Raw genomic sequence first — 818,775 nt, 5'->3', positions numbered from 1 at the left:
CATTCTATGGATGCCTCGCAGGGTCGTCAACCCCTTTGTAGAAATTTATTTAAATCAATGACTTCCCGTCGTCATGGGCGGTGATGCAGGATGCGTCCGGGGATTGGCGTTGCTTTTCTGACGCCGGCTCGGCAAGCTCGTAGCGATGTGCCAGCATCTGTAGGTTTTGGATTACGGGCCGATAGATAGAGGTAAGGCTTGAGGGCCTCATCGCGGGGCAAGCCCGCTCCCACGAATCCGCCACAGATTCAATGGAGCGCAGGCTGTTCCGCCGGGCTGCACTGTTCGCTTTCGGGCGGACTCACTACACTCTCGATAGATGCAAAACTTCTTCATGAGGCGTTAACGGTGACACCACTTCTGATCACCCTGCTTATCGTTGCAGGTATCGCGCTGCTGATCGTGATCGGCTACCTGAACAATGTGGTCGAAAACGGCAAGCTCGAGCGTGCACGGCTCAAGGTCGAACTGGCCGACCGCCTGCGCCGCTGCGGCGAGATCACCGAGACCTTCCCTGGGCAATTCATGACGCCTGCGCTGAAGCTGCTGCTGACCCGCCTCGAACTGAACCTCAACCAGCGTCAGCTGGCCCTGGACAAGCACAGCGGCGACCTCAAGGCCCGCATCGCCGAGCTGGAGGGGTTGATTGGCCTGGGCGAGCGCATCCCGGTGAGCAACCCTCCCGCGCCGATCCACACCGAGGTCAAGGCCAAGGACGTGCGCTTTTTGCTCGAGCTGCTGCACAACCAGATCGTGCGTGCCACCCAGGAAGGTTTCCTGGCGACCAACGAAGGCAAGTACTGGGTCAAGGAGATCCGCCATATCCTGGTGCTGCTGCATATCGAGTTCTTCAACAACCTTGGCCAACAGGCCCTGCAGCAGAACCAGCCGGGCCAGGCCCGCCTGGCCTTCGAGCGTGGCGTGCAGTACCTGCGCAAGCAGCCGGAGCCCAAGCAGTACGAAGAGCAGCTGACTTATATGGAGAAACTGCTGAACCGGGCCAACGCCCAGGTGCTGGACCAGATGGAGCCGGCGGAGAACGACCAGAATGCGCTGACTCAGGGGCTCAAGACCGATGAGGACGAGACCTGGAAGAAGAAAGTCATCTACGATTGATGCGCCTCAGGGGCTGCTGTGCAGCCCATCGCCGCGGTTCGTCGCCACGACAAGCCGGCTCCCACAGGGACTGCGCAATGGCTAAGGTCTGCGCCCTACCTGTGGGAGCCGGCTTGTCGTGGCGACGAACCGCGGCGATGGGCCGCAAGGCGGCCCCTTTTCATTTCAGCAGTCGGTCAACTCGAGGAACACCTCGACCAGGCGCTCCAGCCCCGCCTGGTCGGCCGCGCTGAAGCGCGCCAGCTTCGGGCTGTCCAAATCGAGCACGCCGATCAGCCTGCCGGCCTTGACCAGCGGAATCACCAGCTCGCTGTTCGACGCACTGTCACAGGCGATATGCCCGGGGAAGGCATGTACGTCCTCCACCCGCTGGGTGCTACGGGTGGCCGCCGCGGCGCCGCACACACCACGGCTGAATGGAATGCGCACACAGGCCACCTGGCCCTGGAACGGGCCGAGCACCAGCTCTTCGTTGCGGTTGATATAGAAGCCCGCCCAGTTCAGGTCCTCCACCTGGTTGTAGAGAAACGCCGAGAACTGCGCGGCATTGGCGATGAAGTCACGCTCGTCAGCGAACAGCGCCTGCACTTGCGCGGCCAGCAGGTCGTAGCCATCGAGGCCTTGGCCACTGGCGTTGAGGTCGATCATTTATTTCTGCTCCAACAATTGCAGCCCGACCCAATAGCGGGCGAACTGATAGGCACAACGGCCATTACGGTTGCCGCGGCCGGTGGCCCAGCGCACGGCGAGGATGTCCAGGGCTTCGTCACGCTGCCAGCGCAGCCCGGCCGGGCGCGCCAGCTGGCCGATCCAGTGTTCGACCACGTTGAGGAAATGCTCTTGGCTGAACGGGTAGAACGACAGCCACAGGCCGAAGCGGTCGGACAGGGCGATCTTGTCCTCCACCGCTTCGTTGGGGTGCAGCTCGCCGTCGACCATCTTCCAGTTTTCGTTGTCGCTCTGCTTCTCCGGCACCAGGTGGCGGCGGTTGGAGGTGGCGTACAGCAGCACGTTGTCCGGGGCCTGCTCCAGCGAGCCGTCGAGCACGCTCTTGAGCACCCGGTAGTCGCCCTCCCCGGCCTCGAACGAGAGGTCGTCGCAGAACAGGATGAAGCGTTGTTCGAGCTTGTGCAGTTGCTCGACCACCCGCGGCAGGTCGGCCAGGTGGTCGCGCTCGATCTCGATCAGGCGCAGGCCCTGGCCTGCGTGCTCGGCCAACAGCGCGCGCACCAGCGACGACTTGCCGGTGCCGCGCGAGCCCCACAGCAGGGCGTGGTTGGCCGGCAGGCCGTTGATGAACTGGTGGGTGTTGCGGCCCAGCTGCTCGCGCTGCTGGTCGACGCCGATCAGGTCGGACAGGCGGATATCGAGGCTGACCTCCAGCGGCATCAGGTAGCCGCTGCGGCCATCGCGCTGCCAGCGGGCAGCCAGGGTGCGGCTCCAGTCGATGTCCGGGCGCGGGGCCGGCAGCAGGGGTTCGAGGCGGGCGAGGACCGATTCGGCGCGGTCGAGAAAAGCGGTAAGGCGGGCGTCCATGGCGACTCCTATTGATTTCAGTTTTTTGGGGCCGCTGCGCGCCCCATCGCCGGCAAGCCGGCTCCCACAGTGAAGAGTGATCACCTGTGGGAGCCGGCTTGCCGGCGATGGGGCGCGCAGCGGCCCTTAATCGACGATCAACTGAAATGAACAGACAGACCCGCCAGCAGCCAGGGCTGATCGGCTATGCTTGCGCAGCGCACGGAGCAAGTAACCGGCTTGGGACCCATGGATATCAAGTTCACCAATCGCCTGTCATACAAGCAAGCCCGGTTGACAGTCCTGGTCGGCTTCATCCTGGGAACATTGCTCAGTCTCATCCAGATCGGCATCGATTATGCCAGCGAAGACGCGTCCATCAACCGTGAAATTCAGGCGCTGCTGAAGATCAGCCACGACACGGCCTCGCGCATCGCCTACAACATCGACACCGAGCTGGCCCAGGAGCTGACCGGCGGGCTGCTGAAATCACCGGCGCTGATCCGTGCGCGGCTGATCGACAACAACGACACGGTGCTGGCCGACGTGCAGCGGCCGCGCATGGAAAGCCGCTACAGACCATTGTCCGATTTCCTGTTCGGCGAGCAGCGCCTGTTCCAGGACCGGCTGTTCCTCGCCCACATGCCCGAGGAGTACCTCGGCACCCTGTATCTGGACGTCGACACCTATGCCTTCGGCGGGCGCTTTCTCGACCGTGCCGGGGTCACCCTGGTCAACGGCTTCGCCCGCAGCCTGGTGCTGACCGGCATTCTCCTGGCGCTGTTCTACCTGATGCTGACCAAGCCGCTGGTGACGGTGATCGGCGCGCTCAGCGGCAATGATGCGCGCACGCCCCGGCAGAACCGCGTGGACTGCCCCAAGGGCCACGAGAACGACGAGATCGGCGTGCTGGTACGGGTCGCCAACCAGCAGTTCGTCAGCATGGCCACCGAGATCCAGCAGCGGCGCACCGCCGAGAACCGCCTGACCCAGTACCTCAACGAGCTGGAAGATATCGTCTCGGCCCGTACCAACGAGCTCAAGGCCAGCAACAGCCGCCTGAGCCAGTCCAACCAGGAACTGGACGAAGCGCGCCAGCGCGCCCTGGACATGGCCCAGGCCCGCGCCGCCTTCCTGGCCAACATGAGCCACGAGATCCGCACGCCACTCAACGGCATGCTCGGCATGATCGCCCTGGCGCTGGACAGCGGCCTGGCCGCCGAGCAGCGCCAGCAGCTGTCGATCGCCCACGACTCGGGCAAGGTGCTGGTGGAGCTGCTCAACGATATCCTCGACCTGTCGAAGTTCGACGCCGGCCAGCTGGAACTCGAACGCATCCCGTTCGACCTCGGCGCGATGGTCGAGGACACCGCCAACCTGCTGTCGCAGAATGCCGCGCCCAGTGTCGAGCTGACCTGCCTGATCGCCCCGGATTTTCCCAGCACGGTGCTGGGTGACCCGACGCGGGTACGGCAAATTGTCAGCAACCTGCTGTCCAACGCACTCAAGTTCACCCGCTTCGGGCGTGTTGATGTACGCCTGAGCAGCATCGTCGGCGGCGTGCGCCTGGAGGTCAGCGACACCGGCATCGGCATCCCCGAGGAGGCCCAGGCGCGGATTTTCCAGCCGTTCACCCAGGCCGGCGCCGGTATCACCCGCCAGTACGGCGGCACCGGCCTGGGCCTGGCCCTGACCCGCAACCTGTGCAAGGCCATGCAGGGGCACCTGCACATCCATTCCGAGACCGGTTTCGGCAGCCGTTTCAGCGCCGACCTGCCGCTACCGGCGCATACCGAGGCGATCCCGCCAGCGGCAATAAGCGGACACGTGGTAGCCCTGGGCAACCCCGGCAGCGGCCTGGCCGAGCTGCTGCAAGGGCTGCTGCCGCGCTGGGGGCTGGATTACGTGCGCCATGAAGAAGCCAGCGCACTGGCTGGCCTGCCGGTCGACCTGCTGATCACCGACGACCTGGAACACGTGCTCGACCTGCGCCCGGCCATCGCGGCGCCGATCCTGCTGGTGACCGCCTACGGCAACTTCCTGCCTGCCGAACAGGCCGAGCAACTGCAACCCTTGCAGCAGCTGGCCCGGCCCCTGGCGCGCAATGCCCTGTACCAGACGCTGCGCCGCACCCTGCAAGGCGAGCCCAACGCGCCGCTGCCCCACGAGGTGCCAGCCTCGCGCGAGCTGCGGGCGCGCATCCTGCTGGTGGAGGACAACCCGGTGAACCAGTTGGTGGCCAAGGGCATGCTGGGCAAGCTCGGCTGCCAGGTGCAGGTGGCCGCCCACGGCCAGGAGGCCCTGGACTACCTGGAACGGGACAGCTTCGACCTGGTGCTGATGGACTGCAACATGCCGGTGATGGACGGCTACGAGGCCAGCCGGCGCATCCGCCAGAGCAGCCGCTGGCCGGAGCTGCCGATCGTCGCGCTGACCGCCAACGCCATGCCCGAGGAGCGCGAACGCTGCCGCGCCGCGGGCATGAACGACTACCTGGCCAAGCCGTTCCGGCGCGAGGAACTGCTGGCGCTGATCGAGCACTGGGTGCCGGTCAGCGGTTGAGCAGCGGCTCTATCGCCGCTTTCAGCGCCTCGGGCTTGGTGGTCGGGGCGAAACGGGTGACCTTGCCGCTGCGCGGGTCGACCAGGAACTTGGTGAAGTTCCACTTGATCTTCTGCGTCCCCAGCAGGCCCGGTGCGCGGCGCTTGAGCTCGGCGAACAGCGGGTGAGCGCCGGGGCCGTTGACTTCGATCTTGCGAAACAGCGGGAAGCTCACGCCGAAGTTGAGCTCGCAGAACTGCGCGATCTCCCGGGCGTCGCCCGGCTCCTGCTTGCCGAACTGGTTGCAGGGGAAGCCCAGCACCACCAGGCCCTGGCGCTGATAGTCCTGCCACAGGCGCTCGAGCCCTTTGTACTGCGGGGTGAAACCGCACTGGCTGGCGGTGTTGACCACCAGCAGCGCCTTGCCGGCGAAGTCGCCCAGCACTTTCTGCTCACCGCCAAGGGTGACGCAGGGGATGTCCAGCAGCGCATCGGCCATGTTCGCTCTCCGTCAATCGCGTGGCTTGAAGTCCAGGCATACCGAGTTGATGCAGTAGCGTAGCCCGGTCGGCGGCGGGCCGTCGGGAAATACATGGCCCAGGTGGGCGTCGCACTGGGCGCAGGTGACTTCGGTGCGGATCATGCCGTGGGAGGTGTCGCGGATCTCGATCATCGCGGCCTCTTCGATCGGCTCGTAGAAGCTCGGCCAGCCGCAGCCCGAGTCGAACTTGGCCTTGGCGTCGAACAGCTGCAGGTCGCAGCAGATGCAGTGGTAGACGCCGTCGCGGCGCTCGCTGTTGTACTTGCCGCTGAACGGCCGCTCGGTGCCTTTCAGGCGGCACACCTGGTACTGGGCCGGATCGAGCATGGCGCGCCATTCGTCCAGGGTTTTGTCGATCTTTTGCATGGTGAGACCTCGGCAGGCTGAATTTCACCTCGCACCGGCTTTTCCCTGGCGCGGGTGGCACGTATATTAGTTGGCTTCGTGTGCAAGGCAGCCAGTCTGGCACCCGGTTCCCGCCCTTTCAAACCTTTCGAAAGAAGGCGGCGCGTATTCTCACTCGGGATCTCATCATGCAGTTCAGCAAATCGAACAAGCTCGCCAATGTCTGCTACGACATTCGCGGCCCAGTGCTCAAGCACGCCAAACGCCTGGAAGAGGAAGGCCATCGCATCCTCAAGCTGAACATCGGCAACCCGGCGCCGTTTGGTTTCGAGGCGCCGGACGAGATCCTCCAGGACGTCATCCGCAACCTGCCCACCGCCCAGGGCTACAGCGACTCCAAGGGCCTGTTCAGCGCGCGCAAGGCGGTGATGCAGTACTGCCAGCAGAAGGCAATCGAAGGCGTCACCATCGAGGACATCTACCTCGGCAACGGCGTGTCCGAGCTGATCGTCATGTCCATGCAGGCGCTGCTCAACAACGGCGACGAAGTGCTGATCCCGGCGCCCGACTACCCGCTGTGGACCGCCGCGGTGAGCCTGGCCGGCGGCAAGCCGGTGCACTACCTGTGCGACGAGCAGGCCGACTGGTTCCCGGACCTTGACGACATCAAGGCCAAGATCACCCCGAACACCAAGGCATTGGTGATCATCAACCCGAACAACCCGACCGGCGCGGTGTACTCCAAGGAGCTGCTGCTGGGCATGCTGGAGCTGGCGCGCCAGCACAACCTGGTGGTGTTCTCCGACGAGATCTACGACAAGATCCTCTACGACGAGGCAGTGCACATCAGCACCGCGTCGCTGGCCCCGGACCTGCTGTGCCTGACCTTCAACGGCCTGTCCAAGTCGTACCGGGTGGCGGGCTTCCGCTCCGGCTGGCTGATCATCTCCGGGCCCAAGCACCACGCCACGAGCTACATCGAAGGCATCGACATGCTGGCCAACATGCGCCTGTGCGCCAACGTGCCGGCCCAGCACGCCATCCAGACCGCCCTGGGCGGCTACCAGAGCATCAACGACCTGGTGCTACCGCCGGGCCGCCTGCTGGAGCAGCGCAACCGTACCTACGAGCTGCTCAACGACATCCCCGGGGTCAGTTGCGTCAAGCCGATGGGCGCGCTGTACGCCTTCCCACGCATCGATCCGAAGGTCTGCCCGATCCTCAACGACGAGAAATTCGCCCTCGACCTGCTGCTGTCGGAGAAGCTGCTGATCGTCCAGGGCACGGCGTTCAACTGGCCGTGGCCGGACCACTTCCGCGTGGTGACGCTGCCGCGGGTGGATGACCTGGAACAGGCGATCGGGCGGATCGGCAACTTCCTGCGTACCTATTCGCAGTAATAGGCTTGGTTTTTGTGGTGGCGCCGAAATCGAGCGCCGCCCGCGCGGCGCATCGCGGATGAATCCGCTCCTACATTTGTTGCAACGTGCCGAACCTGTCAGGCCATGGTTGCCAGCCTTGGCGCAGGGCTTGAGACGGGTGGGGCGGCGGCAATGCCCACCGAAAAACCGTGTCGAGCACACGAGGCGTATAACCATGGCCTATCAGGCATGGTCACGTTGCAACAAACGTAGGAGCGGATTCATCCGCGATGCGCCGCGCGGGCGGCGCTCGGTCTCGACCACGACAAAATCAGCACGCCGTACCCAATGAATCTGCTCACATCCTGCAACGCTCTACCCCACAGCCCTTACGGCATCCTCTGCCATACTCCTCGCGTACACAGTTTGAAATAGTCGCCCGGTTGAATAGCCGCGCCCTCCCCCTTATATACCCCGCAGTACGCAACAAACTCATCCGTCAGGAGAACGTAACAACCATGATGCGCATTCTGTTGTTTGTAGCCACCAACCTCGCGGTGGTGCTGGTTGCAAGCATTACCCTGAGCCTGTTCGGCTTCAACGGGTTCATGGCCGCCAACGGGGTTGACCTCAACCTCGGCCAGCTGCTGGTCTTCTGCGCCGTGTTCGGTTTCGCTGGCTCGCTCGTTTCGCTGTTCATCTCCAAGTGGATGGCGAAGATGACCACCGGCACCCAGATCATCACCCAGCCCCGCACCCGTCACGAGCAGTGGCTGCTGCAGACCGTCGAGGAGCTGTCCCGCGAGGCCGGCATCAAGATGCCCGAGGTGGGCATCTTCCCAGCCTACGAGGCCAACGCCTTCGCCACCGGCTGGAACCGCAACGACGCGCTGGTGGCGGTGTCCCAGGGCCTGCTGGAACGCTTCTCGCCTGATGAGGTGCGCGCGGTGCTGGCCCACGAGATCGGCCACGTGGCCAACGGCGACATGGTCACCATGGCGCTGGTGCAGGGCGTGGTGAACACCTTCGTGATGTTCTTCGCCCGCATCATCGGCAACTTCGTCGACCGGGTGATCTTCAAGAACGAAGAAGGCCACGGCATCGCCTACTTCATTGCGACCATCGTCGCCGAACTGGTGCTGGGTATCCTCGCCAGCATCATCGTCATGTGGTACTCGCGCCGCCGCGAGTTCCGCGCCGACGAGGCCGGCGCCCACCTGGCCGGCACCGGCGCAATGATCGGCGCGCTGCAGCGCCTGCGCTCCGAGCAGGGCCTGCCGGTGCACATGCCGGACACGATGAAGGCCTTCGGCATCAACGGCGGCCTCAAGCATGGCCTGGCCGGCCTGCTGATGAGCCACCCGCCGCTGGAAGACCGCATCGACGCGCTGCGCCGCCGCGGCTGATCCAGGGAAGTGTTGGAAAGGGCGACTTCGGTCGCCCTTTTTCATGGGCCTGTCCCGCGATGGCTTTAACGCCGAACGCTGTACACTCGCTCAACCAAACTTTCGACACCAGCTTTGAGAAACTTCGGACTCTCGTCGAGAATCTCCCGCGCCTCGACCTCATCGACCCGCCACCCGGCAAAACCTGTCCGCACTTCGGCGTCCGGCACCGAGAACGGTGGCCCATCGATCAATCCCTGGTCGTAATCCAGGGTCACCAGCAGTCCACGGCAGGCCGCTGGCAACAGCTTACCCAACAACGCCATGTAGCGCTCACGCATCGGCCCCGGCAAGGCAATCAACGCCGCTCGGTCGTATACCCCCGCGCAACCAGCCAGATCCTCGGCACGCAGGGCGAACACATCGCCGCACCACAACTCCACCTCGTCGCTGCGCCACACCTCGAAGGCGCCATGCCGGGCAACCTGCGCCACCAAGCCATGTTCGGTAAAGAAGTCCGCCACCGCCCTGCGCGACAGTTCCACCCCCAGCACCCGATACCCTTGCGCAGCCAGCCAGAGCATGTCCAGGCTCTTGCCACACAGCGGCACCAGCACCCGCGCGCCCGGGGCCAGCCCAAACGTCGGCCAGTGCGCCTGCAGGTACGGATTCACCTGGGCCTGGTGAAAGCCTATCTGGTTGTCCGCCCACCGCTTGTGCCAGAACGCTGGCTCCATGATCCCTCCCGGTTTTTCGATAAAAGACTGTGAAAACTTATATTGGATCTCGATCGAAGGCTGATCGAAGATGGCAGCATCTTACCTGCCAGGACCCCACCATGCTGCCCAGCCTGTTCATTTCCCATGGCTCACCCATGCTCGCCCTGCAACCCGGCGCCAGCGGCCCTGCCCTGGCCGAACTGGCCCGCGCACTGCCCCGCCCGAAAGCGATCGTGGTGGTGTCGGCGCACTGGGAAAGCCGCGAACTGCTGGTGATGAGCAACCCACATCCGCAGACCTGGCATGACTTCCATGGTTTTCCGCCCGCCCTGTACGCGGTGCACTACCCGGCCCCCAGCGAACCGGCACTGGCCCAGCGGCTGGCCGGCTTGCTCGGCGCCCGCCTGGATGAACAACGGCCTTTCGACCATGGTGCCTGGGTGCCGCTGTCGCTGATGTATCCGCAAGCGGAGATTCCGGTAGTCCAGGTGTCGCTCCCCAGCCAGGCCGGCCCCGCCCTGCAACTGAAGGTCGGGCAGGCGCTGGCGCAGCTGCGCGAGGAAGGCATCCTGCTGATCGGCTCGGGCAGCATCACCCATAACCTGGGCGAGCTGGACTGGCATGCGGGGCCGGATGCGGTCGAGCCCTGGGCGCTGGCGTTTCGCGACTGGGTGGTGGAGCGGCTGAAGGCGGGAGACGAGGCGGCGCTTGTGGACTATCGGCGCCAGGCGCCGTTTGCAGTGCGCAATCATCCCAGTGACGAGCACCTGCTGCCGCTGTTCTTCGCCATGGGCGCTGGCGAGCGGTTTGGCATCGTTCACCAGGGATTCACGCTGGGAGCGCTGGGGATGGATATCTATCGGTTCGACTGACGCTCTCACGCACAGAGTTACAGTGCTCGACACAGGCAAAAAAAATCCCCGACCTAGGCCGGGGATTTTTCATTGCAGCGCCAGGATCAGTCCTCGCGGTAGCGGCGCAGCTTCAGCTGCTTGCCGGCCACGCGGGTGTCCTTGAGCTTGGTCAGCAGACGCTCGAGGCCGTCTTCGGGCAGCTCGATCAGGCTGAAGCTGTCACGTACCTGGATGCGGCCGATGGCGTCACGCGCCAGGCCACCCTCGTTGAGGATAGCGCCCAGCAGGTTCTTGGCGGCGATGCCGTCACGGGCACCCAGGGCGGTACGGCAACGCACACGGCCTTCGGCCAGCGGCATCGGCGCACGGCGCTCACGGTCACCACGGTCGCTGCGCTCACCACGTTCGGCACGCTCGCCAGTGCTGCGCTCACGCGGGGTGTGGGTCGGCACCAACGGCTGCTCACGCTCGACCGAAGCCAGGTCCAGCGCCTGGCCATTGGTGGCCTTGCGCAGCAGGGCCGAAGCCAGGGCACGGGCACTGCAACCCAGGTCGGCGGTCAGGCGGTCGAACAGCTCGCCATGGCTGGCCTCGGACTCGGCCACCAGTGGCGCCAGGCTCTTGGTCAGCTTCTTGATGCGTGCGTCCAGCACGGCCTGCGGGTTAGGCAGGCGGGCTTCGGCAACCTTCTGCCCGGTGACACGCTCGATCACCTGCAGCATGCGGCGCTCACGCGGGGTGACCAGCAGCAGCGCACGGCCATCGCGACCGGCACGGCCGGTACGGCCGATACGGTGCACGTAGGACTCCGGATCGTACGGCATGTCGACGTTGAACACGTGGGTGATACGCGGTACGTCCAGACCACGGGCAGCGACGTCGGTGGCGACGACGATGTCCAGGCGGCCATCCTTGAGCGAGTCGATCACGCGCTCACGCTGGTTCTGGGCGATGTCGCCGTTCAGCGCTGCAGCCTTGTAGCCTTTGGCTTCCAGGGCGGCGGCCAGGTCCAGGGTGGCTTGCTTGGTACGCACGAAGGCGATCAGCGCGTCGAACTCTTCCACTTCCAGCAGGCGCAGCACGGCCGGGATCTTCTGGTCGGCGTGGACCATCAGGTGGGCCTGCTCGATCGCGGTCACGGTCTGGGTCTTGCTCTGGATCTTGACGTGCTTCGGCTCGCGCAGGTGGCGCTCGGCGATGGCACGGATCGAGGCCGGCAGGGTGGCGGAGAACAGCACGGTCTGGCGGGTTGCAGGGATGGCGTCGAAGATCACTTCGAGGTCGTCCATGAAGCCCAGCTTGAGCATTTCGTCCGCTTCGTCGAGTACCAGGTACTGAACGGTGGACAGGACTTTCTCGTCGCGGCGCAGGTGGTCGCACAGGCGGCCAGGGGTGGCCACGACGATTTGCGCGCCGTTACGAATGGCACGCAGTTGTGGGCCCATCGGGGCACCACCGTAGACAGCCACCACGTTAACGCCCGGCATCTGCTTGGCGTAGGTTTCGAAAGCGGTGGCTACTTGCAGCGCCAACTCACGGGTTGGCGCCAGGATCAGGGCTTGCGGTTCGCGCTTGCTCACGTCGATCTTGTTGAGGATCGGCAGGGCGAAGGCAGCGGTCTTGCCGGTGCCAGTCTGCGCCTGGCCGATCATGTCGTGACCGGCGAGGATGATCGGGATCGACTGATGCTGAATAGCCGAAGGCTCTTCGTAGCCGGTGGCCAGAACAGCAGCAACGATATTCGGATTGAGATCGAGAGCGGCGAATCCGCCGGTTTCCTGGGTCATGGGTCTGCCTCTAGGTGCATCCGCAAAGACCCATGCTCCAAAACTGCACATGCCTTGAAAGACCAAGCGGTCACCCAGGCAGTTTTGGCGGCGGGGATTTGCGAAAACGATTGAAAAAGGAACGTCTTGGGAAGGTCCGACTAGCGGACGCTCAGCCGAAGCTGGGTTCGGAGGATTTGCACCACCTGATTTGAGGTCCGCTAAAAGACCGGCGCGTACTATACCCGAAATTGCCATGAGCTGTGAGAAATATTTCAATCCTGATGTCCGCCACGGGGGCAGCATTGGATCCAGGCTGAATCGTTTCCTCCAAAGGCTTGCGCCGCCTCCGCAGAACTCATGTCGCCGGGCGGATTGCCTTGATCAGGTAATCCAGTGAATAACCCAGGCGTGGCGCCAGGGATTCGGCACGGGCACGCAGCGCTTGCAGATCCAAAACCTGCTCCAGGTCCGCCGGCACCAGCAGGATCACGTTACCCTCCTTCACCGGCAGCTCCCAGTAATGGCGATGGTACAGCCCGCGCAACAAGGCCGCGCCCAGTGGCTTGCCATCGTCCCCGGCCCACTGGTTGATCACCAGCCAGCCATCGGGGTTGAGCTGCTTCTGGCAGTTTTCCAGGAACCCCCAGGCCAGATGCCCGACGCCGGGGCCATAGTCGGTATACAGGTCGACGAACAGCAAGTCGGCCTTTTCGGCGCTGGGCAGCAGCTCAAGGGCATCGCCCACCCGCACGTACAGCCGCGGATCGTCGTCCAGGCCCATGAACTCCATGGCCAGGCGCGGCACGTCCGGGCGCAGTTCGATGGCCTCGACATCCTCCAGCGGCAGGAACTTCAGGCAGGCCTGGGTCAGGGTGCCGGCGCCAAGGCCGAGGAACAACGCGCTTTCCGGCTGCCCGTGGCACAGCGCGCCGACCAGCATGGCGCGGGTGTAATCGTACTCCAGCCAGCTGGGGTCGGCGGTGAAGGTGCAGCTCTGCTCGATGGCGTCGCCGAACTCGAGGAAGCGATAGTCATCCACCTCGTACACGCTGATAACGCCAAAGGCGTCCTCGACCCGTGCCAGCAGCCGCTCTTCCCGCTCCGTCGCCATCCCTACCACCTGCCCGCGCAAAACCGCCATTGTCCGCCAATGCCGGTGGTGCAACAAGCACGCGCGGGCGTACCATGGCTGGCAGGCCTCAACGACACTTATGGATAGAGCTTGCAATGACCCGACAATGGACCCCCGATAGCTGGCGCACCCTGCCGATCCAGCAGCAACCGATCTACCCCGACGCCGCGCACCTGCTGAAGGTGGAGCAGACCCTGGCCAGCTACCCGCCGCTGGTGTTCGCCGGCGAAGCCCGCGAGCTGCGCCGGCAGTTCGCCGAGGTGACCCAGGGCCGGGCGTTCCTGCTGCAGGGTGGCGACTGCGCCGAGAGCTTCGCCGAGTTCTCCGCGGCGAAGATCCGCGACACTTTCAAGGTGCTGCTGCAGATGGCCATTGTCATGACCTTCGCCGCCGGCTGCCCGGTGGTCAAGGTCGGGCGCATGGCCGGGCAGTTCGCCAAGCCACGCTCGGCCAACGACGAAACCCTCGGCGACGTCACCCTGCCCGCCTACCGTGGCGACATCGTCAACGGCATCGGCTTCGACGCGAAAAGCCGCATCCCCGACCCCGAGCGGCTGCTGCAGGCCTACCACCAGTCCACCGCCAGCCTCAACCTGCTGCGCGCCTTCGCCCAGGGCGGCTTTGCCGACCTGCACCAGGTGCACAAGTGGAACCTCGATTTCATCGCCAACTCGGCGCTGGCCGACAAGTACCACCAGTTGGCCAACCGCATCGACGAAACCCTGGCCTTCATGCGCGCCTGCGGCCTGGACACAGCGCCGCAACTGCGTGAAACCAGCTTCTTCACCGCCCACGAAGCGCTGCTGCTCAACTATGAAGAAGCCTTCGTGCGCAGCGACAGCCTGACCGGCGACTACTACGACTGCTCGGCGCACATGCTATGGATCGGCGACCGCACCCGCCAGCTCGACGGCGCCCACGTCGAGTTCCTGCGCGGCGTGCACAACCCGATCGGGGTCAAGGTCGGCCCGAGCATGAACCCCGAAGAGCTGATCCGCCTGATCGACGTGCTCAACCCGGACAACGACCCGGGCCGCCTGAACCTGATCGTACGCATGGGCGCCGGCAAGGTCGGCGACCATCTGCCGGGGCTGATCCGCACCGTGCAGCGCGAAGGCCGCCAGGTGCTGTGGAGCTCGGACCCGATGCATGGCAACACCATCAAGGCCAGCAGCGGCTACAAGACACGCGACTTTGCGCAGATCCTCGATGAGGTCAAGCAGTTCTTCCAGGTGCACCAGGCCGAAGGCAGCCACGCCGGTGGCATCCATATCGAAATGACCGGGCAGAACGTCACCGAGTGCATCGGCGGCGCCCGGCCGATCACCGAAGACGCGCTCTCCGACCGCTACCACACCCACTGCGACCCGCGCATGAACGCCGACCAGTCGCTGGAACTGGCCTTCCTGATCGCCGAAACCCTTAAGCAGGTACGCCGCTGAGCAACGCCTGACGCAGCCGGCTGCCCTCGGCGCGGGGGCAGTTGAGCTGCACCTGCGCCAGGCCCAGCCAGTTGGCCAGCCTCTGCAGGCTGAGCGCCAACGCCTGGTAGCCCGCCTCGTCCAGCCCCGTCGCCTCTTCGTGCACCGCATGCACCGCCAGACGTCCGTGGGCGCGTTCGGCACGCAGGTCCAGGCGCGCGGCAATGCGCCCGTCGTGCAGGAACGGCAGCACGTAGTAGCCGTACACCCGCTTGTGCGCGGGGGTGTAGATCTCCAGGCGATAGCGGAAATCGAACAGGCGCTCGGTACGCTCGCGCGCCCAGACCAATGAATCGAACGGCGACAGCAAGGCGCTGACTTCGATGCGTCGGGGAATCCGTGGCACGTCCGCGACATAGGCCGGCTGTTTCCAGCCCTGCACGGCGCAGGCCTGCAGGCGCCCGTCCTCGACCAGAACAGCCAGGGCGGCCTTGCTCTGCTGCGGCGAGAGGCGAAAGTAATCACGCAGATCCTGTTCGGTGGCCACGCCCAGGGCGCCGGCGGCGTGCAGCAGCAAGCCCTGGTGCGCTTCAGCCTCGCTGGGCGGGGCCTGATCGAGGATGGCCGCCGGCAGCACCCGCTCGGGCAGGTCGTACAGGCGCTCGAAACCGCGACGCCCGGCCACCGTGACCTCGCCAGCGGCGAACAGCCATTCCAGCGCGTGCTTTTCTTCGCTCCAGTCCCACCAGGGGCCAGCGCGTTCCTCGCGGGTCGACAGGCTGCCGGCACCCAGCGCGCCGCGCTCGCGCACGGCCGCCAGTACCCGGTCGATCACCTCTCGTCGCTCACGGCCAAAGGTCGCCAGTTGCCGGTAGATGCCCTTGCCGTCGGCGGCGTGGGCCATGCGCCAGCGCATCAGCGGGTAGAGCTCCAGCGGCAGCAACGACGCCTCATGCCCCCAGTATTCGAATAGCCGCCGCTGACGGCGCTTGCCCCAGGCGAGCTGGTCCAGCAGGTCGGCTGGATAGTCGCCAAGGCGCGAGAACAACGGCAGGTAATGGGAGCGCACCAGCGCGTTGACCGAGTCGATCTGCACCACGCCCAGGCGCTGAAACATGCGCGTGAGGCTGGCCAGGGTCGGCGGGCTGCCGGGCGACTTGCCGAAGCCCTGGGCGGACAGGGCCAGGCGGCGGGCCTGAGCGAGGGACAGGCTGAAGGACATGAGATGGCTCCGTCTGGTGTCCAGACAGTAAAGACGCAATCGCGGGGCAAGCCCGCTCCCACGCATCTTTGTGGGAGCGGGCTTGCCCCGCGATTGGAACCACCTTCATTTCCGCAACGGGTCCTCCCAGAAATGCCGGTCGGCTTCCTGCTGGATGTCCGCCCGCGACAACCCAAGATCGTGCAGCGTGGCATCGCTCAGGCGCGCCAGCTCGTCGCGCTGGCGGTGCAGTTCGAACCAGCGCAGCACCAGCCCGCTGGCGTCGTGCCACAGATGGCCCAGGGATGCGGCCGGTTGGTGAGCTACGTTGAAATGACCTTTCATCATGACGCCCTCCTTGTGGATGGCTCCAGTCTCGTCCCAGGCCTAAGATCAATCCAACGAATGTTTCTGATGCCATGCATCTCGGAGATTGATGCCATGTCCCAGTATCAGAGTCTCGACGCCGAGGTGCTGCGCACCTTCGTCGCCATTGCCGAGCAAGGTGGTTTCACCCGCGCCGGCGAAGTGGTCAACCGCACCCAGTCGGCGGTGAGCATGCAGATGAAGCGCCTGGAGGAGGACATCCTGCAGCGCCAGCTGTTCGAGCGCGACGGCCGCCAAGTGCGCCTGACCGCCGAGGGCCAGGTGCTGCTGGGCTATGCGCGGCGCATCCTCAAGCTGCATGGCGAGGTATTCAACACCCTGCGCATGCCGCACATGGTCGGGGTGGTGCGCATCGGCACGCCGGACGACTACGCCATGCGCTACCTGCCGGGTATTCTCACCCGCTTTGCCCAGGCCTACCCGCTGATCCATGTCGAGGTGCATTGCGATTCGTCCAAGCAGTTGATGCTGCGCCAGGACCTGGACCTGACCATCGTCACCCGCGAGCCGGGCAACGAGGTCGGCCAGCTGCTGCGCCAGGAACGCCTGGTGTGGGCCGCGGCCAAAGGCTTCTGCCCGCAGGAGCAGCGGCCCATGCCGCTGGCGCTGTTCAACACCGACTGCTTTTGCCGCGCCTGGACCTGCAATGCCCTGGAGCGCCACGGCATCGAGTACCGCATCGCCTACACCAGCCCAAGCCTGGCGGCGATCTTCGCCATCGTGCAGGCGGGGCTGGCGGTGACCGCGCAGTTGCACAGCCTGATCGGCGGCGACCTGCGCATCCTCGGCGAGGACGACGGCCTGCCGCAGTTGCACATGGCCAATGTGATGCTGCTGCGCAATGACCAGCAGCATTCGCCGATTACCGACTGCATGGCCGAGTACATCGTCGAAGGGTTCAAGTAAGGCGAGGACGCTTCGCGCCCTTTTCGCCGGCAAGCCGGCTCCCACAGATGGCAATGGGCTCTGCAGCCCTTGCGCTCAGAGCTCGAACCCGAGCATCACCGCGCACACCACCAGAAACACACAGAACATCGAGCGCAGTACCTTTTCCGGCAACGCATGGGCCAGCTTCACCCCCCAGCTGATGCTCAGCAACCCACCCACCGCCAACGGCACCCCGATGCTCCAGTCCACGCTCTGGTGCAGGCCGTAGGTCAGCAGGGTCACCGCGGTGCTCGGCGCCGCCAATGCCAGCGACAACCCCTGGGCCACCACCTGGGTGGTGCCGAACACGGAGGTCAATATCGGCGTGGCCACCACCGCGCCACCCACGCCGAACAGCCCGCCCATGGTTCCGGCAAAGCTGCCCAGCACGCCCAGCCATGGCCAGGGATAGCGCAGCTGGTTGCTCGGCGGCTTCACCGGCAGGAACATGCGCGCCACGTTCCACAACGCCAGGGCCACCAGGAAACCGACGAAATACAGGCGCATCGACTGGGCATCGATGCCCACTGCCCAGATCGACCCCAGCCAGGCGAACAAAAAGCTGCACAACGACAGCGGCACGGCATGGCGCAACTCGATGCGGTTGCGCTGGTGATAGCGCCACAACGCAAGCAGCACGTTGGGCACCACCATCACCAGGGCGGTGCCCTGGGCCAGTTGCTGGTCAAGGCCGAACAGCACCCCCAGCGCCGGGATCGCGATCAACCCGCCACCAATACCGAAGAGGCCACCCACAGTGCCCAGGGCGGCACCCAACACGATATACATCAACCACTCGATCATCCGGGCCTCATCCGCCTGTTTTCAGAGAATGCCGGCATGCTACCCAGTCACGGCTGGCGGGGAAACGCACAGCAGCGCACAATGGCTTTGCGTAATCCGCAAAAGCAGAGCCATCATGAGCCCCGATATCCTCACCGAACAACTGAGCCTGTTCCTCGATGTGCTGGAGACCGGCAGCTTCTCCGCCGCCGCCCGTCGCCATCCGCTCACGCCTTCGGCCGTGGCCAGGCGCATCGACAGCCTGGAAAACGCGGTGGGCAGCCGGCTGTTCTCGCGCAGCACCCATGCGGTGCGCGCCACGCCGGCCGGCAATGCGTTCGCCGAACGGGCCCGGCGCATCATCGAGGAACTGCGCCTGGCCCGGGCCGAGGCGGTATCCCTGAGCAACGCCCCCGAAGGGCTGATCCGCATCGACGCCCCGGCCGCTTTCGGCCGGCGTCACCTCGCTCCGGCCATCGCTGACTTCCTGGTCGCCTACCCCGGGCTCGACGTGCAACTGCGCCTGATCGACAGTTTCGTTGACCTGCACGGCAGCCACCTGGGCGAAGTCGACCTGGTGCTGCGCGCGGGGCCCCTGGCCGACACGCGCCTGGTGGCCACGCCACTGGCCTATATGGTGCGGATCGCCTGCGCCAGCCCGGCGTACCTGGCCAATCGCGGCGTTCCGGCCTGCCCCAGCGAGCTGCCTGGGCATGACGGCCTCGACTGGGACGGCCTGGCACCGCCGTTCGCCTGGCGCTTCGAGGTCGGTGGCCAGACCCGCCTGTACCGCCCGACGCGCATGCGCATGGCCGCCAACAATGCCGAGACGCTGCTGTTCGGTGCCTTGGCCGGGCTGGGCATCGCCCACCTGCCGACCTGGCTGGTCAGCGACTACCTGCTGCGCGGCGAACTGCTCCCCCTGTTCTGCGACAACGGCCTGCCGGCCCCCGAAACCAGCGGGATTTATGCACTGCGCCTTGAACATGAAACGAACTCTCGCAGCCGCTTGCTGCTCGAATTCCTCAAGAGCCGTTTCAGCCCGGTGCCGCCCTGGGACCTGGCGCTGAGAAGCGAGCTGCGCTGGCAATGAGCGCACCAAGCTTTGGCGTGCTAGATTTTATTACTCACCGATTCCAAGGACCTGCATGAACGCCGACACCCAAGCCCCCTGCGACGCGCTGCTGCTGGACAACCAGGTCTGCTTTGCCCTGCACTCGACCTCGTTGCTGATGACCAAGGTCTACAAGCCTTTGCTGCAGGCCCTGGGCCTGACCTACCCGCAGTACCTGGCCATGCTCGTGCTGTGGGAGCAGGACGGCCTGACCGTGGGCGAGATCAGCCAGCGCCTGCTCACCGACCCCGGCTCCCTGACCCCGCTGCTCAAGCGCCTGGAAAGCGAAGGCCTGCTCAAGCGCAGCCGCAGCCGCGAGGACGAACGGGTGGTGCTGGTGCAACTGACCGACAAGGGCCGCGCCCTGCAGGCCGAAGCCCAGCGCGTGCCGCAATGCATCCTGCAGGCCAGCGGCCACAGCGCCGAGCAGTTGCGCAAGCTGCAAGCCGACCTGCTCACCCTGCGCGCGCAGCTGCAAGAAAACCTCTGACGTCTATGCTGTGAGAGGGCTGTTCAGATGAATGGTCGAATATTTAACTTGCGCACTAAATAATTGCGCACTAAATTAAGCCCATACCCACTCAGCGCCGACGGCGCACAGCACCCAAGCGAGGCTCAAGATGCAAAAGGTCACTCCGCTGTACATCGCAGAAGCCACTTCCACCGGTGGTCGTGATGGCAAATCCCGCTCCAGCGACGGCAAGCTGGAAGTCAAGCTGAGCACCCCGAAAGAGCTGGGCGGCGCCGGAGGTGAAGGCACCAACCCCGAACAGATGTTCGCTGCGGGTTACTCGGCCTGCTTCATCGGCGCGCTGAAGTTCGTCGCCGGCCAGGAGAAAAAAGCCCTGCCAGCGGACGCCTCGATCACCGCCAAGGTCGGCATCGGCCAGATCCCTGACGGTTTCGGCCTGGACATCGACCTGCACATCAACCTGCCTGGCCTGGCCCAGGCCGACGCCGAAGGGCTGGTGGAGAAGGCGCACAAGGTCTGCCCGTACTCCAACGCCACCCGCGGCAATGTGGATGTGCGCCTGCATGTGACGGTGTGAATGCCATCGCGGGGCGAGCCGACTTGCCCCGCGATGAAGGCGACACGGTTTCACGAGCACAAAAAAACCCGGCCAAGGCCGGGTTTTTCGTGCTCATCGCAAGAAGGATTACTTCTTGGAACGGCCCTTGAAGCTGTTGTCGCGAGTGTCGATGTCGATCCACTCGTCGATCTGGATGAAGTCGGCAACCTGGATCTCGGTACCGTTCTTCAGCTTGGCAGGCTTCATGACCTTGCCCGAGGTGTCGCCACGTGCGGCGTTCTCGGTGTAGACAACCTGGCGGCTGATGGTGGTCGGCAGTTCTACCGATACCAGGCGGCCTTCGAAGAAGACGGCTTCGCAGATGTCTTCCATGCCTTCTTCGATGTACGGCAGAACGGCGTCGATGTCTTCGGCGTTCAGTTCGTACATGGTGTAGTCGGTGGTGTCCATGAAGGTGTACGAGTCACCGCTGATGAACGACAGGGTCGCTTCTTTGCGATCCAGGATCACGTCGTCCAGCTTGTCGTCCGCACCGTATACGGTTTCGGTCTTGTAGCCGGTCAGCAGGTTCTTCAGCTTGGTCTTCATGATCGCGCTGTTACGGCCCGACTTGGTGAACTCAGCTTTCTGAACCAGCCACGGGTCGTTGTCGATCCGCAGTACGGTACCGGGTTTCAGTTCTTTACCAGTTTTCATTACGAAGTATCCGAATCTGGATGGATTTATAAAAATCGAGGCCGCGTATCATAGCGAATTTCGGTAAAACTGTACCAGCCTCGTGGCAAGGTCCGGCCGAGCGGCCTGCGTGGCCTGCCACTGGCGGGCATGTTCGCGCACTTCCTCCCAGTGTGGCTGCAGCGCCTGCCAGGCCTGCCCCATCGGGCGGTCCATGTTCCAGGCCCGCCACAGCTCGCTAAGCGCCTGCCCGGCGGCGGCCGACAACCCATGGCAATAAAGGGCGAGGAATGCTTCGAGCTTTTCCCAATGGGCGTTCTCTTCCTGGATGTAGATGTGCCACAGCATCGGCACCCCAGCCCATTGCGCCCGCACGAACGAGTCCTCGCCGCGCACGGCGTTGAAATCGCAGCTCCACAGCAGCCGGTCGTAGTCGTCCTGGCTGACAAAAGGCAGCACCTGGACCGTCAAGGCGCCGCGCCGATGCAGCGCCCCCACGGCCAAGTCCGCCTCGCCCAGCCAGTGGCCGAGGTCGCCCAGAATGCGCCCCTGCGGTACCAGCAGGTGGCTGGGGTGCGCGCCTTCGGCCAGTACGTCGAGCCAGTTGCCCAACTGTGGATTCTCGTAGGCGAACAGCGAGATCAGACGCGCCCCGGCCTCGGGGTGGACGCCCAGCCCTGCCAGGAACCTCGCCCGCTCGTCAGGCGCCTGGCGGAACGCCTGGCAACGGGGCAGCAAGGCCGCTTCGCGCAGCAGGCCACCGGTCTTCTCGGTGAAACCCGGGAAGAAAAAGAACTTGCGCAACCCATTGGCCTGGGGCGACGGCAAGCCATGGCAGCCATCCACCCAGTCTTCGGCACTGAGGTAGTCCAGGTTCAGCCACAAGGGCGGCGTGGCCTGCTCGCCCATGGCCTCGACATAAGCCTGCGGTAGCTGGCAGGCGAAGGCGCCCACCACAACCTGCGCCGGCTCCGCGCCTTGCCACGTGGCCGGCCAGTGGCGTACCTCGACGCCCTGCCGCCACTGCTGCTCGGCTTGGCTGTCGGCCTCTGGGCACAGGCGCACGAAGGCTTGCAGGTCATCCACCCACAGGCGCACGGCCAGGTCATGCTCGCTCGCCAGCTGGCGCGCCAGGCGCCAGGTGACGCCGATGTCGCCATAGTTGTCGACGACCGTGCAGAAGATGTCCCAGGTGGTTTTCATCGCCACGTTCCGTTACCTGCGGAAAAAAGACCGCGGATTTTGCTGAAAAATGCCGGCCAACAAAAGCGCGGCACTGAAAATACCTGCCGCGGCATGCGAGAATGGCGCCCTCGCCCCGCCTGCCAGGAGGCCATCATGCCCCGCCCCCGTGAATTGAAGATCACCCTGAAACCGGTGCAACTGGTGCTGTGCGTCGCCCTCGGCCTGTGGCTCGGCGCAGTAGCGATCGCCGTGAGCCTGTGGCTGGCCCTGCACCTGTGGCCACAGCAGGTGCAACCGCTGGTCGAGGCCACCGCCCCCGCGCAGGTCCTGCATGCGCCAACCGCTCCTCCAGCGCCACCGGCCGATGCCCAGGCGCAGATGTTCGAACATTACAAAGACATCCTGCACAAGCAGGAATTGCAGCAGGCCGCCGAGGCCGCCCAGGGCAACCCGCGCAACCTGAGCAGCCCCAAATGCCAGTTCTGGCTGCAGCAGAACCGCACCGCGCCGACCGACAAGAGCCAGGCCAACGTGCTGGAGTTCTGCTACTGACCATGGACAAGGCCACCCTGCTGCAGCGCATCGTCACCACCCTCGAGCACGACATGGAGGTGCTGCGCCGCGCCGCCCAGACCGCCTACGAGGCAGCCACCGCCGAAGAGAATATCGCCGAGAACAAATACGACACCCTTGGGCTCGAGGCCTCGTACCTGGCCACCGGGCAGGCTCGACGCACCGCCGAGATCCGCCAGGCGCTGCAGACCTATCAGCAACTGGTGCCACGCGACTATGACCCGGCGCGGGGGATCCAGGTCGGCTGCCTGGTGACCCTGGAGGACGAACAGGGGCAGCGTCGCAGGCTGTTCCTCGGGCCCGAAGGCGCCGGCTTGAAGATTGGTGAGGGAGAGGCGCTGGTGACGGTGATCACACCTCGCGCACCGCTAGGCCAGCAGCTGGTCGGCAAGCGCGTGGATGACGAAGTACGCCTGGTGCTGGCTGGGGTGGCCCAGGTGCAGTTCATCATCGATATCGCCTGACCGGGCGTTATTGCTGCAAGGCATCGAAGCGCTGTGCCAGCCCCTGCTCGGCAAACTGCTCCACCACGAAATCGATGAAGGCGCGGGTCTTGCCCGGCAACAGTTTGCGCTCGGCGTAGTACAAGCTGATGTGCCCATCGTCGACGTACCAGTCCGGCAGCACCCGGCACAGCCGGCCTGAGGCCAGGTAAGGCAAGGCGAACGGCAGGCTGACCAGGGCGATGCCCAGGCCCTGCTCGGCCACCGCGCAGGCAGCGTCCGAATCGCTCATGGTCAGGCGCTGGGGCAGCTGCAGCGGCTGTTGCTCCTGCCAGCGGCTGGTCAGCGGCCAGCTGCGCACCCTGCCGGTCTGCGGCGAGCGGATGAGGATGCCGGCGCAAGCCTGCAACTGCTCCGGCCGGTCGATCGGCCCGTGCTGACGCACATAGCCCGGCGAGGCCACCAGCACCCGGTGCGCAGGCGTCAGCTTGCGTGCCACCACCCCAGGCGGCAGCTCGAAACCACCACCGAGGGCGGCGTCGAAACCCTGGCCGATCAGGTCGACCTGGCGGTTGTCGAAATGCCAGTCCGCCGTCACCGCCGGATAGCGGGCCAGGAACTCGCCCAGCAACGGCAACACGTACAGGCGCCCGAACACCGTACCCATGCTGACCCGCAGCACGCCCGAGGGGTGGCCTTCGCAGTTGGCCAGATTGGCCACGGCATACTGGATGGTGCGAAAACTCTCGCTCACCTCGGCCAGAAAACGCTGCCCGGCCTCGGTCAGGGTCAGTTTGCGCGTGCTGCGCAGGAACAGGCGCACACCAAGCCGCGCCTCCAGCTGGGCGACGTTCTTGCCGACCGCCGCGGGGGTGAGCGAAAGGCGCCTGGCCGCTTCGGCAAAGCTGCCGACTTCGGCGCTGCGGATGAAGCATTCCAGGCTGCTGAAGGATTCCATCGCGGCCATTGCCAACTCCTGGTTTATTCTGACTAGCGTGATTGCCATCTTATCAATAGGTAATCGAGCGTCGATACTGTGTCCATCCAAGGCATCCGGCCTTGCTTGAACGCAGGAGATCAGCATGTCCCAAGCACTTCCCCTCACCGGCAAGGTGGCCCTCGTCCAGGGCGGCTCCCGCGGTATCGGCGCGGCCATAGTCCGCCGCCTGGCCCGCGACGGCGCCAAGGTCGCCTTCACCTATGTCAGCTCGAGCGCCAGCGCCGAGGCCTTGGCGGGTGAGATCAACAGCGGCGGCGGCCAAGCCCTGGCCCTGCGCGCCGACAGCGCCGACATCCAGGCCGTGCAGCAGGCCGTGTCCGACACCGCGAAAGCCTTCGGGGGCCTGGATATCCTGGTCAACAACGCTGGCGTGCTGGCGGTGGCGCCGGTCGCCGAGTTCGACCTGGCCGACTTCGACCGGCTGCTGGCGGTCAATGTGCGCAGCGTGTTCGTGGCCACCCAGGCGGCGGTGAAGTACATGGGCCAGGGTGGGCGGGTCATCAACATCGGCAGTACCAACGCCGAGCGCATGCCGTTCGCCGGTGGCGCGCCCTATGCCATGAGCAAGTCGGCGCTGGTCGGCCTGACCAAGGGCCTGGCCCGGGACCTGGGGCCGCAGGGGATCACCGTCAACAATGTGCAGCCTGGGCCGGTGGACACCGACATGAACCCGGCCAGTGGCGAGTTCGCCGAGAGCCTGATCCCGCTGATGGCTATCGGGCGCTATGGCCAGGCGGACGAGATCGCCAGCTTCGTGGCCTATCTGGCGGGGCCTGAGGCCGGCTACATCACAGGGGCGAGCTTGCTGGCCGATGGTGGGTTTGCGGCCTGATTCGTAATTGCCTGTTTCGGCCTCATCGCCGACAAGCCGGCTCCCACAGGTACGGCGCCGCTTTCAAGAACCGCGCCGCACCTGTAGGAGCCGGCTTGCCGACGATGGGTTATCCACCGTTCGCCAGCAGCTGTTCTTCGAGTACGTCCAGAAATGCCCGCGCCGCCGGCGTGGGGCTGGGCGACCACACCGCGTACAGGTGCCGCACCGGCGCATCCACCAGCGGCACCCTGGCGACATCCTTGAAGCCCCGAGCGATACGCTCGGGGACCAGGCCCACGGCCATGCTCCGCTGCACGAACTTCTCCACCAGGCGGATATGGCCTATCTCGAACTGCACCCGATGTCGCAACCCTGCCGCCTGGAACGCCTCGTCGGTCTGCCGACGCGCCCCGGTGCCCTCGGGAAAGTCCACCAGCACCTCGTCGGCCAGCTCGGCCAGGGCCAGCTGAGCCCTGCCCGCCAGCCGATGGCCAGGCGGCAGCACTGCCACCAACTCCTCCCGCGCCAGCAGGCGATGCTGCACGCCATGCAGCGCCTCGCCCTGCCACAGGCCGATGAAGCCCACGTCCAGGCGCCGCTCGCAGACGTCCGACACAAGCAACTCGCTCTTGGCGGTCAACCAGCGCACGTCCACATCAGGGTAGCGCTCATGGAACACCGCCAGCAGATCGACCAGGTCCAGCGCGGTGAGCGAGCTGATCTCGCCGATCGACAAACGTCCACGCACCTGCCCGCAGGCGGCGGCAACGTCCTCGGCCACCCGCCGCGCCGCCGCCACCGCCGGCCGGGCACTGAGCACGAAGGCCTCGCCGGCCGGGGTCAGGCGCACCCGCCGCGAACTGCGCTCGAACAGGCTTACCCCCAACTGTGCCTCCAGCCGTGCCACCTGATGGCTGAGGGCCGATTGCACCACGTGGCAGCGCTCGGCGGCGCGGGTAAAACTGCCGGTGTCGGCCACGGCCAAGGCGTATTCGAGCTGCTTCAGGTTCATAGATCTATCTGTTTTCAAGATTGATAAGTTGATAACTATACATTGGCGTCATGAAGGACACTTCCTGATACTTGTCGCCACACAACCTTGCCTGCAACGAGACTGCCCATGAATTCCCCGACCCTCGGTCGCGCCCTCATCCTGCTAATGGCCACCGCCACCGGCCTGGCTGTGGCCAGCAACTACTACGCCCAGCCCCTGCTGCACAGCATCGCCGAGCAGTTCGGCCTGAGTACCGCCAGCGCCGGCACCATCGTCATCGCCGCCCAGCTCAGCTACGGCGCCGGGCTGCTGCTGCTCGCGCCACTGGGCGATCTGTTCGAGCAACGACGGCTGATCGTCACCATGGTGCTGATCGCCACCGCCGGGCTGGTGATCAGCGCCTGCGCGCCAAGCCTGCCGTGGCTGTTGTTCGGCACGGCGCTGACCGGACTGTTCTCGGTAGTAGCCCAGGTGCTGGTACCCATGGCCGCCGCGCTCAGTGCGCCGGATCAACGCGGCCGCGCCGTGGGCACGCTGATGAGCGGCCTGTTGCTGGGCATCCTGCTGGCGCGCACCGCCGCCGGCTTCATGGCCGAGCTGGGCGGCTGGCGCAGCATCTACGTGCTGGCCGCGGTGTTGATGGCCATCAGTGCCCTCGCCCTGTACCGCAGCCTGCCGCAACACCACAGCCACGCCGGTTTGAAATACCCGGCGCTGATCGGCTCGGTGTTCCGCCTGTTCGTCGAAGAACCGGTGCTGCGCCTGCGCTCGCTGCTGGGCTTGCTGGCGTTCAGCCTGTTCGCGCTGTTCTGGACACCGCTGGCATTCCTGTTGAGCGAGGCGCCCTACCATTACTCCGACGCGGTGATCGGCCTGTTCGGCCTGGCCGGGGCGATCGGCGCACTGGCGGCGAACTGGGCCGGACGCCTGGCCGACCGCGGCAAAGGCTCGCTGGGCACCACCGTGGGGCTGGTGGCGCTATTGCTGTCGTGGGTGCCGCTGGGGTTTGCACAGAGCTCGCTGATGGCATTGCTGGTGGGCGTGCTGTTGCTCGACCTGGCGGTGCAACTGGTGCACGTGAGCAACCAGAACGCGGTGATCGTGCTGCGCCCCGAGGCGCGCACGCGGCTCAATGCCGGTTATATCACCTGCTACTTCATCGGCGGAGCGCTGGGGTCGCTGCTGGGCACGCAGCTGTTCGAGGTGCATGGCTGGGATGGGATCGTGGTTGCCGGCCTGGTGATCGGTGCGCTGGCGCTGCTGGTGTGGGGGCTGGCTGAGCGCAGGCGTGGGAAGGCAGTGGTGCCAGCCTGAAAGTATTTTGCTGACAACACCGGCCTCATCGCCGGCAAGCCGGCTCCCACAGGGTATCGCGCAACATTTGTGGGAGCCGGCTTGCCGGCGATGAGGCCCGCGCAGAAGTCAGGGCTTGCCTTCGATGAACGCTTCGTCCACCCGCGCCAGTTGCGTCTCGCTCAACACCCCCGCCTGGTAATGCAGCTTGATCCACGCCAGCAGGTAGTCGTAGCGCGCCTGGGCCAGGTCGCGGCGGGTGGTGGCCAGTTGCTGTTCGGCGTTGAGCACATCCAGGTTCACCCGTTCGCCACCTTGCACGCTCTTGCGTGTGGACACCACCAGCGCCTCGGCCGCCACCAGCGCCCGCTCGTAGGCACGCAACTGGCTGGCGCCGGACTGGCAGGCGTTGTACTGCTTGCGCAGCTCGATCAAGGCGCTGCGGGTATTGCCGTCGAGCTCGTACTCGGCCTGCTCCAGGTGCCGGCTGGCCTGGCGGGTCGAAGCCAGCACTCCGCCGCCGGCGAAGATCGGCACGCTGACTTCGATGCCCACGGTGTTGGTGTCGTAGCGCTGGTTGTAGGTGTTGCCGCTGTCCGACTCCTGGCGCCGCGAGGTGGCGAACGCGGTGACCTTGGGCAGGTGCCCGGCACGATTGCGCTCGACTTCGTAGCGCGCCACTTCCAGGGCCTGGCGCGATGACGCCAGTTGCGGGTTGTTGGCCAGGGCCCGCTCCTGCCAGGCCTCGTAGCCGCTGGGGTCGACCACTGGCAGGGCGAAGCCCAGCCGCAGCGGCGCCAGGTCCTCGACCCGCACCGCCGGCTCGCCAATCAGCGCGCCCAGTTCGCGCAGCGCGGCATCCTGTTCGTTACGCGCCTTGATTTCCTCGGCATCGGCCAACTCGTAGCGGGCCTGGGCTTCGAGAATATCGGTGCGCGTGCCTTCGCCTGCGTCGAACAGCCGCTGGTTCTGCTGGAACTGCTGGCGGTAGGCCTGCTTGCTGGCGACGCTGATGGCAATCTGGTCCTGGGCGAACAGCGCCTGGGTGTAGCTGGTCATCACCCGCACCAGCAGTTGCTGGCTCTGGTCGCGGAAGCTCTCGTCGGCGAACAGGGCCTGGGCCACGCCCTTGCGATAGCTCGAATAGGCTTCATAGTCGAACAGCGGCTGCTGGGAGGATGAAGGTCGAGCCCATGCTGTTGTAGGTGCGGTCTTCCTTTTGCCGGCGTGAATCGCCGAGGTAGCGCACCTCGGAATCGTTGCGGCCCTTGTTGTAGCTGTACGACAGGCTGGGCAGCAGGCCGGCGCGGCCGATGGCGCGGTATTCCTGGCCGGCCTCGCGGGCCTTGAACGCCGCGAGGTAGGTCGGGTCGCGGCGCAGGGCCTGCTCGTATACCTGGAACGGCCCCATGGCGGCCTGGGCGGCGGTCGGCAGCCAGGCGCAGGCCAGCAGCAGCCCGATCAGTGGGAACTTCTTCACTGGCGGTCCTTATTGTTCGGTCAAGGCGGTGCCTGCACGGTCGAGCAGGGGTTTGAACAGGTAGTTGAGCAGCGAGCGCTCGCCGGTACGCACGAACAGCTCGGCGGGCATGCCCGGGCGGATCGCCAGCCCCTCGAGACGCGCCAGCGCTTCTTCGCTGACGGTGCTGCGCAGCACGTAGTACGGCTGGCCGCTGCGCTCGTCGATCAGCTGGTCGGCCGACACCAGCGCCACCTCCCCGGTCACCCGCGGCGTGCGGTTCTGGTTGAAGGCGGTGAACAGGATGTCCACCGGCAACTGCGGTGCCACCTTGTCCACCAGGTTCACCGGCAGGCGCCCTTCCACTTCCAGCGCGGTGCCCTGGGGCACGATTTCCAGCAGGGTATCGCCGGCCCGCACCACGGCGCCTTCGGTGTGCACGCCAAGGTTTACCGCGATGCCGTCGGCCGGCGCGGTGATCTCGCTGTGCTGCAGTTCAAAGTGCGCGGAGTTGAGCTGCTGCTCCAGGGTCGCGGCCTTGACCTGGGCTTCCGCCAGCTGGCTGCGCACCTCTTTCTGGTACTCCTCGCGGCGCTGCTGCAAGTTGAGCCGGGCTTCGACGATCACCTGCTCCAGGCGCGCGCTTTCGCCGGCATTCTGCGCCAGGTCGCGCTGCACCTGCGACAGCTGGCGCTGGTATTCCAACACGCGGTTGCGCGGGATATAGCCGTCGCCGGCCAGCGGGCGCAGGCTGTCGAGCTGCTCGCGCAACGAGTCGGCCTGGGCCTGCAGGTCGCCGCGCGCCCGGCGCATGCCGGTCAGCTGGGCCTGGGAGCCGTCGATGCTGGCGGCCAGGGCGCCCTGCTCGCGGGCCTGGGCCTGACGACGGCTGTCGAACAGCTGGCGCTGGCCTTCGAGGATCAGCGCCAGGCGAGCGTCGGCGTCTTCGAGCAGCTCCGTGGGAAACTGCACCTGGCCGAGGTTGTCGCGCTCGCTCTGCCAGCGCGCCAGGGCGGCGCGGGTCATGCGGTACTGGGCCTGCAGCGCATCGACGTCGGCCTGCACCTGGGTGCGGTCGAGGCGGAACAGCGGCTCGCCCTGGCGCACCAGCTGGCCTTCGCTGACCAGGATGCGGCTGACCACGCCCGCGCCCATGGACTGCACCGCCTTGCGCTTGCCCGACACCACCACGGTACCTTGCACCGGCACGCCCTGATCGAGCGGGGCGAGGCTGGCCCAGGCCATGAAACCGCCGAAACCGACCAGGGTCAGCCACCACCCCAGGCGGACATGGAAACGGGCATCACGGGTGTGCTGGCTCATGCGCCACCTCCGGCTTGCAGGGGTCGTTGCGCCGGGGCCTGGCCCATGGCGTGGAGGATATCGCGAGCCGGGCCGAAGCCCTGCATGCGCCCTTCGTTCATCACCAGCAGCTTGTCGGCCTGGGCCAACGCCGCGCTGCGGTGGGTCACCAGCACCACGGTGCGGCCCTGGGCCTTGAGCTGGACGATGGCGTTGGCCAGGGCGGCCTCGCCGTGGCTGTCGAGGTTGGAGTTGGGTTCGTCGAGCACGATCAGCCGGGCATCGCCGTACAGGGCGCGGGCCAGGGCAATGCGCTGCTTCTGGCCGCCGGAGAGGTCCACCCCCTCCTCGCCCAGGCGCGTGTCGTAGCCCTGGGGCAGGCGCAGGATCAGGTCATGCACGCCCGCCAGGCGAGCCGCCTCGACCACCTTGATGCCGTCCAGCTCGCCAAAGCGGGCGATGTTCTCGGCGATGCTGCCGCGCAGCAACTCGATGTTCTGCGGCAGATAGCCGATGTGCGGGCCCAACGCGTCGCGGTCCCATTGGCTGAGCTCGGCGCCATCGAGGCGGACATGGCCGCCGAGGGTCGGCCAGACGCCGACCAGCACCTTGGCCAGGGTCGACTTGCCCGACCCAGAAGCCCCCAGCACGCCGAGCAGTTCACCCGGCGCCAGGGCGAAGTTCACCTGTTGCAGGGTGGCCAGGTTACGCCCGGGCGGGCCGGCGCTGACCTGCTCCACCGCCAGTTGCCCGGTGGGCACCGGCAAGGGCATCGGCGTCGGCGGCTCTGGGTGTTCGCGCAGCAGCCCGTCCAGGCGTTGGTAGGCCAGCTGCGCGCCGCTCCATTGCTTCCACACCGCGATCAACTGGTCGATCGGCGCCAGCACCCGGCCCATGAGGATGGAGCCGGCGATCATCATGCCCGGGGTCATCTGCCCCTCGATCACCAGCAGCGCGCCCAGCCCCAGTACCAGCGATTGCAGGCACAGGCGCAGGCCCTTGCTGGTGGCGGTGATCACCGCCGAGGTGTCGCTGGCCTTGTTCTGCAGATCGAGAAAACGCCCGTGCAAGCTGTACCAACGCTGACGCAGGGCACCGAGCATGCCCATGGCCTGGATGCTTTCGGCGCTTTGCAGCTGGCTGCCAGCCAGCAGTGTCGATTGCTGCTGGATGCCACTGGCCTCGGCCAGGGTGGCGTGGGTGAGGCGCTCGTTGAGGATGGCAAGGGCAATCAACAGCAGCGCGCCGACCGTCGCCATCACGCCCAGCCAGACGTTGAAGGCGAAGATCACCGCCAGGTAGATGGGGAACCAGGGCGCATCGAAGAAGGCGAACAGCGCGGGGCCGGTGATGAACTGACGCAGTTGGGTGAGGTCGCCCAGGGCCTGGCCAGCGGCACCGTCACGCTGGCGCAGATTGCGTTCGAAGGCGGCGCGGTAGACCTTCATATTGAACGTCTTTTCCAACTGGTTGCCGACCCTAATGACAATGAAACTGCGTACGGCTTCAAGCCCGCCGATATAAACGAAGAAGCCGACCACCATCAGCGTCAGCACCCACAAAGTTGTCGTGCTCTGCGAACTCAGTACACGGTCGTACACTTGAAGCATATATATCGACGGCACCAGCATGAGCAAGTTGATCAATGCCGTGAAACAGCCGACGCTGATCAAGGTCGACTTATGTTCGCCGAGTGCCGCCCACAAAGGCGCCCCGGGCTTTTTGCTCGGTAGTTTCATGTTTCGCCCTTGCTTGCCTGAAACTTTGAAGTTTCAGGCCGGGGTTATTTGTCCAGGCGCTTGAGCACCAGTTGCGTACCGTCCGGCCGGGTCCAGGCGTAACGCCTGGCGCCCTCGCGGCTGAAGTGCACCACGCTGCTGCCGTCGCCGCCCACCAGGGCCAGGGTGTCGGGGGTTACCAGCCAGCTGCCGGGGCGCAGGCCCAGCAGGTCCCTGGCGCAATCCAGCTCGCCTTCGATTTCGCCTTCGTTGGCGCCCAGGTGCAGGTTGCAGGTTTGCGCCTGCGGCTGTTCGGAGTAAAGCGTCCAATCACCGGCCATTTGCGCGGCGTTGGGGAGTAACAGGCTGCTCGCCATACCTACCTCGGTCATCGACATCAGGGCAATCGCGGCCAGCGCGATCGTTCGCAAGGTTGCTTTCATTCGTCTGCCTCGCCGACAAAAGGGCGACGCGCGAGCGCCGCCCCCTGGTACATCAGACCACGATGTCGGTGACAGCGGCCTGGCCAACGGTGGTCACCAGGAAATCAGCCGAGGCGTTTCCGGTGAAGTCGATGGACAGGCTGCCCAGGTTGGTGGCCTGGTCGTAGGTCAGCAGCGCCTCGCCGGCATGGCCGGTGAAGGCATTGACGAACTGCAGCGGCAGCTTGTTCACGGCGAACGCGGAGATGGCCGACAGGTCGATCTTGTCCACGCCCGAGGTGAAGTCCATGATGCGGTCCGGCGCCGCCTTGGTCGAGTCGCTGACGGCGGCGAACACGAAGGTGTCCGCGCCACTGCCGCCCCACAGCTGGTCGGCGCCGCCGCCGCCGTAGATGATGTCGTTGCCGGCACCACCCTTGAGCACGTTGGCCAGCGCATTGCCGATCAGCAGGTCGTTGCCCGAGCCGCCGAAGGCGTTTTCGATGGTCACGCCCTTGGCGATGGATACGTTGCCGACCATGCCGCCGACATCGGAGAACGACGCTTCGTTGAGGTTGATCTTCTGGTTCTGGGTGAAGCCAGAGAAGTCGAAGGTGTCGTTGCCGCCACCGTCCCACACCGAGAACACCAGCTTCGACGAGGCCGAGGTGGCCGAGTAGAAGTCGCGATCAGCGGTGGAGTTGAAGCCGTAGGTGGTGTCGCTGGCGCGGGTGGCATAGTTGGCGCCGTAGAGCTTCTGGATCGCCAGGATGTCATCCATCAACGGAGCCGAGGCGTAGTACTGCCCGCCGCCCTTGATGAAGTTCTGCCCGTTGTTGCTTTCGCTCCAGTAGCTCATGACGCTGTAGCCACGGGTATCCTGGGCGTAGTCGGCGTCACGGTAGGTCGGGTTGCCCTCGCCGGCGTTGTAGTCGCCAGGGTGGGACAGGCCGAGCACGTGGCCGATCTCGTGGGTCAGGGTCTGGCGCCCGTAGTTGCCGGTGCCCGGGGTGATGTTGACCTGGTAGCCACTGTTGATCAGGTACCAGGACTCGCCCTTGTGCGAACCCGGGCCGTCGAACGGCAGGTAGGCAAATGCCGCGCCGCCGTTGCTGGCGCTGAAGTTACCGAAGGTCATGTGACCGTCGCCGCCCGATCCTGCCTCGGTGAAGGTGACCTTGGCCACGTCCGACCAGGACTGCATGGAGAGCTTGGCCTGTTGTTTCTGCAGGTCGCTGAACTGGCTGAACGAGCCCAGTCCGCGGCTGTAGAAGTCAGACGGTGCCTTGGTCAGGAAGGTGTAGGTGAGGCTGATCGTGCCGTCCTTGTTCAGGTCCTTCCAGGCTGCGCCATCACGCAGGAGGTGGTCGGCGGCCTGGTCGACCGTGAAGGACTTCTTGCCATTGATGTTCGCGCCGCCGCGATCGTACTGGTGGGCAAAGCTATCGATCAGGCCGAAGGACGAACTTGGTCCCTTCGGCTGCAATGCGGAAACGGCCGAAACAATAGCGCTTTCTTTGACTTTCGACATGCAGGTTACTTCCTTGTTTACAAAAAAGCAGTTGATGTCAGACAGGATTTCCCACCTGGCGAGAACTTCCTGTCACTCGCCTTTATGAGGCGCAAAAAAACTGACACACATTGAAACTTAATGTCCAGCGTTTTTTGGCGTCATTTTTTCGTTTTCGAAAACTCAACTGCATCGCACTTATTTGCGCAAACTGCGATGGATCAATGGCGGCAGCTGCAAGCATTAGTTCCAATCATGCCCCCAAGGCTTTATAGACGACGATTCGAAGTTTACTTTCGAAAATGCGACTTGTGCCTGTGGTTTGCCATCAACGCTTCGTTTAGGCGCTTTACTACGCGACAACCTGCCGCACGACCCTCCGTCGCCTCGGCGTTGACTTGCCAGCGTGCGGAGCGCTCAGTAGGCGTTGGTCAAAGCCCCTTCCTGACAGGACGACACAATGACAAGACTCACGGTGCAATCCGGCGATTTCTTGCAAGGTGAAGGCGAGTATCGCAATGGAGCGCTCACACTCAAGACCCCGCGCAGCCCTTCGCCCGGCGAGCGCATTTCACTGGCGCGGATCAAGGATCTGAAACTGGCCAACCTCGAATCGACCCGCAGCCTGGGCACCGCCCTGGGGTGGGGGGTGGCCGGCGCCCTGGTGGCCGGCCCGGTCGGCCTGCTCGCCGGCCTGTTGCTAGGCGGCAAGGAGGAAGAAGTCACCTTCCTCGCCACCTTCAAGGATGGCCGCAAGCTGTTGGCCATCACCGACGGCAAGACCTGGTCGAAGATCGACGACAGCTGGCGCCGGCACCAGCGCCCGGCGGCGGCCTGAATCGCGCCCCGCTTCGTTCGTATTGACTGTACTGGCGTCATCGCCGGCAAGCCGGCTCCCACAGGAAACGCGCATGCCTCTGCATTGCGCGGTATCGGTGGGAACGGCGGTGCGCCAATCCCACGTCTGCCCCCTGCATCCCTGAAAGGCTCGGCAGCCTGCTACCATGGCGCCCTTTTGCCTGCCCGACAGCTGCCGAGCGATAACGGCGCGTCCGCTTTTCAAGGAGCCTTGCATGACCCCGCTTCGCCCCCGCCTACCCTTGGGCCTGCTCGGCCTGGGCCTTGCCCTGCACAGTGGCCATGGCCTTGCCGACGACAGTGTGGCCCTGGCCCCCGTGCGCATCTCGGATGTTCAGGACAGCGGCTACCAGGCACGCGAAGCCCAGGTCGGCGGCCTGCACAGCACACCGCTGCTCGACACCCCGGCAGCGGTCAGCGTGTTCAGCCGCCAGCTGCTGGACGACCGCCAGGTGCGCAAGCTGAGCGAGGTGCTGCAGAGCGATGCCTCGGTGGGCGAAAGCTATGCGCCGATCGGCTACTACGAAAACTTCAACGTGCGCGGCTTCGAGCTCAACGCCGCCAGCAGCTACCGGGTCAACGGCCAGACCATCGCCGGCGAGCAGAACGTGGCGCTGGAGAACAAGCAGCAGGTGGAGCTGCTCAAGGGGCTGTCCGGGTTGCAGAGCGGCGTGTCGGAGCCCGGCGGATTGGTCAACTATGTGACCAAGCGCCCGGAGGATGTACGCAGCCTCAGCGTGTCGAGCAACGAACAGGGCGAACGCTACCTGGCCACCGACCTGGGCGGCTGGTTTGGTGCCGAGCGCCAGCTGGGCCTGCGGGTGAACCTTGCTCACGAGGATATCCGCTCGTATGTCGATCATGCCGACGGCAAGCGCGACTTCGCCTCCCTGGCCCTCGACTGGCAGCTCAACCCGAATGCCGTGCTGGAACTGGACGCCGAATACCAGCATCGCGAGCAATATTCGGTGCCGGGGTATCAACTGCTCGGCGGCACCCAACTGCCCCATGGCGTCGACCCCAAGGATCACTTGGCCTGGCAGTCGTGGGCCAAACCCGTGCAGAACGACTCGCTGAACCTGGGCGGGCGCTTCAAGTACCAGCTCAACGACAACTGGAACGGTACCTTGAGCGCCTCGCGCAGCAAGGTGGTAATCGATGACTACAGCGCATTCGCCTGGGGTTCGAGCGAAGGGTCCTACTTCGGCAGCAATGGCGACTACGACATCTACGATTTCCGCAGCCCTGACGATACCCGTCGCATCGACGAAGCCCAGGCCACGCTCGACGGGCGCTTCGATGCCTTGGGCGTGAGCCATGAGCTGACCGTCGGCACCAGCGCGCAACGCCGCACGCTCGACCAGCGACCGGGCTACAACGAGTGGCGAGGTACGGGCAACATCCATACCGGTGCGCCAGCCGTGGAGCCGTCGGACAAGCCCATTGGCAGCAGTGAGCGCCGCCTGGACAGCCGCCAGTACGGCCTGTTCTTTAGCGACCGCATCACCTTCAACGACAATTGGCAGACCGTGATCGGCGCACGGGAAGTGCGCCTGGACGAAAAGACCTGGGACCAGAATGGCGTTGCCGGGCGCCACACCCGACAGTACCAACTGCTGCCCAACGCAGCTTTGATCTACAAGCCGCAGCCGGACACCACCTTGTACGCCAGCTATGCGAAAGGCTTGTCCTCAGGTGGCACCGCCCCCTGGTATGCCAGCAACGCGTTCGAAATCCTCGCCCCCACCCTGTCGCGCCAGCTCGAAGTCGGTATCAAGCGTGACTGGCAGGGCATGAGTTTCAGCGCGGCCCTGTTCCAGATCCGCCAGGCCTACCAGTACGCCCGCCCCGATGAAAACCCGGCGCCGACCTACGTGCAGTCGGGCCAGCAGAAAAACACCGGCCTCGAACTCGGCGCCAGCGGCTGGGTCACCTCCAACCTGCAGATCCAGGCCAGCGCCGCGGCGATCCGCGCCCGGGTGCAGAACAGCGACACCGTCGCCTACGAAGGCCACCAGGCGATCAACGTGCCGCGCCTGCGCGCCGCGCTGCAGGCAGACTACGCCCTCCCCGTCCCCGGCCTGGCCCTGCTCGGCGGCGCCCGCTACAGCGCCAGCAAGTACGCAAGCTCTGCAGGCAATGTCGAAGTCGGCGGCTACACCGTGTTCGACATCGGCAGCCGCTACCGCACGAACATCGGCGGCTACGACACCGTGCTGCGCCTGACCGTGGACAACGTCTTCGACAAGCGCTACTGGCGCGACGTGGGCGACTACCTGGGCGACAACTACCTGTTCCAGGGCGCGCCGCGCACGGCACGGCTGTCGGCCTCAGTAAGTTTCTAAAGAGGCTGCTTCGCAGCCCATCGCCGGCAAGCCGGCTCCCACAGGAGATCGCATTACCTTGTGGGAGCCGGCTTGCCGGCGATGCGATCGCACAGGTAAAAAAAAGCGACAAACAAAAAGCCCCCGAACCTTTCGATTCGGGGGCTTCTCGTAGAATGTGGCGGTGAAGAAGGGATTTGAACCCTTGATACGATTTCTCGTATACACACTTTCCAGGCGTGCTCCTTCGACCACTCGGACACTTCACCGTTTTCTCTTCAAGCTATTCAGCCTGTCGAGGCGCGCTAATTTAGTAGAAGAGCTTTTACTTGGCAAGCATTTTTTTCAGAATTTTCATGCGCTTAAGGCAATCGGCCGAAAACTCTGGCCAATCAGGGCAATGCTGCCATTGTGCCCAGCGCTTTTTCCCACCCGCTCAGCGCTGCCCAGATGGCGCAAGGCACGGCGGCGCGGCGCTGACCGACCAGTCAGCCTTGGTGCTTTACCTGGCCGGCGCCGCTGGGTAACGTCGTCGCCACGCCATCCAAAGGACTCTGCCATGAGCGAGCTGATTACCTACCACGCCGAAGACGGCATCGCCACCCTGACCCTGAACAACGGCAAGGTCAATGCCATCTCCCCGGATGTGATCAAAGCCTTCAATGCCGCGCTCGATCGCGCCGTCGAGGAACGCGCGGTGGTGATCATCACCGGCCAGCCGGGCATCCTCTCCGGCGGCTACGACCTCAAGGTGATGACCGCCGGCCCCAAGGAGGCCGTGGGCCTGGTCACCGCCGGCTCCACCCTGGCCCGGCGCCTGCTGTCGCACCCCTTCCCGGTGATCGTCGCCTGCCCCGGTAATGCCGTGGCCAAGGGCGCCTTCCTGCTGCTGTCGGGCGACTACCGCATCGGTGTTGAAGGCCCCTACAAGATCTGCCTGAACGAAGTGCAGATCGGCATGACCATGCACCACGCCGGTATCGAGCTGGCCCGTGACCGCCTCGGCCGTGCGGCATTCCAGCGCTCGGTGAACAATGCCGAAGTGTTCGACCCGCAGGGTGCCCGGGAAGCCGGCTTCCTCGACAAGGTGGTGCCAGCTGAAAAGCTGCACGAAACCGCCCTGGCCGCCGCCCGCGAAATGAAGAAGCTGAACATGCTGGCGCACAAGAACACCAAGCTGAAGGTGCGCAAGGGCCTGCTGGAGGCGCTGGACGAGGCGATTCTCGCGGACCAGAACCACCTGGGCTGAGTCCGTCCAGGGATTTTCCTCACAGGACTTTGTGGGAGCGGGCTTGCCCCGCGATGCGATCACCCAGTGTGACGCCATCGCCGGGCAAGCCCGCTCCCACTTGACCTCCCACGCTACAGCAACGTTTGCCCCCACCAGTGCACACCCGTACACTGCGCCGCGACTGTCCGGTGTGAGTCGTACCATGCTTTATATGCTTCGCATGCTCCTGTTGGCGCTGCACTTCCTGCTCGTGGGTGTCGTCGGCCTGGTGATCGGCCTGCTGCGCCCGTTCAATCCCGACAACAGCCGCCTGTTCGCCCGCCTGTACAGCGTACCGGCCGCCTGGTTGCTGCGCATCAAGGTCAAGGCCGAGGTCGGCCCGCTGTGGGACCAGCCCCCCGGCTGCGTGATCATCGCCAACCACCAGTCCAACTATGACCTGTTCATCCTCGGCCAGGTGGTGCCCCGGCGTACCGTGGCCATCGGCAAGAAGAGCCTGGGCTGGATCCCGCTGTTCGGCCAGTTGTTCTGGCTGGGCGGCAATGTGCTGATCGACCGCAAGAACGCCTATCAGGCACGCAAGGCCATGCAGACCACCACCCGGACCCTGCGCGACGATACTTCGATCTGGATCTTCCCCGAGGGCACGCGCAACCCCGGCGAACAGTTGCTGGCGTTCAAGAAAGGCGCTTTCCACATGGCGATCGAGGCCGGCGTGCCGATCGTACCGGTATGCGTCAGCCGCTACACCAGGCGCCTGAGCCTGAACAGCTGGCGCCAGCGCACAGTGGTCATCCGCTCGCTGGCCCCCATCGCCACTGCGGGCCTGACCCAACAGGACCTGCCCGCGCTGATCGAACAGTGCCGCAGCCAGATGCAGCATTGCATCGACCATATGGAAAGCGAGCTCACCGCGCCCTGCCCCTCTGTCCCATAGCAGACTTGCCCCGCGCCGCTACACAGCCCAAGCTGTGTAGCGTGTTCAATCGAATAAGCGGACAACCATGGGTCGAGTCGTCGCGGCGGCGGTCTACAGCGCCGGCAGGAAGGTCACCAACATCAGCCTCGACGAAGGCGCCGACTGGGCGCGCAAGCCCGGGCACTTCGTATGGATCGGCCTGGAAGAGCCCAACGCCGAGGAACTGGCCAACCTGCAGCGCCAGTTCGGCCTGCACGAGCTGGCCATCGAGGACGCCCTGGAGAAACACAGCCGGCCAAAGCTGGAAACCTTCGGCGATGCGCTGTTCATCGTCACCTATTCGCCGGTGCGGCACGAAGGCCGGCTGGAATTCATCGAAACCCACATCTTCGCCGGCAACGGCTACATCATCACCTGCCGCAACGGCCACTCAAAGTCCTACGCCCTGGTGCGCCAGCGCTGCGAGGCGCGCCCCTTGCTGCTTGAGCACGGCGAGGACTTCGTGCTCTACGCCCTGCTGGATTTCGTCACCGAAAACTACCAGCCGGTCAGTGAGGCCATCCACGGCGAGATCGAGGAGCTGGAGCAGAGCGTGCTCAGCAACTCGCTCAAGGAAGAAGACATCCAGCGCCTGCACAGCCTGCGCCGGGACATCCTGCGCCTGCGCCGCTACGTGGCGCCGATGGTGGAGGTCAGCGAAGAGCTGCAGCGCCTGAGCTTCCCGTTCATCGACAAGAACATGCGCCCGTACTTTCGCGACGTGCAGATCCACGTGACCCGGCAGATGGAAGATTTGGCCGGCATCCGCGACATCGCCAGCCAGACCATCGAGATCGGCATGCTGCTGGAGTCGTCACGGCAAAGCATCACCCAGCGCAAGTTCGCCGCCTGGGCGGCGATCCTGGCGTTTCCCACGGCGATTGCCGGGATCTACGGGATGAATTTCCAGAACATGCCAGAGCTGGGCTGGCACTACGGCTACTTTGCCGTGCTGGGGGTGATCGGCCTTGGGTGTTCGGGGCTGTATTTCAGTTTCAAGCGCTCGGGGTGGCTTTAGGATCGCCGGGAGCGCTTTCAACCCTGTGGGAGCCGGCTTGCCGGCGAAAAGGCCGCAAAGCGGCCTCGCTTGATCAGGCAATGCTATCCCCGGCCTTCACCGACTGCTGGACGAAGCGCAGCATCCACTCGCCCACCAGATCCCCCTGGTGCTCGGTGGCAAGGCTGGCCACCGCCTTGGCATAGACCTCGTCGCCCAACGAGGCCTGGCGCGCGTCGAGCAGCGCCCGGGAATAGTCGTGGACGAACTCCGGGTGCCCCTGGAAGCACAGCACCTGGTCACGGATATGGTAAGCGGCGTTGGGGCAGAAATCGCTCGAGGCGATCACCGTGGCCCCTTCGGGCAGCTCGGTGACCTGGTCCTGGTGGCTGATCAGCAGGGTCAGCTCGGACACCTGCGGGTCCATCCACGGCGCATGGGCCGCCAGGCTGTAGCGGTGGATGCCCACGCCCCAGCCCTTGTCGGCGCGCTCGGCCTTGCCGCCGAGGGTCAACGCCAACAATTGGTGACCGAAACACACCCCCAGCAACTTCTCGCCCCGCTCATACAGCTTGAGCAGGTAGGCCTTGAGCGTCTGGATCCACGGATCATCGCCGAACGAGTCGGCCTTGCTGCCGGTCACCAGGTAGGCATCGAAAGTCCGCTCAGCCGGCGGATAGTCGCCGTTCATCACGTTGTACACATCAAACTCGGCGGCGATCGGCTGGCGTGAAAACAGCTGCTCGAACATCCTTCCGTAGCCCTGGTACTGCGCGATCAACTCCGGCCGCAGGACATCGGTTTCAAGGATGCAGATGCGTAACGACATAGCGGTAGTCCTGAACGACATGTGGGTGGGATTTGCTGTAGAGACTGACGCGAAAGGGCTACACAAGCAAGTAGGATGTCCAGACGAACGGTAGGCCCTGTAACCCTTGGTAACCCTTGCCGCGCACTCGTCTAGCGTCAGCGTGCCAGCGGGGTGGCCAGTGGCCTTAAAGCCATGAGGAATCGACATGATTTTTTTTAGAGCAAAGGGTTCTGAAACAGGGATGACGCGGGCCCTAGTGTTGGTTGTATATCCACAAACACGCGGCAAGCAGTGAGGGCGTTCGATCACGCCACTGCGATCGACCCGAAGCCAGACAAGGAAGCCAAGGGTTATTCAGGAATAACAACAAGAAGGCGGTCCGCCATGTTCAGACAATCCAAAGTACGCCAAGCCGGGCTCATACTCTTCGCCACGACCCTGCTGCTGATCCTGCCCAACCTCACCCGGTTGTTCGGTTGATCGCGGCAGTGGCCTTTTCCGACCGTGCATGGGTAACCTGCCGACCTTGATGGTTGGAGATCACCCATGCGCCTGTGCCTTACCCTGCTCTGCTTGCTGATTCCCCTGCCAGCAGCGGCCGCGCAACTGACCCTCGAACTGGGTAACGGCAGCCGGCACTGGCAGAGCGAGCAACTGCTCAACCATCCCCAAGCGCGGGACGTCACTATTGAACAGGACGTTGCCTACAAGCGCACCATGCATTACCGCGCCGTACCGCTGGCGGCGTTGCTCGAGGGCGTGAAACCGACCGCCCACCTGCAGGCGGTGGCCCTCGACGGTTTCGCAGCAGAAATGCCTGCCGGCCCGCTGTTGCAGCCAGGCCCGGCACAAGCCTGGCTGGCCATCGAGGACAACGCCCAGCCTTGGCCGCCACTCGGCCAAGGCAAGCCGGGAGCCGGGCCGTTCTATCTGGTGTGGACCCAACCCGAGGCGGGCGGCATCCGCCCAGAGCAATGGCCGTTCCAGATCGCCAGGATTCGCAGCCTGGCACCGGTCGAGGCGCGCTTCCCCGCCCTGTTGCCCGCCCCAGCGCTGCCCGATGCGGATCCGGTGCGCCAGGGTTTTGCCCTGTTCCAGCAGAATTGCCTGGCCTGCCACCGCCTCAATGGCGCTGGCGATGCGCACCTGGGCCCGGACCTGAACCTGCCGCGCAACCCCACCGAATACTTTCAGCCGGCATTCCTGCGCCAATATCTTCGTGATCCGCAGAGCCTGCGGCACTGGCCGCAGGCCAAGATGCCCGGGTTCTCCACCCAGGTGCTGAGCGATCAGGAACTCGATGCATTGCTGGCATACCTGAAACATATGGCCGGGCGCAAACAACGGTAGGGTGCACGGGGCCGCATTGCCTAGGCAATCGGCCGTTCCTGCTTGACGCCCCACCCCTCGACCTCGCCGCCATGGGGTGACACGAGCCGTTCGAAGGCCTGCTCGAAAGCGCCGATGCCGCCATGGGTGGCGTACATCACCTTGCTCAGCTCAAGGTGCCAGGCACCATCATCGCGCTCGCTCACCTGGGCGCTGAGCGACTCGCCACGGAACTGCACCGCCGCCCGGCGCGCGGCGGCCTCGTCGGGAAACACGGCATAGAACTCGATGGGATGGATGCGGGTGAAATCGAAACCGCCAGCTTTCATCTGGCGCAGGACATTGCTGCTGACGTCGTCGTATTGGCTGCTCATGAAACGTCCTCCTGCAAAGCAATGGATAGACTTTCAGTGCACAAGGCACCTGCCTGGCAAGCGTGCCATGCCTGGCAATTCGAGCTGATGCAAGACGCGAGTGGAATCGACGCGGACCCGCAGATTTGGCCGGCGCCTGTCTCCAGCGTAGTGCCTGTGCAGGCACTGCGCCAGAGCGAGGCGGCTCAGGGTAGCTGGCGAATGGTGGTGATGGTCACGCCGCTCTGCTCCTTGAGCCAGCGTGCCGTGGGGGAAAAGCTGCGGTCCTGGAAGTCATTGAGGTCAAGCTCATCCATAAGCGGGAACAAACTCGAACGGATGGCGCGTGCGGCGTCTTCCTCGCTGGGGCATTGCTCGGCGTTGAGCAGCAGCGTCTTAAGCTCGCCCTTCTGGTCGGCAAAGCTGACTTCCCATGCTTTCATCGATCAGCCCTCGCTGGCACAACGGTGAATTGAACTGCGTACTAGCTTGACCATCGCACAGCGGCAAATGTTCAGCCGCATGCATGAAACCGCATGAAAAAAGCCCGCCGGTCAACGGCGGGCTTCCTGAGACCACTGGGCGCTGCTACTTCGGCGTGCCGTGGACGACACCGGCGGTATTGTCCAGCAGGCTCTTGGTTGCCGTCTGGATGTAGGCCTCGAGTTTCTTGAGCATTTCCGGCTGGTCGGGGCTGTCGATCAGCTCGGCCTTGAACTCGCGGCCCAGCTGGTAGCGGTACATCCGCGGGGTCATGTCCTTGGACTCGATGAGGATGCGGTCGCCCTGCACCAGGCCGACGATCTGCTCGCTGCCCGACGGTTTGATCATGCCCACGCCCTGGTCGCCCTCAGGCAGGTTGAGCAGGTCGCGCCCCCAGCACTGATGGCGGGCCTGGCCACCGAGACGGCCCATGATGGTCGGCACGATGTCGACCTGGGTGCCCACGGTATGGTTGACCGCGCCGAACTTCTCCTGGATGCCTGGGGCGATCAGCAGCAGCGGCACGTTGAAGCGGCCCAGGTCCAGCTCGGTGACCTGCTGGTGGTTGCCGAAGCCGTGGTCGCCGACGATGACGAACAGGGTGTCCTTGAAGTACGGCTCCTTGCGCGCCTTCTCGAAGAACTGGCCCAGCGCCCAGTCGGAGTAGCGCATGGCGGTCAGGTGCTCGTCCAGGCGGCCCTGCCCGGTGACCTTCTCCACCGGCAGGTCCTTGGGCAAGGCGTACGGGGTGTGGTTGGAGAGGGTCTGCAGCAGCGCGTAGATCGGCTTCTTGCCGTCATGCTTGGCCAGCTCTTCGTTGCCGCGGTCGAACATGTCCTGGTCGGACACGCCCCAGGTCGGGTCGGAGAACACCGGGTCGACGAAGTCGTTGCGGCCGATGAAGGTGGTCATGCCCTGGTTGCCGAAGAATCCGGACTGGTTGTCCCAGGCGAAGTCGCCGTTGTAGACGTAGACGTCGTCATAGTCGCGGGCACTGAGCAGCGCCGGCAGGCCGGACAGCTTGTGGCCGCCTTCCGGGGTCTGCATCAGGTATTCGAAGCCCGGCAGGTTGGGGAAGCAGGCCATGGTGGCGAACATGCCCTGGTGGGTATGGGTGCCGTTGGAGAAGAAGCGGTCGAACAGCAGGCCCTCCTTGGCCAGCTTGTCGAAGTACGGGGTGATATTGTTCGGGCTGCCCAGGGCACCGACCGAGTGGCCGGCGAAGCTTTCCATGAGGATCACCACGACGTTCTTGACCCCCAGCGTGTTCGCCGCGGGCGGCACGAAGTCACGGCGGATCGCGGCCTCGTCGGCATCGACCAGGGTGTCGTTGGCGGTCAGCAGCTGCTCGCGCACGGTCTGGGTGGCCAGCGGTTGGTCAAGTACGGGCTTCCAGATATTGGAGCGGTCCTCGCCAAAGCGGCTCTTGGCGGCATCGATCAGGGTCAGGGTGCCGTTCAGGCCCAGTTGGTTGACGAAGTTGGAGTCGGTGGTGAAGGCATCACCCCAGCGCATCGGCGGGCCCTGGCGCAGGGTGCCGCGAGCGGCGACCACGGCCACCAGCAGGACCACCATGAACACCGCCAGGCGACCGTACCAGGGCGCCAGCTTGCGGCTGCCCGATAGCTGGGCGCTGCCGTTGCCGCGGGTCAACCGGTCGATGCCCTTGAACAGCAGGCTCAGCAGCCAGGTGCCGACCAGCCAGGCCAGCAGGTAGCGGACCACCGGGAAACCGTACCAGAGCATGCTCATGACGGTCTTGGGGTCTTCCTTGATGTACTGGAACACCAGGCCGTTCAGGCGCTGGTGGAACTCGCGGTAGAAGTCCATCTCCATCAGGCCGAGGAACATCACCACGCTCGAGGCGATGGTCAGCCAGAAGCGGAACAGGCCACGGCGGGCCATCAGCCAGGGGCTGAGCAGCGCCAGCAGCAACGGAATGCTGATGTACACCACCACGCGCAGGTCGAAGCGCAAGCCGTTGAAGAAGCCTTCGGCGACGGTGGAGTACGGCGTGTCGCCGATCATGTCGCTGTTGTAGGCCAACAGCGCCAGGCGCACCAGGCTGAGCATCAGCATGATCACCAGGCCACTGAGCAACGTGTAGGCCAGGTGGGATTTCAGGGTCGGCGAGAACGAGCCTCGCACGCCATGTTGCTTCAAGGCGTCCGTGTTAGCCATGAATGGAGAGGTCCTAGGATTGCGGTTTGCGGGAAGGCGAAAGCGCCAATAGCCTGGTGGTCTGGACCTCGTGGGCAAGGTGAGACCAAGGCCGCATTGTGCGGCGCGGATTTTCAGAAATCGAGTGTGAAAATTTTGTCGAGAGTAGCCTGCCCTTACAAAGTTACACAGTTGGGACGTGAGGTTTCAGATCCGCACATTGCCCCGCGGCCCGGCGATCGCCCAGATGATCAGCCCCAGCACTGGCAATAGCAGGATCAGCAGGATCCAGAGCACCTTGATCCCTACCTCGGCGCCGCTCTTGAGCACATTGAGAATGGCCCAGATGTCCAGGGCCAGGATGATCAGGCCGACCAGGCTGTTGAAGGTAGACCCCATGGCGCCGCTCCCGCACGGTGTGTGTGCTGCAGAGCATAGCTGGCTATGGCCCCTATAGAAGGGAATCCTTGGTCGGGAATGCCGGTCAGTGGATAGACTGCTGTTATCCACTGCCCTCGAGGTTCGCATGCCCCCCGCCCACACTCAAAGCGCCGCCCCTGACTCCCTGCTCAGCGCCTGGCGGCAACAGGCCCTGCAGACACCCTGGCTCAGCGCCGGCCTGGTGCTGAGCCTGCTGGCCATCAGCGCATTGCTGCTGGCCAGCATCTGGAACGCGGTCAACGGCGACCATGCCGATCACCTGCACCTGGCACTGCTCGGCGGCCTGTCCGGTTTCGGCGCCACCGCCCTGGGCGCGGTGCTGGCGGTGATCCTGCGTGACGTCAGCGCGCGCACCCAGGACGTCATGCTCGGCTTCGCCGCCGGCATGATGCTCGCCGCCAGTTCGTTTTCGCTGATCCTCCCCGGCCTGGACGCCGCCCGCGAGATCACCGGCAACGGCCCTGCGGCGGCCTTCACCGTGGTGCTGGGCATGGGCCTGGGGGTGCTGCTGATGCTGGGCCTGGACCGGTTCACTCCGCACGAGCATGAAAGCACCGGCCCCTGCGGCCCGCAGGCCGAGCGGGTGAGCCGGGTGTGGCTGTTCGTGCTGGCGATCACCCTGCACAACCTGCCCGAGGGCATGGCCATCGGCGTGAGTTTCGCCAATGGCGACATGGCCATCGGCCTGCCGCTGACCAGCGCCATCGCCATCCAGGATATCCCCGAAGGCCTGGCCGTGGCCCTGGCCCTGCGCGCCACGGGGCTGTCGAACTTCAAGGCGATGATGGTGGCGATCGGCTCGGGATTGATGGAGCCGCTGGGCGCGGTGATCGGCCTGGGCATTTCCACCGGCTTCGCCCTGGCCTACCCGATCAGCATGGGCCTGGCGGCGGGGGCGATGATCTTCGTGGTGTCCCACGAGGTGATCCCGGAAACCCACCGCAACGGGCACCAGACCGCGGCGACGCTGGGGTTGATGGGCGGTTTCGCGGTGATGATGTTCCTCGATACCGCGCTGGGTTGACGGGCCGGTCGCGGAGCCCTTTCCTACGGGCTCCGCGACGGCAGCGGCTCAGATGTGCACTGCCACCTTCAGCGCTTCCAGCGCCGGCTCCACCTTGATACCAACGGCCTCGCCCAGCTCCAGCACACGGGCCAGGTCGTGCTGCCCGACCATGATCATCTGCAGCTCATCGTCGAGCAATTGGCTGAAGTTCAGCAGCACGTAGCCACCGGCTTCCTTGTTCAGCGCGCCCATCTGCACCTGGATGCGGTTGAGCGCAGTCAGCGCCTCGGTGCGCGCCAGCTGCTTCGGTTTGAGGGTGAACGGCACGCTCTTGTCGAACGAGTCGCTGATCTGCTGGAACAGGTCCTGGTAGCTGTCGGCCTGGAACAGCACGGTATCGGGCAGACTGCCGACCACCACCCATTCACCCAGCGGGAACGGGAAGCTGTCGTCGTAGTTGATGTCCGGATTGGCGGCGAGGAAGGCGGCGGGGTCGGCGTAGGCCTCGGCGGCCTCGGCGGCGATGCGCTCGATGTCCTCATCGCGCATGCAACCGGCGCCGATGAGGCTGATGAATTCGAGCAACTGGTCTTTCATGGGGGGGCCTGCGGGTTGGCGTGAAAAGCGCCAAGGATAGCCGCAAAAGCCCCCGGGCAGTTAGCCGGCCAATGCTTCGAGACGTGCCGCGCTATCCACCGCACCCATGGTGCGGGCTGCCATCAGCGCAGTGGCACCGGCGGCATCGCGGTGCGCGGGGTCGGCACCCTGGGCCAACAGATAGTCGATGATCTCCAGGCGGTTGAACATCGCCGCCAGCATCAATGCGCTACGGCCGTCCGCGGCAGCGGCATCCACCGGTACGCCGTGTTCCAGCAACAGGCGGATCATCGTCAGGTCGCCCTTGAAGGCGGCGCCGGCGATGGGCAACTGGCCGTTGTCATTGGCGATCAGCGGGTCGGCACCATGGGCCAGCAGCACCTGCACGGCGTCATGGTGACCGTGGTAGCTGGCCAGCATCAGCAAGGTGTCGCCCTTGTGGTTGCGCAGGTTGGCGGGCAGGCCGTTATCGAGCAGGCGGCCGAGCATTGTCGCGTCGCCGCGGCGGGCGCGCTCGAAGACCTCTTCGGCGAAGGCCGCGGTTTCTTCAGTGGTCATGGTGGCGGGCTGGTGATCGGACATCGGGAACCTCCTGGCATCTGGCAATGGGCCAAGTTTCCATCAGGCAGCAGCGACAGGTCCAAGGTTCAGATTCTATCGGCGGCAGAGAGCCAGGCTATGACCGTGCAAAATGCACTGTGCAAAATGCACGGGCGTGCAGAATGCAATACAGGTACCTGCAAAAACAAATATAACTTATTGATTTATAAGGATTTTATTTTAATCCCAGGCTGGCACGGTCACTGCAACCATCAACCCAAGTCTGCCAGTACAACAGTCAGGAGTTGATATGGACCTCATCCAGCAAAAATTCGCCTCGCTCTTCGCCGCCTACCAGGTTGCCACCCAGCCGCGCCCCGACGGCGGCGTGCTGCTCACCCTGCGCGCCAGCGACGGCGTGGTGACCCGCCGGGTGCTGTCCTATGCGCAACTGCACAGTGCCGAACAGCTGTCGTGGGCCATCAGCGCCATCCGCCGCGACCTTGCCGAACAAGCCAGCGAGCTGCCGGTGATTTCCATGCTGCAGAGCCAGCAACGCTTCGCCCTGCCGACCTACCGCTAAGCGCGTAACCTGTTCGCGGGGCAGCTTCTGCTCACCTTTGGAGGGTGTGAGCAGAAGCTGCCCCGCGAGTTCATTCAGAGTTCATCGAAACCAGCAAATTGCCGCGCCATGGCATCCCCGGTGAAGCGTGGCTGCACACCCTGCTCACTCCCGAACAGACGCAGGGCCAGGCAGAATGGGCTAGGCCCCAGGTCCAGCCAGCGGCGCGTGCCGGCCGGCACCAGCAGCACATCGTCCTTCTCGCACAGCACGGCATACACCGCGCCGCCCAGACGCAGGCTGACCTGTGCACGCCCGCTGATCATCGCGAACACTTCATTGCTGTCATGCACATGTTCATCACGCAGGTCGGCCTGGCTCAGGTCGGCGCCATCGCGGCTGAGCACGCCAAATACCACGCTGCCATGCTTGGTCATCAGTTGATCGAGCGGCCCACGGCACGCCGCGACCACTTCATCCTGGCTGCTGCCCGGGCGCAGGCGCGCGCCGGACTGCCAGCGGCCGAAGCGCACGCCCTGCTCGGCCAGGGTCGCGGCGATGTCGTCGTGGTGGGTCAGCACCTTGTGCGGCAGGTCCGGACTGGACAGGTCGAATACGCTGAGGATGCTCATCAGGGGTGGTTCCTGCTTTCTTTGAGTCGGAAGGCAATGATAACGGCTGCCGCGAGCGCCGCGACGCTGGCCATACCAAAGGTGAAGTGTGGGCCCAGCAGTTTCCAGCTGTAGCCCGAGTACAGGGCACCCAAGGCACCGCCGGTACCTGACAGCGCCGCATACAATGCCTGGCCCTGACCCTGCTGGCGAGCGCCGAAGCTGGCCTGAACAAAAGCGATGGCCGCTGCATGGAAACAGCCGAAGGTGGCCGCATGCAATACCTGGGCGAACACCAGAACCGCCGGGATTTCGGCCAGGTTGCCCAGCAACAGCCAGCGCAGCGCGGCCAGCAGGAAGCTGGCCAGTAGTACCTTGCGCACCGAACAGCGGGCAAAGATCCGGCTCATGACCAAGAACACCAACACTTCAGCCACCACGCCAAGCGCCCACAACAAGCCGATGGCGCCGCGGCTGTAGCCCAGGTGCTCCAGGTGCAGGGTGAGAAAGGTATAGTACGGGCCGTGGCTGAGCTGCATGAGGGCCACGCACACATAGAAGGCCAGGACCCCAGGCGCCCGCACTTGCCTGAGAAAGCCCCCTGCCCCGCGCTGCTCGGCCTGCTCGACGGGTTGCGCATTGGGCACCCAGAGGCTGGCAACGACGATACCGGCCATGATCGCCACCAGCGCCAGCGGGTAGATGTCCAGGCTCAGCCATTCGAACAGGCGTCCAAGCCCCACCACGGCGAGGATGAAGCCGATCGAGCCCCATAGCCGTACCTGGCTGTAACGTGCAGTCTGGCCGTGCAGGTGGGCCAGGGTGATCACTTCGAACTGGGGCAGTACCGCATGCCAGAAGAAGGCGTGCAACGCCATGACCAGCGCCAGCCAGGCGTAGCTCTTGCCGAAGAAGATCAGCGAGAAGGTCGCCAGGGTCGACAGCGCGCCCAGGCGCACGATCAGCAGGCGCTGGCCGCTGCGGTCACCGAGCCAGCCCCACAGGTTGGGGGCCACGCAGCGCATGAGCATGGGGATGGCCACCAGCTCGCCGATGCGCGCCGGGGAGAAGCCCAGGTGGTCGAAGTACAGGGCCAGGAACGGCGCGGTGGAGCCGAGCAGGGCGAAGTAGAAGAGGTAGAAGCTGGAGAGGCGCCAGTAGGGGATGGAGGACATCGTTCGGCCCTTGGTGATGACCTGTTCCTGCCCTATCGCCGGCAAGCCGGCTCCCACAGGATTACCGCAGGCTTGAGCCCTGCAGCGGACCTGTGGGAGCCGGCTTGCCGGCGATAGGGCCAGCGCAGGCGGATCAGAGCTGGCCCAGTACCGGGGTGCCCACCTTCACTTCGGCATTCTGCGCCCGGTGGCGCAGCAGGTGATCCATCAAGGCGATGGCCATCATCGCCTCGGCGATCGGCGTGGCGCGGATGCCGACGCAAGGATCGTGACGGCCCTTGGTGATCACCTCCACCGGATTACCGTCGACGTCGATCGAACGGCCCGGGGTGGTGATGCTCGAGGTTGGCTTGAGCGCCAGGTGGGCGACGATCGGCTGGCCCGAGGAAATACCGCCGAGAATGCCGCCGGCGTTGTTGCTGAGGAAGCCCTCGGGCGTCAGCTCGTCACGGTGCTCGCTGCCGCGCTGGGCGACACTGGCGAAACCGGCGCCGATCTCCACGCCCTTGACCGCGTTGATGCTCATCAGGGCATGGGCAAGCTCGGCGTCCAGACGGTCGAAGATCGGCTCGCCCAGGCCCGGCATCACGCCTTCGGCGACCACGGTGATCTTCGCCCCCACCGAATCCTGGTCGCGGCGCAGCTGGTCCATGTAGGCCTCGAGCTCCGGCACCTTGTCCGGATCGGGGCTGAAGAAGGCGTTTTGCTCCACCGAGTCCCAGGTCTTGAACGGGATTTCGATCGGCCCGAGCTGGCTCATGTAGCCGCGCACGCGGATGCCCTGGGTGGCCAGGTACTTCTTGGCGATGGCGCCGGCCGCCACGCGCATGGCGGTTTCGCGCGCCGAGCTGCGGCCACCGCCACGGTAGTCGCGGATGCCGTACTTGTGGTGGTAGGTGTAGTCGGCGTGGGCCGGGCGGAACAGGTCCTTGATCGCCGAGTAGTCCTTGGACTTCTGATCAGTGTTGCGGATCAGCAGGCCGATCGAGCAGCCGGTGGTACGACCTTCGAACACGCCGGAGAGGATCTCCACTTCGTCCGGCTCCTGGCGCTGGGTGGTGTGCCGGCTGGTGCCGGGCTTGCGCCGGTCGAGGTCGTGCTGCAGGTCGGCAAGGGAGATTTCCAGGCCTGGCGGGCAGCCGTCGACAATGGCGACCAACGCCGGGCCATGGCTTTCGCCTGCGGTGGTGACAGTGAACAGCTTGCCGTAGGTATTGCCGGACATGGACGCTCCGCGAATCAGCCTGAAGTGAACGAAAGCGGCAGTATACGGAAAACCGCGTGGCTGTGGTTGCCTGTGGGCCCCATCGCGGGGCAAGCACGCTTCCACAAATCAACACGACTGCGTGGGAGCGGGCTTGCCCCGCGATGGGGTCCGCGAACCTTCAGGATGACCCACGGTCGAAACAGCAACGTCCCACGTAGTACCCCGCCCATGAAGTCGCGCCTCGCCGCCCTGCTCCTGCTGTTTTGCACAAGCCTCGCCCAGGCCGCCCCCACCGTGCTGCAACGCCCCATCGACCTGGACACCGGCCAGGGCGTGCTGCACGGCAGCCTGCTGCTGCCCCAGCAGGCCACGCCACCCCCGGTGGTGCTGATCATCGCCGGCTCCGGCCCTACCGACCGCGATGGCAACAACCCAGCCTCCGGACGCCTCGACAACCTCAAGCGCCTGGCCTTGCTGCTGGCCGGCGAACACATTGCCAGCGTGCGCTTCGACAAGCGCGGCGTGGCCGCCAGCCAGCCGGCCACCCCCGATGAACGTGACCTCAGCGTCGAGCGCTATGTCGCCGACGTGGTGGCCTGGGGCCGCGCGCTCAAGCAGGACCCACGCTTCGGCCCGCTGATCCTGGTCGGCCACAGCGAAGGCGCACTGATCGCCAGCCTCGCCGCGGAGCAGGCCGGCGCCAGCGCGGTGATCACCCTGGCCGGCAGCGGTAGGCCGGTGGCCGACGTGCTGCGCGAGCAGCTGGCCCAGCGCCTGCCGCCGGCGCAATTGCCCGCTGGCGTGGCGCTGATCGACCGGTTGCAGGCCGGACAGACCAGCCTCGACGTTCCCGCGCCGCTGCGCCAGGTGTTCCGCCCCAGCGTGCAGCCGTACCTGATCACCTTGCTGCACCAGGACCCGGCGGCGGCCTTCGCCCGGCTCAAGGTGCCGGCGCTGATCGTCCAGGGGCGCAACGACATCCAGGTAGAGGTGGCCGATGCCGAGCGCCTCAAGGCAGCCAAACCCGACGCGCAACTGGCGTTGATCGACGGCATGAACCACGTGCTGCGCATCAGCCCCCGGGACATGAGCCAGCAGCGTGACAGCTACCGCAACCCCGAGCTGCCGCTGGCGCGTGAGCTGGGCGAGCGCATCGTCCTATTCATCCAAGGGTTGCCGCAGGCCTGAGACCTGCCCTCAGGTATTGCCCAGGCCTGCCGATAACGCGGCTGAGAAGGCAGTGATCCGCGGCCCACGCGCCCGGCCGCCGTGCACCTGAGGAACCCCTGATGACCGATGCCCCCGCCGCCGAGGCGACCGAAGAACAAGCGCCGGAAAGCGCCCCGCAGCCCTGGGCGGACCTTGCCGCCGAGCACTTCCAGCTGCTGCGCCTGGCGCCGATGCCGACCGACCGCAACAGCGGCGCCCGCCCGCTGCGCTTCGTCCAGTTCGGCTACGCCGAGCGCCACGACAAGGCCCACAGCCTGTTGCGCATGGAAATCCGTCTGCCTGGGCAGAAGGTGCGCAGGGAACAGAACCAGCTGGACATCCGTGTCGACCATGAGCTGCGCACGGTGCGCATCGGCGACCCGGCCGGCCTGCAGCTCGAGCCCCTCAACCGTGGTGTTGGCCGCTACCTGCTGGCGCAGGCGGTGCAATGGCTGCAGCACCGCTGCTCGCACTACCAGATCGAAGGCATGAGCCTGCCGAACAAGGACGCCCTGAACGAAGACACCCGTCTGCGCCGCGACCATGTGCTGCGCAGTGTTGGCCTGGAGGTGGAATACACCGATGGGCAGCTGCTCAAGGGGCGCCTGGTGGAAACGCCGGTGGGCCAGCTCAAGGGCGGCTGGAACACCGAGAAGGTGCAGCGCGTGGACAACCTCGAGGCCGCCGGCATGCTGCAACAGGCCGAGCAGAACCTGATGGAGAAGGAAGCGCAGTTGCGCGAGCGTGACGAACGCGTGGCCAAGTACCGCCGCGAAGACAGCGGGCTGCGCTTTACCATCACCTGCCTGGTGGCCTTCGCTGTGTTCCAGGCCGGTTTGCTGATCTGGATCGCCACCCGCTGACAGCCTGGGGCCGCCAGGCGGCCCATCGCCGGCAAGCCGGCTCCCACCCCGACCGGGCCGCCTTCAGGCCAAGCGCCATCCTGTGGGAGCCGGCTTGCCGGCGATGGGCTGCGCAGCAGCCCTGGCTACTCAAGAAGGGTCAGACCCGCGCCTTGAACAGCTCCTGATGCTGCCGGCACTGCTCGGCCGTCAGCATGAACACCCCGTGCCCACCGCGCTCGAACTCCAGCCAGGCAAAGTCCACCTCGGGATAGAGCGACTCGACGTGCACCTGGCTGTTGCCCACCTCGACAATCATCAGGCCCTTGTCGGTCAGGTGGTCGGCCGCCTCGGCCAGCATCCGCCGCACCAGGTCCAGGCCATCGTTGCCGCAGGCCAGGCCCAGTTCGGGCTCGTGGTGATACTCGGCCGGCATGTCGCCGAAGTCCTCGGCATCGACATACGGCGGGTTGGACAGGATCAGGTCGAAGCGCTGCCCCGGCAGCCCGGCGAAGCCATCGCCCTGCACGGTGTACACACGCTCCTCCAGGCCATGGCGCTCGATGTTCTGGTTGGCCACCGCCAACGCATCAAAGGACAGGTCGGCCAGCACCACTTCGGCGTCCTGGAACACGTCGGCGGCCACGATGCCGATGCAGCCGGAGCCGGTGCACAGGTCGAGGATGCGCGCAGGCTCGGCGGCCAGCCAAGGCTCGAAGCGTTTCTCGATCAGCTCGCCGATGGGCGAGCGCGGTACCAGCACGCGTTCGTCGACGATGAACGACATGCCGCAGAACCAAGCCTCACCGAGCAGGTAGGCGGTCGGCACGCGTTCTTCGATGCGGCGCTTGAGCAAGTGCTGCAGGCGTACACGCTCATCATCCTCGAGTGCGCAGTCCAGATAGCTGTCGGCCACCTCCCAGGGCAGGTGCACCGCGCCGAGCACCAGCAGGCGGGCCTCGTCCCAGGCATTGTCGGCGCCGTGGCCGAAGAACAGTTCATGCTCATGGAAGCGGCTGACCGCCCAGCGGATATGGTCGCGCAGGGTGCGCAGGCGGGATGTGATCACGGGGTACTCCTTTTCAGACAGGACAAAAGTCTAACAGCCCACACCGCACAAATGTTCCCTCCGATGGCCGAATGGATAGCCACAAGCCAGTAACCATGCCGCCTGCACTGTCAACCATTCACATTGGCGCCAAGGCAAGGGAGAATAGGTACACAAAAGCCCTACCCAAGGAGCCCTTGATGTCCGTTCCAACCACGATGTTCCGCCTCACTGGCCGCGACTACCCGCCGGCCAAGCTGAGCCAAGCCAGCCTGATCGTCATCGATGCGCAGAAGGAGTACCTGAGCGGTCCGCTGGCGCTGTCGGGCATGGACGAGGCCGTGGCGAACATTGCCAGGTTGCTCGACGCCGCCCGCAAGGCCGGCCGCCCGATCATCCATGTCCGCCACCTCGGCACCGTTGGCGGTCGCTTCGACCCGCAGGGCCCGGCTGGCGAGTTCATTCCCGGGCTGGAGCCGCGCGAAGGCGAGGTGGTGATCGAGAAGCGCATGCCCAACGCCTTCAAGAACACCAAGCTGCACGAGACCCTGCAGGCCTTCGGCCCGCTGGACCTGATCGTCTGCGGTTTCATGAGCCATTCCAGCGTCAGCACCACCGTGCGCCGCGCCAAGGACTATGGTTATCGCTGCACCCTGGTCGAAGATGCTTCGGCGACTCGTGACCTGGCCCTGAAGGACACCGTGATCCCCGCCGCGCAGATCCACCAGTGCGAGATGGCCGTGATGGCCGACAACTTCGCCTGCGTCGCCCCCACCGCCAGTTTGGTCTGAACCACGACCGCCCGGCGGACGGGCGGAACCCCAAGGTGACCCGCAGGTCGAAATCCGGATCAGCACCACCCGATCCTGAGGAATTCGAATGAAGCTCAAAGGCAGTTTCGATGCCAAGCGCCTGCGCCAGCGCGAGCCGAGCAACTGGGGCGCGCGTATCGCCGCGGCACTCTCGGTGCTGCTGGCCACCCTGGGCATCCTGCTGGCCATGGCCGGCTTCGCCGGCTTGCTGGGCAACTACGCCGCCCTGGCCGAACTCAATGCCAACCGGCCATTGTCGGCGGTCCTGACCATTGTCGGCCTGACCCTGCTGTACTTCGGCGTGCGCCTGTGGCGGCGCAGCCGTATCCGCCTGCGCCGCGGGCGCGAACTGAACCTGTCGCCGCACCTGATGAAGAAGCACGACTGACGCGTCTCGTACCGTCGCCAGGGGGAGCGGGCTTGCCCCGCGATGACAGTCGCGTAAACTACGCCGCCCACGTGGAGGCACCATGCAAGACGACGACTTTTCCCTCTTCCGCAGCCAAGTGCAGGGCGTCAAGCCAATCAAGCACGATCGCGCCGAAGTCGGCAAACCCAAGGCCGACCGCAAGCAGCTGGCAGGCCTGCGCCAGGCGGCGACCATCCGCAGCGACCAGACGCTGGTGATCGACGGCCTGTCCGACCAGTTCGTCATCGATGTCGGCGCCGAGGATGAGCTGATGTGGCGGCGTGACGGCGTGCAGGAAACCCAGCTGCGCAAGCTCAAGCTCGGCCAGATCGCCTTCGAGGGCAGCCTTGACCTGCACGGCATGAGCGTCGAGAAGGCCCGCGAGACGCTGTGGGCCTTCATCGCCGAAGCGACCAAGCTGGAAGTGCGCTGCGTGCGGGTCACCCACGGCAAGGCCGCGCGCCTGGACGGCAAGCGGCCGATGATCAAGAGCCACGTCAACACCTGGCTGCGCCAGCACCCTCAGGTGCTCGGTTTCACCTCGTGTCAGGCCCGCCACGGCGGCACCGGCGCGGTCTACGTGATGCTCAAGCGAACCATGCTCGAAGGGCGCGACGAGTGACATCGCGCTTGCAGCGCCGCCGTCGCCGCCGTACCCTTCGCCTTTGCGAAATTTTCCACAGGTAGATCCATGTCCCTGGAACAGAACTACACCGCGATCCTCAGCCAGATCGGCGAGGATGTCTCCCGCGAAGGCCTGCTCGACACGCCCAAGCGGGCAGCGAAGGCCATGAAGTACCTTTGCCGCGGTTATGAGCAAACCCTGGAAGAAGTGACCAACGGCGCGTTGTTCACCTCCGACAACAGCGAAATGGTGCTGGTCCGGGATATCGAGCTGTATTCGATGTGCGAACACCACATGCTGCCGTTCATCGGCAAGGCCCACGTGGCCTACCTGCCCAAGGGCAAAGTGCTGGGCCTGTCGAAGGTGGCGCGGATCGTCGACATGTACGCCCGCCGCCTGCAGATCCAGGAAAACCTCAGCCGCCAGATCGCCGAGGCCGTGCAGCAGGTGACCGGCGCCGCAGGCGTGGCGGTGGTGATCGAGGCCAAGCACATGTGCATGATGATGCGCGGTGTCGAAAAGCAGAACTCGACCATGCTCACCTCGGTGATGCTCGGCGAGTTCCGCGAGAACGCCGCCACACGCAGCGAGTTCCTCAGCCTGATCAAATGATCGGCCTGTTTTCCGAGCCGACCCTCTGGGGTCGGCTTTTTCATTTCAGGAGTTGCCCATGATCGTCAAAGCCCTGCGGGTCGGCCTCGGCCAGCTTATCGTGTTCGGCGACTGGATCAGCCGTCCGGCCAAGACGCAGCGCGATGCTGCGGCCCAGGCCCAGGTCGAACAGCAGGCCAAGGGCCTGGCGCTGTACCAGTTCCATGCCTGCCCCTTCTGCGTGAAAACCCGCCGCGCCCTGCACCGCCTCAATGTGCCGGTGGCGCTGCGCGATGCGAAGAACGATGTGCAGCACCGCCAGGCGCTGCTTGAAGGCGGTGGCCGGGTGAAAGTGCCGTGCCTGCGGATCGAGGAACAAGGCGAGGTGACCTGGATGTACGAGTCCAAGGACATCATTGCCTATCTGGACAAACGCTTCGCGGCGGTCTGAGAGATCGCCATCGCGGGGCAAGCCCGCTCCCACGCAAGCCAGAACCCATGGGGCGGGTCTGCGTGGGAGCGGGCTTGCCCCGCGATAAGGCCGGTCAATCCACCATCGGCACATGCCGAGGATGACTGGCCACCCGCGCCAACCAAGCCTGCACCGCCGGGTAAGGCGCCAGGTCGAAGCCCCCCTGATGCGCCACATGGGTATAGGCGTACAACGCCACGTCGGCGATCGAGTACTGCTCGCCGACCAGGTAAGGCGTCATTTCCAGCTGCTTATTCATCACCTTGAGCGCCTTGTAGCCGCCCTTGTGCAGCCCCCTGTACTCCTCCAGCCGCTCTTGCGGCAGCCCCAGGTAGAACTGGATGAACCGCGCCACGGCGATGTAGGGCTCATGGCTGTACTGTTCGAAGAACTGCCATTGCAGCACCTGGGTGCGCAGCCGCGGCTCGCTGGGCAGGAACTCGCTGCCATCGGCCAGGTAGTTGAGAATCGCGTTGGATTCCCACAGGCAGGTGCCGTCCTCAAGCTTGAGCACTGGCACCTTGCCGTTGGGGTTCATGGCCAGGAACTCGGGGGTTTGCGTCTCACCCTTGAGAATGTCCACCGGGTGCCACTCATACGGGCGGTCGAGCAGGCTCAGCATCAGCTTGACCTTGTAGCAATTGCCCGACTGGTAATCCCCATACACCTTGTACATCGCCCCTCCCCTTTCACGCAGTTGCGTAGTAATGCCCCATAGTTGGCGACTGTACGGCTAAATGCAATGCCTGCTGTATGGCAAGGATCACGCCATGGCACGGTAGCCTGAAAAAACTGCTTACACCTGCACAAGGAATTCCCTATGACCGATGCCACCTCAGCGCGCCTGCGGCCGCTGGCGGACAGCTCGCCGTCGGCGATCGTCGCCGGCTTTATCGCCATGCTCACCGGCTACACCAGCTCGCTGGTGCTGATGTTCCAGGCTGGCCAGGCGGCCGGTCTTACCAGCGCGCAGATTTCCTCATGGATCTGGGCCCTGTCGATCGGCATGGCAGTGTGCAGCATCGGCCTGTCGCTGCGCTACCGTACGCCGATCACCGTAGCCTGGTCGACACCCGGCGCGGCACTGCTGATCACCAGCCTTGGCGGGGTGAGCTACGGCGAAGCGATCGGCGCCTACATCACCTGCGCCGTGCTGGTGCTGATCTGCGGCCTGACCGGCAGCTTCGAACGCCTGGTACGGCGTATTCCCGCTTCCCTGGCCTCGGCCCTGCTGGCCGGCATCCTGTTCAAGATCGGCAGCGAGATCTTCGTCGCCGCCCAGCACCGCACGGTACTGGTGCTGGGCATGTTCTTCAGCTACCTGCTGGTCAAGCGCCTGTCGCCGCGCTATTGCGTGCTGGCCGCTCTGCTGGTCGGCACCGCGCTGTCCGGCGCCCTGGGGCTGCTGGACTTCAGCGGCTTCCAGCTGGAAGTTGCAACCCCGGTGTGGACCACGCCAAGCTTCTCGCTGGCGGCGACCATCAGCATCGGTATCCCGCTGTTCGTGGTGGCCATGACCTCGCAGAACATGCCCGGCGTCGCTGTGCTGCGCGCCGACGGTTACCCGGTGCCGGCTTCGCCGCTGATCTCGGCCACCGGCTTCGCTTCACTGCTGCTGGCGCCGTTCGGCTCCCACGGGATCAACCTGGCGGCGATCAGCGCGGCGATCTGCACCGGGCCGCATGCCCATGAAGACCCGGCCAAGCGCTACACGGCGGCGGTCTGGTGCGGGATCTTCTACGGTATCGCCGGCACCTTCGGCGCCACACTGGCGGCGCTGTTCGGCGCCCTGCCCAAGGAGCTGGTGCTGTCGATCGCGGCGTTGGCGCTGTTCGGTTCGATCATGAACGGCTTGAGCGTGGCCATGGGCGAGGTGCGCGAGCGCGAAGCGGCCCTGATCACCTTCATGGTCACAGCCTCGGGCTTCACCCTGTTCTCGATCGGCTCGGCGTTCTGGGGGATCGTGGCGGGGGTGCTGACCTTGCTCATACTCAGCCCGCGCAAAGGCTGAGACAAGCACAGGCATTCACAAGCGGAAATGCCCCACCATTCCCTTCAGGTCATTGCCCAGTTGCGCCAGCTCTACGCTTGAACGGGCATTGTCCTCCATCGCCAGTGCCGCCTGGTCGGCGCTGCCGCGAATCTGCGTGACGCTGCGGCTGATCTCCTCGGCCACCGAGCTCTGCTGCTCGGCCGCCGCGGCGATCTGCTGGTTCATCTGCTGGATCAGCGACACCGCCGCCGCGATGCTGCCCAGGGCGCTCTCGGTCTGCAGCGTGTCGGCCACCGCCAGGCGCACCAGCTCGGTGCTGCCGCGGATCTGCATCACCGACTGCTGAGCATTGCCGCGCAAGCTGGCAACCAGGCGCTCGATCTCCTCGGTGGATTGCCGGGTACGCCGAGCCAGGGCACGTACCTCGTCAGCCACCACCGCGAACCCGCGCCCCTGCTCCCCGGCACGCGCCGCCTCGATCGCGGCATTGAGCGCCAGCAGATTGGTCTGCTCGGCCACGCTCTTGATCACCTCAAGCACGTCACCGATGGTATGGATCTCGGCGCTGAGGCTGTCGATGCCACTGCTGGCGGTTTCAGCGGCCAGCGCCAGTTGCTCGATGCGCTGCATGCTCTGACGCACCACCTGCTGCCCTGACCCGACCTTGTCGTCGGCAGCCTGGGCCGCCTGGGCTGCCTGCTCGGCGTTGCGCGCCACATCGTGCACGGTCGCGGTCATCTGCTGCATGGCGGTGGCCACCTGCTCGGTCTCGTCCTTCTGGCTACCGACTTCGCGGTTGGTCTGCTCGGTGACCGCCGACAAGGCCTGGGCACTGCCGGCCAACTGGTCGATACCCTGCTGCAAGCCACTGACGATGCCGGACAAGCCTTCGGCCATCTGCTGCATGGCCTGCAACAGCTGGCCGACCTCGTCGGCACGCGGCGGCTCGGCCTCGATACCCAGTTCGCCTGCGGCAATGCGCCGGGCCCGGCTGATCACCCGCTTGAGCGGCGCGACCACGGCGCGGGTGATCAGCCAGGCCGCCAGCACGCCTACCAGCAGCGCCAGCGCCGTGGCCGCAGTAATGGCGACGGCGTTGCGTGCCAGTTCGGCCTGCATGGCCTGCTCCTGATCGGCATACACCTGGTCGACACGCGCGGTGACCTGCTCGGCACGCGCCTGCAACTGATCCTTGATACCCCGCTCCTGGCCCAGCAGGTCGGTGTACTCGTTGAGCTTTTCGGAGAAACTGCCGATATGCCCGGCCACTTCGCCCAGCACGCTCTGGTAGCCGGCGTCGGCGACCGAAACCTTGAGCTGGTCGACCAGGGTCGCCGCTTCGACGGTCTGGGCGATGCGGCCCTCGGCGCTGGCTTCACCGCCCTTGCGGCTCTGGTCCAGGCGCACCCGGGCCTCGTCCATGGCCTGCAGCATCAGCCGCGACACCTGCGCCACCTGCCCGGCCTGTTCCAGGAACTCACCACCCTGCTGCCCCTGGGACTGCTTGAGGGTATAGGTGCCATCGTCGGCCAGGCCGGCCTGCAGCACATCGAGGTTGTTGGCCACGCTCGATACCGACCAGCTGGCCATGTCCAGGGCCAGCTCCTTGGCCTGCACCGCCTGGACGAACTGGTCGAAAGCTTGCGCATAGGCATTCAGATCGGCCTCGGTCGAAGCCAGTGCCGGCACGGCCCGGGCCCGCTCCACCAGCCCCTGCAGCCCCGTGCGCAGGGCATCGGCCTCCTTGATGTCCGAGCGCAGGGCGAAGGCCTGTTCGTGCTGGCGCAGCTTCAACAGGTCGGTATTGAACTGGGCCATCTGCCGCAGCCCATCGAAGCGTTGGCCGACATTGGCCAGGGCGTACACACCGATCGCAGCCACCACCAGGGTGAGCAGCAACACCAGGGCGAAGCCCAGGCCGAGCTTGCGCGCCATGCCCAGATTGGCCAGTACACCGTGCTTGGTCGCCGCCATCACCAATCCCCTCGCCTTGTCGGACTTTACCGACAGCAAGAGTGACAATGGCGCCGACTCCGTCACAAGAGCCAGACGCGCCAATGGTGTCATTTAGCTATGAGCCTGTCGCTTTCAGACCGCCGGAGGTCGCCCCGCATGCCGAAAGAACGCCTCGGCCCGGGAATCCTGCCCATAGGCGACATTGATGCGCAGCCAGTCACTGGCCCGGCCGTGCGGATCGAAGGCGCTGCCCGGGGTGAGCAACACGGCATGCTCCAGCGCCAGCCGCTCCAGCTCGGCAAAGTCGCGCCCGGGCACCCGGGCCCAGACGAACATGCCGCCGACCGGCTCGCAGAACACCTCCCAGCCGCAGGCCTCCAGCTGCCGCAACGTCCTGGCCCGGTGCTGGCCCAGGCGCAACCGCAGACGCTGCACGCTCTTGCGATAGCCGCCATTGGCGAGCATCTGCCCGACCACCTGCTCAGCGAAGCGCGAGGTGCCGATGCCCGCGACCATCTTCAGCTCGGCCAGACGCGCCACCAAGGGCGGATCGGCCACCACATAGCCGACCCGCAGCGAACTGCTGAGGGTCTTGGAGAAGCTGCCCAGGTAGATCACCCGTTGCTCACTGTCGAGGGTAGCCAGCCGCGTCGCCGGTCCGTCCTGGAAGTCGGCATAGAGATCATCCTCGACAATCCGCAAGTCATGCCCGCGGGCCAGCTCCAGCAGGCGATAGGCGACCTTGGGCGTCAGGCTGGTGCCGGTCGGGTTCTGGTACAGGCTGTTGATGAACAGACAGCGCGGTCGGTGTTCGGCGAGCAACTGCTCGAGCACGGCCAGGTCTGGACCACTGGCAGTGCGCGGCACCTCAAGCATGTGCACACCGTGCAGGCGCAACAAGTTGTACAGGTTGTAATAGCCGGGGTGCTCCACCAGCACTGTATCGCCCGGCTTCAACAAGGTTCGCACCAGCAGGTCGAGGGCATGGCTGGCACCCTGGGTGGTGACGATTCGCTCCGGCTCGGCGGCGATATCCAGCCGCGCCAGCCCCTTGTGCAGTTGCAGACGCAGGCTGGCCAGGCCCTGGGGCGGGCAGTAGTCGAACAGCGCCTCGGGCGCGCCACGGCTGACCTGGCGGATGGCCTGGGCCAGTTCAGCCTCGGCTCGCCAGGCCACGGGCAACCAGCCGCAGCCGAGCTTGAGCAGTTGCTCATGCCCTTCGCGGAACTGCCGCCAACTGCCGTCGATCGCCTCGCCCCATGGCTCGCCGGGGTCGGGCCGCAGGCCCGGCTTGCGCTCGGCGACGAAAAAGCCTGCGCCATGCCGCGCCTCCAGCCAGCCATTTGCCGCCAGACGGTCGTAGGCCTCGATCACGCACGACGCGCTGACCGCCTGGGCCTTGGCCAGCGCGCGGATCGACGGCATGCGAGCTCCGGGACGCAGGCGCTGCTGTTCGATCCAGGCCTGCAGGTGCTCGGTCAGTTGCTGGACCAACGGGGTGGGGAGTTCGCGGTCAAGATTGAAGTGCATGGCAAGTGTTCTGAGATTTCAGACAAACAGTTAAGCACAAAAAACGGCAGAGTGTGCCTTGGCGAACAGCCGCCCTAGATTGGATGCTGGGCGCAATCGATCTTGCGGATATCCCTATGCCCACTCGCCACGCCCCGGCCCTGCTGGCCTTCGCCCTGTGCCTGATCACCCTTGCCGTCAATCTCCAGGCCCCGCTGTACATCACCTACGCCGACCTCTCCGGGCAAGGCGCCGCAGCGACCGCCGTGGCTTTCTCCGGGTACGTGCTCGGCGTATTGCCAGTGCTGCTGGCCCTCGGCGGCCTGGCCGATCGGGTCGGCCGACGCCCGTTGATCCTGGTCGCACTCGCCCTGTCGATGATCGCCACCTTGATCATGCTGCTGTCCCCCAGCCTGGCCTCCCTGGGCGTGGCGCGCTTGTTCCTGGGCCTGGGCACCGGCTTGGCGTCGGCCACGGCCACCGCGTACATGAGCGAGCTGATGCGGCCCGGCGAAAGTGACCGCGCCGCGATCTGGGTCACCGCCAGCACTTCCTTGGGTTTTGGCCTCGGCGCGGCGTTGACCAGCCTGTTCCTGCTGCGCGGGCAGACACTCACCCCTGGCAGCTTCCATCTGCAACTGGCGCTCGCCACCTTTGCCCTCGCGCTGGTCTGGCGCCTGCCAGACCCACGCCCGACGCAACGCAGCGCCATGCTGCGCCTGCCGTGCTATCCCAGCGGCAGCCTGGCCTATGGCCTGGCGATCCTGCTGGCCTGGGCCTGTGTCGGGCTGGTCATCGCGTTGCTGCCGGGGATCCTGCGCCAGCACGGCCTGAGCGCCTGGTCGGGATTCTCGACCTTCTGCGTGATCAGTTGCGGCCTGCTGTTCCAGCCCCTGGCCCGGCGCATGGCCAGTGCCCAGGCGACCTTGCTCGGGCTGCTGATCCTGCCGTGCAGCTACGCGCTGCTGGCCTGGGGCGCCGCCAGTGGCAACCTGCCGGGCGTTTTGATGGGCGCCGTGGCCGCCAGCAGCGCCTGCTATGGCTTCATCTACCTGGGCGGGCTGGCGGCGGTGAATCAGTTGGCCGGCCAGGAAAAAACCCGGGCCTGTGCCGGGTTCTTCCTGCTGGCCTACCTGGGGTTCAGCCTGCCGGTGATCTTCACCGGGCTACTCAGTGACCGGCTGGGGTCGCAGCTGGCCTTGATCGTGTTTGGTGGTGTGTTGCTGCTGGGCTGCGCGGCGGTGGCACTGGCCCTGTGGCTGGCCTCGGTCAGATCGCCAGCGCGCCACCGTCGACCGTCAGGCTGTGCCCCGTCGTGAACGCCGCGCCATCGCTGCACAGGTACAGCACCGCGCTGGCGATCTCCTCGACCTTGCCGATACGCCCGACCGGGTGCATCGCCGCAGCGAACTCGGCCTTGCGCGGATCAGCCTCGTAGGCGCGACGGAACATGTCGGTGTCGATCACCGCCGGGCACACCGCATTGACCCGGATACCCTTCTTCGCGTACTCGATGGCCGCCGATTTGGTCAGTCCTATAACCGCGTGCTTGGAGGCGGCATAGATGCTCATTTTCGGCGCCGCCGACAGGCCGGCCACCGAGGCCGTGTTGACGATAGCGCCGCCGCCCTGTGCCAGCAGCAGGGGCAACTGGTACTTCATGCACAGCCACACACCCTTGACGTTGACACCCATGATCGCGTCGAACTCCGCCTCGCTGCCCTCGGCCAATCGCCCCTTCTCGATTTCGATGCCGGCATTGTTGAAGGCGTAGTCCAGACGCCCGTATGCCTCGACTACCCGCTCGTGCAATTGCCGCACATCTTCGTCACGGGTAACGTCGCAGGCAACGAACAACGCTTCGCCACCACTCTGGCGAATCAGCGCCACGGTGCCTTCGCCACCATTCGCATCACGGTCGGCCACCACCACCTTGAGCCCCTCGCCGGCGAATGCCTGGGCCGTCGCCCGGCCGATGCCCGCCGCGCCACCGGTGACCAGGGCAACCTGGCCGGAGAAAGTCATGCTCATCACTGGCTCCTGCAAAAGGATGGGAAGTCGTGGCTGAGTCTAGCCAGGGCACCGCTGGGCTGGGCAGCATCATCAAGGGTACGGTTGGACTACTATCGTTCGCAGTGATCTTGCGTGACGCGGCCCATTCAACCCGCCGATCATCCCCCCTCACACTCGTTCAGGAGAACTCGCCATGCCCCACACCAACCGCCGTTTCCTGCTGACCAAGCGCCCGGTCGGCGCCGTGCGCCGTGACGACTTCACCTATGAGCAGGCACCTGCCGCCGAGCCAGGCGAAGGTCAGGTGCTGGTGAAGAACCTTTACCTGTCCCTGGACCCTGCCATGCGCGGCTGGATGAACGAAGGCAAGTCTTACATCCCCCCGGTGGGCCTTGGCCAGGTGATGCGCGCACTCGGCGTGGGCGAAGTGGTCAGTTCCAAGCACCCGGACTACAAGCCCGGCGACCATGTCAGCGGCGCCCTCGGCGTGCAGGACTACTTCACCGGTGAACCTCAGGGCCTGCACAAGATCGACCCGCGTCTGGCCCCCCTGCCGCGCTACCTGTCCGCCCTGGGCATGACCGGCATGACCGCCTACTTCGCCCTGCTCGATGTCGGCCAGCCCAAAGCCGGCGAAACCGTGGTGATCTCCGGCGCCGCAGGCGCGGTCGGCAGCATTGCCGGGCAGATCGCCAAGCTCAAGGGTTGCCGCGTGGTCGGCATCGCCGGCGGCGCGCAAAAATGCCAGTACCTGCTGGATGAACTGGGCTTCGATGGGGTCATCGACTACAAGGCCGAAGACGTGCTCGCCGGGCTCAAGCGCGAATGTCCCAAGGGCGTGGATGTGTACTTCGACAACGTCGGTGGCGATATCCTCGATGCCGTACTGTCGCGCCTGAACTTCAAGGCCCGGGTGGTGATCTGCGGCGCCATCAGCCAGTACAACAACAAGGAAGCGGTCAAGGGCCCGGCCAACTACCTGGCGCTGCTGGTCAACCGCGCGCGCATGGAAGGCTTCGTGGTGATGGACTACGTCAAGGAGTACGGCAAGGCCGCGCAGGAAATGGCCGGCTGGCTGGCCAGCGGCAAGGTCAAGAGCAAGGAGGATGTGGTGGAAGGCTTGGAAACCTTCCCCGAGACGCTGCTCAAGCTGTTCAGCGGGGAGAATTTCGGCAAGTTGGTGCTGAAAGTCTGATCATTGCGGGCTGCACTCACGCGCAGACAGGTTTGTGGGAGCGGGCTTGCCCCGCGATGGCGATTACCTGAGCTGACGCCATCGCGGGGCAAGCCCGCTCCCACGATCCCTGATTTAACCGCGGATTTCAGCCACCACAGCAGCCAACGCCTGGGCCGGATCTGTAGCCTGGCTGATCGGACGCCCGATCACCAGGTAATCGGAACCGGCGTCCAGTGCCTGGCGCGGGGTCAGGATCCGGCGCTGGTCATCCTGGGCGCTGCCCGCCGGGCGAATACCCGGGGTCACCAGCTGCAGCGACGGGTGCGCCGCCTTCAGTGCCGGCGCTTCCAGCGCCGAGCACACCAGGCCGTCCATACCGGCCTTCTGCGCCAGCGCCGCCAGGCGCAGCACCTGCTCCTGCGGGTCGACATCCAGGCCGATACCAGCCAAGTCCTCGCGCTCCATGCTGGTCAGCACGGTCACGCCGATCAGCAGCGGCTGCGGGCCGCTGCGCTTGGCCAGCTCTTCGCGGCACGCCGACATCATGCGCAGGCCACCGGAGCAGTGCACATTGACCATCCACACGCCCATCTCTGCCGCGGCCTTGACCGCCATCGCAGTGGTGTTGGGGATATCGTGGAACTTAAGGTCGAGGAACACTTCGAAGCCCTTGCTGCATAGGGTCTCGACGATTCCCGCAGCGCTGCTGGTGAACAGTTCCTTGCCCACCTTGACCCGGCACAGGGCGGGGTCGAGCTGGTCGGCCAGCTTCAGGGCGGCGTCACGGGTGGGGAAATCCAGGGCGACGATCAGGGGCGTCTGGCAGGCGGACATGGGCAGGGTCTCTTGGCAAGTCGTAAACGGCGCGCATTGTAAACGAAGTGGGGCGGGGTTTGGGGGCCGCGGGTCATGAGAATTGGCCTGGGTGGGGGTGGCTCCTATAATGGAACCAACGGCTGCGGCAATGGCTCGAATGCCATGTAAGCGGTGCCCTGTACGCTTTCTGGAGAATCTCGATGCCTTGGTATGCCTGGTTGATACTGCTTGTTGCTCTCGGGTCGATTGTCGGCGGATTGATGCTGCTGCGGGATACGGCGAAGAAGTTGCCGTTGACCGAGGAGCAGTTGAAGAAGGTGCATGAGCGCAATGCCGAGGCGGATGCGAAGGATGCGCAGGATCGCTGATGCGCGGCAGAAAGCCGACCGATACTCATCGGTCGGCTGACCGAGGTTAGTTCACCCTCAGCTTTTCACGGTTGCGCTCGAGCAGCGCATTGCCGATTCCCTTGATTTCCAGCAACTCATCGACCGATTGGAATGGGCCGTGCGCCTCTCGATAGGCCACGATTGCCTCTGCCTTGGCCTTGCCGATGCCATTGAGTTCGTTCTGCAGGGTCAACGCATCGGCCTGGTTGAGATCAACCGTCCCCATTTGCGCCGATGACGTGGCAGCTTGCAGTTCGACCTGTTCGACAACGGGTACCGGTGCCGCTGCAGGCGCAGCGGAAACAGAGAATGACAGGCAGGTGAAGACCGGCAGCAACAGATAGGTCAGTACATAGTTTCGCATGTTGAGACTCCTTGGTCGTGGATTCCAGAGGCAGCGTTCCTTGGCTGCCCCTAAACCCTAGACGTTCTGGATGTCCGATCAACAGATGAAGGCCAGGTAGATTATTTCCAGATCATTCCGGGCATGCAGCGCATGCTGTTTCAGGGTTCCATGCGCCGCTGCAGATGGATCCAGTCAACGATCTCACTGTCCGGAGAGTAGCCACTGACCATTTCTCGCAGCAGTTGGCGAACAGCAACATAGTCATCCGCCTGAACGGCGCCCTGCAGCCGAATCAGTTGCTCCTTGAGCACGGACCAATCCAGGAAGTCCTCGTCGGCACTCATGATCATCGGATGCTGGGTAGAAACGACATTGTCTCCGATCAACAATTCCTCGTAGAGCTTTTCGCCTGGCCGCAATCCGGTGAACTCGACGGCAATGTCACCATTGGGGTTTCGCTCCGACCGAACGCTGAGTCCGGAAAGATGAATCATCTTTTCCGCCAGCTCGACGATCTTCACCGGCTTGCCCATGTCCAGCACGAACACATCCCCCCCCAGTCCCATGGACCCCGCCTGGATAACCAGCTGCGCAGCCTCGGGAATGGTCATGAAGTAACGGGTGATCTTCGGGTGGGTGACGGTCAGTGGACCACCCGACTTGATCTGCTTGTGGAACAGAGGAATCACCGAACCCGAGGAACCCAGTACGTTGCCGAATCGAACCATGGTGAACCTGGTCCGATTGACATGGGACAGATTGCTGCTGCGACCAAACAAGACTGGGGCAGACTCACGACTCAAGGCCTGCAGGATCATTTCCGCCAGACGCTTGGTACTGCCCATGACGTTGGTTGGACGCACCGCCTTGTCAGTGGAGATCAATACGAAATTCGAAACGCCTGCCTGCAACGCAGCCTGTGCGGTGTTGAGCGTTCCAAATACGTTGTTCAACACACCTTCGGCGATATTGTGCTCGACCATGGGCACATGCTTGTAGGCAGCGGCATGGTAGACCGTATCGATATGCCAGGTACGCATGACATCAAGCAGCTGGTCAGGATTGCGAATGGAACCCAGGATCGGCAGTACCCTGACAGGGAGCGACTCACGGGCAACCCGTTGCTCCAACTCGCTGAGGATGCTGTAGAGATTGAACTCGCTGTGTTCGAACAGCAGCAGATTCTTCGGACGAAGACTCAATATCTGACGGCAGAGTTCGGATCCGATCGACCCACCGGCTCCGGTCACCAGAACGGACTGGCCGACAACGCAGCGTTCCAGCAACTCGCCCTGGGCTGGCACCGGGTCACGTCCAAGCAGATCGGCAATGTCGACTTCCTGGATGTCATCGACCTTGACCTGACCACGGGCCAGGTCCATGAAGCCAGGCACACTACGCACATGCAAAGGGAAGCCTTCGAGGAAACCGAGTATCTCACGGCGACGCGCACGGGTCGCCGAAGGAATGGCCAAAAGGATTTCCTCGGCGCCGGTCAGGTCCAGCATTCTCTGGATGTGCTTGGGTTTGTATACTTGCAGCCCAGCGATCACCCGGTCACTGATGCTCTCGTCATCGTCAATGAACGCCACCGGCCGCATCAACCGGCCCATGCGCAATGCCGCCACCAGTTGGTTGCCGGCAGCGCCAGCCCCATAGACCGCAACTTTCGGCAAACCATCATCACGATTGGTGAAGGGCACATGCTTGGCCGCTGCAAACCAGTCACCGAGGAAGTATTGGCGCATCACCAGGCGCAGACCGCCCAGAAACACCAGGCTCAACCACCAGTAGTTGAAGATGATCGAACGTGGCACCACCGCTTGATGGTTGCTGTACCAGTAGACCACCAGAGCAAGGATCAGCGACGAAAGGCTGACGGCCTTAACAATGGCGATCAGCGCATCGTTACCGAAATATCGCATGACTGCACGGTACATGCCGAAGCGTATGAACAGTGGGATCGCCACAATCGGGGCGGCGATAAAGAGCCACAGGTGCTCCTTGATCGGATTGGATAGCTCTTCGACCCCCAGGCGAACAAGAAATGCCAGCCACAAGCTGCCCCAGACCAATACAACGTCAGTTGCAACCTGCAACAGCCTTTTGTATCGCCGAGGCAACCCTAGCAATGCGGACCGAAAACTATCCATAACCCCTTTCAAAATCATTCTCCTCTTACTGAACCTGAGCCGCACTCGCAACAATAGTGGCTGGCATGAACGATGCCGCCGGGGCCTTTTGGTCACTCATGCTGGCGACTTGTCGACCATTTCCCTTTGCCCCGCCTTGAATTTGACGGCAAGCGCGAGGAGCGGTGCATAAGCCACGATCACGCCAACCAATGCATCCACATGTCCCAGTGCCACAATGGCCGCCCAAGGCAGCAGCCAGAGCAGATTGATGGCCGTTACGGCCAGCGTGACGGGACGGTGCTTACCGAAATATCGCGAAGCATACTGGTAGGCATGGCTTCGGTGTGCTTCATAGACCTTGTCGCCACGCAACAGCCGACGAGCCAGGGTAAAGGTGGCATCGACGATGAAAACACCCATCAGGATGATCCACGACCAGAGCAGCACGGGGGCGCCGTTCGCGGCATGCAATGACAGCAGCGCCAACTGGATTCCCAGGAAACCACTGCCTGCGTCACCCATGAAAATACGTGCCGGTGGGAAGTTCCAGAACAGAAAACCAGCCACGGCCAATGCAAGCAATGCTGGTGCCCAAACCATTGATGAAGCGCCACAAGCGACATAGATGACGCATGCACCCAAACAGACCGTTATCGCCTGAAGGCTAGCCAAGCCGTCGATACCGTCCATGAAATTATAGAGATTAAGCATCCACACAATGTAGAAAGCCGCCAGCACGTAGGTAACCAGGCTGATGTCCAGTGTCGCGCCCAGGATCACCAGCTTTGGCGCATTACCTAGCCAGAACAACACCCAGCAGGCTGCGGAAAAATGTCCCAGCAATCGCCACCGTGCCGCGATATGGCCATGGTCATCGAGAAATCCGATTACTGCCACCAGGCCGCATCCACCCAAAGAACCGATCAGCAGGCCGGTCGAGATGAGATCGAGGCCGTAGGCAACCGGCAATGCCGCGAGGAACGCCAGCACGATTGCCACACCACCACCGCGTGGAGTGGGAACGGAGTGAGAACTGCGGGCATTGGGAACATCGATGATGCTTCGGGCAATTGCATAACGACGCAACGCCCCTGTCAGCAAGTAAGAAACCAGCAGAGCAGCAATGGGAAGGATCCAGTAACTCATCGAATGGGGTTTTCCAGGAAATGTTTTGCAGTGATACCGAGCGCTTCCTCCAGTGACACAGGCGGCTCCCAACCGAGCATCTGGCGTGTCTTGGAGATATCGACCTGAAGCGAGCCGCAGAGACGTTGTGACAGCGCCCGCTTACCCAGCAGATTGGCCCCGAAGGTCAGTAGCGAGCTCGGTACCGGTATCAACCTGGCCGGCTTGCCCAGGGCGACCGACATCTTCTGTAGCAGCTCCGTGGTGGAAACGTCATGGCCGTCACTCACCAGAAACACTTGGTTGGCGGCCGCCGGGTGCGAGCAGCACAACACGATCAGGTCGACGAGGTTGTCCAGGGCCACAAGGCTGCGCTTGTTATGTATGGCACCGAAAGGCAACGGAATCTGTTTGTCGAGCCAACGCATCATATTGTGGAAGTTGGCCTTGACCCCAGGTCCGTAAACCAGCACAGGCCTGATGACGACGATCTCCATGCCCAGGTCACGTCCCAGCTTCATCAACTGCTCTTCCGCTTCCTGCTTGGACACCCCGTAAGGGTCCGAGGGCGAGGCATCATCATCTGCATGGTAGGGCTGCCCCAAAGGCGTTCCCTCGCCATTGACCTTGATCGAGCTGATAAAGACAAAGCGCTTTACCCCAGCTTGGGCGGCGCGCCGGGCAAAGGCAAGCGTTGCCTCGACATTGATCTTGCGAAATTCCGCCAACGGGTCGGCGGCGACCTCGTTCATCACATGCACCCGGGAGGCACAATGAATCACCACGTCAAACGCCCGCTCAGCCTGAGGCCAGGCAGATTCGCTTGCCAAGTCATCAAACAGGTGTTGCTTGACCCCGGCGGGCAACGAGGTCGATTGCCGGCGCACTGCCGCAATCACCTCTACCGGCATCGTCGCCAATCGCTTCAACACACCTTGACCAACAAATCCGGAACCGCCTGTTAACACTATGCGCATCGTACCATCGCCCCTTGTCCTTTCTACTTGCGGCATCATTGGCGGTCCATGATCGCCTTGATGAACATCTGCATTTCCCCAACTACCAGATCCTGCGAAAAGTCCCGGCGGGCCCTCTGCAGTCCAGAGACCGCGAGCCTATCACGAAGTACGGAGTCGCTATGAAGCCGGGTGAGAACCTGCCGAATCTGCGCAATGTCCCCTGCTTCATGGAACAACCCGGTGACATCTTCTTCGACGGCATCGGTCAATCCGTAGATTCGCGAGACCATGCTGGGCACTCCCACCGCTGCCGCCTCGATGACCGCCAGGCCAAAACCTTCCCGGTAGCTGGGCATGCAAAACACGTTGGCCATTGCCATGTAGTGCTCTGGTGTCCGAGTGAAGCCCACACGATGAAACCGGCCCTGACAGGGTTGCATGATGGCGGCGAGCGACTCATCGATACCCTCGTCATCGGGGCCGACAACCAACAGATGTGCATCGGCGTACGCTTCGTCAAGCGATGCAAAGGCCCGGGCAAGATCCAATATCCCCTTGGCCGTATTGACCCGCCCAAGAAACAGGAAAACCTTGGCATTGTCGGCAATGTTCATCTCGCTACGCATTTGCGCGGCCCGCTGCGGATCCGGCTTGAAGCGCTCGATATCCACACCACTGATGGAGCCTTTGCCAAGCACCCTGATCTTGTCTCGGGCGACGATCTTCGACTCGATCAGAAAGTCTCTTTGCGAATGACTGTCAGTCAGCAGATGAGTTGCGGCGCCGGCCAGGAGACGGTCAAGGAACATCAGGAAACGACGCCCCAGCCCACGCCGCGTGAACCAGACCTGCCCGGTGAAAATGTGCACGCGGCACCGTGTCGCCGACAGCCACCCCGCCAACATGGCGACAAGTCCAGACTTGGGCATCAGGGATAGCACGCAGTCATAGCGACGCTGCATCAGGATTCGCCAAAGCCGGTACAGCGAGATCACGTCACGTTTGAGAGAGATCTTGCGTTCGATGGCATAGGGAATGAAGTCGACATGCTCTCCCAGCAGTTCCTCGACGTCATGGCGCGTACCAGGCACCACCAGTGTCACATCGTAGTTCGTACAAAGACGCTTGATATGCTCGCGCATGAAGACATGCAAAACGACAGGGACAGTGGCAACCAAACAGATTTTCTTACGCGGCCGCATTTGTGTTTCCAAACGACTCACTACCCTTCAGATTGAATGATAATTACAGAAAAGGTCTCGCCGGTCAGTTCACAATTTCTGAAAATGACCACAGCAGTCCTTGACGTCATGCAACCGCTCCCTGCATGCGGTTCAGCCCAGCTCCGCGACTGGCGTCACGCTCCTGCTGCCCGGCGAACAGATAGAGGGAAACGGCAAAGATTGGCATGACTTGTAGCCCCTTGAAATTTATGATCACGAAGATCAAGAACAGGGCCAACGCAAAAACCTTGATATCACGACTTTTCTCATAGCGCCCGCCGAACAGGACGGGCACGAGATAAAAGCAATTCAACAACATAAAAACGACGATGGAACCCAAACCGGAAAAATACAAAAGCCGCAGATAACCAACATCTGTCCCCTTGTAGAACCCCAGCTCAGAAGTGTTTTCGGAAAAATAGCGGCCATCGCCATACAGGTAGGTGGATAGCTGATCGGGGAATATGTACATCTCCGACAACGACTGGACGCTGTCACTGTGCAACTCACCCTTGGTCACTATATTCCTGAAGATTTCAGTGGCTTGGTACAAGGGCCCAGACGTAACATAGAAGCTCAGCACCACCATCGTGACGACTGACAGCAATAGTAGAACCTTCAGCCCCAAGCCGCGACGGCTCAACCCCAAGATGGCGAAAGGAATAATTGCACTACGAGCAATCGCCATCGCGATGGGGAAGATCATGATGACGAGCAAACTCTTCAGGAAGCTTTTCTGTGATATGAGCAGGTAGTAAAACACCGTGATTACCAACGTGAGCGCACCATCCACATGAAACAAGCCAAAGCCCAGCGCACGCAATCCGTAAATATGCTGGAAGACCTCCGCCGAGCGTGGCGATATGAAGCCTAGCAGCGTGGTGTACACTTCCCTGTCGAGGGTCGATATGATCGCCAGCGCGCACTGCAGGATGATCCAGGCCAGCAAAGCAGACGGCCGCTGCGTTAAGACGCGATGAATGACATAACCAAAAAATATATTCAGGAAGATCTTGCTGGACACCACGAAGTGAAAGAATAGATCACCAGGCGCTCCTGCGGTTGCCACCACCGCCCCTCCGAGCAGCCAGCCACCAAAAAGCAACAGGAAGGCAATTGCGAATCCACCGTTACTCATCAGCAATCTGAGAAAGCCCAACATATAGAAAGGCATGAGCAATACCGCCATCGGCACCTCGGTGCCGTAAACACGCGGAAACCCGACGGTCACCGTCAGTACCATCAGAGCAAGTAGAAAAGAACCTTTCCTGTCCTGTTGCTCAGCGCTGCTCATGTCTGCAGCTGTTGTCATGGGATTGCTCATCCAGCTACCACACTCACTTTTATCCTCCCCACTATCCTTTGAACGGTTTGCCGCAGCCTTCTACCCTGCATATCACTGCCGCCCGAATGACCATACCCTTGCAATCCGGAAAATCACGGGTCACGTTCATGACATGCGCCATGATCCCCGCCAATTGAAGATGCTTGGAAACGCGCCACCGGCGCCATTCCTGACTTGGTAAAAACGACCAGGCAGATAGCATGAACAAACTCCGCTGCGGCCAACCTAGATATCAATATGCCTGTACCTCTACGGGCACTTCACCAGAGGAGCAGGTGGTCCTCCATACTACCGCATATCTGTCTTTGCCAGAGCCGCCAGACGACCACCACCCGTAACTTGCCTATACAACAGCAAGCACCGGCCTTGCCCCTTAGCGCCGGTCGACCTCGATGAGATCATCGCGGTGGCGGGCGACCGCCTGCGGGACCAACGGCTCAGCGCCAATCTCCCCTGCCCGCATACGCCCCATCAGCAGGTGCCGAGCCAGCGCAATACCTGCCCCTGCTATCAGACCGGCAAGCACCCCACCGATCCCGAGCAACCACTTGCTGGGTGAAACAGGTGCAATGGGACTGACGGCACGCTGATCGACATTGACCAACTTCAGGTCCTTGGCCTGCAGGCTCACTTGCTCCAAGGCGAACCGCTCGGCCTTGATGCTCGCGATATCCTGCAGGTACAGGTCTGCCTGTTTTCGCTGCTCCAACGCCTCAACCTCTCGATTGCGGTCAAGCAACTGCAGTTTCTTGGCAATCTGCGGAATTCGCGTGTCGGCAAAGTCGTCGGAACGGCGCTGGAGCAATGCCGCACGCTCAGCCTCAAGTGCGTCGGAACCCAGGAAGTACAGGGGATCGCGACTGGCTACATCGGCTACCACGACATTCGTTGCGTTGACTCCGGCGCTACCGGCAATCGAAGCCGGAGTCGACGGCCGCTTGATGCCAAGCCGCCGAGCGATGAGCAGCGCCTCATCCAGCTGCGCGATACGATTGACGCGCAGGGTTCTCAACTCGGTCCGACGTGCGCGCATCTCATCAAGCAGTTGGGCACGCTTTACTGCATCCCGCTCGCTCAGCGAGGCTATTTGAACCTCCTTGAGCATCTCGTAGGAAACTCTCGACTTCTCAAGCTTGGTATCCAGCTCCTTGAGCCGATTGGCCACGACGGTACTCACATCCCTATCGATTCGCTCGCGCTCGACCAGTGTGGCCTGTTCTATCAAACCGTCGATAATGGCAACCCCGTCGTCGCCGGCACGATAGGTGAGGTCAAGGGTGACCGCCTCGGAGCTCCCCTCGCCATTCGACGCACTGCTGCGGCGAACCTGAAAGGCATTGCGACCGAAGAGCTCGAAGCGTTGCTCCACGCTCAAGCCTGGAACCTGGAAAGACTTGAACTGTTCTGGATGGGCCTGGAAGTAGGCGAAACGGGTGTCGTAGGACTCAAGTGCAGCACCGACCCGCTGCAGCGCCTGTTCAGGCTGAAGCTTGTAGACACCGGACCGATTCAGGGCGTCCAGCTCGAACTGGGCGACTGGACGCAGGACACTGGTGACCCGATAGTTCGGGGTCGCCATGTACCCATAGGCCAATGCAGCCGACGTAGTCACCGCTATCGTGCCTAAGATCAGGCGCCTGCCCCGCCACAGCGCGACCCCTGCACTGAAGAGATCAAAACCTGAGGCGCCAACCACTGGAAAACGATTGATAACTGTCACGATCGACCTGCCTTAGAGCTGAAAGAATACGGCGGCAGGACCCATCCCATGGCTTGGCGTAAGGCATATCCGTGCCACTTTGTGGAAATGCAGGCCGTGCCCGCATGCAAGGAAAGGTTCGCATTATGGCAGCGAACGCCATTTATACAAGCGGCAGGCAGCGCCCTTGGCTACCACACAGAGTTGACAGTACAGTGTCGCCCTCCCGTATAGCAGGCTCGAAACTGGCGCCTCGAAGAAAAGAAATTTCCTTCGCAAACCAAAGAAAAATCAAGTCATCCCACCGCGCTTCGCAACCTCACCTGAAGACACTCGAGGCTGATCGGACGCCCAGACCGACAACGCTGAACCTCCCGCCCCTCAGCCTGCACATGGCCTGCGGCCTTACTGAAGCATCACCGCCCGAACGGGCGGCGTTTGTGCGATGCTTCGGCTCAGCGAACCTTCTCCCCGGGCCCTACCAAGCGGCGAACCTGAACCGCCTGAATAAACTTACCAGGTCGAAAATAGAAGATATTCTTCAGAGCGAACGCCAGGTTCTCTGGCAGCACCTTGCGCGTGGAACGTGCCATCGCCAAGAAAGTCACAAGGAAGTTCGCGTACAAGTCCGTGCGCAATTCCGGATGATTGTCAAAGTAATCAGCAACGTCTCTAAAGTAAATCCTGTAAGCCTTGGTACGCCCCGCCAAGGTGGACAGATAAGAACCATTACCCGGATTGCAGCGATACATGACCAATGGCTTGTTGATGAACACACCGCGCCCGGAAGGAATCATGGTGTCCATCGCAAAGTACCACTCCATCGACTCCTGGGCAGCGGTCACCTTGCGCGCGGAACGGCGGTAGGCATAAGCACTGTGGACGCAAGTAGAACCCCAGCGGGCCAACTCCTGCAGCGAAAAGAACGTGTGATAAGGCGCCTCATCCCCGGGATAAGGCGGTATTGACTGATAACTGCGATCATCAGAAAAGTACACTGCCTTGTGGAAAACGATGTTGACATCAGGGTACTGGACAAAAAGATCGTACTGCTCCTGGAGCTTCCCACTCATCATGATGTCGTCACCATCAAAGTGAAAAACTACATCCCCTGTCGCCAAGGCATGAACGCCATAATAGTTATTTGACACACCCACATTTTTTTCACGCAAAACCAGCTTCAAGCGCCCCGGGTGCTTTTCAGCACACTCCCGAATAATACGCTGGGTACTATCGGTCGAGCAGTCATCAGAAACAATCACCTCAAGATCAAAATTGACTTCCTGAGCCAGGATACTTTCGAGACACTCTGCAATATAGCGCTCCTGATTGTAACAGGAGACAACCACGGTTGCGCTCAACATCAAACCACCCTTTTCGTATAAATATAAAAACCAATGACTGAGCAGGCAAAATAAATAACATTCATTGCCAGGTGTGCAATGAATACACCCTGTAGCCCCCACCCCTGCTTCAATGCCAGGGTACTGAACAGACAGAACAGGACCCCTTGACTTATCTCACCCAGCACATAGATCCGGGTCGCAGCCTTGGCGACCACCACAAAACCTATGACGTAGGAGGTTACCCTGAACAGGTCTCCCAGCAACTGATACTGGATAAAATCACCCAGCTCGGCAAAATCGGTTGACAACAATAGCGGAATAAAGAAGCTACGCAGCCCGTAGAAGCTAATCGCACCTACGCCAAACAGGCATAACGCCAGCACCATGAACTTACGAACCACCGCCGCTACCTTGCGTCGATCCTGCAAACCCGAAACGATCGGAATGAAGTACGCCGCGAGAAAGACCACGAAGAACCCCATGTAGGCACTGGACAGCTTAAGCGATGCCTGCCAGAGCCCGGCAGCTTGCAGCCCCGCATTCTCCAGCAACAGATTGCGCACAACAATTTCTACAAGCGGCACGCTCAGCGCACCGACAGCAGCCATCAGCGTGAAACCCGAGAGCTTTGCAAATTGCGGCCGGTAGGCGACACGCCAGCGCACATGCTTACGCAGCCTTGAGCTGGCAAAGAAATATAACGCCGGCAGGCTGTATGACAAATAAAATACAATAATCGACAGCGCCGCCCCGACTAGGCCGAACTGACGGATCAGCAACCACGCCAAGGGTAGCGTGAGCAGATTACCCACAATCTGTATGGTCGCGTAAACCCGGGTTTCATGCAGGCCATTGGCAGTGCCATTGACGATGTTGGTAAATGCAAAACCGAACTGCGCAACTCCCAACACTATCATCAGCCAGGCGTATTCTCCCCCCAGCAGATAATGAGACAGCGGGCCACTGAAGACCATCGCCCCTACTAGAATCAGCGTACACAGCCCCAGCGAATAGAGTCGCGCCCCTGCAAGAAACCGAAGCATCTGCTTCGGTTTGTGTCGATACTCGGCGACGTACTTGATGACACCGTTCTGGATCCCGCCGCCGGCCAGCAACGACAGGAACAGAACAGCGCTCATCAGGTTACCGAGCGCACCCAGCCCTTCCACCCCCAGGTAGACCGCGACCAGCTTCAGGAACAGAAAACCCACCAGAATTTTCGATAGATGGGCCGCTGTCGTGAATAGCGCGCCGGCGAGCACCCCTATACGCTTGCGAATTGATTCAACTTCATCGCGAGAGGCGCTATTCGACATCGATAGATTTCACAACAGCATCGATGACTTGCTGAACTTCTTCATCAGACATGGCAATCCACAGCGGCAGGCGGAGCAGGCGCTCGCTTTCCCGTGTGGTGTGGTTGTCCATGCCATGGAAGCGCCCCAGGGACTTACCGGCTGGCGCCGAATGCAGCGGAATATAATGGAACACCGCACCGATACCCAGCTCGCGCAACCGGCTCAGGACGCTGGTTCGATGCTGAAGATCTCGCACCTTCAGGAAGAACATATGGGCATTGAAACAGCACCCCTCAGGCACAACACCTAGCTCGACAAGCCCTTTGCTCACCAGCGGCTGGAACGCATCCCAATAACGCTGCCAAATGGACAGGCGCGTCTGGTTGATTTCATCGGCCTTCTCGAGTTGACCGTAGAGATAGGCAGCCTGCAATTCACTTGGCAGATAACTGCTACCGACATCTACCCAGGTGTACTTGTCGATCATCCCTCGGAAGAACTGGCTGCGATTAGTCCCCTTCTCGCGGATGACCTCCGCACGCCCGATGAACTGAGGATCATTGATAAGCAACAACCCACCTTCACCGCCACTGGTATAGTTTTTTGTCTCATGGAAGCTGAACGCTGCCATGTGCCCGATGGTCCCCAGGGCTTTACCATGGTAGGTCGACATCATTGCCTGGGCTGCATCCTCGACCACATAGAGATTGTGGCGCTTGGCGATATCCATGATGACGTCCATTTCACTAGCCACACCGGCATAGTGCACAGGAACGATCGCCCGCGTACGCGGTGTGATAGCCGCCTCGATCAAGGTCTCGTCAATGTTCATCGTATCGGGACGCACATCAACGAATACAATCGTCGCACCGCGCAGAACGAAGGCATTCGCCGTACTGACAAACGTATAGCTGGGCATGATGACTTCATCACCCGGCTTGATATCCAGCAGCAGTGCCGCCATTTCCAGCGCTTGCGTGCAGGAAGGCGTCAGCAAGGTCTTGTGACAGGAAAACCGCTCTTCAAACCACTGTTGACATTTATGGCCATAAGCACCATCCCCCGACATCTTGTCGCTGCGCATGGCGGCCAGTACATGAGCGTCCTCGTTTCCAACATGAGGTGGCTTGTTAAATGGAATCATCTTCTAGTCCTTCAAGAGCGGCTTTTTCAGCGACAATACGTAAGTGCCGCACAACTAAACCAACCTGACAAAAACCTGCTTAAACACCGCGAAGATAGTTGATCGCGACATCGCCAATGTACTTGCAACAAAGCCCCCTTCAAGGGCGCCTCACGACTCATGAACAATGAGCCTTCCGCCCCGCGCAGCATTGTATGCTTTATGCCTCATCGCGTTGCAGAACATTTCATTCAGCCTACGAACCGACTCCGACCTCCCGCCCGGTAAATCCCCCAGCTTCATCTCCTTTTCGCCTGGCTCGCCTTCACTTGACCTCACATTCGAAACCTGTCAATCCCGGCAGATTCATGACAAAAGCTGGCTGAGGCGATTGAATGGAACACTACTTCAACGCCGCATAGGCGGCCAAGCCGGATTGTTCAGATTTTTCCATGCGAAAGAGCTTTTAACCTCGTTGATTCTGCCAATTTCCTGCAATAATTCAAGAGCCAATCACCGAGGCACCGCCTCAGAAAGACCTCAGGAAATACTCTCCAGACACCCCACCATTCCCTGTGAATACAGCCCCAGACAGCGCCCCCCTGCGCCGGCGGCCAGTATTCGCCCTTCAGCCGCCCCAACAATGGAGGTTGCAGGGCTTGCGGGCGTCGAGAAATCAAAGCTACCCTTCACAGGCAGGTATCGCGCCCGGCACCGAGTCCTTCACAAGAGCACAGCGACACAGCCGCAGAGGCGAGCAATCTCAGGGCACCCAACACCCCATCCGCACCGAGAATCACAATGCTTACAATTTTTGCAATGACCGAGAAGGGCCTTGCCTTCACCGAACAGGCCACCTCGAAATTCAAGGATATAATATCACTAGTTGTCATCGGCCAAGACAGCGCCGTGACAAATGACTACTCGGAACAGATTGCAGAAACATGCAAAGCCGCCGGCGTCGATTACATCTTCAAGAAAGATCACACCCATGTAAAAAGCGAATATGTCATCGCCATTTCATGGCGTTGGCTGATCAAGCACCCCACCGATAAGCTGATTGTCTTCCATGATTCGCTGCTACCACGCTATCGTGGATTTGCCCCCTTGGTAAATGCGCTGATCAATGGAGAGAAAGAAGTCGGCGTGACAGCACTCTTTGGTGCCAGTGAGTATGACCGCGGCGACATCATCCAACAGGCATCGACTATACTCCAGTACCCCATCACCATTGCAGAAGCGATTACTGCCATTAATGCCTGTTATCTGGAGTGCGGAATGGCCGTGCTCTCAACACTTGCCAGCGGCAACAAGCCGACGGCAATTGCACAAGATCACAGCCTGGCCACCTACAGCCTCTGGCGCGACGATGACGACTATCAGATTGATTGGTCGCTGCCGGCCTCAACCATCCGCCGCACAATTGATGCACTCAGCCCCCCCTACCGCGGCGCATTCTGCAGAGTCAACGGTACTCCCGCGCGCATTCTGGCAGCCGAAGAAGCAGAGGACGTCACGATCGAAAACCGCGACATCGGAAAAGTCATTTTCATCGAGGATGGGCTACCGGTGATCGTCTGCGGAACAGGCCTGCTCAAAGTACTGAAGTGCTGCGACGACAACACCTCCGAGGACCTGCTCCCCCTTGCCCGATTCCGCTCACGCTTCAGCTGAAACGCCGCATAGGGCACCTCCGGAAAAGAGCAGCCCACATCCACGGCGCTCTTTTCGCCCCCACACTGACCTTTAGAAAGGTGCTACGAAAAAACCAATTCCACCTGGCGCTCTTCGTAGCACAACATGCGTACCGCCCGAGCATTCGGACCACGAAAGACGCTCTTTAATTGCGTAAGGCTCGCCTGCGGAGGAACAGGACACGCAGTACTGCCATACCAACCCCGAGCACGCCACCCGCAACCAAGCCGAGAATACCAATGATTTTTCTGTTGGGCCTTACCGGGTCCTCAGGCAAGTCAACAGCTCCGTCCTGCCTGTAGACCTTCACAACCTCCCCATCGACCTGCAAGGCCTGGTAGAACGCCAACGACTCCTGACGCTCGCGAAGATTGCGCACGAACGGATCATCAGAGGTGCGATTGCGCAAATTGTCGATCTCAGCCTCCAACGCCTTGCTACCACGCATGTAGATGAGCGATCCTTCCATACCTGCGGAGACTTCGCCAGAGAGGTTGTTCGCGATAATTGGCGGCTTCTCCAAGCCGATCGTTCGAGCCACTCTGAGCGCCTCGGAAAGCTGGATAAGTTGATCCTCGCGCCGTTTTTTCGCGCCTTCCCGCGCGATGTTTATCTCTTGCTCGAGATTCCTCGCCTTGACCTTGGCGTCGGTCATTACATTCTCGACAACTTCATCTTCCCCCAGCCGCCCGGCCATTTCGATGTAGCGAGCCGCCCAATCGGCAGCCTGCTTCGAGTCCGAGGCCTCGACCCTGATGAAATGGCTGTCCACCCCTTCCTTGGATACCTGCCCCAAGGAGACCGCCGACAGATAGCGATCATATTGCTTATCTTGGGAGCCGCGGCGACGAGCCTCAGGCAAGGCGGGCAAGTAGGACTCGCGGAAAAACTCGCGTCGCAATGACTCCGACTGCAAGTTGCGCAGGTAAACATCAAAAACTTCCTTGACCGTCAACATGACCAATCCAGAGCCCCCACCCCGCCCATAGTTCAACTGAGCGATATCATTCGAGGTTGGCGGCTGCACAAAAACCTTGACTTCGTACACAGGCTCCGCCAAGTAGGCATATAGCAAGGCCCCTGCAGCTACAAGTCCGGTCACAAGACCAATCAACAGCTTTTGCCCCCACAACGCCTCGGTCAGCTCAAACAGATCAATCTCATCACCATTCAGGCGCTCACGTTCATTACGCATTTATTCTATTTTTCCTTGAGTCCGTCTGCATTGCATGAGTCACTGCACAGTAGAAATCCAGATTCACCTGACTGGCGTTTGGCAATCTGGACTATCGATACACCCAGCCTTCCATAGAGAAGGCAAGCCGCAATTAGTTCCGACCACCCGACCAACGCCCTGCAGACCATCAGCATCATAGGACGCGGGCGTGACACTTTGAACGCATTGAACAGCCCGACCTGGGCACCCACCTGGAAACAGGCGTAGCTGGAAATACTCTTCACACACTTGCCAGGCAACTCCACCTAGGGACGATGAACAACCCTAAGCCCTGCCTCTGGCAATAGTGATCAGACTGGTAACTCATTGTAAAGAGTAGACCATCAGGAACAGATGACAGGCCGCATCGCAATATGGCCGAGCAGGCCATGAGAGCCCCAAAGGGACTGCAGGCAGGCCTTGAGCGGGGCAATGAGGAGGGATCACCAAGATATCCATTCTTCCGAATCCTTCAACAGGCAAATTGACAAGCGAGGAATTACCTCACTTATCAAGCCCCATTCAAATACGGAAAACTCTTAGTGATTTGTAGGAAATATCTTCAGACTTAAATGCGTACGTCCTTCCGGCCACGCTCGCGAAGCTGGCGCCGCCCTCGCGCCACACCATAGGCACCCAGTATCGGGCCCACGGCCAAACCAATAACCAATGCCACCAGCACCAACACTGCCACCGGCGCGGACGGCACCGACCAGCCAAAAAGTACCAAGGATACAGTTTGCTGGTTCTCCAACACAAAGAACAACACTACAGCCGCCAATAGCAGCACGAACAACGCCATCAGGGCGCGCTTGAGATTACGCATCAGGCTGCTCCTCCATTCAAGGGTGCTCATGCTCTTCTTCATTAACCCGATCACGCAACTCCTTGCCGGGCTTGAAATGCGGCACGTACTTGCCGTCCAGGCTGACCGACTGACCGGTCTTGGGGTTGCGCCCTACACGGGGCGCGCGATAGTGCAGGGAAAAGCTGCCGAAGCCACGGATCTCGATACGATCCCCGGTCGCCAGGCACTGCGACATCTGCTCAAGCATGGTCTTGATGGCCAACTCGACGTCCTTGGACGAGAGTAGCCCCTGATGGGTGACAATACGTTCGATCAGCTCCGACTTCGTCATATTTTTCCCTTCGTTATCAAGCAGCTAGATCATTGCTTAATCAGTTTGTAGCACGCTCCGAGCGATTTGAACAGGCCGGTTCTTGACTAAACAAAAAAATTCAAGGTAAGGATTTGTTCACAGTCGTGACAAGCCGCCAGGAATCGGGCCAGGGTACCGGAGGCTCCACACCTGCCGAGAAATCACAGGCACAAAAAAGGGCGACCCGAGGGTCGCCCTTTTTACCGATCAAACAGAACTCAGTTCTGCTTGGCCATAGCTTCGCGCAGCAGCGCGGCCATGGTGGTGTCGGCAGCCGCTTCCGGAGCGTTTTTCAGGCTCTGGATGGCTTCGCGCTCTTCAGCATCGTCCTTCGACTTGATGGACAGGCTGATGACGCGGGACTTGCGGTCGACGCTGATGATCTTGGCTTCGATCTCTTCGCCTTCCTTCAGCACGTTACGAGCGTCTTCAACGCGGTCACGGCTGATTTCGGAAGCTTTCAGAGTAGCTTCGATGTCGTCGGCCAGGGTCACGATAGCGCCCTTGGCGTCAACTTCCTTGACGATACCCTTGACGATAGCGCCCTTGTCGTTGACAGCAACGAAGTTGGAGAACGGATCGTCTTCCAGCTGCTTGATGCCCAGGGAGATGCGCTCGCGCTCTGGGTCAACCGACAGGATGACGGTTTCCAGCTCGTCGCCCTTCTTGAAGCGACGCACGGCTTCTTCGCCGGCTTCGTTCCAGGAGATGTCGGACAGGTGAACCAGACCATCGATGCCGCCGTCCAGGCCGATGAAGATACCGAAGTCGGTGATCGACTTGATGGTACCGGTGATCTTGTCACCCTTGTTGAACTGGCCGGAGAAGTCTTCCCATGGGTTGGACTTGCACTGCTTGATGCCCAGGGAGATACGACGACGCTCTTCGTCGATGTCCAGAACCATGACTTCCACTTCGTCGCCAACCTGAACGACTTTCGACGGGTGGATGTTCTTGTTGGTCCAGTCCATTTCGGAAACGTGTACCAGGCCTTCAACGCCTTCTTCCAGCTCAGCGAAGCAGCCGTAGTCGGTCAGGTTGGTAACGCGAGCAGTCACACGGGTGCTCTCTGGGTAACGGGCTTTGATAGCAACCCATGGGTCTTCGCCCAGTTGCTTCAGGCCCAGCGAAACGCGGTTGCGCTCACGATCGTACTTCAGGACCTTGACGTCGATCTCGTCACCAACGTTGACGATCTCGGACGGGTGCTTGATACGCTTCCAGGCCATGTCGGTGATGTGCAGCAGACCATCGACGCCGCCCAGGTCAACGAACGCACCGTAGTCGGTGAGGTTCTTGACGATACCTTTGACCTGCTGGCCTTCCTGCAGCGATTCCAGCAGAGCTTCGCGCTCGGCGCTGTTTTCGGCTTCCAGGACGCTGCGACGGGAAACGACAACGTTGTTGCGCTTCTGGTCCAGCTTGATGACCTTGAATTCCAGCTCTTTGCCTTCGAGGTGGGTGGTGTCGCGCACTGGGCGGACATCAACCAGGGAGCCCGGCAGGAACGCACGGATGCCGTTAACGTCGACAGTGAAGCCGCCTTTAACCTTACCGTTGATAACGCCCTTGACCACTTCTTCAGCAGCGAAAGCAGCTTCCAGAACAATCCAGCACTCGGCGCGCTTGGCTTTTTCACGGGACAGCTTGGTTTCGCCGAAGCCGTCTTCGACCGCGTCCAGCGCAACGTGAACTTCGTCACCGACCTTGATGGTCAGTTCGCCAGTTTCGTTGTAGAACTGCTCGAGCGGGATGACACCCTCGGACTTCAGACCAGCGTGTACGGTAACCCAGTCGCCGTCGATGTCGACAACGATACCGGTGATGATTGCACCCGGCTGAAGATTGAGGGTTTTCAGGCTTTCTTCAAAGAGTTCTGCAAAGCTTTCGCTCATTTTAATTCCTGTAGATTCGGGCGAAAAAGACGCCCATAGCCACATTCCAGACAATGTGGGTTTCGTTAAGTTAAGAAGTGCTGGCAGGACGTTGACTGGTGCCCCTGCCGGCCCTCCTCTCCATCAGGCCAGGTCGCGCAGTGCGAGCTCGCTTCTGATGCGTTGCAGCACCTGCTCGATGGACAACTCCGTGGAATCCAGCTGAATTGCATCGGCCGCCGGCTTGAGCGGGGCCACTGCGCGCTGGGTGTCGCGCTCATCGCGCGCACGGATCTCATCTAGCAGACTCGACAGACTAACATCTTCGCCCTTGCCCTTCAACTGCAGGTAACGGCGACGGGCACGCTCCTCGGCACTGGCGGTAAGGAACACCTTCAACGGCGCGTCCGGGAACACCACGGTCCCCATGTCGCGACCGTCGGCGATCAGCCCAGGGGCTTCACGGAAAGCACGCTGGCGCTGCAGCAGCGCCTCGCGCACCGCCGGCAGCGAGGCAACCATCGAGGCCCCGGCACCGACTGTCTCGGTGCGAATAGCATTGCTGACATCCTCACCTTCGAGAATGATCTGCTGCAGCTTGCCCGGCTCCGCCGCGACGAACTGCACGTCCAGATGCGCGGCCAGCGCCTTGAGTAGCTCTTCGTTGGTCAGGTCGACACCGTGATTGCTGGCATTGAATGCCAACAAGCGGTAGAGGGCGCCAGAGTCGAGCAGGCGCCAGCCCAGCTCACGAGCCAGCAGCCCTGCGACCGTGCCCTTGCCCGAGCCGCTAGGCCCGTCGATGGTGATGACCGGTGCTTGCGAATTCACGACTTGCCCTCTTCGGCGACGCGGATGCCGACTTCCTTGCACAGCGCCAGGAAGTTGGGGAACGACGTGGCGACGTTGGCGCAGTCATGAATGACGATCGGGGCACTGGCGCGCAGCGAAGCGATGCTGAACGCCATGGCGATGCGATGGTCGCCGTGGCCGTGCACTTCGCCGCCGCCGATCTGGCCGCCGTCGATGATGATGCCATCCGGGGTCGGCTCGCACTTCACGCCCAGGGCAACCAGGCCGTCGGCCATCACCTGGATGCGGTCCGACTCCTTGACCCGCAGCTCTTCGGCGCCACGCAGCACGGTACGCCCTTCGGCGCAGGCGGCGGCGACGAACAGCACCGGGAACTCGTCGATGGCCAGCGGCACCAGCTTTTCCGGGATGTCGATACCCTTGAGCTTGGCGCCACGCACGCGCAGGTCGGCCACCGGCTCGCCGCCGACTTCACGCTGGTTTTCCAGGGTGATGTCGCCGCCCATCAGGCGCAGGATGTCGATAACGCCGGTGCGGGTCGGGTTGATGCCGACGTGCTCCAGGACCAGATCAGAACCCTCGGCGATGGACGCCGCCACCAGGAAGAACGCCGAGGAGGAAATGTCCGCCGGCACTTCGATACGGGTGGCGGTGAGCTTGCCACCGGACTGCAGGGAGGCTACCGGACCGTTCGACTCGACCGCGTAGCCGAAGCCGCGCAGCATGCGCTCGGTGTGGTCACGGGTCGGCGCAGGCTCGGTGACGGTGGTGGTGCCTTCGGCGTACAGGCCGGCCAGCAGCAGGCACGACTTGACCTGGGCACTGGCCATCGGCAGCGTGTAGTTCAGCGCCTTGAGCTTGTGCCCACCACGGATGGTCAGCGGCGGACGACCCTCAGGGCCAGTCTCGACCACGGCACCCATTTCACGCAGCGGGTTGGCCACGCGGTTCATCGGACGCTTGGACAGCGAGGCGTCGCCGGTCATGGTGGTGTCGAACGACTGCGCTGCCAGCAGGCCGGACAGCAGGCGCATCGAGGTGCCAGAGTTGCCCACGTACAGCGGCCCGGGTGGCGGCTTGAGGCCATGCAGGCCGACACCATGGATGGTCACGCGACCATGGTGCGGCCCTTCGATGACCACACCCATGTCGCGGAAGGCCTGCAAGGTCGCCAGGGCGTCTTCACCCTCGAGGAAACCTTCGACTTCCGTCGTGCCCTCGGCCAGCGAGCCGAGCATGATCGAGCGATGGGAAATCGATTTGTCGCCAGGTACGCGGATCCGTCCGGACACGCGGCCACCCGGTTGGGCCAGGAAAATCAGATCGTTGGCGTTCATAGCGTCCACATAGGCCCGACGGGCAAGGATTTTACTGAAATGCTCGCGGGCAACCCGGGCGCGGGTGAACACGCCCAGCAGTTGGTGCCCGTCCCCAGCATCGACCGCGTCGCGCAAGGCGTCGAGGTCGCTGCGAAATGTATCGAGAGTGCGCAGGACCGCCTCGCGGTTGGCGAGGAAGATGTCGTGCCACATGATCGGGTCGCTGCCGGCGATTCTCGTGAAATCCCGGAAGCCTCCCGCAGCGTACCGGAAGATCTCCAGGTTTTCATTGCGCTTGGCCAGCGAGTCGACCAGGCCGAAGGCCAGCAGGTGCGGCAGGTGGCTGGTGGCGGCCAGCACTTCGTCATGGCGCTCCACCGACATGTGCTCGACATCGGCATCCAGCGCCCGCCAGAGGTGATCGACCAGGGCTAGCGCGCCCGGCTCGGTTTCCGCCAGCGGAGTGAGGATCACCTTGTGCCGGCGGAACAGCGCCGCATTGGAGGCCTCCACCCCGCTCTGCTCGGACCCGGCGATCGGGTGCCCCGGCACGAAACGCGGCAGGCGCTCGGCGAACGCCTCGCGCGCGGCACGCACCACATTGCCCTTGGCACTGCCCACGTCGGTGATCACCGCATTACCCAAGTCGAGCTGGGCCAGGCGAGCCAGGACTTTCTCCATGGCCAGGATCGGCACAGCCAACTGAATGACGTCGGCGCCGACACATGCGGCCGCAAGGTCAGCCTCGCAGCGATCGACCACGCCCAGCACCACGGCTTGTTTGCGCGACTCGGCGTCGAGGTCGACGCCGACCACTTCGCGGCACAGGCCGCTTTCGCGCAGGCCTTTGGCAAAGGAGCCGCCGATCAGGCCGAGACCTACGACCACCAGACGGTCGATGAGCGGAGCGGGATTGTTTGTTACAGCATTAACCACGAGTGCGAACCCTGTTCAAAAACATGCCAGTCGTTGAGACCGCAGGGGGCTGCTGCGCAGCCCATCGCTGGCAAGCCAGCTCCCACATAGGCCAGCGATACACCGCTCCCTGTGGGAGCCGGCTTGCCGGCGATGGGCCGCAAAGCGACCCCAACAAAATCGATCAGAGCACCGCTTTCGGATAAGAGCCCAACACCTTCAGCGCCACAGCCTCCTGGCTGATCTGCTCGAGTACCGCCTTGATCAGCGGATCACGGTGATGGCCGACAAAGTCGATGAAGAACACGTAGGTCCACTTGCCGCTGCGCGACGGACGGGTCTCGATGCGCGTGAGGTCGATGCCGTTCTCGTGGAACGGCACCAGCAGCTCGTGCAGAGCACCCGGCTTGTTGCTCATGGAGACGATGATCGAAGTCTTGTCGTCGCCAGTCGGCGGCACTTCCTGGCTGCCAATCATGAGGAAGCGCGTGGAGTTGTCCGGCCGGTCCTCGATCTTTTCGGCCAGGCGGGTCAGGCCATACAGGTTGGCCGCCATGTCACCGGCAATGGCCGCCGAATTCCACTCACCCTTGACCCGCTTGGCCGCCTCGGCGTTGCTGGACACAGCCACACGCTCGACGTTCGGGTAATGGGCGTCCAGCCACTTGCGGCACTGGGCCAGCGACTGGGCATGGGAGTAGATACGGGTGATGCTGTCGGTCTTGGTGTTCTCGCCCACCAGCAGGTGATGGTGGATACGCAGCTCGACCTCGCCGCAGATCACCATGTCATGCTCGAGGAAGCTGTCCAGCGTGTGGCTGACGGCGCCCTCGGTGGAGTTCTCCACCGGCACCACGCCGAAATTGACCGCACCCGCCGCCACCTCGCGGAACACCTCGTCGATGGCCGCCATCGGGCGGCTGACCACGGCATGGCCGAAGTGCTTCATGGCTGCGGCCTGGGTGAAGGTCCCTTCAGGGCCGAGGTAGGCCACCTTAAGCGGCTCTTCGAGCGCCAGGCAGGAGGACATGATCTCGCGGAACAACCGCGCCATCTCTTCGTTGTCCAGCGGCCCCTGGTTACGCTGCATGACGCGCTTGAGCACCGCGGCCTCGCGCTCGGGACGGTAGAACACCGGCGCCTCGCCTTCAGGCAACGATGCGGTCTTGACCTTGGCCACTTCCTGGGCGCAACGGGCGCGCTCGCTGATCAGCTCGAGGATCTTCTCATCGAGGCTGTCGATGCGCACGCGCAGGGCCTTGAGCTCCTGATCGGACATCAGCCGTGCTCCTTCTCGAATTCACCCATGTACTGCACCAGCGCCTCGACAGCCTCCAGGCCCAGGGCGTTGTAGATCGAGGCACGCATGCCACCGACCGAACGATGGCCCTTGAGGTTGAGCAGGCCACGGGCATCGGCACCGGCCAGGAAGGCCTTGTCCAGACGTTCGTCGGCCAGGCGGAACGGCACGTTCATCCACGAGCGGGCGTTGACACTGATCGGGTTGGTGTAGAACTCGCTGGCATCGATGAAGCCGTACAGGCGCTCTTTCTTGGCGCGGTTGCGCTGCTCCATGGCCTCGACGCCACCCTGCTCCTTGAGCCACTCGAACACCAGGCCCGAGAGGTACCAGGAATAGGTGGCCGGAGTGTTGTACATCGAACCGTTGTCGGCCGACACCTTGTAGTCGAGCATGGTCGGACAGCTGCTGCGGGCACGGCCCAGCAGGTCTTCGCGCACGATCACCACCACCAGGCCGCTCGGGCCGATGTTCTTCTGCGCGCCGGCGTAGATCAGGCCGTACTGCGATACGTCGATCGGGCGCGACAGGATGTCCGAGGACATGTCGACCACCAGCGGGACGTCACCAGTCTCGGGCACCCAGTCAAACTGCAGGCCCCCAATGGTCTCGTTGGACGCATAGTGCACGTAGGCAGCGTTGCGGGTCAGCTGCCACTCGTTCTGGCCCGGGATGGCCAGGTAGTCGTAGGGTTTGGCGCTGGCAGCAACGTTGACAGTGCCAAAGCGGCGCGCTTCCTCGATGGCCTTCTTCGACCAGATACCGGTCTCGACGTAGTCGGCGGTGCCGTTTTCCGGCAGCAGGTTCAGCGGAATCTCGGCGAACTGCTGGCTGGCGCCGCCCTGCAGGAACAGCACCTTGTAGTTGGAGGGGACGGACAGCAGGTCGCGCAGGTCCTGCTCGGCCTTTTCGGCGATGGCCACATAGTCGTCACTGCGATGGCTCATCTCCATCACCGACAGACCCTTGCCGCGCCAGTCCAGCATCTCGGCCTGGGCGCGCTGCAGCACGGCATCAGGAAGCGCGGCAGGGCCTGCGCAGAAGTTAAAGGCTCGTTTGCTCACATCCACTCTCGCTCTGCCAAATAGAACAAAATCGTAATTCGCTGCGGACCAGTCAAGACTGTATCGCCAGCATCAGGGCTGCCTCGCAGCGCCAATGCCCCACCTTCATCAGTCAAACGGGGCGACCTTGGTCGCCCCGCTCGGGTTGTTGCATCGATTATTCCTGAGGCGCCTCTTCGGTGCCGGCATCGTCGTCGCCCACCGCATCGAGCGGGGCGCCCTCCTCGTCCGTCTCGATCAGTTCATCGAGCTCTTCCTCGGAGGGTTCCTGGACGCGCTCAAGCCCCACCAGCGTCTCGTCGGTGGCCAGCTTGATCAGCGTGACACCCTGGGTGTTACGGCCCAGGCTGGACACCTCGCCAACCCGGGTACGCACCAGCGTGCCCTGGTCGGAGATCAGCATGATTTCCTCGCCTTCCTGCACCTGGATAGCGCCGATCAGCAGACCGTTGCGCCCCTTGGTGCCCATGGCGATCACGCCCTGACCGCCACGGCCGCGACGCGGGAACTTGGACAGCGGGGTACGCTTGCCGAAACCACGCTCGGAAGCGGTGAGGATCTGCGCGCCAGACTCCGGAATCAGCATGGAAATGATCTGCTGACCCTTGCCCAGCTTCATGCCGCGCACGCCACGGGCGGTACGGCCCATCTCGCGCACCACGCTCTCGGCGAAGCGGATCACCTTGCCGGCGTCGGAGAACATCATGACTTCCTTGGCGCCATCGGTGATGGCGGCGGCGATCAAGGTGTCACCTTCCTTGAGCTTCAGGGCAATCAGGCCGTTGGAACGCGGACGGGCGAACTGCACCAGCGGAGTCTTCTTGACGGTACCGGAAGCAGTGGCCATGAAGATGTAGGCGCCGGTCGCTTCAGCGACCCACTCAGGGGTGTCGCCGTCTTCCTCGTCGATCTCCTCGGCTTCCACCAGCTCGCCTTCGATCACGCTGTCATCGCTGTCTTCCAGTTCTTCCTCTGGGTCTGCGTGCTGCTGCAGCGCCTCCAGGTCGATCTGCAGCATGGCGGTGATGCGCTCACCTTCTTCCAGCGGCAGCAGGTTGACCAGCGGGCGACCGCGGGCGGCGCGGGAGGCCTCGGGAATTTCGTAGGTCTTCTTCCAGTACACCTTGCCCTTGCTGGAGAACAGCAGCAGGGTGGCGTGGCTGTTGGCGACCAGCAGGTGCTCGATGTAGTCCTCGTCCTTGACGCCTGTGGCCGACTTGCCCTTGCCACCACGGCGCTGGGCCTGGTAAGCGGACAATGGCTGGGTCTTGGCGTAGCCACCGTGGGAAATGGTCACCACACGCTCTTCTTCGGGGATCATGTCGCCGTAGTTGAGGTCGTGGCTGGCATTGAGGATTTCGGTGCGACGGGCATCGCCGTACTCGGCGCGGATCGCTTCAAGCTCTTCGCGGATCACTTCCATCAGGCGCTCGGCGCTGCTGAGGATGCGAATCAGCTCGCCGATCTGCTCGAGGATCTCCTGGTACTCAGCCAGCAGCTTCTCGTGCTCCAGGCCGGTCAGGCGGTGCAGGCGCAGCTCCAGGATCGCCTGGGCCTGTTCCGGCGACAGGTAGTACTTGCCTTCACGCAGGCCGTACTGCTCCGGCAGGTCTTCCGGACGGCACGACTCGGCACCGGCACGCTCGACCATGACCTGCACCGCGCTGGACTCCCAGGCCGTGCTGATCAGCGCTTCCTTGGCTTCGGACGGCGTCGGCGAGGCCTTGATCAGGGCGATGACCGGGTCGATGTTGGACAGCGCGACCGCCTGGCCTTCAAGGATATGGCCACGCTCGCGGGCCTTGCGCAGCTCGAACACGGTACGGCGGGTGACCACCTCGCGGCGGTGACGGACGAACGCCTCGAGCAGGTCTTTCAAATTAAGCAGGCGCGGACGACCGTCGATCAGGGCGACGATATTGATGCCGAATACGCTCTGCAGCTGGGTCTGCTGATAGAGGTTGTTGAGCACCACCTCCGGCACCTCGCCGCGACGCAGCTCGATGACGATGCGCATGCCGTCCTTGTCGGACTCGTCGCGCAGCTCGGTGATGCCTTCGATCTTCTTCTCTTTGACCAGCTCGGCGATCTTCTCGATCAGGCGCGCCTTGTTCAGCTGGTACGGCAGCTCGGTGACCACGATCTGCTGGCGGCCGCCGACCTTGTCGATGTCTTCGATCTCGGAGCGGGCCCGCATATAGATGCGGCCACGGCCGGTGCGATAGGCCTCGATGATGCCCTGGCGGCCGTTGATCAGGCCAGCTGTCGGGAAGTCCGGCCCCGGGATGAACTGCATCAGCTCATCGACCGTGATGTCGGAGTTGTCGATCAGCGCCAGGCAGCCGTCGATCACTTCGCCGAGGTTGTGCGGCGGAATGTTCGTCGCCATGCCCACGGCGATACCGCTGGAGCCATTGACCAGCAGGTTGGGGATCTTGGTCGGCATGACCGCCGGGATCTGCTCGGTACCGTCGTAGTTCGGCACCCAGTCGACGGTCTCTTTGTGCAGGTCGGCCAGCAGTTCATGGGCCAGCTTGGACATGCGCACTTCGGTGTATCGCATGGCCGCGGCGTTGTCGCCGTCCACCGAACCGAAGTTGCCCTGGCCATCGACAAGCAGGTAGCGCAGCGAGAATGGCTGGGCCATGCGCACGATGGTGTCGTACACGGCGGTGTCGCCGTGCGGGTGGTACTTACCGATCACGTCACCGACCACACGGGCGGATTTCTTGTACGGTTTGTTCCAGTCGTTGCCCAGTTCGCTCATCGCATACAGAACGCGACGATGCACGGGCTTCAAGCCGTCACGCGCATCGGGCAGCGCTCGCCCGACAATAACGCTCATCGCGTAGTCGAGGTAAGACTGTCTCAGTTCGTCTTCGATATTGACCGGGAGGATTTCTTTGGCCAGTTCGCCCATGAGAAGCCTGATTCCTTTTTCTGGTGAAACTTCGCCTGATCCCTCGAAGGACGAACGAAGCTCGCCGCCGCAGCGCAATTGGGGTGCGACGACTTACGACAAATCAATGAGTTGTGCCATGGATCTGCGCAATGAAGGCCGCGCTAAAGAGTGGCCTTGGAAACTGCCGGATGGTATCACAAACGCTGCGCGCATGGGAGATATGGCAGGTTGCCGTACAGCACCATCCGCACGGATGGAAAAACGCCTCAATGGAGGCGTTTGCGGCACATCAACTGGGCGATCTTTGCGGTATCCGGGCGCTCGACAACGCCCTTCTCGGTGACGATCACGTCGATCAGGTCGGCCGGCGTGACATCGACCACCGGGTTGTAGGCTTCGACATCAGCGGTTACCTGGATGCCCGCTACCTCCAGCAGCTCTTCCTCGCCGCGGGTCTCCAGCGGGATATCCTCGCCGGTAGGCAGATTCAGATCAATGCTGGTGCTCGGCGCCACCACCATGAAGCGCAGCCCGTGGTGCATGGCCGCCACCGCCATCTGGTAGGTGCCGATCTTCGCCGCCACATCGCCATTGGCGGCAATGCAGTCGGCGCCGACCACCACCCAGGTGATGCCCTTGGTCTTCATCAGGTGCCCGGCCGCCGCGTCGGCGACCACGGTCACCGGCACTCCGTCAGCGGCCAGCTCCCAGGCGGTCAGGCGCGAACCCTGCAGCCACGGCCGCGACTCGCAGGCATAGACCTGTTCGACCATGCCCTCCAGGGTGGCGGCGCGGATCACCCCCAGGGCGGTGCCGAAGCCGCCGGTGGCCAGGGCCCCGGCGTTGCCGTGGGTGAGCAGGGCCTGCTCGCTGCCCTGGTGCCTGCGGATCTGCTCGACACCGAACTGGGCCATGGTCAGGTTGGCCTCGCGATCACTCTGGTGAATCGCCACCGCCTCGGCCTCCATCACCTTCAGCACGTCTTCATCCGGGCGCAGGCGCTGCAGGCGCTCACGCATGCGGTTGAGCGCCCAGAACAGGTTGGCCGGGGTGGGCCGCGCCTCGCCGAGCATCATGAAGTCTTCTTCCAGGCTCTCTTCCCAGCTCTCGCCTTCGGCCAAACGACGGCGCAGCGCCAGCACCAGGCCGTAGGCGGCGCAGATGCCGATCGCCGGAGCGCCACGCACGGCCATGTCGCTGATCGCCTCAGCCACCTCGGCCGCCTCGGTGCAGCCCAGCCAGCACTGCTCAAGCGGCAGCAGGCGCTGGTCGAGCAGGTGCAGCACGCCGTCGCGCCACTCGATGCCCGTCACCGTCTCCGCCGCCATCAGTTGCTCGCGCATCGCCTCTCCCCGTCGCCCTGGCATCAAAAGCCGGCGATTATAGCGAGCCTGCGTCGCGGACGCTCGGGTATACTGCGCGTTTAGCCGAACCGATCCAGGTATATATCGCGCATGCCCATCGCCACTCCCCTCCTCGACCTGCTGCTTGTGCCGGACTGGCTGGTCCCCGTCGAGCCGGCCGGTGTCGTGCTGGAGGGCCATGCGCTGGGCATCCGCGACGGCCAGATCGCCTGGCTCGGCCCACGCGAGCGGGCGCCACAAGCGCGGGAAGTGCGAACGCTGCCCGACTGCCTGCTGACGCCCGGGCTGGTCAACGCCCATGGTCACGCCGCCATGACCCTGTTCCGCGGTTTAGCCGACGACCTGCCGCTGATGACCTGGCTGCAGGAGCACATCTGGCCCGCCGAGGGTCGCTGGGTGAACGAGGCCTTCGTGGGTGACGGCACCGACCTGGCCATTGCCGAGCAGCTCAAGGGCGGCATCACCTGCTTCGCCGACATGTATTTCTACCCCCGCGAGGCCTGCGACCGCGTGCACCGCAGCGGCATCCGCGCGCAGATCGCCGTGCCGCTGCTGGATTTCCCCATCCCCGGCGCACGCACCCCGGACGAGGCCCTGCACCTGGCCATCGAGCTATTCGGCGAGCTGCGCCACCACCCGCGCATCACCATTGCCCTGGGCCCGCACGCCCCCTACACGGTGAGCGACGAGAACCTGGAGAAGATCCGGGTGATCGCCGACCAGCTGGACGCACCGCTGCACATGCACATCCATGAGACCGCCAGCGAAGTCGAGCAGGCGCTCAAGGACAACGGCGAGCGGCCACTGGCGCGCCTCGCGCGCCTGGGCCTGCTGGGCCCGAACCTGCAAGCGGTGCACATGACCCAGATCAGCGACGAAGACCTGGCGCTGCTGGTAGAAAGCAACACCAGCGTGGTTCACTGCCCCGAATCCAACCTCAAGCTGGCCAGCGGTTTCTGCCCAGTGGAGCGCCTGTGGCAGGCCGGGGTGAACGTGGCCGTCGGCACCGATGGCGCCGCCAGCAACAATGACCTCGACCTGCTCGGTGAAACCCGCACCGCCGCGCTGCTGGCCAAGGCCGTCGCCGGCTCGGCCACCGCCCTGGATGCTCACCGGGCGCTGCGCATGGCCACGCTCAATGGCGCCCGGGCCCTCGGGCTGGAGGCGATCACTGGCTCGCTCGAAGTGGGCAAGGCCGCCGACCTGGCCGTCTTCGACCTGTCGGGGCTGGCGCAGCAACCGGTGCACGACCCGGTCTCGCAACTGATCTACGCCACCGGTCGCGACTGCGTGAAGGATGTCTGGGTCGCCGGGCAGCAACTGGTCGAGGACCGCCGCCTGAATCAAATGGACGAAGCCGCGCTGGCCGCCAACGCCCGCGCCTGGGGAGCCCGCATCGGCGGGCGCAACGAATGAACGGCCGGCAGCTGAGGCTGCCGGCCCGCGACACTATTTATCGAAGATTCAGAGGACTGTTCCCATGAGCAACGTCGACCACGCCGAAATCGCCAAGTTCGAAGCCCTGGCCCACCGCTGGTGGGACCGCGAGAGCGAGTTCAAGCCGCTGCACGACATCAACCCGCTGCGGGTCAACTGGATCGACGAGCGCGTCGGCCTGGCCGGCAAGAAGGTGCTGGACGTCGGCTGCGGCGGCGGCATCCTCAGCGAGGCGATGGCCCAGCGCGGTGCCACCGTGACCGGCATTGACATGGGCGAGGCGCCGCTGGCGGTGGCCCAACTGCACCAGCTGGAGTCTGGCGTGGCGGTGGAATACCGGCAGATCACCGCCGAGGCCCTGGCCGAAGAGATGCCCGAACAGTTCGACGTGGTCACCTGCCTGGAGATGCTCGAGCACGTCCCCGACCCTTCGTCGGTGATCCGCGCCTGCTATCGCATGGTCAAGCCGGGCGGCCAGGTGTTCTTCTCGACCATCAACCGCAACCCCAAGGCCTACCTGCTGGCGATCATCGGTGCCGAATACGTGCTGAAGATGCTGCCGCGTGGCACCCACGACTTCAAGAAGTTCATCCGCCCCTCAGAGCTGGGCGCCTGGAGCCGTGCCGCAGGCCTGGAGATCAAGGACATCATCGGCCTGACCTACAACCCGCTGACCAAGCACTACAAGCTGTGCAACGACGTCGACGTCAACTACATGATCCAGACCCTGCGCGAGGAATGAGCATGCGCCTGCGAGCAGTACTCTTCGACATGGACGGCACCCTGCTGGACACGGCGCCGGACTTCATCGCAATCTGCCAGGCGATGCTCGCCGACCGCGGCCTGCCGGCCATCGACGACGCGCGCATCCGCGAGGTGATTTCCGGCGGCGCCCGCGCCATGGTCGCCGCGACGTTCGCCATGGACCCCGAGGCCGACGGCTTCGAAGCCCTGCGCCTGGAGTTCCTCGAGCGCTACCAGCGCGATTGCGCGGTGCACAGCAAGCTGTTCGACGGCATGCCGGAGCTGCTGGCCGACATCGAGAAAGGCAACCTGCTGTGGGGCGTGGTCACCAACAAGCCGGTGCGCTTCGCCGAGCCGATCATGCAACGTCTGGGCCTGGCCGAGCGCTCGGCGCTGCTGATCTGCCCGGACCACGTGAAGAACAGCAAGCCCGACCCCGAGCCGCTGATCCTGGCATGCAAGACGCTTGACCTGGACCCGGCCAGCGTCCTGTTCGTCGGCGACGACCTGCGCGACATCGAGTCCGGCCGCGACGCCGGCACCCGCACCGCAGCGGTGCGCTATGGCTATATTCATCCAGAGGACAACCCCAACAACTGGGGCGCCGACGTGGTGGTGGACCACCCGCTGGAACTGCGCAAGGTGATCGACAGCGCGCTGTGCGGCTGCTGATTTCAAGTCGCAAGCGTCAAGCTTCAAGCCTCAAGAAAGAGCAGCTCCAACACTGATCCGCTTTCTCTTGTAGCTTGCCGCTTATAGCTTGCAGCTCATATTCAAGGACAGACCTATGTTCGACTACACCGCCCGCCCCGACCTGCTCAAGGGCCGGATCATCCTGGTCACCGGTGCCGGCCGCGGTATCGGCGCCGCCGCCGCCAAGGCCTATGCCGCCCTGGGCGCCACCGTGCTGCTGCTGGGCAAGACCGAAGCCAACCTGAACGAGGTCTACGACCAGATCGAAGCCGCGGGCCACCCGCAACCGGTGGTGATCCCGTTCAACCTGGAAACCGCCCTGCCCCACCAGTACGACGAACTGGCGGTGATGATCGAGGACCAGTTCGGCCGCCTCGACGGCCTGCTCAACAACGCCTCGATCATTGGTCCGCGCACGCCGCTGGAGCAGCTGTCGGGCGACAACTTCATGCGCGTGATGCACATCAACGTCAACGCCACCTTCATGCTGACCAGCACCTTGCTGCCGCTGCTGAAGCTGTCGGAGGATGCCTCGGTGGTGTTCACTTCCAGCAGCGTCGGGCGCAAGGGCCGCGCTTACTGGGGCGCCTACGGGGTGTCGAAATTCGCCACCGAGGGCCTGATGCAGACCCTGGCGGATGAACTGGAAGGCGTAGCGCCAGTGCGCTCCAACAGCATCAACCCGGGCGCCACGCGCACGGCGATGCGCGCCCAGGCTTACCCAAGCGAAAACCCACAGAACAACCCGCTGCCCGAGGACATCATGCCGGTGTACCTGTACCTGATGGGACCGGACAGCAAGGATGTGAACGGGCAGGCGCTGAACGCACAGTAAATCCGATAAGACTGATCGCGGGGCAAGCCCGCCCCACGCCTTGCTGCGTGGGGCGGCGGTGCGCCGATGCGACTTGCCCCGCGATGCTTTCAGCCCGCCGCCAAGGCCGGGCGCAGACGCCCCTGCTGGCGCCCTTCGAGCTGCATGCAACGCTCCAGGAACAGGAACATGCAGTCGTAGCTCTTGCAGATCGCCCGACGCAACTCGGTGCGCAGCCCCAGGGTCGGGCTCTCGCCCGCCAAGGTACAGATGATTTCCAGCGCTTCCCACGGGTGCGCGTCATCATACTGCGCATGCATCTTCAGCCATTTCATGGCGCGCTTGCGGGTGTCTTCGGGGAAGCCCTGGGCGTAGGTATCTTCGGCGCAGACCACCGCCGACCATTCGCCGGTGGCACCTTCGATGGCGTAGTTGGTGGCCGCCATGGCGATGGCCAGCGACTCGGTGGCGCATACTCGCCAACACCAGTCGTTCAAGCCATTGAGCTCGGGCGGCACTTCCTGGGACTGCAGTTCATGCAGGTGGATGCCATGGGCCTGGCACCAGTGCACCCAGTAGTCGGCATGATTGAGCTCGACGCGGATGTTGCGCATCAGCCAGCGGCGCGCCATGTCCTCGCCGGGGTGCCGGGCGTAACGGGTCTTGGTGAGGTTGTGGGCCATGTAGAGGGAGAACTGCTCGACCACCGGCCAGCCACCGATCAGGTACTGGCGGATGGTCGACTGCTTGAGCTGGCCATCGCGCAGGCGTTGGTAGAACTCATGCTCCACCACCCTGCGCTTGCTTTCGCGGCAATCCTCTATCAGTTGTTGGGCCCACTGCGGATAACTGGCCGGATCCATCAATGGTCCGATCCTTACGAACGCGTCGATCACTGTCAGCTCCTTGATTCCCTGTGATTTCCGGGCGTTATTCAGCGAAAGGTCCCCGGCGCCCGGTGCAGAAGGGGCCTCGCGGCAATCCGTTGGCGCTGCAGGCTGTCGCAGGTGAACACCTGCGGGCGTTCGATGAGATATCCCTGGGCGTAATCCACGCCGATCTCCTGCAAAGCCTGCTCGATCAGTGGCGTCTCGACGAACTCGGCGATGGTCCGCTTACCCATGACGTGGCCGATGTGATTGATCACTTCGACCATCGCCCGGTTGATCGGGTCATCGAGCATGTCCTTGACGAAACTTCCGTCGATCTTCAGGAAGTCTACAGGCAAATGCTTCAAATAGGCGAATGACGACATTCCGGCGCAGAAGTCGTCCAGCGAGAATTTGCAGCCCAATCCTTTCAATTCATTGATGAACCGGATTGCGCTGCCCAGGTTGGCGATGGCGCTGGTTTCGGTAATTTCAAAACAGATCAACCGTGGCGGAATGTCGAACTCGCCAAACAGGCGCTGCAGGTACTCGAGGAACTTGTCGTCACCTATGCTCGAACCGGAAAGGTTGATGGCGCACATGGCCAACGGCCCCTCCCGCCCCTCGTCCAGGCACTGGCGAATCACCTGGAACACGCTGCGCACCACCCAACGATCAAGCGCGGTCATCAGGCCGTAGCGCTCGGCTGCGGGAATGAAGCTGTCGGGCAGGATGGTACGCCCGCTTTCGTCGTGCAGGCGCAGGAGGATTTCGATATGCCCCGGCCCCTCGTGGGGATGCAAAGGGGCGATTTCCTGGGCGTAGAGACAGAAGCGATTCTCCTCCAGCGCGACGTGCAGGCGCTGGATCCAGGCCATTTCACCGAAGCGCATGGACAGCTCGCTGTCGTCGGCGTGATAGACCTGGACGCGGTTGCGTCCTTTCTCCTTGGCCATGTAGCAGGCCATGTCCGCCGCGCGCAACGACGCCTCCAGGGTGCTGGGCACCTGGGCGATATGCACCAGGCCGATGCTGACCGTGGTGACGAAGGGCCTGCCCTTCCACACGAAATGCAGGCTCTGCACGGCCTGGCGCAATTGCTCGGCGATGCGCTCGCCCTGCTCGGGGGGGCAGTTCTCGAGCAGCACGCCGAACTCGTCACCCCCCAGGCGCGCCAGGGTGTCGCCCTCGCGCAGGCCCGACTGCAGCACCGCGCAGATATGCCGCAACAGCTCGTCGCCAGCGGCATGGCCACAGGTGTCGTTGACCAGCTTGAACTGGTCCAGGTCGAGGAACATCAGCGAATGCCGCCCGGCCTGGCGCGCCAGGCCATTGAGCGCCTGCTCCAGGCGGTACTCGAACTCGCGGCGGTTGGCCAGCCCGGTCAGGGCGTCGTGGGTGGCCTGCCACGATAGATTGGCAATGTACTGGCGCTCCTGGGTCATGTCGTGCAGCACCACCACGATGCCACTGACCTGCCCTTCGGTGAGAATGGGCGAGCCCACCAGGTTGACCGACACCGTGCTGCCATCCAGGCGCTGGATCAACCGGGCGTGCTCGGCGCCACCCTTGAGGCTGCCGCTGAGCACCTGCTCGACCAGCGTCATGCTATCGCCTTCTGCATTCTCGTCGAGCAGGCTGAACAGCGCCGCCAGCGGCAGGCCCTGGGCCTGCACCGCCTGCCAGTGAGTCAGTTGCTCGGCGGCCGGGTTCATGTAGCTGATGCAACCGTCGACATCGGCGGTAATCACCGCGTCGCCGATCGACTCCAGGGTGATCTGCGCCCGCTCCTTTTCCTCTTGCAACGCACTGGCGAACGCCTGGCGCTGGGCCAGCAGCTTGCTTGAGCGCCGCCAGGCCATGGCGATGAGGAACAGCGCAGTGGCCAGGTTGGTGAGCATCAGCACCTTGAGCAGCATCCGCGAGCCTTCGCCCAGGGCATCGCTGAACGCCTTGGCGGCGGGCGTCACGCCATCATTGATGGCAACGATGCGCGCCTTCCAGTTGGCTACCTGGTGGGCGTCGACCTTGTCGCCGGCAAACCCTTCGCGCATCTGCTGGGCCAGTACGTCGAGCTGGCGCAGGTAGTCGTCACCGATGTCCCAATAATCGATGGCGGTTTCCATGTAGCTGATATGGCGAAAGTTGCGGTAGAACCAGATGATCCGGGCAACGTCTTCGGGATGGTTGCCGCCCTGCAGCACGCCTTGGCGCGCCGCCTCCAGGTCCGGCTCGGGCCGATCCAGGGCCAGGCGCAAGTTGTGATCCCCCTGGGGCACCAGGATGGCCCGACGATAGCGGGCATAGGTCAGCGGATCACGATCATCGGCATAGAGGTTGAGGTAGTAGATAGCGTCCTTCTGCGCCTTGGACCACAGGCTCTCGCCCGCCACATAGGCACGCACGGCGGACAACGCATAAAGACTCAGACTGCCCAGCAGTACCTGGAAAACCACAACGGCGACGAAGGGCCAGATGATACCCAGCAGCCTTGGCGCTTCGAGAGTCCGATTTCCCTTCATGTAATCCCTGTCATGACGGCAGATAAGGCACGAATCGACCTAGACAAGCACAGCGTAGGCCATTTGCCATGAAGGAGCGACAAGCTGCAAGCCCCAAGCGGCAAGAAAAAGTGCGCTGACTTCAACTTGCCGCTTGCAGCTCGAAGCTTGAGGCGGTTTTCAGGTTTGCTGCAGGTGGCCGTAGAGCTTGGCGTACAGGCCGCCTTCGGCGATCAGTTGCTGGTGGTCGCCATCTTCGGCGACATGGCCGCCATCGAACACCAGCACCCGGTCCGCCTGCTTCACCGCCGACAGGCGGTGGGCGATGATCAGCGTGGTGCGCCCGCTGAGGAAGCGTGCCAAGGCCAGGTGCAGGTTGTACTCGGTAGCCGCGTCCAACGCAGAGGTGGCCTCATCGAGGATGACCACCTTGGGTTCGGCCAGCACCATGCGGGCGATCGCCAGGCGCTGGCGCTGGCCACCAGACAGGCGCACGCCGGAACGCCCGACGATGCTGTCCAGGCCCTGGGGCAGCGCGGCGATGGTGGCGTCCAGCTGGGCGATGCGCAGCGCCTGCCAGCAGTCCTCGTCACTGCAGTCACGACCCATGGCCAGGTTGGCACGCACGCTGTCGTTGAACAGCGAGGGGTGCTGCAGCACCACCGCGACATTTTCGCGCAGGGTCTCCAGGCCGATCTCCTGCAGGCTGGCGCCCCCGAAGCGGATGGTCCCGGCCTGGGCGCTGTACAGCCCAAGCAGCAACTGCACCAAGGTACTCTTGCCACCGCCGCTGGCACCGACGATGGCGACCTTCTCGCCCGGGGCGATGGTCAGGTTGAGCTGGTCGAGCACCGGCTCGTCGGCATAGGCGAAGCGCAGGTCGCGCACCTCGATACCAACCGTCTCGCGCCCGGCGAACGGGTCGCCGGCCGCCGGGTACTGCGGCTCGTCGGCCCGCGCCAGCAGCTCGTTCAAGCGACTCAGCGCACCGCCGGCGGCGTAGTAGGCATATTGCAGGTTCAGCAACTGCTCCACCGGCCCGATCATGAACCACAGGTAGCTGAACACCGCCAGCATCTGGCCGATCGACAGGTCGGAGAACAGCACCGTGAGCATGGCAGCGGCACGGAAGATGTCGATGCCGAACTGGAACAACAGGCCACTGGCGCGACCGCTGGCGTCGCTCTTCCACTGCGAGGCAACCGCGTAGTCGCGCACCTCGCGGGCGCGCAGTCCCAAGCGGCCGAGGAAGTAGCCCTGGCGGTTGCTGGCGCGGATTTCCTGGATCGCGTCGAGGGTCTCGGTCAATGCCTGGGTGAAACGTGCGGTGCTGTCGTTCTCGAGCTTCTTCAGGTGCTTGACGCGCTTGCCCAACTGCACGGTGAAATAGATCACCAGCGGGTTGAACAGCAGGATCAGCAGCGCCAGCTGCCAGTGCATCCAGATCAGGATGGCCGCGGTGCCGGTCAGCGTGAGCACGGGCCACCAGGAAGCGGCTCAGGGTTTCGCCGACGAACTTGTCGAGGGTGTCCAGGTCGGTGACCAGGTGGGTGGTCACCGTGCCGCTGCCCAGGCTTTCGTACTCCTTGAGCGAAATGCGCTTGAGCCGCTCGATCAGGCGGATGCGCAGGCGGTAGACGATGTCCTTGGCCAGGCCGGCGAACAGCTTGGCCTGGACCACGTTGAACACCAGCGCCGCCAGGCGCAGGCCGAGGGTGGCGCACAGCATCAGCCCGATGTAACCGGCGGCCACCTGCCAGCCCGCGGGCAGGAAATTGTTCATCCACTTCAGCGCCGCATCGCCATGCCCCAGCAACACTTCATCCACCAGCAAAGGCAGCAGCAAGGGAATCGGCACGCTGCACAGGGCGGCAAGCACGGCCACCAGGTTGGCAGTCCACAGGGCTTGCTTGTGGTGCAGGGCCAGACGGCGGATTTCCGCCCAGCTCAGGCGATCGGGCACAGCGGGGGACTTCCCTGGCACAGGGTCTGGCGACCCTGGCAGGTCAAGCACAGGCGGCCTGCTGCAGCCAGCGGCCGAGCAAGGGTTGCAGGCTTTCCAGCGGCTGGTAGCCATTGGTCAGCAGGGCCAGTTGGCCATTGCGCTCGGCCAGCAGCGTGGGGAAGCCAGCGATGCCCAGGTCCTGCACCCAGGCGAAATCGGCACTGGTGGCGACTCGGGTGTCAGGGAGGGTGAAGCGCTGGGAGAACTGTTCGCGGTCGAAGCCGGCCTGCTCGGCCAGCTCCACCAGTTGCGGGGCGCGGGTGACATCCACGCCCTGCTGGTAGAACGATGCCTGGATCAGTTGCAGCAGGCGCCAGGCCCGCTTGTCGTCCAGCTCGCGTGCCGTCACCAGGGCGCGGCATGCCGGCTCCGTGTCGTAGACGAAACCGTCGGGCATCGCGTTGTCGAAACGGAACGGCTGCCCGGTGGCGTCATGCACCGCCTGCCAATGCTCGAGGATGTACTTGCGGGTCGAGGCGTCCAGGGCGCTGCCGCCGGTGCGCAGGCCGCCCGGCACCAGGCGGGTCTCGACACCCGCCTCAAGGGCCTGGGCGATCAGCGCCTCGGCCACCGGGGCAAAGCCCCAGCACCAGGAGCACATCGGGTCCATCACATAGAGCAGGCGTGCGGACATGCATCAGGCCTCGGCTTTGTAGTTGAAACCGATCGGGTGCGGCTGGTTGCGCGCCTTGGCCAGCTCGATCTGCTTTTGGCGGTCGATGGCGCTGCGCCGGGTCTTCTCGCTCAGGCTGTCCCAGCAGTGCGGGCAGCTCACGCCTGGCGAATAGTGCTCCGACTCCCGGTCCTTCACGTCGATCGGGTGGCGGCAGGCATGGCACTGGTCGTACTCGCCCTCGGTCAGGTCGTGACGCACCGTGACCCGATTGTCGAAGACGAAGCAGTCGCCGTCCCAGAGGCTTTCTTCCTGGGGTACTTCCTCGAAGTATTTCAGGATGCCGCCCTTAAGATGATAGACCGCTTCGTAGCCCTCACCGAGCATGTAGCTGGAGGCCTTCTCGCAGCGGATGCCGCCGGTGCAGAACATGGCGACCTTCTTGTGCTTGCTCGGGTCGAAGTGGGCCTTGATGTAGTCGGGGAACTCGCGGAAGGTCTCGGTCTTCGGGTCGATGGCACCCTTGAAGGTGCCGATGGCCACTTCATAGTCATTGCGGGTGTCGATCAGCAGCACTTCCGGGTCGCTGATCAGGGCGTTCCAGTCTTTCGGATCGACGTAGGTGCCGACCGCCTTGTTCGGGTCCACGCCCGGCACGCCGAGGGTGACGATCTCTTTCTTGAGCTTGACCTTGGTGCGGTAGAACGGCTGCTCGTCGCAGTACGACTCTTTATGGTCGACGTCCACCAGGCGTGGGTCGTTGCGCAGCCAGGCCAGCAGCGCGTCGATGCCTTCGCGGGTGGCCGAAACGGTGCCGTTGATACCTTCGTTGGCCAGCAGCAGGGTGCCTTTTACGCCGTTGTCGAGCATCGCCTTGAGCAGCGGCTCGCGCAGTTCGACGTAGTCTTCCAGGGTGACGAACTTGTACAGCGCCGCCACGACGATCGGTTGGGTCATTGCGTTGAATCTCCAGGTGGTTGCCCTCGTAAGGGGCGGACCGGGTTTGGCAAAAGCATGGGGCCGCTGCGCAGCCCATCGCCGGCAAGCCGGCTCCCACACGCTCAGCGCAAGACTCGAAATTTGCGCAGGACTTGTGGGAGCCGGCTTGCCGGCGATGGGCCGCAAAGCGGCCCCGAAGGAATAACGCGAATTGTACCAGAACGACGGAAAGGATTCAGTGCTTGCCGCCGCCGGCACACACCGGCGAGGCCGGTGCCACACCGACCGCCGCCCATTCCTCAGGCGTGTAGGTGTGAATCGCCAGGGCGTGGATCTGGCCCATCAGATCACCCATGGTGGCGTAGACCTTCTGGTGGCGCTTGACGCTGTTCAGCCCGGCGAACTGCTCGCTGACCAGCACCGCCTTGTAGTGCGTTTCCTGGCCACGGCTGTGCATGTGGCTTTCGTTGTGCACTTCGAGGTGTTGCGTGCCCAGCGGCGCCAGTTGCTGCTCGATGCGTTGCTGCATGCTCATCGCGTCACGCTCACTTCTTCGCCGGGGCCTTGCCGGCGCTTGGGTCCAGTTCCTTGGTCATGTCTTCGAGCAGCTTGTTGACCACTGGCACGGCCGGTTCCAGGCTCTGCTGGGTCAGCTGGGCGGACTGCTGGGTGACCTTGGGCATTTCCCGCAGGACCTTCTTGCCCAGCGGCGATTCGTAGAACTTGACCAGATCGTTCAGCTCGGCCTCGGTGAAGGTCGCGGTGTACAGGTCGACCATCTTCGGCTTGAGTTTTTTCCAGCCGATGGCGTTGTCCAGGGCGGCGTTGGCCTTGGCCTGGTAGCTGTCGAGCACGGTTTTCTTGGAGGCCGGCGCCTTGGTCTGCTCGAAGCGCTGGGCGAACATCTGCTGGACCTGCATGTACACCGGGGTGCCCAGCTTGTCGGCATTGGCCAGGGTCAGGAATTTCTCGGCGGCAGCGTTGTGGGCTGGAGTGGCGGCGAGTACCTGGCCGCTGGCGCAAACCAGGGCAACGGCGGCACAGAGGACACGGAGACGGGTCATTGCATTTCCTTCAAGAAAGGGAGGCGAGTACCTCAGAGTAGAGCATTCTGCGCTGTGATGGCGAAGTGCTCAAGTGGCACGACGAGCGATGGAACCGCTCTGTCGAATCAGGGCCTAAACTGCGATTTCGAACCACAAAGGAGTGAGCGCAGCATGAGCCGTATCGAGACAGACAGCCTGGGCCCGGTCGAAGTTCCAGAGGGCGCCTACTGGGGTGCGCAAACCCAGCGTTCGCTGATCAACTTCGCCATTGGCAAGGAGCGCATGCCGCTCGCGGTGCTGCACGCCCTGGCGCTGGTCAAGAAAGCCGCTGCCCGGGTCAACGACCGCAACGGCGACCTGCCCGCCGACATCGCCCGCCTGATCGAGCAGGCCGCCGACGAAGTGCTCGACGGCGAACACGACGACCAGTTCCCGCTGGTGGTGTGGCAGACCGGCAGCGGCACCCAGAGCAACATGAACGTCAACGAGGTGATCGCTGGCCGCGCCAACGAGCTGGCCGGCAAGGGGCGCGGCGGCAAGGTGCCGGTGCACCCCAATGATCACGTCAACCGCTCGCAGAGCTCCAATGACTGCTTCCCCACCGCCATGCACATCGCCGCGGCCCAGGCGGTGCATGAGAAACTGCTGCCGGCGATCGCCGAACTGTCGGCCGGCCTGGCCGAGCTGTCGGCGCGCCACTCGCACCTGGTGAAAACCGGGCGCACGCACATGATGGACGCCACGCCGATCACCTTCGGCCAGGAGGTCTCGGCCTTCGTCGCCCAGCTCGACTACGCCCAGCGCGCCATCCGCGCGACTTTGCCGGCGGTTTGCGAGCTGGCCCAGGGGGGCACCGCCGTGGGCACCGGGCTCAATGCCCCGCACGGTTTCGCCGAAGCCATCGCCGCGGAGCTGGCGGCCTTGTCCGGCCTGCCGTTCGTCACCGCGCCGAACAAGTTCGCCGCCCTGGCCGGCCATGAGCCGCTGACCAGCCTGGCCGGGGCGCTGAAGACCCTCGCCGTGGCCCTGATGAAGATCGCCAACGACCTGCGGCTGCTGGGTTCCGGCCCGCGCGCGGGGATTGCCGAGGTACGCCTGCCAGCCAACGAGCCAGGGAGTTCGATCATGCCCGGCAAGGTCAACCCGACGCAGTGCGAGGCCTTGTCGATGCTGGCTTGTCAGGTGCTGGGCAACGACACGGCGATCGGCTTTGCCGCCAGCCAGGGGCATCTGCAACTGAACGTGTTCAAACCGGTAATCATCCACAACCTGCTGCAGTCGATTGAACTGCTGGCCGATGGTTGCAGCAACTTCCAGCAGCACTGCGTGGCCGGCATCGAGCCGGATGCCGAGCAGATGGCGGCGCACCTGGAGCGTGGATTGATGCTGGTGACAGCGCTGAACCCGCACATTGGCTACGACAAGGCGGCGGAAATTGCCAAGAAAGCCTATGCCGAGGGCAAGACCCTGCGCGAGGCGGCGCTGGAGCTCAAGTACCTGACCAACGAGCAGTTCGACCAGTGGGTGCGACCAGAGAACATGCTGGCGCCCGGCGGCAAGGGTTGATCCAGCGGCCTCATTGCGGTGCGCCGTGATGAGGCCGTCAATCAACCAGCGCGCGACGCGCTTTCCAGCCAGCCACCAGCGATGGCCCCAGCGCCACCAGCGCCGAACCCAGTACAACGGTCACCGCCCCGACATACCCCAGGCCATTGATCTGCTCGGCATGCACGTAGTCCGGCCATAGCCAGGCCGCCAACGCTACCGCAACGAACGTCACCAGCGGCGTCAGCGCCAGCGTCGCGCTCACCCGCGAGGCCTCCCAATGCGCCAATGCCTCGGCGAACGCGCCATAGGCCACCAGCGTGTTCAGGCAGCAGGCCAGCAACAACCAGCCCTGCAACGGGCTGAGCTGCAACGCCTCCAGCGGATGCACCCAAGGCGTCAGCAGCAGCGCGCAACAGACGTAGATCACCATCATCACCTGCTGCGAGTTCCACACCGTCAGCAGTTGCTTCTGGCTCAGGGCATAGAACACCCAGATGCTGGTGGCCAGGATGATGGTGAGTACACCGGTGGTATAGCTGCCGAGTGACGTGAGCAGTTCTTCCAGGCGCTGGTTGAAGAACAACGCGAATCCCAACAGCAGCACCAACAGGCCCAGGCCCTGTCCCAGGCTGAAGCGCTCCTTGAAGACGAATACGCTGGCCACCAGCAACAACACCGGCCCCAGTTGCACCACCAGTTGCGCGGTACCGGGACTGAGCAGGTTGAGCCCGACCAGGTACAACACGTAGTTGCCGACCAGACCCGCCACCGCGACGGCCACCAGCCCCTTGCCCTTGACGCCGAGTCGGCTGAACGACGGCAGTCGCCGATTGGCCGCCAGCCACGCGAACAGCAGGCCCCCGGATACGCTCAGGCGATACCAGGTGACGGTCACCGGGTCCATCACCTGCAGCACCTGCTTGAGCTTGATCGGCAGAATGCCCCAGAGAAACGCGGTCAGCAGCGCCAGCAGCAGGCCCTGGACCCAGCGTCCGGAAGATATGTGCATGGTGTCCTCGAATCAGGCTTTGGCGGGGGAAGCTGCAGTCTAAAGGCTTGCCGGGAAGGATGTGGTGGGAAAAGATTTCATCAGGTCATTCCCAGGATGCATGCTCAATGCGTGGGCAGGCTTTCGTGGGAGCGGCGGTGCGCCGATGCGACTTGCCCCGCGATAGGGCCAAGCCAACCCCCATACACGATCCGCCTACTTCTTGTCCTTGGCGAACGCCGCCTCCAGCGCCTGGTTGATCGTGCGCAGCACCTTTACCCGCGCCCAGCGCTTGTCGTTGGCCTCCACCAGGGTCCACGGCGCGATCTCGGTGCTGGTGCGGTCGACCATGTCGCCCACCGCTTCGGAATAGACATCCCACTTGTCGCGGTTGCGCCAGTCTTCCTCGGTGATCTTGTAGCGCTTGAACGGGATCTGCTCGCGCTCCTCGAACCGCTCGAGCTGGGTTTGCTGGTCGATGGCCAGCCAGAACTTGACCACCACCACGCCAGCATTGCTCAGTTGCTCCTCGAAATCGTTGATCTCGCCGTAGGCGCGCATCCAGTCCGCCGGGCTGCAGAAGCCCTCGACCCGCTCCACCAGCACCCGGCCATACCAGGAGCGGTCGAAGACGGTGAATTTGCCGCGCGCCGGAATGTGCCGCCAGAACCGCCAGAGGTACGGCTGGGCACGCTCTTCCTCGGTGGGCGCGGCAATCGGTACGATGCGGTACTGGCGCGGGTCCAGCGCCGCCGCCACGCGGCGAATGGCCCCGCCCTTGCCGGCAGCGTCGTTACCTTCGAAAACCGCCACCAGCGCATGCCGGCGCATGTGCTTGTTACGCAAAAGCCCCGCCAGGCGTGCCTGCTCGGTGACCAGCTGCTCTTCGTAATCGCGTTTGTCCAGGCGCTTGCTCAGGTCAAGTGCGCCCAGCAGGCTCTTCTGGTCAATGCTGCGCCCCAGCGGTGTCACATTGCCCTGGTGCTTGAGTGGCTTGTTGTCCAGCGCCGCCTGCAGGCTCTCCAACAGAATGCGCCCCACCGCGAGGCTGCGGTAATACGGATCGACGCCCTCGATCACGTGCCAAGGCGCGTAGTCGCGACTGGTACGACGCAGCACCCGCTCGCCGAAGCGCACGAAGCGGTCGTAGGTTTGCGACTGCTGCCAGTCCAGCGGGCTGATGCGCCAGTTGTGCAGCGGGTCTTCCTTGAGCGCCTTGAGCCGCGCCTTCATCTGTTTCTTGGACAAGTGGAACCAGAACTTGATGATCAGCGCGCCCTCGTCGCACAGCATCTGCTCCAGGCGCTCGGCGCCGGCGATGGCCTGGTCGAGCACCGCGTCCTTGAACTGGCCGTGCACCCGCCCTTCGAGCATCTGGCTGTACCAGTTGCCGAAGAACACGCCCATCCGCCCTTTCGGTGGCAGCGCCCGCCAGTAGCGCCAGGCCGGCGGGCGAGCCAGCTCTTCGTCGGTCTGCTGGTCGAAGGTGCGAACCTCGATCAGCCGCGGGTCCATCCACTCATTGAGCAGCTTGACCGTCTCGCCCTTGCCGGCGCCCTCGATGCCGTTGATCAGCACGATCACCGGAAAGCGCGCCTGTTGCTTGAGTTCGTACTGGGCTTCGAGCAAGGCCTCGCGCAGGGCGGGCACTTCGGCTTCGTAGGTGTCCTTGTCGATGCTGTGACCGATTTCGGCGGATTCGAACATGGAGGGCTCCTTCAATGGATAAGCAAGATTAGCGGATCGAGGAGGATTTTTGCGCCCTCTGCGCTCACCATCGCGACACCAGGCCGCTGCCACGAACGACGCAAGCGTCTGCAGATCGCTTAAGATCCCCCCTTTGTTGCAACCGAGCCGACCATGTCCGACACCCTCCCCCCCACACAGGCCCAGATCGACTGGGATGACCAGGGCCGTCCCCACTCCCGGCAATACCATGATGTCTACTTCGCCATCAACGAAGGCATCGACGAGACCCTGCATGTGTTCATCGAGCAGAACCACCTGCGCCAGCGCTTCGCCGAGCTGCAGCCGCATGCATGCCTGGTGATCGGTGAAACGGGTTTTGGCACCGGCATGAACTTCTTCTGTGCCTGGCAACTGTTCGCGGAGCTTGCGCCCGCCGAGGCGCGACTGCATTTCGTCAGCGTCGAGAAGTACCCGCTGGCCCGCGACGACCTGGCCCGCGCCATGCAACTGTGGCCGGAGCTGGCCGCCTTCACCCAGCCGTTGCTGGAACAGTACGTGGCGATCCACCCAGGCTTCCAGCAATTCAGCCTCGCCGGTGGCCGCGTCACCCTGACCCTGATGATCGGCGACGCGCTGGAACAGTTGCCTCAGCTCGATGCCCGCATCGACGCCTGGTTCCTCGATGGCTTCGCCCCGGCAAAGAACCCCGACATGTGGACGCCGGAACTGTTCGCCCAGCTGGCGCGGCTGTCGCACCCCGGCACTACCCTGGGTACCTTCACCACCACCGGCTGGGTGCGTCGCTCGCTGATCGAGGCCGGCTTTACCATGAAGAAAGTGCCGGGCATCGGCAAGAAGTGGGAAGTGATGCACGGGGTCTACAGCGGTGCGCCGGCCACTGGCGCACCACCCTGGTACGCACACCCGACAGCCGCATCGGGGCCACGCGAAGCGCTGGTGATCGGCGCCGGCCTGGCCGGCAGCGCCACCGCCCAGAGCCTGGCAGCACGGGGCTGGCAAGTCTGTGTGCTGGAGCGCCACGACGGCCCGGCCCGGGAGGCCTCGGGCAATCCACAAGGTGTGCTGTACCTGAAGCTTTCCGCCCACGGCACAGCCCTTTCGCAGATGATCCTCGCCGGCTTCGGCTACACCCGCCGCTGGCTCGAGCACCTGCAGCATGGCCAGGACTGGGAGGCCTGCGGCGTATTGCAACTGGCTTTCGATGACCAGGAGAACGCGCGCCAGGCCAAGCTGGCCGCGGCCTTTGACAACAGCCTGCTACAGCGCCTGGAGCACGCCCAGGCCGAAGCCATCGCCGGGGTCGCGTTGCCCAGCGGCGGCCTGTACTACCCCGAAGGTGGCTGGGTGCACCCACCTGCGCTGTGCCAGGCCCAACTGGATCACCCGCGTATCCGCCTGCTTACCCACGCCGATGTGCTCGAACTGCGCCGTACCGATGGCCTGTGGCAGGCCTGGGAAGGTGAGCGCCTGCTGGCCAGCGCACCGCTGGTGGTGCTGGCCGGCGCCGCCGATATCCGCCGCTTCCCGGCGTGCGCCGGGCTGCCGCTCAAGCGTATTCGTGGGCAGATCACCCGCCTGCCCGTGACCGAAGGCAGCCGTGCGCTGCGCACCGTGGTCTGTGCCGACGGCTACGTGGCACCCCCGCGAGGGGACGAGCACACCCTTGGCGCCAGCTTCGACTTCAACAGCGAAGACCTGGCACCGACTGTGGCCGAGCATCAGGGTAACCTGGCACTGCTCGATGATATCTCGCCAAACCTCGCCACCCGCCTGTGCACCGCCGAGCTGGACCCGGCGCAGTTGCAGGGTCGGGCGGCGTTTCGCTGCACCAGCCCGGATTACCTGCCCATCGTCGGGCCGATGGCCGATGTCGAGGCGTTCAACGAGGCTTACGCCATGCTGGGCAAGGATGCGCGGCAGGTACCGGACGTGGCCTGCCCGTGGCTGGAGGGGTTGTACGTGAACAGTGGGCACGGCTCGCGCGGCCTGATCACAGCGCCGTTGTCTGGTGAGTTGATTGCGGCGTGGGTCACTGGTGAGCCGCTCCCGGTGCCCAGGGCGGTGGCCGAGGCGTGCCATCCCAACCGCTTCGCGCTGCGTCGGCTCATACGGGGCAAGTAGCGCGCCCATTGAACGCAAAAGGCCGCCGCATCGATCGGATGCGGCGGCCTTTTGCCGGGTGCTCAGCGCCGACGCGGCTGGCGCTTGCGCTGTTCTTCGTCGGTCGGGATCGGCACCGGCTGCAACGGTGGCGGGAGCAGGCCCAGGGCGACAGCGAGGTCATGGAGCCAGTTGTACATGCGTTCGTTCATATTGCCCCCTTGACGGGTCAGCCTCTCGGTCAATCAATCTTGCGATGCGTCATACAGATCATAGTCCGATGTCTTGTATTGCGCATGCCTCTGCTTTTACAGATATGGGCGATTCTGACCCGGATCAAGCGCAGATGGCAGCTTCCGACGGTCGGTCAATCGTTTCGCTTTGTTGCAAATCAATCCAGGCCTGCAGATTGGCCCCGCGTTTGCCCTGGCGCCACATCAACCAGGTCATCGCATGATCGAACGGTGCCTGCAAACGGTGGGCACGCACCTGGTCGCGCCCCGGCAGGCTGTCGAGCATCGATTGCGCCATCAAAGCCACCCCGGCCCCGGCGATCACGCAAGCCAGCATGCTCTGGTAGGACTCGATCTCCATCACCCGGCCCATGGGCGTGTGGGCATGGGCATACCAGGCTTCCAGACGCATGCGGTAGGAACAGCCCTGGCGGAAGGTGAACACCGCCTTGCCGGCGACATCCCTGGCGCTGTGCACCACCGGGTGCTCGGGGCTGGTGATCAGTACCAGCGTTTCCTCGCACAGTGGCACGCCATCCAGCCCGGCCAGGTTGAGCGGGCCGTCGACCAACGCCGCGTCCAACCGATGGCTGAGCACGCCTTCGAGCAGTTCGGCACTAGGCGCCGCCTGGACCTGCAGGTTCACTGCTGGATAGGCCTGGTGATAACGCGCCAGCAGCGCCGGCAAGTGGATTGCCGCCGTGCTGTACATGGTGCCCAGCACGAAATCTCCCGCTGGCTGGCCACCCTGCACCGCCGCGAGCGCCTCGTCACGCAGGTTGGACAGGCGCTGAGCATAATCCAGCAGTACCTTGCCAGCCGACGATAACTGCAGACGCTGGCGCTCGCGCAGGAACAGCTCCACCCCCAGCTGCTCCTCGAGCTGACGCAGGCGCGTCGACAGGTTCGACGGCACCCGATGCAAGCGTTCGGCGGCGCGGGTCAATGACCCCTCCTCGGCCACGGCCTGGAAGATGCGCAGTTGGCTGAACTCCATGAGATTCTCCAAAACAGAATAACTTCATCATCATTATTCAATTTTATTGAAAGTCAATGCGCCCTACCCTGCCATCCATCGCATCCCCTTCGTGCAGGAGACTTTCCATGTCGCCCTTCGTGCAATTGCTGGCCAGCGCCGTGGCGCTGATGATGGCCATGGGCATCGGCCGCTTCGCCCTGACCCCGCAACTGCCCCGGCTGATCGCCGAGGGCCAGTTCGACCTGACCGCTGGCGGCCTGGTCGCCGCCGCCAACTACCTGGGCTACTTCCTCGGCGCGGTGGACGCCATGTTCGCCCGCCAGCCACACCAGGTCCGCCTGCGCCTGCATGGCGGGCTGTGGCTGTGCGTACTGCTGACCCTGGCGTCGTGGGCGGCCGACGGGTTCTGGAGCCATTTGCTGCTGCGCTTCGGCACCGGCGTGGCCAGCGCCTGGGTGCTGGTGATGATCGCCAGCCTCAGCCAGCAACTGGCCAGTGCCCATGGCCGCCAGCGCCTCGGCGCACTGGTGTTCGCCGGGCCCGGTGTCGGGATTGCGGTGACAGGCTTGCTGGCCTTGGCTGCGCACCTGCTGGGGCTGGATTCGGCGGCCCTGTGGCTGGTTTACGGGGTCGCCGCACTGGTCATGCTGCTCGCAGTGCTGCCGTGGCTGCCGCGAGCGCTCGAACCCGTCACCTTGCCCCTTGCCAACGACCGCGGCCCCAACAATGGCATCGGCCGCCTGGGCCTGGTCTACGCGCTATACGGGATCGGCTACATCCTGCCGGCCACCTTCCTGTCGCAGATGGCCAGCCAGCAGTTCCATGGGCAATGGCTGGCCGACCTGTTCTGGCCGGCATTCGGCCTGGCCTCGGCGCTGGGTGTGATGATCGTCAGCCTGCGCCGCCCGGGCCGCACCTCGACCTGGCTGAGCATCACCCTGTGGCTGCAAGGGCTGGGTGTTCTGGCCTGCCTGCTGGGGGGCGGCGTCGGCCTGGCATTGGGCGTGCTGCTGTGCGGCGGGCCGTTCCTGGCCTGCATGCAACTGGTGATGCAGCGCTCGCGGGAGCTGGCGCCCCATGCCACGCAGCGCAATGCCGGGATGCTGACCGCTTGTTTCGCCCTTGGGCAATTGAGTGGGCCGTTGCTGGCGGCGTTGAGCAGCCATTTCAGTGGGGGATTACAGCCCGCACTGGTACTGGCTGCGGTAGGGATGGGATTGGCCGGGATATTGACCGGGGGCTTCTCGGGTCCACCAACCTGTGCCAGCTTGAGACAGGCAGGCTGACCCTGTGATGAGGCAAGCCCTTGTGGGAACGGGCTTGCCTCGCGATAGGGCCGGAACTGCCGACCGCTTACCCCACCAGTTTGCGCAACTGCTGCCGCACCCACGCCTCGGCGCTGACCATGATCACCCCGAGCAGCACCATCACCGCGCCGATCACGAAGTTCAGGCTCAGCGGCTCGTCCAGCAGCAGCACGCCAAAGGTCACCCCGAACAGCGGCGTGATGAAGGAAAACACCGCCAGGTTCGAGGCCAGGTACTTGCGCAGCAACCAGAACCAGGTCAGGTAGCTCACAAACGACACCACGATCCCCTGGAACAGCACGCTGCCCACCGCCAGCGGGGTCAGCGAGAAGTCGGCGATTTGCCCGCTCACCAAGGCGATCAGCACCAGCCCGACAAACCCCACTGCCAGCTGGTAGAACAAAGTCAGGGTCGCCGGCGCCTCGGACAACCGCGAGCCGCGCACCACCACCGTGGTCGCGCCCCAGGCCAGGCCTGCCAGGATCGCCAAGGCGTCGCCCAGCAACATGCGCCCATCGAGATGTTCGAGGGAAACACCGCCCGCAAAGGCCAGGGCAATCCCTGCAAACGCCAGCAGGATCCCCAGCCACTGCAACAGCCGCAACCGCTCGCTGGGCATCATGAAATGCAGCCCCAGGGCGGTGAAGATCGGCGCGGTGTAGAGGAACACCGACATATGCGCCGCCGAAGTCAGTTTCAGCCCCTCGGCGATGAACAGGAACTCCAGGCCGAACAACGCGCCGGCCAACAGCCCGGCGCGCCAGGTGCTGCCGACCTGGTTCCAGCCACCCCGGAAGCACACCAGCAGGCCTACCAGTAGCGCGGCGATACCATTGCGAAACGCCGCCTGCATGACCGGTGCGATATCCACCGCGGCGGATTTGATCAGCACCTGCTGGCAACCCCAGATCAGGCACAGCCCCAGCATGACCTGGAAAGCAAAAGCGTCGGGGTTCTTGCGGACCGCGGTCATGGGCGGCCCCTCTGCGGGTTGAACGACATGGCAAGGCTCGGCGGTGAGAATGGATCCCGATTATCGGGGGACCGGCCTTGCCGATGCCAGTCTAAATTGACCCGCCAGCGATCTGCGCCTTGGCCGAGACGTGCTCGAAGGTGGCTTCATCCAGGGCATCGGCCTGTTCATCGAGCACCTGGCGTGGGTGTTCGAAGCCCGGAATGCTGCTGTCGATCAGGCTGAGCAGGCGCGAACCGCGCGGGCTGAGGACGAAATTCTCGCCATTGCCGCCTTCCGCTTCAGGCCGGCTCTCGATAAAACCGCGTTCGAAGAGGATCTTTTCGTACTTGCAGGCCTGGGCCTTGATCTGGTTCAGATCGCCCGGTGCCTCGCCATCAGCGGCCAACGCGGCGGCATGCTGCTCGGCATAGGGGCGCGGCGTAAAACTGTGACCGGCGCCGTTCTGCACTTCGTGCAGCAAGCGTTCGATCAGGTCCCAGTCGTATGTGCTCATGGGGTAAGCCTCCTGCTGTGGACAAGTAGGTACACAGCGTGGGACTGACAGAGGTTGCCAGGTGTTCCATCAAAACCACGAACCCGCTCATTGCTCTGCGCAGCGCGCCCTGCAGGTTACAAGTCGTTCAGCATTTCACGGATGTATTCGGAAAAACTGTCCGCAACCTGATGAGCCTCACGGCTCACCGGGTCGATATCGACGACCACCCAACCGTTGTTCGTGTCAAACCCTGAACAGTATCCCTGCAGGTCATCCCCGAACAGCAGTATGCCTTCCAGGGCGTTCTCCCCATCCTCATCGTAGACCTGGTCAGGCGTAAGCAGGCCTTCGTACAACATATAGGCCGCCTCACCCACTTCCCCCCATCCAAGCTCCCTGATGAATGCCAGGTAATCAGCCGGCACCTGCGAATGGGCGCCAGCCAGCGCCGAGAGCACCTGCGCTTCGGCGGTCGCCAGTTTGGAAAGGGGGCCGGACACCTTGTCCGGCTGTAGATCGTCATACATTCCCATTCACCCTACCCTCTTATCGTGATGTGAAGAATTTCCCTGCCCACACTGTCTTTCCCATGGATGCCACCTTGATGCTGGTCGGGGAAGCGTGCCGGGTGCATGTTCCACCATTCGTTAGGTCCGCCGAACCCACTTTCGATGATGTGGTGCGCATCGTAGGGCTGTCCGGCCTTGCGCACCACCTTTGTCCCATCCTTGCTCATCACATTTTCGGTGTAGCGGGGCCACGTCTGGCCTGTCTTGGTTTCCCACTGGCCGATCAGCTCGTCCTTGATCTTGTTGAAGTCGCGTCGGTGTTTCTGGGTTTCCTTGGGCGTGAGCTTGGTGTAGTTCTTTTCCCGCAAGGCATTTGCCAGGTTGTCGCGTTGCTCGGCGGTGACTTTCAGGCCCGTGTGCGCCTCCAGCTCATTGAGATAACGCCGTGCCTGGCTGGAAAGCTGGGTGAACGCCGATGCCGGCCCCTTGGGCGGCCCCTCGCCGGCAGGAGGCTCGTGCGGCTTGCGGGTGTCCGGCACATCCAGGTGAGAGCCCGGCCCATTGCTTCCTTCATGGTGGGTGCCGCCCTTGCGTCCTGGTATGGCGCCCATGATCACGCTGGTGATCAACTTGCCACCGCCAATCAGGAAGTCGCCGCCTTCCTTCTTGTCGAGGTCGCCCTCTCCCTCCATGCGCTCGGCAATGTACTGGCCAACCTTCGCCACGGCCTCCTCGACCTTAGCATTGAAGTCCTTGCCCAGCTCCGTCTGGTCGATCACCTGGCTGACAGCCATCTGAATGACAGCCTTGGGGCCTTGCAGCATGGCAATTGCCACGGTGACCGCCTCGGCCGCATCCGGATGCGCACCCAGGTACTCGTTGATGGTAGAGACGTAGGTCAGTGTCCATTGGACGCTGTCGCGCTCCGCCGTGACATGCGTTGTATCAAGCTCAAGAGCCCCCAGTTTTCGCTCGAGCTCCCGGGTGAAATCCTGCGACTGCTCGAACACATGCTCAAGATTGTTGAGCTGCTGCAATACCTGGGTCTGGAAGTCTTCATTGCCCATCAAGACCATGGCATCGCGTGGCGACATCCCTGCCAGGATCAACGACTCGAGGGTGTTTTCCGCCAGCGCCCGGCCCGCGACCGCGACAGCGCCGCTGTCCATTGGCCGCCCGGTCATCCGCTGGTAACGATTGACCAGAGCGTTGAGGGCATTGCCGGCCTGTTCGAAGTTCTTCAGCGCCGTCTTGTCGTAGTCGAGCAGCCCATCGCTCCACTTCTGTAGCGTCTCCTTGGGATTGAGCACATCGTTCAGCGAGCTGTCGGTCACATAGAGATCGGTGCGCGACTCCTTGTCCCGCGTGATTTCGTAGGCTTTGTCGAGGTCACGGTTCAGCCCGACGGTGGAGTCCTGGCCGCTCTCGGCGTCCTTGCGCACAGTGATATCACCTGCACCCACGGTGGCACGGACGGTCTGCTCACGGTCCTTTTCATACTCCCAGCCGCTGACGCTCCAGCTGGTCTGGTTCTTCGGGCCCTTCTCGTCGTTACCTGCGTCTGCGGTGACCTTGCCGTTGGAAGGATCCTGCTCGGCACTGGCCGAACCCTTCTTCCAGCTGCCACCCACATTCAGGTAGTAACCGTGCTCCTTGTCCTTGCCGGCAATGTCGCTGAAGCCCAGGGTGCCGGTGTCGAGTTTGAGATTGCCGTTGTCGGCGGCGATCAGCGCACCGTCGAGCTGGGTGTGATTCTCGGTGCGGATATCGACCTTGTCACGCCCGGTGATGCGAGTCTGGTCCTCGACCCACTCGGTCTTGCCGGTGGTCTTGCCATAGCCGACCGACCCACTGACACCGGCGCCCGGGCCCACGGTGACAGTGGCATTGATGTCGAACTCCTTGCCCTTGACCTTGCCAGTGTCGATGGCCGAGGCCACGTTGAGGTCGCCACCGACACGGCCGATCACTTCGTCGCCGCGTACCTGGGCGCCCTTGATGTTGGTGTCCTTGCCGCTGGTGAACTTCAGCTGGTCACCGGCATACACATAGGCTTGCTGATGACGCTGGGTTTCACGCTCCAGGTCGCCCTTGCCCATGTTGACGCTGGCGTAAACGCCCACACCTTCCGAGCCGAAGGTCAGGCCGACCTCGCCACCGCCGCTATGACGGTTCTGCTCCTGCTGGCTGTCGTTCTTGGCAGCCACGATGTTCAGCTCATTCCCCGCGTTCAACTCCACATCGCGACCGGCCTTGACCTGACTGCCCACGATGTTCAGGTCATTGCTGGCATCGAGCTTGATGTTGCCCCCGGCCTCCAGCTGCGCAGGCGTGGAGGTACCCTGCTGGCTATCGGCACTGGCAGTGCCATGGCTGCCGCCGATGCCGACCTTGAAGCCACCGCTGGTGCCACCATGCACGCCGCCCCAGCTCTGCGACTGGTTGTTTTCCTGGCTGCTGCTGCCCTTGGCGACATCTATGTTGATATCCCGGCCTTTGATGTCGATGTCACGCCCGGCCTGGACCTTGCTGCCCTTGATATTGACGTCGTTGCCAGCCTGCATCTTCACATCGTTGCCGGCGTCCAGCGTCGAAGGCCGATTGCTCTGCTCCACGCTTTGCTGGCTGCTGGTCTGCTTGCTGTTGCCGATCTTGCCGTCACCGGTGGGGCCGGTGAAGAACTGGCCGATGGCATCCACGGTCTGCAAGGTGCTGGAACCCTTGCTGACACCATCCTCGCCCTTGCCGGTATTGCTTATCGCATCCTTGGTACTGCCGGCGTTATGTTTGATCGAGCCGCTGACCCCCTGGCTCTCATACTCGCGCTCCTGCTCCTGAATACGCGTGTCACGGCCGGCATCGATGTTGATGTCTCGTCCGGCGCCAAGGCTGATATCGTGCCCCGCCAGCAAGTCCGAACCGGTCTGGTTGATATCACGTCCAGCATTGATATCCAGGTCCTTGCCAGCCTGGATGCGACTGCCGGCAGCCAACTGCTCGCGCAGGCGGTCCTTGGCTTTCTCTTTTTCAACGCCCGCGAAGAAATTGGTACCGTTGTCGTCGGTGTCCGAATGCAGCCCGACGCTGCTCGACTTGGACCACTGTGTATCGTCACGTTGGTTCTGCGCCGCAGTGATGTTCACGTCACGCCCGGCATTCAGGCTGACATTGCGTCCGGCATTGATGCCGCTACCGAGCACGTTGATATCGCGTTCCGCCTCCAGAGTGGCGTCGCGTACGGCGACCACTTGGCTGCCGACACTGGTGCTGCTGCGCGCTTCATGCCCGGAGGTCTTTGCCGACGCAATCGAAACCGAGGGGATCGAGACGTTTTGCACGCCCGGCAGCATCAGCGCTGTCGGCGACAGCATGTCCTTGACCGAAAGCGAGAGCTTGAGCTTCTGCTTGTACTCCTCGCTGCGGCTATAGGCGGTGTCGTTGGCCGACACCAGGTTGACATCGCCCTCGTCGTCCACCAACCCGGCGCGTAGCTCCACATCGTTGCCGGCATTGGCCTTGCTCGCGCGCAAGCGCACATCGCTGCCAGCCGCCAGGACAATGTCGTTGCCGGCATCGAGCTCGCTGCCCACCTGCGTGGCGCGGGTCTGCAGCTGGCTCTTGCCGCTCTTCGACAGGCCCAGGAAGCCGGACTTGGTCTTCTTGCTGAACTCGCCGTGTTCCTCGACGCCGGACAACACCGCCACATCGCGCGTCGCGCCAATCATGAGGTCGCCGCCGGCCTTGAGCTGGCTGCCGATCACCGTGACATCGCGACCGCCGTCCAGGGAGATGCCGCCATAGTCCTGCTTACTGACGTTGACGGTGAGATCGCCACCCGCCTCGATCACCGAGGCGACGTTGGTGCTGTGGTAGCTCTCCTTCTGGTTCGAACTCTTGCGACCGAACGACCCCTTGCTCTTCTTGAGGTAATAGGACGCGCTTTCGTTCTGGTCGGAAGCGATGGTCAGGTCGCGCTCGACGTCGATGTCGACGTCGCCCTTGCCCTTGACCTGGCTGGCGACGATGGCCATGTCCTGGCCGGCAGACAGCGACACGTCACCCCCGGCCTTGACCGTGGTCGAGACCTGGGTGACCTGGTCCTTGGACTGGGTGACCTTCTTGCTGCGGCTGAAGCTGTGGGCTTCGTTGGCGGCGGAGGTCAGGTTCAGGTCCTCGCCTGCGGCCAGGGAGAGGTTGCGGCCCGCATCGATCTGGCTGGCCACCGCGGTGAGATCACGGCCCGCGCCAATGCTCAGGTCGCGACCGGCGGTAACCGTCGCGCCATGCTGCTGCACGGTGTTGTTGCGCTGGCGGTCGCTGTAGAAGCCTTCGCGCTCCTCGACCGACAGCACGCTGACATCGCGCCCGGCGTTGAGGGACAGGTCGCCGCCACTCTGGATCACGCTGGCGACGTTGTTGATATCCTGGCCGGCCTTGAGGCTGAGGCTGTTCCCGGCTTCGATACGGGCGGCGTTATCCAGGTAGTCCTTGTGCTGGCTGGTGCCGCCGAAATGGGTGACGGCGCGCACCTGGTCACGCTGGTTGAGGATATCGCCATTGACCGCAGTCAGGCTCACGTCGCGCCCGGTGATGATGCCGCCGGCGCTGTTGCTCAGGTTGTTGCCGGCCAGCAGTTCCAGACGCTCTCCGGCCTGGATCAGGCCAGTGTTGACCAGGTTGTTGCCAGCGGTGGCGGACAGGTTGCGGCTGGCCTGCAAGGTCCCGACGTTGGTCAGGTTCTCGCCGGCGATCAGTTGTACGTCCTGGCCGGCGATCAACGCACCGTTGGGGGCCAGGCGGTTGTTGGCCTGGGCCAGGTAAAGCACCGGGACCAGGACCTCTTCGCCGTTGACCTGGTGTTTTTCCATCCACACGATGTCATGGGTCAGCGCCGCCACCTGGGAGGCCGTCAGGCCCACACCCAGGCTCAGCTGGAGCTGGTCCTTGCTGCGGATGGCGTTGTCCATCAGGTACTTGAACAGCTGATCGCCAGAGGTCTGGCCATCGATGAACTGCTGGCCGGTACGGGCCACCACCGCCTGCTGGATCAGGCGTTGCTCGTAGAGTCCATCACCCAGGCGCTTCCAGCTCTGGTCCGGGTCGTAGCCCAGGTTGCCGAGCAGATAGTCCGAGCTCATGAACTGCTTGAGGTCGGTGAGGACCGGGTTGGTCTCGATCAGATATTTGTGTGGCTTGCTGGTGTACTGGCTGTCCGGCATACGGGTCACACCCGCAATGTCGGGACGCGCGCTGATCCCCAGGTTGCCGTTGACCGAGGGTTCCCGGGCATCGGCACCGGGATGTCGCGTCGCGCGATTGACGTCGACCGGTGCGCCGTTCGGTGCGTAGACACCGATGGTACTTGCGTTGCCGCCCACGGCACCGCCCTGATGGGCGATGCGGTCGATCTGCTGATGGCTCTGGTTCCCCGCACTGGCATCCACAGCCTGCAGCGCACCAGGCTGGGCGCCTGGGGTCGACACCTGGCGGCCTTGGGTCAAGACTTCAGCACTGCCAAGCGTCCAGCTCGGGGCTGTACCACCTGCGCCACTGCCGCCCTGACCACTCAGGCGGAACAGTCCATTCTGCCCGGTGGGCAAGGTGAAACCACCCAAGGCGAGGGGGTTGACCTGTTGTTGTGCCAGGTCAGGGGGAAGCTGGGCATGAATATTGATGACCGTGCTGCCGGCAGCGCTCGGCAACTTGGGGTCGAACGCCTTGGCTGCCGGGCCACCGACCGTCAGCCCTTCCTGGATGACGCTGTTGATCACGTCCCTGGTGGCGTTGATGCTTACCCGGCCACCCGCCTGTACAACGGCATTCGCCGCACCGACCTGGGTGTCATGCACGATGGTACGAGGGTCGAAGAACGTGACGCCTTGAATCTGCGCGGGCAGCGGCGCTCTCACATCAGGGTTGTATGCCGGCGCGATGTTCAGCGAGCCGATCGAGAATCCGTCAAACCAGCTCTTCCAGCCGATGACCGCGATGGTGTTGTAGTTTGCGGTACCGCCAAGCCGGGTATAGGGCGTGATGCGTGATTCGTTCCAGTTGGCATCCCACATTCGCATCGTGCCTACGACATTCCTGCCGCCGTTACTGGTGTCCCTTTTATATTCCGGGTCATTGGCAGCGTTATAGCGCATCACCGCGGCAAAGTACGGCATGGCGTATTTGACCTTGTCAACGCCTGTCAGGTAGAACGACTTCAGCTCCGAATAGGTGCCCAGTGCCTCGCCCTTGTTGAGGAAGTTCTGCACGTTGACCGTGATATCACGCTGGGCGGTGATCACCGAAGCCGAGTTCTCCAGCCGCCCCCCGAGCACAAACAGGTCGCGGCCAGCACGGATTGCCCCAGCAGGCGAGTCGATCTCGACCTTTCTCTCGTAGTACTCTTCGAGCACCATATGACCGGCGCCCGGCCCAGTCTGACGCATACCGATCGAGCTCCACTTCGGTGTGCCCGTGGTCTTGAAAACCTCCTTCCTGTTCTCGATGGCCTGCGCATTCAGGCGCATGTCCCCGGCACTCTCGAGGCTGCCGGAAATGTTCTCCATCTTGTTCGCCAGCCCGCCCGCGGCATTGCCAGCCACCGTCAAGCCACCCAGGCTGTAGACGTCGCCATAGAAGTTGGTCAAGGCGCCGGTATACAGCTGCATGTCCCCGCCACTGAACAACAGGCTGTGATCGTTGCGCAGGCTGCCGGTGGTCACCCGCACCAACTGGTTGCCACCCAAAGTCCCCAGGTTGTTCACGCTACCGGCATTGACCAGCAGATCGCCCGCCGAGCTCAGCCGCCCCTGGTTGGTCAGCAGGCCCGCCACATTGATCGTGGTGTTGCCCACGCCCGTGATGCTGGCGTTGCTGCCCAGGTTCATCTGCGCCGCGCTCACCCCCAGGGTACCCAGGCTGTTCACCCGCCCATTGGCGCTGCTGTAGGTACCCCCCAGGTTGAGGCTGAGCGCGCCGTCACTGGCGATCAGACCTTCGTTGCTCCAGTTGCCGCCGTTGCCCACCAGGCTGTCGAATGCCAGCAACTGGCCGCCGGCAGTCTGGGTGAGGTTGTTGACATTGACCGTCAGGCGCCCGGCCTGGATGGCGCTGCCGTTGGTCCAGCTGTCGGCGGTCAGGGTCAGGCCGCCGCGGGTGCTGAGGCTGCCGCCGGCACGGGTAAGGTTGGCGGTGTCGATGTCGAACACGCCCTTGCCGACGTGCAGCACCTTGCCACCGACGTTCTGCAGCAGGCCGGCGCCGAGGGTCAGGTCACTGTTGCCGATCTCCACCTGGCCATTGCGGTTGTCGAACAGCCCGCCAATGGCGAACTGGCTCTTGCCGCTGGTGCCCACGGCACGCAGTTGCCCCCCCTGGTTGTCCAGAGTGGCGGCCGTGATGGCGAGGGTACTGGCGCTTTCGATGATGCCGCTGCGGTTATCCAGCGCGCCGCTCAGCCCCAGTTCGATACGCTGGCCGACCATCTCGCCGCGCACGTCGCCACCGTTGAGCAGGCTGGCGCCGGTGACCTTGAGCAGGCCACTGGCGGAGATGCCGCCATCGCGGTTGTCCAGCTGCCCGGTGCGGATCACGGTATCACCGCCGAGCGCGGTGATGCGCCCGCCGTGGTTGTCGAGGCTGGCGCTCTGCACGTCCAGGCTCAGCGCCTGGAGGATGCCGCGCTGGCCAGTGGCGTCGCTGCCGTTGCGCAGCACGCCGGTGGTGCGCACGCCCAGCGCCTGCTTGAGGCTGGCGAGGATGCCACCGCGGTTGTCGAGGGTGTCGGCGGTCACGGTCAGCGCGCCGTCCTGGGCGATCAGCTTGCCGCCCTGGTTGTCGAGCAGGCCGGTGGCCTGCACGGTGATCGCGCCCTTGGCCTGCACGGTGCCCTTGGCGTTGTTCAGGCTGGCCGCCTGCAGGCCTACGTCGCCCTGCTGGCTGTAGATCAGGCCATCGCCCGAGTTGTTGAGCGCCCCGCGGCTGTCGAGCGTGAGCGGGCCATTGGCGGCCAGGGTGCCGCGCTGGCTGTTGTCGACGCTGGCGGCCAGCACCTTGAGCAGGCCCTGGCTGGCGATCTGGCCAGCCTGGTTGTCGACCAGGCCGGCGCGCTGGACCAGCAGGTCCTTGCCGGCGAACAGCTTGCCCTGGCGGTTGAGCAGCTCGCCGAGCAGGTCGAGGGTCAGCGCCCCTTGGGCGGCGAGGCTGCCGTCGGTGTTGTTCAGGCTCGCGGCGGTCAGGCCCAGGTCCTGGCGGGTGGCCACGCGGCCGCCGTGGTTGTCGAGAGCACCGGCGCTGATGACCAGTTTTTCCCCGGCATCGATCAGGCCGCCGTCATGGTTGTCCAGTGCCGCCGTGATGGTCAGCTGCTGGCCGCTGCCGCTGGAGAGGATGCCCTTGGCGCTGTTGTCCAGGCTGGCGGCCTTGACGTCCAGGCGTTGCTGGGCGACCAGCGCGCCGCCGTCGCTGTTGCGCAGCGCGCCGGTCACGGTCGCCTGCACGGCACCGGAGCGGCTCGACAGGGTGCCCTGCTGGCGGTTGTCCAGGCTTTGGCCGGTCACGGTCAGGCCCTGCCAGCCCGAGACCAGGCCGTTGCGGTTGTCGATGGCGCCGCTGGTGATGGCCAGCGTCTGTTCGCTGATCAGCTTGCCGTCACGGTTGTCCAGCTCGCTGACGTCCAGCTGCAGGGCGTGGGCGGTGGAAATCTCGCCGCCCTGGTTGTCCAGTTTGGCCAGGTTGACCAGGGTCAGCGGCCCGGCGGTGGTGATCAGGCCCGCGCCGTTGTCCAGGTCGGCGCCGCCCAGGTCCAGCGCGAGGCTGCTGCCGAGCAGCTTGCCGGCGTGGTTGTCCAGGCCCTTGCTGGTGAGGGCGAGCGCGTCCTTGGCTTCGATGTGGCCGCCGTCGCGGTTGCTCAGCGTACCGGCATGAATCTCCAGCGACTGGGCGCCGATCAGGCCCTTGAGGTTGTCCAGGCGCTGGCTGACCCGCAGCAGCAGGCGCTGGTCGCTGAGCAGGCGGCCGTTGCCGTTGTCCAGTTGCTCGGCAGCGACGGTGAAGGCCTGGGCGCTGGAAAGCTCGCCGCCCTGGTTGGCCACGGTCTTCAGCTTGTCGAGCTGCAGCGACGGGGCATTGATCAGGCCGCCACGGTTGTCCAGGTGGCCGTGGCTCAGGTCGAGCGTCACCGAGGTGTCGCTGAACAGCTTGCCGCCCTGCTGGTCGAGGCCGGTGACCGTGGCGGTGAGTGCTTCGCGGCTGCCCACGCGGCCGCCGTCGCGGTTGTCGAGCTGGCCGGCGTGCACGTCGAGGGTGCGGTTGCTGCTGATGCTGCCCTGGCGGCTGTTGTCCAGGTGGCCGGTGCTGAGGGTCAGCTGGCCCTTGCTGGCCAGCGCGCCTTTGTCGGTGTTGTCCAGGCTGGCGCTGGCCAGGGTGATGTCGCTGTCGCTGAGCAGCTCGCCGCCCTGGTTGAGCAGCGCGTCGCCCGTGGTCAGTTTCAGGCTGCCGGCGCTGTCCAGTTTGCCGGTGCTGTTGTCCAGGCTGTGCGCGGCCAGCACCAGCTGGCCCTCGGCGCTGAGCAGGCCGAGGCGGTTGAGGGCCGCGCCGGTCAAGGTCAGGGTCATGTCCCGCTGGCTGGTCAGGCGGCCACCGTCGTTGTCCAGGGTCAGGCCGGTCAGGGTCAGGCCGGTCTGGGCCTCGAGGCGCGCCTTGTTGCGGTTGAGCAGTGCCTGCAACGCCAGGGTCATGCCGGTGCCGGCGACCAGCAGGCCGCCGTCGCTGTTGTCCAGCGAGGTGCCGGTGACCGCGACAGCGGCCTTGCCGGTGATCTCGCCGCCACGGTTGTCGATGCGATCGACTTCCAGGGTCAGCGCGCCATTGCTGCCTAGCAGGCCCGCCTCGCGGTTGTCCAGCTCACCGCCCTTGATCCGCAGTTGCTCGAGGCTGACCAGCGAACCGGCGTGGTTGAGCAAGGTGTCGGCCTGGATCTCGCCCTGACCTTTGCCGGAGACCTTGCCCTTGCTGTTGTCCAGCGTCGCGGCAACAAGGTTGAGGGCGGTGTCGCCCACCAGGGTGCCCTGGCGGTTGTCCAGGCGACCGTCGACGGTCAGCACCAGGCCGGCGCGGCTGCTGACGGTGCCCTCGCGGTTGTCGAGGCTGGCGGCATGCAGGTCCAGGCCCTTGGCCGAGACCAGGCCCTTGGTGTTGTCCAGCGCCTGGGCGATGCGCACCGTCAACGCCTGGTCGCTGAGCAGCTTGCCCTGGCGGTTGTCCAGGCTATTGGCCGCCAGGGTGAAGCCTTGCGGGCTGGTGATTTCGCCGTTCTGGTTGTCGACGCGGCCGAGGTTGTTCAGCACCAGCACCGGGGCCTTGATCAGGCCATGATTGACCAGCGCGCCCTGGCCCAGGTCGAGGGTGATCGAGGCCTTGCTCAGCATCCGGCCGGCCTGTTGGTCGAAACCGCTGGCGGTCAGGTGCATGGCGCCATCGCTGTCGATGCGGCTGTCGCTGCCTGCGTTGTTGACCTGGCCGGCCTTGAGGGTCAGGCGGTCATTGCCGACCACATGGCCGCTGTCACGGTTGTCGAGGGTGCCGGTGGCGATGTCCATGGCCCCCTGGGCGCCAACTTCGCCGGCCCGGTTGTCGAGGCTGGCACTGCGCAGGTCGAGGGCGCCGTCGGCGGTGATCGAACCGCGCTGGTTGTCGACCTTGCCGGTGGTGGCCAGGGTCAGTTTGCCGGCGCTGCTCAGTTCGGCGTCGCTGTTGTCGAGGCTGGCGGCGGCAATGTCGAGGTCGCCCTCGCTGGTCAGCAGGCCCTTGCCGTTGTCCAGCGCCTGACTCAGGCGCAGGCGTGCGCCCTGCTCGGCGGAAACACGCCCGTCGCGGTTGTCCAGGGTCTGGCCGTCGAGGGTCAGTTGGCCCTTGCCGCGCAGCAGGCCCTGGGCCTGGTTGATGACCTCGGCCACCGTCAGCGCCAGGTCGGTGTCGGCCAGGACCTGGCCGCCGGTGTTGTCCAGACGCTGCCCGGTGAGGCTGAGCGCCTTGGCCGCGGACAGCTCGCCGCCGCGGTTGTCGACACTATCCACGGTCAGGTGCATGCCCTGCCCGGCGCCGACCACGGCGCCCTGGCGGTTGACCAGTGTGCTGCCCTTGAGGGTCAGCGTGCCGTCGGCGGACAGCTTGCCGCCCAGCTGCTCCAGGCGCGTGACCTGGCCATCGAGATCGCCGCCGCTGGTCAGGCTGCCGCCACTGTTGTCCAGGTGCGCGGCGACCAGGTCCAGGTTGCCCTTGGCGCCAAAGATGCCGAGCTGGTTGAGCAGCTCGCTGCCGCTGTAGCGGGCCCCGGCCTGGCCGCTGACCAGGCCCTGGTCGCGGTTGTCGAGGTGGTCGATGGTCAGTGTCAGTGCGCCGTCGGCCTCGATCTTGCCGCCGCGGTTGTCCCAGCGCTGGCCTTGCAGGGTCAGCAGGTCCTTGCCCACCAGGCGGCCACCGCGGTTGTCCAGTTGCCCCGCGTCGATATGGGTGGCGCCCACGCCGTTCACCAGGCCCTTGGCCTGGTTGTCCAGCAGCCCGCTGACCTTGGCGGTGAGCGTGCCGTCGCTGAGCAGCTTGCCTTGCTCGCGGTTGTCGAGGCTGGCGGCGCTCACCTTCAACGCCTTGTCGGCAGCCAGCACCCCTTGGCGATTGTCCACCGCCTGGGCGATGGCCAACTCCAGCGCCCCGCCAGTGACCGTACCCTCACGGTTGTCGAAGCTGCCTGCCGTTACCTGGCCGAGGTCAGCGCTGGAAATCTCGCCGTGGCGGTTGTCGATGGCTGCGCCCGTGACCACTGCCAGGCCCGACTTGCTGGTGACCACGCCGCCCTGGTTGTTCAGGGTCAGGGCGCGGATATCCAGGCCGTCGGCCGACACCAGGCCATCGAGGTTGTCGAGCAACTGGTCGAGGCGCACGGTCAGGGCCTGTTCGCTGTAGAACTTGCCGCCCGTGTTGTCGAGGCTGCGGCCTGCCAGGGTGAAGGCGCCCTTGCCGAAGATCTCGCCACGCTGGTTGTCGATATCGGCGATCTGGCGCAGGTGCAGCTGATTGGCGGCGATCTTGCCGTCGCGGTTGTCCAGCCGGCCATGGTTCAGGTCCAGGGTCAGCGCGGTGACGCTGCTCAGGTGACCGCCCTGCTGGTCGAGCCGGCCGACATTGACGCCGACTGCCTGGTTGCCGCTGATATGGCCGCCCTGGCCGTTGTTCAGGGCCTGGGCGCTCAGGTCGAGGGTGGCCTGGCTGGCGATCCGGCCGCTGCGGTTGTCGACCAGCCCCTGGCTGGTGACGGTGATGCCGCGGTTGGCCAGGACCTTGCCAGTGCGGTTGTCCAGGCTGCCGAGATTCAGGGCCAGGGTATCGAGGCTGGACAGTTCGCCGGCCTGGTTGTCCAGATGGGCCCAGGTGGCGTTCAGTGCGCCCTGGCTGGTGATCTGACCACGGTCGCCGTTGAGCAACTGGCCACCGGTGAGGGTCATGCGCCCGTCGGCGAGCACTTTGCCCTGCTGGCGGTTGTCCAGGGTCGAGGCATTGACGCTGAGGTCGCGCCCGGCACTGAGGCTGCCGCCCTGGTTGTCCAGGCGGCTGCCGGTGGAGACGCTCAGGTCGCCGCTGGCGATCAGGCGCTGGTTGCGGTTGTCCACGGCACCGGCGCTGAGCTTCAGGTCGGCGCCGGCCACGCGCTCGCCATCGATGTTGATACCCGCCTGGATACCGCCAAGGTTGCTCAGTTGGCCAGCCGCGTCTAGTTGTACCGAACCTGCAGCAGTCAGCCCCTGGCGGTTGACCAACTCGCCGCGGCTGTCCAGTTGCAGTTGCTGGCCGGCATGCACCGGGCCCTGCGCATCGATAGCCGCCGCCTGCAGGCGTACATCACCGGTGGCGCTGGCCTGGGCCATGCGCAACTGACCGTTGGCCTCGAGCTGGATATCGCCGCCGCTGGCGATCATCCGCCCGTCCAGGCGCACGCCGACCCCGGCCTCGGTGCCCACCAGCCTGACCGCGCCGGCATACATGCCGCCCAAGGCGCTGGAGTCGATGGCCAGGCTCGGCTTGGCACTGCCGTCGTCCTGGCGCGCCGTGGCCGCCAGGGTCCGCGCATCGACATCGTTGCGCCCGGCGACGATGGCCAGGTTGCGTGCCTGGATCTCGGCGTTGATTTTCGTGCTGCGGGCAATCAGCTCGAAGCTGTCGACGTTGCTGGCGTTGAGCCCCGCGCCTTCGATGGCGATATGGCCCTGGTCGACCTGGTAACGGCTCAGCTGGCCGTTCTCGAGCACCGGCTTGCCGGTGCTGAGCGTGGCCTGTGGCGTGTTGATGAAGCCGCAGCCATCGCAGGTGATGCCGTGGGGGTTGGCGACGATGACATGTGCCCCGCGCCCGGCCACTTCGGTGTAGCCGCGCAGCTGGCTGGCGTTGGCGCCGTTGACCTCGTTGAGGATGACGCTGGCTGCGGTGCCCTGCAGGTTGGGGTTGCCGAGGATGATGCCACCCAGCTGGGTGGCCTGGGTGCGGTCGGTGGCGTTGTTGAGGATCAGCCCCTGCTGGCCGACGTTGTAGTCGCTGAACTGGTTGTGCGACAGGCCGCTGCCGTTGGGCGCGGCGATATTGATGATCGGCACGCCGTTGCCCGCCTGGTCCAGCCGGGTGCCCGGCCCGCTGACCACCACGCCTTCGGCGGCCTGTGCCCACAGCGGCTGCCAGAACATGACGTTGGCCAGCAGCAGCGCCAGGCCGCGCTTGGGCAGGCCGCAGAAGCGCTCACGGGGCTGAACGGCGGCCGAGCGTTGGCGGGCCAGGAAGGCAAACAGACGGACGTCCATGTCAGGTCTCGCAAATCAGGCGGTCAGGTGCTCATGCTTGCCAGCACACCGGTAAGCATTAGCGAAAAAGAGCGCGAGATACTATTTCGCCATCACGGAAGCGTCAAATTAATATCGTCAAAAAATAGTAGCCGTATGACGACACCTGTTCCGCCAGTCGCTCGCGCTGAACTTCCGGCCAGCCAGCGACCTCCACCGCACGAATCGACTGACAAGGGAACCGAAGGATGAAACCGCTACCCTGCATCCTCTGCGCGACAGCCCTGTTCTGCGCGCAGCCCATCTTGGCCTGCACACCGGAAGAGGCCACGCAGAAAAGAGAGCAACTGGCGGGCCTGGTGAGCCAGCTGACCGAGCAGAACGCTCAAAAGGCCAAGGAAATCAATGAGGAGCTTCAGCACATGGACCTCGGCACCGCCAGCAAGGACCTGCCGGACAAATGCCAGTTGATCGACAAGCGCATCCAGGAACTTAAAGAAGCGGAAAGGAAAACCTGACTGCGCCTGGATCAGCGCCGCTGCTGGGCCTGCATGTACTGGCGAAGCAACTGGTTGATGCGGGTCTGGTAGCCGGCGCCCTGTTCCTTGAACCAGGCCAGTACGTCGGCATCCAGGCGGATGGTCACTGTCTGCTTGGCCGGCACCCGCAGCTCGGCGCGGCGGAAGAAGTCATCGTCGAGTTCGGGGATGTCCGAGGTATCGACCGGGGCTTGGTCTTGCTCACAGCTTCTGGACGGTTTCGACATAGCGCGTTACCTCACGTCGAGTGGCTCTTCTGGCGGAAATGATGCGGATCACATCACCCTGTCGTTCGGTGTAGGCGACCACGCTGACCCAGGCATTGATCCAGCCCATGCCGATCCAGCGTGCCTCCGGGTACTCGAATCGCTCATCCCGCAGCGCCAGCATCGGTTGGCGGAACATCTCGGGCACATCGTTGAAGTCGATACCGTGCTTGCGGATGTTGAGCTGGTTCTTTTCCTCGTCCCATTCAAATCGCACGGGACAATCGTATTTACAGCTGTACATACGCTACTCCTCCTTGGCTGCACATGCCAGAGGAGTGTGGCGCTCGGGCGACAAAATGCCCGGGCTGGAACAGGGTTTGGGAAATGGGCTACGCGCCCTGGGGAAAGAGGTGAAGCAACCCGCCACCGTTGCAGTGGCGGGCTCATTGCCGGAGGGGCTTACTCAGCCGCAGGCTTGCGCTTTTTCAGCGGTGCCAGGCCATCGGCGCTGGCCAGCGGCGCGTTGGCCTTCGGCTTGGCGGACGGCTTGCGCTTGGCGGCGCCCTTCTTGTCGGCGCCCGCCTTCTTCTCGGTCTTTTTCTTCTTGGTGCCGGCAGCCTTGCCCGACGCCTTGACCTTCTTCGGACCGTTATAGGTACCCTTGACCTCCTTGATGACGCGGCGTTCGAACTGCTGCTTGAGGTAGCGTTCGATGCTCGACATCAGGTTCCAGTCGTTGTGGGTGATCAGCGAGATCGCCAGTCCTTCGCCACCGGCACGGCCGGTGCGGCCAATACGGTGCACGTACTCGTCACCGCTGCGTGGCATGTCGAAGTTGATCACCAGGTCCAGGCCGTCGATGTCCAGGCCGCGGGCCGCGACGTCAGTGGCCACCAGCACCTTGGAGCCGCCGTCCTTGAAGCGGTCGATGGCCAGCTTGCGGTCCTTCTGGTCCTTCTCGCCATGCAGGACGAACGCCTTGACCTCCTTGGCCACCAGGTGGCCGTAGATACGGTCGGCCAGGGCGCGGGTGTTGGTGAAGATGATTGCCTTCTTGTAGGTCTCGTTGGCCAGCAGCCACTGCACGATCTGCTCTTTATGCTGGTCGTGGTCGGCAGTGATGATCTGCTGGCGCGTGCCTTCGGCGAGCTGCGAGACGCTGTTGAGCATCAGGTGCTCAGGGTCTTTGAGCACCTTGCCGATGATGTCGCGCAGGGCAGCGCCACCGGTGGTGGCCGAGAACAGCAGGGTCTGCTTGCGGTTTTCGCACTCTTTGCACAGGCGCTCCATGTCTTCGGCGAAGCCCATGTCGAGCATGCGGTCGGCTTCGTCGAGGATCAGTACGTCAACGTGGGACAGGTCGAGGTTGCCAGCATTGAGCTGCTCGAGCAGGCGACCCGGGGTACCGATCAGCACGTCCGGCACCTTGCGCAGCATCGCCGCCTGTTCCTTGAAGTCTTCACCGCCGGTGACCAGGCCGGACTTGATGTAGGTGAACTGCGAGAACAGCTGCACCTGCTTGAGGGTCTGCTGGGCCAGCTCACGCGTCGGCAGCAGGATCAGCGCACGGATTTCCACGCTCGGCCCGCTGCGGTCGACCAGGCGGTTGAGCAGTGGCAGCACGAAGGCGGCGGTCTTGCCGCTGCCGGTCTGCGCCGTCACCCGCAGGTCACGCCCTTGCAGGGCCAGGGGAATGGCCGCCGCCTGCACCGGGGTCGGCTCGACAAATTTCAGCTCGGCCACGGCTTTGAGCAGGCGTTCGTGCAGGGCGAATTGGGAAAACACGGGGTAACCTCGGGCAAGTGCGAAAAATTCAGTTGCATAGGGTAACGTTTTCCGTGGCCAGAACCGAATTTCTTTTGGCAACTTTGCGCCGATCCACGCTCTAATAACGCTTCGTACCGCAACACAGACCGTTTCCAATCCCATGGACATCCAACGCTTCTGGCGTGACGCCCTCGACCTCTGGGGCACGCTCGACCAACACCCCCTGCTGCACGCCGCCCTCGGCCTGGCCGTGCTGCTGCTCGTCTCGCTGCTGATCGGCCGTCTGGCGCGCTTCCTGATCCTGCACTCCACCCGCCTGCTAGGCCGCCAACAGGCACTCAGATGGCTGGACGATCTGCGCCACAACAAGGTGTTCCATCGTCTGGCCCAGACCACCCCGTCGCTGGTGGTGCAGTTCGGCCTGAAGCTGGTGCCGGAGCTGTCGGCCGCCGCCCAGCATTTTCTCGGCAATGTCGCACTGGCCGTGACGCTGCTGTTCATGACCCGCGCCCTGTCCTGCCTGCTCGACGCGCTGCTGGACATCTACGCCCGCACCGAACATGCCCGCACCCGCTCGATCAAGGGCTACATGCAGCTGGCCAAGATGATGCTGTGGATCTTTGCCGCCATCGTCATCGTCGCCACCCTGATCGACCGCTCGCCACTGCTGCTTCTGTCCGGTCTGGGCGCCATGTCGGCGGTGCTGCTGTTGGTGTACAAGGACACCCTGCTGTCGTTCGTCGCCAGCGTGCAGCTGACCAGCAACGACATGCTGCATGTCGGCGACTGGATCGAAATGCCCCAGGCCGGCGCCGACGGCGACGTGGTCGACATCACCCTGCACACGGTCAAGGTGCAAAACTTCGACAAGACCATCGTCTCGATCCCCACCTGGCGCCTGATGAGCGAGTCGTTCCGCAATTACCGCGGCATGCAGCAATCCGGCGGGCGGCGGATCAAACGCAGCTTGTTCATCGATGCCGCAGGCGTACGTTTCCTGACCCAGGAAGAAGAACAGCGCCTGGGCCAGGTGCGTCTGCTCGGCGACTACCTGGCCGGCAAGCGCCAGGAGCTGCGCGAATGGAACGAAGCCCAGGGCCACAACGCCGGGCTGTCGGCCAACCGCCGACAGTTGACCAATATCGGTACCTTCCGCGCCTTCGCCCTGGCGTACCTGAAGAGCCACCCCAACGTGCACCCGAACATGACCTGCATGGTCCGCCAGATGCAGACCACCGCCGAAGGCGTGCCGCTGGAGATCTACTGCTTCACTACCACCACGGTGTGGGCCGAGTACGAGCGCATCCAGGGCGATATCTTCGACTACCTGTTGGCCGTGCTGCCGGAGTTCGGGCTGAGCCTGTACCAGCAGCCCAGTGGCAATGACATGCGTGCGGGGCTGGCGGCCAGGCCGCAGCCTCAGACCCAGCCACGCAGCCTGGACGTATTGAGCGAGGCTTGACCGTCCAATCGGGGCGCCCGACCGGGCGCCCTTTGCATTGCGCCCCCAAGGCGCACTACCCTGGAGCCATCCAGGACGACGTCATCACGGAAGATCGACGGCCCAATCGCCACGCCCATCCCTGACGCTCGACAGACGCCTGCCACAACCTTCGTGAGCGAGCCATGCCTCAGGACATTCCCAGCACTTCACTGCACGACACCCCGCCATCGTCTCGGCGCAAGACCCTCGCCGCCGCCAGCCTCGCCCATGGCGTGCATGATGGCCTGACCGATGTCATCTACGTGTTGCTGCCCCTCTGGCAGGTCGCTTTCGGCCTCAGCTACGCCCAGGTCGGGCTGCTGCGCGGCGCCTACGCCGGCATGATGGCGGGTTTTCAGTTGTTGGCCAGCAAAGGTGCCCGGCGCTGGGGCCGCGAGGCCCTGTTGATCCGGGGCACGACGCTGGCCGGGCTGGCCTACCTGATGGCCGCCCAGGCGAGCGACCTGAGCCTTCTGCTGATCGCCCTGATGCTCGCCGGCCTCGGCGCCAGCACCCAGCACCCGCTGGCCAGCGCGCTGGTCGCTGATGCATACGAAGGTGGCGGCAAGGTGAAGCAGGCCCTGGCCCAGTACAATTTCGCCGGAGATATCGGCAAGGCGCTGATCCCGGGCCTGGTCGGCCTGGTGCTGGTGTATGTGTCATGGCAGACCAACGCCACCGCGCTTGGACTGCTAGGCCTGGGGGCGGCAACGGCGCTGTGGTGGCTATTGCGTCAGGCGCCACTCGCAGGGCGATCAACGCGCAAGGCCATAGCCCAAGACCGGGTTGGCTCAAGGTCGGGGCTGGCGGCGCTGATCGCCACCGGCACCCTCGACAGTGGCGTGCGCATGGGTTTTCTGACCTTCCTGCCGTTCCTGCTGCAGAGCAAGGGCGCGACGACCGCGCAAATAGGCCTGGCCCTGACATTGCTGTTCATTGGCGGCGCCTTCGGCAAGCTGTTCTGCGGCTACCTGGGCGCCCGGCTGGGGCCGGTGCGCACCGTGATCTGTACCGAGCTGCTGACCGCCGGGCTGATCCTGGTGGCACTGCTGTTGCCCTACCTGCCGTTGATGCTGGTGATGCCTCTGATCGGCGTGGCACTCAACGGCACCTCGTCGGTGCTGACCGGGCTGGTGCCGGACTTCGCCGGCAGCGAGCAGCGCGAGCGGGTGTTCGCCTGCTTCTATACCGGCACGGTCGGCGGCGGCGCGCTGGCGCCGGTGCTGATCGGCGCGATATCCGACCACACTGGGGTGGAACAGGGATTGATGGCGCTGGCAGGCATGCTGCTGCTGACCCTACCGTTATGCCTGGTCGTGCACACTGGCCTGCCGCACCGGCAATGATCCTCAGGCCGCTCCCGGCAGCCTCGCGCGCTGGCCGCCCAAGCGGCTCAACCAGACCGACGCCAGGATCACCGTACCACCAATGGCCAAGCGCCCGAGCGGTTCGTCCTGGTTCCAGATCAGCAGGTTGAGCAGCAAGCCCACCGGGACATGCAGGTTGTTCATCACCGCCAGGGTGGCGCCGGAGACCAGGCAGGCGCCCTTGTTCCACCAGTACAACCCCAGCGCCGTCGGGCACAGGCCGAGGAACAACAGCACCAGCCACTGGGTGTCGGTGCTCGGCAGGTGCTGGGTATTGCCGAACAGCAGGAAGGCCGGCAATACCACCAGCAACGCGCCCAGGTAGAAATAGCCGAACCGGCGGTAGTGCGGCAGGTCGCTGGGGTGGCGGGCCACCAGATGGCGGTACAGCACCTGCCCGGCGGCGTAGGTGAAGTTGGCCAGCTGCAGTAGCAGGAAACCGATGAAGAACTCGCCGGTAACCGTGTCGAAACGGATCACCGCCGCGCCGGCCACTGCCACCAGGGCGGCGAGCAGCGCCCAGGGGTTGAAGCGGCGGTTCAGGGCATCCTCGATCAAGGTCACATGCAACGGGGTGAGGATGGTGAACAGCAGTACCTCCGGCACCGTCAGCACGCGGAAGCTGAGGTACAGGCAGACATAGGTGATGCCGTACTGCAGCGCGCCGATCAGCAGCATCGAGCGCATGAAGCGTGGTTCGACCTGGCGCCAGCGGGTCAGTGGCAGGAACACCAGGCCGGCCAGGACAACGCGGGCCAGCACGGCGAAATAGCTGTCGACATGGCCGGCCAGGTATTCGCCGATCAGGTTGAAGGAGTACGCCTGGATCAGCGCGACGATTATCAGGTAGCCCATGGTTGGCCCTCGTGGATCAAGGCGGGGACCTTAGCGGGTTGGGCCTGGGCAGTTCAACCATGGGGATTGTGGGGCTGCTGCGCAGCCCATCGCCGGCAAGCCGGCTCCCACACCGACCGCACAATTCTCAAGGACTGCGCTGTATCCATGAGCTGGCTTGTCGGCGATCAGGCCGGCACAGGATGCGCACTGTCTGCGAGCAAAAAAAGCCCGGCCATCTCTATGGCCGGGCAGGCACACCCAAAGGAGCAACAAGGTGTCAGGGTTGGGAATTCGTCGCGACTCAGGCCACCGCGGCCAGTCTGGCCTTGGCCTGGTTCAGGCCCTTCTCGTGGAACTCGCCGCTCATGTTCAGGCCCTCGGCATGGATGAAGTCCACATCATGGATACCGATGAAGGCCATCACCTGGCGCAGGTAAGGTTCCTGGTGATCGCTGCTGGCACCGGCATGGATACCGCCGCGGGCGGTCAGCACGATGGCGCGCTTGCCGTTGAGCAGTCCCTGGGGGCCGGTCGGGGTGTACTTGAAGGTGATGCCGGCGCGCAGCACGTGGTCAAGCCAGGCTTTCAGGGTGCTGGGGATGGTGAAGTTGTACATCGGCGCAGCCATCACCAGTACGTCGGCGGCCAGCAATTCGTCGGTCAGCGCGTTGGAGCGCTCAAGTGCCTCACGCTCGGTGGTGCTGCGCTGTTCCTCGGGCTTCATCCAGCCGCCGAGCAAGTTGGCGTCCAGATGCGGCACGGGGTTCACGGCCAGGTCGCGCACCTTGATCTCGTCGGCCGGATGCGCTGCTTGCCATTGCTGGATGAAGTCCTGGGTCAGTTGACGAGAAACGGAATCCTGCTGGCGGGCGCTGCTTTCGATGATCAGAACGTGGGACATGGGTGCCTCCATCGGCGGTAAGGGGTGGCGATTCGATGGAGGTGAGATTAGAGGTTGACCTATCGATAAAAAAGCGTAAAAAGTGGGATCAACCTATCGATTAATCTGTTTTATTCCGCTTTGCAGTCAAGCACGATGCGCAGCCTGATGATCTGCCGGTTGAACTTGGCGGTGACATCCACGCTCCTGCCGGCGGGCACGTTGACCCGGCGCACCCGTGGCGCCTCGGGGCCGTTGCGGAAAATGACCTTGCACGCCGCCGGCACCTGCCCATAGTTGTTGAGGCTGATCGAGCCGATGTCGTAGGCCGTGTCGTAGGCGGTGTAGTCGACCTTGACCCCGGTCAGGTCCTTCTCCACGTCGATCGGGTAAGCCATGGCCCCGAGGGGCAGGCACAACAGCAAAGCCGCACAACATTTCTTCATACGGGCGCTCTCCTTGGGAAGAGCGCAGCTTAGGACAACAGGAGCCCTGGATGAAAGCACCGCGCGTTACCCTGGATCAGTGGCGGACCCTGCAGGCGGTGGTCGACCACGGCGGGTTCGCTCAGGCCGCCGAGGCCCTGCACCGTTCGCAATCGTCGGTGAGCTACACCGTGGCGCGCATGCAGGAACAACTGGGCGTGCCGTTGCTGCGCATCGATGGGCGCAAGGCGGTGCTGACCGAGGCCGGCAGCGTGCTGCTGCGCCGTTCGCGGCAACTGGTCAAGCAGGCCAGCCAGCTGGAAGACCTGGCCCATCACATGGAGCAGGGTTGGGAAGCCGAGGTGCGCCTGGTGGTCGACGCCGCCTACCCCAGCGCCCGACTGGTGCGCGCCCTGGCAGCGTTCATGCCGCAGAGCCGCGGCTGCCGGGTGCGCCTGCGCGAAGAGGTGCTGTCCGGGGTCGAGGAAGTGCTGCACGAAGGCATCGCCGATCTTGCCATCAGCAGCTTCAACATCGGCGGTTACCTGGGCACCGAACTGAGTCCGGTGGAGTTCATCGCCGTCGCCCACCCCGAGCATGCCCTGCACCGCATGGGCCGCGAAATCACCTTCCAGGACCTGGAAAGCCAGCTGCAGGTGGTGATCCGCGACTCCGGTCGGGCCCAGCCACGTGATGTCGGCTGGCTAGGCGCCGAGCAGCGCTGGACGGTAGGCAGCCTGGGCACCGCGGCCACCTTCGTCGGCAGCGGCCTGGGCTTTGCCTGGCTGCCCCGGCACATGATCGAGCGCGAGCTGCGCGAAGGCGTGCTCAAGCCCCTGCCGCTGGATCAGGGTGGCAGCCGCCATCCACTGTTCTACCTTTACTCCAGCAAGGAAAAGACCTTGGGCCCGGCCACGCAGATCCTTATCGAACTGCTGCGCAATTTCGACACCGCGCCGCTGGACGTGCCCTTCGCAGCCCCCCCGCAAGCCTGAGAGGACCGCGCCCATGGCCGTTTTCGAACAGCAAGGATGCCAGTTGCATTACGAGGAACACGGTCAGGGGGAGCCCCTGGTGCTGCTGCACGGGCTGGGTTCGAGCAGCCAGGACTGGGAACTGCAGGTGCCCGAGCTCGCCCGCCAGTACCGGGTGATCCTCATGGACATCCGCGGCCACGGGCAATCGTCCAAGCCACGCGCGGGCTACCTGATAAAGACCTTCAGCGAGGATCTGCTGGCGCTGCTCCGTCACCTGGACACCGGCCCGGTGCACTTCGTCGGCCTGTCCATGGGCGGCATGGTCGGCTTCCAGTTCGCCGTCGACCACCCCGACTGGCTGCGCAGCCTGTGCATCGTCAACAGCGCCCCCGAGGTCAAGCGCCGCACCCGCAGCGACTGGATCTGGTGGCTCAAGCGCTGGAGCCTGGCGCGCCTGCTCAGCGTCGAGACCGTCGGCAAGGGCCTGGCCGAACGGCTGTTTCCCAAGCCGGGGCAGGCCGAACTGCGGCGCAAGATGGCCGAGCGCTGGGCGCGCAACGACAAGCGTGCGTACCTGAAAAGCTTCGACGCCATCGTCGACTGGGGCGTACAGGAACGCATCGGCCAGATCTGCTGTCCCACCCTGGTGATCGCCGCCGACCACGATTACACACCGATACAACTCAAGGAGCGTTACGTCGCCCTGATGCCCAACGCCAGACTGGCGGTCATCGACGATTCGCGGCACGCTACGCCCCTGGACCAACCTGAGGTCTTCAACCAGACCCTGCTGCAGTTCCTCGCAGCCGCTTCCACCTCTCAAGGATCATTGAGCCCATGCTGAAAAAACTTCTGCTCACCGCCTGCTCGGTCGCCTTCGCCACCAGCGTCATGGCCTCCGACAAGACCCCGCACGTTGAGCTGGTCACCAGCTTCGGCAAGATCGAGATCGAGCTGAACGCAGAAAAAGCGCCGATCAGTACCAAGAACTTCCTCCACTACGTCGACAGCGGCTTCTACAACAACACCATCTTCCACCGTGTGATCCCGGGCTTCATGGTCCAGGGCGGTGGCTTCACCGACCAGATGGTACAGAAGAGCACCCAGGACCCGATCCGCAACGAGGCGAGCAACGGCCTGCAGAACACCCGTGGCACCCTGTCCATGGCGCGTACCTCCGACCCGAACTCGGCCACCAGCCAGTTCTTCATCAACGTCGCCGACAACGACTTCCTCAACCCGGGCCGCGACCGTGGCTACGCCGTGTTCGGCAAGGTCACCAAGGGCATGGAGGTGGTCGACCAGATCGTCAACTCGCCGACCACCGTCAAGAAAGGCATGCGTGATGTGCCGGCCGACCCGGTGTACATCAAGTCGGCCAAACGCATCGACTGATCCCGCACCACACAGGGACGTGAGTCGGGTCGAACAGGAGTGTCGTCACCCATGCTGTACCGTCGTTTCGAGCAGTTGATCGACATCTTCCGCGAGGCGCCGAGCGAGGCGCCTCCCGGCAAGGTCTGGCCCTTCTATCTCTATTACCTGCGCCAGGTCTGGCCGAGCTTCCTCGCCCTGCTGATCGTCGGGCTGATCGCCTCATTGATCGAGGTGGCGCTGTTCAGCTACCTGAGCCGGATCATCGACCTGGCCCAAGGCACACCCAACGCCAACTTCTTCAGCGAGCACAGTGGCGAGCTGATCTGGATGCTGGTGGTGGTGCTGGTGCTGCGGCCGGTGTTCTTTGGCCTGCACGACCTGCTGGTGCACCAGACCATCAGCCCGGGCATGACCAGCCTGATCCGCTGGCAAAACCACACCTACGTGCTCAAGCAGAGCCTGAACTTCTTCCAGAGCGACTTCGCCGGGCGCATCGCCCAGCGCATCATGCAGACCGGCAACTCCCTGCGTGATTCGGCGGTGCAGGCGGTGGACGCGCTGTGGCACGTGCTGATCTACGCCATCAGCGCACTGGTGCTGTTCGCCGAGGCCGACTGGCGGCTGATGCTGCCGTTGCTGGTGTGGATCGCCTGCTATATCGGCGCGCTGTACTACTTCGTGCCAAGGGTCAAGGAACGCTCGGTGATCTCCTCCGACGCACGCTCCAAACTGATGGGGCGCATCGTCGACGGCTACACCAACATCGCCACCCTCAAGCTGTTCGCCCACACCGACTACGAGCAGCAGTACGCCCGCGAGGCGATCAGCGAGCAGACCGAGAAGACCCAGCTGGCCTCGCGGGTGATCACCAGCATGGACGTGGTCATCACCTCGCTGAACGGCCTGCTGGTGGTCGCAACCACGGGCCTTGCCCTGTGGCTGTGGAGCCAGTCGCTGATCAGCGTCGGCGCCATCGCCCTGGCCACCGGCCTGGTGATCCGCATCGTCAACATGTCCGGCTGGATCATGTGGGTGGTCAACGGCATCTTCGAGAACATCGGCATGGTCCAGGACGGCCTGCAGACCATCGCCCAGCCGGTCACCGTCAGCGACAGGCCCCACGCGCCGGCACTCAAGGTCAGCCGCGGCGCGGTGCGCTTCGACCATGTCGACTTCCACTACGGCAAGGGCGGCAAGGTGATCGACGCCTTGAACCTGGATATCCGCCCCGGCGAGAAGATCGGCCTGATCGGCCCCTCCGGCGCCGGCAAGTCGACCCTGGTCAACCTGCTGCTGCGCCTGTACGACATCGACAGCGGGCGCATCCTCATCGACGGCCAGGATATCGCCGAGGTCAACCAGGCCAGCCTGCGCGCGCAGATCGGCATGATCACCCAGGACACCTCGCTGCTGCACCGCTCGATCCGCGACAACCTGCTGTACGGCCGGCCGGATGCCAGTGACGAGGAAGTCTGGGAGGCTGTGCGCCGGGCACGGGCCGACGAGTTCATCCCGCAGTTGTCCGACGCCCAGGGCCGTACAGGCTTCGATGCCCATGTCGGCGAGCGCGGCGTGAAGCTCTCCGGCGGCCAGCGCCAGCGCATCGCCATCGCCCGGGTGCTGCTGAAGAACGCGCCGATCCTGATCATGGACGAGGCTACCTCGGCGCTGGACTCGGAGGTCGAGGCGGCGATCCAGGAGAGCCTGGAGACGCTGATGCAGGGCAAGACGGTGATCGCCATCGCCCACCGCCTGTCGACCATCGCCCGCATGGACCGGCTGATCGTGCTGGACAAGGGGCATATCGTCGAGAGTGGCAGCCACACCGAGCTATTGGCGCAGCGTGGACTGTATGCGCGATTGTGGCATCACCAGACAGGTGGGTTCGTCGGGGTGGACTGATACAGAAAACGGCATGGGAAAATCGGCGTGGGCTTGCCCCGCGATGGCGTCAGATCAGGCGACACGACAGCTTGATCTGACGCCATCGCGGGGCAAGCCCGCTCCCACGTGCCCCTTGATCTTCATGCCTGGCGATACGGCAGCATCCCGCGCGCCTCTTCGGCATACGCCCTCACCCCCGCCCGCTCCTGCAGCAGAAAATCCTCCACCGCCCGGCGCAATCCCGGATGCAGCAGGTAATGCCACGACCGCGTGATCACCGGCTCGAAGCCGCGAATCAGCTTGTGCTCACCCTGGGCCCCGGCATCGAAACGCTGCAGTCCTTCGCCTATGGCGAAATCCATGCCCTGGTAGAAACAGGTCTCGAAGTGCAGACGGTCGAACTCGTCCAGGCACCCCCAGTACCGTCCATACAGGCTGTCACCGCCGATCAGGCTGAGCGCCATGGCCACCTCGCGCCCCTGCTGGCGGGCGATGACCACTCGGATGGCCTCGGGCATGCGCTCGGCGATCAGGCTGAAGAATTCACGGGTAAGGTAGGGCGCGCGCCGGCGCACGGCGTAGGTGTTGGCGTAACACAGGTAGACAAAATCCCACTGCGCCTCGCTCAGCTCGTCGCCCTGATACCAGGCGAAGTCGATCCCCTGCCCCGCCACCTGTTCGCGCTCCTTGCGCATCTGCTTGCGCTTGCGTGAGCTGAGGGTGTCGAGAAAGTCCTGGAAATCCCGATAACCCCGATTGCGCCAATGGAACTGGCAACCCAGGCGTTCCATCCAGCCTGGCAACACGCCGATGGCCTCATCCAGCGCAGTGTCGGTGAAGTTGATATGCGCACCCGACAGCCCGCCCTTGCCCAGGTACTCGGGGATGGCCTGCAACAGCAACAGGCCATCGCTCGGGTCGGTGGCCAACAGGCGTGGGCCGCTCACCGGGCTGAACGGCACGGCACCCAGCAGCTTGGGGTAGTAGGCGATACCTGCGCGCTCGCAGGCATCGGCCCAGCCGTGGTCGAACACGTACTCGCCGAACGAATGCCACTTGCGGTACGCAGGCAGCAGCGCCCGCACCTCACCATCGCGTTCCAGCACCAGGTGTTCGGCGGCCCAGCCAGTGTCGGGCACCACGCTGCCACTGTCCTCCATGGCCGTGAGGAAGGCATGGCGCAGGAACGGTTGGCCGTCGGGCGCCAGCGCGTCCCAGGTGGTCGCCGGCAGGTCGCGCAGGTGGGCAAGGCTGTGGAGGCTGATCACGTTTTCCGACTCGCTGAAAAGAGAGTGCCAGTATTGCCAAGTCGACCGTGACACTCAAATGACGGCCGCTTTACTTAACAACAGTGCCACTGTTTAGACATTATTCTGTCATTCGCCCCCGCAATACTTGCGCCTGTTTTCCGGAACCCCAGAACCTGTCTAGTCAGGCCCTTTCCGAAGACATGCCAACTTGGGGGCGGGCGCTTGAGCCTCCCCACTTTTTCCAACAGGGAGAACCTTATGCGTCTTGTTTCTACACTTACCGGAGTGAGCCTTACCGGCATGATGCTGGCTCTGAGTACTCCGGCCAGTGCTGCTGTCGACGCCAAGCTGCTCGAAATGCTCCGCGCCAATGGCTCGATCAACCAGGCGCAGTACAACGAACTGCAGGGCGACCTGGCAAAGGAAACCAAGGAAAAGGCCGACCAGAAAGCCCAGTCCGAACGCTTGAGCTCGTTCGAACAGAAAGTGGCGTGGGCCGCCAAGACCCAGATCAAGGGAGATGTGCGCCTGCGTTACGAAGACGTCAACGTCGACAACCCGATCTCGCGCAGTGGCAACCAGGACCGTGAGCGCGTCCGCGCCCGTGTCGGCTTCTACAGCGAGATCAACCCGCAAGTGGACGCCGGCGTGCGTGTGGCCACCGGCAGCAGCGCCGATGCCCGCTCGACCAACCAAAGCCTGGACAACTACTTCGAGAAGAAATCGCTGTGGGTCGACCTGGCCTACCTCGACTGGAACCCGACCGCCATCCCCAACCTGCACCTGATCGGCGGCAAGATGGCTCAGCCATGGGTGAGCATGGGCGACATCATCTGGGACAGCGATATCAACCCCGAAGGCGTGGCGGTCACTTACAAGACCAACCTTGGCGCCACCGAACTGTTCGGTAGTGCCGGCCACTACACCCTCAAGGACAACGTCGACGGCGACGGCGTGCAGTTCAAGCACGACGCACAGCTGTACCACGGCCAGCTGGGTGCCAAGTTCAACGCGGCCGACACCCTCAAGTTCACCGTGGGCGGCAGCATCTACGGCTACGACAACGACAAGGAGTCGACCGTCCTGCGTGCCCTGGGTAACACCACCAACGAGTTCAACCTGGTGGAAGGCTTCGGCCAGGTGGACTTCACCGGCTTTGCCATCCCACTCTCGGCCTATGGCCAGTTCGTCAAGAACACCGAAAGTACCGACGGCAAGGACAAGGCCTGGCTGGCCGGCCTGAAAACCAAGGTCGGCGCCTGGAGCCTGGACTACAACTACCGCGACGTGCAGCGTAACGCGGTGGTCAGCGCCTTCACCGACTCCGACTTCGGCAACGGCTTCACCGGGTCGCGTGGCCACAAGTTCAAGGTCGGCTACGAGATCGACAAGAACTTCTCACTGGGCGCGGCCTACCTGATGGCCAAGACCGACTTCTCCAACCTGCCGAACAGCGATGCTGACGTAGATACGCTGCAGGTGGACCTGGAAGCGAAGTTCTAAGCGCCAGGCTCCTTTGCACCACCCTGAAGCGGGAAATGCTGACCCCATCCAGCATTTCCCGCTTTTTTTGCTCTGTCAGAAATGCTCCGGCCCTATCGCCGGCAAGCTGACTCCCAAGAGAAATATGCACCACTGTGGGAGCCGGCTTGCCGGCGATAGGGCCGGAGCAGGCGAAACGGGTATCAGCGCTTGCGCAGGATCACGCTGCCAATCGAATAACCCGCACCGAACGAGCTCAGCACACCCAGCGCCCCCTTGACCAGGTCATCCTGGTACAGGTGGAAGGCGATCACCGACCCTGCCGAGCTGGTGTTGGCATAACGGTCGAGAATCACCGGCGCCTCTTGCTCGTCCACTTCGCGGCCCAGCAGCTTCTTGACGATCAGGTGGTTCATGCTCAGGTTGGCCTGGTGCAGCCAGAAGCGCTGGACATCGCTCGGCTGCTGGCCGTTTTCATCCAGGTGCTGGCCGATCAGTTCGGCGACCTTCGGGCAGACTTCCTTGAATACCTTGCGGCCTTCCTGCACGAACAGCTTGTCGCGCGAGCCGATACCCTCTTCCGCGGCGCGGTTGAGGAAGCCGAAGTTGTTGCGGATGTTGTTGGAAAACGCGGTCCACAGCTTGGTGCTGACAATATCGAACTGGTGCGCGGAGGTGGCCAGGTCGGCACGCTCGATCAGTACCGCGGTGGCGGCGTCACCGAAAATGAAGTGGCTGTCGCGGTCACGGAAGTTCAAGTGACCGGTGCAGATTTCCGGGCTGACCACCAGCACCGCGCGGGCCTGGCCCAACTGCACGCTGTTGGCTGCCGTCTGGATACCGAAGGTGGCCGACGAGCAGGCGACGTTCATGTCGAAGGCGAAGCCCTCGATACCGAGCGCCTGCTGCACTTCGATGGCAATGGCCGGGTACGGGCGCTGCAGGTTGGAGCAGGCGACAATCACCCCGTCGACATCGGCGGCGGTGCGCCCGGCACGTTCCAGCGCCTGACGCGCAGCGGCAACGCCCATTTCGCAGAGAATCGACTGTTCGTCGTTGGAACGCTCAGGCAGGCGCGGTTTCATGCGCTGCGGGTCGAGGATGCCGGCCTTGTCCATGACGAAGCGGCTCTTGATGCCCGAGGCCTTTTCAATGAAGGCGGCATCGGACAGCGGCGCCGCCTCGACTTCGCCACGCTCGATGGCGGCGGCATTGTCACGGTTGAAGCGCTGTGCCCAGGTGTTGAAGGACTCCACCAGTTCTTCGTTGGAAATGCTCTGGGCCGGGGTATACAGGCCGGTGCCGCTGATGACGACGTTGTGCACGGTCGTTCCTCTGGTCAAAGGCCATCGCCATGCGGCGCAGGCCGGGAAAAGGGCAACATAATGGCACCTTGGTACCAATTCATGGACGAGGGCTGCGCCCTCGATCGCTGGCAAACCAGCTCCCACAGTTCAATACGTCCCCTGTGGGAGCTGGCTTGCCAGCGATGGGCCGCAAAACGACCCAAAATTCCGTCAAGTTTGCCACAAGTTGCAACGGTTAGGCTTCCACCTGACTCCACTGCTTGCTCAGTCGCTTGTCGGAAACCGGCACCTTGGTACCCAATTGCTGGGCAAACAACGACACCCGGTACTCCTCCAGCAGCCAGCGGTACAAGGTCAGTTGCTCATCGCGCTTGCCTTCCTGGGCATGCTTGTCGGCACGGGCCTGGTATTGCGCCCAGCAATTGGCCAGCTCGCCACTCCACACCCGGTCCTTCTGTACCTGCGACCCCAGCTTCTCCAGGCGCAGTTCCACTGCCTTGAGATACCGCGGCAATTCCTTGAACCAGGCCCCCGGCGTCTCGCGCACGAAGCCCGGATACACCAGGTTGGCCAGTTGCTGCTTGATATCGTTGAGCGCCACCGCCTGGCTCAGGTCGATCTTGCCCTTGAAGCGCTTCTGCAAGCCATGCCATAGCTTGAGCACCTCCAAGGTCAGGCGCGCCAGGCGCTCGGCATGCTCGCTCCAATTGCCACGCTTGCGTTCGGCCAGCGAGGCCAGAGCGGCGCCATCACGGGGCAGCGGGTCTTCGCCTTCGAGCACGCAACTGTCGAGACTGGCCAACAGGATATCCTCCACCAGCGCCTCGACCCGGCCCAATTCGCGATACAGCAGGCCCAATTCGGTCAGCCCTGGCAGCTTGCCGCGCAGGAACTTGGCCGGCTCGGCCAGCTGTTGCAGCAACAGGCGCTGCAGGGCACGTCGGTGCTGGAACTCGGCCTCGGCCTGGGTCGAGAACCGCCCCTCGCGTACCGTGCCGTTGTCTTCCACCAGTGCCGGGTACACGGTCATCGACAGCCCGGCGATCTTCTGCTGGGCGGTCTGCGCCACTTGCTCGAAGACCTTGGCCTGTACCGGCTGTTCGGCTTTGTCGTTGCGCGGCAAGGCCAGGGCGGCCTGGCTGGCGGCGGCAAAACGGGCAGTCAGCTCAGCCAGGTCGCGGCCCTCGCCGAGGAACTTGCCCTGGGCGTCGACCACTTCGATGTTCATGCGCAGATGGCCTTCGACCAGCCCGGTCGCTTCCGCCCAGGCCTCGTCAGACACCCGCGCCCCGGTCATGCGCAGCAGCTCATGGCCCAGTGCCTGGGGCAACGCGCCCTGGCCGAAGACCATGCGCGACAGTGCCGCCTTGACGAAGTCCGGCACCGGCACGAAGTTCTTGCGCAAGGCCTTGGGCAGGTTGCGCACCAGGGCGATGCACTTGGCCTCGAGCAGGCCCGGCACCAGCCATTCCAGGCGTTCGCCCGGCAGGTTGGGCAGCAACGGCGCCGGCACCCGTACGGTGACGCCGTCACGGGGGTGGTTCGGTTCGAAGTGGTAGCTCAGCGATAGGCGCAATTCGCCCACCTGCAGATGGTCGGGGTACTGCGCTGCAGTGACCTCGCTGGCCTCGCGGGCCAGTACGTCCTCCTCGCGCATGATCAGCAAGTTGGCGTCCTTCTGGCTGGTCATCCGGTACCAGGCATCGAAGGTCGCGGTCTGGTGGATCTCCGCGGGCAGGCGCGCTTCGTAGAAGGCGTAAAGGGTTTCTTCGTCAGCCAGAATGTCGCGCCGGCGGGCCTTGGCCTCCAGTTCGTCGAGCTGCTCCAGCAGGCGCTTGTTGGCCGCCAGGCACTTGGCCCGGGACTGGATCTCGCCGCCGACCAGGCCATCGCGGATGAACAGCTCGCGGGAAGTGACGGGGTCGATCGGACCGAAATGCACCGGGCGGCGTCCGACCAGGATCAACCCGTACAAGGTGATCTGCTCGTAGGCCACCACCTGGCCGCGCTTCTTCTCCCAGTGCGGTTCGAAGTGGTTCTTCTTGATCAGGTGGGTGGCCAGCGGCTCGATCCAGTCCGGCTCGATCTTGGCCACCATGCGCGCATACAGCTTGGTGGTTTCCACCAGTTCGGCGGCCATCACCCACTGCGGCCGCTTGCGGCCAATGCCCGACGACGGGTGAATCCAGAACCGCCGCTGGCGTGCGCCCTGGTAGTCGCCCTCCTCGGTCTTCTGGCCGATCTGGCTGAGCAGGCCGCTGAGAATCGCCTTGTGCATGCGCTGGTAGTCGCAGGCATCCTTGTTCATCGTCAATTGCAGGTCGCGGCAGATCAGCGCCAGCTGGCGGTGGGCGTCGCGCCACTCGCGCAAGCGCAAGTAGTTGAGGAAGTTCTTGCGGCACCAGTTGCGCAGCGGGTTGGCGGTCAGCGCCTGGCGCTGCTCCTCGAAACCGCGCCACAGGTTGACCAGCGCGGCGAAGTCGGAATCGACATCCTTCCACTGGGCATGGGCCTGGTCGGCGGCCTGCTGACGCTCCGGTGGGCGTTCGCGCGGGTCCTGCACAGACAGTGCGCTGGCGACAATCAGCACTTCCTGCAGGCTGCCCTGGCGGGCACCTTCGAGCAGCATGCGACCCATACGAGGGTCGATCGGCAGACGCGCCAGCTGGCGGCCCAGCGGCGTCAGCTGGTTCTCGCGGTTGACCGCCGACAGTTCCTGCAACAGGTTGAAGCCGTCGCTGATGGCCTTGCCATCCGGCGGCTCGATGAACGGGAAGGCATCGATGGCGCCGAGACGTAGGTGCAGCATCTGCAGGATCACCGCCGCCAGGTTGGTGCGCAGGATCTCCGGATCGGTGAACGCCGGCCGGCCGTTGAAATCGTCCTCGCTGTACAGGCGGATGCAGATGCCCGGCTCGACCCGGCCGCAGCGGCCTTTACGCTGGTTGGCGCTGGCCTGGGACACCGCCTCAATGGGCAGGCGCTGGACCTTTGCGCGGTAGCTGTAGCGGCTGATACGCGCGGTGCCGCTGTCTATCACGTAGCGGATGCCCGGCACGGTCAGCGAGGTTTCGGCGACGTTGGTCGCCAGCACCACGCGCCGGCCGCTGTGGGACTGGAAGATCCGCTGCTGCTCGGCCGGCGACAGCCGCGCATACAGCGGCAAAATCTCGGTGTGGCGCAACTGCGCCTTGCGCAGGATCTCGGCGGCGTCGCGGATCTCGCGCTCGCCGGGCAGGAACACCAGTACATCGCCCGGGCCCTTGCCCTGGCTGCGCTCGTACTGGGCGATCTCGTCGAGGCTGGCGAGGATCGCCTGGTCAACGGAAAGGTCGTCCTCGACCTGGTTGCCCTCCTCATCCTGTTCGCTGGTCAGCGGGCGGTACCAGGTTTCCACCGGGTAGGTACGGCCGGACACCTCGATGATCGGCGCGCCGTCGAAGTGCTTGGAGAAGCGCTCCAGGTCGATAGTCGCCGAGGTGATGATCAGCTTCAGGTCAGGGCGGCGGTGCAGCAAGGTCTTGAGGTAGCCGAGCAGGAAATCGATGTTCAGGCTGCGCTCGTGAGCCTCGTCGACGATGATCGTGTCGTAGCGTTCGAGGAAGCGGTCGTGCTGGGTCTCCGCCAGCAGGATACCGTCGGTCATCAGCTTGACCAGGGTGTTCGAATCGCTCTGGTCCTCGAAGCGCACCTGGTAGCCCACCAGCGCCCCCAACGGCGTGCCCAGCTCCTCGGCGACCCGCGCCGCGACGCTGCGCGCGGCGATTCGCCGAGGCTGGGTGTGGGCGATCAGGCCGTGGCTGCCACGGCCCAACTCCAGGCAGATCTTCGGCAACTGGGTGGTCTTGCCCGAACCTGTCTCGCCGGCGATGACCAACACCTGGTGCTCGGCCAGGGCCTTCTTGATCTCGTCGCGCTTGGCGGCGATGGGCAGGTTGTCGTCGTAGCGAATGCTCGGCACGCTCTGCTGGCGCGCGGTGACCTGGGCGCAGGAGGCCTGGACCTTTTCCACCCACTGCGCGAGCTTGCCCTCGTCGGGGCGCTTGCGCAGCTCGTGCAATTGCCGGCGCAACCGATGGCGGTCGGCGATCATGGCGTGGTCGAGGTTCTTCAGCAGTTGGTCGATGGCGTGGTCTGTCATGGGGCTTTTTAATGATGCAGGCGAGTGCTGCTTTTTCATGATCGGCAGGCGTAAGAGGCGCGATTGTCGCAGATTTGCCCGCGGGATGCTGCCTGTTGCGGCTCTGGCGCAGGTCAAGCCCGACACGGGCCCTGCACGAATGTTTAGCTCCCACCGGAATGAACGTCGCCATTCACTGATTTAATCAACCTTACCGGCCATGTGAGTATCGAGAGATGCTTCCCACCCCGATGATCGCCCGCCCGCTGCCCCACCCTTCGCTGCCGAAGGCCAGGGCCTGTGTCGGAGAAAATCCGCTGGTGCACATCATCCTCGCCTTCTGGGCGCTGTGGCATTGTCGTCACGCGCGCCCACCGGACACTTCGCTTACGCACCCCTGACCCGACCCGGCCACCCTTGGCCGATTGACTCAGCCTGACCGCTCGCCTGCGCGGCGGTCCTGCGTGCCCCAGAGCGAATCCACCATGCACTTTGCCCCCGCAGAGCAAGCCAGGCGTTTCCTGGCCGACAACCCCGATATCGACCTGATCGAACTGTTCATCCTCGACGCCAACGGCGTACCCCGCGGCAAGCTGCTGCACCGCGAGGAACTGCTGGCCGTGTTCGACAGCGGCCGCCCGCTGCCCAGCACCATCCTCGGCCTGACCCTCAACGGCGATGATGTGGAAGACTCCGGTCTGGTCTGGGACGTCGGCGACATCGACTGCCGCGCCTACCCGCTGGATGGCAGCCTGGTGCGCCTGCCCTGGCGCCGGGTGCCGACCGCCGCCGTGCAGGTCAGCATGCACCCCAGCGAAGGCCTGCCGGCCAGCGTCGCCGATCCGCGCCATGTGCTGCTGCGGGTGATCGACGCCCTCAAGGCCGATGGCTTCCACCCGGTGATGGCTTGCGAGCTGGAGTTCTACCTGCTCGACCAGCAGCGCGATAGCCAGGGCCGGCCACAGCCGGCGCTGGACAGCGACGGCGGCCGCCCGCGCGGTACCCAGGTCTATGGCTTGCGCGAGCTGGAGCAGATCGAACCGTTCCTTGCCGATCTGTATGCTGCCTGCAAGGCTCAGGACATCCCTGTGCGCACGGCGATCTCCGAGTACGCCCCGGGGCAGGTGGAAATTACCCTGGAGCACGGCGATGCGCTCCAGGCCATGGACCAGGCCGTGCGCTACAAGCGCCTGGTCAAGGGCATTGCCAATGCCCATGGCATGCAGGCCTGCTTCATGGCCAAGCCGTTCGCGCAACTGGCCGGTACCGGCATGCACATGCACCTGAGCCTGGCGGACGCCGCTGGCAACAACCTGTTCGCCAGCGAAGACAAGGCCGGCACCCCACTGTTGCGCCAGGCGGTGGCCGGCATGCTGCGCCACCTGCGTGAGTCGCTGCTGTTGTTCTGCCCCAACGCCAACTCGTTCCGCCGCTTCCAGGCCAACAGCTATGCCCCGCTGGCGCCGACCTGGGGCGTGGACAACCGCACCGTCAGCCTGCGCGTGCCCGGCGGCCCGGCCAACAGCCGGCATGTGGAGCACCGCATCTGCGGCGCCGACGCCAACCCCTACCTGGCCGCCGCCGCGATACTGGCTGCCACGCACCAGGGCATCCGCGAACAGCTCGATCCCGGCGCGCCAGTCGAAGGCAACGGCTATGCCCAGGCCAGCGAGTACCTGCCCACCGACTGGCTGACTGCCCTGGAAGCCCTGGAGCAGTCGGCCTGGGCCAGGGAGGCGCTGGGCGAGGCCTTCCTCGGCGTGTACCTGAAGGTCAAGCGCGCCGAGTACCGCCAGTTCATGGCCGAAGTCGGCGAGCAGGACTGGCGCTGGTACCTGCATCAGGCCTGACAGACGAACTACAACAAGGAACACCCATGAACGCAGCACTGAACAACAGGCCGGCCCAGCGCGCGCCGTCCTACTACAGCGCCACCCTCAATGACGCGACCGAATACCCCACGCTCAGGGGCACGGTACAGGTGGACGTGGCGATCATCGGCGGCGGCTTCACCGGCGTGGCCACTGCGGTGGAGCTGGCCGAACGTGGCCTGAAAGTAGCCATCGTCGAGACCAATCGCGTCGGCTGGGGCGCCAGTGGGCGCAATGGTGGCCAGGTCACCGGCAGCCTGTCGGGCGACGAGGCCATGCGCACGCAGATGCGCGACCGTCTGGGCGCCGAGGTGGACGACTTCATCTGGCACCTGCGCTGGCGCGGCCACCAGATCATCGAGCAGCGCGTCGAACGCTACGGCATCCAGTGCGACCTCAAGCACGGCCACCTGCACGCGGCGATGAAACCGTCGCACATGACCGAACTGCGCGCCTTCGAGGCCGAAGCCCAGCGCCGTGGCATGGGCGACCTGGTGCAACTGCTCGATCGCGACGCCATGCAACAGCACCTGCAGAGCCCGCTGTACCTTGGCGCCTTGAAGAACCGCCGCAACCTGCACCTGCATCCGCTCAACCTGTGCCTGGGCGAGGCCCGCGCCGCCCATGGCCTCGGCGCGCTGGTGTTCGAGAATTCCGAAGTGCTGGAGATCATCCACGGCCCTCGTCCGGCCGTGGTCACGGCCCAGGGACGGATCGAGGCACGCCAGGTGATGCTGGCCGGCGACGTCTACCACAAGCTGGAAAAACGCCAGCTCAAGGGCAAGATCTTCCCGGCCATGGGCGGCATCGTCACCACCGCGCCACTGGGCGACCTGGCCGGCCAGATCAACCCGCAGGACCTGGCGGTGTACGACTGCCGCTTCGTTCTCGACTACTACCGCCTGACCGCCGACAAACGCCTGCTGTTCGGCGGCGGCGCCAACTACTCCGGGCGCGACTCACGAGATATCGAAGGCGAACTGCGTCCGTGCATCGAGCGTACCTTCCCGGCGCTCAAGGGCGTGCCGATCGAATTCCAATGGAGCTGCGCGATGGGCATCGTGGTCAACCGCATCCCGCAGCTGGGCAAGCTGTCGGACAACGTCTGGTACTGCCAGGGGTACTCCGGGCACGGCATCGCTACCAGCCACATCATGGGCGAGATCATGGCCGAGGCACTGACGGGGACGCTGGGGAATTTCGATACCTTTGCGGCGTGCAAGCACATCAAGGTGCCGATGGGAGACTTGCTGGGGAATCCGCTGCTGGCGGCGGGGATGTGGTACTACCAGATGCTGGAAAAGTTGCGCTGAGTTTCATATCGCCAACGTGGGAGCGGGCTTGCCCCGCTCCCACGCTTCAATCCCAGAGCAGACTGCGGATCAGGCGATCTTCTTCAGGCCCTGCTTTTTCAGCTCTTCGTCACGCAACTCGCGGCGCAGGATCTTGCCAACGTTGGTAGTCGGCAGCGCATCGCGGAACTCGATGGCCTTGGGCACCTTGTAGCCGGTGACGTTGGCACGCATGTGCTCCATGACCTGTTCCTTGGTAAGCGTCATGCCAGGCTTGACCACGATGAACACCTTGATCACCTCGCCAGACTTCTCGTCCGGGACACCGATGGCCGCGCACTGCAACACACCTGGCAGCGTGGCAAGCACATCTTCGAGCTCGTTGGGGTACACGTTGAAGCCGGACACCAGGATCATGTCCTTCTTGCGATCGACGATGCGCATGTAGCCATCAGGCTGGATCAAGGCAATGTCACCGGTTTTCAACCAGCCATTGCTGTCGATGATCTCGGCGGTGGCATCGTCCCGCTGCCAGTAGCCCTTCATCACCTGCGGCCCCTTGATACACAGCTCGCCCACCTCGCCCAAGGGTAGTTCCTGGCCGTTGTCGTCGATGATCTTGCACAGGGTGGACGGCACCGGGATACCGATGGTGCCCACCTGGTTGGCCGAGGTCGGGTTGACTGCCGCCACCGGGCTGGTCTCGGTCATGCCGTAACCTTCGCAGATGGCACAACCAGTCACCGCCTTCCAGCGCTCGGCCACGCTCATCTGCAGCGCCATGCCACCGGACAGGGTGATCTTCAGCGCCGAGAAATCGAGGTTGCGGAAAGTCTCGTTGTTGCACAGGGCGACAAACAGCGTGTTGAGGCCGATGAAGCCGCTGAACTTCCACTTGCCCAGTTCCTTGACCATCGCCGGCAGGTCACGCGGGTTGCTGATCAGCACGTTGTGGTTGCCGATCAGCATCATGGCCATGCAATGGAAGGTAAAGGCGTAGATGTGGTACAGCGGCAGCGGAGTGATGAGGATCTCGCAACCTTCGTGCAGGTTCGAGCCCATCAGCGCACGGCACTGCAGCATGTTGGCCACCAGGTTGCGATGGGTGAGCATCGCGCCCTTGGCCACGCCGGTGGTACCGCCGGTGTACTGCAGCACGGCGACGTCGCCGGGCTGCGGGTTGGCCTCGGTGACCGCGCCGCCCTTGCCCAGCGCCAGCGCGTCGTTGAAGCGCACCGCGCCCGGCAGGTGGTAGGCCGGCACCATTTTCTTCACGTACTTGATGACGCTGTTGATCAGCAGGCGCTTGAGTGGTGGCAACAGGTCGGCCACTTCGGTGACAATGACGTGTTTGACCTGGGTCTTGGGCACCACCTTTTCCGCCAGGTGCGCCATGTTGGCCAGGCACACCAACGCCTTGGCGCCGGAGTCGTTGAACTGGTGCTCCAGCTCCCGCGCAGTGTACAGCGGGTTGGTGTTGACCACGATCAGCCCGGCACGCATGGCGCCGAAGACGGCGACAGGGTACTGCAGGACATTGGGCAACTGGACCGCGATGCGATCACCCGGCTTCAGGTCGGTATGCTGCTGCAGCCAGGCGGCGAAGGCTCCGGACAACGTGTACAGCTCGCCGTAGGTGATGGTCTTGCCCAGGTTGCTAAAGGCAGGTTTGTCGGCAAAGCGTTGGCAGGATTGCTTGAGTACCGCCTGGATATTGGGGAATTCGTCAGGATTGATGTCCGCCGTGACCCCGGCTGGGTACTTATCCTTCCAAAAATGTTCGATCATGGAAGCCCGCTCCTTCAGCAACAGCGAATTCGGTACGCGTCGATGCGCTTATTATTGATATGAGAGGACGGCTCATTGCAAACCGGATCCTCTGAAAGCGCGCCGAGAGTAACAGCTTTGCAAGGGGTCGCCTAGAGGCCGGAATGGGCCGACAGGTCACAAAAATGACTCAATGAACAATACAGGTCATTTTTAGAGTAATTATACAAAATGTCGCGAAAGCGCCTGAAAATCTCGATCTAGATAGGTTTTACAGGCGCTGGCTTGCCCCTTGATGGCATCTTGTCTGGCAATGGCCTTCACCCAGGCTCACGCGATCATGGGACAAACCCGCTCCTGCTATCAGGCAATATCTCGCAGTTCCCGACGCAGGATCTTGCCCACCGGGGTCATCGGCAGCGAATCGCGCAGCACGATGTGCTTGGGCACCTTGTAACCGGTGAAATTGCTCTTGCAGAACGCCTTGAGCTCATCGACGCTCACCCCGCCCGCACGCGGCACCACGAACAGCTTCACCGCTTCGCCGGTGCGCTCGTCCGGCACGCCGATCACCGCGCAGCTGGCCACCTGCGGATGGCCCATCACCACATCCTCGATCTCGTTGGGATATACGTTGAAGCCCGAGACGATGATCATGTCTTTCTTGCGGTCGACGATCCGCGTGTAGCCGTCCGGGTCGATGATCGCGATGTCGCCGGTCTTCAGCCAGCCTTCGCTGTCCAGCACCTGGGCGGTAGCCTCCGGCTGCTGCCAATAGCCCTTCATCACCTGCGGCCCCTTGATGCACAACTCGCCACGCTCGCCCAACGGTTGTTCGTGACCGTCATCGTCGATCACCTTGAACCCCGTGCCAGGCACCGGGATCCCCACCGTTCCCAGGCGCGCCAGCTGGCCATAGGGGTTGGTGCTGGCCGCTGGCGAGGTCTCGGTCAGGCCGTAGCCTTCGACGATGCGGCAACCCGTGAGCGCCTCCCAGCGCTCGGCGGTGGCCTTGACCAGCGCGGTGCCGCCGGAATTGGTGATCTTCAGCGCGGAGAAATCCAGCGACTTGAACCCCGGGTTGTCCATCAGCGCGACGAACAGGGTATTCAGGCCTACCAGCGCCGAGAACCGCCACTTGCCCAGTTCCTTGATGAACCCCGGAATGTCGCGGGGGTTGGTGATCAGCACGTTGTGATTGCCGGTTACCATCATGCACATGCAGTTCGCGGTAAAGGCATAGATGTGGTACAGCGGCAGCGGCGCGATCATCACCTCCTGCCCTTGCTTGATCAGCGGCTGACCATCGGGCCCGTGCTGGCCGAAACAGGCCAGGACCTGAAGCATGTTGGCCACCAGGTTGCCATGGGTGAGCATGGCCCCCTTGGCCAGGCCCGTGGTCCCGCCGGTGTACTGCAGCACCGCGACATCGTCGAGCGTCTGCGCCACTGGTTGGTGGTTGAGCCGTTGCCCCTGGCGCAGGACGTGCTTGAACGAGACCGCCTGGGGCAGCCGATAGGCGGGGACCATCTTCTTCAGCTTGTCGACCACGGTGTTGATCAGCCAACCCTTGGCCGCCGGCAGCAAGTCGCCCATCTTCGCTTCGATCAGGTACTCGATGCCGGTGTCGGGCAGCACCTCCTGCACACGCTTGCCGAACATGTTCAGGTACACCAACGCGCGGGCGCCGGAGTCCTTGAACTGATGGCGCATCTCGCGCTCGGTGTACAACGGGTTGGTGTTGACCACCACCAGCCCGGCGCGCAAGGCGCCGAACACGGCGATCGGGTATTGCAGGACGTTGGGCATCTGCACCGCGATGCGGTCGCCCGGCGCCAGGTCGGTGTGCTGCTGCAACCAGGCGGCGAAAGCCGCCGAGTAGCGTTCGAGGTCCGCGTAGCTCAGGGTGACGCCAAGGTTGCTGTATGCCGGCCGGTCGGCGAAGCGCTTGCAGGAGCGTTCGAACACGTCGACGACTGACGTATAGGCATTCATGTCAATGGTGGAAGGCACGCCCGCCGGGCGCTTGTCGTTCCAGAAATCGGCTTGCATTTATTGTTGTTCCTCTACCGGGACGTCCCTGACCTGATCGCCTGATGGCAAAAAGGTGTTCAGCCGACGTTAGCAGCTCTGTCGAGGGTGGCAAATACGCCAAGTGCCGCCATTAACATTGTGAATCTCTTTTCTACCCTTCCTGCAATCGAGCGCTTTGCGCATACACTGTTGGCGAACCTTCGCGCGCAAGGACCCGCCATGCCCCATGACGCCTTCTGGCTCCCCGCCAGCGAGCACTGCAGTCTTCATGTTCATCAATGGCTGCCCGCCACGCCGGTCAAGGCCGTGGTGTTGCTGGCCCACGGCATGGCCGAGCATGCCGGGCGCTACCAGCGCCTGGGCCATGCCCTCAATGTAGCTGGCTACGGGCTGCTCGCCCCCGACCTGCGCGGCCATGGCCGTACCGCCGAACTGGGCAGCCTGGGCTTGTTCGCCCGCCATAATGGCTGGAATGCCGTGGTCAACGACCTGGGCCTGTTGGCACAGCACGTCGGCCAGCAGTTCCCGGGCACCCCGCTGTTCCTGTTCGGCCACAGCATGGGCAGCTACATCGCCCAGGCTTACCTGCTGCACCACAGCGCCAGCCTGCAAGGCGCGATCCTCAGCGGTTCGAACTTCCAGCCGGTGGCACTGTACCGGTCCGCGCGCCTGATCGCCCGGTTCGAAGCCTGGCGCCAAGGCCCCCTGGGCAAGAGCGCGCTGATCGACTGGCTGTCGTTCGGCTCGTTCAACAAGGCCTTCAAACCCAACCGCACGGCATTTGACTGGCTCAGCCGAGATGCCGGGGAAGTGGACAAGTACATCGCCGACCCGTTGTGCGGCTTCCGTTGCAGCAACCAGCTGTGGCTCGACCTGCTGCAGGGGCTGGCACAGATCAGCCAGCCCAGGCACCTAGGGCAGATCGACCCAAACCTGCCTATTTTGGTGATCGGCGGCGAATGTGATCCGGTGAGTGCCGGCAAGCGTCTCACCCATCTGGCCGACGCCCTGCGCGCGACCGGCAACCGTCATGTACAGTTGCGCATCTACCCCGGCGCACGCCACGAAGTGCTCAACGAAACCCATCGCGACGAGGTCACCGCCGAGATCATCGGCTGGCTGGACCAGGCGCTGGCCCTTGGCCGCCCTGCCCGCAGTGAATGATCGGCCACCTCGCCCGCACCACAAGGAAGCCTCGATGACCCAGGTCAGCAACACCCCTTACGAAGCCCTCGAAGTCGGCCAGAAAGCTGAGTACAAGAAGTCTGTCGAAGAGCGCGACATCCAGCTGTTCGCCGCCATGTCCGGCGACCACAACCCGGTGCACCTGGACGCCGAGTTCGCCGCCAAGAGCATGTTCCGCGAGCGCATCGCCCATGGCATGTTCAGTGGCGCGCTGATCAGCGCCGCGGTGGCCTGCACCTTGCCTGGCCCGGGCACCATCTACCTGGGCCAGCAGATGAGCTTCCAGAAGCCGGTGAAGATCGGGGACGAATTGACCGTGCGCCTGGAAATTCTCGAGAAGCTGCCCAAGTTCAAGGTGCGCATCGCCACCAATGTGTACAACCAGAACGATGAGCTGGTCGTCAGTGGCGAGGCCGAGATCCTCGCGCCGCGCAAGCAGCAGACGGTCGAGCTGGTCAGCCCGCCGAACTTTGTCGCCAGCTGATTCACCACGCCGGCCATCGCGGGCACGCTGGCGATAGCTCAGCCCAGTTCGCGTAAGCGCCGTTCGATATGCCGCCGTTCCGGCCCCTGGCGGGTAAGCGTCAGCGCTTGCCGCCAGGCATCCCGGGCCTGATCGAGATTGCCCAGTTGCCGGTGCAGTTCGGCGCGCGCGGCATGGGCCAGGTGATAATCACCCAGCTCGCCCCGCTGCAGGATTGCCTCCACCGCCTGCAACCCCACCTGGGCGCCGTCCCGCCTGGCCAGCGCCGCCGCCCGGTTCAGCTCCACCACCGCTGATGGCCAGTGACGCTGCAGCACATCGTACAGGCCGATGATCTCGTCCCAATCCGTGGCCTCGGCGCTGGGTGCTTCGGCATGCACCGCGGCTATGGCCGCCTGCACGGTATACGGCCCGAAGTCGCGACTGCGCAGTGCCTGCTGGACCAGCTGGCTGCCCTCGTCGATCTGCCCGCGATCCCACAGGCTGCGATCCTGCTCATCCAGCAGCACCAGCTCACCATGGGCATCGCTGCGAGCCCGCTGCCGCGATGCCTGCAGCAGCATCAACGCCAAGAGCCCGTGCACTTCGGCATCGGGCAGCAACTGGGCCACCAGACGCCCCAGGCGGATCGCCTCATCGGTCAGCTCGCGGGTGGTGACATCTTCGCCCGCCGAGGCCGAATAGCCTTCGTTGAATACCAGGTAGATGACCCGCAGCACGCTTTCCAGGCGCTCGGGCAGCTCGCTCAGCTCCGGCACCTGATAGGGAATCTTCGCATCGCGGATCTTGGCCTTGGCACGCACGATGCGTTGGGCGATGGTGGCCGGGCTTTGCAGGAAGGCACGGGCGATCTGCTCGGTGGTCAGGTCACACACCTCGCGCAGGGTCAACGGCACCTGGGCGTCGGAAGCCAGCGCCGGGTGACAGCAGGTGAAGATCAGCCGCAGTCGGTCATCGGCCAGCAACGTCTGCTCGCCCGGATCGTCCGCTTCGCGTTCGAGCAACATGATCAGGTCGGCCTGGGAGCGGTCGAAGCGGGCACGCCGGCGCAGGGCATCGATGGCCTTGAAGCGGCCGACAGACACCAGCCAAGCCCGCGGGTTGTCCGGGATACCATCACGCTGCCAGCGCTGCACGGCAATGAAGAAGGCATCGTGCATGGCCTCCTCGGCCAGGTCGAAGTCCCCCAGCAGGCGGATGAGGGTCGCCAGGATCCGCCGCGAATCGCGGCGGTAGACAGCCTCCACCTCCTGGCGGACTTGCGCTTCCCCCACCATCAATTGGGCTTTCCCTGCTGACTCATGCGGCTTTTCTCCCGTTGCGTCAGGGTTGCAGTTCACGCACCGGCCGAACCTCGACGCTGCCCACCCGGGCTGCCGGGATGCCCTTGGCGATGTTCAGCGCCTCGTTGAGGTCACGGGCGTCGACCAGGTAGAAACCGGCCAGTTGCTCCTTGGTTTCGGCGAACGGGCCATCGGTCAGGCTCATCCGCCCGGCGCGTACACGTACCGTGGTGGCCGTCTGCACAGGCTTGAGCGCCTCGGCGGCGAGCATGCGCCCGCTGCCCTGGATGGATTCGGCGTAGGCCATGCATTCGGCGTCTTCGGGGCTGTCGGGCAGGCTGTGCAACAGCGCTTCATCACAATAGACCAGGCACAGGTATTTCATGATCGTCTCCAGCAGGTCGGCTCGGTGCGGTGGGCGATGAGCGGTATCAGGGCTTGAGGTCGAACAAGGCTTTTTGCGTTTCCATGTCGAACGGCGCCGACCAATGCTCGTGGATCACTTGCCATTGGCCGCCGCTGCGCCGATAGCCGACCGTGGCGCGCATGAAGCCGCACTGGCTTTCGTCGTCGCCCGGGCCACAGCGGTTGAGCCAATGAGCCAGGGCCAGGTCGCCGTCGGCGTATACCTTCAGCTCCGCCAGTTCGAAGACCATCGGCCCCGTGCACATGCCCATGCACATTTCCCAGTGTGCGCGGTAGGCGGCCTTGCCCTTGAACTGCAAGGCCTGGATGGCATCGAAGGCGAGAATGTCGTCGGCATAGGGTGCGACGATACGGTCCACGTCGCGCTCGCGCACGGCCTGCATCCACTGCTCGATCAGTTGACGAAGTTCAGTCTCGGCTGCGCTGTTCATTGGTGCTTCCTCCCAGCGTTCAACAATGATTGGCGCCGGTGCATTCCGGCGCCTTCACCCATGGTCGAACGGGAAAATGGAGAATCGACAACCCGATGAGAAAAAACAGTCAGCGGCACAGAACAGCCCGAATGATCAGGCCGGTAGTGCCAGGATGAATTCGCGGTAACCGGAGAGCACCACGTAACCTGCGAAATAGCAGAAGATCGCCGCCGACAACAGGTACGACCAGGTCAGCAGGCGATCACCAAGCAGCCGCCCGCCATGACTGGCGATACCGCACAACGAGACACACCAGAGTAGCCCTGCGGCAAAGAAGCCACCGAGGAACAGGCCCGCATCCAGCGCGCTGCCGGCGCCGGAGCGGGAGATCAGCACGCCGCCGACTGCGGCGAACCAGAGAATCGCGCTGGGCGATGACATGGCCAGGAAGATACCGCGCAGGAATTCGCGCCAGCCCGATTCGATCACTACCTGGCCACGCGACTCCAGGTGCCCGCCGCGCCACGCCGCCAGCAGCATCTTCACCGCGAACCATGCCAATAACGCGGAGCCCCCCAGCCACAACGTCCAGCGCACGCTTTCGAACTGCAGCAAAACGGTCATGCCGGCCAGGGCCGCAATGGCGTAGATGAGATCGCCGACGCAGGTCCCCAGCCCAAGCCAGAAGCCCTGAAGAAACCCCCGCTGCATGGCCAGGGTAATCATGGCGATGTTGGCCACGCCGATGTCCAGGCACAGGGACAGGCTGAGGAGGAAACCATTGGAAAAGGGCATGGCAGGCTCGACTGCGGATGAAAGTCAGCGATTGAACCTGAATGCCCTCTGGCGGTACAGGAGGAATTTGCAGGTCAGGCCATCGCTGCCTGCTCGAAGACCTCGTCGGCCCATTGGTTCAGGCTCTTGCCGGCAACCCTGGCGGCAAGGCTGGCAGCAGCGTGCACTTCTGGGCGGATGCGCAACATGACCTTGCCCGAGGCCGGTTTTTCGGGGGTGACGCCCTGTTCGGCGCAATCGGCCAGGTAGTCGTCGAGTGCCTCACGGAACGCCTCGTGCAACGCAGGCACGGCGCTGGCGTGGAAGCTGATGATGTCCCGCAGGCCGAGCACGCGGCCGACGAAAATATCGTCACGCGCGTCGTACTCGATGCGGGCGGCATACCCTTTGTATCGCATGCAGCTCATGGTCGGACTCCCGCCCGCAGCAGGAACTCGCGGGCCTCTTCTATCTGATATCGCCTGGCTTCCTTGCCAGGATGGGGGCGATGGCAGCGCCAACACTGCTCGCCCAACAGCATCTTGACCCTGGAACCCTGCCGCTCCAGCACCTGGCCGCCAAGATGCAGCACCAGAGCCTCGATTTCGGCGAACGGCAATGTGGGTGTGGTTGGAGCTCTGAAGATGCTGTCCAGAATCTTGCGATATCGAGTGTTCATCGGAAAATGCTATCAAATAAAGATAGCATCTCCTTTCAACACTTTCATACAGGATCTTGCGTACCCATCAACACCTGCGCATAGCGCCCGCGATCCACGTTCGCGCCACTGAGCACCACCGCCACCCGCTTGCCGGCCTGACGCCCACGCTCCTGCATCAGTGCAGCCAGGGCGGCGGCACCGGCACCTTCGGCGGTGTTGTGGGTGGTTTCGTGGTAGAGGCGCATGGCTTCGGCGATCTCCTCGTCGCTCACCCGCACGATGCGCGCGGCATTCTCGCGTACCATCGCAAAGGCGTCGGGATGTGGCACGCGGCAGGCCATGCCGTCGGCGAAGGTATCGGCGCTGGCGGTGGTGACGATGCGGCCCTGCTCGAAGCTCTGGGCATAAGCGTCTGCCGCAGTGGATACCACGCCGACGATCTCGGTGGACAACCCAAGCAGGTTGCGCGCCTGGATCAGCCCACAGATGCCCGACCCCATGCCGATCGGCACGTACACGCAATCCAGGTCGGCCACCGCCTCGAACAGCTCCAGAGCATAGGTGGCCACGCCACGCACTAGCTCCGGATCGAACGAGGGAACCATGGCAAAGCCCCGCGCATCGGCCAGGCGCGCCGCCTCTTCCCGGGCCACGTCGAAGTCCACGCCATGCTCCACCAGCTCCGCACCCAAGGCGCGCATGGCGGCATTCTTCTCCCGCGAATTGCCTTCCGGCACCACGATCACCAGTGGCAAACCGGCCTGGCGCGCCGCCAGGGCCATGCTCTGGCCGTGATTGCCACGGGTGGCGGTAACCAGGCCACGGGGGACTGCACCACTGGCCAACAGCGAGCGGACATAGACCAACCCGCCGCGCACCTTGAAGGCCCCCGTAGGCGCATGGTTCTCGTGCTTGACCCACAGCTGGCATCCCAGCCGCTCGGCCAGCAGCGGCCAGGCGTGCTGTGGGGTCGGCGGCACGTGCTGGTGAACGAAAGCGGCGGCTTCGCGCAGGGCGGGCAAGTCGAACATGGCGAACGTCCTTCATCGGTATGGGCTTGAACCGATCCTAAGCGCCGGGCATTGTATGGGTCCAAATAAATATTGCATGGGTAGCAATTTCGTGTGGATTCCGAGCCTCCCGGCCAACGACCAGCCGCGCTACCAGGCACTGGTCGAGGCCATCGCCAACGCCATCGAACAGGGTGAACTGAAGGTCGGTGAACGCCTGCCCCCGCAACGCCGCCTCGCCTGGGCGCTGGGCCTGAACCCGAGCACCACGCAGCAGGCCTACCGAGAAGCAGCGGCGCGGCACCTGGTGTCCGGGGAGGTGGGACGCGGCACCTATGTGCTGGCCAGCAGCAAGGAAGCGACGCTGTTTCGCCTCAAGCAACCCAGCCGCCAGCACCCAGTGATCGACCTGTCGACCAATGTGCCGGTGGCCGATCCCTGCAATCTCGACCTTGAGCACAGCCTGCGCAGATTGCTAGAACAGGGCGATACCACCCTGCTCGACCATTACCTGGGGCCCGAGCAGTTACTGCTGGGGCGGATCGAGGGCGCGCGTTGGCTGAGCAACCGCGGCCTGGACCTCACGCCGGAAGACGTGCTGCTTTGCGGGGGCGCCCAGCAGGCGCTGATCCTCGTGCTGCAGTCGTTGTGCCAGGCGGGCGAGCCGGTGATAGTCGAGGCGTTGACCGCCCCAGGCATCAAGGCGGCCTGTCGCCAGTTGCGCCTGCCTGTGCACGGCGTGGCCCTGGACGAGCAAGGCCTGCTCCCGAACGAACTGGACCGAGTGGTCCGCGCGAGCGGCGCGCGGGTATTGGTCACCACGCCTACCCTGCACAACCCGACCGGAGCGTGCATGGGCGAGGCCCGGCGCCTGGCGCTGGCGCAAGTCGCCAGGCGCCACCAACTGCTGGTCATCGAGGATGACGTGTATGGCGCCTTGACCGACCGGCCACCCCTCTACCCCTTGCTCGAAGGCCGTGGCGTGCTGATCAGCAGCCTGTCCAAGACCGTGGCCGCCGGCTTGCGCCTGGGCTGGATCGTGGCCCGGCCAGCGTTGCTGGAACAGATCGATCCCTATGCCCAGGCCACCCACTGGTCGGTGTCGCCGCTGAACCTGCGCATCGCCTGCCAATGGATCGCGGATGGCACTGCCGCCCGGCGGCTGGCCTGGCAACGGGAGGAACTGGGCGAACGCTGGCGCCTGGCGCGGGCGGTGCTGAGCGAGGCGCTGCCCGCCGATGGCGTGCCGTCGCCGCACATCTGGCTGGCCACGCCTGGAGACGCCCAGGCGCTGGTCGCGCGGTGTCGGGAACACGGGGTGGAGATCGTGCCGGCCAGCGTGTTCGCGGTAGGCACCGACAGCGTCAGGGCCGTGCGGATCAGCCTGTCGGCGGCACACAGCCGGGCACAGTTGAAGCAAGGACTGGAACTGGTGGGAGCGGGCCTGACCCGCGATTGCACGTGATACTCGGCTGAACGCCATCGCGGGGCAAGCCCGCTCCCTCGCGGCTTAATTCAGCCGGCAACCCTCACCCAATGCACGGTACTGAAGAGTATGGACCTGCCCTTGATGATCCTCGTAGGTCATGGTGGCGGGCACCACTTCGCAGACGTTGGGGATCGTCGACAGGCTGATCACGCGCTTGATGTCGAGGTTGGTGGAATAATCGTACTGCTCGACCACAGGCTGGGTGTCTGCGGTCTTGGCCTGGTCCGCGAAGGCGAACGGGGACATACCGACCAATGCAAGAATCAGTAAGGCTTTCATGGGTGTCGACCTTGATGGCTATCAAGCTGATCGCGTGACTTCTGACGCCGTCAATGGCCCGGAGAAGTTGTCATCGACTGCGAAGATGACACGAAGTACCGATCCCGCTTTATCGTACTGCCGGGGGGATGAATGAAAGTCTACTCCGCGCCTGAAATAGTTGAACCCCGGAGTCGGACATTCACCCTTGCCGCATTTGCAACAATCTGCGACAAAGCACCGATGAATTCCTGCCTGAGATAGCCACACTGCGTGAACCAAGCATGCTCCCCCTGACCTGCACTCGCCTTCCCCCAACCCAGCGCCGCCTGCTGGACCATTTCTACCGCCAGCACGGCTCGCGCATGCGCGCCGCCGGTGAAGGCGAGCAATGGGTGGCGCGTACCGCAGAAATAATCGGTGGGATGAACCTGACGCCCATCGGTGGCGATCACTGGCTGACCGGCCTGTTCGTCGCCCCACAGTGGCGCGGCCAGCAGATTGCATCCCGACTGATCGACGCGGCGCTGACCGAAAGCAACACGGCGACCTGGCTGTTCTGCCACCCGGATTTGGCGCCTTTCTACCAGCGCCTGGCCTTCACACCCACAACCACCCTGCCCGAGGCCCTGGCCTCACGCCTGGCCCGCTACCAACGCAACAAGGCCCTGATCGCGATGGTTCGGGGTCAGTCGTCGGCCACGTCGAGCCCGGGGAACAGCACATCGGTATAGCCGAACTTGCTGAAGTCCTGGATGCGCGAAGGATACAAACGGCCGATCAGGTGGTCGCACTCATGCTGCACCACCCGGGCGTGGAAGCCATCGGCAAAGCGGTTGATCGGGTTGCCCTGCGGATCGACGCCCGAATAACTGATGTGCTTATAACGCGGCACCACGCCACGCAGGCCGGGCACCGACAGGCAACCCTCCCAGCCGTCCTCGACCTCCGTGGCCAGCGGCGTGATCACCGGGTTGAGCAGGATGGTGCGTGGCACCGGCTCGGCGTCCGGGTAACGCTCGCTGCGCTCGAAGCCGAAGATCACCAGTTGCAGGTCGATGCCGATCTGCGGCGCGGCCAGGCCGACACCGCCGACATGGGCCATGGTCTCGAACATGTCGTCGATCAGTTGCGCAAGCTCCGGGCTGCCGATCATGTGCTCGGGAACCGGCGGGGCGATGCGCAGCAGGCGTTCATCGCCCATCTTGAGAATGTCGCGGATCATCAGGTATTCGGCTCGCGGGTCTGTGGTTCGGGTGTCACCGGGTGCTCATGGCCGAGCACGGTGATGGTCTGTTGCGGGTTGTCCTGCTCGAATTCCTTTTCGCCTGGGTTCTTGCCCTCGGCCGACATGTGCTCGATCACCGCGTTCATCTCGGCACCCAGCAGCAGCACCGCGGCAGAGATGTAGAAGTACAGCAACAGTACGATGATCGCCCCGATACTGCCATACATGGCGTTGTAGTCGGCAAAGGTCTTCACGTAGTAGGCAAAGCCCAGCGAGGCGACGATCCACACCACCACCGCCAGCACCGAACCTGGGGTGATGAAACGGAATTTCTGCTTCACATCGGGCATCACGTAGTAGATCAGCGCCACCGCCACCATCATCAGAATGATGATCGCCGGCCAGCGCAGGATGGTCCAGACGATGACGACCGCCTCCTCGAGCCCAACCTGCGAAGCGATCCACTCCATGACTTGCGGCCCCAGCACCATCAGCGCCGCCGCTGCCAGGAGCATGCCGGCGATGCCCACGGTATAGATGACCGACAACGGAATGCGCTTCCACACCGGCCGCCCCTCGGGCACGTCGTAAGCCGCGTTCATCGCGCTCATCATCAGGCGCACGCCCGCCGAAGCAGTCCACAGAGCAATCACGATACCCACCGACAGCAGCCCGCCCTTGGACTGCTGCAACTGGTCGATCACCGGGTTGACCTGCTCCAGGGCCTGGGGCGGCAGCACCAGTTCCGACTGCAGGCGCAGCCAGGAGAAGAAGTCCGGCAGATGCAGGAAACCGATCAGGGCGATCAGGAACAGCAGGAAGGGGAACAGCGAGAACAGCATCTGGTAGGCCAGCGCGGAGGCATAGGTGGACATCTCGTCATCGAGGAACTCCTTGACGGTGCGCACCAACACGCGGTGCAGGGGCAGGCCGCGCAGGTCGGGGAAAATCATAGCGTCTCCTTTCGCCGCTTGATCGGAATGGCAATGCTGCAAGTCTAATAGACCAGGCGGCGGGCGTGCTGTTCGCTTGTACCTTGCGCACAGTCCAAAGCAAGCGCGGGGCAAGCCCGCCCCCATCTTGCGGGAGCGGGCTTGCCCCGCGGCCAGGCTGCGGCGGTCAAGGTTTCTTCACGGCATCCTTGACCTTGCCCACGGCCTGTTGCGCCTCGCCTTTCAGTTCCTGGGCCTTGCCCTCGGCGCGCAGCTTGTCATTGTCGGTTACCTTGCCGACGCCCTGCTTGATATTGCCCACGGCCTCGTTGGCCAGGCCCTTCGCTTTGTCCTTGGTGCCACTCATGGGATGTCTCCTCGGGGGAAAGACACGGGAAATCGTGTCGACATCTGATCGACCCAAGGCCATTGGCCAGAGTTTCAATTCATTTGCCCCCTGTCAGCCAAACGGCAATTGGCTCGGCTCGATACGCTTGCACGGTTCAGGTTCGGTGATTTCGGGGAAGCGGGCTTGCCCCGCGATAAGCCCCACCCCACAATGGCAGGCCTTACTCGCGTCAACCCGCAGGAACCTGCATGAAACTCGACAAACCCACCGCCATCGCTCGCCGTAACGAGGCGCTGGCCAAGCCGGTACTCACCAGTGCCAACACCCTGTTCGCCATTCTCGACACCAAGCGCAACCTGTGGTGGTTCGAAGTGCCGGTCGCACTGCTGCGCAAGGGCCAGCCCGACTGGGTCAACCTGCTGCTGCACACCCCCGAGAACGACGGGCTGCAGCATCTGAAGGTGCCCACCAACTTCCTCAAGGCTCATCAGGAACAGATGGAAGTACGCAACCCCGGCAAGCGCCGTTCGACCATCAGCCTGGCCCTGAGCGCCGACCGCGACTCACTGCTGCGCGACACCCGCCCAGGTGGCGAGCAGCTGGACTTCAGCGCCTTCGTGCAGGCCTGATCAGGCCCGCTCGATCCGATCGTCATGGATGACGATGCGGCCCTGCTTGAACAACGCGCCGATGGCTTTCTTGAAGTTGCCCTTGCTCACGTTGAACATCTGGCTGATCAGCGCCGGGTCGCTCTTGTCACACACCGGCAGCACACCGCCATTGGCCTCAAGGCGCTGCATGATCTGCTCGTGCAGACTGTCGGCCAAGGCCTGGCCCACCGGCTGCAGGCTCAGGGCGATCTTGCCATCACCCCGTACTTCCTTGATGAAGCCCTTCTCGTGCATCCCCGAACGCAGGAACTTGAATACCTCGTTCTTGTGGATCAGGCCCCAGTGGCGGTTGTTGATGATCGCCTTGAAGCCCATCGGCGTCTCGCCGGCCACCAGCAGTTCGACCGGCTGGCCGACGCTGTAGTCCACCGGGGTGCGGTCCAGGTAACGGTCCAGCTTGGCGGTGGCGGTAATACGCCGGGTGCGCTTGTCCAGGTAGGCATGGACCACGCAGTAATCGCCGATCTTCAGTTGCCGCGACTCTTCCGAGTAGGGCATCAGCAGGTCCTTGGACAGGCCCCAGTCAAGGAAGATGCCCGCGCCGTTGATGTCCTTGACCTTGAGGCTGGCGAATTCGCCCACCTGCATTTTCGGCTTTTCGGTGGTGGCGATCAGCTGGTCTTCGCTGTCCAGGTAGATGAACACGTTGAGCCAATCGTCCAGCTCCAGCTCGGCATCCTTGGGGAAGTAGCGCCGCGGCAGGAGGATTTCGCCATCGGCGCCGCCGTCCAGGTACAGGCCGAACTCCACGTGTTTCACGATTTGCAAACTGTTGTAACGCCCAAGCAGAGCCATTTCCGAAGATCCTCAAGACAAGGGGGGTATTTTCCAGACAGACACCGCTCAGTGTCAAAGCGCATTCATACCGAGGCCCGTAAAACCGGCCAAAAATAGGGCCCGGCAAGGATAACCTGCCCCGAGCAGGTTGGGGTTTGGAAACGACTCTCAACATCAACCGATGATCGCCTCGCGGCCTGGCCACAATACCTTCGTCGTCAAAACACGCGTCTCACGTGAATACTGACCTGCACCACCAAGGCACCTCATCGCCCATTTAAGAATCGTCTTATGTACACAGTATATTTGTCTGATTGATAATTCAATCCGCCTTGGACATGAACCCTGCTTGGATACTTTCACTTGACCTCTTATGGATCAAGCGCTGGGCATTGTCTGCAAAGAGACAAATTACTAATAATGTGAGTTATTAAGATGAAACTGAAACATATCGTTATTGCCATGGGCTTGAGTGCCAGCCTGATCGGAGTAGCACAGGCGGCCACGCCACCAGAAAATACAGTGACAAAGAAAATTACTCTGACAGCCAATATCAATGATGCCATCTTCGTTTCCAAACCCGATGGTTCCACCTGGTATGGCACCGAAGAACTGGTTGCCGATGACTACAAGCAGAAAAAATTTTCCGCCACGCTGCCTATCCGTATCTGGACCAAGGGTACCGAGTTCAACGTATCGCTTGCTCAACCGCTGAAAATGTCGAATGGCCATGTTGAGATGAAGAACCCGGTTGTCTCCTTGACCCACAGCGGTGGCGAAGGTGAAGTCAAGTTTGGTTCCGAGCTGAAAATTGCCCAGATGGAAGAAGGCGAGGACGGCAAGGATGAAATTCACAACTTGAAAATCAAGGCTGAAGCCCCAGCTTCGGGCGATTTCAGCGATGGCAGTTTCAGTGGCGACCTGGTCATGTTGTTCGAGCCAGTAGCGGCAGCCGAAATCCCTTGAAACTGAGCGCTCGATAATCTGGGTAACGCAGTGCCCTGATGCCTGAGAAAGTTACAAAGTCTGCAGGGACGCCAAGCCACATGGCTTTCCACTTTCCCGTCCGCGAAAGTTGCGCCTGCCTTCTTGCGCTATTGTCAGCATCCGCCGTCGCGGGTGCGAAAGTGTCTTATGGCATCCCGGAAGGGTTCGATGCCATACAAATGGACAACAGCGCAACTTATGTCGCCACGTTCAACGGCATAACACTCCCCGGCCTGGTCAGTTATGACATTGAGCGTGCGGAGTTGATATTCGACTCAGACAAGTACCGGCAAAATGGTGTACCTGCAGAAACCCTGGCGGCTATCCGCAAGGTGCTTCCCGGCATTCATTACAAGGCCTGTGATCGCGGTTGCGACCTAGTGGTGGCAGATCATTATGTGACACTGGACAAGCAACGACGCACGTTGCGAATTTCCAGTGTACGCGAGGACTTCATCAGCCCTGATACAACCTGGGGTGTTGTGAACAATCAGACGTTGGACGTGCGTGGGGCAACGGGTGGTTACCGAGCCATGGACCTAAGGAGTAATACCTGGGTTGGCTTGCCATCGCGCAGCTTTGCCTATGTCAACTGGTATGCAAACCGTTCTGCAATGCAGGAGACGAGCCGGAGTGATCAAGGCATATCGTCGTACTACCTGCAGAAGAATTTCGACAGTGCCTACCTCCGGGCGGGCAAACAAGACAGCCTCGACTACGCCTCCGGTTCGGTCAGTACGCTGCTGGCGCCGAGTTTCGACCAGTTCTTGACAGTGGGTAGCCAAGGGAACCTGCGCGCCCAGCAGAATGCAGGGACCTTGGTCATGTACTCCACGGCCGAGGGCAGTTACGAGTTTTATCGCAACGGTCGCATGATCCTCAAGCGCCCGGCCATGTTGGGGCGCAACGAATTCAGCTACGTCGACCTGCCGGGCGGCTACTATCCGGTCGAGGTTCGCCTGGTAGATCGCAACGGGATGACCGTCAATAGCGAGACACGGGATATCAACAACCTCAACCTCGAGGTAGGGCAAGGCACTTCCTGGCACGTCACCGGTGGCCGAGAACTGGGGCGCGGTGGACAGTTGCTTCAAGCAAGCGTCAGCCACAACTTCAGCCAGTTCTATTTGAATGCCTCGGCCATTACCGGCGAGCGGTCGAGAAAGGCCGCCGAGGTCAACTTCACCCGCCCTTCCAACTTTGGAGACACGGCAGTAACGCCCACCGTGGGCTTGTTGAGTGGAGAGCGGGGCACTGGGGGCTACTTCGATCTTTCGGTTACCGATGAAGACCTTGGCAGCTTCATGTTGAGCCGCTACCAGAGTACAGATGTTTCAGATTTCTATCGGGGCGCGCCAAGCACAGCGTTTTCCTACAGCAGAAGCGTTGGCGAAACACAGTTGTCTTACAACTATCAGAAACAGCGCCGAGGAGAGTCGCACCGGGCAGAAGCGCGTTGGAACTACCGACCAAACGGCTTGTGGTCATCTCTGACCTTGGGCATCCAGAAGGGCGGGTTCAGTCAGGACAATGCGTCCTATCAGGTTTATTTCAATGTGACCTGGATGCTCGACCAGTCCCAGGCCAGTTTCAGGGCTGCCCAATACGCGGGGCGCACTCAACTCAGTGGCGACTACCGCAAGGAGTTCACGGACAGCTATGGCACCTCAACGGCCGGCCTGACAGTCAGTCACATTGACGAGGACACAAACGTCAATGTTTATGGAAGCCGCTCGGGCACACGTGGTGATGCCTCGTTGAGCCTGGGCCAGAGCAATGCAGGCAACAACCTGGACTTCAACTACCGCGGCATGGTGGCAGCCAATGCCGATGGCGTCGCATTCGGGCGCTACAGCTCCAGTGGCAGCGCCATGTTGTTGCACACCCCGGACCTTCAGGCCACGCCTTACGGCTTCAACGTCGAAGGTCACCCGGTTGCAGGCGGGGGCAACTATGCCGTCCCGTTGAAACGCTATGGCGATGTGTCATTTGCACGAGTATCGAGCGACAGCGAAAACATGGACATGCAAATCGAGGTGCCCGCCAACATTATACGGGCGCACCCGGGCCAGGTGTATTCCGCCGATGCCAAGGTGGGAATCAACATGGTCTACAGCGGCATTCTTGTCGACGGGGCCGGCCAGCCAGTCAGCGGGCGCATTGTCGAAACCGGCGAGTCTGCATATGGCAACGGCCTGTTCTCCATTGCCAGCACCCAAGTGCTGACTCATATCACTGTGGAACAGATCAACCGACATTACGACTGCGACCTCACTCAAACCATTAAAGACAGCGTTTACCGCTGCCAGCGATTTGAAACAGCGCTAGGAATGAATCGATGAGAATCTATGTAATGGCATTGCTACTAGCAGGCATGATGGCGTTGGTAGCGCCTTCGGTACAGGCTGAGGGCGAACTGATGGTGATGCCGGCCAGCCTCAAGCTCGACAACACCCGTGATCGCACGGTGAGTGTGAAGAACCTCGGGGATGCGCCGCTCTATCTTTCCGTCTCCGTGCAGCAGGTCGCCAACCCAGGCATGGAGCCAGAGGTCAAGGTGCCCCTGAGCCAGGTTGAACACCCCGGCCTGCTGGCTAGCCCGGACAAGATCACCTTGGGGCCAGGGCAAAGCCGCACGATCAGCCTCAAGTCGTTGCACAAGCCCGAAGCGGAACACCTGTACCGGCTGTACATTGTGCCAGTGCGCGCCATGCAGGTGCACCAGGCCCCCGAAGGAACTATAGAAGCCCCCATGTCGGTTGCGGTCGGGTATGGAGTGCTGGTGCGGCATCTACCGCCGCTGGAAATCCAGACCACGGGCTGGACGCACCGTTGTCAGGCGCGAGGTTTGATGCTGGAGAATACAGGTTCCCTACGCGTGATTCTGTCCAAGGTCACGGGTGACAACGGTTTACTGAAGGAACGCTTGGCGTTGTTTCCAGGTACACCACATATTTTTAATAGCAAACATGTGAGCCTGATGGCGGGTGATCAAAAGCATGAACTGGAGTGTCCATGATCAGCAAAAATCTTGGAGTCAGCCTTAGTTCAAGAGGTCGGTTGACGACTGGAGTAGCGGTTCTGCTGTTGATCTTACTAAGTGGCAAAACGAAGGACGCTCTGGCCTACGACCTCATATTGAGCGATCTGAGTTACGGCTACAGCGGGTGCTACTATACCGACAACGGAAACGGCACGAGCGACGTAGAGGTAACCATTTCATGGAAAGATATAGAAGGACATACGGGAAACAGAGAGTTTTATGGCCGAGGCGTCCTTCTCCACACTTATGATGCCAATGGCAAGCTTACCCCCAGCGCCGCTATCGCCTCAAAAGTTACACTCAATGGCAAAAAACACATCAGCACATTTAATGGAAACGGTTACACATTATATTTCGGAGTGGGAACCGAAAGCTGGAAAAACCCTAATCCCATTACCGCCACCATTGTGGCCACACTGGACAATGATAAAATCAAACAGTGGCCTGCCGTGGGAATTCGCGCGGGCAACTATACTTCTGGCAATGATGTAGGAGAAAGCCTAGGCCTTGCCTATATTGCGCCAAGCAACAAAAATGGAACCTGTCACATCCTTACCGATCCGGAACTCCCCCCCCCGCCGATTGATGTGGTTATTGACATGAAGGCGCCTGACTGGGACCTGGGTGAGCTGAAGCGTGGCGAAGAAACTGAAAAAACCATGACCGACATGAACAGCCAGCTGTGCTTCACTTACAATGGCGGGAGTTACGTCATATTCCAAAAATATATCATATCAGCTAGCAACACCAATGGAGAGTCCGCCGCCGGAGAGTACTTACTCAGGAGGGCTAGCGGTGGAAACAGCACAATACCTTACAAGTTAATTTTGGAGGATGGAACATCGACGGTCACCCTACCCAATCACAACAACACCGTATTCAGCCTGAACAAATCTGGAAAAACATGTTTCACCCCAACTTTCAGGACATTCGCCGAGAAAAAAACCAAGGGCGGCGTCTATCACGACATATTGACTTTTAACATCATTGCCAAACCATAGAAAATACCCCATGAACGCTTACCACTATGAGTCAAGCTGGTTGCACCGGCTAAAAAAAACGATCCATTTTCTTGGCACATTGTCCAGTTTCTCCCTGCTGCCAACTGTAACACCCGCGATGGCTGAAGGAATACTGCAACTTTCCCATACTGAGGTGCGACTTGACCCAGGCACGTCTGAAACGCAGCTGTACGCCGAAAACAAAGGCAACAGCCCTTTATTTATCGAAGTCAAACAAGAACTCCTGCTAAATCCAGGTGCACATTCGGAAAGTTTGGTCCCTGTCCAAGTCGTCCCCCAACCCACGCTGCTGGTTTCGCCATCACGTTTAATACTAGCGCCCGGGCAAAAATACCGGATGAATCTGAAGGTACTGTCTACCCCACCCACCGCGCGTGTTTGGCGCTTGACATTCCGACCACGGCAGAAGGTGATCGTCGAAGCGAACGATAGCATCGGGCGTGCGGCCCCCATGATTATGAGCATTGGCTACGGTGCGATTATCTATCAACTCCCTGCGGGCACTTGATGCCTGCCCTGGAGTCACAAATGCCCCATAAAATTGCAGGCTGGATGTTATTGCTCAGCTCGCTTCTTCAATCCGCCTTCGCATCGGACGTCATTCTCAAAGGCAAGATCGAAAGTCAGGTCACGGCGTTCATCAACAACCCGGACAACCTTTTCGTTACCGATACCGCTGGAGGATGGTTCGATCAAGGCTTAACAATGGAGCAATCAGGGGGTTGGAACAGCCCTTACGAGGTGCAAGCCAGGCTGCGTATCGTGTCTTCCAGCGGGGTATTCCAGGTACGGCTGGATGAACCGGTACAACTGCGCCACCTTAAGAACCCCGCCAAGGTTTTTCAAAAATCGGCCGTTACACTCGCGGCGCTGAGTGCCGAGGCGAAAAACCTTGTCGTGGGGCAAAACGTGGAATTCAAAAACCCGCCTCCCGCCATTGAAGGTGAAGACTCGGTAGGTTACTACGACCTGGATATATCAGCCTACCCGCCAGAAGGCAGTTTCAAGGATAACGTAGGTACATACTCTGGTGAGGTGTCCCTGACATTCGAGCCCATTGCGATCGAGCCCTGACAGACCCAAGGCCGACACTGGCTGTGGAGGTGAAATGAAAACTCTATTGAGTCGATGCTTACTGACGGCTACGTGCTGGCTGCTGGCCTCTCCTGCCTTTGCAATCATCGATGTGCAGCCCAAGGTAGTCGATGTTCAGCAGACCGCAACCAGCATTGAGATCATCAACCAAGGCGACCGCCCGGAATATGTCTCCATCAATCTTTCACGGTTGCTCAATCCAGGGGCCGAACCGTCGGATGAACAGCTGGAACCGGTGAGCCAAATACAAGAATTGGAATTGTACGTCTACCCTTTTCGCCTCACCTTGGCCCCAGGGCAAAGCAAGCGAATTCGTGTCAAACCGCTTAAGACAGTCGCGCAGGAACAAGTATATCGGGTTGATATCAGACCTGTAATCAATCTGCTCGACTCTAAACAGCCCGACCACTCGGGGAATATCGTGGTCAACTTGGCGTTCAGCGGCTTGATCCGTCATCGCCCGGCGGCGATTAATTCCGAGCTCAAGGTTCAATGTGAAGCGCAGGGCGCCAGGTTGATTGCCACTGGCAATTCTAGGTATTGGCTAAAGGGTGCCTCCGTGGCGGGCCAAGCTGTCGATGCCTTCAATATTTACCCTCAGTTGCCCCTTCTGCTCAAAGGCAAGGCAGTCCAGGTACCTGGGCAGGCAACCTGCCCAGGCCAATAAAGAGACTCACCAAGTGCTGTTGTGCTCAAGGCAATACACCAGCAGCGCCTGGTCACTGAGCACGTTCAGTTTGCGCATGCCCGCATTTTTTTGCGCACTTATGGTTTTCACACTGCGATTTTGTTGAACAGCGATTTCGCTGACTGTTTTGCCAGAAACGAATAGGCGAAGTATTTCAGCCTCTTTCGGCGACAACATGGCGAAGCGGTCATTGACCTGGGGAGCCGCGGGACTGCCTGCCCCCACCTTTGTTCTTTGAACAGGTTGCGCAACGGCCATGAGCGCACGCTCGATATCGCTGTGCATCTGGTTTTTCTGGATCACCCCGAGAACACCGAGTTCAGTAAGGCGGGTAAGCAGCAACGGGTTGGACATCATCGTCAACACCAGAATATTCACAGCCGGAAAGTGCCGCCTCAGGTATTCGATCAACTTCAGCCCATCGCCATAGGGGGAATCGCTGGGCATTTGATAATCGGTGACGACCACCTCTGCAGCTGTGCGCTGCAACAGCTCGACGAGCTGATGGGAGCACGTCGCTTCACCGACCACGCAAAAGCGCTCGTCGCGTTCGATCAATTGACGTACCCCTAGCAGTACCACGGGATGGTCGTCCGCTATGATGACCCTGAGTTTGTTCATAAGGAGATCCATGGTTCTTGTTGTAAATGAGTGGATGATCTGACATGCACGCATCGGTAGCAGGCGTCACTCAAGTGACCCCAATAAACTTGAAAGTTGAACCAACACCTCCTGCACACTGACGCCAAGCGCGGCATCCAGTGGAGTATCGGCCAGCCGGATTTCCAGGCCATTGCAGCATTGAGCAAGGTGACTCGCTTGCACCGCTGCAAGCCCACCGCCAATGCGGTGGAGGGTTTGCGCAAGCTGGGCGCCATCGCCATGCTCCAGCGCATTGCTGGCCAAGGCCATGTCCTGCTGCATCGTGCGGGTGAACAACTCGCGCATCGCGGGGGTGAGTTGCACATGATGGAACCCCGTATCGTCCATTGGCGCGGTAAGTGCCTCCGCTTCGATACGGTGTGCAGAGGTTTGCAGCGATGGCCTGCAGAGTTTGGTCAAGTGGCTGCGCAATGTCTGGATACTTAGGGGTTTGACAACCCAGGCATTCATGCCAACGGCAATACAGCGCATACCCTCTTCACGCATGGCATTGGCAGTCACGCCAATGATGGGCAAGCCGGGGTCGAGTTTGCGCAGCACGCGGGCCAGCTCATAGCCATTCATAACCGGCATGTTGATGTCCGTGAGCACTAGGTCGAACATACCGGGGCGCCAGTGATCAATAGCCTGTTCGCCGTTGCTGACAACGAGGGTGGTGCAGCCCAAGGCTTCAAGCTGCTCTTTCAAGATGGCCTGATTGATCGGGTTGTCCTCAGCTGTCAGGATATGCAGACCAAGGTCTTCGGTGCACTGTGTCGACGCATGTCTAGGCGACAACTGCTTGCCCTGCTGGGCGAACGACACGGCGTGAGCAATGGCGCGAAGATCGAAGAGATCGACATCCCAGGTCTGATTAAGAGGATCAGAACCCGTGCCCCCTGCTGGGGCGCAGACTATTCTAGGGCCGGGCCAGGGTGAAGCCGACGATGCGGGCAAAAGGTCGACCAATACCCGCTGCTCAGGCAAATTCTCGAGCAGCGGCATCACCTGCGTGGCAGGTATGCCAAATCTATTCAACCAATCGATTACCGCCTGGGCCAGTTCCTGGAATGGCGCGCGCACGTAGACCTGATTGCCCCCCGGGACAATGGATTCACAATCAGGCAGTTGCCCTGGCACGACCGTCAACTGAATCCTCAGGGCAAAACTGCTGCCCAAGCCCGGCTCACTGGTTACCCTGAGTTGACCCTCCATCATCTCGCTGAGCCACCAGCAAATAGGTAACCCCAACCCTGCCCCCCCTTCACTGCAGGCATCCTGAACCTGATAGAACAACTCGAATAGTTTTTCCTGCTGGGATGCAGAAATGCCAATACCGCTGTCCGTCACCTGAAACTCAAGACTGGCTTTTCCCTCCAGCATTTCCAGTACGCGGGTGCGCAGAACCACATGCCCGTTGTCGGTAAATTTGATGGCATTGCTGAGCAGGTTGTTGAGGATCTGCCGGATACGCATGGGATCACCCAGCATACGGTTGGGCAGCGTAGCGTCGGTACAGGCATACAACTGCAAGCCTTTGCGCTGGGCGAAAGCCGAGTAGGTGTGCACCGTGTCTTCGATCAGATCGAGCGGGCAGAACTCGACCCGTTCAATGACCATCTGCCCAGACTCGATTTTGGAGACATCGAGAACATCGCTGATCAGTTGGAACAATGTTGCCGAAGAACGTTGGATCGTCTGCAGGTATTCTTGCTGGCGCGGTTCAAGGTGGGTCATTCCAAGCAATTCGAGCGTGCCCAGAACGCCATACAATGGGGTACGGATTTCGTGACTCATAGTGGCCAGGAACAAAGTCTTGGCTTCGTTGGCGGCATCGGCCGCCCGCCTCGCCTCCTTTAGCGCCGAAGCGTCCTCGATATGCTGGGAAACATCATTGAACGCATAGAGCCGCGCATCCTCGCCTTTGAAGCGCGTTGAAACGAAACCCACCTGCAAGTGGCGCCCCTCCACTTCAAGGTACGCCTCACCCATAACGTCTGTTTCAAGATGGTGCCCAAGTGCCATGGCCAGTTGGGTGCTGCCCTGCCACTGCTGAGCACGCTGATTTTCCATCAATACCTTGTTGTCCGAACGGCGCACGACGCACAGGCCAGTGGGCGCGGTGTCGATGACGATGCGGCTGAAGGCCTCACTTTCGGCGATGCGTGCATGGGCGTGCTGGGCCGGGAGGATGATCCGTTGCCGGTACCAGCGGCTGGTGGCCCAGCCCAGGCCGATCATCCCCAGCAGCGAAGCGGCCACGACAATCAATGACCACATGGCATAGCGGAAGAAATGGGCATAGGAAATGGTGTAGATCGCCATCCAGCCCGGGCCCTCAGGCTGACTGACTTTGATCTGCAGCCCCTCTGACGTGAAGTTGACCCCTTCACCTAACGAAGGATCAGGCAACACACTGCCACTGAGCAGCTCTAAAGAGGGCGCCACCAACGTAAAGTGATCGTACTGCGCGCCATCCATAGTGCGCTCGTAGTCATCGACCTGCGTCAAGCTGAGTAACGTTGCGATGATCACCCTCGGCTGTGCGCCTTTGATGTGCATCTCACTGGCCGGAAGATCAAGGTGGGTATAAGCCATAAATCGCGGGGGCCGCTGGCTATCCGTAGCTGTTTCGAATCGAGTCCAGATCAAGCGTCCCGCACTGGGTGTTCTGGAGTGATGTATGACACGGGTGACGACATCGACAACCGCTTCGTCGTGCTGCAACGTCTTGACGCGAGAATGCTCTGAGGACGGCACAGCGATATCGAAGTTGTCCCGGTCGTTGATCAGAAAGACCTGCGGTGACTGATAGTTGGAGGTCGACCAGAAGGTGCTATAGAACGTGGCAAGGTTGGCACCGAGCGCGAAGGCCTTGGCGTACTCATTGTCGCGAATTTTCTGCGGGTTGATCTTGATGCTGAAGGGCATTGAGAAAGCGTGTTCTTGCCCTTGGTAGATATGCGGGCCCTCTTCGGGAATTTGCTGGAGGTCATGAATGGGAGTGACCTCATTGCTGAGCATCATGCCCTGCTTGCTCAGCTGGGCAAGGGTAATGAGGAACACTTCTTGCTCCGAGATGTTCTCAATTAAACGCGCAAAATGAAAACGCACGGTTTGCTGCTGCTCTTCCAATACCCGGTGTATCGCCCAATAGCTGATGCCCACCAGTAACGATACCAGGACGAGTAAAATCATCAGCCCGCGGTGCTGACGCAGTGAACTGCGCGAGAGTTTTTCGATCAAGGCATTCGTGTGTTTCATTCTTTGCACTCGCGGTGTATGCCAGGTCAGAAGAGCGTGGCTGATCCCTCTTGATCCAACAGGCCTTGAAATTCCACAGCGCAGACAGCGGGTGAAACGACAAAACCCTGGACCTGCGTGCAGTTAATATCACGCAAGTAAGCGAGTTCTTTAAGGGATTCCACACCCTCCGCGACCACCGCCACCCCCAGTTTGAGACAGAGGCTTATGATACTTGCCAATGCATGACGTGTACCCTGATTTTCATGGCAGCCCTGAACCAACGAGCGGTCAACCTTCAGCTCGGTAAACGGTGTAGACACTAGGTTGGCCAGCGAACTGTGCCCCTGGCCAAAGTCATCTTGCGAAAGACCAAAGCCCTTCAGGCGCAGGCGGCAGGCACCGGCGTAGTAATTGCTCAGCGCTTGCGGTGTCGAGCACTCCATGAGTTCGAAACAGATCATGTCCGGTGTACCGCCCTGGTCTATCACGAACGTTGCCAATCGGTCTGCCAGGTCCTGGCAATCAAGCAGGTGGGTTGGCAAGTTGATGGAAACAGGCAGGTGGTAACCCTGCAGCCGCCAACAGGCCTGTGCCTGGATGGCTTGTTTCAAGGTAAGCCACAGCACATGCGCCTCTAGCCCAAACTGCTTGATGGCAGGCAAGAACTGGCCAGGCAGCATGACGCCCTCTGGGGTGAGCCAGCGTATCAAGGCTTCGGCACCGGCGATACGACAATCGCTAAGTGCCATCTTGGGTTGGAACCAGGCCTGAATGTGGTTGTTGTTCAGCCCTTCGCGAAGGCACTCGTAGTCGATAACCGGGGGTGAGCCTACAGGAGAGCACAGTGCAGGGTGTACATCAACGCGCTCCAGTAACTGCAGAAGCGTTGCTGGAGTCGCCGTAGTGCCGATCAGCCCGATGACGTCTATACCAAGCTCCCAGGCCATCAGGCTCACAGCCTTGAACATCTGCTCGGAGATGGCGCTAACAATGGCCAGCGCCGGTTTACAGGACAACTGTGCGAGGTGCTGGATAAGCTGTATACCGTCCATGCCTGGCATCATAATGCTGGTCAGGACCAGATCGATACTGCGTATTTTCAAATACTCCCAAGCCTCTGCACCATCTTTTGCCACATAGATATGGAACGCACCCAAGGCATTGAGTTGTTGTAGCAGGTACTGCTGTTGAACGGGATACTGTTCAATGATTAGAATTTTCAAAGATTTCATGTGTTGCCTTTTTTGAGCGTTGCCAGGCAACGGAACAGTGAACTCAATATCAGGGGCTGTGCCAGGCAATCATCCATGCCATGGGCAAGGCATAATCCAGCGTCGTGGCGCGTACCGTTGGCTTTTATGCCGATAATAAGCTTGTCGCAGCCTCGACGGCGCAGTTCGGTGGCAAGTTCATATCCGTTGATGTGAAGACTGCTGACTTGCGTGAGAACGGCATCGAAGACAGCGCTGCTCCATTTTTCCAACGCAGCGGCGCCATCAGTACATAGTGTCAGGGTGCACCCCAGCACGCGAAGCTGATCGCACAGTAGCGATTGATTGAAACGGTTGCTCTCGACCACCAGGATATGCAGATTGAGTTCCCGTTCAGGGCGAGCAAAGTGCACGCCATTACCAATTGAAGAACAACTCATTTGAGCCTGGCGAACCGCATGGCGGATCGCCTGCAGGTCGTTTATATTGGGCTGCCCGCCCCGGGTATCGGTACTGGCGATGACCAGTGGTCCTGCCCAGTCCCTGACCCATGGTTGCTCGCTGCAATCCGGGTGCAACTCCAAGAGCAATTGGCCACCGAATTCAGCCGTGACGGGAGGACGACCTACCTGGGCCCGAGCCCCCCAACGGCGAAGCCAGCCACAGACCGATTGCGCCAGCTCACGAGCGGATGAAACCACGTAGACGGTGTGAGGCAGCAACTTGCCATGAATGTCTGAGCCTACAGGCGCTGCGGGGGTTTCCAGTGGGACGGAGAGTGTGAAACTACTGCCTAGCCCTACTTCACTCACCAGACGAAGATCACCCCCTAAGTTGTTCGCGAGTTGTTGGCAAAGCGGCAACCCGCGAAGGGTACGAGGCGTTGTGTCATTTTTTAATGAAGCGAAAAGTTTTTGATGCCGCTGCGGATCTATGCCTGTCCCGGTATCTGAAACTTGCCAGTGCAAATTGGAGGAATGGCCGTCGCGCTTGACGGAGTTTACCCTTAGCACTACCCGCCCATTGCTCGTAAACCTGATCGCATTACTCAATAAATTTTCTAGGATAATGCGAATATGCCCTGCACCGCCAACCAACCGTTCAGGAAGGTCAGGACTCAAGCACATATATAGTTGCAAATTTTTCGCACTAGCCAGCGCACTGAAGCTTTGGACAACTTCGCAAACCAGAGCCTGCAACGAATATTCAACGAGCGCCACGGACAACTGCCCATCCCTCAGTTTTTTCGACGCATTTTGTTGGGGCCGGCGCTCAACGCCCTTCGCTTTTTCTATATTGCAGAGTTGAGACGACGCACAGATCACGAACAATAATCGATGTAGCCATCGGGCCGCTGCAGGGCACAATGACACCCGGGTGAGTTTGGGGAAATGGCATTTTAGTTTCATCCCGCTACTTTAAGGCAAGCACCAGCGCGTGCAAATAAGACGATTCTTAAATGAATAGTTATCGATGGCTGCGAACGCTTTATTCCACGCTGCCCTCGCCAAGATTATCCAACAGACGTCATCACATTTTCAGCGGTACATCTAGACTCTCCATTGACGCCTGACCCAGCCGACCGGCACGCATATTCGTCGGAACCGTCGTGCCCAGCTTGCGTCTACCGCCTGGCCAGCCCCTGCAAGGATTCGCTCATGCCCCTTCGCCTGCCCAAAGCCCTGCTCCTGCTCATCGGCTTCGCCCTGGCACTGACGGCCTGCAGCCGCATCGACCTGGCCTACCGCAACCTCGATCGCCTGGTGCCGTGGTCGCTGGGCGACTACCTGGACATGAACCGCGAGCAGAAGCAGTTGCTCGACGAACGGCTCAAAACGCACCTGGCCTGGCACTGCAAGACCCAACTGCCCGGCTACCTCGACTGGCTCGACCGGGTGCAACTGATGGTCGCCAACGACGCGGTCACCGATGAAAACCTGCGCCAACGCACGGTCGAGGCGCGCCAGGCCATTGGCCGGGTCACCGAAGCGATAACCCCCTCTGCCGCGGAGCTGCTCAAGGGCATGAATGACAACCAGGTAGCGGAAATGCGCGAGGCTTTTCGCAAGGACATCGACAAACGCCAGAAGGAGTACGTCGACACACCATTGGCCAAGCAGGTCGAGAACCGTGCCGCGCGCATGCGCAAGCGCCTCGAGCCCTGGCTGGGCGAGCTCGATGCCGAGCAACGGCTGCGGGTGATGAGCTGGTCGCAGGCCCTGGGTGACCAGAATCGCCAGTGGATAGCCAACCGCGCCCACTGGCAGCAGCAACTGGTGCTGGCGATGGACCAGCGCGCCAGCCCAAGCTTCGAGCCCAGGTTGGCGCAGTTGCTGCAGCGCAAGGAAAGCCTGTGGACACCGGAGTACCGCCAGGCATTCCAGAACACCGAGCGCCAGGCACGCAGCCTGCTGGTGGATCTGCTGAAACAGAGCAGCCCGGCCCAGCGGCAATTCCTGCAGCAGCGGCTGAGCAAGGTGCGCGCGGACTTCAGCGAGCTCAAGTGCCTCAAGGGGTGAAAAGCTAGGCTCTGTACGAAAAGTCTTGAGACGCAGGTCAGGCAAGGCGAAAACAGCCGAGGAAGCGCAGTGTACTGGAGTACATGAGCATTCCGAGGCTGTTTTCAACGCAGCATGAACAAGTATCAAGGCTTTTCGTACAGAGCCTAAGGCCTAACGCGCCTTGCGCCGATAAGGGAACACATCGATCACCTTTCCCGCCCGGATCGCCTCCTGCAGACCTTTCCAGTAATCGGCGTCGTACAGTTCGCCATGCAAGCGGCTGAACAAGCGGCGCTGGCCGATATCGGCGAACAGGAATGGCGGAAACTCCTCGGGGAACACGTCGTGCGGCCCGATCGAGTACCACGGCTCGCCGGACATCTCGTCCTCCGGATAGCGCGGCGGCGGGATGTGACGGAAGTTGACCTCGGTGAGGTAGCTGATCTCGTCGTAGTCGTAGAACACCACCCGGCCATGACGGGTGACGCCGAAGTTCTTCAGCAGCATGTCGCCGGGGAAGATGTTCGCCGCCGCCAATTGCTTGATCGCCAGCCCATAGTCTTCCAGCGCCTCCAGCACCTGGGCTTCGCTGGCCTGCTCGAGGTACAGGTTGAGCGGGGTCATGCGCCGTTCGGTCCAGCAGTGGCGGATCAGCACTGTGTCGCCCTCAAGCGCCACGGTGGAGGGGGCCACCTCTAGCAGTTCCGCCAGGCAGTCGGGATCGAACTTGCCCTGGGGAAAGCGAAAGTCGGCGAACTCCTGGGTATCGGCCATGCGCCCGACGCGGTCGACGCTTTTCACCAGGCGGTATTTCTCGATCACCGTGGCCCGGTCGACAGTCTTGGACGGCGAGAAGCGGTCCTTGATGATCTTGAACACGGTGTTGAAGCCCGGCAGGGTGAACACGCTCATGACCATGCCGCGCACGCCCGGAGCCATGACAAAGCGGTCGTCGCTGTTGGCCAGGTGGTTGATCAGCGCCCGGTAGAACTCCGACTTGCCATGTTTGTAGAACCCGATCGAGGTGTACAGCTCGGCGATGTGCTTGCCCGGCAGGATGCGCTTGAGAAAGTTGACGAACTCCGCCGGCACCGGCACATCGACCATGAAGTACGAACGGGTGAAGGAGAAGATGATCGACACCTCCGCCTCGTCGGTAATCAGCGCGTCGGCCTCGATGCCATGCCCCTCGCGGTGCAGCAGCGGGATCACCAGTGGCCACTGCTCGTCGGGGGTGTACAAGCGACCGACCAGGTAGGCGCCCTTGTTGCGGTAGAGCACCGGGGTGAACAGCTCCACGGTCAGGGCCGGATCCTTGCACACCCAGTCGGGGAGGCATTCGCGCAATTGATCCTCCAGACGCGCGATATCGCCCTCCAGGTCGCCATACGGCACGTCGAACGCATAATCGGCAAAGATCGCTCGCAACAAGCCTTTGAGACCGTCCTGCAGCGTATAGGTGCGCGTCTGCGCCGCCCGCTCATGGCCGCGCATCGACGGCCGGGTGGTGTGGATGAACATGCAGCCGTCGCTGATCAGGTCATGGCTGAACAGGCTGCAGAACAACGAGTTGTACCAGGTCTCGGACAGCTCGTCGTCCAGCCGGGGGTCGATCAGACGGATATAGGCGTTCTTGACCAGCGGCCACTGCTCGACGTCCAGCAGCACCGCGGTGTCGAAGCGCTGGCGCAGCCAACCGTTGACCTCGGCGACCTTCTCTTCATACAGATTGATGCGCGCCGCCGCGGCGTGCTGGATATCCTGCCAGCGCGCCTGTTCGAAGCGCTCGCGGGCGCCGAGGGTGATACGGCGAAAGTGCTCGCGGTAGTCGTCGAAGCCATCGAGGATCATCCGGGCGATGTCGACGGCGGGCCAGGCTGGGGTCATGCGCGTGCCTCTATGCAATGGTCACCGAGAGAGCTTAGTCGGATACGAGCCCTGTGGGGGCCGGCTTGCCGGCGATGAAGCCCGTGAGGCGGCCCCGGATTCACACAGCAAGAAAGCACAAGAATCCCTCGCTCGCCCTGACGTACACTCGCGCCCTGCCCTACCGCCGGAGACCACCGTGAGCCCCATCGCCCTCGCCCGCCTGCTGACCCTTGCCGCTGTCTGGGGCGCCAGCTTCCTGTTCATGCGCATCATTGCCCCCGAGCTGGGCACGGTGCCGACCGCCTTCTTCCGCGTGTCGATCGCCTGCCTGGGACTGATCGCCATCCTCGCCGCCGCCCGCGTGCGCTGGGACTTCGAGGGCAAGCTGGGCGCCTGCCTGGTGCTGGGCATGATCAACTCCGGCATTCCGGCCACGTTCTATTCCGTGGCGGCGCAGGTGCTGCCGGCCGGCTATTCGGCGATCTTCAACGCCACCACGCCGCTGATGGGCGTGCTGATCGGCGCCTTGTTCTTCCGCGAAGCCATGACCCTGCCCAAGCTCTGCGGGATCTTCCTCGGGCTGTTCGGTGTCGGTATCCTCAGCGGTGCCGGCCCGGTGGCGCTGGACATGGCCCTGGTGCAAGGCGCACTGGCCTGCCTGGCCGCCACCACCTGCTACGGCTTCGCGGGCTTCCTGGCAAGGCGCTGGGTCGGCACGCTGGACAGCCGTCTGTCGGCGCTGGGCAGCATGCTCGGCGCCACCTTGCTGCTCAGCCCGCTGTTCGCCTGGAGCGCGCTGACCCAGCCGCCGGCCAGCTGGGGCGGCTGGCAGGTATGGCTGTCGCTCCTGGGCCTGGGGCTGCTGTGCACGGCGTTCGCCTACATCCTGTACTTCCGCCTGCTGAACGAAATCGGGCCGGTCAAGGCCAGTACCGTGACCTTCCTGATCCCGGTGTTCGGCGTGCTGTGGGGGGCGTGGCTGCTGGATGAGCCGCTGTCGATGGCGCACCTGTATGGCGGTCTGCTGATTGGTGCGGCGCTATGGTTGGTGCTGCGCCCGGCACGGCGCTGAAAAAAGGAGCGGGCTTGCCCCGCTCCCAACGCTAGTTGACTCAGGCCTCGGCCGTGCGCAAGGCAGGTTTACGGAACACGAACAGCAAGCCGATCACGATCAGTCCCATCCCCAGCAGACTGAGGGGCGCCAGGCGGTTGCCGAAGATGATGAAATCCATCACCGCCGTGACCGCCGGCACCAGGTAGAACAGGCTGGTGACATTGACCAGGTTGCCCCTTGCGATCAGCCGGTACAGCAGCAGCGTGGCCAGCAGCGAAACCACCAGCCCCATCCACAGCAGCGCCGCGAGGAAACTGGCGTTCCACTGGACGTGCAGCGGCTGCAACGGCGCGAACACCGCGCACATTGCAAAGCCCGCCATGTATTGCAAGGGCAAGGTGCCCATGGGGTTGTCGGTAATGCGTTTCTGCAGGATCGAGCCCAAGGTCATGCTGGCCAGCGCCAGCAGGGCGAACAGCATCCCGGCGAGAGATACCCCACCCAGGTTGATACCCTGGTAGACCACCATCACCAGGCCGCCCAGGCCAAGCCCCAGGCCGAACAATCGGCTCCAGGACCGCTGACGCTCCATCAGCACCACGGTCAGGATCGGTTGCACGCCCATGACCGTGGCCATGACGCCGGGAGTAACGTGGGTGTTCAGCGCCAGCAGGTAGAAAATCTGGTAGGCACCGAGCAATACGCAGCCGGTCCCCAGGGCGCGAACAATGCCGCCCCGGGTACGTGGCCAACGTAATCCGAGCAACGGACCGATCAACAGCAGACCAAACAGCGCCAGGGCCGAACGCAGCAGCAGGAAGGCGAAGGGGCTGGCCTGGGCCAGGCCAAGCTTGGAGACGATCGCCCCGCTGCTCCACAGCAGGACGAACAGGCTGGTCGTGGCCGCCGAGGCCACGGATGCTTTGTTGAGGACAGACATGTATTGCCACCTGTATACGGGCAAATGAGCCGTACGGAGGGCCTATCGCGACTTGCGGGGATAGCCGACCGTGTTCAGTAGGTTGCGAGTGCGGTGGGGAGCGGCCAGCGGCCGGTCAGCCCAGCACCACGACTGCGCAAGGAGGCGGAGCTACGCCGCCTACCACGCCACTGACAGGTGGTGGATAGTGACTGATCATGGCCGGCTGCTGGCTGCCACGCACGACCACGCCCGCGACAGGCGCGAGAACGTAAGCGGTGGTGGAAGGGATGGCTGGCATGAACAGGTCTTCGGGGAAGATAGTGTTTCGGAATATAGCGGGGGAATCATCGCGGGGCAAGCCTGCTTGCACAAGGTGCGAAAGCAGGCCTGCTCAACCGGATCAGAACAACCATTGGTACAGGGCGTAGGCGACGACAACCGCCAGCACCGGACGCAGCACGCGGTAGGCCTTGGGGTTGGCACGCTTGAACTGCTTGACCCGGGTGCTGATGACATTGCTGAAGCGCTTGCTCCAGGCATAGGCCTGGTTGATCCCGCCGACACGCTCGCCATCGGTGTTCTGCGGCGCGGTGGCGCGGCCGAGGAAGGCACTGACCTTGCGGTTGATGCGGGTCATCAGCGGGCTGTTGAGCGGGCGCTCGACGTCGCAGAACAGGATCACGCGGGTGACCTCGGTCTCGTTCTTGACCCAGTGCACGAAGGTCTCGTCGAACATCACGTCCTCGCCGTCGCGCCAGGCGTAGGGCTGGCCATCAACGTAGATGCGGCAGTTGTCGGAGTTCGGCGTGGACAGCCCGAGGTGATAGCGCAGGGAGCCGGCAAACGGGTCGCGGTGCGGGTTCAGGTGGCTGCCGCCGGGCAACAGGGCGAACATCGCGCCCTTGACGTTGGGGATGCTGCTGACCAGCTCTACGGTCTTCGGGCACAGCGCTTCGGCCGAAGGCAGCGGTTTGTCGTACCACTTCAGGTAGAAGCGCTTCCAGCCCTTCTTGAAGAACGAACCGAAGCCGGCGTCGTTGTCTTTTTCCGCCGCGCGGATGTAACCCTCGTCGAACAGGCGCATGGCCTCTTCGCGGATCACCTCCCAGTTGTCCTTTAGCACATCCAGCTCGGGGAAGCGCTGGCGGTCCAGGTACGGCTTGGAGGGTACGCCGGAAAACAGGTACATCAGGCTGTTGTAAGGGGCAAACAGCGCCGAATGGTTGACGAACTGGCGCAGCACCGGCAGGCGTGCCTTGCCGCGCAGGTGCACGAACAGCACACTGCCGAAGAACACCAGCAGGACACCGGCCTTGGCGACGAAGGAAAAGGTCATGCAACACTCCTTGGAGGGGAAATCAGGCCATCCCCAGATAGCCGGACATCATAAACCCATCAGGAGCAGCTGCAAGCCAGAAGCTGCACGCGGCAAGCCCAAGCTGATCCGCGTCAATACGGACATGCCCTCGACTTGCGGCGTGCAGCGTGTCGCTTACTGCTGGTTTTCCTGCTCGGTGAACAGATCGCTGAACAGCATGCTCGACAGGTAACGCTCGCCCGAATCCGGCAGGATCACCACGATGGTCTTGCCCTGCATCTCCGGCTTCTCGGCCAGGCGCACCGCCGCCGCCATGGCCGCGCCGCAAGAGATGCCGCAGAGGATGCCCTCCTCCTGCATCAGGCGGATGGCCATGGCCTTGGACTCGTCCTCGGTCACCGTCTCGACCTGGTCGACGATCGACAGGTCGAGGTTCTTCGGCACGAAGCCGGCACCGATGCCCTGGATCTTGTGCGGGGTGGGCTTGAGCTCCTCGCCGGCCAGGGTCTGGCTGATCAGCGGCGAGTTCACCGGCTCCACCGCCACCGACAGGATCGGCTTGCCCTGGATGTGCTTGATGTAGCGCGACACCCCGGTGATGGTGCCACCAGTGCCGACCCCGGCCACCAGCACATCGACCGCGCCATCGGTGTCGTTCCAGATTTCCGGGCCGGTGGTCTTCTCGTGAATGGCCGGGTTGGCCGGGTTGTCGAACTGGCCCGGCAGGAAGTGCTGCGCCGGGTCGGAAGCGACGATTTCGTTGGCCTTCTCGATGGCGCCCTTCATGCCCTTGGCCTTGTCCGTCAGCACCAGCTCGGCGCCCAGCGCCTTCAACACCTTGCGCCGCTCCAGGCTCATCGAGTCGGGCATGGTCAGCACCAGGCGGTAGCCACGGGCGGCGGCGACGAAGGCCAGGCCGATACCGGTGTTACCCGAGGTGGGTTCGACGATGGTCATGCCTGGCTTGAGCTTGCCGCTGTCCTCGGCGTCCCAGATCATGCTCGCGCCGATCCGGCACTTCACCGAGTAGCCCGGGTTGCGTCCTTCGATCTTGGCCAGGATGGTCACCCCGCGCGGGGCGATGCGGTTGATCTGCACCAGCGGCGTGTTGCCGATGGAATGGGCGTTGTCGGCGTAGATACGGCTCATGGCGGCGGTCCTTGAACAGGAAAAAAGTGCAGGGAAAACCCTGAGGGTAAGCCTGCAATCGGTGAGCGTAAAGCCCGTTCGAACTCGACGAAACGACCTGCGGTCAACCGCACATGCTCCCGTGGAGAAACCCGATGAAAGCGCGCTACCGCTGGCCACTGCTCGGCTTCGCCAGCCTGGTCGCACTGCTGGTGGCCCTGCACCTGGCCTTGCCTTACCTGGTGCGTGACTACCTCAACGACAAGCTGGCAGACATGGGCGACTACCGCGGCCAGGTCCGTGACGTCGACCTGGCATGGTGGCGTGGCGCCTACCAGATCAACGGCCTGAAGATCGTCAAGGTCAGCGGCAAGGTGCCGGTGCCGCTGCTCGAAGCGCCGCTGATCGACCTGTCGGTGAGCTGGCACTCGCTTTGGTACGACCGCGCCGTGGTCGCCGAAGTGGCCTTCGTACGCCCCGAACTCAATTTCGTCGACGGCGGCAACAAACAGAACTCTCAGACCGGCCAAGGCACCGACTGGCGCCAGCAACTGGAAAAGCTGCTGCCGATCACCCTGAACGACGTGCGCATCGAACAAGGCACCCTCACCTTCCGCAACTTCAATTCCAGACCGCCGGTGGACCTCAAGGCCACCCGGCTGGATGCAAGCATCCGCAACCTGACCAACGTGCGCGACGAAAAGGGCCGGCGCGATGCCCGCTTCGACGGGACGGCGCTGCTGCTGGGCGATGCCAAGGTGGAAAGCCGCGCTACCTTCGACCCCTTCAGCGACTTCGACGACTTCCAGTTCCGCCTGCGCGCCACTGGCATCGAGCTGCGCCGGCTGAACGACTTCGCCAGTGCCTACGGCAAGTTCGACTTCAATGCCGGGCATGGCGATGTGGTGATCGAGGCCGAGGCCGAGAACGGCCGGCTCAAGGGCTACATCAAGCCGCTGTTGCGCGATGTCGATGTGTTCAATTGGCAGCAGGACGTGGAAGAAAAGGACAAGGGCTTCCTGCGCTCGATATGGGAAGCCGTCGTGGGCGCCACCGAGACCGTGCTCAAGAACCAGCCGAAAAACCAGTTCGCCACCCGCGTGGAACTCAGCGGCAGCGTGCACCAGCAGGACATCAGTGCCTTCGAGGCGTTCCTGCAGATCCTGCGCAACGGCTTCATCCAGGCGTTCAACGCACGCTACGAGCAGCCGCCACCAAAAGCGGACTAAGGACTTGAGGGCACCTCGGCAACACTCAGAGCCCACTTCAATGCGTATTGCTCGATTGGATTCGTGACGCGCCAGGTACGCCTCCCCCCTTTGAGTCCAAATGAAATATCTTGCAACACTCCGCACAAGGCATTCCTACTGCCTTCAACCTCCTTGCTCGTCCTTTATCCGTCCCCATTCAAAGCGCGGCCCTCTGGCGTCTCAAGCCAGAGCACTACAGCGTTGCAACATGGATAAAAGCGTCGACAGACAGGAGCACACCATGGCAGAGCACTTCATTACAACCCGGGCCGAGGAGTCCGTGACGGTCCCGAACTACAACCCCGGATTCATGTCATCGGGAAGACCTTCATTTACCATCCATGCGGCAAGGTCTGGATCTGCGATGGAAGGCGGGAATGAGTCCAGCACTGGGCACGTATTCCTTGAGCTAAACACGCCAAGATACAAAGGCTCGATCGGCTTCAGCCCTGGGAGCGATCTGGGCACCTCAGCCGACAACATTTCATTCAATGATCACCTCATCTATAAAGACACGTCCTCGCACCGGGTAGAATCCCACGACCCCAGATTCGTAAACATGTTGGACAACTTGGTCCTGCAAGTTGAGGGGTACAAGAACGGAACAACACAGCCCGAAAACTACGACCTCCTCTTCAACAACTGCATTACTTTTGTTACAAAAATGTTTGCCAAAGCCGGCAAAGAAATAAAACTTGCCAAGACGCCAAACGAGGTCGCAAAGGATATTAAAGTAGTTGCCGAACAGTTCAAAACCCCCTTGCTCATTGACCTTGAGGGGCACGGCATCACCACCCTGCCACTCGAGCAGGGTATTGAATTTGACTACGATGGAGACGCCAATCCAATCCTTACCGGATGGGCTGGAAAAAGCAGCGGATTTCTGGTGCTCGATAGAAACAACGATGGCGTGATAAATGATGCTTCAGAGCTCTTTGGTGATCGCACCCCGCTACCCGCCGGAGGCGTAGCTGAGGACGGTGCCGTTGCGCTCGCCGCTCTGGACAGCAACCTGGATGGGCTTATCGACATGAACGACCCAGTCTGGGGCGACCTGAAAATCTGGCAAGACATCAACAGTAATGGAGCGTCTGAAGCGGCCGAACTGCATTCAGTGATCGATATTGGCTTGAAAAGTATCGATTTGTCATTCGTGAAAAACCCGATCACCGATGTAAACGGCAATATCCATGCCCTCCATTCATTTGTCATGTGGCAGGATGGCCAAGTCAGCGACATAGTGGACGTTCTGTTCAAAACAGCCGATCACAAGATCAGCAATGATTTCTTCAACCCAACAGCTGGCTATTTCCCGGCCGAGCCCATCGGTTCAAAAGACATGATTGAAGAGGTTATTGCATGAAAACATCTGGACGAAAGCGGCTGGGCTGCTGCCTGGCCGTTTCGCTAATGCTTCTGTCAATGCCAGCCCTGTCGAGTGATCATATGAACACGCACACAGCATTACCCCCAGCGATTGCCATGAAACTGGCGGCGCCGCCGGAGCCTCAAACCACTACCTACCCCCGCGACAGTGAGGAGTTTGAACATCTGATCGAGCTCGCCAAAAACGGCAACGCGCACGCCAACTACGTGCTCGGCCTGATTTACAGCGACCAAAGGCTGCCGGACACCGAGAGAAACTACAAGGCGAGCGTGGCCTATTACGAAAAAGCCATAAACCTATACAGCCGCCACGCGCCGGCGCTTGCGCGCCTGGCGTTCCTGTACCGTGCTGGCCTAGGCACACCTGTAGACATCAAAAAAGCAGTGGCGCTGTATGAAAGAGCAGGCGAGTCCGGGTCAGCGGTGGCCTACAACAACCTGAGCACGTTGTATGCCGTCGGTGACGTGGTACCGCAGGATTTCAAGAAAGCCAGGATGTACGCCGAGTATGCCGCCCATCTCGGCCATGCTGAAAGCTTCGAGATACTGCAGCATTGGGATTACTACGTGGAAATATCCTCTACCACGGACAGCAAGAAAATCAGTGAGATCGTTGAAAAATATAAAAACCTTGAACTGCAAAAAAAGGACGCTGGAAAGTAGCTCATGACCCAGCCGACCGAAGGTGTACTTCTGGGGCAAGCCGCTCGAATCGATGCGCGCAAGTAGCCGGGCCAACGCAGCCCGTTCAACGATGCCTATCGCGTTGTGATCGTGCCTGCGCCAAATCCAGCCGGGCGTGGTGACGCGCCATTCAGGGACTGAATACCCGGTCTGCGTTTTCACGCGTCGGCCGTGGCGTTATAGTCGCTGACACATCAATAGACATGCGTGACCTCATTGCCGGGCAAGCCCGCTTGCACAACAGTCCGTGGGAGCGGGCTTGCCCCGCGATGAGGCCCTCCCAGAGGATCGGTTAATGAAGTTCGAAGGCACCCGCGACTACGTCGCCACAGATGACCTCAAGCTGGCGGTCAACGCGGCCATCACCCTGGAGCGCCCGTTGCTGGTCAAGGGCGAGCCGGGTACCGGCAAGACCATGCTCGCCGAGCAACTGGCCGCCTCCTTCGGCGCACGCCTGATCACCTGGCACATCAAGTCGACCACCAAGGCCCACCAGGGCCTGTATGAATACGACGCGGTCAGCCGCCTGCGCGATTCGCAGCTGGGCGTGGACAAGGTCCACGATGTGCGCAACTACCTGAAAAAAGGCAAGCTGTGGGAGGCCTTCGAGGCCGACGAGCGGGTAATCCTGCTGATCGACGAAATCGACAAGGCCGACATCGAGTTCCCCAACGACCTGTTGCAGGAACTCGACAAGATGGAGTTCTACGTCTACGAAATCGACGAGACCATCAAGGCCAAGCAGCGCCCGATCATCATCATCACCTCCAACAACGAAAAGGAGCTGCCTGACGCCTTCCTGCGCCGCTGCTTCTTCCACTACATCGCCTTCCCCGACCGCGCCACCCTGCAGCAGATCGTCGATGTGCACTACCCCAACATCAGCCAGTCGCTGGTCAGCGAGGCACTGGACGTGTTCTTCGACGTGCGCAAGGTGCCGGGCCTGAAGAAAAAGCCCTCCACCTCCGAGCTGGTCGACTGGCTCAAGCTGCTGATGGCCGACAACATCGGCGAGGCGGTACTGCGCGAGCGCGACCCGACCAAGGCCATCCCGCCGCTGGCCGGGGCCCTGGTGAAGAACGAACAGGACGTGACGCTGCTCGAGCGCCTGGCCTTCATGAGCCGGCGCGGCAACCGCTGACGGGAGCCGGGCCATGTTGCTCAACCTGTTCAATGAAATGCGCGCGGCCAAGGTGCCAGTGTCGGTGCGCGAGTTGCTCGACCTGCACCATGCCTTGCAAAAAGGCGTGGTGTTCGCCGACATGGACGCCTTCTACTACCTGGCCCGCGCCATCCTGGTGAAGGACGAGCGGCACTTCGACAAGTTCGACCGCGCCTTTGCCGCCTACTTCAAGGGCCTGGAAAACCTCGACCGGCATATCGAGGCGTTGATCCCCGACGAGTGGCTGCGCAAGGAGTTCGAACGCTCGCTCACCGACGAAGAGCGCGCGCAGATCCAGTCCCTGGGCGGGCTGGACAAGCTGATCGAGGAATTCAAGAAGCGCCTCGAGGAGCAAAAGGAACGCCACGCCGGCGGCAACAAGTGGATCGGCACGGGCGGTACCAGCCCGTTCGGTTCCGGCGGTTTCAACCCCGAGGGCATCCGCGTCGGCGAGGCCGGCAAGCGCCAGGGCAAGGCGGTGAAGGTCTGGGACCAGCGCGAGTACAAGAACCTTGACGACCAGGTCGAGCTGGGCACTCGCAACATCAAGCTGGCCCTGCGCCGGCTGCGCAAGTTCGCCCGCGAAGGCGCCGCCGAGGAGCTGGACATCGACGGTACCATCGATCACACCGCCCGTGACGCCGGCCTGCTGAACATCCAGATGCGCCCCGAACGGCGCAACACAGTGAAGCTGCTGTTGCTGTTCGACATCGGCGGCTCGATGGATGCTCACGTCAAGGTCTGCGAGGAGCTGTTCTCGGCCTGCAAGACCGAGTTCAAGCACCTGGAGTACTACTACTTCCACAACTTCGTCTACGAGTCGGTGTGGAAGAACAACCTGCGCCGCACCTCGGAGCGCTTCTCCACCTTCGACCTGCTGCACAAGTACGGCGACGACTACAAAGTGATCTTCGTCGGCGACGCGGCCATGGCACCCTACGAGATCACCCAGCCCGGCGGCAGCGTCGAGCACTGGAACGAAGAGGCCGGGTACGTGTGGATGCAGCGCTTCATGGAGAAATTCAGGAAGATTATCTGGATCAACCCGTATCCGAAGCAGGCCTGGGACTACACCGCCTCGACCCATCTGGTGCGGGACCTGATCGAGGACAAGATGTACCCGCTGACGCTGCAGGGGTTGGAAGACGGGATGCGTTACCTGTCCAAGTAATCTATTGACCGAACTGGCCTCATCGCGGGGCAAGCCCGCTCCCACCACTTGCGCATTTGCAGGTCTGGCGTGGGAGCGGGCTTGCCCCGCGATGGTGCCGGCAGACTCAACCCCAGCAGCGCAAGCATGCCTGCTGCTCGCGCCACGCCTCGTCCTGCACCACCGCCCTGAACCGTATCGTCGCGCCCGGCATGCACTGCGCCAATTGCGCCAGCGCCAGCGGTGTCAGCGCCCCCAGCCGTGGATACCCACCAATGGTCTGCCGGTCGTTGAGCAGGACGATCGGCTGCCCGTCCGGCGGCACCTGCACGGCGCCGAGGGGGATTCCCTCGGAGATCATCGGCGCGCCCTGGTAGACCAGTTGCGGCCCGAGCAGGCGAATGCCCATGCGGTCGGCACGGTTGTCCAGCGTCCAGTCACGGTTGAACGCCTCGAACAGGCTGGTGCCGCCGAAGTTACCGATCTGCGCGCCCATCACCAGATCCAATACCGGTTTCTCGGCATACGCCGGCCGCAGCGCTTCGGGCACGAGGGAGCGGCGGTTCGGTGCCCCGACTTGCCCCGCGATGGCTTCAGCCGCATGCAGTACCTCCCCTTTCAGCAGCGCCCGGCCCTGGCCGTCTACTCCACCCAGTTCTTCCCGTACTACGGTGGAACAACTCCCCATCACCGACTCGCCCACGAACCCGCCCGGCACCGCCAGGTAAGCACGTACCCCCTGGCGAGGCTGGCGCAGCGTCAGGCGCTGGCCCTTGCCCAGGTTGAAACTGGTCCAGGGCGCCACGGCCTGTCCGTCGACCTGCGCGTCGAGGTCGGCCCCGGCCAGCGCCAGCACGCAGTCCTGCTCGGCAACCACACTGAAGCCGCCAAGCGCAATCTCCACCACGGCGCTGTCCAGGGCATTGCCCAGCAGCCAGTTGGCCCATCGCATTGCCACCCAGTCCAGCGCGCCGCCCTGGGTCACGCCCAGGTGCCGCACACCGAAACGCCCGGCATCCTGCAATAGGCACAGCGCGGTGCTGGCCTCGACTTTCAACTGGCTCATGCCTGGGCCTCCAGCGGGCTATCGTCACCGCCCAGGTTAATGAATTCGGCCCGTTCGACGGCCACGAAACGCACCCGATCGCCAGGCTGCAGCAGGCTGTAGCCCTCGCGCTCGCGGTCGAACAGGCGCACCGGCGTGCGACCGATCAGGTTCCAGCCGCCCGGCGACACAGCCGGATAGGCGGCGGTCTGGCGCTCGGCGATGCCGACGCTGCCCGCGGCCACGCGCTTGCGCGGGGTGCTCAGGCGCGGCGTGGCCAGGCGCTCGTCGACCAGCCCCATGAAGCCGAAACCCGGAGCGAACCCCAGCGCGAACACCGGGTAATCACGGCCACAGTGCACCTCGATCACTTCGGCTTCGCTCAGTCCACTGCGCGCAGCCAGCACCGGCAACTCGGGACCGACGCTGGCGTGGTACCACACCGGGATCTCATGCCGCCGCCCGCTATTGCCGGCATCGGGCCGCAGGCCCTCCAGTGCGTGCAGGATGCGCTGGCGCCCTTCGCCCGGCGCCAGGTCGAACTGCACCATCAGCGTGGTGTAGGACGGTACCAGGTCGATCAACTGTTGGCCGAAAGCGTCCCGCAAGCGCTGGCTGGCGGCAAGGATCCACGGCATGTTGCCTTCATCGATGGCATCGAACAGCCGCACCATCAGGCTGTCGACGGCCACCACTTCGATACGTGGGGTCATGCCTGCTCCAGCGCGTCGAGAGCCTGGCGGATCTGGCGTACCGCGGCCACGGAGCCATCGTTGTCGCCATGCACGCAAAGGGTGCTGGCGTTCAACCGCACTTCGCTGCCGTCGTCGGCCACCAGGGCCTCGCCTTTGGCGAGGCGCAGCGCCTGCTCGACCACCAGCGCCGGGTCATGGTGCACCGCGTCCGGCAGGCGCCGCGACATCAGGTGCCCGCTGGCGGTGTAGCCACGGTCGGCAAAGGCTTCGAACCACAATGGCACGCCGATCTCGTCGCCCAGGGCCTGGGCGGCACTGTCGTCGGCGGTGGCCATGAGCATCAGCGGCAGGCCGCTGTCGAACGCCGCCACGGCCTCGAGCACCGTACGCAGGATGGCCGGGTTGGCCATCATGTCGTTGTACAGCGCGCCATGGGGCTTGACGTAGGCCACCCGCGCGCCGAGTACCTTGCAGATGCCGTCCAGGGCACCGATCTGGTAGTGCAGCAGGTCGCGGATCTCATCGCTGCTGCAGGCCATGGAGCGGCGGCCGAAGCCTGCCAGGTCCGGGTAGGCCGGGTGCGCGCCGATGGCCACCCGGTGCTCCAGCGCCAGGGCCACGGTGCGGCGCATGGTGCCGGGGTCGCCGGCGTGATAGCCGCAGGCGATATTGGCGCAGTCGATGAACGGCATGACCTTGGCATCCTGGCCCATGCGCCAGTTGCCGAAGCTCTCGCCCATGTCGCAATTGAGTAGCAGGCGTTTCACCTGGCGGACCTCCGTATCAATGTTCATGATGCCTACCTTAGCGTGCCTGGAGCGCTTTGCCGCGGGTTTCCGGCAGGCTCAGCGCGGCCACGATCACCACACCGTAGGACACTGCGGCGAAGGCACCAATCCCCAGACCCAACGGTACTTTCTCGCCAAGCAGGCCGATCAGCAAAGGGAACATGGCCGCGATGACCTTGCCGATGTTGTAGCAGAAGCCTTGCCCCGATCCACGGATACGGGTGGGGAACAACTCGGTGAGGAACGAACCCATGCCGCTGAAGATGCCCGAGGCGAAAAAGCCCAGCGGGAAGCCCAGCCACAGCATCACGTTGTCGCTGACCGGTAGCTGCGTGTAGAGCAGGACGATGACGAACGAGCCCACGGCGAACAGGATGAAGTTCTTCCGGCGCCCCAGCAGGTCGCAGAGGTAGGCGCTGACCACATAGCCGATGTAGGAGCCGACGATGACCATCGCCAGGTAGCCGCCGGTACCCAGCACGCTCAGGCCGCGCTCGTTCTTGAGGAAGGTCGGCAGCCACGAGGTGATGGCGTAGTAGCCGCCCAGGGCACCAGTAGTCAGCAGCGAAGCGCGGATCGTGGTCCACAGCATGCCGGGTGCGAAGATCTCGTAGAAGTGTGAGGGCGCCGCGACCGTCTCGGCGGCCTTGGCCTCGCGGTAGACCTCCGGATCCTTGACCAGGCGCCGCACGAAGATCACGAAGATCGCCGGCAGCAACCCGAGCAGGAACAGCGCGCGCCAGGCCTGTTCGGCCGGCAGCCAGGAGAACAGCAGCGCGTAGAGGATGGCGGTCAGGCCCCAGCCGATGGCCCAGCCCGACTGCACCATGCCCACCGCCTTGCCGCGGTCCTGGGCACGGATCACCTCGCCGATCAGCACCGCGCCGGCGGTCCATTCCCCGCCGAAACCAAAGCCCATCAGCGTACGGGCGATCAGCAGCTGCTCATAGCTTTGCGCGAAGCCACAGAGGAAGGTGAAAAAAGCAAACCACAGCACCGTCAACTGCAGAGTGCGTACCCGGCCGATACGGTCGGAGAGGATGCCGGCAATCCAGCCGCCCAGGGCCGAAGCGATCAGTGTGCTGGTATGGATCAATCCGGCTTCGGCGGTGCTGATGCCCCACAGCATGATCAGTGTGGGGATGACGAAGCTCAGCATCTGGGTGTCCATGCCGTCCAGGCCGTAGCCGATCTTGCAGCTCCAGAAGGTGCGTCGTTGCTGGGAGTCGATGTCGCGGTACCAGGCGAAAGGGCCGCTCGAGGTTCGGGCGGGGGCCTGCTGCTGCACGCCGGTCGGGTTCATGGTTGCCTCGGCTTGTTGGTATTGTTCTATGGGCGACGTCGGGCGTCGCGGCCTGGGCACCATGTTCAGAGGCCGCGCCCGGCACGTCCAACGAGAAAATCCGCCGGTCTGGAACAAGAAAAACTGATCATGAACCTTCGTTTCCTCGAAACCTTCGTCTGGGTCGCCCGGCTCAAGAGCTTCCGCCTTACCGCCGAGAAGCTGTTCACCACCCAGGCCTCGGTGTCCAGCCGCATCGCCGCGCTGGAGGCCGACCTGGGCGTGAAACTGCTGCTGCGCGATTCGCGCGGGGTCAGCCTGACCCCCGAGGGCGCCAAGGTGCTGGAATATGCCGAACGCATGCTCGACACCGCCAAGGCCATGAAGCAGTCGCTGGACAGCGACCGGGCCAAGACAGGGCGCATTCGCCTGGGGGTCATGGACACCGTCATCCACACTTGGATGAGCGCGCTGGTGGCAGAGCTGGGCGAGCGCTACCCGCAGGTGGAGATCGAGCTGGTGGCCGATACCGCGCTGAACCTGCGCGAACAGCTGCAAAAAGGCTTTCTCGACGTGATCCTGCAGACCGACCTGCTGCGCGAGCAGTCGATCCGCAGCCAGGACCTGGCGCGCTACCCGATGGGCTGGATCGTCGCCGCAGGCTCCCCGCACCACCGCACCTACGCCTCGCTGGCGGAGCTGGCCCGCGAACGCATCGTCACCTTCTCGAAAAATTCACGACCGCACCAGGAAGTGCTCAGCCTGTTGCAGTCAGCCGGGGCCGAGGCGCCACGCCTGAACTGCGTGAACTCGGTGGCGGCGATCACCCGCCTGCTGCGCGACGGTTTCGGCATCGGCGCGCTGCCACCGGCACTGGTCGATGGCGAACTGAGCCGGGGCGAGCTGGTGTTGCTGGACGGCTTGCAGCCACCGCCGAGCCTGGAGCTGGTGGTAGCCTGGCAGACCGGCGTGGCGTTGGTGGACGAGATCGTCGATGTGTGCCGGCAAGTGCTGGAGCGCTATGCGCGGGATGTGGGCGGGCAACGGATCGTGCTGGTCTGAACGGTCGCCTTTACCGACGATCAGGGCAGCAACAGCATCACCGCCAGCTTTCCTTCACCACTTTGCGCCGCCCACCGAGGATCACCCAGCCAATCACCAGCAACAGGCTCTCGACCACGAACGCCAGTACGAACCCGCTGCCGATCCCCCAACCGATCGCCTCGGGCACCAGCAGGATCTGGTAGCTGTAGCCCTTGAGCGTCTCCTCGCGCAATGTCGGCTCCGGCTGCACCAGCACATGCCAGGTGCGGCTCACCCACGAGCCCTGCAGGGCCTGCCATTCATGCTCCAGCGCCTGGTTGCGGATCAGCAGGCTTTCGATGCTGTTGGCATCGCTGTTGAACACCGGATCGTCGCTGCCGCGGTAATGCCGCACCAGCGCCTGCAGGTCGCCGTTGAAGAAGCGCTGCGCGGTCTGGCGGAAGCCGTCCAGGGCCTGGCGCGATTCGAGCAGGTGCGCCTCGACACGCTGGCTGTAGTCCTTGACCAGCCCGGGCACCTGGAGACCGGCCAGCAGGCCGAAGGTGAACAACAGCAAACGCAGGTAACTTCTGAACATGGAGCGTCCTTAGCTCTGGCCGTGGGCGACGCACTCGCCGTGGCGCCACAGCCCCCATTGACCCGGCTCGTAGCGGTTCCAGGTCTCGTTCTCGGTCAAGGCCTCGGTGGCGATCACCGTGACCACGTCGTTGGGGGTGGTTTGCGTGTGGAAGTCGACGATCAGGTCGACATCCTTCAGCCGCGCCGCGCCGAACGGTGCGCGGCGGGTGATGTGCACCAGTTTGGTCGAGCAGAAGCAGAACAGCCAGTCGCCGTCGCTGAGCAGGCAGTTGAACACGCCCTTGCCGCGGTACTCGGCGCAGGCTTCGACCAGCACCGGCAGCAACTGCTCGGCTTCCACCGGCTCGGGGAAGGCCTCGCGGATATGATTGAGCAGGTCGCAGAAGGCGGCCTCGCTGTCGGTATCGCCGATCGGTCGGTAGAACGTGCGCTGGCCGGCGAAGTCACCCAGCTGGCCGTTGTGCGCGAAGCACCAGTTGCGGCCCCACAGCTCGCGCACGAACGGGTGGGTGTTGGACAGGCAGACCTTGCCGACATTGGCCTGGCGGATATGGCCGATGACCACTTCGCTCTTGATCGGGTAGCGCTGCACCAGGTTGGCCACCTCGGACTCGCTGCTCGCCGCCGGGTCCTGGAACAGGCGCAGGCCGCGCCCCTCGTAGAAACCGATGCCCCAGCCATCGCGGTGCGGGCCGGTGCGCCCGCCGCGCTGCATCAGGCCGGTGAAGCTGAAGACGATATCGGTGGGGACATTGGCGCTCATGCCCAGCAGTTCGCACATGTTCGCGGCTCCTGGCCTACAGACGGGGTTCGACGCGGCCCTGCCCGGGGCCGGAGCGGCGCACGGGGGCCGGTGGCGGATCGTCGCGGTAGCGGTCATGACGATTGGCGGCCAGGGAAGCGTCAGCCACGACCTCTTCCTCTTCCTTGGCCTGGCGCTGGGCGGCGTCCTCACGCTGGGCGCGGCGCTCGCGGGCACGCTTTTCCAGCGGCCAGCGGATCAGCACGAAGACGAAGTACAGGGCAAAGGCGATCATCCCGTACATGGCAAGGTCGGAGGCTGCGCGCCAGGCGTTGTTGCCGACCTTGAAGGCGAGGTCCAGCGCGGTGATGGCGATGGCCGGGGCGAAGCTTTCCTTGACAGGGTCGACGATGGTCGGGGCGAACAGCAGCACGGCGATGATCACCCGCAGCGGCTCGCGCAGCCAGCGCCACATCCAGCCGGTCAGCTTGAAACCCACCAGCAGGCAGCCCAGGGCGGCAACGGCGTACAGGCCCCAGGCCAGCGTATAGTCGTGTTCGGTCATGGTGTTGGTGCAAGCCAGGCAAAGAGACGCCTATGATAAACACTTTTACCGGCGCAGGCTGCCCCCGCACCGTAAGGGACCTGCAGCGGCCCATCGCGGGGCAAGCCCGCTCCCACGTCCAGACCTCGATCAGGCGTGGGAGCGGGCTTGCCCCGCGATGGGGTCCACAATCGATGAGATCACCCATGCCCCTGACCCTTCCCGCCCCTATCGCCCGTCAAGCCGACGGCAACGACCCCTACGCCTGGCTGCAGGACCGCGACACGCCCGAGGTGCTGGCCTACCTGGCCGAGGAAAACGCCTACCAGGAAGCCTGCCTGGCCGGCCAGGCGCCGCTGCGTGAGCAACTGTTCGAAGAGATCAAGAGCCGCATCCTCGAGACCGACCTGTCGCTGCCCTCGCCCTGGGGCCCGTACCTCTACTACACCCGCACCACCGCCGGCGACGAGTACCCGCGCCACTACCGCTGCCCGCGCCCGGCTGACGACAGCAATACGGTGGATGAAAGCCGCGAGGAACTGCTGCTCGACCCCAATGCGCTGGCGAACGGTGGTTTCCTCTCCCTCGGCGCCTTCAGCATCAGCCCCGACCACCGGCTGCTGGCCTACAGCCTGGATACCAGCGGCGACGAGGTCTACACCCTGTACGTCAAGGACCTGGCCAGCGGCGCGCTGAGCGCCCTGCCCTTCGACGACTGCGACGGCAGCATGACCTGGGCCAACGACAACCAGACGCTGTTCTTCGCCGAGCTGGACGACACCCACCGCCCCTGGCGCCTGCGTCGCCACACCCTGGGCGAGGTCGCGGCCACCACCGTATTCGAAGAGCCCGACGGACGTTTCTTCCTGCACTGCTACCGCGCCAGCTCCGAACGCCAACTGGTGCTGCTGCTCAACAGCAAGACCACCAGCGAAGCCTGGGTGCTCGATGCGGCCACGCCGCATGCCGACTTCACCTGCCTGGCGCCACGGGTCGAAGGCCATGAATACTTCCCCGACCATGGCCAGCTCGACGGTCAATGGCGCTGGTTCATCCGCAGCAACCAGGACGGTATCAACTTCGCCCTGTTCCATGCGCCGGCAGACAGCGTGCCGGCCCGTGCGCAATGGCAGGTGCTGGTGCCACACCGCGACGACATCATGCTCGAAGGCGTCAGCCTCAATGCCTCGGCGCTGTCCCTGAGCCTGCGCGAAGGCGGCCTGCCGATCATCGAAGTGCGCCCGCAAGGCCTGCCGGCCTACCGCGTCGAACTGCCGGATGCCGCCTACAGCCTCTACGTGCAGGACAGCCTGGAATTCGCCAGCTCGCGCATCCGCTTGCGCTACGAAGCCCTCAACCGCCCGGCCCAGGTGCGTCAGCTGGAGCTGGCCACAGGCATCCAGCAGGTGCTCAAGCAGACCCCGGTGCTCGGCGCGTTCGACGCCGACGACTACGTCAGCCAGCGCCTGTGGGCGGTAGCCAAGGATGGCACGCAGGTACCGATCAGCCTGGTGCGTCGCCGCGCCGACGAAGGCAAGACAGTGCCCCTCTATCTTTACGGCTATGGTGCCTACGGCGAGAGCCTCGACCCGTGGTTCTCCCATGCCCGCCTGAGCCTGCTGGAGCGTGGCGTGGCCTTCGCCATCGCCCATGTGCGCGGTGGCGGCGAGCTGGGTGAAGCCTGGTACCGGGCCGGCAAGCAGGAACACAAGCACAACAGCTTCGACGATTTCATCGCCTGCGCCGAACACCTGATCGCTGAAGGCGTGACCCGCCGTGAATGCCTGGCCATCAGTGGCGGCAGTGCCGGCGGCCTGCTCATGGGCGCGGTGCTCAACCTGCGCCCCGAACTGTTCCGCTGCGCCATCGCCGAAGTGCCGTTCGTCGATGTGCTCAACACCATGCTCGACCCCGAGCTGCCGCTGACCGTTACCGAGTACGACGAATGGGGCAACCCCGAGGAGCCGGAGGTATATGCGCGGATCAAGGCCTACGCGCCGTACGAGAACGTCAAGGCCCAGGCGTACCCGGCCATGCTGGTGATCGCCGGCTACAACGACAGCCGTGTGCAGTACTGGGAGGCGGCCAAGTGGGTGGCGCGCCTGCGCACGCGCAAGACCGACGCCAACCTGCTGCTGCTCAAGACCGAGATGGGCGCTGGCCACGGCGGCATGAGCGGCCGCTACCAGGGGCTGCGAGACGTGGCATTGGAGTATGCGTTCGTCTTCAATGAGCTGGGCGTGGCGTAAAACGCGATTTTCGTTGTCTCACAAGCGCCACGGCCACTGATTGTGCGACCGCGGCGCTTTCCAGACATTCGAAGAAGAACAACACATGCCCGACACCCAGCACCTGAATGCCGAAATCCGCGACATGCTCATGGACTGCGGCCTGTTCGACACCCTGCAGCCCAGCGATTTCGTCACCGCCGCCGGCTATTTCAGCCTCACCGCCGTCAGCGAAGGCCAAACCCTGTTCAGCGAAGGCGACGCCGGCACCTTCATGTGCATCCTCCACCGTGGCGTGGTCTCGGTGCGCAAGACCGACGGCAACGGGGCCGAGGTGGAAATCGCCACCCTGCGCAAGGGCCGTGCCTTCGGCGAGATGGCCGTGCTCGACGGCGAGCGCCGCTCGGCCACCTGCGTGGCCGCCAGCGACTGCCAGTTGCTGACCCTGGGCAAGGACTCGCTGGAGAAGATGCTCGCCGACGCGCCGCGCATTGCCGCCCGGATCATTCGCGCCCTGGCCGTGGCGCTTTCACGGCGCTTGCGGATGCAGGATGGCCAGCGCCTGGCACAGCAGGTCTAGGCTCTGTACGAAAAGTCTTGAGACGCAGGTCAGGCAAGGCGAAAACAGCCGAGGAAGCGCAGTGTACTGGAGTACATGAGCATTCCGAGGCTGTTTTCAACGCAGCATGAACAAGTATCAAGGCTTTTCGTACAGAGCCTAATCGCGCTTGGGCGGCGGTTTTGGCGAATCCTGGTTCAACCCCGGCAACGGTTGGTCCTTCGGCGGCCCCGGCACCGGCATGGGCGGCAGCAGCGGCGCGCCGGGCCGGTTGGCGCCGGCCTTGGGCGGCGTGCTCGGGGTGATCTGCGGGTAGGGTGTCGGCGTCGGCGTCCCCGGTGCCCCCGGGGCGGTCGTGAGCGGCCGCTGCTGACCTGCAGCGTCGGCCAACGGCACTGCGCCAAGCAACAATGCGGCGAGGATCGCATGCAACATCTGCAGCCTCCTGTCAGAAACCTTCCTACAGGCTATGCCCAACAGCGCATTTTTGCCTGTCCGCCCGCCCGACTGGCGCGCTAGACTCAAGAACATAACCGTCATTGCCCTGATTAGAAGAAAGGTAACACCATGAGTTCCACCTCCGACGCCACCGCCCGCCTCGACCGTATCCTCGCCGACGCCAAACGCGACAAGGAAATGGGCTATCGCGACAAGGCACTGAAGATGTACCCCCACGTCTGTGGTCGCTGCACCCGCGAATTCTCCGGTAAACGCCTGTCGGAACTGACCGTGCATCACCGCGACCATAACCACGACAACAACCCCCAGGACGGCTCCAACTGGGAGCTGCTGTGCCTGTACTGCCACGACAACGAGCACGCCCGCTACACCGATCAACAGTACTTCAGCGAAGGTTCGCTGAGCACGCCGAAAGTCGCCGTGGCCACCCACAACCCGTTTGCCGGCCTGGCTGCGCTGATGAAGAAGGACTGACCGTCGATTCCCGCCCCGCTGTGTCGGCGAGCCCGTATAATCGCGTTCTTTTTTTGCGAAGGGCCCCGACACGTGGCGAACAAACGGTACAGCTGCATCGGCCTGTTCAACCCCAAATCCGCCGAAAACGTCGGTTCGGTCATGCGCGCGGCCGGCTGCTATGGGGTCAATTCGGTGTTCTACACCGGCAAGCGCTATGAGCGCGCCCGGGATTTCGTCACCGATACCAAGCGCGTGCACTACGACATCCCGCTGATCGGCATCGACGACCTGCAGCGCATCATCCCCCTGGGCTGTACGCCGGTGGCGGTGGAACTGGTGGACGGTGCGCGCCCCCTGCCCGAATACACCCACCCGGACCGGGCGATCTACATCTTCGGACCAGAGGATGGCTCGCTGAGCGAAGACGTGCGCGGTTGGTGCGAAGAGACCATCTATATTCCGACCCAGGGCTGCATGAACCTGGCGGCGACGGTGAATGTGGTGCTGTATGACCGCATGGCCAAGGGGTTGAATACGCGGTCGGGACCCAAGTTCAAATAAGTCGATCCGGATTTGTGGCAAACGCCTGGGTAATTTCACTGAACGCAGCCATTGCACATGGAGTCTGCTGGTTATCAACGACCAGAGGAGACTGCCCGATGCTCGATATCCATTCGCCCCACCACGAACACAACGTCCATGGCCTGGAGCGCGCCAGCTCCCTGGCTGGGGGCGCGTTGATGATCAGCAAGGGGCTGCGCCACGGTGGCCTGCTGGGGATGTTGCAGGTTGCCGTCGGCGGCCTGGCGCTGGCACGTGGCGTGAGCGGCCATTGTTCGACCAAGGCGTGGTGGCTGCGGCATCGCGCCGAGTACCTGCGCCTGCATCGCGATATAGAACGAGGAGCTGCCGAGCTCAAGGCGCTGAAGGCCAGCGCCGAGGCGGCAACCCGCACCGCGACGGTGACCGGCGGTTGAAAGCGTCGCGGGGCAAACTCGCTCCCACGAGCCGCCGTTCATAATGATGTCCGGGGTCGTGGCAACGGGCTTGCCCCGCGATAAATCCTGCGTCTAGTGTCCTGTCTCGGAAATACGTTCTCTTTTGGCGAGTGGCTTGGGTGTTCGGCCAAGGCGCCGCGACGAGTCATAGCAGGGCTATGGCGAGGAGTGGCAACGCGGGCCGGGCGCCCAAGACGCCGCCAAAAGTGAACAGTTTATTTCCGAGACAGGACACTAGCGCAGTACCTTGCTTTGCAATACTTCAGACTGCCGCCCCAGGACGTTCTCGCTGATCTGCACGAACTCTTCGGTGCTGACGCTCGACAGGCGCATCAGGGCCCGGGCGACATCGTCCAGCGAACGCTTGTCATGGTTGTGCAGGCGAATCTCGCGGTCCAGCGCCTGCAACAGCAACACGCCACGGGCCACCTGGGCCGGGCTGGCCTTGGCACCCTTGAGGTGATTCACTTTGTCGCCTAGCTTGTGCAAGCGCGCCTGCAATGCCTCGTAACGGTCGTCGCTCATGCCACCAGCACGCCGCAGCAGCTCGCTGGCGTAGTGGTCGGCCAGGCTCTCGCCGAGCCAGTCGCTGCCATCGCGATCATTGATCTGGGCGAACAATTGCACCAGTTCGCGCAACAGCGGGCTGTTGCCGTTCTCACTGATCAGCGGCCGGCCACTGTGCAAGTACAAGGAATTGTTGGCTGGCAGCACGCCACGCCACATCTCGTCGCGGGCACCGACCAGCAGCAACTTGGGCGGGTTGCGTGGAAACACCGCCTGCAACTGCGGCCAGACGAAGGTCAGCAGGGTCAAGGTGTCCATGCGGCGCATGCCCTGCCCTTGCGGCGCGGCGACGGTCACTTCGGTGTCGCCAAGGCGCGCACGGCGGCTGCCCAGGCTGCCGGCGAGCACCCAACCGGTGGGGCGGTCGAACAGGCGCGACACGTCATCGATACGGAATTTCTGCCGACCGATGCGCGGCCAGGCGGTCTCGACACTCTTCCAGCCGGCCGGCAGGTCGAAGGTCAGACGCGACACCAGCTCGGTGCCGTCCTGCTGGTCGAGGCGCGCCGGCGGCACCAGCTGATCGCCACGGAACAGCGCCCAGTGCGCGGTCATGCGGGTTTCATGCACACCCCCCTTCGGTTGCTGGTCGAGCAGCACGCGGTAACTGAGGCTGGTCTTGCCTGACGCCGGGTGCCAGACACCGCGCCCGTTCTGCAACTGCCACTGGCCATCAGCGAGGAAGTCGCTGTAGACACCAGCCTTGCCCAGGTCGAAGTCCAGGCTGCGCACCACGCTGCCGTCCGCAAGGGTCAGGCGCACCTCGGCCTGGCCGCTCTGCGGCAACAGGCGGACCTGATAATCCAGATCGACTTTCCTGGCCAGCGCCTGAGTGCTGAGCAGCAGGCCAAGCACCATCAACAGCGGGCGACGCATAACGAAACTCCTTGTAGCCGCGCGGCTCAACCCGCGCGAAAAATCAGGTGGTCTTCCCAGTCGTCTTCATCCACATCGTTCTCGCTGAGCATCCGCCCAGACCGGGAAATGCGTTGCTCATGCACTTGTCCGCGATCACCGCACACCAGGTGGTGCCACGACGGCAAGTCCTGGCCTTCGCTGACCAGGCGATAACCGCAGGTAGGCGGCAGCCACTTGAACTGGTCGGCCTTGCCCGGAGTCAGCTGGATGCAATCGGGCACGTAGCGGAAGCGATTGGGGTAGTCGCTGCACTGGCAGGTCTGCAGGTCGAGCAACTTGCAGGCGATGCTCGTGTAGTAGACGCTGTTGTCCTCTTCGTCCTCGAGCTTCTGCAGGCAGCACAGGCCGCAGCCATCGCAGAGCGACTCCCACTCCTGCGCATCGAGCTGGTCGAGGGTCTTGCGCCGCCAGAAGGGCGCGGTATCGGCGATCATCACACGTGTTCCTGCAGTCAACATCAATCCGCGGCGCGCGGCGGCGCCAGTCTAGAGGCAGTCCGGCGGCAACGCCAGACCGCTTGTCAGTGCTCACCGGACGCAGTAGCGTGCGGTCTTTGTCCCAGCCCTTGCAGGAGCAGCCATGAGCGCCACCCCACGTATCGCCGACTACGCCATCAACGAGCAGTTCATCAATCGCTGGTCGCCGCGCGCCTTCACCAACGAGCCGATCAGTCAGGAAACCCTGCTGAGCTTCCTGGAAGCCGCGCGCTGGGCGCCGTCGGCCTACAATTCGCAGCCATGGCGTTTCCTCTATGCCCGCCGCGACACGCCGAGCTGGTCGCGCTACCTGGACATCCTCAACGAGTTCAACCGCAGCTGGGCGCAGCATGCCTCGGCGCTGGTGCTGATCATCTCCAAGACCACCTTCGCCGCACCCGGCTCCGATGAAGAGAAGCCGGCCCTGTGGCACACCTTCGACACCGGCTCGGCCTGGGGCCATCTGGCGTTGCAGGCCAGCATCAGCGGCTGGCACACCCACGGCATGGCCGGCTTCGATCAGGACCTGGCCCAGCGCGAGCTGAAGATTCCCGAGGGCTACGCGCTGCACGCCATGGTGGCGATCGGCAAGCTGGGCGACAAGGCGACCCTGGCCGAAGGCCTGCAGGCCCGTGAAGTGCCGAGCCCACGCCGGCCGTTGAGCGAGCTGGCGGCCGAAGGCGACTTCAGCCTGTAAGCCTTCCATCGATAGCACCGACCCATCGCCGGCAAGCCGGCTCCCACAAGGTTGCGCGGCCTCCTGTGGGAGCCGGCTTGCCGGCGATGGGCCGGAACGGCCGAACTACGATCAATACCCCCGCGCGAAATCCACCTCGCCCCGCAACCCCTGCCCCGCCGCATACGCCTGCGCATTCCCGACGAACAACCGCACCATCGCCGCCGGCGAGGTCGGCGCCGAGCTGTGCCCGGTCAGCAGCAGCCCCCAGGCAGTCCAGAACGGGTGGCGCTGGGGCAACGGCTCCTGGCGGCAGACATCGATCACCGCGCCGGCCAGGTGCCCTTGCTTGAGCGCCTCGACCAGGTCGGCATCGACCACCGCCACGCCGCGCCCGGCATTGATGAACAAGGCACTGGAGCGGAAGCACTTGAACAGCGCCGCATCGTACAGGTCGTGGGTGACGGGTGTGTCGGGCAACAGGTTGAGCACGTAATCGGCCTCGCCGACCAGGCGAGGCAACTGGTCGAGCCCCGCCACCTCGACGAATGGCGCCTGCTCACGGGCACTGCTTGCCACTCCGTACAAGGTGACACCAAACGGCACGAGGAACTCGGCGACTTGCTGGCCGATATCTCCGGTGCCGACGATCAGCACCCGACGCCCTTCCAGGGTCCGCCCTGGCCGATCGTCCCAGCGTCGCTCGACCTGGCTGACCAGGCGCGACAGCACATCACGCTCATGGCCAAGCATGTAGGTGAGCATGTACTCGGCCATCACCTGGCCAAAGATCCCCACCGCCCGGGTCAGGCGGTAGTCGCGCGGCAGGCCGTCGGCCAGCAACGGCGTGATGCCGGCCCAGGTCGATTGCATCCACAGGGGTTTGTGACCCTGGCGCAACAGGCTGGCCAGCAGGTCGGGCTGGCCCAGCCATACCGGGCATTCGGGCGCCAGGCGGGCCAGTTCGGCGGAATCGCCACTGGTCAGGACCTCCAGGTCCGGCGCCGCCTCACCCAGAAGACGGGCATAGTTGGCATGATCCTGTTCAGCGATCAGAACGCGCATGTGACACACAACCTTGGCAAACAACGGAAGCGGCCCGCCAGGCGGGCCGCAGACAGAGAGGAGGCCGCGCCCGGATCAGGCCGGGTCGTTGCGGCGCAGCAGTTCTTCGGGCAGGTGCTCGATGTAGTCGTCGTCCGGCGGCGGCATCTGCAGGTGGTAGCCCTGGCTGTCGAGGTTCTCCAGTACCTTGGCGATGTCCTCGCGGGCCAGCTTGCGCTCGGGGCTGAGCACCAGGTCGAAGGCGTGCACGGGCGTGCCGAAGAAAGGCAGCAGCCCCTCGGGCACACGCTCCAGGCCCTCGGCCTTGAGCACATACAGGTACATCTCGTTCTTGCGGGGGCTCTTGTAGATCGAGCAGATACGTTTCATCGGGAATCTCCGGCACCGGCCAGGTCGTCCAGCAGGGCCTGGCCCATGCGCTCGCGACGCCAGCCGCGCAGTGCATCGGGCAGTTGGTAGGGACCGTCGGGGTAGCCGCTCTTGAGCAGGGCTTCGAGGGCTTTCTTGCGCAGCATCAGCTCCGGGGCGATGCCCAGCCGCTCACCTTCGGCCTGGCCGATGGCGCGCAGGCGCTTGAGAATGCCGGCGGCTTCGATCGGCAGCGGCTCGGGCAGCGGCGCGGGCCATTGCTCCTGCGGCAGGCTGGCGGCGCGCTTGATCAGCTGGATCAGCGCCTCGCCGTCCTGGCGGATGGTGCGCGGGTGCATCTCGTCGATTTTCGCCAGCGCCGACGGGCTGTCGGGCTGGCTCTTGGCCATGGGCCACAACGAGTGTTCCTTGAGGATGCGATTGCGCGGCACATCGCGGCTGCGGGCCTCACGCTCGCGCCAGGCGCACAGCTCGCGCAGCACGGCCAATTGCTGGCGGCCCAGTTTCCAGGCCAGCTTGACATCACGGTAGAGGGTCTCGGGCTCGACTTCACGGCGCAGCGCGGCGACCAGCTCGGCACCGTCCTCGAGCACCCAGGCGTACTTGTCGTCCGACAGCCGCGGGCGCAGGGCGGTGAACAGCTCGGCCAGATGCACGGCGTCTTCGGCGGCGTAGCTGACCTGGGTCTCCGAGAGCGGGCGCTGCAGCCAGTCGGAGCGGGTCTCGCCCTTGGGCAGCTCGAGCCCCAGCACATCTTGCACCAGACGCGAATAGCCCATCGAGAAGCCGATGTTCAGGTAGCCGGCGGCGAGCTGGGTGTCGAACAGTGGCTGCGGCAGCTTGCCGGTCAGGCGCAGCAGGACCTCCAGGTCTTCGCTGCAGGCGTGCAGCACCTTGACCACGCCATTGTCTTCGAGCAACTCGGCCAGCGGCTGCCAGTCGCGAATCAGCAAAGGGTCGATGAGGAAGGCACGCTTGCCGTCACCGATCTGGATCAACCCGGCTTTCGGGTAGAAGGTGTCGACCCGCATGAATTCGGTGTCGAGGGCCACAAACGGCAGCTCACGCCAGCTTCGGCAGTGCTGGGCCAGGGTCTGGTCGTCACGAATCCAGTGAATTTCGATGGCCACGAGGCTCTCCCACTAACATTGGCGCGCAGTATATACGGCGCGGGCGCAATGGGTGAAACCTCGCAAGCCACGCCATCCTTGGTGCTGATCGTCGGTACGCTCAGTGACCGGCCGCCAGCCAGGGCCGGCAGCCGGCAAACAGGTCCAGCGAGCGCTGGTAGACCTCGGTGCGCACCTGCAACAGGCCGAGCATCGAGTGGAACAGGTTGTCCTGCGACAACGGCGCATCGCGCAGCTTGCCCAGGCATTCGGTGTCCACGCCGAAGTCCTCGCGGTAGCTGTCGGAGAACCAGGCCAGCAGCGGTACGTGCTTCTGCTGCTCCGGCGCGATCATGTAGGGCGTGCCGTGCAGGAACAGGTTGTACTCGCCCAGCGACTCGCCATGGTCTGAAAGATAGATCATCGCGGTGTCGACCGTGTCCTGCTTGCTGCGCAAGGTATCGATCAAGGTCGCCAGCACCTTGTCGGTGTAGGCCAGGGTGTTGTCGTAGCCGTTGACGATCTCTTGCTGGCTGCACTGGTTCAGGGCGTTGCTGCGGCACACCGGGGTGAAGGGTTCGCTGCCGGCCGGGTAGCGCTTGAAGTATTCCGGGCCATGGCTGCCCATCTGGTGCAGCACCAGCACGGTGTCCTGGTCGAGGTTGTCCAGCAACTCGCCCAGGCCCTGCAGCAGGATCTCGTCATGGCACTCGCCACTGGCGCACAGGCTCGGGTCCTGCAGGTTGCTCACGTCGATGAACTGCACCCGGTCACAGGTGCCCTTGCAGCCGGACTGGTTGTCGCGCCACTGCACTGCCAACCCCGCGCGCTGGAGGATGTCGAGCAGCCCTTCGCGGTTCTTCGCCACGCGGGCGTCGTAGTCCTTGCGCGGCATGCCGGAAAACATGCAGGGCACCGACACGGCGGTCTCGGTGCCGCAGGAGTGGACGTCGGTAAAGCTCAGCAGGCCCTGCTCCTTGCTCAATTGCGGGGTGGTGTCGCGGGCATAGCCGAGCAGGCCGAAGTTTTCCGCCCGGGCACTCTCGCCGACCACCAGCACGGTCAGCGACTTGCGCTGGTGCTGCTGCCAGGCCGCATCGCGACGGGCATCCTCGCCATAGCGCTGGAAGGGCTGGGTGGCCGTGCCCACCTGCTCGCTGACATAGCCGATGGAGGCCCCCACGATATTGCTCGGCGTAAGCATCAGGCGCAGTTCATGGTGATTGCGAAACAACGACGCCAAGCCCTGGTAGTTGACCAGCGCCACCGAGCCCAGGGCCGCGACGCAGGCCCCACTGACCACCAGATTGCCCAGCAGTTCGCGGTGCCAGGGGCGATAGGCGATCCTGGCCTTCCACACCAGCAGCGAGGGCAGCACACCCAACAGCAGGATATATACGGCGAACTTCAGCGAAAGCAGGTCGCGCACTTCCGCAACATTGGTTTCAGCCACATTGCGGAACATGCCGGCGTCAATAAGTACGCCATATTGATTCATGAAGTAAGCGACACTTGCACCGCTGATGAACAATACAATCAATACGGGTTTCAATACATAACGAAACGCCAGCAAGGTGAGGATGAGATTGAAGGCGAACAGCATCAGCACGGCGAACGCCAGGCTCAACCACAGCCCCACCATGCCCGGCGGCACGATGGACTCCAGGTGTTCCCAAAGCAAGGTGTTGAAGCCGATCAACAGGTACAGGCTGGCCAGCAACGTGACCCATTCGGTGCGCAGGGATTTGAGTTTCAGCATGGCGTTCGCAACAAGAGTTCATCAGCGGCCAACACGCCCGGACGGGCAGGTTGGAAAGTTGGCCGAACTCTAGAAAGCCTAGCATCAATTTTTTGTGAAAAAGACGCCAACAATTGGTGGGCCGGCGTCTTTCATGAATTAAACAACTTTCATTCAGCTGCCATTCAGCCAGGCAGGCGAAGTTTGGCGTACGGCTCGCGGTCGATATCCAGGACTTCCACGCACAGCTGAATGTCCAGCCCAGGCTGGGCCGGAATCGCCTCGCGCAACACCTCGAGCAGGCTGTTCGACAACTGCTGTTTCACCTGCTGCGTGCGCCCGCTGAGAATCGCCAGACGCACATGGGCGAAGGCCCGCTCGCCAGGGGCGGTGCCCACCCGGTACTGGGCAAAGGCCTGGGCGCGGCTCTTGATGTCCAGCTCTTCGGCAAACTGGCCACTACCGACCAGGGCGTGGTTCAGGCGCAGCAGCAGCACATCGACATTGAGATCGCGCAGGTTGTCGCTGTATTCCAGGTTCAGGTGAGGCATGGCGCAGGTTCCGTTCACGCAGGGGGATGCGACAGCCTAACCCAGTCCCGCAATACGGCAAAGGCGACTATCCTCTTGGTTCAGGCTCGTTTACCAACCCTGAAGAGAGGTGAAGAAATGCCAGTTCCGCACAATCTTTTTGAAGACCTAGGCGTTAAGGAGGACGACTTCAATGCGCTTGCGAAGGAGAAACACGAACTCCTTGAGCTGAGGAAGCGCTACGCCGAAAAGGACAATGAAGTGGTGAGCGTTGAAAAAACCGGCATCACCACGGATGACAACCTCAACCGGCTTCGCAAGCAACGCGCACTGATCAAAGAAGAAATCGAACGGATAATCCATCCGCCCAAATCCTGACTCCCTCACTGAGGTTATCGCGGGGCAAGTCGCATCGGTGCGCGGACGCGACTTTCCCCGCGATAACGTCGGCGTCCGCTACGCAGAAGCCTTCAGCGCCGCATCCAGGTCCTCGATCAGGTCCCGGTAGTCTTCAATCCCGATCGACAGCCGCAGCAGGTTCTCACTGATCCCCATCACGCCCTTCTGCTCCGGGCTCAAGGAATTGTGCGACATGCTCCAGGAGTGGTTGATCATGCTCTCCACACCGCCCAGCGAGTCGGCCAGGACGAAGATCGACAGCGCCTCGACCAGGCGGTTGACCGCGGCCCGGTCGCCCTTGATGCGCAACGCCACCACCGCGCCGCCCGTGCGCATCTGGCGTTTGCACAGGTCATGCTGCGGGTGGCTTTCCAGGCCCGGGTAGTAGACCTGCTCGACCTGCGGATGCTGTTCGAGGAACTGCGCCACACGCAGGGCGTTGGCGCTCTGGCGCTCCATGCGCACATCGAGGGTCTTGAGCCCGCGCAATGCCAGGTAGCAGTCGAACGGCCCCTGGATCGCGCCGACCGCCATGCTGATCTTGCGCAGGCGCCCCAGCAACTCGTGGTTGGCCGCCACCACCACACCGCCGGTCAGGTCGGAATGGCCGCCGATGTACTTGCTCGCCGAGTGCATCACCAGGTCCACGCCCAGGGTGATCGGCTGCTGGTTCCACGGCGAGCAGAAGGTGTTGTCGATGCAGGTCATCACCCCCCGCTCACGGGCCAGCTCGCAGACCGCCTTGATGTCCACCAGGTGCAGCAGCGGGTTGGTCGGCGATTCGATCCAGATCAGCTGGGTCTCGGGGCGGATCGCCGCGGCCACGGCCTCGACGTCGTTGAGGTCGACGTAGGTGGTGGTCAGGCCCGAGGTGCGCCCACGGTAGTCTTCCAGCAGGCGGAAGGTGCCGCCGTAGACACCGTTCATCACCACCACATGGGCATCCTTGGAGAGCAGCTCGAGCACCGTGGCGGTGGCGCTGACGCCCGAGGCGCAGGCGACCGCGCCGACGCCCTCCTCCAGTGCGGCCACGCAGGTCTCGTAGGCGTGCCGGGTCGGGTTGCTGACACGGCTGTAGGCGTATTCGGGGTTGTCGTCCAGGCCGCGCTTGATGAACGAGCTGGAAGTGACGATTGCCGGGAAGATGGCATTGTCGGCGACGCTGGATTGCTCACCGGCGTGGATGGTGCGGGTGGCGAAATTGCGCGGTTTGTCGGACATGGTCGGGTCCATTGCCTGAGGGTGGAAAACCGCCACTATCTCATATCCACCACCCCCAGGCGCCAGCAGAACATTTCTGTCGATGCAGCGGCCGAAACAGTTCCAACGTTCCCTGCGAGCGGCTACTCTCGAAAAACTTTTCCCGCAATCGGCGACACGACGTCATGGACAGTTTCGACCAGCACATCCTCACCCTGCTCCAGCGCGACGCCTCGCTGTCCCTCAAGGACCTGGCCGAAGCGGTCAACCTCTCCACCACGCCGTGCTGGAAACGGGTCAAGCGCCTGGAAGAGGAAGGCTACATTCGCGGCCGCGTCGCCCTGCTCGACCCCGAGCGCCTGGGCCTGGGCCTGACGGTGTTCGTCCAGCTCAAGACCCAGCGCCACGACAGCGCCTGGCTGGCGCAGTTCGCCGCCACGGTGACGGCGTTCGAGGAAGTGATGGAGGTGTATCGCATGTCCGGCGACTGGGACTACATGCTGCGGGTGGTGGTGGGCGACATCGCCGCCTACGACCGCTTCTACAAGAAGCTGATCACCAGCACCGACGGGTTGTCGAACATCACCTCGAGTTTTGCCATGGAGCAGATGAAGTACACCACGGCGTATCCGGTGGGACGCTGAAATGATCTCTGGCAGGACCGGCCTCATCGACGGCAAGCCGGCTCCCCCCCGACGGCGTCGACCTCAAGCCAAACGACATCCCTGTGGGGGCTGGCTTGCCAGCGATGAGGCCGGCCCTGTCAGTCAGCCAGGGTAGCCTCGATCCGATTCCCCGCCCTCGCCTTATCCAACTTGATCGCCACGAACTTCGAGGTTGGTGTGTAGGTCCCCTCGCCGTAGCTTTCCAGCGGCACCAACGGATTGGTCTCCGGGTAATACGCCGCCGCCTGCCCTTCAGGCACGTCATAGGCCACCAGGCGGAAGCCCGACACTCGCCGCTCGAGGCCATCCTCCCACAACGACACGATGTCCACGTGCTCGCCCGGCTCGAAGCCCAGGCGGCGGATATCGGCCTCGTTGACGAACACCACTTCGCGCAGCCCGAACACGCCACGGTAACGGTCATCGAGCCCATACAGCGTAGTGTTGTACTGGTCGTGGGAGCGCAAGGTCTGCAGGATCAGGTCCGGCTTGTCACCGCGGGCCAGCACAGCCGCGTTGACCAGTTGCTCCGGCAACTGGCTCGGGATGAAGCGCGCCTTGCCGGTGGCCGTGCGGAAGTTGCGGTCCGCAGCGTGGTTGCCAAGGTGGAAGCCGCCCGGATGCTGCAGGCGTGCATTGAAGTCGGCGAAGCCGGGAATCACGTCGGCGATCATGCTGCGGATACGGCCATAGTCGGCAATCGCATAGTCCCAGTCGATGGGCCGATTGCCCAGGGTAGCCTTGGCCATGCCGGCGACGATGGCCGGCTCCGAACGCAGCTGCGCTGAACGCGGCTTCAGCTGGCCGTGGGAGATATGCACCATGCTGAAGGTGTCCTCCACGGTGACGCCCTGCGGCCCTTCGGCCTGGATGTCGATCTCGGTGCGGCCCAGGCACGGCAGGATCAGCGCATCACGCCCGGTGACCAGGTGCGAGCGGTTGAGCTTGGTGGAAATCTGCACGGTCAGCTCACAGTTGCGCAGCGCCGCGTGGGTACGCGGGGTGTCCGGAGTCGCCTGGGCGAAGTTGCCGCCCAGGGCGACGAACACCTTGGCCCGCCCTTCTTCCATTGCCTGGATCGCCAGCACGGCGTTATGGCCGTGCTCGCGGGGCACCTTGAACTGGAAGCGTTTCTCGATGGCGTCGAGCAGCGCCGCCTTGGGCTTCTCGTCGATGCCCATGGTGCGGTCGCCCTGCACGTTGCTGTGGCCACGCACCGGCGACAGGCCGGCGCCGGGTTTGCCGACGTTGCCGCGCAGCAGCTGCAGGTTGACGATTTCCTGCACGGTGGGCACCGAATGGCGGTGCTGGGTGATGCCCATGGCCCAGCACATGATCACCCGCTCGGCCTTGCGGTACATGCGCGCGGCCAGCTCGATCTCGGCCTTGTTCAGGCCCGACTGCTCGACGATATGTTCCCAGGGTGTGGCGTCCACTACGGCCAGGTAGGCCTCGACGCCACTGGTGTGCTCGGCGATGAACGCGTGGTCGAACACAGGTGGCTCGTCGTTCAGTTGCGCCTCGCGCTCCCACTGCAGAAGGAACTTGGCGATGCCGCGCATGGCCGCCATGTCGCCACCCAGCGCCGGGCGGAAGTATGCGGTGTTGGTCGGCTCGGAGCCGTTGCTGAGCATCTCGAACGGGTGCTGCGGGTGCTGGAAGCGCTCGAGCCCGCGTTCCTTGAGCGGGTTGAAACAGACCACCTGGGCACCACGCTTGACCGCCTCGCGCAGCGGTTCGAGCATGCGTGGGTGGTTGGTGCCGGGGTTCTGGCCAATGACGAAGATCGCATCGGCCAGCTCCAGGTCATGAAACACCACGGTGCCCTTGCCCACGCCGAGGGTTTCGGCCATGCCCACGCCGCTGGCCTCGTGGCACATGTTCGAGCAGTCGGGGAAATTGTTGGTGCCGTAGGCGCGCACGAACAACTGGTAGAGGAACGCCGCCTCGTTGCTGGCCCGGCCCGAGGTATAGAACTCGGCCTCATCCGGCGACGCGAGACCGTTCAGGTGCCGGGCGACCAGGGCGAACGCTTCGTCCCAGCTGATCTCGACGTAATGATCGGTGGCCGCGTCGTAGCGCATAGGGTGGGTGATGCGGCCCTGGTACTCAAGCCAGTAGTCGGTCTGCTCGAGCAGCGCACTGACGCTGTAGCGGGCGAAGAACGCCGGATCCACCGAGCGGCCGGTGGCCTCCCAGTTGACCGCCTTGGCGCCGTTCTCGCAGAACTTGACCATGTCGCTTTCCGGCGATTCGCCCCAGGCGCAACCCGGGCAGTCGAAGCCACCGTTCTGGTTGGTCTTGAGCATGGCCCGCAGGTTCTTGAAGGCGTTCTCGCTGCCCAGCCAGCTCTTGGTCACGCTCTTGAGCGCGCCCCAGCCGGCGGCCGGCCCCTTGTAGTCCCTGATGTGTTCGTCCTGGCTCATGCTGCGCTTCTCCGCACGGTGTTTTTTCCAGCCTAAGAAGCGCCCCCTACTGCGTCCAATCGAAATAAATGACGGCGTGATAAACCGTTTCGATCACCGACCACAGCCCTTGGCCGGCAAGGCCTTCAGCCGTGATAGAGGAGACTGATCGAATGGTCGGGGAAAGCAATTTGACGCCAATGGGCGCAGGTTATAGCTTGAACCTTATCTGCGGCCTTTCGCCGCCCCCTGCCACTTCAATGTCGAGCGCGAACGTGGAAAAGAACCCCCAGGCCCTGATCGACGGTTTCAACCGCAAAGTCGATTACCTGCGGATGTCGGTCACCGACCGCTGCGACTTTCGCTGCGTCTATTGCATGGCCGAAGACATGCAGTTCCTGCCGCGCCAGCAGATTCTCAGCCTCGAAGAGCTGTACCAGGTCGCCGAGCGCTTCGTCGCCCTTGGCACCCGCAAGATCCGCCTGACCGGCGGCGAGCCGCTGGTACGCCAGGGCATCGTCGAGCTCTGCGGACGCATCGCCGCCCTGTCCGGCCTGCGCGAACTGTGCCTGACCAGCAATGGCTCGCAGCTCGGCCGCCTGGCCCAGCCGCTGTTCGACGCCGGCGTGTCGCGCCTGAACATCAGCCTCGACAGCCTCGACCCCGAGCGCTTCCGCGCCCTCACCCGCACCGGCGACCTCCAGCAGGTAATCGCCGGCATCGACGCCGCGCGCGCCGCGGGCTTTCGCCGCACCAAGCTCAATGCGGTGGTGCTCAAGGGCCGCAACGACCACGAGATCGTCGACCTGGTACGTTTCGCCATCGACCGTGAACTGGATATCTCGTTCATCGAAGAGATGCCCCTGGGCGTGATCAGCGAGCACGAGCGCGGCGAGTCATTCTGTTCCAGCGACGACGTGCGCGCGCGCCTGGCCGAACATTTCACCCTGGTCGAGTCGGCCGAGTCGTCCCAGGGGCCGGCGCGCTACTGGCGCCTGGCCGAGGCGCCCAACACCCGGGTTGGCTTCATCTCGCCCCACAGCCACAACTTCTGCGCCACTTGCAACCGCGTGCGCCTGACCGTCGAAGGCCGCCTGTTGCTGTGCCTGGGCAACGAACATTCGGTGGACCTCAAGCAGGTCATGCGCCAGCACCCCGGCGACACTGCACGCCTGGAAAAAGCCATCCGCGACGCCATGCAGCTCAAGCCCTACCGTCACCACTTCGAAGTGGGCGGCGAGGTGCAGATCCTGCGCTTCATGAACATGACCGGCGGCTGATCGGCCGCCTCTGGAACCGCCTTGATCGTCCACTCACGCCCCGACATGCTGCGCGTGCTGTTCACCCTCAAAGGCTCGATCGTCCAGCGCATCGCCCTGCGCTGCCTGGCGGTGACCTTGCTCGCGGCGCTGATCGTGCTGGTCGAGCGACACTACCCGGCGCTGTTCTACCCGGTCAGCGCCACGCCCTTCACCCTGTTGGGGCTGTCGCTGTCGATCTTCATGAGCTTTCGCAACAACGCCTGCTACGACCGCTGGTGGGAAGGCCGCAAGGCCTGGGGGCGGATGATTATCGAGGTACGTTCATTCGTGCGCGAAAGTGTGCTGATCAAGGACGCGGCGCTGCGCGAGGACCTGCTGCGCAGCCTCTGTGCTTTCGCCCATGCCCTCAATGCCCGGCTGCGCAACGAGGACGAGCTGGGCGCCGCCCGCCCCTGGCTGGGCGAGCAGGCGCAGATCGTGCCGCACAATGTCTGCGACGGCATCCTGCGCGAGGTGGGCGGACACTGTTCGCGGCTGGCGGAGCGCGGGGAGATCAGCGAGTTTCGCTACACCCTCCTGGCGCAGCGCCTGGCCGGCCTGTCGGACGTGCAGGCCACCTGCGAACGGATCAAGGGCACGCCACTGCCGTTCCCGTACACCCTGCTGCTGCACCGCACCATCTACATCTTCTGCCTGCTGTTGCCGTTCGCCCTGGCCGAACCGCTGGGCTGGCTGGCGCCGCTGTTCACCACCATCGTCAGCTACACCTTCTTCGGGCTGGATGCGATCGGCAACGAGCTGGAAGACCCGTTCGGGCGCGACGAGAACGACCTGCCGACCGATGCCCTGGTGCGCACCCTGGAGCGCGATGTGCTGTCGGCGCTGGGGCATGAGCCACTGCCACCGACGTTGGTGCCGGTGGATCATGTATTGAGTTGAAGTCTCATCGCGGGGCAAGCCCGCTCCCACGCCAGCCTGTGTGTGCTGATATGAGATCGGCGTGGGAGCGGGCTTGCCCCGCGATGGAGCCCTGAGGTCAACCGCGGCTTTCGCAGGCCCCGATCGGCTTCAGGTGCGCGACGAAATTGCACGGCCGGTGCCGCGCATCCAGCTGCTCGGCCAGGATCCCCTCCCATGCCGTGCGGCAGGCGCCGGTCGAGCCCGGCAGGCAGCACACCAGGGTGCCGTTGGCCATGCCGGCCAAGGCCCGGCTCTGTACAGTCGAGGTACCGATATCGAGGATCGACAATGCGCGGAACAATTCGCCGAATCCGTCGATGCGCTTGTCCAGCAGGCAGTCCACCGCCTCCGGCGTGCTGTCACGGCCAGTGAAACCGGTGCCGCCGGTGATCAGCACCACCTGCACCTGTTCATCGGCGATCCAGGTGGCGACCTGGGCGCGGATCTTGTACAGGTCGTCCTTGAGCAGCTCGCGCGCCACCAGGCGGTGGCCCACGCCGACGGCACGGCTGGCCAGCAGCTCGCCAGACGTGTCGGTCTCGAAGGTACGGGTGTCGCTGACGGTTAGCACCGCGATGTTCAGCGGTACGAACACCGCGTCCGGTTTCACGCTCATGGCCTTTGCTCCAGGATTGGCTTGGCGGCCACGTTAGAGAGAAGCCCTGGCAGCGTCCAATCGATAGCGCGTACCGGGTGATCGACGGTTTCTATCGTGGCGTCGGTGAATTTGTCAGCAATGATTAGCCAGGTGCTTCACTCTTGGTTAAGGTCTACCCACCCCGCAACCCAGGCCGCACCATGGACATCAAACAGCTCAAGTTCCTCATCGCCCTCGACCAGACCCGCCACTTCGGCCAGGCCGCGGCGCTGTGCCATATCACCCAGCCGACCCTGTCCATGCGCCTGCGCAACCTCGAAGACGAACTCGACCTGGTGCTGGTCAAGCGCGGCCAGCGTTTCGAAGGCTTCACCGAAGCCGGTGAACGCATCCTGGCCTGGGCCCGTACCCTGCTCGCCGCCCATGATGGCTTGCAGGCCGAGGCCGCCAGTTGCCGGGGCCAGGTGGTCGGCAGCCTGCGCCTGGGTACCGTGCCGCTGGCCAGCTTCAACCCCATGCAACTGCTGATGCCGCTGCGCGCGAAGTACCCCGAGCTGCACTTCCAGCTGTCGTCGCTGAGCTCCGAGCAGGTGATCGATGGCCTGAGCCGCAACCAGCTCGACCTGGGCATCTGCTACCTCGACCAGGTCAACACCAGCTTCTTCGATGTGATCGAGCTGAGCACCACCACCATGGGCCTGCTGCACGACACCCGGCACTTCCAGTTCGAGGCCGACAGCCTGCACTGGGAAGACCTGGGCGACCTGCCGTTGGGACTGCTGAGCAAAGGCATGCACTACCGCCAGTCCCTCGACCTGAGCTTCCGCAGCCGCGGTCTCACGCCCAATGCCGTGCTCGAGAGCGACTCGACCTTCCAGCTGATCCAGGCGATCAATACCGGCGTGTGCTGCGCGATCATGCCGCTGGACTGCGGCCTGGAAGACCTCAGCCAGCACATGCGCATCATCCCGGTGCAGGAGGCCAGCATCCACAGCCCGGTCGGGCTATTGCTGCGCCGTAGCGAGCCACGCTCGGCCATCGCCGAGCAGTGCTTCGACGAGGCCCGCGCTCTGTTCAGCAGCGAGTGATCAGCACTTGATCAATGCGAGCATGGCCATGTTGCGTGGGCGGGTGATCCCGGAGTAACCACGGTCACCGAACAGACCTGGCAATGCATAGTTGACCTTCGCATCGACCCCACCCAGCGAAATGGTCGAATACTCGGCGGTGGAGTAGGCATCCACGCCCATCGCGACTTGCGAAGCCGGACCGTCGTTCTGTGTGGTAGATGCACTCCAGACACCGTTGGCATTGTTCTGGGTGGTGTCGTAAGGGTAGAGGCTGCCCTTCTGCCAGGAACCGAATGCCCGGCCTTGGTCTACCCCACGGCCGTCATCGAAGCCACGGATGAACTCACCGCGCAGGTCAGGCAGGCCGAAGGTCGTGGCACCATCGCCAGCGCCATAGGTGATGCCGATTGCCGCGAACAGAGCACCATACTCGGCGCGAGACACCAATGCCCCATCGGCCTTCAGCCAGCCCACCGGAGCCTCGTTGGCTGCGGAGAACTTGATGTCACCAGGTGCAGCTCCAGAGAAACCGATGATCTGGCCAAGCGTCACGGCATGCTGGCTATGCGTGGCATTGGCCACCTGCTGGGCACCACCCTCGCAGTTCAGCAGGATCCAGCACAGCGCCCCCTGATTAAGCAGTGGACCGAGGTAGGAAACCAGCGTCACGTTGCCGCCAGCGACAATCTCGTTACCTTGCAACAGCTGGCCACCGAGGCCGTAGATCGGCGCAGCTGCCAGACCATCGGGAGCATAGGACGCATCCGCTACGTTGGTGCTGGCCGCACGAAAATATTGAATGACACCATCGGTAGTGGGTAGCGCCGCAAAAGGCAGGGAATTCTTGGCGGTATAAGCGGTTGTCATCGTGAACATCCTGTATCGATTGAGTTTATGCACGCTACTGAGCGCGGAAACCCACTATATGCATAAAGGCATAGAAAATCAATGCATCAATGCATTTATCCTTCAATTCGTTGCCATCCGATACTGGCGCGGGGTAAACCCGGTCAGTTGCCTGAACTGCCGGCTGAACGCGCTGTGGTCGGTGTAGCCACAGCGCAGCGCCACCTCGATGATCGGCAAATCGCTGTGCAGCAACTGGTGCGCATGTTCCAGGCGGGCCTTGTGGATCATCTGCCGGGGGGTGAGGTGGAACACCCGCTTGCAGTAGCGCTCCAACTGCGCCACCGAGATGCCGGCGATGCGCGTCAGCTCGCCCATGCTGATCGGCTGGTGGAAATGCGCGCGGATATGCGCATCCACCGCCGCCAGGCGCTGGTAGGCCGGGTGGGTGTCGGCGGCTGACTGCAGGTCGACCGAAATGCCCACCAGGCCGATGATCGCCCCCGTCGCGTCGTACAGCGGGCGCTTGTGGGTCAGGCACCAGCCCGGTTCGCGGCTGCCGTACAGGTGCAGCTCCAGCTGGTCCTCCAGCACCTGGCCCTGCTCCAGCACCCGGCGATCCTGCTCGGTGTAGCCGGGGCCCAGGCGCGCCGGGAACACCTCGGCACTGGTCTTGCCCAGCAGCGGTTGCAGGTGCTTCAAACCGCAGCGCTGGACCAGCGTGCGGTTGGCCAGCACATAGCGGGCCTGGTCGTCCTTGATGAAGATCGCCGCATTGGCGATGACATCGAGCATCGGCAGCAGCCAGACCACACCGGTGAGCAAGGCTTCGAGGGATTCGGGGCGGTGCTGGTCGAGGTGCTGGTACAGCGCAGTCAACGGTTGCTCGGGCATGCGGTTATCTCTAGTGATTCTCGCGGCCCTGCAAGCCTAGTCAGCAGCCCCCACCGGGCGCCAGCACTTGCTCTCGACTATGCCGATTTCGTCACCCACCTTGCAGAAAACCATCAAGAACCGAGCCCCCGATCGGTCCACTCTATGCCCCACGCAAGCCGCCCCATGACCTACAAGAACGCGGCGCATGCCGCCGCATCGTGACATCAGACCTGCCTATCCAAAACCTACAAGAAGGCGCACCCATGTCAGGCAAATTCAAGAAACAGCTGTCACTGCTGGACCTCACCTTCATCGGCCTCGGTGCCATCTTCGGCTCGGGCTGGCTGTTCGCCGCCAGCCACGTCTCGGCCATCGCCGGGCCGGCCGGCATCCTCTCCTGGTTCCTCGGCGGTTTCGCCGTGCTGCTGCTGGGCATCGTCTACTGCGAGCTCGGCGCCGCCCTGCCACGGGCCGGCGGCGTGGTGCGCTACCCGGTGTACTCCCACGGCCCGCTGCTCGGCTACCTGATGGGTTTCATCACCCTGATCGCCTTCTCCAGCCTGATCGCCATCGAGGTGGTCGCCTCGCGCCAGTACGCCGCGGCCTGGTTCCCGGCGCTGACCAAGAGCGGCTCCAGCGACCCGACGGTGCTCGGCTGGCTGGTGCAGTTCGCCCTGCTGGGGCTGTTCTTCGTGCTCAACTACCGCAGCGTGAAGACCTTCGCCAAGGCCAACAACCTGGTCAGTGTGTTCAAGTTCATCGTGCCGCTGCTGGTGATCGGCGTGCTGTTCACCTTCTTCAAACCGGAAAACTTCGAGGTCCAGGGCTTCGCCCCGTTCGGCCTGTCCGGGGTGGAGATGGCGGTGTCGGCCGGCGGCATCATCTTCGCCTACCTGGGCCTGACCCCGATCATCTCGGTGGCCAGCGAGGTAAAGAACCCGCAGCGCACCATCCCTATCGCGCTGATTCTCTCGGTGCTGCTGTCCACCGCGATCTACGCCCTGCTGCAACTGGCGTTCCTCGGCAGCGTGCCGACCGAGATGATTGCCAACGGCTGGGCCGGGGTGACCAAGGAACTGGCCCTGCCCTACCGTGACATCGCCCTGGCCCTGGGCGTCGGCTGGCTGGCCTACCTGGTGGTGGCCGACGCGGTGATCTCGCCCAGCGGCTGCGGCAACATCTACATGAACGCCACCCCGCGAGTGATCTACGGCTGGGCCCAGACCGGCACCTTCTTCAAGTACTTCACCCGCATCGACGAGCAGTCCGGCATCCCGCGCCCGGCGCTGTGGCTGACCTTCGCCCTGGCAGTGTTCTGGACCCTGCCTTTCCCGTCGTGGGAAGCGCTGATCAACGTGGTCTCCGCCGCGCTGGTGCTGAGCTATGCCGTAGCCCCGGTGTCCGTGGCCGCCCTGCGCCGCAGCGCCCCGGACATGGCCCGGCCGTTCCGGGTCAAGGGCATGGGCGTGCTCGGCCCGCTGTCGTTCATCATCGCTGCGCTGATCGTCTACTGGTCGGGGTGGAACACCGTGTCCTGGCTGCTGGCGCTGCAGATCGTGATGTTCGTGCTGTACCTGCTGTGCCGCCGCTTCGTGCCTACCGAACACCTGTCGCTGGGCCAGCAGGTGCGCTCGTCGGCCTGGCTGATCGGCTTCTACGCCGTGACCATTTTCCTCTCCTGGCTGGGCAGCTTCGGTGGCCTGGGCGTGATCGGCCACCCGCTGGATACCGTGGTCGTGGCTGCCAGTGCCCTGGGCATCTACTACTGGGGCGCCGCCACCGGCGTGCCGGCGCGGCTGGTGCGCCTCGATGGCGACGACGAAAGCGAAGCCAGCAGCGAACCCCATGCCGGCCAGCAGCCCGCCGCTGTCGCCTCCTGACCCACTACAGATTGGACACGCTGATGAAACAGGTTCATGTCATCGACTCCCATACCGGCGGCGAACCGACCCGCCTGGTGATGAAGGGCTTCCCCCCATTGCACGGCCATAGCATGGCCGAGCAGCGCGACGAGCTGCGCGAGCTGCACGACCACTGGCGCCGCGCCTGCCTGCTGGAGCCACGTGGCAACGATGTGCTGGTGGGCGCGCTGTACTGCCCGCCGGTCTCTGCGGATGCCACCTGCGGGGTGATCTTCTTCAACAACGCCGGCTACCTGAACATGTGCGGCCACGGCACCATCGGCCTTGTTGCCTCGTTGCATCACCTCGGCCTGATCGAACCGGGCGAGCACAAGATCGACACGCCGGTCGGCCAGGTCAGCGCCACCCTGCATGACGATGGCGCCGTCACCGTCGGCAACGTGCCGTCCTACCGCTACCGCCGTCAGGTGGCGGTGCAAGTGCCAGGGCATGGCCAGGTGTGCGGCGACATCGCCTGGGGCGGCAACTGGTTCTTCCTGGTCTGCGACCACGGCCAGCGTATCGAGCTGGACAACCGCGAAGCCCTCACCGACTACACCTGGGCCCTGCTCAAGGCACTCGAAGCCCAAGGCATCACCGGCGAGGACGGCGCCCAGATCGACCATGTCGAGCTGTTCGCCGACGACACCAACGCCGACAGCCGCAACTTCGTCATGTGCCCCGGCAAGGCCTACGACCGCTCGCCCTGCGGCACCGGCACCAGCGCCAAGCTGGCGTGCCTGGCCGCTGACGGCAAGCTCGCCGAAGGCCAGACCTGGGTCCAGGCCAGCATCACCGGCAGCCAGTTCCAGGGCCGCTACGAACGCGACGGCGAACGCATTCGCCCGTTCATCACCGGCCGCGCCTACATGACCGCCGACAGCACTGTGCTGATCGACGAACAGGATCCGTTCGCCTGGGGCATCTGACCCCATTCATTTCCCACTGAATACCGCCAGGAGTGACAACAATGACCGACAACATCTTCACCGGCACCATGCCCGCCCTGATGACCCCGTGCACCACCGAGCGCAAGCCGGACTTCGACGCCCTGGTGCGCAAGGGCCGCGAACTGATCGACGCCGGCATGAGCGCGGTGGTGTACTGCGGTTCGATGGGCGACTGGCCGCTGCTGACCGAGGCCGAGCGCCAGGAAGGCGTGGCGCGCCTGGTGGCCGCCGGCATCCCGACCATCGTCGGCACTGGCGCGGTGAACACCCGCGAAGCCGTATCCCATGCCGCCCACGCCGCCAAGGTCGGCGCCGCCGGCCTGATGATCATCCCCCGCGTGCTGTCCCGCGGCGCCTCGCTGATCGCCCAGAAGCACCACTTCTCGGCGATCCTCGCCGCCGCGCCGAAGCTGCCGGCGGTGATCTACAACAGCCCCTACTACGGCTTCGCCACCCGCGCCGACCTGTTCTTCGAACTGCGCCGCGAGTACCCGAACCTGATCGGCTTCAAGGAGTTCGGCGGTGGCGCCGACCTGCGCTACGCCGCCGAGCACATCACCGCCCAGGACGACGCTGTGACGCTGATGGTCGGCGTCGACACGCAAGTGGTGCATGGCTTCGTCAACTGCAACGCCACCGGCGCCATCACCGGCATCGGCAACGCGCTGCCCCGCGAAGTGCTGCAACTGGTCAGCCTGAGCAAGCGCGCCGCCAAGGGCGATGCCAAGGCCCGACGCCAAGCCCGGGAGCTGGAGTCGGCGCTGGCGGTATTGTCGTCGTTCGATGAAGGCTGCGACCTGGTGCTGTACTACAAGCACCTGATGGTGCTCAACGGCGACACCGAGTACCGCCTGCACTTCAACGAAACCGATGCCCTCAGCGACGCCCAGCGCAACTATGCCGAACAGCAGTACGCGCTGTTCCGCAGTTGGTACGCCAACTGGTCGGCCGAGCAGAACCAGGCCTGATTCCAGGAGCCGCCTCGCACCCCATCGCCAGCAAACCAGCGCCCACAAGTTGCAAGCCTTGTGCAGTACCTGTGGGAGCCGGCTTGCCGGCGATGGGCCGCACAGCGGCCCGTTTTCCCCAAACTCAATCCCAAAGGACGCCCCATGACCCTGACAGGCAACCTGCTGATCGGCCAGCGTGCCGTGCGCGGCAACCGCGAAGCAATCCGCGCCATCGACCCGAGCAGCAACCAGGCCCTGGAACCCGCTTATGCCGGCGCCAGCGGCGAACAGCTGGCTCAGGCCTGCGCCCTGGCCTGGGCGGCATTCGATACCTACCGCGAAACGCCCCTCGAACAACGCGCCCGTTTTCTCGAAATCATCGCCGAACAGATCGAAGCACTGGGCGATGCGCTGATCGACCGCGCCCACGCCGAGACCGGCCTGCCCAAGGCCCGCCTGCTGGGTGAGCGTGGCCGCACCTGCGCCCAGCTGCGCACCTTCGCCCGGGTGGTACGCGCCGGTGAGTGGCTGGATGTGCGCGTGGACAATGCCCTGCCCGAGCGCCAGCCGCTGGCCCGCCCGGACCTGCGCCAACGCCAGGTGGCCCTGGGCCCGGTGGCGGTGTTCGGCGCCAGCAACTTCCCACTGGCGTTCTCGGTGGCCGGCGGCGACACCGCCTCGGCACTGGCCGCAGGCTGCCCGGTGGTGGTCAAGGCCCACGGCGCCCACCCCGGCACCAGCGAACTGGTTGGCCAGGCCGTGGCCCGGGCGGTCGCGCAGTGCGAACTGCCCGAAGGCGTGTTTTCCCTGTTATACGGCGCGGGCCGTGAGGTGGGCATCGGCCTGGTCACTGATCCACGCATCAAGGCGGTCGGTTTCACTGGTTCACGCAGCGGTGGCCTCGCCCTTTGCCAGGCGGCCCAGGCGCGCCCGGAGCCGATCCCGGTCTATGCCGAAATGAGCGCTATCAACCCGGTGTTCCTGTTCGATGGCGCCTTGCGCTCGCGCAGTGAAGCCCTGGCGCAAGGCTTTGTCACTTCGCTGACCCAAGGCGCCGGCCAGTTCTGCACCAATCCCGGGCTGGTGGTCGCCCGACAGGGGCCGGCCCTCGAACACTTCCTGGTTGCCGCGAGCGCCCATGTTGGCCAAGCGGCGGCGCAGACCATGCTCACCCCGGGTATCGCCAATGCCTATGCTGACGGTGTGGCAGCGCTGAGCGAGAACCAAAACGCCCGGTGCACGGCAAGCGGCCTGCCGGCGCAGGGGCCGAACCAGTGCCAGGCTCAGTTGTTCGTCACCACCGCGCAGGCGTTTCTGGCCGACCCTACGCTGCAAGCCGAAGTGTTCGGCGCCGCCTCGCTGGTGGTGGCATGCGACAACGATGAGCAAATCCGCCAGGTGGCCGAGCATCTGGAAGGCCAACTGACCGCTACCCTGCACCTGGACGAGGCCGATCTGCACAGCGCCCGCCGCCTGCTGCCGACCCTCGAACGCAAGGCCGGGCGGATCCTGGTCAATGGTTGGCCGACTGGGGTCGAGGTCAGCGACGCCATGGTCCATGGCGGCCCGTTCCCGGCCACCTCGGACGCCCGCAGTACCTCGGTGGGCACTGCGGCGATCCTGCGTTTCCTGCGCCCGGTGTGCTACCAGGACTTCCCCGACGCCCTGCTGCCCGGTGCATTGCAGCAGGCCAATCCGCTGCACCTGCGGCGGCTGCTCGATGGCCAGCGGGAAGCCTGAACCATGACCGCCACTGACACGGACATCGCCGTGGTCGGCGCCGGCATCGTCGGCGTCGCCTGCGCCCTGCAGCTGGCACGCCAGGGCCGCCGGGTGCTGCTGATCGATCACCAGGCTCCGGGCCATGGCGCTTCGTATGGCAATGCCGGGCATCTGGCCACCGAGCAGGTGTTTCCCATCGCCGACCTGTCGATCCTCAAGCGCCTGCCGGCGATGTTGCTGGACCCGATGGGCCCGCTGCGCCTGGACTGGAAGTATCTGCCCCGCGCCCTGCCCTGGTTCACCCGGCTGCTGCTGAACCTGCGCCCGGCGCCGTTCCAGCGCAGCGTGGCGGGCATTCGGGCGCTGAATGAAAACAGCCTTGGCGCCTGGCAACGGCTGCTCGCCTCCATCAACCGCAGCCCCTTGCTCAAGGAAGACGGGTCGCTGCTGGTGTTCGAACGCCATGAATCGCGCCAGGCCCTCGCGGCGTTGCGCGCCCGCATGCAGGCACAGGGCGTACCCGTGGACCTGTGGTCGGCACAGGCGGTGAGCGAGGCGGCGCCGCAGTTGAGCCCATCGATCCTGGGTGGCCTGTTCTTCCCGCGTACCGGTCACTTCCTCGACCCCTATCAAGTGGTCTGCGAACTGTTCAGCGCCGCCAGGGCCAGCGGCGTACGCTTTCTGCGCGCCGAGGTCAGTGGCGGCCGGGTGCATGGCCAGGGCGTCAGCCTTGCCAGCGACCAGGGCCCCCTCGAGGCCAGCCAGGTGTTGATCAGCGCCGGCGCCCACTCGGCCAAGCTCACCGCCACCCTGACCGGTCGGCGGGTGCCCCTGGATACTGAGCGCGGCTACCACCTGATGCTGCCGGCGGAGCACCAGCGCCTGCCGTTTGCCGTCACCTCGCTGGAGCGCAAGTTCATCATGACGCCCATGGCCGACGGCCTGCGCCTGGCCGGCACGGTGGAGTTCGCCGGGCTCGAGGCGCCGCCGAGCATGCAGCGGGCGTGGCAACTGCACAGGTTGAGCAAGGGTTTGTTCCGGCGCGAACTGGATGCCGAGGGGGCGACGCCGTGGATGGGGTTCCGGCCTTCGCTGCCGGATTCGCTGCCGGTGATCGACCGGGTGGCCGATGGCAAGGTGTTGCTGGCGTTCGGGCACCAGCACCTGGGGTTGACCCAAGCGGCGGTGACGGCGGAATGGATGGGGCGGTTGGTAAATGGCGAAGACTGCCCGCAAATCGGGGCCTACCGATTGAGCCGGTTTTGAAACGGGGGCCGCGTCGCGGCCCATTCGCCGCGGTTCGTCGCCACGACAAGCCGGCTCCCACAGGGTGCTGGGCTCAGTCAGACGGTGTTCTCGCTGGATGGCGCCGATCACTGTGGGAGCCGGCTTGCCGGCGAAAGGGCTGCAAAGCAGCCCCTGCCTCACTCAGCGATAACGCTCGAGCCAGTGCGCATAAGGCGCTGGCAAGGTCCACGAAGCCTTTTCCACGCCCAGGGCCTTGGCAGCGGCATACGGCCAGTGCGGGTCAGCCAGGTGCGCACGCCCCACCGACACCAGGTCCAACTGGTTGGCCTGCAACGCGCCTTCGGCCAGCTCCGGGGTGCCGAAACCCCAGGCCGAGGTCACCGGCAGCTTGGCCTCGCGACGCACACGTTCGGCGATCGGGCCCATGAACGCCGGCCCCCATGGGATGTTGGTCTCAGGAATGGTGAAGCCAACGCTGACGCTCAGCAGGTCCAGGCCACCGGCCTTGAACCGGCGCGCCAGTTCGATGGATTCCTGCAGGGTCTGCTCGTCACGGCCGTCATACTCCAGCACGCCAAAGCGGGCGGTCAGCGGCAGGTTCTCCGGCCACACCTCACGCACGGCGGCCAGGGTTTCCAAAAGGAAGCGCGTGCGGTTGTCGAAGCTGCCGCCGTAGGCATCGGTGCGCTGGTTGGAATGCTCGGAGAAGAAGCTCTGGCCCAGATAGCCGTGGGCAAAGTGCAGTTCGATCCATTCGAAGCCGGCATCGCGGGCGCGGCGTGCGGCATCGACGAAGTCCTGCTTGACCCGGGCGATATCGTCCAGGGTCATGGCCTTCGGCACTTTCGGCAGGTGGGCGCCGAAGGCGATGGCGGATGGGGCGATGGTGTCCCATCCACGGGCATCGTCGGCGGCGATGTGGTCGTCACCTTCCCAGGGGCGGTTGGCGCTGGCCTTGCGCCCGGCGTGGGCGATCTGGATGCCCGGCACGGAACCGGCGGCCTTGATCGCCTTGACCACCGGCACGAACGCCTGGGCCTGGGTGTCGTTCCAGATCCCGGCGCAGCCGGGGGTGATGCGCCCTTCCGGGGACACCGCGGTGGCCTCGACCACCACCAGGCCGGCGCCACCACGGGCCAGCCCGGCCAGGTGGACGTGGTGCCAATCGTTGATCAGGCCATCCTCGGCCATGTACTGGCACATCGGCGGAATGGCGATGCGGTTGCGCAGGGTGACGTCTTTGAGGGTATAGGGTTCGAACAATGCGGCCATGAGCTAACTCCAGGAACGGGGTTGGATACGATTGTTCGATCATATTCGAACTATGGCAATTTGTGAAACCCCCGTTATCATGTTGGCCATGCGAGCCTATACCCACCCCAACCCCGAAGACCTGACGCTGGAGCGCCTGCTCTACGCCTTGAGCGACCCTGTGCGCATGGAAATCGTGCGCCGCCTGGCGGGCGTCGCCGAAGCCAGCTGCGGCGAGCTGGACGGCGGCCGGCCCAAGTCGAGCATGTCCCATCACTTCCGTGTACTGCGTGACTCGGGGCTGGTGTACACCCGCAATGTCGGTACCACGCACATGAACTCGTTGCGCAGCGATGAGCTCGAAAGCCGTTTTCCAGGGTTGCTGGGCAGCATTCTCGAGCAGCGTTGAACCCCGGCCTGCCAGCGGCGGGAGCCGTTTCCATCGATAGTCCAGGCACAAAAAAACCACGAGGCCGCCAGGGGCGATCCTCGTGGTTGGTGTTGCCGGGCAAGCCCGGCAAGCATGGGCCTTACAGCGCCATGTCGTTCGCAGGCTTGCTCTCGACCGGTGCGCCTGGGGCGGCGGTGGTCTTGACGCTCTGATCGAGCACCGGCGGCTTCTCCAGCTGCAGCACTTCGGCGGTGTAGTCCCACTCTTTCTGAGTGGCGGCAGCCGATGCGTTCAGCTTGGTACCGTAGCTCGGCACGATTTCCTTGATCTTGGCCTGCCACTCAGGGGTGGCGACCTTCTCCTTGAACACGGTTTCGAGCACGTTGAGCATGATCGGCGCGGCGGTCGAGGCACCTGGCGAGGCGCCCAGCAGGCCGGCGATGGTGCGGTCCTGGGAAGCCACGACCTCGGTGCCCAGCTTCAGCACGCCGCCCTTCTCTTCGTCACGCTTGATGATCTGCACGCGCTGACCGGCCTGCCACAGCTTCCAGTCTTCCTTCTTGGCGTTCGGGAAGTAGGTCTGCAGGGCGGCGAAACGGTCGTCGTCGGACTGCATCAGCTGGCCGGCGAGGTACTCGACCAGCGGGTACTGGTCGATGCCGACGCGGGCCATCGGCCAGACGTTGTGGGTGGTGGCGCTGCTCAGCAGGTCCAGGTACGAGCCGTTCTTCAGGAACTTGGTCGAGAAGGTGGCGAATGGCCCGAACAGGATCACGCGCTTGCCGTCCAGCACGCGGGTGTCCAGGTGCGGTACCGACATGGGTGGCGCGCCGGTCGAGGCGATGCCGTAGGCCTTGGCCATGTGCTGCATGGCAACGGTCGGGTTCTCGGTCACCAGGAACGAGCCACCTACCGGGAAGCCTGCGTATTCCTTGGCTTCCGGGATGCCCGACTTCTGCAGCAGCTTCAGCGCGCCGCCACCGGCGCCGATGAACAGGAACTTGGCGTCGGTGGCCGATTCGGTACCGTCCTTCAGGTTCTTGTACTCGACGTGCCAGGAGCCGTCTTCGTTGCGGGTGATGTCCTGCACTTCGGTGGAGAGCTTCAGGTCGAAGTTCTCTTTGGTCTGCAGGCTGCCAACGAACTGGCGGGTGATCTCGCCGAAGTTGACGTCGGTGCCGATCGGGGTCCAGGTGACCGCCAGCTTCTGGTTCGGGTCACGGCCTTCCATCATCAGCGGGACCCACTTGGCGATCTGCGCGTGGTCCTCGGAGTACTGCATCGGGCGGAACAGCGGGCTGGCCTGCAGGGCGTCGTAGCGCTTCTTCAGGAACTTGATGTTGTCATCGCCCCAGACGAAGCTCATGTGCGGGGTGGTGTTGATGAACGAGTGCGGGTTCTTCAGCACGCCCTGGCGTACCTGCCAGGCCCAGAACTGGCGGGAGATCTGGAACGACTCGTTGATCTCGATGGCCTTGGTGATGTTGACGTTGCCGTCTTTGTCTTCCGGGGTGTAGTTCAGCTCGGCCAGCGCGGAGTGGCCGGTACCGGCGTTGTTCCAGCCGTTGGAGCTTTCTTCGGCGACGCCGTCCAGGCGCTCGACCATCTCCATCGACCAGCTTGGCTCCAGCTCGTTGAGCCAGACAGCCAGGGTGGAGCTCATGATGCCGCCGCCAACCAGCAGCACGTCGACTTTCTTGGTGTCGGCAGCGTGCGCTTGCATGAAGCTCGCCGCGACAGCCAGACCCAGCAAGGTCTTGCCAGCTTTCTTGAACATTGATCGATTCCAGTCAGTAGAACGGAGGGTGGGCCTGTGGCTGGCCCAGGTATTCCATGTTCTTCAGCGCAGGCTTGTTGTGATCATTGTTCAGCAGCCAGAGAGACATTGGACGTGCCAGCCTTTGGTCGAATTGACCGACAAGGCTGAAACGATTGACGGATTGTAACCGAATTGCCAGCACAAACAAACGCGGCCCATCCTGTCAATGCGGCACTTCGCATCAGGGTGGGCCGCGCTTCCCGGAGCTACCTCAGACTTCCGGGAACACACCGTCCTCGAACGGTTCCTCGGTGCCGCCCTCGGTTTCCTCGGCGGTATCGTTGACCTCCTCCGACAGCTCGGTTGCTTCCGCCTGTACCTCCACAGCCTCCTTGACCTGCTCCGCGAGTTCTTCATTCACCGCGTTGCCCATATCCTCGACGATCTGCGGCAACTGCTCGTTGACCGTGGTGACGTTGGTGTTGGCCCCCGAGATATCGCCGGCCTCGAGCTGCCCCTTGGCCTCGAGCAGATTGTCGTTAGCCTCTTCCAGCTGATCAGTCACCTCGATCTGGGCCAGGTCGCTCACCTGTTCGGCGGCACTGTCGATCGCCCCGCCAGTATTGTCGCTGGCCACCGACTTGTACGCCGAACTGCCGCTGGCGCGCACCTCGGACACCGAGGAGGAGAAGTCCGCCTCGCTCGGTACCTCGGCCTGCACGTCGCCCGAGGCATTGTCGAGCTGCGCCTGGTTGTCGGCACGGGCCTGGTCGCCGACCTGCTGCCCGTCGTTCTGCGCGTCCTGTACCTGCTCGGAGGTGGGGTCCTTGCCGTCGTTCTCGTTGGCCTTGTCCTCGGCCAGCTTGTCGTTCTTGGCGGTCAGTTTCTGCTTGAGGAAGTCCAGGGCCATCCACAGCCCCATGGCCTCCATGAAGTATTTGAACACGGTGCCGAAGGTCAGGCTCGACCAGAACTTGTCCCAGCCCGACTCCGGCGCCAGCGGGATGGCGATCACCGACTTGCCCAGCATGGTGCCGGCCAGCAGGGTCAGGGCCGTGGTGTCCGAATCCTTGCCGGTGAAAGTGCCCTTGTAGCCGAAGGTGCAGTTCAGGGTGATGGCGCCACCGCTGCTGTCGATCAGCTGGCCATTGGAGAACTGCAGCGTCTTGCTGCTGCCTTGGGACGTGAGGGTGATGGTATAGGCACTCTGGCGGTCGCTGGGGTCGGCTGGCGACGGCGCGTTGGCCTTGCGGGTGAAGGTGATGGTGCCCTCGGAAGTCGCGCCCTTGGCATTCTGCCCGGTGGCCGCCGAGTACACGTAGAAGGTCGCGCCCGGCTTGCCCTGGTCGTTCATTCCCCACAGATAGGCGAAGCCGCGCATCCAGGTGCTGACCGCGACATAGCTGGGGAAGTCCAGGCCGGCGAATGTCGGGTACTGGTTGAAGAACGCCGCCATCTTGGCATTGCCATCGGCAACCGAACCGCTGCTGAAGGCATCCTTCATGGCCGACTGGAAGTTGGCCGACATCTGCGACGAAGGCGAGGTCATGATGTTCTGGCAGAACGTCAGGGCGGTCTGCATGTTCTTCGCCGCCGCTGCGGTGATATTGATGTCGGGGTAGGTCTCGGTATTGAAGTCGAGCTGCTCGCCCACGGTCATCACCGGAAACAGCGAGTCGGTCCTGGACACCAGCAGGTTGTAGAGATGCGATACGGCGGTCTGGTGCTGGCTGTTGACATAGGTGTCATGCAGCGTGGCCGTGGTGCTGGCACCGTTTTTCAGCACGTTGCCGCTGGCCATCGACAGGAACTTGAGGTCCTGCAGGTAGCCCTGTTCGCTGGTGCCGCTGGCGGCATGGGCGTCGAGCACCACGACATCGACACCGGACTGGTTGCTCAGCTTGACGGTCTCGTTGATTTGCGTGGCGGTGCTCAGTTTGGCGGTATTGGCAGTGTTCACGTTGCTCTCCTTGCTGGTTGCGGTGAATGACACATCAATACGCAATGCACGCCGTGGTGCTGCGCACCCCGGCCTGGTAATGGGTGGACAGGATGCTGCCGCCGACCGGCAGGCCACGGCTGTCGAACTGCGCCCCGGCATAGTCCACGTCGGTCACACGGATCACCCGCTGGCCGTCGCGGGCATACAGGGTCACCAGCGTCCGGCGAGGCGTTCCGCTGCTGCCCGGCTGGGTGAACCAGTCTTCGCGCCGCTGCAACAGGCTGCCGTCCTGGCGCCGTTGCACACTGCTGCGATCGGCGGCGCGGTTGGGCGCCCAGGGGGCGAAGGAGCAGAGCAACGGCGCAGGCCCGACCACCTTCATGACGCCTTCCAGGTCCAGCCGCTGCCGGCCCACCAGTTGCCCCTGGCGATAGCGCAGGGCCGTGGCGCTACGGGGTTTGCCGCAGGCGGCAAAGGTGCGTACCACCAGTTCGCCGCCATGGACCTGGCGGCGGGCGTCGAACAGCACGCCGCCGTAGTCGGAGTTGATGTGCTCCAGCACGGCATTGCCGCCTTCTATATAGCGCGTACCGATCACCTGGTAAGGCACGCCGGTGGCCCCCAGGTAGGACCTGGCGCTGTAGGTCCGCGTGCCGCGGCCATCGGTATGGTTTACCGCGAGCATGCCTCCTGTCAGCCGGGTTCCGGCCATCTGCGCCTGCACATAGGACACGCAGGTGCGTCCCAGCAGACGGCCATCGGCATCGAACTGGCGGGTGCTGTAGCTGGCATAGCACTCCTCGTCGTAGGCCATCTGCGCCTGATGGACGAGATGCCCCTGGGCATCGTTCGCCGACAGCGTGGCCATGCCGTGGGACGGCGTGCCGACGGCAGTGAGGTGCAAGGCGTCGTACTGGCCGAACACCGAGCGCCGCACCTGGCCCTGGTCATCGAGCAGGCGAGTGATCGAGGAGCGCGCCCGCCCCTGGTCATCGATCAGCAGGTGGCTGTCGGCATGCGGCGCGCCCCCGGCGTCCACCGAGCGGTAGCGCACCTCCAGGCCACCATCGGTCTGGGCGTGGTACTCGGCCCGACCCCGGGTGGCGACGTTCACCCCGTCCGGGCCGTAGTGCACCAGCGACACCGCCCTGGGCGGCCGGACGGCGTAGCCGGGGTCGACCAGGCCATCGAGTAGGCTCTGCAAGGCTTGATTGTTCACGTCGGTACTCCTTCACTGACACTGTCAGGCGCGAGGATCCCGGCCAGGTGGTCGAGCAAGGCGACCCCTTCGGCGCGGGTGGTGGCTTTCTTGTAGGAGAAGCGCATGTCCAGGCTGACCCGGGTACGCTCGCTGTCGTTGCGCATCGAGCCATGCCCCAGGTAGCCGCCATCGAAGATCAACACCTGGCCGTAGCGCAGGCTGACCGGGCTGTAGTCGGCACTGCCATAGTCGCTTTCCAGCCACAGGGCGGCGCCAGCCTCGACATCGGTGAACGGCATCCAGAAGTTGACCTGGTCGATGCGCTCGGTAACGCAGATATCGTGGTGGAACGAACTCACGCTGGGCGTGCCGGCCAGGTGCACGCGCAGCTTCGGGTGGCTGGTATAGGAAATGCCACGCCCCACCAACGGCGCCAGCACCTGGAGCATGAAGGCGTGGTAAAGGGTCCAGAAATCGGCCGTGGCAGGCTGACGCTCCATCATGTCGCTGAGCAGCAGGTTGTCCCTTGGGCGCAGCCGCGCAGGGCGGCCACGTTCGAGGTAGTGCTGGCGCAGATACAGGTGCAGCCGGTCCAGGCGCTGCACCTTGTACACGTCCCGCGTCAGTGCCGCGGCGAAGGGAAAGCGCCGGGTGTCGTATTCGAGAACCAGACGGTTGCGCCGGGGCCGTGCACCGGCCTCGGCCATCAGCCAGGCACGATCCACCCCGGCCAGCAACGGCTGCACGCGCATGTTCATCCGGCATCCTCCATTTCACCCTGGCGCAACCGCGCCAGCGCCTCGCGCAACAGGCGCAGGTTGCCGCGCGCACGGTCATAGCCATGCCAGAGGAAGATCCCGCCCTTGTCGCTGGCCGCCACCATCACCGCCACCAGGTGCTGCCAGGCCCACTCGGGCAAGCCCAACCGTGGCCGCTCGAGCAGTTGGCCTATCCACAGCGGCTCGATCAGGGCCATGCCGCGCAGTTGCACCTTGCTGCCCGCGGCGCTGCGGCCGTGGCCATGCAACAGCGGCTTGAGCGTGATCGGATCGAGGGTCACGTCCAACTGGCCGGACTCCACGGCCGGCGGGCCACCCTGCCACTGGATGCGTCCCTCGCGAAATTCGGCGGTTACCGGCTTGCCAGCGATCTCCAGCCCGTAGGGCCCCAGGCGCAACGCCAGCAACTCGGCCAGGCGACCATGCACCAGGCGCAGGCGGTACGCCCCCTGGGCCCACTGCGCCAGGTCCTCGAAACGACGTGTCGACAGTGCCAGGCGTCGCTCACCGATGCGTGTATCACGCCCGTTGAACAGTACTTCGCCGGGCAACGCCAGGCCCTCGCGCAACACATCAACCCCTTGGCTCGCCGAGGCCGAGGGCACGATGCGCAGCGCCTCCCCTGCGACCCGATAATCCCCTACCGCCAGGCATGCCGGACGCGCCAGCGATTGCCCGCGCAAAGCCACCTTGTAGCCGCTCCCAGCCTGTTCCCCAGCGGGCCACACCAGCCCGATCCAGCTGCGCCCGCCCTGCACCGAGAGATCGGATTGCAGATAACCGGAACTGCCATTGCCGGCCTCGGCGCTCCAGGTCAGCACGCCCGACTGATAGCGCACGCCCACCAGCGGTTGGCCATCGAGGTCGACACGCAGGCCGGCGTTCTTCATGCGGCTGAACAACGAGAGGCTCATGCGTCGACTGCTGTCGAGGTAGAAGCCGCTCCAGGGCGCCAGGCTCGACTGCAGCAGCGCATTGAGCTCGGCATTCATGCCCGGCCAGTCGATGCTCAGGCCAGCCTTGCGCGACCAAGCCGCGGCGACAGCACGCAGCTCGCCCGGCGCGGCGGCGCTGAGCGCCCGGTGCAAGGCGCTGCTGGCCGAGGTATAGGTCAGCAGGTGCTCGACCCCCTCACGATTGCCGGGATGACGCTGGGCATCGGCACCCTTGGCTGCCAGTTGCACCGCACCCGGGTCGCGTTGCCCCAGCAGATGCCGTTCGCGGGCATCCAGCCCGCCCCAGGCCTGCACCGCGGCCTGGGGGTCGTCGCGGTACTGCCGGCGCAACTCGGCATCGTCGGACAAGGCAAGAATGAAACGTCCGGCACCGGTGTCGGCCTGCCACTGGTAACTGGCCGGCACATCGAAGCGGGCGAAATCGCTGAAGGCACGACGTTCACGCTTGTCGTAGCGGTCGATCACCCGCAATGGATCACTGGCGGCGCGCACCGGTTGGCCGGGGCGGATCAGCCCCAGCCGCTCGAGCATCTGCGGATCCGACTGCCCTGCGGTGCGCGGCGGCAGGTAGAAGGTGGAGATCCCGGTCACCCACGATTGCGCCAGCGGATCGCGCAGGCTGGCCAGGGTTTGCCGGTCGATCAGCGGATCGATCCCCGGGTAGCGCGAACCGACATAGTTGATCACCGGGTGCTCCGGGCCGTAGAGCGCCTCCAGGTAGTCGAGCAACACGGCGAAGTTGCTGTTCAGGTACCCCTGGCGTCGGTAGCCCAGCTCGCCGATCAGGCCGACCTGCCAGAGCACCAGGTGCAGCCCCGGGTCCGGCTGGCGGCGACGGATCAGCATGTCGGTGGCTTCGTACATCTGCATGCCGGGTTGGCTGGGGTCCACGCCCAGGTCGGCACACAGGGTGTCGAGGGCGCTGACTGCGGCACGCATGCTGGCGTGGTGCCCTTCACGGCGGGCGATGGTCACGGCGCGATGGGTCGACAGCACGAATACGCCGGGGTGGCCATAGAAGATCGCCACTACATGATCGCCGTTGCGCACGTGATGCAGCATGGCCTCGGTCATCTGCATGTAGGTCAGGTAACGCGGTTTGCTGTCGTCGTAGAGCACGTACAGGTCAAAAGCGTCCGGACGCTGCGAGAGGATCCAGATCTTGGTGGCCGGGTCGGCAACGCAATAGAACACATGGTCGGCGGCGAGGATCCGCGCCTCGTCGCTGCGGCTGAAGTCCGAGGCCTCGATGCCCGAGCCAAGGATCTCAAGGGTGCCGGGGCGCTGCGGCGCGACCAGCAGGGCCGGATCGTCGCTGATGTCCGCGGCCCTGGCCGCGATGGCCTGGGCCAGCCGCCGCCAGCGGCGGCGGTGGTCCTCGGCGCTCGGGTATTGGGTGGCTTGCACCTGTTCGTGGTTGTTGCGGGTCGTCATGCTCATGCGGTTCGCTCCTCAGGCGCCTTGCGCGGCCAGGTACTTCATCGCAACACTCGCCCCCACCTTCACCGGCAGCGGCTTGCCCTGGTAGGTGGCGTTGCCGAGTATCACGAAGGCCTTGTAGGCTTGATCGCCGGTGTAGGGCGCCATGCTCGCCACCACCTGGTTCTCGTCGTCACTGGACCAGCGCCAGTTGGCCGCGTCGTTGTCGGCCTTGGTGTTGCCGGTCTGCAGCAACGTGGAAATCGTCACCCCGACGGTCTTCGGATCGCCCTGCACTTCGGCCACATACTGGCTGAAGGTCTGCCAGCGAGCCGCCACTGGCTTGTCGTCCTGCAGCATGTAGTTGACCAGCACGCCCACCCCGGTGCTCTGACGCGGTTGCAGGTTCTCGATGTCCTTCTCGTCCTGGTTCTTCCAGGCCTGGAAGATCGCGCCCACGCTCTGGAAGGCGACGTAGATCACCGCCCCTTCGATCAGGGTCGGCAAGGCCTTGGTCATGATCCAGTTGCCGACGCCATTGACCACCTTCATCAGTGCGCCGGGCTCGACGTTCACATCGGTGTCGATATCCACGTCGACATCGATGTCGATGTCCGTCTCGGTGTCGGTCACCACATCGATGTCCACGTCGATGTCCACGTCTACATCGACATCCACCACCGCGATGAAATCGACGTCGATATCGATGTCGATATCCACGTCGACGTCCACATCGATGTCGATGTCGATATCCACGTCCACATCTACGTCTATATCCACGTCGATGTCCACGTCGACGTTGACCGGATCGGCTGCGTCGCCCACGCCACTCCCGGCGCCGGCGGTGTCACCGGTGCTGTTGAGGCTGTCCTGGATGCGGCTGATCAGCTTGCCGGTATTCTGCGCCAGCCACTGCATGCCGTTGGCCACGGTGCCCAGCAGGTTGATCGCGGCGTCGAGGGTCATCGCCAGCTGCACGGTGAACAACGCGCCATAGGCCATGTCGTAGGCGACTGCGTACCAGGGCAACTGCGGGTTTTGGTAGGACTGGGCGATGAACTGCTGGCCGTCACAGGTACCGACAAAGGCCCAGGTAATCACTTCGGGCTTGCCTTCCCAGGTCAGGTCGCGGATGAACCCGGTGGTGTTGAAGCCGTGCTTGTCGTCGGCACCTGGGCTGGTCAGTTGGCCGTACTGGAACTGCAGCGCACTGCCGCCGCCCGTGCTGGGGCTGTAGTTGGCCTTGCCGTCGGCGATGGTCAACGTGCCCACCTGGGTGGTGGGCAGGATGAAGCCCATGGAGTTGCCGCTGGGGGGCTCGTAGCAGTAGTAGGTGCCCGGATAGGCGTACAGCTGGTTGTTGGCCCAGTAACCCAGGGCCGAGAACAGCGCGAAACTCACCCCAGGGTAGCCATTGGCGGCGAAGAAAGAGGCGGCCTTGTCGTTGAGGGCGTTGGCCGGGGTATCGCTGACCAGTTCGCAGAATTCCAGGGCGGTGGGAGTGAAGGGCTGGCTGATGAACGACTGGTAGAACGCCCAACCGGAGTTGGCCGTGGTCACATCCTGGTTGCCGACCCGCACCTGTTCCGAGTCCGGCAACAGGGCGTTGGCCACCTGCACCAGCAAGGGAAACTGGTCGCTCTGGCGCACGATCACCAGCCGCGCCAGGCTCTCGGTGAGGGGCAAGGTGGTGCTCTGGTTGGCGCCCAGCGAGCCTTGCAGGGTGTACACGGCGGTATAGTCCGCCGGATTGGTGGAAGGCGGATCGGTCGCGGGGTTCTTGTTGAGGGTGGTGTAGATGTCCAGCGCCAGGTTGGTGTTGTTGGTGATCTGGACGGGGTAGGTGGCCATCTCGATGCATCTCCCTTGCCTTCGAACAGCGCCAGGGCGCCGGGTTGAGACTCGACGGGCCAAGGAGGAAGAAAGGAGCGCGAGCGCGCAGGCGTGCAGACGGCACACGCAGCGAAATGCGGGCCGTATGCCGTCCATGGTCGGGGATCCAGACTCGTCCTGAGGCTGTCAGTCAGGGTGTCATGCACTATAGCGAGCGACCGGGAATGGCAATGGAACAGTTGGCGATATGCCAGCAGCGTTCAATTGCCAATGCGTGCCCAGGGCGGAACTGCCAGAAAAGGCGGCCCCGAGAAATAAAAACCCCCGGCCACATCCATGGTCGGGGGTCTTGGATCAGGCTGTGAACAACCCGATCAGGGTATTTCCAGGATTACTGCTGCTGAGGCAGTTTATCGATCGGGCCGCAGCCGCCGATGATCTTGGAGATGGAAACCGATGGGTGGAACAGGTAGTCGTACGAGCAGTTCTTAGGCTGGTTGTAGACCTGGCCGGTGCAGCCGGACAGCAGGGCAACGCCCGAAACGACAGCAACAGCGACAGTAGCTTTGATCAGCTTTTTCATAAAAATCCTTTAGTCCATGATCCACCATCAAACGGATGGCGCGCGGATCATACGGGAAATGGCGGTGAGAATGAAAGGCACTAGTACAGGTGCACTCGTTGACGAGGGTCAACTAACAAGTTGTTGGCACGGCAACTAAGCGAGTTGAACTACTTGCTAAAACGTTACAGGCGGGTAATTCCTTTCAGCTTCCTACAGGTTTTCATCAGACTTTCCTGATTCCCTGTAGTCCATTTCCCAAGCACACTTTTTCCCCATTCAGGCCATTGCAGCTGCTCGATCTGCGACCTAGTCTCGACCCGTCGTTGCCAACTCAACGACCGGCTTTGACAGGCCGTAGCTCAGAACGCAATGGCTGCTTCATGGCAGTTGTGCGTGGGGCACATTCGTGTGCGCCGGGAACCTGAGCCTCGGTCTGTCAACCTACGTACAGCTGCCTCCATTGGTTTGACAGCTTGTGGTGGACGCCCCAAATAGCTCAGGTTACTACCATGATAAAAATTGTCCCCGACCCTCCGCCACAAGCATCCGACTCCCCTCATACCCTCGAGGATCTGCTCGTCCAGATCGCCGAGTATCTCGTCTGCGCCTTCACCGCCGCCCAGCACGCCGCCATGATCCACACCAAGCCGCCGGGCCAGGTCATGGCCCTGACCGCCGTGCACGAAATCGACAGCGCACGCAGCTTGGTAGAAATGGCCCTGAGCCGCGTACAGGCAAGGCATTGATCGCGCCCTGAGAAAGGAGAACCGGCATGACTCAAGACAAACGCATCACCACCACCGGCATCGGCAGCTTTGGCGAAAGCGGTGAAATCAGTAACGAAACTCCACTGTTCCAAGTCGTTGCGGGCCACCCAATGGACTATGCCCTGGAACAATCCACGCACTTGATAACCTGCGCCTACATTCTGAGTGATATCGCGCTGACTCAGGATCTGAAGAACGCACCTACTTTGTTAGCCGCCGCCCACTATCTCACCGGCATGGCCAAAGCACTGTCGCAAGATGTCTCCCACGCAGTAACCAACAGCCCCTCTGTGGTGATGCAAAAAGCCCCGTAGCGCGAACTACGGGGCTTTCAGCAAAGAAATCGATACAGACCTTTATTGCATCAACCAACCTGCTCGAATCGCCGTCGCCTCACGAACAGGCCCACGCCCAACCCGGTGGCAAGGACCGACAGCAATCCCAGGTCCAACCCAAACAAACGGGCTTGGCTAACAATGATGCAACCGGCGAAACCAACCACCACCAGCGCCACCCCCAGCCACTTGCGCAGCAGGTAGGGTTTAAGGAACCGATCCAGCAGACCATAAAGCACCAGGGCGATGACCGCATAGGGAATTTCGGACACAGGCGCCTCCCTCAGGTCTTGATGATCAGGGTCGAAGTGGAGTGCTGCGGACCGATGCCGCCATTGACCTGCGCCTCGATGCTGACCAACACATCGCCAGCATGGTAGGTGGGCAGGACGTCATTGGCATAGGCACGCACCCCAGCGCCCACCGGCACGCCAACATACGGCGATGCCACAGAACTGGCGGCGGCGGCAAACGCCGAGGCGGCAAGGTTGGCGACCTTGGTGCGCTGGGCATTGAGGGTGTCACCCTGCTGCCGGGTCAGCGGCTTGGAGATACCGATCTTCATCACGCACGGCAGCCCTTTGGCCAGCATCCTGTCGTACGTCTCGACAACCTTGCTGTTGACCTCGTAATGGGCGCTTTTAGCTTCGCCGAAATGCAGCTCGCGCAAACGCCCGCGCTCGCTGTCGGTCAGGGTGATCTGCGAGACGTTGAAGACGATCCCGTGATTGCCCATGTATTGGAAAGTCCCTTCGAACTTCATTGCACGCATCCTTACGAAAACAAAGGTCGCGATTCTCTACGACAGGTGGTGCGGCTGCAAATCGTGGCAGGTTGCCAGCAGCGATTTTCCTGCTGCCTCCAGCCCTTTGCGCGCTCAATGCCCAGACGCCAATACCGGCTATTGACGAAGTCGTTGCAAAAAAGAGGAACAATGAAAAAAGCCCCGAGACGTTAATCTCGGGGCTTTCTCATGTATGGCGGAGAGATAGGGATTTGAACCCTAGGTACTGTTGCCAGTACAACGGATTTCGAATCCGTCCCGTTCGACCACTCCGGCATCTCTCCAATGGCGCGCATCATACCAGCGATTTCGTTTCTGGCAAACCTTTTTTGAAAAAAATTCGCGTGGTATCAGGCGCTTGCGTGAACGCGCCGCTTACAGCGGCACGCCCAGGCGCTTGGCAACTTCTTCGTAGGCTTCGATCACGTCACCCAGGCCCTGGCGGAAGCGGTCCTTGTCCATCTTCTTGCGGGTCTCTTTGTCCCACAGGCGGCAGCCGTCCGGGCTGAACTCGTCACCCAGGACGATCTGGCCGTGGAACACGCCGAACTCCAGCTTGAAGTCGACCAGCAGCAGGCCTGCGTCGTCGAACAGCTTGCTCAGCACTTCGTTGACCTTCAACGACAGCTTCTTCATCTCCACCAGTTGTTCGGCGGTGCCCCAGCCGAAAGCGACAACATGGGATTCGTTGATGAAGGGGTCGCCCTTCTCGTCGTTCTTCAGGAACAGCTCGAAGGTGGACGGCTCCAGCTTGATGCCCTCCTCCACGCCCAGGCGCTTGACCAGGCTACCGGCGGCGTAGTTACGCACCACACATTCGACCGGGATCATGTCGAGCTTCTTCACCAGGCACTCGTTGTCGCCCAGCAGCTTGTCGAACTGGGTCGGCACGCCGGCTTCTTCGAGTTTCTGCATGATGAAGGCGTTGAACTTGTTGTTCACCATGCCCTTGCGGTCGAGTTGTTCGATGCGCTTGCCGTCGAACGCCGAGGTGTCGTTACGGAACAGCAGGATCAAGCGGTCGGCGTCGTCGGTCTGGTAAACCGATTTGGCCTTGCCGCGGTAGAGTTCGTCGCGTTTTTCCATGATGGGCTCCGCTTGCTTGAGTAGGTGGGCTAGGCGATTTGGCGCCAGTCGAGCCCTTGATCCTGATTCGCCACCTGGAGCCAGTCCGGATCGCACCCGAGGGCGTCGACGAAGCACTGGCGGGCCAGATGTGGCAGATTGTTCTTGCTGCTGAGGTGGGCCAGCACCAGGTGCTGCAGGTTTTGCCAGCCCAACTCGGCCACCAGGCTCGCGGCCTGGTGGTTGTTCAAATGTCCCTGGCTGCCGCCGACCCGCAGCTTGAGAAAGCGCGGGTAATGCCCACGGGCCAGCAGGTCGCGGCAATGGTTGGCTTCGATCAGCAGGGCATCGAGCCCCTGATAGCGCTCCAACAACTGCGCGTCGTAGCTGCCCAGGTCGGTGAGCATGCCGAAGCGGCGGCGACCGTCGCTGATCACGTACTGCAACGGCTCGTAGGCATCATGCTCGACCCGTGCCGCGCTGACCTGCAGATCGCCGATCTGCACGACATCGCCGCAACCGAGAAAACCGGCCACCTCCACCGGCTTGCGCATGCCGCGCAAGGTGCCCTGGCTGAGGTAGACCGGTACATTGTAGCGCCGTGACAGCAACCCCACGCCATGCACGTGGTCGGCATGTTCATGGGTCACCAGCACCGCGCTCAACTGCGTGGCCGAAACCCCGAGCAGCGCCAGGCGCCGCTCGGTCTCGCGCAGGGAAAAGCCGCAATCGACCAGGATGACCGTGTCACCACTGGCGATGAGCGTGCCGTTTCCCTGGCTGCCGCTTCCAAGAACCGCGAAGCGCACTTAGCCCAGGTGGTCCTGGATCGCGCTCAGCACGCGGCGGGCGACATCGGCCGGGGCCACGGTGTTGATGTTCTTCTCGACGGTCACCTGGACGTTTTCACCCACCTTGCTCAGGCGTACCTGATAACGCTCGGCGCGGGCTTCACGCTCTTCCTTGCTCGGCTCGCTGCCGAACAGGCGGCTGAAGAAGCCAGGCTCCTTCTGCTTGTCGTCAGGCTTCTCGGACAGGTTGATGTAGTACAGGCCCAGGCTGCGGTTGATGTCCTCGACGCGCCACTCGCCCTGCTCCAGGGCACGGCCGACGCCGGACCAGGCGCGGTCCAGGTCCGAACCCAGGAACAGCACCGGGTTGCCGCTGCCGTCCTCGCTCAGGCTGACCTGGCTCGGGGCATCGAAGTCGCGCGCGGCCAGCAGCGAGACCGACCCGCCCTTCTCGGCGCTGCGGTTCATGCTGGCGAGCATTTCGTCGACCAGCAGAGCGTCGGTGCCGGTGTTGCTGGAGGCGGACGGGAAGTCAGGCTCGGCAGTGCTGCCGGCCGGGCGCTCAACGCTGACCACATACACCTCGGAGGTGTTGCGCTGCACGCCGGGCTCCATGCGCACCCGCACGCGGACTTCGCTGTCCGCGCTGCTGGAGGTGCTGGCCAGGCGCTGGCCGAGGGAGGCCGACAGCTCGTCGAAGCGCTGCCAGGTGGTGTTGAATTCACCGGTCTGCGGGCGCTCTTCAGCGATGCGGAAACCGTTGTCCTCGAAGAACTGGCGGGTCACCGGCCAGACTTCGGCAGGCGAACGCTGGGCCAGTACCCAACGGCTGTTGCCGCTGCGCTGCAGGCTGAAATCGCTGATGTCGGCGGTGGCCGACAGCGGCTGTGGACGGGGTACCTCGAACTCGCCGCTGGCGCGATCGTCGGCCACGTTGCGCGGGATCGGCAACAGCGGATCCAGGCGCTTGACGTTGCTGGCGTCCGGCGGCAGCTGCATCGGCGCGGTAGGCTGCGCCTGCAGATAGTCGCTGCCACGGTCGCGGAAATAGCCATCCTCGCCCCACAGCCAGCCGCACCCACTGGTGCTGGAAATGATCAGGGCGAGAGCGGAAAGACCAGCCAGTCGCTTCATGCGGTGTACTTCCTCGATTAAACCAGTACGCCGGACTGGCGCAAGGCAGTACGGACTTTTTCGTGACAGCCTTCGCTCAGCCAGGTCAGCGGCAGGCGGATACCTTGTTGCATCAGGCCCATTTCAACCAGCGCCCATTTCACCGGGATCGGGTTGGCTTCGCAGAACAGGTCCTTGTGCAGCGGCATGAGTTTTTCGTTGATTGCGCGGGCCTTCTCGGCATTGCCCTCAAGGGCGGCCTCGCACAGGTCGGCCATTTCGCGCGGGGCGACGTTGGCGGTGACGGAAATGTTGCCCTTGCCGCCCATCAGGATCAGCTCGACGGCGGTTGGATCGTCGCCGGACAGGACGATGAAGTCCTTGTCGACGCCGTCCAGGATGGCCTTGGCACGGACCAGGTCGCCGGTGGCTTCCTTGATACCGATGATGTTCTTGACCTTCGACAGGCGGATCACGGTCTCGGCCTGCATGTCGCAGGAGGTGCGGCCGGGCACGTTGTACAGGATCTGCGGGATGTCGACGGCTTCGGCGATGTGCTTGAAGTGCTGGTACAGGCCTTCCTGGGTCGGCTTGTTGTAGTAAGGCACGACGAGCAGGCAGGCGTCGGCGCCGGCATTCTTGGCATTCTGGGTCAGGTGCACGGCTTCGGCAGTGGAGTTGGCACCGGTACCGGCAATTACCGGGATCCGCTTCTTGCTGTGCTTGACCCGCTCGACCACGTGCTTGATGACCAGGATGTGCTCTTCGACGTCCAGCGTGGCGGATTCACCGGTGGTACCGACAGCTACGATCGCGTGAGTGCCATTTTCCAGGTGGAAGTCTACAAGTTTGTCGAGGCTGCCCCAGTCCAGACGCCCTTGTGCATCCATGGGTGTGACCAACGCCACCATACTGCCCGCAATCATGTAATTGCTCCTGCCGGAAAAAGAGAGCGGTAATGGTACTGGCGCCATCGGCCTTGCACAAGCGAAGCAGGCGGGCGGAGCATTCCCCTTCGCGCCGCTTTTCGCTACCCTTGATCCTTTGATCGGTACAGCGCGGCCCGCCGGGCCGTCGACAGTGCTCCTCGCCTGCGTCCACAGCCGCCCAAACCGGCCGGGGCCCTGCTGGAAAAGGAGGCTTGCCCCCGTCCTGTACCGACCGCTCATCGCTTTAGGAATGCTGCATGTCCACCCCCACCGTTCGCGAACAATTCCTCGTCATCAGCGCCCTGGGCCCCAACCCCATGGAGCTGGCCAACGTCCTCAGCCGCGCGGCCTTCGACAATCGCTGCGCGGTGGTCACCTCGCGCCTGTCGCGCCACGGCGAAACCAGCGCCCTGGTGCTGCAGGTCGGCGGCAGCTGGGATGCCCTGGCCCGCCTCGAGGCCACCCTGCCAGGCCTGGGCAAGAAGCACGGGCTGACGCTGGACGTGGTCCGCAGCGCCGACCAGGAAGTGCGCCCGCAGGCCCTGCCCTACGTGGCCTATGTCAGCGCCGCCTATCGCCCGGACATCATCAACGAGCTGTGCCAGTTCTTCCTCGACCACCGCGTCGAGCTCGAAGCCATGACCTGCGACACCTACCTCGCCCCGCAGACCGGCAGCAGCATGCTCAACGCCCAGTTCACCGTGATCCTGCCAGCCGGCACCCAGATCAGCTGGCTGCGCGACCAGTTCCTCGACTTCGCCGACGCCCTCAACCTGGACGCGCTGATCGAACCGTGGCGTCCACAGAACCCTGTCTAAGGAAGCTCCCATGGCCGTAGCAATCGACCAACCCGTCGCCGATTTCCAGGTGCAGGCCACCAGCGGCCAGAGCGTCAGCCTGGCTGAACTGAAAGGCCAGCAAGTGGTGCTGTACTTCTACCCCAAGGACAGCACCCCGGGGTGCACCACCGAAGGCCAGGGTTTCCGCGACCAGCACGCGGCGTTCCAGGCCGCCAACACCGTGGTGTTCGGCGTATCGCGCGATGGCATCAAGTCCCATGAGAACTTCAAGGCCAAGCAGGCCTTTCCCTTCGAGCTGATCAGCGACAAGGACGAGGCCCTGTGCCAGCTGTTCGACGTGATCAAGCTGAAGAAGCTGTATGGCAAGGAATACCTGGGCGTGGACCGCAGCACCTTCCTGATCGACAAGGACGGTGTGCTGCGCCAGGAATGGCGTGGGGTGAAGGTGCCCGGGCATGTGGATGCGGTACTGGCTGCGGCCGAGGCCTTGAACAAGGCTTAAGGACGCATGGGGCTGCTGCGCAGCCCTTCGCCGCGGTTCGTCGCCACGACAAGCCGGCTCCCACAGGTAAAGCGATCCATGTGGAAGCCGGCTTGTCGTGGCGACGAACCGCGGCGAAAGGGCCGCAAAGCGGCCCCAGCAATTACAGCATCGGCGCCACAGACGTTTCCTGCCTCGGCCAGGCATCCAGCACCGCCTTGAACAGCGTCGCCAGCGGGATCGCGAAGAAGATCCCCCAGAACCCCCACAGCCCGCCGAACAGCAGCACCGCGCAGATGATCGCCACCGGGTGCAGGCTCACCGCCTCGGAGAACAGCAACGGTACCAGCACGTTGCCATCGAGCGCCTGGATGATCGCGTACACCGCCATCAGGTAGATGAACTGGTCGCCCCAGCCCCACTGGAACAGCGCGATCAGGGTCACCGGCACCGTCACCACCACCGCGCCGACATACGGCACCACCACCGACAGCCCCACCAGCAGCGCCAGCAAGGCGGCATAGTTGAGGCCCAGGCTGATGAAGGCGATATAGGTGGCAATCCCGCAGATCAGGATCTCGATGCCCTTGCCACGGATATAGTTGGCGATCTGCCGGTTCATCTCGTCACCCACCCGGTTGAGCAACGTGCGCTCACGCGGCAAGTAGCCACTGACCCAGCGCCCGATCAGCTCGCGATCCTTGAGGAAGAAGAACACCAGGATCGGCACCAGCACCAGGTAGATCATGGCATTGACCAGCAGCGGCAGGCTCGACAAGGAGAAGGTCAATGCCCATTGGCCGAACTTGCCGATTTCGCCGCGCACCGACTCGATGGCGCGCAGCACTTGCTCATCCGACACCAGGTGCGGGTAGCGCTCGGGCAACAGCAGCAACAGCGACTGCCACTTGCCGAGCATGCCGGGCAGCTCGTTGAACAAGGTGATCAGCTGATGCCAGAGCAGCGGCACCAGCACCAGCATGAACACCGCCAGCGCGCCCATGAACAGCGCGAACACCAGCCAGACGGCCAGCCGTGTGGGTACCCTCAGGCGCTCCAGGGCATTGACCAGCCCCTGCATGAGAAACGCCAGGACCATGCCCGCCAGCACCGGCGCGAGCATGCCACCCAGGGTCAGCACCACGGTGAAGGCCAGGAACAGCAGGACCGCCAGCACCACTGCCTCCTCGTCGGAGAAGTAGCGCTGCATCCAGTCGCGAAGCACTTTGAACATTGACGATCCTAGGTTCTGTACGAAAAGCCTTGAGACGCAGGTCAGGCAAGGCGAAAACAGCCGAGGAAGCGGAGTGTACTAGAGTACATGAGCATTCCGAGGCTGTTTTCAACGCAGCATGAACAAGTATCAAGGCTTTTCGTATAGAGCCTAATGAAGGGAATCAGGCCTTGCGCAGCCAGTAGGTGTAGACCCCGGCCTCGGCCGTTTCATGCAGCAGCGTATGACCGGCCAATTGGGCGAACGTGCGGAAGTCGCGTTGCGAGCCGGCATCGGTGGCGAGCACCTTGAGCACCGCGCCGCTGGCCAGGCGATTGAGCTCCATCTTCGCCTTGAGCAGCGGCAATGGACAGTTGAGACCGCTGGCATCGAGCTCGGCGTCACAAGTCGGGGTGTCACTCATCGGGCAGCGCTCCAGGACCGCATGGGGAAGGCTGCTAGGATACCGCCACTGGTCGGCATCGCGCGACCCGGCTACAGTAAGGCTTTTGACCGACGCGAGCTTCTGCATGAATCTACTGCGCCCCACCCTGTTGACGCTGGCCTGCCTGCTGGCCCTGCCCGGCCACGCCGACGACCTGCCGTCACTGGGCGACGCCAGCTCCGCGATCGTCTCGCCACAACAGGAACACCAGCTCGGCCGCGCCTGGCTGAGCCTGTTGCGCGGCCAGGTGAACCAGCTCAACGACCCACAGCTCAAGGACTTCGTCGAGACCAGCGTGTACAAGCTGGCCGAGACCAGCCAACTGCAGGACCGGCGCCTGGAGTTCATCCTTATCGACAGCAAGGAACTCAACGCCTTTGCCGCACCCGGTGGCATCGTCGGGGTCAACGGCGGCCTGTTCCTCAATGCCCAGACCGAAGGCGAGTACGCCTCGGTATTGGCCCACGAACTGGCGCACTTGTCGCAACGCCACTTCGCCCGCGGCGTCGAGGCCCAGCAACGCATGCAACTGCCGATGATGGCGGCCTTGCTGGCCGGTATCGTGCTGGCGGCGGGCGGCGGCGGCGATGCCGGCATTGGCGTGATCGCCGGCACACAGGCCGCGGCAATCCAGGAGCAGCGGCGCTTTTCCCGGCAGAACGAACAGGAAGCCGACCGTTTCGGCATCCTCAACCTGGAAAAGGCCGGCTACGATCCGCGCAACATGCCCAGCATGTTCGAGCGCCTGGCCCGCCAGTACCGCTACGATGCCAAGCCGCCGGAATTCCTGCTGACCCACCCGGTTACCGAATCGCGTATCGCCGACACCCGCAACCGCGCCGAACAGGCGCCCAAGGGCGGCGTGGAAGATAGCCTGCGCTACCAGTTGATCCGCGCCCGCGTGCAGCTCACCTACGAAGGCACGCCGGGCATGGCCGCCAAGCGTTTCCGCGCCCAGCTCGACGAAACCCCGAACATGGATGCCGCCCGCTACGGCCTGGCCCTGGCGCAGATCAAGGGCGGCCAGCTCAACGAAGCGCGGGAGAACCTCAAGCCGCTGCTGGCCAAGGCGCCCAACGACATCACCTACAACCTGGCGCAGATCGACCTGGACATCACCAACAACCGCCTGGCCGACGCCCAGCAGCGCGCCCAGCGCATGCAGGCGCTGTACCCGGGCAACTACCCGTTGAAACAGGTGCGCGCCGACCTGCTGGTCAAGCAGAACAAGCCGGCCGAAGCGGAAAAGGTGCTGGATGACCTGGTCAAGAACCGTCCGGACGATCCGGACGTGTGGTACGACGTGGCCGAAGTGCGCGGGCTGTCGGGCAACACTATCGGCCTGCACCGCGCGCGCGCCGAATACTTCACCCTGGTCGGCGACTTCGACCAGGCGATCCAGCAGCTCGACTACGCCAAGCGCCGCTCGGGCAGCAACTTCCCGCTGGCTTCACAGATCGACCAGCGCCAGCGCGAGATCATGGAGCAGCAGCGCATGGTCAAGGAGATGATGGGGCGCTGATACACAGCCAGAAACCATCGCGGCGACCCGACTTGCCCCGCGATGGTTTGTGCAACCGGTCAGGCGTTACCGGACAACTTCAACCGCGCCGCCTGGGTGAAGTCGAGCATGCGGTTCAACGGCTTGATCGCCTTGGGAATCAGCGCCGGCTCGACGAAGATCTCGTTGCTGCCATTGCGCAGACAGTCCAGCACCCGCTCCAGGGTGTTCATGGCCATCCACGGGCAGTGCGCGCAGCTGCGGCAGGCCGCGCCGTTGCCAGCGGTCGGCGCCTCGACGAATTCCTTGTCCGGGCACAGCTGCTGCATCTTGTAGAAGATGCCGCGGTCGGTGGCGACGATGAAGGTCTTGTTCGGCAGGGTCTGCGCCGCCTTGATCAGCTGGCTGGTGGAACCCACCGCGTCGGCCAGCTCGATCACCGCTTCCGGCGACTCCGGGTGCACCAGGATCGCGGCGTCCGGGTACAGCGCCTTCATGTCGGCCAGCTGGCGCGACTTGAACTCTTCATGAACGATGCAGGCGCCATCCCACAGCAGCATGTCGGCACCAGTCTGCTTCTGGATGTAACGACCCAGGTGCTGGTCCGGGCCCCAGATGATGGTCTCGCCGTTGTCCATCAGGCTTTCGACGATTTCCAGCGCGCAGCTGGAGGTCACCACCCAGTCGGCGCGGGCTTTCACTGCTGCGGAAGTATTGGCGTAGACCACCACGGTGCGCTCGGGATGCTGGTCGCAGAAATCCGAGAATTCCTTGACCGGGCACCCCAGGTCGAGGGAACAGGTCGCTTCCAGGGTCGGCATCAGCACGCGTTTTTCCGGGGTGAGGATCTTCGCCGTCTCGCCCATGAAGCGCACCCCCGCCACCACCACGGTCTCGGCGGGGTGATTCTTGCCGAAGCGCGCCATTTCCAGCGAGTCGGACACGCAGCCGCCGGTTTCCTCGGCCAGGGCCTGGATCACCGGGTCGCAATAGTAGTGGGCCACCAGCACGGCGTTCTGCTTCTTCAGCTCGGCGGCGATGGCCGCACGGTATTCGGCCTCCTGCGCGGGCGTCAGCGGGTTGGGCTGCTTGGCATCGAGGTGCGCCTGGACCAACAGGCGTTCGGAAATCTGGGTCATGATCGCTGGACCTGCAGGGCGCTTGAGCGCGTCAGTCGAGTGTATCACCCGGCCCTGGCAGATCGGCTAGCGGTGCCGGACGGCCAGCGTCTCGGCCCCTCTGCGGGCGCGGATTATTATCGGACGCGAAGGCTACAGGCAATCGGAAGGATGCAAAAGGGGTTTTTGCAGCCCTCCGTCGCGGAGCAAGTCGGGTCGCCGCATCGCCGCTCCCACGATGATGGGAGCGGGTCTGCCCGAGGGCTCAGCCCTGCGGCTGCAGCGCCGCCAGGTGGCCGCTGATCAGCATGGCGAACTCTTCGACGGTCATCTTCTTGCCGTTGAAGTCGACCATGCCATCGGCGTACTGCAGGCTCGATACCACATCGGTGCCCTCTACCGTGGCCATGCCGCTCTGCAGCGCCATCATGCCGAGCATCTCGCCAGCCTGGCTGGACTGCTGGGCAATGGCCTGGGCGTCGGTCTCGCCGTCGAGCAGCGCCTGCAACGTGGCCAGGTCACCGACCATCGGCTTGGAGACACTGAGCTTGGCCTTCAGCTGGGTCAGCAGCTGCTTGCCCAGTTGGTCAGGCGGCAGGTCGAACGAACTCGGGCTGGCGAAGTCCATCGCCAGGTTGAAGTGGCTCTCGCCATTGGCGGTCTTGAACGCCAGCTTCTCCACCGCGACCTGCGGCTTGGCCACCAGCAGCTTCTGCAACTCGCCCTGGACCTTGGCCTGCTCCTCGGGGGTCATGTCCAACGTCGGCGCCTCGCCCTCGGCGGCTGCCTGCTGCATCTGCGGCAGCTGGGTCTGGTACCACTCCATCAGCGCCTGCATGGCCGCGATGTCGATGGACTTCATGGTCAGGACCATTTCCGCGCTGCCGACCTTGCGCCCGGCATAGCTGATGTCGGCAACCTTGTATTCCAGGCGTCCGGCCAGCTTGTCATTGGCCTCGCCCTCGGCGTTGTACAGGTTGTTCTGCTGCAGGCCCTTGAGCACCAGCACTTCCTGCTTCGGCCCGAAGGTCACCTGGGTGTCGGCCAGGGCCAGGTCGAAGTTGCCGACATAGACCATGTCGTGAGCGGTTTCGTGGAGCTTGCCGCCGGCCTTGAAGCCGTTGAGCAGGATCTTCACCGGCGCGTGTTGCTCATCGACGAAGTTCAACTCCAGGTGCTCGGCATTGCCGTGGATCTCCACCGCCTTGCCGTCGCGGTCACCACGCAGTTGCAGCTGCAGGCCGGAGAAGTCCAGGACGTTGCCGCCGTCCTCCTTGAGCGTCACCGGCGCCAGGCGGATATCGCTGTCGACGCTGCCGTTGTAGCCGAGGCTGACCTGGGCGGTGACCGGTGCCTTGTCGCCGGCGGCGGTGAACCAGCCTGCGGTGAAGTCATCCTTGTCCAAAGCACTGTTGCTGGTGGCCATGACCGGCATCAGCTTGAACGCCTTGACCCGCGACCAAGGGAACGGGCCGTGCTCGATCTGGTCGGTCACGCCGACCTGGAAGTTCAGCGCCTCGGCCTCGCCGAGCTGCACGTTCTCGGCCTTCAGGCGGTAGTGCGCGGTGCTGGTGAAGAAGTGCTGGTCCAGCGAGACCAGCTCGATGGTCATGCTGCCGCCGTTACCGACCAGGGCTTTCTTCAGCTCTTCGTTGCCGCGGGCAACGGAGCGTTCCAGCTCCGCGGGCAGTTGCTTGCCGGTGTACCAGGCGCCAGCGGTGGTTGCGACGGCGATGGCGACCGCCAGGCCGGAAAGGATGCCTACTGATTTCTTCATGAATAGAACCGATTGCTGTCCATAGGAAGGGCGATTGGGCGGACCACGGAAACGAGGGCACGCGGGGTGGCAAGAATACCATCGGCACCCGGCCGGCGCGGTAATGCTTGCGGTATTTCGTTTATCGACACCCCAAGGGCAGCCTGCCTTGGCCAACAGCAATGTCAATTTTTACGAACATCAAAATCGACTTACGATCCGCTCAATCGGCCAATAACAGTGCATAACGGCCAAAAAAACCGATTCACCTTCCATCCAACTGACTACCTGTCATGTTTAACTTGACACTCAAACGACCATCGTTGTTTATTTCGCGCACCCTGCAGCTCCAACATAAAAGGTGAACAACATGGAGCCCATCCGCTCGACCTTGTCGTGCCCGTCACTCGCCGTGCCCGTTGTTTCGACACAGGAGCAGCGCCCGCATGCAGCCTGACCACAGCGCTTCCGGCGATGCCCAGTTCCGCAAGTCCCTGCGCCTCTGGCACGTGGTGATCATCGGCCTGGCCTACCTCACCCCGATGACCGTGTTCGATACCTTCGGCATCGTCTCCGGCATCACTGCAGGGCATGTGCCCAGCGCCTACATCCTGGCCCTGCTCGGCATCCTGTTCACTGCCGTGAGCTACGGCACGCTGGTGCGGCGCTTCCCGCAGTCGGGCTCGGCGTACACCTACACCCAACGCGCCATCAACCCGCACGTGGGTTTCCTGGTCGGCTGGTCGTCGCTGCTGGACTACCTGCTGCTGCCCATGGTCAACGCGCTGCTGGCCAAGCTCTACCTGTCGGCAATGTTTCCCGAAGTGCCGGCCTGGGTATGGGTGGCCAGCTTCGTCACCCTGATCAGCCTGATCAACATGCGCAGCATCAACCTGGTGGCGCACTTCAACCTGCTGTTCGTCGCCGTGCAGGTGGCGATCATCTCGGTGTTCATCTACCTGTGCTGGCGCGGCCTGGGCCACGGCGAGGGATTGGGCACCGCCTGGAGCCTGCTGCCGTTCGCCGATGACCAGACCCAGTTCGCCGCGCTGGCCGCGGGCGCGACCATCCTGTGCTTCTCATTCCTGGGCTTCGATGCAGTGACCTGCCTGTCGGAGGAAACCCGCGACCCAGGCAAGACCATCCCCCGGGCGATCTTCCTGACCGCCCTGATCGGCGGCGTGGTGTTCATCGGGGTGTCGTACTTTATCCAGGCCTACTTCCCGACCATGCAGCGCTTCCACGACCAGGAAGCAGCCCTGCCGGAAATCGCCCTGTACGTCGGCGGCAAGCTGTTCCAGTCGGTGTTCATCGCCTGCACGGTGATCAACACCATCGCCTCGGGCCTGGCCTCGCAGACCAGCGTGTCGCGCCTGCTGTACGTGATGGGCCGCGACAACGTGATCCCGGCCGGGGTGTTCGCCCGCCTGCACCCGCGCTACAAGACCCCGGTGCTGAACATCGCCGTGGTCGGCCTGATTTCGCTGTCGGCGATCTTCTTCGACCTGGTCACCGCCACTTCGGTGATCAACTTCGGCGCGCTGGTGGCGTTCAGCTTCGTCAACCTCTCGGTGATCAACCACTGCTATATCCGTGAGAGACAGAACAAGGGCCTGACGAACAACCTCAAGTATCTGGTGGCGCCGACGATAGGCTTCTGCATCATCGTCTCGCTGTGGCTGGACCTGAACGAACACTCCTTGCTGTTCGGCGGAATCTGGGCCCTGCTTGGCATGCTCTACCTGGCCTGGCTGACCAAAGCCTTCAGGGTTGCGCCACCGAACTGCATCGCCGAATGACCCCACCGACGCCCGCCTGACCGCGGGCGTTGTGTTTGCCCGAGAAGGAAAAGCCCATGTCGCAGCGCCGTCTCTCCATCCAGTGGAAGATCACCCTGCTCGCCGGCCTGTGCCTGCTGGCCATCGTCGCCCTGCTGGTGGCCACCTCGCTCACCCAGGCCCGGCGCAGCGCCGAGCAGGTATTCCAGGCCAACACCGAACTGCTCGACCACAGTGCCCGCCTGCGCCTGCAGGCCCACGGCGAAACCCAGGCCTTGCGCATCCAGCGCTACTTCATGGACGCCTACCAGTTCGGCAACGGTTTCGCCCGCCTGGTGCAGGCGCTCAAGGCCCGTGGCGGTGCCGAACTGCGCGGTGAGCTGAGCCGAGAAGCCCGCGCCGCACTGGCCGGCAATACCGACCTGATCGGCCTGTACCTGGTGTTCCAACCCAACGCCCTGGACCAGCAGGACGCGCGCTTCGTCGGCCAGGCCGACAACGGCAGCAACGACAGCGGGCGTTTTTCGCTGTACTGGTCGCAGCCCGGCACTGGCGACCTCGAAGCGGAGGCCATGCCCGAGTCGATGCTCGCCGATACCAGCATCGGCGCCAACGGTTCGCCCTACAACCGCTGGCTGACCTGCCCGCTGGAAACCGCCAAGGCGTGCGTGCTAGACCCGTATTTCGACGAGGTCAACGGTCATCAGGTACTGATGACCAGCATTGCTCTGCCGCTGCAGGAAAACGGCAAGGTGGTGGGCGTGGTCGGCCTGGACATCGGCCTGGACAACCTGCAGCAATTGAGCCTGGCCGGCCGCCAGGAGCTGTTCGACGGCCAGGGCCAGGTCAGCATCGTCAGCCCTGCGGGCCTGCTCGCCGGCCACAGTCAGGATGCCGGCCAGTTGAGCAAGACCGTGCAGCAGGCCTTCGGTGCCAGCGCGGCGGCCCTGGCCGCACCACTGCGCGCCGGCCAGGCCGTCGAGCGCCTGGACCAAGGCACCATGCGTATTTCCCGACCCTTTGCGCCAATTCCCGGGGCGGCACCGTGGCAGGTGCTGCTCGAACTGCCCGAGCAGGTACTGCAAGCCCCCGCCGTCACCCTCAACCAGCGCCTGGACAGCCAGAACCAGCAGGCCAACCTCGTCAGCCTGCTGGTCGGCCTGGGCGCCGCCGTGCTGGGGCTGCTGCTGGTGTGGCTGACCGCCCGCGGCGTGACCCGGCCAATCCTGGCCGTGGCCGCCCGCCTGGAGGACATCGCCAGCGGTGAAGGCGACCTGACGCGGCGCCTGGACTACGCCCGCGACGACGAACTGGGCCAGCTCACCGGTTGGTTCAACCGCTTCCTCGACAAGCTGCAACCGGTGATCGCCCAGCTCAAGGGTTCGCTGCAGGAAGCCCGCGGCACTGCCGACCAGTCGGCGCTGATTGCCCGCCAGACCAGCGACGGCATGCAGCAACAGCACCGCGAAATCGAACAGGTGGCCACGGCGGCAAACGAAATGAGCGCCACTGCCCATGACGTTGCCCACAACGCCGCACAGGCCGCCCAGGCCGCACGCGGTGCCGACCAGGCAACCCGCGATGGCCTGGCGCGGGTGGGCGCCACCCGCGAAGCGATCGCCCAGCTTGCCGGCGGCATGGATGCGGCCATGGATGAAGCCCGCGCCCTGGAAAGCCGTGGCGAACAGATCGGCTCGGTACTTGAAGTGATCCGCGCCATCGCCGAGCAGACCAACCTGCTGGCCCTCAACGCCGCCATCGAAGCGGCCCGCGCCGGCGAAGCCGGGCGAGGCTTTGCGGTGGTCGCCGACGAAGTACGCAACCTGGCGCAGCGCACCCAGGTGTCGGTCGAGGAGATCCGCCAGGTAATCGAAGGTTTGCAGCAAGGCACCCAGGACGTGGTCGAGGCAATGCAGGCCGGCCAGCGCCAGGCCCAGGACAGTGCCGCGCAGATGGAACAGACCTTGCCAGCGCTGCAGCGTATCGGCGAGGCGGTGACGGTGATCACCGACATGAATCTGCAGATCGCCTCGGCCGCCGAGGAACAGAGCGCAGTGGCCGAAGAGGTGAACCGCAACGTGGCGGGCATCCGCGACGTGACCGAGTCGCTGTCGGGGCAGGCCGACGAATCGGCGCACATCAGCCAGGCGTTGAACCGGCTGGCCAACCAGCAGCAGGCACTGATGGCGCAGTTCCGGGTTTGAATCCGCCCCCCGGATGAAACAGCAACAGCGGACTGCCAACAGCCGCACGGTCCGCCGTGACAGAGGCTGACAGCTCACGACAAGGCTGCCCCTTCATCAATCCCTCCGCTTGAAGGGATATGACCCTCCGAAACCGATATCTGGCCACGCCAGGTATCGGTTTTTTGTTGCATCAATGATGAATAAATTTCCGCCATATTGTTTCGTACATTTCATGACAGTTACAAAACGACCATTTCACACTCCACAATGACGTCGACGCATCTCAGTAAATATGGGTAATCCAGATGAATGCGTGCAAATTTCAACTTTGCCACACGATCAAAACGACGAAACCAAGCATTCCAAAATGGAATGATATGGCAACTAATTGTCGTTTGTTGCGAACACCTTTCAACGCCAATACTGATTTCAATCAATGCAATCGCCACCGCCGCAGCACTGGAGAAGCTGCTGGCCGACCGGCGCCCCATCCGCGCCCGTCACCTGCAACTGGAAGTGGTCAGTTCACAACAAAAACAACAACTCACCCGAATGCAGATCCAATAGGTTGCCTATGACCCATTCGAACAACAACGGAAGTTTGACTGCCGCAGCCCCACCTTCCGGACACCTCAAGCGCACCCTCACCAGCCGTCACCTGAACATGATCGCCATCGGCGGCTCCATCGGCACCGGCCTGTTCGTCTCCTCCGGCGCCACCATTGCCCAGTCTGGCCCCGGCGGCGCACTGCTGGCCTTCGCGGTGATTGGCCTGATGGTCTACTTCCTGATGACCAGCCTCGGCGAAATGGCCGCGTGCATGCCGGTCAGCGGCTCGTTCTCCACCTATGCCTCGCGCTACGTCGAAGAAAGCTTCGGCTTCGCCCTGGGCTGGAACTACTGGTACTCCTGGGCAGTGACCATCGCCGTGGACCTGGTGGCCGTACAGATCATCATGCTCTACTGGTTCCCGGACACCCCCGGGGTGATCTGGAGTGCGGCCTTCCTGGTGCTGCTGTTCGCCCTCAATGTCGCCTCGGTGCGCTTCTTCGGCGAGGCGGAGTTCTGGTTCGCCCTGATCAAGGTCATCACCATCATCATCTTCATCGCCGTGGGTGTGCTGATGCTGCTGGGCATCCTCGAAGGCGGCCAGGACGGTGGCGCCCACCTCTGGCAGATCGGCGACGCGCCCATTGCCGGCGGCCTGCCGGCGCTGATCGGCGTGGCGATGATCGTCGGTTTCTCGTTCCAGGGCACCGAGTTCGTGGGCATCGCCGCTGGCGAAACGGAAAACCCGGGACGCAACATTCCCAAGGCCGTGCGCCAGATCTTCTGGCGCATCCTGCTGTTCTACGTACTCACCATTGTCGTGATCGGCCTGCTGATCCCCTACACCGACCCGCGCCTGCTCAAAGACGGCCTGTCGGATGTCACCATCAGTCCGTTCACCCTGATCTTTACCAAGGCTGACATGCTCGCCGCCGCCGCCGTGATGAACGCAGTGATCCTGACCTCGGTGCTGTCCGCCGGCAACTCAGGCATGTATGCCTCGTCGCGCATGCTCTACAGCCTGGCGCTGGAGCGCAAGGCGCCGGCCATCTTCGCCCGGGTGACCCGCAGTGGCACGCCGGTCTGGGCGCTGCTGGCCACCGCCGCGGTCGCGGGTCTGTGCCTGCTGAGCTTCCTGTTCAGCCCCGGCAAGCTCTACCTGTGGCTGCTGAACACCTCCGGCATGCTCGGTTTCATCGCCTGGCTGGGCATCGCCATCAGCCATTACCGCTTCCGCCGCGGCTACCTGCTCAATGGCAATGACCTGGCGAAACTGCCGTATGTGTCGAAATACTTCCCGTTCGGCCCGCTGTTCGCCTTCGGCCTGTGCATGGTGGTCATGCTCGGGCAGAACTACCAGGCGTTCATCGGCGGGCAGATCGACTGGGTCGGTGCCTTCGCCACCTACGTCGGCCTGGTGCTGTTCGTGGTGGTCTGGTTCAGCCACAAGCTGGTCACAGGCTCCAAGGTGGTGCGCTACAGGGAAATGGACTTCTCCAGTATCGAGATTCGCAAAGCCGAACGCAGCAAGGCAGAGCCCACAGGCGATGCGCTCGCAGCCAGCCAGCAACCCGCCTGAACTCTCCATTGGCGGACCCGCCCCGGTCCGCCCACCACTGCTCCGGGACCCTGATGAACAGCACCTTCGACTCCTACTACGAAGCCACCGCCAGCAGAACCTTCTACCCTGCCCAGAGCGGGCGCACCGATACCCGCGTCTGCATCCTCGGTGGTGGCCTGGCCGGCCTGTCGACTGCGATAGGGCTTGCCGAGCGCGGGGTGAGCGATGTGACACTCCTCGAGTCGCAACGCATCGGCCATGGCGCCTCGGGACGCAACGGCGGCTTCGTCTTCGGCGGCTACAGCCTCGGCAACGCCGATCTGCTGGCGGCGTTGGGCGCCAACGAGGCACGCAAGCTGTATCGATTGACACTCGACGCCGTCGGCCTGATCCGCGAACGCACCCGCAAATACACCATCGATTGCGACCTGGTCGACCAGGGTGTGATCCTCGCCAACTGGTTCAACGACCCGTCGCGCCTTGAGAAACCGCGCCAGCTGATGAAGCAGGCCTATGGCGTCGACTGGGAATACATCGCCCCCGGCGAACTGAAGGAACAGCTCAGGACCGAGCGCTATTACGGCGGGTTGCTGGAGCGCAACGCATTCCACTTCCACCCGCTCAAGTATGTCTGCGGCATCGCCCAGGCAGCCGCACAGGCCGGGGTGACGATCTACGAACAGTCGCCGGTCACCAGTATCGAGAAGAAGGCAGGCGGCTACATCGTGCGCACCGGCCAGGGCGAAGTCCATGCCGAGCAGGTGGTGTTCAGCGCAGGGGGCTATGCCCGCGGCGTCTACGCCCCGATCGAACGCGCCGTGCTGCCGATCGCCACCTACGTGGTGACCACTGCGCCACTGGGCGCACGCCTGCAGGACGCCATCGACTGCCAGTCGGCCATCTACGATACACGCTTCGCCTTCGATTATTACCGCCCGCTGAAAGACAGCCGGATCCTCTGGGGCGGACGCATCTCCATTCTCGATCGCGGGCCGCAGGCCATCGCCAGGCTGCTCAAGGCCGACCTGGCGAGCGTCTACCCGCAATTCGAGGACGTGGAACTGGAGTACTCCTGGGGCGGCCTGATGAGCTACGGACGCCACCAGATGGCGCAGATCGGCCAGGACCACAACGGCATCTGGCACGCGGTCGGTTTCGGCGGCCATGGCATGGCCCCGACCACGGTCGCCGGCGAAGTCCTGGCGGATGCCATTGCCCATCGCCTGCCGATCCCGAGCGGTTTCAGTCGGTTCGGCCTCGACCGCACCTTCGGCCTGGCCGGCCTGGCGGCTGCGCAGGCCACCTACACCGCCTACCAGGCACGTGATGCGTTCGATGCACGGCGCCTGAACCGTTGACAGTGGGTCAGGCCACTTTTTCGACAGGCATGAAAAAGCCCGCCATGAAGGCGGGCTTTTTCGTACTGCATATGGTGGGTCGTGTAGGATTCGAACCTACGACCAATTGGTTAAAAGCCAACTGCTCTACCAACTGAGCTAACGACCCGTTGGATGGCGCGTATATTACTGATTTCTCAGAGGAAATCAACACTCCATCGCAATTTTTTTTCAAAAATACCGGGTGGGATCCTCTACGCCGGCCGCCTTGAAGCCGTCGGCGCGCAAGCGGCAGCTGTCGCACTTGCCGCAGGCACGTCCGTCGTCGTCGGCCTGGTAGCAAGAAACGGTCAGGCTGTAGTCCACGCCACGGGCGATGCCCGCCTGGACAATCTGTGCCTTGCTCAGGTTCTGCAGCGGCGCCTGGATACGGAATCCCTGCCCTTCCACGCCGGCCTTGGTAGCCAGGTTGGCCATACGCTCGAAGGCCTCGACGAATTCCGGGCGGCAGTCAGGGTAGCCGGAGTAATCCACGGCGTTGACACCAATGAAGATGTCACGGGCTTCGAGCACCTCCGCCCAGCCCAGGGCCAGGGACAGGAACACGGTGTTGCGAGCCGGCACGTAGGTGACCGGAATCCCCTCGCTTGGCGCCTCGGGTACATCGATGCTGCTGTCGGTCAGCGCTGAGCCACCGATGCCATCGAGGTTCAGGCCGATCACCTTGTGCTCGACCACGCCCAGATCACTAGCCACCCGTGCCGCGGCGTTAAGCTCGGCGCGATGGCGCTGGCCATAGTCGAAGCTCATGGTGTAGCACTGGTAGCCGTCGGCCTTGGCCATGGCTACCACGGTGGCCGAATCCAGGCCACCGGACAGCAGGATTACCGCGCGTTTGTCAGTCATGTCTTTCTCCTCAACGTCCGGGTTCGTCGTTCCACAGCAGCTTGTGCAGCTGCAGCTGGAAGCGTACGGGCAGGTTGTCGGCGACGATCCAGTCGGCCAGATCGGTGGCGCTCACCTGATGGTGGCTGGGCGAAAACAGCACTTCACCGGCGCGCTCGGCCAGGTTGTACTGGATCAGCTTGGAAACCGCCCAATCGTAGTCCTCGCGGGAACAGATGACGAACTTGACCTGGTCGTTGCCGGTCAGGAGCTCGATGTTCTCGTAGCGATTGCGGTGAGACTCCTCGGAGCCTGGGGTCTTGAGATCGACCACGCGGCTGACCCGGGTGTCGACGCCACTGATATCGAGAGCGCCACTGGTTTCCAGCGACACGTCGTAACCGGCGTCGCACAGGCGCTGCAACAAAGGCAGCGCGTTGGGCTGGGCCAGTGGCTCGCCACCGGTCACGCAGACGTAACGCGGCTTGAAGCCGGCCACCTGTTCAAGGATGGAGTCGAGGGTGCGGACAGTGCCGCCACTGAAGGCATAGGCACTGTCGCAGTACTGGCAGCGCAGGGGGCAACCGGTCAGGCGCACGAAAACCGTGGGCAGCCCGGCCGTTCGCGTTTCACCCTGCAACGAGTAAAACACTTCGGTGATGCGTAATGTGTCTTGCATGATCGCCACGGGCGTGACAGCTAAACAGGCTGTCCGCCTCCGTCAGGCACTGTCGCGGACTCGACAAAGCGTTATCCGCGGCAGCGTGTTTACGAAAAAAGGGCCGTGATTCTAACGAAAAAACCCGCGACAAGCGCGGGTTTCTTCTTCAACGGGTCGTTCAGAGCTTTTGCAGGTCGCGTTGCGCCAGTTGCGCGGCGGAAGTACCGGGGTACTGGGTGATGACCTGCTGCAGGATACCCTTGACCTTGTCGGTGTGGCCCATGCGGCGCTCGACATCGGCCAGCTTGTACAGCGAATCCGGCACCTTGCTGTGTTTCGGGTACTTCTGGCCCACCTCGGCGAACGCCTGGCTGGCACCTTGCAGGTCGCCCTTGGCCAGGTTGACCTCGCCGAGCCAGTACTGGGCATTGCCGGCGTACTGGCTGTTGGGGTACTTACGCAGGAAGGCGTTGAAGGCCTGGCTGGCCTTGTCGAAGTCCTTCTGCTTGATCAGGTCGAAAGCGGCGTCGTAATACAGCTTCTCTTTCGCCGGATCGCCCGGCTCGCTGCTCGCGGCCGGTGGCTGCGCGGCATTGGCGCCGGCGGCCGCACCCGTGGCTGCGCTGTTCGCGCCACCGGTGGAAGAATTGTCTGGAGTCGCGGCAGGCGCGGCACCGCTGCTGATGCGGCGGTCGAGATCCTGGTAGCGCTCGAGGTTTTCCTGCTTCATGCGCGACACATCGTTCTGCAGCTCTTCGATGATGCCTTGCTGGCGGGAAATCTGGTCCTGCATCTGCTGCAGCTGCATGAACAGCTGGCCATTTGCAGAAGCAGGGGCCGAAGCCCCTGCTCCGGCATAGGCGCCGCTCGTGCCATAACCCGCAGGTGGATAGCCACCCGCGTTGTCATCTACTACGGGAACCGCAGCCCACGCCGAAAGGGGCAGGCTGAGTGCGAGGACGGTTACAGCACGACGGCACATACGCATAGGAACTTACTTACGCAGTTCTACGCGACGGTTCTGGGCCCAGGACTGCTCGTCGTTGCCGGTGGCAACTGGACGCTCTTCGCCGTAGGAAACCAGTTCCAGCTGAGCAGGGGAAACGCCCTGCAGAACCAGGTAGCGCTGAACGGCCTTGGCACGACGCTCACCCAGAGCCATGTTGTACTCGCGGGTGCCGCGCTCGTCGGTGTTGCCTTCCAGGACAACGCGGTTGCCGTTGGACTTCAGGTCCTTGGCGTGAACGTCCAGAGCGCGCATGGCTTCTGGCTTCAGGTCCGAGCTGTCGTATTCGAAGTAGAAGGTGGTGATTGCGCGCAGGGCGGCTTCTTCGCTCAGGGAGCCGTCGACAGCGCCAGTGTTGGCACCGTAGCCAGCGTTCGGATCAACAGCGCCTTCACCAGCGTTGTCGCCGCCTTTCGAGGAGCAACCTACAGCTACAGCCATGGCCAGAGCCAGCGCAGCGAATTTACCAAACTTCAGCATTTCCATCGTGAAACTCCTAATGAAACCCCAGTGTGTTAAGCAAAACGTGTTACGCCGCAATCAGTTCAGGTAAGGGGACCAGGACGGTTCTCTGACTTCGCCTTGAGCGGTAGGAAGTGGGAGCCTCACGCGGCCGTTAAGCGACACGAGCATCAAGACTCCCCGGCCCTGCTGGCGGGTGGCGTAGATTAGCATGGTGCCGTTTGGCGCAACAGTGGGAGACTCATCAAGACTGGTCTCGGAGAGAATCTTTACACTTCCACGTTGCAGGTCCTGCGCGGCCACCTTGAAGTTGGTGAAACCTTGCTGGCGATGGATCATCACCAGGGTCTTTTCGTCCGCCGACAATTTCGGGTTGGCGTTGTAGTTACCCACGAACGTCACGCGCTCGGCACCACCGCCACCAACCGACTGTTTGTAGATCTGCGGCTTGCCGCCACGGTCGGAGGTGAAGTACAGGGTGTTGCCATCCTTGCCCCAGAACGGCTCGGTATTGATGCCTGGGCCTGCGGTGACACGGGTGATCTGGCGCGAAGCCACGTTCATCACATAGATGTCCGGGTTGCCGTCCTTCGACAGCACGAATGCCAGGCGCGAGCCGTCAGGCGACCAGGCAGGCGCGCCGTTCAGGCCTTCGAAGTTGGTGATCTGCTCGCGGCGACCGGTGTCGATGTGCTGGATGAAGATGCGCGGGCGCTTCTGCTCGAACGAGACATAGGCGATACGCTTGCCATCGGGTGCGAAGCGCGGCGACAGGATCGGCTCACGCGACTGCAGCAGGGTTACTGCACGGGCACCGTCGTAGTCCGAACGCTGCAGGGTGTAACGGGTGTTGTTGGTGGAGAAACGCTCGGCGGTCACGTACAGCATGCGCGTGGAAAACGCACCCTTGATGCCGGTGAGCTTCTCGAACGACTGGTCGGCGATGTAGTGCGACATGTCGCGCAGTTGGTCGACGCCGCCGGCCACGCTACCGGTCAGCACCTGCTGCTCGGTGGCGACGTTGAACAGGGCGTACTGCACCTGCAGGCGACCACCGGCCGGCACGATGCTGCCGACCATGACGTACTGGGCGCCCAGCGCTTTCCAGTCGCGGAAGATCACTTCGCTGGCCTGGCTTGGCTGGCTGATCATGTTCTGCCGCGGGATCGGCGCGTAGTAGCCGGAGTTGCGCAGGTCGTTGCCGATGATATCGGCCATGTCTTCCGGCAGCACGCTGCCGCCCTGGACACCGAACGGCACTACCGCAATGGGAGTTGCCCGGTCGCTACCGCTGGTGACCAGGATGTTCTTTTCCTCTGCCATCGCCATGCCTGCCACGCAGCAGAGCAAGACCAGGAGTCCTCTCAGACGTTTAATCACAACGCTAGATCCTCAGGTGTAAATGTCATCTTGAATGAACGATACGGATTGAACTCGTTCGGCTTCAAGCCCTGCATTTCGGTCAACCGACCAATGTTCTTCACCGCGGCCACGGCCGAGCTGTCGAACGGACCGTCGCCACTGGACTTGGCCACACTCACATTGGTGAGGGTGCCGTCCGGCAGCATGTTGATCTGCAGAACTACCGTCATGCCCTTGCGCGCGGATGGCGGACGCGCCCAACCTTCGGCCGCGCGCATGCGGATCAGGTCGTCGAAGTCGCCGGCCACCTGGTCACCCTGCTCGTCGGCCAGCGCCTGCTGCCGTTCGGTGGTGTCGGACAACAGCTCGGCAAGTGCCTGGGCCTTCTTGTCTTCCGCCGCCTTGCGGGCCGCTTCCTGTGCCTTTTTCTTCTGGGCGTCTGCCGCAGCCTTTTTCTTGGCCTCTTCAGCTGCCTTCTTCTTCGCGTCCTCGGCCGCCGCTTTCTTCTTGGCGTCCTCGGCTGCTTTTTTCTTCGCGTCTTCGGCGGCTTTCTTCTTCGCCTCTTCCGCGGCCTGTTTCTTGGCTTCTTCCTCGGCCTTCTTCTTCGCTTCTTCCTCAGCCTTCTTCTTGGCGATGTCGGCCTGCTGCTTCTCGGCAGCTTTCTTCGCTTCCTCGGCTTTCTTGGCCTCGGCGGCTTTCTTCTGCTCGGCGGCCTTGGCGGCGTCTTCGGCTTTCTTCGCCTCGGCGGCTTCGCGAGCCTCCTCGGCCTTTTGAGCGGCGTCGGCTTTCTTTTGTTCCGCGGCCTTCACGGCCTCCTGCTCGACCTTCTTCTGCTCCAGCTGTTCGACCTCGGTCTGGCGCGAAGCGGTCTTCTTGGCCTCCCCGGCAATCTTCTGATTGGTCTGGGTGGTCGCCTGGCTCTTGGACTTGAGCTGATACAGCGTGGCCTGGACGATAGGCTTGGAGGGCGGCAGCTCGGGCGTCATGGCGAAGCTGACGAACAGCATGCCGAACACCAGCACGTGCAGCGCAATGGCCCAGACACTGGGCCAGAAGTAGCTTTCCGAGGCGGATGGCTCTCGCTGTTGCATCAGGGCGCCTCGGTAATCAGGCCAACGTTACCGACACCGGCCTTCTGCAACCCGCCCATGGCGCCCATCACCGCACCGTAGTCGACAGCCTTGTCGCCACGGATGAAGACCTGGGTCTGCTTGCCCTGGTCACGACCGGCGGCGATGATCTTGGTCACCGCGCTGGTCATGTCCGGCAAGGTCATGGCCTTGTCCATCTGCTTGTCGGTGTCGACTTCGCTACCGAGGTTCCAATAGTAGGTCTTGTCGGCCTTGATCGAGATGGTCAGGACCTGGACGTTGTTGTCCTGCGGCAGGGCTTCGCTGGAAACCTTGGGCAGGTCCACCTTCACGCCCTGGTTGAGCATCGGGGCGGTCACCATGAAGATAACCAGTAGCACCAGCATCACGTCGATGTAGGGCACCACGTTCATCTCGGCGACCGGCTTGCGTTTGTGGCGAACTCGGGCCATGGGTTTCTACCTGATCACTCTTCGCTGGTGTGTACTTTGCGGTGCAGGATCGCCTGGAACTCGTCGGCGAACGTGTAGTAGCGCCCGATCAGCACTTCACTGCGCGCGGCAAAACGGTTGTAGGCGATCACAGCCGGGATCGCGGCGAACAGGCCGATCGCAGTGGCGATCAGCGCCTCGGCGATGCCCGGGGCCACGGTGGCCAGGGTGGCCTGCTGGGCGCTGGCCAGGCCACGGAAGGAGTTCATGATGCCCCATACGGTACCGAACAGACCGATGTACGGGCTGGTGGAACCGACGGTGGCCAGGAACGGCAGGCTCTGCTCGAGCTTTTCTTCCTCGCGGGAGATGGCCACGCGCATGGCACGCCCTACCCCTTCCATGACCGCGTCCGGGTCGACACCTGGTTGCTGGCGCAGGCGCGAGAATTCCTTGAAGCCGGCACGGAAGACCTGCTCGACACCCGAGTCCGGGTCTGGGTTGCTGCCCGCCTGGCGGTACAGCTTGGACAGGTCGATGCCCGACCAGAAGCGCTCTTCGAAAGCGTCCAGCGCACGACGACCGGCGCGCAGCATGGTGCTGCGCTGGAAGATCATGATCCAAGAGGTCACCGAGGCTGCCACGAGGGTCAGCATTACCAGCTGAACCACGACACTGGCATTGGCGACCAGGCTCCACATGGAGGTATGGTCGACGACGTTTGCTTCCACGCTTATTCTCCTGCGTTCGATTGAGTACCCGTGCCGTCCGCCAGGAAGGCGTCGCGCAGTTCTGGGGGAATGGCCCGGGGTTTGAAAGTGTCGGCGCGCACGGCGGCCACCAGGAACTGCCCCTCGCAGAGCAGCACTTCATCCTTTGCTCGCCACACCTGCTGCACGAAGCGCAGGCTGGCACGATTCAATTCAAGTACTTGCGCGGTTACCCGCAGCTCGTCGTCCAGGCGGGCCGGCGCGTGATAGCGCGCCTCGCTGGAATGGACCACGAACAACAAATTGTCCTGCGCCAGCTGGGCCTGGGAGAACCCCAGGTGACGCAGCCGCTCGGTGCGCGCGCGCTCCATGAATTTGAGGTAGTTGACGTAATACACCACGCCACCGGCGTCAGTATCCTCGTAATAGACGCGACAGCGGTGTGCGAACGGTTCCAGCCCATTTTGCGCGCGCATACTCTAGTGCTTACTCCTGTGCTTGCCAATCCGCTGCGGCAACTGTTTTTGCATCGATAATGTCGTATTGCCAGCGAGCCCAGGGCATGCCAGCGGTAGGACCACGAAAATGCCGATTCGATCTGTCATTCGTCGTCTTGCGCCGCATATTCCCCACCCTCGCAGAAACGCCCGGGAATGTTCAGGCCGAAATGCAGGTAGGCGTGCCGGGTGACCACGCGCCCACGGGGGGTACGCATGATATAGCCCTGCTGGATGAGATAGGGCTCGAGCACGTCCTCGATGGTGTGGCGCTCCTCGCCGATCGCCGCGGCAATATTGTCGAGCCCCACCGGGCCACCGTCGAACTTCTCGATCATGGTCAGCAGCAGACGCCGGTCGGAGTGATCGAAGCCACGCTCGTCGACATCCAGCAGGTTCAGCGCCATGTCCGCGACCACCTTGGTGATCTCACCCTTGCCGCGCACTTCGGCAAAGTCGCGCACCCGCCGCAGCAGGCGATTGGCGATCCGTGGCGTGCCACGAGCCCGGCGGGCGATCTCGAATGCGCCCTTGTCGTCCATGGGCAAGCCGAGGATGCCGGCCGAACGGCTGACGATGGTCGCCAGGTCCCTGTCGCTGTAGAACTCCAGGCGCTGGACGATACCGAAGCGATCACGCAGCGGGTTGGTCAGCATGCCGGCACGCGTGGTGGCGCCGACCAGGGTGAACGGCGGCAGGTCGAGCTTGATCGAGCGCGCGGCCGGGCCCTCGCCGATCATGATGTCCAGCTGAAAATCTTCCATCGCCGGATAGAGCACTTCCTCGACCACCGGCGACAAGCGGTGGATCTCGTCGATGAACAGCACGTCGTGCGGCTCGAGATTGGTCAGCATCGCCGCCAGATCGCCGGGCCGCTCGAGAATCGGGCCGGAGGTGCTCTTCACCGACACGCCCATCTCGTGGGCGATGATGTTGGCCAACGTGGTCTTGCCCAAGCCCGGCGGACCAAAGATCAGGGTGTGGTCGAGTGACTCGCTGCGCCCGCGCGCGGCCTGGATGAACAGCGACATCTGCTCGCGCACCACCGGCTGGCCGATGTATTCGTCCAGACTCAGCGGGCGGATCGCACGATCCTGGACCTCTTCGCGGTCGCGTCCGGAGGCGGCGATCAGGCGGTCGGTCTCGATCACTTGGTAATCATCCCTTTGAGACTGCGACGGATCAGTTCCTCACTGCTGAGGTTGGCCTTGCCCTCGATGGCGGCAATCGCCTTGCTGGCCTCTTGCGGCTTGTAGCCCAGCGACACCAGGGCGCTGACCGCGTCGGCCTCGGCATTGGAGGCACTGGCCACCGGCACCGGGCCATCGGACACCAGGGTGAACATGGCGGGCGAGGTTTCCCAGGCCTTGAAGCGATCCTTGAGCTCGACCAGCAGGCGCTCGGCGGTCTTCTTGCCAACACCGGGCACGCGCACCAACGCCGAGGCATCCTGGGCCTGGACGCAGCGCACCAGTTCGTCGGCCTCGAGCCCCGACATCAGCGCCAGCGCCAGTTTCGGGCCAACGCCGTTGAGGCGGATCAGCTCGCGGAACAGCTCGCGTTCGCGCTTTTCGAAGAAGCCGTACAACAGATGGGCGTCTTCACGCACCACCAGATGGGTGTGCAGGGTGACGGTCTCGCCCAGCTTGGGCAGACGGTACAGCGTGGTCATCGGCACTTCGAGCTCATAGCCCAGGCCGTTGATGTCGACAATCAGGTGCGGCGGCTGTTTTTCCGCCAGGGTGCCACGCAAACGTCCAATCACGTTCCGATCCTTCCTCTGGGGTGCCGGTCGAAAACCGGTCCACCCTATCAGCAAATGCGCCGGGAAAGTGCTTCACCCGGACAAAATGTGTATCACCGCATGAAGCGTTTACAGACGCAAGCGTCCGCCACGACGCCGAGCCGTCGCCAACCCGTGGGGGATGAGGCTGGAGCGGGTATGGGCATGGCACAGGGCGATGGCCAGGGCGTCGGAGGCATCGATCTGCGGTTTCTGGGTCAGCTTGAGCAGGTGCATGACCATCATCATCACCTGCTCCTTGTTGGCGCCGCCGGTACCGGCCACGGCCTGCTTGACCTGGCTGGCGGTGTATTCGGCGATCTCCAGACCGGCCTCGGCGGCGGCGACGATGGCTGCCCCCCGGGCCTGGCCAAGCTTGAGCGCCGAATCGGCGTTGCGCGCCATGAACACCCGCTCGATGCCCATGGTCACCGGCTCATGTTGGCGGATGATCTCGCTGACACCGCGAAAGACGATCTGCAGACGCTCGTGCAGCTCACCGCCGCCAGTGCGTATACAGCCCGACGCCACGTACTCGCAGCCACGGGCAGTCTGGCGGACCACGCCAAAACCGGTGATGCGCGAGCCGGGGTCGATACCAAGAATGAGAGTCATAGCGCCTACAAAGGTGTGCGAATTTGCCGGCCTTATCGCGGGACAAGCCCGCTCCCACAAAGGCTACACCGCAATCTGGCGCAGGCCTTGTGGGAGCGGGCTTGCCCCGCGCTACAGCCGATAGCCGAAACGATCAGCCCAGCGTTTCCATGACCTCATCGGAGATCTGTGCGTTGGAGTAGACGTTCTGCACGTCATCCAGGTCCTCGAGCATGTCGATCAGCTTGAGCACCTTCTCCGCACCGTCCTGGTCCAGCTCGGCGCTGGTGGTCGGCTGCATCACGATCTCGGCGTCGGACGCCTTGAAGCCGGCCTCTTCCAGGGCATTGCGCACGGCATAGAAGCTGTTGAACGAGGTAAACACGTCAAAGGAGCCGTCGTCGTTGACCACCACATCGTCGGCATCGGCCTCCATCGCGGCTTCCATCAGCGCATCCTCGTCCACGTTCAGCTCGGCGGCGAAGCTGATCTGCCCCTTGCGCTCGAACAGGTAGGCCACCGAACCGTCGGTACCGAGGTTGCCGCCGCACTTGGTGAAGGCATGCCGCACGGCCGCGGCAGTACGGTTACGGTTGTCGGTCATGGCTTCGACCATGATCGCCACGCCGCCCGGGCCGTAACCCTCGTAGCTGAGCTCTTCGACGTTGTCGCTTTCGTTGGTGCCGGCACCGCGGGCCACGGCGCGGTCGATGATGTCGCGGCTCATGTTGGCACCCAGGGCCTTGTCCAGCGCCAGGCGCAGGCGCGGGTTGGACGCCGGATCACCACCACCTTGCTTGGCAGCGACGGTCAGTTCGCGAATCCACTTGGTGAAGATCTTGCCTCTCTTGGCATCCTGGCGTTCTTTGCGGTGCTTGATGTTCGCCCACTTGGAATGACCGGCCATAACGACTCCAAATCCTTGAAACAGAAACAGGTTCCGCCCCGAAGGGCGGAACGCATGAATACGTGGGCGCAACACGTGCGCCCGTAGTCGAGGTTACTCGACCTTGGTCTGCTCGCGCAGACGGATGTGCAGCTCGCGCAGGGCCTTGGCGTCGACCATGCCCGGGGCCTGGGTCATGACGCACGCGGCGCTCTGGGTTTTCGGGAAGGCGATCACTTCACGGATCGACTGCGCGCCGGTCATCAGCATGACCAGGCGGTCCAGGCCGAAGGCCAGGCCACCGTGAGGCGGTGCGCCGAACTTCAGGGCGTCGAGCAGGAAGCCGAACTTCTCTTCCTGTTCCGCCGCCTCGATACCCAGCAGGCGGAATACCGCCTGTTGCATTTCCTTGCGGTGGATACGGATCGAACCGCCACCCAGCTCGGTGCCGTTGAGCACCATGTCGTAGGCACGCGACAGCGCGGTGGCCGGATTGGCCTCCAGCTCCTCGGGGGTGCACTTCGGCGCGGTGAACGGGTGGTGCAGCGCGGTGAAGCTGCCGTCTTCGTTCTCTTCGAACATCGGGAAGTCGACGACCCACATCGGCGCCCACTGGCAGGTCAGCAGCTCGAAGTCATGACCCAGGCGGATACGCAACGCGCCCAGGGCTTCGCTGACGATCTTGGCCTTGTCGGCGCCGAAGAACACGATGTCGCCATCGACCGCGCCAACGCGGTCGAGGATGGTGTTGAGGTTGGCCTCGGGGATGTTCTTGACGATCGGCGACTGCAGACCCTCGACACCCTTGGCACGCTCGTTGACCTTGATGTAGGCCAGGCCCTTGGCACCGTAGATGCCGACGAACTTGGTGTACTCGTCGATCTTGCTGCGCGGCATGCTGGCGCCGCCCGGCAGACGCAGGGCTGTGACGCGGCACTTCGGATCGTTGGCGGGGCCGGCGAAGACCTTGAAGTCGACATCCTTGAGCTGGTCGGCAACGTCGATCAGTTCCAGCGGGATACGCAGGTCTGGCTTGTCGGAGCCATAGCGGCGCATGGCCTCTTCGTAGGTCATGTGCGGGAAGTCACCGAACTCCAGGTCCAGGACTTCCTTGAACAGCTTGCGGATCATGCTCTCGGTGAGGCCCATGATCTCGGACTCGTCGAGGAAACTGGTCTCGATGTCGATCTGGGTGAATTCCGGCTGGCGGTCGGCACGCAGGTCTTCGTCGCGGAAGCACTTGGCGATCTGGTAGTAGCGGTCGAAGCCAGCGACCATCAGCAACTGCTTGAACAGCTGCGGCGACTGCGGCAAGGCAAAGAAGCTGCCAGCGTGGGTACGGCTCGGCACCAGGTAGTCACGGGCGCCTTCCGGCGTGGCACGGGTGAGGATCGGCGTCTCGACGTCGAGGAAGCCGTTCTCGTCGAGGAAGCGACGGATGCTGCTGGTGATGCGCGAACGCAGGCGCAGCTTGTCGGCCATCTCCGGGCGACGCAGGTCGATGAAGCGGTAGCGCAGGCGGGTTTCCTCGCCCACGTCGGAGTATTCGTTCAGCGGGAACGGCGGCGTTTCGGCCTCGTTGAGCACAGTCAGCTGGTAACCGAGGATCTCGATGGCGCCGGAGGCCATGTTGGCGTTCACTGCGCCATCCGGGCGCTTGCGTACCTTGCCGGTGATCTGCACGACGTATTCGCTGCGCACACGGTCGGCGGCGGCGAAAGTTTCGGCGCGATCCGGATCGAACACCACCTGGGCCATGCCTTCGCGGTCACGGATATCGAGGAAAATCACCCCGCCGTGGTCGCGGCGACGATGGACCCAGCCGCAAAGGGTGACTTCCTGGCCGTCCAGGGACTCGTTCAGTTGGCCGCAATAATGGCTGCGCATCATGGTCGTGGTTTCGCTTCTCGTGATTCGTATGTTCGGTGGAGGTCTTGGCCGCCCAAGGGGCTAATACTGCAAGACCTGGTCGGTGCAATTCAACTCAGTCGGCCTTGTCGCCGCCTGCCAGATTCTTTTTCGCCCCGGTCTTGAAGTCGGTCTCGTACCAGCCGTTGCCGCTCAGGCGGAAGCCGGGGACCGACAGCTGCTTCTTCAATGCCGGCGCCTGGCATGCCGGGCAATCGGTCAGCGGCGCGGCACTGATCTTCTGCAACACCTCCATGCGGTGTTCGCAGGATGCACATTGATAGTCGTAAAGGGGCATGGCGTCTCTCGTCAACCACATCGCACGCTGCCCAAGGCAGCAAAAAGCGGGATTATATATGGTTAAGGAGTGCTGTGCAGCCCGGCGATCAGTGTACGTCCCGCGCTTCCTGTAACCAGGTGACGCAGATCACCCGGACCAGCCCGCTGAAATTCCTCACCCCGCCATGGCGCAGGTGCACCTCGCGGTCCACATAGGACAGCACCGCGCTCACCGAGCAGCGGTTGGCCTGGGCGATGCGCTCCAGGATGCGCCAATAAACTACCTCCAGACGCAGGCAGGTGGCGAAACCGTTGAGCCGTACCGAGCGTGACACAGGCCCCGCTTGCGCCATGTCGAAGTCCCGCCTGAACGGATCGATCCGCGGGCTGCCCGCGCCCTGCCTGTGCCTCGCATTGCCGTCGATACCACACATCGGATTGTCCACCGCACCGCTCCATCATCTCGAAACCACACCCCGCCCGCCCTGCGAACGGATCCATGTGTTTCATGAAGCGCCACCCGGTCATGCCGATAGCAGCGGCAAAGCCTTCCCCGCAAACGTGCAGGCCCGACACCGGGGAAGGCATCGGGCCTGGCTTGGCTGGATCAAACGACGGTCAAGCGGCAATCAGTTCCCGTCGAGCAAGACGCGCAGCATCCATGCTGTTTTTTCGTGCACCTGCATGCGTTGGGTCAGCAAGTCGGCAGTCGGCTCGTCGCTGACCTTGTCCACCACCGGGAAGATGCTGCGAGCGGTGCGCACAACGGCTTCCTGCCCCTGAACCAGCTGGCGAATCATCTCTTCGGCAGGCGGCACGCCCTCCTCTTCCTTGATCGAGGAGTGGCGGGCATAAAAGGCATAGGAACCCGGCGCCGGGAAGCCCAGGGCACGGATGCGCTCGGCAATCGAGTCGACCGCCAGGGCCAGTTCGTTGTATTGCTCCTCGAACATCAGGTGCAGGGTGCGGAACGACGGACCGGTGACGTTCCAATGGAAGTTATGGGTTTTCAGATACAGCACATAGGTATCCGACAACAGGCGGGACAACCCATCGACGATGGACTTGCGATCTTCTTCACTGATACCGATATCGATTGCCATGAAGCTCCCCTTTCCATAAGGCTTGATCATCAAGCGGGCAGCAACCACTCTAACAAGAGTTGCCCGCCGGCGCATGCGGCACAAGGCTGCATGGACAGCCGTCGGCGCCAATCGGTTTGAGAAGCCCCCGTCTTTGCTGTTAAATAGGCAGTGTGCCACCCGTGCGGATTGTCAGTGCCGGGTGCATAGGCTGGCCCGTCACGTTTTCGCGCCTACAGTTCACGCGCACCGTGCGACCAGCTCATCCTGTGATCGGCCTTATCAACGTGAGCCAAACCCAATGTTCAAGATCGTCCATCTGGTGACGGGCGTGGCGGCTTTGCTGCTATCGCTCATACCCACCTTGAAAACTGACGCAACACCCTTCCTGCAGCAACCCGAGGCTGTCTACCTGGCGCTGCTCGGCCTGCTCAACCTGGTGATTGCCCCCGTACTGCCGCAGTACTACAAAGGCATGCGCCAACAGCTGCAACACGCCACCAGTATCCTGCTGGTCGTGGCCGTGGTCCTGCAGACCCTCACCCTGTTGGCCCGCCCGGAGCTTGGCAACCTGCCAGCACTGGCCTGCGCCTTCCTCGCCAGCGTGCTGCACCTGGTGGCCGGCTTCGTTCGCGGCACGCGAAAGGCCCGCGCCAGCCAGGGCAATCCCACGGAGGCCGGCCAGCGCGATACCGGTACCGTGAAGTGGTTCAACACCTCCAAGGGCTTCGGATTCATCTCCCGCGACTCCGGTGACGATATCTTCGTGCACTTTCGCGCCATCCGCGGCGAAGGCCACCGGGTGCTGGTCGAAGGCCAGCGCGTGGAGTTCTCGGTGATGCACCGCGACAAAGGCCTGCAGGCTGAAGACGTGGTCGCCGTCGCGCGCCGCTGACCCTTTGCCGCCGCCGTGCTCAATAGTGAGGCGGCGGCGCTTCCTCTTCCCCGCTGCCCTGCTGGCCGGCCACCTCTTCGTAGCGTTTGATCAGCTCCGCCATCTGCAATTGCAGGCGTTCGATCACTCGGCTCTGCTCGACAACCACATCATTGAGCGCCTGCAAGCTGTCATCCTGAAACGCCTGGCGGGTCTCCAGCTCGATCATGCGCATTTCCAGTTCCTGCGACATCCTCAAGCCTCCTTGAAGCTCTCACCCAGCAGCGCACGCACTTGCTGGCGAATACCATCGAGCTGCTCCTGGGTGTAGCCGATGGCCGCCACCTTGCCCCAGACCGGGGCGGGCCAGGCGGCATCACCACGCTGACGCACGATCACATGCATGTGCAACTGGCTGACCACATTGCCCAAGGCCGCGACGTTCATCTTGTCGGCGGCAAAGGCATCCTTCAACGCCTCGGCCAGGGCGCTCGTCTCGACCCACAACTGCTGCTGGTCCGCTTCCTCGAGCTCGAACACTTCAGTGATATCGGCGCGACGCGGCACCAGGATGAACCACGGGTAATTGGCATCCTTGCTCAGCAGCAGGCGGCACAGCGGCAGGTCGCCCAATACCAGGGAATCCTCCTGCAGACGCGAATCGAGGGTGAACACGGCAAACCTCCTTTCTAGCAATACAGCCCTTCCAACCGGCCGGGCACAGGGGCGCAAGGATACTCTGCTTCGGCATTTGCCACACCCGGCGACGTCGATTCGAGCCATTTGTAGCACGCGAATGACAACATCGACGCCCCGCTTCGGTAACACAGCGCTACTTTTCGCACCAAAATGATGCCGCTCGTCAGACCTCCACCACACATCCGTCACATAAAACAGCCAGGATAAACAATCGTCGGTAACACCTTGACTTGGAAGGCAGCTTCACACCCATACGCCAGAGATCACCGTGAACCGCCGCCAAACCGGTCGCAGCCCGTGTTTTCGGAGGTTTTCCGGCTACAGGCAGGGCCTTTGTGAAAATTTCATCAAAGGTTCGTGATTTTGAGCATGCTTGTTGCATTCGTTACTCGCCAAGTCGGCACGCTCCCTGCACTGCAGGATGAATGCGACAAATAACAACAGCGGCATCGGATAACCAGGGAGTTTCACAAGCCGTACTTTGTATTTATACAAAAATGACGGTTTCGAGACAGCGCTGGCGTTGTACGCCTTTATATGACAGGCGTGATTTGCGACATGGAGACAACTGACAGCGACATGGCCATAAAGTTACCGAAAGGTTGTTTCTGCCCATATCGCCAAGAATAGTCCGCGTGATATACATTTTCGCCGACATAACAAGAAAGAGCCGGCCCTATAACTAAAACACTTGGGTGCGGCGGTACTCTTCCTAAAAACCAAAGGAGCAAATCACGATGCGCGTGATGAAGTGGAGCATGATCGCCCTGGCCGTAGCGGCAGGGACTTCGCAGATGGCTGTCGCCTCTTCGCAGGATGAATCCAAGGGCTTCGTCGAAGACAGCAAGCTCAGCGTCAAGACCCGGATGCTGTATTTCAGCCGTGACTTCCGTAATGCCCCCGCCGGCGACCAGAGCCGCGTAGAAGAAACAGGCCTGGGCTTCCACGGCACCTTCGAATCCGGCTTTACCCAAGGCACCGTCGGCGTCGGCGTCGACGCCATCGGCCTGTTGGGCGTCAAGGTCGACAGCGGCAAGGGCCGTGCCGGCACCGGCCTGTTCCCCACCGGCTCTGACGGCCGTTCGCAAGACGATTACTCCAAGGGCTACGGCGCGGTCAAATTCCGTATTTCCGACACTGTCCTGAAATACGGCGGCCAGTACACCGCCATGCCGGTCTTTGCTACCGACGACAGCCGCCTGCTGCCTGAAGTTGCCGAAGGTTTCCTGCTGACCAGCAAGGAAATCAAGGGCCTGGAGCTGAACGCCGGTCACTTCACCCGTCTCGATGCTCAGGCGGCAAGCTACAAGGACAGCATCGGCGGCCTCAACGATGCGCGCGAGAAGCGCCCGGGCCTGACCGAAGCAAACGTCTTCGGTGGCACCTACGCGATTACCGACAGCCTGAGTACCACCCTCTACTATTCGCGCGTCGAGGATCACTTCCGCAAGTGGTACGGCAACGTCAACTGGGCATTGCCGATCAGCGACAAGCAAGGCCTGGTGTTCGACTTCAACATCTATGACACCAAGTCCATTGGTGAAAACCGCACCGGCGCCTTCGTAACGAAATCGGATGGCACCAACGAGCTCGACAACATCGCCGCCAGCCTCTCGGCCGCCTACAACATCGGCGCCCACACCTTCACCCTGGCCTACCAGAAAGTCAGCGGCGACGGTGACTACGCCTATGGCGTCGACGGTGGCGGCACCGTGTTCCTGGCCAACTCCATCGCCCGTTCCGACTTCAACGCCGAAGACGAGAAATCCTGGCAGGCCCGTTACGACCTGAACTTCGCCGAGTATGGCATCCCAGGCCTGACCTTCATGACCCGTTACGCTCGTGGTACCGGTGCTACCACCCGCACCACCGACAACGGCAAGGAATGGGAACGCGACATCGACGTCAAGTACGTCCTGCAAAGCGGCCCGGCCAAGGACCTGAGCCTGCGCGTGCGTCAAGCTACCTACCGCTCCGCGGACGGCGTGTACTACGGCTCCAACTCCATCGACGAACTGCGCCTGATCGTCGAGTACCCGCTGAGCATCCTGTAAACCCAGGTTTGCGATGCCCAAAGATGAAGAAGCCCGGCGATCGCCGGGCTTTTTCTTGGCTGACAGAACCGCGCCAGTGCTGCATTCTGTACGCTTTCGTTTCGCCCCCGTACAATGCGGGGTCATTTCACATTCAGGCAATCGACACGGCTCACCATGCGCACCAGTCAATATTTGCTCGCCACCCAGAAAGAAACCCCGGCCGATGCAGTGGTCATCAGCCACCAGCTCATGCTGCGCGCCGGCATGATCCGCAAGCTGGCCTCCGGCCTGTACACCTGGCTGCCGATGGGCCTGCGGGTAATGCGCAAGGTCGAAGCCGTGGTACGCGAGGAAATGACCGCCGCCGGCGCCCTCGAGGTGCTGATGCCGAGCATCCAGCCGGCTGAATTGTGGCAGGAATCCGGCCGCTGGGAGCAGTACGGCCCTGAGCTGCTGCGCCTGAAAGACCGCCACCAGCGCGAATTCTGCGTCGGCCCGACCCACGAAGAGGTCATCACCGACCTGGCGCGCAACGAGCTGTCCAGCTACAAGCAGCTGCCGCTGAACATGTTCCAGATCCAGACCAAGTTCCGTGACGAGATCCGTCCGCGCTTCGGCCTGATGCGCGGCCGCGAGTTCATCATGAAGGACGCCTACTCCTTCCATGCCGACCAGGCTTCCCTGCAGGAAACCTACGACCGCATGCACCTGGCGTACTCCAACATCTTCACCCGCCTGGGCCTGGACTTCCGTCCGGTGCAGGCCGACACCGGCTCGATCGGTGGTAGCTACTCCCACGAATTCCACGTGCTCGCCTCCTCCGGCGAAGACGACGTGATCTTCAGCGACAGCTCCGATTACGCCGCCAACATCGAGAAGGCCGAGGCCATCCCGCGCGAAACCGTGCGCCCGGCGCCGACCGAAGAGCTGCGCCTGGTCGATACCCCGGACGCCAAGACCATCGCGCAACTGGTGGAAAACTTCGGCCTGGCGATCGAGAAGACCGTCAAGACCCTGATCGTGCATGGCGCCGAGGAAGGCAAGCTGGTCGCGCTGATCGTCCGTGGCGACCACGAGCTCAACGAAATCAAGGCCACCAAGCTGGAGCAGGTCGCCGACCCGCTGGTGATGGCCACCGACGCCGAGCTGCGTGCCGCCATCGGTGCCGGCGCAGGCTCCCTCGGCCCGCTGAATCTGCCGCTGGAGTGCATCATCGACCGCTCGGTCGCCCTGATGAGCGACTTCGGCATCGGTGCCAACATCGACGACAAGCACTACTTCGGCGTGAACTGGGAACGCGACCTGCCGGTTCCACAGGTCGCCGACCTGCGCAACGTGGTCGAGGGCGACCCGAGCCCGGACGGCCAGGGTACCCTGGTGATCAAGCGCGGCATCGAAGTCGGCCACATCTTCCAGCTCGGCACCAAGTACAGCGAAGCGCTCAAGTGCCAGGTGCTGGGCGAGAACGGCAAGCCTGTAGTCCTGTCGATGGGCTGCTACGGTATCGGCGTGTCCCGTGTGGTCGCCGCCGCCATCGAGCAAAACCACGACGACAAGGGCATCATCTGGAATGACGCCCTGGCCCCGTTCCAGATCGCCCTGGTGCCGCTGCGCTACGAAACCGATGTGGTCCGTGAGGCGACCGACAAGCTGTACGCCGAACTGACCGCCGCAGGTTTCGAAGTCCTGCTGGACGACCGCGACAAGAAGACCAGCCCTGGCATCAAGTTCGCCGACATGGAACTGATCGGCATCCCGCACCGCATCGTCGTCAGCGACCGCGGCCTGGCCGATGGCAACCTGGAGTACAAGCACCGCACCGAGTCGGAGGCCCAGGCACTGCCGCTCAATGAAGTGCTGACCTTCCTGCAGGCCCGCATCCGCCGCTGATAACCCGTTACGCGAGTGATCATGTCCAAGCGAAGTACCTACACCCTGGGGGGCGCCGCACTGTGCGGCGCCCTGCTCCTCGGCGGCTGCGCCAACCAGATGTCCCAGCGCAGCGACCACGAGGAGCGCGTCGAGCGCAAACTGCTCGAGCACAGTCTGCAGATCGATGTCGGCGAGCCGAAGGTGATGGAGCTTCCGCAGCGGCGCGTGCGCATTCATGAGCTCAAGCGTTTCGAAGTCACCGAGTTCGAAGTGACCCGCCGCTATGACCGCTACACCCCCTACCAACCCTGGCGGGAGATCTACGAGATCCCGCTGGGCGCGGTGGCCGTGGTGGCGGGCATCGGCGCCAACGTGGCCAATGTGTTCGCCTTGGGCAACCTGCCGGACAGCGTCACCCACGACTGGCTGAGCTATGGCGTGGCGGGCGTCAACCCGTTCATGAACGTACCGTCCAACGGCCGTGCCCAGCAGAACCTGGCAGGCATCGACGAGGTCGAGAAGGGCAAGCGCGAAGAGTCCATCAGCCTGCCGTGGAACGAGCGTCTGGTCGAGGTCAAGGCTGGCAAGATGACCCACGAGCTGACCACCGACAAGCATGGCGTACTGCGCCTGAACCTGCTCGACAGCCCGTTCTCCGAGCAGAACCTCAACCATATCGGCACCCTGCACCTGCAGGTGGTGGATGAGGAAAACCAGGTACGAGGCGATGCCAGCCTGCTGGTCAGCGGCAATTTGCGTGGCAAGTTGCTCGAGGCCCACGAGCTGATTTTCGATGACCTCGAGGACGACGATGTCGGCCAGTGGGTACATCGGGTCAAGCGCCTGTCGGAACTGGGCCTGGAAGAAGAGGCCAGCGAACTGGAACAGAGCCTGATCGAACTGACGCGCAACGATCCTGAGCTGCAGCAGGAGTTTCTGCAGGCACTGACCAAGGCCACCGGGCGACTGGTTGCCGATCCGGGCGTGCAGTAAAACGAGAAGGGGCCGCTTGTGCGACCCCTTCTTCTTTATATATCCCGAAACAACTCCAACTGCTCAAGCGCCCCACGCAGGTCCCGCAGCCTCACCCCTACCCCCAGCAACCGCACCGGCTTGCCACCTCGGGCAAACGCCTGGCTAAGCAACTGCCGATAGCTCTCCAGGTCTCGCCCCGCGCCAGCCTGCTCCAGCGTGGTCTGGCTGAAGTCATGGAACTTGACCTTGACGAAAGGCTTGTCGGGCCGATAGCTGCTATCCATGCGCGCAATCCGCTCATTCAGACTGGCGAGCAGGTCAGGCAGCTTCTCCAGGCAACTGCTCAGGTCGGGCAAATCATGATCGTAGGTGTTCTCGACGCTGACCGACTGCCGCCGACTGTCGTTATGCACCGCACGCTCGTCGATCCCCCGCGCCAGCCCCCACAAGCGCTCGCCGAAGCTGCCGAACTCGCGCACCAATGCCAACCGCGGCCAATCACGCAGCGACAGGCATGTGTCGATTCCCAACCGCGAGAGCTTATCCGCAGTCACCTTGCCAACCCCATGCAAGCGCGCCACCGGTAGCTGCGCAACGAATTCCTCCACCTGATCCGGGGTAATGACGAACAAACCATTGGGCTTGCGCCAATCGCTGGCGATCTTGGCCAGGAACTTGTTCGGCGCCACACCTGCGGACACCGTGATATGCAGTTGCTGGGCGACCCGCCGGCGAATGTCCTCGGCAATCCGCGTGGCGCTGCCGGCAAACCATTGGCTGTCACTGACATCCAGGTAAGCCTCGTCCAGCGACAGCGGTTCGATCAGCTCGGTGTAGTCGCGAAAGATCGCGTGAATCTCCCGGGACGCCTCACGGTAAGCCTCGAAACGCGGCTTGACGATTTCCAGGTCGGGGCACAGCTTCATCGCATGCCCCGATGCCATAGCCGACCGCACGCCGTAGGCACGCGCCTCGTAGTTACAGGTAGCGATCACGCCACGCTGACCTGGCTGCCCACCCACGGCCATGGGGCGACCGACCAGGCGTGGGTCATCGCGCATCTCGATGGCGGCGTAGAAGCAGTCACAATCAATGTGGATGATCTTGCGCAAGGACATGGATGACAGCCACTACTGTAAATTCATACAGATATTACCGTATGGCCAACGGACGAGACAGCCTGGACCGGACAATCGGCCTGCAAGCCCCGTCGCCACTGAGCTGCGGCGCGATCTGGCACGCTAAGGGTTTGAACGAAAAAGGATTTTCTTGAGGAAATGCTTGACAGCCAAAGGAAAATCCGTAGAATTCGATCTCACAGGCGCGGGATGGAGCAGCCTGGTAGCTCGTCGGGCTCATAACCCGAAGGTCGTCGGTTCAAATCCGGCTCCCGCAACCAGATTCAAGAAAAGGCCACTGTTTACGCAGTGGCCTTTTTTATTGCCTCTATATTTCCAACGAAAGAAAAACCTACGAAAAATCAAGCAGTAACGCTTGACAACGGTTGGGAAATCCGTACAATTCGATTCCACAGGCGCGGGATGGAGCAGCCTGGTAGCTCGTCGGGCTCATAACCCGAAGGTCGTCGGTTCAAATCCGGCTCCCGCAACCAGATTCAAGAAAAGGCCACTGTTCATGCAGTGGCCTTTTTTATTGGCCGCTGTTTTCCAATCGCAACCAATGGCATATCAAGCCTTGACAAGCCATGACAAATGCGTAGAATGCGCCCCTCTGACGCGGGATGGAGCAGCCTGGTAGCTCGTCGGGCTCATAACCCGAAGGTCGTCGGTTCAAATCCGGCTCCCGCAACCATATTCGTCAGAACAAACCCCGCCTGTCGCAAGACAGTGCGGGGTTTGTTGCATTCAGCCCCTACCCTTTCGACTCCTCCTCGCCAAGCCCTGGTTCCAGCCCTTGCAGACGGCTGAATGAACTATCTTTAACTATCCTGAAACAGATTAAGCCGCCGGCGCGGAGTAATATTCGGATACGTTTTTCCAAAGGGACTTTCACTTGGCCGCACCTTGCCTTTACCTCGCGCGCTGCGCACGAGGCACTCCATGACCGCCCCCACTCCTGAGCCCCAGGCACCGTTGACCACGGCCTTGCCGGCGGCGGCGCAGCGCCTGCCCTGGCTGGAACGCCTGAGCAAGTACCGTCAGCCGCTGGGATTGGCGTTGACATTGCTGCTGTTCGCCATGGGCCTGATTGCCTGCCGCCATCTGTTGAGCGAACTGGATATCTACGCCCTGCATGATGCGATGCTCAGCGTGCCGACCCAGTCGCTGCTCGGCGCGCTGCTGGCCACGTTGGCCGGCTTCGTGATCCTGCTGGGTTACGAATGGTCGGCCAGCCGCTACGCCGCCGTGCAACTGCCACCCCGCACTCTGGTGCTCGGTGGCTTCAGCGCCTTCGCCATTGGCAACGCGATAGGCCTGTCGATGCTGTCGGGTGGCTCGGTGCGTTATCGCCTCTATGCCCGTCAAGGTTTGGGCGCCGCGGAAGTCGCGCGCATGACGGTGTTCGCCAGCCTCTCGCTGGGCTGCGCGCTGCCGCCGTTGGCTGCACTGGCCACCCTGAGCGACCTGCCGGCAGCGGCAACGGCGCTGCGTTTGCCTGCACCGCTGCTGGGCGGCATCGCCGTCGCCGTGCTGGGCGCGGCGGTAGCCCTGGTCGTGGGCCTGTACCGCCGTCGCCTGCCTGAACAGCCGTTGGCCGACAACCTGCTGGTGCAGTTCGGGCGCCGCACCCTGCGCCTGCCAGGCGCGCGCCTGACTGCGTTGCAACTGCTGATCACCGCCCTGGATGTCGCCGCTGCTGCCACGGTGCTCTATTTGCTGCTGCCCGAAGCCCCACCCTTTGGCGCGTTCGTGCTGGTCTACCTGCTCGCCCTCGCCGCCGGGGTGCTAAGCCATGTGCCGGGTGGCGTCGGGGTGTTCGAGGCGATCCTGCTGGCCGCCTTCGCCAACCAGCTGGGCGCGGCGCCACTGGCGGCCGCCCTGCTGCTGTACCGGCTGATCTACGTGGTGCTGCCGTTGCTGGTGGCCTGCGTGCTGCTGCTGGCCAACGAAGCCCGCCGGCTGATGGTCACCCAGCAGGCGATCCGCGCAGCCTCGGGCCTGGCCGCGCCGGTGCTGGCGATCCTGGTGTTCCTTTCCGGGGTGGTGCTGCTGTTCTCCGGCGCCACCCCGGAGATCGACAGCCGTCTGGAGCACATGGGCTTCCTGATCCCACACCGCCTGATCGATGCCTCGCACTTCGGCGCCAGCCTGATCGGCGTGCTCTGCCTGCTGCTCGCCCAGGGCCTGCGCCGGCGCCTGTCGGCCGCCTGGCTGCTGACCACCGTGCTGCTGCTGGTGGGCGCGGTACTGTCGTTGCTCAAGGGCTTCGACTGGGAAGAAGCCAGCCTGATGTGCTTTACCGCCGCCCTGCTCGCCCTGTTCCGCCGCTCGTTCTACCGCCCCAGCCGCCTGCTGGAGCTGCCGTTCTCGCCGGTGTACCTGGTGGCCAGCGCCTGCGTGGTCGGCGCCTCGGTATGGCTGCTGCTGTTCGCCTACCAGGACGTGCCTTACACCCATAAGTTGTGGTGGCAGTTCACCCTTGATGCCGATGCGCCTCGGGGTTTGCGCGCCGCGCTGGGCAGCGCCGTGCTGCTGGTGATCGTCGCCCTGACCTGGCTGCTGCGCACCGCCCGGCCAGTGATCCATCTGCCCAGCGAAGACGAACTGCAGCGCGCCAACCGCATCCTGCTCGCCTCCGACCAGCCCGATGGCGGGCTGGCCCTGACCGGTGACAAGGCGCTGCTGTTCCATCCCAACGACAACGCCTTCCTGATGTATGCCCGTCGCGGCCGCAGCCTGGTAGCCCTGTACGACCCGATCGGCCCGGCACAGGAACGCGCCGAAATGATCTGGCAGTTCCGCGACCTGTGCGACTTGCACCATGCCCGCCCGGTGTTCTACCAGGTGCGGGCGGAGAACCTGCCGTTCTACATGGACATCGGCCTGACCGCGATCAAGCTCGGCGAGGAAGCGCGGGTCGACCTGCGCCGCTTCGATATCGACGCCAAGGGCAAGGAGATGAAGGACCTGCGTTACACCTGGAACCGCGGCGGCCGCGACGGCCTGGCCCTGGAGATCCATGAGCCTGGCCACGCCCCGCTGGAGGCACTCAAGGAGATCTCCGACGCCTGGCTCAGCGGCAAGAACGTGCGCGAAAAAGGCTTCTCCCTCGGCCGCTTCAGCCCCGAGTACCTGCAGCATTTCCGCATCGCGCTGATCCGCTTCCAGGGCCGCCCGGTGGCCTTCGCCAACCTGCTGGAGACCCACAGCAACGAGCTGGCCAGCCTTGACCTGATGCGCGCGCATCCAGAAGCACCGAAGCTGACCATGGAGTTCATGATGGTCGGTCTGATCCTGCACTACAAAAGCCACGACTACGGCCGCTTCAGCCTGGGCATGGTCCCCCTTTCCGGCTTGCAGCCGCGGCGTGGCGCCCCCTTGACCCAGCGCCTGGGCTCGATGGTGTTCCAGCGCGGTGAACAGCTCTACAACTTCCAGGGCCTGCGGCGCTTCAAGGACAAGTTCCAGCCGGACTGGGAACCCCGCTACATGGCCGTGCCGGCCGGGCTCGACCCGCTGGTTGCACTGGCTGACACCGCCGCCCTGATCGCTGGCGGCCTGACTGGATTGGTGAAACGTTGATGATCCGACGCTATTGGCTGTACGTACTGATTCCCCTGTTGCTCGCCGTACTGGCCGGCGGTGCGGCCTTCTGGCTGTGGACCCGCCCGGCCCCCGAGGCACGCCTGGAGCACCTCACGCTCGACGACGGCAGCGCCCTGACCCGCGCCACGCCCGGCGTGCATGCCAAGGCCCGAGTGGCCATCGGCGTGCCACAGGACCAAGCCCTGACCGACAAGCAACTGCTCGACCTGAGCCAGGCCGGCGAGGCGCAACTGGTGCAGGTGATCCTGCCACCGGCCGACTGCGCCAAGCAACAGGTCGCGATGGACCAGGCCCTGACTCGACTGGCCGACAAACCGACCCTGGTTGCCGGTATCGGCCCGGGCGCTGCCCAGGCCTGGCGCTGGCTGGCCGCACAAAGCGACGACAGGGCGCGAGCCATCTCGGTGGATTTCACCGTCGAGCAGCCCGGCTGCCAGGCCGCCCTGCCCAAGTCCGCCGCCCACGGCCACTGGAACGTGGCCTGGAACGACAACCCGGATGACGCCAGTGCCGCCTTCGTGCGCGACCAGGCCAACGCCGAAACCAGCATCGCCGACTACGACATCCACCTGCCCCAGGTACTCAAGGCGCAATTGACCCAGGCCCTGGTCGGCCACGATGGCAACGCCCTGGCCATCCCGGTGGTGGAAGTCCCGGCCGGGCAGACCACCGACACCGTCACCCTGTTCCTTTCCGGCGACGGCGGCTGGCGCGACCTGGACCGCGATGTGGCCAGCGAGATGGCCAAGCTTGGCTACCCGGTGGTCGGCATCGACACCCTGCGCTACTACTGGCAGCACAAGACCCCGGAGCAGAGCGCCGCCGACCTCGCCGAGCTGATGCAGCACTATCGCCAGAAATGGGGCACCAAGCGCTTCGTGCTGACCGGCTACTCGTTCGGCGCCGACGTGCTGCCGGCTATCTATAACCGCCTGTCCGCAGACGACCAGAAGCGCATCGATGCGGTGATCCTGCTGGCGTTCGCCCGCAGCGGCAGTTTCGAGATCGAGGTGGAGGGCTGGCTCGGCAAGGAAGGCCAGGAAGCCCCGACCGGGCCGGAGATGGCCAGGTTGCCGGCGGCGAAGGTGGTGTGCATCTATGGTGTGGAAGAGACCGACGAAAGCGGCTGCACCGACAAGACCGCCGTGGGTGAGCGCATGAAACTGCCCGGCGGCCACCACTTCGACGAAAACTACCCGGCGCTGGCCAAGCGCCTGATCGGTGAGATCGAGACCCGCCAGGGAAAGGCTAACGTCGCTGAGAAATGATAGGGAAAGGGGTCGCTTTGCGGCCCATCGCGGGGCAAGCCCGCTCCCACAAGGCTTGTGTGATCCTTGTGGGAGCGGGCTTGCCCCGCGATGTTTGTGCCCTCAGATCTCGACCTGCGTCCCCAACTCGATCACCCGATTGAGCGGCAGGTTGAAGAACCGCAGGTTGCCGTTGGCATTCTTCAGCAGGAACGCGAACAGGTTCCCGCGCCAGCGCGACATCCCCTCCAGGCGGGAGGCGATCACCGTCTCCCGACTCAGGAAGTAGGTGGTGCGCATCGGGCTGAAGTCCAGTTCGTCCAAGTGGCAAAGCTTCAGCGCCGCCGGTACGTCCGGCTCGTCCATGAAGCCGAAGTGCAGCAGCACCCGGAAGAACCCGTCACCATAGGCTTCCACCTCGAAGCGCTCATGCTCCGGCACCCGCGGCCGGTCCTCGCTGACCACCGTCAGCAGCACCACCTGGCTGTGCAGCACCTGGTTATGCAGCATGTTGTGCAGCAGCGCGTGCGGTACGGCATCGGAGCGCGCGGTCAGGAACACCGCGGTGCCCTCGACCCGATGCGGCGGCTGCACGCGGATGCTGCTGATAAACAGCGGCAGCGGCAACGCACCTTCATCGATGCGATCGACCAGGATCTGCTTGCCACGCTTCCAGGTACTCATCAACACGAACAGCACGATACCCGCCAGCACCGGGAAAGCACCGCCCTGCACGATCTTCGGCACGTTGGCGGCGAAGAACAGCCCGTCTACGAACAGGAAGCCCAGCAGCAGCGGCACAGCCAATACCGGCGGCCACTTCCACAACAGCAGCATGACCGCCGAGACCAGGATGGTGGTCATCAGCATGGTGCCGGTCACTGCCACGCCGTAGGCCGCCGCCAGGGCGCCGGAGGATTCGAAGCCGATCACCAGCAGCACCACGCCGACCATCAACGCCCAGTTCACTGCGCCGATATAGATCTGCCCCTGCTCGTCGCTGGAGGTGTGCTGGATCTGCATGCGCGGCACATAGCCCAGCTGGATGGCCTGGCGAGTCAGCGAGAAGGCCCCCGAGATCACCGCCTGGGAGGCGATCACCGTGGCCATCGTGGCCAGCCCCACCAGCGGCAGCAAAGCCCAGGACGGCGCCAAGAGGTAGAACGGGTTGCGCGCCGCCTCGGGATTCTGCAGCAGCATGGCGCCCTGGCCGAAGTAGTTGAGCACAAGCGCCGGCAGCACCAGGGCGAACCAGGCACGGGCAATGGGTTTGCGGCCGAAATGGCCCATATCGGCGTACAGGGCCTCGGCACCGGTCAGCGCCAGCACCACGGCACCAAGAATGGCCACGCCCATGCCGGGGTGGACGATGAAGAAGTTCAAGGCCCAGCCCGGGTTGAACGCCTTCAGCACCTCCGGGCTCTGCAAGATGCCATGGACACCGAGCGCCGCCAGCGCAAGGAACCAGGCAACCATGATCGGGCCAAACGCCTTGCCGATCTTCTCGGTGCCATGCTTCTGCACCAGGAACAGCGCCACCAGCACCACCAGTGCAATCGGCACCACCCAGTGGTCGATACCCTCGAACGCCAGGCCCATGCCCTCCACCGCCGACAGCACCGACACCGCCGGGGTGATCATGCTGTCGCCGTAGAACAGCGAGGCGCCAATCAGGCCGCAACCGACCATCAGCATGCGCAACCGCGGATACTGCGCCGTGGCCCGCCGCGCCAGCGCGGTCAGGGCCATGGTGCCGCCCTCGCCCTGGTTGTCGGCGCGCAGGATGAACATCACGTACTTGAACGAAACCACCCACAGCAGCGACCAGAGGATCAACGACAGGATGCCCAGCACTCCATCATGGTTGACCTGTACGCCATAACCACCGGTAAAGACCTCTTTGAGGGTATACAGCGGGCTGGTGCCAATATCGCCATAGACCACCCCAACGGCCGCCACGAGCAGGCCCAGCGGCCGTGCTGCCCCCTGCTTCCCCGCGTGCCCGCCTTCGGCATGACTGCTTGCCTGAACCATCGACCACTCCCGCAGACGGCCTATTAGACCGGTTGAATGCCTACCCGCGCCGGGCCCTCCCGGATACCCCGGCGCAACGGCGCGAAGCATAGCGCAGCGTTCGTCGTATTTCTGCTGGTAAAGCGACCTTGTGCTCGCTAGAATTGCGCACTTTTTGATCAGAGGCGCCGAAAGCGCCCGCCAGGATCGCCCCCGTTACCGGCCGGGCGACCTGTATTCAATACCGAGGTTAGCCATGTCCACCACTCCCGCCACCCCAAAGGTCGGCTTCGTCTCCCTGGGTTGCCCCAAGGCCCTGGTCGATTCCGAGCGCATCCTGACCCAGCTGCGCATGGAAGGCTATGAAGTCGTGCCTACCTACGAGGATGCCGACGTGGTGGTGGTCAACACCTGCGGCTTCATCGACAGCGCCAAGGCCGAGTCGCTGGAAGTGATCGGCGAAGCCATCAAGGAGAACGGCAAGGTCATCGTCACCGGCTGCATGGGTGTCGAAGAAGGCAGCATCCGTGACGTGCACCCGAGCGTGTTGTCGGTCACCGGCCCGCAGCAGTACGAGCAGGTGGTCAATGCCGTGCACGAAGTGGTGCCACCGCGCCAGGACCACAACCCGCTGATCGACCTGGTGCCGCCCCAGGGCGTCAAGCTGACCCCGCGCCACTACGCCTACTTGAAGATTTCCGAAGGCTGCAACCACAGCTGCAGCTTCTGCATCATCCCGTCGATGCGCGGCAAGCTGGTCAGCCGCCCGGTCGGCGAAGTCCTGAGCGAGGCCGAGCGCCTGGTCAAGGCCGGCGTCAAGGAGATCCTGGTGATCTCCCAGGACACCAGCGCCTACGGCGTGGACGTCAAGTACAAGACCGATTTCTGGAACGGCCGCCCGGTCAAGACCCGCATGCTCGAGCTGTGCGAAGCGCTGAGCAGCCTGGGCGCCTGGGTGCGTCTGCACTATGTCTACCCGTACCCGAACGTCGACGACGTGATTCCGCTGATGGCCGCCGGCAAGATCCTGCCGTACCTGGACATCCCGTTCCAGCACGCCAGCCCCAAGGTGCTCAAGTCGATGAAGCGCCCGGCCTTCGAAGACCGCACCCTGGCGCGCATCAAGAACTGGCGCGAACAGTGCCCGGAACTGGTGATCCGCTCGACTTTCATCGTCGGCTTCCCCGGCGAAACCGAAGAAGACTTCCAGTACCTGCTCGACTGGCTGACCGAAGCCCAGCTCGACCGCGTCGGCTGCTTCCAGTACTCGCCGGTCGAAGGCGCCCCGGCCAACGACCTGGGCCTGGAAGAGGTGCCGGACGACGTCAAGCAGGACCGCTGGGACCGCTTCATGGCCCACCAGCAGGCGATCAGCGCCGCGCGCCTGCAACAGCGCATCGGCAAGGAAATCGAGGTATTGATCGACGAAGTCGAGGAACAGGGCTCGGTGGGCCGCAGCTTCTTCGACGCGCCGGAGATCGACGGCAGCGTGTTCATCGACGGCGACCACGGCTTCAAGCCGGGCGACAAGGTCCGCTGCCGCATCGTCGACGCCGACGAGTACGACATGTGGGCCGAGCCCATCTGAGCGAAACTCGCCTGAAAATACCCCGCCCGCTGGCGGGGTATTTTTTTGCATCTATGTTTTCCTCAATGGCCTCCCGGAGGATCACAGGATGTCGCCCGCCGTCACGCTGCACACACCTCATCTGAGCGATTATCCCGAGCTGGTCCGGGTGTGGGAGGCGTCGGTTCGCGCCACCCACGATTTCCTGCCCGAGGGTTACATTCTGCTGCTGCGCGAGCACGTGCTGCGCAAATACCTCGATGCCGTGATGCTGGTCTGCTGCAAGGACAGCAAGCGGCACATCCTTGGCTTTGCCGGGGTGGCAAACGGCCGGGTCGACATGCTCTTCGTCGCGCCCGAACACCGTGGCCAGGGCATCGGACGGCGCCTGCTGCGCCACGCGGTGCACGAATTGAACGCCGAGCGCCTGGACGTCAACGAACAGAACCCGCAAGCCCTGGGTTTCTACCTGCATGAAGGCTTCGAGATCTATGGCCGTTCGGAAACCGACGGCCTAGGGCAGCCCTATCCCCTACTACATATGAGGCTTGTTCGTACAACGTCCTAGTACGCAAGCTCAGGAAACCACTACCCCGCTCCGAAATGGCGCAAATGACATCGATTTGCAGCCGCTACCTCGCCCAGACAGGTACAATGAAGGCTTTCCCTACCGCGTGATGCCCGTGTCCATGTCCGAACCCATTCGTCTCTCCAAACGCCTCATCGAACAGCTTGGCTGCTCCCGCCGCGAGGCCGAACTGTACATCGAGGGTGGCTGGGTCACGGTCGATGGCGTGGTGGTCGAACAACCCCAGTTCAAAATCACCGAACAGCAAGTCGAGCTGCTCCCGGGCGCTCGTGCCGACTCACTCGAACCGGTCACCCTGCTGCTCAACCAGCAGGCCGGCCAAAACACCGCAGGCGCCCTGGCCAGCATCAGCATGGCCAGCCTCAGCGAAGCGCACCGCGAGAGCGTGCGCCCGTTGCATGGGCATTTCGCCCGCCAGGCCTGCATCGTCCCGCTGCTGCCCGGCGCCAGTGGCCTGCAGCTGTTCACCCAGGACTGGCGGGTAACCCGCAAGCTGGAGGCCGACCTGCGCCGCATGGAGCAGGAATACATCGTCCAGGTCAGTGGTGAAGCCAAACCCGGCGCCCTCGAGCGCCTGGCGCGCGGCGTGGAGCGCAAGGGTGTCGAGCTGCCGAAGGCCAAGGCCAGCTGGCAGAACGAGCAACACCTGCGCATCGTGCTGAAGAACCCGCAACCGGGCTTGATCGAACAGCTTTGCGAAACCGCCGGCCTCAAGGTGCTGGCGATGCGCCGCATCCGCCTTGGCGGGGTGTCGATGGGCAAGCTGCCGCTGGGCCAGTGGCGCTACGTGGCCGCTACAGAACGCTTCTAGCATTACCGCCGCGCAATGACTGACGCGGCAACAGAACAGGATTCGCCGCAATGAACCACAACGATGTACTGCGCAGCCTGCGCTACATGCTCAAGGCCAACGACCAGAAAATGGCCGAGATCATCAAGCTCTCGGGCCTCGAGGTTTCCGCCGAGGCCATCGCCACCTATGTAAAAAAGGAAGAGGAACCCGGCTTCGTACGCTGCCCGGAGAAGGTCATGGCACACTTCCTCGACGGCCTGGTGATTCACCGTCGCGGCCGCGACGACAGCCGCCCGCCGCAACCGATCGAAGTGCCGGTGACCAACAACACCGTGCTCAAGAAGCTGCGCGTGGCCTTCGAGCTGAAGGAGGACGACCTGCATGCGGTACTCAAGTCCGTCGACTTCCCGGTGTCCAAACCAGAGCTGAGCGCGCTGTTCCGCAAGGTCGGCCACGACAACTACCGCCCCTGCGGCGACCAGTTGCTGCGCAACTTCCTCAAGGGCCTGACCCTTCGCGTGCGCGGCTGAGCCAAGATGCAGCATACCGTCTCGCCCGTCGGCATCGTTCGCTCCTGCTTCAAGGAGAAGTTCGCCATCCCGCGCCAACCCCAGCTGGCGCCGGCTGCCCGTGGCGTGCTGGAGCTGTTGCCGCCCTTTGACCAAGGCGATGCCGTCGAAGGCCTGGACCAGGTCAGCCATGTGTGGTTGCTGTTCCTGTTCCACCAGGCACTGGAAGACAAGCCACGCCTGAAGGTGCGCCCACCGCGCCTGGGCGGCAACAAGAGCATGGGGGTGTTCGCCACCCGGGCCACCCATCGGCCCAACGGCATCGGCCAGTCGGTGGTACGCCTGGATGGCGTCGAACCGGGGCGCCTGCTGCTGTCAGGGATCGATCTGCTGGACGGCACCCCGGTGCTGGATATCAAGCCTTATGTGCCGTATGCGGACAGCGTCGCCGAGGCATCGAACCTGATGGCCAGTGATGCACCGGAGCCGATCAGCGTGCAATGGAGCGAGGGCGCACTGCCTCAGGCCCGCACCCACGCACTGCGCCTGGGCGAACCGCTGGTCGAGCTGATCGAACAGTGCCTGGCCCAGGACCCACGCCCTGCCTACCAGGTGCCGCCGCCCGAGCGGGTATATGGGGTGAAGTTCTGGGATGTACAGGTGCGCTGGCATTATCCGCAACCGGATGTGATCCGGGTGCTGGAGGTGGCGCCGGAGTGATCCGGTGTGGTTGCGGGCACTATCGCGGGGCCGACACGGCAAACCTTTTCTCCGAGCATAAAAAAACGCAGGCCAAGCCTGCGTTTTTTCATTCATGCCGCTGGCCTTACTTCTCGACGAACGCTCGCTCGATCAGGTAATCGCCCGGCTCACGCATACGCGCAGAGATCTTCAGGCCAAAGCTGTCCAGCACTTCGCTGGTTTCATCGAGCATGCTCGGGCTGCCGCAGATCATGGCACGGTCGTCCTGCGGGTTGATCGGTGGCAGGCCGATATCGCTGAACAGCTTGCCGCTGCGCATCAAGTCGGTCAGGCGGCCCTGGTTTTCGAAAGGCTCGCGGGTCACGGTCGGGTAGTAGATCAGTTTGTCGCGCACCGACTCACCGAAGAACTCGTTCTGCGGCAGGTGCTCGGTGATGAACTCGCGGTAGGCCACTTCGTTCACGTAGCGAACGCCATGTACCAGGATCACTTTCTCGAAGCGCTCGTAGGTCTCCGGGTCCTGGATGACGCTCATGAACGGCGCAAGGCCGGTACCGGTGCTCAGCAGGTACAGGTGCTTGCCCGGGTTCAGGTCGTCCAGCACCAGGGTGCCGGTGGGCTTCTTGCTGATGATGATCTCGTCGCCTTCCTTCAGGTGCTGCAGCTGGGAGGTCAGCGGACCATCCGGCACCTTGATGCTGAAGAACTCCAAGTGCTCTTCCCAGTTCGGCGAGGCGATGGAGTAGGCGCGCATGAGCGGACGGCCGCTGTCCTGCTGCAGGCCGATCATCACGAACTGACCGTTCTCGAAGCGCAGGCCCGGATCACGGGTGCACTTGAAGCTGAACAGAGTGTCGTTCCAGTGGTGCACACTGAGGACACGTTCGTGGTTCATGTTGCTCATCGATGGGGCTCCTGAAGGAAAACGCGGCGCGCGCAAGACGCGCAGTTGCGCGATAGTTTAGGGGCAGCGACAATATCTGTTAACTGAATTATCAAGATATGTGTTATCGGTTATATAGATATGCGATTCACACTTCGTCAGCTCCAGGTCTTTGTCGCCGTCGCCCAGCACCAGAGTGTGTCCAGGGCCGCGGGCGTACTGGCCTTGTCGCAATCTGCGGCAAGCACCTCGATCACCGAACTGGAGCGCCAGTCCAGCTGCCAGCTGTTCGACCGTGCCGGTAAACGCCTGAGCCTCAACGCCCTGGGCCATCAACTGTTGCCCCAGGCCGTGGCGCTGCTCGACCAGGCCAAGGAAATCGAAGACCTGCTCAACGGCAAGTCGGGGTTCGGCTCGCTGGCCGTCGGCGCCACCCTGACCATCGGCAACTACCTGGCCACCTTGCTGATCGGCAGCTTCATGCAGGTGCATCCGGAAAGCCAGGTCAAACTGCACGTGCAGAACACTGCGCATATCGTGCAACAGGTTGCCCATTACGAAATTGACCTGGGTCTAATCGAAGGCGACTGCAACCACCCCGATCTGGAGGTGCAGCCCTGGGTGGAGGATGAACTGGTGGTGTTCTGCGCGCCGCAGCATCCGCTGGCCAAAGCCGGCCATGCCGATATCGAGCAGCTGTCCCATGAAGCCTGGATCCTGCGCGAACAAGGCTCGGGCACGCGCCTGACCTTCGACCAGGCCATGCGTCATCATCGTGCCAACCTGAACATCCGCCTGGAGCTGGAACATACCGAAGCAATCAAACGGGCCGTGGAGTCGGGCCTCGGTATCGGCTGCATCTCGCGCCTGGCCCTGCGCGACGCTTTCCGCCGCGGCAGCCTGGTACCGGTGGAAACTCCGGCACTGGACCTGTCGCGGCAGTTCTACTTCATCTGGCACAAGCAGAAGTACCAGACTTCGGCCATGCGCGAGTTCCTCGAGCTGTGCCGCAGTTTCACCGCTGGCGTGCAGCGCAGCGACGAGATCGTGCTGCCGCCGATCGCCTGAACGTCAGCCGAGCAGAATCACGCCCCAGACCAGCGCGACCATGCTCATGGCCACCAGTTGCGCGGCACTGCCCATGTCCTTGGCGTTCTTCGACAAGGGGTGACGGTCGAGGGAGATACGATCGATCGCCGCCTCCACCGCCGAATTGAGCAGCTCGACGATCAGCCCCAGCAGGCACACGGCGATAAGGATCGCCCGTTCGGCGCGGCTCACCGGCAGCCAGAAGGCTGTGGGGATCAACAGCACGTTGACCAGCACCAGCTGGCGAAACGCGGCCTCACCCTTGAACGCGGCACGCAGGCCGTCCAGCGAGTAGCCGGCGGCATTGAAGATACGTTTGAGGCCGGTCTGGCCCTTGAATGGCGACATGTGTGTCAGTCACTTCACCGAAAAAAGGCCAGCAGGCTAGTTCAACCGCAGTCAAAAAAGCGTGAAGGCGCAGGGATTTAGCTGGCCGAAACCGATTCAAGTTGTTGCAACAACAGCGCGGCCTGGGTCCGGGTACGAACGCCCAGCTTGCGGAAGATCGCCGTCACGTGAGCCTTGATGGTCGCTTCCGAGACACTCAGCTCATAGGCGATCTGCTTGTTCAGCAACCCTTCGCAGACCATGGTCAGCACGCGGAACTGCTGCGGGGTGAGACTAGCCAGCCCTTCGCTGGCGGCCTTGGCCTCGGCAGACACGTCAACCTTCTCGAACGCCTGCGGCGGCCACCAGACATCGCCGTCGAGCACATTGCGCACGGCTTCCTGGATCTTGCTCAGCTCGCTGGACTTGGGGATGAAACCGCTGGCGCCAAATTCGCGAGACTTGACCACGACGGCCGCCTCTTCCTGGGCCGAGACCATCACCACCGGGATCTGCGGGTATTGGCCACGCAGCAGCACCAGGCCGGAGAAACCATAGGCACCGGGCATGTTCAGGTCCAGCAGGACCAGGTCCCAGTCGGCTTTTTCGGTCAGGCTGGTTTCCAGTTCGGCGATGCTCGCCACCTCGACCAGGCGCACATCCGGGCCCAGGCCGAGGGTAACGGCCTGGCGCAGTGCGCTACGGAACAGTGGGTGGTCATCGGCAATCAGGATTTCGTATGTGGCCATCGATCTAGGGATCCTGTTCTGTACCAGGCGCAGGGGGTACGGGAGACGCCTGGCGGGTAACTCATGGCGCGAACGGCAGGGCCGCCGGCCGGGATGGCACGGCGAAGTCCGGGGTAACAGCAGCTTCGTCGTGCCCGAAGCGGCGCCAAGGATGCCGAGCACGCCCCGGGTGGTCAAGCCAATTGCCCGGTCGTCCCCGCCTACCCTGGCTGCCAGCCCCGACAGTATGTACCAATCCGCCGCGCCTGCCCCTTGGACTATAGGAAGGTATGCAAACGCTGGTGGACCTCGTCCTGCTCATCCAGCGCCAAGCGTCGCTTGCCACTGAGGTAGTGCAGGCTGAACACATCCAGGTAGGCATCCAGGGCCTGCGAGGCCTGGCTGTCGCCGGCCAGCTCCAGACACATGGCGGCAACTTCGGCGGTGCAGAAGTGGTCGTCACGCTTGGAGCGGCGCAGGCGGTAGCGCGACATCTGCTCGGCCTGCAGGCTCAGCACCGGGAAACGGTCGAGATAAGGGCTCTTGCGGAACATCTTGCGCGCCTCGGTCCAGGTGGCGTCGAGCAGGATGAACAGCGGGCGCTTGCCCGGTTCGCGCAGCACCTCGCTGACCACACGGTCCTCTTTGACGAACTCGCCGGGGAAGACGATGTAAGGCTGCCAGCGCGGATCGTCCAGCAACGCCAGCAGGCCTTCGTCCACCGAGGTACGCAGCCAGCCGAAGGCGGAGGTATCCTCGATCACGTCGGCAATCAGCCACCCCGTGTTGGTCGGCTTCAGTGGCTCGGTGTCATGCATCAGCAGGCACATGCCGGCGTCTGCCGGCACCCGCGGTTTCCACGCGCACAGGCAGTGCGTGGCGATCACCCGGCAATCCGGGCAGCGCTCGGCTCGCGAGCCGCGGGCGACAAAGGGTTTGATGCTGCGCGCCAGGCGCTCGGCGCGCAGCCGCGCTACCGCGTGGCTCATGGCTGCAGGCCTTGGCAGGAAGATGGAAGGGGCACGACGACGACTCGGTGAAAACAAAACGCGAGTCTACCAGAGCACGCGTCATTTGCCGTGCAGCCCTTGCGGCCGCTCCTTTATAATCAGCGGCTCAGGCGGCCGGGGAACCCCAGCAGTTTCATGGAACGCCGCCCGCCGGCGCAGGTCAAAGCGCCAGTCATCGAACCAGGAGAGATTCATGCTGCGTCTTATCGTCCCGACCCTGAGCCTGTTGCTCGCCCTGCCCCTGGCCGCCCAGGCTGCCTCCAAGCAGGAATACGAGCTGACCCAGATGCTGCAGAAGGTCGCCAAGGAAAGCAGCGTCGGTACCCCCCGGGCGATCAACGAAGACATCCTCGACCAGGGCTATACCGTCGAAGGCAAGGCGCTGGTCAATCACCTGAGCGTGCGCCAGGAGCATGCGCAAGGCATGCAGGCCAACCCCGCGCAGGTGCGCAGCCAGCTGGGTGATAGCGTTTGCCGTAACAATGGTTACCGTCAGCTGATGTCCAAGGGCGCGGTGATGGTCTACCGCTTCACCGTGTACAAGACCAACCAACCAGTCATGGACCAGGCATTCGACGCTGCCAGCTGCGCAGCTGGCAACAAGAAAAAGTGATTCAGACCAGCTGATCGCTGTCTCTGGCGCGCCGCTGCTCATCATCGGCGCGCAACTCGGCCAACAGGGCCAGCAGATAAGGCGAGTGCCCCTCGCCCCCCTGCAGCCGACGCAAGCACTCCCCCTCCAGGCTCAGGTGATGAACCTTCGCCTCGCGCTCGAGCAACTGCAACAGTTGCCCGTCCACCTCGATCACCAGCCGGTGCATACCGCCACCTCGCTGCATCACTCTTCCGCCTCCAGTTAACCAAAGCGCTGCCATCATCGGATCCAGTCTGACAGGCGGTATTGCACGCCTGTGGCGGCACGAGTGCGCCCCAGCGTCTAGATTGATAACGAGTACCCATAACAACGACAACGCGATGGAACTGCCACTGCAACAATGGCCTTGAAGGCCTACTGCAACGCTCGGGGGCACACTCGAGCCACAGCAGCCAGCGACACACGCAGTGTCGCGGCCGGGACCTGCCATCGACCCGGTCAGAGGTTTTGCTGCAGAAGGAGACGTTGAATGCCTTACCAATCGAACGAGCTGCTGTTCAACCATTTCAGGGACCACGGCATCGACCTGAGCAAGATCGACGAGCAACTGCAACTGGTTGCCCCGAACAGCCCCAACCTGCCGCTGTACCGCGACATGCTGCTGACCGTGCTGCGCATGGCCCACGACGACCGCAACCGCTGGAACGCCAAGATCACCCTGCAGGCCCTGCGTGAGCTCGACCATTCGTTCCGCACCCTCGAGCACTACAAGGGGCGGCGCAAAGTCACCGTGTTCGGCTCGGCACGAACGCCGTTGGAGCACCCCATGTATGCGCTGGCCCGGGAGCTGGGCGCAACGCTGGCACGTTCCGACCTGATGGTGATCACCGGCGCCGGAGGCGGCATCATGGCCGCCGCCCACGAAGGCGCCGGCAGCGATCACAGCCTGGGTTTCAACATCACCTTGCCCTTCGAGCAACATGCCAATGCCACCGTCAATGGCACCGACAAGCTGCTGCCGTTCCATTTCTTTTTCATTCGCAAGCTGTTCTTCGTCAAGGAGGCCGATGCGCTGGTGCTCTGCCCGGGAGGCTTCGGCACCCTTGATGAGGCGCTGGAAGTACTCACCCTGATCCAGACCGGCAAGAGCCCGCTGGTTCCGGTGGTGCTGCTCGACTCGCCCGGCGGTAGTTTCTGGCAGGACGCCCTGGCCTTCATCAGCCGCCAACTGGAAGAGAACCGCTACATCCTGCCCAGCGACCTCAAGCTGGTGCGCCTGGTGCACAGTGCCGACGAGGCGGTGGAGGAAATCAACCAGTTCTACAGCAACTACCACTCCAGCCGATGGCTGAAGAACCAGTTCGTCATCCGCATGCACCACCCCTTGAGCGAGGCCGCGCTGCATGACGTGGAGGAAGGTTTTGCCGACCTGCGCCTGAGCGGCAGGTATCACCAGCAGCCTGACAGTGGCGCGGAGCACGAAGAAGGCAACTTCAGCCACCTGACACGCCTGACCTTTGCCTTCAACGGCCGTGACCAGGGTCGCCTGCGCGAACTGGTGGACTTCATCAACCTGTCGGAGAACTGGGCCAAACCCCAGCCAATGCACACCACCCAACGAGCCCGGGAAGCTCTGCGGGTGAACTGAACGCAAAATGGCCCACATGGCCGGCCCCGGTCGGGGTCAGCCATGTGGGCCATCAATGCTGGTCACGCTTCAATAATCGTCAAGATCGCGCCCGCTGAGCAGCCGACCGATCATTTCCATGGAAAACCCACGGTAGGCGAGAAAGCGCGTTTGCTGTGCGCGGCTGCGCGGGTCATGGGGGAGTTGCCCAGAGAACTTGCGCTGCCACACCTCCTTCAACCGCACCGCCCAGTCCACTTCGCTGTCACGCAGTGCCTGGTCGATATCGCCTCGGTCCAGACCTCGCTGGCCAAGCTCCTCACGGATACGCCCAGGGCCATAGCCTGAGCCGGAACGATAGCGTATGAAGCTTTCAAGATAGCGGGCCTCGCTGAGCAGCCCCTCTTCGGCAAGCCGATCAAGCGCGGGCTCGATCAACTCATCGGTAGCACCGCGTTGACGCAGCTTGCGGGTCAGCTCCACACGACCATGCTCGCGGCGTGCGAGCAGGTCCATGGCTGTCCGCCGAACGGCGACGGGGGTGTCGAGTACGACGGACATGGAGGCAGATCAATAACCGGCGTCGGCGTCAGCCAGATCATCGGCATCAGCTTCGGCGGCACCGGCCTTGGCGGCCGCTGCTGCAGCGGCGGCGGCACCGGCGGTCAGCAGCTTGTCGCGAATCTGCTTCTCGATCTCGCTACCAATGGCCGGGTTCTCTTGCAGGTACTTGGCGGCGTTGGCCTTGCCCTGACCGATCTTGTTGCCCTGGTAGCTGTACCAGGCACCGGATTTTTCAACCAGGCCTTGGGAAACACCCAGGTCGATGATTTCGCCGTTGCGGTAGATGCCCTTGCCGTAGAGGATCTGGAACTCGGCCTGGCGGAACGGCGGCGAGACCTTGTTCTTGACGATCTTGACGCGAGTTTCGCTACCGACCACCTCGTCACCTTCCTTGACCGCGCCGGTACGGCGAATGTCCAGGCGCACGGAGGCGTAGAACTTCAAGGCGTTACCACCGGTGGTGGTTTCCGGGCTACCGAACATCACGCCGATCTTCATGCGGATCTGGTTGATGAAGATGACCAGGCAGTTGGCGTTCTTGATGTTACCGGTGATCTTGCGCAGCGCCTGGGACATCAGACGGGCCTGCAGGCCGACGTGCATGTCGCCCATCTCGCCTTCGATCTCGGCCTTGGGCACCAGCGCGGCCACGGAGTCGACGATGATCACGTCGACGGCGTTGGAGCGCACCAGCATGTCGGTGATTTCCAGGGCCTGCTCGCCGGTGTCTGGCTGCGAGACCAGCAGGTCGTCGACGTTGACGCCCAGCTTGCCGGCGTATTCAGGGTCGAGGGCGTGCTCGGCGTCGACGAAGGCGCAGGTGGCGCCGTTCTTCTGGGCTTCGGCGATGACCGACAGGGTCAGCGTGGTTTTACCCGAAGACTCCGGACCGTAGATCTCGACGATACGGCCTTTCGGCAGGCCGCCAATGCCCAGGGCGATGTCCAGGCCCAGCGAACCGGTGGAGATGGCGGGGATCGCCTGGCGCTCGTGGTCGCCCATACGCATGACCGCGCCTTTGCCGAATTGGCGTTCGATCTGACCCAGGGCCGCAGCCAAGGCGCGCTTCTTGTTGTCGTCCATTGAAATCCTCACGTGTTCGACGTGGCCCTGACGGCCGGAATAACTGTATAAGTAGCCAGTATTATTCCACAGGGATTCGTTTCCGCAAACCCCCGTCGGGCGAATTACTCCGCACCAAGCTGTAACAAGCCGTCTAACGCGGCGATCACCGTCTGTCGGCGCACCGCTTCGCGGTCACCGTCGAAGTGCCGGCGCTCGCTGCTCACGTGGTCGCCGTCGGCCCAGGCCAGCCACACCGTGCCCACCGGCTTGGCGGCTGAACCGCCGTCGGGGCCGGCCACGCCGCTGACCGCGACCGCAAAGCGCGCGCCGCTGGCGGCCTGGGCGCCGCGTACCATGGCCTCGACCACCTCCTGGCTGACCGCGCCCACCTCGGCGAACAACACCCCGGGTACACCAAGCTGGCGGGTTTTCTGGGCATTCGAGTAGGTGACGTAGCCGGCCTCGAACCAGGCCGAACTGCCGGGGATGCGGGTGATGGCCTCGGCGATGCCGCCGCCGGTGCACGACTCGGCAGTGGTCACCTGGGCATTGAAGCGCCGCAGGTGTTCGCCCAGGCGGGTGGAGAGAACAGTGATCGGGTCCATGATGGGCTCCTGGCAAGACTGCGCCCTACCCTACCACTCCCGCCCCTTCTGGCAAGCGCTCAGGGGGCCAGGGCACGGATATAGGCCTGGCACGCCCGCAAGGCGATCAGTCCGCGGTCGCCGTCGTCGGTGATGGCGATAATTCGTCGAGCATGCGCCGGGTCAAGTCGGGCGCGTACGGAGCCATGATCCACGCTGGCGGCGCCGGTGGCGGCAGGCACTGGGGCACAGGCGGTGTCGCGCTCGACCAGGACCGACAGGCGCAGATCGGCAGTAGCAAGGCGGTCACGCAGGCGAGCCTGAGTGTGCTGGGCATCGGTCAACTCCTGGAAATGTTTGGTTTCGCTGTCGTGCAGGCGTTGTTCGAGGCCCTGGCGCTGCTCGCGCTCGGCCAGCAGCATGCCGTGCAGCGCCTCGGCCTGGTCCAGGCGCTGCTGCACCAGCGCTTGTTCCTGTGCGGCCAGCTGGCGACCAAGGCGCCAGCCCTGCGCCTGCCAGGCCACGGCAGCGGACAACACCATCAACCCAATGCACACCGCCAGTTGCAGGCGGCTCAGCACAGCACCTCCCGCGCCCGCGCCCACAGTTCGAGGCGTTCGGACAAGCCGTTCAGGCCACCGTTGATATGCCGGGTGATGCGGTTGAACTCGCCCTGGTCGGCCAGGGCGTTGAGCCCACGCGAGTGCCAGAACCAGGCCGCCGATTCGCAGGCCCAGCGCGGCTGCTCGAGCATCTGCGGTTGCGCCAGCAGGCGCTCGTCACCGAACAACGCACGGCTGCAGGCCTGGTAGTTGTTTCGCCCGGTCACCTGGATCAGCCCACGGCCGCAATAGCGCTGGCCGTCACCGTCGGCTTCGGGCGTGTTGCCCAGGCGCAGGGCCAGGGTGCCGGTGTCGTAGCGGGCCAGGTACTTGTCGTTGCCCAGCTCCTTCACATAGCGCAATTGACCGGACTCATGGCCGACCTGGGCCAGGAACGCGGCAACACGCTTGGGGTGGTCGATCTCCCAGTTGGCCATGGCCGTGTTCAGCGCCGGCAAAAAAGCGGCGACGCGCGGGCCGGCGAGCGGGTAGATCTGCTTGAGTTGCTGTTCAGTGAGCGGCATCGGCGCATTCTCCATTGCGATCGGATCTAACGGCGGCCAGTGCCGCCGGTGGCTCGCTCATGGGCGATGGCTCGAAGCGCGCGGCTTTCACATGAGTCAAGGTACGGCAGCGGCCGCACTTGATCTGGAGCTCGGAAACCGGGGTGATGCGGGCCAGCAGCTTGCGGCACTGCCCACAGCGAAGGTCGATGAACATATGAGGGTGATCCTGAAGCGAATTGAGTAGCAAGAAGCGACTATAGGAAGCGCGTTTGCCCGCAGGCACCGGGAAACCGTCTCCACCCTGCCTCAGGCCTTGAGCGTCCCCGCCCGCCTGGGCGCGGAGCCCTTGGCCCTGGCCTTGCCCTGGCGCCCGCCATTGCATTGCACGGTGGTGCGCCAGCCACTGCTGGTGAACACCTGCTCGACCGACTCGACCAGGTAGAGACCATCGAGCCCGGCGAGGAAGCCCTGGACATCGATGGCGCGCTCGGCGAACAGGTCGGTGCGCCCGGGCATGTCCAGGCGCACGCTGGCAGTGTCGCGGTTGAAGCTGGCCAGGCGGGCACGGGCGGCCTGTTCCGCCGCCGCACGGTTGGGGTACAGGTGACGGTCGGTGTAAACCGGCTGCAGGCCGTCCGGGGCATCGCCATTGACCAGTTCCACCGCCTGCAGGCGCCCGCTGGCGCTGTCCTGGTGGCGGGTCCTGACGGCCTTGTGGGTGCTCTTGTCGGCCAGGCGGAACTGCCACTGGCTGACCTGGGTGCGTGTAATGCCCACCACATCCAGAGGCTTGCCGCTGGCGCTGTGTCCACCCTGGCGCGGCAGCACCAGCAATTGCCCATTGGCGAGCTTGGCGGTGCAGTCGTGCTGGCGCGCCAGGCGGGTGACGAAGTTGAAGTCCGACTCGCTGTACTGGTCTACCCGCGGCACCTGCACGGCCACCGGGCACACCGCCTGCCAACCATTGCGGGCGCCGATCTCGGCGACGATGCGCTGCAGCGTCGTGTTCTCCCAGCTGCCGCTGCGGATGGTCTTGCCGCTGCCGCGCAGCTCACTGGCCTTGCCGCGGATCACCAAGGTGTCTGGCGGGCCCGACAGCTCGACCTCATCGACGGTGTAGCGGCCCAGGCGGCTCAAAGGCTGGCCGGCGTAGCCCAGGTGCACCTCCAGCAACGCGCCCCTGGCTGGCAGCGCCACGTTGCCGTCGCGGGCATCGATGCGCAGTTCGAATTCGTCCGACTCGAGGCCAGGTTTATCGGTGGTGCGCAGCAGCAGCAGACGGTCGTTGATCAGGTTGGTGATGTCGTTGCCGTCGGCGGTGATACGGAATTGGGGTTGCACGATTGAGGCTCCGATGTCAGTCCCACAGTTGCAAGGTTTCGCTGGTCGTCATCGGCAGTTCCGGCAACAGGATCCTCACCCCGGCTCGAAACGGCTGCGCCTCGTCCGCCAGTCCCTGGTTGGCATCCAGCACGGCCTCGACCGTGCCGGCAAGATGGCCGTAATAGTGCTGACAGAGGGTGTCGAGCAGGTCGCCCTCAGACGTTGTGCAGGTCTTGGCCATAGCTCACGAACTCCAATGAAAACCCTTGTTTGCGCGGAATGCCGCCGGCCAGCAGGACACTCTGCTCCTCCTCGATGCTGGTCAGGCACCAGGTGCCGAGCACCTCGCCGTAGCCAGTGGTCAACGACAGCGGCAGCAACTGGCGGCCAATGCTGCGCAGCGTCTGCAACTGGCCGAGGCCACCCTTGAAACCCGGGAAGATCGCCCCGCGAATGCTGATGGTCTCTTCACCCAGGCTCACCGCCTGCTGCGCGGTGTCGCGGCTCAGCCGCTCCTGGCCGGCCCAGCGGAAGCGGGTCTGCCGGCGCAACTGGTCGAAGGCGGCGGTGTCGAGGTTGAAGTAGTACGGCGCCGCTCCCGCCTTGAGCGGTTGCAGCACCAGTAGGTGCGGGAACGGCTTTATAGCTTCGGCGGCCGGCGTCGCCTCAGGCGCGAAGCCCAGTGTCGACAGCATGCCGTTGACGGCCGAGGGTAACTCCTTTACCAACCGCTTTATGGCGGTGCCGGCCTTGGCGATATGCCCGGCGAAGGTATCGATGCGATCACGTACCTGGCGTACCACGGCCAGCGTCTGCTCGTACCTGGCCGCTACCTTGGCAACCCGAGCCTGGGCATTCGTGATTGCGCGCATCGTGCGCTGGAGTTTGGCGGCGATGAACGGGCCGACCACTGGCAGCCCCTCCAGCACGACGACCGCGCCCTGTACATGGCCGATCGCGTCGTTCATCGGATCAAGCATGGCGCCGGCATGCCGACGCCCTGCTTCTCCTGCCTTGACCAGGGCGTGCAGCGTGGCTTGCAGCTGCTCCATATAGGTCATGGATCCTCCTGTCAGAATGGATTGGGATGATCGGCCAGCTGTGCGTTGTAGGCCTGCCTTTGCAGGTCCTGCATGACACGTCGGACCGCCTCTTCGAGTTGCTGGGTGAGCTGGTTGGGTGCGTCCACGCTGCCCTGCACGGTGATAGGCATGTTCGCGGTGAACGTGAGCTGCTGGCTGACGGGCTGCGTGGCCAAGCCTTGGCTCTGCACCGGGCGCGGTCCTGCATCGGGCAGCGCCAGCGGCCCAACAGGTACGCTCGTTTCCTGCGGTTTGAACTCGGCGGCGCGCTCGGAGAAATACCTGCCCATAGGTGCACCAATCAGCACTCCAGGCCCAATCGTCAGCGGCACCTCGACACCGCCAGCGGCGCGCGCATCGACTGCCGCCCGAGGCTTGGAATGCGCCACCTGCGATGGCGCCAGTAGCTGTCTGGCCATCCGTGTGCCGACCTGCCCATCGAGCACCTCTCCCTTCGGAGCGAGGGTGATCTGCCGCGGATCGCCCAGGGAGATTGCTTGCCGGGGACTCTTGCGAAGTTCGTCAGAGGCGCTAAAGAATGTCTTTCCAGCCCATCCCCCGATCACACCACCGATCTTGTCGCCAACCATGTTGCCGATCAGCATCGCAACTGGCGGACCGACAACGCCACTGAGAAACATCCCCCCCAGCACCGTACCCACCGCTCCGCCAATCGCACCACCATAACCCGCCCCCTTCTCCTCGGGCGTCTTGGCCGTGGCATAGGTGTAAGCCCCCTTTACCCCGGCCTCCAGCCAAGGCAGCTTGCCAGCCGCCTTGAAAGCTCCCGTCAGCCTGGCCCAACGCCCAGGTGGTGGATTGATACCGGACGGTGACGGTCCGGCATCCGCCCCTAGCGGATAAGGTTCGTCCAGCCCAACCCCACGTCCAGGACGGCGTAAACGGCCACGATGCTTGTAGGCTGCAGCCCCCACGCCTATCCCCAGGGCGCTGGCCAAGGTGCCCCACAATGTACTCGACGCCGATGGCGGGGCAGCGTCTGCTGACGGCGTCGACTGCCCGTTGCCAACGCCCGCCACGGAAGCACTGTGCGCTGCGCTGTCGGGCCTTGCCATCAGCTCCTTGCCCACCACACCGCCAACCTTGTCGCCGGCAAAGCCGAGCATCATCGAGGCCGTAGGGGCGCCCAGCTTGAGGCCCGCGCCCAACATTGCCCCTGACACGGCCCCCAGGAAACCACCGGCGGCGGCACCCACCCCCTCCCCCCTCTGCTCCGGAGTGGAAGCCGTGGTCGCCGTAAACACCAACTTCGTCAACGCATCCAGCCCAGCCATGCCGGTAGCCGACTTCCCGGCCTGTAGTGCCTGCGTCCAACGCCCTGATCCATCACTCCGCGGAAGCGGGGTCGGCATCGCATCCGCGCCAAGCGGGTAATCCTCACTGCCTGGCGCACCATCGGTACTGCCAATGACCAAGGCCGGCAGGTACAGGGTACCCGGACGGACAGATGCGCTACCCTGGGCGGCGCCAGGTTGTCCATTGCTGTCAGTCGAGCCGACCAGCCCATTTCGAACCTTGCCAATCGCCGCCGGTGCCTGGGCGACTCCCTTAGCCACCAGGTAACCACCGCCCGCGATCAGGAGCGACGATGCGACATCGCGCGCCGCCTGGCCGACCTGGGGCAGCAACTCAGGCCCCGACTGGGTCGACCGGGGGCCCTGGGAGCGCTCCAGAAGTGCCTTGTGCTGCTGAAGCAGCCCGACCTGCTGTTGCTGTACTTTCAAGGACTCGGCCTGCGTATCCTTGCCCTGTAGCGCCATCGCCCGTTGCGGGGGCGGGGCAGTGCTTCCCCCGCCGCCGACTTCGGCAGGCCGCTGGGTCCTCCCCAGCTCCCTCATGGGTACCGTGCGGCCAGGTAGCCCTTCCAACGACCCCGCATGTTCCGGGACGGTTACACCGACTGCGCCAAGCGCTGTCGTTGATCTGTTCGCCATCCGTGTCTCCCCTTTCAATCCGCCAGCCACCAGACCATGTCGCTGAACGACATGGTCATGATTTCGCTGGCAGAAAAGTTCAGCTCCTTGGCCAGCCGCCTGGCGGCGGCCTTCTGCCGGGCAGGGTCAAACCTCGTCGTCCTGCACCAGGCGAAAGTAGCCCGTCTGCAAGCGGCTGTAGTCCTTGAGGGCCAGGCCCTCGAGGTCCTTGACGCCAACCTCGGCGAGCGAGGCGAACAAGTTCAGTTCGCGCTGCTCGTCGTCAGCCACGCCACCAGCCTGTGCGTTGCGGATGTCACGCACGGTCGGTGCGCGCAGCGACAGGCTGTCGACCTGCACGCCATTGGCTTCGCTGGGACGCGACAGGCGCACGGTCACGCGCTCGGCGTTGACGGTCAGCCATTGCGGCAGTTTCTTCGCTTGAGCCATCGAACGTTCTCCTTAAAGACCCAGGGCGGCGCGCTGGGCGGCCAGTTGGTCGACACCGTCGATCACCCGCTTCATGCCCAGGGCGTCGATTTCGTAGACCAGGCGGCCATCGACTTCGAGCTTGTAGTAGGTGACGGCGACGCTGTGCTTGATCTCGGCCTTGTCGCCGGACTTCCAGTCGCCCATGTCGATCTCTTTCAGCGAACCGCGCAGAGTGACGATGACCGGGTTGATCTTGCCCTTGAGGCCCTTGAAGGCGCCGCGGAAGGTGCCGTTGAAGGCGGTGCCGTCGGCCAGGCCGAAGAACTTCAGCGACTCGCGACGCACGCCGGTGGTGGTGAAGGCGGCTTCCTGTTTTTCCATGCCCTGGTCCATCTCGACCGGCATGTCCATGCCGCCGGGGCGGTGCTCTTCCATCTTCAGGGTGAGCTTGGGCAGGGTCAGGCTGGGCACGTCGCCCTGGAAGCTGACGCCATCGACGAACAGGTTCAGGTTGGCCAGTGTTTCGGGAATCATTGCCATGTAGGTGCGCTCCTTAAGCGACAGAATCGAGGACTTCGGTCAGCCACTGGTTGGTGACTTCGACGCGGAAATTTGGGTTTTCGGCAGGCGGCACATCGGTGAAGCGGATGTTCCAGTACACCTTGCCCTGCTCCAGCTGGCTGGCGGTGTTCAGCTCCGGATCGGCGAAGACCTCGAAGTTGATGATCGCGCCTTGGTTCTTCAGATCGCGCATGAAGGCCTGCAGGCCCTCGGTGACGTCCTTGACGTAGGTGGCGGTGATGGAACGGTCGACGGCCCACTTGTGGCCGTAGAGGATCGCGTCCATGACGATGTCCATGGTCCGCACGCGGGTGACGAAGGCCCATTTCGGGTCGCTCGACAGGGTGCGGTTGCCCCACAGGCGGAAGCCGTCGTCGCGGATGATGGTGGCGATGTTGGCGTTGTTCAGCAGGTTGGCGCGGCAGGTGTCATCGCCATCGAGGAACTCCACGGCGCGGGTGGTACCGGTGATGCCGACGAACTCCTTGTTCGAAGGCGACGCCCAGAAGCCGTACTCGCGGTCGGTGTAGGCGAACAGGCCGGCGACCCAGGCCGACGCCGGTGCATCGACGGTGGCCTGGGCCTCGTTGTCCCAGTAGCGCACGCCGGGGTCGACCATGAAGGCCCGCTTGGCGCCAAACTGCTTGGCGTAGGCAAGCACTTGCTCTTCGGTGGTGTTGGGGCCATCCAGGATGGCGATCCCACGCAGTTTGTCGGCCAGGGTCACCAGGGCTGTGGCGATGGTGTCGACCGAGCTGTAGCCCGGTACTATCAGCAAACGCGGCTGAGCGTTGAATCGGCTCTTGCCATCGAGCAACGCTTGCAGGCCGGTACGCTTGCCGTTGATCCCGACGGTACCGATGATCGCCGAGATCTGTTCGGCGGTGTCATCCAGCTTGGCCACGCCACAGGCGACGATAACCGCCTTGGCGCGAGCGAAGACGGCGCGGCAGGCCTTGGTGATGGCCGCATTGCCACCAAACGCAGACACTGCTTCGCGCTCGCTGGTGATCAGCATCAGGTCATTGGCCTTTGCGGTGACGCCCGGGCCTTCGGTGAAGGTATCGACCAGACCGATGATCGAGGACGAAGGCAACGCGATGTTGCGGGCACCCGTGTCGACATTGGTCACGGTGACGCCGTGGAAGAATCCACTCATGTAGGTTTGCTCCAGGTTCAGGTGTGAAAAGGCCCTGCGGGTGCAGGGCCTGGAAGGGGTGGATCGGTGTAGGAAAACACCCGGCGCTGCGGGCGCTCAGATTCAGGCGACTTCTTCGAAGCCTTGGCTGGTCAGCCAGTCGGCAGCCGCCGTCTCGTCAGGGCTCGACGGCCAACTTTCGGCAGTTGGCGCCGCGTCCGAGAGGTCCAACCGGTTCAGTTCGATCCGGTAGCGTTTCCAGGCTGTCAACGCCGTTGCTTCGGCATCTGTTGCCATTTCCAGCGCAACGGCGTCCTGCAAGGTGGAAATGCGCAGCGTGGCATATCGGACCAACAGTGCCTGCTTGTGGGCGCCCGATTGGCGTAGCGCCTTGCCTCTGGCCACCTGGTCGACAACCCAGGCACTGCCGTTCCAGATGTCGAAGTCCGAGGTCGGTGCTTGCAGCGTGAAGTCTTCAGGCAGCTCACCCAGCCTGGTCCAGGCCTGCGCCTCACCGTCGGCGGTGCGATACACCGTTACGCCTCGATGATCGACCACTTGGTCCCAATGCTTGCCGTCTTGCGTGACGATGGCGGCGAAACCGGCCTTCAACTCAGGCGGTTGTATGGAATAGCTATGGGCCGGTATCAGCCAGATTCCGGGCTCGAGCGGGCTGGGATCGGCCGCGCAGGCTCCGAGAAACTCACCACTGGCAGGGTCGACGTTACACACCAGGGGTGCAACGACACCGGCCTGTTGCCACCAAGCGGCGGCGGCAGCTGGGTAGAACTGCACCGCAGCCACTGCGCCTTGATTGATTTGATCGGTCATGGGCACTCTCAATATTTGATACAGGCCAGATAGGCCCGGTTGAATGGCCTGGATTCGTTGCCGCCGCTGACGCTGGTGACGAAGCTGTGGGCATGGGCCGGCGCCGTGTCGGTGTTGACTGCGTTCACGCCATCGCCCATCTCATCACCGAGCACGGCGTTACCGCCACTGGTGACCATTGCCGCAGCGATACGTTCTCTCACCAGCAGGGACACGTGCGCGTGGGCGCCTGCGGCCGAAGTGGCCCCGGAGTGTGCGTGTTCGAGGTTCTGACTGGCCTGGTCGGTGAACAGCGCCCGGCCAGGGTCGACATTGCGACCATCCGACCAACCACGGTCGAAATAACCACGATCATCGGGCAGGTTGAACGTCGTCGAGCCATCACCGGCACCAAACTGGGTACCGATGACCGCGAACAAGCGCGCATAGGTCACGCGCGAAATCGCTGCGCCGTTACGCTTCAGCCAGCCCGCCGGTGGCACACTCATCGCGAAGTGGGCGACATGCCCGGCGGTCAGACCTGCAATGGCATTCACCTGTTCGATGGTGGCTTTCTTCGACAGCTCGTTGACCATCGTGGCGGCAAAGTTCGGATCGTTGCCGATCGCGGCCGCCAGTTCGTTGAGCTGGTCCAGCGCGGCCGGCGCCGAACCAACCAGGGCCGCAACCGCCTGTGCCACGGCATTCGAGGTTTCCGCCCGGGTGAAGACTTCGTTCTTGGTATAGGCGTCGGTGATGCCGTAATCCGCCACGGTGGTCGGATTGCTCGCCGAAACGACACGACCATACTTATCGACCTGCACGCTCCGATACGTACCCTCAACTACACCGGTGCGGCCAAACGCCATCTCGAACGCCAGAGCCGTCACGCCCAATGTGATCGTTGCATCGGTGACCAGCTGCCAACCGCTGTCGCCATTGACCGTGCCCTTCTCCACCAGCACCAGCAAGCCAGGTGTGACCTTGGCATCGGTATTGGCATCGCTGCTGCGAACCCAGGCACTTGCACCGACCTGGTACAAGCCGTTGTCCTTGGCTGCTGCCTGATTTTTCACCAGTACCCGGGCACCAGCCAGCAGCGCGACGCCATCAATGGTCTGCAACCCATTCAAAGTGATGGGACCGGTGGTGGCAGCCTGCACCGAATACTTGAAGTCCTGCCTGGCCAGCTCCTCGGTGACCCATTCACGGGTAGCGAGGACAACCGCAGGGTCGATCTTCAGCTGTACCAGGCTGGCGGTGCTGACGATCAGGTTCAGGCGTACCACCTGGGTGCGGCCCGAGCCCTGGCTAAGCAGCGGTTTGTAGGTGGGTGCGCAGTTGGCCACGGCGACCATGTCGCCGTCAGCGTCGTATAACGCGACTTCGCGGATCCAACGCCCTCCTACTTCTGCGGGGATGACCTGCTCGGCGACGATCACCGAACTGTCCTTGTCGTCCACCTTCAGCTGGTTCAGCGGTGCGCGACGCCATTCGTTGATCAGGCTGGTCTGGGTGGCATTAGGCGTGGGGTCGAGGCCATTGGCGTCGCCCACCCCCATCTGGGTGATTTTCCACGGAATGCCCAAGGCATCCGCGTTGGCCTGCTTCGCCGCGCCCACTTTGGTGAGGATGGCGTAGAACTGTGAATTCTGGTCAACCATGTGCAATGTCCAAGGTATCGATTGTGTGTTCCCGGCCACCGCGTCCGATCGCACCGCTGACGATGAGATCAGGGGGTGCCGGCGGGTAGACGTCGAGTTCATCGCCGTCCTGCAACGCGCAGCCCAGGTAGAAGACGCCACGGCTTTCGAGGCTGATCACCAGGCCGGTCAGGTGGCGGCTGACCGGTCGGGCATCGTCGATCTGCGACGACAGTTCGTTGTATGTTTCTTCGCTGATGCCGGCGTCAGTTACCCCGAGTTTCAAGGCAAATGTTCCTGGCACCCCGGCAGGCTGCGTCTGCCACCACTCCTCGACTTCGATCAGGTAGCCGAACGGTTCGACCACCCGCCTGAGAGCGCCGAGGGTGCCCTTGTGGGCGTGGACGAAGAACGCCGAGCGGATCACCGAGCGTTTGATCGACTCACTCCAGCGGTCGTCCCAGCGATCCACCGACCAGGCCCAGGCCAGCTGGTACAACAGGTGCGCCGGGCAGGTATCCGGGTTGTAGAGGGTACGCAGGCTGACCTTGAGGTCTTCTTCGGCAGCCGCCTGCAGAGCGTATTCCAGTGGCGTACGGTTGAGCGGCAAGAGCGTATCCATGTCAGCCACCGCGCTTGAGGTCGATGCCGGTGCACCAGGCTGCTTGTGCCTTGGTGGGGCGAATATCGGTCCAGTTCACCAGTTCGACCCGGCTCACGCCCTCGATGTGCAACTGTGCGTCGACACCGGAGCGGGCTACCTCGACGCCCAATCGTCGCCGTGGGTTGACCCACACCTCCAGGCGCCGTCGGCATTCGTCGAGTATCGTTTCGTACTCCGGGCCACTGTCAGCCATGTGCAGCACCGCCTCGACGCGATAGGGCAAGATCTCGGCGCTGCGCACGTTGACCCGGTCGGCAACCGGGCGGATATCGTCGTCGTTGAGGTAGTTGGCGACTTGCGCCAGCAGTGGCGGGCCGGCCATACCATTACCGTCCAGACTCAGTACCGTGACGTCTACCACCGCAGGCGATGGGCTTTCGGCGGTGGCGTCAGCGACCCGTCCCGAGGCGTTGCGGGCATGGAGAATGTAACTGTTGCGCGGGCCGGCCGTGGTTAGCCCCTCGTATACCAGTTGCACCCTTTCGCGTAGCGCGTCGTCGGACTCGAGGAGGAGCTCGGTCGGCGGGATCGTGTTCGGGTTCGCGGCCCGGATAACCAGGCGTTGCAGGCTGACATTGGCCGCCAGCTGGTCGAGGTCGCCTTCCTTGGCGTAAGCCAACAGCAAAGCCTTGGCCGCGTCGTTGACCCGCGCCCGGTTGAGCAGCTTGCGGTAAGCGCCAACCTCCAGCAGCTTGATCACCGGATCGCTTTCGAGTTTGGCGGTCCAGCGATTGCCCATATGGGCGCGAAAGCTGGCAAGGTCCTCCAGATACAGCGCCTCGAAGTCGAGATCTTCGAGCAGTTGAGGGACGGGCAATTTCGACAGGTCGACCTGGCTCATACAGTCACCTCCACCAGGGCGTCATCGCCCAGATAACGGCCGCTCAGGGCCAGGCTGACCTGGCCGTCGAGCACGGCCACCACCTTGACCCGCTCCAGTTGCAGACGCGGTTCCCAGCGCCCCAGGGCGCGGGCTACCTCGGCCTGCACCGCGCTCTTCCAGCCTTCGTTGACCGGCAGGTCGACGTAGCGGCGCAGCTGGCTGCCATACTCCGGGCGCATGCGTCGGCTGCCCAGTGGGGTGGTGAGGATGTCTTCGATGGATTGACGCAGGTGGGCCACGCCCGACAGGGGCAATCCGGTGCGGCGGTCCATGCCGATCATGGGGCACCTCCCGACTCAGGCGTATCCTGCTCATGTATATGCATGGCGTTCTCCTGATATGAAAAAGCCCGCACGGGCGGGCTGTGTTTTGTGATTCCGCGGGTCAGGCGGGAGGTATCGGCCAGTCGAGTTCATTGGGGAAGCCAGCCTGGTCGGGCAGCCGAGTCAGCCCCAGGCGGTAGGTCTTCCAGGCTCGCAGAGCATCGAGTTCGGCATCACTGGCGACTCCAAGATCAAGGGCGTCCTGCAGGGGCGTAATCGTCTGGTCGGCCAGGCTGCGCAAGTGCGTCAACAGGTCCACGGCATCCTGCCGGTTCGGGAACGCCTGCTTATGCTCGGACTCCCCGGGTGGTGGCTGAACCTTGAGTTCGGCCTTGGCCGGCATGACCAGGCGCACGTCGATCCAGCTGTCCAGCGGTACGTCAATCGCCTCGCCTTTGCCCAGATGCATCTCACCCTGATCGTCCAGGGTCCAGCGCTGCCTGAACAAGCGGACCAGTACCGTGCCATCCTCGTGCTGCTCGCTCTCGGTCAGGCCCAGGGCTTTTCCGCCATCCGGCGAGCAAGGGTCCTGGATGCGCCAGCCCTCGAGGGCCAGGCCCAGGCTGCCTCGAACTTGATAAACACCGGTGTCGAGGCGTTCGGCTGTGACGCCACGCGCCTCGTCGTTGGCGGCGCCCCAGCGACCGGCAGGTTCGAACGTATGCTCCCGCAGGTCGATACGGGTACTGCGCTCGACATCGGTGATGCGCACAATCGGTGATGCTGTCGAGAGCACGCCCCCCGAACCGCGCGTGGTATTGCCTGTGTGGTAGAGCTCCGCCCAGGCAGTACCTCCCTGGTCTGGTATGACCGAACGGAAGAACGCCCGATTTTCCGAAATACCCAACGCAAGCTGGGACTGCCAACGGACATCTGGTCCCCATCGAGTCGACAACACCTGCACGGTTAGATAAGGCGCATTCTTGCCGAGATAACTGCCATACAGACCGGTGGAGCGCGCGTTTTGTAGATCACCTGGCTCATTGATCGACGGGCAGAGCCAGCCACCAGGCGCAACGACCATCAACTGGCCAGGCTGATCCCCTGTGTTCGCGGTGGCGCCGGTGCCCAAGCCGAGCGCTGCGCGAGCGCCCTCCACACTTTGCGCTCCAGTTCCACCACGGACGATTGGCAATGCCGCGGGGAGGTTGTCGCCGCCCAGCGCGGCATAGAGTTCGTCGAAATTCGCCTGCGTCCGTATGAAAGCGCTGCGCTGGGTATCCCCACCGGCGCCACTGGGTGCGCTGCCCAGGTTGATTGTCTGCTTGGCCATCTCGGCCCTCCAAGTTCGAATCTGGCTGCAATGGATGCGCCAGGATTCAGTGCTTGTGATTAGCGGTATTGCCGGCGGTATCGATGATCCGCCCGCCACCATTGATGTCGCCGCTCACCAGCAATTGCCCATTAACCGTGACCTTGCCGGTCAGGCTGATGGCGTCGGAATCGAGCGTAATGGCGCCGTCATTGACCACCAATGTGCTGGCGCCGACCTTGATGGTCGCGTTGCCGCTGGGCAGCTGGATGTCATAGCGCCTGGCCTGCCAGTCGTAGCTCAGCGAGCCGCCGTCGTCGAAACGCCAGATCTCCACATGGTCGCGGTTGTCCGGCACGGCGCCGGCATTGCCGTAGAGACCCGCCACGAAGGTGCCTTGGGCCGGCTCCCCGCTGGGGCTGATCAACACGCCCTGCTCGCCCAGGCTCGGTGCCCGCCAGTGGCGAGCCTTGCCGGCCGCCTGGCTGTGCCAGCGCACCCAGGCGCTGGTCCAGTCGCCGTCGGACACCCGTACCCGGGCCGCGGCCAAGTCCACCGCCACCACCGAGCAGGGAATCACCAGGCAAGCCAGCATGCGGTCATGCATCGCCGTGGCGTAACTCATGCGAGGTCCTCCGGGGCTACATACTTGTGCTGGTTGCCACGCCCGGTGTCCGGGTCGACGCCCAGCAGCAGACTGCCAGCGGGCTGATCGGGCCAGGCCCATTGCGGCTCGCCAAACAGGATCGGCTGCTCCCAGCGCACCTTCCAGGCAGTGCCTTCGTACTGTGCCTGCACGTTGCGGCTGGCCTCGACGAAGTCCAACCCCCATACCTGCTGACGCAGCAGGTCCATCAGTTGCGCGGCCAGCTCGCTGCCCAGCAAGCGCGCCTCGGGTTGCGTGGCATCCAGGGTGATGTCGGCCTCGAAGGTGGCAATCAGCACCGAACGACCATCGCGGGGCGCGCCGTCGGCGGTCATGCGCAGGATGCCGTGGCGCAAGGCCGGCAGGGCGGACATGGCGTCGGTACGGTCATGGCTGTCGACCGAGGCCAGTGTCGGCATCGCTTCACGGATCCTGGCGGTGAGTGTGGCGCTGAGTGTGGAGAGTTCGCTCATGGGCGATTCCTCATGCTTGGGGGTAGCGATCATTGCGGGGCAGGCGGCCACTCGAGGGCTTCCGGGAACCCATGCTGATCAGGCAGCCGATTCAGCGCGACGCGATAGCGCTTCCAGGCCCTGAGATTGTCCTGCTCCAGGGCACTGGCCTCTTCCAGGTCGACGGCATCCTGCAGCGGTGCGATCGCCCTGTCGGCCTGTGCACGCCGCTGGGCAATCTCGCGCAGGGCAGCGGCCAGTGGATCGGGCTGTGGCTCGGGTAGCGGCTCGAGCGGTAACGCCTCGACCGCCACGTGCAAGGTCAGGCTGTGCTGCAGATCGCTGGCGACACCGTCGCGGCTGACGCTGATCTCCAGGATTGGCGCGACATGTCGGATACGCACCTCGACACCGGCATCCAGCGGGTTGATCACATAGCCCCAGCCCTCAGGCGGCGGCGCCATGCCGAGGGTGCCTTGCACCCGGTATTCACCGATGCCGGCCTTGTGGCTGCTGATCGTGTTGCGCCCCAGGGAGGTCACGTCGATGACCTCGCCGGTCGGGCCGTTGAGATTGATTGCGGCTCGGGTCATGGTCAGATCGCCTTGAGGGTGCCGTCTGCGGCACGGGTGGTATTGCCGGTGTGGTAGATGACATTGAAGGTCGCCGTGGCGAAGCTGCCCGATCGCAGCACCAGGCGGGCCTCAGGCGCCTGTCCGAAGAACAGCTGCCCGCCACGGAATTCGCCTTCGCTGTAGGGCACCGTGAGCACCGAGCCGTAGCTGATGCCGGTGGCCCCGACGTACTGGGTGTTGGGTGTGATCAGCGAGAAACCACCCTCCATGCGGTTGATCGAGTCGCTGCTGGGAGACGACTTGCCACCCACGCCAAACGCCCCGACCTCCAACAGGTTGCCTGCCGCCTGCCCGACGTTACGAGTCGCGGCGGTGCCCAGGCCCAAGGCCGCGCGGGCCTCGACGGCATTCTTGCCACCAGTGCCTCCCTGGGCGAGGGTCAGGGGCGTGACCAGACCGGTCAATGCCTTGATATCAGCGTTGTTGCCCGCCGCGGCCTTGGTGGTCTGCAGGTTGGCATCGGCTTGGTAGAGTTCGTCGAAATTGGCGACGGCCTTGACCCAGGCGGAGCGCTGGGTGTCGCCGCCGGTACCGCCGGGGGCGGTACCGAGGTTGATAGTCTGCTTGGCCATGTGTATTTCCATGCTGGGCCGTTCGCCAGCCGCTGGCTGGCGCTACGGGTAGAAGAAAGGTTGTCGCCGGGGAACCCGCGCTATCGTCAGTAGCCAGAAACGCTTGCGATGATCAGGGGCGCCATGGGGCCGGGTTCAGGGTCTGGCATGCTCGCATTGGGCTCCAGGAACATTTCGTCGGACCAGTTGCTGTCCTCGATGACCGCCAGGCGACGTCCCAGGCTGACCCTGCCGTGATCGACACGGATCATGTCGCGCTGGACAAAGGTCGTGGTGTGGAATGGCGGGACCAGGTAGTAACGGCGGTAGTACGCCAGCCCGGCGGCATAGGTGTTGCCAGGCACCACCGGGAAATCCAACCCGGCCTTGGTCACCGGCCCGGCATAGGCGATGCGCAAGGTCTTGTGGCTGGAGTCATAGAGCAATTCACCGGTTGCCGAATAACTCTGCAACCCCCACTTGCTAGGCATGATCGGCGCCTTGGCGAACACATAGATCGTGATCACCGTGGGGTTGAAGCAGGCGAACCGCACCACATCCTTGTGCCCCAGCCCGTACTCCACCGAGATGTACTGGCCCTGGGTATCCCCCAGCAACAGCACACCGTGAGCGGGCAAGGTCACGTCGGCACCGGCCATCAGTGTCCGGTTGAACGGATCGAATCCTGCAACCAGCGCAACCGTACGCTTGTGCACCAGGCTGAGTACCGGATTGTTGCCCGTCAGTTGAATGTGATTGCCCTCGGCAAAGACTTCCAGCCCCATCAGAACACCCCATAGATAATTTTCACCGAAACGCTGTAGCCGTACTGCGCATAGGCGCCCGTATAGCGGAACGCCGGGAAGCTCCAGCTGAGCGTTTGCCCCTGGAGCTTGACCACCGGATAGATCAGCTCATAGGGCAGCTGAAAGTTCGGTGGCCGTGACGGCAACACCTCGGGGTGGAAGAAATAGAACGGCTCGCCACGCGCCAGCTCCGGCACGATCAGGCTGCCTGCACGGGTCCCGGTCACTACCGAGCCGAGCAGGGTGCCCAGTCGGTTGCTGGTGTCCAGGTTCGGGCTTGCGTCTTCATTCCAGGTTTGCAACCCGAGCTTCATCCATCACCCCCAGATACCCATGCGTACACGCAGGGTGTTGTTGGCATCGAAGATCTGGATCAGCTGGTTGGTGATCACCAGGCGACCCTGGCCATCCACCGAGCCGTTGATCTCGAACGCGCCGCTCTTGTCCAGGCGCCAGCCGGTACGGCCGGCGACGTAATTGTTCGACTGGATCACGTTGCCGATCTTGGCACTGGAAATCGTGCCGTCCTGAATCAGCGCCGAGTTCATGAAGACCTGGCCGTTGTTCACCGAGAACGGCGTGAACAGCTGGCCACCGGCCTGGGTGCCGACCACCGAGAAGTTGTCGGCGCGCACCAGGAAGCGGCTCTGTTTGTCCTCGATGCCCAGCGACACGCCAGCTGCCACGTACTGGCCATCGTTGGTCACCTCCATCTTCACCGACCACATCGTCGACAGTTTCTTGTCGATCCCGACCTGGGCCTGGCTGAGCTGCTGCACCGAGGCGTTGGTCTGGCCCTGCTGCACCTGCACGGTGTCCAGCTTGCGTGCCATTGCCAGACCGTCCTCGATGCGCGCCGACTGCTCGGACCACACGCCGACAAGGGTCTGGGTGGAACCCGCCAGGTCGCTGCCGCTTCCCGCCAACGGCGGATTGACCTGGGCGTAGATACCATCCAGGCGCGTGCCTTGGGCGGTGACCTTGCCGTCGAGCTGGGTCGCCTGGGTCTGCAGGGTACTGATGGCCTTGGCCTGCCCTGCCGCCTGACCTGCCACGTCACCGACGCGACTGGTCAGGTCGGTGATGGACGCCCCCTGGGCGACCAGGGTCTGGCCCTGCTGGCTGACCGTCGCACCCAGCTCGCTGATGGCACCGGCATTGGCATTGTCGGCCTGGGTGACCCGTCGCGCGACAATGTTGCACCACAGCGAGCGACCGGTACCGTTGGCCGGCTCGGTGCGGATGAGAATACGCCCCTTGACGGTGCCGGCCGGTGCCTTGACCCGCCCGCTCAGTTTGCGGAAGCCCTTGGCGCTGGCGGCCGGGAAGCTGAAAGCCGCCAGGTAGCCCAGGTTCTTGTTGTCCTTGTCGTAGAACTGCATCTGCAACTGGGCTGTCTGCCCGGCCGCCATTTCATCGGAACTGACCTCGGCCGCCAGGTCGAACTGTTCCTCCGAGCCGCAGAGAATGTTGTTGGTGGTGCCGCAGAAGCTGTTGCCATAAAAGGCGATAGCTTTGCCATAACGGGTGCCGGCCAAGTTGGCCGGGACGACAACCGCAGGCGCCGGATACAGCTTGGCGTCGAAGGTCCAGGGCTGGGCGTCGCCATCCTCGAAGTCGCCCTTGATCACCAGATTGTCCGGCTGCTGGCCCAGCGCGGCCTTGAGGCCTGTGATCGCCGAAGCCTGGCTGTCGAGCTTGCCCTGGGACTCACTGACCTTGTTGCTCAGCGTGGTCAGGGCCGCGGCGTCCGCCTTGCCCGACAAGGCGCTTTGCAAACCGGTGAGCTGGGTGTTCTGCACCGTATTGACGCCTTCGGCGGCGGTGATCTGGCTTTCCGCCTTGCTCATCCGCGCCGCCAGGCCGTTGCTGTCCTTGACCACCTGGCCGACATCCAGCCAGTAGCCGGCACTGGGCGGCGGCGTCTTGATCGGCACCGCCTTGAGGGCCTGATACAGCCCCTGGGCCTGGCGCACGATATCACCAGTGACATAGGCCTTTGCCGAGTCGTAGCTCAGCGCATTGGCGGCGCGGGCGACATCGTCCAGGCGCGTTTGTACGTCACTGTTCAGGTTCTGCAGACGCTGGTTCACCGAGCCATTGCCCGTGCCATCGATCAGCTCGATACGCTCGAACAGGTGCTTGCCCAGCGCCGACTCGCTGATCTTGCCGGAGAAGTAGCGGTCATAGTCGCTCTGCTCGGCGCTGGACTGCCCACGCACGCCGATGCCCTCCGGGTACCACTTGCCGACGTTGCCGCTGCGGTCCACCAGGCGCGCCCAGAAGAACAGCTGCGCGCCGGCGGCCAGGCCCTGCAGCTCATGCTCGGCCTGCGGGTAGGCAAAGTCGCCGAGCTTTTTCGCATCGACCCGATTGGCGCTGCTGCCATACCAGATTTCCGTACGCTGGGTATCGCCTGTACCTTCGGGGAACCGCCAGTCCAGAGCGATGGCGAACACCTTGCTGGTGGCCAGCAACTGGGCCACTGCCGGTGGTGTGCCGAGTTTGCCTTTGAGCGGGGTCAGCTCGGACAGTTTCCAGATCGAAGTGATCTCGCCGACGCTGATCGAACGGACACGCGCCAGGTAGTCACCGGCGTAGATCCCGGTGACATCGACGCTGGTGGCCCCGCTGCGCGGCAGGCTGATCCAGTTGCCGTCGTCCTTGCGCCATTCCACCTCGTAGGCCACCGCGCCGGGCACCGCTGGCCAGGCAATGGTCAGGGTGCTGACCGCCAGGCCCTGGCTGACCGCGTGGTTGCTGCTGAGGCTGACGCTGTTCGGCGGCGGCACCAGGTTGATCGGCGTGACACTGATTGGCCGTTCCTCCAGCCGCGCGCCGCTGTCGATGTGGGCAAACTTGCTCGGCTCGTACTGCACCGCGCTGATCTCGTAGACCCCTGGCTCGGGTCGCGACACGCTGGTCACGCGGTACAACGGCACGCTCAGGTCCGGCGCGTCCAGCGCCCAGACCAATTCGGCCTCGGGGGCGACGCTGTAGGCGGTGGTCAACGTCAGGCGACGACCTGCGACCGCCTCAACCGTTCGCGCCTCGCAGGTGCCGTCGGGCAGGTTGAGAATCAGGCGGTCACCCGCCTTGGCCTGGGTATCGCGGTCGAGGGTGACCTGGCGGCCACTAGCTGCGGCGATCCGGCCGCCGATAGCGCGTCCGGCCAGCAACTCGTCGGCCACCGGAATGACGAAGCCCGGCAACGGGATGCGCCCGTCCATGCCGACCCGAAAGCTGATGCCACGATCACGGGCATTGGTCGCCAGCGCCCACTTGCCACGGCGTTGAGCTTCGGATTCGCGGGTGCAGCCGATGGCGCTGATCTCGAGCGGATTGTCGCCGTAGCGGCGCTGCAACTTCTCGTCGGTGACCACCGTGACATCGGTGTCGTAGCTGTTCAACGGATTGTCGTAGCTGATCAGCGCGCGGCTGTAGCGGCTACGCTCCGAACCACTGGAATAGTTGAACTTGCCACCGATGACATTGGCCCGGGTGTAGGCGAAGTCGAAGTCGGTGGCCCGTGGCATGTCGGCCAGGCTGTACAGCTGGCCCTGGGCCCAGTAGGTCATGCCGCGGTAGATGCCAGCGATGTCGCGCAGCAGCGACCAGGCCTCGGCCTTGCTCTGCAGGTTGAGGTTGCAGATGAAGCGCGGTTCCTGACCACCCTTGCCATCGGGCACCAGCTGGTCGCAGTACTGGGCGATGCGGTACAGCTCCCACTTGTCGACCATCCACGGCTTGATCCTGCGGCCGAGGCCGAAGCGGTCGTTGGTGCAGATACCGTACGTAACCCAGGCCGGGTTGTCGGTCCAGGCCTCCTTGAAGGTGCCGTCCCACACGCCGATATAGGCACGGGTGTCCGGATCGTAGTTGCTCGGCACCGGCCACTTGCGGCCCCGGCACTCCACGGTCACCGCCGGAATGTTGCGGAACTGCTCGGCGGAAAACTCGATGTACAGCAGCGCGGTGTTGGGGTAGCGCAGCTTGGCGTCGATCACCTCGGTCAGGCCGGCGAGTTGCATGGTGTCGGCGACTTTGTTGTTGTTCTGGTTCGGCGTCAGCCGGCGTACGCGCAAGGTCCAGCCCGTCTGGGCCGCGGGCAGGTCGATACGGCGAGTGCGTTCGTAGGTGCTGGTGGTCTTGCCGTGCACCGCATCTTTGAGCACTTCCTGGTAGGCACCACCATCGGTGGCCACCTCGATCACATACTCGATGCGATGGCCATTGATGTTCCCGGCACTGTCCATGGCCTGAAGCGCCGGCCAGGCGAAGCGCAGGCGCACCGCCGACAGGCGGGTATCGCTGATGGCATGTACCCAAGGCTTGTCGCTGCGTAACTCGATACCCTGGCTGATCTCGTTGTCCACCGAGGGGATACCGGGAATGTGCGGTTGCTCCACCGAGCCTGTGCGCCACTCCCACTTCACGCCAGGGAAGTTGTAATTGCCCTGCTCATCCATCAACGGCGTGCCGTCGAGGTAGATGTCGCGGGGCGTCGGCGTGCCAGCGAACTCACCTTCACCGATGGCCAGGAGCATTTTGGCGACTGCGACCGAGCGCAGGCTGTCCGGCGCCTCGATCGGCGTCTTGGGCTTCTTCTGACCACCTTTGCGGCCGGTGATCACGGGTCTGTTGGTTTCGCCCATGTATTCCTCCAGGCGTAAAAAAACCGCCTCAAGGGCGGTTGGCTGAATGGGGTTGCGCCGCAAAGGGCCACGGCCTGAGGCGCGGGCCATGCTCGGCGGATGTTCAATAGCCGGTGACGTCGATAATCATCAGCGTGGGTGCTGGCATTTTGGGTGACGGCGATATCATCTCTCCAGCGGTCGGCCCGGTTACCAGCCAGCCCTCCACCACCCCCGTCTGTGGCCCCAGCATTACACCGGTGCCTCGCAGAATCATCCAGGGCACCCCGCCAAGGCTGGCTGGGGTCATTTGCTTGGGAGAGTGCCCTATCCCCGCGGCATACCGGCGCGCTGCGGTGGGCCAGGGCCGGCGCGTGCCGATGGCTGCGTTGGGCACTACATCGACGATCCTCAGCAACTGGCTGTCCGAGTCGAATGCGAGCGCTCCTTGTTCATCGAACAACTGGAACCCGGAGCGTGAAGAGGCCGGTACCTGCTCGCTGAAGCCGAAGATTTCCACCGGCGCCGGAGTCGATACGCGAAAACGCCAGACGTTGCCTGTCCGCGCCTCGAAGATGATCGACATGGCAGTTGCCGAGTTGAAAAACACCGAGCGGGTAGGTTCCGGGATGGCGACATCGAAGTAATAGGAGGTTCCCGCAAGCGGGCTGGTCATCGCGGTGAAGGGGCCACTGTAAGTCGTACGAAATGACAGCATCGACGTGCGTACCTGGGAGGTCAGTTGCCATCCTCCATCATCCCTGAAGACGGACAGGCCGACGGTCATCAGAACACCCCCACGCTGATACGCATGCTTCGTCGGGGCAGATAGTTACGCCCAAACTTGAAGTCGACGAACACCCAGCTCACGACCCCCTGCGCATAACTGACCTGGGGTAGCACATACAACGTCCTACTGCCCAGATCGAAGGAGGTCTCCTCCTGAAACAGAAACACGCTGCCCAGCTCAGTATTGGCGATGGCACGCGCCCCATTGTCGGTTGTGCTTTCGAAGACATCGATAATCTTGCCCACACGCATCGAACCGTCCAGCATCAGCGTGCCATGGGCATCCCATGTTTGAAGACCCTGGTTCATGTTCGCTCACCTGTACACTTTGCTGCCGCCCTCATGCGCGGTCCTCGGCATAGATCGCCGCGCTGATGATGGCGCCGCCCCAGCGCCGCTTGCCCACGCACAGCGGCACCGGGTTGCCAGACGCCGTGGTGTTGCGCGCCGCGCCAAAGGCGTAGCCGGGGGTATTCTCCGGCGCTTGGCTCATGCTCAGCCCTTTGGGCTGCGGGCTGAGCAGCTGCATCACGCCGCCAAGCGCCATCGCCGCGCCCATGTGGGCGACGAACCCGGCGGTTCCCTCCGAAGCGAAGGCGGCGCCGACACCACCGCTATAGATGGCGGCTGCGGCAATCATGACGATACCGACGATGGTCTGCAGGGTGCCCGCCCGCTTGCTGCCGATGACCACCGGCACAATGCGGATTTCTTCCCGAGCCTGGAAACCCAGCTCTGACTCGCCGACATTGCGGCGGTCGTTGAACACGGCAAACTCCAGGCCACGCGAGCGGGCATTGGCGAGAAAGCGCTCGAAACCAGGCACCAGCACGCACAGGGCCTTGATCGCCTCGCGGGGTGTGTTCACCGCCAGTTCGAAGGTCTTGCCGAACTGGCGCAATTGGCCACCGAGCCTGACGCGGGTCAACGGCGAATCAATGGTGGTTGCTGACATGGCAACTCCTTCTGCGAAAAGCGGCTGCCCGGGGCAGCCGTATTGACCGAGCCATGCCCTGGCCTCACAGGCGATCCTCGGCGTAGATGGCGGCGCTGACGATCGCCCCGCCCCAACGACGCTTACCGATGCACAGCGGCACCGGGAGGCCGGTGGTGACGGTGTTGCGGGCATTGCCAAAGGCATAGCCCGGCGTGTTCGAAGGGCTGGCGCTGAGCTTGAGGCCCTTGGGCTGTGGGCTGAGCATCTGCATCACGCCGCCGGCCATGAGGCCGGCGCCCATCTGCACCGCCCAGGTCTGCCCGAAGTACATCCCGCCGACGATCATCACCGCCCCGACGATGGTCTGCAGGATGCCGCCACGCTTGCTGCCGGCCAGCACCGGAACGATACGGAGCTCGCTGGTGCCGCCCAGCGCAAAGGCATTGCTGTCGACATTGCGGCGATTGCGGAAGATCGCGAAACGCATGCCAAGACGGTCAAGCCGGCGGATCTCCTCCTCGAAACCTTCCAGGGTGTTGCGCAGGGCCCGGAACACTTCCCAGGCCTGGCCGCTGTCCAGGCGGCGCCGGTGTTCCCGGCCAAACTTGCGTGCCAGGACACCGGACAACTTGATGGTGGTCAGGGCTGGCACATTGATCACGGATACAGCCATCTAGGGCCTCCTGTGCGAATCTGCATGAATCGAAAGCCGCTCATTCGCCAACCTCGGCATCGCGGTGGCGCAACACCAGCCGGGTGCGATCCAGCCACGGCCCACCGAACACGATCACTTCGCTGGGGCGCCCATAAAGATGGTGCAGCAGGAACGGGCCGGCACCAGTGGGCGTCCATTGCTCACCAGGCAGGCGCGGATCATTGCCCAGATAGATACCGGCATGGTTGGGGTGCGCGGTACGACCGATAGCCATGACCAGCATGTCGCCACGTCGCGGGGTGTCGACGGCGACGAAGCCGGCATCGACATAGGCCTGCTCGTACAGGCTCGGACCCTGGGCATCCTCCCACCAGCCATCCTCGCGGGCATAGGGAGCAAAAGTCAGGCCCCATTCGCGCTGATACCAGTCGGCGCATACCTGCCAGCAATCCCACAGGCCATGCACAAAGGGACGCCCCAGCAACGGGGTGTCGCCCTTGGGCAGGATCGTGCGCAGGTCGCCTTCCGGCCAGGACAGGATATGCCAAGGCAGCCCCGTGGCCTCGCACATGGCCAGATCGCGAGTGGACGGCAGGCTGCTGGCGTCAGGATGCGAATGCACCACCGCGACAACCTCCCCGAGGTCTTCCGCCGCCGCGTAGTCGTGCGGATCGATGCGAAACTCTTCGCCGGGTTCGTTGGCGGTATTGCGACAGCGTTGATAGACCAGCCGCCCGGCCCGGTCGATGACCAGCCCACAAGCTTCGCGGGGGTAGTCCTCGGCAGCATGGACGCGAATCGCCTCGAGCAGGTCAGGTGCCATGTTTCAGCTCCGGGCGATCAGCGAGACGGCCGGGAAGCCGCCGTGGGGCAGTTCGGCCGCCTCGCCGAAGCGCAGCTTGCATGAGCGCAGCCCCCCCTTGCAGCGATCCTTGGCCGGATCGTCGGTGGGACGGTCCTCGTCATCGAAACGCAGGCTGCCGGTATAGCCGCAGTTCGGGCCACGGTAGCCATTGGTCATCGCCCAATGGCAATAGGCGGTCATCTGTCGGCCTGGCAGGCCGTGGCTGTCGATCTCGCCGGGCGAGGACAGTTCCCACTGCACCTGCTCGTCGTCCTCCCGGGTCTTCTGGTCGAGAAACCAGATCTCCAAGGCCTCCTGGGTTGCATCGGCCTGGCTGTTGCCAGTCGCGAAGTTACGCGCGTCCAGGTACTGACCGAGGGTCTGGCGCACGGTCAGCTTGAACTTGAGCAGGTCCTCGAAGGCCAGGCACAACGCCGTGACCCGGCCATCGACGTTGCCGGCGGTGAACTTCGGGCGGGTGGCCCTGCCATTGCTGTTGGCACCGATGCCGTCGATCTGCACCGGCCAGGCGGCATACTCATTGCCCTGCCACCAGATCGAACGAGCCGGCAGGTCAGCCGCGTCCAGCACATCGGGTTCATGGGTGATGGCATGACCGTGAAAGCGCAGGGTATCAGCACCGAACTCGCTGCCGTCGATCTCGAACAGCACGATTTCCGCGCCCGGTTCGAGTTTCTGGATGTCATTGATCAGCGCCATGGCGGCTCTCCTCGGTCATGGGTGAAAGGCCTGCTCGAACGTCGCGCTGATGCTGTACAAGCCACCACCCTTGGCGGTGGGCTGGTAGCCCTTGCAGCGATACAGGCCCGGCTTGCCCAGTGGCGCGGTCCAGCGGAACGCGCGGCTGCCAGCGTGACGGTCGAGGAACTCGGCGATCGCGCGGATCTTGATTTCGTCGCCGATAAACACCAACGGCCAGGACTGGCTGCGGTTGTTGATCCCGTCGGCCACCGCCTGTTGGTAGCCGTCGCCGAACTGCACCGTGCGCACGCGGTACTCCACGGTCCCGGTCGGTTCGGTCTTCGGGCTCCAGGTAAAGGTTTCCATGTGATGTTCTCCTTGCTCAGCGGCCGTGAATCGCCGACCAGATCTGCCCGCCCGGCATCAGCTCGCGGGAAATCTGTTCGCTGGCGCCCTGGCGGGCGGCACCGGCATAGGCGCTGGCCAGGCGTTGGGCATTGCCCTCGCCGGCCGCGCTATTGCCGTCGCCCGCGGCCACGTTGATGGTCTGCTGGATCACCACTTCGCTGCTGTGGCTGGCGCCGGAGCCGCCGCCCAGCGCGCGAATGCCCAGTGCGCCATCGGCGCCGCGGGTCAGTGGCATGATCGCTTCAGGGCCGGCCTCGCCGAACAGCGCCATCGGCGCCAGGGTCGGCGTGGTCGCGACGCCGTTGGTGAAGGCGCCCCCCTTGGCGAAGGCGGAGCCGCCATAGGTCAGACCTGAGGCGTTGAGTTGCGGGGTGAAGGTGGTGCTGGTGCCACCCACGGACATGCTGGTGGCAGTTGGCGCGGCGCCACCGCTGAACCACGAACCGACCAGGTTCATGCCGAACCCGAGCAGACTGCTCAGAGCCTTGGAGGCTGCAGTCTTGGCGGCCAGCGCGGCCATGTCAGCGATCACCGACTTGGCGAAGTCAGAGAACGACAGCTTGCCGGTAGTGGCAAAAGTCTGCACCGCATTGCCCATGCGATCGAAGACGCTGGCAAAGACCGCTTGCGATTGCGCCGCGACGTTGCCGGAGGTCTCCAGATACTCCTCCCAAGCCGCAGAGGCGCCGACCATCCAGTCGCCACGCGCCTGACTCATCATGTCGTAGTCGTTGAGTACCTGGTTGGTCATGTCGGCATGCCGGGCGCGCATGTCCTCCAACTGCTGCTGGTAATTCGCGCCATCGGGGCCTGCGGCACCCAGCGGGTTGGCCTGCTCGAACTGAGCCCGTTCGGTGTAGTAGCCTTCGTCCACCTTGAACAGCTGGTCGGCCAACCCGCCCTGGCGCTTGCTCATGCTCATCTTCGCCACCTCGAGCTCGGCGCTGGCGTGCTGCTTGCGCAGCGCCTCGCTGTAGGGCCGCTCGGGGGCATCCTGCACGGCCTGCTCCCAGCTCGGTGGCGCGTAGGCGGACTGGAAGCGATCCAGCGCTCTCCTCGAGATGTCCAGGCTCGAATCGGCGACCTCGCCTACGCTCTTGAGGTACTTGGTATTGAAAGCCTCGACATTCTTCTGCATCTCGCGCAGGGTGCGGTCACTGAGGGCCGAGGCCCTGGACAGTGCCCGTTCGAGGCTGGAGAGGTCGATCGTCGGGCTGAAACTGGCAAGGTTGGTTGCCATGGGCCTACTCCCTGATCATGGTGAAACCCGCCGTGGCGGGCTTCGTGAAGAAGGTGGTGCCGATCATCAGCACCACTGCTGCATGGCACTCTCGAGCGAGACGCCTTGGCGCCGCTCGTGAGGCATGAAATCGATCAACTCGGCGGTGCCGCCGGCTTGATGGTTGGCCTGCAGCGCCAACATGGCGATGCTGGCCTCCAGCCGGCGACCGCCGTGCAACGAGCCATGGCGCTGGATGTACTGCGCCCAGTCCCTGGCTTCTGCGTAGCTCAGCCGTTCCTTGGCTTCGCTGATCGTGCGGCCGCCGATGCCATTGAGCACCAGCTCATGCCAGAACTCATCGGCGGCCGTCAGTTCTTTGCCGGGGTATTACCGGTGCCATTGACTTCGTTGATGGTGTTGAGCAGCACGAAGCCCAGTGAGGGTTCGAGGTTGAACGCGTCTTCGACGCCTAACGGCTCCTCCCCCTCCTCGCCGAGGCTGATGGACGCGGCCAGGTAATGCGCGTTGCGGCTATGGGACGACGCCTGTTCAGCGAACAGACGCTCGATCACCCCGAACGAATGACGGCGCACATGCACCACCAGGGTCTGGGCCAGCATTTCCCCGGTCTGCGGATCAGGCCGGTTCCAGACCACTTCCTTGCGTACCCGCTGGCTGTCGACGATGCCGCCCAGGGCCTTGAGTTGATTGATGTTCATTCAGTCCTCCGGGCTCAGGCCTTTTTCGCCCAGGTGGAGCCGCCGGTGCGCTGGATGCTCACCGAGGTGGTAACCACCGAATTGAGCGCAAAGTTGAACGGGAAATCGGCCACGTAGCCTTCGAAGGCGAACCAAGTACGGGTGGCCGGCAGCTCGAAGCCATCGCCCTTGCTGTTGACCGTCGGTGCCACGCCCTTGCCGTCCGACCAGCCCACCACCCATTTGACGGTGGTGTTGCCCTTGGCTTCGGACAACTGATGCAGGCGGATGTGGCTGGCGTTGGTCGGGTCGGCGTTAAGGCCCAGGGTGGCGGTGCCAGGGGTACGCAGGCCTTTCTTGTAGGTGCGTTCGGCGGCGTCGAGGGTCGTGTCCTCGATCTGCTCGGCCGGGGCGCCGCCCGGCTCGAACGAGGTCACGTGGTCGACTTCCAGCACGCTGAGCGGGCCGGTGCCGGAGAGCGGTGGGACCAGTGCATAGATCTGGGTGCCTTGGGTAAGAATCGACATAGAGGTGTTCTCCTTGAACATGATGAAAGCCGCCACGGGCGTCCCGGGCGGTCGGACGGGTATTGCAGGTAAAGGGGGAAAAACTCAGGCAGGCTTCGAACCATCGAGATAAGGCGGTGCATCTGGGTCCGGCTCACGGCTCTTCAGGTAGGCCACCAGTTGCTCGTTGCTTGATGCCAGCCGCTCGATCGACTGCCCCAGGGCGGTCTGCACCGACGCCTGGTTGCTCAGGGCTGCCAGGAGTGCTTCCAGCTGTGTTTCGTTCATGCAGGGCTCCCGTTCAGCGGCCACGATCGTCGGCGTCGACGCCGGCCGATGGTTGCTCGATGCCCAGGCGGCGAGCCGCCCAGCGTTCATAGAGGCCGATGGCGACATCGGCCCCGGCCATGGCGGTGAGGCAGCCAAAGGCGCTGGCGCTCCAGATCGACATGCCGCTGGCGTACAGCAGCATCACCGTCGACACGCCGCAGACCATGCACGCCCCAGAGCGCAATAGCAGCCGGCGCACCAGCGCCCAGCCCCGCGCACCGGCTTTGTCGGCCCGCCACATCTCGCCGGAAAGACCGCCCAGCAGCGCCAGGACGATCACCAGCCAGAGCGGCATGTCGAGCAATGCCTGTTGTTCACTTGTCAAAGTCCTGTCTCCTTGAAATAAAGCCACGCTCAACCCTCCATCGACTGGATGATCGGCACGACGGGAAGATCCTCGGCCAGGACATGCAGCATCAACGTGCTGACCAGCCGATAAGGCTGGCCGTCGCGGGTCACGGTCACCAGCAGGTCGCCGGAGACTTCATCATGTTCAACCGCCACGTCAGCCTTGCTGTCCATCTGGCTGAGCGAGTAGCCCCAGCCGACGCTTGCGGGGGGGAAAGGCACCAGGCCGTGGCTGCCGGTGATCTTGAACCGCCCCTCGCCGAGTGCCAGCGAAGCCAACTGCGCCTGCGGGGGAGTGATGTCGTAGGTGCTGCCATCGTTTAATAGCGTGATGATTGCGCGCATTCATGCCACCTTGATCGTGCCGTCGTTGCCGACCTTGCAGTTGGATGTGTTGAGCGTGGTGACGACGGTGAACGGCATCTGCTGCAAATTGGCGGCTGGTGGCGGGCCGTCGACCACAATGCCCCAGTCGGACTCCTGTCCACCTGGCATGGCCAATGCCCCGGTGTTCAGGCAACTGACCGCGAAGCGTGGGTAATAGGCCCTGGTCGGGAACTTCAAGTACAGGTTGGCCAGGCCGTTTTCCTCGTACAGGATGATCTGCAAGCCGTTGTTGGCGGCCAGGGTGCCCATCTCCCGCGAGGACGTGTTGACCAGCGCGGTCGCTGCGACGATCTTGCCGTCATAGAAGTACCAGCTAAGGTCGATGGTGATCGGCGAGGTGTAGGTCGCCAGACAGCCGTGTAATCGCACCATTGGCGCGATGCCACCGACGCTGGGCACCTTGGTCTTGAGCGTGAAGGCATTCACATAGTTGGACACCGCCATCACTCCAACCTCGCGGTACAGCTGCCCGGACAGCGTCGAGTAATCCGGCTGAAGGGCACGATCCTTGAGCTGCGCCAAGTTGCGGTTGACCTTGTCGAAGCCGGTGCGCACCGTGTCGCCGCCGACGCCCGTGGGCGCCGTGCCCATGTTGATGATTTCGAAACCCATTTCACCTCCGTTGCGATGAATTCCGTAGGAATGAAGCTGGCGGGATGTTGACCCGCGCATTTGCCTCGGCATTCCAAAAAACCCGCTTCGCAGGCTTTTCAGTAATGCGTTGTCGAACCGCCGGCCACGACTGGTGACGCCGCACGGCTCCGCTTCAAATTAGTGACTCCGACCGCGGCCGCCTGCCCGCCGGATAACTGATCGTGGTGCTTTACGCTGCACACCCGGGCCAGTTGCCAACCCTCTGAACAGTCGAGGCCTGTTCATCGCTGCCTGTGTAACAACCGGTTGCTGACCGGCTTGAGACACAGATTATGCATGCATGCATATGCAGTCAATGCATTTTTAGAAATATTTATGCACGAGTATTTGCCGAAATGCATGAAGGCCTTATCGGATGCGGTGTGTAGGGTTTTTCTGAGGACGAAAAAAAACCCGCCGAGGCGGGTTTTTATCGAGGATCGGTATCAACGAGCGTACATGCCCCACCAGAAGACGTGGCCGAGGAGGCTGATCTGTTCTTCCTGCATCTGCTGGAAGCTGTAGTCTTCGTCAGGGTGTTCGTCGCGGTTGAAGCTGCGCAGGCGAATGCCGGTAGGCAGGCGGTATACCTGTTTAACCCGCAGCTGGCCGTTGTGGTTGATGGCATAAAGGTCGCCGTCGATGATGTCACCGATGGTGCATTTGCCGGTGTTGACCCCGACCGTGGCGCCGTCGCGCAGCACCGGCAACATGCTGTTGCCACGCACCGTCACGCACTTGGCGTGGTCGAACTGCACGCCATTGTGGCGCAGGCTGCGTTTGCCGAAACGCAAGCGAGCATTCTCGCTTTCCTCGATGACGAATCTTCCTGATCCTGCTGCCAACTCGACCTCACGAAGAAAAGGCACGGACACCTCGTCGTCCTCGACGGGTGTTTCATCGTCCCACAGGCTGATGTCGCTCAGGGCCGCATGGCCTTGAGTGAGAGGGGCCGCGTCACGGGATTCGCCCAGTTCGACGCGGCCGCGCAACTGGTCGGTGCTCACGCCGAAGTACTCGGCGATCTTCGAGACGTGCTTGTCCGAAGGATCGACGATCTTCTCGCTGAGAATCCGCGACAGGGTGGATTGAGGTACACCCGTGCGCCGATGCAGCTCTGTGGGGGACAGGCCGTGGCGGGCGAGCAGTTCTCTGAGTACGGAGGCTACGTTGCGTTTTTGCATAAACGCATAGTAACGAGAGCATATGTAAAATGCAATCGAGGGATCGCAAAGATCAGTGATTTCTGATTTGCAACAGCCGTCGGGACGTAACAGCAACGCTACGGGTATACTCCTCGGCCCAATCGCCACAGCCGCAGGAAAACAATCCGCGCAGGGCGCAGTGCCGGTTTCAAGAGCCTAATGTTGCAAATGCCCTCTGGCTGGTATCCGGACCACGGCAAGCCGCAGCCAGTACCCCTGACAGGGTCCAGGACAATGAGCCGCTCAACGAAAACAGGGAGGATCCGGTGATAACCCAAAGCGAAAGTCGCGTGACTACAACATCCAGTCGCTTGATCGAATGTGCGGTGTACGTCGCATTGCTGGTCATTAGCGTCGCAATCTTCGAACCGCTGATCAGCAAGCTCTCCGCCATTGGTGGCGACTATGTCGCCCATCTGAAATGGGCAAGCGAAATCGAGGAACAAGGCAAGCTCATACTTCCGCACCCGCTTTATCATGTTCTGGTCATCGTGGCGAAGAAGCTGCTGGCCATCGACTATATTGCGGCTTCGACAGTGGTGATCCTCCTGGCTATTTCGTTGCTGGCCATCCTCAACTACCGAGTTCTCGCGCCCCGCGCATCCTTGCCCGTTGCCCTTGTTTTATCTGTTTGCCTGCTTCTGGTGACACCGCTGCAAGCGTTCTTTTTCGTTGATAGTCACTTGTACTTCGGCTACATCGGCATCACGGTCTATCACAGCCCCACCATGTTGCTACTCAAACCGTTGTCACTGATCGTATTCTGCTTCGCCCTGAGGACAGTGGACCGCCCAACAGGAGATCCACTGCCCAGTGCCCTTGCGTTTGCTGCTGCGATTTTCATCTGCGGAATGTCCAAACCGAACTTCCTGCTGATCGTCCTGCCGGCGTTAGTGCTGTTCCTGATGATCACCCAGCAATCGCGCTCCACGCTGAGCCGACCATACATCTACGGTGCCTTTTTCCTCCCCGTCCTATTGGTGCTCAGTCTTCAATTTTTCCACACCTATTTTTACCAAGGTCTTTCCAATGGAACGGGAAATGAGGAAAGCCACGTGCTGTTTCTGCCGTTCGAAACATTCTCCCACTATTCGAATTTCCTGACTGGCAAGCTGTTCCTGTCGATTGCCTTCCCGCTGCTTGTGCTGCTCTCTTATCCGAAAGCGAGCACGCAGAACAAGGCCTTCGTGCTGGCGTTCCTGTGCCTGCTGATGGGTATGATCCTCACCTACTTCTTCGCCGAAAGCGGCTATCGAATGTATGCCGGCAACTTCTGGTGGAGCGGGCAGATCGGCCTGTATCTGGCATTCCTGTTCTCGCTGGCCTTCTTGCTCGCTGATCGCAAGTCCCTGACCCGCACAGTGTTCGACAAGATTAAGTATGGCCTTTGCCTGAGCGTTTTTTTCGCACACACGGCCTGCGGCGTGTTCTATTACCGCCAAGAACTTCTGTTTGGCTACATGCAGTACTGGTAACAGTCACCTCAACGTTTAACAAGAAAGTCACGGAATACGATGCCACTACAGACTGCAGAACCTCTATTGTCGGTTGTCATACCGGTCTACAAGGCCGAGCAATCTCTCGACGAATTGTACCGCCGCCTGACATCCTCGCTGGAGACAATTTCTCGTGATTTTGAGATTCTGCTGGTCGAGGACTGTGGTGGCGATCGCTCCTGGGAGATCATCGAACGGCTCGCAGCAGATGATCCCCGTGTCCGGGGTATCCAGTTAAGTCGCAATTTCGGACAACACTATGGTATCACCGCAGGCCTGGACAGCTGTCGCGGTCAGTGGGTCGTCGTCATGGACTGCGATCTGCAGGATCGGCCCGAAGAAATCCCACGCCTGTATGCCAAGGCCCAGGAAGGCTTCGACATCGTCCTCGCGCTGCGCGGCAAACGTCGTGACGCGCCACTCAAGCGGCTCACTTCGTGGATGTTCTACAGGATGTTCAGTTACCTGGCCGATTTTGACTACGATGGCGACAGCGGCAACTTCCGAATCATCTCCCGCAAGGTAGTCGACAATCTCTGCCAGATGCGCGAGCAACTGCGTTTTTTTGGCGCTCTGGTCCACTGGATGGGATTCAAGACCATCGGTATTGCGGTCGAGCATGCCGAGCGCTCTCATGGCGAGAGCACTTATACCTTCTCGAAGCTCTGGGATCTGGCGATGGAAACCATCATCGCCTATTCCGACAAGCCGCTGCGGTTGGCGGTAAAGCTCGGTTTTTCTATGGCATTGCTGTCTTTCCTGTACGGCGCCTACCTGCTTACCAGCACATTGCTGCATGGTGCGGTCGTCCCTGGTTGGACCAGCCTGATGGTGTCGCTGTTCTTCATCGGCGGGGTGATCATCTCCATCCAGGGCGTTGTAGGCATCTACATCGGCAAGACGTTCGACGAAACCAAGAAGCGGCCACTGTACATCGTCAGACAAAAAACCTTCTGAGGTATTGACGGTGAGAATCCCCAGCGCCACCAGCCTCGCACAACTCATTCGCTACGGCATTGTTGGCGTGACGAGCAATGGTTTGGTCTATCTTGGCTACCTACTCCTCGTCAATGCAGACGTCGGCAAGAAACTCTCGATGACGCTCATGTATGTCATCGGTGTAGTCTTGGGCTTCCTCGCCAACCATCAATGGACGTTCATGCAAGGCAAGCAATGTGGCGCACTGCTTCGTTATGTGCAAATGCATATCATCGGCTACCTGCTGAACTTTTTATTACTGCTCATTTTCTCCGACGTACTTGATTATCCCCATCAAGCCGTACAGGCGATCGCCATCCTGGTCGTCGCGCTCTATGGCTTCCTGGCCTGCAAGTATTTCGTATTTCGTGGTGACTCGAAATGAAAACCGCTTTCCGCAAAGACTTCTATCAGGAACTGGCGGCTCTGGAGAGCAAGAACTTCTGGTTCCGCGCAAGAAACAGAATCATCATTTGGGCACTGAAAAAGTACATGCCGCACTTCACCTCATTTCATGAGATAGGTTGCGGCACGGGGTTTGTCATATCTGCCGTGGCTCGTGAGTTCTCTGAAGCCCACCTGTCGGGTAGCGAGTACTTCGATGAAGGCCTGTTTTATGCGCGGCAGCGACTTCCCGATGTCGAGTTCCAACAGATGGATGCCAGGCAGATAGCGTTCGCGTCAGCACCGGATGTCATTGGAGCGTTCGACGTGCTCGAGCATATCGAAGAAGATGAGCAGGTTCTGGATCAGTTGGCCAGGGCGCTCGCCCCCAATGGCATGTTGTTCATCACGGTCCCTCAACATCGCTGGCTGTGGAGTTCCGTGGATGTACATGCCTGTCATGTCAGGCGATATGAAGCCAGGGAATTGCATGACAAGATGATCCGGGCCGGCTTGGAAGTCGTTCGCAGCACCTCGTTTGTCAGCACTTTGCTACCGGCGATGTATCTGTCTCGTCTCATGAAAAAACACGCAGACGGCGCAAAGCCGGACGAAATGGCAGAACTGCGTATTCATCCTGTATTGAATGGAATCTTTGAATGCGCACTTAACCTTGAGCTGGCAATGATCCAACGGGGGCTGAACCTGCCCTTGGGAGGATCACGACTGGTTGTCGCGCGAAAGCTGCGATGAACTGATATCCCGATTTTCTGACAGAAGGCGGACCACCGTTCGTGATACCCTCTCACCAGCCTTTAAGGTGGCACAGCGGGCGTATCACGGATTATCAACCGTGGACGTCACCCAATCCTGCCCCAGTCCTCCAAAGAATTGCCTGCAACTCACTGATGAATAAAGCAATTTCAGACCTCTCCGCACACACCCCAATTGTGCTGGAGTATTGACGAGAAAAAGCGCCCAAGCCCCAACACATAAGGGCTTGAATGCCTTTTTGCATATGCGCAAGCGTGCATAAATTGGCGTGGATTGGCATAGATAGGCCTATGGTTTGCCCCAATTTTGCCCCACGCTCAGGGCTAGTGGCGCGTCGCTGATGGACCGCCCAATCCGTTCGGCTGAGCGAATAACTGCCTCCGCCCCACCATGCAGAAAACTCATACTTTCCTAGCAAGCGCTTCAGCGCGTTTGATCCCCAAAGACCGCGTCCACAAAGAACGATTTAACCGTTCAATATGCTCCTGCAGCATTGCGCCTGCTAGATCAATTGGGTAGTTTTTCGAAATAAGATAATCCACCATACCAGCCTCACTCTCCCCACTTTCATACAAGAGATTCAACTCACCATGTGTATCCACATCTAATTGAGGAAGCGGATCCTCTCCTCCAATATAAACACCCTCGCAATAATTACCACCAACATGAATCACGAGCAAACTTTCAATTTTCTCTTGCGCAGCCAAATCATTTACCCTGAATGACTCAAACCAATCACTCGCGGCCTTAACCATATCCTTACAAAAAACCCTTACATCCAGTTGCAACACATCATTTATCCGCCCTAAATGACAACTGGCAATCGTGAAATGTATTCTTGAAATAGTTTTTGAACTCGCACTCTGATCCAAAATTGCAGACTGCCCCTCATGAAGCATTGCACACCTTAATGCATAGCAGTCATATCCGCCTAAAAACACCTTCCTCTCACCAAAAAACTGAGGCGTATAAATCTCCCCCAGATGCTTCTCAAACCATGCTGCATAGGTATGCTTATTCACCTTGCCACCATTTTCAAGGCGAACGCACAAGTCAGGCAAAGTTAAAGATAAAAATAATGCAGAGTACCAATTCTTAGAGTCCAGCGACTCAACAATTGAACCGGTAAATCTTTCCATGACAACCCCCTACCATTATGAATTTACGCTTATTAAGCCTAGCAATTTTTAGCTTTTGAAATGCTACAAACCTAGCCCATTTTCTCACGTTACACCTCATCGGGACTGGACCAATCGGCGCAGATCACAACGGAGCAACGCCGCGCAAACTGCGCCTACGTCGACTACGTGAACCTGGCGGACTGGGCGCGCTGCCGTCAGGGGATTGAGCTCATGAAGGACAACCAGGAGCGCGAGCGAACCGCCAAGCTCACCCGCCTATTCCTGGGGCCCGAGCCGGCTAGAACAACTGCCCTAGCCCTGAGGGCATCCAGTTCAGGATCACCAGCTCTCCCGTGACATCGGCCTTGCCCTGCCGCTGGTTGGTATTGCTGTAGCGGATATCCAGGCACTCGAAGTGGAAGCCTTCGAAGGCGCGCCGGATGTCCGGGTGGTCGTTGATGCTGACCATCACCCTCCCCTTACAGCGTCGCATAAAGTCGGCCATCCGCTCGTACTCCTCGAACGGGAAGTCCACGCCGTAACCGCGCGGTCTGCCAATACGGCGGGTCCATATAGAAGAAGGTGTGTGCTCGATCATAGCGCTCGACACAGTCGAGCCAGGGCAGGTTTTCAACGTAAGTGCCGGCGAGACGCTGCCAGGCTGCAGAGAGGCTCTCCTCGATGCGAAGCAGGTTAATGGCCGGCCCAGTGGTGGCGGTTCCGAACGTCTGTCCGGTGACTTTGCCGCCGAAGGCGTGCTGCTGCAGATAGAAGAACCGGGCGGCGCGCTGGATATCGGTCAGCGTCTCGGGGCGGGTCATCTTCTGCCACTCGAAGATCTGGCGCGAACTGAGCGCCCACTTGAACTGGCGGACGAACTCCTCGAGGTGGTTCTGCACCACCCGGTAATCCCTCGGCCTGCCGGTGACCAAGACCAACATCAAACACGCCGCCCAACTCAGGGCGGCGATTCTTCACGAAATCAGTATCGGCGCCTTCGAATACGGGCGGCACTTCCCGAACTCGAAGCATGCCGGGAACTACAGCAGTGCAAAGGACGAGCGTCTGAAGGCACTGGCAGAACGCTACAAACCGCTGAAGGCCATCGACATCACCCCCATGACCGAGGAGAAATACGCCTACGCCATCGACATATGCGTCGAGCTGGTGGGCAAGGATCGACTGGCAGGCATCCTGCTGCCCGAGGATATTCACCTACTCCGGGCGCGACTGATCGAAAACCGCGCACCATCGACCGCCAACCATTACTTGGCCACCTTCGCCGGCTTCCTCACCTGGTGCGAAAGCAACAAGTACTGTGTGGCCGGGCTCGCCGCTGCGTGCACACGCTTTGCCATGAGCGAGAAAGAGCCGGATCCACTGACGCACGAAGAGTTCGAGCTGATCGTCACGAAAGGCTGCCTGCATCCTCAAGATGTCGCGGCAACCACGCTGGCCGTCTACACCGGCCTGCGGCCTGGCGAACTCTGCGCGCTGGCCGTGGAAGACATCGACCTGCAGGCTGGGAAGATCGAAGTAACCAGGGCGATCACCGCCGACGGCACATTCAAGCTCCCCAAGACAGGGAAGCCCCGCACAGTGCTCTTAATGGAACCGGCGATCGAGGCCTGCAGGACGCTGATAGCGATCGTGGCAGGGCACCCCAAGCGGGGCATACGCGTGCACCACAATCGTCATGAATGGCGGGACGAGTCGGTCACTCCCCTCCTTTCACCAAGCACTCAAGCTCGTAAGAAGATTATCAATGCGTGGTTCGTATCAACTGCTTGGAACACCAAATGGGCCGGCATACTGCGGCGTGCGGGCATTCGCCCGAGACGCCCCTACCAGACACGACACACCTACGCTTGCTGGTGCCTAACAGCCTGCGGCAATCTAGCATTTATTGCCAAGCAGATGGGGCACAAGGACTTCACCATGCTGGTTGAGGTCTATGCAAAATGGATGGACGACGAGTCACCCCAAGAGCTGGAGCGGATATGGACAGGCATTAGCCAAATGAGAAAGGTACGCTGAGGGGAAGCCCCCGCCGGCAAGCCGGCGGGTTGGGGGCGCTATCGCAAGGACAGCATCATGGTAAGTTGGGAGATGTCGGTACAAGGTACGAAACCCGCTTTCTCATACATCTCAGCCAGCCGCTCATTCAGCGGGTGAACCAAGATCGCGGAGGTAGCCACGACCTCCGAGGAAGCTACCACCTTGGTGATTGCATCCTTAATCAGCGACTTCGAAAGACCACGCCCCTGAACTGACATTGTCACCCCCATACGCCCGAGAACCGTGACGGGGTGATGAGGTGGTGAATTACGTTGCAGGGCTTTTGGCGAAACCTGTGCCCGTGACACAGAGCCGCTCGACAGCGTGTAATACGCGGCCACCCGCAAACTTCCCTTGAAGCAGACTACGTAAACGACCGAATGCTTCGCTTCCTGATACTTCCGAGCTTTCTTGTGCAGAAAGTCGTTGATCGACTCCTCTCCACAGTCAAAATCGGTGAAATCGTGTGCATCATTGAGCTTCTCAGGCTTGCTCAGCTCCAGGGGTCGGGTGTGGACATTAGTTGTTGTAAGCACTTGTTACTCCTCATTGGATTATTTTCAAGCGCCTGTTCGAAACGGTCAAAAGCTTCATCGCTGAGGATGAACAACTGACGGTCGAGAATCACCTCTTCAGCTCGCTTACAGGCAGCATCCAAAATGAAGCTCGTCCTATCTGTCCCCAGCAACTCCACAGCCGCATCGATCAGACTTCGTTTTTTGGTATCAACCCGCATGTTGATAGGGACGGGCTTACCTCTTTCTATTAATTGCGCAGACATTTTCAAAACCTCTTCAAAATTTGATTTACTGATTCTTCACCACCTCCTTATCGGCCACATCGGCTTAGAAAGCCTCGAGCTGCTTGCTTGCGATCACACATTTGCCTTACCTCACGTTTGCCCCAGAAGTAGCGGGGACTTTTGCCCAGTAGAATGGGTCTATTAGCTCTTAGGTTATGCCCCTATCAAACAGGGGGCTTAGTCGTGGAGGCCTTCTCCACATTTCTAATGCTACAGGAGTGTGTAGCTTTTGTCTATACCGTGTATGCAAAAGACTTACAAATATCGCCAGTCCCTTCCCCGGTCACCGTGATACCCTTAGCGCATTCTCCGCAGGGGCTCAGGCGGTGGCGTCTATCTGATCTACACCAAAATGCCCCATAATTGCCCCAGCACAAGACCAGAACGCTCTCAAGTCATTGATGAATAAAGCAATTTCAGACCTCTCCGCACACACCCCGATGATGCAGCAGTACTGGAAGCTGAAAAACCAGCACCCGGACCAGCTGATGTTCTACCGCATGGGCGACTTCTACGAGATCTTCTACGAAGATGCGAAGAAAGCCGCGAAACTGCTGGATATCACCCTGACCGCCCGCGGGCAGTCGGCGGGCCAGTCGATTCCCATGTGCGGGATTCCGTTCCACTCGCTCGAAGGCTACCTGGCCAAGCTGGTCAAGCTCGGCGAGTCGGTGGTGATCTGCGAGCAGATCGGCGACCCGGCTACCAGCAAGGGCCCGGTGGAGCGCCAGGTGGTGCGCATCATCACCCCGGGCACGATCAGCGACGAGGCGTTGCTCGACGAGCGTCGCGACAACCTGATTGCCGCCTTGCTCGGCGACGAGCGGCTGTTCGGCCTGGCGGTGCTGGACATCACCAGCGGCAATTTCACCGTGCAGGAGATCAAGGGCTGGGAGAACCTGCTGGCCGAGCTCGAGCGCATCAACCCGGTGGAGCTGCTGATCCCGGATGATTGGCCGCAGGGCCTGCCAGCGGAGAAGCGCCGTGGCGCACGGCGCCGCGCCCCGTGGGACTTCGACCGTGATTCGGCACGCAAGAGCCTTTGCCAGCAGTTCGCCACCCAGGACCTCAAGGGCTTTGGCTGCGACAAGCTGACCCTGGCCATCGGCGCCGCCGGCTGCCTGCTGAGCTATGCCAAGGAAACCCAGCGCACCGCCCTGCCCCACCTGCGCAGCCTGCGCCATGAGCGCCTTGACGACACCGTCATCCTCGATGCCGCCAGCCGCCGCAACCTGGAGCTGGACATCAACCTGGCCGGTGGCCGCGACAACACCCTGCAATCGGTGATCGACCGCTGCCAGACCGCCATGGCCAGCCGCCTGCTGACCCGCTGGCTGAACCGTCCGCTGCGCGACCTGAAGGTGCTCAAGGCACGCCAGGACTCGATCCGCTGCCTGCTCGACGGCTACCGCTTCGAAAAGCTGCAGCCGCAGCTCAAGGAAATCGGCGACATCGAGCGGATCCTCGCGCGTATCGGCCTGCGCAACGCCCGCCCGCGTGACCTGGCGCGCCTGCGCGACGCCCTCGGCGCCCTGCCCGAGCTGCAGAACGCCATGGCCGAACTGGAGGCACCGCACCTGGCGCGCCTGGCCGCGATCACCGGCACCTACCCGGAGCTGGCCGGCCTGCTGGAGCGGGCGATCATCGATAACCCGCCGGCGGTGATCCGCGACGGTGGCGTGCTCAAGACCGGCTACGACAGCGAACTGGACGAATTGCTGTCGATCAGCGAGAACGCCGGCCAGTTCCTCATCGACCTGGAAGCCCGCGAGAAGGCCCGCACGGGCCTGGCCAACCTCAAGGTCGGCTACAACCGCGTGCATGGCTATTTCATCGAGCTGCCGACCAAGCAGGCCGAACAGGCACCCGCCGACTATATCCGCCGGCAGACGCTCAAGGGCGCCGAACGTTTCATCACCCCCGAGCTGAAAACGTTCGAGGACAAGGCGCTGTCGGCCAAGAGCCGTGCCCTGGCGCGCGAGAAGATGCTCTACGATGCCTTGCTCGAAACCCTGATCGGGCACCTGGCGCCACTGCAGGACAGCGCCGCGGCGCTGGCCGAGCTGGATGTGCTGAGCAACCTGGGCGAACGCGCCCTGAACCTGGACCTGAACTGCCCAAGCTTCGTCGATGAGCCGTGCCTGCGCATCGAGCAGGGCCGCCACCCGGTCGTCGAGCAGGTGCTGACCACGCCATTCGTGGCCAACGACCTGGGCCTGGACGACAGCACGCGCATGCTGATCATCACCGGCCCGAACATGGGCGGTAAGTCCACCTACATGCGCCAGACCGCGCTGATCGTGCTGCTGGCGCACATCGGCAGCTTCGTCCCGGCAGCCGCCTGCGAGCTGTCGCCGGTGGACCGTATCTTTACCCGTATCGGCTCCAGCGACGACCTGGCCGGCGGGCGCTCGACCTTCATGGTCGAGATGAGCGAAACCGCCAACATCCTGCACAACGCCACCGACCGCAGCCTGGTGCTGATGGACGAAGTCGGCCGCGGCACCAGCACCTTCGATGGCCTGTCGCTGGCCTGGGCCGCCGCCGAGCGCCTGGCCCAGCTGCGCGCCTACACATTGTTCGCCACCCACTACTTCGAACTGACCGTGCTGCCGGACAGCGAGCCGCTGGTGGCCAACGTGCACCTGAATGCCACCGAACACAATGAACGCATCGTGTTCCTGCACCATGTGCTGCCGGGCCCCGCAAGCCAAAGCTACGGCCTGGCCGTGGCGCAACTGGCGGGCGTGCCGGCGGCGGTGATCCAGCGTGCCCGCGAGCACCTGGGCCGGTTGGAGACCACCAGCCTGCCCCATGAAGCGCCGGTTGCAACGCCGCGCGACAATACGCCTCACGTGCCGCACCAGAGCGACCTGTTCGCCAGCCTGCCACACCCGGCCATCGAGAAGCTGGGCAAGCTGGAGCTGGACGACATGACGCCGCGCCAAGCTATCGAAATGCTATATCAACTGAAAAACCTGTTATAACGGCCCACCGCGCAAGCTGGTAGAATCCGGCGCGGTTTGCGAAGGCTGCAGGTTATTAGCCTGGTCTGCAGCCAGCACCGTGAACCGCGCTGCCCTGGAAGGAAGGGCAAGCTGCCGTCGCCTGAGGAGAGAATTAGAAATGACCTTCGTCGTCACCGACAACTGCATCAAATGCAAGTACACCGACTGCGTGGAAGTCTGTCCGGTGGACTGCTTCTACGAAGGCCCGAACTTCCTGGTGATTCACCCGGACGAATGTATCGACTGTGCGCTGTGCGAGCCTGAGTGCCCGGCCCAGGCGATTTTCTCGGAAGACGAAGTGCCGTCCGGCATGGAGAACTTCATCGAGCTGAACGCCGAGCTGGCCGAAATCTGGCCGAACATCACCGAGAAGAAAGACGCCCTGGCGGACGCCGAAGAGTGGGATGGCAAGCCTGGCAAGATTGCCGATCTGGAGCGCTGACAGCGCCCAGGTACGAAAAAGGCCCGCGAGGGCCTTTTTTCATTTTCAGCAGACAAAAAAAGGGGCGGTTTGACCCGCCCACATTTTTTCCGTAGTCCCTGTATGTCCCAATCATCGTCCTGATGAATCGCATCCCGCGATGTCCTTGGCCATCATCCGTGAGAGCCTGTGTCAGTCCGTAGACACAGTTCGAATACTAGCGATTCCCCGCCTTGGGACAAGCAACGAATATCTCAGGATGATTCAGGCGTAACATCTTCTGATATTTATAAAAAATATATATTTCAATTACTTGGAAAAATTACGCCACTGGAAACGACATTGATTTACTGATCCCTACAGCAATCACTTACATAACGAGTAAGCGAATGCTTACACGCGATACTACGAGGGTGGCGAAATAAACAGTTTTGCCGAGGGTGCTGCTGCCTCAATGCCGTCCTCGCCAATGGTCCAGCCCCAGCAGCACCAGCCCGATCGCCCAGAACCCAGCCAGCACCCCTGTTGCATTCATCAGTACCTGCCCATAGCCCAGCCGCGCAACGTCGACGAACGGGTAGGGATACACCCCGATCTCATGCCCGCGCAGCAGCACGAAGGCAAAATACAGCATCGGGTACAGTGCCCAGGCTGCCAGATGCCAGAGCCGCAGCCGCCCCTTGGGCACCTCGAACCACCAGTACAGGGTGAACAGCAGCGGCATCACGTCGTGCAGCAGTTCGTCCGCCAGCCATTGCCAGCCCTGGGGTTGCCACAAGTGGCGCAGTAGCAGGCTGTAGGCCAGCGCCACCAGCACGATACTGGCTGCAACGCACGAGCTGACCACAGGTGAAAGGAAGCAGCGCCTGGCCGGCGAGTCGCGGCCGAATGCGGCATGGCTGAGCACCGTGGCCACCAGCGTGTTGCTCAGCACGGTGAAATAGCAGAACAGGTTGACCATCCCGCCGACCAGGCTGGCCTGCTCCTGCCAACGTGCCAGCAGTACCAGGTACAGCTGGATCGCCAGCCCCGCCCAGCCGAGCACAGCCGCCAGGGCAAGCCAAGGCCGGCGCGGCATCAGCCTTTGCGCTGCAGCTTCACGTACAGCTGCTCGACCTTCTCCCGTGCCCATGGGGTCTTGCGCAGGAAGGTCAGGCTCGACTTGATCGTCGGATCGCTCTTGAAGCAGCGGATGTCGACGCGTTCGGCCAGACCCTGCCACTGATAGTGCGCCACCAGCTCGGTGAGGATCTGTTCGAGGGTCTTGCCGTGCAGCGCGTTATGGTTGGCCGTGCTCATGCAGTGCTCCAGGTTCGGGAAGGTGCGCACCTTACATGAGTGTAGGAGCGGATTCATCCGCGATGCGTTCGTCGACAAAACTGCGGCGTCCGGACAATCGAGCGCCGCCCACGCGGCGCATCGCGGATGAATCCGCTCCTACATTCGTTGCAACGTGCCGAACCTGATGGGCCATGGTTGCCCGCCGCGATTCAGAGGCTCCCAAGCGGCACGACCGGAGCACTGGACAAAAACCACTGGCAAGCACGGGAAGCCTTGTGCTGAAATAGTGATGTTATATTGTAACAACACAAAGAATCTGCCAAGGAACGCCACATCCCCATGCGTCACATGCCGCTGCACCTCTCCCCCCTTGCCGTCGCGCTCTGGCTGGCCTCGACTTCCAGCCAGGCCGTGGAACTGCAACCCCAGGTGATTACCGCCAACCCATTGGGCAACGCCCAACTGGCTGCCCCGAGCACCGTCCTTGAAGGCGACAACCTGCTGCAGCAGCAACAGGGCAGCCTCGGCGAGACCCTCAACAAACAGCCTGGTGTCGCCTCCACCTGGTTCGGCCCTGGCGCCAGCCGCCCGGTAATCCGCGGCCTGGACGGTGACCGCATTCGTATCCTGCGCAACGGCGTCGGTGCCCTGGACGCCTCGTCGCTGTCCTACGACCACGCCGTGCCGCTGGACCCGGTGACCGTCGAGCGGGTCGAGATCGTCCGCGGCCCGGCCGCCCTGCTCTACGGCGGCAACGCCATCGGTGGCGTGGTCAACACCTTCGACAACCGCATCCCCGACTCGCCCATTGAAGGCATCCATGGCGCGGGCGAACTGCGCTACGGCGGCGCCGACACCACGCGCAGCAGTGCCGGCAAACTGGAGGCCGGCAACGGCGTCTTCGCCCTGCACCTGGATGCCAACAGCCGCCAGTTCAACGACCTGCGCATCCCCGGCTATGCCCGCAGCTCGAAGGTGCGCGACGCCGACGAGCCCGGCAGCAAGCACCGCCTGAAGAACAGCGACGGACGCCAGGACGGCGGCGCGATCGGTGGCTCCTATCATTGGGATCACGGCTATACCGGTCTGTCCTACAGCCGCTATGACAGCAACTACGGCTCGGTAGCCGAGCCCGGCGTACGCCTGGACATGCAGCAGGACCACTACGGCTTCGCCTCGGAACTGCGCGATCTCGACGGACCATTCAGCTCGGTGAAGGTCGATGCCGGCTACACCGACTACCAGCACCGTGAGATCGAAAGCGGTGAAGTGCACACCACCTTCAAGAACAAGGGCTACGAGGCACGCATAGAGGCACGCCACCAGCCGCTGGGGCCGGTCGAGGGCGTGATCGGTGCTCAGGTCAGCCGCAACGAGTTCTCCGCACTGGGCGAGGAAGCCTTTGTCCCGCACACCGACACCGACAGCCTGGCGCTGTTCCTGCTCGAACAATGGCAGGCCAGTGAGCGCCTGAACCTGAGCCTGGGCGCGCGGATGGAACACACCCGGGTCGATCCGGATGCCAAGGGCAACGAAACCTTTGCCGGAGCCGACAGCGCCAGCAGCTTCAACGCCTTCAGCCTATCATCGGGCGCGGTGTACCAGCTCGACCCGATCTGGTCGCTGGCCGCCAACCTCGGCTACACCGAGCGCGCGCCAACTTTCTACGAGCTGTATGCCAACGGCGCCCACGTGGCGACCGGCGCCTACGAGATCGGTGACCCGAACCTGAACAAGGAAAAGGCCATCTCCGGCGACCTGGCTCTGCGCTTCGACAACGGCACCCACAAGGGCAGCGTCGGTGTGTTCTACAGCCATTTTCGCAACTACATCGGCCTGATCGGCACCGGCAACCTGCGTGAAGGCCATGATCACGACCATGGCGACGATCATGACCACGACCACGACCATGATCACGATCACGGTGATATCCCCGAGTATGCCTACCAGGGTGTGCGCGCACGCTTCTACGGTATCGAGGCCCAGGACCGCTGGAAATTGCTGGAGAATCGCTACGGCAGCTTCGCCCTGGAACTGTCCGGCGACTACACCCGGGCCAAGAACCTCGACAGCGGCGAGCCGCTGCCGCGTATCGCACCGCTGCGCCTGAACAGCGGCCTGGTCTGGGAACTGGATCGCTGGCAAGCGCGGGTCGATGTGCAGCATGCCGCGTCGCAACGGCGCAAACCGGCCAACGAAACCGGCACCGACGGCTACACCACCCTTGGCGCAAGCCTGGGGTATCGCTTCGACATCGGCCAGAGTGAATGGCTGGCGTTCGTGCGCGGCGAGAACCTCACCGACCAGACCGTGCGCTATGCCAGCTCGATCCTGCGCGATATCGCGCCGGCGCCGGGGCGTAGTGTGCAGGTTGGATTGCGCACCTCGTTCTGACGGCATCGCAGCCCACCGTGGGGCGGGCTAGCCCCGCGATGGGCCGATGAACTGTTACCCCATCAGCAACAATCCCCTGCGACATTTTGTCTTTTTTTCTTACAACTTCCCCTATATCCTCCCCGCCGCAAGCTGAATCGCTTCACTCGATACCCATCGCAGCCATTTCCTTCGAAGACCTCGTACTTCGTTGCGCTTGCCGTTTCCTCAACAATCAAAAGATAGCGCTATCTCATGCTCCAGCTGCCCAATACCCGTTACTCCGGCCTCGCCCTCGCCACCCTGCTCGGTGCCCTGTCCCCTACCACCAGTGCCAGCGAAATGTTCGCCAAGGACTCGAAGTGGATGCTCGGCGACTGGGGCGGTACCCGCAGCGAACTGCTGGAGAGGGGCTACGACTTCACCCTTGGCTACACCGGCGAGATGGGCAGCAACCTGCACGGTGGCTACAGCCACGACCGCGCCGTACGCTACAGCGACCAGTTCACCTTCGGCGTGAACATGGACCTGCAGAAGATCCTCGGCTGGCACGACACCGAGGTGCAGCTGACCGTCACCGAACGCCACGGCAACAACATCAGCAACGACCGGATCAATGACCCGCGCGTCGGCGGCTTCACCTCGGCCCAGGAAGTCTGGGGCCGTGGCCAGACCTGGCGACTGACGCAGATGTGGATCAAGCAGAAATACTTCGATGGCGCGCTGGACGTGAAATTCGGCCGCTTCGGCGAAGGCGAGGACTTCAACAGCTTCCCCTGCGATTTCCAGAACCTGGCGTTCTGCGGCTCGCAGGTGGGCAACTGGGTCGGCGGCATCTGGTACAACTGGCCGGTCAGCCAGTGGGCACTGCGCGTGCGTTACAACCTGAACGAGGCGCTCTACGCCCAGGTCGGCGTGTTCGAGCAGAACCCTTCGAACCTGGAGAGCGGCAACGGCTTCAAGCTCAGCGGCAGCGGCACCCAGGGCGCGGTGATGCCGATCGAACTGGTCTGGAGCCCACGGGTCAATGGCCTGAAAGGGGAATATCGCGCCGGCTACTACTACAGTAATGCCAAGGCACAGGATGTACTCAAGGACAGCAACGGTACGCCGGCCGCCATCAGCGGCGCCGCCTATCGCAGCAGCTCGAGCAAGCACGGCCTGTGGCTCGGTGCCCAGCAGCAGGTGACCGCGCTGGCCTCCGACCAGTCGCGCGGCCTTAGCCTGTTCGCCAACGCCACGATGCACGACAAGAAGACCAATGCCATCGACAACTATGTGCAGGCAGGTGTGGTTTACAAAGGGCCGTTCGATGCCCGCGCCAAGGACGACATCGGTTTCGCCCTGGCCCGCGTGCACGTCAACCCCGGCTACCGCAAGAACGCCCGCCTCATCAACCAGGCAAACAGTCTGGACAACTACGACAACCCCGGCTTCCTGCCCGTGCAGGACACCGAGTACAGCGCCGAACTCTATTACGGCATCCACCTGGCCGACTGGCTCACCGTACGCCCGAACCTGCAGTACATCCGCCATCCGGGCGGGGTGTCGCGGGTCGACGACGCGTTGATCGGCGGCCTGAAGATCCAGAGCACTTTCTAACCCGACCCTTTCACACTACGGAGAACAGACGATGAGCACTGACGGTGCCAAGAATGGAACCCGCTGGCTACCGCGCCTGATGGGCGTGCTGCTGCTGCTGATGGGCCTGGCCCTGCTGGCCGGCGGCATCAAGCTGAGCCAGCTGGGCGGCTCGCTTTACTACCTGATTGCCGGTATCGGCTTCGCCCTGTCCGGCATCCTGCTGCTGGCCAAGCGTCGCATTGCCCTGGGCCTGTATGGCCTGGTACTGCTGGGCAGCACCGCCTGGGCGCTGCTGGAAGTGGGCCTTGACTGGTGGCAGTTGGTGCCTCGCCTGGCCATCTGGTTCGCCATCGGCGTGGTCCTGCTGCTGCCGTGGGCGCGCCGCCCACTGGTGGGCCCTGCATCGAAGGTCAACACTGCCCTGCTCAGCGTCGCCGTGGTCGCCTCCGGCGCCACCGCCCTGGCCAGCCAGTTCACCCACCCGGGCGAGATCCGTGGCGAGTTCACCCGCGACAACAGCGAAATGGGCAGCGCCGCCCCGGCCATGCCCGACGGTGAATGGCAGGCTTACGGCCGCACCGAGCATGGCGACCGCTACTCGCCGCTGCGCCAGATCACCCCGCAGAACGCCTACCGCCTGGAAGAAGCCTGGCGCATTCGCACCGGCGACCTGCCGACCGAGAACGACCCGGTGGAGCTGACCAACCAGAACACGCCGTTGAAGGTCAACGGCATGCTCTACGCCTGCACCGCCCACAGCCGCCTGCTGGCGCTGGACCCGGACACCGGCGCCGAGATCTGGCGCTACGACCCGCAGGTCAAGAGCCCCACCGGCACGTTCAAGGGCTTCGCCCACATGACCTGCCGCGGCGTCTCGTACTATGACGAGAACAGCTACGTCAGCCGCGATGGCAGCCCCGCGCCGAAGATCACTGACGCAGGCCAGGCCGTGGCCCAGGCCTGCCCGCGCCGCCTCTACCTACCCACCGCCGACGCCCGCCTGATCGCCATCAACGCCGACACCGGCAAGGTCTGCGAAGGCTTCGCCAACCAGGGCGTGATCGATCTGACCCGTGGCATCGGCCCGTTCACCGCCGGTGGTTACTACTCCACCTCGCCGGCCGCGATCACCCGCAGCCTGGTGATCATTGGCGGCCATGTGACCGACAACGAATCGACCAACGAACCGTCCGGCGTGATCCGCGCCTACGACGTGCACGACGGCCATCTGGTGTGGAACTGGGACAGCAACAACCCCGAAGACACCAAGCCCCTGGCCGACGGCAAGTTCTACAGCCGCAACTCGGCCAACATGTGGTCGATCGCCAGCGTCGACGAAGACCTCGGCATGATCTACCTGCCGCTGGGCAACCAGACGCCCGACCAGTGGGGTGCCGACCGCACCCCTGGCGCCGAGAAGTACAGCGCCGGCATCGTCGCCCTGGACCTGGCCACCGGCAAGGCGCGCTGGAACTACCAGTTCACCCACCATGACCTGTGGGACATGGACGTCGGCAGCCAGCCCACCCTGGTGCACCTGAAGACCGACGACGGCGTCAAGCCGGCGGTCATCGTGCCGACCAAGCAAGGCAGCCTGTACGTACTCGACCGCCGCGACGGCACGCCGATCGTGCCGATCCGCGAGATCCCGGTCCCCCAAGGCGCGGTCAAGGGCGACCACACCGCACCGACCCAGGCCCGTTCCGACCTCAACCTGCTCGGCCCTGACCTGACCGAACAGGCCATGTGGGGCGCCACGCCGTTCGACCAGATGCTCTGCCGCATCCAGTTCCGCAGCCTGCGCTACGAAGGCCAGTACACCCCGCCCTCCGAGCAGGGCAGCCTGGTCTACCCGGGCAACGTCGGCGTGTTCAACTGGGGCAGCGTCTCGGTCGACCCGGTGCGCCAGATCCTCTTCACCTCGCCGAACTACATGGCTTTCGTGTCGAAGATGGTCCCACGCGAGCAGGTCGCCGAAGGCAGCAAGCGCGAGAGCGAAACCAGCGGCGTGCAGCCGAACACCGGTGCGCCGTACGCCGTGACCATGCATCCGTTCATGTCGCCGCTGGGCATTCCATGCCAGGCGCCGGCCTGGGGCTACGTGGCAGCCATCGACCTGTTCACCAACAAAGTGGTGTGGAAGCACAAGAACGGCACCACCCGTGACAGCACCCCGGTACCGATCGGCATGCCGGTGGGCGTGCCAAGCATGGGGGGCTCGATCGTCACTGCCGGCGGTGTCGGCTTCCTCAGCGGCACCCTCGACCAGTACCTGCGCGCCTACGACGTGAAGAACGGCCAGGAGCTGTGGAAGGCTCGCCTGCCGGCAGGCGGCCAGGCCACGCCGATGAGCTACACCGGCAAGGATGGCAAGCAGTACGTGCTGGTGACTGCAGGCGGCCATGGCTCGCTCGGCACGAAAATGGGCGACTACATCATCGCTTACAAATTGGCTGAGTAAGCATCACGCCTGTCGCGGGGCAAGCCCACTCCCATCGAGGGAGCGGGCTTGCCCCGCTATTGTTTCCCTCCGCAGTTCTCCCCCCTTCGTCTACCATTGAAACCTGCCAACCACCGCCCCATCTAAGCACCATAGCCATTCACGCAGGTGCCCCATGAGCGACCAGCAGGATTTCCCGGAACACCCCGACGAACACAGCGAAGTCGAACATCTCGATCCCGCGACCGCCCCCGGTCACCATCTCGCCCTGCCCGGCCAGCAACTGCCGGACAAGGTCTACGTGATCCCGATCCACAACCGCCCGTTCTTCCCCGCGCAAGTGCTGCCGGTGATCGTCAATGAAGAACCCTGGGCCGAAACCCTCGATCTGGTCGCCAAGACCCCGCACCACTCCCTGGCGCTGTTCTTCATGGACACCCCACCGGAGGACCACCGCCACTTCGACACCAAGGCCCTGCCCGAATACGGCACCCTGGTGAAGGTCCACCACGCCAGCCGCGAAGGCGGCAAGCTGCAGTTCGTCGCCCAGGGCCTGACCCGCGTGCGCATCCGCACCTGGCTCAAGCACCACCGCCCGCCCTACCTGGTGGAGGTCGACTACCCACGCCAGCCGGCGGAGCCCACCGACGAAGTGAAGGCCTACGGCATGGCCCTGATCAACGCGATCAAGGAATTGTTGCCGCTCAACCCGCTGTACAGCGAAGAACTGAAGAACTATCTCAACCGCTTCAGCCCCAACGATCCGTCGCCACTGACCGACTTCGCCGCCGCCCTCACCTCGGCCACCGGCAACCAGCTGCAGGAAGTGCTCGACTGCGTGCCCATGCTCAAGCGCATGGAAAAGGTCCTGCCGATGCTGCGCAAGGAGGTCGAGGTCGCCCGCCTGCAGAACGAGATCTCAGCCGAGGTGAACCGCCAGATCGGCGAGCACCAACGCGAATTCTTCCTCAAGGAACAGCTCAAGGTCATCCAGCAGGAGCTGGGCCTGACCAAGGACGACCGCAGCGCCGATGTGGAGCAGTTCCAGCAGCGCCTGGTGGGCAAGACCCTGCCCGAGCAAGCGAAAAAACGCATCGACGAGGAGATGGGCAAGCTGGCGATCCTCGAGACCGGCTCGCCGGAGTATGCCGTCACCCGCAACTACCTGGAGTGGGCCACCGCGCTGCCCTGGGGTGTGTACGGCAAGGACAAGCTCGACCTCAAGCACGCGCGCAAGGTACTCGACCGCCACCACGCCGGGCTCGACGACATCAAGGAACGCATTCTCGAATTCCTTGCCGTCGGCGCCTGGAAGGGTGAGATCAGCGGCTCCATCGTCCTGCTGGTGGGTCCGCCCGGGGTAGGCAAGACCAGCATCGGCAAGTCCATCGCCGAATCCCTGGGCCGGCCGTTCTACCGTTTCAGCGTCGGCGGCATGCGTGACGAGGCCGAGATCAAGGGCCACCGCCGCACCTACATCGGCGCCCAGCCGGGCAAGCTGGTGCAGGCGCTGAAGGAGGTCGAGGTGATGAACCCGGTGATCATGCTCGACGAGATCGACAAGATGGGCCAGAGCTACCAGGGCGACCCAGCCTCGGCGCTGCTGGAAACCCTCGACCCGGAACAGAATGTCGACTTCCTCGACCACTACCTGGACCTGCGCCTGGACCTGTCCAAGGTGCTGTTCGTCTGCACCGCCAACACCCTGGACTCGATCCCCGGCCCCTTGCTCGACCGCATGGAAGTGATCCGCCTTTCCGGCTACATCACCGAAGAGAAGCTGGCCATCGCCAAGCGCCACCTATGGCCCAAGCAGCTGGACAAGGCCGGCGTGGCCAAGACCAGCCTGAGCATCAACGACGCCGCGCTGCGCGCGGTGATCGAGGGCTATGCCCGCGAAGCCGGTGTGCGCCAGCTGGAGAAACAGCTGGGCAAGCTGGTGCGCAAGTCGGTGGTCAAACTGCTGGAAGACCCGGACGCCAAGCTCAAGATTGCCGCCAAGGACCTCGAGCCCGCACTGGGCATGCCGGTGTTCCGCAGCGAGCAGGTGCTGGCCGGCAAGGGCGTTATCACCGGCCTTGCCTGGACCAGCATGGGCGGCGCCACCCTGCCGATCGAGGCCACCCACATCCACAGCCTCAACCGCGGTCTCAAGCTCACCGGGCAGTTGGGTGACGTGATGAAGGAATCGGCGGAGATCGCATACAGCTTCATCAGCTCGAACCTCAAGCAGTTCGGTGGCACGCCCGGCTACTTCAACGAGGCGTTCATTCACCTGCACGTGCCCGAGGGCGCAACCCCCAAGGATGGCCCCAGCGCCGGCGTGACCATGGCCAGTGCCTTGCTGTCGCTGGCTCGCGACCAGCCGCCGAAGAAAGGCGTGGCCATGACCGGCGAGCTGACCCTGACCGGCCAGGTGCTGCCGATCGGCGGGGTCCGCGAGAAAGTGATCGCCGCGCGGCGACAGAAGATCTTCGAACTGATCCTGCCGGAGGCCAACCGTGGCGATTTCGAAGAATTGCCCGAGTATCTGAAGGACGGGCTGAGCGTACATTTCGCCAAGCGCTTCGCCGACGTGGCGAAAGTATTGTTCTAAAGAGGACCGGGCCGCGTTGCGGCCCTTATAGCCGGCAAGCCGGCTCCCACACAGTGCGGCATGTATCCTACTTGTGGGAGCCGGCTTGCCGGCGATAGAGCCCGCGCAGACCACACAAACTTCCGACAGCTTCGGTTATCCTCAGGCCATTCCAGCTTCAGGAGCCAACATGTCCCTCCCTCGCCTGCTCGTCCCCGCCGCCCTGGCCCTGCTCACCGCCTGCGCCCAGCAACCGCAACGCACCGTCGAACTGGACGGCGAAAGCGAATGCCCCAAGCGCCTGCAGGTCGGCCAGACCCTGACCCTCACCTTGCCAAGCAACCCCACCACCGGCTACCGCTGGCTGGTGCAGAACCCGGCTTCGGAGATCCTGCGCAGCCTCGGCCCTGAGGTGTACAGCTCTCCGGAGCAAGCCGGCATCGTCGGCAGCGGCGGCCTGTCCAGCTGGCGCTTCCAGGCCAAGGCCGCTGGTGAGGGCCACCTGATCCTGGTCTACCAGCAGCCCTGGGCCCCGGAAGTACGTCCCGTACAGACCTTCGATTGCGCCATTCGGGTCAACTGAGCGCACGGCGCCGGTCAGCCAGTCATGCAAGCTTGCCGTGGTTTGGCTAGAATGCCGCCCCTGTAGATTGCCAGCCGCCTGGACCCACCGTGAGCAAACAACCCGACCGCCTATTCGCCCAACCCCTGGAGCAGGTGCCCGACTTCGTCTTCAACGAAGACGTGGTGCAGGTGTTCCCGGACATGATCAAGCGCTCGGTGCCCGGTTACCCGACCATCGTCGAGAACCTCGGCGTGCTTGCCGCGCGCTTCGCCCAACCCAACTCCGCGCTGTACGACCTCGGCGCCTCGCTGGGCGCAGTGACCCAGGCGCTGCGTCGCCATGTGCGCGCGGACGGCTGCCGGGTGATCGCGGTGGACAACTCGGCGGCCATGGTCGAGCGCTGCCGACAGTACCTCACAGCCCAGGACTCGATGTTCCAGGAGTTGCTGCCGGCGCAGGTGCTGGAGGCCGATATTCTGGCCCTGCCCTTCGAGCCGGCCTCGGTCGTGGCAATGAACTTCACCCTGCAGTTCGTCGCCCCCGAACAGCGCCTGGACCTGCTTGGCCGCATCCGCCAGGCACTTTTGCCGGGCGGCGCGTTGATTCTCTCGGAGAAACTGCGCTTCACCGACGCCCAGGAGCAGGAACTGCTCAACGAACTGCACCTGGACTTCAAGCGTGCCAATGGCTACAGCGAACTGGAAATCGCCCAGAAACGCAGCGCCATCGAGAACGTGATGAAACCCGACACCTTGGAAACCCATGAAAAGCGCCTGCGCGCTGCCGGCTTCTCCAAGGTCGTGCCCTGGTTCCAATGCCTCAACTTCGCCTCGCTGATAGCCCTGCCATGATCGATCTGTCCCCCCTCGTCCGCCGCCTGGCCGGCACGCCCCTTGCCACCTGGTCCCAAGGCCTGCAGGCACAACTCGAAAGCAAGCTGGAAAAGGGCCACGGCGACCTCGATCGCTGGCGCGGCGCCCTCGACGCACTGCCGCAGCTGACCCCGAGCGAAATCGACCTGGTCGACGGCCTGCGCCTGGACTGCGCCTGCGACGATGCCACCCGGGCGCAGATGCGCCAGGCGCTGATGGGCCTTTCGCCCTGGCGCAAGGGCCCGTTCGACCTGTTCGGCGTGCATGTCGATACCGAATGGCGCTCGGACTGGAAATGGTCGCGGGTCGGCCCGCACCTGGATCTCAAGGGCAAACGCGTGCTCGACGTGGGTTGCGGTAACGGCTACTACCAGTGGCGCATGCTCGGTGCCGGCGCCGACATGGTCATCGGCGTCGACCCCAACTGGTTGTTCTTCTGCCAGTTCCAGGCCGTGCAGCAGTACCTGCCGGACCTGCCGGCGTGGCACCTGCCGTTCGCCCTCGAAGAGCTGCCGGCCAACCTCGAAGGTTTCGACACCGTATTCTCCATGGGCGTGTTCTACCACCGCCGCTCGCCCATCGAGCATTTGCTGGCGCTCAAGGATTGCCTGGTCAAGGGTGGCGAGCTGGTACTGGAAACCCTGGTGATCGAGGGCGACGAAAACCAGGTGCTGGTGCCCGAGGACCGCTACGCGCAGATGCGCAACGTATGGTTCCTGCCGTCGGTGCCGGCCCTGGAGCGCTGGCTGCGCCGCGCCGGTTTCAGCGATGTGCGCTGCGTCGATGTCAGCGTCACCAGCGTCGAGGAACAACGCAGCACCGAGTGGATGCGCTACCAGTCGCTTGGCGATTTCCTCGCCCCCAATGACCACGGCAAGACCATTGAAGGCCTGCCGGCGCCACGCCGCGCCACATTGCTGGCGCGCAAATAAAAAAAGGCGCCCATTCGGGCGCCCAGGCTCACCTGCGCCGAGGAGCTGTCGCGGCGCAGGCGTGTGGTGCTCAATCCTTGGCCAGCTCGCGGGCCTTCTCTTCGGCCTTGCGCTCACGCTCGGCCACGGCCTGCTGCTTGTCGCCATGCAGGCGCGCCTGGTCCTCGCGGAAGGCTTGCCAGAATTGCTTGGAACGCTCCGCGCCACCCTCGGCGAAAACGTTGGTGCTGCCCAGGGCGAGGATCGCCAGCAGCAAGTACTTGGTCAGGTTCATCGTGCTTGCCTCGTGATAACCGTATCGACAGGGCCATCATGGCAAGGCGCAGCTAACAGCAAGGTGAGGCGGACATTACAGTCCTGAAATCCCCACAGAAACTCGTGGCAGTGGGCTTGCCCCGCGATGACGACAAGCCTGTCGCCCATATGACCTGCAGATTACAAATCAGCAATCCTCCTCTTATCGCCATTCGCATCCAGTAACATCCTCGCCGCTTGACCCTGATGTCACTACAGGGTCGAGAATCGCCCCCTTTCCACACAGAGCCCGACCATGCGCCTACTGATCATCGAGGACGAACCCCGTACCGCTGACTACCTGCAGCAAGGCCTGCGCGAAAACGGCTATGTGGTCGACTGCGCCTACACCGGCACCGACGGCCTGCACCTGGCCCGCCAGCAGCCCTACGACCTGGTGATCCTCGACGTCAACCTGCCCGGGCTCGATGGCTGGGGCGTACTACAGCGCCTGCGCGCCGAGTCGTCCACGCGGATCATGATGCTCACCGCCCACGGCCGGCTCGCCGATCGGGTCAAGGGGCTGGACCTGGGCGCGGACGACTACCTGCTAAAGCCGTTCGAATTCCCCGAACTGCTGGCGCGTATCCGCAGCCTGCTCCGGCGCAACGACCAGCGCCTGCAGCCGAGCACATTGAAGGTCTCCGACCTTGAGCTCGACCCCGGCCGACACCGCGCCTGGCGTAACGGCCAGCGCATCGATCTGACGGCGAAGGAGTTCGCCTTGCTGCACCTGTTGATGCGCCAGAGCGGCGAAGTACTGTCACGTACCCAGATCATCTCGCTGGTGTGGGACATGAACTTCGACTGCGACACCAACGTGGTGGAGGTATCGATCTCGCCGCCTGCGGGCGAAGATCGACGACCCCTTCGACGACAAGCTGATCCATACCCTGCGCGGCGTCGGCTACGTGCTCGAGGCGCGGGCGTGAAGCGCCCCAGCCTGTCGTTGCGCCTGGGCCTGGGCGTCACCCTGCTGGGCGCGGCGCTGGTGCTGCTGCTGGCGTGCCTGGCGGTATTCGCCCTCGACCATGAACTGGATAGCCGGGCACGCAAGGACCTGACGCGCAAGATGCAGCAGGTCGAGCACAACCTGCGGGTGGACCTGCGCAGCGACGACCTCAGCGCCCGGGCCCACCCCCTGCTCGACCTGGTCATGGGCCATGACAACCTCAGCCTCAGCGTGCTGGCCGTCAATGGCCGCCATCCAGCGCTGCTCAGCCTTGGCCCGGCCATGCAGTCCCAGCACTTGCTGAACCTCGAAGCGGACGAACGGCTGACCTTCCATGCCTGGCGCGACGACGGCGACAATCAGATCCTCACCGCCAGCCGCTTGATGCGCCTGCGCGACGACACCCCGGTAAAAGTGTTGATGTCACTCAACCGCAGCGATGACAACAGCCTGCTGCAAGCCTACCTGCACTCGACCCTGCTGGCCCTGCCGCTGCTGCTGGTGCTGATCGGCATCGCCGCCTGGAAACTGGTGCAGCGCGGCCTGCGCCCGTTGCGGCACTTTCGCCGGATCGCCGGGCAGGTTTCGGCCCAGGACCTGGCACACCGCCTGCCCGACCAAGGTCTGCCCAGTGAGTTGGCCGACCTGGCGCGCGCCATCAACGTCATGCTCGACCGGCTCGACCAGGGCGTGCGCCAACTGTCGCAGTTCTCCGACGACCTGGCCCACGAGCTGCGTACACCGATCGGCAACCTGATGGGCAAGGCCCAGGTGACCCTGGCCCGCGAGCGTGACGGCGACAAGTACCGCGAAGCGCTCGAAGACAGCGTCGAGGAACTGACCCGCCTCAACCGCATCATCAACGACATGCTGTTCCTCGCCCAGGTCAGCCAGCCGCAGACCCAGGTTGCCCTGACGCCACTGACGCTGGCGGACGAAGTGGCCCGGGTGAGTGAACTGTTCGCCTTCAGTGCCGAGCTCAAGGGCATTTCCCTGCACCTGCAAGGCTGGGGCACGGCTTTGGTGGACCGGTTGATGTTCCAGCGGGCGCTGTCGAACCTGCTGAGCAATGCGATTCGCCATGCACCAGAGGGCAAGCCGGTCGCCGTGGGTATCGAGCGGCTGGGCAACGAGATTGCCGTGTGGGTGCAGAACCAGGGCACGGGGATAGACGAGACGCACCTGCCGCACCTGTTCGAACGCTTTTACCGGGCAGGAGCCGGGCGTTCACGGCTGGAGGGCGGAACCGGGCTGGGGTTGGCGATCGTCAAGTCGATCATGCAATTGCATGGGGGGCGGGTCGAGGTGAGGAGCCGGGTCGAAGGGCCGACGCGGTTCACCTTGGTATTCAAGGCCGAGTAAAGCTACGCGGGGCAAGCCCGCTCCCACAGAAGCTCCAGCAAGCCTGTGGGAGGGACTTACCTCGCGATTGACTCAGCGCGAAGCGGTGACGATCAGCGCTTTCATCTCGGCCACCGCGGCCTTGAAGCCGACGAACAGCGCATGGGCCACCAGCGCATGGCCGATGTTCAGCTCGTTGATGCCCTTGATCGCGGCCACCGCCTCAACGTTGTGGTAATGCAGGCCATGACCGGCATTGACGATCAGGCCCTGGCCAACACCAAACGCCACGCCATCGACGATGCGCTTGAGTTCCTCTGCCACTTCGGTCGGTGTCTCGGCATCAGCGTAACGGCCGGTGTGCAACTCGATGGCCGGCGCGCCGACACGGCGCGAGGCCTGGATCTGCCGCTCGTCGGCATCAATGAACAGCGACACCTCGGCACCGGTGCGCGACAGGCGTTCGATAGCCGCCTTGATCCGCGCCTCTTGGCCGGCGACATCGAGGCCGCCTTCGGTGGTCAGTTCCTGGCGGGTTTCCGGCACCAGGCAGATATGCGCCGGGCGGATCTTCTCGGCGAAGGCCATCATCTCTTCGGTGACGCCCATCTCGAAGTTCATGCGGGTCTGCAGCACGTCCTTGAGCAGCAGCACGTCGCGCTCCTGAATGTGCCGGCGGTCTTCGCGCAGGTGCACGGTGATGCCGTCGGCACCCGCTTCCTCGGCGTCCAGGGCGGCCTTGACCGGGTCTGGATAGCGGGTGCCCCGGGCCTGGCGCAGGGTCGCCACGTGGTCGATGTTGACGCCGAGAAGCATGCGGTTGCTGTGAGTCACGAAGGGGCACTCCTGAAAGTTGAGGGCCACAGCATACGTCGTGCTCAGCGCTTGCGAAACAGTTCCCGGCTGACCAATGGCTTAGGCCCCAAGTGGACCGCCAGTGCCTGGCGCATCAAGCGCTTGGCGGCAAGCAAGGCGCCAGGCGCCTCCCAGTCGGCCTGGGCCAGGGCCAGCAGTTCGCCGCCCTTGAACAAACCGGGCTGGAACAGTTCGACCCGCTCAAGGCCCGCATCCACCTGCAGGCGATAAAGGCCTTCGGCGACCACAGGGCTGTCGTTGACGTCATGGTCCAGGGTGAAGGCATAACCCAGCTCATCCAGCAGGCGCCATTCGAAGGAGCGCAACAGCGGCTCCAGCGCACGCCCGGCGGCCAGGGCCTGCAAGGTCAGGGTGTAGTGCTCGAACAGCGCCGGATGCGGCGCCTCGGCGGGCAGCAGGCGCATCAGCAGTTCGTTGAGGTACAACCCGCTGAACAGCGCGTCACCGTGCAACCAGGCTGAAATACCGACGGCATCCAGACGGCCGACGTTCTTCAACTCGCCGCGCCCGCGCAGCTCCACCTCCAGCGGCACGAACGGCCGCACCAGGCTACCGCCCTTGCCCCGCGCCCGGCGCAGCACGGCGCGTACCTTGCCTTGCGGGGTAAGAAAGTCCACCAGCGCACTGGTTTCCTTGTAGGCGCGGCTGTGCAGCACGTAGGCCGGCTGGGGGGTGGGTTGTTCCATCACAGACCACTCGATATCGGACATGACTGTGGGAGCGGCGTTGAGGAGCCCGACTTGCCCCGCGTTCACCACCGCGAGGCAAGTCGGGCCGCCGCATCGCCGCTCCCACAGGAGCAGAGGCAGTGCCGCCGAAGGGTTTACAGGTCGCCGTAACCCAGCGAACGCAGGGCGCGCTCGTCGTCGGACCAGCCGCCCTTCACCTTGACCCACAGGTTGAGCATGACCTTGGAGTCGAACAGTACTTCCATGTCCTTGCGCGCCTCGGAGCCGATGCGCTTGATGCGCTCGCCCTTGTCGCCAATGATGATCTTCTTCTGGCCGTCGCGCTCAACCAGGATCAGCGCATGGATGTGCAGCACATGGCCCTGCTGCTTGAATTCCTCGATCTCCACGGTGATCTGGTACGGCAGCTCCGCACCGAGCTGACGCATGATCTTCTCGCGCACCAGCTCGGCGGCCAGGAAGCGGCTGCTACGGTCGGTGATCTGGTCTTCGGGGAAGAAGTGATCGTTCTCGGGCAGGTGCTTGGCGATCTGTGCTTCCAGCGCTTCGAGGTTGTGCCCCTGCTGCGCGGAAATCGGCATCACTTCGGCGTTCGGCAGCTGCTCTTGCAGCCACTGCAGGTGCGGGATCAGCTCGGCCTTCTCTTCCATGCGGTCGGTTTTGTTGACCGCGATGATCAGCGGGCCGGTCACGTACTGCACGCGCTCCAGCACCAACTGGTCCTCGTCGGTCCACTTGGTGCGGTCGACCACGAAGATCACCACGTCGACGTCCTTCAAGGCTGCCGAGGCGTTGCGGTTCATGTAGCGGTTCAGCGCCTTGTCGTTGGCCTTGTGCATGCCGGGGGTGTCGACGTAGATCGCCTGCACGTCACCCTCGGTCTTGATGCCGAGCATGTTGTGGCGGGTGGTCTGCGGCTTGCGCGAGGTGATCGCCAGCTTCTGGCCGAGGATGTGGTTGAGCAGCGTGGACTTGCCCACGTTGGGGCGACCGACGATGGCCACATAGCCGCAGCGGGTCGAAGTGTTCTCAGTCATTGCCATTCTCCACGCCCAGGGCGATCAATGCGGCGGCGGCGGCGACCTGCTCGGCGATACGCCGGCTCACGCCCTGGCCGCGGCTTTTCTTGTTCAGCAGGACCACTTCACATTCGACGAAGAAGGTCCGGCAGTGCGGTTCGCCCTGGATATCCACCACTTCGTAACGTGGCAACTCGCAGGCACGCGACTGCAGGAACTCCTGCAAGCGCGTCTTGGGGTCCTTGTTGGTGTCGACCAGGGTCAGGCCATCGAACTCGTCGGTCAGCCAGGCGAGGATTCGCTCGCGTGCGGTCTGCATGTCGGCGTCCTGGTAGATCGCACCGATGAGGGCCTCGAGAGCGTCGGCAAGAATCGACTCGCGACGGAAGCCACCGCTTTTCAGCTCACCCGAACCCAGGCGCAGGTATTCGCCCAGGTCGAAGCCGCGGGCCAGCCGCGCCAGGGTCTCGCCTTTGACCAGACGGGCGCGAAGACGCGACAACTGGCCCTCACGCGCCTGCGGGAAGCGCTCAAACAGCGCCTCGCCGACCACGAAGTTGAGGATGGCATCGCCAAGGAACTCCAGGCGCTCGTTATTGCGCCCGGCGTAGCTGCGATGGGTCAGGGCCAGCAGCATCTGGTCCTGGTTCTTGAAGGTGTAGCCGAGCTTGCGCTCCAGGCGTGCAAGGGAACCACTCATGGGGCCACCCCGGCAATGTTCAACGCGTTGTTCAAATCAACATCCTGAAAGACGGTTTGACTGTGGTCAGACGCCGGAAACGGCGAAAGCCTCGCTCCCTGAGAACACAGCCTATGTCAGAAATGCAATCGGCGCCGTCCGTGGACAGCGCCGTCGTTACTCAATGGATCAGCCCGACCCGCGACAGGTTCGGGAAGTGGCTGAGTTTCGGCTCTGGCCAGCTCATCCAGACCGCAAAGGCCTTGCCGACGATATTCCGGTCCGGAACCATGCCATGCAGTTCCTTGGGAATGTTCGGATCATCCCAGAAGCGGCTGTCGTTGGAGTTGTCGCGGTTGTCACCCATCATGAAGTAGTGACCGGACGGCACGGTCCACTGCTGGTCCGGCGGCATGCGATAGCGGGTCATTTCCTTGCGGATCAGGTGCTCGGCTTCACCGAGCTTTTCCTTGTACAGCTCGGCGCTGCCCAGGGTGCCCGGCTCGCTGCCGACCAACTGCTCGGCAATCGCCTGGCCATTGACGAACAGCCGCTTGTCGGCGGTGTAGCGGATCACGTCGCCCGGCAGGCCGACCACACGCTTGATGTAGTTGACGTTGGGGTCGCTCGGGTAGCGGAACACCATCACATCCCCGCGCTGCGGATCACCCACCTCGATGACCTTCTTGTCGATCACCGGCAGGCGAATGCCGTAGGAGAACTTGTTCACCAGGATGAAGTCGCCCACTTCCAGCGTCGGCTTCATCGACCCCGAGGGGATCTGGAACGGCTCGACCAGGAACGAACGCAGCACCAGCACGATGAACAGCACCGGGAAGAACGACTTGCCGTATTCAACCAGCAAGGGTTCCTTGTTCAGGCGTTCGACCACGGCCATTTCAGGCTGGCTGACGCTGCCCTGGTAGTTGGCGATCGCCGCCCGCCGGCGCGGGGCCAGGAACAGCAGGTCGATCAGACCCAACAGACCGCAGACAGCGACGGCGATGACGAGCAACAGCGGGAAATTTAGCGACATAGGACCTAGCTATCCAACCTGAGCACAGCGAGGAAGGCTTCCTGTGGAATCTCCACGTTACCTACCTGCTTCATGCGTTTCTTACCGGCCTTCTGCTTCTCCAGCAGCTTCTTCTTACGGCTGACGTCACCACCGTAGCACTTGGCCAGTACGTTCTTTCTGAGCGCCTTGACGGTTGTCCGCGCAATGATCTGGCCGCCGATAGCTGCCTGGATCGCCACGTCGAACATCTGCCTAGGGATCAGTTCCTTCATCTTTTCGGTCAACGCACGGCCTTTGTAGGCGGCGTTGTCGCGGTGCACGATCAGGGCCAGGGCATCGACCTTGTCGCCGTTGATCAGCACGTCCAGCTTGACCAGGTTGGCCGACTGGTAGCGGTCGAAATGGTAGTCCAGCGACGCGTAGCCGCGACTGGTGGACTTGAGCCGGTCGAAGAAGTCCAGGACCACTTCGTTCATCGGCATGTCGTAGCGCACCTGCACCTGGCTGCCGAGGAACTGCATGTCGCGCTGCACGCCACGCTTCTCGATGCACAGGGTGATGACGTTGCCCAGGTGCTCCTGCGGCACGAGGATGGTCGCGGTGACGATCGGCTCGCGGAAGTCGGTGACGGACGAGACGTCCGGCAGCTTCGATGGGTTGTCGACGACGATGGTCTCACCGGTCTTGAGCTCGAGCTCGTAGATCACGCTTGGCGCGGTGGTGATCAGGTCCAGGTCGTATTCGCGCTCCAGGCGCTCCTGGATGATCTCCATGTGCAGCATGCCGAGGAAGCCGCAACGGAAGCCGAAGCCCAGGGCGTCGGAGCTTTCCGGCATGTATTGCAGCGACGAGTCGTTCAGGGTCAGCTTCTGCAGGGCGTCGCGGAAGTCCTCGAAGTCGTCGGAACTGACCGGGAACAGGCCCGCGTAAACCTGCGGCTGGATCTTCTTGAAGCCCGCCAGCATTTCGACTTCCGGGGTGCTGGACAGGGTCAGGGTGTCGCCCACCGGCGCACCATGGATGTCCTTGATGCTGGCAATGATGAAGCCCACTTCACCGGCTTTCAGATCAGCGGTCTGGGTGTGTTTCGGGGTGAACACACCAACGCTGTCGACCAGATGCACCTTGCCGGTGGACTTGACCAGGATCTTGTCGCCTTTCTTGACGCGGCCCTGGCGCACACGCACCAGCGAGACCACGCCCAGGTAGTTGTCGAACCAGGAGTCGATGATCAGCGCCTGCAGCGGGGCGTCGATCTCACCGGTCGGAGCGGGGATGGTATGTACCAGGCGCTCGAGCACCTCGTCGACGCCCATGCCGCTCTTGGCACTGCAAGCCACGGCGTCGGTGGCGTCGATGCCGATGATCTTCTCGATCTCGTCCTTGACGCGGTCCGGGTCAGCCTGGGGCAGGTCCATCTTGTTCAGCACGGGCATGACTTCCAGGCCCTGCTCGATGGCGGTGTAGCAGTTGGCCACCGATTGCGCCTCGACGCCCTGGCCGGCATCGACCACCAGCAGCGCGCCCTCGCACGCCGCCAGCGAGCGCGAGACTTCATAGGTGAAGTCAACGTGGCCGGGGGTGTCGATGAAGTTCAGCTGGTAGGTTTTACCATCCTGCGCCTTGTAGTGCAGCGTGACGCTGTGGGCCTTGATGGTGATACCGCGTTCGCGCTCCAAGTCCATGGAATCGAGGACCTGGGCTTCCATTTCGCGCGCCGACAGGCCACCGCACATCTGGATGAAACGGTCGGCCAGCGTCGACTTGCCATGGTCGATGTGGGCGATGATGGAGAAATTGCGGATATGACTCAAATCACTCACAGGTCAACACTCGAAAAGGCTGCGAGCCGGACGCCCGCCGAAAAATAGCCGGGAATTGTACCTCAAGCCGCAGGGATATGGGAGAACCCTTGTCACCTGCCTATCGGTTAGCGTGGGAGCGGTCTTACCCCGCGATGGCGTCCGATCAGTTGAAATTGTTGCCTGATCTGACAATATCGCGGGGCAAGCCCGCTCCCACGCAGGACCTTTACTCCTGCTTGCTCAAGAAAAAGGGCAGCCGAGGCTGCCCTTTCCTACCTTGCAATCCGCTTATTCAGCCAGTTTGAAGGTGATGAAGCTGGCACGCCCCTGGCGCAGCACGCGCATGGACACCGAACGGTTCTTCGGCAGTTCCTTGGCGATCTCGGTGAACTGCTTGGCCGAGGCAATGGCCTGGTTGTTCAGGTGGCTGATCACATCGCCCGGACGCAGGCCGATCATGGCCGCCGGGCCATCCTGGACTTCCTTGATGACCACCCCGCCCTTGAGTTCGAGCGACTTTTTCTGCTCGGCACTGAGGTCGGCGACAGATACGCCCAGACGGTTGCTGCTGCGCTCGGCGCTGCCATCGGCACCCGCACCCATGCCGATGTCGGCGTCATCCTCGGGCAATGCGCCGATGGTCACATCCAGGTTCTGGCGCTTGCCATTGCGGATGATCTCAAGCTTGGCTTTCTCGCCATCCTTCAGGCTGCCTACCAGGTGCGGCAGGTCGGCGGACATGACGATCGGCTGGCCATTCATGCTCAGGATCACGTCGCCCACCTGCAGGCCGCCCTTGGCTGCCGGGCCGTTTTCCAGAACCTGGGCCACCAGGGCACCGGCCGGCTTGTCCAGGCCGAACGACTCGGCCAGGTCCTTGTTGACCTCCTGGATCACCACGCCCAGCCAGCCGCGGCTGACCTTGCCGTCTTTCTTCAACTGGTTCGATACATCGATCGCCACGTCGATCGGGATGGCGAACGACAGGCCCATGAAGCCGCCGGAACGGGTGAAGATCTGCGAGTTGATGCCCACCACCTCGCCTTTCATGTTGAACAGCGGCCCACCGGAGTTGCCCGGGTTGATCGCCACGTCGGTCTGGATGAACGGCACATAGGTATCGTTGGGCAGCGTGCGGCCCTTGGCGCTGACGATACCCTTGGTCACCGAGTGGTCGAAGCCGAACGGCGAACCGATGGCCAGCACCCATTCACCGACCTTGAGCTTTTCCGAATCGCCCAGTTTGACGGTCGGCAGGTTCTTGCCGTCGACCTTGAGCAACGCCACGTCGGTGCGTGGGTCGGTACCCACCAGCTTGGCCTGCAGCTCGCTGCGGTCGGACAGGCGGACGATGATCTCGTCAGCGTCGGCCACCACATGGTTGTTGGTCAGCACGTAGCCGTCACTGGAAATGATGAAGCCCGACCCCAGCGACTGCGCCTCACGCTGGCGATCACCGCGCGGCGAACGCGGCTGCTGCGGCATGTTGCGCTCGAAGAACTCGCGGAACATCGGCGGCAGGCCTTCCAGGTCGGGCATCTGCCCGGCGGCGACACGGCGGTCCGGCAGCTTCTGCTTGGTACTGATGTTGACCACCGCCGGCGAGGCCTGCTCGACCAGGGTGGTGAAGTCCGGCAGGGACTCCTCGGCCTGGGCACTGAGTACCTGGCCGAGCATCAGCACGGCAGCGAACATCGATAGGTAGGTTTTCAAGCGTGGTATTGACATACGGCTCCCGTCACAACGAGCGTAGTTAGCAGTAAGGTTCCCGCAGACGCAGGAAAGGCCAGACTCCGAGAAGCCTGACCTATAGAAAATTTGCGGCAGGATTGCAAATGACAATGCCTTAATTTCATGTCAGCTCTGTGTAACAAGAGCTGTCAGGGCACTGCTCAGTCATTGACGCGCCTGGGCATCCTGGGCCCGCATCGACAAGGCGACACGCTCGGCAGTGCCCAGCGGAATCTCGCCGACCACCGTGACCATCACCTTGCCCTTGGGCGTGGTCAGGCGCCGCGACACTGCGACAGTAGGGCCGAGCTGGGCACGGGTATCGATACCGGGCTCGTTGCCGATCGGCTCGAGGAACACCGAAAAACGGGCCAGGCCATCGTCATACATCAGGCTGCTGACGGTACTCTTGCGCTCGGGGTCGCGCCGCACCGAGCTGTTGACCAGCTCAAAACCCGGCGGCAACCAGTCGGAACGCCACCCGGCAGCGCTTTCGGAGGTGCCGGAGGCGACCTGTTCGACCGGCCTGCAGGCAGCACCGGCGCTGAGGTCGGCGTCGGTCGGCACGTCGTCGGTGTCCAGGCGGGTCATCTGGAAGCGCTCGAGCAACTGGCCCTTGTCGTTGAGCATCAACGAGCGTAGAGGCAGGCCGGTACGCCGATCCAGGTGCAATTCGAAGGCATAGCGATGCTGGTCACGCGGGGTGAGCGAGACAATCACCGCGTCGCGCCCGGCGACGCGTGACTTGCCTGCCACGCTCAGATCATACCAGCTCATCAGTTTCAGGGGATCGAGCACCCGCGCGGCAGTGTCCGGCGCGGCGCTCACGCTACTGACCAAGTTGCCACTGACGCACTGCACCTTGCCGTCGACCCGCACGATTTCCTGGGCCGAGCCGTCGAGCTGCAGCAGCCGCTCGCTGACCTTGCCGTCCTGGACGCGATGCCAGATATCGTGGGATGAGAAACTGCCGTTACGTTCGTAGACGAAGGAACCCTGGTAACTCTGCTGCTGCTCGGCCCTTGCCAGCTTGTTGAGCCACTCGCTCGCCTCGGGCGAAGAGTTGGCGGCCAGGGCCTGTACCGTCAGGCTGCTGCCAAGCAGCAGCGACAGGAGAGGTAGCGCGCGCATGATCCTCCTTACTTAGCGGTTTTCCAGGCTGGCGGCGCGGGCGTAAGGCAGCGCGGTTTCGTTGCCCTTCAGCGCGGACTCCTGGGCGTGCTGGCGCAGGTAGCCTGGCAGGCGTTGATCCCAGCCGGCCTGGTTCTGCAGCACACCGTTGGCCATCGGCCCGGTCGGTTGCTCGTTGCCTTCACTATAGCCTGCCAATACGGCCGGGCCTTGCACCTGCGGCATGCTCAGGCCCTGCTGGGCTGGCTGCTGGGCGGCCAGCTGGGCGCCAGTGATCTCGTCCTGGTTGTAGAAACGCACGCCCGCCAGTACGGCAACGGTCACCGAAGCGGCCACGGCGAGACGGCCAATGCTGCGCCACGGGCCCTGCTTGACCTTGGCCGGCACGGCCTCGTCGGCCAGCGCCGCGGAAACCGCCGAGGCGATGTCCAGCTTGGGCAACAGCAGCTCCTTGTGCATGGCTGCACGGGCAACCTGATAACGCGACCAGGTGGCACGGGTTTCGGCATCGTCGACGGCGTTCAGCACGCGACGCAGTTCCAGTTCGTCCGCTTCGTTATCCATCACCGCGGACAGCGATTCCTGCAAAGCTTCACGACTCATGGCGGTTCCTCTCTTGGCTATCGCCGCTGTCTCAGGTTTCCTGCAACAAAGGTTGCAGGGCTTTGTCTATGGCCTCCCGAGCGCGGAAGATTCGAGAGCGCACGGTACCCACCGGACATTGCATGACACTGGCAATGTCTTCGTAACTCAGTCCGTCGAACTCGCGCAGGGTCAGTGCCGTGCGCAAGTCCTCGGGCAGTTGCTGAATGGTTCGATGGACAGTGCCTTCGATTTCATCCCGCAACAACGCGCGCTCTGGGGACTCGAGATCCTTGAGACCATGATCGCCGTCGTAAAACTCCGCATCCTCGGAGCTCACATCGCTGTCTGGTGGCCGTCTTCCACGGGATACCAGGTAGTTCTTCGCCGTATTGATGGCGATGCGGTACAGCCAGGTGTAGAACGCACTGTCACCGCGAAAATTCCCAAGCGCACGGTATGCCTTGATGAAGGCTTCCTGCGCCACGTCCTGCGCTTCATGGGTGTCGTGTACGAAACGCACGATCAACCCGAGAATCTTGTGCTGATACTTCAGCACCAACAGATCGAACGCTCGCCTGTCGCCACGCTGCACGCGCTCGACAAGCTGCTGATCCTCTTCCTGGGTTAGCATGAACACTCCTCAGTGATCTCGAAGGAGCGTTGCAACAGCCATCGTTCAGGCTTGCAACCATAGACTCGGGCTTTTCGCAAAAGTTCTCCCCTCCAAGCAAGTTTCCTGCGGCCCTTGGTCGGCTCGCACGGAAGACGCAACGCGGTCACGGCCGGCTGCGCCGATAATCAGTTTTCGTTACGCAGGTGCCAGCCCAGAATAGAGCCGGCGCCTTGCGTCGCCGCAGCAACCTGTGGCGTACGGGCAGCCTGTATAGGATTTCCAGGGGTATCGGAAAGTTCCCACAAAGATCGCCACCCACCCGCAAGTGCCATTGGAAATCAGGCGCCCGGGGCTGCTATAAAGGCACCCCGACCCGGTTTCACGATAGTTTCACAATGCCATCGGCGCCCGACTATTGTGCCGTGCCCCCTCCAAAGATTACTAGTGTCCCGACATGAGCCAACAATTCCAACATGATGTCCTGGTGATCGGTAGCGGTGCCGCCGGTCTCAGCCTGGCACTGAACCTTCCCGGCCACCTGCGCATTGCCGTGCTGAGCAAGGGCGACCTGGCCAACGGTTCTACCTTCTGGGCCCAGGGCGGTGTCGCCGCGGTGCTCGATGACACAGATACCGTGCAGTCGCATGTCGAGGACACGCTCAACGCCGGTGGCGGCCTGTGCCATGAAGATGCCGTGCGCTTCACCGTCGAGCACAGCCGCGAGGCCATCCAGTGGCTGATCGAGCAAGGCGTGCCGTTTACCCGCGACGAACACTACAGCGTCGACGACGGTGGATTCGAGTTCCACCTGACCCGCGAAGGGGGCCATAGCCACCGGCGCATCATCCATGCCGCCGACGCCACCGGTGCCGCTATCTTCACCACGTTGCTGGAGCAGGCGCGCAAGCGGCCGAACATCCAGTTGCTGGAACAGCGCGTGGCCGTCGACCTGATCACCGAGCGGCGCCTGGGCCTGGACGGAGATCGCTGCCTTGGCGCCTACGTCCTGGACCGCAACACCGGCGAGGTGGACACCTTCGGTGCCCGTTTCACCGTGCTGGCCACCGGCGGCGCGGCCAAGGTCTACCTCTATACCAGTAATCCCGACGGTGCTTGCGGCGACGGCATCGCCATGGCTTGGCGCGCCGGCTGCCGGGTGGCCAACCTGGAGTTCAACCAGTTCCACCCAACCTGCCTGTACCATCCGCAGGCCAAGAGCTTCCTGATCACCGAGGCCCTGCGCGGTGAGGGCGCCCTGCTGCGCCTGCCCAACGGCGAGCGTTTCATGCCGCGCTTCGACCCACGTGAAGAGCTGGCGCCACGGGATATCGTCGCCCGCGCCATCGACCACGAGATGAAGCGCCTGGGGGTGGACTGCGTCTATCTGGATATCAGCCACAAGCCGGCCGACTTCATCAAGAGCCATTTCCCAACGGTCTACGAACGCTGCCTGACCTTCGGTATCGACATCACCCGCCAGCCTATCCCGGTGGTGCCTGCGGCCCATTACACCTGTGGCGGGGTAATGATCGACGAGCACGGCCACAGCGACGTGCCTGGCCTGTACGCCATCGGCGAAACCAGTTTCACCGGCCTGCATGGCGCCAACAGGATGGCCAGCAACTCGCTGCTCGAATGCTTCGTCTATGGCCGCGCCGCCGCCGCCGATATCGAGGCGCGCCTGGACCAGGTCGCCATGCCCCGCGCCCTGCCCTGCTGGGACGCAAGCCAGGTCACCGATTCGGACGAGGACGTGATCATCGCGCACAACTGGGACGAACTGCGGCGCTTCATGTGGGACTATGTGGGCATCGTGCGCACCAGCAAGCGCCTGCAACGGGCCGAGCACAGGGTGCGCATGCTGTTGGACGAAATCGACGAGTTCTACAGCAACTACAAGGTCAGCCGTGACCTGATCGAGCTGCGCAACCTGGCGCAGGTGGCCGAGTTGATGATCCGTTCGGCCATGCAGCGCAAGGAAAGCCGGGGCCTGCATTACACCTTGGATTATCCAGGGATGCTGCCTGAGGCCAGGGACACGATCCTGGTGCCACCGAACCACGAGTAAGGCCTGGACAGGCGCAGGAGCGCGCTTGCACCGCGAAGAGATGACAGCCTCTGTATCGTCATCGCGGCGCAAGCCCGCTCCCACGAACCGCCATCAAACGAGGGTTGGATCGATCACCAGCACCAGCTTCCCGGAAACCTGGTTGCTTGCCAGTTCCGCATAGGCCGCTTCGGCGAATTCGACCGGATAGGTATCGACCAACTGTGGCGACAGTCGCCCCTCGGCGAACAACGGCCACACCTGCTGGCGCAATTCGCGCAACAATTCGGCCTTGAACCCGTCATCACGGTTGCGCAGCGTGGAGCCGGTGATTTCCAGGCGCTTGCCCAACACCAGCGCCAGGTCCAGCTCGACCTTGCGTCCGCCCATCAGGCCAATGATCACCCAACGCCCGTCACGGGCCAGCAGCTGCAGGTTGAGCGGCGCATAACTGGCGCCCACCGGGTCCAGAATCACATCGAATGGACCAAGCTGCTTGAGATCATCGAGGTTGCCATTGCGCACCACGCCACCTGCGGCCCCCAGCGACTCACAGTAGGCCAGCCGCTCCGGCGAGCCGACGCTGACCCACACCGGGTTGCCGAAGGCCTTGCACAGCTGGATCGCCGCCGAGCCCACACCACTGGCCCCGGCATGCACCAATACCTTCTCGCCAGCCTTCAATGCCCCCAGCTGGAAGATGTTCAGCCAGGCCGTGGCATACACCTCGGGAATCGCAGCGGCTTCCTGCAGGCTCAACCCTTCGGGCACCGGCAGCACATGACGGGCGTCGACCACCACCTCCTCGGCCATGCCACCACCGGCGAGCAATGCACAGACCCGGTCGCCCACACGCCAATCGGCACCCGCTCCGACTTCCTGGACGACGCCGGCGCATTCCAGCCCCATATAAGGGCTGGCACCAGGAGGCGGCGGGTACAGCCCCGCCCGCTGCAGCAGGTCGGCGCGGTTCAGGCCCGCGGCGGCCACGCGGATACGTACCTGCCCGGCATCGCAGGCCGGGCGCTCGGCCTCGACCCACGCCACATGTCCGTCAACGCCTTGCAATGCCTTCACAGTGCCTCCATAGTTGAATCATATGACCGAGCCTGGGCACGCCAAGTCCCAGGCTTTTTGCAGTATGCGTCCGGCTCCGATGGAACCGGCGAACGGATAAGACGGCCTACTATGCGTGATCAATTGCCTCCACGTCGAATCAGCATGAAGCATTTCCTCCCCAGCACCGCCCTCGCCCTCATGATCGGCCTGGGCAGCCTCACGCTCGGTGGCAATGCGGCCGCCGCCAACAAGTGGGACAGCCTGCAGCCGGACCGCGACGAAGTGGTCGCCAGCCTCAACATCGTCGAGCTGCTCAAGCGCCACCACTACAGCAAGCCGCCGCTGGACGACGCCCGTTCGGTCATCATCTATGACAGCTACATCAAGCTGCTCGACCCTTCGCGCAGCTACTTCACCGCAGCCGACATCGCCGAATTCGACAAATGGAAGACCCAGTTCGACGACTTCCTGAAAAGTGGCAACCTCGAGCCGGGCTTCACCATCTACAAGCGTTACCTGGACCGCGTGAAGTCGCGCCTGGACTTCGCCCTGGCGGAGCTGGCCAAGGGTGCCGACAAGATCGACTTCACGGTGAAGGAAGACCTGCTGGTCGACCGCAAGGACGCCCCGTGGATGAAGAACCAGGCCGAGCTCGACGACCTGTGGCGCAAGCGCGTCAAGGACGAAGTGCTGCGCCAGAAGATTGCCGGCAAGGATCCCAAGCAGATCCAGGAAACCCTGACCAAGCGCTACAAGAACCAGCTGGCGCGCCTGGACCAGACCCGCGCGGAAGACATCTTCCAGGCCTACATCAACACCTTCGCCCAGTCCTACGACCCGCATACCAATTACTTGTCGCCGGACAACGCCGAGAACTTCGACATCAACATGAGCCTGTCGCTCGAAGGCATCGGCGCGGTGCTGCAGAGCGACAACGACCAGGTCAAGATCGTACGCCTGGTACCGGCCGGCCCGGCCGCCAAGACCAAACAGGTGGCACCGGCCGACAAGATCATCGGCGTCGCCCAGGGCAACAAGGAAATGGTCGACGTGGTCGGCTGGCGCCTTGACGAAGTGGTCAAGCTGATCCGCGGCCCGAAAGGCTCGGTGGTGCGCCTGGAGGTCATCCCAGCCAGCAACGCGCCGAACGACCAGACCAGCAAGATCGTCTCGATCACCCGCGAAGCGGTCAAGCTCGAGGAGCAGGCGGCGAAGAAGTCGGTGCTCAAGCTCAAGCAGGATGGCCGTGACTACAAGCTCGGCATCATCGAGATCCCGGCTTTCTACCTGGACTTCAAGGCATACCGCGCTGGCGATCCGGATTACAAGAGCACCACCCGCGACGTGAAGAAGCTGCTCACCGAGCTGCAGAAAGAGAAAGTCGACGGCGTGGTCATCGACCTGCGCAACAACGGTGGCGGCTCGCTGCAGGAAGCCACCGAGCTGACCAGCCTGTTCATCGAGAAGGGCCCGACCGTGCTGGTGCGCAACAGCGACGGGCGCGTCGACGTGCTCGAGGACGAGAACCCCGGCGCCTTCTACAAAGGCCCGCTGGCACTGCTGGTCAACCGCCTCTCGGCGTCCGCCTCGGAAATTTTCGCCGGCGCCATGCAGGACTACCACCGTGCGCTGATCATCGGTGGCCAGACCTTCGGCAAAGGCACCGTGCAGACCATCCAGCCGCTCAACCATGGCGAACTCAAGCTGACGCTGGCCAAATTCTACCGGGTCTCCGGGCAGAGTACCCAGCACCAGGGCGTGCTGCCGGACATCGCCTACCCGTCGATCATCGACACCAAGGAAATCGGTGAAAGCGCCCTGCCTGAAGCCATGCCGTGGGACACCATCCGTCCAGTGGTCAAGCCTGCCTCCGATCCGTTCAAGCCGTTCCTCGCCCAGCTCAAAGCGCAGCATGAGGCGCGCAGTGACAAGGATGCCGAGTTCGTTTACATCCGCGACCGCCTGGCACTGACCCAGAAGCTGATGAACGAGAAGACCGTCAGCCTCAACGAGCAGCAGCGTCGCGCCCGCCACGACGAGATCGAAGCCAAGCAGCTGGCGCTGGAGAACATCCGGCGCAAGGCCAAGGGCGAAGAGCCGCTCAAGGAACTGAAGAAAGAGGACGAGGACGCCCTGCCCGCCGAGCCGGACGACACCAAGCCCGAGGACGATGCCTACCTGTCCGAGACCGGTCGCATCCTGCTCGACTACCTGAGCCTCAGCACCTCGGTGGCCAAGCACTGAAGTGATGGCAAAATAATGTGACCTGTCATCAAACAGTCATCGGACTGTCGTGAAATGGAAGGGCCGAACGTGCAAGCGTTTGGCCCTTTTCAATTCAGGAAGCAGTCCATGACCGTCACCGAACAGCTCAGCGCATTGAGTGCCATCCTGGCTCAACGCAGCATCCACTGTCTGTTCCAACCCATCGTCTGCCTCTCCGAACGGCGCATCCTCGGCTATGAGGCCCTGAGCCGCGGCCCCTCCAACAGCCCTTTGCACTCACCCCTGAACCTGTTCGCCATCGCCCGCCAGGCCGGTCGCCTGGGTGAACTGGAAGTGCTGTGCAGGGAAACCGCCTGCCGACGCTTCAGCGAGCTGAACCTGGCGGGCCAGCTGTTTCTCAACGTCTCGCCCGAGTCCCTGGTAGAACCCAACTACCCTTCCGGGCGCACCCTGCAAATGCTCGAACAGGTCGGCCTGGCCCCCAGCCGGGTGGTCATCGAACTGACCGAGCAGACGCCCACCGAAGACTTCCAGCTGCTGTACAACGCCCTGCACCATTACCGCGACATGGGTTTTTCCATCGCCCTGGATGACCTGGGTGCTGGTTACTCCAGCCTGCGACTGTGGTCGGAGCTGCGCCCGGACTACGTGAAAATCGACCGCCATTTCATCGATGGCATCCACCAGGACCCGCTCAAGCGTGAGTTCGTCGGCTCGATCCTGCAGATCGCCCGCGCTTCGCGCGCCCAGGTGATCGCCGAAGGGATCGAACTGGCCGAGGAACTGGCCATACTGGGCGACATGGGCGTGGACCTGGTCCAGGGCTACCTGCTGGGGCGCCCCCAGGAGTTTCCCCCGGGGGACAGCCTCGGCCTGCTGCCCCCGGCGCCGGATACCGCCGTGGCGCTGGACGAGGACAGCAGCGATCTCAGCGCCCTGCTCATCCTGCAACCCTCGGTCACGCGCGATACTCCCATCCAGCAGGTGCTCGAGGCGTTCCACCGCCAAGCCAACCTCAATTCGCTCGCAGTGCTGGATGAACGTGGCAAACCCTGTGGCATCGTCCACCGCCATTCACTTGCCGACGCCCTGCTCAAGCCTTTTGGTACCGACCTGTTCGCCCGCAAGCCGATCAGCCGGTTGATGAGCCAGGACTTTCTCGCCGTCGAGCGCAGCCAGTCGCTGCAGCAGGTCAGCCGGCTGCTTACCAGCCGCGCCCGCCAGCGTATCGAGGAAGACTTCATCATCACCCAGAGTGGGCGTTACCTGGGCCTGGGGCGGGTGATCGACGTACTCAAGCTGATCACCGAACAGAAGATCCAGCAGGCCAGGCACGCCAACCCACTCACCCTGCTGCCCGGCAACGTGCCGATCCAGCAGTGCCTGGCGCGCCTGCTGCTGCAACGGCGCGAGGCCGCCGTATGCTACGTGGACATCGACAACTTCAAACCCTTCAACGATATCTATGGCTATGCCCGTGGCGACGAAGTGCTGCTGTGCCTGGCGCAGTGCCTGAGCGACTGCGTCGACCCCAGCAGGGATTTCGTCGGCCATATCGGTGGGGATGATTTCATGCTGGTATTGGGCTCGGCAGATTGGCGAGCGCGGCTTGAACTGCTACTGGAAGCATTTGCCCGGCAATGTCGGCGCTTCTATCGCGGTGAACACCTGGAGGCCGGATGCTTTATTGCCCATAACCGTCAGGGTCAACGGGAAACCTTCGAACTGCTGTCGCTGTCGATCGGCGTGGTCTGGCTCAAGTCTGGAAGCTCCGCCGGGCTGGATGCCGGCCAGTTGGCCGAGCTCGCCTCACAGGCGAAAAGAAAGGCCAAGGAAACCGGCGGGGCGAGCCTGAGCCTGATCGACACAACGGTACTGGAGTAAACCCTGGCAGGCTCCGGCAACCGCTACCGCGCCAGGTAGCCCTCTCCCCCGGTTTCAGGCCTCTTCCGGGTAGCGATACTCGAACACCCGCACCACTTCCGAGGCATGCCAGGACGCCGCCTCCATGCCGTCCACCGGCCCGGAAAACCGTCCCAGGCGCTCGACACACTCGAAAAACCCGGTGCGTGGCAGGCGGCTGGCGCCTTGGCTGATCACCAGCGAACTGCGCAGCGGCTGCTCGGCCCGGGCGTCGAGCACCGCCAGGTACTCAAGGGCCGCGGTCAAGGTCTGCATGGCCGGGCTGGGCAATTGCAAACGCTCAAGCAGTGCCCGGTAGGTCAGCAGATGGCGTTGCCGGCGGGCCAGGTCGAGCTCGCTCAGCAGGCCCTGCCATTGCTGACGGCTGATCCTGACCTGGCTCATGACGGCTCGCTCCAGCCGGCCACGCCCAAGTGCCACGCCAGGCTGCGTAGAATGGCCGCGTCGGGGCGGCGCTCCCCGGACTCGATCATGGCCAGGTATGCCGGGCTGATGCCGACACTGCGTGCCAACTGCTCCGGCGCCAGCCCCTTGGCCTGACGCAAGGACGCCAGCTCAGCCAGTGAGGACAGGCTGGCGCTTGGTTGAGTGTTGGCAACATTGCTTTCGGTGACGGGTGCGCTGGCCGGTGCCTGGCCTGCGGCCGCGAGCAACGCCTGATACTGCTCCCAGGGAACCACTGCGTACTCGGGCTGACCGTCCCGGCTGATGACCTGAATACCCATACAACCCCCTTGACGTTGGATTACGGCATGTAATCCGTAGGCATAACCCTTATGCCAATTATATTACCAACCTCGGGGGTCTGTGCGGAATCAGCTACCGGGCCGTTCCAGGCGCAGCGCTTCGGGGGTTTCCGGCAACCGTTCGACCACACGCAGCCGCTCCGGCGCCTGGCTGTCGCGCCAGGCCTTGAAGCGGCCCAGCTCATCAGCCACGGTCTTGAGCACCCAGCCCAGCACGGCGATGTCATCGAGCAGGCCGACACCCAGCAGCCAGTCGGGGATGGCATCCAGTGGGCTGACGAAGTAGAGCAACCCGGCGACGATGGTCACCAGTGCCTTGGGGCTGACAGCGCGGTACTCGCCACGCCACCAGGCCAGGCAAAGCGCCTGCATCAGGCGCAGGTCCTCGCGCAGCTGGCCCAGCCTCGGCCCTTTGCGCGCCACTGCGAACAGCAATGCCGGCAGCCGGCCGCGGCTGAGCAAGCGTTCGGCAAGGGGCAGGAAGCGGGTGAAATTCCAGGGTGCGCTCATGGGGCCTCCAGGGGAGCCGGAGGTTATCCACATTTATTGTGGATAACCTTGTGAACAGGGCGGCATTGATGCCGCGTGGTGCCCACCGGGCAAGGGCCGGGTACGAATCGGGCGTTTTTTACACAACCGTTTCAAGCGCGCAAACGTTTTGCGACAAAGGCACCTGTATTCAGGCCGGGCACTGCTTGCGACAGTGAATGACGCCAACGGTTCGCGTCAAGCACTGCTGAAAACGACGACGCCCCGTCGAAACGGGGCGTCTTCATGCAACACGACGGCTGTTACTTGGCCGGTGCTTCGCCAGCCTTGGCCGGGTCTTTGATGGCCAGCAGTTCCAGGTCGAACACCAGGACCGAGTTGGCCGGAATCAGCGGGCTCGGGCTCTGGGCGCCGTAGGCCAGTTCAGCCGGGATGTACAGCTTGTACTTCTCGCCGACATGCATCAGTTGCAGGCCTTCGACCCAACCCGGGATCACGCCGCTGACCGGCAGGTCGATCGGGCTGCCGCGCTCGACGGAGCTGTCGAATACCTTGCCGTCGGTCAGCTTGCCCTCGTAGTGGACGGTGACGACGTCGGTCGGCTTGGGTTGCGGGCCATCGGCCTTCTTCACCACTTCATACTGCAGGCCCGAGGCGGTGGTGATCACGCCAGGTTTCTTGCCGTTTTCCTCGAGGAACTTCTTGCCGGCGGCGGCTGCTTCCTCGCTGGCCTTGGTCAGGCGCTCTTCGGCGCGCTTCTGCAAGGCGGTGAAGGCTTCGACCAGTTCTTCGTCCTTGATGCGCTGTTCCTTCTTGCCAACAGCGTCCTCGATGCCTTGGGCGACGGCTTTTGAGTCGAGGTCGTCCATGCCTTCCTGGGCCAGGCTCTTGCCCATGTTCAGGCCGATACCGTAGGAGGCCTTCTGTGCTGGGGTCTTCAGCTCGACGCTGCTGGTCTGGGCGTCGCAACCGGCGAGGACCAGGCCTACCAGGGCAACCGCGGCCGCCAAACGATGCTGTTTCATGTAATTTCCTTGTTCATGCGCCATGAGGGCAATCAGGGTAAAGCCGCGAGCTTAGCAGGCGGCCGCGACCAATGGCTACCGGCATAAGAGCGGGTTGGGTGCAGGAAGTTCCTGGGTGAAAGCTTGTTCATGGTCGCACAGGCAGCCTTTGGCCAGTATTCACGCTGTTTCACGAGTCGTAGCACGCTTTTGCAGGTGAGGCTCCAGTCTTGCGATTGCTGTCGCGGCCTCTCGCCGGCAAGCCGGCTCCCACAGAAAACACCGTTGCCCTTTCAGGAACTGACTCAGGCGATCCCGACCTGATTGCGCCCACTGTTCTTGGCCAGGTACAGCCCCTTGTCCGCCGCCGAGATCAGCTGCCGGCAATGGCTGCCGACACTCGGGGTCAGGGTCGCCAGGCCGATGCTCACGGTCAGGTGCGACGCCGCCTCGGGCACGGTATGGGCGATCTTCAGGCCCATGATGGTCTGGCGCAGTTTTTCGGCCACCAGGCGCGCGCCACCGGGCGAGGTGTTGGGCAGCACCAGGGCGAATTCCTCGCCGCCATAACGCGCCGGCAGGTCGGTAGGACGCGAGCAGCAGCCACGAATGGCCTCGGCCACCTTGCGCAAGGCCTCGTCGCCGGCCAGGTGGCCGAAACTGTCGTTGAACGCCTTGAAATAGTCGACGTCGATCATCAGCAGCGACAACTGCTGCTGCTCGCGAATCGCCCGGCGCCATTCCAGCTCCAGGTACTCGTCGAAGTGACGGCGGTTGGACAACCCGGTCAGGCCGTCCGAGTTCATCAGCCGCTGCAGCATCAGGTTGGTGTCGAGCAACTGCTGCTGGCTCACGCGCAGCGCTCGGTAGGCCTCGTCGCGCTGCAACAGGGTGAGGTAGGAGCGCGAGTGGTAGCGGATACGCGCCACCAGCTCGATGGTGTCCGGCAACTTGACCAGGTAGTCGTTGGCCCCGGCGGCGAAGGCCGCGCTTTTGACCAGCGGGTCCTCCTTGGTCGACAGGACGATGATCGGAATGTCCTGGGTGGTCGGATTGTTGCGGTACTCGCGCACCAGGGTCAGGCCATCGAGGCCCGGCATGATCAGGTCCTGGAGGATCACCGTGGGCTTGATGCGCATGGCCTGGGCCACCGCCTGGTGCGGGTCGGCACAGAAGTGGAAGTCGATGTTCTCTTCGTGGGCGAGGCCACGGCGCACCGCTTCGCCGATCATGGCCTGATCGTCGACCAGCAGGACCATCGCCGCACTTTCGTTGATGGTCGTGAAACCTTCGATCGGTAGATCATTCATGCGTAATCACCCGTCCACTGCCGGCCACGCGGCGCGACTCAATACATATCGTCATTTCGGAAAGATTTCCATCAGTCGTCCGGCGATTCGCTCCAGCGGACGTATTTCCACCGCCGCGTCGATCGCCGCGGCGGCCTTGGGCATGCCGTACACCGCGCTGCTCTGCTGGTCCTGGGCGATGGTCAGGAAACCCTGCTGGCGCATCAGTTTCAGGCCTTGGGCGCCGTCGCGCCCCATGCCGGTAAGCAGCACGCCCACCGCATCGCCGGACCAGCAGCGCGCCACGCTCTCGAAGAACACATCGATCGAGGGCCGGTAGATTTCGTTGACAGGCTCGGCAGTGTAGGCCAGCTCGCCATTCTTAAGGAGGCGGATATGGTGGTTGGTGCCGGCCAGCAGCACCTGCCCCGGCTGCGGCGGCTCACCCTCGCGGGCCAGGCGCACCGGCAGGCCGGAGGCGCTGCTGAGCCACTCGGCCATGCCCGCGGCGAATACCTGGTCAACATGCTGGACCAGCACGATGGCCGCCGGAAAACTGCGCGGCAGCCCCTTGAGCAGTACTTCCAGGGCGGCCGGCCCACCCGCGGACGAGCCGATGGCCACCAGTGCGCGGCGCTGCGAGGCCTCGCGCAGCGGCACGCTAACCGCCCGAGGCGCGCTGGGCCGCTGCTGGCCGATCAGCCAGCCGATATTGAGGATCTTGCGCAGCAGTGGCGCGGCTGCCTCGCGTGCATCGCCCGCGCCCAATGCCGGAGTGTCGACCACATCCAGGGCGCCATGGCCCATGGCCTCGAACACCCGGTGCACATTCTGTTTGCGATCCACGGTGACGATGACGATGGCGCAGGGGGTTTCGGCCATGATGCGCCGGGTCGCTTCCACGCCGTCCATGACCGGCATGATCAGGTCCATGAGGATCAGGTCCGGCGTCTGCTCGGCGCACAGGCGCACCGCCTCGGCGCCGTTGCCGGCGACCCAGATCACCTGGTGCGCGGGCTCGAATGCCAACGCCCGGCGCAGGGCCTCGACGGCCATGGGCATGTCGTTGACAATGGCGATTCTCATCCCTGGGCACCTCCGATCAGCTCCACGACCGCATCCAGCAACGCATCGTCATGGAAGCTGGCCTTGGCCAAATAATAGTCGGCACCGGCATCCAGTCCACGACGCCGGTCTTCTTCGCGATCCTTGTAGGACACCACCATCACCGGCAGCGATTGCAGGCGGTTGTCGCGCCGCACCAGGGTGACCAGCTCGATCCCGTCCATGCGCGGCATGTCGATGTCGGTGATCAACAGGTCGAAATCATCGCTGCGCAGCGCGTTCCAGCCGTCCATGCCATCCACGGCCACCGCCACTTCGTAGCCGCGGTGGCCCAGCAGCTTGCGTTGCAGCTCGCGCACGGTGAGCGAGTCGTCGACCACCAGGATGCGCTTGCGCACCGCACCCTTGGCGCCCCGCCCACCGCGCTCGATACGCTCCAGGCGGCCGGTGCTGAGCAGCTTGTCCACCGAGCGCAGCAAGTCCTCGACATCGACGATGAGCACCACCGAACCGTCGTCGAGCAAGGCCCCGGCGGAGATATCCTGGACTTTGCCCAGGCGGGGATCCAACGGCATCACCACCAGCACCCGTTCGCCGATCAGCCGCTCGACGGCCACCCCATAGAGCTGCTCGCGCTCGCGGATCACCACCACCCGCAGGCTCTGTTCGTCGCCCTGGGCCGCCGGCCGGTTGAGAAGCTGGCTGGCGGCCACCAGGCCGATGTGTCGCCCTTCGTGCCAGAAGTGCTGCCGCCCTTCGATCTGCACGATGGCCTCGGCCGCCACGTCGACGGTGCGCTCGATATGCGCCAGCGGAAAGGCGTAGGCCTCGCCGCCCACCTCGACGACCAGGCTGCGAACCACCGACAAGGTCAACGGCACTTCCACATGGAAGCAACATCCCTGGCCAGCCACCTGAGTCAACTCGATGGAGCCGCGCAGCTCACGGACCATGTGCTGCACCGCATCCAGGCCGACACCGCGCCCGGACACTTCGGTGACCGTGTCGCGCAGGCTGAAACCCGGCAGGAACAGGAATGTCAGCAGCTCGGCCTCGCTCATCTGCGCCACCGTCTCGGCCGGTGACAATGCGCGCTCGACGATACTCTCGCGCAAGCGCTGCAGATCGATGCCGGCACCGTCGTCAGACAGTTCGAGGATCAGCAGCCCGGCCTGGTGCGAGGCGCGCAGGCGCACGGTGCCCTCGCTCGGTTTGCCGGCCAGCAAGCGCTGCTCGGGCAGTTCGATGCCATGATCGACCGCGTTGCGCAGCAAGTGCGTCAGCGGTGCCTCGAGCTTTTCCAGCACGTCACGGTCGACCTGGGTCTTCTCGCCCTCGATCAACAGGCGCACCGGCTTGTCCAGCGAGCGCCCGAGGTCGCGGACCATCCGGCTCTGGCCGGTGAGCACATCGGCGAACGGACGCATGCGACAGGCCAGCGCCGTGTCGTACAGCAGTTGCGCGCGCTGGCTGGCCTGCCAACCGAATTCGTCGAGATCGGCCGCCTGCTGCAAGAGGATCTGCTGGGTTTCAGCCAGCAACTGCTGGGTCTGGGCCAGCGCTTCCAGCACCTCCGGCCCCTGCCCGCTCTCTTCCAGCTGGGCCTTCAGGCCATCGAGGCCGCGCATGCCCTGGCCATGCATGCGCTTCAGGCGCTGCAAGGTGGCCAGGTAGGGTTTCAGCCGCTGGGTCTCGACCAGCGACTTGCTCGACAGGTCCAGCAGGCTGTTCAGACGGTCGGCGGTCACCCGCAATACCCGCTCTCCCCCCTCGCCACCGCGCTTGCCGGCCTTGCGGGCAGGCACGGGCTCAGCTTCCGGTTCAGGCTCCGTGGGGGCCTGGAGCGTTGGCTCGGGTTCTGGCCGCGCTGGCATGGCAGCGGGCGGCGCGCTTGGAACGCCAGCCTGCGCGATCACCGACACGGGCGCCGAAGGGTCGAGCAGTGTTGTCATCTGTGCCAGGAACACCGCCACGGCGGCTTCGCCGCCCTGATCTCCAGGGGTCGCGATACGCATCAACAAATCGGTACCTTGCAACAAGGCGTCGATATGCTCCGGGCGCAGCAGCAGGCGGCCCTCCTGAGCGGCCACCAGACAGTCTTCCATGACGTGGGCGACGCTGACCCCGGCATCGATGCCGACAATGCGCGCCGCCCCCTTGAGCGAGTGCGCCGCACGCATGCAGGCCTCGAGTTGATCGGGTTGCGCAGGGTTGCGCTCCAGCGCCATCAAGCCGGCGCTGAGCACCTGGGTCTGGGCCTCGGCCTCCAGGCTGAACAGCTCGAGCAGCGACGCATCGCGCATTTGCTCCGGGGTCATGACAGGCTCCGCTTCACGGCTGACATCAGGTGTTGTTCATCCAGCACTCGCACGCTGCGCCCTCGCCACTGCAACACGGCAGCGGTGAAATGCGCCGCATCACGGCCGTTGTCCTGGCCCGCAAGGTCAAGACGATGGATGCCGTCGATCTCGTCCACCGGCACCACCACCGGCCCGCCCTCGGCCGCCAGGATCAGCATGCGCGGCATGCTCCGCCCGGTGCGCTCCGCGCCCACCTGCGTCGGCACGCCCAGCAGGTCGGCGAGCGACAGGCAAGGCACCAGCGCACCGCGCACATTGGCGACGCCCTGCAGCACACGCGAGCGCTGGTGCGGCAACGAGTGCACCGGCTGCGCCGGGGCGATCTCGGCCAGGCAGGCGGTGGCCAGGGCCAGCCACTCCTCGCCCAGGCGGAACAGCAGCATCGAGCGGCCGACCGCGCATTCCTCCACGATGGCCGTTTCGACCTGCTCGTCCTGGACCAGCGCATAGCGGTCCAGCAGGCGCGTGGCCGCGTCGGCATACACCTCGCAATTGCGGCAGTGCACATGCCGCTCCAGCAACGGGCACTGCTTGTCGCCATGCACGCCGATGCGGTTCCAGCAATCATCGATAGGCTGGTCGTCATTGGCGATCAGTTGCATATGGTATCCGCCGCTCATCGTTCAGACTCCCTGCCAGCTCGGGCGGCACGCTCCTGCAGGCGCCGGGCACCGGCATCGTCCCCCTGCGCGGCCAGCAGCATGGCCAGGTGCATCAGTGCCTCAGGGTGCTGCGGCTCGAGGTAGAGCGCCTTGCGATAATGGGTGATGGCCTGCGCGGCATCGCCTTCGGTGTCACTGAGCAACCCCAGCCAGTAATAGACCTGCGCCTTGGGGGCGAACTGGCGCAGATAGCGTTCGCAGTCCGCCCTGGCCTGCTGGTTTTCACCGGCATTGGCCTGCCGGGCAATGAGGGCCAGCAACTGCGCTTCGCCCTGCGCCGGGACCGGCGCCGCTGGCACGGCGCTCGACCTGGCGGCTCGGGGCGGCAGTGCCACGAGACGCGGCGGCGGCGGCGCGACCGGTTGGCGCGCAACCGGCAACGGCTTGGCAACAGGCGGTGGGGCATCATCCTGGCGCACATAGGCGAATGACTGGGCAATCCCCAGCGGGCGCATGCCCAGGCGCGCCAGCAGGCTGCCCTCGGCGGGGCCGATGAACAGCACGCCCTGGGCGTGGATCAGGCGCTTGAGTACCTCGAACACCCGCTGCTGGGTCGGAACATCGAAGTAGATCAGCAAGTTGCGGCAGAACACAAAATCGTACAACCCTTCACGCGCCTTGAGCGCCGGGTCGAGCACGTTGCCCGCCTGCAGGCTGACTTGCTGGCGCACCCGCTCATCCAGGCGATGGGTATCGCCGCTTGGGCTGAAGTGCCGCTCGCGAAAGGCCAGCTCGCTGCCGCGGAAGGAGTTGCGCCCATAAAGCGCCTGCTCGCCCTTGGCCACCGAACTGGGGCTGATATCAATGCCATCGACGCGGAAAGCGCCCGGGCTCAGGCCACCGTCGAGCAAGGCCATGGCGATCGAGTAGGGCTCCTCGCCCGTCGAGCACGGCAGGCTGAGGATACGCAAGGGCCGTGCGCCGGCAAGTTCTGCCGCACGCTTGTGCGCCAGCCCCGCCAGCGCGGTGAAGGATTCGGGGTAACGGAAGAACCAGGTCTCCGGAACGATGACCGCCTCGATCAAGGCCTGCTGCTCATCGCTGGACTGCTGCAAACGCAGCCAATAGTCGTCGAGATCCGCAGCCTGCACGAGCGTGCAGCGCTGGCGCAGTGCGCGCTCGACCATCGCTGCGCCGACCGACTCCACGTCCAGCCCGATACGTTCCTGCAGGAAACGGAAGAAACGTTGCTCGCTCATGCTGGCTCCTGCCCGGGCTCGACGGGGTACAGCAGCTCACGCACCGCGTCCGACAACAGGTCATTCACCTGGATGCGCTGCAACAAACCGCGGGCGTCCTGGCGCACCGGCCCGAGATAGCGCGCGTCGGCATTGTCCAGGCCGTATGGCTGGAATTCCTCGGGGGCACAGCGCAGCGTATCGGTGGCCTGCTCCAGGACAAGCCCCAGTTGCAGGTCAGGACGGCGCGGGTCAGCGCGATAGTGCACCAGGACCATCCGCGTACTGCTGCGCGACTGTGCCGGCATGCCGAAGCTCAGCGCCGACAGGTCGATCACCGGTACCAACGCACCACGGTGGGCGAGCACGCCGGCCACCCAGCCCGGCGCCTGGGCGATGGGTTTGAGGGTACGGCACGGCAGCACTTCGATCACCTCACGCACGTCCAGGGCGAAGCGCTGGTCGGCGATGCGAAATTGCAGGTACAGCACGCCCTTGCCGGCTGATTCGCGATCCTCGCGAGGGGACGGTTCGTTCATCGTCGTCAGACTTTGAACCGCGAAACACCGCCACGCAGCCCGGCGGCTACCTGGCTCAGTTCGTCGATAGCGAAGCTGGCCTGGCGCAGCGATTCCACGGTCTGGGTACTGGCATCGCTGAGCTGGGCCAGTGCCTGGTTGATCTGCTCGGCGCCGGTGGCCTGGGCCTGCATGCCCTCGTTGACCATCAGCACCCGCGGCGCCAGCGCCTGTACCTGATGGATGATCTGGCTGAGCTGCTCGCCCACTTGCTGCACCTCGAACATGCCGCGGCGCACTTCCTCGGAGAACTTGTCCATGCCCATCACCCCGGCCGACACCGCCGACTGGATCTCGCGCACCATCTGCTCGATGTCATAGGTGGCCACGGCGGTCTGGTCGGCCAGCCGGCGTACTTCGGTGGCGACCACGGCGAAACCGCGACCGTACTCACCGGCCTTCTCTGCCTCGATGGCGGCGTTGAGCGACAGCAGGTTGGTCTGGTCGGCAACCTTGACGATGGTCACCACCATCTGCGTGATATTGCTGGCCTTCTCGTTGAGGATCGCCAGCTTGGCGTTGACCAGGTCGGCGGCGCCCATCACCTGGTGCATGGTCTCCTCCATGCGCGCCAGGCCCTGCTGGCCGGCACCGGCAAGGCTCGAGGCCTGGTCGGCCGACGAAGTGACTTCGGTCATGGTGCGCACCAGGTCCCGCGAGGTCGCGGCGATTTCCCGCGAGGTGGCGCCGATCTCGGTGGTGGTGGCGGCTGTCTCGGTGGCGGTGGCCTGCTGCTGCTTGGAGGTGGCGGCGATCTCGGTGACCGAGGTGGTCACCTGCACCGACGAGCGCTGGGCTTGCGACACCAGGTTGGCCAGGGATTCGGCCATTTCGTTGAAGCCACCCTCGATCGCGCCGAACTCATCCTTGCGGTCCAGGCTCAGGCGCATGCTCAGGTCTCCCGAACGCAGGCCGTCGAGGGCATGCACGATGCGTTGCATGGGGGCGGTGATCGCGCGCATCAGCAGCAGGCCGCAAACGCCGGCGGCGACGATTGCCAGCAGCAGCGAGACGATCATGCTGCCTTTGGCGGTGGCCACGGCGCTGACGATTTCATTGGTGGCGTTGTCGGCCGACTCCCGGTTGCGCTCGATCACTTCGTTCAGATGCAGGCGCCCTTCTCTCCAGGCGGGCGTCAGCACCTCGGCGATCAAGCGCTGGGCTTCGGCGTAGTTCTTCTGGCGATAGGTTTCCAGGACCTGATCGACGATCTTGACGTAAGCCTCTTCCTGGCGCGTGAAATCGTCGAACGCGGCCTGGTCGGCCGGGTCGCGGATAGTGCCCTGGTAGCTGGCCATATGCTGCTTCAGACGGTCGTCGAAACTCTTGAACAACTCGGCATCGGTCGTGGTGAACTCGCGGTGGTTCGACAGGCCGACCAGTTGCTGGCTGGTCACGTAGCTGTCGACCCAGGCGCTGCGGATCATCGAGCTGTAGTAGAGCCCGGGAATGCTGTCGGACCCTACCGCCTCCTCGCTGGACTCGATCGCCACCAGCCGCGAGTAGGCGGCCACGATCATCAGCAGCATGATGGCGATGATCACGGCGAAACTTGCCAGGATCCGTTGGCGCAAGGTCCAGTTCTTCACATTCAGCCCTCAGGAATTCGATACGAGCGGGAAAAATCGCCGAAGTATAGCCCAGGCTTCCTACGTATTTGCGGCTGAATGCTGCTGTATTCAGGCCTCCGTGCCCATTGATATGGCCAATTGCAGGCTCATTGATCCGCGGCAAGCCTGACCTGGTTCTCCAGCTCCAGGCGCAAGGCAGGGTCCAGACGCAGCTGGCGCGCCAGTTCGTCGAGGTAGGCGCGCTCCATGAAATTCTCCTGGTCGACCATCATCACGCTGGCCAGGTACATCTCGGCGGCCATTTCCGGCGTCTGCGCGGCGCGGGCCACTTCGGCCGGATCCAGCGGCTTGTTCAGTTCGGCGTGCAGCCAGTGCTGCAACTCGCGGTCGCTGTCCAGGCGAGTGAACTCGCCTTCGATCAGGGCCCGCTCACGGTCATCGATATGGCCGTCGGACTTGGCTGCCGCCACCAGCGCCCGCAGCACTGCCTGGCTGTGTTGCTCGACCTGGGCCGGCGGCAGGCGATCCAGCGTCTGCGGCTGCTGATCGCCGGCGCCCTGGCGTGCCTGCCAGTTGCCATAGGCCTTGTAGGCCAGCACCCCGAGCGCGGCCAGGCCGCCGTAGGTCAGGGCCTTGCCGCCGTACTTGCGGGCCTTCTTGTTGCCCAGCAGCAAGCCCATGGCCCCCGCTGCCAACGCGCCACCGCCCGCACCGGACAACAGGCTGCCAAGGTTCCCCGAACCTTTGTCGCTGACGCCCTTGCCCTGCTGGTTCTGCAGCAGGGATTGACCGGTTTTCAAAAGCTGATCGAGCAGACCACGCGTGTTCATCTGACAGGCCTCGCAAACATTCACGGTTGAGAAGGCCCCAGAGTAGGCCGACAAGCTGAAGCCTCGCTTAACGCATTTGCATCCGAATGTTGCCCTCCTCGGTTTGTTGCCACGGCCAGTCGCTTCTAATCTGTAGCGTCACTGCGGCACAGTGCGCTCGAGTACCACAAGGAGAACCGCTCCATGCAAACCCGAATGCTGATCAACGGTCACCTGGTGAACGGCGAAGGCCCGGCCTGGACCGTGCTCGACCCGGCCAAGGGCAGTGCCCTGGCACAGATCAACGAGGCCACCGAGGCCCAGGTCGACATCGCCGTGCGCGCCGCCGACCAAGCCTTCGAGCACTGGTCGCAGAGCACGCCGAAGGAGCGCGCCAGCGCATTGCTGGCCATTGCCGAGGTCATCGAACGACACGCCGAGGAACTGGCCCGGCTGGAATCGGACAACTGCGGCAAGCCCTATGCCGCGGCGCTCGGCGACGAGATCCCGGCCATCGCCGATGTGTTCCGCTACTTCGCCGGTGCCGCACGCTGCCTGGGTGGCCTGGCGGCGGGCGAGTACCTGCCCGGGCACACGTCGATGATCCGCCGCGACCCGCTGGGCGTGGTCGCCTCCATCGCGCCTTGGAACTACCCGCTGATGATGCTGGCCTGGAAGATTGCCCCCGCGTTGGCCGCCGGCAACACCGTGGTCATCAAGCCATCGGAGCTCACCCCGCTGACCGCCCTGCGTCTTGGTGAGCTGGTCCGTGAGCTGCTGCCGGCCGGCGTGCTCAATATCCTTTTCGGCCGTGGCCAGACCGTCGGCAACCCATTGGTCACCCATGCCAAGGTGCGCATGGTGTCGCTGACCGGCTCCATCCCCACCGGCGCGCACATCATTGGCGCCACCGCCGACAGCGTGAAGCGCATGCACATGGAATTGGGCGGCAAGGCACCGGTGCTGGTGTTCGACGACGCTGACCTCGACGCTGCCATCGATGGCATCCGCACCTTCGGCTTCTACAACGCCGGGCAGGACTGCACCGCCGCCTGCCGGCTGTACGTGCAGGACGGCATCTACGAACGCTTCGTCGAACGCTTGGGCGCGGCGGTGGCGAGCATCAAGCCAGGCCCACAGCAGGCGGCCGACACCGAACTCGGCCCGTTGATCAGCGCCCAGCATCGCGACAAGGTCGCCGGCCTGGTGAACCGCGCCATCGCCCAGCCGCACATCCGCCTGGTCACCGGTGGCAAGGCACTGCCCGGTGATGGCTTCTTCTTCGCCCCGACCGTGCTGGCCGATGCGCTGGAGGACGATGAAATCGTCCGCCACGAGGTGTTCGGCCCGGTGGTGTCGGTCACCCGCTTCAGCGACGAAGCCCAGGCGCTGGAGTGGGCCAACGACTCGGAGTATGGCCTGGCCTCGTCGGTGTGGACCCGTGACAGCGGACGCGCCCACCGCCTCGCCGCACGGCTGCAATATGGCTGCACTTGGGTCAACACGCATTTCATGCTGGTCAGCGAGATGCCGCACGGCGGGCAGAAGCATTCCGGCTATGGCAAGGACATGTCGATGTACGGGCTGGAGGACTACACCTGTGTGCGCCATGTGATGTTCAAGCACTGATGCATGACTAGCCGGTGGGGGCAAAACACCCACCGGCTTTTTTCCTGCAAAGCAACGCGATTTTTCCTGCCTATCGCCTGAACTACACCCTACCGCCGATCTATTGAGTTCAATGGCGCTGGTATCACAGACTGATACCATAAATAATCGTCAACGTGCGTTACTCGAACTTGTCTTCAACAAGCCCGTTCCCCGAACGCTGGACTGGTCGCGCCTGGAGTCCCTGCTGGTCTCGCTCGGTGCCCGGGTTATCGAGGGTAGAGGCTCGCGTGTGCGCTTCGAACTCAACGGTGAGGTTGCGACCTTTCATCGCCCTCACCCCGACCGGCACGCCAAACCCTATCAGGTGCGCGATGCCCGCCAGTTCCTGGAGCAGGCAGGAGTTACACCATGAATGTGATGAATTACCGCGGCTACTCGGCGCGCATCGAATACAGCGACGAAGACCAGTTGCTGATCGGCCATGTCGCCGGGATCCGCGACGTGATCGGCTTCCATGGCGAGTCGATCAGTGAATTGCGCCAGGCGTTCGAGGAAGCTGTCGACGACTACCTCGAAACCTGTCGGCGCCTGGGGCGTGAACCGCAGAAAACTTACTCCGGCAAACTCAGCCTGCGCCTGGAGCCTGCTCTCCACGCCAGCGTGGCGGCCAAGGCCGAGCTGGCGCAGAAGAGCATCAACCAGTGGGTCAGCGACATCCTCAGCCAGGCCGCCTGCAGCTGAGTCAGTCGCGCAGGTCCGATTCGTGGATCGGGTTGGCCCGGCTTGTCGCGCGTTGGTATTGCGCCGGCCAGGTCGCCTTGTTGCCGCCCAGGTCGTCGTCGGCGTGCAATGGCCAGTAAGGGTCGCGCAACAGTTCGCGGGCCAGGAAGATCACATCGGCCTGGCCGGTGCGCAGGATATGCTCGGCCTGGGCCGGCTCGGTGATCATGCCGACGGTGCCGGTGGCGATCTCCGACTCCTTGCGCACCCGCTCGGCGAAACGGGTCTGGTAGCCGGGGCCAGTGGGGATTTCTGCATTGACCGAGGTCCCTCCCGACGACACGTCGATCAGGTCGACGCCCAAGGCGCGTAGCCGGCGGGCCAGTTCCACGGTCTCGTCCGGGTTCCAGCCATCCTCGACCCAGTCGGTGGCCGACACCCGCACCAACAGCGGCAGCTCCTGTGGCCAGGCCTGGCGCACCGCCTCGGCGACTTGCAGGGTCAGGCGGATACGGTTTTCAAAGCAGCTGCCGTACTCGTCGCGGCGCTGGTTGCTCAGCGGCGAGAGGAACTGGTGCAGCAGGTAGCCGTGGGCAGCGTGGATCTCGACGACCTTGAAGCCGGCCTTCAACGCCCGCTCGGTGGCGGCGACGAACGCGCTGACGACCTGCTGGATCTCGTCCTTGCTCAGTTCATGGGGGACGGTGTGCTCGGGGTCGAAGGCAATCCTGGAGGGTCCTACCGGCTGCCAGCCGCCGTCTTCAAGCTTGACGCTGCCGTGCTTGCCCAGCCACGGCCTGTGGGTGCTGGCCTTGCGTCCGGCGTGGGCCAGCTGGATGCCGGGGACGGCGCCCTGGGCGGTGATGAAGCGGGTGATGCGCTGCAGCGCGGGGATCTGCTCGTCGTTCCACAGGCCGAGGTCTTCTGCAGTGATGCGCCCATCGGCGGTGACCGCGACCGCTTCACTGATCACCAGGCCGGCGCCACCGACAGCGCGGCTGCCCAGGTGCACCAGGTGCCAGTCATTGGCCAGGCCGTCGACGGCGGAGTACTGGCACATGGGGGAAACGGCGATACGGTTGGGCAGGGTCAGCTGACGCAGGGTGTAGGGTTCGAGCAGCAGGCTCATGGCGCACCTCCCAGGGACTCCAATGGTTGCCGGGCCGGCATTTGTAGTGGGGCGTGGGCCGGTACCGGTAGGTTTCAGCCTAGACCATGGCTCCGAGGGGCGTTTGCCCATCGCCCTGCGCCGCTCGTTCCTCCTCGCGCAAGGTCAGCACCTCGACGCCACTCTGCGTCACCGCCACGGTGTGCTCCCATTGCGCCGACAGGCTCCGGTCACGGGTAATTACCGTCCAGCCATCGCGCAAACCGCGGGTCCCGCGCCCACCCTGGTTGATCATCGGCTCGATGGTGAACACCATCCCTGGTTGCAGCTTCATGCCCGTGCCACGCTGGCCGTAGTGCAGCACCTCCGGCGCCTCGTGCATCTGCGTGCCGATGCCGTGCCCGCAATACTCGCGCACCACGCTGTAGCCGGCGGCCTCGGCGTGGGCCTGGATGGCGTGGCCGATATCACCGAGGGTCGCGCCGGGGCGCACCTGCTCGATGCCCTTCCACAGCGCGGCATAGGTGGTGTCCACCAGCCGCCGGGCCTCTTCGCCGATCTGGCCGATGCTGTACATCTTCGACGAATCGGCGATATAGCCGCCCTGCTCCAGGGTGATGTCGACGTTGACTATCGAACCCTCCTTCAGCACCTCGTCGGCCTTGGGCATGCCATGGCAGACCACATGGTCCACCGAGGTGTTCAGGGCAAAGGGAAAACCATACTGGCCCTTGCTCGCCGGCCGCGCCTTGAGGGTCTGGACGATGAAGGCCTCGGCGCGGTCGTTGATCTGCATGGTAGTCACGCCGGGGCGGATGAAACCGTCGAGGTCGGCGAACACCCGGGCCAGCATCTGGCCGGCACGGCGCATCAATTCGAGCTGGGCGGCGTCCTTGAGGATGACCTTGCTCATTGCAGCAGCTCCTTAAGATTGGCCTGCTCCTGGCGCAGCAACTGGCGCAGCAGTTCCTGGTAGGTGGCCTGCGGGTGCAACTCGGCCAGCATGCCGATGCGGATCCAGTGCTCGGCCTGGGCGTTGATCGAGCGCGACAGCGCGGCGCTGGCCACGCGCAGGTCTTCGTGGAGGTCGTCGGCGATCTTGACGATGCCCATGTGCGATTACCTATATATGAAACGTATGCGAATCATATATCCACAAGCCAGCTGGCGCCATCCGCTGGTGCACCGTTCCCCATATCGGTGCGCGCGCCCCTCCCGGGCGAGCCCACTCACACCGCAGAGACGCGCCCCGTCGTGATATGGCCCGGGACTTGCTGCCGGCAAGGCATCGAGGCCATCAACGCCGATGGTCCTCCCTCCACGACGAAGGCGCCGTGTTGCCCCGCTTGCCACTTGCAGGCCGGGCAGCCGGCGCCTTTGTCGTTTCGTCAGCAGGAGATCGTGATGAGCGGCAGTGAAGTGCGCAGTGTTTGCCCGTATTGCGGAGTCGGGTGCGGCATCGTCATGCACGTGAGCGAAGGCAAGATCGTCAAAGTCAGCGGCGACAAGCAGCACCCCAGCAACTTCGGGCGCCTGTGCACCAAGGGGCTGACTGCCCATGTGCCGCTGGAGGCCGGGCGCATGGCTCACGCGTTCGTCCGTGACCAGCGCAACCAGCAGCCAGCCCGTCGCCCGCTGCAGACCGCCATCGCCGAGACGGCCGGGCGCCTGCGCACGATCATCGATACCCACGGCGCCGACGCCGTGGCTTTCTATGTCTCCGGGCAAATGTCGCTGGAGGCCCAGTACCTGGCCAACAAACTGGCCAAGGGCTTCATCCGCACCCGCCATATCGAGTCCAACTCACGCCTGTGCATGGCCAGTGCCGGCAGCGGCTACAAGCAATCGCTGGGCGCCGACGGCCCGCCCGGCAGCTATCAGGATTTCGAGCACGCCGAAGTGTTCCTGGTGATCGGCGCGAACATGGCCGACTGCCACCCGATCCTGTTCCTGCGCCTGCTCGACCGGCTCAAGGCCGGTGCCAGGCTGATCGTCGTCGACCCCCGGCGCAGCGCCACCGCCGACAAGGCCGACCTGTTCCTGCAACTGCGCCCGGGTACCGATCTGGCCCTGCTCAATGGCCTGCTGCACCTGCTGCATGCCAATGGCCACACCGACGCGGACTTCATCGCCCGCCACACCGAAGGCTGGGAGGCACTGCCGGCGTTTCTCGCGGACTACCCCCCCGAACGCGTCGCGGCCATCACCGGACTGGCCGAGGCCGACATCCGCGAAGCCGCCCGCCTGATCGGCGAGGCGGGCGAATGGATGAGCTGCTGGACCATGGGCCTGAACCAGAGCATCCACGGCACCTGGCATAGCAATGCCCTGTGCAACCTGCACCTGGCCACCGGCGCCATCTGCCGCCCCGGCAGCGGGCCGTTCTCGCTGACCGGCCAACCCAATGCCATGGGCGGCCGCGAGATGGGTTACATGGGGCCGGGCCTGCCGGGCCAGCGTTCGGCGCAGGTGGCAGCCGACCGCGCCTTCGTCGAAGCGCAATGGCAACTGCCCCCCGGCACCCTGCGCGACGAAGGGGGCGAAGGCACCGTGGCACTGTTCGAGCAGCTCAAGCATGGCGAGGTGAAAGCCTGCTGGATCATCTGCAGCAACCCGGTGGCCAGCGTCGCCAACCGCCAGCAGGTGATCGACGGCCTGCGCCAGGCACAGCTGGTGATCAGCCAGGACGCCTTCCTCGACACCGAGACCAACCGCTACGCCGACATCCTGCTGCCGGCGTCATTGTGGGCCGAGGGCGAAGGGGTGATGATCAACAGCGAGCGCAACCTGACCTTGATGCCCCGCGCCGTCGAGGCGCCCGGCGAAAGCCTCGAGGACTGGCGCCTGATCGCGCGCATCGCCTGTGCCCTGGGTTATGCGCACGCCTTCGACTACCCCGACGCCGAAGCGGTGTTCGATGAGATCCGCCGCTTCCACAACCCGGACACCGGCTACGACCTGCGCGGCATCGACTATGCCGACCTGCGCCAGGGCCCGCGGCAGTGGCCAAGCACGCCGGGGCGCAAGGACGCTCGCAGCCCCCTGCGCTATGTCGCGCCAGACGCCCCACAGACGCCGGTGTTTCCGACGCCCACCGGCAAGGCCCGGTTCTTCGCCCGCCCCTGGCTGCCGCCGGCGGAGCTGCCCGACGCTGCCTTCCCCTTCGTGCTCAACACAGGCCGCGTGCAGCACCAGTGGCACACGCTGACCAAGACTGGCCAGGTACCCAGCCTCAACAAGCTGGAGCCCGGCCCCTTTGTCGAGATCCACCCCGACGACGCCCGGCGCCTGGGTATCGCGGACAAGGACCAGGTGGCGATCCGCTCGCGCCGCGGCCAGGCCGTGCTGCCGGCGCGACTCAGCGAGCGGGTGCTGTCGGGCAACTGTTTCGCCCCGTTTCACTGGAACGATCTGTACGGCGAGCAACTGGCAATCAACGCGGTGACCTGCGACGCGGTGGACCCGACTTCGCTGCAGCCGGCCCTCAAGCACTGTGCCGTGGCCCTGGAACGGGTTGCCGGCGAGCGCATCGCCACCCTTGAACTGACGCTTCCCCCGGACCCCATCGCCATGCCCACCGCCACCCTGTCCCGCCTGCTCGGCCTAGAGACGTTGCCGGCTCCGATCCTGGCCGAGCAAGAACGCCATTACCTGCAAGGTTTCCTGCTCGGCCTGAGCCAGGCCCGCACCGAAAACATGCCTTGCCTGCCGCCCGATGCGCCCCTGGCGCCGGAGCGACGCCTGTTCGTCAACGGCCTGCTGGCCGGCCTGTTCGCCCGGCCCGCGCCGGCGTCGCAAGCAGCGCTCGAAAGCCCTCGTCACCACGTGCTGTGGGCCTCGCAGACCGGCAATGGCGAGCACCTCGCCGAACGCTGCGCCCAGCACCTGCGCGACGCGGGGCTGGTGGTCGCACTCAGTTGCATGGAGGAGGTGCGCCCATCCCAACTGCGAGGCGCCGCCAGCCTGCTGCTGATCGCCAGCACCTTCGGCGACGGCGATGCGCCGGACAGCGGCGCCCCGTTCTGGCGAGCCCTGCAGGACGAAGAAGGCGCCAGCTGTGCCACGCTGCCCTACGCCGTGCTGGCCCTGGGGGATTCGAGCTACGACCAGTTCTGCGGCTTCGGTCGCAAGCTCGACCAACGCCTGGCCGAGCTGGGGGCCCGGCGTCTGCTGGCCCGGGTCGACTGCGAGCCGGATTGCGAAGCGGCCTTCGGCGCCTGGCTCGATGCCCTGCTGCCCAAGCTTGGCAGTACCCCGACGGCTACCACCACCGCGTCGGCCACCGCCCGCGGCAAACACCAGCCCTGGCCTGCCACCTTGCGGGAGAACCGCCTCCTCAGCGGCCCGGATTCAACCAAGGAGACTCGCCAACTGGTCTTCGACCTGTCCGGCAGCGACCTGCGCTATCAACCCGGCGATGCCCTGGGCGTATGGCCGCGCAATTGCCCGGGCCTGGTCGACGAGCTGCTGATGCTGATGCAGCTGGACGGCCAGGCCGAGATCGAACTCGAGGGCCATGCCCCAATGCCCCTGCGAACCGCGCTTGAGCGGCACCTGGACATCACCCAGGTCAGCCGCCAGCAACTCGAAGTCTTCAGCCAGCACGCCAGCGGCCTGCAACGCCTGCTGCTGCCGGCATGCAAGGACGAACTCAAGGAATGGCTGTGGGGCCGCCAGTTGGCCGACGTGCTGCGCGAGTACCCCCAGGCCATGCCGCTGGGCAATTGGTTGTCGCTGCTGAAACCCTTGCAGCCGCGCCTGTACTCGATCAGCTCCAGCCCCCGGGCTCATCCCGGCCAGGTACACCTGACCGTCTCCATCGTGCGCCATGGCCAGCGCAAGGGCGTCTGTTCGAGCTTCCTCGCGGACCGGGCAGCGGCGCTGGAGGTGGGGGTATTTGCGCAGCCATCGAAACATTTCCACCTGCCCGAGGACGACGGGGTGCCTATCGTCATGATCGGCCCCGGTACCGGTATCGCCCCCTTCCGCGCCTTCCTCGAAGAACGCGAACTACGTGGGGCCCCAGGGCGCAACTGGCTGTTCTTCGGCGAACAGCATGCCGCCTGCGATTTCTACTACCGCGAACAATTGCAGGCCTGGGAGGCTTGCGGGCATGTGCGCCTGAGCACGGCGTTCTCCCGTGACCAGGTGGAAAAAGTCTATGTGCAGCATCGCCTGCTGGAACACGGCGCCGAGCTGTGGCAATGGCTGCAAGCGGGTGCCCATGTGTATGTGTGTGGCGATGCCCGGCATATGGCCCGGGATGTGGACACGGCCTTGCGCCAGCTCGTGGCGGAGCATGGCGGCCTGGACGAGACCACTGCTGCGGCGTATGTCGAGGGGTTGGGGCGGGACAAGCGCTACCTGCGGGATGTGTATTGATGCACCACGGTGGTGAGGCTTGCACCTTTGTTGTGCCCCGAACGGCCTCATCGCCGGCAAGCCGGCTACCACAAGGGTACGCCGCAAACGGGCCCGCAGCCCTGTGGGAGCCGGCTTTCCGGCGGTGAGTCCCGTGAAGGCTACCGATAAGTGGCCGCTTGGCACACTCCCTGCTTTTCAACGAAGTACAACAGCCCCTCGATCAACGGCGATCGTCCAGGGGACTGACACTGATGAGTACAGGCAAAGGCGCCTGGAGCTTCGGCTCCAGGCGCCTTTTTCGTTTTTCCGTGATCGAGGATCGGCTATGCAGGCAACAGCGAACGAAGCACAACGAGCGCGACTGGTCATCGTCGGCAACGGCATGGTCGGCCATCACTGCGTCGAGCAGCTGATCGAACGCGGTGCCAGCGCGCGCTTCGAGCTGCACGTGTTCGCCGAGGAGCGCCAGCGCGCCTACGACCGGGTGCACCTCTCGGAATACTTCACCGGCAGTTGCGCCGAAACCCTGGCCCTGTGCGACCGCGACTACTATGCGAGCAACGGCGTGCACCTGCACCTGGGCGAGGCGGTAGTGGATATTGATCGCGAACGCCAGGAAGTGATCACCGCCGAAGGCCGCCTCGGCTACGAACAGTTGATCCTGGCCACCGGCTCCTATCCGTTCGTGCCGCCCATCGAAGGGTCCAGCGGCAATGCGCGCCTGGTCTATCGCACCCTCGAAGACCTCGATGCGATCCGCGCCGCCGCCGGCAGCGCCCGCCGCGGCGTGGTGGTCGGCGGCGGCCTGCTCGGCCTCGAGGCCGCCAACGCCCTCAAGTCGCTAGGCCTGCAAGCGCATGTGGTGGAGTTCGCGCCGCGGCTGATGCCAGTCCAGTTGGATAGCGAGGGCGGCGCGGCGCTCAAGGCGCGCATCGAGGCGCTGGGCGTAGGCGTGCACCTGGCCCGCGCCACCCAGTCGATCAGCACAGGCGAACACTACCGCTACCGCATGAATTTCGACGGCGGCGAACACCTGGAAACCGACCTGATCGTGTTCTCCGCCGGCATCCGTCCGCAGGATGCCCTGGGCCGAACCTGCGGCCTTACAATCGCCCCCCGCGGCGGCGTGGTGATCGACGGTCAGTGCCGCTCCAGCGACCCGCGCATCTTCGCCATCGGCGAATGCGCTTCGTGGAGCGGCAGCGCGTTCGGCCTGGTCGCCCCGGGATACGCCATGGCACGTAACCTGGCAGCCCTGTTGATGGGCGAGTCGGCAAGCGAGTTCAGCGGCGCCGACATGTCGACCAAGCTCAAGCTGCTGGGTGTGGATGTTGGCTCCATCGGCGATGCCCAGGGCGTCACGCCGGGGGCGCGCAGCTATCGCTTCATCGACGAAGCCACGGCCTCCTACCGGCGCCTGGTGGTCGATGCCAGCGGCAAGCGTGTGCTTGGCGCGGTGCTGGTCGGCGACAACAGCTACTACGACACCCTGCTGCAATACGCCCAGAACGGCATCAAGCTACCGGCCGACCCGGCCGCGCTGATTCTGCCCCAAGGCTGCGGCGCGCCGGCGCTGGGCGCCGATGCCTTGCCCGACAGCGCGACCATCTGCTCGTGCCACAACGTCAGCAAGAGCGCGGTGTGCGCCGCCATCGACAGTGGCTGCGGCGACCTCGCCGCCGTCAAGGCATGCACCAAGGCCGCCAGCGGTTGCGGCGGTTGCGCGGCGCTGCTCAAGCACGTGTTCGAGCACGAACTGAGCGCCCGCGGCGTGACCGTCGACAAGAGCCTGTGCGAACACTTCGCCTACACCCGCCAGGAGCTCTACGGGCTGGTGCGGGTTGAAGGCATCCGCACCTTCAACGAGCTGCTCGAACGCCATGGCAAAGGCCAGGTGGGTTGCGCCATCTGCAAGCCGGCGGTGGGCAACATCCTCGCCTCGTGCTGGAACCAGCCGATCATGGACCCGGCGCTGGTACCGCTGCAGGACACCAACGACACCTTCATGGCCAACATGCAGAAGAACGGCACCTACTCGGTGGTGCCGCGCATCCCCGGCGGCGAGATCACCCCGGAAAAACTGATCGTGATCGGCCAGGTGGCAAAGAAGTACGACCTCTATACCAAGATCACCGGCGGCCAGCGCATCGACCTGTTCGGTGCCCAGTTGCACGAACTGCCGCTGATCTGGGGCGAGCTGATCGCCGCCGGCTTCGAGACCGGGCACGCCTACGGCAAGTCGACGCGCACGGTGAAATCTTGCGTCGGCAGCACCTGGTGCCGCTATGGCGTGCAGGACAGCGTGGCCATGGCGCTGCGCCTGGAGGACCGCTACAAGGGCCTGCGCGCGCCGCACAAGCTCAAGTTCGCGGTGTCTGGCTGCACCCGCGAATGCGCCGAGGCGCAAAGCAAGGACATTGGCGTGATCGCCACCGACAAGGGCTGGAATCTCTACGTGTGCGGCAATGGCGGCATGCGCCCACGCCACGCCGAACTGTTCGCCACCGACTTGGACGACGAGACCTTGGTGCGCCTGATCGACCGCGTGCTGATGTTCTACATCCGCACCGCCGACAAACTGCAGCGCACCTCGGTGTGGCGCGAGGGCCTCGAGGGCGGGCTCGACTACCTCAAACAGGTGGTAATCGACGACAGCCTGGGCCTGGCCCGCGAACTCGAGACGCAGATGCAGCAGGTGGTCGACCGTTACGAATGCGAATGGGCCAACGCCTTGGGCGATCCGGAAAAGCTCAAGCGCTTCCGCACCTTCGTCAATGACCAACGCGGCGATCCCGATGTGCACTTCGTGCGCGAGCGTGGCCAACGCCGGCCGGCGGCGCCCCCGCAGTTGATTCCCACCCATGAGGAGGCAATGTGATGAACCTGTCCAACACGGCTGTAGCAAGTGAAACCCGCTGGCAGGCGGTGTGCCAGGCCAGCGACCTGGTCGCCGACTCCGGGGTGGTGGTGTGGCACGAGGGCGAGCAGGTGGCGTTGTTCTACGTGCCGGGACAAGGGCGGGAGCTGTATGCCGTCGGCAACCGCGACCCACGCTCAGGCGCGAACACCATCGGCCGTGGACTGCTGGCCAGCCTGGGAGCAACGGTGGTGGTGGTGGCACCGCTCTACAAGCAGCATTTCTGCCTGCAGGACGGCGCGTGCCTGGAGGATCCGACACAGCACTTGCCAGTGTGGCCGGTGCGTATCCGTGGGGTGACGGTCGAATTGGGGCTGAGGCTCATATGACACGGCCAGGTACAGCTCGATCACCCGACGTCAGTGAGATCAAGGTACAGCCTCGAATCCGCCCGGGTCAGTTCAGCCGCAAGCCTGCCTTGATGGCTTCCCAATGGGCAAGATCGACCGCTTCCAGCGGTGTTTCCTTGCTATAGCTGACCGCCACGAAACGGGCCTGCCCGCTTGGCGTGTAGGCCAACTGACGTTGATACGAGACCACTTCGCCGCGCTTGAACTGCAGGCTGACTTCCAAGCCGTGAATGGCACGATCGACGCCGGCGCTGACCGGCAGTGGGTCGCTGATGACCGCCCCAAGGCGCTCACGCAACTGCGCCAGTTGCTGCTGGTAAAGCGCCTCCAGCGTCTGCCCGGCAGCCAGCGGACTGCGGGCGATCACCAGGGTGGTGCCACGCTGACGGAAGGTCAGCATGTTCATGGTGGTGTCTTCGGGCGTTTCATCGCCCAGTTCAAGGACCAGGTCCTGGGTCAGGTAGGCGGCCATTGCGCAGCTCCATGCATCGAAGCGGCACACGCTAAAGGTTCGGGGCTTTGCCTGCAAGGGAGGAACCGCCGTCCGCCGACGAAGATCACCCGGACGTTGCAGGTCTGGCCCGCACGGATACACTGCCCGGCATGAACCTCGATACCCGCATCAAGTTCCGCCATCTGCTGTGCTTCCTGGAGATTGCCCGACAGGGCAGCCTGGCCAGGGCCGCCGACGTGCTGGCGATCAGCCAGCCTGCGATCTCCAAGACCCTCAAGGAGCTGGAGGATCTGCTGGAAGCTCGCCTGTTCGAGCGCAGCCACCAGGGCGTCGCCCTGACCCCGGCCGGTACCCGCTTCATGCGCTATGCCGGCCCCAGCGTGCAAGCGCTGCGTGACGGGGTCGGCAGCGTGCGAGGGGAAGCGCGGGCGCCGTCGCAGGTGCGTATTGGCGTGCTGTCGACTGTCGAAGGGTTACTGATGCCCGAGGTGCTGTGCCGCTTGCACCAGCAGCACGAGGCATTGGTAATCAGCGTGGTGACCGGGGCCAGCGCCCAGCTGCTCGGGCAGTTGCACCTTGGCGAGCTGGAACTGGTGATAGGCCGTATGACCGACAGCCCGCAGATCCAAGGGCTGTCGTTCGAGCACCTGTACAGCGAGTCGATGACCCTGGTGGTGCGACCCGGACATCCGCTGCTGGCGGCTCAGCCTATTGATCGCACGCAGGTCGGTGCCTATCCACTGGTGCTGCCACCGCCAGGCACAACCATTCGCCGGCATGCCGACAGCCTGTTCGTGCAATGCGCGATCCAGCTGCCGGCACAGCGCCTGGAGACTCTGTCGCTGGCCTTGAGCAGGCGCTACGTGCTGGGCAGCGAGGCGGTCTGGGTGGCGCCGCGCGATGCCGTGCTGATCGACCTCGGGCGGGGAGAACTGGTCGAGCTCGACCTGGGCGTGCGTGAGCCGGGCGGCTCGGTGGGCATCTGCCGCAATGCGGCCCTGGCGCAGAGCCTGCCGGCGCAGTGGTTGTGCGAGGTGCTCCGGGAGGTGGCCGAAGCTTACCGGCTTGGGACATACCCCTGACAACCCGACGCGCGTATTCCTATACAATCCCCGCCAGTTCCCAGCGCCTCCAGGACCCTTTCATGGACGAAACCGCGCAGCACTGGCTGCATGCCCTCTCCGCCCCCATGGCCGCCCTCAACGGCGCCAGCTACACCGCCCCCGACTACTTCGAAGGGGAAGACCAGACCGATCTGGAGCGCTGGTGGGGGATCAGCGACCGCGCCCAGTTGCTGGACATGCTGAACATGGCCGACAACGGCCACGCCACCGAAATGAGCGAAGCCTACTGGCAGTACCAGCGCTGCCTGCCCAGCCAGTGGCAGGCCCTGCTCGACACCTTGCCCCCACGCGAACGCATCCGCCACGAATACGCCGCCCGCACCTTCCCCGACTGTGGCCCGGGCGGCACCCGAGCCTGGGACCTGGGGCGCATGAGCTTCCTGCTGCGCGCCGGGGTCAAGAAAGGCCTGATCGACCGCGACGAAAGCCTCTACCTGCACTACCGCCTGGCGCTGCGCGCACGCCACTACTACAACCGCTGGGACTGTTACCTGGCCGGCTACCTGTTTGGCAAGGCGCTATGGAATGTCAGCGACAGCAGCGACGAGACCTTGGCCGCCGATCTCGAGCGCCAGGGCAGCGAGCACTGGAACCGCTGCATCCTGCTTAACCTGCGCCTCGGCGCCCATGAGTTGCTGGCCGGGTTGCCCTGGGACATGGACCTGCCCGAGCCGCCGCGCCCCGCCACCCTGGAAGAGGACTGCTGGTCATGAGTTGCTGGATTCGCCTGGGGATCGAACCGACCCAGGACCTGGACGCCATCCGCCTGGCCTATCGCGGCCGCCTGCCCACGCACCACCCGGAAACCGACCCGGAAGGTTTCCAGGCCCTGCGCGCGGCCTACGAGGAAGCGCTGCGCCTGGCCCGCGAGCAGGAAACCCACGAGGCCGAGCCAACGGTCGCCGAGGACACGCCACATCCGACACTGCAGCACTTCCATCGCCTGCTCGAGGAGCCGTCGCTGCGCTTCGACCCGCAAGCCTGGCAGGGCTTCATCGCCGAGCTGGACGAACTGCCACTGGACGAACTGGACGACCTCGGCTGGCAGCTGTTGCACACCCTGCGCGACTGCGGGCCGCTGTCCCATCACTGCGCGGGCCTGCTAGCCCGGCGCCTGGGCTGGGCCGACCAGTTGCTGCGCCTGGACAACCCCCACGAAGTGGAAGCCTTCCTCGACCGTCTCGCGCAGCCGGACCCCTTCGATACCGCATGCATGCGCGACTGGCCAGCCCCGGCGCAGATGGAGAGCCTGTGGTATTTCCGCAGCCTCGAGTACTGTTACCAGCACCGCCCATTGTTCGAGTATGAGCAGTTCGCCAGCGTGCATACCTGCCTGGCGATCCCGGATGACTCGGTGCTGGTACAGCGCCTGCTGGTGCAGTTCAGCCAGGCCGGCATCGCCAGCCGGACCTTCCACGGACTGCTCCAGGCACAACAGGCGCAAACCCCGGACGATGCCGACCTGCTCTACCTGCTGGCCCGCCAGGCCGATGCCCTGGGGGCCGAGCAACAAGCGCTGGACTGCTGGTTGCGGCTGTACCGCCAACACCAGCATCCACAGGCCGAGCGCTGGCTGATCGACCTCTGCGCCCGCCATCAACCCCAGCGTCTGCCCTTGCTGATCCAGGCCTTCGACTGCTTGCATACGCCAGCCGGCTGGCCCGAGAACCTCGGCGACCCGGCCCAGGCCTGGGGCAGCCCGGGGCAGTCACCGCAGACCCTGGCGCGGTGGTCCGAAGCCTCGCGCCTGAAGCTGGACGGCATCGCCAGCACCTTCGTCGACTGGCATCTGGACGGTGACGACGAACTGCCGCTGCTGGCCTGGCTGCTGCAGGAGCAGCCGGAGCACAATCTGCACCGCTTGTATTGGCATGCCTGGGCCCTGCAGCGCGGCGAGGCCGGTTTGCTGCGCCTGGTCCTCGCCCAGCCACCGGCCGAGGACGCCCTCGACGCGCTGATCCTCGAGGGCTTCCAGCGCCAGGCGAGCCAGCAGTTGCATTGGCTCGATCAGGCTCCCGTGGTCCAGGCGCTGACGCAACTCAGCGCCAGCGATGATCCGGCGGCTACCTTGCCCGAGGCCCTGACCGAGGATGCCATTCGCCCGGTCTGCCGTGAATGGCTGCGGCGCATGCGGGTCTATCCGGCCCATGCCCTGCACACGCTCAACCGTCAGTTCGACATGCGCCGCCTGTTCACCACCCCGTTCGGCCTGCAACTGCAAGACCGCCTGGCCGAAGCCGGAGTTCTGTTACCTTCGATGCCCGAGGGCGAGGCACTGTGGCAGTGGCACCGCCAGCAGCTGTTCATGCTGGCCCTGCTGGAGCAACCTTCACGTTGGCTGGCACTGATCGATCCGGCCTTGCCCGGGCAGTTGCACTACCCGGCCGAGCATCCGTTCGCTCCGACACACGCCCTGCTCTGTCAACTGCTGACCAGCCCCGAAGGCGCCAGTGGACTGCTCGGCAGCCTGGATATCCGCGATCCGGTACAAGCCCTGATCTCGGCACGCCTGCTGACCTTGCAGCAGGCGCTCAACAGCACGCGCCTGCCCAACGCCGTGCAACTGCTCGCTTGCCTGGACAACGACGACGGCGGACTGCGTACCGATTATCCGCTGGGCTACCTGCTGTTCTGCGCAGTGCTGCACCATGATCCGTCGCTGGACGAACCACAGCGCTGCGCGTTGCGCGACCGCATGCAGGCGCTGGACCTGCAAGACGACTGGTTCGAAGCGCTGCGCCGGGGGCTGCTGAACGGCCAGGCCAAGCATCCGCCGGCTGCCGCGGTACGCGCGCAAGGCCTCGACAGCCGCACGGTCGACGACGTACTGGATGCGCTACACCGCCTGCTGAACACTTGCACCCCACCCAAGACCCGGCTGCTGCGCGCCCTGCAAAAGGTCAAGGACGACCCGGAACAGGACCCCGGCCTGCGCTGCGCGATCATGGCCGTGCTGTCATGGAGCGAACGCCTGCTGTTGGACATGATCAAGGAACCGCCGGCGCCGATGTGGGCGTTCTGGAAGCTCAAGAGTCGACTGAACCGTACGGGCCTGGCCGTGCACGTGGCAATCATCGCCTTGGGCGCCAGCCTGATGCTCCATATCCCGGCGATGTTGGTGGTGATCAGCGTCTTGTCGATCAGCGGCTTCCTGCGTCGCCTGCGCGACCTCGGCCACGGCGTGCCGGCACTGCTGCTGGTGATGGTGCTGACCCGCGTGCTGCCGTTCTCGTCACTGGTGCTGCTGGGCCTGCCCGGCGACAAGCTGCCAAACCGTTACGGCCCGGTACCCGGCAAAGGGCAGCCGCTGGAAGGCGGCCTGCAGGCCACCCTGCGCCGGCTCAACGCTCAGTAACGCAGCTCGTCGAGCGCCTGGCACAATGCCTGGCGCTCACGGCTGATCTCGCCGGCCTGCTGCCCGGCCAGCACGGCATTGAAGGCGTCCAGCCAGCTGCCGATCAGCTCGCGCTCGTCGCCCAGGCTCTGCATCCAGGCTCGCTCCAGGCGGGCCAGCAAAGTGCGGTTGGGCAGCGTGTCACGTGGGTGGATCTTCAATTTTGCCAGGCGTTCCTCACTGGCCTGGCGTGCCTGCGCATCCAGCCCGGTGGGGCTGCGGTCGATACTGTGGCTGTGCTTCTGGCCGCTCTCGAGGAAGGTCACGTCCACTTCCAGCAGGCCGTTGATGTCGTAGCTGAAGCGCACGTCCAGCGACTGGATCTCGCCGGTCGGCTGCAACGGAATCTCGAAACTGTCCACCAGGATGTTGTCCCGCACCCATGGCCGCTCGCCCTGGTACACGGCGATGCGCACGAACTTCTGTTCCGGGTGGCTGCTGTAGAAACGCTGCACCTTGGACGTGGGGATGATCGTATTGCGCTCGATGATCGGCGAGAAGGCACCAGTGACATCCTCGCCCCGGGACGAGGCCACGCCAAGGGTGTAGGGGCAGACATCGGTCAGGATCAGTTCGTCGATGGCCGCGTCGCGGGCCTTGCACGCCGCCTGACTGGCGGCGCCGAGGGCAACGATGGTATCCGGGTCCAGGTGCCGGTACGGCAGGCGCCCAAACAGCTTGGCCACCAGTTGCTGCACCTGCGGCATGCGCGTGGCGCCGCCGACCAGCACCAGGCTGTCCAGCTCGCGCGGGCTCAAGCGGGCATCACGCAGGGCCTGTTCGATGGGAGTGCGTACCCGTGTCAGCAAGGGCGCCCAGATCGCCTGCAGCTTCTGGTCGTCCAGCTGCCACTCGCGGGGCTGGCCATCCATGCTCCAGGCAAAGGTGCGACTGCCCTCGCCCACTTCGCACTTGAGCTGCTCGATGGCGTCGTGCAGGCTGGCCAGGGCCTGGGGCTCCAGGTCTTCGGCCTTGAGACTCCAGTCACGCAGGCAGGCCTGCAGCAGCGCCTCGGTGAAATCCTCGCCGCCCAGGTAGTTGTCTCCGGTAGAGGCATGCACCTCGATCAACGGCAGGGCGTACTCCAGTACCGTGACGTCGAAGGTGCCACCGCCCAGGTCGAACACCAGGGTGCGCTCGAACTTCTGCTCATGCAGGCCGTAGGCCATCGCGGCGGCGGTGGGTTCGTTGATCAGCCGCTGGACCTTGAGCCCGGCCAGTTCGGCCGCGAACACCGTGCGTTTGCGCTGCTCGTCGCTGAAATAGGCCGGCACCGAGATCACCGCCTCGCTCACCGGGCAGCCCAGATAGGCCTCGGCGTCCTGCTTGAGCGAACCCAGCACCAGCGCCGACAGCTCTTCAGGGGTGAAACGGTGTTCGCCCAGGGCGTAACGCTTGTCGCTGCCCATGAAGCGCTTGAACGCCGCGGCGGTACGTTGAGGGTGCGTGGTCAGGCGCGCCCGGGCGGCCTGGCCGACGAGGATGCTGCCATCGTCATCGACGCTGACCACCGACGGCGTCAGCACCTCGCCCAGGGCATTGGCGATCAGCCGCGCTTCGCCATCCTGCCAGACGGCGATCAGGCTGTTGGTGGTACCCAGGTCGATTCCCAGCAAGGGAGTGGTGTGTGTCGGAGCGGGAGAGAGGCTGGCATCCTGCATGGTCGGTCTCTTGCTTGCGGTAGGAACCGGCGCAAGGCCTGCTGGCCAGTTGCGGCGGACAGGGGATTCTGACGCAACGCCAGAAACAAAAAAAGCGACCCTAAGGTCGCTTTCTCTGTTGCTTCCGGGTGTTCAGTGGGCCCTGGAAGCTTAATATGGCGCGGCGGACGGGACTCGAACCCGCGACCCCCGGCGTGACAGGCCGGTATTCTAACCGACTGAACTACCGCCGCGCTATACATCGAGTGGTGGGTGATGACGGGATCGAACCGCCGACCCTCTGCTTGTAAGGCAGATGCTCTCCCGGCTGAGCTAATCACCCTTCGTCTCGGTGTGGCGCGCATTCTACGGAGGACCTCCTACCCTGGCAAGCACTTTTTTCAAAATATTTGAAAAAAATTTCCAGGTCTTTCAAAGACCTAGCCGCGCCGCGATTTTCTTCCTCTATATAGGACTGCTGGCCCTCTGACAGGGTTGGCCTGGAACCGTCGCTCGGAGAATAATGCCCGCCTTATGTATTAAGGAGAGATTCCCCCTCATGTGGTTCAAGAACCTGCTGTCCTATCGCCTGACCCAGGAAGTACCGTTCGAGGCCGAGGCCCTGGAGGCCGCCCTGGCCAGCAAGCCGGCCCGCCCCTGCGCCAGCCAGGAACTGACCACCTACGGTTTCGTCGCACCGTTCGGCAAGGGCGAGGATGCCCCCCTGGTTCACGTCAGTGGCGAATTCATGCTGATCGCCGCACGTAAAGAAGAGCGCATCCTGCCCAGCAGCGTGGTCAACGACGCGGTCAAGGAGAAGGTCGAGGAGATCGAGGCCGAGCAGATGCGCAAGGTCTACAAGAAGGAACGCGACCAGATCAAGGACGAGATCATCCAGGCCTTCCTGCCGCGCGCTTTCATTCGTCGTTCGATGATCTTCGCCGCCATCGCCCCGCGCCTGGGCATGATCCTGGTCAACTCGGCCAGCGCCAAGCGCGCCGAGGACCTGCTGTCGACCCTGCGTGAAGTGATCGGTTCGCTGCCGGTGCGCCCGGCCACCGTGAAGATCGCGCCAAGCGCGACCATGACCGACTGGGTCAAGTCGCAACAGGCCGCCGAAGGTTTCTACGTCCTCGACGAATGCGAACTGCGCGACACCGCCGAAGACGGTGGCATCGTGCGCTGCAAGCGTCAGGACCTGACCGGCGAGGAAATCCAGCTGCACCTGAGCACCGGCAAGGTGGTCACCCAACTGGCCCTGGCCTGGCAGGACAAACTGTCGTTCGTGCTCGACGACAAGATGGTGATCAAGCGCCTGAAGTTCGAGGAACTGCTGCAAGAGCAGGCCGAGCAGGACGGTGGTGACGAGGCCCAGCAACAGTTCGACGCCAGCTTCCTGCTGATGATGATGACCTTCACCGAGTTCCTGCCGGTGCTGTTCGAAGCACTCGGCGGCGAAGAGATCCCGCAGGGGGTCTGACCCTTCAGGCCGGCGCGGCCCAGCGGCGCCGGCTGAACTTCAGCCGCACCCGCAGCCTTCGATGCTGTTCCTGCGCCAGGGCGTCCTTGGGGATGCACTGGCTCTGGCTGAACCATTGCCCCTTGCGCACGAAGCGCAGCACTACCACCGCGGGCAAGGCAACGCTGTCACGGCACAGGCGCACCGGTTGCCAACCCCGGGCACGACTGTATATATGCCAGCCACGCGGCTCACGACGCAGGCCGGTGACGGCGCCAGGGTGGGACAGCAGGATCCGGCGGGGGATGGCCCAACAGGCGTGGGCGAGACAGGCAATGACCAGCAGGCCCTTTGGCCAACCGGGCAACGCGACCACAACGCTGGCGATGAGCGCCAGCGCCTGGCAGGCGAGATAGGCCGTCAGCAGCAGGCGCGAGCCCTGCCAACGGCACTCGAATGCTTCACTTGGGCTGGACACGGTCCAGGATGATGCGGACCATGCGCTGCAACTCCGGATCTTCGGACTCGCTGCGCTCCATGAACCAGCCGAACATGTCCTGGTCCTCGCAGGTCAGCAGGCGACGGTACAGCTCGCGGTCCGCTTCGCTCAGGCTCGGGTAGACCTCCTGGGTGAACGGTACCAGCAGCACGTCCAGTTCCAGCATGCCGCGACGGCTGTGCCAGAAAAGCCGATTGAGTTCAGTTTGTTCGACCATGGGGCCCTCCTCGAATGGTCGCGCAGTATACCGCGCAGCGAATGAAGCGGCACAAGGCGTTGGTCTACTCACCTACCTATTTTGTTACCGGCGTTCTATGATGGCCGCCAGTCTTTAGCTACCGCGATGACCCATGGCCGATTCCGCTTTCTTCTGTTCCCTCTCCCATGAGGGCATCCTCGCCGTCCGCGGCTCCGACGCCGGCAAGTTCCTGCAGGGTCAACTGACCTGCAATATCAGCTACCTCAGCGAAGCCCATGCGAGCCTCGGTGCCCGCTGCATGGTCAAGGGCCGCATGCAGTCTAGTTTCCGTATCCTGCCCGAGGGCAATGGCTACCTGCTGGCCATGGCCAGCGAGCTGCTCGAGGCGCAACTGGCCGACCTGAAGAAGTACGCGGTGTTCTCCAAGGCCACGCTGAGCGACGACAGCGCCGCCTGGGTGCGCTTCGGCCTGCAGCACGGCGACGCGGCCCTGCAGGCGCTGAGCCTGAGCGTGGCGGACGAGGCCGGCGCGACCGCACGTCATGATGGCCTGATCGCCATCCGCGCCTCGGCCGGGCGGGTCGAATTGTGGGCGCCTGCCGACCGGGCCAGCGCCGTGCGCGGGACGCTCGCCGCCGCGCTGCCAGAGGGCACGCTCAACGACTGGCTGCTTGGCCAGGTGCGCGCCGGCATCGGCCAGGTCATGGGCCCGACCCGCGAGCTGTTCATCCCGCAGATGATCAACCTGCAGGCCGTCGATGGCGTGAGCTTCAAGAAGGGTTGCTACACCGGCCAGGAGATCGTCGCCCGCATGCAGTACCTGGGCAAGCTCAAACGCCGCCAGTATCGCCTGGCGCTGGCCGAGACAGCGGTACCCGAGCCGGGCGCCGAGATCTTCTCGCCGACACACGGCTCGTCGGTCGGAGAGGTGGTGATCGCTGCCAGCACCGGCAGCGCCGTCGAACTGTTGGCCGTGCTCAGCGCCGATGCCGTGGCGGACGACAACCTGCACTTGGGCAGCCTGGAAGGCCCGCGCCTGACGCTGCTCGACCTGCCTTACGAACTGGACCGCGACCGGGAAATCCAGCGCTGACCAGCCCGCCCCGGCGTTACGCCGGGGCTGCACCACCTTTGCCGTAGAGAAGTCCATGAACAAGCTGGCCGAGAAGGTCCAAGCGCAATTGCTCGCCGCCATCGACCGGGACGACCTGGTCCTGCCGACGCTTCCGGAAGTCGCCCTGAGCATTCGCGAAGCCGCCGAAGACAGCGAGATCAGCGTGTCCGCCTTGAGCAAGGTGATCGGCCGCGACGCCGCCCTGTCGGCACGCCTGATCAAGGTGGTCAACAGCCCGTTGCTGCGCGCCGCCGTCGAAGTCACCGACCTGCACACCGCGATCACGCGCCTGGGCATCAACTACAGCTGCAACCTGGCCATCGGCCTGGTGATCGAGCAGATCTTCCATGCCCGCGCCCCGGCGGTTGAACACAAGCTGCGTGATATCTGGGCCAACAGCCTGGATGTGGCAGGCATCAGCTATGAACTGTGCCGACGCTACACCCAGCTCAAGCCCGACCAGGCCACCCTCGGCGGCCTGGTGCACCAGATCGGCGCGTTGCCGGTGCTGATCTATGCCGAGGAGCACAACGAGTTGCTCTCCGACCCGATCTGCCTGCATTTCGTGATCGAACAGATCCAGCCGGTGCTGGGCGACAAGATTCTTAGCGCCTGGGAGTTTCCCGAGCAACTGGTCAGCCTGCCCAGCCAGGTGCAGGACCTGGACCGGCGCACCGACCAGATCGACTACATCGATATCGTCCAGATCGCCCGCTGCATCTGCCAGCGCGAGCGCATCCGGCCACTGGCCGCCCTGCCCGCCTACCGGCATCTGGGGCTGCCCTATGGCACCGAGCTGGATATCGCCGAACTGCTGGATGCGCGGAGCATGTTGCGCTGAATCGACAGGGCTGATCGCGGGACAAACCCCGCGATAGCCGACATCAATCCGCGATAAAACTCACCCGCACCTTCAACCCGCCGCGCTCGCCGTCATGCAGGCTGATCTGCGCCAGGTGCGCCCGGCAGATCTCGCCGACGATGGCCAGCCCCAGCCCGCTGCCCTGGGCGCTGCGCCGGTAGAAGCGCTCGAACACCCGCTCACGCTCATCCTGCGGAATCCCTGGCCCATCGTCCTCGACTTCAAGTACCGCCGGCGCCAGCACCCGCAGCACGACGTCTCCGCCGGGTGGGGTGTGGGCCAGGGCATTGTCCACCAGGTTGCTGAGCAGTTCGTTAAGCAAGGTCGGCTCACCTTTGAGCCAAACCGGCGCCTCGGCCTCCAGCGCCAGGGCAACGCCGCGGGCATGGGCCAGCGGCGCCATGGCCATGCCCAGCTCGCGGGCCAGCTGGCTCAGGTCCAGGCGCTGGGCACCGCCCTCGGCGATGGCCCGGGCGCCGTTCTCCACCCGCGCCAAAGACAGCAGCTGGTTGGCCAGGTGGGTAAGCCTGTCCGTGCCCTGGGCCGCCGCCTCCAGGGTCTTGCGCCACTCCTCCGGCTCCCGTGAACGCAGGCCCAGCTCGACCCGCGCCTTGAGCGCCGCCAGCGGCGTGCGCAGCTCATGGGCGGCATCGGCGATGAACTGCGCCTGGCGCTCGAACTGGCCACGCAGCCGCTCGGTGAAATGGTTGAGGGCACGCACCAGCGGCCCCAGTTCGCGCTGCACCTGTACCACCGGCAAGGCGCGCAGGTCGTCCGGCTGGCGCTCTTCCACCGCCGTGCGCAAGCGCTCCAGGGGACGCAGGGCGGCGCTCACCGCGAACCACACCATCATCAGCGCGCCGAAGGCCAGCATCCCCAGGCGCAGCAGGGTGTCGGCCATCAGCCCGCGGGCCATGCGCACCCGCGCCTCCTCGGTCTCGGCCACGCGAATCTCGGCCATGCCGTTCATGTTCGGTTCGCTCACCGCCTTGAGCAGGCTGACCACACGCACGTCCTGACCCAGGTAGGTGGCATTGTAGAAACGCGCCAGTGCCGGGTAGTCGTCGGTGCGCGGCGTGCCCGGCGGTGGCGGGGGCAGGTGCTCGTAGCCGGAGATGAGCTTCTGGTGGATGTCCAGCACCTGATAGTAGATGCGCCCGGCGCTGTCATAGGCGAAGGTGTCCAGGGCCACGTAGGGCACATCGGCGCTGAGGGTGCCGTCGCGCTGCGACAGGCCGGCAGCGATGGTCCGCGCCGACGCCAGCAGGGTCCGGTCATAGGCGGTGTCGGCGGCTTCGCGGCCATTCCAGTAAGCGCTCAGGCCGCTGGCCAGCATCAGCACCACCAGCAGCAACGCCAGGTTGCCCAGCAGGCGCCCGCGCAGGCTGCCGTTGTCACGCATCGCGGTGCTCGAGCAGGTAGCCCAGGCCACGGAAGGTGACGATGGCCACCGGGTGACCGTCGAGCTTCTTGCGCAGGCGGTGAATGTAGATCTCGATGGCGTCGGGGCTGGCCTCCTCGTCGAGGCCGAACACCTGGGCCGCCAGCTGCTCCTTGCTCATCACCCGGCCAGGGCGGGCAATCAGCGCCTCGAGCACGCTCTGTTCGCGCTGGGTCAGGGTCAGCGGCTCGCCATCCAGGCCGAAGCGCCGGGTATCCAGGTCATAGACCAGCGGGCCGCAACGCTGCTGGCGCTCGCCGCCGAGCACGCTGCGCCGCAGCAAGGCCTTGACCCTTGCTTCCAGCTCGGTCAGCTCGAAGGGTTTGGCCAGGTAGTCGTCAGCACCGAGGTTCAATCCATGCACCCGGTCCTTCACATCGCTGCGGGCGGTGAGCATCAGCACCGGCAAGGTCTTGCCGCGACTGCGCAGGCGCGCCAGCACCTCGAAGCCGTCCATGCGCGGCAGGCCGACATCCAGCACCGCCACGGCATAGTCCTCGCTGGCCAGGGCCAGGTCGGCGGCCACGCCGTCATGCAGCACGTCCACGGTCAGGCCCTGGCTCTTGAGGGCCTGGGCCACGCTTTCGGCCAGTTGCAGGTGGTCTTCGACCAGCAGCACACGCATCGGATTCTCCCTGTTCGGGTGGGCTTTTTGCGCGGAGTGTACCGCCGTGGCGAGTGCTGTGAAGCCCTCGCAACAAACCTTTCACGCTGAAAGGTTAGCGAAAGGTTGGTTACCTAGCATCGCACCACGGCTGCCCCGCGCGCCGCAAAAAGCACCAGCAAGGTGCAAACACATAAGAACAATAAATGGAGTCACCGACGATGCTGTCCATGCAGCCGCAGGCGTACGCGCCTATCCGTTCCCTGGCCGCCCGACCTTCCGCCCTCGCCAGCGCCTTCGCCCTTGCCGGTGTCGCGCCCATGAGCCAGGCCGCCTTCTTCGAAGACAGCACGGCCACCTTCGAAACCCGCAACATGTACTTCAACCGCGACTTCCGCGACGGCACCAGCGCGCAGCAATCCAAGCGCGACGAATGGGCCCAGGGTTTCATGCTCAACTTCGAGTCCGGCTATACCGAAGGCACCGTGGGCTTCGGCCTGGACGCGCTGGGCATGCTCGGGGTCAAGCTCGACTCCAGCAAGGACCGCACCGACACCGGCCTGCTGCCGACCCACGACAACGGCAAGGCTGCCGACGAATACTCCAAGCTCGGCCTGACCGGCAAGGTCAAGGTCTCGCAGACCGAACTGAAGGTCGGCACGCTGATCCCCGAGCTGCCCACGCTGCAGCCCAACGACGGGCGCATCCTGCCGCAGACCTTCGAAGGCGGCCTGGTCACCTCGAAGGAGATCAAAGGCCTGACCTTCACCGGCGCCCGCCTGGAAAAAGCCAAGGACCGCAACGACACCAACTGGGAAGACCTGGCCCTCAACAACAAGAACAGTCGCTTCGGCGGCACTTTCAGCGCCGACCATTTCGACACCGGCGGCCTGGACTACCAGTTTACCGACCGCATCACCGGCAGCTACCACTTCGCCCAGCTCGACGACATCTACCGCCAGCACTTCATCGGCATGCTCGCCACCCAGCCGTGGGGCCCGGGCACCCTGGGCGCCGACCTGCGCCTGGCGATCAGCGACGATGCCGGCGCGGCCAAGGCCGGCAAGATCGACAACACCACCTTCAACGGCATGTTCAGCTACACCCTGGGCGGGCACAAGGTCAGCGGCGCCTGGCAGCAGCTCACAGGCGACAGCGCCTTCCCCTACGTCGACGGCGCCGACCCCTACCTGGTCAACTTCGTCCAGATCAATGACTTCGCAGGCGCCGACGAGCGCTCCTGGCAGGCACGCTACGACTACAACTTCGCCGCCCTCGGCATCCCCGGCCTGACCTTCATGACCCGCTACATCAGCGGCGACAACGTCAGCCGCGCCGCCGGCGGCGAGGGCAAGGAGTGGGAACGCAACACCGAACTGAAGTACGTGGTACAAAGCGGCCCGTTGAAAAACGTCGCCGTGCGCCTGCGCAACGCCACCTTCCGCTCCAACTTCGCCCGCGACGCGGACGAGGTGCGGCTGCTGGTGAGCTACAGCGTGGCTCTGTGGTAACCCATAACAACAACGCTCACGGAGATAGACGATGACATTTTCACTGCGCCGCCTCGTCCTGGCCACCGGCTGCCTGCTGCTGGCCGGCAACGCCCTGGCCGCCGAACCCAAACGCCCCGAATGCATCGCGCCGGCCTCGCCCGGCGGCGGTTTCGACCTGACCTGCAAGCTGGTGCAGAGCGCCCTGGTCAACGAGAAGATCCTCAGCAAGCCCATGCGCGTGACCTACATGCCCGGCGGTGTCGGCGCGGTAGCCTACAACGCCGTGGTTGCCCAGCGGCCAGGCGATGCCGGCACCCTGGTGGCCTGGTCCAGCGGTTCGCTGCTGAACCTGGCCCAGGGCAAGTTCGGCCGCTTCGACGAGAACGCAGTGAAATGGCTGGCGGCGGTCGGCACCAGCTATGGCGCCATCGCGGTGAAGAGCGACTCGCCCTACAAGACCCTCGATGACCTGGTCGCGGCCCTGAAGAAAGACCCGAGCAAGGTGGTGATCGGCTCCGGCGGCACCGTCGGCAGCCAGGACTGGATGCAGACCGCGCTGATCGCCAAGGCCGCCGGCATCAACCCGCGCGACCTGCGCTACGTGGCCCTGGAAGGCGGCGGCGAGATCGCCACCGCGCTGCTCGGTGGGCATATCCAGGTGGGTTCCACCGATATTTCCGACTCCATGCCGCACATCCAGAGCGGCAACATGCGCATCCTCGCGGTGTTCTCCGAGAACCGCCTGGACGAGCCGGAGATGAAAGACATCCCCACCGCCAAGGAGCAGGGCTACGACATCGTCTGGCCGGTGGTGCGCGGTTTCTACCTCGGGCCGAAGGTCAGCGACGAGGACTATGCCTGGTGGAAGGCCTCGTTCGACAAGCTGCTGGCCTCCGAGGAGTTCGCCAAGCTGCGTGACCAGCGCGAACTGTTCCCGTTCGCCATGACCGGCGAAGAGCTGGACGGCTATGTGAAGAAGCAGGTGGCTGACTACAAGGCATTGGCCCGTGAGTTCGGGTTGATCCAGTAAGCATCGACCCCGTGGGAGCGGGCTTGCCCCGCGATGCCCCATCGCGGGGCAAGCCCGCTCCCACGCCCCGCTCTTCGACCATGAGGATTTATTCCATGATCCTGCAACGCCTCTTCGCCCTCGTCCTGCTGGCGCTGTGCGCCGTGCTGGCCGTGATGGCCTGGCCCTACCAGGCCGCCTTCTCCTACGAACCGGTGGGCCCACGCGCCTACCCGCTGCTGATGCTTGGCCTGATGAGCCTGGGCCTGCTGTACCTGGCCATTCGCCCCACGCCCATCGTGCGCAAGGACGACGAACCGGAACTGGACCGCGAGACCCTGATCAAGATCGCCGCCTGCGTCGGCCTGCTGATCGTCTTCGCCGCCACCTTCGAGGCGCTGGGCTTCATCCTCAGCGCCATCCTGGTCGGCCTGCCCATGGCCCGCCTGTACGGTGGCCGCTGGCTGCACAGCGCCATCGTGGTGGTGGGCATGAGCATCTTCCTCTATTGGTTGTTCGACCGGGTGATGGACGTCCCCCTGCCCCTCGGCCTGCTCGACGTACTGGAGAACTGACACATGGATACCTTGAGCTACCTGGGCCAGGGCTTCGGCGTCGCCCTGAGCCCGTACAACCTGGTCACCGCCCTGACCGGCACCCTGATCGGCACCGTGGTCGGCCTGCTGCCGGGCCTGGGCCCGATCAACGGCGTGGCCCTGCTGATCCCTATCGCCTTCGCCCTCGGCCTGCCGCCGGAGTCGGCGCTGATCCTGCTGGCCGCGGTGTACCTGGGCTGCGAGTACGGCGGACGGATCAGCTCGATCCTGCTGAACATCCCGGGCGAAGCCTCCACCGTGATGACCACCCTCGACGGCTACCCCATGGCCCGCCAGGGCCTGGCCGGCGTGGCCCTGTCGCTGTCGGCCTGGAGCTCGTTCATCGGTGCCCTCATCGCCACCTGCGGCATGGTGCTGTTCGCCCCGCTGCTGGCGAAATGGGCGATCGCCTTCGGCCCGGCGGAGTACTTCGTGCTGATGGTGTTCGCCATCGTCGCCCTCGGCGGCATGGCCGGCGACAAACCGCTGAAGACGTTCATCGCCGCGCTGATCGGCCTGTTCCTCTCGGCCGTGGGCATCGACGCCAACAGCGGCGTGTACCGCTTCACCGGTGACAGCGTGCACCTGGCCGACGGCATCCAGTTCGTGGTGCTGGTGCTGGGGCTGTTCTCGATCAGCGAGATCCTCCTGCTGCTGGAGAAGACCCACCATGGCCATGTGGCGGTCAAGGCCACCGGGCGCATGCTGTTCAACTTCAAGGAAGCGGCCTCGGTATTCTTCGTCAACATTCGTTGCGGCCTGCTCGGCTTCTTCATGGGCGTGTTGCCGGGCGCTGGCGCGACCCTGGCCAGTGCCGTGGCCTACATGACCGAGAAACGCATCGCCGGCGACAAAGGCAAGTTCGGCAAGGGCGACGCCCGCGGCCTGGCAGCCCCGGAAACCGCCATCGGCGCCTCCTGCTGCGGCGCCCTGGTGCCGATGCTGACCCTGGGCGTGCCAGGCTCGGGCACCACCGCGGTGATGATCGGCGCGCTGACGCTGTACAACATCACCCCCGGCCCGCTGTTGTTCGAACAGCAACCGGACATCGTCTGGGGCCTGATCGCCTCGCTGTTCATCGCCAACATCATGCTGGTGATCCTGAACATCCCGATGATCCGCATCTTCACCCGCATCCTCGCCGTGCCGAACTGGGCACTGGTGCCGGTGATCGCGATCATCACCGCGATCGGCGTGTACGCCGTGCATGCCACCACCTTCGACCTGTTCCTGATGGTCGGCATCGGCATCATGGGCTACATCCTGCGCAAGCTGGACTTCCCGCTGTCGCCGATCTTGCTGGGCTTCATCCTCGGCGGGCTGATGGAGCAGAACCTGCGCCGTGCGCTGTCGATCTCCAACGGCGAGCTGGGCATCCTCTGGTCGAGCCCGATCAGCATGGGCGTGTGGGTGCTGGTGGTCTGCATGCTGAGCCTGCCGCTGCTGCGCAGCTGGCGCAAACGGGCCCTGCAGCGCCGGGCCATGGCCGATGCCTGATCGGTCGTTGCCACTGTTCTGGGCCACCGGGCTGGTCGGCCTTGCTGGCGGTTTTGCCGCCAGCCAGGTCGGCTGGCCCTTGCCGTGGATGGTCGGCTCGTTGCTGGCGATCATCCTGGTGCGCTGCCTGACCCCCTGGCAGCTCAGTGAAATCCCCAATGGCCGCAAATGCGGGCAGTGGATCATCGGCATCGGCATCGGCCTGCACTTCACCCCGGCGGTGATCGAACAGGTGGCCAGCCATTTCGCGCTGATCTTCTTCGGCGCGCTGTTCACCACCCTCTCCAGCGTGATCAGCGTGTGGCTGCTGCGGCGCACCGGTGAAGACCGGGCGACGGCGTTCTTCGCCAGCATGCCGGGCGGCTCGGGCGAGATGGTCAACCTCGGCGCGCGCAATGGCGCGGTGCTCAGCCAGGTGGCCGCGGCGCAGAGCCTGCGGGTGCTGGCGGTGGTGCTGTGCGTGCCGGCGCTGTTCAAGCTGCTGCTGGGCGATGGCGTGCCGCTGAACCATGCCGGCAGCGTGAGCTGGGGCTGGCTGGCGTTGATCGCGCCGTTAGGGGTGCTCATGGCACTGCTGTGGCAACGCCTGCGCCAACCCAACCCCTGGCTGTTCGGGCCGTTGCTGGTGGCTGCCGGCGCAAGCCTGGCGGGTAACCTGCAGATCGGCCTGCCCAACGGCGCCAGCCAGATCGGCCAGTGGTTGATCGGCAGTGGCCTGGCCTGCCACTTCAACCGCGCGTTCTTCCGCCGGGCGCCGTCGTTCCTGGGGCGCACCCTGCTGGCCACGGCGTTGTGCATGTTGATCGCCGCCGGCGCGGCCTGGGCGCTGAGCCTGCTGACGCACCTGGACCTGCGCTCGCTGACGCTGGGCATGATGCCCGGGGGCATCGCCGAGATGAGCCTGACGGCCGAGACCTTGCAACTGTCGGTGCCGCTGGTAACGGCGCTGCAGGTGATGCGCTTGCTGTTCGTGCTGTTCCTGGCCGAGCCGTTGTTCCGGCAGTGGGCCAGGCTCTGAGCAGGAAGGGCCGCTTCGCGGCCCTCTTTTTCAGCTCACAACGGCGGCAACGCCCAATTTATCGGCGCCATCCCGCGCTGCTCGAGGAAGCTGTTGGTGCGGCTGAAATGCCCGCAACCAAAGAACCCACGGTAGGCCGACAACGGCGACGGGTGCACCGACTTGAGCACCAGGTGCTTGCTGGCATCGATCAGCTTCTGCTTGCTCTGCGCATGCGCGCCCCACAGCAGGAACACCACATTCGGGCACTGCTCGCTGACCACCTGAATGATCCGGTCGGTGAAGAACTCCCAGCCCTTCTTCGCATGCGAAGCCGCATTGGCCCGCTCCACGGTCATGGTGGTATTGAGCAGCAACACGCCCTGCTCCGCCCAGCTTTGCAGGTAGCCGTGGCTGGGGATCGGCAGGTTGAGGTCGCGCTGCAGCTCCTTGTAGATATTGACCAGCGACGGCGGCGCGGCGATGCCCGGCTGCACCGAGAAGCACAGGCCATGGGCCTGGCCCGGGCCGTGGTACGGGTCCTGGCCGAGGATGACCACCTTGACCTGCTCCAGCGGCGTGGAGTTGAGGGCGTTGAAGATCAATGGCCCGGGCGGGTAGATCTCCTTGCCGGCGGCGTATTCGCCGCGCAGGAACTCGCGTAGCTGATGCATGTAGGGCTGGTCGAACTCGGCACGCAGCGCGGCTTTCCAGCTGGGCTCGAGTTTGATGCGATCATCGTCGGTCATGGGGGCATCCAAAAGCAAAGTGCCGCGACACTAGGAAAGCCTGGCCGGCTTGTCAATCGATCCGACCGACGACCGGCAGCTTCGGCGCGGCAGGCCATACTGAGGGGATGATTTGCGCGAGGTAGCCCATGTCCATTCAATGCGAGGTACTGACCGGCGCCGACGGCGCCCGTATCGGCATCGCCACCCTGGACGCGCCCAAGGCGCTCAATGCCCTGACGTTGCCCATGATCGAAATGCTCGACGAACGGCTGCGCGGCTGGGCCAGCGACCCCGGGATCGTCTGCGTGCTGCTGCGCGGCAACGGGCCAAAGGCCTTCTGTGCCGGCGGCGACGTGCGGGCCCTGGCCCAGGCCTGCCGCGAACACCCCGGTAGCGTGCCACCGCTGGCAGCGACCTTCTTCGCCCGTGAATACCGTCTCGACTATCACCTGCACACCTATCCCAAGCCTCTGCTGTGCTGGGGCCATGGTCATGTGCTGGGCGGCGGCATGGGCCTGCTGCAAGGCGCCGCGGTGCGCATCGTCACTCCCAGCAGCCGCCTGGCCATGCCCGAAATCAGTATCGGCCTGTATCCCGACGTTGGCGCCAGCTGGTTCCTGGCCCGCCTGCCCGGCAAGCTTGGCCTGTTCCTGGGGCTCACCGGCGCGCCCCTCAATGCCCGCGACGCGCTGGACCTGGGCCTCGCCGACCGCTTCCTGGGCGAGCATCAGCAGGAGGCGCTGATCGAAGAGCTGTTGCAGTTGAACTGGCAGGAGCAGACCGCCCTGCAGCTCAACAGCCTGCTCAAGGCCGAACAGCACCGTGCCTGCGTGGAGCTTCCCGAAGGGCAATGGCTGGCACGTCGGGCCGTGATCGACGAAGTGCTCGACGTGGCCGACCCCGTCGCGGCCTGGCGCGCTCTGGCCGGCCTGGCCCGGCATGCCGATCCGTTGCTGGCGGCGGCGGGTCAACGCTTGCATGAGGGCTGCCCGTTGACGGCGCACCTGGTGTGGGAACAGATCCGTCGGGCTCGGTACCTTTCACTGACCCAGGTGTTCCAGATGGAGTACACGATGAGCCTGAACTGTTGCCGTCACCCGGAGTTCAGCGAAGGGGTGCGCGCGCGCCTGCTGGACAAGGACAACACCCCGCACTGGCACTGGCCGGATGTGGCGCAGGTGCCAGCGGCGGTGGTGGAGGCGCATTTCAGCAAGGTCTGGGAGGGGCGGCATCCGCTGGCGGAACTGGGATGACGCATCGCGGGGCGTGTCCGCACTCGGTCAACGCGACCAGCCCCGCTCGCCACCTCGCCCGCCGTCTGGTCGACGGTCGCGATTGCCCTGCCCGTTCGAATGCCAGCGATCACCTCGGCGATCATCATTGCGATAGTCGTGGCGGTCGCGATCGCGCCCATAGTCGTAGCGCTGGCGGTTGCCATAGTCGTAGCGCGGGTTGCCTTGCCAGCGCGGCTGCACGCCGGGTGCCGGATACGGGCGGTACTGTGGCACTGGTGCGGGCCGGTAGTAACGCGGCGCGGGCTGGTAGTAATAGCGTGGCTGCGGCGCCACATAGTAGCGATCCTGACGGTAGTAGCCAGGGTAAACATAGCGATCGCTGGTGTAGTAGTCACGGCGGTAGTAGCCGTTGCCCGCATAGTAAGGGGCGCAGGCGGATGTCAGCAGTCCAAGCAGGACGATGAGCAGGATTCGTGGGTACATGGCGGCCTCCTGGACCGCAGGGGTGCCCGGCACAGCGGCGCTGGCGGGCGTCGACGGCAATGCGTTCATCGACACTGGATAAGACAGTCGCGCCAGGGTTCGGTGCCATTTCTGCAACAAATTGAAACAGGTCGTATAACCCTGAAAAACATGCAGTCATTTTTCGGTCATCTCACTAGAATGTGGCCACCGGCACACTTCACGGGAAGATCATGCCTTCGCCCTCCGCCCTGTTCTCGCAACGCTCGCTGATCCTCGCCCTGCTGCTGTTGCTGGCCTGCGGCTTCCTGGCCACCTCGCTGCTGAGCTACTACGCCTCGCGCGGGGCGATCCGCGACGGGATCGTCAACACCGAACTGCCGCTGACCTCCGACACGGTCTACTCCGAAATCCAGAAAGACCTGATTCGCCCGGTGCTGATCTCATCGATGATGGCCCAGGACACCTTCCTGCGGGACTGGGTACTGGGCGGCGAACAGGACACCACGCGCGTCACCCGTTACCTCGGCGAAGTGATGGGCAGCCAGGTCACCTGCACCAGCTTCTTCGTTTCCGACCGCAGCCTCACCTACTACCAGGCCAAGGGCGTACTCAAGCAGGTACGCCCCGATGCCTGGCGCGACGCCTGGTACTTCCGCCTGCGCCAGTCGAACAAACCCTACGAGATCAATGTCGACCTGGACATGGCCAACCAGGACAAGCTCACCGTGTTCATCAACCACCGCGTGCACGACTACCAGCAACGCTTCATCGGGGCCGCCGGGGTGGGCTTGAGCGTGGAGTCGGTGGTACGCCTGATCGACGACTATCAACGCAGGTACCAGCGTTCGGTGCTGTTCACCGATGCCCAGGGCAAGGTCCTGCTGACCGGATCCGACGGTGGCCCCCACGGCTTGCGCGCCGGCCAGCAATTGGCCGACAGCAACCAGTGGCAGGCGTTGCTGGCGCGCATGCCGACACCCGCCACCGGCAGTCATGAGTACACCGACAACGACGGCCACAGTCACTTCCTCAACGTGCGCCTGCTGCCGGAGCTGGGCTGGTACCTGCTGGTGGACAAACGCGAGACCGGCGCCCTGGAGCGCATCCGCCAGTCGCTGTACCTGAACCTGGCGATCTGCGCGATGATCACCCTGGTCGTGCTGTCACTGCTCAACGCCATGGTCAAGCGCCACCAGGACAACGCCGAGGCGCTGGCCACCCTCGACAGCCTCACCGGCCTGCCCAACCGCCGCAGCTTCGACCTGCTGGCCGGCCAGGCGCTGATCGAGGCCCAGCGCGACAGCGCGCCGCTGGTCGCCCTGCTGATCGACCTCGATCATTTCAAGGCCCTCAACGACACCCACGGCCACCTGGCCGGCGACGAAGTGCTGCGCCAGTTCGCCAATGTGCTGCAGGGCAGCCTGCGTCAGTCCGATATACTCTGCCGCTGGGGCGGCGAGGAGTTCATCGTGCTGCTGCGTGAAGCCGAAGGCCGCCATGCTATCGAAGTGGCGGAGAAGATCCGTCGGCGCACCGAGCAGCTGACCTTCAGCTATGCCGACCAGCCACTGCGCCTGACCGCGAGCATCGGCCTGTCCGCCCTGCAGCGCGCCGACAGCCTGCACAGTCTGCTGACCCGCGCCGACCACGCCCTCTATCGTGCCAAACAAGGCGGACGCAACCGCGTCTGCAGCGAGATGCCCGGAACCGACCATGCCTGACCCCCAACGCTGCCCCGCCTGCGGCGCCCTCAACCAATGCGGCCTGACCGACCCGCGCAACGCCACGCAAGGCTGCTGGTGCTTCGAGGTGGACATCGACTCGGCAGTCATCGAAGCCCTGCCCGCCGAACTGCGTAACAAGGCCTGCTTGTGCCCGCGCTGCGCACAGGTGGACGCACAGCTCAAGGCAGCGCAAGCGCGCACGATCCGTTAGACTGCGCGCCGGTTTCCTGCAAGCGGCCCACCATGCGCCTCGACCGATTCCTCGGCAACCTGCCCTGCTACAACCGCCAGCAAGTGCGTCTGCTGCTGGCGCAACGGCGTGTGCGCGTGGACGGCGTGGCGACCGCCGACCCGCTGTTGGAGGTGCGTGAATTCAGCCGCGTCGAAGTGGACGAGCAGGTACACCAGGCCGGGCGCCCGGCACGCTACCTGATGCTGCACAAGCCCAGCGGTTGCGTCAGCGCCACCCAGGACCCACAGCACCGCACCGTGCTCGACCTGCTACCGGTGGTGCTGCGCGACGAGCTGCACATCGCCGGGCGCCTGGACTACAACACCACCGGGCTGATGATCCTGACCAACGATGGCCACTGGTCGCGGCGGCTGACCCAGCCACGGACCAAGCAGCCCAAGACCTATCTGGTGCACACCGAGGACGAGATTGGTGCGCACTACGTCGACAGGTTCCGTGAAGGGTTCTACTTCGCCTTCGAAGACCTCACCACCCTGCCCGCGCAGCTGGATATCCTCGGCCCGCGCAGCGCGCGCCTGACCATCGTCGAGGGCCGCTATCACCAGGTGAAGCGGATGTTCGGACACTTCCAGAACAAGGTGGTGGGGCTGCATCGGGAAAGCATGGGGTCGATCACACTGGACCCGATATTGCATCCTGGAGAGTTCAGGGCGCTGACCGACGAGGAAATCGCCTCGGTCTGAGCGGATCAGCATTCGGCGGTTTCCCACGAAAGATTTCCTCCAACGGCACTTGCGCGATCCTACCCGCGCTGCTTGACTGCTAACTCGTCGGTCTGCATGTGACCAACCAGTCACAACCGTAGTCCAAGACGCCCTTTACCGGCCACCCGGGGTCTCGATGCCCTGGGGCACGGTAATCGCCCGCCAAAACAATACCGTCGACACCAACGTCAAGGATCGACACAAGGGCCCACCGGTTTTCAGTTCCAGGCGAATGCCTACCTGTCATAAAGCACGTGCACCCTGATGGCCAGTCCGGTCGGTTCGGCGCCAGTCCGCCAAACGACCACGCAGGCCACCAGGTGACGCGGATACCCTTTTTGCGCCAGGAGTCGATGACATGAGGCCAGAAATCGCTGTACTTGATATCCAAGGGCAGTACCGGGTTTACACGGAGTTCCATCGCGCGCAGGGCGCCGAGAAGACGATCATCCTGATCAATGGCTCTTTGGCCACCACGGCGTCCTTTGCACAGACAGTGCGCAGCCTGCATCCGCAGTTCAACGTGGTGCTGTACGACCAGCCGTATGCCGGCAAGTCGAAACCCCACAACCGCCAGGAGCGGCTGCTGACCAAGGAAACCGAGGCGCACATCCTGCTCGAGTTGATCGAGCACTTCCGTGCCGACCACGTCCTGTCGTTCTCCTGGGGCGGCGCCTGCACCCTGCTGGCCCTGGCGCACCAGCCGCGGCTGGTGAAAAAGGCCATCGTCAGCTCGTTCTCGCCGGTGATCAACGAACCGATGCGCGACTATCTGGACCGCGGTTGCCAGTACCTCGCCGCCTGCGACCGCTACCAGGTGGGCAACCTGGTCAACGACACCATCGGCAAGTACCTGCCGTCGTTGTTCAAGCGCTTCAACTACCGGCACGTCAGCAGCCTGGACAGCCATGAGTACGCGCAGATGCTCTTCCACATCAACCAGGTGCTCGATCACGACCTGGAGCGGGCACTGAAGGCCGCGCGCAACATCGATATCCCGGTGTTGTTCATCAATGGCGACCGCGACGAATACACCACCGTCGAGGATGCCCGCCAGTTCAGCCGCCATGTCGGACGCAGCCAGTTCAGCGTGATCCAGGGCGCCGGCCACTTCCTGGACATGGAGCACAAGACCGCCTGCGAGGACACCCGCGATGCCATGCTCGGCTTCCTCAAGCCGGCCCAGCGAGAATCGCGCCAACGCTACGCACAGGAACCGAGCCAGCATGCACTGGCGATCTGAGCGCATCGGCGTCCTGTAGCCCTCGTCACCCGCAGGCTACGGGCCGCCGAAAGGCTTTTTTACAAGCTTGGGGCTTCTCATTCGAGGAGGGTTCTGGTAAAAAGTCTGGCTTCGAAGCGGGTATAGTTTATTGGTAAAACTATAGCTTCCCAAGCTATTGAGGAGGGTTCGATTCCCTCTACCCGCTCCATCTCGCATTCCCCGCACGACGTTCCATTAACGTCGTCGCTGTCAAAAGGAGCCTCGGCTCCTTTTTTCGTTTCTGCGCTTGAAATTCAAAGCACCGCTGAGAATGCCAAGGTCAATCCTCATTGCCCTTCTCGGTCTTCAAACGCCGACCGAACGGCCTCCACGATTCGCGCTGCGAGGCGCTCGTCGTCGAGCTGCGGATATTGCTTCTTGAGCTTGCCTGAAACATTCCAGCCATTCTCCTTAACCGAGCGAATGATGCGGCTTGCATCCTGGTCGGGCATCTCCACAACATCTTTTAAACGCTCTTGGGCGAGCTGGAAAATGACAAGGATCCTGGCTTCTTCCGCCATCTGCGTTCGAATCGTGTATTCGACGACGCGCGCGGTATAGAGAACATGTGCGGTCAGATCCGGATAGCGCCAGGCGAAGCGCGCATCATCGTAATCGTCGAACTCGAAGTTGCTTGGCGTACCGTCTTCGTAGGCCACAAGCGTGCCAAAGCGACAGGATGCCGCATACCGCCGCATGAAGGGTCGGGAGAACTGCTCCAGTGTCGCATCATAGCCGGCCCGGAACTCGGTCGAGCTGGTAATGGTCGCTGAAACAGGCAATATCACGCCATTCGGAACCGCCTGATCCCGAACCAGAGTGTCGTTGATCAGGAAACGGTGGATTCGCCCATTTCCGTCTCTCATCGGATGGATGTAGACGAAGCCGAACGCCAATGCCGCGGCGCGCGCAAGCGACTCGGCGCCCCGGGTGGCCATCTCGAATTCGTTGAGGCCAGCAAGCATCGGGGCAAGGTCGTCAAAATGAGGGGCGACGTAGTGCACGATGTTCTCGCGCATCGTGGATTGCCCTACAAAAACGGGGGAGCGCCGCAACCCCAGGCCAAATGCATCGTGCCCCAGAATACCTACCTGCAAGAGATGCAGGCTTCGGTCACTCAATGGTTCTTCGATATGGCCACAGTGTTGCGCGATGACATGTGCAAAGCGCTGGATGCGGCTGGCTTGGCCTTCCTCTTTTTCAATCAGAAAGCTCGCGCGCGACTCTTTCAACGTCAACCAACTCGCCGTCCGCATCAGGATGTCGGGGCCGAAGGTCTGATCGAGCTCTCCCAAAGCGGCTCTCAGGTCAAACTGCAAGGTTTGCTGCACGGTGTCGGTTCGCCGGATAAGCGGGCAAAACTCAGGCGTGCCTGGCAGATTGTCGTTGACCCGCCAGCGGCGAGATCGAAGCGGCGACGTGCGGGTCAGGTAGTGGGCGGGCGACACGGCATCGATATAGGCGCCATTGGTCACATCAGGCACATCCAGATGTTGCCCCGTCAGCCACTCGAATAGAAAACCGGTGCGGCGAGCGTACTGGCCAAAAGGGGAACGCCGGCACCAATCTTCGACTGGCTCGGGTCCTACGACGGCAAACAGGCGGGCGAAGAACTCAAGGTGAATCTCCTCGTATTTGAGCCCGAATTCGAAGTGGCCTGCAAAACCATCGTCGGGCCGGTAGTTGGGCGGAAACCTGTTTTCTACTTGACTACCGGTATCGCGGCTTGCTCGCACTGTGCCGATGGCCGAATCGACGCGCAGAGGTTGTACCGGATTAACTCCGTACCGAGTGGCTAACGCCTTGAAACCGACCTGCATGGAAAAACCCCTACCGGAAGCCCAAAAACGCTAATATTTTTTGACTATCACCGCAAAACGATACCGCCAGCCGTCAGACGCAAAAATACTACGGAACACACAAATTCGCTACCGATCCAGATGGTTTACTCAAAAACGATAATGAAAGCGCTCCTCGCGAATTCCTTAGCCACTCATCTCCGTTGCCCGAAGTTTGTCCTATAACCGTTCGATTCACTCTCGCGCTCCAACTCGTATTCCGTCCACGTCGTCTCTGTCAAAAGGAGCGTCGACTGCTTTTTTCGTTTCCAGCGTACCTTTGTTGATCTGGCCCATGGCCATAACCACGCCAATTGGCTTGAATGCCCAGTCGTTCGTGGCGACTGACCGCTACGCTTTGTGAAGCACCTCCAAAGGACTGCGCATGTTTCTCTCCCGCTGGCTACCGGGTCTGGCCAACCTGCTGCACTACCGCCGCGAGTGGTTCCACGCTGACCTGCAGGCCGGCCTGTCGGTGGCCGCGATCCAGATCCCCATCGCCATCGCCTATGCGCAGATCGTCGGCCTGCCGCCACAGTACGGCTTGTACGCCTGCGTGCTGCCGATGATGGTCTATGCCCTGGTCGGCAGTTCACGGCAATTGATGGTCGGCCCGGACGCCGCCACCTGCGCCATGATCGGCGGCGCCGTGGCACCGCTGGCCATGGGCGACCCGCAACGCATCGCCGAACTGTCGGTGATCGTCACCGTGCTGGTGGGCGTGATGCTGATCGCTGCCGGGGTGGCGCGGGCCGGCTTTATCGCCAGCTTCTTCTCGCGGCCGATCCTCATCGGCTACCTCAACGGCATCGGCCTGAGCCTGCTCGCCGGGCAGTTGTCGAAGGTGGTGGGTTTCAAGATCGAAGGCGACGGTTTCATCCTCAGCCTGATCAACTTCTTCCAGCGCCTGGGCGAGATCCACTGGCTGACGCTAGCCATTGGCCTGGCCGGCCTGGGCCTGCTGATCTGGCTGCCACGGCGCTATCCGCGGCTGCCGGCGGCGCTGGTGACCGTGGTGGTATTTACCGCCCTTGCCGGACTGTTCGGCCTGGACCGTTTCGGCGTGGCGATCCTCGGCCCGGTGCCGGCGGGCATTCCCGAGCTGGCCTGGCCACAGAGCTCCCTGGCGGAAACCAAGAGTCTGCTGCGCGACGCCCTGGGTATCGCCACCATCAGTTTCTGCAGCGCCATGCTCACCGCCCGCAGCTTTGCCGCCCGCCACGGCTACGCGATCAACGCCAACCATGAGTTCCTGGCCCTGGGCGTGAGCAACCTGGCCGCCGGTATCTCCCAGGGCTTCGCCATCAGCGGCGCCGACTCGCGCACCGCGGTCAACGACATGGTCGGCGGCAAGAGCCAGCTGGTGGGCATCATCGCAGCCCTGGTGATCGCCTTGATCCTGCTGTTCTTCACCGCGCCCATGGCCTGGATTCCCCAGGCGGCGCTGGGTGCCGTGCTGCTGATGGCCGGCTGGGGGTTGATCGACGTGAAGTCGCTCAAGACCATCCGCAAGCTCAGCCGTTTCGAGTTCTGGCTGTGCCTGCTGACCACAGTCGGCGTACTCGGCCTGGGCGTGTTGCCGGGCATCGTGTTCGCCGTGACCCTGGCCATCCTGCGCCTGCTCTACAGCATCTACCAGCCCACCGACGCCGTGCTTGGCTGGGTGCCGGGCATCGAGGGCCAGGTGGACGTGCGCCAGCACAAGGATGCCCGTACCGTGCCGGGCCTGCTGGTATACCGCTTCGACGACGCGATCCTGTTCTTCAACGCCGACTACTTCAAGATGCGCCTGCTCGAAGCCGTGCAGAACGTGGAGAAAACCCAGGTGGTGCTGTTCGATGCCGAAGCGGTGACCAGCATCGACGTCAGCGGCATCGCCGCCCTGCGCGAGGTACGCGACACCCTCGCCGCCCAGGGCATCCATTTCGCCATCGCCCGCGCCCGTGGCACTTTCCTGCGCATGCTGGTGCGTTCCGGGATGGCGCGGGAGCTGGAGGAGAAACTGCTGTTCGGCTCGGTCCGGGCGGGGATTCGGGCGTATCGGGTATGGCGCAACAGGGCTCGGCGGGAGGGTGCTGCGGATTGAGGGAGGGGGTGGCTTACGATCCCACTTGGGCGGGCGGGTGCCAGGCGATGGTCTTGCAGCGCTCTCAAGATCGAGCGCCGCCCGCGCGGCGCATCGCGGATGAATCCGCTCCTACATTCGTTGCAACGTACCGAACCTATCAGGCCATGGTTGCCTGCCTTGGCGCAGGGCTTGAGGCAGGTGGGGCGGCTGCAATGCCCGCCGAAAAATCGCGTCGAGCGCACAAGGCTGACAACCATGGCCTATCAGGCATGGCCACGTTGCAACAAATGTAGGAGCGGATTCATCCGCGATGCGCCGCGCGGGCGGCGCTCGATCTCATAGACGCAGACGATCCATCGTTGAAAACTTGCGTTACGGCACACAAGCCCGCGCAACAGCCTGTGTCCCCTGCCCAAGCAAGCTGATCAACCCACAGGGCAGGCTCCCCCGCCACTGCAGATAGTCATGCCCAGCCGGAAACTCCACCTGTTCCACCCGATACCCTTTGGCCAGCAACACATCACGCAAGTGGCGGTTGGTGTCGAGAATTTTCGGCCCTTCGAACAGACCCGACTGCAAGTAGAACCGCAACGGCTGGCGCGGTGCCTTGACGTACTCACGGGTCAGCCAGCCAGGTTCGTCACCGGCCATCGGCCACCAGTAGGAACCGGACATGCTCAGCACATTGCCGAACAACTCCGGGTGCCTGAGGCCCAGGTAGGCCGACGCCAGACCGCCATAGCTCGACCCTGCCACCACGGTGCGCGAGGCTGGTGCCGCGAGCCCCTGGTGGCTGGCCCAAGGCATCAGTTCCTCGGCCATGAACCTTGCGAACAGTGGGTTGGGCGGCAACTCCCGCTCACGGCTTTCGCTGCTGTGGTTGGCGATGATCAGCGCGGCAGTGGGCGGGATCAGGCCGTCGGCAATCAGGTTGTCGAGTATCGTCGGCGTCGGCACTTGACGGGTGTAGGCATGGGCATCGAACAGCACCAGCAAGGCCTGGTCGGCCTTGCCCCGGCGCCAACCTGCCGGGCGGTAGAGGTAGATGTCGCGCTCGTTGCCCAACACCTCGCTGGCCAGGCGCCTGCGCTCCAGGCTGCCACGGGCCACCCCGGCACGCTCGGCCACCCACGGCTGGGGCGGCGCATCCGCAAGTTCCAGCCGTGAACGCGACAACCAGGCGTCGCCACTGCCGTCGGCGAAGGTATTCGGGTTCAACGGATCGCGCCGGGTACTGGCCAGGATCACCCGGCGGTCGTCGGACACCGGTACATCCGGTGCCATCTGATAACTCAGGCGGGTCGTCGCAGGTACCTCGAAACTGTGGAACCAGACATCGCTCGCGCCCAGCCGGGACAGCGGTTCGTGATTGCCTGTGGGGGCACCGAACATCCTCACGTTGTCCCGTGCCCCGCGCCAGAGGAAGGTGACCAGGCGCTTGCCGGGTTGCCCAGCAATGGCCTCGACCAATGGCGTTCCCTCAACGGCACGGGCCTGCCAGAAGGCTTCGCTGGTGCCACCCGTTGCCAGGTGCTGCTGCAGGGCGTGCAGGGTCGGGCTGAGCAGCGCCGCCGGCGTACGGTGTTGCTCGCCGACAGGCAGGACCTGCTCCAGGCTCAGGCTGAAACGCGCCGCCGGGCGGATTGCCAGGGGTTCGGCGCGCACCGCGTAACGACCGTCCTGCGGCGCGACGAACAGGAACTCGCGGGGCTGGTCCAGGCCGTCGATCAGCAGGCGCAACGAACGCCCTTCGGCATCCAGCAGGCGCAGGCTGACGTCACCGTCGAGCCGACCACGCACCAAGTCCCCGGCCTTGAGCGCCAATTGCCAGGCCGGCGGATACGCTGCGCCGACCTGGCCGGCAACTGGTTTTCCCACCTCGAGATCGGCGTACGCACCCGCCAAGGCCAGATTCGAATAGAGCGTGGCCAGCAGGCATGCTCCGCCCAAGCGCTTCAATCGCTGCATGCTCACCTCAGAAGTCGACGCTGGCGGAGAGTTTGAGCGTGCGCGGTTCGCTGACAGTCGCATAGCCATCATTGAACACACCGGCCCAGTAGGCGCGGTTCTCGACGTTTTCCAGGCTGGCGCGCAGGGTCACGTCCTTGCTCAGCACCTTGGTCGCATAGCGTGCGCCCAGGTCATAGCGGGTCCATTGCGGGATCTTCAACTGGTTGGCGGAATCGAGGTACTGGGAACTGCTGTGAATACCCAGGGCGGTCAGGGTCAGGCCCTCGACCCCAGGCAGGTCCCACTCGGCGCCGAGGTTGGCCGACCAGGCCGGCACGCCGCGGGCGGTGTTGCCGTCCATGGCGCCATTGGCGGTCTTGCTCAGCACCGCGCGGGTATAGGTCACGCCACCGAGCAGGCGCACGCTGGGGGCGACTTCGCCGAACATCGTCCACTCCAGGCCACGGTTGCGCTGCTCGCCGTCATCGTTGTAACGATTGCTGGGCTTGTCGTAGATCATGCTGGGCTTGTCGATCTGGAACACCGCCAGCGTGTGGGTGAAGTCGCCCAGGTCCCACTTCACCCCGGCCTCCATTTGCTTGGCGACATAGGGCGCGAACTGCTCGCCATAGTTGGCGGCCTTCTGGTCGGTGACCATGCCACCCTGGGTCAGGCCTTCGATGTAGTTGGCATACAGCGATACCGGCGCCTCCCAGGGCTTGAGCACGATACCCACGGCGGGGGTCAGCTTGCGCTCGTCGTACGAAGGGTTGCTCATCTTCTGCCGCACCCGCTGGGAACGCACCCCGAGGGTGAGCAGCACACGCTCGTCCAGGAAGCCCAGGGTATCGGCCACGGCAAAGCTCGACAGGGTGTTGTCGCCGGTCTTGCTGCTGCTGCCGTGGTCACCCGCGATGATCGCCTTGCCCGGGTGGTAGATGTTGGTGGGGTACTTGGCACCGGTGACCGTCGGCGCACGGCCGATGTCCTGGTGCAGCAAGGTGGTGCTGAGCACCAGTTGGTGGCTGACCGGACCAGTCATGAAGTTACCGCGCAGGCCGGCCTCGGTGGAAAGACTGTGGGTGTAGCCGGCCTGGTTGTAGGTTTCCCCCGTGGCCGTGCCGTCGGCCTTGTTCACCACCACCCGGGTGCCGTTGAGGAAGCCATCGTAGCGGGTGCGGGCGCCACCGACGCTGGCGTAGGCGGTCCAGCTGTCATCGAGCTGGTACTCGCCACGCACCACCACGGCCTTGCTGATCTGCCGGGCGTGGATGCCTTCGAGGATGTTGGTGTCTGGCTTGGGTGCGCGGGTTACCTGATTGAGGCCGCTGAAGCCGGCCATCATCGGGCTGCCGTTCTCCAGTTTCTCGTGGCTTTCGTAGGCATCCAGCTCGAGCTTGAAGTCGTCCCCTCGGTAATCCAGTGCCAACGCCGCCAAGGTGCGGTCCTTGGACTGCTCGTCGACGCCGGTGTCGCCACTGCCGTAGACACCATTGAACCGAATGCCGAAGCGCCCCTCGGCAAAGCGCCGCCCGACATCGATATGCTCGGCGACATAGCCATCGGACACGTAGCTGCTGGTCAGCCGCGTAAGCGGTGTGTCGCCGGCACGCTTGGGCACCAGGTTGACCACCCCACCTACGCCACCGTTGGGCGCCATGCCATTGAGCAGCGCCCCCGGCCCTTTGAGCACTTCGACGCGCTCGAGGAATTCGGTCGGCACATGGCCATCGGGCGCCAGACCGTAGAGACCACCCAGCGCCAGCTCGGTGGAGTCCAGCGCATAGCCACGGATCATGAAGTTCTCGTAGGCATGCCCTTCGCCGGTGCTGAAGCGGATCGACGGGTCGTTGCGCAGTACTGCGCCGACCGTGCCGCTTTGCTGGTTCTCAATGGTCTTGGCGGTGTAGGCGGTGACGCTGAAGGGGGTGTCCATCAAGTCGCGGTTGCCCAGCATGCCGATGCGCGCCCCGCGGGCGACCTGGCCGCCACTGTAGCTTTCCGGCAGGTCGCTGTTGAAGCCAGAGGCATTGACCGTGGTCGCCCCCAATGTCAGGGCGCCCTGGTCGGTCGGGCCGCGCAAGATGATCACGCCGTTTTCCTCCAGCGCCACCAGGTCGCTGCCAGCCAGCAATTGGCTCAGCGCCTGCAGCACTGTGTAGCGCCCCTGCAAGGCAGGTGTGCTACGCCCGGCCAATACACGGCTGTCGGCGGCGATCGCCACTCCCGAGGCATGGGCCAGGGCATGCACCGTGGCCTCCAGCGACTGGCCCGGCAAGTCGAGGTTCAGCGGCTGGCTATCAGCCAGGGCCAGGCCGCTGCCACCCAGGGCGCAGGCCAGGGCCAGGCGCCGCAGGGGACCGGGGAAGCGGGAGGTGAAAAGCGACATGATCAGTCCTTGCAGGAGGTGGGTTCACAGCTGATGACGCGGCAGTGGCGGTTTACCCCTCAAACGATTTTCAGAGGATCAGCGCGGCACGATCAGACGTTGCCCACCCAACGCCTGCACACTGACCGGCAGGATGCCCGGCAAGGCATCGAGCAATACCTCAGGCCGGTCACTGGGGAAACTCCCGGTCAATCGCAGGTTGACCAGCCCGGGATCGACCTTGACGGCCTGCGCGGCATAAGCGTTCAGCTCACCGATCACCTCGACCAGCGGTTGGTCGGTGAACGACCACCAACCGCGCTGCCAATGCGCCTGGTCGGGCCCATACTGGCCACCGGCGCGCAGGCTGCCCAACCGTCCTTCGCCCTCCAGGCAGATGCGCTCGCCAGCCTGCAGCACCTGTTCGCCACCCTGCAGGTCGCGTACCTGCACCCGCCCCCTGGCTACGGCCACCTGGACCTGACCACCCCGGTCGCTGACCGTGAACGCGGTGCCCAGCACCTCTACCACGCCGAGGCGGGTACTGATCAGGAATGGCCGCCACAGCTCATGAGCCACATCGAAGAAGACATTGCCGTGCAGCAGCAGGACCTGGCGCTGACCGTGATCGAAGCGCACGCGCAGGTTGCTTTCGGCCGCCACCAGCAACTGGCTGCCATCGGGCAATGCCAAGGCCTGCGGCGCTTGCGCGTGGGCCGTCTGCAGGTCCTGGCCGAACGCTGCGGTGCGCTTGTACATCCAGCCCAGCCAGCCACCTGCGGCCAGCAGCAAGGCCAGCGCGCCGCCCTGGCGCAGCACCCGCCGACGCCCCACATCACAGGCCTGCGGTTGCAAGACGCCACGCAGTTGCGGAGCGAGGCGATGAACCAGTTGCCAGCGCTGCTCGGCCTCCAGCCAGGCGCGCTCATGCTCGGCGCTGCGTCCACGCCAGCGCTGCGCCAGGCCATGGGTCTTGCGCACGCGTTCGGGATCATCCCCTTGCAACGCCGCCAGGTAGACCAGCGCCTGCTGCACCTTGCGTGGCGCGGCCGGCTCAGTCATGACGGCTCGCCAGGCGCAGTTCGGACAGGTCGAAGACCGCCCGGGCGATATGCAGCTCGACCGACTTGGCCGACAGCCCCAGAGCCTCGCACACTTCACGGTGGCTGTGGCCGTGCAGGCGCACGCGAACGAACACTTCGCGGCGAAGTTTGGGCATGCGTTCGATGCGGGCAATCAGGTGCTGCAGCTGTTCGCGCGCGATCATGATCTCTTCCACGCTGGGGCTGAGCCAGTCGGCCCGTGCCAGCCAGTCTTCCAGCGCCGCCAGTTCGGTGCTGCGCCGACGGTGCTGGTCGATGCACAGGTTGCGCGCCGCCTGGAACAGCAAGGCCCGGGCATTGATTACCGGTGCGTTGAGCGCATGGGCGTAGGCCTGGGCGAAGCTGGATTGGGCGATATCAGCGGCGTCGTCAGGGTTGCGCAGCCGCCCGCAGAGGTAGCGGCGCAGATCACTGTAATGGGCAAGCAGGTCGTCGACGGCTGCCTGGAGGGCTGGCCGGGGCTGCCAACTGGAAAGGGAGGTCATTGCGGATGTGGCGAGGGCCGTTAATAGGAATTCCTATCATTCTCACACATGTCATTCGGCCATCGCCAGCATCATGTTGCCGATCAGTAACCCAGCTTGCGCAGCAACTGGCCTTCGTTCTGTGGCATCGGTCGTTTATAGAAACGCATCAGCTCACCGGCACGGTTGGTGAAGATGCCGTCTACGCCGGCTTTCATCGCCTTGTCGAAATCCACCGCCTCGTCGAGGGTGTATACGTGCACCAGCAGCCCCTTGTCGTGGCTGGCCTGGTTCATCCACGGCTGGATCAGGTCGGAGTAGCTCTGCTCGCCGAGGTGGGTACGGATTGCCGAAGGGCCGGTACCAATGGCACCGCCAGCCTTGGCATAGTCGAGCCAGCGTTGGAACTCGGCACGGTCCTTGGGTTGCTGACGGGCGTAGAAGGCCGACTTGTCCTGCTCGCCGGATTCGTCGAAGTCTTGCCCCGAGGCGGGTTCGATGCTGCCCTTGGCCACCCACAGCAAAAGGATCTTCGGCACCTGCGGCATGGCCTCGTGCAGCAGCTTGAGGCTGTTGCGATCGAAGGTCTGCAAGACCACCTTACCCGGTTTGTCGAGCCAGCCACGGGCCTCGAGGCGCTTTTTCAGGTCCTGCTCGATACCGGGAAACTGCGCCGGCTCCTTGGTCTCGATGTAAAGGCCCGGATGACGCTCGGGGTTGCCTTCGGCGATATTGATCACTTCGTCCAGGGTCAGGATGCGCTGGCCCTTGAACGCTTCGCGGGCACGCTCGGGATAGGCCTTGTTGAACCAGCTGCCGGCGTCCAGCGCCTTGAGTTCGGCCAGGGTGAAGGCGCTGACCGGGCTCGCCGTGCGCTCGGGGTAACGTTCGGCGACGTCGCTGGTGCGGCCCAGCACATCGTCGTGGACCACCACCAGCACGCCATCGCGGGTGCGCTGCAAGTCCATTTCCAGGTAGTCGGCGCCCAGTTCGCGGGCCAGCAGGTAGGCGGGAGTGGTGGACTCGGGAGCGTCGAACGAGGCGCCACGGTGAGCGATCACGGCCGGATGCGGGATGTCCTGGGCCTTGGCGAGGGCCTTGCCGTCGGAGGCCTGGGCCGCGGTACTCGCCAGCAAGGTGGCCAGGAGAAGGGTCTTGTACATGGGTAGTCCTTTGCAGATCGGGGCCGGCCTCTGGAAGACGCCGGCAAGGTCAACGGTGCAGTCCTTGAGGGCGCAAGCCTCGCACACTCTGCATGACATGCTAAAGTCCCCGGCGTTTTCCGCCACACCCAATGGACCGCCCATGCCCGCACTCGACGCCCACTTGCCCACCTGGGCCGACCTCAACCAGCGCCACCCCAGCACCGCCCTGCTGCTGGGCAATGGTGCCAGCCGCGCGCTGTGGAAACCGTTCGGCTACTTCTCGCTGTTCGAGGAAGCCCAGCGGGTGCGGCACAAGGCATTGGGGGTGAGCGACCAGGCACTGTTCAAGGCCTTGGGCAGCGAACTGTTCGAGCCGCTGCTCAGCACCCTGAACACCACGGTACGGGCCAACGCCGCGCTGGCGATCAACTCCACCGCGCCGCTGAACCGCTACTACTCGATCAAGGAAGCGCTGATCCACGCGGTGCGTGCCGTGCACCTGCCCTGGCCGCGCTTCCCCGGCGCGACGCGTACGGCCATCAACCACGCGCTGCGCCAGTACCGCAGCGTCTACACCAGCAACTACGACCTGATCCTGCCCTGGGCCGTGGCCGAGGATACGCAAGGTTTCGCCAACCTGTTCGACGAACAGGGTTTCTTCGACGTGCGCCGCAGCCAGGCCGACGGTATCCGCATCCTGCACCTGCACGGCGGCATGCACCTGCTCAAGCTGCCTGACGGCAGTACCCGCCGACGCAGCGCGGAACAGGCCGAACTGCTCGAAGGCTTCGCCGTGAACATTCCCGGCGAAGTACCGCTGTTCGTCAACGAAAGCCGCAGCGAAGACAAGCTGCGCGCCATCCGCAACTCCGACTACCTGTCCTGGAGCCTGGGACAGCTGGCCCGCGAACACGACGGACTATGCTTGTTCGGCCAACATCTGGACACCAGCGACCAGCACCTGCTCGACGCCATCCGCCTGGCTCGGCCCAAGCACCTGGCCATCGCGATCCGGCCACTGAGCGAGGCCTCGGTCATCAACCAGAAGCAGCACTTCATTGATCGCTTTGGCGATCTTTCGCAGGTTCCGCTGCACTTTTTCGATGCCTCCAGCCACCCCCTGGGCTTGGCTGAACTGGCCATCCCCGTTCCGGCCACACAGGATCGACGGCGCTGAGCCGCACACTTTGCAAATGTAAATAATTCTCGATAAGATCCGCACCCTTTCCTTCCCGCCAGCCCCGGAAAGCGTGCATGCAGCGCCCCAAACCCGACCCCGTCGCCCACGGTTTCTATGCCGACATCCTGCATTTCCTGCGCAAGCGCATGGACAATGCCAGTGACGCCGCGGACATGACCCAGGATGTCTTCGCCCAATGGCTGGGTTACCGGGATCGGGCCAAGGTGGAGCAGCCGCGCGCGTTCCTGTTCCAAGTGGCGCGCAACCTGCTGAGCGACCATTGGCGCAGGCAGAAAGTGCGCCATGCGGCGCTGGCCGACGACACCCTGCCCGAGCAGCAGAGCGCGCCGGCCAACGACCCGCTGGACCACGCCCAGCAGCAGCAACGGCTGAATCAATTGCGCCAGGTGCTTGCAGAACTCTCGCCGCGACGCCGCGAAGCCCTTATGCTGCACCGTTTCGAAGGCCTGACCCAGGCCCAGATCGCCGAACGCATGAACATTTCCGTCAGCATGGTCGAAAAGCACATCGCCGCCGCCCTGCTGCAATGCAAGCAACGCCTGGACAGTGACAACGGCACGGAGCAGTTCCCATGACCCCCACCGACGAGCTCGACCCGCGCCCGATCGACGCCCAGGCGGCGAGTTGGTTCAGCCGCAACCGCAACCAGCCGTCACGGCAAGACCGCAAGGCATTCGCCCGGTGGATGCAGACGCCCGAGCACACCCGCGCCTATCGCCAGTTCGAACAGCTGTGGGATGACCTGGCCGCACTCAAGCAAGCCAATCGCCCCGTACCCTTGCCGGTACGCCGGGCGCCACGCTGGCGCCCGGCCCTGGCCACGGCGGCGGCCCTGCTCTGCGCCATACTGGCCGGCAACCTAGGCGCGGGCAGCGAGGCCTTCAGCAAGCGCATCAGCGCCAGCCAGGCCCTGCAGGTGCTGCAACTGCCCGATGGCAGCCAACTGCACGTCAACGCCCAGACCCGCCTGCGCCTGGACTTCAGCGCCGAACAGCGGCTGATCCAGCTCGAACACGGCCAGCTGTATATCGAGGTGGCGCCCGACAAGGAACGGCCGTTGTTCGTCGATGCGGGCAGCGGCCACGTGCGCGTGGTCGGCACCGGCTTCGATGTGCGCCGGGGCGACCGCGAACTGGTGGTGACGGTCGCCCACGGCCAGGTGGCGTTCGACACCCCCGGCGAGCGACAACCGCCGTTGTTGCTCGGTGCCCGCCAGGGCGCCACCTACGACCTGGCACGCGGCACCCTGACCCGCCGTGAACTGGGCGAACAACAGGTGGCCGACTGGCGCGAGGGCCATGTGAGCTTTCGCAACCGCGAACTGGCCAGCCTGATTGACGAGCTCGGCCTGTATCGCCAGCAGCCGGTGGTGCTGGCCGACCCGACGCTTGGCCGCTACAAGGTGTCCGGCAATCTCGACGTCCACGACCCGGACGCCCTGCTCAATGCCCTGCCCGCCCTGTTGCCGGTCAAGACTACCTTGCTGGCCGACGGCCGCCTGCGCATCGAGCGACGCTGAAAAAATAATTTGAGAATTTTTATCATTCGCAGGTGAGGTTTTGTCGCAACATCGCGTCTTCCTCCCCGCCTGCCGCGTGATGGCGGGCTTTTTCCGGCCTTTTGCCGTTTGGGGGAAACCATGTTGTCCGCGTTGCGTCCATTGCACTGCCTGCCTGTCCGACCCACATTGCTGGCCCTGTGCCTGGCCATGAGCCTGGCCGCCGAAGCCGCACCGGTACCGTTCGACCTGCCGGCGCAACCGCTGGCGCGCTCGCTGAGCCAACTGGCCCAGCAGGCCAAGGTCCAGCTGCTGTTCGACGAGGCCCTGCTCGGCGGTGCCCAGGCACCGGCGCTCAAGGGCGACTTCGAAGCCGAAGTGGCTATCAGCCGCCTGCTGGTCGGCAGCCGCTTCAACGTGGTGCGCATGGGCAATACCTACGTGGTACGCCTGCGCGAAGACGACCCGACTGCCGACAACAGCCTGCAACTCGGTGCCGTGAGCATCGTGGGTGACGGGCAGCAGGTCGACGCTGGCAACGTCGGGCGCTCGACGCTCGACCAGGAGCAGATCGACCGCTACCAGCCCAGCAACATTCCCAGCGTGCTGGCGACCCTGCCGGGGGTGAACATGGGCGGCTCGTCCAAGCCCGGCGGCCAGACCATCAACATCTGGGGCTTTGGCGACGCCGAGGACGTGCCGATGACCCTCGACGGTGCGCCCAAGAGCGGCTTTGAGCGCTATCAGCAAGGCACCATCTTCATCGAGCCCGAGCTGATCAAGCACATCGAGGTCGAAAAAGGCCCGCACTCGGTCAAGACCGGCAACGGCGGCTTCGGCGGCAGCGTCAATATGGAAACCAAGGACGCCGGCGACTTGCTGCAAGAGGGCCGCAACAGCGGTGCGATGCTCAAGTACGGCTATGGCAGCAACGACCACCAGCAGATCTACAGCTCGGCATTGTTCGGCCGTACCGACGACGGTCGCATCGACGGCCTGGTGTATTACACCAAGCGCGACGGCGGCAACCTGAAGATGGCCGACAGCCTGCCCGACCCCACCGGCAAATGGCCGATCAACCCCCAGCGCATCCCCTACAGCGCCCTGGACCTGGACGGCGCTCTGCTAAAGACCAACATACATTTCACCGACGAGCACAGCCTGGGGCTGTCCTGGGCACAATCGGAAAGCCAGCGCTGGACCACCTTCTCCTCGACCGCCTTCAGCACGCCCCCCACTGCGGCGGATATCAAGAAGTACGGCTACGAAGCCGCCCTCAAGCGTTTCCTCGCCAACCGCCGCACCATCGACACCACCTGGTCGGCCACCTACAAGTACCAACCGATCGAGAACCCGTGGGTGGACCTGCAGGTGAAGTACTCCGAATCGGACACCAAGCAGACCGATGAGCGCGACGCCACGGCGTTCTTCCAGCCCGCCACCGGTGGGCGCAAGATGGACACCGAGTACAAGGACCGCATGCTCGATGTGAAGAACACCAGCACCTTCCTCACCAGTCCCCTGGAACATGCGCTCACCGCAGGCGTGCAGGTGCGTCGCCATGACCGCGACACGCAGATGTGGATGCCCGGCAAGACCTACGAAGTACCCAAGTACAACTATGGTCACTACCAGCCGTACTTCATGCCCAGCGGCCAGGTCGACAGCCAGGGCTACTACTTGCAGGACGCCATCACCCTGGGCGACCTGACCATCACGCCATCGTTGCGCTACGACCACGTGACCAACGAGGGCAAGCCCAACCAGGCGCCGTACTACAACAACCCGGAGGCTGGCCACGACTACAGCGACAAGACCTACAGCGGCTGGTCGCCACGTCTGTCACTGTTCTGGAAGATGAACGAACAGACCGCGCTGTTCGCCGACTACAGCAAGACCTGGCGCGCCCCGGTACTGGATGAACAGTATGAAGTGCAGGGTGTCGGCAGCCGCACCGCCACCAGTCGCAACCTCGACCCCGAGCGCATCACCGGTGTGCGGGTCGGCAGCATCAGTACCTTCACCAATGTGTTCAGCCAAGGCGACAGCGCGCAGATTCGCACCATGGCATTCCACAACAAGGTCACTGACGAGATCTTCAAGGCCACCGGCATCGGCTGCCAGGAGCAACTGGTCAGCGGCGGCACCATTGCCAACACCTGCGGCGACGGGCTGATGGGCAACTACCGCAATATCGGCGATGTGACCTACAAGGGTTTCGAAGTCGAAACCTTCTACGACGCCACCTATTGGTTCGGTGCGCTGTCGTACTCTTGGATGGAGGGTCGCCACGAGGGCGCGTACACCAACCCCTGGGGGCCGGATGTCTGGGCTAAGGATGTACCGGCACCGAAATGGATCACCACCCTTGGCGTGAAGATCCCGGCCTGGGACGCCCGGGTCGGCTGGACCGCTCAGTTCGTCGGCGCCACCCACCACCTGCCCAGCGACAAGTACTTCGAGGGCCCGGCCAGCGCGCTCGGTGACCGCTACTACGACAACTTCGGCAACGAGAAGTACCAGATCCATGGCCTGTTCGCCAACTGGAAGCCGCAGCAACCCTATCTCAAGGGCACCGAGGTCAACCTGACCGTGGACAACCTGTTCAACAAGGCCATCCGGCCAGAGCTGTCAGGTGAGAACGCCTATACCCAGGGACGCAATGCCAAGATCAGCGTGACCCGGTTCTTCTGAGCCCGCTGGCAGGCAATGATGCAACGGAGTGCATCACCTGCCGTTCGCCACCCGCTCCTGGGCCCTGGCGACATTCACCTGCATCGCCACGATGGCCAGCTCATGGACTGCCTGGGCGACGGCATGCGTGCCGCGCGCCTGCATCCACGACAGGATGTCGGCGAGGTGCCAGAGCGAGAGCGTGCCGTCATGCACCGGGGCCGGAAAGGTGCGGTGATGGGTGAGCATGAGCTTGCGCATGTTCTGCCGGGAGACCCCCACCAGCTCCGCCACATCGGTCAGGCCGACCAGGTCGGGACTGGCCTCGATCAGCCGGGCATCCGGCAACACTTGCCGCACATCCGCCAGGGCGCTGTGCAGCGCCTCCCGCGCCGTGCCTCCCTCGCGGGCGAAGGCCAGGGCCAGACGACCTGGTTGGCCGCTACCGACCACTGCATCATCGCAACCGGCCTCCCCCAGGCGCTCGATCAGCGCATCGACGTCCATGTCCTCGGTCAATTGGTATTTGAGGGTGAACTCGTACTCCATCACTTTCGCTCCACTGACTGATTGGCTATCGCGCGTGTATTGGCTTCGGGGATCGACTGCGCGCTAGTATGGGCGAGAGGACATGGTTGTCAAATGACAACCAAAGAATAACGACCGGCGGCCCTCGGAACAGACCGACTCCATTACATCCCGGAGCCATGAGAGCCATCGTATGAGGGCTGCCAGGGGCTTGGCGACAGCCTTTCAGCGCCTATCAGATCGAGCGCCGCCCGCGCGGCGCATCGCGGATGAATCCGCTCCTACATTTGTTGCAACGTGACCATGCCTGATAGGCCATGGTTGTTAGCCTTGTGCGCTCGACACGATTTTTCGGCGGGCATTGCTGCCGCCCCATCTGTCTCAAGCCCTGCGCCAAGGCTGGCAACCATGGCCTGACAGGTTCGGTACGTTGCAGCAAATGTAGGAGCGGATTCATCCGCGATGCGCCGCGCGGGCGGCGCTCGGTATCCCAGGCGCTGCATCTTTCCAGTCAACCGACCGGTAGCCCACGCAAAGCATGAATGGACCTTAACCAGCGATCAGCCCATCCACCTTCAACAACGTCTCCAGACAATGCTCGCGCACCCCATAGAACGCCTTGAGCTCGGCGATTTTCTCCAGCAGACCCGCATTGTCCTGGGGCTGCCGACGCTTGACCGCAAGGATCATCTTGTTCTTGTTGGTATGCTCGAGCGAGATGAACTCGAACACCTTGGTCTCGTAGCCGCAAGCCTCCAGATAAAGGGCGCGCAAGCTGTCGGTGAGCATCTCGGCCTGCTGGCCCAGGTGCAGCCCGTACTGCAGCATCGGTTGCAACAGCCCTGGGCTGTGCAACTGCGGGCGGATCTGCTTGTGGCAGCACGGCGAGCACATGATGATCGCGGCGTTGCAGCGAATACCGGTGTGGATGGCATAGTCGGTGGCGATGTCGCAGGCATGCAAGGCGATCATCACATCGATGGCCTCAGGCACCACGCTGCGCACATCGCCGCATTCGAACACCAGGCCCGGGTGCTCCAGGCGCGCGGCGGCGGCGTTGCACAACTCGACCATGTCCGGGCGCAGCTCGACACCCGTGACCTGCGCCTCACGGGCGAGGGTGTTGCGCAGGTAGTCGTGCATGGCAAAGGTCAGATAGCCCTTGCCCGAACCGAAGTCGGCGACCTTCAGGCTCTGCTGGGGGTTCACGGGCGCGTCGCTCAAGGCATGGTCGAAGACCTCGATGAACTTGTTGATCTGCTTCCATTTGCGCGACATGGACGGGATCAGCGCGCCCTGCGCGTCAGTCACCCCCAGGTCGCGCAGGAACGGCCGCGACAGCTCCAGGTAACGCTTCTTCTGCCGGTCATGCCCACCCGCGCCCGTCTCGCGGGGCGCCTGCTGGGCCAGGTGCCGGCGCAGCATCGGCTTGCCCTTCTTGCTGAACTCCAGTTGCACCTCACCGGCCGGGGTGAACAGGTGCGCGTTGCGAAAGCTCTCGGGGAGCAGTTCAGCCACCAGCGCCTGCGCCTCGTCCAACCCCAGGTTGCGAGTAATGTCGCGGGTCTGGTGACGGTAGACCAACGACAGGCAGGCCTGGCCCTTGATCTGCACCGCCTTGGCGATGATCCGCTGCAGGGTCTGGTCGGTACCGACATGGCGGGCCAGCACCAGCTTGCTCAGGCTGCCGTCGCCCAGCGCATCGGCGAGCAGGCTCAGGAACTGGGCGCGCGCGTCCGGCGCGCCAGGGGCGGAGGAAGGGGAAGACATGGAAACGGGTGCCTCGAAATGCGGGGAGCGCGATGCGCAATGCCGGGCATTCTACGTCGATGATGCCCCTGGCGAAACATGCCCTTGCTCGCCAACGGTCAGTCGAGAATCACCAGGCGGTTGGGCAGTTCGTTGCGCGCATGGGTCGGGGGTACATGTTCGCTGAGCAGCTCGCCGCAGGCCTCGATACATTCGACGAAGCCCTGCAAGGTATGGCCCTGGCGCACCTGGTCGGTGAAACGGGCGACGATCGCCTCGCGCGCCTGCTCGGGCAGGTGCCGGGCGATGCCCTCGTCGACCAGGATCTCGACATGGCGCTCGGCTTCGCTGACGAAGATCAGCACGCCCGTGGCCCCGGCGGTACGCTGCAGGTTGAGCTCGAGAAACTGCTGGCGGGCCAGGCCCGAAGCGCGCCGGCGGCGCAACATCGACGGCACCACCCAGGCAGCCAGGCGCGGATGGCGCAACACCAGGCACAAGCTGATGAAGGTCAGCATCTGCGCCAACAACAGGCCATTGACGCCGATACCACCCAGCCACACATGCAACGCGCCGGGTATCAACAAGGCCAGCAAGGCGGCCCAGATCAACGGCAGGTAGGGGAAATCATCGGCGCGGCGGGCCAGCACGGTCACAAGCTCCGCATCGGTGCGCCGTTCGGCGCGTGCAATCGCCTCGGCGATCTGGCGCTGTTCGTATTCGGTCATGCCTTCGTCTCTCGAGCGTTCTTATCGTTGTTATCCCGGCAATCGGGTGGGCGAGAGTGTATCTCAACAAATGCCTCATATAAGGCATAATCCGCGACTGCGTCGGATCATGGATGAATGATCCACAACACGGCCAGCGGACACGACAACAACAGGCATACGAAACGTCTCGGCCCACCGCTATCACTCGACAACGGAATTGATGATGAAACTGTCTTTGCTGGGCCTGGCCATGGGCCTTGCCAGTCAGGCGGCCCTTGCCGCCCCTATCGCCCCGCCCCTGCAGGACAAGCAGGCGTTCGTCGACCATCTGATCAGCCAGATGACCGAGGCCGAGAAGATCGGCCAGCTACGCCTGATCAGCATCGGCCCCGAGATGCCCCACGCGAAGATCCGCGAGGAAATCGCCGCCGGACGCATCGGCGGCACCTTCAACTCGCGCACCGCCCCGGAGAACCGTCCGATGCAGGACGCGGCCATGCGCAGCCGCCTCAAGATCCCGATGTTCTTCGCCTACGACACCATCCATGGCGAACGCACCATCTTCCCGATCGGCCTGGGCCTGGCCTCGTCCTGGGATATGGACGCCATCGCCAAGGTCGGCCGCACCTCGGCCATCGAGGCGGCCGCCGACTCGCTGGACATGACCTTCGCACCGATGGTCGACATTGCCCGCGACCCGCGTTGGGGGCGCACCAGCGAAGGCTTTGGCGAGGACACCTACCTGACTTCGAAGATCGGCCAGGTGATGGTCAAGTCGTTCCAGGGGTCGAGCCCGGCCAATGCCGACAGCATCATGGCCATCGTCAAGCACTTCGCCCTGTACGGCGCCGTGGAAGGGGGCCGCGACTACAACACGGTCGATATGAGCCTGCCGAAGATGTACAACGACTACCTGCCGCCCTACCGCGCCGCGCTCGACGCCGGTGCTGGCGGGGTAATGGTGGCGCTGAACTCGATCAACGGCGTGCCGGCCACGTCCAACACCTGGCTGATGAACGACTTGCTGCGCAAGCAGTGGGGCTTCAAGGGCGTGACCATCAGCGACCACGGCGCCATCCAGGAACTGATCCGCCATGGCGTGGCCCGTGACGGCCGCGAAGCCGCCAAGCTGGCGATCAAGGCCGGCATCGACATGAGCATGAACGACACCCTCTACGGCGAAGAACTGCCTGGGTTGTTGAAGTCCGGTGAGGTCAGCCAGGCAGAACTGGACCAGGCAGTGCGTGAAGTGCTGGGCGCCAAGTACGACATGGGTCTGTTCAAAGACCCCTACGTGCGCATTCCAAAGCCTGAGACCGACCTGAAGGACTACTACGCCGAGGACCGCCTGCACCGCGAAGCCGCACGTGACGTGGCACGCCGCGGCCTGGTGCTGCTGGAAAACCGCGAGCAGACCCTGCCCCTGAAAAAAGCCGGCACCATCGCCGTGGTCGGCCCACTGGCCGATGCGCCGATCGACATGATGGGCAGTTGGGCCGCCGACGGTAAACCGCAGCACTCGGTGACCGTGCGTGAAGGTTTGCGCCGCGCCGTCGAAGGCAAGGCCAAGCTGGTGTACGCCAAGGGCTCGAACGTCACTGGCGACAAGGCGATGTTCGATTACCTGAACTTCCTCAACTTCGACGCCCCGGAAATCGTCGACGACCCGCGTCCGGCCGCGGTGCTGATCGACGAAGCGGTCAAGGCCGCCAGGCAATCGGACGTGGTCGTGGCCGTGGTCGGCGAGTCCCGCGGCATGTCCCACGAGTCCTCAAGCCGCACCACCCTGGAGATCCCCGCGGTACAACGCGACCTGATCAAGGCGCTCAAGGCCACCGGAAAACCCCTGGTGCTGGTGCTGATGAACGGCCGTCCGCTGTCGATCGCCTGGGAACGCGAGCAGGCCGACGCCATCCTCGAAACCTGGTTCAGCGGCACCGAAGGCGGCAACGCCATCGCCGACGTACTGTTTGGCGACTACAACCCGTCCGGGCGGCTGGCCATCACCTTCCCGCGTTCGGTCGGGCAGATCCCGATGTACTACAACCACATGCGCATCGGCCGCCCGTTCACCCCAGGCAAGCCGGGCAACTACACCTCGCAGTACTTCGAGGAGCCAAACGGCCCGCTGTATCCGTTCGGCTACGGCCTGAGCTACACCAGCTTCGAACTGTCCGACCTGACCTTGTCGCAGACCGAGCTAAAGCGCGGCGCGACCCTCAAGGCCAAGGTCGTCGTGAAGAACACCGGCAAGCGTGACGGCGAGACGGTGGTGCAGCTGTATATCCAGGACCAGAGCGCGTCGATGAGCCGCCCGGTGAAGGAGCTGAAGAACTTCCAGAAGCTGATGCTCAAGGCCGGCGAGTCGCGAACCTTGACTTTCGACATCAGTGAGCAGGATCTGAAGTTCTACAATGGCCAACTGCAGCACGTTGCCGAGGCTGGCCAGTTCAACGTGCAGGTCGGCCTCGATTCCGAAGCGGTGCAACAGCAGAGCTTCGAGCTGCTGTAAGCCAGACCCGGCCCCATCGCGGGACAAGCCCGTTTCCACACATCACGCTGTGGAAGCGGGCTTGCCCCGCGAAGAGGCCGGCACAGACAACCGCAACCCCGGATCCGCCCCATGCCCTCATCCTTCCGCACCCTGCGCCTGGGTTTGATCATCCTGCTGATCCTGGTCGGCACCACACTCAGCGCCGGCTGGGCCATGCACCAGGCCAAGCGCGAGGCGATGGCAACCGACGCCCGCCGGGCCGGCCAGCAACTGGGCCTGTATGCCAACGCCCTGCATACCCTGATCGAGCGCTACCGTGCATTGCCTGCGGTACTGGCGCTGGACCCTGAACTGATCGCCGCCCTGCGCGGCCCGGTTACCGAACAGGTGCAGGACGCCCTGAACCGCAAGCTCGAACGCATCAACGGCGCCGCCAACTCTTCCACCCTGGAGCTGTTGGACCGCACGGGCCTGGCCATCGCGGCCAGCAACTGGCGCCTGCCGACCACCTATGTCGGTTCCAACTACGGCTTTCGCCCCTATTTCAAACAGACTCGCAGCCAGGGCAGTGGCCGCTTCTACGCCGTCGGCGTGACCAGCGGCGTGCCAGGTTATTTCCTGGCGAGCGCGGTGAACGACGAACATGGCCGCTTCCTCGGCGCCATGGTGGTCAAGCTGGAGTTCCCGGAGCTCGAGCGCGAGTGGCGCCAGGGCAACGACATCCTGCTGGTCAGCGATGCCCGCGGCATCACCTTTATTGCCAACCAGGACGGCTGGCGTTACCGCGAACTGCAACCGCTGTCCGGTGCCGACCGCGCCGAGCTGGCGGAGACCCGCCAGTACGACAAGCAGCCGCTGGTGCCCCTGCAGCACCAGGCCCTGACTCGCTTCACCGACACCAGCCACCTGACCCGCGTGCAAGGCCCGGATGGCACCGCCGAGTACCTGTGGGAGCGCCTGCCCCTGGAGGCCGAAGGCTGGACCCTGCACCTGTTGCGCAAGCCGCAGGTCGCCGAGGATGGGCGCAACGCCGCCCTCGCCGCCGCGGCGATCTGGCTGAGCCTGGTGTTCGCCGCGCTGTTCGTCAGCCAGCGCCTGCGCCTGGCCCGTCTGCGTCAACGCAGCCGCGAGGAGCTCAAGCGCCAGGTCGAGGAGCGTACCCGCGAGCTGCGCACGGCCCAGGAAGGCCTGGTGCAGTCGGCCAAGCTGGCGGCGCTGGGGCAGATGTCGGCCGCGCTGGCCCACGAGATCAACCAGCCTCTTACCACCCAGCGCATGCAACTGGAAACCTTGCGCCTGCTGCTTGATCATGGCCGTCATGACGAAGCCCGCCAGGCCCTGGAACCGCTCGAGCAGATGCTCAGCCGCATGGCCGCGCTCACCGGCCACCTGAAAACCTTCGCCCGCAACAGCCCCGGAGGCCTGCGCGAACGCCTGGACCTGGCCACCGTGGTCGACCAGGCATTGCACCTGCTGGACACCCGCATGCGCGCCGAAAACGTCGAGGTGGCGCTGTACCTGGCGCGCCCGGCCTGGGTCCGTGGCGATGCGATCCGCCTGGAGCAAGTGCTGATCAACCTGCTGCGCAACGCCCTCGACGCCATGGCCGACAAGCGCTACAAACGCCTGGAGATCCGTATCGAGGCGGACGATGCGCAGTGGCGCCTGAGCGTGCTCGACTCCGGTGGCGGCATCCTCGACACCGACCTTTGCCGGGTCTTCGACCCGTTCTTTACCACCAAGCCGGTCGGCGAGGGCCTGGGCCTGGGCCTGGCCATCTCCTACGGCATCGTCATCGATGCCGGCGGCCACCTGCAGGTCGAGAACCTGCCGGGGGGCGCCCGCTTCAGCCTCACCCTGCCCCGCGACCTGGAGACGGTATGTTGAATTCAGTGATCGTTGTCGATGACGAAGCCAGCATCCGCGCTGCGGTGGAACAATGGCTGAGCCTGTCAGGCTTCAACGTGCAGCTTTTCGAGCGTGCCGAGGAGTGCCTGGCGCAACTCCCGGCGCACTTTCCCGGCGTGATCCTCAGCGACGTGCGCATGCCCGGCATGTCCGGTCTGCAGTTGCTCGACCGGCTCCAGCAGGCCGACCCCGACCTGCCGGTGATTCTGCTCACCGGCCACGGCGATGTGCCCATGGCGGTGGAGGCGATGCGCAACGGTGCCTACGACTTTCTGGAAAAGCCCTTTACCCCACAGCACCTGATGGGCAGCCTGCGCCGGGCCCTGGAAAAACGCCAGCTGGTCCTGGAAAACCGCCGCCTGCATGAGCAGGCCGACCTCAAGGCCCAGCTGGAGAACACCTTGCTGGGCATGTCCCAGGGGTTGCAGCAACTGCGCCGACAGGTGCTGGAGCTGGCCAGCCTGCCGGTCAACGTGCTGATCCGTGGCGAAACTGGCAGCGGCAAGGAGCGCGTGGCGCGCTGCCTGCACGACTTCGGCCCGCGCGCCGACAAACCCTTTGTCGCGCTAAACTGCGCGGCCATCCCCGAAACATTGTTCGAAGCCGAACTGTTCGGCCATGAAAGCGGCGCCTTTACCGGCGCTCAGGGCAAGCGCATCGGCAAGCTGGAGTACGCCAATGGCGGTACGGTGTTCCTCGACGAGATCGAGAGCATGCCCCTGGCCCAGCAAGCCAAACTGTTGCGGGTGATCCAGGAGCAGAGGCTTGAGCGCCTGGGGGCTAACCAGAGCATCGCCGTCGATCTGCGCATCATCGCCGCGACCAAACCGGACCTGCTTGAAGAGGCCCGTGCTGGGCGCTTTCGCGAAGACCTGGCGTACCGCCTCAACGTTGCCGAGCTGCGCCTGGCACCACTGCGCGAGCGCCGTGAAGACATCCCGCTGCTGTTCGAACACTTCGCTCGCACCGCTGCCGAACGCCTGGGCCGCCATGCCCCACCGGTCGGCGGAGGACGATTGGCGCAGCTGCTGGCCCACGACTGGCCGGGCAATGTGCGTGAGTTGGCCAATGCTGCCGAACGTCATGCCTTGGGGCTGGATTCGCAGAACCTTGAGAGCCTGCCAGGCGGGCAGTCGCTGGGCGAACAGATGGAGGCGTTCGAAGCCCAATGCTTGCGTGCGGCGCTGCGCCAGCACCGGGGCGAGATCAAGGGGGTGATGGAGGCGCTGCAACTGCCGCGGCGTACGCTGAACGAGAAGATGCAGCGCCATGGCCTGGTGCGTGAGGACTTTCTCGGCAACGAATGAGCGGATTTCCGCTTATCGGCCCAGCCCAATGAGCGGAAGTTCGCTCACTGCATGCTGAATCGCCGGGGCTGCCTGGCAGCCCATCGCTGGCAAGCCAGCGCCCACCAGGCACCATGCAAGCCAGATACGGTGGGAGCTGGCTTGCCAGCGACAGGGCACAAGACGCCCCCAAATGGACCACCAAGCACCCCTTTGGCACACCTCCTGCAAAACCCTTCTCAAGCTGCGCCCCGAGCGCGCTCCACAAAAACAACGAGAAGGTATCCCTGATGGATAACGCCAGCACTCTGCCCACCGGGGCGGCCGTTGCGCCCGCCGCGGAAAAGTCCACCGCCAGCCGCCTCAAATCGATCTTCAGTGGTTCCATCGGCAACATGGTCGAATGGTACGACTGGTACGTCTACGCCGCGTTCTCGCTGTACTTCGCCAAGGCTTTCTTCCCCGCCGGCGACACCACCGCCCAACTGCTCAACACCGCCGCAATCTTTGCCGTGGGCTTCCTCATGCGCCCGATCGGTGGCTGGCTGATGGGCCTGTACGCCGACCGCAAGGGCCGCAAGGCGGCGCTGATGGCCTCGGTGCTGCTGATGTGCGCCGGCTCGCTGGTCATCGCGCTGACGCCGGGCTACGAGACCATCGGCGTCGCCGCACCGGTCCTGCTGGTCATCGCCCGCCTGATGCAGGGCCTCTCGGTAGGGGGTGAATACGGCACCTCGGCCACCTACCTGAGCGAGATGGCCAGCAAGGAGCGCCGCGGCTTCTTCTCCAGCTTCCAGTACGTCACCCTGATCTCCGGCCAGCTCATCGCCCTGGCGGTGCTGATCGTCCTGCAGAACACGCTGACTACCGAGGAGCTGTACGCCTGGGGCTGGCGCGTACCCTTCGTGATCGGCGCGCTGTGCGCGGTGGTCGCCCTGTACCTGCGCCGTGGCATGGAAGAGACCGCCTCCTTCACCAAGAAGGAAAAGTCCAAAGAGAACCTGATGCGCACCCTGATGCGTCATCCCAAGGAACTGATGACCGTGGTCGGCCTGACCATGGGCGGTACCCTGGCCTTCTACACCTACACCACCTACATGCAGAAGTACCTGGTCAACACCGTAGGCATGAGCATCAGCGACTCGACCACCATCTCGGCGGCCACGCTGTTCCTGTTCATGTGCCTGCAGCCGGTGATCGGCGGCCTGTCCGACAAGATCGGCCGGCGCCCGATCCTGATCGCCTTCGGTGTGCTCGGCACCCTGTTCACCGTACCGATCCTCAGCACCCTGCACACTATCCAGACGTGGTGGGGCGCGTTCTTCCTGATCATGGCCGCATTGATCATTGTCAGTGGCTACACCTCGATCAACGCCGTGGTCAAGGCCGAGCTGTTTCCCACCGAGATCCGTGCCCTGGGCGTGGGCCTACCCTACGCGCTGACCGTGTCGATCTTCGGCGGCACCGCCGAGTACGTGGCCCTGTGGTTCAAGAGCAACGGCATGGAGACCGGTTTCTACTGGTACGTCACCGCCTGCATCGCCTGCTCGCTGCTGGTGTACGCGACGATGAAGGACACCAAGCAGCATTCGCGGATCACCACTGACTGATCCCTGCTCGCCAAACGTGAAAAAGGGGCGCTACGATTGACGGAGCGCCCCTTTTTAATAGGCGTGTCCTAAACAATAGCGCTATTCGGCTCACAATATGAGCTGAATAGCGCTATTATTCGGCTCATGACCTCAAAACAGCACACCGCTGCAGACACCTTCTGGGTGTGGCAGCAGGCCGACTGGCCCGGCTTTCGCTGGAACGAGTCGCAACTTGCCCCCTTGCTCAGGGACTGCGTACAGGCGCAGGGTTGCCTGCTGGGCAGAGCGGGAGCAGTGACCGAGGCCAATGCCAACCTGGACACGCTCGATACCCTGTTGCAGAACATTGTCACGTCCTCGGCCATCGAGGGTGAACAGCTGAATGTGGAGTCCGTTCGCTCCTCCCTCGCCCGACGGCTTGGCATTGCCGAGCCGGGAACAACCACGACACGCAGCGAGGGCCTGGCCGAGCTGATGGTGGACGCGACCATGGGCTATGTTCGCCCACTGGATCAGCCGCGCCTGTTCCTCTGGCACCGCTGGCTGTTCCCCGAAACCGACGACTCGCTCGCACCTCCCCTGCCAATCGGCGCATGGCGCGACCATGCCCCGATGCAGGTGATATCGGGGCGTATCGACAAGCCCAAGGTGCATTTCGAGGCACCGCCACGCGCCGGCCTGGAGCAGCAGGTGCAGCAGTTCCTCGACTGGTTCGAGAGCAGCCGCCATGATCGGCAACTCGATCCCCTGCTGCGTGCGGGCCTGGCCCATTTCTGGTTCGTCACCCTGCACCCCTTCGCCGATGGCAATGGCCGCCTGACCCGCGCCATCACAGACCTGGCATTGGCCCAGGGCGAGCAGCGAGCGGTGCGTTTCTACGCCATGTCCAGCAGTATCCTGGAAGATCGCTCCGGCTACTACGCAGCCCTTGAAAGCAGCCAGCGCGGCGACCTGGACGTCACACGCTGGCTAGCCTGGTTCCTTGCCACCTTGCTGCGCAGCCTCCAGCAAGCGCTGGTGCGCATTGACCGGGTGCTGGCCAAGTCGCGCTTCTGGCTGATCCATCGGGGCGATGGTTTGTTGCCCGAACAGGTCAAGGTGCTCAATCGACTGCTCGATGGCGGGTCTCGCGGCTTCGAGGATGGCATCAGCGCCAGCCAGTACCAGGCCGTGGCCAAGGTCTCCAAGGCCACGGCCACCCGGCACCTGGCCGACCTGCTGCAGAAAAACTGCCTGGTTCGTCTGCCCGCTGGCGGGCGAAGTACCCGCTATACGGTGAACACCCAAGCGACCTGACGCTTGCACGAAATGACGCTGCTGGAACAGGTGCAAGCCGCCTTGCGGCCTGTGCATGCCTCCCCAGGAACCGCTGCCGCCACGCCTTAATTTCCCATTAATTGTCTGGGCACATGCTGATATGGCCCTGTCGTCGGTCTGCGCTTTTCATTCTTGCGTTCCAGGGCTGATCGGCGAGCAGGGCGCCAGAAGACTGCATTGAAGGTCATTCACGCCCTAACCAATCTAATTATTAGATTTTTATCCATTATTTTTTGCGCTTTTTAATCAAATTTGCAGGCGTAATATTAAACCCATAGAAACAACAACCCCTGGCACTCATCGGAGCAACGACCATGAAAAACAAACTGATCCTTTCCCTCGCGCTGTCGGTACTGGCTACTGGCGCCTTCGCCGAAGGCGGTTTTGATCGCACCAACGCCCACACCTTTGCCGCTGCACAGAGCCAGTCGGCCACCTACGCAGAAGATGGCTTTGATCGTACTGGCGGCCAGCGCTTCGCTGAAGACGGCTTCGACCGCACCGGCGGCCAGCGCTTCGCCGAAGATGGCTTCGACCGCACCGGCAGCCAGCGCTTTGCTGAAGACGGCTTCGACCGCACCGGCGGCCAGCGCTTCGCCGAAGATGGCTTCGACCGCACCGGCGGCCAGCGCTTCGCAGAGGATGGTTTCGACCGCACCAACGGCCAGCGCTTCGCAGAGGATGGTTTCGACCGCACCAACGGCCAGCGCTTCGCAGAGGATGGTTTCGACCGCACCAACGGCCACCGCATCAGCTGATCACTGATGCGCGCTACCAGCCCGGCTTCGGCCGGGCTTGATCATTTGCAGTTGAGCCAAGCCTTGGCAAACTAGGCGCCTCGTCCCCCACCAGGAAGGGCCTCGCGGCCTTGCGCAGATGTACTACTACGAACCCGCCAAAGGCCACGGCCTGCCCCACGACCCATTCAACGCCATCGTCGGCCCACGGCCCATCGGCTGGATCTCCAGCCATGATCGCGAAGGCCGCCTGAACCTGGCGCCCTACAGCTTCTTCAACGCCTTCAACTACATCCCACCGATCATCGGTTTCTGCAGCGTCGGGCGCAAAGACAGCCTGAACAACATCGAGCAGACCGGCGAGTTCGTCTGGAACCTGGCTACCCGGCCGCTGGCCGAGCAGATGAACCAGAGCTGTGCAGCGGTGGCGGCAGATATCGACGAGTTCGCGCTCAGCGGCCTGACCCCGGCCCTGTCCAACGTGGTCAAGGTGCCACGCGTGGGCGAGAGCCCGGTGAGCTTCGAATGCAAGGTCAGCCAGATCGTCCAGCTCAAACGCGCCGACCAGGAACTTGTCCCCAGCTGGCTGATCCTCGGAGAGGTAGTGGCGGTGCACATTGCCGAGCACCTGCTCAAGGACGGCATCTACGACACCGCCGCCGCCGAGCCGATCCTGCGTGGCGGCGGCCCGGCCGACTACTTTGCGCTGGGCGAGCTGTTCAAGATGGCCCGTCCACAGGTCTGATCAGAAGAGCAGTTCGCCTTCCTCGCCTACGCCCTGCAGGCGTTCGAGTTCAGCACAAGCGGCCGTGTCGGCCGCGATCGCCGACTGGAACACCTGCCCGTCGAGCACTTTGTGAAAGCGCGGCGCACCGCCCATGCCCAGGGCCTTCACGGCGATCGCCGCGTGGTAGCCGCCGCCTTGCACCGGGACCATCGCCGAGACCGCTTCGAAGTGGGGGAATTCTTTACGTGCCATGCTGCACTCCGCCTGAATGATGTAGGGGCGGCATTCTACACATCAGGCGAAGGTATGCAGGTCCAGGCTGCTGACCACCTGCGCCTGGACCAGCTCGCCGAACACCTCCAGGGTGGGCGAGGCGAAATAGCCGCTCATCGCCTGCTGGTCGCTCCAGCTGCCGCTGAGCAGCCACAGATCGGCATCGACCTGCGAACGCTGCACACTGAAGCTCAGGCAGCCGGGCGCCCGCAGCGACGGCTCCAGCAGGTCGCGCAGGCGCATGCCGAGTTCCGCCGAACGACCGTTGCTGGCGCGGATGAAAGCCAGGTGAGTGACCGGTTGAGGCTGGGTCATGAACGATCTCCTTGAAGCGCTACGGACGGGAAAACAGGCTGCCAAGATTAGGGCCTCGCCCTCGCGCGACGTTAGGTCATTACTGTCGTTCGATTGCCTGATCCTGCCGTGCGACAGGATCAGGCAATCGAACGACAGCATTCGACTAGCGCCCGACATTGCCCATACCTATGCTGGCCCGGTCAGTAGAGGAACCACGCCATGACCACGCTCCCGCCACCCGACTCGACCCTTGAGCTGCAGCGCCAGGAACTGGCCGCGCTGATCCAGCGCCACGCCGGCCAGCCCCATGGCCCGGCGTCGGCCATTGAGGACCTTTACCTTACGTGCTACGAAGAGGAGATCCGCGGCATGCCCGCGCTGGCTCAACCGGCGTTGTGCATTCTTGCCCAAGGCAGCAAGACCCTGATCCTCGGCGACGAACATTACGCCTATGATCCGCTGCACTACATGGTGGTGTCGGTCACCCTGCCGATCAGCGGCGCCCTGCTCAAGGCCAGCCCCGAGCATCCCGCGCTGGGCTTGCGCCTGGACATCGACCCGGCGCAACTGAGCCAACTGATCGCCGAGAGCAGCCCGATGGTCGTGCCCAACCGGCCATCAGGTCTCGGCCTGTACGTGGAGAAAAGCGATCCGCAGCTTCTGGACGCGTTGATCCGCCTGATCAAACTGCTGGACTCGCCACGCGACATTGCCATCCTCGCGCCGATGATCCGCCGGGAAATCTTCTACCGCCTGTTGCGCGGCCCCCAAGGTTACCGTCTGTACGAAATCGCCCTGGCCAACAGCCAGACCCATCGGGTCTGCCAGGCGATTACCTGGCTCAACAACCATTACCACCAGCCGTTGCGTATCGAAGACCTCGCCCGGGAAGTGAACCTCAGCGTCTCCACCTTGCATCACCGCTTCAAGTCGGTGACGTCGATGAGCCCCTTGCAGTACCAGAAGCAACTGCGCCTGCAGGAAGCCCGACGCCTGATGTTCAACGAGGGGTTGGAGGCTGCCGTGGCCGGTTACCGGGTGGGCTACGAGAGCCCGTCCCAGTTCAGCCGAGAATACAGCCGGTTGTATGGCGCGCCGCCGATCCGCGACGTGGCAAGGTTGCGCGCCAGCGCCAGTTGAACGACCCGCCGCACCCGGCGAATCGAGGGCACAGTCCTCGTGGCGCAGTCAGCCTTGCACAGCCAACTGCCATTGGCCCTGATCCACCTGGATCAACGTCGGCCCCGGGCGCTCCACCGCTCGGCCCAGCGCCGCCTGCAACTGCGCCACGTCAGCCACCGACTCGGCATCGGCCCCCAGCGCCCGTGCCACGCCGATGAAGTCCGGGGTGTGGATGTCCACACCGACCGGCTCGATCGCCCGATTGACCATGTATTTCTTGATTTCCTCGTACCCCTGGTTGTTCCACAGCAGCACGATCAGCGGCACCTGCGCCTCGACGGCACTGGCCAGCTCGGCCAGGGTGAACTGCAACCCGCCATCACCGATCAGGCATACCGTGGGCGCACGTGCGGCGCGCGCTTCGGCACTGCCGAGCCAGGCCCCCATGGCCGCCGGCAACGCATAGCCCAGCGTGCCGTAGCCGGTCGAGGCATTGAACCAGCGGCGTGGTCGGGTCATGTCGAGGGTCAGGTTGCCGGTGTAGACCGGCTGGGTCGAATCGCCCACCAGCACGGCATCCGGCAGGGTTTCCAGGATACTGTTCAGCAAACGGGTCTGGCTCAAGGTCGGCTGGTCCCAGGTGGCTGCGTTTTCCTGGCGCAGTCGGGCGGCCCGAGCAGCGCCCCAGTGACCATCACGCGGTGGTTGCGCCTGCATGTGCAGGGCCACCAGCAGGGCCTCGATCGCCTGTGCGGCATCGGCCACCAGGGCCAGTTCGGGCGGGTAGTTGCGCACCGTCTGGTCCGGGTCGATATCGATCCGCAGGAGGCTGCCGGGAATCTCGAAACCACCCTTGAACGTCACGTCGTAATCGGTCTCGGCCAGCTCGGTGCCGATGGCCAGCACTACGTCGGCCTCGGCCACCAGCGCACGGGTGGCCGGCAAAGTCTGGGTCGAGCCGATCTGCAGCGGATGGTTGGCCGGCAGCAGCCCCTTGGCATTGATCGTCAGCGCTACCGGCGCCTGCAGGTGCTCGGCCAGCCTGGCCAGCCCGGCGGCGGCGTCCAGGGCACCACCGCCGGCAAGGATCAACGGCCGGCGCGCCTTGGCCAGGCGCATGGCCATCTGCTGCACGGTCTGCGGCGCCGCGCCCGCCCGGGCGGTGCGCACCGGGCGGCCCGGCAGCAGGTGATCGGCGGGCTCCACCAGCACATCCAGCGGGATCTCGATATGCACCGGGCGCGGGCGGCCACCGTCGAATACGGCAAAGGCACGGGCCAATATCTCGGGCAAGTCATCGGCACTCATCAAGGTATGCGAAAACGCCGCCACCCCCGCCACCAGCCCCGCCTGGTTGGGCAGTTCGTGCAACTTGCCGCGCCCGCCACCCAACTGACTGCGCGACTGCACGCTGGAAATCACCAGCATCGGGATCGAGTCGGCATAGGCCTGGCCCATGGCGGTGGTGATGTTGGTCATGCCCGGGCCGGTGATGATGAAGCACACCCCAGGCTTGCCCCGGGTACGCGAGTAGCCATCGGCCATGAACCCGGCGCCCTGCTCGTGGCGCGGGGTGATGTGGCGGATCGAGGAGGCAGCCAGGCCGCGGTAGAGTTCCACGGTATGCACGCCGGGAATGCCGAAGACATGGTCGACACCATAGCCTTCGAGGAGTTTGACCAGCACTTCGCCACAGGTTGCCATCATCGAGTACCCGATTCTTGTTGAGACTGGTGCTCATGGAACCAAGTGCCGACTACCGCCACAATGCAAAAAAACACATACTAGCCATGACCTAATATCATGGCTTGTCACAATGAAACGCCTGCCGCCCCTCCCCGCCCTGCACACCTTCCTGGTGACCGCGCAGCACTGCAACTTCACCCGTGCCGCGCAACAGTTGCATATCACCCAGGGCGCGGTCAGCCGACAGATCGCCGGGCTCGAGGAACATCTGGGCTATGCGCTGTTCCAGCGCCAGGCCCGTGGCCTGGCCCTGACCCGCGAAGGACAGGACTGGCTGCCTCGGGTGCAACAGGTCTTCGCCCTGATCGAGCAAGGCGTGCGCGAAGTCGGCGGGCGCAGTACGACGCTGCAGCTCAAGGCGCCGACCTGCGTGATGCGCTGGCTGCTGCCGCGGCTATTGGAATGGCAGGCGCTACGCCCGGATGTGCCGGTGGAATTGACCACCACGGTGCAGCATGGCGTGGATTTTCGCCGCGAGGGCTTCGATGCGGCCGTTGTGTATGGCACGGTGCCGAACCATGGGCTGCAGGTACGCAAGCTGTTCGATGAACAACTGACACCAGTCTGCGCACCATCGCTATCTAGCGTCCCCTTGCAATTGCAGGACCTGGCGCGGCAGATGCTGCTGCACCCCTCTCGGGACGAGCACGACTGGCGGTTGTGGTTGCAGGCGGCCAATGCCGGCGTCCAACCCCAGGGACCGAAGCAGCACTTCGAGACACTGGACATGGCGATGGCCATGGCCTCCCAGGGGACCGGGATCGCCATCGGCGACTTTTCGCTGATTGGCGACGACCTGCGCGCCGGGCGTTTGTGCATGCCGTTCGAGCTGAAGGTGACGACCGGGAAGGGGTATTACCTGGTCAGCCCGTCGAAGAGCATGCCCACGGGGTTGGTCGAGTTGATGGAGTGGCTGCAGGCGCGTGCCCGCACATGACATCAATCGCGGGGCCCCGACTTGCCCCGCGATGCAGACGCCTCAGTAACCGACCGTGAACCGTGCCCGCGAATGCGCCGGCTTCTCCAGCTCGTCGAGCATGGCGATGGCATAGTCGGCAAAGGTGATCCAGCTCTTGCCGTCGGCGCCGATCAGCAGGTGATCCTTGCCCAGGGTGTAGTGCCCGCTGCGCTGACCTTCGACGAACTCCGCCGACGGCGACAGGAAGGTCCAGTCCAGGGTCGGCTCCTGGCGCAGCGTATCGAGGAAGCGCACACCGGCATTGGCCTCGGCCTTGTAGGCTTCCGGGAAATCCGGGCTGTCGATCACCCGGTGCCCGGACGGCAGCAGCAGGCTACCGGCGCCGCCCACCACCAGCAGGCGCTTGACCCCGGCACGCTTGACCGACTCGATGATCGCGCCAGGCTCGATGGTCGAGAAATGCGCCGCGCTCAACACCGCGTCACAGCCTGTCACAGCCGCCTGCAGGGCGGCACTGTCCTTGGCATCCAGCGCCTTCACCGTCACGCCGTCACGACCTTGCAGCGCACTCGGATTGCGGGCGATGGCCACCACACTGTGACCCCGACGCAGGGCCTCTTCCAGCAACTGGCTGCCGGCGCGCCCGGTGGCGCCGATGATTGCGATCTTGCTCATGGGAAACACTCCAACAGGTTGAAAGGGGTTACCACTTCATCTCGCCCTTGGCGACCTTGGCGCCTAATTCAAGGGAGCTCTCGTCACCCAGGTTCGGGTAGCGCTGCTTCATCGCCGCGATCAGCGCGGCGGCATTGGCAGCCTTGGCGGCCTCGGTATCGAAGTCACGAATGTAGCCGGCGGTGAAGCGCACCGTGTCCAGCGAGCGGCTGCTGTCGCCCAGGTAGTGCCCCGGGATCACCGTGCGCGGGGCGAGCTGTTCGATGTTCGCCAGGGTCTTCAGCCAGTCGGCGTGGGATTGCGCGGTCTGGGTGTCGGCCATCCACACATGGATGCCCTCGGAAACCACCACGCCACCGACCACTGCCTTGATCGAGGGAATCCACACGAAACTGCGGTCCGGCTGCGGACCGTCCAGGCCGACGACCTGCAGTGCCTGGCCTTCCAGTTCCAGGCGATCACCCTGCAGTACCTGGGGCACCACCAGACGTGCCGGCTTGTCCGCGCCCATCTGCGGGCCCCAGTAGGCCAGCTTGGCGTCCATGGTCTTGCGGATATGCTCGACCGTGGCGGCCGAGGCGACCACGCGGGCCTTGGGGAACGCCTGGGTGATGGTGTCCAGGCCGAAGTAGTAGTCCGGGTCGCCATGGCTGACGTAGATGGTGGTCAGTCGCTTGCCGCTGGCACGCAGGCGCTCGACCACCTGCTCGGCCTGGGCCTTGCCGAACTGGGCGTCGACCAGGATGGCATCGTGGGCACCGCTGACGATCACCGAGCTGACCGGGAAGATCGCCGCGTGACCGGGGTTGTAGGCTTCCAGCTTGAGCGGTTCGGCAGCCATGGCCTGGCCGCCGAGGGTAAGGCAGGCCAGCAGCAGGCCGCGAAGGGGCGTGAAGAGAGACATTGCAAGATCCTGTGAGTGGGACGATGGGTGCAAGCTTAGTTGCCCGATCCAATACAAAAAATGCGATGCTTCGACATAGTTTGTTTCTAAAATCGGACAGATCATGGATCGGCTCAACGCCATGCGCGTATTCGTCACCGTCGTCGACCTGGGCAGCCAGTCGGCCGCCGCGGACCACCTGGAACTCTCCAGGCCCGTGGTATCCCGCTACCTGGCGGAGCTGGAGGACTGGGTCGGGGCACGCCTGATGCAACGCACCACCCGCAAGCTCAGCCTGACGGCGGCAGGCCTCGAGACCTTGCCACGTTGTCGGCAGATGCTGGAGCTGGCCGGCGACCTGCAAAGCGCCGTGCGCCAGCCGGACGACGCGCCCCGTGGCGAGCTGCGCATCAGCGTCAGCACCTCGTTCGGCCAAGCCCAGCTGGTGGATGCGCTGGCGGCCTACGTCAAACGCTACCCCGGGGTGAAGGTTGAGCTGCAGATGCTCGACCGCACCGTCAACCTGGTGGACGAGCGCATCGACCTGGCGATCCGCACCAGCAACGATGTCGACCCCAACCTCATCGCCCGGCGCCTGAGCGTGTGCCGCTCGGTGGTCTGCGCCAGCCCCGCCTACCTGCGCGAGCACGGTACGCCGGACCGGGTCGAGGCGTTGAGCCAGCACAACTGCCTGACCCACGCCTACTTCGGTCACAGCCTGTGGCATTTCGAGGTGGGCGGGCAGAGCGTCGCCGTGCCGGTGCAGGGCAACATCAGCGCCAACGAGGCCATGACCCTGCAGAAAGCCGCCCTGGCCCATGCCGGCATCGCCATGCTGCCCACCTACCAGGCAGCAGCCGCACTGCGCAGTGGCGAGCTGGTGCGATTGCTGCCGCAAGCCAAGCCGCGGGAACTTACCCTGAATGCGGTGTACACCTCGCGCAAGCACATGCCGGCGACATTGCGCAGCATGCTGGACTTTCTCGCGCAGCGGTTTGGCGACGAACCGGAGTGGGACAAGGGGTTGAGCTGAGTCAAGACGGTGCAGATACGCGCATTGGGCCTATGCTTGAAGGTATCACCTGTTGCATCAACAGGAGGTCTGCACCATGAGTATCAAATCCAGGCGTTGCGCCCTCGTCTTCGCCCTGCTCGCGGTAGCCGGGCTCTACGGCTCGGCCTGCTGGCGGGTGGAGCTGCTGCGCAGCCAGCCCAACACGGCCAACAGTTGCGTCCATGAGCATTGCGTTCCCCACAGCGCCACGCTGAGCGCCGTCAGGTAGGTCGGATCACTCCTCGACGCTCATGTACTCTTTCGCCCAGCGAATGTAGTCCTCGGGCTGGGTGTAGGTGTGCGAAAGCTCGGTGGCACCGAGGCTGTCCGACTTGTGCTGCAGGCCACGCTGCTGACGCAGGCAGTCGTAGGTGGCCTTGATCGCGGCGAAGTAGGCGGCATGGCCGTCAACCACGATACGCACGCCCAGGCGCGCCAGGCGCTCGTCGTCGCGCAGGTTCGGGTTGGCGTAGGTCACCAGCATCAACGGCACGCTCAGGTGCTCGGCAATCTGTTCAAGCTGCTCGAAGTCCTTGACCCCCACCATGCAGATACCATCGGCGCCCGCCTTCTGGTAGCTCTGGGTGCGCACGATGATTTCCTCGGTGGTCAGCACGCCGGCATTGGTGCGCGCAATGATCGCCAGGGCCGAATCGACCCGCGCCTCCAGTGCCGCGCGGATCTTGCCCACGCCCTCCTCCACCGAGATCAGGTCGGTGGACTTGCGACCGAACTGGGCAGGCAGCAAGGTATCCTCGATGGTCAGCGCGGCAACGCCAGCGCGTTCCAGTTCGATCACCGTGCGCATCACGTTGAGCGCATTGCCGTAGCCGTGGTCGGCATCGGCAAGCACCGGCAACTGGGCGACACGGCCGATACGGGTAGCCTGCTCGACAAACTCGCTCAGGGTGATCAGGGCGAAGTCCGGCGCGGCCAGGACCTGCAGCGAGGCGACCGAACCACCCAGAATGCCGACTTCAAAACCAAGGTCGGCGGCAATGCGGGCTGACATCGGGTCGAAGACCGACGCGGTGTGATAGCACGAACCTGAAGCAAGCAGTTCGCGGAAGGCAAAACGCAGATCGTGGTGGGAAGCCTTGGGCATGATCACTCCGCTTGTAATGAGAAATGGTGAACGGCTGACAACCGACCCCTGTATCGGGTCTACCTGACTGTTCCAACCGTCGCCATCAGGGCGGTCATGCTCGACATGCAGGCAGAGGAATAGAAGGTGTGGACATACAGCGACGCGAAACCTGTGGAAAATAGTTGCACCAAGCTGGTGCAGGCCACGGATTTCAGCCTCTGCGGCCCTGCCACGATATCACGCGGCCATGCAGCGCTGGATGAATGCGCCAATGCCGATCTTGCATAGGGGATGCACGGAGTACATAGGTAGCTATGTAACTCAGGGTACAATGCCCCACCACGAATGAGCCCATCACGGAGCAAGCCCGCTCCCTCGATGCCTCGCGATCGCGCCAGCTCTGACCACAAGGTATCCACCGTGACCGCCGCCCTGCCCCCCACCGTTCTGCGCAGCGTTCTTACCGCCCTGATGCTGGCGATCTTCCTCGGTGCCCTCGACCAGACCATCGTCGCCGTATCGCTGCCGGCGATCTCCGCCCAGTTCGACGATGTCGGCCTGCTGGCCTGGGTCATCTCTGGCTACATGGTCGCCATGACCATCGCCGTGCCGATCTACGGCAAGCTTGGTGACCTTTATGGGCGGCGGCGCATGATCCTCACCGGCACCGCCCTGTTCACCCTGGCCTCGGTGGCCTGCGGCCTGGCCCAGGACATGCCGCAACTGGTGCTGGCGCGGGTGCTCCAGGGTATCGGTGCGGGTGGCATGGTGTCGGTCAGCCAGGCAATCATCGGCGACTACGTGCCACCTCGTGAACGCGGCCGCTACCAGGGCTATTTCAGCAGCATGTATGCCCTGGCCAGCGTCGCCGGGCCGGTGCTGGGCGGCTGGCTGACCGAGTACCTGTCCTGGCGCTGGGTGTTCTGGATCAACCTGCCGCTGGGGCTGATCGCGCTGTGGGTGATCCACCGGGCGCTGGACGGGTTGCCGGTCAAGCATCGCCAGGCACAGGTCGACTACCTCGGCGCGGCGCTGATGATCCTCGGTCTGGGTAGCCTGCTGCTGGGCATCACCCTGGTCGGCCAGGGGCATGCCTGGCGGTCGTCCGAGGTCCTGGCGTTGCTGGCCTGCGCACTGCTGGGGCTGGCGGCGTTCATAGTCCACGAGCGGCGCTGTCGCGAGCCACTGTTGCCTCTGGGCCTGTTCGGCAACCGGGTCGCGGTGCTGTGCTGGTGCGTGATCTTCTTTGCCAGCTTCCAGTCAATCTCGTTGACCATGCTGATGCCCCTGCGCTACCAGGGCATCACCGGTGCCGGCGCCGACAGCGCGGCGCTGCACTTGCTGCCGCTGGCCATGGGGCTGCCAATCGGCGCCTTTACCGGTGGACGCATGACCAGCCGCACCGGGCGCTTCAAGCCACAGATCCTCACAGGCGCGCTGTTGATGCCAATGGCGATCGCAGCCATGGCACTGACGCCGCCGCAAGCCTGGTTACAGAGCGCACTGTTCATGCTGCTGACAGGCATTGCCTGCGGCCTGCAATTTCCCACCTCGCTGGTGGGCACGCAAAGCGCGGTGGACAGCCAGGACATCGGCGTGGCGACCAGCACCACCAACCTGTTCCGCTCGCTGGGCGGGGCGATGGGGGTGGCGTGCATGTCCAGCCTGTTGCTGGCGTGGTTGCACCAGGGTGGCTTCGAAGTGCTGGGCAACCCGCTGCTGGGCAGCCTCAAGGCGGGCGAGGCGGATCCGCACACCCAGGCGCGTTTGCTGGAAACCTTCCGCGACCTGTTGCTGGTCAGTGCCGGGGCTTCGCTGATCGGCCTGTTGGCGGCGCTGGCCTTGCCGGACAGACAGTTGCGCGGGCGCTGAAAGGCGTGGGAGCGGGCTTGCCCCGCGATAGCGTCCGCCCAGGCGACATCACGGCCTGAAGGTTGTCATTGCCGGGCATGACCGCTTCCAGGTTATTAATCCTGCGTTAACCGAAAAGGGATAACACTTCCTCACAATCGTTAACAAAGTGTCATTTGCGCAAGCCAGGGCTCAAGCGCAGCATATCCAGCCCGGTGTCGACCCATTTCTCGACATCGCCCAACAGGTCGAAGCTTTCCGGCAGCAGCAGCCAGCGGCCGATCAGGCCATCCACATAGGCAAACATGGCCACCGCAGCCCGGTCGATCTCGAGCTCGGCAGGCAACTGGCCGCGGCGTACGGCATTACCCAAGGCCAGGGCAATGCTTTGATGACAGTCCAGCACCGCGCCCTGACGCTGCTGGCGAATCTCACACATGTCGTCGGTGAATTCGCACTTGTGATGCAGGATTTCGTTGATACGCCGGGTTCGGGCATCGAGCACCAACTCGTTGAACACTTGCAGCAACAGCTTGCGCATGCAGCCGAGCGGGTCGAGTTCATCCTCGCTTTCACTGGCCCGGGCCAGGTGGTCATGGGTCTCGTGCAGGCTGTCGAGCAGCGCCTGCACCAACTCGGCCTTGTTGCTGAAGTGCCAGTAGATCGCCCCGCGAGTGACGCCGGCGAGCTCAGCGATGTCGGCCAGGGTGGTACGCGCTACCCCGCGCTTGTAGAAGGCCTTCTCCGCCGCCTCGATGATCTGGGCGCGGGTTTCCTGGGCTTCTTCTTTGGTTCGACGGACCATGGCAGTACAACCTCATCAGGCCCCGCGCGCTCAATCTGGCGGGCGGGAATCAGGCCGGGGCAGGCTCTTTCAGGGCCGCTCCCGGGTGGATTTGGGCGATAGACGGTGGTCACCCACGACGCACCGGCACTATTTACAAACAACCATGAATGTAAGTATATTACTTAGCAAGCTATTTATCCACCGGATAGCGTTTTTCTGACAAAGCACTTCCACTATATTCTTGAGCTCCCCTGCTCCTGCGACCCGAGGATCCTCATGCAATTCAAGCCAGCCGTAACCGCCCTGGTTTCCGCCGTGGCCCTGGCAACCCTGCTCAGTGGCTGTAAGAAAGAGGAAGCAGCGCCTGCGCCGCAGGCTCCTCAGGTCGGCGTCGTGACCGTACAACCGCAAGCCTTCACCCTGACCTCGGAACTGCCGGGGCGCACCAGCGCCTACCGTGTGGCCGAGGTCCGCCCACAGGTGAACGGCATCATTCTCAAGCGCCTGTTCAAGGAAGGCAGCGACGTCAAGGAAGGGCAACAGCTCTACCAGATCGACCCAGCCGTCTACGAGGCGAACCTGGCCAACGCCCAGGCCAACCTGCAGGCTACCCGCTCGCTGGCCGAGCGTTACAAGCAACTGATCGACGAGCAGGCCGTCTCCAAGCAGGAATACGATGACGCCAATGCCAAACGATTGCAGGCCGAGGCATCGCTCAAGAGCGCCCAGATCGACTTGCGCTACACCAAGGTGCTGGCCCCGATCAGTGGCCGCGTCGGCCGCTCTTCGGTCACCGAAGGTGCCCTGGTGAACAATGGCCAGACCAACGCCATGGCCACCATCCAGCAGCTCGACCCGATCTACGTCGACGTTACCCAGTCCACCGCCGAGCTGCTCAAGCTGCGCCGTGACCTGGAAAGCGGCCAGTTGCAGAAGGCCGGCGACAATGCCGCCCAGGTTCAGCTGGTGCTGGAAGACGGCAGCCTGTTCAAGCAGCAGGGCCGCCTGGAGTTCTCCGAAGTCGCGGTCGACGAGACCACCGGTTCCGTCACTCTGCGCGCGATCTTCCCCAACCCCGACCACACCCTGCTGCCCGGCATGTTCGTGCATGCGCGGCTCAAGGCCGGCGTCAACGCCAACGCCATCCTGGCCCCGCAACAGGGCGTGACCCGTGACCTCAAGGGTGCGCCGACCGCGCTGGTGGTCAACCAGGAGAACAAGGTCGAACTGCGCCAGCTCAAGGCCAGCCGCACCCTGGGCAGTGACTGGCTGATCGAGGAAGGCCTGAACCCGGGCGACCGTCTGATCACCGAAGGGCTGCAGTTCGTGCGACCAGGCGTCGAGGTCAAGGTCAGCGAAGCCACCAACGTCAAGAAGCCGGCCAGCGCTGCTCAGGCCAACACGGCCAAAGCTGACGCCAAAGCGGAGTAAACCATGTCGAAGTTCTTTATCGATCGCCCGATCTTCGCCTGGGTGATCGCCCTGGTGATCATGCTGGTCGGCGCCCTGTCGATCCTGAAGCTGCCGATCAACCAGTACCCGAGCATCGCCCCGCCGGCCATCGCCATCTCCGTGACCTACCCGGGCGCCTCGGCGCAGACCGTGCAGGACACCGTGGTGCAGGTGATCGAGCAGCAGCTCAACGGGATCGACAACCTGCGTTATGTGTCGTCGGAAAGTAACTCCGACGGCAGCATGACCATCACCGCCACCTTCGAGCAGGGCACCAACTCGGACACCGCGCAGGTCCAGGTACAGAACAAGCTGAACCTGGCCACCCCGCTGTTGCCGCAGGAAGTGCAGCAGCAAGGTATCCGCGTCACCAAGGCAGTGAAGAACTTCCTGCTGGTGATCGGCCTGGTGTCCGAAGACGGCAGCATGACCAAGGACGACCTGGCCAACTACATCGTCTCCAACATGCAGGACCCGATCTCGCGGACCGCAGGCGTGGGCGACTTCCAGGTGTTCGGTGCGCAGTACGCCATGCGTATCTGGCTGGATCCGGCCAAGCTGAACAAGTTCCAGCTGACCCCGGTCGACGTGCGCACCGCGGTCGCCGCGCAGAACGTGCAGGTATCCTCCGGCCAGCTCGGCGGCCTGCCGGCGCTGCCAGGTACCCAGCTCAACGCCACCATCATCGGCAAGACCCGTCTGCAGACCGCCGAGCAGTTCGAGAAGATCCTGCTCAAGGTCAATGCCGACGGTTCCCAGGTACGCCTGGGCGACGTGGCCCAGGTCGGCCTGGGCGGCGAAAACTACGCCATCAGCGCCCAGTACAACGGCAAGCCGGCCTCGGGCCTGGCGGTCAAGCTGGCCACCGGCGCCAACGCCCTGGATACCGCCAAGGCGCTGCGCACGACCATCAGCGGCCTCGAGCCGTTCTTCCCACCGGGGGTGAAGGCGGTGTTCCCGTATGACACCACCCCGGTGGTCACCGAATCGATCAGCGGGGTAATCCACACCCTGATCGAAGCGGTGGTCCTGGTGTTCCTGGTGATGTACCTGTTCCTGCAGAACTTCCGCGCCACCATCATCACCACCATGACCGTACCGGTGGTATTGCTGGGTACCTTCGGCATCCTCGCCGCCGCCGGTTTCAGCATCAACACCCTGACCATGTTCGCCATGGTCCTGGCCATCGGCCTGCTGGTGGACGATGCCATCGTCGTGGTGGAGAACGTCGAGCGGGTGATGTCCGAGGAAGGACTGCCGCCCAAGGAGGCGACCAAGCGCTCCATGGAGCAGATCCAGGGCGCCCTGGTGGGTATCGCCCTGGTATTGTCGGCGGTACTGCTGCCGATGGCCTTCTTCGGCGGTTCCACCGGTGTGATCTATCGCCAGTTCTCCATCACCATCGTCTCGGCCATGGGCCTGTCGGTGCTGGTCGCGCTGATCTTCACCCCGGCCTTGTGCGCCACCATGCTCAAGCCATTGAAGAAGGGCGAGCACCATGTGGCCAAGCGCGGCTTCTTCGGCTGGTTCAACCGCAATTTCGACCGCAGCGTCGTCGGCTATGAGCGGAGCGTCGGCACCATCCTGCGCAACAAGATCCCGTTCCTGCTGGCCTACGCGCTGATCGTGGTTGGCATGATCTGGCTGTTCGCGCGCATTCCGACCGCATTCCTGCCAGAGGAAGACCAGGGCGTGCTGTTCGCCCAGGTACAGACCCCGGCCGGCTCCAGTGCCGAGCGCACCCAGGTGGTGGTCGACCAGATGCGCGAGTACCTGCTCGACAAGGAAGCCGATACCGTGGCATCCGTGTTCACCGTCAACGGCTTCAACTTCGCCGGCCGCGGCCAGAGCTCGGGCATGGCATTCATCATGCTCAAGCCTTGGGGCGAGCGCTCGAAGGAGAACAGCGTGTTCGCCCTCGCCCAGCGCGCGCAGATGCACTTCTTCAGCTTCCGCGACGCGATGGTGTTCGCCTTCGCCCCGCCGGCGGTACTCGAACTGGGTAACGCCACCGGCTTCGACGTGTTCCTCCAGGACCGCGCCGGGGTCGGCCATGCAAAACTGATGGAAGCACGCAACCAGTTCCTGGCCAAGGCCGCGCAGAGCAAGATCCTCAGCGCCGTGCGTCCGAACGGCCTGAACGACGAGCCGCAGTACCAGCTGACCATCGACGACGAACGCGCCAGTGCTCTGGGCGTGACCATCGCCGACATCAACAACACCTTGTCGATCGCCCTGGGCGGTAGCTACGTCAACGACTTCATCGACCGTGGCCGGGTCAAGAAGGTCTACATCCAGGGTGCGCCAAACGCCCGGATGAGCCCGGAAGACCTGCAGAAGTGGTACGTGCGCAACGGCAAGGGCGAGATGGTGCCGTTCTCCTCCTTCGCCAAGGGCGAATGGAGCTATGGCTCGCCGAAGCTGTCGCGCTACAACGGCGTGGAAGCGGTCGAGATCCTCGGTACCCCGGCGCCGGGCTACAGTACCGGTGAGGCCATGGCCGAAGTCGAGCGCATCGCCGGCGAACTGCCAACCGGCATCGGCTTCTCCTGGACCGGCATGTCCTACGAGGAAAAACTCTCCGGCTCGCAAATGCCGGCGCTGTTCGCCCTCTCGGTGCTGTTCGTGTTCCTCTGCCTGGCGGCGTTGTACGAAAGCTGGTCGATCCCGATCGCGGTCGTGCTGGTGGTGCCATTGGGTATCATCGGTGCCCTGCTCGCCACCAGCCTGCGCGGCTTGTCCAACGACGTGTACTTCCTGGTCGGCCTGCTGACCACCATCGGCCTGGCGGCGAAGAACGCCATCCTGATCGTCGAGTTCGCCAAAGAGCTGCACGAACAGGGCAAAAGCCTGTACGACGCAGCCATCGAGGCCTGCCGCATGCGTCTGCGCCCGATCATCATGACCTCGCTGGCGTTCATCCTCGGCGTGGTACCGTTGACCATCGCCAGCGGCGCTGGTGCCGGTAGCCAGCACGCCATCGGCACCGGTGTGATCGGCGGCATGATCAGCGCCACCGTGCTGGCCATCTTCTGGGTACCGCTATTCTTCGTCGCAGTGTCGTCGCTGTTCGGCAGCAAAGAGCCGAAAGAACACGCCACCCCTGAAACTCCACGTTATGAGGCTGGGCAATGACCAAGTCTTTGTTGTCCCTGGCGGTAACCGCCTTCATCCTCGGCGGTTGCTCGCTGATCCCCGACTACCAGACGCCCGAGGCGCCGGTGGCCGCGCAGTGGCCGCAAGGCCCTGCGTACTCGCCGACCCAATCGGCCGACGTCGCCGCGGCCGAACAGGGCTGGCGCCAGTTCTTCCACGACCCGGCGCTGCAGCAACTGATCCAGACGTCGCTGGAAAACAACCGCGACCTGCGGGTCGCGGCGCTGAACATCGACGCCTACCGCGCGCAGTACCGCATCCAGCGCGCCGACCTGCTGCCGGCGGTTTCCGCCAATGGCAGCGGCAGCCGCCAGCGGATGCCGGCGAACATGTCGCAGACCGGCGAATCCACCATCAGCAGCCAGTACTCGGCCACCCTGGGTGTCAGCGCCTATGAGCTGGACCTGTTCGGCCGGGTGCGCAGCCTGACCCAGCAGGCCTTGGAAACCTACCTGTCCAGCGAACAGGCGCGCCGCTCCACGCAGATCAGCCTGGTGGCCAGCGTGGCCAACGCCTACTACACCTGGCAGGCCGACCAGGCGCTGCTGAAGCTGACCGAGGAAACGCTCAAGACGTACGAAGAGAGCTACAACCTCACCCGCCGCAGCAATGAGGTGGGTGTCGCCTCGGCCCTGGACCTGAGCCAGGCGCGCACTGCCGTCGAAGGCGCACGCGTCAAGCTGTCGCAGTACCAGCGCCTGGTCGCCCAGGACCTGAACAGCCTCACCGTGCTGGTAGGTACCGGCGTGCCGGCCAACCTGCCCAAGCCGCTGGAGCTCAATGCCGACCAGCTGGCCGAAGTGCCGGCCGGCCTGCCGTCCGACATCCTGCAGCGCCGCCCTGATATCCAGGAGGCCGAGCACCTGCTCAAGGCCGCCAACGCCAACATCGGCGCGGCGCGGGCCGCGTTCTTCCCGAGCATCAGCCTGACCGCCAACGCCGGCACCCTGAGCCCGGACATGGGCGGGCTGTTCAAGGGCGGCTCGGGCACCTGGCTGTTCCAGCCGCAGATCAACCTGCCGATCTTCAATGCCGGCAGCCTGCGGGCCAGCCTGGACTACTCGAAGATCCAGAAGGACATCAACGTCGCCAAGTACGAAAAGACCATCCAGACCGCCTTCCAGGAAGTCGCCGATGGCCTGGCCGCACGCAAGACGTTCGAAGAGCAGCTGCAGGCCCAGCGTGACCTGGTGGCCGCCAACCAGGACTACTACCGCCTGGCCGAGCGCCGCTACCGCATCGGTATCGACAGCAACCTGACCTTCCTCGATGCCCAGCGCAACCTGTTCAGCGCCCAGCAGTCGCTGATCGGTGATCGCCTGTCGCAGCTGGTCAGCGAGGTCAACCTGTACAAGGCCCTCGGCGGCGGCTGGTACGAGCAGACCCAGCAGCAAGCCTCGATCCAGACGCCGAAAGGCTGACTGGACCGCTAACAGCATCAAGCCCACCCTTGCGGTGGGCTTTTTGTTGCGCGGTCACATTGCGTTCGATAACCGCCCCGTTCCGCTTGCAACGAATTGCCTAGCCCCCACCCTCCCCCGCACCATCGCCTGCGCAACGTTGCACAGCTCTCTCTAAAAGACGCCCCCTGCGGCCCACACCCGCAGCGGCCCGGCTCGCCCAATAAAAACAAGAGATCCACGACAGATGAGCACTTTGCAACCCGCACGCCAGCTGCTGCCCGGCCTGTTGGCCCTGTCCTGCGCCCTGCCCGGCGTGGCCGCCGAAGGTGGCTTCCTGGAAGACGCCAAGGCCAGCCTCAACCTGCGCAACTTCTACATCAACCGCAACTTCGTCGACCCGGCCAACCCCCAGGGCAAGGCCGAGGAATGGACCCAGAGCTTGATTCTCGACGCCCGCTCCGGCTTCACCCAGGGCACCGTCGGTTTCGGCATCGATGTGCTGGGGCTGTACTCGGTCAAGCTCGATGGCGGCAAGGGCACGGCCGGCACCCACCTGCTGCCGGTGCATGACGATGGTCGCCCGGCGGATGATTTCGGCCGCCTGGGGGTAGCGTTCAAGGCGCGCCTGTCGCAGACCGAACTCAAAGTTGGCGAGTGGATGCCGGTGCTGCCGATCCTGCGTTCGGACGATGGCCGCTCGCTGCCGCAGACGTTCCGCGGCGGTCAGCTCACCTCGAAGGAGATCGACGGCCTGACCCTGTACGCCGGCCAGTTCCGCGGCAACAGCCCGCGCAACGATGCGAGCATGGAAGACATGTTCATGCAGGGGCGCGCCGGTATCACCTCCGACCGCTTCAACTTCGCCGGCGGCGAATACAGCTTCAACGACAAACGCACGATGGTCGGCCTGTGGGATGCCCGGCTAAAAGACATTTATCGCCAGCAGTATCTGAACCTGGTGCACAGCCAGCCGTTGGGCGACTGGACCTTGGGCGCCAATCTGGGCTACTTCCTCGGCAAGGAGGATGGCAGCGCCCGCGCCGGCGACCTGGACAACCGCACCGTCTCGGCCATGCTCTCGGCGCGATATCAAGGCCACACCTTCTATATCGGCCTGCAGAAGATCAGTGGCGATGACGCCTGGATGCGCGTCAACGGCACCAGTGGCGGCACGCTGGCCAACGACAGTTACAACGCCAGCTTCGACAATGCCAAGGAGCGCTCCTGGCAACTGCGTCACGACTTCAATTTCGTCACCGTCGGCATCCCCGGCCTGACCTTGATGAACCGCTACATCAAAGGCGACAACGTGCATGCCGGAGGGGTGGACGATGGCAAGGAGTGGGCCCGGGAGACCGAGCTGGCCTACGTGGTGCAGGCCGGGACCTTCAAGGACCTGTCGGTGAAGTGGCGCAATTCGACCATGCGCAGGGATTTCAGCAGCAACGCGTTCGATGAGAACCGCCTGATTGTCAGCTATCCGTTCAATCTCCTTTGAGGCCATCGCGGGGCAAGCCCGCTCACGCCTGCACAATGCAGGAGCGGCGTGGGCTTGCCCGCGATGGGACCTGCCGTCCGGCAAATAACCAGAAGACATATCCAAATCAAATAACATTCTTTGACGCTATATGTAACAAGCCGCTAAAACCAAGCTCTGATCCCGCACCAGAGCCCGAGCATGGACCTCCGCCAACTGCGCTATTTCATCGCCCTCATCGAATACCGCAGTTTCGTCCGCGCCGCCGATGCCATGGGCATCACCCAACCCGCCTTCAGCCGCGCAATCCAGAACCTCGAACATACCTTTGGTTGCGCCCTGGTCGATCGTGCCAGCAAGGCATTGCCCCCCACCCCCGAGGGCCAAGTGGTGTTGCAACATGCCCGTCGCCTGGTCCAGGGCGCCGCGCAACTGAACCATGACGTCCTGCAGATGACCAAGCTCGATGCCGGAGAGCTGCACTTCGGCAGCGGCCCGGCCCTGGCCGTGCGCCTGGTGCCCCAGGCCCTGCAACATTTTATCGGGGCTCATCCCGGCATCCGCACCGACTTGCTGGTGGACAACGCCGAGCGCCTGGGCCAGGCCCTGCGTCGCGAGCAGATCGAGTTCTTCGTCGATGACGTACGTCCCTTCGAGGCCGATCCCTACTTCCACACCGAGGCACTGTCCCCGCGTCCTGGCCTGTTCTTCTGCCGTCCCGGGCACCCGCTGCTGGCAAAGGACAGCCTGTCGACCAACGACCTGTTCGCCTACCCACTGGCCAGCGCCCTGCTCGCTCCCGGCGTGCGCAAACGCCTGGCCAACCTCAGCGGGCGCAATGACTTCACCCCGCACCTGCAGACCGAACACCTGGCAGTGCTGCGCAACGTGGTAATGGCCAGCGACGCCATCGGCACGGCCAGCGAGGAGGCGGTGGCCGAGGACCTGGCCGCCGGCCATCTGGTGCGTCTGCACTGGCGCAACCTGCCGCCGGGCATGGAAGTGCTCAGCGTGCGCTGCGGGGTAGTTAGCCGCAGCGGTTATCGCCTGTCACCGGCGGCGCGGGCGATGATCGATACCCTGGTCAGCCTTGATGCTGCCCCATCGCCCGCAGACGTGGCGCATCGACAATCTCCACCTCGCCATAGCCCAGGCGCACCACGCCGGCCTGTTCGAGGCTCCTGAGGATCTGGTTGATGGTCTGGCGCGACAGCGACAGCATCAGGGCCAACTGTTCCTGGGACACTTGCAACCGCCATTGGGCGACATCGCGCTCACCGTAGCCTTCGGCCATCTGCAACAGGCGCTGCGCCACCCGCGGCGCGGCGGCCAGCAGGCTCTGCTGCTCGAGGGCGACGAACACCCAGCGCAACTTCTGGCTCATCAGCAAGGCCAGGTCGCGCCAGTGCTCTGGCTGGCACGCCAACCATTCCAGCAACGGCGCCTGAGGAATCCACAGCAGGCGTGTCGGCCCCTCGGCATAGGCGTCATGGGTGCGCGGCTGGCCATCGAACAGGCTGATCTCGCCGAACCAATGGGGTGACTCGACCAGCGTCAGCAACGCCTCCTTGCCTGCGCTGCTGACCGCTCCGACCCGCATCGCCCCTTCGAGTACCGCATACAGGCCACACGGCGCATCGCCGCGCTGGAACAGACGCTGCCCCGCTGCCAGTTCACGCGGACGGCCCAGGGCCAGCAGACTATCCTGAACAGTAACGGGCAATTGCCGGAACCATTGGCCATGCAGCAGTTGAGTGCGCGGATCGTGCATGGCACCTCGCAAAGCGAACTCTGTCGGCCAGGCGACAGACGACGATGAATGAACAGGGGCAAGCTGTGCTCACCCCTGATGGAGGAACAACAATGAAAAACCTCGTCGAGCACCTGAGTCAATACGCGGCCTACCACCGCGATCCACGGAACATCGCCACCCACTTCATCGGCATTCCGCTGATCGTGCTGGCCGTGGCCGTGCTGCTGTCACGCCCCGGTTGGGACGTGGCGGGGCTGTGGCTGTCGCCGGCGCTGCTGCTGGCGCTCTGGTCGGTGTGGTTCTACCTGCGCCTGGACCTGCGCTTCGGCCTGGTGATGGGGCTGCTGCTGGGATTGTGCCTATGGGCCGGCCAGGCACTGGCCGTGCAGAGTACCGGGCTGTGGTTGAGTGCCGGGCTAGGTGCGTTCGTGGTGGGGTGGATCATCCAGTTCGTCGGACATGCCTACGAAGGGCGCAAGCCGGCATTCGTCGATGACCTGAGCGGGTTGATCGTCGGGCCGCTGTTCGTGGTGGCGGAGCTGGCGTTCATGGCTGGCTTGTGTGGCGAACTGAAAAAGGCCGTGGAGGCCAATGCCGGGCCTGTCGCCGTTCGCCAGAAGAAAGCAGTCGTGTGAAGTAATCGCGGGGCAAGTCGCATCGGTGCGCCGATGCGACTTGCCCCGCGATGCGTTACTGCCTGGACTCCACCCCCAGTTCATCCCACACCGACTCGGCCAGATGGAACGTGGCATTGGCCGCCGGGATCCCGCAGTAGATCGCGCTCTGCATGATCACTTCCTTGATCTCCTCACGCGTCACGCCGTTGTTGGCGGCTGCGCGCAGGTGAAGTTTGAGCTCGTCGTTGCGGTTCATGCCGATCAGCATGGCGATGGTGATCAGGCTGCGGGTGTGCCGGGGCAGGCCGGGGCGGGTCCAGATATCGCCCCAGGCGTGCCGGGTGATCATCTCCTGGAACTCGCCGTTGAAGTCATTGAGCTTTTCCAGGCTGCGGTCCACGTGGGCATCGCCGAGCACCGCGCGGCGCACTTGCATGCCGGCATCGTAACGTTGTTTCTCATCCATGGCAGGTTCCTCAGCGGGCCAGCAGGAAATCGAGCACACGGGCGCTGAAGGCCGCGCCGATCTCGACGTTGGACAGGTGCGCCGCCGGGAATTCGGCATAGGTCGCGTTGACGATGCGGCGCTGCATGAAGCGGCCATGCTCAGGCGTGGTCACCACGTCCGCAGAGCCCGCCACCACCAGCGTCGGCACCTGGATGCGCCCCAGCTGTTCGCGGTAATCGGCATCACGTACCGCCGCGCAGTTGGCGGCATAGCCTTCTGGATTGGTGCGCGCGAGCATCTGGCAGATGCGCTGGGCCTCGTCCGGCCGCGCCTGGGCGAAGGCCGGGGTGAACCAACGGGCGATGGAGCCGTCGCGCAGGTCCGCCATGGCCTGCTGGCCACCCTTGAGCACCGCGTCGATGCGGGAGTTCCAGACCTCGTCGTTGGCGATTTTTGCCGCAGTGTTGCACAGGGTCAGGCTGTGCAGGCGCTGGCCGGCGTTGATGCCCAGCCACTGGCCGATCAGGCCGCCCATGGACAGGCCGACGAAGTGTGCATGCTCGATGTCCAGCGCCTCGAGCAGGGCCAGCACGTCGCCCCCCAGCTGCTCGATGCTGTAGGGGCCTTGAGTGACCAGCGAGCCGCCATGGCCACGTGTGTCGTAGCGCAGCACGCGAAAGTGTTCGCTCCAGGCGGGAATCTGCTCATCCCACATGCCCAGGTCGGTGCCCAGGGAGTTGGAGAGCACCAGCACCTGCGCATCGGCCGGGCCATCGAGTTGGTAGTTCAGTACGCCATCGGCCAGTTGCAAATGCGCCACAGCGGTCTCCTTTCAGGCAGTGAAACGTTGATGTTCGGCCACGGCGCGCGCCACCCAGACGCGGGCCTGGCCCAGGTAATGGGTGGGGTCGAGCAAGCGGTCGAGCTCCTCGCCGGACAACTCGGCGTTGACCTGCGGCTCATCACCAAGCACTGCACGCAGATGGCGCCCTTCGGCCACGGCGCGCTGGCAGCACTGCTCCAGCAGGTGATGGGCCCGGTCGCGGCCCAGGCGCTGGGCGAGGACAATACTGACCGCCTCGGCCAGCACCAGGCCCTGAGTGAGGTCGAGGTTGCTGCGCATGCGTTCGGCGTCCACCTCCATGCCCTCGGCGATCACCTGGGCCTGGCGCAGGGCACCGGAGACCAGGCAGCAGATCTCCGGCAGGGTTTCCCACTCGGCATGCCACAGGCCAAGGCTGCGTTCGTGCTCCTGGGGCATCGCGCTGAACAAGGTCGAAAGCAGCCCGGGCACACGGGTGGCGGCGCTGATCAACACCGCCGCCCCGACCGGATTGCGCTTGTGCGGCATGGTCGAGGACCCGCCCTTGCCCGGCGCGGCGGGTTCGAACAACTCGCCCGCCTCGGTCTGCATCAGCAGGCTGACGTCACGGCCGAACTTGCCCAGGCTGCCGGCGACCAGGCCCAGCACCGAGGCAAACTCCACCAGGCGGTCACGCTGGGTGTGCCACGGCTGTTCGGGCAAGGACAGCTTCAGTTGCGCGGCCAGGGCCTCGGCCACCGGCAGCGCTTTGCTGCCCAGCGCCGCCAGGCTGCCGGAAGCGCCACCAAACTGCAGCACCAGCAGGCGCGGACGCAGTTCCTTGAGGCGTTGGCGATGGCGAGTGAGGGCGCCGAGCACACCGGCCAGCTTCATGCCCAGCGTCACCGGCGTGGCATGCTGCAACCAGGTCCGCCCCACCAGCGGCGTGTCGGCATGCTGCAATGCCTGATGCGCCAGGGTGTCGGCCAGCTTGCCGAGATCGTTTTCGAGCAATCCCAGCGCATCGCGCAGTTGCAGCACCAGGCCGCTGTCCATCGCATCCTGGCTGGTGGCGCCCAGGTGCACGTAGCGCTCGGCCTCGGGTACGCCACTGGCGACCACCTTGCCCAGGGCCTTGACCAGCGGGATCGCCGAATTGCCGGCCACCGCGATGGCGTCGGCCAGCGCCCGGGCATCGTAGCGCTCGGCCTTGCAGGCCGCCTCGATGGCAGCCACCGCCGTGTGCGGCACCAGCCCGGCGGCCGCCTCGGCGCGGGCCAGGGCCGCCTCGAAGTCGAGCATGCCCTGCAACCGGCCCCGGTCGGAGAAAACCTCGCGCATGGCCGGGGCGGTGAAGTAGGCGTCGAACAGTTGGTTGCTCATGCAACGTCCTTAGTGATCGTGGTGCAGGTACGCCGCCTGCTTCGGCAGGCGCAGGCTGAACAGGAAGGCCACCGCCATCATGGCGGTTACGTACCAGTAGAAGGTGTTCTCCATGCCCAAGGTTTTCAAGCCCAGTGCCACGTATTCGGCCGAGCCGCCGAACACCGCGTTGGCCACGGCGTAGGCCAGCCCCACGCCCAATGCGCGAACCTGTGGCGGAAACATCTCGGCCTTCACCAGGCCGCTGATGGAGGTGTAGAAGCTGACGATGCACAAGGCCAGGCTTACCAGCACGAAGGCCATGAACGGGCTGGTCACGGTCTTCAGCGCCATCAGCAAGGGGACGGTGAAGAGCGTCCCCAGGGCGCCGAACAGCAGCATCGAGTTACGCCGGCCGATGCGGTCGGAGAGCATGCCGAACAGCGGCTGCAGGATCATGAACAGGAACAGCGCGCCGGTCATGACGAAACTGGCGCTCTTGGCGTTCATGCCGGCGGTGTTGACCAGGTACTTCTGCATGTAGGTGGTGAAGGTATAGAAGATCAGCGAGCCGCCGGCGGTGTAGCCCAGTACGGTGATGAACGCGGCGGCGTGATTGCGAAACAGCCCGCTGATGCTACCGGCATCCTTGTCCTGGCGGGTCTCTGCGCTGCTGGTCTCCTTCAGCGAACGGCGCAGCATCAGCGAGATCAACGCGGCAATGGCACCGACCACGAACGGGATGCGCCAGCCATAGGCGCGCAGTTCGTCCTCGGTGAGCAGTTGTTGCAGGATCACCACCACCAGCACCGCCAGCAACTGGCCGCCGATCAGGGTGACGTACTGGAACGAGGCGAAGAAACCGCGCTGGCCACGCAGCGCCACTTCACTCATGTAGGTGGCGGTGGTGCCGTACTCACCGCCCACCGACAGCCCCTGGATCAGCCGCGCCAGGAGCAGCAGCGCTGGCGCCCAGGTGCCGATGCTGGCGTAGGTGGGCAGGCAGGCGATGATCAGCGAGCCGCCGCACATCATCAGCACCGAGATCATCAGCGAGTTCTTGCGCCCGTGACGGTCGGCCAGGCGGCCGAAGATCCAGCCACCGATGGGGCGCATCAGGAAGCCCGCGGCGAACACGCCGGCGGTGTTGAGCAACTGCACCGTGGGGTCGTCGGAGGGGAAGAAAGCCGGGGCGAAATAGATGGCGCAGAAGGCGTAGACATAGAAGTCGAACCATTCCACCAGGTTGCCCGACGAGGCGCCGACGATGGCGAAGATACGCTTGCTGCGTTCTTCGCCGGTGTAATAGGTTGAGGTCATGGTGCGTTTGCTCCTGGAGGGTCACAGGTAATTCTAGACATACCTGGTTACACACTCGTTCCGCCTTGCCCGTGCGTCATGGCTACCGGCCTCATCGCGGGGCAAGTCCGCTCCCACGCTGCCTGGCAGGCATGCTCGTGCAAGCGGAGGGTTCCAAAGGATCAGATCCTTTCTATGGCCAACGCCAACCCCTGCCCAACGCCCACGCACATGGTCGCCAGGCCCTTGCGCCCGCCGCTCTTCTCCAACTGATGCAACGCCGTCAGCACCAGACGTGCCCCGCTCATGCCCAGCGGATGCCCCAGGGCAATTGCGCCACCATTGGGGTTCACCTGCGGTGCATCGTCTGCCACACCCAGCTCGCGCAGCACTGCCAGGCCCTGGCTGGCAAAGGCTTCATTGAGTTCGATGACATCGAAGTCGGCCACGGCAATGCCAAGGCGCTCGGTCAGCTTGCGCACCGCGGGCACCGGGCCGATACCCATCACCCGTGGCGCCACACCAGCGCTGGCCATGCCCAGCACCCGGGCACGTGGGGTCAGACCGTGCGTCTTCACCGCCTCGGCCGAAGCCAGAATCAGCGCGGCGGCACCGTCGTTGACACCCGAGGCGTTGCCAGCGGTAACGGTCTTGTCCGGGCCGTTGACCGGCTTGAGCTTGGCCAGCGCCTCCAGCGTGGTCTGCGGGCGCAAATGTTCGTCGTGCTCGACCACCGTCTCACCCTTGCGGTGCTGGATACGCACCGGGACGATTTCCTCGGCGAAAAAGCCGGCGGCCTGCGCGGCGGCGGCCTTCTGCTGGCTGCGCAGGGCGAAGGCATCCTGGTCGGCACGCGATACCTGGTAATCATCGGCGACGTTGTCGGCGGTCTCGGGCATCGAGTCCACACCGAACTGGGCCTTCATCAACGGATTGATGAAGCGCCAGCCGATGGTGGTGTCCTCGAGCTTCATGTTGCGCGAGTAGCCGCTCTCGGCCTTGCCCATCACGAACGGTGCGCGAGACATCGACTCGACGCCACCGGCCATCGCCAGCTCCATCTCGCCGCTGGCGATGGCCCGGAAGGCGCTGCCAACGGCGTCCATGCCCGAGGCGCACAGGCGGTTGAGGGTCACGCCTGGGACGCTGTGCGGCAAGCCGGCCAGCAACAGCGCCATGCGCGCCACGTTACGGTTGTCCTCGCCGGCCTGGTTGGCACAGCCGAAGAACACTTCGTCGAGCTGATCCCATTGCACATCCGGGTTGCGCTCGATCAGCGCCTTGAGCGGCACTGCCGCCAGGTCGTCGGCGCGCACGCAGGCCAAGGCTCCGCCGAAACGGCCGATAGGAGTACGCACAGCATCGCAGATAAAGACGTCTCGCATCAGGCTTCTCCTGCCGTCTGGCCATGGGCGGCGGCGGTGCGCGCTTCGAGGTCGCGCAGGGCGGACAGTTCTACCTCGCTCGGAGCCGTGGTTTGCCGCACGTCGTCGGCGAAGCGGATCGCCCAACCAGTGGCAGCGATGATCTGCTCGCGGGTCACGCCTGGGTGGATCGAGGTGACCACGAACTCATGGCTACCCGCCTCCGGCTCCATGATGCACAGGTCGGTGATGATGCCGACCGGACCTTCACCCGGCAGCCCCAGGCGCTGACGTGAATCGCCGCCTTCGCCATGCCCCACCGAGGTGATGAAGTCGAGCTTGTCGACGAAGGCCCGCGGCGACTGCTTGAGGATGATCAGCACCTGCTTGGCGGAACCGGCGATCTCCGGGGCGCCGCCGGCACCTGGCAGCCGGGTCTTCGGCGCTTGGTAGTCACCGACCACGGTGGTGTTGATATTGCCGAAGCGGTCAACCTGGGCAGCGCCGAGGAACCCTACATCGATGCGCCCACCCTGCAGCCAGTAACGGAAGATCTCACCGGTAGGCACCACGGTGTCGGCGGTCTCGGCCAGCTCGCCGTCACCGATGGATAACGGCAGCACGCTGGGCTTGGCACCGATCGGACCGGACTCGTAGATCAACACCACGTCGGGCGACGAGGTCAGGCGCGCCAGGTTGGCGGCCTTGGAAGGAAGGCCGATGCCGACGAAGCAGACGGCGCCATTGCGCAGGCGACGGGCGGCGGCGACGGTCATCATTTCGGAAGTGGAGTAGCTCATTGCGCGGCCTCCGCGGTGCTGGCCAGCCTGGCCTGGAATTCGGTGAAGTCGGCGGTGCCACGGATATAGGTGTCGACCCAGGCGGTGAACGACTCACGGTTGCGGGCAATCGGGTCCCAGGCCTGGTAGAAGCGGTTGTCGCGCTCGTAGTAGCCGTGGGCGTATGAAGGGTGGGCGCCGCCAGGCACCAGGCATACCGCGCTGAGGGCCCATGTGGGCAGCACACAGGCATTCATCGGCGCCTGCAGGTCATCGACGATCTCCTCGACGGTGACGATGCAGCGCTTGGCTGCCAGCGCCGCTTCCTTCTGCACACCGAGGATGCCCCACAGCAACACATTGCCCTTGCGATCAGCCTTCTGCGCATGGATAACGGTGACGTCCGGGCGCACGGACGGTACCGCGGCAAGTACTTCGCCAGTGAATGGGCAAGTGACGGACTTGATCAGCGGGTTGACCTTTGGCAGATCGGAACCGGCGTAGGCGCGCAGCACCGCGAATGGCAGGCCGGAGGCACCGGCGACATAGGCGTTGGCCAGGTCAGCGTGGCTGTGCTCCTCGATCTCGATCGCGTGGGGCCACTGTTTCTCCACCGCGTCGCGCAGGCGATGCAGCGAGCCCACGCCCGGGTTGCCGCCCCAGGAGAAGATCAATTTGCGCGCGCAACCAGCGCCGATCAGCTGGTCGTAGATCAGATCCGGGGTCATGCGCACCAGGGTCAGGTCGCGCTTGCCCTGGCGGATGATCTCGTGGCCGGCGGCGGTCGGGATCAGGTGGGTGAAACCTTCGAGGGCGACACTGTCGCCATCCTGGATGAACTGCTTCACGGCCTCGTGAAGCGAGAGGATTGCTGCCATTGGAGACTCCTGGTCAGGTCGAGTCGGGTCAGTGAGCAGCGGGCCGATGCATCGCTGCGATGGGCCCAGATTAAGGAGACTGAGGGGGTTATCTCAATCCGATAATCGCACTTTTGTGCGATTATCGAACCATTTGTTACCCTGCTATTTATACGATCCTGCAGGAGCGAGCCACCAGACCTCAGGTCGCATCCGCGTGGCTGACCAACCCTTTCACCACGACAGCCACCGCGGCCAATGCCGCCGGCACCAGCAGTGCCGTCAGCACCTGCTCGAAATTCCAGCCCAACCCCAGCAGCGTAGCCCCGCTCCAGGCGCCGAGAATCGCGCCAAAGCGGCCGATCCCGAGCATCCAGGAAACGCCTGTGGCACGGCCTTGGGTCGGATAGAAGCGCGCCGCCAGCGATGGCATGGCCGATTGCGCGCCGTTCACGCACATGCCGGCAACCAGCACCAGGGTCGCCAGCAAGGTGATGTTGCCCAGGCTCTGTCCAACGGCGTAGGCGAACACACCTGCCAGCAAGTAGAAGATGCCGATCACCTTGTGCGGGTTGAAGCGGTCCATGGCCCAACCCACTGCCACCGCGCTCAGCACCCCGCCAAACTGGAACAATGCGCCGATAAAGGCGGCCTGCTCCATGCTTGCGCCGCTGTCTCGCATCAGTGTCGGCAGCCAGCTGGTCAGCAGGTAGACGATCACCAGGCCCATGAAATAGGTCAGCCACAGCAATACGGTGCCCAGGCCATAGGTACCCGAGAAGATCACCGCAAACACGTTGCGCGCCGCCACCGCCTTCTGTTCCGGCACGCTGAAGCTCGATGCCTGGGCTACCTGTTCAGGATTGATCGGCGCCAGGGTCTTGCGCACCTTGTCGGCGCCGCGGTTGCGCACCACAAGGAACCGCGCCGACTCCGGCAACCAGGCCAAGAGCACCACTGCCAGCAGCAGTGGCAGGACACCGCCGATCACCAGCAGGCTGTGCCAGCCATATGCCGGGATCAGCTTGGCCGAAATGAAACCGCCGCCGGCCATGCCCAGGTTGAAGCCACAGAACATGCTGGTCACCAGCAGCGACTTGAGGCGCTCCGGAGTGTATTCCGACAACAAGGTGGTGGCGTTGGGCATGCCAGCCCCGAGGCCCAGGCCGGTCAGAAAGCGCAACACCAGCAATTGGTCGACATTGCTCGCGTAGGCCGAGGCCAGACTGAAGCCACCGAACACCAATACCGCGCCCACCAGCACGCCCTTGCGTCCGAAGCGGTCGGCCAGCGGGCCGGAGCCGAGGGCGCCGAACACCATGCCGATCAGCGCGGCGCTCATCACCGGGCCGAGGCTGGCCCGGTCGATGCCCCATTCCTGAGACAGCGCCGGGGCGATGAAGCCCATGGCGGCGGTGTCCAGGCCGTCGAGGAAGACGATCAGGAAACACAGGATCACCACCCGCCATTGATAACGGGACAGCGGCTGGGCATTGATGAAGGATTGGACGTCGAGGCAGTTGCCGACAGCGGATTGTGGCTTGTTCATTATTGTTATCCGGGAGTTGGGCGCAGGCAGGCTACCGCGCAGAGCGGATGCACTGGAACAGAAAACAGCGGATAGGTCGGCCGTGCTCAGCCGGAGTGCAGCAGCACCGTGCGCGGGTGCGACCGCGACAGCGACAGCGACAGCGAAGGGACAGTGGTCATGGGGATGCCCTCGGGCCTGTTGTTATTATCCGGTCGGCGCAGCCGACAGGTGCGACAGACATTAATCAGCGGGCGTGGGCGGCGCAATTCGTCGAGAGCGACACTGTGCGTTTATCGAACAGGAAACGGTATGACGTGTTCAACGTTTCCGCGTATGAGCAACTGTCTTGTGTTGTTCGTAATCGCCTCATCGCTGGCAAGCCCGCTGAGCACGGTCGGTGTGGGAGCCGGCTTGCCGGCAATGGGGCGCAACGCGCCCCGGCGGGCTCAGCCAAATAGCTGATGGCACAAGTCCCTGCTGGCCGCCAGCAGGATCGGCAGGAAACGCTGCTCCAGTTCCCCGCGGCTGACGCGGCCGACATGGGTACTGACATTCAGCGCCGCCAGCACTTGACCCGACGCGTCATAGATCGGCACGGCAATCGAACGCAAGCCTTGCTCCAGTTCCTGATCCACCACGCACCAGCCCTGCTCACGCACCTGCTGGATACACGCGAACAACGAGGCCGGGTCATGCAGGGTACGGCTGGTACGGGCCTTGAGGTCGGCGCGTTCCAGGTATTCGTGCAGGCTGGCATCGTCCAGTGCCGCCAGCAGGATACGGCCCATCGAAGTGCAATAGGCCGGCAAACGCCCACCAACCGAGAGGTCCACCGAGATCAGCCGTTCGACCGTGGCGGAGCGCGCAATATAAAGGATGTCATCGCCTTCCAATGTGGCCATGTTGGCCGCTTCGTGGAGCTGGTCGCTGATGCGATCCAGGTAAGGCTGGGCCGACACCGCCAATGGCGTGGATGACAGGTAGGCATGACCAAGGGTCAACACTTTGGGCAACAGCGAATAGGTACGCCCGTCAGTGGTCGCGTAACCCAGCTTCATCAGGGTATGCAGGCAGCGCCGCACCGCGGCCCGCGGAATCTCCGTTCGATGGCTGATCTGGGCGATGGTCAGGTGGCGCTTGCGCTCCTGGAAGGCTTGGATCACTGCCAGGCCACGGGCCAGTGAGGTCATGAAGTCAGGGTCACCGGTGAATGCCTGGATACGCTTGGCAGCCGACGCCACGATCGGGGGGGCCAGGGTGGGGCTGGTACTGCGTGCGGGCTCGTTGGCTGACTGGCCGCTGGTTTCTTCGCTCATGGACATGCCTCAAAAAAATCGCTACCTCGTGCGATTATCGAACGAACGGCCGATAATCGCAATTGACCGCTGACACTTTTACTTATACCTTTCCCCTGCCATATGTGGCTTCTTTGGAGAGACTGGTCAGGTACCCACCGTAGAAGTCCCAGGCAACGGCCTCGCCCCTCAGCGAGGCCGTTTTCATTTCTGACAGTAGACGGCGAACTTGCTTGGCACATCGGCTTGAACCTGTTGAATGCCGGCACGACAAAGGGTTTATAGACTGCACAATAAACTTCAGGTCTATTGTCAGTTGCAGGTAAAGAACGATAGCCTTCAACCGGGCGATTGCTATAATTGCCGGTGTTGATTGCAAGCACCGTTTAACGGATCCAATCGACGCACTTTCGTTGCCTTGCGACTGCCAGCCCCTGTCTTTGCAGTGGCTTGCCGTGCGCTGCACAGCAGCTTGCCAACTCATGCATTGCCATTTCGGTGCAATGAATTGTTGGGCTTGCCGACATATCCGCATTCTGCGTGTGTATTTAAAGGCTGACGCCCCACTTCAACCTATTCAGGTATTACTGTGACGAAAGAAGAACTGCGCGCGGAACTCGAGCGCCAGGCTGAACGTTACAAGGATGTTTACGGTGGTGAAGTCACCACGTATGCCGCACAACCCGACCCGGAACGCAAACCCTGGCGTAAGCGTGCCAGCGTTCTCGACCAGGCGTTCGCCCAGGAAATCGAGAAGATCGAAAAGGAGCTGCGCAGCGACGACAATTGAAGCCGCTCAGGGCCAATGCGCCATCACCCAGGAAGGGTGTGCGGCGAAGCATGCCGGCGAAAACCTGTGATATGAAATGGAATCACACAAATTTCATACAGTCGTTTTAATTGCGCAAGCCCAGTAAAAATCACCTCAAATAGCTGATTTTTCTGAATTTTATCGATTTTTAACGGCGTTTTTTTGCGATTACCCGGCACGTGGGTGCTCGTGCCATGCCGGCATTCTCCTGCCATCGGTCAGCGGCAGGTGCATCGATTGCCATGGTTTTCTGGCATAATCCGCCCCCCCTAAGACCGCCAGACAACCTTCATGATCGATTTATTCAGCGGACTGGATGCCTGGGTTATCGTGAGCTTGACGCTCGCTCTGACCTTCGTGCTCGCCTTCGAGTTCATCAATGGCTTTCATGACACCGCCAACGCGGTAGCCACCGTCATCTATACCAAGGCCATGCCACCGCACCTCGCCGTGTTCTTCTCTGGCGTGTTCAACTTCCTCGGCGTTCTGCTCGGTGGTGTCGGGGTGGCCTATGCCATCGTCCACCTGCTGCCGGTCGAACTGCTGATCAATGTGAACACCGGCCACGGCCTGGCCATGGTCTTCTCGTTGCTGGCCGCCGCCATCACCTGGAACCTGGGCACCTGGTACTTCGGCATTCCGGCGTCCAGCTCGCACACCCTGATCGGCTCGATCCTCGGCGTCGGCCTGGCCAACGCCCTGCTCAGCGACATTCCGCTGGGTGACGGCGTCAACTGGCAGAAGGCCATCGATATCGCCATGTCCCTGGTGCTCTCGCCAATGGCCGGCTTTGCTGTCGCAGCCCTGGTGCTGATTGGCCTGAAATGGTGGCGCCCGCTGTCGAAGATGCACAAGACCCCTGACCAGCGCCGCAAGCTCGACGACAAGAAGCACCCGCCGTTCTGGAACCGCCTGGTGCTGGTGATCTCGGCCATGGGCGTGAGCTTCGTGCACGGCTCCAACGATGGCCAGAAAGGCATCGGCCTGATCATGCTGGTACTGATCGGTATCGTCCCGGCCAAGTTCGTCCTCGACCTGAACAGCACCACCTACCAGATCGAGCGTACCCGTGACGCCACCTTGCACCTGAGCCAGTTCTACCAGCGCAACGCCGCCACCCTGGGCGAGTTCCTGGCACTGGGCAAGGCGCAGGCAAGCGACCTGCCGGAGCAGTTCAGCTGCAATCCGCAGCAGACCGAGCCGACCATCGCCGCGCTGCAATCGTCGCTCGCCGGTGTGACCGACTATCGCGCCCTGAGCGCCGAGAAGCGCGTCGAAGTGCGCCGCTACCTGCTGTGCCTGGACGACACGGCGAAGAAGGTCGGCAAGCTGCCAGGCCTGGAGCCTCGCGAAAAGGCTGACCTGGATAAACTGCGCAAGGACCTGACCGCCACCACCGAATACGCCCCGTTCTGGGTGATCGTCGCTGTCGCCCTGGCCTTGGGCCTGGGCACCATGGTCGGCTGGAAACGCGTGGTGCTGACCGTTGGCGAGAAGATCGGCAAGCAGGGCATGACCTATGCCCAGGGCATGTCGGCCCAGATCACCGCGGCCTGCGCCATCGGCATGGCCAACGTGTTCAGCCTGCCGGTGTCCACCACCCACGTGCTGTCGTCTGGTGTCGCCGGTACCATGGTCGCCAACAAGAGCGGCCTGCAGGGCGGCACGGTGAAGACCATCCTGCTGGCCTGGGTACTCACCCTGCCGGCGTCGATGGGCCTGGCGGCCGGCCTGTTCTGGCTGGCCACCAAGGCCATTAGCTGAGTGCTGATGCAGTACTGAAAAAGGCGCCCCTTGCAGGGCGCCTTTTTCGTGGGAGCGGCGGTGCGCCGATGCGATTTGTCCCGAGATAGGCCCATTGAGGTTTAACGTTTCTTCCCACCCAACAGCGACCCCATCAACCCACGCACCAACTGGCGCCCCAGCTGATTGGCCGCCTGGCGCACCGCCGACTTGATCGCCTGCCCCGCCGCGCTCTGCAAGAAATCGCCGGCCTTGTCGGCGAAGCTGTCTTCCTCGGCCTTGGCCTGGGGTACCGGTTCCACAGGCTCACCCTTGCGCTGCGTGAGCATTTCATAGGCCGACTCACGATCGATCGGTTTGTCATAACGCCCTGACAACGCTGACGCCGCGATCAGCGCACTGCGCTCAGCCGCGCTCAAGGGTCCGATCCGCGACTGTGGCGGCGCGATCAACACCCGCTGAACCATGGCTGGCGTGCCCTTCTCCTCCAGGGTGCCAACCAAGGCTTCGCCGATACCGAGCTCAGTGAGCACCGCCAGGCTGTCGAACGCCGGGTTCGGCCGGAAACCATCAGCCACGGCACGCAATGATTTCTGCTCCTTGGCGGTGAAGGCGCGCAGGCCATGCTGGATACGCAACCCCAACTGAGCCAACACCGCATCCGGCAGATCTCCCGGCGACTGGGTGACGAAGTACACCCCCACGCCCTTGGAGCGGATCAGCCGCACCACCTGCTCCAGGCGGTCCTGCAACGCTTTGGGCGTACCATTGAACAGCAGATGCGCCTCATCGAAGAACAGTGCAAGCACGGGCTTGTCGGCATCGCCGCGCTCCGGCAATTGCTCGAACAGTTCAGCCAGCAACCACAACAGGAACGTCGCATAGACCTTGGGTGCGTCATGCACCAGACGGCTGGCATCGAGCAGGTGAATGCGGCCGCGCCCGTCGCCCTCCGGGCGCAGCAGATCTTCGAGCTGCAGCGCCGGTTCGCCGAACAATGCCTCGGCCCCTTGTTGTTCCAGCGTCGCCAACCGGCGCAAGAGCGCCTGCGTGGAAGCGCTGGTCATCAACGCGCTGTCCTCGCCCAGCAATTGCGGGTTGTCCTTGAGGTGCGCGAGCAGGGCCTTGAGGTCCTTCAGGTCGAGCAGCAGCAAGCCCTCCCGGTCGGCCACCTTGAACGCCGCATACAAGGCAGCCTGCTGGCTGTCGGTGAGCTCCAGCAGGTTGCCCAGCAACAGCGGCCCCATTTCACTCATCGTGGTGCGCAGGGGGTGCCCCGTTTGCCCCGCGACATCCCACAGGCTTACCGGGTAGCCCCGGGGCGTGTGATTCAGCCACGGCATGCCGGCGATCCGCTCGGCCACCTTGCCCTGTGGCGCGCCCGCCGCACCGAGGCCACACAGATCGCCCTTCACATCCGCCGCGAATACCGCCACCCCGGCGTCACTGAACAGCTCGGCGAGGTGCTGCAGGGTCACCGTCTTGCCGGTGCCCGTGGCTCCGGCCACCAGGCCATGCCGGTTGGCCAGGCGCATGGCCTGGGATACCGGCTGACCATCCGGCCCCGCCCCTACAACCATTCGTAAGGAATCTGACATCTTCTTTCATCCCCTGCTCAAGTTCTGCCGCGTGACAGCCGATATTTCAAAATGATTCTTACCAGAAAGACAGTAACAACCCGAAAAGGACCCACGGGACTTGTTGCACTGTTTTCCAGCCGTGCTTTGTGCGAACGACCCGATAAAAACCTTAGCGGACACGATCACGTTATGAACAAAAGCCTTCGTTTCAGCCACAAGATTCTTCTGGCGGCATCACTGATCGTGATACTCGCCTTCAGCCTGTTCACCCTGTACAACGACTATCTCCAGCGTAACGCCATTCGCGAAGACCTGGAGAACTACCTGGCCGAGATGGGCGAGTCTACCTCCACCAACATCCGCAACCTGTTCGAAGGGCGCATCAAACTGGTCGACAACGTCGCCCAGAACCTCGCCCAGTTCCCACAGAACACCGGCACCCTGCTGGGCCAGAGCGCGCTCACCTCGAGCTTCCTGACCATCTACCTGGGCCAGCCCGACGGCACCTTCACCGTGCGCCCCGACACCAAGATGCCCGACGGCTACGATCCGCGCGTGCGCCCGTGGTACAAGGACGGCCTGAACGCCAGCGGCCCGATCCTCACCGAGCCCTACATCGACATGGCCACCAACAAGATGGTCATCTCGATCATCAGCACCGCGTCGCGCTCGGTTGGCGTGGTCGGCGGCGACCTGGCCCTCGACGGCCTGGTGGAGATCATCAACTCGCTGAACTTCGGCGGCATGGGCTATGCCTTCCTGGTCAACGACCAGGGCAAGATCCTGGTGCACCCGGACAAGAACCTGGTGATGAAATCGCTGACAGACCTGTTCCCGCAGAACACCCCTCGCCTGTCCCGCGACCTGACCGAAGTCACCCTCAATGGCGAAACCCGCCTGCTGACCTTCACCCCGGTCAAAGGCCTGCCATCGGCCAACTGGTACATCGGCCTGTCGGTGGACAAGGACAAGGCATTTTCGATGCTCAGCACCTTCCGCACCTCGGCAGTGATTGCCACAGTGGTGGCGGTGGTGATCATCATCGCCCTGCTCGGGCTGTTGATCCGCGTGCTGATGCAGCCACTGCACACCATGACCCGCGCCATGTCGAACATCGCCGAAGGCGAAGGCGACCTGACCCGCCGCCTGGAAATTCACAACCACGACGAATTCGGCATTCTCGGCACCGCTTTCAACCGCTTCGTCGAACGCATCCACGGTTCGATCCGCGAGGTGTCATCGGCCACCGAGCAGGTCAACGAAGTGGCGCTGCGCGTGATCAGCGCCTCGAACTCGTCGATGGCCAACTCCGACGAGCAGTCCAATCGCACCAACAGCGTCGCCGCCGCCATCAACCAGCTCGGTGCCGCCGCCCAGGAGATCGCCGGCAATGCCGCCCAGGCCTCGCAGCATGCCAGCTCCGCGCGGCTGCTGGCCGAGGAAGGCCAGCAGGTGGTGCAGCGCAACATCGATGCGATGAACCGCCTTTCGGACCTGATCGTCACCTCCAGCGAGCATATCGAGACGCTGAACAACAAGACCGTGAACATCGGCCAGATCCTCGAGGTGATCACCAGCATTTCCCAGCAGACCAACCTGCTCGCCCTCAACGCCGCCATCGAGGCTGCACGCGCCGGTGAGGCCGGGCGCGGCTTCGCCGTGGTCGCCGACGAGGTACGCAATCTGGCGCACCGCACCCAGGAGTCGGCGCAACAGGTGCAGACCATGATCGAAGAGCTGCAGGTTGGCGCTCGCGAGTCGGTCGACACCATGGGCCAGAGCCAGCGTCACAGCCAGGACAGCATGGACATCGCCAACCAGGCCGGCGAGCGCCTGGGCAGCGTCACCCAGCGTATCGGCGAGATCGACGGCATGAACCAGTCGGTGGCCACCGCCACCGAAGAGCAGACCGCCGTGGTCGACTCGATCAACATGGACATCAACGAGATCAACATGCTCAACCAGGAAGGCGTCGAGAACCTGCAGGCCACCCTGCGCGCCTGTTCGGACCTGGAACAGCAGGCCGGTCGCCTCAAGCACTTGGTCGGCAGCTTCCGCATCTGACCCTGCGCCCGCTCCCACTTTTGCAGTGGGAGCGGGCCGCGCCAAACCTCGATCGAACAAACTATCCTTCAAGTAGGTCAACCCTAAGGCGCGTCATCGTCGGCCCAGTGCCGCCTGGTGACACACCCGAGGACGATCCCGGAGGGATGCTGATCGTGCACATCGCCGACATCACCATGTTCTATGCCCCGGCCAGCGGCGGGGTAAGAACCTATCTTGATGCCAAACACCGCCGCCTCGACGCCATGTCCGGCGTTCGCCACAGCCTGTTGATTCCCGGCGCCAGCGCCAGCCAGACCAATGGCGTCTACCATGTTCCCGCGCCGCCCCTACCCTTCGGCAACGGCTACCGTTTCCCGGTGCGCCTGGCCCCTTGGTGCAAGGAGCTGCGTCGTCTGCAGCCCGACCTGATCGAAGTCGGCGACCCCTACCTCACCGCCTGGGCGGCCCTGGAAGCGCGGCGCAAGCTCGATGTCCCGGTGATCGGCTTCTATCACTCCGACCTGCCGCTGCTGGTGAGCAACCGCATGGGCAATTGGTTCACCCCCAATGTCGAGGCCTATGTCAGCAAGCTCTACGGACATTTCGACCGGGTACTCGCGCCCAGCCAGGTGATGGCCGACAAGTTGCGCAGGCTGGGGGTCGAGAATGTGCATGTGCAACGCCTGGGGGTGGACCTGATGCAATTTCACCCTGACAAGCGCGACCCCGGCCTGCGTCGCGAACTGGGCATCGCCGATACCAGTCGACTGCTGGTGTTTGCCGGCCGTGGCTCGCGGGAAAAGAACCTGCCGGTACTGCTCGACTGCATGCAGGCACTCGGGCAGCCCTATCACCTGCTTTTGGTGGGCTCGAACATGCCGATCGGGGTGCCAGACAATGTCAGCGTGATCGACCACTTCTGCCCCCCCGATGAAGTCGCTCGGCTACTGGCTAGCGCCGACCTGCTGGTGCATGCCGGCGACCAGGAAACCTTCGGCCTGGTCATTCTCGAGGCAATGGCCAGTGCCACGCCCGTGGTGGCCGTGCACGCTGGCGCCTTCGGCGAAATCGTCAACGAACAGTGCGGCCGCCTGTGCCCACCTAACGACGGCCGCGCCATGGCCGCCGCCGTGCGCGAAGTCTTCGACCATGGCGTGCGCCAGCTTGGCAGCCAGGCGCGTCGCCACGTGGAACGCCATTACAGCTGGGACAACGTGGTCAGTGGCCTGCTCCAGCATTACCAGGCGGTGCTGGGCCACCCGCTACCGGTGCGCGCCCATGGCTGAGCCCGCCTCCACCCGACGCAGCCTGATGCTGGTGCTGCACGACGTGGCGCCGGAAACCTGGCCGGACTACCAGCCCTTCGTCCAGGCGATCGATGACCTGGGAGACGTGCCCATGACCTGGCTGGTGGTGCCGGATTTCCACCACCGCAATCCGCTCACGCATTCGCCCACCTTCTGTCGCCTGCTCGACCGGCGCCTGGCCCGTGGCGACGAACTGGCCCTGCACGGCTACTACCATGCCGACGACGGTCCGGCGCCACGCGGGCCGCGCGAATATTTCATGCGCCGGATCTACACCCACGAAGGTGAGTTCCACGGCCTGGAACAGGCCAGCGCACTTCAGCGCCTGCAAGCCGGGCTGGCGTTGTTCGGGCAACAGGGCTGGCCAGTGGCGGGGTTCGTCGCCCCCGCCTGGCTGATGAGCGAAGGCACGCGCCAGGCGCTGCGCCAGCTGCCGCTGCGCTACACCAGCACCCCAAGGCACCTGTACCGGCTGCCGGACTTCACCGCCTTTGATGCCCCGGGGCTGGTATGGAGTGCCCGCAGCGCCTGGAGACGAGGGTTGTCCAAGGTAGTCAGTGACTGGCAGTGCCGGCGCTGGCGCGAGGCCGACACTCTGCGCCTGGGCCTGCATCCGGTGGACATGCGCCACGCCAGCTCACGCAATTACTGGCTCGAGACCTTGCACCAATTGCTGGCGCAGGGACGTGAGCCACTGACCAAGTCGGCCTGGTTGGAGCGCCAGGCCGCGCCATGAGTCGCCTGGGCTGGCTAGGCCTGGCATTGCTGCTGGCAGTGTCAGTGCCCGCCCTGCTGGGCGGCCGCGATTTGCTCCCACGCCTGCAATCCTTCGCCCCCGGCCTGATGGCGCTGCTGCTGGGCATGATCCTGCTGTGCTGGACGCTCAATGCCCTGCGCCTGCGCCTGCTGCTCGGCGAACAGGGCGCCCGGGTGGGCCGGCTCCGCAGCCTGGGAGTGGTCATGGCCACCGAGTTCGCCATCTGTACCACTCCTGGCGGTACGGGGGGCCCACTGACGCTGATGACCCTGCTGAAACGCGAGCGTATCGCGCCTTCGCTTAGCGGCGCGGTGTTCGCCATGGACCAGTTGAGCGACCTGCTGTTCTTCTTCTGCGCCATGCTGGCGATAGCCGCGTACGCCCTGTTCCACAGGCTCGGCCACAGCCAGACGCAAATGTTGATGGGCAGCGCGTTGCTCTTGTGCACCGCGTTGGCGGGAATCGTCCTGCTGCTGCGTTATCGACGCGGGGTGATGCGCGGCAATGGCCGGCTGTTGCGGCGCCTGGGCATGTCACCGGCACGGCGGCGACGCTGGGCACGCAAAGTGCTGCGCTTCATCCATGCCCTGGGCGATACCTGGCGCATGCCACGGCGCACACTGGCTGCGGTGTTCTTCCTGACCTGCGCGCACTGGTGCCTGCGCTATAGCGTGCTGTACCTGGTGTTGCGCGGATTGGGCGTGGAGCTGGCGTGGATTCCGAGCTTCCTGGTGCAGATGCTGTCGCTCAGCGCGGGGCAGTTCAGCCTGCTGCCGGGCGGCGCCGGCGCGGCGGAGCTGACTTCGGCGACCTTGCTGTCACCGCTGGTGGGCAGTTCGACGGCAGCCGCGGCCATTCTGATCTGGCGCGCGGTTACCTACTATTTCTATCTGTTGGCCGGGGGGCCGGTGTTTCTATATCTGCTGGCGCGGCCATTGCTGGATCGTCGGCGCCGACAGACGGGTTGAGCCGCCCCCAGAGTTCGACAGCACCAGGGAACTCAGTGCCGTCTTCGTCGCTCAGGGCCTCGGGATCGAAGCGGGCCAGGCACCCCTCGCCCAAGGTCGCTGGCGCCGAGGCGCCGGCCTTGTCACGTGGATCCGCCATGCACCGGCCCTCGACTCAGTTGAACACCACGGTCTTGTTGCCATGCACCAGGACGCGGTCTTCGAGGTGATAGCGCAAGCCACGGGCCAGGACCATCTTCTCCACATCGCGGCCGAAACGGACCATGTCCTCGATGCTGTCGGCATGGCTGACCCGTACCACGTCCTGCTCGATGATGGGGCCGGCGTCGAGCTCCTCGGTCACGTAGTGGCAGGTCGCGCCGATCAGTTTCACGCCACGCAGCGCCGCCTGGTGATAAGGCTTGGCGCCGACGAACGACGGCAGGAAGCTGTGGTGGATGTTGATGACCTTTTCCGCGTATGCCTGGCACAGTTGCGGCGGCAGGATTTGCATGTAGCGCGCCAGCACCACGGCATCGGCGCCGCACTCCTCGACCAGGCGCGATACCTCGGCGAACGCCGGCTGCTTGTCCTTCGGATCGACCGGCACATGGTGGAACGGAATACCGTGCCATTCGACCATGCTGCGCAGGTCGTTGTGGTTGGAGATCACGCATGGGATCTCGCAGTCCAGCTCGTCGGTGTGCCAACGGTGCAGCAGGTCTGCCAGGCAGTGCGACTCGCGGCTGGCCATCAACACCACGCGCTTCTTCTGTGCCGAATCGGTGATCCGCCAGGTCATGGAGAACTCTTCGGCGATCGGCGCGAACGCCTCGCGGAAAGCCTCGATACCGAACGGCAGGGACTCGGCGCGAATCTCATGGCGCATGAAGAACCAACCGCTCTGCTCGTCGGAATGGTGGCTGGCTTCGTTGATCCAGCCATTATAGAGGGCCAGGAAATTACTGACTTTCGCCACGATGCCGACACGGTCGGGGCAGGCAATCACCAGTCGATAGGTGCGCATGAGAGAGACTCCAGAACTTCGCAAAGGCGCATATTCTAGCGGCCTGCCGGGGAAAACGCAGTAATCATCTTTACCTGAGCGCCTTGCCTGAAGGGCTCGATCACACAGGTCCATAGCCTTTTTCCCAAGGAGGTAATCGGCATTGCCCCAAGAAATTTGTAAATTTTTCTTAACCTAATGACCGTGAAGTCATGCCCTACTATTAATTGAGTCTTCAATTTTAAATTGTTTACTTGAGAGTATCGTCTGTCTATTATTGCCCCCACTGTCTCTCTCCCTGAACATGTACTAAGGAACACACCATGTCCCTGATCAACGAGTACCGCGCCACCGAAGAAGCTATCAAGGAACTTCAGGCCCGTCTGGCCAACCTGTCGCAAGACGGCAAACTGCAAAAAGAGCTGGAGTTCGAAAAGAAGCTGCGCGAGCTGATGGCCGAAAACGGTAAATCGCTGCGTGACGTGATCGCGCTGCTCGATCCGGAAAGCAAACTGAGCAAGGCGCCGCGTGGCGCAGTCAAGACCACCGGCACCAAACGTGCACGCAAGGTCAAGCAATACAAGAACCCGCATAACGGCGAGGTTATTGAAACCAAGGGTGGCAACCACAAGACCCTGAAAGAGTGGAAAGCCAAGTGGGGCGGCGACGTCGTCGAAAGCTGGGCCACCCTGCTGGACTGATACGCTTAACGGGCGCATTGGTTTCAACATGAAAACGCCGGCAGTTGCCGGCGTTTTTGTTTATCTGCACATTTCAAAGCTGGTATTGCACTTTCAGTTGTCGGATATGGCCCTGCCAGGCTTCCAGTACCTGGCGCCCCGCCTCGCTGGCGTCTAGCAGGCTGCTTTGGCATGCCAGCTCGAAATCGCCCAGGGTGTTCGGCGCACCAAAGGCAGGGTCTGTAAGACGTTGCTGACAGAACGCATGCCAACGTGCGCGCTCTTGTTCATCAAGGGTGTCGGAAAAGTTTCGCGCCCGATAGCGGAACAACAATTCCGGCATGCGCGGATCATCGAACATCCACTGCCCCTTGGCCAATTGCGCCGGATCGGTACACCGCACTTGTTCGCTCAGGCGTTTGTCGCGGTCACCGAGGAAACCGTCATACAACTGTTGCTCCGGGTCTTCACTGGGTGCAAAGCCCTCTTCCTGATAGATGATGCCCAGCTTGTCTCGCCAAACAGTTTGCTGGTTGGCCAACTGCTGCGCCTGTTCCTGCAACACCGACAATTCAAGCCCCAACCGTTGTTGATCGGCCGGGCGCAGTACCGATAGCGGCGCCAGCACCGGGCACCGATTGATATGCACCAACTTCAGCGGTACCGGTAGTTCGCCCTCGGCCATATCTTCGTGCCGCGTGTACAAACGCTCACGCAATGCTTGCGCACTCTCCTCGAGCAGCGGCGAACTATCCTGCTGCAAGTCGCAGACGATCAGCGCGTTGCGATTACGCGGGTGCCAGGCCAATGGCAACACCACACCGATATAGTTGCGCTGCGCCGAGAAACGTCCGGATACATGTACCAGGGGCTGCAATAGGCGGATCTGCTCCATGACCTTGTGCTTGCTGCGCAACTGGAACAACCAGTCATACAACCTGGGCTGCCGGTCCCGAATCAACCGGGCCAGGGCAATGGTCGCCCGCACGTCGGAAAGCGCTTCGTGGGCATGGCCATGGTCGATGCCATTGGCCTTGCTCAACAGCTCCAGGCGCAAGCTGGTGCGCCCATCCTGCTGTGGCCAGACGATGCCCTCGGGGCGCAGCGCATAGGCAGTACGCACCACATCGATCAAGTCCCAGCGGCTGTTGCCCCCCTGCCATTCACGGGCATAGGGGTCGAAGAAGTTGCGGTAGAGGCTGTAGCGGGTGACCTCATCGTCGAAGCGCAACGTGTTGTAGCCGGCGCCACACGTGCCAGGCCGGGCCAGTTGCGCATGGATGCGCGTCATGAATTCGGCCTCGCACAGCCCCTGGCTGGCCAGCTGCTGTGGAGTGATGCCGGTCACCAGGCAGGCCGCCGGGTGCGGCAGGATATCGTCGGAGGGCCGGCAATAGAGGCTGATCGGCGCCTCGATCTCGTTGAGATCGAGGTCGGTGCGCACGCCGGCCACCTGCAGGGGGCGATCGCAGCGTGGATTGATGCCGGTGGTTTCGTAGTCGTGCCAGAAGATGCTGGAGCTCACGGGGTCTTCCTGTAACAAGGTCGACCAGAGTCTAACGGCACGCGCGAGGGCTGGGCCAGCCTTACGCAGAGGCGTTCATGGGCCGGAAGCTGAAGAAATCGCGCAGCGAGCGGACAAAGCCGTCGTATTCCTGCGGCGCCTGCAACAACATGAAACCGGCATCGAAATGCCCGGGCGTTTCATCTTCGCGGCACCACAGGCAACTGGCGGTCAGGTTGATGAACTGCAGGCCACCGCCGGCAAGGGGAACACGCAGTTGCAGCTCGAAGTCCGGCCCCACCAGCACCGGCAACTGGCTGATCAGCATCAGGCCGTCTTCGGAGGCATTGCCCAGATAGCCGATCTGCTGGTCGGTGCAGCGGTTGAAGACCTTGAGCACGCAAGGCAGTTGATGACGCTCTATATGTCGCTCGATAAACATGATCGCAGTGAAGTCCTGTACCTGGAGCCAGGAAGACAAGGTACTGGCGATGATCGTTACAACTCTCCAACAGATTAGCCCAGTCCGACGGACGGACTACATGAAATCATCGACACCTTGGGATTAACGCCAAGGTGTAGAGTTCACCGGGCTGGCCACCGCCGCTTCGCTGCCACGCAGGTGGCCGAGCTTCTCCAGCGTCTGCAGGCGCGCCTGCGCGCGGTAGGCGTATTCGTTGCGCGGGTACTGCTGGATCAGGTACTGGTAGGTCTGCGCAGCGTCGACGTAGAGCTTCTGGCGTTCCAGGCACTGGCCACGCAGCAGCGATACTTCCGGGTGGATGAACGGCCGGGCACGGCTGGTGCGGTCGACCTGCGACAGCTCCAGCATCACCTTTGCACAGTCACCACGGTCATAGGCGCGATAGGCATTGTTCAGGTGGTGGTCCATGGACCAGCGGGTGCAGCCGACGACACTGGCCGCCATGGTCAAAACGATCAGGGTGCGCATGGGAATTCTCCTTTGATGGCAGTGTATCGGCCTTTCACGGCAAATCTTCACAGCCTTTTGCAAGCATACAGCGACCGTTCAAACGCCACCCTCGCAACCGTACAGGTAGTGCAACGGAACAATGACTACAGCGCAATTGAGGAGTAGCCTTTCGCTGCGCTTCACTATAGGAGTCTGTGCATGACCATCCGCCGTACCAAAATCGTCGCCACCCTTGGCCCCGCCAGCAACTCGCCGGAAGTGATCGAACAGCTGATCCTCGCCGGCCTTGACGTGGCACGCCTGAACTTCTCCCACGGCACCCCGGACGAGCACAAGGCCCGCGCCCGCCTGATCCGCGACATCGCCGCCAAGAACGGCCGTCACGTCGCGCTGCTGGGGGACCTGCAGGGTCCGAAGATCCGCATCGCCAAGTTCGCCAACAAGCGCATCGAACTGAAAGTCGGTGACAAGTTCACCTTCTCCACCGCTCACCCGCTGACCGAAGGCAACCAGGATATCGTCGGCATCGACTACCCCGACCTGGTCAAGGACTGCGGCGTCGGTGACGAACTGCTGCTCGACGACGGCCGGGTGGTCATGCGCGTCGAAACCGCCACCGCAGACGCCCTGCACTGCGTGGTGATCATCGGCGGCCCGCTGTCGGACCACAAAGGCATCAACCGCAAAGGTGGCGGCCTGACCGCACCGGCCCTGACCGAGAAGGACAAGGCCGACATCAAGCTGGCCGCGGAAATGGACCTGGACTACCTGGCCGTTTCGTTCCCGCGCGACGCCAGCGACATGGAATACGCCCGCAAGCTGCGTGACGAAGCCGGCGGCAGCGCCTGGCTGGTGGCCAAGATCGAACGCGCCGAAGCGGTCGCCGACGACGAGACGCTCGACCAGTTGATCCTCGCTTCCGACGCAGTCATGGTTGCCCGTGGCGACCTAGGCGTGGAAATCGGCGATGCCGAGTTGATCGCCATCCAGAAGAAGATCATCCAGCACGCCCGCCGCAACAACAAAGCGGTGATCGTGGCGACCCAGATGATGGAGTCGATGATCCAGAACCCGATGCCGACCCGCGCCGAAGTATCGGACGTGGCCAACGCCGTGCTCGACAACACCGACGCAGTGATGCTGTCAGCCGAAAGCGCCGCCGGCAGCTACCCGATCGAAGCCGTACAGGCCATGGCCCGTATCTGCTCGGGCGCCGAGAAGCACCCGACCAGCCAGAAGTCCAGCCACCGCCTGCACACCACCTTCGAGCGCTGCGACGAGTCCATCGCCCTGGCGGCGATGTACACCGCCAACCACTTCCCCGGCGTCAAGGCGATCATCGCCCTCACCGAAAGTGGCTACACCCCGCTGATCATGTCGCGCCTGCGTTCGCACGTGCCGATCTTCGCCCTGTCGCCGCACCGTGCTACCCAGGCCCGTGCCAACATGTTCCGCGGCGTCTACCCGATTGCCTTCGACCCGGCCTCGCTGCCGGCCGACAAGGTCAGCCAGGCGGCGGTCGACGAGCTGCTCAAGCGCGGCCTCGTAGAGCAAGGCGACTGGGTCATCCTGACCAAGGGTGACAGCTACCACACCATCGGTGGCACCAACGGCATGAAGATCCTGCATGTCGGTGATCCGCTGGTCGGCTGATCCCTCAGCAGCACCTATCGCGGGGCAAGCCCGCTCCCACGCCGGTGTCGGCATTGTGGGAGCGGGCTTGCCCCGCGATGCTTTTCAGCCCTCAAACATGCTCGGTAAACACGTCCGCAAATATCTGATTACGTGGCACCCCAGCAATGAACAGCCGTCGGGCAAAGCGCTCCACGCTCCCAGGTGACCCGCACACCAGCGCCATGGTCTGACGCGACATCAGCTTCAACCCAGCCAGTGCTTCATCCAGCTGCGCCGCCAACACCCATTCGACCGTCACTCCGTCCAGCGCCTGTAACGACTGCGCCAGATAGTGCCCCTCAGCGGTGTGTGCCACGTGCAGCACCCGAATTTCCCCCTGATGCCCCTGTCGCAATGCCTCACGCAGGATGCCCCACAACGGCGCCAGCCCGGTACCCGCCGCCAGCAGCCAGAGCGGCCGCGCCTGCCAGTCCGGGTCGTAGTGCAACGCACCGCCCCGGAGTTCGCCGAGCCTCAGCACATCCCCCAGCCGAAGTTGCCTTGCCTGGTCGCAGAACGCGCCGGAACGGTGGCAATCCAGGTGAAATTCGAGAAAATCGTCCTCGCCCGGCAGGCTCGCCAACGAGTAGGGTCGCGCAACGCCGTCGCTCCACAACACCAGGTGCTGCCCGGCCTGGTAGCGCAATGGCCGCTCCGGTCGCAGCCTCAGACGCAGCACATCGGCGAACCAGTCCAGCCCGATCACCGTGGCCGGCAGGCCATCGTTTCGGGGGTCGAACAGCGCCACCCGCAGGTCACTGGTGACCGAGCACTGGCAGGCCAGGCGCCAGCCCTGCTCGCGTTTTTCCGCCGCCAGCGCCTCGGGTTTCGCGTCGAGGGGAATACCGTCCAGGCAACGCACCAGGCAGGCGTGGCAGCTGCCGGCGCGGCAGCTGTAGGGCACGTTCAGGCCTGCCTCGTTGAGGGCATCCAGTAGGTTGCTGCCGCCTGGCACTGCCCATTGGCGCTCGCCCACGCAGAGTTCGGGCATGGTCAGGTTTCTCGTCCGATTAAAAGTATTACTGGCGCCACTTTGCGCTACCGATGCCACAGCATCGCATGTCATCAGCAAAAAGGATGCCCCTTCCCTGCCGACCTTGGTCCAGACCACGTGCAGGTGTTTCCGAAGACGGGGGCACGGTATACTGCCGCGCCTTTTTTGTGCCGGCCCGACCAGCCGGCGCCTTGCCAGGCGTTCCTGACATACAGGTGTGCACTGTCGGAATGCCTTTTCGAATGTTCCCGTCTTTAAGAGGAGCGCGCTGCATGACCGTGATCAAGCAAGACGACCTGATTCAGAGCGTCGCCGACGCCCTGCAATTCATCTCGTACTACCACCCCGTCGACTTCATCCAGGCGATGCACGAGGCCTACCTGCGTGAAGAGTCGCCTGCCGCGCGTGACTCGATCGCCCAGATCCTGATCAACTCGCGCATGTGCGCCACCGGCCACCGCCCGATCTGCCAGGACACCGGCATCGTCACCGTGTTCATCCGCGTCGGCATGGACGTGCGCTGGGACGGCGCCACCCTGAGCGTCGACGACATGATCAACGAAGGTGTGCGCCGCGCCTACAACCTGCCCGAGAACGTCCTGCGCGCCTCGATCCTGGCCGACCCGGCCGGTGCCCGCAAGAACACCAAGGACAACACTCCGGCAGTGATCCACTACTCCATCGTCCCCGGCGACAAGGTCGAGGTGGATGTCGCGGCCAAGGGCGGCGGCTCGGAAAACAAGTCGAAGATGGCCATGCTCAACCCGTCCGACTCGATCGTCGACTGGGTGCTCAAGACCGTCCCGACCATGGGCGCTGGCTGGTGTCCGCCTGGCATGCTGGGCATCGGCATCGGCGGCACCGCCGAGAAAGCCGCGGTGATGGCCAAGGAAGTGTTGATGGAATCCATCGACATCCATGAGCTGAAAGCCCGTGGCCCGCAGAACCGCATCGAAGAGATCCGCCTGGAGCTGTTCGACAAGGTCAACCAGTTGGGCATCGGCGCCCAGGGCCTGGGCGGCCTGACCACCGTGCTCGACGTCAAGATCATGGACTACCCGACCCACGCCGCCTCCCTGCCGGTGTGCATGATCCCCAACTGCGCCGCTACCCGTCACGCCCACTTCGTGCTCGACGGTTCCGGCCCGGCCGAGCTGGAAGCGCCATCGCTGGACGCCTACCCGGAAATCGTCTGGGAAGCCGGCCCAAGCGCCCGCCGCGTGAACCTGGACGCGATCACCCCGGAAGAAGTCGCCAGCTGGCAGCCCGGCGAGACCATCCTGCTCAACGGCAAGATGCTCACCGGCCGCGACGCCGCGCACAAGCGCATGGTCGAGATGCTCAACCGCGGTGAAGAACTGCCGGTGGACCTCAAAGGCCGCTTCATCTACTACGTAGGCCCGGTCGACCCGGTCGGCGACGAAGTGGTCGGCCCAGCCGGCCCGACCACCGCCACGCGGATGGACAAGTTCACCCGCCAGATCCTCGAGCAGACCGGTCTGCTGGGCATGATCGGCAAGTCCGAACGTGGCCCGACCGCCATCGAGGCGATCAAGGACAACAAGGCCGTGTACCTGATGGCCGTCGGTGGCGCCGCCTACCTGGTAGCCCAGGCCATCCGCAAGTCGAAGGTCCTGGCCTTCGCCGAGCTGGGCATGGAAGCGATCTACGAGTTCGAAGTGAAGGACATGCCGGTCACCGTCGCGGTGGACAGCAAGGGTGAATCGGTGCACATCACCGGCCCTGCGCTGTGGCAGAGCAAAATTGCCGAAAGCCTGGCGGTGGAAGTGAAGTAATTTCAACATTCACCCGTAAGAAAAAAGCCGCTCCCTCGAGGAGCGGTTTTTTTTGCTCGCAAGAAATTATGGAGGCTCCCACAGCCAGCAATAAATACCGCTCTCATCGCGCACTTTCCTACTCAAATGAAGCCTCACTTCCTTCAGAGGCAAACCTTATGAGCAGTACTGTAAAAGCCAATCAATGGCTACGCCGCTTCCAACTGGATATCACTTCCAACTCCCGTCGCGTGTATGCCAATGGCCGCCAACAAGTGGAGATCACCGTCACGCTCGAACCTCGTAACGGCCAGACGATCTCTCGAGAAAGTCTCGACTCGCTAGCCTTGGTCCAGATCGATGACGAAGGCATCCCTCGAGTATTGGATCAGCCGGACCTCTACGCGCACACACAGCGCGATGAGCGATTCATCTACCACAACGCCACCGGCAGTGCCCCCAGCGCACTGCTGGCGTCGTCGTCCAAATCCATTCACCGACGCTTCTATGTGACATCGAAGCGTCCTGGCGGCACGCTGAGCCCTATCTACGCGGCGATCTGGATGGATGAAGATCATCTGTTCGTCACCAATGCCGAACCCTTCAAGTCCTCGGTCGTCATTGAATCCATCGCCCCTGCGCTGGGTCATAAGGAGCTCTTCCAACTCAGCGTCGAGTCACCCCTCAAGTACAAGCTCCCCAGCGACAATCTGAATTACTGGGATGACGAATTCGAAGAATCGGTCGGCTATTTCGGATTTGCCGATCCGAGAACCATGGTGGTCCAAAGCGAGGCGCTGGCCACACCTTCGTCTCACCCCATCTATGAAATGAACGCATGGGATCACGCATTGATCTCTTTCCAACTTACCAATGACTACAGCCAGCACCGCAAGGTGACGGTCTATGAGGCAGGCCAGCCATTCACGGTGAAATCTCCAGAGTCGGACCGAGTCCATCACCAGCGTCCGGGACACCTGCTGATCCATATGTACGCCAAACGCTTCTATAACCGTCACTACAGCAGCTCCCAGACGAAGCGCAGTATCTGGAAGGTGATCGACCAGCATGGCAATGGCTATGAAGTCGAGTTCTTTGTTGCAGAAGCAGGAAAGCATGTGTCCTTCAAGGTAAATGCGAGCCAGGCCTGACCTTCCTGGAAACTCGGTGCCCGTGAAAAGGGGCACCGACCTCTCCCTGCGACAGGAAACACCCAATGTCTACGATACATACCCAAGCCAGCAATTTTCTGGACTTCATGAAAACCGGCGTGGACAACCGTACCGGCCAGTTCACCCTCGCCGTCGCCCTGCCCCTACCACCCGCCAACCAGCTGAGAGGGCCGGCGCTCTCGATCACCCTGGTCTTCAGCGTGCTGGGCTCAAGTGTCAACAAAGGCTACGGACTAGGCTGGACCCTCGGGCTGTCCGAGCTCGACGGGAACACCCTGAGGCTCGCCTCCGGCGAGCAGTACGCCATTGATCAAGATGCTTCCACGTTCGCACCCGACACGCCATTGACCTTCACCGATCAAAAACTCCCGACGCTGTGGGTCACCCCACAACACAATGGTGATTTGCGGGTAGACAAGAAGTCCGGAGAACGCGAAATCCTGCGGGAGCAGGAAGACAGTGGCCGCTATCTGGTCGAGGAAATGCACTCCACCGGAGGGCCATCGCCTGTTCATCAACTGGGTGCCCTACGGCAATGACGGCCAATTCATTCTGCAGCGGATCAGCGATGAACAGCGCGCGCTGCTGAGCGTGGATCAGCTGGAGGAAGAAGTTCATCTCATCTTCAACCCGGATACCACGCAAGCGCTTATGTTGCGTCTGGTGTTGAGCAATGACCGACTCAGCGAAATCCACGTTCCCGGTATCCAGCGCCCTTTCGGCATCGAGTACGACGCCCTGGCCCTGGACAATGGAGCCCACCTGCTGCTACCCACCACCCTGCACAGCCCGCTGGGCGCCCATGACATCGTCAAGTGGGCGACCGGGGCCGACGGCCATCAGCTGCCGGCCAACGCACCGTTTTCCCACCTGCCGCGGGTCGAGTCATGGATCCACAGCGCCGGCCCCCCCGACACCGAAAGGATGCACCACTACCGATGGATCGGCACGGCCAATTTCCTTGGCTTCGGCAGCGCCCAGGCGTTTTCCTGGGAACATGGACGAGACAACCTCTATCAGGTCGAAAGCGACTACCAGTACGAAGTGGTCGAAACGGTCAGCGATGCACAGGGCACGATCCTGGATACCATCACCCGCACCTGGAACCGCTTTCATCTGCCCCTCCTGGAAAGCTCGCGACGAGGCGATTGCGAGATCAGCACGCATACCCGCTACGGTATCGACCCTGGCAGAACCTGGGAGGAGCAATTCAGTACCTGCCAGCTCCCCCATCAGGTCTCGACCACTTACACAGACCATGCCCGCCCAGGGGCCAGTCGCACCGAAACGACGGTTTATCAATACGACAACTACGGCAACATCACCCAGGTCGACTACCCAACCGGCATCAGTGAGATCAATTGCTACTATCCCGCCGAAGGGGGAAAAGGTTGCCCAGCAGATCCCTTGGGGATGGTGCGCTTCCTGCGCAAGAAAACTACCCGGCCAGCCAAGGCTGACGGCTCAGCTCCAATGTTGAGCAGCACGTACACCTATGCGCCACTCCCTTCACTGATCGTGGATGCTCCAGCGCATATCGTGGTCGAGCGTGAGCAGTTGCTGGACGAGCTGGACAGCCGCTTGCTGGAGGAGACCCGCCACATCTATTTCCATCAGCCCCACATCTGCTACGGGCGCATCCAGCGAAGCGTCACGACGCTCAACGGCAGGTCTACCGCTACCGAATACCACTATGGGCACGCAAACGGAGCGTTGGTTTTACGGAGCACGATCATCGGCTTCGAAAATGACGACGTGAACCGCTCAACCCAAAACACCGCGCAGTCCCTGCTCACAGGCCAGACCATTTGGGAACGTAGCGAGAGCGGGGCGCTCACCCGCTACGAGTATGACCAGATTGGCCGTATCGTCCGAACACTCAACGCAACCGGTAGCCCGTACCAGACACAGCGTCTGGTGCGTTACCACCTGGGAGACGCACTAGCCGTGAACCTGCACGGCACCAGCGTCCTGCCAGCGATGATGGTCGAACAGGTGGAGGTCACCGGCCGACGCCAGCGTCTGTGGCTCGACGGCGACGGACGTACGCGGCGTATCGAATTGGAAGACCTGGACAACGAACCCGGTCGCTTCCTTGAAATCATGCGCTGTGAATTCGATGCCCTGGGCCGGCAGATACGCCGGACAACCCAGGACTGGTTGTCCAAGGATTCGCCTGTTCCGCTGTCCCTGACCACCACCACCGTCTTCGACGACTGGGGCCAAGCCACCCTTACCATCGACGCCCAAGGCATATCCACACATACGGTCCAGGACCCAATCACTCGTCGCTGCGAGCAATGGCAAGCTGCGGGCGGACTCTCCAGCCCTCGGAATGTGACCCTGAAAAACCTCGCGGGCAGCCCCATCGAAGAGCAGCGCTACGATTGCGAAAACAATCTGGCCCGCACATTGAAGTGGGTGCGCGATGGCCTGGACAGGGTAGTCGAAGAGCGGCTCAGCGTACCGAACATGTCCACTACCGTTACCCGCTACCGATATGACCACTATTCGCGGGTCATCGAAAAAGTCTTGGAAGATGGCACTACCCTCGCGTGGCAATTCGCGCCCCACAGCGATGGACAGCATCCCGAATTGATTACCACCACTGCCCCTGCGCAGGAGGAACAACCATGAACGCCATCACCTTGGGGCGGCAGACTTTCGACGGCCTGGGCCGCCAGCGCTCGGTCGAAGTGGCCGGGCGCACCACCCACTACCACTACCGCCCGGGCCAGTTGCCTCCCCACGCCAATACGCTTGCCGATGGTCGGCGCGTGGACTTCACCTACGAACCACAACTGCATGACGTGCTGCTGTCTTCCACTGCCGAGGGCGGCCACAGCGAACAACTGCATTATCACCCTCGCCTGGGTCATCCCACCGAGGCCAGTGGTGCCCTGGGGACGCTGAAGTGGAGCTTCTCACCCGCCGGCTTGCCGCAGCAGGAGTCCTGGGTCATCCAGGGCGCCGAGTACAGTACCCTTTGGCATACATCGTTGGGCGGCTGGCCACTGGGTTTCGTGGACGCCAACGGCACCAAACAACAACGCCATTACGATGCATTCGGCAGGCTCGCGCAAATCATCGCAGGCAAGGTCAGTACGCGCATCACCTATGACGCCCTTTCGCGTGTGAACCAAGTCACCACTCAAGATCAAGACGCCCGCGTTCTGGTCAGGCAACTGACCTACGATGCCATGGGGCGAGAAGCCAGCAGCACCTTCACCCTGACCGAAAACGGTGCAACTCGGACCTTCATTCAAACCCTCGGCTACAACACACTCGATCAGCTCATCCGACGTACTGGCAATGACGGCCAGCAAGAGGCTGACGAACGCTTCGCCTACGATTCGCGAGGCCGCTTGGTGCGCTTTACCGCGAACACCAATGCCGCACCACGGGATCCGTTCGGCAACGCCATCGTCGAACAACGCTTTGTCTTCAATGAGCGCGACGGCTATCGACAAGTCACCAGCCGTTTCAACGACGGCAGCGAAGATGTCGCCCACTTCCACTACGCAGCCGATGACCCCTGCCAGATCGTGGCGATCGATCATAGCCACTCCAGCTGGCCAGCGCGGATTGAGCTGACCTACGACGCCCACGGACGCGTCATCGCCGACAGCCTGGGGCGCAAGCTCACGTGGGACGCCCACGAACGTCTGCAACGCGTCGAATATGAGGGCAGGACGTGCGAGTACCGCTACACCCCGAATGGCCAACTACGCGACCGAATTATCGATGGCACGCTCAACCGCAGCTTCTTCAGCGGCAAGCAACTGACCCATGAGCACCAGGGAAACACCACGCTTGAGGTGATGGGCGACGGCAGCACTCTGTTCGCGGTGAGCGCGATCACCGAAGGTGTACGCCAGACAACTTTGCTAGGCTGCGACGGCCAAGGCTCGATACGCATCAAAGCCGGCGCCCAGGCGCGCATGCTGCAATACACCCCACATGGCAGCGAACAGGGCAACGACCAGCAACAGCCGTTCGGGTATGCAGGAGAACGCCGTGAACCACTGACCGGTTGGTACATCGCCGCAGGCTATCGGCCCTACGACCCCTTGCTGATGTGTTTCCTCGCGCCCGACAGCGAAAGCCCGTTCGGTCATGGCGGTATCAATGCCTACACCTACTGTGGCGGCGACCCGGTCAACCGCATCGACCCAGATGGGCACAGCTGGCAGACCTGGGTCATGGCCGGCATTGGTCTGGCAGTCGGAGCACTGGCTACGGTCGCCAGCTTTGGCGCCGCCGGCGCCGCGCTTGCCGCGGGCGGTATCCTCAGTGCCAGCGGTGCACTGGCCGTGGCGACGGCGACGCTCAACATCGTGTCCTTGGGCACGGGAGCGGCAGCGATGGCCATGCAAGCGCAAGGCAAGAATGAGCAAGCCGCCAACGTGCTCGGCTGGATATCGTTAGGCACAGGGGTATCCAGTCTTGCAACGGGGGGCTTGGCGCGGATGGCTGGAAAAAGCGTCAGCACCCTCAAGCGCAGCAATGCACTGAGAAAGCCCGCAGCTCACGCCCCCAAGAACCCTCAGCATTCAATTGACGTCATGTTCAGAAGCCCCAGAACCAACCAAGCAGAGGTCGTCTGGTACGACGATGCATGGGGCAGAGGGATAAAAGCTTTTGAAACACATGGGGGCAAAAACGGTGTCTTGATGAATGCGGCCGGCCAATACGAAGACGCAGCACGCATCGCGCTGCGCGAAATAGCCCCGCGCCTGGCCCATACGCCAGCTGGCGAGCCCATCGTCCTGCTGGCCTGCTGGGGCGGGAAAAGCGGCGCGGCGCAACGAATCGCCGATGTGCTGCAACGCCCGGTTTATGGCACCGACAAGATCACTTACGTCCCAGGTGTAAGCCGTATGGACAGGCTGGACGTCGGCAATCTCTGGTCGACCGTGCCCATGCAGAAGATCTCTAGATACCGTCGATTGCTAGGTGCCAAAGGTCCGTACGACTTCGACAGTACCCTGGAGCCGGCAACTGGACGAATGTACTTCCCATCATGAGGCCCCTACCTGTAGACACACCGTCAGGCAGATCATATCGGTAGCGCCTTGAGCCAGAACGACATGATCTTGTCGCTGCTTTCCTGCTCGTCCCGATCGCGCCAGGCATGACGGGTACGCAATGAAGGGTCCTGCAGGAAGCCGCGGTTACGCCAGAAACCGTGCAATGGTTTGTAATTGGCAGGCCGCAGCGGGTGTATGCCTGGGCGCTCGACAACGCAGAACGCGCAGTAATCAAACTCGGCCAACTTGTGTGCATACGATTCGCGCTCGATGAAAAAGCGCACGCCCAGGCCCTGACTGCGATAAGCAGGTAGCAACACCGAGCCACCAAAGTAGTACACCGACGTCGGATCACGTCCCTGGGCAAGGAACGGTTGCTGGAAGAGAGGCGTCTCGTCTGTCAGCGGCAGGCCGGTGGAGGCACCTACTAATTGGCCACCGTCCAATGCCACCACCATCAGGCTGCGACCAGAATCGGCGTAGGTGGCCAAGTGATTCGTCTCATGCTCCAGCGAACCTTCATAGAGGTAGGGATACTCGCGAAACACCGTCAGGCGCAAGCGCGCAAGCTCATCGATATAAGGCGCAATCGCCGCGCCATGCAGCAAGCGTATTTCCATGGGGAAGCAGTCGTCTGGTCGCGGTGGATAACGCGCTCGGGCAAGCCGGCCTGAGGGGAAACCCTACCATCGGCATCGCAACCTGCCGTTGTCCCTGTGCGACAGGTGCTTCTCCAGGACCGCTACCGACAGACTGCTCACGACCTTACTGAATGCGCGTCCCAAGCACCTTGAGAAACGCCGCAAGCCACGCCGGATGCGCAGGCCAGGCCGGCGCCGTCACCAGGTTGCCGTCCACATGGGCCTGGTCCACCGCGATATCGATGAACCGTCCGCCCGCCAGCCGTACCTCGGGCGCACAGGCGGGATAAGCGCTGCACTCACGCCCTTCGAGCACACCTGCCGCCGCCAGCAACTGCGCCCCATGGCACACCGCCGCGATCGGCTTGCCGGCCAGGTCGAACGCCTTGACCAGCTCCAGCACCTTGTCGTTCAGGCGCAGGTATTCCGGCGCACGCCCACCGGGGATCAGCAACGCGTCATAGCTCTCGGCCCGCACCTGAACGAAGTCGTAGTTCAACGCGAAGTTGTGCCCGGGCTTCTCGCTGTAGGTCTGCTCGCCTTCGAAATCGTGAATTGCCGTGCGCACCGTCTGCCCGGCGATCTTCTCCGGGCACACGGCATGGACGGTATGGCCGACCATGGCCAGGGCCTGGAACGGCACCATCACTTCGTAGTCCTCCACATAGTCACCCACCAGCATGAGAATCTTCTTCGCCGTCATCGCATCCACTCCATCGGTTGTCTGGGAACAGTTCCAGCACGATAGTCTGCTTTGCGTGACGGCGATATACGTCGCTAGTCGCGGCGATCCAGCAGATTGGCCACCAGCCGGTCCAGCCAGCCCCACAGGCGCTGTTGCACCCGACGCCACAGTGGACGGGCATGCCAGCGCGCCAGGTCGACCTCCAGGCTCTGGGCGAAATCGCGCTCGAAGCTGGCGGCGACAGCAGCACTCAGCGGCGGATCGATGGCTTCGACGTTGGCCTCGAGGTTGAAGCGCAGGTTCCAGTGATCGAAGTTGCAGGAGCCGACGCTGACCCAGTCGTCCACCAGCACCATCTTCAGGTGCAGGAAGCATGGCTGGTATTCGAATATCCGCACCCCGGCACGCAGCAGCCTTGGGTAATAGCGGTGCCCGGCATAGCGCACCGCCGGGTGGTCGGTGCGCGGGCCGGTGAGCAGCAGGCGCACGTCGATGCCCTTCTGCGCGGCACGGCGCAGCGAGCGCCGCACGCTGAAGGTCGGCAGGAAATAGGGCGTGGCCAGCCAGATGCGCCGCTGGCCGCTGTTCAGCGCGCGCACCAGCGCATGCAGGATGTCCTTGTGCTGACGGGCGTCGGCATAGGCCACCCGGCCCATGCCCTGCCCCTGCGCCGGCACCTGGGGCAGGCGCGGCAGGCCGAAGCCCTCGGGCGGGCGCCAGGCGGTGCGGCGCTGGTTGGCGTGCCACTGGCGGTCGAACAAGAGTTGCCAATCGGTGACGATCGGCCCCTCCATGCGCACCATCACCTCGTGCCACGCGCTGGTGTCGGCATCCGGTGTCCAGAACTCGTCGGTGACCCCGGTACCGCCGACCACCGCCCAGCGTTCGTCCACCAGCAACAGCTTGCGATGATCGCGATAGAGGTTGCGCAAGCCCCGGCGCCAGCGCAGGCGGTTGTACCAGCGCAGCTGGACACCCGCCGCCAGCAGACGCTCGCGCAACGACACGGTAAAGGCCAGCGAACCGTAGTCGTCGAACAGGCAGCGTACCCGCACGCCGCGCCGAGCCGCCTGCTCCAGGGCGTCGACCACAGCCTCGGCGCAGGCGCCGGCCTCGACCAGGTAAAGCTCCAGGTCGACCTGGAACTCGGCACGCACGATCGCCAGGAGCATGCGCGGGAAGAACTCGGGGCCGTCGATCAGCAGTTCGAACTGGTTGCCATCCCGCCAGGGGAAGACCGGCCCCGGCATGTCAGCGGGCGGTGAAGATCAGCACCGCGCTCACCGGCACCGAGGGGTTGATCGACTTGAGCCCGGCCAGCTTGCGCAGGTTTTCCAGGCCCGGCAGCAGGCCGAACGCCGAGGCGCGCAGGATCAGCGGCTCCAGCGTCACCACCTGGAAACGCCGCTCGTCCAGGCGTGTGGCCAGCAGCAGGGTGTTGTAGCTGCGGGTCTGGCCGTGCAGGGTCACGCTCACCGGCAAGCGCAGTTCCAGCTGCGCGCCGTTGGCCAGGTCGTTGATCGGGCGCAGGTCGATCTGTGCCTGCACCGTGGCCTCGGGGAACTGCTCGAAGGCGAACAGGCTGTCGCGCATGCGCTCGTCACGCAGTGGGATGCCGCTGCTGATCGAGTCCATCTCGATGCTGACCTCGGCCGCGCCCTTGCGGTCGACCTTGCCATGCAGCACCAGGAAACGGTTGACCTCGGCGATATTGCCATTCTTGCCGGTGACGAAGGACAGGCGCGAGGACTCGCCATCCAGGTGCCAGTTGGCATGGGCGGGCAGGCACAGGGCGAGCAGGAGGGCGGGCAGCAGGCGGGACGGCTTGAACATGTGAAATCCTGTGAATCAAGGCCGTCAACCTTACCTGCACGGTTTCACGGCAGCAAGCGGCAGCCTTCGCGGTTGCCCTGCCAGGCCGCCTGGTTGCGCCGACCTAGGCCCTCGGCGGTGACCAGACGCCGGGAGCTGTCCTCTTCCAGCAGGCCCAAGGGCAGGTACTGGCGCACATAGCCCCGGCAATAGGCCTCAGCGAAACCCATCACGAACCGGCACGAGCAGTACTCTTTCGCCGAGTAGGCCGAAAGGATATCCGAGAAGTCCGCCAACGCCTGGCGCTCGTGCCAGCCCCAGGCCGACAGGGCCAGTACCAGCAGAAGCACGACCCGCTTCATGCCCCCTCCCCGGCGACGGCCGCCAGCACCCGCTTGAGCAGTTCGTTGTGGCTGAAGCTGCCATCGCGGTCATCGGCGTAGCGCACGATCACCAGCTTTTGCGTGGGCAGCACATAGAGCGCCTGGCCCCAGTGGCCGAGTGCGGCGAACGTGTTGCTCGGCGCATCCGGCCACGGCACTGGCTGGCCGGGCAATGACTGGTTGAGCCACCAGTGCCCGCCGGGGTTGGCTTCACCCGGCACAGGCTGCGCGGCGCTGAACAAAGTGCGGTTGAACGCCACCCACTCGGCCGGCAGCAACTGTTGCTCGCGCCAGTGCCCGTCACGCTGCATCAACAGACCGATGCGCGCCAGATCGCGCGCACTGAGATAGAGGTACGAGGAACCTACATAAGTGCCCGCGCCATCACGCTCCCAGACCGCACTGTCGATCCCAAGTGGGGTGAACAGGGCTTGCCAGGGATAGTCCGCATAGCGCTCAGGTGCGAGCATGCCGCGCAGGCTGGCGGCCAGCAGGTTGCTGTCACCGCTTGAGTAGACGAACTGCGTGCCAGGCGCACTGGCAGCGGGCCTGGATGCCGTGTAGGCGGCCATGTCGGTGCGGCCACGGGTGTAGAGCATGGCCACCACCGACGACTTCAATGGCGCATATTCGTAATCTTCCTGCCAGGCCAGGCCACTGGCCCAGTGCAGCAGGTCGGCCAGGCGCAGTCCGGCATGCCGCTGCAGGGCCGGGTAATAGCGGGCAGCCGGGTCATCAAGCCTGAATCGCCCCTCGCCGTAAGCCACGCCCATGACCGTGGCCAGCACGCTCTTGCTCACCGACCAGGTCAGGTGGGGTGTGTCGGCACGGGTCGGCTCGGTGTAGCGTTCATGGAGAATGCGCCCGTCGCGGATGATCAACAACGCATCGGTGCGAATGCCACCGCGCACGGCATCGCATGGCGCGAAGGCGTAGGTGTCTACGGCTTGCCAGTCGATGACGGCGTTGTCGACTGGCCACTGCGCCGCGGGCCAGTCTTCGGCCCTGGCTGAAGCTACAGCCAGGGCACAGGCAAGGAACAGTGACTTCATGGGAGGCCTGTGTGGGGGCTCAAAGACCATCCAGCGTCTCAGGCTTTCATGACAATCCAGCGGCAGCCCAGGCCTTGGCCAGGCGCTTGTCACGGGCGGCGCCGGCCAGCGCCAGCACGCCCTGGTCACGTTGCCACAACTGAGTCCAGTGCGCCGGCCCGGCGGCGAGCGCCTGCTCGATCTCGCCCCGCAAGCCCTGGAACTGGGCAAACAGGCCCCCCAGCAGCAAATGGCAGGCCACGCTGTCCGGGCATTGCCGGCTGCCCTCGGCGCAGCCGGCGAGCAGCCCGATCAGTTTCAGACGGAGTGGCTGCGGCCAGGCGCACTCCTGGGCAACGCCATGCAGCCAAGCCACCAGCGCGGCGAGCACATACAGGTCTTCGAGGGAGCGGAACGGCTTGACGTAGGCATCCCAGCCATCGCCGGCCAGCAACTCGCACGCGGCATCCTGGAGCTGCAGGCGGCCATGGCCGACCTCAGGCATCAACGGCAGGGTCGGCAAGGCTTCGAGGCTGACCCCCGGCTCGCCCGGATAGACCACCGCCAGTTGCAAGCGCGGCGCCTCGCCCGCGCCTTCGTGGCGCGCGGCCACCAGCAGCCATTCAGCGTCCAGCCCGGCGGTGACGAAGTCCTTGTTGCCGGTCAGGCGCAGGCCGTCCAGGCGGGTGTGCATGTCCGCCGGGCGCACGCTGCGCCGCTCGGTGGCACACAGCGCCCCCAAGCTGGCCGGTGCGCTGGGCCACAGCACCCGCAGTGCCGCCTGGTAGCCGAGCAGGAAGGCCAGACCGGGCGTGGCCATGGCACGCCCGCCCAATACCGCCAGCTCGAACGGCGCCACCGCCCCCAGGCGCTCGAGCACCGCCGCATAGGTTTCACCCAGGGTCGCCGCCAGCGGGTGGCGCAAGGGGTCGTTGAGTCGTTGCAACCAGGCCATCGCAAGCTCCTTTGAGGGGTGTCACGCAAGCATCACCAAAGATTCACGGGGGTGACACCGGGCGTACCTAGGCTGACTTTGCACAACAAAGCCGACCGGCCGCAACCCTTTGGCTGGCTTATGGAGACTCGCAATGACTCGGATCGCTCGCTCTGGCGACAACAGCACTGAACGCCGTCTGCAAGCCGAGCGCCTGGTCGGCGCCGCGGCCCTGCAGGAAGCACAGGCCCTGCGCTTCAAGGTGTTCAGCGCCGAATTCAAGGCCAAGCTCAAGGGCGCCGAACACGGGCTGGACATGGACGACTACGACATCCACTGCCGCCACATCGGCGTGCGCGACCTGGCCACCGGCCAGCTGGTTGCCACCACCCGCCTGCTCGACCACCAGGCCGCCAGCAGCCTGGGCCGCTTCTACAGCGAAGAGGAGTTCAGCCTGCACGGCCTGTTGCAGCTGCAGGGGCCGATCCTCGAGTTGGGCCGCACCTGCGTCGACCCGGCCTACCGCAACGGCGGCACCATCGCCGTGCTCTGGAGCGAACTGGCCGAAGTGCTCAACGAGGGCCGCTACAGTTACCTGATGGGCTGTGCCAGCATCCCCATGCAGGACGGCGGCGTGCAGGCCCACGCCATCATGCAGCGCCTGCGTGAACGCTACCTGTGCACCGAGCACCTGCGTGCCGAACCGAAGAAGCCGCTGCCCAGCCTGCCGCTGCCGAACAACGTCATCGCCGAAATGCCCCCGCTGCTCAAGGCCTACATGCGCCTGGGCGCGAAGATCTGCGGCGAGCCGTGCTGGGACGAGGATTTCCAGGTTGCCGACGTGTTCATCCTGCTCAAGCGCGACGACCTCTGCCCGCGCTACGCCCGTCACTTCAAGGCGGCGGTCTGATGCGGCGCCTGCGGGCCGGTGCCCGCCTGCTGCGGCTGTTTCTGGTGCTGACCCTGGGGCTGGCCATGGCCTGCGTTATCGCCCTGGGCGAGCGTCTGGGGCTGAACGCCTCGATAGAACAGCGCCAACGCTGGACACGGCTGTTCATGGGGTATCTGGTCGCCGCCCTGCCCTTCGACGTGCAGGTCAGGGGCGAGCTGCCGCAACAACCGATGCTATGGGTCTGCAACCATGTGTCGTGGACCGACATCCCGCTGCTGGGTATGCTCACCCCGCTGTCGTTCCTGTCCAAGGCCGAGGTACGCCACTGGCCGCTGGCCGGCTGGCTGGCCGAGAAGGCCGGGACGCTGTTCATTCGTCGCGGCGGCGGCGATGCACAACGCCTGCGCGAGCAGATCAGCGAACAATTGGGCGAGCAACGCCCCCTGTTGATCTTCCCCGAAGGCACCACCACGGACGGTCGCAGCCTGCGCACCTTCCATGGGCGCCTGCTGGCCGGGGCGATCGACCAGGTCACGCCGCTACAGCCTGTGGCAATCCAGTACCTGCGCGCGGGCCAGACCGATCCGATCGCGCCGTTCATTGGCGAGGACGACCTGGTTTCCCACTTGATGCGGCTGTTCGCGCAGGACCGCGGACAAGTGCTGATCCACCTGTTGCCGCCAATCGGCAGCGCGGGCAAGGAACGCGCGGTACTGGCTTTCGAAGCGCAACAGGCGGTCCATCTGGCGCTGTTCGGCGTAGAGAATGTCGAGGTGGCACCGAGGCGACAGGCTCGGGCAGCCTGAATCCGCGATTGCGGACTCAAGCCGATTGCTGTGCCTGGGCAAATGCCTGCAACTGCGGATAGAACTCGCGAAAGTCCGCCAACAACGGCTCGTACAACCGCTCCAGTTCCACCATCACCCCTGCCATCCCCTCAGGCCGCGACAGGCGCCGGGCAATCCCGGTAAACACCTGCTCCAGGGTGGCGAAATCGCCATACGCTCCCAGCCAGTCGTCGGCCGCCATCAACGGCGCAATGCGCGCCAACCGGCCCGGCAACTCCGGCTCGGCGAGCAATACCTTGTAGAAATTATCGGTGAATTGCGTCAGCGGCTGCTCGGCATATGCCGCCCAATGCCGCGCCAGGCAGTGGTCGAAGAACACATCCAGGACGATCCCCGCGAACCGCCGCCGCTCACGCGGAAAACGCGCCAGCGCCGCCAGCACCAGCGGGTGGCTGTCGGTGTAGCGGTCGATGTGTCGGTGCAGCCGAATCGAAGCCTCCAGCGCAGGCGGGAAGCGCCCCGCGAGCTCGCCCTTGACGAAATCGCCATACAGGCTGCCAAGCAGTTGCTGCGGCGCGGGGCCGCCCAGATGAAGGTGCGCGAGATAGTTCATGGCGCCAGTCTAGCACCGCTGCCTTCTATATCGTCACAAGACGATATAGCCAATGCTGCTGGCCTTAGGATCACTTCATATTTGTATATCGCGATACAGCGATTTATATTTCGATCCATCGCGATGTACCGCTACACGCCACGAGCCCAACCATGCCCCTCGATCTCGACGAAATAATAAAAGCCCTGGCCCATCCGGTTCGGCGCGACATCCTCAACTGGCTGAAAGACCCGGCCGCGCAGTTCCCCGACCAGCACCACAGCACCGAGCATGGTGTGTGTGCCGGGCAGATCGACCAACGCTGCGGCCTGTCGCAGTCGACCGTGTCCGCCCACCTGGCCACCTTGCAGCGCGCAGGCCTGATCAGCAGCCAGAAGATCGGCCAGTGGCATTTCTTCAAACGCAACGAGGCGACCATCAAGGCGTTCCTCGAGCACATGAGCCAAGAGCTCTGACCTGATCCAAGCGAGGCTTTGCACATGACGACGTTGTTCGACCCGATCACACTGGGCGACCTCGAGCTGCCCAACCGCATCATCATGGCCCCACTGACCCGTTGCCGCGCCGACGAAGGCCGCGTGCCCAATGCGCTGATGGCCGAGTACTACGTGCAACGCGCCAGCGCCGGCCTGATCCTCAGCGAGGCGACCTCGGTCACGCCGATGGGCGTCGGCTATCCGGATACTCCCGGGATCTGGAACGACCAGCAGGTGCGTGGCTGGCACAACGTGACCAAGGCCATCCATGGCGCGGGTGGGCGCATCTTCCTGCAACTGTGGCACGTCGGGCGCATCTCCCACCCGTCGTACCTCAACGGTGAACTACCGGTGGCCCCAAGTGCGATCCAGCCCAAGGGCCACGTCAGCCTGGTGCGCCCGCTCAGTGACTACCCGACCCCGCGCGCGCTGGAAACCGAAGAGATCGCCGACATCGTCGAGGCCTACCGCAGTGGCGCCGAGAACGCCAAGGCCGCCGGCTTCGATGGCGTGGAGATCCACGGAGCCAACGGCTACCTGCTCGACCAGTTCCTGCAGAGCAGCACCAACCAGCGCACCGACCGCTATGGCGGCTCGCTGGAGAACCGCGCGCGGTTACTGCTGGAAGTGACCGATGCCGCCATCGAGGTGTGGGGCTCCGGCCGCGTGGGCGTGCACCTGGCGCCACGGGCCGATGCCCATGACATGGGCGACGCCAACCGTGCCGAAACATTCACCTATGTGGCCCGGGAGCTGGGCAAACGCGGCATCGCCTTCATCTGCTCGCGGGAGAAAGAAGCTGACGACAGCATCGGTCCGCTGATCAAGGCAGCGTTCGGCGGCCCCTACATCGTCAACGAGCGCTTTGACAAGGCCGGCGCCAATGCTGCCCTGGCCAGCGGCAAAGCCGATGCCGTGGCCTTCGGCATTCCGTTCATCGCCAACCCCGACCTGCCAGCGCGCCTGGCCGCCGATGCACCGCTCAATGCGCCGCATTCGGAGACGTTCTATGGCAAAGGCCCGGTCGGGTATATCGACTACCCGCGAATGTAAGCGAATGCTGAGCCTGTAGAATCGGGCTCCAGCAAGTGGATGCCGGCGGGCGATCAGAAGTTGTAGCGCAACCCCAGGTTGACCCCGTACGGCTGCTCGATATGCTCGCCATTGCTGTACTGGAACTCGCCGTGCAGCTGCAGCACTTCCGAGACCTGCGCCACCAGGCCCACGGCCACCTCGCCACGGGTGCCGGAGAGGTCGTTGGTGAAGTGGTTGTCGTTGATCTTCACCTTGTTGCTGTTGATGAACTCGTGAGCCGCCGCGACTTTCAGGTAAGGCTGCAGGACACTGCCGTTGTCCAGCGCCAGGCTGCGCCCGACCTGCGCACCGACCTTGCCGAGCACCGAGTTGGCGCCATCGCTCTGGGCGCGCATGCCGTTGTCCAACGTGTAGCCGTTATCATCGACCCACAGCGTGGACAGCTGGGTGAACGGCTCGACATACCAGCCATCGTCCAGCTTGAAGTGCCGCCCGACCTCCACCGAGGCCCCGAGGCCGTCATTGTGATAGTCACCCTTGGTCTTGCGACCATCGCTCATCACCACGTCGTTGCGATTACGGAAACGGTTGTACTTGAGCACGGCATCAATGTAGTACCCATTGTCGGCCATCCAGCTGCTGTAGGCACCGACGTAGTAGCTCTTGACCTTGCCGGATGAACCGAGGCTGAAGTCCAGGTCGGACTCGCTGTAACCGCCCATGACCCCGAGCAGCCAGCGCCCGTCGTGGCCTGGCACCGCGCCGTCGGCACCGAAACTCACACCGTTCTGGTCCTGCTGATAGGCCACAGCGTTGCCCGCCGAAAGGTTGTAGCGGTTGCCGTAGCTGCGCATCCAGATGCCCTGGCCATGCCCCAGGCGCAATTCACCCATGCGGCTGCGCAACGAGGACAGCTCGCCATACCAGACGGTGGGTGCGGCACTGAACATCCCCAGCACTGCCCGGGCGCCCGGCGTCACGATGGGGCTGCCGCTGTCGTCGAACTTCTGCACCAGGTACCAGTTGTCCTCGCCCTCGCCTTTTTCCAGGGTGTAGGTGTAGGTACCGAAATCGATATCGTGCAGCAGGCCGAAGGTCGCATCACCACCACCGGTTTCGACGATACGGTGCGGAGCCTGCCCTTCGACCGGATCGGCGCCGGTACTGGCGATGCTCAACTGGTGGCTGCCCTCGGCGGCCCCGGTGACCTTCAGCAAATCGCCGGTACCACTGGCCAGGTCGATGTCCATCACGAAGATGCCCGAGCCCTTGAGGTTGTCTACCGTCAGGGTCTTGAAGCCAGTCGTTGTGTCCCGGTCGGTGAAATCCACCGTGCCATTGTCGAGCGTGAGGTCGCCAACCTCGCCATCCTTGGTCAGGATCCAGCGGCCACCGCTGTTCAGCTCCAGGCTCTGCACATTGACCAGGCTCCCCCGCAGCGAGGCATTGTTCTGCAGCAGCAGGTTCGCGGTACTGCCGGCTTCCACCACTACGTCGCCGCTCAGTTGACTGTTGTCTGCGGTGAAGTCGGCGGTCATGCCGCCGATGACCTCGAGGATATTGCCATTGCCACCGATAAGCTGGCTGCCATTGGCCACCAGAATATGTGCGGTGCCGGTGGACTTACCGCTACCGGCCCTGACGATGATGGCACTCTCGGTGTCGCCCCTGACCGTCGATCCATCCAGGATCACCCGGGAGTCGCCACCGCCGTTGGCTGCCGACTCCTGGCGTACATCCAGACCATAGGTCTTGCCACTGATAAGGCTGCCACCCGTGGCTTGCAGACTGGAGCCGACGACGAAAGCACCGACGCGTTCCAACCCAGTGAGCGTGCTGCCTTCCAGTACAAGACTGCTGCCTTGCACAAGGGAGGCACCACTACCACCTGCAATCGTGCTGCCCTGGGCTCGGATACTGGAGGCTAGACGCGCCGAAACGCCGAACGAGGCTGCCGTCGCCCCACCCGTTACGGTTGCGCCATTGAGCAGCGCCTGGGTGCCATCGCGCAGGTTGATGCCGGCTTGGGCGCCAGTGGCGGCTACCTGTCCACCGTTGACAGTGACGGTCGACCCCGTAGAGACCGTTATACCCTGTGTGCTGCCGGTGGCGGTGATCTCCAGGGTCGATCCGTTTCTCAACTCGTATGTATCCGCGACCGGACCCGTGACCGTTTCGCTCTGATTGTCGAGTACCTTGGCCTCGACCAGGCCAGTGCCTGACATGACGGTTATCACACCCACCGCAATATTCAAGGGTATGCTGAAAACTCTCATATCGATCTCCCACTTAACATCGTCAACCGAACGGCTAGTTGTGGTAGCACCTCGGCGCAGTTGAAACGGCGAACAGTCTCGACAGAAAGTCGAAAATCTTCTGTAAGATTTTTCTGTTAGCGCGCCGGAAGAACACTGCTTTCCGTCTCGCCATAGCGCATGGAATGTGGGATATGCTGGGGCTGAGCCGTAACTACGGCTTGAATACATGAACAGGCGAAAACTGCCGCTTTTCACCCACCTTCGGAACAACGGAATAGTTGGCGTAAACCGTCTTTCCTTCATCTGCGTCAACCCAACCCGGCTCGATAAGCACAAGCCAGTAGCTGGCGTCCTGATACACCGCCGCCGTTGCATTCCTGGACGGTCCCCCTTCAACCTGCCAGTGAATGTCGACCTGATCGGTGCTCTTGACCTCGGGATAGCGCACGATGAACTTCGGTTCCTCGCCGCCAAAGGACATGTATCTGGGAGCCTGCATATCCAACAGCTGTTCCTGAATGTTCAGCTCCAGCACATTCGAGGTTTCCTCCTGATCATCGCGCAGGATCCTGTAGCTTATCGGCACCTTATGTCCGATCCCATGCATCACCACGCCAGCGGGTACCTCAAACACCAGATTCGCTGACCCGACGACGTCCTTCCAGGGTGACTGGTAGTCAATGCCCGGCACTGCCAGCACGATCGCGACCTGGTCCCCGTCCATGCCGGCATACTGGCGCACCGTGACCTTCACATGGCTGGCCCCGACGAAGTCGCGGTTGAAGTCCAACTGGTCTTTGTCATCGCCGAACGCCTTTTCTACTTCGGGGCGCGGGAAAGCAACACGCCCTACCCGCAGATCACGATTCGCGGAACCGGAGAGGGCGCCGCCCACTGCAGTCAGCGTATGGAACAAGGTGACCCGCCCCCCGACGAGGACCTCGACCTCGTCCTTCCCGACCCGTTGCTCAAGGTCACCCACGTGTTGAACATCGAGGGTCCAGCAAAGATCATGAGGATCTCCAGCAGCGGACATGCCATTCCACTCCAGCTGGAGCTGATCACCCCTGGCCATGTGGGGGTAGGCCTTGATCCGTATCGTCGCGCCCTGCGGCGGAACATCCTCGGGATCGAGCGCACCCTCCGCTGCCTCATCCACCTTAGGAGCTTCAAGTTCGAGGGAGCCGATAATGGAGATCACCCGTGGATCGGAGCCGAGTCCACTTTCTTCAATGCGATAGACAAGGTGTGCATCCCCCTGTAAAACCGCTGCCGCATGGGCGTTCTCCAAAGAAAACTCAACGCCATCAGCCTTCAATTGGCCGTGCTTGATCACAGGCGCCAGACGGCTGCCATTGGCGGTCATGCCCACCCAGACCAGCGTCACCGCCTGCCCGGCTACCCAACGGTCGTCGGGGTCCAGATAAACAAGAACGTCGGCATCTCCAAGCAGGCTGAAGTCAAGATTGCCCGCCTCGTCTGCATCCGCCACTCGCGGCGCAGGCAGGGGCTGGACGACCTCGAGCACCAGGCTGTCATGAACCAGGGACAGGGCGGACTCATTACCTGCCCGGTCCAGTACCTGGTAGGTAAAAGAGATAGGAATTCCGCCAACCAATGTCTGCAACAGGGCCTGGGGCAATGCGATGGGGGTAGCCCCACTCTCGCTGTCCACGGTGAACGGCCCCGCGCTGACTCGTTCAATGCCATCGGTCATACTGACCGTGATCATGTCACCCCGCGCCTGATGCAAATAACCACTGATCGTGGCCCAGAGCACGCCCTGCTCGAAATCGGACTCAAGGATGACGCCCCTGTCCTCCAATGCCTTGGGGAACACCATCTTCCCCAAGGCCCCCTCCTCCCCCCCAGGGGCCAGCCTGTCTATGCGAACAATCCGCTCTGGACCAAGCTCCCAGACCTCACTCATGTAGGGGCGAACAGCGTAGCCCAGGCTGAACCGCCGTTCTTCCCCCTCCCCCACCGAACGCCAAAAGGACGCTGGCAGGGTGAGTTCGAACTTATGATTCTCATCCTCCGCCTCAGACTGCTCGACAAAGTGATAAGCGCCCTCTTCGTCTTCGAGAATCTTTTCGTTCCAGACCAACGCTATGTGGTTATCAACCACAATTTCCGGCCACCACGGGACGATCACCTGCAGGTCATCGCCCAGCCTGTCGCCCGGTAACAGTTCGGGGACCTCATCGTAACCGTCATCCAACAGCGCATCGACTTCGAGTGCTTTGAATTCAAGCGTGCCCTTTATCCCTTCATTGAAGGTGCTCATGCGTCATCCTCTGCCAGTCAAGGTGCCTACAGACAACCATGGAATGTGAAGAAACAGTGCCCTGGCGAATCGCCAGGACACTTTCACTTCAAGGCAACGGGCATGTTTCCTCTCTGGGGTTTTTTACCGTGACGACTACACGCTTGTGACCGGCCTTCACCGGCCCAAACTTATTCGTCGCCGTGTACTCGACGGTGGCCGAGCCAGTGCAGACAATAAACGCCCATCGACGTGCGATCTCGTAGGTGAGTTCACCCTCGTCTATGTGATGCTGTTCGATTCTGATGAATGGGAGGTCTTCTTCAGCAGCCCTGATCGGGTTTCCGCCAGACGGACGCTGACTGTCGACTGCCCTGAGATGGATCACAATTTCGTCGCCCGGGACCACGTTGTCATAAAGCTCGATTCTCACCGGTAAAGGTCGTTGCGCCTTTTCGATGTCGATTGCGCCAAACCGATTGAGGTCGGTGAACTCGAGTTCCTTGAGTGCAGTGCCCTCTCCCGGTAGATCTTGCCCGCGCAAGACGGCAACAGGCTTGGATGGCGAAAGCGCAGTGTTTTCCTCGCCGTTCGCACCGAACACCCGGGTCACGGTATAGGCCATCTGTACCGTGCCGCTGGGCTCGCTGGCCAACACGGTCGGGAGAGCCGGGCGGGTGATGTCGACCTTGGCAGCCGCCTCGGCAGCGCTCACGGGAGCAAGTGCGTGGGGGGGCTGTGCGCCCCAGATCAGTTGGAGTTTATCGTCCTCCTGCAACAGTTCACTACCGCCCACGGCGAACCAGGGGATGGTCACTTGCGCACCTGCGCCGACATCCTCGGGTGTCAGGTCATCCGTCTGCCCGGAGTCATCGCCGACGATGGTGGCCAATTTCAGATTGCCATGCCCTGGCAGTTCCGGATCGGGATCGGGCCCCCCCGGCAGTCGCAGGTCGACATTCACAGTCGCCGGGGACGTCGCGTCGCCGATCTTGAAGCCGTCGCGCCACAGTTCATAGCTGACCGCCACGGCACCTGTCTGCGGCCCAGCGCTGGTCAGCGGATAAAGCAAATCTAGCTCCAACAATGGGTTTGGCGATGGCCGCACCACGATGACTTCATGTTCATCCGAACGCTGCGTTCCCCAAAGCACGAAGACCTTGTCTGCGATACGAGCCCCGGTGACCGTGGGAACCACCAGCCTGATGCCCGCACGGGCATCTTGGTCGAGGATCAGCGGATCGCCCGGCTGATCAAATCCTGGCACTTCAGGTGTTGGCAAAACGACCGGAATATCCCGTAGCAGTAACTCGAGGGTGTTATGCGGCACGGAAACGACCGAGAGATTCCCTGCCCGATCCTGCGACGTGTAGGTGAATGTGATCAGGGTATTGTCATTGAGCTTTTGTAGCTCGGCCAGCGGCAACGCCACAGGCGTGGCGTCACTACTGCTGGTGACGGAGAAAGGGCCAACCGACAATGAGGTGGTGCCGTCGTTCATGGTCACCATGATCTGGTCACCCTGCTTCTGCGCCAGATAGCCCCTGACATGAACCGTGAGCATGTCCGAGACAAAGTCCGTTATCAGGATGCGCTTCCTGGCCTCGATCTCCGCAGCAAACGATAGCCTGGCGAGGGTTCCAGGGTTGCCGCCTGGCGCCAATTTGTCGATACGGATGACCCGATTGGGCCCTCTTTCGTATTCACCTGAAAACTCTGGTCGGACCGAGTAACCCACCTGGAAGGTGCGATCCTCGCCCTTTGCAACGAAATCCCAGTATGTACTCGGTAACGCCAGTGGAAACTCGTGAAGGGGATTTGCCGCTTCCGTCGCCGTGATCGAATGCCAGGCCCCGCCCATACCTTCAAGTTCTTCGTCACCGTTCACATACAGCGCGATGACCATACCTTCCTCGGCCGCATCCCAGTTGGGCACCCTCACGTTCAACGGTTTGTCATGATCCGCCACCGGCAAGAGTTCAGCAGGATTGTCCACGCCGTCCTCAACCAGACCCTCGACAATCAGGTCCTTGAAGTCCAACACTCCACCCTGTGGAAACAACACTCTGGAGCGTTTACCCGCGGGCCGCAGCAATTGGCCGCTAAGTTGTTTGGGTACAGGCTTGTTCATGGCCTTCTTCCTAATTGATTCTACTAGGAACGCGGCCCTGCACCCTTGCGGATACGGGGCAACGAGTTCGTCACGACACAAGGCACTTGCCAACGAGTGATGGAAACAGGATCAAGGAAGGAAACGGCTGCCGTCGTCGTGCTGTAGATGTAACAAACTCCCGCCAGCTCTACACCTGACAAAAATGCCAGGTACGGACGGGGCGGGGTCTGCCGAAGGGGATGCTGCAGGCGCGGGAAACAGGCAAGATCAGAGGCAATGGCACCCGATCGAAGTACCAGGTGCCACATTCATGCTCGGCTCAAGGGCGGGCATTGATCTGCTGTTGCAAGTTCTGGATCTGGCTCTGCAGGGTGTTGATATTGCGGGTCGTCTGCCCGCGGAAGGCATCGAACTCCTGCACCGAAGCTCCGCCTGCAGAGGCTGTCGGGCGATTGTCCACCTGGCTCTTGAGCACCAGCATATCTTGCTCCAGGCTCTCGATGGCGGCACTCGGGTTGCCCTGTTTCTTCAGCGCCGCCACGTCGTTGCTCAAGCTCTTTAGCTGGCCATCGAGCTTACCGCCGTCCACCTGCCCCGACTTGAGCGCAGCCAGCTCGGCATTGACGGCCTTGAGTTGCGCCTGCAACTGGCTTTGCAGTTCGGTGACCACCTTCTGCTGTTCACGGGTATCGGCCAGCACCTGCTCAAGGCGCTTGCCCAGGTCTCCCGCCTGGCCGGCAACGCCCAGCTGCTGCTTGCCCTGCTCGGCCAGGGAAGCCTGCAACTGGCGAATCTGCAACTTCAATGCCTCGCTGCCCGTACTGTTGCTGGATTCACTGGCGTCGACCTTGCCGCTGATCACCTGCAGGCGGCCGGCGGCCTCTTCACTGATACGGGCAAAGCTTTCCTGAGTCGCGACCAGTTGCTGCTCCATCAGCGCGAGCTGCTGGAAGCTCCACCAGCCAAGCCCGGCCAGGGCGATGAAAGCGGCGCCCAGCAACGTCCACAGCGGGCCATTGCTGCGCGGCCGTGCCGCCTTCTGGCGGCTGCGGGCGACATGGGCGGGCAGCAGTTCGTCGTCATCGGGAGTGCCGGCACGCAAGGAGGGCACGTCGTCAAAATCTTCATGGGCGTCGTTACGCATGGGTGCATTCAACCGCGGTAGTAGCAAAGAGGCATGAGTATAAACCGCCAGGGCGGCGCACTGATGACCATCATCCCACCCACAGGTTCAGCGTTGCCCGGGTTGTGCCTGCCACCAGTTGCAGAATTCATCCAGCGCCGACCACACATCGGTGCCGGGCCGGTAGTCCAGATACTGGCGCGCGCGGCTGATATCGAGGGTGAAATCCGTGCTCATCACCTGCACTGCGGTGCGGCTCAGGGTCGGCTGCGGGCGCCCGGGCCAGAGCAGGCAGGCGCCTTCGTTGAGCGCCGCCAGGCTGTAGGCCAGGCCGGGTGAGCGATAGCGGGTGACCTGGGGCAGCTGCATGCGGCGCATCACGTAGTTGACCACATCCCACAGCGGCAGCGGCTGGCCGTTGCTGATGTTGTAGGCCTGGCCCAAGGCCTGGTCCTCGACGAACAGTGCGCTGAGCAGTGCCTCGTTGAGGTTGTGCACACTGGTGAAATCGACCTTGTTCAGGCCATTGCCGATGATCGCCACACGCCCCTTGGCCTGCATGCGCATCAGCCGTGGGAAGATGCTCGCGTCGCCGGCCCCGGTGACGAAGCGCGGCCGCAACGCCAGCACCTCCAGGCCGAACTCCTGGGCGCCGAACACCTTCTGCTCGGCCAGGTGCTTGGTCAGCGCGTAGTGGTCGTGGAAGCGGCGTGGGACCTGGTCTTCGCGGATGTCCAGGCGCGAGCGGCCGGTGAAGTAGATCGACGGCGACGACAGGTGCACCAGGCGCCGTACATGCTCCTTGATACAGCCCTCGACCACGTTCTCGGTGAGCACCACATTGCCCTGGTGGAAGTCCTGGTAGCGTCCCCAGGTGCCCACCGCTCCCGCACAATGCACCACCGCGTCCATCCCCTGGCACAGGCGCCGGGCCAGTTCGGCATCACCCAGGTCGCCGGGGATGAACTGCGCCCCGCGTTTGACCAGATGCTCAACGCCCTCCGCCCGCCGACCGTTGACCCGCACCTCAAGGCCTTGCTCCAAGGCGAAGCGCGCAAAGCGCCCGCCGATGAAGCCGCTCGCGCCGGTGACCAGAATTCGCATGTAAGACTCCGCCTTGCCCTATTTCGGATGCAGCTGACGCTTGAAGTGCCTACAAGGGCACCAGCCAGGCCCGCGCCGAATGGCGCAGGTGCTCGGTCAACTGGGCGAGCAACTGCCCGCCGTTGCGCCAATGATGCCAGTACAACGGCACATCGATGGGTGTATCTGGACAGATTTCCACCAGTTCGCCACGCGCCAGTTGCTTGATCACCTGCCGTTCCGGCACCAGCCCCCAGCCAAGACCAGCCTCGGTCATGCGCATGAAACCTTCGGACGAGGGGCACAGGTGATGCAGGAAGCCCTCCTGCACACCCAACGACGCCAGGTAGCGATGCTGCAGGAAATCGTCCGGCCCGAACACGACCGCCGGGGCACGGGCCAGGCGCTCGACCGCGAACCCCTGGGGAAAGTAACGCGCCATGAACGCGGGACTGGCCAGCGCCCGATAGCGCATCGAGCCCAACGGCAGGCTGCGCGCCCCGGCCACCGGCCGTTCGCTGCCACATAGGCAGGCCGCCACTTCGCCGGCGCGCATGCGCTTGAGACCGACCTCCTGATCCTCGACCACCAGGTCGAGCAGCACCTGCTGCGCGGCGCAGAACGGGCCTACCGCCCCCGCCCACCAGGTCGCCAGGCTGTCGGCGTTAAGGGCGATACGCAGGCGCTCGGGCATGCCTTCCTCGTCCAGTGCCGGCACCTGGCGTTGCAGGTCGCGCTCGAGCAGGCGCACCTGCTGCACATGGTTGAGCAACTGGCGCCCGACTTCGGTCGGGCTCGGTGGCGTGGCGCGCACCAGCACTGGCTGGCCAACCCGTGCTTCAAGCAGCTTGATGCGTTGCGAGATGGCCGATTGCGACAACCCCAACACCTGGGCCGCGCGCTCGAAACCACCTTGCTCGATCACTGCGGCGAGGGCAGCGAGCAGTTTGTAATCGAACATCGATTTCTCTAATGACTGATCAGCTCTATTTGTTTTTCTTATAGCGCCACAGCCGCCACAATAGCCACATCTTTCTTGGCAACCCGCGCCGATCGTGCATCGGCGTCAGTGGAGTGTTCCCGCTATGTGGCAAAGCTATCTCAACGGCATGCTGGTGGCCTTCGGCCTGATCATGGCCATCGGCGCGCAGAACGCCTTCGTCCTGGCACAAAGTCTGCGCCGTGAACACCACCTGCCCGTAGCCGCATTGTGCATCGTCTGCGATGCGCTGCTGGTCGCCGCCGGGGTATTCGGCCTGGCCACGGTGCTGGCGCACAACCCAACACTACTGGCCGTGGCCCGCTGGGGCGGTGCGCTGTTCCTGATCTGGTACGGCGCCAAGGCCCTGCGCAGCGCTTGCTCTAAACAGAGCCTGCAGCATCAGGAAGGCCAGGGCATGCGTTCGCGCCGCGCAGTGTTGCTCAGCGCCCTGGCGGTGACCCTGCTCAACCCGCACGTCTACCTCGATACCGTGTTGCTGATCGGCTCCCTCGGCGCCCAGCAGACCGTGCCCGGCGCCTACGTGGCCGGCGCCGCCAGTGCCTCGCTGGTATGGTTCTCGACCCTGGCGATCGGCGCCGCCTGGCTGGCGCCATGGCTGGCGCGCCCGGCGACCTGGCGCATGCTGGACCTGATGGTGGCGGTAATGATGTTCGCGGTGGCGGCGCAGTTGATCTTCAACTGACGCCGCGAAAAAACCGGGTATCCCACGCTGAGCCGCGACAGTCATGCAGCCCACCTGTCGGCCCCAGCCAACCGCTCTGGAACCTCTATTCCCTATAGATGTTGCGTGGTTAAGCGCCGAGGCCGGTGCTATGATCCAGCCCTTGCGTCGCAAAGAGTACAAACTCGCCGACGCTCACCGGGCCGCCCGTGATCGGCCTTGCGCATACCGCAAACAGACCTGAATCAGGAGATCCACCATGGCTTTTGAATTGCCGCCGCTGCCGTACGCCCACGATGCCCTGCAGCCGCACATCTCCAAGGAAACCCTGGAGTTTCACCACGACAAGCACCACAACACCTATGTCGTGAACCTGAACAACCTGGTCCCAGGCACCGAATTCGAAGGCAAGACCCTGGAAGAGATCGTCAAGAGCTCTTCGGGCGGCATCTTCAACAACGCAGCCCAAGTCTGGAACCACACCTTCTACTGGAACTGCCTGTCGCCAAACGGCGGTGGCCAACCGACCGGTGCCCTGGCTGACGCCATCACCGCTGCCTTCGGTTCCTTCGACAAGTTCAAGGAAGAGTTCACCAAGACTTCGGTCGGCACCTTTGGTTCCGGCTGGGGCTGGCTGGTGAAGAAGGCTGACGGTTCCCTGGCCCTGGCCAGCACCATCGGCGCCGGCTGCCCGCTGACCAGCGGCGACACCCCGCTGCTGACCTGCGACGTCTGGGAACACGCCTACTACATCGACTACCGCAACCTGCGTCCGAAGTACGTCGAGGCGTTCTGGAACCTGGTCAACTGGAAGTTCGTTGCCGAGCAGTTCGAAGGTAAGACCTTCAAGGCCTGATTGCTCGCCTTGAATTCAAAAGACCCGGCCCGGCGCCGGGTTTTTTATTGCCTGGGGAAATGTGTTCGCCTCCTGCAAGGGCAGACCTGACAGAATTGCTTGCAACCCATCTTCGCGCTCTTGCTCAGCCCGCATAGCGCGCTAACATCAACCTTCTGGAAAGTTGACGCAGCGCACTCAAGTCGCATGACCGCTCGACCGATACAGAGTCAAGGGCAATGCCGTCGACGGACAGGTTGCCTGACGGGGTATGGGGTCGATAGTCTCTCGCCATGGTTGATGGCAAAATAATGGCATGCGCATGGATTAAGGAAACCCCATTGAAGCTGGAATTCCGAAACAGCTTATCGGTCAAGTTGCTGAGGGTCGTACTGCTCTCGGCATTGGCTGTCGGCGTCGTACTCAGCTGTGCGCAGATCGTCTATGACGCCTACAAAACCCGCCAGTCCGTGAACAACGACGCCCAGCGCATCCTCGACATGTTCCGCGACCCCTCGACGCAGGCGGTGTACAGCCTCGACCGGGAAATGGGCATGCAGGTGATGGAAGGCCTGTTCCAGGACGGCTCGGTACGCATGGCCTCCATCGGCCACCCCAACGAAACCATGCTCGCGGAAAAATCCCGGCCACTGCAGGACATGTCCATGCGCTGGCTGACCGACCTGATCCTCGGCCAGGAGCGCACCTACACCACGCAACTGGTCGGCCGCGGTCCCTACAGTGAATACTACGGCGACCTGAGCATCACCCTCGACACCTGCGCCTATGGCGAGGGTTTCCTGGTCAACGCGGTGATCATCTTCATCTCCGGCGTGCTGCGCGCCCTGGCCATGGGCCTGGTGCTGTACCTGGTGTACCACTGGCTGTTGACCAAGCCGCTGTCGAAGATCATTGAGCACCTGACGCAAATCAACCCCGACCGCCCCAGCCAGCACCAGATCCCCCTGCTCAAGGGGCACGAGCGCAACGAGCTGGGCATCTGGGTCAACACCGCCAACCAGTTGCTGGCCTCCATCGAACGCAACACCCACCTGCGCCACGAGGCCGAGAACAGCCTGCAGCGCATGGCCCAGTACGACTTCCTCACCGGCCTGCCCAATCGCCAGCAACTGCAACAGCAACTGGACAAGATCCTCGTCGACGGTGGCCGCCTGCAGCGCCGCGTCGCCGTGCTGTGCGTGGGTCTGGACGACTTCAAAGGCATCAACGAGCAGTTCAGCTACCAGGTCGGCGACCAGCTGCTGCTGGCCCTGGCCGACCGCCTGCGCGCGCACAGCGGCCGCCTCGGCGCCCTGGCGCGATTGGGCGGCGACCAGTTCGCCCTGGTCCAGGCCAATATAGAGCAGCCCTACGAAGCCGCCGAGTTGGCCCAGAGCATCCTCGACGACCTCGAGGCACCCTTCGACCTCGACCACCAGCAAATCCGCCTGCGCGCCACCATCGGCATCACCCTGTTCCCCGAGGACGGCGACAGCACCGAGAAGCTGTTGCAAAAGGCCGAGCAGACCATGACCCTGGCCAAGGCCCGCTCGCGCAACCGCTACCAGTTCTACATCGCCAGCGTCGACAGCGAGATGCGCCGCCGCCGCGAGCTGGAAAAGGACCTGCGCGAAGCCCTGCCGCGCAACCAGCTGTACCTGGTGTACCAACCGCAGATCAGCTATCGCGACCACCGCGTGGTCGGCGTCGAAGCGTTGCTACGCTGGCAGCACCCGGAGCTGGGCATGGTCCCGCCCGACCAGTTCATCCCCCTGGCCGAGCAGAACGGCAGCATCATCAGCATCGGCGAGTGGGTGCTCGACCAGGCCTGCCGGCAGTTGCGCGAATGGCACGACCAGGGCTTCAGCGAACTGCGCATGGCGGTGAACCTGTCCACTGTGCAGTTGCACCACAACGAGCTGCCGCGGGTGGTCAACAACCTGCTGCAGGCCTACCGCCTGCCACCGCGCAGCCTGGAGCTGGAAGTCACCGAGACCGGTCTGATGGAAGACATCAGCACCGCCGCCCAACACTTGCTGAGCCTGCGCCGCTCCGGGGCCTTGATCGCCATCGACGACTTCGGCACCGGTTACTCCTCGCTCAGCTACCTGAAGTCGCTGCCGCTGGACAAGATCAAGATCGACAAGAGCTTCGTCCAGGACCTGCTCGACGACGATGACGACGCCACCATCGTTCGCGCCATCATCCAGCTGGGCAAGAGCCTGGGCATGCAGGTGATCGCCGAAGGCGTGGAAACCGCCGAACAGGAGACCTACATCATCGCCCAGGGCTGCCATGAGGGTCAGGGCTACCACTACAGCAAACCGCTTTCCGCGCGTGAACTGACCAACTTCCTCAAGCAGGCGCAACGCAACCAGGTTTCCGCGTTGTAACCACCGCCAACCTGGGTGAAGCCGCGCAAACGGGCGTTTGCATGAAATGCGCGCCCGCCCCTTTACAGCAAATGCAAATCTTTCGCATGATGTTGCGGTTTCGCGTGCCACGGCGCACGGTCCACCCATGGTCCAACCACACGACGCAGGAAACCAATAATGATTCGAATGCCTCTGGCCTCCGCCAGTCTGCTGGCCATCGCCATCGCCCTCGCCGGTTGCGGCGAAGGCAAGGACGACAAGGCCGCCGCACCGCAAGCCCAGGCACCTGCCGCTGCCACCACCACCGCGGCACCAGGGGCTGTCGATGAAGCCGCCGCCAAGGCCGTGGTCAAGCACTACGCCGAGATGGTCCATGCCGTGTACAGCGACTCGCTGAGCACCGCCAAGCAGTTGCAGACCGCCGTCGACGCCTTCCTCGCCAAGCCTGACGACCAGACCCTCAAAGCCGCCCGGGACGCCTGGGTCGCCTCGCGCGTACCGTACCTGCAGAGCGAAGTATTCCGCTTCGGCAACACCATCATCGATGACTGGGAAGGCCAGGTGAACGCCTGGCCCCTGGATGAAGGCCTGATCGACTACACCGACAAGAGCTACGAGCACGCCCTGGGCAACCCGGCGGCCAACGCCAACATCATCGCCAACACCGAGATCCAGGTGGGCGAAGACAAGATCGACGTCAAGGACATCACCCCCGAGAAGCTGGCCAGCCTGAACGAGCTGGGCGGCTCCGAAGCCAACGTTGCCACCGGCTACCACGCCATCGAATTTCTGCTCTGGGGCCAGGACCTCAACGGCACCGGCCCAGGCGCGGGCAACCGCCCGGCCTCCGACTACCTCGAAGGCAAAGGTGCCACCGGCGGGCACAACGACCGTCGTCGTGCCTACCTGAAAGCGGCCACCGACCTGCTGGTCAAGGACCTCGAGGAAATGGTCGGCAACTGGGCGCCGAACGTCGCCGACAACTACCGCGCCAGCCTGGAAAAAGAGCCGGCCAACGATGGCCTGCGCAAGATGCTGTTCGGCATGGGCAGCCTGTCGCTGGGCGAACTGGCGGGCGAGCGCATGAAGGTCTCGCTGGAGGCCAACTCGCCGGAAGACGAACACGACTGCTTCAGCGACAACACCCACTACTCGCACTTCTACGACGCCAAGGGCATCCGCAACGTCTACTTGGGCGAATATACCCGTGTCGACGGCAGCAAGCTGAGCGGCCCGAGCCTGTCGTCGCTGGTGGCCAAGGCCGATCCCGCCACCGACGCCACCCTCAAAGCCGACCTGGAAGCCACCGAAGCCAAGATCCAGGTGATCGTCGACCACGCGCTCAAGGGCGAGCACTACGACCAACTGATCGCCGCCGACAATGCCGCCGGCAACCAGATCGTGCGTGATGCCATCGCCTCCCTGGTCAAGCAGACCGGCGCGATCGAGCAGGCCGCGGGCAAGCTGGGCATCGACAACCTGAACCCGGACACCGCCGATCACGAATTCTGATCAGCGTCGCGGTTCAGCAGAGGCGGCCTTCGGGCCGCCTTTTTCATTTCCGTGTCATGCGCCTCCGGAAGCGAAATGGACGGGCGCGGACATTTCCAGGTAAAGCCAATTTCATCTGGCAATTGCAAATTGCTCTTATTCAATCACCCCCGGCCTGATAAGCTTGCACGCCGGTTTTTCGCCCATGCCCAGGATCCTCGATGTCCGTGCTCCGCCTAAGCCCCCTGCTGCTGGCCTTCGCCCTCGCCGCCTGTGACGACGCCCCGCGTTTCACCCAGGCCGAGCCCGGCGAGGCGCTCTCGGGCGGCAAGGCGACGGTGCAGCGCAGCGATCGCAACGCCTACTCGCTGCCCTCGGCCAATCTCACGCCCGAACGACGCCTGGACTTCGCCGTGGGCAACAGCTTCTTCCGCAACCCCTGGGTGATCGCCCCTTCCACCACCACTGCCCGCGATGGCCTCGGCCCGTTGTTCAACACCAACGCCTGCCAGAACTGCCACGTGCGCGATGGTCGCGGCCATCCGCCGGAGCCAGACGACAGCAACGCGGTATCGATGCTGGTGCGCCTGTCGATCCCTGACCAGCCGTACTACGCCCAGGTGATCGAGCGCCTGGGCGTGGTCCCAGAGCCCGTCTACGGTACCCAGTTGCAGGACATGGCCATCCCCGGCGTGGCCCCGGAAGGCAAGGTCCGCGTAACCTACGACAACCACAGCGTCGCCTTCGCGGACGGCCACCAGGTCGAGCTGCGCCGCCCGACCCTGCGGATCAGCCAGCTCGGCTACGGCCCGCTGCACCCGGACACCCGCTTCTCCGCCCGGGTCGCCCCGCCGATGATCGGCCTGGGCCTGCTCGAGGCCATCCCCGAAGCCGACCTGCTGGCTAATGAGGACCCGGACGACCACAACCGCGACGGCATCCGTGGCCGCGCCAACCGAGTGTGGGACGATGCCCAGGGCAAGACCATGATCGGCCGCTTCGGTTGGAAGGCAGGGCAGCCCAACATCAACCAGCAGAACGTGCACGCCTTCGCCGGCGACATGGGCCTGACCACCACCCTGTTGCCCAAGGACGACTGCACCGCAGCGCAGGTCGATTGCCTGACTGCGCCCAATGGCGATGGCCAGGGCGGCGAAAAGGAGGTCAGTGACAATATCCTGCGCCTGGTCACCTTCTACACCCGCAACCTTGCCGTGCCGGCCCGGCGCAACGTCGATGCGCCGCAGGTACTGGCCGGCAAGAACCTGTTCTACCAGGCCGGTTGCCAGGGCTGCCACACCCCGCAGTTCACCACCGCAACCAATGCGGCCGAGCCGGAACTGGCCAACCAGGTGATCCGCCCCTACAGCGACCTGCTGCTGCACGACATGGGCCCGGGCCTGAGTGACGAGCGCACCGAATTTGCCGCCAACGGCCAGGACTGGCGCACCCCACCGCTGTGGGGCATCGGCCTGAGCGAAACCGTGAGCGGCCACAGCCAGTTCCTGCATGACGGCCGCGCCCGCAACCTGCTCGAGGCCGTGCTCTGGCACGGCGGCGAAGCCCAGGCGGCGCGCGATCATGTACTGACCTTCAATGCCGAGCAGCGCGCCGCGCTGCTGGCCTTCCTGAATTCACTTTAAACGCACAAGGAGCCGGGCATGTTCCGACCCAAACTGTTGTTCACCAGCCTCGCCGCACTCGCCTTGGGCGCCTGCTCGCCACAAGACCCACAGGCAGTGACCTCCGCGGCCATCGCCAAGCAGGTGATCCTGCCGACCTACAGCCGCTGGGTCGAGGCCGACCGGCAACTGGCCGCCAGCGCCCTGGCCTACTGCGAGGGCAAGCAGGACCTCGAGACCGCCCGCGCCGACTTCCTCACCGCGCAAAAAGCCTGGGCCGAGTTGCAACCGTTGCTGGTCGGCCCGCTGGCCGAAGGCAACCGTGCCTGGCAGGTGCAGTTCTGGCCAGACAAGAAGAACCTGGTCGGCCGCCAGGTCGAGCAACTGGTCAACGGCGAGCAGGCGGTCACCGTCGAATCGCTGGGCAAGGCCAGCGTCGTGGTCCGTGGCCTGTCCGCCTACGAATACATCCTGTTCGACAGCAAGCCGGACATCGCCAGTGCCGAACAGAAGGCCCGCTACTGCCCGCTGCTGGTCGCCATCGGCGAACACCAGAAGGCCTTGGCCGAAGAGATCCTCAAAGGCTGGAACAGCACCGACGGCATGCTGTCGCAGATGACCAAGTTCCCCAACCAGCGCTACGCCGACTCCCACGAGGCGATCGCCGACGTGCTGCGTGCCCAGGTCACCGCCCTGGACAGCCTGAAGAAGAAACTTGGCGCGCCGATGGGCCGGCAGAGCAAGGGCATTGCCCAACCGTTGCAGGCCGAGGCCTGGCGCAGCCACTCCTCGATCAAGAGCCTGGAAGCCTCGCTCAAGGCCGCCCAGACCGTCTGGGTCGGGGTCGACAATCAAGGCCTGCGCGGCCTGTTGGGCAAGGACCAGACGGCACTGGCACAGAAGATCGACGATGCCTATGCTGCTGCGCTCAAGCTGCTGGCCGACAACCAGAAGACCCTCGGCGAACTGCTGGCCGACGACGCTGGCAAGCAGACCCTCAACCAGATCTACGATGCCCTCAACGTCGTCCACCGCCTGCACGAAGGCGAGCTGGCCAAGGCGCTGAATATCCAGCTGGGCTTCAACGCCAACGACGGTGACTGATCATGCTGCGACGCCAGGCCCTGAAACTCGGTAGCGTTCTGCTCAGCGCCCTGACCCTGGGTGGCTGGAGCCTGTTCCGCGGCAAAGGCAGCGAACCGTTGCTGCTGTCGGCCCGCGACGACGGCGACGGCAAGCACTACGCCGTCGGCTTTCGCCTGGACGGCACCCAGGTGTTCAGCACCCAGGTGACCCAGCGTTGCCATGCGATCATCAACCACCCGACGCTGCCGATCGCCTTGTTCGTCGCCCGCCGGCCCGGCACCGAGAGCTATCTGGTCGACCTGCGTGACGGGCGCCTGCTGCAGACCCTCGCCTCACAGCCCAACCGGCACTTCTATGGCCATGCGGTAATCCACAAGGGTGGCGAGTGGCTGTATGCGACCGAGAACGACACCAGCGACCCGGGCCGTGGCGTATTGGGCGTCTACCGCTTCGAGGGCGAGCGCCTGGTGCACAGTGGCGAACTCTCCACCCATGGCATCGGCCCCCATGAAGTGGCCTGGCTACCCGATGGCGAGACCCTGGTGGTGGCCAACGGCGGCATCCGCACCGAGGCCGAAAGCCGGGTAGAGATGAACCTCGACGCCATGGAGCCGAGCCTGGTGCTGATGCAGCGTGACGGCACGCTGCTAAGCAAGGAGACCCTGGCCCAACAGATGAACAGCGTGCGTCACCTGGCAGTTGGCGACGATGGCACCATCGCCGCCTGCCAGCAGTTCATGGGGGGCTCGGAAGAAACCGCCGAACTGCTGGCGATCAAGCGCCCAGGCGAGCCGTTCAAGGCCTTCCCGGTGCCGGAGCGCCAGCTGCAATCGATGGCCCAGTACACCGCCAGTGTCGCCATCCACAGCGACCTGCGCCTGGTGGCGCTGACCGCGCCGCGGGCCAACCGCCTGTTCATCTGGGACCTGGACAGCGGCGCAGTGAAGCTCGACGCGCCGATGCCCGATTGCGCCGGGGTGGGGGCGGTGAAGGACGGCTTCATCGTCACCTCCGGGCAGGGCCGCTGCCGCTTCTATGACTGCCGCAAGGCGCAGTTGATCGGGCAACCGATGGACCTGCCGTCCGGGTTCTGGGACAACCACCTGCATCTGGTCTGATCGTTCTATTGCCTGCACCGGCCCCATCGCCGGCAAGCCGGCTCCCACACCAGCAACACCCTCCTGTGGGAGCAACTGTCTTGAGGGGATTTTTTTAGAACGATCCTTTCAGACATAGCTTCGCCAGCGACACCCTGCAGATGGAGTCGCTGGCGAAGCCCCGCTATCGGCAATACCCCCGAGAGATCAGGCTGCGGGCGCCTGGGTTTTATGGTCCTTCCATGGCGTACCGTCCCTCAGCATGGCATTCAGCCGCACCAGCAACACGCGCATGCAAGCCACCACGGCTACTTTGGGGCGCTTACCACGCGCTACCAGTGCGTCATACCGGGTCTTGAACTCAGGGACGTGCCTGATCATCACCCAAGCCGCCATGTAGATAACGCCACGAACTTTGTAGCGCCCGCCCTCGATCTTGCGTGGGCCGCTCTTGCTCCCACTGTCCTTGTTATAGGGCGCCAGCCCCACCAGGGCGGTGATCTTCCGTCCGCTCAGCGTGCCCAGTTCGGGCAAATAGGCCATCAGCTTGGCAGTCGTAATCAGGCCTACGCCTTTGACTGATGCCAAGTGCTTGGCTTTCTCGCTGTTCAGCGCCTTTGAGGCCTGCGCAAGGTGTTTATCCAATGCCTTGATCTGAGCGTTGAGAGACGCAATGTGCTCAGTGAAGAAGGTGATTGCTACAGGGGAAGTCGCTTGCTTGATTCGACGCCTGTCATCGTCGCGATGCTCAACGATCTGATCCCGTAGCTTGACCAGCTCGCTCAGCTCATCACGTGCCTGACTGGGCTCGATCTTTGAGGGAGATGCAAGATGCTGGGCGAACTTGGCCAGCATCAAGGCATCGATCCTGTCGGTTTTGGCCAGTTGACCAATTGCTTGGGCATAGTCATGAGAGCGTTTGGGGTTGACGCGAACGACATCCAAATCAGCGATGCGTAACGCCTTGAAAACCGCTTTCTCATAGCCCCCCGTAGCCTCGAGCACGATCCGCTCGACCTCAAGCTCGTTCAAGCAGGCAATCAGCTGGGCAATCCCCTCAGGGTCATTCCTCAGCTGGAATGGCTTGGAAAGTTCAGGCCAGAACCCCACGTCCAGGGTCGCCTTCGAAACATCGATACCAACGAAACAGGAAATCATGGCCAAGCCCTCTTACACTGGGAAGTGAGAGCGCTCTGACCTATCCCACGCTTGTGATTTCGAGCTCGCACCTCATCCAACTGTTCGGGCTTCAGGTCAGAGTGAGGGGTGGATGGCGACTATGCTCCCACACGTGCTCTAGGGCACCGCCGGGTTGCAGTCTGCCATCCACCGCTCTCACCCCTTCAGTCTAAGAGCCTTTCAAGACACAAGCCGGCTTGCCGGCGATGAGGCCACAACAGGCAATCTATCTCCTCCCCTTTTCCAGAAAACCGACAATACTTGCCCCATCGCCCGTGGAGCGGATCGCCCGTGGTCGTGCCCGATAAATAAAAACCTACCTCCAGGGAACCGGACCATGTTGCGCCGCCGCATGCTGATCATGTTGGCCGTCGTCCTGCTGATCGTGTTGATCCTGGGGGGCATCAAGGCCTTTTCCATCTACCAGCAAGTGCAGATGTTCTCGCAGCCCAGGCCCCCGGTCAGCGTGGCCGCGGCCCAGGCCGAGCTGCGCCAGTGGCAGGAGCGCCTGCCGGCAGTCGGCAGCCTCAAGGCCTACCAGGGCGTGGAATTGAGCCTGGAAGTGGCCGGCACGGTGAAGTCGCTGCATTTCGAGTCGGGGCAACAGGTCAAGGCGGGCCAGTTGCTGCTGCAACTGGACAGCGACCAGGAAACCGCCCTGCTCGGCACCGCCCAGGCCGACCTGGGGCTGGCCAAGGTCGACTTCGGCCGGGGCAGCCAATTGGTCGGCGATTCGGCGATCTCCCGCGGCGAGTACGACCGCCTGACCAGCCAGTACCGGCGCAACCAGGCCGTGGTCGACCAGCTGAAGGCATCGCTGGCAAAAAAGAGCATCAGCGCCCCGTTCAGCGGCACCATCGGCATCCGCCAGGTGGACGTCGGTGCCTACCTGCCCAGCGGCACGGTCATCGCCACCTTGCAGGACCTGTCCAGCCTCTATGTCGACTTCAACGTGCCTGAGCAAGCGCTGCCTCGTCTGAGCCTGGGCCAACGGGTGCTGGCCCAGGTGGCGGCCTATCCGCAGCAGACCTTCCCCGCCAGCCTCAGCGCGATCAACCCCAAGGTCGAGGAAAGCACGCGCAACCTGCTGGTCCGCGCCACCCTGGCCAACCCCGAAGGCAAGCTGCTGCCGGGCATGTTCGCCAGCCTGCAACTGCTGCTGCCCGACCCGCAACCGCAGGTCGTGGTGCCGGAAAACGCCATCACCTATACCCTCTATGGCAACTCGGTGTATCGCGTCAGCCCGAAAAAGGGCGAGGACGGCCAGCCGTTGCGCGATGCCAACGATCAGCCGCAACTGGTCGCCGAACAACTCACCGTACAGACCGGCGAACGCCGCGAGGGTTGGGTCGTGGTGCTCAAGGGCCTGCAGGCCGGCGACCAGGTCGTCACCGCCGGCCAGCTCAAGCTGAGCCCAGGCGCGGCGATCCGAATCAGCACCGATACGCCCCTGAAACCCACCGCGCCCGGCGCGCAGTGAACGGGAGGCGGCCATGGCGTTCACCGACCCGTTCATCCGCCGCCCGGTGCTGGCCTGCGTGGTCAGCCTGCTGATCCTGCTGCTGGGCCTGCAGGCCTGGAGCAAGCTGCAGATCCGCCAGTACCCACAGATGGAAAACGCCCTGATCACGGTGACCACCGCCTACCCAGGGGCCAACGCCGAGACCATCCAGGGCTACATCACCCAGCCGCTGCAGCAGAGCCTGGCCAGCGCCGACGGCATCGACTACATGACCTCGGTGAGCCGGCAGAACTTCTCGATCATTTCGGTCTACGCGCGGATCGGCGCCGACACCGACCGCCTGTTCACCCAGTTGCTGGCCAAGGCCAACGAGGTGCGCAACAAGCTGCCCCAGGACTCCGAGGATCCGGTACTGAGCAAGGAGGCCGCCGACGCCTCGGCACTGATGTACATCAGCTTCTACAGCAAGGAAATGAGCAACCCACAGATCACCGACTACCTGTCACGGGTCATCCAGCCCAAGCTGGCCACGTTGCCGGGCATGGCCGAGGCCGAGATCCTCGGCAACCAGGTGTTCGCCATGCGCATCTGGATCGACCCGGTGAAGCTGGCCGGCTTCGGCCTGTCGGCGGTAGACGTGACCAACGCCGTGCGCCGCTACAACTTCCTCTCTGCGGCCGGCGAAGTGAAGGGCGAGTACGTGGTCACCAGCATCAACGCCACCACCGAGCTCAAGTCGGCCGAAGCCTTCGCCGCACTGCCGGTGAAGACCAGCGGCGACAGCCGGGTGCTGCTGGGCGACGTGGCCCGGGTGGAAATGGGTGCGGAGAACTACGACACGGTCAGCTCGTTCGACGGCACGCCATCGGTGTACATCGGCATCAAGGCCACGCCGGCAGCCAACCCGCTGGAGGTGATCAAGGAGGTGCGGCGGATCATGCCGCAGCTCGAGGAAGCACTGCCCTCCGGCCTCAAAGTGTCTATCGCCTACGACGCCACCCTGTTCATACAGGCCTCTATCGACGAGGTGATCAAGACCCTCGGCGAAGCGGTACTGATCGTCATCGTCGTGGTGTTCCTGTTCCTCGGCGCCCTGCGTTCGGTGGTGATCCCGGTGGTGACCATTCCGCTGTCGATGATCGGCGTACTGTTTTTCATGCAGATGATGGGCTACTCGCTGAACCTGCTGACCCTGCTGGCGATGGTACTGGCCATCGGCCTGGTGGTGGATGACGCCATCGTCGTGGTGGAAAACATCCACCGTCATATCGAGGAAGGCAAGACGCCTTTCGAAGCGGCCCTGGAGGGTGCCCGCGAGATCGCCCTGCCGGTCGTGTCGATGACTATCACATTGGCAGCTGTGTACGCTCCCATCGGCTTTCTTACCGGGCTGACCGGCGCCCTGTTCAAGGAGTTCGCCCTGACCCTGGCCGGTGCCGTGGTCATCTCCGGCATCGTCGCGCTCACCCTCTCCCCGATGATGTGCGCCTTGCTGCTGCGCCACGAACAAAACCCCAGTGGCCTGGCCCACCGCCTGGACCTGATCTTCGACGCGCTCAAGGTGCGCTACCAGCGCCTGCTGCACGGCACGCTGAACAGCCGCCCGGTGGTGCTGGTGTTCGCCGTGCTCATCCTGTGCCTGATCCCGGTGCTGCTGATGTTCACCCGCAACGAGCTGGCCCCGGAGGAGGACCAGGGGGTGATCTTCATGATGAGCAGTTCGCCGCAGACCGCGAACCTGGACTACCTCAACGCCTATACCGACCAGTTCACGCCGATCTTCAAAGGTTTCCCCGAGTACTACTCGTCATTCCAGATCAATGGTTTCAACGGTGTGCAGAGCGGTATCGGCGGCTTCCTGCTCAAGCCCTGGAACGAACGCGAGCGCACGCAGATGCAGCTGTTGCCGTTGGTACAGGCCGAACTCGAACAGATCGGCGGCCTGCAGATCTTCGGTTTCAACCTGCCGTCGCTGCCCGGCACCGGCGAGGGCCTGCCGTTCCAGTTGGTGATCAACACCGCCGGTGACTACCCGGCGCTGCTAGAGGTGGCGCAACGGGTCAAGGAGCGCGCCCAGGCCTCGGGCAAGTTCGCCTTCCTCGACATCGACCTGGCCTTCGACAAACCCGAGGTAGTGATCGACATCGACCGCGCCAAGGCGGCGCAGATGGGGGTGTCGATGGACACTCTGGGCAGCACCCTGGCGACCTTGCTGGGCGAGGCCGAGATCAACCGCTTCACGCTGGAGGGCCGCAGCTACAAGGTCATCGCCCAGGTCGAACGGCCCTACCGCGCCAACCCCGGCTGGCTGAACAGCTATTACGTGAAGAACGAGCAAGGCCAGCTGTTGCCATTATCGACCTTGATCACCCTGAGCGACCGCGCCCGACCGCGACAGCTCAACCAGTTCCAGCAGCTGAACTCGGCGATCATCCAGGGCGTTCCGCTGGTGAGCATGGGTGAAGCACTGGATACCGTGCGCGCCATCGCCCGCGAGGAGGCGCCGGAAGGTTTTTCGCTGGACTATGCCGGGACAGCGCGGCAGTTCGTCCAGGAGGGCAGCGCGTTGTGGGTGACCTTCGGCCTGGCGCTGGCGATCATCTTCCTGGTGCTGGCGGCGCAGTTCGAGAGCTTCCGCGATCCGCTGGTGATTCTGGTGACCGTGCCGTTGTCCATCTGCGGGGCGCTCTTGCCGCTGTTCCTTGGGGTCTCGAGCATGAACATCTATACCCAGGTAGGGTTGGTGACACTGATCGGGTTGATTACCAAGCATGGGATTCTCATTGTCGAGTTTGCCAACCAGCTACGGGACGAGCGGGGGCTTGGGGTACGCGAGGCGATCGAAGAAGCCGCCGCGATTCGCTTGCGGCCGGTGCTGATGACCACGGCGGCCATGGTGTTCGGCATGGTGCCCTTGATTTTGGCAACCGGGGCCGGGGCGGTCAGCCGGTTTGATATCGGGATGGTGATTGCTACCGGGATGTCGGTGGGGACTTTGTTTACGTTGTTTGTTTTGCCGTGCATTTATAGTGTTTTGGCGCATAAAGGGGGGCGGGGTGCTGCTGGGGCTTGAGGGTGATTGTTTTTGGTTTTTTATGCGTATTCGTAGACGATATCGACATTTAGTCACCTTTCCGCCCTTACGGCGGCCGACTTTTGTCTTGGCAAAAGTCGGCAAAACCGTTCGGCTCCGTTCATACGGCCCCTACGCTTCGCTCCGGGGTTCCCTCGCTCCGTTCTTGCTCCCGTGGGTACCGCGCTGTACGCCCCATCCTGGGGCGCAGCGCTCGACGGCCATCCATGCCCGTCGCCCACTACGCAAGAACTCCGCTCGGCCTCCTGAAGTCGCAATTGGCAGCGCCTGAGCTGTCGCGCGCTTAGAAGCAAGAGCAAGAGCAAGAACAGGAAATGCGAAGCTTACTGTTTCAAAGTAAGTTATATATTGGCTGTTCCGGCCTATCGCGGGGCAAGCCCGCGAAACAATCGAGAGATTAATTGCGCTCCAACTAGCGACAGCTGCGCCAGTCCAGGCGCCGCCCGTAACTTCGCGACTTCAGGAGGCCGAACGGAGGTCTTGCGGAGGGAGGTGACGGGCATGGATGCCCGTCAAGCGCTGCGCCCCAGGATGGGGCGTTCAGCGCGGTCCTCCCGGGAGCAAGGCCGGAGTGAGGGAACCCGTAGCGAAGCGGAGGGCCGGATGAATGGAGCGCCACGGCTTTGCTTACTTTGGCCGCGGACGGCGAGTTACGACCAAAGTAAGCCGCCGTAAGGGCGGAAAGGTGAATAAGCGTCGACATCACAAATGAATGCGCATACAACTTCCAAAACCACCAAACAACAAGGGGCGAATCAGAAGTCAGAACAACCACCCCCAATCCGCCCCCCTGTCAAACCCCTGAAATCAATTCAAAGCATCAAGCAAAGCCTGGTTCATCTCCGGCGTCCCAATCGTAATCCGCAGGAACTGCGCAATCCGCTCCTGCTTGAAGTGCCGAACAATCACCCCCTGCTCACGAAGCCGCGCCGCGATCCCGGCAGCATCCTGCCCGGGATGCCGGGCAAAGATAAAGTTCGCCGCCGAAGGCAGCACTTCGAACCCACGCGCCACCAACTCAGAAACCAGCAAGTCCCGGCTATCGATAACCTTGCGGCAGGTCTCATCGAAATACTCACGGTCGTCGAACGCCGCCGCCGCCCCGACAATAGCCATGCGATCCAACGGATAGGAGTTGAAGCTGTTCTTGATCCGCTCCAAGGCCTCGATCAGGTCAGGATGCCCCACCGCCAGGCCAACCCTGAGCCCCGCCAGCGAACGCGACTTGGACAAGGTCTGGGTCACCAGCAGGTTGTCATAGCGATCAACCAGGCTGATGGCCGTTTCGCCACCGAAATCGATGTAGGCCTCATCGACCACCACCACCGAATCACAGTTGGCCTGCAGCAGTTGCTCGACCGCCTCAAGCGGCAACAGGCAGCCGGTCGGCGCATTGGGGTTGGGGAAGATGACCCCGGCATTAGGCTTGATGTAGTCCGAAACACGGATCTGGAACTGCTCATCCAGCGCCACCTGCTCGAACGCGATACCGTACAAGCCGCAATAGACCGGGTAGAAGCTGTAGCTGACGTCCGGGAACAGCAGCGGCCCACGGTCGTGCTGGAACAGGCCATGGAAGATGTGCGCCAGCACCTCGTCCGAACCGTTGCCGACGAACACCTGGGCCGGCGTCACGCCGTAGTACTCGGCCACCGCCTGCTTGAGCCGGTCACCGTTCGGGTCCGGATACAGCCGCAGGTTGTCGTTGAGCTCGCCGCGCATGGCCTCCAGCGCCTTGGGCGACGGGCCATAGGGGTTCTCATTGGTGTTCAGCTTGACCAGACGCGCCAGCTTGGGCTGCTCGCCCGGCACGTAAGGCACCAGGTCCTTGACGAAGGGACTCCAGAAACGACTCATGCTCAGTTCCCCTTCTCGTTGAGGATGCGGTATTCGGCGCTACGGGCATGGGCGGTCAGCGACTCGCCACGGGCCAGCACCGAAGCGGTGTGACCCAGTTCGGATGCGCCCTGCTCGGAGCAGAAGATGATCGACGAACGCTTCTGGAAGTCATACACGCCCAGCGGCGAAGAGAAGCGCGCAGTGCCGGAAGTCGGCAGCACGTGGTTGGGGCCGGCACAGTAGTCGCCCAGCGCCTCGCTGGTGTGACGGCCCATGAAGATCGCGCCGGCATGGCGGATATGCGGCAACCAGGCCTGCGGATCGGCCACCGACAGCTCCAGGTGCTCGGGGGCAATGCGGTTGGCCACCTCGATGGCCTGCTGCATGTCACGCACCTGGATCAGCGCGCCACGGCCATTGATCGACTTCTCGATGATCTCGGCACGCTCCATGGTCGGAAGCAGTTTATCGATGCTGGCAGCGACGCGATCGAGGAAAGCGGCGTCCGGGCTGACCAGAATCGCCTGGGCATCCTCGTCGTGTTCGGCCTGGGAGAACAGGTCCATGGCGATCCAGTCCGGATCGGTCTGGCCGTCGCAGACCACCAGAATCTCCGAAGGGCCGGCGATCATGTCGATACCAACCTGGCCGAACACATGGCGCTTGGCAGTGGCCACGTAGATGTTGCCCGGGCCGACGATCTTGTCCACCTGCGGCACGCTCTCGGTACCGTAGGCCAGGGCTGCCACGGCCTGGGCACCACCGACGGTGAACACCCGGTCGACCCCGGCGATACAGGCTGCGGCGAGGACCAGTTCGTTGACCTCGCCACGGGGGGTCGGCACTACCATCACCACCTCGCCGACGCCCGCGACCTTGGCCGGAATGGCATTCATCAACACCGACGACGGGTACGATGCCTTGCCACCAGGCACATACAGCCCAGCGCGGTCCAGCGGCGTGACCTTCTGGCCGAGGACCGTGCCGTCAGCCTCGGTGTACTGCCACGAGTCCTGCTTCTGCCGCTCATGGTAGATACGCACGCGGCTGGCGGCCTTTTCCAGGGCCTCGCGCTGTACCGGGGTAATGCGCGTCAGCGCCAGCTCCAGGCGCTCGCGATCGAGGATCAAGTCGTCGATCGTCTTGGCATCAACACCATCGAAACGCTGGGTGAACTCCACCAGCGCCTGGTCACCGCGCTCACGCACGGCCTTGATGATGTCGAGCACGCGCTGGTTGACCGCGTCATCGGACACACTTTCCCAGCTCAGCAGATGATCCAGATGTCGGGCGAAATCCTGGTCAGCGGCGTTGAGACGGGCAATTGCAGTGGACACGGTCATGGCGAGGGCCTCGTTATTAGCGGATGTTCAGGCGCCCTAAAGCTACCACTCCATCCGCGCGGGCACCTGAGAAAAAAGGCTATGACGCGGATAGACGGGCGCGACAGCGGAGGTCGCGCGCAGAGGTCAGCCGCGGTGTCGCGATTCGACGGCGTTGCGCAGGGTGTCGATCAGGCTCTGGATACGGGCGTGCTGCATCTTCATGGAGGCCTTGTTGACCACCAGGCGAGAGCTGATCGTGGCGATCAGGTCCTGGGGCTCGAGGCCGTTGGCGCGCAGGGTATTGCCGGTGTCGACCACGTCGATGATCTTGTCGGCAAGGTTGATCAGCGGCGCCAGTTCCATGGAGCCGTACAGCTTGATGATGTCGACCTGGCGGCCCTGTTCGGCATAGTAGCGCTTGGCTACATTGACGAACTTGGTAGCCACGCGCAGGCGGCCTTTGGGCTCTGGTGCGCCGGTTACGCCAGCGGTCATCAGCTTGCACTGGGCGATCTGCAGGTCCAGGGGTTCGTACAGGCCCTGGCCACCGTATTCCATCAGCACGTCCTTGCCGGCCACACCGAGGTCGGCGGCGCCATGCTCGACATAGGTCGGCACATCGGTGGCACGCACGATGAGCAGGCGCACATCATCCTGCGTGGTGGGGATGATCAGCTTGCGGCTCTTGTCCGGATTCTCGGTCGGCACGATACCGGCCTCGGCCAGCAGTGGCAGGGTATCGTCGAGAATACGGCCTTTGGATAGCGCGATGGTCAACATTGGAACGTCGGTCCTTAAGCGTCTACTGCCGGCCGGGCTCAGCAGCCCGACCGCATACGATTCGGCTGGCGCGTCCCTGCGCCACGATGACTGCTAGCCCGGTACGCGACGGATCTTCGCGCCCAGCATCTGCAGTTTCTCCTCGATGCACTCGTAGCCACGGTCGATGTGGTAGATGCGATCGATCAGGGTGTCGCCTTCGGCGACCAGCGCCGACAGCACCAGGCTGGCGGAAGCGCGCAGGTCGGTGGCCATCACCGGCGCACCTTTGAGCGCCTTGACGCCAGTGACGATGGCGGTGTTGCCCTCGACCTGGATCTGCGCACCCATGCGGTGCATCTCATACACGTGCATGAAGCGGTTCTCGAAGATGGTCTCGATTACCGCGCCAGTGCCTTCGGCGATGGCGTTGAGCGAAATGAACTGCGCCTGCATGTCGGTCGGGAACGCCGGGTAAGGAGCGGTACGCAGGTTAACGGCCTTCGGACGCTTGCCGTGCATGTCCAGCTCGATCCAGTCTTCTCCAGTGGTGATGTCGGCGCCGGCTTCCTTGAGCTTCTCGAGGACGGCTTCGAGGATGGTCGGGTCGGTATCCTTGACCTTGACGCGGCCACCGGTAACGGCAGCGGCGACCAGGTAGGTGCCGGTCTCGATACGGTCGGGCATGACGCGGTAGTTGGCCGAGTGCAGGCGCTCGACGCCATCGATGGTGATGGTGTCGGTACCGGCGCCCTGGATCTTCGCACCCATGGCGATCAGGAAGTTGGCCAGGTCGACCACCTCCGGCTCACGGGCGGCGTTCTGCAGCACGCTGCGGCCCTTGGCCAGGGCAGCGGCCATCATGATGTTCTCGGTGCCGGTGACGCTGACAGTGTCGAAGAAGAAGTGCGCGCCACGCAGGCCGCCTTCGGGGGCCTTGGCCTTGATGTAGCCACCCTCGACGTCGATCTTCGCGCCCATGGCCTCGAGGCCGCGGATGTGCAGGTCGACCGGACGCGAACCGATGGCGCAGCCACCCGGCAGGGCCACTTCGGCTTCACCGAAGCGGGCTACCATGGGGCCGAGCACCAGGATCGAGGCGCGCATGGTCTTGACCAGCTCGTAGGGAGCGACCAGGGTCTTGATGGTGCGCGGGTCGATCTCCACCGAGAGCTTTTCGTCGATCACAGGCTCGATGCCCATGCGGCCGAACAGCTCGATCATGGTGGTGATGTCGTGCAGGTGCGGCAGGTTGCCGACCGTGACCGGGCCATCGCACAGCAGGGTGGCCGAAAGGATCGGCAGGGCGGAGTTCTTTGCGCCGGAAATGCGGATCTCGCCATCGAGACGCGCGCCACCAGTGATAATCAGTTTGTCCATACGTATCTCGCCGCCAAGTAGGCTCAGGTGCGCTCAGCCCAGGCTGCGCTGCTGAAGAATTTCATGGTTACCGCGTGAATGCTGCCGTTGGCGATCCACGGATTGAGGTGAGCATAGATCGCCTGCTGACGCTTGACCGGGCTTTGGCCGGCCAGCTCGTCGCTGATCACGTTCAACTGGAAGTTGCAGCCTTCGCCTTCAACTTCGACCTGGGTTCCCGGCAATTTCTCTTCCAGAAAGCTTTTAACTTCTACGGCCTGCATGCTCAACCTCGATCGGCGCCCAACGCGCGCGGGTCGGCCATCATACAAAAAAGCCCCTCGCCTGCGAAGCCCATGAAGGGGCGCACTGACCGAGGGGCCTTTCCCGAACGGCAGGGCATCAGCCCGCCAATACCTCATCGAGGTCATAGACCCCGGCAATTTCCTGCATGTTCTCGGGGATACCGCGCAACTCCCAGGTTTTTCCGGCTGCCTGGGCATCGCGCATGAACCCCAGCAGCAACGACAGGCCAACGCTGCTCGATTTGACCACCGCAGTGCAATCGAACACCAGGCGCGCCTCGCCACTGGCGGCGATCAACGCCTTGCCCTGTTTGCGCAGGGCCGGGCCGCTGCGGTAATCCAGCACGCCGGCCAGGGCGAGAACGCCCGGCGCGGCCATGCTCACGGCGGCGTCGCTCATTTGACTTCCTTATCCGGCGAGCTGTCGGCTGTTTCCTTGGCCTTGGCCACTTCACCGGCCCAACCGTCGATGGTCTTGTCCAGGTTGTTGCCGTTACGCTGCATGGCATCCTGGAACTGGTCGCGGAACAGCTTGCCGATGTTGATGCCGTTGACGATGACGTTACGCACCTTCCACTCGCCGTCCAGCTTGACCATGGTGTACTGCACCGGATAGACCGCGCCGTTGGTGCCGGTGATCTTCATGCCGACGCTGGTGCGATCGTCACCCTCGGCCTTGGCCGGGTCGACGGTGATGCCCTGGTTGTTGTACTCCAGCAAGGCGTTGCCATAGAACTGCATCAGGCTGCGCTTGAAGTTCTCCTGGAAGCGCTGCATCTGCTCGGGCGAGGCCTTGCGCGAATACTTGACCGTCATGATGCTCTTGGAGATGCCGTCGGCATCGACCACCGGGCCAAGGTTGGCGTTGAGCGCGTTGTAGAACGCATTGGGGTCGGCCTTGTACTGCTCCTTGTTGCTCTTCAGGTCGCTGAGCAACTGGGTGGTGGTGCCCTGGATCACATCACGGGCAGACTGCCCCGGCGCCGCCAGGGCCAGCAGGGGAAAGGTCGCCAGCAGGACCAGCAGGCCACGTCGCAGGATCGAAATCATGGAAACTCCTTAATTAGCCGGTTGAGCTTCTTTCGGTTCCTTGCCCACCGAGTTGAGCAGGAACTTGCCGATCAGATCTTCCAGCACCAGCGCCGACTGCGTGTCGTGGATGGTGCTGCCATCCTTGAGAACCACGTCCTCGCCGCCCACGCTGATGCCGATGTACTTCTCGCCCAGCAGGCCGGCGGTCAGGATCGAGGCAGTGGAGTCGGTCGGCAGGTTGTCGACATGCTTGTCCAGCTGCAGCGTGACCCGACCGGTGTAGGAGTCGCGGTCCAGATCGATGGCGGTGACCTTGCCGATGGTCACACCAGCCATGGTCACTTTAGCTCTGACCGTCAAACCGGCGATATTGTCGAAGTACGCATAAACTTTATAGGTGTCGCTGCTCGGGCTGGCCGACAGCCCGCTGACACGCAGGGCCAGCAGCAGCAGCGCCAGGATCCCGGCCAGGAGGAACAGGCCGACACCGATTTCCAGGGTGCGGTTTTGCATCAGAAATCTCCAAACATCAAGGCGGTCAGAATAAAGTCCAGACCCAGGACTGCCAACGAGGCATAGACCACGGTCTTGGTGGTGGCACGGCTGATCCCTTCTGAAGTGGGCTCACAGTCGTACCCCTGGAATACGGCGATCCAGGTAACGACGAAGGCGAACACCAGGCTCTTGATCAGCCCGTTGAGCACGTCGTCGCTGAAAGAGACACTGTTCTGCATGTTGCCCCAGAACGAGCCTTCGTAGACGCCCAGCCAGTCCACGGCGACCCACGAGCCGCCCCAGATGCCCACCACGCTGAAGATCAGCGCCAGCAGCGGCAGCGAAATGAAGCCGGCCCACAGGCGTGGCGCCACGATGTACTTGAGCGGGTCGACGCCGATCATTTCCAGGCTCGACAGTTGCTCGGTGGATTTCATGTTGCCGATTTCGGCGGTCAGCGCAGAACCCGCGCGGCCAGCGAACAGCAAAGCGGTGACCACCGGCCCGAGCTCGCGCAGCAGGGTCAGGGCGACCATCTGCCCGACCGCCTGTTCCGAGCCATACTTGTTGAGAATGCTGTAGCCCTGCAGCGCCAGGACCATGCCGATGAACACGCCGGACACGACGATGATCGCCAGCGACAGCACGCCCACCGAATACAGTTGCTTGACCAGCAGCTGGAAACCGCCGCCGATACCACTGCGCCCGCCCAGCGAATGGCCGAGGAACAGGCACGAGCGTCCCAGTACGGCCAGCACATCGATGGCCGAACGGCCGAACAGACGGATACGTTCGAGTAAGGATTTTCTGCGCATCAACGCGTCCCCAGCAAATCGGCGCGGTAGTCAGGCGCAGGGAAGTGGAAGGGTACCGGGCCATCAGGGTCGCCTTTCATGAACTGGCGGATGCGCGGGTTGTCCGAGCCCATCAGTTCGTCCGGCGTGCCCTGCCCCAGCACCTGGCCATCGCCGACCACATAGATGTAGTCGGCAATGCTCGCGGTTTCCGCAAGGTCATGGGACACCACGATGCTGGTGATACCCAGGGCATCGTTGAGCAGGCGGATCAGGCGCACCAGCACGCCCATGGCGATCGGGTCCTGGCCGACGAACGGCTCGTCGTACATGAGGATCTGCGGGTCCAGGGCGATCGCACGGGCCAGTGCCACACGGCGCTTCATGCCGCCAGACAGTTCGTCGGGCATCAGGTCGATGGCGCCGCGCAGACCCACGGCCTGCAGCTTCATCAGCACGATGTCGCGGATCATCTCGTCCGACAGCTGCGTATGCACCCGCAGCGGGAAGGCCACATTCTCGAACACATCCAGGTCGGTGAACAGCGCACCGCTCTGGAACAGCACCCCCATCTGCTTGCGCGCATCGAACAGGTCGCCCCGCGACAGCGCGGGCAGGTTCTGCCCATTGACCCAGACTTCGCCGCCGGCCGGGCGCAACTGCGCGCCCATCAGGCGCAGCAAGGTGGTCTTGCCGCACCCCGAAGGCCCCATGATGCCGGTGACCTTGCCGCGGGGAATGCGTATGTCCACGTTGCTGAAAATGCTGCGCGAACCGCGCTTGAAGGTGACGCCCTTCAACTCGACCGCGTAGGCGCTATCCACACTCATCTAGACTCCTTGCTAGTGCAGCCTCGTCATAGTGGACGCCTGCCTTCATCTTGAAGGCACACAGGTCCCCGGCGGGCCGAATAGCGGCGAACTATAGCACCGCTGATAGGCCCGCCCCAAGGCCGTCACCCCACTCGTTCAGGGCACAGACAGGCAGGCGCGGCATCCATATGACATTCGAAGGATGAGCCTTTCACACATTGCGGCTATAATCGCCGCCTTTTCATCAGGCATTGCGTTCCGACATGACCCAATCCAGCGAGCTGATCCAATCCGCCCAGCGCACCCTGCGCCTCGAACTCGAGGCCGTGGAGGCCCTGCTGGCCCGCATCGACGGGGACTTCATCAAGGCCTGCGAACTGATCCTGGCCAGCAAGGGGCGGGTCGTGGTGGTAGGCATGGGCAAGTCGGGGCACATCGGCAACAAGATCGCCGCTACCCTGGCCAGCACCGGCACCCCGGCGTTCTTCGTGCACCCGGCCGAGGCCAGCCATGGCGATATGGGCATGATCACCCGTGACGATGTCATTCTTGCCCTGTCCAACTCCGGCAGCACCGCCGAGATCATCACCCTGCTGCCCTTGATCAAGCGCCTGGGCATCCAGATGATCAGCCTCACCGGCAAACCGGACTCGCCCCTGGCCCAGGCCGCCGAGGTCAACCTTGACGCCAGCGTCGCCCAGGAAGCCTGCCCGCTCAACCTTGCGCCGACCTCCTCCACCACTGCGGCGCTGGCGCTGGGCGACGCCCTGGCCATCGCCCTGCTGGAGGCTCGCGGCTTCACCGCCGAAGACTTTGCCTTCTCCCACCCAGGCGGCGCGCTGGGCCGTCGCCTGCTGCTGAAGGTCGAGAACGTCATGCATGCCGGCGAAGAGCTGCCCGTGGTAAAGAGCGGCACCCTGCTCAAGGACGCGCTGCTTGAAATGTCTCGCAAAGGTTTGGGCATGACCGTGGTGCTGGGTAACGACGGCAAGCTGGCCGGCGTCTTCACCGACGGTGACCTGCGCCGCAGCCTGGACCGCAACATCGACGTGCACAAGACGCTCATCGACGAAGTCATGACCGTGCACGGCAAGACCGCCCGCGCCGAGATGCTCGCCGCCGAGGCACTGAAGATCATGGAAGACCACAAGATCAGCGCGCTGGTGGTTGTCGATCAGGACGACCGCCCGACCGGCGCCCTGAACATGCACGACCTGCTGCGCGCCGGAGTGATGTAAATGACTCAGGACCTGATGCAACGCGCCAAGGCCATCAAGCTGGCGGTGTTCGACGTCGACGGCGTGCTCACCGATGGCCGCCTGTACTTCCTCGAAGACGGCAGCGAGTTCAAGACGTTCAACACCCTCGACGGCCACGGCATCAAGATGCTCATGGCCTCGGGCGTGACCACCGCGATCATCAGCGGTCGCAAGACCCCCGTGGTCGAGCGCCGGGCGAAAAATCTCGGCATCCCGCACCTGTTCCAGGGGCGCGAGGACAAACTGGTGGTGCTGGACGGCCTGCTCGCCGAACTCAATCTAAGCTATGAACAGGTCGCCTACCTCGGCGACGACCTGCCCGACCTGCCGGTGATCCGCCGCGTCGGCCTGGGCATGGCGGTGCAGAATGCCGCGGCCTTCGTTCGCCAGCACGCCCACGGCGTTACCCAGGCCCGCGGCGGCGAAGGCGCCGCCCGCGAGTTCTGTGAACTGATCATGCAGGCCCAGGGCACCCTGGACGCTGCCAACGCCCATTACCTGTAAGGCTGCCCATGCTCAGCAAGAAGATCAGAAATGTCGCGCTGCTAGGCGGGATCGCTGCCGTGCTGGTTGCGGTAGGCTACTGGAACATCAGCCCGGAAAGCTTCCTCGAACAGCCCCAGGCCCAGGTCGACCAGAGCGCCATCGACTACTACGCGATCAACGCCCACAGCCTGCAGTTCCTGCCCGACGGCAAGCTGCAGTACGAAATGACCGCCGCCAAGGTCGAGCACCTCAAGGCCAGCGAGGTTACCCTGGTGACCACGCCCGACCTGCACATGTACCGTGGTACCGAATACCCCTGGCATGTGCAGAGCAAACGCGCCGAGGTCAACCCGGACGGCACCGAGGTGGAGTTGATCGACGAGGTGCGCGTGGCGCGCACCGACGAGAAGCAACGCGAAACCATCATCACCAGCACACGCATGACCGTGTTCCCGCAGAAGCAATATGCGCAGACCGAGCAAGCCGTTAGAATCGACGGCGCCGGTGGCACGACTACGGGCAAAGGAATGAAAGCGTATTTGAAAGAAGGCAGGATGGACCTGCTCTCTAACGTAAGAGGACAGTATGAGGCTCGTTAAAACCATCCCCCTTCTGCTCAGCCTGGGCGTAGCACTGGGAAGCGCGAGCGCCTTCGCCCTGCCGAACGACCGTGACCAGCCGATCCGCATCCAGGCGGACAACGCCCACCTGGACGACAAGCAGGGCGTCGCCACCTACACGGGCGACGTGATCATCACCCAGGGCTCGATGATGATCAAAGGCAACACCGTGACCATGACCCGCGCCGCCAACGGCGATATCGATGTGGTCACCTCGGTGGGCAACCTGGCCTACTTCGAGCAGCAGCAGAGTGCCGCCAAGCCCGACAAGATGAAAGGCTGGGCCGTGACCATCCAGTACCAGGCGCAGAAAGACGTGGTGATCCTCACCGACCGCGCCAAGGTCGAGAACGAAGGCAACACCACCGAAGGCGAGAAGATCGTCTACAACACCAAGACCCAGGTGGCTACCGCCGGGCGCGGTGGCAACGTGACTGCACCGCGTCAGCGTATCGACATGGTCATTCAACCGAAGAAAAAGGCCGAGTAAATGGCAACCCTCAAAGCCCAGCACCTGGCCAAGAGCTACAAGGGCAGGCAAGTCGTGCGCGACGTCAGCCTGTCCATCGACAGCGGCCAGATCGTCGGCCTGCTCGGCCCCAACGGCGCCGGCAAGACCACCTGTTTCTACATGATCGTCGGCCTGGTCCAGGCCGACCAGGGCCGTGTGCTGATCGACAGCCTCGATGTCAGCCACCAGCCGATGCACGGGCGCGCCCAGGCCGGTATCGGCTACCTGCCGCAGGAAGCGTCGATCTTCCGTAAACTGTCGGTGGCCGACAACATCATGGCCATCCTCGAGACCCGCAAGGACCTCGATCGCGAAGGCCGCCGCAAGGAACTGGAAAGCCTGCTGCAGGAGTTCCACATCAGCCATATCCGCGACAATCTGGGCATGAGCCTGTCCGGTGGCGAACGTCGCCGGGTCGAGATCGCCCGCGCCCTGGCCACCGCACCCAAGTTCATCCTGCTGGACGAACCGTTCGCCGGTGTCGACCCGATTTCCGTCGGCGACATCAAGCAGATCATCCACCACCTCAAGAACAAAGGCATCGGCGTACTGATCACCGACCACAACGTTCGCGAGACCCTGGACATCTGCGAGACGGCCTACATCGTCAACGATGGCCAACTGATCGCCGAAGGCGATGCCGAGACCATCCTGGCCAACCAGTTGGTCAAGGAAGTTTACCTGGGGCACGAGTTCCGACTCTGACCACAGGCCTGCCCGGAGCACTGGCGAATGCGCCTGATCGGGGCTTAAGTTGTTACAGTGCTCTAGGCAAACGCTGCAATTTCAGGCATATAACTTGCTTAAAGTCGGCGCCCAAGCGCCCTACGTGTAGTGGATGGCGCATGCGCGCCGGCAACAAGGTATTAAGCCCCAGCCATGAAACCATCGCTCGTCCTAAAAATGGGCCAGCAACTGACGATGACACCTCAGTTGCAACAGGCCATCCGCCTGCTTCAGCTCTCCACCCTGGACCTCCAGCAGGAAATCCAGGAAGCGCTGGAGTCCAACCCGATGCTCGAACGTCAGGAAGACGGCGAGGACTTCGACAACAGCGACCCCATGGCGGACAACGCCGAGAACAAGCCGACCGCCGAAGCCCAGGACAACAGTTTCCAGGAAACCTCCAGCAGTATCACGGAAAACCTGGAGGACGGCGAATGGGCCGAGCGGATCCCCAACGAATTGCCGGTCGACACTGCCTGGGAAGACATCTACCAGACCAGCGCCAGCAGCCTGCCGAGCAACGATGACGACGAATGGGACTTCACCACCCGTACGTCGGTGGGCGAGAGCCTGCAAAGCCACCTGCTGTGGCAGCTCAACCTGGCGCCGATGTCCGACACCGACCGGCTGATCGCCGTCACCCTGATCGACAGCATCAACGCCCAGGGCTACCTGGAAGACACCCTCGAAGAAATCTGCGCCGGTTTCGACCCGGAGCTGGACATCGAGCTGGACGAGGTCGAGGCGGTGCTGCACCGCATCCAGCAGTTCGAGCCGGCCGGCATTGGCGCCCGCACCCTCGGCGAATGCCTGCTGCTGCAACTGCGCCAGCTGCCGGCCTCGACACCCTGGATGAGCGAGGCACAGCGCCTGGTCACCGACTTCATCGACCTGCTCGGCAGCCGCGACTACAGCCAGCTGATGCGCCGGATGAAGCTCAAGGAAGACGAACTGCGCCAGATCATCGAACTGGTACAGAGCCTCAACCCGCGCCCGGGCTCGCAGATCGAGTCCAGTGAACCCGAATACGTCGTGCCCGACGTCATCGTGCGCAAGGACAGCGAGCGCTGGCTGGTCGAGCTCAACCAGGAGGCAGTGCCGAAGCTGCGCGTCAATCCGCAGTACGCCGGCTTCGTCCGGCGCGCCGACACCAGCGCCGACAACACCTTCATGCGCAATCAGCTGCAGGAAGCGCGGTGGTTCATCAAGAGCCTGCAGAGCCGCAACGAGACGCTGATGAAAGTGGCGACGCAGATTGTCGAGCACCAGCGTGGCTTCCTCGACCATGGCGACGAGGCCATGAAGCCGCTGGTCCTGCATGACATCGCCGAGGCGGTGGGCATGCACGAATCGACGATTTCCCGGGTGACCACGCAGAAATACATGCACACCCCGCGCGGCATCTACGAACTGAAATACTTTTTCTCGAGCCACGTGAGCACCGCCGAGGGCGGCGAATGCTCGTCCACGGCAATCCGCGCGATCATCAAGAAACTGGTGGCTGCGGAAAATCAGAAAAAGCCATTGAGTGACAGCAAGATCGCTGGTTTACTGGAGGCACAAGGCATCCAGGTAGCCCGTCGCACCGTCGCCAAGTATCGCGAGTCGTTGGGGATTGCCCCTTCGAGCGAGCGCAAGCGGCTGATGTAGCCCCCGGATGTGCCACAGCGTTTCAGTGGCAGGTGCAACACCTGCCTCTTTATGCACGGGCAACAAAGGAGAAGCTGTATGCAAGTCAACATCAGTGGACAGCATGTAGAAGTCACCCAACCACTGCGCGATTACGTGCTCGAGAAGCTCGCCCGGGTGGAGGGTCATTTCGACAAGATCACCAACGTGACGGTGATCATGAAAGTCGAGAAGCTTCAGCAGAAGATCGAAGCCACGCTCCAGATTCCCGGCGGTGAGGTGGTTGCAAACGCCGAACACCAAGACATGTATGCAGCGATCGACGCCCTGGCCGACAAGCTCGACCGCCAACTGAAAAAACACAAGGAAAAACAGCAAAGCCTGCTGCAAGGCGCAGCCGCCCGCTGATCCCCCTCATCCATGATCCGACTTGAAACCATCCTGACCCCCGGCCGTTCCCTCGTGAACGTGCCGGGCGGCAGTAAGAAGCGCGCCCTGGAAAAGGTCGCCAACCTGATCGCCGAGCAAGTACCCGAGCTGGAGATGCAAGACGTCTTCGACAGCCTGTGGGCTCGCGAAAAACTGGGCTCCACCGGTTTTGGCAATGGTATCGCCATACCCCATTGCCGCCTGGCAGGTTGCAGCGCGCCTGTCAGCGCCCTGCTGCATCTGGACGCCCCCATTGATTACGATGCCATCGATGGCGCCCCGGTCGACCTGCTGTTTGTCCTGCTGGTCCCGGAAGCCGCCACCGACGCGCACCTAGAACTGCTGCGCCAGATCGCCAGCATGCTTGATCGCAAGGAGGTCCGCGATAACCTGCGTGCCGCCGATAGCAGCGAGACCCTCTACCAGGTCGTCCTGGACGTACAAAACGAGCACTGAACATGCGCCTGATCATCGTCAGCGGTCGCTCCGGCTCCGGTAAGAGCACCGCCCTCGACGTGCTGGAAGACAACGGCTATTACTGCATCGACAACCTGCCCGCCGGGCTGTTGCCGCAGCTGGCTGAAAACGCCTTGATCAACACAGAGCTGTTGCAACCCAAGGTTGCGGTCTCGATCGATGCACGCAACCTGCCCAGCCATCTGTCACGCTTCCCTCAGTTGCTGGAAGAGGCACGCTCCCGGCATATTCAGTGCGACGTGCTGTATCTGGATGCCGACGAAGACACACTGCTCAAGCGTTTTTCGGAAACCCGCCGCCGCCATCCACTGACCAACGACAGCCGTTCGCTGGCTGAGGCAATCCGGGTGGAGAGCGAGCTGCTTGGGCCGATCGCCGACCTTGCCGACCTGAAGATCGATACCACCAACCTGAACCTGTACCAGTTGCGTGACTCGATCAAGCTGCGCCTGCTCAACCAGCCCGAGCCCGGCACTGCGTTTCTCGTCGAGTCATTCGGTTTCAAGCGTGGCATGCCGGTGGATGCCGACCTGGTGTTCGACGTGCGCTGCCTGCCCAACCCGTACTGGAAGCCGGAACTTCGCGAACATTCCGGCCTCGAACAGCCGGTGATCGACTACCTGGCCGCGCAGCCGGACGTCGAGGAGATGTTCCAGGACATTTCCAGCTACCTGCTCAAATGGCTGCCGCGCTTCGCAGCCAGCAACCGCGCCTATGTCACCATCGCCATCGGCTGTACCGGCGGCCACCACCGCTCGGTATACATTACCGAACGGCTTGGCCAACTGCTCCAGCAATCCCTGAAAAACGTCCAGGTCCGCCACCGCGACCTCTAGCCACAGGATCCGCCCCACGATGCCCGCCCGCGAAATCACCATCATCAACAAGCTGGGCCTGCATGCGCGGGCGGCCGCCAAGTTCGTCGGCGTCGCCGGGCGTTTCCCCTGCCAGGTACGAGTCGGGCGCGCGCCGGACAAGCTGGTGGACGGCAAGAGCATCATGGCGGTAATGATGCTCGCCGCCGGCAAGGGCACTCAGGTGCACCTGCTCACCGAGGGCGAGCAGGACAGCGACGCCATGGAGGCGTTGGTCGCGCTGATCGAGAACTTATTCGACGAAGGCGAATGAGCCAGGCGGCACGCCAAACAGATAATTGGGGCGTCAGGACATCGCCGTGTCCATCACCATCATCAGACAGAACCCGACACACAACCCCAGGCTCGCCAGGCGGTGATGCCCGTTGCTGCGTGACTCCGGAATGATCTCCTGGGTCACCACCAGCAGCATCGCCCCCGCCGCGCAGGCCAGGCCCAACGGCAGCAACAGTTCGGCAATGTTCACCAGCCAGGCACAGATCACCGCTGCCAGCGGCTCGACCAGCCCCGATGCCGCACCGATCAGAAACGCCTTGAAGCGCGGCATGCCCGCCCCTGCCAGCACCAGCGCAATCACCAGGCCCTCAGGCACATCCTGCAACGCGATGCCCATGGCCAGGCTATCGGCATCAGGCATCCCGCCACCGGCGGAAACCCCGATCGCCATGCCTTCGGGGATGTTGTGGGCAATGATGGCGATGACGAACAGCCAGATCCGCGCGGCGATAACCGGTTGCCGCTCACTGCCGACCAGGGCCTCCGGTGAAGCGCCGGAGACCTTGAGGTCGACCAGAAACAGGCACAACGCGCCGAACAACAGGCCGCTGCTGATCACACCACCGGCGCCCCAGGGGCTGAAGCCGATGGCCTGGGCCGCATCCAACCCGGGAATGATCAGCGAGAACGCGGTGGCCGCCAACATCACCCCGGCACCAAAACCGAGCAAGTTGTCGGCCACGGCCACTGGCATGTTGCGGATTACCAGCACCGGCACTGCGCCCAAGGCCGTCCCCAATGCGCACAGTGCGCCGCCCTCCAGGGCTCGCAACATGCGCGGTTCCAGGTCCAACCAGGCGATGCCACGCGACACCAGCAATGCGGTGCCGACCAGCAACAGCACGGTCCCAAGCGCCAGGCGGAACAGGCGCACACTGCTGACAGACATCACCTCGGAGCGCATACCGGTCAGACTCACTTCAGGGCTTCAAGGTAGCGGCGTTCCACTTCGGTCCAGTCGACCACGTTGTAGAAGGCGCCAATGTATTCAGGACGGCGGTTCTGGTACTTCAGGTAATAGGCGTGCTCCCACACATCCAGGCCGAGGATCGGCGTGTTGCCGTGCATCAGCGGGCTGTCCTGGTTACCGCTGCTCTCCACCACCAGGGTTTTCTGCGGGGTCACGCTGAGCCAGGCCCAGCCACTGCCGAACCGGCTCAGCGCGGCCTTGGTGAAGGCCTCCTTGAACGCCTCGAAACCACCAAGTTGCTCGTCAATGGCCTGGGCTACCTGACCCTCGGGTTGGCCACCGCCCTTGGGCGACATGACGGTCCAGAACAACGTGTGGTTGGCATGGCCACCGCCCTGGTTGACCACCGCCCCTTGCAGTTTCTCGGGCAGTTGCTTGACCGCGCCCACCAGTCGCTCCACCGGCCATTCGGCCCATTCGGTGCCCTCGATAGCAGCGTTGAGGTTGTTGATGTAGGTCTGATGGTGCTTGCTGTGGTGGATCTCCATGGTTTGGGTATCAATGTGCGGTTCCAGCGCATCGTAGGCGTAGGGCAACGCAGGCAAGGTATGTGGCATGTCAGTGGATTCCGTAGGCAGGTTTGCGTTCCGTGATGTCCGCGTGCGCGACCAGCTCGCTGGCTGCGGGCGCCTGGCGGTTCAGCAGGCGCTCGGTACGCGGGTATTGGCCGTACTCGGCGATGAAACTCAGCAGTTCGGTATAAGTGCGCCCGCTGTGGCGCAAGGCCGCGTCACGCAGGGCCTGGGGCAGGCGCGGATCCTGGCTGGCCTGGAGCAGCCGCTGGTGCGCCGCGCACAAGTAGTCGGCGCTTTCGTGCGGCTGGTTCAGGCGCAGGTGCAGGTCGGCCAGGTTGTGGTGGGCGATGACCAGTGCGGCCACCGCCTCGTCGACGTCATGCCAGCGCTCGAACAGCACCTGGGCCAAGGCCAGTGCTTGCAGGTAGTGCTCCCGGGCGTCGACCAGCTCGCCCTGCTCGAACAGGCGGTTTGCATCTTGGGTGGTGCGTTTCCAATGCTGCATGACGTGCCTCCTGGGCGGCCCGGGTTCAGATGCCGCCAGCGGTAAGTTTTTCCGGGTCCAGCAGCGCTTCGAGCTGGTCACGCGACAGGTCGGTGTGCTCCAGCGCCACATCGATGATCGGACGCCCCTGCTTGTAGGCGGTCTTGGCAATCTCGGCAGCCTTCAGGTAGCCGATGATCGGATTCAGCGCGGTGACCAGGATCGGGTTGCGCGACAGCGCCTCCTTGAGCTTGGCCTCATTGACCTTGAAGCTGGCGATGGCCTTGTCGGCCAGCAAACGGCTGACATTGGCCATCAGCTCGATGCTCTCCAGCAGGTTGCGGGCAATCACCGGCAGCATCACGTTGAGCTCGAAGTTGCCCGACTGGCCGGCCACGGCGATGGTCGCGTCGTTGCCGATCACCTGGGCGGCGACCATCGCGGTGGCCTCCGGGATCACCGGGTTGACCTTGCCCGGCATGATCGAAGAGCCTGGTTGCAGACCCTGCAGCTCGATTTCACCAAGACCGGCGAGCGGGCCGGAGTTCATCCAGCGCAGGTCGTTGGCGATCTTCATCAGCGCCACGGCAGCCGTCTTGAGCTGGCCCGACAGCGCCACCGCGGTGTCTTGGGAGCCGATCAGGGCAAACAGGTTCTCGCCGGGGGTGAACTCGACCTGGGTCAGGACGCTCAACTGGCGGGCAAAGCCTGCGGCGAACTGCGGGTGGGCATTGATCCCGGTGCCCACGGCCGTGCCGCCCTGAGCCAGCGCTTGCAGGCTCGGCAGCGTGGCTTCGATATGCGCCTGGGCCCCCTTGATCTGGGCGGCCCAGCCACCAAGCACCTGGCTCATGCGTACCGGCATCGCGTCCATCAAATGGGTGCGGCCGGTCTTCACGTGCTTGTGCACCTCGACTGCCTTGGCCTCGATCACCTGGGTGAGATGGCGCAAGGCCGGCAGCAGCTGTTCGTGCAGGGCCAGGGCGGCGCTGACATGAATGGTGGTGGGGATGATGTCGTTGCTGCTCTGGCCACAGTTGACGTGGTCGTTGGCATTGACCGGCTCGCCCAGCACATGGCTGGCCAGGGTCGCGATGACCTCGTTGGCGTTCATGTTCGAGCTGGTGCCAGAGCCGGTCTGGAACACGTCCACCGGGAAGTGCCGGATGAAATCCTCGGCCAGCAACTGTTCCACCGCCTTGACGATGGCCGCGCCCTGCCCTGCGCTCAGCTGTTCCAGCTCGACGTTGGCCTTGGCCGCAGCGGCCTTGGCCAGCAGCAAGGCGCGGATGAACTGGGCCGGCATCGGCTTGCCGCTGACCGGGAAGTTGTCGACCGCGCGCTGGGTCTGGGCACCGTACAGGGCCTGGGCCGGCACCTGCAGTTCACCCATGCTGTCGCGCTCGATACGGGTATCACTCATCTTCAAGTCCTTGCATCAGTTCTTCGGGAGAAATCGACGGCAGCAGCACGCAATTGGCGAGCTGCATCGCGTAGGGCTGCCAACGCTGGTTCTGTTCGAGGCGGTCGAGATTGCGCAGGTCGAGCAGCGGCCGCCAGGCCTGGTCCAGGCACAGGCAGCGCCAGTGCCAGGGCAACATGCGATCGTTGGCGGTATCGAGCAGCAGACGCAAGGCGGTCAAGGCCACCGTCCATGGCGAGGTCTCGGTGCAGCACACCAGATAGCGGCCTTCGGCGAGGTAGTGCTCGATCAGGCGTGGCTCGTCGGGTTCCAGCGCGCAGCGGATGCGCCGGCTGAGCCAGCGCCAGTTTTCCAGGTAGGGCAGTTCGTGGAGGACGGTTTTCATGAACATCATCGCCGGGTTACTGGATAATGATATTCATTATTAAGTGATAAATAGAATCAGTTCAAGCTGGACGATAGGCAAAATAAACCCGGCGCGATGGCCGGGTTGGGGAAAATGGGAGTTACGGCGTGGGAGCGGGCTTGCCCCGCGATGTTCTTGGAGGGCATCGCGGGGCAAGCCCGCTCCCACGTCCTATCCCTACAGAGCGCCGATCAGCTGCCCGCCACCGTCATGCGCTCGATCAGCACCGAGCCGCTGTGGATATTGCTACGCGTCTCGATATCGCTGCCAATGGCGACGATCTGCTGGAACATGTCCTTCATGTTGCCGGCAATGGTCACTTCTTGTACGGCGTGCTGGATCTCGCCGTTTTCCACCCAGAAGCCCGCCGCACCCCGCGAATAGTCGCCGGTCACCATGTTCAGCCCATGGCCCATCAGCTCGGTTACCAGCAGGCCACGGCCCATGCGCCGGATCAGTGCGGCCTGGTCCTCGACGCCGTGGGTGACGAACAGATTGTGCACGCCACCTGAGTTGGCGGTGCTTGGCAAACCCAGCTTGCGCCCCGAATAGGTGCCCAGGATGTACGACACCAGCTCGCCTTTGTCGACGAACGGCTTGGCGTAGGTGGCCAGGCCATCGCCATCGAACGCTGCACTGCCCAGAGCACGCGGGATGTGTGGCCGCTCGTCGAGGGTCAGCCAGGTGGGGAACAGGCGCTGACCAAGGGTACCCTCGAGGAACGACGACTTGCGGTACAGGTTGCCGCCGGAAATCGCCGACAGGAAGCTGCCGAACAGGCCGCCAGCGAGCTCGGCCGAGAACAGCACCGGCACCTCGCAGGTGGGGACCGGGCGAGCACCCAGTCGGCTTGCCGCGCGCTGCGCGGCACGCAGGCCGATGCTACGCGGGTCGGCCAGCAGCTGGCCCTGGCGATTGACGTCGTACCAGTAGTCACGCTGCATCTGCCCATCGGCTTCGGCGATCATCACGCAGCTCAGGCTGTGACGGGTTGAGGCATAGCCACCGATAAAACCATGGCTGTTACCGTACACCCGCACACCCTGATGGGTATTGAGCGTGGTGCCGTCGGCGTTGCTGATGCGCTTGTCGGCATCGAACGCCGCCGCCTCGCAGGCCAGCGCCATCTCGATGGCTTTCTCCGGCTCGATGTCCCAGTCATGGTAGAGATCCAGGTCGGGGATCTCACGGGCCATCAACGCGGCATCGGCCAGCCCCGAGCAGGCGTCCTCGGAGGTATGTTTCGCGATTGCCAGCGCGGCGGCGACCGTCTCGCGGATCGCCTCAGGGCCGCTGGCCGAAGTGCTGGCCGACCCCTTGCGCTGGCCCACGTAAAGGGTGATGCCGAACCCCTGGTCGCGATTGAACTCGACCGTCTCGACTTCGCGCTGGCGCACCGTGGTGGACAGGCCTTGCTCCAGCGACACCGCCACTTCGCAGGCGCTGGCACCCTGGCGGCGCGCCTCGGCGACAATCGCCTCGACCTGCTCCTGCAACGCCGGCAGGTCCTTGGGACCTACGCTCTGGACTGCACTCATGGTTTTCTCCACTGAAAATTCTGCGTACGGCTTGGGTCATTCTACGACCGGGCCGGACAAGCGGCCCCCGACTGGTTATCATGGCGGCGATTTCTTGCGGACGGCCCCCATGGTTGATTCTTACGACGACGCCTTCGATGGCGAAAAAAGCAAAACCCAGATCAAGCGCGAGCTGCATGCGTTGGTCGAACTCGGTGAACGCCTCACCACCCTCAAGGCCGACACCCTGGCCCGCCTGCCGCTGACCGACGAGCTGCGCAAGGCGCTGGACGAAGCCAGCAAGCACACCGCCCACGGCGCCCGCAAACGCCACATGTCGTTCGTCGGCAAGCTGATGCGCGTGCAGGACCTGGACGCCATCCATGCCGTGCTCGAGCAGATCGACAGCTCCAGCCGCCAGTACAACGAGCGCTTCCACGGCCTCGAGCGTTGGCGCGATCGCCTGATCGACGGTAACGACGAAGACCTCGAGCGCTTCGTCAACGAGTTCCCCGACACCGATCGCCAGCACCTGCGCTCGCTGATCCGTCATGCCCAGCATGAAAAGGCGCGGAACAAGCCGCCTGCCGCTGCGCGTAAAGTGTTCAAGTACATCCGCGACCTCGACGAGACCCAACGCGGGTTGCGCTGAGGCCATCGCGGGCAAGTCGCATCGGCGCACCGATGCGACTTGCCCGCGATTGAACATCACCCGCCGGTACCACCGACGGTGATCGCATCCAGCTTCAGGGTCGGCTGGCCAACGCCCACCGGCACCGATTGACCATCCTTGCCGCACGTGCCCACGCCGCTGTCCAGCGCCAGGTCGTTGCCGACCATCGACACACCGCGCATCGCTTCCGGACCATTGCCGATCAAGGTCGCGCCTTTTACTGGCGCGGTGATCTTGCCGTCCTCGATCAGGTAGGCCTCGCTAGTGGAGAACACGAACTTGCCGCTGGTGATGTCCACCTGGCCACCGCCAAGGTTGGCGCAGTAGATGCCTTTCTTCACCGACCGGATGATTTCCTCGGGATCGCTGTCGCCGGCACGCATGTAGGTGTTGGTCATGCGCGGCATCGGCAGGTGCGCGTAGGATTCGCGCCGGCCGTTGCCGGTCACCGCCATGCCCATCAGGCGGGCATTGAGCTTGTCCTGCATGTAGCCCTTGAGGATGCCGTTCTCGATCAGCGTGGTGCACTCGGTCGGAGTGCCTTCGTCATCGACGCTGAGCGAGCCGCGACGGCCTTCGAGGGTGCCGTCGTCGACGATGGTGCACAGGCTCGAAGCCACCTTTTCACCGATGCGCCCGCTGAACGCCGAGCTGCCCTTGCGGTTGAAGTCGCCTTCCAGGCCGTGGCCGACTGCCTCGTGCAGCAGCACCCCGGACCAGCCTGGGCCGAGCACCACTGGCAGCGTGCCGGCCGGAGCGGGAATCGCCTCGAGGTTGACCAGCGCCTGGCGCAGTGCCTCACGGGCGTAACCCATCACCCGCTCTTCACTGAAATAGCGATAGTCGGTGCGCCCGCCGCCGCCCTGCCCACCACGCTCGCGACGTCCGTTGTGCTCGACGATCACACTGACGTTGAAGCGCACCAGCGGACGCACGTCGGCGGCCAGGCTGCCATCGGCAGCGGCCACCAGAATGCGTTCCCACACCCCTGCCATGCTCACGCTGACCTGCTGGATACGCGGGTCGAGTGCACGGGTAGCGGCATCCACGCGCTTGAGCAGCTCGACCTTCTCGGCGCGGGTGAGTACATCCAGGGGATTGTCAGGCGCGTACAAAGCAGTCACGTCCTGACTGCGGAAGGCTTGCACAGTGCCGTTCTGCCCGGCGCGGGAGATCGAACGGGCGGCACGCGCCGCCGAAGTCAGGGCTTCGAGGTTGATCGCATTGCTGTAGGCAAAGCCGGTCTTCTCGCCGGATTGGGCACGCACGCCCACGCCCTGGTCGAGGTTGAAGCTGCCCTCTTTGACGATGCCGTCCTCCAGTGCCCAGGTTTCCGAGATCTGGCCCTGGAAATACAGGTCGGCGGCATCGATGCCGGGACCGGCCAACTCGCCCAGCACCGTCTGCAAGCTGTCGAGAGTCAACCCGCCCGGGGCCAGGAGCTGCTCACTGACGGTGGATAACATCTGGCTCATAGTCACTCCGAGGTATGCGCAGGCCGCAAGGCGTCCTGCGAGAAAAAGCGCCGGTGCGTAGTTACCGGCATGCGCGCCCGGATGGACGCCTGTTCTTCGATATCGCGTGTGGCGAGCAACACCGCCTCGCCCCGCGCCTGTTGCGCAACGATCCGCCCCCAAGGGTCGACGATCGCCGCCTGGCCGTGGGTTTCCCGCGGCCCCGGATGCAGGCCGCCCTGGGCGGCCGCCAGTACATAGCACTGGGTCTCGATGGCCCGTGCGCGAATCAGCACTTCCCAGTGCGCCGCCCCGGTCACCGCGGTGAACGCCGCCGGTGCGCTTATCAGTTCGGCCCCAGCGGCGCGCAACGCGCTGTACAGCTCGGGGAAGCGCAGGTCATAGCACACCGACAGGCCCAGGCGGCCCACCGGTGTGTCGGCCACCACCACCCGGCTGCCGTGGGCATAATCGTCCGACTCGCGGTAGCGGCCACGGTTGTCGGCCACGTCCACATCGAACAGGTGCAGCTTGTCGTAGCGAGCGGCGATCTCGCCGTGCTCGTCGACCAGTAACGAGCAGGCATGGGCCTTGGCCTCCGGCTGGCCGACCGGCGGCAGCGGCAGGGTACCTGCGACTATCCATAACCTGAGGTCGCGAGCGGTGCGTTTCAACCATGGCAGGATCGGCCCCTCGCCCAGCGCCTCGGCCCTGCCGATGGCGGCGGCGTCGCGCCGGCCCATGGCCGCGAAGTTTTCCGGCAACACCGCCAGGCGCGCGCCTCCGGCTGCGGCCTGCTCGAGCAGCGCCGTGGCACGTTGCAGGTTGGCCAGCACATCGTCCTGGCTGACCATCTGGATCACTGCTGACGTCATGACCACCCCTGGGGTTACTTGTCGAAAGGTTTCACAAAGGTGATTTTAGGCTCTTTGACCGGACCCTCGACGCGATAATGCACGCTGGCGAAGCGCGCCACCCGGTCACCGATCAGACGATCGACGAGGAACAGCGCGCCACCGACCGCCGGCGCGCCAACAATCAAGGCGGCCAATGGCAGGTTGTTGGTGACCGGCAACGTCACCAGCAGCTTGGCGTCGACCCGATCACGGACGAAGTCCATGGTGCCGTCGAGTTCGAAATTGCTCGACGGGCCGGTGACGGTGATCGGCTCCCGCGTCACGTAGACCCCTTCGCTGGCCACCAGCAGGCCTTTGACCCGATCGTAGGCCAGGCCCTTGCTGAACAGGTCGGAGAAGTCCAGGCGCAGGCGTCGGCCAATGGAGTTGAAGTTGAGCAGCCCGAATACCCGCAACGCCTGGGCGCTGCCCTCGACCTCGACGAACTGACCGCTGCGCAGCGCCGCGTCGAGGCTGCCGGAGTACCGGTTGAGGCTGACCCAAGCCGGCGAGCCCGGCCAGCGGCCATCCACGTCCATGCGGAAGTCGCGGCTGGTGACGGTGGGGGCAAAACCCCAGGCCTTGAGCACATTCCCCAGGTCCTTGCCGTCGACGCGGCCTTTGTACCAGCTGGACGTGCTGCCGGGCTCGCCTTCCCAGCCACCGCTGCCGTCGATGTGCAGCCCCTTGAGGTCCAGGTCGATGTCGCTCATGGCCATGCCCCGGGGGGTCTGGCGCAGCTTCAGGGTGGCGCTGCCAAACAGGTCGTCACCGCGGTACAGCTTGTCGATGGTCAGGTCCAGCGGCGGCGCCTTGCGCGGGTCGAACCCGGCCAATGGGTCCGGCGCATTCTCGGCCTGGGCCTCGTTCGGGTCGGCGGGCGGCAGGCGCAGGCTCTGCAGGCGGACAGTCATGGGCGCGGCCTTGGCATCGGGAATGCGCGCATTGCCGATGACTTCCTGGCTGTCCAGGCGCAGGTCCCAGGCCGGGCCACCACGCATCAGGCGGATCACCGCCTGGTTGAGGTCCATGCCGAACGCCTTGAGCTGGCCGATGCTGAGGTCAACGCTCTGCAGGTTCTGCCGGGCACTACCGCCCGGATCCTTGCCGGCAAAGCGCTCCATCTGTTGCTGCCAAGGTGCCAGGTCCAGCGTCTCCAGCCGGCCACGCACCCGCAGGCCCTGGCCAGACGGCAAGCTGGCCTCGCCCGTGCCCAGCAACAGCTCGCCACGCCCTTGGGCCAGCTTGTCGGCAGGCGCGGCATAAGCGAAGCGGGCCAGGTCCGCGTAGCTGCCATCGATGCGCCGTTCCGGGCCCTGCAGGGTCAGGCTGAAACGGCTGTCGCGGGTCTCTGCGGCGGCCTTGCCAAAAGGCGCCGGCAGATCGATGGCCAGGCCCTTGAGCGACGAATTGACGGTCAAGCGGTTGTCACGACTGCCCAGTGTTACTTGCACCTGATAGGGCAGCTCACCCGAGGCTGGCAGCGGCTGCGCGAACTGCAACCAGTCGGTCAGGGCCTTGAGGCCGACCTGACCATTGGCATTGATCCGGGTCTGGAGCTGCCCACCCTGCCCTTCTGCGGTGATTTGCGCGCTGACCGCCTTGCCAAAGGCGTGCAGGCTGATGTCCTTGCCGCTCAGGCCCTTGTCGAGGTCGAAGGTGAAGTCGCCCTTCAGCTGGCTCAATTCCAGGGCCGGGGGCGCCACTTTCAAAGTAGCGTCGGCTGTCGCGAAGTTCACCAGCACCTTGGGCCGCTGCCCATGGGCCAGGGGTACGTCGAGCTTGATCTTGCCCTTGAGCGGCCCCTCGCCTTCCCAACCGGCGAAGATCTCCCCAGTGCCGATGGGCGCTTCCTTGAGGATCTTCAAGCCATCGCCGAGGCTGCCGTCGAAATTACCGTCGAGGATCAGGTGGCTGTGCTGGTCGCCTTCGACATGGGGAATATCGACGCTGACATCACTGACCTTGGTGTCCAGCAGCAGACCATGATGGGCCTGGATGCGCACACCGGTGTCTTCGATATACACATTGCCGTCGACCTGCTGCACCTGTGGCCAGCCTGGCTGGAAGTCCAGCGCGGCGTCATGCACCTTGAAGAACAGGCTGATATCGCGGGCATGGGGCGGCGCATTGTGATGCAGCGACCCCTGGTACTGGAAATAGCCCTCGTCGACATTGCCCTTGACGATGGCGCTGCGCAGCCATTCGTCCAGGGCGGGGCTGAGCACCTCGGGCAGGTACTTGGCGGTGTAGCGCCCGTCGCCTTCGGTAAGGCCGACGCGCAGGTCCATGTAGTCTTCGTGGCCCGGCTGCAGGTGGATGCGAATAAGGAAGTCCGCCGCGATCTTGCCCTCGTCGCCCACTACCTTGATGTAGGGGGCAACCAGGGTGAAAGCCTCCTTGTCCAGGGTCCAGGTCAAGCGCGCATTGGCTTTCGGGTAATGCCAGGGTTTGCCGAAGATTGGGTACAGGTGCAGCATGAACGCCTGGGTATCCAGGCGCAGCTCGCCATGCCCAAGGTCACCGCTGATCGCCCCGGAGACATTGCCCGCCGCCGGCGCGCCGTGATAGGCATCGAAACCGACCTTCTCCAGATTGGCGGCAAACTGCAGCCGTTGGTCGCCCTCGGCCTTGGGTCGGATGTCCAGGCGCACGTTGCGCAGGGCGCCGCTGACCTTGAGCGCATCGACCACGGTCATCAGCTTGTCCGGCAATGGCGCCAGGGCGTCGATCAAGGGCGTCAGCGGGGTCAGGTCGAGGCGGTCCGCCTGCACCTGCCAGCTTTCCTCGGCCGGGTTCTGGCCCGGACGCTGTGCCAGTTGCAGGTGCGACTCCCAACGGTTCTTGCCAAGGCTCATGGCCAGCGAGTCGACGACGACGTCGAAGCCCTGGTCCCGACGCTGGAACCAGGCCGACAGGGCCAGATTGTCCACGGTGATGGCCTTGCGCCCGGTGTAGGCGCCCTTGAGCTGCGGGGCATTGAGGCGAACCATCGCCTGCTGCAACTGCCCTTGCCGCCAGTCGATCCACAGCTCACCACCGGCGCGCAGCGCGCGGGCCTGCCATTGGCCCAGCAACTGCGGCGGCAGCCAGCGTGCCCAGTCGCTTTGCGGCAGGCTCAGGTAAGCCTGCACGCGCCCGTCGCGCCAGGCCTTGGCCGTGGCGCGGCTGTTCAGGCTCAAGGCCAGCGGCTGGCCGTCGGGCAGCGTGGCGCGCAGGTCGACGCTCTGGCGCGAAGCGCCTGCCTGCACGCCGAGGCTGACGTAGGTGAGGGTCAGGGGGTCTCGTTGCCAGGGCTGCAAGGTGACCTGGCTGTCGAAGACATCGATTCGGCCAAGCTGGCGTAGACGCTTGAGCGCATCGGCCGGATCGAGCGGCGCATCATCCTTGTGCGGCAGACCTTCCAGGGTCCAGTCGCCCTGCTCGGTCTCGCGCAGGATCAGTTGCAGCCCACTGAGCTGGATACGCGCCAGGCGCACTTCACGCGCCTTGAGACTGGCCCACAGGTCAGGCACCAGCTTGACGTCGTCCAGGCGCAGCGCCGCAGCGCCTTCGCCCAGTTGCAGGTCACGTACACGCAGTACAGGCGCCAAGCCACTCCAGCGCCCTTCGAGCGCACCGACGTGCACGGGCATGCCCAAGGCCTGTTCGGCCTTGAGTTCGGCGTCTGCACGGTATTCGGCGACCAGGGGAACCAGTTGCCGACCGAGGCTGACATACAGCGCCACCAGCACCGCCAGCAGGGCGCAGATAACCAGCCCCCAGCGGGTCAAGGCGCTCAGAACGCGGGTCAGACGTTCCATGGCCGAGGCCCTCCAAGTCGTCCCTTAACTATGGCCGGTGTAAAGCGCTTTGCCAGCCCGTCCATGGGGCAACCGCTGTTAGAAGGGGTCAGAGCAGCACCACATCGTATTGTTCCTGGGAATACATGGACTCCACCTGGAAACGGATGGTTCGCCCGATGAACGCTTCAAGTTCGGCAACGTTACCCGATTCTTCATCGAGCAACCGATCCACCACCTTCTGGTTGGCCAGCACACGATAGCCCTCGGCCTGGTAGGCACGGGCTTCACGAAGGATCTCGCGGAAAATTTCGTAACAGATCGTCTCCGGGGTCTTCAGCTTGCCACGCCCCTGGCACGCCGCACAGGGCTCGCACAACACCTGCTCGAGACTTTCGCGGGTGCGCTTGCGGGTCATCTGCACCAGGCCCAGCTCGGTGATGCCGATGATGTTGGTCTTGGCGTGATCACGCTCGAGTTGCTTCTCCAGGGTACGCAGGACCTGGCGCTGGTGCTCCTCGTCCTCCATGTCGATGAAGTCGATGATGATGATCCCGCCGATGTTGCGCAGGCGCAGTTGCCGGGCAATCGCGGTGGCCGCCTCGAGGTTGGTCTTGAAGATGGTCTCTTCAAGGTTGCGATGGCCGACGAACGCACCGGTGTTGACGTCGATGGTGGTCATCGCCTCGGCCGGGTCGACCACCAGGTAGCCGCCGGACTTGAGCGGCACCTTGCGTTCCAGGGCCCGCTGGATTTCGTCCTCCACCCCATACAGGTCGAAGATCGGCCGCTCGCCGGGATAGTGCTCCAGGCGATCGGCGATCTCCGGCATCAATTCGGCCACGAACTGAGTGGTTTTCTGGAAGGTCTCCCGCGAGTCGATGCGGATCTTTTCGATCTTGGGGTTGACCAGATCGCGCAAGGTCCGCAGCGCCAGGCCAAGGTCTTCGTAGATGACCACGGGCGCTCCGCAGGTCTTGATCTGCGAGCCAATCTGCTCCCACAGGCGGCGCAGGTAGCGGATGTCCTGGAGGATATCTTCCGCGCGGGCGCCCTCTGCGGCGGTGCGCAGGATGAAGCCCCCGGCATCCTTCATGTCTTCCTGGGCCATGCAGTCGGTGACCACCTGTTTGAGGCGATCGCGCTCGGCTTCTTCCTCGATCTTGAGCGAGATGCCGACATGACTGCTGCGCGGCATGTACACCAGGTAGCGCGACGGAATCGACAGCTGGGTGGTCAAGCGTGCGCCTTTGCTACCGATGGGATCCTTGGTGACTTGCACCACCAGCGCCTGGCCTTCGTGGACCAGTGCGGTGATGGTCTCCACGGCCGAGCCTTCGCGCTGGGAAATCTCCGAGGCATGGATGAACGCTGCCCGCTCCAGGCCGATATCGACGAAAGCCGCCTGCATGCCCGGCAATACCCGCACTACCTTGCCTTTGTAGATGTTGCCGACGATGCCACGGCGCTGGGTGCGCTCTACATGCACCTCCTGCAGGACTCCGTTCTCCACCACCGCCACGCGTGATTCCATCGGGGTGATGTTGATCAGGATCTCTTCACTCATGGCGCGCTCTCGTCAGTGGTCTGGGGTAATGATGGATTGCTGCGGCGTGGCTGGCTAGCGCTGTGCGAAACCCTCTTGCAGTTGCCAACATGGCACGCCGAATTGCTCGAGCAGTTCGGCGGTTTCACTCAGGGGCAACCCGACCACGGCCGAGTAGCTGCCCTCGATGCCGCTGACGAACACTGCGCCCAGGCCCTGGATGGCATAGCCGCCGGCCTTGTCGACAGGTTCGCCGCTGTCCCAGTAGCGCAGCGCCTCCTCGAAGGAGATGGTACGAAACCGCACGGTGGTGCTGACGCAGCGGCTGATACTGCGCTGGCCATCGGTCAGCGCCACGGCGGTGAGCACCTGGTGTTCGCGCTTGGACAGGTCGCCGAGCATGGCCAACGCCTGCTCGCGATTCTCCGGCTTGCCAAGGATCTGGCCATCGAGCACCACGGTGGTGTCGGCGCCCAGCACCACCCCTGCCCCATCCGTGTGGGCGAAGCCCGCAACGGCCTTGGCCTGGGCCAGGCGCTCGACGTAGGCCGCCGGCACTTCGCCCGGCAACGGGGTTTCATCGATGGGTGCGCTGACGACTGTGAACGGCACACCTATCTGGTTCAGCAGTTCACGGCGGCGTGGCGAGCCGGAGGCCAAGTACAGCTGGGTCATGTGGACATCTCCCTGTCAGTGGCGGCGCGTCAGTGAATATGCAGGCGACGGCGCAGGCCGCGCAGGGCAAAGCTGACCCACGGCCAGAGCAAGGCGCTGATCACCGCGGACCAGACCAGGGCCAGGGTTGGCAGGCGATTGCCGGTCAACGCGCTGAGCCACAGCTGGATCAGTTGGGCGATACCGAAGATCACCAGGATCACCAGGCTCTGCTGCCACATGGGGAACATGCGCAGGCGCTGCTGCAACGAAAGCACCAGGAAGGTGATGAGGGTAAGGATCAGGGCGTTCTGGCCAAGCAGGGTGCCGTACAGCACATCCTCGGCCAGGCCAAGCAGGAACGCGGTGGTCATGCCGACCTTGCCCGGCACCGCAAGGGTCCAGAAGGCCAGCAGCAGGGCCAGCCACATGGGCCGGAACACTTCCATGAACTGCGGCATGGGCGAGACGCTGAGCAACAGGCCGATGGCGAAGCTCAGCCAGATGGCCCAGCCGTTTCTGCTACGGGTGCTGGCCATTATTGTCTCCGGGGTTGGGTGTTCGCAGGCGCCGGGGGCACCGCTGCCGGGCTTGCCGCAGGCGCCGCAGTCGCTGGGGCCGCGCCGGGCACAGGCTGAACCGCGCTACCCGCCGCAGATGCAGCCGGCGTGGCCGGTGCCTGGCCGTGGCCAGCGCCTTGACGGTCGGCCTCTTCCTGGGCGATCGCCGCCTCGGTGGCGCGTTCCTCGGGCGTGCGCCGGTCACTGAACACCAGCAGCATGTAGCGGCTGCGGTTGAGCGCGGCAGTTGGGATGGCACGGACGATGGCGAACGGCTGGCCGGAGTCATGGATCACTTCGTTGACCGTGGCTACCGGGTAGCCCGCCGGGAAGCGCTGGCCCATGCCCGAACTGACCAGCAGGTCGCCTTCCTTGATGTCGGCGGTGTCGGCCACGTGGCGCAGCTCCAGGCGCTCCGGGTTGCCCGTGCCGCTGGCAATGGCGCGCAGACCGTTGCGGTTGACCTGCACCGGAATGCTGTGGGTGGTGTCGGTGAGCAGCAGTACCCGCGCGGTGTAAGGCATCAGCTCGACCACCTGGCCCATCAGGCCGCGGGCATCGAGCACGGGCTGGCCGAGAAACACGCCATCGCGCTCGCCCTTGTTGATCAGGATACGGTGCGTGAACGGATTGGGATCGACCCCGATCAGCTCGGCGACCTCGACCTTCTCATTGACCAGCGCCGAGGAATTTAGCAACTCGCGCAGGCGCACGTTCTGCTCGGTCAGGGCGGCCAGCTTCTGCAGGCGCCCCTGCAGCAGCAGGGCCTCGGTCTTGAGTTTCTCGTTCTCGGCGATCAGCTCGGTGCGGCTGCCGAACTGGCCTGCCACGCCCTGCCACGTGCGCTGCGGCAGGTCGGTGATCCAGTAGGATTCCATCAGCACCAAGCCCATCTGGCTGCGCACCGGCTTGAGCAGGTCGAAACGCGAGTCGACCACCATCAGCGCGACCGACAGCACGACCAGCACGAGCAGGCGAACGCCCAGCGAGGGGCCCTTGGAGAAAAGCGGTTTAATGGGCCGTTCCTCGTGGACGACTCAGGAGGTCATTGGACATGGGGCAATGCACCGGCCTGCTTGCGGGTTGACGGAAAAGGCGCCCGGGCGGGCGCCAGCACAGCGCTTACAGGTAGCACTGTGCGTGTCACCTGTAAACCTGGGCATACACTACTGCACCAGCGATCACTCGCTGGAGAGCAGGTCCATGGCGTGCTTGTCCATCATCTCCAGGGCACGGCCACCGCCGCGGGCGACGCAGGTCAGCGGGTCTTCGGCGACGATCACCGGCAGGCCGGTTTCCTGGGCCAGCAGCTTGTCCAGGTCGCGCAGCAGCGCGCCACCACCAGTCAGCACCAGGCCGCGCTCGGCGATGTCCGAGGCCAGCTCCGGCGGCGACTGCTCCAGGGCGCTCTTGACCGCCTGGACGATGGTTGCCAGCGATTCCTGCAGCGCCTCGAGCACTTCGTTGGAATTCAGGGTGAAGGCACGCGGCACGCCTTCGGCCAGGTTGCGGCCACGGACGTCGACTTCGCGTACTTCGCCGCCCGGGTAGGCGGTACCGATTTCCTGCTTGATGCGCTCGGCGGTGGATTCGCCGATCAGGCTGCCGTAGTTGCGGCGCACGTAGGTGACGATGGCTTCGTCGAAGCGGTCGCCGCCGACGCGCACGGATTCGGCGTAGACCACGCCGTTGAGCGAGATCAGGGCGATCTCGGTGGTACCGCCACCGATATCGACGACCATCGAGCCGCGGGCCTCTTCGACCGGCAGGCCGGCACCGATGGCGGCAGCCATGGGCTCTTCGATCAGGAATACTTCACGGGCACCGGCACCGAGGGCCGATTCACGGATGGCGCGGCGCTCGACCTGGGTCGACTTGCACGGCACGCAGATCAGCACGCGAGGGCTGGGCTGCAGGAAGCTGTTCTCATGCACCTTGTTGATGAAGTACTGCAGCATTTTTTCGCAAACGCTGAAGTCGGCGATCACGCCGTCCTTCATCGGACGAATGGCAGCAATGTTGCCGGGGGTGCGGCCCAGCATGCGCTTGGCTTCGGTACCGACTGCGACGACGCTTTTCTGGTTGCCGTGGGTACGGATGGCAACAACCGAGGGCTCATTCAGGACGATACCGCGCTCACGCACGTAGATAAGGGTGTTGGCAGTACCCAGGTCGATGGACAGATCGCTGGAAAACATGCCACGCAGTTTCTTGAACATGGGAAAGTGACCCTGGGGAAAGCGTGGGTAAAAAAGTGCGGCAAACTCTAACAATGGCAGGGATTTTGGGCAAGGAGCCAATATGTTAAATTGGTTGTTTTTCCGAGCATGCCTGCCGATGTTCGCGGCCCTTTGACCGCCAGAATGCCGGCATGTTCCTCATCTGCGGACCCATTCCGTTTTTCGTTTCCCTGGAGATCCCCATGGCGCTTCAACGCTCCGACGTGGAAAAGATCGCCCATCTGGCCCGCCTGGGCCTGAATGAAGGCGAATTGCCACGCACCACCGATGCCTTGAACAGTATTCTCGGGCTGGTCGACCAGATGCAAGCCGTCGACACCTCTGGCATCGAGCCCCTCGCCCACCCGCTGGAAGCCACCCAGCGCCTGCGCCCCGACCAGGTCACCGAAAGCAACCAGCGCGACCGCTACCAGGCCGTCGCCCCGTCGACCGAGAACGGTCTGTACCTGGTTCCGAAAGTCATCGATTAAGGGATAGCGCCTGCCATGCATCAACTCACTCTGGCCGAAATCGCCCGCGGCCTCGCCGACAAGTCGTTCTCCTCGGAAGAGCTGACCGGCGCCCTGCTGTCGCGCATCAAGCAGCTCGACCCGCAGCTCAACAGCTTCATCACCGTCACCGAAGCACAGGCCCTGGAGCAGGCGCGCGCCGCCGACGCCCGCCGTGCCTCTGGTGAGACCGGCGCGCTGCTGGGTGCGCCGATCGCCCACAAGGACCTGTTCTGCACCAACGGCGTGCGCACCAGCTGCGGCTCGAAGATGCTCGACAACTTCACCGCGCCATACGACGCCACCGTGGTCGCCAAGCTGGCCGAAGCCGGCATGGTCACCCTGGGCAAGACCAACATGGACGAATTCGCCATGGGCTCGGCAAACGAGTCCAGCCACTACGGCGCGGTGAAGAACCCATGGAACCTCGAGCACGTGCCCGGTGGTTCGTCCGGCGGCTCGGCCGCCGCGGTGGCCGCGCGCCTGCTGCCGGCCACCACCGGCACCGACACCGGCGGTTCGATCCGCCAGCCCGCCGCGCTGACCAACCTCACCGGCCTCAAACCGACCTATGGCCGCGTATCGCGCTGGGGCATGATCGCCTACGCCTCGAGCCTCGACCAGGGCGGCCCGCTGGCCCGCACCGCCGAAGACTGCGCCCTGCTGCTGCAAGGCATGGCCGGTTTCGACGCCAAGGACTCGACCTCGGTCGACGAGCCGGTGCCGGACTTCAGCGCCAACCTGAACGCCTCGCTGCAGGGCCTGCGCATCGGCCTGCCCAAGGAATACTTCGGTGCCGGCCTCGACCCGCGCATCGCCGACCTGGTCCAGGCCAGCGTCAAGGAGCTGGAGAAGCTCGGCGCGGTGGTCAAGGAAATCAGCCTGCCGAACATGCAGCACGCCATCCCGGCGTACTACGTGATCGCCCCGGCGGAGGCCTCATCCAACCTGTCGCGCTTCGATGGCGTGCGCTTCGGTTATCGCTGTGAAGATCCGAAAGACCTGACCGACCTGTACAAGCGCTCCCGTGGCGAAGGCTTCGGCGCGGAAGTGCAGCGGCGCATCATGGTCGGCACCTACGCCCTGTCGGCAGGCTACTACGATGCCTACTACGTCAAGGCGCAGCAGATCCGCCGCCTGATCAAGAACGACTTCATGGCCGCGTTCGCCGACGTCGACGTGATTCTTGGCCCGACCACGCCGAACCCGGCCTGGAAACTTGGCGCCAAGAGCAGCGATCCGGTCGCTGCCTACCTGGAAGACGTCTACACCATCACCGCCAACCTTGCCGGCCTGCCGGGCCTGTCGATGCCGGCCGGCTTCGTCGATGGCCTGCCGGTGGGCGTGCAACTGCTGGCCCCGTATTTCCAGGAAGGCCGCCTGCTCAACATCGCGCACCGTTACCAGCAAGTCACCGACTGGCACACCCGCGCCCCCAACGGCTTCTGAGGAGTTCACACATGCAATGGGAAGTTGTGATCGGGCTGGAGATTCATACCCAGCTCGCCACCCAGTCGAAGATCTTCTCCGGCAGCGCCACCACCTTCGGCTCCGAGCCGAACACCCAGGCCAGCCTGGTCGACCTGGGCATGCCCGGCGTGCTGCCGGTGCTCAACCAGGAGGCCGTGCGCATGGCGTGCATGTTCGGCCTGGCGATCGATGCCGAGATCGGGCCGCGCAACGTGTTCGCGCGCAAGAACTACTTCTACCCCGACCTGCCCAAGGGCTACCAGATCAGCCAGATGGACCTGCCGATCGTCGGCAAGGGCCACCTGGACATCGCCCTGGAAGACGGCACCATCAAGCGCATCGGCGTGACCCGCGCGCACCTTGAAGAAGATGCCGGCAAGAGCCTGCATGAAGACTTCAACGGCGCCACCGGCATCGACCTGAACCGCGCCGGCACCCCGCTGCTGGAGATCGTCTCCGAGCCGGACATGCGTAGCGCCAAGGAAGCCGTGGCCTACGTCAAGGCAATCCACGCCCTGGTACGCTACCTGGGTATCTGCGACGGCAACATGGCCGAAGGCTCGCTGCGCTGCGACTGCAACGTGTCGATCCGCCCGAAAGGCCAGACCGAGTTCGGCACCCGCTGCGAGATCAAGAACGTCAACTCGTTCCGCTTCATCGAACGTGCGATCAACAGCGAGATCCAGCGCCAGATCGACCTGATCGAGGACGGCGGCAAGGTGGTGCAGGAAACCCGCCTGTACGACCCGAACAAGGACGAGACCCGCTCCATGCGCAGCAAGGAGGAAGCCAACGACTACCGTTACTTCCCCGACCCGGACCTGCTGCCGGTGGTCATCGAGCCAGGCTTCCTCGACACCGTGCGCGCCGCCCTGCCGGAGCTGCCGCCACAGAAGGTCGAGCGCTTCCAGAGCCAGTACGGCCTGTCGGCCTATGACGCCAACGTGCTGGCTTCCAGCCGCGAGCAGGCCGACTACTTCGAACAGGTGGTGAAGATCGGCGGCGACGCCAAGCTGGCCGCCAACTGGGTCATGGTGGAACTGGGCAGCCTGCTGAACAAGCTCGGCGTCGAGATCGACCAGTCGCCGGTCAGTGCCGAACACCTCGGCGGCATGCTGCTGCGCATCCGTGACAACACCATCAGCGGCAAGATCGCCAAGACCGTGTTCGAGGCCATGGCCGCCGGCGAGGGCGATGCCGACAGCATCATCGAAAGCAAGGGTCTCAAGCAGGTCACCGACACCGGCGCGATCGACAAGATGCTCGACGAGATGCTCGCCGCCAACGCCGAACAGGTCGAACAGTACCGCGCCGCCGATGAAGCCAAGCGCGGCAAGATGTTCGGCTTCTTCGTCGGCCAGGCGATGAAGGCGTCGAAGGGCAAGGCCAACCCGGGGCAAGTGAACCAATTGCTCAAGGCCAAGCTCGAAGGGTGATCCTGATCGCGGGGCAAGCCCGCTCCCAGATCGTGGGAGCGGGCTTGCCCCGCGATGATTCGAAGTGACAGCGGAGCTTCCGAATTGCTCAAGCGTTCCCTCACCACCCTCGCCCTCTTTTCCCTGCTGGCCGGCTGCGCCAGCCATGACATCGACCCTCGCGGCTACGACCAGAGCGGTACCGCCTCCTATTACGGCTCACGCCACCATGGCAAACGCACTGCCAGCGGCGAGCCCTTCAACCAGCATGGCCTCACCGCCGCCCACCGCAGCCTGCCCTTTGGCAGCCGTGTGCTGGTCACCAACCTGGCCAACCAGCGCAGCGTGGTGGTACGCATCAACGACCGTGGCCCGCACACCCGCGGCCGGCTGATCGACCTGTCACGCGCCGCCGCAGAAAAAATCGGCATGCTCCGTAGCGGAACCGCGCGAGTCCGGGTACAAGGTCTGAGCGATTGACCTGACTGGAGCCCTCGCCATTTTCGACCTGGCCACCCTCCCCGCCTTCAGCCTGCTGCAACTGGGCCTGGGCCTGCTGCTGATGATCTTCGGTGCCGAGCTGCTGGTTCGCGCCGCCCTGCGCCTGGCCGGCCGCCTGCACGTGCGCCCGCTGATCATCGGCCTGAGCCTGGTCGCCTTCGGCAGCACCGCGCCACAGCTGACCGTGAGCCTGCAAGCCGCCTACCAGGGCGCGCCGGATGTCGCGCTGGGCAGCGTCGTGGGCAGCAACATCTTCAACGTGCTGGTGATCCTGGGCCTTGCCGCACTGATCATTCCGCTGCGTGTGTCACGCCAGCTGGTGCGCCTGGATATCCCGCTGATGATCCTCGCCAGCGCCCTGGTCTACCTGCTCGCGCTCAACGGCGAACTGGGGCGGCTGGAAGGCGGCCTGCTGCTGCTCGGCCTGGCCGGTTACCTGGCCATGCTCTGGCATCAGTCGCGGCACTATGCCCGCACGTACCCGGCGCCACGCACCGAGCACGCCAGCCCGCTGCGCTTCTGGAGCGGGGCGCTGCTGCAGATCCTCATGGGCCTGGGGCTGCTGAGCCTGGCGGGCCACCTGGTACTGGAGGCAGCCGTCGAGGTAGCGACCGACCTGGGCCTGTCCGAACGCATCATCGGTCTGACCGTGGTCGCGGTGTGCACCTCGCTGCCGGAACTGGCTGCCGCGCTGATCGCGGCCCTGCGCGGCGAACGGGAAATCGCCGTGGGTACGGTGATCGGCAGCAACCTGTTCAACCTGCTGGCGGTGCTGGGGCTGACGGCAGTGACCACCCCCGCCCCCTTGTCGATTTCACCCAATGCACTGGACTTCGACCTGCCGGTGATGCTCGGCGTCGCCGCGCTGTGCCTGCCGGTGTTCTATTCCGGCTACCGGGTTACCCGCGCCGAAGGCCTGGTGTTCCTGTGTCTTTACCTGGCCTACGGCCTGCACGTGGTGACCTTCACCACCGGCCTGCCTTTGGCCGGACGCCTCGAACAGCTGATGCTGTTCTATGTAATGCCAGTGCTCGGGGTCGTACTGCTGTACACCACGGTCCGCGCCTGGCGCCGCCAACACTAAGGAAAACAACATGGCTGACAAGAAAAACACCGGTGAAAGCATCCGTCGCCAGGTAATGGGCGATGCCTTCGTCGATCGCGCCCTGGGCAACGCAACGGCGTTCACCCAACCGCTGCAGGACTTCGTCAACGAACATGCATGGGGCAGCGTCTGGGCTCGCGACGGGTTGCCGCTGAAGACCCGCAGCCTGATCACATTGGCCACCCTGACCGCGCTCAAGTGCCCGCAGGAACTCAAGGGCCACGTGCGTGGGGCGTTGAACAATGGCTGCACGGTCGAGGAGATTCGCGAGGCGCTGCTGCATTGCGCGGTGTATGCCGGGGTGCCGGCGGCGATCGATGCGTTTCGCGCGGCGCAGGAAGTGATCGACAGCTATCAGGCGAGCACCGCGAATTAAACGGCAAAACGCCAGAGGCTCATGGAGATCCCCTGGCGTACGTCAAGACCACCTGCCTCAACCCACCGGCCGCAGGCCCTGGCTCATCCCGAACAGAAACAGTAAAAGATCATGATCCGGCTGAGCCTGCACCTGGTCAGCCTTCACCACACGAGGCAATGGGCACTGCCCACCCTCCCCGGCCTTGCTGAACACCGTGGGCCGCGGCTGCTCCCAGGCTGCCGCCGCAGCGGTGGTCACCGCCAACGCCGCAACCAGGAACAAAGCTCGAGCTATTTCTAGTTTCATTGCTCTAAACCTTTGACAGCGCTGCCAAACGCCATTTGGTAAAAGTAGAGCAAGGTCTGCCACTCCGCCTCATTGAACGACGAGTGGCGGCGCAATTGACGCAGGTCGTTGTACGCCGCTCGCTGGCAACTGATCCGTCGCCGACATTTCTCCAGATCCAGCAACGCGACCTCCACCCGCGCCTGCTCCCCCTCGCCAAGTACCTTGACGAACACATGCTTGCCGTACAGGCAGCCATGCTGCCAATGCCCCAGGTGCATGCGCGCCAGGTTGTCGGCCAGATCCTTGAGCATGCGCTCGTGCACCGCCTGCGGATAATGCTCGCGAGCTCCCGAGGCATGCCAGGCATCGAGATCGACAAAGCCATCAAGTGCCTCGCTGACCAGCAACGCACGCCACTGGTGATCGGCGTCACGCTCGGCACCGGCATAGACGATACGCGGCACCCGCACGCCCAACTGCTCGAAGCTGTGCAATGCGTCGAGTTCGCGCAACACCGTGGGGCGCCCGAAAGGATGCAGGAGGCTGCGGTAGATATGCCCGACCTGGCGCTTGGCATACAGCATATGGCCATGGTCATCGCTCAGCCGCTGCACGCCGCTTTCGCCGCCACGCCGCTGGTTGGGTTCCTCGACCCATTCCCCTTGCTGCTGCCAGTAATAATCGAACTGCCTGGAATGATGCTGGGCTACCGCCATGACTCTTTACCCCTTGCGCAATACGTACACTCGCCACATGGCATAGAACGGCAGAAAGTCGAGACGTTCCTGAATTCTGAAGCCTGCTGAGGAAAACTCTTCTTCCACTGTAGCCGCAGGTAACACAAATCGGTTCTGGTAGCTGTCCTGCGTGGCCTTGGCACTGCGTCGCGTTTCGAGCTTGCGCCGGCGCCAGGCCTTGAAATTGCCATCCACCCACAGCGACAGGATCACGCTGTCGCGGCTAACCCTTTGAAATTCCGAGAGAATTGTCTTTCGATGCGCAGGGTCGCCAATGTGATGGAACAAGCGCATGCAGAAAATGCTGTCCACCGAGTTGTCCGGCAGGTCAATAGCAAAGGCGGAAGTCTGCAAGGGCCGTACCCGTGCGACGACTTCTGGCGGTTGTGCCGCACAGGCTGTCTCGATCATCGCGGCGGAGTTGTCTGCACCGATGATCACCCGGTTGGCCTTTTCCGCCAGCAGCGGCCAGAAACGCCCGGCGCCACAAGGCAGGTCGAGCACCAGCCCGGGCTCTCCGGCCAACGCCAGGGCGCGCCGGGCCAGCTGCTCGTCGCGCTGGTGGGAAAGGCGTCGAGCCAGGCCATCCTGGTGCTTGAGAAAGTACTGGCGGGCATGATCCCGATCGTACTTGTCCGAGAATTCGAGTTTGATGGGGCTACGCATTGAGCATCTCCTGACTCCAGTGCGCCCACCTTAGGCAGTTGGGCGTTGGCGTCAGGTCATGCCGATGTGAAAAATCTGTAGGAAAGCTCCGCAGGTGTTACCGGACGTTAATCCGGATCCAATACCCCGCCACACCCTTCGCCATGCGCCATCGGGGTGCCCTGGCTCAGATCGACCTCGAAACGACAGCCGTGGGGCAGCGTCGCCGTCAGGGTCACGCGCCAGCCCTGGTCGTCGCAGATGCGCTGGACCAGCGACAGGCCCAACCCCAACCCCTCGCCCCGACGCTCGTCACCGCGCACGAACGGCCGGAACATCGCCTCGCGCTGTTCTTCCGGAATCCCCACGCCACTGTCTTCCACACTGAAGCCATTGGCTTCCAGGCTGAGGCGGATGTATCCACTGTCGGTGTAGTGGGCGGCATTGCGCAGCAGGTTGCCCATCACCGACTGCAGGAAGGTGGCGTTGTACAGCACCGGGCTGGCACTGACCTGGCCATCGTAGTAAAGCGCCAGGCCTTTCTGCTCGACGGTATCGCGCCATACCCCGATCAAGTCGTCACCCACCTCGCGCAGGGTCGCCCGCGAAGCGACTGCACCTTCATCGCGCTGGGCCCGGGCAAGCATCAGGAAGGTTTTCACCAACTCGCGCATCTCCTCGGTCGCCCGGGCGATACGTTCGACCTGGCTGCGCGCGCGGCTCTCGAGGTTGGGGTTTTCCATCAGCAGCTCGCACGAGGTGGCCAGGACCATCAGCGGCGTACGCAGCTCGTGGCTGACATCGCTGGTGAACAAGCGCTCACGGGTCAAGGCATCACGCAGGCGCCCCAAGGTATCGTCGAAGGCGACGGCCAACTGGCCGACCTCATCCGCGGCATAATCCGGTGCCAATGGCGGTGCCAATCCCAACAGCTGATCACGGTGACGGACCTGGCGCGCCAGCCGGATCACCGGCGCCATCACCCGCCGGGCCAGCAACCAGCCGAGAATCACCGCCAGGGCCAGGCTGAGCACGAAGCCGACCACGACAACGGCGAACAGCACCCGCTCGCGCTCCTCGAAATCGCTCTGGTCCTGCAACAGCACATAACGTCGGCCATCGACGATCTCGACCATGGCGTGGTACGAGAGCTGGTCGCGAAACACTTCGTGGAAGCCGGCGTCCAGGTGGCGCAGGTCCTTGGGCAGCTCGAAATCGTCTCGCCCGCCACTGAAGTAGAACAACTGGTCGGGGCGCGGCCGGTGGCTCCAGTCGCTGACACTGTCCATGCGCAACAGGCGCTGCAGGTCGCCACCGAGCACCGAAGAGATCAACCGCTCTTCGACCAAATGCACCGTGGCGACAATGCCAAAGGCAAATGCCCCGGCCACCAGCGCGCTCATCAGCGCAAAGGCGATGATGATGCGCTGGGCAAGGCTCTGCTTAAACTCCATCGCGGCCCTCGGCGAGGCGATAGCCGACGCCATGGACGGTATGCAATAGCGGTCTTTCGAAGGGTTTGTCGATGACCTGGCGCAATTGGTGGACATGGCTGCGCAGGCTGTCGCTGTCCGGGCAGTCGTCGCCCCACAGCGCCTCTTCCAGCACCTCGCGACGCAGGACGTGGGGGCTCTTCTGCATCAGCACGGCGAGCAGCTTCAGGCCGACGGGGTTGAGCTTGAGCAGGCGGCCCTGGCGGGTCACCTCCAGAGTGTCGAGGTCGTAGCTCAGGTCGGCGACCTGCAAGGTGCGCCGGCCGCCCCCCTGGGCACGCCGCAGCACCGCCTCGATGCGCGCGGCCAGCTCCGACAACGCGAACGGCTTGAGCAAGTAGTCGTCGGCCCCTGAGCGGAAGCCCTGCAGGCGGTCGTCCAGCTGGTCGCGGGCGGTAAGCATGATCACCGGGGTGTCGCGGCGGGCATCCTCGCGCAGGCGCTTGCACAGCGTATAGCCGTCGATGCCCGGCAACATGATGTCGAGCACGATCAGGTCGTAGTGTTCGGTCGCGGCCAGGTGCAGGCCGGACAGGCCATCCTGGGCACAATCGACGGTGTAGCCCTTCATGCCGAGGTAGTCGGCCAGGTTGGCCAGAATATCGCGGTTGTCTTCAACCAAAAGAATGCGCATCGAAATCTCCTGTGCGGCGCTTCGCCGGGCGCGGCAGGCGCAGCTTACGGCCATTTGCCCGCATGGTGCCATGCCCTGGAGCGAAATCACCGGACTTGACGGTTTTTTCACCGATCATTCACGAACACAGGATAGCGGCCCAACGACAATGCCCCGTCTCTTACACCTTCTGGAGTCACCATGCAGGCTAGCGTCCCCCCTCGCCCGATCAATTTTTGGCTGTACCTGGGCATCCCATTCATCACTGTCATGACCCTGGTCCTGCTGGAGTGGACCTCGCTGGACATGGACCTGGCCAACCTGTTCTACGACCCGGCCGCCGGCGCGTTCATCGGCCGCCACAGCTATGTGCTGGAGAATATCCTGCATGACCGCGTCAAGCAGGGTGTGATCCTGTTCGGTCTACTGGCAGTGGCCGGGTTCGCCCTGAGCTTCTTCTGGAGCCGGCTGCTGGGCTGGCGCCGCGAGTTGGGCTGCCTGGTACTGGCGCTGGCGCTGTCGACGGCCTTCGTCACGCCGCTGAAGAAGGTGACCCAGGTGCAATGCCCGTGGAGCCTGACGCAGTTCGGTGGCAAGGAGACCTACAGCAAGTTGCTCGAAGCCCGCCCGGCTACCGACAAGCCTGGGCTGTGCTGGCCCGGAGGGCATGCGGCGACCGGGTTCTGCCTGTTTGGCCTGTTCTTCATGCTGCGTGACCGCAAGCCCCGCATGGCACGGGTCGCGCTGGCAGTGGCCTTCGTGGCCGGCTCGGTGCTGTCGATCGGGCGGATGATGCAGGGCGCGCACTTCCTGTCGCACAACGTATGGACGGCGGTGTTCTGCTGGCTGATCGGGCTGGGGTCGTACTACCTGGTGCTGTATCGCCGAAACCGCTGCGAAACACCAGCGGCCGAACACAGCGCTGCCTGATTAACCATCGCGGGGCAAATCTGGCAAACGAAAAAGCCCCGCACTAGGCGGGGCTTCTTCTTGGGACCGGGGGTAAGGCTGGCTTACATCATGCCGCCCATGCCACCCATGCCGCCCATGTCAGGCATGCCAGCAGCTGGCTTGTCTTCCGGCAGGTCGGCAACCATGGCTTCGGTGGTGATCATCAGACCACCGATCGAAGCTGCGGCTTGCAGGGCCGAACGGGTGACCTTGGCTGGGTCCAGGATGCCCATCTCGATCATGTCGCCGTACTCACCGGTAGCGGCGTTGTAACCGAAGTTACCCGAACCTTGCTTGACCTTGTCAGCGACAACGCTTGGCTCGTCGCCGGCGTTGGCAGTGATCTGGCGCAGCGGCGCTTCGACAGCGCGACGCAGCAGGGCAATACCGACGTTCTGGTCTTCGTTGTCGCCTTTGAGGTCAACGATGGCAGCCAGGGCGCGTACCAGGGCAACACCACCGCCAGGCACCACGCCTTCTTCAACGGCTGCGCGGGTGGCGTGCAGGGCGTCTTCGACGCGGGCTTTCTTCTCTTTCATCTCGACTTCGGTGCCGGCACCGACCTTGATCACGGCAACACCGCCAGCCAGTTTGGCCAGGCGCTCTTGCAGCTTCTCACGGTCGTAGTCCGAAGTGGTGTCGGCAACCTGGGCACGGATCTGGGTGACGCGAGCCTGGATGTCGGACTCTTCGCCAGCACCGTCGATGATGGTGGTGTTTTCCTTGGACAGGATGACGCGCTTGGCGTTACCCAGGTGTTCCAGGGTGGCGGTTTCCAGGGACAGGCCGATCTCTTCGGAGATCACGGTGCCGCCGGTCAGGACAGCGATGTCCTGCAGCATGGCCTTGCGGCGATCGCCGAAGCCTGGCGCCTTGACCGCGGCGACCTTGACGATGCCGCGCATGTTGTTGACGACCAGGGTAGCCAGGGCTTCGCCTTCGACGTCCTCGGCAACGATCAGCAGCGGACGGCCGGCCTTGGCAACGGCTTCCAGAACTGGCAGCAGCTCACGGATGTTGGAGATCTTCTTGTCGACCAGCAGCAGCAGGGCGCCTTCCAGCTCGGCAACCATGGTGTCCGGCTTGTTGACGAAGTACGGCGACAGGTAGCCGCGATCGAACTGCATGCCTTCGACCACGGACAGTTCGTTTTCCAGGCCCGAGCCTTCTTCAACGGTGATCACGCCTTCCTTGCCGACTTTTTCCATGGCTTCGGCGATGATTTCACCGATGGAGTTGTCGGAGTTGGCGGAGATGGTGCCGACCTGGGCGATGGCCTTGGAATCGGCGCATGGCTTGGACAGGTTCTTCAGCTCGGCGACGACGGCGGCGGTGGCCTTGTCGATGCCGCGCTTGAGGTCCATCGGGTTCATGCCGGCAGCAACGGCTTTCAGGCCTTCGTTGACGATGGCCTGGGCCAGTACGGTAGCGGTGGTGGTGCCGTCACCGGCAGCGTCGTTGGCCTTGGAAGCAACTTCCTTGACCAGCTGGGCGCCCATGTTCTCGAAAGCGTCTTTGAGCTCGATCTCTTTGGCGACGGAAACGCCGTCCTTGGTGATGGTCGGCGCGCCGAAGCTCTTGGCCAGGACCACGTTACGGCCTTTCGGGCCCAGGGTCGCTTTTACCGCGTCAGCCAGAACGTTGACACCAACCAGCATTTTCTTACGGGCGGAATCGCCGAATTTTACGTCTTTAGCAGCCATGATCGTTTAATCCTTGGAATTCTTTGGAGTAACGGGAAGTCGGGGAAATCAGCCTTCGATAACAGCGAGGATTTCGTTCTCGGCCATTACCAGCAGGTCTTCGCCATCGACTTTCACGGTGTTGCTGCCCGAGTAAGGGCCGAAAACCACTTTGTCACCCACTTTCACGGCCAGCGCGCGTACTTCGCCGTTGTCCAGGATGCGACCGGTGCCGACGGCAACGACTTCACCGCGGTTTGGTTTTTCAGCGGCCGAACCCGGCAGGACGATACCGCCAGCGGTTTTCGATTCTTCTTCGCTGCGACGGATGACGACGCGGTCATGCAGAGGACGAAGCTTCATTGTCGATCTCTCCCAAATTGTGGTTTTCATCGGCCGGTGTCAGCACCGGCGGGTTGATTCGATCCGGCGTTGCCGGGGGGTGGCCCGCAAAGGGCGAACCACCTGTGTCATGTCTGGTGTCGCCACCAGAAACCTTGCGGTGACCACATACATGAGGCCGGGATATTCGATTACAAGGCTTGCTACAGAAAAATTTTCATAAGGTGTAAGAGTCATCGTGGGAGCGCGTTCGCCCTGCGATCAGGGCGACTCCCCCATCGCGGAGCAAGCCCACGCATGAACACGCCTTACTTGTCGCGACGCTCGTACTCGCCCTCGATCACGTTCGGACGGTGGCCGTCATCGCGGGGCTGGGCCTGGAACGGATCATCCTGGAACGCCCGCTGACGCAGGGCCTGCTCTTCGGCGCGGCGGCGCAGACGGCCGGCCACCCGGCGGCGGGTGAACGGCAGCAGGCACAGCAGGCCCAGCACGTCACTGATGAAACCCGGCAGCAGCAACAGGCCGCCACCGACGGTGAGCATCAAGCCCTGGAACATGTCCTCGGCCGGCAGTTCGCCGCGCTGCAGGCTCTCCCGGGCACGCAGGGCGGTAGCCAGGCCGGCCACGCGCATCACCAGCACACCCAGGGCGGAACCGGCGATGATCAGCAGCAACGCTGGGAAGAAGCCAATGGCGGCGCTGACCTTGACGAAGACGAACAGCTCCAGCACAGGAAAAATAAGAAACAGCAGTAGAAAAGCACGCATCAAGGGTTCCTCGGCGGAAGAGAATCTTCCTGTAAGACCATCAAATGGATGCCTCGACGCCTGTTTTCAACCCTCGACTTGCGTCGCATCCGGCCATTTTTCAGCGCGCGCCAGCAAAACCAGAGCCTCGCGGACTTGTGTCGGCGTATTGCAAGTAGTTGGGAAAGGCAGCCAGTAAATGCCCTGACCAATACGCAGGTGCATGCCCTCGCTGTCGATACCGACCATGTGCGCCGAGCGCGGCAGCCCCGACAGTTTTACATAGTGTTCAATGGCATTGGCATGGTCGTCATTCATATGCTCAATCATGCTTTTTTCGACCTGGCCCGCAAACGGATTGGCCAACGTCACCTGATCGAGCCAGTGGATCGCGCCGAAACCACCGATGTAACGGTGGCGTACCGGCTCAAGCACCCAGAAGTCGAAATCGTGGGCCTTGTGGTAGTTCGCAGATTCGGGGAAATACCGGTAGTACCGGCTTGCAGCAGCCTCGATGGCGGCATCGTCAGTGAGTTTGCGCGCCTGGGCCATCACCGTCAGGCGTCCGACTGCCTGGACATCTTCGGCGTCGCGCTCACCTACCAGCAGCGAACACTTGGGGTCTTTCTGCAGGTTGTGGGTGTGCTGGGCGATGCGGCTGATGAGGATCAGCGGATGGCCGTCGGCGTCGAGACAATACGGCACCACCGAGCCGAAGGGGAAACCGGGCATCGATTTGGAATGCGTGGAGAGGACGCCGCGGTATTCCTTGAGCAGCAGTTCCCGGGCGGGGCGAAGGGCGTTGGTACTCACTGTAGGGCTCCTGGCGGCGGACTGGATGGGTGACAAGATAAGCATTATCACCCACCACTGCCACTGGGTATGCTGCGCAGACCATCGCCGGCTCCCACAGGAGTCGAAGTGCCCCTGTGGGAGCCGGCTTGCCAGCGATGGGGCGCGCAGCGCCCCTGCGATCTACCAGGTAACGCCGAAACCGGCGGTATAGCGGGTCTTGTCCAGGTCGCTGTCGCGGGTGCCCTTGATCAGGTCCTTTTCCGCCTTGAGGTTGAGCGAAGCCCACTCGGTCACCTTGTAGCGCAGGCCCATCTCGGCATCGAGCGAGTAGTCGGCCACGCCGCCCAGTGGCTTGCCGAATTCGCCATTGGTGAAGAATTCGACCTTCTTGCCGATCAGGTAACGGTTGTAGTCCCACTTCACCGCGGCGGAATAGAAGTTGTCCTTGCCACCGTCGCGGTACTCGAAGTCGGTGCGGTTGATCAACGAGCCCAGCGAGAACGCGCCGAGCTCGTCATCCCAGAACTGGTAGCCCGGGCCGGTACCGACGGTACGCTGGCGGGCCAGATCCTCGATATGGTCACGTTTGTATTCCAGGCGCCCCTGCCAGAACCACTTCTCGGTTATGAAGCGATCCAGCGCGTACTCGGCGCTCCAGTTGTTGGTGGTGGTGACGTCGTCCTTGGTCTCGCGGTTGTATTCACCCTCGGCGTTGTGCCGCCAGCGGCCATGGCGGGCAGTGGTCTTGAAGCTGACGTCATAGTCGTCGGTGTTGTTCTCGGCGCGCTTGTAGTCCATCGCCACATCGACGTTGCCCTTCCACAGGAAATCCTCGAGCACCGGACGCGGCTTCATGATCTGCTCGATGCTGGCCAGCTCGACGGTCTTCGGTGCCTCGCCGTTGGCCAGGGTCACCTTGCCGGGTTCGGCGGCCTTCAATGCCTTGGCTTTCTCGCCGCTGTAGGCATCTTGCTTGACCAGCAGTTCCTGATCGCTTTCCAGCGTCTGCACCTGTTTCCAGTCCAGGGCGATCGAACCGCCATAGGGGGTCTCCAGCAGCAGCTTGCCGCCGTCGAAGACCTTGATCTTGCCGCTCAGGCGGTCACCGTTCTTCATCCACACGGTATCGGCGAGCACGGGCGTACAAAGGGACGCAGCGATGAGGCACAGCAGGGTTCTAGAAGACATAAGCGCAATATGGGTTCGATTCGACGAAAAAGCCGGGCATTATCCAGATACCGACAACCTGAGCAAGGACAGACCCAGACCATGCCGATGAGTTCCACTCGCATTTGCCGGAACCTTCTGTCCGGTTTCATCTGCAGCACAGGGATCTTCTGATGTCCGCCCTCGATCCGCCCGCGGCGCAGGATGCACAAGCCCGACGAATGGCACTGTATTCCGTCCTCGGCCAAGTACCGCCGGGGAAGGTCGTCAGCTACGGACAACTCGCCGAGCTTGCAGGCCTTGGCCGCGCGGCGCGGTGGGTAGGACGCACACTTTCGCAGCTACCCCAGGACACCCGCCTGCCCTGGCACCGGGTACTGGGCGCGGGTGGCAGGTTGAGCCTGGTCCTGGGCACGCCGTCTGGCGACGAACAACGCGCCCGGCTGCGCGCAGAAGGCGTGAATGTGGCCAATAATCGTGTGGATATGGCGTGCCATGGCTGGCGTCCGATGGAGCACAGCGGTTAGAGTGCGCGCTTTGTTTTCGCAAACCTTGAGGCAGATGTTGGCCCATGCCCCGTAAAACCTGGCGCGCTGCGCTCGCTGCCTATGCCAGCCCGTCAACTCTGGTGCTTTTGCTGCTCGGATTCGCCGCCGGCCTGCCGTACATGCTGGTGTTCTCGACGCTGTCGGTTTGGCTGCGCGAAGCCGGCGTGGCCCGCGAGACCATCGGCTATGCCAGCCTGATCGGCCTCGCCTACGCGTTCAAATGGGTCTGGTCGCCACTGCTCGACCAGTGGCGCCTGCCGCTGCTCGGCGGCATGGGCCGGCGCCGTTCCTGGCTGCTGTTGTCGCAACTGCTGGTGGTGCTCGGGCTGGTCGGCATGGGCTTCTGCGACCCGCAGAAACACCTGTCATGGCTGGTCGCCCTGGCGGTGCTGGTGGCCTTCGCCTCGGCGACCCAGGACATCGCCGTCGACGCCTACCGCCTGGAAATCGCCGACGACCAGCGCCAGGCTGCCCTGGCTGCCAGCTACATGGCCGGCTACCGGGTCGCCGCCCTGCTTGCCACCGCCGGTGCGCTGTTCTTCGCCGAGTGGTTCGGCTCCACCGGTTTCAGCTACCTGCACGAAGCCTGGACCGGCACCTACGTACTCTTCGGCGTGCTGATGCTGCCGGCGGTGTTCACCACCCTGGTGATGCGTGAGCCCCCCGTCCCCCTGCGTACCCAGCTGTCGGCCGCGCGCTATGGCTTGATGCACCAGCTGGCGTCGGTGTTCGTGCTGATCATCCTGCTGGTCTCGGTACCGGCCAGTTTCACCCAGATGTTCAACACCGACTGGGGCAGCGTGGCGTTCGGCGACGCGACCCTGCTCGACCTGCTGCTCGAAGACCGCGCCTTCCTGCGCCTGATCCTCTATGTGCTGCTGACCTGGGCGTGCCTGTCGTCCCTTGGCCGTCGCGGCCTGGCGCCGGTGCTCACGCCGGTCAACGACTTCATCGTGCGCTATCGCTGGCAGGCCCTGCTGCTGCTCGGGCTGATCGCCACCTATCGCATGTCGGATACGGTGATGGGCGTGATGGCCAACGTGTTCTACATCGACATGGGCTTCACCAAGGACCAGATCGCCAGCGTCAGCAAGATCTTCGGCCTGATCATGACCCTGGTCGGCGCTGGCGCCGGCGGCCTGCTGATCGTGCGCTTCGGCATCCTGCCGATCCTGTTCATCGGCGGCGCGGCCTCGGCGGCCACCAACATCCTGTTCCTGATGCTGGCCGACATGGGCCCGAACCTGGAAATGCTGGTGGTCACCATCTCGCTGGACAACTTCAGTTCGGGGCTCGCCACCTCGGCCTTCGTCGCCTACCTGTCGAGCCTGACCAACCTGAAGTTCTCGGCCACCCAGTACGCCCTGCTCAGCTCGATCATGCTGTTGCTGCCACGCCTGATCGGCGGCTATTCCGGGGTCATGGTGGAGAAGTTCGGCTATCACGACTTCTTCCTGGTCACCGCCCTGCTGGGCGTGCCGACGCTGGTGCTGATCGCGCTGCACTGGCGCCAGGAAGTCGGTCGGGGAAAGCCGGCGCCGGTGGAGAGCCCGGCAGCTGAACAACACTAGGCCATTAGCGGCCTTATCGCGGGGCAAGCCCGCTCCCACGCATACTTTCTTTGAGCGCTGCGTGGGAGCGGGCTTGCCCCGCGATGCGTCTAGCCTGCAACCACCGCAGGGCGCCTGCCGATCACGAACCACAACGGCCACAGCGCCAACGCACCCGCCACGCCCGCGGCCAGGGCAAAATGCATCAGACTGGCCCCGGCACCCAGCATCGCCAACACCGCGCCGCCCAGGCCCAGCAAGGCGATGGTGATCATCCCCAGCATCGCCGATACCAGGCCCTTGCTCTGCTCGCTGGAGAACAGCGTCATGCGGTACAGCACCGCGTTGGCGACGCCCAGGCCCAGCGCGTACAGCGACATGCCGGCCACCACACTGGTCACCGTCGGCCAGAACCAGGTGGCCGCAACCATCAGCGCCAGGCCCGCCAGGTAAGGCCACAGGGCGCCACGCACCAACGCCGGCAGCGGGTAGCGATCGGCGATGCGGTTGATGATCAGGTTGCCCAGGATCAGCCCGCCGAACACCGGCAGTTGCCACAATGCGTATTCCATCGTGCTCAGACCTTCATCATGGATCAGCAGCACAGGTGACAGGCCGATCCAGCCGATAAGGGGCAACCCCACCAGCCCCAGCGCCGCGCTACCGGCCACGAAACGACGGTTGCCCAGCAACTGACCGTAACCCGCCAGCAATGGCAGCAGGTGGATGGGCGTGAACGGCAGGCGCGAACCGTCGCGGCGCTCCACGCCCAGGGTTTCCGGCATCAGCCGGTAGAGCAGCAGCCAACACAGCACCGCGCCGGCGGCGAAGGCCACGAATAGCCAGCGCCAGTCCAGCCACTGCAGCATCAAGGTGCCCACCAGCGGGCCAAGCAACGGCGACAGCAGCGCGATGTTGGCCAGCAGCGCCATCATGCGCACCGCGTCGGCCTCGCTGAACGCCTCGTTGAGCGCCGGATAGCTGACCGTGACCACGAAGCCCAGGCCGATGCCCTGCAACAGCCGCAACAGGTTGAACACACCGATATCCTGTGCCCAGAAGGCCGCCAGGCACGCCAGCCCGAAGAACACACAGCCCCCCAGCAACAGCGGGCGCCGGCCATAGCGGTCGGCCAATGGGCCGATCAGCCACTGCAGCAGCACGCCACCCAGCAGGTAGAGGTTGAGGGCATGGGGAATGTATTCGGGGCTGGCCTGGAGATCGCCGACCACTACCGGCATGGCGGGCATGACCGCGTCGCTGGCCAGGTAGGTCAACAGTTCGAACAGCGCCAGGGTCAGGCCGAACAGCAAGGCGCGCAGGGGGGTGATATACAGCAGAGGTTTCATGGCGAACATCGGGTTGGCAGGCAAGATCAGGGTGTATGCCAGATATGGCAGCGCCTGGCTGTGAACAAGTGTAAAAAACAGGGCCGCTTCGCGCCCCATCGCCGGCAAGCCGGCTCCCACAGGTTGACCATTGACCCTGTGGGAACCGGCTTGCCGGCGATGGGGCGCGAAGCGGCCCCGATTTCGCGGACGCTTATGTTACGCCACGGTCTCCTGCACCACACGGATCACCCGCTGCGGAAACGGAATGTCGATCCCTTCTGCCTTGAGCCGGTCGCGGGCATGCTCGTTGAGCATGAACATCACGTCCCAGTAGTCGGCGGTCTTGGTCCAGATGCGCAGCGACACGGTGATCGAGCTGTCACCCAGGGTCGAAATAACCGCCTGCGGTGCCGGGTCCTGCAGCACACGCGGATCCTGGGCCAGCTCCAGCAGTACATTGCGCGCCTTCTGCAGGTCGGCGTCGTAATCCACGCCCACGTCGAACACCACCTTGCGGGTCGGCTGGCGGTTGGTGTTGGTGATAATGCCGTTGGAGAGACTGCCGTTAGGCATGATCACGGTCTTGTTGTCGCCGGTGCGCAGCACGGTGTGGAAGATCTGGATGCTGTCCACGGTGCCACTGACACCTTGGGCCTCGATCCAGTCACCGATACGGAACGGACGGAACATCAGGATCAGCACACCGCCGGCGAAGTTGGCCAGGCTGCCTTGCAAGGCCAGGCCGATGGCCAGGCCGGCGGCACCGATGGCGGCGACGAACGAGGTGGTCTCGATACCGATCATCGACGCCACGCTGACCATCAGCAGCACCTTCAGCACGATGTTGGCCAGGGTGCTGATGAAGCCCTGCAGCGCGGCGTCGGCACGCAGGCCCACCAGCTTGCCAAGACGGGCACTGAGCTTGTTGATGATCCACCAGCCGATGGCCAGGGTCAGCAGCGCCAGCAACAGGCGGCTGCCGTACTCCATGATCAAGGGAACCCAGGTCTGCGATTGGCGAACCAGCTGATCGACTTCAGCGTTCAAATCCATGTTTATCTCCTGATGCCGAACGGCAAGTACACAGTGAAGCGGGCAGCGCAAAGCCAGCGGCCCGGACCCCGATGGACATCAATGCGCCATCAAGGTTCCGGGCCGCCGTGCGATCAGTCGCGGAAGTTGTTGAACTGCAGCGGCATGTCGAATTCCTTCGCGCGCAACGCGGCGATGGCCTCCTGCAGGTCGTCACGTTTCTTGCCGGTGACGCGTACCTGCTCGCCCTGGATCGAGGCCTGGACCTTGAGCTTGGCGTCCTTGATGTGGGCAACGATCTTTTTCGCCAGTTCCTTGTCGATGCCTTCGCGGAACTTGGCTTCCTGCTTCATCTCCTTGCCGGACGGATAGGCGTCCTTCACTTCCAGGCACTTGACGTCGATCTTGCGCTTGACCAGAGCCAGACGCAGGATTTCGACCATCGACTCGAGCTGGAACTCGGCCTCGGCGGTCAGCATCACGGTCTGCTCCTTGTCCTTGAACTCGAAGCTGCCCTTGCCCTTGAGGTCATAGCGGCGGTCCAGTTCCTTCACCGCGTTGTCCACGGCGTTGGTGACTTCGTGCTTGTCCAGTTCCGATACCACGTCGAACGAAGGCATGGGGTTCTCCATAAAAAAACAGCGCGCTCAGCTTGAAGATGGAGCGCGTCAGGGTTAGGGGGTTAAAATGCGGACTCATTATAACGGGTTGCGAAACGCAGATGAGCAGCACCTGGCATATTCTCGGCGCCGGCAGCCTCGGCAGCCTCTGGGCCTGTCGCCTGGCCCGCGCCGGCAAGGCGGTTCGCCTGATCCTGCGCGACCAGCAGCGCCTGGCCGCCTATGAACGCAAGGGCGGGCTGACCCTGGTGGAGCAGGATGCCCAGCACCACTATGCGATCCCTGCGGAGAGCTTCGACGCGCCCGGCCCGATCCATCGCCTGCTGGTCGCCTGCAAGGCCTACGACGCCGCGCCTGCCGTGGCGCGCCTGGCCCCCAGGCTGGCCCATGGCGCCGAGCTGGTACTGTTGCAGAACGGCCTGGGCAGCCAGGACGAGGTTGCCGAGCAGGTGCCCCACGCCCGCTGCATCTTCGCCTCCAGCACCGAGGGCGCGTTCCGCGAAGCCGACTGGCAGGTTCGCTTTGCCGGCCACGGCTTCAACTGGCTGGGTGATCCGGCCAGCCCCGGCATGCCATCCTGGTTCGACGACCTGCACGACGCCGGCATACCGGCCCAGTGGGCGCTCGACATCCCTGCTCGCCTGTGGCGCAAACTGGCGCTCAACTGTGCGATCAACCCGCTGACGGTACTGCACGACTGCCAGAATGGCGGCCTGCTCGGGTACCTGACCGAAGTCGACCCACTGTGCGACGAACTGGTCAACCTGCTGCACCGTTGCGGCCAGCCCGAAGCGGCCAGCGACCTGCACGAGGAAGTACAGCGGGTGATCCTGGCCACCGCGGCCAACTACTCTTCCATGTACCAGGATGTCCGCCATGGCCGGCGCACCGAGGTCCACTACCTGCTCGGCCACGCCTGCCGCGCCGCTGGCCGACACGGCCTGGCAGTGCCGCAACTGGAACACCTGCACCGGCGCCTGGTCGATAACCTGCAGGCGCGTGGCCTGCGCAGCGACTGATTCTGCCCATTCATCGGATACGGACACCCTCAGACCCATGACCCTGCGTCAACGCCTGGAAAACCTACCGGTCGGGCAGAAGCTGCTGGCGGCCTTGCTGGTGCTGCTGGTGACCATCCTGCTGGTGGCCAACCTCGCCTTCATCAGCGCCGCTTACTGGATCACCCAGGAGAGCATGGCGCCCCAGGCCCTGCAGACCATCGGCAAGCTGGTGTCCAACCCGCAGCTGTCCTCACGGGCCGGCGACTCGCCGGAAGCCGCCACGGCGCTACTGAAGGAGCTCGACAGCTACTCGCCATTGCGCGCGGCGGCCATCTACGGCGGCGACGGGCGCCTGCTGGCGCAACTGCAACATGGCGAGCCGCTGAGCCTGCCCAAGCGCTACCGCAACATCGATGGCTGGCGCCTGATGGAGTTTCGCAGTACCCAGCTGATCCGCCTGCCACGCAACGCCGCGCCCCCCGCACACCTGCTGCTGGTGGCCAGCAGTGAACTACCCACGGCGTTCTACACCGGCACCCTCTCCGCCAGCCTGGCCATCCTGGTGTTCAGTGTGCTGCTGTGGCTGCTCATCGCCCGGCAGATCAAGCGCCTGATCACCCTGCCGATCAATCGCCTCGAAGAACTGACCCGCCAGGTCACCCGCGAGGAAAGCTATGCCCTGCGCGCCCAGCGCGGCAATGACGACGAAATCGGCGGCCTGGCCGAGGCGTTCAATACCATGCTGTCGCGCATCGAAGCCCGCGAGCAGCAGCTCAAGCGCACCCGTGACGAGTTCCAGGATGCCTATGACCAGGCCCAGGGCCTGGCCGAGGAAACCCGCCATACCAACCGCAAGCTGGAACTGGAAGTCCAGGTGCGCAGCAAGATCGAGAAAAAACTCACCGGTTTCCAGAACTACCTGAACAGCATCATCGACTCGATGCCCTCGGCGCTGATCGCCCTCGACGAACAGCTCTACGTCACCCAGTGGAACCACGAGGCCACGGTGCTCTCCGGGACACCGCTGGACGAAGCGCTGAACCAGCCGATCTTCCTCGCATTCGAGCCGCTCAAGCCGTTCTTGCCGCAGCTCAAGGAGAGCGTGGAGAAGCACCGGGTCGCCAAGGTCGAGCGCGTCACCTGGCCCAAGGGCGAGGACCTGCGCCACTACGCGCTGACCTTCTACCCGCTGATGGGCGGTGGCGGACGCGGCGTGGTGATCCGTATCGACGACATCACCCAGCGTCTGTCACTGGAAGAAATGATGGTGCAGTCCGAGAAGATGCTCTCGGTCGGCGGCCTGGCCGCCGGCATGGCCCACGAAATCAACAACCCGCTGGGCGCGATCCTGCACAACGTGCAGAACATCCGCCGCCGCCTGTCGCCGGACCTGCCGCGCAACCAGGAGCAAGCCAGCGAGCTGGGCATCGACCTGCCGGCCGTCAATCGCTACCTGGACAGCCGCGAAGTGCCACAGTTGCTCGACGGCATCCAGCAAGCCGGCGCACGGGCCGCCAAGATCGTCACCCACATGCTCAGTTTCAGCCGTCGCAGCAACCGTCAACTCGCCCCTTGCGACCTGCCGGCGTTGATCGACCAGGCGGTGGAGATCGCCGGCAACGACTTCGACCTGGCCATCGGCTTCGACTTCAAGGGCCAGGCCATCGTCCGCCAGTTCGACCCACAGCTGGGGCCGGTGCCCTGCACCGCCAACGAACTGGAGCAGGTGCTGCTGAACCTGTTGAAGAACGCCGCCCAGGCCATCCACCAGCGCCCGCAACCCAGCGAGCCCGGGCGTATCACCTTGCGCACCCGGCTCAACCCGCCCTGGGCGGAAATCCAGGTCGAGGACAACGGCGTCGGCATGCCCGAGACGGTGCGCAAGCGCACCTTCGAGCCGTTCTTCACCACCAAGGAGATCGGCCAGGGCACCGGCCTGGGCCTGTCGGTGTCGTACTTCATCATCACCAACAACCACAAGGGGCAGATGGAAGTACAGTCCACCCCGGGCCAGGGCACCTGCTTCACCCTGCGCCTGCCCCTGAACCAGGCCCAACCGGCCCCCCTGAACACGGAGACATGACATGGGCTATCGCCTGTCGAAGATCTATACGCGCACCGGCGACAAAGGTGAAACCGGCCTGGGCGATGGGCGCCGAGTGCCCAAGGACCATCCGCGCGTCGAGGCAATCGGCGAGGTGGACAGCCTCAACAGCCAGCTTGGGCTGCTGCTGGCCGGCTTGGCCGAGCAGGGGCTGGATGAGGTCAGCGAGATCCTGACGCCCTGCCAGCACCGTTTGTTCGACCTGGGCGGCGAGCTGGCGATGCCCAGTTACCAAGCGTTGAACCAGGCCGAAGTGGAGCGCCTGGAGGCCGCCATCGATATGTGGAACGAAGAGCTGGGGCCGCTGAAAAACTTCATTCTGCCCAGCGGTTCGGCGCTGATCGCTCAGGCGCATGTGTGCCGGAGCCTGGCGCGCAGTGCGGAGCGCCGGTGTCAGCAGTTGAATGCTGTAGAACCGCTGGAAGGCGTGGGTTTGGCGTACATCAACCGCCTTTCGGATCTGCTGTTTGTCGCGGCGCGGATCATCGGGCGGCGGCAGGGTGTTGCCGAGGTGTTATGGCAGGCGGCGGATAAGCCAGCAGGCTGACACCGCAAGGGGCCGCGAAGCGGCCCCTCTACCAGGCCACTCAGGCCTCAGGCCAGAACGCCCGAATCCCGGCAACACCTTGCGCGCCGACTTCCCACGCCCGCTCACGCTCGCCCGGCCCTACCCCACCGAGCAAGAACACCGGATGGCTGAACCCTGCAGTCAACCGCTGCGCCTCATCCCAGCCCAGCGGCGCTGCCTCAGGGTGCGTCTGGGTCGCCTGCACCGGCGACAGGGTGACGAAATCCACCCCCATCTGCTCGGCCAATGCCAGCTCCTCGGCACTGTGACAGGACGCCGCCAGCCAGCGCTCCTTCGGGAATGGCCGGCCCTTGGCCGCGTACTTGCGCAACTGCGCGGCGGTCAGGTGCCAGCCGGCCGACGGGAAGTCGCCCAGCCATTCCAGCGGCCCCTTGAGCATGAGTTGCGCCTTGCCTGCGCACAGGCCAACCGCGTCGACCGCCACATCGCGGTACTTCGGGTCGTACATGTCCGGTGCCCGTAACTGGATCAGCCTGATACCGCTGGCCACGGCCTTCTGGATACCTTTGAGCAACTCGGGCACTTCCAGACCGTCCGGGGTGATCAGGTATTGATCGGGCAAACGCGCGGCGGCGACGATCGGCTTGTTGGCCTCGGGGAACGCATACTGCCCCAGGTCACGCGGAGCCACCCACGCCAAAGGCTGACCTTCGGCACCATGTGGCTCACCAGCAAAGCCATCCACCTCGTGCACATCCAGCAATACCTGCTTGTCCGGGTAATCGTGACTGACCTTGATCAGCGGGCGCGACCCCGTGACCTCGATACCCAGTTCCTCACGCAGCTCACGGGCCAGCGCCGCTTCGACGCCCTCCCCCGCTTCCACCTTGCCGCCGGGGAACTCCCACAAGCCGCCTTGATGCTGAGTATCCGCACGACGTGCGATCAGGATGCGACCATCGGCACCGCGGATGACCGCGGCTACTACATGAATCCGTTTCACCCTTCACGCTCCGCCAGGCCAGCCCGCTGCCAGGCCTGGAAGGCCGGCCACTGGTAGATGGTTTCGATATAGGCGGCGGCCTCGGCCGGCACCTCGACGCGGTAGGTGCGCAGGCGCACGGCCACCGGGGCGAAGAAGGCATCGGCCAGGGTCGGCCGGCCAAACAGGAACGGGCCACTATCCTTGGCCACCAGGCGGCACTCGGACCAAAGGGCGACCATGCGGTCGATGTCGACCTGCACATCCAGCGGCACGCTTTCCAGCGCCTGGTCGCGGGACAGGTCGAACGGCATGGCGCCGCGCAGGGCGAAGAAGCCGCTGTGCATCTGGGCACAGGCCGAACGCGCCTGGGCACGGGCCGCGATGTCGTCCGGCCACAGGCATGCTTGCGGATGCTGCTCGTTGAGGTACTCGGCGATGGCCAGGGAGTCAGCGATGACGCCATGCTCGGTCTTGAGCAGCGGCACCTTGCCTGTGGCCGAGAACGCCAGCAGGCGCTGGCGGGTATCGGGCTGGTTGAGTTTGATCAGGGTTTCTTCGTAGGGCACGCCGGCCAGGTCAAGGGCCAGGGCGCCGCGTAGCGACCAGGAGGAATACAGCTTGTCGCCGATGATCAGGTGATAGCTCATGGTTCGGCTCCATGTTGCGGGCAGTGTGCGGTAATCGCGGGCAAGCCCGCTCCCACCAAGCTGTGCGTGGGAGCGGGCTTGCCCCGTGATGGGTCAGGTGCGGTATTCGGCGTTGATCTTCACGTACTCGTGGGACAGGTCGGTGGTCCAGATGGTTTCGCTGCACTGGCCACGGCCGAGCTCGATGCGGATGGTGATCTCTTCCTGGGCCATCACCGCCGAGCCCTGTGCCTCGGTGTAGCTCGGGCTGCGCCCGCCTTTGCTGGCGATGCACACACTGTCCAGATACACGTCGATCAGGCTGACATCCAGCTCGGGCACGCCGGCGCGACCGACAGCTGCGAGAATGCGGCCCCAGTTGGGGTCGGAGGCGAACAGCGCGGTCTTGATCAGCGGCGAGTGGGCCACGGCATAGCCAACGTCCAGGCATTCCTGGTGGTTGCCCCCACCGTTGACCTGCACGGTGACGAACTTGGTGGCGCCTTCGCCGTCACGGACGATGGCTTGCGCCACCTCCATGCACACTTCGAACACCGCTTGCTTCAGTGCTTCGAACAGCGCGCCGCTGGCCTCGGTCACTTCCGGCACATCGGCCTTGCCAGTGGCGATCAGCATGCAGCAGTCGTTGGTCGAGGTGTCGCCGTCGATGGTGATGCGGTTGAACGACTTGTTGGCGCCGTCGAGCATCAGGTCCTTCAACACCGCCGGGGCGACCTTGGCGTCGGTGGCGATGTAGCCGAGCATGGTGGCCATGTTCGGGCGGATCATCCCCGCGCCCTTGCTGATACCGGTGACGGTGATGGTCTTGCCGTCGAACTGGAACTGACGGCTGGCGCCCTTGGGCAAGGTGTCGGTGGTCATGATGCCGGTGGCGGCTTCGGCCCAGTTGTTTTCCGACAGGTTGTCCAGGGCGGCCTGCAGCGCGCCTTCGATCTTTTCGACCGGCAGCGGCTCGCCGATCACGCCGGTGGAGAACGGCAGGACCGACTCGGCCGGCACGCCGGCCAGTTCGGCCAGCCTGGCGCAGGTGCGCTCGGCGGCGGCCAGGCCCGGTGCGCCGGTGCCGGCGTTGGCGTTGCCGGTGTTGGTCAGCAGGTAACGCACGGTGCCCTGCACGCGCTGCTTGGAGAGGATCACCGGGGCCGCGCAGAAGGCGTTGAGGGTGAACACGCCGGCGACGCTGGAGCCTTCGGCGCAGCGCATCACCACCACATCCTTGCGCCCCGGACGCTTGATGCCCGCCGAGGCGATACCGAGTTCGAAACCGGGAACCGGGTGCAGGGTGGGCAGGGGACCAAGACCAACAGCCATTAGAGCGCTCCTAGATAAATCGGTTGAGAACAAAAAGCGGGGCCGCAAAGCGGCCCCGGATGTGTCACGTTACTGCAGGTGGTTCAGATCATTCAATCTGACCATGGCAATGCTTGAATTTCTTGCCCGAGCCACACCAGCAAGGCTCGTTGCGACCGAGCTTCATGTCGTTGCGCACAGGGGCCGATGCGACGGCGACTTCAGCGCCCTCCTCGGCCAGTTGCTCGCCTTCCAGGCCTGGTGCGGCGGCGTGCTGGAATTGCATGCGGCTGGCCAGTTCCTCGGCCTCGCGGCGCAGACGGGCTTCTTCCTCGACCGGGTCTTCGCGACGGACCTGAACGTGCGACAGCACGCGGATGGTGTCGCGCTTGATCGACTCGAGCAGCTCCTGGAACAGGGTGAAGGATTCGCGCTTGTACTCCTGCTTGGGGTTCTTCTGCGCATAGCCGCGCAGGTGGATACCGTGGCGCAGGTGGTCCATGGTCGAGAGGTGGTCTTTCCACAGATCGTCCAGCACACGCAGCAGGATCTGCTTCTCGAAGGTACGCAGGGCGTCGATGCCGGCCTGGTCTTCCTTCTCGTTGTAGGCGTCGGTGATTTCCTTGAGCAGCTTCTCGCGCAGGGTCTCCTCGTAGAGGTGATCGTCTTCGTCGAGCCACTGCTGGATCGGCAGCTTCATGGCGAAGTCGCTGGACAGCGAGGCCTCCAGGCCGGCCACGTCCCACTGCTCGGGCAGCGACTGCGGCGGGATGTGCTGGCTGATGGTGGCATCGAGCACTTCCAGGCGGAACTCGGCGATGGTGTCACCGATGTTCTCGGCCGCCAGCAGGCTGTTGCGCATGTGGTAGATCACCTTGCGCTGTTCGTTGGCCACGTCGTCGTATTCGAGCAACTGCTTGCGGATATCGAAGTTGCGACCCTCGACCTTGCGCTGCGCTTTCTCGATGGCGTTGGTCACCATGCGGTGCTCGATGGCCTCACCGGACTGCATGCCCAGCGCCTTCATGAAGTTCTTCACCCGGTCGGAGGCAAAGATGCGCATCAGGCTGTCTTCCAGCGACAGGTAGAAGCGGCTCGAGCCGGCATCGCCCTGACGGCCGGCACGGCCACGCAGCTGGTTGTCGATACGGCGCGATTCGTGGCGCTCGGAGGCAATCACGTGCAGGCCGCCGGCCTCCAGCACCTGCTGGTGGCGCTTCTGCCAGTCGGCCTTGATCTGGGCGATCTGCTCGGCGGTCGGGTTGTCCAGGGCGGCGACTTCGGCCTCCCAGTTACCGCCCAGCAGGATGTCGGTACCACGACCGGCCATGTTGGTGGCGATGGTCAGGGCACCCGGCGCACCGGCTTGCGCGATGATCTCGGCTTCTTTCTCGTGGTACTTGGCGTTCAGGACCTTGTGGTCGATACCTTCCTTCTTGAGCAGGTTGGACATGTGCTCGGAGGTTTCGATGGTCGCGGTGCCGACCAGGACAGGACGGCCCTGGGCCATGCTTTCCTTGATGTCGGCAATGATTGCCGCGTACTTCTCGTCGGCGGTCAGGTACACCAGGTCGTTGAAGTCCTTGCGCGCCAACGGCTTGTTCGGCGGGATGACCATCACGTTGAGCGCATATATCTGCGCGAACTCGAACGCCTCGGTGTCGGCGGTACCGGTCATGCCGGACAGCTTGGTGTACAGGCGGAAGTAGTTCTGGAAGGTGGTCGAGGCCAGGGTCTGGCTTTCGGCCTGGATGTTCAGGTTTTCCTTGGCCTCGATGGCCTGGTGCAGGCCCTCGGACAGACGGCGGCCCGGCATGGTGCGGCCGGTGTGCTCGTCGATCAGGAGGATCTGGCCGTCCTGGACGATGTACTCGACGTTGCGATGGAACAGCTTGTGCGCCCGCAGGCCGGCGTAGACGTGGGTCAGCAGGCCCAGGTTGTGCGCGGAGTACAGGCTCTCGCCCTCGGCCAGCAGGCCGGATTGGGTGAGCATGTCCTCGATGAACTGGTGGCCGGCCTCGTTCAGTTCGACCTGGCGGCTCTTCTCGTCGATGCTGTAGTGACCCTCTTGGGTCACCTGGCCTTCGACTTCCTCGATGTGCTGGGTCAGGCGCGGGATCAGGCGGTTGATCTCGATGTACAGCTTGGAGCTGTCCTCGGCCTGGCCGGAGATGATCAGCGGGGTACGCGCTTCGTCGATGAGGATCGAGTCGACTTCGTCGATCACCGCGAAGTTCAGCTCACGCTGGAACTTCTCGTCCTGGCTGAACGCCATGTTGTCGCGCAGGTAGTCGAAACCGAATTCATTGTTGGTGCCGTAGGTGATGTCCGCGGCGTAGGCGGCGCGTTTCTCTTCCGGTGGCTGGAAGGCCGAGACGATGCCCACGGTCAGGCCGAGGAACTCGTACAGCGGGCGCATCCAGTTGGCGTCGCGGCGGGCCAGGTAATCGTTCACCGTGACCACGTGCACGCCCTTGCCGGACAGCGCGTTGAGATAGACGGCCAGGGTACCGACCAAGGTCTTGCCTTCACCGGTACGCATTTCTGCGATCATGCCTTCGTGCAAGGTCATGCCGCCGATCAGCTGGACATCGAAGTGACGCATGCCCATCACGCGCTTGCCGGCCTCGCGGGCCACGGCGAAGGCTTCGGGCAGCAGTTGATCAAGCGTTTCGCCTTTGGCCAGGCGCTCCTTGAACTCTGCGGTCTTGCTCCGCAGCTGCTCGTCGGAGAGGGCCACCATCTTCTCTTCGAAGGCATTGACGGTGCTCACCGTCTTGAGCATGCGTTTGATTTCACGCTCGTTCTTGCTTCCAAAAAGTTTTTTTAACAAAGGCGCAAACATATCGGCAGGATCTTCCACACGTAGGGATGGAGGGCGGCCCCATGAGTCGCCCGTGCAGCCCAGAGGCCGCATGCGAACGAGCATTCTACCCGGAAACGATGGTGAGGAAAGTGGTGGATTTCCACGATGCTGGCACAGCGCTTTTAGGGGGCTTGACTAACATAGGGGCTTTTTGCGCAAGTTCAAGGTGCGCGCAGATGAAACGTATCGCGAATGACTTGCATCAAGATCCCAGCCAGCATGGCCGTTTCGCACGTCGCGTGGGAAAGGGCTTGCCCCGCGATCAGGCGGCGCCTGTTAAACTGCCGGTCTAGCAACCCGCCGCGAACTTCCATGGCCTACAAACCCTCTTCCGCCCACCCGCCCTCGGCCCTGCTGCGCAAGGCACGCCCGCTGCGCCTGCTGCTGAACCAGGCCGAGCGCCTGGAGCACCTGCAGCGCCTGCTGGAAAGCCAGCTGCAGCCAGCCGCCCGCGAGCATTGCCACGTGGCTTCCTGGAAGGAAGGGACGTTGTTGCTGGTGGTTACCGACGGCCATTGGGCGACCCGCCTGCGCTACCAGCAGAAACGCCTGCAACGTCAGCTCATGGCCATGGAAGCCTTCGCCAACCTGACGCGCATACTGTTCAAGGTGCAACCGCCGCTGGTGGCAGCCAAACGCGAGGGGCAAGGGCCGGAGCTTTCGGAAACTGCCGCTCAGAGTATCCGAGGGTCGGCGGAAGGAATCAGTGACCCGAAGCTCAAGGCGGCGCTGGAGCGATTGGCGGCGCATGCTCAAGGGAAGGATAACGGTTGAGAGCGCTCGACTTGAACCTTGCATAGGTACTCGATATCCGCCACAACGCAGCTCTCGAACTGTTTGCCATCAGCCCAGATCCAAATCCTAGCCATAAAAAAGGTTCTTCACGGAATCCCGGGAAAGACAGAAACAAGAACGCCGGTTTGATGGATGATGTTCGTGCGAGCAAACACATCTACAAACCGGCGTTCTTGTGCACGATATTAATACGTTTCTGCCCTTTTGGGAGGGCTTTTCTGTCACCGCGATCCGGCATGACGGCAACGACCTGTTGATCGACCTGATTCCGCAGCCCACCAGATTCCCCACCTGCAGCGGCTGTCATCAGCCCAGCACCGCCATCCACGAATACTGTCAGCGCTCAATCCGTGACCTGCCCATTCTTGGCCGGGCGGTGCGATTGAATGTCGAGCTGCGACGCGTTGGGTGTAGCGCATGTGGCAAGCGAATGGAGTCAGTCCGCTGGCTTGACCGCTATTCGCGGATGACCAGGCGTTTGTCCGAAGCCGTGATCCAGGCTTGCCAAAGACTGCCCACCTTGCACGTCGCGGAGCTGTTTGGTTTGCATTGGGACAGCGTGCGTTTGCTGGAGCGGCGGGCGCTACAGGCCGCACTGGAGAAGCTGCCGAGGGCCCAGCCCAGACGCTTGGTGATGGATGAGTTCGCTCTGTTCAAAGGGCATCGCTACGCCAGCGTGGTGTTGGATGCCGACACTCGCCGGGTGCTGTGGATTGGCGAAGGGCGTAGCCGAGCCGCTGTCAGGCCCTTTTTCGAGGAGCTGGGGCCGGAGGGCTGTGCACGGATCGAAGCAGTGGCAATGGACATGAACACCGCATTTGACTTGGAGGTGCGCCAACATTGCCCTAGGGCACGCGTTGTCTATGACCTGTTTCATGTGGTCGCCAAGTATGGGCGAGAGGTGATTGACCGGGTACGGGTCGATGAGGCCAACCGCCTGCGCCAGGACAAACCCGCGCGCAAGGTGATCAAGCAAGCGCGGTGGCTGCTGCTGCGCAATCCAGAGAACCTCAAGCGAGAAGATCAGCAGGTACATCTGCAGGATCTGCTGGCGGCCAACCAATCGCTGATGACAGTTTACTTGATGAAGGCAGAGCTCAAAGCCCTGTGGTCGCCTACCACCGCTTGGGGGTGGCGATCAGCCTGGAAACAGTGGCTGCGCTTGGCTGCTGAAAGCGAAATACCGGCGCTGAAGCAGTTTGCTAGACGGCTGAAGGGATACTGGCGCGGCATCCTGAGCAGGGTGCGATGGCCCATGCACACCGGGCAGTTGGAAGGCATAAACAACCGGATCAAGGTGATCAAGCGGATGGCTTACGGCTACCGGGACAGCGAATTCTTTTTCATGAAGATCAAGTATGACTTTCCCGGCAATCCGTGAAGAACCATAAAAAAGGCCACCCGAAGGTGGCCTTAATCACTAGAGAGAGTGTTCGAACTTACACAGCCGCAACAGGGCGCATGTACGAGATCGGTGCCGTGCTGGCATCTTCGAAGGTGACCACTTCCCAGGCGTCGGTTTCCGCAATCAGCTTGCGCAACAGCTGGTTGTTCAGCGCGTGTCCGGACTTGTAGCCCTTGAACTCGCCGATCAGGCTGTTGCCCAGCAGGTACAGATCGCCGATGGCGTCGAGGATCTTGTGCTTGACGAATTCGTCATCGGAACGAAGGCCGTCTTCGTTGAGCACACCGGTTTCGTCGACGACGATGGCGTTCTCGACACTGCCACCCAGCGCAAGGTTGTGCTTGCGCAGGTACTCGATGTCACGCATGAAACCGAAGGTACGGGCACGGCTGACTTCCTTCACGAACGAGGTGCTCGAGAAGTCGACGACCGCGCTCTGGGTCTGGCCCTTGAGGACCGGGTGATCGAAGTCGATCTCGAAGCTCACCTTGAATCCGTCGAAGGGCAGGAAAGTGGCGCGCTTGTCGCCCTCTTCCACTGTCACTTCACGCAGGATGCGGATGAACTTCTTCGGTGCGTCCTGTTCTTCCAGGCCGGCCGATTGGATCAGGAATACGAAGGGTCCGGCGCTGCCATCCATGATCGGCACTTCCGAGGCGGAGAGCTCGACGTAGGCGTTATCGATGCCCAGGCCCGCCATGGCGGAGAGCAGGTGCTCGACCGTATCGACTTTGACGTCACCGTTGACCAGCGTGGTGGACATGGTGGTCTCGCCGACGTTGGCCGCGCGCGCCGGGATTTCGACCACAGGGTCGAGGTCGGCGCGACGGAAGACGATGCCGCTGTCGACAGGCGCAGGCTTGAGGGTCAGGTAGACCTTCTCCCCGGAGTGCAGGCCGACGCCTGTGGCACGGATGGTATTCTTCAGGGTGCGTTGTCTAATCATGGCATTGGCCGCTTCAGCGCAAATTGCGAACAGGTATCAACAAAGGCTGGGGATGATAACAGACCCGGCCTTTGCTGAACACCAATCACCCTTATACCCCTGATAAATTCCATTAATCGGCCTGACGACGCAGGAACGCCGGGATATCCAGGTAGTCCAGATCATCCTGAGGGTTGAGTTTAGCGGCTGCCGCGGCACCTGCATGGGCCTGGTTGCGCATCACGGTCGGACGCTCCAGGTCACGGTAGTTGACGGCCGACTGCTCCTGGCGAACCGGGGCCGGGTTGGAAGCCTCGTACGCCTGCTGGGCGGTCTGCAGGGTGTTGTCGACCACCTTGACCGGTTTCTCGATGCGCGCGCCCAGGCCGGTGGCCACGACGGTCACGTGCAGCTCGTCGCGCATGTCCGGATCGATCACGGTGCCGACCTTGACCATCGCGTGGTCGGAGGCGAAGGCCTCGATGATGCTACCCACGTCGGAGTACTCGCCCAGCGACAGGTCAGGCCCTGCGGTGATGTTCACCAGGATGCCGCGGGCGCCCTGCAGGTTGACGTCTTCGAGCAACGGGTTGCGGATCGCCGCCTCGGTGGCTTCGCGGGCACGGTTCGGGCCGCTGGCGCAACCGGTACCCATCATCGCCATGCCCATCTCGCCCATCACGGTGCGTACGTCGGCGAAGTCGACGTTGATCATGCCCGGACGCTTGATGATGTCCGAAATGCCGCGCACGGCGCCGGCCAGCACGTCGTCGGCCTTGGCGAAGGCGGACAGGAGGCTTGCATCCTTGCCCAGGATGGTCAGCAGCTTCTCGTTGGGAATGGTGATCAACGAGTCGACGCTTTCAGCCAGCATGCGGATGCCTTCATCGGCGATCTGCATGCGTTTGCGGCCTTCGAACGGGAACGGACGGGTCACCACCGCAACGGTGAGGATGCCCATTTCCTTGGCCACTTCGGCGATGATCGGCGCCGCGCCGGTACCGGTACCGCCACCCATGCCGGTGGTGATGAACACCATGTTGGTGCCCTGCAGCACTTCGGCGATGCGCTCACGGTCTTCCAGCGCGGCCTGACGGCCGACTTCCGGATTGGCGCCAGCACCCAGGCCCTTGGTCACACCAGTGCCCAGTTGCAGGATGGTGCGCGCGCCGATGTTTTTCAGCGCCTGAGCATCGGTGTTGGCGCAGATGAACTCCACGCCTTCGATGCTGCTCTTGACCATGTGGTTGACGGCGTTGCCGCCGCCACCGCCGACGCCGATCACCTTGATGACCGGACTTTGCGGGACGTTGTCTACGAGCTCGAACATTTTCCCTCTCCTTACAGTTCTCTAGTTGTCGCGCCTACCACTACTGCTTTGAAACTCAGAAGTTGCTCTGGACCCAACGCTTGAGTCGCTCAAGCACTGGCCCCTTGGGTTCATCGCCATAGCTGTTGTTGCTGCTGTTGCTGTTGCTGATACCGGTCAGGGACAGGTCCTCGGACTGCTTCTGCAGGCCGTAGGTGAGCAGGCCCACGCCGGTGGAATAGATCGGGTTGCGGACCACGTCGCTCAGCCCGCGGACGCTGTGCGGCACGCCCAGGCGTACCGGCATGTGGAAGATTTCCTCGGCCAGTTCCACGGCGCCTTCCATCTTCGCGGTGCCGCCGGTGAGGACGATGCCGGCCGGCACCAGGTCCTCGTAGCCGCTGCGGCGCAGTTCGGCCTGGATCAGGGTGAACAGCTCGTCGTAACGCGGCTCCACCACTTCGGCCAGGGCCTGGCGCGACAGCTCGCGCGGCGGGCGATCACCCACGCTCGGCACCTTGATGGTCTCGCCGGCGCCGGCCAGCTTGGCCAGGGCGCAGGCGTAGCGGATCTTGATTTCCTCGGCGTACTGCGTAGGCGTACGCAGGGCCATGGCGATGTCGTTGGTGACCTGGTCGCCGGCGATCGGGATTACCGCGGTGTGGCGGATCGCACCTTCGGTGAAGATGGCGATGTCGGTGGTGCCGCCACCGATGTCCACCAGGCACACGCCCAGCTCCTTCTCGTCGTCGGTCAGCACCGAGTAGGCCGAGGCCAGCTGTTCAAGGATGATGTCGTCGATTTCCAGACCACAGCGACGCACGCATTTTTCGATGTTCTGCGCCGCGTTCACCGCGCAGGTAACCACGTGGACCTTGGCTTCCAGGCGCACGCCCGACATGCCCAGGGGCTCGCGCACGCCTTCCTGGTTGTCGATCACGTAGTCCTGCGGCAGGGTGTGCAGCACCCGCTGGTCGGCCGGAATGGCCACGGCCTGGGCGGCATCGAGCACGCGCTCAAGGTCGGCGGTGCTGACTTCGCGATCGCGGATGGCGACGATGCCGTGGGAGTTCAGGCTGCGGATGTGGTTGCCGGCCACGCCGACGAACGCCGAGTGGATGCGGCAGCCGGCCATCAGCTGGGCCTCTTCCACGGCGCGCTGGATCGACTGCACCGTCGACTCGATGTTCACCACCACGCCCTTCTTCAGGCCGCGGGACGGATGGGTGCCGATCCCGACGATCTCCAGGGTACCGTCCTCGCCGACTTCACCCACCAGCGCCACCACCTTGGAGGTGCCGATGTCCAGCCCGACGATCATTTTGCCGCTATGCGCGTTTGCCATGGTCCTGCCTCTCTCTAATTCTTCGCAACGGCGGGTTGGGCCGTCGTCGGTGCATTCGGTTCCCGCCAACCAACGGCAAGTCCGTTGGAATAACGCAGATCGATGCGGGCGATATTGGTGATCTGGTCTTTAAGCGATTTGTCGTAAATGGCAATGAAACGGCGCATCTTCTCCACCAGGTGGTCGCGCCCCAGCAGCAGCTCGATACCTGGGCCGGCGCTACCCGCGCCAGTGGTCAGGAACCAGCTGCCTCGCTCGCGCAGCTCCAGGCGAGCGATGGAAAAGCCCATGGGGCGCAGCATCTGGCTCAATACCTGATACTGCTGCATGACTTGTTGCTGAGCGCGCTGCGGCCCGAACAGCTGCGGCAGGTGCTCATAGTTGGCCAGTTCGCGCGGGGTGAAGGCCTGGCCCTGGTTGTTGAGCAAGGCCTCGTCGCCCCAACGCGCCACCGGCAACTGTTCTTCCAGGCGGATCACCACCTCGTCCGGCCACACCCGGCGCACCTCGGCGTGGGCGATCCAAGGCATCTGCTCGAGCTCGACGCGCATCGCCGCGAGGTCGACGGTGAAGAAGCTCGCCGCCACGTAGGGCGCGATACGCTGCTGCACCGCCTGCTGGCTGATGTAGCTGAGATCACCCTGCACGGCGATCTTGGTGATCGGCCGGTCGGCGTAGGGCATCAGGCGAATGGCCCCCTCATAGGCGCCAAAGCCGGCGGCCACCAGCAATACCGGCCACAGCAGGCGCTTGAGGCCGCCGAAGCTTGGCCGCGGCAGGCGCGCCGATACGGGCTCGTCGGCCACCAGTCGGCTGGCACCACGCGGCACCGGCTTGCTACGGCCGGTAACGGGTGGCTGCTGACGTATCATCGCGCCTTGCATGGCTATTAACCTCTCGTCGCTACGCTGTCGGCCAGGATCGCCAGCACCAGCTGCTGGAAGTCCAGACCGGCGGCACGGGCCGCCATGGGCACCAGGCTATGGTCGGTCATGCCCGGTGCGGTGTTGACCTCGAGCAGCCAGAAACGGCCCTGCTCGTCCTGCATCACGTCCAGACGGCCCCAGCCCTCGATGCCAACGGCATCGCAGGCGCGCGCGGTAAGGTCGATCAGTTCCTGCTCCTTGACGCTGTCCAGGCCGCACGGGATGCGGTACTGGGTGTCATTGGCGATGTACTTGGCGTCGTAGTCGTAGAACACGTGCGGCGTGCCCAGCGCGATCGGCGGCAGCACCTGGCCACGCAGCACGGCGATGGTGAATTCCGGGCCGTGGATCCATTGCTCGACCAGGACTTGCGAATCGTAGTTGGCGGCGTCTTTCCAGGCGGCGACCAGCTCTTGCTCGCTGTTCACCTTGGCCATGCCGATGCTCGAACCTTCATGGGCGGGTTTGACGATCAACGGGAAGCCCAGTTCCGCACTGGCGGCCACGCAATCCTGCTCGCTGGCCAGCACGGCGTGACGCGGCGTGGGGATACCCAGGCTCTGCCACACCTGCTTGGTGCGCAGCTTGTCCATGGCCAGCGCCGAGGCAAGAATGCCGCTGCCGGTGTAGGGAATCCCCAGGCACTCGAGCAGGCCCTGCATGCTGCCGTCCTCACCACCACGGCCGTGGAGGATGATGAAGGCGCGGTCGATCTTCTCGCTCTGCAGGCGGTTCAGAAGGTCGTCGCCGACGTCGATGGCGACTACGTCGACACCAGCGCTGGTCAGCGCCTCGATCACTGCCTTGCCCGACTTCAGGGAAACCTCACGCTCGGCACTCTTGCCCCCGTACAGCACGGCGACGCGGCCAAAGGCCTTGGCGTCCAGGGTCGAGTGCAACTTGTCGTAGGCGCTGGTCATTTCGACTTCTCCTGCTTGGCGCCTGCGAACAGCGGGCTATTCATCAATTGCGGGGCCAGGCCGCCGACATCGCCAGCACCCTGGCAGATGAGGATGTCACCGGCGCGCAGCAGCGGCTGGACCAACGGCGCGAGCTCGGCGCCGCGTTCGATGTAGATCGGATCGAGCTTGCCGCGCTGGCGGATGCTGTGGCACAGCTGGCGGCTGTCGGCGCCGGGGATCGGCTCTTCGCCGGCCGGGTAGACCTCCATCAGCAGCAGCACGTTGGCATCGCCCAGCACCTGCACGAAATCGTCGTACAGGTCGCGGGTGCGGCTATAGCGGTGCGGCTGGTAGACGATCACCAGGCGGCGGCTCGGCCAGCCGCCCACGCACGGCCTTGATCACCGCGGCGACCTCGGTCGGATGGTGGCCATAGTCGTCGACCAGCATCACGCTGCCACCGTCGACCGGCAGCTCGCCGTAGACCTGGAAACGCCGGCCAACGCCCTGGAAGCCCGACAGCCCCTGGACGATGGCCTCGTCGCTAATGCCTTCGTCGGTGGCGATGGCGATGGTCGCCAAAGCGTTCAGCACGTTGTGGTTGCCTGGCATGTTCACCGACACTTCCAGCGGCTCGCAGTCACGGCGCAGCACGGTGAAGTGGGTCTGCATGCCCTGCTGACGCACGTTGATGGCGCGGATATCGGCCTCTTCGCTGAAGCCGTAGGTGACCGTCGGACGCTTGACCTGCGGCAGGATCTCACGCACCACCGGGTCGTCCAGGCACATCACCGCCAGCCCATAGAACGGCAGGTTGTGCAGGAACTCGACGAAGGTCTTCTTCAGCTTGTTGAAGTCGCCTTCGTAGGTGGCCATGTGGTCGGCGTCGATGTTGGTGACCACGGCGACCATGGGCTGCAGGTGCAGGAAGCTGGCGTCGCTCTCGTCGGCTTCGGCGATCAGGTAGCGGCTGGAGCCCAACTGCGCGTTGGTCCCGGCCGCGGTCAGGCGACCACCGATGACGAAGGTCGGGTCCAGGCCACCGGCGGCGAACACCGAGGCCAGCAGGCTGGTGGTGGTGGTCTTGCCGTGGGTGCCGGCTACCGCCACGCCATGGCGATAGCGCATCAGCTCGGCGAGCATCTCGGCACGCGGCACCACAGGGATGCGGCGCTCCAGTGCGGTGGCGACTTCCGGGTTGGCCGGATTGATCGCGCTGGACACCACCAGCACATCGGCGTTGGCGGCGTTCTCGGCGCGGTGGCCGACGAAGATCTCGGCGCCGAACGACTCAAGGCGCTCAGTGACCGGCGACACCTTGAGGTCGGAGCCGGACACTTCATAGCCGAGGTTCAGCAGCACTTCGGCGATGCCGCACATGCCCACGCCGCCGATACCGACGAAGTGGATGCGACGGATACGGCCCATCTTCGGATGCGGCATGGCTTTCTGGCTCTCAACCATGGGCCACCTCCAGGCAGATATCCACCACGGTGCTGGTTGCGGCAGGTTTGGCCAGGCGGCGGGCGGTGCCGGCCATGGCGTTGAGTTTCTCGGGTTGCATCAGCACCTCGTTCAGGCGTTCAGCGAGCTGCGCTGCGCCAGTAGTCGCTTGTGGCATCAGGAAGGCGGCGCCTTCACGTGCCAGGTATTGGGCGTTGTGGGTCTGGTGGTCGTCGATGGCATGGGGCAAGGGCACCAGCATCGAGGGCAGGCCCGCCGCCGCGAGTTCGCTGACGGTCAGGGCACCGGCCCGGCACACCACCATATCGGCCCAGCCATAGGCATGGGCCATGTCCTTGATGAACGGTTCGACCTGGGCCTCGACCCCCGCCTCGTGATAACGCTCGGCGGTGACGGGCGCATGGTTCCTGCCCGCCTGGTGGAAGACTTCGGGGCGCAGGTTCGCCGGCACCTCGGACAGGGCCTTAGGCAACAATTTGTTCAATGGTTCCGCACCCAGGCTGCCGCCCATGACCAACAGGCGCGCGCGGCGCTCGGCCAGGGGCGCGCGCAGGGCGTCCATGAACAGCTCCGGGCGTACCGGATTGCCGGTGGTGCGCAGCTTGTCACTGGCGGCAAAGGTGTCCGGGAATGCTTCGCAGACACGCGCGGCCAGCGGCAGCAGCAAACGATTGGTGGTCCCGGCGCGGGCATTCTGCTCGTGGATCACCAGTGGCACGCCGCACAGCCGGGCGGCAACACCACCGGGACCGGTCACATAGCCACCGAAGCCGACCACGCAGACCGGCTTGAGCTCACGGACGATGCGCCGCGCCTGCAGCACGGCCTTGACCAGGGTGAACGGCGCCTTGAGCAGCGACAGCTTGCCCTTGCCGCGCAGGCCGGTGACCTGGATCAGGTGCAGCGGCAGGCCGGCCTGGGGCACCAGTTCGTTCTCGATGCCACGCGGGGTACCCAGCCAGTGCACGCTGTAGCCGCGGGCCTGGAACTCGCGGGCACAGGCCAGGGCCGGGAACACGTGGCCCCCGGTGCCACCGGCCATGATCAGGACGTTCTTGCCGTCAGCGGCCATGGCTGGTCTCCTCGGCAAAATCGCTTTCCTTGAATTCGTGTTCCTCGCTGCCCAGGTGGGTGCGGCTCTCCCACTCGATGCGTAGAAGCAGCCCGACACAGGCGCAACAGATCACCAAGGAGCTGCCCCCGTAACTGAGGAACGGCAGGGTCAGGCCCTTGGTCGGCAACAGGCCGACGTTCACGCCGATGTTGATCAGGAACTGGCCGATCCACAGGAACGACAGGCCAAAGGCCATGTAGGCAGCGAAGTACTGCTTGGCCTTCTCGGCCCACAGGCCGATGTACAGGGCACGCACGGTGATGAACACGAACAATGCAATGGTCAGCAGCGAGCCGATCACCCCCAGCTCTTCGGCCAGCACCGAGAACACGAAGTCGGTGTGCGCCTCGGGCAGGTAGAACTGCTTCTGCACGCTGTTGCCCAGGCCCACGCCCAACCATTCGCCGCGGCCGAAGGCGATCAACGCCTGGGTCAGCTGGTAGCCGGAGCCGAACTGATCGCTCCAGGGATCGGTGAAGGTGATCAGGCGCGCCATCCGGTAAGGCTGGGCCTGGACCAGCACCACCACCGATATGACCGCCAGCACCACCATCAGCGAGAAGCGGAACAGCCCCACTCCCCCGAGGAACAGCATGGCCGCCGCAGCGCCCATCATCACCACCGTGGCGCCGAAGTCCGGCTCCATCAGCAGCAGGCCGGCCATTGGCAGCAGCACGATGAACGGTTTGAAGAAGCCCATCCAGCTCTCGCGCACCTCGGTCTGACGACGCACCAGGTAGCCGGCGAGATAAATGACCACGAAGACCTTGGCGATCTCCGATGGCTGGACGTTGAAGAAGCTGAAGCCGATCCAGCGCATCGAACCGTTCACCTCACGGCCGATACCGGGCACCAGCACCAGCACCAGCAGACCGAAGGCACCGATCAGCATCATGAAGCCCATGCGCTGCCAGGTGGCGATCGGCACCAGCATGGTCATCAACCCGGCGCCCAGCCCAAGGGTGACGTACACCAGGTGGCGGAACATGTGGTACAGCGGGTTGCCGGACTGCACCGCGGCCACTTCGGAGGAGGCCGAGGTGATCATCACCAGGCCCAGGCCGAGCAGCGCCAGGCAACCGGCCAGCAGCGGGAAGTCGAGGTCGATGCCACGGCCGCTGATCAGCGGCGACGGGTACGGCTTGAGGATGCCGAAGATCATGCCAGCCCCTCCGCTGCCTGGGCGAACAGGCGCCCGCGTTCTTCAAAGTTCTTGAACATGTCGAGGCTGGCGCAGGCCGGCGACAGCAGCACCGCGTCACCGGCGCGGGCCAGCTCGGCGCAACGCTGCACGGCCTCATCAAGGGTCTGCACGGGCACCAGTTGCACGGCATCCTTCAGGGTTTCGGCCAGGCGTTCGGCATCGCGACCGATCAGCACCACGGCGCGGCAATGCTGCGCTACCGGGCTACGCAAGGCCGCAAAATCGGCACCCTTGCCATCGCCGCCGGCGATCAGCACCAGTTTGCCCTCGATATCGGCACCCAGGCCTTCGATGGCCGCCAGCGCGGCACCGACGTTGGTGGCCTTGGAATCGTCGTACCAGTTCACGCCGTTGCGTTCGCGCACCCACTGGCAACGATGGGCCAGGCCCTTGAATTCGCGCAGGGCTTCGAGCATCGGCGCGAACGGCAGGCCGACGGCGTGGCCGAGAGCCAGGGCAGCCAGGGCATTGCTGTGATTGTGGGCACCGCGGATCTTCAACTCGCGCACCGGCATGAGGGTCTGGAACTCGAACGCCAGGTATTTCTCGCCATCCACTTCACGCAGGCCGAAGGCCTTGAAGTCCGGCGCGTTGAGGCCAAAGGTCCAGCACGGCCGGCCTTCGACCGGCAACGGACGGCTCAGGGCATCCTGGCGGTTGACCACCACCTGGCGGGCGCCGCGGAAGATCCGGTGCTTGGCCAGGTGATAGGCCGGCAGGCCGCTGTAGCGGTCCATGTGGTCTTCGCTGATGTTCAGCACGGTGGCCACTTCGGCGTTGAGCTGGTCGGTGGTCTCCAGCTGGAAGCTCGACAGCTCCAGCACATACAGCTCGACGTCGTCAGCCAGCAGGTCCAGGGCCGGGGTACCGAGGTTGCCGCCGACCGCCACACGTTTGCCTGCCTTGGCGGCCATCTCGCCGACCAGGGTGGTCACGGTGCTCTTGGCGTTGGAGCCGCTGATGGCCACGATCGGCGCCTTGGCGTGATGGGCGAACAGCTCGATGTCCCCGGACAGCTTGACGCCACGCGCGGCGGCCTGTTGCAGCGCAGGTGTGGCCAGGGCCAGGCCAGGGCTGACATACAGCTCGCTGGCCCGGCACAGGAAGTCCACGTCCAGCTCGCCACAGCGCACTTCCACCTGCGGGTATTCACGGCGCAGGGTGTCCAGTTCCGGCGGTTGCTCGCGGGTGTCGGCGACCGCAAAGGCAATGCCCCGGTTCGCCAGGAAGCGAACCAGGGACATGCCGCTCTTGCCGAGGCCGACAACGATGCGGAATTGGTCGGAAGCGATCAGTGACACGCTCGTTTACCTCAGTTTCAGGGTGGCAAGGCCAATCAGCACGAGAATCACGGTGATGATCCAGAAGCGGACGATCACCCGTGGCTCGGGCCAACCCTTGAGTTCAAAGTGGTGGTGTATCGGCGCCATGCGGAACACGCGCTTGCCGGTCAGCTTGAACGAGGCCACCTGAATGACCACCGACAGGGTTTCCATCACGAACACGCCGCCCATGATGAACAGGACGACTTCCTGGCGCACGATTACCGCGATGGTGCCCAGCGCAGCGCCCAAGGCCAGCGCGCCGACGTCGCCCATGAATACCTGGGCCGGGTAGGTGTTGAACCACAGGAAGCCCAGGCCCGCGCCGATCAGCGCGCCGCAGAACACGATCAGCTCGCCCGCGCCCGGCACGTAAGGGATCAGCAGGTATTCGGCGAACTTCACGTTGCCCGACAGGTAGCAGAAGATGCCCAGCGCACCGCCGACCATCACCGTCGGCATGATCGCCAGGCCATCGAGGCCGTCGGTCAGGTTGACCGCGTTACTCGAGCCGACAATGACGAAATAGGTCAGCACGATGAAGCCGGCGCCCAGCGGGATAGCCAGGTCCTTGAGCATCGGGATGATCAGCGTGGTTTCAACGCTGGTCGGCGCGGTCTTGTACAGGAAGATCGCCGCAGCCAGGCCGAACACCGACTGCCAGAAATACTTCCAGCGGCTCGGCAAGCCGCGGGAGTTCTTCTCGATGACCTTGCGGTAGTCGTCGACCCAGCCAATGGCGCCGAACGCCAGGGTGACGATCAGCACCACCCACACATAGCGGTTGGTCAGGTCGGCCCACAGCAGGGTACTGATGGCAATGGCAGAGAGGATCAGCGCACCGCCCATGGTCGGGGTGCCGGACTTGGACAGGTGCGATTGCGGGCCGTCGTTACGCACGGCCTGACCGATCTGGCGGATCTGCAGGGTACGGATCATCCACGGGCCCAGCCACAGGGCCAGGGACAGCGCGGTCAGCACACCCAGGATCCCGCGCAGGGTCAGGTACTGGAAGACCGCGAAGCCCTTGTGGAACTGTTGCAGATACTCAGCCAACAGCAGCAGCATTAATGTTTCTCCCCGCTGGCGCCGCACAGTGCGGCCACGACGTTTTCCATCGCAGCGCTGCGCGAGCCCTTGATCAAGATAGTGGTGTCGCCGGCGGACTCGGCCTTGACGGCCTCGATCAGCTCAGCTTGAGTAGTGAAATGGCGGCCATTGGTACCGAATGCCTGAACGGCGTAGGCCATATTGGTGCCCACCGCGTACAGCGCATCGACCTTGCCACGTGCGTAGTCACCCACCTGGCGGTGACCTTCCTCGGCCCATTGCCCCAGTTCGCCGATATCCCCGAGCACCAGAACGGTGCGACCGGAAAAGCCGGCGAGTATATCAATGGCGGCACACATCGAGGTGGGATTTGCGTTGTAGCTGTCGTCGATGACCCGCACGCCGCTGGGCGCGATCTGCGCCACGGTGCGGCCCTTGACCGGTTGCACGGCGCCAAGGCCGGCGGCGATGCCGCTCAGGCTCAGACCAACGGCATGGGCTGCGGCAGCGGCGGCCAAGGCATTGCTGACGTTATGGGTGCCAAGCAGGTTCAACTGCACAGGGACACTGCCGTCCGGGCCATGCAGGGTGAACGAGGGGCAACCACGGGCGTCGCGACCGATATCGCTGGCGTAGAAGTCTGCTTGCGGGTTGTCCAGCGCGAAGCTGACGACGCGGTGGCTGCCCGCGCGCTGGCGCCAGATGTCGAACGCCTTGTCGGCCAGGTTGAGGATGGCCGTGCCACCCTCGCCCAGGCCTTCGAGGATCTCGCCCTTGGCCTCGACGATTTTTTCCGGACCACCGAACTCGCCGACGTGAGCGGTTCCGGCGTTGTTGATGATGACTACTTGCGGCCGGGTCAGGCCGACGGTGTAGCGGATCTCGCCGATGCGCGAGGCCCCCAGCTCGATCACTGCGGCGCTGTGCTCCGGGGCGATCTCCAGCAGGCTCAGCGGTGCGCCAAGGTCGTTGTTGAGGTTGCCACGGGTGGCATGTACCGGCCCACGGGTGCGCAGGATCGCGGCGAGCATTTCCTTGACCGTGGTCTTGCCGCTGGAGCCGGTAATGGCCACCACCGGCTTGCCGAAGGCTGCACGATTCAGCGCGCCGAGCTGGCCAAGCGCTACGCGGCAATCCGCGACCACCAGTTGCGGCAGATCGACATCGGCAATTTCACGCTCGACCAACGCGGCGACGGCCCCCTTGGCCTTCACATCGGCCAGGTAGTCATGGCCATCGAAGCGCGGCCCGGTGAGGGCGACGAACAGTTGACCGGCAGCGACGCTGCGGCTGTCGATACTGACGCCGGTGAAACTGGCGTCGGCGCCTGCCAGGCGTGCGTTCAAAGCAGCAGTCAGCTGGCTGAGCATCATGGGCTTAAGCATGTGGAGCCTCCCAGGCGGCTAGGGCCTTCTCGGCTTCGATCAGATCGGAGAAGTCATGGCGCTCGCCATTGATCTCCTGGTAATCCTCGTGGCCCTTGCCGGCCAGGACTATCACATCCTCGGCAGCAGCAGTGGCGACCAGGTGGGAAATGGCCTGACCACGGCCGGCGACGAACTCCACGCTGTCGGGCTGGGCAAAGCCGGGGCGAATGTCATCGAAGATGCGCTGCGGATCCTCGGTACGCGGGTTGTCATCAGTCACCAGCACACGATCGGCCAGGCGCTCGGCGACTGCCGCCATCAGCGGGCGCTTGCCGGCGTCACGGTCACCACCACAGCCGAACAGGCACAGCAACTTGCCGTGGGCGTGCGGGCGCAATGCCTCGAGCACCTTTTCCAGGGCATCCGGGGTGTGGGCGTAGTCGACCACCACCAACGGCTTCTCACCGCCACCCAGGCGCTGCATGCGACCGACCGGCCCCTGCAACTGCGGGGTGACTTTCAGGATCTCGTCCAGTGAATAATCCAGCGCCAGCAAGGTGGCCACCGCCGCCAGCATGTTGCTCAGGTTGAAGCGCCCCAGCAGCTGGCTGCGCAGGCTACGCTCGCCCTGTGCGGTGACGAGGGTGGCACGCACGCCATCATCGTCGAACGTGGCCTCGCGGCAAAACAGCGAAGCGTCCGGGTTTTCCAGGCTGTAGCTGAGCAACCGGGTCTCGATATGATCGGCACTCGGGCGGCGGGCGAAATCGGCGGCCAGGCGACGTCCGAACTCATCATCCAGGTTGACCACCTGGCAACGCAGGCTCGGCCAGGCGAACAGCTTGGCCTTGGCGGCCTCATAGGCCTCCATGCTGCCGTGATAGTCCAGGTGATCGCGCGACAGGTTGGTCATCACCGCGATATCGAACTCCAGCGCAGCGACCCGCCCTTGCTCGAGAGCGTGAGAGGACACTTCCATGGCCACCGCCCTGGCACCCGCTTTTTTCAGGTCGTTGAGGGTCGACTGCACGGCGATAGGGTCCGGCGTGGTCAGGCGGCCGCTCTGCAACTCACCGTAAAAGCCGGTGCCAAGGGTCCCGATCAGCCCGCAACGCTGGCCAAGGGCATCGAGCGCCTGGGCCACCAGCTGGGTGACGCTGGTCTTGCCGTTGGTACCGGTGACCCCCACCAGGTTCAATTGGCGGCTGGGTTCGCCATAGAAGCGCCCGGCGATCTGCGACAGCTGGCCGATCAGCCCCTTGACCGGAATCAGCGGCGCGTCAGTAATCGGCAACACGCAGGTACCCTGCTCTTCATAGGCGACGGCAGCGGCACCACGGGCCAGTGCGTCGGCAATATGCTCACGGCCGTCGACCTTGGCACCCGGCACGGCGAGGAACAGATCACCCTGGCGCACCTGGCGGCTGTCCAAGGTCAGCTCGCGGATCAGCGGATCGCGGCTGGCATGGGCGAACAGTTTGCTCAATGGCATCGTCATCAACCTCGCCCTCCCTTGGCGGGTACTGCGCTGGCTTGCTGCGTCGAAGGCGGCGGCAGGTTGTCCGGCGGTACATTCATCAGGCGCAGGGTGCCTGACATCACTTTGCTGAATACGGGCGCCGAGACCAGGCCGCCGAAGTAGCCACCCTTGCTCGGCTCATCGATGACCACGACGATGGCGTAGCGCGGGTCGCTCATCGGGCCGAAGCCGGCGAACAGCGAACGGTAGGCGTTCTCGGTGTAGCCCTTGGAGCCGACGGTGGCTTTACGCGCGGTACCCGACTTGCCGCCCACGTGGTAGAACGGCACCTGGGCACGGAACACGCCACGCGGTGCTTCGATCACCTGCTGGAGCATGGCCTGCACGGTTTCGGCGGTTTCCTTCGGGATCGCCTGCACGGCCTCCGGGGCCTTGTCGACCTTGAGAATGGACAGCGGCACCATCTTGCCGTCGTTGGCCAATGCCGCGTAGGCATGCACCAGTTGCAGCGCGGTCACCGATACGCCATAGCCATAGGAAAGCGTCGCGGTTTCGGCCTTGCGCCAGTCGCGGTGATTCGGCAGGTTGCCCACGCGCTCACCCGGGAAACCGAGCCCGGTGTATTGGCCCAGGCCCACCTGGGACATGACCCGGTAGATGGCCTCGCCACCAATATCGAAAGCGATCTTGCTCATGCCGACGTTGGAGGAGTTGATCAGGATGCCGGTCAGGTCGAGGATCGGCCCACCACCACGCGATACGTCCTTGATGGTGTAGCGGCCGATCTGCAGGGTGAAGGGATACACCTCGACCTTGTCGGTCGGCTTCCAGCGCCCGCTCTCAAGCGCGGCGCTCATCGAAATCGGCTTGACCGTGGAGCCTGGTTCGAACACATCGATGATCGCCCGGTTGCGCATCGCCGCCGGGAACATGCTGCGGCGGTTGTTCGGGTTGTAGGTCGGCTGGTTGACCATCGCCAGGACCTCGCCGGTCTTGACGTCCATGATCACCAGGCTGCCAGCCTTGGCTTCCTGTTCGGCGATGGCGTTACGCAGCTCGCGGGTGGCCAGGTACTGCAGGCGCAGGTCTATCGACAACGCCAAGGTCTTGCCGGCCTTGGCGTTCTTGGTTACCTGGATGTCCTTGATCAGCCGGCCACGCCGGTCCTTGATCACCTGCCGCTTGCCCGGCACCCCGGCGAGCCATTCGTCGTAGGCGAGCTCGACGCCTTCACGACCATGGTCATCCAGGTCGGTGAAACCGACCATGTGCGCGGTGACGTCGCCAGCCGGATAGAAGCGGCGGAACTCTTCGAGGCCGTAGACGCCCGGAACCTTCAAGTCGAGCACGTGCTGGCCCTGCTCCGGGGTCAGGCCACGGACCAGGTAGATGAATTCCTTGTTGGCCTGCTGGGTAAGACGCTCGCTCAACTGCTGTGGGTTCTGCCCAAGTGCGGCGGCCAGCTGCGGCCAGCGATCCTTGGCCGCCTGCATTTCCTTGGGGTTGGCCCACAAAGTGGTGACGGGCGTACTGACAGCCAGCGGCTCACCGTTGCGATCGGTGATCAGGCCACGGTGCGCGGGGATGGGAATATGGCGCAGGCTGCGGGCATCGCCCTGCCCCTTGAGGAAGTCACGGTCGACGACCTGCAGGTCGATGATGCGCCAGCAGATGGCACCGACCATCAGCGCCAGCAAACCGATCACCACCCGGAAGCGCCAGGGGTAGAGTGCGCCTTCGAGCTTCATCATGGCGCCACCATCCGCACTTCGTCGGCGGCGGGCACGCGCATCCTGAGCTGCTCCGAGGCCAGGCTCTCGATACGGCTGGAGGCAGTCCAGGTGCTTTGCTCGAGGATCAACCGGCCCCACTCGGCCTGGGCCTTGTCGCGCTCGTTCAGTTCACCGTACAGGGTATTGAGCAACTGACGGTTCCAGTGGGCGCTGTAGGAAACGGCGATCGCCGAAATCAGGACGGCGACGAACAGCAGAAGCATCAAAAAGCTTCCGCCTGGCAGCGGCTTGGCAAACAGCCTGCTCACCGCAACTTCTCCGCTACCCGCATCACGGCGCTGCGCGACCGCGGGTTGGCCCTGAGTTCGGCTTCGGAGGCGAACTGCGCCTTGCCGATCAATTTGATCTTCGGCTCGAAGGCCTTGTGCTGAACCGGCAGGTTGCGCGGCAGGTTGTCTGCCTCGCCCTTGACCAGCTTGCGCATGAACAGTTTGACGATACGGTCTTCCAACGAGTGGAAGCTGATCACTGCCAGGCGGCCACCCACTTCAAGGGCGTCGAGCGCGGCTTCAAGGCCGGTCTCGAGGTCGCCAAGCTCGTTGTTGACATGGATACGCAGGCCCTGGAAGGCCCGGGTCGCAGGGTTCTTGCCCTTTTCCCAGGCCGGGTTGGCGACCTTGAGCACTTCCGCCAGGTCGGCGGTGCGGGTAAATGGCTGCTTCTCGCGGCGCTCGACCACGGCGCGTGCCATGCGACCGGCGAAGCGCTCCTCGCCATACTCCTTGAACACGCGGGCAATTTCTTCGACGGGGGCGGTGGCGACAAACTCGGCGGCACTGATGCCCTGGCCCGGGTTCATGCGCATGTCCAACGGACCGTCGTTAAGGAAGCTGAAGCCGCGCTCGGGGTCGTCCAGTTGCGGCGAGGATACACCCAGGTCGAGCAGAATGCCGCTGACCTTGCCATCCAGGCCGCGGGCGCGCACTTCGTCGCCGAGCTCGGCAAAGCTGCGCTGCACAATGACAAAGCGGCCGTCTTCGGCCGCCAGCGCTTGCCCGGTGGCAATCGCCTGTGGATCCTTGTCGAACCCCAGCAACCGCCCCTGCGGCCCGAGCTTGCTGAGGATCAGGCGGCTGTGGCCGCCACGCCCGAAGGTGCCGTCCAGATAGCAACCGTCGGCGCGCAGGGCCAATGCCTCGACGGCTTCGTCGAGGAGGACGGTGATGTGGTTGAAGCCGCTATCTATGGTCACAGGATCAGGTCACGCAAATCATCGGGCATGGCGCCCGGTTGTTGAATAGCTGCAAGGTCGGCTGCCGAAACCGCGTTCCAGGCATCCTCATCCCACAGCTGGAATTTGTTCAGCTGCCCCACCAGCATCGCCTTCTTGTCCAACTTGGCGTACTCACGCAGGCGGGGCGGTACCAGGAAACGCCCACTGCCATCGAGCTCCAGGTCCACCGCATTGCCGATCAGCAAACGCTGCAGGCGACGGTTTTCCTCACGCAACGACGGCAAGGCACGCAACTTGGCTTCTATCTGTTCCCACTCATCGAGGGGGTAAACACACAAGCAGGGGTCAACGGCGTCGATGGTCACGATCAGCTGACCATTGCAACGCGAATCGAGCTCGTCACGGTACCGGCTCGGCATGGCGAGACGGCCCTTTGCATCGAGGCTGACGGCGTTGGCTCCGCGGAACACGGCTGCGATTCCCCACAATGTTAGCTTTTTTGTGTCAGAAAACCCACTTCATCCCACTTTCTGCCACTTGCGCACACTATAGGAATCCGCCCGCCACACCGTCAAGGCACGTTCATAAGGAAATCCCTTACAGGACGGCGATTTAGCGCAACAAAGGAAGGTGGAAGGATTACAGGAGGGAAAAACTGACGGAAAAAATCAAACACACTCAAGCGGATAGAGTGCGAAGTTAAAGTGATTTATTAAGAGTAAGATTTTTTCGGTATTACCAGGACACATCTGCTATCGATTCAAGCAGGAAGGGAAGAGGTGGAGAGTCGATCTGTAAGCCGGGTTTTGTCGAGGACAGTCATTCCTCTACGACGGCCATCACTGGACGCCTCTAGCAACCTACCCGGTTCCGACGCGGGCCACGCCGTATGGAACCCTATTTGGTCTTGCTCCGAGTGGGGTTTACCTAGCCACGGACTGTTGCCAGCCGTGCGGTGCGCTCTTACCGCACCTTTTCACCCTTACCGGCACCGAAGTGCTTAGGCGGTTGTTTTCTGTGGCACTTTCCGTAGGCTCGCGCCTCCCAGGCGTTACCTGGCACTCTGCCCTATGGAGCCCGGACTTTCCTCCCCCGCCTTTTGCGGAACAAAAGACGGCAGCGACTGTCCGATCGACTCTCCGCCGCCAAGGTTACCGGTAGCCGCGCTCAAGAACAAGCGGCGCGACCATTAATACCATTATGCCACTAATGGGCTTTCTGCTTTTCCAGGGCCAATTGGTAGAGCAGGTTCTTGCGCACCCCAGTGATCTCGGCCGCCAGCGCCGCTGCTTTCTTCAGCGGTAGCTCGGCCAGCAGCAGATCCAGCACTCGCTGCGCCTCGGCGCTGATCGCCTGCTCGCCCTCCGGCGCGCTCCAACCGGCCACCAGCACCACACACTCGCCACGCTGCTGATTGCTGTCACCCTGTACGAATGCGCGCAACTCGGCCAACGGCAAGCCTTTGAGGGTCTCGAAGGTCTTGGTGATCTCGCGCGCCAGCAGCGCCGGACGCTCGCCACCGAACACCGCTTCCATGTCCTCCAGGCACTCGAGGATCCGGTGTGGCGCCTCGTAGAAGATCAGCGTGCGCGGCTCTTCCTTGACCTGCTCCAGACGCGCGCGGCGCCCGGCGGCCTTGGCCGGCAGGAAACCTTCGAAGATGAAGCGGTCCGACGGCAACCCCGCCGCCGACAGCGCGGCGATCAACGCACAGGCGCCCGGCACCGGCACCACCTGCACGCCCGCAGCACGCGCCTGGCGCACCAGGTGATAGCCCGGATCGGAAATCAACGGCGTGCCGGCATCGGACACCAGCGCCACATCGTCGCCGGCCAGCAGGCGGGAGATGAAGCGCCCACCCTCGTCGCGCTCATTGTGTTCATGACAGGCGGCCAGCTGCGTATCGATGCCGAAATGCTGCAGCAGGCGCACCGAGTGGCGAGTGTCCTCGGCGGCGATCAGGCTGACATCCGCCAGCACCTTCAGCGCCCGGGCGCTCATGTCGTCGAGGTTGCCGATGGGCGTGGCAACGACGTAAAGCTTGCCCAACGTGGATTTCGAAACCCCTGCAACATCAGTCACTGCGCACACCTGCTTTCCGGATCAAAGGTCGCCATTGTAGCCCGAGCACCGGTAACAGGGCGCAAAGAACTTCGCCCCAGGCACACCTCGGGCCACCTATAGTGAAGGTTCAGTGTCGGCGAGATCGCGCCGTGCCCCCCGCTTGGGTACAATTGCCGGCCAACTTGATCGAGTAACAGGACCTTTACATGATCGCTTGTCTGCGGCTGCTCACAGCCCTCTGCCTCGCTGCCCTGCTGGCAGCCTGCGCCAGCTCGCCCTCATCCAGCCTGGGCGAACTGCCACGCACCCCGGACGCCAGCATCGAGCAACTGCTCGAGAAGGCGGCCTCCAGCAAGTCCGCCGAGGATGCGGCCCTGCTGCGCTTGAGCGCCGCGGACCTGGCATACAAGCAAAAGGATTTCCCGCGCGCCGCACGGATTCTCGAGCAAGTCCCGCTGGAGCCGCTCAAGCCCGCCCAGCAGGTGTTCGCCTCCACCCTGGCCGCCGAGCTCGCCATGAGCCGCAACCAGCCCAAGGCCGCCCTGACCGCCCTCGTCCACCCGAGCCTGCAGCGCGTCGGCGAACTGCCGACCGAGCAGCAGGCCCGCACCTACAGCGTTCATGCCGCAGCCCTCGAAGCCGACGGCCAGGCCCTGGCCGCCGCCCAGCAGCGCGCACTGCTGGCACCCCTGCTCAGCGGCCAGGCCGCCAGCGCCAACAATGACGCGATCTGGGCCCTGGTCGCCTCGCTGCCCGCCGAACAGCTGCAGCAGCCGGCCGCCGACGAGACCCTGGCCGGCTGGACCAGCCTGGCCCTGGCCGTGAAGCGCGCCGGCACCCTGGAACAGCAACAGGCCGCCATCGACACCTGGCGCCAGCAGCATCCCGAGCACCCGGCAGCCAAGCAATTGCCGACAGCCCTGGTCAAGCTCAAGGAGCTGGCCAGCCAGCCACTGACCAAGATCGCCCTGCTGCTGCCCCAGGAAGGTCCGCTGGCCGGTGTCGCCCGCGCCCTGCGTGACGGCTTCATGGCCGCTCACTTCCAGGCCCAGCAAGGTGGCCAGCCCGCCCCTGCGGTACAAGTGTTCGACAGCTCGCGCATCACCTCGCTCGACGACTTCTACCGTCAGGCCCAGGCTGCCGGCGTGCAACTGGTAGTCGGCCCACTGGAAAAGCCGCTGGTCAAGAAGCTCGCCGCCTACCCGCAACTGCCCATCACCACCCTGGCCCTGAACTACGCCGACGCTGGCCAGAAAGCGCCGCCACAGCTGTTCCAGTTCGGCCTGGCCGCCGAGGACGAAGCCCGCGAAGTGGCACGCCGTGCCCGCGCCGACGGCATGGTCCGCGCCGTGGCCCTGGTTCCGAGCGGTGAATGGGGCGACCGCGTGCTCGCCGCCTTCCGCCAGGACTGGGAAGGCAATGGTGGCACCCTGATTACCGCGCAGCGCATCGCCCAGCCCGTCGCCCTCGCCCAGCAGATCGCTGATCTGTTCCAGCTGCGCCAGAGCGAAGGCCGCGCCAAGAGCCTGCAGAGCACCGTTGGCGGCACCATCGCCGCGCAGCCTTCGCGCCGCCAGGACATCGACTTCATCTTCCTCGCCTCGACACCGCAGCAGGCTCAGCAGATCAAGCCGACGCTGAACTTCCAGTACGCCGGCGACGTGCCGGTCTACGCCACCTCCAACCTGTACAGCGCCAGCGGTGACGTGAACCAGTACAACGACATGAACGGCATCCGCTTCTGCGAAACGCCTTGGCTGCTGGACACCACCAACAGCCTGCGTCAGCAAGTCGTGCAGCAGTGGCCCCAGGCCGCCGGTAGCCTCGGCCGCCTGTACGCCATGGGCGTCGACGCCTACAGCCTGGCTCCGCGCCTGGGCCAACTCAAGGCGCTGCCGGACAACCGCGTCGAAGGCCTGTCCGGCAGCCTGAGCATGAACCCCAGCCAGCGCATCGAGCGCCAGCTGCCATGGGCCGAATTCGCCGGCGGCCAGGTCAAGCGCCTGCCGGACACCCCTCGCTGATGCCCGGCGCATCGCCCAGCCTTGCCGGCCAGGCAGCCGAAGATCACGCCCTTGAATACCTTCAAGGGCAAGGTCTGCGGCTGCTGGAACGCAACTGGCGATGCAAGGGGGGCGAGCTCGATCTGGTCATGCTCGATGCCGATACAGTAGTATTCGTCGAAGTCCGCTACCGGTTGCATGCGGAGTTCGGCGGAGCGCTCGCCAGTATCGATGGGCGCAAGCAGCAACGACTGGCGCTTGCCGCCAACCTCTTCCTGCAGCACGAACCCCGCTGGGCCACCCGCCCCTGCCGCTTCGACGTTATCGCCCTGCAGGGCCGGGGGCATGCGGGGCAACCGCTTCAATGGCTGAAAAATGCCTTCGAATGCTGAACCCAATTCGATTTTCTAGCTCTATGTTTCGCGGGCTGGTCACTGTTGCGCGTAGCAAAGGCCACCGCCCCTCTTAAGGTCACCCAGATGGACATGCAATCCCGAATTCGCCGGCTGTTCCAGGCCAGCATCGACACCAAGCAACAGGCAATGGACATCCTGGCACCCCACATCGAGCAGGCCAGCCTGGTCATGGTCAATGCCCTGCTCAACGACGGCAAGATGCTCGCGTGCGGCAACGGCGGCTCGGCCGGCGATGCCCAGCACTTCTCCTCGGAGTTGCTCAACCGCTTCGAGCGCGAGCGCCCGAGCCTGCCGGCCGTCGCCCTGACCACCGACAGCTCGACGCTCACCTCGATCGCCAACGACTACAGCTACAACGAAGTCTTCTCCAAGCAGATCCGCGCCCTGGGCCAGCCCGGCGATGTGCTGCTGGCGATCTCCACCAGCGGTAATTCGGCCAACGTGATCCAGGCGATCCAGGCCGCCCATGACCGCGAAATGATTGTCGTCGCCCTGACCGGGCGCGATGGCGGCGGCATGGCCTCGCTGCTGCTGCCCGAGGACGTGGAGATCCGCGTCCCCGCCACGGTCACCGCGCGCATCCAGGAAGTCCACCTGCTGGCGATCCACTGTCTGTGCGACCTGATCGACAGCCAACTGTTCGGGAGTGAAGAATGATCTCCAAGCGTATCGGCCTGATGGCCCTGACCCTGTGCCTCGGCGTATCGGGCTGCAGTTCCGTGCTCACCTCGGCGCGTAACTCGCCTATCGAGGATGACCGCGGCACCCGCACCATCGGCAGCAAGATCGATGACTCGCTGATCGAGACAAAGGTCTCGGTCAACATCGCCAAGGCCAACCCGGAGCTGGACAAGGGCTCGCACATCGTCGTCAGCAGCTACAACGGTGTTGTGCTGCTTGCCGGCCAGACACCCCGCGCCGACCTCAAATCCCTCGCCGAACAGACCGCCGGCCAGGTTCAGCGAGTCAAGAAGGTGCACAACGAGCTGCAGGTGATGCAGCCGTCATCGATCCTGGCGCGCAACAACGACGCCTGGCTGACCACCAAGATCAAGACCCAGATGCTGACCGACGAGAGCGTGCCCAGCTCGCGCATCAAGGTCATCACCGAAAATGGCATCGTCTACCTGCTCGGCCTGGTCAGGCAACAAGAGGCCAACGCCGCCACCAATGTGGTGCAGGGTGTGTCGGGCGTGCAGAAGATCGTCAAGCTGTTCGAATACATCGACTGACAACCCCTCGGCGAGCGTCGGGACGCTCGCCTTTTTCACTCTGATCCAGGAAGTACCCCATGAAGAAGTTTCTGCTGCCCGCCCTGCTGATCGGCACCTTCGCCACCCTGGCCGGCTGCTCCACCCCGAGCGTGATCACCCTCAACGATGGCCGCGAACTGCAGACCACCGACACGCCGCACTTCGACCGCAACTCCGGCTTCTACGAGTTCAAGCAACTGGACGGCAAGCCGACCCGCATCAACAAGGACCAGGTGCAGAGCATCAAGGACCTGTAATTGCGGCAGCCATGAAAAAGGCGATCCCTGCGGATCGCCTTTTTTGTCCCTGCCTGTTACTTCACGACTTTCAGGCTCGGACGACCACTGGGACGCGGCGGCTCGGGCGGACCATCGTCATCCGGCTCGACAACGTCGTCCTCAAGGTCATCCTCGTCCGTGAGCGGCGGCTCCAGCTCGAAGACCATACCCTGGCCATTCTCCCGGGCGTAGATCCCCAGGATGGCGCCGATGGGCACATACAGCGTGTGCGCCACACCACCGAAGCGTCCTTCGAAACTCACCGCCTCGTTGTCCATGTGCAGACTGCGCACGGCACTGGGGGAGATGTTCAGGACGATCTGGCCATCGCTGGCAAAACCTTGGGGCACCTGAACGGCCGGGTACTCGGCGTTGACCAGCATATGGGGCGTGCAATCGTTGTCGACGATCCACTCGTACAGCGCGCGAACCAGATAGGGGCGACTGGAGTTCATCAACGGCTCCTCTTTAAACCTTGCGCATTTCACGTTCAGTAGCAGACAGGCTCGCCTGGAAAGGCTCGCGGGCGAACTGTCGCTCCATGTAATCCAGCAGCGGCTTGGCCTGCCGCGGCAATTCGATACCCATCACCGGCAAGCGCCAGAGTATGGGCAATAGACAGCAATCGACCAGACTCTGCTCCTCACTCATGAAGCAGGCCATTTCAGCGAACAGCGGGGCCACGCCCGTCAGGCTCTCGCGCAACTCCTTGCGCGCCTGGGTACGTGCCGGCTCGCTGCTGCGCGGATCCAGCACGGTGTCGGCCAGGCTGCACCAGTCGCGCTGGATGCGGTGCATCAGCAGGCGACTGTTGCCGCGGGCCACCGGATAAACCGGCATCAGCGGCGGGTGCGGGTAACGCTCCTCGAGGTACTCCATCACCACGCTCGACTCGTACAGCGCCAGATCGCGATCGACCAGGGTCGGCAAGCTGCCGTAAGGGTTCACTTCGACCAGCTTGGGCGGCAGGCGGTTGGTGTCGACATCGATGATCTGCACCGTGACGCCTTTCTCCGCGAGCACCAGGCGTACCCGATGAGAGTAATGGTCAGCGGGGTCGGAATAGCAGGCTAACCTGTTGGTTGCGCCCATGTAGCGCCTCCTCGCACGGGATGCTTGTAAAAACTGCAAATGAAAACGCGCCCGGGGTGCCCCAGCGACATGACTGGGGCACCCCGGGCGCGTTCAACTACCAGAAACTACTGCGTGATCAGTGCACGTCCTTCCAGTATTCGCGCTTGAGCAAGTAGGCGAACACGAAGAAGAAAGCCAGGTACAGCAACACGTAGGTACCGATGCGCTGGCTTTCCAGTTTGACCGGGTTGGCCGAATAGGCCAGGAAGGTCACCAGGTTCTTGACCTTCTCGTCGAACTGCTCAGCCGTCAGGGTACCGGATTTCTCCTCGACGGTCAGCTGGTCGCACGCTTCATGGGTCAATGGGCTGCCGGTCAGCGGGTCATATTGCTTCTTGCCGTCGACCACACTCTGCACCTGCTTGCAGCCAATCACCTGGTTGCCCTGCAGGCCAACCAGCACGTTAGGCATGCCGACGTTGGGGAAGACCTTGTTGTTTACCCCGTATGGCCGCGCCTTGTCTTCATAGAAACTGCGCAGGTAGGTGTACAACCAATCGTTGCCACGCACCCGGGCAACCAGGGTGAGGTCGGGCGGCGCAGCGCCGAACCAGGTCTTGGCATCATTGGGCTGCATGCCGATCTTCATGTGGTCGCCGATCTTGGCGCCAGTGAACACCAGGTTTTCGAGCATCAGCTCGTGGGGGATCCCCAGGTCGTCGGCGACACGCTCGTATCGCTGGAACTTGGCGCTATGGCATCCCATGCAATAGTTGGCGAAGGTGCGCGCGCCATCCTGCATCGCGGCCTTGTCGGTCAGGTCGATATCGACCTTGTCCAGCTCCAGGCCGTGTTCGGCGGCGAACGAAAGGCCAGGCATCAATGCCAGCAAGCATACTGCAATAAACTTTTTCATCAGCCAGTCACCCTTTCCGGAACCGGTTTGGTCTTCTCGAGCCTTGTGTAGAACGGCATCAGCAGGAAGTAGGCGAAGTACAACACCGTGCACACCTGCGACAGCAAGGTACGCCCCGGGGTCGGCGCCAGCACGCCCAGCACGCCAAGGATGACGAAGGCCACGCAGAACACCAGCAACCAGATCTTGCTCAGCCAGCCCTTGTAGCGCATCGAGCGCACCGGACTGCGGTCAAGCCAGGGCAACACGAACAGCACCGCAATTGCCGCGCCCATGGCAATCACCCCGAACAGCTTGTCGGGCACCGCGCGCAGAATCGCGTAGAACGGCGTGAAGTACCAGACAGGGGCGATATGCTCAGGGGTCTTGAAGGCGTTGGCCTGTTCGAAGTTCGGTTTTTCCAGGAAGTAGCCACCCATTTCCGGGAAGAAGAACACCACGGCACAGAACACGAAGAGGAACACCACCACACCGGCGATATCCTTGACGGTGTAGTACGGGTGGAACGGGATGCCATCCAGCGGGATGCCGTTCTCGTCCTTTTTCTTCTTGATGTCCACGCCATCGGGGTTGTTCGAACCCACTTCGTGCAGCGCCAGGATGTGCAGCACCACCAGGCCCAGGATCACGATAGGCAGGGCCACCACGTGCAGGGCGAAGAAGCGGTTCAGGGTGATGCCGGAGATCAGGTAGTCACCACGAATCCACTGGGTCAGGTCATCACCGATCACCGGGATCGCACCGAAAAGCGAGATGATCACCTGGGCACCCCAGTAAGACATCTGCCCCCAGGGCAGCAGGTAGCCCATGAACGCCTCGGCCATCAACGCCAGGTAGATCAGCATGCCGAACAGCCAGACCAGCTCGCGCGGCTTCTGGTAGGAGCCGTAGAGCAACCCGCGGAACATGTGCAGGTAGACCACGATAAAGAACGCCGAGGCGCCGGTGGAGTGCAGGTAGCGCAGGATCCAGCCGTACTCGACGTCGCGCATGATGTACTCGACCGAGGCGAAGGCCTCTTCCGCCGAGGGGGTGAAACTCATGGTCAGCCACACGCCGGTGACGATCTGGTTGACCAGCACCAGCAACGCCAGGGAGCCGAAGAAGTACAGGAAGTTGAAGTTCTTGGGCGCGTAATACTTGCTTAGATGGTCTTCCCACATTTTCGTCGCAGGGAAGCGCGCATCGATCCACTCCATGAACTTGCTCATCATGCGTTCTCCTGATCGACGCCGATGACGATGATTTCGTCCGACTCGTACGAGTGCGGTGGCACTGGCAGGTTGAGAGGCGCCGGCTGGGATTTGTAGACGCGCCCGGCCAGGTCGTAGTGCGAACCGTGGCAGGGGCAGAAATAGCCACCGACCCACTTCGGCCCCAGGTCAGCCGGGGCAACTTCAGGGCGGAAGGTTGGCGAGCAACCCAGGTGCGTGCACAGACCTACCAGGATGAGAATCTCGGGCTTGATCGAGCGAACTTGCGGGTCGACGTAGGTCGGCTGCACCGACGCCTTGGATTCAGGATCGGACAGCTCACCGGTGATCTTTTTCAGATTACCGAGGATCTCCTCCGTTCGCCGCACGATGAATACAGGTTGCCCCCGCCATTCAGCTACCATCTGCTGACCGGGCTCGACCTTGGCGATATTGACCTTCACCGGTGCCCCTGCGGCTTTCGCCTTGGCACTGGGAAACCATGACCCCACGAACGGTACCGCTGCCCCCACTGCCCCCGCTGCCCCGACCACGGATGTCGCGGCTACGAGGAAGCGGCGCCGGCCTGCGTTGACGCCGTCATTGCTCATTCAGTCCTCTCCCATCAGCTTGCTTGGCCTGTTTGAACAGGCATCTACTTAGGTACGTCTGTGGCACTAAAAATTGGCCGCAATGGTAAGGAACAAATCCACACGCTGACAAGGTGATTACCCGCTCGTCGGGCTACTACCCTCGCTTTGCTTGATCTGCGTCTATGCGACAAACGGCCACGGACTAGCAGACAGGTTAGTTGAAGACATAAAAAAAGCCCGGCTCCAAAAAGGAACCGGGCTTTTTTCGACTGCCGAAGCGGTATTAACGCTTGGAGTACTGAGGACGCTTACGCGCTTTACGCAGACCCACTTTCTTACGCTCAACTTCACGAGCGTCGCGGGTGACGTAGCCAGCACGACGCAGAGCGCCACGCAGGGTTTCGTCGTATTCCATCAGGGCGCGGGTGATGCCGTGGCGGATTGCACCGGCCTGACCGCTGACACCACCACCGGAAACGGTGACGTAGATGTCGAACTTCTCAACGGTTTCGGTCAGTTCCAGCGGCTGGCGAACAACCATGCGAGCGGTTTCGCGGCCGAAGAACACGTCCAGAGAACGGTTGTTGATGGAGATGTTACCGGTACCTGGACGCAGGAAAACGCGAGCGGTTGCGGTCTTGCGACGGCCAGTGCCGTAGTTTTGAGTCGCCGACATAATGAACTATCCCGTTAGATCTTCAGTTCTTGAGGCTGCTGAGCAGTGTGTGGGTGAGCAGCACCCGCGTACACTTTCAGCTTGCGGTACATGTCGCGACCCAGCGGGTTCTTCGGCAGCATGCCTTTGACCGCGGTTTCGATAACACGCTCAGGGGCCTTGGCGATCAACTTCTCGAAGTTGATTTCCTTGATACCGCCCGGGAAGCCGGAGTGGGAGTAGTACATCTTGTCGGAAGACTTGGCACCAGTCACACGGATCTGCTCGGCGTTGATGACGACGATGTAGTCGCCGGTGTCAACGTGAGGGGTGTATTCTGGCTTGTGCTTGCCACGCAGGCGGCTAGCGATTTCGGTAGCCAGACGACCCAGGGTCTGACCAGCGGCGTCGACTACGAACCACTCGCGCTTTACTGTTTCCGGTTTAGCAGTAAAAGTTTTCATTCTCTAAAGCCTCAGAGGCCGCCCAGCGAAAAATAGACGGCGAATCTTACTGGATAGTGCACAGCTTGCCAAGGGCAAGCGCGCAGCCGAACGCTGACGCTTTTGGGGGCTCGGGTCGGGCACGCCAATGTTCGACAAGGGTTCCCTGCATGGTGGTGCATCACTTCCGCCACACGGAGAGGGGCAGAATTATCCAGATTGCAGGAAAAATTTCAACCTGCTTTTATGGACTTCTTTGTCACGGAGCACCTTCCCGATGGAATACCGCAAGCTCGGCCGTACCGACCTCGACGTCAGCGCCCTGTGCCTGGGCACCATGACCTGGGGCGAACAGAACACCCAGGACCAGGCCTTCGCCCAGATCGCCCTGGCCAAGGCCAGCGGCATCAACTTCATCGACACCGCCGAGATGTACCCGGTGCCACCGCGCCCGGAGACCTACGCCGCCACCGAACGCATCATCGGCAACTGGTTCGCCGCCAACGGCGACCGTGACGACTGGATCCTCGCCAGCAAGGTCGCTGGCCCCGGCAACGGCATCAGCCACATCCGTGACGGCCAGCTCAAGCACAACCGCCAGCACATCGTCGCCGCGCTGGACGAGAGCCTCAAGCGCCTGCAGACCGACCGCATCGACCTCTACCAGTTGCACTGGCCCGAGCGCAGCACCAACTTCTTCGGCAAGCTCGGCTACCAGCACCTGCCCCAGGACATCTTCACCCCGCTGGAGGATACCCTGGAGGTGCTCGATGAACAGGTGCGCGCCGGCAAGATCCGCCACATCGGCCTGTCCAACGAAACCCCGTGGGGCACCCTGAAATTCCTGCACCTGGCCGAAACCCGCGGCTGGCCCCGCGCGGTGTCGATCCAGAACCCCTACAACCTGCTCAACCGCAGCTTCGAAGTGGGCCTGGCAGAGGTGGCAATCCGCGAGCAGTGCGGTTTGCTGGCCTATTCGCCGCTGGCCTTCGGCATGCTGTCGGGCAAGTACGAAAACGGCGCCCGCCCGGAACACGCCCGCCTGACCCTGTTCAGCCGCTTTGCCCGCTATTCCAATCCGCAGACCATGGCCGCCTGCGGCCGCTATGTGCAGCTGGCCCGCGAACACGGGCTGGACCCGGCGCAGATGGCGCTGGCGTTCGTGACCCGGCAGCCGTTCGTGACCAGCAACATCATCGGCGCGACGAACCTCGAGCAACTGCGCAGCAATATCGACAGCCAGGCGTTGAATCTGGGCGATGAACTGCTGGCGGCAATCGAGGCGGTCCATCAGGAGCAGCCAAACCCCGCGCCTTGATGCAACGCAGGCGCTGCACTGCTCTTTCGTGGGGTAGACACAATCGCCAAAAAATAAGACGATCCAGCCGGTGATTGACCACTCTACCCTATAAGAACAATGACAATGATGTTTACCCAACCCCCGGCGTCGCTGCGGCGCGTCAGCATCCTGGCCGTTGATAAAGTGTTCGCTTCGACACTGATGCAGGCCAAGGACTTCTTCCACCTGGCCAGCCTGCGCTACAGCAAGCAACTGGGCCTGGGCCTGCAACCGATGTTCGAGATCGGCCTGGTGAGCCCGGACGGTTTGCCCGTGGACAGCTTCAGCAACGTGCAGTTGCCGGTCGACAGCGGCCTCAACGACGCCGACGTGATCATCCTGCCGGCCTTCTGGGACGACTTCGACAACCTGCTGCAACGCTATCCGCAGGTACTGCCCTGGCTGCGCGAGCAGCATGCCCGTGGCGCGGTGCTGTGCGCCGAGGCCAGCGGCGTGTTCTGGCTGGCCGAGTCGGGGCTGCTCGACGGCAAGGAGGCGACCACCTACTGGCGCTTCTTCAGCAGCTTCGCCGAGCGCTTCCCGAAGATCCGCCTGAACCAGGACAAGCACCTGACCGACGCCGACAATCTCTACTGCGCCGGTGGTACCACCTCGGCCTGCGACCTGTACATCTACCTGATCGAACGCTTCTGTGGCGCCAACGTGGCCCGCGCGGTGGCCCGCGACATCCTCTACGAGGTGCAGCGCAGCTATACCCCGGGGCGCATGGGCTTCGGCGGCCAGAAGCTGCACCAGGACCTGATCATCCTGCAGATCCAGCACTGGCTCGAAGAGCACTTCGCCGACAAGTTCCGCTTCGAGGATGTGGCGCGCAACCACGGCATGAGCATCCGCAATTTCATGCGCCGCTTCCAGAGTGCCACCGGCGACAAGCCCCTGCACTACCTGCAGCGCCTGCGCATCGAGACCGCCAAGGGCCTGCTGTCGAGCACGCGCAAGAGCATCAAGACGATCAGCTACGAGGTGGGCTACGACGACGCGAGTTTCTTCGCCCGGCTGTTCCGCCAGCACACGGAGTTGTCGCCGAACCAGTATCGCCAGCAGTTCATGCAAGAGGCCTGAATACGACAAGGGCCGCGAAGCGGCCCCGTTTCATCAGCCCTTAAGGCTTGTGCGCCCGCGACAGGAACTCGTGGGACTGCATCTCCAGCAGACGGCTGAGCGTACGCTGGAACTCGAAACTCAGGCGCCCGCCGGTATACAGGTCCTTGAGCTCTACCTCGGCCGAGATGATCAGCTTCACGTTGCGGTCGTAGAACTCGTCGACCATGTTGATGAAGCGCCGGGCGATGTCATCGGTGGTCACGCCCATCTGCTCGACATTGCTCAGCAGCACGGCATGGAAGATCTTGCCCAGTTCGATGTAGTCGTTCTGGCTGCGCGGCCCGTCGCACAGGGCACGGAAATCGAACCAGGCGACGTCGTCGCAGGTGCGCAAGGCATGGATCTCGCGGTTCTCGATCATCAGCACGTCGTTCTCGACGGCCTGGGTGCACTCTGGGGTCAACGCCTTGAAGCTGGCGCGCAGGCTTTCATGCGCCGCAGCGTCGAGCGGGAAGTGGAACAGCTCGGCCTGCTCCAGGTGACGCAGGCGATAGTCCACGCCGCTGTCGACGTTCACCACATCGGTGTACTGCTTGATCATGGCGATCGCCGGCAGGAAGCGCGCGCGCTGCAGGCCGTCCTTGTACAGGCCGTCCGGGACGATGTTGGAAGTGGCCACCAGCGACACGCCGTTCTTGAACAGCTCTTCCATCAGGGTGCCGAGGATCATGGCATCGGTGATATCGGAGACGAAGAACTCGTCGAAGCAGATCACCTTGGCTTCGTCACTGAAGCGCTTGGCGATGATGGTCAGCGGGTTCTTCTCGCCCTTGAGGGTCTTCATCTCCTCATGGACGCGCTTCATGAAGCGGTGGAAGTGCGTGCGCATCTTCTGCTTGAACGGCAGCGCTTCATAGAAGGTGTCGACCAGGTAGGTCTTGCCCCGGCCCACGCCGCCCCAGAAGTACAGGCCCTTGACCGGCGTCTGCTCCTTCTTGCCGAACAGTTTGCCGAACACCCCCGGCTTGTTGTTCTGCGCCTGCACCAGGTCGTCGTACAGGCGCTGCAAATGACGCACAGCAGTTTCCTGCGCCGCGTCATGGAAGAAGTCGGGGCGTTTCAGATCGGCTTGGTATCGTTCTAGGGGCGTCATGATTTCGTTAGCGAGGCAACAAAAAACGGGCCGTCACTGTAGCGACCGGCCCGCTTAATGGCAATCAGACTTGCGTCAAAGTGACTCAGTCCGCCTGTGGCGCCAGGGCCTCGCGCAGGCTGGTGATGGCCGCGTCACGGGCCTCGGCGGCCTCGAACTGCGGCCCGTCGGCAACTTGCTCACCATTTAGCCAGAGCGAGAAGCCCAGGCCCTCGACACGCACGTCGGCCTCGCCGCCCTGTTGCAGTTGCTTGCTCACCGCCCCCGCACTCTTGCCATCGGCGAAGCTGCGCGACAGCAGCAATTGCTCGCCATCGGCGGCCAGCAGGCGGAAGCGGAAGCTGCCATCCTCGTCACGGAAGCTGACGAAGCGGGCGCTCTTGGCGGCCTTCTTCTTCACCTCGGTGCTGGCCTGCACGGTGGTGCGGAACGAGCGCAGGCCAACTGCCTCGCGCAATTGCTCGAGGAACGGCGTGGCGATCTTGCGGGCCTTGGCGGCACCAGCCAGGAGGATGTCCTCGAGGTCCGACGGGCGCGAGATCAGCTGGTGGTAGTGTTCGCGCTTTTCGGCCAGCTGGCCGTCGAGCAGCTGGAACAGGCGCTGCTTGGCATCGCCCCAGCCCAGGCCCTGCAGCAGCTCTTCGCGGAACTCGGCGCACTGCCCCGGCGTTGAGAAGGCCTGGAACAGGGTGAACAGGTGCGAATTGTCCGGATCCTTGGCTTCGCCAGGGGCCTTGGAGTCGGTGACGATGCGCGAGATCGCATCCTTCATGTCCTTGGCGCTGGTGAACAGCGGGATGGTGTTGTCGTAGCTCTTGGACATCTTGCGACCGTCCAGGCCTGGGAGCGTGGCCACGCTCTCCTCGATCACCGCCTCGGGCAGGGCGAAGAAGTCCTTGCCCTGGCCGAACAGGTGGTTGAAGCGCTGGCCGATGTCGCGGGCCATTTCCACGTGCTGGATCTGGTCGCGACCGACCGGCACCTTGTTGGCATTGAACATCAGGATATCGGCGGCCATCAGCACCGGGTAGCTGAACAGGCCCATGGTCACGCCGGCGTCCGGGTCTTCGCCGGCCTCGACGTTCTTGTCCACCGACGCCTTGTAGGCGTGGGCACGGTTGAGCAGGCCCTTGGCGGCGACACAGGTCAGCAACCAGGTCAGCTCCGGGATCTCGGGGATGTCCGACTGGCGATAGAAGGTCACCTTGGCCGGGTCCAGGCCACCGGCCAGCCAGGTGGCGGCGATCTCCAGGCGCGAACGCTGGATGCGCTGCGGGTCGTCGCACTTGATCAGGGCATGGTAGTCGGCCAGGAAGTAGAACGAGTCGGCACCGGGCTGCTGGCTGGCGAGGATGGCCGGGCGGATGGCGCCGGCGTAGTTGCCCAGGTGCGGGGTGCCGGTGGTGGTGATACCGGTGAGGATGCGCGTGGTCATGGGGGTTCGCTTATTTCAGGCTTGGCTCAGTTCGAAAGGCGCGGCAGCAGCAGATCCTTCAGATCGGTCAGCTTGCCATGGAAAAAGTGTCCGCATTCTGCCACTTTCAGCAGCTCGTGGGGGCGCGACAGGGCGGCGGACCAATCGTAGACCAGTTGCGGATCGACCACCTCGTCGGTGTCCGGCTGCACGACGGTCAGCGCAACGCGCTTGGGCAGCGGGAACTGCGCGTTCAGACGCATCACCGCCGGGGCGATCATGAACAGCTGTTGCAGCTCGACACCCGCCGCCTCCAGGCGACCGGCCAGGCTGGCGGCAACGAAGCCGCCGAAGGAGAAGCCCATCAGCACCAAGGGCAGCTCAGGATGCTGCTGGCGCAGCCAGGCTGCGGCAGCCTCGGCATCCGCCACCTCGCCAGCGCCCATGTCGTGGCTGCCGGCGCTCTGGCCAACGCCGCGGTAGTTGAAGCGCAAGGTGACGTAACCTGCATCACGGGCGGTACGCTGCAGGGTCGAGACCACCTTGTTGAGCATGGTGCCGCCCTGGACCGGGTTGGGGTGGCAGATCAGCACCGCGCCACGGGCATCGGCCACGTCCAGGTACAACGCCTCAAGCTGGCCGATCGGGCCATCGATGAACAAGGGGGTTTCGCGGATAAGCAAGGTACTACTCCGTGACCTCGTGAAGGGTCGACTCGTCTAGCAAAGGAATTCTGTTCTGATTTGCGATCGCTCGCGGTATACAGCGCAGGTCTGAGCCGTTAACGTAAAGCAAAGCCGTTTATAGAGGAAGGACTCGTGGAACACTCGCTCCTTGTTTGGTTGCTGCCGACCCTGGCCCTGGTTGTCGGTGTCGTCGTCGGTTTCGCGCTGGCCCGCCTGCTGCCCAACGCGGCACCGAGCAATACCCAACGCCAGCTGGATGACATCCAGCAGCGCTTCGACAATTACCAGAACGAAGTGGTGACCCACTTCAACAGCACCGCATCGCTGGTCAAGAAACTGACCCAGAGCTACCAGGACGTGCAGGATCACCTGGCCGAGGGCGCCAACCGCCTGGCCCTGGACGAGCTGACCCGCCAACGCCTGCTGGCCGCGCTGCACTCCGAAGCCGCGCAAGGCCCACGTGATCGCCTGACGCCGCCGAAGGATACCGCAGAAGTACCACGCGACTACGCACCGAAGTCCCCGAACTCGCCGGGCATGCTCGATGAGAGCTACGGGCTCAAGCGCTGAATCGATGACATGAAAAAGGCCTCGCAAGAGGCCTTTTTTGTGGGAAGTCGCAAACGGGATCTGCGTGGGAGCGGGCTTGCCCCGCGATTAAGCCGGCCCAGACCTCGTCAGCGATACCAGGCCGCCCCCTCCTCGCCGATGCCATAAAGCGCCCGCGCCTGCCCCAGCACATCCGCCGGCATCACGCCCTGACATACCAGCCCGTACAACGCTGCCAGCACTACGGCATACCGGTCCACCTCGAAAAACCGTCGCAACTGCTGGCGGGTATCGCTGCGCCCGAAACCATCGGTGCCCAGAGTGGTATAGGGCGCCTGCACATACTCGGCGATCAACTGCGGCCAGGCACGCACATAGTCGCTGGCCGCGATCACCGGGGCGTCGCCGGGTAGGCAACGACGCACATGGCAATTCACCTGCTCCCCGGCTATTGCCAGGCGTTGCGCATCCCTGGCCCCACGCGCCAGTTCGCTGAAGCTGGTGACGCTGAACACCTCGCTGTCGACCTGCCAGTCACTGGCCAGCAACTCACCGGCAGCGATCACCTCGCGCAGGATGGTGCCCGAACCCAACAAGCGCACCTGGCCACGGGGAGCGGCCGAGGAATGCCGGGCAAACCGGTACATGCCCCGCAGTACATCGTCGTGCATGTCTTCGGGCAACGACAGTTGCGGGTAGTTTTCATTCATCACCGCCACATAGTGGAACTCGTCCTGCTGCTCCACCAGCATGCGTCGCGCGGCATGGTCGAGGATCACCGCCAGCTCGCCGGCAAAGCATGGGTCCCAGGCCCGGCAGTTGGGCACCGTCGCGGCCATGACCAGGCTCGATCCGTCCTGGTGCTGAAGCCCCTCGCCACCCAGCGTGGTGCGCCCCGCGGTAGCACCCAGCAACAGGCCTCGGGCGCGCTGGTCGGCGGCGGCCCAGATCAGGTCGCCGACCCGCTGAAAGCCGAACATCGAGTAATAGATGTACACCGGCAGCATCGGCTCGCCATGCACCGCGTAGGCGGTGGCTGCCGCGACCCATGAGGAGATCGCCCCGGCCTCGGTGATGCCCTCCTCCAGCAATTGGCCATCCCGCGCCTCCTTGTAGACCAGCAGCGAGCCCGCGTCCTCCGGTTCGTAGCGTTGCCCGTGGGGCGAATAGATGCCGATCTGGCGGAACAGGCTGGCCATGCCGAAGGTGCGCGCCTCGTCGGCGACGATCGGCACCACCCGCGGCCCCAACCCAGGCGCCTTCAGCCAGTTGCCCAGCAAGCGCACGGCGGCCATGGTGGTGGACATCTCCTTGCCCTCGGCGTGCAGGGCGAAACCGCCGAACGCCTCCAGTTCCGGCACGGGCAAGGTGGCGCAGTCGTTGCGGCGCAGCGGCAACGGCCCACCCAGTGTCTGGCGGCGCTGGCGCAGATAGACCATCTCTGGACTGTCCTCGGCCGGGCGATAGAAACGCAGTTGCTCCACCGCCTCATCCGACAACGGCAAATGGAAACGATCGCGGAAGGCCAGCAGCGCCTGCACATCGAGTTTCTTGGCCTGGTGCGCGGTCATCCGCGACTCGCCGGCACTGCTCATGCCATAGCCTTTCTTGGTCTTGGCCAGGATCACCGTCGGCCGGCCCTTGCACGCCCTGGCGGCGGCATAGGCGGCATGCAGCTTGCGAAAATCATGACCACCGCGCTTGAGGGCGTTGATCTCTTCGGCACTCATATGCGCTACAAGGCGCTGCAAAGCCGGGTTCTGCTTGAAGAAGTGTTCGAGGTTGTAGCTGCCGTCCTTGGCGCCGAGGGTCTGGAACTGCCCGTCGGGTGTCGCCGCCAACTGACGCAGCAGCGCATGTTCATGATCGCGGGCGAACAGTGCGTCCCACTCCGAGCCCCACAACACCTTGATCACGTTCCAGCCGGCGCCACTGAACAACGCTTCGAGTTCCTGGATGATCTGGCCATTGCCGCGTACCGGGCCGTCCAGGCGCTGCAGGTTGCAGTTGACGATGAAGGTCAGGTTGTCCAGGCCTTCACGGGCGGCCAGGGTCAGGCCGGCGGTCGACTCCGGCTCGTCCATCTCGCCATCGCCGAACACGCCCCAGACATGCCGGGCAGAGGTGTCGAGCAACCCGCGATGCTGCAGGTAGCGCATGAAACGCGCCTGGTAGATCGCGTTGAGCGGGCCGATGCCCATCGAGCCGGTCGGGAACTGCCAGAAGTCGGGCATCAGCCATGGGTGTGGGTAGGAACACAGCCCGTTGCCGGCGACCTCCTGGCGATAGTTGGCCAACTGCTCCTCGCTCAGGCGCCCTTCGAGGAAGGCGCGGGCATAGATGCCCGGCGCCGAGTGCGGCTGGAAGAACACCAGGTCGCCACTGCGCCGCTCACCACCGCCCTCGCCGCGGAAAAAATGCTGGAAACCGACTTCGAAGATCTCCGCCGCCGAAGCGTAGCTGGCGATATGCCCGCCGAGCTCGCCGTAGGCATGGTTGGCGCGCACCACCATGGCCAGCGCATTCCAGCGCAGGATGCTGGTGATGCGCTCGTCCAGGTCCAGATCCCCGGGGTAGGCGCCCTGCTGCTCCACCGGCACGGTATTGCGGTAGGCCGAGAAGGCCTGGGCCTCGCGCTCCAGGCCCAGCTCGAGGGCATGGGCCTGCAGGCGCTGCAGCAGGTAGCGGGCCCGCGCCGGGCCGCAGTGGGCCAGGGTCGAGGCCAGCGCCTCGCACCACTCGGCGGTTTCCGCTGGGTCGCTGTCCAGGGCGGCATCAAGGGCCGTCAACGGCTCGTTCGGGTTCATCATCGCTACCATCGCGCAGGCCTCGTCCGTGGCGGTTCAGGCACAGGCCTTCAGGGCCTGGGCAATGTCGGCATGCAGGTCATCGATGTCTTCCAGCCCCACCGACAAGCGCACCAGCCCTTCCGAGATGCCATGCTCGGCACGCTGCTGTTGGGTATAGCTGGAATGGGTCATGCTCGCCGGGTGCTGGGCCAACGACTCGGCATCGCCCAGGCTCACCGCGCGGCTGAACAGCTGCAGGGCGTTCATGAAACGGCGCCCGGCTTCGATCCCGCCCTTCAGCTCGAAGGCAATCATCCCGCCCGGCAGGCGCATCTGCCGCTGGGCCAGCGCGTACTGCGGGAAGGATGGCAAGCCTGGGTAATGCAGCAACTCGACCTGCGGCTGCTGCGCCAGGAACTCGGCCACCTGCTGGGCATTGGCGCAGTGACGGTCCATGCGCAGGGCCAGGGTCTTGATGCCGCGCATCAACAGCGAGGCATCGTGGGGCGAGAGCACGGCGCCGGTCATGTCCTTGAGCCCTTCCAGGCGGATGCGGTCGATCAGCGCCTTGCGCCCCACCACCAGGCCGGCGGTGATATCACCATGCCCGGACAGGTATTTGGTAGCCGAGTGCACCACCAGGTCGACGCCCAGTTCCAGAGGGCGCTGCAGGTAGGGCGTGCAGTAGGTGTTGTCGACCACGATGCTCAGGTCATGGCCCTGTGCAGCCTCGACCACCGCGGCGATATCCACCAGCTGCATGTTGGGGTTGGCCGGCGACTCGAAGTAGATCATCCGCGTCTTCGCGGTGATCGCGGCCTTGAGTGCCGGGATATCGTTGAGGTCGACATGGCGGATCTTCACGCCAAACTCGCCGATGCCGTGGTGCAAGTAGGCGAAGGTGCAGCCATACAGGGTGCTGCCGACGATCAGCTCGTCACCCGGGCGTAGCAGAGTCCATAGCGTGGCGGTGATGGCGCCCATCCCGGAGGCCAGCGCCAGCCCGGCCTCGCCGCCTTCGAGCGACGCCATGCGTTGCTCCAGCAGGGCCAGGGTCGGGTTGGAAATACGGCTGTAGAAGTGCCCCGGCTCTTCGCCGGCGAAGCAGGCGGCACCGTACTCGACAGTCGGGAAAGCGTAGGTGGCGGTCTGGTAGACCGGCGGTACCAGGGCGCCGCCGTGGGACAGCGGATCATAGCCATGGTGAATGGCCCGCGTGGAGAAACCGGTATTGGTGTTGGAGTCGCGCATGGCAACAGTCTCTTGTGGTTTGTTATAAGCTTATGCCACCAAGCTGCCGCGCTTTTTCCAAACTTGCCCACGCAATCGGGCATGTTTTGAAAGAAAAACAACAAAAATTGAAGATGGAGGGCAAGATATGCCTTCAGCGCTCGACCGTACCGACCGCGCCCTGCTCGCTGCCCTGCAGGACAACGCCCGCCTCACCGTTTCCGAACTCGCCGACCAGGTCGCCCTGACCACCTCGCCCTGCTGGCGGCGGGTCAAGTTGCTCGAGGACAACGGCTACATCACCGGCTACCAGGCCATTCTTTCGCCCAAGTCGCTGGGCTTCGGGGTGACCGCGTTCGTCAGCATAATGATGGACTCGCACACCAAGGAAATGGCCCTGGCGTTCGAGAAGCGGCTGATGGAGATCCCCGAGATCGTCGCCTGCCACAATATCTCCGGACGCTATGATTTTTTGCTGGAGATCCTGGCGCGGGACCTGGAATCGTTTGGCGAATTCACCCGCGAGGTGCTGCAGCGGTTGCCGGGGGTGAAGGAGATCTATTCGAGCTTTTCGTACAAGGCGGTGAAAGAACGGCGGGTGATTCCCGTTTCCGAAACGCATATCTAGGGCCGCCCTGGGGCCCATCGCCGCGGTTCGTCGCCACGACAAGCCGGCTCCCACACCGACCGCGCTGACCTGAAACCCTGCGCCATCCTGTGGGAGCTGGCTTGCCAGCGATGGGCTGCAAAGCAGCCCTAAATGAAAAACCCCGCCGAAGCGGGGTTTTTCACGTCAGGCAATCAATCAGATCGCCCCACGCTGACGCAGCACATCCAGCACCAGCTTCACGCCTTCATCGACGCTGACCGACTGGGTGTCAATCACCAGGTCCGCATCCAGCGGCACATCGAACGGGAAGCTCTCGCCCGGGATGTTGTCGCCACCGGCGGCATACAGGCCCTGCGGGTCACGCTCGCGGCACACCAGCGGCGAAGCCTGGACGTACACGGTCACCAGGCGCTCCTTGCCGATCAGCGCCCTTGCCTGCTCGCGGCCTTCGGCGTCCGGCGCGACGAACGCGGCCAGTGTCAGCAGACCGGCTTCGTTGAACTGGCGCGCCACATGGGCGGCGCGGCGCCAGTTCTCGGTGCGTCCAGCGCGGTCCTGCGGCAGGCCCTTGTTCAGGTCGTGGCGCAGGTTCTGGCCATCGAGCACGTACACCGCACGGCCCATGTCGAACAGCTTGCGCTCCACGGCGTAGGCCAGGGTGCTCTTGCCGGCGCCCGACAGGCCGCTGAACAGCACGGTGGCCGGCTGCTGGCCGAAGCGCAGGGCGCGCTCTTCGGTGGACACATGAGCCAACTTGCCGTGTTGGCCAGTGCCACCGTGCGGCAGAACCGGCGGGGCAATGATCATGCCGGCACCGACGGTGCCGTTGGTCAGGCGGTCAATGACGATGAATGCGCCGGTGGTGCGGTTGCTCTCGTAACCGTCCAGGGCGATGGCGCTGTCCAGGGCGACCTTGACCCGGCCGATTTCGTTGAGTTGCAGCGCGCTGGCCGCGCCCTGCTCCAGGGTGTTCACATCGACCTTGTGGGTGATGCTGGCGATCGAACCCGGCACATAGCTGGTGGCGCGCTTGATGTCGTATTTCTTGCCCGGGAGCATCGGCTCCTCGGCCATCCACACCAGCATGGCGTCGAACTGGTCGGTGACCGTCGGCACATTGTCGGCATGCACCAGCAGGTCGCCGCGGGAGATGTCGATCTCGTCTTCCATGGTCAGGGTCACCGCCTGGCCAGGGCCGGCGTTCTCCAACTCACCTTCATAGGTGACGATGGACTTGACCCGGCTGCTCTTGCCCGACGGCAGCACGACGATCTCGTCGCCCTTGTGCACCACGCCACCGGCGATGGTGCCGGCGAAGCCACGGAAGTTGAGGTTCGGGCGGTTGACGTACTGCACCGGGAAACGCAGGTCGGTGACATTGCGGTCAGCGGCCACCTCGACAGTCTCGAGGATCTCCATCAGCGCCGGGCCCGTGTACCACGGCGAACGCTCGCTGCGATTGACCACGTTGTCGCCCTTGAGCGCCGACATCGGCACGAAGTGCAGGCTCGAAGGCTTCAGGTTGATGCCCTCGGCGAACTTCAGGTAGTCGGCCTTGATCGACTCGAAGACCTGCTCGTCGAAGCCCTTGAGGTCCATCTTGTTGACCGCGACGACGATGTGCTTGATACCCAGCAGCGACGCGATATAGCTGTGCCGGCGAGTCTGGGTCTGCACGCCATAGCGGGCGTCGACCAGGATGATCGCCAGGTCGCAGGTCGAGGCGCCGGTGGCCATGTTGCGGGTGTACTGCTCGTGCCCCGGGGTGTCGGCGATGATGAACTTGCGCTTGGCGGTGGAGAAGTAGCGGTAGGCGACATCGATGGTGATGCCCTGCTCGCGCTCGGCCTGCAGGCCGTCGACCAGCAGCGCCAGGTCGACTTCCTCGCCGGTGGTGCCGGACTTCTTCGAGTCACGGGTGATGGCCTCGAGGTGGTCCTCGTAGATCATCTTCGAATCGTGCAGCAGGCGCCCGATCAGGGTGCTCTTGCCGTCGTCCACGTTGCCGCAGGTGAGGAAGCGCAACAGCTCTTTGCGCTCGTGCTGGGCCAGGTAGGCGAGGATGTCCTCGCTGATCAGATCAGATTGGTGCGACATGCTGGAACCCTGAAATTAGAAGTAGCCTTGGCGTTTTTTGTCTTCCATGGAGCCGGCACCATCGTGGTCGATGACACGGCCCTGGCGTTCGGACGTCCGGGTCAGGAGCATTTCCTGGATGATGTCCGTCAGGGTCTCGGCTTCGGACTCGACCGCCCCCGTCAGCGGGTAGCAGCCCAGGGTACGGAAACGCACTTTCTTCTTGACGATGCGCGCCTTCTCCTCGTCGCTCAGGTGCTCGAGGATGCGCTCGTCGTCGATCATGATCAGGGTGCCGTTCTTCTCGATTACTTCACGCTCGGCGGCGAAGTACAGCGGCACGATCGGGATGCCCTCGAGGTAGATGTACTGCCAGATGTCCAGCTCGGTCCAGTTCGACAGCGGGAACACGCGGATCGACTCGCCCTTGTTGACCTTGCCGTTGTAGATGTTCCACAGCTCCGGGCGCTGGTTCTTCGGATCCCAGCGGTGCTTGCTGTCACGGAACGAGTAGACGCGCTCCTTGGCGCGGGACTTCTCTTCGTCGCGGCGCGCGCCACCGAAGGCGGCATCGAAGCCATGCTTGTCCAGCGCCTGCTTCAGGCCCTGGGTCTTCATGATATCGGTGTGCTTGGAACTGCCATGGGTGAACGGGTTGATGCCCTGCGCCACACCCTCGGGGTTGACGTGGGTGATCAGCTCCAGGCCCATCTCTTCGACCATCTTGTCGCGGAAGCGGTACATCTCCTGGAACTTCCACTGGGTGTCGACGTGCATCACCGGGAACGGCAGCTTGCCCGGGAAGAACGCCTTGCGCGCCAGGTGCAGCATGACCGCGGAATCCTTGCCGATCGAGTACAGCATCACCGGGTTGTCGAACTCGGCGGCCACCTCGCGGATGATGTGGATGCTCTCCGCCTCCAGCTGTTTCAAGTGCGTCAGATTGTCGACCATGGCTACTCACGAAAAACGATCTTATGGACGGCCTGCGGGCCGTGTTCGAGCGAGCCACTTTATCACAGCACCTGATTCTATTTAGGCGGGTGGCTAGATCGAAAAGGTCTAATGATATGACTGGGGGTTTGGGCAAAAAAGCATCGCGGGGCAAGCCCGCGATGAGGCCGTCAGATCGGATTCGGGCAATCGATGAACAGGTGCTCCAGGGCAAAGCGACGCGCCAGGTAATCGCCCAGCGCCTGCACGCCGTAGCGCTCTGTTGCGTGGTGACCGGCGGCGATGAAGCTGATGCCGTTCTCGCGGGCACTGTGGAAGGTCTGCTCCGACGCCTCGCCACTGAGGAACAGGTCGACTCCGGCGGCGATGGCGGTGTCGATGTAGCCCTGCCCGCCCCCGGTGCACCAGCCGACCCGGCGGATCGTCTGCTCACCCTCGATGAGCAGCGGCTCACGCCCCAGTGCCTCCTGCACGCGGCGGGCGAAATCTCGGGCCGATACCGGTTCGGCCAGCGAGCCGACCAGGCCCACTACCTTGGTATTGTTGGGGTCCAACGGACCTTCGACGGTGATGTCCAGCTGGCGCGCCAACTGCACGTTGTTGCCCACCTCCGGGTGCACGTCCAGCGGCAAGTGGAAGGCCAGCAGGCTGAGGTCGTGCTTGAGCAGGGTCTTCAAGCGCCGCTGCTTGATGCCGGTAACGCAGGGGTTTTCGCCCTTCCAGAAGTAGCCATGGTGCACCAGTATCAGGTCGGCCTCGGCCTCGACCGCAGCGTCCAGCAGCGCCTGGCTGGCGGTCACGCCGCTGACGATGCGGCTGACCTGGGGACGGCCTTCGACCTGCAGGCCGTTGGGGCAGTAATCCTGGATCCTGGCGCTGGCCAGGTAGCGCTCGGCTTCCTCGACCAGGATATTGAGGGCGACGGCCATGAAAAATCTCCTCGAATTCGGCATTGCGACGGGCGTCAGGCCCTATAATGGCCGCCATTATGGGCCGTCGCCGGCGTGGGGGAAACCGCCAGCAGGCGCTCGGGGTGTCCGGCCATCGCCGTTCGGTATCTTCAGGTGTATGATCGCGCCCGCTCGCGCCCCGGGCCCATAGACACGGCCCCCGTCCCACTCCCAGGATCGATTCATGCTCAAGGCTCTGCGTTACTTCGGCTGGCCCCTGCTCACCGGTGTGCTGATCGCCATGCTGGTCATCCAGCGCTTCCCCGAATGGGTCGGCCTGCCCAGCCAGGACGTCAACCTGCAACAAGCCCCGCAAACCACCAAGCTCATGCAGGGGCCGGTCTCCTATGCCGATGCCGTGACCCTGGCCGCGCCCGCAGTGGTCAATCTCTATACCACCAAAGTGGTGAACAAGAGCGCGCACCCGCTGTTCGAGGACCCGCAGTTCCGCCGCTTCTTCGGCGACAACCTGCCCAAGCAGCGGCGTTGGGAGTCGAGCCTCGGCTCGGCGGTAATCATGAGCCCGGAAGGCTACCTGCTGACCAACAACCACGTCACCAGCGGCGCCGACCAGATCGTCGTGGCCCTCAAGGATGGCCGCGAGACCCTCGCCCGGGTGATCGGCAGCGACCCGGAAACCGACCTGGCAGTACTGAAGATCGACCTCAAGAGCCTGCCGGCGATCACCATCGGCCGCTCCGACAGCATCCATATCGGTGACGTGACCCTGGCCATCGGCAACCCCTTTGGTGTCGGTCAGACCGTGACCATGGGCATCATCAGCGCCACCGGCCGCAACCAGCTGGGCCTCAACAACTACGAAGACTTCATCCAGACTGACGCTGCGATCAACCCGGGCAACTCCGGCGGTGCGCTGGTGGATGCCAACGGCAACCTGGTGGGCATCAATACCGCGATCTTCTCCAAGTCCGGTGGTTCGCAAGGTATCGGCTTCGCCATCCCGGTCAAGCTGGCATTGGAGGTGATGAAGTCGATTATCGAGCATGGCCAGGTGATCCGTGGCTGGCTGGGCATCGAAGTGCAGCCGCTGAGCCAGGAACTGGCCGAATCGTTTGGCATGCAGGGGCGCCCGGGAATCGTGGTCGCCGGTATTTTCCGCGACGGGCCGGCGGCACGTGCGGGGCTACAACTGGGCGATGTGATCATGAGTATCAACGGCGAGCCCGCCGGTGACGGGCGCAAGTCGATGAACCAGGTGGCGCGGATCAAGCCGACCGACAAGATCAGCATCGAAGTGATGCGCAATGGTCAGCAGATCAAGCTGATCGCCGAGGTGGGCCTGCGGCCACCACCAGCGCCGGTGGCCGCCAAGGAAGAGAAGTAAGGCTACAGGTGTGGGGCCGCTCAGCGGCCCCTTTACCGCGTCACGTCGCCACGACAAGCCGGCTCCCAAAGTTGCTATAGGCCTGATTGATGTGGGAGCAACTGCCCTGTGTCGTTTGCAAGGGCCTCATCGCTGGCAAGCCAGCTCCCACAGGGACGGCGCTTGAATTGAGGGCCGTGCGGTCGGAGTGGGAGCCGGCTTGTCGTGGCGACGAACCGCGGCGAAAGGGCCGCGAAGCGGCCCCGGGTACATCAATGCAGGATCTGGCTCAGGAACAGCCTGGTCCGGTCACTGCGCGGCCGGTCGAAGAAGTCGTCCGGCGCCGCCTGCTCGACGATCTCCCCCTTGTCCATGAAGATCACCCGGTTCGCCACGGTGCGGGCAAAGCCCATCTCGTGGGTCACGCAGAGCATGGTCATGCCATCCTCGGCCAGGCTGACCATGGTGTCGAGCACCTCCTTGACCATCTCCGGGTCCAGCGCCGAAGTCGGTTCGTCGAACAGCATGATCTTCGGCTTCATGCACAGCGCCCGGGCAATCGCCACCCGCTGCTGCTGACCGCCGGACAACTGCCCCGGGTACTTGTGCGCCTGCTCCGGAATGCGCACGCGCTCGAGGAAGTGCATGGCGATTTCCTCTGCCTTGCGCCGCGGCAGCTTGCGCACCCACATAGGCGCCAGGGTGCAGTTCTCGAGGATGGTCAGGTGCGGGAACAGGTTGAAATGCTGGAACACCATGCCCACCTCGCGGCGGATCGCCTCGATCTGCTTGAGGTCGTTGGTCAGCTCGACGCCGTCGACGACAATACGCCCCTGCTGGTGCTCTTCCAGCCGGTTGAGGCAGCGGATGGTGGTCGACTTGCCCGAGCCCGACGGCCCGCACAGCACGATACGCTCGCCCTGGCGCACGTTCAGGTTGATGTCCTTGAGCACATGGAACTGGCCGTACCACTTGTTCACGCCCTGCATCTGGATGATGCCTTCGGGGCCGGCAGGCTGCTTGATCGCTTCACTCATTTCGAAACTCCTAACGCTTGTGGCCAGTGTCCAGCTTGCGCTCCAGATGCATGGAGTAGCGGGACATACCGAAACAGAAAATCCAGAACACCAGGGCGGCGAACACATAGCCCTCGGTCGCCATGCCCAGCCAGGCCGGGTCGGCTGCGGCCTGCTTGACGCTGTTGAGCAGGTCGAACAGGCCGATGATGATCACCAGGCTGGTGTCCTTGAACAGGGCAATGAAGGTGTTGACGATGCCAGGGATCACCAGCTTGAGCGCCTGGGGCAGGATCACCAGGCCCATCGCCCGCCAGTAGCCCAGGCCCATGGCCGCGGCGGCTTCGTACTGGCCCTTGGGGATGGCCTGCAGGCCACCGCGCACCACCTCGGCGATGTACGCCGACTGGAACAGGATCACGCCAATCATCGCCCGCAGCAGCTTGTCGAAGCTCATGCCTTCGGGCAGGAACAGCGGCAACATCACCGAGGACATGAACAGTACGGTGATCAGTGGCACGCCGCGCCAGAACTCGATGAAGGTCACGCAGACCACCTTCACCGCCGGCATGTTAGAGCGCCGCCCCAGGGCCAGCAGGATGCCCAGTGGCAACGCGCCGACAATGCCGACCGTGGCGATCACCAGGGTCAACATCAGGCCGCCCCATTGGCTGGTGGGCACGGTGTCCAGTCCTAGCGTGCCACCGTGCAGCAGGATGTAGGCCAGGATCGGATACACCACCAGGAAGCCCAGGCCATACACAGCCTTGCGCGGGAAGCGCTTGATGAACAACGGGGCCGCGCCGAGCACGGCGAGCCACACGGTCAGGTCGACGCGCCAGCGCAGTTCCGTCGGGTAATAGCCGTACATGAACTGGCCGAAGCGCTGCTGGATGAACACCCAGCAGGCGCCCTCCTTGGTGCAGTCGGCGCGGGTGGTGCCAACCCAGTTGGCGTCGATGAACGCCCACTGCACCAGCGGCGGCACGATCAGCCACACCAGGTACAGCGCGAACAGCGTCAGCAAAGTGTTGAGCCAGCTGGAGAACAGGTTGGCCCGCATCCAGGCGAGCACGCCAACGGTCTTCACCGGTGGCGGCATGTCGGGTTTGAAAACATGGGCTGTCACGGAAGGACCCTCACCGTTCGATCAGCGCAATGCGCTTGTTGTACCAGTTCATCAACAGCGAAATGCTGATGCTGATGGCGAGATAGACGCTCATGGTGATGGCGATCACCTCGATGGCCTGGCCGGTCTGGTTGAGCACGGTACCGGCGAACAGCGAGACCATCTCCGGGTAGCCGATGCCGGCAGCCAGCGACGAGTTCTTCGCCAGGTTCAGGTACTGGCTGGTCAGCGGCGGGATGATCACCCGCAACGCCTGGGGGATGATCACCTTGCGCAGCGTCGGGCCTTCGCGCAGGCCCAGCGAACGGGCCGCCTCGGTCTGGCCGTGGCTGACCGAACGGATACCCGAGCGCACGATCTCGGCGATGAACGCTGCGGTGTAGATGGTCAGCGCCAGGGTCAGCGCCAGCAGCTCGGGGATCAGCACCCAACCGCCGACGAAGTTGAAGCCCTTGAGCTGCGGCACTTCCCAGTGCACCGGGCTGCCGAACAGCAACGCGCACACACCGGGGATGCCGATCAGCAGCAGCAGGCCCACCCAGAACTTGTGGAACGGCTGGCCGGTTTCATCGAAACGCTTGTTGGCCAGGCGCACCATCAACACGATGGCGACGATCGCCAGCACCAACGCGATCATGAACGGCCAGAAGCCCTCGGCCATGGCGGCGCCAGGCATGTTCAGGCCACGGTTGCTGATGAAGAAGGTGTCGTCGATATCGATGCTGCCCCGCGGCCCCGGCAGGGTCAGGAACACGGCGAAGTACCAGAACAGGATCTGCAACAGCGGTGGGATGTTGCGGAAGGTCTCCACGTACACCGTCGCCAGCTTGCTGATCATCCAGTTCGGCGACAGCCGCGCCACGCCGATGATGAAGCCCAGCAAGGTAGCCAGGATGATGCCGATGAAGGTCACCAGCAGGGTGTTGAGCAGGCCGATGACGAACACCCGGGCGTAGCTGTCCGATTCCACGTAGGGGATCAGGTGCTGGGCGATGCCGAAGCCGGCACTGCGCTCGAGGAAGTCGAAGCCCGAGGTGATGCCCCGGTGCTGCAGGTTGGTCTGGGTGTTGTGGAACAGGTACCAGCCCAGGCCCACCACGAAGACCACCGTGAGGATCTGGAACAGCCACGCGCGCACACGTGGATCACTAAGGGAAAACCCTTTCCGTGCGCCGATTTGATTTTGCATGAAGTGCCCCGAAAAGAAGGGATTCGAACGACCCGCGGCGGCAGGATGCCGCCGCGGGGTGCAGCCATCAGCGCACAGGTGGCGCGTACTGGATGCCGCCGTTGTTCCACAGGGCATTCATGCCACGGTCGATCTTCAGGTCGGTGCTCTGGCCCAGGTTCTTCTCGAACACTTCGCCATAGTTGCCGACTTGCTTGACGATCTGCACTACCCAGTCCTTGGGCAGCTTGAGGTCCTTGCCGTACTCGCCATCGGCGCCCAGCAGGCGGGCGACGTCAGGGTTCTTGGTGGACTTGGCCTCGGCCTCGACGTTCTTCGAAGTGACCCCTGCTTCTTCCGCGTTGAGCATGGCGAACAGGGTCCACTTGACGATGCTGAACCATTCCTCGTCGCCCTTGCGCACGACGGGACCCAGGGGCTCCTTGGAGATGGTTTCCGGCAGCACCACGTACTCGGTCGGCGCGGCCAGCTTGGAGCGCTGGGCGAACAGCTGCGACTTGTCCGAGGTCAGCACGTCGCAACGGCCGGACTCCAGCGACTTGGCGCTCTCGTCGGAGGTGTCGAAGGTGATCGGGGTGTACTTGAGGTTGTTGGCGCGGAAATAGTCGGAGACGTTCAGTTCAGTGGTGGTGCCGGCCTGGATGCAGATGGTGGCGCCGTCGAGCTCCTTGGCGCTGGAGACACCGAGCTTCTTGTTGGCGAGGAAACCGACGCCGTCATAATAGGTGACGCCGGCGAACACCAGGCCCATGCCGGCATCACGCGAGCTGGTCCAGGTGGTGTTGCGCGACAGCACGTCGACTTCGCCGGACTGCAGCGCGGTGAAGCGCTCCTTGGCGTTGAGCTGGCTGAACTTGACCTTGGTCGCATCGCCGAACACGGCGGCAGCCACGGCGCGGCACACATCGGCGTCGATGCCGACGATCTTGCCCTGTGCGTCAGGCACGGAGAAGCCGGGAAGACCATCGCTCACGCCACACTGGATGAAGCCCTTCTTCTTCACCGCGTCGAGGGTGGCGCCGGCCTGGGCGAAGCTGGTGGCGCCCAGCGCGGCGGCGGCGGTCAGGACTGCCAGGGTGGTTTTCAACATCTTCATCAACAACCTCCAAATCGCTCTTGTTGTATGAGCCGGAATTGCACCGCACCCTTATGAGGCGCATCCGACCCCTTGTTGGCTTGTTTTTGGGTCAATTGGCGCAATGGGCTGTTCTATGACAGCCTTCGATCCACACGAGGGGTGTTACCGGGACCGGCCCACCTCTTCGCATGACAAGGACATAGCAAAGGGCGTACCACAGTCCACGGCTTAAGCGATAAAGCGGTAGTCAAGTAGGAAAAGTTGTAGAGTTGCGACATCTTTTTTTGGCATTAACCGCCAATGCCTTCTTTTTACGCACTACATCAGTACGCCAGCACTCTTTCGGAGCAGTCATGACCCAACCGCTGATTCTCGAACCGCAGAAAACCGCCGACGCCTGTGTGATCTGGTTGCACGGCCTGGGAGCCGACCGTTACGACTTCCTACCGGTAGCGGAATTCATGCAGGAACGCCTGCTCAGCACCCGCTTCATCATGCCCCAGGCGCCGACGCGCCCGGTAACCATCAACGGCGGCTACCAGATGCCCAGCTGGTACGACATCAAGGCCATGACCCCAGCGCGAGCCATCGACGAAGCGCAACTGGAAGAGTCGGCCGACCAGGTGATCGCCCTGATCAAGGCCGAACAGGCCAAGGGCATCAACTTGTCGCGCATCTTCCTCGCCGGGTTTTCCCAGGGTGGTGCGGTGGTGCTGCACACAGCCTATATAAAGTGGCAGGAAGCGTTGGGCGGGGTCATCGCCCTCTCCACCTACGCGCCGACCTTCAGCGACGCGCAGCAGCTGAGTGCCTGCCAGCAGCGCACGCCGGCGTTGTGCCTGCACGGTGTGCACGACCCGGTGGTGATCCCCTCGATGGGCCGCACGGCGTTCGAGTACCTCAATACCTGGGGTGTGGCCGCCCAGTGGCATGAATACCCGATGGAGCACGAAGTGGTGGTCGAGGAACTGACGGACATCCACGACTGGCTGAGCCGCCAGTTGCAGTGATTCTGTAGCCCAGCCCGTATTGCACTACGCCGCGCCCGATTCTTGCTTTACACTGCCCGGCGTACATTCCTTAACCAGTTGACGAGACGACCGTGCTCAAGGCACTCAAGAAAATATTCGCCAAGGCAGACACCGCGCCACAGGCCGCCGAGCCCGTCGCCACGATCCCGCCCGCGCCAGCCGCGCAACCGGCTGCCGCCAAGGCCCCGACACGCCAGCACGCCAAGCCCAAGGCCGCCGCAAAGACCGCTGCCGAGCCGCAGTCCGCAGACCAACCGCGTGCCGAGCAACCGCCCAAGGACAAGCCGCGTCGCGAACGCAAGCCCAAACCCCAGGCCAGCCTGTGGAAGCCCGAGGACTTTGTGGTCGAGCCGCAGGAAGGCAAGACGCGTTTCCACGATTTCAAGCTCTCCAATGAGCTGATGCATGCCATCCACGACCTCGGTTTCCCCTATTGCACGCCGATCCAGGCCCAGGTCCTGGGTTACACCCTGCGCGGCCAGGACGCTATCGGCCGGGCCCAGACCGGCACCGGCAAGACCGCCGCGTTCCTGATCTCGATCATCTCGCAGCTGCAGCAGACCCCACCGCCCAAGGAACGCTACATGGGCGAGCCGCGGGCGCTGATCATCGCCCCGACCCGCGAGCTGGTGGTGCAGATCGCCAAGGATGCCCAGGCACTGACCAAGTACACCGGCCTGAACGTGATGAGCTTTGTCGGCGGCATGGACTTCGACAAGCAGCTCAAGTCGCTGGAAGCGCGCCATTGCGACATCCTGGTAGCCACCCCGGGTCGCCTGCTGGACTTCAACCAGCGCGGCGAGGTGCACCTGGACATGGTCGAGGTAATGGTGCTGGACGAGGCCGACCGCATGCTCGACATGGGCTTCATCCCCCAGGTCCGCCAGATCATCCGCCAGACCCCGCCCAAGAGCGAGCGCCAGACCCTGCTGTTCTCCGCCACCTTCACCGACGACGTGATGAACCTGGCCAAGCAGTGGACCACCAACCCGGCCATCGTCGAGATCGAGCCGGAGAACGTCGCCAGCGAGACCGTCGAACAGCACGTCTACGCCGTGGCCGGCAGCGACAAGTACAAGCTGCTGTACAACCTGGTTACGCAGAACAAGTGGGAACGGGTGATGGTTTTCGCCAACCGCAAGGACGAGGTGCGGCGCATCGAGGAAAAACTGGTGCGCGACGGCATCAACGCCGCCCAGCTCTCGGGCGACGTGCCGCAGCACAAGCGTATCCGCACCCTGGAAAGCTTCCGTGAAGGGCGCATCACCGTGCTGGTGGCCACCGACGTGGCCGGCCGAGGCATCCACATCGACGGCATCAGCCATGTGATCAATTTCACCCTGCCGGAAGACCCGGACGACTACGTGCACCGCATCGGCCGCACCGGTCGCGCCGGCACCAGCGGCGTGTCGATCAGCTTTGCCGGCGAGGACGATTCGTACCAGTTGCCAGCGATCGAAGAGTTGCTGGGGCGCAAGATCAAGTGCGAGATGCCGCCGGACGAGCTGTTGAAGCCCGTGCCGCGCAAGCATCACTGAATGGCAGGATCGGGGCCGCTACGCTGCCCTATCGCCGGCAAGCCGGCTCCCACAGAGATACGCGCTCCTGTGGGAGCCGGCTTGCCGGCGATCCGGGGCGCAGCCCCGGCCAGCGAATAGAGCATCACCAGCGCCCCGCCGCATCCTGGTCGCTCTGCTTGCCTTCCACCCAGCGCGGCCCTTCCTGGGTATTCTCCTTCTTCCAGAACGGCGCTCGGGTCTTCAGGTAGTCCATGATGAAGTTGCAGGCATCGAACGCCGCCTGCCGATGCGCGCTGGCCACGCCGACAAAGACAATCGGCTCGCCCGGTTCCAGGGCGCCGATTCGGTGCAGTACCTCGACCTTGAGCAGCGGCCAACGCCCTTCGGCCTCGACCACGATCTTGGCCAGGGCCTTCTCGGTCATGCCCGGATAGTGCTCGAGGAACATCCCCGCCACCTCCCGGCCATCGTTGAAGTCGCGCACATAGCCGACAAACCCGACCACCGCGCCCACGCCGACATTGGCGGCGTGCATGACGTTGACTTCGGCGCCCGGGTCGAAGGCCGCCTCCTGAACGCGCACGGCCATGGTCAACCTCCGGTCACAGGTGGGAAGAACGCGATCTCGTCACCCTCTTCCAATGGCTCATCGAGCCGGCACAGCTCTTCGTTGCGGGCACACATCAGGTTCTGCTCGGCCAGCACCGCGTAGTGCCCACCCTTGCCCGCCAAGGCCTGGCGCACGTCGTCCAGCACCTTGAAGTCACCTTCCAGGCGCTCGGCGTCGATGCCCAGCAACTCACGGTAGCGGGCGAAATACATGACCTTGACCTTCATCACCCCTCCACCTTGTAGTGGCCGCTCTTGCCACCGGTCTTCTCCAGCAGGCGCACCTGCTCGATGACCATGCCTTTGTCCACTGCCTTGCACATGTCGTAGATCGTCAGCGCGGCGACGCTCGCGGCGGTGAGCGCCTCCATTTCGACGCCGGTCTGCCCGGCCAGCTTGCAGCGGGCGACAATGTGCACCACGTCCTCGCCCTCGGCGGCCAGCTCGACCTTGACGCCGGTGAGCATCAGCGGATGGCACAGCGGGATCAGGTCGCTGGTCTTCTTCGCCGCCTGGATGCCGGCGATGCGCGCCACGGCGAACACGTCGCCCTTGGGGTGTTGGCCATCGACGATCATGCGCAGGGTGTCCGGCAACATGCGCACCCGTGCCTCGGCAATCGCCTCGCGGGCGGTCACGGCCTTTTCAGTGACGTCGACCATGTTGGCGCGCCCCTGGGAATCAAGATGAGTCAGCACTGCTCTGCTCCTGGGAAGGGATGACAGAGTGTAAACCCGCCGGTCAGCTTTGAGCAGAGGGCAGAACAGCGCATCGCAGGGCAAGCCCGCCCCAAAAGTGGGGACGGGCTTGCTGGCGACAGGTTACAGGTGCGACTCGGCGTACTCGGCCAGTACCGAGCGTGGCACACCCTGCAGGGTGATATGAACGCCGTGGGGGAAGTCCTTGAAGCGCTCGGTGAGGTAGGTCAGCCCGGAACTGGTGGCCGACAGGTAAGGGGTGTCGATCTGCGCCAGGTTGCCCAGGCAGACCACCTTCGAGCCGGTCCCGGCACGGGTGATGATGGTCTTGATCTGGTGTGGCGTGAGGTTCTGGCACTCATCGATGAGGATCAGGCTCTGCTGGAAGCTGCGCCCACGGATGTAGTTCAGCGACTTGAACTGCAGCGGCACCCGCTCGAGGATGTACTCGACACTGCCGTGGGTGCTCTCGTCATCCATGTGCAAGGCTTCGAGGTTGTCGGTGATCGCGCCCAGCCAAGGCTCCATCTTCTCCGCCTCGGTACCCGGCAGGAAGCCGATCTCCTGGTCCAGCCCCTGCACGCTGCGGGTGGCGATGATACGCCGGTAGCGCTTGCTGACCATCGTCTGCTCGATGGCTGCGGCCAGCGCCAGGATGGTCTTGCCCGAGCCCGCCGCGCCGGTCAGGTTGACCAGGTGGATATCCGGGTCGAGCAAGGCGAACAGCGCCAGGCTCTGGTGGATATCCCGTGGTTTGAGCCCCCAGGCCTCCTGGTGCAGCAGCGGTTCCTGGTGCAGGTCGAGCAGCAGCAGTTCGTCGTTGCGGATGCCCTTGATCCAGCCGACGAAGCCCTGCTCGTCGATGATGAACTCGTTGACGTGCACGGCGGGCAAGTTGTCCGTCAACTGCACCCGATGCCAGGTACGGCCACGCTCCTGGCGCGTGTCGACCTTGCTCACGCGGTCCCAGAACGACCCTGTGACCGAGTGGTAGCCCTTAGACAGCAAGGACACATCGTCGACCAACTGGTCGGTGCTGTAGTCCTCGGCGGCGATCCCGCAGGCACGCGCCTTCAGGCGCATGTTGATGTCCTTGGTCACCAGCACCACGTCGAGGTCCTTGCGCTTGGCGCGCAGGTCCAGCAGCTGGTTGATGATGATGTTGTCGGCGAGGTTCTCGGGGAGCAGGCGGTTGGGCTCGTTGCGCGTGCTCATAAGGATGGACAGGAAGCCCTTGGGCCCGCTCTTGCCGCGCTGGATCGGCACGCCCTGCTCGACATCGCTGGGCGAGGCGTCGCCGAGGGTCTGGTCGATCAGGCGGATGGCCTGGCGACATTCGGCGGCGATGGTCTGTTTACCGGTCTTGAGCTTGTCGAGTTCCTCCAGCACCGTCATCGGTATGGCGACGTGGTGCTCCTCGAAGTTGAGCAGGGCGTTGGGGTCGTGAATCAGGACGTTGGTATCGAGCACATACAGGATTGGCTGGTTGGAGGAAGGGGTGCGTCCTTGGTCATCCATACTCGTTCACCTTATGTGAAAGCCACACGGCGCGAACGGCTGCGCCGCAGAGTGACTGCCGTTCTCCCCGTATCCGCGTCGTTACGGGCGGGAAGCTCACCTGGCAAGGAAGGCGTGGATGACGCCACCTGTGCTGCAGGGTTCGGCTGTCTGGTTCCTTGATACCGCAAAAACCATGACCGGAAAAAGTCTTTTTACGCTCAGGTGAAGTTTATTTTTCGGATTGACGAACAGGGCTTGGCGTGGGCCCGGAGCAGGACTACAGTCAGGGATCAGGTGCCGCGAATTACACTCAGGCGCGCACGAAACGTTGGCGCAAGACATCGCTCAGGGCGTCCACCAGCAACACCAGCACCAGCATGGCGATGATCACCGTGCTGGCCTGGGCCTCCTGGAACAGGCTCAGGGTCGCGTAGAGCATCTGCCCCAGCCCGCCCGCCCCCACGAAGCCCAGCACGCTGGCCATGCGGATGTTGTTCTCCCAGCGATAGAGGCTGTACGCCAGCAGTTGCGGCCACAGATTGGGCAACGTGCCGAAACAGAACGCCACCACTTGGTTGCCACCTTGCAAGCGGATCGCCGCCGCAGGCTCTGGCGGTGCATTTTCCAGCGCCTCGGCGAACAGCCGCCCCAGCACCCCGGCAGTGTGCAGGGCCAGCGCCAGCGTACCGGCATTCGGCCCCAGGCCTGCGGCCAGCACGGTCAGCGCGGCCCAGACCAGCTCCGGAATCGCCCGCAGCGCGTTAAGCAGCAGGCGCGACGCGCCCTGCAACGGCCAGCCAAAACGCCCGGCGGCCGGCAACGCCAGCACCATGCCCAACAGCATTGCCAGCAGGGTACCCAACCCGGACATCGCCAGGGTTTCCAGCGCGCCATGACCCACGGCGCGCAGATGCTCGAACGACAGGTCCGGTTGCAGGAAGCGCCCAGCGTACTCGGCCATCTGCCCGAGCCCTCCATCGCCGATCACGGCATGCAGGTCCAGCTCCAGGTAGGCGAATGAAGCCAACACCGCTACCACGATACCCAGCAGCACCAGCAGGTTGATCGCCCGGCTCATGCAAGCCTCCCGCGCAGCAAGCGGCTGAGCAGGTCGGCCAACATCACCAGCGCCAGGAACGCCAGCAACATGCTCGCCACCTGGTCACCGGCAAACATGCGCATCGACAGGTCGATCTGCTGCCCCAGCCCTCCGGCCCCGACGAAACCCATCACCACCGAAGCGCGTACCGCGCACTCCCAACGGTAAACGGTATACGACACGACTTCCGCCGCCGCGTTGGGCAGGATGCCGTAGCAGAAAGCGGACAGACGACCGCTGCCGGCCTGCAGCAAGGCATGCGCCGGGCGCTGGTCCACCGACTCGAAGATTTCCGCGTAGACCTTGCCGAGCATGCCGCTGTAGGTGATGGCGATGGCCAGCACCCCGGCGGTCGGCCCCAGGCCCACGGCGCGGACGAACAGCAGCGCCCAGACGATCTCCGGCACGCTGCGCAGGAACACCAGCAGGCCACGCACCGGCAGGCGCACACCCCGTGACCAGGAGCCTGGGCGACCGCCTTGGGATGCCGCACGCAGCGACAGGGCGCGGCTGGCCAGCAGGCTGGCCGGCACCGCCAGCATCAGGGCCAGGGCCATGCCGACGGTCGCCACGGCCAAGGTCTGCAAGGTAGCAGCCCAAAGCAGGCCGAGAAACGCCGCATCGTGGGCCGGCGGCCAGAAAGCACCGACGAAACTGGCCATCTGCTGACGGTTCTCCGCCTGCAGCAGCACGCCGGGGTTCAGCTCGCTCACGTAAAGCCCCGGCCACAGCAGCGCCAGGCACAACAGCGTCAGCAACAAACGGGGCAGCGCTGCGGGGTCGCGGGCGTCGACGTTCAACATCGCGGAATCTGCACGGTCAGGGTCGCTCCCACGCTGACCGGCGAGGCCAGCTGTTCATTGGCGTAGAGCGCCTCAAGCAGGCTTTCGCTCACCGCCTCAGCCGGGCAGTCGAAGGCCACCTGCCCTTCGCGGATACCAATGACCCGCGGGAAATGCGCCAGCGCCAGCTCCACCGCATGCAGGCTGGCGACCAGGGTCACGCCATGCGCCTGGGCATGCCGATTGAGCAGCGCCAGGCTGTGATCGGCCAGGACCGGGTCCATAGCCGAAACGGGCTCATCGGCCAACAGCACCTCCGGGCGCTGGTAGAGCACTCGGGCGATGCCGACCCGCTGCAGCTGCCCCCCGGACAACTGCCCGCACTGGACGAACAGCTTGTCCGCCAGCCCCAGGTCAGCCAGAACCTGACGGGCCCCCGGCACATCGCCCGGATGCACCAGGTTGAGCAGGCCACGCAAGGTGCTCCACTGCCCCAGCCGACCGGCCAGCACTGCCGTCACCACTCGCTGGCGCGGCGGCAACGGCGGCGCCTGGTGCACCAGGCCGATGCGCGCGCGCAGGCGCTGGCGCGCGTGCGCCGACAACGCCCACGGCTGCGCGTCGAGCACATCGAGCAGCCCGGCGCTGGGCCGGGTGGCCGTGGCCATCAGGTGCAGCAGGCTGGACTTGCCGGCCCCGGAGGGCCCGATGATCGCAACCCGCTCCCCCTTGTCGATACACAGGTCGACGGCATTCAGGGCCTGTACCTTGCCGTGGCGCAGGCTGGCCTCGTGCAGACGAATGCTCACTTCAGCAGGCCGGCCTCGCGTGCGGCCTGCTCGGTACCCTGGTAGTTCTCAGGCTTGGTTTCGATGAAGCGGCTGGCGGCCTGCAGGTCGAGGATCACCTTGTCCGCAGGCTTGGCCGGATCCAGGGCGAGGAAGGCCTGCTTGATCTTCTCTTTCAGCGCCGGGTCCATTTTGCCGCGCGCGGTCCAGTTGTAGTCGTAATACGTCGGTGTGGTGGCGAATACCTTGACCTTGTCGGTATCGACCTTGCCGGCATCGACCAGTTTCTGCCATACGCTGGCGTTGAGTACGCCTGCATCGACCTTACCCGCCGCCACCCAGGCCACGGTGGCGTCGTGGGCACCGGAATAGGCGACGCGGCTGAAGTAGCTCTCAGGCTTGATGTTGTCTTCCTTGAGCATGAAGTAGCGCGGCATCAGGCTGCCGGAGGTGGACGAAATCGAGCCGAAGGCGAAAGTCTTGCCCTTCAGGTCGGCCAGGCTCTTCACGTCAGGGTTGGCGGTGATGAACTTGGAGGTGAACTGGGCATCCTGCTCCCGCTGCACCAATGGCGTGGCGGTCGGGTCCTTCAGGTGCACCTGAACGAAGGTGAAGCCCCCCAACCAGGCCAGGTCCAGGCGATCGCTGGCCAGCGACTCGACCACCGCGGGGTAGTCGGCGACCGGCACGAACTGCACCTTCATGCCCAACTGCTGCTCGAGGTATTCACCCAGCGGCTTGAACTTGCGCAGCAGTTCGGTCGGTGCTTCATCGGGGATGGCGCTGACGCGCAGGACGTCGGCGGCCTGGGCGACCACGGCGCAGCAGGACAACGCGAGACCGGCAAACAGTGCCAGGGGGCGTTTGAGCATGGGGGGTTCTCCGGTTCAATAGCGGGGCTTGGGTCAGTGTCGCATCGCGGGAAGTATAAGAGTCGCAGGCACAAAGGCCAGCTTTGCTACAATCGCGCATCACGAAAAGTCGAGGTGCACATGAGCGAGCCGATTCGTCTGACACAGTACAGCCACGGCGCTGGTTGCGGCTGCAAGATTTCTCCCAAGGTCCTGGATGTGATCCTCGCCGAGAGCGGTACGCAGGCCCTCGACCCGAACCTCTGGGTCGGCAACGCCTCGCGCGACGACGCTGCCGTCTACGCCCTGGATGACGAGCGCGGCGTGGTCTCGACCACCGACTTCTTCATGCCCATCGTCGACGACCCGTACGACTTCGGTCGCATCGCCGCCACCAACGCCATCAGCGACATCTACGCCATGGGCGGCGACCCGCTGATGGCCATCGCCATCCTCGGCTGGCCGATCAACCTATTGCCGCCGGAGGTCGCCCGCGAAGTGATCCGCGGTGGTCGCGCGGTCTGCGCAGAGGCAGGCATCCCCCTGGCCGGTGGCCACTCCATCGACGCCCCGGAACCGATCTTCGGCCTGGCCGTGACCGGCGTGGTGAGCAAGCGCCACCTCAAGCGCAACGACACCGCCAGCGTCGGCTGCCGCCTGTACCTGACCAAGCCGCTGGGCATCGGCATCCTCACCACCGCCGAGAAGAAAGCCAAGCTGCGCGAACAGGACCAGGGCCTGGCCCGCGACTGGATGTGCACCCTCAACACACCGGGAAGCCGCTTCGGCAAGCTCGACGGCGTGCAGGCGATGACCGACGTCACCGGCTTCGGCCTGCTCGGCCACCTGGTCGAAGTCGCCGAAGGCAGCGGCCTCACCGCGCGCCTGCAATTCGCTGCGGTGCCGCGCCTGCCCAGCGTCGAACATTACCTGGCCGAGGGCTGCATCCCAGGCGGCACCTTGCGTAACTTCGACAGCTACGGCGACAAGATCGGCGCGCTGAGCGACGAGCAGAAGCACCTGCTGTGCGACCCGCAGACCAGCGGTGGCCTGCTGGTGGCAGTCAGCCCGCAGGGCGAGGCCGATTTCCTCGCCGTGGCACGGGAGCTCGGGCTCGAATTGGCGCCGATCGGTGAGCTGGTCGAGCGACAGAGCCACGCAGTCGAGGTGATCTGATGCGCCCCGACTGCACCGAGCTGAAACAGCTGTTCCTCGACGACGTGCCGATGATGGACATGCGCGCGCCGATCGAATTCACCAAGGGCGCTTTCCCCGGCGCCGTCAACCTGCCGCTGATGAACGACCAGGAGCGGCAGAAAGTCGGTACCTGCTACAAGCAGCAGGGTCAGGCCGCCGCCATTGCCTTGGGCCACCAGTTGGTCAACGGCGCGCTCAAAGAGCAGCGCCTGGAGGCCTGGGCGGCATTCACCCAGGCTCACCCCGACGGCTACCTCTACTGCTTCCGTGGCGGGTTGCGCTCACAGATCGTCCAGGGCTGGCTCAAGGAAGCCGGCATCCAGTATCCGAAGGTGGTGGGCGGCTACAAGGCCATGCGCACCTTGCTGCTGGAAACGACCCAGCAAGCGGTGCAGTACTGCGACTTCGTGCTGCTGGGCGGCCTGACCGGCACCGGCAAGACCGACGTGCTGCTCCAGCTGGACAACGTGCTGGACCTGGAAGGCCACGCCAACCACCGCGGCTCCAGCTTCGGCAAGCGCGCCACCGCGCAGCCGGCGCAGATCGACTTCGAGAATACGCTGGCCATCGACATCCTGAAGAAGCGCGAGCGTGGCATCGACCAATTCGTGCTCGAGGACGAAGGCCGCGTGGTCGGCAGCTGCGCGGTGCCGCTGGAGCTTTACCAGGGCATGCAACGCTATCCGCTGGTGTGGCTCGAAGACAGCTTCGCGCATCGCGTGGAACGCATCCTGCGCGATTACGTGATCAACCTGTGCGCCGAGTTCATCGCCGTGCACGGTGAAGAGGCCGGCGGCCCGCTGTTCGCCGAACGCATGCGCCAGAGCATGGCCAACATCTACAAGCGCCTGGGCGGCGAGCGCTTCCAGCGGCTGTCGGCGTTGCTCGACCAGGCGCTGGAGGAGCAGTTGCGCAGTGGTGACGTGAGCCTGCACCGAGGGTGGATCGAAGGGCTGCTCAAGGAATACTACGATCCGATGTACGCCTACCAGCGGGCGGCCAAGGCACAGCGGATCGAGTTCGCCGGAGACGGGGTGGAAGTGCGTGAGTACCTGAAGGCCCGGGCACTGCGTGAGCAACGCGGCGCCTGAATCGCAAGCCCGCTCCTACTCCCTTGTTGGAGCGGGCTTGCCCGCCCAACCAAAGGGGTCACTGTACTCCGCGTCAATGCTTGTACAACTTGAACTCACGATCTATCCAGATCACATGAAAAATCCGCCCACTGCGGTACCCCACCATCGCCACCAGGTCGAAAGCCCTGAACGCCAGCAGCCGAACATCTTCAGTGAGGAATGAAGGCAATACAGCCCTGATACTGCCGCGCGAAATCGTCTCCGTACCATAGCCATGGCGATCGAGCTGGCGGATCTCTCGCCACGTGCGCTGACTGATCTGACGCAAGCGCTCGAGCATCCTGGCGCGCTCTGCATGCTGGCAGTCCTGAATGCACCAACCTGATTGCAGATACTCCAGTGAGAACACCGGGGGGCGCAGGTCCGACTCGTCAGACTCGCCAGCCATGTGGCGTGCTCTTACCTGATTTCCCTGGGCATCTCGCTCCTTGAGCCGCTTACGTACCATCGCTCAGTTCACCAGGTGATTCCTGAAATACCGTTGCATTTCGTCCCGGGGAATCTCCCGGCTGAAAGCGCCCTCCTGATAGTTATCCCGCCAGGGGTCTTCTTCATGGGTCAGTTGACGGAGCTTCCACGCCGAATACTGCCCATAGACCTCGAAGACCTCCTTGATCAGGCGGGTCTGATCCCTGGAAAAGCAGGTCGGCTCGAACACTGCAGGCATCGGGATCGGGTTCGAGCCATGCTGGCTGAACCGACGGTAGAGGTCGGCCACGACCGGGCCATGCATCCAGGCCTCGATACGTTCTTCGAACAACGGGGCGCCCAGCAAGGCCAGGCTGAAGCCCTGCGCGTAGTAGACGAGCTTCTGCAGCTTCAGGTTCGAGATCTCACCCGTCTCGCCTTCCAGGGTGAGGAAGTAATTGGCGACATCGATGCTTTCAGGCATGTGCTCCTCCCTTGGTGAACGTGCTGTCCATGAGCTGTACAAAAATACAGCCATCAGCGTCGCGGCGATACCCTTCAGCCGACCAGTTCACCCGCCAATCTGTAAGCTGATGCTGCGCTACTGCCCCGGGCTGAGCACCCGTTCCAGCTCCGCCGCCCGGTCCTTGCTCATGTCCATTTCGCACATCGCGCCTTCGATGCGGTAGATGCTTCCGGTGCTCAACTTGCCGTGGAATGCGCAGTTGCCGTCGCGGTACTTCATCCAGGTGCGCTGGACTTCGCGCAGGTCCTTCTGCTGCTGGCTGTCGAGCTTGGCCATGAGCTGCTTGTAGACCCGGTTCAGCCGGTCATCCTGCAACCGGGTTTCGGCCTGGATGCAGGCGCCCATTGCCAGCGTGCTGGAGGCTTTGTCCATGCACCGGGTGTAAGTAGGCGAATAGTCCTCGGCCTGGGCGCCGGCAACGATCAGCAGGGCGGCGGCGCCGACCAGGCAATGCTTGAACATGGGCTTCCCTTTTCGCAAATGAATGCGGCACAGCCTAGCATTCTGCTCCGCCTTCGTTCACGCACAGCGCCTGGATTTGCGCCCGCAGCCAGCGGTGCCCGGCATCGCCGTCGCGCCGCGAGTGCCAGGCCTGGGCGAAGGCGAACGGCGAGATCGCCAGGGGCGGCGCGAACTGGCGCAAGGCGGGGTCCAGGCGAGCACCGGCGAGACTGCGCCGCGCCACGGTGAGCACCAGGTCGGTCCCGGCAATGACACGTTGAGCCACGCCCCAATGCGGCAGGGTCAAGGCGATGCGCCGACGTGCGCCCAAGATGGCCAGGGCCTGGTCGATTTCGTTGTCGATGCCGGGGCGCACCGCCACCAGCACATGGGGGCGCGCCAGCCACGGGTCCAGCGCCAGGCCGCCGCGGGGCGGCAGGCTGGCGCGGTCGGCCAGACAGACGAAGGACTCCTCGAACAGCACCTGCTGGGTCATTTCTGTCGGCAACTCCGGAAACACACCCAGCGCCAGGTCCGCCTCGCCGTCGATCAACTGGCCGAGCATCGCCTCGCGGCTGCCCTGGGACACCACCAGGTCGATGCCCGGCGCTTCGCGTCGCAGCAGGCGCATCAACGCTGGCAACACCACACGGGCGCCATAGTCGGACATGGCCAGGCGAAAGGTACGCCGGGCCCGCGCCGGCTCGAAGCCCGGCGTGCCGAGCAATCCGTCGAGTTGCTGCAAAGCCTCATGCAACGGCGCGTGCAGAGCTTCGGCGCGGGCCGTCAGCTGCAGGCGACCACCGCGTCGCACCAGCAGCGGATCGGCGAAGATCTCGCGCAACTGCGCCAACGCATGGCTGACCGCCGGCTGGCTGCGGTGCAGGCGCAATGCCGCACGCGAGACATGCTGCTCGCTGAGCAGGGCGTGCAGGGTCAGCAATAGATTGAGGTCGATACGGCGCAAATCATCCATGCCAAGAATACAGCCTGTGCGAAGTTCGAATTTCCATCATTGAAGTGCATAGCGAAGACTGAGGCCAGTGTTTTGATCAGGAGTAGACACCATGCCCGCCAGCCTCTTCGCCGCCCTCCCCTTGCTCATCGCCCTGCTCGCCGGGGCTGCCGTGCCGTTTCAGGCGGGCAGCAACGCCGCGCTCGGGCGCCTGCTCGGTCATCCGCTGTGGGCGGCCGGGGTGTCGTTGCTGGTCAGCCTGCTGATGCTGGTGCCGGCCCTGCTACTGATGCGCGCGCCGCTGCCACAGGTGCAGCAACTGGCCCATGCGCCCTGGTGGGCCTGGTTCGGCGGGGTTGCCGGAGTGCTCTACATCACCGCCGCGCTGGTGCTGACGCCACGGCTAGGCGCGGCGGGGTTCATCGTCTGCGTGGTGGCCGGGCAGGTGCTGTCGTCGCTGCTGATCGACCAGTTCGGCCTCATGGGCCTGCCGGAGCGACCGGTGAACCTGCTGCGGCTGGCGGGAGTGGGAATGATCGTGCTTGGGATGATCGCGGTGCAGTGGGGCACGGCGCGTTAAGGCCATCACAAGGTGCGCGGCTGCTCCGGCGGCACGATCACCTTGTGCGGCTCGAAACGCAGCGACGGCATCTGCGTACCGGCATACAGCGCCACGCTGAGGGCCGCGATCAGCGCCACATCGAGCCAGCCCCAGCCCGGGACATCCGCTGCTGAACGCGCCTTCCAGCACCACCAGAGCTGCCCCATGCAAAACACCAGGATCGCCATCAACCACAGGTAGAAGCCCGCGCCAAAGCCGGTCACGTCCTGGAAGGCGTAGCTCTGGTTGTCCGGCAAGCGGGTGATCGCAAAGCTGCTGGCCGCCAGATACAGCGCCAGTAGGCCGCACCCCAGTGCCAGGCGGCGGAACCGTCGGTGGACGAGGATCGCCAACGCCAGCAGTGGGTTGGCGAACCACTGGTACAGGCCAAAGGCAATACCCCACGGCCCGTAGAGCAGCATCTGCAATGCCGGTACATGTCGCCCTGCGCCTGTCAGGGCACCATCGAAGGCCAGGCTCAGCAGGTACAGGGCGAGGCTTGTGGTCAGGTAGAAAGCGGGCAAGTCAGGCACCTGGTGAAAGCGGACGAGCTGCGACCTTAACCCAGCCCCTGCCGTCTTTCCAAACCCAAGGCGCGTCTCGCCCTCCGACAAAAAGGCCGCGCAGCCAATCTGGAGAGTTCAGCCTGCCTGCACCTGCTCCATTGGCTCGTCGGAACTGCGAATTTGCACGCCCAGGCTGGGCATCTTGGTCGCCACGTAGATCGTGCTCGTCAGCACCGCGATCAGCAGCACATCGAACCAGCGCCAGCGCGGCATATCCTGCGCCGTCTGCACCTTGCGGCACCACCACCCCTGCCCCAGGCAGAACAGCAGGATTGCCAGTGTCCACAGGTAGTAGCCGGGGCCGAAACCGGTAAGCGGCAGGAAATCATAGCTGCGGTTGTCCGGCAGCCGCTCGATGCCCAGGCAACTGAGCGCCAGGCTCAGGGCGATCAGGCCCGCGCCAAGCGCCACCCGGCGAAAACGCCTACGGGCGAGGATCGCCAGCCCCAGCAACGGATTGGCAAACCACTGGTACAACCCGAAGGCAATGCCCCATGGGCCCATGACCAGTATCTGCAGCGCCGGCATATGCCCGTCGACGCCCATCATCAGGCCATCGAAACACAAGCAAAGAAGGAACAGCACGAGGGTGAACATCACATAAAAAGCAGGCACGCGCAGGCTCCATCCAGCAGCGAAAGGCGCGACCATAGCGCAAGCGGGCGTCAGGCGACAGGCGGTTCGAGCAACAGACCGTAAAGCCCCGAGTCAGACAGCTCGCCGGCCACGCACCAGCGGGCGCGCAGGGTGCCCTCCAGGACGAAGCCCTGGCGCTCCAGAGTACGTGCCGAGCCCTGGTTGCGCGGGTCGATTTCCGCCTCCAGTCGACGCAGATGCAGGGTATGGGCGAGGTAGTCGATGAAGCAGGTCAGCGCCTCGTCCATATAGCCCCGGCCCTGGGCGGACTTGGCCAGGCAGTAGCCGATCTCGCCACGCCGCGAGCCTTCCTCGAGGTTGAACAGCTGGACCATGCCGATCAGCTCGCCATTGTCGCGGCGGTACATGCCCAGCTTGAGCAACTGTCCGGCGGCGTAGGCTTCGCGGTCGGCGGCCAAGGCGCTTTCGGCTTCGGCCAGGGTCTGCCAGGGAGCGTGGTACCAATAACGCATCACTTCCGGGTCGGCCATGATGGTCAGCCACTGCTGCGCGTCAGCATGGCGCATGGGGCGCAGCTGCAGGCGTGGGCTTTCAAGGCACAGGTCGCTGGGGAAACTGCGGGGGTCGGGCACGCCGGGACTCCTGTCCGGTGGTGGGGAGGATGACAGTCTAGCGCCTGTGAACGTCGTGGTGCACCTTGATTACACCTCAAGTGCTTAATGCAGAATGCCTACAGCGTTCCTTTGATAGCAGTTGCAAACTATCCGCATAGCCAACACCGAGTGTCTTGGGACTGACGACCACCTGACATTTTTGCCAGGTGCTGAGTGCCTGAAGCTTTGTTATAAAGAACGTATGGATATGTATTTGAACCTTGTTTTATTTGTGACATCTTCAGCTGCTTGTTCAAGGACATCTATATGAACATGATTAATGCCGCCCCCAAGCCCACTATAGAAGGCACCGAAAACGGAGAACTGGACCTCGAGCAGCTCGAAGGAAAAAATTTACTTGCTAAAATTGCTGCCCAGCCTGATGAATGGAAAGCCGGGCAGAATTTACAATTGATATGGGCAGGTACCGCTGCTGACGGCACAGCGCTTGACCCTGTCCCCCACTCCCATAACATTACAGAGCAGAACCGATTCAATGGAATTGAGATCACCATAGAAAACAAGCACGCTAAAAGCGCGCTCGGCGGAAAAGCCAAGGTATATTACTCGGTAAACTTCGGCCTGACGTCCGAGGTTTTAGAGTTCAACATCGTAGGCAACATAGAAACTGTAACGTTCAACTCACCCACTGTAGACACCTCTGTCGGGCCGATTCTCAACCCTGACGCCATCCCCGCAGCAGGCGCCACTGCGCGAGTAAAATTCCAAGAAGCCATGGGGCCAGGCGCCAGAATCTTTCTGAAGTACACAGTGACAAATGACAACGGCAACTCGCAAACCAAAGACTATCCGGTCAACTTCTTCCCAGACAAAAATGACTTGATATATAACATCGACAAAGACCTCATCATTGCGGCCGATGGGGGAAAGCTAGAGCTCCAATACCTTATAAAAACCTTAACCGACGAAGAATTCGACTCCGCCAAGCTCGAATTGAAGATAGGTTATGGATGCATCCCCCCTAACATTGCTACTGAACTGGATTTTCTCACCAGCACGCACGCGTCAATCACTGTACCGAAATATACCGGCATGGCCAAAGACGAGATAGTGCTTTCAATCACCACAGGTGATCAAACTTACGAATCTTCGCCCCAAACGGCAGACACTCTAAAGGATTTGACATTCTTGGTCCCGATAGGACTTTATATGGGCGTATTTGGCAACACCGTGCAGACTTGCTACAAGGTCAAACGTAAGGTAGATGAAGAAAACGACAGAACGTGGACTTCAGAATTTCTAAACTGGATGTATGTCGACCAAGGTTTCCCTTTAAACGCACCGCAATACATGTCCTTTGCCGACACGGCCCCCAGGTACACTGTGAAATACGAAGGTGTCACGACCAACGACACAGTAACAATTTACTGGCATGCCGAAAGCGCAGACCTTCGTCAAGAAAATTGCAAAATAGCAGAAGACTCAGGCTACTATTACGTGCCAATCCCTGAACAATGGATGAAGGACAGCAAAGGCAAAGTCGTTGTCGGTAACTATATTTACACCCCAAAAAATTCGTCTACAAAATACTTTTCGCCCGCTAGTGTTTTCATACCGTGACATTGATAAACCTGAATGCTGTCGGCAAATTCGTGAGCGAGCATACAGTCGCTTCGGACGCCCTGAGCCACCCTTGTCGAGGTCGAGAAGCCCCCGGGACTCGACCAGGGCGGCGCTTGCTTAACCCTGGTTCAACCCCAGTTCCATATCATCAATCAGCCCCTTGGCCAGCCCGCTGAGGATCCGCGCCGCACTGGCAGCCATGAGGTCACCCTCCATCTCGGCCTCGGTGGTGAAATGCGCCACGCAGCCGAGCAGCACCGACAGGTCGCTGAAGGCGTGATCGAACGGGATACCGGGCTGGATACAGAAGATTTCGAGGCAGGTGGTCCTGCCCTGGGTCGGGCCGGGCTTTTGCTCGTCGCTCATACCGGTGCCCCCTTGGCCCGGGCGTGGCGGACCAGCGCGATGACCAGTTGCCCGAGGATTTCGACGCTGTCCATCATCACGTCGAGGCGCGTGTCGCGCTGGCAGACGGTGTAGGCGTGGACGGTGTCGCTGAGGGTGTGCATCAGCTTGTTGGCGTGGGCCATGGCTTCCTCGGGGTCGAGGTCGCTGATGATGGTGACGAAGGGGATTGGATAGGGTGGATCAGGTACTAGTTTTTTCATAGTTGTTACTCTGGAAAGGGTTTCTAGAGCAACCACCAGCATCCTTCTCACAGACAAGGGTGGCAGCCGTACGCGAGGTGAGAAGACCGTGTCCAGACACCACGGCCAGACCGAAGTCTGCGCGCGCACGGCTGCCATAACAGGCAACCTGGATCTGGACATGGACGGGCTTCTCACACCCGGTCGCCAAATGTGACGACCCAGTGACGGTACCCCTGATGTATTTCCCGGCCAATTCAGAGCCTTCCGGCAGGCGCGTAGGATAGGTCCGAAGCGCTGACTGACTGAAGGATTTGGTTTCAATTTCGGAAATGTCTTACGGGTTTGGATCGAGGTCTTGATCGCGTTATGGCGGCCAGGTGCTTGACGATGGCCTTGCAGCGCCTATGAGACCGAGCGCCGCCCGCGCGGCGCATTGCTGGCAAGCCAGCTCCCACATTTGTTTCGGGCCAGTCTTGCCTGTGAAGTTGTCGCTGTCCGCCTTGGTGCATATCTTGAGACCGGTGGGACACCAGTGGCGCCCACACTGAAACCGCGTCGTACCCACAAGGCGTACAGCCGCGGCGGCGCAGGCATAACTGGCCCGAAACAAATGTGGGAGCTGGCTTGCCAGCAATGCGCCGCGCGGGCGGCGCTCGATCTTATAGACGCTGCAAGATTTGCGGCGAACACTTGGTGGCCCTGATACGGTCATCAGCCCTCGCGGCTAAAAACAAGAAAAGGCCAGGCTTGAGATTGCCGGAGGCTACAAAGCAGCCCCCTGCAAGCTACCTCAGAACCCCATGCTGAAGCTCACCACCACGCCATGGTCGCGGTTCTCGCTGGACAGCTGCCCGGAGTAGCCGACCCCGAGCTTGCCGCTCGCGCCCACCGACAGGTCCACCCCGGCCTCGACCACCGCCGCGTCCTTGGCAATCGGCACACCCTCGGTGCTGAAACCGTCGCCGCCACCGATGAAGCGCAGATCGGCATCGGGCTTGTCGTCGCCGAAGGCATGGCGCCAGCCCACCGACAACCGCGGCGTGATAGTGCTGCCGTTGTCGAGCAGGATGCGCTTGCCAGCCCGCACGCCCAGGGTAGAGAAGGTCACATCCTGGTCGACCTTGCCCTCCAGCCGCCCTGCCCCGCCCTTCTCATGGGCGGTGTCACTGTCATAGTTGACATAAGCCAGCCCGGCGAACGGCTCCAGGGCAATGCCGCCGGCATCGATGGCGTAACCCACCTCACCGAACACCTGGGCGCTGCGCGCCTTGTACTTGGCCTTGAGGCGGTCGTCATAGCTGCCCACGCTGACATCGCGCTTGGTGTCGATGTCGTGCCAGCTGTAGGCCACACCCAGGCGAGCGGCGAAGGCATCGAGCTGGTAGCCGAGGTAGGTGGTGAGGTGGTAGCTGTCCACCGTGGCGTCGGAGCGGCGACGGTGCGCGTCGATGCTCGAGCGGGTGTAGCCGGCGGCGGCACCCACTTTCCACTCATCGTCCAGCGCACGGTCGACACCGAGCATGAAGCCCGACAGGTCGCGGTCGACGCTGGCATGGCTGCTGCTGCCGTCGTAGGTGCCCCAGCCGCCGATGGCGCGGATCCAGCCCACGGCCTGGCCCTGGCAGCCTTCGCTGGTCAGTTGCTGGTTGGCGGTCGGCGCCAGGGTGCGACGTGGGTCGTCCTGGTGGGTGCAGTCGGCCTGGCGCAGGCGGTCATTGACCGCGTCGCGGACGTAGCGCGAGTCCTCGATCAGCACGGTCGCGGTGCTGGCGTGGATCTCGCCGGACAGGCTGTCGAACGCCGCCTGGGCGCCCTGGCGGTCCAGCGGCAGCAGGTTGCTGACCAGTTCGGCCGGCGCCCCGGCACTGGCCAGCGCGGTGGCCACGCCACGCTGGTTGCCAGTGGCGGCGACATCGGCGAAGGAGTTGCCGTTGCGGCTGACCGACAGGGTCACCTGGTTGGCGCCGTAGTCCAAGGAGCTGTTGAGGAACGCCGAGTTGGCCAGATTGGTGGTGGCGAAGGTGCCATTCACCCCGCCCGCGGCACTGACCACGGTGTACTGGCCGTTGCCACTGGCCAGGTTGGCGACCATCAGGCTGCCGCCGAGGTTGGCGGTGCCGCCCACATTCAGGTAGTTCACCGGCGAGGTGCCGAGGTCGATCACCAGGGTGCCGGTGGCGCCGTTGGTGAAGTTGCCCGACACGTTGAGGTTGCCGGCAGGCCCTGGCAGCACGGTGCCGTTGTTGGTCAGCCCGGCGACGGTGCCGTTGCCGGTCAGCGCGGCGCCGTTGGCCACCGTGACCTGGGCTGCGAGGTTGCTGCCCGGATTGGCGGCATCGCCTACCTGGAGCACGCCCTGGTTGACGTTGAAGGCGCCGCTGAATGGTTGGTTGCCGGTCAGCAGCAAGGTACCGCCGCCCTGTTTGGTGGTGGTGCCCGTACCGCTGAGGGTGCCATTGAAGGTGCCATTGCTGCCTTGGGCAAAGACCAGGTTGGCGTTGTTGAGGATGTTGCCCTGCAGGCTGGTTGTGTTGCCGACCAGGGTACCGCCGCTCACGGTAGTGCCGCCGCTGTAGGTGTTGGCACCCGAGAGGATCAGAGTGCCAGCGTCGAGTTTCTCGATGCCGCCGGTACCGACCAGCGGCACGCTGACGGTGGCGGTGCCGCCAGCGTTGACACGCACCGGCGCCAAGCTGCCATCGCTACCGTTGACCGGCGTCAGGCTACCCCCAGCACCCGGAACGACCTGATAGCCGTTGCTGAGGAACTGCAAGCCCTCGAACGACTGGTTGCCCACCACGGTGACGGTGCCCGGAGTACCGCCGAAGACCGCGTAGCCACCACTCCAACCTTCGTTGCTGGTGCCGCTGGCGTTGGTCCAACCGGTGTTCGGCCCCCAGGTACCACTGCCGCCGCCGATGCTGCCATCGGGGTTGGTCTTGCCGCCATTCCAGAACTGCAGCTCTTCGCCGTAGTTCTGCACCACCAGGTTGATCTGGTTGGCGATAGCGGTCTGCAGGCTCAGGTCACCCAGGACCACGCTGCCCGGAATGGCACCGAACACCAGGCCGTTGTCGGTGAGCGTGCCGCCGTAGCTGAACAGTTGGTAGACACCGGTACCGAAGCCACCGGCATCGGTAATGTTCAGCGTGCCGTCCAGCACCAGGTTGCCGTTGACCTTGACCACGGTGGTGGAGGCCGCTGGGGCGCCGAGGCTGAAGTCCAGGGCGCTACCCGACGCCAGGTCGAGGCTGCCGACGGTGAGCGGCGTGGCGCTCTGGCCGGCAGCCAGGGTGGCGCCATTGGCGATCTGCACGGCACCGCCGTAGGTACCGCTGCCGCCCAGGCGGGCGCCGGTGGCGACCTGCACGGCGGCACTGTCGAGGCGGCCATTGACCAGCAGGCTGCCGGCGTTGACCTGGGTCGCGCCGGTCAGGCCATTGATGCCGGTCAGCAACAGTTCGCCAGTGCCGTTCTTGGTCAGGGTGCCAGTACCGGTGAGGTTGCCGGTGTAGCTGCCATTGGCGTTCTGCTCGAAGGTCAGGGCTGCGTTGTTGAGGATCGCGCCTTGCAGGCTGGTGGTATTGCCCACCACGCCGCCTGCGTTGATCTGGGTGCCGCCGCTGTAGGTGTTGGCACCGTTCAGCGTCAACAGGCCAGCGCCATTCTTGATCAGCCCACCGGTACCGCTGACCACGCCGTTGAGGGTCAGGGCGTTGCTGCCGGCGATGGCCAGTGCACCGTTGAGCACGGCATTGTTGGCCAAGGTCACGGCGGTGTTGCTATCCAGCGTGGTGCCGCCTGCGGCCGTCAGAGCGCCACTGCCCAGCGCGCTATCGTTGCCTAGCACCAGGGTGCCGCCGTTGAGGGCGGTACCGCCGCTGTAGCCATTGGCAGCGTTGAGCACCAGGGTGCCGCCGTCTTGCTTGGCGACGCTGCCGGTGCCGTTGAGGGCGACGTTGAGGGTGGCGGTGGCGCCGCTATCGACCCGCAGGTTGGTGGTGCCGTTGCCCAGCAGTTCACCGGCCGTCCCCGCATTGAGCACATAGCCGTCGGTGACGAACTGCAGGCCGGTGATGCTGTGGCTGCCGTTCACGGTGACAGTGCCGGGGGCGCCCTGGAACACGGCGAAGGTATCGTTCCAGGTGCCGTTGAGCACGCCGTTGGCGTCGGTCCAGTTGGTGTTGGTGGCATCCCAGACGCCGCTGCCGCCCTCGATCACGCCGTTGGCCATGGTCTGGCTGCCGTCCCAGAACAACACGTTGCTGGCGCCACCGACCACCAGGTTGACCTGGTTGGCGACGGCGGTCTGCACCGTCAGGTCGGTGACCGGTACCGGCGTGGAGCCGAAGCTCATGCCATTGTTGGTAAGGCTGCCGCCGTAGGCGAACAGGCGGTACACGCCGGCGCCAAAGCCGCCGATGTCTGTGACATTAAGGGTGCCACCCAGGGTCAAGTCGTTGGCCACGTTGACCAGTGGGGTGCCACCAGCCGACGGTGCCCCGAGCGAAGCGTTGAAGTTGGCGCCGCTGTCGAGCACCAGGTTGCCGGCGTTCAGGGTGCTGCCGCCGATGGCCGCCAGGTTGCCGCCGTTAGCCACGGTCACCGAACCACCGAGGCTGCCGACGCCGCTGAGGCTGGCGCCGCTGGCGACGTTGACCGTGCCGCTGGCCAGCGAGCCATCCACCTTCAGCCCGCCGCCCTGCACGTTGGTAGTGCCGGTATGGCTGTTGGCGCTGTTCAGTGCCAGGGTGCCGCTGCCGAGTTTGTTCAGGGTGCCGTTGCCGCTGATGTTGCCGCCGAACACGCCGCCCTCGACCGTCAGGCTGTTGCCGGCGGCGATCTGGATCGCGCCGCTACCGCCGATTTCGCCCAGCGTGGTGTTGCCGTCGAGGTTGAGGCTGGCGCCACTGCTGACATTCAGCTCGCTCTGGGTGCCGAGGGCGGTGGTGCCGACGGTGCTCAGGCTGCCGGACAGGATATTGAGGATGCCGCTGAAGGTGTTGTTGCCCGACAGCGTCAGGTCAGCCAGGCCGCTCTTGTTCAGTTCACCGGCGCCGCTGAGCACGCCGGCCAGGTGCAGGTCATTGCTGCCCAGCACGTTGAGCACGCCGCTGACATTGACCGGATTGGCCAAGGTGACGGCACTGGCGCTGTCGAGGTTGGCGTTACCGGTGACGTCCAGGCCGCCGCTGCCAAGGGCGGCATCATTGCCAACCACCAAGGTGCCGGCCTGCAGCTCGGTACCACCGCTGTAGGTGTTGGCGCCCATCAGCGCGAAGCGGGCGAGGCCGGCCTTGAGCAGGCGACCGCTGCCGCCGACGGTGCCGCCGAGGGTCAGGTCGTTGCTGCCCAGGATCGTCAGGTCACCCGTGGCATTGACGCTGTTGGCCAAGGTCACGGCCTGGCTGCTGTCCAGGCTGGTGCCGGCCACGATATTCAGGCTGCCGCTGCCCAGCGCGGTATTGGAACCCAGCACCAGGGTGCCGCCATTTAGCGCGGTGTTGCCGGCATAGGTGTTGTTGCCGGCCAGCGCCAGCCGGGCGCTGCCAGCCTTGACCAGGCCACCGGCGCCGCCGATGTTGCCGCCCAGCGCCAGGTCGTTGCTACCGGCGATGTTCAACGGCCCCGCCAGGGTGATGGCATTGCCCAGCGCGACCGAGGCGTTGCTGTCGAGGGTGGTACCCGCCGCAGTTTCAAGCGCACCGTTGCCCAGGGCCGTGTTGCTGCCGACGATCAAAGTGCCGCCACTGAGCACGGTACCGCCGCTGTAGCTGTTGTTGCCGTTGAGCACCAGGGTACCGCTGTCGAGCTTGTTGAGCTTGCCAACGCCGGTAAGGCCGACATCAAGGGTCGCCGTGGCACCCGGGTCGACCCGCACGCTGGTGTCGCCACTCGCGCCGTTGATCAGGTCGAGCGCACCGGCGGTGCCGGCCAGCAGGCGGTAGCCATCGCTGACGAACTGCAGGCCGTTGACCGTCTGGCTGCCGTCGACGGTGACATCGCCGGCTGTACCCTGGAACACCGCGAAGGTGCTGCCCCAAGTGGTGTTGGTCAGGCCGTTGAGGTCAGTCCAGTTGGTATTGCCGGCATTCCACACGCCGGCACCGCCGTCTACCTGACCGTTGGGCACGTTCTGGCTGCCATCCCAGAATTGGATATTGAGCCCCGCAGCGCTGACCAGCAGGTTGACCTGGTTGGCCAGGGCGGTCTGCAAGGTCACGTCGCCCAGGCCCACGCCCAGCGGCAGGCTGCCGAAGTCCAGGCCGTTGTCGGTGAGGGCGCCGGTGTAGTCGAAGACGCGGTACACACCGTTGCCGAAGCCGCCGATGCTGCTGACATTGAGCGTGCCGTCGAGGGTCAGGTTGCCACCGACGTTGAACAGCGCGGTGCCGCCAGTGGACGGCGAGCCGAGGCCGATATCGACGATCGAACCGCTGTTGAGCACCAGGCTGCCGAGGCCCAGGGTCGCGCCGCTCTGCCCAGCCAGGTGGCCGCCGTTGTCGATCACCACCGAGGCATTGGCGGTGCCGCTGCCGGTAAGGGTCGCACCGCTGGCCACGGTCAGCAGGTTGCTGCCCAAGGTGCCGTCGACTTTCAAGGTACCGGCGTTGACCTGGGTATTGTCGGCCAGGTTGCTGCTACCGGTCAGGGTCAGGGTACCGCTGCCGACCTTGGTCAGGCCGCCCAGGCCATTGAGGGCGCCAGCGAAGGTGCTGCTGAGGTTGTTGCCGCCCAGGCTCAGGACGCTGCCGACGCCAACATCGACCAGGCCACTGCCGGTCAGGCTGCCAAGGCTGGCATTGCCATTAAGGTTGAGCTGGCCGCTGGCGCCGACATTGAGGGTGTCGACGTTGGCCAGCACACCGCTGCCGAGGGTGGTGAGGGAACCCGCCTGGATATCCACGTTGCCGCTGAAGGTCTTGACGCCGACCAGGGTAAGGTCGTCGACACCGGTCTTGACCAGATTGCCGCTGCCGCCGAGGTCGCCGCTGAGGATCAGCGCATTTGCGGTTTCGACAGTCAGGTTGGCGCCGTTGCTCAGGGCTACGGTGTTGCCCAGGGCCATGGCCGAGCTGTTGGCCAGGGTGGCATCGGCGGTGACCGCCAGGGTGCCGGTGCCCAGTGCGCCGCTGCTGCCCAGGGTCAGGCGCCCGGCGTTGAGCTGGGTACCGCCCTGGTAGCCGTTGTTGCCATTGAGGGTCAGGTTGCCGCTGCCGTTCTTGGTCAGGCCTGCCGTGCCGTTGATCACGCCGTTGAGGGTCAGGTCATTGCCGCCATCGACGGTCAGGCCAGCGTTGAGGGTGACGTTGTTGGCCAGGGTAGTGCTGGCGCCGCTGCTCAGGGTCGAGGCCCCGGCGACGGTCAGGGCGCCCTGCCCCAGCGCGTTGTCGTTGCCGACCACCAGCCGGCCGGCACCGAGGGTGGTGCCGCCCAGGTAGCTGTTGGCGCCGTTGAGGATCAGGGTGCTGGTACCGGCCTTGTTCAGGCCGCCGACGCCATCCACCACGCCGGTGAGGGTCAGGTCGGCGCTGCCCGGCAGGTTGAGGGTGCCGCCCAGGTGCACGTTGTTGGCCAGGGTGACGCCCGCACCGCCGGCATCGAGGCTGGTGTTGGCGCCGGTGCTGAGGTCGCCGCTACCCAGCGCGGTGTTGCTGCCGACCACCAGGGAACCGCCATTGAGGGTAGTGCCGCCGCTGTAGGTGTTGTTGCCGTTGAGGGTCAGGCTGGCGGCGCCGTTCTTGACCAGGCCGTTGTTGCCGGAGACCACGCCATTGAGGGTCAGCGCCTGGCTGCCGCCGAGGGTCAGGTTGCCACCGGCGAGGTTGACGGCATTGGCCAGTACCAGCGCCTGGCTGGCGTCGAGGCCGGCGGCGCCGTTGACGGTCAGGGCCCCGCTGCCCAAGGCGCCGGCATTGCCCAGCAGCAGGCTGCCAGCCTGCAGCGAGGTGCCGCCGGCGTAGGTATTGATGCCATTGAGCACCAGCTGCCCGGCACCCAGCTTGTTCAGCGCCCCGGCACCGCTGATCACACCGTCAAGGGTCAGGGTCTGGGCATTGTTGATAGCCAATGTGGCAGCGGCGCCGAGGCCGATGGCATTGGCCAGTTGCAGCGCCCCGGTGGTGGCCAGGGTGCTGTTGCCGGTCACCGACAGGTTGCCCGTGCCCAGCGCGGTGTTGTTGCCCAGCGTCAGGGTGCCAGCACCAAGCGTGGTATTGCCTTGATAGGTGTTGGCGGCGCCGAGGGTCAGGTTGCCGGTACCGGTCTTGGTCAGGCCGCCGGTACCGCTGATCACGCCGTTCAATGTCAGGTCGTTGTTGCCGGTCAGGCCCAGAGTGTCGTTCAGCGTCACCTGGTTGGCCAGGGTCAAGGCACCCGTGGTGGCCAGGTTGCTGGCGCCGCCGACCACAAGGTTGCCGGTACCCAGGGCCTGGTTGTTGCCCAGGGTAAGCGTGCCGGCATTGAGGGTCACGCCGCCAATCAAGGTGTTGGCGCCACTGAGGGTGAGGTTGCCGGCGCCGTTCTTGGTCAGGCTGCCGGCCCCCGTGACCAGCCCGCCCAGGCCCAGGTCGTTGCTGCCGGCGATGGTGAGGTTGCCCCCCAGGTTGACGGTGTTGCCGATAGTGATCGCCGAGGCGCTGTCCAGCGTGGTCCCGGCAGCCGCGTTGAGCTGGCCGAGGCCGAGGGCGCTGGCGCTGCCGAGCACCAGGGTGCCGGCATTGAGATTGGTGTTGCCCAAATGGCCATTGGTGCCGTTCAGGGTCAGGGTGCCGCTGCCGGTCTTGGTCAGGCCGCCGACGCCGCTGACGTTGCCGCCCAGGGTCAGGTTTTGCGCCCCGGCGACGGTCAGGTTGCCGGCCAGGTTGACCTGGTTGGCCAGGGTGACGTTGGCATTGCTGCTGAGGGTGGTGCCGCCGACTGCGTTCAGGGCACCCGTGCCCAGTGCAGTGTTGCTGCCTACCACAAGGGTGCCACCGTTCAGGCTGGTAATGCCCTGCTGGCTGTTGCTGCCGTTGAGGGTGAGAGTACCGGCACCAGCCTTGATCAGGTCACCGGTGCCGCTGAGCGCGCCGTTGAGGGTGAGGTCGTTGCTCCCCGGCAGGGTGAGGTTGGCGTTCAGGGCGACGGTGTTGCCAAGCGCCAGGTTGCCGGTGGCGTCCAGGCTTGAGGCGCCGGTAACGGTCAGGCCCCCAGTGCCCAGCGCCTGGGCGTTGCCCAGGGTCAGGGTACCGGCACCCAGGCTGGTGCCGCCGCTGTAGGTGTTGGCATTGCCCAGGGTCAGGTTGGCACCGCCGTTCTTGGTCAGGCTGCCAGTCCCCGAGACCACGCCGGACAGGCCCAGATCGGCGGAACCGGCGACAGTCAGGGCACCGCTGAGGCTGAAGGCGTTGCCGAGGGTGACAGCTGTATTGCTGTCCAGGATAGTGCCGTTGGCGGTGCTGACCGTGCCGGTACCGAAGGCAGTGTTATTGCCGACCACCACCGTGCCGCCATTGAACAGGGTGCCGCCGGTATAGCTGTTGGCCCCATTGAGCACCAGCGTGCCGCTGTCGAGCTTGGCCAGTTGGCCGCTGCCAGAGAGGCCAACGTTGAGGGTCGCGGTGACGCCCGGATCGACGCGCAAGGCAAAGGCGCCGTTGCTGCCGTTGACCAGGTCCAGGCCACCGGCGCCGATCAGGCGATAGCCGTTGGTGACGAATTGCAGGCCGGTGGCGGCCTGGGTGCCGACCACGGTGACATCGCCCGCGGTGCCCTGGAAGACCGCGAAGTCGCTGGCCCAACTGCCATTCAGCACGCCGTTGACATCAGTCCAGTTGGTGTTCCCCCCGTTCCACGTACCGGTCCCGCCGTCGATCACACCATTGGGCACGCTCTGCGCCCCATCCCAGAACTGCACGGTGCCGGTGGCGCCGCCGACCAGCAGGTTGACCTGACTGCCGATGGATGTCTGCACCTGTAGGTCGCCGGGCAACACGACACCCGGCACGTTGCCGATCAGCAGGCCGTTGTCCACCAACCCGCCGGTGTAGTCGAACAGCCGATAGATACCGGTGCCGAAGCCGCCGAGGTCGGTGACGTTGAGGGTACCGTCCAGGGTCAGATTGCCATTGACGCTGACCACTGCGGTGCCGCCGGTGGCCGGCGATGCCAGGCCAAAGTCAAGGATCGAGCCGCTGTGCAGGGTCAGCGCACCAGTGCTGAGGGTCGCGCCGCTGTTGGCCAGCAGGTGCGCGCCGTTGGCAATGTCGACTGCGCCCAGCAGGCTGCCGGTACCACCGAGGCTGGCGCCGCTGTTGACCTGCACGCTGGGACTGGCCAGCGAGCCCGTGACGTTGAGCAGGCCGGCATTGACCGTGGTATTGCCGCCGAGCACGTTGACGCCGGACAGTTCGAAGCTGCCAGTACCGGTCTTGATCAGCCCGCCACTGCCCGCCAGGGCACCACTGAACACACTGTTGAGGTTGTTGCCGCCCAGGGTCAGGTCACCGCCGCCGGCGATGTTCACCGTGCCGGCCCCGCTCAGGCCACCGATGGTGGCGCTGGCACCGAGATTGAGGCTGGTGCCGGCGCCGACGCTGACCGCCGAGGTATTGCCCATGGCCGTGTTGCCGACCGTGGTGATGCTGCCGCCAAGCAGGTCGATGGCGCCGCTGAACGTGTTGTTGCCGGTGAGCGTCAGGTCGGACACGCCGTTCTTGATCAACCCGCCGGTACCACTGAGCACACCGCCCAGGGTCAGGTTGTTGCTGCCGCCGAGGGTCAGGTTGGCGCCGAGGTTTACGTTGTTGCCCAGGGTCATCGCCACGCTGTTGGCCAGCGTCGAGGCGCCGCCGACGTTCAATGCCCCGGTGCCCAGCGCGGCGGCGTTGGCCAAGGTCAGGGTGCCGGCATTGAGGTTCAGGCCACCGCTGAAGGTGTTGGCGCCGCTCAGGGTCAGATTGCTGCTGCCGTTCTTGGTCAAGGCCCCGGCACCGCTGATCACGCCGCCCAAGGTCGTGGTGTTGTTGCCTGGCAGGGTCAGGGTAGCGCCGTTGCCAAGGGCGATGGCGTTGCCAAGGTTGAGGGTGGTGCTGGAGTCGAGGCTGGCATTGCCGCCCACGCTCAGGGCGCCGCCGCCGATGGCGTTGTTGTTGCCCAGGACCAGGGTGCCGGCATTGAGGGTGGTGCCGCCGCTGTAGGTATTGTTGCCGTTGAGGGTCAGCACGGCGCTGCCGTTCTTGACCAACGCACCGCTGCCGCTGATGAGACCGCCGAGGGTGGTGGCGTTGCTGCCCAGTACGGTCAGGGTATTGGCGCCGAGGTTGATGCCGTTGGTCACGGCGACGGCGGTACTGGCGTCGAGATTGGCGTTGCCGCCCACGGTCAGGGCGCCGATGCCCAGCGCGGTGTTGCTGCCCAGGGTCAGGGTGCCGGCATTGAGCTGGGTACCGTTGGTGTAGAGGTTGTTGCCGCTCAGGGTCAGGTTGGCGGTGCCGTTCTTGACCAGCGAACCGATGCCGCTGACCACGCCGCTCAGGCCCAGGTCGGCGCTGCCATCGATGGTCAACGGGCCGGCGATGTTCACATCGTTGGCCAGGCTCACCGCCGTATTGGCATCCAGGTGGGTACCGGCCAGGGTGTTGAGGGTACCGGTACCCAGCGCAGTGTTGCTGCCGACCACCAGGGTGCCGGCGTTCAGGCGGGTGATGCCGCTGTTGCTGTTGTTGCCGGTCAGGGTCAGGGTGGTGCCGCCATTCTTGGTGATGCCGCCGGCACCGGCGATGACGCCGCTCAGGGTCAAATCGTTGCTGCCGGGCAGGATGAAGTTGCCCGCCAGGTTGAGCGCGTTGCCAAGGTTCAGCCCGGCCGCACTGGTGTCCAGCGTGGTGTTGTTGGCGGCGTTGAGCGCGCCGGTGCCCAGTGCCGTGTTGCTGCCGACCACCAGGGTGCCGGCGTTGAGGGTGGTGGCGCCGCTGTGGGTGTTGTTGCCGCTCAGGGTCAGGGTGGCGCTGCCGTTCTTGACCAGGCCGCCAGTGCCGCTGAGGGCGCCGGCCAGGGTGAGGTTGCTGGTGGTCGGCAGGGTCAGGTCGGCACCGAGGTTAACGGCGTTGTTCAGGGTCATCGCCGTCGAGTTGGCCAGGGTCGATGCGCCACCGACCGTCAACGCGCCGGTCCCCAATGCGGCGGCGCTGGCCAGGGTCAAGGTACCGGCATTGAGCGTGAGGCCGCCGCTGAAGGTATTGGCGCCGCTCAGGGTCAGGTTGGTGGCGCCGTTCTTGACCAGTGCGCCGGTGCCGCTGATCACCCCGCCCAAGGTGGTGGTGTTGCTGCCTGGCAGGGTCAGGGTGTTGCCGGCGAGGTTGATGGCATTGCCCAGGTTCAGGGTGCCGCTGCCGTCGAGGCTGGCATTGCCGCCCAGGGTCAGGCCGCCAGTGCCCAGGGCATTGCTGTTGCCCAGGGTCAGCAGCCCGGCGTTCAGGGTGGTGCCGCCGCTGAAGGTGTTGTTGCCATTGAGCGTCAGGCCGGCACTGCCGCTCTTGACCAGGGCGCCGGTGCCGCTGATCTGCCCGGTCAGGGTAGTGGCGTTGCTGCCCAGCACGGTCAAGGTGTTGCCGCCCAGGCTGATGCTGTTGGTCGCCGAGACGGCGGTACTGGTGTCCAGGTTGGCGTTGCCGCCCAGGGTCAGGCCGCCGATGCCCAGTGCAGTGTTGCTGCCCAGAATCAAGGTACCGGCATTGAGCTGGGTGCCGTTGGTGAAGGTGTTGCTGCCACTCAGGGTCAGGCTGGCGTTACCGTTCTTGACCAGCGAGCCGATGCCGCTGATCACGCCGCTCAGCCCGAGGTTGGCAGTGCCGTCGATGGTCAGGGGGCCGGCGACGATGACGTCGTTGGCCAGGCTGACCGCGGTACTGGCGTCCAGGTGAGTCCCTACGGCGGTGTTGAGGATGCCGGTACCGAGCGCCGTGTTGTTGCCGACCACCAGGGTGCCGCCGTTGAGGAAGGTGGAGCCGCTGTTGGTGTTGGCACCGGTCAGGGTCAGCGTGGTGTTGCCGGCCTTGGTCAGGCCGCCACTGCCGGCGATGACACCACTCAAGGTCAGGTCGTTGCTGCCGGGCAGGTTGAGGTTGCCGGCCAGGTTCAGGCCGTTGCCGATGTTCAGCCCGGCGACACTGGTGTCCAGGCTGGTGTTGGCCGCGGCGTTGAGCACGCCGGTGCCCAGCGCGGTGTTGCTGCCCAGCACCAGGGTGCCGGCGTTGAGCGCGGTGGCGCCGCTGTGGGTGTTGTTGCCGCTGAGGGTCAGGCTGGCGCTGCCATTCTTGACCAGGCCGCCGGTGCCGCTGAGGGTCCCGGCCAGGTTGAGGTTGTTGGCGCCTGTCAGGGTCAGGTTGCCGCCCAGGTTGACGGCGTTGCTCAGGGTCAGCGCCGCGGTGTTGGCCAGCGTCGATGCGCCGCCCACGGTCAGGGCCCCGGTACCGAGCGCCGTGGCGCTGGCCAGGGTCAGGGTGCCGGCGTTGAGGGTGAGGCCACCGCTGAAGGTATTGGCGCCACCCAGGGTCAGGTTGGTGCTGCCGTTCTTGACCAGCGCGCCGGTGCCACTGATCACACCACCCAGGGTGGTTGCGCTGGTACCAGGCAAGGTCAGGGTGTTGCCGGCCAGGTCGATGGCGTTGCCGAGGTTCACCGCCACGCCGGCATCCAGGCTGGCATTACCGCCCAAGGTGAGACCGCCGGTGCCCAGGGCGTTGTTGTTGCCCACGGTGAGGACACCGCTGTTGAGGGTCGTGCCGCCGCTGAAGGTGTTGCTGCCGTTGAGGGTCAACCCGGCGCTGCCGTTCTTGACCAGAGCGCCGGTCCCGCTGACCACGCCGCCCAGCGTGGTGCTGCTGGTGCCCAGCAGGTTCAGGGTATTGGCGCCGAGGTTGACGGCGTTGCCCAGGCTTACCGCCGTGCTGGCGTCCAGGCTGGCGTTTCCAGCAAGGGTAAGTGCGCCGGTGCCCAAGGCGTTGCTGTTGCCGACGGTGAGCTTGCTGGCATTGAGGGTAAGGCCGCCGCTGAAGGTGTTGTTGCCGTTCAGCGCCAGGTCCCCTGCCCCGCTCTTGACCAGCGTACCGGTACCGCTGATCACGCCACCCAGGGTGGTGGCGCTGGTGCCGAGCAGGCTCAGGGTGTTGGCGCCAAGGCTGATGGCGTTGCCCAGGCTTACCGCGCTGCTGGCATCGAGGCTGGCGTTGCCACCCAGGGTCAGCGCGCCAGTGCCCAGCGCACTGCTGTTGCCGACGGTGAGCTTGCCACCCGCAAGGCTGGTACCGCCGCTGTAGGTATTTACGCCGTTGAGGGTGAGGTCGGCGGCGCCCGCCTTGGCCAGCGCACCGGTGCCGCTGATGATGCCACCCAAGGTGGTGGCATTGTTGCCAGCGAGGGTGAGCGTACCTGCGCTCAGGGCGATTGCGTTGCCCAGATTGAGCGCCGAGGCACTGTCCAGGATGCTGCTGGCGGTCACCGTCAGGGCGCCGCTGCCCAACGCCGTGTCGCTACCCAAGGTAAGCGTTCCGCCGCCCAGGGAGGTGCCGCCACTGAAGGTATTGAGGCCATTGAGCGTCAGGCTGCCGGTGCCGCTCTTGACCAGCGAGCCGGTGCCGCTGAGTACGCCGCCAAGGGTCAGTGCGTTGCTGCCGGGCAGGGTCAAGGCCGCGTTCAGCGCCACCGCATTGTTCAACACCAGCGGCACGCTGCCTTGCAGGCTGCCGGCGCCACTGACGGTCAGCCCGCCGCTGCCGAGCGCCGTGGCGCTGGTCAGGTTGAGGCCGCCAGCGGCCAGGGTGGTACCGCCACTGTAGGTGTTGCTGGCGCCAAGGGTGAGCAGCCCGGCACCGGTCTTGGTCAAGCCGCCGACACCCGAGACCACGCCGTTGAGGGCCATGTCGGTGGCGCCACCCACGTTCAGGCCGGCATTCAAGGTCAGCGCATTGTTAAGACCCAGGCCTGCCACCGTGCCCGCGAGACCACCGCCGTTCACTGTGATGCCACCGGTGCCGAAGGCGCTGGCGTTGTCGAAGTTGAGCAAGCCACCGTTGAGGGTGGTCTGGGTGGTGCCGTTGAGCAATTGCCCGATCAGCGACCAGGTACCGCTGTCGACGATCAGGCGGTTGAAGTTGATGTAGTTCGAGGCGTTGATGGTGCCGCTGCCCGTGGTGCCGCTGCCGCCGCCGATGGCGTTCTGCAACGCCAAGGTGTTGGTGCCGCCAGCACCGCCGTCGACCACGCCAGCAGGCGCGAAGCCCAGGTTGGGGTTACTGCTGACCAACAGCGACACACCGACACCCGCCCCCGCGCTGAGGCTGGAGCCGGTAATGGCGTTGAAGCGGTTGGTACTGCCGGCGCCCATGGACAGGCTACCGGTCAGGCTCCCGGCGTTGGTGAAGGTGTTGCCGGCTGCGGACGCCTGAAATGCCGTGCGACCCAGCACGGTGCCGGTGTTGGTGAAGTTTACTGTTCCGCCCCCGCTCACGGCGATGACCGGGGTGTCCTCGCTGATTATCGTCAGACTGGCCAATGCCGTGGAGCCGATGCTGCCGGCGTTGTTGATGGTAGTGACGCCGCCGGCAGCGTTACGCACGTCCATTGCCATGCCGGTAAGGTTCAACAGGCTCGCGCCCAGCACCGCCCCGGTTCCTCGAATCACACCCGTGGCATTGTTGGTGATGTTGATGGTACTGGCAGTGCTGGTGTTGCCGATCACGGCGCCGGTGGACTGGATGCTCAGGATCCCCAGCAACGACGGGTTGACGGTACCGGAGTTGTTCAACGTGATGTTGTTGCCGGTAAGCGACAGCGCGGTGCCGCCCACGCCCAGCAGCACGCCCAGCGAGGCACCGGTGTTGACGTTGACGGTGAGGCCGCTGCCACTGTTGGAATAGCTCGGCGCGAGCGGGTTGGCCGCGCCGCTGCAGGTCACCGTGGAACCGGCCAGGCTGCAGGCGGCCAGCGCCTGTTCACCGTGCAGACCAAAGGCCATGGCAGTCACGGCCAGGCTGACGGCCAGCGACAGTTGGGAGAAACGGGCGGGCGAACGGGGGGCGGCGCGACTGTCCACGGAGAGCTCCTTCGTGGATCAGGCGATTCAGTCCTTGAAAGCGTGCACAGCGGGTTGGGCAAGAGCAGTGACACACGCGGCGGCCGAAACACCTGATCTATGGCTACGAATATCCTTTGAAGGAATGTGTAGCCGCTCAGGGGCGGGCGGTTTGGCGTCGAAGCCGGTCAAATGGTGTTAATACTTTGTCGAGGCGGCACGTGTTTCGCGGGTTTCAGCGATGCATTCATTGGATCCAACCGACGAACGGTAGTGCCACTTTGCCAAAGCGCAAACAGGTTAGACGTTGTAGGAGCGGCTTCAGCCGCGATGCAGGCGCCGTGGTAAGTGGCACCCGCTGCGCGGGTGATCGCGGCTGAAGCCGCTCCTACAGAAATTGCATCTGCGGGTCAGGCCACCTCGGCGCCGTCATCCGGCCAATGCGGCTCGTTGGCGCCCGGCGGCGTCAGCGGTGGCAGGCCATAGGCTGCCCGAGCGTCGTCACAGCTCGGATTGTGCACGCCGTTCTCCCACGACGCCTCAAACTCGCGGCAGGGGCTGGAGCGATTCTCGTAGATGGAGCACGCCACCTGCGTGCCGATCTCGCCACCGAGACTGACGCAACGGCAGGGCTTGGCGTCGGTGCCAATCATGGCGACGCGGGTCGGGTTGATCTGCACAACCAGGTCGTCGGGCACCAGGCCACCGGCGGACTGGCACTCACCCCAGAAGAAAGACACACGAAAGTAGCCGCAGCAGGCGCCGCAGGTCAGGCAAGGGTTCTGTTCGGACATGATGACCAGGGAGGGAGGTTGTTATTGGGGCGGGCGCCCGCGGCGCTATTTGTAATCCAGGCGCGGGCGCCTGAGAAGAGGGGGAATGCAAAAAAAGATCGCCGCTGATCGGCGATCTGAAAGTCGTGATCGATATCGCCTGTATCGGCCCATCGCCGGCAAGCCGGCTCCCACAAGGTCCGGTGCCATCCTGTGGGAGCCGGCTTGCCGGCGATGAGGTCGGACCTGTTTACTTGCTGGTCAAACCATCGGCGCGGAACATCTGGCGGATCCCGCGAATAGCCTGGCGGATACGGTCCTGGTTCTCGATCAGGGCAAAGCGCACATGATCATCGCCGTAGTCACCAAAGCCGATCCCCGGCGACACACAGACCTTGGCCTCGGCCAGCAGCTTCTTCGCGAACTCCAGCGAACCCAGGTGAGCGTACTGCTCAGGGATCTTCGCCCACACGTACATCGACGCCTTGGGGTTCTCGACCATCCAGCCCAACTCGTGCAGCCCCTTGACCAGCAGGTTGCGGCGCTGGCGGTACTGCTCGGCGATATCGCGCACGCATTGCTGGTCGCCTTCCAGGGCGGCGATGGCAGCCACCTGCAGCGGGGTGAAGGTGCCGTAGTCGTGGTAGCTCTTGATCCGCGCCAGGGCGCTGACCAGCTCAGGGTTGCCGACCATGAAGCCGATCCGCCAACCGGCCATGTTGTAGCTCTTGGACAGGGTGAAGAACTCGACCGCGATGTCCTTGGCCCCCGGCACCTGCATGATCGACGGCGCCTTCCAGCCGTCGTAGACGATGTCGGCGTAAGCCAGGTCGTGCACCACCAGCACATCGTACTGCTTGGCCAGGGCCACCACCCGTTCGAAGAAGTCCAGCTCCACGCACTGCGCGGTGGGGTTGGACGGGAAGCCGAGGATCATCATCTTCGGCTTGGGGATCGATTCGCGGATCGCCCGTTCCAGCTCGTTGAAGAAGTCCACGCCCGGTACCAACGGCACCGAGCGTACCTGGGCGCCGGCGATCACCGCACCGTAGATGTGGATCGGGTAGCTGGGGTTGGGCACCAGGACCGTGTCGCCGTGGTCGAGGGTGCCGAGCATCAGGTGCGCCAGGCCTTCCTTCGAGCCGATGGTGACAATGGCTTCGCTTTCCGGGTCGATGTCGACCTCGTAGCGTTCCTTGTACCAGTTGGAGATGGCGCGGCGCAGGCGCGGGATGCCACGGGAGGTGGAATAGCCATGGGTGTCTTCGCGCTGGGCGACCTGCACCAGCTTCTCGACGATGTGCGGCGGGGTGGCGCCATCGGGGTTGCCCATGCTCAGGTCGATGATGTCCTCGCCACGGCGGCGGGCGGCCATCTTGAGCTCGGCAGTAATGTTGAAGACGTAAGGGGGGAGACGATCGATGCGCGCAAAGCGGCGCGGCGAACCTGGGTTGGCCATGTGTTCCTCGAGAGACGTAAGCGCCCGGAACCGTCCGAGCGACGCTGGCCGCTGCGGCGGCCGACAAACAACATAATCCCGCCACGATCACTTCGTAAAGGATAATTTCCTGTTTTATTAGATTTTTTCAGCCACTTCATTTGAAAAAAACGCAATTACAGAATCCGCCTCAGCAGGCGGTGCTTGCCGAAACACCGGCAAGCACCGCCGTCAAAGGGCTCAGTAGACCTGCACCCGCCACAGTTCGCGCGCGGCCGAGGCCGCGCTCATCGGCAGGCGCCCGTGCAAGGTCTGGTAGTTGTCGATCAGCACCAGGTCACCCGCCTGCCACTCATGGGCAATCAGGCATTCGGGGTCGTAGACCAGTTCGTCGAGCTGGCTGATCAATGCCTGCTGGAAGTCCTCGTCGTGCCCCTGCACCTTCTGTTCGAGGGTCTGCAACGACGACTGGCAGCCCTCCTGGTAGCGCAGTACCCGCTCGCCATTGCGCGGATCGAGGTCGACCAGCGAGTAGCTGCGCGGCGAACCGCCGAAATAGGTCATGCGCGTGTAGTAGGTCAAATCGATGCCCTGCCACTGGCGGGCGGTGCGCAGGCCCACCTTGCGCAAGGCGTTGCGGCTGTCGACGACGGTGGTCTGCCCTTCCCCCGGCTGTGGCGGCGTCTTGCAATACAGCATGAAGGTGTGGGCGCAGAACTTGGGATCGCGCTGCACCAGCGGATCGCTGTCGGGCAGCATGTTGAGGTCCCAGTGCAAGGGCGTCTTCTCCAGTGAATGCACCACGCCTTGGGGCTGGTCGGCCGGCTTGACCACATGTACCTCACCAAAGGACCAACGGTAGATGGTGCCGAAACGCTCGCAGTCGGCGGCGAATGCCTGCTGGTCGGTGAATTCACAGCCTCTGAGGCAGACAAAACCGAAACTGCGCACCAGTGCCTGCAAGGTCTCGGTGGACAGTCGCTGGAAACCCAGCCCCAGCGGGTCGCTGACCAGCAACCCGAACAAGGGGAGCTTCTGCAATGTGAAGTTGAAGCCCTCAAGCGCCTCGCCCGCTGTTTCATGGAACAGCCAGGGCTGCCCCTGCCAGGTCACCAGCACATGCCGCGCGGGGTCGATCTGCGCGCGGCTGCGCAGGGTCTGGCGACCGTCCAGCTGGCGCACCGGCACTGCATGCCAGGGGCTGGCTACATGATCGAGCCCCTCGGCCAGGGCTACGGTGAACTTGGGGCCGGCGTTGTCGTACTGGTGCACCGACAAGCGCACGTGCCCGGGGAAAAACCGCTCGACCGCCGCATTCAAGGCCTGGCCGCGCAGCATCATCTGGTAGGCCTTGTAGCTGATCTGGCGCAGGTGCTCGTCTTCGTCCTGCCCGGCCTGACGGCATAGGCGCAGGTCGTTGTAGAGGTGGCTGCACAACTTGTCGTGGGTCCGGCCCAGGGCCTCGTCGTGCTGGCACTGCTCGATCAGCGCTTCGACGTTCTTCCACGGCAGGCGGGCCTGCTTGATCAGGGTGGCGCGCAGGGCCTCGGCACTGCTGGCCTGGGGGAACAGGTCTTCCATGCTCACCCAGCGGATGCAATGGGTCGTGCACAGGGTGCGCAGCGCCTGGTTGTAGGCGCGGCGCACGTCGTCCGGCACGCCGACGATATCGTTGAAGGTGGTGCCGTCGCTGAGGATTGCGATCTCGCAGCCAGGGGCGTGGAGCTCGGCGAGTTCCTGGGCGAGGCGGTCGAGGCGCTCGATGGCGATCACCTCGCCATGATCGGGCAGCACGCCAAAGGTCTTGTCGTGATCATTCGGCGACTTGCACGGGAAACCCGGCAACACCATGCGCAGTGGCTCGCCGCTGTCGAAGCAGCGCGCCAGGTCGCGGGCCAGGTGCGCCCTGCCCGCTTGGTCGAAGCGGTCGCCTTGCGCCTTGAGCAGGTAACCGTCCAGCACCTGGCCGACGGCTTCCATCCAGCTGTCATTGTCTTGCATGTCGTGTCTTCCTTGAGAACGGCTACAGCGAACCGATTGGCGTTGCGGATTGGCTTGCACGGTGGAGCACTTGCTCCGGGCCCAGGGCCCGGAGCAAGTGCAAGGGCTGTTGGCAATGGAACTGCGGCCGCTGCTCGAGCAAGGCTTGCCACACCCCGTAGCCCCAACCGACGGCGGCAGCGGGCATGCCGGCGGCCTTGGCGGTCAACAGGTCGATGGGGGTATCGCCGACGAACAGGCAGTGGCCTGGGTCGATGCCCAGCCGTTTAGCGGCCTGCAGCGCGATGTCCGGTGCCGGCTTGAGCCGCTCGCCGGGACGATGGCCCAGCACCGCGCCAAATCGCTGCGCGGGCAGCAGCCCTTGCACGACACGCTCGGCGAGCGGGTGGGCTTTGTTGGTGACGACGGCCATGGGCAACCCTTTGCCGGCAATCGTCTCGATCAGGTCGACACAACCGGGGAACGCTCGGGAACGCTGGACCAGGTTGTCGTGATAACAGCTGCTGTAGTCGTCATGCAGGCGTTGGCGTTGCTCGGCGTCGAGGCCTACCGCGGCCCGCTCGAGCATCGCCGACACACCGCCACCGATCATGCCGCGGACCTCATCCGGCTGCAGCGCGCGCAGCCCGTGCAGAATCAGCACATGATTCAGGCACCAGGCAATATCAGGCAGGGTATCGACCAAGGTGCCGTCCAGGTCGAACAGAACCGCGCGTATGTCCATTGGCGCCACCCTCACTGCGCGCTGGCGTAGTGGCAAGGCCGGCCACGGCGGAATACCAGCCGGCTGTAACGCTCATCGACATTGCTGCGTCGGTCGAGGGTCACCACGCCACGGCGCTTGATCGCCACCGAATGCCAGGGGGTGCGCCACAGGTCGCTGGTCGGCACCAGGCGGATGCCGATCTTGCTCGATACCGCCAACTGCGGGTGGATCGACAGGCGCAGGCAATGCGGATAGCGCGCTTGCAGCAACGCACTCCAGGCCTCGCTACGCTGGATCACCCGCTGGGAGGCGGGCTTGGCCGCCTTCTTCACCGCGTTCATGCTCATGCCTTCGAACTCCACAAGCCCGGCGTAGTCCTCGGCGAGGAAACGATGGATTCCGCAGTACATCAAGCGCATGTGCTCCTCGTCCTCGAAGCGCTGCTGCAGGGCGCGCAGCGACTGGCCATGCTCGATCATCAGCTCTTCGCGCATGGAGTCCAGGCAGCCCAGTTGCGGATAGGCATCCTTGAGGTCGAACAAGGTGAAACGGCCGGGATAGTGCTGGCCGGCATAGCGCTGGATATCCTCGGTGTAGGCCTGGACATGGGCATCGGGCACCCGCACCAGGTCGGCGAAGACATAGCCGTCCGAGCAGATGTGAATGACTGCACCGGGGGCATGCAGTGCGCGGATTTCCTCAGCCAGGCGATTCAGCTCGTCGATGGCATGGTGCTCTGCCAGGTCCGGGAGCGGGCCGAGGGTCTTCTGGCGGTTGGGCGACTTGCCGGGGAAGGCCGGGAGGACCATCTCCACCGGCAGCCCGCGCTCGACGGCCTGCAGCACCTTGGGCAGGTGCGGGGCGAGCACGGCATCGTCCAGCGCGTCATCCTGCCCGGGGGCCAGGCTGCGCCGACGAAACAGGCATTCGAGGATGGCCAGCGAGGTATCGGTGTTGGCGCAGGCATGGCGTTGGCGCAGCGAAGCGGCGCACGCCGAAAGAGCGAAGCTCGATTCGGTCATGGAACAGTCCTTGTCATGTGGATCGATCCGAATGGATCGTGGCCTACCTTGGCCTACAGGTCATCCTGACCTGCGGCGCATAACATCCGGCAAAGGACATGGCGCTGTCAACTGCCCTTCGAATGAATTTTCCGAGACAAAAAAAACGCCCCGGCAAGCCGGGGCGTCTTGTGCAGCAGCGGTGTTTCAGCGTGCGTAGGTCATCAGCACGTCGGCCGCGGTCTGGCTGTCCACGCCCATCATCACGCTCAGGGCAGTGACGGTGAGGATGGAGAAGCCAAACACCTTGCGCGCCCACTTGCTGTCGTCCTCGGCCTTGTAGCCGCCCCAGGCCATGTACAGCCAGTACAGGCCCATGGCGGCCGCCACGGCGAGATAACCCAGGCCGGCATAGCCGCCGAGGGTCAGCATCAGGGTGGCGAGCACAAAGGCCAGCACGTACAGCACGATCTGCTTCTTCGCCGCGAGGATACCGCGCGCCACCGGCAGGACCGGGATGTTGGCGGCGCTGTAGTCCTTGAAGCGGAAGATGGCGATGGCAAAGCTGTGCGGCATCTGCCACAGGCTGAACATCACCAGCAGCGTGAACGCGGCCAGGTCGAAGCTGTTGCTCACGGCGCAGTAGCCGATCACCGGAGGCATGGCACCGGACAGGCTGCCGACCAGGGTGCCGTGCACCGATTTGCGCTTGAGCCACAGGCTGTAGAAGCCGACGTAGACCACGAAGCCAACCAGGGCGCAGAACGCCGACAGCGGGTTGGCCTGGACATACAGCAAGCTGAAACCCGCCACCCCGAGCAGGGTGGCGTAGATCAGCGCCAGGGGCAGCGACATGCCGCCCTGGACCATGACGCGGTTCTTGGTGCGCTCCATCTTGTGGTCGATGTCACGGTCGATGCAGTTGTTGAACACGCATCCGGACGCGACCACCAGGGACGTACCGATCACCACCGCCAGGAACAGGGCGAAATCCACATGCCCCTTGGCGGCAAGGAAGAAACCGCCTGCCACGGAAAGCACGTTACCGAAAATGATCCCCGGTTTGGTGATTTGGATAAAGTGCTTCACGGACATGCAGTCTTACCTCACTTGGCCAGCATTTCGAAGTGGATGCTGAACATGATCCACAGCGACAGGCCGACCAGCAGTGCAATTACCAGAACGGTGAACAGGAACGTCGACACGTTGGAGCGCTGCTCTTTCGAGCGGTCCATGTGCAGGAAGTACACGAGGTGCACCACCACCTGGATGACGGCCATGGCCACCACGATCAGGACGGTCAGGTTCTTCGGCAGGCTTGGGTACATCACCAGGCCGAACGGGATCGCGGTCAGGATGATCGACAGTACAAAGCCGATCATGTAGGACTTCACGCTACCGTGATTGCCTTCGTGATGAGTGTCGTGTGCGCTAGCCATTACAGAACCCCCAGCAGGTAGACGACGGTGAACACGCAGATCCAGACCACGTCGAGGAAGTGCCAGAACAGGCTCAGGCAGCTCATGCGGGTCTTGGCGGTCGGCGTGATGCCGTGCTTGTTGATCTGGTACATCATGATTGCCATCCAGATCAGACCGGCAGTCACGTGCAGGCCGTGGGTACCGACCAGCGCGAAGAACGCCGACAGGAAGCCACTGCGCTGCGGGCCGTAGCCTTCGGCGATCAGGTGATGGAACTCATAGATTTCCATCGCGATGAAGCCTGCACCGAACAGGAAGGTCACAGCCAACCAGCCCAGTACACCTGCCTTGTTGCCGGCGAACATCTTCAGCATGGCGAAGCCGAAGGTGATCGAGGACAGCAGCAGGAACGCGGTTTCGACCAGCACGAAGTCGAGCTGGAAGATGTCGTGACCCGACGGGCCGCCGGCGAAACCGCCGGACAGCACCGCGTAGGTGGCGAAGAGCGACGCAAACAGGATGCAGTCGGTCATCAGGTACAGCCAGAAACCGAGTACGGTCATCTGGCCCGAGTCGTGGTGGTGGTCATCGTGCGCATGGTCATGACCATGCGCGCCACCGTGGATTACTTGACTGGACATTGATTACACCCGTTCAAACGATTCGACACGTGCGCCGCCAGCAGGCAGTGCACCAGCGTTGGCCAGCGCTTTCATGCGCTCGCCTTCGATGCGCGCCACTTCTTCGGCCGGCACCATGTAGCCCTGGTCGTCACGCGCGGCGTGGCGAACAAAGACAGCGATGGTCGCAACCAGGCTCGCACCCACCAGCCACCAGATGTGCCAGATGAAGGCGAAGCCGAACACGGTCAGCAACAGACCCATGAACAGACCGGTGGAGGTGTTGCTCGGCATGTGGATCGCTTCGTACTTGGCCGGAGCCTTGTAGGCGGCGCCGGCTTGCTTGGCTTCGTGCCAGGCGTCCAGGCCAACGTGCTCAGGCATGTGGGCGAAGTTGTAGAACGGAGGTGGCGACGAAGTCGACCATTCCAGGGTACGGCCGCCCCATGGGTCGCCGGTGACGTCCATGTTGTCCTTGCGGTCGCGAACCGAGACGTAGATCTGGATCAGCTGGCAGGCGATACCGAACAGGATCAGCACGGCGCCGACCACGGCTACGTACAGGTAGGGTTCCCACAGCGGGTTGTCGGAGTGGTTCAGACGACGGGTCATGCCCATGAAGCCCAGGGCGTACAGCGGCATGAACGCTACGTAGAAGCCGGAGATCCAGAACCAGAAGGCAGCCTTGCCCCACTTCTCGTTCAGGGTGAAACCGAAGGCTTTCGGGAACCAGAAGGCGAAGCCGGCGATGTAGCCGAATACCGCGCCACCGATGATCACGTTGTGGAAGTGGGCGATCACGAACAGGCTGTTGTGCAGAACGAAGTCGGCACCTGGAACAGCCAGCAGAACGCCGGTCATGCCACCGATGGAGAAGGTGACCATGAAGCCCAGGGTCCACATGATCGGCGCGGTGAAGCGCAGACGGCCCTGGTAGATGGTGAACAGCCAGTTGAACAGCTTCACACCGGTCGGAATGGAGATCAGCATCGTCGCCAGGCCGAAGAAGGTGTTGACGCTGGCGCCGGCACCCATGGTGAAGAAGTGGTGCAGCCAGACCGCGAAGCCGAGGATGGCGATCGCGCCCGATGCGTAGATCATCGAGTGGTGACCGAACAGGCGCTTGCCTGCGAAGGTCGAGGTGACTTCCGAGAACACGCCGAAGGCCGGCAGGATCAGGATGTAGACCTCAGGGTGACCCCACGCCCAGAACAGGTTGACGTACATCATCGGGTTCCCACCAAGCTCGTTGGTGAAGATGTGGAAGTCCAGATAACGGTCAACAGTCAGCAGTGCGAGTGCGGCGGTCAGGATCGGGAACGAAGCGACGATCAGCACGTTGGCCCAGGTGCAGGTCCAGGTGAAGATCGGCATGTCCATCAGCTTCATGCCAGGGGCGCGCATCTTCATCACGGTGACGAGGAAGTTCACGCCGGTAAGCGTCGTACCCAGACCTGATAGCTGTAGCGCCCAGATATAGTAGTCGACACCCACCCCAGGGCTGTACTGGATACCCGCGAGCGGCGGATAAGCAACCCAGCCGGTCTTGGCGAATTCACCAACACCCAGCGAAATGTTGACCAGCAGCACGCCTGCCAGCAGCAGGTAGAAGCTCAGGGAGTTCAGGAACGGGAAGGCAACGTCACGTGCACCGATCTGCAGAGGAACCGCAAGGTTCATCAGGCCGGTGAAGAACGGCATCGCCATGAAGATGATCATGATCACACCGTGGGCGGTGAAGATCTGGTCATAGTGTTCAGGCGGCAGGTAGCCTTCGGAGCCACCGGTGGCGGCGGCCAGCTGGGTACGCATCATGATCGCGTCGGCGAAGCCGCGCAGCAGCATGACCATAGCGACGATGATGTACATCACGCCGATTTTCTTGTGATCGACCGTGGTCAGCCACTCGGTCCACAAGTAGGTCCACTTGCGGAAATAGGTGATGGCACCAACGACAGCGAGACCACCGAGCGCGATCATGGCAAGCGTCACCATGACTATCGGCTCGTGATACGGTATCGCCTCCAGAGTTAATTTACCGAACATCTCTTACTCCTCTGCACCGGCAGCTGGTTGCATACTCGATTCCACACCCTTGGTAGTGGCCAGGTCTTTGCTGCCTGCTTCTTCGTGGTTCGGACGACCGCGGTTCATGCCTTCGTACTTGTCGACGATGCGCTGGAACTGGTCAGCCGGAGCCTCGCTGTACAGCGCGACTGGGTTGTTTTCGCTTGCTTTGGCCAAGGCGTCGTATTCGGCCTGGTCCAGTTTCTTCGGCGAAGCCTTCACCTCGGCGACCCATGCATCGAAGTCGGCTTGCGAAGTGGCGGTTGCCTTGAATTTCATACCGGTGAAGCCGGCGCCGCTGTAGTTGGCGGAGATACCGTCGAACTCACCGTTCTCGTTGGCGATCAGGTGCAGTTTGGTGGTCATGCCAGCCATGGCGTAGATCTGGCCACCCAGGCCCGGGATGAAGAAGGAGTTCATCACGGCGTCGGAGGTCACGCGGAAGTTGACCGGGGTGTTGGCCGGGAAGACGATCTTGTTGACCGTGGCGATGCCCTGCTCCGGGTAGATGAACAGCCATTTCCAGTCCAGCGCGACCACGTCGATCTGCACCGGCTTCACATCGGAATCCAGTGGACGGTACGGGTCCAGCTTGTGGGTGGAGTGGTAGGTGAAGTAACCCAGGGCGATGATGATCAGGATCGGGATGATCCACACCGCGGCCTCGATCTTGGTCGAGTGCGACCAGTCGGGGGTGTAGGTGGCGGCCTTGTTGGACGCGCGATACTTCCAGGCGAACGCCAGGGTCATGATGATCACGGGCACGACCACCAGCAGCATCAGGCCGGTGGCGATCAGGATCAGGTTCTTCTGCTCAATGCCGACCTGGCCCTTCGGATCGAGCAGGGTCCAGTTGCACCCACTGAGTAAAAGCATGCCTAAAAAGGGCAATATGCCAAACAGTCTGGGGTAACGCTTTTTACTCATCTCACGACCTCTAGATCAGCTTGCTTCAATGCAATTTGTGTTTTGGTAGCCAACACTTCGTCCTGCCAAGTGCGGCAATTGGCGCCCGTACTCGCCCCTGCCAGGGATCCGACTGCTGGATCTTGGCGTCAAGCGGGTTGGCGGTGCTTATGGTTTCGTAGGCAACAGGCCTGTACTTCAGACCAAGTCCATTTGGTGCGGGAAAACGCGGAGGGGTGTCCGCCCGGTATCGCCGTTGGGCGAAACTTGTCGAAGTCAGCAAATGGAAAGCGCTGCGGCTCCCATCAATCCTGCGACTCGCAAGCAGTGCCGAACGGAAATTGGGGGCGATTGTAGATAGGTCGCCCCACGATGACTATGACTTATTGAGCAACAGTCTTTTACAGAATGCGTAACAATACTGGTCAAAAAATCAACTTCGCGACAGTTTGTCGCACCCCGCGCAGTAGCCCTGAAACCCTTGTCGCGCAAGGGCTGGTGGCTGACCTGGATCAATCATCGGGGGCCATTTGCAGCTTATCTCGCCGCGCAATAGACCCAGGTCAATTCGGGACTTTGGTCTAAGCGCGGCGACGGTTTCGATAGATGCCCAGGGGCACCAGGACCGCCGTCAGCACGAACGCCACCAGCGCCCATTGCGCGAGGGACAGGCCAAGGATCGGTGGGTAGGGCGTGGAACAGAACCCATCGACCTGGAACGCCAGCGGCCAGAGCTTGGCCAGCGGCAGGTCGTCGACGATGGGCTGCAAGGTGTCGATACCGCAGCTGACCATCGGGTTGGCGAGTATATACACATGATTGCCGGCGGCAACGATGCCACCGATGGCGCTGAGCACCACCAGCGCCTCGAAGAACGTCAGGCTACGGCGCCCGGGCATGGCGGCGGCGATGAAGGCGAAGATCGCGATGAACAGCAAGGCATAGCGCTGCAGGATGCACAGCGGGCAGGGCGCCTCGCCCAGCACCACCTGCATGTACAGGGCGCCGCCGATCAGCGCCAGACAGATCACGCCGAGGAGCACCAGAAAGCGCCGTTCCCGATTCAGGCGCGATGAGAGTTCGTTCATTGCCGATTCCTTCGATGGAGAGTGGCAGCGCGGGCTGCCCGAGGGGCGCCCAGTCTACACGCTGGAGATGACCTTTGAATGCATCGAGCGGGGGCGTGCGCGGCTATCCACTGATGACCTAGGACCGAGCGGGTCGGTTTCGGTTCACTGACGCGCGTGAAAAATGCGCCAGCCCGGTGCCGGGCAGGAGCAGGCCCCTCGACACCAGGAAGTGAAGGATACAGTGATTAAAGGAGGATTAAAGATGAAAGCGGGTGTAACCGCGTTCACCGCTTCCTTATATAGAAGATCGGTTAGGCCCAATCGCTGCGGTTCGGCGCTCGGCCAGGCCGACAGCGTCGAATGTCATCGTCCGCTTCGTTCTCGATTACCCACGGCCGGGAGCATCCGTGTGCTGGCGGCCCGACAGAACGCCGAACCGCAGCGATTGGGATGAATTACTCGTAGCCTGTCCCGGCCCCATCGCCGGCAAGCCGGCTCCCACAGGTATCGCTGAACCCTGTGGGAGCCGGCTTGCCGGCGATGGGGCCAGCCAGGCCTATCGCTTACTCCAGCGCCGCAGCCGGCCCGAAGAACTCATAGCGGCTCTGCCCTTCCGGCACACCCAAGCCCTTGAGCTGACGCTTGATCGCCGCCATGAAGCCCTTGGGTCCGAGGAAGTAGGCCTCGATATCGCGCTCACGCGGCAGCCATTCGGCCAGCAGGTCCTGGTCCAGCAGGCCCACTGCGTCGGCAGCCTGGCTGCCATCCTCCTCGGCGTAGCAGTAGAAGCGCTTGAGTTGCGGGTGACGCGCCGCCAGGCCATCGATCCAGTCGCGGAAGGCATGCACCGCGCCGTTGCGTGCGCAATGGATGAAGTGCACCGGGCGTTCGGTCTCGAGGGCCGCCTCAAGCATGGCCAGGGTCGGGGTGATGCCCACACCGCCGCTGATCAGCACCAGCGGCTTGTCGCTGGCGACCAGGGTGAAATCACCGGAAGGCGGGAACAGTTGCAGGGTATCGCCGACCATCAAGCCATCATGCAGGTAGTTGGAGACCTTGCCGCCCGCCTCGCGTTTGACGCTGATGCGGTACTGCTCACCGTCGCACAGGGCCGACAGCGAATAGTTGCGACGCTGCTCCTGGCCATCGATTTCCAGCTTCAGGCCGATGTACTGGCCCGGCTCGGCCTTGAGCACCGGTTTGCCATCGACCGGCACGAAGTAGAACGAGACGATCTCGCGGCTTTCCTGCTCGCGGCGCACCAGGCGGAATTCGCGGGTGCCGCGCCAGCCGCCGGCGGCCTCTTCCTTCTGCTTGTACAGGTTCTCCTCGGCGCCGATGAGGATGTCGGCAAGCTGGCCGTAGGCCGCCGCCCAGGCGGCGATCACCTCGGCGGTGGCGATCTCCTTGCCCAGCACTTCCTCGATGGCGCGCAGCAGGCAGCTGCCGACGATCGGGTAGTGTTCAGGGAGAATCTGCAGGGCGACGTGCTTGTTGATGATCTGGCCTACCAGACCGCCCAACTGCTCGAGCTGGTCGATATGCCGGGCGTACATCAGCACGCCGTTGGCCAGGGCACGCGGCTGGTCGCCGCTGGCCTGGTGGGCCTGGTTGAACAGCGGACGTACCTCGGGGTACTCGCTGAGCATCATCTTGTAGAAGTGGGTGGTCAGGGCCTCGCCACCGCTTTCCAGCAGGGGCACGGTGGCTTTGATGATTGCACGTTGTTCGGCATTGAGCATTACGACAACTCCTGAGCCTGAGGCTTCGAATGGTTGCGTAGACCATTTCAGCAATCGTGCCAACTTTGATCGTCAGTAAAACCGGGGGTTTTCATTGATCGATGTCAAAAGGACACACTCAGGCGTATAGTCATTCCGACCAACAGGAGTCCATATGACTGCAAAGCCCCTGCTCACTGCCCTCCTCCCCTTGGTGAGCGACTTGTCCCGCGACCTCCCCGACCAGGAACGCTACCGCCGGCTGCTGCAGGCCATGCGCGATCTGCTGCCATGCGATGCCGCGGCGCTGCTGCGCCTGGACGGCGAATGGCTGGTACCGCTAGCGGTGGATGGCTTGTCGGCGGACACCCTGGGCCGACGCTTCCGGGTCAGCGAGCACCCGCGCTTCCAGGCCCTGCTCAGCCGCCCCGAGCCCACCCGTTTCCCTAGCGACAGCCCGCTGCCCGACCCTTACGACGGCCTGGTCGACGCCGCCCATGTGGATCTCGAGGTGCACGACTGCATGGGTTGCCCGCTGATGGTCGACGAACGCCCGTGGGGCCTGCTGACCCTCGACGCGCTCACCGCCGGCCAGTTCCAGAGCCTCGAACTCGACGCCCTGCAGGCCTTCGCCAGCCTGGCCGCCGCCACGGTGACCGTGGCCGAGCGCATCGAGCACCTGGCCCTGCGCGCCGAGGATGAACACCAGCGCGCCGAGGTGTATCGCCAGGCCAGCGGCCAGGACCGCGAACTGATCGGCCAAAGCAAGGCACACAAGCGCCTGGTCGAGGAGATCCGCCTGGTCGGCGGCAGCGACCTGACCGTGCTGATCACCGGCGAGACCGGCGTCGGCAAGGAACTGGTGGCCCAGGCCCTGCACCATGCCAGCCAGCGTGCCGGCAAGCCGATGGTCAGCCTCAACTGCGCCGCCCTGCCCGACACCTTGGTGGAGAGCGAGCTGTTCGGCCATGTGCGCGGCGCCTTTACCGGCGCCCATGGCGAACGCAGGGGCAAGTTCGAGCTGGCCAACGGCGGCACATTGTTCCTCGACGAGGTCGGCGAACTGCCGCTGGCGGTGCAGGCCAAGTTGCTGCGGGTATTACAGAGCGGGCAGTTGCAACGCCTGGGTTCGGACCGCGACCATCAGGTCGATGTGCGCCTGATCGCCGCGACCAACCGCGACCTGGCCGAAGAGGTGCGCAATGGCAACTTCCGCGCCGACTTCTACCACAGGCTGAGCGTCTATCCGCTGCAAGTTCCACCCCTGCGCGAGCGAGGCCGCGACGTGCTGTTGCTGGCGGGGTTTTTCCTCGAACAGAACCGCGCGCGCCTGGGGCTGGGGAGCCTACGGCTGTCCACTGACGCCCAGGCCGCCTTGCTGGCGTACGGCTGGCCGGGCAACGTCCGCGAACTGGAGCACCTGATCGGTCGCTCGGCGCTAAAGGCATTGGGACAGCACGGGCGGCGGCCGAAAATCCTCACCCTGGAAGCGGCTGACCTCGATCTGCGCAACGTGGCGCCGAGCATGCTGGCAGAAATCGAGGCACCGTCGGCTGACGCGCCGTTGCCCGAGGGGGGGCTGCGTGAGGCGGTGGATGATTATCAGCGGCAGATCGTCGAAGCGTGCCTGGATCGCCACCAGGACAACTGGGCAGCCGCAGCCCGGGAGCTGGGGCTGGATCGGGCCAACCTGAGCCGGTTGGCCAAGCGCTTGGGGCTGCGCTGACGGGGCCGCTTCGCAGCCCATTCGCCAGCAAGCCGGCTCCCACAGGGATGGCGCTTGGCTGAGCTCAGCGCGGCCAGTGTGGGAGCCGGCTTGTCGTGGCGACGAACCGCGGCGAAAGGGTCGCAAAGCGACCCCACTGCAGATCCAATAGCAAACTAAGCTAAAGCCTGGCGCCAGAAAGCCGATAACCCGGCATCCTCCCCCTCATTCATAGCGAAGGTTGTCCATGGCCACGCAAAAAGCCCGCGCGGACTCGCTGTCCCTGCTGCTGTTCACCCTGCGCAGCGGCAAACTGATGGCAATCAACCTGCTCAAGGTCAGCGAGATCATCCCCTGCCCGCCGCTGACCAAACTGCCGGAGTCCCACCCGCACGTCAAAGGCGTCGCCACCCTGCGTGGCAACTCGCTGTCGGTGATCGACCTGTCCCGCGCCATCGGCGAAATGCCCCTGGCCGACCCCGACGGCGGCTGCCTGATCGTCACCGAGATCAGCCGCTCGCGCCAGGGCCTGCACGTGCAAGCGGTGAGCCGCATCGTCCATTGCCTGAGCACCGACATCAAACCGCCACCCTACGGCTCGGGCAACCGCTCGTTCATTACCGGCGTCACCCGGGTCGACAACACCCTGGTGCAGGTGCTGGATATCGAAAAGGTCATCCACGGCATCGCCCCGCCGCCCCACGAACCGCACCCGGGGGAAGTCAGCGAAGAGGACGCCAGCCTGCTGGCCGCCGCCAACATCCTGGTGGTGGACGACAGCCAGGTCGCGTTGCAGCAGTCGGTGCACACCCTGCGCAACCTTGGCATCGAGTGCCACACCGCGCGCAGCGCCAAGGATGCGATCAATGTGCTGCTGGAGCTGCAAGGCACCGACAGAGAGATCAACATCATCGTCTCGGACATCGAGATGTCCGAGATGGACGGCTTCGCCTTCACCCGCACCTTGCGCGAAACCCCGGACTTCCAGCACCTGTACATCCTGCTGCACACCTCGCTGGACAGCGCGATGAGCGGTGACAAGGCCAAGCTGGCCGGGGCCAATGCCATTCTCACCAAGTTCTCCTCGCCGGAGCTGACCAACTGCCTGGTAACGGCGGCGCGGGCGGTGGTGTTCGAGGAGCGTTGACACATCAAGTCAGGATTTTCCTGACTTGATGAAGGAAAACGTTCGGGCATAATTCGCGCCCCTCGCAGGTTCATTGCCGGTGTCGCGTATGAAATTTCTCAATTCGTTCCTGATTCTCTGCGCCCTAGCCAGCGGCGCAGTCCACGCTTCGAGCAAGCAAGCCTGGAGCGATCAGCGCCAGCACATGCTCAAGGCCTGCCTGGCCATAAGCCAGTTCAAGGATGCCCACGCTCTGGGCAAACCCGCCGAGTTCGACGACCAGGTCGGTTACAGCGCGCTGCTGATCGAGGGCACCTACCCGCAGAAACACATGCAGAACCGCATCGGCACCGAGCTGTGCCTCTATGATCGCCAGCGCCAGCAGGCCTTCGTCACCGACTGGGAAGTCGGCAAGCGATGAGCGACAGCATTCGGTTCGCCTGCACCGGCTGTGGTAAATGCTGCACCGGTCATCACGTGCCTTTGACCCTGGCCGAGGCCCGGCAGTGGGCGAGTTCCGGCGGCCAGGTGGTGGTGCTGATCGAGGGTTTTCTCGCCGATGGCCCGGGTATGCCGGCCGACCAGCGCGAGCATGTGCTGCGCCGTTCACACCCGGTGCCGTGCGGTGACGCGCAGTTGCAGGTGTCGGTAACCTTCGCCGCGTTCAACCCCGGGCGCTGCCGCAACCTCGATGACAATGACCTGTGCGGTATCTATGAAAGCCGCCCGCTGGTCTGTCGTATCTACCCGGCGGAGATCAACCCGCACCTGCCGCTGCGCCCGGAAAACAAGGACTGCCCGCCCGAGGCCTGGACGCAAGGGCCGGAACTGATTCACGGCAGCCTGCCGGTGGATGAGGCGCTGCGTGCCCTGATCGAGGCCTCACGCCAGGCCGACCGCGACGATATCGCGGCCAAGGTGGCGATCTGTCAGGCGCTGGGGATGACCACCAGCGCTCTGAAGGGCAATGGATTTACTGCCTGGCTCCCGGACATGGCGGCGTTTGCCTCGGTGCTGGAGCAGGCGCCACGGGCGGTCGATGGACCGTGGGCTGTGCATGTGCAGGACGAGGCGCTTGCGGCCGGTCTGCAGGAACATCGGCTACAGGTGACGGGCGAAGCGCCGGTCTACTATGCGTTCATCGGTTTCTAGATAGATCCAATCGCGGGGCAAGCCCACGCCAAGTACCAAGGTGCTTCGTGGGAGCGGGCTTGCCCCGCGATAAGGCCGGCACAGACAACTCAGTCAGTCACTGACAACGCCGCCAGAACTCATCCGCCAGTCGCCGCAGGTCCTTGGCCAGGTCCGCCACGTCACTGGCACTGCTGTGGCTGCGCTGCCCGACGCTGACCGTCGCCTCACTGGCCTGGCGGATGCTGTTGATGTTGCGGTTGATGTTCTCGCTGACCTGGCTCTGCTGCTCCACCGCCGCAGCGATCTGCAGGCTCATCTCGTTGATCTGGTTGACCCGCACGCTGATGCTGTCCAGCGCGTCGCTGGCCAGTTGCGCCTGCTCGACGCTGTGCCCGGCATGCGCGCTGCTCTGCTGCATCACTTGCACCGCCGCGCGAGCCCCATCCTGCAGAGCGCCGATCATGCGCTGGATATCGTGGGTCGACTGCGCGGTGCGCTGGGCCAGGCCACGCACCTCGTCGGCGACCACCGCGAACCCCCGCCCCTGGTCACCCGCCCGCGCCGCCTCGATGGCGGCGTTGAGCGCCAGCAGGTTGGTCTGCTCGGCAATGCCACGGATCACATCAAGCACCCCGGAAATCTCGCTGCTGTGGTTTTCCAGTTGCTGGATCACCTCGCTGGCCTCCACCAGCGAGCCCGCCAGGTCCTGGATCGCGCAGCGGTTGCGGTTGACCAGCTGATGCCCGGACTGGGTCTCGTCTTCCGCCTGGTCGGCCGCCATCGCCGCCATCTGCGCGCTGCTGGCTACCTGGGCGACGCTGGCGCTCATCTGCTGGATCGCCGTGGCCACCTGGTCGGCCTCGTTCTGCTGCTCCAGGCTGTTGGCGTGGCTGCTGTGCAGTGCCTCGGCCAGGGAGCCCGAATGCCCGGCCAGGCGCGACGAGGTGTCGCCGATACGTCCGACCACCGCGCCCAGCTGCGCCTTGAGCATGCGCATGGCGAACTCGATCTGCCCCAGGCCGTCGCGCCGGCCGGTATACAGCCGCTGGCTGAGTGGGTTGTCGGCAATCGCCTGGGCCTGTCGGCGCAGCCGCTCGTACGGGCGTAACAGCAACCGGATCGCCAGGCTGCTCAAGCCGACCGCCGCCGCCACCTCCAACACGGATTCCAGCAACGGTGCCCCCAGCCACCACTGCCCGGCGCCCAGCACCAGCGCCAGCACGGCGCCGACCGCCAGCGACAAGCGGGCGCCCAACCCGATCACCGGCAGGCGCTCGCGCCAGCCACGCCGGCCCTCGCGCAAGCGCGCATAGGCACGCTCGGCCGCCGCCACCTGTTCAGTGCCAGGCTTGGTCCGCACCGACTGGTACTCCAGCACCTGCCCGCCGCTGCTGATCGGCGAGACAAAAGCGCTCACCCAGTAGTGATCGCCATTCTTGCAGCGGTTCTTCACCAGCCCCATCCACGAGCGCCCGGCCTTGAGCGACTGCCACATCTGGGCGAAGGCCTGGGGCGGCATGTCCGGGTGGCGGACGATGTGGTGGGGATTGCCCAGCAGCTCCTCGCGCAGGAAACCGCTGACCCGCAGGAAATCGTCGTTAGCATAGGTGATGCGGCTGTCCAGGTCGGTGGTGGACAGGATGTTGGCGTCGCCGGGGTAATCCACTTCGCGACCGGTAACAGGCATATTGCACTTCATCGGAGGCACTCGTTGTTGTACGGGAGATCGGCAGGGCGTACGACTCTAGGGGCAAACGCCGACGTAACATTGATCCATGGCAGGATATTGGCACTTGGCCATCAACCCACCGAAACTGACAGCCGTGACAGCCTGGCGTCACGCTGCCGACCCGGTCGGCGCGCTATAACCCTGTAATAGCCGAATCCATTTCCCAGCCCCTTGGCCAAGGTGCCCACCCCGATGCGACGTCCGTCCCGCCTCCTCGTACTCGCCGCCCTGGCCCTGGTCCTGCTGGTCGCCATCGGCGCCTGGCTGGGGCCGCGCCGCGAAGCTCCGGCCAACCGCGCCGCCAGCACGATACCGGTGCGAGTGATAGCCGTGGCCCAGCAGGACGTGCCGCGCTACCTCAGCGCCATCGGCTCGGTGCTGTCGCTGCACAGCGTCGAGGTGCGCCCGCAGGTCGAGGGCGTGCTGACCCAGGTGCTGGTCAAGGAAGGCCAGTGGGTCAAGCAGGGCGACCTGCTGGCCACCCTCGATGACCGGGCGATCCGTGCCAACCTCGACCAGGCCCGTGCCCAGCTCGGCCAGACCCAGGCGCAGTTGCAGGTGGGCAAGGTCAACCTCAAGCGCTACCAGTTGCTGAGCAGCGACGACGGCGTGTCCAAGCAGACCCTCGACCAGCAGCAGGCGCTGGTGAACCAGTTGCAGGCGACGATCAAGGGCAACCAGGCGGCCATCGACAATGCCGCGGTGCAGCTCAGCTACACGCAGATCCGCTCGCCGGTGAGCGGTCGCGTCGGCATTCGCAACGTCGACCCTGGCAACCTGGTCCGCACCAGCGACACCCAGAGCCTGTTCAACGTCACCCAGATCGACCCGATCGCCGTGGAATTCGCCCTGCCCCAACAGCAGCTCCCAGTCCTGCAGGGCCTGTTGAACTCAACCACGCCCGCCGAAGTGGAGACCTACCTGGACGCCGACGGCGAACGCAGCCTGCTCGCCAAGGGGCACTTGATGCTGATCGACAACCAGGTCTCGGCCACCACCGGCACGGTGCGGGTCAAGGCCGAGTTCGCCAACCAGGACGGACGTCTGTGGCCGGGCCAGCTGGTCACCGTGCGCCTGCGCACAGCGGTGGACGAGGACGCCCTGGTGGTGCCGCCACCGGTGGTACAGCGCAGCATCGACGGCCACTTCGTCTACCGTCTGGACGGCGACAAGGTCAGCGCCGTACCGGTCAAGGTGGTGTACCAGGACAGCACGCTGAATGTCATTGCCGGGATCAAGGCCGGCGATCGCCTGGTGCTGGACGGTCAGTCGCGACTCAAGCCCGGCAGCATCGTGGAGGTCACCCCCGACACCCCTGCCCCGGCGGAAATGGCCGAAAGCAGGAGCCAGCCATGAACACCCGCAACGGGGTCTCGGCCTGGTGCATCGACCACCCCATCGCCACCTTGCTGCTGACCTTCGCCCTGGTCCTGCTCGGTGCCATCGCCTTCCCGCGCCTGCCGGTGGCGCCGCTGCCCGAGGCCGACTTCCCGACCATCCAGGTCACCGCCCAGTTGCCCGGCGCCAGCCCCGAGACCATGGCCTCGTCGGTCGCGACGCCCCTGGAGGTGCAGTTCAGCGCCATCCCCGGCATGACCCAGATGACCAGCAGCAGCGCCCTGGGCTCGACCAACCTGATCCTGCAATTCACCCTGGACAAGAACATCGACACCGCCGCCCAGGAGGTCCAGGCGGCGATCAACACCGCCACCGCGCGCCTGCCCCAGGACCTGCCCAGCCCGCCCACCTGGCGCAAGGTCAACCCCGCCGACAGCCCGGTGCTGATCCTCACCGTCAGCTCGGCGCAGATGCCCGGCAACCAACTGAGCGACTACGCCGAGACCCTGCTGGCCCGCCAGCTCAGCCAGATCGACGGCGTCGGCCTGATCAACATCACCGGGCAACTGCGCCCGGCCATCCGCGTGCAGGCCCAGCCCGAGAAGCTCGCCGCCATCGGCCTGACCCTGGCCGACATCCGCCAGGCCATCCAGCAGACCAGCCTCAACCTGGCCAAGGGCGCGCTGTACGGCGAACACAGCGTGTCGACCCTCGCCGCCAACGACCAGCTGTTCCACCCCGAGGACTACGCGAAGCTGATCGTCAGCTACCGCAACGGCGCCCCGGTGCACCTGGCCGACGTCGCCAAGGTGATCGACGGCGCCGAGAACGCCTACGTCAGGGCCTGGTCCGGCGAACAGCCGGGGTTGAACCTGGTGATCTTCCGCCAACCCGGGGCGAACATCGTCGACACCGTGGACCGGGTGATGGCTGCCCTGCCCCGCTTGCAGGAAATGCTGCCGGCAGCGGTCGAAGTGTCGGTGCTGCAGGACCGCACGCAGACCATTCGCGCCTCGCTGCACGAGGTGGAGCTGACCCTGCTGATCGCCGTGGCCCTGGTGATCGGGGTGATGGCGCTGTTCCTGCGCCAGTGGTCGGCGACCTTCATCGTTTCCAGCGTGCTCGGCGTGTCGCTGATCGCCAGTTGCGCATTGATGTACGTGTTCGGCTTCAGCCTCAACAACCTCACCCTGGTGGCCATCGTCATCGCCGTGGGTTTCGTGGTGGACGATGCCATCGTCGTGGTGGAGAACATCCACCGCCACCTGGAGGCCGGCGACGACAGCCGCACGGCCGCGCTCAAGGGCGCCGGCGAGATCGGCTTCACCGTGGTGTCGATCAGCTTCTCGCTGATCGCCGCGTTCATTCCGCTGCTGTTCATGGGCGGCGTGGTCGGCCGGCTGTTCAAGGAGTTCGCCCTGACTGCCACCGCGACCATCCTGATTTCGGTGGTGGTCTCGCTGACCCTGGCGCCGACCCTCGCCGCGCTGTGCATGCGCCGCCCCGAGGCACAGCATGACGGTTTCGGCCAGCGCCTGGTGCGCTGGTACGAGAAGGGCCTGGACCGGGCCCTGGCGCACCAGCGTGTCACCCTCGGCGTGTTCGGCCTGACCCTGGCACTGGCGGTGGTCGGCTACGTGGCCATCCCCAAGGGCTTCTTCCCGTTGCAGGACACCGGTTTCATCCTCGGCACCAGCGAGGCGGCGGCCGATGTGTCCTACCCCGCGATGATCGAGAAGCACAAGGCCCTGGCGAAGATCATCGAAGCCGACCCGGCGGTGCGCGCCTTCTCCCATTCGGTCGGTGTCACCGGCAGCAACCAGACCATCGCCAACGGGCGCTTCTGGATCTCCCTCAAGCCCCGTGGCGAACGCGATGTGTCGGCCAGCGAATGGATCGACCGCATGCGCGCGAAACTGGCGCAGGTTCCCGGCATCGTCCTGTACCTGCGCGCAGGGCAAGACATCAACCTCAGCTCCGGGCCGTCGCGCACCCAGTACCAGTACGTGCTCAAGAGCAATGACGGCGTCGCGCTGAACCTGTGGACCCAGCGCCTGACCGAACGCCTGCGCGAGAATCCGGCGTTCCGTGACCTGTCCAACGACCTGCAGTTGGGCGCCAGCGTCACCCGCATCGATATCGACCGCCAAGCCGCCGGGCGCTTCGGCCTGACCACCACCGACGTCGACCAGGCGCTGTACGATGCCTTCGGCCAGCGGCAGATCAGCGAGTTCCAGACCGAGACCAACCAGTACAAGGTGATCCTCGAACTGGACGCCCGCCAGCGCGGCAAGGCCGAGAGCCTCAACTTTTTCTACCTGCGCTCGCCGCTGTCGGGCGAGATGGTGCCGCTGTCGGCCCTGGCCCATGTCGCGCCGCCCAGCACCGGGCCGCTGTCGATCAGCCACGACGGCCTGTTCCCGGCGGCCAACCTCTCGTTCAACCTGGCCCCCGGCGTGGCCCTGGGCGATGCGGTACAGATCCTCGAACGCACCCAGCGCGAACTGGGCATGCCCGACGCCATCGCCGGCAACTTCCAGGGCGCCGCCCAGGCCTTCCAGAGTTCACTGTCGAGCCAGCCCTACCTGATCCTCGCCGCGCTGGTGGCGGTGTACATCATCCTTGGCGTGCTCTACGAGAGCTTCGTGCACCCGCTGACCATCATCTCCACCCTGCCCTCGGCGGGCCTGGGCGCGCTGATCCTGCTCTGGGCGATGGGCCAGGACTTCACCATCATGGGGCTGATCGGCGTGGTGCTGCTGATCGGCATCGTCAAGAAAAACGGCATCCTGCTCATCGACTTCGCCCTCGAAGCCCAGCGCAACCACGGCATGACGCCGGAGCAGGCGATCCACCAGGCGTGCCTGGTGCGCTTCCGCCCGATCATCATGACCACCCTGGCCGCGCTGCTCGGCGCACTGCCGCTGATGTTCGGCTTCGGCGCCGGCGCCGAACTGCGCCAGCCACTGGGCATCGCCGTGGTCGGCGGCCTGCTGGTGAGCCAGGCCCTGACGCTGTTCACCACCCCGGTCATATACTTGGCCCTGGAGCGTCTGTTCCACCGCCGCCGCCGGGCCACCGTCGCCCCCGCGCCGACCGCCAGTTGAGACAAGACCATGCGTGTGCTGATCATCGAAGACGAAGAAAAAACCGCCGACTACCTGCATCGCGGCCTCACCGAGCAGGGCTTTACCGTCGACCTGGCACGCGACGGCATCGACGGCCTGCACCTGGCGCTCGAAGGCGACTACGCGGTGATCGTGCTCGACGTGATGCTGCCTGGCCTCGATGGTTACGGAGTGCTGCGCGCACTGCGGGCGCGCAAGCAGACGCCGGTGATCATGCTCACCGCCCGCGAGCGGGTCGAGGACCGCATCCACGGCCTGCGCGAAGGCGCCGACGACTACCTGGGCAAGCCGTTCTCGTTCCTCGAGTTGGTGGCCAGGTTGCAGGCCCTGACCCGACGTAGCGCGGTTCATGAACCGTTGCAGATCCAGGTCGCCGACCTGTGGATCGACCTGATGGCGCGCAAGGCCAGCCGCGCCGGCCAGCGCCTGGACCTGACCGCCAAGGAGTTTTCGTTGCTCAGCGTGCTGGCCCGGCGCCAGGGCGAGATCCTGTCCAAGACAGCCATCGCCGAACTGGTCTGGGACATCAATTTCGACAGTGACGCCAATGTCGTCGAGGTAGCGATCAAGCGCCTGCGCGCCAAGCTCGACGGGCCGTTCGACAACAAGCTGCTGCATACCATCCGAGGCATGGGCTATGTCCTGGAAAACCGTGGCTGAAGCCTGCGGCAGTACCCGCTCCCACGCGTCGGCCACAGGTGCCGCCCCATGAATCCTTTACGCAACTCCATCGCCCTGCGCCTGTCGGCGCTGTTCGCCATGGTCGCCCTGGCCGTGTTCGTGCTGATCGGCAGCGCGCTGTACCGCCAGGTCGATCGCAGCCTCGACCTGTTGCCTGAAGCCGAGCTCGATGCGCGCTTCAGCGTGCTCGAATCGACCCTCAACCGCTACGGCACCCCCGAGCACTGGGCCAAGATCAACAACAAGCTCAACCTGCTCGGCGAAGAAGACCGGCGCATCCGCTTCTGGGTGGTGAGCGGCAATCCGGCCTTCGAGTATGGCCAGCCCAGCGAACAGGTCCGCGCTTTCGCCGACGGCCCGGAGGGCATGCGCGACCTGCGCCTGAGCGACAGCCCCTATCCCTACAAGGTGCTGGTCAGCGCTCTGCCCGCCCTGGGCGAGCGCCCGCCGCTGCGCTTTCTGATCGGCATCGATACCGAGACGTTCTGGCAGGCCCAGCACAGTCTGCTGGTGGCTATCGTCGGCCTGGCGGCCTTCGGCGTGGTGCTGGCCTCGCTGCTTGGTTACTGGGTCGCGCGCATTGGCCTGCGCCCACTGCTGGCCCTCTCCGACGAGGCCCAGGCCCTGGCGCCGCCACGCCTGGACGGCCGCCTGCAGACCCGCGACCTGCCGCCTGAACTGGCACGCTTCGCCGGCACCTTCAATGCCGCCCTCGACCGCGTCAGCCAGGCCTATTCGCAACTGGAAGCCTTCAATGCCGACGTCGCCCACGAACTGCGTTCGCCGCTGACCAACCTGATCGGCCAGACCCAGGTCGCCCTCACCCGCGGGCGCAGCGCCGAGCACTACTTCGAGGTGCTGCAATCGAACCTCGAAGAACTCGAGCGCCTGCGCAGCATCATCAACGACATGCTGTTCCTGGCCAGCGCCGACCAGGGCAGCAAGGCCACCGCCCTTACCCAGGCCTCACTGGCCGAGGAAGTGGCCACCACCCTCGACTACCTCGACTACATCCTCGAAGACGCCCACGTCAGCGTCACCGTCAGCGGCGATGCCCAGGCCTGCATCGAAAAGGCCCAGTTGCGCCGGGCGCTGATCAACCTGCTGAACAACGCCGTGCAGCACACCGCGCCGCACCAGGCGATCCAGGTACGCATCGAGGCTACTGAGGAGCAGGTCAGCATCGCCGTGAGCAACCCGGGGCCGGCGATCGACGATGAACACCTGCCGATGCTGTTCGAGCGCTTCTATCGGGTGGATGCGGCCCGCGCCAACAGCGGCGGCGGCAACCACGGACTGGGCCTGGCCATCGTCAAGGCAATCGCCCTGATGCACGGCGGCAGTGTTTTCGTGCACAGCGAGGCCGGGGCCAATACCTTCGGTATCAACTTGCCGAGCGCTCAACTACGCGGGTTTGCGGTAAAAGTCTGAGTGTTTTTGCCGCGATCATTACTTTTTGCGCAACAGTGCTTATCTGAACAGCCTCTGTTTCCCCGCTGTTTACAGGACTAACTTTAGCCCTGTCTCCATTAGCACTTGCCCCGCAAGAAGGTTGTTCCAAATGTCCAACAGTATGGGTATTGCCAGCGTCTTCGTCCTGTCTTCCCTGTTGTTGTCGCCCCTGGCCATGGCGGAAGAATCCCCGGCCTTCGTCGCCCGCAACGCCGAACTCGCCGCGGTTCACCAAGAGGCGCGTGACGCCTACGCCGCGCAGCAGTCCGCTGCGGCTAAAGACGCACAGCAGACCGCTTCCAAGGTATCTGTCGATACCGATGCCGATAGTTGACCGACCACGCCAACTGTTTCCAGTTTTCCCTGGGCTACACCATGGGCACTGCCTGTGACGATATGTTAGCCTTTCAAAGCCGCTGCCTTTCAGCGGCTTTTTTTATGCGTCGGAAATCTCAGCCTGGCTGTTGCGTCTCTAATAAGAACTTGCAGACACGACAATAAAAAACTGCCCCATCGCTTGACCAAAGGAGTTTGTACCGGTGTCTTTCGCGTTTCGTTTCACCCCGTTGTTCGTTGCATTGGCCGCAACGATGCCCGTGGCCGCACAGGCCGATGAAGACAAGGCTGATGGCTTCATCGAGGGTTCCACGCTGAACCTGCATTTGCGTAATGCCTACTTCAACCGCAACGAGAAAAATGCTTCGATCAAGGACAAGCGCGAGTGGGGCCAGGGCGCCGTGGCGCGCTTCGAGTCCGGCTACACGCCTGGCGTGATCGGCTTCGGCCTCGACGCCCACGCCATGGTCGGCCTGAAGCTCGACGGCGGTGATGGCCGCGCCGGCACCTCGATCCTGCCGAGCGCGCCGGAGGACAAGGCGCGCCATGCCTTCTCCACCGCCGGCGGCGCGATCAAGCTCAAGGGCTTCGACACCGAGTTCAAGGCCGGTGACCTGTTCCTCACCAACCCGGTGATCGCCGGTGGCGAAAGCCGCATGCTGCCGCAGACCTTCCGCGGCGTCGCGCTGACCAACAACAGCATAGACGGGCTGATGCTCGAAGGCGGCAAGGTCAGCTTCACCAAGCCGTACAACCAGAGCGGCCACCGCCGCATCAACACCTACTACAGCAACCAGACGCCCGAGCAGGACAGCCAGAACCTGAGCTGGGCCGGTGCGTCGTGGAGCGGCACCGAGGGCGTCACCGCCAACCTCTACGCCGCCGAGCTGAAGGACATCTGGAACCAGTACTACGCCGACTTCGACTACACCTACCAGGTCAACGACCTGGTCAGCCTGAACCCGGGCGTGCACTTCTACCACACCCAGGACACCGGCCAGTCGAAGCTGGGCAGCATCGACAACAACACCTGGAGCGTGCACTTCACCGTCGCCGCCGGGTACCACAGCGTCACCGCCGCCTACCAGCGGGTCAATGGCGACACGCCGTTCGACTACATCAACCTGGGCGACAGCATCTTCCTCGACAACTCGCGCATGTACTCGGACTTCAACGCGCCGAACGAGCGCTCGTGGAAGCTGCAGTACGACTATGACTTCGCCGGCCTCGGCATGCCGGGCCTGAGCACCTCGCTGTCGTACTCGCGCGGCAAGGCCGACCTGACCAAGGCCAGCCAGGACACCCAGTACTACGCCTTCTATAACGCCGACGGCGAGAATGCCCGGCACTGGGAGCGCGACTTCGACGTGAAGTACGTGTTCCAGCAAGGCCAACTGAAGGACCTGTCGGTGCTGCTGCGCTATGCCACGCACCGGGCCAACGCGGCGTACTCGAACATCCAGGACAACGACGAATTCCGCGTGATCGTGGATTATCCGTTGAACGTGTTCTGATCCATCATCGCGGGCGAGGGCTACGCCCTCGTTTCGCCGGCAAGCCGGCTCCCACAGGTACAGCGCTATTTTGTGGGAGCCGGCTTGCCGGCGATGCTCTGCTTCAACTGTTTCTTTTCAGCCCTGTTTCCAGGTCATTGATCAGCGCCTTGGCCATGGCGCTGAGCATCCGCGCCGCACTCCCCGCTTTCAGGTCCCCTTCCATTTCCGCCTCGGTGGTCAGGTGCAGGATGCAATCCTGCAATACCGACAGCTCATCGAATGCCCGGCTCAAGGGCACACCCGGCAGCACGCGATAACATTCCAGGAAAGTCTAGTCGCCAGCGGTGACGGGCATATCGGGCTGCTCGCTCATGGCTGCTCCTCCAGCGAGCTGGCGTGGGCCATCAGGCAGCTCAGCAGCCGGCTGAGGATGGAAATGTTCTCCACCAGGATCTCCGGACGCTCATCCACGGGAAAGGCCATGTAGACATCGCAGGTGCGGGTCATCATGGTCATCAGGACTGCGGCATGCTCCCAGACTTCGGCGAGGGGCAGATGGTCGATGATGGAGATGTAGGGGATGGGTGGGTCAGGTACTAGCTTTTTCATTCAAAATCGCTCATGTCGATTGAAGAAATTCGCCACTTGAACCTTTCTCACGGGATTAGGTGGCAACCGTGTACGGGGTGAGAAACCGAGGACATGAAACCCGGCCAGACCAGAGGTCTGCCCGAACACGGCTGCCATTGAAATGGCCGAAAGACATATCGTCAGGTTCTCACACCCGGTCACCAAATTTGGCGACCCGACGACGTTAGCCCTGATGCATTTCCCGGCCTATCCAGACCCTTCCGGCAAGCGCGTAGGATAGGTCCCAAGCACAGCCCAACTGAAGCATTTGGTTTCAGATTCGGAAATGTCGTACATCCCATCGCAGGCCCACTGAATCAATTCCGTCGGGCAAAACACCTTTGATCTTGTCCGACAATCGCGCCTTGCCTAAAATACCGCCGCCGCTTTCCGGCCCACTCCCCATGGATCCCGGGGCTTATGCAGTTGCGAGCATGACGTTGCCCACCCGATCACCACGATCCGCCCTGTACAAGTCACACCCCGAGCTGGTCCTCAACCTGGGCAGCTGCCTCGCCGTGCTCGCCATAGTGGCCATCGTCGGCTACCTGCTGGCCCGCGAGCGCGACAGCGTCGAGCAATCGGAAATGCGCTCGTCGAGCAACATCGTGCAGTTGATCGAAAGCGATATCCTGCGCAACGTCGAACTCTACGACCAGTCGCTCAAGGGCCTGATCTGGGCCGTGCAGCACCCCGAGCTGCTCAACGTGCCGACCAAGCTGCGCCAGCAGATCCTGTTCAACCAGGCCTTCTCCGCGCCGGTGCGCGGCGACATTCTCTGGCTCGACGCCAAGGGCGACGTGCTCGGCGACTCCACCAGCGCGGTGCCGCGCCAGGCCAACTTCGCCGACACCGTGGCCTTCCAGGCGCACCGCGACCGCCCGGGCCTGGGCCTGCTGATCAGCCCGCCGTTCAAGGCACGGCTGGGCAACCTGGACTGGTGCATCAGTTTCAGCCGGCGCATCTCCGGCGCCAACGGCGAGTTCCAGGGCCTGGCCGCCGGGGCCTTGCGCCTGTCCTATTTCAACGAACTGTTCCAGCGCCTGGACATCGGCGTGGACAGCAGCATCAACCTGCTCAATACCGATGGCCAGCTGCTGGCGCGCCAGCCGACCCGGCCGCAGGATCCACTGATCGGCACCAGCTTCAGCGAGCGCCCCAACTTCAAGCGCATCCTCAGCGAACGCAGCGGCAGCTTCACCGCCCGCTCGACGGCCTATGAGGGCCAGCGCCTCTACACCTTCGCCCGGGTCGCCGACCTGCCGTTGATCGTGCTGGTGGCCCACTCGGCCGATGAAGTGTTCCAGTCGTGGCGGCGTACCGCGATCGTGGTCAGCGTGGCCACTGGCGTGTTGTGCATTGGCATCCTCTGGCTGACCTTGCTGCTGGGCCGCGAGCTACGTCGGCGCCACGATGCCGAACTGGGCCTGGCCACCCTCGCCGCCACCGACAGCCTCACCGGCCTTGCCAACCGCCGCCGCCTCGACCAGGTGCTGCGCCAGGAATGGGCGCGCGCCCAGCGCAACCGCAAGCCGCTGGCGGTGTTGATGGTGGATGTGGACCACTTCAAGGCCTTCAACCAGCGCCATGGCCATGCCGGTGGCGACCATGTGCTGCGCGAGGTGGCCACCACCATCGAGCTGTGCATCCGCCGCCCTGCGGACCTGGCGGCGCGTTACGGCGGAGAGGAGTTCCAGGTGGTGCTGCCGGAAACCGAGTTGGCCGGCGCCCGGTTGCTGGCCGAGCGGATTCGCGCCAGTGTCGAGGCGATGCCGCCATTCGGCGATGACGAGCGGTCGGTGACGGTCAGTGTGGGGATTGGCCTGCATATCCCCGGTACCCATCAGGACCTGGCGGCGCTGCTGGGCGATGCGGACGAGGCGTTGTATCGAGCCAAGGCCAATGGGCGGAATCGGGTGGAAGGACCCGAGGGGTGAGTCATGGGGCCGTTACACGGCCCCATGCTGATCAGGACCGAGCTCGGGCTGCGTTACGCAGAGCCTTCACCTGGTCATGATTGCGCTGCACGCCCTGCAGCTGTTTCTCCACCAAGGCATAGGAAGTGTCGTTGGCCGACCGTCCCAGCTTGACCAGCTTTTCACGGGCCTCTTTGTAGGCCTTGAGCGCATGGTCTTCACCACGCTCCACTTCATTGAGCACCGCCTCTTCATCCTTGCCGGTGACCATCGACTTGAGGTTGACCCAGCCACGGTGCAGGTCGCCGCTGATGCTGGTGCTGGTTTCCGGATCGCCGCCCAGCCTGCGCACTTCACTTTGCAGCTCGGCCGCGGCACTGGCGCACTCGCTGGCACGCTGCACGAAGAATGCTTTCAGTTCAGGGTTCTTCACATCCTCGGCGGAGGTCTTGAAGCCTTTCTCACCATCCTTGCTGTACTCGATCAGGTCGTTGAGTACGTCGATCGTGTCTTTGTTGGGGTTACTCATGGCAACAACTCCTTGGCAGGTGATAGTCACCTTGATCGGAGCAGGCTTCGTGCCAGGCCCAGCAAATAAAAATAAATCATATAAATCAGTAACTTGAAGATTTCATAAACACACCGTTAAACGGCGTTCTGCATGATCGCCGCTTGGGTCGTCGTGCAGTTTGCAGTAAGGTCGCGCTTCAACCGCCACAGGCCACCGCCCCGATGAGACCCGAAACCCTGCAACTGCTGGTCACCCGCACCATGCCTTTTGGCAAGTACCAGGGGCGGATCATCGCCGACCTGCCCGGGGACTACCTGGCATGGTTTGCCCGTAAAGGTTTCCCACCCGGAGAGCTGGGCGGGTTGCTGGCGCTGATGCACGAGATCGACCACAACGGCCTGGGCGACCTGCTGGTGCCGCTGCGGGCAAAGATGCCGCGCCGCTGAACGATCAAGAGCCCACGCCACCTGCCGAAACAATTACATCGTTAACTCAAGGACGAACCACCGCTCATGCAAGCTCGCCAATCCGCCTCCTCGGCTTTCGTCATCTCGCTGCTCGTCGCCGGGTGGGGGCTTTTCTACGTGGGCCGGCTGCGCTGGGCATTGATACTGCTGGGCCTGATCCTCGCCGACTTTTTGCTGATCGGCCTGTTCGCCACGCCCAGGGCATTGAACGTCGGCCTGGGTGTCGCTCTGGCGCTGAAGTTCGGCTCGGCGTGCCTGGCCGCAGGCCTTGTGTGGCGCGGCCGCGCTGGGGCTGAACCCGTCGGCGCACGCCTGGTTGCCTACGCTGCGGCGGTGATAGGCGTGGCCGCCCTGCTGCTGGTGCTGCGCGGGCCACTGTTTGGTTACCAACTCAGCCAGATCCCTTCAGGTTCGATGGAGCCGACGCTGCAGATCGGCGACCACATCATCAGCGACACGCGCTTGAGCGCAGCGCCCAAGGTGGGGGATATCGTGCTGTACCGCTATCGCAATGGCGAGGCATTCAAGCGTGTGGCGGGGGTTGCCGGCGACCGGCTGGAGATCGTCAATGGCGAAGTGATCGTCAATGGGCGCAACCTGGGGCTGTTCCATGCAGCGCCCGAGCATGTACGCCGTCCCGAGTCGCTGAGCCTGGCACCGACGGTGATTGAGACCGGGCACATCTACCTGCTGGGTGACCGCCGCGACAACAGCAACGACAGTCGCTATGACGGCCAGGTTGCGGTAGCGGACGTGACGGCAAAAATCACCGGGATCTGGTACTCGAAGAACCGCCAGCGTATCGGCACCACCTTCGAATAACCAGCACGGGCCTGCCCCGCGATGGAGTCTGCCGGCCTAGCCCTTGGCCGGCGCCACGACCATCTCCACCTGCTCGCTCTTCTTGATCAGCGCGTACACCACCGCCGTCAGCAGGCTGCCGGCGACGATGGCCAGCAGGTACAACAGCGCATGGTTGATCGCGTTGGGGATCAGCAGCACGAACAGCCCGCCATGGGGCGCCATCAGCTTGCAGCCGAAATACATCGACAAGGCCCCGGTCAGCGCGCCGCCGGCGATGCTCGCCGGAATCACCCGCAGCGGGTCCTTGGCGGCGAACGGGATCGCGCCCTCGGAGATGAAGCACAGGCCCAGCGCCAGCGCCGCCTTGCCGGCCTCGCGCTCACTCTGGGCGAACTTGCGCCGGGCCAGGAAGGTGGCGATGCCCAGGCCGATCGGCGGCACCATGCCGGCGGCCATGGTCGCGGCCATCGGCGCGTAGCTCGACGAAGCCAACAACCCCACCGAGAAGGCATAGGCGGCCTTGTTGATCGGCCCGCCGAGGTCCACGCACATCATGCCGCCGAGCAGCAACCCGAGCAGCACGGCGTTGGTGGTGCCCATGCTGTCGAGGAAGTGGGTCAGTCCCGCGAGCATGGCCGCCACGGGCTGGCCAACCACGTAGATCATCACCAGGCCGGTGAACAGGCTGGCCAGCAGCGGGATGATGAGGATCGGCTTGAGCGCGTCGAGGCTGCTGGGCAGGCGCACCCAGCGGGCAATGGCCTTGGCGCTGTAGCCGGCCAGGAAGCCGGCGACGATGCCGCCGATGAACCCCGCCCCGAGCGTGCTCGCCAACAGGCCGCCGATCATCCCGGGCGCCAGGCCCGGGCGGTCGGCAATGGACCAGGCGATGTAGCCGGCGAGCAGCGGCACCATCAACTTGAACGCCGCCTCGCCGCCGATCTGCATCAAGGCGGCGGGCAGCGTGCCGGGCTCCTTGTAGGCCTCGATGCCGAACACGAACGACAAGGCGATCAGCAAACCGCCAGCCACCACCATCGGCAGCATGAACGAGACTCCGGTCAGCAGGTGCTTGTAGACGCCGGTCTTCTCGGCCGGCGGCATCGCGCCGGTCGCCCCCGCTGCCTCCACCTTGCCCTCGGCCAGTGCCTTGTCCAGCGTGGCGCGGGCCTGCTTGAGGGCGATGCCGGTGCCGCAGCGGTAGATGCGCTTGCCGGCGAAGCGCGCGGCCGGTACTTCGATATCGGCGGCCAGCAACACCACATCGGCTGCGGCGATGGCCTCGGCCGGCAGCGGATTGCGTGCGCCGACCGAGCCCTGGGTTTCCACGGTGAGCTGGTAGCCCATGGCCTGCGCCGCCTGTTGCAGGGCTTCGGCGGCCATGAAGGTGTGGGCCACGCCGGTCGGGCAGGCGGTCACAGCGACAATCTTCGGCGCACCCTGCACCGGGGTTTGCGCCACCTGCACCTGGGCGCCGGCAGCGGCCTCGTCGAGGAAGCCTTCACGGTCGGCCAGGGCCTGGGCCGGCGTGCTCTGGTACAGGCGCTTGCCGGCAAAGCGCGTCAGGTCCACCGGCCCGGTGCTGACCACCAGCACCCAGTCGGCCTCGGCGATCTGCGTTGGCGTCAGGCGCAGCTCCGGGTGTTCGGCGTCGTGCACCTCGACGCAGGTTTTCCAGCCCCGACGCTGGGCCGCGGCGGCCAACAAGCGGGCGCTGAGCACGCTGGACACCTGGCCGTTGGGGCAGGCGGTGACAATGGCAATGTTCATCAGCAGCCCTCTTCTTGTTGTTCTGTAAGGCGCACGGCGGCTTCCAGGCGCTCCAGTTGCTCACGGTCGTGAATGCCGAAGCCGACCTGGGTGACTGCCTGGGCGGCGATGGCGGTGGCGCGACGCAAGGTAGCGGCGGGCGCTTCGGCCTGGAGCAGGCCATGGACCATGCCCGCGACCAGCGAATCACCGGCGCCGACGGTACTGGCGATGCGCACTTTCGACGGTTGCGCATGCAGCGCCAGGCCAGCGGCGAACCAGTTCACGCCCTGCTCGCCCTGGGACACCACCACATGCTCGACGCCAGTGGCGAGCAGCTGTCGTGCGGCCGCGCGTTGCTCGTCCGCGCCCTGCACCGGCAGCCCGAGGACTTCACCCAGCTCCTCGGTGTTGGGCTTGACCAGCCAGGGCGCGGCCTGCAGGCCTGCGCGCAAGGCTTCGCCGCTGGTGTCCAGGGCCACCTTCAGACCCTGCGCCTTGAGCATCAGCAGCAGCTCGCGCAACCACTCGGGGCTGATCCCCCGTGGCAGGCTCCCGGCCACCACCACGGCGTCATGCCCCGGGGCTACGTGGGCCAGACGTTGCAGCAAGGCGTTGCGGGCGGCCTCGTCGACCTGCGGCCCTGGCCCGTTGATATCGGTGACCTGGCCATCGGCCTCGACCAGCTTGATGTTGCTGCGGGTCTCGCCCGGCACGCGGACGAAGCAGTCGGCGAACCCACGCCAGGCAATCAGCGCCTCGAACGGCGCCAGGTTGTCCTGCCCCAGGAAACCGCCGACGGTGACGCTGTGGCCCAGGTCGGCCAGCACCTGGGCGACGTTCAGCCCCTTGCCGGCGGCATGGCTGTGCTGCGCCTGGCTGCGGTTGACCGCGCCGGGTCGCAGGCGGTCGAGGCTGATGGTGATATCCAGCGCCGGGTTGAGGGTGAGGGTGAGGATCTTGGCCATCAATAACGCTCCACCAGCGCCCGGACTGCCTCGGCGCTGTCTTGTTGCAGGGCCTCGCGCGCCAGGGCGCGGGCCGTCGAAAGGTCGGCCTGGCGCACCAGGGCCTTGACTTCAGGAATGCTGCGGGCGGCGACGCTCAGCTCGTCCACCTCCAGGCCCAGCAGCACGGCGACCGCCTGCGGGTCGGCCGCCAGCTCGCCGCACACGCCCACCCACTTGCCCTGGGCATGGGCGGCGCGCACGGTCATGTCGATCAGGTTGAGCACTGCCGGGTGCAGGCCGTCGGCCTGTGCCGACAGGCTCGGGTGACCGCGGTCGATGGCCAGGGTGTACTGGGTCAGGTCGTTGGTGCCGATGCTGAAGAAATCCACTACACGGGCCAGTTGCGGCGCCAGCAAGGCGGCCGACGGCACCTCGACCATGATGCCCACCTGCAGGTCGGCCACCGGGATCTCCTGGCGCAGGCGCTCGACCATGGCCTTGGCGGCGCGCCATTCATGGAGCTGGCCGACCATCGGGAACATGATACGCAGCGGACGGTTGTCCGCAGCACGTAGCAAAGCGCGCAGCTGGTCTTCCATCACCTGCGGGCGTTGCAGGGTCAGGCGCACGCCGCGCACGCCGAGGAAGGGGTTTTCCTCTGCCGCGATCGGCCAGTACGGCAAGGGCTTGTCGCCCCCGACGTCGAGCGTGCGCACCACCAGTGGCCGTCCGTCCAGGCCATCGAGCACCCGGCGGTACTCGGCTTCCTGGGTCGCCACATCGGGCAGTTGCGGGTGGGCCATGAAGATCAGTTCGGTGCGCAACAGGCCGATGCCTTCGGCACCTTGCTCCACCACCTTGTCGATGCCGTTGCTCTGGCCGATGTTGGCGAACACTTCGACCGCATGGCCGTCGCGCGTCCGCGCGGGCTCATGGCGGTTGGCCCAGGCGATCTGCAGCCGACGCTCGCGGGCATCACGCTCTGCCAGGGCTCGTTGCAACTCGGACTCGGCTGGCGCAACCACGACCTGCCCGCGCTGGCCATCAAGCAGCAGCGGCGTGCCGCTCTCCAGCAACAGCACGGCCGCCCCGGCCCCGACCACCGCCGGGATGCCCAGGGCCCGGGCGACGATGGCGCTGTGGGCGGTGGCGCCACCCTGCGCGGTGACGATGCCGGCGACCCGTGCCGGGTCCAGGCGCGCCACGTCCGAAGGGCCGACTTCGACCATCACCAGCACATAGGGCTGCTCTGGCTCGGCGCTGTCCTTGACGCCGCACAGTTGCGCCAGCACCCGACGACCGATATCGCGCAGATCGGCGGCGCGCTCGGCCAGCAGCGCATCGTGCAGGGCCTCCTGCTGACGGGCGGCAGCTTCGATCACCGCCATCCACGCAGCGGCGGCGCTTTCGCCCTGGGCCAGGCGCAGCTCGACGTCATCGGTCAGGGCCGGGTCGGCGAGCATTTCCTGATGGGTGACAAAAATTTCGCCGATGGGCTTGTCGCTGCGTTGCACCAGGGCCTGAAGATCGGCGTGCACCGTGTCGATGGCCTGGCGCAGCATGGCCCGCTCCTGGGCAGGCGACTCGCCGCGCAGCGGGTAGTCGATATCGCGCTCGACCTGGACATGGGCCGGACCGCTGGCGATGCCCGGCGCCGCAGCGACGCCTTGCAGCGTGCTGCCTGGCGTCGGGGCCTGCAGGGCGGATATCGGCGCCTCGTCCTGCACCGCTGTGGGCGGCAGTGGGTCCACCTCCTCGCCCAGGCCCTGCTCGATGGCTGCCAGCAGTACCGGCAAGGCATCGGCGGCGATATCGGGCTCGGCGATCAGTTCCAGCACCTGGCCACGGCGAGCGCCGAGGCTGAGCAGCTTGCTCAGGCTCTTGACCGAAACGGCGGGCTGGGCGCTGTCGTGCAGCCGTATGCGGATCTCGCCCTCGAAGCCCTTGGCCAGCTGCGCCAGTACCTTTGCAGGGCGAGCATGCAGGCCATGGGCGTTGGCCAACACTATCCGGGCGCTGGGCCAGTCGGCGGGCGCCTCGCCGCCGAGCACTTCGAGCACGGCGCGGCTGCTGGTGGCCTGGTAGAGCATCTGCCCACGGCCCTCGATCAGCACCTCGCACAGGCGCTCGAGCAGGGCTTGATGCGCCGCTCCAAGGCTGGCCAGGCAGAACAGGCCATTGAGCGGTTGATCGCGGTAGCGCAACGGTTGCTGCGGAGTGACGAAGGCCAGCCCCGGTTGGCGCACCTCACGTTCGCTGTGCAGCCACCACAGGCCTTCACCCAGCGGCAGCGGCTCGGTCTGCTGCAGCACGGCGGCAAAGCCGCTGTCGGCACAACCGGCGCGTTGCAACAGACGAGCGCCGCGCCAGGCCAGTTCGTCGAAGTCTTCCGCCGCCAGGTTAAGGCCGACCAGCTGGGCATCCAGCGCCAGCTCGCGTGGCGCTCCTTGCAGTAACTTGAGCAGTGCCTCGGCGCTACCGGAGCGACGCAGCGCCTCGGCCAGGTCGGTTTCACCGAGGGCGCGGGTCAGCAGTTGCAGCAGGCGCAGATGTTCATCGGAGCGGGCGGCGATGCCGATGGCCAGGTAGACGATCTGGCCGTCGCCCCAGTCCACGCCGTCGGGAAACTGCAGCAGGCGTACGCCCGTGGCAAACACCAGCTCGCGGGTCTGCGGCGTGCCGTGGGGGATGGCGATGCCCTGGCCGAGGAAGGTCGAGCCCTGTGCCTCCCGGGCTTGCAGCCCCGCCAGGTAACCCTCGGCGACCAGACCATCGGCAACCAGTCGATCGGCCAGCAGCGCCAGTGCCTCGCCTTTGTCGGCGGCACGCTGGCCCATGGCAATCTGCTCAACGGCAAGCTCGAGCATGACCCTCTCCTTTTGCGGCAGCCCCGTCGGCTACCGAGGTATTGTTGTGGAATTCGACGGCAAAAGCCGCCGAAACGATCAGCACAACCGGCGAAGACTGATTTTCAGGCAGGAAAATTCGCCTTGCTGAAACGTTTAATCTGACCAAGTGGCCACGTTACTCGATAATCTGCCAACGAAAAAGCCCCATCCTGTCGGACAATTGCGACAATGGTCGTCTGCGCGCGGGTCCGTTGATGGGTGAAACTAGCCGGTCAAGCCCCGCAGGCAGTCCCGGAAACAACAAGGAAAATTCGGTGAAACTCAGCGATATCGCCCGTCTGGCCGGTGTGTCCGTGACCACCGCCAGCTACGTCATCAATGGCAAGGCCGAACAGCAGCGCATCAGCAGCAGCACCGTCGAGCGCGTGCGTGCGGTGGTCGAGGCCCACGGCTTCACCCCGAACCCCCAGGCCGCCGGCCTGCGCAGCCGCCACACCCGCACCCTGGGCTTCATTCTCCCGGATCTGGAGAACCCCAGCTACGCCCGCATTGCCAAGCAGCTGGAGCAAGGCGCCCGTGCCCGTGGCTACCAACTGCTGATCGCCAGCAGCGACGACCAGCCCGACAGCGAACGCCAATTGCAGCAGCTGTTCCGTGCCCGGCGCTGCGACGCACTGTTCGTCGCCAGTTGCCTGCCGCCGGAAGACGAGAGCTACCGCGAGCTGCAGGCCAAGGGCCTGCCGGTGATCGCCATCGACCGGCGCCTGGACCCGGCGCACTTCTGCTCGGTGATCAGCGATGACCGCGACGCCAGCCGCCAGTTGGCCCAGAGCCTGTTGAAAACCCGCCCGCGCAGCATCGCCCTGATCGGCGCCCGCCCCGAGCTGTCGGTGAGCCAGGCCCGCGCCGGTGGCTTCGACGAAGCCTTGCAAGGTTTCGACGGCGAAGTGCGCCGCTACCAGGGCGAAGCCTTCAGCCGCGAGTGCGGCCAACGCCTGATGCAACAGCTGATCGATGAACTGGGTGGCCTGCCGGATGCATTGGTGACCACTTCGTACGTGCTGCTGCAAGGTGTGTTCGACACGCTGCAGGCGCGCCCCGACGACTCACGCCAGCTGCAGCTGGGCACCTTCGGCGACAATCAGTTGCTCGATTTCCTGCCGCTGCCGGTCAATGCCATGGCCCAGCAGCACGGCCTGATCGCCGCCACCGCGCTGGAACTGGCCTTGGCCGCCATCGAGGACAAGCGCTACGAGCCCGGCGTGCACGCCATCGGTCGCACCTTCAAGCAGCGGATCGCCAAGGCCTGACCATGCGCCTGATCGACACCCACACCCACCTCGACTTCGCCGATTTCGACGCCGACCGCCCGCGCCTGCTGGCCAACGCGGCGGCGCGCGGGGTGGAGCGCATGGTGGTGCTGGGGGTGTACCAGGACAATTTCCAGCGAGTCTGGGACCTGGCCTGCGCCAACGAAGGCGTGTACGCGGCACTGGGGCTGCACCCGATCTACCTCGAGCAGCACCTTCCCGAGCACCTGGCGCAGTTGCGCGACTGGCTCGAACGCCTGCGCGGCAATCCACGTCTGTGCGCGGTGGGTGAGTTCGGCCTGGACTTCTACCTGCCCGAACTGGACCCGACGCGCCAGCAGGCGTTGTTCGAGGCCCAGCTGCAACTGGCCTGCGACTTCGAGCTGCCGTCGCTGCTGCACGTGCGCCGCAGCCACGCCCAGGTGATCGCCACGCTCAAGCGCTACAAGCCGGCGCGGGCGGGGATCATCCATGCCTTTGCCGGCAGCTACGAGGAGGCGCGGGAATACATCAAGCTGGGGTTCAAGCTGGGGTTGGGCGGCGCCGCGACATGGCCGCAGGCACTACGCCTGCGCAAGACCCTGCCCAGGCTGCCGCTGGACAGCGTGGTGCTGGAGACCGACGCGCCGGACATGGCGCCGGCGATGTTCCCGGGGCAGCGCAACAGCCCCGAGCACCTTCCCGAGATTGCCGGGGCGCTGGCCGAAGTCATGGGGATCGAGACAACGCTGCTGGCAGAGGCCAGCAGTCGCAATGCCTGCGGGGTGTTTGGCTGGCAGTCCGACACAGGATCCGCGTCGGCCTCGATCACACCCTGAACGCCCCGATCAACCGCTTGAGCTCCACCACCTGCGCCGACAACGCCCGGCTGGCATCTTCGGTCTGACAAGCGCCTTCGGTGGTGTCCTGCGCCGCACGGTTGATCGCCACAATGTTCTGGTCAATGTCATGGGCCACGGCGGTCTGCTGCTCGACGGCGGCGGCGATCTGCTGGTTCTGTTCGACGATCCCGCCCACCGCGCCAAGGATGTTGCCCAGTGCCTGCTGCACCTGGCGCGCTTCGTCCACGGTGCCAGCGGCCATCTGGTGGCTGCTGCCCATCACCCGCACCGCCGCACCCACGCCTTCGCGCAGGCGCTGGATCATCTGCGCGATCTCCTCGGTGGAGTCCTGGGTGCGCCTGGCCAGGGTGCGCACCTCGTCGGCGACCACGGCAAACCCCCTGCCCTGCTCACCGGCCCGGGCCGCTTCGATGGCAGCGTTGAGGGCCAGCAGGTTGGTCTGCTCGGCGATGCTGCGGATCACCTCCAATACCCGGCCGATGGCCTGGCTGTCGCCCGCCAGCTGGTTAACCGCCGCCACGCTCTGGTCAATCTCGCCGGCCAGGCGGGCGATGCTGCCCTGCTGGCTTTCCACCAGGTCGCGGCCCGAGGCACTCTCATGGTTGACCCGCTGCGCGCCTTCGGCGGCCAGGGCCGCGCTGCGGGCGACCTCCAGCGCGGTGGCGCTCATCTGGTTCATGGCCGTGGCCACCTGCTCGATCTGCTCGCGCTGGCCACTGACCGCCTGGTTGCTGCGGCTCGACACCGAAAGCACCTGGCCGGCCTGCTCCTCGACCGTGGACACGGTCTTGCCGACCTGCTCGATCAGCCCGCGAATGCGCCGCACGGTCTCGTTGAAACCACGCCCCAGTTCGCCCAGTTCGTCCCGGCTGCTAGCCTGGAAGCTGATGGTCATGTCGCCTGCGGCCACCTTGTCCATGGCGGTGCCGAGGTTGCCGAGGGTTTCCCGGGTGGAGACGTAGAAGCCGCTGTAGAGGTAGATGATCAATGCGAAGACGCAGGCCAAAGCCGCCACCAACGCGACCGTGCGCAGGCGGTGCTGGCCGAGGCGCTCTTCCAGTTGCCCGTGCAGATGGGCCAGCACGGCATCGTTCAAGCGGTAGGTCTGCGCCATCAGGTCGCTGGTCTGCTGGTAGAAACCGGCCCACGGCGCGTCCAGGCTCTCGGCCACCACCACCTGGTCCTCGAACAGGGTCGCCGCCTGCTTGACGGTGGCCTGGCTGGCCTGGGCGCTGCCGGCGAGCGCGAGCTTGAGCCCGGCATCGGTTGCCAGGGCGTCATCCAGGCGAATGGCGTAATCGGCGGACAAGCGCTCCAGGCGCTGTAGCAGGTCTTCGAAACGCGCGCTGCCCGAGGAGTCCATGAAGCCACGGCCCAGGGCCACCGCGCCCATTGCCCGGCCCTCACCGATGGCCTGGGTCACCTGGGCGGTGGCATTTCCGAGCAGCTCGCTCAACTGACGCACCGAGGCCTGACTGTCCTGGCTGAGCCCCGACTGGCTGGCCACCAGCTTGCCCAGCACCTGGGCCTGGGCCAGCAACTTGTCGAACAGCGCCGCCTTGTTCTGCAGCGAGCTTTCGTCACGGGCACTGGCAAAGGCCTCGGCCAGCTCGGCACGCTTGGCCTCGAACGCAGGGTCGCTACCCTTGAGGCCATCGAGCCGGGCCTGGACCTTGTCCTGCAGCGCCGCGATGCGGCTTTCCACATCGCCGGCCTGGCCCGACTGGCCCAGCACGGCGTTGATCTGCAGCAGGTTGCCGAGGGTCTCCAGGTCGCCGCGCAACGTCAGGCTCTCGGACAACGGCGCCAGCCCCTGCAATTCGCCACGGGTGGCCTGGAGCTGGCTATAGGCGTCGCGTACCAGATAAAAGCTGGTGACCAGCATGGGCAGGAAAAACAGGACGCTGATCAGGCTGAACTTCATGCCGAAGCTCAGCCGATTCATCAGTGCGATGGCCGGATAGAGCAGACGCTTCACAGGTCACCTCCTTGAATTCTTGTTGTTCTGCGGGGTAGCACTAGGCCATCTAGGGCCAGTGGCCTTGTATAGCGCAGATTGGAATCAAGGTTTGTAACTTATGGTTAAGCGCGGCTCGGTAGGAGCGGCTTTAGCCGCGATGCAGGCACCGCGGAGCCTGGCACCCGCTTCGCGGGTGATCGCGGCTGAAGCCGCTCCTACAGGGAGGCACTAGAAGTCTTTCAGACCAGCACGGTCCACAAGGCGAAGCAGGCATACCACAGCACTGCGCAGCGCAGCAGCAGCTCCCACAGGCTATCCAGCCGCTCAAGACCGCGCTGGCGGTCCTCTTCCTCAGGGATGTCGTCGGCCACCCGGCCGACCTTGGCCACCAGGTGCCCGGCGCTGACGTGCCAGTCGAGCAGCTCGTGCAGCATCACGCGGGTCACCGCGACGAAGTTGCCGACCAGGGCGAAACTCACCGTCATCACCCGTACCGGCAGCCAGTCCATGGCGTGGCGCAGTTGCCCGGCCAGGCTCTGCAAGGCGGGCTGACGGCTGTTGTCCATGGTCAGCGCCAGCAGGCGGTAGGCCAGCGCCGCCGCCGGGCCGAGCAGGAAGTACCAGAAGATCACCGCGAAGAAGCTCTGGTAGGCCTGCCACAGCAGGTGGCCCTGAACCCGCTTGATCAAGCTCTGGGCATCGTCGGCGGCCAACCCCAGGTCGCGCTCGGCCACGTGCAGCGCGGCCTGTTCGTCACCCCGGCGCCAGGCGTCGCGAAACGGGCCCAGCGCCGCCTTTACATCGCCGCGCCCCAGGCTGTAGATCAATACCAGCAGGTGCACCGGCAACGCCAGCAAGCCATAGGCCACCGGCTCCAGCACATGCAAAAGCAGCACGAGCAGCGCCACCGGTGCCAGGATCAGGATACTCAGCGTCCACCACGGGTGGACCTTGCCGCTGCGCTCCAGGCGCACCAGCTCGCCCAGATAGAAGCTGTCGCGCTGCAACCGCTGGCGCAGGGCCGAGAACTTCTCGACCCACAATGCCAGCACCAACACCAGAAAACTCATGCCTTGTCCTCGTTGCGTTGCAGGGCAGCCCGGTAGCGCAGCCAGTCGAATGCCGGGCCCGGGTCGGTCTTGCGCTGCGGGGCGATATCGTTGTGGCCACAGATGCGCTGGGCGTCGATCACTGGCCAAGCCGCGCGGATCTCGCGGGTCAGCCGCTCCAGGGTGGCGTACTGGGCATCGGTGTAGGGCAGTTCGTCGGTGCCCTCCAGCTCGATGCCGATGGAAAAATCGTTGCAGCCCTCGCGCTCGCCGAAGCGCGACACGCCGGCATGCCAGGCGCGGTCGAGCAACGAGACGAACTGGGTCACCGCGCCATCGCGCTCGACGAACAGGTGCGCCGAGACGGTCAGGTGGTTGATGGTCGCGAAGTACGGGTGCTCGTCCGGGTCCAGGCGGTTCTGGAAGAACTGTTGCACCTTGCCGGTGCCGAAGCAGGCCGGAGGCAGGCTGATGTTGTGGATGACCAGCAGCGCAATGGCCTCACCTTCGGGGCGGGCGTTGAAGTTCGGCGAGGGGCAGTGGCTGACGCCGGTGAACCAGCCGGTCGCGCGGTCCAATTGCATGGTGCAGATCCTGAAATGACGCCCGAGACAGATGGTCAGTATGCCGTGGGCGGCCAGTGCTTGCATGTAAATGATTGTGCAGGAGGCTTCAGCTTTGCTGTGCCTGCTGCCCACGCAATTGCTCCAGCACCGCCTCCAGCGCCCGCTCGAACAGCAGGCCATCGTCCAGCAGGCGTACCTCGCCACGGCGCAGGGCCATGGCCAGGCCCATGCGGTTCCATTCGCGCACCTTCATGCCGGTGCGGTTGCTGAAGACCAACCGGTCATTGCTGTCGATACGCGCCACCAGCTTACAGCGCAGCGGCTCGTCGTCGTCCATCACCTCGACCCAGGTGCCGACCTGCAACCGCTGTACCTGATGAACGGCAGGGTCATGCTCGTCGAGCGGCAGGCCAGCGTCCAACTCGGACTCATCGCTGACGACCAGCACGATATCGTCCTCCACCCAGACTTCGTCCAGCGCGGCATCCGCCTCCGGCGTGCCGCCACAGGCGCGCTGGTGCAGCTTCTCCAGTTGCAGGAAGAAATCACGGGTGGCGGCGGAGTCCAGCGCCACCCCCGCCAGACCGTCGCGCAGCGCCTTGAGCAAGCCCGGCACCTGCTCCAGCAGGCGCTGCGGCTCACGGTACGGGGCAATGCTGACCAGCAGGTCGTCCACCGTCGCCAGGGCCTCGGCCCAGGCTGGCGAAGCCTCACCCTGCTTCAGCCAGGCCAGCAGCAGCACCTGGCTCCAGGATTGCACCAGCATCTGCACCACCACCTGCGGCAGCACCCGGCCATGCAGGCGGTCGTTGAGCTCCTGCTGCACACGCTGGCGGGCCAGCAGCGTACGGGCGCGGCCCTCCTCGGCGTCGCGGGTGCGCTGTTCGAGCAGTTCGTTGCGCCGACGTTCATCCTGGCTGAAAGCGAGAAACTCATCGAGCAGTTCATCAAACAGGGCGCAATCGTCGGAAAAGTCATTGAGCAGGCGCTGCACGATCCGTTCGACGCGCAGGTGCAGGCTGTCGCGCAGCCCCTCGGCCTCGGTCTCCCAGCCAATGGCCGCGGCGGCGATTTCGTTGAGCAGGCGGCGCGCCGGGTGGCTGCCACGGCTGAACATGCCCTTGTCGATCAATGCCACCTTGAGCACCGGGATGTGCAGGCGGACGATCAACGCGCGCAGGCTGGCCGGCAGGTTGTGGTCACCCTGGATGAAGGTGAACAGCAGGTCGACCAGGTTGATCGTGTCTTCGTCGTCGGTGGCAATGCGCCGCCGCGTGCCGCTGCGCACGCTGACCCGCAACAGCAGTTGCTCCAGCTGCTGGCCGAGGTTGAAGTCATCCGGCTCGCCAGGGGCCGGCACATAGTGCTGCAAGTGGGTGAGCAGGCGCAGCAGGTCGCCGGTACTGGTCGGCTGGGCCGCACCGGCCGCCTGCAAACGCGGCGTGACCCGCCCGCGCACCGGCGCCAGCAGCGCCTGCACCGAGGCGAAGAACGCCTGGCCGGCGGAGTCGGGCAGGCCGCCCGGCATGACGCTGGCCGGCACGCGCCTGGCAATGCCGCGCCGGTCCTCGGCACGGCGCCGTGGCGCGGGCAGCAGGTCCGGCAGCACGCCGGCACTGGCGAGCAACTGGCTGGCCTCGCCGTAGAGCAGGTCGAGGTCGCGCAGCACATAACGCTCGTACAGCTTGAGCAGCACCATCTTGACGTTGGCGCCGACCCCCAGGTTGCGCCCGGCATCCAGGAAGTAACCGCAGAGGTTGCCTGGCCCGAGTGGGTTGTGCACGGTCTCCAGCGGCACTTCCAGCAACGTGGTGAAGCGCAGGTTCAGTTGATCGAGCAGAAACCCGTCACGCGACAGCACCCGATCGACCATGGCCTGCACGGCCACGGTCCGCTCCAGCGCCGACCTGTCCTGGGTCTGTGACCTGACCAGGGCCTCGAGCCCACCGCCCTGGCCGATACGGGCAAAGGCGTCGTAGAAAGTGTCGAGGAACCCGCGCTCGATGCTCTTGCGCTTCAGGCGCAGGTCGCGCATGGCTTCGAAGTACAGGTTCTGGTCGAGTCGGCCACTGGCCTTGTCGGCCATTTCGAAAAGGGTGTCGTCAGCATTGTCGAACAGCGCCTGCAAGCCCTGGCGCAATTGCAGCGCGGCTTTGTCGCGCACCTGCAGGAGCAGGACCGGAAGGCATGGCGAGGGCGCGCGCGCACCCCGGTCGATGGCCGCCGCCAAGGGCACCACCTTGCCTTCATCATGCATCCCGGACTCCTTGCTGGATGTTGCGTTGTTCGACTGGAAGATAAATCGTCAAAGCTATGACGCCAATTACAAGGCGCCATTATCGGTGAAAATTCTGGCAGCTGCCAGCACGCCTTTCGCACGCCTCAACGGACAATGCATTTGCAGAATTGCTCAAACCGCCTGACCAAAGGTCATCGGCACGGCAGCTGTACACGCCGCCCCCCTGCCCTATAATCGCCGGCACCTAGCTTGTGGAGCCGACCATGCCGAACCTACGCCTCGCCGACCTGACCGCCGAAATCGAAGCCAACGTGCGCCGCGCGCTGCTCGAGGACATCGGCGGCGGCGATATCACCGCCCAGTTGATCCCGGCCGAGCGCCTGGCCAAGGCGACCATCATCACCCGCGAGGACTGCGTGATCGCGGGCACCGCCTGGGTCGATGCGGTGTTCCGCCAGCTCGACCCACGGGTGGCGGTGCACTGGCAGGTGGCCGATGGTGAGCGCGCCACCGCCAACCAGGCGCTGTTCCACCTCGAAGGCCCGGCACGCTCGCTGCTCAGTGGTGAACGCTCGGCGCTGAACTTCCTGCAACTGCTCTCGGGCGTTGCAACCCGCGCGCGCTTCCTGGCCGACCTGGTCGAGGGCACCCAGGTGCGCCTGCTCGATACCCGCAAGACCCTGCCGGGCCTGCGCCTGGCGCAGAAGTACGCGGTTACCTGCGGCGGCTGCCACAACCACCGCATCGGCCTGTACGACGCGTTCCTGATCAAGGAAAACCATATCGCCGCCAGTGGTGGCGTGGCCGAGGCCGTGGTAGCGGCGCACCGTATCGCCCCGGGCAAGCCGGTGGAGATCGAGGTGGAAAGCCTGGACGAGCTGCGCCAGGCGCTGGCGGCGGGCGCCGATATCGTGATGCTCGACGAACTGAGCCTGGATGAAATGCGCGAAGCGGTACGTATCACCGCTGGCAAGGCCAAGCTCGAGGCCAGCGGCGGGGTCAACGAGACCACCCTGCGAGTGATCGCCGAGACCGGTGTCGACTACATCTCGATCGGTGCGATGACCAAGGATGTGAAGGCGGTTGACCTGTCGATGCGACTGAGCCTGTGAGCTGAATCGCAGGTACAAAAAAACCGGCCAGATGGCCGGTTTTTTCATTGCGAGGCAAGCCCGCAGGGGCTGGATCAGTGCGCGGCGTTGGCCAGGCCGTCCAGGTAACGCTCGACGTCCAGGGCCGCCATGCAGCCAGCGCCGGCGGAGGTGATGGCCTGGCGGTAGACGTGGTCGGCCACGTCGCCGGCGGCGAACACGCCCTCGACGTTGGTGGCGGTGGCGTTGCCTTCACGGCCGCCGTGGACCACAAGATAACCGTCCTTCAGGGTCAGCTGGCCTTCGAACAGCGAGGTGTTCGGGGTGTGGCCGATGGCGATGAACACACCGTCGACCTTGATTTCGTCGAAGCTGCCGTCGTTGTTCTTCAGGCGCGCACCGGTCACGCCCATGTTGTCACCCAGCACTTCGTCCAGGGTGGCGTTGAGCTTGAGTTCGATCTTGCCTTCGGCGACACGGGCGTGCAGCTTGTCGATCAGGATCTTCTCGGCGCGGAAGGTGTCGCGACGGTGTACCAAAGTCACCTTGCTGGCGATGTTGGCCAGGTACAGCGCCTCTTCCACGGCGGTGTTGCCGCCGCCGACGACCGCCACCGGCTTGTTGCGGTAGAAGAAGCCGTCGCAAGTGGCGCAGGCCGACACGCCCTTGCCCATGAAGGTTTCTTCCGACGGCAGGCCCAGGTAGCGAGCGCTGGCACCGGTGGCGACGATCAGCGCGTCGCAAGTGTAGGTGCCGCTGTCACCGCGCAGGGTGAACGGCTTGTTGGCCAGGTCGACGGCGTTGATGTGGTCGAAGACGATCTCGGTCTCGAAACGCTCGGCGTGCTCCTGCATGCGCTGCATCAGGGCCGGGCCGGTCAGGCCGTGGGGGTCGCCCGGCCAGTTGTCGACTTCGGTGGTGGTGGTCAGCTGGCCGCCCGCCTGCATGCCGGTGATCAGCAGCGGCTTGAGGTTGGCGCGGGCGGCATACACCGCGGCGCTGTAACCGGCAGGGCCGGAACCGAGAATGATGACGCGCGAATGACGTACTTCGGACATGTCGAACTCCTGTCGAGCGGGCCGCACGGGGCCGGCGTCTGTGCGCCGGTTGCGCCAGCTGGAATTAAAAGGGACCCACGCAGCACTTGGGGAAGGCTACAACGCGTTGGTCCAAAACCAAAAAAGTTGAGCGCACTGTAGCGAGGCCGCAGAGATTAAGGAAATATCCTTCGACAATCCACCTTATAGACAGTCTCTATCCGCAGAGGAAAACGCCAGGCATTGTGCCTGTGCTTTGTTACACGCCGTTTCCCGGAGGCGCGGCGCCTTTCGTCGGCGCGCCAAACTCGGTAAGGTCAGCGCGTTTTCCTCAAGCGGAGCACTCCGATGCAAGCCCCCGTCCTGTCCGGCCCGCAGTACCTGCGCGAAGGCCTGAAACTGGTCCTGAGCCCCAGCCTGCGCCTGTTCGTGCTGCTGCCCCTGGCGGTCAACCTGCTGCTGTTCGGCGGCCTGATCTACTTTGCCGGCCACCAGTTCAGCCTGTGGGTCGATGCGCTGATGCCCACCCTGCCCGACTGGCTGGGCTTTCTCACCTACATCCTGTGGCCGCTGTTCGTCGCCCTGGTGCTGTTGATGGTGTTCTTCACCTTCACCCTGCTGGCCAACGTCATCGCCGCGCCGTTCAACGGTTTCCTGGCGGAAAAGGTCGAAGTGGTGGTGCGCGGCCAGGACAACTTCCCGCCCTTCAGCTGGAGCGAGCTGATGGCCATGGTGCCACGTACCCTGAGCCGCGAGATGCGCAAGCTTGGCTACTTCCTGCCGCGGGCCATCGGCCTGTTCATCCTGTCGTTCATCCCGGTGGTGAACGTGATCGCCGCGCCGCTGTGGCTGGTGTTCGGTATCTGGATGATGGCCATCCAGTACATCGACTACCCGGCGGACAACAACAAGATGAGCTGGCAGGACATGCTCGCCTGGCTGCGCGCCAAGCGCTGGCAATCGATGGGCTTTGGCGGGATCACCTACCTGGCGCTGATGATTCCGGGAGTCAACGTGCTGATGATGCCGGCGGCGGTGGCCGGGGCCACGTTGTTCTGGGTGCGGGAGCGCACTTGAAAGGGCCGGGGGCGCGTTGCGCCCCTTTCGCCGGCAAGCCGGCTCCCACAGGCACAGCGCAACCCTCTGTAGCAGCCGTCTCGCCGCGGCAGCTAAGCAAGACGCTGAACGGATCAGTGGCTTAACTGGCTGGAAAACTGCCCCACTGCATCCACCACCTTCTTCGCTCCTTCCTGGATCTCGACGATCACCCCGCCGGTATCGGCGGCCAGTGCCAGGCCCTGCTCGGCCTGGCGCTTGCTGGTGTCGATGATGTCCACCGCAGCCTGGGCCAGCTGTTCATTCTGCTGCACCACCTTGGCGATTTCCTCGGTGGCGCTACTGGTGCGCGAGGCCAGTTGGCGCACTTCGTCGGCGACCACGGCGAAACCACGGCCCTGTTCGCCGGCCCGGGCGGCTTCGATGGCGGCGTTGAGCGCCAGCAGGTTGGTCTGCCCGGCGATGTCGCTGATGGTCTTGATGATCGCGCCGATCACCTTCGACTGCTTGTCCAGTGCCTGGATGCCCTCGGCGGCTTCCTGCATCGAGCCCTCCAGCCCACGCATCACCTCGACAGTCTGGGTTACCACGTCGGTGGCCTTGCGCGCGCTGTCGTCGGTTTCCAGCGAGGTGGTGTAGGCGATGTCGGCGGCCTGGGCCACGGCCAGTTCCTGGTTGACTTGGTCGGTGATCACGGTGGCGAACTTGACCACCTTGTAGAGCACGTCGTGGGCGTCGATGATCGGGTTGTACGAGGCTTCCAGCCACACCACACGGCCATGGGCATCGACGCGCTTGAAGCGCTCGGCAACGAATTCGCCGCGGCGCAGCCTGTTCCAGAACTCCTGGTAGCCCGGCGAATTGGCTTCTTCCGGCTCGCAGAACATGCGGTGCGACTTGCCGCGGATCTGTTCGAGGGTGTAGCCCATGGTCTGCAGGAAGCGGTCGTTGGCGGTCAGCACCTGGCCTTCGAGGTTGAACTCGATCACCGCGGTGGAGCGCATCAGGGCCTTGATCAGGCTCTCATGCTCACGGGACGTCTCGATGGTGCGGGTCAGGTCGCTGGAATGCAGGGAGAAGTACTTGAGGCGCCCGTCGCTGTCCTTGACCGGTTGCAGGATCGAGCGCAGCCAGGCCTCTTCACCGTTGCCACGCAGCAGGCGGAAGGCGCCGTTGAGATGCTCGCCCCGGGTGATGGCGTGTTTCATGCGCTGGTAGAAATCGAGCTTCTTCACATGGGCCGGGACGATCTCCTCGATATTGCGCCCGATGAGCTGCTCGGCGCGGTAGCCCATTTCGGCCTCGAAGTTGCCGTTGACCGACTCGATGCGCCCCTGGGGATCGAGCTGGAGCACCAGCATCTCGCTGTCGAGGCTGTTCTTGACCTGCTCGATGGACATCAGTTCTTCGCGCAGTTGCTGGATTTCTTTCTTCAGTTTGCTGTTGAACATGGCCGCTCTCCCGGAGCGTATTCCCGTAGTCGAATGCATCTGCATCGGCTGCGTCCCGTGAGTTCTTGAGTGCGTTGCAAGGAAATATTCATACGGATGAAACTGCCGGAAATCAGGCGTCATCCGCACGTCACAAAGGCGTCATATGGCCGCAACGGGGGCGGCGGACACTTTTTGTCATGAACACACCGTCCTTGCGCATCACCCTGGTCAGCGAAACCTTCCCACCCGAGATCAATGGCGTGGCCAACACCCTTGGCCGCCTCAGCGAGGGTCTGCGCCAGCGCGGGCATCAGGTCGAACTGATCCGCCCGCGACAAGCCGCCGACAGCGCAACGGGCAACGATGACGAACTGCTGCTGTGCCGTGGCTGGCCACTGCCCGGTTACCCCGGCCTGCAGTGGGGCGAAGTGTCGATGCACAAGCTATGGCGTCGTTGGCGTCGGCAGCGTCCGGACGTGCTGTACATCGCCACCGAAGGCCCCTTGGGCCTGAGCGCCCTGCGCGCCGCCCGGCGCCTGGGCGTGGCAGTAGTCAGTGGCTTTCACACCAACTTTGCGCAGTATTCGGGGCAGTATGGCCTGGGGCTGCTGTCGCGACTGCTCACCCACTACCTGCGCTGGTTCCATCGGCGTACCGCCATCACCCTGGTGCCCAGCATCAGCCAGCGCCTGGAGCTGGAACGCCGCGGCTTCGAACGCCTCGGCCTGATGGCCCGCGGTGTCGACTCCGGCCTGTTCAACCCGGCACGGCGCAGCCAGGCCCTGCGCGGGCAGTGGGGGCTGGGCGCGGATGACCTGGCCGTGCTGCACGTCGGACGCCTGGCCGCAGAGAAAAACCTGGCCTTGCTGCGCCCTTGCATGGAAGCCCTGCGCAAGGCCTACCCGCACCGGCGGCTGCGCCTGGTGATCGTCGGCGATGGCCCACTGCGCGGCCAGCTCGAACAGCAGTTGCCCGATGCGGTGTTCTGCGGTGCGCAGCGCGGCGAGGTACTGGCCGAGCACTATGCCAGCGGCGATTTATTCCTGTTCCCGAGCCTGACCGAGACCTTTGGCAACGTGGTGCTCGAGGCGCTTGCCTCGGGCCTTGCCGTGGTCGCCTACGATGAAGCCGCCGCCGCCCAGCACATCCGCCACGGCCATAGCGGTGCGTTGGCCATGCCGGGTGACCAGGCGGCATTCATCGACGCCGCTTGCTGGTTGCTGGAGGAAAGCGAAACCCTGCGCCGGGTGCGCCTCAACGCTCGCCAGCACGCCAGCCGCCAGGGCTGGCCGGCGATCATCGAACAGTTCGAGGGTTACCTGTACGGAGCCTGCCGCGAGTTGCAGAGCATCCGCGAACAGACGCCGCCCCTGGTGATCAAGCCAGGGTCGTCAGCGCCTCACGGCTGAACGGCAGCACGTCTCCCTCACGCCCCTCGCGAACCTTGCGCGCCCATTCGGCATCCACCAGCAAGGCGCGGCCCACGGCCACCAGGTCGAACTCCTGGTCCTGCAAGCGTTGCAGCAAGCCTTCGAGGCTGGCCGGCCTGGCCACCTTGTCGGTAGCGACCATGAACTGCAGGAACTCGCCATCCAGGCCGACACTGCCCACGGTGATGGTCGGCTTGCCGGTGAGCTGGCGGGTCCAGCCGGCCAGGTTCAGCTCGCTGCCCTCGAATTCTGGCTCCCAGAAGCGCCGGGTAGAGCAGTGGAAGATATCCACGCCCGCGTCGGACAAGGGCTTGAGGAACGCTGCCAGGGCCTCGGGGGTCTGCACCAGGCGTGCGTTGTAGTCCTGCTGCTTCCATTGCGAGAAGCGCAGGATGATCGGGAAATCCGCGCCCACGGCCTGGCGCACGGCCTGGATCAGTTCGATGGCGAAACGCGAGCGTCCGGCCAGGTCACCGCCGTATTCGTCGTCGCGACGGTTGCTGGCCTCCCAGAAGAACTGGTCGATCAGGTAGCCGTGGGCGCCGTGGATTTCCACACCGTCCATGCCGATGGCCTGGGCATCGCGCGCGGCCTGGGCGAAGGCGGCGATCACCTCGCGAATGTCGTCGTGGCTCATCTCCTGGACCAGTACCTGACCATCCTTCTCCTTGCCGCTCGGGCCATAGCCCGGCACCTCGGCATCCGGCTCGGTGCCCAGGCGGCGCACACTGCCCACGTGCCACAGTTGCGGCACGATGCGCCCGCCTTCGGCATGGACCGCGTCGACTACACGTTTCCAACCGGCCAGGGCATCTTCACCGTGGAAGCGCGGCACGTTGGGGTAGCCATTGGCGGCCTTGTGCCCGACCGTAGTGCCTTCGGTGATGATCAGCCCGACCCCGGCTGCGGCACGACGGCGGTAGTAATCGACCACACCGTCATGGGGCACGCCCCCGGGGCAGAGGGTACGGGTCATCGGCGCCATGACCACGCGGGTCGGCAGGTCAAGGGAGCCTAGGGTGAAAGGCTGGAACAGAGGGTTGCTGGACATGCGGCGCTCCCGACGGGTGAGGAAATGCGCCTGAGCTTAGGGGCCGCCTGGCGGATGGCCCAGCATTATTGATTGCAGTGATCGGCCGTCATCGTTGTGAGCAGAGCGAATTGCAACAGGAAATTTATTTTCAGAAAGGGCTTGAATTCATCCGACAGTTGCCTGACTTTAGAGTCAAGAGGCGCAGGAAAACCAACGCCCTCAGTGGCCTAGGCGCGCCTCTCGCGAGCAAGCTGAATAAGGATTGAATCATGCAAATCCAGGTCAACAGCAGCAACCATATCGAAGGCAACATCCGTCTCGACCAATGGGTCCGCAGTACCCTGCAAAGCAGCCTCGAACGTTACGAGGACGACCTCACCCGCATAGAAGTCCACCTGCGTGACGAAAACGGCGCCAAGCCCGGTCCCCACGACAAACGCTGCCAGATGGAGGCTCGCCCTAAAGGTCACCAGCCGATTTCCGTGACCCACACCGCCACTTCGCTGGAGCACGCCGTCGATGGCGCGGCCAGCAAGCTGAACCACGCCCTGGAGCATTTCTACGGCAAGTTGCGCAGCAAGCGCGGCGCCCTGGAACTGAGTGATCCAGACGCCTGACCGACAATGGTTCAGACAAGAATGCCCGGCCTTGCGCCGGGCGTTTTCGTTGTTCACCGATCAGCGGGCCTGAACCAACCTCGGTCGAGCCCGGTCAACTTCTGCAATCATTCACTGCAGAACCCGACCATGAACAATCCCTTCGATCAGATCAGCGCCGCCTTCGCCCCAGAGTACCGGGTCAACCTGAGCATCGAACGCCTGGACGGCAGCATCATGCTGACCCTCTCCGACGACAGCGGCGTGGTCGCCAAGCGCCTGATCAGCCAGGCCCAGCGCAACGACCCGGTGCGTCTGCAACGAGTCATCGACAGCATTCGCCTGGGCCTGGCCATCGAGCTGGGGCAAAACCCGCTGGAAGTGCTCGCAGCCCTGACCCGCCCGGCGCAGGGCGAGCGCCGCGTCCCTGTCGTCGGCCTGGCAAACTGAGGGTTATTTGCCCTCGTCCACTTCCTTGCCGCTGGCATCCAGCGCCTTGGTCGACGGGTAGCGGTACGACGCATAGCGCACCACCAGGATGGCGAAGGCCAGCAGCAGGATACCGCCGCACACGTACAGCAAGCCGACATCCGGCGCCTTGTGGTGCGAGACATCGCCGATCAGCAGGCGGGTCAGCGCGGTGATTGCCACGTAGAGCAGGAAGCGGATCGGCATGTGGTTGGTCTTGAAGTAGATCCCCACCATCGCCCCCAACTCCAGGTAGATGAACAGCAGCAGGATGTCATCCACGCTCACCCCACCCTTGCCCAGCATGTCCAGGAAGGTCACTACCGCCGCATAGGCGGTGATCGCGCCGATACCGAACAGCGCCAGGTAATGGAAGGCCTCCACACACAGGTTGCCCAGCGAGTCGGCGGAGCCGTGCAGGCCCTTGCGCAGCTTTTCTGCCCATTTGATGTTCACGATGTTCGATTCCTGATACTGAAGGTCTTGGTTGCCATGCAGTTAAAGGGCCATGGCCCCTGTCTTGGAAGGCGGTCGATTGCCGCAAGACACCTGTGGGCTACGCTGATTGTCAGTTTGCCTGGCCATCATTGCGGTTGCAGGGTGATGGCCTGACGATGTACTGTATAAAAACACAGTAATGCGCAATCCAATCAGCAAAAAGGCACAGAGGTGATGAATGGCCGTCGAAGTGGTGTACCGCAGCAGCCGCGACCCGGAGCGCTTGTTCATGGATAAGGCCGAAGCAGACCGTCACGACAAGATGCTCGAGCTGGCCGAACGCCTGGCCGAGGTACTGCACAAGGCCGTGCCTTCGATGAGCGAGCAGCAGGTAGAGGAAGCCGGCATCTACATGGCGAAGAACCGCGATGTGTTCGCCCGAGCGTTCAAGAGCCAGCCCGATGCGCTGGCGGAGCTGCTCGAAGGCGGCGCGGTGGAATGACGCCATCGCGGGGCAAGCCCGCAAGGCTCGCATCCATGGAAAATCTCGTGGGAGCGGGCTTGCCCCGCGAAATGGCTTTCAGCCGTACAACAATCTTTCCGCCAGCATCTGCGCCACCCGTGCCGGCGAACGTTTCTCCGCCTGGGCATGGGCGAACACTTCGGTCAGCCGCGAAGGTATCCGCGCCAGGTGCGCGGTAATGGTCCCCAGCCCCTCGCCCCGATGGGTCAGGGCCACATAGATCAGCCCACCGGCATTGATCACATAGTCCGGCGCATACAGGATTCCCCGGTTCTCCAGCTGGTCGGCCACCTGCAAGGTGGTCAGCTGGTTGTTCGCCGACCCCGCCACCGCCGCGCAGCGCAGTTGCATCACGCTCTGCCCGTTCAGCACCGGCCCAACGCCACACGGCGCAAAGATGTCGCACGGCGTGCTGATCAAGGCTTCATGGGCCACCGGGTGGGCATTGAGCTGCTCCACCGCCAGGCGCACCTTGCCGGCATCGAGGTCGCTGACCAGCAGCTCGGCGCCGGCCGCATGCAGTTGCTCGGCCAGCGCATAGCCAACGTTGCCCAACCCTTGCACCGCCACTCGCAATCCCTCCAGGTTGTCACTGCCCAACCTGGCCATGGAGGTGGCGCGGATGCCGGCGAACACGCCCATCGCCGCATGTGGCGATGGGTCGCCCGAGGCGGTGGTGCTGGTGACGTAGGGAGTGGCCTGGGCGATGCAGTCCATGTCGAGGGTCGAGGTGCCACTGTCCACCGCCGTGATGAAGCGGCCCTGAAGGGTGTCGACGAAGCGCCCGAACGCCTCGAACAGCGCTGCACGGTTCTCCACATGCGGGTTACGCACGATCACCGCCTTGCCGCCGCCCATCGGCAACCCGGCCAGGGCCGCCTTGTAACTCATGCCCTGGGCCAGGCGGATGGCATCGGTCATGGCGCTTTCGTCGTCGGCATAGGGCAGGTAGCGACAACCGCCCATGGCCGGACCCAGTTGTTCGCTGTGAATCGCCACCACGGCCTTCAGCCCCGTAGGCGGGTCGATGAACAAGTGCAGTGACTGCGTGCGAGTGCTTTGCATGAGCGCGAACATCGACGGGCTCCCCAGCGAGGTGCTGCTACCAGTATAAACAGGTCAAGGCAGCACACCGTGCGGGCGGACCACTGGACGAAAAGCCTCGCCAGGGCTACAAGTTAAGCGTGATGGAGAAGTCCGATGAACCCACGCCAAGCCTGCCTGGCCTGCCTGGAACGCGAGCCGGTCGCCCTGCTGGAAGCCGCGCTGTGGATTGCTGCGGAGCATGACCGCACTGTCGAGCTCTCGGCCAGCCTGGCCAGGCTGCATGAGCTGCAACGCGAAGTCAGCACCAGCCTGCCGATGCTGCCGGTCAACGAACTGGCCCAGCCCTTGCTGCGCCAGCTCAACGCACTGGGCTTTCAGCAGGACGAGTACCACCCGTTGCGCCCGCACGTGGCCTTGATGGACAAAGTGCTGCAACGTCGGCGTGGCCAACCTCTGCTGCTGGCAATCCTTGCCCTGGAGCTGGCACGGCGGCTGTCGATCCCCCTGGAAGGCGTGAACTTTCCCGGGCACTTCCTGCTGCGGGTACCCGGTGCCGACCACCTGCTCGACCCTTGTGGTGGCCGCCGCCTGTATCCCAACGACTGCCGCGAACTGCTCGCCCGCCAGTTCGGCCCACAGGTGCCACTGTCCGCCGAGCACCTGCTCAGCGCATCGCCGCGGCAGATGCTCCAGCGCCTGTCGCGCAACCTTCGCCAATTGCATATAAGCAACGACAACGACCTCGCGGCGCTGATCGATGCCGAGCGGGTCATGCAACTGGGCCCGGTGCAGGTCGGCGACTACCTGGCCCGGGCCACGCTGTACCAGCACCTGGACTGTCCCCAGGCAGAGCGCTTCGACCTGGAGCACGCCCTGCTGCTGACCGACGACCCGGTGCAGCGCCTGAAACTCACGGAACGCCTCGGCCAGTTGCCCAACGGCAAACGTTCAATCCATTAATGCCTCGCCCTTGACCGTCGCCTCGCGCGGCTGCGGTGCGCGTACCCGGCTGATGAGCAGCGCGCCGAGCAGCGCTGGCACGGCGCAGAAGAAGAAGATCTGCTCCACTGGCATGTGCAACGTCAGCAGCAGACTGCCGAGCAACGGTCCGAGGATCGAGCCGAAGCGCCCGACACCCAGGGCCCAGCCGGTGCCGGTGGCGCGCACCTGGGCCGGGTAGAAGTTGCTGACGAAGGCATTGAGCGTCAACTGCCCGCCAATGATGCAGAACCCGGCGGCGAACACACTGGGCACCAGCCAGCGCGGATCGTCATGGTTAAGGCCAACCAGCACGCTGAACAGCGCCGCGCCCAGCAGCACGCCGGCCAGCAGGTGAGCCTTGTTGGCCATGCGGTCGGCGCACCAGGCCAGGCACACCGCCCCGAAGGTGCCGGCAAACAGGAACAGCGAAGTCACCAGGTTGGCCTGGTTCAGCGCCAGCCCGCTTTCCTGCAGCAGCGACGGCAGCCAGCTGATCATGAAGTACAACAGGATCAGGCTGACAAAGAAGGTGCTCCACAGCAGCAGCGTGGGCCGGGCGAACCCCTCGCGAAACAACGCCACCACGGTGAGCTTGCTGTCGGCCGACGCATCGGCCGCGACCTGGGCCGCCGGCACCTGCCAGCCCGGCAGCAGGCGGGCGGTCACCCGTTGCAACCGCGCATAGGGAGGGGCGTCGCGCAGCAGGCGCGGCAGCGATTCAGGCAGGAACAGCGCCAGGAACGGGAACAACAGCAGCGGCGCCACGCCACCGGCAAGAAACACCGCCTGCCAACCATGGTGATCGATGAAACCTGCAGCTACGAAGCCACCCGCCGCGCCCCCCAGGGAGAAGCCGCAAGCTGCCAGAGTCACCATCAGGGTACGCAGCCGCGGTGGTGCATAATCGGCCATCAGCGCCATGGCGCTGGGCATCGCGCCGCCCATGCCGATACCGCAGAGAAAGCGCGCCAGCATCAGGCTGTCGAGGGAAGTGGCGAACACCATCAGCAGCGTCAGGCTGGCGTACAGCAGCACGCAGCACAGCAGCACCCGCCGCACGCCGAAGCGGTCGGCCAGTGGCGTCACCGCCAGCGAACCGACCGTCAGCCCCAGCAGGTTGGCGCTGAACACCGGCCCGAAAGCTGCCTTTTCCAGGCCCCAGTCCTGGGCCAGCGCGGGGATCACATAGCCCAGCACCTGGGCGTCATAACCATCGGTGACCAACAGCAGGATCAACAGCAGCAGCAAGCGCCACTGGTAGGGTGACACCGGGCGCGCGTCGAGCGCCGCGCGAAAGCTGGCTATCTGGTTGTGCATCGCAAGGTACCTGTCTTTTGTTGTTATGAGTGCAGGTGCGGGCTGGGTGGGTCAGTTGGGCGTGTCGGGCTGCCTCGACGGGTGAGCCTTGTGGAAGGCCGGGTGCTGTTCGGCGAGGGCCGCCACCCGGCAAATACGCGGGTAGCCACTGAGGTCGATGTTGAAGCGCTCGGCCGCGTACAACTGCGGGATCAGGTAGACATCGGCCAGGCCCGGCGTCGCACCGAAGCAGAAGCCATCGTCGCCGATCAACTGCTCGATCGCCGCCAGCCCCTGGCCGATCCAGTGGCCGATCCACTGGTTGACCTGTGCCTCGTCGTGCCCCAACTGACGCAGCTGGTTGAGCACGCTGACGTTGTGCAGCGGGTGGACATCACAGCCGATAATCGCCGCCACGCCACGCACCTTGGCCCGGGCCTCGGCTGCGGTCGGCAGTAGCGCCGGCTGCGGGTGCGCCTCTTCGAGGTATTCGATGATCGCCGGCGACTGCACCAGCAACTCGCCATCGTCAGTACGCAGGGCCGGCACCCGCCCCTGCGGATTGAGCGCCAGGTAGTCCGCGCCGCGCTGCTCGCCCTTGAGCAGGTTCACCGGCAGGGCCTGGTAGGCCAGGCCCTTGAGCGCCAGGGCGATGCGCACCCGATACGACGAGGTGGAGCGGTAGTAGGTGAACAGTTCCATCGCCCTGCCCTCCTCAGTTGGCCGCGACGATGGTGCCACGGCATTCGCCGAAGCCGATGCTGGCTACGCCATCGCGCACGCAACGGGCGCGCAGGATGATCTCGTCGCCGTCCTCGAGGAACTTGCGCACTTCGCCGCTGGCCAGTTCCACCGGCTGCTTGCCGCCTTCGGTGATCTCCAGCAGGCTGCCGAACGAGCCTGGCGCCGCGCCCGACAGGGTGCCCGAGCCGAACAGGTCGCCCGGTTGCAGCTGGCAGCCGTTGACGCTGTGGTGGGCAACCATCTGTGCCACGGTCCAGTACATGCTGCGGGTGCTGCTCAACGTGAGGCGATGCGCCGGCAGGTTCTGCTCGCGCATGCGTTCGGTCAGCAGCAGCACTTCCAGTTCGATGTCGAAGGCGCCGGCGGCCTGGTCGCGCTTGTCCAGCAGGTACGACAGCGGCTGCGGGTCACCCTCCGGACGGGCCGGCTGGGCGCAACGGAACGGCTCCAGGGCCTCGGCAGTGACCACCCATGGCGACACCGTGGTGATGAAGCTCTTGGACAGGAACGGGCCCAGCGGCTGGTACTCCCAGGCCTGGATATCGCGCGCCGACCAGTCGTTGAGCAGGCAGAAGCCGGCCACGTGCTCGGCGGCGTCGCCGATCGGGATCGGCTGGCCCATGTCGTTGCCCTGGCCAATCCAGATGCCCAGTTCCAGCTCGTAGTCCAGGCGCGCGCAAGGGCCGAAGCTCGGCTCGGTCTGGCCCGCCAGCAGGGTCTGGCCCTTGGGGCGGCGCACGCCGGTGCCGGACGGCCGGATGGTCGAGGCGCGGCCGTGGTAGCCGATCGGCACGTGCTTGTAGTTGGGCAGCAGCGGATTGTCCGGGCGGAACAGCTTGCCGACGTTCTTGGCGTGCTCGATGCCGACGTAGAAGTCGGTGTAGTCACCGATCTTCGCCGGCAGGTGCAACTGGCATTCGCCGGCCGGGTACAGCGCGGCCTTCAGGGCCGCCTGGTGCTCGCTGCCCTCGCCCAGCAGCGCCAGCAGGCGCTGGCGCAGGGCAACACGGGCCTCGCGGCCAAGGGCGAAGAAGGCATTCAGCGCGCCGCCCACTGTCGCTTCGACGGCGGCCTTGGCCACCCCCTCGAACAACCCGGCGGCCAGCACGGCCTCGAGGTCGAGGATCGCGTCGCCGATGGCCACGCCGCAACGTGGCGTCTGCCCTGGGCGGCTGAAGATGCCCAGGGGCAGGTTCTGCAACGGGAAGTCGCGGTGCCCGTTGGCGTGCTCGACCCAGCTACGGGCAATGGCGGTGTGGTTCATCGGTTATCTCCGGTTCGGGTTGAAGGTGCTCGGCAAGGTGGCCCAGCAACTATCGTAGTCGGCCTGCAACTGCGGGCTTTCGAGGGCCTGGCGGCTCGGGCGCAGCACCTGGCTGGTCTCGAACATGAAGGCCATGGTGTTGTCGATCTTGTGCGGTGCCAGGTCCACCGAGATGGCCTTGTCGCAGGTCTCGGCGTCGGGGCCGTGGGCGCTCATCACCCCATGCAGCGAAGCGCCGCCGGGCAGGAAGCCTTCGGCCTTGGCGTCGTAGGCGCCCTGGATCAGGCCCATGAACTCGTTCATCAGGTTGCGGTGGAACCATGGTGGACGGAAGGTGTTCTCGGCCACCATCCAGCGCGGCGGGAAGATCACGAAGTCCATGTTGGCCATGCCATGCACGCTGGTGGGCGAGGTCAGCACGGTGAAGATCGACGGATCGGGGTGGTCGAAGCTGACCGTACCGATGGTGTTGAAGCGGCGCAGGTCGTATTTGTAAGGCACGTTGCTGCCGTGCCAGGCGACTACGTCCAGGGGCGAGTGCTGCAGCTCGCAGGCCCAGTGTTCGCCGAGGAACTTCTGCACCAATTGCACAGGGCCGGTGCTCTCTTCGTAATGGGCGACCGGGGCGAGGAAGTCACGCGGGTTGGCCAGGCCATTGCTGCCGATCGGGCCAAGGTCCGGGATGCGCAGCGGCGCGCCGTGGTTCTCGGCAATGTAGCCCCGGGCCTGCGCATCGAGCAGTTCGACCCGGAACTTCATGCCCCGCGGGATCACCGCAATCTCCAGCGGCTCGACCTCGAGCACGCCCAGTTCGGTGGCGATGCGCAGGCGGCCTTGCTCGGGCACCAGCAGCAACTCGCCGTCGGCGTTGAAGAACACCCGCTCCATGGAGCAGTTGGCGCGGTAGATGTAGATGCTCACGCCGGCCGGTTTCTCCGATGCCGAGTTGGCCACCATCGGCAGCCAGCCGCCGATGAAGTCGGTCGGTTCGGACGGGATCGGTTGCGGGCTCCAACGCAGGCGGTTGGGATTGACGCCTCCCAACGGCCCGGTCAGCGGCTGGCGCTCCAGGCGCTCGAAACGCGGGTGCAGGGCCGAGGGGCGAATGCGGTACAACCAGGTGCGTCGCAGTTCGCTGCGGGTCATGGTGAACGCGGTGCCCGACAGCAGCTCGGCGTACAGCCCATAGGGAGCCTTCTGCGGCGAGTTCTGCCCGACCGGCAGGGCGCCGGGCAGGGCTTCGCTGGCGAACTCGTTGCCGAAGCCGCTCAGGTACTGGAGCTCAGGGGATGTGTCGCGGGTCATCGGTGCCTCCGGGCTGCTGGGAGCCGTTTCGGGCAGCTGGCTGCGGAGCCCGATCCTGAAACCGGCACCAAGGGCGGCAGCGCGTCTGCATTGTTTTTATCGTAATCAGATTACGAATAACGTAATTTGCCCGAGCGCAGGCGTCAAGCTATAAAGGCGCCACCCCATGAAATCTGCATAGAAGTCCCCCATGGCCAAAGCCAGCAGCACCGACAACGGCAAACAGAAAGTCCGCTCAGCGGAAGTCGGCACCGACATCCTCAAGGCCCTGGCCGAACTTTCCCCCTCCACCTCGCTGTCGCGCCTGGCCGAGCATGTCGACATGCCGGCGAGCAAGGTGCACCGCTACCTGCAGGCGCTGATCGCCAGCGGCTTCGCCGAACAGGACCCGGCCACCAACCACTACGGACTGGGCCGCGAGGCACTGCGGGTAGGCATGGCGGCACTGGGCAGCATCGATGTGCTGAAGGTGGCGGCGTTGCCGCTGTCACAGTTGCGCGACGAGCTCAACGAAAGCTGCTTCATCGCCGTGTGGGGTAACCAGGGGGCGACAGTGGTGAGCATCGAACCGGCGGTACGTGCAGTGACGGTGGTGACGCAGATCGGTTCGGTGCTGCCGTTGCTCAGTTCGTCCACCGGACTGGTGTTCGCCGCGCACCTGCCCGAGCGCGAGACCGTGGAGCTGCGCGACCGGGAACTGGCAGCGCTCGGCCAGACGGCGGATGACTATGCCGCCCTGCTCGAACAGATCCGCCAGCGCGGCCTGCACCATGTGCACGGTTTGCTGATGCCGGGGGTGGACGCGCTGTCCGCGCCGGTGTTCAACGCCATGGGCCAGGTCGCCGCCGTGATGACCGTGGTCGGTCCGACCTCGATCTTCCATGCCGACGAGCACGGCCCGGCCGCCCGGCGCCTGCTCGCCGCCACCCAGGCCACCAGTTGGCGAATGGGATACGGCGCGGATCAGTGAAAGGACTTACAAAGCATTACGGACTTTTCCTGCGAGAGCGGCCTATAGTCCGCCTCGCACTTTTACTCGAAACGTAAAGGTGAATGTCATAAGCGGGTATTTTTCCCACGGGATCATGCGCTTATTCTGACCTCACTGGCCGGCACGAAGGGCTCTCCCCCCTGCTTTTCGCGCCCGCCCAGGTTCACCGACGTTGATTTTGAAGCTCCTTGATCTAACGTCTCGATTGGCCGCTGCGATTGCAGCGGCCTTTTTTATTTCTGCAAGAATCGCAAGATCGGCGCAATCAACCCAACGGATACCTCTGCAGGTTCGCCATCATCTGCTGCAACGCCTGCAGGCTGTCCTGCGGGTGCTCCGCGCCCTCGAAATCACCGATCCGCGCCCAGTTGTCCGCCACCTGCTCGGGGGTGAACCCTTCACGCGGGTCGAAGCCCACGCCCTGGCTACGCTCCCAGCGCACCTTGCCCACCCAGCCGCCGCCCACCTCGAACAGTTCGCCGCTGTCCTGGCACTGCTCGCTGCCCAGGTACACCACCAACGGGCTGATCAGCTCGGGCTGCAGACGTTCGAACACCTGCGGCGGGATCAACCCCTCGGTCATTCGCGTGCCGCCGGTCGGGGCGATGGCGTTGACCAGGATGCCGTGCTTGCGGCCCTCGATGGCCAGGGTGCGGGTCAGCCCATAGAGGCCGAGTTTGGCCATGCCATAGTTGGCCTGGCCGAAATTGCCATAGATGCCAGAGGTGGACGAGGTGAAGATCACCCTCCCCCAATTCTGCGCCCGCAGGTGCGGCCAGGCGGCGTGGGTAACCTTGTAGGCGCCCTCGACGTGCACCCGGTAGACCAGCTCCCAGTCGCTGTCTTCCATCTTGTGGAAGGTCTTGTCGCGCAGGATGCCGGCGTTGTTCACCAGCACATCGACCCGGCCGAAGGTATCCAGGGCCTGCTCGACGATGCGCGCGCCATCGGTGACCGAGTCATGGTTGGCGATGGCCGTGCCGCCCGCGGCGCGGATCTCCTCCACCACGCGGTCGGCCGCCGAGGCGTTGGCGCCTTCACCATGTGTAGACCCACCCAGGTCATTGACCACCACGTGAGCGCCGCGCGCGGCGAACAGCAGCGCATGGGCCCGGCCCAGGCCGCCGCCGGCCCCCGTGACGATCACCACTCGATCCTGCAGACGTACCGGCTCGCTCATGCTCAAGGCTCCTGGCAATGAAGGGATGCAACGCAGTTTCCGCCAGCCGCCCGGGCCGGGCAATCAAGCGCACCGTGGCGAATGCCGCCCGATAACGCCCGGCGATGGTCGCCCGGTCAGGACCAGGCGACCTTCAGCGGTACATAGCTCAGCGGTTGTTCACGAAAGGCCAGGTAGTGGCGCAGCACCTGCACCGGCGCTTCGGTGTGCGGGTAATGGCCGATGCCCTGCAACACCACGGTGTCCGGGTCCGGGACGATTTCCCGGTAGCGCTCGACCATGTGCGCGCCGGACAACGGATCGACCGCGCCATTGATGAAGCGCAGCGGCACGCCCGGGCGTTGCAGCGCGGCGACCCAGCGCTCGCGCTGGGCCCGGCGTTCCGGCAGGAAACTGACCAGCTTGTGCAGGATCCGTGGGCCACGGTTGGAGGCGATCAGGCTCCAGTAGTCGTCCAGGGCGCTCTCGCTGGGATGGGTGCACGGGCCATAGACCTGGGTGACGTTGCGCACCAGGTCGTCGCGCCCGAACGAGCGCCCGACCAGCCAGCCCAGGCGGCTGAGCAGCAGCTTCTGGACCAGCAGCACCCGGCAGCTCTCGGGGAACAGCCCGCTGTTGAGGAACACGCAACTGGCCACCTCCAGCCGCCGTTCGTGGTGCCGGGCCAGCAGCTCCTGGGCGACGCTGCCGCCGTAGTCGTGGGCCAGCAGGTGCACCGGCTGGTCGATGTGCAGGTGCGCCAGCAACGCCTGCTGCAGGTCGGCCTGCTCGAGCAGGCTGTAGTCGTGGTCCGCGGGCTTGGCCGAATCGCCGAAGCCGAGCATGTCGCAGGCCACCACACGAAAGCGCTGGGTCAGGGGTGCCCACAGGTAGTGCCAATCCCAGCTGGCCGTGGGGAAACCGTGAAGCAATAGCAGGGGCTCTCCTTGCCCTGCCGTCCAGTAGCGGATGCTCTGGCCCCGGAAAGTGAACCCCTGGCTCCGGGTGCGCCAGACGCACAATGGAATTTCGGCCAGTGGCATCACGGTCGTCTCGGTGGATAAGGGTTGGAAGAGGGCAAGGCTGCGTTCATTGCATGTCACCTCGGCACTTACATGTGCTCTCTATGTCGAGGCTCAGTCTAGAAGCCTATACGAAGGTGATAAGTCGCCTTGGCAGCCAGCCTGATGACCGTGCGAGTCAGTGGCACGAACGGTCAGATCAACCTCATCAGCAACGGCGCGGCCAACAGGTTGAGCAGCCCGGTCAGGACCATGACCAGGCCGGCCACCGAGCCTTCCTCGCGCCCGACTTCCTGGGCGCGGCTCACCCCCGCGCCATGGGCACCGACACCGAACAGAGCCCCCCGCGCCAGCGGTGTGCGCAAGGGCAGCCAACGCAGGAGAATGCCGCCGAACATCGCCCCGAGCACCCCGGTAAACATCACGAACACCGCCGTCAGCTCCGGCACGCCGCCCAGGTCCTGGGCCACGGGCATGGCGAACGGCGTGGTGATCGAACGCGGCAGCAACGACAGGCTGACCGCATCGTCCAGCGCGAGCAGGTGCGCCAGCGCCCAGGAGCTGCCGATAGAAGCCACGCTGCCGGCGAGCATGCCGACCAGCAGCGCCGGCCAGTGCCGCGCCAGGAGTGCCCGTTGTTGCCAGATCGGCACCGCGAAAGCGACGGTGACCGGGCCCAGCACGCCCATCAACCAATGCGTGTTGCGGGCGTACTCGGCGTAGGCGGTGTGCAGCGGCACGGCCACCGCCAGCAGCAAGGCCGGCACCAGGATCAGCGGCGACAGCAGGTAGCGCCCGCTGCGCCGGTACAGCCAGCGGCTGCCCAGGTAGGCGCCCAGGGTCAGGGCCAGCCAGAACAGCGGCATGGGTTCAAGGCTCATGGCGCAACCTCCAACGGCACACCAGCTCGACGGTGACCGCGGTGACCACCATCACCAGCAGGGTGCTCAGCGCGATCACCAGCAGGATGCGCCAGCCCTCGCTGCGCAGCAGGCTGCCGTAGTCCAGCAGGCTCATCAGCGCCGGAATGAAAAACAGCAGCATTTCGGCCATCAGCCAGCCGGCACCCAATTGCAGCGTGGCAGGTTTGAGCAGCCCGGTGGCGAACAGCGCCAGCAGCAGCGCCAGGCCCATCACCCCACCGGGAATCGGCCAGGCGAGCCAGGCGGCCAGCTGGCCACCGATCAGGAACAGCGCCAGCAACACCGTCAGTTCGGCGAAAAGGCGCAGGGTCTTCTTCAGTAATGCAGGATTCATGGGCGGGAGTTCCTCGACAACGGGCCCATTGTAAAATTCGGCCACCTAGGCCAGAAGCGAATTGTTAGACTGACAGCCATTCCAAAATAGAATCCGGCATACATGGAATTCAAACAGCTGCGCAGTTTCATCGAAGTCGTCCACAAAGGCGGCTTCACCCAGGCGGCGGGTACCCTGCACGTCAGCCAGTCGGCGGTTAGCAAGCAGGTCGCCCAGCTGGAACAGGACATCGGCCAGCCGCTGCTGGAACGCCAAGGCTCGCAGTTGCTGCTGACTGCCGCCGGGCGCATCGTCCTGGAACGCGGCGAAGCGCTGCTGCGCCAGCGCCAGGAGCTGCTGAGCGAACTCGACGATCTCAGCCAGATGGCCCGCGGCGAATTGCGCCTGGGCCTGCCGCTGCTGGGCAGCGATGCGCTGTTCGCTGGGTTGTTCGCCGAGTATCGGCGGCGCCATCCGAATATCTCGATCCAACTGCTCGAAGGTGGCAGCCGCATGGTCGAGCAGGCCGTCAAGAGTGGCGAGTTGGAGCTGGGCGGCAGCCTGACGCCGAACGATCCGGCGTTCGACTACCAGCCGTTCTGCAATGAGCCACTGGAAGCCTTGCTGCCCGCCGGCCACCCGCTGGCCGGGCAGGTCGACGTCGCCCTGGCACAACTGGCCGACACGCCGTTTCTGCTGTACCAGCGCAGCTTCGTGCTCAACGATCGATTGCTCAGCGCCTGCCAGCAGGAAGGTTTTACACCCAAGGAGGGTGGGCGTAGCGGCCAGGCAGACTTTCTTGCCGCGTTGGTGGCGGCCGGGCAAGGCGTGGTGCTGCTGCCGGCGATCGTCGCACGGGCGCTGGAACGGCCCGGGGTGGTGCGCTTGCCGTTGCGGGCGCCGGAGTACCTGAGGTGGGACATCGCCTTCATCTGGCGGCGCGGGGCATATCTGTCACGGGCGGCGCAGGCGTGGCTGGCATTGTTGCGTGAGGATTCAGCCATGCATTGAGGCGACCGGCCCTGTCGCGGGGCCGGTCCAGGCAATATCAGCCTTTCAGCACAGCCGCAAATTCCGCCAGCCACGGCTCGGCATCGGTCTCCGGTGTCACGGTCTCACTGGCATCGAGTCGCAGCATCGGCAGCACTTCGTTCACCCCCAGCTCGGCGAACAGCTCGCGCATCTGCTCGCCACCGCCGCAGTAGGTGTCGCCGTAGCTCGAATCGCCCAGGCCGATCACCGCTCCCGGCAGGCCGCGCCAGGCCGCCGGCAGCACGTCGCGGATCGCGCTGTACAACGGCATCAGGCTGTCGGGCAGCTCGCCCATGCCGGTGGTCGAGGTCACCGCCAGCAATGCGTCGGGGCCAAAGCCCTCGATGTCCTGCAGGGTGGCGCGTGCCGCGTGCCAGGCTTCAAGACCGGCTGCCTTGAGCAGCGACTCGGCGTGGCGGGCGACTTCGTCGGCGGTGCCGTACACCGAACCGGAAATAATGGCGACTTTCATCGGGTGAGGATTCCGAAACTGAGTGAAAACGTAGGATACTAGCACTCGACAGTGGCAAAAGGCCGCCTCCGGCTAAAGTCACAGGCTTCAGGATTTTCCGACGAATGACCGGAACGAAGCGGATTGAGCACTGTCCACCGCCGTGAAGAAATCGCCGTTACCGATCGCCCCTTCGAGTCAGACCATGCAAGCAGACGCCCTACTCTCTCAGGACGAACTGGATTTCATCCAGGACATGCAGCATTCGCCCCAACTGAACCTGGCCGACCCCATGTCGAGCCTGCTGGTCAATGGCGACCGTCGTCTCAAGGACCTGCTCACCCGCCTGGTGGCCAACGAGCAGGTGACGCTGCAGGCCAGCTTCAACAACCAGCAGTTGAGCTTCCCCCTGCAACTGGTCGAGGATGAATTCCACGCCCTGCACCTGCAACTCGGCTCGCCGGACATCTACGAGGATGGCCCCAGGCTGCGGCCCTGGCGCCTGTCGCTGCAGCCTCCGATCGCGTTGCTGGATGATCATGGCCAGGCCAGTGACCTGTGGGTACGCGACATTTCCTTCAAGGGTGTGCTGCTGGAAGTGCGCGATGATGCTCAAGCCCCTGCGCAATTCAACCTGCGCTTCGCCGCCGAGGACATCCCGCCGATCGGCCTGCACGGCGCGCTGCGCCGGCGCATCGGCCCGCGCCTCGCCGCCTACGACCTGACCCACACGCCGGCCGAAGAGATCGAGCGCCTGCGCGAGTACATCCTCCAGGCCCACCGCAAGGCTCACCCCGAACTGCACGCCCAGGCTCCCTGCACCGCCTGAAGACCGTCCAGCTCCTGAAACTGACTGGTCATGATTGATCGGCGATAATCCGTGCCCGATTCTTGCAAGCCCGCCTGCGCCGCCCATCACCCCGGGCCGCAAGCCAGGGGCCGGCTACCCGCCAGCCCCGTCGCCAGGAGATACACGATGTCTACTCCACCCGTCACCTTGATGGTGTCGCGCCGCGCCGCCTGCGGCCGCTACCAGGACCTGCTGGCCTGGCTGCACGAAGGCGAGCAATTGGCCACCGACTTTCCCGGCTACCTGGGCTCGGGCATCCTCGCCCCGCCGAGCGAGGGCGACGAATTCCAGATCATCTTCCGCTTCGCCTGCGAACAGACCATGCACGCCTGGGAGCATTCCGCATCGCGCAGGGCCTGGCTGGAGCGCGGCAACGGCCTGTTCGAACGCCCCAAAGAGAGGCGCGTGAGCGGTATCGACGACTGGTTCGGCACCAATACCGTGCAAAAACCACCGCGCTGGAAGCAGGCAACGGCCATCTGGCTGGCATTCTTTCCGGTTTCGCTACTGTTCAACCTGCTGTTCGGCCACTGGCTGGCGCCACTCGATCTGTTGCCTCGAGTGCTGCTCAGTACCCTGGCCCTGACGCCATTGATGGTGTACCTGTTCATCCCGCTGTCCACCCGGCTGCTGGCCGGCTGGCTCAACACCACGCCACGCCCCGCCACCGAACGTTCCCAGGGGCTGCGCAGCCGCTGAGGCACGGGCTCGCAAGGCCGCGCAGTTCGGGTATGCTGGGGCATCACGCACGGACAGACGAACAGACCGCCCGAACATGAACAGCCCAATCCTCATCACCGGCGCCAGCCAGCGCGTCGGCCTGGCCCTGGCCCTGGAGCTGGCCCAGGCCGGCCATACGGTGGTCAGCGCCAGCCGTACCTTGCAGGGGCAGGCTGCCCACCCGAACATCCAGCAGTTCCAGGCCGACCTGACCCGCGGCGAAGACCGCCAGGCCCTGGTCGACCACCTGCACAGCCACTACGACGGCCTGCGCGCGATCATCCACAACGCCTCGCTGTGGCTCGACGATGGCCTGGACAACCTCGATACCATGTTCCGCCTGCACGTCGAGGCGCCCTACCACCTCAACCTCGCCCTCGGCGAGCTGCTGAACAAGGTGGACAAGGCCGACATCATCCACATCTGCGACGAAACTTCCTCGCGCGGCAGCAAGAGCCACATCGGCTATGCCGCGACCAAGGCCGCGCTGCAGAACATGGTGCTGTCGTTCGCCGAAAAGTACGCGCCGAAGGTACGGGTCAACGGTATCCTGCCCGGCCTGCTGATCCTCAAGGAAGGCGGCGACGAACAGTACCGCCAGCAGACCCTGAAGAAAGCCCTGCTCGAATTCGAGCCCGGCGCCCGCCCACTGATCGACGCCGTGCTGTTCCTGCTGCAAAGCCAGTACAGCACCGGCAGCCAGGTGGTCATCAATGGTGGCCGCCATCTGAAGAACCGCATGACCTGAAGAGACCGCCCATGACCCCGCAACAACAGCTCGAACTCGAAGCCGCCGCGTTCCGGCGCCTGGTCGACCACCTGCAAAAACGTACCGACGTGCAGAACATCGACCTGATGAACCTCTCCGGCTTCTGCCGCAACTGCCTGTCCAAGTGGCTCAAGGCCGCCGCCGATGATCGCCAGATCGAGCTGAGCCTGGACGATGCCCGTGAGCAGGTGTACGGCATGCCCTATGCCGAATGGAAAGCCCAATACCAGAACGAAGCCAGCGCCGAGCAGAAAGCGGCGTTCGAACAAGGAAAACCACGTGACTGACCTGAATAGCCTGCGCAGCAGCCTCGCCAGCGGCGAACACGTTTTTGCCGACACCCTGGCCTTCATCGCCGCGAACTACAGCTACCAGCCCCAGGCCTTCGACAATGGCGACGTGCACAACGCCGCCGGGCAGAACGAAGGCTCGTGCAAGACCCTGGGCCTGGCGCTGCTCGAAGGGTTGAGCGACCCGGAGGCGCTGCTGGCCTTCGGTGAGCATTACCGTAGCGTGGTCGCCACGCCCGAGGGCAGCGACCATGGCAATATCCGGGCGCTGATCAAGCATGGGCTGGCCGGGGTGAAGTTCACCACCCAGCCACTTGCGCGCCTGGGCTGATAGCAGATGGGGCCGCTGTGCGGCCCCAACCGGACACATCAACTGATGAGCCGGCCTGGTGTTCCAGCCTCAAGGCGCCCCTTCTGCAACCACTCCAGCGCAATCGGCCACAGGCTTTCACGAAACCGATCGTGAAAGAACGCGAAGTGCCCGATCTCCCCGACCGAGATATCCACAGGCGCCACCCGCAGATGCCGCCGCTCGCCCGTTCGCAGGTACCCCAACAATCGTTCAGTGGCCGCCACCGTGCCGAACGGATCGTCAGTCAGGCTGATGGCCAGGGTCGCCGCCTGTACCTGGGCAAATGGCGTCCCCGACAGCAGACGCCCACTGGGCCGCTGCTCGTAACGCGGCGTACGGGCAACCCAATCGCGCACCACGCCGGCCGGGGTGTCTTCCAGCCAGCCCAGGCGCTTGCCGGGGAAATAGCCGAACATCCGGGTCAACAGCGGCATCACCACGTGCCATTTGCCGAACAGCTGCCAACGCTGCTCCGGCGCATAGTCGCGCCAATAGGCGAACTGCGCGCCCACCAGCAGCGCATGGCGCACCTGCCCCGCCGACGGCGCCAGCCCGAGCGCCCAGCCGCCGAAGCTGTGGCCGACCACATGCATCGGCTGGCCCGGATGCTCGGCGGCGGCCAGTTGCAACATCGCTTCGAAGTCCAGCCGGCCCCAGTCGCTCCAGGACGCCTGGAAACCGCGCAGCGTGGCCGGGCGTGACTCGCCGATGCCGCGATAATCGTAGGTGAGCACGTCAAAGCCCTGGGCGAACAGGTAGTCGGCGAAACGCGAGTAGTAGCGGCAACGCACCGAGGTGGCGGCGTTGATGATCACCAGTGGACGCAGGGGGTCGGGTTCGGCGTGGCGCCAGCGAAATCCGCCGAGGCCATAGCCGTCGGCGGCGACATGACGAAAGGCACAGGCGGGTTGGGTAAGGCTGCTCATGGCGCACTCCCTGCGGCGTCTCGCCATGCTGGCGGACGGGCTGTTGTCGTGCGCCAACGCTAGCAAAAAAATGCCCGAACAGCTCAAGTTCCTTGTAGGAGCGGCTTCAGCCGCGATCACCAGCGAAGCTGGTGCCATACACCACGTTGGCTTCATCGCGGCTGAAGCCGCTCCTACAGGTCCTGTGCCCTCAGGTAGTGGGCAGCGCCCGCGCCACGCCCGGCTTGCGCAGCACCGCCAGGCGCGAACCGTGGTAGCGGGTTTCGCGGAACAGCTTCCAGCGACCGAACAGGCCATACACATGCATCACCCGGCCCTGCTCGTGGTAGCCCATGCGCAGGTGCAGTTTCATTGCTGGCACGTTGTGGGTCTCCACCACGTCAACCACCTTGTGGCAGCCCTTTTCGCGCATGGTGTTCCACAGCTCGACCTGGGCCGTCACCGACAGCTCGCTGCCAAAGTACGGCCGGGTCATCTCGCCGCCGAACTCGAAGAACTCGCCGGGTTTCACCGGGAAGGTGCAACCGTAGTAATGCTTGTCGTGGTAATCCACCACGCTGGCCCAGATGAATGCTACGGCATCGCCCTGCTCATCCAGGTACATGTGCCCGGTATGGCCCTCGGCGGCCAGCTCGCGCATGGTCTCGACACGGTCGCCGAAATGCCGGGCGAAGGCATCGGCATTGGCCGTGGTGATCGGCACCAGGGTGACCGGCGCATGCGCCTTGAGGCTGTACGGCGGCACAGGGCTGATCAGGTCGCGCTCCATCCACAGCAGTTCCCAATGGAAAAACACGTAGCGCTCGAAAAAAGTCTTGAAGGTGCGCTTGAGGCCCTTCCGGCGGATGCGTTCTTGTAGTTTTTGCAGTACGCCCATTGCTCCCTCCTCGGCGCCAGCGAAATTGCCAGGCCAATAGCTGGGGTATAGATCAGGCGGAGGGTGGCCATGGCAAAGGGCCAGCGAGGGATTTGTTTCAGAATATTAACAAGTCGTCGGCGGGAACCGCGCAACCGCCATCAACGGCTGCGCGGTCAAGGACTTGCTTACAGCTCGATGCAGTCGAACCGTACGTCGGTGGCTACGTCTTCGTCGTAGTTGATGTCAGCGCGCTCGAAACCGAACAGGTTGAGGAACTGTTTCTTGTAACCGGCGTAGTCGGTCAGCTCGAACAGGTTCTCGGTGGTCACCTTCGGCCACATGGCACGGCAGGCGTCCTGCACATCATCACGCAGCTCCCAGTCGTCCAGACGCAGACGGCCTTCGTCGTCCAGTGCAGCCGGCGCACCGTCCGCACGGTACATGCGGTCACGGAACATGCGGTCCAGCTGGTGCTGGGTACCTTCGTGGATACCCTTCTCCTGCATGATCTTGAAGACCATCGACAGGTACAGCGGCATCACCGGGATCGCCGAGCTGGCCTGGGTAACCACCGACTTCAGCACCGCAACGTTGGCACTGCCACCGACTTTTTTGCCCAGGCGCTGGGCGGTTTCGTCCAGGTCCTGCTTGGCCTTGCCCAGCGCGCCGTCCCAGTAGATCGGCCAGGTGATGTCGGAGCCGATGTAGCTGAAGGCCACGGTGCGGGCCTGCGGTGCCAGCACGCCAGCGGCGTTCAGGGCGTCAATCCACAGCTCCCAGTCCTGGCCGCCCATCACGGTGACGGTATCGGCGATTTCCTGCTCGGTAGCCGGCTCGATGCTGGCCTCGATGATGGTGTCCTTGTTGGTGTCGATGGCGGTCGACTTGTACGGCTGGCCGATCGGCTTCAGGGCCGAGCGGATCACTTCACCGGTCTGCGGCAGCTTGCGCACCGGCGAGGCCAGGGAGTAGATGACCAGATCGACCTGGCCGCCCATTTCGTTCTTGATCAGCTCGATGACCTTGGCACGGGCTTCGTCGGAGAAGGCATCACCGTTGATCGACTTGCTGTACAGGCCTTCGGCCTTGGCGAACTTGTCGAAGGCGGCGGCGTTGTACCAACCAGCGGTGCCGGCCTTGGTCTCGGTGCCCGGCTTTTCGAAGAACACGCCGAGGGTGTCGGCCTTGAAGCCGAACGCCGCAGTGATGCGCGCGGCCAGGCCGTAGCCGCTGGAGGCACCGATCACCAGGACTTTCTTCGGACCATCCTCGCGCACGCCCAGCTTGCGGGTGGCTTCGATCTGGTCACGGACGTTGAGCTCGCAGCCCTTGGGGTGAGTCGTGGTGCAGATGAAACCGCGAACCTTGGGATGAATGATGGCCAATGTCTGTACCTCGTCAGGTTTAGGCTGGGGCAGCGCCCGGATTCGGGGTGCTGCCGTTTGATCTAGAGGGTGAGACTACCCTCGCAAGTCATCCGACACATATTACGGGGTGATCGGAGCAATGAAAAATCGCAGCGGCTCTGACAAACGCTAAGCCTGCACCAGCGCCGCCTTCAACCACCCCAGGAACTGCCTCGCCAACGGATCCTCCTGGCTTTCCCAATGCACCAGGCAGCTCCACACCGGCCCGCGCACGCGCTGTACCGACAAGGGCCGCAGACGCCCCTCGTCCACCAGCCGCCGCGCCAGCAACTGGCTGACCAGGGCAATCCCCAGCCCCTCACCCGCCGCATCCAGCAACAAGCCAGGGTCGGAGAAGTTCAGCCCCTTGCCTTGCTGCCCCACGTCCTCACCGCCCTCCAATTGCCAATGGCTCCAGTCCATCTCCCGCTCGCCATGCAGGGTGGTCCGCCCCTGCTCGGGCAGGTCCGGGTGGCATGCCGGGTACAGTTGATCCGGGTGCAGCACGGTGAAGCTGCATTCGGCCTGAGCGCCGATATCGTCGCGGATCGCCAGGTCGATGGTCTCACTGGCCATGTCCGGCACCTCGAAGCTGGTGAACAGCCACAGGTCCACTTCCGGGCAGCGCTGGTGGAAGTCCGCAAGGCGCGGCAACAGCCAGTGGCGGGCGAACGCCGGGGTGGTGTTGACCACCAGTTGGTTGGGCTTGCGGTACTGCTCCAGGCGGCGAATGCCCACCGCCAGTTGCTGCAACAAGGCCTGAGTGGTGCTGAGCAGATCGTGCCCGGCGTCGGTCAGGCTGACGCTACGGCCACTGCGGTGGAACAACGGCTGTTCCAGGTAGCCTTCCAAGCTGCGGATCTGCTGGCTGATTGCCGACTGGGTGAGGTTCAGGGCCTCGGCGGCCTTGTGGAAGCTGCCTAGGCGGGCGGCGGCTTCGAAGCCGCGCAGGGTGTTTAACGGGGGCCAATGCTTGAGCATGCTGATAAGCCTGACTAATCAAAAATACGCTAAATCTATCGTTTGTCGCCCCGGATTCCCAGCCATAACATGGACGACAACACCCGCGACGGCGGGCTTCGTTGATAAAAATCCCTAATAGATCGGAGTTCACTATGAACCTGTCCCTCGACAGCGGCTGGCGCATGCCCGCCGAATGGGCCCGCCACGCCGCCACCTGGATGATCTGGCCGCACAATCAACCGCTGTGGGAGTCGGGCTGGGGCGTGACCCTGGCCGACGTGCAGCGCGACTACGCCCGGGTGGCCGCCGCCATCGCCCGCTTCGAGCCGGTGAAAATGGTGGTCGATCCGTCGGCCATGAGCATCGCCCGCGAACTGTGCGGCGCCGGTATCGAACTGATCGAGCTGGCCATGGACGACAGCTGGTGCCGCGACAGCGGCCCGACCTTCCTGATCCACCCGCAACAGGGCGTGGCGGGCTTGAGCTGGCGCTTCAACGCCTGGGGCGGCAAATCCGAGCACGGCAAGGACCGCAGCCTGGCCCGGCGCATCCTCGACCACCTCGGCCTGGAAGGCCTGAGCACCCCGCTGTGCAACGAAGGCGGCGCCATTCATGTTGACGGCGAAGGCACCCTGATCACCACCGAATCGGTGCTGCTCAACCCCAATCGCAACCCGGGCCTGAGCAAGACGGATTTCGAGGATTGCTTCGCCCGCCTGTTGGGCATCCGCAAGACCATCTGGCTGCCGGGCGACCCACAGTATGTGACCGGCGACATGACTGACGGCCATGTCGATGGCGTGTGCGCCTTCGCCCGCCCCGGCGTGCTGCTGGTCGACGCCACCCACGACCAGGGCTCGGTGTATGCCGAAGTGGCCCGCGAGAACCGCCGTGCGCTGGAACTGGCCACGGACGCCCAGGGCCGTTCGTTTGAACTGCTCGACCTGTTCGAGGCCACGGCGGCCGTGGACAGCGAAGCCGAAGTGTTCTGCGCCTCGTACACCAACTTCTACCTGGTCAACGGCGCGGTGATCATGCCAGCCTATGGCATCGACGCCGACCAGGCGGCCGCGCAGCAACTGGCCCAGGCCTTCCCCGGTCGCGAAGTGGTACCGGTGCGCATCGACCATCTCGCCCACGGCGGTGGCGGCATCCATTGCATCACCCAGCAGCAGCCGGCCTGGCAGGGAGCGCGCTCATGAGCACGCTGCGCATCGCCACCACGCAAATGGCCTGCAGCTGGGACCTGCCGGCCAACCTCGAGCGCGCCGAGCAACTGGTGCGCCAGGCCGCTGCCCAGGGTGCCCAGGTGATCCTGTTGCAGGAGCTGTTCGCCACCCCGTACTTCTGCATCGAGCAGTGCCACAGCCACCAGGCCCTGGCCCAGGACTACCACGACAGCCCGCTGCTCAAGCGCTTCGCCGCGCTGGCCAAGGAACTGGGCGTGGTCCTGCCACTTAGCTGGTACGAACGGGCCGGCAACGCCTTCTTCAACTCGCTGACCGTGGCCGATGCCGACGGCCGCCTGCTGGGCGTGTATCGCAAGACCCACATCCCCAACGCCATCGGCTACCAGGAAAAGGAATACTTCAGCCCCGGCGACACCGGTTTCAAGGTCTGGGACACCGCCTTCGGTCGCCTGGGCATCGGCATCTGCTGGGACCAGTGGTTCCCCGAGACCGCCCGTTGCCTGGCGCTGATGGGCGCCGAAGTGCTGCTGTTCCCCACCGCCATCGGCTCGGAGCCTGGCGCCGCCGAACTGGATTCACGCGACCATTGGCAGATGGCCATGCGTGGCCATGCCGCCGCCAACCTGCTGCCAGTGGTGGCCGCCAACCGCGTCGGTCATGAAGTGGCGCGCAGCGACGACAGCCTGCGCATGCGCTTCTACGGCTCGTCGTTCATCTGCGACCACAAAGGCGCCCTGCTCGCCGAAGCCGATCGCGACAGCAGCGGCGTCTGGCTGCACGACCTGGACCTGGCGCGCATGCGCGAAGACCGCCTGAGCTGGGGCATCTACCGCGACCGCCGCCCCGCCATGTATGCGCCGCTGCTGACCCTTGACGGCCGAACCCCACAGACTGCGAGGGCCTGAACCATGCCAAGCCGTCCATCGAAACTGCTCGCCATCGCCGCGCTGGTGGCCTGCGCCGGTATTGCCCAGGCCGAGCAGGACGCCCTGCGCCTGTACAACTGGGCCGACTACTTTGCCGAGGACACCCTCAAGCGTTTTACCGCCGAAACCGGCATCCCGGTGATCTACGACGTCATGGACGGCAGCGAGGTGCTCGAGGCCAAGCTGATGTCCGGGCGCAGCGGCTACGACCTGGTATTTCCCGGCGACACCGTGGCCGAACGGCTGATGCGCGCCGGCAGCCTGCGGACACTGGATCGCAAGCAGCTGACCGCGCTCGACGATATCGAACCCGGCCTGCGCCAGTTGCACGACCGCTACCCCAAGGCCAGCCAGGCCACCGTGCCCTACACCTGGGGCACCATCGGCCTGACCATGGACGCGAAGAAGATCCGCGAGCGCCTGCCCGACGCCCCGCTCGACAGCCTCGACCTGCTGTTCAAGCCGGAGCTGGCGGCCAAGTTCGCCGACTGCGGCATCTCGATGATCGACTCGCCCGACGAAGTGCTGGCCGTGGTGCTTCACTACCTGGGCCGCGAGCCGCGCAGCGCCAAACGTGAAGACCTGGCCGCCGCCAGCGAGCTGCTCAAGGGCATCCGCCCGTACGTGCGCAAGCTGCAGTCGCAACCGGTGACCGAACTGGTCAATGGCAACACCTGCCTGTCGCTGGGCTACAGCGGCGACGTGATCCAGGCCCAGCGCACCGCCGAAGCCGCGGGCAAGGCCATCGACTTCCAGTACCGCGTGCCTCGCGAAGGCACCACGGTGTGGATGGACACCATGGCCATCCCCGCCGATGCCAAGCACCCGGAGTACGCCTATCGTTTCATCAACTTCGTCATGCGCCCGGAGAATATGGCCGCGATCAGCAACTTCACCGGCTACCCCACCGCCAGTGCCAAAGCCCGGTCGCTGGTGGACGCGCGCCTGCGTGACAACCCGGACATCTACCTCAGCGATGCCACCTTCACCCGCTTGATCCCGGGCAAGGACATCCCCCAGGCCGACATGCGTGCGCGCATGCGTGTCTGGACCCGTTTCAAGACCGCACAGGACTGACCCCATGCCCACCCGCCGCACTTTCCTCCAACACATGAGCGTCGTCGCCGGCCTCGGTGCCGCCGCCAGCTTCGGCCTGCCCTTCGGCAGCGGCAGCGCCCGCGCCAGCGAAGCAGGCCGCTGGTTCATGCCCGACGAGGGTGAGCCGCATCAGCGCGGCTACATCGCCTTCGGCGCCCAGGACGCCATCTGGGAAGACTTCACCGAAGACGTCCAGGCCGCCCTCGGGCGCATCGCCCGCGCCATCGCTGCCTACCAGCCGGTGACAGTGTTCTGCCGCGCCAGTGAACGCGACATTGCCGAGGAGGAATGCGGCAGCCACAACATTACCTATGTCGAGACCGAGCTGGACGACATCTGGATGCGCGATATCGGCGCCAACTTCGTGGTTGATGACGATGGCGCCCTGGGCGCCGTGGACTTCAATTTCAATGGCTGGGGCGGCAAGCAGCAACACCGCCATGACGCCAAGCTCGCAGCCCGCGTCGCCAAGCTGACTGGCGCCCGATACCAGCAGAGCGAGTTGGTGGGCGAAGGCGGCGGTATCGAAGTGGACGGCCATGGCACCGGGATCATGACCGAGAGCAGCTGGATCAACGGTAATCGCAACCCCGGCTGGAGCAAAGCTCAGGTCGAGGCGGAGCTGAAGGAGCGGTTGGGGCTGCGCAAGATCATCTGGCTGCCGGGCATCAAGGGCAAGGACATCACTGATGCCCACGTGGACTTCTATGCCCGCTTTGCCGCGCCCGGCGTGGTGGTGGCAAACCTGGACAACGATCCGGACTCCTACGACCACGAGGTGACACTCAAGCACCTCGAGATCCTGCGCAACGCCACCGATGCCGACGGGCGCAAGCTAAAGGTGCATACGCTGTCGCCGCCCTTGAAACCAAGGCGCAGCAAGTTCAACGAGGACAATCCTGATTTCGCGGCGGGGTATATCAATTACTTCGTGATCAACGGTGCGGTGATCGCCCCGCAGTTCGGGGACCGCAGTGCCGATGAGCAGGCGCGGGCGTTGCTGGTGAAGCTGTACCCAGGGCGCAAGGTGGTGCAATTGGACATCGACGCCATTGCGGCGGGAGGGGGCGGGATTCACTGCGTGACCAACCAGTGCCCGGCGCTTTAGCGCAATTGCCGGGGCTGGCGCGCCGCCCCGGCATCGTCAAGCTGGCGCTTATGGATACTGCTGCACGGTACCTTGCTGGTCATACTGCTGGCCCGGGATCGGCTTCAGGTTGACCTCGACCCGACGGTTCTGCGCACGGCCATTGGCGTCGGCGTTGCTGGCGATCGGCTGGTCCGGGCCCATGCCACGCACGCTGACCCGCGACGGGTCCACCCCCTGCGAGGTCAGGTAGGTGCTGACCGACTGGGCGCGGCGCTGCGACAGATCCATGTTGTGCTGGCGGCTGCCGGTGCTGTCGGTGAAACCGACCACTTCAATGGTGTTCTGGTTGAACTGCTTGAACGAGTTGGCCAGGTTGTTCAGCGGCGAGTAGAAGCTTGGGGCAATGTTCGCCGAATCGGTGGCGAAGGTAATGTTGCCCGGCATGATCAGTTTGATCTGATCACCCTGGCGCTGTACCTCGACGCCGGTATTGGCCATCTGTGCCCGCAGCTCGGCTTCCTGCTTGTCGGCGTAGTAGCCGTAACCGGCAGCGGCGGCACCGACCGCGGCGGCGCCGATCAATGCGCCCTTGCCACGGTTGTTGTGGTCGATGGCGGCACCGGCGATGGCGCCGGCCAGCGCGCCCAGGCCACCATACTTGGCGGTCTTGCTCATCCCTGTGGAGCCCTGCGCCTGGCCCTGGCTGTCATACGGGTTGGGGCTGGCACAACCAGACATCAGTGCGGCGGCGGTAGCGACGATAATCAGACGACGCATGGTGAACATGGACAAGCTCCTACTGAAATTCAAAAGTGCAGCGGATCGACTACGGATCTATGCCAGCCTTGGATTGCAGCGCAGCGGAAAAATTCCATGAAACCTCAGGCGCGCACGAAGGGGTTCTCGCGCATCTCGTCGCCGAGGCGGGTGTCCGGGCCATGGCCGGTCACCACGATGGCGTCCTCATCCAGGCGGTACAGCCGTTCCTTGATGGAACGAACGATAGCCCGCTGATCGCCTCCCCACAAATCGGTGCGCCCGACACCACGGCGGAACAAGGTATCGCCGGCGATCAGCAACTTGTGCTCGGCGAACCAGAAACTCATCGAACCCGGCGTGTGCCCGGGGGTGTGCAACGCCACGCCGCAGCCGCAGGCCAGCGCCTCGTCGTCGCTCAGCCAGCGGTCCGGCGACGGTACCGGCGTATAGGGCACGCCGAACATCTGGCACTGCATTTCCAGGTTTTCCCACAGCGGCTGGTCGGCCTTGTGCAGGTGCAGCGTGGCGCCGGTCAACTCCTTGAGCCTGCCCGAGGCGAGGAAATGGTCGAAGTGCGCGTGAGTGTGGATGATGCTCACCAGGGTCAGGCCATGATGCTGCAGGCGGGCGAGGATCTTCTGCTCGTCCCCGCCCGGGTCGACGACGATGGCGTGCTTGCTGACCGGGTCACCGATCAAGGTGCAGTTGCACTGCAAGGGGCCAACGGGGAAGGTTTCGCGGATGAGGGTTACCACAGGATTTGCCATGAAAACGATCTATTACTCGAATAGTGTTTGAACGCGCGCCAACGCATCCAGGATTACCGCCTCAGGCACAGACTCGATGCGCTTGGCTTGCCTTGCCTCCAGATCAACGACCCGGATCTGATTGCAGAGCAATACGCCTTGCGTCTGGGTACCGGCGCCGCTAAGCGTAACCGCGAATCCCGCATGTCGGGCAAAATCCCCGCCCTGCGATATCGGCGCGATCACTGCAAGCCCGGAAATGTTGAACGTGCTCGGGGTAAGGACCAGTGCTGGTCGTGCCGCACCCTGCTGCTCTCGACCAACGGTAGGGTCCAGGTTGACCCTGACGATGTCTCCCCTCGCGAACTTGGCGCGCCTCACACTTCACGCCCGGTCGGACGTATCATGTTCCAGGCAGCCATGTCCTCCGGCTCCGGAGCATTCAGATCGCACTGCGCCATCAACTCTTCAAGCGTGTACTTGGGCTTCGATCTGACAGGCTTGAGCACCATGCTCTCGCCAGCCGTATCCAGACTCAGGGTTGACCCCACTTCAAGACGCATCTGCTTGAGGACGGTGGAGGGAATTCGAATAGCGGCGCTGTTTCCCCACTGCTGAATCTTGATCTGCATAAGTATCTCCCACGGTAGATACATAGTAGAAACCCTCCCGGCGATAGCAAGTGAAATGTAGAAACCAAGTATCTACATTGCCACTCGTCCAGCGCAGAAAAAAGACCACCTGCAGCGAGAAGGAAATGCCTCACTTTATCTTGGGAAACGAGCCCATGCAGGCAACAATTTCTACCGTCTTCAGGGCAGATACAACCGGAACAACCCGCCCCCCAGCGTCCCGCCATTGGCGATCTCGATCCGCCCGCGCACGCCATTGCGCTCGTGCAACGCGGCAATCCGCGCCGCGAAATACAGCCCCAATCCAGTACTGCCACTCTGCGAATCGATGCCCTGCACGTAGTCATGCTGGCGTTCGAGCATGCGCTGTGGATAACCGGCGCCGTCGTCGTTGACGCTGATCACCAGCTGCTCGCCCTCTTCCTCGATGCTGATCAACAAGGCGTGGCCGGCATAGCGGATAGCGTTGGTAAGGACGTTGGCCACCACCGAGGCGACCAGTTCACGGTCGAAGAAGCCCAATGGGCTTTCGGTCTCGATGCGCCAGGTGGCGAGGATGTCGCGGTGCTTGATCACGTCCTCCTGCGCCGCCAGCTGGGCCTCGATGAAGTCGTCCAGCTCGTGGTAGTCCGGGCAGATGGGCAACTGGTTGACGCCCAGCTTGTACAGCCCCAGCAACTGCACCAGCATGCCGTTCAGGTGGCTGAGTTCGTGCTCCACCACGCCCTGCTCGGTACCCCCGCGCAGCTCTTCGGGCAGGCGCGCCAGCCATTGGCTGTGGGCGTGGGTCAGCGCCGAGAGGGAGTTCTTCAGGTCGTGCACGGTGGAGGCGATCACCGTGGAAAAATCCAGCCCCTGGTTGTCCTGGTTCATGCGCCAAAGACCCGGATGTGCAGTTTGCGGTAACGGTCATAGCGGCTGTCGCTGGCGGGAATCCCGGCCACGCTGGTGAGGCAGTCGCGGCACTCCTGCATCAACCCCGGCGGTGGCGTCTCGCCGCCGATGCGCAGCAGCGCCTGGGCGGTGTTCAGGGCGATACTGATGTTCTTCGGCTGCAGCGACAGCGCCTTGCGGAACATGCCCAGCGCCTCGTTGAGCTGGCCACCCTGGTAGCTGCGCACGCCCTGGCGGTTGAGGTCCACGGCTTCGGTCACCGCCCCCAGCACCAGCGGGTCGTCGGTGAGTTTGGCGACGCTCTGCATGACCTTGGGATCGTCCCCGTAGGTTTCCACGCAGCCCTTGAGGATAGAGGTGCCCGCCGCGTCCTGACCGAGTTGCTGCAACTGCTTGGCCACTGTCAGCGCCGCCTCGACGGAGAAGAACTGATCCATTTTTTCCAGGCGCAGCATCGCCTGCTCGGTGAGCTTGGCGGCGGTATCCGGGTCACCGGCCTGCTGCAGGCTGGCGGCCTTCATCAAGCGGGCGCGCACCTGCAGACCCTGGTCCTCGACGTTCTCCTTGGCCACCTCGCTGAGCACGGTGTTGATTTCCACCCGGGTACGCGCATCGAGACCGTTGCCGGTGTTCTTGCTCATCAGCGCCTGGACTAGGCCGAGATTGCTTTCGGCGTCCTTGTAGCGCGAGCTCTGCCCCTGGTTGACCGCATGCCGATAGGCCTTGGACGCGCTTTCGAAGTCGGCGTTGTCCAGCGCCAGCTTGCCCAGCGCAGCCTGGCGGCGCACGGCGAGCGGCGACAGGCGCACAGCCTCTTCGAGCATGTGCTGGGCGCGCTTGGTTTCGCCCTGGGCCACCAGCACATCGGCCATGCCATCGTACAGGTTGGGCATGATCGGGAAGGCCTTGAGGGCCTGCTCGTAGACGCCCTGGGCCTGGGCGTTCTGGCCACGCTTGTGCAACAGGCTGCCGAGCGCCGCGTAGGCCCAGGGCTGTGGGCGGCTGGCCAGGATGTTCTTGAGGAATTTCTCCAGTTCGTCGAAACGATTGAGGTCGCGCAGGGCATCGGCGCGATAGCGCAGGCACAACGGGGCGAACCGCGGGTCTTTCTTGCACAGCTCGGCGCAGGCGGCGAGCACCTCGGCCGGGCGGCTGCGATCCAGGGCCTGGAGAATAGGCTTGAGCAAGGTCTTGCGCTGGGTCAGCTTCTCCAGACGCTGGGCCAGGCCCACGCGATTGAAGGGCTTGGTCAGGTAGGCGTCGGGCTCGTGCTCGATGGCGCTGAGCACGATGGACTGGCTACTTTCAGCGGTGACCATGATGAACACGCATTCATGGCTGATGAGCTTGTCGAGAATCAGGTCCTCGAGCACCTGCTGGCCATTCTTCTTGCCATCACCCAGGTGGAAATCCTGAAGGATGAAGTCGTAGCGTTTCTGCCCGCACATGCGCAGCGCCTGTTCGCCACTGTCGGCGGTGTCCACGTCGCGTACGCCCAGCTCGCGAAGCATCGAGCGGGTCGAGGTACGGAAGTCGGTAAAGTCGTCGACGATCAGAAAGCTTTTTTGCCCGTACTGCAGCATCAACACGACCTGTATTGGAAGAAGTGGGAAGTGGCGCGGCGATGCGTATCGCCGAAAAGTGTATCGGCAGCGGATCGAGAAAGATGAGCCCGGAACGGCGATAGCCTTGTGCCGCTATGTTAACGGCCGCCCCTGCTGTAGACCACTAGACGAGCAACCCGAGGGACTTGGCCCTGGCCACCGCCTGGGTACGCCGCTCCACGCCCAGCTTGCTGTTGATATGACTGGCGTGGGTCTTGACCGTATGCAGGGAAATGAACAGCCGCTCGCTGATCTGCTGGTTCGAGCAGCCCTGGGCGATAAGCTCCAGGACGGCGAACTCGCGGCCGCTCAGGGCCTCGGTGGCACAGGTCCCGGCGACGAGGGTTTCCGGCAGGTGCGTCAGCAGATCACGCTGCACGGGGCAGGCGGCACGGCCGGCCAACTGCTCACGCAGCCATTGCGGCTGCTCCTCGATCAAGCGCTGGAATGCCTGCAAGGCACCTCCTTGCGCAGCCTCCAGTGCCTGTGCAAGCAGCTTGGCCGCCTCGGGCTCGCGCCCCTGGGCGAACAGCAGCGCGATCAACTGGCATTGCGCGCTGACCACCAGCGTCATGCCTGCGCTGGCCTGCCCGCGCTCTATCAGCCTGCGCAGCCTCGCTTCAGCCTCGTCGACACGGGCCAGCACCCGCTCCAGCAACGCTTGCTGCAACTCGATGTGCAGCGGCAACAAGGGGTGGAACTCCGGCGCCGCGGCAGGCTGCTCGCCTCCGTAGGTCTGCCCCAGGCGCAACAGCCAGGACTCGGCCAAGTCCGTACGGCCCTGGGCAAGCCAGAGCTCGCACTTCACCAGTGTAATCATGGCCAGGTAGAAGATCGGAGGCACATCCCAGATATGCATCAACCGCTCGGCCTCGGCCAGCTCGGAAAATGCCTCGGCGAACCGCCCTTCGCGCCCATCGAGCGAAGCAATCACGCAATGTCCGATCAGGACACTGATGTCGCGACAACTCCGTGCCTCGCTGAGCCCGGCGCGCAAACGCGCACGGCCTGGCGCGCAGTGCAGGCGGGCAGCCAACAGGTACCCCTCGTACAAGGTGAGGCGGGCGCGCACTGCGTACAGGCGCTGGCCCGACAGGCCCTGCAACCGTTGCAACCCCTCGCGCACTTCATCCAGTGCCCGCAGTACTTCGCCTCTAGCGTGCAGCACCCGCGCCCGGTCGTAATGGGCCAAAGCCTCGAACAGCGGATTGCCGACCCGTTGCGCCAGCTCGAGCGCCTCTCGGTTCCAGCCGCGCGCCCGCCAGAAATCGCCATCGGCAATGGCCAGGTTCGACAAGGTCGACAGGCAGACCAGCCGCTGCCCATAACGTTTGCTCGGCAGGCTCTGCAGCGCCTCGCCACAATAGGCGAGGGTTCGCTCGCGATCACCACGGCCGCGAGCGATGACCCCGCTCAAGGCCAGCCACTGGGCCAGCATCGACTTCTGCGCCGTGGCCGAAGGCGCGGGCAGGAAACGGCTCAGGTAGGCCGCCAGTTCCTCGGCGGCGTCCAACTGGCAGGCAAGCCCCAGGGCCCAGCTGTACAGGACTATCAGCCTGGGCGTGCTGATCAGCAGGCTGTCGGGCAAATCCATTTTCCAGCGCAGCAGCATGCCGACATTCTGTTCGGCGAGCAGTTGCTCCTCAGACAGGCTTTGTACCAGGTCCGCCGCCACATCCAGGTGACCGGCCCGCAGGGCCTGCTCCACCGCCTCGTCCAGCAGGCCCTGTCCTTCGAACCAGCGGCAGGCGCGCAAGTGCAACCCCGCCTGGGGGCCACTGGCCTGCCGGCTGCGCAACAGGTCGGAAAACAGATGGTGATAGCGGAACCACAGCCCATGCTCATCCAGCGGTACCAGGAACACCTGGTGGGCCTGCAGGTAGCGCAGGATCTCGGCACTGTCGTGCCGCTCGCGCAGGGCATCGCACAGCTCAGCACAGAAACGCTCCTGGCAGGCGGTGTCGTAGAGAAACGCCTGCACGGGCGCCGGCAGGATTTCAATCACTTCCTCGAGCAGGTAATCGCGAATCAAACCCTCGCCGCCATGCAGTGCCTGGGGCAAGGCGTTGTCATCGCCGGATTCGCTGGCCGCCAGCTGCCAGAAGCGCAGCCCGGCCACCCAGCCGTCGCTGCGCTGGATCAAGTTGTCCAGGGCCTGGCCGCGCAGACCGGTGGGCTGGCGGCCAATGACCGCCAGCGCTTCATCGGCAGTCAGGCGCAAGTCCTGCTCATTGAGCTCGACCAGCTGGCGCGACAGGCGCAGGCGGGCCAGGTGCCAGTCGGGCCGCTGACGGCTGGTGACCAGCAGGACCAGCCCGGCAGGCAGGTGATTGAGGAAGAACTGCAGGCATCGATCGAGCACCGGACCCTGAGCCAGATGGTAGTCATCCAGCACCAGCAACAGGGGGGTGTCCGGCTGCAGGTAGAGCGCGAGCTCATCGAGCAGCCCATCGAGCCACTCCTCGAAGGCGAACGGCTGGTGACGCTGGCGCATCTTCAACAGACCCATGGCCTGCCCGCCGAGCGCCGGGCAGAACTGCTGCAGCCCTTCGAGCAGGCGCTCGAGAAAGCGGCCCGGGTCGGCATCGCGCTGGCTCAACCCTAGCCAGAGGCTGCGCCAATGGCTGTGCAGTTCCTGACAGAACTCGATGGCGAGGGAACTCTTGCCGAACCCCGCAGGCGCGTTCACCAACAGCAGGCGCCCCGACAGGCCCGTTTGCAGGCGCTGGCACAGGCGTGCCCGAGGCACGTGCGCCTCCGGCAGCGGTGGCCGGAAGAAACGCCCGTCCAACAGGCCCAGGGCCTGGCTGGCGACTCCATGCGTACGGGACAAGTCTGTCATGGCCGGCTCGTTCTGATTGGAATATGGCGGCAGTACGGTTTGTTGCGAGACTAGCGGCAAACGTTGCTTATTTGAAGATGATGCGCGCGCTTTGCGCGATAAAGACTACGACAAAAAGAAACAACACTGATAGACAGCAGTAAATCTCCCTCGCGGAAAGAGAAACGCCCCGGCAAGCCGGGGCGTTCTGGGAGATCAAACGGAGGTTGCACTTAATGGCTCAACGGACACCTGACTGACGCAGGGCAGCCGGCTGGAACTCGGCCTTGCTGGCGCTGAAGCCGAAGTTGTAGGCACTTTTCTCTTCGTTCTTCATGCCCAGCGCCAGGTAGCGACCCGATTGCAGGTCGTAGATGGCTTCCAGGGTGTACCACGGCACCTGCACGTTGTAGTACGGCTGGGCGTGGGCCTCGGAAACACGCCACAACTGGTTGCGGCCGTCATACTGGTCGATCACCGCAGCCTGCCAGGTGTCCTCGTCGATATAGAAGTCACGCTTGGCATAGATATGGCGCTGACCTGGCTTGAGCGTGGCAACCACGTGCCAGACGCGACGCAGCTCATAGCGCGACAGGTCCTGGTTGATATGCCCGGCCTTGATGATGTCGCTGTACTTGAGCTTCGGATCGTCCAGCTTGTAGGCGTTGGAGGCGATGTACATCTCCTTCTTGCCTTCGAGCTTCCAGTCGTAACGGTCTGGCGCGCCGTTGTACATGTCCAGGTTGTCGGAGGTGCGCAGGCCATCGGCAGCGGTACCCGGGCCGTCGTACGACACTTGCGGCGCCTGGCGCACGCGGCGCTGGCCGGCGTTGTAGATCCACGCCTTGCGCGGCTCCTTGACCTGGTCGAGGGTTTCGTGGACCAGCAGCACGGTCCCGGCCAGACGTGCCGGAGCGGTCACTTCCTGCTTGAAGTAGAACAGGATGTTGCCGGGGTTGGCAGGATCGTAGTCCTTCATCTTGTCGCGGAAGACGAACTGGTCCTGGAAGTACACCAGGCTGTAAGAGCCGTTCTGCTGCGGGGTGGCCTGGGTGACCAGGCGAGTCACGCTGCCGCCACGGTAGCGGGTGATGTGGTTCCAGATCACCTCCAGGCCATCCTTGGGAATCGGGAACGGCACGGCTGTCTTGAAGTTCTCCAGGCCGTTGCCACCGGCGACCAGGGTGGTCTTGGTGGCGTTTTCCTTGATCGCGGCGAAGACATCGTCCGGCACCGTGGAACTGCGGTGGGTCTTGTACACCGGAATCTTGTAGCTATCCGGGTAGCGTTTGAACATCGCCACCTGGCCAGGCGAAAGCTTGGCCTTGTACTGGTCGACGTTCTGCGCGGTGATGGTGAACAGCGGTTTTTCGCTGGCGTAAGGGTCGGAGAGGAAGCCCTTGGCGTCGGCACTGCCGGCACTCTTGGACAGCGGCTCCCACGGGCCGATGGAACCATCGGCGTTACCGGACTTCTCGGCCCCCATCGGGGTGAGCGACGCGCCCAGCTTGGCGGCCTCGTCAGCGGAAACCGCAGCCATGACGCTGGTTGCCAGCAGGGACATGCCCAGTACACCGGCTTGCAGCAGACGTGTGGTCATTTTCATTCTTTGTCGTCCTGGATCAATGTTCTTAGAAGTTCACGCCGAAGCTGAGGGCGACGAAGTCGCGGTCATCCACGGTGGTGTACTTGCCATCGAAGAAGTTGGTGTACGACAGGCTCGCCGTGTAGGTGTTCTGGTACTCGGCGTCCAGGCCCAGGCTGACGGCCTTGCGCCCTTCCTCGAAGTTGCCGCCAGGGCCCGGGGAGTAGCCGTCGACGTCGTGGGACCAGGCCACGCTCGGGCGCAGGTTCACGCCAGCGAAGACGTTGTTGTAGTCCCAGATGGCACGAACGCGATAACCCCAGGAGTCGGAGGTGGTGAAGCCGTCGTTCTCGCAGTAGCGCGACAGGTTGTTCTGCTCGACACCCGCCAGCGTGGTGGCGTTGAGGCTCTGGCAGCGACCGTTGGGCAGCGGGCCTGGACCATAGACTGGGTCGCGGCCATAGCGGGCCTTGGAGGTGCTTTCCAGACCGCCGACGTGAGTCCAGCCTACCTCGCCGACCATGGTCAGACGCTCGGCGCCCATGACTTGGTCGAAGAAGTGGGTGAACGTGGTTTGCAGCTGGGTGATTTCCTTGCGGCGATAGCCTGGCTGGTCAGTGTTAGGCGTGCCCTTGAGGACGGATGCATTGGGGTCCAGCGGCGTCAGCCCTGAATAGAGGATGTCGGTGGTGTTCAACTGCACCGGCGCATTCGGCCGGTAGCTGATCTCACCGCTCCAGGCCGTGCCGGTGGGCAAGGTGGTGGAGAAGCTCAGGCCGTAGAGGCGGATGTCTTCCGGGTACTCGACGTAGTAGCTGGAGTTACCCGCCACGTACAACGGCATCAGGGCCTGGAGCAGGGCCGGGTTGGTGGCGGCGGCCCCCGGAACACCTGCCCTGACCAGTGCCCCAGCCAGGTTGGCCGGGTTGTAGAAGCCGGCGGCGGCGCCGCGGCCGCTGAAGATTGGCGCCCGGCTGTGGTAGTTCATGAAGTAGCCACCGAACTCGGTGTTCAGCGGCTCGTACATGTAGCGCAGGGCCACACCGAACTGGCCGCTGTCACGGGCATCACGGTCGGGGCCGCGGCGCACGATCACGCCTTCGTCCGGCGAGCCCCAGGACACGCCCTGCCCGGTCAATGCGTTCATGGCAGGCCCGGCAAACGGGCCGATCTGCGCGGCCAGGCTCCTTGACACGTTGGCCTGCTTGGCCAACACCGCCAGGTTGTTGTTGCAGCCGTCGGCGATCACGTCAGGCTGGGAGAAGAAGGTCCCGCAGTTGTCGACGACGGTCTGGTCCCACTCGATCTGGTAGAAGCCTTCGGCGGTGAGGTTGTCGGTCACGCTCTGCGACACGTAGAACATGTTGACGGGGATCAGGCCTTCCTTGATCTCCGCGCCAGGACGGCGGAACGCCGACACGTCGATGGGGTTGATGGCGTTGATACCGCCGCCGATGAAGGTACTCTCACCCCAGCTCACCACCTGCTTGCCCAAGCGTACGTTGCCGGGCAGGTCGCCGATGCTGTAGTTGTGGTAGACGAAAGCGTCGAGCAGTTCCGCGCCCGAAGACTTGGCGCCCTCCTTGCGGTTCGAATCGCTGATGTCCTTGAACTGGCGGTTTTCATCCTTGAGCTCGAAGTCGTACCAGTACTTGCCACGGACGAACACGCCCGTATCGCCGTACTTGAGCTCCAGGTCGTGGATACCCTTGAAGATCTTCGAGAACGTCTCGCCTTTCTTGAAGTTCAGGTGGCCATCGTCGGAGGTCTGCGACAGCCCCCTGCCGCCGTTGTTGGCCCCGATGAGGTTCTTGTTGGGGTTGGCCGTCGACCAGCTGGCGCCAACGGAGAGCGACGAGTCGAACTGGCCTTCGATTTCACCGATGTTGAAGCTGACCGCGAAAGCAGGACTTGCGAGCGTGGAAGCGAGGCTGACGGCCAGAGGCAGTTTCGCCCGGCGCCAGAACGGGTTTGCAGATGTCATCGACGCTACTCCATGTACTTTTTTGTTATGGCAGTGAGTCCTTTCAGAAACGGCTCGAGCGCCTGGTGAAGCAGGCTCCTGCCCGTGACGCCGCGCGTTGCCGTGCGGCGCCCTCCCCCATTCCTGAAAATCCCCTGACCCGACTATAGCCAGCGGTCACAGGTGCTTGATCCCTCTAAAGTGTGATTTGCGCGTCCTGCTTGCGGCCCACCCCGATCGGCCGGCCTGCGCGCTGGCAGTGCTCAAGCATGGCTCAATTCTGTCGTTTGACAAGGCGTCATCCTGTCTAGCTTGCGGGGTCGCGCTTGAGAAAGCGCGACCCGCGCCCGCGTTACAGGGTAGAAAGGAAAGCGCTGTTACTGGCCTGCCACTGGCTGATGTCGACGCGGATGCGCTTCTTGTCGAGCTTGCCGACGCTGGTCTTGGGAATTTCAGTAACAAGGGCGATCTGGCTGGGAATCGCCCACTTGTTGATGTGTCCCTGCTCCACGAAAGGCTTCAGATGTTCCTTGAGCGCACGCGCCTCGATGCTCTGCCCCTCGCGCACCACCAGCAGCGCAAACGGGCGCTCCCCCCACTGCGGGTCAGGCACGCCCACAACAGCCACTTCTCGTACTGCAGGGTGGCGACTGATCAGGTCTTCCAGGTCGAGCGAAGAAATCCACTCGCCACCGGTCTTGATCACGTCCTTGATGCGGTCGCGAATATCGATGAAACCCATGCCATCGAGCGTGGCGACATCGCCGGTGTGCAGCCAGCCACCCTGCCAGAGTTCCTCGCCCTTCTCCGGCTCGCGGAAATAACCCATGGTCAACCAGGGCGCGCGCAGCACCAGTTCGCCCTGGGTTTCGCCATCGGCAGGCAGGAAATTGCCATTGCCATCGACGATGGCGGCCTCGACCAATGGCACCGGCACCCCGGCCTTGATCCGGTAGCTGGTACGCTCATCCTCGCTTCCGGCCTGCAGCTCGTCGTTCAGGTGCGCGGCACTGATCAGCGGGCAGGTTTCGGACATGCCGTAGGCGGCGGTGAGCTGGATACCCCGGGCCAGTGCAGCCTGATACAGCGCGCGGTTGAGCGCGCTGCCGCCGATGATGATCTTCCAGCCACCGAAATCCTGGCCGGCTGCCGACGGGCAGTTGAGCAGCATCTGCAGGATGGTCGGCACGCAGTGGGAGAAGGTCACCTTCTCCTCACGCCACAGCCTGATCAGCATGTCCGGCTCATAGCGCCCCGGGTAGACCTGCTTGATGCCCATCATGGTCGCCGCGTAGGGGATGCCCCAGGCGTGCACATGGAACATCGGCGTGATCGGCATGTAGACATCGTTGCTGCTCAGCAGCCTCACGCTGTCCAGGCTGCCGAGTACCGCGGTTTCGGCCAGCGTGTGCAGCACCAGCTGCCGATGGGTGAAATACACTCCTTTGGGGTTACCCGTGGTGCCGGTGGTATAGAAGGTGGTGGCCACCGAGTTTTCATCGAAATCGGGGAAGTCATAGTGCGGGCTGGCCGCGGCCAGCAACTGCTCGTACTCGCCTTGCAGGCCCGGCAGGTCGGCAGACTTGTCCGGCCCATCGGTCAGCAACACGGTACCTTGCACCGTGGTCAGTTGCCCGGCGATGGCCTGGTAGAGGCCGATGAAATCACTGTTGACCAGCACGAACCGGTCTTCGGCGTGGTTCATGGTGTAGAGGATCTGCTCCGGCGACAGGCGCACGTTGATGGTGTGCACCACGGCGCCGATCATCGGGATGGCGAACATGCATTCCAGATAGCGGTGGCTGTCCCAGTCCATCACCGCCACGGTGTCGCCGGCCTTCACCCCAGCCTCGGTCAGCACGTTGGCGAGGCGGGCGATGCGCTCGTTCAGTTGCGGGTAGGTGAGACGGAGCTGGTCGCGGTAGACGATCTCGCGGGTCTTTTCGTAGCGGCTGCCGGACATCAGCAGGCGCTTGATCAGCAGTGGGTACTGGTAGGCGCCCTCGGCGGGCTTGATGATGCGCGTCTGCAACATGGGTATCCCTTTTTCTTCAAAGCGGGCAGGACAGTTCAGGCAACAACTGTAGTTCGGTGACGCATCGGTCAAATCAGCCGAAGGAATGATTTATGTCCTGCAGGTATGAGCGCAGGCGCGACCGTTGACGAGCGACGGCGCCGGGCCGGACACTGCGCCAACCCCATCCCGCCCTGCCACCGGAGCCCCTGATGTCCAGCCCACGTCGCGCCGTGTTTCTCGATCACCAGTCACTGGACCTGGGTGACCTCGACCTTGCGCCCTTGCGTGCCCAGTTCGACACGTTGCAACTGCATGCCACGACCCGCCCGGAGCAGGTCGCCGAACGCCTGCACGGTGCCGTGGCCGTCATCAGCAACAAAGTGATGCTCGATGCCGCCACGCTGGCCGCCAACCCGCAACTCAGGCTGATCCTGGTGGCCGCCACCGGCACCAACAATGTCGACCTGGCCGCCGCCCGTGCCCAGGGCATCACCGTAAGCAACTGCCAGGGCTACGGCACGCCGTCGGTGGCCCAGCACACCCTGGCCCTGCTGCTGGCCCTGGCCACGCGCCTGTGCGACTACGACCAGGCGGTGAAGGCCGGGCAATGGGCCAAGGCCAGCCAGTTCTGCCTGCTGGACTTCCCCATCGTCGAGCTGGAGGGCAAGACCCTTGGCCTGCTTGGCCACGGCGAACTGGGCGGCGCGGTGGCGCGCCTGGCCGAGGCCTTCGGCATGCGCGTGCTGAGCGGGCAGATCCCCGGCCGCCCGCCCCGGGCCGACCGCCTGCCACTGCATGAGCTGCTGCCGCAGGTCGATGCCCTGACCCTGCACTGCCCGCTCAACGAGCAGACCCGGCACATGATCGGTGCCCGCGAGCTGGCGCTGCTCAAGCCCGGCGCACTGGTGGTCAACACCGCCCGCGGCGGGTTGATCGACGAGCAGGCCCTGGCCGACGCGCTGCGCGGCGGCCACCTGGGTGGCGCAGCTACCGATGTGCTGAGCGTCGAACCGCCGGTCAACGGCAACCCACTGCTGGCGGCGGACATTCCCCGCCTGATCATCACCCCGCACAGCGCCTGGGGCGCGGTAGAGTCGCGCCAGCGCATCGTCGGCCAGCTGGCCGAGAACGCCCAGGCCTACTTCGCCGGTCAGCCGCGACGCGTGGTCGGCTGACCCGCCTCTGGTACACTGCGCCAATTTTTCAGGAGGCGTCGTCCATGGACCCGCGCAGTGAAGTGTTGCTCCGCCAGGCAGAGCTGTTCCAAGGCCCACTGCTGGTCGCTGGCGCCCAGGCCGATGGCCTGCTCGGCCAGTTGCCCGGGGCCCACGGCTGGACCTGGCATGCCGGCGACCAGGCCGTGCTCGAGAGCCGCTTCGCCGGGCGCAGCCATTACGGTGTCGAGGTGCCCGAGGTAGCCTTCGACGCCGCCGTGCTGTTCCTGCCCAAGTCTCGCGAGCTGGCGGCCTACCTGCTCAACGCCCTGGCCTCGCGCCTTGCCGGTCGCACGCTGTACCTGGTGGGGGAGAAACGCGGCGGCGTCGAAGGCGCGGCCAAGCAATTGCAGGCCTTCGGCAGGCCGCGCAAGCTCGACAGCGCCCGCCACTGCCAGCTATGGCAGGTGACCGTGGACAACGCGCCCGAGGCCAAGCCGCTGGAAAGCCTGGCCGAACGCTTCGACCTGTCGCTCGAAGATGGCCCGCTGCAGGTGATCAGCCTCCCCGGCGTGTTCAGCCACGGGCGCCTGGACAAGGGCACCGCGCTGCTCCTGGAGCACCTCGACGGCCTGCCGATCGGCCATGTCCTGGACTTCGGCTGTGGGGCCGGGGTGCTCGGCGCCACCATCAAGCGTCGCTATCCGCAGAGCCAGGTCACCTTGCTCGATGTCGATGCCTTCGCGGTCGCGGCCAGTCGCCTGACCCTCGCCGCCAATGGTCTGGAAGGCGAGGTGATCAGCGGTGACGGGATCGATGCCGCTCCCCGCGGCCTGGACGTTATCCTGAGCAATCCGCCGTTCCATACCGGTGTACACACCGACTATCACGCCTCGGAAAATCTTCTGAAAAAATGCAGGGAACATCTGCGAAAAAGTGGGGAAATCCGTTTGGTAGCCAACAGCTTCCTGCGTTACCAGCCGCTGATCGAAGGCGCCCTGGGCAACTGTGAGATCCGTGCCGAAGCACAAGGTTTTCGCATCTACCGCGCAACACATGGATAAAAACAGGGCTTGCCGAAAGCGATTCGCCTAGGCAGAATCCGCTCCGTCCTAGGGGAGTAGTCTCCCGCGAGCACCCTGCTCGCCCGGTACGCGTCAACACACTTGGCCCACAGGCCATGGCGCGTGCGACCCACGATCTGCGCAGACAGGTCCAGGGTTTGACAAGACCTATGACACGCACACCTTACCCGGGGCGGGGAGGTCGTACGTGTCATAGCCGTGTCGACCCGCCCCCGTAGGAATCCTGATGCTGGAATCATTGCTCGTCCCTACCGCGATCGTCGCGCTTGCCGAAATCGGCGACAAGACGCAATTACTCGCGCTCATCCTCGCCGCCCGTTTCCGCAAGCCCTGGCCGATCATTGCCGGGATCGTCGCCGCGACGCTGGCCAACCATGCCGCCGCTGGCGCGGTCGGTGCCTGGGTCAGCAGCTTCTTCACCGAGTCGGTACTGCACTGGATCCTCGCCGCGAGCTTCACCGCCACCGCGTTGTGGACGCTGGTGCCGGACAAGATGGACGATGACGAAACCAGCAACGCACGACGGTTCGGGCCATTCGTGACCACATTGATCGCCTTCTTCCTCGCCGAAATCGGCGACAAGACGCAGGTGGCCACGGTGATGCTGGCCGCCCAGTATCCGCACCTGATCATGGTGATCATCGGCACCACCCTGGGCATGCTGATCGCCAACGTGCCGGTGGTGCTGGCGGGCAACTTCGCGGCGGAGAAACTGCCGCTGACGCTGATCCGTCGCCTGGCGGCGACCGCGTTCGTGGTGCTGGCCATCGTCGCGGTGTATTCGGCGATGAAGACCAGTGGCTGGATAGGGTGAAGCAGCGGCAAGTGGCAAGCTACAAGCGGCAAGAAAGAGCAGGGGCATCCTTACTTGCCGCTTGAAGCTTGTAGCTTGTAGCTGCTTTTACTTCTTGGCCGCCTGATACAGCGGCATCACCTTCGGAATCGCCGCCTGCAACGAGGCGATACGGCTGCTCGAAGCCGGGTGGGTGCTCATGAACTCTGGCGGCGCGCCTTCGGACGCCTTGCTCATCTTGTTCCACAGGGTGATCGCGGCGTTCGGGTCATAGCCGGCACGGGCCGACAGTTCTAGGCCGATCAGGTCGGCTTCATTCTCGTTGGCACGGCTGTTGGGCAGGGTCATGGCGTAGTTCACCACGGTGTCGGCCATGGCCATGCTGTCCTGCCCCAGGCCAAAGATCGCGCCGGCGCCCTGGCGGGCCATTTCCACGCCGTAGGCCTTGGACATCGCTTCACGGCTGTGCTCGCGCAGGGCGTGGGCGATTTCATGGCCCACCACCGCGGCGATCTCGGCGTCGGTCAGCTGGAGCTGATCGATCAGCCCGGTATAGACGATGATCTTGCCGCCCGGGCCGCAGTTGGCATTGAGCTCGTCGCTCTTGATCACGTTGACTTCCCAGTTCCACTGCGCGGCATCCGGCCGGAACTGCGGTGCCTGGGCGATCAGGCGCTTGGCGATGGCCTGCACGCGCTTGGCATCATTGCTGCTCTTGTCCAGCACGCCCTTGCTCGACGCCTCGCCGAGGGTCTGCTGGTAGGACTGGGCGTACATCTTGTTGACCTCATCGGTCGAAAGCATGCTGAACATGTATTGCTGGCGCTGGACGCCCACGGCACCACCACTGGTGGTATTGACCGCCTGGCAGCCGCCAAGCAGGACGCCGACCGTCAGCATGCTGACAACGAATGACTTACGCATGAAAACACTCCCTTTTTACGTGCCGCGTATCCTAGGCTCAGACGCCCGCCCCTGCCAGAGCCGCAGGTAAGATTTCTGACAAGTTCCTCATGCTTTGGTATTAGCCCGCCGATAACACTCGGTAACAACCTCCTTGCGCGCGGAGCTTTGCCATGAAGTTCAAGTCGATCCAGTTTTCCGTGGCCGCCCTGGCCGGTGCCATCGTGCTGAGCATTGTCGCGGCCCTGGTACTGTACGCCGTCTACTCCGGGCAACGCACCCAGGCGCTGGTGCAACAGCGCACCCAGCAACAGTTCGAGAACGTCATCGAGCAGCGCCTCACCGCCCTGGCACGCACCCAGGTCAGCGAAATCCAGCGCGGCCTCGAAGCCCCGCTGTCGATCGCCCGCAGCCTGGCCACCGGCAACGCCATGCTCGGCATGCAGGCAAGCGACGGACAACCGCTGATGCGGGTCGACCGCGAGCACCTGATCAACCAGCTCAAGCGCACCGTGGAGGTCAACCCAAGCGTGCTCGGCGCTTACCTTGGCTGGGAGCCCAACGCCCTCGACCATGCCGATGCCCGCTACGTCGGCAGTAGCCTGGTGGGTATCGACAGCGCCAACGGCCGCTTCCTGCCCTGGTGGTTCCGCAATGGTGATGGCAGCCTTGGCCAGGACAAGCTGGCCGATGTCGACGACCGCACAGTGCTCGCCACCGGCGTGCGCGCCAGCGAGTACTACCTGTGCCCCAAGGAGTCGAAGAAGGCCTGCGTGATCGACCCCGCGCCTTATAAAGTGGGCGACAAGATGGTCATGCTGGCGTCGTTCGTCGAACCGATCATGGTCGATGGCCAGTTCCAGGGCATGGCCGGCGCCGACCTGTCGGTGAACTTCATCCAGGACCTGCTCAATGCCGCCGATCGCCAGCTGTACGACGGCGCCGGGGAGCTGGCGCTGGTTTCCAGCAACGGCCGCCTGGTGGCCTATACCCGTGACCCGGCGAAATTCGGCGAGAAGGCCAGCGATGTGCTGGACAGCGACGAAGCCGGCACCCTCAAGAACCTGAGCGGCGAAACCCTGCACTACGAAGTGGACGCCGGCAAGGATCGCATCGAGCTGTACCTGCCGTTCAAGGTCGCCAACACCGATGCGCGCTGGACACTGCTGCTGGAACTGCCGCTGAGCGCCGTGATGGCCGAAGTCAACCAACTGCAGCAGGACCTGGCCGAACAGCGTCGTACCGATATCACCGGCATGACCCTCGTCGGCCTCGGCATCGCCGCCCTTGGCCTGCTGGTGATCTGGCTGCTGGCCCTGGGCATCGCCCGCCCGCTCAGGCAGATGGTGGCGATGCTCGACGACATCGCCCAGGGCGAAGGCGACCTGACCCGCCGCCTGCACAGCGACCGGGCCGACGAACTGGGCGCCATCGCCAAGGGCTTCAATACCTTCCTGGCCAAACTGCAGGCCATGATCAGTCAAGTCGTGGGCTCGGTGCAGAAGGTCAGCGACTCCTCCGAGCACACCGCCGACATCGCCATCCGTACCAACCAGGGCGTGCACAAGCAGATGGCCGAGATCGACCAGGTAGCCACCGCCGTGCATGAAATGACCGCGACCGCCCAGGATGTGGCGCGCAACGCCACGCAAGCGGCCCAGGCTGCCAGCGCGGCCGACCGCGCGGCCAACCAGGGCCTGGAAATCGTGCGCGACACCTCCAGCGCCATCAGCGCCCTGGCCAGCGAGATCGGTCGCGCAGTCACCGTGGTCCAGGACCTGGCCCGCGACAGCGAAAACATCAATGCCATCCTCGTGGCCATCCGCGCCATTGCCGAGCAGACCAACCTGCTGGCGCTCAACGCCGCCATCGAGGCCGCTCGCGCTGGCGAGCAGGGTCGCGGCTTTGCCGTGGTCGCCGACGAAGTGCGCAACCTGGCGCAGAAGACCCAGCAGGCGACCGAGGAAATCCAGCAGATGATCCAGCAGTTGCAGCAGGGCACCCGCGAGGTGGTCAAGGTGATGGAGGACAGCCAGGGCAAGACCGACGACAGCGTGCTGCAGGCCAGCCGCGCCGCCGAGGCGCTGGAAAGCATCACCCAGGCGGTGTCGGTAATCAACGACATGAACACCCAGATCGCCAGTGCCGCCGAGGAGCAGAGTGCCGTGGCCGAGGACATCAACCGCAATGTGATCAACATCGGTCAGGTGGCTGGCGAAGTGGCGGGCGGTGCCGACGAGTCGAGCCAGGCCAGCGCCGAGCTGACCAAGCTGGCGGAGCAGCAGCGCCGCCTGATCAATCAATTCAGGGTGTAGGTATCAAAAGGGGCGGGGTGTGGGAGCGGGCTTGCCCCGCGATACGATCCTCGCCTCACCACCGCCATCGCGGGGCAAGCCCGCTCCCGCCAGAAAAGCTGTTTGCTCAAGCCGGGGTCAGGCACTCCGGCCCATCGAGCTTCGGATCGTTGACGAAATACGCCAGCGCCCGCTCACGCAGCGCCGTCGGCGGCTTGGCCAGCAACTCGTGCAGCTTCGCCATCGGCGTGTCGGGATCCAGCCACAGCGCCTGCTCGGCCTCGTCCAGAATCAGCGGCCGACGCTGGTTCATCGCCGCTTGCGTCACCACCGCACAACTCAACCACTCTTGTTCCTGCACCGGGTAGACCTCCCACACCGCGGCGAAGAACAATGACGCACCCTCCCCCGGTGTCACCCAGTACGGGCGCTTGCGCGCCGTGCCGCGCCATTCGTAGAAGCCGTTGGCGGGCATCAGGCAACGCCGCTGGCGCAGGGGCTCGCGAAACATCGGCTGCTCGGCGAGGGTTTCGGCACGGGCCTGGGCTGGTGTACGGGAAAGGTCGGTGAGCCAGGCCGGGGTCAGCCCCCAGCGAGCGCTGGCCAGCTGCAACTGGCCGTCGACCTGGCGTTGAATCAGGACCGAGGCGCCGGGCGCGATGTTCCATTGGGCCTTCTGGCCCGGGGGGAAGCCCGGCAGGCCGGCGAAGCTCTGGGACCAGCGAAACAGGGCGTAGCGTCCACACATGGGCGAAATCAAAACCTAGCAGATCAGGGTTCCGGGATAACTCTCCGGTTCGTCACCGGCAAGCGGCTGGGCGGCATTGTACTCATCGATCAGTTGCCGTGCGTACCCGGCCTGCTCGTCGGGCACCGCCAGGCCGAGCAAGCCGTGCATCGGCAACTCGCCCACGGCGCCCATCAGGTCGCGCCCGACCAGGTGCACCTCGATGCCTTCGCTGGCCAGCATGCCCACCAGCACCTGGGCCTCCAGCAGGCTTTCCGGTTCATAGATTCGCCGCATCAGTCGTTCTCGCCAAAGACATCCAGCATCCACTCCTCACCATGGACCTGCAGCACGAAGCGAATGGGCTTGCAGCACACCTGGCAGTCCTCGATGTATTGCTGGTCACCGCCGGACAAGTCCACCGTGGTTTCGACTTCCTCGCCACAATAAGGGCAATCGTAGATCGCAGTTTCCAGCATCGCGGCCTCCGGAGTGACTTGTGCGTATAATTGCCGGTCTGTTTACAGGGCCTGTGTGCGTCCGAGCCGTTTTTCGGAGCCCGCCCCTACCTAATTACCCTAGCCGTTTCCAACAAGAGAGCATGATGGGCGAATTCGATGCCATCCGACCGTACGACGACGCTGAGGTCCCTGCCGTGCTGGCACGCCTGCTCAGCGACCCGGCATTCCTCGATATCCTCACCCACTTCCGCTTTCCGCGCGCGGCGGGTGCCTTCGGCTGGCTGCTCAAACCACTGATCGCCCGGCGCCTGCGCAAGGAATTTGCCGGCGTGACCTGCGTGTCCACCCTGCAGGACAAGGTCGAGTACTACGTCGACCGCACCATCGACCGCGCGACCGACGGCGTCACCTACAGCGGTGTCGAACAGCTCAAGTCCGGCACCGCCTACCTGTTCCTGGCCAACCACCGCGACATCGTGATGGACCCGGCCTTCGTCAACTACGCGGTATACCACGCCGGCCTGCCGACACCGCGCATCGCCATCGGCGACAACCTGCTGCAAAAGCCGTTCGTCAGCGACATGATGCGCCTGAACAAGAGTTTCATCGTGCACCGTTCGATCAGCGGCCGCCGCGAGAAACTGGCCGCCTATCAACTGCTCTCGGCCTATATCAACCACTCGATCCGCAACGATGGCGCGTCGATCTGGATCGCCCAGGCCGAAGGCCGCGCCAAGGACGGTGACGACCGCACCGATTCGGCGATCCTGAAAATGTTCCACATGAGCCGCAAGGACGAACCGTTCGGCGCGGTGATCCAGAGCCTGAACCTGATCCCCGTGTCGATCAGCTACGAGTACGACCCCTGCGACCAGGCCAAGGCCCGCGAGCTATACATCCGCGCCACCACCGGCACCTACAAGAAGGCACCCGGCGAGGACGACAACAGCATCGCCCAGGGCATCACCGGCTACAAAGGGCGGGTTCACATCAACTTCGCCCCCCCGGTGACCGAGTACCACGAGGACACCAAGCAGCTGGCGCAGGCCATCGACCGGCAGATCCTCGGCGGCTACCGGCTGTTCCCGGTGCATTACCTGGCCTATGCGATGTGGGCAGAGAAGGATGCGGCACTCGAAGTACCGAGCGCGGAGAAGCTGTTCCCGGCCGATGAACTGGCCAAGGCCAAGGAAGAGTGGCAGCGCCGCCTGGACGCCTGCCCGGTCGAGCAGCAGCCGTACCTGGTGCAGCAGTACGCGACCCCCGTGCGCAATCAGTACCAGGTGAGGCTGCAGCCCACTTCAGCCTGATAACGCACCTGTAGGAGCGGCTTTAGCCGCGAACACCCGCTTTGCGGGTGCCAGGCACCGCGTTGCCTGGATCGCGGCTTAAGCCGCTCCTACAGGGTAGGCATCGGCGATTCAGATCCAGGTGCTGAACCAGGACAGCAGCAACGCCATCGCCAGGCAGCAGAAACCGAGGATGTAGTAATAGCGCGGCACCCGCTGCTCGAGCACGTCCACCACCCCCTCATCCATCGCCAGGCTTTCCTTCGCAAGCGCCTCGCGGCGCCGGGCACCATGCAGCAGCAGCCCGCCGGGGCAGGTGATCAGCAAAGCCAGCAGATTGATCAGCTTGGCCGGATGGGCGGCCAGGAAGCCCCAGAGCACTTGCAACGACATTACGCGACCTCGGTATCTCGTGTGGCAAAGCCCGGCATTCTACCCAAGCCGACTTCAACCACCGCCACTTTGCGACCAGCTGTCATCCAGGCTCTGTACGAAATGTATCTGCACTCGCCCATACTGCGTTGAAACGGGGCTCGGAATGCTCATGTACTCTAGTACAGTCGGGCGCGACCCCGGCCGTTCCTCTCCCCGTTTCGCCTTGTCTGGCCTTCGCGCAGACACATTTCGTACAGAACCTAATTTCATCTGTCACACGCTCGTCATCAAGACAGGCCACCCTGTCGGCCTTCAACTGACCGGAGCTTGTCATGCTGCACGCCGAAAACCAGGACCGCCTCTACCTCGTGGCCCAGAGCGACGAACAACAGGCGCTGATCGACGGCTTCGCGATCAACGTCCAGGACCGTCAGTGGCTGGTGTATTGCGCCCTGGGCGGGCATGCCCACGACGACCTGCCGGAGATCGACCCGCACACTGGCATCAGCCTGCTGGACTTTCACGTCCAGGCCGCCTGACCGGCCCTAGTGTGGTGTTTTGCAAATACGACCAATAACTCGCGAGTGATTTTTGCGCTCAGGCAAGGCGTCGCGACGAGTCGTAGCCCAGCTACGGCGAAGAGCGACAACGCCGCATGAGCGCAAAAAGCACCGCGAGTTATGGTCGTTATTTGTGAAACACCACACTAGATACAGCCATGAAAAAGCCCGCTGCCTGTTTCGCAGGCAGCGGGCTTTTTCATGGCTGTATCGGCGTACTTACTCGCCCAGCACCTGACCGACGGTCGGGTCCTTGAACAGGCGGGTCAGGGCATCGCTGAGCACGTCACTCACCAGCTTGGTGTTGGTTTCCTGGTTCGGCGCCATGCCGAAGCGCTGGTCCAGCGACGCACCGTAACGGCCGCTGTAGCGACGGTTGGCACTCGACACGTCAGCGCGGAAGGTGGCACCGATGGTCGCCTCGGTCACGTACATCTTGTCCTTGGGCGACTGGTACTTGAGCTCGGCCAGGGTCACGGTCAACTGCGGGGCATTGCCGGCATTCGGCGTCGGGGTGAAGCCCAGCAGGCGCACCGCCGCCTCGGCCTGGGCCTGCAGCTTGGGCACCACGTCATTGCCATTGACTGTGATGGTGCTGGTCTCGGGGTACATGCCACCACGGGTGCCGAGCGACTGCGAGGCGCGCCCGTCGACAACCCTGACCACCACCGGCTGGCCGTGGCCGACCGGAGCCAATTGCTGGGTGAGCTTGGGTTGCGGGCTGAGTTGCTGCGGGCTGTGGGCACAACCGGCCAGGCTCAGGCTGGCCACCGCGAACAAACCGACCAACAGACGTTGCAACATGCGCATTTCTCCAGAAAAAGCGGCAAAGGCCCACAGTATACCTAGCGCGCCACACGCCAGCCATCGCCCGGCCCGCTTGTCACAATCGTTTCATGCCCCTGCGTTTATCCTTGCGCCAGCCCTCACTCACAGGACGCCACGTCATGGCCTCGCTCTGGACCCTGCTCTTCCACCGCCCGCGCCACGCCACCTACGCCCGCCTCGACAGCGATGGCACCTGCCTGGCCTTCAAGCACTGCGCCACACCGCCGGGCAACGGCACCTGGGTGCCGGTCAGCGAAGCGCGACTGGCCTGGCTGGGCCACCCGCTACCGGCCAGCGCCCGGGTTTGCGACGGTGCAACGCGCCGTTGGCAGCAACGCACCCTCGCAGCCTGACAAACGCTGCAATAAAAACCCAACAAGTACGCCCTTTCCGCCCGCGACATCGTTATAATCTCCCCCCGATTATAAGGACGTCTCCTGATCGGGCCCCGCATTCGCCGCTTCAACCCGGCACCCTCGACGCTTCGCCCACAGAGAGCCTTCCACTCAGGTCTTGCATTGGCTGTCGTGCCTGCTGTTTCCGGCCGTCCGCTGCGCATGAACCTGCGGGTTGCCATCGCGCAGTCCACTTTTGAGGTTCACGACTCCAAAAGAGCGTGAAAAAACGGTTTTTCACAACTTCACGAGAGTGTGGCGAGCAAATGAACAGTCTGGCATGTGCAAGAGCGGCAGATGTGTACCGAACAGCCCTGAACAGACGGCAAAAGCGCTCATCCCTGATGAATGCCTGAGGCCGGTCCATAACGCACGACGGACCACTTGACCATAAGTCGAATTGCCGCACCCGTGGCAATGGGCGTTCAATAGCCGAACACCCAAGACTGATTGGCGGTGTCCGCGGAAGTTGCAAGAACTGCGAAGAGTCGGACATGGCGATCCTGGCCAACCCAGGGATCCTATGCTGTCAATTAGGTGCTGTAGATTGTGGAGACGCGTTAATGGCGCAGAACGAATCGGTTGATGTGGTACTGGTAGGCGCGGGCATCATGAGTGCCACCCTGGCCGTACTGCTCAAGGAGCTCGACCCGACCCTGAAGCTCGAGGTCGTCGAGGCGATGGACTCCGGAGCCGCGGAGAGTTCCAATCCCTGGAACAACGCCGGTACCGGCCATGCCGGCCTGTGCGAGCTCAATTACACCCCGCAGGCCGCCGATGGCAGCATCGACATCAAGAAGGCCGTGCACATCAACACCCAGTTCGAGGTTTCGCGCCAGTTCTGGGCCTACCTGAGCCGCAAAGGCAACTTCGGCTCGCCGCGCGCCTTCATCAACCCGGTGCCGCACCTGAGCTACGTCGAAGGAGACAAGGGCGTCTCGTTCCTCAAGAAGCGTTTCGAGTTGCTCAAGCAGCACCACGCCTTCGCCGAGATGGAATACACCGAAGACAAGGCCGTGATGAAGGACTGGATGCCGCTGATGATGCCAGGCCGCCCGGCCGACCAGCACATCGCCGCCACCCGCGTGATGAAGGGCACCGACGTCAACTTCGGCGCCCTCACCAACAAGCTCCTCAAGCTGCTTGGCGACTCGCCGGATGCCCAGGTCAAGTACAGCAAGAAGGTCGTCGGCCTGCGCCGCAACGGCAGCGGCTGGACCGTGAGCATCAAGGACGTCAACAGCGGCGGCAGCCGTGAAGTGGACGCCCGCTTCGTCTTCCTCGGTGCCGGTGGCGCCGCCCTGCCACTGCTGCAGGTGTCCGGCATCCCCGAAAGCAAGGGCTTCGGCGGCTTCCCGGTCAGCGGCCAGTGGCTGCGTTGCGACAACCCGGAAATCGTCAAGCAGCACCAGGCCAAGGTCTATAGCCAGGCGGCGGTCGGCGCCCCGCCGATGTCGGTGCCGCACCTGGACACCCGCGTGGTCGACGGCAAGAAATCGCTGCTGTTCGGGCCATACGCCGGCTTCACCACCAAGTTCCTCAAGCACGGCTCGTTCATGGACCTGCCGTTGTCGGTGCGCATGGGCAACATCGGCCCGATGCTAGCCGTGGCCCGTGACAACATGGACCTGACCAAGTACCTGGTCAGCGAAGTGATGCAATCCATGGAGCAGCGCCTGGAATCGCTGCGCCGCTTCTATCCGGAGGCGAAAGCCGAGGACTGGCGCCTGGAGGTGGCCGGCCAGCGCGTGCAGATCATCAAGAAGGATCCGAAGAAAGGCGGCATCCTGCAGTTCGGCACCGAGCTGGTCTCGGCCGAGGACGGCAGCCTGGCCGCGCTGCTTGGCGCATCGCCGGGCGCCTCGGTGACCGTGTCGATCATGCTCGAGCTGATCGAGCGCTGCTTCCCCGAGCAGGCCAAGGGCGCCTGGGCGGCCAAGCTCAAGGAAATCTTCCCCGCCCGTGAGAAGACCCTGGCCACCGACGCGGCCCTGTACCACAAGATCAGCGCTGAAAACGATGTGGCGCTGGAGCTGGTGGAAAACAGCCCGGCCAAGCATTACGCCTGATCCGGCTGAAACAAAAAAACGCCCTTCGGGGCGTTTTTTTGTTTGCGGGCAAACCCTCGTGGGAGCGACGGTGCGCCGCTCCCACGCAACGCCACGGATCAAACTCGGGCGTTGTCGATGATCTCGATGTACTCCGGCGCATTGCGCTGGTCGGCGATGGCCTCGACGAAAGTCTTGCCATGTTCGTCCTTGCCATCCAGGTCGTAGCCGGCCGCCACGAAGAAACCGACGTAACGTTCGAAGTCGTCGACGCGCAAGCCGCGGTATCCCTTGATCAGCTTGTGATGCGAAGGCGAAGTCAGGCCATCGGCCGGCTCGAACTGCAGGAACGTCTTGATGTACTCGTCGCTGATCTCGTCACCAATCACTTGTTTCTTGTCTTTACGCATCGCCGACTCCAACTGGACCATCACGGACATTTTCGAAGGCCGGCAGTTTACCCCCCGGCGACGGCGAGCCTCAACGCGTACGTACGGTGCCGGTGTGCAGATCCGCCCAGATATGGCCGTTGGCATAGGTGAGGAACTGAACGTAGAGCGTCTCGTTACGCAGCAGGTCCATGACCACACGGTAGTTGGCCAGCGGGTAGTTGAGCGTCAGGGTGCGGGTCTTGTCGTCGTACACCGGTTTCTTCAGGCTCTTGCCGCCCTCTCCGTCGAAATTGAGCAGGACCTGGCCGATGGTCGAGCCCTTGCTCAGCGGCTTGCCCTTCAGGCGCACCTGCAAGGAAGAGGTGATCGGGATCGGCTGCTGGTCGGACTGGCGCTGGGTACCGACCACCACGCTGTAGTCGGTGACCTGCAGCAGTTGCTGGCTGGCCGGTGCTTCCTGGCGCAGGGAGAGGTCGTCGGGCGGGAGGAACTGGCTGTGCAGCGGCGCGGCGGCAAGCGGCAGGCTCACCGCCAGCAGGAGGGGGACGATCGCACGCATGTGGGGCTCCTTGGCATGAGCAGGCACTCTACGCACAGGCCCTGGCGCGGGGCAAGCCCGGTCCCGAGGTGAGGGAGCGGGCTCAAGATGGGGCGCAAGCTCAATCGAACTGCGCGCGCATCCAGGCGTGGTAATCGCCGACGCCCGCGTCGCCGTCGCGAGGCGCCCACTCAGCCAGCTCACCCTCGCCTACCGGACGATACGGGCCCGCCTTGCATTCGAACATGATGCTGTCATCTTCCAGCACCACCAGGCCATGGAAAACGCCCGGGACCAGGTCGACGCCCAGGCACTCCCCTCCCGCCTCGAGCACACGCTTGCCAATCACTGCGCCCTGGTCATCGAAAATCAGCAAGCCCAGACGCCCCTTCAGCACAATCAGCGTCTCGGCCTTGTCGTCGCTCAAATGACGATGGGGCTGGATATAGGTACGCGGCTGCAGGCCAACGGCCATGCGGTGGCAAGGCTCCTCCATCGCATGAAAGTTGTGGTTCTGCCGACCACGCGGGTTGGAGATGGCTTGATGCGCCAACCCGACGAACAACGACTGATCGAGGAACGCAGGCTGGCGCATGCTCACATCCCCTTGACGGCGAAGAGGCCGTTGGCGTTGCGCCAGTAGCCCTTGTAGTCCATGCCGTAGCCGAAGACGTAGCGATCGACGCACGACAAGCCGGTGTAGGTGGCCTTCAGGTCCGAGCTGGCCTTGCGGTCGTGGTCCTTGTCGATCAGCACTGCGGTGTGCACGGCGCGGGCGCCGGCGTGCTTGCAGAACTCGATGATGGCGCTGAGGGTGTGCCCTTCGTCGAGGATATCGTCGACGATCAGTACGTCACGGTCGATGAACGACACTTCCGGCTTGGCCTTCCAGAACAGCTCGCCACCGCTGGTGGTGTTGCGGTAACGGGTGGCGTGCAGGTACGAGGCCTCCAACGGGAACTGCAGGTGGGTCAGCAGCTTGCCAGAGAAGATCAGGCCACCGTTCATCACGCAGAAGACCACCGGGTTCTTGTCGTGCAGGTCCTTGCAGATCTGTTTACCGACCTCGGCGATGGCGGCCTCGACCTCGGCTTCGTTGTACAGGCAATCAGCCTCGCGCATCACTTGACGGATATGCTCGAGATCGGCGGACATGGCGCTCTCCAGGGGGTGCGTTTTGGAAAAGCGGGCAAAGGTACGCATCCGCTCGTCCCAGATCAAGCCTTTATGGACTAACGTGCACAATGACTGCACGACATCAAGGACTGAATAGATTAATCTAGCGCGGTTTTTTTGCCCGCCTCCCGGAGCCCTCCCCCTATGCCTACTCGTGAGATCCGCCATCCGCTGATCCGCCACAAGCTCGGCCTGATGCGCCGTGCCGATATCAGCACCAAGAATTTTCGCGAACTCGCCCAGGAAGTCGGTGCACTGCTGACCTATGAAGCCACCCAGGACCTGCCGCTCGAAACCTACGAGATCGACGGCTGGTGCGGCAAGGTGCAAGTCGAGAAAATCGCCGGCAAGAAGATCACCGTAGTGCCGATCCTGCGCGCCGGCATCGGCATGCTCGACGGCGTGCTCAGCCTGATCCCCGGCGCCAAGGTCAGCGCCGTGGGCGTGGCCCGCAACGAAGAAACCCTCGAGGCCCATACCTACCTCGAGAAGCTCGCGCCGGATATCAACCAGCGCCTGGCCCTGATCATCGACCCGATGCTGGCCACCGGCAACTCGATGGTCGCCACCATCGACCTGCTGAAAAAAGCCGGCTGCAAGGAAATCCGCGCCATGGTCCTGGTCGCGGCGCCCGAAGGCATCGAAGTGGTGGAAAAAGCCCACCCGGACGTGCAGATCTATACCGCCTCGATCGACCAGCGCCTCAACGAGCACGGCTACATCGTGCCGGGCCTGGGTGATGCCGGCGACAAGATCTTCGGCACCAAGCAGAAGGACGCCTGACCATGCAGGACGGCTTCAACGACCCGCTCTGGCGCCAGGTCGTTTCGGGCGCGCAGATGCTCTTCGTGGCATTCGGCGCGCTGGTGCTGATGCCGCTGATCACCGGCCTCGACCCCAATGTGGCGCTGTTCACCGCCGGCATCGGCACCCTGCTGTTCCAGCTGGTCACGGGCCGTCAGGTTCCGGTGTTCCTGGCCTCGAGCTTCGCTTTCATCACCCCGATCATCCTCGCCAAGGGCCAGTTCGGCCTGGCCGAGACCATGGGCGGCGTCATGGCGGCAGGCTTCGTGTACACCTTCATGGGCCTGATGGTGAAGATCAAGGGCACCGGTTTCATCGACCGCATGCTGCCGCCGGTGGTCATCGGCCCGGTGATCATTTCCATCGGCCTGGCCATGGCGCCGATTGCCGCCAACATGGCGATGGGCAAGGGTGGTGACGGCGCTGCGCTGATGCCGTACAAGACCGCCATGCTGATCTCCATGCCGGCACTGCTGACCACGCTGATCGTGGCCGTGTTCGGCAAAGGCATATTCCGTCTGGTACCGATCATTTCCGGCGTGCTGGTGGGCTTCGCTCTGTCGTTCGCCTTCGGCGTGGTCGACACTGCCAAGATCGCCGCGGCCCCATGGCTGGAACTGCCCAACTTCACCGCGCCAGCCTTCAACTGGCAGGCCATTCTGTTCATCGTGCCCGTGGCCCTGGCCCCGGCGATCGAACACATCGGCGGGGTGATTGCGGTGGGCAGCGTGACCGGCCGCGACTACCTGAAAAAACCCGGCCTGCACCGCACGCTGCTGGGTGACGGCCTGGCCACCACGGCAGCCGGCCTGTTCGGCGGCCCGCCCAACACCACCTACGCCGAAGTGACCGGCGCGGTGATGCTGACCAAGAACTACAACCCGAAGATCATGACCTGGGCGGCGGTATTCGCCATCACCCTGGCCTTCATCGGCAAATTCGGCGCATTGCTGCAGAGCATTCCGGTGCCGGTGATGGGCGGCATTCTCTGCCTGTTGTTCGGCTCGATCGCCGCGGTGGGCATGAACACCATGATCCGCCACAAGATCGACCTGGCCGAAGCCCGCAACCTGGTGATCGTCTCGGTGACCCTGGTATTCGGTATCGGCGGCGTGCTGATCGGCAGCGGTGACGGCCCGGACGACTGGGGCCTGAAGGGCATCGCCCTGTGCGCCGTGGTGGCCATTGCCCTGAACCTGATCCTGCCGGGCAATGATGGCTGGAAGAACAAGAAGCTGGATGATCAGTTGCCTTGAATGACGAAGTAGCTGCACCTATGTGAGAGCGGGCTTGTCCCGCGATGGCGTCAGCCCAGGCCATCGCCATCGCGGGGCAAGCCCGCTCCCACGCAGCACCACGAACTCACGCTCAGGCCTTCTCGCACATCCCCGCCAGCACCCTCACCCACTCCGGGTGATCGTTCAGGCACGGCACCAGCACCAGCTCCTTGCCGCCGGCCTCGATGAACTGCTCACTGCCGCGCATACCGATCTCTTCCAGCGTCTCGATGCAGTCGGCAACAAAAGCCGGGCACATCACCAGCAACTTCTTCACCCCCGCCTTGCCCAGTTCATCCAGCCGCGTTTCGGTGTAGGGCTCGATCCACTTGGCCCGGCCCAGGCGCGATTGGAACGATACTGACCACTTGCCGTCCGGAATGCCCATCTTCGTCGCGAAGGCCCTGGCCGTGGCCAGGCACTGGCCGCGATAACACACCGCGCGCATCTCGGCGCTGGCGTCCTTGCAGCAGTCGGCAGCCTGGAAGTCGTGATTGCCGGTGGGGTCGAGCTTTTTCAGGTGTCGCTCAGGCAAACCATGGAAGCTCAGCAACAGGTGATCGTAGTCCTGCTCGAGGTACGGGCGGGCGCTGGCGACCAATGCCTCGATATAGTTGGGATGCTCGTAGAACGGCTGGAGCACGCGGGTCTGCAGGGGCAGCCGGCGCTCGGCGATGGTCTGCTTCGCCAGTTCCACCACCGTGGTCACGGTACTGTCGGCGAACTGTGGATAAAGCGGTGCCAACGTCACCTTGCGCACACCTTGCGCAGCCAGGCGCTCGAGCACGCCAGGCAGTGCCGGCTCGCCATAGCGCATGGCGATCTCCACCGGGCCATGGGGCCAATGCTCGACCATCGCCTGGCGCAGGCGGCGGGTCAGTACCACCAGGGGCGAGCCTTCGTCCCACCAGATCGACCCATAGGCATGGGCAGACTGCTCCGGCCGCTTGATCAGGATCAGCGACACCAGCAACCGCCGCACCGGCCAGGGCAGATCGATCACGTACGGGTCCATCAGGAACTGGTTGAGGTAGCGGCGCACGTCGGCCACCGAGGTGGAAGCCGGCGAACCGAGGTTGACCAGCAGCAGGGCATGATCGGTCATGCAGCGTCCTATGTCAGAGGCGGCTGGACAGGTTGTCCAACGCCGATTGCAGATCGTTGAAACGGAACGTGAAACCCGCCGCCAGCAGACGCACAGGGCGGGCGCGCTGGCCACCGAGCAGCAGCGTCGACATCTCGCCGAGCCCGGCCTTGAGCAGCAGCGCCGGCATCGGCATCCATGCCGGACGATGCAAGGTGCGCCCCAGGCGCTTGGCGAACTCGCGGTTGCGTACCGGCTCCGGCGCGCAGGCATTATAGGGACCGCTGGCTTCCTTTTGCTGCATGAGAAAATCAATCAAGGCGATTTGATCGTCGATATGCACCCAAGGCATCCACTGCCGACCATCGCCCAATGGCCCGCCAAGGCCCAGTTTGAAGGGCAGGCGCAGGCGCGACAAAAAGCCGCCATCGGCAGCCAGCACCAGGCCGGTACGCACCAGCACGACGCGGATACCCAATGCCTGAGCACGCAGGGCAGTCTCCTCCCAGGCGATGCACAGCTGGCTGGCGAAGTCCTCCTTCACCGGGGCCGAGCTCTCCGTGAGCTCGCGCTCGCCGCCGTCGCCGTACCAGCCCACCGCAGAGCCCGAGATCAGCACCGACGGGCGCTGTTCGCGGCGCTCCAACCAGGCCAGCAGCAGCTCGGTGAGCGCCACCCGGCTGGCCCAGAGCAGGGTGCGGCGCGCCGCAGTCCAGGGCCGATCGGCGATGGGCGCGCCGGCCAGGTTGATGACCGCATCCACTGGGTCGTCGGCGGCGATATCGTCCAGCCGCGCGACGCCACGCACTCCAGTGCCACAGATTTTCGCCACCTGTTCCGGCCGGCGGCTCCAGACCGTCAGCCGATGGCCCTCGGCCTGCCACCGTTGGCAAAGGTGTTGGCCGATAAGGCCGGTACCGCCGGTCAGCAATATATGCATGGCTGTGTCCTCACAGTTGGCGGCCGTGGTCTATTTTTAAGATCAAGGCACTTTTTTGACCGATCGCTCTCGGATAAACATAGGCCACCTGCCTATCGAGCGGAATAACCTTATACAAACATTGTGCATTGTACAGGTTTGCCTGGCAGCGTACGCTGCGTAAAGCTAGGTTCGAAGAGGCCATCATGACAGTACCCATCGCCATCATCGGAGCCGGTATCGCCGGCCTGTCCGCAGCCCAGGCCCTGCAGAAGGCCGGGCAGACCGTCCACCTGTTCGACAAGGGCCATGGCAGCGGAGGCCGCATGGCCAGCAAGCGCAGCGAGGCCGGGGCCCTCGACCTGGGCGCGCAGTACTTCACGGCACGTGACCGGCGCTTCGTCGAACAGGTCCAGCACTGGGTCGCCTCAGGCTGGGCCGAGCAGTGGAAACCGCAGTTGTACAACTACCGCGATGGCGAACTGACGCCCTCCCCCGACGAACAGGTCCGCTGGGTCGGCGTGCCGCGCATGAGCGCCATCACCCGTGGCCTGCTCAAGGATGTCACGGTCAATTTCGGCTGCCGCATCGCCGAAGTGTTCCGTGGCAAGCAGTACTGGCACCTGCAGGACACCGAAGGCTGCAGCCATGGGCCGTTCAGCCGCGTGGTGATCGCCGTGCCGGCCCCTCAGGCCACACCGCTGCTGGCGGCCGCGCCGAAACTCGCGGCGGTTGCCGCCGGTGTACAGATGGAGCCGACCTGGGCCATCGCCCTGGGCTTCGAGACACCACTCGACACCCCGATGCAGGGCTGCTTCGTCCAGGACAACCCGCTCGACTGGCTGGCGCGCAACCGCAGCAAGCCAGGCCGTGACGATCACCTCGACACCTGGGTGCTGCATGCCACCTCCAGCTGGAGCAGGCAGCATATCGACCTGGCCAAGGAGGAAGTGATCGAGCAACTGCGGGGTGAGTTCGCCGAACTGGTCGGTTGCGCGGTACCCGCGCCAACCTTTGCCCTCGCCCACCGCTGGCTCTACGCCCGCCCCACCAGCAACCATGAGTGGGGCGCGCTGGCCGATGCCGACCTGGGCCTGTACGCCTGTGGCGACTGGTGCCTGTCCGGGCGCGTCGAGGGCGCCTGGCTTAGCGGCCAGGAAGCCGCCAGGCGCTTGTTGGAGCACCTGGAATAGGCGCTCATTAAACTTATACAAAAAATTTGTTTGTATAAGTTTTCATCTGTGCTGAAATTGCCTTGTACAAATTGTGCTGCCTGTACAAGTCATTCGGAGACAGTGATGAACGCTCCCACGCCCAACGGCAAGCCACGCCTGGCCATCAGCGCCTGCCTGACCGGCCTCAACGTGCGCTACAACGCCGGCCACAAGGCCTCCAGCCTGTGTCTTGACCTGCTCGATAAGCACTTTGACTGGGCGCCGCTGTGCCCCGAAGTCGCCATTGGCCTGGGCACCCCGCGCGAACCTATCCGCCTGGTGGGGGACCCTGCACATCCAGCGGTCACCGGCACGCGCAACAGCACCACCGACCTCGCCGGCCCACTGCGCGCCTACGGTGAGCAGATGGCCGGCGAACTGGACGATATCTGCGGCTACATTTTCATGCAAAAGTCACCGTCCTGTGGCCTCGAACGGGTCAAGGTCTATCAGGAAGACGGCCGCCCGCCTCACCATGGCCGCGGTGTCTATGCCGCGGCTTTCTGCGCCCTGCGCCCGGACCTGCCGGTCGAGGAAGAAGGTCGCCTGCACGACCCGGTACTGCGAGAAAACTTCATCGCCCGTGTGTATGCCTACGCCGACTGGCAGCAGCAGCTGCGCCAGGGCATGAGCCGCGGCGCTCTGATTCGCTTCCATGCCCGCTACAAGTACCTGTTGATGGCCCACAACCCCCAGGCGTACCGGACCCTTGGCCGCCTGCTTGGCAACATGCGCCGGGACGACGACCCGTTGCAACTCGGCCCGCAATACTTCAGCCAGTTGATGCAGGCCCTGCGCCGATGCGCCAGCCGCGGCACCCACGGCAATGTGCTGCAGCACCTGAGCGGGTACCTGCGCAACGAACTGGGCCAAAGCGACAAGGCCGAGCTGCAGCAGGTCATCGGCCAGTACCAGAGAGGCGTAGTGCCGCTGGTGGTCCCACTGACCCTGCTCAAGCACCATTTGCGCTGCCATCCCGACCCTTACCTGTTGCAACAGGCCTACCTGCAACCCCACCCGGAAGACCTTGGACTACGCAATGCCATCTGACGAGTTGCTCCCTATCGGCGAGGTAGCACGGCTCACCGGCGTCAACCCGGTCACCTTGCGCGCCTGGGAGCGGCGCTACGGCCTGATCAAGCCTCAGCGCACACCCAAGGGCCATCGCCTCTATCCACAAGACCAGGTGCAACGGGTCCAGGCCGCGCTGCGCTGGCTGGAACGCGGCGCTGCAATCAGCCAGGTGCGCGAGTTGCTGGACAACACGCAGAGCACTCCGCCAACCCTCCAGGGAGAATGGGGCGAGCGTATCGAGCAACTGATCACGGCAATCGCTCGTCTTGCCCAGCGCCCGCTCGACCAGCTATTGAACCAGGTGATGGCCCTCTACCCCGCCGTGACCGTATGCGAGCGCCTGCTCCTCCCCCTGCTGGAGGCCCTCACCCTGCGCTGGCAAACCCATTTCGACGCCCGCCTGGAGCAAGTGTTCTTTCACACCTGGCTGCGCAGCAAGCTGGGCGCGCGGGTCTATCACGACGGCCACTCGCTCACCGGCCCCTGCGTGCTGCTCGCCCGTACGGACGATACAGCCTTCGACCCGGAGTTCTGGCTCTGCGCCTGGCTGCTGAGCAGCAATGGCCACCCTCTGGAGATTCTCGAGTGGTCGGTCGAGCCTCGTCAGCTGCGCCAAGCCGTGGAGCGCTTACAGCCACAAGCGCTGCTGCTGCACCTCGGACGCCGCCCCGACCTCGCCGCACTGGGCCGCATGCTGAAGGAGATCACCGTGAGGAAACTCCTGGGCGGCGGCCGGGTCACTCTCCATGAGGCCGAGCTACGCGCATTGTCGCTATCCGATCTGTACTTGTTCGATAGCCCGCAAGCTGCCTTGCGCGGCCTTCAACAACCCTGACCAACTTGGGCTCGTTTTCCATGCAATTGATATGGCTACGCAATGACCTGCGTGTGGACGATAACACCGCTCTCGCGGCCGCCTGCCATCGCGGCCCGACCGTGGCCCTGTGGGTCGCCAGCCCTGGCCAGTGGCTGGCCCATGACGACGCACCCTGCAAGGTCGACTTCTGGCTGCGCAACCTGCGGCTGCTGCGCCAGTCACTCGCGGCGCTGAATATTCCGCTGTTGATTCGCCAAGTCGATACCTGGGAAGACGTCCCGCAATGCGTGCTCGATGTCTGCCGCCAGCACAGCATCGAGGCCGTGCACTGGAACGAGGAATACGGCATCAACGAGACCCGGCGCGACGAAGCGACTCGGAACCTGCTGCAACACGCAGGAATTGGCGCTACCGCCCACCTCGACCAGTTGCTGTTCAGGCCCGGTAGCGTGCTGACCCGCGCAGGCCAGTATTTCCAGGTCTTCAGCCAGTTCAAACGGGTCTGCCTGGAACATCTGCACCGCAGCCTCCCCTCTCTCGTTCCACCTGTACGTCGTCAAGAGGCGCTGGGTATTCACAGCGACGCCATACCCGAGCGTATCGACGGCTTCGAGGCACCTTCCGACGCCCTGCGCCAGCACTGGCCCGCCGGTGAGGATGAAGCACGGCAGCGGTTGCAGCGCTTTGTCGACGAAACCGTCGAGGATTACGCGCAACTGCGCGACTTGCCCGCCAAGGCCGGTACCAGCCAGCTTTCGCCTTACCTGGCTGCGGGAGTGGTCTCGCCACGTCAGTGCCTGCACGCGGCCCTTGGGAGCAACCGGGGTGAATTCGACAGTGGCAGCGTCGGTGTGCAGACCTGGGTCAACGAGCTGCTGTGGCGCGAGTTTTACAAACACACCCTGGTGGGTTATCCCCGGGTCTCGCGGCATCGCGCCTTCCGCCCACACACCGAGGCGCTGCCTTGGCGTGATGCACCTGGCGACCTGCAGGCCTGGAAGGAAGGCCGCACCGGCTTCCCTATCATCGATGCCGCCATGCGTCAGTTGCTGGACACCGGCTGGATGCATAACCGGCTGCGCATGATCGTCGCCATGTTCCTCAGCAAGAACCTGCTGATCGACTGGCGATATGGCGAGAGGCATTTCATGCGCCACCTGATAGACGGCGATCTGGCCGCCAACAACGGCGGCTGGCAGTGGAGCGCCTCTACAGGCACTGACGCAGTGCCCTATTTCCGCATTTTCAATCCTGTTACCCAGTCGCAGCGCTTTGACCCGAAGGGCATGTTCATTCGTCGATGGCTGCCGGAATTGAAGGGCAGGGACGATAAATCGATTCACTACCCGGTGAAATCTGCCGATCTATTTGCTACTAATAATTACTCGGGCCCGATAGTCGATCTCGATAGCAGTCGCCAACGCGCATTGGAAGCCTTCAAAAGCTTGTCCAGCTGGCAGGATCAGGGGGCATAGAGCATGACACGTCGCTTCTGGATTACGGGCGCCAGCCACGGACTTGGCCTGGCCTTGGTGGAGCAGTTGCTCGCGCGCGGGCACGAGGTTGCCGCCAGTGGCAGGGATAGCCAGGAACTCGACAACCTGGGCCAACGCTACGGTGGGCACTTGGTGCGCCTTGGGGACCACTTGCCGGACGCCGCCCTGCGCCTCCCGAGCCGCTGGAGCGCGCTGGATTGCCTGATCATCAATGCCGGAACCTGCGATTACCTGCCCGTCGATGTGACGGATGCGCAACTGTTCGAACAGATCGTCAGCAGCAACCTGCGCGCCACCGAACAGAGCCTGGTCGGCGCATTGCCGCATCTGGCCAAAGGTGACCAACCCCAGGTCATGGCCGTTCTCAGCCGTTACTCGGCATTGCAGTTGTACGAGCCGAACCAGCCAGCCAGTGGCAGCAACAGCCTGCCACAGTGGCTTCGTCTGCAGCGTCCCGCCCTGAAGGCGCTGGGTATAGACCTGACCGTGGTGGCGCCACAATCGCTGAAAACCCCGGTGACCTCGGCACAGGTCATTCCGGAGCCCTGGACGGCGCAAAGTGCTGCCCAGGAGTTGCTGGCACGCCTGGGTCAGCGTCAACCCGAACTGGTGCTTGAGGTTCTCGAGCCAGGCGAGTTGTGGCCGCTACCGAAGCACAGCTGATACATGCAGGTGCGGGCTTGCCCGCTCCTGCATGGGTCAGCTCAAGGCAGGAAGCGCTGCACGCTGCCAGGCTGATGCCATAACAACGGCAAGACCTTCTGCAGGCGCTCCGGCTCTCCACTGCTCCAGAATGCAGTCGCCTGCGCCGGGCCCTCGCCGAGGAGCCCGCGCGCCTCCAGCAGCCTTTGCAGTTGGCGCGCCACGGCAGCCCCGGTGTCGATGATCGCCACCTCAGCAGGCACCATTTCGGCCAGCATCGGCCGCAGGAAGGGATAGTGGGTGCAGCCCAGGATCAAAGTGTCACAGCCGGCCGCCAGTAACGGCTTCACATAGCCTGACAGCAATTGGCGCAGCTGCTCACTGAACAGGTCGCCCGCCTCGATACGCTCGACCAGCCCGGGGCAAGGCTGGGTGACCACCCGCACATCATTGGCGAAACGGTCGAGCAAGGCGGCGAACTTGGCGCTCTGCAGGGTACCGGTGGTCGCCAGCACACCGACCACGCCGGAACGGGTCGCCGCCGCCGCCGGCTTGACTGCTGGCTCCATGCCCACCAGCGGCCAGTCCGGGTACAGCTCGCGCAGGTCAGCCACCGCAGCCACGGTGGCGGTGTTGCACGCCAACACCATGGCCTTGGCGCCCTGCTCGTGGAAAAACCCGGCGATGTGCCGCAGGCGCTGGCGAATGTAGTCCGGCGATTTCTCGCCATACGGCACATGGCCGCTGTCGGCCACGTACAACAAGGACTCGCTGGGCAGCAGGCGCTGGATTTCGGCCAGCACCGACAAGCCGCCGACGCCGGAGTCCATCACGCCCACCGGCGCCGTGCGCTCAGCCATGGCGCGTGGCACACACGGCGCAGGCCGGATCGCGCTTGACCCGCAGCTCGCGCATGCGGGTACTCAAGGCGTCGATCAGCAACAGGCGCCCCACCAGTGGCTCGCCAAAACCGGCCAGCAGCTTCAGGGCCTCCAGTGCCTGCAGGCTACCGACCAGCCCCACCAACGGGCCGATCACCCCGGCCTCGCTGCAAGTCAGTTCGGCTTCGCTGCCATGGCCATACAGGCAGTGGTAGCAGGGGCTGGTGTAGCGCCGTGTGTCGAATACCGACAACTGGCCCTCGAGGCGGATCGCCGCGCCGCTGACCAGCGGTTTGCCAGCGGCGACGCAGGCGGCGTTGACCGCCTCGCGAGTGCTGAAGTTGTCGGAGCAATCCAACACCACATCGACTGCCGCCACCGCGGCGGCCAGCGAATCCTCGTCCAGCGCCTGGCGATGGGCAATCAGGCTGACTTGCGGGTTGATCGCCTGCAGACGCCTGATAGCCGAGTCGACCTTGCTCATGCCGACGCTGTCGCTGTCGTGGATCACCTGGCGCTGCAGGTTGGTCAGGTCGACGGTGTCGAAATCGGCCAGGTGTAGCTCACCGACACCCGCCGCGGCGAGGTACAGTGCCACCGGCGAACCCAGCCCGCCCAGGCCGATGACCAAGGCCTTGCCGTGTTTCAGGCGCAACTGGCCGTCGATATCCACCTGCGATAACAAGATCTGCCGGCTGTAGCGCAACAGCTCCTGGTCGCTCAGCATGGCAGGCGCCCCAGGCTGATGCGCTCATGGCCACCCAGGTCAACGCGGCTGACCACCTCGGTGAAGCCGCCGATCACCAGCAATTCACGAACCGCGGCGGATTGATCGTAGCCATGTTCGAGCAGCAGCCAGCCACCAGGCAACAGATGCCCTGGCGCCTGGGCGACGATCACGCGCAGATCGTCCAGCCCGTCTTCACCGGCCACCAGTGCGCTGCTGGGTTCGAAACGCACGTCACCGGCCACCAGGTGCGGGTCGGCGGCGCGGATGTAGGGCGGGTTGCTGAGGATCAAGTCGAAACGCTCACCGGCGAGGGCGTCGAACCAGTGGCTGGCACGCACCTGGACATTGCCCAGGCCCAGGCGCTGGCGGTTGCGCTCAGCCAGGGCCACGGCCTCGTCGATACGGTCCACCGCCGTCACCTGCCAACCAGGACACTCGCTGGCCAGGGCCAGAGCGATGGCCCCGGTGCCGGTGCCCAGGTCGAGCACCCGGGCGGGCTTGGGCGCAACCAGCTCCAGGGCGGTCTCCACCAGCAGCTCGGTGTCCGGGCGCGGGATCAGTGTGTGCGGCGCCACTTCCAGGTCCAGCTTCCAAAACCCTTGCTGGCCGAGGATATAGGCCACCGGTTCACCGGCGCGACGGCGCTCGAGGTAGCCGGCGAAGGCGGCTGCCGCCTCGCTGCTGACGATGCGCTCGGGCCAGGTGTGTAGGTAGCTGCGCGATTTGCCCAGGGCCGCGGCCAGGAGCAGCTCGGCGTCCAGCCGTTCGGTTGGCGAGTCGGGCAGCTGCGCGTTGCGCAACAAGCTGGCGATGATGGTCATCTCAGTCCCCCAGGGCAGCCAGCTGATCGGCCTGGTATTCGGCCAGCAACGGTTCGATCACCGCGTCCACGCCACCGGCGAGAACATCGTCGAGCGAGTACAAGGTGAGGTTGATACGGTGGTCGGTGACCCGGCCCTGCGGGTAATTGTAGGTGCGGATGCGCTCGGAGCGGTCGCCCGAGCCGACCAGCAGCTTGCGCTCGCTGGCAATGGCGTTCTGCGCGGCGCTCGTCTGCATGTCGTTGAGCTTGGCCGACAACCAGGACATGGCGCGGGCACGGTTCTTGTGCTGCGAACGTTCTTCCTGGCACTCGACCACGATGCCAGTGGGCAAGTGGGTGATGCGGATCGCCGAATCGGTCTTGTTGACATGCTGGCCACCGGCACCGGATGCGCGGTAGGTGTCCACGCGCAGGTCGGCCGGGTTGATCTCGATCGCCACCTGCTCATCGGGCTCGGGCAAAACCGCCACGGTGCAGGCGGAGGTATGGATACGGCCTTGCGACTCGGTTTCCGGCACACGCTGCACGCGATGCGCACCGGACTCGAACTTCAGCTTGCCGTAGACGCTGTCCCCTTCGACCCGGGCAATGATCTCCTTGTAGCCACCGTGCTCGCCTTCGTTCTCGGAGAGGATCTCCAGGCGCCAGCCGCGCTTCTCGGCATAGCGCGAGTACATGCGGAACAGGTCGCCGGAGAAGATTGCCGCCTCGTCGCCACCGGTGCCGGCACGGATTTCCAGGAACACGTTGCGCCCATCGTTAGGGTCCTTCGGCAGCAGCATGCGCTGCAGCGTCGACTCAAGGCCCACCAGTTGCTCCTTCGCCTCGCGCACCTCCTCGACCGCCATCTCGCGCAGGTCAGGGTCGGCGTCCTTGAGCAACGCCTGGGCACCTTCGAGGTCGTCCTGGACCTTGCGCCACTCTTTATAGGCCCCGATGACCGGTTCCACTTCGGCATATTCGCGGGAATAGGCGCGAAAGCGCGTCTGGTCGGAAATGACTTCGGCATCACCGAGCAACGCGGTGAGTTCCTCGAAGCGGTCCTGGAGCGTGTCCAGTTTGTTCAGCAGCGACGCTTTCATTGCGGGGATTTTTCCGTCGAGCCCTCGTCGAGGGCGAAGAGTTCCTGGGCCATGGCCAGCGCATCGACGCGGCCTTCGGCGGAGAGCTTTTTCAGTTGCACGCTGGGAGCATGCAACAGCTTGTTGGTCAGGCCCCGGGCCAGCTGCATGAGCACGTCCTCGGGGTTGCCGCCATTGGCCAGCAGGCGCTGGGCCTTCTGCAGTTCCTCGTCGCGCAGGCGCTCGCTCTGCTGGCGGTAGGCCTTGAGCACGTCCACCGCCGCCAGCTCGCGCAGGCGCACCATGAAGTCGTCCGCGCCCGCCGATACCAGTTCCTCGGCGGCCTGGGCCGCGCCCTGGCGGCTCTTGAGGTTTTCCGCGACCACTTCATGCAAGTCGTCGACGGTATAGAGGTAGACGTCGTCCAGCTCGCCGACCTGCGGTTCGATGTCTCGCGGCACGGCGATGTCGACCATGAAGATCGGCTTGTGCCGGCGCTGTTTCAGCGCACTCTCCACCGCGCCCTTGCCCAGGATCGGCAACTGGCTGGCGGTGGAACTGATGACGATGTCACTGTTGGCCAGCTCCTGCGGGATGTCCGCCAGCAGCACCGCATGGGCACCGAACTGCTCGGCGAGGATACTGGCGCGCTCCAGGGTACGGTTGGCCACGACGATACGCCGCACGCCCTGCTCGTGCAGGTGGCGGGCGACCAGGGTGATGGTCTCGCCGGCGCCGATCAGCAGCGCCTGGCTGCGGCCCAGGTCGGAGAAGATCTGTTTGGCCAGGCTGACCGCGGCAAATGCCACCGACACCGGGTTCTCGCCAATGGCGGTGTCGGTGCGCACCTGCTTGGCGGCACTGAAGGTGGCCTGGAACAGGCGCCCGAGCAGCGGCCCGACGGTGCCCGCCTCGCGCGCCACGGCGTAGGCCGACTTCATCTGGCCGAGGATCTGCGGCTCGCCGAGCACCAGCGAATCGAGGCCGGAGGCCACCCGCATCATGTGCCGGACCGCGTCGTGCTCCTCGTGGACATAGGCGCTGGCGCGCAGCTCGTCGAGGCTCAGCTGGTGATAGTCGGCCAGCCATTGCAGCACAGCATCGGCGGCAAGGTGGTCCTGTTCTATATAGAGTTCGCTACGGTTGCAGGTCGACAGGATCGCCGCTTCGCGGCTGGCGGTCAGTCGGCACAGCTGCTGCAGGGCATCGACCAGCTGCTCGGGCGTAAACGCCACGCGCTCGCGTACGTCTACCGAGGCAGTCTTATGGTTGATACCAAGGGCAAGAAAGGCCATGCAAGATCGCTGGTTGGGACGTGAAGCCGATAATTGTCCTACTTCGCAGGTTTTAGAACAACCACCGTTCGCTATTGTGCTAATGCGGCATGCCTATCACCCAGCACCGCCACCCATCCCTGCCGTTGCCGTTGCCGTTGCCGTTGCCGTTGCCGTTGCCGTTGCCGTTGCCGTTGCCGTTGCCGATCGAGAGTTTATCCCATAGTCCACTAGCGACAGCTGCGTCAGCCCAGGCGCCGCCCGTAACTTCGCGACTTCAGGAGGCCGAACGCAGGTCTTGCGGAGGGAGGTGACGGGCATGGATGCCCGTCAAGCGCTGCGCCCCAGGATGGGGCGTTCAGCGCGGTCCTCCTGGGAGCAAGGCCGGAGTGAGGGAACCCGGAGCGAAGCGGAGGGCCGGATGAATGGAGCGCCACGGCTTTGCTTACTTTGGCCACGACCAAAGTAAGCCGCCGTAAGGGCGGAAAGGTGACTATGCGTCGCCATCGTAAATGAATGCGCTTGCACCTGTAGAAACCCGCGCCGACCGATTTTGACTTTGACTTTGACTTTGACTTTGACTTTGACTTTGACTTTGACTTTGACTTTCAGAGCGTGGGCTTTGAAAGCTATACGCTCATTCATTGGCGATGGCGACGCATAGTCACCTTTCCGCCCTTATGGCGGGTCCCTTTTTGAAGGATCAAAAAGGAACCAAAAAATCCTCGCTCCATTCATCCGGCCCCTACGCTTCGCTCCGGGGGCCCCTCACTCCGGCCTTGCTCCCGGGAGGACCGCGCTGAACGCCCCATCCTGGGGCGCAGCGCTTGACGGGCATCCATGCCCGTCACCTCCCTCCGCAAGACCTGCGTTCGGCCTCCTGAAGTCGCAGTTGGCGTTGCCTGAACTACCGTGCGCTTAGAAGCAAAAGCAAAAGCAACGGCAAGGGCAAGGGCAAGGGCAAGGGCAAGGGCAAGATGCCGCAAGGCCGTTTGCGAACCACCACCGCCATACATTGTCCCTATACTCCGAAGCGCCGCTTCACACCACGACCTTCGCAGGTGGGTTTGCCATCGCGCTTGTGTCATCATGCTCCGACCGCCGGTTTAGCCTCTTTATAAGCCCCTATGAACAAATCCTACGCATTGCTGCTTGCCCTCGCCCTGCTTCAAGGCTGCCAGAGCCTGGCCCCGAAGACGGACGTCCAGACGCCCGCCCCCGTAGCCGGCAAGAGCGCGGAAAAGCCCGTGGTGTACGGATCGTTCAAGCAGGACACGCTGTACAGCCTGCTGGTGGCTGAGCTGGCCGGCCAGCGCAACCGCTTCGACATCGCCCTGGCCAACTACGTCGACCAGGCCGAGAAGACCCAGGACCCGGCTGTCTCCGAACGCGCCTACCGCATCGCCGAGTACCTGGGCGCCGACGAACCGGCCCTGGACACCGCGCTGATCTGGGCCCGCAACGACCCGCAGAACCTCGACGCCCAGCGCGCCGCCGCCATCCAGCTGGCCCGCGCCGGGCGTTACGACGACTCCATGACCTACATGGAGAAGGTGTTGCAAGGCCAGGGCGATACCCATTTCGACTTCCTCGCCCTGTCGGCCGCCGAGACCGACCAGCATACCCGCGACGGCTTGATGCAAAGCTTTGACCGCCTGCTGGTGAAATACCCCGAGAACAGCCAGCTGGTGTTTGGCAAGGCCTTGCTGCTGAACCAGGATGACAAGCCGCAACAGGCCCTCGACCTGCTCGAGGCCCACCCGCCACAGAATGGCGAGATCGCCCCGGTGCTGCTGCGCGCCCGCCTGCTGCAGGCCCTGGACCGCGGCCCGGAGGCCCTGCCGCTGCTGCGCGGCGCAATCCGCGACAGCCCCGAAGACAAGCGCCTGCGCCTGACCTACGCGCGCACCCTGGTCGAGCAGGACCGCATCGACGACGCCAAGGTCGAGTTTGAGAGCCTGCTCCAGCAATACCCGGAAGACGACGAGATCCGCTACTCGCTGGCCCTGGTATGCCTGGAGACCAAGCACTGGGACGAGGCCGAAGGCTACCTGCAGGAACTGGTCGAGCGTGACGCCAATGTCGATGCCGCCCACCTCAACCTCGGCCGCATCCGCGAAGAACGCAGCCAGCCGGCAGCCGCCCTGCGCGAGTACGCCCTGGTCGGCCCCGGCCCGGACTACCTGCCGGCGCAACTGCGCCAGGCCGATATCCTGATTGCCAACGGTCGCAGCGCCGAGGCCTCGAAACTGCTCGCCGAGGCCCGCGAGGCGCAGCCGGACTACGCTATCCAGCTGTACCTGATCGAGGCCGAAAGCCTGGGCAACAACGGCAAGGAAACCCAGGCCGGCCAGGTACTGGAGCAGGCGATAAAACGCTACCCGGACGACCTCAACCTGCTCTACACCCGGGCCATGCTCGCCGAAAAACGCAACGATCTGGCGCAGATGGAAAAAGACCTGCGCGCCATCATTGCCCGCGAACCGGAAAACGCCATGGCCCTCAACGCCCTGGGCTACACCCTGGCCGACCGCACCACCCGCTACGGCGAAGCCAAGGCGCTGATCGAAAAAGCCCACCAGCTCACTCCCGACGACCCGGCCGTGCTCGACAGCCTGGGCTGGATCGCCTATCGCACGGGCAACCTCGAGGAAGCCGAGCGCCAACTGCGCCTGGCCTTCGAACGCTTTCCCGACCATGAAGTCGCCGCCCACCTGGGCGAAGTCCTCTGGGCCAACGGCAAACGCCGCGAAGCCCGCCAAGTCTGGGCCAAGGGCTTCGAAGCCCAGGCCGACAGCCCCATCCTGCGCAAGACACTGTTGCGCCTGACCGGATCCGAGAGCCTGTAAACCATGTTCCTGCGTCATTGCATCACCTTCACCCTCATCGCCCTGCTCGCCGGCTGCGCCGGTTTCGGCAGCAAGGAAGCCGTGCAGGGCCAGGGCAACCCGCAGCTGTGGCGCGAGCACAAGCAGCAGCTGGGCAATCTCGACGGCTGGCAGATCAACGGCAAGGTCGGCATCCGCGCCCCGCGTGATTCGGGCAGCGGCACGCTGTTCTGGCTGCAGCGCCAGGACTACTACGACATCCGCCTGGCCGGGCCCCTGGGCCGCGGCGCGGCACGCCTGACCGGGCGCCCCGGCGGCGTGGTGCTGGAAGTCGCCAACCAAGGTCGCTACGAGGCGGCTAACCCCGAGGCGCTGCTGGAAGAACAACTGGGCTGGCGCCTGCCGGTGTCGCACCTGGTCTGGTGGGTGCGCGGCCTGCCCGCCCCGGACAGCAAGAGCCAGCTGACCCTCGACGGCGACAGCCGCCTGGCCAGCCTCGCCCAGGACGGCTGGAAGGTCGAATACCTGAGCTATGTGGAGCAGAACGGCTACTGGCTGCCCGAGCGCCTGAAGCTGCACGGCGAGAACATCGACGTGACCCTGGTAGTCAAGGACTGGCAGCCACGCCAGCTGGGGCACTGATTCGATGCAAAAGCTGACACTGCCGGCCCCGGCCAAGCTCAACCTGTGGCTGCACATTACTGGGCGCCGCGCCGATGGCTATCACGAGCTGGAAACCGTGTTCCAGTTTCTCGAGCACGGCGACGAACTGAGCTTCGCCCTGCGCGACGACGGCCAGATCCGCCTGCAGACTGAAATTGACGGCGTGCCCCACGACAGCAACCTGATCGTCCGCGCGGCGCGGATGCTACAGGCACAGTCCGGCACTCCGCTCGGCGCCGATATCTGGCTGCGCAAGGTGCTGCCCATGGGCGGCGGCATCGGTGGCGGCAGCTCCGACGCGGCGACTACCCTGCTGGGACTCGCGCACCTGTGGCACCTGGACTGGAACGAAGATCGCCTGGCGGCCCTGGGCCTTTCGCTCGGCGC

General features: G+C 63.9%; 749 protein-coding genes, 9 tRNA genes, 1 other RNA gene, 11 pseudogenes and 1 riboswitch (1 of these 771 cut by a window edge). Of the genes and pseudogenes, 301 read left to right on the top strand and 469 right to left on the bottom strand.

Annotation, left to right across the window (positions count from 1 at the left end; genetic code table 11):
• The first annotated feature begins 348 nt into the window (after positions 1 to 348).
• On the top strand, positions 349 to 1,116 hold the full coding sequence (locus ACZ9C1_RS26320) for a hypothetical protein (RefSeq protein ID WP_046856553.1): 768 nt from the start codon (positions 349 to 351) through the stop codon (positions 1,114 to 1,116).
• Between the two features lie 165 nt (positions 1,117 to 1,281).
• Here ACZ9C1_RS26320 and ACZ9C1_RS26315 read toward each other — a convergent pair whose 3' ends face one another.
• Both ACZ9C1_RS26315 and ACZ9C1_RS26310 read right to left on the bottom strand, forming a co-directional pair.
• The gene (locus ACZ9C1_RS26315; RefSeq protein ID WP_046856554.1) at positions 1,282 to 1,764 is read right to left on the bottom strand and encodes a GAF domain-containing protein; all 483 of its coding nucleotides are present in this window, start codon (positions 1,762 to 1,764) and stop codon (positions 1,282 to 1,284) included.
• Positions 1,765 to 2,652, bottom strand: coding sequence for an ATP-binding protein (locus ACZ9C1_RS26310; RefSeq protein WP_046856555.1), 888 nt, complete (start codon positions 2,650 to 2,652; stop codon positions 1,765 to 1,767).
• A gap of 186 nt (positions 2,653 to 2,838) precedes the next feature.
• Here ACZ9C1_RS26310 and ACZ9C1_RS26305 point away from each other — a divergent pair, with 186 nt between their 5' ends.
• Positions 2,839 to 5,193 (top strand): hybrid sensor histidine kinase/response regulator, encoded by a 2,355-nt coding sequence (locus tag ACZ9C1_RS26305; RefSeq protein ID WP_457378570.1) that lies wholly within the window; start codon positions 2,839 to 2,841, stop codon positions 5,191 to 5,193.
• On the opposite strand, the gene ACZ9C1_RS26300 is transcribed toward ACZ9C1_RS26305, so the two are convergent.
• Both ACZ9C1_RS26300 and msrB read right to left on the bottom strand, forming a co-directional pair.
• Positions 5,183 to 5,671: a glutathione peroxidase gene (locus ACZ9C1_RS26300; RefSeq protein ID WP_046856557.1), complete on the bottom strand. Its 489-nt coding sequence runs from the start codon at positions 5,669 to 5,671 to the stop codon at positions 5,183 to 5,185. The genes ACZ9C1_RS26305 and ACZ9C1_RS26300 overlap by 11 nt on opposite strands.
• A 12-nt stretch (positions 5,672 to 5,683) precedes the next feature.
• A complete protein-coding gene (gene msrB / locus ACZ9C1_RS26295) occupies positions 5,684 to 6,079 on the bottom strand; it encodes a peptide-methionine (R)-S-oxide reductase MsrB (RefSeq protein WP_102684226.1) in 396 nt (131 codons plus the stop codon).
• A 167-nt stretch (positions 6,080 to 6,246) separates the two neighbouring features.
• Here msrB and ACZ9C1_RS26290 point away from each other — a divergent pair, with 167 nt between their 5' ends.
• Both ACZ9C1_RS26290 and htpX read left to right on the top strand, forming a co-directional pair.
• The gene (locus ACZ9C1_RS26290; RefSeq protein ID WP_139672678.1) at positions 6,247 to 7,458 is read left to right on the top strand and encodes a pyridoxal phosphate-dependent aminotransferase; all 1,212 of its coding nucleotides are present in this window, start codon (positions 6,247 to 6,249) and stop codon (positions 7,456 to 7,458) included.
• 479 nt (positions 7,459 to 7,937) lie between these two features.
• Positions 7,938 to 8,825 carry a protease HtpX gene (htpX, locus tag ACZ9C1_RS26285; protein WP_038705666.1) on the top strand — a complete coding sequence of 296 codons (888 nt, stop codon included), beginning with the start codon at positions 7,938 to 7,940 and terminating at the stop codon, positions 8,823 to 8,825.
• A gap of 65 nt (positions 8,826 to 8,890) precedes the next feature.
• Here htpX and ACZ9C1_RS26280 read toward each other — a convergent pair whose 3' ends face one another.
• The gene (locus ACZ9C1_RS26280) at positions 8,891 to 9,541 is read right to left on the bottom strand and encodes a thiopurine S-methyltransferase (RefSeq protein WP_476254548.1); all 651 of its coding nucleotides are present in this window, start codon (positions 9,539 to 9,541) and stop codon (positions 8,891 to 8,893) included.
• Positions 9,542 to 9,642: 101 nt separating this feature from the next.
• Between ACZ9C1_RS26280 and ACZ9C1_RS26275 the strand changes: the two genes are divergently transcribed.
• Positions 9,643 to 10,395, top strand: a complete 753-nt coding sequence (locus ACZ9C1_RS26275; protein ID WP_277503221.1) for a DODA-type extradiol aromatic ring-opening family dioxygenase — start codon at positions 9,643 to 9,645, stop codon at positions 10,393 to 10,395.
• An 86-nt stretch (positions 10,396 to 10,481) separates the two neighbouring features.
• Here the strand turns inward: ACZ9C1_RS26275 and ACZ9C1_RS26270 are convergent, their stop codons facing one another.
• Positions 10,482 to 12,164: a DEAD/DEAH box helicase gene (locus ACZ9C1_RS26270; protein WP_198754648.1), complete on the bottom strand. Its 1,683-nt coding sequence runs from the start codon at positions 12,162 to 12,164 to the stop codon at positions 10,482 to 10,484.
• A gap of 337 nt (positions 12,165 to 12,501) precedes the next feature.
• Positions 12,502 to 13,257 carry a spermidine synthase gene (locus ACZ9C1_RS26265; RefSeq protein ID WP_110698165.1) on the bottom strand — a complete coding sequence of 252 codons (756 nt, stop codon included), beginning with the start codon at positions 13,255 to 13,257 and terminating at the stop codon, positions 12,502 to 12,504.
• Positions 13,258 to 13,373: 116 nt separating this feature from the next.
• Here ACZ9C1_RS26265 and ACZ9C1_RS26260 point away from each other — a divergent pair, with 116 nt between their 5' ends.
• A complete protein-coding gene (locus tag ACZ9C1_RS26260; protein WP_457378568.1) occupies positions 13,374 to 14,720 on the top strand; it encodes a class II 3-deoxy-7-phosphoheptulonate synthase in 1,347 nt (448 codons plus the stop codon).
• Here ACZ9C1_RS26260 and ACZ9C1_RS26255 read toward each other — a convergent pair.
• Together ACZ9C1_RS26255 and ACZ9C1_RS26250 are read right to left on the bottom strand one after the other, a co-directional pair.
• Positions 14,701 to 15,921, bottom strand: coding sequence for a winged helix-turn-helix domain-containing protein (locus ACZ9C1_RS26255; RefSeq protein ID WP_476254547.1), 1,221 nt, complete (start codon positions 15,919 to 15,921; stop codon positions 14,701 to 14,703). The genes ACZ9C1_RS26260 and ACZ9C1_RS26255 overlap by 20 nt on opposite strands.
• A gap of 105 nt (positions 15,922 to 16,026) precedes the next feature.
• Positions 16,027 to 16,245: a DUF1127 domain-containing protein gene (locus ACZ9C1_RS26250; RefSeq protein ID WP_031316004.1), complete on the bottom strand. Its 219-nt coding sequence runs from the start codon at positions 16,243 to 16,245 to the stop codon at positions 16,027 to 16,029.
• 96 nt (positions 16,246 to 16,341) lie between these two features.
• Here ACZ9C1_RS26250 and ACZ9C1_RS26245 point away from each other — a divergent pair, with 96 nt between their 5' ends.
• Entirely contained in the window at positions 16,342 to 17,193 is an 852-nt protein-coding gene (locus tag ACZ9C1_RS26245) for a LysR substrate-binding domain-containing protein (RefSeq protein WP_476254546.1), read from the top strand.
• Positions 17,194 to 17,268: 75 nt separating this feature from the next.
• Here ACZ9C1_RS26245 and ACZ9C1_RS26240 read toward each other — a convergent pair whose 3' ends face one another.
• A complete protein-coding gene (locus tag ACZ9C1_RS26240; protein ID WP_258701055.1) occupies positions 17,269 to 18,018 on the bottom strand; it encodes a sulfite exporter TauE/SafE family protein in 750 nt (249 codons plus the stop codon).
• A gap of 115 nt (positions 18,019 to 18,133) precedes the next feature.
• Here ACZ9C1_RS26240 and ACZ9C1_RS26235 point away from each other — a divergent pair, with 115 nt between their 5' ends.
• From ACZ9C1_RS26235 to ACZ9C1_RS26225, 3 genes are all read left to right on the top strand, one after another.
• Positions 18,134 to 19,090: a LysR family transcriptional regulator gene (locus tag ACZ9C1_RS26235; RefSeq protein ID WP_046856564.1), complete on the top strand. Its 957-nt coding sequence runs from the start codon at positions 18,134 to 18,136 to the stop codon at positions 19,088 to 19,090.
• Positions 19,091 to 19,145: 55 nt separating this feature from the next.
• Complete coding sequence (locus ACZ9C1_RS26230; RefSeq protein ID WP_102684218.1) at positions 19,146 to 19,601, top strand: MarR family winged helix-turn-helix transcriptional regulator; 456 nt, start codon at positions 19,146 to 19,148, stop codon at positions 19,599 to 19,601.
• 130 nt (positions 19,602 to 19,731) lie between these two features.
• On the top strand, positions 19,732 to 20,160 hold the full coding sequence (locus ACZ9C1_RS26225; protein WP_476254545.1) for an organic hydroperoxide resistance protein: 429 nt from the start codon (positions 19,732 to 19,734) through the stop codon (positions 20,158 to 20,160).
• A gap of 108 nt (positions 20,161 to 20,268) precedes the next feature.
• Here ACZ9C1_RS26225 and efp read toward each other — a convergent pair whose 3' ends face one another.
• Positions 20,269 to 20,838 (bottom strand): elongation factor P, encoded by a 570-nt coding sequence (gene efp, locus ACZ9C1_RS26220; protein ID WP_012271109.1) that lies wholly within the window; start codon positions 20,836 to 20,838, stop codon positions 20,269 to 20,271.
• Between the two features lie 48 nt (positions 20,839 to 20,886).
• Positions 20,887 to 22,020: an elongation factor P maturation arginine rhamnosyltransferase EarP gene (gene earP / locus ACZ9C1_RS26215; protein ID WP_277503215.1), complete on the bottom strand. Its 1,134-nt coding sequence runs from the start codon at positions 22,018 to 22,020 to the stop codon at positions 20,887 to 20,889.
• A 135-nt stretch (positions 22,021 to 22,155) separates the two neighbouring features.
• Here earP and ACZ9C1_RS26210 point away from each other — a divergent pair, with 135 nt between their 5' ends.
• Both ACZ9C1_RS26210 and ACZ9C1_RS26205 read left to right on the top strand, forming a co-directional pair.
• Positions 22,156 to 22,554, top strand: a complete 399-nt coding sequence (locus tag ACZ9C1_RS26210; RefSeq protein ID WP_277503214.1) for a hypothetical protein — start codon at positions 22,156 to 22,158, stop codon at positions 22,552 to 22,554.
• Between the two features lie 2 nt (positions 22,555 to 22,556).
• A complete protein-coding gene (locus tag ACZ9C1_RS26205) occupies positions 22,557 to 23,039 on the top strand; it encodes a GreA/GreB family elongation factor (RefSeq protein ID WP_102684215.1) in 483 nt (160 codons plus the stop codon).
• Positions 23,040 to 23,046: 7 nt separating this feature from the next.
• Here ACZ9C1_RS26205 and ACZ9C1_RS26200 read toward each other — a convergent pair whose 3' ends face one another.
• Complete coding sequence (locus ACZ9C1_RS26200; protein WP_277505567.1) at positions 23,047 to 23,976, bottom strand: LysR family transcriptional regulator; 930 nt, start codon at positions 23,974 to 23,976, stop codon at positions 23,047 to 23,049.
• A 124-nt stretch (positions 23,977 to 24,100) separates the two neighbouring features.
• On the opposite strand from ACZ9C1_RS26200, the gene ACZ9C1_RS26195 reads away from it, so the two are divergent.
• Entirely contained in the window at positions 24,101 to 24,850 is a 750-nt protein-coding gene (locus ACZ9C1_RS26195; protein WP_277503213.1) for a 3-oxoacyl-ACP reductase family protein, read from the top strand.
• 109 nt (positions 24,851 to 24,959) lie between these two features.
• On the opposite strand, the gene ACZ9C1_RS26190 is transcribed toward ACZ9C1_RS26195, so the two are convergent.
• Positions 24,960 to 25,844, bottom strand: a complete 885-nt coding sequence (locus ACZ9C1_RS26190) for a LysR family transcriptional regulator (RefSeq protein ID WP_277503212.1) — start codon at positions 25,842 to 25,844, stop codon at positions 24,960 to 24,962.
• Positions 25,845 to 25,952: 108 nt separating this feature from the next.
• Between ACZ9C1_RS26190 and ACZ9C1_RS26185 the strand changes: the two genes are divergently transcribed.
• Positions 25,953 to 27,140 carry an MFS transporter gene (locus ACZ9C1_RS26185; protein ID WP_476254544.1) on the top strand — a complete coding sequence of 396 codons (1,188 nt, stop codon included), beginning with the start codon at positions 25,953 to 25,955 and terminating at the stop codon, positions 27,138 to 27,140.
• Positions 27,141 to 27,248: 108 nt separating this feature from the next.
• On the opposite strand, the gene ACZ9C1_RS26180 is transcribed toward ACZ9C1_RS26185, so the two are convergent.
• From ACZ9C1_RS26180 to ACZ9C1_RS26155, 6 genes are all read right to left on the bottom strand, one after another.
• Positions 27,249 to 28,352, bottom strand: a complete 1,104-nt coding sequence (locus ACZ9C1_RS26180) for a TolC family outer membrane protein (protein WP_476254598.1) — start codon at positions 28,350 to 28,352, stop codon at positions 27,249 to 27,251.
• Positions 28,270 to 28,599: a hypothetical protein gene (locus ACZ9C1_RS26175; protein WP_476254543.1), complete on the bottom strand. Its 330-nt coding sequence runs from the start codon at positions 28,597 to 28,599 to the stop codon at positions 28,270 to 28,272. The genes ACZ9C1_RS26180 and ACZ9C1_RS26175 overlap by 83 nt, the downstream gene beginning before the upstream one ends.
• A gap of 9 nt (positions 28,600 to 28,608) precedes the next feature.
• The gene (locus ACZ9C1_RS26170) at positions 28,609 to 29,901 is read right to left on the bottom strand and encodes an HlyD family type I secretion periplasmic adaptor subunit (protein ID WP_277503209.1); all 1,293 of its coding nucleotides are present in this window, start codon (positions 29,899 to 29,901) and stop codon (positions 28,609 to 28,611) included.
• Positions 29,898 to 31,619 carry a type I secretion system permease/ATPase gene (locus ACZ9C1_RS26165; protein WP_110698140.1) on the bottom strand — a complete coding sequence of 574 codons (1,722 nt, stop codon included), beginning with the start codon at positions 31,617 to 31,619 and terminating at the stop codon, positions 29,898 to 29,900. Before ACZ9C1_RS26165 ends, ACZ9C1_RS26170 begins: the two co-directional genes overlap by 4 nt.
• A 44-nt stretch (positions 31,620 to 31,663) precedes the next feature.
• Positions 31,664 to 32,029, bottom strand: coding sequence for an AprI/Inh family metalloprotease inhibitor (locus ACZ9C1_RS26160; protein ID WP_256659321.1), 366 nt, complete (start codon positions 32,027 to 32,029; stop codon positions 31,664 to 31,666).
• A 64-nt stretch (positions 32,030 to 32,093) separates the two neighbouring features.
• Entirely contained in the window at positions 32,094 to 33,551 is a 1,458-nt protein-coding gene (locus tag ACZ9C1_RS26155) for a serralysin family metalloprotease (protein ID WP_102684208.1), read from the bottom strand.
• 439 nt (positions 33,552 to 33,990) lie between these two features.
• Here ACZ9C1_RS26155 and ACZ9C1_RS26150 point away from each other — a divergent pair, with 439 nt between their 5' ends.
• Positions 33,991 to 34,368, top strand: coding sequence for a hypothetical protein (locus ACZ9C1_RS26150; protein ID WP_046856576.1), 378 nt, complete (start codon positions 33,991 to 33,993; stop codon positions 34,366 to 34,368).
• A 235-nt stretch (positions 34,369 to 34,603) separates the two neighbouring features.
• Positions 34,604 to 36,733, top strand: a complete 2,130-nt coding sequence (locus tag ACZ9C1_RS26145) for a TonB-dependent siderophore receptor (RefSeq protein ID WP_476254542.1) — start codon at positions 34,604 to 34,606, stop codon at positions 36,731 to 36,733.
• A 158-nt stretch (positions 36,734 to 36,891) separates the two neighbouring features.
• Here the strand turns inward: ACZ9C1_RS26145 and ACZ9C1_RS26140 are convergent.
• Positions 36,892 to 36,981, bottom strand: a tRNA-Ser gene (locus ACZ9C1_RS26140).
• 290 nt (positions 36,982 to 37,271) lie between these two features.
• Between ACZ9C1_RS26140 and ACZ9C1_RS26135 the strand changes: the two genes are divergently transcribed.
• From ACZ9C1_RS26135 to ACZ9C1_RS26125, 3 genes are all read left to right on the top strand, one after another.
• Positions 37,272 to 37,961: a crotonase/enoyl-CoA hydratase family protein gene (locus ACZ9C1_RS26135; RefSeq protein WP_110698132.1), complete on the top strand. Its 690-nt coding sequence runs from the start codon at positions 37,272 to 37,274 to the stop codon at positions 37,959 to 37,961.
• A gap of 184 nt (positions 37,962 to 38,145) precedes the next feature.
• Positions 38,146 to 38,880, top strand: a complete 735-nt coding sequence (locus tag ACZ9C1_RS26130) for a lysophospholipid acyltransferase family protein (RefSeq protein WP_139672733.1) — start codon at positions 38,146 to 38,148, stop codon at positions 38,878 to 38,880.
• Positions 38,881 to 38,947: 67 nt separating this feature from the next.
• Positions 38,948 to 39,919, top strand: a complete 972-nt coding sequence (locus ACZ9C1_RS26125) for a magnesium and cobalt transport protein CorA (RefSeq protein WP_102684204.1) — start codon at positions 38,948 to 38,950, stop codon at positions 39,917 to 39,919.
• A 73-nt stretch (positions 39,920 to 39,992) separates the two neighbouring features.
• Here the strand turns inward: ACZ9C1_RS26125 and ACZ9C1_RS26120 are convergent, their stop codons facing one another.
• The gene (locus ACZ9C1_RS26120) at positions 39,993 to 40,727 is read right to left on the bottom strand and encodes an amidotransferase (protein ID WP_139672736.1); all 735 of its coding nucleotides are present in this window, start codon (positions 40,725 to 40,727) and stop codon (positions 39,993 to 39,995) included.
• Between the two features lie 528 nt (positions 40,728 to 41,255).
• Here ACZ9C1_RS26120 and ACZ9C1_RS26115 point away from each other — a divergent pair.
• Positions 41,256 to 42,059, top strand: a complete 804-nt coding sequence (locus tag ACZ9C1_RS26115; RefSeq protein WP_476254541.1) for a cytochrome c — start codon at positions 41,256 to 41,258, stop codon at positions 42,057 to 42,059.
• 20 nt (positions 42,060 to 42,079) lie between these two features.
• Here the strand turns inward: ACZ9C1_RS26115 and ACZ9C1_RS26110 are convergent, their stop codons facing one another.
• The 4 genes from ACZ9C1_RS26110 to ACZ9C1_RS26095 all read right to left on the bottom strand — a co-directional run bounded on the left by ACZ9C1_RS26110 (position 42,080) and on the right by ACZ9C1_RS26095 (position 45,433).
• A complete protein-coding gene (locus tag ACZ9C1_RS26110) occupies positions 42,080 to 42,412 on the bottom strand; it encodes a ribonuclease E inhibitor RraB (protein ID WP_102684201.1) in 333 nt (110 codons plus the stop codon).
• Between the two features lie 185 nt (positions 42,413 to 42,597).
• Positions 42,598 to 42,834: a hypothetical protein gene (locus tag ACZ9C1_RS26105; protein WP_102684200.1), complete on the bottom strand. Its 237-nt coding sequence runs from the start codon at positions 42,832 to 42,834 to the stop codon at positions 42,598 to 42,600.
• A gap of 145 nt (positions 42,835 to 42,979) precedes the next feature.
• A complete protein-coding gene (locus tag ACZ9C1_RS26100) occupies positions 42,980 to 45,055 on the bottom strand; it encodes an LTA synthase family protein (RefSeq protein WP_476254540.1) in 2,076 nt (691 codons plus the stop codon).
• A 186-nt stretch (positions 45,056 to 45,241) separates the two neighbouring features.
• Entirely contained in the window at positions 45,242 to 45,433 is a 192-nt protein-coding gene (locus ACZ9C1_RS26095) for a PLDc N-terminal domain-containing protein (protein ID WP_023629733.1), read from the bottom strand.
• A 127-nt stretch (positions 45,434 to 45,560) separates the two neighbouring features.
• Here ACZ9C1_RS26095 and ACZ9C1_RS26090 point away from each other — a divergent pair, with 127 nt between their 5' ends.
• On the top strand, positions 45,561 to 46,499 hold the full coding sequence (locus ACZ9C1_RS26090) for a ZIP family metal transporter (protein WP_173862452.1): 939 nt from the start codon (positions 45,561 to 45,563) through the stop codon (positions 46,497 to 46,499).
• A 48-nt stretch (positions 46,500 to 46,547) separates the two neighbouring features.
• On the opposite strand, the gene ACZ9C1_RS26085 is transcribed toward ACZ9C1_RS26090, so the two are convergent.
• On the bottom strand, positions 46,548 to 47,078 hold the full coding sequence (locus ACZ9C1_RS26085; protein ID WP_102684198.1) for a hypothetical protein: 531 nt from the start codon (positions 47,076 to 47,078) through the stop codon (positions 46,548 to 46,550).
• A gap of 60 nt (positions 47,079 to 47,138) precedes the next feature.
• The gene (locus ACZ9C1_RS26080) at positions 47,139 to 47,660 is read right to left on the bottom strand and encodes an ankyrin repeat domain-containing protein (protein ID WP_111531877.1); all 522 of its coding nucleotides are present in this window, start codon (positions 47,658 to 47,660) and stop codon (positions 47,139 to 47,141) included.
• Positions 47,661 to 47,928: 268 nt separating this feature from the next.
• On the opposite strand from ACZ9C1_RS26080, the gene ACZ9C1_RS26075 reads away from it, so the two are divergent.
• Positions 47,929 to 48,201, top strand: coding sequence for a DUF3509 domain-containing protein (locus ACZ9C1_RS26075; RefSeq protein WP_046856587.1), 273 nt, complete (start codon positions 47,929 to 47,931; stop codon positions 48,199 to 48,201).
• 74 nt (positions 48,202 to 48,275) lie between these two features.
• Here the strand turns inward: ACZ9C1_RS26075 and ACZ9C1_RS26070 are convergent, their stop codons facing one another.
• The 3 genes from ACZ9C1_RS26070 to aroC form a co-directional block, all read right to left on the bottom strand.
• Positions 48,276 to 48,812, bottom strand: a complete 537-nt coding sequence (locus ACZ9C1_RS26070; protein ID WP_277503204.1) for an oxidase — start codon at positions 48,810 to 48,812, stop codon at positions 48,276 to 48,278.
• Positions 48,812 to 49,966: an MFS transporter gene (locus ACZ9C1_RS26065; RefSeq protein ID WP_139672751.1), complete on the bottom strand. Its 1,155-nt coding sequence runs from the start codon at positions 49,964 to 49,966 to the stop codon at positions 48,812 to 48,814. The genes ACZ9C1_RS26070 and ACZ9C1_RS26065 overlap by 1 nt, the downstream gene beginning before the upstream one ends.
• A gap of 133 nt (positions 49,967 to 50,099) precedes the next feature.
• Positions 50,100 to 51,191 (bottom strand): chorismate synthase, encoded by a 1,092-nt coding sequence (aroC, locus tag ACZ9C1_RS26060; RefSeq protein ID WP_139672754.1) that lies wholly within the window; start codon positions 51,189 to 51,191, stop codon positions 50,100 to 50,102.
• A gap of 210 nt (positions 51,192 to 51,401) precedes the next feature.
• Here aroC and ACZ9C1_RS26055 point away from each other — a divergent pair, with 210 nt between their 5' ends.
• Positions 51,402 to 52,361 carry an alpha/beta hydrolase gene (locus ACZ9C1_RS26055; protein WP_139672757.1) on the top strand — a complete coding sequence of 320 codons (960 nt, stop codon included), beginning with the start codon at positions 51,402 to 51,404 and terminating at the stop codon, positions 52,359 to 52,361.
• 101 nt (positions 52,362 to 52,462) lie between these two features.
• On the top strand, positions 52,463 to 53,245 hold the full coding sequence (locus tag ACZ9C1_RS26050) for a hypothetical protein (RefSeq protein WP_457378557.1): 783 nt from the start codon (positions 52,463 to 52,465) through the stop codon (positions 53,243 to 53,245).
• A 139-nt stretch (positions 53,246 to 53,384) separates the two neighbouring features.
• Here the strand turns inward: ACZ9C1_RS26050 and prmB are convergent, their stop codons facing one another.
• Positions 53,385 to 54,293, bottom strand: a complete 909-nt coding sequence (prmB, locus tag ACZ9C1_RS26045) for a 50S ribosomal protein L3 N(5)-glutamine methyltransferase (RefSeq protein ID WP_046856593.1) — start codon at positions 54,291 to 54,293, stop codon at positions 53,385 to 53,387.
• 179 nt (positions 54,294 to 54,472) lie between these two features.
• Between prmB and ACZ9C1_RS26040 the strand changes: the two genes are divergently transcribed.
• The 5 genes from ACZ9C1_RS26040 to ACZ9C1_RS26020 all read left to right on the top strand — a co-directional run bounded on the left by ACZ9C1_RS26040 (position 54,473) and on the right by ACZ9C1_RS26020 (position 57,160).
• A complete protein-coding gene (locus ACZ9C1_RS26040; RefSeq protein ID WP_046856594.1) occupies positions 54,473 to 55,063 on the top strand; it encodes a cysteine hydrolase family protein in 591 nt (196 codons plus the stop codon).
• A gap of 88 nt (positions 55,064 to 55,151) precedes the next feature.
• The gene (locus tag ACZ9C1_RS26035; RefSeq protein WP_110698106.1) at positions 55,152 to 55,472 is read left to right on the top strand and encodes a hypothetical protein; all 321 of its coding nucleotides are present in this window, start codon (positions 55,152 to 55,154) and stop codon (positions 55,470 to 55,472) included.
• 82 nt (positions 55,473 to 55,554) lie between these two features.
• Positions 55,555 to 56,115, top strand: coding sequence for a Smr/MutS family protein (locus ACZ9C1_RS26030; protein ID WP_023631547.1), 561 nt, complete (start codon positions 55,555 to 55,557; stop codon positions 56,113 to 56,115).
• 69 nt (positions 56,116 to 56,184) lie between these two features.
• On the top strand, positions 56,185 to 56,730 hold the full coding sequence (gene folE / locus ACZ9C1_RS26025; RefSeq protein WP_023631546.1) for a GTP cyclohydrolase I FolE: 546 nt from the start codon (positions 56,185 to 56,187) through the stop codon (positions 56,728 to 56,730).
• A 58-nt stretch (positions 56,731 to 56,788) separates the two neighbouring features.
• Positions 56,789 to 57,160, top strand: a complete 372-nt coding sequence (locus tag ACZ9C1_RS26020; RefSeq protein ID WP_258598785.1) for a glutathione S-transferase N-terminal domain-containing protein — start codon at positions 56,789 to 56,791, stop codon at positions 57,158 to 57,160.
• Positions 57,161 to 57,254: 94 nt separating this feature from the next.
• Here the strand turns inward: ACZ9C1_RS26020 and ACZ9C1_RS26015 are convergent, their stop codons facing one another.
• Positions 57,255 to 57,857: a glutathione S-transferase family protein gene (locus ACZ9C1_RS26015; RefSeq protein ID WP_139672769.1), complete on the bottom strand. Its 603-nt coding sequence runs from the start codon at positions 57,855 to 57,857 to the stop codon at positions 57,255 to 57,257.
• Between the two features lie 144 nt (positions 57,858 to 58,001).
• On the opposite strand from ACZ9C1_RS26015, the gene ACZ9C1_RS26010 reads away from it, so the two are divergent.
• Positions 58,002 to 59,192 carry a benzoate/H(+) symporter BenE family transporter gene (locus ACZ9C1_RS26010; RefSeq protein WP_139672772.1) on the top strand — a complete coding sequence of 397 codons (1,191 nt, stop codon included), beginning with the start codon at positions 58,002 to 58,004 and terminating at the stop codon, positions 59,190 to 59,192.
• 15 nt (positions 59,193 to 59,207) lie between these two features.
• Here ACZ9C1_RS26010 and ACZ9C1_RS26005 read toward each other — a convergent pair whose 3' ends face one another.
• From ACZ9C1_RS26005 to ACZ9C1_RS25995, 3 genes and pseudogenes are all read right to left on the bottom strand, one after another.
• On the bottom strand, positions 59,208 to 60,071 hold the full coding sequence (locus ACZ9C1_RS26005; protein WP_371926762.1) for a methyl-accepting chemotaxis protein: 864 nt from the start codon (positions 60,069 to 60,071) through the stop codon (positions 59,208 to 59,210).
• Positions 60,066 to 60,293, bottom strand: a pseudogene (locus ACZ9C1_RS26000) (HAMP domain-containing protein); the annotation flags it as partial. The gene ACZ9C1_RS26005 and the pseudogene ACZ9C1_RS26000, both read right to left, overlap by 6 nt.
• 969 nt (positions 60,294 to 61,262) lie before the next feature.
• Positions 61,263 to 62,660: an aminotransferase-like domain-containing protein gene (locus ACZ9C1_RS25995; protein ID WP_258598788.1), complete on the bottom strand. Its 1,398-nt coding sequence runs from the start codon at positions 62,658 to 62,660 to the stop codon at positions 61,263 to 61,265.
• A 116-nt stretch (positions 62,661 to 62,776) separates the two neighbouring features.
• Here ACZ9C1_RS25995 and ACZ9C1_RS25990 point away from each other — a divergent pair, with 116 nt between their 5' ends.
• Positions 62,777 to 63,958 (top strand): MFS transporter, encoded by a 1,182-nt coding sequence (locus tag ACZ9C1_RS25990; RefSeq protein ID WP_476254539.1) that lies wholly within the window; start codon positions 62,777 to 62,779, stop codon positions 63,956 to 63,958.
• On the opposite strand, the gene ACZ9C1_RS25985 is transcribed toward ACZ9C1_RS25990, so the two are convergent.
• Entirely contained in the window at positions 63,909 to 64,670 is a 762-nt protein-coding gene (locus ACZ9C1_RS25985) for an SDR family oxidoreductase (RefSeq protein WP_110698093.1), read from the bottom strand. The genes ACZ9C1_RS25990 and ACZ9C1_RS25985 overlap by 50 nt on opposite strands.
• 175 nt (positions 64,671 to 64,845) lie before the next feature.
• On the opposite strand from ACZ9C1_RS25985, the gene ACZ9C1_RS25980 reads away from it, so the two are divergent.
• The gene (locus tag ACZ9C1_RS25980) at positions 64,846 to 65,847 is read left to right on the top strand and encodes an NADP-dependent oxidoreductase (RefSeq protein ID WP_258598792.1); all 1,002 of its coding nucleotides are present in this window, start codon (positions 64,846 to 64,848) and stop codon (positions 65,845 to 65,847) included.
• 114 nt (positions 65,848 to 65,961) lie between these two features.
• Here the strand turns inward: ACZ9C1_RS25980 and pyrF are convergent, their stop codons facing one another.
• On the bottom strand, positions 65,962 to 66,663 hold the full coding sequence (gene pyrF / locus ACZ9C1_RS25975; protein ID WP_476254538.1) for an orotidine-5'-phosphate decarboxylase: 702 nt from the start codon (positions 66,661 to 66,663) through the stop codon (positions 65,962 to 65,964).
• A gap of 182 nt (positions 66,664 to 66,845) precedes the next feature.
• Between pyrF and ACZ9C1_RS25970 the strand changes: the two genes are divergently transcribed.
• Positions 66,846 to 67,013 carry a DUF2897 family protein gene (locus ACZ9C1_RS25970; RefSeq protein WP_082120463.1) on the top strand — a complete coding sequence of 56 codons (168 nt, stop codon included), beginning with the start codon at positions 66,846 to 66,848 and terminating at the stop codon, positions 67,011 to 67,013.
• 46 nt (positions 67,014 to 67,059) lie between these two features.
• On the opposite strand, the gene ACZ9C1_RS25965 is transcribed toward ACZ9C1_RS25970, so the two are convergent.
• From ACZ9C1_RS25965 to rffA, 10 genes are all read right to left on the bottom strand, one after another.
• Positions 67,060 to 67,398 (bottom strand): ComEA family DNA-binding protein, encoded by a 339-nt coding sequence (locus ACZ9C1_RS25965; RefSeq protein WP_277503196.1) that lies wholly within the window; start codon positions 67,396 to 67,398, stop codon positions 67,060 to 67,062.
• A 140-nt stretch (positions 67,399 to 67,538) separates the two neighbouring features.
• Positions 67,539 to 69,533: a polysaccharide biosynthesis protein gene (locus tag ACZ9C1_RS25960; RefSeq protein WP_476254597.1), complete on the bottom strand. Its 1,995-nt coding sequence runs from the start codon at positions 69,531 to 69,533 to the stop codon at positions 67,539 to 67,541.
• A 96-nt stretch (positions 69,534 to 69,629) separates the two neighbouring features.
• Complete coding sequence (locus tag ACZ9C1_RS25955) at positions 69,630 to 70,661, bottom strand: MraY family glycosyltransferase (RefSeq protein ID WP_277503193.1); 1,032 nt, start codon at positions 70,659 to 70,661, stop codon at positions 69,630 to 69,632.
• A complete protein-coding gene (locus ACZ9C1_RS25950; RefSeq protein WP_476254537.1) occupies positions 70,658 to 71,617 on the bottom strand; it encodes a UDP-glucose 4-epimerase family protein in 960 nt (319 codons plus the stop codon). The genes ACZ9C1_RS25955 and ACZ9C1_RS25950 overlap by 4 nt, the downstream gene beginning before the upstream one ends.
• A gap of 35 nt (positions 71,618 to 71,652) precedes the next feature.
• Positions 71,653 to 72,801 carry a glycosyltransferase gene (locus tag ACZ9C1_RS25945; RefSeq protein WP_476254536.1) on the bottom strand — a complete coding sequence of 383 codons (1,149 nt, stop codon included), beginning with the start codon at positions 72,799 to 72,801 and terminating at the stop codon, positions 71,653 to 71,655.
• A gap of 106 nt (positions 72,802 to 72,907) precedes the next feature.
• On the bottom strand, positions 72,908 to 74,146 hold the full coding sequence (locus tag ACZ9C1_RS25940) for a hypothetical protein (RefSeq protein ID WP_476254535.1): 1,239 nt from the start codon (positions 74,144 to 74,146) through the stop codon (positions 72,908 to 72,910).
• A gap of 394 nt (positions 74,147 to 74,540) precedes the next feature.
• The gene (locus ACZ9C1_RS25935) at positions 74,541 to 75,887 is read right to left on the bottom strand and encodes a Wzz/FepE/Etk N-terminal domain-containing protein (RefSeq protein ID WP_476254534.1); all 1,347 of its coding nucleotides are present in this window, start codon (positions 75,885 to 75,887) and stop codon (positions 74,541 to 74,543) included.
• Between the two features lie 434 nt (positions 75,888 to 76,321).
• Positions 76,322 to 77,230: a glycosyltransferase gene (locus ACZ9C1_RS25930; protein WP_476254533.1), complete on the bottom strand. Its 909-nt coding sequence runs from the start codon at positions 77,228 to 77,230 to the stop codon at positions 76,322 to 76,324.
• On the bottom strand, positions 77,230 to 78,528 hold the full coding sequence (locus ACZ9C1_RS25925; RefSeq protein ID WP_476254532.1) for an O-antigen translocase: 1,299 nt from the start codon (positions 78,526 to 78,528) through the stop codon (positions 77,230 to 77,232). The genes ACZ9C1_RS25930 and ACZ9C1_RS25925 overlap by 1 nt, the downstream gene beginning before the upstream one ends.
• Positions 78,518 to 79,654 (bottom strand): dTDP-4-amino-4,6-dideoxygalactose transaminase, encoded by a 1,137-nt coding sequence (gene rffA / locus ACZ9C1_RS25920; protein ID WP_476254531.1) that lies wholly within the window; start codon positions 79,652 to 79,654, stop codon positions 78,518 to 78,520. Before rffA ends, ACZ9C1_RS25925 begins: the two co-directional genes overlap by 11 nt.
• Before the next feature lie 780 nt (positions 79,655 to 80,434).
• Here rffA and ACZ9C1_RS25915 point away from each other — a divergent pair.
• Entirely contained in the window at positions 80,435 to 81,307 is an 873-nt protein-coding gene (locus ACZ9C1_RS25915; protein WP_476254530.1) for a methionyl-tRNA formyltransferase, read from the top strand.
• Positions 81,308 to 81,473: 166 nt separating this feature from the next.
• Here ACZ9C1_RS25915 and ACZ9C1_RS25910 read toward each other — a convergent pair whose 3' ends face one another.
• The 10 genes from ACZ9C1_RS25910 to mtnA all read right to left on the bottom strand — a co-directional run bounded on the left by ACZ9C1_RS25910 (position 81,474) and on the right by mtnA (position 95,234).
• The gene (locus ACZ9C1_RS25910) at positions 81,474 to 82,523 is read right to left on the bottom strand and encodes an LPS O-antigen chain length determinant protein WzzB (RefSeq protein WP_476254529.1); all 1,050 of its coding nucleotides are present in this window, start codon (positions 82,521 to 82,523) and stop codon (positions 81,474 to 81,476) included.
• A 589-nt stretch (positions 82,524 to 83,112) separates the two neighbouring features.
• On the bottom strand, positions 83,113 to 83,370 hold the full coding sequence (locus ACZ9C1_RS25905; protein ID WP_476254528.1) for a lipopolysaccharide assembly protein LapA domain-containing protein: 258 nt from the start codon (positions 83,368 to 83,370) through the stop codon (positions 83,113 to 83,115).
• A gap of 16 nt (positions 83,371 to 83,386) precedes the next feature.
• Positions 83,387 to 83,683: an integration host factor subunit beta gene (ihfB, locus tag ACZ9C1_RS25900; RefSeq protein WP_102684335.1), complete on the bottom strand. Its 297-nt coding sequence runs from the start codon at positions 83,681 to 83,683 to the stop codon at positions 83,387 to 83,389.
• A gap of 239 nt (positions 83,684 to 83,922) precedes the next feature.
• Positions 83,923 to 85,599: a 30S ribosomal protein S1 gene (rpsA, locus tag ACZ9C1_RS25895; RefSeq protein WP_046856619.1), complete on the bottom strand. Its 1,677-nt coding sequence runs from the start codon at positions 85,597 to 85,599 to the stop codon at positions 83,923 to 83,925.
• Between the two features lie 123 nt (positions 85,600 to 85,722).
• Positions 85,723 to 86,409 carry a (d)CMP kinase gene (gene cmk, locus ACZ9C1_RS25890; RefSeq protein ID WP_102684336.1) on the bottom strand — a complete coding sequence of 229 codons (687 nt, stop codon included), beginning with the start codon at positions 86,407 to 86,409 and terminating at the stop codon, positions 85,723 to 85,725.
• The gene (locus ACZ9C1_RS25885; protein ID WP_476254527.1) at positions 86,406 to 88,646 is read right to left on the bottom strand and encodes a bifunctional prephenate dehydrogenase/3-phosphoshikimate 1-carboxyvinyltransferase; all 2,241 of its coding nucleotides are present in this window, start codon (positions 88,644 to 88,646) and stop codon (positions 86,406 to 86,408) included. Before ACZ9C1_RS25885 ends, cmk begins: the two co-directional genes overlap by 4 nt.
• A 163-nt stretch (positions 88,647 to 88,809) precedes the next feature.
• Positions 88,810 to 89,904 carry a prephenate dehydratase gene (pheA, locus tag ACZ9C1_RS25880; RefSeq protein WP_110698041.1) on the bottom strand — a complete coding sequence of 365 codons (1,095 nt, stop codon included), beginning with the start codon at positions 89,902 to 89,904 and terminating at the stop codon, positions 88,810 to 88,812.
• Positions 89,904 to 90,989 (bottom strand): 3-phosphoserine/phosphohydroxythreonine transaminase, encoded by a 1,086-nt coding sequence (serC, locus tag ACZ9C1_RS25875; protein ID WP_094010761.1) that lies wholly within the window; start codon positions 90,987 to 90,989, stop codon positions 89,904 to 89,906. The genes pheA and serC overlap by 1 nt, the downstream gene beginning before the upstream one ends.
• Before the next feature lie 157 nt (positions 90,990 to 91,146).
• On the bottom strand, positions 91,147 to 93,909 hold the full coding sequence (gene gyrA / locus ACZ9C1_RS25870) for a DNA gyrase subunit A (protein WP_214501173.1): 2,763 nt from the start codon (positions 93,907 to 93,909) through the stop codon (positions 91,147 to 91,149).
• Positions 93,910 to 94,157: 248 nt separating this feature from the next.
• Positions 94,158 to 95,234: an S-methyl-5-thioribose-1-phosphate isomerase gene (gene mtnA / locus ACZ9C1_RS25865; protein ID WP_277503182.1), complete on the bottom strand. Its 1,077-nt coding sequence runs from the start codon at positions 95,232 to 95,234 to the stop codon at positions 94,158 to 94,160.
• Between the two features lie 111 nt (positions 95,235 to 95,345).
• Here mtnA and ACZ9C1_RS25860 point away from each other — a divergent pair, with 111 nt between their 5' ends.
• From ACZ9C1_RS25860 to ACZ9C1_RS25845, 4 genes are all read left to right on the top strand, one after another.
• Entirely contained in the window at positions 95,346 to 96,671 is a 1,326-nt protein-coding gene (locus tag ACZ9C1_RS25860) for a TRZ/ATZ family hydrolase (protein ID WP_277503181.1), read from the top strand.
• A gap of 64 nt (positions 96,672 to 96,735) precedes the next feature.
• Positions 96,736 to 97,434 carry a bifunctional 2-polyprenyl-6-hydroxyphenol methylase/3-demethylubiquinol 3-O-methyltransferase UbiG gene (gene ubiG / locus ACZ9C1_RS25855; RefSeq protein WP_277503180.1) on the top strand — a complete coding sequence of 233 codons (699 nt, stop codon included), beginning with the start codon at positions 96,736 to 96,738 and terminating at the stop codon, positions 97,432 to 97,434.
• Between the two features lie 2 nt (positions 97,435 to 97,436).
• Positions 97,437 to 98,108, top strand: a complete 672-nt coding sequence (gene mupP, locus ACZ9C1_RS25850; protein WP_102684341.1) for an N-acetylmuramic acid 6-phosphate phosphatase MupP — start codon at positions 97,437 to 97,439, stop codon at positions 98,106 to 98,108.
• Between the two features lie 115 nt (positions 98,109 to 98,223).
• Positions 98,224 to 98,964, top strand: a complete 741-nt coding sequence (locus ACZ9C1_RS25845; protein ID WP_102684342.1) for a YciK family oxidoreductase — start codon at positions 98,224 to 98,226, stop codon at positions 98,962 to 98,964.
• An 89-nt stretch (positions 98,965 to 99,053) separates the two neighbouring features.
• Here the strand turns inward: ACZ9C1_RS25845 and ACZ9C1_RS25840 are convergent, their stop codons facing one another.
• From ACZ9C1_RS25840 to ACZ9C1_RS25810, 7 genes and pseudogenes are all read right to left on the bottom strand, one after another.
• The gene (locus tag ACZ9C1_RS25840; protein WP_046856627.1) at positions 99,054 to 99,839 is read right to left on the bottom strand and encodes a TenA family transcriptional regulator; all 786 of its coding nucleotides are present in this window, start codon (positions 99,837 to 99,839) and stop codon (positions 99,054 to 99,056) included.
• A gap of 38 nt (positions 99,840 to 99,877) precedes the next feature.
• Entirely contained in the window at positions 99,878 to 102,334 is a 2,457-nt protein-coding gene (locus ACZ9C1_RS25835; RefSeq protein ID WP_102684343.1) for an EAL domain-containing protein, read from the bottom strand.
• A 159-nt stretch (positions 102,335 to 102,493) separates the two neighbouring features.
• A pseudogene (locus tag ACZ9C1_RS25830) lies at positions 102,494 to 104,327 on the bottom strand (ABC transporter ATP-binding protein).
• Positions 104,320 to 104,952 carry a DsbA family protein gene (locus tag ACZ9C1_RS25825; protein WP_277503178.1) on the bottom strand — a complete coding sequence of 211 codons (633 nt, stop codon included), beginning with the start codon at positions 104,950 to 104,952 and terminating at the stop codon, positions 104,320 to 104,322. The pseudogene ACZ9C1_RS25830 and the gene ACZ9C1_RS25825 overlap by 8 nt, the downstream one beginning before the upstream one ends.
• A gap of 3 nt (positions 104,953 to 104,955) precedes the next feature.
• Positions 104,956 to 105,888 carry an oxygen-dependent tRNA uridine(34) hydroxylase TrhO gene (gene trhO, locus ACZ9C1_RS25820; protein WP_023631440.1) on the bottom strand — a complete coding sequence of 311 codons (933 nt, stop codon included), beginning with the start codon at positions 105,886 to 105,888 and terminating at the stop codon, positions 104,956 to 104,958.
• Between the two features lie 217 nt (positions 105,889 to 106,105).
• Positions 106,106 to 106,405 carry a BolA family protein gene (locus ACZ9C1_RS25815; RefSeq protein WP_102684346.1) on the bottom strand — a complete coding sequence of 100 codons (300 nt, stop codon included), beginning with the start codon at positions 106,403 to 106,405 and terminating at the stop codon, positions 106,106 to 106,108.
• Between the two features lie 10 nt (positions 106,406 to 106,415).
• A complete protein-coding gene (locus ACZ9C1_RS25810; RefSeq protein ID WP_102684347.1) occupies positions 106,416 to 106,934 on the bottom strand; it encodes a DUF2059 domain-containing protein in 519 nt (172 codons plus the stop codon).
• 153 nt (positions 106,935 to 107,087) lie between these two features.
• On the opposite strand from ACZ9C1_RS25810, the gene ACZ9C1_RS25805 reads away from it, so the two are divergent.
• Positions 107,088 to 108,482: a class II fumarate hydratase gene (locus tag ACZ9C1_RS25805; RefSeq protein ID WP_102684348.1), complete on the top strand. Its 1,395-nt coding sequence runs from the start codon at positions 107,088 to 107,090 to the stop codon at positions 108,480 to 108,482.
• A gap of 37 nt (positions 108,483 to 108,519) precedes the next feature.
• On the opposite strand, the gene ACZ9C1_RS25800 is transcribed toward ACZ9C1_RS25805, so the two are convergent.
• Both ACZ9C1_RS25800 and pap read right to left on the bottom strand, forming a co-directional pair.
• Positions 108,520 to 109,473 (bottom strand): DMT family transporter, encoded by a 954-nt coding sequence (locus ACZ9C1_RS25800; protein ID WP_277503176.1) that lies wholly within the window; start codon positions 109,471 to 109,473, stop codon positions 108,520 to 108,522.
• Between the two features lie 195 nt (positions 109,474 to 109,668).
• Positions 109,669 to 111,159: a polyphosphate:AMP phosphotransferase gene (gene pap / locus ACZ9C1_RS25795; protein WP_102684350.1), complete on the bottom strand. Its 1,491-nt coding sequence runs from the start codon at positions 111,157 to 111,159 to the stop codon at positions 109,669 to 109,671.
• A 153-nt stretch (positions 111,160 to 111,312) separates the two neighbouring features.
• On the opposite strand from pap, the gene mnmC reads away from it, so the two are divergent.
• Positions 111,313 to 113,283 (top strand): bifunctional tRNA (5-methylaminomethyl-2-thiouridine)(34)-methyltransferase MnmC2/FAD-dependent 5-carboxymethylaminomethyl-2-thiouridine(34) oxidoreductase MnmC1, encoded by a 1,971-nt coding sequence (mnmC, locus tag ACZ9C1_RS25790; protein WP_457378545.1) that lies wholly within the window; start codon positions 111,313 to 111,315, stop codon positions 113,281 to 113,283.
• Between the two features lie 62 nt (positions 113,284 to 113,345).
• Here the strand turns inward: mnmC and ACZ9C1_RS25785 are convergent, their stop codons facing one another.
• Complete coding sequence (locus ACZ9C1_RS25785; protein WP_256206021.1) at positions 113,346 to 113,474, bottom strand: PA1414 family protein; 129 nt, start codon at positions 113,472 to 113,474, stop codon at positions 113,346 to 113,348.
• A 124-nt stretch (positions 113,475 to 113,598) separates the two neighbouring features.
• Positions 113,599 to 114,492, bottom strand: a complete 894-nt coding sequence (gene ptrR / locus ACZ9C1_RS25780; RefSeq protein WP_476254526.1) for a putrescine utilization regulator PtrR — start codon at positions 114,490 to 114,492, stop codon at positions 113,599 to 113,601.
• 107 nt (positions 114,493 to 114,599) lie between these two features.
• Between ptrR and ACZ9C1_RS25775 the strand changes: the two genes are divergently transcribed.
• On the top strand, positions 114,600 to 115,760 hold the full coding sequence (locus ACZ9C1_RS25775) for an MFS transporter (protein ID WP_476254525.1): 1,161 nt from the start codon (positions 114,600 to 114,602) through the stop codon (positions 115,758 to 115,760).
• 67 nt (positions 115,761 to 115,827) lie between these two features.
• Here the strand turns inward: ACZ9C1_RS25775 and ACZ9C1_RS25770 are convergent, their stop codons facing one another.
• The 4 genes from ACZ9C1_RS25770 to ACZ9C1_RS25755 form a co-directional block, all read right to left on the bottom strand.
• Entirely contained in the window at positions 115,828 to 116,754 is a 927-nt protein-coding gene (locus ACZ9C1_RS25770; protein WP_434728703.1) for a DMT family transporter, read from the bottom strand.
• Positions 116,755 to 116,845: 91 nt separating this feature from the next.
• Positions 116,846 to 117,250 (bottom strand): transcriptional regulator, encoded by a 405-nt coding sequence (locus ACZ9C1_RS25765; RefSeq protein WP_476254524.1) that lies wholly within the window; start codon positions 117,248 to 117,250, stop codon positions 116,846 to 116,848.
• A 116-nt stretch (positions 117,251 to 117,366) separates the two neighbouring features.
• Positions 117,367 to 117,759 (bottom strand): SMI1/KNR4 family protein, encoded by a 393-nt coding sequence (locus tag ACZ9C1_RS25760; RefSeq protein WP_139672906.1) that lies wholly within the window; start codon positions 117,757 to 117,759, stop codon positions 117,367 to 117,369.
• 11 nt (positions 117,760 to 117,770) lie between these two features.
• A complete protein-coding gene (locus ACZ9C1_RS25755; RefSeq protein ID WP_476254523.1) occupies positions 117,771 to 131,576 on the bottom strand; it encodes a hemagglutinin repeat-containing protein in 13,806 nt (4,601 codons plus the stop codon).
• Positions 131,577 to 131,803: 227 nt separating this feature from the next.
• On the opposite strand from ACZ9C1_RS25755, the gene ACZ9C1_RS25750 reads away from it, so the two are divergent.
• On the top strand, positions 131,804 to 132,073 hold the full coding sequence (locus tag ACZ9C1_RS25750) for a hypothetical protein (protein WP_102684420.1): 270 nt from the start codon (positions 131,804 to 131,806) through the stop codon (positions 132,071 to 132,073).
• Between the two features lie 11 nt (positions 132,074 to 132,084).
• On the opposite strand, the gene ACZ9C1_RS25745 is transcribed toward ACZ9C1_RS25750, so the two are convergent.
• The 3 genes from ACZ9C1_RS25745 to ACZ9C1_RS25735 all read right to left on the bottom strand — a co-directional run bounded on the left by ACZ9C1_RS25745 (position 132,085) and on the right by ACZ9C1_RS25735 (position 134,088).
• Complete coding sequence (locus tag ACZ9C1_RS25745; protein WP_023631177.1) at positions 132,085 to 132,321, bottom strand: BrnA antitoxin family protein; 237 nt, start codon at positions 132,319 to 132,321, stop codon at positions 132,085 to 132,087.
• Positions 132,296 to 132,577 carry a BrnT family toxin gene (locus ACZ9C1_RS25740; RefSeq protein ID WP_031315381.1) on the bottom strand — a complete coding sequence of 94 codons (282 nt, stop codon included), beginning with the start codon at positions 132,575 to 132,577 and terminating at the stop codon, positions 132,296 to 132,298. Before ACZ9C1_RS25740 ends, ACZ9C1_RS25745 begins: the two co-directional genes overlap by 26 nt.
• 185 nt (positions 132,578 to 132,762) lie before the next feature.
• Entirely contained in the window at positions 132,763 to 134,088 is a 1,326-nt protein-coding gene (locus ACZ9C1_RS25735) for a DEAD/DEAH box helicase (RefSeq protein ID WP_023631179.1), read from the bottom strand.
• 142 nt (positions 134,089 to 134,230) lie between these two features.
• Between ACZ9C1_RS25735 and ACZ9C1_RS25730 the strand changes: the two genes are divergently transcribed.
• A complete protein-coding gene (locus ACZ9C1_RS25730; RefSeq protein WP_457378540.1) occupies positions 134,231 to 135,532 on the top strand; it encodes a mechanosensitive ion channel family protein in 1,302 nt (433 codons plus the stop codon).
• 164 nt (positions 135,533 to 135,696) lie between these two features.
• Positions 135,697 to 136,899: an MFS transporter gene (locus ACZ9C1_RS25725; protein ID WP_457378539.1), complete on the top strand. Its 1,203-nt coding sequence runs from the start codon at positions 135,697 to 135,699 to the stop codon at positions 136,897 to 136,899.
• A 3-nt stretch (positions 136,900 to 136,902) separates the two neighbouring features.
• Here ACZ9C1_RS25725 and ACZ9C1_RS25720 read toward each other — a convergent pair whose 3' ends face one another.
• The 3 genes from ACZ9C1_RS25720 to ACZ9C1_RS25710 all read right to left on the bottom strand — a co-directional run bounded on the left by ACZ9C1_RS25720 (position 136,903) and on the right by ACZ9C1_RS25710 (position 139,083).
• Entirely contained in the window at positions 136,903 to 137,775 is an 873-nt protein-coding gene (locus ACZ9C1_RS25720) for a carboxylate/amino acid/amine transporter (protein WP_102684417.1), read from the bottom strand.
• A gap of 283 nt (positions 137,776 to 138,058) precedes the next feature.
• Positions 138,059 to 138,658, bottom strand: a complete 600-nt coding sequence (locus ACZ9C1_RS25715; protein WP_102684416.1) for an FMN-dependent NADH-azoreductase — start codon at positions 138,656 to 138,658, stop codon at positions 138,059 to 138,061.
• Between the two features lie 110 nt (positions 138,659 to 138,768).
• A complete protein-coding gene (locus ACZ9C1_RS25710) occupies positions 138,769 to 139,083 on the bottom strand; it encodes a 3-phosphoglycerate kinase (protein WP_139672940.1) in 315 nt (104 codons plus the stop codon).
• A gap of 50 nt (positions 139,084 to 139,133) precedes the next feature.
• Between ACZ9C1_RS25710 and ACZ9C1_RS25705 the strand changes: the two genes are divergently transcribed.
• Genes ACZ9C1_RS25705 through ACZ9C1_RS25690 form a run of 4 tightly spaced genes read left to right on the top strand, consistent with a single transcriptional unit; the run spans position 139,134 to position 143,318 of the window.
• A complete protein-coding gene (locus ACZ9C1_RS25705; RefSeq protein ID WP_028693074.1) occupies positions 139,134 to 140,057 on the top strand; it encodes a LysR family transcriptional regulator in 924 nt (307 codons plus the stop codon).
• A gap of 13 nt (positions 140,058 to 140,070) precedes the next feature.
• On the top strand, positions 140,071 to 140,883 hold the full coding sequence (locus tag ACZ9C1_RS25700; RefSeq protein ID WP_476254522.1) for an alpha/beta fold hydrolase: 813 nt from the start codon (positions 140,071 to 140,073) through the stop codon (positions 140,881 to 140,883).
• Complete coding sequence (locus tag ACZ9C1_RS25695) at positions 140,877 to 141,434, top strand: peptidylprolyl isomerase (protein ID WP_476254521.1); 558 nt, start codon at positions 140,877 to 140,879, stop codon at positions 141,432 to 141,434. The genes ACZ9C1_RS25700 and ACZ9C1_RS25695 overlap by 7 nt, the downstream gene beginning before the upstream one ends.
• A 51-nt stretch (positions 141,435 to 141,485) precedes the next feature.
• Complete coding sequence (locus ACZ9C1_RS25690) at positions 141,486 to 143,318, top strand: ABC transporter ATP-binding protein (RefSeq protein WP_102684412.1); 1,833 nt, start codon at positions 141,486 to 141,488, stop codon at positions 143,316 to 143,318.
• 122 nt (positions 143,319 to 143,440) lie between these two features.
• Here the strand turns inward: ACZ9C1_RS25690 and ACZ9C1_RS25685 are convergent, their stop codons facing one another.
• A complete protein-coding gene (locus tag ACZ9C1_RS25685) occupies positions 143,441 to 144,568 on the bottom strand; it encodes a GNAT family N-acetyltransferase (RefSeq protein ID WP_277503166.1) in 1,128 nt (375 codons plus the stop codon).
• A gap of 240 nt (positions 144,569 to 144,808) precedes the next feature.
• Here ACZ9C1_RS25685 and ACZ9C1_RS25680 point away from each other — a divergent pair, with 240 nt between their 5' ends.
• A complete protein-coding gene (locus tag ACZ9C1_RS25680; protein ID WP_476254520.1) occupies positions 144,809 to 146,053 on the top strand; it encodes a putative porin in 1,245 nt (414 codons plus the stop codon).
• Between the two features lie 182 nt (positions 146,054 to 146,235).
• On the opposite strand, the gene ACZ9C1_RS25675 is transcribed toward ACZ9C1_RS25680, so the two are convergent.
• Positions 146,236 to 147,357, bottom strand: coding sequence for a beta-ketoacyl-ACP synthase III (locus ACZ9C1_RS25675; protein ID WP_277503165.1), 1,122 nt, complete (start codon positions 147,355 to 147,357; stop codon positions 146,236 to 146,238).
• A 217-nt stretch (positions 147,358 to 147,574) separates the two neighbouring features.
• Positions 147,575 to 151,480 carry an ATP-dependent RNA helicase HrpA gene (hrpA, locus tag ACZ9C1_RS25670; RefSeq protein WP_476254519.1) on the bottom strand — a complete coding sequence of 1,302 codons (3,906 nt, stop codon included), beginning with the start codon at positions 151,478 to 151,480 and terminating at the stop codon, positions 147,575 to 147,577.
• Positions 151,481 to 151,944: 464 nt separating this feature from the next.
• Between hrpA and ACZ9C1_RS25665 the strand changes: the two genes are divergently transcribed.
• Together ACZ9C1_RS25665 and ACZ9C1_RS25660 are read left to right on the top strand one after the other, a co-directional pair.
• Positions 151,945 to 153,309 carry a glutamine synthetase family protein gene (locus ACZ9C1_RS25665; protein WP_457378536.1) on the top strand — a complete coding sequence of 455 codons (1,365 nt, stop codon included), beginning with the start codon at positions 151,945 to 151,947 and terminating at the stop codon, positions 153,307 to 153,309.
• 26 nt (positions 153,310 to 153,335) lie between these two features.
• Positions 153,336 to 154,643, top strand: a complete 1,308-nt coding sequence (locus ACZ9C1_RS25660) for an NAD(P)/FAD-dependent oxidoreductase (RefSeq protein WP_476254518.1) — start codon at positions 153,336 to 153,338, stop codon at positions 154,641 to 154,643.
• A 69-nt stretch (positions 154,644 to 154,712) separates the two neighbouring features.
• Here the strand turns inward: ACZ9C1_RS25660 and fadD1 are convergent, their stop codons facing one another.
• Together fadD1 and fadD2 are read right to left on the bottom strand one after the other, a co-directional pair.
• Positions 154,713 to 156,410, bottom strand: a complete 1,698-nt coding sequence (gene fadD1, locus ACZ9C1_RS25655) for a long-chain-fatty-acid--CoA ligase FadD1 (protein WP_102684403.1) — start codon at positions 156,408 to 156,410, stop codon at positions 154,713 to 154,715.
• A gap of 342 nt (positions 156,411 to 156,752) precedes the next feature.
• Entirely contained in the window at positions 156,753 to 158,441 is a 1,689-nt protein-coding gene (gene fadD2, locus ACZ9C1_RS25650) for a long-chain-fatty-acid--CoA ligase FadD2 (protein WP_102684402.1), read from the bottom strand.
• A gap of 201 nt (positions 158,442 to 158,642) precedes the next feature.
• Between fadD2 and ACZ9C1_RS25645 the strand changes: the two genes are divergently transcribed.
• Together ACZ9C1_RS25645 and ACZ9C1_RS25640 are read left to right on the top strand one after the other, a co-directional pair.
• Positions 158,643 to 159,587: a lysophospholipase gene (locus tag ACZ9C1_RS25645; RefSeq protein WP_476254517.1), complete on the top strand. Its 945-nt coding sequence runs from the start codon at positions 158,643 to 158,645 to the stop codon at positions 159,585 to 159,587.
• A gap of 34 nt (positions 159,588 to 159,621) precedes the next feature.
• Positions 159,622 to 160,092, top strand: a complete 471-nt coding sequence (locus ACZ9C1_RS25640; RefSeq protein ID WP_277503160.1) for a MaoC family dehydratase — start codon at positions 159,622 to 159,624, stop codon at positions 160,090 to 160,092.
• 38 nt (positions 160,093 to 160,130) lie between these two features.
• On the opposite strand, the gene ACZ9C1_RS25635 is transcribed toward ACZ9C1_RS25640, so the two are convergent.
• From ACZ9C1_RS25635 to ACZ9C1_RS25605, 7 genes are all read right to left on the bottom strand, one after another.
• Positions 160,131 to 161,369: an RNA polymerase sigma factor gene (locus ACZ9C1_RS25635; protein ID WP_214501155.1), complete on the bottom strand. Its 1,239-nt coding sequence runs from the start codon at positions 161,367 to 161,369 to the stop codon at positions 160,131 to 160,133.
• Between the two features lie 46 nt (positions 161,370 to 161,415).
• Complete coding sequence (locus ACZ9C1_RS25630; protein ID WP_023631072.1) at positions 161,416 to 161,760, bottom strand: YciI family protein; 345 nt, start codon at positions 161,758 to 161,760, stop codon at positions 161,416 to 161,418.
• A 46-nt stretch (positions 161,761 to 161,806) separates the two neighbouring features.
• Complete coding sequence (locus ACZ9C1_RS25625; RefSeq protein WP_023631071.1) at positions 161,807 to 162,232, bottom strand: YybH family protein; 426 nt, start codon at positions 162,230 to 162,232, stop codon at positions 161,807 to 161,809.
• Positions 162,233 to 162,367: 135 nt separating this feature from the next.
• Positions 162,368 to 163,009 carry a LysE family translocator gene (locus ACZ9C1_RS25620; RefSeq protein ID WP_111531799.1) on the bottom strand — a complete coding sequence of 214 codons (642 nt, stop codon included), beginning with the start codon at positions 163,007 to 163,009 and terminating at the stop codon, positions 162,368 to 162,370.
• Positions 163,010 to 163,083: 74 nt separating this feature from the next.
• Positions 163,084 to 163,416 (bottom strand): type II toxin-antitoxin system HicB family antitoxin, encoded by a 333-nt coding sequence (locus tag ACZ9C1_RS25615; RefSeq protein WP_023631069.1) that lies wholly within the window; start codon positions 163,414 to 163,416, stop codon positions 163,084 to 163,086.
• Positions 163,413 to 163,667: a type II toxin-antitoxin system HicA family toxin gene (locus ACZ9C1_RS25610; RefSeq protein ID WP_414536199.1), complete on the bottom strand. Its 255-nt coding sequence runs from the start codon at positions 163,665 to 163,667 to the stop codon at positions 163,413 to 163,415. The genes ACZ9C1_RS25615 and ACZ9C1_RS25610 overlap by 4 nt, the downstream gene beginning before the upstream one ends.
• Before the next feature lie 44 nt (positions 163,668 to 163,711).
• Positions 163,712 to 164,680 (bottom strand): threonine dehydratase, encoded by a 969-nt coding sequence (locus tag ACZ9C1_RS25605; RefSeq protein ID WP_476254516.1) that lies wholly within the window; start codon positions 164,678 to 164,680, stop codon positions 163,712 to 163,714.
• 76 nt (positions 164,681 to 164,756) lie between these two features.
• On the opposite strand from ACZ9C1_RS25605, the gene ACZ9C1_RS25600 reads away from it, so the two are divergent.
• Positions 164,757 to 166,124: an aminotransferase-like domain-containing protein gene (locus ACZ9C1_RS25600; RefSeq protein ID WP_476254515.1), complete on the top strand. Its 1,368-nt coding sequence runs from the start codon at positions 164,757 to 164,759 to the stop codon at positions 166,122 to 166,124.
• A gap of 45 nt (positions 166,125 to 166,169) precedes the next feature.
• On the opposite strand, the gene ACZ9C1_RS25595 is transcribed toward ACZ9C1_RS25600, so the two are convergent.
• A complete protein-coding gene (locus ACZ9C1_RS25595) occupies positions 166,170 to 166,427 on the bottom strand; it encodes a DUF2790 domain-containing protein (RefSeq protein ID WP_023629531.1) in 258 nt (85 codons plus the stop codon).
• Positions 166,428 to 166,690: 263 nt separating this feature from the next.
• Here ACZ9C1_RS25595 and ACZ9C1_RS25590 point away from each other — a divergent pair, with 263 nt between their 5' ends.
• Positions 166,691 to 167,140, top strand: a complete 450-nt coding sequence (locus ACZ9C1_RS25590) for a GNAT family N-acetyltransferase (protein WP_277503155.1) — start codon at positions 166,691 to 166,693, stop codon at positions 167,138 to 167,140.
• Here the strand turns inward: ACZ9C1_RS25590 and def are convergent.
• The 3 genes from def to ACZ9C1_RS25575 all read right to left on the bottom strand — a co-directional run bounded on the left by def (position 167,095) and on the right by ACZ9C1_RS25575 (position 168,933).
• A complete protein-coding gene (gene def, locus ACZ9C1_RS25585) occupies positions 167,095 to 167,631 on the bottom strand; it encodes a peptide deformylase (RefSeq protein WP_110697971.1) in 537 nt (178 codons plus the stop codon). The two genes, ACZ9C1_RS25590 and def, sit on opposite strands and share 46 nt — an antisense overlap.
• Complete coding sequence (locus ACZ9C1_RS25580; RefSeq protein ID WP_102684395.1) at positions 167,631 to 168,587, bottom strand: YihY/virulence factor BrkB family protein; 957 nt, start codon at positions 168,585 to 168,587, stop codon at positions 167,631 to 167,633. Before ACZ9C1_RS25580 ends, def begins: the two co-directional genes overlap by 1 nt.
• A gap of 166 nt (positions 168,588 to 168,753) precedes the next feature.
• Positions 168,754 to 168,933: a CsbD family protein gene (locus tag ACZ9C1_RS25575; protein ID WP_023629533.1), complete on the bottom strand. Its 180-nt coding sequence runs from the start codon at positions 168,931 to 168,933 to the stop codon at positions 168,754 to 168,756.
• A gap of 230 nt (positions 168,934 to 169,163) precedes the next feature.
• Between ACZ9C1_RS25575 and ACZ9C1_RS25570 the strand changes: the two genes are divergently transcribed.
• Positions 169,164 to 169,544 (top strand): hypothetical protein, encoded by a 381-nt coding sequence (locus ACZ9C1_RS25570; RefSeq protein WP_102684394.1) that lies wholly within the window; start codon positions 169,164 to 169,166, stop codon positions 169,542 to 169,544.
• On the opposite strand, the gene ACZ9C1_RS25565 is transcribed toward ACZ9C1_RS25570, so the two are convergent.
• Positions 169,545 to 170,381 (bottom strand): CvfB family protein, encoded by an 837-nt coding sequence (locus ACZ9C1_RS25565; RefSeq protein ID WP_139672985.1) that lies wholly within the window; start codon positions 170,379 to 170,381, stop codon positions 169,545 to 169,547.
• Between the two features lie 417 nt (positions 170,382 to 170,798).
• On the opposite strand from ACZ9C1_RS25565, the gene ACZ9C1_RS25560 reads away from it, so the two are divergent.
• The 7 genes from ACZ9C1_RS25560 (at position 170,799) to ACZ9C1_RS25530 (ending at position 177,177) form a co-directional block, all read left to right on the top strand.
• Positions 170,799 to 171,329 (top strand): hypothetical protein, encoded by a 531-nt coding sequence (locus ACZ9C1_RS25560; RefSeq protein WP_277503153.1) that lies wholly within the window; start codon positions 170,799 to 170,801, stop codon positions 171,327 to 171,329.
• A gap of 80 nt (positions 171,330 to 171,409) precedes the next feature.
• Positions 171,410 to 173,692: a TcfC E-set like domain-containing protein gene (locus tag ACZ9C1_RS25555; protein WP_476254514.1), complete on the top strand. Its 2,283-nt coding sequence runs from the start codon at positions 171,410 to 171,412 to the stop codon at positions 173,690 to 173,692.
• The gene (locus tag ACZ9C1_RS25550) at positions 173,689 to 174,369 is read left to right on the top strand and encodes a hypothetical protein (RefSeq protein ID WP_277503151.1); all 681 of its coding nucleotides are present in this window, start codon (positions 173,689 to 173,691) and stop codon (positions 174,367 to 174,369) included. Before ACZ9C1_RS25555 ends, ACZ9C1_RS25550 begins: the two co-directional genes overlap by 4 nt.
• Positions 174,366 to 175,394, top strand: coding sequence for a hypothetical protein (locus ACZ9C1_RS25545; protein WP_457378529.1), 1,029 nt, complete (start codon positions 174,366 to 174,368; stop codon positions 175,392 to 175,394). The genes ACZ9C1_RS25550 and ACZ9C1_RS25545 overlap by 4 nt, the downstream gene beginning before the upstream one ends.
• 10 nt (positions 175,395 to 175,404) lie before the next feature.
• The gene (locus ACZ9C1_RS25540; protein WP_277503149.1) at positions 175,405 to 175,923 is read left to right on the top strand and encodes a hypothetical protein; all 519 of its coding nucleotides are present in this window, start codon (positions 175,405 to 175,407) and stop codon (positions 175,921 to 175,923) included.
• A 20-nt stretch (positions 175,924 to 175,943) separates the two neighbouring features.
• Entirely contained in the window at positions 175,944 to 176,489 is a 546-nt protein-coding gene (locus tag ACZ9C1_RS25535; RefSeq protein WP_277503148.1) for a hypothetical protein, read from the top strand.
• A gap of 34 nt (positions 176,490 to 176,523) precedes the next feature.
• Complete coding sequence (locus tag ACZ9C1_RS25530; RefSeq protein ID WP_277503147.1) at positions 176,524 to 177,177, top strand: hypothetical protein; 654 nt, start codon at positions 176,524 to 176,526, stop codon at positions 177,175 to 177,177.
• Between the two features lie 6 nt (positions 177,178 to 177,183).
• On the opposite strand, the gene ACZ9C1_RS25525 is transcribed toward ACZ9C1_RS25530, so the two are convergent.
• From ACZ9C1_RS25525 to ACZ9C1_RS25510, 4 genes are all read right to left on the bottom strand, one after another.
• Complete coding sequence (locus ACZ9C1_RS25525; protein ID WP_277503146.1) at positions 177,184 to 177,819, bottom strand: response regulator; 636 nt, start codon at positions 177,817 to 177,819, stop codon at positions 177,184 to 177,186.
• Between the two features lie 66 nt (positions 177,820 to 177,885).
• Positions 177,886 to 181,104 (bottom strand): hybrid sensor histidine kinase/response regulator, encoded by a 3,219-nt coding sequence (locus ACZ9C1_RS25520; protein ID WP_457378527.1) that lies wholly within the window; start codon positions 181,102 to 181,104, stop codon positions 177,886 to 177,888.
• 26 nt (positions 181,105 to 181,130) lie between these two features.
• Entirely contained in the window at positions 181,131 to 182,318 is a 1,188-nt protein-coding gene (locus tag ACZ9C1_RS25515) for an EAL domain-containing response regulator (protein ID WP_277503145.1), read from the bottom strand.
• The gene (locus ACZ9C1_RS25510; RefSeq protein WP_476254596.1) at positions 182,315 to 183,517 is read right to left on the bottom strand and encodes an ATP-binding protein; all 1,203 of its coding nucleotides are present in this window, start codon (positions 183,515 to 183,517) and stop codon (positions 182,315 to 182,317) included. The genes ACZ9C1_RS25515 and ACZ9C1_RS25510 overlap by 4 nt, the downstream gene beginning before the upstream one ends.
• 438 nt (positions 183,518 to 183,955) lie before the next feature.
• Between ACZ9C1_RS25510 and ACZ9C1_RS25505 the strand changes: the two genes are divergently transcribed.
• Complete coding sequence (locus tag ACZ9C1_RS25505; RefSeq protein WP_476254513.1) at positions 183,956 to 184,816, top strand: DUF6279 family lipoprotein; 861 nt, start codon at positions 183,956 to 183,958, stop codon at positions 184,814 to 184,816.
• A gap of 153 nt (positions 184,817 to 184,969) precedes the next feature.
• Here ACZ9C1_RS25505 and aceK read toward each other — a convergent pair whose 3' ends face one another.
• Positions 184,970 to 186,685 (bottom strand): bifunctional isocitrate dehydrogenase kinase/phosphatase, encoded by a 1,716-nt coding sequence (gene aceK / locus ACZ9C1_RS25500; RefSeq protein ID WP_476254512.1) that lies wholly within the window; start codon positions 186,683 to 186,685, stop codon positions 184,970 to 184,972.
• Between the two features lie 178 nt (positions 186,686 to 186,863).
• Between aceK and ACZ9C1_RS25495 the strand changes: the two genes are divergently transcribed.
• Positions 186,864 to 187,739: a DMT family transporter gene (locus ACZ9C1_RS25495; protein WP_102684390.1), complete on the top strand. Its 876-nt coding sequence runs from the start codon at positions 186,864 to 186,866 to the stop codon at positions 187,737 to 187,739.
• A 40-nt stretch (positions 187,740 to 187,779) separates the two neighbouring features.
• Here ACZ9C1_RS25495 and ACZ9C1_RS25490 read toward each other — a convergent pair whose 3' ends face one another.
• From ACZ9C1_RS25490 to cysK, 3 genes are all read right to left on the bottom strand, one after another.
• Positions 187,780 to 188,661 carry a DMT family transporter gene (locus tag ACZ9C1_RS25490; protein WP_139673000.1) on the bottom strand — a complete coding sequence of 294 codons (882 nt, stop codon included), beginning with the start codon at positions 188,659 to 188,661 and terminating at the stop codon, positions 187,780 to 187,782.
• Between the two features lie 382 nt (positions 188,662 to 189,043).
• The gene (locus ACZ9C1_RS25485; protein ID WP_457378525.1) at positions 189,044 to 189,979 is read right to left on the bottom strand and encodes an aspartyl/asparaginyl beta-hydroxylase domain-containing protein; all 936 of its coding nucleotides are present in this window, start codon (positions 189,977 to 189,979) and stop codon (positions 189,044 to 189,046) included.
• A gap of 156 nt (positions 189,980 to 190,135) precedes the next feature.
• Positions 190,136 to 191,110, bottom strand: coding sequence for a cysteine synthase A (gene cysK, locus ACZ9C1_RS25480; protein ID WP_476254511.1), 975 nt, complete (start codon positions 191,108 to 191,110; stop codon positions 190,136 to 190,138).
• Between the two features lie 134 nt (positions 191,111 to 191,244).
• Here cysK and ACZ9C1_RS25475 point away from each other — a divergent pair, with 134 nt between their 5' ends.
• The 5 genes from ACZ9C1_RS25475 to ACZ9C1_RS25455 all read left to right on the top strand — a co-directional run bounded on the left by ACZ9C1_RS25475 (position 191,245) and on the right by ACZ9C1_RS25455 (position 196,742).
• Positions 191,245 to 192,318, top strand: coding sequence for an AsmA family protein (locus ACZ9C1_RS25475; RefSeq protein ID WP_277503143.1), 1,074 nt, complete (start codon positions 191,245 to 191,247; stop codon positions 192,316 to 192,318).
• Positions 192,319 to 192,580: 262 nt separating this feature from the next.
• On the top strand, positions 192,581 to 193,702 hold the full coding sequence (locus ACZ9C1_RS25470) for a hypothetical protein (protein ID WP_476254510.1): 1,122 nt from the start codon (positions 192,581 to 192,583) through the stop codon (positions 193,700 to 193,702).
• Complete coding sequence (locus ACZ9C1_RS25465; RefSeq protein WP_277503141.1) at positions 193,699 to 194,388, top strand: tetratricopeptide repeat protein; 690 nt, start codon at positions 193,699 to 193,701, stop codon at positions 194,386 to 194,388. Before ACZ9C1_RS25470 ends, ACZ9C1_RS25465 begins: the two co-directional genes overlap by 4 nt.
• 316 nt (positions 194,389 to 194,704) lie before the next feature.
• On the top strand, positions 194,705 to 195,550 hold the full coding sequence (locus tag ACZ9C1_RS25460; RefSeq protein ID WP_023629931.1) for an AAA family ATPase: 846 nt from the start codon (positions 194,705 to 194,707) through the stop codon (positions 195,548 to 195,550).
• Positions 195,551 to 195,563: 13 nt separating this feature from the next.
• Complete coding sequence (locus ACZ9C1_RS25455) at positions 195,564 to 196,742, top strand: vWA domain-containing protein (RefSeq protein ID WP_110697957.1); 1,179 nt, start codon at positions 195,564 to 195,566, stop codon at positions 196,740 to 196,742.
• Between the two features lie 106 nt (positions 196,743 to 196,848).
• Here ACZ9C1_RS25455 and ACZ9C1_RS25450 read toward each other — a convergent pair whose 3' ends face one another.
• From ACZ9C1_RS25450 to ACZ9C1_RS25435, 4 genes are read right to left on the bottom strand one after another with little or no spacing between them, the layout of a single operon-like run.
• A complete protein-coding gene (locus ACZ9C1_RS25450) occupies positions 196,849 to 197,787 on the bottom strand; it encodes a 5-oxoprolinase subunit C family protein (RefSeq protein ID WP_277503140.1) in 939 nt (312 codons plus the stop codon).
• Positions 197,784 to 198,479: a 5-oxoprolinase subunit PxpB gene (pxpB, locus tag ACZ9C1_RS25445; RefSeq protein ID WP_110697953.1), complete on the bottom strand. Its 696-nt coding sequence runs from the start codon at positions 198,477 to 198,479 to the stop codon at positions 197,784 to 197,786. The genes ACZ9C1_RS25450 and pxpB overlap by 4 nt, the downstream gene beginning before the upstream one ends.
• Positions 198,476 to 199,255 (bottom strand): 5-oxoprolinase subunit PxpA, encoded by a 780-nt coding sequence (locus tag ACZ9C1_RS25440; RefSeq protein ID WP_110697951.1) that lies wholly within the window; start codon positions 199,253 to 199,255, stop codon positions 198,476 to 198,478. Before ACZ9C1_RS25440 ends, pxpB begins: the two co-directional genes overlap by 4 nt.
• Before the next feature lie 10 nt (positions 199,256 to 199,265).
• Entirely contained in the window at positions 199,266 to 200,552 is a 1,287-nt protein-coding gene (locus tag ACZ9C1_RS25435) for an MFS transporter (protein WP_102684381.1), read from the bottom strand.
• Positions 200,553 to 200,681: 129 nt separating this feature from the next.
• On the opposite strand from ACZ9C1_RS25435, the gene ACZ9C1_RS25430 reads away from it, so the two are divergent.
• The gene (locus ACZ9C1_RS25430; protein ID WP_102684380.1) at positions 200,682 to 201,593 is read left to right on the top strand and encodes a LysR family transcriptional regulator; all 912 of its coding nucleotides are present in this window, start codon (positions 200,682 to 200,684) and stop codon (positions 201,591 to 201,593) included.
• Between the two features lie 37 nt (positions 201,594 to 201,630).
• Here ACZ9C1_RS25430 and ACZ9C1_RS25425 read toward each other — a convergent pair whose 3' ends face one another.
• The 3 genes from ACZ9C1_RS25425 to ACZ9C1_RS25415 are packed head-to-tail and all read right to left on the bottom strand — an operon-like array spanning position 201,631 to position 203,461.
• Positions 201,631 to 202,152, bottom strand: a complete 522-nt coding sequence (locus tag ACZ9C1_RS25425; RefSeq protein ID WP_102684379.1) for a DUF2937 family protein — start codon at positions 202,150 to 202,152, stop codon at positions 201,631 to 201,633.
• 9 nt (positions 202,153 to 202,161) lie between these two features.
• A complete protein-coding gene (locus tag ACZ9C1_RS25420) occupies positions 202,162 to 202,935 on the bottom strand; it encodes a class II glutamine amidotransferase (protein ID WP_476254509.1) in 774 nt (257 codons plus the stop codon).
• A 16-nt stretch (positions 202,936 to 202,951) separates the two neighbouring features.
• Positions 202,952 to 203,461, bottom strand: coding sequence for an MFS transporter (locus tag ACZ9C1_RS25415; RefSeq protein WP_476254508.1), 510 nt, complete (start codon positions 203,459 to 203,461; stop codon positions 202,952 to 202,954).
• A gap of 185 nt (positions 203,462 to 203,646) precedes the next feature.
• Between ACZ9C1_RS25415 and ACZ9C1_RS25410 the strand changes: the two genes are divergently transcribed.
• Together ACZ9C1_RS25410 and ACZ9C1_RS25405 are read left to right on the top strand one after the other, a co-directional pair.
• On the top strand, positions 203,647 to 205,689 hold the full coding sequence (locus ACZ9C1_RS25410) for a S9 family peptidase (protein WP_457378798.1): 2,043 nt from the start codon (positions 203,647 to 203,649) through the stop codon (positions 205,687 to 205,689).
• A gap of 85 nt (positions 205,690 to 205,774) precedes the next feature.
• Positions 205,775 to 206,248, top strand: coding sequence for a cyclic nucleotide-binding domain-containing protein (locus ACZ9C1_RS25405; RefSeq protein ID WP_102681723.1), 474 nt, complete (start codon positions 205,775 to 205,777; stop codon positions 206,246 to 206,248).
• A gap of 138 nt (positions 206,249 to 206,386) precedes the next feature.
• Here ACZ9C1_RS25405 and ACZ9C1_RS25400 read toward each other — a convergent pair whose 3' ends face one another.
• Positions 206,387 to 206,662, bottom strand: coding sequence for a hypothetical protein (locus ACZ9C1_RS25400; RefSeq protein WP_110697943.1), 276 nt, complete (start codon positions 206,660 to 206,662; stop codon positions 206,387 to 206,389).
• A 132-nt stretch (positions 206,663 to 206,794) separates the two neighbouring features.
• Here ACZ9C1_RS25400 and ACZ9C1_RS25395 point away from each other — a divergent pair, with 132 nt between their 5' ends.
• The 3 genes from ACZ9C1_RS25395 (at position 206,795) to ACZ9C1_RS25385 (ending at position 208,119) form a co-directional block, all read left to right on the top strand.
• A complete protein-coding gene (locus ACZ9C1_RS25395; RefSeq protein WP_023632486.1) occupies positions 206,795 to 207,160 on the top strand; it encodes a YajD family HNH nuclease in 366 nt (121 codons plus the stop codon).
• Between the two features lie 72 nt (positions 207,161 to 207,232).
• Positions 207,233 to 207,703: an RNA methyltransferase gene (locus ACZ9C1_RS25390; protein ID WP_046856681.1), complete on the top strand. Its 471-nt coding sequence runs from the start codon at positions 207,233 to 207,235 to the stop codon at positions 207,701 to 207,703.
• A 98-nt stretch (positions 207,704 to 207,801) separates the two neighbouring features.
• On the top strand, positions 207,802 to 208,119 hold the full coding sequence (locus tag ACZ9C1_RS25385; RefSeq protein ID WP_102681721.1) for a YgaP-like transmembrane domain: 318 nt from the start codon (positions 207,802 to 207,804) through the stop codon (positions 208,117 to 208,119).
• A gap of 255 nt (positions 208,120 to 208,374) precedes the next feature.
• On the opposite strand, the gene ACZ9C1_RS25380 is transcribed toward ACZ9C1_RS25385, so the two are convergent.
• Entirely contained in the window at positions 208,375 to 209,583 is a 1,209-nt protein-coding gene (locus tag ACZ9C1_RS25380; protein ID WP_476254507.1) for a hypothetical protein, read from the bottom strand.
• A gap of 26 nt (positions 209,584 to 209,609) precedes the next feature.
• Entirely contained in the window at positions 209,610 to 210,059 is a 450-nt protein-coding gene (locus tag ACZ9C1_RS25375) for a YcgN family cysteine cluster protein (RefSeq protein WP_110697939.1), read from the bottom strand.
• Between the two features lie 145 nt (positions 210,060 to 210,204).
• On the opposite strand from ACZ9C1_RS25375, the gene ACZ9C1_RS25370 reads away from it, so the two are divergent.
• Positions 210,205 to 210,798 (top strand): nitroreductase family protein, encoded by a 594-nt coding sequence (locus tag ACZ9C1_RS25370; protein WP_476254506.1) that lies wholly within the window; start codon positions 210,205 to 210,207, stop codon positions 210,796 to 210,798.
• A 111-nt stretch (positions 210,799 to 210,909) separates the two neighbouring features.
• On the opposite strand, the gene ACZ9C1_RS25365 is transcribed toward ACZ9C1_RS25370, so the two are convergent.
• The 5 genes from ACZ9C1_RS25365 to ACZ9C1_RS25345 form a co-directional block, all read right to left on the bottom strand.
• Positions 210,910 to 211,842, bottom strand: coding sequence for a D-2-hydroxyacid dehydrogenase (locus ACZ9C1_RS25365; RefSeq protein ID WP_139673027.1), 933 nt, complete (start codon positions 211,840 to 211,842; stop codon positions 210,910 to 210,912).
• A gap of 75 nt (positions 211,843 to 211,917) precedes the next feature.
• On the bottom strand, positions 211,918 to 212,211 hold the full coding sequence (locus ACZ9C1_RS25360; RefSeq protein ID WP_102681716.1) for a YcgL domain-containing protein: 294 nt from the start codon (positions 212,209 to 212,211) through the stop codon (positions 211,918 to 211,920).
• The gene (gene rnd, locus ACZ9C1_RS25355) at positions 212,208 to 213,341 is read right to left on the bottom strand and encodes a ribonuclease D (RefSeq protein ID WP_102681715.1); all 1,134 of its coding nucleotides are present in this window, start codon (positions 213,339 to 213,341) and stop codon (positions 212,208 to 212,210) included. Before rnd ends, ACZ9C1_RS25360 begins: the two co-directional genes overlap by 4 nt.
• A gap of 100 nt (positions 213,342 to 213,441) precedes the next feature.
• On the bottom strand, positions 213,442 to 215,079 hold the full coding sequence (locus ACZ9C1_RS25350; RefSeq protein WP_457378796.1) for a phosphoethanolamine transferase: 1,638 nt from the start codon (positions 215,077 to 215,079) through the stop codon (positions 213,442 to 213,444).
• A 164-nt stretch (positions 215,080 to 215,243) separates the two neighbouring features.
• Positions 215,244 to 215,609, bottom strand: coding sequence for a 5-carboxymethyl-2-hydroxymuconate Delta-isomerase (locus tag ACZ9C1_RS25345; RefSeq protein ID WP_102681713.1), 366 nt, complete (start codon positions 215,607 to 215,609; stop codon positions 215,244 to 215,246).
• A gap of 117 nt (positions 215,610 to 215,726) precedes the next feature.
• On the opposite strand from ACZ9C1_RS25345, the gene ACZ9C1_RS25340 reads away from it, so the two are divergent.
• Positions 215,727 to 215,966, top strand: coding sequence for an HP1242/YdcH family protein (locus ACZ9C1_RS25340; protein WP_139673036.1), 240 nt, complete (start codon positions 215,727 to 215,729; stop codon positions 215,964 to 215,966).
• A gap of 78 nt (positions 215,967 to 216,044) precedes the next feature.
• Here the strand turns inward: ACZ9C1_RS25340 and ACZ9C1_RS25335 are convergent, their stop codons facing one another.
• Complete coding sequence (locus tag ACZ9C1_RS25335; RefSeq protein ID WP_217869749.1) at positions 216,045 to 217,220, bottom strand: trans-sulfuration enzyme family protein; 1,176 nt, start codon at positions 217,218 to 217,220, stop codon at positions 216,045 to 216,047.
• A 152-nt stretch (positions 217,221 to 217,372) separates the two neighbouring features.
• Here ACZ9C1_RS25335 and ACZ9C1_RS25330 point away from each other — a divergent pair, with 152 nt between their 5' ends.
• Positions 217,373 to 217,831: an Lrp/AsnC family transcriptional regulator gene (locus ACZ9C1_RS25330; RefSeq protein WP_046856697.1), complete on the top strand. Its 459-nt coding sequence runs from the start codon at positions 217,373 to 217,375 to the stop codon at positions 217,829 to 217,831.
• Positions 217,832 to 217,950: 119 nt separating this feature from the next.
• Here the strand turns inward: ACZ9C1_RS25330 and ACZ9C1_RS25325 are convergent, their stop codons facing one another.
• Positions 217,951 to 220,278, bottom strand: coding sequence for an FdhF/YdeP family oxidoreductase (locus ACZ9C1_RS25325; protein ID WP_457378795.1), 2,328 nt, complete (start codon positions 220,276 to 220,278; stop codon positions 217,951 to 217,953).
• Between the two features lie 254 nt (positions 220,279 to 220,532).
• Here ACZ9C1_RS25325 and moaA point away from each other — a divergent pair, with 254 nt between their 5' ends.
• Complete coding sequence (moaA, locus tag ACZ9C1_RS25320; protein ID WP_277503136.1) at positions 220,533 to 221,537, top strand: GTP 3',8-cyclase MoaA; 1,005 nt, start codon at positions 220,533 to 220,535, stop codon at positions 221,535 to 221,537.
• Positions 221,538 to 221,558: 21 nt separating this feature from the next.
• Entirely contained in the window at positions 221,559 to 222,458 is a 900-nt protein-coding gene (locus tag ACZ9C1_RS25315; RefSeq protein ID WP_277503135.1) for a bestrophin family protein, read from the top strand.
• A gap of 97 nt (positions 222,459 to 222,555) precedes the next feature.
• Here the strand turns inward: ACZ9C1_RS25315 and moaB are convergent, their stop codons facing one another.
• The gene (gene moaB / locus ACZ9C1_RS25310) at positions 222,556 to 223,095 is read right to left on the bottom strand and encodes a molybdenum cofactor biosynthesis protein B (protein ID WP_110697923.1); all 540 of its coding nucleotides are present in this window, start codon (positions 223,093 to 223,095) and stop codon (positions 222,556 to 222,558) included.
• 182 nt (positions 223,096 to 223,277) lie between these two features.
• On the opposite strand from moaB, the gene ACZ9C1_RS25305 reads away from it, so the two are divergent.
• Positions 223,278 to 224,165, top strand: coding sequence for a LysR family transcriptional regulator (locus tag ACZ9C1_RS25305; protein ID WP_476254505.1), 888 nt, complete (start codon positions 223,278 to 223,280; stop codon positions 224,163 to 224,165).
• Here ACZ9C1_RS25305 and ACZ9C1_RS25300 read toward each other — a convergent pair whose 3' ends face one another.
• Both ACZ9C1_RS25300 and ACZ9C1_RS25295 read right to left on the bottom strand, forming a co-directional pair.
• Positions 224,166 to 225,014 (bottom strand): phage tail protein, encoded by an 849-nt coding sequence (locus ACZ9C1_RS25300; RefSeq protein WP_457378794.1) that lies wholly within the window; start codon positions 225,012 to 225,014, stop codon positions 224,166 to 224,168.
• A 102-nt stretch (positions 225,015 to 225,116) separates the two neighbouring features.
• Complete coding sequence (locus tag ACZ9C1_RS25295) at positions 225,117 to 225,887, bottom strand: AraC family transcriptional regulator (RefSeq protein WP_110697919.1); 771 nt, start codon at positions 225,885 to 225,887, stop codon at positions 225,117 to 225,119.
• Positions 225,888 to 226,132: 245 nt separating this feature from the next.
• Between ACZ9C1_RS25295 and ACZ9C1_RS25290 the strand changes: the two genes are divergently transcribed.
• The 5 genes from ACZ9C1_RS25290 (at position 226,133) to ACZ9C1_RS25270 (ending at position 232,658) form a co-directional block, all read left to right on the top strand.
• Positions 226,133 to 227,749, top strand: a complete 1,617-nt coding sequence (locus ACZ9C1_RS25290; protein WP_111531782.1) for an APC family permease — start codon at positions 226,133 to 226,135, stop codon at positions 227,747 to 227,749.
• A 23-nt stretch (positions 227,750 to 227,772) separates the two neighbouring features.
• Positions 227,773 to 228,699: a 4-hydroxyproline epimerase gene (locus ACZ9C1_RS25285; protein ID WP_457378793.1), complete on the top strand. Its 927-nt coding sequence runs from the start codon at positions 227,773 to 227,775 to the stop codon at positions 228,697 to 228,699.
• A gap of 41 nt (positions 228,700 to 228,740) precedes the next feature.
• The gene (locus ACZ9C1_RS25280; protein WP_476254504.1) at positions 228,741 to 229,688 is read left to right on the top strand and encodes a dihydrodipicolinate synthase family protein; all 948 of its coding nucleotides are present in this window, start codon (positions 228,741 to 228,743) and stop codon (positions 229,686 to 229,688) included.
• A gap of 144 nt (positions 229,689 to 229,832) precedes the next feature.
• The gene (locus ACZ9C1_RS25275; RefSeq protein ID WP_457378792.1) at positions 229,833 to 231,410 is read left to right on the top strand and encodes an aldehyde dehydrogenase (NADP(+)); all 1,578 of its coding nucleotides are present in this window, start codon (positions 229,833 to 229,835) and stop codon (positions 231,408 to 231,410) included.
• Positions 231,411 to 231,413: 3 nt separating this feature from the next.
• The gene (locus tag ACZ9C1_RS25270; RefSeq protein ID WP_476254503.1) at positions 231,414 to 232,658 is read left to right on the top strand and encodes an NAD(P)/FAD-dependent oxidoreductase; all 1,245 of its coding nucleotides are present in this window, start codon (positions 231,414 to 231,416) and stop codon (positions 232,656 to 232,658) included.
• A 162-nt stretch (positions 232,659 to 232,820) separates the two neighbouring features.
• Here the strand turns inward: ACZ9C1_RS25270 and xenA are convergent, their stop codons facing one another.
• Entirely contained in the window at positions 232,821 to 233,912 is a 1,092-nt protein-coding gene (gene xenA, locus ACZ9C1_RS25265; RefSeq protein ID WP_102681701.1) for a xenobiotic reductase XenA, read from the bottom strand.
• A gap of 52 nt (positions 233,913 to 233,964) precedes the next feature.
• Between xenA and ACZ9C1_RS25260 the strand changes: the two genes are divergently transcribed.
• Entirely contained in the window at positions 233,965 to 234,300 is a 336-nt protein-coding gene (locus ACZ9C1_RS25260; protein WP_102681700.1) for an ArsR/SmtB family transcription factor, read from the top strand.
• A 121-nt stretch (positions 234,301 to 234,421) separates the two neighbouring features.
• On the opposite strand, the gene mqo (ACZ9C1_RS25255) is transcribed toward ACZ9C1_RS25260, so the two are convergent.
• The 7 genes from mqo (ACZ9C1_RS25255) to ACZ9C1_RS25225 all read right to left on the bottom strand — a co-directional run bounded on the left by mqo (ACZ9C1_RS25255) (position 234,422) and on the right by ACZ9C1_RS25225 (position 244,754).
• Positions 234,422 to 236,059 carry a malate dehydrogenase (quinone) gene (gene mqo / locus ACZ9C1_RS25255; protein ID WP_046856710.1) on the bottom strand — a complete coding sequence of 546 codons (1,638 nt, stop codon included), beginning with the start codon at positions 236,057 to 236,059 and terminating at the stop codon, positions 234,422 to 234,424.
• A 253-nt stretch (positions 236,060 to 236,312) separates the two neighbouring features.
• A complete protein-coding gene (locus tag ACZ9C1_RS25250) occupies positions 236,313 to 238,001 on the bottom strand; it encodes a hypothetical protein (protein ID WP_102681698.1) in 1,689 nt (562 codons plus the stop codon).
• Between the two features lie 34 nt (positions 238,002 to 238,035).
• On the bottom strand, positions 238,036 to 239,202 hold the full coding sequence (locus ACZ9C1_RS25245) for a hypothetical protein (RefSeq protein WP_476254502.1): 1,167 nt from the start codon (positions 239,200 to 239,202) through the stop codon (positions 238,036 to 238,038).
• A complete protein-coding gene (locus ACZ9C1_RS25240) occupies positions 239,199 to 239,942 on the bottom strand; it encodes a phytanoyl-CoA dioxygenase family protein (protein WP_102681696.1) in 744 nt (247 codons plus the stop codon). The genes ACZ9C1_RS25245 and ACZ9C1_RS25240 overlap by 4 nt, the downstream gene beginning before the upstream one ends.
• Entirely contained in the window at positions 239,939 to 242,359 is a 2,421-nt protein-coding gene (locus tag ACZ9C1_RS25235) for a hypothetical protein (protein ID WP_476254501.1), read from the bottom strand. Before ACZ9C1_RS25235 ends, ACZ9C1_RS25240 begins: the two co-directional genes overlap by 4 nt.
• Positions 242,360 to 242,371: 12 nt before the next feature.
• Complete coding sequence (locus tag ACZ9C1_RS25230) at positions 242,372 to 244,189, bottom strand: hypothetical protein (protein WP_198754985.1); 1,818 nt, start codon at positions 244,187 to 244,189, stop codon at positions 242,372 to 242,374.
• Between the two features lie 373 nt (positions 244,190 to 244,562).
• The gene (locus ACZ9C1_RS25225; protein WP_023630554.1) at positions 244,563 to 244,754 is read right to left on the bottom strand and encodes a DUF4223 family protein; all 192 of its coding nucleotides are present in this window, start codon (positions 244,752 to 244,754) and stop codon (positions 244,563 to 244,565) included.
• Positions 244,755 to 245,245: 491 nt separating this feature from the next.
• Here ACZ9C1_RS25225 and ACZ9C1_RS25220 point away from each other — a divergent pair, with 491 nt between their 5' ends.
• A complete protein-coding gene (locus tag ACZ9C1_RS25220; RefSeq protein WP_476254500.1) occupies positions 245,246 to 245,482 on the top strand; it encodes a hypothetical protein in 237 nt (78 codons plus the stop codon).
• A gap of 26 nt (positions 245,483 to 245,508) precedes the next feature.
• Complete coding sequence (locus tag ACZ9C1_RS25215; RefSeq protein WP_476254499.1) at positions 245,509 to 245,817, top strand: DUF3077 domain-containing protein; 309 nt, start codon at positions 245,509 to 245,511, stop codon at positions 245,815 to 245,817.
• Between the two features lie 50 nt (positions 245,818 to 245,867).
• On the opposite strand, the gene ACZ9C1_RS25210 is transcribed toward ACZ9C1_RS25215, so the two are convergent.
• From ACZ9C1_RS25210 to dapA, 7 genes are all read right to left on the bottom strand, one after another.
• A complete protein-coding gene (locus ACZ9C1_RS25210) occupies positions 245,868 to 246,110 on the bottom strand; it encodes a hypothetical protein (RefSeq protein WP_476254498.1) in 243 nt (80 codons plus the stop codon).
• An 11-nt stretch (positions 246,111 to 246,121) separates the two neighbouring features.
• Entirely contained in the window at positions 246,122 to 246,601 is a 480-nt protein-coding gene (locus tag ACZ9C1_RS25205) for a hypothetical protein (RefSeq protein ID WP_028692998.1), read from the bottom strand.
• A 215-nt stretch (positions 246,602 to 246,816) separates the two neighbouring features.
• Positions 246,817 to 246,906 (bottom strand) — tRNA-Ser (locus tag ACZ9C1_RS25200).
• A gap of 91 nt (positions 246,907 to 246,997) precedes the next feature.
• Positions 246,998 to 247,708, bottom strand: a complete 711-nt coding sequence (gene purC / locus ACZ9C1_RS25195; protein WP_016392503.1) for a phosphoribosylaminoimidazolesuccinocarboxamide synthase — start codon at positions 247,706 to 247,708, stop codon at positions 246,998 to 247,000.
• A gap of 29 nt (positions 247,709 to 247,737) precedes the next feature.
• Complete coding sequence (locus ACZ9C1_RS25190) at positions 247,738 to 248,496, bottom strand: MBL fold metallo-hydrolase (protein WP_046856745.1); 759 nt, start codon at positions 248,494 to 248,496, stop codon at positions 247,738 to 247,740.
• On the bottom strand, positions 248,497 to 249,612 hold the full coding sequence (bamC, locus tag ACZ9C1_RS25185; RefSeq protein ID WP_102681689.1) for an outer membrane protein assembly factor BamC: 1,116 nt from the start codon (positions 249,610 to 249,612) through the stop codon (positions 248,497 to 248,499).
• 17 nt (positions 249,613 to 249,629) lie between these two features.
• Entirely contained in the window at positions 249,630 to 250,517 is an 888-nt protein-coding gene (dapA, locus tag ACZ9C1_RS25180) for a 4-hydroxy-tetrahydrodipicolinate synthase (RefSeq protein ID WP_277503123.1), read from the bottom strand.
• Between the two features lie 260 nt (positions 250,518 to 250,777).
• Between dapA and ACZ9C1_RS25175 the strand changes: the two genes are divergently transcribed.
• On the top strand, positions 250,778 to 251,338 hold the full coding sequence (locus ACZ9C1_RS25175; RefSeq protein ID WP_038705592.1) for a glycine cleavage system transcriptional repressor: 561 nt from the start codon (positions 250,778 to 250,780) through the stop codon (positions 251,336 to 251,338).
• Positions 251,339 to 251,348: 10 nt separating this feature from the next.
• Positions 251,349 to 251,822 carry a peroxiredoxin gene (locus ACZ9C1_RS25170; RefSeq protein ID WP_102681687.1) on the top strand — a complete coding sequence of 158 codons (474 nt, stop codon included), beginning with the start codon at positions 251,349 to 251,351 and terminating at the stop codon, positions 251,820 to 251,822.
• 142 nt (positions 251,823 to 251,964) lie between these two features.
• Here the strand turns inward: ACZ9C1_RS25170 and ACZ9C1_RS25165 are convergent, their stop codons facing one another.
• Positions 251,965 to 253,035, bottom strand: coding sequence for an AI-2E family transporter (locus ACZ9C1_RS25165; protein ID WP_102681686.1), 1,071 nt, complete (start codon positions 253,033 to 253,035; stop codon positions 251,965 to 251,967).
• 163 nt (positions 253,036 to 253,198) lie between these two features.
• Positions 253,199 to 253,438, bottom strand: a complete 240-nt coding sequence (locus ACZ9C1_RS25160; RefSeq protein WP_023630920.1) for a sulfurtransferase TusA family protein — start codon at positions 253,436 to 253,438, stop codon at positions 253,199 to 253,201.
• Between the two features lie 106 nt (positions 253,439 to 253,544).
• Between ACZ9C1_RS25160 and ACZ9C1_RS25155 the strand changes: the two genes are divergently transcribed.
• Positions 253,545 to 254,981 (top strand): M48 family metalloprotease, encoded by a 1,437-nt coding sequence (locus tag ACZ9C1_RS25155; protein ID WP_046856749.1) that lies wholly within the window; start codon positions 253,545 to 253,547, stop codon positions 254,979 to 254,981.
• A 59-nt stretch (positions 254,982 to 255,040) separates the two neighbouring features.
• Here ACZ9C1_RS25155 and nadA read toward each other — a convergent pair whose 3' ends face one another.
• Both nadA and ACZ9C1_RS25145 read right to left on the bottom strand, forming a co-directional pair.
• Positions 255,041 to 256,099 carry a quinolinate synthase NadA gene (gene nadA / locus ACZ9C1_RS25150; protein WP_102681685.1) on the bottom strand — a complete coding sequence of 353 codons (1,059 nt, stop codon included), beginning with the start codon at positions 256,097 to 256,099 and terminating at the stop codon, positions 255,041 to 255,043.
• Between the two features lie 244 nt (positions 256,100 to 256,343).
• On the bottom strand, positions 256,344 to 257,855 hold the full coding sequence (locus tag ACZ9C1_RS25145) for a YdgA family protein (protein WP_476254497.1): 1,512 nt from the start codon (positions 257,853 to 257,855) through the stop codon (positions 256,344 to 256,346).
• 425 nt (positions 257,856 to 258,280) lie between these two features.
• Between ACZ9C1_RS25145 and ACZ9C1_RS25140 the strand changes: the two genes are divergently transcribed.
• The 6 genes and pseudogenes from ACZ9C1_RS25140 to ACZ9C1_RS25115 all read left to right on the top strand — a co-directional run bounded on the left by ACZ9C1_RS25140 (position 258,281) and on the right by ACZ9C1_RS25115 (position 265,266).
• Positions 258,281 to 259,633 carry an APC family permease gene (locus tag ACZ9C1_RS25140; protein ID WP_198754974.1) on the top strand — a complete coding sequence of 451 codons (1,353 nt, stop codon included), beginning with the start codon at positions 258,281 to 258,283 and terminating at the stop codon, positions 259,631 to 259,633.
• 56 nt (positions 259,634 to 259,689) lie between these two features.
• A pseudogene (locus ACZ9C1_RS25135) lies at positions 259,690 to 260,958 on the top strand (methyl-accepting chemotaxis protein); the annotation flags it as partial.
• A 102-nt stretch (positions 260,959 to 261,060) separates the two neighbouring features.
• Positions 261,061 to 261,816 (top strand): methyl-accepting chemotaxis protein, encoded by a 756-nt coding sequence (locus tag ACZ9C1_RS25130; RefSeq protein ID WP_371926761.1) that lies wholly within the window; start codon positions 261,061 to 261,063, stop codon positions 261,814 to 261,816.
• Between the two features lie 291 nt (positions 261,817 to 262,107).
• Entirely contained in the window at positions 262,108 to 262,365 is a 258-nt protein-coding gene (locus tag ACZ9C1_RS25125; RefSeq protein ID WP_146022577.1) for a hypothetical protein, read from the top strand.
• Between the two features lie 7 nt (positions 262,366 to 262,372).
• Complete coding sequence (locus tag ACZ9C1_RS25120) at positions 262,373 to 263,926, top strand: amino acid permease (protein ID WP_457378783.1); 1,554 nt, start codon at positions 262,373 to 262,375, stop codon at positions 263,924 to 263,926.
• A gap of 53 nt (positions 263,927 to 263,979) precedes the next feature.
• Positions 263,980 to 265,266: an NAD(P)/FAD-dependent oxidoreductase gene (locus ACZ9C1_RS25115; protein ID WP_476254496.1), complete on the top strand. Its 1,287-nt coding sequence runs from the start codon at positions 263,980 to 263,982 to the stop codon at positions 265,264 to 265,266.
• 72 nt (positions 265,267 to 265,338) lie between these two features.
• On the opposite strand, the gene ACZ9C1_RS25110 is transcribed toward ACZ9C1_RS25115, so the two are convergent.
• The 18 genes from ACZ9C1_RS25110 to ACZ9C1_RS25025 form a co-directional block, all read right to left on the bottom strand.
• Positions 265,339 to 265,414 (bottom strand) — tRNA-Lys (locus tag ACZ9C1_RS25110).
• 62 nt (positions 265,415 to 265,476) lie between these two features.
• Positions 265,477 to 266,151 (bottom strand): 7-cyano-7-deazaguanine synthase QueC, encoded by a 675-nt coding sequence (queC, locus tag ACZ9C1_RS25105; RefSeq protein ID WP_277503118.1) that lies wholly within the window; start codon positions 266,149 to 266,151, stop codon positions 265,477 to 265,479.
• 10 nt (positions 266,152 to 266,161) lie between these two features.
• Positions 266,162 to 266,809 (bottom strand): 7-carboxy-7-deazaguanine synthase QueE, encoded by a 648-nt coding sequence (gene queE, locus ACZ9C1_RS25100; RefSeq protein ID WP_277503117.1) that lies wholly within the window; start codon positions 266,807 to 266,809, stop codon positions 266,162 to 266,164.
• Between the two features lie 160 nt (positions 266,810 to 266,969).
• Entirely contained in the window at positions 266,970 to 267,779 is an 810-nt protein-coding gene (gene ybgF, locus ACZ9C1_RS25095) for a tol-pal system protein YbgF (RefSeq protein ID WP_023628691.1), read from the bottom strand.
• 6 nt (positions 267,780 to 267,785) lie between these two features.
• On the bottom strand, positions 267,786 to 268,283 hold the full coding sequence (pal, locus tag ACZ9C1_RS25090) for a peptidoglycan-associated lipoprotein Pal (protein ID WP_008090230.1): 498 nt from the start codon (positions 268,281 to 268,283) through the stop codon (positions 267,786 to 267,788).
• Between the two features lie 54 nt (positions 268,284 to 268,337).
• Entirely contained in the window at positions 268,338 to 269,588 is a 1,251-nt protein-coding gene (gene tolB, locus ACZ9C1_RS25085) for a Tol-Pal system beta propeller repeat protein TolB (RefSeq protein WP_046856761.1), read from the bottom strand.
• A gap of 47 nt (positions 269,589 to 269,635) precedes the next feature.
• The gene (gene tolA / locus ACZ9C1_RS25080) at positions 269,636 to 270,712 is read right to left on the bottom strand and encodes a cell envelope integrity protein TolA (protein WP_110697866.1); all 1,077 of its coding nucleotides are present in this window, start codon (positions 270,710 to 270,712) and stop codon (positions 269,636 to 269,638) included.
• Positions 270,712 to 271,164, bottom strand: a complete 453-nt coding sequence (gene tolR, locus ACZ9C1_RS25075; protein ID WP_046856763.1) for a protein TolR — start codon at positions 271,162 to 271,164, stop codon at positions 270,712 to 270,714. The genes tolA and tolR overlap by 1 nt, the downstream gene beginning before the upstream one ends.
• A gap of 14 nt (positions 271,165 to 271,178) precedes the next feature.
• Positions 271,179 to 271,874, bottom strand: coding sequence for a protein TolQ (gene tolQ / locus ACZ9C1_RS25070; RefSeq protein ID WP_023628695.1), 696 nt, complete (start codon positions 271,872 to 271,874; stop codon positions 271,179 to 271,181).
• Positions 271,875 to 271,876: 2 nt separating this feature from the next.
• A complete protein-coding gene (ybgC, locus tag ACZ9C1_RS25065; RefSeq protein ID WP_023628696.1) occupies positions 271,877 to 272,329 on the bottom strand; it encodes a tol-pal system-associated acyl-CoA thioesterase in 453 nt (150 codons plus the stop codon).
• 125 nt (positions 272,330 to 272,454) lie between these two features.
• Positions 272,455 to 273,501, bottom strand: coding sequence for a Holliday junction branch migration DNA helicase RuvB (gene ruvB, locus ACZ9C1_RS25060; RefSeq protein WP_476254495.1), 1,047 nt, complete (start codon positions 273,499 to 273,501; stop codon positions 272,455 to 272,457).
• Positions 273,498 to 274,115 (bottom strand): Holliday junction branch migration protein RuvA, encoded by a 618-nt coding sequence (ruvA, locus tag ACZ9C1_RS25055; protein ID WP_102681676.1) that lies wholly within the window; start codon positions 274,113 to 274,115, stop codon positions 273,498 to 273,500. Before ruvA ends, ruvB begins: the two co-directional genes overlap by 4 nt.
• Before the next feature lie 108 nt (positions 274,116 to 274,223).
• Positions 274,224 to 274,748, bottom strand: coding sequence for a crossover junction endodeoxyribonuclease RuvC (gene ruvC, locus ACZ9C1_RS25050; protein WP_023628699.1), 525 nt, complete (start codon positions 274,746 to 274,748; stop codon positions 274,224 to 274,226).
• Between the two features lie 133 nt (positions 274,749 to 274,881).
• Positions 274,882 to 275,634 carry a YebC/PmpR family DNA-binding transcriptional regulator gene (locus ACZ9C1_RS25045; RefSeq protein WP_476254494.1) on the bottom strand — a complete coding sequence of 251 codons (753 nt, stop codon included), beginning with the start codon at positions 275,632 to 275,634 and terminating at the stop codon, positions 274,882 to 274,884.
• Between the two features lie 93 nt (positions 275,635 to 275,727).
• On the bottom strand, positions 275,728 to 277,503 hold the full coding sequence (gene aspS / locus ACZ9C1_RS25040) for an aspartate--tRNA ligase (RefSeq protein WP_046856765.1): 1,776 nt from the start codon (positions 277,501 to 277,503) through the stop codon (positions 275,728 to 275,730).
• 94 nt (positions 277,504 to 277,597) lie between these two features.
• Positions 277,598 to 277,819: an FmdB family zinc ribbon protein gene (locus ACZ9C1_RS25035; protein ID WP_046856766.1), complete on the bottom strand. Its 222-nt coding sequence runs from the start codon at positions 277,817 to 277,819 to the stop codon at positions 277,598 to 277,600.
• Positions 277,820 to 277,907: 88 nt separating this feature from the next.
• Entirely contained in the window at positions 277,908 to 278,234 is a 327-nt protein-coding gene (locus tag ACZ9C1_RS25030) for a ribbon-helix-helix domain-containing protein (protein WP_102681730.1), read from the bottom strand.
• Positions 278,235 to 278,429: 195 nt separating this feature from the next.
• Complete coding sequence (locus ACZ9C1_RS25025; RefSeq protein WP_028690591.1) at positions 278,430 to 278,903, bottom strand: Dps family protein; 474 nt, start codon at positions 278,901 to 278,903, stop codon at positions 278,430 to 278,432.
• Between the two features lie 280 nt (positions 278,904 to 279,183).
• On the opposite strand from ACZ9C1_RS25025, the gene ACZ9C1_RS25020 reads away from it, so the two are divergent.
• Positions 279,184 to 279,777: a cold-shock protein gene (locus ACZ9C1_RS25020; protein ID WP_023628702.1), complete on the top strand. Its 594-nt coding sequence runs from the start codon at positions 279,184 to 279,186 to the stop codon at positions 279,775 to 279,777.
• A 19-nt stretch (positions 279,778 to 279,796) separates the two neighbouring features.
• On the opposite strand, the gene ACZ9C1_RS25015 is transcribed toward ACZ9C1_RS25020, so the two are convergent.
• Positions 279,797 to 280,009, bottom strand: a complete 213-nt coding sequence (locus ACZ9C1_RS25015) for a SlyX family protein (protein ID WP_476254493.1) — start codon at positions 280,007 to 280,009, stop codon at positions 279,797 to 279,799.
• 2 nt (positions 280,010 to 280,011) lie between these two features.
• The gene (locus ACZ9C1_RS25010; protein ID WP_102681675.1) at positions 280,012 to 280,431 is read right to left on the bottom strand and encodes an HIT family protein; all 420 of its coding nucleotides are present in this window, start codon (positions 280,429 to 280,431) and stop codon (positions 280,012 to 280,014) included.
• Between the two features lie 761 nt (positions 280,432 to 281,192).
• Here ACZ9C1_RS25010 and ACZ9C1_RS25005 point away from each other — a divergent pair.
• From ACZ9C1_RS25005 to ACZ9C1_RS24995, 3 genes are all read left to right on the top strand, one after another.
• Complete coding sequence (locus tag ACZ9C1_RS25005) at positions 281,193 to 282,509, top strand: OprD family porin (RefSeq protein ID WP_102681674.1); 1,317 nt, start codon at positions 281,193 to 281,195, stop codon at positions 282,507 to 282,509.
• A 156-nt stretch (positions 282,510 to 282,665) separates the two neighbouring features.
• Entirely contained in the window at positions 282,666 to 284,381 is a 1,716-nt protein-coding gene (locus ACZ9C1_RS25000; protein WP_046856771.1) for a proline--tRNA ligase, read from the top strand.
• Between the two features lie 21 nt (positions 284,382 to 284,402).
• Positions 284,403 to 285,356 carry a lipoprotein gene (locus tag ACZ9C1_RS24995; protein ID WP_046856772.1) on the top strand — a complete coding sequence of 318 codons (954 nt, stop codon included), beginning with the start codon at positions 284,403 to 284,405 and terminating at the stop codon, positions 285,354 to 285,356.
• A 35-nt stretch (positions 285,357 to 285,391) separates the two neighbouring features.
• Here ACZ9C1_RS24995 and dinB read toward each other — a convergent pair whose 3' ends face one another.
• On the bottom strand, positions 285,392 to 286,450 hold the full coding sequence (dinB, locus tag ACZ9C1_RS24990) for a DNA polymerase IV (RefSeq protein ID WP_476254595.1): 1,059 nt from the start codon (positions 286,448 to 286,450) through the stop codon (positions 285,392 to 285,394).
• A 210-nt stretch (positions 286,451 to 286,660) separates the two neighbouring features.
• Between dinB and ACZ9C1_RS24985 the strand changes: the two genes are divergently transcribed.
• The 5 genes from ACZ9C1_RS24985 (at position 286,661) to ACZ9C1_RS24965 (ending at position 291,333) form a co-directional block, all read left to right on the top strand.
• Positions 286,661 to 286,737, top strand: a tRNA-Met gene (locus ACZ9C1_RS24985).
• A 136-nt stretch (positions 286,738 to 286,873) separates the two neighbouring features.
• Positions 286,874 to 286,950: transfer RNA gene (locus ACZ9C1_RS24980), tRNA-Met, on the top strand.
• A 123-nt stretch (positions 286,951 to 287,073) separates the two neighbouring features.
• Positions 287,074 to 287,150 (top strand) — tRNA-Met (locus tag ACZ9C1_RS24975).
• Between the two features lie 248 nt (positions 287,151 to 287,398).
• Positions 287,399 to 290,041, top strand: coding sequence for a bifunctional lysylphosphatidylglycerol flippase/synthetase MprF (mprF, locus tag ACZ9C1_RS24970; RefSeq protein WP_476254492.1), 2,643 nt, complete (start codon positions 287,399 to 287,401; stop codon positions 290,039 to 290,041).
• Positions 290,041 to 291,333 (top strand): virulence factor family protein, encoded by a 1,293-nt coding sequence (locus ACZ9C1_RS24965; RefSeq protein WP_457378037.1) that lies wholly within the window; start codon positions 290,041 to 290,043, stop codon positions 291,331 to 291,333. Before mprF ends, ACZ9C1_RS24965 begins: the two co-directional genes overlap by 1 nt.
• Before the next feature lie 102 nt (positions 291,334 to 291,435).
• Here ACZ9C1_RS24965 and ACZ9C1_RS24960 read toward each other — a convergent pair whose 3' ends face one another.
• A complete protein-coding gene (locus tag ACZ9C1_RS24960; RefSeq protein ID WP_102681669.1) occupies positions 291,436 to 293,346 on the bottom strand; it encodes a potassium transporter Kup in 1,911 nt (636 codons plus the stop codon).
• Positions 293,347 to 293,581: 235 nt separating this feature from the next.
• Here ACZ9C1_RS24960 and rimO point away from each other — a divergent pair, with 235 nt between their 5' ends.
• The 5 genes from rimO to tsaA all read left to right on the top strand — a co-directional run bounded on the left by rimO (position 293,582) and on the right by tsaA (position 297,503).
• Entirely contained in the window at positions 293,582 to 294,913 is a 1,332-nt protein-coding gene (rimO, locus tag ACZ9C1_RS24955; protein WP_102681668.1) for a 30S ribosomal protein S12 methylthiotransferase RimO, read from the top strand.
• 88 nt (positions 294,914 to 295,001) lie between these two features.
• Positions 295,002 to 295,460: a GNAT family N-acetyltransferase gene (locus tag ACZ9C1_RS24950; protein ID WP_110697838.1), complete on the top strand. Its 459-nt coding sequence runs from the start codon at positions 295,002 to 295,004 to the stop codon at positions 295,458 to 295,460.
• A 121-nt stretch (positions 295,461 to 295,581) separates the two neighbouring features.
• Complete coding sequence (locus ACZ9C1_RS24945; protein WP_476254491.1) at positions 295,582 to 296,292, top strand: rRNA pseudouridine synthase; 711 nt, start codon at positions 295,582 to 295,584, stop codon at positions 296,290 to 296,292.
• Between the two features lie 50 nt (positions 296,293 to 296,342).
• The gene (locus ACZ9C1_RS24940; RefSeq protein ID WP_046856779.1) at positions 296,343 to 296,804 is read left to right on the top strand and encodes a YehS family protein; all 462 of its coding nucleotides are present in this window, start codon (positions 296,343 to 296,345) and stop codon (positions 296,802 to 296,804) included.
• Between the two features lie 6 nt (positions 296,805 to 296,810).
• The gene (gene tsaA, locus ACZ9C1_RS24935; protein ID WP_102681665.1) at positions 296,811 to 297,503 is read left to right on the top strand and encodes a tRNA (N6-threonylcarbamoyladenosine(37)-N6)-methyltransferase TrmO; all 693 of its coding nucleotides are present in this window, start codon (positions 296,811 to 296,813) and stop codon (positions 297,501 to 297,503) included.
• Between the two features lie 106 nt (positions 297,504 to 297,609).
• On the opposite strand, the gene fpr is transcribed toward tsaA, so the two are convergent.
• Positions 297,610 to 298,389 (bottom strand): ferredoxin-NADP reductase, encoded by a 780-nt coding sequence (gene fpr, locus ACZ9C1_RS24930; protein ID WP_046856781.1) that lies wholly within the window; start codon positions 298,387 to 298,389, stop codon positions 297,610 to 297,612.
• Between the two features lie 120 nt (positions 298,390 to 298,509).
• Here fpr and finR point away from each other — a divergent pair, with 120 nt between their 5' ends.
• A complete protein-coding gene (gene finR / locus ACZ9C1_RS24925; RefSeq protein WP_023631043.1) occupies positions 298,510 to 299,436 on the top strand; it encodes a LysR family transcriptional regulator FinR in 927 nt (308 codons plus the stop codon).
• Between the two features lie 3 nt (positions 299,437 to 299,439).
• On the opposite strand, the gene ACZ9C1_RS24920 is transcribed toward finR, so the two are convergent.
• The 3 genes from ACZ9C1_RS24920 to ACZ9C1_RS24910 form a co-directional block, all read right to left on the bottom strand.
• Complete coding sequence (locus ACZ9C1_RS24920) at positions 299,440 to 299,805, bottom strand: diacylglycerol kinase (protein WP_023631044.1); 366 nt, start codon at positions 299,803 to 299,805, stop codon at positions 299,440 to 299,442.
• 77 nt (positions 299,806 to 299,882) lie between these two features.
• Entirely contained in the window at positions 299,883 to 300,533 is a 651-nt protein-coding gene (gene erdR, locus ACZ9C1_RS24915; protein ID WP_023631045.1) for a response regulator transcription factor ErdR, read from the bottom strand.
• 257 nt (positions 300,534 to 300,790) lie between these two features.
• Complete coding sequence (locus ACZ9C1_RS24910) at positions 300,791 to 301,501, bottom strand: tRNA-uridine aminocarboxypropyltransferase (protein WP_110697832.1); 711 nt, start codon at positions 301,499 to 301,501, stop codon at positions 300,791 to 300,793.
• A gap of 214 nt (positions 301,502 to 301,715) precedes the next feature.
• Here ACZ9C1_RS24910 and ACZ9C1_RS24905 point away from each other — a divergent pair, with 214 nt between their 5' ends.
• Complete coding sequence (locus ACZ9C1_RS24905; RefSeq protein WP_046856783.1) at positions 301,716 to 302,135, top strand: quorum-sensing-regulated virulence factor family protein; 420 nt, start codon at positions 301,716 to 301,718, stop codon at positions 302,133 to 302,135.
• Position 302,136: 1 nt separating this feature from the next.
• Here ACZ9C1_RS24905 and ACZ9C1_RS24900 read toward each other — a convergent pair whose 3' ends face one another.
• Positions 302,137 to 302,343 carry a hypothetical protein gene (locus ACZ9C1_RS24900; RefSeq protein WP_457378034.1) on the bottom strand — a complete coding sequence of 69 codons (207 nt, stop codon included), beginning with the start codon at positions 302,341 to 302,343 and terminating at the stop codon, positions 302,137 to 302,139.
• A 303-nt stretch (positions 302,344 to 302,646) separates the two neighbouring features.
• Between ACZ9C1_RS24900 and ACZ9C1_RS24895 the strand changes: the two genes are divergently transcribed.
• The gene (locus ACZ9C1_RS24895) at positions 302,647 to 303,765 is read left to right on the top strand and encodes an LOG family protein (protein ID WP_094010100.1); all 1,119 of its coding nucleotides are present in this window, start codon (positions 302,647 to 302,649) and stop codon (positions 303,763 to 303,765) included.
• Positions 303,766 to 303,834: 69 nt separating this feature from the next.
• Here ACZ9C1_RS24895 and recX read toward each other — a convergent pair whose 3' ends face one another.
• The 42 genes from recX to ACZ9C1_RS24685 all read right to left on the bottom strand — a co-directional run bounded on the left by recX (position 303,835) and on the right by ACZ9C1_RS24685 (position 336,477).
• Positions 303,835 to 304,305, bottom strand: a complete 471-nt coding sequence (gene recX / locus ACZ9C1_RS24890; protein WP_102681663.1) for a recombination regulator RecX — start codon at positions 304,303 to 304,305, stop codon at positions 303,835 to 303,837.
• A 9-nt stretch (positions 304,306 to 304,314) separates the two neighbouring features.
• Entirely contained in the window at positions 304,315 to 305,391 is a 1,077-nt protein-coding gene (recA, locus tag ACZ9C1_RS24885; protein WP_028690616.1) for a recombinase RecA, read from the bottom strand.
• A gap of 104 nt (positions 305,392 to 305,495) precedes the next feature.
• On the bottom strand, positions 305,496 to 305,978 hold the full coding sequence (locus ACZ9C1_RS24880) for a CinA family protein (protein WP_102681662.1): 483 nt from the start codon (positions 305,976 to 305,978) through the stop codon (positions 305,496 to 305,498).
• Between the two features lie 59 nt (positions 305,979 to 306,037).
• Entirely contained in the window at positions 306,038 to 306,499 is a 462-nt protein-coding gene (locus tag ACZ9C1_RS24875) for a lysis system i-spanin subunit Rz (protein ID WP_102681727.1), read from the bottom strand.
• A 32-nt stretch (positions 306,500 to 306,531) separates the two neighbouring features.
• Positions 306,532 to 307,083 carry a glycoside hydrolase family 19 protein gene (locus ACZ9C1_RS24870; RefSeq protein WP_476254490.1) on the bottom strand — a complete coding sequence of 184 codons (552 nt, stop codon included), beginning with the start codon at positions 307,081 to 307,083 and terminating at the stop codon, positions 306,532 to 306,534.
• Positions 307,070 to 307,279 carry a Com family DNA-binding transcriptional regulator gene (locus ACZ9C1_RS24865; RefSeq protein ID WP_476254489.1) on the bottom strand — a complete coding sequence of 70 codons (210 nt, stop codon included), beginning with the start codon at positions 307,277 to 307,279 and terminating at the stop codon, positions 307,070 to 307,072. The genes ACZ9C1_RS24870 and ACZ9C1_RS24865 overlap by 14 nt, the downstream gene beginning before the upstream one ends.
• A gap of 92 nt (positions 307,280 to 307,371) precedes the next feature.
• Positions 307,372 to 308,406, bottom strand: a complete 1,035-nt coding sequence (locus tag ACZ9C1_RS24860; RefSeq protein ID WP_476254488.1) for a phage late control D family protein — start codon at positions 308,404 to 308,406, stop codon at positions 307,372 to 307,374.
• A gap of 16 nt (positions 308,407 to 308,422) precedes the next feature.
• The gene (locus ACZ9C1_RS24855; RefSeq protein ID WP_110697816.1) at positions 308,423 to 308,629 is read right to left on the bottom strand and encodes a tail protein X; all 207 of its coding nucleotides are present in this window, start codon (positions 308,627 to 308,629) and stop codon (positions 308,423 to 308,425) included.
• Entirely contained in the window at positions 308,604 to 309,449 is an 846-nt protein-coding gene (locus ACZ9C1_RS24850) for a phage tail protein (protein WP_277503100.1), read from the bottom strand. Before ACZ9C1_RS24850 ends, ACZ9C1_RS24855 begins: the two co-directional genes overlap by 26 nt.
• Before the next feature lie 11 nt (positions 309,450 to 309,460).
• A complete protein-coding gene (locus ACZ9C1_RS24845) occupies positions 309,461 to 311,215 on the bottom strand; it encodes a hypothetical protein (protein WP_476254487.1) in 1,755 nt (584 codons plus the stop codon).
• A 336-nt stretch (positions 311,216 to 311,551) separates the two neighbouring features.
• The gene (locus ACZ9C1_RS24840; protein ID WP_277503098.1) at positions 311,552 to 311,854 is read right to left on the bottom strand and encodes a phage tail assembly protein; all 303 of its coding nucleotides are present in this window, start codon (positions 311,852 to 311,854) and stop codon (positions 311,552 to 311,554) included.
• A gap of 12 nt (positions 311,855 to 311,866) precedes the next feature.
• Positions 311,867 to 312,376: a phage major tail tube protein gene (locus ACZ9C1_RS24835; RefSeq protein WP_023628885.1), complete on the bottom strand. Its 510-nt coding sequence runs from the start codon at positions 312,374 to 312,376 to the stop codon at positions 311,867 to 311,869.
• 13 nt (positions 312,377 to 312,389) lie between these two features.
• Positions 312,390 to 313,556 carry a phage tail sheath family protein gene (locus ACZ9C1_RS24830; RefSeq protein WP_277503097.1) on the bottom strand — a complete coding sequence of 389 codons (1,167 nt, stop codon included), beginning with the start codon at positions 313,554 to 313,556 and terminating at the stop codon, positions 312,390 to 312,392.
• A 102-nt stretch (positions 313,557 to 313,658) separates the two neighbouring features.
• Positions 313,659 to 314,366 carry a tail fiber assembly protein gene (locus ACZ9C1_RS24825; protein WP_476254486.1) on the bottom strand — a complete coding sequence of 236 codons (708 nt, stop codon included), beginning with the start codon at positions 314,364 to 314,366 and terminating at the stop codon, positions 313,659 to 313,661.
• 8 nt (positions 314,367 to 314,374) lie between these two features.
• Positions 314,375 to 316,009 (bottom strand): phage tail-collar fiber domain-containing protein, encoded by a 1,635-nt coding sequence (locus tag ACZ9C1_RS24820; RefSeq protein WP_277505562.1) that lies wholly within the window; start codon positions 316,007 to 316,009, stop codon positions 314,375 to 314,377.
• On the bottom strand, positions 316,002 to 316,610 hold the full coding sequence (locus ACZ9C1_RS24815; RefSeq protein ID WP_476254485.1) for a phage tail protein I: 609 nt from the start codon (positions 316,608 to 316,610) through the stop codon (positions 316,002 to 316,004). Before ACZ9C1_RS24815 ends, ACZ9C1_RS24820 begins: the two co-directional genes overlap by 8 nt.
• 1 nt (position 316,611) lies before the next feature.
• A complete protein-coding gene (locus tag ACZ9C1_RS24810) occupies positions 316,612 to 317,493 on the bottom strand; it encodes a baseplate assembly protein (RefSeq protein WP_277503094.1) in 882 nt (293 codons plus the stop codon).
• Positions 317,490 to 317,816 (bottom strand): GPW/gp25 family protein, encoded by a 327-nt coding sequence (locus tag ACZ9C1_RS24805; protein WP_277503093.1) that lies wholly within the window; start codon positions 317,814 to 317,816, stop codon positions 317,490 to 317,492. Before ACZ9C1_RS24805 ends, ACZ9C1_RS24810 begins: the two co-directional genes overlap by 4 nt.
• 103 nt (positions 317,817 to 317,919) lie before the next feature.
• The gene (locus ACZ9C1_RS24800; protein WP_476254484.1) at positions 317,920 to 319,131 is read right to left on the bottom strand and encodes a phage tail fiber protein; all 1,212 of its coding nucleotides are present in this window, start codon (positions 319,129 to 319,131) and stop codon (positions 317,920 to 317,922) included.
• Between the two features lie 46 nt (positions 319,132 to 319,177).
• A complete protein-coding gene (locus ACZ9C1_RS24795; protein ID WP_476254483.1) occupies positions 319,178 to 319,735 on the bottom strand; it encodes a phage baseplate assembly protein V in 558 nt (185 codons plus the stop codon).
• Positions 319,732 to 320,229, bottom strand: coding sequence for a hypothetical protein (locus ACZ9C1_RS24790; protein ID WP_476254482.1), 498 nt, complete (start codon positions 320,227 to 320,229; stop codon positions 319,732 to 319,734). Before ACZ9C1_RS24790 ends, ACZ9C1_RS24795 begins: the two co-directional genes overlap by 4 nt.
• A 29-nt stretch (positions 320,230 to 320,258) precedes the next feature.
• Positions 320,259 to 320,801 carry a tail fiber assembly protein gene (locus ACZ9C1_RS24785; protein ID WP_476254481.1) on the bottom strand — a complete coding sequence of 181 codons (543 nt, stop codon included), beginning with the start codon at positions 320,799 to 320,801 and terminating at the stop codon, positions 320,259 to 320,261.
• A gap of 2 nt (positions 320,802 to 320,803) precedes the next feature.
• Positions 320,804 to 321,415, bottom strand: a complete 612-nt coding sequence (locus ACZ9C1_RS24780) for a hypothetical protein (RefSeq protein WP_476254480.1) — start codon at positions 321,413 to 321,415, stop codon at positions 320,804 to 320,806.
• Positions 321,416 to 321,501: 86 nt separating this feature from the next.
• Complete coding sequence (locus ACZ9C1_RS24775; RefSeq protein ID WP_102681643.1) at positions 321,502 to 322,179, bottom strand: hypothetical protein; 678 nt, start codon at positions 322,177 to 322,179, stop codon at positions 321,502 to 321,504.
• Positions 322,179 to 322,502 carry a hypothetical protein gene (locus tag ACZ9C1_RS24770; RefSeq protein ID WP_146022579.1) on the bottom strand — a complete coding sequence of 108 codons (324 nt, stop codon included), beginning with the start codon at positions 322,500 to 322,502 and terminating at the stop codon, positions 322,179 to 322,181. The genes ACZ9C1_RS24775 and ACZ9C1_RS24770 overlap by 1 nt, the downstream gene beginning before the upstream one ends.
• Positions 322,503 to 322,517: 15 nt before the next feature.
• Positions 322,518 to 326,855: a TipJ family phage tail tip protein gene (locus ACZ9C1_RS24765; RefSeq protein WP_476254479.1), complete on the bottom strand. Its 4,338-nt coding sequence runs from the start codon at positions 326,853 to 326,855 to the stop codon at positions 322,518 to 322,520.
• Between the two features lie 103 nt (positions 326,856 to 326,958).
• Positions 326,959 to 327,621 (bottom strand): hypothetical protein, encoded by a 663-nt coding sequence (locus ACZ9C1_RS24760; protein ID WP_102681640.1) that lies wholly within the window; start codon positions 327,619 to 327,621, stop codon positions 326,959 to 326,961.
• Positions 327,621 to 327,932 (bottom strand): hypothetical protein, encoded by a 312-nt coding sequence (locus tag ACZ9C1_RS24755; protein WP_102681639.1) that lies wholly within the window; start codon positions 327,930 to 327,932, stop codon positions 327,621 to 327,623. The genes ACZ9C1_RS24760 and ACZ9C1_RS24755 overlap by 1 nt, the downstream gene beginning before the upstream one ends.
• Positions 327,933 to 327,963: 31 nt before the next feature.
• Positions 327,964 to 328,578: a tail assembly protein gene (locus ACZ9C1_RS24750; protein WP_102681638.1), complete on the bottom strand. Its 615-nt coding sequence runs from the start codon at positions 328,576 to 328,578 to the stop codon at positions 327,964 to 327,966.
• 64 nt (positions 328,579 to 328,642) lie between these two features.
• Entirely contained in the window at positions 328,643 to 329,233 is a 591-nt protein-coding gene (locus tag ACZ9C1_RS24745) for a tail assembly protein (RefSeq protein ID WP_102681637.1), read from the bottom strand.
• Positions 329,234 to 329,273: 40 nt separating this feature from the next.
• Positions 329,274 to 330,038, bottom strand: coding sequence for a C40 family peptidase (locus ACZ9C1_RS24740; RefSeq protein WP_102681636.1), 765 nt, complete (start codon positions 330,036 to 330,038; stop codon positions 329,274 to 329,276).
• Positions 330,039 to 330,041: 3 nt separating this feature from the next.
• A complete protein-coding gene (locus ACZ9C1_RS24735) occupies positions 330,042 to 330,779 on the bottom strand; it encodes a phage minor tail protein L (protein WP_476254478.1) in 738 nt (245 codons plus the stop codon).
• Positions 330,780 to 330,794: 15 nt separating this feature from the next.
• Positions 330,795 to 331,127, bottom strand: a complete 333-nt coding sequence (locus tag ACZ9C1_RS24730) for a phage tail protein (protein ID WP_046856814.1) — start codon at positions 331,125 to 331,127, stop codon at positions 330,795 to 330,797.
• A gap of 16 nt (positions 331,128 to 331,143) precedes the next feature.
• Positions 331,144 to 332,409, bottom strand: coding sequence for a phage tail tape measure protein (locus ACZ9C1_RS24725; RefSeq protein WP_476254477.1), 1,266 nt, complete (start codon positions 332,407 to 332,409; stop codon positions 331,144 to 331,146).
• Positions 332,410 to 332,475: 66 nt separating this feature from the next.
• A complete protein-coding gene (locus tag ACZ9C1_RS24720) occupies positions 332,476 to 332,730 on the bottom strand; it encodes a phage tail assembly protein T (protein ID WP_277503080.1) in 255 nt (84 codons plus the stop codon).
• Between the two features lie 29 nt (positions 332,731 to 332,759).
• Positions 332,760 to 333,110 (bottom strand): phage tail assembly chaperone family protein, TAC, encoded by a 351-nt coding sequence (locus ACZ9C1_RS24715; protein ID WP_457378028.1) that lies wholly within the window; start codon positions 333,108 to 333,110, stop codon positions 332,760 to 332,762.
• A gap of 14 nt (positions 333,111 to 333,124) precedes the next feature.
• Complete coding sequence (locus ACZ9C1_RS24710) at positions 333,125 to 333,616, bottom strand: phage tail tube protein (protein ID WP_046856818.1); 492 nt, start codon at positions 333,614 to 333,616, stop codon at positions 333,125 to 333,127.
• Positions 333,617 to 333,700: 84 nt separating this feature from the next.
• Positions 333,701 to 333,883, bottom strand: a complete 183-nt coding sequence (locus tag ACZ9C1_RS24705) for a hypothetical protein (protein ID WP_476254476.1) — start codon at positions 333,881 to 333,883, stop codon at positions 333,701 to 333,703.
• A 13-nt stretch (positions 333,884 to 333,896) separates the two neighbouring features.
• Positions 333,897 to 334,250 (bottom strand): phage holin family protein, encoded by a 354-nt coding sequence (locus ACZ9C1_RS24700; protein ID WP_476254475.1) that lies wholly within the window; start codon positions 334,248 to 334,250, stop codon positions 333,897 to 333,899.
• Between the two features lie 29 nt (positions 334,251 to 334,279).
• A complete protein-coding gene (locus tag ACZ9C1_RS24695) occupies positions 334,280 to 334,618 on the bottom strand; it encodes a hypothetical protein (RefSeq protein ID WP_476254474.1) in 339 nt (112 codons plus the stop codon).
• Entirely contained in the window at positions 334,619 to 335,272 is a 654-nt protein-coding gene (locus ACZ9C1_RS24690; RefSeq protein ID WP_476254473.1) for a hypothetical protein, read from the bottom strand.
• Between the two features lie 467 nt (positions 335,273 to 335,739).
• Complete coding sequence (locus ACZ9C1_RS24685) at positions 335,740 to 336,477, bottom strand: LexA family transcriptional regulator (protein ID WP_476254472.1); 738 nt, start codon at positions 336,475 to 336,477, stop codon at positions 335,740 to 335,742.
• Between the two features lie 287 nt (positions 336,478 to 336,764).
• On the opposite strand from ACZ9C1_RS24685, the gene ACZ9C1_RS24680 reads away from it, so the two are divergent.
• The 4 genes from ACZ9C1_RS24680 to ACZ9C1_RS24665 are packed head-to-tail and all read left to right on the top strand — an operon-like array spanning position 336,765 to position 340,109.
• Entirely contained in the window at positions 336,765 to 337,973 is a 1,209-nt protein-coding gene (locus tag ACZ9C1_RS24680) for a hypothetical protein (RefSeq protein ID WP_476254471.1), read from the top strand.
• 39 nt (positions 337,974 to 338,012) lie between these two features.
• Complete coding sequence (locus ACZ9C1_RS24675) at positions 338,013 to 338,951, top strand: glycosyltransferase family 2 protein (protein ID WP_476254470.1); 939 nt, start codon at positions 338,013 to 338,015, stop codon at positions 338,949 to 338,951.
• A 10-nt stretch (positions 338,952 to 338,961) separates the two neighbouring features.
• A complete protein-coding gene (locus tag ACZ9C1_RS24670) occupies positions 338,962 to 339,357 on the top strand; it encodes a GtrA family protein (protein WP_476254469.1) in 396 nt (131 codons plus the stop codon).
• Entirely contained in the window at positions 339,354 to 340,109 is a 756-nt protein-coding gene (locus ACZ9C1_RS24665) for a class I SAM-dependent methyltransferase (RefSeq protein ID WP_476254468.1), read from the top strand. Before ACZ9C1_RS24670 ends, ACZ9C1_RS24665 begins: the two co-directional genes overlap by 4 nt.
• Before the next feature lie 422 nt (positions 340,110 to 340,531).
• Here the strand turns inward: ACZ9C1_RS24665 and ACZ9C1_RS24660 are convergent, their stop codons facing one another.
• Complete coding sequence (locus ACZ9C1_RS24660) at positions 340,532 to 341,269, bottom strand: hypothetical protein (protein ID WP_476254467.1); 738 nt, start codon at positions 341,267 to 341,269, stop codon at positions 340,532 to 340,534.
• 280 nt (positions 341,270 to 341,549) lie between these two features.
• Positions 341,550 to 342,159, bottom strand: a pseudogene (locus tag ACZ9C1_RS24655) (DNA adenine methylase); the annotation flags it as partial.
• A 10-nt stretch (positions 342,160 to 342,169) separates the two neighbouring features.
• Between ACZ9C1_RS24655 and ACZ9C1_RS24650 the strand changes: the two are divergent.
• The gene (locus ACZ9C1_RS24650; protein ID WP_476254594.1) at positions 342,170 to 343,288 is read left to right on the top strand and encodes a tyrosine-type recombinase/integrase; all 1,119 of its coding nucleotides are present in this window, start codon (positions 342,170 to 342,172) and stop codon (positions 343,286 to 343,288) included.
• Positions 343,289 to 343,326: 38 nt separating this feature from the next.
• Here ACZ9C1_RS24650 and ACZ9C1_RS24645 read toward each other — a convergent pair whose 3' ends face one another.
• The gene (locus tag ACZ9C1_RS24645) at positions 343,327 to 343,845 is read right to left on the bottom strand and encodes a GNAT family N-acetyltransferase (protein ID WP_476254466.1); all 519 of its coding nucleotides are present in this window, start codon (positions 343,843 to 343,845) and stop codon (positions 343,327 to 343,329) included.
• Entirely contained in the window at positions 343,803 to 344,090 is a 288-nt protein-coding gene (locus tag ACZ9C1_RS24640; RefSeq protein ID WP_476254465.1) for a type II toxin-antitoxin system TacA family antitoxin, read from the bottom strand. Before ACZ9C1_RS24640 ends, ACZ9C1_RS24645 begins: the two co-directional genes overlap by 43 nt.
• Positions 344,091 to 344,524: 434 nt before the next feature.
• Here ACZ9C1_RS24640 and mutS point away from each other — a divergent pair, with 434 nt between their 5' ends.
• Together mutS and fdxA are read left to right on the top strand one after the other, a co-directional pair.
• Positions 344,525 to 347,098 carry a DNA mismatch repair protein MutS gene (gene mutS / locus ACZ9C1_RS24635; RefSeq protein ID WP_111531755.1) on the top strand — a complete coding sequence of 858 codons (2,574 nt, stop codon included), beginning with the start codon at positions 344,525 to 344,527 and terminating at the stop codon, positions 347,096 to 347,098.
• A gap of 139 nt (positions 347,099 to 347,237) precedes the next feature.
• Positions 347,238 to 347,561 (top strand): ferredoxin FdxA, encoded by a 324-nt coding sequence (gene fdxA / locus ACZ9C1_RS24630; RefSeq protein ID WP_023629582.1) that lies wholly within the window; start codon positions 347,238 to 347,240, stop codon positions 347,559 to 347,561.
• A gap of 430 nt (positions 347,562 to 347,991) precedes the next feature.
• On the opposite strand, the gene ACZ9C1_RS24625 is transcribed toward fdxA, so the two are convergent.
• Positions 347,992 to 348,618 (bottom strand): Pr6Pr family membrane protein, encoded by a 627-nt coding sequence (locus tag ACZ9C1_RS24625; RefSeq protein ID WP_102681625.1) that lies wholly within the window; start codon positions 348,616 to 348,618, stop codon positions 347,992 to 347,994.
• Positions 348,618 to 348,839: a VF530 family protein gene (locus tag ACZ9C1_RS24620; RefSeq protein WP_102681624.1), complete on the bottom strand. Its 222-nt coding sequence runs from the start codon at positions 348,837 to 348,839 to the stop codon at positions 348,618 to 348,620. The genes ACZ9C1_RS24625 and ACZ9C1_RS24620 overlap by 1 nt, the downstream gene beginning before the upstream one ends.
• 321 nt (positions 348,840 to 349,160) lie before the next feature.
• On the opposite strand from ACZ9C1_RS24620, the gene ACZ9C1_RS24615 reads away from it, so the two are divergent.
• The 7 genes from ACZ9C1_RS24615 (at position 349,161) to cmoB (ending at position 360,162) form a co-directional block, all read left to right on the top strand.
• Positions 349,161 to 351,215, top strand: coding sequence for a TonB-dependent receptor (locus ACZ9C1_RS24615; protein WP_476254464.1), 2,055 nt, complete (start codon positions 349,161 to 349,163; stop codon positions 351,213 to 351,215).
• A gap of 234 nt (positions 351,216 to 351,449) precedes the next feature.
• Positions 351,450 to 352,796 carry a carbohydrate porin gene (locus ACZ9C1_RS24610; protein ID WP_457378025.1) on the top strand — a complete coding sequence of 449 codons (1,347 nt, stop codon included), beginning with the start codon at positions 351,450 to 351,452 and terminating at the stop codon, positions 352,794 to 352,796.
• A 31-nt stretch (positions 352,797 to 352,827) separates the two neighbouring features.
• Positions 352,828 to 355,239 (top strand): glucose/quinate/shikimate family membrane-bound PQQ-dependent dehydrogenase, encoded by a 2,412-nt coding sequence (locus ACZ9C1_RS24605; RefSeq protein ID WP_277503074.1) that lies wholly within the window; start codon positions 352,828 to 352,830, stop codon positions 355,237 to 355,239.
• 154 nt (positions 355,240 to 355,393) lie between these two features.
• Positions 355,394 to 357,814, top strand: a complete 2,421-nt coding sequence (lon, locus tag ACZ9C1_RS24600; RefSeq protein ID WP_277503073.1) for an endopeptidase La — start codon at positions 355,394 to 355,396, stop codon at positions 357,812 to 357,814.
• Positions 357,815 to 357,983: 169 nt separating this feature from the next.
• Positions 357,984 to 358,376 (top strand): protease inhibitor I42 family protein, encoded by a 393-nt coding sequence (locus tag ACZ9C1_RS24595; protein ID WP_046856831.1) that lies wholly within the window; start codon positions 357,984 to 357,986, stop codon positions 358,374 to 358,376.
• A gap of 89 nt (positions 358,377 to 358,465) precedes the next feature.
• Positions 358,466 to 359,209, top strand: a complete 744-nt coding sequence (gene cmoA, locus ACZ9C1_RS24590; RefSeq protein ID WP_277503072.1) for a carboxy-S-adenosyl-L-methionine synthase CmoA — start codon at positions 358,466 to 358,468, stop codon at positions 359,207 to 359,209.
• The gene (gene cmoB, locus ACZ9C1_RS24585; RefSeq protein ID WP_102681618.1) at positions 359,206 to 360,162 is read left to right on the top strand and encodes a tRNA 5-methoxyuridine(34)/uridine 5-oxyacetic acid(34) synthase CmoB; all 957 of its coding nucleotides are present in this window, start codon (positions 359,206 to 359,208) and stop codon (positions 360,160 to 360,162) included. Before cmoA ends, cmoB begins: the two co-directional genes overlap by 4 nt.
• 70 nt (positions 360,163 to 360,232) lie before the next feature.
• Here the strand turns inward: cmoB and ACZ9C1_RS24580 are convergent, their stop codons facing one another.
• Positions 360,233 to 360,436, bottom strand: a complete 204-nt coding sequence (locus ACZ9C1_RS24580; RefSeq protein ID WP_102681617.1) for a hypothetical protein — start codon at positions 360,434 to 360,436, stop codon at positions 360,233 to 360,235.
• A 276-nt stretch (positions 360,437 to 360,712) separates the two neighbouring features.
• On the opposite strand from ACZ9C1_RS24580, the pseudogene ACZ9C1_RS24575 reads away from it, so the two are divergent.
• Positions 360,713 to 361,388 (top strand): annotated as a pseudogene (locus tag ACZ9C1_RS24575) (heavy metal response regulator transcription factor).
• Positions 361,385 to 362,770 (top strand): heavy metal sensor histidine kinase, encoded by a 1,386-nt coding sequence (locus ACZ9C1_RS24570; RefSeq protein WP_457378021.1) that lies wholly within the window; start codon positions 361,385 to 361,387, stop codon positions 362,768 to 362,770. Before ACZ9C1_RS24575 ends, ACZ9C1_RS24570 begins: the two are co-directional and overlap by 4 nt.
• Before the next feature lie 72 nt (positions 362,771 to 362,842).
• Here ACZ9C1_RS24570 and pdxJ read toward each other — a convergent pair whose 3' ends face one another.
• The 10 genes from pdxJ to rpoE all read right to left on the bottom strand — a co-directional run bounded on the left by pdxJ (position 362,843) and on the right by rpoE (position 372,913).
• Positions 362,843 to 363,565 carry a pyridoxine 5'-phosphate synthase gene (pdxJ, locus tag ACZ9C1_RS24565; protein ID WP_457378041.1) on the bottom strand — a complete coding sequence of 241 codons (723 nt, stop codon included), beginning with the start codon at positions 363,563 to 363,565 and terminating at the stop codon, positions 362,843 to 362,845.
• A 62-nt stretch (positions 363,566 to 363,627) separates the two neighbouring features.
• The gene (gene recO / locus ACZ9C1_RS24560; RefSeq protein WP_102681613.1) at positions 363,628 to 364,311 is read right to left on the bottom strand and encodes a DNA repair protein RecO; all 684 of its coding nucleotides are present in this window, start codon (positions 364,309 to 364,311) and stop codon (positions 363,628 to 363,630) included.
• A 137-nt stretch (positions 364,312 to 364,448) separates the two neighbouring features.
• The gene (gene era / locus ACZ9C1_RS24555) at positions 364,449 to 365,351 is read right to left on the bottom strand and encodes a GTPase Era (RefSeq protein WP_031315023.1); all 903 of its coding nucleotides are present in this window, start codon (positions 365,349 to 365,351) and stop codon (positions 364,449 to 364,451) included.
• Positions 365,344 to 366,033 (bottom strand): ribonuclease III, encoded by a 690-nt coding sequence (gene rnc / locus ACZ9C1_RS24550; RefSeq protein ID WP_023630413.1) that lies wholly within the window; start codon positions 366,031 to 366,033, stop codon positions 365,344 to 365,346. Before rnc ends, era begins: the two co-directional genes overlap by 8 nt.
• A 160-nt stretch (positions 366,034 to 366,193) precedes the next feature.
• Entirely contained in the window at positions 366,194 to 367,048 is an 855-nt protein-coding gene (lepB, locus tag ACZ9C1_RS24545; protein WP_110697764.1) for a signal peptidase I, read from the bottom strand.
• 5 nt (positions 367,049 to 367,053) lie between these two features.
• Entirely contained in the window at positions 367,054 to 368,853 is a 1,800-nt protein-coding gene (lepA, locus tag ACZ9C1_RS24540; protein WP_038705563.1) for a translation elongation factor 4, read from the bottom strand.
• A 270-nt stretch (positions 368,854 to 369,123) separates the two neighbouring features.
• Positions 369,124 to 370,530, bottom strand: coding sequence for a DegQ family serine endoprotease (locus tag ACZ9C1_RS24535; protein WP_371918089.1), 1,407 nt, complete (start codon positions 370,528 to 370,530; stop codon positions 369,124 to 369,126).
• 201 nt (positions 370,531 to 370,731) lie between these two features.
• Entirely contained in the window at positions 370,732 to 371,697 is a 966-nt protein-coding gene (locus ACZ9C1_RS24530) for a MucB/RseB C-terminal domain-containing protein (RefSeq protein WP_102681610.1), read from the bottom strand.
• Positions 371,698 to 371,709: 12 nt separating this feature from the next.
• Positions 371,710 to 372,300, bottom strand: coding sequence for a sigma-E factor negative regulatory protein (locus ACZ9C1_RS24525; protein ID WP_102681609.1), 591 nt, complete (start codon positions 372,298 to 372,300; stop codon positions 371,710 to 371,712).
• A gap of 31 nt (positions 372,301 to 372,331) precedes the next feature.
• Positions 372,332 to 372,913, bottom strand: a complete 582-nt coding sequence (gene rpoE, locus ACZ9C1_RS24520) for an RNA polymerase sigma factor RpoE/AlgU (RefSeq protein ID WP_010220971.1) — start codon at positions 372,911 to 372,913, stop codon at positions 372,332 to 372,334.
• Positions 372,914 to 373,349: 436 nt separating this feature from the next.
• Between rpoE and nadB the strand changes: the two genes are divergently transcribed.
• On the top strand, positions 373,350 to 374,963 hold the full coding sequence (gene nadB / locus ACZ9C1_RS24515) for an L-aspartate oxidase (protein ID WP_046856844.1): 1,614 nt from the start codon (positions 373,350 to 373,352) through the stop codon (positions 374,961 to 374,963).
• A 93-nt stretch (positions 374,964 to 375,056) separates the two neighbouring features.
• Here the strand turns inward: nadB and ACZ9C1_RS24510 are convergent, their stop codons facing one another.
• On the bottom strand, positions 375,057 to 376,019 hold the full coding sequence (locus tag ACZ9C1_RS24510; RefSeq protein ID WP_476254463.1) for an NAD(P)H-quinone oxidoreductase: 963 nt from the start codon (positions 376,017 to 376,019) through the stop codon (positions 375,057 to 375,059).
• 144 nt (positions 376,020 to 376,163) lie between these two features.
• Here ACZ9C1_RS24510 and ACZ9C1_RS24505 point away from each other — a divergent pair, with 144 nt between their 5' ends.
• Together ACZ9C1_RS24505 and ACZ9C1_RS24500 are read left to right on the top strand one after the other, a co-directional pair.
• A complete protein-coding gene (locus tag ACZ9C1_RS24505; RefSeq protein ID WP_172670906.1) occupies positions 376,164 to 378,245 on the top strand; it encodes a carboxy terminal-processing peptidase in 2,082 nt (693 codons plus the stop codon).
• Between the two features lie 108 nt (positions 378,246 to 378,353).
• Positions 378,354 to 380,111 (top strand): bifunctional diguanylate cyclase/phosphodiesterase, encoded by a 1,758-nt coding sequence (locus tag ACZ9C1_RS24500; RefSeq protein ID WP_277503066.1) that lies wholly within the window; start codon positions 378,354 to 378,356, stop codon positions 380,109 to 380,111.
• Positions 380,112 to 380,165: 54 nt separating this feature from the next.
• Here the strand turns inward: ACZ9C1_RS24500 and ACZ9C1_RS24495 are convergent, their stop codons facing one another.
• From ACZ9C1_RS24495 to ACZ9C1_RS24440, 12 genes are all read right to left on the bottom strand, one after another.
• Entirely contained in the window at positions 380,166 to 380,534 is a 369-nt protein-coding gene (locus ACZ9C1_RS24495) for a hypothetical protein (RefSeq protein ID WP_023629774.1), read from the bottom strand.
• Positions 380,531 to 380,875: a helix-turn-helix domain-containing protein gene (locus tag ACZ9C1_RS24490; RefSeq protein WP_102681606.1), complete on the bottom strand. Its 345-nt coding sequence runs from the start codon at positions 380,873 to 380,875 to the stop codon at positions 380,531 to 380,533. The genes ACZ9C1_RS24495 and ACZ9C1_RS24490 overlap by 4 nt, the downstream gene beginning before the upstream one ends.
• 90 nt (positions 380,876 to 380,965) lie before the next feature.
• A complete protein-coding gene (locus ACZ9C1_RS24485; RefSeq protein WP_102681605.1) occupies positions 380,966 to 381,406 on the bottom strand; it encodes a YkvA family protein in 441 nt (146 codons plus the stop codon).
• Between the two features lie 281 nt (positions 381,407 to 381,687).
• Entirely contained in the window at positions 381,688 to 382,410 is a 723-nt protein-coding gene (locus tag ACZ9C1_RS24480) for an FKBP-type peptidyl-prolyl cis-trans isomerase (RefSeq protein WP_038705560.1), read from the bottom strand.
• A gap of 284 nt (positions 382,411 to 382,694) precedes the next feature.
• Positions 382,695 to 383,699 carry a response regulator gene (locus tag ACZ9C1_RS24475; protein ID WP_102681604.1) on the bottom strand — a complete coding sequence of 335 codons (1,005 nt, stop codon included), beginning with the start codon at positions 383,697 to 383,699 and terminating at the stop codon, positions 382,695 to 382,697.
• A gap of 51 nt (positions 383,700 to 383,750) precedes the next feature.
• Positions 383,751 to 384,764 carry a chemotaxis response regulator protein-glutamate methylesterase gene (gene cheB, locus ACZ9C1_RS24470; protein ID WP_038705558.1) on the bottom strand — a complete coding sequence of 338 codons (1,014 nt, stop codon included), beginning with the start codon at positions 384,762 to 384,764 and terminating at the stop codon, positions 383,751 to 383,753.
• On the bottom strand, positions 384,761 to 387,061 hold the full coding sequence (locus tag ACZ9C1_RS24465; RefSeq protein WP_476254462.1) for a response regulator: 2,301 nt from the start codon (positions 387,059 to 387,061) through the stop codon (positions 384,761 to 384,763). Before ACZ9C1_RS24465 ends, cheB begins: the two co-directional genes overlap by 4 nt.
• The gene (locus ACZ9C1_RS24460; RefSeq protein ID WP_277503064.1) at positions 387,058 to 387,723 is read right to left on the bottom strand and encodes a chemotaxis protein CheW; all 666 of its coding nucleotides are present in this window, start codon (positions 387,721 to 387,723) and stop codon (positions 387,058 to 387,060) included. Before ACZ9C1_RS24460 ends, ACZ9C1_RS24465 begins: the two co-directional genes overlap by 4 nt.
• A complete protein-coding gene (locus tag ACZ9C1_RS24455; protein WP_102681602.1) occupies positions 387,720 to 388,964 on the bottom strand; it encodes a CheR family methyltransferase in 1,245 nt (414 codons plus the stop codon). The genes ACZ9C1_RS24460 and ACZ9C1_RS24455 overlap by 4 nt, the downstream gene beginning before the upstream one ends.
• On the bottom strand, positions 388,961 to 389,482 hold the full coding sequence (locus ACZ9C1_RS24450) for a chemotaxis protein CheW (RefSeq protein ID WP_102681601.1): 522 nt from the start codon (positions 389,480 to 389,482) through the stop codon (positions 388,961 to 388,963). The genes ACZ9C1_RS24455 and ACZ9C1_RS24450 overlap by 4 nt, the downstream gene beginning before the upstream one ends.
• A gap of 5 nt (positions 389,483 to 389,487) precedes the next feature.
• The gene (locus tag ACZ9C1_RS24445; RefSeq protein ID WP_038705554.1) at positions 389,488 to 391,110 is read right to left on the bottom strand and encodes a methyl-accepting chemotaxis protein; all 1,623 of its coding nucleotides are present in this window, start codon (positions 391,108 to 391,110) and stop codon (positions 389,488 to 389,490) included.
• Positions 391,111 to 391,238: 128 nt separating this feature from the next.
• The gene (locus ACZ9C1_RS24440) at positions 391,239 to 391,922 is read right to left on the bottom strand and encodes a tellurite resistance TerB family protein (protein WP_110697738.1); all 684 of its coding nucleotides are present in this window, start codon (positions 391,920 to 391,922) and stop codon (positions 391,239 to 391,241) included.
• 183 nt (positions 391,923 to 392,105) lie between these two features.
• On the opposite strand from ACZ9C1_RS24440, the gene ACZ9C1_RS24435 reads away from it, so the two are divergent.
• The 3 genes from ACZ9C1_RS24435 to ACZ9C1_RS24425 all read left to right on the top strand — a co-directional run bounded on the left by ACZ9C1_RS24435 (position 392,106) and on the right by ACZ9C1_RS24425 (position 394,253).
• The gene (locus tag ACZ9C1_RS24435) at positions 392,106 to 393,530 is read left to right on the top strand and encodes a gamma-aminobutyraldehyde dehydrogenase (RefSeq protein WP_476254461.1); all 1,425 of its coding nucleotides are present in this window, start codon (positions 392,106 to 392,108) and stop codon (positions 393,528 to 393,530) included.
• 139 nt (positions 393,531 to 393,669) lie between these two features.
• Positions 393,670 to 393,924, top strand: a complete 255-nt coding sequence (locus ACZ9C1_RS24430; RefSeq protein WP_102681724.1) for a type II toxin-antitoxin system HicA family toxin — start codon at positions 393,670 to 393,672, stop codon at positions 393,922 to 393,924.
• Positions 393,921 to 394,253 (top strand): type II toxin-antitoxin system HicB family antitoxin, encoded by a 333-nt coding sequence (locus ACZ9C1_RS24425; RefSeq protein WP_102681598.1) that lies wholly within the window; start codon positions 393,921 to 393,923, stop codon positions 394,251 to 394,253. Before ACZ9C1_RS24430 ends, ACZ9C1_RS24425 begins: the two co-directional genes overlap by 4 nt.
• A gap of 1 nt (position 394,254) precedes the next feature.
• Here ACZ9C1_RS24425 and ACZ9C1_RS24420 read toward each other — a convergent pair whose 3' ends face one another.
• The 3 genes from ACZ9C1_RS24420 to ACZ9C1_RS24410 all read right to left on the bottom strand — a co-directional run bounded on the left by ACZ9C1_RS24420 (position 394,255) and on the right by ACZ9C1_RS24410 (position 396,453).
• On the bottom strand, positions 394,255 to 395,361 hold the full coding sequence (locus ACZ9C1_RS24420; protein WP_111531747.1) for an NADH:flavin oxidoreductase/NADH oxidase: 1,107 nt from the start codon (positions 395,359 to 395,361) through the stop codon (positions 394,255 to 394,257).
• Positions 395,362 to 395,440: 79 nt separating this feature from the next.
• Positions 395,441 to 396,253, bottom strand: a complete 813-nt coding sequence (map, locus tag ACZ9C1_RS24415) for a type I methionyl aminopeptidase (RefSeq protein ID WP_111531746.1) — start codon at positions 396,251 to 396,253, stop codon at positions 395,441 to 395,443.
• Positions 396,250 to 396,453, bottom strand: a complete 204-nt coding sequence (locus ACZ9C1_RS24410; RefSeq protein ID WP_046856862.1) for a ParD-like family protein — start codon at positions 396,451 to 396,453, stop codon at positions 396,250 to 396,252. Before ACZ9C1_RS24410 ends, map begins: the two co-directional genes overlap by 4 nt.
• A gap of 291 nt (positions 396,454 to 396,744) precedes the next feature.
• Between ACZ9C1_RS24410 and ACZ9C1_RS24405 the strand changes: the two genes are divergently transcribed.
• The 3 genes from ACZ9C1_RS24405 (at position 396,745) to nirD (ending at position 403,950) form a co-directional block, all read left to right on the top strand.
• Positions 396,745 to 400,722, top strand: coding sequence for a molybdopterin-dependent oxidoreductase (locus ACZ9C1_RS24405; RefSeq protein ID WP_476254460.1), 3,978 nt, complete (start codon positions 396,745 to 396,747; stop codon positions 400,720 to 400,722).
• 307 nt (positions 400,723 to 401,029) lie between these two features.
• Complete coding sequence (nirB, locus tag ACZ9C1_RS24400) at positions 401,030 to 403,582, top strand: nitrite reductase large subunit NirB (protein WP_476254459.1); 2,553 nt, start codon at positions 401,030 to 401,032, stop codon at positions 403,580 to 403,582.
• Positions 403,582 to 403,950, top strand: a complete 369-nt coding sequence (gene nirD, locus ACZ9C1_RS24395; protein ID WP_102681593.1) for a nitrite reductase small subunit NirD — start codon at positions 403,582 to 403,584, stop codon at positions 403,948 to 403,950. Before nirB ends, nirD begins: the two co-directional genes overlap by 1 nt.
• Before the next feature lie 67 nt (positions 403,951 to 404,017).
• On the opposite strand, the gene ACZ9C1_RS24390 is transcribed toward nirD, so the two are convergent.
• Positions 404,018 to 404,443 (bottom strand): DcrB-related protein, encoded by a 426-nt coding sequence (locus tag ACZ9C1_RS24390; RefSeq protein ID WP_102681592.1) that lies wholly within the window; start codon positions 404,441 to 404,443, stop codon positions 404,018 to 404,020.
• A 131-nt stretch (positions 404,444 to 404,574) separates the two neighbouring features.
• Here ACZ9C1_RS24390 and pcaQ point away from each other — a divergent pair, with 131 nt between their 5' ends.
• From pcaQ to ACZ9C1_RS24375, 3 genes are all read left to right on the top strand, one after another.
• Entirely contained in the window at positions 404,575 to 405,507 is a 933-nt protein-coding gene (gene pcaQ / locus ACZ9C1_RS24385; RefSeq protein WP_102681591.1) for a pca operon transcription factor PcaQ, read from the top strand.
• A gap of 62 nt (positions 405,508 to 405,569) precedes the next feature.
• Positions 405,570 to 406,262 carry a DUF1266 domain-containing protein gene (locus tag ACZ9C1_RS24380; protein WP_102681590.1) on the top strand — a complete coding sequence of 231 codons (693 nt, stop codon included), beginning with the start codon at positions 405,570 to 405,572 and terminating at the stop codon, positions 406,260 to 406,262.
• Positions 406,259 to 408,904, top strand: a complete 2,646-nt coding sequence (locus ACZ9C1_RS24375) for a molecular chaperone DnaJ (RefSeq protein WP_457378014.1) — start codon at positions 406,259 to 406,261, stop codon at positions 408,902 to 408,904. Before ACZ9C1_RS24380 ends, ACZ9C1_RS24375 begins: the two co-directional genes overlap by 4 nt.
• On the opposite strand, the gene ACZ9C1_RS24370 is transcribed toward ACZ9C1_RS24375, so the two are convergent.
• From ACZ9C1_RS24370 to ACZ9C1_RS24360, 3 genes are all read right to left on the bottom strand, one after another.
• The gene (locus ACZ9C1_RS24370) at positions 408,898 to 410,604 is read right to left on the bottom strand and encodes a molecular chaperone HscC (protein ID WP_476254458.1); all 1,707 of its coding nucleotides are present in this window, start codon (positions 410,602 to 410,604) and stop codon (positions 408,898 to 408,900) included. The genes ACZ9C1_RS24375 and ACZ9C1_RS24370 overlap by 7 nt on opposite strands.
• A gap of 156 nt (positions 410,605 to 410,760) precedes the next feature.
• Positions 410,761 to 410,837 (bottom strand) — tRNA-Asp (locus tag ACZ9C1_RS24365).
• Between the two features lie 13 nt (positions 410,838 to 410,850).
• A tRNA-Val gene (locus ACZ9C1_RS24360) sits at positions 410,851 to 410,926 on the bottom strand.
• Between the two features lie 216 nt (positions 410,927 to 411,142).
• Here ACZ9C1_RS24360 and rdgC point away from each other — a divergent pair.
• A complete protein-coding gene (rdgC, locus tag ACZ9C1_RS24355; RefSeq protein WP_023631647.1) occupies positions 411,143 to 412,063 on the top strand; it encodes a recombination-associated protein RdgC in 921 nt (306 codons plus the stop codon).
• 4 nt (positions 412,064 to 412,067) lie between these two features.
• Here rdgC and ACZ9C1_RS24350 read toward each other — a convergent pair whose 3' ends face one another.
• Together ACZ9C1_RS24350 and ACZ9C1_RS24345 are read right to left on the bottom strand one after the other, a co-directional pair.
• Positions 412,068 to 412,520, bottom strand: coding sequence for a protein YgfX (locus tag ACZ9C1_RS24350; protein ID WP_277503058.1), 453 nt, complete (start codon positions 412,518 to 412,520; stop codon positions 412,068 to 412,070).
• Positions 412,504 to 412,758 carry an FAD assembly factor SdhE gene (locus tag ACZ9C1_RS24345; RefSeq protein ID WP_028690159.1) on the bottom strand — a complete coding sequence of 85 codons (255 nt, stop codon included), beginning with the start codon at positions 412,756 to 412,758 and terminating at the stop codon, positions 412,504 to 412,506. Before ACZ9C1_RS24345 ends, ACZ9C1_RS24350 begins: the two co-directional genes overlap by 17 nt.
• A gap of 133 nt (positions 412,759 to 412,891) precedes the next feature.
• Here ACZ9C1_RS24345 and ygfZ point away from each other — a divergent pair, with 133 nt between their 5' ends.
• Positions 412,892 to 413,833 carry a CAF17-like 4Fe-4S cluster assembly/insertion protein YgfZ gene (gene ygfZ / locus ACZ9C1_RS24340; RefSeq protein WP_110697716.1) on the top strand — a complete coding sequence of 314 codons (942 nt, stop codon included), beginning with the start codon at positions 412,892 to 412,894 and terminating at the stop codon, positions 413,831 to 413,833.
• Between the two features lie 55 nt (positions 413,834 to 413,888).
• Positions 413,889 to 414,695: an HDOD domain-containing protein gene (locus tag ACZ9C1_RS24335; RefSeq protein ID WP_102681585.1), complete on the top strand. Its 807-nt coding sequence runs from the start codon at positions 413,889 to 413,891 to the stop codon at positions 414,693 to 414,695.
• Positions 414,696 to 414,738: 43 nt separating this feature from the next.
• Here the strand turns inward: ACZ9C1_RS24335 and ACZ9C1_RS24330 are convergent, their stop codons facing one another.
• Positions 414,739 to 416,118: a sensor histidine kinase gene (locus ACZ9C1_RS24330; protein ID WP_277503057.1), complete on the bottom strand. Its 1,380-nt coding sequence runs from the start codon at positions 416,116 to 416,118 to the stop codon at positions 414,739 to 414,741.
• Positions 416,111 to 416,782 carry a response regulator gene (locus ACZ9C1_RS24325; RefSeq protein ID WP_046856873.1) on the bottom strand — a complete coding sequence of 224 codons (672 nt, stop codon included), beginning with the start codon at positions 416,780 to 416,782 and terminating at the stop codon, positions 416,111 to 416,113. The genes ACZ9C1_RS24330 and ACZ9C1_RS24325 overlap by 8 nt, the downstream gene beginning before the upstream one ends.
• A gap of 200 nt (positions 416,783 to 416,982) precedes the next feature.
• Between ACZ9C1_RS24325 and ACZ9C1_RS24320 the strand changes: the two genes are divergently transcribed.
• The 5 genes from ACZ9C1_RS24320 (at position 416,983) to ACZ9C1_RS24300 (ending at position 422,374) form a co-directional block, all read left to right on the top strand.
• Entirely contained in the window at positions 416,983 to 418,272 is a 1,290-nt protein-coding gene (locus tag ACZ9C1_RS24320) for an OprD family porin (RefSeq protein ID WP_277503056.1), read from the top strand.
• A 31-nt stretch (positions 418,273 to 418,303) separates the two neighbouring features.
• Positions 418,304 to 419,284 (top strand): Bug family tripartite tricarboxylate transporter substrate binding protein, encoded by a 981-nt coding sequence (locus ACZ9C1_RS24315; RefSeq protein WP_046856875.1) that lies wholly within the window; start codon positions 418,304 to 418,306, stop codon positions 419,282 to 419,284.
• Between the two features lie 95 nt (positions 419,285 to 419,379).
• Positions 419,380 to 419,838, top strand: coding sequence for a tripartite tricarboxylate transporter TctB family protein (locus ACZ9C1_RS24310; RefSeq protein ID WP_046856876.1), 459 nt, complete (start codon positions 419,380 to 419,382; stop codon positions 419,836 to 419,838).
• A gap of 3 nt (positions 419,839 to 419,841) precedes the next feature.
• Positions 419,842 to 421,356, top strand: a complete 1,515-nt coding sequence (locus ACZ9C1_RS24305; protein ID WP_277503055.1) for a tripartite tricarboxylate transporter permease — start codon at positions 419,842 to 419,844, stop codon at positions 421,354 to 421,356.
• Positions 421,349 to 422,374 (top strand): AbrB family transcriptional regulator, encoded by a 1,026-nt coding sequence (locus ACZ9C1_RS24300; RefSeq protein ID WP_277503054.1) that lies wholly within the window; start codon positions 421,349 to 421,351, stop codon positions 422,372 to 422,374. The genes ACZ9C1_RS24305 and ACZ9C1_RS24300 overlap by 8 nt, the downstream gene beginning before the upstream one ends.
• A gap of 35 nt (positions 422,375 to 422,409) precedes the next feature.
• On the opposite strand, the gene ung is transcribed toward ACZ9C1_RS24300, so the two are convergent.
• Positions 422,410 to 423,102, bottom strand: a complete 693-nt coding sequence (gene ung, locus ACZ9C1_RS24295; protein WP_102681578.1) for a uracil-DNA glycosylase — start codon at positions 423,100 to 423,102, stop codon at positions 422,410 to 422,412.
• A 128-nt stretch (positions 423,103 to 423,230) separates the two neighbouring features.
• On the opposite strand from ung, the gene ACZ9C1_RS24290 reads away from it, so the two are divergent.
• Positions 423,231 to 424,337, top strand: a complete 1,107-nt coding sequence (locus tag ACZ9C1_RS24290) for an enoyl-CoA hydratase/isomerase family protein (RefSeq protein ID WP_277503053.1) — start codon at positions 423,231 to 423,233, stop codon at positions 424,335 to 424,337.
• Positions 424,338 to 424,364: 27 nt separating this feature from the next.
• Here ACZ9C1_RS24290 and ACZ9C1_RS24285 read toward each other — a convergent pair whose 3' ends face one another.
• A complete protein-coding gene (locus ACZ9C1_RS24285) occupies positions 424,365 to 424,802 on the bottom strand; it encodes a hypothetical protein (protein WP_277503052.1) in 438 nt (145 codons plus the stop codon).
• Positions 424,803 to 425,014: 212 nt separating this feature from the next.
• Here ACZ9C1_RS24285 and ACZ9C1_RS24280 point away from each other — a divergent pair, with 212 nt between their 5' ends.
• From ACZ9C1_RS24280 to ACZ9C1_RS24260, 5 genes are all read left to right on the top strand, one after another.
• Positions 425,015 to 426,505: a sensor domain-containing diguanylate cyclase gene (locus ACZ9C1_RS24280; protein ID WP_277503051.1), complete on the top strand. Its 1,491-nt coding sequence runs from the start codon at positions 425,015 to 425,017 to the stop codon at positions 426,503 to 426,505.
• Entirely contained in the window at positions 426,498 to 426,719 is a 222-nt protein-coding gene (locus ACZ9C1_RS24275) for a cysteine-rich CWC family protein (RefSeq protein ID WP_277503050.1), read from the top strand. The genes ACZ9C1_RS24280 and ACZ9C1_RS24275 overlap by 8 nt, the downstream gene beginning before the upstream one ends.
• A 32-nt stretch (positions 426,720 to 426,751) precedes the next feature.
• Positions 426,752 to 427,444, top strand: coding sequence for a pseudouridine synthase (locus ACZ9C1_RS24270; protein WP_277503049.1), 693 nt, complete (start codon positions 426,752 to 426,754; stop codon positions 427,442 to 427,444).
• Positions 427,445 to 427,823: 379 nt separating this feature from the next.
• The gene (locus ACZ9C1_RS24265; protein WP_277503048.1) at positions 427,824 to 428,708 is read left to right on the top strand and encodes an alpha/beta fold hydrolase; all 885 of its coding nucleotides are present in this window, start codon (positions 427,824 to 427,826) and stop codon (positions 428,706 to 428,708) included.
• A 116-nt stretch (positions 428,709 to 428,824) separates the two neighbouring features.
• Positions 428,825 to 428,898 (top strand) — tRNA-Gly (locus ACZ9C1_RS24260).
• A 118-nt stretch (positions 428,899 to 429,016) separates the two neighbouring features.
• On the opposite strand, the gene ACZ9C1_RS24255 is transcribed toward ACZ9C1_RS24260, so the two are convergent.
• The gene (locus ACZ9C1_RS24255; RefSeq protein ID WP_476254457.1) at positions 429,017 to 430,549 is read right to left on the bottom strand and encodes a Fic family protein; all 1,533 of its coding nucleotides are present in this window, start codon (positions 430,547 to 430,549) and stop codon (positions 429,017 to 429,019) included.
• A gap of 403 nt (positions 430,550 to 430,952) precedes the next feature.
• On the opposite strand from ACZ9C1_RS24255, the gene ACZ9C1_RS24250 reads away from it, so the two are divergent.
• Positions 430,953 to 432,653, top strand: coding sequence for a SulP family inorganic anion transporter (locus ACZ9C1_RS24250; protein WP_277503046.1), 1,701 nt, complete (start codon positions 430,953 to 430,955; stop codon positions 432,651 to 432,653).
• A 354-nt stretch (positions 432,654 to 433,007) separates the two neighbouring features.
• Here the strand turns inward: ACZ9C1_RS24250 and ACZ9C1_RS24245 are convergent, their stop codons facing one another.
• From ACZ9C1_RS24245 to ACZ9C1_RS24225, 5 genes are all read right to left on the bottom strand, one after another.
• Positions 433,008 to 434,603, bottom strand: coding sequence for an alpha/beta hydrolase-fold protein (locus ACZ9C1_RS24245; RefSeq protein WP_476254456.1), 1,596 nt, complete (start codon positions 434,601 to 434,603; stop codon positions 433,008 to 433,010).
• A 7-nt stretch (positions 434,604 to 434,610) separates the two neighbouring features.
• Positions 434,611 to 436,974, bottom strand: a complete 2,364-nt coding sequence (locus ACZ9C1_RS24240; RefSeq protein WP_476254455.1) for a TonB-dependent siderophore receptor — start codon at positions 436,972 to 436,974, stop codon at positions 434,611 to 434,613.
• Positions 436,975 to 437,052: 78 nt separating this feature from the next.
• The gene (locus ACZ9C1_RS24235; RefSeq protein WP_476254454.1) at positions 437,053 to 438,015 is read right to left on the bottom strand and encodes a FecR family protein; all 963 of its coding nucleotides are present in this window, start codon (positions 438,013 to 438,015) and stop codon (positions 437,053 to 437,055) included.
• Positions 438,008 to 438,541, bottom strand: a complete 534-nt coding sequence (locus ACZ9C1_RS24230; RefSeq protein WP_476254453.1) for an RNA polymerase sigma factor — start codon at positions 438,539 to 438,541, stop codon at positions 438,008 to 438,010. The genes ACZ9C1_RS24235 and ACZ9C1_RS24230 overlap by 8 nt, the downstream gene beginning before the upstream one ends.
• An 83-nt stretch (positions 438,542 to 438,624) precedes the next feature.
• On the bottom strand, positions 438,625 to 439,683 hold the full coding sequence (locus tag ACZ9C1_RS24225) for a glycerophosphodiester phosphodiesterase family protein (RefSeq protein ID WP_476254452.1): 1,059 nt from the start codon (positions 439,681 to 439,683) through the stop codon (positions 438,625 to 438,627).
• Between the two features lie 142 nt (positions 439,684 to 439,825).
• Between ACZ9C1_RS24225 and ACZ9C1_RS24220 the strand changes: the two genes are divergently transcribed.
• The 4 genes from ACZ9C1_RS24220 (at position 439,826) to ACZ9C1_RS24205 (ending at position 445,058) form a co-directional block, all read left to right on the top strand.
• Positions 439,826 to 440,842, top strand: coding sequence for a DUF4917 family protein (locus tag ACZ9C1_RS24220; protein ID WP_476254451.1), 1,017 nt, complete (start codon positions 439,826 to 439,828; stop codon positions 440,840 to 440,842).
• Positions 440,843 to 440,919: 77 nt separating this feature from the next.
• Entirely contained in the window at positions 440,920 to 441,441 is a 522-nt protein-coding gene (locus tag ACZ9C1_RS24215; protein WP_046856895.1) for an RNA polymerase sigma factor, read from the top strand.
• Positions 441,438 to 442,385, top strand: coding sequence for a FecR family protein (locus ACZ9C1_RS24210; protein WP_277503040.1), 948 nt, complete (start codon positions 441,438 to 441,440; stop codon positions 442,383 to 442,385). Before ACZ9C1_RS24215 ends, ACZ9C1_RS24210 begins: the two co-directional genes overlap by 4 nt.
• A gap of 120 nt (positions 442,386 to 442,505) precedes the next feature.
• On the top strand, positions 442,506 to 445,058 hold the full coding sequence (locus tag ACZ9C1_RS24205; RefSeq protein ID WP_476254450.1) for a TonB-dependent receptor: 2,553 nt from the start codon (positions 442,506 to 442,508) through the stop codon (positions 445,056 to 445,058).
• A 33-nt stretch (positions 445,059 to 445,091) separates the two neighbouring features.
• On the opposite strand, the gene ACZ9C1_RS24200 is transcribed toward ACZ9C1_RS24205, so the two are convergent.
• The 3 genes from ACZ9C1_RS24200 to ACZ9C1_RS24190 all read right to left on the bottom strand — a co-directional run bounded on the left by ACZ9C1_RS24200 (position 445,092) and on the right by ACZ9C1_RS24190 (position 448,042).
• Complete coding sequence (locus ACZ9C1_RS24200; RefSeq protein WP_102682750.1) at positions 445,092 to 445,586, bottom strand: helix-turn-helix transcriptional regulator; 495 nt, start codon at positions 445,584 to 445,586, stop codon at positions 445,092 to 445,094.
• A 528-nt stretch (positions 445,587 to 446,114) separates the two neighbouring features.
• Entirely contained in the window at positions 446,115 to 447,335 is a 1,221-nt protein-coding gene (locus ACZ9C1_RS24195; protein WP_476254449.1) for a class I SAM-dependent methyltransferase, read from the bottom strand.
• Between the two features lie 98 nt (positions 447,336 to 447,433).
• A complete protein-coding gene (locus tag ACZ9C1_RS24190) occupies positions 447,434 to 448,042 on the bottom strand; it encodes a TPM domain-containing protein (protein WP_102682753.1) in 609 nt (202 codons plus the stop codon).
• Between the two features lie 202 nt (positions 448,043 to 448,244).
• On the opposite strand from ACZ9C1_RS24190, the gene bglX reads away from it, so the two are divergent.
• From bglX to ACZ9C1_RS24155, 7 genes are all read left to right on the top strand, one after another.
• Entirely contained in the window at positions 448,245 to 450,536 is a 2,292-nt protein-coding gene (bglX, locus tag ACZ9C1_RS24185) for a beta-glucosidase BglX (protein WP_277503038.1), read from the top strand.
• A gap of 111 nt (positions 450,537 to 450,647) precedes the next feature.
• The gene (locus tag ACZ9C1_RS24180; RefSeq protein WP_102682755.1) at positions 450,648 to 452,405 is read left to right on the top strand and encodes an ATP-binding protein; all 1,758 of its coding nucleotides are present in this window, start codon (positions 450,648 to 450,650) and stop codon (positions 452,403 to 452,405) included.
• The gene (locus ACZ9C1_RS24175; RefSeq protein ID WP_111531736.1) at positions 452,399 to 453,733 is read left to right on the top strand and encodes a sigma-54-dependent transcriptional regulator; all 1,335 of its coding nucleotides are present in this window, start codon (positions 452,399 to 452,401) and stop codon (positions 453,731 to 453,733) included. Before ACZ9C1_RS24180 ends, ACZ9C1_RS24175 begins: the two co-directional genes overlap by 7 nt.
• A 269-nt stretch (positions 453,734 to 454,002) precedes the next feature.
• Positions 454,003 to 455,322, top strand: a complete 1,320-nt coding sequence (locus ACZ9C1_RS24170) for an MFS transporter (protein WP_110697667.1) — start codon at positions 454,003 to 454,005, stop codon at positions 455,320 to 455,322.
• Positions 455,323 to 455,448: 126 nt separating this feature from the next.
• Entirely contained in the window at positions 455,449 to 456,600 is a 1,152-nt protein-coding gene (locus ACZ9C1_RS24165; RefSeq protein WP_110697665.1) for a Fic family protein, read from the top strand.
• Between the two features lie 335 nt (positions 456,601 to 456,935).
• Complete coding sequence (locus ACZ9C1_RS24160) at positions 456,936 to 457,379, top strand: DUF2790 domain-containing protein (protein WP_476254448.1); 444 nt, start codon at positions 456,936 to 456,938, stop codon at positions 457,377 to 457,379.
• 118 nt (positions 457,380 to 457,497) lie between these two features.
• Positions 457,498 to 458,103, top strand: coding sequence for a flavin reductase family protein (locus ACZ9C1_RS24155; protein WP_102682760.1), 606 nt, complete (start codon positions 457,498 to 457,500; stop codon positions 458,101 to 458,103).
• Here ACZ9C1_RS24155 and ACZ9C1_RS24150 read toward each other — a convergent pair whose 3' ends face one another.
• Positions 458,104 to 458,337 (bottom strand): hypothetical protein, encoded by a 234-nt coding sequence (locus ACZ9C1_RS24150; protein WP_277503035.1) that lies wholly within the window; start codon positions 458,335 to 458,337, stop codon positions 458,104 to 458,106.
• 42 nt (positions 458,338 to 458,379) lie between these two features.
• Positions 458,380 to 458,673, bottom strand: coding sequence for a putative quinol monooxygenase (locus ACZ9C1_RS24145; RefSeq protein ID WP_023630181.1), 294 nt, complete (start codon positions 458,671 to 458,673; stop codon positions 458,380 to 458,382).
• A 201-nt stretch (positions 458,674 to 458,874) separates the two neighbouring features.
• Between ACZ9C1_RS24145 and ACZ9C1_RS24140 the strand changes: the two genes are divergently transcribed.
• Positions 458,875 to 459,795 carry an AraC family transcriptional regulator gene (locus ACZ9C1_RS24140; RefSeq protein WP_110697659.1) on the top strand — a complete coding sequence of 307 codons (921 nt, stop codon included), beginning with the start codon at positions 458,875 to 458,877 and terminating at the stop codon, positions 459,793 to 459,795.
• Between the two features lie 48 nt (positions 459,796 to 459,843).
• Here the strand turns inward: ACZ9C1_RS24140 and ACZ9C1_RS24135 are convergent, their stop codons facing one another.
• Positions 459,844 to 461,481: a 5-guanidino-2-oxopentanoate decarboxylase gene (locus tag ACZ9C1_RS24135; protein WP_476254593.1), complete on the bottom strand. Its 1,638-nt coding sequence runs from the start codon at positions 461,479 to 461,481 to the stop codon at positions 459,844 to 459,846.
• Positions 461,482 to 461,593: 112 nt separating this feature from the next.
• Here ACZ9C1_RS24135 and ACZ9C1_RS24130 point away from each other — a divergent pair, with 112 nt between their 5' ends.
• The gene (locus tag ACZ9C1_RS24130; RefSeq protein WP_476254447.1) at positions 461,594 to 462,460 is read left to right on the top strand and encodes a LysR substrate-binding domain-containing protein; all 867 of its coding nucleotides are present in this window, start codon (positions 461,594 to 461,596) and stop codon (positions 462,458 to 462,460) included.
• A gap of 42 nt (positions 462,461 to 462,502) precedes the next feature.
• Here ACZ9C1_RS24130 and ACZ9C1_RS24125 read toward each other — a convergent pair whose 3' ends face one another.
• Positions 462,503 to 463,117 (bottom strand): NAD(P)-dependent oxidoreductase, encoded by a 615-nt coding sequence (locus ACZ9C1_RS24125; RefSeq protein WP_476254446.1) that lies wholly within the window; start codon positions 463,115 to 463,117, stop codon positions 462,503 to 462,505.
• A gap of 28 nt (positions 463,118 to 463,145) precedes the next feature.
• Positions 463,146 to 464,021: an MBL fold metallo-hydrolase gene (locus ACZ9C1_RS24120; protein WP_476254445.1), complete on the bottom strand. Its 876-nt coding sequence runs from the start codon at positions 464,019 to 464,021 to the stop codon at positions 463,146 to 463,148.
• A gap of 103 nt (positions 464,022 to 464,124) precedes the next feature.
• On the opposite strand from ACZ9C1_RS24120, the gene ACZ9C1_RS24115 reads away from it, so the two are divergent.
• Together ACZ9C1_RS24115 and ACZ9C1_RS24110 are read left to right on the top strand one after the other, a co-directional pair.
• Complete coding sequence (locus tag ACZ9C1_RS24115) at positions 464,125 to 465,033, top strand: LysR family transcriptional regulator (protein ID WP_102682765.1); 909 nt, start codon at positions 464,125 to 464,127, stop codon at positions 465,031 to 465,033.
• A 76-nt stretch (positions 465,034 to 465,109) separates the two neighbouring features.
• Complete coding sequence (locus ACZ9C1_RS24110; protein WP_173862428.1) at positions 465,110 to 465,283, top strand: hypothetical protein; 174 nt, start codon at positions 465,110 to 465,112, stop codon at positions 465,281 to 465,283.
• Positions 465,284 to 465,289: 6 nt separating this feature from the next.
• On the opposite strand, the gene ACZ9C1_RS24105 is transcribed toward ACZ9C1_RS24110, so the two are convergent.
• A complete protein-coding gene (locus tag ACZ9C1_RS24105; protein WP_023630223.1) occupies positions 465,290 to 466,159 on the bottom strand; it encodes an isocitrate lyase/PEP mutase family protein in 870 nt (289 codons plus the stop codon).
• 402 nt (positions 466,160 to 466,561) lie between these two features.
• On the opposite strand from ACZ9C1_RS24105, the gene ACZ9C1_RS24100 reads away from it, so the two are divergent.
• Complete coding sequence (locus ACZ9C1_RS24100; RefSeq protein WP_476254444.1) at positions 466,562 to 468,013, top strand: MDR family MFS transporter; 1,452 nt, start codon at positions 466,562 to 466,564, stop codon at positions 468,011 to 468,013.
• A 151-nt stretch (positions 468,014 to 468,164) separates the two neighbouring features.
• On the opposite strand, the gene ttgR is transcribed toward ACZ9C1_RS24100, so the two are convergent.
• Positions 468,165 to 468,797: an efflux transport transcriptional regulator TtgR gene (gene ttgR, locus ACZ9C1_RS24095; protein WP_023630222.1), complete on the bottom strand. Its 633-nt coding sequence runs from the start codon at positions 468,795 to 468,797 to the stop codon at positions 468,165 to 468,167.
• 258 nt (positions 468,798 to 469,055) lie between these two features.
• Here ttgR and ttgA point away from each other — a divergent pair, with 258 nt between their 5' ends.
• The 5 genes from ttgA to ACZ9C1_RS24070 all read left to right on the top strand — a co-directional run bounded on the left by ttgA (position 469,056) and on the right by ACZ9C1_RS24070 (position 477,452).
• Positions 469,056 to 470,210: a toluene efflux RND transporter periplasmic adaptor subunit TtgA gene (ttgA, locus tag ACZ9C1_RS24090; protein ID WP_102682766.1), complete on the top strand. Its 1,155-nt coding sequence runs from the start codon at positions 469,056 to 469,058 to the stop codon at positions 470,208 to 470,210.
• A gap of 3 nt (positions 470,211 to 470,213) precedes the next feature.
• Positions 470,214 to 473,366, top strand: a complete 3,153-nt coding sequence (gene ttgB / locus ACZ9C1_RS24085; RefSeq protein ID WP_102682767.1) for a multidrug efflux RND transporter permease subunit TtgB — start codon at positions 470,214 to 470,216, stop codon at positions 473,364 to 473,366.
• Entirely contained in the window at positions 473,363 to 474,808 is a 1,446-nt protein-coding gene (locus tag ACZ9C1_RS24080) for an AdeC/AdeK/OprM family multidrug efflux complex outer membrane factor (RefSeq protein ID WP_046856915.1), read from the top strand. The genes ttgB and ACZ9C1_RS24080 overlap by 4 nt, the downstream gene beginning before the upstream one ends.
• A gap of 226 nt (positions 474,809 to 475,034) precedes the next feature.
• Positions 475,035 to 476,288 (top strand): OprD family porin, encoded by a 1,254-nt coding sequence (locus ACZ9C1_RS24075; protein WP_476254443.1) that lies wholly within the window; start codon positions 475,035 to 475,037, stop codon positions 476,286 to 476,288.
• A gap of 180 nt (positions 476,289 to 476,468) precedes the next feature.
• Positions 476,469 to 477,452: a LysR family transcriptional regulator gene (locus ACZ9C1_RS24070; protein WP_102682770.1), complete on the top strand. Its 984-nt coding sequence runs from the start codon at positions 476,469 to 476,471 to the stop codon at positions 477,450 to 477,452.
• Here ACZ9C1_RS24070 and ACZ9C1_RS24065 read toward each other — a convergent pair.
• On the bottom strand, positions 477,352 to 478,038 hold the full coding sequence (locus ACZ9C1_RS24065; protein ID WP_258599139.1) for a Crp/Fnr family transcriptional regulator: 687 nt from the start codon (positions 478,036 to 478,038) through the stop codon (positions 477,352 to 477,354). The two genes, ACZ9C1_RS24070 and ACZ9C1_RS24065, sit on opposite strands and share 101 nt — an antisense overlap.
• A 92-nt stretch (positions 478,039 to 478,130) precedes the next feature.
• Between ACZ9C1_RS24065 and ACZ9C1_RS24060 the strand changes: the two genes are divergently transcribed.
• Entirely contained in the window at positions 478,131 to 478,655 is a 525-nt protein-coding gene (locus ACZ9C1_RS24060; RefSeq protein ID WP_102682772.1) for an Mpo1 family 2-hydroxy fatty acid dioxygenase, read from the top strand.
• 55 nt (positions 478,656 to 478,710) lie between these two features.
• On the opposite strand, the gene pcaC is transcribed toward ACZ9C1_RS24060, so the two are convergent.
• The 9 genes from pcaC to pcaR all read right to left on the bottom strand — a co-directional run bounded on the left by pcaC (position 478,711) and on the right by pcaR (position 488,395).
• A complete protein-coding gene (gene pcaC, locus ACZ9C1_RS24055; protein WP_070093782.1) occupies positions 478,711 to 479,103 on the bottom strand; it encodes a 4-carboxymuconolactone decarboxylase in 393 nt (130 codons plus the stop codon).
• Between the two features lie 10 nt (positions 479,104 to 479,113).
• Positions 479,114 to 479,905 carry a 3-oxoadipate enol-lactonase gene (pcaD, locus tag ACZ9C1_RS24050; protein WP_110697642.1) on the bottom strand — a complete coding sequence of 264 codons (792 nt, stop codon included), beginning with the start codon at positions 479,903 to 479,905 and terminating at the stop codon, positions 479,114 to 479,116.
• 12 nt (positions 479,906 to 479,917) lie between these two features.
• Positions 479,918 to 481,270, bottom strand: coding sequence for a 3-carboxy-cis,cis-muconate cycloisomerase (locus tag ACZ9C1_RS24045; RefSeq protein WP_277503027.1), 1,353 nt, complete (start codon positions 481,268 to 481,270; stop codon positions 479,918 to 479,920).
• A gap of 9 nt (positions 481,271 to 481,279) precedes the next feature.
• Entirely contained in the window at positions 481,280 to 482,569 is a 1,290-nt protein-coding gene (locus ACZ9C1_RS24040) for an MFS family transporter (RefSeq protein ID WP_102682775.1), read from the bottom strand.
• 161 nt (positions 482,570 to 482,730) lie between these two features.
• Complete coding sequence (gene pcaF / locus ACZ9C1_RS24035) at positions 482,731 to 483,936, bottom strand: 3-oxoadipyl-CoA thiolase (protein WP_476254592.1); 1,206 nt, start codon at positions 483,934 to 483,936, stop codon at positions 482,731 to 482,733.
• Positions 483,933 to 484,712, bottom strand: coding sequence for a CoA-transferase subunit beta (locus ACZ9C1_RS24030; protein ID WP_476254442.1), 780 nt, complete (start codon positions 484,710 to 484,712; stop codon positions 483,933 to 483,935). The genes pcaF and ACZ9C1_RS24030 overlap by 4 nt, the downstream gene beginning before the upstream one ends.
• Positions 484,709 to 485,569 (bottom strand): CoA transferase subunit A, encoded by an 861-nt coding sequence (locus ACZ9C1_RS24025; RefSeq protein ID WP_102682778.1) that lies wholly within the window; start codon positions 485,567 to 485,569, stop codon positions 484,709 to 484,711. Before ACZ9C1_RS24025 ends, ACZ9C1_RS24030 begins: the two co-directional genes overlap by 4 nt.
• Before the next feature lie 181 nt (positions 485,570 to 485,750).
• Positions 485,751 to 487,097, bottom strand: coding sequence for a 4-hydroxybenzoate transporter PcaK (gene pcaK / locus ACZ9C1_RS24020; RefSeq protein ID WP_046856926.1), 1,347 nt, complete (start codon positions 487,095 to 487,097; stop codon positions 485,751 to 485,753).
• Positions 487,098 to 487,525: 428 nt separating this feature from the next.
• Positions 487,526 to 488,395, bottom strand: coding sequence for a pca regulon transcriptional regulator PcaR (gene pcaR / locus ACZ9C1_RS24015; RefSeq protein ID WP_102682779.1), 870 nt, complete (start codon positions 488,393 to 488,395; stop codon positions 487,526 to 487,528).
• A gap of 568 nt (positions 488,396 to 488,963) precedes the next feature.
• Here pcaR and ACZ9C1_RS24010 point away from each other — a divergent pair.
• Positions 488,964 to 489,164, top strand: a complete 201-nt coding sequence (locus tag ACZ9C1_RS24010; RefSeq protein ID WP_023629966.1) for a hypothetical protein — start codon at positions 488,964 to 488,966, stop codon at positions 489,162 to 489,164.
• 23 nt (positions 489,165 to 489,187) lie between these two features.
• On the opposite strand, the gene ACZ9C1_RS24005 is transcribed toward ACZ9C1_RS24010, so the two are convergent.
• Positions 489,188 to 489,364 carry a hypothetical protein gene (locus ACZ9C1_RS24005; protein ID WP_158247504.1) on the bottom strand — a complete coding sequence of 59 codons (177 nt, stop codon included), beginning with the start codon at positions 489,362 to 489,364 and terminating at the stop codon, positions 489,188 to 489,190.
• 112 nt (positions 489,365 to 489,476) lie between these two features.
• Between ACZ9C1_RS24005 and ACZ9C1_RS24000 the strand changes: the two genes are divergently transcribed.
• Entirely contained in the window at positions 489,477 to 490,949 is a 1,473-nt protein-coding gene (locus ACZ9C1_RS24000; RefSeq protein ID WP_023629967.1) for an inorganic phosphate transporter, read from the top strand.
• A 101-nt stretch (positions 490,950 to 491,050) separates the two neighbouring features.
• Here the strand turns inward: ACZ9C1_RS24000 and ACZ9C1_RS23995 are convergent, their stop codons facing one another.
• The gene (locus ACZ9C1_RS23995) at positions 491,051 to 492,526 is read right to left on the bottom strand and encodes a helicase HerA-like domain-containing protein (protein ID WP_102682780.1); all 1,476 of its coding nucleotides are present in this window, start codon (positions 492,524 to 492,526) and stop codon (positions 491,051 to 491,053) included.
• A 51-nt stretch (positions 492,527 to 492,577) separates the two neighbouring features.
• On the opposite strand from ACZ9C1_RS23995, the pseudogene ACZ9C1_RS23990 reads away from it, so the two are divergent.
• The 5 genes and pseudogenes from ACZ9C1_RS23990 to ACZ9C1_RS23970 all read left to right on the top strand — a co-directional run.
• Positions 492,578 to 493,714: pseudogene (locus tag ACZ9C1_RS23990) on the top strand (HAMP domain-containing protein); the annotation flags it as partial.
• A gap of 93 nt (positions 493,715 to 493,807) precedes the next feature.
• A complete protein-coding gene (locus ACZ9C1_RS23985; protein ID WP_371041571.1) occupies positions 493,808 to 494,572 on the top strand; it encodes a methyl-accepting chemotaxis protein in 765 nt (254 codons plus the stop codon).
• A gap of 146 nt (positions 494,573 to 494,718) precedes the next feature.
• A complete protein-coding gene (locus ACZ9C1_RS23980; RefSeq protein WP_102682782.1) occupies positions 494,719 to 495,840 on the top strand; it encodes a glycosyltransferase family 4 protein in 1,122 nt (373 codons plus the stop codon).
• A complete protein-coding gene (locus tag ACZ9C1_RS23975; protein WP_139669416.1) occupies positions 495,833 to 496,597 on the top strand; it encodes a DUF2334 domain-containing protein in 765 nt (254 codons plus the stop codon). Before ACZ9C1_RS23980 ends, ACZ9C1_RS23975 begins: the two co-directional genes overlap by 8 nt.
• Positions 496,594 to 497,586, top strand: coding sequence for a lysylphosphatidylglycerol synthase transmembrane domain-containing protein (locus ACZ9C1_RS23970; RefSeq protein WP_102682784.1), 993 nt, complete (start codon positions 496,594 to 496,596; stop codon positions 497,584 to 497,586). Before ACZ9C1_RS23975 ends, ACZ9C1_RS23970 begins: the two co-directional genes overlap by 4 nt.
• 154 nt (positions 497,587 to 497,740) lie before the next feature.
• On the opposite strand, the gene purU is transcribed toward ACZ9C1_RS23970, so the two are convergent.
• Positions 497,741 to 498,592 carry a formyltetrahydrofolate deformylase gene (gene purU / locus ACZ9C1_RS23965; protein ID WP_046856933.1) on the bottom strand — a complete coding sequence of 284 codons (852 nt, stop codon included), beginning with the start codon at positions 498,590 to 498,592 and terminating at the stop codon, positions 497,741 to 497,743.
• Between the two features lie 302 nt (positions 498,593 to 498,894).
• On the opposite strand from purU, the gene mvaT reads away from it, so the two are divergent.
• Positions 498,895 to 499,272, top strand: a complete 378-nt coding sequence (mvaT, locus tag ACZ9C1_RS23960; RefSeq protein WP_028690229.1) for a histone-like nucleoid-structuring protein MvaT — start codon at positions 498,895 to 498,897, stop codon at positions 499,270 to 499,272.
• 73 nt (positions 499,273 to 499,345) lie between these two features.
• Here mvaT and sbcB read toward each other — a convergent pair whose 3' ends face one another.
• The 3 genes from sbcB to ACZ9C1_RS23945 form a co-directional block, all read right to left on the bottom strand.
• A complete protein-coding gene (gene sbcB, locus ACZ9C1_RS23955; RefSeq protein WP_457377992.1) occupies positions 499,346 to 500,776 on the bottom strand; it encodes an exodeoxyribonuclease I in 1,431 nt (476 codons plus the stop codon).
• A 61-nt stretch (positions 500,777 to 500,837) separates the two neighbouring features.
• Positions 500,838 to 501,197: a PilZ domain-containing protein gene (locus ACZ9C1_RS23950; RefSeq protein ID WP_046856935.1), complete on the bottom strand. Its 360-nt coding sequence runs from the start codon at positions 501,195 to 501,197 to the stop codon at positions 500,838 to 500,840.
• Positions 501,198 to 501,320: 123 nt separating this feature from the next.
• Positions 501,321 to 501,707, bottom strand: a complete 387-nt coding sequence (locus ACZ9C1_RS23945; protein WP_277503024.1) for a tetratricopeptide repeat protein — start codon at positions 501,705 to 501,707, stop codon at positions 501,321 to 501,323.
• Between the two features lie 180 nt (positions 501,708 to 501,887).
• Between ACZ9C1_RS23945 and pyk the strand changes: the two genes are divergently transcribed.
• Entirely contained in the window at positions 501,888 to 503,342 is a 1,455-nt protein-coding gene (pyk, locus tag ACZ9C1_RS23940) for a pyruvate kinase (protein ID WP_023631128.1), read from the top strand.
• Positions 503,343 to 503,433: 91 nt separating this feature from the next.
• Here the strand turns inward: pyk and ACZ9C1_RS23935 are convergent, their stop codons facing one another.
• Entirely contained in the window at positions 503,434 to 504,354 is a 921-nt protein-coding gene (locus ACZ9C1_RS23935; protein WP_139669410.1) for an iron-sulfur-binding ferredoxin reductase, read from the bottom strand.
• Between the two features lie 275 nt (positions 504,355 to 504,629).
• Between ACZ9C1_RS23935 and ACZ9C1_RS23930 the strand changes: the two genes are divergently transcribed.
• From ACZ9C1_RS23930 to ACZ9C1_RS23910, 5 genes are all read left to right on the top strand, one after another.
• On the top strand, positions 504,630 to 506,153 hold the full coding sequence (locus tag ACZ9C1_RS23930; RefSeq protein ID WP_457377991.1) for a fumarate hydratase: 1,524 nt from the start codon (positions 504,630 to 504,632) through the stop codon (positions 506,151 to 506,153).
• 158 nt (positions 506,154 to 506,311) lie between these two features.
• Positions 506,312 to 507,283, top strand: a complete 972-nt coding sequence (locus ACZ9C1_RS23925) for a hypothetical protein (RefSeq protein ID WP_277503023.1) — start codon at positions 506,312 to 506,314, stop codon at positions 507,281 to 507,283.
• Between the two features lie 65 nt (positions 507,284 to 507,348).
• Positions 507,349 to 507,843 (top strand): hypothetical protein, encoded by a 495-nt coding sequence (locus ACZ9C1_RS23920; RefSeq protein WP_476254441.1) that lies wholly within the window; start codon positions 507,349 to 507,351, stop codon positions 507,841 to 507,843.
• Positions 507,764 to 509,941 carry an RHS repeat domain-containing protein gene (locus ACZ9C1_RS23915; protein ID WP_476254440.1) on the top strand — a complete coding sequence of 726 codons (2,178 nt, stop codon included), beginning with the start codon at positions 507,764 to 507,766 and terminating at the stop codon, positions 509,939 to 509,941. The genes ACZ9C1_RS23920 and ACZ9C1_RS23915 overlap by 80 nt, the downstream gene beginning before the upstream one ends.
• Positions 509,938 to 512,331, top strand: coding sequence for an RHS repeat-associated core domain-containing protein (locus ACZ9C1_RS23910; RefSeq protein ID WP_476254439.1), 2,394 nt, complete (start codon positions 509,938 to 509,940; stop codon positions 512,329 to 512,331). The genes ACZ9C1_RS23915 and ACZ9C1_RS23910 overlap by 4 nt, the downstream gene beginning before the upstream one ends.
• A gap of 32 nt (positions 512,332 to 512,363) precedes the next feature.
• On the opposite strand, the gene ACZ9C1_RS23905 is transcribed toward ACZ9C1_RS23910, so the two are convergent.
• The 7 genes from ACZ9C1_RS23905 to ACZ9C1_RS23875 all read right to left on the bottom strand — a co-directional run bounded on the left by ACZ9C1_RS23905 (position 512,364) and on the right by ACZ9C1_RS23875 (position 517,841).
• A complete protein-coding gene (locus tag ACZ9C1_RS23905; RefSeq protein WP_277503020.1) occupies positions 512,364 to 512,954 on the bottom strand; it encodes a GNAT family acetyltransferase in 591 nt (196 codons plus the stop codon).
• 145 nt (positions 512,955 to 513,099) lie between these two features.
• Complete coding sequence (locus tag ACZ9C1_RS23900; protein WP_139669400.1) at positions 513,100 to 513,678, bottom strand: DJ-1/PfpI family protein; 579 nt, start codon at positions 513,676 to 513,678, stop codon at positions 513,100 to 513,102.
• 74 nt (positions 513,679 to 513,752) lie between these two features.
• Complete coding sequence (locus ACZ9C1_RS23895) at positions 513,753 to 514,910, bottom strand: phospholipase D-like domain-containing protein (RefSeq protein WP_476254438.1); 1,158 nt, start codon at positions 514,908 to 514,910, stop codon at positions 513,753 to 513,755.
• 1 nt (position 514,911) lies between these two features.
• Entirely contained in the window at positions 514,912 to 515,493 is a 582-nt protein-coding gene (locus ACZ9C1_RS23890) for a YceI family protein (RefSeq protein ID WP_102682795.1), read from the bottom strand.
• A 44-nt stretch (positions 515,494 to 515,537) separates the two neighbouring features.
• Positions 515,538 to 515,834 carry an amidase gene (locus ACZ9C1_RS23885; RefSeq protein WP_102682796.1) on the bottom strand — a complete coding sequence of 99 codons (297 nt, stop codon included), beginning with the start codon at positions 515,832 to 515,834 and terminating at the stop codon, positions 515,538 to 515,540.
• Complete coding sequence (locus tag ACZ9C1_RS23880) at positions 515,831 to 516,907, bottom strand: serine hydrolase domain-containing protein (protein ID WP_277503019.1); 1,077 nt, start codon at positions 516,905 to 516,907, stop codon at positions 515,831 to 515,833. Before ACZ9C1_RS23880 ends, ACZ9C1_RS23885 begins: the two co-directional genes overlap by 4 nt.
• Before the next feature lie 46 nt (positions 516,908 to 516,953).
• The gene (locus tag ACZ9C1_RS23875) at positions 516,954 to 517,841 is read right to left on the bottom strand and encodes an acyl-CoA dehydrogenase middle domain-containing protein (protein ID WP_476254437.1); all 888 of its coding nucleotides are present in this window, start codon (positions 517,839 to 517,841) and stop codon (positions 516,954 to 516,956) included.
• Between the two features lie 133 nt (positions 517,842 to 517,974).
• Between ACZ9C1_RS23875 and olsB the strand changes: the two genes are divergently transcribed.
• Positions 517,975 to 518,730 (top strand): L-ornithine N(alpha)-acyltransferase, encoded by a 756-nt coding sequence (gene olsB, locus ACZ9C1_RS23870; protein ID WP_139669390.1) that lies wholly within the window; start codon positions 517,975 to 517,977, stop codon positions 518,728 to 518,730.
• Positions 518,730 to 519,518 (top strand): lysophospholipid acyltransferase family protein, encoded by a 789-nt coding sequence (locus ACZ9C1_RS23865; protein WP_277503016.1) that lies wholly within the window; start codon positions 518,730 to 518,732, stop codon positions 519,516 to 519,518. Before olsB ends, ACZ9C1_RS23865 begins: the two co-directional genes overlap by 1 nt.
• Before the next feature lie 16 nt (positions 519,519 to 519,534).
• On the opposite strand, the gene ACZ9C1_RS23860 is transcribed toward ACZ9C1_RS23865, so the two are convergent.
• Positions 519,535 to 520,113, bottom strand: coding sequence for an acyl carrier protein phosphodiesterase (locus ACZ9C1_RS23860; protein ID WP_476254436.1), 579 nt, complete (start codon positions 520,111 to 520,113; stop codon positions 519,535 to 519,537).
• Positions 520,114 to 520,265: 152 nt separating this feature from the next.
• Between ACZ9C1_RS23860 and ACZ9C1_RS23855 the strand changes: the two genes are divergently transcribed.
• Both ACZ9C1_RS23855 and ACZ9C1_RS23850 read left to right on the top strand, forming a co-directional pair.
• Positions 520,266 to 520,568, top strand: a complete 303-nt coding sequence (locus ACZ9C1_RS23855) for an ArsR/SmtB family transcription factor (RefSeq protein WP_110697584.1) — start codon at positions 520,266 to 520,268, stop codon at positions 520,566 to 520,568.
• 24 nt (positions 520,569 to 520,592) lie between these two features.
• Complete coding sequence (locus ACZ9C1_RS23850) at positions 520,593 to 521,642, top strand: alkene reductase (RefSeq protein WP_277503014.1); 1,050 nt, start codon at positions 520,593 to 520,595, stop codon at positions 521,640 to 521,642.
• Between the two features lie 53 nt (positions 521,643 to 521,695).
• Here the strand turns inward: ACZ9C1_RS23850 and ACZ9C1_RS23845 are convergent, their stop codons facing one another.
• The 6 genes from ACZ9C1_RS23845 to ACZ9C1_RS23820 form a co-directional block, all read right to left on the bottom strand.
• On the bottom strand, positions 521,696 to 523,849 hold the full coding sequence (locus ACZ9C1_RS23845) for an autotransporter outer membrane beta-barrel domain-containing protein (protein WP_277503013.1): 2,154 nt from the start codon (positions 523,847 to 523,849) through the stop codon (positions 521,696 to 521,698).
• A gap of 244 nt (positions 523,850 to 524,093) precedes the next feature.
• Positions 524,094 to 526,169: a hypothetical protein gene (locus ACZ9C1_RS23840; protein ID WP_277503012.1), complete on the bottom strand. Its 2,076-nt coding sequence runs from the start codon at positions 526,167 to 526,169 to the stop codon at positions 524,094 to 524,096.
• Positions 526,170 to 526,257: 88 nt separating this feature from the next.
• Positions 526,258 to 528,279, bottom strand: a complete 2,022-nt coding sequence (locus ACZ9C1_RS23835) for a hypothetical protein (protein ID WP_476254435.1) — start codon at positions 528,277 to 528,279, stop codon at positions 526,258 to 526,260.
• A 301-nt stretch (positions 528,280 to 528,580) separates the two neighbouring features.
• On the bottom strand, positions 528,581 to 529,405 hold the full coding sequence (locus tag ACZ9C1_RS23830; RefSeq protein ID WP_476254434.1) for an ATPase: 825 nt from the start codon (positions 529,403 to 529,405) through the stop codon (positions 528,581 to 528,583).
• A gap of 87 nt (positions 529,406 to 529,492) precedes the next feature.
• Positions 529,493 to 530,488, bottom strand: coding sequence for an NAD-dependent epimerase/dehydratase family protein (locus tag ACZ9C1_RS23825; RefSeq protein ID WP_457377982.1), 996 nt, complete (start codon positions 530,486 to 530,488; stop codon positions 529,493 to 529,495).
• Positions 530,489 to 530,537: 49 nt separating this feature from the next.
• Entirely contained in the window at positions 530,538 to 531,428 is an 891-nt protein-coding gene (locus ACZ9C1_RS23820) for a LysR family transcriptional regulator ArgP (protein ID WP_277503006.1), read from the bottom strand.
• A 124-nt stretch (positions 531,429 to 531,552) separates the two neighbouring features.
• Between ACZ9C1_RS23820 and ACZ9C1_RS23815 the strand changes: the two genes are divergently transcribed.
• From ACZ9C1_RS23815 to ACZ9C1_RS23785, 7 genes are all read left to right on the top strand, one after another.
• Positions 531,553 to 532,152 carry a LysE/ArgO family amino acid transporter gene (locus tag ACZ9C1_RS23815; RefSeq protein ID WP_038705505.1) on the top strand — a complete coding sequence of 200 codons (600 nt, stop codon included), beginning with the start codon at positions 531,553 to 531,555 and terminating at the stop codon, positions 532,150 to 532,152.
• A gap of 238 nt (positions 532,153 to 532,390) precedes the next feature.
• Entirely contained in the window at positions 532,391 to 532,987 is a 597-nt protein-coding gene (locus ACZ9C1_RS23810) for a superoxide dismutase (RefSeq protein WP_102682810.1), read from the top strand.
• Positions 532,988 to 533,307: 320 nt separating this feature from the next.
• Positions 533,308 to 535,359 (top strand): putative bifunctional diguanylate cyclase/phosphodiesterase, encoded by a 2,052-nt coding sequence (locus ACZ9C1_RS23805; RefSeq protein ID WP_102682811.1) that lies wholly within the window; start codon positions 533,308 to 533,310, stop codon positions 535,357 to 535,359.
• A 159-nt stretch (positions 535,360 to 535,518) separates the two neighbouring features.
• Entirely contained in the window at positions 535,519 to 536,853 is a 1,335-nt protein-coding gene (locus tag ACZ9C1_RS23800; RefSeq protein WP_277503004.1) for an imelysin family protein, read from the top strand.
• 200 nt (positions 536,854 to 537,053) lie between these two features.
• On the top strand, positions 537,054 to 538,475 hold the full coding sequence (locus tag ACZ9C1_RS23795) for a di-heme oxidoreductase family protein (protein ID WP_476254433.1): 1,422 nt from the start codon (positions 537,054 to 537,056) through the stop codon (positions 538,473 to 538,475).
• A gap of 18 nt (positions 538,476 to 538,493) precedes the next feature.
• Positions 538,494 to 539,558, top strand: a complete 1,065-nt coding sequence (locus tag ACZ9C1_RS23790; protein ID WP_110697558.1) for an imelysin family protein — start codon at positions 538,494 to 538,496, stop codon at positions 539,556 to 539,558.
• A 2-nt stretch (positions 539,559 to 539,560) separates the two neighbouring features.
• On the top strand, positions 539,561 to 540,658 hold the full coding sequence (locus ACZ9C1_RS23785; RefSeq protein WP_277503002.1) for a DUF1513 domain-containing protein: 1,098 nt from the start codon (positions 539,561 to 539,563) through the stop codon (positions 540,656 to 540,658).
• 186 nt (positions 540,659 to 540,844) lie between these two features.
• On the opposite strand, the gene ACZ9C1_RS23780 is transcribed toward ACZ9C1_RS23785, so the two are convergent.
• Positions 540,845 to 541,795 (bottom strand): IS110 family transposase, encoded by a 951-nt coding sequence (locus ACZ9C1_RS23780; protein ID WP_111533460.1) that lies wholly within the window; start codon positions 541,793 to 541,795, stop codon positions 540,845 to 540,847.
• 358 nt (positions 541,796 to 542,153) lie between these two features.
• Here ACZ9C1_RS23780 and ACZ9C1_RS23775 point away from each other — a divergent pair, with 358 nt between their 5' ends.
• Complete coding sequence (locus tag ACZ9C1_RS23775) at positions 542,154 to 543,296, top strand: efflux RND transporter periplasmic adaptor subunit (protein ID WP_277503001.1); 1,143 nt, start codon at positions 542,154 to 542,156, stop codon at positions 543,294 to 543,296.
• Between the two features lie 13 nt (positions 543,297 to 543,309).
• Positions 543,310 to 546,351, top strand: a complete 3,042-nt coding sequence (locus tag ACZ9C1_RS23770; RefSeq protein ID WP_457377978.1) for a multidrug efflux RND transporter permease subunit — start codon at positions 543,310 to 543,312, stop codon at positions 546,349 to 546,351.
• 828 nt (positions 546,352 to 547,179) lie between these two features.
• Here the strand turns inward: ACZ9C1_RS23770 and hisC are convergent.
• The 10 genes from hisC to ACZ9C1_RS23720 all read right to left on the bottom strand — a co-directional run bounded on the left by hisC (position 547,180) and on the right by ACZ9C1_RS23720 (position 555,110).
• Positions 547,180 to 548,229 (bottom strand): histidinol-phosphate transaminase, encoded by a 1,050-nt coding sequence (gene hisC, locus ACZ9C1_RS23765; protein ID WP_457377977.1) that lies wholly within the window; start codon positions 548,227 to 548,229, stop codon positions 547,180 to 547,182.
• Between the two features lie 2 nt (positions 548,230 to 548,231).
• Positions 548,232 to 549,554, bottom strand: a complete 1,323-nt coding sequence (hisD, locus tag ACZ9C1_RS23760; protein WP_457377976.1) for a histidinol dehydrogenase — start codon at positions 549,552 to 549,554, stop codon at positions 548,232 to 548,234.
• Between the two features lie 126 nt (positions 549,555 to 549,680).
• Positions 549,681 to 550,316 carry an ATP phosphoribosyltransferase gene (hisG, locus tag ACZ9C1_RS23755; RefSeq protein ID WP_023630427.1) on the bottom strand — a complete coding sequence of 212 codons (636 nt, stop codon included), beginning with the start codon at positions 550,314 to 550,316 and terminating at the stop codon, positions 549,681 to 549,683.
• A gap of 93 nt (positions 550,317 to 550,409) precedes the next feature.
• Positions 550,410 to 551,675 (bottom strand): UDP-N-acetylglucosamine 1-carboxyvinyltransferase, encoded by a 1,266-nt coding sequence (gene murA / locus ACZ9C1_RS23750; protein WP_046856963.1) that lies wholly within the window; start codon positions 551,673 to 551,675, stop codon positions 550,410 to 550,412.
• 23 nt (positions 551,676 to 551,698) lie between these two features.
• Positions 551,699 to 551,938 carry a BolA family protein gene (locus tag ACZ9C1_RS23745; protein WP_023630425.1) on the bottom strand — a complete coding sequence of 80 codons (240 nt, stop codon included), beginning with the start codon at positions 551,936 to 551,938 and terminating at the stop codon, positions 551,699 to 551,701.
• Positions 551,939 to 552,056: 118 nt separating this feature from the next.
• Entirely contained in the window at positions 552,057 to 552,359 is a 303-nt protein-coding gene (locus ACZ9C1_RS23740) for an STAS domain-containing protein (RefSeq protein WP_023630424.1), read from the bottom strand.
• Complete coding sequence (locus ACZ9C1_RS23735) at positions 552,356 to 553,009, bottom strand: MlaC/ttg2D family ABC transporter substrate-binding protein (protein ID WP_277502997.1); 654 nt, start codon at positions 553,007 to 553,009, stop codon at positions 552,356 to 552,358. Before ACZ9C1_RS23735 ends, ACZ9C1_RS23740 begins: the two co-directional genes overlap by 4 nt.
• A gap of 9 nt (positions 553,010 to 553,018) precedes the next feature.
• The gene (mlaD, locus tag ACZ9C1_RS23730) at positions 553,019 to 553,504 is read right to left on the bottom strand and encodes an outer membrane lipid asymmetry maintenance protein MlaD (RefSeq protein ID WP_023630422.1); all 486 of its coding nucleotides are present in this window, start codon (positions 553,502 to 553,504) and stop codon (positions 553,019 to 553,021) included.
• Positions 553,504 to 554,301: a lipid asymmetry maintenance ABC transporter permease subunit MlaE gene (gene mlaE, locus ACZ9C1_RS23725; protein WP_031315029.1), complete on the bottom strand. Its 798-nt coding sequence runs from the start codon at positions 554,299 to 554,301 to the stop codon at positions 553,504 to 553,506. The genes mlaD and mlaE overlap by 1 nt, the downstream gene beginning before the upstream one ends.
• On the bottom strand, positions 554,301 to 555,110 hold the full coding sequence (locus ACZ9C1_RS23720; protein ID WP_023630420.1) for an ATP-binding cassette domain-containing protein: 810 nt from the start codon (positions 555,108 to 555,110) through the stop codon (positions 554,301 to 554,303). Before ACZ9C1_RS23720 ends, mlaE begins: the two co-directional genes overlap by 1 nt.
• 245 nt (positions 555,111 to 555,355) lie before the next feature.
• Between ACZ9C1_RS23720 and ACZ9C1_RS23715 the strand changes: the two genes are divergently transcribed.
• The 10 genes from ACZ9C1_RS23715 (at position 555,356) to ACZ9C1_RS23670 (ending at position 562,357) form a co-directional block, all read left to right on the top strand.
• Positions 555,356 to 556,330: a KpsF/GutQ family sugar-phosphate isomerase gene (locus ACZ9C1_RS23715; RefSeq protein ID WP_277502996.1), complete on the top strand. Its 975-nt coding sequence runs from the start codon at positions 555,356 to 555,358 to the stop codon at positions 556,328 to 556,330.
• Entirely contained in the window at positions 556,331 to 556,855 is a 525-nt protein-coding gene (locus ACZ9C1_RS23710; protein ID WP_046856967.1) for a KdsC family phosphatase, read from the top strand.
• Positions 556,856 to 556,863: 8 nt separating this feature from the next.
• Positions 556,864 to 557,436 carry an LPS export ABC transporter periplasmic protein LptC gene (gene lptC / locus ACZ9C1_RS23705; RefSeq protein ID WP_046856968.1) on the top strand — a complete coding sequence of 191 codons (573 nt, stop codon included), beginning with the start codon at positions 556,864 to 556,866 and terminating at the stop codon, positions 557,434 to 557,436.
• Entirely contained in the window at positions 557,423 to 557,947 is a 525-nt protein-coding gene (gene lptA, locus ACZ9C1_RS23700) for a lipopolysaccharide transport periplasmic protein LptA (protein WP_023629083.1), read from the top strand. Before lptC ends, lptA begins: the two co-directional genes overlap by 14 nt.
• A complete protein-coding gene (gene lptB, locus ACZ9C1_RS23695) occupies positions 557,948 to 558,673 on the top strand; it encodes an LPS export ABC transporter ATP-binding protein (RefSeq protein ID WP_023629084.1) in 726 nt (241 codons plus the stop codon).
• A 174-nt stretch (positions 558,674 to 558,847) separates the two neighbouring features.
• Positions 558,848 to 560,344, top strand: coding sequence for an RNA polymerase factor sigma-54 (locus ACZ9C1_RS23690; RefSeq protein WP_277502995.1), 1,497 nt, complete (start codon positions 558,848 to 558,850; stop codon positions 560,342 to 560,344).
• 78 nt (positions 560,345 to 560,422) lie between these two features.
• Positions 560,423 to 560,731 carry a ribosome hibernation-promoting factor, HPF/YfiA family gene (gene hpf, locus ACZ9C1_RS23685; RefSeq protein ID WP_023629086.1) on the top strand — a complete coding sequence of 103 codons (309 nt, stop codon included), beginning with the start codon at positions 560,423 to 560,425 and terminating at the stop codon, positions 560,729 to 560,731.
• Positions 560,732 to 560,743: 12 nt separating this feature from the next.
• Entirely contained in the window at positions 560,744 to 561,208 is a 465-nt protein-coding gene (gene ptsN / locus ACZ9C1_RS23680; RefSeq protein WP_198755567.1) for a PTS IIA-like nitrogen regulatory protein PtsN, read from the top strand.
• 2 nt (positions 561,209 to 561,210) lie between these two features.
• Positions 561,211 to 562,065, top strand: coding sequence for an RNase adapter RapZ (gene rapZ, locus ACZ9C1_RS23675; protein ID WP_023629088.1), 855 nt, complete (start codon positions 561,211 to 561,213; stop codon positions 562,063 to 562,065).
• Positions 562,066 to 562,084: 19 nt separating this feature from the next.
• The gene (locus ACZ9C1_RS23670; protein ID WP_277502994.1) at positions 562,085 to 562,357 is read left to right on the top strand and encodes an HPr family phosphocarrier protein; all 273 of its coding nucleotides are present in this window, start codon (positions 562,085 to 562,087) and stop codon (positions 562,355 to 562,357) included.
• A gap of 33 nt (positions 562,358 to 562,390) precedes the next feature.
• On the opposite strand, the gene ACZ9C1_RS23665 is transcribed toward ACZ9C1_RS23670, so the two are convergent.
• The 6 genes from ACZ9C1_RS23665 to pmbA all read right to left on the bottom strand — a co-directional run bounded on the left by ACZ9C1_RS23665 (position 562,391) and on the right by pmbA (position 567,716).
• Positions 562,391 to 563,284 carry a ZIP family metal transporter gene (locus tag ACZ9C1_RS23665; protein WP_476254591.1) on the bottom strand — a complete coding sequence of 298 codons (894 nt, stop codon included), beginning with the start codon at positions 563,282 to 563,284 and terminating at the stop codon, positions 562,391 to 562,393.
• Positions 563,285 to 563,295: 11 nt separating this feature from the next.
• Positions 563,296 to 563,907, bottom strand: coding sequence for a superoxide dismutase (locus ACZ9C1_RS23660; RefSeq protein WP_277502993.1), 612 nt, complete (start codon positions 563,905 to 563,907; stop codon positions 563,296 to 563,298).
• A 1-nt stretch (position 563,908) separates the two neighbouring features.
• Complete coding sequence (locus ACZ9C1_RS23655) at positions 563,909 to 564,370, bottom strand: DUF2753 family protein (protein ID WP_102682712.1); 462 nt, start codon at positions 564,368 to 564,370, stop codon at positions 563,909 to 563,911.
• 25 nt (positions 564,371 to 564,395) lie between these two features.
• On the bottom strand, positions 564,396 to 565,772 hold the full coding sequence (locus tag ACZ9C1_RS23650) for a class II fumarate hydratase (protein WP_277502992.1): 1,377 nt from the start codon (positions 565,770 to 565,772) through the stop codon (positions 564,396 to 564,398).
• Complete coding sequence (locus tag ACZ9C1_RS23645; RefSeq protein WP_046856974.1) at positions 565,765 to 566,166, bottom strand: hypothetical protein; 402 nt, start codon at positions 566,164 to 566,166, stop codon at positions 565,765 to 565,767. The genes ACZ9C1_RS23650 and ACZ9C1_RS23645 overlap by 8 nt, the downstream gene beginning before the upstream one ends.
• Before the next feature lie 203 nt (positions 566,167 to 566,369).
• Positions 566,370 to 567,716 carry a metalloprotease PmbA gene (pmbA, locus tag ACZ9C1_RS23640; RefSeq protein WP_102682710.1) on the bottom strand — a complete coding sequence of 449 codons (1,347 nt, stop codon included), beginning with the start codon at positions 567,714 to 567,716 and terminating at the stop codon, positions 566,370 to 566,372.
• 109 nt (positions 567,717 to 567,825) lie between these two features.
• Here pmbA and yjgA point away from each other — a divergent pair, with 109 nt between their 5' ends.
• A complete protein-coding gene (yjgA, locus tag ACZ9C1_RS23635) occupies positions 567,826 to 568,347 on the top strand; it encodes a ribosome biogenesis factor YjgA (RefSeq protein ID WP_023632090.1) in 522 nt (173 codons plus the stop codon).
• Between the two features lie 56 nt (positions 568,348 to 568,403).
• Here the strand turns inward: yjgA and tldD are convergent, their stop codons facing one another.
• The 8 genes from tldD to mreB all read right to left on the bottom strand — a co-directional run bounded on the left by tldD (position 568,404) and on the right by mreB (position 579,479).
• Positions 568,404 to 569,843, bottom strand: a complete 1,440-nt coding sequence (gene tldD / locus ACZ9C1_RS23630) for a metalloprotease TldD (RefSeq protein ID WP_102682709.1) — start codon at positions 569,841 to 569,843, stop codon at positions 568,404 to 568,406.
• Between the two features lie 2 nt (positions 569,844 to 569,845).
• Positions 569,846 to 570,697 (bottom strand): carbon-nitrogen hydrolase family protein, encoded by an 852-nt coding sequence (locus tag ACZ9C1_RS23625; protein WP_110700406.1) that lies wholly within the window; start codon positions 570,695 to 570,697, stop codon positions 569,846 to 569,848.
• 14 nt (positions 570,698 to 570,711) lie between these two features.
• Positions 570,712 to 574,521, bottom strand: coding sequence for a YhdP family protein (locus tag ACZ9C1_RS23620; RefSeq protein WP_476254432.1), 3,810 nt, complete (start codon positions 574,519 to 574,521; stop codon positions 570,712 to 570,714).
• Positions 574,522 to 574,609: 88 nt separating this feature from the next.
• Entirely contained in the window at positions 574,610 to 576,067 is a 1,458-nt protein-coding gene (rng, locus tag ACZ9C1_RS23615; protein WP_046856978.1) for a ribonuclease G, read from the bottom strand.
• Positions 576,068 to 576,121: 54 nt separating this feature from the next.
• Complete coding sequence (locus ACZ9C1_RS23610) at positions 576,122 to 576,721, bottom strand: Maf family protein (RefSeq protein ID WP_277502990.1); 600 nt, start codon at positions 576,719 to 576,721, stop codon at positions 576,122 to 576,124.
• A gap of 29 nt (positions 576,722 to 576,750) precedes the next feature.
• Positions 576,751 to 577,239: a rod shape-determining protein MreD gene (gene mreD / locus ACZ9C1_RS23605; protein ID WP_102682705.1), complete on the bottom strand. Its 489-nt coding sequence runs from the start codon at positions 577,237 to 577,239 to the stop codon at positions 576,751 to 576,753.
• On the bottom strand, positions 577,239 to 578,246 hold the full coding sequence (gene mreC / locus ACZ9C1_RS23600) for a rod shape-determining protein MreC (RefSeq protein WP_173862427.1): 1,008 nt from the start codon (positions 578,244 to 578,246) through the stop codon (positions 577,239 to 577,241). The genes mreD and mreC overlap by 1 nt, the downstream gene beginning before the upstream one ends.
• A 195-nt stretch (positions 578,247 to 578,441) precedes the next feature.
• The gene (gene mreB / locus ACZ9C1_RS23595; RefSeq protein WP_003255163.1) at positions 578,442 to 579,479 is read right to left on the bottom strand and encodes a rod shape-determining protein MreB; all 1,038 of its coding nucleotides are present in this window, start codon (positions 579,477 to 579,479) and stop codon (positions 578,442 to 578,444) included.
• A gap of 203 nt (positions 579,480 to 579,682) precedes the next feature.
• Here mreB and gatC point away from each other — a divergent pair, with 203 nt between their 5' ends.
• From gatC to ACZ9C1_RS23565, 6 genes are all read left to right on the top strand, one after another.
• Entirely contained in the window at positions 579,683 to 579,970 is a 288-nt protein-coding gene (gatC, locus tag ACZ9C1_RS23590; protein WP_102682703.1) for an Asp-tRNA(Asn)/Glu-tRNA(Gln) amidotransferase subunit GatC, read from the top strand.
• Between the two features lie 15 nt (positions 579,971 to 579,985).
• Positions 579,986 to 581,437, top strand: a complete 1,452-nt coding sequence (gene gatA / locus ACZ9C1_RS23585) for an Asp-tRNA(Asn)/Glu-tRNA(Gln) amidotransferase subunit GatA (RefSeq protein WP_110700413.1) — start codon at positions 579,986 to 579,988, stop codon at positions 581,435 to 581,437.
• Positions 581,438 to 581,448: 11 nt separating this feature from the next.
• Positions 581,449 to 582,894, top strand: a complete 1,446-nt coding sequence (gatB, locus tag ACZ9C1_RS23580; protein ID WP_277502989.1) for an Asp-tRNA(Asn)/Glu-tRNA(Gln) amidotransferase subunit GatB — start codon at positions 581,449 to 581,451, stop codon at positions 582,892 to 582,894.
• Positions 582,895 to 582,978: 84 nt separating this feature from the next.
• Positions 582,979 to 583,353, top strand: a complete 375-nt coding sequence (locus tag ACZ9C1_RS23575; protein ID WP_214501035.1) for a septal ring lytic transglycosylase RlpA family protein — start codon at positions 582,979 to 582,981, stop codon at positions 583,351 to 583,353.
• Between the two features lie 61 nt (positions 583,354 to 583,414).
• Positions 583,415 to 584,458, top strand: a complete 1,044-nt coding sequence (locus ACZ9C1_RS23570; protein WP_277505555.1) for a calcium/sodium antiporter — start codon at positions 583,415 to 583,417, stop codon at positions 584,456 to 584,458.
• A gap of 10 nt (positions 584,459 to 584,468) precedes the next feature.
• Positions 584,469 to 584,855, top strand: coding sequence for a carboxymuconolactone decarboxylase family protein (locus ACZ9C1_RS23565; RefSeq protein ID WP_277502988.1), 387 nt, complete (start codon positions 584,469 to 584,471; stop codon positions 584,853 to 584,855).
• A 57-nt stretch (positions 584,856 to 584,912) separates the two neighbouring features.
• Here the strand turns inward: ACZ9C1_RS23565 and ACZ9C1_RS23560 are convergent, their stop codons facing one another.
• From ACZ9C1_RS23560 to colR, 5 genes are all read right to left on the bottom strand, one after another.
• A complete protein-coding gene (locus ACZ9C1_RS23560) occupies positions 584,913 to 585,143 on the bottom strand; it encodes a hypothetical protein (protein ID WP_277502987.1) in 231 nt (76 codons plus the stop codon).
• On the bottom strand, positions 585,140 to 585,841 hold the full coding sequence (locus ACZ9C1_RS23555; RefSeq protein WP_046856984.1) for a lipopolysaccharide kinase InaA family protein: 702 nt from the start codon (positions 585,839 to 585,841) through the stop codon (positions 585,140 to 585,142). The genes ACZ9C1_RS23560 and ACZ9C1_RS23555 overlap by 4 nt, the downstream gene beginning before the upstream one ends.
• Positions 585,842 to 585,847: 6 nt before the next feature.
• Positions 585,848 to 586,528, bottom strand: a complete 681-nt coding sequence (locus ACZ9C1_RS23550; protein WP_102682695.1) for a class I SAM-dependent methyltransferase — start codon at positions 586,526 to 586,528, stop codon at positions 585,848 to 585,850.
• 107 nt (positions 586,529 to 586,635) lie between these two features.
• Positions 586,636 to 587,961 (bottom strand): sensor histidine kinase, encoded by a 1,326-nt coding sequence (locus tag ACZ9C1_RS23545; protein ID WP_457378897.1) that lies wholly within the window; start codon positions 587,959 to 587,961, stop codon positions 586,636 to 586,638.
• Complete coding sequence (gene colR, locus ACZ9C1_RS23540) at positions 587,951 to 588,634, bottom strand: two-component system response regulator ColR (protein ID WP_102682693.1); 684 nt, start codon at positions 588,632 to 588,634, stop codon at positions 587,951 to 587,953. Before colR ends, ACZ9C1_RS23545 begins: the two co-directional genes overlap by 11 nt.
• 180 nt (positions 588,635 to 588,814) lie before the next feature.
• Between colR and ACZ9C1_RS23535 the strand changes: the two genes are divergently transcribed.
• Positions 588,815 to 589,543, top strand: coding sequence for a phosphatase PAP2 family protein (locus tag ACZ9C1_RS23535; protein WP_102682692.1), 729 nt, complete (start codon positions 588,815 to 588,817; stop codon positions 589,541 to 589,543).
• Positions 589,544 to 589,626: 83 nt separating this feature from the next.
• Here the strand turns inward: ACZ9C1_RS23535 and groL are convergent, their stop codons facing one another.
• The 5 genes from groL to ACZ9C1_RS23510 all read right to left on the bottom strand — a co-directional run bounded on the left by groL (position 589,627) and on the right by ACZ9C1_RS23510 (position 594,320).
• A complete protein-coding gene (gene groL / locus ACZ9C1_RS23530) occupies positions 589,627 to 591,267 on the bottom strand; it encodes a chaperonin GroEL (RefSeq protein ID WP_046856989.1) in 1,641 nt (546 codons plus the stop codon).
• A gap of 48 nt (positions 591,268 to 591,315) precedes the next feature.
• A complete protein-coding gene (locus ACZ9C1_RS23525; protein ID WP_003260750.1) occupies positions 591,316 to 591,609 on the bottom strand; it encodes a co-chaperone GroES in 294 nt (97 codons plus the stop codon).
• Positions 591,610 to 591,896: 287 nt separating this feature from the next.
• Positions 591,897 to 592,358 (bottom strand): FxsA family protein, encoded by a 462-nt coding sequence (locus ACZ9C1_RS23520; protein WP_476254431.1) that lies wholly within the window; start codon positions 592,356 to 592,358, stop codon positions 591,897 to 591,899.
• Between the two features lie 66 nt (positions 592,359 to 592,424).
• Complete coding sequence (locus ACZ9C1_RS23515; protein ID WP_139668804.1) at positions 592,425 to 593,150, bottom strand: HugZ family pyridoxamine 5'-phosphate oxidase; 726 nt, start codon at positions 593,148 to 593,150, stop codon at positions 592,425 to 592,427.
• Between the two features lie 162 nt (positions 593,151 to 593,312).
• Positions 593,313 to 594,320: a DUF481 domain-containing protein gene (locus ACZ9C1_RS23510; protein ID WP_102682688.1), complete on the bottom strand. Its 1,008-nt coding sequence runs from the start codon at positions 594,318 to 594,320 to the stop codon at positions 593,313 to 593,315.
• Between the two features lie 152 nt (positions 594,321 to 594,472).
• On the opposite strand from ACZ9C1_RS23510, the gene ACZ9C1_RS23505 reads away from it, so the two are divergent.
• Together ACZ9C1_RS23505 and ACZ9C1_RS23500 are read left to right on the top strand one after the other, a co-directional pair.
• The gene (locus ACZ9C1_RS23505) at positions 594,473 to 594,826 is read left to right on the top strand and encodes an MGMT family protein (protein ID WP_476254430.1); all 354 of its coding nucleotides are present in this window, start codon (positions 594,473 to 594,475) and stop codon (positions 594,824 to 594,826) included.
• A gap of 44 nt (positions 594,827 to 594,870) precedes the next feature.
• Complete coding sequence (locus tag ACZ9C1_RS23500) at positions 594,871 to 596,418, top strand: AmpG family muropeptide MFS transporter (protein ID WP_102682686.1); 1,548 nt, start codon at positions 594,871 to 594,873, stop codon at positions 596,416 to 596,418.
• A gap of 89 nt (positions 596,419 to 596,507) precedes the next feature.
• Here the strand turns inward: ACZ9C1_RS23500 and ACZ9C1_RS23495 are convergent, their stop codons facing one another.
• The 3 genes from ACZ9C1_RS23495 to ACZ9C1_RS23485 all read right to left on the bottom strand — a co-directional run bounded on the left by ACZ9C1_RS23495 (position 596,508) and on the right by ACZ9C1_RS23485 (position 599,380).
• On the bottom strand, positions 596,508 to 597,746 hold the full coding sequence (locus ACZ9C1_RS23495) for an MFS transporter (RefSeq protein WP_102682740.1): 1,239 nt from the start codon (positions 597,744 to 597,746) through the stop codon (positions 596,508 to 596,510).
• A 198-nt stretch (positions 597,747 to 597,944) separates the two neighbouring features.
• Complete coding sequence (locus ACZ9C1_RS23490; RefSeq protein ID WP_023631294.1) at positions 597,945 to 598,781, bottom strand: mechanosensitive ion channel family protein; 837 nt, start codon at positions 598,779 to 598,781, stop codon at positions 597,945 to 597,947.
• 113 nt (positions 598,782 to 598,894) lie between these two features.
• Positions 598,895 to 599,380: a YajQ family cyclic di-GMP-binding protein gene (locus ACZ9C1_RS23485; RefSeq protein WP_139668800.1), complete on the bottom strand. Its 486-nt coding sequence runs from the start codon at positions 599,378 to 599,380 to the stop codon at positions 598,895 to 598,897.
• A 101-nt stretch (positions 599,381 to 599,481) separates the two neighbouring features.
• On the opposite strand from ACZ9C1_RS23485, the gene ACZ9C1_RS23480 reads away from it, so the two are divergent.
• From ACZ9C1_RS23480 to ACZ9C1_RS23470, 3 genes are read left to right on the top strand one after another with little or no spacing between them, the layout of a single operon-like run.
• Positions 599,482 to 600,399: a putative 2-dehydropantoate 2-reductase gene (locus tag ACZ9C1_RS23480; RefSeq protein ID WP_102682685.1), complete on the top strand. Its 918-nt coding sequence runs from the start codon at positions 599,482 to 599,484 to the stop codon at positions 600,397 to 600,399.
• Between the two features lie 37 nt (positions 600,400 to 600,436).
• Positions 600,437 to 602,464, top strand: a complete 2,028-nt coding sequence (locus ACZ9C1_RS23475) for a sensor histidine kinase (RefSeq protein WP_102682684.1) — start codon at positions 600,437 to 600,439, stop codon at positions 602,462 to 602,464.
• A gap of 1 nt (position 602,465) precedes the next feature.
• Positions 602,466 to 603,032 carry a cob(I)yrinic acid a,c-diamide adenosyltransferase gene (locus ACZ9C1_RS23470; protein ID WP_111531712.1) on the top strand — a complete coding sequence of 189 codons (567 nt, stop codon included), beginning with the start codon at positions 602,466 to 602,468 and terminating at the stop codon, positions 603,030 to 603,032.
• 40 nt (positions 603,033 to 603,072) lie between these two features.
• On the opposite strand, the gene ACZ9C1_RS23465 is transcribed toward ACZ9C1_RS23470, so the two are convergent.
• The 4 genes from ACZ9C1_RS23465 to secA form a co-directional block, all read right to left on the bottom strand.
• A complete protein-coding gene (locus tag ACZ9C1_RS23465; RefSeq protein WP_110700443.1) occupies positions 603,073 to 604,017 on the bottom strand; it encodes a Nudix family hydrolase in 945 nt (314 codons plus the stop codon).
• Positions 604,014 to 604,646 (bottom strand): glutathione S-transferase family protein, encoded by a 633-nt coding sequence (locus ACZ9C1_RS23460; RefSeq protein ID WP_110700445.1) that lies wholly within the window; start codon positions 604,644 to 604,646, stop codon positions 604,014 to 604,016. The genes ACZ9C1_RS23465 and ACZ9C1_RS23460 overlap by 4 nt, the downstream gene beginning before the upstream one ends.
• Before the next feature lie 93 nt (positions 604,647 to 604,739).
• Positions 604,740 to 605,957, bottom strand: a complete 1,218-nt coding sequence (gene argJ, locus ACZ9C1_RS23455) for a bifunctional glutamate N-acetyltransferase/amino-acid acetyltransferase ArgJ (RefSeq protein ID WP_102682680.1) — start codon at positions 605,955 to 605,957, stop codon at positions 604,740 to 604,742.
• Between the two features lie 88 nt (positions 605,958 to 606,045).
• Complete coding sequence (gene secA, locus ACZ9C1_RS23450) at positions 606,046 to 608,781, bottom strand: preprotein translocase subunit SecA (RefSeq protein WP_111531711.1); 2,736 nt, start codon at positions 608,779 to 608,781, stop codon at positions 606,046 to 606,048.
• 333 nt (positions 608,782 to 609,114) lie between these two features.
• On the opposite strand from secA, the gene ACZ9C1_RS23445 reads away from it, so the two are divergent.
• On the top strand, positions 609,115 to 609,576 hold the full coding sequence (locus tag ACZ9C1_RS23445; RefSeq protein ID WP_110700451.1) for a DUF721 domain-containing protein: 462 nt from the start codon (positions 609,115 to 609,117) through the stop codon (positions 609,574 to 609,576).
• 196 nt (positions 609,577 to 609,772) lie between these two features.
• The gene (locus tag ACZ9C1_RS23440; RefSeq protein WP_457378950.1) at positions 609,773 to 610,978 is read left to right on the top strand and encodes an ISL3 family transposase; all 1,206 of its coding nucleotides are present in this window, start codon (positions 609,773 to 609,775) and stop codon (positions 610,976 to 610,978) included.
• Positions 610,979 to 611,036: 58 nt separating this feature from the next.
• On the opposite strand, the gene lpxC is transcribed toward ACZ9C1_RS23440, so the two are convergent.
• From lpxC to rsmI, 18 genes and pseudogenes are all read right to left on the bottom strand, one after another.
• Positions 611,037 to 611,948 (bottom strand): UDP-3-O-acyl-N-acetylglucosamine deacetylase, encoded by a 912-nt coding sequence (lpxC, locus tag ACZ9C1_RS23435; protein WP_046857004.1) that lies wholly within the window; start codon positions 611,946 to 611,948, stop codon positions 611,037 to 611,039.
• Between the two features lie 112 nt (positions 611,949 to 612,060).
• Positions 612,061 to 613,257 carry a cell division protein FtsZ gene (gene ftsZ / locus ACZ9C1_RS23430; RefSeq protein WP_016395521.1) on the bottom strand — a complete coding sequence of 399 codons (1,197 nt, stop codon included), beginning with the start codon at positions 613,255 to 613,257 and terminating at the stop codon, positions 612,061 to 612,063.
• Between the two features lie 55 nt (positions 613,258 to 613,312).
• Complete coding sequence (gene ftsA / locus ACZ9C1_RS23425; RefSeq protein WP_094010215.1) at positions 613,313 to 614,581, bottom strand: cell division protein FtsA; 1,269 nt, start codon at positions 614,579 to 614,581, stop codon at positions 613,313 to 613,315.
• A 14-nt stretch (positions 614,582 to 614,595) separates the two neighbouring features.
• Positions 614,596 to 615,465: a cell division protein FtsQ/DivIB gene (locus ACZ9C1_RS23420; protein WP_023629819.1), complete on the bottom strand. Its 870-nt coding sequence runs from the start codon at positions 615,463 to 615,465 to the stop codon at positions 614,596 to 614,598.
• A 5-nt stretch (positions 615,466 to 615,470) separates the two neighbouring features.
• The gene (locus ACZ9C1_RS23415; RefSeq protein ID WP_198754378.1) at positions 615,471 to 616,427 is read right to left on the bottom strand and encodes a D-alanine--D-alanine ligase; all 957 of its coding nucleotides are present in this window, start codon (positions 616,425 to 616,427) and stop codon (positions 615,471 to 615,473) included.
• Positions 616,424 to 617,873: pseudogene (gene murC / locus ACZ9C1_RS23410) on the bottom strand (UDP-N-acetylmuramate--L-alanine ligase). The gene ACZ9C1_RS23415 and the pseudogene murC overlap by 4 nt, the downstream one beginning before the upstream one ends.
• Entirely contained in the window at positions 617,866 to 618,945 is a 1,080-nt protein-coding gene (gene murG / locus ACZ9C1_RS23405) for an undecaprenyldiphospho-muramoylpentapeptide beta-N-acetylglucosaminyltransferase (RefSeq protein ID WP_046857007.1), read from the bottom strand. Before murG ends, murC begins: the two are co-directional and overlap by 8 nt.
• Positions 618,935 to 620,149 carry a putative lipid II flippase FtsW gene (gene ftsW, locus ACZ9C1_RS23400; protein ID WP_046857008.1) on the bottom strand — a complete coding sequence of 405 codons (1,215 nt, stop codon included), beginning with the start codon at positions 620,147 to 620,149 and terminating at the stop codon, positions 618,935 to 618,937. The genes murG and ftsW overlap by 11 nt, the downstream gene beginning before the upstream one ends.
• Positions 620,146 to 621,492 carry a UDP-N-acetylmuramoyl-L-alanine--D-glutamate ligase gene (murD, locus tag ACZ9C1_RS23395; protein WP_198754377.1) on the bottom strand — a complete coding sequence of 449 codons (1,347 nt, stop codon included), beginning with the start codon at positions 621,490 to 621,492 and terminating at the stop codon, positions 620,146 to 620,148. The genes ftsW and murD overlap by 4 nt, the downstream gene beginning before the upstream one ends.
• Positions 621,493 to 621,498: 6 nt before the next feature.
• A complete protein-coding gene (mraY, locus tag ACZ9C1_RS23390) occupies positions 621,499 to 622,581 on the bottom strand; it encodes a phospho-N-acetylmuramoyl-pentapeptide-transferase (RefSeq protein ID WP_011535540.1) in 1,083 nt (360 codons plus the stop codon).
• Positions 622,581 to 623,948, bottom strand: coding sequence for a UDP-N-acetylmuramoyl-tripeptide--D-alanyl-D-alanine ligase (locus ACZ9C1_RS23385; RefSeq protein WP_476254429.1), 1,368 nt, complete (start codon positions 623,946 to 623,948; stop codon positions 622,581 to 622,583). The genes mraY and ACZ9C1_RS23385 overlap by 1 nt, the downstream gene beginning before the upstream one ends.
• Positions 623,941 to 625,428: a UDP-N-acetylmuramoyl-L-alanyl-D-glutamate--2,6-diaminopimelate ligase gene (gene murE / locus ACZ9C1_RS23380; protein ID WP_476254428.1), complete on the bottom strand. Its 1,488-nt coding sequence runs from the start codon at positions 625,426 to 625,428 to the stop codon at positions 623,941 to 623,943. Before murE ends, ACZ9C1_RS23385 begins: the two co-directional genes overlap by 8 nt.
• Positions 625,428 to 627,158: a peptidoglycan D,D-transpeptidase FtsI family protein gene (locus ACZ9C1_RS23375; protein ID WP_177485990.1), complete on the bottom strand. Its 1,731-nt coding sequence runs from the start codon at positions 627,156 to 627,158 to the stop codon at positions 625,428 to 625,430. The genes murE and ACZ9C1_RS23375 overlap by 1 nt, the downstream gene beginning before the upstream one ends.
• Positions 627,158 to 627,451, bottom strand: a complete 294-nt coding sequence (gene ftsL, locus ACZ9C1_RS23370; RefSeq protein WP_023630124.1) for a cell division protein FtsL — start codon at positions 627,449 to 627,451, stop codon at positions 627,158 to 627,160. The genes ACZ9C1_RS23375 and ftsL overlap by 1 nt, the downstream gene beginning before the upstream one ends.
• Positions 627,448 to 628,395 carry a 16S rRNA (cytosine(1402)-N(4))-methyltransferase RsmH gene (gene rsmH, locus ACZ9C1_RS23365; RefSeq protein ID WP_476254427.1) on the bottom strand — a complete coding sequence of 316 codons (948 nt, stop codon included), beginning with the start codon at positions 628,393 to 628,395 and terminating at the stop codon, positions 627,448 to 627,450. The genes ftsL and rsmH overlap by 4 nt, the downstream gene beginning before the upstream one ends.
• Positions 628,392 to 628,847: a division/cell wall cluster transcriptional repressor MraZ gene (gene mraZ / locus ACZ9C1_RS23360; protein WP_011535546.1), complete on the bottom strand. Its 456-nt coding sequence runs from the start codon at positions 628,845 to 628,847 to the stop codon at positions 628,392 to 628,394. Before mraZ ends, rsmH begins: the two co-directional genes overlap by 4 nt.
• A gap of 309 nt (positions 628,848 to 629,156) precedes the next feature.
• An RNA gene (gene rnpB, locus ACZ9C1_RS23355) (RNase P RNA component class A) lies at positions 629,157 to 629,516 on the bottom strand.
• Positions 629,517 to 629,583: 67 nt separating this feature from the next.
• On the bottom strand, positions 629,584 to 630,459 hold the full coding sequence (rsmI, locus tag ACZ9C1_RS23350) for a 16S rRNA (cytidine(1402)-2'-O)-methyltransferase (RefSeq protein ID WP_476254426.1): 876 nt from the start codon (positions 630,457 to 630,459) through the stop codon (positions 629,584 to 629,586).
• Between the two features lie 188 nt (positions 630,460 to 630,647).
• On the opposite strand from rsmI, the gene ACZ9C1_RS23345 reads away from it, so the two are divergent.
• The 5 genes from ACZ9C1_RS23345 to ACZ9C1_RS23325 all read left to right on the top strand — a co-directional run bounded on the left by ACZ9C1_RS23345 (position 630,648) and on the right by ACZ9C1_RS23325 (position 634,370).
• Positions 630,648 to 632,465: a penicillin-binding protein activator gene (locus tag ACZ9C1_RS23345; protein ID WP_476254425.1), complete on the top strand. Its 1,818-nt coding sequence runs from the start codon at positions 630,648 to 630,650 to the stop codon at positions 632,463 to 632,465.
• Complete coding sequence (locus ACZ9C1_RS23340) at positions 632,465 to 632,836, top strand: YraN family protein (RefSeq protein WP_046857017.1); 372 nt, start codon at positions 632,465 to 632,467, stop codon at positions 632,834 to 632,836. Before ACZ9C1_RS23345 ends, ACZ9C1_RS23340 begins: the two co-directional genes overlap by 1 nt.
• 87 nt (positions 632,837 to 632,923) lie before the next feature.
• Positions 632,924 to 633,517 (top strand): phosphoheptose isomerase, encoded by a 594-nt coding sequence (locus ACZ9C1_RS23335; protein WP_102682667.1) that lies wholly within the window; start codon positions 632,924 to 632,926, stop codon positions 633,515 to 633,517.
• Complete coding sequence (locus ACZ9C1_RS23330; protein ID WP_102682666.1) at positions 633,514 to 634,092, top strand: BON domain-containing protein; 579 nt, start codon at positions 633,514 to 633,516, stop codon at positions 634,090 to 634,092. Before ACZ9C1_RS23335 ends, ACZ9C1_RS23330 begins: the two co-directional genes overlap by 4 nt.
• 59 nt (positions 634,093 to 634,151) lie before the next feature.
• Positions 634,152 to 634,370, top strand: a complete 219-nt coding sequence (locus ACZ9C1_RS23325; RefSeq protein WP_102682665.1) for a YgdI/YgdR family lipoprotein — start codon at positions 634,152 to 634,154, stop codon at positions 634,368 to 634,370.
• Positions 634,371 to 634,426: 56 nt separating this feature from the next.
• Here ACZ9C1_RS23325 and ACZ9C1_RS23320 read toward each other — a convergent pair whose 3' ends face one another.
• The 7 genes from ACZ9C1_RS23320 to rplM form a co-directional block, all read right to left on the bottom strand.
• A complete protein-coding gene (locus ACZ9C1_RS23320) occupies positions 634,427 to 634,846 on the bottom strand; it encodes a ClpXP protease specificity-enhancing factor (protein WP_476254424.1) in 420 nt (139 codons plus the stop codon).
• A gap of 13 nt (positions 634,847 to 634,859) precedes the next feature.
• Positions 634,860 to 635,483, bottom strand: coding sequence for a glutathione S-transferase N-terminal domain-containing protein (locus ACZ9C1_RS23315; protein WP_102682663.1), 624 nt, complete (start codon positions 635,481 to 635,483; stop codon positions 634,860 to 634,862).
• Between the two features lie 118 nt (positions 635,484 to 635,601).
• Entirely contained in the window at positions 635,602 to 636,381 is a 780-nt protein-coding gene (locus ACZ9C1_RS23310; RefSeq protein WP_102685208.1) for a cytochrome c1, read from the bottom strand.
• Positions 636,381 to 637,592 carry a cytochrome b gene (locus ACZ9C1_RS23305; protein ID WP_023628712.1) on the bottom strand — a complete coding sequence of 404 codons (1,212 nt, stop codon included), beginning with the start codon at positions 637,590 to 637,592 and terminating at the stop codon, positions 636,381 to 636,383. Before ACZ9C1_RS23305 ends, ACZ9C1_RS23310 begins: the two co-directional genes overlap by 1 nt.
• On the bottom strand, positions 637,592 to 638,185 hold the full coding sequence (gene petA / locus ACZ9C1_RS23300) for a ubiquinol-cytochrome c reductase iron-sulfur subunit (RefSeq protein ID WP_023628711.1): 594 nt from the start codon (positions 638,183 to 638,185) through the stop codon (positions 637,592 to 637,594). The genes ACZ9C1_RS23305 and petA overlap by 1 nt, the downstream gene beginning before the upstream one ends.
• A 265-nt stretch (positions 638,186 to 638,450) precedes the next feature.
• A complete protein-coding gene (gene rpsI, locus ACZ9C1_RS23295; protein WP_003260797.1) occupies positions 638,451 to 638,843 on the bottom strand; it encodes a 30S ribosomal protein S9 in 393 nt (130 codons plus the stop codon).
• Between the two features lie 14 nt (positions 638,844 to 638,857).
• A complete protein-coding gene (gene rplM, locus ACZ9C1_RS23290; RefSeq protein WP_008097538.1) occupies positions 638,858 to 639,286 on the bottom strand; it encodes a 50S ribosomal protein L13 in 429 nt (142 codons plus the stop codon).
• 256 nt (positions 639,287 to 639,542) lie between these two features.
• Here rplM and ACZ9C1_RS23285 point away from each other — a divergent pair, with 256 nt between their 5' ends.
• Both ACZ9C1_RS23285 and ACZ9C1_RS23280 read left to right on the top strand, forming a co-directional pair.
• The gene (locus tag ACZ9C1_RS23285; protein WP_476254423.1) at positions 639,543 to 640,583 is read left to right on the top strand and encodes an NADP(H)-dependent aldo-keto reductase; all 1,041 of its coding nucleotides are present in this window, start codon (positions 639,543 to 639,545) and stop codon (positions 640,581 to 640,583) included.
• A gap of 207 nt (positions 640,584 to 640,790) precedes the next feature.
• Positions 640,791 to 641,687 (top strand): GlxA family transcriptional regulator, encoded by an 897-nt coding sequence (locus ACZ9C1_RS23280; protein WP_173862478.1) that lies wholly within the window; start codon positions 640,791 to 640,793, stop codon positions 641,685 to 641,687.
• Between the two features lie 40 nt (positions 641,688 to 641,727).
• On the opposite strand, the gene zapE is transcribed toward ACZ9C1_RS23280, so the two are convergent.
• The 3 genes from zapE to ACZ9C1_RS23265 all read right to left on the bottom strand — a co-directional run bounded on the left by zapE (position 641,728) and on the right by ACZ9C1_RS23265 (position 644,919).
• Positions 641,728 to 642,822: a cell division protein ZapE gene (gene zapE, locus ACZ9C1_RS23275; RefSeq protein ID WP_102685206.1), complete on the bottom strand. Its 1,095-nt coding sequence runs from the start codon at positions 642,820 to 642,822 to the stop codon at positions 641,728 to 641,730.
• Positions 642,823 to 642,907: 85 nt separating this feature from the next.
• Positions 642,908 to 644,257 carry a tryptophan--tRNA ligase gene (locus tag ACZ9C1_RS23270; RefSeq protein WP_198754371.1) on the bottom strand — a complete coding sequence of 450 codons (1,350 nt, stop codon included), beginning with the start codon at positions 644,255 to 644,257 and terminating at the stop codon, positions 642,908 to 642,910.
• 26 nt (positions 644,258 to 644,283) lie between these two features.
• Positions 644,284 to 644,919, bottom strand: a complete 636-nt coding sequence (locus ACZ9C1_RS23265; RefSeq protein ID WP_198754370.1) for an alpha/beta hydrolase — start codon at positions 644,917 to 644,919, stop codon at positions 644,284 to 644,286.
• A 135-nt stretch (positions 644,920 to 645,054) separates the two neighbouring features.
• Between ACZ9C1_RS23265 and ACZ9C1_RS23260 the strand changes: the two genes are divergently transcribed.
• On the top strand, positions 645,055 to 645,492 hold the full coding sequence (locus ACZ9C1_RS23260) for a Z-ring associated ZapG family protein (protein ID WP_102685203.1): 438 nt from the start codon (positions 645,055 to 645,057) through the stop codon (positions 645,490 to 645,492).
• Positions 645,493 to 645,599: 107 nt separating this feature from the next.
• Here the strand turns inward: ACZ9C1_RS23260 and mdeB are convergent, their stop codons facing one another.
• Both mdeB and ACZ9C1_RS23250 read right to left on the bottom strand, forming a co-directional pair.
• Positions 645,600 to 648,290, bottom strand: a complete 2,691-nt coding sequence (gene mdeB / locus ACZ9C1_RS23255; RefSeq protein WP_277502978.1) for an alpha-ketoglutarate dehydrogenase — start codon at positions 648,288 to 648,290, stop codon at positions 645,600 to 645,602.
• A 24-nt stretch (positions 648,291 to 648,314) separates the two neighbouring features.
• Positions 648,315 to 649,511: a methionine gamma-lyase gene (locus ACZ9C1_RS23250; RefSeq protein WP_277502977.1), complete on the bottom strand. Its 1,197-nt coding sequence runs from the start codon at positions 649,509 to 649,511 to the stop codon at positions 648,315 to 648,317.
• Between the two features lie 127 nt (positions 649,512 to 649,638).
• On the opposite strand from ACZ9C1_RS23250, the gene ACZ9C1_RS23245 reads away from it, so the two are divergent.
• The gene (locus ACZ9C1_RS23245) at positions 649,639 to 650,118 is read left to right on the top strand and encodes an Lrp/AsnC family transcriptional regulator (RefSeq protein WP_102685201.1); all 480 of its coding nucleotides are present in this window, start codon (positions 649,639 to 649,641) and stop codon (positions 650,116 to 650,118) included.
• Positions 650,119 to 650,295: 177 nt separating this feature from the next.
• On the opposite strand, the gene cysN is transcribed toward ACZ9C1_RS23245, so the two are convergent.
• The 3 genes from cysN to ACZ9C1_RS23230 form a co-directional block, all read right to left on the bottom strand.
• Positions 650,296 to 652,197, bottom strand: coding sequence for a sulfate adenylyltransferase subunit CysN (gene cysN / locus ACZ9C1_RS23240; RefSeq protein WP_277502976.1), 1,902 nt, complete (start codon positions 652,195 to 652,197; stop codon positions 650,296 to 650,298).
• 15 nt (positions 652,198 to 652,212) lie between these two features.
• Positions 652,213 to 653,130, bottom strand: coding sequence for a sulfate adenylyltransferase subunit CysD (gene cysD / locus ACZ9C1_RS23235; protein WP_011535568.1), 918 nt, complete (start codon positions 653,128 to 653,130; stop codon positions 652,213 to 652,215).
• A gap of 170 nt (positions 653,131 to 653,300) precedes the next feature.
• Positions 653,301 to 654,059, bottom strand: a complete 759-nt coding sequence (locus tag ACZ9C1_RS23230; protein WP_476254422.1) for a Nif3-like dinuclear metal center hexameric protein — start codon at positions 654,057 to 654,059, stop codon at positions 653,301 to 653,303.
• Between the two features lie 205 nt (positions 654,060 to 654,264).
• Here ACZ9C1_RS23230 and algW point away from each other — a divergent pair, with 205 nt between their 5' ends.
• Positions 654,265 to 655,425 carry a Do family serine endopeptidase AlgW gene (algW, locus tag ACZ9C1_RS23225; protein ID WP_102685198.1) on the top strand — a complete coding sequence of 387 codons (1,161 nt, stop codon included), beginning with the start codon at positions 654,265 to 654,267 and terminating at the stop codon, positions 655,423 to 655,425.
• 251 nt (positions 655,426 to 655,676) lie between these two features.
• On the opposite strand, the gene ACZ9C1_RS23220 is transcribed toward algW, so the two are convergent.
• The 4 genes from ACZ9C1_RS23220 to ACZ9C1_RS23205 form a co-directional block, all read right to left on the bottom strand.
• The gene (locus ACZ9C1_RS23220) at positions 655,677 to 656,441 is read right to left on the bottom strand and encodes an amino acid ABC transporter ATP-binding protein (protein WP_023629378.1); all 765 of its coding nucleotides are present in this window, start codon (positions 656,439 to 656,441) and stop codon (positions 655,677 to 655,679) included.
• 10 nt (positions 656,442 to 656,451) lie between these two features.
• Positions 656,452 to 657,549 (bottom strand): amino acid ABC transporter permease, encoded by a 1,098-nt coding sequence (locus tag ACZ9C1_RS23215; RefSeq protein WP_110700506.1) that lies wholly within the window; start codon positions 657,547 to 657,549, stop codon positions 656,452 to 656,454.
• Positions 657,550 to 657,559: 10 nt separating this feature from the next.
• Entirely contained in the window at positions 657,560 to 658,738 is a 1,179-nt protein-coding gene (locus ACZ9C1_RS23210) for an amino acid ABC transporter permease (RefSeq protein ID WP_476254421.1), read from the bottom strand.
• A gap of 67 nt (positions 658,739 to 658,805) precedes the next feature.
• Positions 658,806 to 659,834 carry an amino acid ABC transporter substrate-binding protein gene (locus tag ACZ9C1_RS23205; RefSeq protein ID WP_198754366.1) on the bottom strand — a complete coding sequence of 343 codons (1,029 nt, stop codon included), beginning with the start codon at positions 659,832 to 659,834 and terminating at the stop codon, positions 658,806 to 658,808.
• Between the two features lie 335 nt (positions 659,835 to 660,169).
• Here ACZ9C1_RS23205 and ACZ9C1_RS23200 point away from each other — a divergent pair, with 335 nt between their 5' ends.
• Entirely contained in the window at positions 660,170 to 660,826 is a 657-nt protein-coding gene (locus ACZ9C1_RS23200; protein ID WP_110700510.1) for an alpha/beta hydrolase, read from the top strand.
• 92 nt (positions 660,827 to 660,918) lie between these two features.
• A complete protein-coding gene (rhlB, locus tag ACZ9C1_RS23195) occupies positions 660,919 to 662,385 on the top strand; it encodes an ATP-dependent RNA helicase RhlB (protein ID WP_457378411.1) in 1,467 nt (488 codons plus the stop codon).
• 124 nt (positions 662,386 to 662,509) lie between these two features.
• Here the strand turns inward: rhlB and moaE are convergent, their stop codons facing one another.
• From moaE to ACZ9C1_RS23155, 8 genes are all read right to left on the bottom strand, one after another.
• Positions 662,510 to 662,956 carry a molybdopterin synthase catalytic subunit MoaE gene (moaE, locus tag ACZ9C1_RS23190; RefSeq protein ID WP_277502972.1) on the bottom strand — a complete coding sequence of 149 codons (447 nt, stop codon included), beginning with the start codon at positions 662,954 to 662,956 and terminating at the stop codon, positions 662,510 to 662,512.
• A gap of 2 nt (positions 662,957 to 662,958) precedes the next feature.
• Positions 662,959 to 663,204 carry a molybdopterin converting factor subunit 1 gene (moaD, locus tag ACZ9C1_RS23185; protein WP_023629385.1) on the bottom strand — a complete coding sequence of 82 codons (246 nt, stop codon included), beginning with the start codon at positions 663,202 to 663,204 and terminating at the stop codon, positions 662,959 to 662,961.
• Entirely contained in the window at positions 663,204 to 663,674 is a 471-nt protein-coding gene (moaC, locus tag ACZ9C1_RS23180) for a cyclic pyranopterin monophosphate synthase MoaC (protein ID WP_046857035.1), read from the bottom strand. Before moaC ends, moaD begins: the two co-directional genes overlap by 1 nt.
• A gap of 123 nt (positions 663,675 to 663,797) precedes the next feature.
• Positions 663,798 to 665,192 carry a PhoH family protein gene (locus tag ACZ9C1_RS23175; RefSeq protein ID WP_102685458.1) on the bottom strand — a complete coding sequence of 465 codons (1,395 nt, stop codon included), beginning with the start codon at positions 665,190 to 665,192 and terminating at the stop codon, positions 663,798 to 663,800.
• Between the two features lie 292 nt (positions 665,193 to 665,484).
• Positions 665,485 to 666,252 (bottom strand): phosphonate ABC transporter, permease protein PhnE, encoded by a 768-nt coding sequence (gene phnE / locus ACZ9C1_RS23170; RefSeq protein ID WP_277502971.1) that lies wholly within the window; start codon positions 666,250 to 666,252, stop codon positions 665,485 to 665,487.
• Positions 666,249 to 667,076, bottom strand: a complete 828-nt coding sequence (locus tag ACZ9C1_RS23165; RefSeq protein WP_277502970.1) for a PhnE/PtxC family ABC transporter permease — start codon at positions 667,074 to 667,076, stop codon at positions 666,249 to 666,251. The genes phnE and ACZ9C1_RS23165 overlap by 4 nt, the downstream gene beginning before the upstream one ends.
• Positions 667,070 to 667,864, bottom strand: a complete 795-nt coding sequence (locus tag ACZ9C1_RS23160) for a phosphonate ABC transporter ATP-binding protein (protein ID WP_139668750.1) — start codon at positions 667,862 to 667,864, stop codon at positions 667,070 to 667,072. The genes ACZ9C1_RS23165 and ACZ9C1_RS23160 overlap by 7 nt, the downstream gene beginning before the upstream one ends.
• Complete coding sequence (locus ACZ9C1_RS23155; protein ID WP_277502968.1) at positions 667,861 to 668,715, bottom strand: putative selenate ABC transporter substrate-binding protein; 855 nt, start codon at positions 668,713 to 668,715, stop codon at positions 667,861 to 667,863. The genes ACZ9C1_RS23160 and ACZ9C1_RS23155 overlap by 4 nt, the downstream gene beginning before the upstream one ends.
• Before the next feature lie 120 nt (positions 668,716 to 668,835).
• On the opposite strand from ACZ9C1_RS23155, the gene selD reads away from it, so the two are divergent.
• Entirely contained in the window at positions 668,836 to 669,870 is a 1,035-nt protein-coding gene (gene selD / locus ACZ9C1_RS23150) for a selenide, water dikinase SelD (RefSeq protein WP_277502967.1), read from the top strand.
• Positions 669,870 to 670,982: a tRNA 2-selenouridine(34) synthase MnmH gene (mnmH, locus tag ACZ9C1_RS23145; protein ID WP_476254420.1), complete on the top strand. Its 1,113-nt coding sequence runs from the start codon at positions 669,870 to 669,872 to the stop codon at positions 670,980 to 670,982. The genes selD and mnmH overlap by 1 nt, the downstream gene beginning before the upstream one ends.
• Before the next feature lie 73 nt (positions 670,983 to 671,055).
• Here mnmH and ACZ9C1_RS23140 read toward each other — a convergent pair whose 3' ends face one another.
• The 4 genes from ACZ9C1_RS23140 to ACZ9C1_RS23125 all read right to left on the bottom strand — a co-directional run bounded on the left by ACZ9C1_RS23140 (position 671,056) and on the right by ACZ9C1_RS23125 (position 673,375).
• Positions 671,056 to 671,412, bottom strand: coding sequence for a hypothetical protein (locus ACZ9C1_RS23140; protein WP_476254419.1), 357 nt, complete (start codon positions 671,410 to 671,412; stop codon positions 671,056 to 671,058).
• A 63-nt stretch (positions 671,413 to 671,475) separates the two neighbouring features.
• Positions 671,476 to 671,916, bottom strand: a complete 441-nt coding sequence (locus ACZ9C1_RS23135) for a Panacea domain-containing protein (RefSeq protein ID WP_046857043.1) — start codon at positions 671,914 to 671,916, stop codon at positions 671,476 to 671,478.
• 117 nt (positions 671,917 to 672,033) lie between these two features.
• Complete coding sequence (locus tag ACZ9C1_RS23130; RefSeq protein ID WP_457378415.1) at positions 672,034 to 672,420, bottom strand: lysozyme inhibitor LprI family protein; 387 nt, start codon at positions 672,418 to 672,420, stop codon at positions 672,034 to 672,036.
• Positions 672,421 to 672,454: 34 nt separating this feature from the next.
• Positions 672,455 to 673,375 (bottom strand): LysR family transcriptional regulator, encoded by a 921-nt coding sequence (locus tag ACZ9C1_RS23125; RefSeq protein WP_457378416.1) that lies wholly within the window; start codon positions 673,373 to 673,375, stop codon positions 672,455 to 672,457.
• A 91-nt stretch (positions 673,376 to 673,466) separates the two neighbouring features.
• On the opposite strand from ACZ9C1_RS23125, the gene ACZ9C1_RS23120 reads away from it, so the two are divergent.
• Positions 673,467 to 673,934: a DMT family transporter gene (locus ACZ9C1_RS23120; RefSeq protein WP_038707398.1), complete on the top strand. Its 468-nt coding sequence runs from the start codon at positions 673,467 to 673,469 to the stop codon at positions 673,932 to 673,934.
• Between the two features lie 5 nt (positions 673,935 to 673,939).
• On the opposite strand, the gene ACZ9C1_RS23115 is transcribed toward ACZ9C1_RS23120, so the two are convergent.
• From ACZ9C1_RS23115 to ACZ9C1_RS23105, 3 genes are all read right to left on the bottom strand, one after another.
• Positions 673,940 to 674,479 carry a hypothetical protein gene (locus tag ACZ9C1_RS23115; RefSeq protein WP_457378417.1) on the bottom strand — a complete coding sequence of 180 codons (540 nt, stop codon included), beginning with the start codon at positions 674,477 to 674,479 and terminating at the stop codon, positions 673,940 to 673,942.
• A 117-nt stretch (positions 674,480 to 674,596) separates the two neighbouring features.
• On the bottom strand, positions 674,597 to 675,136 hold the full coding sequence (locus ACZ9C1_RS23110; RefSeq protein ID WP_476254418.1) for a hypothetical protein: 540 nt from the start codon (positions 675,134 to 675,136) through the stop codon (positions 674,597 to 674,599).
• Between the two features lie 50 nt (positions 675,137 to 675,186).
• Positions 675,187 to 675,750 carry a GNAT family N-acetyltransferase gene (locus ACZ9C1_RS23105; protein ID WP_277502960.1) on the bottom strand — a complete coding sequence of 188 codons (564 nt, stop codon included), beginning with the start codon at positions 675,748 to 675,750 and terminating at the stop codon, positions 675,187 to 675,189.
• 288 nt (positions 675,751 to 676,038) lie between these two features.
• Here ACZ9C1_RS23105 and ACZ9C1_RS23100 point away from each other — a divergent pair, with 288 nt between their 5' ends.
• Positions 676,039 to 677,352 carry a hypothetical protein gene (locus ACZ9C1_RS23100; RefSeq protein ID WP_476254417.1) on the top strand — a complete coding sequence of 438 codons (1,314 nt, stop codon included), beginning with the start codon at positions 676,039 to 676,041 and terminating at the stop codon, positions 677,350 to 677,352.
• Between the two features lie 120 nt (positions 677,353 to 677,472).
• Here the strand turns inward: ACZ9C1_RS23100 and ACZ9C1_RS23095 are convergent, their stop codons facing one another.
• The 15 genes from ACZ9C1_RS23095 to hmpA all read right to left on the bottom strand — a co-directional run bounded on the left by ACZ9C1_RS23095 (position 677,473) and on the right by hmpA (position 707,744).
• Positions 677,473 to 677,721: a DUF3077 domain-containing protein gene (locus ACZ9C1_RS23095; RefSeq protein WP_476254416.1), complete on the bottom strand. Its 249-nt coding sequence runs from the start codon at positions 677,719 to 677,721 to the stop codon at positions 677,473 to 677,475.
• A complete protein-coding gene (locus tag ACZ9C1_RS23090) occupies positions 677,718 to 677,963 on the bottom strand; it encodes a hypothetical protein (protein WP_457378421.1) in 246 nt (81 codons plus the stop codon). The genes ACZ9C1_RS23095 and ACZ9C1_RS23090 overlap by 4 nt, the downstream gene beginning before the upstream one ends.
• Before the next feature lie 772 nt (positions 677,964 to 678,735).
• On the bottom strand, positions 678,736 to 693,942 hold the full coding sequence (locus tag ACZ9C1_RS23085; RefSeq protein WP_476254590.1) for an autotransporter-associated beta strand repeat-containing protein: 15,207 nt from the start codon (positions 693,940 to 693,942) through the stop codon (positions 678,736 to 678,738).
• Positions 693,943 to 694,409: 467 nt separating this feature from the next.
• Positions 694,410 to 694,793 carry a YkgJ family cysteine cluster protein gene (locus ACZ9C1_RS23080; protein WP_038707396.1) on the bottom strand — a complete coding sequence of 128 codons (384 nt, stop codon included), beginning with the start codon at positions 694,791 to 694,793 and terminating at the stop codon, positions 694,410 to 694,412.
• A gap of 229 nt (positions 694,794 to 695,022) precedes the next feature.
• Positions 695,023 to 696,231: an alanine transaminase gene (gene alaC / locus ACZ9C1_RS23075; protein ID WP_110700547.1), complete on the bottom strand. Its 1,209-nt coding sequence runs from the start codon at positions 696,229 to 696,231 to the stop codon at positions 695,023 to 695,025.
• Between the two features lie 219 nt (positions 696,232 to 696,450).
• Positions 696,451 to 698,211 (bottom strand): isocyanide synthase family protein, encoded by a 1,761-nt coding sequence (locus tag ACZ9C1_RS23070; protein ID WP_476254415.1) that lies wholly within the window; start codon positions 698,209 to 698,211, stop codon positions 696,451 to 696,453.
• A 22-nt stretch (positions 698,212 to 698,233) separates the two neighbouring features.
• Complete coding sequence (locus tag ACZ9C1_RS23065; protein WP_277502954.1) at positions 698,234 to 698,935, bottom strand: HAD family hydrolase; 702 nt, start codon at positions 698,933 to 698,935, stop codon at positions 698,234 to 698,236.
• A gap of 11 nt (positions 698,936 to 698,946) precedes the next feature.
• Entirely contained in the window at positions 698,947 to 699,939 is a 993-nt protein-coding gene (locus ACZ9C1_RS23060; protein ID WP_476254414.1) for an L-tyrosine/L-tryptophan isonitrile synthase family protein, read from the bottom strand.
• Positions 699,940 to 700,125: 186 nt separating this feature from the next.
• The gene (cyoE, locus tag ACZ9C1_RS23055) at positions 700,126 to 701,013 is read right to left on the bottom strand and encodes a heme o synthase (protein ID WP_023629877.1); all 888 of its coding nucleotides are present in this window, start codon (positions 701,011 to 701,013) and stop codon (positions 700,126 to 700,128) included.
• 11 nt (positions 701,014 to 701,024) lie between these two features.
• Positions 701,025 to 701,357, bottom strand: a complete 333-nt coding sequence (cyoD, locus tag ACZ9C1_RS23050; RefSeq protein WP_023629876.1) for a cytochrome o ubiquinol oxidase subunit IV — start codon at positions 701,355 to 701,357, stop codon at positions 701,025 to 701,027.
• Positions 701,357 to 701,980 carry a cytochrome o ubiquinol oxidase subunit III gene (locus tag ACZ9C1_RS23045; RefSeq protein WP_023629875.1) on the bottom strand — a complete coding sequence of 208 codons (624 nt, stop codon included), beginning with the start codon at positions 701,978 to 701,980 and terminating at the stop codon, positions 701,357 to 701,359. The genes cyoD and ACZ9C1_RS23045 overlap by 1 nt, the downstream gene beginning before the upstream one ends.
• Before the next feature lie 3 nt (positions 701,981 to 701,983).
• Positions 701,984 to 704,005, bottom strand: coding sequence for a cytochrome o ubiquinol oxidase subunit I (gene cyoB / locus ACZ9C1_RS23040; RefSeq protein WP_102682485.1), 2,022 nt, complete (start codon positions 704,003 to 704,005; stop codon positions 701,984 to 701,986).
• Positions 704,006 to 704,008: 3 nt separating this feature from the next.
• On the bottom strand, positions 704,009 to 704,953 hold the full coding sequence (cyoA, locus tag ACZ9C1_RS23035; RefSeq protein WP_102682486.1) for a ubiquinol oxidase subunit II: 945 nt from the start codon (positions 704,951 to 704,953) through the stop codon (positions 704,009 to 704,011).
• Positions 704,954 to 705,513: 560 nt separating this feature from the next.
• Complete coding sequence (locus ACZ9C1_RS23030) at positions 705,514 to 706,020, bottom strand: disulfide bond formation protein B (RefSeq protein ID WP_023629873.1); 507 nt, start codon at positions 706,018 to 706,020, stop codon at positions 705,514 to 705,516.
• A gap of 545 nt (positions 706,021 to 706,565) precedes the next feature.
• A complete protein-coding gene (gene hmpA / locus ACZ9C1_RS23025; RefSeq protein ID WP_476254413.1) occupies positions 706,566 to 707,744 on the bottom strand; it encodes an NO-inducible flavohemoprotein in 1,179 nt (392 codons plus the stop codon).
• A gap of 154 nt (positions 707,745 to 707,898) precedes the next feature.
• On the opposite strand from hmpA, the gene norR reads away from it, so the two are divergent.
• The 4 genes from norR (at position 707,899) to ACZ9C1_RS23005 (ending at position 711,706) form a co-directional block, all read left to right on the top strand.
• Entirely contained in the window at positions 707,899 to 709,449 is a 1,551-nt protein-coding gene (gene norR / locus ACZ9C1_RS23020) for a nitric oxide reductase transcriptional regulator NorR (protein WP_277502952.1), read from the top strand.
• A 226-nt stretch (positions 709,450 to 709,675) separates the two neighbouring features.
• Positions 709,676 to 710,575, top strand: a complete 900-nt coding sequence (locus ACZ9C1_RS23015; RefSeq protein WP_102682490.1) for a chemotaxis protein — start codon at positions 709,676 to 709,678, stop codon at positions 710,573 to 710,575.
• Positions 710,576 to 710,663: 88 nt separating this feature from the next.
• Positions 710,664 to 710,975, top strand: coding sequence for a hypothetical protein (locus tag ACZ9C1_RS23010; RefSeq protein WP_198754354.1), 312 nt, complete (start codon positions 710,664 to 710,666; stop codon positions 710,973 to 710,975).
• Complete coding sequence (locus tag ACZ9C1_RS23005; protein WP_277502950.1) at positions 710,972 to 711,706, top strand: YkgJ family cysteine cluster protein; 735 nt, start codon at positions 710,972 to 710,974, stop codon at positions 711,704 to 711,706. Before ACZ9C1_RS23010 ends, ACZ9C1_RS23005 begins: the two co-directional genes overlap by 4 nt.
• 97 nt (positions 711,707 to 711,803) lie before the next feature.
• Here ACZ9C1_RS23005 and ACZ9C1_RS23000 read toward each other — a convergent pair whose 3' ends face one another.
• The gene (locus ACZ9C1_RS23000; protein ID WP_373682090.1) at positions 711,804 to 712,910 is read right to left on the bottom strand and encodes a methyl-accepting chemotaxis protein; all 1,107 of its coding nucleotides are present in this window, start codon (positions 712,908 to 712,910) and stop codon (positions 711,804 to 711,806) included.
• Between the two features lie 195 nt (positions 712,911 to 713,105).
• Positions 713,106 to 713,375, bottom strand: a pseudogene (locus ACZ9C1_RS22995) (PAS domain-containing protein); the annotation flags it as partial.
• A gap of 234 nt (positions 713,376 to 713,609) precedes the next feature.
• Between ACZ9C1_RS22995 and ACZ9C1_RS22990 the strand changes: the two are divergent.
• The 6 genes from ACZ9C1_RS22990 to ACZ9C1_RS22965 all read left to right on the top strand — a co-directional run bounded on the left by ACZ9C1_RS22990 (position 713,610) and on the right by ACZ9C1_RS22965 (position 721,866).
• On the top strand, positions 713,610 to 714,773 hold the full coding sequence (locus ACZ9C1_RS22990) for an efflux RND transporter periplasmic adaptor subunit (RefSeq protein WP_476254412.1): 1,164 nt from the start codon (positions 713,610 to 713,612) through the stop codon (positions 714,771 to 714,773).
• Positions 714,770 to 717,862 carry a multidrug efflux RND transporter permease subunit gene (locus ACZ9C1_RS22985; RefSeq protein ID WP_476254411.1) on the top strand — a complete coding sequence of 1,031 codons (3,093 nt, stop codon included), beginning with the start codon at positions 714,770 to 714,772 and terminating at the stop codon, positions 717,860 to 717,862. The genes ACZ9C1_RS22990 and ACZ9C1_RS22985 overlap by 4 nt, the downstream gene beginning before the upstream one ends.
• Positions 717,863 to 717,871: 9 nt before the next feature.
• A complete protein-coding gene (locus ACZ9C1_RS22980; RefSeq protein ID WP_139668704.1) occupies positions 717,872 to 718,543 on the top strand; it encodes a heavy metal response regulator transcription factor in 672 nt (223 codons plus the stop codon).
• A gap of 48 nt (positions 718,544 to 718,591) precedes the next feature.
• On the top strand, positions 718,592 to 719,995 hold the full coding sequence (locus tag ACZ9C1_RS22975; RefSeq protein ID WP_457378426.1) for a heavy metal sensor histidine kinase: 1,404 nt from the start codon (positions 718,592 to 718,594) through the stop codon (positions 719,993 to 719,995).
• Positions 719,996 to 720,125: 130 nt separating this feature from the next.
• Complete coding sequence (locus ACZ9C1_RS22970; protein ID WP_023631633.1) at positions 720,126 to 720,350, top strand: hypothetical protein; 225 nt, start codon at positions 720,126 to 720,128, stop codon at positions 720,348 to 720,350.
• A gap of 205 nt (positions 720,351 to 720,555) precedes the next feature.
• Positions 720,556 to 721,866 (top strand): OprD family porin, encoded by a 1,311-nt coding sequence (locus tag ACZ9C1_RS22965; RefSeq protein ID WP_457378427.1) that lies wholly within the window; start codon positions 720,556 to 720,558, stop codon positions 721,864 to 721,866.
• A gap of 103 nt (positions 721,867 to 721,969) precedes the next feature.
• Here ACZ9C1_RS22965 and ACZ9C1_RS22960 read toward each other — a convergent pair whose 3' ends face one another.
• Both ACZ9C1_RS22960 and ACZ9C1_RS22955 read right to left on the bottom strand, forming a co-directional pair.
• On the bottom strand, positions 721,970 to 722,173 hold the full coding sequence (locus tag ACZ9C1_RS22960) for a DUF3077 domain-containing protein (protein ID WP_457378447.1): 204 nt from the start codon (positions 722,171 to 722,173) through the stop codon (positions 721,970 to 721,972).
• Positions 722,174 to 722,217: 44 nt separating this feature from the next.
• Entirely contained in the window at positions 722,218 to 722,457 is a 240-nt protein-coding gene (locus ACZ9C1_RS22955) for a hypothetical protein (RefSeq protein WP_102682502.1), read from the bottom strand.
• A gap of 461 nt (positions 722,458 to 722,918) precedes the next feature.
• On the opposite strand from ACZ9C1_RS22955, the gene ACZ9C1_RS22950 reads away from it, so the two are divergent.
• The gene (locus tag ACZ9C1_RS22950; RefSeq protein WP_110700680.1) at positions 722,919 to 724,415 is read left to right on the top strand and encodes a GGDEF domain-containing protein; all 1,497 of its coding nucleotides are present in this window, start codon (positions 722,919 to 722,921) and stop codon (positions 724,413 to 724,415) included.
• 31 nt (positions 724,416 to 724,446) lie between these two features.
• On the opposite strand, the gene ACZ9C1_RS22945 is transcribed toward ACZ9C1_RS22950, so the two are convergent.
• Positions 724,447 to 724,923, bottom strand: coding sequence for a ferritin-like domain-containing protein (locus tag ACZ9C1_RS22945; protein WP_046857067.1), 477 nt, complete (start codon positions 724,921 to 724,923; stop codon positions 724,447 to 724,449).
• 203 nt (positions 724,924 to 725,126) lie between these two features.
• Here ACZ9C1_RS22945 and ACZ9C1_RS22940 point away from each other — a divergent pair, with 203 nt between their 5' ends.
• On the top strand, positions 725,127 to 725,351 hold the full coding sequence (locus ACZ9C1_RS22940; RefSeq protein WP_110700583.1) for a DUF3820 family protein: 225 nt from the start codon (positions 725,127 to 725,129) through the stop codon (positions 725,349 to 725,351).
• 66 nt (positions 725,352 to 725,417) lie between these two features.
• Positions 725,418 to 726,194 (top strand): signal peptidase I, encoded by a 777-nt coding sequence (gene lepB / locus ACZ9C1_RS22935; protein ID WP_476254410.1) that lies wholly within the window; start codon positions 725,418 to 725,420, stop codon positions 726,192 to 726,194.
• Positions 726,195 to 726,230: 36 nt separating this feature from the next.
• Here the strand turns inward: lepB (ACZ9C1_RS22935) and ACZ9C1_RS22930 are convergent, their stop codons facing one another.
• From ACZ9C1_RS22930 to ptsP, 3 genes are read right to left on the bottom strand one after another with little or no spacing between them, the layout of a single operon-like run.
• Positions 726,231 to 727,946: a PTS fructose-like transporter subunit IIB gene (locus ACZ9C1_RS22930; protein ID WP_277502943.1), complete on the bottom strand. Its 1,716-nt coding sequence runs from the start codon at positions 727,944 to 727,946 to the stop codon at positions 726,231 to 726,233.
• Positions 727,946 to 728,893 carry a 1-phosphofructokinase gene (pfkB, locus tag ACZ9C1_RS22925; protein ID WP_457378429.1) on the bottom strand — a complete coding sequence of 316 codons (948 nt, stop codon included), beginning with the start codon at positions 728,891 to 728,893 and terminating at the stop codon, positions 727,946 to 727,948. The genes ACZ9C1_RS22930 and pfkB overlap by 1 nt, the downstream gene beginning before the upstream one ends.
• Positions 728,893 to 731,742 carry a phosphoenolpyruvate--protein phosphotransferase gene (gene ptsP / locus ACZ9C1_RS22920; RefSeq protein WP_476254409.1) on the bottom strand — a complete coding sequence of 950 codons (2,850 nt, stop codon included), beginning with the start codon at positions 731,740 to 731,742 and terminating at the stop codon, positions 728,893 to 728,895. Before ptsP ends, pfkB begins: the two co-directional genes overlap by 1 nt.
• Before the next feature lie 296 nt (positions 731,743 to 732,038).
• Between ptsP and cra the strand changes: the two genes are divergently transcribed.
• Both cra and ACZ9C1_RS22910 read left to right on the top strand, forming a co-directional pair.
• Complete coding sequence (cra, locus tag ACZ9C1_RS22915) at positions 732,039 to 733,034, top strand: catabolite repressor/activator (RefSeq protein ID WP_102682508.1); 996 nt, start codon at positions 732,039 to 732,041, stop codon at positions 733,032 to 733,034.
• A 2-nt stretch (positions 733,035 to 733,036) separates the two neighbouring features.
• Positions 733,037 to 733,852: a TatD family hydrolase gene (locus ACZ9C1_RS22910; RefSeq protein WP_277502940.1), complete on the top strand. Its 816-nt coding sequence runs from the start codon at positions 733,037 to 733,039 to the stop codon at positions 733,850 to 733,852.
• Here the strand turns inward: ACZ9C1_RS22910 and ACZ9C1_RS22905 are convergent.
• The 4 genes from ACZ9C1_RS22905 to ACZ9C1_RS22890 form a co-directional block, all read right to left on the bottom strand.
• Positions 733,842 to 735,854 (bottom strand): methyl-accepting chemotaxis protein, encoded by a 2,013-nt coding sequence (locus tag ACZ9C1_RS22905; RefSeq protein WP_111531691.1) that lies wholly within the window; start codon positions 735,852 to 735,854, stop codon positions 733,842 to 733,844. The genes ACZ9C1_RS22910 and ACZ9C1_RS22905 overlap by 11 nt on opposite strands.
• Before the next feature lie 221 nt (positions 735,855 to 736,075).
• The gene (ampE, locus tag ACZ9C1_RS22900) at positions 736,076 to 736,906 is read right to left on the bottom strand and encodes a regulatory signaling modulator protein AmpE (protein ID WP_198755211.1); all 831 of its coding nucleotides are present in this window, start codon (positions 736,904 to 736,906) and stop codon (positions 736,076 to 736,078) included.
• On the bottom strand, positions 736,903 to 737,469 hold the full coding sequence (ampD, locus tag ACZ9C1_RS22895; protein WP_102682512.1) for a 1,6-anhydro-N-acetylmuramyl-L-alanine amidase AmpD: 567 nt from the start codon (positions 737,467 to 737,469) through the stop codon (positions 736,903 to 736,905). Before ampD ends, ampE begins: the two co-directional genes overlap by 4 nt.
• Before the next feature lie 88 nt (positions 737,470 to 737,557).
• Entirely contained in the window at positions 737,558 to 739,708 is a 2,151-nt protein-coding gene (locus tag ACZ9C1_RS22890) for a DUF1631 domain-containing protein (RefSeq protein ID WP_476254408.1), read from the bottom strand.
• A 245-nt stretch (positions 739,709 to 739,953) separates the two neighbouring features.
• Between ACZ9C1_RS22890 and nadC the strand changes: the two genes are divergently transcribed.
• The gene (gene nadC, locus ACZ9C1_RS22885) at positions 739,954 to 740,802 is read left to right on the top strand and encodes a carboxylating nicotinate-nucleotide diphosphorylase (RefSeq protein WP_277502938.1); all 849 of its coding nucleotides are present in this window, start codon (positions 739,954 to 739,956) and stop codon (positions 740,800 to 740,802) included.
• Positions 740,803 to 740,876: 74 nt separating this feature from the next.
• Here nadC and trxB read toward each other — a convergent pair whose 3' ends face one another.
• On the bottom strand, positions 740,877 to 741,839 hold the full coding sequence (gene trxB / locus ACZ9C1_RS22880) for a thioredoxin-disulfide reductase (protein WP_028689829.1): 963 nt from the start codon (positions 741,837 to 741,839) through the stop codon (positions 740,877 to 740,879).
• Positions 741,840 to 742,166: 327 nt separating this feature from the next.
• Between trxB and cysZ the strand changes: the two genes are divergently transcribed.
• Positions 742,167 to 742,895: a sulfate transporter CysZ gene (gene cysZ, locus ACZ9C1_RS22875; RefSeq protein WP_111531689.1), complete on the top strand. Its 729-nt coding sequence runs from the start codon at positions 742,167 to 742,169 to the stop codon at positions 742,893 to 742,895.
• A gap of 113 nt (positions 742,896 to 743,008) precedes the next feature.
• Here cysZ and ACZ9C1_RS22870 read toward each other — a convergent pair.
• A pseudogene (locus tag ACZ9C1_RS22870) lies at positions 743,009 to 743,428 on the bottom strand (methyl-accepting chemotaxis protein); the annotation flags it as partial.
• A 174-nt stretch (positions 743,429 to 743,602) separates the two neighbouring features.
• Positions 743,603 to 744,235, bottom strand: a pseudogene (locus tag ACZ9C1_RS22865) (PAS domain-containing protein); the annotation flags it as partial.
• Between the two features lie 269 nt (positions 744,236 to 744,504).
• Here ACZ9C1_RS22865 and ACZ9C1_RS22860 point away from each other — a divergent pair.
• Positions 744,505 to 745,716: a glycosyltransferase family 4 protein gene (locus tag ACZ9C1_RS22860; protein WP_277502937.1), complete on the top strand. Its 1,212-nt coding sequence runs from the start codon at positions 744,505 to 744,507 to the stop codon at positions 745,714 to 745,716.
• On the opposite strand, the gene ACZ9C1_RS22855 is transcribed toward ACZ9C1_RS22860, so the two are convergent.
• Entirely contained in the window at positions 745,685 to 746,788 is a 1,104-nt protein-coding gene (locus tag ACZ9C1_RS22855; RefSeq protein WP_139668673.1) for an NADH:flavin oxidoreductase, read from the bottom strand. The genes ACZ9C1_RS22860 and ACZ9C1_RS22855 overlap by 32 nt on opposite strands.
• 251 nt (positions 746,789 to 747,039) lie before the next feature.
• Here ACZ9C1_RS22855 and ACZ9C1_RS22850 point away from each other — a divergent pair, with 251 nt between their 5' ends.
• Both ACZ9C1_RS22850 and ACZ9C1_RS22845 read left to right on the top strand, forming a co-directional pair.
• Positions 747,040 to 747,387, top strand: a complete 348-nt coding sequence (locus ACZ9C1_RS22850; protein WP_023630676.1) for an HPF/RaiA family ribosome-associated protein — start codon at positions 747,040 to 747,042, stop codon at positions 747,385 to 747,387.
• Between the two features lie 129 nt (positions 747,388 to 747,516).
• The gene (locus tag ACZ9C1_RS22845; RefSeq protein ID WP_110700611.1) at positions 747,517 to 747,816 is read left to right on the top strand and encodes a DUF3509 domain-containing protein; all 300 of its coding nucleotides are present in this window, start codon (positions 747,517 to 747,519) and stop codon (positions 747,814 to 747,816) included.
• 3 nt (positions 747,817 to 747,819) lie between these two features.
• On the opposite strand, the gene ACZ9C1_RS22840 is transcribed toward ACZ9C1_RS22845, so the two are convergent.
• Entirely contained in the window at positions 747,820 to 748,290 is a 471-nt protein-coding gene (locus ACZ9C1_RS22840; protein ID WP_031315617.1) for a phosphate-starvation-inducible protein PsiE, read from the bottom strand.
• A gap of 220 nt (positions 748,291 to 748,510) precedes the next feature.
• Between ACZ9C1_RS22840 and ACZ9C1_RS22835 the strand changes: the two genes are divergently transcribed.
• A complete protein-coding gene (locus ACZ9C1_RS22835) occupies positions 748,511 to 748,774 on the top strand; it encodes a YebG family protein (protein WP_023631474.1) in 264 nt (87 codons plus the stop codon).
• A 78-nt stretch (positions 748,775 to 748,852) separates the two neighbouring features.
• Here the strand turns inward: ACZ9C1_RS22835 and ACZ9C1_RS22830 are convergent, their stop codons facing one another.
• A complete protein-coding gene (locus ACZ9C1_RS22830; RefSeq protein WP_139668671.1) occupies positions 748,853 to 749,872 on the bottom strand; it encodes a Leu/Phe/Val dehydrogenase in 1,020 nt (339 codons plus the stop codon).
• A gap of 123 nt (positions 749,873 to 749,995) precedes the next feature.
• On the opposite strand from ACZ9C1_RS22830, the gene ACZ9C1_RS22825 reads away from it, so the two are divergent.
• Complete coding sequence (locus ACZ9C1_RS22825) at positions 749,996 to 750,802, top strand: SirB1 family protein (protein ID WP_277502936.1); 807 nt, start codon at positions 749,996 to 749,998, stop codon at positions 750,800 to 750,802.
• Here ACZ9C1_RS22825 and ACZ9C1_RS22820 read toward each other — a convergent pair.
• From ACZ9C1_RS22820 to hmgA, 4 genes are read right to left on the bottom strand one after another with little or no spacing between them, the layout of a single operon-like run.
• Positions 750,791 to 752,140, bottom strand: coding sequence for an MFS transporter (locus ACZ9C1_RS22820; RefSeq protein WP_198755207.1), 1,350 nt, complete (start codon positions 752,138 to 752,140; stop codon positions 750,791 to 750,793). The two genes, ACZ9C1_RS22825 and ACZ9C1_RS22820, sit on opposite strands and share 12 nt — an antisense overlap.
• Positions 752,141 to 752,191: 51 nt before the next feature.
• Positions 752,192 to 752,821 (bottom strand): maleylacetoacetate isomerase, encoded by a 630-nt coding sequence (maiA, locus tag ACZ9C1_RS22815; RefSeq protein ID WP_139668664.1) that lies wholly within the window; start codon positions 752,819 to 752,821, stop codon positions 752,192 to 752,194.
• Positions 752,822 to 752,834: 13 nt separating this feature from the next.
• On the bottom strand, positions 752,835 to 754,127 hold the full coding sequence (gene fahA, locus ACZ9C1_RS22810; protein ID WP_277502935.1) for a fumarylacetoacetase: 1,293 nt from the start codon (positions 754,125 to 754,127) through the stop codon (positions 752,835 to 752,837).
• 3 nt (positions 754,128 to 754,130) lie between these two features.
• Positions 754,131 to 755,432: a homogentisate 1,2-dioxygenase gene (gene hmgA, locus ACZ9C1_RS22805; protein WP_277502934.1), complete on the bottom strand. Its 1,302-nt coding sequence runs from the start codon at positions 755,430 to 755,432 to the stop codon at positions 754,131 to 754,133.
• 190 nt (positions 755,433 to 755,622) lie between these two features.
• Here hmgA and ACZ9C1_RS22800 point away from each other — a divergent pair, with 190 nt between their 5' ends.
• On the top strand, positions 755,623 to 756,402 hold the full coding sequence (locus tag ACZ9C1_RS22800) for an IclR family transcriptional regulator (RefSeq protein WP_094010273.1): 780 nt from the start codon (positions 755,623 to 755,625) through the stop codon (positions 756,400 to 756,402).
• A 286-nt stretch (positions 756,403 to 756,688) separates the two neighbouring features.
• On the opposite strand, the gene ACZ9C1_RS22795 is transcribed toward ACZ9C1_RS22800, so the two are convergent.
• The 4 genes from ACZ9C1_RS22795 to ACZ9C1_RS22780 all read right to left on the bottom strand — a co-directional run bounded on the left by ACZ9C1_RS22795 (position 756,689) and on the right by ACZ9C1_RS22780 (position 759,861).
• Positions 756,689 to 757,603, bottom strand: coding sequence for an SDR family oxidoreductase (locus ACZ9C1_RS22795; RefSeq protein ID WP_457378433.1), 915 nt, complete (start codon positions 757,601 to 757,603; stop codon positions 756,689 to 756,691).
• Positions 757,604 to 757,719: 116 nt separating this feature from the next.
• A complete protein-coding gene (locus ACZ9C1_RS22790) occupies positions 757,720 to 758,625 on the bottom strand; it encodes an alpha/beta fold hydrolase (protein ID WP_102682529.1) in 906 nt (301 codons plus the stop codon).
• 173 nt (positions 758,626 to 758,798) lie between these two features.
• On the bottom strand, positions 758,799 to 759,485 hold the full coding sequence (locus tag ACZ9C1_RS22785) for an LrgB family protein (protein WP_102682530.1): 687 nt from the start codon (positions 759,483 to 759,485) through the stop codon (positions 758,799 to 758,801).
• Positions 759,475 to 759,861, bottom strand: coding sequence for a CidA/LrgA family protein (locus ACZ9C1_RS22780; RefSeq protein ID WP_102682531.1), 387 nt, complete (start codon positions 759,859 to 759,861; stop codon positions 759,475 to 759,477). Before ACZ9C1_RS22780 ends, ACZ9C1_RS22785 begins: the two co-directional genes overlap by 11 nt.
• 102 nt (positions 759,862 to 759,963) lie before the next feature.
• On the opposite strand from ACZ9C1_RS22780, the gene ACZ9C1_RS22775 reads away from it, so the two are divergent.
• Complete coding sequence (locus tag ACZ9C1_RS22775; RefSeq protein WP_102682532.1) at positions 759,964 to 760,851, top strand: LysR family transcriptional regulator; 888 nt, start codon at positions 759,964 to 759,966, stop codon at positions 760,849 to 760,851.
• Between the two features lie 37 nt (positions 760,852 to 760,888).
• Here ACZ9C1_RS22775 and ACZ9C1_RS22770 read toward each other — a convergent pair whose 3' ends face one another.
• Entirely contained in the window at positions 760,889 to 761,344 is a 456-nt protein-coding gene (locus ACZ9C1_RS22770) for a flavodoxin (protein ID WP_102682533.1), read from the bottom strand.
• Between the two features lie 184 nt (positions 761,345 to 761,528).
• Between ACZ9C1_RS22770 and ACZ9C1_RS22765 the strand changes: the two genes are divergently transcribed.
• The 5 genes from ACZ9C1_RS22765 (at position 761,529) to ACZ9C1_RS22745 (ending at position 764,283) form a co-directional block, all read left to right on the top strand.
• Complete coding sequence (locus ACZ9C1_RS22765; RefSeq protein ID WP_476254407.1) at positions 761,529 to 762,152, top strand: hypothetical protein; 624 nt, start codon at positions 761,529 to 761,531, stop codon at positions 762,150 to 762,152.
• A gap of 147 nt (positions 762,153 to 762,299) precedes the next feature.
• Positions 762,300 to 762,872: an antibiotic biosynthesis monooxygenase gene (locus ACZ9C1_RS22760; RefSeq protein WP_476254406.1), complete on the top strand. Its 573-nt coding sequence runs from the start codon at positions 762,300 to 762,302 to the stop codon at positions 762,870 to 762,872.
• A gap of 76 nt (positions 762,873 to 762,948) precedes the next feature.
• On the top strand, positions 762,949 to 763,641 hold the full coding sequence (gene folM / locus ACZ9C1_RS22755) for a dihydromonapterin reductase (protein ID WP_476254405.1): 693 nt from the start codon (positions 762,949 to 762,951) through the stop codon (positions 763,639 to 763,641).
• Positions 763,642 to 763,652: 11 nt separating this feature from the next.
• Entirely contained in the window at positions 763,653 to 763,949 is a 297-nt protein-coding gene (locus ACZ9C1_RS22750) for a DUF1244 domain-containing protein (RefSeq protein ID WP_102682537.1), read from the top strand.
• The gene (locus ACZ9C1_RS22745; protein WP_277502930.1) at positions 763,942 to 764,283 is read left to right on the top strand and encodes a HopJ type III effector protein; all 342 of its coding nucleotides are present in this window, start codon (positions 763,942 to 763,944) and stop codon (positions 764,281 to 764,283) included. Before ACZ9C1_RS22750 ends, ACZ9C1_RS22745 begins: the two co-directional genes overlap by 8 nt.
• A gap of 38 nt (positions 764,284 to 764,321) precedes the next feature.
• Here ACZ9C1_RS22745 and ACZ9C1_RS22740 read toward each other — a convergent pair whose 3' ends face one another.
• From ACZ9C1_RS22740 to ACZ9C1_RS22725, 4 genes are all read right to left on the bottom strand, one after another.
• Entirely contained in the window at positions 764,322 to 765,230 is a 909-nt protein-coding gene (locus tag ACZ9C1_RS22740) for an alpha/beta hydrolase family protein (RefSeq protein ID WP_457378436.1), read from the bottom strand.
• Positions 765,231 to 765,420: 190 nt separating this feature from the next.
• Entirely contained in the window at positions 765,421 to 766,107 is a 687-nt protein-coding gene (locus ACZ9C1_RS22735; protein WP_457378437.1) for a GNAT family N-acetyltransferase, read from the bottom strand.
• Between the two features lie 167 nt (positions 766,108 to 766,274).
• A complete protein-coding gene (fabV, locus tag ACZ9C1_RS22730; protein WP_139668642.1) occupies positions 766,275 to 767,474 on the bottom strand; it encodes an enoyl-ACP reductase FabV in 1,200 nt (399 codons plus the stop codon).
• Between the two features lie 150 nt (positions 767,475 to 767,624).
• Positions 767,625 to 768,476 (bottom strand): LysR substrate-binding domain-containing protein, encoded by an 852-nt coding sequence (locus ACZ9C1_RS22725; RefSeq protein WP_258599336.1) that lies wholly within the window; start codon positions 768,474 to 768,476, stop codon positions 767,625 to 767,627.
• A gap of 134 nt (positions 768,477 to 768,610) precedes the next feature.
• Between ACZ9C1_RS22725 and ACZ9C1_RS22720 the strand changes: the two genes are divergently transcribed.
• Genes ACZ9C1_RS22720 through ACZ9C1_RS22705 form a run of 4 tightly spaced genes read left to right on the top strand, consistent with a single transcriptional unit; the run spans position 768,611 to position 772,780 of the window.
• On the top strand, positions 768,611 to 769,660 hold the full coding sequence (locus ACZ9C1_RS22720) for an agmatine deiminase family protein (RefSeq protein ID WP_457378439.1): 1,050 nt from the start codon (positions 768,611 to 768,613) through the stop codon (positions 769,658 to 769,660).
• Entirely contained in the window at positions 769,657 to 770,553 is an 897-nt protein-coding gene (aguB, locus tag ACZ9C1_RS22715) for an N-carbamoylputrescine amidase (protein ID WP_457378440.1), read from the top strand. Before ACZ9C1_RS22720 ends, aguB begins: the two co-directional genes overlap by 4 nt.
• 3 nt (positions 770,554 to 770,556) lie before the next feature.
• Positions 770,557 to 771,651, top strand: a complete 1,095-nt coding sequence (locus ACZ9C1_RS22710) for an extracellular solute-binding protein (RefSeq protein WP_457378441.1) — start codon at positions 770,557 to 770,559, stop codon at positions 771,649 to 771,651.
• 4 nt (positions 771,652 to 771,655) lie between these two features.
• Positions 771,656 to 772,780 (top strand): agmatine deiminase family protein, encoded by a 1,125-nt coding sequence (locus tag ACZ9C1_RS22705; protein ID WP_457378442.1) that lies wholly within the window; start codon positions 771,656 to 771,658, stop codon positions 772,778 to 772,780.
• Between the two features lie 48 nt (positions 772,781 to 772,828).
• Here the strand turns inward: ACZ9C1_RS22705 and ACZ9C1_RS22700 are convergent, their stop codons facing one another.
• The 10 genes from ACZ9C1_RS22700 to ACZ9C1_RS22655 all read right to left on the bottom strand — a co-directional run bounded on the left by ACZ9C1_RS22700 (position 772,829) and on the right by ACZ9C1_RS22655 (position 785,801).
• Positions 772,829 to 773,548: a YiaD family glycine zipper/OmpA-like lipoprotein gene (locus ACZ9C1_RS22700; protein WP_102682547.1), complete on the bottom strand. Its 720-nt coding sequence runs from the start codon at positions 773,546 to 773,548 to the stop codon at positions 772,829 to 772,831.
• A gap of 95 nt (positions 773,549 to 773,643) precedes the next feature.
• The gene (locus ACZ9C1_RS22695; RefSeq protein ID WP_457378443.1) at positions 773,644 to 774,288 is read right to left on the bottom strand and encodes an MBL fold metallo-hydrolase; all 645 of its coding nucleotides are present in this window, start codon (positions 774,286 to 774,288) and stop codon (positions 773,644 to 773,646) included.
• Between the two features lie 12 nt (positions 774,289 to 774,300).
• Positions 774,301 to 774,648, bottom strand: coding sequence for a type II toxin-antitoxin system ChpB family toxin (locus ACZ9C1_RS22690; protein WP_023631283.1), 348 nt, complete (start codon positions 774,646 to 774,648; stop codon positions 774,301 to 774,303).
• Positions 774,645 to 774,923, bottom strand: a complete 279-nt coding sequence (locus tag ACZ9C1_RS22685) for an AbrB/MazE/SpoVT family DNA-binding domain-containing protein (protein WP_457378444.1) — start codon at positions 774,921 to 774,923, stop codon at positions 774,645 to 774,647. The genes ACZ9C1_RS22690 and ACZ9C1_RS22685 overlap by 4 nt, the downstream gene beginning before the upstream one ends.
• Before the next feature lie 156 nt (positions 774,924 to 775,079).
• Positions 775,080 to 775,772, bottom strand: a complete 693-nt coding sequence (locus ACZ9C1_RS22680; protein ID WP_023631285.1) for a sensor histidine kinase — start codon at positions 775,770 to 775,772, stop codon at positions 775,080 to 775,082.
• Positions 775,769 to 777,376, bottom strand: a complete 1,608-nt coding sequence (locus ACZ9C1_RS22675; protein ID WP_139668632.1) for a tetratricopeptide repeat-containing response regulator — start codon at positions 777,374 to 777,376, stop codon at positions 775,769 to 775,771. Before ACZ9C1_RS22675 ends, ACZ9C1_RS22680 begins: the two co-directional genes overlap by 4 nt.
• Positions 777,377 to 777,521: 145 nt before the next feature.
• Entirely contained in the window at positions 777,522 to 780,239 is a 2,718-nt protein-coding gene (locus ACZ9C1_RS22670) for a winged helix-turn-helix domain-containing protein (RefSeq protein ID WP_277502921.1), read from the bottom strand.
• Between the two features lie 220 nt (positions 780,240 to 780,459).
• Entirely contained in the window at positions 780,460 to 781,824 is a 1,365-nt protein-coding gene (locus tag ACZ9C1_RS22665) for a DUF1329 domain-containing protein (RefSeq protein ID WP_277502920.1), read from the bottom strand.
• Positions 781,825 to 781,849: 25 nt separating this feature from the next.
• Positions 781,850 to 783,787 carry a DUF1302 domain-containing protein gene (locus tag ACZ9C1_RS22660; protein ID WP_277502919.1) on the bottom strand — a complete coding sequence of 646 codons (1,938 nt, stop codon included), beginning with the start codon at positions 783,785 to 783,787 and terminating at the stop codon, positions 781,850 to 781,852.
• A 331-nt stretch (positions 783,788 to 784,118) separates the two neighbouring features.
• Positions 784,119 to 785,801 carry a fatty acid--CoA ligase gene (locus tag ACZ9C1_RS22655; RefSeq protein ID WP_110700664.1) on the bottom strand — a complete coding sequence of 561 codons (1,683 nt, stop codon included), beginning with the start codon at positions 785,799 to 785,801 and terminating at the stop codon, positions 784,119 to 784,121.
• Between the two features lie 191 nt (positions 785,802 to 785,992).
• Between ACZ9C1_RS22655 and ACZ9C1_RS22650 the strand changes: the two genes are divergently transcribed.
• The 3 genes from ACZ9C1_RS22650 (at position 785,993) to ACZ9C1_RS22640 (ending at position 788,836) form a co-directional block, all read left to right on the top strand.
• Positions 785,993 to 786,958, top strand: a complete 966-nt coding sequence (locus ACZ9C1_RS22650; protein ID WP_277502917.1) for a 2-hydroxyacid dehydrogenase — start codon at positions 785,993 to 785,995, stop codon at positions 786,956 to 786,958.
• A gap of 44 nt (positions 786,959 to 787,002) precedes the next feature.
• On the top strand, positions 787,003 to 788,001 hold the full coding sequence (locus tag ACZ9C1_RS22645) for a methyltransferase (protein ID WP_476254404.1): 999 nt from the start codon (positions 787,003 to 787,005) through the stop codon (positions 787,999 to 788,001).
• A 38-nt stretch (positions 788,002 to 788,039) separates the two neighbouring features.
• A riboswitch (yybP-ykoY riboswitch) is annotated at positions 788,040 to 788,161 on the top strand.
• Positions 788,162 to 788,251: 90 nt separating this feature from the next.
• Positions 788,252 to 788,836 carry a TMEM165/GDT1 family protein gene (locus ACZ9C1_RS22640; RefSeq protein ID WP_277505548.1) on the top strand — a complete coding sequence of 195 codons (585 nt, stop codon included), beginning with the start codon at positions 788,252 to 788,254 and terminating at the stop codon, positions 788,834 to 788,836.
• A gap of 87 nt (positions 788,837 to 788,923) precedes the next feature.
• Here the strand turns inward: ACZ9C1_RS22640 and ACZ9C1_RS22635 are convergent, their stop codons facing one another.
• Complete coding sequence (locus ACZ9C1_RS22635; RefSeq protein ID WP_023631454.1) at positions 788,924 to 789,739, bottom strand: M48 family metallopeptidase; 816 nt, start codon at positions 789,737 to 789,739, stop codon at positions 788,924 to 788,926.
• Between the two features lie 152 nt (positions 789,740 to 789,891).
• Between ACZ9C1_RS22635 and ACZ9C1_RS22630 the strand changes: the two are divergent.
• Both ACZ9C1_RS22630 and ACZ9C1_RS22625 read left to right on the top strand, forming a co-directional pair.
• Positions 789,892 to 791,178, top strand: a pseudogene (locus tag ACZ9C1_RS22630) (methyl-accepting chemotaxis protein); the annotation flags it as partial.
• 12 nt (positions 791,179 to 791,190) lie between these two features.
• Positions 791,191 to 792,033, top strand: coding sequence for a methyl-accepting chemotaxis protein (locus tag ACZ9C1_RS22625; RefSeq protein WP_371919247.1), 843 nt, complete (start codon positions 791,191 to 791,193; stop codon positions 792,031 to 792,033).
• Positions 792,034 to 792,139: 106 nt separating this feature from the next.
• Here the strand turns inward: ACZ9C1_RS22625 and ACZ9C1_RS22620 are convergent, their stop codons facing one another.
• From ACZ9C1_RS22620 to ACZ9C1_RS22610, 3 genes are read right to left on the bottom strand one after another with little or no spacing between them, the layout of a single operon-like run.
• Entirely contained in the window at positions 792,140 to 792,760 is a 621-nt protein-coding gene (locus ACZ9C1_RS22620; protein WP_110703091.1) for an SOS response-associated peptidase, read from the bottom strand.
• Positions 792,761 to 792,775: 15 nt separating this feature from the next.
• Positions 792,776 to 793,036: a putative signal transducing protein gene (locus ACZ9C1_RS22615; protein ID WP_023630964.1), complete on the bottom strand. Its 261-nt coding sequence runs from the start codon at positions 793,034 to 793,036 to the stop codon at positions 792,776 to 792,778.
• Complete coding sequence (locus tag ACZ9C1_RS22610) at positions 793,036 to 793,218, bottom strand: CPXCG motif-containing cysteine-rich protein (protein ID WP_102682562.1); 183 nt, start codon at positions 793,216 to 793,218, stop codon at positions 793,036 to 793,038. Before ACZ9C1_RS22610 ends, ACZ9C1_RS22615 begins: the two co-directional genes overlap by 1 nt.
• A 125-nt stretch (positions 793,219 to 793,343) precedes the next feature.
• Between ACZ9C1_RS22610 and ACZ9C1_RS22605 the strand changes: the two genes are divergently transcribed.
• Positions 793,344 to 794,510: a 1-acyl-sn-glycerol-3-phosphate acyltransferase gene (locus tag ACZ9C1_RS22605; RefSeq protein ID WP_102682563.1), complete on the top strand. Its 1,167-nt coding sequence runs from the start codon at positions 793,344 to 793,346 to the stop codon at positions 794,508 to 794,510.
• 111 nt (positions 794,511 to 794,621) lie between these two features.
• On the opposite strand, the gene ACZ9C1_RS22600 is transcribed toward ACZ9C1_RS22605, so the two are convergent.
• Positions 794,622 to 794,882 carry a hypothetical protein gene (locus ACZ9C1_RS22600; RefSeq protein WP_139668615.1) on the bottom strand — a complete coding sequence of 87 codons (261 nt, stop codon included), beginning with the start codon at positions 794,880 to 794,882 and terminating at the stop codon, positions 794,622 to 794,624.
• A gap of 314 nt (positions 794,883 to 795,196) precedes the next feature.
• Between ACZ9C1_RS22600 and ACZ9C1_RS22595 the strand changes: the two genes are divergently transcribed.
• Positions 795,197 to 795,403 (top strand): hypothetical protein, encoded by a 207-nt coding sequence (locus tag ACZ9C1_RS22595; protein ID WP_046857121.1) that lies wholly within the window; start codon positions 795,197 to 795,199, stop codon positions 795,401 to 795,403.
• A 240-nt stretch (positions 795,404 to 795,643) separates the two neighbouring features.
• Here ACZ9C1_RS22595 and ACZ9C1_RS22590 read toward each other — a convergent pair whose 3' ends face one another.
• The gene (locus tag ACZ9C1_RS22590) at positions 795,644 to 796,228 is read right to left on the bottom strand and encodes a YajG family lipoprotein (protein ID WP_476254403.1); all 585 of its coding nucleotides are present in this window, start codon (positions 796,226 to 796,228) and stop codon (positions 795,644 to 795,646) included.
• Between the two features lie 143 nt (positions 796,229 to 796,371).
• Between ACZ9C1_RS22590 and ACZ9C1_RS22585 the strand changes: the two genes are divergently transcribed.
• Together ACZ9C1_RS22585 and mqo (ACZ9C1_RS22580) are read left to right on the top strand one after the other, a co-directional pair.
• Positions 796,372 to 796,605: a hypothetical protein gene (locus ACZ9C1_RS22585; RefSeq protein ID WP_102685298.1), complete on the top strand. Its 234-nt coding sequence runs from the start codon at positions 796,372 to 796,374 to the stop codon at positions 796,603 to 796,605.
• A gap of 605 nt (positions 796,606 to 797,210) precedes the next feature.
• Entirely contained in the window at positions 797,211 to 798,716 is a 1,506-nt protein-coding gene (gene mqo / locus ACZ9C1_RS22580) for a malate dehydrogenase (quinone) (RefSeq protein WP_102685299.1), read from the top strand.
• Between the two features lie 98 nt (positions 798,717 to 798,814).
• Here mqo (ACZ9C1_RS22580) and ACZ9C1_RS22575 read toward each other — a convergent pair whose 3' ends face one another.
• From ACZ9C1_RS22575 to ACZ9C1_RS22560, 4 genes are all read right to left on the bottom strand, one after another.
• The gene (locus ACZ9C1_RS22575) at positions 798,815 to 799,105 is read right to left on the bottom strand and encodes a PA4642 family protein (protein WP_110703080.1); all 291 of its coding nucleotides are present in this window, start codon (positions 799,103 to 799,105) and stop codon (positions 798,815 to 798,817) included.
• A gap of 70 nt (positions 799,106 to 799,175) precedes the next feature.
• Positions 799,176 to 799,646, bottom strand: a complete 471-nt coding sequence (locus ACZ9C1_RS22570) for a hypothetical protein (RefSeq protein WP_102685301.1) — start codon at positions 799,644 to 799,646, stop codon at positions 799,176 to 799,178.
• 100 nt (positions 799,647 to 799,746) lie between these two features.
• Positions 799,747 to 800,220, bottom strand: coding sequence for a WbuC family cupin fold metalloprotein (locus tag ACZ9C1_RS22565; RefSeq protein ID WP_102685302.1), 474 nt, complete (start codon positions 800,218 to 800,220; stop codon positions 799,747 to 799,749).
• 2 nt (positions 800,221 to 800,222) lie between these two features.
• Entirely contained in the window at positions 800,223 to 800,780 is a 558-nt protein-coding gene (locus ACZ9C1_RS22560; protein ID WP_277502904.1) for a hypoxanthine-guanine phosphoribosyltransferase, read from the bottom strand.
• Positions 800,781 to 800,945: 165 nt separating this feature from the next.
• Here ACZ9C1_RS22560 and upp point away from each other — a divergent pair, with 165 nt between their 5' ends.
• Positions 800,946 to 801,584 (top strand): uracil phosphoribosyltransferase, encoded by a 639-nt coding sequence (gene upp, locus ACZ9C1_RS22555; protein ID WP_023630748.1) that lies wholly within the window; start codon positions 800,946 to 800,948, stop codon positions 801,582 to 801,584.
• Positions 801,585 to 801,586: 2 nt separating this feature from the next.
• Positions 801,587 to 802,861 (top strand): uracil-xanthine permease family protein, encoded by a 1,275-nt coding sequence (locus tag ACZ9C1_RS22550; protein WP_038707351.1) that lies wholly within the window; start codon positions 801,587 to 801,589, stop codon positions 802,859 to 802,861.
• Positions 802,862 to 802,973: 112 nt separating this feature from the next.
• Here the strand turns inward: ACZ9C1_RS22550 and hemH are convergent, their stop codons facing one another.
• Together hemH and ACZ9C1_RS22540 are read right to left on the bottom strand one after the other, a co-directional pair.
• Positions 802,974 to 803,987, bottom strand: coding sequence for a ferrochelatase (hemH, locus tag ACZ9C1_RS22545; RefSeq protein WP_277502896.1), 1,014 nt, complete (start codon positions 803,985 to 803,987; stop codon positions 802,974 to 802,976).
• A 13-nt stretch (positions 803,988 to 804,000) separates the two neighbouring features.
• Positions 804,001 to 804,906, bottom strand: coding sequence for a TIGR01777 family oxidoreductase (locus ACZ9C1_RS22540; protein WP_476254402.1), 906 nt, complete (start codon positions 804,904 to 804,906; stop codon positions 804,001 to 804,003).
• Positions 804,907 to 805,091: 185 nt separating this feature from the next.
• On the opposite strand from ACZ9C1_RS22540, the gene ACZ9C1_RS22535 reads away from it, so the two are divergent.
• From ACZ9C1_RS22535 to ACZ9C1_RS22515, 5 genes are all read left to right on the top strand, one after another.
• Positions 805,092 to 806,078: an NAD(P)/FAD-dependent oxidoreductase gene (locus ACZ9C1_RS22535; protein WP_476254401.1), complete on the top strand. Its 987-nt coding sequence runs from the start codon at positions 805,092 to 805,094 to the stop codon at positions 806,076 to 806,078.
• Positions 806,079 to 806,183: 105 nt separating this feature from the next.
• Positions 806,184 to 807,149, top strand: a complete 966-nt coding sequence (locus ACZ9C1_RS22530) for a YbgA family protein (RefSeq protein ID WP_277502890.1) — start codon at positions 806,184 to 806,186, stop codon at positions 807,147 to 807,149.
• Complete coding sequence (locus ACZ9C1_RS22525; RefSeq protein WP_277502888.1) at positions 807,139 to 808,008, top strand: MerR family transcriptional regulator; 870 nt, start codon at positions 807,139 to 807,141, stop codon at positions 808,006 to 808,008. The genes ACZ9C1_RS22530 and ACZ9C1_RS22525 overlap by 11 nt, the downstream gene beginning before the upstream one ends.
• Positions 808,009 to 808,028: 20 nt before the next feature.
• Positions 808,029 to 809,465 (top strand): deoxyribodipyrimidine photo-lyase, encoded by a 1,437-nt coding sequence (gene phrB / locus ACZ9C1_RS22520; protein WP_476254400.1) that lies wholly within the window; start codon positions 808,029 to 808,031, stop codon positions 809,463 to 809,465.
• 3 nt (positions 809,466 to 809,468) lie between these two features.
• A complete protein-coding gene (locus ACZ9C1_RS22515) occupies positions 809,469 to 810,149 on the top strand; it encodes an SDR family NAD(P)-dependent oxidoreductase (RefSeq protein WP_198755709.1) in 681 nt (226 codons plus the stop codon).
• 41 nt (positions 810,150 to 810,190) lie between these two features.
• Here ACZ9C1_RS22515 and murI read toward each other — a convergent pair whose 3' ends face one another.
• The 5 genes from murI to hemA are packed head-to-tail and all read right to left on the bottom strand — an operon-like array spanning position 810,191 to position 814,918.
• Positions 810,191 to 810,988 carry a glutamate racemase gene (gene murI, locus ACZ9C1_RS22510; RefSeq protein ID WP_139668598.1) on the bottom strand — a complete coding sequence of 266 codons (798 nt, stop codon included), beginning with the start codon at positions 810,986 to 810,988 and terminating at the stop codon, positions 810,191 to 810,193.
• Positions 810,981 to 811,736: a molybdopterin-synthase adenylyltransferase MoeB gene (locus tag ACZ9C1_RS22505; protein WP_476254399.1), complete on the bottom strand. Its 756-nt coding sequence runs from the start codon at positions 811,734 to 811,736 to the stop codon at positions 810,981 to 810,983. Before ACZ9C1_RS22505 ends, murI begins: the two co-directional genes overlap by 8 nt.
• The gene (gene prmC, locus ACZ9C1_RS22500) at positions 811,730 to 812,560 is read right to left on the bottom strand and encodes a peptide chain release factor N(5)-glutamine methyltransferase (protein WP_139668595.1); all 831 of its coding nucleotides are present in this window, start codon (positions 812,558 to 812,560) and stop codon (positions 811,730 to 811,732) included. Before prmC ends, ACZ9C1_RS22505 begins: the two co-directional genes overlap by 7 nt.
• A gap of 1 nt (position 812,561) precedes the next feature.
• Complete coding sequence (gene prfA, locus ACZ9C1_RS22495; RefSeq protein WP_110703042.1) at positions 812,562 to 813,644, bottom strand: peptide chain release factor 1; 1,083 nt, start codon at positions 813,642 to 813,644, stop codon at positions 812,562 to 812,564.
• Positions 813,641 to 814,918 carry a glutamyl-tRNA reductase gene (hemA, locus tag ACZ9C1_RS22490; RefSeq protein WP_476254398.1) on the bottom strand — a complete coding sequence of 426 codons (1,278 nt, stop codon included), beginning with the start codon at positions 814,916 to 814,918 and terminating at the stop codon, positions 813,641 to 813,643. The genes prfA and hemA overlap by 4 nt, the downstream gene beginning before the upstream one ends.
• 1,106 nt (positions 814,919 to 816,024) lie before the next feature.
• Here hemA and ACZ9C1_RS22485 point away from each other — a divergent pair.
• The 3 genes in view from ACZ9C1_RS22485 to ispE are tightly spaced (at most 4 nt apart) and all read left to right on the top strand, a layout consistent with a single transcriptional unit that may run on beyond the window.
• The gene (locus tag ACZ9C1_RS22485) at positions 816,025 to 817,746 is read left to right on the top strand and encodes a tetratricopeptide repeat protein (protein ID WP_476254397.1); all 1,722 of its coding nucleotides are present in this window, start codon (positions 816,025 to 816,027) and stop codon (positions 817,744 to 817,746) included.
• Positions 817,747 to 817,749: 3 nt separating this feature from the next.
• Positions 817,750 to 818,367 (top strand): lipoprotein insertase outer membrane protein LolB, encoded by a 618-nt coding sequence (lolB, locus tag ACZ9C1_RS22480; RefSeq protein WP_102683836.1) that lies wholly within the window; start codon positions 817,750 to 817,752, stop codon positions 818,365 to 818,367.
• A gap of 4 nt (positions 818,368 to 818,371) precedes the next feature.
• Positions 818,372 to 818,775 carry the 5' end (the start) of a 4-(cytidine 5'-diphospho)-2-C-methyl-D-erythritol kinase gene (gene ispE, locus ACZ9C1_RS22475; protein WP_434728857.1) on the top strand. The gene runs 457 nt beyond the window's last position, so only the first 404 of its 861 coding nucleotides appear in the window; the start codon lies at positions 818,372 to 818,374; the stop codon falls past the right edge of the window.

Source organism: Pseudomonas sp. TE21435, assembly GCF_056279265.1.
This window is presented reverse-complemented; position numbering and strand designations above follow the sequence as displayed.

Excerpts from the sequence above, each read along its gene's own strand:
- ACZ9C1_RS26315 (WP_046856554.1), bottom strand. The coding sequence starts at position 1,764 with ATGATCGACCTCAACGCCAGTGGCCAAGGCCTCGATGGCTACGACCTG.
- ACZ9C1_RS26310 (WP_046856555.1), bottom strand. The coding sequence starts at position 2,652 with ATGGACGCCCGCCTTACCGCTTTTCTCGACCGCGCCGAATCGGTCCTC.
- ACZ9C1_RS26305 (WP_457378570.1), top strand. The coding sequence starts at position 2,839 with ATGCTTGCGCAGCGCACGGAGCAAGTAACCGGCTTGGGACCCATGGAT.
- ACZ9C1_RS26300 (WP_046856557.1), bottom strand. The coding sequence starts at position 5,671 with ATGGCCGATGCGCTGCTGGACATCCCCTGCGTCACCCTTGGCGGTGAG.
- msrB (WP_102684226.1), bottom strand. The coding sequence starts at position 6,079 with ATGCAAAAGATCGACAAAACCCTGGACGAATGGCGCGCCATGCTCGAT.
- ACZ9C1_RS26290 (WP_139672678.1), top strand. The coding sequence starts at position 6,247 with ATGCAGTTCAGCAAATCGAACAAGCTCGCCAATGTCTGCTACGACATT.
- htpX (WP_038705666.1), top strand. The coding sequence starts at position 7,938 with ATGATGCGCATTCTGTTGTTTGTAGCCACCAACCTCGCGGTGGTGCTG.
- ACZ9C1_RS26280 (WP_476254548.1), bottom strand. The coding sequence starts at position 9,541 with ATGGAGCCAGCGTTCTGGCACAAGCGGTGGGCGGACAACCAGATAGGC.
- ACZ9C1_RS26275 (WP_277503221.1), top strand. The coding sequence starts at position 9,643 with ATGCTGCCCAGCCTGTTCATTTCCCATGGCTCACCCATGCTCGCCCTG.
- ACZ9C1_RS26270 (WP_198754648.1), bottom strand. The coding sequence starts at position 12,164 with ATGACCCAGGAAACCGGCGGATTCGCCGCTCTCGATCTCAATCCGAAT.
- ACZ9C1_RS26265 (WP_110698165.1), bottom strand. The coding sequence starts at position 13,257 with ATGGCGACGGAGCGGGAAGAGCGGCTGCTGGCACGGGTCGAGGACGCC.
- ACZ9C1_RS26260 (WP_457378568.1), top strand. The coding sequence starts at position 13,374 with ATGACCCGACAATGGACCCCCGATAGCTGGCGCACCCTGCCGATCCAG.
- ACZ9C1_RS26255 (WP_476254547.1), bottom strand. The coding sequence starts at position 15,921 with ATGTCCTTCAGCCTGTCCCTCGCTCAGGCCCGCCGCCTGGCCCTGTCC.
- ACZ9C1_RS26250 (WP_031316004.1), bottom strand. The coding sequence starts at position 16,245 with ATGAAAGGTCATTTCAACGTAGCTCACCAACCGGCCGCATCCCTGGGC.
- ACZ9C1_RS26245 (WP_476254546.1), top strand. The coding sequence starts at position 16,342 with ATGTCCCAGTATCAGAGTCTCGACGCCGAGGTGCTGCGCACCTTCGTC.
- ACZ9C1_RS26240 (WP_258701055.1), bottom strand. The coding sequence starts at position 18,018 with ATGATCGAGTGGTTGATGTATATCGTGTTGGGTGCCGCCCTGGGCACT.
- ACZ9C1_RS26235 (WP_046856564.1), top strand. The coding sequence starts at position 18,134 with ATGAGCCCCGATATCCTCACCGAACAACTGAGCCTGTTCCTCGATGTG.
- ACZ9C1_RS26230 (WP_102684218.1), top strand. The coding sequence starts at position 19,146 with ATGAACGCCGACACCCAAGCCCCCTGCGACGCGCTGCTGCTGGACAAC.
- ACZ9C1_RS26225 (WP_476254545.1), top strand. The coding sequence starts at position 19,732 with ATGCAAAAGGTCACTCCGCTGTACATCGCAGAAGCCACTTCCACCGGT.
- efp (WP_012271109.1), bottom strand. The coding sequence starts at position 20,838 with ATGAAAACTGGTAAAGAACTGAAACCCGGTACCGTACTGCGGATCGAC.
- earP (WP_277503215.1), bottom strand. The coding sequence starts at position 22,020 with ATGAAAACCACCTGGGACATCTTCTGCACGGTCGTCGACAACTATGGC.
- ACZ9C1_RS26210 (WP_277503214.1), top strand. The coding sequence starts at position 22,156 with ATGCCCCGCCCCCGTGAATTGAAGATCACCCTGAAACCGGTGCAACTG.
- ACZ9C1_RS26205 (WP_102684215.1), top strand. The coding sequence starts at position 22,557 with ATGGACAAGGCCACCCTGCTGCAGCGCATCGTCACCACCCTCGAGCAC.
- ACZ9C1_RS26200 (WP_277505567.1), bottom strand. The coding sequence starts at position 23,976 with ATGGAATCCTTCAGCAGCCTGGAATGCTTCATCCGCAGCGCCGAAGTC.
- ACZ9C1_RS26195 (WP_277503213.1), top strand. The coding sequence starts at position 24,101 with ATGTCCCAAGCACTTCCCCTCACCGGCAAGGTGGCCCTCGTCCAGGGC.
- ACZ9C1_RS26190 (WP_277503212.1), bottom strand. The coding sequence starts at position 25,844 with ATGAACCTGAAGCAGCTCGAATACGCCTTGGCCGTGGCCGACACCGGC.
- ACZ9C1_RS26185 (WP_476254544.1), top strand. The coding sequence starts at position 25,953 with ATGAATTCCCCGACCCTCGGTCGCGCCCTCATCCTGCTAATGGCCACC.
- ACZ9C1_RS26170 (WP_277503209.1), bottom strand. The coding sequence starts at position 29,901 with ATGAGCCAGCACACCCGTGATGCCCGTTTCCATGTCCGCCTGGGGTGG.
- ACZ9C1_RS26165 (WP_110698140.1), bottom strand. The coding sequence starts at position 31,619 with ATGAAACTACCGAGCAAAAAGCCCGGGGCGCCTTTGTGGGCGGCACTC.
- ACZ9C1_RS26155 (WP_102684208.1), bottom strand. The coding sequence starts at position 33,551 with ATGTCGAAAGTCAAAGAAAGCGCTATTGTTTCGGCCGTTTCCGCATTG.
- ACZ9C1_RS26150 (WP_046856576.1), top strand. The coding sequence starts at position 33,991 with ATGACAAGACTCACGGTGCAATCCGGCGATTTCTTGCAAGGTGAAGGC.
- ACZ9C1_RS26145 (WP_476254542.1), top strand. The coding sequence starts at position 34,604 with ATGACCCCGCTTCGCCCCCGCCTACCCTTGGGCCTGCTCGGCCTGGGC.
- ACZ9C1_RS26135 (WP_110698132.1), top strand. The coding sequence starts at position 37,272 with ATGAGCGAGCTGATTACCTACCACGCCGAAGACGGCATCGCCACCCTG.
- ACZ9C1_RS26130 (WP_139672733.1), top strand. The coding sequence starts at position 38,146 with ATGCTTTATATGCTTCGCATGCTCCTGTTGGCGCTGCACTTCCTGCTC.
- ACZ9C1_RS26125 (WP_102684204.1), top strand. The coding sequence starts at position 38,948 with ATGGGTCGAGTCGTCGCGGCGGCGGTCTACAGCGCCGGCAGGAAGGTC.
- ACZ9C1_RS26120 (WP_139672736.1), bottom strand. The coding sequence starts at position 40,727 with ATGTCGTTACGCATCTGCATCCTTGAAACCGATGTCCTGCGGCCGGAG.
- ACZ9C1_RS26115 (WP_476254541.1), top strand. The coding sequence starts at position 41,256 with ATGCGCCTGTGCCTTACCCTGCTCTGCTTGCTGATTCCCCTGCCAGCA.
- ACZ9C1_RS26110 (WP_102684201.1), bottom strand. The coding sequence starts at position 42,412 with ATGAGCAGCCAATACGACGACGTCAGCAGCAATGTCCTGCGCCAGATG.
- ACZ9C1_RS26105 (WP_102684200.1), bottom strand. The coding sequence starts at position 42,834 with ATGAAAGCATGGGAAGTCAGCTTTGCCGACCAGAAGGGCGAGCTTAAG.
- ACZ9C1_RS26100 (WP_476254540.1), bottom strand. The coding sequence starts at position 45,055 with ATGGCTAACACGGACGCCTTGAAGCAACATGGCGTGCGAGGCTCGTTC.
- ACZ9C1_RS26095 (WP_023629733.1), bottom strand. The coding sequence starts at position 45,433 with ATGGGGTCTACCTTCAACAGCCTGGTCGGCCTGATCATCCTGGCCCTG.
- ACZ9C1_RS26090 (WP_173862452.1), top strand. The coding sequence starts at position 45,561 with ATGCCCCCCGCCCACACTCAAAGCGCCGCCCCTGACTCCCTGCTCAGC.
- ACZ9C1_RS26085 (WP_102684198.1), bottom strand. The coding sequence starts at position 47,078 with ATGAAAGACCAGTTGCTCGAATTCATCAGCCTCATCGGCGCCGGTTGC.
- ACZ9C1_RS26080 (WP_111531877.1), bottom strand. The coding sequence starts at position 47,660 with ATGTCCGATCACCAGCCCGCCACCATGACCACTGAAGAAACCGCGGCC.
- ACZ9C1_RS26075 (WP_046856587.1), top strand. The coding sequence starts at position 47,929 with ATGGACCTCATCCAGCAAAAATTCGCCTCGCTCTTCGCCGCCTACCAG.
- ACZ9C1_RS26070 (WP_277503204.1), bottom strand. The coding sequence starts at position 48,812 with ATGAGCATCCTCAGCGTATTCGACCTGTCCAGTCCGGACCTGCCGCAC.
- ACZ9C1_RS26065 (WP_139672751.1), bottom strand. The coding sequence starts at position 49,966 with ATGTCCTCCATCCCCTACTGGCGCCTCTCCAGCTTCTACCTCTTCTAC.
- aroC (WP_139672754.1), bottom strand. The coding sequence starts at position 51,191 with ATGTCCGGCAATACCTACGGCAAGCTGTTCACTGTCACCACCGCAGGC.
- ACZ9C1_RS26055 (WP_139672757.1), top strand. The coding sequence starts at position 51,402 with ATGAAGTCGCGCCTCGCCGCCCTGCTCCTGCTGTTTTGCACAAGCCTC.
- ACZ9C1_RS26050 (WP_457378557.1), top strand. The coding sequence starts at position 52,463 with ATGACCGATGCCCCCGCCGCCGAGGCGACCGAAGAACAAGCGCCGGAA.
- ACZ9C1_RS26040 (WP_046856594.1), top strand. The coding sequence starts at position 54,473 with ATGTCCGTTCCAACCACGATGTTCCGCCTCACTGGCCGCGACTACCCG.
- ACZ9C1_RS26035 (WP_110698106.1), top strand. The coding sequence starts at position 55,152 with ATGAAGCTCAAAGGCAGTTTCGATGCCAAGCGCCTGCGCCAGCGCGAG.
- ACZ9C1_RS26030 (WP_023631547.1), top strand. The coding sequence starts at position 55,555 with ATGCAAGACGACGACTTTTCCCTCTTCCGCAGCCAAGTGCAGGGCGTC.
- folE (WP_023631546.1), top strand. The coding sequence starts at position 56,185 with ATGTCCCTGGAACAGAACTACACCGCGATCCTCAGCCAGATCGGCGAG.
- ACZ9C1_RS26020 (WP_258598785.1), top strand. The coding sequence starts at position 56,789 with ATGATCGTCAAAGCCCTGCGGGTCGGCCTCGGCCAGCTTATCGTGTTC.
- ACZ9C1_RS26015 (WP_139672769.1), bottom strand. The coding sequence starts at position 57,857 with ATGTACAAGGTGTATGGGGATTACCAGTCGGGCAATTGCTACAAGGTC.
- ACZ9C1_RS26010 (WP_139672772.1), top strand. The coding sequence starts at position 58,002 with ATGACCGATGCCACCTCAGCGCGCCTGCGGCCGCTGGCGGACAGCTCG.
- ACZ9C1_RS26005 (WP_371926762.1), bottom strand. The coding sequence starts at position 60,071 with ATGGCCGAAGGCTTGTCCGGCATCGTCAGTGGCTTGCAGCAGGGTATC.
- ACZ9C1_RS25995 (WP_258598788.1), bottom strand. The coding sequence starts at position 62,660 with ATGCACTTCAATCTTGACCGCGAACTCCCCACCCCGTTGGTCCAGCAA.
- ACZ9C1_RS25990 (WP_476254539.1), top strand. The coding sequence starts at position 62,777 with ATGCCCACTCGCCACGCCCCGGCCCTGCTGGCCTTCGCCCTGTGCCTG.
- ACZ9C1_RS25985 (WP_110698093.1), bottom strand. The coding sequence starts at position 64,670 with ATGAGCATGACTTTCTCCGGCCAGGTTGCCCTGGTCACCGGTGGCGCG.
- ACZ9C1_RS25980 (WP_258598792.1), top strand. The coding sequence starts at position 64,846 with ATGCCCCACACCAACCGCCGTTTCCTGCTGACCAAGCGCCCGGTCGGC.
- pyrF (WP_476254538.1), bottom strand. The coding sequence starts at position 66,663 with ATGTCCGCCTGCCAGACGCCCCTGATCGTCGCCCTGGATTTCCCCACC.
- ACZ9C1_RS25970 (WP_082120463.1), top strand. The coding sequence starts at position 66,846 with ATGCCTTGGTATGCCTGGTTGATACTGCTTGTTGCTCTCGGGTCGATT.
- ACZ9C1_RS25965 (WP_277503196.1), bottom strand. The coding sequence starts at position 67,398 with ATGCGAAACTATGTACTGACCTATCTGTTGCTGCCGGTCTTCACCTGC.
- ACZ9C1_RS25960 (WP_476254597.1), bottom strand. The coding sequence starts at position 69,533 with ATGGATAGTTTTCGGTCCGCATTGCTAGGGTTGCCTCGGCGATACAAA.
- ACZ9C1_RS25955 (WP_277503193.1), bottom strand. The coding sequence starts at position 70,661 with ATGAGTTACTGGATCCTTCCCATTGCTGCTCTGCTGGTTTCTTACTTG.
- ACZ9C1_RS25950 (WP_476254537.1), bottom strand. The coding sequence starts at position 71,617 with ATGCGCATAGTGTTAACAGGCGGTTCCGGATTTGTTGGTCAAGGTGTG.
- ACZ9C1_RS25945 (WP_476254536.1), bottom strand. The coding sequence starts at position 72,801 with ATGCGGCCGCGTAAGAAAATCTGTTTGGTTGCCACTGTCCCTGTCGTT.
- ACZ9C1_RS25940 (WP_476254535.1), bottom strand. The coding sequence starts at position 74,146 with ATGAGCAATCCCATGACAACAGCTGCAGACATGAGCAGCGCTGAGCAA.
- ACZ9C1_RS25930 (WP_476254533.1), bottom strand. The coding sequence starts at position 77,230 with ATGTTGAGCGCAACCGTGGTTGTCTCCTGTTACAATCAGGAGCGCTAT.
- ACZ9C1_RS25925 (WP_476254532.1), bottom strand. The coding sequence starts at position 78,528 with ATGTCGAATAGCGCCTCTCGCGATGAAGTTGAATCAATTCGCAAGCGT.
- rffA (WP_476254531.1), bottom strand. The coding sequence starts at position 79,654 with ATGATTCCATTTAACAAGCCACCTCATGTTGGAAACGAGGACGCTCAT.
- ACZ9C1_RS25915 (WP_476254530.1), top strand. The coding sequence starts at position 80,435 with ATGCTTACAATTTTTGCAATGACCGAGAAGGGCCTTGCCTTCACCGAA.
- ACZ9C1_RS25910 (WP_476254529.1), bottom strand. The coding sequence starts at position 82,523 with ATGCGTAATGAACGTGAGCGCCTGAATGGTGATGAGATTGATCTGTTT.
- ACZ9C1_RS25905 (WP_476254528.1), bottom strand. The coding sequence starts at position 83,370 with ATGCGTAATCTCAAGCGCGCCCTGATGGCGTTGTTCGTGCTGCTATTG.
- ihfB (WP_102684335.1), bottom strand. The coding sequence starts at position 83,683 with ATGACGAAGTCGGAGCTGATCGAACGTATTGTCACCCATCAGGGGCTA.
- rpsA (WP_046856619.1), bottom strand. The coding sequence starts at position 85,599 with ATGAGCGAAAGCTTTGCAGAACTCTTTGAAGAAAGCCTGAAAACCCTC.
- pheA (WP_110698041.1), bottom strand. The coding sequence starts at position 89,904 with ATGTCCGATCAGGAGCTCAAGGCCCTGCGCGTGCGCATCGACAGCCTC.
- gyrA (WP_214501173.1), bottom strand. The coding sequence starts at position 93,909 with ATGGGCGAACTGGCCAAAGAAATCCTCCCGGTCAATATCGAAGACGAA.
- mtnA (WP_277503182.1), bottom strand. The coding sequence starts at position 95,234 with ATGCGCGAGCAACTGATGGCGGCGGAGACGGTGACGGGCATCGAGTGG.
- ACZ9C1_RS25860 (WP_277503181.1), top strand. The coding sequence starts at position 95,346 with ATGCCCATCGCCACTCCCCTCCTCGACCTGCTGCTTGTGCCGGACTGG.
- ubiG (WP_277503180.1), top strand. The coding sequence starts at position 96,736 with ATGAGCAACGTCGACCACGCCGAAATCGCCAAGTTCGAAGCCCTGGCC.
- mupP (WP_102684341.1), top strand. The coding sequence starts at position 97,437 with ATGCGCCTGCGAGCAGTACTCTTCGACATGGACGGCACCCTGCTGGAC.
- ACZ9C1_RS25845 (WP_102684342.1), top strand. The coding sequence starts at position 98,224 with ATGTTCGACTACACCGCCCGCCCCGACCTGCTCAAGGGCCGGATCATC.
- ACZ9C1_RS25835 (WP_102684343.1), bottom strand. The coding sequence starts at position 102,334 with ATGAAGGGAAATCGGACTCTCGAAGCGCCAAGGCTGCTGGGTATCATC.
- ACZ9C1_RS25825 (WP_277503178.1), bottom strand. The coding sequence starts at position 104,952 with ATGTCCGCACGCCTGCTCTATGTGATGGACCCGATGTGCTCCTGGTGC.
- trhO (WP_023631440.1), bottom strand. The coding sequence starts at position 105,888 with ATGACCCAACCGATCGTCGTGGCGGCGCTGTACAAGTTCGTCACCCTG.
- ACZ9C1_RS25815 (WP_102684346.1), bottom strand. The coding sequence starts at position 106,405 with ATGAGCATGCAGCAACGCATCGAGCAGCAACTGGCGCCGCTGGGCACG.
- ACZ9C1_RS25810 (WP_102684347.1), bottom strand. The coding sequence starts at position 106,934 with ATGACCCGTCTCCGTGTCCTCTGTGCCGCCGTTGCCCTGGTTTGCGCC.
- ACZ9C1_RS25805 (WP_102684348.1), top strand. The coding sequence starts at position 107,088 with ATGAGCCGTATCGAGACAGACAGCCTGGGCCCGGTCGAAGTTCCAGAG.
- ACZ9C1_RS25800 (WP_277503176.1), bottom strand. The coding sequence starts at position 109,473 with ATGCACATATCTTCCGGACGCTGGGTCCAGGGCCTGCTGCTGGCGCTG.
- pap (WP_102684350.1), bottom strand. The coding sequence starts at position 111,159 with ATGTTCGAATCCGCCGAAATCGGTCACAGCATCGACAAGGACACCTAC.
- mnmC (WP_457378545.1), top strand. The coding sequence starts at position 111,313 with ATGTCCGACACCCTCCCCCCCACACAGGCCCAGATCGACTGGGATGAC.
- ACZ9C1_RS25785 (WP_256206021.1), bottom strand. The coding sequence starts at position 113,474 with ATGAACGAACGCATGTACAACTGGCTCCATGACCTCGCTGTCGCCCTG.
- ptrR (WP_476254526.1), bottom strand. The coding sequence starts at position 114,492 with ATGGAGTTCAGCCAACTGCGCATCTTCCAGGCCGTGGCCGAGGAGGGG.
- ACZ9C1_RS25775 (WP_476254525.1), top strand. The coding sequence starts at position 114,600 with ATGTCGCCCTTCGTGCAATTGCTGGCCAGCGCCGTGGCGCTGATGATG.
- ACZ9C1_RS25770 (WP_434728703.1), bottom strand. The coding sequence starts at position 116,754 with ATGACCGCGGTCCGCAAGAACCCCGACGCTTTTGCTTTCCAGGTCATG.
- ACZ9C1_RS25765 (WP_476254524.1), bottom strand. The coding sequence starts at position 117,250 with ATGAGCACATACGACTGGGACCTGATCGAACGCTTGCTGCACGAAGTG.
- ACZ9C1_RS25760 (WP_139672906.1), bottom strand. The coding sequence starts at position 117,759 with ATGTATGACGATCTACAGCCGGACAAGGTGTCCGGCCCCCTTTCCAAA.
- ACZ9C1_RS25755 (WP_476254523.1), bottom strand. The coding sequence starts at position 131,576 with ATGGACGTCCGTCTGTTTGCCTTCCTGGCCCGCCAACGCTCGGCCGCC.
- ACZ9C1_RS25750 (WP_102684420.1), top strand. The coding sequence starts at position 131,804 with ATGAAACCGCTACCCTGCATCCTCTGCGCGACAGCCCTGTTCTGCGCG.
- ACZ9C1_RS25745 (WP_023631177.1), bottom strand. The coding sequence starts at position 132,321 with ATGTCGAAACCGTCCAGAAGCTGTGAGCAAGACCAAGCCCCGGTCGAT.
- ACZ9C1_RS25730 (WP_457378540.1), top strand. The coding sequence starts at position 134,231 with ATGGACATCCAACGCTTCTGGCGTGACGCCCTCGACCTCTGGGGCACG.
- ACZ9C1_RS25725 (WP_457378539.1), top strand. The coding sequence starts at position 135,697 with ATGCCTCAGGACATTCCCAGCACTTCACTGCACGACACCCCGCCATCG.
- ACZ9C1_RS25720 (WP_102684417.1), bottom strand. The coding sequence starts at position 137,775 with ATGGGCTACCTGATAATCGTCGCGCTGATCCAGGCGTACTCCTTCAAC.
- ACZ9C1_RS25715 (WP_102684416.1), bottom strand. The coding sequence starts at position 138,658 with ATGTCCCACGTTCTGATCATCGAAAGCAGCGCCCGCCAGCAGGATTCC.
- ACZ9C1_RS25710 (WP_139672940.1), bottom strand. The coding sequence starts at position 139,083 with ATGAAGAAATGTTGTGCGGCTTTGCTGTTGTGCCTGCCCCTCGGGGCC.
- ACZ9C1_RS25705 (WP_028693074.1), top strand. The coding sequence starts at position 139,134 with ATGAAAGCACCGCGCGTTACCCTGGATCAGTGGCGGACCCTGCAGGCG.
- ACZ9C1_RS25700 (WP_476254522.1), top strand. The coding sequence starts at position 140,071 with ATGGCCGTTTTCGAACAGCAAGGATGCCAGTTGCATTACGAGGAACAC.
- ACZ9C1_RS25695 (WP_476254521.1), top strand. The coding sequence starts at position 140,877 with ATGCTGAAAAAACTTCTGCTCACCGCCTGCTCGGTCGCCTTCGCCACC.
- ACZ9C1_RS25690 (WP_102684412.1), top strand. The coding sequence starts at position 141,486 with ATGCTGTACCGTCGTTTCGAGCAGTTGATCGACATCTTCCGCGAGGCG.
- ACZ9C1_RS25680 (WP_476254520.1), top strand. The coding sequence starts at position 144,809 with ATGCGTCTTGTTTCTACACTTACCGGAGTGAGCCTTACCGGCATGATG.
- hrpA (WP_476254519.1), bottom strand. The coding sequence starts at position 151,480 with ATGACAGACCACGCCATCGACCAACTGCTGAAGAACCTCGACCACGCC.
- ACZ9C1_RS25665 (WP_457378536.1), top strand. The coding sequence starts at position 151,945 with ATGCACTTTGCCCCCGCAGAGCAAGCCAGGCGTTTCCTGGCCGACAAC.
- ACZ9C1_RS25660 (WP_476254518.1), top strand. The coding sequence starts at position 153,336 with ATGAACGCAGCACTGAACAACAGGCCGGCCCAGCGCGCGCCGTCCTAC.
- fadD1 (WP_102684403.1), bottom strand. The coding sequence starts at position 156,410 with ATGATCGAACATTTTTGGAAGGATAAGTACCCAGCCGGGGTCACGGCG.
- fadD2 (WP_102684402.1), bottom strand. The coding sequence starts at position 158,441 with ATGCAAGCCGATTTCTGGAACGACAAGCGCCCGGCGGGCGTGCCTTCC.
- ACZ9C1_RS25645 (WP_476254517.1), top strand. The coding sequence starts at position 158,643 with ATGCCCCATGACGCCTTCTGGCTCCCCGCCAGCGAGCACTGCAGTCTT.
- ACZ9C1_RS25640 (WP_277503160.1), top strand. The coding sequence starts at position 159,622 with ATGACCCAGGTCAGCAACACCCCTTACGAAGCCCTCGAAGTCGGCCAG.
- ACZ9C1_RS25635 (WP_214501155.1), bottom strand. The coding sequence starts at position 161,369 with ATGGTGGGGGAAGCGCAAGTCCGCCAGGAGGTGGAGGCTGTCTACCGC.
- ACZ9C1_RS25630 (WP_023631072.1), bottom strand. The coding sequence starts at position 161,760 with ATGAAATACCTGTGCCTGGTCTATTGTGATGAAGCGCTGTTGCACAGC.
- ACZ9C1_RS25625 (WP_023631071.1), bottom strand. The coding sequence starts at position 162,232 with ATGAACAGCGCAGCCGAGACTGAACTTCGTCAACTGATCGAGCAGTGG.
- ACZ9C1_RS25620 (WP_111531799.1), bottom strand. The coding sequence starts at position 163,009 with ATGCCCTTTTCCAATGGTTTCCTCCTCAGCCTGTCCCTGTGCCTGGAC.
- ACZ9C1_RS25615 (WP_023631069.1), bottom strand. The coding sequence starts at position 163,416 with ATGAGCTGCATGCGATACAAAGGGTATGCCGCCCGCATCGAGTACGAC.
- ACZ9C1_RS25610 (WP_414536199.1), bottom strand. The coding sequence starts at position 163,667 with ATGAACACTCGATATCGCAAGATTCTGGACAGCATCTTCAGAGCTCCA.
- ACZ9C1_RS25605 (WP_476254516.1), bottom strand. The coding sequence starts at position 164,680 with ATGTTCGACTTGCCCGCCCTGCGCGAAGCCGCCGCTTTCGTTCACCAG.
- ACZ9C1_RS25600 (WP_476254515.1), top strand. The coding sequence starts at position 164,757 with ATGGGTAGCAATTTCGTGTGGATTCCGAGCCTCCCGGCCAACGACCAG.
- ACZ9C1_RS25595 (WP_023629531.1), bottom strand. The coding sequence starts at position 166,427 with ATGAAAGCCTTACTGATTCTTGCATTGGTCGGTATGTCCCCGTTCGCC.
- ACZ9C1_RS25590 (WP_277503155.1), top strand. The coding sequence starts at position 166,691 with ATGCTCCCCCTGACCTGCACTCGCCTTCCCCCAACCCAGCGCCGCCTG.
- def (WP_110697971.1), bottom strand. The coding sequence starts at position 167,631 with ATGATCCGCGACATTCTCAAGATGGGCGATGAACGCCTGCTGCGCATC.
- ACZ9C1_RS25580 (WP_102684395.1), bottom strand. The coding sequence starts at position 168,587 with ATGATTTTCCCCGACCTGCGCGGCCTGCCCCTGCACCGCGTGTTGGTG.
- ACZ9C1_RS25575 (WP_023629533.1), bottom strand. The coding sequence starts at position 168,933 with ATGAGTGGCACCAAGGACAAAGCGAAGGGCCTGGCCAACGAGGCCGTG.
- ACZ9C1_RS25570 (WP_102684394.1), top strand. The coding sequence starts at position 169,164 with ATGAAACTCGACAAACCCACCGCCATCGCTCGCCGTAACGAGGCGCTG.
- ACZ9C1_RS25565 (WP_139672985.1), bottom strand. The coding sequence starts at position 170,381 with ATGGCTCTGCTTGGGCGTTACAACAGTTTGCAAATCGTGAAACACGTG.
- ACZ9C1_RS25560 (WP_277503153.1), top strand. The coding sequence starts at position 170,799 with ATGAAACTGAAACATATCGTTATTGCCATGGGCTTGAGTGCCAGCCTG.
- ACZ9C1_RS25555 (WP_476254514.1), top strand. The coding sequence starts at position 171,410 with ATGGCTTTCCACTTTCCCGTCCGCGAAAGTTGCGCCTGCCTTCTTGCG.
- ACZ9C1_RS25550 (WP_277503151.1), top strand. The coding sequence starts at position 173,689 with ATGAGAATCTATGTAATGGCATTGCTACTAGCAGGCATGATGGCGTTG.
- ACZ9C1_RS25545 (WP_457378529.1), top strand. The coding sequence starts at position 174,366 with ATGATCAGCAAAAATCTTGGAGTCAGCCTTAGTTCAAGAGGTCGGTTG.
- ACZ9C1_RS25540 (WP_277503149.1), top strand. The coding sequence starts at position 175,405 with ATGAACGCTTACCACTATGAGTCAAGCTGGTTGCACCGGCTAAAAAAA.
- ACZ9C1_RS25535 (WP_277503148.1), top strand. The coding sequence starts at position 175,944 with ATGCCCCATAAAATTGCAGGCTGGATGTTATTGCTCAGCTCGCTTCTT.
- ACZ9C1_RS25530 (WP_277503147.1), top strand. The coding sequence starts at position 176,524 with ATGAAAACTCTATTGAGTCGATGCTTACTGACGGCTACGTGCTGGCTG.
- ACZ9C1_RS25525 (WP_277503146.1), bottom strand. The coding sequence starts at position 177,819 with ATGAACAAACTCAGGGTCATCATAGCGGACGACCATCCCGTGGTACTG.
- ACZ9C1_RS25520 (WP_457378527.1), bottom strand. The coding sequence starts at position 181,104 with ATGAAACACACGAATGCCTTGATCGAAAAACTCTCGCGCAGTTCACTG.
- ACZ9C1_RS25515 (WP_277503145.1), bottom strand. The coding sequence starts at position 182,318 with ATGAAATCTTTGAAAATTCTAATCATTGAACAGTATCCCGTTCAACAG.
- ACZ9C1_RS25505 (WP_476254513.1), top strand. The coding sequence starts at position 183,956 with ATGCCCCTTCGCCTGCCCAAAGCCCTGCTCCTGCTCATCGGCTTCGCC.
- aceK (WP_476254512.1), bottom strand. The coding sequence starts at position 186,685 with ATGACCCCAGCCTGGCCCGCCGTCGACATCGCCCGGATGATCCTCGAT.
- ACZ9C1_RS25490 (WP_139673000.1), bottom strand. The coding sequence starts at position 188,661 with ATGTCTGTCCTCAACAAAGCATCCGTGGCCTCGGCGGCCACGACCAGC.
- ACZ9C1_RS25485 (WP_457378525.1), bottom strand. The coding sequence starts at position 189,979 with ATGACCTTTTCCTTCGTCGCCAAGGCCGGTGTCCTGCTGGTGTTCTTC.
- cysK (WP_476254511.1), bottom strand. The coding sequence starts at position 191,110 with ATGAGCCGTATCTACGCCGACAACGCCCATTCCATCGGCAACACGCCG.
- ACZ9C1_RS25475 (WP_277503143.1), top strand. The coding sequence starts at position 191,245 with ATGAAAGCGCGCTACCGCTGGCCACTGCTCGGCTTCGCCAGCCTGGTC.
- ACZ9C1_RS25470 (WP_476254510.1), top strand. The coding sequence starts at position 192,581 with ATGGCAGAGCACTTCATTACAACCCGGGCCGAGGAGTCCGTGACGGTC.
- ACZ9C1_RS25465 (WP_277503141.1), top strand. The coding sequence starts at position 193,699 with ATGAAAACATCTGGACGAAAGCGGCTGGGCTGCTGCCTGGCCGTTTCG.
- ACZ9C1_RS25460 (WP_023629931.1), top strand. The coding sequence starts at position 194,705 with ATGAAGTTCGAAGGCACCCGCGACTACGTCGCCACAGATGACCTCAAG.
- ACZ9C1_RS25455 (WP_110697957.1), top strand. The coding sequence starts at position 195,564 with ATGTTGCTCAACCTGTTCAATGAAATGCGCGCGGCCAAGGTGCCAGTG.
- ACZ9C1_RS25450 (WP_277503140.1), bottom strand. The coding sequence starts at position 197,787 with ATGAGCCAGTTGAAAGTCGAGGCCAGCACCGCGCTGTGCCTATTGCAG.
- pxpB (WP_110697953.1), bottom strand. The coding sequence starts at position 198,479 with ATGACCCCACGTATCGAAGTGGTGGCCGTCGACAGCCTGATGGTGCGG.
- ACZ9C1_RS25440 (WP_110697951.1), bottom strand. The coding sequence starts at position 199,255 with ATGAACATTGATACGGAGGTCCGCCAGGTGAAACGCCTGCTACTCAAT.
- ACZ9C1_RS25435 (WP_102684381.1), bottom strand. The coding sequence starts at position 200,552 with ATGAACCCGACCGGCGTGCAGCAGCAGGCCCCCGCCCGAACCTCGAGC.
- ACZ9C1_RS25430 (WP_102684380.1), top strand. The coding sequence starts at position 200,682 with ATGAACCTTCGTTTCCTCGAAACCTTCGTCTGGGTCGCCCGGCTCAAG.
- ACZ9C1_RS25425 (WP_102684379.1), bottom strand. The coding sequence starts at position 202,152 with ATGTTCAGAAGTTACCTGCGTTTGCTGTTGTTCACCTTCGGCCTGCTG.
- ACZ9C1_RS25420 (WP_476254509.1), bottom strand. The coding sequence starts at position 202,935 with ATGTGCGAACTGCTGGGCATGAGCGCCAATGTCCCCACCGATATCGTC.
- ACZ9C1_RS25415 (WP_476254508.1), bottom strand. The coding sequence starts at position 203,461 with ATGACCGAACACGACTATACGCTGGCCTGGGGCCTGTACGCCGTTGCC.
- ACZ9C1_RS25410 (WP_457378798.1), top strand. The coding sequence starts at position 203,647 with ATGCCCCTGACCCTTCCCGCCCCTATCGCCCGTCAAGCCGACGGCAAC.
- ACZ9C1_RS25405 (WP_102681723.1), top strand. The coding sequence starts at position 205,775 with ATGCCCGACACCCAGCACCTGAATGCCGAAATCCGCGACATGCTCATG.
- ACZ9C1_RS25400 (WP_110697943.1), bottom strand. The coding sequence starts at position 206,662 with ATGTTGCATGCGATCCTCGCCGCATTGTTGCTTGGCGCAGTGCCGTTG.
- ACZ9C1_RS25395 (WP_023632486.1), top strand. The coding sequence starts at position 206,795 with ATGAGTTCCACCTCCGACGCCACCGCCCGCCTCGACCGTATCCTCGCC.
- ACZ9C1_RS25385 (WP_102681721.1), top strand. The coding sequence starts at position 207,802 with ATGCTCGATATCCATTCGCCCCACCACGAACACAACGTCCATGGCCTG.
- ACZ9C1_RS25380 (WP_476254507.1), bottom strand. The coding sequence starts at position 209,583 with ATGCGTCGCCCGCTGTTGATGGTGCTTGGCCTGCTGCTCAGCACTCAG.
- ACZ9C1_RS25375 (WP_110697939.1), bottom strand. The coding sequence starts at position 210,059 with ATGATCGCCGATACCGCGCCCTTCTGGCGGCGCAAGACCCTCGACCAG.
- ACZ9C1_RS25370 (WP_476254506.1), top strand. The coding sequence starts at position 210,205 with ATGAGCGCCACCCCACGTATCGCCGACTACGCCATCAACGAGCAGTTC.
- ACZ9C1_RS25365 (WP_139673027.1), bottom strand. The coding sequence starts at position 211,842 with ATGCGCGTTCTGATCGCTGAACAGGATCATGCCAACTATGCCCGTCTT.
- ACZ9C1_RS25360 (WP_102681716.1), bottom strand. The coding sequence starts at position 212,211 with ATGAAACGTATCTGCTCGATCTACAAGAGCCCCCGCAAGAACGAGATG.
- ACZ9C1_RS25350 (WP_457378796.1), bottom strand. The coding sequence starts at position 215,079 with ATGCTGAAACTCAAATCCCTGCGCACCGAATGGGTCACGTTGCTGGCC.
- ACZ9C1_RS25345 (WP_102681713.1), bottom strand. The coding sequence starts at position 215,609 with ATGCCTCACCTGAACCTGGAATACAGCGACAACCTGCGCGATCTCAAT.
- ACZ9C1_RS25340 (WP_139673036.1), top strand. The coding sequence starts at position 215,727 with ATGCCAGTTCCGCACAATCTTTTTGAAGACCTAGGCGTTAAGGAGGAC.
- ACZ9C1_RS25335 (WP_217869749.1), bottom strand. The coding sequence starts at position 217,220 with ATGGACCCGACCATGTCCGACAAACCGCGCAATTTCGCCACCCGCACC.
- ACZ9C1_RS25330 (WP_046856697.1), top strand. The coding sequence starts at position 217,373 with ATGGACAGTTTCGACCAGCACATCCTCACCCTGCTCCAGCGCGACGCC.
- ACZ9C1_RS25325 (WP_457378795.1), bottom strand. The coding sequence starts at position 220,278 with ATGAGCCAGGACGAACACATCAGGGACTACAAGGGGCCGGCCGCCGGC.
- moaB (WP_110697923.1), bottom strand. The coding sequence starts at position 223,095 with ATGAGCGTGAAACCGGACGCGGTGTTCGTACCGCTGAACATCGCGGTG.
- ACZ9C1_RS25305 (WP_476254505.1), top strand. The coding sequence starts at position 223,278 with ATGGACATCAAACAGCTCAAGTTCCTCATCGCCCTCGACCAGACCCGC.
- ACZ9C1_RS25300 (WP_457378794.1), bottom strand. The coding sequence starts at position 225,014 with ATGACAACCGCTTATACCGCCAAGAATTCCCTGCCTTTTGCGGCGCTA.
- ACZ9C1_RS25295 (WP_110697919.1), bottom strand. The coding sequence starts at position 225,887 with ATGCCCGAGCAACCGTTGACTGCGCTGTACCAGCACCTCGACCAGCAC.
- ACZ9C1_RS25290 (WP_111531782.1), top strand. The coding sequence starts at position 226,133 with ATGTCAGGCAAATTCAAGAAACAGCTGTCACTGCTGGACCTCACCTTC.
- ACZ9C1_RS25285 (WP_457378793.1), top strand. The coding sequence starts at position 227,773 with ATGAAACAGGTTCATGTCATCGACTCCCATACCGGCGGCGAACCGACC.
- ACZ9C1_RS25280 (WP_476254504.1), top strand. The coding sequence starts at position 228,741 with ATGACCGACAACATCTTCACCGGCACCATGCCCGCCCTGATGACCCCG.
- ACZ9C1_RS25275 (WP_457378792.1), top strand. The coding sequence starts at position 229,833 with ATGACCCTGACAGGCAACCTGCTGATCGGCCAGCGTGCCGTGCGCGGC.
- ACZ9C1_RS25270 (WP_476254503.1), top strand. The coding sequence starts at position 231,414 with ATGACCGCCACTGACACGGACATCGCCGTGGTCGGCGCCGGCATCGTC.
- xenA (WP_102681701.1), bottom strand. The coding sequence starts at position 233,912 with ATGGCCGCATTGTTCGAACCCTATACCCTCAAAGACGTCACCCTGCGC.
- ACZ9C1_RS25260 (WP_102681700.1), top strand. The coding sequence starts at position 233,965 with ATGGCAATTTGTGAAACCCCCGTTATCATGTTGGCCATGCGAGCCTAT.
- mqo (WP_046856710.1), bottom strand. The coding sequence starts at position 236,059 with ATGTTCAAGAAAGCTGGCAAGACCTTGCTGGGTCTGGCTGTCGCGGCG.
- ACZ9C1_RS25240 (WP_102681696.1), bottom strand. The coding sequence starts at position 239,942 with ATGAACATGCGCGTGCAGCCGTTGCTGGCCGGGGTGGATCGTGCCTGG.
- ACZ9C1_RS25235 (WP_476254501.1), bottom strand. The coding sequence starts at position 242,359 with ATGAGCATGACGACCCGCAACAACCACGAACAGGTGCAAGCCACCCAA.
- ACZ9C1_RS25230 (WP_198754985.1), bottom strand. The coding sequence starts at position 244,189 with ATGGCCACCTACCCCGTCCAGATCACCAACAACACCAACCTGGCGCTG.
- ACZ9C1_RS25225 (WP_023630554.1), bottom strand. The coding sequence starts at position 244,754 with ATGAAAAAGCTGATCAAAGCTACTGTCGCTGTTGCTGTCGTTTCGGGC.
- ACZ9C1_RS25220 (WP_476254500.1), top strand. The coding sequence starts at position 245,246 with ATGATAAAAATTGTCCCCGACCCTCCGCCACAAGCATCCGACTCCCCT.
- ACZ9C1_RS25215 (WP_476254499.1), top strand. The coding sequence starts at position 245,509 with ATGACTCAAGACAAACGCATCACCACCACCGGCATCGGCAGCTTTGGC.
- ACZ9C1_RS25205 (WP_028692998.1), bottom strand. The coding sequence starts at position 246,601 with ATGAAGTTCGAAGGGACTTTCCAATACATGGGCAATCACGGGATCGTC.
- purC (WP_016392503.1), bottom strand. The coding sequence starts at position 247,708 with ATGGAAAAACGCGACGAACTCTACCGCGGCAAGGCCAAATCGGTTTAC.
- bamC (WP_102681689.1), bottom strand. The coding sequence starts at position 249,612 with ATGAAGCGACTGGCTGGTCTTTCCGCTCTCGCCCTGATCATTTCCAGC.
- dapA (WP_277503123.1), bottom strand. The coding sequence starts at position 250,517 with ATGATTGCGGGCAGTATGGTGGCGTTGGTCACACCCATGGATGCACAA.
- ACZ9C1_RS25175 (WP_038705592.1), top strand. The coding sequence starts at position 250,778 with ATGTCCACCCCCACCGTTCGCGAACAATTCCTCGTCATCAGCGCCCTG.
- ACZ9C1_RS25170 (WP_102681687.1), top strand. The coding sequence starts at position 251,349 with ATGGCCGTAGCAATCGACCAACCCGTCGCCGATTTCCAGGTGCAGGCC.
- ACZ9C1_RS25165 (WP_102681686.1), bottom strand. The coding sequence starts at position 253,035 with ATGTTCAAAGTGCTTCGCGACTGGATGCAGCGCTACTTCTCCGACGAG.
- ACZ9C1_RS25160 (WP_023630920.1), bottom strand. The coding sequence starts at position 253,438 with ATGAGTGACACCCCGACTTGTGACGCCGAGCTCGATGCCAGCGGTCTC.
- ACZ9C1_RS25155 (WP_046856749.1), top strand. The coding sequence starts at position 253,545 with ATGAATCTACTGCGCCCCACCCTGTTGACGCTGGCCTGCCTGCTGGCC.
- nadA (WP_102681685.1), bottom strand. The coding sequence starts at position 256,099 with ATGACCCAGATTTCCGAACGCCTGTTGGTCCAGGCGCACCTCGATGCC.
- ACZ9C1_RS25145 (WP_476254497.1), bottom strand. The coding sequence starts at position 257,855 with ATGAAGAAATCAGTAGGCATCCTTTCCGGCCTGGCGGTCGCCATCGCC.
- ACZ9C1_RS25140 (WP_198754974.1), top strand. The coding sequence starts at position 258,281 with ATGCAGCCTGACCACAGCGCTTCCGGCGATGCCCAGTTCCGCAAGTCC.
- ACZ9C1_RS25130 (WP_371926761.1), top strand. The coding sequence starts at position 261,061 with ATGCAGCAACAGCACCGCGAAATCGAACAGGTGGCCACGGCGGCAAAC.
- ACZ9C1_RS25125 (WP_146022577.1), top strand. The coding sequence starts at position 262,108 with ATGCGTGCAAATTTCAACTTTGCCACACGATCAAAACGACGAAACCAA.
- ACZ9C1_RS25120 (WP_457378783.1), top strand. The coding sequence starts at position 262,373 with ATGACCCATTCGAACAACAACGGAAGTTTGACTGCCGCAGCCCCACCT.
- ACZ9C1_RS25115 (WP_476254496.1), top strand. The coding sequence starts at position 263,980 with ATGAACAGCACCTTCGACTCCTACTACGAAGCCACCGCCAGCAGAACC.
- queC (WP_277503118.1), bottom strand. The coding sequence starts at position 266,151 with ATGACTGACAAACGCGCGGTAATCCTGCTGTCCGGTGGCCTGGATTCG.
- queE (WP_277503117.1), bottom strand. The coding sequence starts at position 266,809 with ATGCAAGACACATTACGCATCACCGAAGTGTTTTACTCGTTGCAGGGT.
- ybgF (WP_023628691.1), bottom strand. The coding sequence starts at position 267,779 with ATGCGTATGTGCCGTCGTGCTGTAACCGTCCTCGCACTCAGCCTGCCC.
- pal (WP_008090230.1), bottom strand. The coding sequence starts at position 268,283 with ATGGAAATGCTGAAGTTTGGTAAATTCGCTGCGCTGGCTCTGGCCATG.
- tolB (WP_046856761.1), bottom strand. The coding sequence starts at position 269,588 with ATGGCGATGGCAGAGGAAAAGAACATCCTGGTCACCAGCGGTAGCGAC.
- tolA (WP_110697866.1), bottom strand. The coding sequence starts at position 270,712 with ATGCAACAGCGAGAGCCATCCGCCTCGGAAAGCTACTTCTGGCCCAGT.
- tolR (WP_046856763.1), bottom strand. The coding sequence starts at position 271,164 with ATGGCCCGAGTTCGCCACAAACGCAAGCCGGTCGCCGAGATGAACGTG.
- ybgC (WP_023628696.1), bottom strand. The coding sequence starts at position 272,329 with ATGCGCGCGCAAAATGGGCTGGAACCGTTCGCACACCGCTGTCGCGTC.
- ruvC (WP_023628699.1), bottom strand. The coding sequence starts at position 274,748 with ATGACTCTCATTCTTGGTATCGACCCCGGCTCGCGCATCACCGGTTTT.
- ACZ9C1_RS25045 (WP_476254494.1), bottom strand. The coding sequence starts at position 275,634 with ATGGCCGGTCATTCCAAGTGGGCGAACATCAAGCACCGCAAAGAACGC.
- aspS (WP_046856765.1), bottom strand. The coding sequence starts at position 277,503 with ATGATGCGCAGCCATTATTGCGGCCAACTGAACGAGTCCCTGGACGGC.
- ACZ9C1_RS25035 (WP_046856766.1), bottom strand. The coding sequence starts at position 277,819 with ATGCCCCTTTACGACTATCAATGTGCATCCTGCGAACACCGCATGGAG.
- ACZ9C1_RS25030 (WP_102681730.1), bottom strand. The coding sequence starts at position 278,234 with ATGTGTGGTATCGACGGCAATGCGAGGCACAGGCAGGGCGCGGGCAGC.
- ACZ9C1_RS25025 (WP_028690591.1), bottom strand. The coding sequence starts at position 278,903 with ATGGCAATCGATATCGGTATCAGTGAAGAAGATCGCAAGTCCATCGTC.
- ACZ9C1_RS25020 (WP_023628702.1), top strand. The coding sequence starts at position 279,184 with ATGTTCAAGATCGTCCATCTGGTGACGGGCGTGGCGGCTTTGCTGCTA.
- ACZ9C1_RS25015 (WP_476254493.1), bottom strand. The coding sequence starts at position 280,009 with ATGTCGCAGGAACTGGAAATGCGCATGATCGAGCTGGAGACCCGCCAG.
- ACZ9C1_RS25005 (WP_102681674.1), top strand. The coding sequence starts at position 281,193 with ATGCGCGTGATGAAGTGGAGCATGATCGCCCTGGCCGTAGCGGCAGGG.
- ACZ9C1_RS25000 (WP_046856771.1), top strand. The coding sequence starts at position 282,666 with ATGCGCACCAGTCAATATTTGCTCGCCACCCAGAAAGAAACCCCGGCC.
- ACZ9C1_RS24995 (WP_046856772.1), top strand. The coding sequence starts at position 284,403 with ATGTCCAAGCGAAGTACCTACACCCTGGGGGGCGCCGCACTGTGCGGC.
- mprF (WP_476254492.1), top strand. The coding sequence starts at position 287,399 with ATGACCGCCCCCACTCCTGAGCCCCAGGCACCGTTGACCACGGCCTTG.
- ACZ9C1_RS24965 (WP_457378037.1), top strand. The coding sequence starts at position 290,041 with ATGATCCGACGCTATTGGCTGTACGTACTGATTCCCCTGTTGCTCGCC.
- ACZ9C1_RS24960 (WP_102681669.1), bottom strand. The coding sequence starts at position 293,346 with ATGGTTCAGGCAAGCAGTCATGCCGAAGGCGGGCACGCGGGGAAGCAG.
- rimO (WP_102681668.1), top strand. The coding sequence starts at position 293,582 with ATGTCCACCACTCCCGCCACCCCAAAGGTCGGCTTCGTCTCCCTGGGT.
- ACZ9C1_RS24950 (WP_110697838.1), top strand. The coding sequence starts at position 295,002 with ATGTCGCCCGCCGTCACGCTGCACACACCTCATCTGAGCGATTATCCC.
- ACZ9C1_RS24945 (WP_476254491.1), top strand. The coding sequence starts at position 295,582 with ATGTCCGAACCCATTCGTCTCTCCAAACGCCTCATCGAACAGCTTGGC.
- ACZ9C1_RS24940 (WP_046856779.1), top strand. The coding sequence starts at position 296,343 with ATGAACCACAACGATGTACTGCGCAGCCTGCGCTACATGCTCAAGGCC.
- tsaA (WP_102681665.1), top strand. The coding sequence starts at position 296,811 with ATGCAGCATACCGTCTCGCCCGTCGGCATCGTTCGCTCCTGCTTCAAG.
- fpr (WP_046856781.1), bottom strand. The coding sequence starts at position 298,389 with ATGAGCAACATGAACCACGAACGTGTCCTCAGTGTGCACCACTGGAAC.
- finR (WP_023631043.1), top strand. The coding sequence starts at position 298,510 with ATGCGATTCACACTTCGTCAGCTCCAGGTCTTTGTCGCCGTCGCCCAG.
- ACZ9C1_RS24920 (WP_023631044.1), bottom strand. The coding sequence starts at position 299,805 with ATGTCGCCATTCAAGGGCCAGACCGGCCTCAAACGTATCTTCAATGCC.
- erdR (WP_023631045.1), bottom strand. The coding sequence starts at position 300,533 with ATGGCCACATACGAAATCCTGATTGCCGATGACCACCCACTGTTCCGT.
- ACZ9C1_RS24910 (WP_110697832.1), bottom strand. The coding sequence starts at position 301,501 with ATGAGCCACGCGGTAGCGCGGCTGCGCGCCGAGCGCCTGGCGCGCAGC.
- ACZ9C1_RS24905 (WP_046856783.1), top strand. The coding sequence starts at position 301,716 with ATGCTGCGTCTTATCGTCCCGACCCTGAGCCTGTTGCTCGCCCTGCCC.
- ACZ9C1_RS24900 (WP_457378034.1), bottom strand. The coding sequence starts at position 302,343 with ATGCACCGGCTGGTGATCGAGGTGGACGGGCAACTGTTGCAGTTGCTC.
- ACZ9C1_RS24895 (WP_094010100.1), top strand. The coding sequence starts at position 302,647 with ATGCCTTACCAATCGAACGAGCTGCTGTTCAACCATTTCAGGGACCAC.
- recX (WP_102681663.1), bottom strand. The coding sequence starts at position 304,305 with ATGTCCGTCGTACTCGACACCCCCGTCGCCGTTCGGCGGACAGCCATG.
- recA (WP_028690616.1), bottom strand. The coding sequence starts at position 305,391 with ATGGACGACAACAAGAAGCGCGCCTTGGCTGCGGCCCTGGGTCAGATC.
- ACZ9C1_RS24880 (WP_102681662.1), bottom strand. The coding sequence starts at position 305,978 with ATGGACCCGATCACTGTTCTCTCCACCCGCCTGGGCGAACACCTGCGG.
- ACZ9C1_RS24875 (WP_102681727.1), bottom strand. The coding sequence starts at position 306,499 with ATGGTGTTGTCCGCTGCCGTGGCCTGGCAGGCGCAGGGCTGGCGCCTT.
- ACZ9C1_RS24870 (WP_476254490.1), bottom strand. The coding sequence starts at position 307,083 with ATGCCGCTCACTGAACAGCAACTCAAGCAGATCTACCCGCTCGCCGGC.
- ACZ9C1_RS24865 (WP_476254489.1), bottom strand. The coding sequence starts at position 307,279 with ATGTTCATCGACCTTCGCTGTGGGCAGTGCCGCAAGCTGCTGGCCCGC.
- ACZ9C1_RS24855 (WP_110697816.1), bottom strand. The coding sequence starts at position 308,629 with ATGGCCAAGACCTGCACAACGTCTGAGGGCGACCTGCTCGACACCCTC.
- ACZ9C1_RS24850 (WP_277503100.1), bottom strand. The coding sequence starts at position 309,449 with ATGACCTATATGGAGCAGCTGCAAGCCACGCTGCACGCCCTGGTCAAG.
- ACZ9C1_RS24840 (WP_277503098.1), bottom strand. The coding sequence starts at position 311,854 with ATGGCTCAAGCGAAGAAACTGCCGCAATGGCTGACCGTCAACGCCGAG.
- ACZ9C1_RS24835 (WP_023628885.1), bottom strand. The coding sequence starts at position 312,376 with ATGGCAATGATTCCCGAAACACTGGCCAACCTGAACCTGTTCGTCGAT.
- ACZ9C1_RS24830 (WP_277503097.1), bottom strand. The coding sequence starts at position 313,556 with ATGAGTGGATTCTTCCACGGCGTCACCGTGACCAATGTCGACACGGGT.
- ACZ9C1_RS24825 (WP_476254486.1), bottom strand. The coding sequence starts at position 314,366 with ATGACCGATCAAATCAATCAAGGCGCAGTGGCTGCGGTGCAGTTCTAC.
- ACZ9C1_RS24820 (WP_277505562.1), bottom strand. The coding sequence starts at position 316,009 with ATGGTTGACCAGAATTCACAGTTCTACGCCATCCTCACCAAAGTGGGC.
- ACZ9C1_RS24815 (WP_476254485.1), bottom strand. The coding sequence starts at position 316,610 with ATGGATACGCTCTTGCCGCTCAACCGTACGCCACTGGAATACGCTCTG.
- ACZ9C1_RS24810 (WP_277503094.1), bottom strand. The coding sequence starts at position 317,493 with ATGAGCCAGGTCGACCTGTCGAAATTGCCCGTCCCTCAACTGCTCGAA.
- ACZ9C1_RS24805 (WP_277503093.1), bottom strand. The coding sequence starts at position 317,816 with ATGATCGGCATGGACCGCCGCACCGGATTGCCCCTGTCGGGCGTGGCC.
- ACZ9C1_RS24800 (WP_476254484.1), bottom strand. The coding sequence starts at position 319,131 with ATGGCCAAGCAGACAATCAACCTGGGCAGCGCACCCAGTGGCGCCGGT.
- ACZ9C1_RS24795 (WP_476254483.1), bottom strand. The coding sequence starts at position 319,735 with ATGAGTTACGCCACGGCGATGCATGACCGCATGCTGGCTTGCCTGGTG.
- ACZ9C1_RS24790 (WP_476254482.1), bottom strand. The coding sequence starts at position 320,229 with ATGAGCGAACTCTCCACACTCAGCGCCACACTCACCGCCAGGATCCGT.
- ACZ9C1_RS24785 (WP_476254481.1), bottom strand. The coding sequence starts at position 320,801 with ATGACCCGAGCCGCAATCAATCTCAACGGCCCGACCGGCGAGGTCATC.
- ACZ9C1_RS24780 (WP_476254480.1), bottom strand. The coding sequence starts at position 321,415 with ATGGCCAAGCAGACTATCAACCTCGGTACCGCCCCCGGCGGTACCGGC.
- ACZ9C1_RS24775 (WP_102681643.1), bottom strand. The coding sequence starts at position 322,179 with ATGGGGCTGGAAGTCTTTGCCGAGGGCAATCACATTCAACTGACGGGC.
- ACZ9C1_RS24765 (WP_476254479.1), bottom strand. The coding sequence starts at position 326,855 with ATGGGCGAAACCAACAGACCCGTGATCACCGGCCGCAAAGGTGGTCAG.
- ACZ9C1_RS24760 (WP_102681640.1), bottom strand. The coding sequence starts at position 327,621 with ATGACCGTCGGCCTGTCCGTCTTCAGGGATGATGGAGGATGGCAACTG.
- ACZ9C1_RS24755 (WP_102681639.1), bottom strand. The coding sequence starts at position 327,932 with ATGAACCAGGGTCTTCAAACATGGGATGCCCATGGCACGCTGATGCTG.
- ACZ9C1_RS24750 (WP_102681638.1), bottom strand. The coding sequence starts at position 328,578 with ATGTCAGCAACCACCATTGATTCGCCGTTGACCCGCGTCAGGCTCGGT.
- ACZ9C1_RS24745 (WP_102681637.1), bottom strand. The coding sequence starts at position 329,233 with ATGGCTGTATCCGTGATCAATGTGCCAGCCCTGACCACCATCAAGTTG.
- ACZ9C1_RS24740 (WP_102681636.1), bottom strand. The coding sequence starts at position 330,038 with ATGGCACCTGACCTGCTCGAGGCGATTCGCGTCCATGCTGCCGAGGAC.
- ACZ9C1_RS24735 (WP_476254478.1), bottom strand. The coding sequence starts at position 330,779 with ATGGCGCTGATCAATGACATCCAGAAACTCGAACCGGGCGCGGAAATC.
- ACZ9C1_RS24730 (WP_046856814.1), bottom strand. The coding sequence starts at position 331,127 with ATGGAAACCTTTACCTGGAGCCCGAAGACCGAACCGACCGGGACCGTG.
- ACZ9C1_RS24725 (WP_476254477.1), bottom strand. The coding sequence starts at position 332,409 with ATGGCAACCAACCTTGCCAGTTTCAGCCCGACGATCGACCTCTCCAGC.
- ACZ9C1_RS24715 (WP_457378028.1), bottom strand. The coding sequence starts at position 333,110 with ATGAACATCAATCAACTCAAGGCCCTGGGCGGCATCGTCGACAGCCAG.
- ACZ9C1_RS24710 (WP_046856818.1), bottom strand. The coding sequence starts at position 333,616 with ATGTCGATTCTTACCCAAGGCACCCAGATCTATGCACTGGTCCCACCG.
- ACZ9C1_RS24705 (WP_476254476.1), bottom strand. The coding sequence starts at position 333,883 with ATGAACGAAACACAGCTGGAAGCACTCCTGGCAGCCCTGAGCAACCAG.
- ACZ9C1_RS24695 (WP_476254474.1), bottom strand. The coding sequence starts at position 334,618 with ATGCGCGCAATCATCACGCTATTAAACGATGGCAGCACCTACGACATC.
- ACZ9C1_RS24690 (WP_476254473.1), bottom strand. The coding sequence starts at position 335,272 with ATGGGTTTCGAAATCATCAACATGGGCACGGCGCCCACGGGCGTCGGC.
- ACZ9C1_RS24685 (WP_476254472.1), bottom strand. The coding sequence starts at position 336,477 with ATGCAAAAACGCAACGTAGCCTCCGTACTCAGAGAACTGCTCGCCCGC.
- ACZ9C1_RS24675 (WP_476254470.1), top strand. The coding sequence starts at position 338,013 with ATGCCACTACAGACTGCAGAACCTCTATTGTCGGTTGTCATACCGGTC.
- ACZ9C1_RS24665 (WP_476254468.1), top strand. The coding sequence starts at position 339,354 with ATGAAAACCGCTTTCCGCAAAGACTTCTATCAGGAACTGGCGGCTCTG.
- ACZ9C1_RS24660 (WP_476254467.1), bottom strand. The coding sequence starts at position 341,269 with ATGGAAAGATTTACCGGTTCAATTGTTGAGTCGCTGGACTCTAAGAAT.
- ACZ9C1_RS24640 (WP_476254465.1), bottom strand. The coding sequence starts at position 344,090 with ATGTCTGCGCAATTAATAGAAAGAGGTAAGCCCGTCCCTATCAACATG.
- fdxA (WP_023629582.1), top strand. The coding sequence starts at position 347,238 with ATGACCTTCGTCGTCACCGACAACTGCATCAAATGCAAGTACACCGAC.
- ACZ9C1_RS24625 (WP_102681625.1), bottom strand. The coding sequence starts at position 348,618 with ATGCCGCGCCGGCCTTGGCTTGCCCTGGCGGCTGTGCTCGGCTGGGCG.
- ACZ9C1_RS24620 (WP_102681624.1), bottom strand. The coding sequence starts at position 348,839 with ATGAGCACGGCCAACCATAACGCGCTGCACGGCAAGACCCTCGAACAG.
- ACZ9C1_RS24615 (WP_476254464.1), top strand. The coding sequence starts at position 349,161 with ATGCGTCACATGCCGCTGCACCTCTCCCCCCTTGCCGTCGCGCTCTGG.
- ACZ9C1_RS24610 (WP_457378025.1), top strand. The coding sequence starts at position 351,450 with ATGCTCCAGCTGCCCAATACCCGTTACTCCGGCCTCGCCCTCGCCACC.
- ACZ9C1_RS24605 (WP_277503074.1), top strand. The coding sequence starts at position 352,828 with ATGAGCACTGACGGTGCCAAGAATGGAACCCGCTGGCTACCGCGCCTG.
- lon (WP_277503073.1), top strand. The coding sequence starts at position 355,394 with ATGAGCGACCAGCAGGATTTCCCGGAACACCCCGACGAACACAGCGAA.
- ACZ9C1_RS24595 (WP_046856831.1), top strand. The coding sequence starts at position 357,984 with ATGTCCCTCCCTCGCCTGCTCGTCCCCGCCGCCCTGGCCCTGCTCACC.
- cmoB (WP_102681618.1), top strand. The coding sequence starts at position 359,206 with ATGATCGATCTGTCCCCCCTCGTCCGCCGCCTGGCCGGCACGCCCCTT.
- ACZ9C1_RS24580 (WP_102681617.1), bottom strand. The coding sequence starts at position 360,436 with ATGAACCTGACCAAGTACTTGCTGCTGGCGATCCTCGCCCTGGGCAGC.
- pdxJ (WP_457378041.1), bottom strand. The coding sequence starts at position 363,565 with ATGCTTCTCGGCGTCAACATCGACCACGTGGCGACCCTGCGCCAGGCC.
- recO (WP_102681613.1), bottom strand. The coding sequence starts at position 364,311 with ATGGAACAACCCACCCCCCAGCCGGCCTACGTGCTGCACAGCCGCGCC.
- era (WP_031315023.1), bottom strand. The coding sequence starts at position 365,351 with ATGACTGAGAACACTTCGACCCGCTGCGGCTATGTGGCCATCGTCGGT.
- rnc (WP_023630413.1), bottom strand. The coding sequence starts at position 366,033 with ATGAGTGGTTCCCTTGCACGCCTGGAGCGCAAGCTCGGCTACACCTTC.
- lepB (WP_110697764.1), bottom strand. The coding sequence starts at position 367,048 with ATGTCGCTAAATTTCCCGCTGTTGCTCGTCATCGCCGTCGCTGTCTGC.
- ACZ9C1_RS24535 (WP_371918089.1), bottom strand. The coding sequence starts at position 370,530 with ATGTTCGCTGCCGTGCTGATGCTCGGCCAGGTACTCAGTGCCCAGGCC.
- ACZ9C1_RS24530 (WP_102681610.1), bottom strand. The coding sequence starts at position 371,697 with ATGCGCGCGCTACCTCTCCTGTCGCTGCTGCTTGGCAGCAGCCTGACG.
- ACZ9C1_RS24525 (WP_102681609.1), bottom strand. The coding sequence starts at position 372,300 with ATGAGTCGTGAAGCTTTGCAGGAATCGCTGTCCGCGGTGATGGATAAC.
- rpoE (WP_010220971.1), bottom strand. The coding sequence starts at position 372,913 with ATGCTAACCCAGGAAGAGGATCAGCAGCTTGTCGAGCGCGTGCAGCGT.
- nadB (WP_046856844.1), top strand. The coding sequence starts at position 373,350 with ATGAGCCAACAATTCCAACATGATGTCCTGGTGATCGGTAGCGGTGCC.
- ACZ9C1_RS24505 (WP_172670906.1), top strand. The coding sequence starts at position 376,164 with ATGAAGCATTTCCTCCCCAGCACCGCCCTCGCCCTCATGATCGGCCTG.
- ACZ9C1_RS24500 (WP_277503066.1), top strand. The coding sequence starts at position 378,354 with ATGACCGTCACCGAACAGCTCAGCGCATTGAGTGCCATCCTGGCTCAA.
- ACZ9C1_RS24495 (WP_023629774.1), bottom strand. The coding sequence starts at position 380,534 with ATGAGCCAGGTCAGGATCAGCCGTCAGCAATGGCAGGGCCTGCTGAGC.
- ACZ9C1_RS24490 (WP_102681606.1), bottom strand. The coding sequence starts at position 380,875 with ATGGGTATTCAGGTCATCAGCCGGGACGGTCAGCCCGAGTACGCAGTG.
- ACZ9C1_RS24485 (WP_102681605.1), bottom strand. The coding sequence starts at position 381,406 with ATGAGCGCACCCTGGAATTTCACCCGCTTCCTGCCCCTTGCCGAACGC.
- ACZ9C1_RS24480 (WP_038705560.1), bottom strand. The coding sequence starts at position 382,410 with ATGAAACAGCATCGTTTGGCGGCCGCGGTTGCCCTGGTAGGCCTGGTC.
- ACZ9C1_RS24475 (WP_102681604.1), bottom strand. The coding sequence starts at position 383,699 with ATGAATGATCTACCGATCGAAGGTTTCACGACCATCAACGAAAGTGCG.
- cheB (WP_038705558.1), bottom strand. The coding sequence starts at position 384,764 with ATGAGAATCGCCATTGTCAACGACATGCCCATGGCCGTCGAGGCCCTG.
- ACZ9C1_RS24465 (WP_476254462.1), bottom strand. The coding sequence starts at position 387,061 with ATGACCCCGGAGCAAATGCGCGATGCGTCGCTGCTCGAGCTGTTCAGC.
- ACZ9C1_RS24460 (WP_277503064.1), bottom strand. The coding sequence starts at position 387,723 with ATGAGCGGCGGATACCATATGCAACTGATCGCCAATGACGACCAGCCT.
- ACZ9C1_RS24455 (WP_102681602.1), bottom strand. The coding sequence starts at position 388,964 with ATGAGCGAGCAACGTTTCTTCCGTTTCCTGCAGGAACGTATCGGGCTG.
- ACZ9C1_RS24450 (WP_102681601.1), bottom strand. The coding sequence starts at position 389,482 with ATGAACGAACCGTCCCCTCGCGAGGATCGCGAATCAGCCGGCAAGGGC.
- ACZ9C1_RS24440 (WP_110697738.1), bottom strand. The coding sequence starts at position 391,922 with ATGAACACGCGTGGTCTGCTCGATCAGCTTTTGAAAACCGGTCAATCC.
- ACZ9C1_RS24435 (WP_476254461.1), top strand. The coding sequence starts at position 392,106 with ATGCAAACCCGAATGCTGATCAACGGTCACCTGGTGAACGGCGAAGGC.
- ACZ9C1_RS24425 (WP_102681598.1), top strand. The coding sequence starts at position 393,921 with ATGAATGTGATGAATTACCGCGGCTACTCGGCGCGCATCGAATACAGC.
- ACZ9C1_RS24420 (WP_111531747.1), bottom strand. The coding sequence starts at position 395,361 with ATGAGCCTGCTGCTCGAACCCTACACCCTGCGTCAGCTGACCCTGCCC.
- map (WP_111531746.1), bottom strand. The coding sequence starts at position 396,253 with ATGAGCAAGGTCATCCTCAAGGACGCCGCCCAGCTCGAATTGATGCGC.
- ACZ9C1_RS24410 (WP_046856862.1), bottom strand. The coding sequence starts at position 396,453 with ATGGGCATCGTCAAGATCGCCGACGACCTCCACGAAGACCTGCGCGTG.
- ACZ9C1_RS24405 (WP_476254460.1), top strand. The coding sequence starts at position 396,745 with ATGAGCGGCAGTGAAGTGCGCAGTGTTTGCCCGTATTGCGGAGTCGGG.
- nirB (WP_476254459.1), top strand. The coding sequence starts at position 401,030 with ATGCAGGCAACAGCGAACGAAGCACAACGAGCGCGACTGGTCATCGTC.
- nirD (WP_102681593.1), top strand. The coding sequence starts at position 403,582 with ATGAACCTGTCCAACACGGCTGTAGCAAGTGAAACCCGCTGGCAGGCG.
- ACZ9C1_RS24390 (WP_102681592.1), bottom strand. The coding sequence starts at position 404,443 with ATGGCCGCCTACCTGACCCAGGACCTGGTCCTTGAACTGGGCGATGAA.
- pcaQ (WP_102681591.1), top strand. The coding sequence starts at position 404,575 with ATGAACCTCGATACCCGCATCAAGTTCCGCCATCTGCTGTGCTTCCTG.
- ACZ9C1_RS24380 (WP_102681590.1), top strand. The coding sequence starts at position 405,570 with ATGGACGAAACCGCGCAGCACTGGCTGCATGCCCTCTCCGCCCCCATG.
- ACZ9C1_RS24375 (WP_457378014.1), top strand. The coding sequence starts at position 406,259 with ATGAGTTGCTGGATTCGCCTGGGGATCGAACCGACCCAGGACCTGGAC.
- ACZ9C1_RS24370 (WP_476254458.1), bottom strand. The coding sequence starts at position 410,604 with ATGCAGGATGCCAGCCTCTCTCCCGCTCCGACACACACCACTCCCTTG.
- rdgC (WP_023631647.1), top strand. The coding sequence starts at position 411,143 with ATGTGGTTCAAGAACCTGCTGTCCTATCGCCTGACCCAGGAAGTACCG.
- ACZ9C1_RS24345 (WP_028690159.1), bottom strand. The coding sequence starts at position 412,758 with ATGGTCGAACAAACTGAACTCAATCGGCTTTTCTGGCACAGCCGTCGC.
- ygfZ (WP_110697716.1), top strand. The coding sequence starts at position 412,892 with ATGGCCGATTCCGCTTTCTTCTGTTCCCTCTCCCATGAGGGCATCCTC.
- ACZ9C1_RS24335 (WP_102681585.1), top strand. The coding sequence starts at position 413,889 with ATGAACAAGCTGGCCGAGAAGGTCCAAGCGCAATTGCTCGCCGCCATC.
- ACZ9C1_RS24330 (WP_277503057.1), bottom strand. The coding sequence starts at position 416,118 with ATGCGTGACAACGGCAGCCTGCGCGGGCGCCTGCTGGGCAACCTGGCG.
- ACZ9C1_RS24325 (WP_046856873.1), bottom strand. The coding sequence starts at position 416,782 with ATGCGTGTGCTGCTGGTCGAAGACCACCTGCAACTGGCCGAAAGCGTG.
- ACZ9C1_RS24320 (WP_277503056.1), top strand. The coding sequence starts at position 416,983 with ATGCTGTCCATGCAGCCGCAGGCGTACGCGCCTATCCGTTCCCTGGCC.
- ACZ9C1_RS24315 (WP_046856875.1), top strand. The coding sequence starts at position 418,304 with ATGACATTTTCACTGCGCCGCCTCGTCCTGGCCACCGGCTGCCTGCTG.
- ACZ9C1_RS24310 (WP_046856876.1), top strand. The coding sequence starts at position 419,380 with ATGATCCTGCAACGCCTCTTCGCCCTCGTCCTGCTGGCGCTGTGCGCC.
- ACZ9C1_RS24305 (WP_277503055.1), top strand. The coding sequence starts at position 419,842 with ATGGATACCTTGAGCTACCTGGGCCAGGGCTTCGGCGTCGCCCTGAGC.
- ACZ9C1_RS24300 (WP_277503054.1), top strand. The coding sequence starts at position 421,349 with ATGCCTGATCGGTCGTTGCCACTGTTCTGGGCCACCGGGCTGGTCGGC.
- ung (WP_102681578.1), bottom strand. The coding sequence starts at position 423,102 with ATGACCGACGATGATCGCATCAAACTCGAGCCCAGCTGGAAAGCCGCG.
- ACZ9C1_RS24290 (WP_277503053.1), top strand. The coding sequence starts at position 423,231 with ATGTCCATTCAATGCGAGGTACTGACCGGCGCCGACGGCGCCCGTATC.
- ACZ9C1_RS24285 (WP_277503052.1), bottom strand. The coding sequence starts at position 424,802 with ATGTACCCACGAATCCTGCTCATCGTCCTGCTTGGACTGCTGACATCC.
- ACZ9C1_RS24280 (WP_277503051.1), top strand. The coding sequence starts at position 425,015 with ATGCCTTCGCCCTCCGCCCTGTTCTCGCAACGCTCGCTGATCCTCGCC.
- ACZ9C1_RS24275 (WP_277503050.1), top strand. The coding sequence starts at position 426,498 with ATGCCTGACCCCCAACGCTGCCCCGCCTGCGGCGCCCTCAACCAATGC.
- ACZ9C1_RS24270 (WP_277503049.1), top strand. The coding sequence starts at position 426,752 with ATGCGCCTCGACCGATTCCTCGGCAACCTGCCCTGCTACAACCGCCAG.
- ACZ9C1_RS24265 (WP_277503048.1), top strand. The coding sequence starts at position 427,824 with ATGAGGCCAGAAATCGCTGTACTTGATATCCAAGGGCAGTACCGGGTT.
- ACZ9C1_RS24255 (WP_476254457.1), bottom strand. The coding sequence starts at position 430,549 with ATGCAGGTCGGTTTCAAGGCGTTAGCCACTCGGTACGGAGTTAATCCG.
- ACZ9C1_RS24250 (WP_277503046.1), top strand. The coding sequence starts at position 430,953 with ATGTTTCTCTCCCGCTGGCTACCGGGTCTGGCCAACCTGCTGCACTAC.
- ACZ9C1_RS24245 (WP_476254456.1), bottom strand. The coding sequence starts at position 434,603 with ATGCAGCGATTGAAGCGCTTGGGCGGAGCATGCCTGCTGGCCACGCTC.
- ACZ9C1_RS24240 (WP_476254455.1), bottom strand. The coding sequence starts at position 436,974 with ATGTCGCTTTTCACCTCCCGCTTCCCCGGTCCCCTGCGGCGCCTGGCC.
- ACZ9C1_RS24235 (WP_476254454.1), bottom strand. The coding sequence starts at position 438,015 with ATGACTGAGCCGGCCGCGCCACGCAAGGTGCAGCAGGCGCTGGTCTAC.
- ACZ9C1_RS24230 (WP_476254453.1), bottom strand. The coding sequence starts at position 438,541 with ATGACCTCCCTTTCCAGTTGGCAGCCCCGGCCAGCCCTCCAGGCAGCC.
- ACZ9C1_RS24225 (WP_476254452.1), bottom strand. The coding sequence starts at position 439,683 with ATGTACAAGACCCTTCTCCTGGCCACCTTGCTGGCGAGTACCGCGGCC.
- ACZ9C1_RS24220 (WP_476254451.1), top strand. The coding sequence starts at position 439,826 with ATGCCCGCACTCGACGCCCACTTGCCCACCTGGGCCGACCTCAACCAG.
- ACZ9C1_RS24215 (WP_046856895.1), top strand. The coding sequence starts at position 440,920 with ATGCAGCGCCCCAAACCCGACCCCGTCGCCCACGGTTTCTATGCCGAC.
- ACZ9C1_RS24210 (WP_277503040.1), top strand. The coding sequence starts at position 441,438 with ATGACCCCCACCGACGAGCTCGACCCGCGCCCGATCGACGCCCAGGCG.
- ACZ9C1_RS24205 (WP_476254450.1), top strand. The coding sequence starts at position 442,506 with ATGTTGTCCGCGTTGCGTCCATTGCACTGCCTGCCTGTCCGACCCACA.
- ACZ9C1_RS24200 (WP_102682750.1), bottom strand. The coding sequence starts at position 445,586 with ATGGAGTACGAGTTCACCCTCAAATACCAATTGACCGAGGACATGGAC.
- ACZ9C1_RS24195 (WP_476254449.1), bottom strand. The coding sequence starts at position 447,335 with ATGTCTTCCCCTTCCTCCGCCCCTGGCGCGCCGGACGCGCGCGCCCAG.
- ACZ9C1_RS24190 (WP_102682753.1), bottom strand. The coding sequence starts at position 448,042 with ATGACCGAATACGAACAGCGCCAGATCGCCGAGGCGATTGCACGCGCC.
- bglX (WP_277503038.1), top strand. The coding sequence starts at position 448,245 with ATGATGAAACTGTCTTTGCTGGGCCTGGCCATGGGCCTTGCCAGTCAG.
- ACZ9C1_RS24180 (WP_102682755.1), top strand. The coding sequence starts at position 450,648 with ATGCCCTCATCCTTCCGCACCCTGCGCCTGGGTTTGATCATCCTGCTG.
- ACZ9C1_RS24175 (WP_111531736.1), top strand. The coding sequence starts at position 452,399 with ATGTTGAATTCAGTGATCGTTGTCGATGACGAAGCCAGCATCCGCGCT.
- ACZ9C1_RS24170 (WP_110697667.1), top strand. The coding sequence starts at position 454,003 with ATGGATAACGCCAGCACTCTGCCCACCGGGGCGGCCGTTGCGCCCGCC.
- ACZ9C1_RS24165 (WP_110697665.1), top strand. The coding sequence starts at position 455,449 with ATGACCTCAAAACAGCACACCGCTGCAGACACCTTCTGGGTGTGGCAG.
- ACZ9C1_RS24160 (WP_476254448.1), top strand. The coding sequence starts at position 456,936 with ATGAAAAACAAACTGATCCTTTCCCTCGCGCTGTCGGTACTGGCTACT.
- ACZ9C1_RS24155 (WP_102682760.1), top strand. The coding sequence starts at position 457,498 with ATGTACTACTACGAACCCGCCAAAGGCCACGGCCTGCCCCACGACCCA.
- ACZ9C1_RS24150 (WP_277503035.1), bottom strand. The coding sequence starts at position 458,337 with ATGGCACGTAAAGAATTCCCCCACTTCGAAGCGGTCTCGGCGATGGTC.
- ACZ9C1_RS24145 (WP_023630181.1), bottom strand. The coding sequence starts at position 458,673 with ATGACCCAGCCTCAACCGGTCACTCACCTGGCTTTCATCCGCGCCAGC.
- ACZ9C1_RS24140 (WP_110697659.1), top strand. The coding sequence starts at position 458,875 with ATGACCACGCTCCCGCCACCCGACTCGACCCTTGAGCTGCAGCGCCAG.
- ACZ9C1_RS24135 (WP_476254593.1), bottom strand. The coding sequence starts at position 461,481 with ATGGCAACCTGTGGCGAAGTGCTGGTCAAACTCCTCGAAGGCTATGGT.
- ACZ9C1_RS24130 (WP_476254447.1), top strand. The coding sequence starts at position 461,594 with ATGAAACGCCTGCCGCCCCTCCCCGCCCTGCACACCTTCCTGGTGACC.
- ACZ9C1_RS24125 (WP_476254446.1), bottom strand. The coding sequence starts at position 463,117 with ATGAGCAAGATCGCAATCATCGGCGCCACCGGGCGCGCCGGCAGCCAG.
- ACZ9C1_RS24120 (WP_476254445.1), bottom strand. The coding sequence starts at position 464,021 with ATGTCTCTCTTCACGCCCCTTCGCGGCCTGCTGCTGGCCTGCCTTACC.
- ACZ9C1_RS24115 (WP_102682765.1), top strand. The coding sequence starts at position 464,125 with ATGGATCGGCTCAACGCCATGCGCGTATTCGTCACCGTCGTCGACCTG.
- ACZ9C1_RS24110 (WP_173862428.1), top strand. The coding sequence starts at position 465,110 with ATGAGTATCAAATCCAGGCGTTGCGCCCTCGTCTTCGCCCTGCTCGCG.
- ACZ9C1_RS24105 (WP_023630223.1), bottom strand. The coding sequence starts at position 466,159 with ATGCCCAAGGCTTCCCACCACGATCTGCGTTTTGCCTTCCGCGAACTG.
- ttgR (WP_023630222.1), bottom strand. The coding sequence starts at position 468,797 with ATGGTCCGTCGAACCAAAGAAGAAGCCCAGGAAACCCGCGCCCAGATC.
- ttgA (WP_102682766.1), top strand. The coding sequence starts at position 469,056 with ATGCAATTCAAGCCAGCCGTAACCGCCCTGGTTTCCGCCGTGGCCCTG.
- ttgB (WP_102682767.1), top strand. The coding sequence starts at position 470,214 with ATGTCGAAGTTCTTTATCGATCGCCCGATCTTCGCCTGGGTGATCGCC.
- ACZ9C1_RS24080 (WP_046856915.1), top strand. The coding sequence starts at position 473,363 with ATGACCAAGTCTTTGTTGTCCCTGGCGGTAACCGCCTTCATCCTCGGC.
- ACZ9C1_RS24075 (WP_476254443.1), top strand. The coding sequence starts at position 475,035 with ATGAGCACTTTGCAACCCGCACGCCAGCTGCTGCCCGGCCTGTTGGCC.
- ACZ9C1_RS24070 (WP_102682770.1), top strand. The coding sequence starts at position 476,469 with ATGGACCTCCGCCAACTGCGCTATTTCATCGCCCTCATCGAATACCGC.
- ACZ9C1_RS24065 (WP_258599139.1), bottom strand. The coding sequence starts at position 478,038 with ATGCACGATCCGCGCACTCAACTGCTGCATGGCCAATGGTTCCGGCAA.
- ACZ9C1_RS24060 (WP_102682772.1), top strand. The coding sequence starts at position 478,131 with ATGAAAAACCTCGTCGAGCACCTGAGTCAATACGCGGCCTACCACCGC.
- pcaC (WP_070093782.1), bottom strand. The coding sequence starts at position 479,103 with ATGGATGAGAAACAACGTTACGATGCCGGCATGCAAGTGCGCCGCGCG.
- ACZ9C1_RS24045 (WP_277503027.1), bottom strand. The coding sequence starts at position 481,270 with ATGAGCAACCAACTGTTCGACGCCTACTTCACCGCCCCGGCCATGCGC.
- ACZ9C1_RS24040 (WP_102682775.1), bottom strand. The coding sequence starts at position 482,569 with ATGACCTCAACCTATTACACCGGCGAAGAACGCAGCAAGCGTATCTTC.
- ACZ9C1_RS24030 (WP_476254442.1), bottom strand. The coding sequence starts at position 484,712 with ATGAGCTACTCCACTTCCGAAATGATGACCGTCGCCGCCGCCCGTCGC.
- ACZ9C1_RS24025 (WP_102682778.1), bottom strand. The coding sequence starts at position 485,569 with ATGGCAGCAATCCTCTCGCTTCACGAGGCCGTGAAGCAGTTCATCCAG.
- pcaK (WP_046856926.1), bottom strand. The coding sequence starts at position 487,097 with ATGAACAAGCCACAATCCGCTGTCGGCAACTGCCTCGACGTCCAATCC.
- pcaR (WP_102682779.1), bottom strand. The coding sequence starts at position 488,395 with ATGAGCGAAGAAACCAGCGGCCAGTCAGCCAACGAGCCCGCACGCAGT.
- ACZ9C1_RS24000 (WP_023629967.1), top strand. The coding sequence starts at position 489,477 with ATGATCGATTTATTCAGCGGACTGGATGCCTGGGTTATCGTGAGCTTG.
- ACZ9C1_RS23995 (WP_102682780.1), bottom strand. The coding sequence starts at position 492,526 with ATGTCAGATTCCTTACGAATGGTTGTAGGGGCGGGGCCGGATGGTCAG.
- ACZ9C1_RS23985 (WP_371041571.1), top strand. The coding sequence starts at position 493,808 with ATGGCCAACTCCGACGAGCAGTCCAATCGCACCAACAGCGTCGCCGCC.
- ACZ9C1_RS23980 (WP_102682782.1), top strand. The coding sequence starts at position 494,719 with ATGCTGATCGTGCACATCGCCGACATCACCATGTTCTATGCCCCGGCC.
- ACZ9C1_RS23975 (WP_139669416.1), top strand. The coding sequence starts at position 495,833 with ATGGCTGAGCCCGCCTCCACCCGACGCAGCCTGATGCTGGTGCTGCAC.
- ACZ9C1_RS23970 (WP_102682784.1), top strand. The coding sequence starts at position 496,594 with ATGAGTCGCCTGGGCTGGCTAGGCCTGGCATTGCTGCTGGCAGTGTCA.
- purU (WP_046856933.1), bottom strand. The coding sequence starts at position 498,592 with ATGCGCACCTATCGACTGGTGATTGCCTGCCCCGACCGTGTCGGCATC.
- mvaT (WP_028690229.1), top strand. The coding sequence starts at position 498,895 with ATGTCCCTGATCAACGAGTACCGCGCCACCGAAGAAGCTATCAAGGAA.
- ACZ9C1_RS23950 (WP_046856935.1), bottom strand. The coding sequence starts at position 501,197 with ATGTTTATCGAGCGACATATAGAGCGTCATCAACTGCCTTGCGTGCTC.
- ACZ9C1_RS23945 (WP_277503024.1), bottom strand. The coding sequence starts at position 501,707 with ATGCGCACCCTGATCGTTTTGACCATGGCGGCCAGTGTCGTCGGCTGC.
- pyk (WP_023631128.1), top strand. The coding sequence starts at position 501,888 with ATGACCATCCGCCGTACCAAAATCGTCGCCACCCTTGGCCCCGCCAGC.
- ACZ9C1_RS23935 (WP_139669410.1), bottom strand. The coding sequence starts at position 504,354 with ATGCCCGAACTCTGCGTGGGCGAGCGCCAATGGGCAGTGCCAGGCGGC.
- ACZ9C1_RS23930 (WP_457377991.1), top strand. The coding sequence starts at position 504,630 with ATGACCGTGATCAAGCAAGACGACCTGATTCAGAGCGTCGCCGACGCC.
- ACZ9C1_RS23925 (WP_277503023.1), top strand. The coding sequence starts at position 506,312 with ATGAGCAGTACTGTAAAAGCCAATCAATGGCTACGCCGCTTCCAACTG.
- ACZ9C1_RS23920 (WP_476254441.1), top strand. The coding sequence starts at position 507,349 with ATGTCTACGATACATACCCAAGCCAGCAATTTTCTGGACTTCATGAAA.
- ACZ9C1_RS23910 (WP_476254439.1), top strand. The coding sequence starts at position 509,938 with ATGAACGCCATCACCTTGGGGCGGCAGACTTTCGACGGCCTGGGCCGC.
- ACZ9C1_RS23905 (WP_277503020.1), bottom strand. The coding sequence starts at position 512,954 with ATGGAAATACGCTTGCTGCATGGCGCGGCGATTGCGCCTTATATCGAT.
- ACZ9C1_RS23900 (WP_139669400.1), bottom strand. The coding sequence starts at position 513,678 with ATGACGGCGAAGAAGATTCTCATGCTGGTGGGTGACTATGTGGAGGAC.
- ACZ9C1_RS23895 (WP_476254438.1), bottom strand. The coding sequence starts at position 514,910 with ATGCCGGGGCCGGTCTTCCCCTGGCGGGATGGCAACCAGTTCGAACTG.
- ACZ9C1_RS23890 (WP_102682795.1), bottom strand. The coding sequence starts at position 515,493 with ATGTTCAAGCCGTCCCGCCTGCTGCCCGCCCTCCTGCTCGCCCTGTGC.
- ACZ9C1_RS23885 (WP_102682796.1), bottom strand. The coding sequence starts at position 515,834 with ATGAAGCGGGTCGTGCTTCTGCTGGTACTGGCCCTGTCGGCCTGGGGC.
- ACZ9C1_RS23880 (WP_277503019.1), bottom strand. The coding sequence starts at position 516,907 with ATGAAGTCACTGTTCCTTGCCTGTGCCCTGGCTGTAGCTTCAGCCAGG.
- ACZ9C1_RS23875 (WP_476254437.1), bottom strand. The coding sequence starts at position 517,841 with ATGGCCTGGTTGCAACGACTCAACGACCCCTTGCGCCACCCGCTGGCG.
- olsB (WP_139669390.1), top strand. The coding sequence starts at position 517,975 with ATGACTCGGATCGCTCGCTCTGGCGACAACAGCACTGAACGCCGTCTG.
- ACZ9C1_RS23865 (WP_277503016.1), top strand. The coding sequence starts at position 518,730 with ATGCGGCGCCTGCGGGCCGGTGCCCGCCTGCTGCGGCTGTTTCTGGTG.
- ACZ9C1_RS23860 (WP_476254436.1), bottom strand. The coding sequence starts at position 520,113 with ATGAACTATCTCGCGCACCTTCATCTGGGCGGCCCCGCGCCGCAGCAA.
- ACZ9C1_RS23855 (WP_110697584.1), top strand. The coding sequence starts at position 520,266 with ATGCCCCTCGATCTCGACGAAATAATAAAAGCCCTGGCCCATCCGGTT.
- ACZ9C1_RS23850 (WP_277503014.1), top strand. The coding sequence starts at position 520,593 with ATGACGACGTTGTTCGACCCGATCACACTGGGCGACCTCGAGCTGCCC.
- ACZ9C1_RS23845 (WP_277503013.1), bottom strand. The coding sequence starts at position 523,849 with ATGTCAGGCACTGGCCTGGTCGAGGCCAAGGTACTCGACAATCAGAGC.
- ACZ9C1_RS23840 (WP_277503012.1), bottom strand. The coding sequence starts at position 526,169 with ATGAGCACCTTCAATGAAGGGATAAAGGGCACGCTTGAATTCAAAGCA.
- ACZ9C1_RS23835 (WP_476254435.1), bottom strand. The coding sequence starts at position 528,279 with ATGAACAAGCCTGTACCCAAACAACTTAGCGGCCAATTGCTGCGGCCC.
- ACZ9C1_RS23830 (WP_476254434.1), bottom strand. The coding sequence starts at position 529,405 with ATGCGTAACGACGCCCATGAAGATTTTGACGACGTGCCCTCCTTGCGT.
- ACZ9C1_RS23825 (WP_457377982.1), bottom strand. The coding sequence starts at position 530,488 with ATGCGAATTCTGGTCACCGGCGCGAGCGGCTTCATCGGCGGGCGCTTT.
- ACZ9C1_RS23820 (WP_277503006.1), bottom strand. The coding sequence starts at position 531,428 with ATGTTCGATTACAAACTGCTCGCTGCCCTCGCCGCAGTGATCGAGCAA.
- ACZ9C1_RS23815 (WP_038705505.1), top strand. The coding sequence starts at position 531,553 with ATGTGGCAAAGCTATCTCAACGGCATGCTGGTGGCCTTCGGCCTGATC.
- ACZ9C1_RS23810 (WP_102682810.1), top strand. The coding sequence starts at position 532,391 with ATGGCTTTTGAATTGCCGCCGCTGCCGTACGCCCACGATGCCCTGCAG.
- ACZ9C1_RS23800 (WP_277503004.1), top strand. The coding sequence starts at position 535,519 with ATGATTCGAATGCCTCTGGCCTCCGCCAGTCTGCTGGCCATCGCCATC.
- ACZ9C1_RS23795 (WP_476254433.1), top strand. The coding sequence starts at position 537,054 with ATGTCCGTGCTCCGCCTAAGCCCCCTGCTGCTGGCCTTCGCCCTCGCC.
- ACZ9C1_RS23790 (WP_110697558.1), top strand. The coding sequence starts at position 538,494 with ATGTTCCGACCCAAACTGTTGTTCACCAGCCTCGCCGCACTCGCCTTG.
- ACZ9C1_RS23785 (WP_277503002.1), top strand. The coding sequence starts at position 539,561 with ATGCTGCGACGCCAGGCCCTGAAACTCGGTAGCGTTCTGCTCAGCGCC.
- ACZ9C1_RS23780 (WP_111533460.1), bottom strand. The coding sequence starts at position 541,795 with ATGATTTCCTGTTTCGTTGGTATCGATGTTTCGAAGGCGACCCTGGAC.
- ACZ9C1_RS23775 (WP_277503001.1), top strand. The coding sequence starts at position 542,154 with ATGTTGCGCCGCCGCATGCTGATCATGTTGGCCGTCGTCCTGCTGATC.
- ACZ9C1_RS23770 (WP_457377978.1), top strand. The coding sequence starts at position 543,310 with ATGGCGTTCACCGACCCGTTCATCCGCCGCCCGGTGCTGGCCTGCGTG.
- hisC (WP_457377977.1), bottom strand. The coding sequence starts at position 548,229 with ATGAGTCGTTTCTGGAGTCCCTTCGTCAAGGACCTGGTGCCTTACGTG.
- hisD (WP_457377976.1), bottom strand. The coding sequence starts at position 549,554 with ATGACCGTGTCCACTGCAATTGCCCGTCTCAACGCCGCTGACCAGGAT.
- hisG (WP_023630427.1), bottom strand. The coding sequence starts at position 550,316 with ATGTTGACCATCGCGCTATCCAAAGGCCGTATTCTCGACGATACCCTG.
- murA (WP_046856963.1), bottom strand. The coding sequence starts at position 551,675 with ATGGACAAACTGATTATCACTGGTGGCGCGCGTCTCGATGGCGAGATC.
- ACZ9C1_RS23745 (WP_023630425.1), bottom strand. The coding sequence starts at position 551,938 with ATGCAGGCCGTAGAAGTTAAAAGCTTTCTGGAAGAGAAATTGCCGGGA.
- ACZ9C1_RS23740 (WP_023630424.1), bottom strand. The coding sequence starts at position 552,359 with ATGAGCGACGCCGCCGTGAGCATGGCCGCGCCGGGCGTTCTCGCCCTG.
- ACZ9C1_RS23735 (WP_277502997.1), bottom strand. The coding sequence starts at position 553,009 with ATGATTTCGATCCTGCGACGTGGCCTGCTGGTCCTGCTGGCGACCTTT.
- mlaD (WP_023630422.1), bottom strand. The coding sequence starts at position 553,504 with ATGCAAAACCGCACCCTGGAAATCGGTGTCGGCCTGTTCCTCCTGGCC.
- mlaE (WP_031315029.1), bottom strand. The coding sequence starts at position 554,301 with ATGCGCAGAAAATCCTTACTCGAACGTATCCGTCTGTTCGGCCGTTCG.
- ACZ9C1_RS23720 (WP_023630420.1), bottom strand. The coding sequence starts at position 555,110 with ATGAGTGTGGATAGCGCCTACGCGGTCGAGTTGAAGGGCGTCACCTTC.
- ACZ9C1_RS23715 (WP_277502996.1), top strand. The coding sequence starts at position 555,356 with ATGACCCAATCCAGCGAGCTGATCCAATCCGCCCAGCGCACCCTGCGC.
- ACZ9C1_RS23710 (WP_046856967.1), top strand. The coding sequence starts at position 556,331 with ATGACTCAGGACCTGATGCAACGCGCCAAGGCCATCAAGCTGGCGGTG.
- lptC (WP_046856968.1), top strand. The coding sequence starts at position 556,864 with ATGCTCAGCAAGAAGATCAGAAATGTCGCGCTGCTAGGCGGGATCGCT.
- lptA (WP_023629083.1), top strand. The coding sequence starts at position 557,423 with ATGAGGCTCGTTAAAACCATCCCCCTTCTGCTCAGCCTGGGCGTAGCA.
- lptB (WP_023629084.1), top strand. The coding sequence starts at position 557,948 with ATGGCAACCCTCAAAGCCCAGCACCTGGCCAAGAGCTACAAGGGCAGG.
- ACZ9C1_RS23690 (WP_277502995.1), top strand. The coding sequence starts at position 558,848 with ATGAAACCATCGCTCGTCCTAAAAATGGGCCAGCAACTGACGATGACA.
- hpf (WP_023629086.1), top strand. The coding sequence starts at position 560,423 with ATGCAAGTCAACATCAGTGGACAGCATGTAGAAGTCACCCAACCACTG.
- ptsN (WP_198755567.1), top strand. The coding sequence starts at position 560,744 with ATGATCCGACTTGAAACCATCCTGACCCCCGGCCGTTCCCTCGTGAAC.
- rapZ (WP_023629088.1), top strand. The coding sequence starts at position 561,211 with ATGCGCCTGATCATCGTCAGCGGTCGCTCCGGCTCCGGTAAGAGCACC.
- ACZ9C1_RS23670 (WP_277502994.1), top strand. The coding sequence starts at position 562,085 with ATGCCCGCCCGCGAAATCACCATCATCAACAAGCTGGGCCTGCATGCG.
- ACZ9C1_RS23665 (WP_476254591.1), bottom strand. The coding sequence starts at position 563,284 with ATGCGCTCCGAGGTGATGTCTGTCAGCAGTGTGCGCCTGTTCCGCCTG.
- ACZ9C1_RS23660 (WP_277502993.1), bottom strand. The coding sequence starts at position 563,907 with ATGCCACATACCTTGCCTGCGTTGCCCTACGCCTACGATGCGCTGGAA.
- ACZ9C1_RS23655 (WP_102682712.1), bottom strand. The coding sequence starts at position 564,370 with ATGCAGCATTGGAAACGCACCACCCAAGATGCAAACCGCCTGTTCGAG.
- ACZ9C1_RS23650 (WP_277502992.1), bottom strand. The coding sequence starts at position 565,772 with ATGAGTGATACCCGTATCGAGCGCGACAGCATGGGTGAACTGCAGGTG.
- ACZ9C1_RS23645 (WP_046856974.1), bottom strand. The coding sequence starts at position 566,166 with ATGATGTTCATGAAAACCGTCCTCCACGAACTGCCCTACCTGGAAAAC.
- pmbA (WP_102682710.1), bottom strand. The coding sequence starts at position 567,716 with ATGAGTGCAGTCCAGAGCGTAGGTCCCAAGGACCTGCCGGCGTTGCAG.
- yjgA (WP_023632090.1), top strand. The coding sequence starts at position 567,826 with ATGGTTGATTCTTACGACGACGCCTTCGATGGCGAAAAAAGCAAAACC.
- tldD (WP_102682709.1), bottom strand. The coding sequence starts at position 569,843 with ATGAGCCAGATGTTATCCACCGTCAGTGAGCAGCTCCTGGCCCCGGGC.
- ACZ9C1_RS23625 (WP_110700406.1), bottom strand. The coding sequence starts at position 570,697 with ATGACGTCAGCAGTGATCCAGATGGTCAGCCAGGACGATGTGCTGGCC.
- ACZ9C1_RS23620 (WP_476254432.1), bottom strand. The coding sequence starts at position 574,521 with ATGGAACGTCTGACCCGCGTTCTGAGCGCCTTGACCCGCTGGGGGCTG.
- rng (WP_046856978.1), bottom strand. The coding sequence starts at position 576,067 with ATGAGTGAAGAGATCCTGATCAACATCACCCCGATGGAATCACGCGTG.
- ACZ9C1_RS23610 (WP_277502990.1), bottom strand. The coding sequence starts at position 576,721 with ATGACCCAGCTGTACTTGGCCTCCGGCTCGCCACGCCGCCGTGAACTG.
- mreD (WP_102682705.1), bottom strand. The coding sequence starts at position 577,239 with ATGGCCAGCACCCGTAGCAGAAACGGCTGGGCCATCTGGCTGAGCTTC.
- mreB (WP_003255163.1), bottom strand. The coding sequence starts at position 579,479 with ATGTTCAAGAAACTGCGTGGCATGTTTTCCAGCGATCTGTCCATCGAC.
- gatC (WP_102682703.1), top strand. The coding sequence starts at position 579,683 with ATGGCGCTTCAACGCTCCGACGTGGAAAAGATCGCCCATCTGGCCCGC.
- gatA (WP_110700413.1), top strand. The coding sequence starts at position 579,986 with ATGCATCAACTCACTCTGGCCGAAATCGCCCGCGGCCTCGCCGACAAG.
- gatB (WP_277502989.1), top strand. The coding sequence starts at position 581,449 with ATGCAATGGGAAGTTGTGATCGGGCTGGAGATTCATACCCAGCTCGCC.
- ACZ9C1_RS23565 (WP_277502988.1), top strand. The coding sequence starts at position 584,469 with ATGGCTGACAAGAAAAACACCGGTGAAAGCATCCGTCGCCAGGTAATG.
- ACZ9C1_RS23560 (WP_277502987.1), bottom strand. The coding sequence starts at position 585,143 with ATGAAACTAGAAATAGCTCGAGCTTTGTTCCTGGTTGCGGCGTTGGCG.
- ACZ9C1_RS23555 (WP_046856984.1), bottom strand. The coding sequence starts at position 585,841 with ATGGCGGTAGCCCAGCATCATTCCAGGCAGTTCGATTATTACTGGCAG.
- ACZ9C1_RS23550 (WP_102682695.1), bottom strand. The coding sequence starts at position 586,528 with ATGCGTAGCCCCATCAAACTCGAATTCTCGGACAAGTACGATCGGGAT.
- ACZ9C1_RS23545 (WP_457378897.1), bottom strand. The coding sequence starts at position 587,961 with ATGGAGTTTAAGCAGAGCCTTGCCCAGCGCATCATCATCGCCTTTGCG.
- colR (WP_102682693.1), bottom strand. The coding sequence starts at position 588,634 with ATGCGCATTCTTTTGGTTGAAGACAACCGCGATATTCTGGCCAACCTG.
- ACZ9C1_RS23535 (WP_102682692.1), top strand. The coding sequence starts at position 588,815 with ATGCAGGCTAGCGTCCCCCCTCGCCCGATCAATTTTTGGCTGTACCTG.
- groL (WP_046856989.1), bottom strand. The coding sequence starts at position 591,267 with ATGGCTGCTAAAGACGTAAAATTCGGCGATTCCGCCCGTAAGAAAATG.
- ACZ9C1_RS23525 (WP_003260750.1), bottom strand. The coding sequence starts at position 591,609 with ATGAAGCTTCGTCCTCTGCATGACCGCGTCGTCATCCGTCGCAGCGAA.
- ACZ9C1_RS23520 (WP_476254431.1), bottom strand. The coding sequence starts at position 592,358 with ATGCGTGCTTTTCTACTGCTGTTTCTTATTTTTCCTGTGCTGGAGCTG.
- ACZ9C1_RS23510 (WP_102682688.1), bottom strand. The coding sequence starts at position 594,320 with ATGTCTTCTAGAACCCTGCTGTGCCTCATCGCTGCGTCCCTTTGTACG.
- ACZ9C1_RS23505 (WP_476254430.1), top strand. The coding sequence starts at position 594,473 with ATGTCCGCCCTCGATCCGCCCGCGGCGCAGGATGCACAAGCCCGACGA.
- ACZ9C1_RS23500 (WP_102682686.1), top strand. The coding sequence starts at position 594,871 with ATGCCCCGTAAAACCTGGCGCGCTGCGCTCGCTGCCTATGCCAGCCCG.
- ACZ9C1_RS23495 (WP_102682740.1), bottom strand. The coding sequence starts at position 597,746 with ATGAAACCTCTGCTGTATATCACCCCCCTGCGCGCCTTGCTGTTCGGC.
- ACZ9C1_RS23490 (WP_023631294.1), bottom strand. The coding sequence starts at position 598,781 with ATGGATTTGAACGCTGAAGTCGATCAGCTGGTTCGCCAATCGCAGACC.
- ACZ9C1_RS23485 (WP_139668800.1), bottom strand. The coding sequence starts at position 599,380 with ATGCCTTCGTTCGACGTGGTATCGGAACTGGACAAGCACGAAGTCACC.
- ACZ9C1_RS23480 (WP_102682685.1), top strand. The coding sequence starts at position 599,482 with ATGAGCAGCACCTGGCATATTCTCGGCGCCGGCAGCCTCGGCAGCCTC.
- ACZ9C1_RS23475 (WP_102682684.1), top strand. The coding sequence starts at position 600,437 with ATGACCCTGCGTCAACGCCTGGAAAACCTACCGGTCGGGCAGAAGCTG.
- ACZ9C1_RS23470 (WP_111531712.1), top strand. The coding sequence starts at position 602,466 with ATGGGCTATCGCCTGTCGAAGATCTATACGCGCACCGGCGACAAAGGT.
- ACZ9C1_RS23460 (WP_110700445.1), bottom strand. The coding sequence starts at position 604,646 with ATGAGCTATCACCTGATCATCGGCGACAAGCTGTATTCCTCCTGGTCG.
- argJ (WP_102682680.1), bottom strand. The coding sequence starts at position 605,957 with ATGGCTGTTGGTCTTGGTCCCCTGCCCACCCTGCACCCGGTTCCCGGT.
- secA (WP_111531711.1), bottom strand. The coding sequence starts at position 608,781 with ATGTTTGCGCCTTTGTTAAAAAAACTTTTTGGAAGCAAGAACGAGCGT.
- ACZ9C1_RS23445 (WP_110700451.1), top strand. The coding sequence starts at position 609,115 with ATGGCCTACAAACCCTCTTCCGCCCACCCGCCCTCGGCCCTGCTGCGC.
- lpxC (WP_046857004.1), bottom strand. The coding sequence starts at position 611,948 with ATGATTAGACAACGCACCCTGAAGAATACCATCCGTGCCACAGGCGTC.
- ftsZ (WP_016395521.1), bottom strand. The coding sequence starts at position 613,257 with ATGTTCGAGCTCGTAGACAACGTCCCGCAAAGTCCGGTCATCAAGGTG.
- ftsA (WP_094010215.1), bottom strand. The coding sequence starts at position 614,581 with ATGGCAAACGCGCATAGCGGCAAAATGATCGTCGGGCTGGACATCGGC.
- ACZ9C1_RS23420 (WP_023629819.1), bottom strand. The coding sequence starts at position 615,465 with ATGCAAGGCGCGATGATACGTCAGCAGCCACCCGTTACCGGCCGTAGC.
- ACZ9C1_RS23415 (WP_198754378.1), bottom strand. The coding sequence starts at position 616,427 with ATGACCAGCGCCTACGACAAGTTGCACTCGACCCTGGACGCCAAGGCC.
- murG (WP_046857007.1), bottom strand. The coding sequence starts at position 618,945 with ATGGCCGCTGACGGCAAGAACGTCCTGATCATGGCCGGTGGCACCGGG.
- ftsW (WP_046857008.1), bottom strand. The coding sequence starts at position 620,149 with ATGATCTTCGGCATCCTCAAGCCGTACCCGTCGCCGCTGATCAGCGGC.
- mraY (WP_011535540.1), bottom strand. The coding sequence starts at position 622,581 with ATGCTGCTGCTGTTGGCTGAGTATCTGCAACAGTTCCACAAGGGCTTC.
- ACZ9C1_RS23385 (WP_476254429.1), bottom strand. The coding sequence starts at position 623,948 with ATGCTTAAGCCCATGATGCTCAGCCAGCTGACTGCTGCTTTGAACGCA.
- murE (WP_476254428.1), bottom strand. The coding sequence starts at position 625,428 with ATGACGATGCCATTGAGCAAACTGTTCGCCCATGCCAGCCGCGATCCG.
- ACZ9C1_RS23375 (WP_177485990.1), bottom strand. The coding sequence starts at position 627,158 with ATGAAGCTCGAAGGCGCACTCTACCCCTGGCGCTTCCGGGTGGTGATC.
- ACZ9C1_RS23345 (WP_476254425.1), top strand. The coding sequence starts at position 630,648 with ATGATCGCTTGTCTGCGGCTGCTCACAGCCCTCTGCCTCGCTGCCCTG.
- ACZ9C1_RS23340 (WP_046857017.1), top strand. The coding sequence starts at position 632,465 with ATGCCCGGCGCATCGCCCAGCCTTGCCGGCCAGGCAGCCGAAGATCAC.
- ACZ9C1_RS23335 (WP_102682667.1), top strand. The coding sequence starts at position 632,924 with ATGGACATGCAATCCCGAATTCGCCGGCTGTTCCAGGCCAGCATCGAC.
- ACZ9C1_RS23330 (WP_102682666.1), top strand. The coding sequence starts at position 633,514 with ATGATCTCCAAGCGTATCGGCCTGATGGCCCTGACCCTGTGCCTCGGC.
- ACZ9C1_RS23325 (WP_102682665.1), top strand. The coding sequence starts at position 634,152 with ATGAAGAAGTTTCTGCTGCCCGCCCTGCTGATCGGCACCTTCGCCACC.
- ACZ9C1_RS23320 (WP_476254424.1), bottom strand. The coding sequence starts at position 634,846 with ATGAACTCCAGTCGCCCCTATCTGGTTCGCGCGCTGTACGAGTGGATC.
- ACZ9C1_RS23315 (WP_102682663.1), bottom strand. The coding sequence starts at position 635,483 with ATGGGCGCAACCAACAGGTTAGCCTGCTATTCCGACCCCGCTGACCAT.
- ACZ9C1_RS23310 (WP_102685208.1), bottom strand. The coding sequence starts at position 636,381 with ATGAAAAAGTTTATTGCAGTATGCTTGCTGGCATTGATGCCTGGCCTT.
- ACZ9C1_RS23305 (WP_023628712.1), bottom strand. The coding sequence starts at position 637,592 with ATGAGCAAGTTCATGGAGTGGATCGATGCGCGCTTCCCTGCGACGAAA.
- petA (WP_023628711.1), bottom strand. The coding sequence starts at position 638,185 with ATGAGCAATGACGGCGTCAACGCAGGCCGGCGCCGCTTCCTCGTAGCC.
- rpsI (WP_003260797.1), bottom strand. The coding sequence starts at position 638,843 with ATGTCGGCGACTCAAAACTACGGCACTGGCCGTCGCAAGACCGCAACC.
- rplM (WP_008097538.1), bottom strand. The coding sequence starts at position 639,286 with ATGAAAACTTTTACTGCTAAACCGGAAACAGTAAAGCGCGAGTGGTTC.
- ACZ9C1_RS23285 (WP_476254423.1), top strand. The coding sequence starts at position 639,543 with ATGGAATACCGCAAGCTCGGCCGTACCGACCTCGACGTCAGCGCCCTG.
- zapE (WP_102685206.1), bottom strand. The coding sequence starts at position 642,822 with ATGACGCCCCTAGAACGATACCAAGCCGATCTGAAACGCCCCGACTTC.
- ACZ9C1_RS23270 (WP_198754371.1), bottom strand. The coding sequence starts at position 644,257 with ATGACCACGCGCATCCTCACCGGTATCACCACCACCGGCACCCCGCAC.
- mdeB (WP_277502978.1), bottom strand. The coding sequence starts at position 648,290 with ATGGTAGCGATGATGAACCCGAACGAGCCGTTGACGGCCCTTGATGCC.
- ACZ9C1_RS23250 (WP_277502977.1), bottom strand. The coding sequence starts at position 649,511 with ATGCGCGACTCCAACACCAATACCGGTTTCTCCACGCGGGCCATTCAC.
- ACZ9C1_RS23245 (WP_102685201.1), top strand. The coding sequence starts at position 649,639 with ATGCCTTCAGCGCTCGACCGTACCGACCGCGCCCTGCTCGCTGCCCTG.
- cysN (WP_277502976.1), bottom strand. The coding sequence starts at position 652,197 with ATGTCGCACCAATCTGATCTGATCAGCGAGGACATCCTCGCCTACCTG.
- cysD (WP_011535568.1), bottom strand. The coding sequence starts at position 653,130 with ATGGTCGACAATCTGACGCACTTGAAACAGCTGGAGGCGGAGAGCATC.
- ACZ9C1_RS23230 (WP_476254422.1), bottom strand. The coding sequence starts at position 654,059 with ATGGCCGTCGCCCTCAATATCCTGGTCGAGGAAGCCGAGCGCTACCTG.
- algW (WP_102685198.1), top strand. The coding sequence starts at position 654,265 with ATGCTCAAGGCTCTGCGTTACTTCGGCTGGCCCCTGCTCACCGGTGTG.
- ACZ9C1_RS23220 (WP_023629378.1), bottom strand. The coding sequence starts at position 656,441 with ATGAGTGAAGCGATCAAGCAGCCTGCCGGCCCCGAAGGCATCATCCAG.
- ACZ9C1_RS23210 (WP_476254421.1), bottom strand. The coding sequence starts at position 658,738 with ATGCAAAATCAAATCGGCGCACGGAAAGGGTTTTCCCTTAGTGATCCA.
- ACZ9C1_RS23205 (WP_198754366.1), bottom strand. The coding sequence starts at position 659,834 with ATGAAGATGTTGAAAACCACCCTGGCAGTCCTGACCGCCGCCGCCGCG.
- ACZ9C1_RS23200 (WP_110700510.1), top strand. The coding sequence starts at position 660,170 with ATGACCCAACCGCTGATTCTCGAACCGCAGAAAACCGCCGACGCCTGT.
- moaE (WP_277502972.1), bottom strand. The coding sequence starts at position 662,956 with ATGGCCGTGCGCGTTCAGGAGGCGGCCTTCGACCCGGGCGCCGAAGTC.
- moaD (WP_023629385.1), bottom strand. The coding sequence starts at position 663,204 with ATGAAGGTCAAGGTCATGTATTTCGCCCGCTACCGTGAGTTGCTGGGC.
- ACZ9C1_RS23175 (WP_102685458.1), bottom strand. The coding sequence starts at position 665,192 with ATGGATGACCAAGGACGCACCCCTTCCTCCAACCAGCCAATCCTGTAT.
- phnE (WP_277502971.1), bottom strand. The coding sequence starts at position 666,252 with ATGAGCCGGGCGATCAACCTGCTGGTGCTGCTGGGTATCGTGGTAGCG.
- ACZ9C1_RS23165 (WP_277502970.1), bottom strand. The coding sequence starts at position 667,076 with ATGTTGAACGTCGACGCCCGCGACCCCGCAGCGCTGCCCCGTTTGTTG.
- ACZ9C1_RS23155 (WP_277502968.1), bottom strand. The coding sequence starts at position 668,715 with ATGCTCAAACGCCCCCTGGCACTGTTTGCCGGTCTCGCGTTGTCCTGC.
- selD (WP_277502967.1), top strand. The coding sequence starts at position 668,836 with ATGAGCGAGCCGATTCGTCTGACACAGTACAGCCACGGCGCTGGTTGC.
- mnmH (WP_476254420.1), top strand. The coding sequence starts at position 669,870 with ATGCGCCCCGACTGCACCGAGCTGAAACAGCTGTTCCTCGACGACGTG.
- ACZ9C1_RS23140 (WP_476254419.1), bottom strand. The coding sequence starts at position 671,412 with ATGGCTGGCGAGTCTGACGAGTCGGACCTGCGCCCCCCGGTGTTCTCA.
- ACZ9C1_RS23135 (WP_046857043.1), bottom strand. The coding sequence starts at position 671,916 with ATGCCTGAAAGCATCGATGTCGCCAATTACTTCCTCACCCTGGAAGGC.
- ACZ9C1_RS23130 (WP_457378415.1), bottom strand. The coding sequence starts at position 672,420 with ATGTTCAAGCATTGCCTGGTCGGCGCCGCCGCCCTGCTGATCGTTGCC.
- ACZ9C1_RS23125 (WP_457378416.1), bottom strand. The coding sequence starts at position 673,375 with ATGGATGATTTGCGCCGTATCGACCTCAATCTATTGCTGACCCTGCAC.
- ACZ9C1_RS23120 (WP_038707398.1), top strand. The coding sequence starts at position 673,467 with ATGCCCGCCAGCCTCTTCGCCGCCCTCCCCTTGCTCATCGCCCTGCTC.
- ACZ9C1_RS23100 (WP_476254417.1), top strand. The coding sequence starts at position 676,039 with ATGAACATGATTAATGCCGCCCCCAAGCCCACTATAGAAGGCACCGAA.
- ACZ9C1_RS23095 (WP_476254416.1), bottom strand. The coding sequence starts at position 677,721 with ATGAGCGACGAGCAAAAGCCCGGCCCGACCCAGGGCAGGACCACCTGC.
- ACZ9C1_RS23090 (WP_457378421.1), bottom strand. The coding sequence starts at position 677,963 with ATGAAAAAACTAGTACCTGATCCACCCTATCCAATCCCCTTCGTCACC.
- ACZ9C1_RS23085 (WP_476254590.1), bottom strand. The coding sequence starts at position 693,942 with ATGGCCTTTGGTCTGCACGGTGAACAGGCGCTGGCCGCCTGCAGCCTG.
- ACZ9C1_RS23080 (WP_038707396.1), bottom strand. The coding sequence starts at position 694,793 with ATGTCCGAACAGAACCCTTGCCTGACCTGCGGCGCCTGCTGCGGCTAC.
- alaC (WP_110700547.1), bottom strand. The coding sequence starts at position 696,231 with ATGGCCAACCCAGGTTCGCCGCGCCGCTTTGCGCGCATCGATCGTCTC.
- ACZ9C1_RS23070 (WP_476254415.1), bottom strand. The coding sequence starts at position 698,211 with ATGCAAGACAATGACAGCTGGATGGAAGCCGTCGGCCAGGTGCTGGAC.
- ACZ9C1_RS23065 (WP_277502954.1), bottom strand. The coding sequence starts at position 698,935 with ATGGACATACGCGCGGTTCTGTTCGACCTGGACGGCACCTTGGTCGAT.
- ACZ9C1_RS23060 (WP_476254414.1), bottom strand. The coding sequence starts at position 699,939 with ATGACCGAATCGAGCTTCGCTCTTTCGGCGTGCGCCGCTTCGCTGCGC.
- cyoE (WP_023629877.1), bottom strand. The coding sequence starts at position 701,013 with ATGTCCGTGAAGCACTTTATCCAAATCACCAAACCGGGGATCATTTTC.
- cyoD (WP_023629876.1), bottom strand. The coding sequence starts at position 701,357 with ATGGCTAGCGCACACGACACTCATCACGAAGGCAATCACGGTAGCGTG.
- ACZ9C1_RS23045 (WP_023629875.1), bottom strand. The coding sequence starts at position 701,980 with ATGTCCAGTCAAGTAATCCACGGTGGCGCGCATGGTCATGACCATGCG.
- cyoB (WP_102682485.1), bottom strand. The coding sequence starts at position 704,005 with ATGTTCGGTAAATTAACTCTGGAGGCGATACCGTATCACGAGCCGATA.
- cyoA (WP_102682486.1), bottom strand. The coding sequence starts at position 704,953 with ATGAGTAAAAAGCGTTACCCCAGACTGTTTGGCATATTGCCCTTTTTA.
- ACZ9C1_RS23030 (WP_023629873.1), bottom strand. The coding sequence starts at position 706,020 with ATGAACGAACTCTCATCGCGCCTGAATCGGGAACGGCGCTTTCTGGTG.
- hmpA (WP_476254413.1), bottom strand. The coding sequence starts at position 707,744 with ATGCTCAATGCCGAACAACGTGCAATCATCAAAGCCACCGTGCCCCTG.
- norR (WP_277502952.1), top strand. The coding sequence starts at position 707,899 with ATGACTGCAAAGCCCCTGCTCACTGCCCTCCTCCCCTTGGTGAGCGAC.
- ACZ9C1_RS23015 (WP_102682490.1), top strand. The coding sequence starts at position 709,676 with ATGGCCACGCAAAAAGCCCGCGCGGACTCGCTGTCCCTGCTGCTGTTC.
- ACZ9C1_RS23010 (WP_198754354.1), top strand. The coding sequence starts at position 710,664 with ATGAAATTTCTCAATTCGTTCCTGATTCTCTGCGCCCTAGCCAGCGGC.
- ACZ9C1_RS23005 (WP_277502950.1), top strand. The coding sequence starts at position 710,972 with ATGAGCGACAGCATTCGGTTCGCCTGCACCGGCTGTGGTAAATGCTGC.
- ACZ9C1_RS22990 (WP_476254412.1), top strand. The coding sequence starts at position 713,610 with ATGCGACGTCCGTCCCGCCTCCTCGTACTCGCCGCCCTGGCCCTGGTC.
- ACZ9C1_RS22985 (WP_476254411.1), top strand. The coding sequence starts at position 714,770 with ATGAACACCCGCAACGGGGTCTCGGCCTGGTGCATCGACCACCCCATC.
- ACZ9C1_RS22980 (WP_139668704.1), top strand. The coding sequence starts at position 717,872 with ATGCGTGTGCTGATCATCGAAGACGAAGAAAAAACCGCCGACTACCTG.
- ACZ9C1_RS22975 (WP_457378426.1), top strand. The coding sequence starts at position 718,592 with ATGAATCCTTTACGCAACTCCATCGCCCTGCGCCTGTCGGCGCTGTTC.
- ACZ9C1_RS22970 (WP_023631633.1), top strand. The coding sequence starts at position 720,126 with ATGTCCAACAGTATGGGTATTGCCAGCGTCTTCGTCCTGTCTTCCCTG.
- ACZ9C1_RS22955 (WP_102682502.1), bottom strand. The coding sequence starts at position 722,457 with ATGAAAAAGCTAGTACCTGACCCACCCATCCCCTACATCTCCATCATC.
- ACZ9C1_RS22945 (WP_046857067.1), bottom strand. The coding sequence starts at position 724,923 with ATGAGTAACCCCAACAAAGACACGATCGACGTACTCAACGACCTGATC.
- ACZ9C1_RS22940 (WP_110700583.1), top strand. The coding sequence starts at position 725,127 with ATGAGACCCGAAACCCTGCAACTGCTGGTCACCCGCACCATGCCTTTT.
- lepB (WP_476254410.1), top strand. The coding sequence starts at position 725,418 with ATGCAAGCTCGCCAATCCGCCTCCTCGGCTTTCGTCATCTCGCTGCTC.
- ACZ9C1_RS22930 (WP_277502943.1), bottom strand. The coding sequence starts at position 727,946 with ATGAACATTGCCATTGTCACCGCCTGCCCCAACGGCCAGGTGTCCAGC.
- pfkB (WP_457378429.1), bottom strand. The coding sequence starts at position 728,893 with ATGGCCAAGATCCTCACCCTCACCCTCAACCCGGCGCTGGATATCACC.
- ptsP (WP_476254409.1), bottom strand. The coding sequence starts at position 731,742 with ATGCTCGAGCTTGCCGTTGAGCAGATTGCCATGGGCCAGCGTGCCGCC.
- ACZ9C1_RS22910 (WP_277502940.1), top strand. The coding sequence starts at position 733,037 with ATGCGCCTGATCGACACCCACACCCACCTCGACTTCGCCGATTTCGAC.
- ampE (WP_198755211.1), bottom strand. The coding sequence starts at position 736,906 with ATGAGTTTTCTGGTGTTGGTGCTGGCATTGTGGGTCGAGAAGTTCTCG.
- ampD (WP_102682512.1), bottom strand. The coding sequence starts at position 737,469 with ATGCAATTGGACCGCGCGACCGGCTGGTTCACCGGCGTCAGCCACTGC.
- ACZ9C1_RS22890 (WP_476254408.1), bottom strand. The coding sequence starts at position 739,708 with ATGCATGATGAAGGCAAGGTGGTGCCCTTGGCGGCGGCCATCGACCGG.
- nadC (WP_277502938.1), top strand. The coding sequence starts at position 739,954 with ATGCCGAACCTACGCCTCGCCGACCTGACCGCCGAAATCGAAGCCAAC.
- trxB (WP_028689829.1), bottom strand. The coding sequence starts at position 741,839 with ATGTCCGAAGTACGTCATTCGCGCGTCATCATTCTCGGTTCCGGCCCT.
- cysZ (WP_111531689.1), top strand. The coding sequence starts at position 742,167 with ATGCAAGCCCCCGTCCTGTCCGGCCCGCAGTACCTGCGCGAAGGCCTG.
- ACZ9C1_RS22860 (WP_277502937.1), top strand. The coding sequence starts at position 744,505 with ATGAACACACCGTCCTTGCGCATCACCCTGGTCAGCGAAACCTTCCCA.
- ACZ9C1_RS22855 (WP_139668673.1), bottom strand. The coding sequence starts at position 746,788 with ATGTCCAGCAACCCTCTGTTCCAGCCTTTCACCCTAGGCTCCCTTGAC.
- ACZ9C1_RS22850 (WP_023630676.1), top strand. The coding sequence starts at position 747,040 with ATGCAAATCCAGGTCAACAGCAGCAACCATATCGAAGGCAACATCCGT.
- ACZ9C1_RS22845 (WP_110700611.1), top strand. The coding sequence starts at position 747,517 with ATGAACAATCCCTTCGATCAGATCAGCGCCGCCTTCGCCCCAGAGTAC.
- ACZ9C1_RS22835 (WP_023631474.1), top strand. The coding sequence starts at position 748,511 with ATGGCCGTCGAAGTGGTGTACCGCAGCAGCCGCGACCCGGAGCGCTTG.
- ACZ9C1_RS22830 (WP_139668671.1), bottom strand. The coding sequence starts at position 749,872 with ATGTTCGCGCTCATGCAAAGCACTCGCACGCAGTCACTGCACTTGTTC.
- ACZ9C1_RS22825 (WP_277502936.1), top strand. The coding sequence starts at position 749,996 with ATGAACCCACGCCAAGCCTGCCTGGCCTGCCTGGAACGCGAGCCGGTC.
- ACZ9C1_RS22820 (WP_198755207.1), bottom strand. The coding sequence starts at position 752,140 with ATGCACAACCAGATAGCCAGCTTTCGCGCGGCGCTCGACGCGCGCCCG.
- maiA (WP_139668664.1), bottom strand. The coding sequence starts at position 752,821 with ATGGAACTGTTCACCTACTACCGCTCCACCTCGTCGTATCGGGTGCGC.
- fahA (WP_277502935.1), bottom strand. The coding sequence starts at position 754,127 with ATGAACCACACCGCCATTGCCCGTAGCTGGGTCGAGCACGCCAACGGG.
- hmgA (WP_277502934.1), bottom strand. The coding sequence starts at position 755,432 with ATGACCCGCGACACATCCCCTGAGCTCCAGTACCTGAGCGGCTTCGGC.
- ACZ9C1_RS22800 (WP_094010273.1), top strand. The coding sequence starts at position 755,623 with ATGGCCAAAGCCAGCAGCACCGACAACGGCAAACAGAAAGTCCGCTCA.
- ACZ9C1_RS22795 (WP_457378433.1), bottom strand. The coding sequence starts at position 757,603 with ATGAGCGAGCCGGTACGTCTGCAGGATCGAGTGGTGATCGTCACGGGG.
- ACZ9C1_RS22790 (WP_102682529.1), bottom strand. The coding sequence starts at position 758,625 with ATGCCACTGGCCGAAATTCCATTGTGCGTCTGGCGCACCCGGAGCCAG.
- ACZ9C1_RS22785 (WP_102682530.1), bottom strand. The coding sequence starts at position 759,485 with ATGAGCCTTGAACCCATGCCGCTGTTCTGGCTGGCCCTGACCCTGGGC.
- ACZ9C1_RS22780 (WP_102682531.1), bottom strand. The coding sequence starts at position 759,861 with ATGAATCCTGCATTACTGAAGAAGACCCTGCGCCTTTTCGCCGAACTG.
- ACZ9C1_RS22775 (WP_102682532.1), top strand. The coding sequence starts at position 759,964 with ATGGAATTCAAACAGCTGCGCAGTTTCATCGAAGTCGTCCACAAAGGC.
- ACZ9C1_RS22770 (WP_102682533.1), bottom strand. The coding sequence starts at position 761,344 with ATGAAAGTCGCCATTATTTCCGGTTCGGTGTACGGCACCGCCGACGAA.
- ACZ9C1_RS22765 (WP_476254407.1), top strand. The coding sequence starts at position 761,529 with ATGCAAGCAGACGCCCTACTCTCTCAGGACGAACTGGATTTCATCCAG.
- ACZ9C1_RS22760 (WP_476254406.1), top strand. The coding sequence starts at position 762,300 with ATGTCTACTCCACCCGTCACCTTGATGGTGTCGCGCCGCGCCGCCTGC.
- folM (WP_476254405.1), top strand. The coding sequence starts at position 762,949 with ATGAACAGCCCAATCCTCATCACCGGCGCCAGCCAGCGCGTCGGCCTG.
- ACZ9C1_RS22750 (WP_102682537.1), top strand. The coding sequence starts at position 763,653 with ATGACCCCGCAACAACAGCTCGAACTCGAAGCCGCCGCGTTCCGGCGC.
- ACZ9C1_RS22740 (WP_457378436.1), bottom strand. The coding sequence starts at position 765,230 with ATGAGCAGCCTTACCCAACCCGCCTGTGCCTTTCGTCATGTCGCCGCC.
- ACZ9C1_RS22735 (WP_457378437.1), bottom strand. The coding sequence starts at position 766,107 with ATGGGCGTACTGCAAAAACTACAAGAACGCATCCGCCGGAAGGGCCTC.
- ACZ9C1_RS22725 (WP_258599336.1), bottom strand. The coding sequence starts at position 768,476 with ATGCTCAAGCATTGGCCCCCGTTAAACACCCTGCGCGGCTTCGAAGCC.
- ACZ9C1_RS22720 (WP_457378439.1), top strand. The coding sequence starts at position 768,611 with ATGAACCTGTCCCTCGACAGCGGCTGGCGCATGCCCGCCGAATGGGCC.
- aguB (WP_457378440.1), top strand. The coding sequence starts at position 769,657 with ATGAGCACGCTGCGCATCGCCACCACGCAAATGGCCTGCAGCTGGGAC.
- ACZ9C1_RS22710 (WP_457378441.1), top strand. The coding sequence starts at position 770,557 with ATGCCAAGCCGTCCATCGAAACTGCTCGCCATCGCCGCGCTGGTGGCC.
- ACZ9C1_RS22705 (WP_457378442.1), top strand. The coding sequence starts at position 771,656 with ATGCCCACCCGCCGCACTTTCCTCCAACACATGAGCGTCGTCGCCGGC.
- ACZ9C1_RS22700 (WP_102682547.1), bottom strand. The coding sequence starts at position 773,548 with ATGTTCACCATGCGTCGTCTGATTATCGTCGCTACCGCCGCCGCACTG.
- ACZ9C1_RS22695 (WP_457378443.1), bottom strand. The coding sequence starts at position 774,288 with ATGGCAAATCCTGTGGTAACCCTCATCCGCGAAACCTTCCCCGTTGGC.
- ACZ9C1_RS22685 (WP_457378444.1), bottom strand. The coding sequence starts at position 774,923 with ATGTATCTACCGTGGGAGATACTTATGCAGATCAAGATTCAGCAGTGG.
- ACZ9C1_RS22680 (WP_023631285.1), bottom strand. The coding sequence starts at position 775,772 with ATGAACCAGGACAACCAGGGGCTGGATTTTTCCACGGTGATCGCCTCC.
- ACZ9C1_RS22675 (WP_139668632.1), bottom strand. The coding sequence starts at position 777,376 with ATGCTGCAGTACGGGCAAAAAAGCTTTCTGATCGTCGACGACTTTACC.
- ACZ9C1_RS22670 (WP_277502921.1), bottom strand. The coding sequence starts at position 780,239 with ATGACAGACTTGTCCCGTACGCATGGAGTCGCCAGCCAGGCCCTGGGC.
- ACZ9C1_RS22665 (WP_277502920.1), bottom strand. The coding sequence starts at position 781,824 with ATGAAAATGACCACACGTCTGCTGCAAGCCGGTGTACTGGGCATGTCC.
- ACZ9C1_RS22660 (WP_277502919.1), bottom strand. The coding sequence starts at position 783,787 with ATGACATCTGCAAACCCGTTCTGGCGCCGGGCGAAACTGCCTCTGGCC.
- ACZ9C1_RS22655 (WP_110700664.1), bottom strand. The coding sequence starts at position 785,801 with ATGTTGCAGACGCGCATCATCAAGCCCGCCGAGGGCGCCTACCAGTAC.
- ACZ9C1_RS22650 (WP_277502917.1), top strand. The coding sequence starts at position 785,993 with ATGTCCAGCCCACGTCGCGCCGTGTTTCTCGATCACCAGTCACTGGAC.
- ACZ9C1_RS22645 (WP_476254404.1), top strand. The coding sequence starts at position 787,003 with ATGGACCCGCGCAGTGAAGTGTTGCTCCGCCAGGCAGAGCTGTTCCAA.
- ACZ9C1_RS22635 (WP_023631454.1), bottom strand. The coding sequence starts at position 789,739 with ATGCGTAAGTCATTCGTTGTCAGCATGCTGACGGTCGGCGTCCTGCTT.
- ACZ9C1_RS22625 (WP_371919247.1), top strand. The coding sequence starts at position 791,191 with ATGATCAGTCAAGTCGTGGGCTCGGTGCAGAAGGTCAGCGACTCCTCC.
- ACZ9C1_RS22620 (WP_110703091.1), bottom strand. The coding sequence starts at position 792,760 with ATGTGTGGACGCTACGCCCTGTTTCGCTGGTCCCAGAGCTTCGCCGGC.
- ACZ9C1_RS22615 (WP_023630964.1), bottom strand. The coding sequence starts at position 793,036 with ATGCGGCGAATCTATGAACCGGAAAGCCTGCTGGAGGCCCAGGTGCTG.
- ACZ9C1_RS22610 (WP_102682562.1), bottom strand. The coding sequence starts at position 793,218 with ATGCTGGAAACTGCGATCTACGATTGCCCTTATTGTGGCGAGGAAGTC.
- ACZ9C1_RS22605 (WP_102682563.1), top strand. The coding sequence starts at position 793,344 with ATGGGCGAATTCGATGCCATCCGACCGTACGACGACGCTGAGGTCCCT.
- ACZ9C1_RS22600 (WP_139668615.1), bottom strand. The coding sequence starts at position 794,882 with ATGTCGTTGCAAGTGCTCTGGGGCTTCCTGGCCGCCCATCCGGCCAAG.
- ACZ9C1_RS22595 (WP_046857121.1), top strand. The coding sequence starts at position 795,197 with ATGCTGCACGCCGAAAACCAGGACCGCCTCTACCTCGTGGCCCAGAGC.
- ACZ9C1_RS22590 (WP_476254403.1), bottom strand. The coding sequence starts at position 796,228 with ATGTTGCAACGTCTGTTGGTCGGTTTGTTCGCGGTGGCCAGCCTGAGC.
- ACZ9C1_RS22585 (WP_102685298.1), top strand. The coding sequence starts at position 796,372 with ATGGCCTCGCTCTGGACCCTGCTCTTCCACCGCCCGCGCCACGCCACC.
- mqo (WP_102685299.1), top strand. The coding sequence starts at position 797,211 with ATGGCGCAGAACGAATCGGTTGATGTGGTACTGGTAGGCGCGGGCATC.
- ACZ9C1_RS22575 (WP_110703080.1), bottom strand. The coding sequence starts at position 799,105 with ATGCGTAAAGACAAGAAACAAGTGATTGGTGACGAGATCAGCGACGAG.
- ACZ9C1_RS22570 (WP_102685301.1), bottom strand. The coding sequence starts at position 799,646 with ATGCGTGCGATCGTCCCCCTCCTGCTGGCGGTGAGCCTGCCGCTTGCC.
- ACZ9C1_RS22565 (WP_102685302.1), bottom strand. The coding sequence starts at position 800,220 with ATGCGCCAGCCTGCGTTCCTCGATCAGTCGTTGTTCGTCGGGTTGGCG.
- ACZ9C1_RS22560 (WP_277502904.1), bottom strand. The coding sequence starts at position 800,780 with ATGTCCGCCGATCTCGAGCATATCCGTCAAGTGATGCGCGAGGCTGAT.
- upp (WP_023630748.1), top strand. The coding sequence starts at position 800,946 with ATGCCTACTCGTGAGATCCGCCATCCGCTGATCCGCCACAAGCTCGGC.
- ACZ9C1_RS22550 (WP_038707351.1), top strand. The coding sequence starts at position 801,587 with ATGCAGGACGGCTTCAACGACCCGCTCTGGCGCCAGGTCGTTTCGGGC.
- hemH (WP_277502896.1), bottom strand. The coding sequence starts at position 803,987 with ATGACCGATCATGCCCTGCTGCTGGTCAACCTCGGTTCGCCGGCTTCC.
- ACZ9C1_RS22540 (WP_476254402.1), bottom strand. The coding sequence starts at position 804,906 with ATGCATATATTGCTGACCGGCGGTACCGGCCTTATCGGCCAACACCTT.
- ACZ9C1_RS22535 (WP_476254401.1), top strand. The coding sequence starts at position 805,092 with ATGACAGTACCCATCGCCATCATCGGAGCCGGTATCGCCGGCCTGTCC.
- ACZ9C1_RS22530 (WP_277502890.1), top strand. The coding sequence starts at position 806,184 with ATGAACGCTCCCACGCCCAACGGCAAGCCACGCCTGGCCATCAGCGCC.
- ACZ9C1_RS22525 (WP_277502888.1), top strand. The coding sequence starts at position 807,139 with ATGCCATCTGACGAGTTGCTCCCTATCGGCGAGGTAGCACGGCTCACC.
- phrB (WP_476254400.1), top strand. The coding sequence starts at position 808,029 with ATGCAATTGATATGGCTACGCAATGACCTGCGTGTGGACGATAACACC.
- ACZ9C1_RS22515 (WP_198755709.1), top strand. The coding sequence starts at position 809,469 with ATGACACGTCGCTTCTGGATTACGGGCGCCAGCCACGGACTTGGCCTG.
- murI (WP_139668598.1), bottom strand. The coding sequence starts at position 810,988 with ATGGCTGAGCGCACGGCGCCGGTGGGCGTGATGGACTCCGGCGTCGGC.
- ACZ9C1_RS22505 (WP_476254399.1), bottom strand. The coding sequence starts at position 811,736 with ATGCTGAGCGACCAGGAGCTGTTGCGCTACAGCCGGCAGATCTTGTTA.
- prmC (WP_139668595.1), bottom strand. The coding sequence starts at position 812,560 with ATGACCATCATCGCCAGCTTGTTGCGCAACGCGCAGCTGCCCGACTCG.
- prfA (WP_110703042.1), bottom strand. The coding sequence starts at position 813,644 with ATGAAAGCGTCGCTGCTGAACAAACTGGACACGCTCCAGGACCGCTTC.
- hemA (WP_476254398.1), bottom strand. The coding sequence starts at position 814,918 with ATGGCCTTTCTTGCCCTTGGTATCAACCATAAGACTGCCTCGGTAGAC.
- ACZ9C1_RS22485 (WP_476254397.1), top strand. The coding sequence starts at position 816,025 with ATGAACAAATCCTACGCATTGCTGCTTGCCCTCGCCCTGCTTCAAGGC.
- lolB (WP_102683836.1), top strand. The coding sequence starts at position 817,750 with ATGTTCCTGCGTCATTGCATCACCTTCACCCTCATCGCCCTGCTCGCC.